The sequence below is a fragment of the Notoacmeibacter sp. MSK16QG-6 genome (assembly GCF_024158145.1).
Lineage (GTDB): Bacteria > Pseudomonadota > Alphaproteobacteria > Rhizobiales > Rhizobiaceae > Notoacmeibacter.
In genome coordinates this window covers 569,360-1,483,623 of sequence record NZ_JAMYXM010000001.1, presented here as the reverse complement: position 1 = coordinate 1,483,623, position 914,264 = coordinate 569,360, and the positions used below count along the sequence as shown (strand labels likewise).

The following is a 914,264-nucleotide window of genomic DNA, read 5'->3' as shown; positions in this document are numbered from 1 at the left end:
CTCGCCCGCTTCGATCATCTTGCGGCGATTGTCCATGAAACGCCGAACCGTCTTGTGCGCTTCCAGATCCTCCGGAACGGTCGAGATCTTGCGACCGATCTCTTCCAGGGTTTTCTTTGGCACGGCGGTCTTGCCACGGCGCTGTTCGTCGGCGACATCGGCCTTGCGAAGACCACGCCACGCACCGTCCAGCCAGTCGGCCTTATTGGGTTCGTACGCGTCTCCAGCGTCGAACTCTTCATCAAGATGGACGCGCCAGTCGCTCTGCATCTTGTCCAGTTCGCCCTCGCTGATCAAACCATCCTCGATCAGCTTTTCACCGTAGAGCGAGACGACCGTTGGATGCTGGCGAATGACCTTGTACATCTTCGGTTGGGTGAAGCTCGGCTCGTCGCTTTCATTGTGCCCGTAGCGACGATAGCAGAACATATCGATGACGACCGGCTTGAAGAACTTCATACGAAATTCGATGGCGACCTTCGCCGCATAGACCACCGCTTCCGGATCGTCACCGTTCACGTGCAGGATCGGCGCCCCGATCATCTTGGCGACATCTGACGGATAGGGCGAGGAGCGGGAGAAGCGCGGATTGGTGGTGAAGCCGATCTGGTTGTTGATGATGAAATGCACCGAACCGGCGACGCGGTGGCCGCGCAGACCGGAAAGGCCGAAACATTCCGGCACGACGCCCTGGCCGGCAAAGGCGGCGTCGCCATGGATAAGAAGCGGAAGGACCTTGACCCGCGCATCCAGCGGGACGATTTCCTCGCGCTTGCGGCCGAAATGCTGATCCTGCTTGGCTCGCGCCTTACCCAGCACCACCGGGTCCACGATCTCCAGATGGGACGGATTGGCCGTCAGTGACAGGTGCACATTGTTGCCGTCGAACTCGCGGTCCGACGAAGCGCCGAGATGGTATTTAACGTCGCCCGATCCCTCGACCTCGTCCGGCTTGAACGAGCCGCCCTTGAACTCGTGGAAGATCGCGCGATGGGGCTTCGCCATCACCTGGCTGAGGACGTTGAGACGGCCGCGGTGGGCCATGCCGAAGACGATTTCCTTCAGACCGAGCTGGCCGCCACGCTTGATGATCTGCTCCAGCGCAGGCACCACCGCTTCGCCCCCGTCCAGGCCGAAACGCTTGGTGCCCCGATATTTGACGTCGAGAAACTGTTCGAAGCCTTCGGCCTCGACCAGCTTCTGCATAATCGCCTTCTTGCCCATATCGGTGAAATCGACGCCCTTGTCGGGACCTTCGATTCGCTGCTGAATCCAAAGCTTCTCCTCCGGATTGGAGATATGCATGAACTCCACGCCGATCGACGAGCAGTAGGTCCGCCGCAGAATATCGATCATCTGGCGAACGGTCGCGGTCTCCAGCCCCAGCATATTGTCGATGAAGATCGGACGATCGAGGTCTTTTTCCTCAAAACCGTAATTGGCCGGCGACAGTTCGTCGTAATCTTCCTTGTCGCCCGCAAGACCGAGCGGGTCCAGATTGGCGTGAAGATGGCCGCGCGCGCGATAGGCGCGGATCATCATCGTTGCGCGCACGGAATCGCGTGTCTGCTGGTGAATTTGCTCCTGCGAAACAGCCGGCTCGCCGCGCAGGGCCGCCACTTTCTCGCTTTTCGAGCGGATTTTTGTCTCGAGCGTCTTCTCGACCGCGCCCCAGTCGCCATCCAGCGCGGAGACCATTTCGCCATTCTCGGCGATTGGCCAGTCCGGTCGCTCCCACGACGGACCTTCGGCGTTCTTCTTTACGATCGCCGCTTCGTCGCCCACGCTTTCGAAAAAGCTGCGGAGGTCTTCGCTGACCGACGACGGATCGTCCTGCCAGCGCGCATAAATCTGCTCCAGATAGTCGGCATTGCCGCCGTAAAGGAACGAGCTTTCGGCAAAGGTTTCGTTCTGTTGGTCGTTCCGTGCCATCGCACTTATCCGGACGTTACACCCGGCTCCTGAAATGTTCGCCGCCAATCCAATTTGCGGCACCCTCGCCTGTCGTTCCGGCAGTTCCCCGACCGCCACTTCTAATCCCGGCCAGCCTCACGACCGGCCAGGATAAATCTTAAAGTGGGCTTAGCCCTTCAGAACCTCAACCAGCGTCTTGCCGAGGCGCGCGGGCGACGGCGAGACCGTGATGCCGGCATCTTCCATTGCCGCGATCTTGTCGTCAGCGCCGCCTTTGCCGCCGGAGATGACCGCGCCGGCATGGCCCATGGTCCGTCCGGGAGGCGCGGTTCGACCCGCGATGAAGCCGACCATCGGCTTCTTGCGGCCCTTTGCGGCCTGTTCCTTCAGCCATTCCGAGGCGTCTTCTTCGGCAGAACCGCCGATCTCGCCGATCATGATGATCGACTCGGTCTCGTCATCGTCGAGGAACATGTCGAGCATGTCGATAAATTCGGTGCCCTTGACCGGATCGCCGCCAATGCCGACCGCGGTCGACTGGCCGAGGCCTTCATTGGTAGTCTGGAAGACGGCCTCATAAGTCAGCGTGCCCGAACGCGACAGGATGCCGACCGAGCCCTTCTTGAAGATCGAGCCCGGCATGATGCCGATCTTGCATTCTTCCGGCGTCAGCACGCCCGGGCAGTTCGGCCCGATAAGGCGCGAGTTGCTGTCCGCCAGGCGGGCCTTCACCTTGACCATGTCCTGCACCGGAATGCCTTCGGTGATACAAATGATCAGTGGAATTTCCGCCTCTATCGCTTCGATGATCGCAGCGGCCGCGCCTGCCGGCGGGACATAGACGACGGAAGCATTGGCGCCGGTGGCGTCCTTACCTTCTTTCACGGAGGCAAAGATTGGAAGTTCTTCGCCATTGGAGCCCTGCCAGGTCTGGCCGCCCTTCTTGGGGTGCGTGCCGCCGACCATCTGCGTGCCGTAATAGGCCAGCGCCTGCTCGGTGTGGAACGTGCCGGTATTGCCGGTCAGGCCCTGCACGAGGACCTTGGTGTCTTTATTGACGAGAATACTCATATCGAATCTGCCCTCAGCCCTTCACCGCATTGACGATCTTCTGCGCCGCATCGTCCAGATCGTCTGCGGCGATGACGTTCAGGTCGCTTTCATTGATGAGCTGTTTGCCCTTTTCGACATTGGTGCCTTCGAGACGGACAACGAGGGGCACTTTCAGGCCCACTTCCTTGACCGCTGCGATCACGCCCTCGGCGATCACGTCGCACTTCATGATGCCGCCGAAAATATTGACCAGAATGCCCTCGACCGCCGGATCGGCAGTGATGATCTTGAACGCCGCTGTGACCTTTTCGGTCGTTGCGCCGCCGCCGACATCGAGAAAGTTGGCCGGCTCCGCGCCATAGAGCTTGATGATATCCATCGTCGCCATGGCCAGACCCGCGCCATTGACCATGCAACCGATATTGCCGTCGAGCGCGACATAAGCGAGGTCGTATTTGGACGCCTCGATTTCCTTTTCATCCTCTTCGCTTTTGTCGCGAAGAGCCGTCACGTCGTCGTGGCGGAAGAGCGCATTGCCATCGAACGAGACCTTGGCGTCGAGCACCCGAAGATGGCCGTCCGTCATGACGATCAGCGGATTGACCTCGAGCAGGCTCATATCCTTCTCTGTGTAGGCTTTGTAGAGGATCGGGAACAGCTTGTGGCCGTCCTCCTTGGCCGCGCCGTCCAGCTTCAGCGCCTCGCATAGCCTGTCGCAATCCTCTCCGGTCACACCGCTCGACGGATCAATCGGCAGGGTCAGGATCTTTTCCGGCGTTTCCTCGGCGACCGCCTCGATATCCATACCGCCCTCGGTCGAAACGACGAAGGCGTTCTTGCCAGTCGAACGGTCGACGAGGATGGAGAGATAAAGCTCGCGGTCGATGTCGGCGCCGTCTTCGATATAGAGGCGGTTGACCTGCTTGCCCTCATCGCCGGTCTGCTTGGTGACAAGCGTATTGCCGAGCATCTCGTTGACGTTCTGGACGACCTCGTCGACGGATTTGGCGAGGCGAACACCGCCCTTGGCGTCAGCGGGCAGCTCACGGAATTTGCCTTTACCGCGCCCGCCCGCGTGAATCTGGCTTTTCACGACATAGAGCGGCCCGGGCAGCTTCTTGGCCGCAGCCTCTGCTTCTGTGGCCTCAAAAACCGGCACACCCTCAGCCACGGGCGCGCCATACTCCTTCAGCAGCGCCTTGGCCTGATATTCATGAATATTCATTCTGACTCCTCTTGGGGCGGGTCCGCCTAGCGGCCTTCCGGCACGGCGGGATTGAATGAGCGGCCGAGTCCCTCCGGACCGCTGATAATGATGGCGGAACGCTCGCAGTCGAAACGCGGCGCAAATGCCGCGACGCCTCTGGCGACGCCGTTAGGCTGCTCCGTCGTGGAAACATCAATGGCCGCCATGGGGCAGCCCGCATCGCCGCTGCGCGCAACCTTGTAGACCACGAGTGCATCGCCCTTTTCATTGGGCTCACTCCCGGTCTCCAGGTGATATCGGATTATGGCGGCATGCGGCTCGCCATTGAACATTCGCCACTCGACCGTCTTGCCAAGGGAATTGAAGGGGCCGAACGTACCGAAGGTCTTGCCGGGCTCGCCGAAGCTGACGCTCATGCGGGCGTCGCCTTCGCTGACATAGACGGGATAACCGTCAATGCCCCTGCAACGTGCATCGAAACCCCCGCCCTCCTCATATTGATCGAGAATGTCGCACCGATCGAGGTCGAGCTTGGAATAGACGGACTCCGCCGCGCCGACAGGCAATGTCGCCGCCATTAGAAGAAGCAAAGCAGAAGCAAATCGCCTCATCCGCCTATCCTCCAGAAGCTCCCCGGTAACGGTTATTCGCCCAGTTGCGGCGCGATATTGCGGCAGGCGTCGCAAAGGCCCTGAACCGACTCGACGCTCTTGTCGAACTGCGCCTGCTCGTCGCCATTCATGTCGATCTCGATGACGCGCTCGACACCACCTTTGCCGATCACGGTCGGCACGCCGACATACATATCCTTCACGCCATATTCGCCGTTGAGATAGGCGGCGCAGGGCAGAACGCGCTTCTTGTCCTTGAGGTAAGCTTCAGCCATCGAGATGGCGGATGAAGCTGGCGCATAGAAAGCCGAACCAGTTTTTAGAAGTCCGACGATCTCCGCCCCACCGTCACGGGTGCGCTGGACGATCTCGTCGAGCTTGCCCTGAGTGGTCCAGCCCATCTTGACAAGATCCGGCAAGGGAATGCCTGCGACTGTCGAGTAGCGGGTCAGCGGCACCATCGTGTCGCCATGGCCACCCAGCACGAACGCCGTCACGTCCTCGACTGAGACGTCGAATTCGTCGGCCAGGAAGTGGCGGAAGCGGGACGAGTCCAGAACGCCCGCCATGCCACAGACGTGGCTCTTCGGCAGACCGGAGAATTTCTGCAGCGCCCAGACCATCGCATCGAGCGGGTTGGTAATGCAGATGACAAAAGCGTTCGGCGCGTATTTCGCAATGCCGGCGCCCACCTGCTCCATCACTTTGAGGTTGGTGCCGAGCAGGTCGTCGCGGCTCATGCCTGGCTTACGCGGCACGCCGGCGGTCACGATGCAGACATCGGCGCCTTCGATGGCGCTGTAATCGTTGGCCCCTGAAAAATTGGCGTCGAACCCGTCGACCGGCGCGCTTTCCGCAATGTCTAGGCCTTTGCCTTGCGGCACGCCTTCTGCAATGTCGAACAGAACGACGTCTCCGAGTTCCTTCAGACCGATCATATGGGCGAGCGTGCCGCCGATCATGCCGGAACCGATAAGAGCGATTTTATTGCGTGCCATATGGACAATGTCTCCCGGTCGACGCCGGCCTATGCCGGCTAATGTGCAAAATGCCGGCCCATCTGGAGACCGGCATCGAAAAGGATGAAACGGAATTAGGCCGAACCGAACTATTTCGCAACCGATTCTTTTGAGCTCATGTATTTCAATCGTTTGAACAGAAAAATTCTTACGTAAAAGTCAAAAATATTGGTTCTAACTTTTCACTATTTCAAATCAACTCGGCCTACGCGCTCCCACAACCGCCTATCGGCGCAGTTGGGCGCGTATCGTAAAACCGATGCCGATCAAAACGATGGCCGCGCCCGCCCAGGTCATCGGTCCGTACTGCTCACCTAGCGCAAGCACTCCGCTAGCCAATGCGACTGTCGCACCGACATAGCCGATCTGACTGAGATAAACGGGTCCGCCAGCGCGCTGAAGTGCAAAAAGAGTGAGATAATAAGCGCAGGATAGAACAAGTTGCGCCCCACTCAAGGCAGGCACGCCGCCTAATGTCGCCAATTGCTGAACACCCCCGCCAAAATTCGCAATTGCTCCAATGAGCATGAGCGCCGAAGTAAGATTGCTGGCCGAAGCCAGTTCCATCGCGCCAGCGCCGTCGGGCCATGCGAGGCCGCGATAGATATTGCCAAGACCGAGAGACACCGGAATGAGAAGCGCCAGAGACAGCCACAGCGTATCGGCTTGAACCGGTCTCACCTCACCCTTGCCAAGAACCAGGATCACGGCGCCGACAAAACCGATGGCGATTCCGGCAAGGGCGATGGGGCTGGGCCGCCGCATTCCGACCGCCAGCGAAAGCGCCAGAGTACAGACCGGGGACAGTGTGAACATGAGCCCGACATGACCCGCGCCGAGACGCGGTGCGCTGGCGAAAACGATGAGGTTCGGCAAGACGTTGGAGATAAGGCCAGAAACCACGGCATAGAACCAGAAGCCTTTCGGCCAGTCGCATCGACGAAGACGATGAATGAGCGGAAAGCCGAGCCCGATGCCCGATCCCGCTGCGATCAGGAATGTCCAAACGATAGGCGGCACGCCTGCCTCGACAGCGATGCGGCCCATCGGAAAGATCAAGCCCAGCATGAAACCGGTCAACAGAAGCAGAGGTATGGGACGATTCATCATCGATCGGCGAGCGCACGCATCGGCTGGATCAGATCCCACCGATTCCCGAAGGGATCTTCGAACACGGCAACCTTGCCGTACCTTTCCTCGCGAGGCGTTTCAACGAAATGAACGCCTGCGTCGCTCATAGCCCGCCAATCACGATCGAACGCATCGGTCTGAAGGAAAAACGCCACGCGCCCACCAACCTGACAGCCGATAGACTTCGCTTGCCCATCCGTCGCTGCCTTTGCAAGAAGAAGAGCGGTGCCGCCGCCATCCGGCGAAACCCGCAACCAGCGTTTCCCGCCGCCAAGATCCGTATCTTCCAGCAGATTAAAGCCGAGCATACCGCAATAAAAGGCGAGCGCCTCGTCGTAATCGGGCACGATAAGGGTGACGAGGGCAATCGAGAAAGCCATGCAGAACTCGGCGGTGCGATGAGATTGACGCCGATTGCGCTCTACATCGCTTCCATCGGCTCGACCAGATATTGCTGAGGAGCAAGCCTATCAAATCATTTAGCCTGGCCGCGTCCTGTCGTCGATTGCAATTCGTCGATCCGCTGGCTGGCCTCGGCCTTTGTGAGGCCGTCATCGAACGGCTCGCCCGCCTCTTCGCTCAGGGTCTTGAGATAACTCGCCTGTGCGCCGGTCATCTCTTCATCTCCGGTCACCCAGTTTTCAGGGTCTTTCTCGGCATTACCGACCGGCTCATCTTTCGGATTGGGATTGGACTGGGTCGTCATCATGCAAACTCCTGTGGTTTGTTCACATAATGTTCTATGTTCGAAGACGTTCCCGGTCGGCTTATTTTATCGGCTAGCCAAAGCTCATTCTCCAGCCGCAACCCGGCCAGCGGCATTTTTGGGAGGCCAGTTCTCGTCGCGCATTTCGATCAGCCGACTGACAGTCCGGTCGAATTCGAAGGATTCCGTACCGCTTTTACCGACATACAGATCGCTGGCCGGCGCTGCAGCGGACAGGTGCAGGCATTTCTTGCGGTCGTACAGCGTGTCGATCAGCAGGATGAACCGTTTGGCTTCGTTGCGCCGGTCCAGATCCATCTGCGGAACGCCTTCGATGAAAAAATGGTCGAAGCGGTCCGTCAGCGCCATGTAATCGCGCGCGCCGAGCGGGCGATTACACAACTCATCGAAGGTGAATCGGGCCATTCGGCCAGCCGTGCGGGGCACCTCGATCGTTCGGCCTTTCACTTCCACTGTTTCGGCGTCTTCGCTCTTGCCGTCTGTCGCCGTCTGCCAGGCCCGATCCATCTGCCGTGCGGTCTCTTCCGAAAGCGGCGTCATGTAAACCGGCAGTGCGGATAGCTTGTCCAACCGGTAATCGTGACCGTTATCCAGCTCCATAATGTCGGTATGGGCCTTCAAGACATCGATAAACGGTGTGAACAAAGAACGGTTCAGTCCGTCCTTGTAGAGATCGTCCGGCGCGACATTGGAGGTCGCAACCAGAACGCAGCCATTATCGAAAAGCGCCGAGAACAGGCGCGACAGCACCATGGCGTCGGCAATATCGGTCACGGTGAACTCGTCAAAACAGATCAGCCAGCTTTCCTCGGCGATCTGCTCGGCGACAGGAGGTATCGGATCGTCGCTTTTCGCCTCACCGTTCTTGAGCGCCTGCCGGTGCGCACCGATCCGGTCATGAACATCGGCCATGAAATCGTTGAAATGGCTTCGCCGCTTCCGCTTCAGCGGAGCATGCGCGAAGAAGAGATCCATCAGCATGGTTTTGCCGCGACCGACGCCGCCATACAGGTAGAGACCACGTACGCTGCGCTTCTCCCGCCGCTTGCCGAACAGCCAGCCGAGAGCGCTGCTCTTGGTAGCGGGGCGCGCTTCGGCAAGATCATTGACGAGCCGGTCGAGCCGGTCGGCCGCATCGCGCTGGATCGGATCGGCCACCAGATCGTCGGTCGACACCTTATGTTCGTATGCTTCGCGAACGGGCGAAGGATCGACAAGCTCGTGGCCGGTGTGAGGTGCTGTGCTCATGATCGGGGCGATTAGGCTGGGCGCTATGCGGCGTCAAGAAAATGCGGGCAAATGAAAAGGCGCGGCCAGCGCCGCGCCTTTGGGCTTCGTCATCATCCCTTGCGCATCTCTAGCGTGAGAGCGTGACGGGCGTACCGGATGAGGTCTGGCCGGAGTAACGGCCCGGTCCTGCGCCATAAAGCCGTCCGATCGTGCCGCCGCTCTCGTCATAAAGCACGAGCTGGCTGCCTTTGACGTCCCAACCGCGAAGATTGGCCAGATCGCCGGAGCATCCGCGTGTCCCGCCTCGTGACGCCGTTCCATACTTCGTCAGCGTCAGGAACATCTGGCAGCTTGCGCCGCCTGCCTGTGTTTTCCAGTTGCCTACCACTTCGCCTTTGCTAATCGGAGCGCCAGCAGCCGTTACGGACGGGCTCGACTCCGGCGTCGGGCTGACAGCGGCAACATCGACCGTATCGCTCTGCGGCGGGTTGAGCGGATCGTTGGGATCGCTGCTCTGCGATGCCGTCGCCGGATCGACGGGCGGCGGCAATTGATTGCTCTGAACCGTCTGGACAGGCGCCGGCTGCAATGGCTGAGGCGCAGGCGAAGCCGCCGGCTGGTTATAGGCGCCGTCGAAGCGGCTGGACGTGCATCCCGCGACGGTCATGGCCGCCATTCCGATGGCGATTGTAAAAGCCAACGGAACACGTGTTCCGCCTCGTTGAATGAAGTTCATTGGGTTGTTCCCCACCGCTTACGCAAATCAATGTGTCCCTCTTGTCACAGAAAAGGGCGCTTTTTTGGTCGCGGCAAGAGCAGATGAATAACAAAACCCATGTAAGGCGGCCAACAGGGCAATTGTTGCAACAAGGTCACAGACGGTGGCCCGCGTTCCCGGCCACTTGCCGACAGGACCTTGGACGCCAACTACTTTCAATCGTTACGCTATCTGGAGTTCTTCGATGATCAAATGGATTCTCATCCTTCTTATCGTGGCCGCAGTCGCCGGATTGCTGGGCCTTGGCCGCATTTCAGGCGCCGCCATGACCGGCGCGAAGATTCTTATCGCGATCGTCCTGGTTCTCTTCCTTCTGGCGGTGCTGGGCATCATCGCAATCGCCTGACCGTCCGGGCCGTGCTCTGGAAAAAGCCGCCGGTTTCCGCCATATAGCGGCGGAGATCGCGCGGCGTTTCGGCCGTGCGAAGCAGCGCCACCCTGACCGACCGGCCCGATGACCGACGACACGACCGCCCCCTTCGCCCGCATGAACGGGCTCGGCAACCGCATTCTCGTCGTGGATATGCGGGGCCGACATGATCGCGTCAGTCCGCAAGCCGCAATCGCGCTGGCCGGGGATGCAGAGACAGCCTTCGACCAGATCATGGCCGTCCACGACCCACGCCTGAATGGCACGGATCAGCACATCCTCATTCTGAATGCCGATGGTTCTGAAGCCGGCGCGTGCGGCAATGGCACCCGCTGCGTCGTCAGCGCGCTGTCGGCGGAGACCGGCAAGAATCGTTTCACCTTCGAAACCGCCGCCGGCATTCTGAACGCCGAAGAGCGCGATAATGGCCAGATTGCCGTCGACATGGGCACCCCGCGCTTCGACTGGCAGGACATTCCGCTTTCGGAGGCGTTTCAGGACACCCGCCATATCGAACTGGCGGTCGGTCCGGCGGACGACCCGATTGTCCATTCGCCAGCGGTCGTCTCCATGGGCAATCCTCATGCGGTCTTTTTCGTCGATAACGATGTCTGGTCTTACGAATTGGAGAAGTTCGGTCCTCTGGTCGAAAACCACCCGCTTTTCCCGGAACGGGTCAATGTCTCGCTCGCTTATATCCGAGACAAACAGACCATCGATCTGCGCACTTGGGAGCGCGGTGTCGGCTTGACCGAAGCCTGCGGCTCGGCAGCCTGTGCAGCAGCGGTCTCCGGCGTCCGCCGTCACCGCACCAACCGGCATGTGACGGTGAACCTGCCGGGCGGCCCGCTCGATCTTCTCTGGCGTGAAGACGATCACGTGATCATGACCGGACCGACTGAGTGGGAATGGTCGGGCCGGATGAACCCGCTTACAGGCGCATTCACCCGTGAAGCGGAAACGGAAGCTGAAAACGCATGAATCGCGCCCTCACACTGCCGGACCGGCAGGGGATCGATACGGAACAGCCCGATGAGAAGGCCGGCGTCTCGGTCGTTACCTTCGGCTGCCGGCTCAACACCTATGAAAGCGAGGTGATGAAGCGGGAGGCGAATGCGGCCGGACTCGGCGACCTGCCGGGCGGCGCGCTGGTCTTCAACACCTGCGCCGTCACCGCCGAAGCAACCCGCCAGGCTCGCCAGGCCATCCGCAAGGCGCGGCGCGAGAACCCTGAAGCACGCATCATCGTTACCGGTTGCGCCGCACAGACCGAGCCGGGCGCTTTCGGCGCGATGGATGAAGTCGATCTCGTCATCGGTAATGGCGACAAGCTGAAGGCGCAGAGCTACCGCGCCCTGCCGGATTTCGGGGTGAATGCCTATGAGAAAGTCCGCGTCAACGACATTTTCGAGCTGACCGAAACCGCAGCGCACATGGTCGATGCCATCGAGGGCCGTGCGCGCGCCTTCGTGCAGGTGCAGAATGGCTGCGACCATCGCTGCACCTTCTGCATCATTCCTTACGGCCGCGGCAATTCGAGGTCCGTGCCGGCTGGCGGCGTGGTCGAAGAGGTGAAGCGTCTCGTTGGTAACGGCTATGCCGAGGTGGTGTTGACCGGCGTTGATATGACGAGTTGGGGTGCCGACCTGCCCGGACAGCCGAAGCTTGGCCGTCTCGTTCGCGCCATTCTGAAAGGCGTGCCGGAGCTGAAGCGCCTGCGCCTGTCTTCCATCGACTCCATCGAAGCCGATGACGATCTTCTGGCGGCGCTCGCCGATGAGGAGCGGCTGATGCCGCATCTGCATCTGTCGCTGCAGCACGGCGACGACTTGATCCTTAAGCGGATGAGACGGCGACACCTGCGCGCCGATGCCATTGCCTTTTGTGAAAAAGCGCGATCGCTGCGGCCCGAAATTTCCTTCGGGGCCGATCTCATCGCCGGCTTTCCGACAGAGACCGACGAGGCTTTCGAAAACAACCTGTCGCTGGTGGAGGCGTGCGGCCTTTCCTTTCTTCACGTCTTTCCTTTCTCGCCGAGGGAAGGAACGCCGGCAGCCCGGATGCCGCAACTGCCGCGTGCCACTGTGAAGGAACGGGCAGCCCGACTGCGCCGCGCTGGTGACGCTGCCTTGACGGCGCATCTTCGGCGGAAGGTTGGCATGTTCGAACCGGTTCTGATTGAAAAAGAAGGTTTCGGCAGGACGCCGGATTACACGCCCGTGCAGCTCGACAGACGGGACGAAATCATGCCGGGCGCTATTCATTCGGCAACCATCACAGGCCATGACGGTTTGTCCCTTGAGGGCCGATTGGCGGCTCAGGAAGCAAGGGAGCCCGTCTACTCATGAGCGATATTCAGAAAGATACGATCGACAGAAAGCCAGGCGAGGATGGCGATGTCGAAACCGCGACCGGCCAGCTGAAAAAGCCGGCCATCCATGTCACTGACGCGCCCGATGCCGATGCCCATGGTTCGGCGGCGGCCAACGTCATCGCCGATGCCGAAGCCGGCGCTTCGTCCAACCGGACGTCCGGCGCGGAGCCGATCAAGAACATGCCCGAGGACTATGCCGAGGGCAAAGACGCTGCAAAGAGCGGCGAATAAACGTCTCAACAAACGAACGGACCGATATGGCGCGCGGATTTCTCGGCAAGGTTTTCTCTTTCGGACGCAAGGACGAAGAGAGCGATGAGGCGGACGCGCTAGACCAACCTGGCGCCGTTCCGGAGGAGAGATCCTTCGCCCAGGCCGACGGCTTCGCTCCGGATGGCACCTTCCAGCCGAGCGCGGAAACGGCGGATATCGATGGCGTTGCGCCAGCCGGCCCGACCGAGGCGGGGATTGCCGCCGAGGCAAGCCCCGAACCCTTTATCGAACCGCCCTCGGATGAGGTGGCCGAGGAACGCGACAGCGGTGACTTCGCAGGCGGCGAGGAGGAGCTGACGGCGCCGGACTCGCTCGCCGAGCCGGCTGCGCCGCCACAGCCCGCCAGCCAAAATCGTGTCCGGGTCGGGAAATCCGTTGAGCGCCTTGGCGATGCATCGGCTTCGCCATCGCGTTCTTCCTGGCTGGGGCGGCTTACGGGGGGTCTCGCTCGTTCCTCCCGCGCGATGGGAGAAAACCTGTCCGTCGCCTTCGCCGGTCGCCAGTTTACCGAAGACGCGCTCGACGATATCGAGGATGCGCTGGTTTCCGCCGATCTTGGCGTGCCGACCGCGACCGCCATCCTCGAAAAGTTACGCGATGCGCGCTTTGGCGGCGATCTTTCGATGGACGATGTAAAGAAGGTCGTCGCGCGGGAAGTCGAGCAGACCCTTGCGCCGGTCGCGACGCCGCTCGAACTCGACCTCGGCCATGCGCCGCACGTCATTCTTGTGGTGGGAGTCAACGGCACCGGTAAGACAACGACTATCGGCAAACTGGCTGCCAAGCTGACAGCAGGCGGACTTAAGGTGACGCTTGCCGCCGGCGATACCTTCCGCGCCGCCGCTATCGAGCAACTCAAGATCTGGGCCGACCGGACCGGATCGGAAGTTGTCGCGACCGAACTCGGCGCAGACGCCGCCGCCCTCGCCTATCGCGGTTTCGAACGGGCCAGGGAAAACGGCTCCGACGTCCTGATTATCGACACTGCCGGCCGACTGCAAAACAAGGCCGAATTGATGGATGAACTGGCCAAGATCGTCCGCGTTCTGAAAAAAATCGATGAGACCGCACCGCACACGGTCCTGCAGACGCTTGATGCAACGACCGGTCAGAACGCCATGCGTCAGGTCGAAATGTTTCAGCAGGTCTCCGGCGTCAACGGCCTCGTCATGACCAAGCTGGATGGCACGGCGCGAGGCGGCATTCTCGTCGCCATTGCCGAGAAATTCCGCCTGCCGGTCTTCTTCATTGGCGTGGGCGAAAGCGTCGAGGATCTCGAGCCTTTCGAGGCGCGCGATTTCGCGCGTGTCATCGCCGGCATGTCGCCGGACAGGGTCTGACCAAGCCGACGATTTGAGAGTTTCCATCCAACCACGGCATACCCTATGTGTGGCTCAGTGTGACGGGAGAACGATTCATGACAGGCGGCGACATGTTCGAGGCGAAACCTGGCAGCCCCGAAAGAAGGGAACTGAACCCCCTTCTCAAGCTGGCGCTCGAACTTGGCCCGCTTATGGTCTTTTTCTTTGCCAATTCGCGGGGGGAGGCAATAGCCGACGCCTTTCCGAGTTTGGCCGGGCTGGGCGGTCCCCTTTTCATCGCAACAGCGGCATTTATGGTCGCAACGGCTATCGCGCTTTCCGTATCCTGGGCGTTGACGCGAAAATTGCCGATCATGCCGCTGGTCTCGGGCGTGGTCGTTCTGGTTTTCGGCGGTCTGACCTTGTGGTTGCAGGACGAGACATTCATCAAGGTCAAGCCAACCATCGTGAATGGCCTTTTCGCCTTCATTCTTTTAGGCGGCCTGCTCTTTGGGCGCTCGCTTCTCGCCTATGTTTTCGACAGCGCCTTTCGGCTGACAGATGCAGGCTGGCGGAAGCTGACGCTCGCCTGGGGCATCTATTTCATCGCTCTTGCGATTTTGAACGAAATCGTCTGGCGGAATTTCTCGACCGATTTCTGGGTCGCGTTCAAGGTTTGGGGCATCATGCCCATCACTTTTGCCTTCACGCTGGCCATGCTGCCGATCATCATGAAAAACAGCCTGCCTGACGAGCAGGGAAAGAAGCATTAGCTATCGCTGCTGCAAGGCAGCAGCTAACCCCCGGCGTTCAAAGGCCTATTTGTCCTTTTCGCACTGCAACGAAACCCCATCTTAAGAGTCCATCGTTAAATTCTTACTCAAGGTAGGGGCCCGGCGTATGCCGGGGTGGGCGATGAATCTGATGAGTGAAAAGATCGGCGGCAGTCGTGCGTTCGGTCGTTTCCCGGAACTGGAAGCGTTTCGTAGCTGGCTATCGCATGGAATGCTGCTCGCGACATCGGTTACCTGCATTGTTTGCGCGATAGCGGCTGTCGGCGGTCTTTGGGTTCTACCGGATTTTCATCTCTGGCTGACCGTCACCTTCGGTGTCCTCTCTTTCGGCCTGAGCCAGCTTATCAGGCGCAAGCCCGCAACGACGCAGTATGCCATTCCGAGTTTCATTGTCGGCCTCGCCGTTGTGCTCCTATCCGGCGACGTGCTGGTCGTCGCCGACGAAATGCGCTTTGCGTGGCATTTTCCGGCGCTTGGCGCGGCTTTCGTCATAGGCGGCATTGCCGGCGGGCTGTTCATTCTGGCGACCGCGATCCTTTCGCTGAGCGTATCGACATTTGCGCTGTCGGCTATGTCCGTCGCTGGCCTTCTGACCTATTGCACCACGCTTTCGCTGATGTCTGTTCTGATCGTCATCATCGAATTGCGATTCGTTTGGACACTGGAAAAGCTTCAAAAGTCTCGGCTAATCCTTGCCGACCTCGCCAACACCGATCCGCTGACCGGACTTGGCAATCGCCTGGCCTTCGACCGGAAGTTGAAGGCCCTGTTTTATAGCGGAGCTGATTTCAGCGTCATTCTGTGCGATCTGGACCATTTCAAAGGCATCAACGACACTTACGGTCATGCGATCGGAGACGATGTTCTCAAAGCTGTGGCGACCATACTGACGAACAGCACCCGACCTCAGGACATGGTTGCACGAATCGGTGGCGAGGAATTCTGCATGCTGTTGACCGATGTCGGTCTCGAAGGCGCGCTACAGCGCACCGAGGCCATTCGGAAGGAAATTCAGAAGCATCCCGTCAAGGCAGGCAGCGAACTCGTTCACTGCACCGCCAGCTTTGGCGTGACGCACAAGGGCGCTGCAGTCCGTTCAGACCCCTCGCAGCTGCTTGTGGCGGCCGACCGGGCTCTCTACGCGGCCAAAGCCGATGGCCGCAATCGGCTGCGGATCGCCGCCTGACCACAACCTACCTGCTAGCTCTCGCTGCCTTCTCTATCGGCTGTCAGCGCATCCTCGATGCGTGGCATCAGAGCGGACTGAACACGTTCGGGGGTTAGCGGCCCGACATGCTTCCAGACGATGACGCCGTCGCGGTTGAGCAGGAATGTTTCGGGCACGCCATAGACGCCCCAGTCGATGGCTGCGCGGCCAGTCGGGTCGACTCCGACCGCATTGTAAGGGTCGCCCAGTTCGCCAAGAAAGCGCCGGGCATTGTCCGGATCGTCCTTGTAATTCAGGCCAACCATCAGGAAGCGCCCATCCTCGGCAAGATCCATCAGCACCGGATGCTCCGCCCGGCAGGGAGCGCACCAGGACGCGAAGACATTGACGAGCGCGACATTGCCTTTCAGCTTTTCGGTATCGAGGCCCGGCTGCTCGAGCCCTTCCAGCGGCGTCAGCGTGGTGCGCGGCGCTTCCTGGCCGATCAGCGCGCTCGGCACGGTGCTGTTGTCGCGCCCGGAAATTTCCATGGCCAGGAAGATTGCAGCCACAACGGCGAACAGGATAACGGGCAGGAAGAGAACCGCACGTTTGCGCTCTGGCCCGGGCGGGCTGACGGGCGGCGACGTTTTCTTGTCACTCGATTTCACGCAGTGTCTCCTGACGGTCCGACCGGCGGCGATGGCCGGTCTCATGCAGATGTGCCAGCTCGCGGCGACGCGCCCGCATATCGCCCACAAGCCAGGCGGCGAGTCCGCCCAGAGTAATGGCGGAGACGATATAGGCCGCTGCAATATAGAAGAAATGCGACATTACGCCGCTCCCCGCACGGCGCTATCCGCCCGCTGTGCGGCAAGCCGCCGCATAGTGTAGACACGCCGCCGCCAGATCTCCGTCCGCATGGCTGTGAGATGCAGGGCCGCGAAAAGGATCGTGAAGCCGAGTGCGGCGACCAGTAACGGCCACAGCATGGACCAGTCGATAGTCGGCCCGCCGGCGCGGAAAACGCTGGCAGGCTGATGCAGCGTATTCCACCAGTCGACCGAGAATTTGATGATCGGCAGGTTCAGCGCACCGACAAGCGTGACGATGGCGGCCGCTCGCGCGGCCTGGCCCGGCTCGGGCGTCGCACGTGTGAGGGCGATGAGGCCGAGATAGATGAGAAAGAGGACGAACATGGAGGTCAGGCGGGCATCCCAAACCCACCAGGTGCCCCACATGGGCTTGCCCCAGACCGACCCGGTAAAGAGCGCCAGAACGGTAAAAACCGCGCCGATCGGAGCGGCAGCCTTGAGCGAGATATCCGCGATCGGATGACGCCAGACCAGCGTGCCGAGCGCTGCCAGCGTCATGACGCCGTAAACCATCATGGCCAGCCAGGCGAAAGGCACATGCAGATACATGATGCGCACGGTCGCGCCCTGCTGGTAGTCCTCAGGCGCCATCCACCCGCCGATAAGGCCGATAGCGGTCAGAGCCAGTCCGATCCCGGTAAGCCATGGTATCAACCGGTCGGCCAGGCCGATAAAGCGGGACGGGTTGGCCAAACGCGTTATGAAGGACTGTTTCGCGGTCGCTGTGCTTTCGTTCATTTTTCCTGGCCCACCGTCTCGGAGTGCTCGAACCAGCCATCCTCCTCATAAGGATCGGCGGCATTTTCGGCAATCGGATGCGTTTCCACCAATAGGGCATAGGCAGCGGCCACAGGGCCGATCACGGCAAAAAACAGGGTCAGCGCGGCCAGAATGAGGAACGGCGCCATAAAGGGGTCCGGATCGCGCACTGCGCCATTGGCTGCCGAGACACCGAAGATCAGGACCGGAATGAGCAGAGGCAGCACGAGAATGGCGACAAGAAGCCCGCCTCGCGGCAGCGCTACCGTGACCGCCGCCCCAACCGCGCCGACAAAGCTGATCGCCGGCGCGCCGACCAGGAGAGTTAGAACCGTGGCGCCAATGGAAAGCGCGGTCATGTTGAGAAGAAGACCGAGCAGCGGCGCTGCAATGACAAGCGGCAGAACGATCCCCGCAAAATGGGCCAGGCACTTGATGAAAACCGTCAAAACGAGTGGCTGACGGCCCGACGCCATGATGAAAAGATCGAGCGAACCGTCTTCCCGATCCAGCGCGAAAAGTCGATCGAGTCCCAGAAGGCCGGACAGCAGCGCGCCTATCCATAGGACAGCGGGGCCGATTTCGCCGAGGAGCTTGAGGTCGGGTCCGACACCGAACGGTATGATCGTCACGATGGCCAGAAAAAACAGCAGCGCCACGAAGGCGCCGCCGCCGGCAGCGATGGACAGGCGGACATCTCTGTAAAACAATCCGATCATGAGGAACCATCTTGCGAGGAAACCGCCTCGGACTCGCGATGATAAAGATCAAGCGACAGCGCACCCTCAATATGCAGATTGTGATGGCTGGCGACGACCACGATGCCGCCATTGGCGCGATGCTCCTCGATGAGCTTTTCGACCCGCTCGACGGAAGCACTGTCGAGACCGCTGGTCGGCTCATCCATCAGCCAAACCGGCAGGTCCGCTACAAGAAGTCGCGCGATGGCGACCCGGCGTCGCATGCCTTTCGACAGCGCTTCGGCCGGCAGGTCGGCAATAGTCGGCAGTTCAATCAGTTCCAGTGCATCCTGGATGGAACGGCCGGGCCGACCCTGAAACTCGGCCCAGAAGGCGAGGTTCTGGCGAACGGTCTGACCGGATTTCAACGCATTTCCGTCACCCAGGAAATGACAGGCGGACGCCAGATCGGGAAAGGCGCTAGCCGCATCCTCGAGCCGCGCTTCACCGCTTGCCGGGGCCAGAAGCCCGGCGATAATCCGAAGGAGAGTGGATTTGCCAGAACCGTTCGGCCCCGTCACCACCAGAGCGTCACCGGAACGCAGAGTAAGCGAAATGGGAGAGAAGAGCGTTCGCCCGCCGCGGGCGCCGGAAAGCCTGTCCAGTATGAGACGCATATGCAATTCCTGGCTTCGATCCCGCTCGGCGATGGGGCTTTCCAATCCTGTGTTCACCCATAGTCGTGTACCTGACGGGCGAAAAACCGCGTGTCCAGTCTGGAATCCTTCTAGCGAAGTCCATATAAACCCGGCAACCATGCCAGCGGCCGGCGTGGAAACTTTTTTGGAGCCGAACCGGACGACGCCCGGCAATTACGGGCTTTCGGGAAGGGACGATAGGCGGAAATGGCCGCACCCGCATGTCCGCGCCAGGGATCGATCCTGGCCGCTGCGACACTCTGCCCTTTTCAGGCTCCGCAAAAGTGAGTGAGGATCTATGTCTAAATCCCTGGACAGTTTTAAGTGCCGGAAAATGTTGAATTCCGGTGGCAAGGATTACGTCTATTACGACCTGAAGGAAGCCGAAAAGAACGGCCTTGAAGGCATCTCGCGCCTGCCCTTCTCCATGAAGGTGCTTCTGGAAAACCTGCTGCGCAACGAAGATGGGCGCACGGTCAAGAAGGAAGACATCGAAGCGGTCGCCAAATGGATCGATGACAAAGGCGCGTCCGGCTACGAGATCGCCTACCGCCCGGCCCGCGTTCTGATGCAGGACTTCACCGGCGTTCCCGCCGTTGTGGATTTGGCGGCCATGCGTGACGGTATCCGTGCCCTTGGCGGCGACGCCCAGAAGATCAATCCGCTCGTTCCCGTCGATCTGGTCATCGACCATTCGGTCATCGTCGACGAGTTCGGCAAACCATCGGCCTTCGCTCGCAATGTCGAGCTTGAATATGAACGCAATGGCGAACGCTACCGCTTCCTCAAATGGGGTCAGAAGGCGTTCGAGAACTTCCGCGTCGTGCCACCCGGCACCGGCATCTGCCACCAGGTCAATCTGGAATATCTTGGCCAGGCCGTCTGGACCAAGGAGGAGGATGGCGAAACCGTCGCCTATCCCGACACCTGCGTCGGCACCGACTCCCACACCACAATGATCAATGGCCTTGGCGTGCTGGGCTGGGGCGTTGGCGGCATCGAGGCCGAGGCTGCCATGCTCGGCCAGCCGATTTCCATGCTGCTGCCGGAGGTTATCGGTTTCCGCCTGACCGGCAAGGCCAAGGAAGGCGTCACCGCGACCGATATCGTTCTGACAGTCGTGCAGATGCTGCGTCAGAAGGGCGTTGTCGGAAAATTCGTAGAGTTCTTCGGCGAGGGCCTCGATTCCATGACGCTCGCCGACCGCGCGACTATTGGCAATATGGGTCCGGAATACGGCGCGACCTGCGGCTTCTTCCCGGTCGATGGCGAAACGCTGAACTACCTGCACATGTCCGGCCGCGAGGCCGACCGCATCGAACTGGTTGAGGCGTTCAGCAAGGCGCAGGGCATGTTCCGCGAAAGCGCTGGCGACGACCCCGTCTTCACCGACACGCTGGAACTCGATCTCGGTGATGTCGTGCCGTCAATGGCAGGCCCGAAACGTCCGGAAGGACGCATTGCGCTGGAAAACATTGCCTCCGGTTTCGAAAAGAGCCTCGGCGAAGAGTATAAAAAGGACGTCTCCACCCTTCACGACCGCCATCAGGTCGAGGGCGAGGATTACGATCTCGGCCATGGTGATGTCGCTATCGCCGCCATCACCTCCTGCACCAACACATCGAACCCCTCGGTGCTGATCGCCGCGGGTCTTGTAGCGCGCAATGCCAACCGGCTCGGCATAAAGCAGAAGCCCTGGGTGAAGACCTCGCTCGCCCCCGGTTCGCAGGTCGTCGCCGAATATCTGGCAAATTCCGGCCTGCAGGACGAGCTCGACCAGATCGGCTTCAACCTTGTCGGCTTCGGCTGCACGACATGCATCGGCAACTCCGGCCCGCTGCCGGGTCCGGTTTCCAAGACCATCAACGACAAGGGTCTGATCGCTGCAGGCGTCCTGTCCGGCAACCGCAATTTCGAAGGGCGGATCAGCCCGGACGTGCAGGCCAACTATCTGGCCTCGCCGCCGCTGGTGGTCGCTTATGCGCTGGCCGGCACGGTCAACAAGGATTTGACCAAGGAGCCCATCGGTCAGGACAAGGACGGCAATGACGTCTTCCTCCGCGATATCTGGCCGACAAGCCATGAAATCCAGGAATTCATCGGCAAATACGTCACCCGCGATCTCTACGAGACCAAATATGCCGAAGTCTTTACGGGCGATGAGAACTGGCAGGCTGTCGACGTGCCCGAAGGCGAAACCTATGCCTGGGACGATGAATCGACCTATGTGCAGAACCCGCCTTACTTCGTTGGCATGGGCAAGACGCCGGACGCGGTGACGAATATTCAGAATGCCCGCATTCTGGCCCTGCTCGGAGACAAGATCACCACCGACCACATCTCGCCGGCCGGTTCGATCAAGGCCGATTCGCCGGCGGGCCGCTACCTCATGGACCACGGTGTCCAGCCGCTCGACTTCAACCAGTATGGCACCCGTCGCGGCAACCACGAGGTCATGATGCGCGGCACCTTCGCCAATATCCGCATCAAGAACTACATGCTTGGCGAAGACGGAAAGACGGGTGGATACACCATCTATCAGCCGGATGGCGAAGAGATGAGCATCTATGACGCGGCCATGAAGTACCGGCAGGAAAACACCCCGCTGGTGGTTTTCGGCGGCAAGGAATACGGCAACGGCTCGTCCCGCGACTGGGCGGCGAAGGGCACGATCCTGCTGGGCGTCAAGGCGGTTATCGCAGAGAGCTATGAGCGTATCCACCGCTCCAACCTGATCGGTATGGGCGTGCTGCCCTTCGTCTTCAAGGACGGGATGAGCTGGGCCGATCTGGAGCTGAAGGGCGACGAACAGGTCTCAATTGTCGGTCTTGAAGGATTGCAGCCGCGCCAGACCGCCAAGGCGAACATCAAATATGCCGATGGCACCGAGAAGGATATCGAGCTGCTCTGCCGTATCGATACGCTGGACGAACTCGATTACTTCAAGAATGGCGGCATTCTGCAATATGTGCTGCGTGATCTGGCAGACACCGCCGAGGCGGCCTGATCTACGAATAATCAGACAGAAAAGCCGGCGGAGCGATCCGCCGGCTTTTTCTTTGGAAGCAATCTCCGCAAATCAGGTGATGGCGAGCGCCTCGGCAAACCGCGCCTTGATCTGCTCCGGCGTTAGACCGGTTCCGGGCGGCAACGCCCCGCCCGCGTCGATTTTTAGCGCCAGGAAGAAAGGCCCCTGCCCGTCTCGCTTTGCAAACGCCTCGACGGAATCGAAAGAACGCGCAGGCCCGAAACAACTTGCGCCGAGCGCCTTCCAGTCCAGCGCCCGTGAGGGCGTCGGCACGGCCTTGGTATATTCGTAGACATCGTTATCGAGCAGAACGACGGTGAGATTCTTCGGCGCCTGATCGGCGATGGTCACAAGCGCGGTAAGGTTCATCGCCAGCGCCCCGTCGCCGCAGAACGCGACCACATCGTCATCGGGCCGCGCCAGCGCCACGCCGAGCGCAACGGACGGCGCCTGCCCCATCGGCCCGGAAAGGTAAAGGTTGCGCGGGTCGTTATCGGCCTGATGCAGCCAGCCCGATTGCGACCCGATATCGGCGACGCAAAGCGGCCGCGCCCCTTCGAACGCCGCCAGAACCTGCCCGATAGCATCCTTCTGACTGGGATTATTGACCATCGGCCTCTCCCTTCTCGATCAGCAGAAGCGCGGGCTGCGAAGCAACGCGGCACCAGTCGATAAAGGCGCTGACCGTCTTTTCCGAAAGATCCGAATGCGTTGTGCGAAAGCAGCGGTAGTAGTCGCCATCCAGCGCCTCGGTCGCCCGGTATTTTTCGATGTCGTAAGCCTTGCGATCGAAAAGCCCGCCTCGATGAGCAACGAGGATCGGAACCGGCAGGCGGTATCGGTCCAGAAGCGTCGCGTAAGCGCCGAGCGAATTGAGAAGCCCGGCATTCTGAATGATGACTGCCGCCTTTTGCCCGGCCATCAGAGCGCCGGCCGCAACGCCGAGACACTCCTCTTCACGTGCGCAGGCGACATAGTGAATGGTCGAATGGGCGCAGAGTGCTTCGATCAGGCCAGTGAAGAGTCCATCCGGCACACCGGCGACAACGCCGATGCCCTGCGCTTCGAACGCGGCGATGGCGGTTTCGGCAAATTTTTGCTGGTCCATAGCCCCTCCTGGCGGCGATACCCGAATTATGATTGGTGCGTGCGTGGTCTCGAACAATACCGTTAAAGGAGACTCGCCGACGAATTAACGCTGGCGGATTTCGAAGCACCCAGAGGCTTTCAGGCGAGGTTTTTGCCGACGCCGTGTCGTATGACGGTGTAGGCGAAAACCGCCATGGACAGTATAGCAAATACAGAGCCAATCTTTGCCAGCGTCTCTCCGGTACCAGAGATTGCCATGGCGATACCGGGCGTAAGAACGACGATGGCCAGAACCGTCAGTGCAAGGTGCGCCATCGCCAGCCGGCCGGCCGCATGCGGTGTCAGAGCGTAGTAGAGTCCAAAGACGCTCATCGCCACGAAGCCAATCAGGTTGAGATGGCCGTGAGCCGGCGAAAGTGTGTGGTCATGCGTCGCGGACATCTGAATGCCCCATGCCATGCCTATCAGCGCAAAGATCGCAGCAAGGCTCAGAAACCAGCGGGAAATGCCACTCATGACGAGGCCTCCGCACGGGCCAAATGTTGCGGTTTGGCTCCACACGGTGGACCGGTGAATGACAATTGATATGTCTCGGCCACGTTCTCGGTAAACCTCCATGTCTTCCAGAATGGCGCATCCTCTTAACGCCATTCCGAAAAAGAAGCCTTTGAAGCCGCCGAGCGTCAAGATGACGAGACGACGTGGCGATAGGTTTCCCCAGCCTCGGAACGAGTGTCCCCGGGACGATCAATGACTGGTTCTATGAATTCCGAAGAACGGGCGCGGCCTTTTCACCCAGGATACGCCATGTGCCGAGAAGACCGAAACCAACCGTGAGTACGAGAGCCACGACGATAATCGTGACCGCCAAAGCCGGGTCGAAGCTGAAAGGCAGTTCCATCAGACCGGTGATCACATAGGCTGCGGCAGCGCCGCCCGCCGCGAGCGCGAAAAACGCCGTCGCCAGACCGATCAGCGCATATTCGGAGGCGAATGCGGCGATGAGCGTGCTGCGTGTCGCACCCAGCATTTTCAGAACGGTCGCATCGCGCCGTCGTGCCGCCTGTCCTGCCGCCAGCGCGCCGGCAAGCACGAGAATGGATGCGACCAGAGCGACCGCGGCAGCCGCTCGTATTGCAGCGGCAAGCTGGCCGACGATCCGCTCGACCACCGAGATAGCGTCCTTGACCGCGATGGTTGTCACGGTCGGCAGCGCATTGGTGACGGCACGAAGGATCGCCGCTTCGTCATCACCGGAAGCGGATGGGTCGGTCAGCGTAGCAAGCCAGCTATGCGGCGCGCCGGCAAATGTGTTCGGCGAAAACACCATGACGAAATTGATCGACAGGCTCTCCCACTCTACTCGACGGAAATTGGCGATTTTGGCTTCCACCTCGCGGCCCAGCACATTGACCGTAAGCCGGTCGCCGATAGAGAGCCCCAACTCGCGCGCTTCTTCCTCGGCAAAGCTCACCAGCGGCTCGCCGTCGTAACTCTCGGGCCACCATTCGCCATCCACGAGTATCGATTTTTCCGGCAGCACCGGGGCATATGTCAGCCCGCGATCGCCCCGCAGAACCCATTCGCCGCCATTGGCGCGCGTTTCGGCCCATTCCTGTGCATCGATCCCGTTGATCGTTCTGATCCGTCCCCTCAGCATTGGTACGGCGTCCAACTCGCCATTCGGCGACGTGTCGACCGTGATCGAGCGGAAGGTCTCGATCTGATCGTTTTGAATATCGAGGAAGAAGAAGTTTGGCGCGACCTCTGGCAGCGAACCTGAAATCTGCTTGCGCAGATTGGTGTCGATGGAGCCGAGCGCGATGAGAAGCGTCAGGCCGAGGCCAAGTGCAAGCACGACCGATGGCGTCAGCGCACCGGGCCGGTGAATATTGCCGATAGCCAGGCGAAGTGGCGTGGATCGGACAGTTGGCGCGCGTCTCGCCAGCGCCTGCAGTCCGAAGCCGACAAGGCGCAATACAAGAAAAGCGAAGAGCACGCCGCCCATGAACGTAAGCGCGACGGTACGGTTGCCGGCGATAAGCAAAGCGAGACCGGCCAAGAGAAGCGCTGCTATACCAGCCGCGATCAGATAGCGGTTCGCCGCCCGGCCTGTCAGCGCACCGCCCGCCGCGTCACGAAAAAGATCGGCAGGGCGGATGCGTGCGGCAAGACCCAATGAGGGCACGGCGAAAACCAGCGTGACAAGCAGACCGCAGAGGGCTGCCGTCAAAAGCGGTATCCATTGAATCGCACCGGACACCGAGACCGGCAGCAGTCCCTGCAGGAAGAGGCTGGAAAGCGGGGGCACGAAGGCCGCCAGAACGCATCCGATAACGACACCGAGCGCGGCGATGATCAGAATCTGGATGAGGTAGAGCTGAAAAACGAAGCGCCCGGAAGCGCCGAGGCTGCGCAATGTCGCGATCACCTCGCGCCGGCCGCTCACATGAGCGCGCACTGCATTGGCGACGCCTACGCCGCCGACGACCAGCGCCGTCAAACCGACGAGCGTCAGAAACTGGCTGAAGCGGTCGATATTGCGGGCAAGGCCCGGTGCGGCGCGGCTGCTATCGCGGATCGACCATCCGGCGTCTGGGAAAGACTCTTCCGCCGATTCGCGAACCGCTTCCACAGCCTGTCCCGATGGATCGCCCCGCAGTCTCAACCGGTATTGCCATTCGGTCAGCGCTCCCGGCTGAAGCAGACCCGCGGAGCGCAGCCCTTCGAGCGAGGTCAGGAAGCGAGGCGCGAAAGCAAATCCTTCGGAGGCGGCATCCGGTTCAGTGACAAGCCGGCCAGCGATTCGGAAGCGCGCATTGCCGAGCGCGACCGTATCGCCGACCGAAAGATCGAGGCGTTGCAGCAGAAGGTCAGGTACGACGGCGCCATAAACGCCGTTCTGCTCAGTCAGAAAGCTCTGCAGAGATGCCTGTGACTCTTCGATTTCGACCGAACCGACCAATGGCCAGTTGCTGTCCACCGCCTTGACCTCAACCAGGGTCTGATCGGAACCGTCCGGCAGCCGCACCATGGATCGCAGCACCACCGTTTCCGCCAATTCACCCTGTTTCTGAAGAAAAGCTCGTTCGGCATCGCTCGCCTCGCGCTGATCGATCTCGAAGCGAAGATCGCCTCCGAGAAGTGTCCGGCCTTCCGTCGATAACGCGTCCTGAATCGCAGCGGATAATGCGTTTACGCCCCCGATTGCCGCCGTGCCGAGCGCGATGCATGAGACGAAAATGAAGAAGCCGGAAAGACCGCCGCGCAACTCACGCAACGCGAACCGAAAGGCGAGCCGTAAATTCTTCGACGGCCGACTCATGCTGCGCCACGGTCGACCGCGGCGGCGTCCGACAGACGTCCCGAACGCATTGCGACTGAGCGGATGCAACGGCCCGCAAGGCCCGGATCGTGGGTGACAAGGACTAGGGTGGTGCCGGCTTCCTTGGCGCGCCGGAAGAGGAGGTCGGCAATTTGCCGACCCGTTTCCTGATCCAGATTGCCAGTCGGCTCATCCGCGATGAGAAGGCTTGGCGTCGGCGCAAGCGCCCGTGCGATCGCCACGCGTTGCTGCTCGCCACCCGAAAGTTCGCTTGGCCGATGAGTGATCCGGTCGGCCAGACCGACGGCTTGAAGTTCTCGCCTGGCGACATCGAATGCATCGTTTCGACCCGCCAGTTCCAGCGGCACGGCCACATTCTCCAGCGCCGTCATATTGGGCACCAGATGGAAACTCTGGAAAACGATGCCGATATGGCGGCCCCGGAACCGGGCCATCTGGTCTTCGGAAAGATCGGTGATGTCGGTGCCGGCAATATGGACACGGCCCCGATCCACCCGCTCCAGCCCGCTCATCACCATCAGAAGCGTCGTCTTGCCCGAGCCCGACGGGCCGACAACGCCAATGGACTGGCCAGCGGGGATCGTCAGATCGATGTCGTTCAGAACCGAAACAGCGGCAGCGTCGCGCCCGAGCGTCAGGCTGACATCCGAGAAGACGACGGCAGGCGACGCTTCCGCTGCCGAGTGGCCATCGGCAAGGGCGGGCGGTTCGGCAGGGCTGGGGATCACGGCTCACATATCCTATATGGATTCGATAATACGTGAACGGCAAAACGCCGCCGCGCGTTTCGCATATGGGATCGCATCGATGAGCTTCAAACCGCAGCACTTGTCGAATTGGCCGCGCATGTCAGCTTTTCTGGCATTTTTCATCCTCGTGGCGACTCTCATCATGGCCGACCCTGCCTTGGCTAAACCTTTGAAGGTTGTGGCCTTTGGCGACAGTCTCATGGCGGGCTACCAGCTTGGCCCGCGGGAAGGTTTCGCTCCGCGAATGCAGGCGGCGCTTGAAAAAGAAGGCTATGAAGCAGAAGTGGTCAATGCGGCGGTGTCGGGCGATACGACCAGTGGCGGCAAGGCTCGCCTCGACTGGAGCGTACCGGACGACGCCGACCTCGTTCTCCTTGAACTTGGCGCAAACGATATGCTGCGCGGCCAGCCACCAGAGACGGCACGCGCCAATCTCGATGCGATGCTCTCGCGCCTGTCGGAAAGGGGTGTGGCGACCGTTCTCTTCGGTATGAAGGCCGCGCCGCAGCTTGGCTCCGATTATGTGAAGGCCTTCGATTCGATCTATCCGGCGCTGGCCGAAAAACACGATGTGCCGCTCGTGCCGTTCTTTCTTGACGGCGTCGCAGCCAACCGCGCCATGCTGCTCGATGACGGAATGCATCCCAATCCGAAAGGCGTGGAGAGCATGGTTCGCAACGCTTTGCCGACAGTGATCGAGGCCCTTCGGGACAGAGGCGCAATCGAGGGCTAAGCGAAACCGAGCCGGCAAGAGGCCGGGGAAAAACGGTCCACCGGCTTGCCGCAGGGAAAAAATGATGATCGGCTGACCGTTATAAGGTGATTTGGGAGACCGCTATGCCGCGTCTGTTCGCCGCCCTTGAAGTGCCGCAGGATGCGGCGCGTTACCTCACCCTGGTTCAGGGCGGCCTGCACGGCGCCCGCTGGATCGATCCCGAAAACTATCACATCACTCTTCGTTTCTTCGGCGATGTGGAAGGCCATGTCGCCGATCAGATCGTCGAGACACTCGATCAGGTCAGGCGGACCGCTTTCGATCTGGAATTGGATGGCATTCACGCTTTCGGCAGCAAGAAACCACACTCCATCTATGCGGGGGTTTGGCCGTCCGTGCCGCTCAATGAATTGGCCGCCGATATCGACCGCCGCGCAAAACGACTGGGCCTACCCTCAGACAAGCGCAAATTCACCCCGCATGTGACGCTGGCGCGGCTACGCAATCCCGATAGCAGGGAAGTCGCGCGATGGCTTGCAGGACGCGGCGGTTTCCGCACTCTGCCTTTTCCTGTGTCACGTTTCGTGTTGATGAGTTCGCGAGACAGCGTCGGTGGCGGCCCCTATGTGGTCGAAGAGAGCTGGACGCTGATGCGTGAACCTGACGGCGGCAGGACGCAAACAGTTCGCGAGACGGCAGATCTCGTCTGAAGCGTTCCCCGTGACGATCCGCCGGCTCAGGCATTAGGGAGAGCGAGCGGCTCAGAGGCAGCTGTCGCCTAGAGAACTTAGGGCGAATTGCCGCGCCGCATCCCGCACGTCGTCCGCCATATTCTCGTCGTCTATTGTTCGCGCGATAATCATATCGCTGAACGAGATGTCCAAAGGCAGCGGCACGTGAGAGGCCGCTGCCTTCAGAAGGAGGAACGATCTTCTCGGCCAAACCGCAGTCGGCCGAGTCGAAACGCGTCCCTACCAGTGCTCGCCCCGCGGAGCTTCGTCATGGCGTACCGGATGCGCCGGGCTGACGTCTTCGCCGGGCGCCAGGCCGAGATTTTTATACTCGGCGCGCAGGGCCAGAAACAGGCACCAGCACATCGCCAGCACCACCACGGTAAACGGAATACCCATCGAGACCGCCGCACCCTGAAGCGCGTTCAATCCGCCGCCGAGCAGAAGCGCGATGGCCACCAGCCCCTCGAAGGTGCACCAGAAAACACGCTGCGCCACAGGTGCATCCATCTTTCCGCCAGCCGTAATCGTGTCGATCACGAGCGAGCCGGAATCCGACGATGTGACGAAGAACACGACGATGAGGATAAGACAGATCGGCGCGACGATGCTGTAGAGCGGAAACTGATCGATCATGCGGAAGAACGACAGTTCCGGCCGATAGGCGACGACCACTTCCTTGGCCCCTTCATAGCCTGCGGCCAGCTGTTCCAGCGCCATTCCGCCGAACACGCTCATCCAAAGTGCGCAGACGAGCGAAGGAAGAACCAGTACGCAAACGATGAATTCACGCACCGAACGACCGCGCGAAACGCGGGCGATGAACATGCCCACAAACGGCGACCAGGCGATCCACCACGCCCAGTAGAAGGTCGTCCAGCCGTGCATGTAGCCGGTATCCTCACGCCCGAACGGATTGGAGAGCGGGATGAAATTCACCACATATTCCACCATCGTGCCGCCGAAACGGGCCAATAGCGTGAGCGTGGGGCCGACAAACAGGACGAACAGAAAGAGCGCGAGCGCCAGCCACATATTGATCTCGGCCAGCCGTTTGACGCCGGCATCCATGCCCAAGAGCACCGAGCCGAGCGCCACGGCGGTAATGACGAGAATGAGGATCACGATACCGCCCTGACCGATCTCCATGCCGAAAACGTCAGTGAGACCCGCAGCGATCTGCTGCGCGCCAAGACCGAGCGTCGTGGTCAGTCCGAACAGCGTGGCGAAAACGGCAAGAATGTCGATGACGTGGCCCCACCAGCCCCAGACCCGTTCGCCGAGAACCGGGTAGAATGCCGAGCGCAGGGTGAGCGGCAGGCCGAGATTATAGCAGAAAACCGCAAGGCTGAGCCCGACAATGACGTAAACGGCCCAGGCGGAAAAACCCCAGTGAAAGACCGTGGCTGCCAGGCCCATATTGCCGATCGTGCCGTCTTCCGCCATCGGATTGATGCCAAGCGGCAGCGATTCCAGCTCGGGCAGGGAGTAGTACATCGGCTCGAGCACGGAGAAGAACAGCAGGCCGATGCCCATGCCTGCCGAAAACAGCATGGCGATCCATGACGGATAACCATAGTCTGGCACAGCATCTTCCCCGCCAATTCTCACCCTTCCAAGTGGCGAGATAGCGACGACCAGGCAGAAGAGGAATATGACGTTCACCGCGATCATCAGGAACCAGTCAAAGGTGCTGGTCAGCCAGGGCCGCAGCCAGCCGAACAGTTCCGCCGACGCCTCCTGATTGAGAAGTGCGACCACGACGAAGATCACGATCGCAACGCTGGAAATGACGAAGACCGGGTTGTGGATATCGAGGCCGAGCGGCCGGATATTGTCCTGACCGATCTCGTAATCGGTCACATAGGTGACGGTATCGGGCGCCACATCTTTGCCCTGATGCATCTCCTCCAGTTCACTATCTTGATGCGCCATCCCGTCGTCCCCGTCCTTTAATGCTATTCAAGGCGGTCAGCGAAACACATCTGTAAGTGGATGGCAATTTAAGGATCGGCCTCTTTCGCTATGCTGGCCCTACAAACCGGTCTCATCCACTGGCTTCGCAATTTGCGGAACGATCCCGCCTGGTGCGGCTTCTTCTCCTGAGACCCAAGGAGAACACTCATGGCCCAAATCATGCAAGAAGACGATCTGGACAAAGCGCTTCAGCAATGGCTACCCGGATGGGAGGTCGCGCAATCGGGTAAGGCCATCGGAAAAACGTTCAAATTCGAGGATTTCCCTGCGGCCATGGCTTTCATGAACGCTGTCGGAGACGAAGCGGAAAAAATGAACCACCATCCGGACTGGTCGAACAGCTATAATAGGGTGGATGTCGAACTCTCTACCCACGACGCCGGAGGCGTAACCGAACGTGATATTGAGTTGGCGCGGATCATGGAAGAAAAAGCGCCGTCCGGCCAATGAACATGGTTTAACATTGCAGAAGACTGGCGAGACGCCCATTTATTATCCGAAGGCCGTTCGCCTTTAAGAGATTTCTTGGGAGCATCGCAAATGGAAAAATCGCGGATCGAAAGCATTCTTGCGCCCGTTTCCGACAAGGAGCGTTCCGAGCGCGAGGCTCATGTGCGTCGTTCCTTCTGGGCCAAGCTGAAGCGCGTGGCGCGAAAAATTCCATTCGTCGAAGATCTCGTTGCGGCCTATTACTGTGCGCTCGATCCGAATGTGCCGGTCCGGGCGCGTGGCATACTGCTGGCGGCCCTTGCCTATTTCATCCTGCCGTTCGACTTTTTGCCCGATATCATTCTGGGCATCGGCTTCACAGACGATATGGCTGTCCTGATGTATGCGATCTCAACCATTCGCGGCCATATGACCGACGCGCACTATGCCGCTGCCAAAAAAGCGCTGGCGGAAGAAGAGATCGATATCGAGGCGGCCGCGCACAGCCGCGCCTGACCGATATTCCACTGCTGTTTCGTTCCGAACCTGTGTGTGCGATAGGATGGCATCGGCGCATCTTGCGTCACAGGCCAAAGAATTGCCGAAATTGCCGCGTTTCAGTGCAGCGAGCAGAGGGCGGGTCGAATTCGGCGGGGATGCGAAGGCATCTCAATCTTTCACGGTTCCTTAACCGTGACGGTTCGACACTGGCCCAAATCAGAACGGTCCCGGTCGCGGGGCCTGTTTCCATTTGAATGAAAGGGTTTCGTAGACCATGCCGAGCCTTACCGGAAAAGCGATCGCCGCCTTTCTCATTGCCAGCGTCATGGCCGGGCCGGCGCTGGCCCAGGCCAAACTCGTCAAGGCCAACAATGACTGGTCGCTCTATAAGGCGCAGGAAGGCGGAACCTGTTTCGCCGCCACGCTGGCGAAAACCAAACAGCCATCCAGCCTCAATCATGGCGACAACTTCTTCATGGTCATGAAGGATGACAATGCGGTCTCGCCGCAATTCGTCTCCGGCTACTCGATGAACGAGAAATTCACCGTCAAGGTTACGGTCGGCGACAAGAGCTTCGACATGTTCGCCGAGGGCAACCGCGCATGGCTGGCCGACTCCAGCCAGTCGGACGCGCTGGTGGCGGCGATGAAGGCCGGCTCGAACATGAGCGTCAAGGCCCAGTCGGGACGCGGCAACGACACAAGCTACACATTTTCGCTGTCCGGCGTGACGGCGACGATCAACGGCTTTTCCGGCTGCTGACCAGGGGCGGTCCGCCCCTTTATCGAATTCATCGAATCTGCCCGCCGGGAGCGTTTCTTGCGCTTCGGGCGGGCGAAACGTATGTGTAGCCCGTAAAAAACGCGCCTGACCTGCGCCGAAAACATCATTTTCTTCAACCGAACCGGAACCGCATTCATGGCTGTTTCCATCGACCTGACCGATCCGAAGACGCGCGGTGCGCTTGCCGTACCCGTGGCAATGTCACAACCGGTGCTACAGGCCGAAAAGCCGGCTCTGATCGGCATGACGCGCGATGAGATGGCCGATGCGCTTGGCGAGATTGGCGTGCCGGAACGGCAGCGGCGAATGCGGGTCAGCCAGCTCTGGCACTGGCTCTACGTGCGCGGCGTTTCCGACTTCGCCGATATGTCCAATGTCAGCAAGGATCTGCGGGGTAAACTCGCCGACCGTTTCACTATTGCCAGACCGGAAATCGTCGAAGAGCGCATCTCAGAAGACGGCACGCGCAAATGGCTGTTTCGTTTCCCGCCGCGCGGCGCAGGCCGTCCCGTCGAGGTCGAGACCGTCTATATCCCCGAAGAGGATCGCGGCACGCTCTGCATCTCCTCCCAGGTCGGCTGCACGCTCACCTGTTCTTTCTGCCATACCGGAACGCAGCGCCTGGTCCGCAATCTGACGGCTGAGGAAATTCTCGCCCAGCTTCTGATCGCCCGCGACCGGCTCGGCGATTTTCCCGAACGCGATACGCCGGCAGGCGGTATCGTTCCGGCCGAGGGCCGCAAGGTCACCAATATCGTCATGATGGGCATGGGCGAACCGCTCTATAATTTCGAGGCGGTCAAGAAGGCGCTGCTCATTGCGTCGGACGGCGAAGGTCTGTCGCTGAGCAAACGCCGGATCACCCTGTCGACATCCGGCGTGGTGCCGGAAATCTATCGCACCGGCGAAGAAATCGGCGTGATGCTGGCGATCAGTCTCCACGCCTGCAACGATGAATTGCGCGATGTGCTCGTGCCAATCAACAAGAAGTATCCGCTCGACAAGCTGATGGAGGCGTGCCGCGCCTATCCGGGCCTGTCGAATGCCCGGCGCATCACCTTCGAATATGTGATGATCAAGGGCGTGAATGACAGCATGGCCGATGCCCGCGATCTGGTGAAACTGCTCAAGGGCATTCCGGCAAAGATCAATCTGATTCCGTTCAATCCGTGGCCAGGCACCGATTACGAATGTTCCGAATGGGAGCAGATCGAGGCGTTCGCCGATTTTCTGAATGCCGCCGGCTACGCCTCTCCCATCCGCACTCCGCGCGGCCGCGACATTCTGGCGGCCTGTGGCCAGCTCAAAAGCGAGAGCGAGCGGATGCGTAAGTCCGAGCGCCTGAAACTGGAAACGATGATGATTGCCGGCCATGGGGCCGACTGACGCCTGATGCGTGCCGTCCTTCGCCTGTTTGCCATCGCTTTCGGCTATTTGATCGCGGTCGGCGTCACCACGGCGGCGGTCACGGTCCTTTTCGCCTTCATGGGAGAAGGCGACCGGCTGGTTGAGGGGCTGAGCGCGCTGGTTTTTTTCGCATCGATGCTTCCCGTCTTCGGCGCCTTCGCCCTGAAGGCATGGTTACCCGTCATTGTTATCGCTGAGTGGCAAAGCTGGCGGAACTGGCTTGTGTACGTCGCACTTGCGATGATCGTCGGTGTGATCGGCGCGTTTCTTGGCCCTGACGGTCTGATCGATGCCGCCCCGCTTGCCGCGTCAGCCGCCCTGGGTGGACTGACCTACTGGCTTATCGCTGGCCGCAATGCCGGCCGCTGGCAAAAAGACCGGGCGGTCTGACCTCGCCGCCGGCGACGGCCTATCATCGAGATAAAAATCTATTGCTGCATTGCACAAAATTGCAAAGCTGCGCACAATTGTCGTGCGAATAGCTTCCAGCGCTCCAGAACCGGATGCGAATGGCTAGCCGACGATAGCTGAATTTCAGGAACATGCCGCGAAAACTTCTCCCAACGATCAGACCAATTCTCGCAATCCTTGTCTTCATGGCCGCCTTTGCAGGCCCAGCCATGGCGCAATTGCCTGGCATGAACGGCGCAACGCCAGCCGAGCAGGAAGACGCCGTGACCGATGCATTCGGCCGGACGACCCCGCGCGGCACCATACAGGGCTATCTTGCAGCAATGGCGCAGAACGACGCCGCTCTCGCGGCGCGCTACCTGCAGGCCGAGGCGGGATCGCCGGCAGTAGAAGGGCTGGCTGAGCAACTCAGAACAGTGCTCGATCGTGCTGGACGGCTGGCTCCTGTCGGCGAAATCGACAATACGGTCGAGGGAAAGAGCGGCGACGGGCTGGAAGGCGATCTGGATCAGGTCGGCACGATCAGTTCCGCCAATGGCGACGTTCCGCTGCTCCTGCGGCGGATACAGCAGGACGGTCACTTCTTTTGGGTGGTCGCCGACACGACGCTGGATGCGTTGCCGGAACTGGTCAACCAGACCGTCGCAACTGCCATAGAACGCTATACGCCCTCGGCGTTCAGAGGGTATGAACTTTTCGGCATTCCCGCTGGCGACTGGATCGCCTTGCCGGTTCTTGCCCTGATCGCATTTCTTATCGGATGGTGCTGCGCATGGGCGCTTACGGCATTCGCCATCAATATCTGGCTACGCCGCGCGCCCAGCGAAACGCGTGAGGAAGTCCGCCGTGTCCGCGTTCCGTTGGCAGTGCTGTTTTCCAACGGCTTCTTCCGATTCGCCTGCCTTGGCCTTGGCGTTTCAGTCATAGCCCGGCAATGGTCGTTTCAACTCTACGACATCGCCGCCATCCTTTCGCTGGTCTGGATCGTCTTCATCATAACCTCGGCGATTGCCCGCCGCCTGCTGGACACGATGACCCGGCGGGAAAAAACCTCGGCAATTTCGGGCACCAAGCTGATGACACGGCTCATCAATGCCGTCGCTCTGTTCATCGGCCTTTTCCAGATACTGGATATGCTGGGTTTCGACGTTCGTACAGGTCTTGCCGCACTCGGTATTGGCGGCTTGGCCCTGGCGCTCGGTGCGCAGAAAACAATCGAAAATCTCGTTGGCTCCGTCATGCTGGTCATCGATCAGCCGATCCGGGTCGGCGATCTCTGCCAGTTCGAGGGCGTTTTCGGCACGGTCGAAGATATCGGCATCCGCTCCACAAAGGTTCGCACTCTCGAACGTACGATCGTCACCATTCCGAACGGCGCCTTTTCCTCCATGCAGATCGAGAATTACACGCGCAAGGAACGCTTCCTGTTCAATCATCGCTTTGGTTTGCGCTACGAGACGACCGCGGACGAAATCGAACGCGTTCGACAGGCGCTAAAAACCTATTTGCGCGAACATCCCGCGATAGAGGATGACGATCCGGCCGTCCGGTTTCTCAATTTCGGATCGGATTGTCTGACGATGGAGATCTTCGTCTACATAGAAACCCGGTCGATACCGCAATTCTTCGACTATCAGACAGAGCTGCTGATGGGCGTCATGAACACCATTCAGGACGAAGGCGTCGAGTTCGCCTTTCCGTCGCAGACCGTCTACCTGGCGCGCGACAGCCGCGCGCCGGCTCAGTTTCTCAATGGTGGACCGAAAGCGGCGCAGCCAGAAGGCCGTCAGCCGTCAGCTTGAGGGCGCGAACCGCCCGCTCCGCGACGACGAGACCTTGGGAACTGTCTCGGCCGGCGCGGTTGCGGCGGTCTGATCGTTCGCGGCCATGGTCTGGCGTAGACGCGCCAGAACATCGGCAAGAAGGTCCAGATCGGTCGGACCGATCCTCACCAGATAATTTTCCAGCTCGGACAGCGCCACGCCATCGCGATGCAGCGCTTGCACCGCATCGAGAATGGTTTCTTCGCTATCGAACCGCTGCGTCAGTCGGTTTCCGCGCGCCTTGACGTCCAATTCGTGATCCCCTCGTCATCCCGAATCGTTTCAATTCAGATTGATACCACAATCGGAATTTCGGGTCGAAAATGAGACAATTTCGGCGTCCCGAAAAAGAATCGTGGGGAGTGTGGTCAGCCGGCGAGAGACCGCTCGGCCATGCTCAATGTCGCATCATCTGGCATCGTACGGACGCTGTAACCGAGCGAACGTTCCAGTTCGATCACCGCCCTGTTCTGCCGAGAGCCGATCAGAAGTGATGCGCCGTAGCCGCGCGATTCGGCAAACCGCTCTGCCTCGTAGACAAGAAGTGATGCAATGCCGCGCCGGCGAAAGGACGGATCGACGCTCAGCGCGATCTCGGCCGTATCGAAACGGTTATCACCGGCAACGAGGGCATAACCGAGAACGGTTCGGCCATGCTCTTCGAAGGCCAGAACGATCGCCTTATGCTCATGATCGCCGTTCAGCATTTCGGCGATACGCTCCGGCGAAACGGTGGACATGGCCGTTAGGAAGCGGAACTGAAGGTCTTCCGGTCGCTGCCGGCGGTGGAAGTCAGACAGGGCCGCCGCATCCTCCGGCCCACCGTAGCGGACCATGATCTTCATGCCGCATTTGGTCTCTGCGATGCGACGCACATCGGTGGTTTTCCATGCGGGTCGAGATGGGCGGCGCTCGGCCTTCGGGTGACGCAGAACCTTGTGAACGAGATGGGATAGAGGCGGATACATATTGGCTCTCTTGCAAGGCTTACCGCCCGGCTATCGTGTCGATCCTCCCATCGACGCTCGATATAAGAGCGTCCGTCCCGGCCTGCCATGCAAATTTTGCAACGCAGCATCGAGATTGTTGATTGCCGCGTGACATCAGAGGCGTTGCCTGGCTACCCAGCCAGAGACAAAAATCTTCGGCTTGTTCCTGCTCCCCACCCTGGGCTAGAAGCGCGGCCATGAAAGCGCGCGATTGCGCGACGGAACGAGCCGGAAAGGGGAGACAATGAGTGAAGCGGCCAAGAAGTGGCAGGGCGTCAAGAAGGTGGTGCTGGCCTATTCGGGCGGCCTCGACACTTCGATCATCCTGAAATGGCTGCAGACCGAGCTCGATGCGGAGGTCGTCACCTTCACCGCCGATCTGGGGCAGGGAGACGAGTTGGAGCCGGCCCGCAAAAAGGCGGAGATGCTTGGCATCAAGGAGATCTATATCGAGGACCTGCGCGAGGAATTCGTCCGCGATTTCGTCTTCCCGATGTTCCGCGCCAATACGGTTTATGAGGGCACCTATCTGCTCGGCACCTCTATTGCCCGCCCGCTTATCAGCAAGCGCCTGGTCGAGATCGCCGAGGAAACCGGCGCGGACGCCGTCGCTCATGGCGCGACTGGCAAGGGCAACGATCAGGTGCGGTTCGAATTGTCCGCCTATGCGCTGAACCCTGACATCAAAGTGATTGCGCCATGGCGCGACTGGGAGTTCAAGAGCCGGACCGATCTGCTCGACTTCGCCGAGAAGAACCAGATCCCTGTCCCGAAGGACAAGCGCGGCGAAGCGCCCTTCTCCGTTGACGCCAATCTTCTGCACTCGTCTTCCGAGGGCAAGGTGCTGGAAGATCCCTGGGAGGAAGCGCCCGAATACGTCCACATGCGCACGATTTCGCCTATGGACGCGCCGGATGAGCCGACCGAGATCACCATCGGCTTCAGCAAGGGCGATGCTGTCTCCATCGATGGCGAAGAACTGTCACCGGCGACGATCCTGACGAAGCTTAACCAGCTCGCCCATGATAATGGTATCGGCCGCATCGATATCGTCGAGAACCGTTTTGTCGGCATGAAAAGCCGCGGCGTCTATGAAACGCCGGGCGGGACCATCCTTCTTGCCGCCCATCGGGCCATTGAAAGCATCACGCTGGATCGCGGCGCGGCGCATCTGAAGGACGAATTGATGCCGCGCTATGCGGAGCTGATTTATAACGGTTTCTGGTTCAGCCCCGAGCGTGAAATGCTGCAGGCCGCCATCGACAAGGCGTCCGAACCGGTCGAGGGCGAGGTTCGCCTAAAGCTCTACAAGGGCAATGTCATTATCACCGGCCGCAAGTCGCCGAAGAGCCTCTATGCCGAGGAACTCGTCACCTTCGAGGACGATCAGGGCGCTTACGATCAGAAGGACGCCGCTGGCTTCATCAAGCTCAACGCGCTAAGGTTGCGGACATTGGCGAAACGGGATCGGTAGCAACAGGCCAGGACGTATCGCGGGAGAGAGCCATTCTGAAAGACGGCAAGCACCCTCCTTTTTTCAGCGAGGATTTTCGCGCAGAGTTCGAGACACTGCTCGCCTGGCGCCGCGACGTCCGGCACTTTTCAAGTGAACCGCTGCCGGATGGTGCTTTCGAGCGGCTGATCGAAACGACTGCGCTCGCCCCATCCGTCGGCAATGCGCAGCCCTGGCGGTTCGTCCGCATATCATCGCCGAATCTGCGCGATCGGCTGGCGGACCATGTCGACGCTGCCAGCCGGTCTGCCGCGCAAGCCTATGAATCCGACAGAGCCGCCGCTTACCGGGCGCTCAAGCTCCATGGCCTGCGCGAAGCGCCGGATGTTCTGGCTGTCTACTCCGATGAGAAGCCCACGGCTGGCCATGGTCTCGGCATCGCGACCATGCCGGAAATGCTGCGCTACTCCACCGTCATGGCGATCCATACATTGTGGCTGGCTGCGCGAGCGCAGGGGATCGGCGTCGGATGGGTATCTATCGTTGATCCACAAACAGTCAGCGACCTGCTTGATATGCCCGATGACTGGTCGCTGATCGCCATTCTATGCATCGGCTATCCGATTTGCCCAACCGATCAACCGGAATTGGCCACTCGGGGCTGGCAGCAGCGCTCAACTCCTGAAATCATCGATCGCTAGGTATTCTGAAAGTCTCCTGACGGTGGATTAAAACGCTCGCGGCAATTTCATCCATAGAAACCGCCCTTCCCCGACCCCATCTGCGGGGCCGAAGGAGCCAGCCATGATTCCCTATTCCGTTCTCGATCTATCGCCCGTGCCGGAAGGCGCGACGCCCGCCGATGCGCTGGCCAACACGCTCGATCTGGCGCAGCATGCAGAAGGCTGGGGCTACAGGCGCTATTGGCTGGCCGAGCATCACAACATGACCGGCATCGCCAGCGCGGCGACCTCAATCGTCATCGGCCAGGTCGCGGCGCATACGAAGACGATCCGCGTTGGCGCGGGCGGCATCATGCTTCCGAACCACGCGCCGCTGGTGGTCGCTGAGCAGTTCGGCACGCTGGCGACGCTCTTTCCGGATCGGATCGATCTCGGCCTCGGGCGCGCTCCCGGCACGGATATGATGACCGCGCGAGCGCTCCGCCGCAGCCTCGAGAACTCCGACAACTTCCCGCAGGATGTTGTCGAGTTGATGGGCTATTTCGAAGACGCTCAGTCCGACCAGCGCGTCCGTGCCGTACCCGGTGCCGGCACCCATGTCCCGGTCTGGATTCTCGGCTCAAGCCTGTTCGGGGCGCAACTCGCCGCGCATCTCGGCCTGCCTTACGCCTTTGCATCGCATTTCGCGCCTGCCGCACTGGAACAGGCGGCGGAGGTCTATCGCGAGACGTTCCGCCCTTCCGAAGCGCTGGAACACCCATATTTCATGCTGGCGATCAACGTCTTCGCCGCCGAGAGCGATGAGGAAGGCGCTTATCTGCGGACGTCCATGCAGCAGGCCTTCGCCAATTTGCGATCGGGAAAGCCGGGACCGCTACCTCGCCCGGTCGACGACATCGATAGGAAGATCGATCCGCAGATGCGCGCCATGGTCGACGAAGCTTTGCGCATCTCCGCTGTTGGTTCGCCGAAGACGGTCGAAGGGCGGCTCAAGTCGCTGATCGGGCAGCATCGGCCCGATGAGGTTATCCTGACGGGTCAGATTCACAATCACGCCGCGCGGCTGAACTCATTTCAGATCGCCGCCGAGAGTTTGCGCGATCTGGCGGCAGCCTGAGTTTATCTGTCGTTACGGTTCGTTTCACCGCGCAGCGCCCGACCCGTCGACTGCGGGCCGATCGTGACGTTACGCGTCGGTTCCGGCTCGGCAATATGCGGATTGAAGCGATAGATCACGTATGAAACGATGGCGGCCACGCCCATGATCGGGATCAGCAGCCCCATGGCGAATTGCGGGTCGCCCATCATGGCCCCAATGGTGCCCATTAGGAGGCCCGAGCCCATCTGGATGAATCCTGTCAGCGATGAGGCCGCACCTGCAATATGCGGAAAGGGCGCAAGCGATGCGGTCAGCATGGCGGGCATGACGAGCGCGATGCCGAAAGCATAGAACGCGACGGGTATCATGACCTTCAGAAAACTCGGCGTTTCGAAAAGGAGAAGCGACACGCCGAGGGAGCCGATGGCGATGGACAGAAGTCCGAACGGCACCAGCCGGTAGGCGCTGACAAATCTCATCAAGGCGCGGGCGGTGAGCGAGCCGACGAAGAAGCTGCCGGTCTGCATCAGCATGGATAGCCCGAACTGGCTGGCGGACAGGCCGACATCGTTCATCAGGATAAACGGCAGAAATGTCGCCTGCGTGTACATTGCGCCAACCGCCCCGCCGATCACGCCGCTCGTCGTCAGAAAGTGTCGGTTGCCGAGCAGTTGCAGGTAAGACCCGCCGAGCGCCCGCAGATTGAGGCGCGAGCGGTCCGGGGCGACTGTCTCGCGAAGGCCGAAGATCGCGCCGGCCATGACGGTCAGGCCGAGGACCGCCATCAGGACAAAGATCGCCTGCCATGTCGTAACTTCAAGCATGAGCCCCCCGATTGTCGGGGCAAGAGCGGGTCCGACCGCCAGAATGATGCCGATCAGATTCATGATCCGCGAACTTTGGTCGGATGTGAAAAGATCTCTTACGACAGCGCGGGCGATGGCCTGGCCCGCCGATGCGCCAACGCCCTGCACGAACCGCGCCGCGATCAGAAAGCCGACCGACGGCGCAAAGAGCGCCGCCACGGAGGCGAGAAAATAAATCGCCATGAAGATAATCGTGACCGGCCGCCGCCCAAGTGCGTCGGAGAGCGGCCCGGCAATAAGCTGTGAGACCGCGAAACCGGCGAAATAAAGTGTCAACGTCAGCTTCACCATGGCTTCGGTGGTGCCGAACGCATCAACGATTTGCGTCATCGCCGGCGTATAGAGCGCCATCGAGATCGGCCCGATGGCCACAAAGAGCGCGCCCAGCAGGCTGACGCGGCGCTCGCTCATGATCGGCGCTGCCGTGTCCGGCGCTTGTGTCGAGGTAGCCGAAAAACTCGGATCGGTCCGCTCAAGCATTGCGTGTCTCCGATTTCCCGATGGATTGCGGAGCATTTTCAGAACAGCGACTGTCGGCCAGATTGGCTCTCATCTGGCGGATAACCCGCGTGTAGATCTCGTAATCGGCGGGGTCGATGTTGCGCGTTGCGCGATCGCGAAGAGCGCTCTTCACGCGCTGGATTTCCTCCAGAACCGGCGCGCTTGCTGTTGTCAGGTGAATGCATTTGGCGCGCCGATCTTCCGGATCGGCTTCACGCCTGACGAATCCCGCCTTTTCCAGACGGTCCACCAGCCCCGTCACGCTCATAGCCCCGATGGCCAGCCGTTCTCCGATCTCGGCCTGACGCGAAGGACCATGCTTGGTGAGATCGAGCAGCACGCGCGACTCCGCCGGGGTGACGGCCACGGGCGAAGCCGATACCGCCTCTTCAAAGCGTGAGCGAAACGCACGGACAAGGTCGAATACGACGAACAGGGAGGAATCGGAATCAGTCGCGGCCATAGTAAGATCATATGATTATAAGTTGACCTTACTATATTCTCTTTGTCCGCCTTTTCAAGAGTGCCTGAACCGAGCGAGATGCCAACAGCGCGATACGTATATATTCCTAGTTGTCATTTTTGCGTCGCAAACCCAGGATAGAGTTCACGCAATCCAGATGTGGAGGAGACTCGATGGCAGATCGGGACGTCTCGTTTGCCAGCTTCAATCTCTATAATCTCCAACTGCCGGGCGAGGCGATCTACAGCGACGCCGATGGCTGGACCCGTGAAATCTATGACCGGAAGATCGGCTGGACCGGCGATACCTTGCGGCGGCTCTCTGCCGATTTTGTTGGCTTCCAGGAACTTTGGGCGAAGGCGGCCCTGGAAGACGCGCTGGAAAACGCCGGCTTGAGCGGCAGCCACAAAGCGCTCGTCCCTCCGGATCATGACGGCGGCAAGATCGTCTGTGCCGGGGCCGTGCGCGAAGACATGCTTGCCAGCGAACCGGAATGGATCACCGATTTCCCGGATGAGATGGTCCTGCGTTCCGATGGTGACGATCCGCAGACAGAATCCATCGCCGTCAATCTGTCGAGCTTTTCGCGGCCCGTTCTCCACGCCAGGGTTCAGCCCGATCCTTCGACGCCGGTTATCGAGGTGTTCGTTTGCCACTTCAAGAGCCGCCGTCCGACGCAGATCTGGCGTGAAAACTGGTATGATCGCGACACCCATGGCGATCACGTCAACGCGCTTGGCTATGCCATTTCGACCATTCGCCGCACGGCCGAAGCCGCCGCCCTCCGCGTCATCGTGACGAAAATCGCCAAAAAGACCGATACGCCTGTCGTTATCATCGGCGACATGAATGACGGCAAACAGAGCAACACGCTCAATATTCTCACCGAGCAGCCGAGCTATCTTGCGCCCTTATCCTTCGGCGGCGTCGATAACGGGCTCTACACCGCCCAGACGCTGCAGGAATACCGCTCGACCCGCGACGTTTATTATACCCACGTTTTCAAGAAGGATCGGGAAAGCCTCGATCACATCCTGTTTTCCGAGCAGTTTTACGACAATAGCGAAGATCGGCTCTGGCTGTTTCGCGAGATGATCGTCGAAAACGACCATCTCAATTTCGAGGACCACAAATTTAGCGGCACCGGCGATCACGGCGTGATCCGCACAGAATTCCGCTGGAAGCCGACCGACAAGGCGAAAGCAGCGCTCGGAATGGGGTAACGCATTGGCGGAACGGATGATGGCCCCTATGTTGACCTCATCACAAATCCCCAATCAAAGAATGCTTGATGACCAAACGCTCCATCGACCTGGCCGCCCACCCCCTCACAAACTGGACCGGCGAGCACGGCCTGCCGGACTATGCGGCGATCGATCAAGCCGATTTCGAACCCGTATTCGAAGCCGCAATGGCCGCTCACCTGAACGAGATCGACGCCATCGCTGCAAATGATGACGAAGCGACGGTCGAAAACACCTTAAAGCCGCTGGAGCTGGCGGGAGAAGCTCTGTCTCGCATATCGGCGATTTTCTGGGGCCTGGCCGGCGCGGACACCAACCCGCATATTCAGGAGCTGGAGCGCAAGCTTTCGCCCGCGATGAGCCGCCATTTCACCGCCATCGCCATGAATGAAAGGCTTTTCGCCCGCGTCGATGCACTTTGGGAAAAGCGTAGCGGCCTCGACATCGATGGCGAGACCGCCGAGGTTCTGGAAAAGACCTGGAAGAGCTTTGTCCGCGCCGGCGCGAAGCTGGAAGGCGCCGACCGCGAGCGCTTTGCCGAGATCGGGGCGCGGCTCGCCGAATTGGGCGCTGCCTTCGGCCAGAACGTGCTGAAGGACGAAGCGGAGTGGGAACTGGTTCTCGACGAGGCCGATGTCGCGGGCCTGCCAAGTGATCTCACGGCCGCCATGGCCTCGACAGCGGAAGCGCGCGGTCATGAGGGTCGCTATGTCGTAACACTCTCACGCTCTCTTTACGAACCGTTTATGCAGGCCTCCGACAAGCCGGAATTTCGCCAGGCCGCCTATCGCGCCTTCACCAATCGTGGAAGCCTGTCGGAGGACACCGACAATACCCCGATCATCGCCGAAACGCTGAAACTGCGCGACGAGAAGGCAAAACTGCTTGGCTATGGCAGTTTCGCAGCATTCAAGCTCGACAACACAATGGCCAAGACGCCGGACCGGGTGATGGGTTTGCTGGAACCGGTCTGGGAGCGCGCGAAGGTCGTGGCGGAAAGCGACCGCCAGGCGCTTGGGCAGCTTGCCGCAGCGGCGGGTCAGAATGCCGAGATTGCCGGTGCAGACTGGCGCTACTGGCAAGAGAAGCTGCGCGCCGAACGCTTCGCTCTCGATGAAGCGGAATTGAAGCCCTATCTGGCGCTGGAACGGGTCATCGAAGCTTGTTTCGATGTCGCCCGGCGGCTGTTCGGGCTGCAAATGGTCGAGCGGCCCGATCTGAATGGCTGGCACGAGGACGTCCGCGTCTTCGAGGTGCGCGATGCCGATGGCGGATTGCGCGGCGCCTTTCTGGCCGACTACTTCAATCGGCCATCGAAACGCTCCGGCGCGTGGATGAGCCGGCTGCAAAGCGCCCACAAGCTCGATGGCGGCCAGAAGCCGATCATCTACAACGTCATGAATTTCGCCAAGCCGAAGGCCGGCCAGCCGGCGCTGCTGTCCATGGATGAAGCGCGGACGCTTTTTCACGAGTTCGGCCATGCCCTGCACGGCCTCCTGTCGGAGGTAACATGGCCGTCCATCTCCGGCACTTCCGTCAGCCGCGATTTCGTCGAACTGCCGAGCCAGCTCTATGAACACTGGCTCACTGTTCCGGAGATCATGCAAAGCCACCTGCGTCACGTGCGCACGGGTGAACCCATGCCTCAGAATCTGATGGACAAGCTCAAGGCAGCGCAGGATTTCGGACAGGGCTTTGCGACCGTCGAGTTCACCGCCTCGGCGCTGATGGATATGAAATACCACGCGGGCACGCCCGCCGACGATCCCATCGCCTTCGAGGCGGAAACCATGGAAGCGCTTGGCAAACCGGAAGCCATCGCCATGCGACACCGTAGTCCGCACTTCCAGCACATCTTCGCCGGTGACGGATATTCAGCCGGCTACTATTCCTATATGTGGAGCGAGGTTTTGGATGCCGATGCTTTCGAAGCCTTTACCGAAACGGGAGATCCGTTCAATCCACAGATCGCCGAAAAGCTTCGCGAGCACATCTATGCTGCGGGCGGCAGCGCCGATCCCGAACGCCTTTATAGCGCCTTTCGCGGACAGATGCCCAACCCGGACGCCATGATGCGCAAACGCGGCCTTCTGACCGAGGCCGGTCGCGAAATATGATTCACGTGAAACGGTCGAAGCTCACCATGGGACCGTTTCGCCGTTTTGGTCCCTGAACGATCCGGTCTCCTCCGGTCCGAGTCCGCTGAGAACGCGAACGAGATTTTCAGCGGCGGTCTCGGGCGACACCGTCCTGTGCCGTCCCTGGTAGTCGGCGGTGAAAGGCGTCGCCACTGTGCCTGGATGAAGCGCCGCCAGTACGCTTTCCGGATGACTGCGCGACAGTTCGACGGCAGCCGTACGAACGAATTGGTTCAGCGCGGCTTTTGAAGCCCTGTAAGCATACCAGCCGCCAATCTCATTGTCCCCGATGGAGCCGACGCGCGCCGACAGGATGCCGATGCGCACGCCTTCGTCCTTGGCCAGATGCGGGATGAGATGTTTGAGAACAAGCAGCGGGCCGGTTGCATTGACGGCAAAGAGATACGCCAGCGCATCCGGCTCGACCTCGCCCAATCGCCGTTCCGGCTGTCCGCCTTCCGGCGCCAGAATCCCGACCGCAACGAAAACACGCTGGAACGTGTCATCCAGCGTCGCAATGGCGCGTTCGATGCTCGCTTCATCCGTAACGTCCAGCCCATCAGCGGAACGGGAAAGCGTTACCACCTCGCCATCGTCGCGGCATTTGGCCGCCAACGCAGCGCCGATCCCGCCTGATGCCCCGACAATCAGGGTACGAATGCTCATGAAGCCTCCCAGGGATTGCCGGAAACGAAAACGGGCGAGGCCATCATAGACCCCGCCCGTAAATGCGCTTCAGCAGTGTCGATGCAAGCCGTCAGGCGGCCTGCTTCTTCGGCTGGATCAGACCTCTGGCAACGAGCAGTTCGGCGATCTGAATCGTATTCAGCGCCGCGCCCTTTCGCAGATTGTCCGACACCACCCACAATGCCAGACCGTTTTCGACGGTGGCGTCCTCGCGGATACGCGAAATGAATGTCGCATCGTCGCCGGCGCATTCATTGGGGGTGACGTATCCGCCATCCTCGTGCTTGTCGACCACAAGGCAGCCCGGCGCTTCACGCAGAATGTCACGCGCCTGCTCGGCCGTGATCTCGCGCTCGAATTCGATATTCACCGCCTCGGCATGACCGACGAAGACCGGCACCCGCACAGCAGTCGCCGTGACCCTGATCTTCGGATCGAGCATCTTTTTGGTCTCGGCGAGGATCTTCCACTCTTCCTTGGTGTAACCGTCTTCCATGAACACATCGATGTGCGGAATGACATTGAAGGCGATGCGCTTGGTGAACTTCTTGGCTTCGATCGGATCGGAAACGAAGACCGCGCGAGACTGGTTAAAAAGCTCGTCCATGCCATCCTTGCCCGCGCCGGACACCGACTGGTAGGTCGAAACGACGATACGCTTGATCGTCGCCGCGTCATGCAGCGGCTTGAGCGCAACGACGAGCTGCGCGGTCGAGCAGTTCGGATTGGCAATGATGTTCTTCTTGCGGAAGCCCTCGATCGCATCGGGGTTCACTTCCGGCACGATCAGCGGCACTTCGGAATCGTAGCGCCAGGCCGAGGAATTATCGATCACGATACAACCCTGCTGGCCGATCTTCGGGCTGTATTTCTTGGAGATGTCGCCGCCCGCGCTCATCAGGCAGAGATCGGTATCGGAGAAATCGTAATCCTCCAGCGCGCGGACCTTCAGCGTCTTGTCGCCATAGGAGACCTCCGTGCCGACGGAGCGCCGCGAAGCGAGCGGCACAACCTCGTCGGCCGGAAAGCCGCGCTCCTCCAGAATGTCGAGCATTTCGCGCCCGACATTGCCGGTCGCGCCGGCCACTGCAATCTTGAAACCCATGGTATTGATCCGATCCTTGTTCCGCCTTCCACCTTGAACATGCGCCGTCCCTCCCCTTCCGGGAAGGCACGGAAGGAGGGATCAGAGCGTGGTCGTCGTTTTCGACGAAAGATGGGTCGGCGTCATCATGATGGCGCGCCTTATGCAGCACGTCCGCCAGCCTGTCAATTTCTGCATTCGCACCGGTCGAGCGACGACAGGTAGTGCAAGCCGCCTCTCGTATTGAACGGCTTTCTACGGCCTATGATCAGGCCCGGCGTGCGCGCCAGATACGCGATCCGACAAACCAGCTCACCGGAATGGCGACAACGAAACCGGCAGCGGCGGCAAGCAGAATACCACGACTATCGTTGAAACCCGGAATATTAAGCGCTGCGATGACGAATATGCCCATCAGAACGGGCATTGCCATGACGTGAACGAGTGCGGTGATCTTGAACATCTGCGATCCTCATCGGAAAGATGCGATGAGAAGCAGCCTAGACCTACAGCCCCAGCTCGATATTGATGTCGATCAACGCGAAGGGGGAAGGTAGTTTATCCGTCCGTCATCTCGCGCTGACGCATCGGCATGGCGTCGATGATCCGGAAGATCGCCTCCGCTTCGACCGGGTCGCGCCAAAGCGCCTTTCGCGTGCCGTCCTTGCCGACGAGAATCGACTCATAGCGCTGCCTCGGAACATTGTAGTGATCGCGCAGATCGGCGGCGCTCACATCGGCCGGCGCCCGTCCCAGCCGGGCCGTGACCCGGTCGGTCACCGTCAACACCATCATGTCGCGATCCTTCAGACCGTCCATGTTCTTCTGCAGAATTGACCATTGATTGTCTGCCTGCCCTGAATCGGGAGCAAAGATAAACAGCGGCCGTTTCTCCCATTTCATGGAGGAGAGAGGCTGCGATTGCGCGTTCGAAAGCGGCGGGAGAAGGCTGTCGAAAGCGAAGAAGCCGGCGGCGAGAAGAAAAGCTGTTCTGATCATGTCCTTGCAACGCGGCTGGGCCTGTCTGGTTGCGAGCTTGCATCGGCGTTTTACGCCAGGACGCCACCTTTAACGATTGTTTGACGGCGCGTTGCAACCGCTCTTGTGCTGCGCTCCATCAATACGCATATTACATTCAAACCGGTGGGCGCCGCCCGCTGGACGGTTTTTTGCCAGTCAATGAGAGGATCGCAATGGCTGACCCTGTCCGCAATTATCAGATCTACAGCACGGCCCGTGGTGGAACGGTTGCCGATGCGTCGATCGATCAGGGCCTTCGGTCCTACATGATCAAGGTCTACAACCTGATGATGATCGGCCTCGCTCTGACCGGCGCCGTCGCATGGGGCCTTTTCAACCTGGCCGTTAGCGACGGTCAGCTTACGCAGATCGGCGCTGTTCTTTATCAGAGCCCGCTCAAATGGGTGATGGTCTTCGCCCCGCTCGCGCTGGTGTTCTTCCTGTCGTTCCGCATTCACAAGATGAGCGTGCCGGCTGCGCAGGGCACATTTTGGCTTTACGCTGCATTGGTGGGCGCATCGCTGTCGACGATTTTTCTCGTTTACACGGGCGAATCGATCGTTCGGACGTTCTTCATCACGGCATCCGCCTTCGGCGCGCTGAGCCTGTTCGGATATACGACCAAGCGTGACCTCTCCGGCTGGGGCTCGTTCCTGATTATGGGCGTGTTCGGCCTGATCATTGCCTCGATCGTTAATATCTTCCTCGGCTCATCTGCTCTGCAGTTCGCAATCTCGGTGATCGGCGTTCTGGTATTCGCTGGCCTGACTGCCTACGACACCCAGCAGATCAAGGAGATGTATTATGAGGGTGATGACGAGGTGATGTATGGCCGCAAGGCGATCATCGGCGCGCTGCGTCTGTATCTCGACTTCATCAACCTGTTCATGTTCCTGCTGCAATTCCTCGGCAATCGCGAGTAAGCAGTAGTCGGCGAGACGATAGGGGCGGTCCAGCGGGCCGCCCTTTTTTCATTCCCGATTTATTTTCCAGTCCGGCTTTTCGACGAGGATATTGTGGCCATCACCATCCGCCCCTTTGAACCCAGCGACATCTCGGCCATCGCTGCAATCTATGGCCATCACGTGATGAGCGGCTTCGGCACTTACGAGCTTGAAGCGCCGTCGGAAAATGAGATGGCCGCCCGGTTCGCCAAGCTGGTGAAAAACACCCTTCCCATACGAATTGCGTGTACCGCTGACGGCGACGTCGCGGGTTACGCCTATGCCGGTCCTTATCGAAGCGAGCGACCCGGCTGGCGCTTCACGCTGGAGGATTCCGTTTATGTCGCCCCGGACCACGTAGGACACGGCATCGGCAGCGCTCTGCTCCTCGATCTGATCAGAGTGGCCGAAAATGGCCCCTGGCGACAGATGCTCGCCGTAATCGGAGACAGCGCCAACAATGCGGCCTCGGTCGCGCTCCACCGACGCCACGGCTTCGAAATGGTTGGCACGCTGAAGGATACTGGCTGGAAGGGCGATGAGTGGCGCGACACGGCTATCATGCAACGCCCCCTCTCGCACGGCGGCGAAACCGCACCAGACCGATCGGGCATGATCGCGGAGTAGTGCGAACTAGCCTCCAGTACGAAAGGGGGCGTATCATACTGGAGGCTGCTGTTCGAAAGCGTATTCGCTTACGCGTCAGCAGCCGCACATTAACGCCTCAGCCGAACGGCGTCATCTTCCGATTCGTCAGTTTCAAACAAACTTTCGTGAACAGGCGTGATGGCTTAGCCTGACATTTGTCCGGCGCTAATCGCGGACGATTTTCAGTTGGCGGTCAAAGACCCGCAGCACCAGAGCGAGATCGTGGCCACGCTTCAGCACTTGGCCTTCGCCCGTTACCACGCTCCATTCGCCCTGCCGGCGAGCACGCTTTGGCTCTTTGACGATCTGATACAGCGGCACTTCGCGCGCCCGGCGGTAGACCGAGAAAACCGCGCAATCTGTCATGAAATCGATGGCGTAATCACGCCATTCCCCGGCCGCCACCATGAAACTGTAGAGATTGAGAATTCGCTCAAGTTCGCTTCGGTGAAAGGTGATATCCGGCTCGACCGAGCCGTTTCGGTCCCGGCGATGCGCCCCCAGATCGACGAGATTGCCCGATGGTTTGGGCTGACTCATACGTGAACCTTCTTGCTCATGAGATGCAGATTGGCGGCGCGAATGCTTCTATGCAAGCGTCAATAAACCATCCAGGACTAGCCGCTGACAATTTTCTCGCCAAGCAGACGCTCGGCGCCGATAATCGCACGCGGGCGACCGAGCCCGTCGAAGCGCTGGATCAGAAGAAAACTGTCGCCGCCATGCACTTCTATATCCGACCGGGGCAACTCGATCTGCTGGGCTTCGCCGCGCCAACGCTGCAGCGTGCGCAATTCAGCCACGACATTGACCGAAAGCGAACTGCGCCCCGCATTGTCACCGCCGGAGATGTACCGGAGACGGTCAGGTCGAGTCAGGAGAAGCAGCACCCGCACATCGCCGCTCATGTCGGCCCTTTCCGGCAATCCGATCATCACCGAATCCGGCAGGCGCTCCACCTTTATCGGCAACGTCGCGACGTCGCTTTGCGGTAACGCCTCCTCAACCAGCGAGCGCTTTCCCGCCGCCATGCTGGCGACGCCATTGACCACCACCTGCGGTGTGAAAACGCCCGTCAAACCAAAGGCGTCGCGATAGCCATATTGGCGCTGCGAAGCGGCAGGCTGACTAAGCGGATCGCTCCAGCCGCGCATATTCCAGTAATCCACGTGCCACGCGATCGCGACGGTGCGTGGCATGCGCGCTTCCCGATCCAGCAACGCATCGGCGCGCAGGCAGGCCCGGCATGCTTCCGATGTGAAGAGCTCCAGCACCCGCATCGCTGACTGGCTCTGAGCCGGATGGACGCAGAGCGTCGCGACCGACAAAGCCGTAAGAAAGAGGCGGTGAATACGGGCGGGCAACAGCGTCCTCATCATCCTGTGAGTTTGATCGCGTCGCACCGCAAGGTCAATTGCCGCCAGCCTCAATAAGCAGCCGCGACCTATTGAAGGCTGTACACATAGAATAGTCCGACGCCGATGCCGATAAGAAGCGGCCACATCCACCACGCCCTGGATGATGATGGCGCCGGCTCACCGGCATGGAGCACGGTGCCTGGCGTCGACGCTCGCGGGGCGGCAGTTGAAGCCTCGGTCCGTGTCTCTTCGGGAGTTGGCGGAGTATCGATGCGGAAAGGTCGAATGCGCTCTCCGGCGCGCCGAATTTCGCGGGCGAACTGTCCTTCTGGCACGAACGTCACCCGTTCGCCGGACTGATAGGCGGTTTCATTCGAGACGAGATCGCTGTGCTGGAAGCGGTAAGACCGGCCATCTGACCCGGCTATCCGCCCGCTCCACCAATAATCGTCGGATGAGCGATAGGTGCCTTCCAGCCGCTGATCTTCTTTCGGTTGTATCGTATCCTGCATGATGAACCTCCCGTTTCGCGGAAAGACAAGCGGCCGGGACCGCTCTTTGTCAATTGGCCTTACGTTGAGGCAGCCATCCTGCTGAAATGTTTGAGCTGTGGACGGCTCGCAGTCGAAACCTTCGCACACACCCGTTGTCATCGGACTGTTACGCGAAGCGCATAGTGGGAGGGCACTGTCAGACGGCAAGGGACGTCGCCCGCCATGAGCGAGACATCCAGAAAAGTCCGAACGCTCTTTCTTTCCGACATTCATCTTGGTGCCAAGGCGTCCAACGCCACGGCCCTGCTCGATTTTCTGCGCGAGCATCAGGCCGAGAAGATCGTTCTCGTCGGCGATATCGTCGATGGATGGAAACTGAAGCGCCATTGGCATTGGCCTCAAAGCCACAACGATGTCGTTCAGAAGCTGCTGCGACAGGCGCGCAAGGGCGTCGAGATGGTCTACGTGCCGGGCAATCACGACGAGTTCGCGCGCGACTTCCAGGGGCTGCATTTCGGCGGCATCGAAGTGATCGACCGGACAATACACGAGACGGCGGATGGGCGTCGCCTGCTGGTCATTCACGGCGACCAGTTCGACGTGGTGGTTATGAATGCCAGGCTCCTCGCCCATCTGGGCGATTGGGCTTATGTGGCCGCAATCAATCTGAACCGCTTCATCGCCATGATCCGTCGCGCCTTCGGTCTGCCTTACTGGTCGTTTTCGGCGTGGGCGAAGCTGCGGGTGAAACGCGCGGTCAACTTCATCGGCTCTTTCGAGAAGACCCTCGCCGCCGAAGCCAGAAAACAGGGTCTGGACGGCGTAATCTGCGGCCATATCCATCACGCCGCGATTGAGACCATCGACGGCGATGTGACCTATGTGAACACAGGCGATTGGGTAGAAAGCTGCACGGCAATCGTCGAGCATTTCGACGGTCGCCTCGAACTCATTCGGTGGATGGATATTCTGGCAGAAAGAGAAGCGAAAGGCCGTGCGGCCGATCTTCGCGCGCTTCCCGCGCCGAAGACGCAGAAGGCGCAAGCCGCCTGATGAGCCAAACCATTCTGATTGCGACCGACGCTGCACCGCCACAGATCAATGGCGTGGTGCGGACGATGGGAATTGTTGCCGAATGCCTCCGCGCAGCCGGCCATCGGGTCGAGAGCGTCGGTCCGTCCCGCTTCCGCAGCGTGGCCCTGCCCTCTTATCCGGAAATTCCACTCGCCTTTGCCACATCGGGCGCGATGGAAAAGATCGCGCGCGATATTCGCCCCGACCATATCCATATCGTGACCGAAGGACCGGTCGGCCGCGCCATGCGCCGGGCCTGCCTGCGCAATGGCTGGCGCTACACCAGCGCCTACCATACCCGCTTTCCGGAATATCTACGCGCGCGCCTGCCCGTTCCGATCCGCCTGAGCCACGCTGTCTTGAAGCGGTTTCATGGCAGGGGCGCGGCAACCCTTGTACCGACAGCTTCCATTGCGGCTGATCTGAAGGAGCGGGGCTATGAGCACCTTCAGGTCTGGACCCGCGGCGTCGACCGCGAGCTGTTCCGTCCCGACCGGGCGATCGAGCTCGACCTGCCCCGTCCGATTTTTCTTAACGTGGGACGTGTTGCCACGGAAAAGAACATAGAAGCCTTTCTCGGGCTCGACCTGCCTGGCACGAAACTTGTCATCGGCGACGGTCCACAACGGAAAGAACTGGAACGCCGCTTTCCGAACGCCGTGTTTCTGGGCGCGAAGAGCGGGATCGATCTCGCCGCCCATTTCGCTGCTGCCGATGTTTTCGTCTTTCCAAGCCGGACCGACACGTTCGGCCTTGTGCTGCTGGAAGCCTTGGCAAGCGGCCTGCCGGTTGCGGCCTATCCCGTTCCCGGCCCCGCCGATGTCCTAGCGGAGGCAGGCCCCGCCGCTGGCGTCTGTGACGAAGATCTCGGCAAAGCGGCGCTGGCTGCATTGAAGCTCAGCCGGGTGGAGCCGGACGACGTGCTGCAGTCCTTTAGCTGGCGGGCCTGCACCGACATCTTCCTCGATACGCTCGTACCAGCCGGTCTGGCGCCTCTCGGCTCACCCGCCGTCCAGCCAATAACGGCCTGATCACGTCGAAAAGCTCAGCCTGCCAGTTCGCGATATTTGGCAAGAATGGCATCGCCCATCTCGCTGGTGCCAACCTGCCGCGCGCCCTCGGCCATAATGTCCCCGGTGCGTATCCCGCTATCGAGCACCGCCGCGATGGCCTTCTCTACCCGATCGGCCTGTTCGACCATCTCGAAGGAGTAGCGCAGACACATGGCGAACGAAGCGATCATGGCGATAGGATTGGCCGCGCCCTGCCCGGCAATGTCAGGCGCAGAACCGTGCACGGGCTCGTAAAGCGCCTTGCGCTTGCCAGTCTTGCCGTCCGGTGCCCCAAGTGACGCCGAAGGCAGCATGCCGAGCGAACCGGTCAGCATGGCGGCGACGTCCGAGAGCATGTCGCCGAACAGATTATCGGTGACGATAACGTCAAACTGCTTGGGCCAGCGGACAAGCTGCATCCCACCGGCATCGGCGAGCATGTGAGTAAGTTCAACGTCGGAGTATCTGGCCTTATGCGTCGCAGTGACGACCTCGTTCCAGAGCACGCCGCTCTTCATCACATTGCGCTTTTCCATGGAGCAGACCTTATTGCTCCGCGTCCGCGCCAGTTCGAAGGCGACGCCTGAAATGCGCTCGATCTCGAACGTGTCGTAGACCTGCGTGTCGATACCGCGCTTCTGACCGTTACCGAGATCGACAATCTCTTTGGGCTCGCCGAAATAGACGCCGCCGGTCAGTTCGCGGACGATCAGAATATCCAGGCCTTCCACCACTTCCGGACGCAGCGAGGATGCCGACGCCAGGGCGGGATAACAGATGGCCGGGCGCAGATTGGCAAAGAGCTCCATATCCTTGCGAAGCCGCAAGAGGCCTGCTTCGGGCCGGACGTCATAGGGCACATCATCCCATTTCGGCCCGCCAACCGCGCCGAACAGCACCGCGTCCGCCGCCATGGCCTTTGCCATATCGTCTTCGGAAATGGCGGCGCCATGCGCATCATAGGCCGATCCTCCGACCAGGCCCCGATCCGTCTCGAAACCTGCGCTCTCATCGGCGTTCATCGCATCGATCAGTTTCTCGACCTCGGCCATGGCTTCCGGGCCGATACCGTCGCCGGGCAACAGAAAGAGCGTCTTGGTCATGATCGATGATCCTTGAAATTTCGAGCGGGTCGGCCAATGCCGAAGGAATGGAAAGATGCCTTTGAAGCGTGTCAGGCTCTAACGCGGGTAAGGATCGGCTGCAAGGGAGAGGCAGGCGGTCAGCGCTTTTTGGCCGTGACCTCGATCTCGACTTTCATCTCTGATTTCAAGAACCGCGAGACCTCCACAATCGTCGCTGCTGGACGGATCGTTGCGAAGACCCGGCCCGTTTCGGCAAACACCGCATCGACATCGCCCATATCCGTGACGTAGTAGGTCGCCCGCACCACATCGGCCATCGCAAAACCTGCTTCTATCAGCGCTCCTTCGATCGTGGCGAGCGCGTTCGCTGCCTGAGCGCCGACATCGCCCGGCATCGCCATTGTGGCGTAATCGTAGCCGGTGGTGCCTGCGACAAAGGCCATCTCGCCTGCTACGACAGCGCGACTGTAGCCTGCCGTTTGTTCAAACGGCGATCCGCTGGAAATCAACCGTCGTTCGGTCATCGTTTTGGATTTCCCTCAGCGCCAGCCCTCTCTTCGGTCGGAGGAGTGCTGTTCTCGGACTTTTGAAGCGTATCCGTGGGATTTTCGGGTTTGTCGTCACGGTCTTCAAGGGGCGGAATGGCGGCGACCACGTCTTCGCCGGCCTTGAATTGCACGAACAACTCTTTGGCGCGGGGCGGCCATTGCTCCAGCTCCGGCCAGATCCGTGCGATTTCGCCGTTCACGCGCGCCGCAAAAAAGGTGCCTTGATGCACACCATCGATCACGCCAAGAGCCTGAATCTGATCGCACTGGTTCGGAGCGCAACCCTGCGCCACGTGGACGCCATGCTCAGGATTGGCGACCTTTCTCCCATTTTCCAGAGCCTGGATGACACCGAAAAGCTGATCGCCGAGCGCTGCCGTCGCCTGTCCGTAAACAGCGGCGTTCTCCATAAGCTGGCGAACCGAGAGACCGCGGTCCGGCAACTGGTCCCAGCCGGAGCCGGGGACCGGCGCGAAGGCAAGATCGGCGGCGATCGCAAAACCGCCTTCTGCCGTCCAGCGCACCATGGGGTTGACCTGGCCTGGCGCGATCCGATCGGAAAAGAAATAAAGGGCGTTGCTGGTGACCGCCGGCTCGTCCGTACCGCAGATGAATGGCGGTGTGCCGCCGCGGACAGTACCGCTCGGATCTTGCCAGACGATCACGAAAAATCCGTTGCAGGGTGCCGCCGAATCGGCATTTGCACCCATCGCATAGATCGCTATCGGCGCGCCGCCCACATTGAACTGGCGAAGAAGCTGGGCTGACAGATCGCGCGCGATCTCGCCTTCATTGAAGAATACGGCCTTTTCCCCGTCGATCGACCGGACAGAAAGCGTCCCGTTCGCGAAAGGAACAGCGCTGACCGGCTCGCCCGGCAAATCCAGGCTCGCGGGCTTTGTCTTCTTTTGCGCCGCATCGCTGTCCGCCTCTTTCGATACGTCAGCATCCTTTTGCGCCGCGGCTGGAGCAGCAATCGAAGCTATCGCAGCCATCAGTGCGATTTGCGCCAGACGCCGTGGCATCCTTGCCTCCACAAGCAATTGGTCATTCTACCCTTAGCGGCAAAAGCCCTGCGTCGCCAATAGCGTGATACCCAGCTTGGAACTGTTCTGTGGACCACTCGTTGGCCTGCCTCGGACTTTACAGGTGGGACAATGCAAAAACGATTCGAAAACAAGACTGTCATCGTGACCGGGGCCTCATCCGGTATCGGCGAGGCCACCGCTTTGCGATTTGGGCGGGAGGGCGCCAATCTCGTCCTGGCCGCCCGTTCCGAGATGACTGATCTGGTGAATCGGATCGGCAGCGACCGGGCTATCGCGGTCCAGACGGATGTATCCAAAGAAGATCAGGTCGAAGCCTTGATCGGCCGGGCGATCGAGTGCTTTGGCCAGATCGACGTCCTCGTCAACAATGCAGGAATGGGTTTGGGTGGCGCACCGGAAGAGACGGCGACCGACGATTGGCGCAAAGTCATGTCAGTCAACGTCGACAGCATATTCTACGCCTGCCGCGCCGCAATACCCCATCTTGAGAAAACGGGAGGTTGCATCGTGAACACGAGTTCGGTTTCCGGAATAGGCGGTGACTGGGGCATGAGCCCCTATAACGCCAGCAAAGGCGCTGTGACCAACTACACACGCGCATTGGCGCTGGATTTGGCGAGCCGCGGAATGCGGGTCAACGCCGTTTGTCCGTCCTTTACCAAGACCTCCATGACGAAGGGTATGGAGGAAAAAACCGAGCTGATGCAACGCTTCGCCGAGCGTCTTCCGATGGGTCGCGCCGCCGAACCCGAGGAGGTCGCAAGCGTTATCGCCTTTCTGGTGTCGGACGATGCCCGCTACGTCAATGGCGTCCTGCTTCCGGTTGATGGCGGCCTGTCGGCAAGCAATGGCCAGCCGCCGCTCGATGGTCGCTTCGACTGAGACAGATAGTTAGGTCGAGCGCGGCGCTCAGGCCCAGGGTCGACGATCCGCCAGCCCGCTTTCAAACGTGCTGATCGCCGCTTCCTTCTGCAGGGTCTCGCCAATATCGTCGAGACCATTCAGGAGACGCTCCTTGCGATCCGGGTCCATATCGAAATTGATCGTTCCGCCATCGGGTCCACGGACTTCCTGTGTTTCCAGATCGACCGTCAGCGTGGCGTTGGCGCCGCGTTCGGCGTCATCCATCAGCTTTTCCAGATCCTCTTCGGAAACGACGATGGGCAGAATGCCGTTCTTGAAGCAATTATTGTAGAAAATATCGGCAAATTCCGTCGAGATGACACAGCGGATGCCGAAGTCGAGCAAGGCCCAGGGCGCATGTTCGCGAGAAGAGCCGCAGCCGAAATTGTTGCCCGCGACCAGGATCTGCGCATTTCGGTAGGCGGGCTTGTTCAGGACGAAATCCGGGTTCTCGGTTCCGTCTTCATTGAAGCGCATCTCGGCGAAAAGTCCGCGACCCAGACCGGTCCGCTTGATCGTTTTCAGATAATCCTTCGGGATGATCATATCCGTATCGACATTGACGACGGGAAGCGGCGCGGCAACGCCGGTCAGCGTGGTGAATTTATCCATTTGAAATCGGCCTTCTCGGGTCGGAACCCATTCATTTGGTGATGGACTTAGCAAAGCGCGGACCTTCCGAAAAGACCAAATGGCCGCTCATCTCTTGCATGTCTCGCATTGCGAAAGGAAAACTATCCTCATGAAAGCTGATTCGCCCAAGCCCGTTCCACCATCGAGCGCCACCCTGTTCGTCCCGGCGTCGAACGAACGCGCCCTGAAAAAGCTTGTCGAATTGTCTCCCGACGCCGTCATTTACGACCTCGAAGACGCCGTGTCGCCAGACCGCAAGGGCGATGCGCGCGAAATGCTGCGCGACCATTTCCGGTCGCATCGAACGGCCCCATTCTATCGCGTCATACGCATGAACCCCCTCGCAGGGCCGCACGGCACGGAAGACATGCTGGCCGCTGTCGCCTGCCTCCCTGACGCCATCCTGTTGCCGAAAGTGGAAGAACCGGCAGATATTCTTGCCCTCTCCGAGGCGTTGGGGTCGATCAGCAATGCGGCTGCCTTTCGCATCTGGGCGATGATCGAAACGCCACGGGGCATGATGAACCTGTCGGTCATTGCCGAGCTTGGCCGCGCGCCCGCTGCGCGGCTCTCCGCTCTCGTCGCCGGCACCAACGATCTCGTAGCGATGAGCGGCATCGCTCCCGGATCGGAACGAGTCAATCTCACCGGCTTTCTGGCCCAGATGGTTATGGCCGCGCGGGCCGGCGGCATATCGGTGCTCGATGGCGTCTTCAACGACATCGCCGATCGGGATGGCTTCGAGGCGGAATGCCGTCAGGCAGCCGCCCTCGGCTTCGACGGCAAGACATTGATCCATCCGGCGCAGATCGAAACAGCCCGAAAAGCGTTCACGCCCACCGAAGAGGACCAGCGCCGGGCCAGACGGATTGTCGACGCCTTTGCCGATCCCGCCAATGCGGGCAAGGCCGTCATCACGGTAGACGGCCAGATGATCGAATATCTGCACAGAGACGCCGCGCTTCGCCTTCTCCGACGCGCGGGCCAGACCGCGCCAGACGACAGAAAGGATTTATGATGCAGCTCTACCGCGTCTTGACCGGACCGGATGACTCCAGCTTCTGCCATCGTGTGAGCGAGGCCTTGTCCAAGGGCTGGCAATTGCATGGCAATCCCGCCTACGGGCACGATCCGGTCGCCGGCTCGATGCGTGTCGCCCAGGCTGTGATCAAGACGGTGGAGGGCGCCGAATATTCTCCCGACATGAAGTTGGGAGAGCAATAGCTGCGATATCGGACCGGATGGGTTTCGATGTCGGCAAACCAACCTGACGAACCACTTCAGCCAATGTGACGGCGATGCCTTACAGAACATTTGCAACGGACGATGTTGTCGATTTCTATGAAGTGACGAGTGCGGATATCGCAGCCGCACCGACCATGTACAGTCTTCTCAAATTGATGAAGACGATCGTCGATTTTTATCGATGGCGATATTTCATCGTGCTCCATCTGCCCGAAAGCGGCGACGATACTCTGTCCGAGTTGACCCTGCTGACCAATTGGGATCCGGAACTGATCCGCGCCTACGACTCCCATAATCTGGCGAAAAGCAGCCCGATCTTCAGCCGAATGCGTGGAACGACGCTACCGATTGTCTACGATATGAAGACGGTGAAGGCTTTGCCCGAAAGTCTCTTCGCCGGGCAGTTGTTCGAGAAGTTTGGTCACCACAACGGCGTCTATTTTCCGACGGTCACGCCCAACGGCCATCGCGGCGCGGTCGGATTTGGCGGGCAGCGAGAAGAAATGCCGGCCCATGAAAGCGCCGGCCTGGCCTATCTCAGCGTCCAGATTTTCGAACGCGTCACGCAGCTCAATATGGGCACGCAGGCCGCATTGGGAGGACCGCGTCTGTCGGAAAAAGAACTCGACTGCATCCGTCTCACGGCCTCCGGCAAGACATCGGCTGAAACGGCAGTGCTTCTCGGTACGACCGCCAATACGGTAAACCATCATCTGGCGTCGGCATCTGACAAGCTGGAAACGCTGAACAAAGCACATACTGTCGCGAAATCGCTGCGCCTCGGCTTGATCGATTGACGCCGGACTTGACCTCCGGTCGGTGCGTTACATGCCTGGATCGGCGCTCGTCTCGATGCGCATCATGTCGTCATCCGACAAGCCGAAATGATGGCCGATTTCGTGAATCAGAACGTGTGTGATGATATCGCCTAACGTCTCTTCGTTTTCCGACCAATAGTCCAGAATCGCGCGGCGATAGAGGGTGACACGGTTCGGGCCCTCGCCAGTCTGCGGATTCCAGCGCTCCGCAATGCCCCGACCTTCGAAAAGGCCGAGCAGGTCGAACGGCGTTTCCATCGCCAGATGATCCATGATCTCTTCTTCGGGAAACTCCGCGACCGAAATCAGAACCTGTCCGGACAGTTCGCGAAAGCGTGACGGAAGATGGGCATAGGCCTGCTGCGCCAGAAGTTCTATCTCCTCCAGCGAAGGCGAATGTCTGCCTGCCCAGTCTCCAGTTCGATCGATACGTGCCATGGCCGCAAGCCTATAGGCAATCGGCCGGAGCGAGGAAAGGGCGTCGGGACGGTAAAGCCATGCAATGGTCCTTGGTAGATGGCGGCCGGATCGGACTTACTCGGGCGCTAAGGCGGACCATTGCGAAGCGCTGCGCCAGTTTCGTCAGCCGGCACAGGCTCATCGTCTGCAAGGAGCCGCGCTTCCGACGGCAGGAGAATGGCCACGCCGCCGCGTACCGGATAGGCCAGCTTGGCAGCCGTCGAGATCAATTCGCCAGCCTTATCGTCATAACGCAGAGGCGCTTTGGTTAGCGGACAGACCAGAATGTCGAGCATACGCCGATCCGGCTTTTCCGCCGAGGGGGGCATACGAGCGCCCTGTCGATCCGAATCTCTCATCTGCTGCCTCTTCAGATCGCCATTCATTCGGACGCGACAAGTATCGCGCCTATTGCAGGCTGTTGCCACCCTGCCCTTCCGGCACCTTTGCCAGCAAGAGTTCGGTGATGGCGATCAGTGTCTGCGCGCGTGTTTTCAGGTCAGGCGCTTCCAGGAGCGCCTGCTTCTCCGCTGGCCCGTAGGGCGACATCATCGACAGGACATTGACGAGGGTCTGCGTACTTGCCTGTTCGACGCTCGGCCAGTCCACCTCCATATCGTTGGCGTCGACGAAAGAGCGAAAAGCGCCGATCAGCGCTTGCCGGTCGACGGCGCTGCGATCGTCATCCTGCAGATCGGCTGCAAAAGCAGTGAAGGCCGCGCGGCGATAGGGACGGCTCGGTTTTTCCACCTCGCTGCCCAAGCGAAATCGGCAGACCCCGTGCAGAGTGATAAGGTAGCGGCCATCTCCGCTTTCGGTGAAGGAGACGATCCGCCCAAGGCAGCCAACCGGGGTGAGCATGGGTTCGTCGTCAGCGCGGCGGCTTCCATCCAGCGCCGGCTGGATCATGCCGATCAGCCGTTCGCCCGACATCGCAGCTTCGACCATCTCCAGATAGCGCGGCTCGAAAATATTGAGCGGCATACGCCCGCCGGGAAGCAGAAGGGCGCCCGAAAGCGGAAAGATCGGGACGCAGTCAGGCAGTTCGTCCGCACTGCGATAGTTCCGGTTGCCGGCCTGCATCTTATCGCCGCTCCATGCCCACGAGCCAAAAACGCGGCCCAGAGCAGCATCTGGCGCAGATGGCTATCATCTCAAGCATGCTGAACGATAAGAGGGTCAGGCGAATAGCATGGAAGAGAGCTTGCGCCGCGCCTGCGCCACGACCGGCTCCTTCGGTCCCCATGCCTCAAAAAAGGACAGAAGCTGCGTCCGGGCCTCGCCATCTCGCCAGTCGCGGTCACGCCGGATGATGTCCAGCAGGTGATCCGCCGCCGCCTGGCGGTTGCCTCGCGCGTTTTCGATCGCGGCCAAATCGCAGCGCGCCTGATGATCGTTCGGATCCTTATCCAATCGCGCAGCGAGCGATACCGGATCGCCGAGTGCTGCCACCTCTTCTTCAAGCGCAATGCGTTTGCGAAGCATGGAAAGGCCCTCCAGATCGCTGTCCTCCGGCAGATCGGCGATCATGGCGCTGGCCTCATCCTTTTGGCCTGCATCCCAGAGAAGTCCGGCAAGCGCCACCAACGCTTCGCCGTGCTCCGGCGCCCGCTGCAATATGGCCGAATAGACCTGCATGGCCTGTTCGATCTCACCGCTCGTCTCAGCTTCGCGCGCCATTTCCATGGCCTGCTCTATCGGATCAGTGGGCGCACCGTCCGCTTTCGGCAGCCGGGCAACGAAAGCCTTGATCTCGCTTTCCGGCAGAGCGCCCATGAAACCGTCAACAGGCCGCCCGCCTACAAACGCGAAAACGGCAGGAATGGACTGTACGCCGAGTTGCCCGGCAATGGCGGGGTGTTCGTCGATATTCATCTTCATCAGCCGAAGAGCGCCCTTGGCTTCGCGAACCACCTTTTCGAGCGTCGGGCCGAGCTGGCGGCAGGGTCCACACCAGGGCGCCCAGAAATCGACCAGAACCGGCACCTGTTTCGAAGGCTCGATGACATCCTGCGCGAAGCTGGCCGTTGTCGTATCGCCGATCAGGTCGCCGCTGGCCGCATCAGCGTCTGCTGTGCCTCCGGAAAGGTCCAAAAATCCGTCGCTCGCACTCATGATCAACTCCCGCGGCCTTCGACTAGTCGCTCCTTATAGAGGGCTTGCATCCTCCACATTCAAGATGAGCGGATCGTGACCGCACGCCTTCATCACGCTCATCAGATCGGCTGGCCGCAAGCTTGTCGTCGCTTCATTGGTCAAGGGATGGCAATGCACCAGATTAGCCGCCAGTAGCGCTTCGTCGATTACGAAGCGCACATCGTCGGGACTTGCGTTGAACGCGGCCAGCGCCGTGACGGAACCGGGCGTGACACCAAGCAGCGCCTCCATCTTCTCGGCCGAACCAAAGGAAAGCCGCCCTTGCGCGCCGATATGGCGATGAAGCCCCTTCAAATCGAGTTCGGCATCATCGCGAACCGTCACGAGGAAGTAACGGCTCTTCTTGTCCTTCAAAAAAAGATTTTTCGTATGACCTTTTGAGTCGCCCCGATCGGCTCTGCTTTCCTCCACCGTGAAATGCGGCCGGTGCCAATGGGTCTCGGCGGCAACACCGAGCGCAGCCAGCCTTTCAAGAGCGGGTGCGGCGCGCTGGCGCGCTTCGGCCGATGGTTCGATATCGGTCATTTCGCTCATCCTTCGCTTCATTGCCCGTTCTCTTCGAGATCACCCACGCGTCGTCGGAGGTCAAGGCGGAGCGGCGTATGACAACGTATTCGGCAGATCGACGCGCCGTTGATGATTTTTCCTGTTGCAATCGTTCGGCGGTTCGGCGATATAGCGCGCGTTCACGCCATCGCGATGGCGCGCAATGTGATGAGCGGGTGTAGCTCAGGGGTAGAGCACAACCTTGCCAAGGTTGGGGTCGTGGGTTCGAATCCCATCGCCCGCTCCATTTTCCGAACATACGAAAAGCCGCGGACTACCGCGGCTTTTGTCGTTTCAAGGTCATCGCGACAGGCGAACCTGTTCCGGCAGTATCGTATCAGGGACGACGGCGTCTTACGACCATAATTATATCCTACGCATCACCGGACCGACAGGTGTAGGGGTCGAAAATCTATACCCTCAAAAGAGGCCGTCCATTTCTGGCCAACTCTTATCGGCATGGCCTCGGTCAAGGTACCGGTCGTAACCAGTTCTCCCGCTTGCAATGGCTGGCATCCGGCGTAATTCTCGAGTTCGGCAATCAGATAGACAAGAGCCTGCAGCGGTCCGCCCAAAACGTCCGCGCCCGATCCTAGCCGTGTCACACCGTCATCGCACGAAAGACATGTCGTGAATGTCGATAGCGCCTTTATTCGGTCGGACAAGTTTTTGCCGATTGGCATAGGCTCGCCGACAAACAGCGCGGCATGGACGCCATAGGCTGCTGCGGCATCCGCAGCCGCGAAATCCCAGTTCGGAAAGATGGAGAACACGATCTCAAATCCGGGCGCTGCCCAATCAATGCATTCGGCAACCTCCGCTACGCTCATGCCAGGCGCCGGCCTCTTGCTCAGATGCAGTACCACCTCCGGTTCGATTTTTGCTTCCGGCAGTGTGCGGGCATCTATCGATGCCTCCCCGACACCAGTTTCGATAACGGTTGAATCGAAGACGTAATTCCAGATCGGCGCCGAAATGCCTTTCGATTTCCAGATAGCTCTGTTGGTGAAGCCAATTTTCCGCCCGACCGACTTGTCTCCTCTCTCGGCGCGCAAGTGGCGGACGTTCTCAACGACACGATAAGCTTCGGTAAGTCCGAAATCCTGATAGCGCTGTGAAAACGGACGGGTTTGTTTCCCCGAATCGAGCAGGGACATCAGCTCCTGACTGACTTGCTCCACTACGACTGACGATTTCCCCATAGCGCTCCCCGGTCTTATCATTTGTGCGCAGGTTCAGCGGAAACATAGCCCCTCGCCGTCCGGTTTTTCCGCTAGTCCGTGACCGCACCCTCTTCATCCTTCGGCATGCGCATACGACTGCGGATCAGGCCACCGACAAGAATGGGCAGAACGAAGCCGGCAATGGCGATGGCCCAGAGCGTGATCGCCAGTGGCGATCCGACCAGTGTCATGTAGTCGCCATTGGAGATATTCACCGCCCGGCGGAAATTCACCTCCATCTCATTACCGAGCAACGTACCGAGAATCACCGGCACGAGCGGCACGTCCAACTTGCGCAGCACCCATCCCATGATCCCGAATCCGACCATGACCAGCAGATCGAAGCTCGAACCCGAAATGCCGTAAATGCCAACAAAGGACACCATTGCGACAATGGGCATGAGAATGCGCGGCGGCACCAGAAGGACTCGCGTAAAGAGGCCCACCATCGGAATATTCATGGCGAGTAGCATGATGTTGCCGATAAAAAGCGCGGCGATCAGGCCCCAGACGACATCCGGGTTCTGCGAGAAGAGGAGTGGGCCGGGGGTGATGTTGAGCGCCAGCAAAACAGCCAGCAGCACAGCCGTGGTGCCCGATCCGGGTACGCCAAGCGCCAGCATCGGCACGAGCGCGCCGCCCGCGGCGGCATTGTTGCCGGCCTCCGGCGCGGCCACGCCGCGCGGATCGCCCTTGCCGAAGGTGCCTTTTCGGTCCACCAGACGCTTTTCCATCGAGTAGGAGATGAATGAGCCGAGCGAAGCGCCCGCACCCGGCAGAACCCCGGCGATAAAGCCGAGTCCGGTTGTCCGCAGCATCGTCGGCGTGCAGGAACGGATCAGCGCCCAGGACGGAATAATCTTGCCGATCTCCATTTTCGGCTTGTCGGAAATGTCGCGGTCAGTGCCGCGATGCTCAAGGAAGATGAACACTTCCGATAACGCGAAGAGACCGACAATGGCGACCAGGAAGTCTATGCCGTCATAGAGATGCACCTCGCCGAAGGTGAAGCGAGGCACACCCGTCTGCGTATCGACGCCGATCATTGCGAGACCGAGGCCAAGGGCCGCTGCGAAGGCCGATTTCGCCTGATTGGTCGATGAGATGCCGCCAAGCGTTGCAAATGCCAGTGCGAACAGCGCGAAATATTCGGCGGGTCCGAATAAAAGCGCCACCTTCACCAGTTGCGGCGCCAGAAAAACCAGACCCCAGGTGGCGAAGAAAGCGCCGACGAAGGATGCGACCCCGGACAGCGCCAAGGCCTCGCCAGCCCGCCCCTGCTGGGCCATGGGATAGCCGTCGAGGCAGGTCATCATGGCCGGCTCGTCACCGGGAATGTTCAGCAGAATCGATGAAATGCGCCCGCCATACATCGCGCCGTAATAGACAGATGTCAGCAGAATGAGCGAGGGCGTCGCGCCGAGACCGAGCGTGAAGGCCAGCGGAATGAGAATGGCTACACCGTTGGATGGGCCGAGGCCCGGCAGCGCGCCCATGATCGTGCCGAGAAAGCAGCCAAGCAGCGCCAGACCGATATTCTGCCAGGTCAGTGCAACGACGAAACCGTCCGCGAGAGAAGAAAGAAGTTCCATCGATCTGCCCCTAGAAACCGAATGGGCCGCGGGCCAGCGAAAGGCCGAGCACCAGGCGGAAAATGACGTAAATGCCGACCGAGGTGCCGACGCCGATAATCAGACTCTCGATGATTTTCGAGCCAAGCCGCCAGGTCAGATAGGTGGCGGCGATGGCGGTCGAGATGAGAAAGCCGGCCACTGGCAGGAGTTCGGCATAAGCTGCGAGCACCAGCGCGGCGAGGCCGATTTCGGCCAGCCGACCGGCGTGCGGCCAGTGGGGTTCGGGGTCAGGCTTGAGCAGGAAATAGATCGATGACAGTCCCATCATCGCGGCGATGATGAAGGGAAACATTTTCGGCCCGACAGTATCGGTCAGGAAGCTTTCCTGAATGATTGCGGCCTGCCAGGCATAGATGAGGGCGAGAACCAGCCCGATTCCACCGAAAATCCGGTCACTCATTCGATCCTCCCGATCAAACGATGAAGGGTGCGGACCCCCGACACTAAAGGCGGGGATCCGTTATCGCATATGAATTACTGCAGGATGCCGATCTCTTTGGAAAGATCGGTGATTTCCTGCACGGAGTCCGACACGAAGGACTGGAACTCGTCGCCCTGCAGGTCGAGCGGCGCCAGACCGTTGGCCTCCATGATGGCCTTCCACTCATCGGAATCATAAAGCGTGCCGATGGCATTGACCCAATAGTTGTAGGCATCGTCGCTCATATTGCCGGGAGCGTAGAAACCGCGCCAGTTGGCGCCGATCGCGTCGATGCCCTGCTCCTTGGCGGTCTTGAACTCGGCAAATTCGCCTTCCAGCCGCTCGGGCGCCAGAACGGCGATGACCTTGATATCGCCGGAATCGACGAAGCCCTTGGCTTCGGACAGGTCACCGGTAAATGCCTGAAGCGAACCCGCCAGCAATTGCGTCACGGCCTCGCCGCCACCTGCGAAGGCGATATATTTGACCTGCCGAACGTCCTCGACGCCAGCCTTCTGCGCTGCGATGAGCACTTTCAGATGGTCCCATCCACCGACAGCCGAACCGCCGCCGATTGAAACGGACGTTGGATCGGCCTTGATCTTGTCCATCAGCTCCGGCAGCGTTTCGATTTCGCTGTCCGCCGCAACGGCGATAACGCCGTAATCGGCGCCGATCGCGCCAAGCCAGCGAACCTGATCCATCGTATTGCCGGGGAAGGCATTCTGCGCCAGACGTGTCGCCGTGGCAGACGACGCGGCGACAATCAGATCATTATCGTCATTGCGCTTATTGACGACCTCGGCAAAGGCAACGCCGCCGCCACCGCCGGACAGGTTCACGACCTGCATGGTGGACGGAATAAGATCGAGGTCCTGCAGGGATTTACCGACCTGGCGGCAGGTGAAATCCCAGCCGCCCCCGGGATTGGCCGGCGCGATACATTCGGGATTTTCCGGCGTGAAGTCCTGGGCCGTCGCGGCCATAGGCGTGAATAGAAGGGCAGCGGCAGCCAGCAGGCTGCGCCCTGTGATCGAAAAGCTCATGATTTCTCCTCCAAACAAGTCCGGCCAGCCGTCTCCAGCAACCGGATATCGAAAGCTATCACGGCAAGCTGTCACCAACCTATCATGCCGGAACGGCCCGCACTTTCGCGCATCCGGCAGGCGGCGTAGTGTGGGCAGGGAGGAGTGCTGAAACGCATGCGCGTTCTGATCGTAGAGGATGCGGCGGATGTCGCCGAAGCCGTCGCCGCCAGTCTGGAGCGCGCCGGCTTCGCTTGCGATATCGCGCCCGATCTTTCGCGCGCAGCGGGTTTTGTCGAAGTTCAGACCTTCGACGTACTGGTGCTCGACATCAACCTGCCGGACGGAGACGGCCGTGATTTTCTGCGTGACCTCCGGCGGCGGGGCGACCGGACCCCGGTCCTTATGCTGACCGCGCGGTTCGAAGTAACGGCAAGGGTCGATGCGCTGGACGAAGGTGCAGACGATTATCTGGTCAAACCCTTCGATCTGCGCGAACTGGAAGCGCGCGTTCGGGTGCTGACACGGCGCAATCACGGCATGGCGGACAGCCAGATCGTCCTCGGGCGGCTGACAGTGGATATGGCAGGCCAGACCGTCCGCTGCGATGGCGCTCTGGTTCCGATGACCCGGCGCGAAATGGCCCTTCTCAACCTGCTCATGGCCCATCGCGGGCAGATCATGTCGAAGGAACGCCTCTTCGAAGGGCTTTTCTCCTTCGACAGCGCCGATGTCGGTCTGAATACGGTGGAGCTCTATGTTGCAAGGCTGCGCAAGAAGCTGGCCGGTGCCGACGTCGCCATCGAGACCCATCGCGGCCTGGGATACCGGCTGGATGTCGCCGATGGGTAGTATTTTCCGATTGCCGCAAAACCTTTCTCTGAAGAGCCGTGTCGCACTGGCAATGGCGACCGTTCTCATTGTCGGCGGCGTTGTGGTGCTGGTCGCGGCGTTGGCCTATGGACGTCAGGCAGCGCGCGAAGCCTATGACCGGCTTCTGGTCGGCGCAGCCAGTGACATCGCTGAATCGATCACCATTCGAAATGGTGCGGCTTTGGTGGATATGCCGGTTTCGGCCTTCGAACTGCTGGCGCTCGCGCCGGACGATCGCATTGTCTATCGCGTGCTCGACGACGACGGCCGGACTCTTACTGGCTATGAAAATACCCCACTGCCTCGAAAATCGGGTGAAACGACGTTCTATGACAGCGAATTCGGCGGCGAGGCGGCGCGCTATGTCAGCCTGACACGGCGCTTCGCGGAACGCAGCTTTTCCGGGTCGGTTCAGGTCATTGTCGGGCAAACCCTGCGTGCGCGCCAGCAACTTGCCCGTGACATCGCCCAGAATGCGCTGCTGGTTCTCGGCGCCGCCGGCGCGGCGATGGCGCTGTTTGCCTGGCTTGTCATGCAGTCCGCTCTGCGCCCCCTGCCCCGGATCGGCGAAGCACTCAGAAAGCGCGATCCGACGGATCTCACGCCTATCGACCTCGCAGCGCCGTCCGAAATCGGGTCACTCATCGCGTCATTGAATGGCTTCATGGCGCGTCTGGACCGGCAAATGCAGTCGAACCGCCATTTGATCGGCGATGCAGCCCATCAACTCCGCACTCCCGTTGCGGCGATCCGCGCACACGCTCAACTCGCTTTGGAAGAACCCGATACCGAGCGCCGCTCTCGAATGGTCAAGCGCATACACGACCGGGCCGTCGGGCTGAGCCATCTGCTCGACCAAATGCTGAATCACGCAATGATCATTCACCGCGCCGACACGGCGCCACGCGACCTTGTCGATCTGCGCAATGTGGCGGTCGAAGCTTTTGAAGCCAATGAACCGGCCATTCTCGCACCGTCCAATGTCGTGGCGCTCGACCTACCTGACGACCCCGTGACGGTGCGCGGCGATTCGCTGTCGCTGGCCGAAGCGGCGAAGAACCTGCTCGGCAACGCCTTGTCTCATGGCCAACCGCCTGTCCGTATCGGCGTGCGAGACGGTGTGCAGGCCGAATTATGGGTCCGCGACGCCGGCGAAGGACCACCGGAAACGATCAGGACCGATCCAGCGACCCGCTTCGCTGGAGACCGCACCAATGGAGGCAGCGGGCTGGGACTTGCAATTGCTCAGGCGGTCGCGACCGTTCATGACGGATCGATCCGGATGAGCGCAGACGATGACGGTTTCGAAGCGGCGATGGTCTTGCCGAAAGAATGCTCATGATCCGTCTATTATTTCTGGCTCTGATCGTCCTTCTGCCCATTGGTGCGGCGGCCCAGGAATTAACGGGTTCCTTTGGACCGAACGAAGCACGGCAAAAACTGACCATCCGGTCGACGACCGATCTTGAAGTAATGGGGCCCGTTGTCGAAAGCTATCTTTTCGGCAGGCCCGATTTGCGGATCGATTACGAACAGTGGGGATCGAACGACCTCTACGAACTCACCGCCTCCGATTGCAAAAGAGACCTGGCGGGCGCCGGAATCGTCATTAGCTCCGCCGTCCACCAGATGGTGCGCCTCGTCAATGATGGCTGTGCCAAGACCTACCGATCGGCCATGACAGCCGCTCTTCCGGATCAGCTGCGCTGGCGCGATCAGCTATGGGGCATTTCACGCGAACCGGCCGTCATCGTCTATAATCGCAAGCTCGTTCCGGCCGGCGAGGTGCCGCGCTCACGATTCGATCTGCTGGACCTGCTAAGGCCCGAAGACAGCCGGTATCGTGGCCGAGTTGCGACGTACGACATCGAAACATCCGGACTTGGCTATCTGCTTGCCTTTGCGGATTCACTGGAGGCCTCCACATTTGGCGGGTTGATGGAATCCTTCGGGCGTAGCGGTGCGGTCGCAACCTGCTGCTCTGCGGAAATCATCGATGCGGTAATCGAAGGCCGGTTTCTGCTCGCCTATAACGTTCTCGGCTCCTACGCGCTGGCGCGTGCGCAGAATGAAAACCGGCTGGGTGTCGTCGCACCGAAGGACTATACGCTCATCCTGTCACGCGGCGCGATGATTCCGAAAAATAATCGTGCGACAGGGGAAGCATCGGCTTTTCTGGAATTTCTATTATCAGCGGCGGGCCGCGCCTCTCTGGAAGAGGCCCTTCTTCTTGTGCGGCTGGACGAAGATGAGGGCGCGCTTCTGGAGTCGCCGGACGACACCCAGACGATACAGCGCCCGATCGCCCTGTCACCTGCGCTTCTAATCGCGCTCGACAGGCACAAACGCGGCCTCTTTCGCGAGCGGTGGCGCGCGGCCTTTCCGATCAGTCCCTGAAAACATTGAACAATATCTCGTCGCATCAACGGACAGTTCGTCACGGCGTAACGATGTTCGCCTATTCTTTTCGCTCCCGCTTCGCTTCACTGCGTGCTAGTCCACACACATGGCGACCAGAAAAGCGCACGAAGTCGATAGCTGGATTGCACGCCCCGATCCGCGTGTCAGGACCGTTCTGATCTACGGCCCCGATCGCGGTCTCGTTTCCGAGCGGGCCAAGCGCTTCGCTCGCGAAACCGGGCTCGACCTGGACGATCCCTTCGCCGTTATCCGATTGGAAGGCTCGGAGGTCGACGCCGACCCGGCTCGGCTGGCGGACGAGGCGCGGACGGTTTCCATGTTCGGCGGCGAACGCCTGATATGGCTGCGCAATGCCGGCTCGTCGAAGGGGTTTCTGACAGCCATTTCCGATCTATTGGCCGATCCTCCATCCGATGCGCGTCTCCTCATCGAAGCAGGCGATTTGAAACGCGCCGCCGGTAATCTGCGCGGCCTATGCGAAAAAGCGGAATCGGCAATGGCTCTGCCGTGCTACGCCGACAAGGCTCGCGATCTGGAAAAACTGATCCAGGACGTTCTCGGTGGCGCCGGTCTCGCTCTTCAAGCCGAAGCGCGAAGCCTTCTGATGAACGCGCTCGGAGGCGACCGCCTTGCTTCGCGGGGTGAGCTTGAAAAACTGGCGCTCTACGCCGACGGCCAGGCGGAAGTGACGGCAGAAGACGTGATCGCCAGCATTGGCGATGTTGCCGCGCTTTCTGCCGATACGTTGGTCGATGCCGCGCTGACAGGCAATCTGACGCTTCTCGACCGGGAGTTGGGGCGGTTGGTGCAGGCTGGTACGGACGCGAACGCAATTCTTGCGACACTGATACGCGCCATAGGCCAGCTTCACGAGTTGAGGCTGGCTATGGATAAGCGAAATCTCTCGGCCAGCGCGGCCGTTCAACAGGCCCGCCCGCCGGTCTTCTTCACGCGGCGCCAGGCTGTCACCGATGCCTTATCGGCTTGGTCGAGCGATCGGATTGCAGCGGCGCAGGATCGCATTCACGACACGGTCCTCACCATCCGCAAGAGCGGCAGGCTCGAAATTCCAACGCTCCGTCATACCCTTTTGGCGCTGGCCATCGAGGCGCGGCGCAAACATCGCGCCGCCTGAAACCTAGCTGTTAAACAGCCGGCTGAGCAATTGATCCAGCTCATCTTGATTTCGGTATTTCAGCCGGACTTCGCCGCCCTTTTTCGACGGGGAAATACGCGTCTTCAACCCCAGACTGGCCGCCAGACGCTCTTCCAGCGCTACCACAGCTTCATCGCGTTCAGCCCGTGATTTCTCGTGACCGGAATCGTTCTTCGGCCCGCCCTGTGCAAGCGCCTCGGCTTGCCGAACAGTAAGCCCTTGCTCGACGATCCGCTGCGCCAATGCTTCCGGCTCTTCGGCCGTGATCAAGGTACGCGCATGACCGGCCGATAGACGTCCGTCGCTCAGCATGGCCTGAACTTCTTGCGGCAAACGCAGCAAACGCAAGGTGTTGGCGACGTGACTGCGACTCTTGCCGATGACGCCGGCAAGCTCGTTCTGCGAATATTCATATTCGTCGATCAACGCCTGATACCCATGACCCTCCTCAATCGGGTCGAGGTCGGCACGCTGAACGTTCTCGATGATCGCCAGCTCCAACGCGGTGCGATCGTCAACATCGCGCAGGAGATACGGCACTTCTGTAAGCCCCGCCTTCCTGCTGGCGCGCCAGCGGCGTTCGCCCGCAATAAGCTCGAAACCCTCTGGATTGCCAGCCTGACGGCGTACGACGACAGGCTGGACTAATCCATGGACACGAATCGACTGTGCAAGATCTTCGATCTCGTCTTCGTTGAAATGTCGCCGGGGGTTGCGGCTGTTCGGCACGATCCGGTCGATAGCGATCCGACCGTCAGCGGATGGCGCGGCCTTGGGAGCTTGAGATTCATTGGCCGGCGGGTCGATCTCGCCGATCAGCGCCGCCAATCCGCGACCGAGCCGTTTTCTCGGAGCATCCTCATTCATTACCGACATCTCCTATGCGGCCTGCAATTGACGTTCACGGCGGATCACTTCGGACGCCAATTGAAGATAGGCTTGGCTGCCCGTACACTTCAGATCGTAGAGAATCGCTGGTTTTCCATGCGATGGCGCTTCCGAAACGCGTACATTCCGCGGAATGACGGTATTATAGACCTTCTCGCCCATATGCTCGCGAACGTCCTCGACAACCTGGTTGGAAAGATTGTTCCGACGATCGAACATGGTCAGAACGATACCCTGAATGTCCAGCGTGGGATTAATCGTCTGACGCACCTGTTCCACCGTCCGTAGAAGCTGGCTGAGACCTTCCAGGGCAAAGAACTCGCATTGCAGCGGCACGAGCACCGAATCCGCCGCGGCCATGGCATTGAGCGTAAGAAGGTTGAGTGACGGCGGACAATCGACCAGAACGTAATCGTAATTCGTACCGGCAATCCGCGCCGCCCGCAAAGCGTTCTTCAGTTTCATGGCGCGGTCTTTATCGCCGGAAATTTCCATCTCCACGCCGAGAAGATCCATCGTCGATGCGACAACATGAAGTCCTGGAACAGCAGTCGGAATGGCGGCTTCCGAGATGCCGTTATGGCCGAGCAGAACGTCATAGGCGCTGATCAGGCGCTCCTCGCGCTCAATGCCAAGACCCGTACTGGCATTGCCTTGAGGGTCGACATCGACAAGCAGAACACGCTGGCCTGTTGCGGCAAGCGCTGTCCCCAGATTGATGGCTGTGGTCGTTTTTCCGACGCCGCCCTTCTGATTAGCGATGGTGATGATGCGCATGAATGCCTCCGCATCGGACATCAGACTGTTCGATTTCGGTTAAATCACAAACGAACAGGATTTTGAATCCGCAGAATGACGCTTTCTCGGTCGATCACGCTTTGATGCACAGTCAATTCGAATGCAAAGCGTCTTTTCGCGTCCTCTATCTCATTCTCGTAACTCCGACCCTTGTGAAAGAGCGCAGTTGCGCCCCCTGTAAGCCAAGGCTCAGCAAGAGCTAAAAGTTCGACGAGAGGTGCGAGAGCGCGCGCCGTAACATAATCCGCCGAGGAAATTCGCGATGACGCGTCTTCGATCCGAACGGAGTGAATGCGTGCAGCGGCTTGGCAACGTGCGATGCAGGTCAAAAGAAACGCAGTCTTTTTGCGATTGCTTTCGACCAGATGGATCTGTGCATTTTCCTGCTCGGCCAGCGCAATTCCGACTGGAATACCAGGCAGTCCCCCGCCTGATCCGAGATCGATCCACTGATGGTCCGGCTCAGTCAGATCCAGAAGTTGAAGGCTGTCCTCGATGTGTCGGGTCCGAAAGGACTCAAGCGTGGTCGACGCGGCCAAATTGATTTTCGCGTTCCAAGAGCGGAAAAGCTCTTCATACCGGGCCAATCGCTCCTCTGTTTCACGTGAAACAATCACCTATGCGGCCTGCTTTTCTTTTGCGCGGCGAGCGAACGCTATAAGAAGACCCAAGGCGGCCGGTGTCATGCCCTCGATTTTACCGGCATCCGCTATAGAGCGAGGGCATGCGCGAGATAGCTTTTCGACAAGCTCCAGTGAAAGACCGGATACGGCTTTATAATTGAAATCGGCTGGCAACTGTATCGCTGTGTCACGCTTCAGTACGGCGATGTCCGATTTTTGTCGCTCGGTGTACACCGCATAGACCGCCTCGATCTCAATCAGTTCGGATGTCTTTCTATCGAGGCTGTTGAGCTCGGGCCAGACCGCAGCCAGCCTGTCGATACCGATGTCGGGACGCGAAAGAATATCATAGGCTGCACGCCGTTTTCCGTCAGCATTCATCTGTAGACCGTGACGTTCCGCCTCGTTCGGCGTCAGGCTGCGATCCATGAGCATTCGTCGCGCATTGTCTAGGTTTGTCTTCAGCTTTTCAAACTTGGATCGCCGGTCCGCATCGATCAGCCCCAACTCGTCGGCTATCGGCGTCAATCTCTGATCGGCGTTATCGGCGCGCAACGAGAGCCGAAATTCGGCGCGGCTGGTAAAGAGACGATAGGGCTCCGAAACGCCTTGCGTTATCAGATCATCGATCATGACGCCGAGATAGGAATCGCCCCGGCTAAAAATCGCGGCAGGGCGCTGAAGCGCCCGATGAGCGGCGTTCAGGCCCGCGACCAGCCCCTGCCCCGCAGCTTCCTCATATCCAGTGGTGCCATTGATCTGACCTGCAAGGAAAAGCCCTTCCATGGACCGGCTTTCCAGGCTGGGTTCAAGCCCACGGGGATCGAGATAGTCATATTCGATAGCGTATCCGGGCTGGATGACACGTGCCCGCTCGAGCCCGGGGATAGTGGCGATCATCGCGGCCTGAACGTCTTCAGGCAGAGAGGTCGACAGACCGTTGGGATAGACCGTGTGATCGTCCAGCCCTTCAGGCTCCAGAAAAATCTGATGACCGTCGCGGTCGCCGAACCGTTCGATCTTGTCTTCTATGGAAGGACAATAGCGTGGCCCGACACCCTCGATATGACCGCCGAAGAGCGCAGATCGGCCAAGATTTTCGCGAATGATGCGGTGGGTTTCCAGACCGGTTCGCGTTATGCCGCAGGCGATTTGTGGCACGGTAATCCGCTCGGTTATCAATGAGAACGGCACAGGATCGGCATCGGCGTCCTGACGACCGACCGCATCCCAATCGATCGTCCGGCCGTCCAATCGGGCGGGTGTTCCAGTCTTCAAACGACCAGTTTCCAGTCCAAGCGCGCGAAGGCGCTGCGCCAGCCTGCTGGATGCAGCTTCGCCCACACGACCCGCCGGGTATTGTTTGTCGCCGATATGAATGACGCCGCCGAGGAAGGTACCCGTCGTGAGAACGACCGATCGCGCGCGCAACACCGTCCCATCGGCCAAAAGAGCGCAGCAACAGATACCGTTTTCGACAAATAGATCGACCACTTCTCCAATGACGATCGAGAGATTGGCCTGCTGGCGGATAATCCGCTGAACCGCCTGACGATACAGTTTCCGATCCGCTTGAGTACGCGGTCCACGGACGGCCGCTCCTTTGCGCCGATTCAGCATGCGAAACTGTATGCCCGCCTCGTCAGCGGCCTGCCCCATCAGGCCGCCCAGTGCGTCGATTTCCCTGACCAAGTGCCCTTTGCCCAAGCCCCCAATGGCAGGGTTGCAGCTCATCGTTCCAAGATTGCCATCAGCCATAGTGACGAGGGCCGTGGCCGCCCCGATACGCGCCGAAGCAGACGCTGCTTCACAGCCGGCATGGCCGCCGCCAACCACAATCACATCGAATTGTCGCTGCTCTGTCGATTGTTTCACGTGAATCATCCTCACATGGCAAAGGTCGTTTCACGTGAATCACGCCCATAATGTTTCACGTGAATCACTTTCCAATACAGAAAGCGCTGAAGACCTCGTCCAATACGTCTTCTGCGTCGGTCTGTCCAACCAGACGTCCAAGCGCGAAGCTGGCTGCACGTAATTCCTCGGCAATCATCTCGGCGGGCAATTCGTTCCAGCGAGACAGGGCGCGATTGCAATGGTCAATGGACGAGGCCAAATGATGGCGTTGCCGGTCCGTCGCCGGAGGGACAGCGTCCTCGAAAGGAAGCCTATCACGTAACCGCCCGACAATTAACGCAAGCAGGGAAGCAATCCCCTCCCCGGTTTTTGTGGAGATCGAAATCCAGTCTCTGTCATCCGCTCGCATCGATGCCATGTCGGCCTTCGTCTGCACCTTTAACACGTCATTCGAAAAATCAGAGCTTTGCGGCTCCCTGCCCTTTTCGTCGAGCCACAAGACAAGGTCGGCGTCCCTGGCAGTCTGCAGGGCGAGATTTACACCCATGCGTTCAACAACGTCGTCCGTATCGCGGAGACCCGCCAGATCGGACAGAACGACCTTATAACCTTCCAGATCGAGATTGACCTCGATGCGGTCACGCGTCGTGCCGGCAACATCCGTGACGAGTGCGACATCTCTGCCTGCCAGAAAATTCAGGAGGCTTGACTTGCCGGCGTTCGGTAGGCCCGCAAGCGCAACCCGAAAGCCGCGACGCACGATTTCAGCACCGGCGAAGGCCTGGTGATGGCGCTCCATCACTTGGACAAGATCGCCAAGCGCCCGGCACGCTTCTTCCGAAACCTCTGCCGGTACATCGCCCTCATCAGAAAAATCGAGTTCCGCTTCGAGCCGAGCGCGAAGGCGGGTCAATGTCTTCTGCCATCCCGAAATCAGCGCCAGTTGCCTACCGACAGCGCCCGACATCGCCAGGCGTCTTTGGGCTTCCGTCTCGGCGTCGATCAGCTGCGATAACGCCTCGGCCTCCGTCAGATCCATTCGACCGTTTGCGAAGGCGCGTCTCGTGAACTCACCTGCTTCAGCAGGGCGGAATGTTGGCAGTGATGAGAGTCGGCGAAGCACCGCTGCAATGATTGCAGGACTGCCATGGAGCTGAAACTCCGCACAATCTTCGCCCGTGAAGCTGTGGGGACCGGCGAAGAAAAGCACCAGACCTCGATCGATGACCTCACCGTCGACGACGAAATTGTGAAGCGTGGCGCGGCGCGGCTCCGGAACAGCGATGCCGAACGCAGTGAAGGCCTCAACGGCCCTTTCGCCGCTGATCCTGACGATGGCGACCCCGCTAGGAACGGCACCGGACGACAGCGCGTAGATGGTATCGGCCATGGCCGTCACTTCCAGACGCAAGACAAAGCCCTGGTTCCGCGATTGCTCGTTAGGTGTTCATACTATCGAAGAACTCGTCATTGCTCTTGGTTTGCTTCAGCTTGTCGATCAGGAATTCGATCGCGTCGGTTGTTCCCATTGGCGAAAGGATGCGCCGCAGAACATAGATCTTCTGCAGATCCTTGCGCGGAACCAGCAGATCCTCCTTACGCGTACCGGACTTCAGAATATCCATGGACGGGAACGTTCGCTTGTCGGCGACCTTGCGGTCCAGAACGATTTCGCTGTTACCGGTGCCTTTGAATTCCTCGAAGATCACCTCATCCATGCGGCTACCCGTGTCGATCAGAGCGGTCGCGACAATCGTCAGAGAACCGCCTTCCTCGATATTGCGGGCCGCACCGAAAAAGCGTTTCGGCCGTTGCAATGCGTTCGCGTCGACACCGCCGGTCAGAACCTTGCCGGAAGAGGGTACGACGGTGTTATAGGCGCGGCCGAGACGGGTGATGGAATCGAGCAGGATAACCACATCGCGGCCATGCTCGACAAGGCGCTTGGCCTTCTCGATCACCATTTCAGCGACTGCCACATGGCGTGTGGCCGGCTCGTCGAAGGTCGAAGAAACGACCTCGCCGTCGACACTCCGCTGCATATCCGTGACCTCTTCAGGCCGCTCGTCGATCAACAGCACGATAAGATAACATTCCGGGTGATTGGTCGTGATGGAATGCGCGATATTCTGCAACAGAACCGTCTTACCCGTACGGGGCGGCGCCACGATAAGAGCGCGCTGGCCCTTTCCGAGAGGCGCGACCAGGTCGATCACGCGCGCGGACAAATCCTTCTTGTCCGGCGCTTCAATCTCCATCTTGATACGCTCGTCAGGGTAGAGCGGCGTGAGATTGTCGAAGTGAATCTTGTGACGGATTTTCTCCGGATCGTCGAAATTGATCGTATTGACCTTGAGAAGGGCGAAATAGCGCTCGCCCTCTTTCGGGCTGCGAATCGGACCCTCGACCGTATCGCCCGTCTTCAACTGAAAACGCCGGATCTGCGATGGTGAAATATAGATATCGTCCGGCCCCGGCAGATAATTGGCGGAGGCCGACCGAAGAAAACCGAAACCGTCCTGAAGAATTTCGACGACACCTTCGCCGATAATCTCCACATCCTGATCGGAGAGGCGTTTGAGGATCGCGAACATCAGTTCCTGTTTGCGCAGAACGGAAGCGTTCTCGACCTCATGCTCCTCGGCGAAGGCGATCAGATCCGTCGGGCTTTTGCTCTTCAGGTCCTGGAGCTTCATTTGTTTCATGTGAATCATCCAAATTGGGTTGCCCGTAGCTCGGCCAATATGCGCCGGCGGGCAGAATCGTCAGGGGAAAGCATCGGCCTGCTGAAAATGTGATCTCGAAGGGGCAACGGGCAGCAGCCGCGCGGAAGGTGGGTGGTGCTGCATAGCGAACTGTCGCCGCTTATTCAAGCTATCCGGCGAGTCAATTCTTTATGAACGCCTAGAACGGCTTCACGACGACCATGATCACGATGACGATCATCAAAAGCGTCGGTGCTTCATTGACGATACGCCAATGCCGCTCGGTCTTCGCGTTGCGGTCCTCTGCAAAACGCCGCGTCGCAGCAGACAGGTAACCGTGCAGTCCGGAAAGAAGAAAAACCGCCAGAAACTTGACGTGGAACCAGCCTTCGCTGAACGCGCCGGACTTAATGGCAAGATAGAGCCCGAGCACCCAAGCCACGATCATCGCCGGGTTCATGATGGCGCGTAGAAGCCGCCGTTCCATAATCTTGAAAAGTTCGCTCTGCGGAGAGCCCGCGTCCACTTGGGTGTGATAAACGAAGAGACGCGGCAGATAGAACATCGCCGCCATCCAGCTGATCACTGCCATGACATGCAAGGCCTTGGCCCAGAGATAGAAACCATCGCCGGCGAAAACAAGAAGCCCTGCCAGCAATCCACCAGTCACCAAAATCGCGACAATCGCACGGAATAAGGGGCTTTTCCGAAGAGATCGATCAGCCGGCTTCATAATTCACCCCTTTAAGCGCCCTTCCAACTTCGCACGCGATCGATCATCCGCTGCACATGGTCGATAGGCGTCTGGGGCGTAATCCCGTGACCGAGATTGAAGATAAATGGCCCATCCGCCAGCGCCGTCAGGATCGAATCGATGCCTTCATCAAGAGCGTTGCCCCCGGCGACCAGCCGCAGCGGGTCAAGATTGCCCTGAACCAGGCTGTCCTTCTGCAAACGCTTGGCCTGCGACAGCGGAACAGACCAATCCAGCCCAAGCGCATCGACGCCGGTTTCTTGACGGTAACTATCATAGGCCGAACCAGCGCCCTTGGGAAAACCGATGATCGGCACGTCAGGAAAGCGCTCGCTCAGCCTGTCGACGATCAGCCTGACTGGCCGAATGCAGCAACGCTCGAAGCTGGCTTCATCCAGAACACCGCTCCAGGAGTCGAAAATCTGCACGGCATCGGCGCCTGCCTCGATCTGGCGGGCCAGATATTGCGCCGACCGTTCCGCAAGGCCGGTGAGCAGCGTATCCATCAATTCCGGGTGGCGATAGAGGAACAGCCGGGCAGGGGCCTGATCCGCCGTTCCATGTCCGGCGATCATATAGGTCGCGACGGTCCATGGCGCGCCACAGAAGCCCAGAAGCGTGGTCTCACGAGGCAATCGGCTGCGAAGACGCCGAACGGTTTCATAGACAGGCGCCAGCCTATCGTGAAAATCGGCAATATCCGAGAGGCTGTCGATCTCGTCCGGCTTGATCGGGGTCATGATCGGGCCCCGGCCTTCCTCGAAGCGAAGATCGCGGCCCAGAGCATGCGGAACGGTCAGAATATCGGAGAACAGGATCGACGCATCGAAACCGAACCGGCGTATCGGTTGCAGCGTGACTTCAGTGGCCAGTTCCGGATTGTAGCAAAGATCGAGAAACGAACCGGCCGTCTTACGTGTCTCACGATACTCCGGCAGATACCGTCCAGCCTGTCGCATAATCCAGATGGGGGGTGTTTCGGCATGTGCGCCGTTCAAAACATCGAGCACAATACGATTTGTTTTCGTCACTCCGACCTCGCTCAGACGTGGATGACTATCCCACCCAAATTTCTAAAGAAAACTCCCGAAGGGAGATTGTTGATTCTTAGAGTCGGTGAGAATCAGGGATTCTCGCCTATCCCCAGCGCTAGAACAGAAACGACGCTCGCCGGGGTTCACGCCATATCGTGGATATGCCTGTGGGGACAAGAGTCGCGAGCGTTAACACTTTCTTAACGAAATGCAGTCTCTCGGGCGATCGGCGATATGCGATCCCAACTTGGGACAGCCCGGGCATGACGATCACTCTATCCCCGATCTTTTCAACAGTTGAGTATCTGGGTCTGCCAACCGCTGTTTGTGGAGAAAGCTGAGGGTTTTACGCAGGTGGCAACAGGCGATGGCGATGCGTTGGCTGGTGCCCCCAATGATTCACACGCGACGGATTCCAGCGGGGAGAAGTTAACAATTCCTTACCAACGCTCTGGACTCCACAGTTCGTTTTGGCCTCGCCCGGCCTTGCAGTGATTCGGTTCGCCGGCTAACCGTCGAGCCGACCAAAAGGACCACACTGGATGAGCAAAGCTCTTATACTTGCATCCGCCAGCCCCTGGCGGATCGCTTTGTTGCAGCAGGCCGGACTGTCGGTAACCGCGGAGGCGGCCGATATTGACGAGCGGGCCATCGATTCCGCGCTCGACGGGTCCGATGTCGAACCGGAGGATATCGCCATTATTCTCGCCGAGGCCAAGGCTCAAGCCGTTTCCGAACGCCATCCCGATGCGTTGGTGATCGGGGCCGACCAGGTGCTTTCCCTTCACGGCGAAATTCTGCACAAATCGCAGGACATTGAGGAAGCGCGGCGACGCCTCTTGCAGCTTTCGGGGAAAACCCATCGGCTCAATAGCGGTCTGGCCCTTTGCAAGGATGGGGAAACGATCTGGCGTTACGCCGGCATCGCAGACATGACGATGCGCGATCTCGATCCGGGGTTCATCGGTCGATATCTTGCAGCCGCCGGCGAAGCGGTCCTCGGCAGTGTGGGCGTGTACCAGATTGAGGGTCTGGGCATTCAATTGTTCGAGAGCATCGATGGCGATTACTGGACCATTATCGGTCTGCCGCTGATCCCGCTTCTGGCAGAGCTTCGCTCGATAGGGGCCATCGATGGCTAAGGAGAGCGTCCGCGCCGGAGTTATCGGCCATCCGATTGGCCATAGCCGCTCGCCCATGATCCACAACAACTGGCTGGGTGAATACGGAATCGCCGGATCTTATGACGCATACGATATTTCGCCGGCTGATCTTTCTGATTTCTTCTCCGCGATGCGGAAAGGTCGGATGGCGGGTTGCAATGTGACCATCCCGCATAAGGAAGCTGTTCTCGAGCATCTGGACTGCCTGACTGGCACGGCTGAGGTTATCGGCGCGGTCAATACGGTATGGCGGGAGGGTGATCGGCTGATCGGCGACAATACGGACGCTTACGGTTTCTGCGCCAATCTGAACGCTGAAGCCCCGAATTGGGATCGAAATGGCGGGCGAGCATTGGTTCTCGGTGCGGGCGGCGCGGCGCTTGCCATCGTTCATGCTTTAATCGAGCGAGGTTTCGGCCAGATCGATATCGCCAACCGCACGGCCGAGCGGGCAAACCGATTGGCGCAACATTTTGGCGAGCGCTGCCGCGCCGTTGCCTTCACGGATGAGCCGTCACTGTACGATGGCGCGGATTTCGTTGCGAACACAACTACGCTGACGATGGGGGAGGGAGCGGATGGGCGGCGTTGGCCCGGTCTGGATCGATTGACGGAGGGCGCGACGGTGACGGACATCGTCTATACACCGCTGCAAACGTCGCTGCTCGCAGCAGCAAAGCGTCATGGCTACCGTACGGTCGATGGGCTGGGCATGCTCCTTTACCAGGCCGTACCGGGGTTTGAGCGTTGGTTCGGCGTTCGCCCGGAAGTGACGGGAAGTCTGCGCGCCAAACTCATTGCGGATCTCGAAGCACATGCGTGAGGCCTCCGCAGAAGGGCAGGGGCTGGGCGTAAAGAAGATCGGCCTTACCGGCTCAATCGGCATGGGAAAGAGCACGACAGCGAGAATGTTCGCGGATGAGGGCGTGATGGTTTATGACGCCGATGCTGCGGTTCATCGCCTGTATGCAAAAGGCGGCGCCGCCGTCGATCCGGTTGGGAGAGCCTTTCTAGGAACTGTTGTGGATGGCGAGATCGATCGCGACGCTCTTCGGTCCCGCGTCGTTGGCGATGAAAAGGCGATGAAAAAGCTGGAGCAGATCGTTCACCCGCTGGTGCGGGCGGAGGAAGCGGTCTTCCTTAAACGGGCAACAAGGAATGGGGCGCCCTTTGTCGTCTTCGATATTCCGCTTCTCTTCGAAACCGATGGTGAAAGCAGAATGGACGCTGTGGTGGTAGTCTCGGCGCCCGAAGAGGAGCAGCGCAGGCGGGTTCTGGAACGAGGCACGATGACCGAAGCCGAGTTCAATCGGATATTGGAACGGCAGGTGCCGGACGTCGAGAAGCGCCGGCGGGCGGATTTCATCATTGAAACGGGTCAAGGCATGGAATTCGCCCGGGATCAGGTACGCGAGATCATCGCGCAATTCGCGTCGATGGACCGCTGATCACTTCATGTTAAGGGGCGTAATGTTCCTGAAACGTTCACTACCGCAGACTGCCATTCTCTGATTCAAATGAGGCGCGGCTGGGAGCGGGTACGATGCGCGAGATCATTTTCGATACGGAAACGACCGGCCTCGATTTCGCTCTTGATAGGGTGATCGAGATTGGTGGTGTCGAGATGGTCGACCGCATTCCGACCGGACGCACCTTTCATATGCTGATCCACCCGGAAGACAGAGACGTCCATGCCGATGCTCTGGCCATTCACGGCATCGGGATGGACAAACTGGCCGGCAAACCCTTCTTCCGAGACGTCTGCGATCAATTTCTCGAATTTTTCGCTGACGCGAAGCTGGTCGCCCATAATGCCAGCTTTGACGTTCGGATGATCAATGCGGAACTGGCTCGGCTGCAGAGGGATCCTTTGCCGCCCCACATGATTGTCGACACGCTGGAATTGGCCAAGCGGCGGCATCCAATGGGTCCTAATAGCCTTGACGCCCTTTGCCGGCGCTACAGCATCGACAGTTCGAGAAGGACCTTCCATGGCGCGCTTCTCGATAGCGAGTTGCTTCTCGATGTTTATCTCGAATTAACGGGCGGCCGTCAGACATCGTTCAGCCTCGACCCGCGCGGCGGCGGCGGGATGAACGCGTCCGCTGACAAGCTGGAACTGCCCGTTCGCCAACGAACTTTGCCGGCTCGATTGAGTGCGGAGGAAAAGGCGCGTCACTATAAGATGGTTCAGGATTTAGGCGCAGATTCACTTTGGCAGAAATGCGATCCGATCTACCGCCCGACCGAGCTGTTAAGTCATCCCTATAAATAAATACCCGGCCGAAATAGGCCGGGCTGTTTCACGTGAAACGGATTGATCCGATCAATTGACCGTCTGGGCGTTTTTGGAGACGGCTTCCCTCGCTTTCGCTTCGGCCGCAGACCGCGTAAAAAGCTGAGCAAAATCAATTGGTTCAAGCATAAGCGGCGGAAAGCCGCCAGCCTGCACGGTGTTCGCGATGATCTGGCGGGCAAAGGGGAATAAAAGCCGCGGGCATTCGATGTAAATGACAGGTGTGATGTGCTCTTTCGGAAAACCCGTCACCCGGAAAACGCCGCCATATTCCAGTTCCGCAGCGAAAACGACCTTTTGGTCCATCGAGGCCTTCGCTTCGAGCTTGAGAATGACATCGAACGTATCCTCGCCCACCGCGTTGGCGTTCACCGCGACGTTGACGTTGATCGCCGGATTGCTCTTCAACTCCCGCAGAATGCCTGGCGCACCTGGCGCTTCGAAGGATAGATCCTTCATATATTGGGCAAGGGCGTTGATCTGCGGCTGCGCCTTCTGCTCTTCGGTAGCGGCGGGCTGCGGCGTTTCGTTCTCGGCCATGGGGCGGTGTTCCTTTCACTCATATGGTTTGCGGCGCTATTGGCAGGCCGGCAGAATTGCGGCGAGGGCTATCACGTGACGATGAGGCGAACAAGTTCGCAACTCGGCTATTATGGGTCCTGCCGGTGAACGCTGTAATCGTCGGCATCCAGATCAACGACGCGAGGATCGCTCCGCCGGGTCCCGGCCGGAGATGGGCCGCGCCCGCCATGATCGCGATTGAAAACGGAGGCGCTCGTCACCATCACGACGTGTTGGCTGAGGAAACGCCATGCACTGTCGCGCAAGGACGGGATGAAGAGCAGTAATCCAAGTGTGTCGGTTACGTAACCCGGCGTCATAAGCAGAACACCCGCCAGTGCGATCATCAGCCCGTGAACCAACTCGCGGCCCGGCACCCGGCCCGCATCGATTTCCCGTCGAATGGCCGTCAGCGTCGCCATGCCTTGCCGCCGAAGGAGAAACGAACCGAGTATCGCCGTGACCACGATGCCGAGGAGCGTTGGCAACACGCCGATCCATTGTCCGACGAGGATGAATGAGGCGATCTCGGTGATCGGGACGATCAGAAGGAGAAACGGGATGATGCCGAAGCGCAAAGGGGCGATCCTTCTCTTTTGCAAAGCTCCAAATTAATGCTTTTCGCTATATGGGCACGATAGCCTGCCATTTGAACGGCTGGGTTTTAAGTCTATATCCCATTAGAAAGAAACTTCGCCACTTGCGCCCTTGAGACATGGATCCCGAACCGGTCATGGAATTTGTCGACTTGAGTACACTCTTCTTTCTCGTACTGGCCGTGGTGATCGCGTTTCAGCTTCGAAGTGTGCTGGGACGCCGAACCGGGCGCGAACGTCCGCCGACCGATGTTTTCCGGACCCCGGATGAGAGCCGTGACGATAAGGTGGTGGCGTTGCCGCGCCGGGATGGCCAGCCGGTGCCGGAGATTGTCGAGGATGATACCGAGGAGCGCCTGCGCCAGGCCGATCAGATCGCAAAACCCGATACGCCGGCCAATGAAGGGCTCAAGGCCATTGTCGAGGCCGATCGTTCTTTCGAGCCGCGGCGCTTCATGGAAGGCGCTCGCGCAGCCCATGAAATGATTGTTCAGGCTTTTGCCCAGGGTGACCGTCAGACCTTGCGCAGCCTGCTTTCGCCGGAAGTCATGGCCGATTTCGACGCCGCCGTTACCGAGCGCGAGAAGACAGGCCACACGATCGAAAGCACCTATGTCGGCCTTGAGAAGGCCGATATCCGTTCGGTCGGCATGAATGGCAGGGAAGCCAATATCAGTATTCGCTTCGTATCGCAGATGATCACCGCAACCTACGATGAAGCGCGAACGCTCGTCGATGGCGATCCGGAGCAGGTTACGGAAGGCGTCGATGTGTGGACTTTCGCCCGTAACGTCGATTCGTCCGATCCGAACTGGCTGCTGATCGCAACCGGCGAATCCTGAGACGGCCGGCATGGCGGCTACACCGGCCGATGCGCTTTTCCACGGTCCGGTCGCAATGGCCGATTTGCCGGGCTGGGCTGATGACGAGCAGCACCTTGCCGTCGAGGCGGCCCGCCAGAGTGCGCTCATGCCGATGCGGCCGATAGAAGAGCGCCGATACGATCCGACGGAACAGGCCCTGTCTTTGGCTCTTGGCGAAACGCTCTGCCACGCTGCCGATACCGCGTCCGCGGCGAGGGCCTTTTTCGCCACGCATTTCGACGCGTGGCTGGTGCAAAGGCGTGATGGTGCGAAGGGTCTGGTGACGGCTTATTACGAGCCGGAAGTGGATTCATCCCGCCAACGGACGCCGGTCTATAATACTCCACTCCACAAGCGACCAGCCGATTTGGTCGATCTGGACGATGCAAACCGGCCAAAAGGCATGGATCCCTATTTCCGCTTCGGCCGTCAGACACCGGATGGAATCGTCGAGTTCTTCGATCGCGGTGCGATCATGGACGGCGCATTGGATGGGCGAGGTCTCGAACTGGTCTGGCTGAAGGCGGTCGATGCCTTCTATATCCATATTCAGGGCTCGGCGCGGCTGCGCTTTGCCGATGGCACGACGACCCGGGTCGGGTATGCCGGCAAGAGCGGTCATCGATTTTCCGGCATCTCGATGGGCTTGCTGAAGGAGGGAGCGATCGACCGATCGGGCCTCTCCATGCAGGGAACGCGCGCCTGGCTTGACGCCAATCCGCACCGTCACCGCGACGTCCTGGCACGTAACCGCTCCTATATTTTCTTTCAGGAAGTTACCGAGAGCGATCCGAAACGCGGTCCTTTCGGCGCGGAGGGGTGCCAACTAACCGAAGGGCGTTCCATCGCCGTCGACAAGGCTCTGTGGCGCTATGGCACGCCGTTTTTCATCGATGCCCCCGGTGTACGCGGTTTCGGCAAACCGTTCCGGCGGCTGATGATCGCGCAGGATACCGGCAGTGCGATCACTGGTGCGGCCAGAGCCGATCTATTCCTCGGCTCTGGCGAAGAAGCCGGCGAACTGGCCGGCGGCTTAAAGGAAGAGGCGCGTTTCTGGGTGTTTTGGCCGAAGGGCGCGGTACCACCGGGGAGGGTGGGGTGAAGCGTCGCGGCAAGCTCTCGGAAGAGGACCGGATTCTCTGGCATCGTGTGGCCCGGACGACGCGCCCGTTGCATGGCACCGCCTCGCTGGAAGCGTTGATGACGGAGGTGGATCGAAGCACGGGCGAAGAACAGGGTGTGGATGTTACGAGGGCCGCTGCGCGCCTGACAGAAAAATTTCCGAATCCGGCTGAGAAGAATGCCAGCGCTCGGCCGCATCTTCCACAGCATCCCATCGATCGCGTACAGAAACGCAAGCTCTCCAAGGGCCGCTTGCCGATCGAGGCGCGTATCGATCTTCATGGGCTTTATCAAAGCGAGGCTCATGACCGCCTGTTGGGATTTGTCTCGGCCGCGTCGCAACGTGGCTTGCGCCATGTACTGGTGATCACGGGCAAGGGATCATCGCCGCAAAGCGATGGCGTTCTCGCGCGTGCCGTGCCGCAATGGTTTCGCACGCCTGCATTTCGCGCCTTCGTTTCTGGTCACGAGACAGCGGCGCGCCAGCATGGCGGATCAGGGGCGCTCTATGTCAGGCTCCGTCGCAATGGAATAAAGGAATCCGGCTGAGGATCACATCAGGGGTCGGAGTTCGTCCAGTTTCTCATTGACGAACCAGCCGTAGAAATTTTCTTTCGGCAGGCCACCGCGGGTCTTCAGCGCTTCGGCCCGGTCTTCCGGATTGCCGAGATTGTAAAGCGTGGCGGTGATGCCCGGATTGCCGCTAATGTCGATGCCGGCAATATCGCGATAAGCGTCGATGCTCATACGTATCGCAGCGGCGACGTAAGGCAGCGTCTTGTCCGGGTCCATGATGGTCGCATAGACCTGCTTCGGCCGTTTGGCCGAGAGTTTGGGAAATCCCGATACCCGGCTTACCAGATCGGATGTCTCCAACGCGGTCAGCGGGTTGAGCTGCCCGAGCCCGAAGGTTTGGCCGGCATAGAAGGGCTGGAAAAAGACGGCTGAAAACCGGTTATTGGGCCAGACGGTTCCGCCGACGACTCGACCACGAAAAACGGTGTCCCAGACCTTCTCGCGGCATGTCCAGAGGCCGTAGCTGTCTGTCTCGCCCGCGCATGGCGAAAATTGCGGCCGTTCGACGAATTCGGTGACTTTTTCGCCCTCATAAGCGAAACGGATTGCCGAACCGGCATAGGACATCGCCTTGACGTAATAGGTCTGGAAGCGGTCATAGGCATCGACATTGAACGTATGTTCGCCGACCAACGCCCCGATAATATGGATCGGATCGATTCCGTAGGATGCCGCAGCGTCGCGGATCTTAGACTGAAGCTTTCTGTCCCCCGCAATGAGATCCTTGATCTTCTTATATTTGGCTTCGAAGGTTGTTTTGAGTTGCGCGGTCCGCTTTGCCGATGCGCCTGGAATGGGCGGCTGTGTGGCGGATTGATTGCCGGGCGGCATGATCGTCACCGCCGCTACCGGAGCAGTGGCGGTGAAGAAAAGGGCCAAAACGGCCGGTACGATTCGCGTCAGCTGTGGCATGGCTCGACTTCTAAGCAATAGCAGCGCCGCTGTCATGCAGACTCCGGAAAACGCAAGCAGAACGCGAAGAAGCTGTCGCCAAGCTGCAACGCCCGGCTGAGGTATATGCACCGAACTCCGCTTGATTATAGGATGAACCGGCTGAGATCTGTGTCCTTCGCTATGTCAGCCACATTGGCGTTGACGTAATCGGCATTGATGGTGATCGTTTCACCGTCCTTGTCGGCGGCGGTGAAAGAGACGTCGTCCAGAACGCGCTCCATGACCGTTTGCAGCCGGCGGGCGCCGATATTCTCGACTTCCGAGTTCAGTTTCACGGCGATGTCAGCCAGCGTATCGATGGCATCGTCGGTGAAGTCCAGATTGACGCCTTCCGTTTTCATCAGGGCGACATATTGGCGGATGAGGCTGGCCTCCGGTTCTGTCAGGATGCGGCGAAAATCGTCCTTCGTGAGCGCCCGCAGCTCGACGCGGATCGGCAGCCGGCCTTGCAGTTCGGGCAAGAGATCGGACGGCTTTGCGACATGGAACGCGCCGGACGCTATAAAAAGAATGTGATCCGTTTTGACAGGTCCATGCTTCGTGGCGACAGTCGTGCCCTCGACCAGCGGCAAGAGATCGCGCTGCACGCCTTCGCGGGAGACGCCGCCCTGAATGCCCTGGTTGCCAGCGGCGATCTTGTCGATTTCGTCGACGAAGACGATGCCGTCTTCCTGGGCGCTGCGCAGCGCCTCGGCGACGATCTCATCATCGTCCAGAAGCTTGTCGGACTCATCGTCGATCAGGAATTCGTAGCTTTCGGACACGGTGGTCCGCCGCGTCTTCGTCCGCTGTTGGCCGAGCGCCTTGCTCATCATGTCGGACAGGTTGATCATGCCGATCTGACCCGGCATTCCGGGTACGTCGAATTGCTGGCCGCCGGTATCGGCAATTTCGATCTCGATTTCCTTGTCGTCCAGCTCATTGTCGCGCAGCTTCTGGCGGAAAGATGAGCGAGTCGCCGGGCTGGCGTTCTTGCCGACGAGAGCGTCGAGTACCCGCTCTTCCGCCTGGGCGTGCGCCTTGGTGCGAACAGCCTGCCGCTTCTTGTCGCGTACAATGCGTATCGCATCTTCCACCAGATCGCGGATGATCTGCTCGACATCACGACCGACATAGCCGACCTCGGTGAATTTGGTCGCCTCGACCTTCACGAAGGGCGCGCCTGCGAGTTTGGCCAGACGGCGCGAGATTTCGGTCTTGCCGACGCCGGTCGGCCCGATCATCAGGATGTTTTTCGGCATAACCTCTTCGCGCATCGGGCTTTGCAATTGCTGGCGTCGCCAGCGATTGCGAAGGGCAATGGCGACGGCGCGCTTGGCGTCTTTCTGGCCGATGATGAAACGGTCGAGTTCGGAAACGATCTCGCGGGGAGAAAAATGGGTCATGCAAATCGGGTCTTGCTGCTGGTTTCAGAAAAATGATGGCTGATCATGCTCAATTCGCGTCGGGATCGCCCCACCAATCTTGCCAAAGGACGGACGAACCAGTCTGCCAGAAGCGGCAGATCGGCGATTTTCAGCGGCTTGAACATGAAGTCCGGGCGGCTCATGCGCCCCTAGATAGGTTTGGCCGGTCGAAATTGCGAATAACGCCGTCGCTGTTTTGGCGGGACAGTCGGGGAACATCTAAGTCCACTGGCGCATTGCCGTTGAAATGCGGCGCTGCCGTATGGCGAAGGGTGGGACGACGATGACGGATGGACGGGGCCGGCGGGCCAGGAGTGTAACGGATATTCCGGCGGCCGGATGGAAAGACGTGCTTATGCGCGTCTACGAAGAGATCACGGGCGACCGCGTTTTACTGGTCGCAGCAGGCGTAACCTTTTATTTGCTGCTGGCGCTCGTTCCGGCCTTGTCAGCGCTTGTCTCGGTCTATGGCCTCTTCACCGATGCAACCAATATCCAAGAGCAGGTGACTGTGCTTTCCGGCTTCATTCCGGGCGGCGGCATGGAAATTCTTGAAGAGCAGATGAGCCGGCTCGCCAGCCAGGAAGATGCGACACTCGGGCTGACCTTCATCATTTCGCTGGGACTGGCGCTGTGGAGCGCCAATGCCGGCATGAAGTCGATCTTCGAGGGCATGAACGTCGCTTATGACGAGGTGGAAAAGCGCGGCTTCATAAAACTGACGCTTGTTTCGCTGCTCTTCACCGTCTGCTTTCTCGTCTCGATGGTGGCGGTGCTGACCCTGGTTCTGGCTCTGCCTGCGCTGGTTGCGATGCTCAACCTGCCCGACAGCTGGAGCTGGGTCGCCCAGATCGCCGGTTACGTTCTCCTCGCGGTCGCCGTGTCGCTGGGCATTGCGGCGATTTATCGTTGGGGACCGAGCCGGGCCAATGCGCGCTGGGAATGGATTACCCCCGGCATGATTCTGTCGCTGATCGTGCTGGCTGTCATGAGCGTGCTGTTCACCTGGTATGCCGCCAATTTTGCTGCCTACAACGAGACCTACGGTTCGCTTGGCGCCATTATCGGCTTCATGACGTGGATCTGGCTCGCAACGGCCATCCTGATGATCGGCGCGGAACTGAACGCCGAACTGGAGCATCAGACCAGTCGGGATACGACCACATCGCCTCGTGAACCGATGGGTGAACGTGGCGCCGTTGTCGCTGACCGTGTGGCGGGTGGATCGGACCGGACAGGCGGTCGTTCACGTTCGGATCGATCGTCGCAGAATGGCGCGCCGCATGACGGTGAAGCAGTCACGAGAAAGCAGTCGCGTCGGCCCTCTGCCTCGTCCTTATGGTGGACCGCACCAGCCATGCTGACCCTATATGTGCTGCAGCGCCGCCGCGAGAATAACCGTCGATAGTTCGCCGTTAGACATTGGTTCGGCTAAAATCCATCCCCCAGCGGATGGCCGACCAGATGCGCTCGTGCAGCAGATAGCACAGAAAGCCGATCAGCGCTGACAGAAGGGCCAGCTGTCCGCCAGTGCGTATCGATCCGGTCATGAGAAAACCGAGCAGCGCCATCGTCACTAGGCCCCACACCTGCCACGAGACGGCTTTCGCCAGGCTCCGCTTGCGCGTTTCCATCATACACTCCAGATCGCATCGAATATCGGTAGAAGAACCAGCGACTTAATCCGCTTCGGCTACTCATGGTCCGTTTCTAACAAGACGGGCACCATCGCGGAATCATGCAAATTATCGCGGCTATTATCGTCAAACAAGATTTTTCACATCGCGTGTGATAAAAATCACCACCATGGATAAGCGCGAACGGGCACGATTGTTTCAGGAACGTCTGGCGCAGGCCATGACTGAGCGCAACCTGTCCAAAAGCGCTCTGGCGCGTGCGATTCGTGCAGATCGCTCAACCGTTTCGCTTCTTCTGAGCGGCGACACGGCGCGCTTGCCGAACGCCCAGCTTGCGGCGGAATGCGCCTCTGAATTGGGGGTATCGACCGACTGGCTTCTCGGTTTGACCGACCGTCGCGAAAAGAGCGCCGATATTCTGCAGGTCGCCATGCGTATGGAAACGGCCGAGCGTGCACCGTCGGACGATGCCATCTTCCGCTGGCACGAGCAGTCGCGCGGCATGAAGGTGCGCCATGTCCCGGCCACTTTGCCCGATATGCTGAAGACCGAATCGGTGCTGCGCTTCGAATATGGCGATACGCTCGGCCGCACCTCCGATCAGGCCGTCACCGACATGCGTGATCGCCTGGCCTATCTGCGCGCGCCGGACACCGATTACGAGATCGCCATGCCGGTCGACGCGCTGGACGGTTTTGCGCGCGGTGACAGCTACTGGGCGGATCTGCCGGTCGATCTGCGAATCGAGCAGCTCCAGCATCTGAAACGCCTGACGGAAGAGCTCTACCCTTCGCTCCGACTTTATCTGTTCGACCGAAAGAAGATTTTCTCCGCGCCGATTACCGTCTACGGCACGTTCCAGGCCACCATCTATATCGGCCGGGTTTATTTCGTTCTGAGCGAACGCCGGCAGATTCTGGAACTGACACGCCACTTCGACGGGCTGGTCCGCGATGCGTTGTTCGAGGCTCGCCGCATGCCGGACTTCATCACCGAACGGCTTGATCGGCTTCTTTAGTCTCTCTTGGCGGTGACCGTCACGTTCGGCGGCCAACCCCGGTGATATTATTGCCGCGCTCGCGCCTCAGGCCGCAAAGACAATGTGTCGCATAGCGTTGATTGGCATGGCATCGGACACAGTTATAATTTTCTCAAATATTAGAACCGAAAGATCGTGTCCGATGACCCATTTGCGAACGACCACTCTTCTCGCCGCTCTCTTAGCAACAACCACACCGCTTGCCGCGCAGGTGAGCGAACCGCAATATGCGTTGGAAGAGGTGTCAGACGGATTGTGGCGCTACGTGGCCGGCAACTACGTGTCCATGGTCTGGGTTACTGATGACGGCATTGCCGTTCTAGATACGCTCAATGACGACGCGGCGCGCTGGCTGAGTGACGAGCTCAAGAAGCGGTTTGAGCAGCCAATTCGTTATGTCATTTACAGTCACAGCCACTACGACCACGTCTACGGCGGCGAGGTCTTCGATCAGCCCGGTGTTACCTTCGTGGCGCAGGAACAGGCCTATCAGGATTTGCAACGTAGCAAGGCCAATGCGGTGCTACCGGATCTGACTTTCGAGGACACGCTGCGTCTGCGTCTTGGAAACGAAACATTGGTGCTGCGCCACCATGGCCCAAATAACGGACGGGGCTCGGTCAGCATGCAGTTTGAGCGAGCGGACGTGATGTATGTAGTCGACTGGATTGTGCTGGGTCGCATGCCCTATCAGAATCTGAAGGGCTACGACATTCATGGTATGATTTCATCGACGCGCGACGTACTCGACCTGGATTGGGAGACTTTCGTTGGTGGCCATGCTGACACGGGAGACCGCACCGATGTCGAGCGTTACCTATCCTATCTGGAAACGCTGTATAACGGTGTGCTGCAGGGAATGCTGGATGGCAAAAGTCTGGAAACCATTCAGTCCGATCTGATGCTGGAAGAATTTTCCGATTTAGCAAAGTTCGAAGAGTGGCGAGCGCAGAACATCGCCGGCGTCTATGAGACACTCGACGATACATCATACGTGCTCATGCGACCGGAGGTCAGCAATCCGCAAGACGACAGCGGGAACTGATCGGAGCAGGCGGTAGCGGAGGGCTTACACCTCCGCCGCGTTCTCTATAGTCTCCACGATCACGCTGTCATTGGTGTAGACGCAGATTTCGGCGGCGATGGCCATGGCCTTGCGGGCGATCTCTTCGGCATCGGTCTCGGTATCGTAGAGCGCCCGCGCGGCGGCAAGCGCATAATTGCCCCCCGAGCCGATGGCCATGACGCCATGCTGCGGCTCCAGAACGTCGCCATTGCCCGTAATAGCCAACGTCACGTCTTTGTCGGCAACCAGCATCATCGCTTCGAGCTGCCGCAGATATTTGTCGGTCCGCCAGTCCTTGGCAAGTTCCACGCAGGCGCGCATCAGCTGATCGGAATATTGCTCCAGCTTGCTTTCCAGCCGCTCCAGCAGGGTGAAGGCGTCAGCAGTCGCGCCGGCGAAACCGGCGATCACCTTTCCATCCTTGCCAATCCGGCGGACTTTTCGGGCATTGCCTTTCATCACCGTCTGGCCGAGTGAAACCTGGCCGTCGCCGGCGATGACCGCCTTGCCGCCCTTGCGGATCGTCACGATCGTCGTGCCGTGCATGACGGTCTCGCTCATTGTTTATCCTTTCCGGGCCGACTGGCGCCGCTTATTTCTCTTGCATCGCCAGATAGGCATTGTCGGTAACGCTGCCAACCATTTGCCGGGGCAGGGTGGTTTCACTCCGCAGGCCTTTGGGGTAAGTGACCGCGTATCTACAGCTTGAGGCTTCTCCCATGGCGCGCAGTGCAACCGTCGAACGCAAGACCTCCGAAACCCAGATTGCCGTTTCCGTCGCCATCGATGGAACGGGCCGGTACGATGTGAAGACCGGCGTCGGTTTCTTCGACCACATGCTGGAGCAGTTGGCCCGCCATTCCCTCATGGATATCGAGGTGCGGGCGGAAGGCGATCTGCATATCGACGATCATCACACGGTCGAGGACGTCGGCATTGCGCTGGGTCAGGCGATAAACCAGGCGCTCGGCGAACGGCGCGGCATTCGCCGATACGCTTCACTCGATCTCGTCATGGACGAAACGATGACGCTGGCCGCGGTCGATGTGTCCGGCCGGCCGTTCCTTGTCTGGAACGTCGAATTCACCGCGCCGAAGATCGGCACGTTCGACACCGAACTGGTGCGCGAATTCTTTCAGGCTTTCGCCGGCAATGCGGGCATCACGCTGCATGTGAAGAACCACTATGCAGCCAACAGCCATCACATCGCAGAGACGTGTTTCAAGGCCGTGGCGCGGGTGCTGCGTGTCGCATTCGAGCCCGATCCACGTGTTGGCGATGCCGTGCCCTCCACGAAGGGTTCGCTCGCCGGCTGAGGAGACCGCGATGAAGGTTTACCGGGTCATGGAGCGGCCGGCATCGTCAACGAGCGCCATCGAAACGCGGTTTGTCGCGGAGCGGTTCCGCTGGCTGGCCTTTCTGCTTCCAGTCGTCTGGCTTCTTTCTCAACGCCTCTGGCTGACGGCACTGCTCGTTTTTCTGCTGACCCTGGCAGTCGGACTAGCTTTGCCGCATTTCGGCTTTGCCAATGCCTATGTGATCCTTTGCAATCTTGCAGTTGGCTTTATTGTCGGCCTGGAATCGACGGGCCTGATCGCCAGCGGGTTGGAAAAGCGGGACTGGCGGGAGATCGGCGTCACTGCAGGGGATACAGTAGAAGATGCGGAGCTTCGCTGGTTCAGCCGGCATACATTGGAAATGAATCCGGCTGATCATTCTTCTCTTGCAGGGGCGCCCGTCTGATGCGAACGGCCATTATCGATTACGGATCTGGCAATCTGAAGAGCGCGACCAAGGCGTTCGAACGGGCGGCGCGTGAAGCTGGAATGGACGGCGCGTCGATTGAGCTGACCGATGAACCTGAGCGTGTGCGCACGGCCGATCGCGTCGTTCTCCCGGGCGTTGGCGCCTTCGCAGACTGTCGCGCCGGCCTCGACGCCGTTCCGGGCATGCACGAAGCACTGGACGAAGCGGTGGTTGCGAATGGCCGGCCTTTTCTCGGCATATGCGTCGGTATGCAGTTGATGGCCGATCGCGGCCTGGAAAAAGTGACGACGCCGGGCTTCGGTTGGATTGTAGGCGATGTAAAGCGTATCGAGCCGGATGACCCGCACCTTAAAATTCCGCAGATCGGCTGGAACACGATTCACGTGAAACAGCGACATCCCCTGCTGGAAGGCATCGAGACGGGCGAGGGCGGGCTGCACGCTTATTACGTGCATTCCTATCAGCTGGCGTGCGACAAGCCGGAACAGCTGATCGCGACGACCGACTATGGCGGACCTGTTACCGCCATCGTCGCCGACGGCAACCGGGCCGGCACCCAGTTTCACCCGGAAAAGAGCCAGGCTCTTGGCCTGGCTCTGATCGCCAACTTCCTGCGCTGGATGCCGTAGTGGCTGAGCAAGTAATCATCGGCCTGCTAGTCGCATTCATATGTCAGATATCGTTGTCAATATGGAAGAGGATGAGTAGCAGAGACGACCAAGAAATATTATTCAGTGAAAGGGTTCGATCATCTCTTGGGCTCGCTATTGCTGTAATTGTGTTATTAGCAATAATCTCAGGAATTTTATTTTATCAGGATGAAGAAACTGTTGGTTTAAATATCTATCTCATCATCGCAAATTCAGCTTCAATAACTATCGCTCTTGTTGCTTCATACAAAATTTTTCAAGGCAGGAAATTCGACCAAGAAATTTTTCGATTCTTTATGTCAATTTTGTACGCTCTTGTACCGTATTGGGTGTGGTTAGATTTTAAAATAAATGCAGATTTATTTTATTTTACGATGACGATTTCGATAATTTATTTCTCGGTTATCAGTGTCCCGAAGGTCCTCAAACATTAGAAGAAATAGATGAGCAATAAAATCCTCTTCCCCGCCATCGATCTGAAGAATGGCCAGTGCGTTCGCCTAAAGCTCGGCGAAATGGACAGCGCGACGGTCTACAACGAAGACCCGGCGGCGCAGGCGAAAGCATTCGAGGACCAGGGCTTCGAATGGCTGCACGTCGTCGATCTGAACGGGGCGTTCGAGGGCGAAAGCGTCAATGGCGCGGCGGTCGAGGCCATTCTCGGCGCGACGAAGAACCCGGTGCAGCTCGGCGGCGGCATCCGCACGCTCGATCATATTGAAAGCTGGCTGAGTAAAGGCCTCGCGCGCGTCATTCTGGGCACGGTTGCGGTGCGCGATCCGGACCTCGTGAAAGAGGCTTGCAAGCAGTTTCCCGGCAAGATCGCCGTCGGCATCGACGCCAAGGGCGGAAAGGTCGCGGTCGAAGGCTGGGCGGAAGCGTCCGAACTCGGTGTGATCGAATTGGCCGAGCGTTTCGAGGGGGCAGGGGTGGCGGCGATCATCTATACCGATATCGACCGCGACGGCGTGCTGACCGGCATCAATTGGGATTCCACGATCGATCTGGCCAACGCCGTCTCGATCCCGGTCATCGCGTCGGGCGGGCTTGCTTCGCTGGCCGATATCGTTCGTATGACGATGCCCGATGCCGAGCGGCTGGAAGGCGCGATTTCCGGCCGTGCGCTCTATGATGGCCGGCTCGACCCGGCCGAGGCGCTGGCGGTTTTAAGCGGGCACGACGCGTAAAATCGCGAATCTGCTAATCGAAGTCGGCTCTCCTAGAGCTTGATCCGCAACCAGCGGCATGCTTTCTGCGGAAGATGAGGGACCGGAACCTGCGATTATGACCCTGAAATCCCGTGTCATTCCTTGCCTGGACGTGAAAGACGGTCGAGTCGTCAAAGGCATCAATTTCGTCGATTTGATCGATGCCGGCGATCCGGTGGAGGCTGCGCGCGCCTATGACGCGGCCGGCGCTGATGAACTCTGCTTCCTGGACATCACGGCCAGCCATGAAGATCGCGCCACCATATTCGATGTCGTTGCGCGAACGGCAGAGCACTGCTTCATGCCGCTCACGGTTGGCGGCGGCGTACGCACCAATGCGGACATCCGAAAGCTGTTATTGGCCGGCGCCGACAAGGTTTCGATAAACACGGCTGCCGTTCTAAATCCTGATTTCGTGGCCGAAGCGGCAGACAAGTTCGGCAATCAATGCATCGTCATAGCGATCGATGCGCGGCGCGTCTCGAATGCAGGGGAGACGCCGCGCTGGGAGATATTCACCCATGGCGGGCGAAAGGAAACCGGTATTGATGCCGTTGAATTCGCTCGCAAGGTGGTGGATCTCGGCGCCGGCGAAATTCTGCTGACGTCCATGGACCGCGATGGCACGAAATCGGGCTTCGACGTTGAACTCACGCGCGCCGTCTCCGACGCGGTGACGGCGCCGGTCATCGCGTCGGGCGGTGTCGGCACGCTCGATCATCTGGTCGAAGGTATTCGCGATGGACACGCCACAGCGGTGCTCGCCGCCTCGATTTTCCATTTCGGAACCTACTCGATAACCGAGGCCAAGCGACATATGGCGGCGGCCGGCCTGCAGATGCGGATGGACGGTATCGAAATGGAGGCGCTGGCATGAGCGTGTTCACCCTGGCCGATCTCGAATTGCGCATTGCCGAGCGCGCTGCGGCGTCGCCCGATGAAAGCTGGACCGCCAAGCTTGTTGGCAAGGGGCAGGGCAAGGCTGCGCAGAAACTCGGGGAAGAGGCGGTCGAGACGGTAATCGCTGCGGTTTCAGGCGACCGGGACGGCCTCGTCGCCGAAAGCGCAGATCTTCTTTATCATTGGCTCGTGGTCCTGAAGCTGGCCGGCGTGCCGCTGTCAGAGGTGATGGAGGAGCTGGCTCGTCGCACTGGCCGATCGGGCCTGAGCGAAAAGGCGACGCGAAAGGAATCCGGCTGAGGAACGCGGATTTGGGACAAGGGACATGACATTGCAGTTCGGCGGCGAGGCGGGTTATCACCTTGGCCCGACCGACGGCCATGCGACCGACGTGTCGCCCTATCGCACATTCACGGCGCAACAATGGTCGGCATTTCGCGCCGACACGCCGCTGACGCTGAAGCGCGAGGAAGTCGAGCGCCTGCGCTCGCTCGGCGACCCGGTCGATCTCGACGAGGTTCGTCGTATCTATCTGTCGCTGTCGCGCCTTCTGTCCGCTCATGTGGAGGCGACGCAGCTTCTGTTTGCTCAGCGCGCGGCATTCCTGAACGCCACGGAGGCAGTGAAAACGCCTTTCATAATCGGCATTGCCGGTTCCGTTGCGGTCGGCAAGAGCACGACGGCGCGTATCCTGAAGGAATTGCTGGCGCGCTGGCCCTCCAGCCCAAAGGTCGACCTGGTCACGACAGACGGGTTTCTGTTGCCGAATGCCGTTCTGGAACGCGACGGGCTGATGGACAGGAAAGGTTTTCCCGAAAGTTACGATGTTGCTGCGGTTCTGCGGTTTCTGTCGGCGATCAAATCCGGCGAGCGCAACGTGGCGGCGCCCGTCTATTCGCATGTGACCTATGATGTCGTGCCCGACCGTTTCGTTGAAATCGAAACCCCCGACATTCTCATTTTCGAGGGCATCAACGTCCTTCAGACGCGCGACCTGCCATCCGAGGGGCGGATCGTTCCATTCGTCTCCGATTTCTTCGATTTCGCCATCTATATCGATGCCGACGAAGCGCTGATCCGCAACTGGTATGTCGATCGTTTCATGGATTTGCGTCTCACCGCCTTCACCGATCCGGAGAGTTACTTTCATCGCTATTCGAAACTGGGTCTCGCGGACGCTCGGCAAAAGGCGGAGACGCTTTGGGAGACGATCAACCGGCGCAACCTGATCGAAAACATCCTGCCAACCCGTCCGCGCGCCGACCTGATCTTGCGCAAGGGCGCAAACCATCTGGTCGAAAGCGTTTCGCTGCGAAAATTGTAGCCTCTGCGATCCCGCTGGCGATAGCCCATTGCGGGGATGGCACCGCGTCATGGGCTCGTTGATACTGGGAGGGGGCGTGGATGCAGGACCATCAATAGCGGAGACGGGGACAGCGCGTCGCGTATGATCTGAGTGGTGAGTAAGAGGCGTCGCCAAAGCGTCCTGCGTTTGTTTTCTGGCCGTCCGGAACCTGCTCGGGCGGAAAAGGCTCCGCGCAGAAAATGCGCATGTGGCGATTGAAGAGCCATCTGCCTTCGGCTAGAACGCGCCTGTCGAAGCGCTTTGCGTTGGCGATTTCGGGCACCCATAGCTCAGCTGGATAGAGCGCTGCCCTCCGAAGGCAGAGGTCTCAGGTTCGAATCCTGATGGGTGCGCCAATGATTTTAATGACTTAGGTGATTTAGCTATTTCGCTGAAACGCTCCGGGTAGCACCGGGGTAGCACGCTGAGCTGAGACTTCGCGCCGTTCTGGCTGTGATAAAATCCGTCGTTTTCCGCCAATTTCTGTTTCAATCTCCATCGCATCGAAGGCCCAGCCTGGTCAGGGTACATCTTTGCGGCCACAAGATAGAGTTAGAGATAGGAATGTAAGAGAGTTTGCTTTCCTCGGAGCCGCCTTCGCACAAAGCGAAGGAAGGCGGGTCCGAGGGAGGCAAACGGCGCTTTCCTTGGTGAGCAAGAGCAAGCTGCTCATCCCACCTGCCGCAGAAGCGCCTCTGCCTGTTCCAGCACGAGTTTTACCGCGTCTTCGGCGAGATCGGGGGGATAGCCGTATTTCTTCAAGATGCGTTTTACGAGTACCCGCATCCTTGCACGGGCGCTTTCCCTCTTATGCCAATCAACTGTCGCGTTTTGTCGAAGCTGCTCAAGGAGTTCGTGAGCTATCAAGCGAAGCGTGTCGTTTCCGAGCACTTCAATCGCACTCTCATTTTGTGCAAGCGCGTCGTAGAAGGCGATTTCCTCGCCCGATAACCCCTGCTCTTCGCCTCGCTTTCTCGCGGCTTGCAGATCCTTTGCAAGGGCAATCAATTCGTTGATCATTTCCACCGCCGAAATAGCGTTGGAATGGTACCGTGCAACCGCTTCTTCCAACCGTGTAGAGAAAGTTCGGCTTTCAACCACGTTGGTTTGCATCCGGCTCTTGATTTCGCCGTTCAACAGCTTTCGCAGCGCCTCCAAGGCGAGATTCTTCCGCTCCATACCCTGAAGCTCAGCGAGGAAGTCATCCGACAGGATCGAGATGTCGGGGCTTTCAATCCCGGCTGCATGAAGGACATCAATGATTTCAGTGGATGCGACCGCGCGGTCGATAAGCTGTTGAACTGCGAATGTTCGGTTAGACTGTGAGATGGCTCCCGTTGCCGTGGATTTCGTAATTGCTGCCCGGACTGTTTGGAAAAAGCCGACCTCATCGCGAATAGCGGCTGCCGCGTCGCTGGCGGACGCCAAAGCGTATGCCTTTGTCAGGGACAAGACCAAATCTTGGTAGGCACGATGCGCCTGCTTTCGGCTTTCGTCGGTCGTTGCCTTTCCAGCCTGCTCTTCTTGCCACTTGAGCACCCAGTCGATAGCACCTGCCAGCGCTTTCAGGCGCTCTTGCGGCGCACCCTTCAAACCGGCCTGATAGTCGTGCCCATGAAAAACAGCCTTTACCCGCTGGAAGGCTTCTTGCGTGACAGCTTCGGCCTCGTCTTCCGGGATACCAGTCTTGCTTTGGTCCGTCGGGCTATAATCCTTAAGTGCGTTTTTCAGGTTCTGGAGGATGCCTATATAATCGACGATGAGACCGCCCGGTTTGTCGCGAAATACCCGATTGACTCGGGCAATCGCCTGCATCAGTCCATGACCTCGCATAGGCTTGTCGACGTACATCGTGTTCATGCAAGGCGCGTCAAAACCGGTGAGCCACATGTCGCGTACGATGACGAGTTTAAGCGGGTCATTCGGGTCTCTGGCCCGCTTCGCAATCAGGTCGCGCCGTCGCTTGTTGCCAATGTGCTGCTGCCAGCTCAACGGATCGGATGCCGCGCCGGTCATAACGATTTTGACTGCGCCTTCGGCATCATCTTCAGAATGCCAGTCAGGCCTTAGCTTGATGATCTCTTCATAGAGTTCGACGCAGATACGCCTGCTCATGCAAACGGCCATCGCCTTTCCGTCCAATGAGGCAAGACGTGCTTCAAGGTGCGCGACAAGGTCGGACGCAACCAAACTGAGCCGCTTTTCGGCACCAACCAGCGCTTCTACCGTCGCCCATTTGGCTTTGAATTTCTCCGCCTCGGTTAGCGTATCGTCTTCGACCAGCGATTCAACTTCGGCGTCGATTTTCGGTTTCTCGTCCTCGTCCAACTCGATGCGGGCCAAGCGGCTTTCATAGTAGATCGGAACGGTCGCACCGTCTTCTACCGCGCGCGAGATGTCGTAGACGTCTATGTAGTCGCCGAAGATCGCAGGCGTGTTCCGGTCCTCACCTTCAACAGGCGTTCCTGTGAAGCCAATGAAGGAAGCGTTGGGCAACGCTTGGCGGATATAATGCGCATAGCCGTAGCGGCGGATGCCGGTCTTTGTATCAAGGCGCGCATCGAGCCCGTATTGGGTGCGGTGTGCTTCGTCAGCAATGACAATGACATTGCGACGATCAGTCAGAAGCGGGAAGCTTTCTTCGGTTCCGACCGGCAGGAACTTCTGAACGGTGGTGAAGATCACACCGCCCGCTGATCGCTCTAACAGGCGCTTCAGGTCTTCGCGGTTTTCGGCCTGCTCTGGACGCTGGCGAATGAGGTCGCGGCACAGACTAAACGTGCCAAAGAGCTGATCGTCGAGGTCATTCCGATCCGTCAAAATGACCAGCGTTGGGTTTTGCAGCTCGACCGAACGGACCGCCAAACCAGCAAAGAACGCCATAAGGAAGCTCTTGCCTGAGCCTTGAGTATGCCAGATCACGCCGATCTTGCGGTCGCCCTCCGGACTCGATGCGTCAATGGCCTCCCGGATAGCCTTCTGCGCGCCGTGGAACTGATGGTAACCGGCAATGATCTTGAAGGGGCCATCGCCGCGATCACCGAAAACTGTGAAATCCCGAATGAGTTTCAGGAACCGCTGACGCTCGAAAACACCCTGCAATAAAGTGTCGAGTTCCGGCGTGCCGGGTGGCGCGTAATCTGTGCCCTCCACAGTACGCCAAGGCATGAAACGCTCTTCCTGAGCGGTTAGCGAACCGACACGGGCCTTGATGCCATCTGAGGTGACGAGAACTGAATTCGTCCGAAACAGCGAGGGGATATCGCGCTTGTAGGTCTCGATCTGATTGAACGCCGCCGTGAGGGTCGCGTTCTCGTCGCCGGGGTTTTTCAGCTCGAGAACGGCCAGAGGCAAACCATTGACGAAAAGGACAAGATCGGGCCTACGTTTTTTGCGTCCTTCGATCAGCGTAAACTGATTGACCACAAGCCAGTCATTGGCATCTGGATTCTCGAAATCGATCAGCCAGACTTTCTCCCCGACGATGCGTTCCTCTGAGCGATATTCAACGGTCACACCGTCCGTGATCAGTGCGTGAATGCGCCGGTTCTCTTCGACAGCGTCGTGGGTCTGGCTGGTCAGCACTTGCCGGATCGCTTCGGCGCGCACCTCATCGGGCACATCGGGGTTGATCTGCTCAACCCAAGCCTCAAGGCGCTTGAGTAGGACGGCCTCGGAGTAGGACGGGCGTTGGGGTGATGCTCCGTCCGGAGCTATAACGCTGCCGTGCAGATAGAGCCAACCTAGTGTCTTCAGCGTCTCGATACCGGCCTGCTCCACAGTGTCTTCGGAAAAGCCGCTCATGCCGGCCCCGCCGCTTTACCTGACTTCACGTCCCACACGTCTGTGGCTAGCCGTGTCAGGAACTTCTGTCTGTCCTCCACGGATGTAGAATTCCAGACTGGAAAAACCTCTATTGATTCTGCCGCCTTGGTGATCTTGTCTGCAACGCCAACTTGGCCGCTTTGTTTGCTCGCCTGACAGCGCGTCAGCAGGTACTTAGATTGCGGATAGACCTTGATCTTCTCGGAGTATTTTCCGTTCTGGATCGCTCGATTGATGGATTTCTCGATAAGCAGTAGGTTTCCAAGCCGTTGGATGATCTCCTGATCATCGCCGCCGTCTCCGAATTCAGAGAGCGCGTCGCCATCTCCATTGTCAGGAAGAATGTGCTCTATGTCGTTTCCGCCGGAAACATAGTCTTCTAAATCGTCTCGACCTTGGCTAGGTCCGTAGGCCTGCAAGTCCACGTGCTGGGTGATCTTCGCCAATAGGTACCGGATGCGGAACTGGCGGGTGTCTCCAAATTTCAGCGTTTGAAGTCGCGTCGAGAAATGAGTCGCGAGGCTCTCTCGTTCCTTCTTGAAGTGATTGAGAATAAACTGATCAAAGTCATCGTCGGGCGTGGTCCGCAACTCATGCGCCGCATCCACAATCCGGCGCTCGTACTCTTTGCCCGGCGTCCCTGTGATAAGCCAGACAAACATTGTCTTCTCGATCTCATCGCAAAGCTTGGTGAAGTTCGACGGCGTTAGGTGCCGACCGGCCATCAGAATTATGAAGTGCTGCTTGATTGACTTGCCGCCAAGCAGCCGCGTGTTGCTAATGCCCCTTTCGATCCCGCCAGACGCATTCCGGTTAGAAGCGAAGTTTCTGTAAGCCTTTGCCGCATCCAACAGTTTGTTCGCAAACTTGGTCGGCTCGCTTGCGTGCTTGGTCAGCTTTTCGTTCTTTAGGAACCAGTCATAGATGACCTCTTCCCGAAGCTTGCTGTCCACATCAAAGCTAGCGAGGAGATAGTAGCGCAAAAACCGCAACGGCTTCTCGCGGGCGTTGTAGATTTCGTCCGTCAATTGCTTCCAGAGGTCTTTTAGCTTGGTGTACTCGCTCTCCTTCGCATTCATGAAAAGAAGGTTTTTTAGAAGGTCCATGGCGTCAAGTCCGACGCCGCGATCATTGATCGTCTCGAATATCTTAAGCGCTTTCGCAATCGTCGGCGTCTGAATGCGGATGATTTTGACCTTGTTGGTCAAATAGCCATGGAATTTGCGGATCGCGGCGGGATCGTTTTCCAGCGTGGAAGAAATGAACTCGCGGACAGTCTGGTAGGCGTTACCGATGTTCCGAATGGACCGCGTCTGCTCCTTGTTCGCATACTTGCCGGTTCCCTCCGCATATTGAACAAGGATGCCGCCAGAATCCTCGTATTGCAGCTCCAGCCGAAAGCGCGCGATACTCTCTCCCTGCCAATCCACTGTGCTTGATGCGATTTGACCTTTGAGTTCTTCGGGCAAGCTCTGTTCAAGCTCAACCAATGCGTCCCGAAGGGCGCAAAGCGTTAAGTAGGCCGTGGTGGTGCGTTGCTGACCGTCGATCAGCTCGAAAACGTCATTGTCATCTTTGCAGACAACAATTGTCCCGATGAAATATTCTGGCGCAAAGTCTTTGGTCGCATTCTCGTACTCGGTGTAGATGTCGGTCAGAAATTGGTCGACTTCTTCACCACCTTCTCCCTTTGGGTTCGTTTCCCCCCAGACATATTCCCGCTGATAGTCCGGGACACGGTAGAAATCCTGAAACATCCGCTTCAATGTCATGTCGTCGGAGATGATGCTTTGTTCACTCATCGAGCCCGCCCTCCATCAGTGTAATCAAAAGGTCTTCAGTATGTTGGTCGTGATCGTCCGCCGGATAATAGATCGGGTGGATTTCGGCTTCGGCTAAAAAGGCTCGGCGGGCCGCTCGGTCGTTCTCAACGGGGCAAGGTAGAAAAGCATAATGGCGCACGGGTGCATCGGCGTTCTGTGCGCGGATATCGCAAAGAGCTGAATAGGTCCGGTCTGATTGCAAACTGGAACCCATGAACAGCAAGCTTCTTGTACCGATCAGTGCCCCGAGGATGCCGGTCAGAGTTACGCCGCCATTATACGCAGCGTCATACTCCGCTTGCGTAAGGACCCTGCCATCCTGCGCATCCGCCTCGCCGTGAAGCCGAAGAAGGCAATGAGGCTCATTTCCCAGCCGTTGACGCGCCTCGCGTAACCGCTGGCCGCAAAACTCGTTGGAAAAGGGGTTCGCGGCACCAATATAAATATGCGTCAGGACGTAGTCGAAATTGGTCGTCAGTACCTCGTTCTGAAATAAGCTGGGCAGGAGACAAACAGGGCCAGCCGCGTTCGGGCGGTGCCGTCCGAGCTGGTTGTTGATCTCTTCAGCAAGCACACCCGGCCCGAGCGTGTCATGCACAAGCTGTGCAGCTTCTTCATAGTCGCCGCGGGTCAGCATCGCCTCGACATCGGCTTTGATCTGAGGCGCGTCAGGCAAGAGCGAAAGCAGGAATGCGCCCCAAGGCCGATAGCCGCTTGCGATGGACATGCCTGCGCCAATGAACGGCAGAATCTGTCCGTTTTGCTTACGAGCGGTCAGCGTGCGGAAGCGGTCAAGACATCCGTTCTCGTCTAGGAACTCCGCAACGCGCTCCTTGGCCTGTTGGATTTGATCCTGAACGTAGACGGTGAAGGTCGCTTCATAGTCATGTTCCGCCATGGTCTTGAAGACTTCAGCGCTCTCCCAAGTGAAGCCTGCTACGTCGACCGGGCCGTTGCTGTTCAGGTCATCGTTGAAGCGCTGGCGGAAATACTCCATCGATCATTCCGCCAGTTTTTCGGCATCGCGCACCAGCACTTCGCCGGACATCAGCTTGGGCAAGAGGTAGTCGCGGGTTTCGGCGAGCGTGTGATTCTCTTTAAGCGAAAGGACGATGCCTTCGTAAATCGGCTCGACAAGTTCTGAAAATGCTTGAGTTATCGCTAAGGGTGGTTCGGGAACCAGCGTCCTTGACATATCCGATTTTGTAACATGGCCTAAACCGGTGGTCTGCTTGTTGCGAGCAATCTCGGCAAATTCAGGCATAAAGAATTTGAGCATCACATAAAGAGAGGGTTTTGACCTCTTTCCGTTCATTCTTACCGCGAATATGTGTTGGTTCAGCCAAGCATCTCCCGCTGTCCATATAAATGCGTCGATTGAAGTATCGGGGTTTCCTGACCACGAGAAAAGCAACTCACCATCTCTTATTCGGTACCGTTCGCCGAGGTCAGTGTTTGTGAATCTAGTATTCTGTGTGACTCCTGCCTTGAGTTCCGCAATCTTGATAACCGGCAGCCCACCAGCGTCAAAAGGAACAAAGTGCATATTCTTGTAAGCGGCACCGTTCACCCAATCCGCCAAGTCGAGTAGAGATATTTTTTTCCACCCCTCTGGCAGACCATCCTCACTGAAGTTGTCGGGGAAGAAAGCGGCAAGAGGTGTGGCTCTGCTGGGGTCAGGGACTAGGCCACCGAGGATGGCAACGGGGTCGATTGCGCCCTCCATCTTGCGGCGGGTTGGGCCGAAATCGACAAACCAGTCCTTGAAAACCGCCTGCGCCAAAGCCTCCAGCGTCTCATTCATACGCTGGTTCAACTCGATCTTGTTGTCGAGAGATGACAGGATTTCGACTGCGGCTTCCTGATAGGCAACATCAGGCAAAGCCAACTCATAGGTTTCAAGCTTGCGGAAATAGATGCGCTCGCGGACCGAACCTTCTCCGGCAAGGCTTAGCCAATCACACCAAGGCGCAGAGCGGGTGTGGTAGTCCATGAACTTCGGTAGAAGCGCACCCTTGCGGCAGCCAAATACAACATAGTCAGGGCTGACAATGCCAGGAGCCAAGTCAGCATGGCAAAACCCAATGGAGCCGATGTTTAGCCGCATAGGATTGTAAGCGAACATGCCATACTCGATGCGCTTGTACCTCGACAGATTACTTGATTGGTATCTCGGCTCGGCGGTCAGTCCGACGCTTTTGTCAACGCCGTAGACCGGTCTGTCCGGGGCTTCCTCCCCGATCCGTTCCTTGTGCTCATATGCCACATCACCAAGGCGAACCTTTCTCACCTCAACCATTCGCACCCACCCGAGCCAGAGCTTTCAGAACCGCATTTTCTGCGTCGTGGGAGGCTTCGAACAATTCCTGCAATGAGGCCGTCAGGTTGGAGACTCTTTCCTCAAACTCGGCTTCGTCTTCGTTCGAAGTTTGGGTGCCAACATAGAGGCCGGGCGTCAGCGAATGGCGATGCTTCTCAAGATCATCTCGGGTGGCAACCTTGCAGAAGCCCGGAACGTCTACGTAGCCGCCATCCTTGTTGCGCCAGCTATGGTAGGTGCCTGCGATCAGGGAGATGTCATCGCCGGACAGTTCCCGCCTTGTTCGGTCGGCCATCACTCCCATCTTGCGCGCGTCGATGAAAAGAATTTCCCCGCGCCGGTCGCGGTGGCCGTTGGCACTTTTGTCCTTGGCCAGAAACCACAGGCAGGCGGGAATCTGTGTCGAATAGAAGAGCTGGCCGGGGAGCGCCACCATGCAGTCGACTGCATCTTCCTCGACCATCTTCCGCCTGATTTCGCCCTCGCCCGATTGCTGGGAGGACATGGAGCCGTTGGCGAGCACCACGCCCGCCGTGCCGCGCGGGGCAAGATGGTGGTAGATGTGGCTGAGCCATGCATAGTTGGCGTTGCCCTGTGGCGGCGTGCCGAACTCGGTCCAACGAATGTCTTCCGCAAGGCTCTCGCGCCACCAGTCCGACACGTTGAAGGGCGGGTTGGCGAGGATGAAGTCAAAATAGGTGTTGGAGAATTCGTCTCGGGTGAAGGAGCCCTCGTTGTTCCACTTGATATCAGCATCGATGCCGCGAACGGCGAGGTTCATTTTGCAGAGCTTCCAAGTGGTATGGTTGCGCTCTTGCCCGTAGATTGAGATTTGTCGCTTGGCCTCTTCGACGTGCTGTTGATCGGAATGATCCTCGATGAATTTTTCCGACTGCACGAACATACCACCTGACCCGCAGCAAGGGTCATAGACGCGGCCTTTATATGGCTCCAGCATCTCGACCATCACGCGAACAACGGAGCGTGGCGTGAAGAACTCGCCACCGCGCCGCCCCTCTGCTCCGGCGAAGCCTGACAGGAAATATTCATAGGCGCGGCCCAGCAAGTCGCGCGCTTTCTCACCTTCAACATGCATGGTGACATCGGAGAACAGCTCGACCAGATCGCCGATCATCTCCTTGTCGAGGGCGGGGCGGCCATAGTCCTTGGGCAGAACACCCTTCAGCGTGGTGCTGTTGGCCTTCTCGATGGCTTCCATGGCGGCGTCGATTAGGCCGCCAATATCGACCTTCTTTTCCTTATTGGTGACAGGGTCGATGATCTTTAGGTCGCGGGCGCGAGCATTGTCCTTGAGGTAGGACCAGCGGGCGATGTCGGGTACCCAGAATACACGATCTTTCAGGTACTCTTCCGGGTCCTCCAAATCGGCAAACTCTTCCTGCTCCAGCTTTTTGCGCTGAGCTTCGAAGGCTTCCGAGATATATTTCAGGAAGATCAGGCCGAGCGCGACATGCTTGTACTCGGATGGCTCCAGATTGCCCCTGAGCTTGTCCGCTGCCTTGAACAGGTCCGCTTCAAAGCTCAAATCACCATTGCCATTACCATTTCGCCCGTTCGCCATTATTTTTCTTTCCCTTTTGCGTTTTTCCTAGCGGCGATGGCCTCGGCTTGGATAACGAACAATTCGAGTTCTTCAGCGTTCATGCCTTTTGCTGCGTTTGCAAATCGGTCAATGAACGCTGCTTTCTCAGGATCATCTTCATGCGCACCTGCAACCCCGAGTAGCCAGTTGGGGGTAGTCTGCAACACTTCGGCGATCTTCGTCAGCGTCGTCAAATCCGGCTCACGCCGACCGGCGATATAGTGGCCATATCTGCGCTCCTCCAACCCCGCTCGTCGCGCGGCTTCTGAGTTTGAAATTCCCATTTGATCGGCTCGCTCTCGGAGCCTTTTTGCAAAAATGTCCATGCGAACATTCTGTTCTGCATAGACTCCGTTCCGGCTATGTACTATTTGTTGTAGAGATAGAACTTTATGTAGTAAACGGGCGCCCTCGAAATCCATGTCTGATTGGCGATCATGGCTAGAACCGGCTATTTGGTTCCTGTGCCTTTCCCCGATCTGGGGCGCTTTCGCATGGGGATTTTGGGAAGGGTCCATCCGGCCCGGTCTGATCCCGCGCGACGAAATCGTCGCCGAAGCTGATAGGTTATGGGCAATGGACGATGATCGCGCCTTTGACACGGCTTGCATTGAGGAACATGCGGCATGGTATCGCTCCGACACTTTCGAGCAGGGCCGTTGGCGGAGGGTGCGGCGCGAAATCATGCGCCGGGAACGCGCAAGGGGCGCTACCTTTCGAAAGGTGCGTCACGCTCCTGACTTTCTGTGAGAATCGATGCCTCCCGGTTTGGACTTTCTATCCTCACCGGAAGGCTGATGCCGATTTCTCCCAATCGGCAAGGGTTGGCTTTGCCTGTCCTGTCGATCTATCCTCGGAATACTTTCCTGCTTTCTTATCCTGTTATTCTCTGCTGGATTATTGCCTGCTACCTGATCCGTTTCATGCTCGGGAGCATGGAGTAGATGCTTGGGTTGGGGTGCCGGTCCTTTACCCTGTTACTCCGCACCGATGACTGAGGCCGGCGACAACCCCGGTGAAGAGACGAAAACGGGAGTCGCATGGTGCGCACATCTCGCTCTCATGTAACCTCCATACAGACTCGATAGTCGGCACCAAATGCTGTGATTCTGGTCAGGCGAATAGATTCCGGTGATTTTCGCCGCGAAAGCTCCCGCCCCGAAGACTTCTGGGCGCGCCAGCCAACTACGTGTCCTTGCCGCAAATTTAGAAACCGATTTGCCTACCGGTGGCATTTAGAGGCGACGGACAATGCCGCCTTGCCCAGACAAAGTGGCAATGGAAGTGGCGCCGGTTCCCGTCTGTTTCGCCTGTTTCTGGCTCTGCTTCTTTTCGTTCCCGCTGAAAGCTGATTACCGGCCCTATGGCGGCGTGACAGGCACGCGCCGCGTGTTTCTTGTTTCCCGGCAATGATTCTCGGCCATGGGCGGAATATCTTTGGCCGTGAGTCCACAAGCGTGAAAATGGCGCAACCGGTGTTTCCCGACTGCGCCATGCTGTTTTCTATTTTGGATCGGGATGTCGGCGTTAAATCCAATCATCCATGTCTCGGATCGGTCGAGCGCTCCTCCATGTCGGCATTTCCCGCATGAGGTAGGAAGTCCACTCCGGCAAACCTCCCTGCTTCGTCACCATTGCATGGACCCCGCGCCGCACATCGCCCATACCGAACCGCTTCTTGAAATCGCAAAGCTCGATAAGCTGGTCGTGGATTTCCTGCCGATAGTTGAGGCAAGCGTCCCTATGCAAGGACGCGGGCGAGGGAAAGAACGGCCCAGATATTTCCCGGTATGCGTCTAGCAGCGCCAAGGCTTCCGGCGTGAAGGAGACACTTCGCAATGGTCTCCGCCGCCTAACGAAAATACCGCTGTGTTCCACGTGCCAAATGCCCCGTTTCCAGTCGATATCGCCTCCACGCATCTTCCGCACATATTCGATGGGTTCACCGGTGAGGATCACCAGTCGAACCATGTCCTGCCATGGCTGACCCAAATTTTCTGCTTCGATGTAGATCGCGCCCAGTTCATCCTTGTCCAGATTACGTTTGGAGCGGACGGGCGGAATTTCCAGCTTATGGTGGTGCAGCGGGTTGACCTTCAATAGGCCGCGCCGAGCCGCCCAGCCCAGCAGCGCCTTGAGCGACTTGTGAAAGTTGATGCCGCGACTTCGCTGGTCCAAGGCAATCGTTTCAGCCAGAACAATCCATTCCTCGCGGGAAACGCCCGAAAATGGCCGGTCACCAAATCTGGGTTCGATGTGGCTGTAGAAATAGCTCTGTACCGTCTTGAAGTGATCGGAATCGGCGGGTGAATGGTCGCCGAAATATTCAACCAGTGCTTTGCTGATCGGTAGACTTCGGCGCAGCTTTGGCTCAGCAACCACCGATGACGAGGAGGCCGCCCAATCCGCTTTAACCCGCGCTTGCTGGACTGTGTAGTCGGCTGTGCTGCCCAGCCGGATTCGACGCGAATTTTCACCGCCTGACGCCTGACCGTAATAATAGAAGGTTTTTCCGCCAGTGGGTTTGACCCGAACCGCAAGACTTCGATTGACAGTGTCGAACAACCATTGTTCGGTTTTGCATGGTCGCGCCAGCGCAACAAGCGGGTCCGTCAGTTCCAGCGATGCCCCGTGAGATTGATATTTGCGATGCCGAGCTACGGCAGGCTCGCCGTCGCGCTCTGCGTCAACAATAGCTGCCGTTTCAGGGTCTATATCGTCGTAGGGAAGCCCATGAGGGTACAGGGTCATGACTGGCCTCCCCACACGATAGGCGTGGAATGGTGCCGCCAGTCAATGCCAGCGACACCAATGGCCTCAACCCTCGCGAACGTGGGCGACTTCGGCCTCCAAGTATCCTGCGATCTGCGGGATACTCGCGGTCGTGTAAACCGAGGGTCCGGATTTGAGGTAGACGATGCCGCCTTCCGCACCGTTCGGGCGACCTCCGGCGATCTCACTACGGCGAACAAGTGCCCCGCCGCCTTTTGCCGGGATGAGAATGAAGTCGTTGGTTTCGTGGTCCATGACATATTTCCTTTCAATGGGTTGGTGTCATGGTGAGGCACAGCGGCCTTCACCTCAATAATAGAACCAGACCCTGAACGTCTGTCAAGTATTTGATTTTGCTGAGAAAACTTTTCTTTCTGCATAGTTCAAGCCTCCTCGAACGGCATGCCGAGGCCGGATTTCAGGTAGGAGAATGTCGATTTGCTTCGCGCTCGCTCACTGGAATTTTCGAAGGGGCCTTCGAGGCGCTGAAAGGTCCACGCCTCCAATGCGTCTGCCCGGTAACGTACGGCGCGACCGAATTTCCAATAACGGGGTCCTCCTCCAGTCACGATGAGTTTGGCCAGCCAGTTGGGCGAGCAGCTAAGACCAAGCTGTTCGCGAACGAATTTGGCGGCTTGAATGCGGGTCAGATAAATGGGTCTCATCACGTCTCTCCGTTTCTCAAAGTTGCCGGAGACGCCCTCCGGTAACTGTAGATACCGGTGTTCATGATTTGTCCCACAAAATCTGAGCGAAATATTTTCCTAGCTGTCGGCAGGCGACCTTTGCCGTGCCGCACTCAAAGCGCTCATGATGGTGTCCGCGATGTGCTCCGATGTCCGTTTCAATGGATCGTCGCCCAAATGCGCGTAGCGCTGCGTGGTGGCGGTCGACTTGTGACCGAGTAGCTTGCCAAGGATAACCAGCCCCATACCGCTTTCGGCCCCAATCGAAGCATAGGTATGCCTGAGATCATGCAGCCGTAGACCTTGAAGCTCTGCATGCTCGGTTATGCGTTGCCAAGGCCGTTGCAGATCGGCGCGTGGTTTGTCGGGATTGTTGCCCGCTATGACATAGACGCTTGAACGTTCAAGGCTCGAAAGGATTTCGATAGCCGCTCTTGGCACCACAATCTTTTTCTGGCCTGTTTTGCTGTCTGGAAGATTGAGAATGCCGCGTTCGAAGTCCACTTCCTCCCATCGAAGATGCAGGATTTCGCGCAAGCGGCACCCGGTCAGCATCAGCAACCGGATCGCTGCAACGACATGCGGCGAGAATACCTCGCGCTGGTTCTCGGGCCGCTTCGGTCTGTGCTTTGCCTTGCGGCCCTCATTGAATTTCCAAGGCAGGCCATCGGTTTCTGCAAGCTTCAAGGTTTCGCCAAGTCGGCGAAACTCCTCGGGCTTCAAAAAGCGGTCCCCTCGTCCATCCTTATAGAGCTGCACACCTCGGCAGGGATTGGCCTGCACATAATCGCGCCTGACTGCATAGGTGAAGATGCCGCCCAGCAACCGCACCGTCCGTGTGGCGGTCCCCTTGCCGCCTTTCACAATCGACTTGCCTCGCTTCCCCGTCTTTTTCTCCCGCGCCGTCTTGCCCTGCGCAACGTCACGCAAGAAGCGCTCAATGTCTGCGCGCGATACAGCGCCGATGCGCTTTCGACCGAGAAGCGGCCTTATGTGGGCTTCGATCCGGCTGATATCGCTTTGAATGGTCGACGGCTTTTTGTGCTCGACGCCCTCCTGCATGTACTCGTCGCACAATTCGGAAACCGTCATTTCCGCTCGCTGCTTTGCGCGTTCGGCGGCAACGTCTTCGCCGAGCTGCGCCTTGGCCAGAATCTTTGAAGCCTCAACGCGCGCCTGATCGACCGTCAATTTTCCATAGGTACCGATGGTGACTTTGCGCGGGACTGCGTTTCGGCCACCCGCGCGATACATGACGACAAAGGTCTTGTGCCCATTTCCTCGAACCCGGCACCCGAAGCCCGATAGCTTGCCGCACCACTCCACATAGTCCTTACCCGTCGCGGGCAGGGCATCGACAACCTGTTTGGTCAAGCGTGGCTTTGTCATTGCAAGTTCTTTCGGGTAGCACCGGGGTAGCACATTGGCGGTAAAGCCGGGAAATCCCAAGCGTACCGCCCATCCAAAAGAAACACTATTTCTTAATATAAATCAATATCTTAGGTAAAGTCCAGAAATGACGGATAATGCCGGGAAATAAGAAAATTTCACCCTCCGAAGGCAGAGGTCTCAGGTTCGAATCCTGATGGGTGCGCCATCTCTTCCAAAATTATCGCGCTACCGACATGCGACGTTTGTCTGGCCGAACGTAGCGCGAATTTCGCGTTCAGAACCGCGCATCCGGTTAACGCAGCCGCAAGAGGCCCTGACTATCCTTCCGTATAGGACAACGATACGTGCGCGCGGCATACCCCGCCCGCAAACGCGCTATGGTGAAACCTCGAACAATGAGTGGACGAGGAACACGAATGAAACCGAGCCGTCTATTGATCCGACTTGCTGGCGCCCTTGTGCTTTTTCTGGCCAGCCATGCCGCCATCGCATCGGAGATCGGCACGCCTGAGGGTGAGCCGGTTTTGACCGTCAGTGGCCAGATCGGTCAGGCGAACCAGAACGGCAAAGCCGTTTTCGATAAGGATATGCTGGAGGCGTTGCCGACAAAGAGTTTCCGCACGTCGACGATCTGGACCGAGGGCAGCCATACTTTCACCGGCGTGGCGCTCAACGATTTTCTGAAGGCCGTTGGCGCCGACGGAAAGACGATCAACGCCATCGCGCTGAATGACTATGCCGTCGAGATTCCCGTCAGCGACGCAATCGATAACGGCCCGATCATCGCCTATCAGATGGACGGAAAGGCGATGTCGGTCAGGGATAAGGGGCCTTTGTGGATCGTCTACCCTTATGATGCGAACGCCGACTACCGGACTGAGATGATCTATTCGCGTTCGATCTGGCAACTTAACCGGATTGAGATCGAATAGGCTCCGATATGACACTATGAAAGACTGGCTCGAACGCTGGCGCCTGTTTCGCCTTATCCCGGTCGTCATTCTTCTGCTGGGCATCGTCTTTTCGATGCTCGGCATACAGATGTACCGCGAAGTCTCGGCCTTGCGTTCGGCGCCACAGGACAATGTTCAGTGGACGCTTGCTCAGATCGAGATCGAACTGCTGACGCTGCTGAATGCTCTGAGGATCGCCGAGGGAGCCGGCCCGCCCGATCCGCAACGTCTTGGCGAAGCGCGCAAGCGCTTCGATATTTTCTACAGCCGAAATCGTACAATCGCTGGAAGCCGGGCATTCGAAGATCTGACTTCTATCGAGGAATTTTCGAATGCGTTGCAACGAATACAGACAACGCTCGATCGGGCCGTGCCGCTGATCGACGGCGATGATGCGACGCTCTTTTCCGCCCTTCCTGAACTTGAAGATCAGTTCGAGGCAATCCGTCCAACCGCCAGATCGCTCTCCCTTAGTGGCGTTCGCGAATTTGCAAAACTCTCCGATGCGCGCCGGCAGGAATTCGGCGCACTGGTTTTCGAGACTGCCGCTGTCGGTCTTTTTCTTATTATCGCATTGATTTTCGCGCTTGCGGTCCTGTTTCGTCAGCGGCGTATCGCCGAACGCCGTTCGGAGCAGATTCGCGAAAGCCGCTCGCGTTATGCCAACACGGTGGATGTCTCGCTTGACGCTATCATCGTGGCAGAGGGTGACGGCACCATCATCGACTTCAATCCGGCTGCGGAAAAAACCTTCGGCTATTCGCGCGCTCGCGCGGTCGGAGCGGAGATGGCGAGCCTCATCGTCCCACCCGCATTCAGAGATGCGCATCGCAAGGGGATGCAACGCTTTCTGCAAACCGGTCAGGCAAAACTTGTGGGACGAGGCCGCTTCGAACTGGACGCCATGCATGCCGATGGCTCCATTTTTCCGGTGGAATTATCAATCGGCGCCGCGTCGGGAAGGGGCGGAAAGCCTATTTTCATCTCTTACGTTCGGGACATTTCGAGCCGAAAGACCATCGAAGCGGAATTGACCAGCACCAGAGACCGGGCGTTGGCTGCCGACAAGGCAAAATCGCAGTTTCTTGCCGTGATGAGCCATGAAATGCGAACGCCGCTGAATGCAGTCATGGCCACGCTCGATCTTCTCGATCGGAGCCGGCTCGATCCAAAGCAGCATGAGTTCGTGCAGACGGCGATCACGTCTGGAGAAATCCTGCAGCATCACATTGACGATGTTCTCGACCTGACTCGTATCGAGGCGGGTGCAATCGATCTCAAGCCGACACGGTTCGACATTGGCGACCTGATCGATGAGGTTAGGCGTAGCGTACAGTTCGCGGCCGAAAAAAAAGACAATCGCATTTCGGTTGATCTCGCGACGGATGATCTCATCGTCTGCCTCGATCGAAACAGGCTTCGCCAGATCCTGCTGAACCTTGTTGGCAACGCCATCAAATTCACCGAAGGCGGAGATATTCGTCTGCGGGTCGATTTTCGACCCAATGGCGAGGATGGCCGGACTCTTGAGATAAGTGTCGAGGACACCGGTATGGGTATCGCAAGGCAGGATCTGGCTCGTATCTTCGACGATTTTGTTACACTCGATGCCTCGTATAAACGCAAGGCCGAGGGGTATGGATTGGGATTGGCCATCTGCCGGCGGATCGCGGCGGCAATGGGCGGCAAGATCACCGTCAAAAGCGAAAGGGGCGTCGGAAGCACATTTGTGGCTACGCTTCCCGAAGCACGGGCTGTGCAAATGGATTCGGCTGAGCATAACACGACGCAGGAACCGACCGCTCCGGCGGGCGGTGGGCTGTCTGTCTTATTGGTTGAGGATAACGAAACGAACCGGTTCGTGGCGCGCGCCATGCTCGAAGAAGAAGGCTGCACGGTGATCGAGGCGTTCGACGGCCTGGATGGCGTCGCAAAGGCCGAACAGCAGCGTTTCGATCTCGTCCTTATGGACATAAGCATGCCCCGGCTGGACGGAATCGAGGCAACGCGCGAAATCCGCCAGGGCAACGGCGCATCGAAGCGAACGTCCATCGTCTGCCTGACGGCCCACGCCATGACGGAAACACGTCAAGCGCTTGCCGAGGCCGGTGCGAACGATTGCCTTGTAAAACCTCTTCGTCGAAAAAACCTCCGGACTATCTTGGGAGCGATCAGGCCCATTACGGAGGGCGAAGAGATGTCGGACGCTGACGAGGCGGGTAGTGACGAGTTTATCGACAAAGACGTTCTGGCCGAATTGTCTTCGCTTATGCCGCAAGACAGGTTCGAGCGCTCTTTCGACCGGTTCCTGTCCGATCTTAATCGTCTGAAGCCACGGCTGGCCCGGCATGTTGAAGACGCTGACAGCGAGGCGACGCTGAAATTTGCGCACAATCTGGCCGGCTCGTCCGGCATGTTCGGCGCTGTCGCACTCGCAGAGATTTGCAGGCATATTCAGGATCTGGCGAGCCAGCGCGATCTGCCATCGATCGTAGCACTTCTCGACGATGTGGATGAGGTCTCGCGCAATACGATTGCCGCGTATGAAAGGGCAGGCTGGGGTAACCAGCCTGCACCGCACGACAATTCGTGATTCAATTGTTCCAGATGTTCAGTGCCGCGGTTGCTGCGCCGGCCACCCCTGTAAAGCCCTTGGCCACCTCGAAGAGATTGACCTGCTTGGAGTCGTAACAGGCCAGGGCGTCCCCCGGCATCATGAACGGATTGAAATCGTCCCGGTCGCGATGACGCAGCAATTCCTCTACCTTGCGTTCGATCACGATGGATTGCCCGGTCAAGGGATTACGCGAGATAAGGGCCGCCGTCCGGTCGGCATTGACCCATCTCGTGCCGCCGAGGCAGTTCATTCCGACAATCGCTTCCAGAAAACGCGTGCCGTAGCGCAATTCACGCGCATCCTTGCCGACCGCCGAGAGCGCGTTCGCCGCGGCCGGCTGCGTCAGGTTGGACATGAAGACTTTCACGCCCGGCGTGGTGACAGGCGAGGGCGCAACGAGGTCGCCCTGGAAGCAGCCGCGGCTGTCGACCTCGATGCGGTCACCCGACAGCAGAAGCATATCGTTGAACGGGATGCCCTGCATGGCCCCTCTGGCATCTGCCGTGAAACTGCGACCGTTTCGAACGATGCGAACAGCCGACAGATCGGCGTCCGGCCGAATACCGCCCGCCGACTGCAACGCCCGCGACAGCCGTCGGGACTCTGCCGTCCCGCCGCTCGCCGTTTGGCGCAGATCGTCGCGGTCAGCGCCGGAGACGCCGCCCACATCGACCGTGCCTGGGTTGAACACGGCGCCTGAAACATACACCCTTGCCGGAGCGAAGTCCTGAAGACGGACGGAAACCGGCGGCGCGGCCGAATAGATGTCGCCGGAAACGAGCGCAGCCGCTATCTTGCGTTCGACTGCCTCGATCGCCATGCCTTTCGCCTGAATTGAAGGCAAATGTGGCAGGCGAACGGAGCCGTCCTGCGAGACCTCGTACGAACCGCTGAAGGTTGGATCGTTGCCGACGGCGATCGTCAGCAAGTCACCGCTCGACAATAGCATGTCGTCTTGCGGTATATAAGCGGCGACGGGCTGCGCGCCCGACGAGGTTCCACCCGTGCCGCAGCGCTTGAGATTCTGGTTTACCGCCGTGTCACGCCAGCGCCCCTTGTGACGGCGCGGCGAGCGGTACTCCGCCTGATAGCTCAAGCCTTCGCTCACCTCTTCGCGATTGTCGACCTGTTGCATGGAAGCGCAACCGCCAAGTAGCGAGGTCGCGACCAGCAGAATGGCGCTGGACGTCAGCCACCCGGCGCAATGAGTCAATCGATCCTTTGTCATCTGAGGTTCCTTTCCCGTTTCCCTCGATGACAGGTTTGACATCTTAAATGACGCCTGAACCGCAGCCGGATGGATGAGTTTCAGCGCATTCGGCCGCCGGACTATACGGCGGGATAGTCGCGCTGCCCTTCTTCGGCATGTTTCTCGTCCATCGGCCTCCCCGTTTCCCGGTCTTACGACGCTATCCCTTTTGCATCGAACGCGACGCTGGGCCGTCGCCAAATGAGGTTGAAGCAAATGACCGAAGCATTGGCCGGATACTGGAAGAGAGCCGCGAGCACACAGCTCATCCGCGGCTTCCTGGCTTATAGCGCTTCGGAATTTGCAACCAAGGCGACGCGTCTGATCGCTGTTGTGGCATTGGCGCATATGCTGTCGCCCGCAGAGGTCGGCATGGTCGCAGCCGCCATGGCGATTGCCGAAATCCTGAAGGCATTCACTGAAAACGGTGTGGTTCAGAAAATCATCGCTGCGCCCGCCGGCCAACTGCATTCGGTGGCCCGAACCGCCCACCGCGTTTTCACTTTCTGGTGCGTCGGCCTCTTTTTGCTGCAGCTCGCAATGGCTTACGCGCTGCATGTCATAAGCGGCGAAACGGTTGCGCCGCTCGTGCTGGCTCTCATGGCCGGCGAATATCTCTTCATGCCGGGCGGTATCGTCCAATGCGCCCTGGCCATGCGCGAAGGCCGGCTGAGCGGCACTGCCGCCGTGGCCGGTGCCCAGAATGTCGCGGCAAACCTGCTGCTCGCTCTGATCGTGGTTTTCTGGCCAGACCCGCTTTCGGTCGCCGCGGCCAGGCTCGCCAGTGCACCGATCTGGCTGATCGGCATGCGCCGCCTGCGGCCTTGGGTTGCGCAGCAAGACCATACCCCAGCGCCCATCAGGCCGTTCTTACGGTTCGGTTCGTCCATCCTCGGCATTGAGTTTCTCAAGGTTCTTCGCCTGCAGGCCGACAAACTGATCGTCGGTGCGCTGATGGGACCGGAAGCGCTCGGAATTTATTTCTTCGCGATCAATGCCGGTTTTGGCATCGCCAACTCTTTCTCTGTTGCTTTCGCGACGGTGCTTTTTCCGCACCTTTGTCGGAGCGAACAGAGGAGAGCCGTTCTTCGCGACGCACTTACCCTCGCCATGGCCGTTCTCTTTCCGGTGATTTGTCTGCAGGCCCTGGCCGCACCGATCTACGTTCCCATCGTCTTCGGTGACAAATGGGCCGGGGTCGCGCCGCTGGTCTCGATCCTTTGTTTTGCGGCCCTTCCGGCCATCGTCTGGTCGGCGACGGCCCAATGGCTCCGCGCAGCGAACCGACCCGACATCGAGCTTCTCGGTTCGGCCTTCATTGCCGCGTTCACGGCTGCCGCCATCGTCCTTGCCGCCCCCTACGGGCTCACGACCGTCGTCTGGTCGGTTCTCGCATCCACGGTTGCGGCTCAACTCGGGGCTTCGGTCGTGGTGCTGCGCCCCAATCTCAACTCTTCCCGCCTGCAATTGGAAAGGTAAACGCCATGCCGATGTTTTCCGTCATCATCCCGTGTTTCAACGCGGAAGAAACTCTGCCGCAGGCGCTGTCGGCGCTTTCGAAACAGAGTTTCGAGGATTTCGAGATCATCATCGTCGATGATGGCTCGACCGATAGCTCCTCGCAGATCGCCCATGCTTTCGCGGCGACGGATGAGCGTGCGAAAGTCGTCGAACTGACGAATGGCGGACCGAGCCGCGCACGCAATATCGGCGCTCTCGTTCATGCCACCGGCGACTACCTGGCCTTTCTGGATGCCGACGATGTATGGGCGCCGCAAAAGCTGGCGCGCATGGCGGCGGTCTTCTGTACGCCGAACAGCCCGGAAGCGCTCTACGCGAGGATCGGATTTTTCCGCAAGCAACTGAAGGCCGTTCGGACGCAGTCGACCGTTCGAGAAGGAGTGCTGAGCGCGCGCGACCTGCTTCGCGAAAACGCGGTCTGCACCATGTCGAATATCGTGGTGCGGCGCAGTGCCTTTCTCGAAAGTAGCGGCTTCAACAACGCGCTTCGCTACGGTGAAGACGTCGAGTGGCTTATCCGGTTGATCGGAACGGGCGCACGCGTCGAAGGAATCGACGAACTGCTTGTGTTCTACCGCACAAGCGATGCAGGCCTATCCGCCAATTTGAGAGCCATGCACACGGGTTGGCGGCGCACGCTGAACCTCGTCAAACGCATCGACCCGACTTTACGGCCGTCGGAGATCGCGGCGGCGGAAGCGATCCATCTTCGATACCTCGCGCGGCGGGCGCTGCGCATCCAGTCGGAGCCGCTGACCGCGCTCGGATTTGTTTTCAGCGCCCTGGCGAGAAGTCCGCTCGGTTTCTTTTCCGACCCGAAGCGCGGCGTGTTGACTGCCGCTGCCGCGCTAGCCGCGCCAGTGCTGCCGCGTGCGATGCACGACCGAACATTTGCCAACTGAACAGCCCGCAAGAGGAGATATGTCCATGACTGTAATTCAGCCCACCGCCAGTATCGTCGTGCCCGCCTATAATGTCGAAGCGACCGTAGCGGAGACGCTCAGCTCGCTTCTGGCACAGACCTTCACAGATCTCGAGATTGTTGTCGTTGACGATGGTTCGAGCGACCGGACGGTTCAGATCGTCGAAGGCTTTTCCGACCCCCGTATTCGACTGGTCTCGCAGCGAAATCGCGGGCTCGCAGGTGCGCATAATACCGGTATCCATGAAGCGCGAGGCGATTTTGTCGGCTTTTGCGATGCCGACGACCTCTGGCTGCCGGAGAAGCTTGAACGCCATATCGACCATCTGCGCGCCAGACCCGATGTCGGGATCAGCTTTTCGGGATCGCGCATGATCGATGAGAAAGGCAGGCCGCTCGGTATCGATCAGAAGCCAAAGCTTCAGAACCTGACGGCCGCAGACATTTTCAAGCGCAATCCGATAGGCAACGGCTCCACACCGGTCATCCGGCGCGCCGCGCTCGATGGTTTCGCGTATCGCCCGGCCTATGAAACCGAACGCGACTGGTGGTTCGACGAAAATTTTCGGCAGTCCGACGATATCGAAGGCTGGCTGCGTTTTGCGCTGACGCAGGACTGGACGATCGAGGGTATCCCCGGCCTGCTTACGCTCTATCGCATCCACACGGGGGCGCTGTCGGCCAATGTGGGTCGTCAGTTCGAGACCTGGAAGCGCATGCGCGACAAGATCGGCCACATAGCGCCGGCACTTGTCGAAAAGCAGGGCGCCGCCGCGACAGCCTACCAGCTCCGCTATTTGTGCCGGCGTGCGGTCTCAATGCGCGACGGCGATCTTGCCTGGGATTTCTGCCGCCGGTTCGTCGCAGCATCGCGACGTCCGTTGCTGGAGGAGCCGATCAAGACCGCCGTGACCATCGGCGCGGCCTTCACTCTGAAACTGCTTGGCGCCGGCATTTATCTGTTCGCCGAGCAGACCATGCTGAGCCGCCGCGCCGCCTGACCCCCCGATCTATAATGAAGAGGAGACTGACCATGATCCGTGCCGTAACCCATCTCATCGACGATGCCTCTTTCGGCGGTATCAATCGGATGCTCGATCACATGACGACGTCGCCTGCCCTGGGCGGACGCCATCACCACAGGATTGCCCGCGTCCAGCGCGGTCAGTTTTCGCCACCCAAGCTGTCGACCGACATCATCGTATCGCATCTGTCGATCAGCTGGGCGAATCTCGCCATGCTGACGGCGCTGCGCGCCATCTATCCGAACAACCCTCTGATCCATGTCGAACACAGCTATTGCGAGCGTTTCGCCGCGGCGCGTGTGGCAAATCGACTACGTTTCGACACGCTTTTGAAAACGGCCTATTCCCTGTTCGACAAGGTCGTTGCGGTAAGCGAGGCGCAAGGGGCCTGGATGCAGAGGCGTGGGTATTGCGCGCCTTCTCGCCTTGAGACGATTCCCTCATGCGTCGACCTGAGCCCGTTCTTCGATCTCGCCGACAAGCCTAGAGGGTCAACCTTCACGATCGGAGCTATTGGACGGTTCGATGAGCAGAAGGGTTTCGATATTCTGATCGACGCCTTTCGCGCCAATCCACGCCATGATCTACAGCTGGCGCTCTTCGGCGACGGTCCGGATCGACAGCGCCTCATGGATCGGGCGGGCTGCCATCCGCGCATCGCCTTTCACGGCTATGTGCCGAACACGGCGGACGCTGTGGCCCAGTGCGATGCCATTGCCATGCCCTCGCGCTGGGAACCCTATGGCCTTGTCGCGCTGGAAGCGATGGCGGCCGGGCGTCCTCTTCTCTGTCCGCGTATCGACGGGCTGAGCGATCACATCCGCAGCGGGGCGACCAATATCGGCGAAAACAGCGTCGACGGGTGGAAGGCCTTTCTGGAAAAGATGGAGGCTTACGTCGAACTGGACGACAGCCGCCGGCTTCGCCGCGCCGCCCGGCTGGCGGAGGACAGGTTCCTTCTCGGCTGGAACGAACTTCTCGATACCGTTGTCGGCTCCAATGCCGACCACGCCGAGGCAGCCTGACCGTCTTTCCCGTCCCTAAACGGCCAGGTTGTGGGCCGCCGGTGGCTAGCCGGCGGCCCATCTCTTTTTCGTTACCTTCAGTTGGTTGTCAGTCAGCTGTGGAAGCCACCATCTCACGGGCGTGGATGCCGAGAAGCAGCAGCGCGGGCCAAAGGAGATAGGCTTCGATCTCGATATTCTCGCCAAAGGTCAGAATCAGCATCACCAGCATGATCGACAGAGGCAGACGTCCGCGTTTATGGCAGACGCAGTCGACCGCGATGATAAGCGAGTGAGCGGCCATCGGCACCACGAGAGCGAAAAAGCCCGTCAGTCCTTTTACGAAAAGCAGACCATACCAGGTGTGATGACTGCCGATCGGCATATATTCGACAAGGTGAGGTCCCGGCTCGACCGTGCCATGCCCGAACCAGACCGCTTCGGTGTGCCAGCGCTCATAAGCGATCCGCTGCAAGGTTTCGCGAACGCGCGTGCTGTCCGCCCGCGCCGATTTGAATGCCGCAATTCCGTTGGTCGCAAAATCGAGCACCGCACCTCCGACCACCGCCATCGACGCGGCGATCCCTGCCGCCCACTGCCAGGCAACCCCCTTTGCCAGAAGAGGTATCATGCGCGGCGTGACGGTGCAGATGACGAGGGCGACAAGGCTCATGCGCGATTTCGACAGGAAGATCATCGCCAAACCGGCAAGGATGCCCGCAAGCATCCAGCGGCGATCACGGTCTTCCAGCGCGAAACACACCATGACCACGCCAAGCAGTCCGGCAAAAGGCGACCAGGGAGCGTAGAACTGCCAGCGCGGCGCGCCGCTCGCCGGATCGAGCGTATAGAAATAGACGGTGAAATATTCCGGACCAGGCCCGCCGGCCGCTTTGAGCGGGGAAACGAAAATGGTCTCCGGTAAACCGAGGGTGGGCGCGAGTACGAGGATTGGTAGAAGGATAAGGGTGATAAATCCGACGATGGTTTGCGCCCGGATCAGCACAATCCGTCGAATAGGCAGCACCGCCCCGGCAAATGGAAGCAGGAAAAGAAGAGCCCAGCCCTTTGCCCAGCCGATGGACGATTTGATCGTCTGGACGAGCCCAAGATCCCAGCCGAGATGTCCGGCCCACAGCGCTATCAGCATGACGAACATGCTTCCACCCCAGAGCAAGACGATTGCCGGCAAGGAGCCTGCCGTTTGCAAATCGGTGCGCATGGCGGGTCCGAGATAGAGCGATATAGCCGCCAGACAGGCAAGGAGCCATGCCACGACCGGTCCCACAATATAGAGTGCGCCGACAGCGTAGAACGCCCAGGTCAGCGTTATCGCCCAGAAGACAAAGGATTCAGCCGGATTAGCTCGTCGCATCGGGCGTCGGATCGGATTTTCGCCATGCGCCCGAAAGTCGGTCGATCAAAGGCCGGCGCAACCATGTCAGCGTCAGCCCTATTATGGCAAAGAGCGTCGCGGCAACGCCCGCGAAGAGGGCGAGAAGCGTGTTCGGCGACGAAGGCTCTAGCGGCAAGGTGGGCGGCTCGGCGATTTGTACCATTGGATAGGACGCGAAGACATCCGTTTTCGAGACGTTGAGGCGTGCAAGAGCCGATGTGAAGACCGCCTCGGCGACTTTGTAGTCCCGATCGAGTTTGTCGAGTTGAGAAGCGGCGGTGACCAGCTCGACCACCCGCGTTTCGGCATTTCGCAGTTCGGCGCGAAGAGCACCCAGCCGGGCGAGCTGGCCATCGCGCTTCGAGACTTCAGAAACCAGGCGGGAGAGTAGGGAGCCGCGCTCGCCATCGGCGGCGCGCTCCACCTGCCCGCGCAATTCTTCGATGGGAAGGCCTGTCACGATGACGGCCCGCTCGACCATACGAGACTGAACGCCGTCATGGCGCTCTCTTACGGAAACGACCTCGGGGTGGCGGGGGCCGTAGAGTTTGCCGAGCGAAGCCAGCTTGGCCGTTTCATCGGCCAGGCTTTTTGATAGCGTTGCATATTCGGGGTCGACATGCAGTTTGATCGTCCGCGCCGCCGCCTCCGCTGAAATGCCGAGCAGTGCGGCGAGGGAATCGACCGCGCGATCGGTGTTCTGAAGTTCCGCTTCGCCATCCGCGATACGCGACAACAGCGCCTCTTTCGTACGCACAATGTCGTCGAACTGATCTTGCGAGCTCAGTCCCGTTTTGACCTGCACGGCGCTGATCCGGTCGCGAATCTCGTTGACGGCATCCTGATACTTGCCGACCGTATCGGTCACGGACGCTTCGCGTCGCTTCATCTCGTCGTCGCGTAAATCGCTAAGTTCGGCCAGAAAGGCGGTGAGGAGAGCTTCGGTGCGTTCGCGCGCCGCACCGGGCGAGCCGCCCTTCATCTGAACGGTCATCAGGCTTGTCTGATCGACAAGTTTGATGCGCGGCCGCCCGAATGATGCCTCATCGATACCCGCGCTCTTGGAAGCGCGACGGATAACGCGGCCCGATTGCACCAGCTTCTGATAGGTCACGGTCGGACTGATGGATGAACTGGAATAGGGAGAATTGGCGGAAGTCGAGGCTTGCCCGATCTCCGAGAGATTGACCGAACTGGAAACTCCTGCGCCCGGCAATATCAGCGAAACGCTCGACGTGTAGCTCGGCGGCGCGAACTGGACGTAAAGTGCAATGGGAACCCATACCGCGCCGAGCACGGCCCCGATTGTGAGAACATAACGGGGAAGCCGGCCTGCATCGCCGATCCTGCCGCCGCGAAGCAGCCGCCGGAACGAGAGGCCGCCTAACGGTGTCCGGATAAGCCGTAGGATGTGCAGACGATAGAAGCGACCGGGTGAGGCCTCTGCGGCGATGTCGTCGCTATCGTGTCGTAAGTCGACCGGAACAGGGCGGCCGGCAAAGGATCGGACTGGCGCGTTCATGAAAGGCTCCTCGAATTGCCTCTCAACCTACGGGCAGGGTGGAACCAGGCTGCCGGCGTCATCGGATAAACGAGAGAAAAGAAGGATGGCCGATACTGTCCGAAAGGATAGGAGGCAGAGCACCCAGACCTAAAAGAGGCCTTCTTCCTTGGCGATGATGGCGGCCTGCGTCCGGTTCTTGGCGTCGAGTTTGCGGCAGAGTGTCTTGACGTGAAGCTTGATCGTGACTTCCTGCAAATCCAGATCGCGTGCGATCTCTTTGTTGGACTGGCCCTTCATGAGGCCATGAAGAACCTGCAATTCTCTCTCGGTGAGCTTTTCGGCAAGCGGATGAGAGGTCTGTTCTTCCGCCTCGGTCAGAAACTTGATCGGCGCATATTGTTCGCCCGCCGCCATGAAACGGATCGCATGGATCAGCGATTTGGCAGCAATCGTCTTCGGCAGGAAGCCGGCCGCGCCCATGGCCAGCGCCTCTTCTGCGGTCGAGCGGTCTATCGTGCCGGAAATGATCGCGACAGGGCTGCGAAAGTTCAGGTCCATCGCTCGTTTGAGCCCATCAAGACCTTCCATGCCCGGCATGGAATAGTCGAGAAGCACCAGATCGAAGGGGCCGGCCGACGTCATCTGTTCGGCCGCTTCGGGAAAATCGCCCGCAACGGAGATCGCCATATCCTTCTCGTTCTGAAGAAAGGCGCAGATGGTATCGCGGACCAGTTCATGATCATCCGCAAGCAGCAATTTCATGAGCGTCTCCGATTCTTGCGGGTTACTCAGTATCACAACCGCTCTTCCGGGCCGTAAACCCGAAGCTTAGTATTATACCTATTTCGTATAGGTCGGACTGATAATTCGGAGGTGTACGCCACTCCTCCGCTTGCACCGCTACGCTGATTGCCTTGTCCGTGGGCAAAGCAGGTCGGGCAATCTCCGTGCAAATGACGGAGACAGCCATGACCCATCTCGATACCTGCCAACTTTTTGGACTCGACATCGTAAGCTGCGGCCAGAGCGAGATAATCGACGCCATGCTGGATGACGAGACGCCCGATAAAACGGCCGTTTTCGTCAACGCGCACTGCATCAACGTGTCCGCACGCTCGGCCGACTATCGCTGGGCGCTGAACAAAGCGCGCTACGTTCTGCCGGATGGAGCCGGGATGGAACTGGCTGCGCGAATGAGTGGCCAGGGATTTTCGGCGAACCTCAATGGCACGGATTTGTTTCTGCCGTTGTGCGAAGAGGCAGCAAGGCGCGGCCTTTCCATCTATTTCTTCGGCAGCCGGGAAGGGGTGGCGCGTGACGCAGCGGATCATGCGGCCTATCTCGCCCCCGGTCTTAAAATCGCGGGAACACGTCACGGCTATTTCGAGGAAACGGAGAACGATGCGATCATCGATGCGATCAACCGCTCCGGAGCCGATATCGTGCTGGTGGCCCTTGGCGTGCCGGCACAGGAACTCTGGATAGCACGAAACCGCCATCGCCTTGACGCTTCGTTGGTGATGGGTGTCGGCGCTCAATTCGACTTCTGGTCGGGCCGCGTCCGGCGTGCACCGCCCGCTTTTCGGAAGGCGCGGTTGGAGTGGGCGTGGCGGCTGGCGCTCGAGCCGCGCCGCATGGCGAAACGCTATCTGATCGGCAATGTCACTTTCATCGTGCGTGCCGGGGTCGAAGCGCTTCGGCATCGGGCGATTGGGCGCTCTTCGGCGCTTCAGAACCGGGCGCTCGATCTGATTGTGGCGGGCGCAGGCCTCCTCTTGCTCGCCCCCCTTTTGGCGGCCATCGCAATCGCCATTAAAACGAGTTCGCCGGGTCCGGTTCTGTTTCGGCAGACCCGGATCGGTGAAAACGGACAGGCTTTCGAGGTACTGAAATTCCGGACCATGTATGTCGACGCTGAAAAGCGTCGCGGCGACGTGTTAGGCCTGACCGACCGGCGCGGCATCTGTTTCAAGGCGAAGAACGATCCGCGTATCACGCGCATTGGCCGCCTTTTGCGCCGTTACTCTCTCGATGAGCTGCCGCAACTCTTCAACGTGTTGAAGGGGCAGATGAGCGCGGTGGGTCCACGCCCCGCCCTACCCAGCGAGGTTGCCGCCTATCCGCCGGAAGCGCTCGAACGGCTGGCCTGCAAGCCGGGTCTGACGGGAGTGTGGCAGGTATCCGGGCGCGCGGAGATCGGTTTTGAGAAGATGGTCGATATGGATGTTGCCTATGTTCGTTCCAAGTCGGTCTTTCTCGACATAGCGCTTCTGGCGCTGACCGTCCGCGCGGTCTTCACCGGCCGCGGCGCTTATTGATGGATGGCGCGATATCGATGTCGGCTCTTGATCGCTCTCGTTTCACACGCAAGATATTAGTTGCCGATTACGATCATCCTTTGCCTGGCAGGTCGCGCGCCGCCATCTTGGCCATAGATTGCGGCCAGTCGGGATGGGCGGCTTCCGCCTGCCGGACAGCGCGGCCGAACCGCAACCAGGCGGACGGCCCGGCGATGCGCGGAATATGCGCCAGCTCCCAATGGATGCCATTGATCGGATCGTCGAAAAACACCGCATAATAGCCGGGCGCATAAATATCGTAGGCGGCGGGCGCTTCTGTGACCGGAATATCCTGCGGCACGAGGAAATCTCGATGGAAGCGATCGACTTCGCGCCGGCTCTTGGCCCACAGGGCGACATGATGAATGCCGGTGGATCTGGCGGAATGATCCAGCTTTTCGCCCGATTGAGCCGGTTGAAATCCGATATAGCTATGGGGGATGGGGAACCGCGCCATGTAATAGGTGGAGCGATATCCGACATCGACCGTCCAGAAGCTCTTATAACCCAGCCAACCGAACATTCGATCGTAAAACTCGACCGAGCGCTCATAGTCGAGGACCGAAAATTCGACGTGGTTTATCCCGCGCCACCGCATGTATCATTCCTCCTGAATGCACGATTAGACCAATAGGTCTACGATGCAATTCGATAGGAAAAAATGACAGCGTTCGGCTTTTACGCAGGAAAATTGAGAAGTAGAGCCAGTCTCAGGCGTCGCGCTCCATGATCCACTCGACCGCGGGATCGGCAACGAAGCGCCATTTGCGAAGCGGTCCGGCCATAACGTTGAGGTAATACATCTCAAAGCCGTAAGGGGCGCCGCAGGGATGATGGCCACGCGGCACGCACACGACGTCGCCGTCACCGAGGGCCATGGTTTCGTCGAGCGTGCCATCCTCGGTATAGACCCGCTGGATGCCGAAGCCATCGGCGGGGTTCAGCCGATGGTAATAGGTCTCTTCCAGATAGGTGATGCGCGGAAAGTCGTCCTCGTCGTGGCGGTGGCTCGGATAGGACGACCAATGGCCGGCGGGGGTGAACACTTCGGTGACGAGGAGGCTGTCGCAATAGTCCTCGTTCTCCATGGCGATATTGTTGATGTAGCGCGTATTGGTGCCCTTGCCGCGCTCGGTCAGCGTGATGCCATCCGGGCCGATGCGGCGCGCCTCGTGCCCGCCCTTGCCGGGCGCGGAGCAGACCGCGATGGTGCAGTCGGTCTCGGCGGTCGCCCGCCAGTCGGTGCCGTTCGGCAGATAGAGGCAGTGTGGCGGCGTTTTTTCGAACACGTTCATGCGTTCGCCGAGCACGCCCCAATCTTTATCCGCGCCGGTAATGGCGGCCTTGCCCTCGACCATGACGAGGATGACCTCGCGATCGCCGGTCGCTTCATCCGCCGTCTCGCCGGCGCGCAGGCGATATAGCAAGAAGCCGACATAGCGCCAGCCGGCACTCTGCGGCGTGATTTCATGCACTTTGCCATGGTTACCAAAGGGCTTTTTGAGCAAATCCGCCATTATTCGTCCTCTCCTTTGCCGTCGCCGTCGCTCAGTTGAGGACGCGCTGCCATTGGGCATTGGCGTTGTAACGTTCGCGCGCGTCTTCCAGACGCTCCGGCCCGCCGGTCTGCGGCACTGCGACATCCCACCAGCCGCCGCCGGCGCCTGTACCGGGAACGGCGTCGGTGTCGATCAGAATGACCGATGGGATGTCGCGATCACGCGCCTCGACGATTTTCTCTTCAAGTTCGGCAATCGAGCCGACCTTTTCGGCATGAGCGCCCATGGATGCCGCGTGGGCGACGAAGTCGATCTTCGGCCAGACGTCGCTATCTTTGTACATATTGTTGAACTCGGCGCCGCCGCACTCGATCTGCAGCCGGTTGATGCAGCCATAGCCGCTATTGTCGGTCAGCACGATCGTGAACGGCACCTTGCGCGCCGCCGCTGTCGCAAGTTCCGAATTGGCCATCATGTAAGAGCCGTCGCCGACGAAGCAGATCACCTCTTTCTCGGGCGCGGCGATGGCGATGCCCATGGCGCCCGCCACCTCATAGCCCATACAGCTATAGCCATATTCCATGTGATAGCCGTGCTGCGCCGCCTGCCACAGCACCTGCAGCGCACCCGGCATGGTGCCGGCGGCGCACATGGCGACGGTGTTGTCGCGGGCGACACGCTGCACCGCGCCGATCACCTGCGCGTCGGTTGGGCGATTGTCAGGACCGTCATTGTCCGGGCGCGCCGTCACCGTCTTCACGGCCTCGTGCCAGTCGGTGCGCGCCTTGGGATCGTGGGCATCGAAACGCACCCCGTCGAGCGCCTTCGTCAGACGCTGCAGCGCGACCTTGGCGTCTGAGACGAGCGGTGCTGCAAGATGCTTTTGTGCGTCATAGGGATGTAGATTGATCGAAATGAGCTTGCGTTCGGCATTCTTGAACAACGCCCAGGAGCCGGTGGTGAAATCCTGAAAGCGGGTGCCGATGCCGATCACCAGATCGGCCTTTTCGCAATGCTCGTTACCGCAGGCTGAACCGGTCACGCCGGGCGAGCCGAAGTTGAGTTTATGCGATGCTGCGACAGCGCCCTTGCCGGCCTGCGTTTCGACAACCGGCACGTTCAACGCTTCGGCGAAGGCGATCAGTTCGGCTTCCGCATCGGAATAGAGCACGCCACCGCCGGCAACGATGACAGGCTTTTCAGCCGCGCGGATCATCGCCGCGACATCTTCGACCTCACGCGGGTCCGGTTCGGGCCGGCGGATGCGCCATGTGCGCGGCTCGAAGAAGTGCGCCGGATAGTCGAACTCCTCGGCCTGCACATCCTGGCAGAAAGCGAGCGTCACCGGCCCGGCATTTTGCGGGTCGGTCATCACCGCTAGCGCGCGCGGCAACGCGGTCATCAGGTGCTCCGGCCGGGTGATGCGGTCGAAATAGCGGCTGACCGGCTTGAAGCAGTCATTGGCCGAAACCGTGCCGTCGTCGAAGTCCTCGACCTGTTGCAGCACCGGGTCGGGCCGGCGGTTGGCGAAGACGTCGCCGCAAATGAGCAGAATCGGCAGGCGGTTCACATGGGCCAACGCAGCCGACGTCACCATATTGGTCGAACCGGGGCCGATGGACGAGGTCACGGCCATCGCCTTTTGGCGCTTCTTCGTTTTGGTATAGGCGATGGCCGCATGGCACATGGTCTGTTCGTTCTGGCCGCGCCAGGTCGGGATCTCGTCGCGATAGCGATGCAGCGCCTCGCCGATGCCGGCGACATTGCCATGGCCGAAGATGGCCCAGACGCCCTCGATGAAGCGCTCGCCATCCTCGGTTTTCTGTTGCGCCAGCCATTTGATCATGGCCTGGGCGGCGGTGAGTGTAATCGTGTCGGTCATGCCGCCTTCTCCTGCGCGCGGGAACGCGCCCTGTTCCAGACGGTGCAGAGCCGCCGGAAATTATCTTCCATGGTCGAGACGGCTTCGCCGTCGCTGATGCGTCCGGCCAGCCAGTTGCGCGCCGTCTCGCCAAAGATCGTTCGGCCCACCGCAAAGCCTCTGACTAGCGGCTGAGCCGCAGCCAGTTCGAAGCTTTCGGCGAGTTCCGTCTCCGGCGCGTCGAGGCCTAGCACGACGATGCCGCGTGTATGGGCATCGTGTTTCTCGATGGCCGCGACCGCCTTGTTCCAGGCCGATTCGGTCCGGAACGGCTCCAGCTTCCACCAGTCGGGATAGATGTCGGCGGCGTAGACGCGCTCGATGATCGCCGGTGTGGTGTCCTCATCCACCGGCCCGACCTTCGAGGGGATCACTTCCAGCAGAAATTCCAGACGGTTGCGCCGCGCTGCTGCGAAAAGAGCCGTTAGCGTGCCGAGATGATCGTCCCACATCGCCTGATCGTCGTCCGGGTGACAGAAGCACAACGCCTTGACGACGTGGTTGCGCGGCCATTCGACAAAGCCGCCGAAATCGGGGCCGAGTTCCGGCTCGTAGCGAAGCGGGCGTGAGCCTGGCCATTCCACCGGGCGGCCGATCCATAGATTGGTGCCGGATGCAATCTGCAGCGCTTCGCGGCCGAGGCGGTTGTCACAGAGAATGCCATAGCCCGGCTGGCCATCCGCGACATTGCGCGTCGCCTGCAGGCAAAGTTTCTTGAACGCGCCGATCTTCTCGTTCGTCGCCCCTTCCATTTCCTCCAGTTGGACGCGATGGTCGAAGGCGAAGACGCGCATTTCGGACCAGTCGCCATGGCGGTTGGTCGACCAGTGAATCTGCTCAAGCGCCGGGTCGTTTCGCAGATCGGGCTGCTTGACACCGCGCTCCAGGAAGAATTGCAGCTCCTCCCAGCTCGGATAGGCCGGCGTGCAACCATGGCGGGACACCGCGAAGGCGCCGCAGGCATTGGCGTATTTGAGCGTTGTCGGCCAATCCTCATCGTCGAGCCAGCCCTTGAGCAGACCCGACATGAAACCGTCGCCCGCGCCGAGCACGTTGAAGACTTCGATCGGAAAGCCGGGGCCGGTCTGGCCGTCATCGAGGCTGTCCGGCACATCACCTTCGAAGGCGACTGCCCCCGCCGCGCCGCGTTTGCAGACGAGCGTCGCCCCGGAGACCGCGCGCACGGCCTGCAGCGCTTCCACCGTGTCGGTCGAACCGCCCGCGATATGGAATTCCTCTTCCGTGCCGACGATCAGGTCGAACCAGTGCAGCGTCGATTGCAGCTTCTCGGTGACCTTATCGCTCTCGACAAAACGGCTCTCGCCCTCGTCGTGGCCGGCTACGCCCCATAGGTTAGGGCGGTAATCGATATCCAGCGCGGTCCTGAGACCATGCTTTCGTGCAAGCTTCAGCGCCATCAGGACGGCCGCTTCGGTGCGCGGATGGCTGAGATGCGTACCCGTGACGACCAGTGCGCGCGACGATGCGATGAAGTCCTCGTCGATATCGTCTTCGTTGAGCGCCATGTCGGCGCAGTTTTCGCGATAAAAGATCAGCGGGAAGCTTTCCTCGTCTCGAATGCCCAGCAGCACCAGCGCCGTCAGCCGCTCCGGATCGGTGACCACGCCGGACGTATCGACGCCTTCGCGTTCGAGCTCCTCGCGAATGAAGCGGCCCATATGCTCGTTGCCGACGCGGGTGATCAACGCGCTTTTGAGACCGAGCCGTGCGGTGCCGCAGGCCATATTGGTGGGCGATCCGCCGATATATTTGTCGAATCCGCCCATATCCTCGAGCCGTCCGCCGATCTGCGATCCGTAAAGATCGACCGACGACCGGCCCAATGTGATGAGATCAAGCGTCTTATTCATACGTTTCGTCCTTCAAATCCCGCTTCGATGAGGAAGCGCCGGCTGGACGCCAGATCTCCCTGCACACTCGCCCTGTTACGCGGGTCGCGCTCTTGCTCGATGGTGATGTAACCGCCATAACCCCGCTCGCTCAGCAGCGCCTGAATGGCCTGGTAGTCGATATTTCCCGTGCCGATCGGGCACATCACGCCGCGCGCGCAGGCGTCGAAAAAGCGAATGCGCTCGCCCATGACTTCTCTGAAGATCACCGGATCGATATCCTTGAAGTGGATATAATCGACGCGATCCCAGTAGCGCTTAAGCGCCGTTACCGGGTCCATGCCGGCATAGGCCAGATGGCCGGTATCGAGACAGAGGCCGGCCAGATCGGCTGGAATGTCCTGCGCCAGACGCTCCAATTCGTCAGCAAATTCGATATAGCCGCCCGCATGAGGATGGATCGTCGTGCGAACATTGTACGTGTCGCGCGCCAGTTCGGCGATCGCATGGATATTGGCCATCATACCGGCCCAGCGTTCATCATCGAGACGCGGCGCCCGGTCAGAATGACCGGCGGTATAGTCGCGCTCATCATGGCCCCAATCCATGACCGTCAGATAAGGGGCGGCAAAGCGCTGGTCGGGATGGCGATGCGGCGCGGGCAAGGCGGTGATGAACGCGCAGATTTCTTCGGTCTGTTTAAGAAGGTTGTCGCGATTCCCCGGCGATACGAGATCATCGAAGATCGTTCCGGCCACGATGGAAAGCGCCCGTTTCTGCAGAGCTTCGCCAGTCCGGTTCGGATCGAGAGGCATATAGCCATAGGGGCCGAGTTCGAGACCGCCGAAGCCGGCTTCCGCGGCTTCGTCTAGCACAGTCTCCCATACCGGAAGGTGTGGACTCGCTACGTCATCGACACCCCAGCAGCATGGTGCGCAGGTAATGGTCACGGTCGCGCTCATCCCTGCGATCCCGCATTGACGGTTTCAAAGGTCAGCGAACGATGAAACTGCTCGTGAAAAGCGATGAAGCGCTTGGTATGTTCCTGCTCCATGTGGAATTCGTGCGCGGCCTTGTCTTTCCAAGTCTCCACGAAAACGAGCTTGTCTGGATCGTCGGTGCAGGTGAAGAAATCATAGGCAATGCAGCCCGGCTCGGCGCGCGTCGCGGCCTGCGCTTCCGGCGCGCGTTCAAGGATCTTGTCGCGCCCGCCTGGAACTGTTTCGATTGTGATGATGAACTTATACATGGCCTACACTGCATCGCTTTCGGAAAGCGGCGCCGTTCTGCCTTCCGATGCGCTCAGACGGGCAGCGTCGAGTACGGCCAGGGTCGCGATCGCTTCCTGAGCGGTGACCGGCGGTTCGCCACCGGTACGTACGGCTTCGGCGAACGCCTCGTAATAGGCATGGTAAGCGCCTTGCTCGGACGGTATCGGTTCGGCGCTGGCCTCTGTATTGAGTGTGCCCCAGCAATTCTCTGGCTCGTAGCCCCAGCCTTTCGGATCGTCGGCTGGACGTTTGCCGGCGAAGATCGCCTGCGCCTGCACGTCCGACCCATTCGAAACATAGCTGCCCTCCGACCCGTAAGCGCGCAACTCGCGGCTCGAAAGACGGTTGACCTTGCTTGCCGAAATATGGCTGTGCGCTCCGTTCTCATGCCGCAATGTCAGCACGAAACCGGCGTCGGTCTCTCCCTCTGAAAGCGTCACCATATCGAGTTGCGCATCGACGGAAACCGCTGGCCCGAGAAGCCAGAGCGCCTGATCGACGAGATGACTGCCGAGATCACGCAGGAGCCCACCGGTCGGCCCGGCCTCCAGCGTGGCGGGATCGTCGAAATCCATACGCGAATGCAGCCGCCAGACCTCGCCGATCTTCCCATCCTCGATCACTTTGCGGAGCGTTCGGATATCGGCGTCCCATCGCCGGTTGTGATAAACGCCGAGCGTGACGCCTCGCTCTTCGGCAGCGCGGGCCAGTGCGCGACCGCCTGGAGCATCCGGGGCGAAAGGCTTGTCCGCGATCACATGCACACCGGCCGCAATGGCTTCCAGCACGAGGTCACGGCGCGTCTGGGGCGGGGTCGTGATCGTCACCGCATCGACGCCAGCATCGAGCATCGCTTTCAGGCTGGGATAGATCGGCGTATTCGGCAGATCCGCCTGCACTTTGGCGACGGTCGCGGGCGCACGGGCGACGACCCCGGCGAGGCTGACGCCCTGCGCGGCCGCAATGAACGGCGCATGAAAATGCTGCCCGCCCGTTCCATATCCGACAACCCCGATCCGCATGATGGCTCTCTCCGCTCAGCGAATGATGGTGGCCTGAAGCGCATCGATGGATGATTGAATGCCGGCCTCGGTAGACATGGTGAAATCTTCCATCTCAAGGCTGACCCAGCCGTCATAACCCATCATGCCGACGATGGAGAAAAACTCCTTCCACCATTGCAGATCGTGGCCGGCGCCCACTGCGACATAGTTCCAGCTGCGATTGGCGACATCGGTGACATCCTTCAGTTCCAAAAGGCCGTTGACGTCGGCCAGGCCGCGCTCGATGCGGGTATCCTTGCCGTGAACGTGATGGATCGCATCGCCCAGCGCACGGGCGACGGCGATCGGACATGCGCCCTTCCAGAACAGATGCGAGGGATCGAGGTTCATGCCGACCTTGGAGCCGACCTCATTGCGCAGCCGGAACAGTGTTTCCGGGTTCCAGACGAGCATGGCGGAGAAGTTCTCCAGCGCGTATTTTTCCACGCCGGCTTCGTCGGCCAGCTTCACCAGATCATGCCAGAGCGGAAAAGCCCGGTCTTCCCATTGATAACGATCGCGCTCGGGCATCTCGTCCGGCCAGCTCTTCGTATAGACGAGCCAGTTCGGAACGATATCTCCGGGCGCCGCTTCCGGAAGACCGGACATGGTGACGATTTTCTTGACGCCGATCTCGCCAGCCAGGTGGACGGTTTCCTCCATCTCCTTGCGATGACGTTTGCCCATATCGCCCGGATCGAGCGGATTGGCCGAGCAGTTCAGCGCCGCGATCTCAAGACCGCGCGCCTCGATCTCCTTGAGCTTCGATTTCAGCAGGCCCTTGTCGGCCAGCAGTTCATCGGCCCGGAAATGCGGACCTTTCGACCAACCGCCTCCGGTCATTTCAATGCCTTCCACACCGAGTTCGACACATTTGTCGAGCATGTCGGTAAAGGAGAGGTCGCCCATCACGTCGGTGCAGATCGAGAGTTTCATCGTATTCGATTCCTAAAAGAGGGGCGCACCGAAGTGCGCCCCAGGGGGGAGGATCTTTATCGGTAGTCGATCCAGGCAGAGCCGCTTTCGGCCGAGCGGACACAGTTCTGGAGCCAGCGGACACCCTCGGTGCCCGCCTTAATGCCGGGGTAATGGTGTGTGCCGAGGAAGGCTTCGTCGCCACGCTTCTTCGCGTCGATCGCTTCGGCGATCCATAGATAGATGTTGGCCCAGCTGTCGCCGAGACCTTCGGTATGCAGAGCGCCCATGCGGTCGACCGCAAGGCTTTCGTCTTCCAGATAGGGCATGCCGTGATGCAGAACCTGCGCCGGTTCGCCCTGAATTTCGTAGATCAGCTCATTGGGCCGGCTGTCGCTCCATGAAACAGAGGCCTTCGAACCGACGAAGCGGTAGCGCTGGCTTCCCATATTGCCGGCATCGACCGAACTCACCCACAGACGGCCCCGCGCCCCATTGTCGTAATGCATCAGAACCGTTGCATGGTCTTCGAGCGGTTCGCGTGACGGTATGAACGCCTTGCGATCGCAGAGCAGCTTCTCGATCTTCAGATGAGGCAGCACGATCTCCGACAGGTAGTGGAGATGTGTGCCGATATCTCCAAGAACGAAGGTTGAACCCGATTTGGAAGGATCGGTTCGCCATTTCTGGGCTTCGGACGCATCGGTATCGTCGCCGGCGTTGAAGCCATGGGTATATTCCAGATCGACGATACGGATCTCGCCAAGCATGCCCTTCGCCACCATCGCGGCCATCTGATAGACCAGCGGATGGCCGGTATAACCATAAGTGACGCCGACAATCAGACCCTTCTCATCGGCGAGCCGAGCGATCTCGTCGCACTCTTCGACGGTGAAGAAGAGAGGCTTTTCGCAGATGACATGAATGCCGGCTTCGAGCAGAGCCTTTGTGATCTCGTAGTGGGTGAAATTGGGTGTGGCCACCGAAACGGCTTCCAACCCATCATCGCGGTCACGCTCGCCCGCGATCATCTCCTGATAGGTGGCATAACAACGGTCTGCATCGACTCCCAGACGAATGCCGAAATCGCGGCCGCGTTTGGCGTCGAGGTCGAACGCGCCGGCCACGAGCCGGTAATTGCCGTCCCGAAGCGCTCCGGTACGGTGCTTATAACCCACCTGGCCTGTCCGGCCGCCGCCGACCATGCCCCAGCGCAGAGGTCTGTCGAAGCTCTTTTCACCGTTGATCATGGCTTGGCTCCACTTCGGCCCGTTTCTTCAGGCGGCTTGCGCCATGCTCTGCGAATAAAGAGCCGGCTTATCGCGCATGGTGATCGCTTCGAGCTTGCCGGATGCGACGGCCCGCAATGCGGCGTCGGCGACGAGCGTCGCCGCATAACCGTCCCATGTGCTCGGTCCCGTTGCGGTGCCGTCGCCGGCGGCGACGATCCACTCCCGAAATTCCTGATCGTAAGCTTCGATAAAGCGCTCGCGCCAATCCGTCGGGATGAATTGTCTGATGCCGCTGGCGTCGGAGACGACGGGGGAGGGGCGGTTCGGCAGCGCGGCAACGCCGGTTTCGCAGCTCAGCTCGCCACGGATGTCATAGCCATAGGCAATGTTGACAGAGATCTCGACATCGACGATCGCACCACCTGCCATATGCAGCAGGACGAAATGCGGATCGCGTAGCTCACCGCCCTGACGTGACCGGCGGGGAAGGCGCACTTCGACACCCGCGATTTCGTCATCGAGAAGCCAGCGCGAAACATCGGCGTCATGCACCAGCGTATCGTTCAGCGGCATATCGGACGTGTAAAGCCCGGCGGGAACCGAGGCATTGCGATGAACGGAGTGGAACATCAGGGGCGCGCCGAGCGTGCCGCCATCGACGACTGCCTTGAGCCGGCGGTAATCCGCATCGAAGCGCCGCATAAACCCGACTTGCACGAGACGGCGGCCGTATCCGACCTCTGCTTCCATCACACGCATGGCCGACGCTTCGGATGTGACAAGAGGCTTTTCGCAGAAGACCGGCTTGCCGACAGCGATGCATTCCAGCAGCTGTTCTTCGTGTGCCGGTCCCCATGAGCAGATGACGATGGCATCGACCTTGTCCGACCGGATCAGCTCCTGCGGCGTATCGAATATCTCCGCGCCGGCAGGCGCGGCCGAAGCGGCGCGGCTGCTATCGATATCGTTCACCGCGACAACATCGACCCCGGAGAGAACTTTGGTCAGACGCCGAATATGATCCTGACCGATCATACCCGTGCCGATGACACCGATCCTGACAGTCATCTCACGCTTCCTGTTTGAAGTATTGATCGACAAGGCGCTGCATTTCGGAGCGCATGAAACGGCCGGACTCGTCCGCCTTCTCTTCCCAGGCAAAGACGCAGGCCGTCATGATCCCGTCGAAACCGATCTCCGCCAGCGTCTTGTAGAATTCGTCCCAGGGCACCTCGCCTTGCCCAATATTGAGATGCTGGTGAACGCGCGCCGTCGAACCGGGCGGATTGACGATATAGCGTAGGCCCGACGAGCCCTTGTGATTGAACGTGTCGGCAATATGCACATGCGCCAGCACATCGGCGCATTCACGCAGCATCGCCTTGGTGTCGTCCCCGAAATAAAAGGTATGCGGCGTGCAGTAGAGGAACTTCACCCGTTCGCTGTTCACCGTCCGGATGAGATCGACCGAGGGCTGAAGCGTCTCAACCCAGTCTTCCGGATGCGGCTCGATATGCAGATTGATGCCTTCCTTCTCGAAGATTGGCACGAGCTCTTCCATCGAGCGCCACCAGGCATCCTCACAGGCCTCGATCATCGATCCGGTGTGGCAGCAATAGCAGGTGCCCTTGTCGGGATGCGGACCGCGGCCGAACTCCGAATTCATTGTGTCGACGCCCATCTCAACAGCGATTTCGATGGCACGCTTCCAGTGCCGGACGGCAGCCTTGCGCTCTTCCTCGTCATTTGAGGCCCAGCGATACATCGGCAGTAGCGAGGCGATGCCGACATTGGCGTCGGAAAGAGCTTTCTTGAAGCTCTTTATCCGGTCCGGGAAAACCCGCGGCGCCTTGAACCATTCGAGAAAGTCGCCGCGTGGCGACAGCTCGATCCACTCATAGCCGAGCTCCGCCACCTTGGAAGGAATGTCCTCCAGCGGCAGGTGACGATGCATGTACGGGTCGAGGGCGATCTTCATGGGGTACGTCTCCAGATTCGATTGCTGAGGATCGGCGCATCTCACCTATCGGGGCGGACACGACGCGTTCGTCAGTGCGCGGGCGGCGGGGGGTGTCCCTCGTGGGTTTCCATGTGGCTTTCGATCTCGGTATCGAGGTCCGCCAAGGCTTCGCCGCCGGCCATCAGATCGGTGATCTCCTCTCGCGACTTCTCGCCGCGCATGAAGTTCGCTGCCAGAGCGCCGCGGATCAGAACGGCGAAATGGTCGCCGACCGCCATGGCGTGCGTCACCTGGTGCGTGATGAAGATCACGGCCAGCCCGCGCTTTTTGGCTTCCAGAACGATGCGCAGAACGTGCGATGCCTGCTTGACCCCGAGCGCGGCGGTCGGCTCGTCCAGAATAAGGACTCGCGCACCGAAATGGACGGCGCGAGCGATGGCCAGCGACTGGCGTTCACCGCCCGACAGGCCGCCGATCAGCCGGTCGCCATCGTCGATGCGGGTGATGCCGAATTCCTGCACCGCTTTGACCGCCGTCTCGTTGGCTGTCTTGCGATCGAAGATTCTGAACGGTCCGATCCGTTTGGTCGGCTCGACGCCGACAAAAAACGAGCGGCCGATGGTCATCAGCGGAAAGGTGCCGCCGAACTGGTGAACCGTCGCGATACCGCGATCGGCCGCGTCTTTCGGCCGTTCGAACGAGACCTTTTCGCCATCCATGAACATCTCGCCAGATGTCGGCTTGTGAACACCGGCAAGCGTCTTGATCAGTGTCGACTTGCCGGCGCCATTGTCGCCGAGAAGGCAGAGCACTTCGCCCGCATTCACCTTCAGGGAGATATCGTGCAGAACGTCGATCGGCCCGAAGGACTTGTTGACGTTGCGCAGTTCCAGAACCGCTGTTTTTTCGGTCATTTCGCTGACCCTCCCTTGTCCTTTTTCCGCGGCACGTAGTTCAGCGCCATGTTGCGAAAACGATTGTTCATCAGCACTGCGGCCAACAGCATCACGCCGATGATCAGGCTCGACCAGTTTCGATCGATGTCTGTGAAATCGATGCCCTTATTGACGATGGCGAAGGTTATGGTTCCGATGAATATGCCGGGAACCGACCCGAACCCGCCGGACAGCAGCACGCCGCCGACCACGACGCTGGCGATGATGTTGAAGATGTCGTTCATGCCGCCGGAAACCTGCGCCGAATTGAAGAGGATGGCGTGGCACATGCCGACGAAGGACGCCGATGTCGCGGTGAGCACGAAGAGCAGTATGGTAAAACGGTCCACCGGAATGCCGGCATTGCGGGCGCTGACCTTGTCGCCGCCCATGGCGAAGATCCAGTTTCCGAAACGGGATTGGTGCAGGATGAACCAGCCCAGTAGCGTGAAGGCAAGCCACCAGATGATCACGACTTGATGACTGCCGCCGAAGATAAGCTGGCCGAACAGCGTCTTGGCCCAGTCCGGCGCGCTCAGCGGCACAGAGGCGTTGCCGGTAAGAATGACGGAGCCCGCCAGCACGATGCCCTGCATGGCGATGAGCGTGCCTAACGTGATGATCAGCGTCGGCACGGTGGTGCGCACGGCGAGGACGCCATTGATGAGACCGACGATCACGCCGATTCCGAGCGCTCCCAGAATACCGAAGATGATCGGCAGCCCGTAATAGCCCGAGATGATGGCGGTCGCCATCGCGCCGGCCGGGATCATCGCGCCGATGGAAATATCGATCTCGCCGGAGATCATCAAAAGGCCGACGGGGATCGCAACGATGCCGATCCGAGCGGCGTAGTTGAGCCAGCTGGCGGCGCCGCCAAGCTTTTCGAGGTCTACGCCGCCGAAAATGAAGTAGAAGAGCAGCACGCCGATCAGGCTGAGGACCGAGGCAGTCGCCGGACGGCGTATAAAAGCCGACATGATATCCATCAAACCGTCCTCACTTCTTCTTTGTCGCGTAGCGCAGAGCGAGCGCCCGGAAACCGTCGTTGGAAAGCACGGCCGCCAGCAGCAACGCGCCGATGATGATCGACCCGATGTTGGAATCGAGCCCGGAGAAGAAGATCCCCTGGTTCACAACGGCGAAGGTCATCGTGCCGAGGACGATGCCGATAACCGACCCGGCGCCGCCAGTCAGGAGCACGCCGCCTATCACGACACACATGATCGAATTGAAGATGAAGGCCTGCCCGCCCGCGACCTGCGCGCTCTGATAGGTCATGAGCTGCGCGATACCGACGAAGGCGGCCGCCAGGCCTGAAAGTATGTAAAGGCCGACTGTGAGCTGTCTTGTCGGGATACCTGCATTGCGGGCTGTTTCACGGTCTCCGCCGATCGCGAAAACCCAGTTTCCCATCGGCGAGATGTGGAGGAAATAATAAAACGCGACGGCGAAGGCGATCCACCAGATGATCGAGACGTTGAACATGCCGTTGATGAAATGGCCCAGCAGGCTCTTGGTGATTGGATCGGGAACGTAGGAGACGCTCGTCGAACCCTTGATGAGGACGGCAAGACCGAGCGTCAGCCCCATCACGACAAACATCGTGCCGATCGTGACGATGAGAGATGGAATTGCCGTGCGGGTGACGAGAAAGCCGTTCACATAACCGACCAATGCGCCGACCCCGAGGCCGCCGAGTATGCCGACATAGGCGGGCCAGTCGTAATGGCCGGAGATGATGGCGGCCGTCATCGAGGCCGCCGGAACGATCGATCCGACCGAAATATCGAATTCGCCGGAGATCATCAGAAGGCCGACGGGCAGCGCAATGATTCCGACTTCGGCGGCAATATTCAGCCAGCTCGACCAGCCGGGCGCACCGATAAAAGCGGCGCCGCCGAAGGCTGCAAAAAAGATGTAGACCACGACCAGGCCGACGACCGATGCGGTCTCGGGTCTTATTGCGATCGCGCCCAGCGACATCCTGTTTGATCCACTTTTAGATGGCATTGATCGTCCGCCTATTCATTCATGCGCGACATGCCATAGGGCGCGCGCAATCAGGGGATTATGGGTGTTCGGGAGAGGCCGCACCGTCGAAGGGTGCGGGCGGCCTCTCTGTTAGCCGATATGCGGCATCGGAGCCGAAAGCCTTTCCGGCCCTAGCGGGCGCCTGCTTTGACGCCTTCGATCACGAGTTCGACATTGCTTGAGTCGACAACGCCAGGTCCGGTGAGGATTTCGCGCGTCGGGATCGTCACGCCGTAATTGACGTAGTTGTTGAGGATCGAAACAGCGAAGAAGCCTTGCTGGTAACCCTGCTGATCCACGGCGCAAGCCTGCGTACCCTGCTGGATGTTGTCCAGAATGGAGTCATCGAAGTTCATGCCGCAGACGAAAACCTGGCCAGACTTGCCGGCCTGGGCGATGCCGCTGACGGTGGCATTGGTGTCACCGCCGCCAATGGCGAACATCGCGTCAATGTCCGGATTCTGCAGCAGATGCGCGCGCACGGCCTGCGCCACAGCGGTTGCATTGCCATAGGCCGTCGCCGGAAGCTGCAGGACAGAGCCTTTGCCGCCTGTCGATTCAAGCCCATCGTTAAAGCCGCTACAGAAGGCTTCGATGTTGGCGGCGCCAGGCAGAGTGTTGACGCAGGCGCCGTTCTGATGACCGGCCTTGCCGAGATACTCGCCGCCGGCAAAGCCGGATTTGTAATCGACCGCGCCGACATAGTTCAACGCGCCGAGCTTGTCGGCCGCTTCGATGCCGCCGGCATTATAGATGACGAGTGGAATACCGGCATCGACAACCGCTTTGAAAGCGGGGTCCATTGCTTCGGGAACCCAGTCGGGACCGACAATGGCGTCAGCGCCCTGGTCGATGGCCTGGCGTATCAGCTCGGCGGCGTCCGGGCCGAGATTATCGTAGTTCTGCGGACCCAGCCAGGTGACCGAGCCGCCCTGTGCCTCAGCCACTTTGCCGGCGTCTTCGGCGCCCATCTTGACGCGCGACCAGAACGGATCGTCCGGCTTGCCGCCGACGACGAAGATGTTGGCTGCCATGACGGCGGTTGAAACGCACGCTGCAATGGCGGCGACAGAAACGGATGCCGCGATGCGGCTCAACTTTTTCATATGGAAATCCTCCATTGCCCCACCTCCCCGATGGGGCTTCAACAGCTGGACTCATATCGACGGCTTGAGTTTTTTGAAACAGGAAATAGTATGAAAGTTTCAGAAGTGTCAGAATATATCATTCATGATGACACATCAGTTCATGGAGGAAGGACTGAATGAACCGACCGACGATCGCCGATCTGGCGCGCGAGGCCGAAGTATCGGTATCGACCGTTAACCGTATTTTGAGCGGTACGGCGCCGGTACGCGGCACGACGATGCAGCGTGTGCAAAGCGCTGCCGAGAGGATCGGCTTCTATGGTCTGGGCGCCATCGAGGACCGGCTGCGCAAGACGGCGCCGAGTTACCGGCTGGGTTTTCTGCTGCAGCAATCCAACCGCGAGCTCTATCAGCTCTTCCGCAAGAAGATCGTCTCGGCTTGCCGCGAGCGGCGGGATGAGGTGATTGACCCACTGATCGATTTCGTCGATCTGCTGACGCCGGAAAACATTTCAGCCCGCCTTATGGCCCTCGGCAAGGAATGCGATGCCGTTGCGATCATCGCGGCCGATCATCCAATCATCGGGCAGACGATCGGCGCATTGCGGGAGATGGACAAGCCGGTGATCGCCTACATTACAGATCAGTCCGCGCCGGAGCGCGCGGCCTATGTCGGCGCGGATAACTGGAAGCTCGGACGCACGGCGGCATGGCTGATCGCGCAAACGACGACGGGGTCCGGGCGTATAGCGGTTTTCATAGGCAATCATCGCTATCAGTGCCAGGACGTCGCCGATGCCAGTTTCCGCTCCTACATGCGCGAACACGCACCGCGGCTCTTCGTCGAGGAAAGCCGCCCGACCCATGAGGAGTCCAGCGAGGCTTACAACATGGTGACGGAGCTGTTGGAAACGACCGAAGATTTGGTCGGGATATTGATTGTCGGTGGCGGCATATCCGGAATTCTCCGGGCTCTTCGACAGGCCCCGGAAGAAAAGCGCGCCAATATCCGGCTCGTTTGCCGGGATATCGGCCCCGAAACACGCAAGGGTCTGTCTGAAGGTTTGATTACGGCCGCTCTTTGCCACCCTCTTGAGGCCACGTCGGCGATGCTCGTGCAAACGATGATCGAGGAGATCGAACGCGACGGGCCGGGACCGACCACCCAGCGCACGGTTCCATTCGAGATCGTCACACCTGAGAACATCTGACCGGCGAGGCCCGGAGTCTCATGGTCATACCTCTCTCACGACAGGCGCTGCAGGAAGATGATGTTGTCTGTCACTGTCGCGGTTTGTCCATCCGGACCGTGTCCTGTCCGTGTGATAGGGCAGACACAGAGCCGTTTCCACGCGGCGACATCCAGTCCCATTTCGGTCAGAGTATCCTCTGCCGACGGGAAGCGCGTGTCTTCCGGCGACGACGACCAGGGAGCGCGAGATCCATGCCCGACGATAAGTATATGTCCGCCGGGGCGAACGGCTTCGGCCGCTCGGCTCAGAACCGCCGAGCGTGGCCAATTCTGCGGTGAGTGAAGAAAGCTGGCCGTGACCAGATCGAAAGCGCCGGACGGGCAGGATATGGCGAGATCATGTTCCTCGAAACGGATCTGCTCGCTCATCCCCGCGCGGCCGGCATTGGTGCTGGCATAGCCCAGTACCACCGAGGAAATATCGACGGCGGTGACATGCCAGCCCTGCCTGGCCAGCCAGATCGCATCGTCGCCCTTCGCGCAGCCAAGCTCCAGCGCATGGCCGGGCGTGAGGGGGCTGGCAAATTGCGCCAACGCAAGACCGGGCCTACCGGAAGTTTCGGGGGACGACTTCTCATAGCGTTCATTCCAGAACTGGGCGGGGGTTATCGTATCCATGGAAGGTTACCTCAGGCAGCGGGGATAAGGTCGGGATCGAAGATCAGCGAGCGATGCGCGGCGACGCCGGCCATCACGCCCGCTGCGGCCGCGCGGGTGGCGTTCGGCATCGGGCTGGCAAGGTCTCCAGCGGCAAAGACGCCCGGTACCGAGCTTGCCTGCATTGCATCCACCGCGAGATATGGGCCGGTCGGCCCGTCATTTACGGCGCAGCCCAGCTGCTCGGCGATATCACAGGCCGGTGCTGTTTGCGGCGCGACAAAAAGACCTGCAAGAGGCACGTTTCGTCCATCGGCGAGCCCGACATTCTCCAACGTTACGCCGGCGCCGTTCAATTCCGTGATGGGCGTCTCTTCAATTTTGATACCGCGCGATGTGAGCTGGCGAACCTGATCGTCGGACGGTTTGAAAGCGCCTTGAGTGAAAACGGTCGTAGGCCCCCATTCGGGGAGCATTATGGCCTGATGTAATGCCGTTTCGTCGCGCAGCAGAACGCCCATCGCCTGCCGGTCGAGTTCGTATCCGTGGCAGTAAGGGCAGTGCAGTACGCTTACGCCCCACCGTTCGCGAAGTCCCGGCAGGTCTGGTAGCGTATCGCTCACTCCGTAGGCGAGAATGACACGGCGCGCGGTCAGCGCGGTCCCGTCTGCCAGAGACACACGAAATCCTCCTCCCTCAAACGCAATCGAAACCGCTGCGTCCTTGCGGAAAGACACCGATGGATAGACTGCAAGTTCCGCGCGCAAGGCGGTCTGGATAGCTTGCGGACTGTTTCCGTCCTGGCCGGGAAAACCGTGCGAGGCATGTGTGAAGCGATTACGCGGCATACCCGTATCGAGCACAAGCACCTTTTTGCGTGCCCGTGACAGCTGCATGGCCGCGGAAAGCCCGGCAAAGCTTCCCCCGACGACGATGACGTCCTGATCCATGATCTTGCTCCTTCATGTATCACTATGAGTTACGTGATGCGGATCGCTATTGCAAGACATGAAACTTTAATTGTTGCGTGACTTCTGATAGCGTAGAACGAGCGCAGCCAAGAAAGCCTCCCGATGCCCCGCGATCTTCGTATGTCCCGTATGTTGCATGTCCTGATTCATATGGACCGGCATGTGGATCGGGTGACGTCCGACCAGATTGCCGGCATGATCTCGACGAATGCGGTGGTGGTGCGCCGGATGATGGCGGGCTTACGGGAAAAGGGAATCGTGACGTCTGAAAAAGGCCATGGCGGCGGCTGGCAGCTGGCGCGCGCTTTGACGGGTATCACTTTGCGCGATGTCTATGAGGCGGTTGGCTGCCCGCCTCTGTTCAACATCGGCCCGCAGGCGGACCCGGCGGAATGTCTGGTGGAAAAGGCGGTAGACGCAAGGCTCGAAGAGACGCTTCAGGCGGCAGAAGCCCGTCTGTTGGAGCAGTTCGATCAAATTGTAGTCGAAGATCTGGCGCAGGATTTTGAGCGTCGCTTTGCCGAACTTCGTGAGGGGGCCGTCGAACCGCAGGGCATGGCCTGCCATGCGAGTTAAACTTGCGCCGACAGATTGGCTCGGGCCTTCTTATCTGCGCGACGGACGATAGACCGTCCCGTCTCAACGCTGTGCGGCACTGAGGTTTGCGGCTGGGAGGAAATTACCGGCGCCCTTGTCGTCGTGACGCAGTTATAATCGCGCCTCGAATGTTTCGAGAAGCTGCCGGCCTGCTGGCCAGTCTGCAAGGCCGCTCTCCCCGTTCATATGCCCGCACGCGCCGATGTCGACGAAATCGCTTCCCCATGCTGCCGCGCAATCCTGCTGATAGGCCAAAGCGCCATATGGGTCATCGCTGCTCGCGACGATGAAGGAAGGAAACCGCAACTTCTCTTTGGGCGCATCTATGAAGCTATTGGCTTCGGCCTTGGGAAATTCCGTCGCGGCCGGATCGGGCACTGAAACCAGAAACGCGCCTTTGGCCCGGCGTGTCGACCTGACGCTCCAATGGGCGACCAGCAGGCAGGCGAGACTGTGAGCCACGAGCACTGGCGGCGAATTGGCAGCCGCGACAGCCTCGTCCAAAGCGATGCACCAGTCGTCAAGTTGCGGCTTATCCCAACTCGCCGGAGAAAATCGCCGCATGTGCGGCTCCTTCATTTCCCAAAATGTTTGCCAGTGCGTCGATCCTGAACCGCCGATGCCCGGCAGAATGATAAATTCGGTCATTGCTGCATCCCTTCAAGGCCGCAAAACTACCGGCTTGCCAAAGATCGGAGAATGCGAAACTATCGGGTAGTTGATGGTTTCTCCGATAAAATAAAGGTAGAATGGTGAGGCTTCCCTATCAGCCGGATGCGACCGACATAGCGATCATAGAGGAGTTGCAGCGGGACGGTCGCGTGTCGGTATCGGAACTAGGCCGTCGTATCGGCCTTTCCCAGCCTGCCACCACCGAGCGCGTGAAGCGGCTTGAGGAAAAGGGTGTTATATCCGGCTATCGCGCGGTCATCGATACACAACGGCTTGGCCTCGGAATGATCGCGATCATTCGGGTGCGCACCACTCATGAGCATATCGAACGCTGCCTCAAGCAGTTCAGTCAGATGCCTCAGGTGATCGAGGTTCATCGCCTGACGGGTGAGGACTGTTTCCATTTGAAAGTCGTTGTTCCAACCCCGGAAAAACTGGAAACCATCGTCGATGCCGTTGCGCGGTTTGGGTCGGTTACAACATCGGTCGTGCTGCGGTCCGAGCCGCTAAAGCCAATTGGCTCGGCGCTCATCAATTCTGCCGGATACTGATAGCGCGGTGGTTATAAAGCTTCATCGAAGCCGTCGGCCTCTTCACGGTCGCCTTCATAGCGTCGGCTAACGGCAAACTCTGGGAGCCAGGTTTCGCGCCGCACTGTCCAGCTTTCATAGGTTGGCGTCAGCCGGTCGGGCTCATCGAGCGATCCGAGATGAATTTCGATTTCATCGCCGCTACGAGCGAAGACCGACGAGCCGCAGCGCGGACAAAAGGACCGACCCTTATAGCTGCGCACCTCGCCATGGATCGTCACCGCCGCTTGGGGAAAGATGGCGGCCGCATAAAACAGCGCGCCATGGTGCTTGCGGCAATCGAGACAATGGCAGATGCCGACGCGATTGGGCTGGCCGGTCGCGGTAAAGCGGATATCCCCGCACAGACAGCCGCCGGTGAACCGATCCATAGTGCTCTTCCTGTTCTGATTGGCGGCTCGCTCTGATCCTAGCCGACAACCGGCGCGAGAAGAAGGCTGGTCTGGCTACTGGTCACGCCCGGAATTTCGCGGATTTCACGCAATACGCCATCGAAGCGGACAAGACTGTCGGTCCTGATCTCCACCACCAGATCCCACAAACCGTTTGTCGAATGAATGACTGAGATTTCGGGAATGCGGCGAAGCGTGCGGATGACCTCGCGCGACAATTTGCCCTGCAGCTCGATCATGGTGATGGCTTTAACCTCACCCTCCACATCGACATCGGTTTCAATGGTGAAGCGGCGGATACGTCCATTGCGGACCAGGCTTTCCAGTCGCGTTTTGACGGTTGCGCGGGATACGCCGATCGTGTGGGCAAGTTCGGTGATCGAGGCTCTGCTATTTGTTCTGAGCGCCGCCAGCAGCGTTCGATCGACCTCGCTCAGTTCCGCCATGCTCTTACCATTGTGTTCAGAAAATCCAGAAAAGAGTTAAAAGATGGAGTCAATTTGCGCAATTTATCATAGCAATTTTGCAGAGAAAACCGGCATGCTGTCCTTTCAATTGGAAGAGAGGCGGTAATGGAAAAGACCTGTGCCCTTATCGGCGCGCCCATCCAGTCCGGCGCGTCGCAGCCCGGATGCCTGATGGGACCGGCCAGTTTACGAACGGCAGGCCTCGCGGCGGCCCTGACAGGGCTCGGTTGGACGGTCACCGATCTGGGCGATATCGCCATTGATGAACCGACCCCGACGGATCATTCGAACCGTGCGATAAAGCGTCTGGCGGAGACCGCCGCCTGGATCGGGGCGGTCGAGAAGGCGGCGTTCGACGCGGCTGGAAATTATGACTTTCCGATCTTCCTGGGCGGCGATCACAGTATGTCGGCAGGGTCGGTCGCGGGCCTTGCGCGCCACGCCGCGCAAGGAGAAGGGCCGCTCTTCGTACTCTGGCTGGATGCTCATCCCGACCTGCATACGCTTGAGAGTACCGAAAGCGGACATTTGCACGGCACCTCGGTCGCCTATTTCACAGGCCGGCCCGACTGCGAAGGCTATCCGCCATTAGCCGTGCCCGTTCCGCCGGAACAAGTCTGTTTCATGGGGTTGCGCTCTGTCGACGATGCGGAGCGACGCCGGATCGCCTCCGATGGTTTCGAGGCCTACGATATGCGCGCCATCGACGAGATGGGCGTCTTGTCTCCACTACGCACGTTTCTCGACCGGGTTATTGCCGCCAATGGCATTCTGCATGTCAGCCTCGATGTCGATTTTCTCGATCCGTCCATCGCCCCGGCTGTTGGGACCACCGTTCCGGGCGGCGCTACCTTTCGCGAAGCGCATCTCATCATGGAGACGCTGCACGATAGCGGACTGGTCCGTTCGCTGGATCTGGTCGAACTCAACCCGTTTCTCGATGAGCGCGGCCGGACAGCCGAGCTCATGACCGACCTGGCGGCGAGCCTGTTCGGCCGGCACATCTTCGACCGCCCGACAAGGAGCATGCGATGAGCATTCTTGAACCGTCTGCCTTGGCGCATGTGCCGTTCGTCAGCGTCGAGAACATGATGCGGCTCGTCAACGATGTCGGTGTCGAGGCCTTCATAGGCGAATTGGCCGAGTATATCGAAAACGATTTCAAACGCTGGCCCGAATTCGACAAAATTGCGCGCGTGGCCAGCCATTCGCGCGATGGCGTGATCGAATTGATGCCTGTCGCGGATGCAGACTATTACGGATTCAAATACGTCAATGGACACCCGAATAATGTCCGCGATGGCTACCAGACCGTGACAGCCTTCGGCGTATTTTCCTCCGTCGCGACCGGCTATCCATTGCTGCTCACCGAAATGACGATGCTCACCGCCCTTCGTACGGCCGCCACGTCCGCCCTGGTCGGCCGTTATCTCGCTCCTGCGGGTGCGGACACCATGGCGCTGATCGGCAATGGCGCGCAGTGCGAATTTCAGGCGCTCGCCTTCCGGACGATCTGCGGGATCGAGACCGTGCGGCTTTACGATATCGACCCGGCCGCCACCGCCAAGGCGGCGGAAAACCTGAAGGCCGTTGGCTTCAACGTGACCGCCTGTGAAACCGCGGAAGCCGCAGTCGAAGGCGCGCAGATCATCACCACCTGCACGGCCGACAAGCAGTATGCCACCATCCTGACAGACAACATGGTCGGCGCGGGGATTCACATCAACGCGATCGGCGGGGACTGCCCGGGCAAAACGGAACTGCAGCGAGACATTCTCCTGCGGTCGGACATTTTCGTCGAGTTTCCACCCCAGACCCGAGTGGAAGGAGAAATTCAGCAGCTCGATGAGGACCATTCGGTAACGGAGCTTTGGCAGGTAATGCGCGGCGAGGTCGGTGGCCGGACAAGCGACGCGCAGATCACCCTGTTCGACAGTGTCGGCTTTGCCATCGAGGATTTCAGCGCGCTTCGCTTCCTTCTGGAGAAAACCGCCGACACCGACTATTGCGTCAAGCTCGACCTGTTGGCCGATCCTGACGATCCGCGCGATCTTTTCGGGATGCTGCGGCGCGCCGCTCCCGAAGCGGCCTGACGCTCATCGATTGCAACGTCAGACCTCATCCCGATTACGGGACTGCAAATGACGCTCCCAGCGGAGCGCATCTTCCACAATGCCGGTCAGATCGTCATGCGCCGGTTGCCAGTTCAGTTCCTGACGCGCCTTGGAAGGATCGGCGACGATGCTGGCGGCATCGCCCGGCCGGCGCGGTCCCATAGACCGTTGGATCGGATTGCCCGCCACCCGATCGACTGTATCGAGCACTTCGCGCACGGAAAAGCCGTGGCCATAACCGAGATTGGCTGTGAGGCTTTCGCCGCCTTCGCGCAATCGGTCGAGGGTCAGAAGATGGGCGGCGACCAGATCGGTGACGTGAATATAGTCGCGAACGCACGTGCCATCGGCTGTCGGATAATCGTCGCCGAAGATTTCGATGCCATCGCGCTTCCCGCAGGCGGCTTCCGCCGCGACCTTGATAAGGTGTGTGGCGCCTTTGGCGGATTGGCCCGTCCGCCCCTTCGGATCGGCCCCGGCGACATTGAAATAGCGCAGTACGCCATAGCGGATGGGATCCGCTTTGGCGGCGTCCGCCAGCATGATCTCGGTCATCAGCTTACTGGAGCCATAAGGCGATTCCGGCCGCAGCGGCGCATCCTCCGCCACAGGTTCTGCGCCCACCGAACCGTAAACGGCGGCGGTTGACGAGAAAACGAAATGCGGTATGCCGGCGCGCACCGCGCATTCGATCAGCCCGCGCGATTTGACGGTGTTATTCTCATAATAGGAGAGGGGATCGGCGACCGATTCCGGCACCACGATCGACCCGGCGAAATGCATGATCGCGTCGAACCGACCGCCATTGAGAAGCGCTGACAGTTTTTCCGTATCGCCGATATCGGCGACAACCAAATCGGCTGCAGGTGGAACCAGCCATTCGAAACCGGTCGAAAGCCTGTCGATGACGGTGACGTCTTCGCCACGGTCGATCAGGGCATTGGCCGCATGGCTTCCGATATAGCCGGCTCCGCCGGTTACAAGAACTCTTCCGCCCATCTGTCAGCCCCGTATTCGTGTCGTCACAGGGCGAATATTATATCGGCGCCGTCACCAACTGATTAAGTGTGAGCGGCGCCGATATATGAGCATTACCGGTATTATTCCCCGGTCTTGGCTCCGTCCGGATCGAATGTCGCCAGATAGGCCAGAACGTCAGCGATCTGCTCTTCTTTCTTGAGGCCGGCAAAAGCCATCTTCGTGCCTTTCACGACCTTACGCGGAGCGGCAAGGTAAGCGGTCAGATGTTCGACATCCCAGACCTTGTCTTCGCCATATGCGATCATGGCGTCGGAATATTTGAAATCCTCATGAGAGCCGGGCTTCCTGCCGAACAGATCGTTTAGTTCCGGGCCTACCTTGTTTTTGGCGCCTTCGCCTACGGCATGGCAAGCCTTGCAACGATTAAAGACTTTCTCTCCGGCTGCGGCGTCGCCCGTCAAATCCTGCGCATTTGCGTTTGCAATCAACGCGCCTGTCGACAAAGCAATCGCCGTAAGAAGTTTAATCATGATTAGTTTCCTCAAGAAGTCTTGCACTCGCAATGAGTGTAAAGGACGTTCCAACAATAACTAGTGGCCTTTAGACGAGGCTCCATGCCTTGATCGAAATCAAGAATTGATGAGCCATCGTCTTCCGAAGCCGTTGCAACGCTCAATCACGATGAGCAGGATTGATCGGTTCCGAGCCGACGGGTGAGAGAGGCGCATGCGGCCCGTCATCCTCACCTGGAACAGCGATCAGGGGCAGCGCCCGGCGAACGAGATCGCGCGCCGGTAAATCGGGATCGGCTGTCATCGCGACGAGAAACTGCTGTCGCATGCGTGGATCCCAGAAATCGTTGATATGCGCGGCCAGACCCTCCAGCGCCTCATCGTCAGACGGCTTGCTCTCCATGAACAGGCTGATCTGATTGGCCATGCGGACGAGCTTATCGGCTTGCATGGTTTGGCACCTCGTTAACGACAGGATCGGGATGGATGCGCTCGGGATGAGTGAAAACCTCAAAGCGCGATCCACGCGCCAGACCCACCACCGTCAGGCCGCTCTGTTCCGCCAGATCGAGCGCCGATGCCGTCGGCGCTGAAACGGCGATCAGGATCGGGCAGCCGGCGCGCAGCGCCTTCTGCACCATATCGATGGAAACGCGGGACGTGATCAGGATTGCGCCACTTACCGCATCGATACCGTCCGCAATCATCGCGCCAACCAGCTTGTCAAGCGCGTTGTGACGCCCGACATCTTCGCGCGCCAGAATGATGCCTTTCGCCGGCTGATAAAACGCCGCCCCATGCACGGCGCGGGTCGTATCGTGCAAAGGCTGAAAGGTCGGTAGGAGTGTCATCGCACGAGGAATATCGCCTGTCGCCAAGGCCGGACCTTCAATGGCGGCAACCGATGGCGATGTCGCCATGGCGACTTCCAGACTTTCAATCCCGCAGAGGCCGCAGCCGACCGGACCGGTCATCGAACGTCGCCGCGCGGCAAAGCGGGCATCGGCGGTCTCTTCCAGTCGGATTTGCAGGTCGATCCCGTGCTCGGTCTCGATCACCTCGATGGCTTCGATCTCATCGGGATGCGCCAATCCCTCGGTGACAAGGAAGCCGGTGGCGAAATCGGACAGGTTCGCCGGTGTTCCCATCATGACGGCCTGCGTCGTCCCGTTGCAGGTAAGCGCAATGGCGACTTCTTCCGGCAGATCGTGCCGGCGCGGGGCGGCCTGCATCTCTGTATCGAAGGCTGTGCTATGCCAATTGCGCCAACTATCCATCGTAGGTTTATTCAGCCGCCTGAATGATCCGCCGCGACGCCTCGGAGTGGTCGGAATAGTCGTCCTGCCAGGCGGATGGGCCGTTGGACGGGGCCACCTGCACCGCCGTAACCTTATATTCGGGGCAATTGGTTGCCCAGTCCGAATTGTCGGTCGTGACCACGTTGGCCTGTGTGTCGGGGTGATGGAAGGTCGTATAGACCACGCCCGGCGAAACCCGGTCCGTGATGGTTGCGCGCAGCGTCGTTTCGCCGGCGCGGGAGGCGAGGCGTACCCAGTCGCCTTCGCGTACACCGCGATTTTCGGCGTCGTGCGGGTGGATCTCCAGCACGTCCTGGTCGTGCCAGATCGTATTGGCCGTCCGCCGCGTCTGGGCGCCGACATTGTATTGGCTCAGAATACGGCCCGTGGTCAGAAGAAGCGGGAAGCGCGGCCCGGTTTTCTCTTCCGTCGCCACATAGTCGGTGCGGATGAAGCGGCCCTTGCCGCGCACGAAACCATCGACATGCATCATCGGCGTGCCTTCGGGGTGGGTCTCGTTGCAGGGCCACTGCACCGAACCCTTTTTATCCAGCAGATCGTAGGTGACATTGGCGAACGAAGGGGTCGTTGCCGCGATTTCGGCCATAATCTCCTGGGGATGGCCATAGGTCCAGTTGGCGCCCATCGCGTTGGCCAGCATCTGCGTCACTTCCCAGTCGGCATAGCCGGCCTTGGGCGCCATGACCCGGCGAACGGGATTGATGCGCCGTTCCGCATTGGTGAAAGTGCCGTCCTTTTCCAGAAAGGACGAACCAGGAAGGAAAACATGGGCGTAGTTCGACGTCTCGTTCAGGAAAAGATCGTGAACGATAACGCAATCCATGGCCGAGAGAGCCGCGACGACGTGTCGCGTGTCGGGGTCGGACTGGACGATGTCCTCGCCCTGGCAATAGAGCCCGCCAAACGAGCCGTCGAGCGCCGCGTCGAACATGTTTGGAATGCGCAGCCCCGGTTCCGGATCGATTTCGACGCCCCATTGCTGCTCGAAGATCTGCCGCACATCGGTGTTCTTCACATGACGGTATCCCGGCAGTTCATGCGGGAAGGAGCCCATGTCGCACGAGCCCTGCACGTTGTTCTGGCCGCGCAACGGATTGACGCCAGCCCCCTCCTTGCCGACATTTCCGGTCAGCATGGCGAGGTTGGCGATGCCGATGACGGTGGTCGAACCCTGGCTGTGCTCCGTCACGCCGAGACCGTAATAGATCGCGGCATTACCGCCCGTGGCGTAGAGCCGCGCGGCAGCGCGCAACTCCTCGGCCGGTACGCCCGTTAGCGCTTCGACGGCTTCCGGCGAATGGCGCGGATCTTTCACGAATTCGACGTAATCGGCGAAAGCGTCCGTATCGCAGCGCTCGTCGATATAGGCCTGATCCTGCAAATTCTCTGTTACGATGACATGCGCCATGGCTGTGACGACCGCGACATTGGTGCCGGGCCGTAGCGGCAGATGATGGGCCGCTTTCACATGTGGCGTCTTGACCAGATCGATGCGACGAGGATCGACGACGATAAGCTTCGCGCCTTCCCTCAGTCGTTTCTTCAGCCGGCTGGCAAAGACGGGATGACCATCGGTCGGATTGGCTCCGATGACGAGCACGACATCGGCCTGCTCGACCGAGTCGAAATCCTGCGTACCCGCCGAAGTGCCGTAAGTCTGGCCGAGGCCATAACCGGTCGGCGAGTGGCAGACGCGCGCGCAGGTATCGGTGTTGTTGTTGCGGAATACAGCCCGAGCCAGCTTCTGAACGAGATAAGTTTCTTCGTTCGTGCAGCGGCTCGACGTGATGACGCCGATGGAGCGCCGGCCTTTCTTTTCCTGAACCGCTTTCAAACGGCTTGCCGCGAAAGAAAGAGCCTCGTCCCACGAAACCTCGCGCCAGGGTTCTTCGATCCTATCGCGAATCATGGGCGAAAGGATGCGGTCCTTGTGTTCGGCATAGCCATAGGCGAAGCGGCCCTTCACGCAGCTATGGCCACGATTGGCCTGTCCGTCCTTGTAGGGCACCATGCGGACGAGTTCACCGCCGCGCATTTGCGCCTCGAATGAGCACCCGACACCGCAATAGGCGCAGGTCGTGACAACGCTCCGTTCGGGTGTTCCGGTTTCGACGACGCTTTTCTCGATCAACGTGGCGGTTGGGCAGGCCTGGACACAGGCGCCGCAGGACACGCATTCGGACGACAGAAAATCATCGAAGGACGCGCCGGCGGAAACGCGGCTGTCCCAACCGCGCCCGGCAATCGTCAGCGCAAAGGTACCCTGCACCTCTTCGCAGGCGCGTACGCACCGCGAACAAACGATGCATTTGGACGGATCGTAATCGAAATAAGGGTTCGAGGCATCCTTCGGCAGATAATATGGATTGTGCTCGCCGGTATTGTTACGGACGGCGAAGTGGTTGCCCTTTTCGGCAACGGTATCGTAGCGGACATCGCGAAGGCCGACCGCGCCGGCCATGTCCTGCAATTCGCAATCGCCATTGGCGGCGCAGGTCAGGCAGTCCAGCGGGTGGTCGGAGATGTAGAGCTCCATCACACCCTTGCGCAGCTTCTTCAGCCGCTCGGTCTGAGTCTTGACCTTCATGCCCTCGGCGACCGGCGTCGTGCATGAGGCGGGCGTACCGGGCCGGCCCTCGATCTCGACGAGGCACATCCGGCAGGAGCCGAATGCGTCGAGCATGTCGGTGGCGCAGAGTTTCGGCACCTTGATCTTTGCTTCGGAAGCGGCCCGCATGATCGAGGTGCCGGCCGGTACGCTCACTTCCATGCCGTCGACGCTGAGGGTAACCATCGTCTCGGCCGAGCCGCGTTTGGTTCCATGATCGTCGGTAAGCGAAAGAGGAATCGTCATTCCGCAGCCTCCATCTGTGGTCCCGGCAGAAAGTCTTCCGGAAAATAGGTCAGCGCGCTCATGACGGGGTAAGGGGTGAAGCCGCCAAGCGCGCAGAGCGAGCCGGCCTTCATCGTATCGCAAAGATCCTCCAGAAGCCCCATTGCGCCGGCGTCGCCGCGGCGGATGCGGTCGATCGTCTCGACACCGCGCACCGCGCCGATACGGCAGGGCGTGCATTTTCCGCAGCTCTCCACGGCGCAGAATTCCATGGCGAAGCGCGCCATTTTGCTCATATCGACGCTATCGTCGAAAACAGTGATGCCGGCATGGCCGATCAGTCCGTCCTTTGCCGAAAAATCCTCGTATCCGAATGGTGTATCGAAAAGGTCGGGCGGGAAGTAAGCGCCGAGCGGCCCGCCGACCTGAACGGCGCGCACGGGTTCACCGGACGCCGTTCCACCACCGATTTCCTCGACGATTTCGCCAAGGGTCATGCCGAATGCCGCTTCGAACAGCCCGCCTCTTTTGACATTGCCCGCAATCTGGAGCGGGATCGTTCCGCGCGACCGGCCTATGCCGTAGGCCGCATAGGCTTCTCCGCCCTCGGCCACGATATAAGGCACTGCCGCAAGGCTGAGAACATTGTTGACGACTGTCGGTCGACCGAAAAGTCCTTCCAGCGCCGGGAGCGGCGGTTTGGCGCGCACCACGCCCCTCTTGCCTTCCAGGCTGTTGAGCAGGGAGGTTTCTTCGCCGCACACATAAGCGCCGGCGCCGACTCGGACCTCCATGTCGAAAGCCTTGCCGGAGCCGAATATATCCGATCCGAGAACACCTTTCTGCCGCGCGATCCCGATCGCGGCGTTCATCACGCGGATGGCATCGGGATATTCGCTGCGAAGATAGACGTAGCCTCTGGTCGCACCGACCGCGATCCCGGCAATCGCCATGCCTTCGATGAGACAGAACGGATCGCCTTCCATCAGCATGCGGTCGGCAAACGTGCCGCTATCGCCTTCGTCGGCATTGCAGACAATGTACTTCTGGATTGCTTCGGCATCATGGACGGTCTGCCATTTTATGCCGGTCGGAAAGCCAGCGCCTCCCCGCCCACGTAAGCCCGATGTCTTCACATCATCGATGATCTGCTGCGGCGTGCGCTTCAGCGCCTCGCGCAGTCCAGCCAAACCGCCATACGATTCATATTCGTCCAGATCGAGCGGATCGATCACGCCACAGCGTGAGAAGGTGAGGCGGGTCTGCCGCTTCATCCAGTCGAGTTCCTCGACCGGGCCGATTGCTTTTGGATGATGCTCCGAATTGTCGAAGACTTCAGCAAGGTCTTCGGCATCCATGCGGCTGAAGCCGTATCGGACGCCATTCTTCTCGATCTCGACCAGCGGTTCGTGGAAAACCATCCCGCGTGAGCCATTTCGGACAAGCCGTATGTCGAGGCCGCGCTTCTCTGATTCACGTGAAACCGCTTCGGCGATCTCATCGGCTCCAAGCGCCCGAGCCGCCATATCGGCTGGTACGAAGATTCTTGTGATATCGCTCGATGCATCCATCAGATCAGTTCCCGAACGATGCTTTCGACCTTCTTGCCGGTCAACTGCGCCACGGGCCTGTCATCGATCAGCGCGTTTGGGCCGCAGGCGCAAAGACCCAGACAGTAGACCGGCTCCAGCGTGACAGCCCCATCCGGCGAAGTCTCGTTCCAATTCAACTGCAGCAGCCTGCGGACCTGATCCTCGATAGCCTGTCCGCCGCGCGCCTGACAGGCTTCCGCCCGGCAGATCTTCAAAACGTGACGTCCCTGTGGCTCGGTATGAAAGTCATGATAAAAGCTGATGACGCCATGCACTTCGGCGCGGCTGATATTGAGCATCTCGGCAATCGGGCGAATGGCATCGTCAGGCACAAAGCCGAATTCGGCCTGCACCGCGTGAAGCAGCGGCAGCAACGGACCTTCCATATCCGCATGTTCTTCGATGATCGCCTGAATGCGGGACGCTATCGCTTCGCCGGTCTGCATCGTCGGTTTTTCCTCCCATCCACCCGCAGATTGACGTCGATGTCATCTCAGGCGGAATCCGCTTGAGGATATCCCCTGTCACATCAAGGTTCAATCGCAAACCATCGTCGTTTGATAGACAAAATCGATCAAACTTCGACGCGTTTGCGGGCGGCTTTTCTGAGAGCGACCAAAGAGGCCGGCAGTTTATGCCGGTTCGGCAGAAGAAGAGCGATCTGCGGATCGTCCGGCGCGCCGCGACCCCGTTTGATAGCGACACGCTTAACGGGACCCTGTCCTGCGACGGCATGGGCAAGCTGTTCGGGCAATACCAAAGCGTGTCCGCCGAGCGCGACCAGCGTGACGAGAGCGATGATGGAATTGCTGTCGACGCTTGGAGAGGGGGTAACGCCAGCTTCACGCAGGCGCTCCTCGACGATCGCGCGATTTGTCATGCCTGGCGTCAGGAGGCAGGGCGCTGCTGAACCGACATCGGCCCAGTCCACATTTTTTCGGGACGCCAGTTCGTGACTCTCATGAACTAGGAGGCAGGAATGTTCCGTGTGGATCGGGTGGACATGAAGGGACCGTGCTTCCAGCCCCTTTGTATAGGAGAGGCCTGCCTCAAGCTCGAGACGCGCAAGCCCTTCCTCGATCTCGGAGGCGGTCTGCGACAGAATACGGAACCGCAGCGCCGGGTGTTCCTTTCGCGTGGCGGCGACGAGTTCGGCGGCGAGCGGCAGGGCCGTTGGCACCACGCCGAACCGCAGCAGGCCGCTTAATTCACCGTTTGCTCCGCGCACATCGTCTTTCAATGCGCGTGTCTCGGCAACGATACGCAGCGCTCGCTCGTAGACGCGCTCGCCTTCTGCGGTAAGACCCTGATAACGCGAGCCGCGCCGTACCAAAGGCGCGCCGAGCTGATCCTCCAGCGCCCTGATGCCAAAGGACAGACTGGGCTGCGTGATGCCCAATGTCTCGGCCGCACGGCCAAAATGCTTTTCCCGCACCAGTGCGATCAGCATTTCGAGGCGGTCTTGCATGAAGGCTCCGTCGGATCGGGGAACCGAGCCTTAAACGCGTTTGGATAACGAGAAAAGGGAAAGGCGATATCCCGCTTCGGGCTATTGCGCGCCGAATGTCGGAATTTCGGGTCGGCGTGAGCGCAATATGCGTCGTTTGGGCTGCGCCGAACGCACGGCGTCCCGTTCGACATAAGGAGGCACGTTTTCTTCGATGAAGTCGCGATCGGTATAGTTCAACACGCCCTTTTCAGGCTTGGTGTCGGGATTGAACCGAGGCTCGCGATCCAGAAGGTCCGGTGCGGCATAGCGGAAACCGCCAAGGCTCGGAGCCGGCGACAGAATGACCGGGTTATCGACGGTGAACTGCGCAAACGACGTGGCGGGAACGACCGCTGACGAGAGGGTGACGATCCATACCAGGCGAAGCGCAATCATGTGCCGTCCTCCATAGCGGTTCACCGGTCAACGCTTAGAACCACCAAAGCGATCCAGCAAACAGGATCGATAAAAAGAGGCCGGCAAACCTTTCGGAGTGCCGGCCACAGTTTAACTGATCGGATTGGGAGGAGGCCCGACCAGTAAGTCTTCGTAAGATCGCGTTCGTGTTCGCCAACAGCGGTGCGAATCACGTTTCATCCAGATTGATATTATCAGAAATATCGGTGAGGACATTATCGACTTTCGGTCTCTTATCCTCGATCCATCCACTTAAATATAAGTGTTGTGTTTTTGCAGCAGCGGCGAAGGTCTCGTTGTTGACGACGATATCGCGCTCTCGTCTATCGGGCGACAGACCGGTGCGCTTTTCGAAGGCTGTAAGTTGCCCTGGTCTTGCCAATGCGTTCTCGAAACGGCATGAGAACCCACTACGACAGGAGTTTTTTTCACCCTGCCTTGATCCTGCGCAAAGCGGTTTCCTCTGCCGAATGAGAATCCGTGGCATAGAAAGCCGCAATATGAGGTGTCCGGCCTCAATGGCTTTCGATGAATGCAGAGGTCGAACAACCGATGACGATTGCAATGACCGAATTTGAAGTCGCACCGACGGACCTGCCCAAGGGCGCTTTGGGCCTGACCGTCACCGAGGTCACCCACTACACCGATCGGCTCTTTCATTTTCGCACGACGCGGCCGGCAAGTTTCCGTTTCCGCTCTGGCGAATTCGTCATGATCGGTCTGATGGTGGGCGAAAAACCGATTTATCGGGCTTATTCCATTGCCTCGCCCAATTGGTCGGACGATCTGGAGTTCTTTTCCATCAAGGTGCCGGATGGCCCCCTCACGCAGCATCTTCAGCAGATCAAGCCGGGCGATACGGTATTGATGCGCCCGAAGCCGACCGGCACGCTGGTGCACGATGCGCTCATTCCCGGGAAGCGGCTTTGGATGTTCTCCACCGGGACCGGCATCGCGCCGTTTGCGTCCCTTATCCGTGATCCGGAGAGCTATGCGAAATTCGACGAGCTTATCCTGACGCAGACCTGCCGCCAGGTCGATGAGCTGAAGTTCGGTCTCGATCTGGTCGAAAGCGTCAAGTCGGACGAATTGCTGAATGAGTTGTGCGACACATCCAAACTTCGTTTCTATGCGACGACCACGCGCGAGAATTTCGGAAAGATGGGCCGTATCACCAATCTGATCCGCTCCGGCGAACTTTTTGCCGATCTCGGCGTGGCGCCATTCGACAAGGACATCGACCGGGGCATGATCTGCGGTTCGATGGCGATGCTCCAGGAGATCAAGACGCTTCTGGAAGAGTCGGGTCTGACGGAGGGCTCAAATGCCCAACCGGGCGAATTCGTGATCGAACGCGCATTCGTCGGATAGGGGCTTCCGGCACGCCGTCTTACGGCGGCAGCAAATGAAAAGGCCGCCCGGAGGCGGCCTTTTGATTATCTAGGCGAGATCAGACCTTCGCGGTGTCTCCAGCCTCTATCTGCGCGTAAAGGTCGAGCGTTTCCTTCACCGCTTTCGCCGCCTCATGGCCCTTCTTGACGAAATGCTTGACGAAGAATTCGTTGAGCGGCTCGACTTCCTGATAGTTATGCGGCGTCAGCGCCACAGAGAAGACAGGCGTATCGGTATCGAGGCTGACCCGCATCATCGCATCGGACACTGACGTCGACACGAAATTGTTGTGATAGATGCCGCCATTGACGATGAACGCTATGGCGACGACACCATCATAACGCCCGGTCTTTGCCAGTTTCTGTGCCGTGAGCGGTATCTCCAGCGCGCCCGGCACATCGAAGATATCGACGGCGCAGCCATCGTTCTCCAGATCTGCCTGACAGCTCTGAACCGCCTGATCGACGATGTCGGCGTGCCAGCGGGCACGAATGATGGCAATACGACGATTGCCTTTTTCGGGGTGGATCATCTGATTCATCTGCGTATCCCTTGGGTTCGAGCACAGTGAACCAGGGCGCATGTCGGAAAGAGATCGCTGACCGGGATAGCCGGCCATTTCGATGGACCGGTCTTCCGCCTCGCAATATTTCCGTCCTCTTTCATCCGGACTATGACCGTCGGCTCCGGGATCGCACCGGATCTGCTGACCCTTCGCCAAGTGGCGAAGGCGCTCGCGGGCTCGTCATGCCGGACTTTTGGCCCGCCATTCATCACCGCCGGTGGGGAATTTCACCCCGCCCTGAGAACATCATCTAGATTGTGTGGATCGACGCCAGAGTCAAGCGGCCTGCGTCACACCGACGCCAGGCCAACTGATTATTTCAGGTATCAAGCGAGAGACGGCGTCGATGGCTCCATTATTTTTCGACTGGCTATCGCCGATCCGGCCTGTCTCTCGGCGCGGTCGGCCACAAGACCGGCCACCAGTTCCGCCGTCGCCGCCGAAAGCGTCCAGCCAAGATGTCCGTGGCCTGTATTGTAGAACACGCCCTGCTGTTTGCCGGCCATGACGCGAGGCATCATATTGGGCATCATGGGGCGCAGACCTGCCCAGGGCTGGACGTCCCGCGTCGAAAGGCCAGGATGATGACGCCGCACCCAATTGACAAGCGGGCGTATGCGCGCGTCACGAATGTCACGGTTTTCGCCGTTGAACTCGGCCGTTCCCGCCACCCGGTAGCGATCCGGCCCGAGGCGCGAGGTGACGATCTTCGCATCGTCGTCGAGAAGACTGACCCATGGCGCGGCCGCGCGGTCCTCATCGGAGTTCATGCGCACCGTGATCGAATAGCCCTTGACCGGATAGACGTTGATGCGATCGCCGACCATCGCGGCCAGACGGCGTGAACCGACGCCGGCGCAGATCACCACACTGTCGAACCGGTTTGTAACCATCGGCGCGTCGCCTTGTGTGGCCCGGTAAGTCACGCCGACGCCATCCGAGCCGGTTTTCAGATCGGCAATCTCGGTCTGCATCCGCATGGTCACGCCCTTGCCGATGCACGCCTTCGCCAGGCCGTTGGTGAATTTGTGAACGTCGCCGGTAAAATCCGATTCGGTGAAATAGCCGCCTATGAAGCGGCCATGCAGGTTCGGTTCGATCTGACGAATTTCATCCGGGCTGACCTGCTGGCGCTGGAGGCCGCCGCGTTTCAGAAGACCGGTAACGGCGGTTGCATGATCGAGCTCCGCCTGGGTCTTATAGACGTGAAGTATGCCGCGCTTGACGCAATCGAAATCGATATTTTCTTCCTCCGCCATGCGAAAGAGATGCTTGCGGGCCTCGATTGCCAGCCGCACCGTGGCGACGGTGTTGTCCTCGTAATAGGGGATATGGCGGAGGAACTCGGCCATCCATGACATTTTGTGCCAGGTCGGCGTTGGGTTGACCAGGAGCGGGGCGCCGGGCTGCAACATCCATTTGATGCCTTTGCCCACGGTTGACAGCTGGTTCCAGACCTCGGCATTGGATGCCGAAAGCTGGCCGCCATTGGCGTAGCTGGTCTCCATGGCCGCGTAGGCATGGCGCTCGAAAAGCGTGACGTCGTGGCCATGGCATGAAAGAGCGTAGGCGGTTGTGACACCGGTAATTCCACCGCCAATGACGGCAACAGACTGGGAAGAGGATCGTTTGATCGACACGCGTAACTCCTTGCCGGATCTGGCCGGCCGCGTGCCCCCTCCCGTATCGAACCTGAGAGATTCGCCTAGGCCGGCACCATGCCAGCCGCGACTTGCTCCTTCGGCGGGCTGAATCGTTACGATCCAACCACTCTTCGGAGTGCTGTGTCTTGCCAAACGGTCCCGTTGCCTGAGAGTTTCCGGGGGCGGTTGCTCCTTCGGCGCCGATCCAAATGCGAACGCACTCGATCGAACTCTCCCGCATGGCAAATTGACGCTCTCGGCAACCTACATCGCCTAATTTGTCCGAAAGCTTGCCAATTGTGACGCTGTTTGAGCCCAATGGCAAGCGCTCAACGCATCCTTTCCAACGAAACTGTGTGCGTTGCACAATAAATCGCCGATCTGCCGGTCGATTACTGCTAGGTCGACGGGTACTCGACTGGCGGTATACGAGCGATCATTCCCTTCTTCAGGCTGGTCGGCCGACCACGCCACGGTAGGGGGCCTTCGGCGACGCTTCCCATCAGACGCGCACCCACCAACAAATCCGCCGCGCTGTCGGCATCGAGATCGCCGAAAACGTAATGCCAGTCGCCGGGCGACAGAATGGCTGCCGAGCAACCCCGGCTGCAATTGCCAAGACACTCGACGCTTTGGACTGCGATCCGGCCATTGTCCGCTTCTTCGCCGATCAACCGGGTCGCGGTTTCCGCCAACACAGCGCCGGGCTTGCCTTCGCACACCGCATCGCCCGTGCCTTTGCAGGTGCTGCACACAAGCACCATAACAGGCCGGAGAGCCGCTGCCGGGGCGGGAGTATCGTCGATGGTCGGAGGATGGGCTGTCATGGTGTCTCTGTGCCTACCCATCGACGGGCGGTCAACATCATGCGACAAATCAGATCGTTCAATCGAAGGGCGTCAAGATGGCCGGGGCGGCGAACATGGCTATAGGAGGCGGCGGAAGGGGGTCGCCTCTTATCGTCTGTCCGCGCCGGACCCTTGAAGAAAGCGCCAGCCTGCACGACGCTGGCCATGCTCTCATGATGGGAAGCCAGGCTGAGGACATTCCGGAAGAATTCACGGCGCGGAACTTTCATACAACCCAACTTGTCTTCAACGACATTTCGCAGCAGCGCGCCGGACTTCAAATGCCGTCGGCAGGGGATGTCATCGCGATCCTCCAGGCCGGTCGACAAGCGCTCGCCGACCGTAGAGCACTTGTCATCAATTGTTTCGCGGGCGTCAGCCGGTCGCCTGCCGCAGCGTACATCATCGCATGCGATCGAAGAGGTCCTGGCACGGAACAGGAACTGGCAGCCAGCCTGCGCGCCCATTCCCCGCAGGCGACGCCGAATGCGGCGATGATTGCCTTGGCCGACGATATCCTCGGTCGCCGTGGTGCCATGAGCGCCGCCATCACCGCCATTGGTCGCGGCCTCGAATGCAAGGAAGGAACGTCCTTCTCATGGACGATCTGACCGTTCAGGCTTTCTTGACCTTTTAAACACCGTCGCGGAACGGGAAGCACGCGCGGGCGTTCAAAAGCCATCCCAATGAAGGAAAATGCCCTTAGTCGATGAGCGCCGATCCCAACCCATTCGAACTGCATCTGCCGAAAATCCGCAAATTGCTGTTCGGCATCTTTCTGATCCTCGTTGCGCAGGTGGTGTACTTCGCGCAGGACGTGATCATGCCGTTGATGCTCGGCATTCTTGTGGCGTTCACGCTCAGCCCGCTTGTGCGGATCGGCCGTCGCATCGGCATTCCTGAGTGGATCAGCGCGCTGCTTGTCATGACGGGCTTCGGTCTGATGGTAGCGCTCCTGCTTTATTCGTTGAGTGGCCCTTTCACCGATCTCGTCAATTCCGCGCCGCAGATCAAATCTGCCCTGAGTGACAAACTGTCCAGCGTTCAATCGCATTTGCAATCATTGCAACGGGTGAGCGAAGAGGCCGCTGAAGTCACCGGACAGAACGCCGGAGAAGGCGCTCCTGAAAAGGTCGTCGTCGACGGGCCGCCCGTCTTTAGCGGTCTGGCTTCGACTGTCGCGGGCGCGCTTGGGCAGATTGCCATCGCAATGTTCCTGGCGCTGTTCATTCTGGCAAGTGGCAAGCACTTCTACGAGGGCATCGTGAAGATGGCGCCCACGCTGACGGACAAGAAGATTGCGGTGCGCATTCTGTACGATGTCGAGAAGGTGGTCTCGCGCTATCTTCTCACCATAACGGTCATCAATATCTGTCTTGGCGCAGCGATTGGCTTCAGCCTCTGGCTCTACGGCATGAGCAACCCGTTCCTGTGGGGCACGATTGCCGCGCTGCTCAATTTTCTGCCCTATATCGGAGCCGTTATCGGCGCATTGGCCATCGGGCTTACGGCCATTGCGGAATTTCCGACGCTTGGCGCCGCTCTCGGCGCTCCTTTTATCTATTACGCTCTGACGGCCATCGAGGGAAATATCATCACGCCTCTACTGTTGGGGCGGCGTCTTGAAATGAATATCGTGGCTGTTTTTGTCTCCGTCGTTCTGTGGGGCTGGATGTGGGGCTTCGCGGGCGCTCTGATGGCCGTGCCCATTCTGGTCATCCTCAAGGTGATGAGCGACAATATCGAATCGATGGCAAAGTTCGGTAATTTTCTGTCGGCTCCTGTTCACGATGATGAGCGTGAAGCCGAGGAAGCAGCCAATGAAAAGGCGCAGTCCGAAGTATCACCGGAAAAAGCGGCTTGAGGAACTCCTGAACCGACCACGCGTTCATCTGACGACGCTAATAAACAATCGCACAATCTGTGTGCGATGGAAGGAGACATACTATGTCCAACGAAAATCAGAGAGAAGGTCTCGGCCATCAGGCGAAAGGCACTGCCAAAGAGGTTGCCGGTAAGCTGACCGACAATGAGAAGATGGAAGCCGAAGGCAAGATGGAAAAGGCCGGCGGCCAAGTTCAGGAAACGGCCGGCGATATTGAAGAGAAGTTCAAGAAGGACTGATCTTCGCCGAACAATGTTCGAGCAAACGAAAAGGCGCGTGTCCGATCCGGGCGCGCGTCTTTTGCGTTTTGAGCTTCTCGCTGTCGCGAACCGGTCGCGACCGACGTTATCCTGCTACTCGTTGCGAAGTGACGAGTGCCGCGACCGAGGCCCCCATGGCGAGGCCGTGTCCGTTTCGTCAGCGAGCGCTTCATGCGACAGGGCCAAAAGTTCTTCTTCATCGGTTTCGTCGGCATCAAATATGTTGTCATGATCGAAGGCAGGGTCCTCAGACGCTGACGATCGGTTGAGATCGGCCAACAGACCGAAACTGTGGCGGAGCGAAAGCAGAAGACCGGTCAACAAAAAGAAGGTGAAGGCTGCAAAAGTCATAAGGGCCGAAAGTGGCATGCGCGCTGGATCGTCGCTGCGCAACCGGCCTTGTAGCCCATCGTCGATCATGGCGCGCCCGGCATCGTAGATCGGCTCCAGCAACGGCAGACAAAACACTGCGCCCACCGCGCACACCGACAGGAGAATGGCGAGCATCGCTCCTCTAAGACGGCTGTTGCTGATAGCCGCCCGCCGCCGCAACCGTTTGACGGCCAAGTCGAACAGCAGCGGAACAACAGTCGCGACCAGAAGTGCCAGCGAGAAATGCAGAAGCGTTTCGATGAAAGGGTAGACGCGTTTGGCGACGAAGCTGCCATAGGCGAGAACGCCGGTGAAGACAGCCGTGGCGTAAAGGCCGACCTGCATACCGACCACTGCCCAGCGCAAAAGAGGCGTCACGATTGCGGCGAGGATGCTTTCGATGCGCGCGCTGGAGCGCATGAATGTCTCTCCCTCGAAACCCGGTCGAATGCAGAACATGGTCGTTTCGTTTCGATTTCGCCAGTCGGATTGACCGAGGTCAAAAGAAAGTCGTCCAATATCTGCTTTAGTGGGTGTTCTGACGGGGCGCATGACGCGCCCGAAGACGAAAACGACGCCAAAGGGTTGGATTCCAGCAGGCGTCCTGTCATAAGACTAGGCGGTTTTGACGCTCCGCAGTGAAATGCGATAGACCGAACGGATATGGGCGGGGAGAACGGATATGGATTTTGAGGGCCTTTTTCGAGCCGATCTCGAAAAGCTGAAAGACGACGGTAACTATCGTGTCTTCGCTGATCTCGAACGACGGGCCGGCTCTTTTCCAAAGGCGCATCATCATCTGGGAGAGACCGATCAGACGCAGGATGTGACGGTCTGGTGCTCCAATGACTATCTCGGCATGGGACAGAGCGCGGTTGTAACCGCCGCCATGCACGAGGCGATCGACAAATGCGGCGCCGGGGCGGGCGGCACGCGCAATATTTCCGGCACCAACCACTATCATGTGCTGCTCGAACGCGAGTTGGCCGATCTTCACGGCAAGGAAGCCGCGCTTCTCTTCACCTCGGGCTATGTCTCCAACTGGGCCACGCTCGGTACGCTTTTGAGCCGCATTCCCGATGTCATGGTTTTCTCAGACGAGATGAACCATGCCTCCATGATTGAGGGTATTCGCCATTCGCGCGCCCGCAAGGTGATCTGGAAGCATAACGATCTGGACGATCTGAGGGAAAAGCTCGCCGCCGCCGATCCCGATGCGCCGAAGATTGTCGCTTTCGAAAGCGTCTATTCGATGGATGGCGACATCGCGCCCATCGAAGCGATCTGCGACATTGCCGACGAGTTCGGCGCCATGACCTATCTCGATGAGGTTCACGCAGTCGGCATGTATGGGCCGCGAGGCGGCGGCATCGCCGAACGCGAAGGCGTGATGGACCGCGTGACGATCATCGAAGGAACGCTCGGCAAGGCGTTCGGCGTCATGGGCGGCTACATTACCGGCTCTGCCGCGCTGATCGACTGGATCCGTTCGTTCTCATCCGGCTTCATTTTCACGACCGCTCTTCCGCCGACTCTGGCCGCGGGCGCGCTGGCTTCCATTCGCCATTTGAAAAAGAGCGCGAGCGAGCGGCGGCGTCACAAGGAGAACGTCGCCAAGGTCCGCGCTGGCCTTAGCAAGGCGGGAATTCCCTGGCTCGACAATCCCTCTCATATCGTTCCGGTGATGGTTCGCGATCCCAAGAAATGTAAGTGGATCAGCGATATCCTTATGGATCAGTACGGCATCTACGTGCAGCCGATCAACTACCCGACAGTTGCGCGCGGGGCAGAGCGGCTCCGCATCACGCCGACGCCGCTTCATACGGACGCCGATATCGCCCATCTTGTGGCCTCGCTTTCCAGCCTTTGGAGCCAGTGCGCCTTGGCGCGCCACGTCGCCTGAGCAAACGGTACGCAGACATTTTGACACGGCGGCGCAGCAAAGAAGCGCCGCCGTTTTTTGCATCCGCATTTGAGTCAATTTGCGCAGCGGAAATTGTCCTGCCGCTTACGTCTTTCGCCTTAAGCCCGATCTCAAGGTAAATCGGGAAAGATGCGAGCAAGCCATGGCCGTTGCGGGGCATGCCGACGAAATTCTGCTGACGGAGACCTCTGAAGGCTACATCTTCCGCATGGAGGACAATGGCGATCGGATGATGGTCACCATTGCCTGGGACGCGCTGATCACACTCGGCGCGCCGTCAGATCCCGAGCGCCAGCGCCAGTTCGTCAAGCGCCGCATCCCGGCTTTCAAAATGATCGCCCGCGCGCCGGAGTTTCAGAGCGACCGCCGCCAGGGTCGGTTACGACTTGGCCGACGCCACATGATCGCTCTGGCCGAAAATTACGACTAGAAACGAAAACGCCCGGCCGCGTGGGTGCGGCCGGGCAATTATTCAAACGGCATCGCCGCTTAGGCGTTACCGGAAATCCAGCTCGACAATGCGGTCTTCGGCGCAGCGCCAACCTTCATATCCGCCACTTCGCCATCCTTGAACAGCATCAGCGTTGGAATGGAGCGGACGCCGTATTGCGCAGCGATTTCCGGGTTCTCGTCAATATTGACCTTGGCGATGGTCACCTTGCCGTCCATTTCGGCCGAAATTTCTTCCAGTGCCGGCGAGATCATTTTGCACGGACCGCACCACTCAGCCCAGAAATCCACCACGACCGGGCCGCTGGCCTTTAGAACGTCACTTTCGAAGCTGGAGTTGGTCACCGTCTTCGTAGCCATTTTGGGCATCTCCTTATCATGTTGGATCAAGATGTGGCCTTCCGCACCTTCAAGGTCAAGGCCGCAGAGCCAATGAGCCCTGAGCGTCGGCCCCGTCGCCGGACACCGATAGTCCGATAAGGCGACTGGCCTCGGTCAGCCTTTTTTCCGATAGCGTAATAAGGCGCGGGCCACCGGTGAAGACGAGAGCGCAGCGGATGGCCCTGCCAGGATAGAGCCGCTGGAGAAGCGCCCGGTAAAGAGACATCTGCAAAGCGTAATCGTCGGCGACTTCGTCTTCGTCGCCGGGAATGGCGGCATTGGTCTTGAAATCCACGATCAGGATCTCGCGCTCCGAAATGGCCAGCCGGTCGATGATGCCGGATATGGAGCGGGGTTTGCCCTTTATATCGACAAGTCCGGCGATGGAGACTTCCGCGCGCGATCCCGGCGCGAAAGCAGCAGCGAAATCGGGCTGAGCGAGTGTCGATAGAACGTCGCCGCAAATGGCATCGCGTTCCGATGGTGTGAAGTCCTGATACGTCAGCCATCGCCGCGCGGCGTTTTCCCGGTCCGCTTGCGCAATATCGGCCAGCAGTTCCAGCAGGCGGTGGACCGCAAGACCTTTTCGAATCGGAAACGCCAAAGGCTCGCGGCCGGCGCCGAGAATCGGCGATAGCCCGATGGCCGCCTCGGTCTGGGCAACTTCTACGCTGCTTTCCAGCAGATCGCCTGCGCCAGAGGGTGAAAGCGGACGCGGCGCCGGGTCTGGTGCGGGCAATTGTTCGGACGGGTCGAACGGCAAACCGGCGATGGCGATATGTGACTTCGCTTCCGACTGCGTTGTCATGGGCAGCGGCGAATGACCGCTTGGCGCGTAGTGCAGAACATCGCGCGTGGTCACAACCGGATGATCGTCCAAGATCACGCCTTCGCCGCTCGCCTCCAGCCCCTGCTGCACGAGATTGAGCCATGTCGGCTGTTTCGGCTCGGTCTTGCCGCGATATCCGCAGACGATCAGTCGGTCCTCCGCCCGTGTCATCCCAACATAAAGAAGCCTGCGATATTCTTCCTCCTGCGCCGTCAGCGCCAAGTTTTTGAGCTTTTCGATCTGGGGCTGCGTACCCAGCGCTGGCGCTTTCCAAAGGAAAACGTTCGAAGCCCTGTCACGCCCGCTTGCCGGAAGCGGCAGTTTCATCAGTTCGGACAAATGCGAGTGGTGGGAAGGCGCGCCACCGCTATCGACCAGAAAGACGATGGGCGCTTCGAGACCCTTCGAGGCGTGGACGGTCATGATCCGCACTTCGTCGCGGCCCTGTTCCATTTCGCGTTTGATTTCGGGTGCCGAGTGGCTGAGCGCATCGACGACGCGTTCCAGATCGGTCAGTCCCAGCCTTTCCTGCGCCATCACAAAGCGCTGGAACTCGTCGATCACCTCGCTGGCCTCGGCTCCAAGCCGGGCGATAAGCTTCCGCCGTCCGCCATCGCGCCCGAGCACCGCGCCGAAAAAGTCTGCAGGCGTTCGATAACCGGCTTCGTCGCGCCAGCGCTGCAATTGGTCGGCAGCCGCTGCATAGCGGACACCTGTATCGGCGATTTGGCGTAGGCGCTGCCAGAGCGAGCGTGTATCGCGCGGCAGAAGCAGCGCCATCAGATTTTCGTCATCGAGACCGAACAGTGGGCTTTTCAGCAGACCGGCCAGCGCCAGATCGTCGTTCGGCTGCTGGACGAAGCGCCCGATGGCGATCAAATCCTGTACGGCGATATGGTCTGACAGGTGCAGCCTGTCCGTGCCGGCCACCGGAACGCCGCGTTGTTTGAGCGAGCGGGCGAGCGCATGAATAAAGCGGTCGCGCTTGCGCACCAAAACCAGCACATCGCCGGCGCGCATCGCCCGGTCCTTCCCGGGCAGCTTCTCGTTACGGTCCAGCCAGTGGCTGATCTGTCCCGCGACCTCGTCGGCAAGGCGGGCCGCCGGCGCGGCGGATGGGTCCAGCCCTTCAACCCAACGCGCCGGCGCTTCGGCCTGTTCGGCTGCAAGGTAAGACCAGAGCGCCACGTCGCCAGCGTGAAGGTTGCGCACCGTTTCATGTTCGACGGGCTCGTCGTCGCGTGTCAGGCCCTTGCGCGCGTCGGCGGTGGCGAAGGTACGGTCGACGGCTGAAAGAATATCGGGTGTTGAACGAAAGCTCTGGCGCAGCTGCAGTTTGGCGAATGGTTTCTCCGCGCTGGCGATATGCTTTCCGAACCGGGTTCCGGCATCGGAAAACTGACCGGGCCGTGCGCCCTGGAAGGAATAGATGGACTGTTTTTCGTCGCCGACGGCGAAGATCGTTCGGCTGCGTCCGTCTCCAGCGCCTTCGCCGGAAAAGAACTCCGCTGCAAGTGCCTCGATCACCTGCCATTGGCGGGGACTGGTGTCCTGCGCCTCATCGATCAGAAGGTGATCGATACCCTTGTCCAGCTTGTATTGTACCCATGCGGCGGCCCGGTTGCGCGTCAGAAGGTCGGCCGTGCGTGTCAGGAGGTCGGAAAAGTCGAGCAGCCCCCGCGCGATCTTGGATCGCTCATACTGATCGAGAAGCGCCTCGGCCAAGGTCAGTGCTGCTTCGGTCGCATCAAGCAGGTCGAGCGTGTTGATTGTCTTCTGGGCATCGACGATATGAGCGACGGCAGCTTCGTAACCGGCGACAAAGGCTTCGCCTCTTTCGCCAAGTACTTTGCTGCCGAACAGCCAACCGGCGCTATATGGCTCTTCTCCCTTGCTGAAAGCACTGGCGAAGGACTGGAACCGAACCGACGGGTCGTGTTCCGACAAGGCGTCAATCAGCCTTTCGCAAAAATCTGCCGGTCGTTTGGCGCCAAGCCTCTGGCAGTCTCCGCGTAACGCTTCGATTGCGCGCCGGTCCCAGCCGGGAGGCGGTAGTGCATCGGCAATGACTGTCTCTTCCGTCATCGCGTCATCGATGCCGAGATATGCCCGTAAACGCGTCATGGCAGATTTGCGATCCGCGATGACCGGCGTCAGTTCATCGCGTTGGCGGACAATATCCGACAGCAGCCTGTCGAGGCCCGTCTCGCCGGCACGCGCCATCACATGGTCGAAGGCGCCGAAAAGCGCCGTATCGTTGCCGTCGGTGGCGCGGCTCAGCAGCCATTGGCGGGCATTGGTAAGAAGCGCCGCTTCCATCGCCGTATCCATCATTTCGAAATGGCCGGCGATTCCGGCTTCGAGCGAAAACTGATGGAGAACCGCCTCGCAGAAGGCGTGAATGGTCTGGATTTTCAGCCCGCCCGGCGTTTCCAGCGCTTCGGCGAAGAGCCGCCGCGCCCGCGCCAGCCGGTCTGGGGCTGGCGGTGTGCCTTCCATCGCCTCAATGACCCCCGCAAGGCCATCGTCGTCCAGATGGGTCCAGTTACCGAGGAGATCGAAGACGCGGCTGCTCATATTGGCGGCTGCGGCCTTGGTGTATGTCAGGCATAGGATACGGTTTGGCGCGACGCCGTCCAGAAGGAGCCGGACAACACGATTGGCAAGCACATGCGTTTTGCCGGACCCGGCATTGGCGGAGACCCAGGCCGACACAGCCGGGTCGGCCGCCTTGCGCTGGCTCTCAATCGTGGAAGCCGTGATGTCCCAATCGTGACGCATGATCAGCCGGTCTCGCTGTCGGTGCCGGCGCTCCATTCGAGCGTGCGGGCCAGATGGTCGTAATCGCCAAGGGCCTCATCTTGCCGGAACGGCAGAAGCCGCGCGACATAACCATGGGCAGGATCGCGATAGAACAGCATTTGTTCGACCAGCCGCTCCCAGGCCTGATCGGCCAGATCGGATGCGCTCACAACCTGTTTTTTGTTTTGCGCCAACGCGCTTTTTGGGGTGACTTCTCCCTTCACGGCGAGCTTGATGTAGAGAAGATCGGCAGGATCTTTTGCGCCGGGACCCGCAAAAGCGCCTCGCTGGAGTAGCGCCGCTTCGAGCGGCAATTGCGAGGCGGTCAGGGCGCGGACTTCGGCGGCAGAAGGCGGCTCTCCGGTCTTGTAATCGATCAGATCGGCGCCGCCTGACAGCATTTCATCGATCCGGTCGGCTGTGCCGCGTAAGGTGCAACCGGTATCGTCGATTGCCGTCTCGGCTGCCTTCGCCTCGACATGGGAGCGGACGATGCGGCCCTGCCGTTCCGTCTCAAGCGCTAGCACATGCGGCACCATCGCCATAAATCTCGGCCACCAGACAGCGTGGATGTCGTCCGGCAGATTTTCGGCGGCGAAAAGCTTTCGACCAATGGCTTCGAGATGCGCGGCCGCTTCTTTGGCGGACAGGTCGATTCCCGCTTTGACGAAGGTTTCGAGAATGGCGTGAAAAAGGGTGCCCCGGTCGCGGGCATCGTGATCGCGCATCAACTCGGGCAATGGCCGCAATCCAAGGATACGTTCCGCGTAGATCGCATAAGGGTCACGGCGCAGCCGTTCGATCTGCGTCACGGAAAAAGCTGTCGGCCGGTCCTCGATCGGTGGGATCGGGCAAGGCCGCCGGGCCAGCGGCACGAGCGCGGCGCGGTCGAGTTCGCTGCCCCAGCTCAAATAGGTTGCGCCACGTTGGCGCATAGCATCGGTCGCATCGCTGCCTGCCAGAACAGTCAGCCTTTGCAGCCAGCGCGATGACACGGTGGGTGCGCCATCGGCTTTGGCCGACCGTGAGAGGATCACGGTCGGATGACCCATCGCCTGCTGAAAATCGTGCGCCGCATAACCGATCCGACGTTCCGGTGGCAAAAGCGACAGATCGGTTTGCATGCTGCGCGATAGAAAGCGGTCCGCGCGGGCGGCGGCAGGCCAGCTTTTTTCGTTTAGCGCACCGAGAATAACGGTCTGAACCGTCTGCAGCCGGCTTTCCAACTGACCCCAGATGAAGACGCGCTGATCCGCACCGACTGCAGGTTTGACTGTCTCACCGGCCAGAAGCGCAGCAAGGACATCCGGCCATTCGTTGGGCGTAACAGATAGCTGGCTATCTTCGCCGACCAGCCGGCGAAGCTTTGCCGCCAGCATGGCGCCGTTCTCGCCGTCATACAGCACATCGAGCGCACCGCTTTTCTGTCGTCCAAGGGCTTCGAAAACCTGAACGGTGGCAACGAGAATGTCGTGTAAAGGGACAAACTCGTTGCCCCGAAGTTTGGTCAGCGGCTCGAAGGCCTCCTGCAGCTTGTAGCCGAGGACATCGTGGCCAAAAGGCAGACCGGCGCTGGCCCGGCGGCTGTCATAGCGTTTATCCGGCCGTTCGCGGGCATGATCTCCCCGTCGCTCTGCGATGTCGTCCAGCAGATCGTTCAGCCTTGCAACATCGGGCCTTGCCGTCGTGCCCCGCAAGTTGAGAAGTTCGAAGAATTCCGCCATTTCACGCAATTGCGCGCGCGCTTCTCCGAGCCGCAGCAGCGGGTGCTTGAGAAGAGCCAGAAGCGGCAACACCTGTCCCGGTCGAAATGCGCACTCTGCCGTTAGAAGCAAAAGCGTCGCTGGCGGCGTTGTCTCGAGCGGCGTGCCGCCGGAATCGTTCGCAATAATACCGAAACGCAGCAATTCAGATGAAACGCGACGCGCCAGCGCCCGGTCCGGGGTAATCAGCGCAGCCTGATGGTTCGGTGTCTCTATGGCGGCTCTTAGCGCAGCAGCGATCGCCATCGCTTCATCCTGCTCGCTAGCGGCTTCGATCAGCGAAACATTGTCGAGCGCGCCAGCCTTCAGCCAGCTTTCTACGGCTTCTCTCTTTTCCTTCCACCGGTCGGTAAGGGGCGCCGGTATCATGGTGAGAGAAACCAGCTTTCCGCGCGCATGAAGCGCCTCGCCACCCGCGCCGAGTGGGCGGACGTCGGCAGGGGACGTGTCGAGCGCGCGCAGCAATGTTGCGAGCGCCTGCTGCGGATGGCCGTAAAGAGCAGGTGTCACCGCAGCGGTCGACAGCAGCGACCAAGCGTCGTCGTCAACGTGACGGTCGAGGCCGGGCAGTACAATCGCGCCCCTCGGCAGCGAGGCAATGGCGGCCAGAAGCCGGCGGGTAACGGGGTTCGTTCCGGTCGAACCGGCAGCGATGACCGGACCGTTTGGCGGTGAAGCGACAAGACGCGCTGCTAGAGCATCGAGCAGCCGGTTGGTGTGGTCGGCAGGGTTGGAGAGGTCTCTCTCAGTCAGATAAGTTGGCCAGGCTTCCGTGACGATGGTCAGAAACTGCAGCGTGATCCGCCACCAGTCAGCCAATTCGTCCGGCACGATATGCTTGAAGTCGTCCCATCCAATCCCCTCGGTTTCCACCTCATCGATCAGGCGGCCGAGGTCGCTGGCGAGATAGATGGCGTCGGCCAGCGTTGCGGGGACGGGAGCGGAGGGACCGCCGCGCTGCGCAGCCTCCGCCGCGATCAGCTTTCGCCATTTCTGAACGAGAGGGGCGAGAACCAGCGTTCGGTGCATGGGGTCGGCGGGGGGCTTGAGATCGAGTGCATGGGCGCCGCCCTCCACGATGAGGCCGGCATCTTCGTCGGGATCGCCGAGCGTCCGGATAGCCGGCATCATAACGGGCCTTCCATCCGCCCGGTCCAGGAGGTGCGCCCGCAGCGACCGCGCGGCGCGGCGCGTCGGCAGGAACAGTGTTACCGAGGACAGGGCGAAGGGGTCGTCCTTGTCGAGTGGTTCGCCGGTCAGGCTCCCATCGAAAAGCGCATCGGCCAACGTTGGCAGAAATGGAAGGCCGGGATCGATGGTGAAGACCCTATCGGCCATGCTTCGCCTTTCATCGCTCATAGCATCCCATGCTTAAGGCGTGAGGGCGGCAAGAACCAGACGATAGATATTTTTCGACACGCTATCCACGGCCGGACGGTTCGTGCCAAACACGGCGGCTCAGCCTGTTGCGCGACGCAGTGCCTTGTCATTCGCGGCGGCGATGGCCGCTTCCGCCGGAGCGATGGCGTCCGGCGTGCCGACGGTAATCCAGCGCCCCTGCAGGACGGCGCCGAAGAGACGGCCATTTTCGATGGCTCTGTCGAAATAGACATTGAGCGAATGCGGCTCGGCCTTTGCGCTGGCGAAAATATGCGGTGAGACGATTGCCGCGCCGGCATAGATATAGGCTGGCAGATCGGCAGCTTCCGCCGCGCGGGCGCGCACCAGGCGGCCTTCCGGCGTCATCGCGAAATCCAGACCGCCGCTATGGCCGGTGGCGTCATCTTTGGCTGCAAGAAGTAGCGCCATGTCCATTTCGTCGGGATCGAAGCGCTCTGCCAAAAGCGAAAGCGCGGCCTCACCCTGGTCGATCCAGAACGTGTCGGAATTCAAGAGGTAGAACGGTTTGTCGTCGATCAGCGTAAGCGCCTTGACGATTCCGCCGGCGGAGTCGAGCAGACGGTCGCGCTCGTCCGAAACATAAAACGCCATATCACGTCGATCATCGAGATGATCGATGATCTGATCTGGCAGATAGTGCACATTGACGGCGCATCGCTTGACGCCGGCCTCCGCCAGCATGTCGAGGCCGCGATCGAGCAAACTGCGTCCCGCAACCTCTACAAGCGGCTTCGGGCGTGTATCGGTCAGCGGGCGCATCCGTTTGCCGAGGCCGGCTGCCAGCACGATGGCTTGATCGGGCGGCGCGATGCTCATGCGTCTCCCGCTTTCAGGCCAATGCCAGCATAGAGCTGGCGGAGCGGCGCGAGGACATCGTGTGAAAGGCTGCGCCGCAGATAGGTCTCGATTCGGGGCAGATGAGCTAGATAGCCCGGCTTGTTGTCGCGTTTGTCCAGCCGCACGAAGATGCCGGCGATCTTGCTGTTGCGCTGCGCGGCTGCAATCGCATAGGCGCTTTGGAAGCCTTCGCGATCAAAGGTCTGGCCTCGCGCCGCGCAATAGGCATCGACGATAGCCTTCTCCAGATCCGGCTGTATCGTAACCCGCGCATCCTGCGCCAGCGAGGCGACATCATAGGCGACCGGGCCGATTAGCGCGTCCTGAAAGTCGATGACGCCGACGCGGTCCAACCCTCCCTGCTCATGCCGCCAGATGATATTCGGTGAATGAAAGTCCCGGAGGACCAGGCCCTGCTCGGCCTCGGACAGCTGACGTAGCAATGCCGCCCACGCGTCATGATAGGCAGTCGCGAATGATGCGGCATCGTCATCCGGCAGACGGTAGGGCATATACCATTGCGGCAGAAGATCGATCTCTGCGCCCATGGCGCGCTGGTCGTAGTCGGTGACCTCGTAGGTGCTTCCATCTCCGAGCGTCACGCTCCGCTCGAAGGGTTGCGCATGCAGATGAGCGAGTGCTTCGGCGCAAGCGAGATAGCGTTCGGCGACCGGTTCACCCGCCGATGGACCATCGCTGCGTATACCGCCGTCGCCCAGGTGATCGACGAGAAGAAGCCCCGCGTCGAGATCGCTTTGAAGGATCGCGGGCGCTGCGAGACCCAACCGGCGCAATTCCGTTGCGACTCCGACAAAGGCGCGGACGTCTTCTGCCAGTCTTGCGACGCGGCTATAGGGCACGCCATAGGCCGGAAGCGGCGGACCGTCCGGTTGCGCCGGCGCATTCATCAGGACGGTTTCGCGATCGTCGAAACGAACCGCTTCATAGGATCGCGTCGATGCATCGCCGCAGAAGAAGCGACGCGTCGCAGCCCGGCGTCCACCAGCGTCCAGAAACGCGCGAATGGCCAAGCTTCGCGTCAGCCTTGGTTCGAACTCCGGTGCGGGGCTGAGGACAGCCTGACGGCCATCGCCATCGATCGACATATGGATGCTTAGCGCGGGCTGTGGCAGAGAACGGCCGCCCCGCTCAGGCCATTCGACCAGTGCGGCGCCATCTTCAAGCGATTCCGTCAGGCCGAGTTCGTCCAGTTCGCTCTCATCGCCAAGCCTGTAAAGATCGTAATGGGCGACCGGCAGTCGGCCGTCGTAGAACTGTACGAGCGTAAAGGTGGGGCTGGGGACGTCCAGCATATCGTCATCGGCGAGCGCCCGGATAAGCGCCCGTGCCAGAAAGGACTTGCCCGCTCCCAGATCGCCGGAGAGCGCGACCAGATCGCCAGGCGTGAGGCAAAGCGCAATATCTTCGGCAAGGCGTACGGTCGCGGCTTCGTCCGGCAGCATGAGCTTGAGCGCTGCTGGATTACGGCTCTCGTCCGTCCCGGAAATCAAAGCGGCCACGCTCATTCGGCAGCGTGTGTCATGCCGGCTGCCGAGAAAGGCAGACGGCACGTCACAGTGGTGCCCTCATCGGGGCCTGTTTCGACATAGACCTCGCCATGGTGCAGTTCGACAAGGCTTTTGACGATAGCGAGACCAAGCCCCGCGCCATGTTTCTGCCCGGCGCGGCCGCCTGTCTGAAAGCGCTTGAACACATGGGCGAGAACAGCGGGATCGACTCCAGGTCCATCGTCGCGCACAGAAAATTCGACGGCGTTGGACATCTGCCGGCATGACAGCTCTATCGTACTGCCTGCGGGAGCGTGATTGGCCGCGTTGCTGAGTAGATTGTGAAGAACTTGCCGCAGGCGCTCCGGATCGGCGTTGATCTGAGCGGGTGCATTGTCCGACACGACGGAAAGGCGAAGATCGTCCTCATCCAGGCGTGGGGCAATCGCCGTCTGGCTCTGTTCAAGAAGGGCCTGCACATCCACCTCTTCGATTTCCAACTGCATCATGCCGGCATCGACTGTCGCGAGGTCGAGAATGTCGTTCACAATCGTCAGCAATGTGGCCGATGAGGTCGAAATATGATCGATATATTCGCCTTGCATATCGGTCAGCGGCCCGGCCATGCCAGTGGCAAGAAGATCGGTGAAGCCGATAATATTGGTGAGGGGGCTGCGCAGTTCGTATGAAACATGCTGGACGAAATCGTTCTTCAGCTGATCGGCGCGCTGAAGCGCTTCGTTCTTGTCCTTGAGCGCTCGGGCTACCCTTACGGAATCGGTCTGGTCGACGAATGTCACCATGAATTGCCCAGCCGGCAGCGGCGCCGCCGTCCAGCCGAGGATCACACCGTCCGACAATTCAGTCGTACCCTGCCGGGTGGCGCGGCTTTCATCGAAACCGGTCACCAGTGAGAGCAGATCAGTCCAGGGCGTTTCGCCATGCTCGGCATCTGCCGCCGCCCGCACCGCGCTGATATGAACGCCTTCCCGGACGAGATCGGAAGGCAGGCTCCAAAGGCTTGTGAAGGCCGGGTTCGCGAGCCGGATTTTGCCGTCCGGGCCGAACACCACAACGCCTTCCGCAAGATTTTCCAGCGTCTCGCCCTGAACGCGCATTGCCTGGGTGTAACGGCTTTGCAGCGCCATCTGCTCGGTCAAATTCTCGAAAATCCATGTCACGCCGCCCTTTGGCTGCGGATTGGCGATGACCCGGATCGTCCGTCCGTCAGGCAGATGCCACCAGTGCTCCTGGCTGTCGATGGCGCGATAAGCCGAAAGGATATTGTCCTTCCAGCGCCGCCATTCCGGTTGTTCGGCCAGAACACGATCCTGCCGCAGACGGTCGAGGAGGAGCGTGTTGGAGGGCGTGCTTTCCAGAAAGGGCGTATCGAGTCCGAACAGGCTTTGAAAAGCCTGATTGTAGAAGCGGAGTTTTTCGTCGCGGTCGAAAATGGCGATTGCGGTATTCAGACGATCCAGCGTCAGGGCGTGGCTCTGCGCCATGCGCTCCAGCTCGTCCCGGAGCGCGAGGGTTTCGGTGCGGTCGACTGCCAGACCGGCTCCCCCTTCCGTTGTTCGCACGGAGGTAATATCGAGCTGTCGCTTGTCGCCCGCCACGACCAGACTCATTTCCTGTCGTGTTCGAGGTTCGGTGCCGTGCCGGCGGTTGAACATGTCGCGTGCGGCGCTGTCGAGCAGTTCGACGGGCGGTTCGGTTGGATTTTTCTCACGATCCAGCCCGGTCAACTGGCCGTAGGCGGGATTGACGTAGACCAGCGTACCATCATTGTCGCGCAGCCAAAGCGGCAAGGGCGCGGCTTCAGCCAGTTCCTGCAGAAGATGGAGCGATTTGCGGGTTTCGTCATGCTCCGCCTTCAGCGCCACATGCTCCGCCCTCATGGCTGAAACGGAAAGGAAACGCACAATGCTGTGATGCGGCGTGAGGCGGCCGATCACCTCTATCAGTGTGCCGTTGCGGCTTGCGACGATCATGTCGAAAGCCTGGCCGTTGTCGCGGAGTGCGATAATCGCCGCTTCCAGTTCGGCGGCGGTGCGCCCCGTCAGCCAGCGGCCATAGGCCAGAAAGGCCGACCGGTCATGCGGTGCGCCGCATTCGGCTGGTAAATGGCCGACAAGTTCAGCCCGTCCATCGCCCTGCCGCGGCCAGACGATAAGCCGCTGATCGCGTAGATTGAGAAGGCTTTCATTGCGTTGCAGGGCGGAGGATAGGTCTGAAACGCGATTGCGCAATTCCTCATTGAGGGCATCGGCGCGGCCACGCTCGCGGATCATCCAGAATGTCAACAGAAAGGCAGCCCCCAGCACGCCGGCCAAGACGGATGTCATGATCACATTGGCCGTCGACAGATCCGCAAGCATAGCGGCCCTTGCCGGTCCGGTTGTAACCAGAGCCGCCAGAACGGCGCCTCCTGTCACCAGGCCGCTGCCGCATGTGCCTGGCCGCCGAAGCCGCCAATTGCCGGCTGCGCGATGTCCGCCATCCTCGTATGGCACCCTTAAACCCCTCTTTATCGGCTATCGGATGACCCGCTCGCCTCTCGGCGCGAACATACGCAACACAAAGAATACAGTTTCCGGCGGGCCGCTCCGCCGAATATTTCCCCATTGCCCTTCCGGGCGCTCGGTCTGGCGCTGCCCCTGTGCCGGAACCGAACTCTGTCTCGCAGAGTCGAATCACAACATAGCCGAGCGCTGGATTCGCGGGAAGTGCAACAAAGCGCGCACAAAAGGTTAAGGCCTTTTGCGTGTTCACGCTACGCGGGCGTTTTAGGCATCGAGAGCCCCGGCAAAGGTAAGATATTTAATCAATTTTACACTGGATGCGCGCAAAGGTTGCCACTGATCGACACTCCGGAGAGCACCTCACAAATGAGACTTCATTTGAAATATGGCTTGGCCAAAATTGTTACTATCGCAACCGCTTGTGTGATGACGGTCGCACTCGGCGCGACTGCGATTGCCGTGTTTTCAAGTCTCCAGAAACAGATGGTCTCTCAGGCGGACGAACGCCATCAGATGAGTCTGCGTACGGCAGCATCCGTGATCAGTCATGAATTTGAAGGTGTGGAACTGACATTCGATGCCAATGGGGAAATCGAACGGCTTGTCATGGCCGACATTCCGGACACCTTCACCGACCACTCCCTGATCGACGAGATCGGCGTGGTGACAGGTGAAACGGTGACGATCTTCAAATGGGAAGAGGAAACCAAGGATTTCTGGCGCAAGAGCACCAATATCGTAAAGCCCGATGGAAGCCGGGCTGTCGGAACCGAGCTGGGTCAGAACGGTGCGGTCTATCCAGCCATCTTGCGCGGTGAAACCTATGAGGGCGAAGCCACGATTCTCGGAACGCCGTACTACACTGTCTATCTGCCTATCTACAGCCCGGCTGGCGACATCAGCGGCATCCTTTATACGGGCATCGAGAAGTCGGAGATCGACGGTCTGTTCGGGGAGGTCGCCTGGCCGCTGCTACTGGTCTCCGTTCTGGTTCTGATTGGCGCTGTTCTCGTGATGGCGCTTCTATCCCGCGCGCTTCTCAAGCCCATCCCGCAGCTGACCGAAGTGGCCTCGGAGATTGCCGATGGCGATCACGATGCCGATGTGCCCTATCGTGAAGCGACCAACGAGATAGGCAGGCTGGCCCGGGCGATCGAAGTTTTCCAGAAAAACGATATCAAGAAGCGGGAAGCGGAAAGCGACGCTCTTGAAGCGCGTCAGGCGAGCGAAACCGATCGCGCCCGCCGCGACGAAGAGCGGGAAGAGGCCGCCTCGGAATTGACCGGCGCGACCGTCGCTCTTGGAGAGGCGCTGCACAAGCTTGCCGACGGCGATCTGACGGTACGGGTTTCCGCCAAGCTTCCGGCAAACCTGAAGAGTCTTGGCAATGATTTCGACATGGCGGTCTCTCAGCTCGAAGAGACGATCGAAAATGTACTGCGCGGCGTCACGCAGTTGAAAACCGGCACCAACGAGATCGCCGGTGCGTCGAAAGATCTTTCCTCACGAACCGAAAGCCAGGCCACCACGCTCCAGCAGACGGCCGCGGCTGTGACGGAAATCACCGAAACGGTCAACCGCACGGCCGAGGGCGCCGTTCAGGCCGCAGATACGATGACGAAAGCCGGCGCCGAAGCTGAAAAGGGCGGTCAGGTTGTTTCGCGCGCCGTTGCCGCGATGGGCGATATCGAAAAGTCATCCAAGGAAATTTCCGAGATCATCGGGGTAATCGACGAACTGGCCTTCCAGACAAACCTGCTGGCGCTCAATGCCGGGGTGGAAGCCGCAAGAGCCGGCGAGGCTGGACGCGGCTTTGCGGTCGTCGCGTCCGAGGTCCGCGTCCTGGCGCAGCGCTGCACAGATGCGGCAAAGCAGATCAAGGACCTGATTTCGACCTCGACCGTACAGGTCGATGAAGGGGTCAAACTGGTCAACCAGACCGGCGAAGCCCTGGAGCGGATCGTCAATGGTGTGAACGAAATCAACCAGGTTGTCTCGTCCATCTCGCATTCCGCGCAGGAACAGGCGGCAGGTCTCAAGCAGGTCAACTCAGCCGTCAATGAACTGGACAACGTCACGCAGCACAACGCGGCGATGGCAGAGGAGTCCACGGCAGCGACAGACCAGTTAATGCAGCAGGCCAATGAACTGTCTCAGGAGATCACGCGCTTCAGGACCAGCCGGTCCCAGCCCGCTCGTCAAGCCGCGACGGCCGTTCGCGCCGAGCCTTCGCTGCGCGATCAGCTGAAGAAGGCGACGCCGCACGCTTTTGCGCAACGCAAGCAGGAAGCGCCCGTCGCTCCCGTAACGCTGAAGCTCGCCGCAACCGGCACCGATGACGTTGCTGATGAGTGGGACGAGTTCTGATCGTTCTTTCGCAACAATTGAAAAAGCCCGGCTCATCTGAGCCGGGCTTTCTATTTATTCGACCAGGACGATCCGATCAGTAGCGATAGTGTTCCGGCTTGTAGGGGCCTTCCGGCGAAACGCCGATATAGCTCGCCTGTTCGTCCGAAAGGCGGGTGAGTTCCGCGCTCAGCTTGGCCAGATGCAGGCGTGCGACGTGCTCGTCGAGACGTTTGGGGAGCACATAGACCTCGTTCTTGTACTGGTCTGCCTTGGTCCACAATTCGATCTGCGCCAGCACCTGATTGGTGAAGGAGGCGCTCATGACGAAGGAGGGATGGCCGGTTGCATTGCCGAGATTGAGCAGGCGGCCTTCCGAAAGCAGGATCATACGGTTGCCGCTCGGCATCTCGATCATGTCGACCTGCGGCTTGATGTTGGTCCACTTCATGTTGCGGAGGCCCGCAATCTGAATTTCATTGTCGAAATGGCCGATATTGCCGACGATAGCCATGTCCTTCATCGCGCGCATGTGTTCCACACGGATGACGTCCTTATTGCCGGTCGTGGTGATGAAGATATCGGCGGTCGGCGCGACATCTTCCAAGGTGACGACCTCGAAACCGTCCATTGCTGCCTGCAGGGCGCAGATCGGGTCGACCTCGGTCACCTTGACGCGAGCTCCAGCGCCGCGCAGCGAGGCAGCCGAGCCCTTGCCGACATCGCCATAGCCGCAAACCACAGCCACTTTGCCGGCCATCATCACGTCGGTGGCGCGCCGAATGCCGTCGACCAGCGATTCTTTGCAGCCATATTTGTTGTCGAACTTGCTCTTCGTAACGCTGTCATTGACGTTGATCGCGGGGAAGGGGAGAAGCCCTGCCTTCTGCAACTGATAGAGCCGGTTGACGCCGGTTGTCGTCTCTTCGGTCACGCCCTGAATGGCGTCGCGCTGACGGGTGAAGAAGCCGGGGCTCTGCTCCATGCGTTTCTTGATCTGCGCGAAGAGAACCTCCTCCTCTTCCGATCCCGGACTTAAAAGGACATCCTCGCCAGCCTCGGCGCGCGCGCCGAGAATAATGTACATGGAGGCATCGCCGCCATCATCGAGGATCATGTTGGACGGTTCGCCATCCGGCCAGTTGAAGATGGCGTCGGTGTAGCTCCAGTATTCTTCCAGCGTCTCGCCCTTGATGGCGAAGACCGGAATGCCGGCGGCGGCAATGGCGGCAGCGGCATGGTCCTGCGTCGAGAAAATATTGCAGGACGCCCAGCGGACCTCTGCGCCGAGCGCCGTCAGCGTCTCGATAAGAACCGCAGTCTGGATGGTCATATGCAGTGAGCCGGTGATGCGCGCGCCCAAAAGCGGCTTATCCGTACCGAACTCTTCGCGGCAGGCCATGAGACCCGGCATTTCAGTCTCTGCGATTTCGATTTCCTTGCGGCCGAAATCGGCCAGACCGATATCGGCGATGACGTAGTCTTGGGCCATGAAGCGCTCCCGAAAGATCGAAGGGGAAGTGGCGGCATTCGCACACCGTGACATGGTGCCCGCCATACCAGAGCGACGGCAGCCTCGCAACATCATATAAGGAAAAGTTTATACCCGTGGTCGTGGCTAGACCGCTTCACCGAAACGGTCGGTCACGAGGTCTTCGATGGCGTCCATGGCTTCAGCGGCCTGCGGTCCACTGGTGGAGACCGTGATGACGGCTCCGTCCGCGGCGGCCAGCATCATCAGATCGAGAATGGAGGTTCCGTCGACCTTAAGGCCATCACGTTCGACCAGAACTTCGGCGTCGAACGCCGCGACGGTCTGCACGAATTTTGCGGACGCTCGCGCGTGAAGGCCACGCTTGTTGCAGATGGTCAGCCGCTTCACGATGCCGTTGTCAGTCGCCAGTTCGTTCATTTTGCGAGGATTTGGCTGGCCACGTTGATGTATTTCTTTCCGGCCGTCTGGGCGTCTTCGAGCGCTGTCTTCATCTCGGCGCTTCCGCGCACCGAGGAAAGTTTGATCAACATGGGCAGGTTCATGCCGGCGATGACTTCGATCCGGCCCTCATCCATGACGGATATCGCCAAATTGGACGGCGTGCCGCCAAACATGTCGGTGACGATGACGACGCCGCTGCCGCTATCCGTCTGGCTGACGGCATCGATGATCTCGCGGCGGCGTTGCTCCATATCGTCTTCGGGACCGATACAGACGGTGGCGAATTTGTCTTGCGGACCGACAACATGCTCAACGGCCTGCCGAAATTCTTCGGCGAGACGGCCATGTGTCACCAGTACAAGACCGATCATGCTTGCCCTTCCCTGCCATTTCGGCGATGCAGCATTTGCCTCAACCCCGCGCGCGTGCACTTTGCCGCATTCAATCTATCTTGCCGTCCTGTGAACCGAACGCAAGCGCGAAATGACGATATTAGGGGCGAAATGCTGAAGAAGTGATCAACCCGGCACAGCAGTCGAGCAGGGCGCGCGTTCTAGCCTATGCGTCGAGCCCTTAGTGACGGGCCGGTAGATCGATGATGAAACGCGCTCCGCCAACGCCGTTCTCGGCCTCCTCGTCGACAATGTTTTCTGCCGTCAGTTGGCCGCCATGCGCTTCCACGATCTGCCTTGAGATCGAAAGGCCGAGACCGGAATTCTGTCCGAACGCCTCGCCTTCCGGCCTGTCGGTGTAGAAGCGTTCGAAAATGCGTTCGATGTTCTCGCCGCCAATGCCAGGGCCGTTGTCCTCGACCCAGATGATCACGCGGCTGCCGCGCCGGAACAGTTCGATAGCGATGTTACCGTTCCGGTCGGGCACGAAGGACCGGGCATTGCCGATGAGATTGGAGAAGACCTGGCCGAGCCGCAGATCATGGCCGGACACCACGAACGCTCTCTTGCCGCGATGATCGTCATCCATGGTCAGCGAGAGGCGGGCATTGCTATGTACCTTGGCGGTCTGCCGGTCCACCTCGACAATATCGGAGAGCAGCTTACGCAGATCGATGGGCTCGGCATCGACGCGCGCCAGTTCCGCGTCGAGTCGTGAAGCGTCCGAAATATCGGTGATCAGGCGGTCGAGCCGCCGCACATCGTGCTCGATCACCTCGAGCAGTCTTTGCCGCGAGGCTTCGTTCTTTGCAAGCGGCAGGGTCTCCACCGCGCTACGCAAGCTGGTCAGCGGGTTCTTCAACTCGTGTGCGACGTCTGCCGCGAAACGTTCGATCGCCTCGATACGGTTGTAAAGCGCTTCGGTCATGGAACGGAGCGATCCGGAAAGATGGCCGATTTCATCGCCGCGATCGGAGAAGTCCGGAATTTCCTGCCGTTCCTTCACGCCGCGCTTCACGCGCATCGCCGCAGCCGAGAGCCGACGCAACGGTTTCGCGATGGTCGACGCCAGAAGAAACGATAAAAAGATCGTCACGGCAGCGGCGACGCCGAACACGGCCAGGATGGCGGTGCGTTCGGACCGAATGATGTCATCGATATCGCCACCGATCGTGGAGAGCTGCAGGGCGCCGAGAACGGCTCGGAATCGCTGGATCGGAACCGCAACGGCGATGATCGTCTCGCCCTCGGTATTGCGGCGAACGACACTTCGCTGCTCACCGGTCAACGAGGCCGTGACCTCCGAATAGTTGGAGCCCGCCACGCCCGGCTCTTCGTGATCGAGCGAGATGTAATCGCGGCCGAACAGGCTGAGGAAATAGGCTTCCAAACGGTCGAAAATCGTCGGTACGGCCGGTTCAAGCTTCGGCAGATCGTAGCGGAGGATTTGCCCGCGGGAATAGAATTGCTGCGAATCCAGCAAAATATTGCCGTCACGGTCATAGACCCGGGCACGGGTGCGGGTCGGCGAGATCAAGCGGCGCAGCACTGGCGCGACGCGCTCCGGATTGATCGGAAAGACCAGACTGTCCAAGCCGTCGGAAGAAGGCACGATCGATTGGCCAGCCTGCAGTTCCAGCAGCTTCTCCGGGTCGATCTGCAGCGAATCCGTTTCCACTGTGGCGGATGCGGCAATCGCGCCCGCGATGATCCGCGCCTGCGTCGACAGACTTTCGACCTTCGCCTCGATCAACCCTTCCCGATACTGGTTGAGATAGAGAATGCCGACGACCAGAACGCCAAGCCCGACAAGGTTGAGGAAGAGAATTCGTCGGGCGATGGATGAGAGAACGAGATAGCGCGTCGCGCGCCTCGCAAACCGCAGACTGCTGAAGGGGAGGTTGCGCCAGTTGCGGCGACGTGGCGCAGCCATTGGTGGCGGAACGGCGCGCGCACGTGAAGAAGTCGAAGGAGCTGCGCCCTCCGCAGACGTTAGGGTCGGGGGCTGATTTCCCGGTTTAGACTTCTCTGAAGCGATAACCGACGCCATAAAGGGTCTCGATCATGTCGAACTCATCGTCGACGGCTTTGAACTTTTTGCGCAGCCGCTTGATATGGCTGTCGATCGTTCTGTCGTCGACATAGACCTGCTCATCATAGGCGGCATCCATCAGAGCGTCACGGCTTTTCACGACGCCAGGCCGCTGCGCCAGAGCATGGAGAATGAGAAACTCCGTGACAGTCAGCGTCACCGGCTCACCTTTCCATGTGCAGGTATGGCGCTCCTGATCCATGACGAGCTGGCCGCGCTCCATCGATGAGGCGGCGTCCGGGCCTGCCTTACCGGAAGCGGCGGCCTCCCTCGCTATGGCGCGGCGTAGTACCGCCTTGACCCGCTCTACCAGGAGACGCTGGCTGAACGGCTTTTTGATGAAATCGTCGGCGCCCATCTTCAGGCCGAACAGTTCATCGATCTCATCGTCCTTGGACGTCAGGAAGATAACGGGCAGGTCGGACTTCTGACGAAGCCGACGCAGTAGCTCCATTCCGTCCATGCGCGGCATCTTTATATCGAAAATGGCCAGATTGGGCGGTCGATCCTGAAGGCCGTCCAGCGCGGACGCGCCATCCGTATACGTTTCGACCTTATAGCCTTCGGATTCCAGGGCAATGGAAACGGAGGTCAGGATGTTTCGGTCGTCATCGACGAGTGCGATGGTCGTCATGTCGAACCTTTCCCTAGCGTTCATTCGGGTGTCCCGGTCTTAGCACAGACCGGCGGCATGCCGGACGAATGTGGTACAAAATGTGGCGATGAACAGAGGGGAGGCGGTCTTCTCCGCCCGACCTTGGAGCAAAGAATGGCTTCGATCGCAGCCGTTACCGACACGGCGAGCACACGCAAAGCCCTATTGCGCTAGGGTTCCGTCCCTCGAAAGGCGGCGTTAATCGATTAAGGCGTTTTCCAAAATCGCTAATCGATTAAATATTTGAAATGACCGCAAGAGTTTGTCAGTAGCGAGCGCTATCGCCGGTTTGCACTTGCAGACGCGGTATGGAGGAACGCCGCCAGCGGCTAGCAAATGGATCAGTGCAATGACGACGACCGGAACGTTCAATAAGCCGATCGATAGCCAGGGCCTGAAGGGCGCCGCATCGGTTGCGTACAATCTAAGCGAAGCCCAACTCTACGAAGAGTCGATTCGCCGCAACGAAGCAAAGATGACGAGCGGAGGTGCGCTGGTTGCGGAGACCGGCCAGCATACGGGCCGCTCGGCCAAGGACAAATTCGTTGTTCGCACGCCGGAAAACGAAGAAAAAATCTGGTGGGACAACAACAAGCCCATGTCCCCGGAAGCATTCGAGATGCTGTTCGAGGATTTCAAGGCGCATATCGTCGGCAAGGATCTATTCGTTCAGGATCTGGCGGGCGGGGCGGATGAGCGCCATCGGCTGAATGTTCGCGTCATCTCCGAATATGCCTGGCACAATCTCTTCATCCGCAATCTTCTGATCCGCCCCGACCGTAGCGATCTTGCATCTTTCGAATCGGAAATGCTGATCATCGACCTGCCGAGCTTCCGCGCCGATCCGGAGCGTTATGGCTGCCGGACCGAGACCGTGATCGCGTGCGATCTGGATCGCAAGATCGTTCTGATCGGCGGCACCTCTTACGCCGGCGAGATGAAGAAGAGCGTCTTCACCGCTCTCAATTACATCCTGCCGGAAAAGAATGTCATGCCGATGCACTGCTCTGCCAATGAAGGCCCGGCAGGCGACACGGCCGTCTTTTTCGGCCTTTCTGGCACAGGTAAGACGACGCTCTCGGCCGACCCGTCGCGCACACTGATCGGCGATGACGAGCATGGCTGGAGCGATGACGGCGTCTTCAATTTCGAGGGCGGCTGCTATGCCAAGACGATCCGTCTTTCAGAAGAAGCCGAGCCGGAAATCTACGCCACGACGCAGCGTTTCGGAACAGTGCTCGAGAATGTGGTTCTCGATGAAAACCGCGATCCCGATTTCGACGACGATTCGCTGACGGAGAACACCCGCTGCGCCTACCCGCTGCACTTCATCCCGAATGCAAGCGAGACCGGGCGGGCCGGCAATCCGAAGAATATCATCATGCTGACGGCGGACGCTTTCGGCGTGATGCCGCCCATCGCAAGACTGACGCCCGAGCAGGCCATGTACACCTTTCTTTCCGGTTATACGGCCAAGGTGGCTGGCACTGAAAAGGGCGTCACCGAGCCTGAAGCCACATTCTCCACCTGCTTCGGCGCGCCGTTCATGCCCCGTCATCCGAGTGAATACGGCAATCTGCTGCGCAAGAAGATCGCCGAACATGGCGTGACCTGCTGGCTGGTCAACACGGGCTGGACAGGCGGCGCATATGGGGTTGGCAGCCGCATGCCGATCAAGGCGACGCGCGCATTGCTGTCGGCAGCCCTGGATGGTTCGCTCAACGAGGTTGAGTTCCGTATCGATCCGTTCTTCGGCTTCGAAGTGCCGGTTTCGGTTGCGGGTGTGGACGATAATCTGCTCGTTCCACGCGGTACATGGCCCGATGCCGATGCCTATGACAAGCAGGCGGCCAAACTGGTTGAGATGTTCCGCGAAAACTTCCGGAAATTCGCCCCTCATGTCGACGACGCCGTCAACGATGCAGCGCCGACGGTGCGGATGGCCGCCGAATAGGCAAAATTCATCCTTCGGGAGGACAGGCTCGGCCCTTAAGGCCGGGCCTTTTTCTTTTGCCGGTTCTGATGCAAATAGGCGCCATGGCGCGTTCTCCGACCATCCGTTCGATTGACGATCCGCTGCGCGGCCAGCGCGGCAATGCGATCTTTCCTCACGAACTGAGCGAAAAGTTCATTGCTGCTTCCGGCCCCGGGGGCCAGAACGTCAACAAAAACGCGACCGCTGTGCAATTGCGCCTGACGCCGGCTCATGCCGGAAAGCTCGATGAGCGAACGAAGCGGCGTCTTCTGGAGCTGGCCGGCAACCGTGCCACGAAGGACGGCGAACTCGTGATCGAGGCGCAGGAGGAACGCCGGCAGGAAGCCAACCGCATCGCCGCGCGCCAGCGCCTCGCCGACCTGCTATGGGAGGCATCCGCGCCGCCCGCGAAGAAAAGGCGGCGGACACGGCCGACCAGAGGCTCCGTCGAACGCCGCCTGAAAGCGAAGACACAGCGCGGCGAAATCAAGAAGCTTCGCCAGCCGCCGCGCGGCTGAGAGACCGCTCTGACGATTGGGGCCGAGGTCCGCTTGCTTGAATTGAGCGTATCACCTTAGCCCAATACACATATTGACAGGTGAATATATAGGGTGCAACCGCTTCAGGTCCGCTTTCCGCTGCGTCGCGGAACATTGCAAAAGGGGCGTGAATGAGAAGAACACCATCCTATGCCGCATAAGACCCGAGAGCGCATTCTCTACGCCGCCCTGACGCTGTTCAAGCGCCGCGGCTATCACGCCACAGGCGTCGCGGAAATCCTGGCGCAGGCCAATGCGCCAAAAGGCTCGCTCTATCATCATTTTCCCAAGGGAAAGCCGGACCTCGCCTGTGTGGCGGTGCAATCCCTGACGGCGCGGATATTGAAGCTCTTCGAACAGGCGATTGAAGACCGTATGTCGCCCATCGAGCATCTGTCCTTTCTCTGCGACAAATGCAGCAATTGGCTGGTCCGAACCGAATTTGGGGAGGGTGTCGTCATTTCAACGCTTGGCACCGGCCTCGGCGAACCGGAGGCTCAGCTGATCGAAACTCTGCTGCGTTCCAACAGGGAGATCGTGTCCTACTATGCCGACTTCCTCAGAATGCATAAGGTCGAGCAGGCGGATGAAGTGGCCATCACGGTATTGATGACGCTGGAAGGCGCGATCGTCTATTCGCGCATTCGCAGAGACGTTGCGCCGTTCCGCGCATGTCTTGCAACGCTCGGTCCTCTGCTGCAGTCATCGGAGCCCGTTGCCGAGCTGCGCCAGGCGGCCATGTAGACCGAGACAAAGAGCGATCTGACCGAAAGCGGCCAAGCATGAAGACCCTCCCGGATGGCGTCCGCTACATACCGGAAGCCCTCGACCGGACTGCACAGACAGCGCTGTTGCAGGATGTCCGTGGGGTCGTCGCCCAAGCGCCGCTTTACACGCCTCATATGCCCAGAACCGGCAAGCCGATGAGCGTGCGCATGACCAATTGCGGCCCTCTCGGCTGGGTGACGGACAAGGAAAACGGCTATCGCTATCAGCCGACGCATCCGACGACCGGCGAGCCTTGGCCAACCATGCCGAAAAGCCTTCTCGACCTGTGGAGCAGATATGCCGAATGGACCGATCCGCCGGAGGCTTGCCTGATCAATTTTTACACCGATGCCGCCCGGATGGGGTTGCACCAGGACAGGGATGAAGAAGAGGCGCGCGCGCCGGTCCTGTCGATCTCGCTGGGTGACACGGCGATCTTTCGCGTCGGTGCGGCAGATGGCGGGCGCACATGCTCGTTCCGGCTGTCGAGCGGCGATATTGTCATTCTTGGCGGCGAGGGACGGATGGCGCGGCATGGCGTCGACCGAATAATCCCCGGTTCGTCTTCCCTGCTGAAGGGTGGCGGCCGTCTGAACCTCACCCTTCGCCGCGTAACGAAATCAGCTTAGCGTCGCTCTTCGCCTTCTCCCCTGCAGGTACTGCGTTGCACAAGGTGGTCCGCCTCCTATCTGCAGGCGCATCGAACCCTCAGAGGATTGTCCATGACCGATCTCTCCGCCTTCCCGATCACCGCGAAATGGCCGCCGGAAAACGCCGATGCGATCCAGCTCTACTCCTTTCCGACGCCGAACGGCATCAAGGTGTCGGCCATGCTGGAAGAGACGGGTCTCGACTATGAGCCGCATCTGGTCCGCCTGAATGGCGAACAGAAGAGCGAAGAATTTCTGTCGCTCAATCCGAACAATAAGATTCCGGCGATTATCGACCCGAACGGCCCGGACGGAAAGCCGCTGCCGCTGTTCGAGAGCGGCGCCATTCTCATCTATCTGGCGGACAAGGCCGGCGCTTTTTTTGGCGCGACCGAACCGGAACGCTATCACATCCTGCAATGGCTGATGTTCCAGATGGGCGGCGTCGGGCCGATGTTCGGACAATTCGGCCAGTACCGCGATGCGGAGAAGACGGATCTTGGCGAGAAAGACCCGCGCACGCGCTATACCAATGAGAGCCGTCGCCTGATGGGTGTCCTCGACGAGGCGCTGGAAGGCAAGGCCTATCTGGCCGGCGACACCTATTCCATCGCCGATATCGCGACGTGGCCCTGGGTTCGGGGCGTTCGCGATTTCTACAAGGCTGGCGACGAACTGGGCCTGACGGAGTCGGAAAACGTCACCCGCTGGCTCAATCGCTGCCTCGACCGCCCCGCCAGCCAGAAGGCGCTAACGATCCCAAGCCCGGATGGTTAGCCTCTAACCGAGAGATTTAGTAAAGCCTCCCAACGTCGAACCGACAAAACTGCCAATTTTAATCAATAGATCCTCGCTAATACCCGATCCTTCTAAGGGTATAACGTCGGCAATCGACTCGTTATCGAAAAACGTTCTGTCCTGTAAAAGTGCTATGCCTACAGAAGTTATCTGAGCTCCGCATAAGGTTGAGTCCAGCATACTAGCCTTATAGGACAGAATGCCTTCGTTCTTCATCCAGTGAAAAACGTCGGATTTCAAGTCTCGGTCTAACGAGCATTTTATCTGATCGGGATGCAGATCACGCGATAGAAGTCCGCCTTCAGCAAGTAGTGAAAGCGTTTCCCCAATGATCGCATATGATTCTTCGAGTTTATTCATTATCTACTCCGGCACAGTCCCGTTCTCTTTCAGCACAGCGCCGGCGAGATAGAGCGAACCGCAGATCAGGATGCGCGGCGGCACATCGTCGATTTCCTGGTTATCCGCCAGAAGGCGAAGCGCGTTGGAGACCGAGTGGATCGGCTCGGCCGGCAGCCCCGCTTCATTGGCCTTCGCCGCCAGTTCGTCATTGGGCACGGACGCGTCGGTCTGCGGCACTGGCACGGTGAACACACGCTTCACCAGCCCCGTAAACTGGCGGAAAAAGTTCGTCTGGTCCTTCGTGTCGATCATGCCGGCGATCATGAAAACGGGCCGGTCGTCGATCTCGTTGCGGGCCGCAAGCTCTTCGGCGACGGCCTGCCCGGCAGCGGGATTGTGCCCGCCATCCAGCCAGATCTCACAATTCTCCGGCGCAAGATCAACCAGCTTTCCGCGCGACAGACGTTGCATGCGGGCGGGCCACTGTACGCTCTGCATGGCCCGGTCGACGGCGCCATGGCCGATGTCGAAACCGGCGCTCCGGACCGCCGCGATGGCCGCCGCCGCATTGGCCAGCTGGTGCCGGCCCAGAAGGCGCGGCATGGACAGATCGAACAGCACGTCGCCATCCTGATAAACGAAGCGGCCCTGATCGGGAAACGCCACGAAATCCTGCCCATAGACGCTGGTTGGGCATTCCAGCCGGTCCGCCGTTTCGACCAGCACGTCGCGTGCGGCATCCTGCATCTGCGCGCCGATGACGACCGGGCAGCCCGGCTTGATGATACCAGCCTTTTCGGCGGCGACCAGTTCGACGCGGTCTCCGAGCCACGCCGTATGGTCCAGCGCGACCGGCATGATCAGGCTGGTTGCCGGGCGCTGAATGATATTCGTCGCGTCGAAGCGCCCGCCAAGACCGACCTCGATCACCGCGACATCGGCCGGATGCTCCGCGAACAGCACGAACATGGTCGCGGTGAGCAGTTCGAAGACGGTAATATGCTCGCCGCGATTGGCGTCTGCGACCGGGTCGAGGGCATCGGCCAGCGTTTTGTCATCGACGAGCTGGCCGCCACCGCGCCCGCCAAGGCGAAAGCGCTCATGCCAGCGGACCAGATGCGGCGAGGTGTGCACGTGGCAGGAAAGCCCTGCCTCCTCCAGCATGGCGCGGCAGAAAGCCGATGCGCTGCCCTTGCCGTTGGTTCCGGCGATGTGAATGACCGGCGGCAGATGCATATGGGGATTGCCCAGCCGCTCCATCAGCCGGCCGATCCGGTCGAGCGATAGGTCGAACCCTTTCGGGTGAAGGCCCATGAGATGCGCGATGGCCCGCTCGGTGCGATCGTCCGTCCGGTTGGGGTCGGTGTTGACGTCCATTGCGTCAGGCCGCCGCCGGCTCATCCGCCGCTGGCTTGTCACCCGCTGCCGGGACAAAGTCGTTCTGACCTTCGGGTTCGAGTGCGGCGTCATCCATCAGAGGCGGCAGTTTCAGCAGAATCCGCAGAATGCGGCCGATCGTCGGCCGCAATTCGTGGCGCGGCACCACCATGTCGAGCATGCCGTGGGCCTTCAGATATTCGGCGGTCTGGAAGTCGTCGGGCAGCTTTTCGCGGATTGTCTGTTCAATGACCCGCTTGCCGGCAAAGCCGATCACCGCACCCGGCTCGGCGATGTGAATATCGCCCAGCATGGCGTAGGAGGCGGAGACGCCGCCGGTCGTCGGGTTGGTCAGCACGACGATATAGGGAAGGCCCTTTTCGCGCAGCATGTCCACAGCAGCCGTGGTGCGCGGCAATTGCATGAGTGACAGAATGCCTTCCTGCATGCGCGCGCCACCGGATGCGGCGAACATGATGAAGGGCCGGTTGAACTCAATGGCTTTCATGATGCCGGTCACGATGGCCTCGCCCGCGGCCATGCCGAGGGAGCCGCCCATGAAGGTGAAGTCATGGCAGGCGACGACAACCGGCACGTCCTCAACTGAGCCAAGCGCCACGACCACGGAATCGTCCAGGCCGGTTTTGCTGCGATATTCCTTCAGACGCTCGGTATATCGCTTCACGTCCCGGAATTTCAGCGGGTCCTGCGGCACGGAGGGCAGCTGCAGCCGCTCATACCACTGATCGTCGAGAAAGCTCCTCAGCCGCGCATCGACCGGAATTTTCATATGGTAGCCGGAGGAGGGAATGACCCAGTGGTTTTCTTCCAGTTCCTTGTGAAAGACCATTTCGCCCGTCTCCGGACATTTGATCCAGAGATTGTCGGGAATGTCGCGCTTGCCGAACATCGAATTGATGCGCGGGCGTACGTAATTGGTGATCCAGTTCATGCTTTGCCTCCGGCTGATCCGGCTCCCGGCGATGGTCGAGTGACCGCTTTAGTGTCACACGTAGGACTGGCCAATGCCAATGACAAACATGGCGTTGTTCAGACCGATTATGCGCTGACGACCGTGCGGGCCGACGCGCAACCCCTCGCAAGGCCGGTAACGAGTGTGGAGACGGCATCGGCGGCCGCCTCTGGCGATGGCGCGGCGGCCATGGCCGAAACGATGGCCGAGCCAACGACGACGCCATCCGCCGCAACACCGATGGCGCGGGCCTGTTCTTCCGTCTTGACGCCGAAACCGACGCAGACTGGAAGGTCAGTATGGGCCTTGATGCGTTTCACCGCCTCGCTGACACCGCTCGTATCTACTGAAAGGTTCGATCCCGTGATGCCCGTCATCGAGACGTAATAGACAAAGCCGGACGTGTTGGTCAGCACCTTGGGAAGGCGTTTCTCATCCGTAGTCGGCGTGGCGAGGCGGATGAAGTTGATGCCGGCATCGCGCGCCGGGATGCAGAGTTCCTCGTCCATCTCCGGCGGCAGGTCGACGACGATCAGACCGTCGATCCCGGCGGTTTTCGCGTCGGCCAGGAAGCGGTCGACCCCATAAATATAGATGGGGTTGTAGTAGCCCATCATCACGATCGGCGTTTCGTCGTCGTCTTCGCGAAAACGGCGGGCCACTTCCAGCGTTTTTGGCAGGGTCTGTCCGCCCGCGAGCGCCCGCTTTCCGGCCATGTCGATGGTTGGGCCGTCCGCCATCGGGTCGGAAAACGGCATGCCGAGTTCGATCACATCGGCGCCGCTCTTCGTTAGGGCAGCCATGACGGCATGCGACGTTTCCATATCGGGATCGCCGGCCATGAAATAGGTCACGAGTGCAGGCCGGCCCTCTTCGCGCAATCTGGCGAAGCGGCGGTCGATACGGGTCTGGTTCATTTGTCGGCTTTCGTTTCTTCTTCCACCCAGTCGCTATATTCCGGCGTCGGCGTCACCGGCTCGTGGCGGATGATGGCGGGCAGGTCGTAATCGTGCTGCTCGGCGATAAAGCCGGTGAGTGCGTCGGCACGGGCCGCGCTCGTCCTGAAGATGACGAGAGATTCCTTCTCATGGGCGATCTGCCCTTCCCACCAATAGAGCGAAGTAACGTCATCGATGATATTGGCGCAAGCCGCGAGCCGCTCGGCGAGCACCTCCTGCGCTAGCTTCAGCGCGGTATCGCGCGAATGGGTGGTGACGTGAACCTCGATCATGAACTCAATGGACCCAATCTCTTCTTCGGAGGGATTTTTTTGGAAATACCCAAAACGTCACGGTTAAGAATAAAATTTCTATACACAAATGCGTCTGATACATTCCGCAAAACTCGGATATCATCGCCTTTTGGTTGCCAAGCCCGGTGTATGGATGCATTACCCGCCTCCACCACGGTTTCTAAGTTAATTTTCTCCTCAGCGCCAATTTTGCCCAGAGACACAAGCTTACTGAGCTTTCCTGAAAAGGATAGTGAACTATCTGCACCTAAAAGAGTAGATCCGTAATCGAATATAGTCCTAAACCCGACCGAGGCAAAAAGAAGACTTCCGGCGCTCAGAGCATCGTAAGTTTGCGTTGTAACTTTAAAGAGCGTCTTATCTACGTACAGAAGCTCTGGTAGCCATTTTGGTGATTCATGACCGTCGGGAGAAACTTTCGGAAACTGTATCTGCGTTACCTCCAATTCCTGTTCGCCGTCCGCGGAAATATAAAAAAATTCGCTATCTGCTGATCGACGAACATAAACAACACTTTCGCATCCGGCACATTCTAATATAAAGTGATTTATATAAATATCTGTTTGTTCAAATTTGAGAGCCTGATCATAGGTCGCCTTAACATATAGCCATTTGTGTGTGCCGCATTCTGGACAGTCAGCTCTAAGCCTATCGGCAGAACTCATGACAGATCGAACCCCAGCATCTTGCCGACAGTGAAGACGTCCTTGTCACCGCGGCCGCACAGATTCATCACGATGATCTGGTCTTTGTCCATCTTCGGCGCGCGCTTGATGACCTCGGCCAGTGCGTGGCTCGGCTCCAGGGCCGGGATGATGCCTTCGACGCGCGTCAGAAGCTGGAAGGCCTCCAGCGCCTCGTCATCCATTATCGGCACATAGTCCACCCGGCCGCTCTCCTTCAGCCAGCTATGCTCCGGCCCGATGCCAGGATAGTCGAGGCCGGCGGAGATGGAGTGACCTTCCTTGATCTGCCCGTCGCCATCCTGCAGCAGATAGGTGCGGTTGCCATGCAGCACGCCCGGCGATCCGGCTGTGAGCGAGGCGCAATGTTCCTCGCCGTCGAGGCCCTTGCCGCCGGCTTCGACGCCGACGATCTGAACGCTCTTGTCGTCGAGGAAGGGGTGGAAGAGGCCAATGGCGTTAGAGCCTCCGCCGACTGCCGCGACCAGCATGTCGGGCAGACGCCCTTCAGCGGCGTGCAACTGCTCTTTCGTCTCCGCGCCGATCACGCTCTGAAAATCACGGACCATCTCCGGATAGGGGTGCGGACCGGCGGCGGTGCCGATCAGATAATAGGTGTCCTCGACATTTGTCACCCAGTCGCGCAGCGCCTCGTTCATCGCGTCCTTAAGCGTGCCGTGACCGGCGGTGACCGGATGAACCTTCGCGCCGAGCAGCTTCATGCGGAAAACGTTGGGCGCCTGCCGCTCCACATCGGTCGCGCCCATATAGACTTCGCAAGGAAAGCCGAAGCGCGCGGCGACCGTGGCCGAGGCAACGCCATGCTGGCCGGCGCCCGTCTCGGCGATGATGCGCGTCTTGCCCATTCGTTTGGCGAGCAGGATCTGGCCGAGGCAATTGTTGATCTTGTGAGAGCCGGTATGGTTCAGCTCGTCGCGCTTGAAATAGATTTTCGCCCCGCCGAGATGCTCGGTCAGCCGCTCGGCGAAATAGAGCGGCGATGGCCGGCCCGTATAATGGGTGTTGAGGTGCTTCAGTTCGTCCTGGAAGCCCGGGTCGGTCTTGGCCTTGTCCCACTCTTTCTGCAGATCGAGGATCAGAGGCATTAGCGTTTCGGCGACGAAACGGCCGCCGAAAATGCCAAACATGCCCTCCGGGTCGGGCATGGCGCGGAAGGAATTGGGCGTCTGGGGAGAATTCACGGGGCGCGGACTTTCACTGGAACCGGAGATCGGGTCACATTGCCGCATATTAACGGCAGGCTAAAGGCGCGTTCTAGCGAAAGCGGCCAAAGGGAGCAACGGGAGCGTTGCCCGGATTGTCCGCCGGCTAGGCTGTTGATGTGCCGCCTACGGCGTAGTGCTGGATGGTCGGACCGAATATTTGGACGATGTCGTCGCGTGGCATGGCGGAAATAGGCGATAGCTCAAGAATATACCGACAGAGCGCCAGTCCGAACAATTGGCTGACGATCATGCCTGCGCGGCGTTCGGCATCCAGCGGGTCGATGCGGCTGATAAGAGGAATGACCTGCTGGGCGAATATCTCTCGGATCTTCGTTCGGGCTTCCTCATTGTGAGCCGACGACCGCAGAAGGATGGCCAGCCCTAGGTCTCCATCCTCATTTTCCCATAGATCGAGAAAATGTTCGATCAATAAGCGACCGATATCATCGCCGGGAAACGGTCCGAAGTCTTGAAAGCGAAGGTCGACGACCGTCGCGTCGGCAAATAATTGCTCTTTCGAACCGAAATATCGGATGATCATCGAGGGATCGATGGGCACCGCTTCGGCAATTTGGCGCACCGTCGCGCCATCATAGCCCCTTTCGAAAAACAAGCGTCGTGCCGACGATAGGATCGCCCTGCGGGTGCGTGCCGACTTAGATTCCCGTCTCTTCTGAATCTCCATAGCGGAATTTTGCCAACGCACGTTGACAAAATCAAGTCAGCCTTACTAGGTGAAGTCAACACATGTTGACTTTTAAGCAGGGACGGCGCCATGAACCGGGAAGAGACCGATCCAATCACGCACCGCGACCTGATCTTCGGCGCGGCCATAACGATTGTGATGGCGACTTTTTTCGTCTGGTTTGGCGGGTTGCCGCTTCTTGGCACATTTGTACCCGGGCTGATTTTTGCCTGGGGACTGCTGTGGAAGATGAAACAGCAGAAATCACTGCCAGATGGGCCTGGACTCTACCCCCTTTATTTCGGGGCGCTGGCTTGGCAGTTCATCCATTTCACCGAAGAGTATCTGACTGGGTTTCGAACACGCTTTCCGGAACTATTCGGCAGTGCCGCCTATTCGGCTGAGTTTTTTGTCGAGATCAATATGATCTCTTACAGCGTCTTCGTGCTCGCGTTCATACTGGCGTTCGAGGCAAAGAAACGCTTTCTTCTAATCCCAGTCCTGTTTTTCACGGTCTATGGCGCAATCGGTAACGCGATCGCCCATACCTACTGGGTTTTTACGACAGGCGACTATTTTCCAGGATTTTTGACAGCACAACTTTACTGGTTACTTGGGCCGCTATTGCTTGCGCGATTGATCGGCTCCGTTCGGTTGGCAATCCAGACCACAATCGGCTTCGCCGTTGTGCTCATGGGCTCTCTAGCCTTGACGATGAACTAGGATCGCGATCATCGGCGCATACACCCATCGCGATATGGGTGTATGATTTTCTCGTATAGGCAGTCGCCTAAAGTCAGGCCGCTTCAGCTTCGCGGATGGCGGCGAAGAAGGCGCGGATGCGGTCGGGGTCTTTCACGCCTGGCGCGCTCTCCAGCGCTGACGACACGTCGAGACCGCCCGGCGAACAGGCCTCCAGAGCAGCGCCGACATTTTCCGGCGAAAGACCGCCCGAAAGGAACCAGTCGCCTTTAACATTCCTGAGGATCGACCAGTCGAAAGCAACGCCATTGCCGCCAGGCAACGCGGAGCCTTTTGGCGCTTTTGCGTCGAACAGCAGCCGGTCGGCGATCTCCGCATATTCATCGATCCCCGCCAGATCGTCAGCGGTTTCGACAGATATCGCCTTCATCACCGGCAGTTCGTAGCGGTCCTTGATCTCATCCACGCGCCACGGCTCTTCCTTGCCGTGAAGCTGCAGCATGTCCGGCGAAATGGCTTCCACAATGGCGTCCAGCATGCCGTCGCCGGCATCGACCGTAACCGCGACAACCTTGACGCGCTGGTCCTTGGCGCGCTTGGCAAGCTCGCCGGCATGGGACGGGCCGACATGGCGCGGAGATAGCGGATAAAACACGAAGCCGACATGACTGGCGCCCGAGGCGATGGCGACATCCACCGTCTGCTCGGTGCCGAGCCCGCAGATTTTGACATCCATCGATTTTTGCTCCGACCCGTAAACAAGAAAGAAGCGCACCCGTCCCATCGAACGAATGCGCAACGCTAATCTATGCTTTTCCACATTGCAGTGCAAGAAAACAGGCCGCATGGCAGCCAGAACCGTGCGGCATGGTGAACGGTCGCAGTCAGCCGCCGCTGAAATCGACGGCTTGCAGCCGCCCGCCATGCTCTTTCAGCCAGGCTTTCGCTTCATCGACGCGGGGGCACAGATCGCGGCATTGCGCCCAGAAGCGCGGCCCGTGGTTCATCTCAGCCAGATGGGCAACCTCGTGGGCGACCAGATAATCGATCACGAAATCGGGCGCCATCATGATCCGCCAGGAAAAGGAAAGGGTTCCATCCGCGGTGCAACTGCCCCAGCGGCTGCGCGTGTCGCGAAAGCGCACCGCCTTGATCGGGCGACCCAGCGTCCGGGCGTGTCGGCGCGCGAGCGGCACCATCATCGCCTCCGCTTCCCGGCGCAGAAAGTCACCGATGCGCTTGCGTAGAGCCGCTTCGGGACCGTGAACCACAAGGGTAGGTTCAGCCGCCTCGTCATCGTTCAGTTGCGGTAGGCCGCGCAGCTTGCCGGAATGGGCGATGCGATAGGTTTTGCCCCGGAAGGAAAGCTCACCGCCATTGCTTAGCGTGCAGCCATCATGCCGGTCGAGACGCTCGGCCAGCCAGCCGGCATTGCGCGCCAGAAAGGCATCGATTTCCCTTTGAGAGACCTGCGGCGGCGCCGTGACCCGCAGCGACCGGCCGCCCGGCACGATCCGCAGGATCAGGCGTCTGGCGCGCGGATTGCGGTGAATGGCGAGGGGCAAGGCCCGTTCGCCGACCGAGTGCAGGCGTTCTTCCTTCTTTGTCGAAGGGGCGCGGCGCTGAAAAAGGAGAGGCGAGGCGGCAACCATGCCGTGCACAATAAAGCGATTCGGTTCCAGGAGGTTAACGGGAACTGACGGCTTTTTGTCTCGGCTCAGCCATTTGCGGTCCGCATCAGGAGCGCGGCCAGAAAAATAGCGGTCGCGATCACGAATGGCAGGACTTTTGACCACGCGACCACCCTATCGTTTGGGCGACCGACATTCGCCTCGCGCCGGAAATATTTGACGTCGAAGGTGAGCAGGACCCAGAAGAGCTTCTGAATGCCCCGCCAGATCGTTGAAACGATGACGTTGAGTATGAAATCGAGCACCATTCGGATGATGAAGATCGTGATACGTCCAGGCTCGTCCATCTGCCCTCTTTACCGTCCAAGCCCTAAGTCAAGCTAAACGAAAGGGGCCGGATTCGTTGGAACCCGGCCCCGATCGTTGATTCGTGTGGCGCAGCGTTTAGCTGGCGTAAGCGCCGCCGGGCAGATCACCACCCTTTTCGGTCTTTTCGTGTTCGACCGTCTTACGCTCGCGGCGCGCCGCCATGAAGGAATCGAACTCATCCTTGTCGCGGGCCATGCGCAATTCGCGCATGTGGGAGTCGAATTCGCTACGCATCTCGTCCAGCTTGCGGCGTTCTTCGGCCAGACGCTTCAGCTCTTCGTCGCGCCAGGCGTCGAAGGCGACATTACCCGTCGAAGGCGCCGCAGCGGCGCGGGCTGCACGGCGGCAGCCGGCGAAGACGCGGTCGGTCGCGCCATTTACGTCTGTCCTGAAGGCTTCCAGCCGGTCGCCCCACAGAATGAAGGCGAGCATGGCAAGGCCGAGCGGCCACCAGAGCATGAAGCCGATAATCATCAGCGCGATGGTCGCAGGCGTCCAGGCCGGACGGATCAGGGCATTGGGTTTCATCGAAAGCCATCCTTTCTTACCGGCGGCCGCGCGGGTCGGGGGTTTAAGAAAGGAAGCGGCCGCTTCATGACTTATGAGGTGGGAATTGCGCAAATCCGATTCAAGATTTCACACAGCGAAATCGGACGAGGACTTGACGATTATTGATCCTCCACTTGCTCGGCCATGGCGTCGCAAACCCTCAAAAGCAAGGCGATGTCCTGCTCGCGCGATAGCCTGTGATCGCCATCCTTGACGTAAGTGAGGGTCACATCGTCGGCGGGCAGCCGTTCCATCAGATCCTGCGCCGTCTGCCATGGCACGTCCGGGTCGGCCATGCCCTGGATGATGTGTACGGGGCAATGCGTATCGATCAGGCCGTTCAGAACACGATTTTTGTCGCCATCATCGAACAACGCCTTGGTAAAGACATTTGGGTTCGGGCCGTAAGGGGTTGGCACTTCGTGGCGTCCGGTCTCTTCGAGCACCCTCTTTTCGCTCTCAGTCAGTTCCTGTTCGAGCATCCGCGCGGTGAAATCCGGCGCAGGCGCCAGCAGCACAAGACCGGCAATCCTAGACGATCCGGCCCTTATTGCCTCCTGCACGGCGCGCAGCGCGATCCAGCCGCCCATGGACGAGCCGACGAGGATGAGCGGTCCCTCAGTGAGGTCTTTCAGGACAGCCCGCGCCTCGCCAAGCCATTTGGAGATCGTGCCCTCTTCAAACGCGCCACCGGATTCGCCGTGGCCGGAATAGTCAAACCGCAAAAAGGCGCGGCCGCCCGCTGCGCAGTGGTCGGAGATCGCCTGAGCCTTGGTGCCGGTCATGTCGGAGCGGAAGCCGCCGAGCCAGACGAATGTAGGTGATGTGCCGGCGATACGCCGCCAGGCGATGGGCGCGCCGTCGATGGCAAGCTGCCCGTTTTCTTCCGGCATCGGTCGATTCCCTTTGCATTGCTTTAGGGGTGAATTCTTTTCCGGGCCGTGTTATGGAGAGCCACCGTCGTCATGGCAATCTGCAATTCCTATATAGGGATAGTCGTCATGGCATGCGCTTCGGCGCGGCCCGGCGGCAAGTAATTCGTAAGTTCAACGGTTCAGGAGACCACGACCATTCGCAGACCTTTTCGAGCGCCGCCCCCCACGAAAGAGGGTCCACGCGCAAATCAGGAAATCCGCGTTCCCTCTGTCATGCTCATCGACGCAGAGGGCGAAAATCGCGGTGAAGTGCCCACCGAAGACGCAATCCGCATGGCGGAAGAAGCTGGCCTCGATCTTGTCGAGGTTCAGACGAACGCCAAACCGCCCGTCTGCAAAATCCAGGACCTCGGCCGGCTGAAATATCAGCAGCAGAAGAAGAAATCCGAAGCGCGGAAGAAGCAGAAAACCATCGAAATCAAGGAGGTGAAGATGCGGCCCAACATCGACACCCACGATTACGATGTGAAGATGAAGGCGGCAAAGCGCTTCTTCGAGAACGGCGATAAGGTCAAGGTCACGCTGCGCTTCCGCGGCCGCGAGATGGCGCACCAGGAGCTCGGCATGGAATTGCTGAACCGGGTGAAGGAAGACACCGTCGATATCGCAAAGGTGGAGGCCGAGCCCAAGCTTGAAGGCCGCCAGATGATGATGGTTCTTGCGCCGCGTTAGAGCGGAATTCGATTTTGGATGAGTGGCTGAAGCCCGTCGCATCGTTGCGGCGGGCTTTTCATATGTGGAAGGTGGCTTGGCAGATGCCGCAGCGTCATTAAGGCAATTTCAATGTTCTGGGCCAATTCTGACGACGGCACCGCCACATTGTGTGCCGGTTGGCGGCATGATGCCGAGCCGTATAGCCGCCTTGCGGCATGTTTCTTCATTTAAACGATCCAATCGGGTTTCCGATTCAGCGACGCCGATGGCGCCTGAATAGGAACAGGCTGGTGTGGGGACGCCATGCGCTGCCGGATTAGGATCGGGGCCCGGAAACAATATTGCCGGCGGTCGCTCAGAACACCGATCACTCAGAGGGAAAATTCATGAAACTATCCGCTATTGCTTTCGTTACCGCCGGCTTTGCGGTCGGCCTGCCCGCTGTCGCTTCGGCCGAAGGTATGCATGTGGAGCCGATCAAGGCCTACGTTTCGGAAAATGTCGACGGCTGGTTGAACGATCCCGTCGTCATCAAGGCGATAAAGGCGCAGAATGAAGCCCACGCCGACGCGACCCAAGCCGATATTGACGAGATGGACGGCAAATGGCGCGAAGAGACCGGCGCTTCTGCCAAGCCGATGATCGACAAGGTTCTAGCCAACGACCTTTCCGCCTTCCTCAAGCAGCGCAAGGACGAATCCGCAGGGCTCATCAGCGAAGTCTTCGTCATGGACAATAAGGGCCTCAATGTCGGCCAGAGCGATGTCACCTCGGATTACTGGCAGGGCGACGAAGCGAAATTCCAGAAGAGCTACGGTGAAGGCGCCGAGGCCATCTTCGTCGACGAGATCGAAGAGGATGAATCTTCCCAGACGCTGCAATCCCAGGTCTCCAAGACCATCGTCGATCCGCAGTCCGGCGAAGCTATCGGTGCGATAACCGTCGGCATCAACGTCGACAATCTTTGAGAAAAACAGGCCGATGCCGGTTCGTATCGGGAGGTTCGCATGACAGATATTACTTATGACGAGGACGAGGCGGTCGAGGGAGACGGCAACGTCCCGTTCCGTCGGAGCCTGCTGGCGAAGATCCTCGGCACGATCACCGTGGTGTGCGTGCTCGGCGCTTTGGCGACCGCTCTTTTCAACTATCCCATCGTGCGAAATGGATACGAGCTTTCGCAGGGCATGATGCGCAATGTGGTGACTGGCCAACTCGCTTCCAGCGTGGCCGGCGCCATGCGCTGGCAGAAAGCGGACGTCGTCGCCGACACTTACAAGCCGCTGATAACCGACCAGTCGGAAATCCGCGCCGTGCTTGCGCTTGCGCCTGACGGTACGGTCGTGGCCAGCTATCCGGCCGAAGGAACGATGGCTTCCGATGTCCTGAGCATTTTCTCAGAATCGGGGGAAGCCATCATGAAACCGGGCGAGCCCTTTATCGCGGATGATCTGATGGTCACGGCGTCGCCCGTCATGAAAGAAGGAGAGGGGGATCTGTTCGGCCATATCGTCATCGCCTGGGGAACGGATGCCATGGCTTCTCAGACCATGACGGTGTTCTGGAGCATCGTTCTTGTAGGAAGTCTTGCCGCCCTGATCACAATCGCTGTCATCGGCGCGGTGGTGAACCGGCAGGTGACGCGGCCGCTTCGATCCGTCACGGAGCGAATTGACGGATTGACCAATGGCGATCTGGATTCGGCAGTGCCGTGCGGTGAACGAAAGGACGAGATCGGCACGATTGGACGCGCCCTCGAATTGCTACGTCACTCCGGTCATGAGCGCCTTCGCCTCGAGGGCGAGGCAGCCACGCAGCGCGCGGAAGCGGAGGCGGAACGCCAACGGGGTACGGAGGACCGCGATCGTTCGGCCAAGGAACTCGGCACGGCTGCCGACTGTCTCGGCAAAGCCTTACGTCGATTGGCAGAAGGCGATCTCACGACGCGTGTCGGTACCGAACTGCCGGAAGCCTATCGCCGGCTCGGCAACGATTTCGACGCGGCGGTGAGCCAGCTCGAAGAAGCGATTGCAGACGTATCCGGTGGCATCATCAAGCTAAAATCCGGCATGTCGGAAATCGCGAACGCCTCCTCCGACTTGTCCAGCCGCACGGAAAAGCAGGCTGCGACGCTGGAGCAGACGACGGCGACGGTCTCCGAAATCACGTCCAAGGTAGATGAATCGGCCCGCGGAGCGGAAGATGCGGCGACCACGATGAACAAGGCGAAGGCCGATGCCGAAGCAAGCGGCGAGATCGTCTCGCGGGCCGTTTCGGCGATGGGCGATATCGAGCAGTCTTCCAAACAGATCTCGGACATTATCGGCGTAATCGACGAAATCGCCTTCCAGACCAATCTCCTGGCGCTGAATGCCGGCGTCGAAGCCGCCCGCGCTGGCGAGAAGGGGCTGGGATTTGCGGTCGTCGCTCAGGAGGTCCGCGAATTGGCGCAACGCTCTGCGGAAGCGGCCAAACAGATCAAGAGCCTGATCTCAATCTCGTCAAGTCAGGTCGACGATGGGGTCGTGCTTGTCCGCCAGACGGGCGATGCGCTGCAGCGTATCGTCCATGGAATGGGCGACATAAGTGGTCTCGTGGAAGGAATTTCCAGCTTTTCGCGCGAACAGGCTATCGGTCTGAAGCGGGTCAATGAGGCGCTCGTTCAACTCGATCAGGTTACGCAACAGAACGCAGCCATGTCCGAAGAGGCGACCGCAGCCACACTGGCTCTGACAGGTCAGAGCGATGGATTGGCGCAGGCCGTTGCCCGTTTTCGTGTCGAGGAACATGCATACGACGACGATTTCGCCGCTTCGCCCGATCGCCACGCGGCCTGACAATTAAAAGAGCCCCCGCCGGTTTGATATTGGCGGGGGCTTGTTTCATTGCGATCATCAACGACCGAGTGTCGCGAACGGATAGTCCGTATAGCCCTCTTCCCCACCGCCATAAAACGTATCCTGATCGGGCGCATTGAGTTCGGCCCCAGTCAGCCAGCGGCTCGGCAGATCGGGATTGGCAAGAAAGTCACGGCCGACAGCCACCGCATGGCACCAGCCCTCATCGACATATTTCGCCGCATACTCGGCATCGTATGCGCCGTTGGCTACATAAAATCCGTTCCAGTGCTGGCGGATGGACTTCAGCACTTCGGCATTTTCATTCGACCGGTCCGCGCCGGCAAAGCTTTCGACGAAATGCAGATAGGCGAGTTCCCGCTTATCCAGTTCGGCGACTAGGTACGAGAAGATCGCTGTTGGATCGTCTTCCTGCACATCATTGGCTTCACCGAGTGGTGAGAGGCGGATACCCACCCTGTCCGATCCGATCTCCTGGACGATGCGGTCGACCACGCGCAGGGTCATGCGACTGCGGTTTTCGATCGAGCCGCCATATTCGTCATCGCGCCTGTTTGAGGCCGAATGCAGAAACTGGTCGAGAAGGTAGCCATTGGCCGAATGCACCTCCACCCCGTCGAACCCGGCCGCCATCGCACATCGCGTAGCATGAGCGAAGTCTTCGACGATCTGATCGATTTCGTCGAGCGAAAGAGCGCGCGGCTCGGACACGTCAGCAAAACCATCATGCGTGAAGGTCTTGGCGTTAGCGCGAATGGCGCTCGGCGCGACTGGCTGTTCGCCTTTGGGTTCGATATCGACATGCCGGATGCGGCCGACATGCCAGAGCTGGCAATAAATGCGGCCGCCGGCGGCATGGACTGCGTCGGTGATTGCTTTCCACCCTTCCACATGGCTGTCGGCGTATATGCCGGGTGTTTTGATGTAACCTTTCCCGAGGGGATTGATCTGTGTGGCTTCCGAGATGAGAAGGCCGGCAGAAGCGCGTTGGGCGTAGTAGGTCGCGGTGGTACTCCAGGGTGTACCGTCGTCATGGGCGCGATTGCGTGTCAGCGGCGCCATGAAAACCCGGTTAGGGACAGTGAGGTGACCCATTTTGTGGGGCCGAAAAAGCGTCTGCAATGGCGTGGTGGCCATGGAAAATTCCTTTATTGTAGGGAATGGATAAGCGGTCCTGCCCTAGATGGGTGGTCACGCTGGGAAATCGATGGCCAGACCGCTCTCTAAGGGGTGACGCTGCGTCGCGATCAGGTGGACGATAGCGTCCGGTCTTGCCCAACGGCCAGCAGCTCATCGGACGAATTTGCCACAATGTCGGAAAGAGCGACGGAAAGTTCGCACGTCAGACCTTCCCGCGCATAATCTGTCGAGACCGACTGGTCCGTCGCCCCGGTGATCCCGTATCGGATCAGACGGGAACCGAAGCCCTCGCGACTGGGTGGAGCGATGGGCGGTCCGCCTCTTTCTTTCCACTGCAACGTCATGCGACCCGGCCCGCCATCCTCGACGGTCCAGCTGAGTTCGACATGACCGTCCGCGCTGCTCAACGCGCCGTATTTGACCGCATTCGTCGCAAGTTCATGAAGGATCAACGACAGAGACAGGGCGGCCGGCGCCGAAAGTGCGATGCCCGGCCCCCGGCAATGAAGGCGAGAATCGCTATCCTGATAGGGACGTAGCGCGTTGCTGACGACGGTCGCGATGTCCGCCCGTTCCGAAGACGTCCTCAGAAGAACCTCGTGCGCACGTCCAAGCGCCGAAAGGCGGCGTCCGATGTCGTCTTTGGCGCTTTTCAGATCCGTGGCAGAACGCAGTGATTGCGACACGATCGACTGCGCCATCGCGAGTGAATTCTTCAGACGATGCGAGAGCTCGCGATTTAACAATTCACGCTGGGTCTCGGCTCGCTGTCGCGCGAGTGTGACCTGAACGCGGTCCGCCACGGCATGAGCGAAATTGAGATCGTTCTGGTCCCAGTCCACTGGCCCGTCATTATGGGCAAACATGACAAGAACCAGCTTGCCATGCTCAACGATTGGCACATTCAAAAGCACATTGATGCCGATATCGAGAAGGGCCTGCCGTGCACCGGCAGTGCGCGGATCGTCCTCGACATCTTCGATGAAAACCGTCCTGCCGGCCTTTAGGTCGTCGATGAACGACCCATAGCTGCGGAAATGATGTATTCCCGCAATCGTTAGAACGCCGTCGCGCCGCCACTCATCGGGTATCGCAACGGTCTCTTCCAAATTGTTGACCATCCCGAACCCGACACGGCTGGGTGACAGGACATCGGCGACAATGTCGGTAGCGGCGCGAACGATGCTTTCCATGTCCGGCAGGTCACGAAGCTTGTCGCCCAGTTCGATGAGCGCCCGTTTGCGCATGTCGGATGTTTTCCGGGCGGTAATGTCCAATATCACGCCGGGAAACCGCACCGCCTTGCCATGATCGTCGCCGTAACACCGCCCGCTGGCCGTCACCCAGAGCGGGCGTTTGTGGTCGCCGTCGTGTCGCTTGATACGGTAATCTTCCAGAAATGAGCCGCAACGGTCGACGGCCTGCTGGACTGCCTCGCTGACCCGCTCGCGATCGCGCGGATCGACACCTTCCATGAAGCTGGAGAGATGTTCGCCCCGTTCCGCGTCATCGGGATCGACACCGTAAATGTCAGCAAATTGCCTGCCGGCGTAGAGGCGGTCGTTTTGCACGTCCCAATCCCACCAGCCGATGGCGCCCGAGGCGTCCATGACAAGCGAAAGTTGTTCGGCGAGAGAAGCGGTCGGCCCGTGAGCGGGATAGCGGGCGGCGGAGGGGCCGCTATCGTCTTGCCTGGCTCCAACCGAAAAGAAACTGCTTCCCTGACCCTCAACGCCCTTGCCGGCGAAATCAGTCGGGGACATCACCAGACCACTGGCGTCAGATCGGCGAGGACTTTATTGAAGTCGGACGGCAAATAAGGCTTTGCCATGAACCGCGCCCGCTTGGGAAGCGCCGATGGCTCCAGAAAATGACGTCCGGAGGCGACGATCACCGCAATAGGAGGCCACCGCTTGGCAACTTCCCTGGCCAGTTCAAGGCCATCGGAACTGCCGGCCAGATTGATATCGGTAAAGAGAATAGCAATGTCGTCGCGGCGCTGCAGGATCTCGAGCGCCTCACGAACACAGGTGGCTTCGACAGGCTCGTAGCCGGCATCGGCGACCATGTCCGACGCGTCCATCAGAAGCAGAGGTTCATCCTCGACGATTAATACGGCCTTCCTTTCACATGAAGGCGGGGGAGTTGCGGTTGCCATTACTCACATCACATCGAACTGGTTTGATACAATTGAACGCATTGCAAGCGCGCCGGTTCCCGTTTTTTTGCGGCGCGGCATCAAATGGATTGGCTTCAGGCTTCGGTCCGTTGCCTGAACGTATTTGGCCTTGCGTCGCGGCCGGGCTCGCGTTATGAGCCCGCGTTCGGAACCGGCCGGCAGGGCATGCCGTGGCGGTTCGAAATGCTAAGCCCGATCGTTCGTCGCTTTCGGGTCGGCTTTGAGGGCCGGCAATGAATGGTCATTGCCGCACCCACCGATAAAGGAGAGCAAAATGCCCAAGATGAAGACGAAATCGTCCTGCAAGAAGCGGTTCAAGATGACCGCACGGGGCAAGGTGAAGGCGCAGGCTGCCGGCAAGCGCCATGGCATGATCAAGCGGTCTAACGACTTCATCCGCGATGCGCGCGGCACCATGGTGCTGAGCGAGCCGGATGCCAAGCTCGTCAAGATCTTCATGCCTTATAATCGCTGATCCCATCCCCGAAACAGACTGACGCAGGAGAACGAAAATGGCCCGCGTGAAAAGAGGCGTGACATCGCACGCCAAGCACAAGAAGACCATCAAGGCCGCCAAGGGTTTCTACGGCCGCCGTAAGAATACGATCCGTGTCGCCAAGCAGGCCGTCGAACGGTCGATGCAGTATGCGACGCGCGACCGCCGCGCCAAAAAGCGCAATTTCCGCGCTCTCTGGGTCCAGCGCCTCAACGCCGCCGCGCGTGAACACGGTCTGACCTATAGCCGTCTGATCGACGGTCTGAACAAGGCCGGCATCGAGATGGACCGCAAAGTCCTTTCCGATATGGCGATCCACGAACCGGATGCCTTCGCGGCCGTTGTCGCCCAGGCCAAGGATGCACTGTCCTATCTCAAGGACGGCAACACCAACGAGTATGAGCGCGCCGTCGGCGCCTAAGCGCCCGCACCCAATCGACGCGGCTTGAACCGCGCTGCGCTTTCTGACAGGACAAACCCGCGAACGGCATGGCTGTTTGCGGGTTTTTCGCGCCGGTAACCTGACGGGCGCTCAGCATTGGACGAATTCATGGACGACTACGCAGCTCTTCGGGACGAAATCATCGCTTCGGTGGAGGCGGCGGCAGATGAGCCTGCGCTGGAAGAGGTGCGCGTCTCGGCGCTCGGCAAGAAGGGGCGCGTCTCGGAACTTCTCAAGGGGCTCGGCAAGATGACGCCGGATGAGCGGAAGATCGCCGGCCCCGCGCTCAACAACCTCAAGGCCGAGATCAACGACGCCATCTTGGCGCGGCGCGGCCTTCTGCGCGATGCGGCCATCGAGGCGCGGCTCGCCTCCGAGACGGTGGACGTCACGCTGCCTGTCCACCCGGCGCCCTCAGAAGCTGGTCGTATCCACCCGATCAGTCAGGTGATCGACGAAATCACGGCCATTTTCGCCGATCTCGGCTTCGCCATCGCCGAAGGCCCGGACATCGAAACCGACTATTACAACTTCACCGCTCTGAACTTCCCAGAAGGCCATCCGGCCCGCGAGATGCACGACACCTTCTTTTTCCAGCCAGACGAAAATGGCGAGCGCAAGCTGCTGCGCACCCATACCTCGCCGGTGCAGATCCGCACCATGGAGGAGCAGAAGCCGCCGATTCGCATCGTCATTCCCGGCAAGACCTACCGTCAGGACAGCGACGCCACACACTCGCCAATGTTTCATCAGGTCGAAGGGCTGGTGATCGACAAAAGCGCCAATATGGCCAATCTGAAATGGGTGCTGGGGGAGTTCTGCAAGGCCTTCTTCGAGGTCGATCACGTGGCGATGCGCTTTCGCCCGTCCTTCTTTCCCTTCACCGAACCGAGCCTGGAGGTCGACATCCAATGCGACCGTTCCACCCCCGGCGAAGTACGCTTCGGCGAGGGCGACGACTGGATGGAAATTCTTGGCTGCGGCATGGTGCATCCGAACGTGCTGCGCATGGCCGGTCTCGACCCCGATGAATATCAGGGCTTTGCCTGGGGCATGGGGATCGACCGCATCGCCACGTTGAAATACGGCATGCCGGATTTGCGCGACTACTTTAACGCCGATGTGCGCTGGCTCGCCCATTATGGTTTCCGCCCGCTCGATATGCCGACCCTGTTCGGCGGATTGAGTCGCAATTGACGTCGGTCGCGAACGGCCGTTGCCGCTGTGGCGCAGTCCGTTTCGAACTTACAGCCAAGCCGCATTTCGCAAGCTATTGCCATTGCGAGGACTGTCGACGAGCGACGGGGGCGCCGGTCGTCGCCTTTATCGGTATCTATGACAATGAAATTGAATGGCAGGGGAAGGTTGACGGGGAGTATGGCGAGCCGCCCGTAACTCGCTTCTTCTGCTCGTCCTGCGGTTCTCCCATAGGCTATCGCGATGATCGCCTGGCAGGGCGGATCTATCTTTATACGGCAGCGTTGGACGAGCCGAGCCGCTTCGCACCGACGGTGCATGCCTTCTGGCCGGAGAAACTTTCCTGGCTAATGCTGGAAGACGATTTGCCGAGAAACAAAACGACAAGCGTTCGGCGCTAGGGCAGCCGATCGGAGGGTGAATTTGCGGATCGCTTCGCCCTTTACCTCTCCTCGCTTTGCGCAATATGCCAGCCTATAGCCGAAATTGGGAAATCGAGGACACCGATGGCAGCCAAACGTATGATCGCTACCGACATTATCGCCGTGATAGGGGGCGGTGTGCTCGGCGCGATTGCCACCAATCTTCTCGTTTCGATCTTTACTGATGGCGCGGCCTTGCAGGATCTGATGCTCATGTGGGGGCGCTATGTCGTCGCCATTGCCGTAACGGCGATCTATCCCTTCATCTATAAAGCGCTTCCGACATCCATAGCGGCCATACTATCCCTGCTGGTCGGCATTGTCGTGCCGTCCATTCTGGCGCGTCTGTTTTTCGGGGCATCCGATATGTCATGGGGCGTATTGTTCGCCTTCAACGCCGTCTTCGCCATCGTTTCCCTGATGGTCTATCGCGCCATCCATGCCTGGGCGAAGGGCGTGCTTTTCAGGGCGCCGGGCTTCCGCGCTTGATATTTATCGAGCCGTATTGGGCTGGCTTTCCGGACGAAAAGACGCTTTGCCTTCGCCAAACGGAAGGATTCTCATGTGGTATGACAGCGATCCCGGCCCTCTCGGCATCATTATCTCGGCCGTTATCGGCTTTGCCTGGCTGATCTTCTTGCTTCGCCTGTCCGGCAAGCGGACGGTCGCCAAATTCAACATGTACGACATGATCCTGACCTTCACGGTCGGATCGGTTCTCGCCTCCATGATTGTGCTGGATGGTGTCAAGATCGTGGAAGGGTGTCTGGCCATGACGGCCATCGTCGCGATCGACTGGCTTCTCTCCCAGGCGGCCCTCAAATCCGAGTGGGTGCGTGACCTGCTGAAGTCACCGCCCGTCGTGCTGGTCCGGAAGGGCGAGTTGAAGCATGACAATATGCGCAAGGAGCAGATGGTCGAGGAGGAGATTGACATGCTTTTGCGTCAGAACGACGTCGCTAACCTGTCCGAAGTTGAGGCCCTGACTATCGAATCGGCGGGCGATATTGCGCTTATCAAGCGCCGGGACGGTGTCGACGAGCCGCAGACCCTGCGCAAGCTGCGCAAGGACGATTCCGGTATCGAGTAGAACAGCGCGCCGGTTTAGCCGGTCGTCTCGAACTCCATGATCGTCTCATCCACGGCCAGGCTGTCGCCTTCCTCCACCGCGAGCCGTTTGATTGTCGCCTGACGTTCGGCGCGTAGCACGTTCTCCATCTTCATCGCCTCGACGATGGCGAGTGGCTGACCTTCCTGAACGGTCTCGCCTTCCTTGACCATCAGCGAGACGATGAGCCCCGGCATCGGGCAAAGCAGAAGGTTCGATGTGTCCGGAGCTTCCTTCACCGGCATCAGAGCGGCGAGTTCCGCCACACGCGGCGAATAGACCTTGGCGATCAGATCCGAGCCGCGATGACGCAGCCGATAGCCGGCACTGACGGGATCGACCCGGATCGTCCGCAGCGTATCGCCGATGGTCATCCTGGCGAGGGCCGCGCCACGCCGCCAGTCCAGCGTCGCCGTCCCGAGATCGTCGCCACCGGCGGTGACGGCGAACCCGTCATCGGTGGCATTCGCCTCAATCCGAATGCGCTCATCGCCAATGAACACCTCCTGCGCCTTCGCCACACCGCCGACATGCAGATTGCCGCCGGTCGTCTGGCCGAGAGGCTCGCGCGCGGAACGCCGATTGACGAGCGCGGCCGCAACGGCCAGATCGCGCAGATCGTTCTCACCCGGCTCTGCGCCTTCGAACCCGTCCGGATATTCCTCTTCGATAAACTTGGTGGTGATGTCGCCTGAGCGCCATTTCGGATGCGCCATGATGGCCGATAGGAACGGGATGTTGTGGCCGATCCCGTCGACGACGAAACTGTCGAGTGCGTCCGCCATCGCGTCGGTTGCTTCTTCGCGCGTCGGCGCCCAGGTGCAGAGCTTGGCGATCATCGGATCGTAGAACATCGAGATTTCCGACCCCTCCGTCACGCCCGTATCGTTGCGGATGACGGGCGCGCTGCCGCCGATGGCGGAGCCGCCGGGACCCTCCGAGACGGGATCGCCCTCGTGGCGTTCGCCGACCGGGCCTTCCGGCGGCGGGGCATAGGCCGTGAGGCGGCCGATGGAAGGCAGGAAGTTGCGATAGGGATCTTCGGCGTAGAGCCGGCTTTCGACCGCCCAGCCATCGATGCCGATATCGTCCTGCGTGAGCGAGAGCTTTTCGCCCGCCGCGACGCGGATCATCTGCTCGACCAGATCGACCCCGGTGATCAGCTCCGTCACGGGGTGCTCGACCTGCAGGCGGGTGTTCATCTCGAGGAAATAGAAATTGCGATCCTTGTCGACGATGAACTCGACGGTGCCGGCGCTCTCGTAATCGACGGCCTTGGCGAGCGCGACGGACTGCTCGCCCATCGCGCGGCGGGTTTCTTCGTCGAGGAAGGGCGAGGGCGCTTCCTCGATCACCTTCTGATTGCGCCGCTGAATCGAGCATTCGCGCTCGTTCAGATAGACTGTGTTGCCGTGGCTGTCGGCCAGGACTTGAATTTCGATGTGGCGCGGCTCCTCGATGAATTTTTCGATGAAGATGCGGTCATCGCCGAAGGAAGAGGCGGCCTCCGACTTCGACCGCTCAAACCCTTCGCGCGCCTCCTCATCGTTCCAGGCGATGCGCATGCCCTTGCCGCCGCCGCCGGCAGACGCCTTGATCATCACCGGATAGCCGATCTCGGCAGCGATCTTCGCCGCTTCCGCCGCATCCTCTATCAGGCCCATATGGCCCGGCACGGTGGAGACGCCGGCGTCCTGCGCCAGCTTCTTCGACGTGATCTTGTCGCCCATCGCCTCGATGGCTTTTGGCTTCGGGCCGATGAAGACGATACCCGCTTTTTCCAGTTTCTCGCAGAACTTGGCATTCTCCGACAGAAAGCCATAGCCGGGATGAACGGCCTGCGCGCCGGTCTCCTTGCACGCCTCGATGATTTTGTCGGCGACGAGATAGGACCGGTTGGCCTGTGGCGGTCCGATATGCACCGCCTCGTCCGCCATCTGCACATGAACGGCATCGCGGTCGGCGTCGGAATAGACCGCGACCGTGGCGATACCCATCTTCTTCGCTGTTTTGATGACCCGGCAGGCAATCTCGCCGCGATTGGCGATGAGGATTTTGGAGAAGGGCTTGCTGCTCATACTGTCAGAACATCCTCGAAAGCTCTGGGGTGGGTGGATCGCGCCAGCGGCTCGTCGAGCTTGAGCATCGCCTGATAGGAGGCGGGATCGAACGGGTTTTCGGCCGGCACGATTTCCTGACCGAAAACCCAGCTCAGGCGACCTGCATCCAGATTGCCGCGCTCGAACGGTTCAGTGCCGAAATGGTGCCAGATCGCATGCAGGAAGGCGGTGTCGGCTAGCTTTTCGATGGCCGGGCGGTCCGCCGTCCGGCGCTTTGAAAAGAGCTTCGCCACGCCTTTCGGGTTGGCCCGCCGGATCGTGAACTGCAGTCCCGTTCCCGGAAGACCGGACGGAAACCCGCGATGTTTCGTCATCTCAGGAAGCTTGGGCATCAGGCGATTCTCGTCCTTATGCCCATCGTCTTCGTTGTTCCGATGATCCAGCAGTCAGTCTCGCCGCGATTGACGATGAGGATTTTAGTGAGCATCTGTTTCACTCATTTACCGAATAGACGCGAGAAGAAACCTCGTCGCCGTTGTTCCGATATTGTTTCAAAGACTTGTGGCTGCGCGATGGATTGTCCTGTCAGGGCTTGGACATAGTCAACGATGCTTTCTTCCGGCCCGATTTGAACGCGTTTGAAAACACGGGAGATCGGGCTGAAGAAGGTGCCATTTCGTTCCATAAGGCAGGGGCCGAAAAGGTCGTTCGGCGCGTCTTCTTCATCGGTAATCCAACGACCCTCGAAATTTATTCGGATCACTTCGCCTAGATAAATGGCAAAGCCCATGAGGAAGTTAGCGCGCTTCTTCGTGTTGATTCGTTCATTTCGGCATTGCTGAAGAAGAGCATCCAAGTGCCAAATGGATTCCGGTGAGAAATCCAGTTTACGATCCGTGTATCCCGACATGTCCTCTACGAACATTTTTCCGACAGTCTCGTAATCCTCATCCGTAAGATCCATGCCAAGTCTCCTCCCAATGATTTCAAACAATCAACTTACGCCTATCCATCGGATCGGACGATTTTGAGGATATGCTGGGCGACGCCCTCGCTGTTTTGAAAAATTTCATCGTTCCAGAAGCGTAGAACGTGATAGCCCTGCATTCGAAAATAAGTGTCACGTTCGGCATCGGACCGTGAGCCCGCGTGTTGCCCGCCATCGGCTTCGACGATCAACCGCCTCTCCATGCAGACAAAGTCCACGATGAACGGGCCGAGCGGCTGCTGGCGACGAAATTTCAGTCCACCGAGCTTGCGTCCGCGCAACATCTGCCAAAGCGCGTTCTCTGCCGGGGTCGGGTCCCTCCGCATTTGGCGGGCGAATTTCAGTTTTTGATCAGAGCTTTTGTGGGACAAGGAGTATCCCCCTCTCTTGCCAAATCCAAGGACTTGGTCTTCGTCCAAGCCCAGGATTTGGCTTTCTCTCCCTCCAGGGGAGAGAGGCTGCATTCGATCGCCACCGCGCATCTCCCCCTTGGAGGGGGAGAAAGCGATTTCAGTGTCTTGGCCGAGCCAAGTGCTAGAAATCGCAAGAGAGGGGGTCGTTGATCCACCCATTACAGCGGGATATTGTCGTGCTTCTTGGCCGGACCTTCGACCTGCTTCGTCTTCAAAATCTCCAGTGCTCGGATCACGCGGCGGCGGGTCGAGTGCGGCATGATCACCTCGTCGATGAAGCCGCGCTGCGCCGCGATGAACGGGTTGGCGAAGCGGTCCTCATATTCCTTGGTCCGCGCCGCGATCTTTTCCGGATCGCCGAGCTCGGAGCGGTAGAGGATTTCGGTCGCGCCCTTGGCGCCCATCACCGCGATCTGTGCCGTCGGCCAGGCATAGTTCACGTCAGCGCGGATGTGCTTTGACGCCATCACGTCATAGGCGCCGCCATAGGCTTTACGGGTAATGACCGTCACCTTCGGCACGGTCGCTTCAGCATAGGCGAAGAGGAGCTTCGCGCCATGCTTGATGATGCCGCCATATTCCTGCGCGGTACCGGGCAGGAAACCGGGCACGTCGACAAAGGTCAGGATCGGAATGTTGAAGGCATCGCAGAAGCGGACGAAGCGGCCCGCCTTCTTGGCGCTGTCGATATCCAGCACGCCTGCGAGCACCATGGGCTGGTTGGCGACGACGCCGACCGTCGAGCCATTGAGCCGGATGAAGCCGATCAGAATGTTGCCGGCATGGTTTTTCTGGATTTCGAAGAATTCGCCCTCATCAGCAACCTTCCGGATCACTTCGCCCATATCGTAAGGCTTGTTGGCATTGTCCGGCACCAGCGTGTCGAGGCTCATTTCGAGGCGCTGCGGATCGTCCTCAGTCGCATAGACGGGCGGCTTCTCGCGCTGGCTCTGCGGCAGAAAGTCGAACAAACGGCGGATTTCCATCAGCGCTTCGACATCGTTCTCGAACGCGCCATCGGCGACCGAACTCTTCTTCGTGTGCGTCGATGCGCCGCCAAGCTCTTCCGCGGTCACGATCTCGTTGGTCACCGTTTTCACCACATCCGGGCCGGTGACGAACATGTAGGATGAATCCTCGACCATATAGATGAAGTCGGTCATGGCCGGCGAATAGACAGCGCCGCCGGCGCATGGCCCCATGATGACGGAGATTTGCGGGATAACGCCAGACGCCTGCACGTTTCGCCAGAACACTTCGGCATAGCCGCCGAGCGAAGCGACGCCCTCCTGAATGCGCGCGCCGCCTGAATCATTGAGGCCGATGATCGGCACGCCGTTCTGCACGGCCAGATCCATCACCTTACAGATCTTCTCGGCATGGGTTTCGGAGAGAGAGCCGCCGAAGACGGTGAAGTCCTGCGAGAAAACATAGACGGGCCGGCCGCTGATCGTACCCCAGCCGGTGACGACGCCGTCACCGGGATATTGCTGCGTCTCCATGCCGAAATCGGTGCAGCGATGCGTCTTGAAGGTGTCGTATTCCTCGAAGGACCCTTCATCGAGAAGCACATCCAGCCGTTCGCGCGCGGTCAGTTTGCCCTTGCCATGCTGGGCGTCGATGCGTTTTTGCCCCCCGCCGAGCCGTGCTTCTTCACGGCGCTGTTCGAGCTGTTCGATAATTTCGAGCATAGAAGTCTCCCCGCTTCTCTATGGCCTACGCTTTAGATCGAAACCGATAAAGGCTTGAAACTGCGACATTGTAAAAATATAAATTTTGCAAATAGCAAAATGCGAATTTGCAAATATGCGTGACAAGAAGATTTTTGTCGGTCGGAAAATTCGTGCCGTGCGCCAGCACCATAAGCTTACGCAAGCAGCCTTCGCGGCTCGGCTCGGCATATCGACAAGCTACCTCAATCAGCTTGAGAACAATCAGCGTCATATCACCGCGCCCGTCCTGCTGGCGCTCGCTGACAAATTCTCGGTTGAGATGCGCGATTTCGCCGGCGGCGACGAAGACCGTCTTTTGGCTGATCTTGCGGAAGCATTCGCGGACCCGGCATTCGGTGGCCAGCAACCCGCTCCGCAGGATATCCAGCTCGTCGTTCAGAATACACCGGCGGTCGCGCTCGCCGTTCTGTCGCTTCACCGCTCGCTGCGCCAGTCAGGCGAGCGTCTTGCAGCGCTTGACGATACCATCGAGCGAAGCGGCGTTCTGGTCGAGCCGACGCCTTATGAGGAGGTTCGCGATTACTTCCACTATATCGACAACTACATCGAGGAACTGGATCGGGCGGGCGAGGCGTTAGCGGAAAAACTCGGCACAGGCGGAGGCGGCCAGCTAACGCCGTTGACCGACTATGCCGAGCGGCGATGCGGCATCCGGATCGTCATCGAAACAGGGGCGGCGGTCGGCGGAACGCTGCGCCATTACGACGAGAAGACACGGGTTCTGCGGCTCAATTCGCGTTCCGGCGCGGCGACGAATGCTTTTCAGATCGCCCACCAGATCGGCCTCATCGAATGCCGCGACATGATCGATGCCGTCGCCGAGCGCGCAGACTTCCATTCAGAGGATGCGGCCGCCGTCTGCCGGATTGGTCTTGCCAATTATTTCGCGGGGGCGGCGCTTCTGCCCTATAGACGCTTCCTCGAGGCCGCGCGGGAATTAAGGCACGATCTCGATCTTCTGGCGGAGCGGTTCGGGGCGAGCATCGAGCAGGTTGCTCATCGTCTCTCAACCATGCAGCGACCGGGCGAACAGGGGATCCCGTTCTTCTTCGCGCGGGTCGACCGGGCGGGCAATATCACCAAGCGCCATAGCGCGACCAAGCTGCAATTCGCGCGCTTCGGCTCGGCCTGTCCGCTTTGGAATGTCCATCGCGCCTTCGAAGCGCCCAATAGCATTCTACGCCAGCAGGCCGAAACGCCGGATGGCCGCCGCTATCTCTGTCTTGCCACTGTTGTCACGAAGCCCTCCGCGGGGTTCCACGCCCCGGTGCAAACCTACGCGCTGTCGCTGGGTTGTGAAATCGAGCACGCGAGCCGGCTCGTTTACGCCGACGATCTGGATCTGGCGCGCGATACAGCCTTCGAGCCGATCGGCATTTCATGTCGCATCTGCGAGCGGATCGACTGCCATCAGCGGGCCGTGCCGCCGCTTAAGCGGCCGCTTACGGTTGAGCCCAACCATCGCGGACGTCTGCCTTACAGCTTCTAGGGCTGATCCCGCCCCGCCAAGCAAGAAGCGAAAAAAGAAGGACCGGCGGAAATCGTTCGCGTCCGGTCCTCTTGAAGTCAGGCGGCGACAGCACGTTTGCGCCGTGTCCGGCGTGGCTTGCGGTTCGGCGGACGCTGCTGCTGCTCCGAACGCGGTTTGCGCTCACCACGGTGACGCGGCTTGCCACTTCTCTTCGGACCACCACGACCGGCAGGCTTGCTGGAGGTCGGAGCCGGCTCCGGGGCCGAACCATCGGCCAGCGGGATCGCCGTCTTCATTACCTTTTCGATCTGGCGAAGCTGACCGATCTCGTCTGACGAGCAGAAGGCAATGGCTTCGCCCTCGCGCCCTGCGCGGGCCGTGCGACCGATCCGGTGAACGTAGTTCTCTGGCGTATCAGGCAGTTCGTAATTGATCACATAGGCGACGTCGGGAATATCGATGCCGCGCGCGGCGACATCGGTCGCCACCAGAACATTCGTCTCGCCGGCTTTGAACGCCTTGATCGCGCGGTCGCGCTGGCTCTGGCTCTTGTTGCCATGGATCGAAGCGGCATTATAGCCGTCCTTGACGAGCTGCTTCATCAGCTTTTCCGCGCCGTGTTTGGTGCGCGCGAACACGATGGTTGAAGCATCCAGATCGGCGGAGAGAATTTGGCGGAGCGCCGCTGGTTTTTCTCTTTTATCCAGGAAATGCACACTCTGCGTGACCTTGTCGGCCGCTTTGCCCGATGCGGCGACCTGCACACGCTTTGGATCGGTGAGATAGGCGCGGCTGATCTCCTCCATTTGCTTGGGCATGGTGGCCGAGAACAGCATGGTTTGGCGCGGCTGGCCGAGCTTTGCTGCGATCTTGCGCAAGGCGTGGATGAAACCGAGATCGAGCATCTGGTCGGCTTCGTCGAGCACGAGGAATCGAACGGTTTCGAGGCGGACGGCATTTCGCTCCATCAGGTCGATGAGGCGGCCGGGCGTGGCGACAAGGATATCGCTGCCGCGGTTTAACATGCCGATCTGCCTGCCGATCGACTGGCCGCCGACTACCGTATTCACCTTGATCGGCGTCGATTGGGTGAAGCTGCGAAGGCTGTCGGCGATCTGGTTCACCAGTTCGCGGGTCGGCGCAAGGATGAGGGCGCGCACGGACTTGCTTTCCGGCTTGCCGTGGATGCGCAGCAGTTTGTCCATCAGGGGCAGGCCGAAAGCCAGCGTCTTGCCGGTGCCGGTCTGGGCAAGGCCCATAATATCATGGTCCTCCAGCGCCAGCGGAATGGCCTGGCTCTGAATTGGCGTCGGCGTATTGAAACCGCTGCGTTGTAAGGTCTTGGTCAGCGCGGGAGCGAGACCGAGAGAAATAAAATCAGTCAAATCATATCCTTTACGGATCGCATTGGCCCAAGGCACGATGCGAATCCGGTGTAATGCGCCGCGATCATTCACGGCACACGAGGGTGCGGCGAGGCCTCGGCAGTCGCAAGGGAATCCTGTGCGGTGCGGCCCGACCGTAAGAACCCTGCGTGATGGGGATCTGGGGAATGTACCGGTGCGCCTAACAAGAAATCATGGCGCGGCTTGCTCACGCGGCAGCGCGGTACGGGGCTCAAATGCGCTTTCGCAAGGTGGAAGTCAAGCGCTCATCGGGAGCGGCGCCATCGTTTTCGCCACAGCGGCTTCAAAGCTGCTCACCAAAATTTGTTTTGCTGCTTCCGGCCATTGCTGACACGATCTGCGCCGGTTCGTTCAATTGAGTTCAGGAATGGAATACCGATCATGCCCCTTTCAATGCGTCATCTCGTCCTTGCGGCGGCCGTTTTCATGGCCGGGCCTGCCATGGCCCAGGAGGCGACGGTGGTTCAGCCTTTCGCCGGTTCGGAATACATCGCCCAGCATGCCGTGGAGTTCGACCGGCTGACCTATCTCAGCAAGATCGAAGATGGCGAAACGGAAACGGATGCGATCGAGGGGACGCTCCGTGTCGGCGTTCTCAAATGGCCGGAAGGAAAAGCGCCGCTCGAAATCCAGCGCAGTTTCGAAAATGCGTTGAACGCGGCTGGCTTCGAGATCATGGCCAATGCCGACTTGCCGCAATTTTCGCCCGAGCAGAAAGCGCTCCAGGCGGTGTTCAAGACCAATCGCCTCGGAGGGCGCGGCTATCCGCGCATCGACAATCCGAAGCGCAACGCCGGCCTTATGGTGCAGAAAGTCGATATCTTTCCTGCTCACTACATCTCGGCGAAGCGCTCCAAGGACGGCGAGGATACGGTCTTCACGCTGATTATGAGCAGTCAGGCCCGCGTCTACATGATGGAGGAGGCCACCGCCGCTGCTATGGCCGAGGATACGGTCTCGATCAGTGCGGAGGGCCTGACCTCTGAAATCGAGGAGGCCGGCAAGGCGATCCTCTACGGCGTTCAGTTCGATACCGGCAGCGCGATCATCCGACCGTCGTCCGCCGCCTCGCTGGAGGTGATCGCCGAAGTGCTGAAATCGCGCGACGGAGGCTTTTATATCGTCGGCCATACCGACGATACGGGTGGTTTCGAGATGAACATGACGCTGTCGTCCGACCGGTCGGCGTCAATCGTCAAGGCGCTGATCGATCAGTATGGCATCGACGCCAGCCGGCTGCAGTCCGGCGGGGTCGGGCCGTTAGCGCCCTTGGCGTCGAACGAAAATGAAGCGGGCCGCCAACTCAACCGGCGGGTCGAGCTTGTCGAACGTCTGGAAGAATAGTGCTGCTCGTGAGACGGCCATCAAGAAAGGGGCTGGCGATTGACCAGCCTCATCGGGTGTAAATCCGGCAGACAGGATTTTAAGTGGCGGTGAGAGAGGGATTCGAACCCTCGATACGGTTTCCCGTATACACGCGTTCCAGGCGTGCGCCTTCAACCACTCGGCCACCTCACCGGGGAATCGACCGGCCTGAATCGAAATTCGCAGGGCGGATCGGATGCCTTCTCAGGCGGCGCGGACTATAGCCAGAACCGCCGTGAGGGCAAGGGCCTATTTGCAGCCGCTTTTCACTTCGGCCGGCGATCCCGATGCAAATCGCGGTTGCGCCATGGACGGCACCATCCAGCCGTCTTATGGATGTGACCTGCCACTGAAGAGAAGCCCGTACTCGCTCTGCCATGATCCGTTTCATTTTTCGTGCCCTGTCACTCATTTTTCTGGCTGTCGCCATCATTCTGGCGGTGATCGACATCAGCCGTTCGGTGGCGGTCTCGGCCTTTGTGATGACGCCGCTTATCGATTCGATGCAGGCCGCCTTGCCGCGCATGACGCTCGGCCTGCGCGAAAGCCTGGAGGGCGTCGATGAGTCGCTCTGGTGGCTGGTTTCGATGATGTTATCCGTGCCCGGTGCGGTGCTCTTCGCAATTCTTGCACTGCTTGCCTATATGATCGGTCACAAGCGCCGACGCGAACGCGGCTTTGCCGCTCCGGTCTGATGCCAAGGCGCGTGCCGATTTTTCCGGGAGGCGAGCGATGTTCTTTCTGTCCGATATGCTGAAGAAGAAAACCGATATGCCGGAGCCGGCCAACGCGCTGCGCGGACGCGCCGAGCCGATGAAGACGGCGGAGAGCCACGCAGTGTTCGGCACGCCCCTGAAGGGTCCGTTCGAGTCTGGCGCCGAAATCGCCTATTTTGGCATGGGTTGTTTCTGGGGCGCTGAGCGGCTGTTCTGGAAAACGCCCGGCGTCGTTTCCACCGCGGTCGGCTATGCCGGCGGCTATACGCCCAATCCGACTTACCACGAGACGACGACCGGCCAGACCGGACATGCCGAGATCGTCAAAGTGGTCTTCGATCCGGCCGAGATCTCTTACGCTGAATTGCTGAAACTGTTTTGGGAAGAGCACGATCCGACCCAGGGCATGCGGCAGGGCAACGATATCGGCACGACATACCGTTCGGCGATCTACACCACATCCGACGCGCAGCACGAGGCGGCGCTTAAAAGCCGTGACGACTATCAGGCCGCGCTGGATGGTGCAGGCCGAAAAGGAAAGATCACCACGGAGATTAAAGAAGCGCCGGAATTCTTCTACGCGGAAGCCGACCATCAGCAATATTTGCAGAAGGTGCCCAATGGCTATTGCGGCCTTGCCGGAACGGGCATCGCCTGTCCGTCACCGACCGGTGTCGCAGCAGACCAGAACGCCGCGCAATAAAAACGTACTTCCAAGAGCCTACCAGTGCGGCGGTTTGTCGATCGGCACGTCGCCGCCAGCCTGCTCCTCTACCGCCAGAAATCGCTCGATCAGCGTCGCCATGCGTTTCTCCATGGCTGCAATGGTCTTGGCCTGATCTGTCACGACCCCGTTCAGTGTTTCGAGTTCGCGCTCCAGCTCCGCAATGCGGCTTTGCAGGTCGGCGATGGTTTCGTCTTCGCTCATGACGATCCTTCCGCAAGTGCGGTCTGCAGCAAAGCCCGAATTTCATCGGATAGCGGTGTCGGGCGGCGGGTCAATCGGTCCACGTAAACATGGACGAAATGGCCCTCAGCCGCCGGTTCTTCGGCATCCGAACGAAACAGTCCCACTTCGTAGCGCACGGACGAGGTGCCGAGCCGCGCCACCCGAATGCCCGCCGTTACCGCATCGGGAAAAGCAAGCTCGGCGAAATAGCGGCAGCCAGTTTCGACGACGAGGCCGACATTCTTTCCGTGCAACGGGTCCAGAACCTTTTCATCTATCAGCCAGCCATTTACCGCCGTATCGAACAGCGCGTAATGGACGACATTGTTCATATGGCCATAGACGTCATTATCCGACCAGCGCGTCGTGAGTTTACGAAATACGCGGTAGTCAGCCCGCCTGCCTTGTCGAGCACGGCCTGCTGCATTGGGTGTATCGCCGTGGCTCATCGAAGCAATTCCTTTTCCCATCGGTGATCGCGGCTCGATTCGTGCGCGAATTTGGCAGCCGAACGGTGGACTGTCGAGTTTGTCGCGGAGATCGCGCTTGCAGCGGCGACGGAACGCCGCAAACTGTAACGAAAGCAGAAGGAAGCGGGCTATGGCGAAACGGACGGTGGATATATTGATCGAGCGTCTCGAGGGGCGAACGCCGGCCTTGGCCATGGTTCTCGGCTCCGGGCTCGGTCCACTGGCCTCGGAAGTCGGCGATGCGATCCGCATTCCTTATGCCGATCTGCCAGATTTTCCGGTTTCTACTGTTCCCGGCCATGCCGGTGAGGTCGTAGCCGGAGAATTTGCCGGCCGTTCCGTCATTATGCTGGCAGGCCGCTCGCATTATTACGAAAGCGGCAATCCGGCGGCGATGGCAGGCGCCCTTGAATCGCTTGCCGGTCTCGGAATCGAGACATTGCTGCTGACAAACGCCGCCGGTTCGGTCCACGAAACCATGGGGCCGGCGAGCGTCATGCTGATCGAGGATCATATCGCCCTCGGTCCGAATCCGCTGATAGGCCGAGCCGGCGGCGACGGGTTCATCGACATGTCGCATGCATACGATCCTGAACTGAGCCGGACGATCGCGGCGGCAGCTGCGAAGGTTGGCGAACCGATCCACAAAGGCGTCTACTGCTGGTTTAGCGGTCCGTCCTTCGAAACCCCGGCAGAAATTCGCATGGCGCGGCATCTCGGCGCCGATGCGGTCGGCATGTCGACCGTGCCGGAAGTGATACTGGCGCGATTTTACGGGCTGCGCGTCGGCGCGGTGTCGATGATTACCAATCTGGGCGCGGGAATGCAGACTGAACCGCTCTCTCACGAGCAGACCCAGCGTGTTGCAAGGCAGGGTAGCGCACGCCTTTCCGCGATCATGCGCCAGGCTGTAGCCGATATAGGGTGGAGGTCTGGTTTCTTTCAGCCCTGAAAAGAGAGGCGTCCCTTGGCGATCTCGAATTTGAGCTGTTTCAAAAAACTCATCCCGATAAGCGGCGTCGAGAGCGCCTCATCGGGCGTCACGATGACGGAAACGTTCTCGCGCCGGATCGGACCGATCTGAACGCTATGCAACTCGCTTATCGCGACTCTCGCCGGACCGTTTGCGGTCTGCACCTCGTGGGTGAAATCGGCGGGAATGAGATGCAGTCCGATCTGCCGGGCCATGGACTGGTTGATGGCGACATGGGTCGCGCCGGTGTCGACCATCGCCTGGAACGATTTGCCGTTCAGCACGAAGGTGCCACGGAAATGTCCGCTGGCATCTTCAGTCATGACGTGACGGCGATCCCACCCATCGAGAACCGGTTTGGGCGATGCCGTTTCGATCGATGAGACCGAAGCGACCGATTCATTCGAAGGGCGCGGGTTCTTCTCTGAGGCTATCCTGTCGAGCTGTTGCTCGATGATCTGCGGCCCCGCATAGGCGATGGCGAGAGCAAGTACGGCGATGGGAAGGATCATCCGAAACAGCATAATAGAACCCGGAGACTGAGCGGCGAGGGCCTCTTTTTACCCGACAGGTCTTCAGCGACGGTTAAACCTTTCGATCCAGTACCATATATCGGCAGTGCTTGCCTGACCGATCTCGCCTTGCCGCACCCGATCTGTTATGCGCCAGCCAGGCGACCAGCGAAGAAAGCCCTTCGGGAAGGACATCATGTCGACAGACCGCACCACCGCCGCCGGCGGCATGGAAACCTCCTACGGGTTTCAGAAAGTTGGCGAAGACGAGAAGCAGGCCAAGGTCGATACGGTCTTTCACAATGTCGCCCGCCGCTACGACCTGATGAACGATCTGATGAGCATGGGCATGCACCGGGCGTGGAAAAACGCGATGGTGGCCTGGCTGCAACCCGGTAAGCGGCCGGGCTGGTCGTCACTGGATGTGGCGGGCGGAACAGGGGACATCGCCTTTCGCATCGTTGATGCCTCGCGCAACAACGCTCATGTGACCGTTCTGGACATCAACGGTTCCATGCTCGATGTCGGCGCGGAGCGGGCTGGAAAAGCTGGGCTCTTGGACCGTCTGACATTCGTTGAGGCCAATGCCGAGACGCTGCCTTTCGACGACGATACGTTCGACGCCTACACAATTGCTTTCGGCATTCGCAATGTGCCGCATATCTACCGCGCTCTTTCCGAGGCCTATCGCGTGCTGAAACCGGGAGGGCGGTTCCTTTGCCTGGAGTTCTCGGAGGTCGATATGCCTTTGCTGGAGACCGTCTATGAACAATGGTCCTTCCGCGCTATCCCGCAGATTGGCAGAATGGTGACAGGCGATGCCGAACCCTATCAGTATCTGGTCGAAAGCATCCGTAAATTTCCACGGCAGAGCGAGTTCGCCGCGATGATCGAGAAGGCCGGTTTCGAGCGGGTCACCTGGCGCGATTACTCTGGCGGGATTGCGGCCTGCCATTCCGGCTGGAAGATCTAGAGTCTTGAATCTAAGAGGCCGCGTCATGGCAGAGGAGTTGGCCGCGTGACGGCGATTGGCGCGCAATTCAGGCTGATGCGGGCGGGGTGGATCTTCGCGCGCGAAGGCGTGGTCGCTGCGCTGCCGGGCGATCAGTTGGATGGCATGCCCCGCTTTGTCTGGCGGATCGGTCGTTGGCTGGCTCGCCCACGCGCCCGAAGCAGGGACAGGGCGACGCGCATTGGCCGTGCCATCGAACGTCTAGGCCCCTCATACGTGAAGCTCGGCCAGTTTCTCGCCACCCGCCCCGACATTGTGGGTGCGGAACTTGCCGGGGATCTCTCCGTCCTTCACGACAGGATGGAGACATTCCCGATTGCCGATGCCCGCTTGGCGATCGAGGAGTCGATCGGCCGGCCATGCCAGGATATTTTCGTCGATCTGCACGAACCGGTGGCGGCGGCATCCATCGCCCAGGTTCATCCGGCAGTCATTCTCGGGCCTGACGATCGCCGCCACAAGGTCGCGGTGAAAGTGATCCGGCCGGGTGTCCGCCGCCGCTTCTTCAACGATCTGGAAAGCTTCTTCCTGGCCGCAAGAATGCAGGAGCGTCTCGTCCCGGCAACAAGACGCCTCCGACCGGTCGAAATCGCCCGAACACTGGCGCAAACCACTCGCATCGAGATGGATTTGCGGCTGGAAGCGGCCGCACTGTCGGAACTTGCGGAGAACACTCTCGACGATCCCGGTTTCCGGACTCCCGCCGTCGATTGGGAACGAACAGGCCGCGATGTCGTCACGATGGAGTGGATCGACGGTATCAAGATGTCGAACGTGGCCGCCTTGCGTGAAAGCGGCCTCGACATGTCGGCACTGGCGACCTGTCTGATCCAGTCGTTTCTGCGCCATGCGATGCGAGACGGCTTTTTTCACGCCGATATGCATCCGGGCAATCTGTTCGTCGAACCGGACGGCACAATCGTCGCCGTCGATCTGGGCATTTCCGGCCGGCTTGGCCTTCGAGAACGACGGTTCCTCGCCGATATTCTCTATGGTTTTATCACACGCGATTATCGCCGCGTCGCCGATGTCCATTTTGAAGCGGGCTATGTGCCCAAGCAGCACGATCCGGCGAGCTTCGCTCAGGCCATCCGCGCGATTGGCGAGCCGATCCACGGCCAGAGCGCCGAAACCATTTCGATGGCCAAGCTCCTCACCTTGCTGTTCGAGGTGACGGAGCTCTTCGACATGGAAACGCAGCCGCAACTCATCATGCTGCAGAAGACGATGGTGACTGTCGAAGGCGTCGCCCGCACGCTCGATCCCCATTTCAATATGTGGCAGGCGGCCGAACCGGTCGTTCGCGAATATTTGACCAAGCAACTCGGTCCGCAGGCCGTCTTGACCGATGCGCGAAGCGGAATGGACGCCGCACTCGGCCTGCTGCGCCAGGCGCCGGTCCTCGCCGCCCGCGCCGAGGATCTTTCGCGAGAAATGGACGCGATGATGGAGAACGGCCTACGCTTCGATTCTCGGACGGCCGAGGCGATAGGAAAGGCGGAGGCGGGGCATACGCGCTGGGGACGCGTGGCGCTTTGGATCGTCGCCGCATCGGCGGTCTGGATCGCTATTCAGCTCAGCTGAGTCTCTTTCGCAGCCGCCGACGGCATCACGGACCCTCGCAGGTCAGCCCATACACAGCGCCTTCTGCCGGAAGACGAACCAGACCGACCGAAGCGAAGGCGCGTCCTTCTTCCATATTGACGACCCGCAGTTCCGCCATGACGTCATTGATGATGTCGTCCGTGAAACGGGCAATGAGGCCGTCCTTGAGAAAGGCGCCATCGCCAAACCTGATCTCGGTCGTCTCGCCCCCACCCCGCAATTGATAAACGCCGTCGGGCGTCTCGATGCGAGCGGAGATGACGCTGAGAACCGGCAGGGTTCCAAAACCGAGTGAGACCCGCACCGCCTCGTCCTCAATGCCATAGCAGGTGATTTCACCGCTCGCCCACGCGGCAGAGCCGCCCGTAAAAAGCGCGATGCCAACGCCAAGCATCAAGCTGGTGAGAACCTTCATCGTTAACCTCCTCGTTTAGAGATGATTGCACTGATTGCACGCTCGCTTTATCGCTTGTTCAGCCCAAGGAGCGATCATGGCGAGCATAACGATCCGAAATATAGAAGACGACGTCAAACAGGCGATCCGGGTGAGGGCCGCCGGCAATGGCCGGTCGGTGGAGGAGGAGCTTCGGACGGTCTTGCGCGATCTGGCTTCCAGGGATGACAATTCGGATGCCGGCGCCTCAGCGGAGATCGACACGTCGCTACCTGTTTTCGGACGAAGTGGAGCGATGGAGGGCGGAACGGCCCTGACCGGCAAAACCGTCCTGCTCATCATCAGTGGCGGAATCGCGGCCTATAAATCGCTCGACCTGATCCGCCGTCTTCGCGAGCGGGACGCGGCGGTTCGCGTGATCCTCACAGAAGCGGCCCAGCAATTCGTCACGCCGATGGCGGCTGCGGCGCTGTCGGGCGGTCATTGCTATACCGATCTTTGGGACAGGCAGTCTGAAATCGACGTCGGTCACATCAGACTGGCCCGCTCGGCGGATCTCGTGATCGTGGCACCGGCGACGGCGGATCGCATGGCGAAGATGGTTCAGGGAATTGGCGACGATCTGGCCGGCGCGGTGCTGTTGGCGATACGCGCTCCCATTCTGATCGCGCCGGCCATGAATCCGGCCATGTGGTCGCATCCGGCGACGCAGCGCAACGTGGCGACACTGAAAGAGGATGGCCACTCCTTCATTGGGCCGGACATCGGCGAGATGGCCGAAACCGGCGAGGCGGGCCTCGGTCGCATGGCTGAACCGCTCGCAATCGCTGAAGAGGCGGCGCATATGTTCTCGCCGCTCGTCACCGACAAACCTCTGGCCGGCAAGCATATCGTCGTCACCTCCGGTCCAACCCACGAGCCTATCGACCCTGTGCGCTATATCGCCAATCGCTCGTCAGGCCGCCAAGGCCATGCGATTGCCGGCGCTTGCGCGCGAGCCGGCGCGAAAGTCACGCTGGTTTCGGGACCCGTCACGCTCGCTGATCCGCAAGGGGTGGAGGTGGTGCGTGTGCAGACAGCGCTGGAGATGAAGGCGGCTGTCGAGGAAGCGCTGCCTGCCGATGTCGCCATCTTCGTGGCCGCTGTCGCCGATTATCGCGCCAGCCGGATCGCCGAACAGAAAACCAAAAAAACCGAAGGCGGGCTGACCAAACTGAAACTGACGGAAAACCCGGATATACTGGCCTCCATCGCCCACCACGAAAATATGCGACCGGCCCTCATTGTGGGCTTTGCCGCCGAAACGACGAACGTGGAAGTTTATGCGGAAGATAAGCGAATACGGAAGGGTGCCGATCTGATCGTCGCCAATGATGTCAGCCATGAGAGCGGCATTGGCGGGCCGGGCGGCGTGATGGGCGGAACCCGGAACCGCGTCGCGCTGGCCACTGCGAACGGCGTTGAGAGCTGGCCGGAAATGGGCAAGGACGAAGTTGCGGAACGCCTTGTCCTCACCATTGCCGATCTGCTGCCCGACTGAAGGCAGCAGCAAAATACGCCTGGCTCTCCCAAGCTCAGCTTTCGGGTCGGCGGCCGCCTTCCTTACTGCCATCGACCGGGTCGGACTGGCTCTGGACACGCGCCATCGCGGCGTCGATATCCTGCATCTGACGGGCGACGAGGCCCGGATCGAGCGTGCCGTCCGATCCTCGCTGGCCGACAGCCTGTTTCATGGCCACCAGCTTGTCGAGTTTCTCTTCGATCGACAGATCATCGCTGGCGGCAACGCCAAGCGGATTGATGATCATGTCCTCTTGCGAGTCGTTGTCTGCGGCATAGGGATGTTCGGCAGCCATGATGATACTCCTGAAAATGAGTTGGACTGAAATTTGTGTCGGTTGAACAGGCCGAACGCCCGGCGCGGGGACTCTGTTCCTGCAGAGGCAGCTTTCCTTCCACCCGTCATTGTGGCTAGAAGCGGTCATGCCTTGCCCCAACCGGACCCACTGAGTGTTTATCGGCTGTCTCCTCATCCTCGCTACGGCTTTTGCGGCTCTATACGAGTGGACCGGGTTTGAGTCTGCAGCACTGATCGCAGGTGGATCGGTGCTGATCTATCTGGCGCTCAGTCTGCCGAAATTGGCATGGACGCGGCTGGCCTTCGTCGCCATCGGCGCAACGCTCGCTATCGTCGCCATAATGTTGCGCGGAGATTGGCCGGCGGTTCTGGCGCGGGGCGTGGTGCAGGCCAATTTCATCTGCGCCTTCTTCGTCGCGCTGGCGACGCTGCGTATTCCCGCCGCTCATTCGCCAGCCATCCACCGTTGCGGCCGCTATCTCGCCAGCCGACCGCCAGGAAAACGTTATCTGGCGCTGACCACCGGCGGCCACCTTTTCTCGCTCATTCTCAATTACGGCGCGATCCAGCTTCTCGGCGCCATGGTCGAGCGGATGGTATCGGAAGAAACCGATCCGCATGTCGCAGCCATTCGCAGCAGGCGGATGCTGGTAGCTATTCAGCGTGGCTTCTGCGCTTCGATCTTCTGGTCGCCTCTCGCCTTCTCGATGGTCATCACGACGGGGATCATACCGGGTGCAAGCTGGGCGGCCGCCGTCCCGCTCGCCATCTTCCATATGGCGATATTCACGACGATAGGCTGGGCGCATGACACACTCATCAAACCCAAACTCAATGGCCCGCGTCCGCCGGCGAGAACCGCTGAAGGTGGCGTTGCCGATCTGCTGCCGCTTCTCATGCTTCTGCTCATCATATTTGGCGGCGTCGGGCTGATCGAGGTTCTGACCGGGCTGCGCATGGCCGCCATCGTCATGGTTTTCGTGCCGGCTGTTGCATTGGGCTGGCTCGCAATCGAGGCATTTGGAGGTAGCGGCGCCGGAAGTTCGGAAATGCGTGATGAGATAAACAATCTCATTGTGCGCGATCTGCCAGCCTACCGCTCCGAACTGGTGCTGCTCATCATGGCGGGCTTTATCGGCGCTGTCGGCGGCGTCTTGGCCAAGCCGTGGATCGCTGCAATGGGAATCGATCTGTCGGCGGTGCCGTTGCCGATCCTTCTTTTCGCGATCATGCTGTTCGTGCCGCTCGCCGGTCAGCTCGGCATGAACCCGATTCTTTCCGTTGCACTCTTCGCACCGCTTCTGCCAGCGCCGGAGCAGCTCGGTATTCCGCCGGCGCTGATGGTGCTGGCCATCGTTTCCGGCTGGGCCTTAACCGGGCTGACATCGCCCTTTACAGCGACGACGATGCTGATCGCCAAAATGGGCCACATCACAGCGGCGCGGGTCGGCACGAGCTGGAACGGTATGGTGTTCCTTATTGCGCTCGCTGTCCTGACACTGTCGCTTGTCATATTATCGTTCCTACTTCGCTGAAGCAGTTCTCTCCGACGGCGCTGATGCGAACAGTTCGTCAACAGAAGCGGCATTGCTGCACCCTGTTGCCGATCCCAAATGACGGCGCAACGCCATCTGCGCAGGGAGAACCGCGCCATGTCCATTCGACCCGTAAAGACCATGTCCGGCACAAAGACCCATATGGAAGGCGCCGGCGTTCAGCTGGAACGCGTCTTCGGTTTCGGCGATCCTTCGCTGACCGATCCGTTTCTGATGATGGACGATTTCAGGAATGACGATCCGAGGCTGTATTCGGCCGGATTTCCATGGCATCCGCATCGTGGCATCGAGACCATCACCTATGTTCTGGCGGGGACGGTCGATCACGCCGACAGCCTCGGCAATAATGGCAGCCTCGGAGCGGGCGATGTCCAATGGATGACCGCCGGCTCCGGCATCATGCATCAGGAAATGCCGAAGGGCGACGCCGCCGGGAAAATGCACGGTTTCCAGCTATGGGCGAACCTGCCGCGCAACCAGAAGATGACGACGCCGCGCTATCAGGACATCACCAGCGCCGATATTCCCGTCGAGATCGACGATGACGGAACGGCGGTGCGTGTGGTCTGCGGTTCCTTCTGGGGCAAGCGCGGTCCGGTCGACGGTATCGCCGCCGATCCGCAATATCTCGACATCTCCGTTCCGCCCGGTGTGAGAAAGGTGCTGCCTATCGACACCTACCGCTCCGCCTTTGCCTATATTTTTCAAGGCTCGGCGACCTTTCGCGACGCCAGCAAACCCTTTGGTGTTCTGGTTGAAAAGGAGGTCGACGGCGAAGAGATCCATCTGCGCGACATGAGCGGCGACCGGACGCTCGTCGTGTTCGATAAGGGCGATGAAATCGTTGTGCAGGCAGGCGAGGAAGGTGTCCGCTTTCTGCTCGTTACCGGCAAGCCGATTCAGGAGCCTGTCGCCTGGCACGGACCGATCGTCATGAACACGCGTGAGGAGATCATGCAGGCGATGCAGGATCTGCGTTCCGGCAATTTCATCCGCGAAGGGGCGGCGGGCCTGTCCTGATCTTATTTCGCGAATAGGTCATGATCTCGCCCGACGGCTCTCCTAGACCGTCGGGCCATGCTATTGTCTCTTATCGAATCGGACGCCAGGGCACGGAGCGGCCGCATGATCAGACTGTTTTTCGGCGTGTTGGCCGCTCTCGCATTTCTGGCGCAGCCGGTCTCGGCCGCCTCTCTCGCCAAGAACCTTTTTGGTGCGGAAGATCTGCCGGCCGACATGTCACCGGCTACCTATGGCTTCTATTCCAAGGGCTGTTTTGCCGGCGGCGTGGGTCTTTCGCTGGATGGACCGAACTGGCAGGTGATGCGCCCGAGCCGCAACCGCCGGTGGGGTCATCCGGCAATGATTGGACTTCTGCAGAAACTCTCTCGCGATGCCGCGAAGGACGGATGGCCGGGTCTTCTTGTCGGCGACATTTCCCAACCGCGCGGTGGGCCGATGTTGACGGGCCACGCGTCGCACCAGGTCGGTCTCGACGCCGATATCTGGCTGACGCCGATGCCGGACCGCCGCCTCACACGAGACGAACGCGAAAACCTCTCGGCCACCGATATGCTGGTGGTGGGCGCCAGGGAACCGCGACCCATCAACGACAAGGTTTGGACGGCGGGACAGGCGGCGGTGATCAAGCGCGCGGCCTCCTATCCGGAAGTGCAGCGCATCCTGGTCCACCCCTCGATCAAGAAGAAGCTGTGCGAGACGGCCGGGCGCGACCGCGCTTGGCTGAACAAGGTACGGCCCTTCTGGGGGCACAACTATCATTTCCATGTTCGCTTGCGCTGCCAGCCCGGCTCTCCGCAATGCAGGCCGCAAAAAGGCACGGGCCGTGGCGATGGCTGCGGCGAGGCGATGGGGTGGTGGTTTACCAGACAGCCCTGGCTGCCGCCGAAACCCGGCGTGAAGCCGAAGCCAAAGGCGCGCGATGTCATGACGATGGCCGCTCTGCCGAAGGCCTGCCGCGCGGTTCTCGCGGCTCAGCCAAAATCGCCGGGCGATGCCATCTTCTCCGCAACCACGGCTGCCGCGTTGGCGATGCCGATACCGCCATTGCCAAAACGCCGGCCCGATCGGTAGGTGTAAGGCCGCCCGCCGATCGGCTTGGCTTCCTATGGTCAAATTCATTCGCAGGCGTTAGAAGCGCCCGCATCGACAGGGCCTGACAGGAAAGCGCAGCGCAAACACATGCAGGCGAAGCGACCAGATAGCGGTCCCGGCGAAGCGGCCAGTCTGGCCGTATTGAAACGAATCTTCGCCGAGAACTTCCGGCATCATCTGCGGACCTATCTTCTGGCGGGCTTTTGCCTGGCCCTCGCCTCTGGTGCGACTGCCTTCCTCGCGTTCATCGTCAAGGATGTGGTCGACGAGATTTTCGTGCGCGAGAACACGGCACTCATTCCTGTCATTGCGGCTGGTATTTTTCTGGCCTTCGCCGTGCGTTCTCTTGCCGGTTATTTCCAGGCGATCCTGCTGGCGCGCGTCGGCAACAATGTCGTGGCGCGCTATCAGAAGCGGATATTCGCCCATCTTCTCGCGCTCGACATGCGGTTTCATATGTCGGATCGTTCGGGGACGCTGACTGCGCGGATCAACACAAACATCAATGGCATTCGGTCGGTTCTGAATACGGCGCTCGTCACGGTGTCGCGCGATCTGATCACGCTTATCGGGCTCATTGGGGTGATGGTTTATCAGGAGCCGGGCCTGACGGTCGTGGTGCTTCTCGTCGGGCCCGTTCTGTTCTTCCTGCTGAACCGGCTGATGCGGCGGCTTCGCAAAGAGGTGCGTCGCAATGTCGGAACCGTTTCCAGCCTGTTCGGCACGATCCAGGAAACGGTTCAGGGCATTGCCGTCGTCAAGGCGTTCACGATGGAGCCGCGGCTGAAGGATCAGTTCGGCCAATTGAATGATAAGGTCGAACGGCAGTCTAATAAGGTGACGCGCATCAGCGAACGCGCTTCTCCCATCACCGATCTCATCATCGGTGCGGCAATTGCGGTCGCGGTCTGGTTCACGGCAAGCCGTTCGATTTCCGCAGGCGTCCCGCCCGGCTCGATGGCGTCCTTCATCGCTGCCATGCTGCTCGCCTACGAGCCGGCAAAGAAGCTAGCCAAGAGCCAGATCACCCTGGAAAAAGCCATCGTCAATGCACGTATGGTCTATGAGCTTCTCGATCTTCCGCCAGCACAGAGAGACACGGCCGGCAGCGTCGGTCTGACCGTTCACGATGGGCAGATCGGTTTCGACAATGTCTGGTTCGGTTACGATCCGGAGCGGCCGGTCCTGAGGGGTCTGACGCTCGACATCCCGGCCGGCAAGACCGTTGCGATCATCGGCCGTTCAGGCGCCGGTAAATCCACCCTCATCACCCTTCTTTTGCGCTTTTTCGATCTGGATGCGGGACGCATTCTTATCGATGGACAGAACATTGCCGAAGTGACGAAAGCCTCGCTGCGCGGATCGGTCGCCTATGTCAGCCAGCATCCCTATCTGTTCGAAGGATCGGTTGCCGACAATATTCGCAATGGCCGGCCCGATGCGACCGATGAAGAAGTGCGCGAAGCCGCGCGCCTGGCGAATGCCGACGAATTCATTCAGGGCCTCGCCGAGGGCTACGACACACCGCTCGGCGAAAACGGCACTTCGCTCTCCGGCGGGCAGCGCCAGCGTCTTTCCATAGCACGGGCTATTGTCCGTGACGCGCCGATTTTGCTGCTGGACGAAGCGACCAGCGCGCTCGACAATGAATCGGAAAAGCGGGTGCAGGACGCCCTTGAGCGGGTCATGAAAGGACGCACCACCATTGTCGTGGCGCATCGCCTTTCCACCGTGCAGAATGCCGATCGAATTGCTGTGATGGAGAACGGCGAAGTCGTCGAACAGGGCGCCCACGCCGAACTGATGGCCTTGCCGGATGGTCTCTATCGCCGTTATCGGCAGATGCGTGAGGGGCCATCCCTCGATCTGGCCAGCGACGCCGCGGAATAGGAGAACAGGCTTGGAACCGATGAAGCTGGCCGTGGCCGGCGCTGGCGGACGAATGGGCGCAGCGCTTATCCGTGCAATCGCAGAACGGGACGATGTGGTGCTAGTCGCTGCTTTTGAACGGGAAGGCGCCGCCGCAATCGGCGCTGATTCCGGAGAGCGGGCCGGTCTCGGCAGGAATGATGTTCCGGTCAGCGACGATCTCGATGAGGCCATCGCGAAGGCCGACGGCTTGCTGGATTTTACCGCGCCTGACGCGACAGTCGGTTTCGCCGAGGCGCTGGCACAGGAGGGCCGCGTTCATGTGATCGGCACGACCGGCTTCGAAACGTCTCACGAGGATGCGCTCAAGACCGCCGCCGAACGCGCCGTCATCGTCAAGAGCGGCAATATGAGCCTTGGCGTCAATCTGTTGGCGGAATTGGTGCGTCAGGCCGCCAGGGCGTTACCCGAAAGCTTCGACATCGAAGTGCTGGAAATGCATCATAAGCATAAGGTCGACGCACCCTCCGGCACGGCGCTGCTTCTCGGTGAGGCCGCTGCTGAGGGGCGCGGTCTTGCGCTCGCCGCCAATGCGGTACGCAGCCGCGACGGCCAGACCGGCGCCCGACCCGACGGCGCGATCGGTTTCGCCACGCTGCGCGGCGGCTCTGTCGTCGGCGACCATTCCGTCATCATGGCTGGCGTGGGCGAGAGGATCACTCTGTCGCACCATGCCGAAGACAGAGCCATTTTCGCCCGCGGCGCGGTCACTGCGGCGCTTTGGGCGCATGGCCGCGCGCCCGGTTTCTATTCCATGATCGACGTTCTGGGGATCAGATCGTAAGACACGGCGGCACTTCATTTCAAATTCACGACCAGACCAAGGAAACCGACCATGCCCGGCACTCTCGTTCTCGTTCGCCACGGCCAGAGCGAATGGAATCTCAAGAACCTCTTCACCGGCTGGAAGGACCCGGACCTGACCGACAAGGGCGTCGCCGAGGCCAAGGCTGCCGGTGTTGCGCTAAAAGAGAAAGGGCTGGCTTTCGATCTGGCTTTCACCTCGGAGCTATCTCGGGCGCAGCGCACCTTGACACTTATTTTGAACGAGTTGGGTCAAACCGATCTGGAGACGCGCAAGGATTTGGCGCTCAACGAACGCGACTATGGCGATTTGGCTGGCCTGAACAAGGACGATGCGCGCGCCAAATGGGGCGAAGAGCAGGTTCACATCTGGCGGCGGAGTTATGACGTACCGCCTCCCGGCGGCGAAAGCCTGAAAGATACGCTGGCCCGTACGCTTCCCTATTTCGTGACCGACATTCTGCCGGAGGTGATGGCGGGCAAGAATGTTATTGTGGCTGCTCATGGCAATTCGCTTCGCTCCATCTGCATGGTGCTGAACCGCCTGAACAGGGACGAGATCGTCGGGTTCGAGATCGCGACGGGTGTGCCGCTCGTCTACGAATTGGGCGCGGACACGCTCGTCACCAAGAGCGAAACCCTGGCATCGGAATAAGCCCTTGGAAGGCCCGCGCTGTCGATCATTCGTTTCGGGCGGCGCTTCGTTTCGAAAGTGGTGCGCTGGCCGTTGACACTGCATCGGCTGCCGTCTAGATGCGCACGACCAGAAGGCATTGCCCAGGTGGCGGAATTGGTAGACGCGCCAGCTTCAGGTGCTGGTACTCGCAAGGGTGTGGAGGTTCGAGTCCTCTCCTGGGCACCAACAAACCCCGCTTCGGCGGGGTTTTTGTTTGCTTAGGCGAGGCTGCTTGGAGATTTTCGCAGAATCCTAAGCAGGCAAATGAGCCAACAGGTCTTCGCTGCGCATCTTTGCCTGTTCGCTCAGATCACGGATTTCCTTGGCGATCACGCTGAAGCCGAGACCGGCATCCCCGGCGCGAGCGGCTTCGATAGAAGCATTCAGCGAAATGAGCTGGACTTGACGCGCTACGGTGCCGATCGAGCGGGCGGCCTCAAGCAGAGCCTGGCGCCCTGCCTGTTCCTGCTCTGCGTGATAGGCGATTTCGGCGTTCAACGTTTCGCCTACTCGTTGGGTGAGCGTGTTGAGACAGGCGAGCAGATCATCGGCGACAAAGTCTGAAAATGAGCCGAGCCGTGAAACGGTCGCATGTTTGGGTAGCACCTTGCCGAGGCTTTTGGCTTCCGCGATGAAGCGGTCGATGCAGCCGGTCGTTCTGGCGTCGAGCACCCCGTTCTCGAGCAGCAGGCGCGATGCATCGCCCGATCCACGGATCGTCTGGTAAATATCGCAAAATTCCTCCAGAGCTTCATGATAACGCGACAGGGCCGCGTTCGCATCGCCCGATTCATTCTGTGACAATAGGGCCGCCATCGCCATGCGATGGGATAGCATGCGCATTTTTCCCGACGAATTGATCATCGCGCTCAAGTCGGCCTGCATTGTCGATAGTCCCGATTGATCTCGTAAAATCATGTGGCGATATTTTAAAATCGCTGCACAGCAACATCGGGCGAATTATTCTAACGTTAGGTTACGAAAGCCAGGAAAACAGAACAAATTTAATAGGATAAATGGCGGTTGATGGCTAATTTTAATGCCGTAATGCGCGCGTCGAGTGCAGCTGCACAAAACGGCGTCATTGGCGCGGATGCCGAGATTGATAGCGCGGTAAACCCTCCCAGTCATGCATGGAATCGCCGCCTCTAAATGACCCCGTAATCGTCGTGGAACCATCACATTCTCGCCCGATCCGGTTTGGAAAAGCGCAATCGTTAACCGCGCTTTGAAGCGTATGCGATCAGGGGCCTCGGGATGTGGCTGTCGCGTTATGCTCTTTGCGTCTGTACGTCCTCCCAGACGACAATGAGGGATTATTGTGAAGAAGACGATCTACGCCGCTGCGGCCGCCGCCGTTCTTGCGCTCTCTTTCGCTGCGCCCGCCTCCGCTAGCTGTGGTAAAGCCTCCTGGTACGGACCGGGCTTTCACGGCAAGAAGACCGCCTCCGGCGAGCGGTTCAATCAAAACGCCATGACCGCGGCGCACAAGACCCTGCCGCTTGGCACGAAGGTTCGCGTAACCAACAAGCGCAACGGGCGTTCCATCGTTGTCAGGATCAATGACCGCGGGCCTTACGCGCATGGCCGGGTTCTGGACCTCTCCAAGGGCGCCGCTTCCAAGCTCGGCTTCATCCGCTCCGGTCATACGTCTGTCTGCTACAGCAAAGCCTGATTGGCGCGTACTCATTTTCTAGAAAGGGATGGCGGCCTCTTTGGCCGCCATTTTCCGATCAGGATGCCAGCCGTGTGACGAGTTCGTCTCTGGGCAGCCGGCATGTCGATCCCTCGGCCGATTCGAGAAGCGAAAGCGTCGTCGCCGCATCCGCCGGCGTGCCGAAATAATAACCTTGTCCGACATGGCAGCCGAGCTCGATCAGCTTGTCCGCCTGCTCTCGCGCTTCGATCCCTTCAGCGATCACCGCAATCTTCAAACCCTCGCAAAGGGCGAGGATCGCTTTGACGATGTGCTCGCTCGGTAAGTCCTCCAGAATAGTCGCGATAAAAGACCGGTCGATTTTCAGCTTGTCGAAGTGAAAGTTGCGAAGTCGGCCAAGAGACGACTGGCCAGTGCCGAAGTCGTCCAGCGAGATATGTATACCGACATTGCGCAGTTGGGAAACGATGTCTTTGGCGCAGGCCGGATCGGACATGACGCCGGTCTCGGTGATTTCGATTTCTAACCGCCGGGGATCGAAACGTGTTTCCACGATGGTCGAAAGAACAAGCCGTACGGTCTGCGAATCCGCCATCTGCGTCGGCGAAAGATTGAAGGACAAAAATGTATGGCGCGGCCATTCACGCGCCGCCATACATGCTTTCTTCAGCAGCAATTGTGTCAGCGGTTCGATAATGCCGCGCTCTTCGGCCAGGGGAATGAACACCGATGGCGGCACTGCGCCGAAATCGGGATCGGTCCAGCGCGCCAGGCATTCGAAGCCGAGGGGTTCGCCGGTTCGCAGATCGACGATGGGTTGGAAGAAGGGTTCGATCTCGCCAGCCGAAACGGCGCGCCGCAACGCCTGCTCGATCTGCGTGCGCCGGCGCATGGCCTCTTCCATGCTCGATGTATGAACGACCAGTGCGCCACAACCCTGCCGTTTGGCGTGATAAAGTGCGCTTTCGGCCTTTTCGAAAAAGCTCTCCCAGTCATCGGCCGCATTCTCATAGACAGCGCCGCCGACGGAACAGGAGACCCGGACTGACCGATTGCCGATGTCGTAAGGCGCGGAAACCAGCTCGAGCAAAAGTTCGGCCTGACCGCGCAGAGCCTGTTCGGTGAAGATGCTCGGGTGGAGGATGGCGAATTCATCGCCGCCCAGTCGGCACACCACCGCTTCATCGTCCAGAGCATTGCGTAAACGGAGCGCAATTTGGGCAAGAATGGTGTCGCCGGCGCCGCGCCCGAACAGATCGTTGATCGGCTTGAAGCCGTCAATGTTGAAGAGGGTGACAGAGAACGGCACGGGATCGGCCGCATGGGCGTCGATCATCGTCGCCAGTTTTTTGAAAAAGCGCGGGCGATTGCCGAGCCCTGTCAGACTATCCGTGGAGAGCGAGTCTGCTGTATCGGAACAGTCTGTTCGGGCTTCGGGGCGCATGGGAGGCTTTCGATCGATCCGAATATCATCCTATTCTATGACAATTGCCAAAAGGTTGATGATATTTGTCGGATTTATTGCCGGGCGAATGGCCTCTTTCTCAAGAGAGGGGAACGCGTTATGTCCGAGGTCATCAATAGCGTATGGGAGTTGGGTGTATGACGCTGCGTGTGGCGATCCAGATGGATCATGTTTCGGGCCTCCATATCGCTGGCGACACCACATTTGCGCTGGGACTGGCGGCGCAGCAGCGCGGGTACGAATTGTGGCACTACGTTCCCGATGCCATGAGCCTCGACGAAAGCCGGCTCGTCGCACGGGCGCAGCCTCTGGTTTTGCGCGATAAGGAAAACGATCATTTCGATCTGGGCGAAGAAAAACGCCTGGAGCTCACCGAGATGGATGTCGTTCTGCTGCGTCAGGACCCGCCCTTCGATATGAATTACATCACGACCACCCACCTGCTGGAGCGGATTCATCCCGATACATTGGTGGTCAACGATCCCGCCTGGGTGCGCAATTCACCGGAAAAGATTTTCGTCACCGAATTTCCGGATCTGATGCCGGAGACGCTGATCACGCGCGACCGCAAGGCGGTGCTGGATTTTCGCAAGCGCCACGGCGACATTATCCTGAAGCCGCTATACGGAAACGGCGGGGCAGGCATCTTTCACCTGCGTCATGACGACAGAAACCTGACCTCTCTGATCGAACTCTTCGAGCAGATGAGCCGCGAGCCTTACATTGTCCAGCGCTATCTTCCCGCCGTGAGAGAGGGCGACAAGCGGATCATCCTGATCGAGGGCGAGCCGGTTGGCGCCATCAACCGTGTGCCGGCGGAAACGGATTCGCGATCCAATATGCATGTCGGAGGGCGGGCCGAGCCGATCGAGATGACCGATCGCGACCGCGAAATCTGCGAGCGTATCGGTCCGGCCCTTCGTGAGCGCGGCTTTACTCTGGTCGGCATCGATGTCATCGGCGATGTGCTGACCGAAATCAATGTAACGAGCCCCACCGGCATCCGTGAGGTAAAGCGGTTCGGCGGCAAGGATATCGCCGAACTCTTCTGGGATGCAGTGGAAGGCAGGCTTGCCCGCTAGTCTGTTGCTTATGCAATCGGGCACAACCGAAAATAGTGCCTTGGACAAAAAGTTCCCTAAACGTTCTTGATCTGTGCGCCGATCCGTGCTTGCCTTTAGGGAAGTCGGACGCTGAGGATCAGGCGATGGTTTCCACTATCCACACAGTCTCCTTTCAGGGGATCGAGGCCGTGCCTGTCAGTGTGCAGGTCATGGTGGCACCGGGCAAGATGAATATGCAGATTGTCGGCCTGCCGGACAAGGCGGTCGCGGAAAGCAGGGAACGCGTGCAGGCGGCGCTCCATGCGTCGGGTCTTTCGATGCCGGTCAAGCGCGTGACCGTCAATCTGGCGCCAGCCGATTTGCCGAAAGAGGGTAGCCATTATGATTTGCCGATAGCGCTGGGTTTGATGGCGGCGATGGGCGCTATTCCCGGCGACGCTCTGGATGGCTTTACGGTGCTTGGCGAATTGTCGCTCGACGGGACCATCGCGCCGGTCGCCGGTGCTCTGCCGGCTGCCATTGGCGCAAATGCGCAGGGGAGGGGGTTGATTTGCCCTGCAGCAAGCGGTGGAGAAGCGGCCTGGGCGAGCGAGGATATGGAAATTCTGGCCCCTCGCAGTCTCATCGCAATTGCCAATCATTTTCGCGGCACGCAGGTTCTGTCTCGGCCGCAGCCATCTCGCCGGCAAGCGTCTGGCACCCTGCCGGATCTGGCGGATGTGCGCGGACAGGAAACGGCCAAGCGGGCCCTGGAGATCGCTGCCGCCGGCGGTCACAATCTTCTGATGGTTGGCCCGCCCGGCTCCGGCAAATCGATGCTGGCTGCGCGCCTTCCGTCAATTCTGCCGCCACTGTCGCCCCGCGAACTGCTCGAAGTGTCGATGGTGGCATCCATCGCCGGAGAATTGGCCGGCGGACAGCTCAGCGAAAGACGTCCGTTTCGCGCGCCCCATCATTCCGCTTCCATGGCGGCCATGGTCGGTGGGGGCACCCGTGCAAGACCGGGCGAGGTTTCTCTGGCCCATAATGGCGTGCTATTTCTCGACGAATTGCCGGAGTTTCATCCGGCGGTTCTGGATAGCCTGCGACAACCGCTCGAAAATGGCGAATGCGTCATCGCCAGAGCCAATCACAGGGTCACCTATCCAGCACGTATCCAACTCATTACCGCGATGAATCCATGTCGCTGCGGAATGGCTGGAGAGCCGGGACATCGCTGTGCCCGCGGGCCGCGTTGCGTTACCGATTATCAGGCGCGGCTTTCCGGGCCGCTTCTGGACCGTATCGACATGAAGATCGAAGTGCCGGCCGTTACCGCAGCCGATCTTATCGCGCCGGCAAGTGCCGAGCCTTCGGCAATCGTGGCGGAACGCGTGGCGCATGCACGCGAGATTCAGAGTGCGCGTTTTGTGGCGCTCGGCTTGCCAATGGCGACGACCAACGCCGTCTGCGCATCCTCGATCATCGAAAGCGCGGCGCGATGCGATGCACCGGCGACGGCGCTTCTTTGCGATGCTGCCGAAAAGATGGCTCTATCGGCCAGAGGGTATCATCGGGTTCTGAAGGTGGCGCGGACGCTGGCCGATCTGGATGGCGCTGAAAGCACGGGCCGTATTCATCTGGCCGAAGCCTTATCGTTCCGCATGGCCGGCGACCGGTTGGCTCAGGCTGCCTGAAAGCCATATGCCGAAACGCCGCTATAAACGCGCGCAGAGAGAACCCAGACCCGCTACAGCGCCTCGATATTTATACGCTAGCGGCTGCTTTCGACGGAACCGACGAAGATCTCGTTGCCGCTGCGCAGGCTGACCCACCGTCCGGAGTTCACGCTCGATTGCCGCTTTAGAAACCGGTAAGGCGTTTGCGCCCATGCGCGGACATCGTCACGCAGATTGTCCAGAATGAAATCGCCATGGTCGGTACGGAAGGTCAGTACCGCGTGGCCCTCGCCATCCGGCTTGCGCACCACAGTGATCAGAAGATCGGAATAGGGGATGCCCATCGCCGCAAGAGACCGCTGCTTCTCGAGCACGTAATCTTCGCAATCGCCGGCGCCACTCGGAAAGGTCCACAGTTCCTCGCGGCCGTAGAGATCGGAATCGTTCATCGGCACGATCGTCCGGTTGATCTGGCGGTTGATCTCCTCAACGCGCTGCCAAATTCCGGATGTCAGAACGAACGGACCGAGGTCGCGGCCTTTTACGTCGCACTCGGCTGGATTGACGAGGCAGAATTCATAATGGCCGATTGGCTGCGAAGTGGTCGGTCCGGTCCACATATTGGAACTGGCTGCTGCTCCCATCCCGCTACTGAGCATGACGGCAAAGCCGGCGGCCAATCCGGCGAGGAGACCCGCACCCTTTCCTTTCCGCATTATAACCGTTCCTTCACCGCCATCTCTTAACCGAATGTTAAGGAATGGCTGGGGAGGCGGTCAATCGGTCAAAGAAAAATGACGCAAGAATTGGTTAAGGTAAAAGAAGCGTTAACGACCAGCTATCATATGGATCGCTATCAAGTCTCTGATTTCATTGGATCGTAGGAATAGTCGACCGATCAGTTCGCGCCGTGATCCTTGGCGAATTCCACAATTCTGGGGACAATATGTTTGCGAAAGCGCGATCCGTTGAAGACGCCGTAGTGGCCCACATTGGGCTGGGTGTAGTGTTTCTTCATCGAAGCTGGCAGGCCGGTGCACCAGTCGAGCGCAGCCTTTGTCTGGCCATGGCCCGTAATGTCGTCTTTCTCACCTTCGATCGTGAAGATCGCGGTTTTGGTAATGGCCGAGGCGTCGACCTTCCATTCGCGGTGCTGCATCTGGCCGAGCGGCAGGTCGTGCCGAATGAAGACGCTCTCGACGGTTTGCAGGTAAAACTCCGCGGTCATGTCCATTACCGCGAGATATTCATCGTAGAACTCGCGATGCTTCTCGGCACTGTCGCCATCATTCTGCACGAGGTGCAGGAAGTAATCCTTGTGAGCGATGACGTGGCGATCCAGATTCATGGTCATGAAGCCGGATAGCTGCATGAAACCGGGATAGACCTTCCGGCCAGCACCGGGAAGCGGCCATGGCACCGTCATGATCACATTGTCTCGGAACCAGGCGATACCCTTTTCCGCCGCCAGATCATTCACAGCAGTTGGCGAAAGACGGGTATCCATCGGCCCGCCCATCAATATCATTGTCGATGGCGCCGCTTCATCGTCCAGTTCGTTCATGCGCGCGACAGCCGTAAAGACCGGAACGGACGGCTGACAGACCGCGATGACATGGGTGTCGGGGCCAAGATGCCTGAGCATTTCGATGACATAATCGACATAGCTGTCGAGGTCGAAACTTCCGTCGGCCAGGGAAACGTCACGGGCGTCGACCCAGTCGGTGATGAACACATCGCCGTGCGGCAGCATTGCTTCGACCGTTCCGCGCAGAAGCGTCGCGTAGTGGCCACTCATCGGAGCCACGAGAAGAAAACGCGGTGATTTCTCGCCATTATCCGGCAAGTCTCGCCGGAAATGCAGCAGGTTGCAGAACGGCTGCCGCCATACGATTTCTTCCGATACCGCTACCGCTTTGCCGTCGAGCACCGTTTCCGTCAGACCGAAAGCAGGTTTTTCATAGCGGCGGGTCATCCGTTCGAACAGTTCTGCCGAGGCGGCTATCGATCGTCCGAAGGCATTGCGCGAGAGTGGATTGAGGGGATTGGAAAAAGTCATCCGGGTGGCATCGGCCATCGCCCTTGCCGGGCCAAGCGCCGCACGCTGCCACTCATAGACGTGATAGAGCATCCCCATCTCCCAATCCTCCTGCCGAGTGATCCAGTTAAGGCCGAGCAACACTAAACAGTGTCGGTTGCAATGCAACAGGCCTTTGGCACCGCAGCGAATTTTGCGACATTATGGTAACAGCGCCTTGCGTGAAACTGCTCTTTTGCCCCTCGAAACGAAGGTAGCAGTACGCCGGCGATAATCCACAGGACGAAAGTATGGGTGTTTGCACTGCCGCGAAGGCTGTTCAGAACGCATCATTGATGGCGTCGATAATCGCCTCGCAGGCAGCGCGCCGGTCGGCGGCCTGAAGAATTGGCCTCGCGACGACGAGATGGCTCGCACCGGCCTCGATGGCCTCATCCGGGGTCATGACCCGCTTTTGATCCCCCGAAGCGGCGCCGGATGGGCGGATGCCCGGCGTCACGATTGCGAGGTCGGGACCGACAATCGCACGGACGCTCGCGGCTTCCTGTCCGGAGCAGACAAGGCCGCCCATTCCCGCCTGCTTCGCCTGTATCGCCCGCTGCTTCACGAGGTCTTCGGCGGTTTCGCAGTAACCGGCCTCGGCAAGATCGCCGGAATCCATCGATGTCAGCACGGTCACGCCGAGAAGCGTCAAGTCGTGGTCTTTCGCGGCTCCCACCGCCGCCACCATCGCTTTCGGATAGGCGTGGATCGTCAGCATCGATACGCCGAGCGAGGCGACAGAGGCGACGCCTTTCTCGACCGTGTTGTCGATATCCAGCAATTTCAGATCGAGAAAAACCTTTTCGCCCTGTTCGATCAGGTCGCGGGCAAGGTCGAGCCCGCCGGTAAAGGCGAGCTGGTGGCCGATTTTGTAAAGGCCGACCGCCCCGCGTGTCTCGTCGGCAATCTCGCGGGCCTCATCGATCGTCGGCACATCGAGACCGAGAATGAGGCGCTCGCGCGCGGCTTTGGGTTGGGTGACAGCAGTCAAAACGAGATTACCGATAAACGAGCCGCCAAATCGTCAGGCGGGCCGACGGTAGACGAAGAGATTGGCGGGCGGGACATTGCGTAGAACGTAGTCGTAATGCACCACTTCGAAATTGCCGCTCCCGGCAGGAATTGGCGATTTCGGCGCATAGGTGATCTGGATCACAGGGCGTCCGGGCTTGACGCGGTCGAGGAGGTCTTCGACCAGCCCGGCGCGCTGTTCGACGGGAATGTAGATCAGCGGTACGGCGCAGATCACGCAGTCGAAGGTCTGATCTTTCTTGTCTCCAAGCGTCGTGTCCAGATCGAAAGCGTCGCCCTGGATGATGTTGACGTCGGGAAACTCGATCTTGAGATGATCGGCGAAATCCTTGGAATACTCCACACTGTAAAGTTGATCGGGAGCGATGCCGCGTTCCAGGATGGCCTTGGTGATGACGCCAGTCCCCGGTCCAAGCTCCAGAACAGGCAACCCGCTCGAAACATCGACCACCGAGGCCATGACGCGGGCGGTCACCGATGATGTCGGCAGGATCGCGCCGACCGCTTTGACATCAGCAAGCCATCCTTTGAAAAAGCGGATCTCTTCATTGAAGCGAGCCCGCTTCTGCGGCTTTCGTACTGCTTGTGACATGAATGTGCGTCCCTTGATCACGCGACCGCCATTGGCGGAATATCATCTTATTTAACCGAACGATCCAGCCAACGGAAGTTTCCCGCAACCTCGCGATGAATCGAAAAAATCGCCACCGCTCCTACTCGCCGAAGGATTCGAAGAAATCTTTCATGCGGTTGAAAAAACCTGTGCTCTGCGGCGAGTTCTCCGCTTCCGAGATATCGGCGAATTCCTCCAGCAATTCGCGCTGGCGTTTATTCAGTTTCTGCGGCGTTTCCACGGCGACCTGAATGTAAAGATCGCCCACGACAGTTTCGCGAAGGACAGGCATGCCCTTGCCCTTCAGGCGGAACTGTTTGCCGTTCTGCGTGCCTTCCGGCACCTTCACCCTTGCCTGACTGCCATCGAGCGTGCCGACGTCGAACTGTCCGCCGAGAGCGGCTGTCGCCATGGAGATGGGAACCCGGCAGTAGAGATCGGCGCCATCGCGCTGGAAGAACTCATGCGGCGTGATGGAAACGAAGATATAGAGATCGCCGGAGGGGCCGCCGCGCAGTCCTGCTTCGCCTTCGCTTGCAAGTCGGATGCGCGTGCCGTCCTCGATCCCGGCGGGAATATTGACGGAGAGAGATCGCTCTTCCTGAATGCGGCCGTCTCCGCTGCAATTCTTGCATGGATCGGACACGACGGTGCCGCGACCATGGCACTGCGGGCATGTTCGCTGAATGGAAAAGAAGCCTTGCGCGGCACGGATCTGGCCCATGCCGTTACACATCGGGCAGGTCGTCGGCTGGCTGCCAGGCGCGGCCCCGGTGCCATCGCACTCCTCGCAACTGCGCGAGGTCGGCACGTGAATCTGCGCCGTCTTGCCGATGAAGGCCTCTTCGAGGCTGATTTCCATATTGTAGCGTAGATCGGCGCCCCGCTCGCGTCCGCCGCTGCGGCGCGAGCGGCCGCCGCCCATCATGTCGCCGAAAATATCTTCGAAAATATCGGAGAAGCCGCCACCGCCGCTAAAACCGCCACGCGCGCCCCCTCCCATTCCGCCATTTTCAAAAGCGGCATGGCCGAAGCGATCATAGGCGGCCCGCTTTTGCGGGTCGCGAAGCACGTCGTAGGCCTCATTCAATTCCTTGAACTTGTGTTCGGCTGCGGCGTCGCCCGGATTGCGGTCGGGATGCCATTTCATCGCAGCTTTGCGGAATGCGCTCTTCAACGCCTTTTCGTCTGCTTCGCGGCCGACGCCGAGAAGATCGTAATAGTCGTGCTTGGTGGCCATACTTGGCGATTGGTCCCTGAATCGGCATGGGCGGGTCTTCGCAGCCTGAGCGCGGTGACGCGCGCCGGCAGCAGCGTTTGCCTATGTAATGGGGCTTGACGCAGGATGAAAGGGGGGCGATTGCCGACCGCCTCAGCGGCCGCCCTCCATCAGGGCGCTCCGGGCAGCCAGGGCGTGACGGATTTTCCGTCCGTGAAGCCGATCGATCAGCCAGTCCCCAATGGGCTTTTCGAACAGAACATGGCTAACAAGCGCAACCACAATCGTGCTGATGGCGGCGGGGATAAACAACCAGTCGATGCGGAAATCGACGATGGGCTCAATGATCCGCCAGATCCCTTTCAGATAGATGGCTTCCAGCACGGGATGCCACAGATAGATCCCGAAGCTGACGGCAAGAACGGGAAGGCCGGGCCGCATCCATGCCATGCCATGCGGGTTGTCGCGCTCTGCAAGGGCGGCGAGCCATAGCGTGGCGGCAAGCGCGGTCAGCACAAGTCCGTAAGCCGCTGGCTGAAACATCAGCCAGACGGTGAAAGCCATGCTGATCTGACCGGCCAGATGCGATCCCATCTTGAAGGTGGTGAGGTGGACGATCCGGACCAGCGCAGCGCCGATAAAGAAGCTGCCGACCGCACGAAACGCGCCCCAGTTCTTCATCTCCGCAACGGACTGCGCAGGCGACCAGCCCTGAGCGATAACGAACAGCGCGATCATATAGGCAAGGACAGCGCCGAAGATGAGACCGGCAATTCCGCTTCTCGTGGCCACAAGCACGACGAGAGGCATCAGCAGATAGCAGAGCCACTCGGCCGATAGGGACCATGAGGGGAAGTTGAAGCTCAACCATTCGGTCGTTCCCCACGCCTGAAGCAAAAGAAAATTGGCAGGCAGCGCGCTCCAATCGAACAGGACTGGCCCATTCTCGGCCCGGATCAGACCCGCCTCCCAGACGACGCCGAGCGCCACGAAGAATAGTGTGGTGATCAAATGCAGCGGATAGAGCCGCGCCAGCCTTTTGTAGAGAAAGACCATGAACGATTTCATGTTGCCGAGCCGGCTCTGGTAGCGCTCATAGATCAGAAACCCCGAGACCATGAAGAAAAGGTCCAGCAGGGGGAGCATGTTTTCCAGCCACGGCACCCATGTGCGCCAATCGTCCGACAGATGGACGAAATGGTAGAACATGATGATCAGCGCCGCGAGGAAACGCCATAATGCGAAGGCGTGGTAGGTTAACGGCTTCGGCGGTATTGCGTCGTCGGGCATCGGACAGTCCGTCGTGGAAAATATTCTTTCGCAATATCCGCTATCGGACGACAGGAAAACCGAAGGTTCTTGAAGTGGTAAACGATAGCGTGCAACCACGCCCGAAAAGTAGACAACGGTAAGTTGGTCTGCGGCCGATGGATTTCTCCGGCGGCTGGCGATATAAGCGCGACATGATCGCCCGATCGCTAAATTGGCAGGTGCTTCGCAAGGCCGTCGCCTTGCTTCTGGCAACCGCGTTACTGACTGGCATTGGTCTCGGCTCGGTCGTTCGCGCAGCGTCGGTTGCCGAAAGCCACAGTCAGGTCGTCGATCTTGCGGCTTATGCGCTGCCTGACGGAACCGTACCTGTCGTTTGCCGCGGCGGCATAGCAGATGGCGATCAGACCGACCATCGATCAGAGCTGCACTGCTTCCTTTGTGTTTTCGCCCAGATAGCCGGACTGCCGCCGACGCCCGACGGCGTGCCGTTGATCATCTCGCTCTCGTTGAAGCTGCGCCTGGCCCGCGCCGATTCAGCGCAGTTTTCGCCGCCCCTAACAGCCTTTTCCGCACGCGCTCCGCCGATCGTCGTCTAGGGCCGCGAAGCCGGCCTTGTTTGACGAAATGCAAGGACACGCCTTTCGATAGGCGCGAAAAGGAAAAGATGATGAAATATACGATCATGGCCGCTGTCGCGGCGCTCACTCTGCTGCCCATCTCTGCACAGGCAGAATCCAACAAGATGGCCGACGGACATTCGCATATGCAGATGGTCGGCAAGCTTGAGATCACAGATGTGCGGCTACGGGCGACGCCACCCAACGCAAAGGTCGCCGCCGGCTATCTGACGGTCAGAAATACGGGCACGGAACCGGATCGCCTGATCGGCGGATCGGTCGATTTCGCCGATGAGATCGAAGTGCATGAGATGGCGGTCGAGGATGGCGTGATGAAAATGCGCCCGCTTCGCGATGGGCTGGAGATCGCGCCAGGACAGCAGGTCGAACTGAAACCCGGCAGCTACCATCTGATGCTCATGGGGATGAAAGATGAGCTTAAAGAGGGGCAGACCAGAACGCTGACGGTGGAATTCGAAAAGGCCGGCAGCGTGAGTGTCGATGCGCCCGTGGCGCCTTTTGGCAAAGGCGGGCACCCCGACAATAGCAAAGAGCATAAGGCGCACTGACGATGAGAACGGTCCGTATCATCAGTTGGGCGGCGGTCAGCCTTCTGATCGCTGCCATCGCCGGCGCGCTTATCTATCAATCGATTTTCGGCGGTTCCGATCGTTCCATGATCGCCGATACGAAGATGGGCGCGCCCTTCGAACTTATCGATCACAATGGCGAGGTCATTACGGAGAAGGCGTTGGAGGGCCAACCCTCGGCCGTTTTCTTCGGTTTCACCCATTGCCCGGAGGTCTGCCCGACCACGCTTTATGAGATGGCGACCTGGTTCGACGCGTTGGGAGAGGAGGGCAAGAATATTCGCGCCTTCTTCATCACTGTCGATCCCGAGCGCGATACGCCGGATGTGATGAAGTCGTATGTCGAGAACTTCACCGACCGGATCACGGGCATCACGGGAGATCCTGAAAAGGTCGAGCAGTTGAAGAAAGCCTGGCGCGTTTATTCCAAACGGGTACCGCTTGAAGATGGCGACTACACCATGGACCATACCGCGTCGGTGATGCTGGTCGACGCCGAGGGGCGTTTCAAAGGCACCATTGCTTATGGCGAGTCTGCCGATACGGCGATGGAAAAGCTGCGGCGGTTGGCCAAGGGGTGATCGGGCTTTTCCTCGCCCCTTGGGAAGAGGGATAGTGTGGCACGGCGGCGAGGCTCTCCCGGGGCGATGCCGGACTTGGGTGAGGGGCAAGTCCCAAATATAAAAGCCCCGGCTGTCTCCAGTCGGGGCTTTTTACGTCGCGTTACAGTAACGATCAGGCGCTTTTCTTCTCGTCGCCGTCTTCGTCGATTTCCTCATATTCGGCATCGACAACATCGTCGCTTTCACTGCTTTCAGAAGCGCCGTCGGCCTGTGCGTCGGCCGCTGCAGCCTCGGCCTGGCTCGCCTCATACATAGCCTGTCCGAGCTTCATGGAAGCCTCGGCAAGGGTCTGCGTCTTGGCCGTGATGGCTTCCGGATCAGCGTCGTCCTTGTCGAGTTCGGACTGCAAATCGGACTTGGCGGTCTCAATAGCCGTCTTGTCCTCTTCGGAGACCTTGTCGCCGTAGTCCTTGAGGCTCTGCTCCGTGGAATGGATCAGCGCCTCGGCCTGGTTGCGGGCCTCGACAGCCGCACGCCGCTTCTTGTCGGCTTCGGCGTTGGATTCGGCATCGGCGACCATCTTCTCAATGTCGGCGTCCGAAAGGCCGCCGGAAGCCTGGATGCGGATCTGCTGCTCCTTTCCGGTGCCTTTGTCCTTCGCGGAGACCTGCACGATGCCGTTGGCGTCGATGTCGAACGTCACTTCGATCTGCGGCACGCCGCGCGGCGCTGGCGGAAGACCGACAAGATCGAACTGGCCGAGGATCTTGTTGTCCGCCGCCATTTCACGCTCGCCCTGGAAGACCCGGATCGTCACCGCATTCTGATTGTCTTCAGCGGTCGAGAAGGTCTGGCTCTTCTTGGTCGGGATCGTGGTATTGCGCTCGATCAGGCGGGTGAACACGCCGCCCAGCGTCTCGATGCCGAGCGATAGCGGCGTGACGTCGAGCAGCAAAACGTCCTTGACGTCGCCCTGCAGAACACCGGCCTGAATGGCGGCGCCCATGGCCACGACCTCATCAGGGTTCACACCCTTATGCGGCTCCTTGCCGAAGAACTGCTTCACCGTCTCCTGCACCTTGGGCATACGGGTCATGCCGCCGACGAGAACGACCTCATCCAGCTCATTAGCGGTGAGACCCGCATCCTTGAGCGCAGCCTTCATCGGCTCCACGGTACGCTTGACGAGGCTCTCGACGAGGCTTTCGAACTTCGCCCGCGTCAGCTTCATGGTGAGATGCTTCGGGCCGGACTGGTCGGCGGTGATGAAGGGCAGGTTGATCTCTGTCTGCGAAGAGGACGACAGTTCGATCTTAGCCTTCTCCGCCGCTTCTTTCAGGCGCTGCAGAGCCAGCTTGTCGTTGCGCAGATCGATGCCCTGATCCTTCTTGAACTCATCGGCCAGATATTCGACCAGCTTCATGTCGAAATCTTCGCCGCCGAGGAACGTGTCGCCATTGGTCGACTTCACCTCGAACACGCCGTCGCCAATCTCCAGAATGGAGACGTCGAACGTGCCGCCGCCAAGATCGTAGACGGCGATGGTCTTGCCGTCCTTCTTGTCGAGGCCGTAGGCGAGGGCCGCCGCCGTCGGCTCGTTGATAATGCGCAGCACTTCGAGACCGGCGATCTTGCCGGCATCCTTGGTGGCCTGACGCTGGGCGTCGTTGAAGTAGGCCGGCACGGTAATGACCGCCTGCTCGACCTTCTCGCCGAGATAGGCCTCAGCGGTTTCCTTCATCTTCTGAAGGATCATTGCGGAAATCTGCGAGGGGGAGTGATCCTTACCGCCGGCTTTCACCCAGGCGTCGCCATTGCTGCCCTCGACGATGGCGTAGGGAACCAGCTTCTTGTCCTTTTCGACCGTCGGGTCGGAATAAGGGCGGCCGATCAGGCGCTTGACCGCAAACAGCGTGCCTTCCGGGTTCGTCACCGCCTGGCGCTTGGCCGGCTGGCCGACGAGGCGTTCGCCATCCTCGGTGAAGGCAACCATGGACGGCGTGGTGCGCGCGCCTTCCGAGTTCTCGATAACCTTGGCTTCCTTGCCGTCCATGACGGCGACGCAGGAATTGGTGGTGCCGAGGTCGATACCAATAACTTTAGCCATTCTTCTCTCCGTTTAGCAGACCGCCGGGACCCGTTATGGCGTTCCGTGGGCAGTCCCCGTTCCGATTGAAAGTGCGAAGCGAAAACCGTTCAGTGGGAGCGATTTGCGCCGTTCGCAGCGCATATAAGGAGAGGCGGGCGCGCTCGCAAGGCGAATGCGTACGCGAAGATCACGGAAATGTGAACTGGCCTCTCACGCGGCAATCGGTCGTGGCGGCAGGATGAACAATGGCTTCACTGGTCGAACGCATCGCGCTTGGCGAAGATGGATATTCCGAGCGTGATAACGGCGGCTTGCCCACCCAATACCGCCGGCCATACGAGGGGAAACGCGGGATCAAAAAATTTCTGCGGCCCAAAGGACACCAGCGCCATCAGGCAGGCGAGGCCGGTCAGCACGATGCCTATGCCTCGCCTGGGGCCTATGAGAAGAGCGCCGACGGCAAGAGATAGCGACAGGCCCAGAAACGGCCCCATACCCGCAAAAGGTATGATGGCGGGCGGGTGCGGCGCAACACCCGCCAGTAGTGATGCGAACATCACCGTTTGGAGGATGATCAGAGTGGCGAGCGATGCCTGAGCGATCCGGTCGAGATGCATAAAACCCTCCAGTACACATATGTACACTTGCGAAAGTGAGTACACATATGTACTGAGCCGCGCAATGGCTGATGATAAAAATCTTGGAAGTGTCGGGTCACGCTGGGAAATGCTGGCCGAAGCTGCCTATGCGTTACTGAGAGAGAAGGGCTATCGGTCCACATCCATGCTCGCTATCGCCAAGAAGGCCGGCATGTCGAACCAGACGCTTTACCGGCTCTATCCCAACAAGCAGGCTTTATTCGGCGCCTTGGTCGAGGCAAACGCGAAAAAAGCGACCGAATTTTTCGCCTCGGCAGAGCAGGAAGCTACTACTGATCCGCTAGCGGCTCTTAACCGGCTTGGGCCGATCCTGCTCGAACTGGTCGCCAGCGAGCGAGCGGTTGCATTGAACCGCGCGGCGGCAGGCGATGTTCACGATACCGCCCGTCTTGGGCCGCTGATCGCCGAAAATGGAAGGGAGGTGCTTTGGCCTATGGTAACGCGGACGATCGGTCTTGCGATGGCAGCTGGCGATCTTTCATCCGATGCCGATCCCGCGATGGCTGCCGATATATGGTTCTCCGTCCTGATCGGCGATCTGCAGATCCGCCGCGTCATTGGCACCGCCGACCCGCTGGAGTGCGAAGCGCGAATCACACGATCGACCTTGGCGCTCGACATACTCAAGGCCGCATATCCGCCGGAAACGTAATCCGTTGTCACGCGGACGTTCAAACCTCGACCCAGCCGCCCTCTTCGCCAGCCCGGTAGATTGCGTCGATCACGCGCTGATTCTTCACCGAATCCTCCAGGCTGAAGATCGGCTCGCGTTCGCCGGTCTCGATAGCCTTTCCGAAGGCCTCGATTTCGAGGCGGTACTGGTCGATGCCGGTATAGCGGAAAATGTCCGTTTTTCGGTGATCCTGATTGTGAAGGCGGACCTCGTCGCCCTCATAGAGATTGGAATTCCAGGGCGCCGTCAGTTCGATAAAACCCTTATCGCCGTGAAAGGCGATTGTCTGGCGCTGCGCCATCTGGGTCGATATGTAGAAGCTCTGCTCGAAAGAGCCGTAATCGGCTCGGACTGAGGCGTATCTATCGGTGCCGAAGCCGGGATCGAAGTCGACGGTTGCGCTGATCCGCTGCGGCTCCTTGCCGGTGGCGAAACGGGTGGTCACCGTAGGATAGACGGCGATATCCGGAATGACGCCGCCGCCCAGTTCCGGCACATTGCGCATATTGCCGGCATCCCTGTTGAAATAGGTGAAAGCCGCATCGACCTGCCGCAAGGTGCCGATTGCACCGCCTTCAATCAGCTCTCTCACCTTGTGCCATTGCGGATGGTAAGTGACCATGAAGGCTTCGGAGATGAGAACGCCAGTCTCATCGCGCGTGGCAATCAGCCGGTCGATTTCGGACGCCTTGAGCGCGATGGGCTTCTCGCACAGCACATGCTTGCCGGCACGGGCTGACTTTTCGGCCCATTCCACATGCATGGCCGTCGGCAGGGGGATATAAACTGCGTCGACCTGATCGCTATCTAGCAACGCTTCATAAGAGCTGAAGGCATGTGGCGCGCCGAACCGGTCGGCAAGCGTACGCGCCGCCTCAGCATCGCGGCTGGCGACAGCGCTCAGCACATTGTCATCGGCCGCGCAGATCGCTGGTATGACATGCTCGCGTCCGATTTTTGCCGTCGACAACACACCCCATCGCAACATTGCGGTCTCCTCCCGTTTGCGAACGTCCGGTATCAAACGAGCAGGGTCGCGATCATCCAGAGGCCCATCACGATCATCATGATATTTTCGGTCAGCGAGATGAAGCCGAGCGGCACGTTTGAATCGCCGCCGACACAGGCGCATTTCAATTCGCGTTTGTCGATATAGACCGCCTTGAAGACAGAGATCGCGCCAACGGTGCCGATGAAAAGCGAAACGAGGCCGACTGGCCAGATGAGTGGGCTGCCCGATCCGACAAGCGCGATCATACCGATGCCGGCAAATGCTTCGGCGTACGGGTAGACATAAGCGTAGGGCACCCAGCGCTGAGCCAGAAGATCGTAGCCGAGAAAGCCGTTCGAAAACCCTTCCACGTCCTGCAGCTTCTGGATCGCCAGGCCACACATGGAGAAGGCGAGAAACCATTTCACCAGCGTCGCCAGAACGCCCCAGCCATCGGCCAGCGCGTAGCCGGTATAGAGATTATAGACGAGCGCCAGCGCCATGAGGCCCGTCATACCGAAAATGGCGATGACCGGCTCGTAGGTCGTCTCGCCTTTCTCGGCCACATGCTTTCCGAAATAGCGGCGCAGATCGTCATGACCGCCGATCCGCTCGCCATCGATAAAGGTCTGTGGCGTCGTCTTTACGTCATGCGTCTGTCGGAAGGCATCGGTCTGCGCCTTCGTCTGAAGATGATGATCTTCGACTTCATAACCGTTCGATTTCAGGAGATAGCGAGACTTCAAACCGAAGGGGCAGAGATGGTTTTCCATCACCATTCGGTAAAGCACGGCCTTCTTCGCGGCCGAGGCCTCGTAAGGATAGCTTTTTGCGTCGATCGTACTCATGCACACTGTCTCTTGCGCCAGGAATAGACTGCTAGACGGGCCATCTATCCCAACGCCTTCACGCTTCAAGCATGACAGTCAGGCAGGTCGACGGTTCAGACCTTAGAAATGAACGCGGACGCCGAACGTATTGGCGTTGGTCGTATCGCCCATATTGCCGAGCGCCGGCAGAAAGAAAATGTTCTTGCCGCCCGATCGATGCTGCGCCCGATAGACGAAATCGATATTGGGACGAGACTTAAGCGAAACGGCAATTTCCGGCGCCATGAAGTAGAGAAGCGTCGCATCGCCATCTTCCTCGATCTCACGTTGGCGTTCCAGACCGTAGGAGCCGGTTACGGCCGTCAGGCCGAACGTAAAGGCTGGCTTGAGAAGGATAGGGCCGATCGGAAGGCCTTTATGGCGAATGGTCGGACCGGCCCATAGTTCGCCAGAGGTGCCGGACGGGCCGAAATCGTCATTGTCGATGCGGATCGACGCGCCGATCTCTCCGCCGACGACAAGGCCGAGCGGCAGGTCATACGGCGTATGCGCCAAGGCCGCGCCGACCTGCACCTGCCCACCGTAATCGGCGACGAAGGGCAGAGAATCCGGCTGCCAGACATGGCCTTCGATGGACCGTCCGCCGAACACGAGGAGCGATGTGTCGGAAATAGCTTTCGGCATCGCGCCCGCATCCATGCTGGGCTCGAGAATGTCGGCCGCTCGCGCGAGGCCGGATGCGGCCATCAGGATCGAGAGACCTATGCCAAAGACGATTTTTCTCATCACTTCCCCACCGTCGAACGCCCCTTCGACCTCAATAGATAGAGCATTAGATAATCGTCCTGTCGACCGAATGGCGTCAATTGTCGGATCATCAATGGCTTCGTGCGACATATCCGCAACGAATGCGGCATGACGCTGAAAGGCTAAAGTAACCCGCTTAAGGATCGGTTTAGCCTTCCGGTCTCTGCACTATTCAGCCGCGCAGAACGCCGCCCGTCTGTTTGGCGACATTGGCGATGATGGCCGACGACAGGGTTTCGAAATCCTCGTCCGTCAGCGTTCGCTGCAAGGGTTGGATCGTCACCGCTACGGCAATCGACTTTTTGTCTTCGCCGAGAGACGCGCCTTCGAACACGTCGAACACCACGACATCGGAGATGAGCCCGCGATCGGCCGCCGCGGTCGCCTTGGCGATTTCGCCGGCCGGCACCTGCTTGTCGACGATGAAGGCGAAGTCGCGCGAGACGGCCTGAAAGGGCGAAAGTTCGAGTTTCGGCTTCGTTCGCGTCGCCTTCCTTTTCGGCGCGGATAGCGCATCGACAAAGACTTCGAAACCACAGACTGGCCCGGAGACGTCCAGCGCATCCAGAACGCGCGGGTGAAATTCGCCGAAGCTGGCCAGAATATTCTTTGGCCCAAGCCGCAAAGTCCCCGAGCGGCCGGGATGATACCAGTCGGCCGCTCCGGCCATGACCATCAGCTTATCGACCGGCGCGCCGATAGCTTCCAGAACGGCAAGCGCGTCGGCCTTGGCGTCGAAGACGCCGACAGGCGCCGCACCACCTGACCAATGACGGCCTGCGCTTCCCATATGCGCGCTGCCCGTCCGCACGCCGCCCGCAACGCGGCGCTGCCCTTTCGGGGTGTCGTTTTCATAGGTGCCGGAAACTTCGAAGAGGGCAACATCGCCATAGCCGCGCTTGGCGTTCCGGCTTGCCGCAGCCAGAAGGCCCGGAAGCAGCGACGGACGCATATCGCTCATATCGGCAGCGATCGGATTGGCCAGCTTTAACCGCCCATCGCCGCCGCCGAAAAGTTCGGCGTGATCGGCTGGGATGAATGACCAGGTGACCGCCTCCATCATGCCGCGAGCGGCCAGCGACCGCTTGGCGGCGCGCGTACGGTTCTGAAGCGGTGTCAGGATCGGGCCGCCGACTTCGCCATGGGCGGGCAATGGCTCCGGGCCGATCTCGTCGACGCCGTGAATGCGGATGACCTCCTCGACAAGATCGGCCTTGCCGTCGATATCGGGCCGCCATGTCGGGACGGAAATCATCGCCGTCCCGCCGTCCTCACCCACACTGTCGAACCCCAGGCGCGTCAGGATGGAAAGGCTTTCATCCTTCGATATTTCGATGCCCGTCAGCCGCTTCACTTCGCTCGGCGGAAACGCGATCTGCCTGCGCTCCGGTTCGCTATAGCCGGCAACGATCTTTTCGCTCGGCTCACCCCCGCAAATATCGAGGACAAGTTGTGTCGCCAGATCGAGGCCCGGCTCCATGAAGGCCGGATCGACCCCGCGTTCGAAACGGTAGCGCGCATCGGTGATGATGCCGAGATCGCGGCCCGTCCGCGCAATATTCGCCGCGTCCCACAAAGCCGACTCGATCAGCACATCGGTCGTGCTCTCATCGCATCCGGAGGCTTCGCCGCCCATCACGCCCGCAATACTTTCAACGCCGTTTTCGTCGGCTATGACGCAGATGCTGTCGCTCAATTCGTAGGTCCGCTCGTCGAGCGCCTCGACCGTCTCGCCGTTTCTGGCGCGGCGGATCGTGAGGTCGCCTTGCACCTTGGCGGCGTCGAAGACATGGAGCGGACGGCCCCGGTCGAAGGTCACGTAATTGGTGATGTCGACCAGCGCGTTGATCGGGCGAAGCCCAATCGCGATCAGCCGGCGCTGCATCCAGTCCGGCGACACGCCGCTATCGACCCCGCGCACAAGGCGTAGAGCGAAGCCGGGACAAAGATCGCTGGCTTCGATGGTGACGCCGGTCGGACATGCGCCCTCACCGGCGATGGCCGGAACGGTCGGCGTTTTCAGCGTGCCGAGGCCGGAAGCGGCCAGATCGCGGGCAATGCCCGAAACACCGGTGCAATCGGGGCGGTTCGGCGTCAGGTTGATTTCGATGACCGGATCGGCGAGGCCCGCCCATTCGGCGTAACTCTGGCCGACCGGCGCGTCGGCCGGCAGGTCGATAATGCCCTCATGCTCGTCCGACAGTTCCAATTCGCGTTCCGAGCACATCATACCGAAGCTCTCGACGCCGCGTATGTTCCCTTTGCCGATCGTGGTGTCGAGGCCAGGAATATAACTGCCTGGCTGCGCCAGAACGCCAACGAGCCCCGTCCGGGCATTCGGCGCGCCACAGACGACCTGCAGCAGAGCGCCGCTGCCCGTATCCACCTTGAGCACCTGGAGTTTGTCAGCATCGGGATGGCGCTCTGCCTCGATGACCCGGGCGATCGTGAATGGCCTCAGACCTGCCCTGTCGTCGATCTCTTCGACTTCCAGGCCGATCATGGTCAGTCGTTCGCAGATGGTGGCGAGGTCCGCCTCGGTCTCCAGATGATCCTTCAGCCAGGACAGGGTGAATTTCATAATGCGCCATCGCTCCATTGGGGTCGGCCCAAGCTCATGGCTCAGGCCGCCAATATTCGGTCGGTCGGCTGCATACGCTTTTTGATCGCGCGGGAAAACCCGCCCGTTGCAGTTGTGATCTTTGCCGCTGTAACAAAACCGGGCGGCAGAACGTTACTGACGATTGAGCGGGGGCGACCGATCAGTGGTCGTGGAATGCGCGGTGATCGAGACCCTTTGGCCACCATATGAAGTAAAGCGATCCGATCTTGCGGGTCGGCACCCGGCGTTCAAGTTCGCAGCGACGCATATATTGAATGGTCTTTATCTTTAGTGTTCCAGCGAAAAGGGGAATATTACAGTGCATATGGAAGATCCGAAATACGCCTCATGGCGAAGGGCAGCCCCGAAGCCCCTGCCGATGAAAAATGATAGAAGGAAGGACGAAACGCAGTGATGACAGTCGGTAAAGCATGGCTCTCCGCCGCCCTTTGTCTGTTTGGCCTGGCCGGCAGTCTGAGCCCGGCTTTGGCAGAAAATAAGGCGCCCGCCGTCTCGGATTGGACGGCAATCGAAAAGGCCGCCGAGGGTCAGACCGTGCAGTGGAATGCGTGGGGCGGAGCGGAAAACATCAACGCCTATATCGACTGGGTCGGCGAACGCATGGAGGCGCTTTATGGCGTCTCTGTGAACCATGTCCGCCTGTCCGACACTGCCGAGGCGGTGTCGCGTGTCCTGGCCGAAAAGGCGGCTGGCAGAACCGCCAATGGATCGGTCGATCTGATCTGGATCAACGGCGAGAATTTCGTCGCCATGAAAGAACGAGGCCTTCTGGAAACGCCAGGCTGGGCGACGTTGCTTCCCAATTGGAAATATGTCGATGTGAAGGGCAAGCCGACCGTGGTGACGGATTTCACCGTGCCGACGGACGGCCTGGAATCGCCTTGGGGCATGGCCAAGTTGACCTTCTGGCACGACACGGCCCGTACCGAAGCCGGTCAATTGCCTCATTCGGCAAAAGAGATCGCCGACTGGCTGAAAGACAATCCGGGTCGCTTCACCTATCCCGCTCCGCCCGACTTCATTGGCTCGACCTTTCTGAAGCAGCTACTGGTCGAAACCGCGCCGGAAAAGATCGATCTGTCGCAGCCTGCAACGGACGAGAATTTCGCGGCCGCCACGAAAACCATGTTCGCTATGCTCGATGAGATGCGCCCAAACCTGTGGCGCGGTGGCCAGCGCCATCCGGAAAACTACCCGGCGATGAAGGCGCTTTTGGCCGATGGCGAAATCGACATTTTGTTCGCGTTCAACCCGGGCGAAGCCTCTTCCGGGATTGCCGCCGGCGAATTGCCTGAGACGGTCCGACCGCTTCCTTTTCCCGCCGGCACGCTCGGCAACAGTCATTTCGTGACCGTTCCCTTTAATGCGGCCAACCGAGAAGGTGCGCTTCTGCTCGCCAATTTTCTGATCTCGCCGGAAGCACAGATCAGAAAAGAGAACGCCGAACTGTGGGGCGACCCCACCGTTCTCGATGTCGCGAGCCTACCGGAGGACGACCGAAAAGCTTTCGAATCGCTGCCGCGCGGGCCGGCGACGCCCTCGCCAGAGCAGACCGGTCCAGTCATCGTCGAGCCGCACGCCAGTTGGCAGGATCGGCTGGAAGCCGAATGGGAAAAGCGTTACGTGGTTGGCGGCTGATCCCTCTTGGCTGAGAGAGGGCCGCTCTTGCGGATAGCCCCGTTGCTGGCATTGGCTGTGATTGGCCTGCCGGTCACGGCCGGGCTGGCGGGCACGGTTCTGCCGGCCTTCGGTTTTCTGCCGGCGCTGGGCAGAGAGACGTTTTCGCTCGAACCATTTCGTGAGCTTTTTGCCGCTCCTGCTCTCGGCGATAGCGTACGCCTGTCGCTTGTCACAGGTCTGGCCGCGGCACTCATCTCGCTCGGCCTGGCCGGCGCGTTTACTGCGGCTGCGACCGGCACGCCGGCTTTCGAACGGATGCGCCGCCTGCTCGCCCCGCTCTTGGCTGTGCCGCATGCGGCGGCCGCGTTTGCGTTCGCTTTTCTCATAGCGCCATCCGGCCTCATATTGCGGTTATTATCCCCTTGGGCGACCGGCTTTGAACGCCCGCCAAACGTCCTCGTGATCGGCGATCCAGCCGGCCTTTCCCTCATTGCAGGACTGGTGCTGAAGGAAACGCCCTTCCTGATTTTGCTGATTCTCGCGGCGCTGCCGCAAATGCCGACGACGCGGAGCCGCCAACTGGCCGCCTCGCTCGGATATGGTCGGATGGCGGGTTTTGTCTTTTTGCAGTGGCAGCCGCTTTATCGTCAGATCCGCCTTGGCGTTCTCGCGGTTATCGCCTTTTCTTCTTCGGTCATCGACGTCGCGCTGATCCTCGGACCCAATCTTCCCGCACCTCTTTCTGTCAGGCTCGCGCAATGGATGGTCGACCCCGACCTTTCCCTGCGGTTTATGGCGAGCGCAGGGGCGGTCCTGCAGCTCTTCGTGACGATGGCCGCGATCCTTTGCTGGATCGGTCTGGAATGGCTCGGCGCCGTGCTCCTCGCCGGCTTGCGTGACAGAGGTCTGCGCTTTGCACGGGACGCTATTGCCCGCGCAATGGCCGTAGGTCTTCCGCTTGCCACTGCACTCCTGCTGATCCTTGGCATTTTGGCGCTGTTTCTGTGGTGCTGCGCGGGCTTTTGGCCCTTCCCCGATGCGCTGCCCGGCAATTGGACGCTTCGGAGTTGGCGGAGCGCCTGGCCACGTCTTGACGGGCCGCTGGCGACAACCATGATTGCCGCAATCGCTTCGACCGCTATCGGCATGATATTGGTGGTGCTGCGCCTCGCGACCCGGCCGTCCGGCAGACCCCCGGCCGCTCTTTCGAGGGGTGTGATGTGGCTGCCGCTTCTGCTGCCGCAGGTCGGATTTCTCTTCGGGCTTCAACTTCTGGCAATCCGGACCGGAACGGACGGCACCTATGGTGCGCTCATTCTGTCCCATCTTATTTTCGTCATCCCCTATCTGATGATTGCTTTGCAGGATGGCTGGGCCGCGCTCGATCCCCGCTATGAACGCGTTGCAACGGCGCTCGGCGCTTCGCCCCTTCGCACGTTTTTTGCCATTCGATTGCCACTGATGACGAATGCCCTGCTGGCCGCCTTCGCCATCGGTTTCGCGGTTTCGGTCGGTCAGTATCTGACGACCGTGCTGATCGGGGCGGGGCGCTTGCCGACCCTGACGACGGAGGCCGTAGCGCTGGCCGCGGGTGACAATCGTCGTATTATTGCCGTCTATGCGTTGCTGCAGACTATGCCGCCGCTGATCCTCTTCGCCATTGCCGCGATCCTGCCCACCTTGCTATGGCGGAACCGCAGGGCCATGGCAGCCTAGGAGAATGCGATCTTGGACAAGCAGGCGACGGGGGGCGTAAAAGCGGGCGCAAGCCTCGGCTTCTGCAACGTTTGGATCGCCTTGAACGGCCATCTTCTGCTGCAATTGGACCGAACGGTGATGCCAGGCGAGATCCTTACCGTCATGGGACCTTCGGGCTCCGGAAAATCCAGCCTGCTTGCTTTTATAGGCGGCTTCCTCGACCCCGCCTTTGAAGCGGATGGCGAAATCTGGCTTGGCGAAATGCGGATCGATAAATGCCCGCCGGCAGATCGCCATTGCGGCCTTTTGTTCCAGGACGCGCTGCTCTTCCCACATATGAATGTCGGACAGAACCTTTCTTTTGCACTGCCGGCCGAGGTAAAGGGCCGGAAGGCCCGCAAGGACGCAATTGCCGGGGCGCTTCAGAACATCGGCCTGCCGGACATCGAAAGCCGCGACCCGGCCACGCTTTCCGGTGGCCAGAAGGCGCGGGTGGCACTGGCGCGGACGCTTCTGTCGCGGCCAAATACAATGCTGCTGGACGAGCCCTTCTCAAGCCTCGATGCCGAATTGCGCGCGGCGATGCGCGATCTCACCTTTGGCGCCATCCGTCGGGCGTCGATACCCGCTATCCTCGTGACGCATGACGCTGCGGACGCGGAAGCCGCAGGCGGCCCGGTTGTCAAAATCGGTGCTCCGCCAGCGATATGACGACGCCCTTCCCATCGGTCGAAAATTTGCCGGAACTGCCGGTCCGCGAAGCGCTCCCGAACCTCCTGGCTGCGCTCGAAGACAGGAGCAGGGCCGTGTTGGTGGCGCCACCCGGCGCGGGCAAGACGACGCTGGTGCCGCTTGCCTTGCTGGGCAGGAACTGGCGCGGCGACGGGACGATCGTTTTGCTGGAGCCACGTCGCCTCGCTGCTCGCGCAGCGGCGCGGCGCATGGCTGCAATCCTCGGCGAAGAGGTCGGCCAGACGGTCGGTTACGCCATGCGGATGGACAATCGAACCGGTCCGGACACCCGTATTCTCGTCGTCACCGAGGGCGTTTTCGCCGCCATGATACTCGACGATCCCGAATTGACTGGCGTCGCTGCGGTCTTATTCGACGAGTTTCACGAGCGCAGCCTCGATGCCGATTTCGGACTGGCCCTGGCGCTCGATGCGGCGGAAGCGTTGCGGCCCGATCTGCGGCTTGTGGTGATGAGCGCGACGCTGGATGCCGCTCGCGTCGCTGGGCTTCTCGGCGATGCGCCGATCATCGAGAGCAAAGGTCGCGCCTTTCCGGTCGAGATAAATTACCGTCCGCGCAAACCGGATCAGCGTATCGAGGATGCGATGGTCGCGGCGGTTCGCTGGGCGCTGACAGAGGAAGAAGGATCGATCATCGCCTTTTTGCCGGGTCAAGCCGAAATCCGCCGCGTTGAAGAGCGCCTGCGCGAGGCGATCCCATCCACACTGGCGGAGCGTCTCGACATCATGCCGTTGCACGGCGGCCTTCAAGGCAAGGATCAGGACGCCGCCATCCGCCCCGCACCAGAAGGGCGTCGCAAGATCGTGCTGGCGACGCCTATCGCGGAAACCTCCGTGACCATCGACGGTGTACGCGTGGTTATCGATTCGGGTCTCGCCCGCGTGCCAAAATACGAGCCCGGCAGCGGGGTGACGCGGTTGGAAACGATTCGCGCCTCGCGCGCCAGCGTCGATCAGCGGGCCGGCCGCGCGGGCCGGACCCAGCCAGGCGTCGCGATCCGCCTTTGGGCCGAACCGCAGACAGCTTCACTTGACGCCCATGGCAAGCCGGAGATCATGGAAGCGGATCTGTCGCGCCTCCTGCTCGACAGCGCCGCCTTTGGCGTGAACGATCCACGCACGCTGCCCTTTCTCGATCCGCCGCCTGATCCGGCATTGAACGAGGCGCGTAAGCTGCTCACCATGCTCGGCGCGCTGGATGAAGCCGGCGGCATCACGGCAAGCGGACACGCTATGCGCAAACTGGCGCTGCCAGTCCGCCTCGCCTTCATGATCGCCAAGGCAGTCGAGTTGAGCGAGGCGAAGCGTGCCTCACAACTCGCCGTACTGCTGACCGAACGCGGGCTGGGCGGCATGGCGAGCGATCTTGAGCGCCGCCTGTCCAATTTCGAGCGCGATAGGTCAGCGCGCGCCAGATCCGCTCGCGCACTCGCCGACCGTCTGGCGAAGAGCGCCGGCGGGGGGCGAAACGCAACGTCGGACATGTCGGTGGGCGAGCTTCTGCTTCTGGCCTATCCGGATCGGTTGGCGCGCCGCCGTGGGGGCCATGGCCGCTACATCCTCGCCAATGGACGCGGCGCAGCGCTTGATGAAACCGATCCGCTGGCCGGCGAGGAGTGGCTGGTGGTGGCCGATATGACCGGCCAGGCGCGGCAGGGCCGCATCGTCGCAGCCGCCGCGCTCGACGAGGTGACCATGCGCAATGCCATGGCGGAACGGATCGAGGAGCGTGTGGAAGCCTCCTTCGATCCCGAGAGCCGACGTCTGAAAGGCCGCCGGACGACTGCGATCGGTGGTATCACGCTTGAAGAACGGACTTTGACGATCGAACGAGGGCCGGAAGCCGATGCCGCGCTTTTGTCGGCCATTCGCGAGGCCGGGCTCTCCATTCTGCCCTTCACCGAGAAAACCGAAAGCCTGGTGGCCCGTCTGCGCTGGCTACATGACACGGTTGGCGCACCCTGGCCGCCCATGGACGGAGCCAAGCTTCTAGAGGAACTCGACGATTGGCTCGGTCCGTTTCTCGATGGTTCCGGCAGGCTCGATCCACTGGAGGCAAAGCTTGCCGATGCGCTGCGCAGCCGCGTACCGTTCGATCTGCATCGGAGGATCGAGGAGGACGCGCCGACCCATTTCGAAGCCCCGACTGGCAATCGCCTTCCGATCCGCTATGAAGCGGAACGGGGGCCGGTCCTATCAATTCGGGTACAGGAACTGTTCGGTCTGACCGATCACCCGACCATCGGTGGCAAAACGCCCCTTCTGCTGGAGCTGCTGTCGCCGGCCCATCGACCTATCCAGACCACGCTGGACCTGCCAGGCTTCTGGGCCGGGTCGTGGAGCGATGTCCGCGCCGATATGCGCGGGCGCTATCCCAAGCACGAATGGCCGGATGACCCTGCCAATGCCGAGCCTACGGCGCGTGCCAAGCGACGCAAGGTATAGAGAGCGCGGGCGAAGCACATATTCCTGTCTAATCTTGGAGCTATCATAAATCTGTGAGAGTTCGGTACGTCAAAGATATAGCTTCTGAATATCACATGAAATTCTTCCCCTCAAAGATGGGTGGAAGGCAATCATGATCTGTAATGTCTCGCCGATGGACCGCTCTGCAAATTGCAGTGGTACCACAACGGTATAATCTGTCGTGAGCAAACGCTCCCATCCGCTAGGCCGTCGGCGCAGAAGTCGTATCGCTCTTTTCTTCCCCCCTCGAACTTGTACATCGACTATATCCTCCCAGCGAACAAAGCGATTTCTGAAGGGCATGACCACCTCGACAGAGTCAGGTGATAATACTGCAGAGTAACCTTCTTTCAGTTCTCTTATTCGAAGAAGTGGAAGCGCAAGAAGTGCCAGGCCGATGGTTCCTAACACAAGAAAATCTGTTATCTGATCGAAAAACAGCGGTCGGAAAGCGCCTGTCAAACGCATGTATGCGCTAAAAAGAATGATAGCACCGACAACCAGACATCCGATCATAACAAGAGCCAATGACACCCTTCTAATCCATACTACCTCCCTCCCTTCACGATGTTCAGGAGACGCGCTATCAGCGTTTCGGAAGGAGTTACCACCCTCCGAGAAACTTGATTGTTCGCGGCCGGATGCATTTCGGAGGATCGCTATCGCTGAACAAACGAGCCCCAGTACAACACCGGCAGCTAGTATAAGGGGATCAGTCCCAAGGAGGAGATATATTGTGGCGGCAAGAAACGACGCGATTAAGATCGCCGTGAGAGCTTCGATACCGTCGCTTTTCTTAAATTTGAGATGCACTAGCAGACATCCTCATCCAGACTGGGAACGTCTAGACCGGCCATTTCCGCCAGCATCAACCGGCTTGCGGCAAGCCGCGCGAAGCGTTGCAGCAGGGCCTTGCGTGTTGCTCCGGCCAGCGGGTGGGCCGGAGCTTCGGTCAGGATCTCCGCGCCGTGGCCATCCGACAGGATGAAGCCGGCATCGGCTGGAAAAATATCCATCGGCACCGCCGGATGGGTGGCGAAGAACAGCCGGTCGCAATGGGCGCGGTAGTCCGGCCATTTATTGTCCGCGCGCAGATCCTCGATGCTGGTTTTGATTTCGACGATCCAGAATTCGCTTTTCTGCGTCATCACCAAGAGGTCTGCGCGTCGGCCGCCTTTCAACATCACTTCAGGCAATGCGACAGCGCCGAGGTCGACGCAGAGCCGCTGGACGCCTCGCCGCACCAGCATGGCTCGGTCGGATTGTCGTCCATCGGCGAGAGGATGCACGAATCGAAAGGGAGAAACGACGCTCATGGAGAGAACATGCCATGAACGATCATGGCAGAAAAGGCCTGACGGGCGAGGGGGCGTTGTGACGTTGCACCGATGCAACGTCGCTGAACGGAGAAGCCGGTTGACGGAAATGCCGTACCGTTAACCTGTTGCTAACCATCCCGGCCTGAGAGATAGCTTGTGACAGAAATGTGGCAGCCTTCCTGCGGCCGCCCTGAAATTAAGAGGACAATCATGTCGCGAAAGCGCGTTCTGCTCGGTGCCGGCTTGGCCCTTGCCATGCTCGCGGGCTGCAGCACCAATGGCACGCTGCGCACTTACAGCATGTCTTATAGTGCCGTGAAAGACGCCTCCTACACGCTGCCGCGCGTACCGCCCGGCAAGGTGGCGCGAAAATATCACCGGGCGCTCGTTCGCTACGATACGGCAGAGAAGCCCGGCACCATCATCGTCGACACCAAAGCGAAATATCTCTATTTCGTCATGGATGGCGGCAAGGCGATGCGTTATGGCATCGGTGTGGGGCGCGAAGGCTTCACCTGGAGCGGTGTTGCCCGTATCGGCGCCAAACGCAAATGGCCGACCTGGACGCCGCCGCCCGAAATGATCAAACGCGATCCGCGGACGGCGAAATGGCGCAATGGTCAGCCACCCGGTCTCAAGAACCCGCTCGGCGCACGCGCTCTCTATCTCCACAACAAGCGTGGTGACACGGGCTACCGGCTGCACGGCTCGCCGGAATACTGGTCGATTGGCGGAAATGTTTCTTCGGGCTGCATCCGCATGATCAATCAGGACGTGATCGATCTTTACGAACGCGCTGAAGTGGGCGCCAAGGTAATCGTCCTGTAGCAGGGTTCCCCTCGAGAGGGGTGGCGCGCCGAGGGGCCGCGCCCGGAAGGCCGGGGTCGGGGGACACCCGGCCTTCCGTTTTTTCAGAAGTGGTCGGAACAGACTGGCGAAGAGGGACCAGCCGTGACAACGCCGCCGGTATTGATCGCCTATCTCTGGCTCGTGGTCGCGATTGCCTTTGAGGTATTCGCCACGACGATGCTCAAGCAGTCCGAGCAGTTCACCCGCCTCGTGCCGACAGTGCTGATGGGACTGGGATACGCCGCGACATTTTACTTCATGTCGCTATCGTTTCGCCTGTTGCCGGTGGGCATCGCTTACGCCATCTGGAGCGGTCTCGGCATGGTGCTGATCGCTCTGAACGGATGGCTGCGTTTCGGCGAGAGACTGGATGCGCCGGCGCTGGCGGGAATCGCGCTCATCCTTGCAGGCGTGCTGGTGCTCAACCTGTTTTCATCCAGCATCAGACATTAGAAAACCGGCGCTCGCACAAGCGCCGGTTGCTTCGAGTGCATTGAACGAACCACTCAGACAACCTGCTCGACTTCCTGCACTTCCGGCACGAAGTGTCGCAGCAGGTTCTGAATGCCGTGCTTGAGCGTGGCGGTGGACGATGGACAGCCCGCGCAGGCGCCTTTCATGTTCAGATAGACAACGCCATCGCGAAAGCCTCGGAAGGTGATATCGCCGCCATCCTGAGCGACTGCAGGCCGCACGCGCGTATCGAGCAGTTCCTTGATCTGTTCGACGAGCGGCGCATCGTCCTTATCGAAGAATTCTTCTCCTTCCGCGCCAGAACCTGCCGTTTTTGCAGCCGACGCCATGACGGGCTCGCCCGACATGAAGTGTTCCATGATCGCGCCCAGAATGGCCGGCTTGATGTGTTGCCACGCCGTCTGCTCATCCTTGGTCACGGTGACGAAATCATAGCCGAAAAAAACGCCTGTAACGCCGGGCACATCGAAGAGCCGGGCGGCAAGAGGCGAACTGGAAACCGCGCTCTCCTCATCTTTGAATTCGGCAGTGCCTTCACCGATCACGATCTCGCCGGGCAGGAATTTCAGCGTGGCGGGATTGGGCGTTGTTTCGGTTTGAATGAACATGATTCGATCTCTCTCCGGCTGGCCGGATATGCGCTTAGAATTATTCTAAATGTAGCGTCGCGACGGCTGGCCTTCAAGTTCTTTCGCGTATTCGCATAAAGCCTCAGGCCAGTGTCTCGATATCCTCGTCGGAGAGATTGCCCGGCACGACCGTCACCGGAATCGGGAAAGCGGCGCTGCGCCCGGCAATGGAGGAGACGAGCGGTCCCGGTCCTTCGGAAGAGGCGGAGGTGGCCAGAACGAGAATGACGATTTCGGGATCTTCGCGGATCAGTTCGTGAATCTGTTCGGCGCGCTTGCCTTCGCGTATCTCGATTTCGGGCGCGACGCCAAGGCGGCGGGTCAGAGCCTCGCGGAAACGCGAGAGGCGTCGCTCCGCCTCGTCCATTGCCTCTTCGCGCATCTTCTCTTCGACGCCTAGCCAATGAGCGAACTCACCGGGCTCCGGCTCGATGACGTAAAGCAGCTTCAACGTGCCGGTGGTCGCCTGCGCGCGGTAGGCGGCATAGGTGACAGCGCGTTCGCATTCGGGTGTGTCGTCGATAATGGCAAGGAATTTGCGCTTGCGGCCAGCCTTACGGCTAAGCCGCTCCGGTATGTCTTCCATGCGTGTCCCTTCCGCGAGACCGGCAGAAGCGGGCCGGCAGCGTCATCCTAACCACGCCTTCCGCAACGGTGGCAAGCCGTTCGTGGGATCAAACGAAGCCGATGATACGCCGGACGTCATCCAACGTCTTTTCCGCCATGGCATTGGCCCGCTCGGCCCCGTTCATCAAAATCGAGTCGAGATGACCGGGATCGGCCATCAACCGTCGCATTTCATCGCCTATTGGTGACAGGACACTGACGGCCAGTTCGGCCAATGCCGGCTTGAACTCGGAGAACTGACGCCCGCCATATTCGGACAGCACGTCCGCCTTCGAGCGGTCGGAAAGCGCGGCAAAGATACCGACCAGATTGTCGGCTTCGGGCCGGCCTTTCAGCCCTTCCACATTGGTGGGCAAGCCGTCCGGATCGGTTTTGGCCTTGCGGATTTTCTTGGCGATGGCGTCTTCGTCATCCGTCATATTGATACGCGAATTATCCGACGGGTCGGATTTGCTCATCTTCTTGGCGCCATCCCGGAGACTCATCACCCGCGGCGCCGGGCCCTCAATCAGCGGTTCGACGACGGGAAAATAGGCGTTGACCTGTTCTTCGCCCATCATCACCGGCACGGAGAGACCGGCCGCGTCGATACGTTCGGAGAAGTCGTTGTTGAATTTGATCGCGATATCCCGCGCCAGTTCCAGGTGCTGTTTCTGGTCGTCGCCAACCGGAACATGCGTCGCGCGATAGACCAGAATGTCTGCGGCCATGAGCGAGGGATAGGCGAGGAGGCCGAGCGAGGCGTTTTCACGATCCTTGCCGGCTTTGTCCTTGAACTGCGTCATACGGTTCATCCAGCCGATACGCGCGACGCAGTTGAAGATCCAGGCCAGCTCCGCATGGCCCGGCACACGGCTTTGATTGAAAACGATGTGCTTTCGCGGATCGATGCCGGCTGCGATGAACGCCGCCGCGATGGAGCGCGTCTGATCGGCCAGATCGTCATGCACAAGCCGGGCGGTCAGCGAGTGCAGATCGACCACGCAATACATGCAGTCATGATTGTCCTGCAGCGCCACGAATTTGCGGATCGCGCCGAGATAATTGCCGAGCGTCAGGCTGCCGGTCGGTTGCACGCCGGAAAAGACGAGGGGTTTGAAACTGTCGGTCATGAACGATCTATCCGAGACATCGGGAGTATGGAAACTGGTCGGCGCGCCTTGTGGCAGAGCCGGGGGCAGCGATCAAGCCAGCATGTCAGGCGGCGTCTCTTCGCTGGGCCTGGCCTCCTTCTTCCGGCGTAATGCCTGGCGAAGCTCGTTTCTGTCGAGCCCGCCTATGGCGTAGGCGAGACCAAAATAGAGTACGAACGCAACCGCCGCCAAGAGAAGCATGGTGAGAAGCTTGGCTATAAAAGCCTGCGTCCCGAACCATTGGTCTGTCCATCCGGACAGATACCAAAGCGTGACCCCCATCACCGCGACGGCAAACAGAAGGCGTGGCAGACGACGCAGTAGAAGGCGATCAGGCTGCCAGTGGCCCCGCAGCAGCAGCATGGTGAGGAGCCCGAGCGCATTCGTCCAGCCGGCGAAGATCTCGGCGGTCGCGATACCGCGCTCCTCGAAGATGGGAAAGAGCGTCAGCGCCAGCGCGATATTGACGGCGACCGAGATCATGGAGAACAGCATCGGTGTGCGCGTGTCTTCGCGCGCGAAGAAGGCGGGCTGAAAACATTTGATCAGAACGAAGGCCGGCAATCCGAGACCGAAAATCGCCAGAACGGATGCGACGACCTCAGTCGTTTCCGGCGTGAACGCGCCGCGCTGATAGAGAAGCCGAACGATCTCCGGGCTGATGGCGAGAATGGCCGCCGCTGCCGGCAGGGTCAGCGCCAGCGTGAACTCGACCGAGCGGTTCTGCAGATGCGCGGCCTCTTCAGTGCGTTCGCCGCGCAGGGCGCGCGCCAGTTCGGGCAGAAGAACGACCCCGACCGCAATGCCGACAATGCCGAGCGGCAGCTGATAGACCCGGTCGGCATATTGTAGAACCGAGATCGCTCCATCCTTCTGCGAGGCGATGATCTGGCCGATCACCAGATTGATCTGGGTGATGCCGCCGGTGATCGCGGCCGGTCCGGCCAGCACCAGCAGCCGTTTGACGTTGGGCGTCAGCTTCGGCATTCGAAAGGTCACGCGGATGCCGGCGCTTCGCGCGCCTATCGTCACGATGGCCAGTTGCAGCAGGCCAGCCGCCAGTACGCCCCAGCTCATCCAGAACGCAACTCGCTCTTCGGCCACACCGAGGATCAGCGCGGTTCCCAGCACGGCGATGAGAATGACATTCAGAAAGACCGGCGCGATGGCCGCGGCGAAGTAGCGCTGCAGCGAATTGAGAATGCCTGCCATCATCGCCGCCAGGCTCATGCACATCAGATAGGGAAACATGATCATCGACAGCGTAACGGTCGCGTCGAACTTGTCCGCATCGTCTGCGAAGCCCGGCGCGATGACGGTCGCGACCAGCAGCGGCATCGCCAGCTCCATCGCGATGGTCAGTAGCAGCAGAGCGGAGAACAGGACGCTGAAGACTTCTGTCGAGAAGCGTTCGGCATCCTTCCTGCCCTCACCCTCGAAATGCCTTGCGAAAAGCGGGACGAACGCGGCGTTGAATGCGCCTTCCGCAAACAGGCGGCGAAAGAGGTTGGGGAAGCGAAACGCAGCGAAGAAGACATCGGCGAATGGGCCTGCGCCGAGCGCCGCCGCCATCAATGCCTCGCGGGCGAAGCCCAGCACGCGGCTCAGCATCGTTGCACCGCCCACCGAGGCGAATTTGCGAACCAGACTCATGTGCCGCTGCCTTTCACCGCCATGTTATTAAGCTGCGGCCTGTTCCGTTTGTTCAGGAGCCAGAATGCCGCAGAGCCGGTCGGTGATGCGCTTCTGCCGGGCCGGGGACTCGATCTGTGCGCCGGTCAGATCGGTGACATAAAATGTATCGACCACCCGCTCGCCGAAGGTCGTGATATGCGCCGAGGCGATGTCGAGACTGAGATCAGATAGCGCATGGGTGAGGTCTGAAAGAAGACCGGTTCTGTCCAGACCCTCAACCGCAATGACAGAAAATTCGTTGGACAGCGAATTGTCGACCGAGACCTCTGGCTGGATGGAGAAAGCGCGAACCTTGCGCCGGCTTTTGCTGCGCTTCTTCAACTGCGGAATATGGGCGTCTCCCTTGAGCACTTCAGCGATGGTGCGGCCGATCGATCGGGCGCGGCGCAACTCGTCTTCATCCGCTTCGAATTCCCGCGCAATGCGGATCGTATCGAGCGCTCGACCGTCGGTTGTGGTGAAGATCTGGGCGTCGACAATATTGGCGCCCGATGCCGCGCAGGCTGCTGCTATCACGGATAACAGGCGCGGATGGTCGAAGGCCAGCACCGTGATTTCGGTCATCCCTTCGAATGCGAGTGTGCGATAGTCGAGCGCCAATTGTTCGCCCGCCTTGGTCGCCTTGCGAATGAACTCGGCGTGGCGCAGTTGCGCCTTGTGATCCACCGCAAGGAGATAAGCGGGATAGTGCAGTTCCGCATAGGCCTGCCGATCCTTCTTCGGCCATTCGGAAAGACTTTCCTTCAGGCTTTCACGCGCCGCCTGGATTCGGGCCGCACGGCTTGCGCCGGAGAAACCGCCCGTCAGAAGCAACTCGGTCTCGGTATAGAGCTGGCGGATCAATTGCCCTTTCCAGGCATTCCAGACACCCGGCCCGACTCCGCGAATATCGCAGACCGTGAGGATCACGAGCAATTTCAGCCTGTCGACCGACTGGACGGTTTCGGCGAAGTCCGCAATGGTCTTGCGGTCGTTCAGATCGCGACTTTGCGCCACCATGCTCATCGTCAGATGTTCGCGCACCAGCCATTCGACGGTGGCCGTTTCAGACTTGGTCATGCCCATATGGGGACAAAGCCGCTTGGCGATTTTCGCGCCCGCGATCGAATGGTCTTCAGGCCGGCCCTTGGCAATATCGTGCAGTAGCAGGGCGACGTAGAGAATTCGCCGCTGCGTCTCGGAAAGGTCCTTGCAGAACTGGGTGGCGTAAGGGTGCTCGTCGGCAAGATTGCCTTTTTCGATCTCGAAGAGATTGGAGATGCAGCGCAGCAGGTGCTCGTCGACTGTGAAATGGTGATACATGTTGAACTGCATCATTGCGACGACCTTGCGGAAGTCCTGAATGAGGCGGCCGAGCAAACCCGTCTCGTTCATGCGCCGTAGCTGTATTTCCGGGTCGCGTCTGCTGGTGAGAATGTCCATGAACATCTCGTTGCCTTCGGAATTGCGGCGCAGGTCGCGGTCGACCAGCTTCAGCGACCGGGCCACCAGGCTCAACGCATCGGGATGATACTCCAGCCCTTCGCGATCGCCGAGCCAGAACAGACGGATAAGGTTCAGATTGTCGCGTTCGAAAACATCAGCCGCGGCGACATTCAGCCGACCGTTCTCGATCACGAAATCCGAAAACCCCTTCACGTTTTTCTTGCGGCGCGTGAACGGACGCACCAGCCCGGCAGCAATACCGGGCGCGGTTTTGGCCTGCTCAAGTTCGAGTGCGGCGCAGAAGATGCGCGTCAGATCGCCGACCTGCTTGGCGACGATGAAATAGTGCTTCATGAAGCGTTCGACGCCCGACAGACCGGGTTTGCTCTGATAGTCCAGCCGCGCGGCGATCTCCGGCTGGAAGTCGAAGCCGAGACGGTCTTCCGCCTTTCCGGACACGAAGTGCAGATGGCAGCGGACGGCCCAGAGGAAATCGTCGCAGCGCTGGAACTGGTTGTATTCGCGCTGGGTGAAAACGCCTTTGCCGACCAAATCGCGCGAATGGTCCACCCGATAAACGAATTTGCCGATCCAATAGAGCGTCTGCAGATCGCGTAGACCGCCTTTGCCGTCTTTGATATTCGGCTCGACTTTATAGCGCGAATTGTCGTGCCGCTCATGGCGGCTGTCGCGCTCGGCCATCTTGGCTGTCGTGAAATCGCGCCCGCCGGCCTTCTCGACATCCTCGACGAACCGCTCTTCCAGCGTCTCGAAAAGCGGTCGCTCGCCCCAGATGTAGCGCGCTTCCAGCATGGCGGTGGAGATGGTCACATCGCTTTTGGCCAGGCGGATACATTCATTGATATTGCGGGTGGCGTGGCCGACCTTGAGGCCGAGATCCCACAGAATATACAGCATGTATTCGACGATCTGCTCAATCCGCGCTGTCTGTTTGTGGGGCAGCAGAAACAGCAGATCGATGTCGGAGCCGGGCGCCAGCGCGTCGCGGCCATAGCCGCCTGTCGCCACGATGGCCATCTTTTCGCCGGCGCTGAGATTGGCGCCGCGATAGACATGGGTAATCGCGAAATCGTGAATGAGACGGATGATTTCATCCATCTGATGCGACAGGCGGCGGGTGCAGCAGAACCCGCTACCGTCTTCCAGCAGCATCGTCTCGATTCGTTTTCGCCCTGCGGCAAGCTCGGCCTTCAGAATTGCCAGAACCTGCGTCCTGATCGATGGATCGGAGCCGTCACCGTCGCGTTCCTGAGTGAGCGTCGTCAGCTTGTCGCGCAATGCATCTGCATCGATCACTTCGGCAAGCTTCAGAGCAGGATGGCGCATGGATGTTCCGGTCAAAGAGTGGGCTGGCGGTGGAGGGCGTCTGGCTCAGAAATATCTCCTAACCGGTTTCGCCCTCCACTTCCAACATTCTCAGTCCGTCGCGTTATAGGCCGCGATGGCCGCCATATTGACGATGTCGGAATCCTTGGCGCCGAGCGAGACGACCTGCACGCTCTTTTCCAGCCCGACCAGCAGCGGGCCGATCAGCGTGCATCCGCCAAGCTCCTGGAGCATCTTGCTGGCTATCGAAGCGGAGTGGAAGGCCGGCATGACAAGCACATTGGCCGGCCGTGAAAGCCGCACGAAGGGATATTGCGCCATCAGATCGGCATTCAGCGCGACGTCCGCGGCCATCTCGCCATCAAACTCGAAATCGACGCCACGTCGTTCCAGAATTCTCACGGCTTCCTGCACCTTGTCGCTGCGTTCTCCCGGCGGCTGGCCGAAGGTCGAATAGGCCAGCATGGCCACATGCGGCTCATAGCCGAGGCGGCGGGCGACCCCAGCCGCTTCCTCGGCAATATCCGCCAGCGCTTCGGCATTGGGCATCTCATGAACTGCAGTGTCTGCGATCACGACAGTCCGGCCTCGGCAGAGTGCGATGGAAACGCCGATCATGCGGTGACCCGGCATGATGTCGATGACCCGCCGCACATCCTCCAGGACGGTCGAGTAGTTGCGCGTCACGCCGGAGACCATGCCGTCCGCATCGCCAAGCGCCACCATGGAAGCGGCGAAATGGTTGCGGTCATTATTGATCATCCGCAGCACGTCGCGCTGCAGATAGCCATTCCGTTGAAGACGCGAATAGAGGTGCTCGACATAAGCGTCCACCCGCTCGGACTTGCGGGCATTGACGATCTCGATCCCCGGCCGGTTCAGATCGATGCCGTTCTGCTTGGCCATCTCGTCGATACGGTCTTCGCGGCCCAGAAGAATGGCGGTGCCGAGCTTCTGGTTCACATAGGAAATGGCGGCGCGCATCACCTGTTCTTCTTCGCCCTCGGCAAAGACGATCCGCTTCGGCTGACGCCTCACCCGTTCATAGATGCGCTGCAGGGTCGAGGCGATCGGATCGCGCCGTCCGGCAAGGTTCTGTGCGTATTTCTCAAGATCGACGATCGGCTGCTGCGCCACCCCGCTATCCATCGCCGCCTTGGCGACAGCGAGCGGAATGGACGAGATGAGCCTCGGATCGAATGGCACCGGGATGATGTAGTTCCGCCCGAAGCGTGGGCGCGCGCCGCGATAAGCGGCGGCAACATCGTCCGGCACGTCTTCGCGGGCGAGTTCCGCAAGCGCATGAGCCGCCGCGACCTTCATATCCTCATTGATGGTGCTTGCCCGCACATCGAGCGCTCCACGGAAGATGTAGGGAAAGCCGAGGACATTGTTCACCTGGTTGGGATAGTCCGAACGACCGGTCGCCATCACCGCATCGTCTCGGATGCGTTTGACCTCTTCCGGTGTGATTTCCGGGTCGGGATTGGCCATGGCGAAGATGATCGGCTGTTCGGCCATGGAAGCGATCATCTTGTCGCTGAACGCGCCTTTGACAGAGAGGCCGAAGACCGCGTCTGCGCCATCCATCGCTTCTTCGAGCGTCCGCAAATCCGTCTCGGCGGCATGGGCGCTCTTCCACTGGTTCATGCCGTGATCGCGGCCCTTGTAGATCACGCCTTTCGTGTCGCACATAATCACATTGTCAGGCGTGAAACCCATGGCCTTCACCAATTCCACGCACGCGATGGCGGCCGCGCCCGCGCCGTTCACGACAAGGCGGGCATCTTCCATTTTGCGGCCTGTCAGATGAAGCGCGTTGATAAGGCCGGCGGCTGCGATGATGGCGGTGCCGTGCTGATCGTCGTGAAAAACCGGAATGTCCATCAATTCACGCAGCCGCTGCTCGATGATGAAGCAGTCCGGGGCCTTGATGTCTTCCAGATTGATGCCGCCGAAGGAGGGGCCGAGATGGCGTACGCAATTGATGAATTCATCGACGTCTTCGGTATCGACTTCCAGATCGATGGAATCGACATCGGCGAAGCGTTTGAACAGGACTGCCTTGCCTTCCATCACCGGTTTGGAGGCCAGCGCACCGAGATTGCCAAGTCCGAGAATGGCCGTGCCGTTTGAAATGACGGCCACCATATTTCCCCGCGATGTGTAATCGAATGCGCGGCCCGGCGTCTCGGCAATCGCCGTGACCGGAACGGCCACGCCTGGCGAATAAGCCAGCGATAGATCGCGTTGGGTCGCCATCGCCTTGATCGGCGAGATTTCCAGCTTGCCCGGTCGTGGCAGGGCGTGAAAGTCCAGAGCTTCCTGTTCGGTAATCGAGGGCCCGTCTTGTTGATTTTGGATCGCCATGTGTCCTCCCTATCATTGTTATCGTTTGGCTTGGCCGATCTCTGGACATGCAAATCCATGATCGGCATAGGTGTTGTGCGCCGGGGCGTCTCCCCCTTCATCGACGGCCGGACACAGAAGAGTGTTTAACCCCTTATGGCAGAACCGCAAGCGAGCATACCGTTCAATGAGCTTGTCTCGGCTGGCAGCCGGGCTCAAGCAACGCCGATGATCGAGCAGTTCATAGAGATCAAGGCGGCCAATTCAGATAGCCTGCTATTCTATCGAATGGGCGACTTCTACGAGCTGTTTTTCGGCGATGCCGAAGTGGCGGCCAGAACGCTTGGCATCACGCTCACCAAACGAGGGCAGCATCTCGGCCGCGATATTCCGATGGCGGGCGTGCCTGTTCATGCCGCCAATGATTATCTCCAGAAGCTGATCGCTGCCGGCCACCGCGTCGCGGTCTGCGAGCAGGTGGAAGATCCTGCCGAGGCGAAAAAGCGTGGCGGCAAGGCGCTGGTGCGGCGCGATGTAACACGGCTTGTCACGCCTGGCACGATCACCGAGGAGAATATCCTTGAGCCGGGAGAGCCGAACTGGCTTCTGGCGGTCGGTCGGGTGAAGGGCGAAGCCAAACCGGGCCTTGCGTGGATCGACATTTCCACGGGGGCATTTCGCGCCGCAACCAGCGGAGAGTCGCGGCTGCTTTCCGACATTTTGCGGATCGATCCGCGCGAAGTTCTGGTGCCGCAAAGCCTGTTCGAGGATCAGACCTTCCGGCCCGTTTGGGACGCGCTTGGCCGGCTCGTCAATCCACAGCCCATCGCTCTTTTTGACAGCAGCTCGGCGGTGGATCGGATCTGCCGGGCTTTGTCGGTTTCGACATTGGACGGGTTCGGACAATTCTCTCGCGCCGAATACAGCGCCATGGGCGGCGTGGTTGCTTGGGTTGAAAAAACGCAGCTCGGCGCAAGGGTGCCCTTGTCGCCGCCGCAGCGGGAGGAGGGCGCATCCACGCTCTTCATCGATGCAGCCACACGTGCCAGCCTCGAACTGACGCGCACCACGGCCGGCCATCGTGACGGCAGCCTTCTGAAGGTGATCGACCGCACCGTGACGGGTCCGGGCGCACGCCTTCTGGCCGAACGCCTTTCTGCACCTCTGACAGACCCGGGCTGGATCGTTCGCCGCCAGCGTTCTGTGACGTTTCTCAGGCAGGAAAGCGCTTTGCGCGATGGGCTCCGCACCATTCTGCGTGGCCTGCCGGACATGATGCGCGCCTTGTCGCGCCTTTCGCTCGGACGGGGCGGACCGCGCGATCTGGGCGCTATCCGCGCGGTGCTGGAGGCGGTCGTAGCCCTGATCGAGCGCCTTGGCGAGGCTGCTTTGCCAGAAGAACTGGAGGCGGCGGAAAAGGCCCTCAGCGCTCTGCCGCAGGATCTCGCAACTCTCTTGGGTGATGCCTTGGCCGAGGATTTGCCGCTTCTGGCGCGTGATGGCGGCTTCGTGGCTGAAGGGTTCGATGAGGAACTGGACGCGCAGCGCGCTCTTGCCTCCGATAGCCGCAGGGTCATCGCGGCCATGCAAGCCGAGCTGGCCAAAGAAACAGCGATCAAGACGCTGAAGATCCGGCACAACAATATGCTCGGCTACTACATCGAGGTGCCGTCGAGCCATGGCGTCAGGTTGACGGAGGGCGAAGCGAAGGCGCGCTTTATCCATCGCCAGACCATGGCGAACGCGATGCGGTTCACGACGACCGAACTGGCCGATCTGGAAAGCCGTATCGCCGACGCCGGCGGCAAGGCACTGGCGATAGAGACGACCGTTTTCGAACGGCTGACGGCTGCCGCGCTCGACAGGACCGATGCTCTGCGGGCCGGGGCGGACGCTCTTGCGGTTCTCGACGTCTCCGCCGGGCTGGCGCAATTGGCCGAATCCGAAAACTGGTGCGCGCCTAAAGTCGATGGAAGCCTGACCTTCGATGTGGAGTGCGGACGGCATCCCGTGGTGGAGGCTGCGCTTAGCGCGCAGCAGGGCGATGCCTTCATCGCCAATGATTGTTGCCTGTCGCCGCCAGGTGGCGCGAATGCCGGCGCGCTTTGGCTGTTGACCGGTCCGAACATGGGCGGCAAGAGCACGTTCCTGCGTCAGAACGCGCTGATCGCCATTCTGGCGCAAATGGGCAGCCACGTTCCGGCCTCGCAAGCGCATATCGGAATCGTCGATCGCCTGTTTTCGCGTGTGGGTGCGTCGGACGATCTGGCGCGTGGCCGGTCGACCTTCATGGTCGAAATGGTCGAGACGGCCGCCATCCTCAATCAGGCAGGCGAGCGCTCTTTGGTCATTCTCGACGAGATCGGTCGTGGCACTTCGACATTCGATGGGCTTTCCATCGCCTGGGCGACGGCGGAACATCTGCACGAGACCAATCGCTGCCGTGCGATCTTCGCGACCCATTTCCACGAGATGACGGCGCTGGCCGAAACGCTGCCTCGGCTGGCAAATGTGACGATGCGGGTCAAGGAAATGGAGGGAGAGGTGATCTTCCTCCATCAAGTTGGCAAGGGAGCGGCGGACCGCTCCTATGGCGTACAGGTTGCGCGGCTCGCAGGCCTGCCCAAAAGTGTTCTGGCGCGGGCCAAGACGGTGCTCGACAGGCTCGAAGCGGAAGGAACCTCAGGATCGGGCGCGGCGAAGCTGGTCGACGATCTGCCGCTCTTTTCCGCCGCGGCCCGCCATACCGAAAGCGATGGCCTGACAACCCCCGGAACAGATCCTCACCTGAATGCGCTGGCGGAAATGCTGGACGACATCGAGCCGGACGATCTGACGCCACGCGAAGCGCTCGAAACGCTTTACAGGCTGAAAAGCAGTCGCGGCGGTTAGGCCGCCAGCGCCTTCGCCGTTCCCATCGCTCTGGGCGTGAAATGGTTGAGATAGCGCCCGGCGATGCGCTCGACCGGTAAGATCGTCAGAACGTCCACCGTGCCGAAATCTTCGTCGATCACCGCTTCATGGCTGAATGTCGCGCCGATGCGAAGATAACCTTTGATGAGCGGCGGCAGCGCCCCGAGCGCTCGTTTGGTCAGGATCGCTTCGACCGGCATCATATCGGTCGGAACGCCTCGTCCGTCTTGGGCGGAACAGGCGAAAGCGCGGTCGGTTGGCGCGTGATGGGCGAGGAAGGACAGCGCTTCGGCATGGGCTGCCGGGACGGTGCCGGCAAAGGAGGCGCAACCGACCATCGTGTCGATCCGGTGGGTCAGGCAATAGGACCAGATGCCTTGCCATAGCAGGTCGATGATCCGTTTGCCGCGATAGGCCGGCAACACACACGAACGGCCAAGTTCAAGAAAACGGCGGTTCGGATGGCGCGCCATCAGGCTTCGAAGATCGAATTCGGCATCCGAATAAAAGCGGCCGGCGCGCTTCGCCGCTTCGGGAGATAGAAGGCGGTAGGTGCCGACGATCCGGTCATGGAGAGAGCCAGTCAGAGATTCATCCAGCACGATGAGGTGATCGCAGTAGCTATCGAAAATATCGTGATCGGTTGCTGGCGCGTTTCCGCTTACTGACAAACGCTGTCTGCCGAAAACTTTGCATCGCAATCTCTGCGCTGCCTCGATCTCCGCCGAGTTGGACGCGAGCCGAACGGCTAGTGCGCCGGACTGGCCGAGGATCGGTCGAGGCGCTGTTTTCTCCGTTTCGAAGACGGGCGCGCTGAGCGAAGTCCCACTCTGCATACCCCGTCGCCGAAGCGGCAGGCCTCTGAGCGGCAGTGAAACGATTGCGCGCGGATCGATGATCTTCCGTATCCGCGAAACGCCAACAGCCATGATCGTCCTCCACCGCTCCGTTTTGCGCTGACTAGTACGCCTACGCGACAAGTCTATGACAGTGGAGAGGTGAGGGTAAGAGGTGGATATCCGGGCGCCTATGCCGTCGCGCGCTCCACGAGGGCAACGAGATCGACCGGATTGATCGGTTTGTGAAGAACGCCGTTGGCGCCGCGCTGCATGGCGATATTGACGGTTTCTTCCTGTGTGTCGGCCGTCAGAACGTGGATCGGCGTCGCGGGATGGCCATTGGCCTCTTCGGACTGACGAATGAGGTCAAGCGCCTCCATCCCACCCATTTCAGGCATGTGAAGGTCGAGCAGCACGAGATCGAACCGCTCCCCATCGCGTATCGCGTCGACCGCGCCGCGACCGGTCCCGACGACCTCGGCAGTGTGTCCGCCCTTGGCAAGGGCAGAACGGACCAGAAGCGCGTTGACGGGGTTGTCTTCCGCCACCAGAACCCGGCGGCCGTTTTGTGCGGTCCGTGCCGATTTTGGCGCTTCGCTCAGCGGTTGCGCTGCTGGGATCGGGCTCGAAGCCTCGCTTTCGGCGCGACGATCGAGAGCTGTCCGTGCAATGCGCAGCAATGTGCGGCCGCGGACAGGGCGGGCGAGGTAATGGTCGAAGCCCGCGTTGCGCAAAACGGACAGCCGCCCCCGGTCTATCGCATCGATCAGCGTGACGGCCGCCGCACGGTTGGCCCCAAGCCATTCCGAAAGCCTGTCGCCATCACTGCTATCGTTGTGTCGGGAAGCCGCCATAATGAGAAGGCCACCGGCCGGCTCGAGCTTTTCCGCAGCCTCTTCGCGCGAGCGGGCGCAAATTACCTCGGCGCCTTCGTCTTCAAGCATTCGGCGCAGAATATCGCTTTCCACGGCATCGCTGAGCAGGACGATGCGCTCACCGGCGAACCTCTGCTGTTCCGTTTGCACTGGCGCGCTTTCGACCGGGATATCGATAATGAAAGTCGATCCCTTGCCGAGTTTGCTCTTTAGAGCGATGGACCCGCCCATTGCGGTAATGATGCGCTTGGAGATGGCAAGTCCCAGCCCGGCCCCGCCATGACGACGGGTCTCCGAATTGTCCGCCTGCTCGAACTCACCAAAAATTTTGGCCTGATCCGCCGGCTTGAGACCGGGACCGGTGTCCTGCACGGCGATTGTCAGGCGTCCGGTTTCATTCTCGGTTTGATCCATGCTGACATCGATCGTCACGCCGCCCTTCTCGGTGAATTTGACAGCATTGCCGACCAGATTGAGCAGAACCTGACGCAGCTTGCCGGCATCGGTGGGCACGATTTTCGGCACGTTCCGCGCGGTCCGTGCATTGATGATAATGCCCTTGTCGGCGTGGCGGCTGGCGAGCAGTTCGGCGACGCTTTCGGTCAATTCGCGAAGATCGGTCGGCGTTCTGTCGATGGTGAGCTTTCCGGCTTCGATCTTGGAGAAGTCCAGCAGATCCTCGATCAGAACCATAAGCGCGTCCGCCGAGCCGTCGATGGCATTGACATAGGTGCGCTGTTCGTCGGTCAGCGTCGTATCCGCCAAAAGTTTCGACATGCCCGAAATGCCATTCATGGGCGTACGGATTTCATGGCTGACGGTCGCGAGAAACCGGCCCTTGGCGCGGTTCGCCGCATCGGCTTTTTCGCGCGCATCGATCAGCGCCTGCTCGGCCTTGCGGTGAGCGGTAATGTCCCGGGCAATCGACTGATGGACGCCGGTTTTCTCATCTTTTTGATCGGTGAAGGCGAACCAGCGATATTCGCCATTGGTCACGAGCGTCAGTTCGGTCTGCCCGTTTGTGTCGATCGTACCGCCGAAACCGAGCTCACGCAGCGTACAGCCTTTCAAGGCATCGCAATGCGACAGGCCGAACAGCTCGGTGAATTTTCGGTTGGCCCAGACAATGGCGCCATCTTCGTCCCGCTGGATGCAGAGGTCGCCTGCGGCCTCAGAGAGCCGCAAAAAGGAAAGCTGACGAGCTTCGGCGTCTCGTGCGCGGGCCAGGAGGAACGCCCGGTTCAGCTTGAGACGTTTGGCAAGACCGGTATCGGTCATCCCGGCAAGGAAGAACAGGCAGGCGGCGAAGCCTAGAACCGCCGTTGCTATCCGGCCCGCATCGCCGAAGGTCAGCAGAGCGCCTGCAACGAACATGACAAGCGACAGCGCCAGGAAGCTTGCCTGCCTGATCCTCTCCGGCAGCGATGCAGCCCCGATCTCATTATCCGGTTTGACACTGTCGTCGGATAGTGGCGGTGGCGTCAGCGTTGCGCGCTGGGTCGCGACAGACGTTTCCTGGACGGGCGGAAGGGCAAGGGCTGTTTCGGTCGTCATGGCGTCGACACTAGCGCAGGACTTTTGCCGAACACTTCGCCCGATCGTTCGCATTTTAACGATCGGGCGTTTTTTGGTCTTTGACGTGCAGTTTTAGAAAGTCGCAACCACGCGGCCCTGAATGCCGCTATCTATGATCTGCCGCGCATAGGGGATCAGATCGTCGAAACCGATTTCCGTGGTGATCGCTTCAAGTCTATCCTTATCGAGATCGGTAGCGAGCCGCTGCCAGGCGCGTTCGCGCAATGGCTTTGGCGCCATCACCGAATCGATACCCTTCAATGTGATGCCGCGAAGAATGAATGGCATCACGGTTGTCGGCAGATCGAAACCCTGGGCAAGGCCGCAGCAGGTGACGGTTCCGCCGTGTTTCGTCTGCGCCAGGACGTTGGCGAGCGTATGGCTGCCAACGGCGTCTACAGCCGCCGCCCAGCGCTCCTTGCCGAGGGGGCGGCCTTTTTCGCTCAACTCATTGCGGTCGATGATCTCCGAAGCTCCGAGACTTTTCAGATAGTCGGCGCGCTTTTCCGGACTGCCGGTCGCGGCGATCACATTCCAGCCGAGCTTGGAGAGAAGCGACACTGCAACCGAACCGACGCCGCCCGTTGCGCCTGTCACAAGGACCGGCCCGTCATCGGGCGTACTGCCGGCATCTTCAAGCCCAAGCACCGACAGCATGGCCGTGTAGCCGGCGGTTCCAATCGCCATGGCATCCTTGACCGATAGACCCTCGGGCAGGGCAACCAGCCAGTCGCCCTTCACCCGGCTCTTTTCCGCATAGGCACCAAGATGCGTTTCGCCGGTGCCCCAGCCGTTCAGGATCACCTTGTCGCCCGGCTTCCAGTCCGGGTGTTCGCTCGTTTCCACCGTACCGGCAAAATCGATTCCCGGCACCATGGGGAAACGGCGAACGACCGGGCTCTTGCCCGTAATAGCAAGTCCATCCTTGTAATTGACGGTGGTGGCTTCGACACGGACCGTGACATCGCCGTCCATCAGGTCGTCTTCACCAATCCGGGTGACGTCCACTTTCTGGTCTTCGCCATCCTCTTTCGTAATCAGGATTGCCTTGAAATCGTCGGCCATGCGGTCGCTCCCTGGTCGGCTGCTTGTTTGTGGTGGCTTTATTTGCCGCAAGGCTGGCGTCAGTCAAATCAGCCTTATGGCTGAGGACGCGTCGACGCCCTCCAGATCAGCACTTCCTGTAGCACCGCCAGCGCCGCGCCGATCGTGATGAAACTGTCCGCCAGATTGAACACGGCGAAGGACCAGTTTTCGGTATGAAACAGAAAGTAGTCGACGACATAGCCGAGCGTGGCGCGGTCGATCAGATTGCCGATAGCCCCGGCGATAATCATCATATAGCCGAGGCGGGCAACGCCATGATCGCGCGGCGTTCTCCATAAAAGCCAGAGAACGAAAGCTGAGATTGCCAGCGACATAAGGGTCAGAGCGCCGGGTCCGAGGTCGGAAAGCATCGAAAAGGCGACGCCTGTGTTGTGCGTTCGAAAAAGCGCAAAAACCGGCAGAAGGTCGATCTGTTGGTGATATTCCATATAGGTCTCGACCCAGATCTTCACTGTCTGGTCGATGACGATAAGAGCGAAGATCAGAAAGACGGACCAGCCGAACGACTTTATATGGTCGCGCGAACCGTCTGGCGCAGGGGACTGTTCAGGCTGGTCGTTCATTCGGATTCCTTGAATGAAAGCGCGTGGCGGCGGGCTTCGAACAGCATCAGGCCGGTGGCGACCGCGAGATTGAGGCTGTCGGCGCGCCCGCTTTGCGGAATGCGCGCCAAAAGATCGCAGCTTTGCGCCAGATTGTCGGGCAATCCATGGCTTTCATTGCCCATCATGAGAAGGAGCGGGCCACTGCCAGCCCAATCGACGGTGCGGTAATCGACGGCGCCTTCCAGATGCGTGCCGATGAGCTTGCCCGGCCACGCTGTTCGGAATGCCAGAAACTCCTCTTCGCTCATTCGCGCGATCGGCACGGCGAAGAGCGAGCCCATGGTGGCGCGAACCGCTTCGATGGAAAACGGATCGACACAGTCGCCGACGAGGATGATGCCCTTCGCGCCCGCAGCGTCGGCAGTTCGCAGGATCGTGCCGAGATTGCCGGGGTCGCGCACGCGATCCAGCACGACACAGACGGTATCGGCGTCTCGCGGTAGCGTTTTCGGGTCGGCCCATCGCATGGCGAAGACCCCGACAACCATCTGAGGATTGTCGCGCCGCGTGATCGCGCCCAGCACCTTTTCGGATACTTCGAGAACGTCGCCGCCCCTTGCGATCACCTTGGCTGCCAGATCGGCAACGCCGGCATGGCCGCGCGCATTCTTGGCATAGATGAGCGTTTTAATAGTCCAGCCGAGATCGACCGCGTCGATGACCAGCTTTTGCCCCTCAGCCATGAAACTGTTGTTGGCTTCGCGATTGCGCTTGCGGTCCAGCCCGCGGATTGCCTTGATCGTCGGATTTGTGAGCGCCGTGATTTCTTTCACGCGGCCGGGACGTCCCGGACCTTTGGACGGATCGTTCATTCGTTTACCCAGCGTGAGAAAAGTGAGGTCGAGATCGCGCGTCCGCCGGTGTCCGAGCCGGTTTCGCGTATGATCAGTTCCCCGGACTCCACACGCCCGCCCATACCGGCCATGCGCTCGCGCATCAGGGCGTGGATGGCATAGAAGGAGGAGCGGATCGAATAGGCCGTCAGCACCACGGCGAGCGGATCGTCGGAGAGAATGGCCCGGCAGCCGGCGACCATCGCGGGCAGACCTTCGAACAACTGCCAGACCTCGCCTTTCGGGCCGCGTCCAAAGGCGGGCGGATCGAGCAGGATGATGTCGTAGCTGTTGCCGCGCCGGCCCTCCCGCTCGACAAATTTCATCGCGTCCTCGACGATCCACCTGATCGGCTTGTCGTCCAGCCCGGCCAGAAGCTGGTTCTCGCGTGCCCAGCCGACGGCCTTCTTGCTGGCGTCGACATGGGTGACTTCCGCCCCCGCGCGCGCAGCGACGAGCGAGGCAAGACCAGTGTAACCGAAAAGGTTCAACACCTTGACGGATCGCCCCGCGCTCTCGATCAGCCTGGCCAGATGCCGCCAATGCGTCGCCTGTTCGGGAAAGACGCCGACATGACGGAACGAGGTGAACCGGCCCAGAAAGTCGATGCCGTCATGTTTCATGGGCCAGGTTTCGCCGAGCGGCGCTTTCGGAAAATGCCAACGCCCCATGCCTTCTTCGTCGGTATCGCCGGTAAATATTGCATCCGCCGAGGCCCATTCGGCTTGCGATAGCGCCGGTCGCCAAAGCGCCTGGCCTTCCGGACGAACGATCCGGCAGGGGCCGTAGCGTTCCAGTTTCTGCCCGTCGCCCGAATCCAGCAGCGCGTAATCGGCATTGCCCGTCACTTCGAGGATAAGCGGCAGAGCCTCTTCCGGCAGATCGCCGGGTGGACGGGCCAACGGGGCGGGCGCAGACGAATCTGCTCTCGAGACCGCATTGTCCGTTTCTTGTTTGGGCTTCCGCACATGCGATGTCTTTGGCGCGCGCTGTTCCTGCGGGCGGCCCGATTTTCTCTTCCGCCGATTTCCATCTTTTGCCCTCATGCTAATGGGCCTCGGACCTGCGGCGATTATTGTTGTAAGAAAGGGATGTCATTGGGTGAGCTTGTGCCACAGGCGAAATATCGCCGCAACGCGCTTTCATTCAGCAAACAAAACAGGGGTATTTGGAGAACAATAGCGGCACCGGTTCGAACCATTTTCGGCGAGCTTCCATTAAAGATGGTATCTGGCTTATCGCTGGCTCTGAGATTTTGTGCATCAATATGGTCAACTTAATAGGATACGAAGTTTCTCTCCAACACTTTCCATATTAAATTACGAATATCTAAATCAACCATTCCATGCATTTTCGATATGGATGGGAAGGCGCCGCCCGACCACAGCAATAATGTCGAAGCGGATTGACAGATTAGCCGCGTCACGCCGTTTGGCGAGCCAAAGGTCGGCGGCGTTGGAAATCCGCTTCTGCGCCGCCGGCGTTACGGCCTCCATTGCGTCCTGGAGAGTAGGGCGCGCCTTGACCTCCACAATAGCGATGAGGTTGCGCCGTTTGGCGACGATGTCGATTTCACCGAGCCGGGTGCGGACATTTCGGCCGACGATCCTGTAGCCCTTTAGCCGCAGGAGCCACGCAGCGAGTGTTTCGCCCCGAGCGCCGCGCTTTAGAAAGCGCCGCTTGGCGACAATGCCGTGTCCGGCGCGTTTCCTAGCCATCACGATTCTTCATTTCAACGATCCGCCTGTAGAGATCGTTTTTCGCACGGCCGGTTCGGCGCGCCGCCTCGGCAGCCGCCTTGCCGGTGGGCAACGCCTCAGCAAGTTCTCGCAGCAACTCGTCCAGCGCTTCGCCCTCGATGGCGGCTTCAGGCAAGGGCGGACCGACACAGACCACGCATTCGCCCTTGGGCGCGCCTGCCTCCTCATAGTGGGCTGCCAGTTCGGCAAGTGTGCCTCGTCGAAATTCCTCGAACGCCTTGGTCAATTCGCGCCCGACGCAGGCCTTTCGTGTTTTGCCCAGCGCCTGCGACATCGCGGCGAGGCTTTCCGGCAGCCGGCGCGGCGATTCGTAAAAGACGAGGCTTCCGGGAATCTCTCTTAGTTCCACCAGCCGGTCGGCTCGCGCCTTGAGTTTTGGCGGAAGGAAGCCGGCGAAAAAGAATGCGTCGGTCGGCAGGCCCGAGGCGGTCAAGGCCGCCAGCGCTGCGGACGGGCCGGGTATGGGAACCACCGTGATTCCGGCCTGCACGGCTTCATCGACCAACCGGTAGCCGGGATCGGACAGAAGCGGCGTGCCCGCATCCGAGATCAGCGCGACGCTTTGGCCGTCGCCAATCGCCTCGATCAGTCTCGGCCCGGCGCTCGCCGCATTGTGCTCGTGATAGGCGACCAGTTTTCCGGTGATGCCATAGCGCTGCAATAGAACGCGGCTGGTGCGCGTGTCCTCGCAGGCGATGATGTCAGCTGCCGCCAGCACCTCCAACGCCCGGATGGTGATGTCGGAGAGGTTGCCGATGGGCGTCGCGACCAGATGCAGCGCGGCGGGCAGCGCCGGCGCGGCGAGCGATTGTCCGCCGATCAGATAGCGGCATCCACGTGATTTTTCGTGCAGCCCTTTGGAGGGCTCAATCTGGCTCATACCCGTTTGTCGCAAAGCCGCGTGAAGGACGCAATCGCCATCACGCCGCCAGATCCGCGACCACCGCGTCGAGAACGACCATGCCTGCGCGGGTGGCGCGAACGCGGCTATTGCCGAGCGGCTCGACGAACCCTTCATCGATCAAGAGCGATAGACGTTCGGGTGCGAGATCGCGCCCTGCGATGGCTTCATAGCGAGCCAGATCCAGCCCTTCGGTCAATCGCAGCCCCATCAGCAGCATCTCATCGGCCTGCTCATAATCCGTCAGTTGCTCGATTTCGGCCGTTCCAGCGCCGCTTTCTTCCACCATTTCCAGCCAGCGTTCGGGATGGCGCTCTGCCATCGTGACGCGGCGGCCATCCTCGAAACGGAACCGTCCATGCGCGCCGGGACCGACCCCGACATATTCGCCATAGCGCCAATAGGTGAGATTGTGCCGGCTTTCCGCGCCCGGCACGGCGTGGTTGGAGACCTCATAGGCGGGAAGGCCCCGCTCCGCTGTAATGTCCTGGGTGATGGCGTAGAGATCGGCCGCGAGCCCTTCCTCCGGAAGCCGGAATTTCTTCGCATCGTAAAGACGCTTGAAAGCGGTGCCGTCCTCTATGGTCAGCTGATAGAGCGAAAGATGGTCGGCGGCCAGATCGATAGCTGCGTTCAGTTCGGCCGCCCAGCCTTCCATGGTCTGGCCGGGCCGGGCGTAGATCAGGTCGAAGGAAAGGCGCGGAAAGGTCTGCCGCGCCAGTTCGATAGCCGCTCGCGCCTCGGCGACATCATGCAAACGGCCGAGAAAGCGCAGATCGGTATCGATCAGGCTCTGAACGCCGAGCGATAGCCTGTTGACGCCAGCCTCGCGGTAGCTTGCGAACCGGCCTGCCTCCGCACTTTGAGGGTTCGCCTCCATGGTGATTTCGATCCCCGCCGGCAGGCTGTAAACGCGGTTGGCTGCCTCAAGAATTGTGGCGACCGTCTCGACTTCCATCAGCGAAGGTGTGCCGCCGCCGATGAAAACGGATGTCACCTCGCGTGGGCCGGTCTCTTCGCGCATCGCGGCAAGTTCGCTCGCGAAGGCCTTGGCAAAGCGCGCCTGATCCGGTCGGTCGTGCCGAACGTGGCTGTTGAAATCGCAATAGGGGCATTTTGCCGCGCAGAACGGCCAGTGCAGGTAGATGCCGAAACCGGGCGCGCCGTCATCGCCATTGATCGGCGAGGGGGTATGCATGGCCGGTTCGGCAAACATTACCACTTTAGATGTCCGGCAGTTTGGCGGCGATAAAAGCGTGCAGCGCGCGGGCGCGATGCGAAAGGCCCAGATCGGCGCGACCGGCGTCGCCCTGGCGGACGGTGCCCTTTTTTTCCGCCTTATCCATCTCGCCGAAGGTGCGATCGTGCCCGGCTGGCTGAAAGACAGGATCGTAACCGAACCCGTTCTCGCCGCGCGGCGGCCAGACCAGCGTTCCATCGACCATGCCGGGGAAGAACTCCGTCCGCCCGTCCGGAGCAGCCAGACAGAGAAGGCAGACGAACTGGGCCTTTCGGTCACTCGGTTCGCGTGCGCCAGCCTCCTGAAGAGCCGTCTCGACTTTTTGCATCGCCATGGCGAAGTCGCGGCCCGACCCATCAGCCTTTTCCGCCCAATCGGCAGTGTAGACGCCGGGTGCGCCATCAAGCGCGGTGACGCAAAGGCCGCTATCGTCAGACAATGCGATCTGGCCCGTCGCTTTTGCTGCAGCCAGCGCTTTCAAAGCGCTGTTTTTCTCGAACGTGTCGCCGGTCTCTTCGGGTTCTGGCAAACCAGCCTCCGCTGCACCCCGGACGGTAATGTCGTAAGGCGCGAGGAGGTCGGTCATTTCTGCCAGCTTTCCCGCATTGTGCGTCGCGAGCACAAGCGTATCGCCTGGGGAAAGTGAAATCAGATCGGCCATTCGGGTTCAGCGCGCAAGCGCTTCCTTCTGCAGTTTCACCAGTTCCGCGATCGACTGGCGGGCAAGTCCGAACAATTCGCCGAACTGGTCTTCGGTGAACGGGTCGCCCTCGGCGGTGCCCTGGATTTCGACGATACCGCCCGACCCCGTCATTACGAAATTGGCGTCCGCCTGGGCGGAGGAATCCTCATCATAGTCCAGATCGGCAACGGCCGCGCCGTTATAAAGGCCGCAGGAAATAGCCGCTACATGATCGGTCGCAACATCGGACGCGCGCACCATGCCGCGCTCCTGCATCCAGAGCAGGCAGTCCATCATGGCGACAAACCCGCCGGTAATAGAAGCCGTGCGTGTGCCGCCATCGGCCTGGATGACGTCGCAATCGACGGTGATCTGGTTCTCGCCGAGCTTCTGGAGGTTGCAGATAGCCCGCAGCGAGCGGCCGATCAGGCGCTGGATTTCGAGCGTCCGTCCGCCCTGTTTGCCGGCAGATGCTTCTCGGCGCATGCGGTCGCCCGTGGCGCGCGGCAGCATGCCGTATTCCGCCGTGACCCATCCCTTGCCGCTATTGCGCATCCATGGCGGCACCCGCTCTTCCAGGCTCGCCGTGCATAAAACGTGTGTGTCGCCGAATTTGACGAGGCACGAGCCCTCTGCGTGTTTGGACACACCGCGTTCGAAGGAAACGGCTCGCATTTGGTCGGGCTGGCGGCGGGAAGGGCGCATGAATCGATCCTCTGGATTATCGTTGCGGTCTTCTAGCCATGTGGATCGGGCGACGAAAGGGCACGGTGCGGCTTTTTCCGGGCGCGCCTATCGCCTATATTCGACGCCATGGCGCCTCGACGACCCGTTCTGAACATCGCTGACGACGCCTCGGGCGGCGGACTGGACGGTCGTTCGCGCGAAATCTTCCGGCTGATCGTCGAATCCTATCTCGACACAGGCGAGCCGCTCGGCAGTCGCAATCTGGCGCGGATGCTTCCCAATGCGCTGTCGGCGGCAACGGTTCGCAATGTGATGAGCGATCTGGAATATCTCGGCCTCATTTATTCGCCGCACACCTCCGCCGGGCGGATGCCGACTGAGGGAGGACTGCGCTTTTTCGTCGACGCTTTCATGGAACTCGGCGGTCTGGGCGAGGACGACCGCAAGAACATTGATCGTCAGGTGCTCGATGCGGGCCGAAACGCGACGATGGATAGCATGCTGACGGAAGCCAGCCAGCTTCTTTCCGGTCTGACCCATGGTGCGGGCCTCGTCGTCGCCGGCAAGGCGGAAATCGCGCTCAAACACGTCGAGTTCGTCATGCTGGAGCCGGGCAAGGCTCTCGCGATTCTTGTTGCGGAGGGCGGCGAGGTTGAAAACCGGATCGTTGATCTTCCTGCCGGAGTGACGCCGAGCCAGCTCACCGAGGCCGCCAATTTCCTCAACCACAATGTCCGCGGCCGGACCCTCGCCGAAGCGCGCGAGGAGATGACGCTGCGGCTGGAGGAGATGCGTCAGGAAATCGACAGCCTTTCGGCCGATCTGGTGCGAAGGGGGCTCGCCGTCTGGGGCGAAGGCCAGGATAACGCCACGCGCCTGATCGTTCGGGGCCGGTCCAATCTTCTGGGCAATTTGCAGGATGAGCGCGACCTTTCGATCATGAGACATTTGTTCGACGATCTGGAACGCAAGGAAAATCTTGTCCAGCTTCTCGATCTGGCCGATGAGGGGTCGGGGGTCCGCATTTTCATCGGTTCGGAAAACCGGCTCTTCTCCCTTTCAGGGTCATCGCTGGTCGTCGCGCCCTACCGCGACGGGGCCAACCGTGTTGTCGGCGCGTTGGGCGTGATCGGTCCGACGCGTCTCAACTATCGGCAGGTTGTTCCCGTGGTGGACTACACCGCGCAGGTAATCAGCAAGATGCTGTCGCGAGGCTAGGCAATTGCGCGTTAAGGGGGTTGATTTGCGCGTTCCGTGTCTCGATATCGGGCACAGCGGAACAGACGGTTGAACAAGCCGCCAGAGAATGGAACGAGGATCGATGAGCCCCGAAGACAATCCTAGCGAAGCCATGGACGAAGCGAACGGCCAGAATGCTGAGTCGACTGGCGAGTACGCTGCCGATCAGGCCGAACAGGCAAATGCCGCTTTGATGGAACTGGGCAAGGAAGTGGAAGAGCTGCGCGACAAGCTGTTGCGTACCGCGGCTGAAGCAGAGAACGTGCGTCGCCGCTCGCAGCGTGACGTTGCGGACGCGAAAAGCTTTTCCATCGCCAATTTCGCCCGCGACATGCTGGGCGTGGCCGACAATCTGACCCGCGCTCTTGAAGCGATCCCGGAGGATGCCCGTAACAATGGCGATGCCGGTTTCGCTGCATTGATCGAAGGCGTGGAGCTTACCCAAAAGTCCATGCACGGCGCGCTGCAGCGTCATGGCGTAGTCAAACTGGAGCCCGAGGGCGAGCGCTTCGATCCGAACTTCCACCAGGCGATGTTCGAAGTCCCCAATCCTGATATGCCTAACAATACTGTGGTGCAGGTTGTGCAGGCCGGATACCGCATTGGCGAGCGCGTTTTGCGGCCTGCCATGGTTGGTGTCTCAAAGGGTGGGCCGAAAGCTGCGCCTGCAGCCGATGCATCGTCGGTTGACCATGGCGACAAGGCAGAGCCGGGGCCGCCCGACGAAATGGCGACCCGCGACGCCTGAAAGTTAAGACAATATTGACCATAAGAAGCGGCCTTTCGGGGCCGCTTTTTTTGTGCTTTCCGTTCGTTTTTTGACAAAGAATATTGATGGTGAACAAAGGTTTAATGGTACAAACCATTTAAAACTTTAGGTTTTTTAGCGTTTAATGATATTTTTTGGAGTGCCGGCGGTCGTCACCGCCTCCATGACGACCGAATTGGCTGGAACGCTTTCTTACAGTGGCCCATTATTCGGTCACGCCGTGACGATTATCCGTCGCGTTTGAGTAAGCGTAAAAACGAGTAACGAGGTCCCCAAATGAAAATTCTTCTCGCAACCACCGCGATCGCCCTGATGGCGACGCCCGCCATGGCCGCCGACGTGATCGACTATTCCGCGCCGACCCCCGCTCCCTCCTATGACGTCGCCCCCGAGCGGTTCGGCTGGGATGGCGGTTATGCCGGTGCGCAGCTCGGCTACGGTTTCGCCGAAGCCGATCCGGGCGATGACCCGAGCGGTATCGTCGGCGGTCTCCATGCCGGCTATCTGATGCAGTACGGTTCCTTCGTCGTCGGCCCGGAAATCGATGTCGATGCAAGCGGCATCGACGGTGAAGATCTTGAGATCGACGCCATCGCACGCGCCAAGCTGAAGGCCGGTGTGGCGATCGACCGTTTCCTCGTCAGCGGCACTGTGGGCTATGCCTATGCCTGGGGTGAGAGCGACACCGATGGCGACGTGAGCGATGGTGCCCTCGAAGTCGGCGCTGGGCTGGACTTTGCGGCTACCGACAACATCGTCGTCGGCTCCGACTACATGTACCACAATTTCGGCGAGTTCGACGATACCAACTCCGACCTGGACCTGCACACAGTGCGCGCCCGCGTCTCGTATAAGTTCTAAGTCGGTACGAGCCGATCCGCAGTTTAGCTGGGGAGCGAAGGGGCCGGACGGAGACGTCCGGTCCTTTTTCGTCGGCGCGCGGCGAGATGAATTACTACCCCGTGCAGCGCTTTGTTGAACTTGCTCTAGAGTTTGCCGGCCTTCTGAGCCAGTTCAGCCAGGTTCACCGGCGGTCGTGGCCCCATCTGCTCGATGATGACGCCGGCGCAGAAATTGCCGAGCGACGCGCTCTCTTCGAGCGTTCTGCCATTGGTCAACCCATGCAGAAAACCGGCTGCATATAAATCGCCCGCGCCGGTCGTATCGCGGCGCACCGCGGCTTTGAAAGCCGGCACGTCGTAGCGCTTTCCGTCCTGAATGACGACCGAACCGATTGGACCGCGCGTGACGGTCGCAAGCATGCAATCCTTGCTGAGCTGATCGAGGGCGCTGTCGAAATTGTCGCTTTCGTAGAGAGACAGCAATTCGGTCTCATTGGCGAAGACAATGTCCACGGTTCGGCTGCGCAGCAGTTCCAGGAATTCCTCGCGATAGCGATCCACGCAGAAGGGATCTGACAGGCTGATGGCGACTTTCCGGCCATGCGCGTGGGCGATTTTCGCGGCTTTGCGGATCGCCGCTTTCGCCTGAGGCGGGTCCCAGAGATAGCCTTCGAAATAGGTGATATCGCAATCGCCGACGGTGCTTTCCCTGATATCTGCTTCCGTCAGTTCGGTGCAGGCGCCGAGATAGGTGTTCATGGATCGCTCGCCATCCGGCGTAACGAATATCATGCATCGCGCGGTGGGACTGCCTTGCTGCAACGGCTCTGTCTCGAACTTCGCGCCGAGCGCCCGGATATCGTGTTCGAAAATCGTACCGAGCTGATCGTCCGCCACCTTACCGATATAGGCGACCGATCCCCCAAGCGCGGCGATCGCCGCAGCCGTATTGCCGGCCGATCCTCCGCTCATCGTCTCCGATGGTCCCATGGCATCGTATAGCTGCGCCGAACGTTCCGCATCGACGAGGTTCATTGCACCTTTGACGATCTGATGTTCGTCGAGAAAGGCGTCGTCGCAGCGCGCCAGCATATCGACCATCGCATTGCCAATGCACAGCACGTGATGGGTGGGTCCGTTGCTCATACAGCTATCCGTCATGTGAAGGAAAATCGCTTCGCAATAGCGGCAGGGCGAGCGAAATGCAAAGCCTTCGCCCAAGGAAAGGCGATATAAGCGAGCCACATTCGCTTGAAGCTTACCCGGCAAAACCATATTTCGCTCCTGTCGCGTTTGTCACAAACCTTGCAGAGCGATTGACCTTTCATGATCCTCACCGCTACGACCGCCGCCTTTTTCCGTCTTTTCTCGCCGGAGTTTCGTGGTGTCTTTTTCAAGTCGATCGGCTTGACGCTACTGGCCCTGCTGATGGCTTGGTTCGGCTTGCGCGAACTGTTCGAGTGGGCCGCGCTTCCCTGGGTCGATGCGCTATGGGAAGGACAGACCCGATGGGAAGGTTGGCTTCAGGTAACAACGTCCATTCTGGCCGCGATTGTTTTTGCCATCGTGCTCGGGCTTTTGATCGCGCCGGCCAGCGCCATCGTCGCCTCGCTTTTTCTGGACGATGCCGCCGAGGTGATCGAACGGGAGGATTACCCGGCTGTCCAAGGCGGCAGGCCGGTGCCGATGGTCGCCGGTTTCTGGCTCAGCGTGAAATTTCTCGGCGTCGTTGTGATCGGCAATCTTCTGGCGCTGCTGCTTCTGCTGGTTCCCTTCGTCAATCTTTTCGCGTTCTTCGCGGTGAACGCCTATCTGCTCAGCCGGGAATTCTTCGAATTCGCCGCCCTGCGGTATCGCCCGGAGGCCGAGGCCAAGGCCTTTCGGCGACGGCACGGCATGACGGTTTTCCTGGCCGGGCTGCCCATTGCCGCCATGCTATCAGTGCCGCTTCTCAACCTGCTGACGCCGCTTTTCGCGGCGGCGCTGATGGTTCATCTGCATTTGAAGCTCAGTCGGCGCGATAGCGAATTTGCCCTGCCGGCCGCGGCGGCGCCAACGCCGCTTCCAGCCTGAAGATCACCCCCGAGCGGGTTCGCTGCGTTTGGAATTTCGATCAGTGGTGCAGGTATATCCGAGGTTTTCTCAGGAGCTTTGCAAAGATCGGCGATGATGCACGCATCGCAATCTGGCTTTCGGGCCTTGCACACATAGCGGCCATGCAGGATCAGCCAGTGATGCGCATGGTAGAGATAGTGATCCGGAATAACCGCTAGAAGGTTCTGTTCCACGGCATCGGGGGTTTTGCCAGGCGCCAGTTTCAGCCGGTTGGCAAGTCGAAAAATATGCGTGTCGACGGCCAAAGTCTTCTTGCCGAACGCCATGCTGAGCACGACATTCGCTGTCTTGCGTCCGACACCGGGCAGCGTCACTAGCTCTTCTCGCGTCTGCGGCACCTCGCCGCCAAAATCGTCGATCAACTTCTGCGAAAGCGCAATCACGTTCTTGGCTTTGTTGCGCCAGAGCCCGATCGTGCGGATGTGATCGCCCACGCCCGCTTCGCCGAGAGCGAGCATTTTTTCCGGCGTGTCAGCTATCGGAAAGAGCTTTGCCGTAGCGCGGTTTACACCGACATCCGTCGCCTGGGCCGACAAGGCGACAGCCACCACCAGCGTAAAGGGATTTGTATGAGCGAGTTCGCCCTTCGGTTCCGGCCGCTGGATGGAAAACCGCCGGAAGATTTCCTCGATCTCGGCCTTTGTATAGGCCGTTCGGCGGGGTCTACGCCTGGCTCCGCCCGCTGGTTTCGTCGCCGCTTTTATGCTTTTTTTGGCTGCCATGATGATCGCCTATAAAGCGCCGGCGGCGTGATCGAAAGACTTATCGGGAAGGTGCTGGGTCTTAATGACGGGCAATCACGAGGCTTTTCCGGACGATGCAACTGCGCCGATATTCGACGCGGTTCTGACGCCGCACCGCTCGCTTGGCCGGACCGGGTTTCTGGTTCTCATGGCCCTCGTCGCCATCTTATGGCTCGGCACAGGTCTTTATTTCCTGTCGATCGGTGCTTGGCCGATTCTCGGCTTTTTCGGTCTCGATCTGGTCATTCTCTATATCGCTTTCCGCTTGAACTATCGGGCGGCGCGGGCTCGCGAAGAAGTGACTGTCTGGCGGCACGATATCGAGGTGCGCCAATATGCGCCGTCAGGGCGCGTGGCGGAACACCGGTTCAACCCGTTCTGGACACGGTTCGCTGTGGAAAGAAAGCCCGATATCGGCATCACGGAAATGGCGTTGAAGGATCAGGCGCGGCATCTGCCTATCGGCCATTTTCTCAATCCCGACGACCGGGACAGCTTCGCCAGCGAGTTCGGCTATGCTCTCGCTGCGGCAAAGGGCCGATAGTTAGCCCAACAAGTATCGGATGCTGCGATGTCTGAAAGCGCAGCTATTTTTTGCTGGCGTTCAACCTTTCGCGCAACTCCTTTCCGGCCTTGAAGAACGGAACCCACTTCTCCTCGACATCGACGGTTTCGCCGGTCCTCGGATTGCGCCCGGTGCGCGCCGGGCGGTTCTTGACTGAAAAAGCGCCGAACCCGCGCAATTCCACGCGATTGCCCTCGATCAGGGCCTGCGAAATCTCCTCCAGGACCACATTGACGATACGGTCCACATCCCGCTGAAAAAGATGAGGGTTGCGATTGGCGATTGTCTGCACGAGTTCAGATTTTATCATGGTCGATGATACTCCTCCCGGTTGGCTGATGCACCGTGAGTCCCTTATCTTCCGGCTGCCGAAGGTTGCCAGAGAGCCATAACACCGTCAAGCATCAGCTTTTGCTTAAGCCATTGACCGATAAGGGGTAGCGGCAACCGATCCAGAAGATCGGCGGTGCTGCCGCCCGTCGAGCCGACCGGAATACCGAAAATCCGGTACTCCGCTTTCGGCTTCCATTCGACGATGGCGAGGTCTTTTGCTATCCCTTTGCTTTCAAGCCATTCGACGGCCGCATCCTCCCCGCCAAGCGCGTCGACCAGTTTGTTTTCCAATGCCTGGCGTCCCGAAAAGACCGAACCGTCGGCCAATGTGCGGGTCTCCCCGAGAGAGAGCGGCCTGCGTTCGGCAACCAGCGCAACGAACCACTCGTAAATATCGTCGACCACCTTTTGCAGGACCTCGCGTTCGGCTTGCGTGGTCGGATTGAACGGCGACGGTTCGGCCTTCAGAGGCGAGCTTTTTACCGCGTCCATCTCGATTCCGATCATATCGAGACCGCGCTCGACATTCGGATATTGCACAAGGACACCGATCGATCCAACGATTGAGCTCTGTCGCGCCACGATGTGATCGGCGGCTGCCGCGATCATGTAGCCGGCGGATGCGGCAAGCGTGCCGACTTGGGCGACCACCGGTTTTTTGATAGCGATCTTCCTGATCGCATCGTGGATCGCCTCACCGCCGACCGAGGTTCCGCCTGGCGAGTCGATGACGAGAACAACGCCTTTGACGCTATCGGTCGAGGCGATGCGGTCCAGTCTGTCGAGAAGATCGGTATCCTCAGTGATCGCGCCTTCGATCTTGACCTTCGCGATCTGCGAGGCGAGCGACATTTCATCGCCCGGTAAGCCGGCACGCCAGATAACCGCCCCGACTGCGATGAGGGCGAAGACGATAGCCGCAATCCGCCAGCGGCCGAGCTTTCGCCGCTGCTGACGTCGTGCGACAATCTCCTCGGCGTCTGTTGCGCTCATCTTCATTCTCCGCTTCTCGGTCGGGATATTTCCATTCAACTGGAGTGGAATCTGTGCGTTTTGCCAGAGATTCAAGTGCAGCCGATTTCCTGCTGCTGCTTGCCTTTGCCACTTTGTCAGGGCAGGAGAACATTCGATGAGCGATGCGCAGCAGACAATCGGGTCGAATACCGCCGAAACCATCAGGGACCGGGTCGATGAAGCCCGCCGTCACAGCCGTCGTGTGCGCCGTGTTCGCGATGCGCTGCTGTTCGGCGCTGGCGCTGTCTTGGCTTTCGGAGTCTTGGCGACGGTCCTGGCGACGCTTGCGATCCCTGTGCCTGAATTGGACAATGACGATGTGGAAGACGGTCGTGTCGTCATGGGGGCGCCGAAACTGGAAGGACGCAACAGCGCCGACCAGCCCTATAGCATCACCGCCGAGAGCGCCTTGCAATCGCCCGAAGATATGAATCGCCTTGAACTGCGCAACCTCTCGGGCGAATTGCCACTCGGCTCCAGCAGTCGTGTCGCCTTCGAATCCGATGCCGGCTTCTATGATGCGGAAAACCAGTATCTCGATTTTCTGGCGCCGCTCGATCTGGAAACGACGGCTGGCGAGACCGCCCATGTACAGGACGGGCGGATCGACCTGCTGGCGGGTAGCTTCGTGAGCGACAAGCCGGTAAGATTGACGACGAAGACAACCACGCTCACGGCTGACAGCGTCCGCATCGACAGTCAGAAACGAACGGTACTTTTCGAAGGTACGGTGCGAATGCGTCTTGTGCCAGACGATGTTAAGCCGGGGGAGCAGACGGTCAAAACGGATCCCTCTCTGAAGGAACCAGACAATGGATAAATCTGTGCGGGCCAATGTTCGCAACGGCTGCTTGGCAATCGCTATCATGGCGATGATGACTGCTCCGGCGATTGCGCAACAGCAGAGCCAGGACACCAATTTCAAGCTGGAGGGCGGTCAGCCCATTCAGATCGAGAGCGACCAGCTCGAAGTGTTCGACAAGGAAAACACGGCGGTTTTTACCGGCAATGTCTCCGTTACGCAGAAGCAGACGCAGATGCGGTCGAGCTTCATGAAGGTTTTCTACACGGACAGCGAGAAGGCCAGCGCCTCGAACGCCGGATCGGAGCCGTCTTCGACAGCAGGTCAGTCCTCGTCCGACATCGAACGGATCGAGGTGGGCGGCAAAGTCTACGTCAATTCCGGTACGCAGACCGCAACCGGCGATGAAGGCAGCTTCGATATGAAGTCGAACGTGTTGCGGCTGACCGGAAAGCAGGTTGTCCTGTCAGATGGCGACAATGTTCTGACGGGTTGCGTCCTGACAGTACAAACCGAGACCGGACGTGCAAAGCTGGACCCCTGCCGCGGCAGCCGCGTTCGCATGGTCATTTCTCCCGATAGCCAGTGAGGAACCGACCTCACCGATGAGATTTCCCAATTTCTCCCGCAGGGACAAGGCCGACACGTTCTACACGCCATCGGAAGACGATCAGAAGCGTCTGTCCGATACGCTGATCGCCCGGGCCGTCCACAAACGCTATGGCGGCCGGGAGGTCGTTTCCGGCGCATCGTTTGGCCTGCGCACGGGCGAGATTGTCGGTCTGCTCGGTCCGAACGGCGCCGGCAAGACCACCACCTTCTATATGGTGACCGGGCTGGTCCCGGTTGATGAAGGCTCCGTCGAGCTCGATGGCTACGACATTACCACCCTTCCCATGTACCGGCGGGCTCGTCTCGGTATCGGTTATCTGCCGCAGGAAGCATCGATTTTTCGCGGCCTGACCGTCGAAGACAATATTATGGGCGTGCTGGAGCTCGTTGAAGCGGACCGCCCGGCCCGGCAGGAGCGGTTAGATGAATTGCTGTCCGAATTCGGCATCGCCCATCTGCGCAAAAGCCAGGCCACTGCGCTGTCCGGTGGTGAACGGCGCCGCCTGGAAATCGCCCGTGCGCTTGCCAGCCGGCCACGCTTCATGCTTCTCGACGAGCCCTTTGCGGGCGTCGATCCCATCGCTGTCGCTGATATTCAGGAACTGGTCCGGCATCTGAAGGGGCGGGGCATCGGTGTTCTCATCACCGATCACAGCGTGCGCGAAATGCTTCATCTGATCGACCGCGCCTATATCATTCACGAAGGTACGGTGCTCACACACGGTACGCCGCAGCAGATTGTCGATAACCCGGAAGTGCGACGACTTTATCTAGGCGAGAATTTTACCCTTTAATCCGATTGTCGGGCGGCCTCGCTTGACAAGCAAGCCTCATGCCAGTTCAATCCGGCCTGCCACTCGCTACGGCAGAAGAGCGGGGCCACACCGCTCTCGGTGGTAGCAAGGGGTAGCGTCTATGAGTCTTTCCGCGCGTCTGCAATTGCGACAAAGCCAGTCTCTGGTCATGACTCCGCAATTGATGCAGTCGATCCGTCTTCTGCAGTTCGGTCAGGCCGAACTCGATCGCTTCATCGACGAGGAAATCGAACGCAATCCGCTACTCGAAAAGGGCGATAGCGCTAGCGGTGAGGACGCCTTTACCGGCGAAGAGCAGACGGGGCGAAAAGGAACCGAAAGCCGGGATATGATTGAGGGCGGCGCCGATAGCGCCGAGATAGCCTCGATCATGGATACCGACCTCCACAATGTTTTTCCTGACGATCCAGGCAGTACGCCAACGGTCTCTCCTGATCTTGCCGGACAATGGAAAAGTTCCGGTGGCGGCACGCCGACAATAGGCGGCGACACCGATGATCTGGACGCTTTCGCAGCCGCGCCCGTTACATTGAGCGATCGGATCGCCGAGCAGATCGCATTCTCTTTCAGAACCGCGGGCGACCGGCTGATCGCCGGCGAATTGGCCGATCTGCTCGATGAGTGCGGCTATCTGCGTGCGGAACTGGATGATGTCGCTTCACGCCTCGGTGCCGAGCGCGAGGATGTCGAGGCCGTTCTGGCCGTTTGCCAGCGGTTTGAACCGACCGGCATTTTCGCCCGGACGCTGGCGGAATGCCTTGCTGCCCAGCTTGCGGCAAAAGACCGATTGGATCCGGCGATGGCCGCCCTTGTCGACAATCTGGAGCTTCTGGCGCGTCGCGATTTTCAGGCGCTTCGGACGATCTGCGGCGTCGGCGAGGACGATCTGATCGATATGCTTGGGGAGATCAAGCGTCTGGACCCGCGCCCGGGCGCGCAGATGGGTCGGGTTTTCGCCGATGAGATCATACCGGATGTGCTGGTAACGCCGGCCTCCGATGGCTCCTGGCAGGTCGAACTGAATGGTGAAGCGCTGCCGCGCGTCCTGATCGATCAGGCTTACGTTGCCCGCGTCAGTCACTCCTCGTCGGACAAAGAGGAAAAGGCCTTCGTCTCAGAATGTCTGGCCAATGCGCAATGGCTGACCCGCAGTTTGGATCAGCGCGCTAAGACCATTCTCAAAGTGGCAAGTGAAATCATTCGTCGTCAGGACGCTTTCCTCATTCATGGCGTTTCCGAATTGCGTCCCCTCAATCTCAAGACCGTCGCCGACGCGATCGGCATGCATGAATCGACCGTTAGCCGCGTCACCAGCAACAAATATCTGCTGACGCCTCGCGGTACATTCGAGATGCGGTATTTCTTCACCGCAGCGCTCGCCGCGGTGGAAGGCGGTCAAAGCCATTCCGCGGAAGCCGTACGTCACCGCATACGCCAACTCGTCGAAAGCGAAACGGCCAGTGCGGTTTTTTCCGACGACCAGATTGTCGGGCGTCTGCAGAAAGAAGGGATCGATATCGCTCGCCGGACAGTCGCGAAATATCGTGAGGCGATGAATATTCCGTCCTCCGTTCAGCGTCGGCGGGAAAAGAAGGCGCTTGCACAGGCGGCGACCCTTTAGGCGACGACACCTTTTTCTCTGGAAAGCTTGACTTCCGGGACGCACACCAATATGCCGCCCGCCCATCGGCACGATGGTGCCAGACCGCCATCAGACTCAGCCACCCATGATCTGGTCGCCGATGTCAACGCCTTGTGCGGTCGCTTCGGAAGAGTAGATTCTCTTACCTGTACGATGTGATTTCTAGCGAGGATTTCGTTCATGACCCTGCGCATTTCCGGCAAACATATGGATATTGGCGAATCCTTCCGCACACGGATCGATGACCGGATATCCGAGGCTCTCGAAAAATATTTCGATGGCGGTTTTTCCGGCAATGTGGTGGTTGAGAAATCCGGCAGCGGTTTCGAGACCGACATCAGAATTCACCTGGACACCAGCATGGTCTTTCAGGCTCGCGCCAACGGGCATGACGCACAGGCGTCGTTCGATGCGGCGGCCGATAAGGTCGAGAAGCGACTTCGCCGCTACAAGCGCAAGCTCAAGAGCCATCGCGAAAACGGTCAGGATCAGGCCTTCGATGCGGCCTATCGGATCATGAGCGCGGTGCCCGAGGAAGAAGAAGAGGTGGCCGAGGACTACGCGCCTGCCATCGTCGCTGAATCCTCCATGTCGCTGCGCGTGATGAGCGTGGCTAACGCGGTGGTCGAATTGGATACCAAGGACAGCCCGGTCTTCGTGTTTCGCAATGCATCCAGTGACCATGTGAATGTGGTCTACCGGCGGGAAGACGGAAATATCGGCTGGATCGATCCGGCCGGAATCGCACCCGGCAACTGATCGTCGGCGAAAATCACAGGGTCCGCAGCGTCGCGCCGGTGCGCGACCGCGAACCGAGAGGGGCAGGATGGAACTATCCGATCTGCTAAGCGCCCGGGCGATTATGCCGGCGCTGAGAGCCAAATCGAAGAAACAGCTTTTGCAGCTCATGGCAGGCCGCGCGGCGGAACTGACCGGGCTGCCCGAGCGCGATATTTTCGATACCGTTCTGCAGCGGGAGCGCCTCGGCTCCACCGGTGCCGGGAACGGTCTGGCGATCCCGCATGGCAAACTGACCAGTCTCGACCGTCTGCAAGGTGTCTTCGCGACTGTCGATCAGCCGGTTGAGTTCGATGCAATCGATGAACAGCCAGTCGATATCGCTTTCATGCTTCTGGCGCCGGAAGATGCCGGTGCAGATCATTTGAAGGCGCTGTCGCGCATCGCACGGGTTCTGCGGCGATCGGACACGATGAAGCAGGTCCGCGGAATGCACGATGCTGCGGCGATCTATGAAATTCTGACATCATCCGCTCAGGAAGCCGCGTAAAGCGGATCAGTCCCGTAAAAACAAAAGGCCGCACCGGTGGTTCGCCGGCGCGGCCTTATCTATCGTTCCCGGCCCCGCTTTAGTGAAGCGTGACAGCCATCAATTCTTTTTCACTCGCCGCAGCAAGCGCCGTCGACCGCTCGTCGGTCAACAGAATGGGTGCGCCGTCCGCTGCGAAAAGCGCCCATACGTCGATGCCGGAAGGCATTTCGGCGACGCCAGGCCAGGCCGCCATGAAATCGTCGGACGAAATCTTGCGGATATAGCCGATTGCGCCTTCGCCCAGATGGGCGAATTGTTCGGTGGAAACATTTGCGTTCTGCGTGTCAGTCATGGTCAGCCTCCTGCTGAGTACGACCTCCCTTTGCAAGGTCCAATCGTCCTCTTGAGCCGTTAATGAAAGGTAACGATTTTCTCGAATCTGTCTCAGATCGGATCGCAATCCGATACCAAACAGCTAGTCTACCGTCCGAATATCGATTTTCTTAACCAGCCGCTGGGGCTCCGGTCGGTCCAGATCGATCGACAATAGGCCGTTCTTCAACTCGGCGCTCAGCACTCTCATCCCGTCCGCCAGCACGAAATTTTTCTGAAACTGGCGAGCCGCAATGCCGCGATGAATGAAATCGCGCTCCGGTTCGTCGCTCTGCTGGCCGCGCACGATCAATTGGTTCTCTTCGGTCGTGACCTCGAGATCGCTCTCCTGAAAACCCGCTACCGCGAGGGTGATCCGAAGCCGGACCGTCGTGCCGTCATCGTCGCGAATGCGTTCGATATTGTAGGGCGGATAGCCATCGGCGGATTTCGCAAGCCGCTCAATGGTCTTTTCCATCTGTTCGAAGCCCAGGAAAAGCGGGCTGGAGAACGGTGTCATCCGTGTCATCGTCGTGTGTCCTCGATTGAGCGACATGGTTGTTCGGCCCGCCCATTTCGGCGCGGCGCCGCTTCTTCATAGATATGGGATGGCGAAAGAGCCGATGCAAGCTGTTGAACTGCCGGCGCCTTTCGGCATCGTTGAGCAATCAGACGGTCCGGCGCGCCAAGCAATGGCTTTCGATAGGGCAGGTCGCGCATTTCGGCGCGCGCGACGTGCACGTCCGCTTGCCATGCTGGATGAGCCAGAAATGCCCTTCGTCCAGTGCCCAGTCTGGCGCTCGTCCCGCCAGATTTTCGGCCACCTTCTCCGCGTTGGAGCCTTGGGCGAGGCCCGTTCGCCGGCAAACCCGCTCCACATGAGTATCGACGGCGATAACCGCCTCATCGAAAACGAAGTGCATGACGATATCGGCACATTTGCGCCCGATACCCGGCAGACGCATCAGTTCGGCGCGGCTGCGGGGCACCGACCCGTCGAATTGCTCAAGTAACGTTTCGCAGAAGGCGCGAATGCGTCTGGTCTTCAGATTATAAAGACCGGCGGGGCGGATCGCTTCCCGTATTTCGTCGTCTTCGAGCGCTAGGACCGCCTCCGGCGTGTCGGCAAGTGCGAATAGCGCTTCCGTCGCTCTGGCGGTATTGGCGTCGCGGCTCTGCGCTGAGAGAAGACATGCGATTGCCGAGCGAAACGGCGTTCGTTGGCCCTTGGGGCCTTTCGCCGTTTGGGTTCGGCCTGGCAGATTTTCGCTGAGCAGCCGGAAAACCGTTTTGACCTCGTTCGGATCGAGCAATTGTCCATGCTGTTCATCGATTGCGATTTTGTCGGCCATGGCGATTATCTGGCGCGACAGACACCTTGGAAAAGGCGGTTTATCCGTCTCGCGACGACAGGCCCGCTTCCCAACCCAAAATGGCGCGTTTGCGCGTCAGACCCCAATGATACCCTGTCAGCTTGCCGCCTGCGCCTAGCGCGCGGTGGCAGGGCACCACGAATGATATGGGATTGGCCCCGACCGCCGCGCCAACGGCGCGGGCTGCCTTTTTATCGCCGAGCGATTGTGCGATCGCGCCGTAGGTGGTTCCGCGCCCCGGTTTGAGACGAAGAAGCTGTTCCCATACACGCACCCGGAAATCGGAGCCGATCAGGACGATTCTGAGCGGCCGGTCGGCCTGCCATTCGGCTGGATCGAAGATGCGCCGCACATAGGGTTCGGTCACTGCCGGATCGTGATGATAATCTGCGTCGGGCCAGCGCCGCGTCATGTCATCGAATGTCGCCGGATCGTCAATCTCGTCGGCAAAAGCAAGTCCGCAGAGACCGCGATCCGTTGCCATCAAAAGAGCGGGTCCGAACGGGCTGCCATGCCAGCCATAGGTGATTTTGAGGCCGGCCCCCTTCGCTTTCCATTCGCCGGGACTCATCGCCTCATGTGTGACGAAGAGGTCGTGCAGCCGACCTGGCGAGGAAAGACCGAGTTCCAGGCTGGCATCCAGCAGGTCGGCGCCATCGACGAGCAAACGGCGTGCATGGTCAAGCGTGACGGCCTGAAGGAATGCCTTAGGAGTCAGCCCGGCCCAGCGGCGGAACAGGCGGATGAGGCCGTCCGGACTCTGGCCCGTCAGACCAGCCAGTTCGCTGAGGCTCGGCTGATCGCGATGCCGTTCGCTGATATGACCGATCACCTTCTCGATGATGGAGAAGTCGGACGAACCGGTGGGCGCGGCCGGCATGGTGCTGTCGAGATCGAGTGCGGCAATGTTCATGGTCGTTTGCGCCATTTCTGATTTCCTTGTTGCCAGCATCGCAGAAAGAGCAATCGCCCGGCCACCCGATTTTCGCAGCAGGGGAAATGGTATGTGCTGGACCCATTCCGTGTCGCTGCCTATCTTTGCGTCATGAACCGCAATTTCCGAAACGGATATTTTTGATGATTTCCCGCCTTCTAACCTTCGTCGTTCTCGCCCCTCTCGCCATTATTCTGGTGGCGCTGGCGGTGGTGAACCGACAATCGGTGCCGCTGACGCTCGATGTTCTTCAGACCGGCAACGAGAATCTCAGCGTATCTCTGCCAATGTTCATCTGGCTGTTGGCGGCATTGATTTTCGGCATGGTGATCGGCGGGGTCGTCTCCTGGATGCGGCAGGGCCGCTACCGGCGGTTGGCCCGGCGTCGCAAGCAGGAGGTCAACCGACTCGAGAATGAGCGCCCGGCCCCGCCGGCGAAGCCTTACGGTACGCGTGAAGACGGCACTTGGCCTTACGGCCGCGACGACGGCACCGATACCGGCGTGACCGGAACCCAGCTTGCCGGTCTCCCGGCACCCGATGCTCATCGCGCCTGACGGCTGCGTCAAAACAAAGTCGAGGCAAAATAAAAAAGGCCCGCCGGTTGAACCGGCAGGCCTTCCGTCCCTTTCAGGGGATCGTCAGTCAGTCTTCTTAGCGGACGACGTAGACGATCTGACGGTTGGACGGCTCGATAAGAACCGGCTGACCGTTTACGTATGCGTAGCGGTAGTCGTAATCCGGGATCTCACGGAGTTCGACTGTATCCGGTACGCCAGCGCCAACCACGACTTCACCGTCGAGGTAAACCGGATCGACGCGGTTATCGCGAACATAGGTCACGACGCGATCATCGGGGCTGAGGGCATCTCCCGTGCCGCCACCGAGCGCTGCGCCGGCAACACCACCAACGGCTGCGCCGACAGGACCGCCGATCAGAGCGCCGGCGACCGCGCCGCCGGCAGCACCGGTCACGACGCCAGTAGCTTCCGCGCCATCATAGGTTGCGACTGGGACATTGAGGGCTTCGCGCTGCTCGACGACAACGACGCGCTGACCTTCATAATCGCTGGTGAGATACTGGGCATAGGACCAGCCGGTCTTGCCGTCCATCGTTACCTGGCACCAATTGCCGGTCTCGGTGCAGCCATTGACAGTCACCTGACCGTCGGCAGGGATCGCACCGATCACTTCATAGTTCGGGCCGGGGCCAGAGCGAACGTTCAGTTCGGTGGTTGCGCTGGCCGTGGTCTGAGCCATGGCGGCGCCTGTGAGGGCAACGGCGCCGGCGGTTCCAAGCAAAATAGCTTTCAAATTCGTCATCATAAAACTCCTGTTATATGTCCCTGTCGCCCCATCAACAGCGTGCGCGGACCTTTGTTCCGAAGCCTTGAGAAGAACATTTTGCCGCCACAATTCATGTCTCAGAGCGAGACAACGTTCGAGGAATTGCGCCGTTAGCGGCGGCTGACGCTCATGCGAATGCCGTCCTGCGGCTGGACCGTCAGCTTCTGTACGGGAAAGGGGTGGGGTGCGCCGTTTGCCAGATCGAAGCGATACTGCGACAGCAGGACGCCAAGGGCGATAGCCGCCTCCTGCATGGCGAAGGTCGCCCCGATACACACCCGTGGTCCCGCGCCGAAAGGTAGATATTGATAGCGGTCGAGGCTTTCCCGATTTTGCGGCAGGAAGCGCGACGGCATAAAGGCGTCGGGCTGGTCCCAGTAAAGGCGGTGCCGATGGAGCGTCCATGGCATGACGAGAATGGTTGTCCCCGCCGCCATCTTCAGATCGCGCCATTGATCGGCTTCGATGGATTCACGGTTGATCGAAGGCGCGGGCGGGTAGAGCCGCATGGTTTCTTCGAATGCGGCCCGCGTTACCGGCATGGCGTCGAGCCAATCGTACGGATCGGCTACCTCAGCCACGACCCGGTCGACCTCGTTTTCGACCTTCGCCCGTTCGTCCGGCGCCTGGGACAGGCAATAGAGCGTCCAGGCCAGCGCCCGCGCGGTGGTCTCGTGTCCGGCGCCGATGAAGGTGATGATATTGTCTTCCACCTCCTCTTCCGAAAGGCCGTCCGGCCCCATGGCGCGCAGCAGAAGGGTAAGAAAATCCTCCGGCGCATCCTCGCCGCGCTCCAGCTTGTCTCGCCGCATATCCATCGTTTCGCGAACCAGGCCGCGGAAATAGCGTAGCGTCTTGCGGCCTCTTATGCGTGTCAGGCGCGGGATGAATTCCGGCGCGGCCAGAAGATCGAGCGGGTCGACCCGCCCCATCGTGTGCAACAGACGGTCGACCCGGTCGCCGAACTCTTCCGGCACGCCGGCGATCTCGTTGGAGAATAGCGTCTCGGCCAGGATTTCGTAGGTCAGTTGCGTCATATCGTGGGCAATCTCGACCGGCGCATCGCTATCGGCCGGGGCGGCGTATTTCTGGACGAAGCGTTCGGCGACTGTTTTCATCGGTTGCGCGAAGCCGCGAATGTGTCGCGGGGTGAAAACCGGGGCCATCGCCTTGCGGCCGCGCTTCCATGTAACGCCCTCCGCCGTCAGCAGCCCGTCGCGCAGAATGGGACGAAGAATAAGCTGGCGGACCTTCGCCATCCGGTAGTTTTTGACATTGTCGACGAGGATATGGCGGATCAGCACGGGATCGTTGGCCACCACCATTGGCGATCCGACGCCCTGAGTAATATGAACATAGGGCTGGTTGTAAGAGGGCTCGCCCCACAGCGCGATGGGATTGCGGTAGACTGTCCGCACCATTTCCAGAAAGCTCGGCGGCGATGTGCGTGGCCGCGGTGCCGGCGGAACGAAAGGGATAGGTTCGGCATCCATGGCGGGTCTGTCCTGTCGCTGGCGGAACCGTTGTCTCCATATTCATGTAGGAACGGGGATCGACCGCTCAACCACAGGCTGGCCGGCAGGGCTCCGGATGTGCGTCGCGTTTGGTTTTTAGGGCCGGAAAGCCTATATTCAAAAGGATTAAACGGGCGATTCGAATAGCTGTTTCAGGCTGCTTCGTCCAAGCCCTCTTCAATGTGGAGTCTGTATGAGCGAAGCGGCGGCGGAACGTAACGAAGGCGGTCAATACGGCGCCGATTCCATCACTGTTCTCAAGGGGTTGGATGCTGTCCGCAAACGGCCCGGCATGTATATCGGCGACACCGATGACGGCTCGGGTCTGCATCACATGGTCTATGAGGTGGTTGACAATGCGATCGATGAATCGCTTGCCGGCCATGCCGATCTCGTGACCGTGCAGCTCAACCCGGACGGCTCCTGCACCGTAATCGACAATGGCCGCGGCATTCCGACCGATATCCACAAGGAAGAAGGCGTCTCGGCCGCTGAGGTCATCATGACGCAGCTTCACGCTGGCGGAAAGTTCGACCAGAACTCCTACAAGGTCTCCGGTGGCCTTCACGGCGTCGGCGTTTCGGTGGTGAACGCGCTTTCGGATTTCCTCGAATTGCGGATCAACCGCGACGGTGAGACTCATCAAATGCGATTCAGCCGTGGCATCGCCGATGCGCCGCTGGAACAGATTGGCTCCTACGATGCAACAAATCAGCCCTTCACCTATGAGGGGCGCTCCGGCACGGCCGTAACCTTCCTGCCGTCATCGGAAACCTTTTCGAAGACGGAATTCGATTTCGGCACGCTTGAACACCGCCTGCGCGAACTGGCCTTCCTCAATTCCGGCGTCCGTATCGTTCTGATCGACAAGCGCCATGCCGACGAGAAGAAGGTGGAGCTATGGTACGAAGGCGGCCTGATCGAGTTCGTGCGCTATCTCGACCGCGCCAAGAAGCCGCTGGTCGACGATCCGATCCATATCGAGGGCGAGCGCGACGGCATTACCGTGGAACTGTCGCTCTGGTGGAACGACAGCTACCATGAGAATGTTCTCTGCTTCACCAATAACATCCCGCAGCGCGATGGCGGGGCGCATCTGGCCGGTTTTCGCGGCGCGCTGACGCGCCAGGTGACGGGCTACGCTGAGCGCTCCGGCATGATGAAGCGCGAGAAGGTGAGCCTAACAGGTGACGATTGCCGCGAAGGCATGACGGCAGTGCTGTCGGTCAAGGTGCCGGACCCGAAATTCTCCTCGCAGACCAAGGACAAGCTGGTTAGCTCCGAAGTGCGACCGGTGGTCGAGGGGCTCGTCAATGAGGGGCTTGGTACCTGGCTTGAAGAACACCCGAACGAAGCGAAGGCTCTGATCGGCAAGGTGGTGGAAGCCGCCGCCGCCCGCGAGGCGGCAAGAAAGGCGCGCGAACTGACGCGGCGCAAGGGCGCGCTCGATATCACATCGCTGCCCGGCAAGCTGGCCGACTGCCAGGAGCGCGATCCCAGCAAATCCGAAATCTTCATCGTCGAGGGTGATTCCGCTGGCGGTTCGGCAAAGTCCGGCCGCTCACGCAAGAACCAGGCAATTCTACCGCTCCGAGGCAAGGTGCTGAACGTTGAGCGCGCCCGTTTCGACCGGATGATTTCTTCCGATCAGATCGGCACGCTGATCACCGCGCTCGGCACCGGTATTGGCAAGGATGAGTTCAATCCGGAAAAGCTGCGCTACCACAAGATCATCATCATGACCGATGCTGACGTGGACGGGGCGCATATCCGCACATTGCTGCTGACCTTCTTCTTCCGGCAGATGCCGGAATTGATCGAGCGCGGCCATCTCTTCATCGCTCAGCCGCCGCTCTACAAGGTGAGCCGGGGTAAGAGCGCGGTCTATCTCAAGGACGAGCCGGCCTTCGAAAATTATTTGATCGATAGCGGGCTGGAAGACGCATCGCTGGTGATGGCGGATGGCGAAACGCGCATGGGCGGTGATTTCCGTGCGGCCATCGAGGACGCGATTTCCGTGCGCAGCCTGATGGCAGGTCTGCACAGCCGCTACGACCATTCCGTGGTCGAGCAGGCGGTCATCGCCGGGGCTCTCGATCCTTCAGTGCTCAATAGCGGAGACGCTCAGGCTATGGCGGAGCGTTTGGCCGAGCGGCTGGACATGATCGCCGACGAGACCGAGCGCGGCTGGACGGGGCGGGTTTCCACCACCAACGATCCCGACGCGCCGCAATCGGGCGGTTATATGTTCGAACGCACCGTACGCGGTGTCAAAGAGGTGGTTCATCTGGACGCCGCTCTCATCAACTCTGCCGATGCCCGTGCGCTTCACCGTTTTCACGAAAGGCTGGCGCCGATCTATACGCAGCTGCCACAGCTCAGACGCAAGGAAAACAGCGTCGCCATCACGGGGCCGCTGGCTTTGTTGGATGCGGTTTTCGCGGCGGGGCGCAAGGGCATCCAGATGCAGCGCTACAAAGGCCTCGGCGAGATGAACTCCGACCAGCTTTGGGAAACCACGCTGGACCCCGCCGCCCGTTCGCTGCTTCAGGTCAAGGTGAACGATGCCAATGACGCCGACAGCCTGTTCGCTCGCCTGATGGGCGACGATGTGGAGCCGCGTCGCGACTTTATTCAGGAGAACGCGCTATCCGTTGCCAATCTGGACGTCTGACGGGCCGAAATGAGCCCGCATGACGACATTGAAAGCTTCTATGCCGATGCCGAACGCTGGCCCGAGGAACTGAGAGCGTTACGGACAATTCTCATCTCGCGGCCGGTATCGGAAGAATGGAAGTGGCGGCAGCCGGTTTATGTCGCTCATGGCGCCAATCTGTTCACCGTGTGGGCCTTTGAGGACGCCTGCACGCTTGGCTTCTTCAAGGGCGCCTTATTGGACGATCCGGAAGGATTGCTGGAAAAACCGGGCGATAATTCCCGTTCCTCGCGCGTCATGCGTTTCCGCTCCACCGCCGAGATCGATCAATGCAAAGGCACCATCGAAGCATTTCTGGACGAGGCCATTGCTCGCCAGAAAGCCGGCGAGGAGGTCGATATGGAAGCGGAGGACATACTGGAGCCGCCGCCCGAACTTGTCGATAAGCTCCGGACCGACGATAAATTCCGCGCCGCGTTCGAGGCCCTGACACCGGGCCGCCAGCGCGGGTGGACCCTGCATTTTTCTGGCGCGAAGCAGGCTGAAACGCGATCCCGCCGGATCGACAAGGCAACGCCGAAGATACTTGCCGGAAAAGGTATGCATGACCGTTGACGATAAGGGTCCGGCGCTTGAACTCGATGAAGCGGCAAGGCCCGCCGTTCCAACATTCGAGGTGGCCGCACAGCAACGCAATGGCAGCCGCCATCTACGCGCGATCCACGAGCATCATCGCCGGCAGTTGAGCGGTCTGAAAAAGATATTCTCCGATCTCGAACGCGGAGACGCATCCGCTGACGACATGGTGACCGCCGCGCAATCGCTTTCGATGACTGATAATCTACGCCGCTTTGGAACGCTTTGCGGACAGGAATGTCAGGCGCTCGTCTTTCACCATCAGATTGAGGATGGGGCGATGTATCCGCAATTGCAGCGGAGCGAGGAATTGAAGGCCGTTATCGATCAGTTAATGGCCGAGCATCAGGTGGTTCATGCGCAAATCGTGGCGCTATGGGACGCGACCACCGCATTTCTGGAAAAACCGGACGATCCGACCAAACGAAGGGAACTCGGACGCGCCATAGAGCGCCTTCAGAAAACCGTCCTGTCCCATTTCGGATATGAGGAAGATGCGCTGCTCGACGCCATTGACCATTTTAGCGTGGCGATCTGACCTAGGCGCTTTTCATCATCCGGCCAGACAGCAAAGCGCGGACGAAACGCCTCTGCTGATAAAATCCGTTCAGCGAAACGCGCGGCAGGAGCAGCAGTTCGCTAGGCGCACCGGTGATCTTTCCAGGTGTTGTACGGACGCCCACTGATAGGCCGGCTGCAGCGGCCGCCTCGGCTTCGCGAATCCCGCAAGCCCAGTCGTAACCGTAAGGATAGGCGATCGTCGTCGGCCGTTCGCCGATTAAGGCGCCAATCCATTCGGCACAATCAGCGATTTCCTGCTGGATCGTATCGGGGGAGAGTTTCGACATTATGCGATGAGTCAGCGTATGAACGCCAAAATGGGCCAGCGGCTCGCTTTTTGCAAAGGCGGCCAGTTCATCTTCGTCCATAACCAGCTCTTGAACGATCTCAACGGGACTGACGCCAGAACGTGCCGCTTCGGCATCGACGATCTCGACGGCGCGACATTCGTCAGCCGCCTTTTCAACCATGCAGGCAGTGTAGCGATAAGCCCGTCGCTTGCCGGAAATGGTGCGACAATCGAATGCGCGGCCGTCGATCGCCCACGCATCTATCGCCCGGATGGCTTTCTCGGCCGTTTCCCACCAGATCGTACTGGTCCGTTGTGCAAACCCCTTGGTCAGGAAGATTGTGTAAGGCACACCGTGGCGCCGGAAGACCGTCGCGGCATGGTCGCGATTATCCCGGTATCCGTCGTCCAGCGTGAAAGAGACGAACCGGCCATCCGGCTCTGCTTCCAGTCGTCGCGGCAAATCGGCGAGCGCAACTGGTGTAAACCCGCACGCGAGGCATTCTCGGATCGCAATATCGAGAAATTCCGGGGTGACGGAGAGGTGAGCATTGGGATCAAAAGGTTCACCGCTCGCCGGCCGCACATGATGCAGTGTGAAAATGACGCTGTGATGCGCTTTTGATCGTATACCGGCTGCTGTCGTCGTGGCGGCCAAGGCTTCGAGCGCCGTGCGGATGGCCAGATGACGGAAGGACGGTTTCATCGCGGCGTGCATGACCTTTTCTTTAGCGCGCAAACGGATCGTCGCTTCCCTATCACCGCCGGCTTTTCCATCCGGTAAATTCTACACTGTCCTGTCGAAAGCCGCCGGCTATGGCTTTTCGCCGGAAAAGTGCTAACGATGCCGCGCCGCAGCATAGCAGCTGTGCCGATAAGGGAGGCCGACCGTTTATGAGTGCGAACGGTATCATGAAAAGCCTGACGCCGCCGGATATTCAGGCGATGAAGGGCGGCGAGCCAATCGTCTGCCTGACGGCTTATACCACACCGATTGCCCGGCTCATGGATGAGCATTGCGAACTGGTGCTGGTCGGTGATTCACTTGGCGTCGTTGTGCATGGTCTGCCGTCCACTGTCGGTGTGACGATGGAGATGATGATCATGCATGCGCGCGCCGTCAGGCGCGGCCTGACGAGACCTCTCATGGTCGTCGATCTGCCCTTCGGCGCTTATGAATCCGGTCCGGAGCAGGCATTTGAAAATGCTGCGAGGCTGATGACCGAGGGCAGGGCCGGCGCAGTCAAGCTGGAGGGCGGTCGTGTACAGGCCGAGACAATCCGGTTCCTTACGGAACGCGGCATTCCTGTGATGGCGCATATCGGCCTGCTGCCTCAGGCGATCAACACCGTTGGCGGATACAAGGTCCAGGGCCGTGGCGATGCCGCAAAAGACGTTCTTGCCGATGCAAAGGCCGTAGCGGAGGCTGGCGCATTCGCGGTTGTTCTCGAAAAGGTCACGGCCTCCATTGCCGAAAAGATCACCGATGCAATCGACATTCCGACAATCGGTATCGGCGCTTCCCCGAAATGTGACGGCCAGATTCTCGTCACGGACGATATGCTGGGTCTTTTCGAGGATTTTCAGCCGAAATTTGTCAAGCGCTACGGCAATTGGGCCGTCGCCGGCCGCGAGGCCATATCTTCCTACGCATCCGATGTGCGCGCGCGACGTTTTCCCGGTCCTGAACATCTTTTCGGCGATCAGGCTCCGGGCGCTAAGAAGACGAAGAACTGAATTATGACCGACAAGCAACCGATCCTGCTGGTTCGCCAGATCGAAGAACTGCGCAATCAGGTGGCAGCCTGGAAGTCCGAAGGCTTGCGTGTGAGCCTGGTGCCGACCATGGGCGCGCTTCATGACGGCCATGCCAGTCTTGTAAAGCTGGCGCTGAAAGATGCGGACAGGGTGGTCGTCAGTCTGTTCGTCAACCCCAAGCAGTTCAACGACCGAACCGATCTGGCCAATTATCCCCGCACCGAAGACGCCGATCGCGATCGGCTGGAAGATCTCGGTGCGCATATGCTTTATGCCCCTGTCAGAGAAGAGATCTATCCAGAGGGTTTCGCGACCAGCGTCGTGGTGGAGGGGCCGGCCATTCCGCTTGAGGGCGCGCATCGGCCCGGCCATTTCGCAGGCGTTGCGACCGTAGTCTGCAAGCTGTTCAATCAGGTTCAGCCACATTCGGCAGTTTTCGGGGAAAAGGACTTTCAGCAACTGGCGGTCTTGCGTCGGATGGTCCGCGATCTCGACATGGCGGTCGAGATCATTGGCGGCAAAACCATTCGCGAAAAGGACGGCCTCGCCCTTTCATCGCGTAACGAACGACTTTCGGACGATGACCGGAAGAAAGCGGCAGGCCTTTCGCAGGCCATGACAAACGCCGTCGATGCAATCGAGGGCGGCGCCGATATCGCCGGCACGCTCAACCGCACACAGGCGTCTATCCTCGAGGCCGGTTTCGAAAAGATCGACTATCTTGCTCTTGTCGGAGCGGAGGACTTGCAGCCGATGGACGAGCGGGACCGCGACGGACGGCTCGTCGCGGCCGCGTTTCTGGGCGGCGTCCGACTGATTGACAACATGCCGGTCAAGGGGCCGCGACGTTAAGCGCGAAATCGGGAGAGGACGGCGTATCCCGGCTACCAGACGCCATAACTCTTCACCGCGGCGGCGACTTTGAGAAACGCGGCGATATTGGCGCCGTCGACATAATCGACATAGCCATCTTTCATGCCGTGTTCGAGGCAGCGCCCGTGCATCTCCTCCATGATGGATACGAGCCGGCTGTCGACTTCTTCGCCTGACCAAGACATGCGCATCGCGTTTTGTGTCTGCTCCAGACCGGAGACTGCAACGCCACCCGCATTGGACGCCTTTCCGGGCGCGTAGAGGATTTTCGCTTTCCGAACACGTTCGACGGCATCGGCCGTCAGCGGCATGTTGGCGCCCTCTACGATGGCTTTGACGCCATTTTCGATAAGCGCTTTGGCGTCCTGTTCGCCCATTTCATTCTGCGTCGCGCAGGGCAGGGCAACATCGCATTTGATCGACCACGGCGTTTTGCCCTTCCGGAACGTGCCATTGCCGTCATGATCGCCGAGGCTACCCCCATGGTCTTTCAGCCTTTGGATGGCCTCGACATCGTCTTGGCGCAGCCCGTCCTTGAAATAGAGCGTTCCGGTGGAATCGGAGAGACTCAGTACCGTTCCGTCCAGATCGAGCACTTTCTCTGCGGCGTGAAGCGCAACGTTTCCCGCACCTGAAATGCAGAATGTCCGTCCCTCAATGTCTTCGCCGATCCTCTGCAGCATGGCGCGCAAGAAATAGACCACGCCCCAGCCTGTCGCCTCGGTGCGCATGGCTGAGCCGCCGAAGCAACTGCCTTTGCCGGTCAGGACGCCGGCCCATCGGTTGTTGACCTTGACGTATTGGCCGAAGAGATAGCTGATTTCGCGGGAACTGACACCGATATCGCCAGCCGGCACATCGATATCCTCGCCAATATGGCGCTGTAACTCGTTCATCAGGGACTGGCAGAAGCGCATGATCTCGCGCTCGCTTTTGCCTTTTGGATTAAAGTTGGAGCCGCCCTTCGCGCCACCCATTGGAAGGCCGGTCAGTGCGTTTTTAAGCGTCTGCTCGAAACCGAGGAATTTTAGAACGCTTTCTGTAACGGTTTCGGAGAAACGAAGGCCGCCCTTATAGGGTCCGATGGCGTGGTTGAACTGAACCCGCCAAGCCCGATTGGCGCGGATCATGCCGTCGTCGGTCTCCCAAGGCACGCGGAAGGAAACCACGCGGTCGGGCTCGGTCAGTCGTTCCAGAAGCTGGTCGCGTACCCAGTCTTCACGATCCAGATAGATGGGCGCAACAGAGCAGACGACTTCATGAACGGCTTGATGAAACTCCGTTTCGGCGGGATTTCGCTTTTCCAACCCCTTCATGAAGTCGTTGACGTAATCGTCGACTGCTTTGCTCATCGGTTGCTGCTCCGTCTTTCAATCAGAGCAGGCAGATATTCCGGCCGAGACGCGTGGCAACCGCTGTGCCGGACTGTTCACCGATCGGTTTGGTACGGGCAGCGTCTCGCGTCAGGCCGCGTGACGCCGCCAGGCGAAGCGATTGGTTGCCTGTTCGTCGTCGAGCGACGGCTGGTAGCGTTGGTCGATTCCAGGCAATTCGCCGCGTTCCAGCTTTGCTATGGTCGGTTCATTGGTGATCGACAATTCCGAAAAGCCGGTACGGACCATGTGGTCGACCTGATCGTAAAGAACGTCGCCCACGGCCCGGATCGGACCGTCATAGCCGGCGCGGCGCAATTGAACGGCTTTGGAATAGCTGCGCCCGTCCGTATAGGCGGGAAAGGACAGGGCGACGATCGGCAGATCGTCAAGCGCGTCGACGATAGCGGCAATATCTTCGCTAGGGTCAAGTCGGACACCGATCGGCGCGCCGTGGGCCTCTTTGCGTTCTTCGTCGAGTGCCTGCCATGCACTCAGCGGCAGGATGGCCGGCCGCGATTGAACAAGCGCCTCAATCATATCGGCTTCGATCCAGTCATCAGCTATGAATGAATCGCCGTTCCAGACTTTATTGCTATCGCTCATTGTATCTTTCCGGCCGTCGATTGCGACGAGCCCCTCCAAGTGAATTCCGCATTCCGTCTTGGCCTGACCGGCCCAGCGACCGGACCGCTCATCGCCATCCTCGGCAGGCTGAGTGCAGGGAAAGCAGCCGATAGACAGGTAACCGAATGCGACCAGCGGATTTTCGCGCAGATCGTTATCGCGCATGAAATTGGCCTGATCTGCAGTCGTCCATCTGGCCAGCGGATTGATCCGGATGCGCGGGCCGACCGCCTCGAACACCGGCATATCGGCACGCTGAGCGCTTTGATAACGCTTTCGGCCTGTAAACCAGGCATCGAAAGGCGCCACGGCGCGGGCCATCGGCTCGACCTTGCGAATTTCGCAGCACAGGTCGGTATCGTTCTTGTAGAGGTCATCGGAGGGGTCCAGACGACCGAGAACATCGGCTTTCGGATGAATGATCTGCAAGTTTGCGAGGTTTAGATCGGCAGCCAGTTGGTCGCGATAATCCAACGTCTCCCCAAAATGCTGACCGGTATCGAGAAAAGCGACAGGCGTTGCCGGATCGACATCGGCAATCAATTTCAGCAGCGCAGCGGAATCGGCCCCGAAGGACGACACGGTGCCAATCGAGCCGGGAAACAGCTTTTCGATCGACAGCCTGACGATTTCGCTAGCTGGCAGATGGCCATAGGTCTCGTCCAGCCAGGCGGCCTTTTCCTCAATGGACGAGAAGGCCTCAGGCAGCTTTTGATGAAGGGCCATAAAGCGCCTCCTTGAACGGTGTTGGGCCGGCGCGGTTCAGATAGGAAAGAAAGGTTTCCTCGCTGTCATGTCGACCTGCCAGATAGGTATCGACGATTGTCTCGATTGCGCCGCCGATTTCATCGAAGGAAAAGCCGCGCCCGATGATCTCACCGATGGATGCGTGCTGATCGGCAGATCCGCCAAGTGTGACCTGATAGAGTTCGGTGCCTTTCTTTTCGACACCCAAAATGCCGATATGACCGACATGGTGGTGGCCGCAGGCATTGATGCAGCCGGATATTTTGATCTTCAACTCGCCGAGAGCCTGCTGACGGTCGGCAAGGCGCTGGGAAATGTCCTGCGCCACCGGAATGGAGCGGGCATTTGCAAGCGCGCAATAATCGAGACCGGGGCAGGCGATGATGTCGGTGGCGAGCCCGGCATTGGCCGTAGCAAGTCCGATCTCTTCGAGCGCTTCGAACACGGCGGGCAGATCGGCGCGCGCGACATGCGGCAGAACAAGGTTCTGTTCGTGGCTGACCCGCAGTTCATCGAAAGCATAGCGTTCGGCAAGATCGGCCACCGCGTCCATTTGATCGGCCGTGGCGTCGCCTGGAATTTCGCCGATACCCTTCAGCGAAATGGTGACAACCCCGTAATCGGGATGGCGATGGGCAGTGACATTGCGCCGTCTCCAATCTTCAAATCCGGATAGACGCTTGCGCGCTGAGATCTCTGTCACGACGCCTTCGGCGCGGTCGGTCAGAACAGGAGGCTGGAAATAGGCCTGAATGGCGGCGATGTCGTCGTCCGGCAGCGTAAGTTCGCCATCCTTCAGACCCGCCCACTCGGCCTCGACTTCCGTGCGGAAAACGTTAGGCCCCATCTCGTTGACTAGGATCTTGATGCGCGCCTTGTACTTGTTGTCGCGCCGGCCATGCAGGTTGTAGACCCGAAGGATTGCCGTGACATAGGAGAGCAGGTGCTCTTCCGGCACGAACTCCGCGATCAGCTTGGCGATGACGGGCGTTCGTCCCTGACCGCCGCCGACATAGACGGCAAAGCCGATCTCGCCGGCATCGTTCTTTTTCAGATGCAGGCCGATATCATGAAACTGGATCGCGGCGCGGTCGTCCTCCGCGCCGGTCACGGCGATTTTGAACTTGCGCGGCAGATAGCTGAACTCCGGATGCACCGATGACCACTGCCGGAGAATCTCGGCATAGGGACGCGGATCGGCGACCTCGTCGGCAGCCGCGCCGGCGAAATGATCGGAGGTCACGTTACGGATGCAGTTGCCGGAGGTCTGGATGGCATGCATCTCGACCTCGGCCAATTCGCGTAGGATCGCCGGTATATCGGAGAGTTTCGGCCAATTGAACTGAATGTTCTGGCGGGTGGTGAAGTGGCCATATCCCCGATCGTAGGTCCGTGCGATATGGGCGAGTTTGCGCATTTGACGGCTGTCGAGCGTGCCATAGGGGATGGCGACACGCAGCATATAGGCGTGCAACTGGAGATAGACGCCATTCATCAGCCGCAGCGGCTTGAACTGGTCTTCCGTCAATTCGCCGGAAAGCCGCCGTTCGACTTGACCGGAAAATTCTTCGGTACGGGCGGCAACGAATGCCGCGTCGAATTCGTCGTAACGATACATGATGAAATCTCGCTTCAGCGGGCGAATTGCGGGTGGGTTGTCGGCCCTTTCGCACGGATGATCTCGCGCAGACGGATGGGACGGAATTCGTCGCCGTCGCGCAGGACATCAATGAGATTGACGTCGACGACCTCATTGCGATCGGCCGACGCCGCACCGGTTTTTTCCAGCGCTTCGACCGTTTCGGGATCGTCGGTGGCTGACGCATCCGCCAGGCTGGTCATCCAGCCATCGGCCTGATTGTAATAGACAACTTCGCCATTCATCAGCCGGTTCGCGGTCAGGACTTTCAGGCTCATGCCTTGCTCCGTTCGTTTCGCTAGCGGCGCACAAAGGGTTTCCGCCATGTTGCCGCTAAAGATGGGGCAGAGGCTCGCCCTTCTGAAGAAATGGCGGTGCCTTTGAAGCGGATCGAGGCAACCGCTTTTTCGCCATGCGTGCAAAGCCCGCAAACTCATTCCGGCATTGGTACGGGAACGCCGATAGCGCACTCCGCGTTGATCGGAGAACCGAAAGACGAAGAGGAAATTACTCATGGCCGGAGAGACACGGCAGATGCTTGAACGCAAGGGCGAACGGCAGACGCGGCTCGAGACCGCAGAGTCGTTCGGCATTCCGAATTCGCTCGATCAGGCCGGCACGTCGGGCGGGCAGCCCGCCAAAAAGACAGCCAAGGAAGACGATGAGAAACGGTCTTTTGAGCAGCCGGCCGGGGCGACCCGCGTGACCAAGGGCGATGAGGCTGAATAAAGCCCGAAATTGTTACTCAGCGAATTTGTGAAGGGAGTTTTATATGACCAAATTTCGAATGAAGCACGGCGATATCGTTGTCATCGCAGACGGTGAAAAGGCGCTGTTTCTGCGCAATGAAGGCGATGCGACCTATCCCAATCTCGACGTGTTTCGCGAGATGGAGCAGGACAATCCGCCCAATCGCGAGCAGGCAGCCAATAGGCGCGGCCGTATGAATGATTCAGGAGCGAACGGGGCGCAGCGTAGCGCGGTAGACGACACGGATTGGCACCGTCTCGGCAAGGAGCGGTTCGCACGGGAAATAGCCGACCGGCTCTACAAGATGGCCCATAAGGGCAAGATCGACCGACTGATCGTCGCGGCGCCGCCGCAGGTCTTGGGCGATATGCGCAAGGAATATCACAAGGAAGTTTCGGATCTCATCGTCGGTGAAGTCGACAAGGAACTCGCCAACCACCCGATCCATGAGATCGAGGCGATCCTTCAGAAATAAAGCCATTCTGGCATACGGAATAAGAGGGCGGGCTGCCAATGGCGGCCCGCCCTTAGCGTAGCGGAATAAGAGGGCCGGTTTTTAGCGGCCGAAAATTCGATCCAGAAAACCGCCGGTTCGCTCTTTGACCCGGCCGATCACCTTGTCGCCGACGCCAGCCTGTGGGCGTGGCTCGCCATTTCGTCTCTGGCCGCCGGATATGATGTCGCGGATGCGCGCTTCGGTTTCATCGAAGTTCTGTCGGGTTTCGATAGCGCCGACCGGTCTACGGTCATGACTGACAAGCACACCGTCGGACGAAAGCGACGGCGTGAAGTTGCCCGGCAGTGGTCGCTTTGGCAGGCCGTGATGTGCCGTCGTCATGAACTGTTTCCAGGCGGTCGCCGGCATGGAGCCACCGGTCACGTTTTTCATCGGTTCGCCATCGTCATTTCCGAACCAGACGGCTGTGACGAGGTTGGAGGTGTAGCCGACGAACCAGGCGTCGCGACTCTTGTTCGTCGTGCCCGTTTTGCCGGCGGCAGGCCAACCGAAGGCGGCGTTGCGGCCGGTACCGGCCTCAATCGTACCGTTCATCATGAAATTCATCATGCCGAGCGCCTCGTCGGAAAGCACGCGAGGCGCATTGCCCTCGAAGCGGTAAACTACCTTGCCGTTCCGATCCTCGACGCGATCGATCATGTGCAGCATCGGCCGGTATCCGCCATTTGAGAACGGCACATAGGCTGAGGCGAGTTCGAGCGGTGTGACCTCGGATGTGCCGAGCGCCAGCGAAGCGTTGATCGCGAGCGGGCTCTCAATGCCCATCTTCATGGCGGTATCGACCACACGATCCGGCGTGACGGCGACGATAAGCTGCGCCGCGATGGAATTGAGCGAACGCCGCAAAGCTTCGGCAAGGGTCACTTCGCCGTAATATTTTCCGCCATAATTCTCCGGCGCCCACTTGCCGTAGCGGACAGGCGCGTCGGTGACGAGCGATTCCGGCCGCCAGCCATTTTCGATGGCGGTCAGGTAAACGAAGGGTTTGAAGGTCGAACCCGGTTGCCGGCGCGCTTCGGTCGCCCTGTCGAATTGGCTCTGCGCATAGTCTTTGCCGCCGACAAGGGCCCGCACCGCGCCAGAGCCATCCAGTGAGACCAGTGCCCCCTGACCGACATTCTTCTCCTGCCCATGTTCTGCAATACGGGCACGGATCGCTTTCTCGCCCATATGCTGCAGCGAAAGGTCGATCGTGGTGTAAACCACCAGATCGTCGCGTACATCGCCGATCAGGCCCGGCAATTCATCCATGACATGGTCGGCCACATAATGTTCCGAGCCGTTCCAGTGCGCGGCGGCGCGCGTGACCGGCGCGCTCATGGCGGTCACGAACTGGCTGTCGGTCAGCATGCCCTGATCTTTCATAGCCGCCAGCACGACCTCGGCGCGGGCTTTCGCTTTATCGGGAGCCTTCGCCGGCGACAGCGCCGAGGGCGCCTTCAGAAGACCGGCGAGCAGCGCCGCTTCATCGGCCGTGACCTCGCGTGCGCTCTTGCCGAAATAGCGCCGTGACGCCGCCTCCACGCCATATGCGCCCGAGCCGAAATAGACCCGGTTTAGATACATCTGCAGTATGGCGTCCTTGGAGTATTTTCGCTCCAGCCAAAGCGCCATCATCGCTTCCTGCGCCTTGCGCTCGATTGACCGCTCCGGCGACAGGAAAAGGTTTTTCGCGAGCTGCTGGGTCAGGGTCGAAGCGCCCTGTGCGCGACCGCCCTTCACGACTTTATTGAAAACGGCGCGCGTGATGCCGATCGGATCGATACCAAAATGATGATAGAAGCGCCGATCCTCGATGGCGATCACGGCCTGCGGAATGAACGGGCTCATATCTTTGATGCCGATGGCTTCGCCGCCGGTCATGCCGCGATTGGCGATCAGATCGCCATCGACCGAGACGATTCGCACATTTGGCGGCCGATCCGGAATGGCCCATTCGCTGGTCGGCGGCATTTTCAGCGCGTAATAGCCGAAGACCACGCCCAGACCGATCGCCATCCAAAGCGACAGCGTCAGAGACCAGTAGATCGCCCCGCCCAGAAGACCACGGCGCTTGCGGGCTGACGCTCGCTTGCGCCCTTTCGTGGGCTTTCCGCGGCGTGACGAAGAGGGCACCGCCTGGCTGCGCCGGCGCGACGCGGCAGGACCGTCCAGCCTCGGTTCGATGCGCACTTTCTTCTTGCGTCCGGCCATGTCCGGTTTGCCCCGCTTTCGTTGATCGGAATCCCCAATGAATCGAAAGCAGGATAAATGCGGCGAATTAACGGGTCGCTAAGGATTTAGAAAAGCGTGGTGGATCAGCTATGGGCGAAAATGTCGGTTTCCGGCCAGCCTGCGAGGTCCAGCTTCGCTCGTATCGGCAGGAAGTCGAAACAGGCTGCCGCCATCTCCGTGCGCTCGTCCCTAACCAGTCGTTCCTGGAGTTTTTCACGGAGCCGATGCAGGTACAGCACGTCCGATGCGGCATATTCGAGCTGCGCGGCAGAGAGAGTTTCCGCTCCCCAGTCGCTCGATTGCTGCTGCTTGGAGAGATTGACGTCGATCAGCTCCTCACAGATGTTTTTCAGCCCATGCCGATCTGTATAGGTCCGCACCAACCGACTGGCGATCTTGGTGCACCAGACCGGCTCGGCCAGCACGCCGAAAGCGTGGTAGAGGACCGCTATATCGAAACGGCCGAAATGGAAGAGCTTGGTGATCTGACGATTGGCCAGCAGCGCCTCGATATTCGGCGCCGATGTCTGCCCTTTTTCGATCTGGACGATATCGGCCGTGCCGTCGCCGGGCGAAAGCTGTACCACGCAAAGCCGGTCGCGATGAGGGTCGAGCCCAAGTGTTTCGGTGTCGATCGCCACCGCCTCGACCTGGTAGTCGGAAAGGTCGGGCAGGTCGCCCTTGTGGGAGCGGATCGTGGTCATCGTTTATCCTGTCTCAAAGAAGTCCTCGTCTCATAGCGCCCTGATCCGGGCTGGCCTAGCGTCCGCCCTCAGCTCTCCCCGCTTTTTGCCCGAGCGCCGTTAGAATGCGCGCCCATGACCGCATACCCTTGTGAAAACTCTTCATCTCATATTTTTCATTGGGCGAATGGATGCGGTCGTCGGCTAGGCCGAAACCGACCAGAAGGCTGTCCATGCCCAGTTCGGTCTGAAACGTGCCGACGATCGGGATCGAACCGCCCATGCCGATAATTGGCGCTTCGACGCCCCATTCGTCCGTCAGTGCCTGTTTTGCCGTCGTCAGAAGTCCCGATTCATAAGGCAGTTGCACGGCCGGCGATCCGCCATGCTTATGAAACTCGACCCGACAATCTTCCGGTAGTCGCGATTCGACGAAGGCGCGAAAATTCCTGCGAATGGCCTCTGGCTCCTGATCGTGGACGAGACGAAAGGAGACCTTCGCCATCGCTTTTGCAGGAATAACCGTCTTGAAGCCTTCGCCGGTATAACCGCCGACTATGCCGTTTACCTCGGCGGTCGGGCGCGCCCAGGTCAGCTCCATGATGGACCGGCCGTCTTCGCCGAATGGCTCCGAAAGCCCGATCTCCTTCAGGAAGCCGTCAGCGGAGCGTTCCAGCTCTTCCCAACTTGCCTTGATGGCGTCGGGCGTTTCCGTCACACCATCGTAGAAGTTCGGGATCATGACCCGTCCAGCCTCATCGTGAAGGTCGCCGATAATGCGCGAAAGGACCGTCAACGGATTGGCCGCCGCGCCGCCGTAATAGCCGGAGTGCAGATCGCGGTCGGCGGCATGGACGATCACCTCCTCGCCGACAAGTCCGCGTAGGCCGCCGGAAATGGCGGGCGTGTCGGCGTCCCACATATTGGTGTCGCAGACGAGTGCGAAATCGGCTTTTAGCTCATCCTTGTTTGCCTCGATAAAGGGCAGCAGCGAGGGCGATCCGCTCTCTTCCTCGCCTTCGAAGAGGATGGTCACGCGGCAGGGCAGTGTGCCGGTCTCGCCGATCATGGCGCGGCACGCCTCGACGAAGGTCATCAACTGGCCCTTGTCGTCGGCGGCCCCGCGTCCGGTAATGACCTTGCGGCCATTGCGCTCGACGATCTGGGGGAAGAATGGATCGGATTCCCATTCGTCGAGCGGGTCGACCGGCTGCACATCGTAGTGGCCGTAGAATAGCGCGTGCGGCGCATCCGGTCCTGCCCCGTCGTGATGGGCGACGACCATGGGATGGCCGGGCGTATCGCGCACCGAGGCCTTGAAGCCGATTTCGGCCAGATCCTTCTTCAGCCATTCCGCCGCCTGGCGACACGCTTCGGCATAGGCGGGATCGGTCGAGATCGATGGAATGGCGATAAGGGCCTTGAGATGGTCCAAAGCGCCATCAAGACGAGTGTCGAGACGGGCAAGGACGGTATCGAGAGAGGACATGAAGCGATCCGTTACGGTTTGTTTGCGCGCAACGGTAGGGCGTGGCGGCCAGCAGGGCAAACGCGTATGGGCGAAAAGGTGTGAGCGGCAGCTGTGCAAAGAAAAGCCGCCGTGGCGGAGGGGGGTGCCACGGCGGCATTCTACTAAGCGGAGATCAGCGAGAGGGGGACGCGATCTTCCGTCGTGTCGTCCGGGAGGCGGGGGACAAGCCTTTGTTCCGGACGGTGGCGCTCTGTCGTCGCCGACCACGCTCAGATGAGAATATGAAACCGGCAAAACAAGGGCAGAAGTATTAAGCTTCGGTAATATACAGACGAAGCCGTGATACCCGTGCCGGAAGCGCCGCCGAAATCAACTGCCCGATAGACGAGTCACCCGCGCCGCGCTAAGCCTTCCAGCCATGAAAAAAGGTGATCATCTCTTCCTTGTCGATGGCTCGGCATACATCTTCCGCGCCTACCATGCTCTTCCGCCGCTGACGCGCAAATCGGATGGCCTGCCGATCGGCGCGGTGTCCGGCTTCTGCAACATGCTGTGGAAGTTGTTACGCAATGCGCGCGACACCGAGGTGGGCATTACGCCCACCCACTTCGCGGTAATTTTCGACTATTCGTCCAAGACGTTCCGCAATGATCTATATGATGAGTACAAGGCCAATCGCTCCGCCCCGCCCGACGATCTGGTGCCGCAATTCGGACTGATCCGCGAGGCGACCCGCGCCTTCGACGTTGCCTGCATCGAGCAGGAAGGCTTCGAAGCCGACGACATTATCGCCACCTATTGTCGTCTCGCCTGCGAAGCCGGCGGCGACACAACTATCATTTCATCCGACAAGGATCTGATGCAACTCGTCGGCCCGACCGTTGGCATGTACGACCCGATGAAAGACAAGGAAATCGGGGTCGAAGAGGTCGTCGAGAAATTCGGTGTGCCGCCGGAGAAGATGATCGATCTACAGGCCCTGACCGGCGATTCCATCGATAACGTTCCGGGCGTGCCGGGCATCGGGCCGAAAACGGCGGCGCAGCTACTGGAAGAGTTCGGCGATCTCGATACGCTTCTAGCTCAGGCGGAGACGATCAAGCAGAAAAAGCGCCGTGAGAACCTGATCGAACATGCCGATAATGCGCGGCTGTCGCGCGAACTCGTGCGTCTGCGGGACGATGTCGATCTGGAATTGCCGCTTGAAGCGCTGACGCTGGACAAGCTCGATGGGCCGAAGCTGATCGGCTTCCTGAAGGCGATGCAGTTCACCTCGCTGACCAAGCGCGTCGCCGAACAGACCGAAGCGGATGCCGCAGCTATCGAGGCGGCGGAAGTTCCGGTGGAATGGGAAGAGGCGCGCGGACCCGACCTCGATCCGGGCGAAGGGCCGTCAAAAGACGATGTCCTGCCGGATCAGTCTGCCGGCGGCATGACGCCCCAGACTTTGGCGGAAAAACGCGCCGCCGAAATTCGCGACATCCCGTTCGATCATGAGAAGTACGAAACGGTCGGAACGATAGAGCGCCTGCGGGAATGGATCGCTGCTGCACGCGATCAGGGTCATGTCGCGTTCGATACTGAAACCAACAGTCTCGATCCGATGCAGGCGTCCCTTTGCGGTTTTTCGCTCGCGGTGGAGCCGGGTTATGCCTGCTACATTCCGCTCTGCCATCGTGAGGGGGAGGGCGACCTCCTCGGCAGTGGCGATCTCTGCGCCGGGCAAATTCCAGAACGCGACGCGCTCGAAGCGCTGCGCGAACTGCTGGCCGATCCGGCCTGCCTGAAAATCGGTCAGAATATCAAATTCGATATGGTCGTGATGGCGCGTTACGGATTGCCGCTCGTCAATTTCGACGACACCATGCTGATCTCATACGTGATCGAGGCGGGCCGAACCGCGGGCAATCAGGGTGGCCACGGCATGGACCCGCTCGCCGACCGTTGGCTCGGTCATAAGCCGATCCCATACAAGGATGTCTGCGGCACCGGCAAGAATGCCGTGACGTTCGACCGGGTGGCGCTCGACAAGGCGACGCAATACGCCGCCGAAGATGCAGATATAACCCTCCGGCTCTGGCTTGCCATGAAGCCGCGCCTTGCCGCCGACGGCGTGACATCCGTTTATGAGCGGCTTGAGCGCCCGCTGGTGCCGGTCATTGCGAAAATGGAAGGGGCCGGCGTCTCGGTGGATCGACAGATTCTCTCGCGCCTGTCAGGCGAGTTCGGGCACCAGGCCGCCGGCATCGAAGCGGAAATCTACGAAATGGCCGGCGAGAGCTTCAATATCGGCTCGCCCAAGCAACTCGGCGATATCCTTTTCGGTCGGATGGGCCTGCCGGGCGGCAGCAAGACCAAGACCGGTCAATGGTCGACCAGCGCGCGTGTCCTCGAAGACCTTGCCGCCGAAGGCCACCCGCTACCGCGCCGTATCGTCGACTGGCGCCAGCTGACCAAGCTGAAGAGCACCTATACGGACGCGCTGCCGGGCTACATCCATCCGGACACGAAACGGGTCCACACCTCCTACCAGATGGCGGCGACTACAACCGGCCGGCTGTCCTCGTCCGAGCCGAACCTGCAGAACATTCCGATAAGGACGAGCGAGGGCCGCAAGATCCGGACCGCCTTCATCGCCGAACCGGGCCACGTCCTGATCTCGGCCGATTACAGCCAGATCGAGCTGCGCATTCTGGCGCATATCGCAGACATTCCGCAGCTCCGGCAGGCTTTTGCAGACGGGATTGACATTCATGCCATGACGGCCAGCGAGATGTTCGGCGTGCCGGTCGACGGGATGCCGAGCGAGGTGCGCCGCCGCGCGAAGGCGATCAATTTCGGCATCATCTACGGCATTTCGGCCTTCGGTCTCGCCAACCAGCTTTCCATCGAGCGCAGCGAGGCGGGCGATTACATCAAACGCTATTTCGAACGCTTTCCCGGTATTCGCGACTATATGGACAGCACTAAAGCTTTCGCGCGCGAGCACGGATATGTCGAAACATTGTTCGGCCGCCGTGCCTATTATCCCGACATCAAATCCTCGAACCATTCGGTCCGCGCTTTCAATGAGCGCGCTGCGATCAACGCGCCGATCCAAGGCTCGGCAGCCGACATCATCCGCCGCGCCATGATCCGCATGGACGACGTTCTGGAAGAGGCCAGGCTGGACGTGAAAATGCTGTTGCAGGTTCATGACGAGCTGATCTTCGAACTGCCGGACGATCAGGCGGATGCGGCCATCCCTCTTATCCGCGACGTGATGGAAAATGCGGCCATGCCAGCGGTCGATATGGCGGTGCCGTTGCAGGTTGACGCGCAGGCGGCGTCCAATTGGGATGAAGCGCATTGATGCGCAATCCATTAGAAAATGGCCTCAATGGACGACGGAATGCCTCTCCGGGCTTCGGTCTATCCTTGGCCTTGCTCATTTTATTTGCAGGCGGATGCCAAACTGCCGACCCGCGTCCGGCGCTCCAATTGCCGCCTCCTGACTTTGGAAGCGATGCGACGGAAGCAGAGAACCCGCGTCCGCTGACGGAAGATGAAAAGCGGATCAGGCCGCTGGCTCTCGATAGCGGCGTCGAGGACTAGTTCAGCAAAGAGTAGGAATGTTTGCTGAGAGCGGGGCAAGTTATCGCGCGCTATAGCGGACATCGGCTAAATATAAAAGATGTTCATTAATTGCGAATAAGCTAATTTACTTCGAGACAATTCGCACTTGTGGTATTTTCGTCATTTATTCTTCTCGACCAAGCCTTTAGGAAAGGCTGCAATTTGGGGTTGAGGGGATAAAAATGAAAAATGAAAATCAAGCCGCTTCCAAGATAGCTACCGGCATCCGGACGGGCGTTCTGACAGTTGTGCTCTTGAGTGGCGTCCTCGTCCTGACAGCATGTCAGTCGACGGATGGTCCTGCGATGGAAACGGATTCCGCAGCCGATGTCAGTGCGGATGCGAGCGTTTCAACCACCGGTGCAGAAACATCGACAGCTTTCGCGGGGACGGCGGCGGCTGGTGGCCAATGCGTAAGAAAGTTGGCAGGTGGCCCGCCGCCCAAGCCGGCGAAGGGTGGCGACTTTGCCAAAAATGCTGTCGGCAAGAACGTCGCACGCAATGCGGGTCGAAACATTCTGGCCAATGGCGCCGCCCGTATTGCGGGGCCGCTTGGCGGTATTATTGGCGGGGCCGCTGCCAGCGAAGTCGTCAGGACCGAGCAGGATATTCAGGGCGAGTGGGATATCACCGATGGCCGCGCCGATTGCGCGTGCACCATAAAGGGTAAGACTGGCGCGTCGATTTCCATGAGCATCGATCGTGGCGGTATCACCGGCAAGAACAAGGACCGGACGAAAGGTAAATTCAGCAATGTGAACTGCACCAACCCGCTTCTGCAAAAGGTCGCCGGCTTTGGATTGGGGCATACTTTCACGGGGTATAATGCAGATTTTCGCCTTTACGCGAAGGACGGACAGGTTCTTGCCAATATGAAGCGCAACGGTCTGAACCATTTCTCCGGCACGATGACGGACGGCACGGCCGTTACCATGTGGAGGCGAGGCGGCTGAAACCTGCCTGCTACGTTGCTAATTTAGCGAAAGGCGAAAAAATTTCGCATGTGAGGGAACAAGTTAGGGCGTGGCGATTTTCCTCTTTGTGATTGTTAGAGGGAAACCCATCATGAAAAACGTTCTTTTTGTTGCCGCACTGGTCGCTTTCATCGCCCCGTCGCTAGCAGGTTGCGGCAATACGATCCGCGGTATTGGTCAGGATACGGCCAATACGGTCGATGCAACGCAGTCGGCTGCATCGAATACGGCCGACGCCGTCGTCGATTGATCGGCCCAAAAATTTTAGACGTATCGGACTGCCAAAGGGCGATGGTCGAACCATCGCCCTTTTTTTGACTTGATCAGAAAGCGGGACTGTCGATAGCCACGGTTTTGATGTTGACGAATTCATGGACTCCCTCGGCGGAAAGTTCACGCCCATAGCCGGAATGCTTCACGCCTCCGAATGGAATGCGCGGATCGGATGCGGTCATCCGGTTAATGAAGGTGCCGCCAGCGACGAGGTCGCGGATAAAGCGTTTCTGCTCCTCGCCATCCTTGGTGAATGCCGCCGATGACAGGCCAAAGGTGGTGGCATTGGCGATCTCGATGGCCTCATCGATATTCTTGACCTTGAAAAACAGCGCCACCGGTCCGAAAAATTCTTCCATGTAAGCTGGCGCGTCCTTCGGAATTTCGGCGAGAATAGTGGGCGGATAGAACCAGCCGTCACGGTCCGGCGTCTTGCCGCCGGTAACCAGAGTTGCGCCATCCTTGACGCTTTCATCCACCTGCCCGGCCAATTCATCGCGAATATCTTTGGTGGCCAGAGGCCCGAGATCCGTACCCTCGTCCATCGGGTCGCCAAGCGTCATCGCTTCGAACTTCTGTTTGAAACCATCGATGACCTCGTCGTATACATCTTCGTGGACGATAAACCGCTTGGCGGCGATGCAGCTCTGACCGTTGTTCTGCATGCGTGCCTTGATCCCGGTCTGGATAGCGGCGTCGATATCGGCGCTTGGCATGACAATGAATGCGTCCGAGCCACCGAGTTCCAGAACGGCCTTCTTTATCTGTTTGGCCGCCTGACTGGCGACAGCAGCGCCGGCTGGCTCTGAACCTGTCAGCGTGACGGCTTTGACGCGCTCATCGTCGATCAGCGCTTCGATTTTGCTCGAACCGATCAGCAATGTCTGGAAACAGCCCTGCGGCAGTCCTGCCTCGGTGAAGATTTCCTCAATCGCCATGGCGCATTGCGGAACATTGCTCGCATGTTTGAGAATGCCGACATTGCCGGCCATCAGATTGGGCGCGGCGAAACGAAAGAGCTGCCAGAAAGGGTAATTCCAAGGCATCACGGCCAGGACAAGACCGATTGGCTGATAGCTGACGAGCGTCTTTTCGGCATCGCTTTCGTGAATCTTGTCGGATAGAAATTCGGCCGCGTGGTCAGCATAATACCGGCAGACGGTCGCGCATTTCTTCACTTCGGCCTTTGCTTCCTCAAGCCGCTTGCCCATTTCGAGGGTCGCGAGACGCCCGTATTTGTTCTGGCCGGCTTCCAGAATGTCCGCCACCTTGCGCAATATAACCGCGCGCTCGTCAAACGATGTCAGTCGCCACTGGGCATAGGCGCGATCTGCGTTTTCCAGCACGCGCTGCACATGCTCATCGTCATGACCGGCGATTTCTTCAAATGTCTCGCCATTGGCGGGATTAATACTCGTTGGCATGTAATTCTCCTGAAATATCGAGAACGCGGGCAGTCTGGAGACCATCTCGCCTGATAAAAAAACCGCATGAACGACAGATGCACGAACGACGAATAAGTCCTATTTTCCGCGCAAAGCAGCAATCAACTGGTCTTTAGACATATTGGAACGACCCTCGATCTCCAGCTCTTGGGCGCGGTCGTAAAGCTCGTCCTTGCTCCACTCCTCATAGGGCGGCGACTTGCCGCCCTTTTTCGAGGGTTGCATGTCGTCGCTTTCCTGGGCATTGGCGATCGCGGCGGCTTTCTGCTTGGAATAGCCTTCGTCTCGCAACGCTTCATACGCCTCATCATTCTTGATCGATGAGCCATGATCTTTCGCCATGACGATCAGTCCTCGTCCAAGGTTTCCTCTCGCTCATCCGGCGACATGGTGGAAAGATTCCAGTCGGAGCCGGGACCGGCAAACACGCTGGCTGGTGCGGCATCGCCATCGTCGATTTCAGCGATGAGACGCTCGACCTCATTGAGAAGTCCATCAAAATCGTGACCGCGATCGGCGCTTTGGCGGCTGTAAATTTCACTGCGCATCTCGCGAAGACGCCGTAATCTCTCGTCACGCGGCTGATTGGAAAATGCGATATCTTCCAGATCGTCGACCGTATATTCCTGACTGATGCCCGGCGTGTCGCCATCGTCTCCGACATCGCGATCGTACGGCACGACGCCGACCTCAAACTGATATTCCGGCATTGTCGGTCCCTTTCTTTATCGCTTTCGAAATCCTGTCTGCACAACGCGACGCGGGCCGGTTTCGTTGCAGGGAACCGAATGACCTGGCTGTCGGTTGAGCCGGCACAGCCCAACGGAAAGGATCGGGAAATGTCGAAAGATTACGCAGCCAATACCGAGGTGGAATGGGATTGGGGTAATGGCACCGCTAAGGGCAAGATACAGGAGAAATTTACGGAAAAGGTCACCCGCCAGATCGACGGCAGTGAGGTGACGCGTGATGCGTCAGAGGATAACCCGGCCTATATGATCAAGCAGGATGACGGACAGCGCGTATTGAAGAAGCACAGCGAACTTCGCAAAGCCAACTGAGTCCGGACATCATCGTCCGCTCACTGGCATTATGCTGCGATGCATAAAATTGTGCAATGCAAAATTATTGGGCGATAAAATGTTGATTAGTAAAATTATATCGAATTGTGCATCGCAATAAATGCGACGATTTTTGGGCCTATCTTGTGCCAGATAGCGCCGCCACGCCGAGCATCGTCAAGACTGTATCGACCATATGGGCAGCGTTCAACCTGGCCTGATCGTACATTCGGTTGGGCGAAGCATGGTCAATGAAATTATCGGGTAATGTCAGCGATCTGAATTTCAATCCGCCATCCAGCAGGCCTTCATTGAGAAGCGCTTGGGTAACATGGCTGCCGAAGCCGCCCACGGCTCCTTCCTCGACGCATAGAAGAACCTCATGCTCCCGGGCGAGCCGGAAAATCATGTCGGTATCGAGCGGTTTGGCGAAGCGGGCGTCCGCTACAGTGACCGACAGTCCCTTCGCTTCCAATTCGTCTGCCGCCTTCAACGCCTCCGCAAGTCGTGTGCCGAGCGACAGGATGGCGACGTTGCCGCCTTCGCGAACGATCCGGCCTTCGCCGATCGGCAGCACCTCGCCGAATTCCGGCAAATCGACCCCGGCGCCCTCGCCACGAGCGAAGCGAATTGCAGATGGACCGTCATCAATTGCGGCGGCAGTGGCGACCATATGCCGCAGTTCCGCTTCGTCGGATGGCGCCATGATGGTGAAGCCGGGCAGATTGCCGAGATAGGCGAGATCGAAGGAGCCGGCATGGGTCGCGCCATCGGCGCCGACGAGACCGGCCCGGTCGATGGCGAAACGCACCGGCAGCGATTGCAGCGCGACATCGTGTACGACCTGATCGTAGGCACGCTGCAGGAACGTCGAATAAATCGCGCAGAAAGGTCTCATGCCGCTTGCTGCCAACGCGGCGCAGAACGTCACGGCGTGCTGTTCCGCGATGCCAACATCGAAAGTTCGCGAGGGAAAGCGCTGACCGAACACATCGAGACCGGTGCCCGACGGCATGGCGGCCGTGACAGCGCAAATTCGTCGGTCGGCCTCTGCTTGTCGGACCAGGCTATCGGCGAAGACACGCGTATAGGAAGGCGCGTTGCTTTTGGATTTGAACTGCTTGCCGGATGGCACATCGAATTTCGACACGCCATGATATTTGTCGGCTGATGCCTCGGCCGGCGCGTAACCCTTGCCTTTCTTGGTTATGGCATGGATCAGCACAGGCCCGGTCGCGCGCGACTTGACGGCGCGCAACACGGCCAGAAGGGCGTGTATGTCGTGCCCGTCTATCGGCCCGGCATAGGAAAAGCCGAGCTCTTCGAAGAGCGTTCCGCCGACCATCATGCCTTTGACGAGATGCTTCGCCCGTTCGGCTCCTTCGCGGAACGGGGGCGGAAGGAGCGACACCGCGCCTTTGGCCAGTGAGCGAACATCCTGCAGCGGCTTGCCGGCATAAAGACGCGATAGGTAGCGGCTCATTGCGCCGACAGGCGGGGCGATGCTCATTTCGTTGTCGTTCAGAATGACGATCAGCCGCTTGCCGAGATGGCCGGCATTATTCAACGCCTCATAGGCCATGCCGGCGCTCATCGCGCCATCGCCAATCACGGCAATGGCGTCGCCCGTCTCCATTCCAAAATCACGGCCGGCGGCAAAGCCGAGCGCGGCCGAAATCGAAGTTGACGAATGGGCCGCGCCAAAGGGATCGTATTCGCTCTCGCTGCGCTTGGTGAAGCCTGAGAGCCCGCCCTCCTGCCGAAGGGTGCGGATGCGATCCCGCCGTCCTGTCAGAATCTTGTGCGGATAGGTTTGATGACCGACATCCCAGACGAGCTTGTCGCGTGGCGTATCGAACACCGCATGAAGCGCCACCGTCATTTCCACCACGCCGAGCGATGCGCCGAGGTGGCCGCCGGTTTCCGACACCGCGGAAATGGTTTCCTGCCGTAACTCATTCGCCAGACGCGACAACTCGTCATCGCTCAAAACCTTCAGATCGGAAGGTGTCGAGATGCGGTCGAGAAGCGGTGTGGTCGGTCGGTCAGGCACGAAAGGTCAGCTCTCTATCCGAGGAAATACCATATATCGGCCTGCACCTAAGAGAGGAAAGGGCGCGATGCAACGGCGAGGCCCGTCCGCTCAGTTGGCTTTCTCGATTCGCCAGGACGAAATTCGCTCATTCAGCGCGGCGGGCATGCGCTCTACGGACTTCTTGAAAACCGCGCAGCGGCCTGTCAGGCCATAATTGTCGCAGACCGTGACGGCGTACCCATCTGCGATGGTGACGGATGCGATACGGTCGTTCCATGTCCGTCCCAGCGTAATGGCCTCACCGGGTTTGTCGTGGCAGTCGGCATCACCCGCATTGTCGTATTCGGAGTAGAAGCAGACGCCCTCTGTCCCCACACCTGCACCTGTCGCGGTTTCGGCAGGGCTTCCGCTGTCCGTGCCGCGCTCGGTCGAAGCCGTTCGCGCAACGCCGCCGTTCCCTTCGGAAAAAGTGATGCGATCGACCACGTCCCGAACACGAGAGCCGGCCAGTTCACCGTCATCGACGATCAGGAAAGAACCGGCGATCCAGCCTGTGGCGTTGGCGGTCCGCACACGGCACCAGCGCCCCTGCGGCGTGCATTCCATCAATTCGCCACGCGCATCTTCGGCCATGGAACCCACACGACCGTAGTCCACACCGGGTCCAGAGCGGACGTTCATGCCAGCACGAGCGCGCACGGATACATCAGCAGCCTGAGCAATTTGCACAGACCAAACGGCGGGAAGAAGCAAAAAAGCGGCGAAGAAAAGGGCGCGTCCGGCAATGGCCATGGGTCAGGCATTTCCAGTTTATTTGAACGTGTCCCTATGAGAAGGGCGATAGCCGACAAATTCGACCGCAATGGGACATGGGTGGCTATCACCCCGCGTCAACCGCCGCAACCAAGCGGCGCGGACAAATCCATAACATTTCTTGCATTTGTGAGCACTGTGGCAGTGTTGCAAGTGGCAGGGCAACCCCAGATAGAAAAAAGGCCCGGCGAAACCGCCGGGCCTATATCTCGAATACGGACGAAACGATTATTCGTCGTCGCCGCCACGCTCCTTGAGAGCAGCGCCCAGAATGTCACCGAGCGATGCACCGGAATCGGACGATCCGTACTGTGCGACCGCTTCCTTCTCCTCGGCGATTTCCAGCGCCTTGATGGAAACGGAGATGCGACGGTTCTTCTTGTCGAACTGCGTGATGCGGCCATCGACCTTCTGACCGACCGAGAAGCGCTCGGGGCGCTGCTCGCCGCGGTCGCGGGACAGATCGGCGCGGCGGATGAAGCTGTCGACATCGTGATCGACCAGTTTCACTTCCAGTCCACCATCGGTCACGGCCGTCACTTCGCAGGTGACGACGGCGCCCTTGCGCAGCTCGCCGGAGGCGGCGGCTTCGCCGACAGCATCGCGGCCAAGCTGCTTGATGCCGAGGCTGATGCGCTCCTTGTCCACATCGACGTCAAGAACCTGGGCCGACACTTCGTCGCCCTTCTCATATTCGTCGATGACCTGCTCGCCCGGGCGATCCCAGGAGAGGTCGGAAAGGTGCACCATGCCGTCCACATCGCCTTCGAGGCCGATGAACAGGCCGAACTCGGTCTTGTTCTTGACTTCGCCGGTAACGGTCGCGCCGACCGGGAAGTTCTGAGCGAACGCATCCCATGGGTTTTCCAGGGTCTGCTTGAGACCGAGCGAGATGCGGCGCTTGACCGGATCGACCTCGAGAATGACCACATCGACTTCCTGCGTCGTCGACAGGATCTTGCCGGGATGGACGTTCTTCTTAGTCCAGCTCATCTCGGAAACGTGGATCAGGCCTTCAATACCCGGCTCCAGTTCCACGAACGCACCGTAATCGGTGATGTTCGTAACGGTGCCGCTGACCTTCTTGCCGAGCGGATACTTGCCGCCGATGCCGTCCCACGGATCGGCTTCGAGCTGCTTCATACCGAGGCTGATGCGGTGCGTTTCCTGGTTGATGCGGATGATCTGCACCTTCACCGTCTGGCCGATCTGGACGATCTCGGACGGATGGTTCACGCGGCGCCATGCCATGTCGGTCACGTGCAGCAGGCCATCGATGCCGCCAAGATCGACGAACGCACCGTAATCGGTGATGTTCTTGACGACACCCTCGACCGTCTGACCCTCTTCGAGGTTCTGAACGATTTCCGAACGCTGTTCGGCGCGGCTCTCTTCAAGCACGGTGCGGCGCGAAACAACGATATTTCCGCGGCGCTTGTCCATCTTCAGAATTTCGAAGGGCTGCGGGGTGTGCATCAGCGGGCCGACATCGCGGATCGGACGGATGTCCACCTGCGAACGCGGCAGGAAGGCGACAGCGCCATCCAGATCGACGGTGAAGCCACCTTTGACCTGATTGAAGATCTGGCCTTCGACCTTTTCCCCGGCCTCGAACTTCTTCTCGAGACGGATCCAGGCTTCCTCGCGGCGGGCCTTGTCGCGGCTGATGACGGCATCGCCCAGCGCATTCTCGATCCGCTCGACATAGACTTCGACCGTGTCGCCGACTTTCAGGGTCGGCTCGCCGTTCTTGACGCCGAATTCGCGGATCGGCACGCGGCCTTCGACCTTCAGGCCGACATCGATGACAGCCATATCTTTTTCGATGGCCGTGACGAGGCCTTCGACAACATTGCCTTCGGCAGCGAAATCGCCAGACGCTTCGGTCTGTTCGAGCATGGCCGCGAAATCGTCGCGCGACGGGTTCATTTCACTCATTTATAAGAAATCTCCAGCGGGCGGCGTCGGAATTTGCGGCTCTGCCGCATCGCCTACCCGTTCTGCGCCGGTGGTTCGTGTTTCGAACACCCGTCTTTGCGATCCCGGCTTCGAGCTGTCGTTCGAAAACCATATGAGCCGGTCTGCCATTTCAATCATTGGCAGACGGCCAATCCGGCGCGGAGGATGCGGACGGGCACAGTTTGTCTCAATCGCCCCGTTCGCCGTTGATGAGCGCGCGGGCCGCATTGAACGCGGCCTCTATACCCATTTCGCTCGTATCCAGCAAGTGCGCGTCGTCGGCGGGACGCAGCGGAGAATCGGCACGGCCCATATCGCGTGCGTCCCGGCGCTCGATATCGGCCAGAATTGCTGCCTTGTCGGCGGTGCCGCCATCACGCAAAATCTCGTGGTAGCGCCGCTCGGCGCGAACGGCCGGAGACGCCGTGACATAAAGTTTGATAGCGGCATCCGGCAGGACGACCGTCCCGATATCGCGCCCGTCCAACACCGCGCCAAGACCTTCGCAAGCAAAGGCGCGCTGCCGCTCGACGAGCGCCTTGCGGACGCGCGTCATGACGGCGACCTTGGACGCCGCTTCGCCAATTTCATGCGCGGCAAGGACCATTCGATCCATCGCGGACAGATCGAGCCGATGAGCGGCCTCCACGGCCTCCGCCTCGTCGTCGAGCGATGCGCCGCGATCGAGCAGCGCCTTGGCGACCGCTCGGTAGGTCAGGCCCGTATCGAGATGCCGCAGCCCATAATGCGCCGCCAGCCGCCGCGAAAGCGTGCCCTTACCGGACGCAGCCGGCCCGTCGATGGCAATGGTGAAAGGTTTTGTCATCAGCTCTTTGCGCCGTCACGCGCGGCGGACAATTCGATCTCTGCGCCCAGTTCGCCCATCAGATCGAAGAATTGCGGAAAGCTCGTCGCGACCATATTGGAATCATCGATTTCGACCGGCTTTTCCGTTGCGAGCCCCAGAACAAGAAAGGCCATGGCGATACGATGGTCCAGATGGGTCTCCACTGTCCCGCCGCCTAGACCCCTGCCGCCGGGCGCGCCCCGAACGGTGAGGCTGGCTTCGCCTTCGGTGCAATCGACGCCATTGCGCTCCAGCCCGCGCGCTACCGCAGCGAGGCGGTCGCTCTCTTTGACACGCAGTTCGTCCAGTCCGTCCATCACGGTCTCACCCTCTGCGAAGGCTGCCGCCACGGCGAGCACGGGGTATTCGTCGATCATCGACGGTGCGCGCTGTGGTGGAACGGTGATGCCCTTAAGATCGGAAAAGCGCACCTGCAAATCGGCGACATCCTCGCCGCCGGCATCGCGCCAGTTCACGATGTCGATCTGCCCGCCCATCTCCTGAAGGGTCGTAATCAGGCCCGTCCGGGTCGGATTCATCAGAACATTTTCAATAACGATGTCTGCGCCGGGAACGATAAGGCCTGCCACAAGGGGAAAGGCGGCTGAGGACGGATCGCCCGGCACATCGATGGTGCGGCCAGCCAATTCCGGCTGACCTTCCAGACGAATGGTTCGTACGCCATCTGCATCTTCCTCGACCTCCAGGGTCGCCCCGAAGCCGGCCAGCATCTTTTCGGTATGATCGCGGGTCATGACGGGTTCGACAACGGTGGTCACACCCGGCACGTTCAGCCCAGCCAGCAGAACGGCGCTTTTCACCTGGGCCGAGGCGACAGGTACGCGATAAGTGATCGGTGCAGGCGATTTCGGACCGCGCAATGTGACCGGCAGCCGGTCGCCCGCCTCGGCTTCCACCGCAACGCCCATCTGCCGTAGCGGATCGAGCACGCGCTTCATCGGGCGGCGCGATAGCGACGCATCGCCCACAAAGCGGGTTGTCATATGGTATGGCCCGACGAGACCCATGGTCAGCCGGCAGCCTGTTCCCGCATTGCCGAAATCCAGTGTTTCGTTCGGCTCCAGCAATGCGCCATTGCCTGTGCCGACGACCCGCCAGCGCCCGCCTTCCCGGCTGACTTTCGCGCCCATCGCCTCCATGGCGCGGCCCGTCGCAAGAACGTCTTCCCCTTCAAGGAGCCCGGAGATGAGCGTTTCGCCAGACGCCAGTCCGCCGAACATCAGCGAGCGATGGGAAATGGATTTGTCGCCCGGAACGCGAATCGTCCCTGAAAGGTTTTCGCTTTTGCGGGCGGTTGCGGGTGAGGGAACGCTGGAATGGCTCATGGATTATCTTTTCAGTCGGTTGGCCGTGCTTTTCGGCAATGGGCGGCGTGCGCTTAGCACGGCTTGGCGAACGGGTCATCCGCTTCGAAGGCCCTTTCCGGCCGATGACCTTTGACAGGCCTTTCGACCGACGCTATGGGCAGGCCAACAATCAGGCAATCTGACGCAGAGCCCGGCGAAGGTATGGCTGGCCGGCGGCGCGATAGATGAGGAACCGGAACCGTGGCAAAGACAGAACTCGGCACCAAACGCACTTGTCCCGAAACCGACAAGAAATTCTACGATCTGAACAAGGACCCGGTCGTCTCTCCCTATACGGGCAAGACCTATCCGCTCTCCTTCTTTGAGGAAACGGCCAAAAGCGCCGTCAAGACCGACACCACCAAGGACGATGTCGAGGAGACGGAAGTCGAGAAGGAAGGCGAAGACGAGGACGATGAAGCGCTCGTCAGCCTGGAAGACGCCGACGACGACGACGACGAGACCGGAAAGGCAAAGCCCAAGGCGGCCGATGCCGATGTCGATCTGGACGCCGAAGACATCGATCTCGGCGACGATGACGACGATCCCTTCCTTGGCGACGATGACGACGATGACGACGATGATGACGTCTCCGATATCATTGCCGTCGGTGGCGATGACGACGACGACAGCTAATCGGGTCTGACCGGCTGGCGAAAAATTTCGCTCGCCTTGGTTCTTGCCTCTTGATCGCGACGGCGGGGACGGATAGAAGCCCGCCATCCCAAACGGTGCTGTCTTGTGCAGCGTCGCCACGCAGATTTCTTCGTGGAAGGAAAGTGTGGGGCCATAGCTCAGTTGGGAGAGCGCTACAATGGCATTGTAGAGGTCAGGGGTTCGACTCCCCTTGGCTCCACCAATTCTTCGAACAGGTCGAGGCCGCCAGCCTTCACGACCGGGTTCGCATCCTTTCTACAAATCGATCCGCCGCAGCCGAAGCGCATTGGTGATCACCGACACCGAAGAAAGCGACATCGCGGCGGCGGCGATCATCGGTGACAATACGATACCGAAAATCGGGTAGAGGATGCCCGCGGCGATCGGTACGCCAGCCGCATTGTAGAAAAAGGCGAAGAACAGATTCTGCTTGATATTGCGGATGGTCGCCAGAGCGAGTCTCCGCGCCGGGACGATGCCTGCCAGATCGCCCCCGAGAAGCGTTATACCTGCGCTTTCCACGGCAACATCGGCGCCAGTTCCCATAGCGATACCCACATCGGCAGCGGCGAGGGCAGGCGCATCGTTGACACCGTCTCCGGCCATGGCGACGCGCGCGCCAGCTTCATGAAGTTCCTCGACCAGCGCCTTCTTGTCGGCGGGCAGCACGCCGGCCCGCACCTCATCGATACCGAGTTTTTTGGCGACAGCTCGCGCCGTCCGTTCGTCATCGCCGGTCGCCATGATGATGCGGAGCCCCTGCCGGTGCAGTTCGTCGATCGCGTCGCCCGTGCTGGCCTTGACTGGGTCGGCGACCGCGACGAGTCCGGCCAGTTGATTGTCCGATGCGACGAACATGACGGTTTTGCCGTCGGCGCGCAGAGCATCGGCGGCTGCCTCTGCCACGTCGATGCCGATCCCGAGATCGGCCATCAGAGCTTTATTCCCGAGCGTCGCCCTACGACCTTCGACCGTGCCGATCACGCCCTTGCCAGTCACGGCTTCGAAATCGCTTGCCGCAGGCGCGTCGATGTCGCGCGCCGCAGCACCGTCCAGAATGGCTTCTGCCAATGGGTGTTCCGATCCACGTTCCAGCCCTGCGGCGACCGAAAGCAATTCGTTCTCGCTGTGCTCTCCGAACACGACAATATCGGTCAGCTTCGGTTTGCCTGAGGTCAATGTGCCGGTCTTGTCGACGATCAGCGTATCGACGGCGGCCATTCGCTCCAGCGCTTCGGCGTCTTTTACGAGGACGCCTTCCTGTGCGCCGCGGCCTGCAGCGGTCGTAATCGATATGGGCGTCGCTAGCCCAAGCGCGCAGGGGCAGGCGATGATGAGCACCGAAACGGCGGCGGCCATGGCGAAGACCAGCGAAGGCGAGGGGCCGACAAACAGCCAGATCAGAAACGCCAGCACGGCCGCTGCCACGACGGTCGGCACGAAGACAGCCGCCACCTTGTCGGCGAGGCCTTGAATCGGGGCTTTCGATCGCCGCGCCGCGGAAACCATGTCCACAATCTGGGACAGGACGGTGTCGGATCCGACCTTGGACGCCCGCATAGCAAACGTCCCGGTCTTGTTGATCGTGCCGCCTGTCACAGAGTCGCCTTCGACCTTCTCCACGGGCACGGCCTCGCCGGTCATCATGCTCTCATCGATGGATGAATGGCCCTCGATGATCTCGCCATCGACCGGCACGCTTTCACCGGGCCGGACGCGCAGGAGATCGCCTTCGAGGATATTGTCGAGCGGGGCATCGTATTCCGAATTGTCCGGCAGAATGCGGCGCGCCGTCTTCGGTGCAAGATCCATAAGCGCCCGAATGGCATCGCCCGTCCGTTCGCGGGCGCGCAACTCAAGAACCTGCCCGAGAAAAATCAGTGCGACGATGACCACAGCCGCCTCGAAATAGGTGCCGGCTGTGCCGCCCTCACGATATTGCTCTGGAAGAACGCCGGGCAGGAAGGTGGCGACAAGCGAATAGAGATAGGCTGCCCCCACGCCGAGCATGATAAGCGTCCACATATTGGGCGATGCATTGCGGAGGGAGTCGATCCCCCGCCGGAAGAATGGCTGCGCCGCCCACAGAACGACCGGTGTCGCCAGCAGAAATTCCAGATAGACGGCGATCCTTTCGCCGATCCATTCACGCACGGGGATGCCGACCATCGGCCCCATGCTCAGAATGAGAAGCGGAACGGCGGCTGCGGCGCTGATCCACATGCGTCGGCGGAAATCGACAAGCTCCTCGCTCGGCTCGTCGGATGGAACCATCGGCTCCAGCGCCATACCGCAGATCGGGCATGTGCCGGGTTCGTTGCGGACGATTTCCGGGTCCATGGGACAGGTATATTGAACGCCGGGCTTAACCCGGCCTTTCACGATGTCCGCATTGCCCGACAGGTAGAAATACGGATCGGCCTGAAACTTCGAGCGGCATCCATCGGAGCAGAAGTAGTAGGTACGGCCTTGATAATCGGTGCTGCGGGCGTCCGGCTTGATGGTGACAGACATCCCGCAGACAGGATCGATCGCCTTGTCGCCGCCACGGTCGGAATCGGACGCATCATTGCTTTTTTGATGACCCCCGCCGCAGCAATGGTGGACGGTTTTGCCGGATGCGTTTTTCTGCTCGCTCATGACCATATCCTGTCGGTTGAAACGCGAATATGGGGCTTCCAGTCACAGGAAGGTCAAGGATGCTTCATCGGTCCGCGACAATTCGTAGACGGGCCTGCTACGCAGCGGCACAGCTGTAGTAGCCGCGATAACCGGCCTGGAGTCCGGCATCGAGCTGGAGGCGGAGTATGGCATCCTGGGGCGAACCTGGCCTGGCATTGAGAGCGCCTCCATCCGCGGCAGTAAGGCGTAGCGATGCCCCTTCTGTAGCGAAGGAAAGGCCGGAATTGGTGCGGTCTTCGTCCAATCGAACAAGGTCGCCGCTGATCTTGAAGAGGCCCGCAGTCCCATTTCCGCCTTTGCCGATTGCAAGGACCGGTTCGCTTTGCGTGGTATAGGAGAAGCTGCATGCCGGCCCCTCGGCAAAAAGCATTCCCATCTCTTCATCGCTGAGAAATTCGGGATCGAGTATGGCGACTTCCGCAGTCGAAAGCGCCTCTTGCACGCTGACTATCCGCGCCGTGGCAGACGGCTCGGGCTGGTTGGAATCGCCACTGGCTTCGATGTCGTCGACGAGAAAGCGCATTTCAGCGATTTCCTTGTCCTGCGCGTAGATGATTTCGTCAGCGAGCTTGCGTACGCGTGAATCGGATAACTGCGCCCGGCTCGAGGTCATGATAGCTATGGAGTGATGAGGGATCATGGCGCGCATATAGGAGGTGTCGCCGACGGTCGCCTGGCTGCGCACCAGCCAGAGCGAACAGCCGAAGACCAGCACTGCGCCCGCAAAGATCGCTGTATTGAGCAATTTGCTGGAATACATCGACAACATGAAAGCAAGCATAACGATCGCCATCGTCGCGCCCATCAGAATGGCCATGTAAGCGCGGGTCTCAGACCAGAAAATATGCGTGAAGAGAAACGTATTCAGATACATGAGGCCGAACATCACGGCGGTTGAGGTGAGGATCATGGCCAGGAATCGCCAGTAGGACATGGTTTGAAATCCCTTGTTGTTCTCTCAATGCCAACGAAATGACCTTCCAGCCCCGGAAGGTTCCCGCAAGAACGAAAAACTTGACCTTCCTGCTGCTGGAATCTCTATCCTCGCAATGCTCGGAGGTACGCGATGAATATAGGTGATGTTTCGGAGGCCAGCGGTCTGCCGCCCAAGACGATCCGTTACTATGAGGATATCGGTCTGATCCGGCCGTCGCGAAGCGCGAATGGTTATCGCGATTTTGCCGATGCGGACGTGCACAAGCTGGCTTTCCTGGGCCGGGCACGCTCGCTCGGCTTTTCCATCGACGATTGCCGGACATTGCTGTCACTTTACGAGGACCGCAGTCGCGCAAGCGCTGACGTCAAGGCGGTCGCCACCGAACATATGAACCGGATCGGCCGGAAGATCGAAGAGTTGGCCGCCATGCGCGACACGCTGGGCGATCTTGTGAAACGCTGCAAGGGCAACGACAGGCCGGATTGTCCGATTATCGACGGTCTATCGGGCAAGGGGAAATGTGAGCGATGAATAAGAGACTCATTGTCGGACTGATCGTCCTGATCGCTGTCGCACTGGTCGCCTGGCGGATGCTGCCTTCCGGGGGAGCGTCTGAAGGGCAAGCCGGCCCGCAGACCGGCCAGCAATCGTCTCTCGTTACTCCCGCTCTTTCAGCCGAACAATCCGACGGAAAAAGCCTGTTCGATGAGAACTGCGCGGCCTGCCATGGCGCGAGCGGGGCCGGCACCGATCAGGGACCGCCCTTGATCCATCCGATCTACGAGCCGGGCCATCACGGCGACCAGTCGTTTGTGCTGGCCGCCCTGAATGGCGCTCGCGCTCATCATTGGCGGTTTGGCGATATGCCGCCTGTCGATGGCGTGGACGAAAGCGATGTCCTCAAGATCGTCAGCTATATTCGCGCTGTACAGCGCGCCAATGGCATCGATTGACACTCTAACGGCCCGCTAACGTCAAATCGCAGCCGAAGATTTCAGGCAGCTTCCAACGGCGCGAGCTGCAGAATCTTGCGGGCCTCGGCCGGTGTCGCCACCGGGCGTTCGTATGTCTCGCAGATTTCGACCGCCCGCTTCACGAGGGCCGCATTGGATGGCGCGAGCGTGTCTCGGTCAAGTCGGACATTGTCTTCCAGCCCGGTGCGCGCATGCCCTCCGGAACTGATCGCCCACTCGTTGAGAACGATCTGGTTCGGTCCGATTCCGGCTGCGCACCATGCGGCGTCCTCGCCGAAAAGACGTTTCACGGTCTGAATATAATAGTCGAAAACGTCGCGATCGGCAGGCATGGCGTTCTTCACACCCATGACGAACTGCACATAAGGCCGGTCGGCGATCTGCCCCTTATCGTACATTTCTGCGGCCTTCAGGATATGAGAAAGGTCGAAGGCCTCGATTTCCGGCTTGACCGAATAGGCTTTCATCTCGGCGGCCAGCCACTCGACCAGATCGGGCGGGTTCTCATAGACCCTGTTCGGGAAATTGTTCGACCCGACCGACAGGGACGCCATGTCCGGCTGAAGGGGCAGCATACCGCCGCGCGTTTGGCCCGCGCCGGACCGTCCGCCGGTCGAGAACTGGATGATAAGTCCGGGGCAGTGTTTTCGCAGTCCCTCTTTCAGCCGCTCGAATTTCTCCGGGTCGGAACTCGGCGTTTGATCGTCATTGCGCACATGCGCATGGCAGATCGTCGCGCCGGCTTCGAAGGCTTCCTGCGTGCTCTCCACCTGCTCGCTGACCGTGATCGGCACGGCGGGATTGTTCTGCTTTGTCGGCAGGGAACCGGTAATGGCGACACAGATGATACAGGGTTTGCTCATGTAAGAATCCGAAAATTGACGATGTGCTAGGCGACGCGAAGGACGGCTTGATAGCATTGCCTGTCGCTGGAAGTCACGGTTTACCGGCTCGTCACGATGCTGTTACACGTTTGAGACTATCGACGACGTCGAGAGCGTAGGATTGGAAAGCGGGGGGATCGCGTGAACGGCTGTCCGGGGAAACTTCAACAAGTGATTCTTGCCCGATGAGCGTGCATTTCGGTCTTTCTCAACGGCTGATTGCTGAGGCGCTCGGCACCGCTATGCTCGTCGGGACCGTGGTTGGCTCCGGCATTATGGCGGACAATCTCACGGACGATACAGCTCTTGCTCTCCTCGGCAACACCATCCCGACAGGAGCGATACTGGTCGTTCTCATCACCGTACTCGGGCCGATCTCTGGCGCTCACTTCAACCCCGCCGTTACCCTTGCTTTTCTTCTGCGTAAGGAGTCGTCCATCGGCGTGGCTGGCGCCTATATCGTCGCGCAGATCGTTGGAGGGATTATCGGCACCCTGATTGCGCATGGCATGTTCGATCTGACGATCTTCCAGGCATCGGCGAAGGTCCGGTCCGGAACCGGCCAATGGCTCGCCGAGATCGTCGCGACTTTTGGGCTGGTCTTCTTCATTCTCGGCGGTATCCGGTTCCGCCCCGACAGCGTGCCATGGCTGGTCGGTCTCTACATCACGGCGGCCTACTGGTTCACTGCCTCGACAAGCTTCGCCAATCCGGCCGTCGCCATTGCCCGCGCATTTTCCGACACCTTTGCCGGTATCCGGCCCATCGACGTGCCGGTCTTCATCATCTGCCAGATCGTCGGTGCGTTGCTTGCCGGCGCTCTTGCGCCCTGGCTCTTTGGCGAGCGGATAGCGCGAGCCGATGACGATACACGGTCTCTGGATACGACTCCGCTGGAAAGCTGACCCAAAAACGAGCTTCGCGTTGCGCTTTGCGTCAAAACCGCTAAATCGGCAGGCAGAGCGTATGAAAGGGGCTCGGCAGCCTCGTCCAGACTAGAGATCGATCATGACCCGCTATCCGTCTGACCCAACCCTCGTGACCATTTTCGGCGGCTCCGGCTTTTTGGGCCGTCATGTCGTTCAAGCGCTTGCCAGGCGGGGTTTTCGTATCCGGGTGGCCTGTCGCAACCCAAACACCTCCCAGCATTTGCAGCCCCTCGGTGATGTCGGTCAGATACAAGCGGTCAAGGCCAATATCCGGGATGAACAATCCATTGCGCGCGTTTGCAGGGGCGCCGATCATGTCGTCAATCTCGTGGGCATCCTGGCCGAGAGCGGTAGGCAGACATTCGACGCGGTCCAGCATGAAGGCACAGCCGATGTTGCGCGCGCTGCAGCAGAGAACGGCGCGGGGTTCACTCTTGTCTCCGCCATCGGCGCCGATGAACAGAGCGCCAGCGCCTATGCCCGCGCCAAGGCGAAAGGCGAGCAGGCGGTTTTCGACGCGGTTCCGAATGCAGTCGTCCTTCGGCCGTCCATCATGTTCGGTCCCGAAGACAGCTTCTTCAACCGGTTTGCCGAGATGGCCCGGTTCAGCCCCGCTCTTCCTTTGATTGCTGGCGGCGAAACAAAGCTGCAACCGGTTTATGTGGCCGATGTCGCGGAAGTCGTCGCCCGCAGCGTTGCTGGAGAACTGGAAGGCGGAAAAGTTTATGAACTCGGCGGCCCGGAAATTTTCTCATTCAAGGAGCTGATGGAAATCGTCCTTGAGGAAACGGATCGCAAACGTTTTCTGGCGCCTGTCCCGATGGCGATTGCTCGTGTGCTCGGAGCAGTAGGCGATCTTATTCCGTTCGGCCTGGCGCCGATCACGTCGGATCAGGTCAAGCAGCTCGAAAATGACAATGTTGTTTCCGAAGAAGCCAGAAAGGAAGGCCGGACGCTGGAAGGTCTCGGTATCGTGCCGCATACGGTGCGCGCCGTCATCCCGTCCTATATCTGGCGCTACCGGGTGGAAGGTGAATTCAGCCGCGGACATGGCCCTGTCTGACCGCCAGTCCAGTTTATCCGACCAGCAATAGTCCGGCCAGCCCGGCCGCGCCGACCACGATGCGCCACCAGCCGAACAGGCCGTAACCGTAGCGGCTGACATAGGCGAGGAGCGCTTTGACGACGAGCGCCGCGACAATGAAGGCGGCGACAAAGCCGACCGCGATGATGGTCGTATCCGCTCCCGACAGCACGTCGCGATTCTTGAAAAGATCGTAGGCCACCGCGCCGGTCATCGTCGGCATTGCGAGAAAAAAGCTGAATTCCGCAGCGCTTCTCTTGTCGGTCCCGAGAAGCAGCGCCCCCACAATGGTCGAGCCGGACCGGGACGTGCCGGGGATCATGGCCAGGCACTGAAAAAAGCCGATCACAAGGCAGAGCCACAGCGGATAATCCATAACGTCGTGATAGCGCGGCGCTTTGACGAGGCGATCAACGAACAGAAGCACCACACCGCCCACGATCAGCGCCACACAGATCACCATCGGCGTTTCGAACAGAACCGTCTTGATGAAATCATGAGCCAGAACGCCGATCACCGCCGCAGGCAAGAACGCCAGAAGAATGCCGAGAACGAAATGTCGCGAACGCTCGCTGCTGGGAAGCGTCACTGCAAGGTTCAGCAGCCGGCTGAAATATAGCATCACGATGGCCAAAATCGCGCCGAGCTGAATGACGATTTCAAAGACCTTGCCGGTCGATTCGAAGCCCATGAAATGGCCGGCGAGCAAGATATGGCCCGTCGAGGACACTGGCAGAAATTCGGTCAGCCCTTCAAGAATGCCCAGAACCAGTGCTTCCAGAATTGTCTGTTCGCCCACCTTGGAGTGTCCTTCACCCGTTGCTAATTCTTGTGCGCTTAACTGATTGCCTCTATAGCCGGAACACCCGATGGCCAATCGAATCGCACCTTGGAATACCCCTTTAACGGTGCCGGATAATGATTGCCATGCGTAGCCTTGATGCGTGAGCGATGCTGACCCTTTTTCACTATCCCATGAATGCGGGCAGCCGCTTTACCCGCCTGACACTGGCCGAATATGCGGTGCCTTTCACGCTGATCGAGGAATTGCCCTGGGTCCGCCGACGGGAGTTCCTGCAGCTCAACCCGGCCGGCACCGTTCCCGTTCTGCTCGCTGAAGCCGACCAACCGGTAGCGGGCACGATCCCGATTCTTGAATATCTCGACGAGACGCGCGGCAGCATGGCGCGCGAGAAACGTTTGATGCCTGAAGAGGTTTTCGACCGGGCAGAGGCGCGTCGCTTAACCTTGTGGTATCTGGAAAAATGCGAGAACGAGGTGACGCGTCATATGGTGCGCGAACGCGTGACGCGCCCGCTAATGCCGACGGAGAAAGGCGGCGGCTCACCCGATGCCGGGGCGCTTCGTGCCGCGCGCAGCAACATCAAACAGCATCTCAAATACACAAATTATCTGGCCGGCAACCGGGACTGGCTGGCGGGCGACAAACTGTCCATCGCCGATCTGGCCGCTGGAGCCACTCTCTCCATCCTCGACTATCTCGGCGAACTGGACTGGTCGGGCCATGATGCGGCGCGCGAATGGTACGCTCGTGTAAAGAGCCGTCCCTCCTTCCGGCCATTGCTGCAGGAGCGGGTGCGCGGATTGCCGCCCTCTGCCCATTATGCGGACCCCGACTTCTAGCGGACCAGAACGAGCCGAAAAGCTTGGCGCCTTTTTGAAAAAAGAGGCGACGGCGCTGGGGTTCGACGGTGTGGCGATAACTGCGCCGGACGCGATTCCGGATGCTGCTGGAAGGTTGGCCCACTTCGTTTCCGAGGGTCGTCACGGGACGATGGGATGGATGGCTGAAACAGCCGGACGCCGGGGACGGCCCACATCCCTTTGGCCGGATGTGCGTTCGGTCATCATGCTCAGTGTCAATTACGGGCCTGATCACGATCCGCTACCGCTCCTGACGCGGACGGACCGGGCCAACATCTCCGTTTATGCACGCCACCGCGATTACCACGATCTCATCAAGGGCAGGCTCAAGACGCTGGCTTCCAAATTGCTGGCGCGGGCCAGGCAAATGAATGCCGAAGATCGCAGCGAGGTGAAGGTTTTCGTCGATACCGCGCCGCTAATGGAAAAGCCGCTTGCCGAAGCAGCGGGGCTTGGCTGGCAGGGAAAACACACCAATCTGGTCAGCCGGACGCACGGCTCCTGGCTCTTTCTCGGTGCGATCCTGACGACGCTGGATTTGCCGATGGACGAAGCGGAGGCGGATCATTGCGGATCGTGCCGCGCCTGTCTCAATATCTGTCCGACAGATGCATTCCCCGCGCCCTACCAACTCGATGCAAGGCGTTGCATCTCCTACCTGACCATCGAGCATGACGGCCCCATTCCAATGGAGTTCCGTCAGAAAATGGGCAACCGCATTTATGGCTGCGACGATTGCCTCGCTATCTGCCCTTGGAACAAATTCGCCAGCGAAACGAAGGAAGCCAAGCTCGCCGCCCGGCACGATCTGACCGCGCCGCCCCTTGCCGATTTCCTCGGCATGGATGATGCGCACTTCAGAACCTTCTTTTCCGGCTCGCCGGTCAAACGGATCGGGCGCGACCGTTTTGTCCGAAATGCGCTGATCGCGGCCGGCAATAGTGACCATGAACCGCTCGTGCCGCTGGTCGTCGACCTGTTGGACGATCCTTCGCCCCAGATTCGGGCCATGGCGGTCTGGGCTTTGTCGCGACTGGACCGCGATCGTCTCTCGTGTCATCAGGGCCGCGCTGACGCGGAAAGAGACGATGACGTGCGGGCCGAATGGCGCAATGCCTTTCCGCAAAACAGGACAGGGACTGGCGGGGCGTGAAACTTTTCTTCTTTGGTGCGGGCTACAGCGCACGTGCCGTTGCGACGGCACTCGCATCCGATGCTGACTGGATCGGCGGCACTTCCCGCTCCGATGCGCAATTGCAGACCCTTGGCGAATTTGGCATCGAACCGTTTCGCTTCGCTGGCCGCGATGACGACATCTCCTCGCTCCCGCTTTCCGATGTGACGCATCTGTTGGTATCGATCGCTCCGGATCGGGAAGGCGATCCGGTGCTCGATGCAGCGAGCGAGATTATCAGGCGCAATATGCCGGCCTTGCGATGGATCGGCTATTTCTCGACCATAGGCGTCTATGGCGACGCCGAGGGTGGATGGATCGACGAGGACACCAGGCGTCTCGCCACCAAGAAACGTGGTCATGAACGCATCGCTGCCGAAGATGCCTGGCTGGCGCTCGGAGAAGAGCGCGGCATTCCCGTCGCAATCCTTCGCCTTGCCGGCATCTACGGCCCGGGCCGCAACCAGATGGTCAAGATCACGGAAGGCAAAGCGCGCCGGATCGTAAAGCCGGGGCAGGTTTTCAACCGTATCCATGTGGATGACATCGCCGGAGCAACGGCGCATTTGCTGAGGCGGAGAGCGAGGGGCGTCTGGAATTTGACCGACGATGAGCCCGCGCCGCCGCAGGATGTCATCGAATACGCGGCAACGCTGATGGGCGTCGAGCCGCCGCCGGCTATCGATTTCGCCACTGCCGATCTGTCACCGATGGCGCGCAGCTTCTATGGCGACAACAAGCGTGTCAGCAACGCGAAGCTTCGACAGGCCGGCTACAGCTTCCGGTTTCCGGATTATCGCAGCGCACTCGATCACCTTTGGCGCTCTGGAAACTGGCGCGGCCGTGGCACTCTGGATGCGCCGAGGTCGATGAGCTGATTTCGGCGAGCGGCATGAACTCGCTTTCGTCCAGAGCGCGCAAATCCGCCCATGGGCCTAGAGGAAGATCCGCAAGTTGGTCAGACGTCATGCCCATCAGGGCAGGGTGGAACAATGGGTTCATCGGCTCGCTTGGAAGACGTGAAGGCATCCAGAATTTCTTGATCAGATTGCGGATCATGACATGCCGCCTCATACATAAAACAGCGATAGACCCTTTAATGCGACCGGGAAGCGGGTCTTTTCAATGGAATTTATGTCGAGCACCGTATAGAAAAACTATATGAATGAGCTCGCTCGTATTCATCTCAATGCCCTGCGCGCCGCCGAGACGGTTGGGCGGACCGGGTCGCTAAAAAGCGCCGCTGCCGAAATCGGCGTCACTCCGGGCGCCGTCAGCCAACATCTCATCGGTCTGGAAAGGCAGCTGGGGCGTCGGTTGTTCGAACGATCCGCCAATGGAATGCAGCCGACGCCCTTTGGTGCGCGATTGCTGCCGCAGTTGACCGAGGGCTTCAGCCAACTCGATCAGGCCTTGGCCGCAGCGCGGCGGCGCGATGATTCCGTTCTCACCATATCCGTGGCGCCGAATTTCGCATCGAAATGGCTGGTGCCTCGTCTTGCGCAATTTTCACGCCTTCACTCCGATATTCGCGTGCGCGTGGAGGCGACGACTATTCTCGTCGATCTCAATGCGTCCGATGTCGATCTGGCGATCCGGGTGGGCAACGGTGATTATCCTGGCGCGGCATCCACCTTTCTGGCGCCGCAACAGGTCTTTCCGGTCTGCTCGCCGGAATACGCCAAAATGCTGAAAGAACCTGCCGATCTGAAGTCGGTGCCGATCCTTCGGGATGTGAACTCCGTCATTCCGTGGCAAATCTGGCTGGACCAATTCGGCATGAAGGAGAAAGATTTGCCTGAAGGATACACCTTCACCGATGGCGCTCTTTGCCTGGAGGCGGCGATAGCGGGTCAGGGCGTGATGCTGGCCTGGCAATTCCTGGCGCAGGATTCGATCGCGGCGGGTCGGCTTGTCGCACCATTTCCGGGCTGGCAGCCGACCGGCCTGGCTTACTGGCTGCTACGCTCGGAGAGGCGGCGACCGAATGCGGCGATGAGCGTGTTTTCAGCCTGGCTGCAAACGGAAATCGAAACCTCGTTCCCGGCGTAAAGTGACGTCAGGCAACCCCTCGAATTGGCGGGGCCTCGATATCGGAACGGTCGGTCGCCTCGTCGTCCGCAGGTGAGACAGCCTCTTCCTTCGCGCCGAGCCGTTTATTCAGTTGAGTTAGTCCCATCGGTTTGCCGAAGAAGAAGCCCTGCAGTTCCTCGCAGCCTTCACCGCGCAGGAAATCGATATGTTCTTCGGTTTCGACACCCTCCGCCAGAATGGGGATGTTGAGAGCCTTGCCGAGAATGAGCGTGGCGCGGACAATCGCGGCGGAATGATCGTTGGTCGGCAGATCGGAGATGAACGAGCGGTCGATCTTGATCTTGTCGAACGGAAAATTGTGAAGTGTCGAAAGCGATGAATAGCCGGTGCCGTAATCATCCATCGCAATCCGCACGCCGAAACCTTTGAGCTGGCGAATGATGTGGAGAGCATGCTGCTGATCGGCGATGATACTGCCCTCGGTGATTTCCAGTTCGAGCCGCTCCGGCGCAAGCCCGCTATCGAGCAGTGCTTCGTGAACGGTCCGGATGAAATCGCCACTGAGCAATTGCTTTGGGGCCACATTGACCGCGAGACGAATTGGGTTCGGCCAGCCGGCAGCATCCTTGCAAGCCCGGCGCAGCACCATTTCGCCGATCTTTGTGATGAGACCGGAATCTTCGCTGATCGGTATGAATTCCGATGGCGGCACCATCCCGCGGACGGGATGGCGCCAGCGCAGCAGCGCTTCGGCACCCACCACCTTCTCGCTCACAGTATCGTTCTGTAGCTGATAGTGGATCTCGAACTCGTCATTCTCGATGGCGTTCTGAAGATCCATGGCAAGGGCCGAGCGCGACCGGTTTGTCTCTTCCATTCCCTGCTGGTAGCGCTCGATCCGGTTCTTTCCCTTGTCCTTAGCTTCATACATCGCCAAATCGGCGCGATCGAGCAATTGATCGGACGTCTGGCCGTCCTCAGGATAGCGCGCGACGCCGATACTGACGCCGACGGAAAGCTGGTGTCCTTTCCATGGCACCGGCTTGCGGGTCTCGGCGAGTATTTTTTCTGCGGTGTAGCTGACGATCGCTTTTCGCCAGACCGGCCCGACCACGGCAAGAAATTCGTCGCCGCCGAAGCGGCCGATCATGATGTTTTCGTTCTGCAGATTGCCCAGGCGGTCGGCAATGACACGCAGAACCTCGTCGCCGGCTGTATGGCCATGGACATCGTTGATCTCTTTGAACCGATCGAGATCGAGCGAAAGCACGGCAACCCAGCTATCCTCGTGTTCCACCTTTTTGAGCGTCGCATCCAGATGGTCCCGGATCTGGGGACGGTTGGGCAGGCCTGTCAGCGAATCGTGCATCGCCATATGGCGGTATCGCCGGTTGGTCTCTTCATTGTGCCGGCTGTCATTGAGATAGGCTCCACCGGTCGTCAGCAGGATGAGCGCCATCACGGCGATAATGACCTCGATCATGAGATAGGGCGAAAACGGCTCGACCGTGGCGAGCAGCGCCCAGTCTATGGCAAGGTCCAGACCGCCGATGCCTGCAAGATGAAGAAGCAGGATCGCCAGCGCAAAGGAGAGTGCGCCGCCGAAGCGGCAAAACTGGGTAATGGGACGCGCGATCCGGTTGGCGGTGATCGACCCGAAGGTGATCGCGGACAGAATGGAGAACGCGATCCAGCCCGGCTGCAGGGTGAGTTCGGCGCACAGGTTGAGACCTGCCATGCCGAGATAATGCATGGAGGCGATTCCAAGCCCGATAACCGCGCCACCGAATTCCACCCACCGGCTTTCTCCTGCGATGGCGACGATATGGGCGCCAAGCGCGGTTACGACGACGGCGATGATGAGAGATGAAGCGGTCAGTATGGGGTCGAAGCCGAGCAGCAAGTCCTGCCGCCAGGCCAAAATGGCAATGAAATGAGTGGTCCAGACAGTGCCACCGCCGATGAGGCCGGCGTAAAAGGTCCAGATAAGACGCTGCACGCCATCGGTTCGTCGGGCGCGTCCGAGAAGCTGGACAAAGAGCAAGGAACCCGCCGTGCAGATAAGCACCGCGATGAGCAGTGTCGGGATGTCATGATGAAGGATGAGAGACGATATTCGTTCGGTCATGACGGTGCGCCGATGGATCGTGCGAAAAGTGACATTTCGCCAGAATATCGCATTGGACCTTAAGAAAAGTTCTTCATCGTGAAGGGAAGATCGTTAACAAAACAAAAAGGCCGGCGATGTCGTCGCCGGCCTTAACCTCATAAAACAATCGTCGGTATCAGACGGCCGCCTTGTTGATGCCGCCCATGGCAAGATCGGTCATGTGCCGGTCGCCTTCATAGGTCTCGTTGAGGCAGTCCTGCAACTTTTCGGCTTCGTCATTGAGCTCCAGGCGACGCGCGAAAGCGACCAGGCAGCCATAGCCTGCGATCGCGTAGTGCGCCATGCGCTGATACTGCGTGATGATCATCGCGTCGCGGGCGTCCGGGTCGCTGATGTCTTCTTCGATACCATGGGAACGGGCTTCCTTGACGAGACCTTCCATGCCCTTGCAGTGCTCGCCCTTCGGATCTGCGCCGTGACCTTCGACGATCTTGCGCAGCACATCCATGCCGCTCTCGATGCCTTTCACGCCGGCTGCCAGCGCGTCCTTCAGTTCGGAATCGTTCGCCGCGCCCTTTAGTTCTTCAGTGGCTTTTTTGGATTGGTGACAGGCGCTGAAAATGTCCTGCAATTGATCGACATAAACGTCTTTTAGATTGGCAATGGCCATGAAAGAAACCTTCCTTTGATGTCTTCAAAATCGTCGTTGAACTAACACGCAAGGCGGTGGTCTCGTTCCATAGCGGGCAGCGAAAAGGCCGGTGCGTCATCGCACCGGCCTTTGCAGATTTCCTCGACTTCGCCGCTGCTCAGGCAGTGGGCTGCTTTGCCTTGCGAAGATAGGGCAGGACCGTCTCGAACTCGCCGAATTTGGTTTTGGCATCTTCGTCGGAAACGGTCGCTGGAATGATGACGTCGTCGCCGACATTCCAGTTCGCCGGTGTGGCGACCGTGTGCTTCGCGGCTGTCTGCAGGCCATCGAGTGCGCGCAGAACTTCTGCGAAGTTGCGACCGACATTCATCGGATAGGTCATCGACAGTTTCAGTTTTTTATCCGGCCCGATGATATAGACGGTGCGGACCGTCGCCGTGTCGTTCGGCGTGCGACCATCCGGCAGATAGGCTTCGGCCGGAAGCATATCGAAGGCTTTGGCAACCTTCAGATCGGTATCGGCGACGATGGGGAAACCGGCTTTCGCGCCGCCGACCTTCTCAATATCGCCTTTCCATTTCACGTGATCGTCGGCGCTGTCGACGGAAACGCCGAGCACCTTCGTGCCGCGCTTCTCCCATTCGTCAGAGAGTTGGGCAACGGCGCCGAATTCTGTCGTGCAGACCGGGGTGAAATCCTTCGGATGGCTGAAGATGATGGCCCAGCTATCGCCGATCCAGTCATGCAGCTTGAATGTGCCCTGGTCGGTCTCGACCTCCAGGTTTTCAATCGTGTCGTTGATACGGAGGCTCATGGTAGCTCCTTTGGAAATTGCGGTTGTCGAAAAGATATAGGGTGCGAGCATTCCCGATTTAGGGATTCGCTTGGCAATTAGTAGCCGTGATGAGGCATCGATTTCGCCTTGTCGCTACCGGCGCGCAATATGTTGCCGCGTTGTCCAGTAGCAGGTTCACGCAGCTTTTTTGGTGCCGATCTGGTAGTCCTTCACAGTTGCAAATTCGATCTTCGGCCAGCGCTCGGCCTCGTAATTCAGCGAGAAGGCGTTCGGCGCCATATAGACCGGATCGCCATCGAGATCGCGCGTCATTTCGCCGCGATGGGCGTCCATGAAGTCACGCAATTCCTGCGGGCTCGGCGCGGAAATCCAGCGCGCGACGGCGAAGCGGGCCGGCTCGAAACCGACCGGAAGCGAATATTCCTGGCTGAGCCGTTCGGCCAGCACATCGATCTGCAGCGCGCCGACAACGCCGACAATGGCGGGCGAACCATCCTCCGGCGTGAAGAGCTGAACGACGCCTTCCTCCGCCATCTGCGCTAGCGCCTCCTTCAGCTTCTTGGCCTTCATCGCATCTTTCAGCGACACGCGGCGCAGGATTTCCGGCGCGAAATTGGGCACGCCGCGAAAAACGATATCCTCCCCATCGGTCAGCGTATCGCCAATGCGCAACGTGCCGTGGTTCGGAATGCCGACCACGTCGCCCGCATAGGCTTCTTCCGCAAGGTGCCGCTGCGAGGCGAAGAAGAATTGCGGCGCGGAGAGCGGCATCGCCTTGCCGGTCCGCACGAGCTTCGCCTTCATGCCCCGCGCCAGCGTACCGGAGCAGACGCGGACGAAGGCGATGCGGTCGCGATGGTTCGGGTCCATATTGGCCTGAATCTTGAAGACGAAGGCGCTCATGCCCTTCTCGGTTGCTTCGACATGACGGTTTTCCGCTTCCTGCGCGCGTGGGGCAGGGGCGTAATCCATCAGCGCGTGGATCAGATCGCGTACGCCGTAATTCTTCAGCGCCGAGCCGAAGAAGACCGGCGTCAGATGACCTTCGCGAAACGCCTGCATATCGAAGGGCCGGCAGGCTTCGGCTGCCAGTTCGACGCCCTCGACGAAGCCTTCCTGCTCGTTCTCCGGCAACATCCCCGCGGCGGCGTCCGCCTGCGGGCCGTTGACCTTGGTGCGATCCTTCTCGGCATCGCCGTGGCGGACGGCGCTTTCGGAGAGGTGATAGGTGCCGCAAAAGCTTTTGCCCTGACCGATCGGCCAGGTGATGGGTGCGGTATCGAGCGCCAGCTTCTCCTCGATCTCGTCGAGGATCTCGAAATTGTCGCGCGCCTCGCGGTCCATCTTGTTGACGAAGGTGATGATCGGGATGTCGCGCAGCCGGCAGACCTCGAACAGCTTCAGCGTGCGCGGCTCGATGCCCTTGGCCGCATCGATCACCATGATGGCGGAATCGACAGCGGTCAGCGTGCGGTAGGTGTCGTCGGCGAAGTCTTCGTGACCGGGCGTATCCAGCAGGTTGAAGACATGGTCCTCATATTCGAAGGTCATCACTGAGGTGACGACCGAGATGCCGCGCTCCTTCTCGATCTTCATCCAGTCGGAACGACTGCTCTGGCGGTTCTTCTTGGCTTTCACCTCACCGGCAAGCTGGATCGCGCCGCCGAACAGCAGCAGTTTTTCGGTCAGCGTGGTTTTGCCCGCATCGGGGTGCGAGATGATGGCGAAGGTGCGCCGCCGCGCGACCTTGTCTTCCAATGTGTCGGCCATGAGATGGTTTCCACGTAAGCTTTGCCCGCCATGTGGCAAGCGACCGGGCCGAAGTCAACGCGGTAGAGACAGTCGCAGCCGCGCCTCATCTAAATCGGATTGCTTGACAAAGATACCAACCGGTCGGTATGTAATGAGTATGACTGAAATCAAACGTAGTTACAGGAAAGGTGAGGAGGCGAGGATGCGCATACTGGACGCCGCCATCGCTTCCGTGCGCGAGAAGGGGTACGCCGCGACACGTGTGGATGAGGTGGCCACCGCTGCCGGCGTCACCAAAGGTGGCTTTTTTCATCACTTTAAGAACAAGGAAGAGATGGCTGTCGCCGCTGCCGCGCGCTGGAGCGAGGTGACGGGCCAACTCTTCGAGGCCGCGCCGTATCATCTGCCGGACGATCCGCTTGATCGCGTACTCGCCTATATCGATTTTCGCCGTGAGATCATCGGCGGACAGACCGACGAATTCACCTGCTATGTCGGCACGCTGGCGCAGGAGGTGCACCTCTCCGCTCCGGCCATCCGCGAGGCGGCGCGCGCCTCGATTTTCGCCCATGCCGAGACTTACGAAGTGGATATCGACGCGGCGAAGGCGGAGCATTGCCCTGATGCCGACTGGAGCGCCGAAAGCCTTGCCCTCCACATTCAGGCGGTTCTGCAGGGCGCATTCATTATCGCAAAGGCCGATGGAGGGCCGGATCGCGCACGTGAAAGCGTCGATCATCTCAAGCGCTATGTTGAATTGCTATTCGAAAAGGACGACCGAAGATGACCGACCAGACGCTTTTCATCGAGCGGACACTTGATGCGCCGCGTCAAAAGCTATGGCGCTGCTGGACAGAACCGGACCTATTGAAACAGTGGTTCTGCCCAAAGCCTTGGTCTGTCGCCGAGGCCCAACTCGACATCCGACCCGGCGGCGTCTTCCAGGTCGTAATGCAAAGCCCTGAAGGCGAACGTCACGACAATCCCGGTCAGGTTCTCGACGTGGTCCCGCAAGAGAGGCTGGTGACGACCGACGCCTTCATCGGCGATTGGCAGCCGGGCGGCAAGCCGTTCCTCGTCTCCACCGTCACCTTCGCCGATGCGGGCGAAGGCAGGACAGCCTATCGCTGGGAAGCTCGCCATTGGAGCGAGGACGACCGAAGACAGCACGAGGAGATGGGGTTCGAGCAAGGATGGAACGCAGCAACCGATCAGCTCGAAGCGCTGGCGAAAACCATCTGAACGCTGCGGAACGAACAGGAGGAACACATCGTGCCATATATTGACGGGTTCGTCGCCCCAGTGCCGACGAAGAATAAGGACGCGTATCTGCAAGAGGCGCGCAAGGCCGCAGAAATCTTTCGCAAGCATGGCGCGATCGAGGTCGTGGAATGCTGGGAAGATAATGTACCGGAAGGCGAAACCACGTCCTTCACCCTCGCCACCAAGCGGCAGGATGATGAAAGCGTCATCTTCTCCTGGATCAAGTGGCCGGACAAGACGACGCGCGATGCGGCTTGGAAGACGATGATGGAAGACCCATCCATGCAGCCGAACGAAATGCCCTTCGATGGCAAGCGCATGTTCTGGGGCGGTTTTCAGCCCATTCTGGAAGCGTAGGGAGAACGCCATGTCTGACCCCAAGGTTCTGACCTGCCTCTGGTTCAATCACGATTTGGAAGAGGTGGCCGAGTTCTACGTTTCGCTCATGCCGGACAGCCATATCGACTCGATCGAGCGTGTACCGAAAGAGATACCGCAAGGCGTGCCACTCGAAACCGGCAAACCTATGCTGGTGCAACTGACGCTCGGCGGCGTTTCCTACCAACTCCTCAATGGAGGCGTTGATTTTCCGCATTCTGAGGCTGCTTCTCTGGTGGTTTACGCCGATGATCAGAACGAGCTCGACCGGCTATGGAGCGCTCTCATTGCCGATGGCGGCCGCGAGGTCGAATGCGGCTGGTGCGTCGACCGCTTCGGGCTGCGCTGGCAGGTGATACCGCGCCGGTTCATCGAACTGATGAACTCGTCGAACCCGGAAACAAAACAGCGCGTCCTGAACGCGGTCTGGCAGATGAAGAAAATCGAAATCGCGGACATTGAGGCCGCTGTCGCCGCTTAGGATATCGCGGCCGACGAGAGGTCGAGTGAAAGGGAGTGCCATTATGTCTCAAGGCCTGAAACCGGCTGCCGACATCGCCCATCGCAGAACACCGCAATTTTCTGGCGAAAGCGCGGAATATGCGACCGCCAGACAGGCGCTTCTCGCCGAGGAAATCGATTTTCGCCGGCACATGACCCGCCTGAGCGAACAGCGAATGGCGCTGCCTCCCGGCCCTGTCATAGAGAAGGACTATCGCTTCAGGACCGAGGGCGGAAAGGAAGTCGGCCTGAAAGATCTTTTCGGTGAGCACGATACGCTGGTCAGCTACTTCTGGATGTACGGTCCCGAACGCGAGCGGCCTTGCCCGATGTGCACGAACTGGCTCGGCGGGGTGGACGGCAATGCCAAGGATATCGAGCAGCGTGTCGCGCTGAAGATTTTCGGTCGCAGCCCCGTTGCCCGGCAGAAGGCATTTGCCGAAGAGCGTGGCTGGCGGGGTCTCGATTTCGTTCAAACCGTAGGTGACGATTACGCCAATGATCTCGGCCTGATTAATGATGACGGGAGCGAAAATCCGGCTCTGACCGTCTATCGGAAAGATGGCGACCGAGTGCGGCTGTTTCTGGGCCGCCGAAGTGCCGGAAGCCGATCCGCAGCAGGACCCTCGCACGGCGCCCGATATCGCTCCGCTTTGGTCGATCCTCGACCTTACGCCGGCCGGGCGCGGAACAGACTGGTATCCGAAACTGGAATATTGAACCTCACTTTCACGGAGCAAGACAATGCAGCCGACGATCTATCTCTACTTTGAAGGTAAGTGCGAAGAGGCCATGCGCTATTACGTCGATGTCTTCGGCGGTGAGGTGCTCGGCATTTTCCGCAATGGCGATTCGCCCGATCCTGAAAACCGGATGCCGGGTGGCGATGACCTGGTAATGAACATGGCCGTCCGCATCGGCGAAAGCGAGATGATGGCCTCCGATGCGCCCAAGGAGTGGTACAACAAGCCCCAGGGCTTCGACATCTCGATGCCTGCCTCTTCGATTGAAGAGGCGCAGCGCTGGTTTGAGGCGATCAGCGATGGCGGGACGGTGCGCATGGATCTCGAAGAGACCTTCTGGGCGGAGCGCTTTGCAATGGTGACGGACCGGTACGGCATCCACTGGATGATCAACTACACGGGCAACAAGGCTCCGAAATAACCGAATAACCGCCGGGAGAAGACAGTCATGCGCGACGTTCACGAAACCGCAGGGAGCGAAGCCATACTTTCGATCCCGTCGGTACAGTCATTCGATGCGATGGCCTATGTCGCGATTGCAGTGGAATGCGCGATGGCCGAGCTCCCGCAAAAAGCGCCGGAAGCTTTTCCTCGCCTGCACGAATGGTGTGCAGAAAAAGGAATCGAATTGGGTGAAGGCCTCTTCCGCTACATGCATTTCACTGCGGATGGCCGGACGCTGGTCCATGTCGCCAATCTCGTCGAAAAATCGGTTTCGGTGCCGGACGGCGGTGAAGTATTCGTCGGTGAGCTTCCCGCGGGCAACTACGCCGTCGCCAGCCATACCGGCCCCTACGATGTCCTCTACGACAGTACTGTCATGCTGGAGGGCTGGCTGCGCGGACGGCGCTTGGAAAAGGATGAGGCGCGGGCGGCTGATAAATTTGAGCCGGCCTGCCAGGTCGAAATCTATCGATCTGGACCTTGGCAGAATGTGGCGCCCTCCGAATGGCGAACGGAATTGCGGATGAAGCTCAGCGACGGTTGACTTCCTTGCCCGCTCCGCCTTGGCTTCAAGTCAGGAGAGGGCGATGGCTGAAAGCGATCCACGGCTGATGAATTATATGCGCCTGCGCCAGCTCGTGGGCTGGCTGGGCCTGCTCCTTCCTGTCGTCCTGATCGGTGGCGGTCTTTTTATCGACATGGCGTTTCGCCCGACATTGAGCAGCTATTACTATAGCGATCTGCGCGACGTCTTTGTCGGTACACTGTTCGCTATCGGCACGTTCCTTATCACCTATCGCTACGAACGTGCTGATGACATCGTGACGACAATTGCCGGGTTCGCGGCCTATGCGGTGGCGCTGTTTCCCACGTCGGCAGACGATTGCCTCGATTTCTGGAGTGCGGGTCTGCCGGCGCAAATCCACGTGATTGCCGCGGCGATCTTTCTCGGCGCCCTCGGCGTGATGAGCCTGTTTCTCTTCACCAGATCCGCTGGCGTAAAGACGCCCATGAAGCGGCGGCGCAACGGGGTTTATGTTGCCGCAGGGCTGACCATCTTTGTCTGCCTCGGTGTCATCGCCGACGAATTTACGACCGTCGAGCGATGCCCCGCCGAAGATTTGCCGGACCGCTTCGTGATCCTTGCAGCCGAGGCCGTGGCGGTCATCGCTTTCGGGCTGTCCTGGCTGGTGAAGGGCGAATTCATGTTGGGCGACCGGTAGGAGCACCTGCCTCTTTGCTCTTTTCTTGATTGCACGGCTCCACTAGACGTTTGTTTTGATGGGAAGGGCGCGCACATGAACGGCAAAACGGCACTGCTGGTCATCGACATGCAGAACGATTTCTGCGAGGGCGGCGCATTGGCCGTGGACGGCGCGACGTCCATCCTCTCCGTGGTCAACAGTCTCATCGCGGGGCACGATCACGTCATTCTCACGCAGGACTGGCATCCCGCTGGCCATTCCTCCTTCGCTAGCGAGCATCAGGGCAAGTCGCCCTTCGAGACCGTTGCGATGCCTTACGGCGAACAGACGCTGTGGCCCGACCATTGTCTTCAGGGTTCGCAGGGCGCGGAATTTCATCCGAGTTTGAAATGGACGAAGGCCGAAATGATCGTTCGCAAGGGCTTTCGACCTGAGATCGACAGCTACTCTGCTTTTCGCGAAAACGACCGGCAGACGCCGACCGGGCTTGCTGGCTATCTGCGCGAAAGGCAGATTGCCAATCTTGTCCTGTGTGGGCTGGCGTTCGATTATTGCGTCGCATGGTCCGCCCTCGATGCGCGCCGCTTCGGCTTTTCCGCCCGTGTGGTCGAGCAAGCGACGGCTGCGATCGATCTGGATGGATCGAAAGGGCGGATGCGGCAGGCGATGGAGGAGGCAGGCGTCACATTCGCCTGACCGGAGACAATCGATGACGACCCCGATCACCGACATCGCCAAGCGCGTTCACGACCATACCTGGAAGCTCGATCCGATCGTTCGTTCATTGTTGGATACGGATTTCTACAAGCTGCTCATGCTGCAGATGATCTGGAAGATGCATCGCGATCTTCCGGTCACGTTTTCGCTCATCAACCGGAAGCCGGAAATTCGCCTGGCCGATGAAATCGACGAGGCGGTTCTGCGCGAGCAACTCGATCATGCGCGCACTGTGATGCTGTCCAAGAAAGAGCGCATCTGGCTGGCGGGTAACACCTTCTACGGCAGGACGCAGATCTTTGAGCCGGATTTCCTGGAATGGTTCGCCGACTTCCGCTTGCCGGACTACGAGCTGGCTGTCCGTGACGGTCAGTTCGAACTCGCCTTTTCCGGCCCCTGGTGCGAAGTGACGATGTGGGAGATCCCCGCTCTCGCCATCCTCATGGAGCTACGCAGCCGCAAGGCGATGGCCGGAATGGGGCGGTTTCATCTGGACGTGCTTTACGCCCGCGCCAAGGCCCGTATGTGGGAAAAGACCGAACGGCTTCGGCAGCTGGAGAATTTGCGTATTTCCGATTTCGGCACCCGGCGCCGTCACTCCTATCTGTGGCAGCGCTGGTGCGTCGAAGCGCTGAAAGAGGGGATCGGCGAAAAATTCACCGGCACCTCCAATGTCAAGCTCGCCATGGATACGGATCTCGAAGCGGTCGGCACCAACGCCCATGAACTGCCGATGGTGTACGCGGCGCTGGCCCAGAGTGACGCCGAGCGTATTCTGTCACCCTATAAGGTGCTGGAAGACTGGAATACGCTTTATGGCGGCAATCTCCTGATCGTTCTTCCCGATGCTTTCGGCACCGAAAGCTTTCTGGAAAACGCGCCCGACTGGGTCGCTAATTGGACCGGCTTTCGTCCCGATAGTGCGCCACCCATCGAAGGCGGCGAGCGCATCATCGAATGGTGGCGGCAAAAGGGTGTCGATCCGAAAGATCGTATTCTGATCTTCTCCGACGGGCTGGATGTCGAGACAATCGAGAAAACCTACCGCCATTTCGATGGGCGTGTCCGCATGGCCTTTGGCTGGGGCACCAATCTGACCAATGATTTCGTCGGCATGGCGCCAACGGACAACGAGCGGCTGCGCGCGCTCAGCATCGTCATCAAGGTCACGGAAGCGGCGGGTCGCCCTGCGGTCAAGCTTTCCGACAATCCGAACAAGGCAACCGGCGATGCGGATGCGGTGTCGGAATACATTCGCCTGTTTGGGGATGAGTCACGGACCGAACAGCCGGTGCTGGTCTGATGGGGGAGAAACCGACGCTTGGCATTGTCCGCCTGCCCCATGGCGAAGGACTGGACTTGCCCGCCTATGCCACGGACGGAGCGGCGGGAATGGATGTCCGGGCTGCCGTAGCGGCAGAGAAACCGCTCACCCTGGCGCCGATGCAGCGCGCCGCTGTGCCGACCGGCTTTATTCTCGAAATCCCGGAAGGCTTCGAAGTGCAGGTGCGTCCGCGCTCCGGCCTTGCGCTGAAACAGGGTATTACCTGTCTCAACACGCCCGGAACCATCGACTGGGACTATCGCGGTGAAGTGAAGGTGCTTCTGGTCAATCTTGGAGCCGCAGACGTCGTCATAGAGCGCGGTATGCGGATCGCGCAGCTTGTCGTTTCGCCGGTCGTCCGGGCTGGTCTTGAAGAGCGCGACGAGGCGGCTGACACAGCGCGCGGTGCTGGAGGTTTTGGCTCTACCGGGTCGGTGTGATGCGATAATCGCCGCCGACTTTGTCCCGATTGGATAGAACGGAAGCGGGTTTGCGGCGTTTCTCCCGATATTCGAACGGGAAGGGACGCCCAATGAAACTGAATGCTTGCCGTATAGGCATCTTAACAACGGACGGTTTCGACGCGATCGCGCTCGACGCCATTCGTGACGAATTGCGCTTGGAAGGCGCGGAGGTCCGACTGCTTTCGCTTGCCGAACGCCGGATCAAAGGTTGGTCGCAAGATGGATGGGACAGCGATGAGCATGTCGATATGGTGCTCGACGAGGTCGTGCGCACCGATTTCGACATGCTCGTCATCCCGCCGGGACTGATCGCTGTCGATGCGTTGAAAGGCGAACGCTTCGCTATCAATTTCCTGAAGCGCTTCCATGCAGGCGGACGGATCGTGGCAGCCAGTGGACACGCGCCGATCCTCCTAAGTGAGGCGGGACTAGCGCGGGGTTTGACGGCTACCGGCGCCAAGTCCATACGCACCGACTTGCGCAATGCCGGGGCGTTTGTTCGGGAGAACGGGCCGCGATGCGATCGGCGTATCGTCACAGCGGCCAGCAATCGCGAACTACCCGACTTCGTGGCGGCGATGACGGATCAGTTTCTTGCGCAGGAACGCCAACTGGAGACAGTCTAGGCCGTCCCGATCAGCATACCGGCGGCGAAGACAAGCGCGCCGCCGAGAACGACCTGAAACAGCGCCCGGCTCCATGGTGTTTCCATGTAGCGGCGCTGGATCCAGGCGATGACGAACAATTCGATCACGACGATGACGATCGCCGTGATCGTCGCTGTCCAGAAATGCGGTATGAGATAGGGTAGCGCGTGGCCGAGGCCGCCCACGGTGGTCATGATGCCGGTCGCAAAACCGCGCTTGATGGGCGAACCACGACCTGAAATCACGCCATCGTCACTGGCGACTTCCGTGAAACCCATAGAAATGCCGGCGCCGACCGATGCGGCCAGACCGACCAGAAAGGTCTGCCATGTATCCTGCGTCGCAAAGGCAGCGGCGAATATCGGCGCGAGTGTCGACACCGATCCGTCCATCAGGCCGGCCAGTCCGGGCTGGATATAGGTGAGTATGAACTGTCGGCGTTCAGCCTTGTCCTCGTCCTCCCGCGCCTCCGGTCCGAGATGTTGTTCGGCCAGTTCTTCGGCGCGGTGTTCGTGGCGCGCTTCCGCCGCGGCCAGATCGCCTAGCAGTTTACGGATATCGGCGTCTGATGCGCGCTGCGCCGCATGTTCGTAGAAACGCTGGGCCTGTCGCTCCATATCGGCAGCCTGCGCACGGACTTTATCCAGCCCGAGCGGGCGAACAAGCCAATCGGGTTTGCGGTGATAAAACCCCGATACGTGCTCGCGGCGGATGAGAGGGACAGCGTCGCCAAACTTGGCTTTGTGAAGGTCGATCAGCCGGCGACGGTGTTCGTCTTCCTCCTCCGCCATTTTCTCGAAAACGATAGCGCTCGATGGGAAGTCCGCGCGCAGACCATCCGCATAATTGCGATAAATCCGCCCGTCATCCTCCTCTGAGGAAATGGCGAGAGCCAGGATTTCCTGCTCGGAGAGACTGTCGAACCGGCGTCGAGACCCGCCGAATATGCGCTCTATCATCGATCGACTTCCGCTTTGCCGCCTTTTCGCATGTGTAGGCCTGCGATGGTCCGTCAAGGCAAAAGCGGCGTCTTTACGGAACGGCAAGGACACTCGGCGATAGTGAACCCGTCACGCGCTTAGAAAAAAGAAACGAGGCCGATGAGCCTTCTCGCCGATAGTCCCAAAACCATCCGTCACGATAGCGCTCTTAGGCGTTCGGTCCTCCCGCCGGGCGAGGGGCTGCTTTTTGGCATTGCTCTCGCGACAGCGGCAATCGGTCAGGCGATTGGCATTCTCTCGGGCCGGCGCACGGATATGGGTGTTGTCACCTCCGTACTCGGCGATTTGGCATCACTCGGAGTGTTCGTTCTCGCGGGCGCCAGTCTGGCCCTCTTTATCGGTGCTGCGCGGCGGCGGAGCAAAACACCGGCTCGCGATATTCTGACGGCGCTATTCGGTTTTCTGTTCGATGGCGCTCGTTTCCTGCGCTTTGCGCGGACTGCGGCGATTTTCATTTTCTTCGCCATCGGCTTTGGCGAGCTTAAGGGACTGGCCGCATGGGGCGGTTTCGCATGGGACGAGAGCCTCATGCATCTGGACCGCTGGTTGCATTTCGGCCGTCTTCCGCATGAATGGCTGCGCGTTTTCTACGACTGGCCGCTAGCGGTTCAGATCGTCAATTTCGTCTACAATCTCTGGTACTTTGTCATGATCGGCGCGTTTCTGGCGATCGGTATCGGATGGGGCTCACAGGAGGACCGCTTTCGTTTCCTTCTTGCCTTCATGACGAGCTGGCTTGTCGGTGGGGTTTTGATCGCCTCGATCTTCTCATCGGCCGGTCCATGCTTCTATGGCCGTCTCGACTTCGGCGGCGAGTACTCGCTTTTGATGGCCCGGCTCGGCGTGGTCGATCTGACCCACGCTCTCTATGCGCTCTCGACCCAGGATATGCTTTGGGAGAGCTATGCCGAGGGCAGCAGTGCATCCTCCATCAGCGCTTTTCCATCCCTGCATGTCGCAACGGCAACGTTGATAGCGCTTCTTGGCTGGCGGAAAGGTTGGCTGGGACGGGTGGCCGGCACCGCTTTTATGGCCATGATCCTTTTCGGATCTGTTCTTCTCGGCTGGCACTACGCGGTTGATGGCTATGCCGGCATCGCCATTGCACTGGGTGCTTGGAAATTCGCAGGTATGCTGTCCGGCCGACTTATGGCAGGCAAAGGCTATGAGCCGGAGCGGGCAGACAGATAGGTGACATGGCCCATTTTTCGTCTGGGCCTGGCTTGGCGCTTGCCGTAATGATGCACCACCGCATCGGCCTTTTGGGCGATGGCAGGAAGGGCCGCGATCTCGTCTCCGATGAGGTTCTCCATCACGCAATCGCTGTGGCGGGCCGTGCTGCCTAGGGGTAGGCCCACAATGGCGCGGATATGCTGTTCGAACTGGTTAATGGCGCAGGCGGCCTCGGTCCAGTGCCCGGAATTGTGAACGCGCGGAGCGATCTCGTTGACCAGTAGCTCGTCATTGCCTGTTACGAAGAATTCGATCCCCAGAACGCCGACATAATCGAGTGCGTCGACGATGAGCCGCGCTGCATCACGCGCTTTCGCCTCGATAGAGGAAGCTGCGCCGCATGGGACGGTCGAGCGCCGAAGAATGCCCTCCGAATGCTCATTTCGGGCAGGGTCGTAAAGGGCGATCTGCCCGTCTTGGCCACGCGCGGCGATGATCGAAATCTCGCAGGCGAAATCGATAAAGCCTTCCATAATCAGCGGCACACCGCCCATTTCGTCGAAAATGGCAGTCTCTTCCGCCGGCGCATCACCGTTGAAAACATGCTGGCCCTTGCCGTCATAGCCCATGCGCCGGGTTTTCAGCACGCCCTTTCCGCCAAACTGTTTCAGTGCGTCGGCAATATCGGCATCGTTGTTGACGGCGAGAAAAGGCGCTGTGCCGATGCCGGTCTCATTGATGAAGCGCTTTTCAGCAAGGCGGTCCTGGCTGCAGGAGAGAGCCTTGGCTGGCGGATAGACCGGGACGCTCCCGGTCAGCCGTTCCACCGTTTCGATCGGCACGTTCTCGAACTCGTAAGTGACGACATCGGCCTTCTCTGCAAGCATCGCCAGGGCATCTGCATCGTCATAAGCGGCGTCGATATGATCGACGCATACATCGCGCGCCGGACAACCGCCTTTTTCCAGTACGATGCAGCCATAACCGAGCCGCGCGGCAGCCATGGTCAGCATTCGTCCGAGCTGGCCGCCACCAATGATGCCGATGGTCGATCCGGGCGAAAGGGGAGTGTCGGTCATGCGTCGTCGCTTGGCTTTTCAGCAACCGCATCGGTCCTTGCCTTGCGCCAGCCGTCGAGTCGCTCCGCAACGCCGTCGTCAGAAACGGAAAGGATGGAAGCGGCAAGAAGCGCGGCGTTGGATGCGCCGGCTTTGCCGATCGCCAGGGTTCCGACGGGAATGCCGGCCGGCATTTGCACGATCGAGAGTAAGGAATCCTGACCCGACAAGGCGGCCGACTGAACCGGCACGCCAAGGACGGGAAGGCTTGTCCACGCCGCTACCATGCCCGGCAGATGGGCTGCGCCGCCAGCGCCGGCGATAATGACACGGAACCCGTCCTGCCGCGCCGAACGCGCGAAGTCCCGCATGCGGTCGGGTGTCCGATGCGCAGAAACGATCCTGGCATCGTAGGCGATGGCGAGCTCATCGAGAATGGCGGCAGCGTGCTTCATGGTCGGCCAGTCCGACTGGCTGCCCATGATGATCGCGACCTTCGGCTGCGCCGAGGCTTCCGTCGCGGATGCGCTCATATCGATGATCCTGTCCTTATCGTACCGTTAACGCTCAGGCGATGATGTCGGGGAGAGTGCCGTCTTCCAACTGGCTTATCTTGTCCTTGAGCACCAGTTTTTTCTTTTTCATGCGCTGAATCCGCAAGGCATCGCAACCGGTCTGCATCATTGCGCCGATGGCGACGTCGTAATCGGCGTGTTCCTGTTTGAGACGGGCAAGTTGGAGGCGCAGCTCAGCCTGCTCCTGATCGGACATAAGGGATATTCCTTTAAGCGACAATTGCCTGAAATACAGGCAGTTTCCCTATCACATTCACAGTCTCTTTGAAATGCTACCACTCAGCATTCGACAGGAATCGATCCATGCGGCACACTGTCCTTTGAAGGCGCGTTGGCGCCGCCCTATTTTGAGGGATGTGGCCACCGTGTGCTTCGATAATAGAAACGAACGGAGGAATGCTAATGTCTCTAGAGTCTCATCTCGCCCAGCTTCAGCGCAAGCATGGTGATCTGGATCAGCAGATCGAGAGTTTGCAGGTAGCTCCGGCTAAAGATGACCTTGAAATTGCCCGGCTGAAGCGAAAGAAACTCGCTCTCAAAGACGAGATCATGCGTCTGTCTCCGCCAGTTCACCATTAGTTCGTATTCGTAACGAGTCTATAACGACGGTATTTTCGAACCTCGCATGCAAGGGCGGATCGGCGACGATCCGCCCTTTCGCGTTTGCCGCCCTTCCTCCGCTCTTTCCAAGCCGTCATCCCGAACCAGATGATAGGCGAGTGATAATGGGAGGATTGAAATGGCTGACCTGCCGCAAGACATGGCTGCCGTCGAAATAACCGAGCCTGGCGGCCCGGATGTATTGCAGCCGGTTCGCCGGCCTTTGCCGACATTGCGCGCTGACGAGGTGCTGCTGGCCGTCGAGGCGGCTGGCGTCAACCGGCCGGATGTCTTTCAGCGTAAGGGCCTTTATCCGCCGCCAGAAGATGCGTCGGACCTTCCTGGCCTCGAAGTGTCCGGCAGGGTTGCCAAACTGGGTGACGACGTCACCGGATTAAATGTGGGCGATGTCGTTTGTGCGCTGACGCCGGGTGGCGGCTATGCCGAATATGTCGCGGTTCCCGCCGGCCACTGCCTGCCCGTGCCAAGCGGCCTTTCCATGACCGAAGGCGCGGCGCTTCCTGAAACCGTCTTCACCGTCTGGCACAATGTCTTCCAGCGTGGCGCCCTCAAGGAAGGCGAGACCTTTCTAGTGCATGGCGGCACGAGCGGCATCGGCACCATCGCCATTCAATTGGCCAAGGCCCTCGGCGCTCGCCCCTTTGCGACGGCTGGAAGCCCGGAAAAGTGCCGGGCGGCGGAAGAATTGGGTGCGGAGAAATGCGTCGACTACAAGCAAGAGGATTTCGTCGATGTGCTGCGTGACATGACCGGCGGAAAAGGTGTCGACCTGATCCTCGACATGGTCGGCGGAGACTACGCCCCACGCAATCACAGGCTGGCGGCACTGGACGGGCGAATCGTTCAGATCGCGACGCTTGGCGGCCCCAAACAGGAGGTCGACCTTTCGGTCATTATGCGAAAGCGTCTGACCCATACCGGCTCGACTCTGCGTCCGCGCTCTAACGCGTTCAAGACCGCACTGGCTGAGGAATTGCGTCAAAAGGTCTGGCCATTGATCGAGGATGGCAAGGTCAGGCCGCTGATCGACAAGACATTTCCGCTAGCCGACGCCGCCGGGGCGCATCGCCACATGGAGAGCAGCGATCACATCGGCAAAATCGTCCTGACAGTATCGTCCTAGCAGCCCACCGGGCTAGTCCGATTGCGCCTGCTTCGTTTCGATCACGTCGCGGATAAAGCCATGGATCGAATCCCGGTCGTAAGGCTTGGCAATGCAGCAGCGCTTTCCGAGGTTTTTGGGCACGGTCAGCTCTTCGCCGTATCCGGTGGCGAAACCGAAGGGAATGCCTCGCTCGGCCAGTATCTCAGCGATTGGAAAGCTGGTCGCCGATCCGAGATTGACGTCGAGAATGGCAAAGTCCAGCTCCGATCCTCCGGCAATTGCCTTTCCGTCCGAAAGATTGGCCGCGACATCGACGCTTTCCGCGCCATTGGCAAGCAGAATATCTTCCAGCTCCATCGCGAGGATGAGATTGTCCTCCGCTACCAGAAAACGCTTTGGCAACGGATCGCTATCGCTGGAGGGTTTTCTCTTGTTGCTTCGGGACGGCGAAGGCCGCGCCTCGTCCTTTGGACGCGCTACATGACGGGCCGGCAAGGTGAAGGCGGCATGTAACCCCGACAACTCATAGTCGATCGACGCCTTGCCTTTCAGTTCGTAGGGAATAGATCGTTCGACGATGGTCGAGCCGAAGCCGCGTCGCTTGGGCGCCTGTACGGCCGGGCCGCCCCTTTCCAGCCAATCGATGGTGAACGTCCCGTCGTTCTCCCAGGAGGTCTTGACCTTGACATAGCCGGCCGATGCCGACAGCGCGCCGTATTTCGCGCTGTTTGTCGTCAATTCGTGGACAACCAGAGCAAGCGTCGCAAAGGCCTGCGGCTCAAGTAAACAGTCTTCGCCCTCAAGACGGATACGCTCATGGCCGTCACCGAGATAGCTTGCCGCTTCGATCTCTATCATCCTCTGAAGAGAGGCTGCGGTCCAGTTGTGCTGGGTGATCTGATCGTGCGCTCGCGCGAGAGACTGAATGCGCGTGTCGAGAATTTCGATATAGTCGTTTAACGACAGGTCCGTACCGCGGCTCTGGCTGATAATGCCCTTGACCAGCGACAAGATGTTCCGGACCCGGTGATTGAGCTCGGCGATCAGCAGTTCCTGGCGCTCCTGCGCGATCTTTCGCTCGCGCGCAACTTCATCGGTCAAGCGCAGCACCACTTCCAGCATGACCATGCGCAATTGCTCGGCGATCCGAAGATGCGCGCTGCGCCAGATTTCGCTATGGCCGCGTTGTTCGTCCTGCCACGCTTCGAAACTCTTGCGAGGGGTCAAACGAATGCCGTTCGGCCCCACCTCGACGGGCTTCTCGGGATTGCCAGCCCATGTGACTTCCTTGAGAACCTCTCGCCGGAAGAAGATGATATAGTCTCGCGGCCGGCGGCTGATCGGTATAGCAAGCATTCCGGCCACCCGGTCCGAGAAGGACTTGGCCTCAGGGAACAGGCCGCTCATATGGCTGGAGGCAAAAATCTTGCTTGCCGCGCTCCTGTTGAGAAAGCGGATGATCTGATCGAGTTCGATGTCGGTCGGCGACTCGCCAAAGGTCTGGCGGTTCTGGTCGATGACGATCGCGAAGCCCTGCGCGTCGAGAAGGCTCGAAAACCGTTCCAATGTCGGTGAAATGCCTGCAATCGGGTCTTCATCGGGCGAGACGGTCGCCGAAAAACTATTCGTCAGCCGCTGGACTTCCTTGTCGGCCTTCCGTTCATCATGATTGAGGCGGCTGGCCAGCATCATCGAAAACAGTTCGCCGAACATCTCGGCGACGCCACGCTTGATGTGATCGATGACGAGCGGCGCTTCATGGTGGCAGGCGAACAGTCCCCACAGCTTGCCATTGATGATGATGGACACGCTCATCGATGCCTGAACGCCCATATTGCGCAGATATTCCAGATGGATCGGCGAGACGCTGCGCAACACCGACGATGAAAGGTCGATCGGTTGGCCATCGGTTCCGCGCGGCGGATGAATCGCAACGCCGTCCTCCCCAACATCGGCAATAAGCCGAAGCGTCTGTTTGAGGTAAAGCGCACGCGCCTGTTGCGGGATGTCGGTCGCCGGATATCGCAGTCCGAGAAACGGTTCGAGCCGGCTTTGCCGCGCTTCGGCGATGACTTCGCCTGACCCGTCGGGCAGAAACTGATAGACCATCACCCGGTCGAAGCCCGACATGAACTGAAGATAACGTGCGCCGTCCCGCGCCAGTCCTTCCACGGTATCGTGGCGCGCCAGTCGTGGCAGGGCGCCGCGAACGAGGAGGAGTTCTTCTTCGCTGGATTCGTCCAGGCGCGCCGGTTCGAATTCCATGACCGTCGTGGCGCTGTCATCCGTCACATGGATCGATACGTCGAAAAGACGGTCGCTATCGTCGATCGAGACATTGCGCAGACGTTCGCGTCCGTCCGAATTGCTGATCGTCTGCAGTCGGTTGCGGATGGCGTGGAGAGACCGTTGCGGCAGGAAATTCTTCAGCGGTTCGCCGACCATTGCATCCGCGTTGAACGACAGGAACTCGTCGACATTCAGCGAAACGTGGCTGACCACCCAATCGGCCGAGGCGGCAACAAGAAAGCCGAAGGGCTGGATCCGGCCAAGAAGGTGGATCGGCTCCCGGTCGCAATTGGTCAGATCGACCTGCGTTTTCTCGGCATCGAAAAATTCGTTCATACGTCAGTCCCGGCACTTCCCTCGACGCCAGACACCCTCGCTGCCTGTTCGTAAACGGCAAAGATGTGGCGTGCGGCGTGGATGGCAACGTCGTGCGATATGCCATTTTTATCGGCGTCGTCCAGTGCGGCGACGAAGCTCGGCCATAGCTTTTCGGATTCGCCATGGCGCAGAAATCGCGTCGGAAATCTTCGGTCGCCTTCCGGAACGGAACGCACGAGAAGTTTGGCGCCCATTCGGGAGCCCTCCAGCACATAGGTCGCGCCGAAACGCGCAGCCCTCGATGACAGGTCAGGGAGGTCGGGCGGCGATGCCATGAGACAAGGCGGCGAGCCGGGCAGTTCGGCAAGATCGGCAGCGAGCGCGTCTCGCCGCTGCCGCATCGGCCAGTCGGGAAGGTCCGCGGCAATCCCTTCCGCTTCGAGTGCCCGTTCGATGGCGGGCAGGACCGCTTCATGGATGCGCAGAAAAGCGGCGTAGTTCGACGCGTCATCGAGCCGGTATTGGCTCATGACCGTGTCGAGCGCTTCATGGGCCTCCCGCGTCTCCTCGCGCAGGCCGTGGCGCAGCGAACGGGCCGCAGACGGGCGTGATGCCGCCGGAGATGGGGAGAGATGCGTCATGAAAACCGTTTCTGTCTGGACTGTCGTCGCAATCGGCGCCGGGTGCGGACCTCGGTATCTATATAGTAGGAACTCTTCGGGATAGTAGGAACTCTTCGGGGATCGACCAATCCGGCTAGGATGGCTGTGTTTCATTTTACGGGCCTGCACCGCAAATCGCCGCTTCCGTGGCGGCGTGAACGCCTCTATATGAGCGGCCATGACCGAGACACCGCTTTCCCATATCCGCAATTTCTCCATCGTGGCCCATATCGACCACGGCAAGAGTACGCTCGCCGACCGTCTGATTCAGATGACCGGATCGCTCGAAGAGCGCGAGATGAAGGACCAGATCCTCGACGCGATGGATATTGAGCGCGAGCGCGGCATCACCATCAAGGCGAACACCGTCCGGCTGGAATATGACGCGAAGGATGGCCAGCATTACGTGCTGAACCTGATCGACACGCCCGGTCACGTCGATTTTGCCTATGAGGTCAGCCGATCGCTCGCCGCCTGCGAAGGCTCGCTACTTGTCGTCGATGCGTCGCAGGGCGTCGAGGCCCAGACACTGGCAAACGTCTATCAGGCCATCGACAACGATCACGAACTGGTGACCGTCCTCAACAAGATCGACCTGCCCGCCGCCGAGCCAGACCGCGTGAAGGAGCAGATCGAGGAGGTGATCGGTATCGATGCGTCCGACGCGATTCCCATCAGCGCGAAAAGCGGCATGGGTATTCCGGACGTACTCGAAGCCATCGTCCAGCGCCTGCCCGCCCCGAAGGAGGGCGACCCCAACGCACCGTTGAAAGCCATGCTCGTCGATAGCTGGTACGATGCCTATCTCGGCGTGATCGTGCTGGTCCGCATCATCGATGGCCGCCTGAAGAAGGGCCAGACCATCCGCATGATGGGCACCGGCGCGAAATATCCCGTCGAGCGCGTCGGCGTCCTGACGCCTAAAATGGTGCTGATCGACGAGCTTGGCCCCGGCGAGATCGGCGTCATCACCGCCTCGATCAAGGAGGTGGCGGATACGCGCGTTGGCGACACCATCACCGAGGACAAGAAGCCGACCGCCAGGATGCTGCCGGGCTTCAAGCCGGCCCAGCCGGTCGTGTTCTGTGGCCTTTTCCCGGTCGATGCCGCCGATTTCGAGGATTTGCGCGCCGCGATGGGCAAGCTGCGTCTGAACGATGCCTCGTTCAGTTTCGAGATGGAAACCTCCGCCGCACTCGGCTTCGGCTTCCGCTGCGGCTTCCTCGGCCTGCTGCATCTGGAGATCATCCAGGAGCGCCTCAGCCGCGAGTTCGACCTCGAACTGATCGCGACGGCTCCCTCCGTTGTCTATCAGATCACCATGACGGATGGCAGCGAGATCGAACTGCACAACCCGGCCGACATGCCGGACGTGGTCAAGATCGAGCATATCAAGGAGCCGTGGATTCGCGCCTCCATCATGACGCCGGACGAGTTTCTCGGCCCGATCCTCACGCTTTGTCAGGAGCGACGCGGCATCCAGCAGGACATGTCCTATGTCGGCAGCCGCGCCATGGTGGTTTACGACCTACCGCTGAACGAGGTGGTGTTCGACTTCTACGACCGGCTGAAGAGCATTTCGAAGGGCTATGCCAGCTTCGACTACCAGATCAGCGACTATCGCGAAGGCGATCTCGTCAAGATGAGCGTCCTCGTCAATGAAGAGCCGGTGGACGCGCTCTCCATGCTGGTCCACCGCAGCCAGGCCGAGCGGCGTGGCCGCGGCATGTGCGAGAAGCTGAAGGAACTGATCCCCCGCCACCTCTTCAAGATCCCGATTCAGGCAGCCATTGGCGGCAAGGTCATCGCGCGCGAGACGCTCAGCGCCATGCGCAAGGACGTGACCGCCAAATGCTATGGTGGCGATGCGACCCGCAAGCGCAAGCTCTTGGAGAAGCAGAAAGAGGGCAAGAAGAAAATGCGCCAGTTCGGCCGCGTCGAAATCCCTCAGGAAGCGTTTATCCAGGCGCTGAAGATGGATAGTTGAGGCGGCTAGAGAATCACCGTTCGAACGTGATCGAGACACGCCGCGTTCGCGTTTTGACTTATAGGGAGTTTCCCTCAAAGCGAATTAGCAACTCTCATTGCAAGGCCGCTTCTCGCCACCTCAACAGGGCTTCTATAGAATGGCAGGTATGAGCCTTAGATCATAAGCGCACAAGCAATAGCTAATGACTCACCAGACCATCATCCTTGGCGCAGGGGCGGCGGGGCTGCACTGCGCGGCCTATGCGGCGGGGCAGGGGCGTTCCACGCTGGTCATCGACCATGCGAAGGCGCCGGGCGAGAAGATCCGTATTTCCGGCGGCGGGCGCTGCAATTTCACCAATACGCGCACCGCGCCGAAACACTTCCTCTCCGCCAATCCTCATTTCGCCAAGAGCGCGCTCGCGCGTTATACGCCGGCGGATTTCATCGCGCTGGTCGAGCGGCACGGCATCGCCTGGCACGAAAAGACGCTCGGCCAGCTTTTCTGCGATGGCTCGGCGAAACAGATCGTCGCAATGCTGCTGGAAGAGATGGCCTGCGCCGGCGCGGAACTCTGGCTGAATACCGCCATCATCGAAGTGGAGAAGACGGAAACCGGCTTTGCCGTGACGGTCGAGCGCGACGGGCGGCGGCAAAATCTCCGCTGCGACAATCTGGTGGTCGCGACGGGCGGCAAATCGATCCCGAAAATGGGCGCGACCGGTTTTGGCTACGATCTGGCGCGGCAGTTCGGCCTGCCGATCGTGGAGCCGCGCCCGGCGCTGGTGCCCTTCACGCTCACCGGCGCGTTGCACGAAGAAGCGAAGGCGCTCGCCGGCGTCTCGGTTCAGGGCCGCGTGACCGCCGGTCAGGGTGGGCGCGAAACCACCTTCGACGAGGCGATCCTCTTCACCCATCGCGGCCTGTCCGGCCCGGCGGTCCTGCAGTCTTCGTCCTATTGGCGGGAGGGCGAGATGGTGCGCCTTTCGCTCGCGCCGCAGCGTGATCTGGCCGATGCGCTTCTGGAAAGGGCGCAGGCGGGTGCCGGCAAGAAGACGGTCGAGACCGTATTGGCGACCATGCTGCCCGAGCGGCTGGCCGCCGGTATCTGCGCCCGCGCCGGGGTTTCGGGCCGCTTGGCTGAGCAAGGTCGCAAAAGCCTCGACAGACTGAACGCCGCCGCCAATGATTGGCAGATCGTCCCCGCCGGCACGGAAGGCTACCGAACGGCAGAAGTGACGCTGGGCGGCGTCGAGACCAACGCGCTCTCCTCGCAGACCATGGAAGCGAAGGCGGTGCCCGGCCTCTATTTCATCGGCGAGGTGGTGGATGTGACGGGCTGGCTCGGCGGCTACAATTTCCAGTGGGCCTGGGCGTCGGCCCATGCCGCCGGCACGGCCATCGTCAGCGCTGCTGAATAAATCAGTCGATTATATCCGATCTGGCAAAAGTGATTTGCATCTTTGCCGGAATTGACGGTCCGGGCGATGCATGTTGAATGCGCGGGCGAGAAGGCCATGTGTCGGCCCAACGACCGAGACTATCAACCCGCCCGGAGGATCATCATGAACGACCGCGTCACCCGCAACGGATTGCAGTTCGACAAGGCGCTGCACGACTTCATCGTGGAGAAGGCGTTGAAGAACTCCGGCGTGGAGGAAGAGGCGTTCTTCGAGGGCTTCGCATCGATCATTGCCGATCTGACGCCGAGGAATCGTGAGCTTCTCAAGGTTCGCGATGAGATGCAGGAGAAGATCGACGGCTGGTACAAGGAAAACGGCGCGCCGACCGATCTGGAGGCCTACAAGTCCTTCCTGAGCGAAATCGGCTATCTGGTGCCAGAGGGCGACAAGTTCTCCGTACAGACCAGCAATGTCGATCCGGAGATCGCGACGGTCGCCGGCCCGCAACTCGTCGTGCCGGTCGACAATGCCCGCTATGCGCTGAATGCCGCCAATGCGCGCTGGGGTTCGCTCTATGACGCGCTCTACGGCACCGATGCACTCGGCGACAAGCCGTCAGGCAGCGAATACGACGTCGAGCGCGGCGCGCGGGTCATCGCCTGGGCCAAGGAATTTCTCGACCGCACCTTCCCATTGGAAGACGCGCTCTGGGCCGATGCGACGGGAATCGCGATCGAGAATGGCAAACTTTCCGTTCGCACCCATGATGGCGACAAGACGCTGCGCTATGAGGAGGATCTGGCCGGTTTTTCGGACGAGGGCGGAGAGCCGTCCACCGTGGCGCTGGTCAATAACGGCCTCCACGCGCTGGTTCATATCGACCGCAACCACCAGATCGGCAAGGACGATCCGGCCGGCATCGCCGATGTCGAGCTGGAAAGCGCACTGACCTCGATCATGGATTGCGAGGATTCCGTCGCCGCCGTCGATGCGGCCGACAAGACTCATGTCTATGAGAACTGGCTCGGTCTGATGGACGGCTCGCTCAAGGAGAGCTTCGATAAGGGTGGCGAGACCGTCACGCGCGAACTGAACGCCGACAAGAAGCTCACCGCGCCGGACGGCTCCGAACTGGTGCTGAAGGGCCGCGCGCTGATGCTGGTGCGCAATGTCGGCCACCTGATGACCAATCCGGCGATCCTCGATGCCGACGGCAATGAGGTCTTCGAGGGTCTGATGGACGCGGCCATGACGGCTCTCTGCGCGTTGCAGGATGTCGGGCCGAACGGCCGCCGCATGAACAGCCGCGAAGGCTCCATGTATGTGGTCAAGCCGAAGATGCACGGCCCGGACGAGGTCGCCTTCGCGGTCGAGATTTTCACGCGCGTCGAGAAGTTGCTCGGCATGTCGCCCAGCACGATCAAGATGGGCATCATGGACGAGGAACGCCGCACGACCGTTAATCTGAAGGAGTGCATCCGCGCCGCGAAAGAACGCGTCGTCTTCATCAATACCGGTTTCCTCGACCGGACCGGCGACGAGATGCACACCTCGATGGAAGCCGGTCCGATGATCCGCAAGGCCGACATGAAGGGCGCGCCGTGGATCAAGGCTTACGAGGACTGGAATGTCGATATCGGCTTGGAATGCGGCCTCAAGGGGCATGCCCAGATCGGCAAGGGCATGTGGGCCATGCCCGATCTGATGAACGCGATGTTGGAGCAAAAGGTCGGCCACCCGAAGGCCGGCGCGAACACGGCATGGGTGCCGAGCCCGACCGCCGCGACGCTCCACGCGACCCACTATCACACGGTCGATGTCGAGGAGGTGCAGGAGGAGCTCAAGGATCGCCCGCGCGCCAATATCGACGATATCCTCTCCGTGCCGGTTGCGCCGCGTCCGAACTGGACCGAAGAGGACAAGAGGGCCGAGCTGCGCAATAATGCGCAGGGCATTCTCGGCTATGTCGTCCGCTGGATCGATCAGGGCGTCGGCTGCTCCAAGGTGCCGGACATCAATGATGTCGGCCTGATGGAAGACCGCGCAACGCTGCGTATTTCCTCGCAGCACATCGCCAATTGGCTGCACCACGGCGTTGTCTCCGAGGAGCAGGTGATGGACGTCATGAAGGAGATGGCAGCCGTCGTCGACCGGCAGAACGAGGGCGATCCGAACTACCGTCCGATGGCTGGTAACTTTGATGATAGCGTCGCCTTCCAGGCCGCTTGCGATCTGGTCTTCAAGGGCACCGAGCAGCCGAACGGCTATACCGAGCCGGTGTTGCATGCCCGCCGCCGCGAGGCAAAGGCAAAGCACGCTGCATAGGCCTCAGAAAATTTGCTGAAGCGAAGCGCGCATCGATTCGTGCGTGGTGAGGCCGCTTCGCATGCTGTCCTTCTTTGCCGTCATTCCGGGGCTTGTCCCCGGAATCCAGACGATGGGCAACGCTGGATCCCGGCAACAAGTGCCGGGATGACGCCGGTCTGTCTGTAAGTTTCGCGGCTCTGCAGGGCTGACAGGACAGGCTGTCAGATCGACGGATTGTAGGCGAAATCGCTGCGGTCGCTCGCTTTCCAGCGCGATAGTGGGATGATCTCGGGCGGTTGACCGTTCCGCCCGCGCCAACTATCGACGGCCCACACTTTGCCGGAGGTCTCCCGGATCAGCGCCGTCTTGTGCGGATACCGACCGTCGAGAAGATAGCCGCGCTGAGCGATTTTTCGCAAAGATTTGTGGTGTCGAATCATGCCGGCGCTTTGCAGCCAATCCAGATAGGTGCGCGTGTTTTGCGACTCGTCGTAGCAGTCCATTTGGCCGCGCTGCTTGGCGTGTCTCTGGTGGGAAAGCGGCGCATCGGCGGCAAAGCCGAGCTTTCGCTGCGCCAGGCGTTCCATTAAAGCTGTCGCGCGTCGAATTGCACGTCGCTCAGCGTCAGGCGAAACGCTGCCTTGCGCCATGATCGAGCGAAGATGGGCTCGCTCTTTTGCGCTGATGGTGAAGTGTTCCCTGAATTTGCATCCGAAGCCGGAGCAAACGGAAAGTGTAGAAGGCGCAGACGTTCCATCGTCGATACGTGTCACCGTCCCGCTGGTGGCTTTGCATCCGGCCAGAAAAATCGAAAAAACAATGAGTAAAGTGCGAATCATGCCCTTCTTCTAGCAAGATCGCGGTCAGCCAAAAACTGACTTTACGGAAGCGTTGGCGAACGATGACGAGGTTTCATCGTGCTGTGACAATCATGCACACGCTGCCGCCTTGCTCTGTAAAGCCGGATCGCCTAGCTGGAAACGATGGTTCTGCTCGCGATTGACACCGCTTCTTCTTCCTGTGCCGCCGCCCTGATGGATGGCGAGGGAACGCTGTTGGCAGATGAAGCGGAAGACCGACGGACAGGTCACGCCGAGCGGCTGATTCCCATGATTGCCGATATCTTGTTCGAGGCGGGACTTAGAAAATCCGACCTCTCTAAAATTGCGGTGAGCGTCGGCCCTGGCTCCTTTACCGGCGTTCGAACCGGCATCGCTGCGGCGCGTGGCCTGGCGCTTGCGCTGTCGGTGCCGGCGGTGGGTGTGACGACACTTGAAGCCATGGCGGCCGATGGCCGGCGGCTACTGGGCGACGTACCCATCTTGTCTGCGATCGATGCCGGGCGCGGCGAAGTCTATGTCGCCAGCTTCGATGCAGATGGCGTCGTGGTTCTTCCAGCGTGCAAATGGTCCTATGATCGCTTCGAGGCAGACAGGCCCGAACTGCCAATTGCGACAATGCGCTTCGTCGGAAATGGGATAGCGCCGCTCGGTCTGAAAGCTCATGCGCTTGCCGACAGCCGCACCGGCGGTATCGGGACCATCGCAGCATTAGGCCTGATCCGGGAGCCGGTTGGTGCGCCCCAGCCCCTCTATCTTCGGAGCGCCGACGCAAAGCTGCCTTCCGCTTCCGCGCTGATTGCAAGACAGGACGAACGGAGCGCATATTGATGTTCTGGCCGATCCTAACCCCCTTCATCCCCGGCCTCACGCGGCGCGAACGACAGATCATTCCAGCTGCCTATGACGACGTGCCGGCGATGGCTCGCATTCATGCCCAATCGTTCGCCAAGGGCTGGAGCGAGGACGAAATTGAAAGGATCATCGATCGACCGAACACAAAGGCGGTCGTCGCCATTCGAGAAGGCTTTGCCAACGGTCAGATCGAAGGGTTCGTGATCGCGCAGATCGCCGCGGATGAAGCAGAAATTCTGTCCATCGCCGTGGACCGCTTCCGCAGAAGAGGAGGCGTCGGATGGGCGCTGATGGATGAGATCATGCGCGAACTTCACAAGGACCGGGTGAAGTCGCTTTTCCTGGAAGTCGATGAGCGAAATGAGGGCGCGATCGGCCTCTATCGCCGGCTCGGATTCCGCCAGGTCGGCGACCGCCCCGCCTATTATCGCGACGCGGATGGCCTACGGTCGAACGCGCTGATCATGAGACGTGAGATCTGATGGATAGGATGACCAGCCCCGAAAACGAAGATCGGGATGCAGAAGGCGAGGTGGATCGCTCTTACGGCACGATCCCGCCCGAGCGTGTTCGTGTCAGGCGTTCGATCTTCCGCGCCGCTTTTCTGGCGCCGCTTCTGATCTTTTCCCTTCTGCCGATGGGACTCATCCATCTCGTGCTGACGCGCTCGCCCGTGCCATCGCACCGATATGCGATGACGCGGCTCTGGTATCGCTTCGCTCTTCGCGTGGTTGGCCTTCGCGTCATCCGAGAGGGCAGGCCGGCCAAGGCCAGACCGCTTTTGCTATTGGCGAACCACGTGTCCTGGACCGATATTCTTGTGTTGGGCGCCTATGTTCCGGGCTGCTTCGTAGCCAAGGCCGACATGGAGGACTGGCCGGGGATCGGCTTTCTAACCAGGTTCACGCGAAGCATTTTCGTCAAGCGTGATGATCCGCGCAAGGCGGGCGAACAGGCGCGCGAGATCGGTGATCGTTTGCGCGGCGGCGAACCTGTCATCCTGTTCCCTGAAGGCACGACTGCGGCGGGCACGGAAATCAAGCCTTTCAAATCATCGCTTCTTGGGGCGGTTCGACTGGCGCTTCCACGCAATGATGCGGCCATGACGATCCAGCCGGCGGCGCTCGCTTATGTGCGCCGAGGCGGCGAGCCAATGGATGCAGACGACCGGCGGAATTACGCTGCCTGGATCGACGATGAAGAGTTTGCCCCTCACCTGACCTCCGTGATGTTTGGCCCGCCCATGACTGTGCGGCTTATCTTCGGAGAGCCGTTCGAAGCCGGACCCGGCGCGGATCGCAAGGCGCTAACCCGCAAAGCCGAAACCGATATCGCGGCTTTGCTGGCGAACGGGCTGGCTGACGGTTGAGAGCGGGATAGGGGACTCCCTTTTGCCGCAAAATGGCGCTATGGAGCCGCGCTTGAATGGGTGCGAAGGCGAAGAGTGGCGCGTGACCGACAGTTTCAGCAACAGCAACCTGAGCGATATGGCTGCAGACCAGTTCCCTGACGAAGGACAGACGGTGGCTGCGCCGGCCAAACGTGTCTTCGTCAAGACCTATGGCTGCCAGATGAATGTCTATGACAGCCAACGCATGGGCGATGCGCTGGCGGCCGAAGGTTACCAGGCGGTCGACAGTGCCGATGAGGCCGATCTGGTTCTGCTGAACACATGCCATATTCGCGAAAAGGCAGCCGAAAAGGTCTATTCGGAGCTTGGTCGCCTGCGGGATATGAAGCAGGAGAAGCGCGCCGATGGCAAGGAATTCCTGATCGGCGTTACGGGCTGTGTTGCGCAGGCCGAAGGCCCGGAAATCGTTCGCCGCCAGAAGGCTGTCGACATGGTGATCGGCCCACAGACCTATCATCGCATCGGTGACGCGGTTCGCCGCGCCCGCAAGGGCGAAACCGTTGTGGAGACCGACTTCCCCGCCGAGGACAAATTCGACCACCTGCCTCTCGCCAAGCCGAAGATGACGCGGAAGCGTGGGGTGACGGCGTTTCTGACCGTACAGGAAGGTTGCGACAAGTTCTGCACATTCTGCGTCGTCCCCTATACTCGTGGCGCCGAGGTGTCCCGTCCCCTGGCGCGCCTTGTCGAGGAGGCGAGGGGTCTCACTGAAGGCGGCGTCCGCGAAATCACCCTGCTCGGGCAGAACGTCAATGCGTGGCACGGGCAAGATGAAACCGGCGCGCCGATAGGCCTTGGCGGCCTGCTGCGGACCCTCGCAGAGCTGCCTGGGCTGGAGCGGCTCCGCTATACCACCTCCCACCCCCGCGACATGGATGACGACCTGATCGCGGCCCATCGCGATCTTCCGGTACTCATGCCCTATCTGCATTTGCCGGTGCAGTCCGGCTCCGACCGCATTCTGAAGGCGATGAACCGCAAGCACACGGCGGATGAGTATCGCGCCGTTATCGCGCGCATACGGTCCGCGCGGCCTGACATTGCCCTCTCCGGCGATTTCATCGTCGGTTTTCCCGGCGAAACCGACGAGGATTTCGAGGAAACGCTTCGTCTGGTCCGCGATATCGGCCACGCCCAGGCCTTCAGCTTCAAATATTCGCCGCGCCCGGGTACGCCGGGGGCGGAGCTGCCGGATCATGTACCGGAGGCGGTCAAAGACAACCGTCTTCAGCGCCTGCAGGCTTTGCTGACCGAGCAGCAGATTGCCTTCGGTCGGTCCAAGATCGGCGAGACGATGGATATCCTGCTGGAAAAGCCAGGTCGGAAGCCTGGCCAGCTCATTGGCCGTTCGCCATGGCTGCAATCCGTCGTGATCGACAAGCCGATCGGCGAAATTGGCGATCTCGTAACCGTGACGATCACGGAAGCTGGGCCTAACTCCCTTTTTGCGGTGCCCGCCTCTTCCCATATGGAGCAAAAGCGAGTCTCATGACATCGTGGAACCCGCGAGCGTGGTCCGCGCTTGTGAGTCGCAGGTACATCGAGCCGAAGCGAAGGAGCGCAGCTTGAGTCATGTCTCACCGGTGAAGCCCGCGCCGTCCGGCGCGTCCGACATGGCTCACCTTGTGCTCGCCTTCGACGACAACAATCTCGCCAGCCAGCTTTTCGGCCAGTTCGACCAGAATCTGGCACGAATCGAGCGGGCGTTGAATGTCGATCTTCGGCCAAAGGGCAACGAGGTGACCATCCGTGGCGGTTCGGACGCGGCGGAGCAGGCGCGGCGAGCCCTGGATTTTCTCTACGACCTTCTGGAAAAGGGCGCGGAAATCGCTCCATCCGATGTCGACGGCGCCATCCGCATGGCGGTCGCGGCGGACGATCAACTCGATCTGCCGAATATCGCTGGCAGTCGTGTGGCGGCCGCTCAGATCTCGACGCGGAAGAAAACGATCTACGCCCGTTCGCCCAATCAGGACGCTTACATGCGTGCGCTCGACAGGGCCGAACTTGTATTCGGCATCGGTCCGGCGGGCACCGGCAAGACTTATCTGGCCGTCGCTCACGCCGCGATGCTGCTCGAACGCGGCATCGTCGAGCGGATCATCCTGTCCCGCCCGGCGGTGGAGGCTGGGGAACGGCTCGGATTTCTGCCAGGCGATATGAAGGAGAAGGTCGATCCCTATCTCCGTCCGCTCTACGACGCGCTTTACGACATGATGCCCGCTGACAAGGTGGAGCGCGCTCTGACCGCCGGGGTTATCGAGATCGCGCCGCTCGCCTTCATGCGTGGCCGCACTCTCGCGCACGCCTGCGTTATTCTGGACGAAGCGCAGAACACCACGTCGATGCAGATGAAGATGTTTCTGACGCGCCTTGGCGAAGGCGGGCGTATGATTGTGACCGGCGACCCCAGCCAGATCGATTTGCCGCGCGGCACCCATAGCGGTCTCGTCGAAGCGCTCCGCGTTCTTGGCGACGTGCCGGGTATCGTGAAGGTCCGCTTCCGCGATGTCGATGTGGTGCGCCACCCGCTTGTGGCGGAAATCGTCCGTGCTTATGAGCGCGAAGGCGAAAAGCGGACGATTGCCCGCTCGGCTGTCGCCAATGACGCGCCATCCGATGGCGATGATGGATCGTCCGATGCCTGAATCCTCTCGATTGCCAGCAGACGATGAGCACCCTCCCAGTCCGGTGGACGGCGGCATCGATCTTCTTCTCTCCATCGATAGCGAAGGCTGGGGTCAGCCAGATGAGCGTGAGGCGCTGGCGGCCCGGGCTGTCGATGCCGCGCTGCGAGAAGCGAATCTTCAAATGGCGGACGGCGATTGCGAACTGTCCATCGTTCTGACGGACAGTGCCGCCGTACATGAATTGAACCGGCAATGGCGAGATAAGGACCGGCCGACCAATGTGCTGTCCTTCCCGGCTTTCGATCTGAAACCGGGCGATGCGCTTCCCTCCATGCTGGGCGATATCGTGATCGCTCGCGAAGTCGTCGCAGCCGAAGCGGATGAGGCCGGCAAAACGTTCGGCGATCATTTGACCCATCTCATCGTCCACGGTTTTCTGCACCTTGCTGGCTGGGATCACGAGACCGACGACGAGGCCGACGCCATGGAGGCCTTGGAGATCGCAATCCTTGTCCGGCTTGAGATTGCTGACCCTTACGGCGCTGTTTCCACTAGCGGCGATCCGCGCGGTGATGACTATAGTGAACGGATTTGACCACGATGCCCGACGACAGTGATGAGGACCGGCAGGTCGATGACCGAGAGTCGACCGAACCCGCTCCGATAGCGGATGAGAGCCAGGATCGGCCCGGCTTTATCCAGCGTCTTTTCGGTGTACGACGACCGGGCAGCCTCCGCGCCGACCTCGCCGAGGCGCTGGAATCGTCTGACAGCGATACTGAAAGTTTTTCGCCGACCGAAAAGGCGATGCTCAATAATATTCTGCGCCTCCGCGAAGTGCGTGTCGAAGACGTGATGATCCCGCGCGGCGATATCGAAGGTGTCGAAATCGGCACGACGCTCGGCGAATTGATGGTGCTGCTGGAGACGTCAGGCCGTTCGCGAATGCCGGTCTATGCCGATACGCTGGATGATCCGCGCGGAATGATCCACATCCGCGACGTTCTGGCCCATGTGACGCGCCGCTCCTGTGGTCGTGAAGGCCCCGCGCCGAAGCAGGCTGACGGTCAGATCGATGCTTTGGCGGAACTGGCCGACATGAATCTGACCAGGATCGATCTTTCCAAGCCGCTCTCGGAGCTTCGGCTCATCCGACCGGTTCTTTTCGTGCCGGCTTCCATGCTTGCCGGTGACCTGATGGCGAAGATGCAGGCGGCTCGCATTCAGATGGCGCTCGTCATCGATGAATATGGCGGCACTGACGGCCTCGTTTCCCTTGAAGATATCGTCGAGGTCGTCTTCGGCGAAATCGAGGACGAGCACGACGATGACGAAGAACCGCTTATCAGCAAACGCGCCGAGGGGGTCTTTATCGTCGATGCGAAGGCGGAGATCGAAAACGTTGCCGAGGAGATCGGCGCGGATTTCGTCGCTGACGAAGACGTTCTCGAAGATGTCGATACGGTCGGCGGGCTGCTGTTCAATGCGCTTGGGCGCATTCCGGCGCGTGGGGAAGTGGTGCAAGCCGTTCCGGGCTGGGAATTTCACGTCATCGATGCCGATCCTCGGCGGATCAAGCGCGTCCGCATCATGCAGTTGCGGGCCGATCGGCGCCGGCGGGCCTTGCGGGGTGGTGGAGACAACCAGCCTTCGTCCGATGGTGGTGCCGAATAGCCCCTTCGCATAGCCGCCGCCGAATTTGCCATCGCACCTATGATCGGCATATCCGGTGCGGTGAGTAAGTGTCGTCGCGCTCACGCAATTTTATCAATCGGCTCGATCTGATACGACCGGATTGAGGGTGCGATTCGAAGAAGGGGCGGCGCGCGCGATGCTGGAGGACTGGGTCGGACGCATCGTTCTGCTGTCGGGTTGGCGGCGAAACGTGGTGGCGTTGCTGGCCGGAGCCCTGGGCAGTTTCGCGCAGGCCCCTTATGACTTTCCCTTTGTTTGTTTCATCAGCTTCCCCATCCTGATCTTATTGCTGGACGGCGTGGCGGACGGGGGCGGCGCATTTCGCGCGCGGATACTACCTGCCTTCTCAACCGGGTTCTGGTTCGGTTTCGGCTGGTTTGCCGCAACGCTCTGGTGGGTCGGCGCCGCCTTCTTTGTCGAAGCGGATCTCCACGCCTGGATGGTGCCGATCGGCGTTGTCGTTCTGCCGGCCATTCTTGCCTGTTTTTATGGGCTGGCCACGGCCCTCGCGCGCGCTGTCTGGGCGGACGATCTCGGTCGTGTTTTCGCACTGGCCGCCGCTTTCGGCCTTATGGAATGGCTCCGCACTTTTCTGTTTACCGGCTTTCCCTGGGCTCCGGTCGCGGCAGCGGTGATGCCCGTACCCCTGCTGATGCAACCGCTACCCTATGTCGGTATGGTGGGGATGAACGTGCTGGCGACTTTGCTTTTCAGTCTGCCGGTCCTGCTCGTCGGAGAACATTGGCGGAGGACCGGCCTGGCACTGCTGGTTCTGCTCATCGTGGCGCAGGCTGGCTTCGGAGCATGGCGTATCGCAACGATCCCAGACGCTGATGAGGCTGCCAGCAACGGCGACGTCATCCCTGTAAGGATCGTACAGCCTTCCATCGATCAAACCGAAAAATGGGACGATGAAACGCGGACGGCCATCTTCGACCGTCATATCGAACTGACCGAAAAACCGACGGAAGATGGCGAGCCGCCGCAACTGATCGTTTGGCCCGAAACGGCGACGCCCTGGGTATTGACCCGGCAACCTCTGGCGCTCCTTGCGATAGCGCGCGTTCTTCAACCCGGCCAGACGCTGTTGACCGGCTCTGTTCGGGCGTACGGCGAAGGCGCTGCAGCCCGATATACAAATGCGGTTCTGGCCGTCGACGACACCGGCACGATTATCGACGGGGCCGATAAGGTGCATCTTGTTCCGCTTGGGGAGTACCTGCCCCTGGCCGACCTGTTGGCGCGCTTCGGGTTGAAGGAGTTGGCGGTTCTGCCGGGCGGATTCGAAGCGGGCAGCCGACATGAACTGATCGAATTGCCTGGTCTTCCGGCGATTTTGCCGCTCATCTGCTACGAAACGATCTTTCCACAGGAGGCGGCGGAATTGGAACGTCAGGTTGGGCTGATCCTGAATGTAACCAACGATGCATGGTTCGGTGACACGCCTGGTCCAGCACAACATTTCCGCTTGGCGCAGTACCGCGCCGTATTGGCGGCGCGCCCGATGGTGCGTGCTGCCAATAGCGGTATTTCCGGGGTTATCGACCCTTACGGCCGCGTCACCGATGGTCTTGTTCTGGGTGCCTCGGCGGCGCTTGATGTCGACCTCGCATTATCGCCGGACTTGCAACCTATGCGATTAAGAAATAATATCGGTCTGGCCCTTATGGTTGTGTTTTGGATTGTGTCCCTCCTTCTCGCTCGGCCATCGCGCCACGCTTTGGATTGACCGATTGGTCTAGGCAATTTATCCAATCGTTAGAGGGGTATTTTCACGAGACCGCATCCGCTTTGCGGGGCTGTCCGTATACAGGTGCCATGCCCCCAAGGCGCCTGATGAGGAAAATATGGCGGATGTAAAGAAGAAGCCGAACCCGATCGATGTCCATGTTGGCAGTCGTATTCGGTTGAGGCGAAACATGGTCGGGATGAGCCAGGAGAAGCTTGGCGACAATCTCGGCATCACGTTCCAGCAGATTCAGAAATACGAAAAGGGAACCAACCGTGTTGGCGCAAGCCGCCTTCAGGCGATTAGCGATATTCTGCAGATCCCGGTTTCGTTTTTCTTTGAGGGTGCGCCGGGACATAGCGAACCCGACGGCAACGGCTTTGCCGAGGCTGGCAATGCCAATTATGTGGTGGACTTCCTCAACTCGACCGAAGGTCTGCAACTCAACCGCGCCTTTATCAAAATCGGTGATCCCAAAGTCCGGCGTCGTGTTATCGATCTCGTTCGAGCCTTGGGCGAGATGGAAGAAAGCTGACATCGTTCTGACGTGGCTGAACGCGCCATCGTCGCATCTTCAGCGCGAACGTGCTTGACCATGTCATATTCGATTGGCACAAGGCCGCGCGACCTTTCCCGTAATTAAAGGGCGGCGCCGCTCGGTCCCGCTGCTAGACCATAGGCAGGCAATCGTGTCACGACAGAACTACCACTTCACCAGCGAATCGGTGTCTGAAGGCCATCCCGACAAGGTATGCGACCGCATCTCCGACGAGATCGTCGATCTTGTCTACAAGGAGGCTCGCAAGACCGGCGTCGATCCGTGGAATGTTCGCACGGCCTGTGAAACGCTGACGACGACGAACCGCGTTGTGATCGCCGGTGAGGTGCGTCTGCCTCCGACCCTGATGAAGAAGGATAAGAACGGAAACGACGTCATCAATCCGACCCGTTTCCGCTCCGCGGCCCGTCGGGCCATTCGCGATATCGGTTACGAACAGGATGGCTTCCACTGGAAGACCTGCAAGATCGACGTTCTGCTTCATAGCCAGAGCGCGGATATCGCCCAGGGTGTCGACAATGCCGCCGACCGGCAGGGCGAAGAGGGTGCTGGCGATCAGGGTATCATGTTTGGCTATGCGTGTGACGAAACGCCGGATCTGATGCCCGCGCCGATCTGGTATTCGCATCGCATTCTCCAGCTTCTGGCGGAGGCGCGACATGCCGGTGAGGGAGATGCTGGCAAGCTCGGCCCTGACGCCAAAAGCCAGGTCACCGTCCGGTATGAAGGCGGAAAGCCGAAGGAGGCCACCCAGATCGTGCTGTCGACACAGCACATGGACGAAAGCTGGGATAGCAAGAAAGTCCGCAAGGTCGTCGAGCCTTACATTCGCCAAGCGCTTGAAGAGGGCGGCCTTGCCGTGGCCGACGACTGCGACTGGTACATCAATCCGACCGGCAAGTTCGTCATTGGCGGGCCGGATGGCGATGCCGGGCTGACCGGCCGCAAGATCATCGTCGACACCTATGGCGGCATGGCGCCCCATGGCGGCGGTGCTTTTTCCGGCAAGGACACCACCAAGGTGGACCGTTCGGCTGCCTATGCGGCGCGTTATCTGGCCAAGAATGTCGTAGCCGCCGGTCTGGCAAGCCGCTGCACCATCCAGTTGTCTTACGCCATCGGTGTGGCGCAGCCGCTTTCGGTTTATGTCGATTTGCACGGGACCGGCCGCGTGACCGCAGAAGCGGTTGAGAAGGCTGTTCGCGAGGTTATGGACCTGTCGCCAACCGGCATCCGCAAACACCTCGATCTCAACAAGCCGATCTATGCGCAAACGGCCGCGTACGGCCATTTTGGGCGCAAGCCCGGTCGCGGCGGTTCGTTCTCTTGGGAAAAGACCGATCTGAAGAAAGCCCTTAAAGAAGCGATCCGGCAGAGCGCCTGATCGCGGCTGCCCGCGAGCCGCGATCTGTCATGACGGAAGATAAGCCCAGAAAAAGCCGGACGACCGATGCCTTTTTCGGTCGGCGAAAGGGCAAGGCGCTGCGCCCGAAGCAGGCGGCGCAAACCGAGCTCGTGCGGGCCAGGCAACTCATCGACCTCTCGAAGCCGGCTCCTGACGATCTGACGAACCTCTTTTCCGTAACCGCGAACGGAGTGCGTCTGGAAATCGGTTTCGGGGGGGGCGAACATCTGCATCATGAAAGCGGTCGTTTCCCAAAGACCGGCTTCATTGGTGTCGAGCCCTTCGTCAACGGTTTCGCCAAACTGGCAATGGCGCTCGACGAAGAGGATCGGCCCAATCTCCGCCTCTATGACGATGACGCGACCTGGCTTCTCGATTGGTTGCCGGACAACACGCTCGATGGCATCGATCTTCTCTATCCAGACCCTTGGCCGAAGAAACGGCACTGGAAGCGGCGCTTCGTCAATGACGCAAATCTGGACCGGTTCGCTCGCGTGCTGAAACGGGGCGGGCTTTTCCGCTTCGCCTCGGATATCGACACCTATGTGAACTGGACGCTTGAGCATTGTCGGCGGCATGGGGCGTTCGAGTGGCTCGCGACTGGCCCGGAAAATTGGAGAACGCCATACGAGGCATGGCCTGGCACACGCTATGAGGCCAAGGCGATACGCGAAGGTCGGACTCCGTCATACCTGACGTTCCGACGGATTTGACGGACCTCTGAAACCCTCGCCTTCGTCATGCATTAGCCTCTCACCGAAAGAAAGAGAGGCGCGACGCATGGCTCATACGGTCACGATCAAATCCACCGAGCAGGTGACGCACAATGTGGACCGGCTTGTCGTGGAACGGCCGAGCGGCTTCGATTTTACACCCGGCCATGCCACTGACGTCCATATCGACAAGCCGGGCTGGCGAGATGAAGACCGACCCTTCACATTCACCGGATTGACCGGCGACCCCGATCTTGAGTTCACCATCAAGATTTATCCAAGCCACGACGGCGTCACCGAGCAGATCGATCGGCTTCATGCCGGGGACGCTATTGTGATCAATGAGCCGTGGGGCACGATTGATTACAAGGGCGCCGGCACTTTTATCGCGGCTGGCGCAGGTGTTACGCCTTTCATCGCGATCCTGCGAAGCCTCGGTGAAAAGGGCGAGATAGACGGCAACCGGCTGATCTTCAGCAACAAGTCTGAAAAGGACATTATCCTGAAGGATGAATGGGACGCGATGGATGGGCTTCAGACGCTGTACACCGTCACCGACCAGCCAGAGAGTCCTCATGCTCTCGGGCGCGTCGACCGCACATTCCTGTCTCACCACGTCGACGATTTCGATCAGTATTTCTATATTTGCGGCCCGGAAGCCTTTGTGGGCGACGTAAAGGACGCATTGCTGGCGCTCGGTGCGCGAAAGGACAAAATCGTATTCGAAGACGGAATGGACGGATAAAGGCGTCCATCTCGGGCCGGCATCTTGCAAATGCCGTATCGCGGGCGTATAGGAAACCCAAGTTCTTGGTCGGTTAGACGGAGAGTGGGTCCCCCCGGGTCCCGCTCTTTTTTATTACCGGCAATCTTTTGATGAAAACGGAGTGCGCCTTGTCCGGACCGGATGACCGCATCATTCACGAAACAGGTGTCGAGGCGCATGTCGCCACGATCATCGAGCCGGTTATGCAGGCGATGGATTTTCGTCTGGTTCGGGTACGGATCACGGGCCAGAACGGCAAGACTCTGCAGATCTTCGCCGAGAAAACCGACGGCACGATGACGGTCGAGGACTGTGAGGAACTGTCGCGCGCCATCTCCCCGGCGCTTGACGTCGATGATCCAATCGAAGGCGCCTACAATCTGGAAGTGTCTTCACCCGGTATCGATAGGCCGCTCGTCGCCAAGAGCGATTTTCGCAATTGGGAAAGTCATCTGGCAAAGATCGAGACCAGCGTCATCCTGTCGGGTCGGCGCAAGTTTAGAGGCTTCATCCAGTCCGTGACCGATCAGGGTTTCACGCTCAAGCGTGATACGCTCGGCTACGGCGATGAAGCCGAGGTCGAAATTCCGTTCGACACGGTTTCGGACGCGCGGCTTATACTAACCGACGATTTGATCCGCGACGCCCTTTCCAAGGAGCGCGCGGCGCGAAAGGCCCGAAAGAAGGGTCTTGATGGTGATAACGACAATGAGGACACCGCCGATTCGGCGGATGAGTGAGATTTCGACCGTCGAGGAGCAGATTTTGCTCCGGCGAAGACTTCAGGAGAGATACCCATGGCTGTTAGTGCGAACAGACTGGAACTGGTGCAGATCGCCGATGCGGTCGCCCGTGAGAAGAACATCGATCGCCGGATCGTCATCGAGGCGATGGCGGATGCGATTTCCAAAGCCGCCCGCGCCCGTTACGGCCAGGAAACCAACATCCGCACCGACATCAACCCGCAATCCGGCGAGATAAAGTTGCAGCGTCTGCTCGAAGTCGTCGAGGATGTGGAGGACTACCACACCCAGATCCAGCTTGGCGATGCGCGCGAACGCCAGCCCGATGCCGAGGTCGGCATGTTCATCGCCGAACAGCTGCCGCCTATGGATTTCGGCCGCATCGCGGCGCAGTCGGCAAAGCAGGTGATCGTCCAGAAGGTGCGCGAAGCCGAGCGCGATCGCCAGTACGAGGAATTCAAGGACCGGGTCGGCGAGATCGTCAACGGTTCGGTCAAGCGTGTCGAATACGGCAACGTCATCGTCGACCTCGGGCGCGGAGAAGGCATCATCCGCCGCGATGAAGGCATTCCGCGTGAACTCTACAAATATGGCGACCGCATTCGTGCCTATGTTTACGACGTGCGTCGCGAGCAGCGCGGTCCGCAGGTCTTCCTGTCGCGCAGCCACCCGCAATTCATGGCCAAGCTCTTCCAGATGGAAGTGCCGGAAATCTACGATGGCATCATCGAGATCCGCGCCGTTGCACGCGATCCAGGCAGCCGTGCGAAGATCGCCGTTATCAGCCGAGATTCCTCTATCGATCCCGTCGGCGCCTGCGTTGGCATGCGCGGAAGTCGTGTTCAGGCGGTCGTCGGCGAACTCTCCGGCGAGAAGATCGATATCATTCCGTGGTCGCCCGATGCTGCCTCTTTCATCGTCAACGCCCTGCAGCCGGCGGAAGTTGCCAAGGTCGTGCTCGATGAGGACGCCAACCGCATTGAAGTGGTGGTGCCGGACGACCAGCAGAGCCTGGCGATTGGACGCCGTGGCCAGAATGTGCGCCTCGCCAGCCAGTTGACCGGTTGGGCCATCGACATTCTCACCGAAGAAAAAGAGAGCGAGCGCCGTCAGGCGGAGTTCCAGGAACGTTCAGAACTGTTCATGGAAGCGCTCGATGTGGACGAGATGGTCGGTCAGGTTCTGGCGTCGGAAGGCTTCACCTCCATCGAGGAAGTCGCCTATGTCGAGCCGGAGGAAATTTCTGAAATCGACGGCTTCGATGAAGAGACCGCCGAGGAGATACAGACCCGCGCGCGTGAATATATCGAGCGGATCGAGGGCGAACTGGACGAAAAGCGCCGCGAACTCGGCGTCGAGGACGAACTGCGTGAAATTCCGGGCCTGACCACGGCTATGATGGTCGCCGTTGGCGAAAAGGACGAAGTCAAGACCATGGAAGATTTCGCCGGTTATGCCGTCGACGATCTGACCGGATGGCGCGAACGCAAGGATGGCGAAACGATCGTCTACGAAGGCACACTCTCCGATTTCAGCGTCAGCGCCGAAGAAGCCGAAGCGATGATCATGCACGCCCGCCAGTCGGTCGGCTGGGTGACGCAGGAGGATGAGGCGGAAGTCGAAGGCGAAGCCGAAACCGAAACTGAAGAAGCGAGCGTCTGACGCCATGTTTGGCGTCAGGGAGAAGCCGATTGGAAGCGATGGCCACCCGCACATGCATTGTGACGCGCGCGAAAGCGGATCGCGGTGACGCGCTTCTGCGCTTTGTTGCGGGTCCGGATGGATCGATCGTCCCTGATCTGAAAACTTCTCTGCCCGGCAGGGGTTGCTGGGTGCGTGCCGAACGCCGATATATAGAGGAAGCGGTCAAGCGCCGCGCCTTTTCCCGTGCTCTGAAGACCGATGTCCAGGTGCCGCCGGATCTGGCGGATCGCATCGACCGATTGCTGGCCAATCGCGCGCTCGGAGCGTTGGGGCTGGCGAGAAAGAGCGGCAGGGCCGTTTTCGGTGCAGCCAAGGTGGAAGCGAAAATTCGCTCCGGCGAAGCATCCTGTGTGCTTCATGCGACCGATGGCGCGCCGGACGGTCTGCGCAAGGTGGAACAGGCCTCCAGAGCGACGCGGCATTTGGGTGGCCCGGACATCCCGGTTTACCGACTTTTCGATGCCGAACAATTGGGTTTGGCATTGGGGGCGGGAAGTGTGATACATGCTGCCGTGCTTGGCCATCCGGCCGGGCAGGCGGCATTCGAGCGCATTGTTGCGTTGGCGCTCTATCGGCAGGGGCCGGCGGAGCATGAAGGAACTGCGGACGAAGCCGCAATGAAGGATACGGAATGAGCGACGACAAGAACGAAGACAAGACGACCCTTAAGGTCCGGCCGAAGCTCGGCTTGCGCCCATCCGGCAATCAGGCTGGAACGGTGCGGCAGAACTTCAGCCATGGCCGTAGTAAGGCCGTTGTCGTCGAGACGAAGAAGCGCAAGTTTACCCGGCCGGAAGATCGGCAGGGCGATGCAGCCACGACGCCAGAGCCGAAGGCCGAGACGGCCGCGCCGCCGAAGCGTCAGGCCCCGCCCGCAGCACCGCAGCCCAAACGGCCGGCGGTTGCCAAGGGCGGCGGTGGACGTCTCTCCAGCGCGGAGATGGAAGCGCGCGCCCGCGCCTTGGAAGAGGCGAAGGCACGCGAATCCGTTGAGCGGGAAGCGGCCGAACAGGAAGCCAAACGTCTGGCTGAGGAAGATGCGCGCCGTGAAGCCGAGCGCGCCGAAGAAGAGCGCAAGGCCGCCGAGGAAGCCGCCCGTCTTCAGGCCGAGGCCGAAGCGAAGGCTGTCGTCGAGGAAAAGCGCGGCAAGCGCGTCGACGATACGGCCCGCAAGGAAAGCAAGGCCATCGACGCACCGATGGAAGAGCGCCCGGCCGGTCGTCAGTCCGCGCCCCAGCGCAAGGAAACGAAGGCGCGCGATAACGAAACAGCGCGTCCGGCCAAGCCGCGCTCTGACGACAATCGCCGCCGTTCGGGCAAGCTGACGCTCAATCGCGCCCTGAACGACGACGAAGGACGCAGCCGTTCGCTGTCTTCCATGCGTCGTCGGCAGGAAAAGGCGCGCCGTGGCGGTCAGGCCAGCAGCGGTCCGCGCGAGAAGGTGATGCGTGAAGTCACGATCCCGGAGACGATCTCCGTGCAGGATCTTGCCCAGCGCATGGCCGAACGCGCGGTCGATGTCGTTAAGCTGATGATGCAGCAGGGCCAGATGTTGAAGCCCGGCGATATTATCGATGCCGATACCGCGGAACTGATCGCGACCGAGATGGGCCATACCGTCAAGCGCGTTTCTGAAAGCGATATTGAGCTCGGCCTCCATGATATTGAAGACCGCGAAGAGGATATGAAAGGTCGGCCGCCGGTCGTGACCATTATGGGCCACGTCGACCACGGCAAGACCTCGCTGCTCGATGCGATCCGTGAAGCCAACGTCGTCTCCGGCGAGGCTGGCGGTATCACCCAGCACATCGGCGCCTATCAGGTGGAGAAGGACGGTCAGAAGATCACCTTCATCGACACGCCCGGCCATGCCGCCTTCACGGCGATGCGCGCGCGCGGCGCCGAGGTGACGGATATCGCAATTCTTGTGGTGGCGGCGGACGACAGTGTCATGCCGCAGACCATTGAATCCATCAATCATGCCAAGGCGGCGGGCGTCCCGATCATCGTGGCGATCAACAAGATCGACAAGCCCGCGGCAGACGCCAGCAAGGTTCGCACCGAACTGCTCCAGCACGAGGTTTTCGTGGAAAGCATGGGCGGTGAGGTTCTGGATGTTGAGGTTTCCGCCACCAAGAAGACCAATCTAGACGGTCTTCTTGAAGCGATCCTGCTGCAGTCCGAATTGCTCGACCTGAAGGCAAACCCGGATCGTCCTGCGGAAGGTTCGGTGGTCGAAGCGCAGCTCGATAAGGGCCGTGGTTCCGTCGCCACCGTTCTGGTGCAGGCCGGAACGCTGCGCACGGGCGACATTGTCGTCGCTGGCAATGAATGGGGCCGTGTGCGCGCCCTGGTGGACAGCACCGGCGCTCAGCTCAAGGAAGCCGGTCCATCCATGCCGGTCGAAATCCTCGGCCTATCCGGTACGCCGCAGGCTGGCGACCGGCTCGCTGTCGTGGAAAACGAGGCTCGCGCCCGTGAAATTTCCGACTACCGTCAGCGTCTGGCGCGAGAGAAGCAGGTGGCCCGCCAAGCGGGTTCACGCGGCTCTCTTGAACAGATGATGGCGCAGGCGCAGGCCAATCAGATCGCTGAGTTCCCGCTGCTTATCAAAGCCGACGTGCAGGGTTCCGCTGAAGCGATCATCGGCGCGCTCGAAAAAGTCGGCAATGACGAGGTGCAGGTCCGCGTGGTGCATGCCGGCGCCGGCGCGATCACTGAAAGCGATATCAGCCTGGCGGAAGCGTCCAACGCTGCGATTATCGCGTTTAACGTTCGCGCCAACAAGCAGGCGCGCGATGCCTCGGAGCAGAACGGCACCGAAATCCGCTACTACAACATCATCTACGATCTGGTGGACGATGTGAAAGCGGCCATGAGCGGCCTGCTTTCGCCAGAGATGCGCGAGACCTTCATCGGCTATGCCGAAATCCTGGAAGTCTTCAACATCACGAAGGTTGGCAAGGTGGCAGGCTGTCGCGTGACAGAGGGCCGCGTGGAGCGTGGCGCCGGTGTGCGTCTTCTACGCGACAATGTCGTCATTCATACGGGCAAGCTGAAAACGCTGAAGCGCTTCAAGGACGAGGTCTCCGATGTCCAGTCCGGCCAGGAGTGCGGCATGGCTTTCGAAAACTACGAAGACATTCGCGAAAAGGATGTCATCGAGTGCTTCACGGTCGAAGAGGTCGCGCGCTCGCTCTGACGAGCATTGCGATTGCTGGAAATCGAGACAGGCGGGGTCGAGAGGCTCCGCCTTTTCTTTTGTCGCGGCGTTTCTTTTCGACGGTCGGGCGATAGGTCTCCTAGAGCTGTTCAACCGATACCGGGACTAATCGATGGCCAGGCGCCTTACTGAAAACGATTTCGACCTCCTCTTTCGCGATGCCCGCACGGCGCAGGGGTTTACGGACGACGATGTCACGGAAGAGACGATCCGCGAACTTTATGATCTGTTGAAGATGGGACCGACTGCCGGCAATTCCTGTCCTGCGCGTTTCCTCTTCATCCGCAAAGGTTCTGAAGCGAAGAGACGCCTTATTCCCCATATGAGCGGCAGCAACAAGGAGAAGACCGGCGACGCGCCTTGGACGGTCGTGATCGCCTACGACACCGAATTCTACGAGAAGATGCCGGTCCTCTTTCCGGATCGGCCGCATATGTTCGACAAGCTCCCAGAGGACGACACGAAATATCGCAACCACATGGTGCTGAATTCCAGTTTGCAGGGCGCCTATCTGCTCATCGCCGCTCGCGGTCTGGGCCTCGATTGTGGGCCGATGGCCGGTTTCAGCAAGGATGGCGTCGACGCTGAATTCTTCGAGGGCCATCCAGAGCGCGGCGCCTGGAAATCGAGCTGGCTTTGCAATCTCGGCCATATGACGCCGCCAAAATTCGACCGCCTGCCGAGACTGGATTTCCAGGCGGCAGCGGCAATTTTGGACTGAACGGCACGCTGCTGCGTGCATTGCCTGGCGAAGAGCGCGAAAATGGCTGGCCAAACCACCTTGGCTTCGCTATAGCGCCGCCTCATTCTTGTCGGGTCGGTTCCACCCCGCCCCGTCGCCATCCTTGAAAGGAAGGCTTTTCATGTCGCGTTTCGATCGTTCGAAGGGACCGAGCCAGCGCCAGTTGCGCGTTGGCGAACAGGTTCGTCATGTGGTCGCCGAACTGCTTCAGCGAGGCGAGATCGCCGATCCTGTGCTGGACGGCGCGGTGATTTCCGTATCCGAGGTGGCTATGAGCCCCGATCTAAAGATCGGCACGGTCTTCATCACGCCCATGGGCAGTGACAAGGGCGACGAGATCGTCAAGGCGCTGGCGCGCCACCGCGGCTTCATTCGCAAGCGTGTTTCGGCCAGCTTGAAACACATGAAATACATGCCGGATTTCCGGTTTCGTATCGACACCAGCTTCGACAATTTCAGCCGCATCGATAATGTTCTGCGTAGCCCCGAAGTGGCGCGCGATCTCGACCGTTTCGATGATGGCGACGGGGAGAACGACGAATGAACGAAGACACCCGTGGTCGTCGCGGCAAGCCGAAAGGCAAGGGGCCCCGCCAGCGCAAGCGAAAGGGCCGTCCGGTCAGCGGCTGGGTCATTCTAGACAAGCCGTTCGGCATGGGCTCCACCGAGGCGGTCTCGAAGATCAAATATCTGTTCAACGCGGAAAAGGCCGGCCATGCCGGCACGCTCGATCCGCTGGCGTCCGGCATGTTGCCGATTGCGCTTGGCGAAGCGACCAAGACGGTGCCTTTCGTGATGGATGGCATCAAGGTTTATCGCTTCACCGTTTCGTGGGGCGAGGAAAGGTCCACCGACGATCTGGAAGGCGAGGTCACGGAAACGTCCGAAAGTCGACCCTCGCGCGAAGAGGTCGAAGCCATCCTCGCCGATTACGAAGGCGTCATCATGCAGGTGCCGCCGCAGTTTTCAGCGATCAAGATCGGCGGCGAACGCGCCTATGATGTCGCACGTGGCGGCGAGGCTCTGGAAATTCCGGCGCGCGAGGTCGAGATCGACCGGCTCGAAATCGTTGAGATGGATGAAGCCGCAGGCACGACCGTGTTCGAGGTCGAGTGCGGCAAGGGCACCTATGTCCGTTCGCTGGCCCGCGACATGGGCCGCCAGCTTGGCTGCTACGGTCATATTAGCGAACTGCGCCGGGTTGAGGTCGCGCCCTTCGTCGAGGAAGACTTCGTCGAACTCGAAGCGCTGGAAGCTGCGCGAAAGATGGGCGACGATGAGGTAGAAGCAGCGGTTGCGTCCGACGATGCCGCGCGCGAACGCGGCGAAGAGCCGGCGGACCGCCCGCGCATTGAACGGTTTGCCGCGCTCGACGACCTGCTGATCGCGACGGCGGCTGCTCTGGAAGATTTGCCTCACGTCGCTCTCAACGACGATGCGGCGACGCGCGTCCGGCTCGGCAATGCGGTCATTATTCGCGGGCGCGATGCGCCGACCGAAGCCGAAGAGGCCTTCGTGACCAATCGCGGCCGGCTTGTGGCGCTGGGAGCAATCGAAGCGGGGCAGTTTCAGCCTAAAAGAGTGTTCACCCATAGCTGATCGGGTGGTTTCGCTCTTTCCTTCGGATGACGGCGCGCTTTTTCAATTGAATCGAAACGCCGGGTGAATGGTTATGGCCGAACTGTCCGAAACGATAGATCGCAAGCCTAAGCGAAGCCGCCGCAAGAAGCGGCGTGACAGGACGCGACGCGCGCCTGTCGGTGCAGCGCCGGGCACCTTGATCTCCGATCCCGACGCTCATCAGCCTCGCCTGACGCTTCGTGTTCTGGGCGAAGACGGTCGGCACGAGGTTCATGACGATATCGCGCTGGCCGATCTGGACAGGCTGGGGCGCGGATGGTCGAAAATGTGGCTTGATTGCACGGGCCTTGCGCAGGCGGAACTGGTCGAAGAGATCGGCCAACGTTTCGGTTTTCATCCGCTGGCGCTGGAGGATGTGCTGAATGTCGGACAGCGGCCCAAGACCGAGTTTCACGACGATCACCTCTTCGTCATCCTTCCCATGCTGGACGGCCAGAACGAACGCGGCCGAGAGCAGGTCGCGATTTTCTTCAGCCAGACATTCGTGATCACCTTTCAGGAGCGGCCGGGCGACGTGTTCGATCCCGTCCGGCGGCGGATCGATGCTGGCGGCAAGCGGCTGTTCGACAGGGGAGCGGACTATCTGGCCTACGCCCTGATCGACGCGATCGTGGATGGCTATTTTCCGCTGCTGGAAACGCGCAGCGAGGAAATCGACCGTCTTGAAGACGACGTACTCGACTATGCTGAACAGGAGCAACTCACCCGTATGTACGAGATGCGGCGAGAAGTGCGCCATCTGCTGCAATTATTGTGGCCGCTGCGTGACGCGGTCGCTGCGCTTGTGCGTACGGAAAGTGAGATCCTGTCCGACGATACCCAGCGCTTTCTGAACGATACGCAGGATCACGCGATCCAGCTTCTGGAAATGAGCGAGACGCATCGCGACACGCTGACAGGGCTGATCGAATTGCATATGAGCCTGGCATCCGCGCGGACGAACGAGGTGGTGAACCTCCTGACGATCGTTTCCACCATCTTCATTCCGCTCGGCTTTCTGGCAGGTCTCTGGGGCATGAATTTCAACCCGGAAACGTCGCCCTGGAATATGCCGGAACTGAGCCTCTATTTCGGCTATCCCACAGCTCTCGGCCTCATGCTGATTATTGCGCTTGGCCTGATCTGGTACTTCCGGCGCAAGGGCTGGCTCGGCCGCGACTGACCGGCTTTCATTTCTGTCACAAATGCCTTATAGCCACCCCATGGCCGGTGAGGTTCGATCCTCTCCGGCTATTTGTCATGGCCCCCGCTGGACGACATCCCGGCGAAGGGCGTCCCGATCCTCCTGATTTCGAAAGGAAAATCCGATGTCGATCACTGCTGAGCGCAAGGCCGAACTGATCAAGGAATATGCGACCGCCGAAGGCGATACCGGTTCGCCGGAAGTCCAGGTCGCGATCCTGACCGAGCGCATCACCAATCTGACCGAGCACTTCAAGGGCCACAAGAAGGATAACCATTCCCGCCGCGGCCTGCTGAAGCTCGTCTCGACCCGCCGTAGCCTTCTGGACTACGTCAAGAAGAAGGATGAGGAGCGTTACCGCAAACTCATCCAGAGCCTCGGCATCCGCCGCTAAGGCAAGCGAGACGGCCCCGGCTTAAATAGCACCGGGGCCGTTCCCATATCGTAGAGGGAGCGCGGCGTCCGCGCCGCGAACCGCACCATCCGAAGGCCTGTCACGGGGCAGGATTGCAGGATGCTTCCGCCGGAAATGCCGGACAATCGAAGCCTCCTGCCGTCTTGCCCGTGGCCAGCCCGAAGCACCGCAGGAATGCCTGTCGTGGGCGCAGCAGAAAGCGCGCCGGAGACCGGCTAACGCAAGATGAAAGACGTTTCGTATGTTTGAACACCACAAAGTCGAAATCGAGTGGGGCGGCCGCCCTCTCATTCTGGAAACCGGCAAGGTCGCACGCCAGGCCGATGGCGCAGTTGTCGCCACCTATGGCGAGAGCGTCGTGCTCGCCACTGTCGTTTCCGCCAAGGAACCGAAGCCCGGCTTCGATTTCTTCCCTCTGACCGTCAACTACCAGGAAAAGGCGTTCGCTGCCGGTAAGATTCCCGGTGGCTTCTTCAAGCGCGAAGGCCGTCCGTCTGAAAACGAGACGTTGACCTCGCGTCTGATCGACCGTCCGATCCGCCCTCTCTTCGCCGATGGCTACAAGAACGACACGCAGGTCGTCCTCACCGTTCTGCAGCACGATCTGGAGAACAACCCGGACATTCTGGCGCTCGTCGCGGCGTCTGCCGCGCTGACCCTTTCCGGCGTTCCTTTCATGGGTCCGATCGGCGGCGCGCGCGTCGGCTATATCGACGGTGAGTACGTCCTCAACCCGCATATCGACGAGATGGAAGAGAGCGATCTCGATCTGATCGTCGCCGGCACCAACGATGCCGTGCTGATGGTGGAATCGGAAGCCGATCAGCTCGACGAAGAGACCATGCTCGGCGCCGTGATGTTCGGCCACAAGGAATTCCAGCCGGTCATCGACGCCATCATCAAGCTGGCGGAAGTCGCTGCAAAGGAGCCGCGCGAGCACAACGCACCGGACAACTCCGCGCTCGAAAACGATATGCTCTCATTCATCGAGAACGATCTGCGCGCCGCATACCGCATCACTGACAAGGGCGAGCGCTACGACGCCGTCGACGCAGCCAAGGCCAAGGTCAAGGAAAAGTATCTTCCGGCTGAGGATAGCGACGAAGCGGGCGAATACACTCCGCAGCAGGTTGCCGACGCCTTCAAGGCGCTGCAGGCCCGCGTCGTTCGCTGGAACATTCTGGACGATGGCAGCCGTATCGACGGTCGCGATCTGCAGACCGTCCGTCCGATCGTCTCCGAAGTCGGCGTTTTCCCGCGCACCCACGGTTCGGCTGTCTTCACCCGCGGTGAAACACAGGCGGTCGTGGTCGCCACGCTCGGCACCGGCGAGGACGAGCAGTTCGTCGATGCGCTGACCGGCACTTACAAGGAGCGCTTCATGCTCCATTACAACTTCCCGCCCTACAGCGTCGGCGAGACCGGCCGCATGGGTTCGCCCGGCCGCCGCGAAATCGGCCACGGCAAGCTGGCATGGCGCGCGGTGCACCCGTTGCTGCCGGAGCAGGAGCAGTTCCCTTACACGCTGCGCGTGGTCTCCGAGATCACCGAATCCAACGGCTCATCCTCCATGGCGACCGTCTGCGGCACCTCGCTGGCGCTGATGGACGCGGGTGTTCCGCTGCAGGCCCCGGTGGCCGGCATCGCGATGGGTCTGATCAAGGAAGACGAACGCTTCGCTGTCCTTTCCGACATTCTTGGCGATGAAGATCACCTTGGCGACATGGATTTCAAGGTGGCTGGCACGGCAGAGGGCATCACCTCGCTGCAGATGGACATCAAGATCGACGGCATCACCGAAGAGATCATGAAAGTCGCGCTCGGTCAGGCCAAGGATGGTCGCCTGCACATTCTCGGCGAGATGGCGAATGCCATCAGCGAAGGCCGCTCGCAGGTCGGCGAGTTCGCCCCGCGCATCGAAGTGATGACGATCCCGACCGACAAGATCCGCGACGTGATCGGCACTGGCGGTAAGGTCATTCGCGAAATCGTCGAAAAGACCGGCGCCAAGATCAACATCGAGGACGACGGCACGATCAAGATCGCCTCGTCCAACGGCAAGGAGATCGAGGCGGCCAAGAAGTGGATTCACTCCATCACTGCCGAGCCGGAAGTCGGCGAAATCTACGAAGGCACGGTCGTCAAGACCGCCGATTTCGGAGCTTTCGTGAATTTCTTCGGTCCGCGCGATGGCCTGGTCCACATCAGCCAACTCGCCGAGGAGCGCGTTGGCAAGACCACCGACGTCGTCAAGGAAGGCGAAAAGGTCTTCGTCAAGCTGATGGGCTTCGACGAGCGTGGCAAGGTCCGCCTTTCCATGAAGGTTGTCGATCAGGAGACCGGCAAGGAAAAGCCGAAGGCCGAAAAGAAGAAGGAGGACGCAGCGGAGTAATCCACGCGTTCATCCAACTCACCAAGGGGCGCTGCGAAGCGCCCCTTTTTCTGTCCGGGTCGAAAGATTGCCTCGTCAGGGTCTGCGCCGCTGCAAAAGGCGGATGGTGGTCGCCGCATCGATGTGCAATGGCGCGGAAACCGCCCGTCGGACGTCATCGCGGCTGATACCGACAATGTCACGCAGGATGTTCTCGTCGACGTTCAGAAGCGTAGAGATGGAATCGCGGCGAAGCTTCTGTCGACGCTTTTCCATCGTCCATTTCCGCGCACGTTCGTAAAACGAGGTTCTGAGGCCCTCGGCCTCTGTGAGCGAATGCAATAGCATGTCATATCTCCTGTCTTTCATCGAAAAGATCGGGCATGACTGAAGTTCAATCAAACAAATTGTTTTGAGATAATGATCAATGAATTTGATTTATGCGGATGAAAAATGTCTAGCGCTAGCGATGCCTTGAACAAATCGCGACTGATAGCTCTGCCTTTTGAACGTGGTTGCGTAGACACCAAACCTGCACATCGTGTGCTCGTAATGGCTGCACCCGGCGATCTTCGGTTTCCGGCCGAATTTCAGGACGGTCTCACGATTATCCAAGGGTTTCGCCCCGACTTTCTCGCGCTTCAGAAGCGCGGCCTGAACGTCGTCTGCAGTCTCGATCAGATCGAAGGGACGGCTGCGTTCGATATCGTAATCGTCTGTCTGTCACGGCATCGGCGGTTAAACGAGACCATGCTGGCCAAAGCCGCGAAGGTCTGCGTCGATCATGGCGCCATTATCGCGGCAGGCAGCAAGACCGATGGCGCAGGAGCGATACGAAAAGCGCTCTCGAGGCTGACAGGCGATCTTCAGTCAATGCCGAAGCACCATGGCCTTGTCATGTGGCTCACCGTCGATGAGGCGGTGCGCACTGCGTGGGACGACGCTTTTGGAGATCGCGACAGCGTTTCGGCTTCCGGTTTTGTAACTGCGCCGGGTGGGTTCAGCGCTGATCGCATCGATGTGGGTTCCGCGCTCCTCGCAGAGCATCTGCCAGCCGATCTGTCTGGCGCTTGCGCCGACTTTTGCGCCGGCTGGGGCTATCTTTCCATCGCTGCATCGGAACGTTGCCCGGCTCTGACATCGCTCGATCTGTTCGAAGCCGACTGGGCGTCTTTGAAGGCCGCAGAGACAAACTTGTCCGGCATTGCAATGCCGAGAGCCTTTCACTGGCGCGATCTCAGCAGCGAGCCCGTCGAGGGCCGCTTCGATGTCATTGTGATGAATCCGCCATTTCATACCGGCCGCGCGGCGGAGCCGTCACTTGGCGAAGCGATTATCGAGCGGGCGTCGACTTGTCTGAAGCCGGGAGGCCGCCTTTTTCTCGTGGCCAATCGGCAGCTTCCTTACGAAGCCGTTCTGAACAGTCGGTTCCGGAATGTTCGGTTCATGGCGGAGACATCGATATATAAGGTGATCGAGGCGGCCCGTCCGGCCGCATCCCCTCAGTGATAGGTCGCGCCGACGGCCTTGGGCAACAAGCGCGCATCCGCATCGTTGGCGGACACAAAGGTGGAGAGCGGCGCAGGACGGGCATAGTGGAAGCCCTGAACCGAGTCGCAGCCAGCGGCCCGAAGCAATGTCGCCTGATCGGCGGTTTCCACACCTTCGGCGAGGGTCTCGGCGCCAAGGGCGCGGGACAGGCCGACAATCGTCGAGATGACGGCGCCGGTCGTGTCGTCTTCCTGCAGGCGGCAGACGAAAGACCTGTCGATCTTCAGCTTGTGGAAAGTAAAGTCCATCAGATAGCTGAGATTGGAGTAGCCGGTTCCGAAATCGTCAATGGCGATCTGCACACCCATATCGGCCAGGCTGGCCATGACCTTGCGCGCTTCCACGCGGTCCATTGTCATCGCCGTTTCCGTGATCTCCAGTTCGAGGCGATGCGCCGGCAGTCCGGACTCCTCAAGTGCCTGGTGAACGGTTTCGGTCAGGTTTCGGTCGCTGAACTGAACCGGTGAAAGATTGATCGCGACATAGGTGTCTTCAGGCAGAAGCCGTGCGTCGTGACAGCCCTGGTGAAGCGCCCATTTGCCGATCTGCAGGATCATGCCGCTCTCTTCGGCGACGGGAATGAATTCGTTGGGCGGAATGATGCCGCGCTGCGGGTGCTGCCAGCGGATCAGCGCTTCGTAGCCGACGATCCGCTCGCCTTTAAGTGAAAGTTGAGGCTGATAATAGAGGACGAAATCACCGCGATCGATCGCATCGGTCAATTCGCTTTCGACCCAGTGGCGATAGTCGGCCACGCGGCCCATCTCGCTTTCGAAGCAGGTCCATCCACCGACGCCTTCGGCTCTTGCACGCTGCAGGGCCAGATTGGCGCGGCGAACAAGCTGTAGCGGATCGCGCCCATCCTTGGGCATGGCGACCACCCCGGCGGAGAACGTCACCGTTTGGTGATGTGTTTTGAGACGGTAGGGTTCCATGAGCCGCTCGACGAGCCGATCGAGCATGCCTTCGAAATCTTCGACCTCGTCGTCGAGAATGACAGCGAACTCGCCGGCTCCCATCCGACCGATTTTCGCATCTTCACCGAAAAAATCGCGCAACCGTTCGCCCGCTGCCACAATCAGTTCGTCACCCTCTTCAAAGCCGATCTGATCGTTGATCTGCTTGAAACGGTCGATATCGACATCGATGAGAAACTGGGCCTTGCCGCTTTTCAGCACTTTGGCCATGGATTCGGCAATATAGCCGATCATCGCGACGCGGGTGTGAAAGCCGGTCAACTTGTCGATATGTGTTTCCTGAAAAACGTAGTCCTCGGATTCATCGACGCCGGCAAAGAAAGATAACGCGGCGAACATGGCGCATAAGGCGCATAAGGCGGCGACCGAGGCGATATAGACGTCCATCGTGACCGACGATGTCGGATCGGTGAACATCCGCGAGACATACACCGTACCGCTAACAGCCGCGATCCCCAGAGAACCAAGGGTTGCGAGACGGACAGCTCTGCTTCTTTTCGGATTTTCTATTTTTTTCATCGAGACAGCTTCCGGTGATTTCACCGACACCCTGCACCGCGAGGAATTAAAGCCCTGTCAGAAAATCAGGTTAATGAAGGATAAAGTTTGAGTTGTTTTATCAGGAAAAAAGTCTCCTTCCGGCTTCAAAGGGTATGAACCACTGGTCCAGACTATGAGCAGCGACCCTGAAAAGACCGGTCGGATAAAAACGAAACTTGAGCAGATCGCGCCCGTTTTCAGCGGAAATACCAATTGCCTGCTAAAATCGAATGCTACTCGCTCGGCTTTTGGAGATTGTCCAGACGTGGCATGGAGGTGATGTTGAAACCGCTATCGACATAGTGGATCTCTCCTGTAACCCCACCCGAAAGGTCGGAGAGCAGGTAAAGCGCCGAGCCGCCCAGTTCATCGAGCGTGACCGTTCGGCGAAGCGGCGCGTTGCTGGCCTGATGGCTGAACATGGCCCGCGCATCGGCGATTCCTGCGCCTGCAAGGGTCCGCACCGGTCCGGCGGAAATCGCGTTGACGCGAATGGCGTCCTGACCGTAATCGGCGGCCAGATAGCGCACGGACGCTTCCAATGCGGCCTTTGCGACACCCATCACGTTGTAATTGGGCATGACGCGCACCGAACCGGCATAAGTCAGCGTCAGGATCGAACCGCCATCGGGCATCATCGCCGCCGCCCGTTTCGTGACCTCCGTGAAGGAGAAGCACGAGATCACCATGGTTCGCGAGAAATTTTCGCGCGTCGTGTCGGCGTACAGTCCCTTCAGTTCACTCTTGTCTGAGAAGCCGATGGCATGAACCAGAAAGTCCATGCTGCCCCATTTATCCTTGAGCGTTTCGAACGCAGCGTCGACAGACGCGATATCTTCCACATCGCAGTCGATCATCAGGTCGACGCCCAGATCCTCCGCAAGCGGCCTGACCCGTTTTCCAAACGCTTCGCCCTGATAGGTCACGGCCATTTCCGCGCCTTGCGCAGCAAGGGTTTTGGCGATGCCATAAGCGATTGAGTTGCGGTTCGCGATGCCCATGACAAGGCCGCGTTTTCCCTTCATGAGTCCGTCCACGACCGTCTCCTCAATCCTGGTAGCGCTGGAAAACGAGCGTGGCGTTCGTGCCGCCGAAACCGAACGAGTTGGAAAGCGCGACATCGAAAGCACCCTCCCGCCGTTCGGTCAGAATGGGTACGCCCTCAAATTCCGGATCGAGCGTCTCGATGTGAGCGCTCTCGGCCATGAAATCGTTCTTCATCATCAGAAGGCTGTAGATTGCCTCCTGAACGCCTGCGCCGCCAAGGCTGTGACCTGTCAGACTCTTGGTCGAACCGATATGCGGGATATCGTCGCCGAACACTTCCCTGATGGCGCCGATCTCTTTCTGATCGCCGACCGGCGTCGATGTGCCGTGCGTGTTGATGTAGTCGACCTTTGCGTCAACCGTTTCGAGCGCCATCTTCATGCAGCGGGCGGCGCCTTCGCCCGAGGGGGCTACCATGTCGTAACCGTCGGATGTCGCACCATAGCCGACGATTTCGGCATAGATCGTCGCGCCGCGCGCCTTGGCGCGCTCGAGCTCTTCCAGCACCAGCACGCCGGCCCCGCCGGCAATGACGAAACCGTCGCGATCGACATCATAGGCGCGCGATGCTTCGGCTGGCGTATCGTTGTATTTGCTGCTCATCGCGCCCATGGCGTCGAAAATGTTGGAGGAGGTCCAGTGGAGGTCCTCATGGCCGCCGGCGAAGACCATATCCTGCTTGCCCCACTGGATCAGCTCATAGGCGTTGCCGATGCAGTGCGCGGATGTGGAGCAGGCCGAACTGATGGAATAGTTCACCCCGTGAATCTTGAACCAGGTGGCGAGCGTCGCAGAGGCCGTGCTGCTCATAGCCTTCGGCACCGCAAACGGCCCGATACGCTTCGGCGACCCTTTTTCGCGTGTGGTGTCGGCGGCATCGACAACGATTTCCGTGGAAGGGCCGCCCGAGCCCATGATGATACCGATCCGCGGATCGGTGATGCCGCCTTCCTCCAGGCCCGCATCGGAAATCGCCTGCTTCATGGCGACATGGTTCCACGCGCCGCCACGGTGGAGAAAGCGCATGGCGCGCCGGTCGATCAGATCGGTCGGGTCGAGCGTTGGCATGCCCCAGACCTGGCTTCGAAAGCCGTGTTCGGCGAATGGCTCTGCAAAGCTGATACCGCTTTTCGCATCGTGTAGCGAAGCGGTGACAGCTTCGACATCATTGCCGATGGACGACACGATGCCCATTCCGGTTACGACGACTCGTTTCATGGGGCTCTCCCTTCCTTCACGGAGAAGTTCTGACCTGAAGGGCGCTCGGCCCCGGAGGTATTTATGCGCCGGCCTTTTCCTTCGAAAGGGCGACTTTCAGATCCGTGGCGGTGTAGATTTGCTCGCCATCGGCCTTTAGCCAGCCATCGGCAATGCCGAGATTGAGCCGACCCTTCATGACGCGTTTGAAATCGACCCCGTATTCGACAAGCTTGGTCTTCGGCGTGACCATGCCCTTGAACTTCACTTCGCCGGTCGAGATCGCCATGCCGTAACCGGGCAGGCCGAGCCAGCCGAGATAGAAACCCGTGAGCTGCCACATGGCGTCCAGCCCGAGACAGCCGGGCATGATTTCGTTTCCGATGAAGTGGCACGGGAAAAACCAGAGATCGGGTTTGACGTCGAGTTCAGCGCGGATCTGGCCTTTGCCATGCGCGCCGCCCTCTTCGGAGACATCGGTGATCCGGTCGAACATAAGCATCGGCGGAGCGGGCAATTGCGCATTTCCGGGGCCGAACAGTTCTCCGCGTCCGCACGCAAGAAGGTCTTCGTAGTCGTAACTGGATTTACGTTCGTTCATCGTTCGGCACTCATCTCCCTGACACGGTGCCGCGCAACTGCTCCTCGCCGCGCGGTTTCCGGCTGTTTTGCCCGGATTACACGGATCGGAGGCCGGACGAAAGCCTCAAAGGCTCAACCAGACGGGAAAACCGGCCTGGCGATTGCCCGTATTGGTTTCAGGGAGGAGAGATGACCTATCAGTCGCTGATCTGCTCACTCGGATAGACACCCCATAGCTGCGCCTGTCGCATATAGCCCTCGTGATTGTCATAGTCGACAATGCACCATTGGCCGTCGCAGGAGATGACATCGCCGACGGCTCCGGCCTCGACCTGCGCAACCAAGGGCGCATCCGGGCCTGGACTCCGGCGGAGCGGCAGCAGCGAGCCCTTTTGCCAAGGCGCGGCGACGCCGGTCCGCTTGCCGGTGAGAAGCGAGACGTGAATCCAGCCCTCGTCACCGCTTGCGTCGCGAACCTTGCGCCAATTGTCGTACTCTTGGATGATTTCCATCGGCAGGCCGGCCTTGCGGTAGTTCCATTCGACCCTGTAATCTCTGCCTGGGCCTGCTCTCATATTGATGCGCGAGGATTTGAGCGAGGCGAACCGGGGAAGGGGAAGGCCGGATGCGCCGGTCTCGATAGACCCGGTGATGTCCTGCGCCCGAGCCTGACCGGCTGGAAGGCACAACAGGAATATCCAGACGAAAACGGGGGCTAAAAGGGGCAGGGCGGCGCGCATCTGGCGGAACATTTTTCAGACCATCTCTCATCATTCGACCGGATCGGTTGAGGGCGCTACCTGCGATCAGGTCGATACTTTGCTTCGGACCGGCCCGCTGCTAAGGGAAGGGCAAGACGAAGCATTCACTACGGTCATCCTGCGCCGACAGGGTTAAAAGTGACTTTATCGAACGCTGAAAATTTTGGCGAGGAAGGGCTCCCATGACAAAACCCCGTGTTGTCCTCACCCGGAAACTCCCGGTTCCGGTCGAGCAACGCATGGGTGAACTGTTCGACCTTGTTCCGAACCCGGACGACCAGTCCCTGCCGCAGGAAGCACTTTTCGAGGCGGTGAAGACGGCGGATGTCCTCGTGCCGACTTTGACGGACAGGATCGATGCCGATCTTATCCGCGCAGCAGGCGATCAACTGCGCATGATCGCCAATTTCGGCGCAGGTACCGAACATATCGACGTGGAAGCGGCCAATCGCGCCGGCATCATCGTGACGAATACGCCCGGCGTTCTCACCGAGGATACAGCCGATATGACCATGGCGCTGATCGTCGCTGTGCCGCGCCGGCTTGTGGAGGGCAGCCAGGCCCTTCTGCAGATGAACGGTGAATGGAACGGCTGGTCGCCCAACTGGATGCTTGGCCGCCGGATATTCGGAAAAAAGCTCGGTATTGTCGGCATGGGTCGGATCGGCACGGCGGTCGCAAGGCGAGCGAAAGCGTTCGGTCTTTCGATTCATTATCATAACCGCGCGCCTGTCGCCGATCAGACCCAGGCGGAGCTGAACGCCACCTATTGGGACGATCTGGACGATATGCTGGCGCGGATGGATATCGTGACGATCCATACCCCGCTGACGCCCGAAACGCGCCACATGATCGATGCGCGGCGTTTGGCGCTCCTCAAAAGGGAAGCCTACTTCGTCAATGTTTCGCGCGGTGGTATCGTTGACGAGGCCGCATTGATCGATGCGGTGGAGGATCGCCGGATCGCCGGCGCGGCGCTAGACGTCTTCAACAAGGTGCCGAACGTCAATCCGCGCCTGCTGGAACTGTGCCGCCAGAACCGCATCACGCTCCTGCCGCATATGGGGTCCGCCACGCTGGAAAGCCGCATTGAGATGGGCGAGCGCGTGCTGATCAACATTCGTGTCGTCTTCGACGGCCATCGTCCGCCGGATCGGGTGTTGCCGGCGCGACGGTAAGCCGCTCCGCCATTAGGCGGGAGAGCGTCCGCAGGAAACGCCGGCGGTGTTGCCATGACCAATCCAGATGCGGGTTCATATGTCCGCTTGGAGCCCTATCAGACATCTGATTGTCGCAAAACAGATGGGTGTTTCGGAGCGCCATGGCGAAAGATGGCCATGCAGTTCATGTCTTGCCTATTTTGGTTCAGACAGGCGGTCGAGGTTACGTGCCGCCATCTCATGAAGCTCCCAGCTAGACATCCCACCCGCCCATAACCAAATCAATGCTATGACCAGATTTTTCCATTCAAAGAAGTTTAAGGAGTGTATCAGAGTAAACGCGGGACCAAGCCCGCCTAGGCCCAAAAAAATCAAAGCTACGCCATTCAGATAGGTGGATCGTAGTTTGATTTTCTCCCTTTCAGTTTCACTCATGCTTTTCCTGTGTGGTCAGTTAAATCGAAAATTTATAGATGTTATATGCGAACATTCTCACCAGTTGCATAGGTCTGCATAGTCCGCATAGCCGTCATTTAGGCTCGGTCGGAGAGACCGCTTTTCTGTATTGAAGAGCGCCATCGTTTCATTTTCACGCGGCCCGCTTCCCACGATACCGGATCGTCTCGAACCGTGCGGCGAGGCTGTCATAGAGGAGGAGCCGCCCGATCAGCGGTTCGCCCGCCCCGGTAATCAGCTTGATGACTTCCATCGCCTGCAGCGCGCCGATCACGCCGGTCAGCGCGCCGATCACCCCGGCCTCCGCGCAGGAGGGCACCGTGCCGGGGGCGGGCGGTTCGGGGAAGAGATCGCGATAGGTCGGGTTGGGCCGCCCGTCCTCATCTTCCGTCCAGGGCTGAAGGACCGTCAGCGATCCATCGAACCGGCCGACGGCGCCGGTCACGAGCGTCACCCTATGTTTGGCGCAGAGATCGGCCAGCAGATAACGCGTTTCGAAATTGTCCGACCCATCGACAACGATGTCGTATTGACCGATCAATTCCGCAGCGTTGGCTTCGGTCAATCGAGTCTCATGGACTTCCACCCGCACATGCGGGTTGATCTTCGCCAAGGCATCGGCAGCGCTTTCCACCTTTGCATTCCCGATCGCATCGGTCGAATGGATCACCTGGCGCTGAAGATTGGACAGCGAAACCGCATCGTCGTCGATCACGCCGAGCGCGCCGACACCCGCCGCAGCGAGATAGAGCAGGACGGGCGCGCCAAGACCGCCAGCGCCGATTACCAGCACCCGCGCCGCCTTCAGCTTTTGCTGACCCTCGCCGCCGATCTCCGGCAAAACGATATGCCGGGCGTAACGCCGCAATTCATCGGTGCTGAGGGCAGCATCGGTCATTCATCAGTCTCCATCGGCGGTGGACCCTTCGCGGGCTGCACCGTGCCATTTGACAGATGGAAAAATTGCGCCCGATCCGCAAGGGCGGCAAACAGATGTCCGTCCGTGCCGGTCATCCATGCCTGCCCGCCGAGCTCGTCAAGAATATCGAAGAGGGCGGCTCGTCGCCCCGCATCGAGATGGGCCGCCACCTCATCGAGAAGGAGGATGGGCGCCATGCCCGATTGCGTGGCGGTCAGCCGCGCATGAGCGAGAATAAGGCCGATGAGAAGCGCTTTCTGTTCGCCTGTCGAGCATAGCTTTGCCGCCATCGCCTTTGGCCGATGCTCGACCAGCAGGTCGCCGCGATGGGGTCCGGCCAGTGCCCGGCCTGCCATACGGTCGCGATATCGGCCACGGGCCAGTGCCGCGCGATAGGCTTCCGGCGTATCCGGCATATCGTCCTCGAAGCCCGGCAGAAGCGACAGGTCCGATTTCGGGAAGGGAGAAGGTTCCGGCAGACGGTCGATCTGCCGCTGCAACGCTTCGACCAATTGACGGCGGGCCGTCATGATCGGCAGACCGGCCTCGGCCAGTTCCGTTTCGACGCTTTCGTACCAGAGATCGTCCCGCACATCGTCCGCGAACAGGCGATTTCGCTGACGCATGGCTTTTTCATAGGCGAGCGCCCGTCGCCCGTGGGATGGGTCGATTGCGAGAACCATCCGGTCGAGAAAACGTCGCCGGTCCGAAGCGCTGCCGGTAAAGAGCCCATCCATGGCGGGCAGGAGCCAGATGACGCGAAGCCATTCGGCCATGGCGTCGGCTGACTCGCTTGCCCCATTGATGCGAACGCGGCGTCCGCCTTCGCCGCCGGCGCCCACCGAACCGAGCGCACCGCCGGCAATAGTGCCGGTGCCGATTTCGGCGGCGCCCATCGCGCTCTCCACACCGGCGTGGATGGCGAAACCCTCCGTGCCCTTGGCGGCCATCTCGGCATAGGTTGCGCGTCGAAAGCCACGCCCCGGCGACAGCAGCGAAACGGCTTCCAGAATATTGGTCTTGCCCGCGCCGTTTTCGCCAAACAGTACGACGTGGCGATGGTCGAGACTCAGCGAGAGCGACGCGTGACTACGAAAATCGGTCAGGCGAAGCGCCGTGATCGAGACCTGCGGAACGGCATCGGACGATGCCGGGACTTTGTTCAACGGATCGCCGGTCAGACGCGCATCGGCATGAGAACGTAGAGGGTCTGCTCGTCGTCCTCATCGGTGATGAGCGTCGGTGAGCCGGCATCGGCCAGCAGGAAGACGGCCTCGTCCCCATTCAACTGCGCGGTAACGTCGAGCAGGTACTTCGCATTGAAACCGATATCCATCGGATCGGCCTCGTAACCGGCCTGCAACTCCTCGGTAGCGCTGCCGCTATCGGGGTTGTTGACTGTCAAAACGATCTGCTCGTCTCCCACGGAGAGCTTGACCGCGCGGCCGCGCTCCGACGAAATGGTGGAAACGCGGTCCACAGCCGCGGCAAAGCGGTCGCGTTCCAGCACGAGACGCTTGTCGTTGCCGGTTGGAATGACGCGCTGATAGTCGGGGAAGGTGCCGTCGATCAGTTTGCTCGTCAGGACGACTTCACCGGCGGTAAAGCGGATCTTGGTGTCGGAAAGCTCCACCTTCACCGTCGCTTCTTCCGGCAGGTCGAGCAGCTTTTGCAATTCCGCCACCGTCTTCCGCGGCACGATAATCCCTGGCATTCCCTCAGATCCGGCGGGCGCCGCCATCTGGGTACGCGCTAGGCGGTGGCCATCCGTCGCGACGGCTCGCAGCATCAGGTCGCCATCGCTCTCAATCGCGTGAAGATAGATACCGTTCAGGTAATAGCGTGTTTCTTCGGTAGAGATCGCAAACTGCGTCTTGTCGATCAGGCGCTTCAGTTCCGCTGCGGCAACCTCGAACTGGTGAGAGAATTGCCCCGCCATCAGTGCAGGAAAATCGCCCTGCGGCAGACATTGCAGGCGGAAAGACGACCGACCCGATGCCACGCTCATGGCCCGCCCATCCTCGTCCATGGTGAGGCCAACCTCCGCGCCGTCCGGCAGCTTGCGGACGATATCGTGAAGCAGATGAGCCGGCACGGTGGTGCCGCCTGCCACGTCGATCGTTGCCGGCACGGCCTCGGTCACTTCGAGATCGAGGTCCGTGGCCTTGAGCTGCAGAGCGCCGCTATCGGCGGAGAGCAGCACATTTGACAGGATCGGAATGGTGTTCCGGCGCTCGACCACACGATGCACATGGCCGAGAGACTTCAGCAAATTGGAGCGCTCGAGTGTGACACGCATGGCGACCTGACTTCCTTCGAAAAACAATAGAACCGACAAAAGAGCCGGCGCACCGTCAGCGGTCGCCGGTCAGTCCTGCAAAGGAGCATTTTTCAGGGTGCAAAGGCAAGCGAAACGGCACATTTGCCGCTTCGCTTGCCAAGGCCTGTGGAAACGTGCCGGTCCGCCTAGAAACACTAGACCCGCTTCGCTCAGGCCTGTTCGTTGATGAGCCGCTTGAGAAGCTCGACCTCTTGCGCAAGCTTCTTGTCCTTCTCGATCAGCCCCTCGATCTTGCGAACCGCGTGAAGAACCGTGGTGTGGTCTTTCCCGCCGAAGCGTCGGCCGATTTCAGGCAGGCTGCGCAGTGTCAGAACCTTGGACAGAAACATGGCGATCTGGCGCGGAAGCACGACCGTGCGGGTCCGCCGGTTGCTCAGCAGTTCGGTCTTCGAAACATTGTAATGCTTGGCGACCACGCGCTGGATGTCTTCGATGCGAATGCGCTTCGGCTCGCCCTGCTTGTAGATGTGCGCCAGAAACTCATCGACCTTCTCGATGGTCATTTCCGGCTCGAGGCTCTGGCGGAACAGAAGTTGGTTGAAAGCGCCTTCCAGTTCGCGGCCAGAGCCGGTCACCGTATTGGCGATATGTTCCAGAACCTCTTCCGAAATGACCAGCGACGGGTCGTCGTGCTGAGCGGATTCCAGTTTGCCGCGCAGCATGCGGAGGCGCATGGAATCGTCCGGCCGCCCCATTTCGAGAATAACGCCCCCATTGAGGCGTGAGCGCACGCGCTCTTCCAGGGACTCCAGCTCGCCGGCAGGCCTGTCGGCAGCCACCACAACCTGCTTGGCGCTGTCGAGCAGCGTGTTGATCAGATGACAGAACTCGTTCTGAATCGTCTTGCCCTGCAGGAACTGCATGTCGTCGATGATCAGTAGATCGATATCGCGCAACTGCTCCTTGAAGGACAGGGCATTGTTGTCCCGAATGGCGGTTGCGAAACGCCACATGAAATATTCGGCCGTCAGATAGACGACGCGGGCATCGGTGTTCTTGCGGATCGCCTCATCGGCGATGGCCTGCAGCAAATGGGTTTTGCCAAGTCCCACCGAGGCGTGAATGTAGAGTGGATTGAAACGGACGGATCCACTGCCGGATTCGGAAACGGCTCGTGCAGCGGCATGGGCAACGCGATTGCTCGGTCCTTCCACAAAGCTGTCGAAAGTAAAGCGCGGATCGAGCGGCGAGCCGAAAATGCCATGGCGAATATCGGGAAGCTTGCTGGGGCGTGGCGCTGCAGCCGGGCTCTTGGCCGAATGCGCGCGACTGGGTTGCATCTCGCTGCCCGTCTCGCGTCCGAATTCGCCGGCTACGACGGTAGCGCGCGGCAAACGGGCGGCGCTGCGTACCAGAACCTCGACCTTAAGTGTTTCAGGCCGCTCTTCTTTCCAGATTTCCAGCAGCGTATCGAGATAATGGCTGTTGATCCAGGACCGTAGAAAGGTCGTGGGTACGGATAGACGTATGATCGGCCCGTTCACTTCCATCAGCATCATGCGGCCAAACCACGAACTGAAAACTTCCTGACCTAAAGCCGATCGCAGACGCTGTCGGACACGTTCGAACATCTCCAGAAGAGCTGGCGATACCTCACCGTCATCTCCCGCTGCTCCGCCATCAGATAGGACGGTCCCCTTATTATGGGTGCCCTTCTGCTGATCGACCTGTCTCACCGCTCCACCTCGCTTTTGTCCGCCGCGTCTATTCGCTTCTCGCGCTTACGCGCGAGGACTGTTCCCAATCGCCAAACTGTCGACTGCCGAGGTAAACCTCGTTCATCCCGCGCGACCGCTGGCCGCGTGGACATGTCGACTGGCAGGCCATATCCGATTTCGGATTGGCTTCTTCTTTTTTTGTCACGATATCCTGTTCGGGAATATCGTGTCGGACGTCCATCAGCCCAATCGACAAAGCTCCGCCACAGCCGTCGGACGTTGCCGACGATCTTGCATGAAAGCGCAGCTAAAGATGTTCAGTCAGGCGGGAGATGTCGTCCCCCTCTCTAGTGGGCACACTCTACAGAAGGACGATCCAAACTTACAAGCCTCAAATGGGGGAGTGATTTTCAAATGCACAACCTGAAGATGCATTAGCCGATCCTGTCGGCACTAAAGCCTTGGGATTCTGTTACCTTCCTGTCATGAACGGCTGATCGGCTGGATCGGTAAAAAAAATTATATCTTTTTAGTTGACTCTGAGCCTATTTCGATTCTCTGCAAAACGCACTGGAGAAGCTGTGGATTTTATCTCGTAACATACTGATAGTATGGAGAAATATTTAATAAGGGTGAACATAAGAGGGCCAAGCTTTTCGCTAAGTTATATCGCTCCTGCCGCATATGGAAGCGGTTTGACCACTCTTTAGGCGGCCTCGACCGAAACGGGTGGGATCGACGAGAAAAACCGGTCCTAAAATGCGAAAGGCCTGCTGCGCGTGCAACAGGCCTGCCACAATTATTTCAGCACTAGGTTGTATAGTGCCAGCGTTACCCGAACAGGTTCAGGCGCCGATCGACTTGATGCGGTGCGAAAGGCGGGACACCTTACGGGAAGCGGTGTTTTTGTGGATGATACCGCGATTGGCTGCGCGCATGATCTGCGGCTGCGCCAGGCGAAGCGCTTCCTGCGCAGCGTCCTTGTCGCCAGCAGCGATCGCTTCTTCGACCTTGCGGACATAGGTGCGCATGCGGGTGCGACGCGACTTGTTGACAGCGGTCCGGGCGGCGATCTTGCGGGTGGCCTTTTTGGCCGATGGCGTATTGGCCATAGCGAATATCCTTGCGTGTCTGGGTTCTCGACCCGTCAACGGGTGGCGAAACAAAGCAGGCGGCCGTTTCGGGCCGCCAAGGTTGGGGCGCTTTTAGCCACGGTCCGGCAATGCGTCAAGCAGAAAGGGTTGAAATCTTGCCGCGTCTCTCGCCCTCGGAAAGAAGCCTAACGCTGACAAACGGGGCAGTGGAAAGTCGAACGGCCGCTCTGCACAATCCGCTTGATAACGCCATTGCATTCTTCACGCGGGCAGTCTCGTCCCTCGCGGTCGTAGACCTTGAAGCGATGTTGAAAATAGCCCAGCGTTCCATCGGCGCGGATATGATCGCGTAGCGACGAGCCGCCGGCCTCCACGGCCTCTGTCAGGACAGATCGGATGGCGCTAGCGAGGCGGTCGGCGCGTTCGGTTGGGCCGCCATTTTTCCGCACGATGGAGCCGGCGCGGCGGCGGGGCGAAAGGCGCGATAGCCATAAAGCCTCGCAGACATAGATATTGCCAAGTCCGGCGATCAACCTCTGATCCAGCAACGCCGCCTTGAGCGGCGCGATCCGCCCGGCCATCAGCCGTGCCAGTTCAGTTCCGCCAAGTGCGTTGCCTAACGGCTCCATGCCCAGTCCAGACAATGCGGGATGACGATCCAATTCGCTTGTCCGGGATTGAAGCAGAAAACCGAACCTTCGGGGATCGTTGTAGATGACGCGCCCGACCGGCTTGCCGAGGCAGGCGATATCCAGAACGAGATGATCGTGGGGGCCAGATTTGCCTTTTGGATGATAAGTCGCAGCGGTCGGTTTGGATAAACCGTCGCTTTCAATCCGCCAGGAACCGCTCATGCCGAGATGGCTGATAAGCGTCATATCATCGTCGAGATGAAACAACAGGTACTTCGCTCGTCGACCGAGACCGGTAATCAGGCGACCGTTGCAGATCTCTTCGATGTGATCCGGAAGGGGGAAGCGCAAATCGGGCCGTCTTGCCTCGAAGCGTTCGATAGTTGCTCCTTCGAGAAAAGGAGCGAGGCCGCGGCGAACGGTTTCCACTTCCGGTAATTCGGGCATGGCTTCTTAGGAACCTGACTGGCTGCAGGGAAGACTCGCTTATGCAGATAAAAGTCCCTTTGGACCGGCGCAATAGGCGGTTCGGTTACGGCAGCGACCCGCAGTCGGAGCACGTAATTTCGTCTTCGTAGCGAGGGCGAAAATTGGCGGTGTCGGACAGGGCGATGCCGTCAAGATTTCCAGTGTATTCTGTGGAGCCGAGAGAAAGCGACTTGTAGCTGAGATCCGTCACGGCGCGCACAAGAAATGTGTCTTTCACCAGTAGATTGGCCGGCACGTCCGTTAAAACGGTGCCGGCCGCCACCGCCTGGCTAAGTGATCCACCCTTGGTTTTGGTGATCGACCATTTCACCTTCGCCTGGACGGTGCCGCTGCTATCGTCCATTTCTATGCCATACAAAGACATCGTCGGCTTTGAGCGACTATAAGGCTGGATGTTGGCCATGCCGATATCGAGCAATTCGCCCAGTTCAGAGGATGTGTAGCTATCGCCTTGGGTGACGAGGTCGGCCACCACACCGGCGGATCGGCTAATCTTCTTGGCCGCATCGATGCCTGCGGCAAGTTCGATCGAACCGAGATAAGCGACCAGCAGAAACGGCGCCACGATGGCAAATTCGGTAGCTGCCACGCCGCGCCTGTCCTGCCAGAGACGTTGCGCTGCGGATCGTGAACGTGATGCGACAGAATGGAGCATCGAAAATTTGTCCTTCCAGCGGCCGGTTGGGCAGATATCTTCAGTAGGGTTCGTTTCGCCACGTCGATGTATAGAAGAATTCCATCTTCGCATTGGGAGCGACGAGGCTGAGCAGATCGATCATGGTAGGTCTCGGATACACGGTCTTCAGCGTGTGAATGGTGGACGATCCACCGACGCTGACGCCCCATCCTGCGGTGTCGATGGAGCCATCGCCCAACAGTGAGATCTGCGAAGCCGAAGCTGCAGCCGAAAAACTGCCCTGATTTTGCAGATAGACCGATATTTCGTTTTTGCAGTTATTGCCGGCAAGAAGCGAAAGCGTGTCGCAAATCTGAGTCTTGACCCAGTCATCGGTCACGACGGTCTGCTGACCGGTACGGATCTTTCGAACGACTTTTTCACTTCCGTTGGCGAGCAACTGGCCAGCAGCAAACCCCAGAGAAACCTCGATGATCGAAAAAACGAGGACAAGAAACGGGATCAGAAGAAACGAAAATTCGACCGCGGTCGCGCCGGAACGGTGCCGCAGGAACCGTTTCGGAAGACAACGCCATCTGCCCGAACTATTCTGTTTCAAATCCATGGAAGCCCGTCTCGTTGGATTTTCATCCAAGTGAGCTTAGGCCAAGAATCTTCATGAAGTGTTGCGTGGACCGATAGAGTTCGACGTCTGCCGCGCCTATCCGTCGTTCTCGCCGTCAGTACCGCCGATCGTATCCTTTTCGCAGACGGGCAGGCAGGTCATCATTTCAACATCGTCACGCCTGTAGAGTCGTACGGAGCCCTTACCCTGACGGCTGACGATAACCGGCTGATCGACGATCGGCTCGCCCGCAGCATTGAAGACGACCAGATTGGTACTGCCATAGGTCCGGCCGGTCAGCACGAGGGTTCGCGAATCCTTCACCGTTACGTCAGCGACGGTAGGCTCGCCCACGATAACGGTCTCGGCAGGTTCCACCAGTTTGACGATCCGGGCATTCCCCTTGTCGATGGAAATGCCCTCCGCAGCCTGGGCGGCAACAATGCCCGTAGCAAGCGCTCCGCTGATCGAAAGAGTAGTGAGAAGCGCAAGGCGCATGGCGGATTATCCTGAAAGAGGCGGGTCGATGGAAGGATGGATGGGTTTGGTGAAATATTGGTTAAGCCCGTTATTTCGCGGATCAATCGTCAGTGACCGGCCGCCCTAACATACCTCTGCGTCAGCTTTTTCGGGTCAGGCAATCCGTTAACCATATTTGCTAACGAGCATGAAACAGGTCGGCGGTAGATTGGCCGCATCCGATCAACGGGCAGACAATGTTGACGGACGTGCTGTGCAACCTGAACCAGGAGCTTTTACAATGACCAAGCTGATTGCTCGTTTCGCCAAAGATGAATCCGGCGCAACCGCTATCGAATACGGCCTGATCGCTGCGCTGATCGCTGTGGCCATCATCACCGCAGTGACCGCTGTCGGCACCAACCTGAAGTCCAAATTCAGCTCGATCGCTTCTAGCATCAAAGGCTAAGTAATTTGAGCCTTTTCTAGGCTTTGAAAGGAAGATCACGGAAGGCGGGTCTTGCGATCCGCCTCCGTTAACGATTCTCAATTGATCTGGGACGTACAGGACCTAAGCGATGATCGAAGCTGTCATATTGGTGGTCTTTCCGTTCTGTATGATTTGGGCGGCAATCACCGACAGCCTATCGATGACTATCGCCAACCGTGTCTCCTTTACGCTTATTGCCATTTTTTTGCTCGTGGCTCTCACCACCGGCATGGGATGGTCTGATATCGGCTTGCACGCTGCGGTCTTTGCTGGCGTTCTCGCTGCCACCTTCGCGATGTTCGCGTTCGGTACGATGGGCGGTGGCGACGCAAAACTGATTGCCGCAACGGCGCTCTGGATGGGGTGGGGCGACCCCCTAGTGTATTATCTTTTGGCAGCAAGCCTTCTGGGCGGAGTTGTGACCGTCGGCGTACTTTTATTCCGCCACAACGAAATCGTGCGTTTCTTTGCCGGTCGTGTACTTGGCCCCAATACCCAAATGCCCGCCTATCTGGAAGAAAACGATAGCGGCGTGCCCTATGGTCTTGCCCTCGGAATGGCTGGATTGATGGCATTTCCGCAGTCGCCAATTGCCCGCCTTGTCATCGAGAGCCTGGCGATAAGCTAACTCCAGATGCCGCTTTGCATTTTATTAAGTATGTCTGATCTTGATTGATTAACCGTAATCTAACGATTGCGGACGCAGATTCCCTTCGACGGGGCGAAACGCCCTTCAGAAGGAATCGGTATGAAGTCGTCTCAGATCATCGTTCTGGCTGTTGCGCTGGTCGCCGCCATCGGTGCTGGTATTCTGGCCAAGGGCTTTATGGACGAGCCCGCGCCCGTGCCGCAGCCTCAACTTTCAGAAACCTCTGAGCCTGCGCCTCCGCCCGTTGCGGTCGAAGAGGTGCTGGTCATGGTCGAGCCGATCGGCATCGGCGAGACGTTGATCCTGGAACAGATGCGTTGGCAGAAATGGCCTGCCGAGGTCGTCGATCCGAGCTACGTCGTCAAAAGCAAAGAGCCCGATGCCATAAACAAGCTGGTCGGCACGACCGTCCGGCTGCCGCTGACCGTCGGGGAGCCCATTCGCAAAAACAGGCTGGTCGGCTTCGGCAAGAATTACATGAGCGCTGTCTTGCCCAAAGGCATGCGCGCTCTGGCCGTCCGCGTCTCAAGTGAAAGCACTGGCGGCGGCTTCGTCCTGCCGAACGACTACGTCGACCTCATGGGCATCAAAACGGAAGACGGCACCGTCAACACCAACATCATTCTGGAAAATGTGCGTGTTCTGGCGATTGACCAGTTCTTCAAGCAGGGACCGGATGGGCCACAGACCAGCATAGGCCAGACCGCGACGCTGGAACTGTCTCCCGATGAGGTCGAACTCGTGACCGTAGCCCAGCAGACATACGACCAGATCTCTCTGGTCCTTCGCTCCGTCAAGGATGTCGGCATACGCGCGCCGCTACCGCCATTGGGTGAGCGGGAGGACCGACAGTCCAAGACCGTGCGCCTCATCAAGGGAGGTCAGGCATCGAAATGATGGACCGGGTAAAGCTGCAAGGAAAGATCATCATGAAACGCATTGCCGCCTGTGCCCGGCGTCTGGCCGTGGTTCTTCTGGCCAGCGCGACGGGGCTGACCCCGGCAGCGCTGCCGGCGATGGGGCAGGGCGTCAATATTTTGAGTACCAGTACGGATCAGGAAGTGAAGCTGGGCCTCGATAAATCCATCGTCGTCGATTTGCCGGCGGATGCGACCGATATTCTTGTCGCCAACCCGGAAGTCGCCGATGCCGTGACGCGCACATCACGCCGCATCTACTTCTTTGGCAAGAAGGTCGGACGCACCAATGTTTTCGTCTTCGGTGCAGGCGGCAATCAGCTCGCGTCTTTCGATCTTGTCATCGAGCGCGACGTGGCAGGACTGGTCCAGTATCTTCGCCGCTTCTTGCCGACGGCCAATATTGATGCCGAAATCGTCAACGACAACGTCGTCCTGACAGGCACAGTCCGCTCGCCTCTCGATGCCTCCAAGGCTGAGCAATTGGCGACCATCTATGTGACGGGTGGCGAAGCCACTGGCGGTGAAGTCATCGCGACCGATATTAACGGCCTGACATCGGAGAAGACCTCCTCAATCGTCAATCTGCTCCAGCTCGTCGGGCAGGATCAGGTGATGTTGCGTGTGACGGTGGCGGAAGTGACCCGCCGCGCGCTGAAGGATCTCGGCGTCAATCTCTCGCTCAACAGCGCGACTGGATCGAGCGCATTCAACCTGACCGGAACCTCTGAAGCGGGCCAATTGACGTTGGGCGGCTCCGGCACCATCGGCGGATATGAGCTGGACGCCACACTCAATGCGCTGGAGCAGAACGGCGTCATGAGAACGGTTGCCGAACCGACCCTTGTCGCGGTGTCTGGCAGGGAGGCCACGTTCCAGGTCGGCGCGGAAGGTACGGTGACGGTGGTTGGCGATGACAACTCATCGACCGAGTCCGTCGAATACGGTGTGACGCTGAATTTCACGCCGACCGTGCTGGCCGAGGGACGGATCGCGCTTCAGATCGAAACCGAATTGAACGAGCCAACCAATGAACTGACCATTGAGGCCGGCTCCAATGCGACCGTTCAGCAACGCAAGACACGCCGCGCTTCGACTGAGGTGGAGATGTCCTCCGGCGGTACCATGATGATGGCCGGGTTGATCCGCGATCAGTTCTCGATCGATCAGAACCGGACCCCCGGTCTCGGGCGCATCCCGATTTTCGGCACCCTCTTTCGTGAGCGTAGCTACGAACGGACTGAAACCGAATTGGTTGTGATCGTGCGGCCGTTCCTGGTTCGACAGACCAGCCCAGACCAGATCCAGCGTCCGGATTACGGCTTTGAGCCGGCGGCCGACGGTCCTCAGAATTTCCTCGGCCGCGTGAACCGCCTCTACGGCGTGGCGCGCAAGAAGAGCACTCTTCCGGCCTGGCGCGGCAATGTCGGCTACATCTACAAATAAGGGGCGTCCTGCCATGACCACGACAATAAGACGGCATGATCGGTTGCGGAACGCCCTTGGAATTTCCGTGCGGGCCGGCATCGCCCTGGCGCTCGCTGCCAGCCTCGCCGGCTGCGGCAAGCTGCATCGGGATAAGATCGTAACCGGCGCGATCAAGGATCGGGTCGAGATCAACCACCCGATCCGCTTGGGCGCCAAGACAACGAAACTGGAGTTTCCGGTTCTCGCAGGGGCGTCGGCGCTCACTTATGAGCAGAGGGAAGTCGTGGAAGGCTTTGCCGCCGGTTGGGACCCCCGCGCCGGTGGCGGATTTCAGATTCTGATACCCAAAGGCATGCCCAACTCCTTCGCGGCGGAAGCTGTCGCGGGCGATATGGTGCAATCGCTGACCCAGATCGGCGTGCCAGCCACGATGATGGCGGCCTACGATTACACACCGGCAACGCCGCAACAGTCCAAGCTGATCCTCCTGCGAACCGGCCTGGGTGCGATTCCGCCTGTCTGCGGCGATTATTCGGAGAACATGATCGATAATTCCGAGAACCGTCACTATCGGGATTTTGGTTGTTCCACCCAGGCCAATATCGCCGCCATGCTTGACAATCCGACGGACCTTCTCGGCCCACGCCGCATGACCCCGCCCGATATCGAGGCGCGTTCAAACGCGATCGATACCTATCGCGACCGATAATTTGCATGAGAACCGCCGTTCGGAGCCGACAATGTCTGTAGAGCCACTCCACACTGAGCCCGGTCTAGAGGAAGGCGAAGTCACGCTGTCAAGCCGTGACAGGGACAAACTCGACAGTGCGCGACCGATCCCTCGTATCACCATCCATGCATGGTGCGATTCTGCCGGTGTTCAACAGCCGATCGAAAGAGCGGCTCAGGATCGGCGCATGGCGCGCGCTCATGTGACCGTTCATACCGGTGGTGTTCGTGCAGCAGCGGAATATTACGCGCAGAACACCACGCCAAACCTGCTGCTTGTGGAAACGCGGGTCGAACCCGAATACATCATGAAGCAGCTCGCCAATCTGGCTGAGGTTTGCGATTCCTCGACGCGGGTCGTTGTGATCGGGCACTTCAACGATGTCTCGCTCTATCGCGAAATGATGCGGAGCGGCATTTCCGAATATATGGTTGCGCCTGTTTCGCTCGCCGATCTGATCGCGGCTATCGAGACCATCTATTCGACGGAGAACGAAGCTCCGCTCGGTCGCTCCATCGCCTTTGTCGGCGCGAAAGGCGGTGTCGGCGCGTCGACCATCGCTCACAATGTGGCGTGGGCCGTCACCAATCTTTTCGAGAACGATGTCGTTATCGCCGATATGGATCTGGCATTCGGCACGGCGAACATCAATTTCGATCAGGACCCCGCCCAGGGCATTGCCGAGGCCGTATTCTCACCGGAGCGCGTGGACGAGACCTATCTGGATCGCCTGCTATCGAAATGTTCTGACCGGCTGTCCCTCCTGGCGGCGCCGTCAACGCTCGAACGCGTCTACGATTTCGACGAGGCGGCTTTTGCTTCGATTGTCGAGGTCATGCAGGCGACCACCCCGATTGTCATTCTCGACGTGCCCCATAGCTGGCACGCCTGGACGCGCCGGACACTCGCTGAAGCTGATGAAATCGTCATCGTGGCGACGCCGGAACTGACCAATCTTCGCAACGCCAAAAACATTATCGACACGATGAAACGGTTGCGGCCGAACGATCCGCCGCCGCATCTGATTATCAATCAGGCCGGAATGCCAAAACGCCCGGAAATCGATCCGGCCGACTTCGTCGACCCGCTCGGCATCAAGCCTTTGGCTGTCATCCCGTTCGATCCTCAACTTTTTGGCACGGCCGCGACGAATGGCCAGATGCTGGAGGAAATGACGCCGGATCACGCGGTCGTCCAGAAAATCAACGAAGTGGCGCGAGTTCTGACTGGACGTCGGGAGCTCAAAGCCGGCTCGACCGGCATGTTGCATTCGATTTTGAAGAAGCTGAAGGGCCAGTAAGCCTTTTCGACCCGAGGGTGGTACGCAAATAATGTTCGGCAAGAAGGCAGCGGAGACAACAAGGCGGAAGGGCCCCGATTTTCGGGCGCCGCCGGGTGATACGCTGACGAAGGAACGGAAAGCGGATGGCGCCGCACCGGCCCCGGAAGCAAAGCCTGCTCCGTCGGCGGCAAAGCCCGCGCGCCGGCCTTCCCCTCGCAACGAATCCTATTATGACACCAAGAGCCAGGTCTTTTCCGCGCTGATCGATACGATCGATCTGTCGCAGCTGGCGCGTCTGGACGCCGATGCCGCGCGCGAGGAAATCCGCGACATCGTCAACGACATCATCGCGATCAAGAACTTCGCGATGAGCATCGCAGAGCAGGAGGATCTGCTCGAAGACATCTGCAATGACGTTCTGGGCTTCGGCCCGCTGGAGCCGTTGCTGGCGCGCGATGATATCGCCGATATCATGGTCAACGGCGCCAAGGACGTTTACATCGAAGTCGAAGGCAAGACCGAACGCACCGATATCCAGTTCCGCGACAATCAGCAGCTTCTCAACATCTGCCAGCGGATCGTCAGTCAGGTCGGCCGCCGCGTCGACGAGAGTTCGCCGATCTGTGACGCGCGCCTCATGGATGGCAGCCGCGTCAACGTGATTGCGCCGCCGCTCGCCATCGACGGCGCTGCGCTGACCATTCGTAAGTTCAAGAAGGACAAGCTGACGCTGGAGGAGCTGGTCCGCTTCGGCTCGATTTCGCCCGAAGGTGCCCGCATTCTTCAGATCATCGGCCGCGTCCGCTGCAACACGATCATCTCGGGCGGAACAGGCTCCGGTAAGACGACCCTCCTCAACTGTCTGACGCGCTATATCGATACCGACGAGCGCATCATCACCTGCGAAGATTCTGCGGAACTGCAGCTTCAGCAGCCGCATGTGGTCCGCCTGGAAACACGACCGCCAAATCTGGAGGGCGAGGGCCAGGTGACGATGACCGACCTCGTCAAGAACTGCCTGCGTATGCGTCCGGAGCGGATCATTGTCGGTGAGGTCCGTGGCCCAGAGGTGTTCGACCTTCTGCAGGCGATGAACACGGGCCATGACGGGTCGATGGGCACCATCCACGCCAACACGCCACGCGAATGCCTCAGCCGTATGGAATCCATGATCGCAATGGGCGGTTGGGCGCTGCCTCAAAAAACTGTCCGGGAGATCATTGTCGGCTCGGTGGATGTCGTGGTGCAGGCCGCGCGTATGCGCGACGGTTCACGCCGCATCACCCAGATCACTGAAGTGCTCGGCATGGAAGGCGATGTCATCATCACGCAGGATCTCCTGAAGTACGAGATCAGGGGCGAGGATGCGCAGGGGCGGATTCTCGGCGAGCATGTCGGTTGCGGAATCGGCCGCCCCGGTTTCTGGGACCGCGCCCGCTATTATGGCGAAGAAGCCCGGCTTGCCGAAGCGCTCGACGGTCTGGAAAAGGGCCGAAGCGAGGTTTAGCCGAATGTTCGGATTGTCGCTCAACCTGATTGCATTGATCGCTCTCGTCGGCCTCTCGGCTGGCGGCGTTGCTTACGCGCTGCTCTTCGGTCGCATCGAAAAGGAAAAGAAGGCAGACCGCCGTTTCGACCGGGTGAGACGGCAGGAAACCGATCAGTCGATCGTCCGCGCGCGCCGCGACAAGGTCAGCGATGCCGCCCGGCGGCGAAAATCGATCCAGGAAACGCTCAGCCAGCTGGACGAGAAGAACAAGGCCAAGGGCGTTGGCAATAAGAAGAAGCCGCCTCTGAAACAGATGATGAAACAGGCCGGCATCACGACATCGCTTATGACGATGCACGTCGTTTCGGTCACCATCGGCATCGTCCTCGCTGGTCTGATCTATCTCTTCCAGATCATGCCGACCTTTCTGCTGCCAGGGGTATTGCTCGCTGCCGGACTTGGTCTGCCGCGCTGGTATGTCAGTTGGCAGAGAAACCGGCGGATCAGGCAGTTTCTGGATCGGTTCGCCGATGCGCTGGAAGTGATCGGACGCGGCGTTCGTTCAGGTCTGCCGCTACCGGACTGCGTTCACCTGATCGCCGCGGAGGCGCCGGAACCCGTTCGCGGCGAATTTCGCCGTGTCATCGAACGGATGAATGTCGGCCTGTCACTGCCCGAGGCGATTGCGAAAATGCCGGAAACCATGCCCTGTCCGGAGGCCAACTTCTTCGGCATCGTCATCCAGATTCAGGCGCAGGCCGGTGGCAATCTCTCCGAGGCGATCGGCAATCTCGCCACTGTTCTGCGCGACCGTAAGAAGATGAAGGCCAAGGTGAAGGCGCTGTCGATGGAAGCAAAAGCGTCCGCCTACATCATCGGCTCGTTGCCAATTATCGTTGCCGGCCTGATCTTCGTGATCTCGCCGGGCTATATCATGCCTCTCTTCACCGATCCGACCGGTCATATTGCATTGGCGGTTGCCGCCGTTCTGATGGCGATGGGTATCTTTGTCATGAAGAAAATGATGAACTTCGAGGTCTAGACCCATGTTGAGCCTGGAAGACATTCTCGATCCGGCATTTCTGTTTTCGCTTCTGACGGCGCTCGCCGTTTTCGCCACGCTCTTCGCTCTGTTGCCGCAACTCGGCAAGGACCCGATGAAGAAGCGCATGAAAACGATGGCGCTGGAGCGCGAGGAGTTGCGGGCACAGCAACGAGCGCGCCTTGCGGCGGAATCGTCAGAGCGCCGCGCTGCCGGTCTCCGCGAAACGCAGAACGCCAAAATGACGCGAATTGTCGAAAAGCTCGATCTGCGGGCCGCGCTTGTCGATGAAGCGACTATGAAGATGATCCGCACGGCCGGTTATCGCGGCCAGGCGCCCGTAACGCGCTTCCTGTTCTTCAGGCTGGTCCTGCCGCTAGTGTTCCTGGCGCTGTCGTCTCTCTACATATTCGGCTTTGGTCTGCTGAAGGACCAGACGCTGATGGTGCGGATCGCAGTGGTGCTCGGCGCGACCTATTTTGGCTTTTATTTGCCTGTGCTCTTCATGAAGAACAAAGCGCAGAAACGAAGCGAATCGATCAGGAAAGCCTGGCCTGACGCCCTCGACCTCATGCTGATCTGCGTGGAGTCCGGCATCTCGATCGAGGCCGCGTTCCGGCGCGTCGCCGAGGAGATCGGCGCGCAATCGCTTGAGCTGGCCGAAGAACTGATGCTGACCACCGCCGAACTCTCCTATCTGGAGGACAGGCGCTCGGCTTATGACAACCTTGCAACCCGCACGCAGCTCGAGCCGGTCAAGAGCGTATGTCAGGCGTTGATCCAGTCGGAACGCTACGGCACCCCCATCGGTCAGGCCTTGCGTGTTCTGGCGAAGGAAAGCCGCGATCAGCGGATGAACGAAGCGGAGAAGAAAGCGGCAGCCCTGCCGCCGAAGCTGACCGTGCCGATGATCCTGTTTTTCCTGCCGGTGCTCTTCATCGTCATTCTGACGCCGGCCGGCATGGAAATTTCCCGTAACATGTAAAACGACCGCGCCCGACAAAAGCAGAAGCCCGCCGAGTTGGCGGGCTTTTGACTAAAGGGAAAAGCGAACCGGCATCGGTCTCAAGTCAATTTGTTGCATTGGCATCGTGGTTGGGGTTCGTGTCTTCCGCCGCCAGTTCGCTCCAGCTATTCTGCTGCTTCAGCATGGATTGGAGATAGGCGACATTGGCGTCGGCGTCGGCCTGCGACAATTCGCGCCGTGCAATGGCATGCGCTTCATCGAAGCGACCCTGCAGGCCGACGACCAGCGCGTAATTCTGCCGCACCCGGCTATCCGCGCCGGGCAGGCTTGCCGCGCGCTTCATATGCGCTTCTGCCGTGGCCAATTCGCCGGTCAGCACGTAGCTCATGCCGAGATTGGAATGGATCGACGATTCGTTCGGAGCAAGATCGAGCGCCTTGCGGTAGAGCGCCCGTGCTTCATCGTGCCGTCCGAGTTGATCGACGATAGCCGCTTCGGCCGATATCAATCGCCAGTTGGGATATTCCGGCGTTTGCGCGCGTCGCAGGGCGGGTAGCGCCTGATCGAATTGACCATTGGCCGCGAGCGCCTTGGCGTATTCCGCTTGGACGCCCCGATCGTTGGGATGAAGGATCACCGTCTTGCGCATCACCGCAAGGGACTGTTCGTTGCGGCCTTCCATGCGCAGGGCCGTGGCGTAGCGAAGGGCCGTTTCCCGATCCTTCGGATCGCGGATATAATTCGCGCCGATTGTTCGGGCCGTTGCGCCGACCTGCGATTGCGTCATGCCAGCCGACATGGATTTGCTGGCTGCACGTCCCGGCTTATTGGCGCACCCCGCCGCGCCGGTTAAAAAAAACGCCGCAACGCCGCAGGCGAAAAATGCACGGAAAGGCTTGTGAATGTAAACCATAGGGCACCTTCGAGCGAAGTCAGTTACGGCGCACTGCCGCTTTTCGCTTCCAGAAGTATTCTGTTAACCCTAACGCCTCGTTAATACCTCCTTATCCGGCGCTCCTGTCGCATCTGCAAAGGACCATACTGAATGCCCGTCGAACTGTTCGCCCGGCCGAAAGCCGGCTCCAAGCCAATCCACTGCATCGGCGAGGATGGGCTGGAAAACATGGATTTGCCCGAAAGAGCGCGCGCCTGGGCTGAAGCGACGGATTACAAGGCAAAGAATGGGAAGGTTCTGCTTGTCCCGGATACCGATGGAGGGATCGACTGCGCAATTATCGCGTTGGATGACAGTCCGGAGGATGCTCTTCACGCCGGCCAACTCGCCAGGTCTCTTCCGGCAGGCGACTGGCATTTTGAAAAGCCACCGCCAAATGCGGTTCTGGCGACGCTTGGCGCTGTGCTGGGCGGTTACGCCTTCACTGCCTATGGCAAGGAACCCAGCCGCCGGATCGGTCTGGCCTGCCCGGACGGCGTAGAGCCGGTCGAGATCGAGCGGCTCGCGCAGGGCACAGCGCTGACTCGCGATCTCATCAACACCCCAACCAACGATATGGGACCGGAGGCGCTGGAGCGGATTGTGCGGCAGCTTGGCGAAAAGCACGGCGCATCGGTTCAAGTCATTACCGGTGATGCGCTGCTGGACCGCAATTTACCGATGATCCACGCCGTCGGCCGCGCCAGCGCAGAAGCGCCGCGCCTGATCGATTTGACATGGGGGGACGAAAACGCACCGAAGGTGACGCTGGTCGGCAAGGGCGTCTGCTTCGATACAGGCGGACTCGACATCAAGCCGGCGGCTTCCATGCTGCTGATGAAAAAGGATATGGGCGGCGCGGCGAACGTGATCGGCCTGGCCTCGATGATCATGGCCGCCAAACTGCCGGTGCGCCTGCGCGTCCTTATTCCTGCGGTCGAGAATTCCATCTCCGCCAACGCCTTCCGTCCCTCGGATATTCTGAAAAGCCGCAAGGGCATCACGGTCGAGATCGGCAATACCGACGCCGAAGGCCGGCTGGTGCTGGCCGATGCGCTGGCGCTGGCAGACGAAGAAGCGCCGCAAATGCTGATCGATATGGCGACGCTGACCGGCGCGGCGCGCGTGGCGCTCGGACCCGAACTGCCGCCGTTCTTCACCGATGACGAATTGCTCGCCGCCGAACTTTCCGACGCCTCGCAAAAGACCGCTGATCCGCTTTGGCGGCTGCCGCTCTTCAAGCTTTACGCCGAGCGGCTGTCGAGCAAGGTCGCCGACACCAACAATATCACGTCGGACGGTTTCGCCGGCGCGATAACCGCCGCACTGTTTTTGCAAAAGTTTGTCGAGCGCGCGGAAAGCTGGGTGCATTTCGATATCTACGGCTGGACAAAATTCGCCAAACCCTGGGCGCCGGTCGGTGGCGAGGCGATGGGCATTCGCGCGATCGATCGTATGCTGCAACAGCGCTTCGGCAGATAACGATGAGCCTTGATCCGCGCCTTCACGCCTTTCGCGACGATCTGGCCGATGTACGGCTGGAAGGGCAGGTGCGCGCGGAACGCTTCGTGAAGGGCGAAGGGGCGCGCTGTATCGAACCCGTTGCCGACCTGCGCGCGGGCAGGGGACACGACACCGCCATCGGCAGCCAGCTTCTGCTCGGTGAGGAGGTACTTGTTTTCGAGCGCCGAGACGGCTGGGCCTGGGTGCAGAGCGCGCGCGACCGCTATGTCGGCTATGTCGAGGAGCGAGCGCTCGGCCCTGTCGATCCGCAGCCGACGCATACGGTCAGCGCGGCGCTGACCTTTGCCTACGCCGAGCCGGAACTACGGACGAAACCCGCACGAACCCTCTCGCTCGGCTCTGAGGTGACGGTGACGGACGAGGTTGAGCAGCGCGGCAACCGCTATCTCATTCTTTCGACGGGGGAGGCGGTCTTTCACCGCCACCTGACGCCGCTCGGCGCGCCGCTTTCGGACGACTATGTCGACATCGCCGAGAGCCTGATCGGCACCCCTTATCTCTGGGGTGGGGGCAGCGCCCTTGGCATCGATTGCTCCGGCCTTGTCCAGCTATCCCTCCGCCTTGCGGGGACGGAAGCGCAGCGCGATAGCGACATGCAGGCCGCCGGCCTCGGTGTGGAATTGCAGGAAGAACGCCTGCTTCGCCGCGGCGATCTGGTGTTCTGGAAGGGTCATGTCGGCATTATGGCCGATGAAGCGACTCTACTCCACGCCTCTGGTTACGCAATGGCTGTCGTCAAGGAACCACTGGCCGATGCGATTGCGCGGATCGGTACGGTGTATGGCGGCGTGACGGTACGAAGGAGGGTTTGAAAGCTTTGTGAGCGAAATCGTCTGGCACGGCTGTCTGATGGCGTGCAGCGAACGCGTGACGCTCCAGATATACTTACTTTTATTGGATGTTGCCACAGGACAGAACTATCAGAATCGATTCGCTATCGGGGTACGAAAAAATGATAATGATCCAGCCTTGCCGCTATACCGATGGCCACGACAGCTTTTTGGGCAAGCTCTTCTGCGATGATAGGTATGCAGCGCCAAGAGCTGGCATATTGATCGCGCATGCGTTTGGAGGCCTCGGTTCGTTCGAAGAAGAGAGAGCGAAGGAACTGGCGGCAGAAGGGTATATCGTACTCGCTGCGGATTACTACGGTGATGGCAAGCGTGCCACCGACAGCAACGAAGCGAACGCTCTTATGACAGAACTGAATGCCAATCGAGATGTTTTTGCAAGGCGCATGATTGCCGCGCTGGACGAACTGAAACGGCAGGATAACGTTGATCCGAACCGGGTTGGAGCGATTGGTTTTTGTCTTGGCGGAAAGGCCATTCTCGACTTGGCAAGGACAGGTCAGGAATTTCGGGCAGCCGTCTCGTTTCACGGTGTATACGACCCGCCGGCCAATACCACGTCCAGAATCGTTCCCTCGATCTTAATCCTGCATGGTTGGGATGATCCGCTGTCGAGGCCGGATTCAGTTTTGGCGTTGGCCGCCGAATTGACCGCGAAATGCGACGACTGGCAGTTGGCGGCGTTTGGACATACGGGCCATTCCTATACAAACCCCGCTGCACAGATGCCCGAACAGGGCATGTTCTATAGTCAGCTCGCCACAGAAAGATCATGGAAGGCGATGTTAGCTTTCTTTCAAGAAACTCTGACGCACGATTGATATTGAGGCTCTCAGACCGACGCGCGCCTCCCACTATTCCATCATCCACTGACCACGCCGATCCGCTCGGTGCGGGGCGTGAGGCCGAACATTCGGCTGTAATCGCGACTGAATTGCGAGGGGCTTTCATAGCCGACCCGTAGCGCCGCCTGTGTGACATTGGCCTGACCCGCGCGCAGCGTACGCTGCGCTTCCAGCAGGCGAAGCTGCTTCAGAAGTTGTATCGGCGTCGTACCGGTGATCTCCCTGAAGCGCTGATGGAAGACCGTCGCGCTCATGCCTGCCTGCCGGGCCAGATCGTCGACGCGCATCGGCCGATCGAGATGAGCGCGCAGATGCGCCACGATATCGGCAATCCGACCTGCATCGCTGTCGGCCCGCGCCATCCGCCGCAGCATGGCGCCTTGAGGGCTGGTCAGGAGAAGATAGTGCAATTCCCGCATATAGAGCGGGGCAAGGGCGTCGCGATCGGACGGTCGGTCGAGCAAGGAGACCAACCGCGTCATGACATCCGTCAGCGGCGCGGAGACCGGCGCGCTGGCGAGGGCAGACACAGGGTCTTCATCTCGCTCGTTCGGCAGATCGCGCGCCAGTTCCCGAAGCACTGCCATTCTGAGTTCGACAGCCAATGCAAGATATGGCGCGTCCGGCGAGGCCTTCGTGATCCAGCTTGTCGCCGGCAGATCGAGCGAGACGACAAGACCATAACCTTTGGCGAAAATCGCCGGCATGCCGTGGAAATCGGCACGTTTCTCGCCGCTCAGAACCAGGCAGAAGACAGGATCGTAGATCGTGTGCGAGATCTCGGATGGCGCTTCGGAATAAAGAATGGACAGGCGCGGCACGGGCAAGGGCGCCGGCGTAAATCCTAATCCTTTACGTATCGCGTAAGCCTGGGTCTGGTGAAAGAGATTGATCGTATCAGCCATGGCGCGACCAAAGACTCCGTGGAGGCGGATCGCAATAGGGAATTGGCGATTGTGGAGGATTTGGCAAGCTTTCCGGTGAATGAGGCAGGTCTTTGCGGCCGCGGCGGCCTAGGTCACGGCTCATCGCAACAGATAACGGAGCGTTCTTATGACAACCCCACTTTTTCTCATCACAGGCGGAAATCGCGGTCTTGGCGCGGCCATGGCAACCCATCTGGCAAAGGGCGGTGCAGACATCATTCTGACCTATCGCTCCGGCGCAGATCAGGCCGCCGACAAGGTTTCCGAGATCGAGGCGCTCGGCCGCAAGGCAGCGGCGCTGCAACTCGATGTGACCGACAGCGAGAACTACGCGGCCTTTGCCGAAAAGGTCCGGGAGACGACCGCATCGCTCGGCCATGAGGCGTTGACGGGATTGGTCAACAATGCGGGCTATGGCGAATGGGTAACATTTGCCGACACGACGCCCGAGCAATTGGACGGCCTATACGCCGTTCATTTACGCGCACCGTATCTGCTGACCCAGGCCCTGCTGAACCAGATCGCCGATGGCGGACGCCTGCTCTTCGTGTCATCGGGCCTTAGCCGCTTTGTTTTGCCAGGCTATGCTGCCTACGGCGCGATGAAAGGCGCGATCGATACACTTGTTCGCTACGTCGCCAAAGAGCTCGGCCACCGCGGCATCTCCGCCAATGCGTTCGCGCCGGGTGCAATCGAGACCGATTTCGGTGGTGGCGCGGTGCGTGACAATCCTGAGATCAACAAAATGGTGGCAGAGACCACAGCGATGGGCCGCGCTGGCCAACCCGACGATATCGGCGCGGCCGTGGCGAGCCTGCTGCTCTCGGAGCGCAACTGGATAAACGGAATGCGGATCGAGGCTTCTGGTGGTCAACAGCTTTGAGAACTGGAAGGGGGTTTCGGCCCCTTTTCTTCCCCGTCGGATCGATCACGATTGAGGGAGCCGCCCCTCAGCCCGCGCCCGCGCGAACCAGTGCAGGCCGAGATTGAGAAACCCGTTGACGCAACCGCCGCTATCGATCAGCGCAATAGCTTCGTCGGTAAATAGAGCGAAGGGGAAGGTTGCCTCATTGTCGTCCTCGCCTGCGCGTTCGGGCAGCTTCGAGGCGTCGACCTCGGCGTAGTAGAAATGCGCCAGTTCGGTGCAGATGCCGGGCGTCGGCATAATGTCGAAGAGATGGACGATGCGCTTGGCTTCCAGCCCGGTCTCTTCCTTCAATTCGCGGGAGGCGCTGGTTTCAGCGTCCTCGCCGTCCTCGACGCCGCCGGCAACGAGTTCGACGAGATCGCCTTTACCGGTCTGAAGATGCGCGGCGAGCCGGTACTGGCGGATCAGCACGAGTTCGTCGGACGTCGGGTCATGCGCGATGACGCCGACAACCCTTCCCGCCATCAGAAGATCGCGCGTTTCCTCGCTGCTTTGCGAGCCATCCGGCTCTGCATGGCTGTTTCGAAACCGGGTGAGTATCCGGTAGCCTTCATGCAGAACGATTTCTTCGGCTATGGTCGTCCGCGCTGGGCGGTCGGCCCCCGGTACGTTCCCGCTCATTCGTTGACGACGGCGGCGTCGGTGGTTCGAATGTCGAAGGCTGCCGCCAGCAGCGCCTTGGTATAGTCGGTCTTCGGATTTTCAAAAATCTCTTCGGCGGGACCGTACTCCACCACCTTGCCGAACCGCATGACAACGACCTCGTTCGATAGCGCGCGGATCACCTTCAGGTCGTGGCTGATGAAGAGATACGCAAGATTGTGCTTCTTCTGCAGATCGCGCAGGAGATCGACCACCTGCGCCTGCACACTCATGTCGAGCGCGCTGGTCGGCTCGTCCAGCATCACGAAGCGTGGCTCCAGCACCATGGCGCGGGCAATGGCGATGCGCTGGCGCTGACCGCCGGAAAATTCGTGCGGATAGCGGAAGCGGGTCGCCGGATCGATCCCGACCTCTTCCAGAACGGCGACGACCTTGGCGTCGCGTTCCTCGCGGCCGAGCTTCGGGAAGTGAATCTTCATTCCTTCCTCAATGATGTCGGAGACGCTCATGCGCGGCGAAAGCGAGCCGTAGGGGTCCTGGAACACGATTTGCAAATCGGAGCGCAACGGTCGCATCTCCTTGAAACCAAGATCCGAAATACGCTTGCCGCTGAAATCGATCGTGCCGTCGGAGCGGATCATGCGCGCCAGCGCCAAGCCGAGTGTCGTCTTGCCGGAACCGGATTCCCCGACAATGCCAAGCGTCTGCCCCGCCTTGACCGTCACATCGATACCGTCCACCGCCTTCACGTGATCGACCGTCTTGCGAAAGAAGCCTTCCTTGATCGGAAACCAGACCTTGATGTCGTCGCCTTCCATCACGACTTTGGCGGTCGGATCGGCCTTGGGTGGCCGGCCCTTCGGTTCGGCCGCTAGAAGATGCTGGGTATAAGCGTGTTGCGGATCTTCGAAAATCTGCCGCGTCGGTCCCTCTTCCACGATTTTGCCGCCGGTCATCACGCAGACCCGGTCCGCAATGCGCCGGACGATGCCGAGATCGTGGGTGATGAACAGCATGCTCATACCCTCTTTCTCTTTCAGTTCCGCCAGCAGTTCCAGGATCTGCGCCTGCACGGTCACGTCCAGCGCCGTTGTCGGCTCGTCGGCGATCAGCAGTTTAGGCTTGTTGGCGAGCGCCATGGCGATCATGACGCGCTGTCGCTGGCCACCGCTCATCTGATGCGGATAGGCGGCAAGGCGCTTTTCCGGCTCGCGAATGCCGACCTGGTGCAAGAGTTCGAGGGTCCGTTCTGCCGCCTGCTTGTCGCTCATGCCCTGATGCAGCGTTAGCGTCTCGCCGATCTGTTCCTCAATCGTGTGAAGCGGATTGAGCGAGGTCATCGGCTCCTGAAAGATCATGGCGATATCGTCGCCGCGCACCTGCCGAAGATGCGGCTCGTTCGCCGTCAGAAGGTCGGTTCCCTCGAACAGGATTTCACCGGACGGGTGGCTGGCGGACGGATATGGCAGCAACTTGAGCACCGAATTGGCGGTAACGCTTTTGCCGGAGCCGGATTCGCCCACCAGCGCAACCGTCTCGCCCTTTGCGATGTCGAAGCTGACATGATCGACGGCAATGGATGTCTTGCCGCCCTGATGAAAGGCGACGGAAAGATCGCGGATGGATAGAAGAGGGGAGGTCATTTTCAAGCGGCGGCCTCGATATCGGTCTGGCGAAAATCGTCGCCCTTGAAGAGAAGAGGTTCACCCGTTGTCTTGGCGAGTGCATAAGCGAAGCAGTCGCCGAGATTCAGTCTCGCGGGATGTTCCCCTTTTCCGTAACGCCGCCGTGCTTCTATGGCGGTTTCGGCGTGTTGCGCGGTAATGGGTTCGATTGCGATTTGGCTTGCGTCCAGCCAAACGCTTAGATCGATAGATTGACCGGCCTCGCGCTCCAGTTTCGCCGCGACTTCCCATAGATTGACGGGGCTCAGACGGCAACTTTCGGAAGCGATCAGACGGCGGAAAACCTGTCGCTCCTCCTCGTGCAGCAGAATCGCCAGTATGGCTGAAGCATCAACGATCATGCAGGCATGCCATTTTCGTCATAAAATTCGGAATGATCGCTCGTGGCGCCCGGTCGAAATTTTGGAAATTCTGCTTCAGCCTTATCCATTTGCCGCAATCGCTCTTCGACCGCATGCTCCTCGGCCTCCCCGCGTTGCGCCTCTAGCCGTTCCAAAGCCTTGCGGATTACGCCCGTCATGGTGTCGTTTGTTGCTTTTGCAAGCTTCCGGGCCAGCGCGACGACCGCTTCATCCTTGATATTCAGTCCCATCGCAGCCTCCTTGGTAGAATGAATATAAGTGTTCTACCTTCTGCACGCCACATCACTTGAAGGTCTTCCGTGGATCGAACGCATCGCGCGTGGCTTCACCGATAAAGATCAGCAGCGACAGCATGATCGATATGACCGCGAAGCCTGACAGGCCTAGCCATGGCGAGCCGGGATATTGTTTGCCCTGGCTGAGCAGTTCCCCGAGCGATGGAGAGCCGGGCGGCAGGCCGAAACCGAGAAAGTCCAGACTGGTCAGTGTGGTGATGGACCCGTTCAGAATGAACGGCAGGAAGGTCAATGTCGCCACCATGGCGTTGGGCAGCAGATGCCGCCACATGATCGTTCTGTTGCCGACCCCGAGTGCGCGCGCCGCGTTTACATATTCGAAGTTGCGCGCGCGCAGGAATTCTGCACGGACGACCCCGACAAAAGCGACCCACGAGAAAAGGAGCATGATGCCCAGCAGGATCCAGAACCCGGGCGGCAAAACCGCGGCGATGATCAGCAGCAGGTAGAGAACGGGAATCGAGGTCCATATCTCGATGAAGCGCTGGAAGATCAGGTCGATCCAGCCGCCATAATAGCCCTGCACCGCGCCCGCTGCGACGCCGATGACCCCTGAAAACAGCGTCAGGATCAAGCCGAACAGAACCGAGATGCGAAATCCGTAGATCGAGCGCGCCAGAACGTCGCGCCCCTGATTGTCGGTGCCGAGCCAGTTCCAGTTGCCGAGCCGGCATTGCGGATCGTCGACGCCCCCAGGATATAGCTTGCAGCGCGTCTCCTCGTCATACATCCACGACGGCTTTGCGGGCGTACCTTCGGGAATTTCCCGGTTGACGGTCTGGTAGTTGTAGCGGATCGGGGGCCAGATCATCCAGCCATTGGCCTCGATCTCCTCGGCGATGAAAGGATCGCGATAATCGGTCGTGGCGTAGAAGCCGCCGAACTTTTCTTCCGGGTAGTCGACGACGACGGGAAACAGCAATTCGCCCTGATAGGACGCGACGATCGGCCGGTCGTTCGCGATGAATTCGGCGAAGAGCGACAGAACGAACAGGATCAGGAAAATCCAGAGTGACCAATAGCCGCGCCGGTTGGCCTTGAAATTGTGCCATCGCCGCTGATTGAGCGGCGACAGGAACGGTCGGCGCACGGCGCGGGCCTTTTCGACCTCCTCATAAACCAGGTCGGTATCGGTCATGCCACGTCCCTCCGCTCGAAATCGATGCGGGGATCGACCCAGGTATAGGTCAGGTCGGAGATCAGGCTGACGAGAAGGCCGATAAGGCTGAAGATGAAGAGGTTGGCGAAGACGACCGGATAGTCGCGATTCAGAATGCTCTCATAGCCGAGAAGTCCCAGCCCATCGAGCGAGAAAATTTGTTCGATCAGCAGCGAACCGGTGAAGAAGGCGCTGATGAATGCGCCGGGAAAGCCGGCAATGATGATCAGCATGGCGTTGCGGAAGACATGCCCATACAGCACTTGGCGCTCGGTGAGCCCTTTGGCCCGGGCCGTCGTCACATACTGTTTTCGGATTTCGTCGAGAAAGCTGTTCTTCGTCAGCAAAGTGGTCGTCGCGAACGCACTCATCACCATGGCTGTCAGCGGCAGGGCAAGATGCCAGAAATAGTCGACGATCTTCATCGGCCAGGAGAGTTGGTCCCAATTGTCCGACGTCAGTCCCCTTAACGGGAAGAGATCGAAGAACGAGCCGCCGGCGAACAGAACCACGAGCAGAACCGCGAACAGAAAGCCTGGAATGGCGTAGCCGACAATGACGATGGCGCTGGTCCAGGTGTCGAACGCGGTGCCATCCTTGATCGCCTTACGAATACCGAGCGGAATCGAGATAGTGTAGGAGATTAGGGTCAGCCAGAGTCCGAGCGATATGGATACCGGCATCTTCTCGATGATGAGGTCGATGACCTTTACATCACGGAAATAGCTCTCTCCGAAATCGAAGCGCACATAGTCCCAGACCATGCCGAAAAAGCGCTCGTACCAGGGCTTGTCGAAACCGAACTGGCGCTCCAGATCGGCGATGAATTCCGGATCGAGGCCCTGCGCGCCGCGATATTTGCTGCCGACATCGCCGCCGCCATCGAAGCTTTGCCCGCCGCCGGCCATATCGCCGCCACCGCCGGACAAGCGGTCCATTGCACCGTCGCCCTGGCCTGTCACGCGGGCGATGACCTGTTCAACAGGTCCGCCGGGCGCGAACTGAACCACGGCGAACGCCACGGCGATAATACCGAAGAGGGTCGGGATCATCAGCAGCAGACGCCGCAGAATGTAAGCACCCATATTTGGCCTTACTCCTCGTTCTTCACGCCGGCTCTATCGCCGGACGGTTTTCCGTATGCCAGACCGAGCTTTTCGGCCTTTGCGTCCTCCCACCACCATAGGGCTTCAACAGCGAATCCGAATGGCGGTTTCTCTCCATAGCCGAACACATCCCAGTGGGAAACGCGGTGATTGGGTGAGGACCAGTTCAGAACCCAGTCCTGCCGATGTCGCATCACACGGTCCAACGCACGTAGTGCTGTGCGCAGTTCGTCCCGGCTTTCGGCCTTTCCAGCTGCGGCGATCATGGCGTCGACCGCAGTGCTCTTGGTGCCGGAGAGGTTTTGCGTGCCGCTTGCTTCGGCGGCGTCGCTGCTGAAAATGAGCGCTAGGTCGTCGTCGCTTGGCGTTGCGCCATGGCTCAACCGCTGAATGGTGCAGTCGAAATCATATTCGCGGACACGCCTCTCAAAGAGGGTCGGCTCGATCAACCGGACCGAAGCATCGATTCCGATGCGCCGCAGGTTTTGGCTGTACGGTTCGAGGATACGGACAAAACCCTGCGTATCGATGAGCAATTCGACAGTCAGGCGCTGGCCTTTTTCATCGACGACCAAACCATCGGAGCCTCTCGTCCAGCCTGCTTCCTTCAACAGACGCGCCGCCTCGCGAAGGGTTGCGCGGTCCTGACCCGATCCATCGGTCTTGGCGGGCAGTGGCGGTGGGCCGAACACTGCATCGGATAACTCGTCGACAAACGGCTCCAGCAGCGCCCGTTCCGCTTCGCTTGCCGGTCCTTCCGCAGCAAATTCCGAGCCGTGGAAAAAGGACGCTGTGCGCTCGTACTGGCCAAAGAAAAGCTGGCGGTTCATCCAGTCGAAATCGAAGCAGAGATCGAGCGCCTGGCGTGTCCGCAGATCGTCGAACTTTGCCCGGCGACGATTGATCGCCATGCCCTGGAAGCTGCCGACTTCCTCTTCAGGCACTTCGCGTTTGACGACGCGACCGTCCCGCAGCGCCGGAAAATCGTATTGCTGCGCCCAGCGTTGGGACGAAAACTCTTCGCGGTAAAGCGTTTCGCCCTTCTTGAAGCTTTCGAAGGCGGGCGTGTGGTCGCGGAAGGTTTCCACGCGGATCACATCGAAATGGTAGAGCCCGCGACGGACAGGAAGGTTGGCGCCCCAATAGTCCGGATCGCGCTCATATTCGATGAATGTGCCGGCGCGCATTCGCCCGACGCGATATGGACCGCTGCCGAGCGGCGCGACAAGCTGGGAGCCGTCATAGGGGTGGTCGTTCCAGAAGGACTTCGCGATAATTGGCAGAGCAGCCGCCGAAAGGATCGTGCGCTCACTATGCACGCCGGAGAAGACCAGACTGACCTCGTGCTCGCCATTGGCTTCCACTGCCGCCAATTGCGTCAGCGATAGCGAAAAATAGGGGTGGGTCGCGGAATCCTGCAGCCTCTCATAGCTGTCGACGACATCTGCTGACGTCACCGGGGTGCCATCGTGAAATCGCGCTTCTGGGCGCAAACGGAAGCGATAGCGCTTTCCATTCTCCTCAATGGTCACGCTTTCAGCCAGCAGACCGTAGATCGAGTCCGGCTCGTCGACAGCAGCCGCCATCGTATTTACCGGTGCCGGCGTCATCAGGCTATCATAGGTAAGTTCGAGCCGCGGCGCGCCGATGCCACGCAGCACGAAAATGTTGAGGGTATCGAAGCCGCTCGTGCTTTGATTGCCGATCCAGTTCGGAGCCTGAAACGAAATGCGTCCGCCCTTCGGTGCATCTGGATTGGCGAAATCGAAATGCGTGAAATCCAGCCCGTATTTTAGTTCGCCGAAAGCCGATAGCCCGTGAAGGGGCTGATCGCGAGGTGTTTCCGCAAATAGCGTACGAGGCAGGAGGGGCGCGATCGATAGAGCCGCCGCGCCGGTCAGGACGGAACGGCGAGTGGCTTGAAATCCGCTGCGATCAGCCATCCTCTGGCGGCTCCGGCGGTTCGGGCAGATCTTTTAGCCCCGCGTCGATAGCCTCGGCATTGGCTTGATCCTCCCACCAGACGGTCGGGAAGCCGACAGAGAATTCCGGCAAGGGATCGGGGCCTTTTATCCGGTTCCAGACGATCAGCCTGTCGAACGGATAGTACAATTGCGGGATCACATAATGGTGATGCAGAAGCGCACGGTCGAGCGCCCGTGTCGCGGCCACAAGATGCTCCCGCGTCTCCGAGAAGATAACCTCGTCAATCAGCGCGTCGATGCCGAGATCGGCAATACCGGCGTAGTTGCGTGAACCGGGCGTATCCTTGGAGCCGCTGCCCCAATAGTTGCGCTGTTCATTGCCCGGCGAGAGCGATTGCCCCCAGGCCGAGGTAATCATGTCGTAGTCGAAATTTCTGATGCGCTCCAGATAGGCATTGGGTTCCATGAGCCGCAACGAGACGTCGACGCCCAGCCGGCGCAGCGACTGTTGAAGCGGCGTAATAACGCGTGCCGAGCTTTCGCTTGCGTAGAGCACCTCGAAACCGAAAGGTTCGCCTGTCTGCGCGTTCACGAGGCGACGGTTTCGCAGTTCGTAACCGGCCTCTTTGAAGAGATCGAGCGCAATACGGAGATTTTTGCGCATGGCCGAATTGGACCCGCCAATGGGGTTCGTGAAGACATCGGTGAAAACCGATTCCGGCAGATCGGCGCGGTATTTTTCCAGTATGTCGCGTTCCATGCCTTGCGGCAGCCCGCTGGAGGCGAGTTCGGTGCCCGCGAAAAAGCTGTCTGGGCGCAGATACATGCCATAGAAGATCGTGCGGTTCAGCGTTTCGAAATCGAAACAATAGCTGATGGCCCGGCGCACCCGGGAATCCTGAAACTTCTTGCGGCGCATATTGGGCACGAAAGCCTGCATGACGCCGGACGCCTTGTCCGGCACGATCTTCAGGTCGACATAGCCTTTTCGCCGGGCTGGGAAGAGGTTTTCGGTGTAGGCGGTATTCCAGGTCGTGGCGCTGTTTTCGGAGCGAAAGTCGAGCTTGCCGGCTTTCAGAGCCTGGATCATCGCCACCTGATCGCGGAAATACTCATAGCGGATCTGGCCGAAATTGTTGGACCCGACATTGACCGGCAAATCCCTGCCCCAGTAGTCCTCAACCCGATCATAGACCAGTGTTTGCCCGGCGCTGAAAGCTCCGATCCGATAGGGCCCGCTGCCAAGCGGTCGCTCCAGCGTGGTCGATGCGATGTCGCGTTTCCGCCCATTCCCATCTTCGCCCTCCCACCAATGTTGGGGCAGGACCAGGACCTGCCCGACAATGTGCGGCAGTTCGCGATTATTGCGTTCATTGAACAGGAATGTCACTTCGCCAGGCGCGCTCTCCACCGCCTCCACCACATTGGCGTAGTAGAAGCGATATTGCGGGTGCAGTTCCTTGAGCTTGTTGAAGCTCCAGATCACATCCGACGCCTTGACGGGCTCGCCATCGTGCCATCGGGCGTCAGGGTTCATTCGGTAAGACACCCATGAGAAATCATCGGGGTATCGAATGGCATCGGCCAGGAGGCCGTACATTGCAGAAATATCGAGTTCGTCGAGAGCGGACGTGAATAGCGTTTCGTAGATTAGCCCAAGACCGTCGCCGACTTCGCCCTTCGGAACAATCGGGTTGAAACTGTCGTAACTGCCGATGGAACCCTGACGGACGACCCCGCCCTTCGGTGCACCCGGATTGACATAGGCGAAATGGTCGAAGCCCTCTTCATATTTCGGCTCGCCGAGCAGAGTGGTCGCATGATGCCACGGCAGAGCCTCACGAATATCGGCCGCCGGCAGAGCCGGATTGGCGATGGTTTCGGCTTGCGCAAGGGCGTCTGACGGCAGGCCGAACGTAGCCAGCGAAGCAACGCCACAACCTCCCGCGATCAAAAGCGAACGGCGGTCGAGACTCGTGCCTTCGAACCCCTTGATTGTCCGCCGATCTTTGTGCCGCCATCTCTCTGTCATGCATTCCGCTCCCTGACGATGATGCCCACCCGTCCCGTCTGCGATGATGTCCGAAAGGCCATCGCATCAGCAATAAGGGAGGGCAGACAGATGTAATGGCAATAAAAAAGCCGGCCAGAAGCCGGCTTTTTCATGATGTCTGCATGACAAAGCGGAAAGGTAACACCTTTCGAAGCGTCGTTGCCGAACCGATCAGTTGGCCTGCCGACGCCGCAGAAGCTCTTCTTCCGTCAACGGTTCGCCATCGGCATCGGTCGGCGTCTCGCTCGACGAGTCCGTTTCGGCGGCCGGCTCTGCTTCCGTTGCAGTCGAAGCTTCCGCGCCGGTCGCGTCACTTTCAGTCGCCGCCGCGTCACCGGAGGCAGCCGGCTCATCTGCTGCAGAGCCTTCTTCACCGGTCTCGGCCGATCCGTCGAGCGGTTCGCCTGTCCCCTCGACGGCCGTCGGCGTGTCAGCGGGGGCCGTTTCCGAAGACGGGGCGGCTTCGGTGGTGGTTTCGGCAGGCTCTGCACCGTCCGGGTCGCCTGTGCCTTCGGCGTCCGCTGCGCCTTCAGCCTGCGGCTGGCCGTCTGCTTCCGCGGCATCGGCCGCCGGCTCGCCACCTTCGTCGCTCTCAGCTTCCGGTTCAGGAAGCGGCAGAGGACTGTCGGACTGCTCGTTCATCCAGGCAATGAGATTGGCGCGGTCGGAGTCCTTTTTCAGGCCGGCGAAGCCCATTGCCGTGCCCGGCACCTCATCCTTCGGTTTCAGCAGAAAGGCATTGAGATGCTCGAAGTCCCATTCACCGACTTCGCCGCCATAGGTTTTCAAAGCCTCGGAATAAGAGAACCCTTCGTGGCCTGCGATGGCCCGGCCAACCACGCCATGGAGATTGGGGCCGACCTTGTTGGCGCCCCCGCTTTCAATGGTGTGGCAGGCTGCGCATTTCTTGAAGACGCTCTCGCCAGCGGCGGGATCGGCATCGGCCATGAGCGCCGCGATCGAAACTGTCTCGGCTTCTCCGCCGCTGGCGTCCCCGCCTTCGCCTTCCTCGGCGGCTTCGATCACGTAGCCTGCCTGTTCGGGCACTTCTTCATGGAAGATGGCGTCGGAGATGAGACCGATAGAGAAAACAACGAACACTGCGGCCAGAAGGCCGCCGACAATCTTGTTCAGTTCAAAAGAGTCCATGAAACTCCAGGCTCCTAGAAGGTCGCTCCCGCAATGCGTTGCGCAGCCTAGGCCGCTACCCCTTCGACAACTCCCCCGAAAGGCACTGCGAGCAAGCCGGTCAGGCTTGTTCCGGACCGCCCCGGCCCGGTTCGCGGCGGAAACTATGTCTTTTGCCTGTCCCTTGCAACACATATAAGGGCGGCGTTGCGCCGACATTGGTCGAAGGCAAAGCGCGCTTGTGGAAAGGTTGCCCGTTTATGACATCCATGGCCTTGATACCGGCTCGCCTTGCAGCCAGCAGACTGCCGGGCAAACCGCTGGCCGATATTTGCGGTCGCCCGATGATCGTCCATGTGGCGGAACGGACGGCGGCAGCAGGACTTGGCCGGGTAGCGGTTGCGACGGATGATGAGGAAATTCGCGCAGCCGTTGAAAGCGCCGGCTTCGAAGCGGTGATGACGTCGACAGAGCATCCTTCTGGATCGGATCGCATCTTCGAAGCGCTGCAAAAGCTCGATCCGACGGGAGAGGTCGAGATCGTCGTCAACGTTCAGGGCGATCTGCCGACTCTCGACCCCGCCATCGTGAAAAGCGCCCTCGCACTTCTCGACGATCCGGACGTCGCGATCGGTACGCTCGGCGCGCCCATCACAAATGAAGCGGAGATGAATAATCCGAATGTGGTGAAGATCGTCGGCAGCCCGTTGAGCGATAGCAGACTGCGCGCACTCTATTTCACGCGGGCCACCGCGCCCTGGGGAGAGGGGACGCGATATCATCATATCGGTCTCTACGCCTATCGCCGCGATGCACTGGCGCGGTTCGTCGCCCTGCCGCGTTCAGCGCTCGAAAAGCGCGAAAGGCTGGAGCAGTTACGTGCACTGGAAGCGGCGATGCGAATCGACGCGGCCATCGTCGACGATGTGCCGCTCGGCGTTGACACGCCTGCCGATCTGGACGAAGCCCGCCGCCGTATTGCTCGATCTGGCAGAGGATAGGACGATGGATCCGCGACAGGGCCGTATTTCGTTTCAGGGCGAAAGGGGCGCCAATTCCGACAAGGCGTGCCGGGAAATGTTCCCCAATATGGAGCCTGTGCCTTGCCCCACCTTCGAGGAGGCGTTCCAGGCGGTTGAGAGCGGCGCTGCCGATCTGGCCATGATCCCGATCGAAAACACCATAGCCGGACGCGTCGCCGATATTCATCATCTTCTGCCCAATTCGCGGCTCCAGATTGTCGGCGAATGGTTTCTGCCGATCCGCTTTCAGTTGATGGCGCTTCCTGGCGCGGCGAAGGATGACATCCGCACCGTCCACAGCCATATCCATGCGCTCGGCCAATGCCGCAATATTATCCGAAGCAATGGATGGACGCCCATGGTGGCCGGCGACACGGCGGGTGCGGCGCGCGAGGTTCGTGACAGCAATGATCGGACTCGCGCCGCGCTGGCCCCGGCTTTGGCAGCAGAGCTATACGGTCTGGATATTCTGGCGCGCGACGTAGAGGACACCCATAACAATGTCACCCGCTTTGTGGTTCTCTCGACGGGCGAAGACCAGATCGAGCGGCAGGACGACACCGCCATCATGACGACGTTCGTCTTTCGGGTGCGGAACATTCCCGCAGCGCTCTATAAGGCCATGGGCGGGTTCGCGACCAATGGCGTGAACATGACCAAGCTGGAGAGCTACCAGCTCAATGGCAGCTTCTTCGCCACCCAGTTTTACGCCGACATTGAAGGCCATCCGGACGACGAGAATGTCGCTCTGGCGCTGGAAGAACTCGATTTCTTTTCCGACGAGCTTAATATTCTCGGCGTCTATAAAGCCCATCCAAGCCGCAAAAACCTGATGGACGGCCTCGGAATCGAAGAAGACGGCTCCGAGACGAGATAGGGTTTCCGTTTGGCCGGCACGCTCAATGGGCTGTGAGAGCGACCCAATCGGCCATCAACCGGGCGGCGATTGCGCCACGGGGTGGCGCAGATGTCCCGCCTGGCAGGCTCGGCTCGGTACTCTGATAGGCCGGGCGGCGGGACAGCACCTCGATCATTTCGTCCCGGCTGAACCAGCGGCAGTCCGCCAGTTCGGTCTCGTCGAACTGAATTTCCGACGACAGGGCCTTGCCGAAAAAGCCCATCATCAATGTGTGGGGCATGGGCCAGGGTTGGCTGGCGTGATAGCGGACCGCGCCGACTGTGATGCCCGATTCCTCCAAGACTTCCCGCCGCACCGTGTCTTCCAGCGTTTCGCCATGTTCGACAAAGCCGGCCAGGCACGAATACATGCCCTCCGGAAAATGCGCGCTGCGGCCCAGAAGTGCCCGCTCGCCATCCGTGACGAGCATGATCGCGACCGGGTCGATGCGGGGAAAAACTTCACGTCCGCATGAGGGACACGCTCGCTTGATCCCGCCTCCGGCTATCTCGGTGGCATGGCCGCAAAAGCCGCAATGGCGGTGCCCACCATGCCAGTTGAGCAGCGATCGGGCCTGGCCGAGCGCGCCTTCGTCCGCCGGAATGAGCAATCCTTGCGCGTAAATGGAGCGGACGTCGATGGCCTTGTACGGATCGGGTGGGTCGTCAGCCGTGTCGCATCTCTGAAGCGCGTGGCGGGGCGTGCCGTCCATCCAGCCGAGAAGCAGACGCTGGGAATATCCGGGCGCCGATAAATGCTCCACCTGCTCCCGCGGCTGCCAAGGCGAGCCGGCCGGATCGAAGAGAAGGCGGCCGTCGTGATTGAAGACGAGTGTCAGCGCGTTGGGATCGGCCAGCGCTTCGGCCACCAGCTCTTCTGTACGATGTTCCGAGCGCCTTTCGATCGAATTGCGCGAAAAGCCGGTCTGCCTGCTGGCTTCCGCCAGCGGCCAGAAATCGTCAGGCAGAAGGCTCAACTCTGCGTAAGCTGCTGCTTGAGGCGGTCGCAGAATGCGATCCGCTCTTCCGAACCGTATGGCTCGCGAACGCCGTAGCCCCAAACCGGACCGGGCCAGTTGGGATCGCCCGCATTTCTTGCGACGATATGATAGTGCAGTTGCGGAACGATATTGCCGAGCGCGCCGCGATTGATCTTGTCGCAATCGCTGATCGCGCAAAGTGCGGCGGCCACCTCGTTGGTTTCGAACGTCATCATGGTTTGGTCGAGAGGTGTCAGTTCATGCAGTTCGGTGATGCCGTTCCGCTGTGGAATAAGGACAACCCAAGGCCAGCGCCGGTCGTCGATCAGGCGCAGTTCGCAAAGGCCCAGCCAACAAATCGGATGGCTGTCGGCTTCGAGCGTCCTGTCGATTTCGAAGCTGCTGTGCCGGTTGAAAGTCAGCATAAAGGCTTGTCCCCCTCTTCGGGGTGTATTGAAACGTGAACTCTGGGTCGGAAGCAAGGCGTCTGTCTGGCAAATCGCTTTTTTGCGGCCAAAATCGAACGGACGAACTTGCAAAGCCTTCGATGATTGATGATATGGACCGTGGGAGGCTGGTGGTGGACGCACCACTCGCCAACCGGGTCAGGTCCGAGAGGAAGCAGCCCCAACGAGGTTCCGGCGCGGGTCATCGTGCCAGTCTCCCACCCGACTAGTTCAAGTATTTGCCCTTTGCGAAGAGGCTGCTCTTGCCGTTCGAACATCTATATTCGGCAATTGAGGCTATGCGGAACGCACTTCCTCTAGCAACGATGAAATATTTGCTATCGTAATCGGGTCGACTGTAAGATTTCACCCCGCTTCGGTCGGTTGCCGCAATCTTATTCTCGATGGCGATGTAGTCGGTGATGGCTAAACCGTTTCCAAAATCCAGAGGGCTGGCGTCTACGAATGCGCCTTCCGAATAGCACGTCTTACTTATGGCTACGTACACATCCCGGCGTAGGGATCCTTTAATCTCTGCTGGTAATTCTGGGTACAAAAAAGTTGCCACTGCATAAATGACGCCCATAAACGCAAGAAGGTCAGACAAATAATTTCTATAAAAAGAAAATATTCTATGTATCATGCAAGTAAATCCTGATGGCATTTTTCTAAAAATACGTATTTGTGCCTTTCCGTCAATTGTAGGGAGACATTTTCGTGGTGCCTGCTATGTTTGATAATCGCATCTGATGGCTTCATATATGGTGCGGGTTTTCTTTGGATGAGGCGTGATCGATGAGTGACCTGCCGGAATTGAGCCAGCAGACCGGCAAGGATGAGAACTACCGCGTTCTGGCGCGGAAATACCGCCCGCGCGATTTCTCTGACCTGATCGGCCAGGAGCCGATGGTCCGCACGCTCACCAACGCCTTCAAGACCGGCCGGATCGCCCAGGCATGGATGCTGACCGGCGTGCGCGGCGTCGGCAAGACGACGACGGCTCGCATCCTCGCGCGCGCCTTGAATTATGAGACCGATACGGTCGATAAACCGTCGATCGAACTGCCGGAAATGGGCGTTCACTGCCAGGCCATTATGGAAGGCCGCCATGTCGACGTGATCGAGATGGATGCGGCCTCCCATACCGGTATCGACGATATTCGCGAGATCATCGAGCAGGTCCGCTACGTGCCGGTATCGGCGCGCTACAAGGTCTTTATCATCGATGAGGTGCACATGCTCTCCACGGCTGCCTTCAATGGGCTGCTGAAAACGTTGGAAGAGCCGCCGCCTCACGTCAAATTCGTTTTCGCCACGACGGAAATCCGCAAGGTGCCGGTGACCATCCTGTCGCGCACCCAGCGTTTCGATTTGCGCCGCGTCGATGCCGGAACGCTTGTTCAGCATCTGCAGAAAATCGCGGCGCTCGAAAAGGTCGAGATCGAACCAGAAGCGCTTGCCATGGTCGCTCGCGCGGCGGAGGGTTCGGTACGCGACAGCCTTTCCATTCTCGATCAGGCCATTGCTCACGCAGCCGGAAAGGTCGAGGCGCAGACCGTGCGCGCTATGCTGGGCCTCGCCGACCGGGCGCGCATCATCGATCTGTTCGAACATCTGATGAGCGGCGATCTGCCGGCGGCGCTTGGCGAGTTCCGCAGTCAGTATGACGCTGGCGCCGACCCGGCGGTCATCCTGACCGATCTTGCCGAATTTACCCATCTCGTCACCCGTCTGCGCTTCGTCCCGGAAGCCGCGGACGATGCCTCTCTTTCTGAAGAAGAGCGCGAGCGCGGCACCGCTTTCGCGCAGCGCATGAGCGTCCGCGCCATGAGTCGCGCCTGGCAGATGCTGCTCAAAGGCATCGGCGAGGTGCAGAATGCGTTTCGTCCCGTGGCGGCTGCCGAAATGGTGCTCATTCGTATTGCCCATGCCGCCGACCTGCCCAATCTTGATGACGCGATCCGCATGGCGCAGGATATGGCTGAGAACGGTGCGCCGGCTTCCGGGCAGAACGGGCCGGCGGGCAATGGCGGCGGCGCGCGCGCTGTTGTCGGAGGCAACGCGACGGCCGTTGGTCAGCCCGCGGCAACACCGACACAGGCGCGCCCTGCGCCGACCATGCGCCTTGTTGCCAGCCAGCCAGCGCCCGTCGCTCAACCGGCCGCTGCGACTCCCGAAGCTGAACAGGTCGAAACCCCGAAATTCACGCCGCTCGCCTCAATCGCCGACATTATCAAATTGGCGGAAACGCATCGCGATCCGGTTTTTCGCGGTCATGTGAAACGCTTCGTCCGTCCGGTCTCCTTCGGCCCTGGGCGCATTTCCGTCCAACTCGATGCAGGCGCGCCGGCAACCCTTGTCTTCGATATGCAGAACAAGCTGCATGAGTGGCTGGGAGAACGCTGGACCATATCGACCAGCCGCGAGGGCGGCGGGCGGACATTGGCGGAGGACGAGCAGACTGCCCGTGAAACCGCATTGGGCGAAGCAGCCCTAGATCCGACCGTCGCGGCCATCCTGCAGAGTTTCCCCGGCGCGAAAATCGTCGATGTGCGGATGCCGGAAAGCGACATGCCCGAAGAACTGGACGAGATCGATGTCGATGCCGCAGCCCAGGCGGCGATAGACGCCGGCTTCGACGATGAAGACGATTTTGAAACCTAGCCAGCCGCCCACTGGCGAAGAGGCGTTTCGCTCTCTATCTGCCAGGCAACGAAATCAGCAGAACGGAGCGCGCCATGAAAGACCTGATGGGCCTGATGAGCAAGGCCAAGGAGATGCAGGCCAAAATGGCCGAACTTCAGGACGAAGTGGAGAAAATGGAAGTCGCTGGCGCGTCGGGCGGCGGGCTCGTCTCGGTCACGCTGAGCGGTAAGGGCGACCTGAAAGGCCTCTCCATCGACCCTTCCCTGATGAAGGAGGGCGAGGGTGAAATTCTCGAGGATCTCATCGTCGCCGCACATGCCGATGCGCGCACAAAGCTGGAAACGGCCATGGCGGAAAAGACCCAGTCGATGACGGCCGGCCTTGGCTTGCCGCCCGGCATGGGCGGCGGCAAGTTCCCGTTCGGTTGAAAGCTAGTCTGGATCGCACCATGGTAAAGGCTGTCAATCTCAACGAAAAGCTCGCCCAATTCAGTGAACATTGGTCGCCGAAGATCGTCGCTGAATATAACGGCAATGACGTAATGGTGGTAAAGTTCAAGGGCGAATTTCCCTTTCACTCCCACGCCGAAACCGATGATTTCTTTCTTGTCCTTGAGGGCAAGATGACGATGGAATACCGGGATCGCACGATTAGCGTTGGCCCAGGTGAACTTTTCATTGTTCCGAAGGGAATCGAGCACCGACCCGTGGCCGAAGAAGAGGTCAAGGTGCTCCTCATCGAACCGAAGGGTGAGCCCAATTCCGGCGACAGCACCGAGCGCGCTCCTGCCGTTAAAGAATGGATCTGAGCGTCGCTGACTGGGTTAAACCAGCACGCGCTGCATCAGGATGGCGGGGAACGGGATGCTCTCTCCAAGCATGACCGTTACCTCCTGCACCCGCTCGAAGCCTTGGCGCTCGTAAAAGGCCTCGGCAGGCAGCGAGGAGAAGCACTGCAGCCGCGTCATGCCCGCTTCCATCGCGTCCTCCACGCAGCGTTGCAGGATGGCGCTGCCTACCCCGGTGCGCATCTGGCCGGGGTCGGTCGCGAAATGTCGGACATGGCCTGTTGCCGCGACCCTGTCGCCCGTGCCTGGCGTCGCATGGCTCCATCCGCCGCATCCGACGATCTGTCCGTCCGACAGAGCTTTGAAATACCGCCCGCTTTCGAGCAGTCGGGTGTCGATTCTCAGCATGGCCGGCAAGGCATTTTCCAGAATGTCCGCCTCATACCAGCCCGGATAGACTTCCGCGTAACAACGGCCGATCAGTGATTCAAGCGCCTCGCGATCCTCGACGCCGGCCACTTCGATTGCCACATCCACTCCCATGAGCTCCTCATTCCTACTCTGGTGCTTGGCGAATCATAGCGCTTCCGGCAGGACAGTGCCATGAGCGGACGACGCATTGCCGGCCCTGAAATTGAAAAATTGATCCAGCTTCTGGCTCGCGTGCCGGGGCTGGGGCCGCGTTCGGCGCGCCGCGCAGCCCTTCAGATGATCAAGAAAAAAGATCAGTTGATGGGCCCGCTTGCCGAGGCGCTGGCGCTGGTCCATGAGCGCGTCGTGGTCTGTTCGACCTGCGGCAACGCCGACACGTCCGATCCCTGCGCCATCTGTTCCGATCCGCGCCGTCAGACCGGCACGATCATTGTGGTCGAGGAAGTCGCCGACCTCTGGGCGTTGGAGCGGGCCGCCGCCATGCCGAACGTTCTTTATCATGTGCTCGGCGGCGTACTCTCTCCACTCGACGGGATCGGCCCGGACGATCTGTCGATTGCGGCGCTTGTCGACCGGGTTGAGGCCGGCGGCGTCTCCGAGATCATCCTTGCCGTCAACGCCACCGTCGAGGGGCAGACCACCGCACACTACATCACCGACCGCCTATCCGGTTTCGAGGTGACGGTAACCCGGCTTGCGCACGGCGTGCCGGTCGGTGGCGAACTGGACTATTTGGACGACGGCACATTGGCCGCCGCGCTGAAAAGCCGCACGAAGTTCTGAGATGTCTCCGAGTGCATTTCCGCTATAGTCAGCCTCATGCTTGAAGGAGGCCTGACATGTCCACCGATTGGAAACTGCCCTGGAAAGCCCATTGCAGATGCGGCGCGGTCGAGATGACGGTGTCCGCTCCACCGCTGCTGACCATGGCGTGTCATTGCCGCGGGTGCCAGCGGATGAGCGCGAGCGCCTACTCCTGCTCCATGGCGGTTCCGCAGGACGGTTTCGCGGTTGATGGGCCAGCTCGTGATAAGCGCCAGTCCGAAGACAATGACGGCTACACCCACAATTTTTGTCCGCAATGCCACAGCTGGATCTTTACCGAATTTCCGGCGGAAATGGGTTTCATCAATCTGCGCGCGACCATGCTGGACGATCCCTCCTGGTTCGCGCCCTTCGTCGAAACCCAGACCACTGAGAAACTCGCCTTCGCCGAGACCGGCGCGCCGATCAGCTATGAGCGGTTTCCAGAGATGGGCGATTATCCGGGCCTGATCCAGCGCTTTTCGGAAGAGGGCGCAAAGCCCGCCTGAGACTTTTCAAAACCGACGGATACGCGATGCGCCTGAAATCCCTTCTCCTGATTCTCTTCAGCCTGCTGCTGGCGAGTCCTACCATGGCGCAGGACCGTGCGGCGGTGGAGCGTCAGTTCCAGTCATGGCTGCAGTCGGACATCTGGCCGGCGGCGCGCGCAAAGGGCGTCTCCCGCCAGAAATTCGATAAGGCATTCCGCGGCGTTTCGCTGAATTGGGATCTTCCCGATCTCGTGCCGCCGGGCAGCAAAGCCAAAACGCCGAAGAAACAGCGGCAGGCCGAATTCGGATCGCCCGGAAAATATTTCAACCGCGGTTCGGTCGATGGTGCGACGGCGGTAGGACGTCAGATGGCGCGAACGTATGCCAAAACGCTCGCGGCAGTCGAGCGCGCCACCGGCGTGCGAGGACGGATTATTCTGGCGATCTGGGGTAGAGAGAGCGGTTATGGCCGCGTGGCAATCCCACATAATGTGTTCGAAGTTCTCGGCACGAAGGGCTTCATGGCGACGCGCGCCGCCTATTTCCGCGACGAATTGATTGCGGCGCTACAGATCGCAGAGGCCGGCCATGCGCCGGAGGCCGCGATGAAAAGCTCTTGGGCCGGGGCGCTCGGACAGCCGCAATTCATGCCGACGAGTTTCCTGAATCACGCCGCAGACGGCGATGGCGACGGTCGCGCCGATATCTGGCGCTCGGAAGCCGACACGATTGCCTCGATCGGCAACTATTTGCGCCATTTCGGCTGGCAGCCGGGACGCGACTGGGGCTACGAAATCACTCTTCCGGCGAATGTGTCGTGCACGCTGGAGGGACCGGATCGTGGTCGCCCGCTGTCCGAATGGGAAGCGATGGGCATTGCCCGCGTATCCGGAAAGCCTTTTCCGGATGTCGAGCGCAAGGGGCAGATGTTCCTGATGCTGCCCGCGGGGCGGAACGGCCCGGCCTTTCTGGTGACGCCGAACTTCTACGTCATCAAGGAATATAACGAGAGCGATCTTTACGCGCTCTTCGTTGGCCATGTCGGCGACCGCATTCAATACGGTGTCGGCGACTTCTCAGGTGCATGGGGCCAGGTCGGCGGCCTCTATCGCTCCGATATCGCCGTCATGCAGCGTGCGCTGGAGCAGCAGGACAAGGATGTCGGCGGCGCGGACGGCCTGCCGGGGTTCAAGACCCGGCGCGAGATCGGCGCCTGGCAGGAACGCCAGGGCGAGCGCGCCACCTGCTTTCCGACCCAGGCCATGGTGGGGCGGTTGCGATAGACTACCGGAACCACGTTCAGAAGGTCAGGCTGAGGGATCGACCTTCTTTGGATTGCCCGTCCCCATATCTGTGCCGATATAGGGCTTCTTGGCCTCCTTCCACTTGGCGAAGCCGCCTTCGAGATGGGCAATCCGGCCACCGACGCTCTGAAGGTACTGCTTGGCGACGCGTTCGGAGCGAAGGCCGGAGCCGCAATGCAGCACGATGCGCTTGCCCTCCTGGCTCGGAAGATCGGCGCCATCGACGAATGCCATTGGTGCATTCAGCGCGCCCTGAATATGTTCGAACAGATATTCCTGCGGCGTCCGCACATCGATGACCGCAACGGATTTGCTGACCAGCGCGTCGGCGAGCTCGTCGACGGTCCAGTGCTCGAACACGCCGTTGTCCAGTTTCTCTTCCCGCATCCCATTCTCCTAGGCGCAAATTATCATATTCGGCTTATGACATATGTCAGGCATGAGAAACGGGAAGATATTGGGCGTTCGGCTACTCCGCTGCCAAGGAGACAGCGCATTCCTCCCGCTCGCTCAACTCAACCGATGCAATGGCATCGCCGCGCCGGCTGAGCTTTCCGATAGCCCGAGCCAGGGAGTCGATGTCCTTCTGACTATGGCTGAAATGCGTTTGCAGTTTCGCGATCAGTGTATCGACCGCGCTGACCTCTTCCATCAGGGCGGCCACTTCCGCCTGAATGCGATGGGCTTCGCGCGCCATCGCTTCGTCGCGCCGCATGGAGTGTACGATGCCGAGCGCCAGCATAAGAAGGGACGGCGAAACCAGCATGACGCGGCGGCGTGATGCCCGCTCCACAACCGCACCGAAATGTTCGTGCAGATCGGCAAAAACACTTTCCGATGGCACAAAGAGGAATGCGAAATCCTGTGTTTCGCCTGGCTGTACATATTTGTCGCCCACCGCGTCGACATGCACGGCCATGTCGCGGCGGAAGCGCTTTCTGGCTGCGTCGCGGGCAAGATCGTCATCCGCTTCGCCCATGGCGCGCCATGCTTCGAGCGGGAATTTCGCGTCGATCACCAGCGGCGGTGCGCCGCCCGGCAGCCTCACCAGCGCATCGGGCCGGACACCGGTAGGCAGCCGAGTCTGCAGATCGAACGTGCCGACCGGAAGCGCGTCGTGGAGAATCGCTTCCAATCGTCGTTCGCCGAAAAGGCCCCGCGTTTGCTTATCCGTCAGGATGGCTTGCAGACCCATCATCTCACCGGCCAGCTCGCCGATATTGCGTTGGGCGCTATCGATCACCGCGAGCCGTTCGGACAGTTCCGTCAGATTGGTCTGTGTGGCCCGGTTTTGCCGTGTCAGGCTCTCGCCAAGCCGGCCCGACAAATGCTCCAGCCGCCGCGCCAAACGCGCGTCGAACGCCTCCTGCCGCTCGCCGAGATGATCGGCCAGTGCGCCGAGCCGCCCGGCGAGTTCCGCCTGCTGCTGCTCCACGCGAGACAGGCTTTGGCGGCCTGCCGTAAGCCTCCCGACGAAGAGAGCCATTACAAGAAGCGCGCCGCCTGCCGCCCAAAGCGGAAGCGTCATGCCAAAAGGCATCGCGAGCGGCATCGTCAGTGAAAGTCCGGTCTCCATGAGGGTACACTGCCAGACTGGACACCCGTCGACAAGAACAGATCAGAAACATTCTTGCCGAACCCTTACGTTGCCGGGAGTTGACATCGCGTATTCCCCGCGTAGAACCCGCGACATGACTGGCAGCAAGCGCCCCCTCGTCGTTCTTCCCGATCCGATCCTGCGGCAGGTCTCCAAACCCGTCGAGCGGATCGACGATGAAACGCGTCGGCTCGCGAGCGACATGCTGGCGACCATGTACGATGCGCCCGGTATCGGCCTTGCTGCGATCCAGATCGCCGAACCGCTCCGTCTCATCACGATCGATCTCGCCAAAGAGGATGACGAGCCGGACCCGCACGTCTTCGTCAATCCGAAGATCGTCGCGCGCGGCGACGAGCCGGGCACCTATGAAGAAGGATGCCTTTCGATTCCGGATTATTTTGCCGAGGTAGAACGCCCGGCAACGGTCGCGGTCGAATATCTCGATCTGGAAGGCGACATGCAGGTCATCGAGGCCGATGGGTTGATGGCCACCTGCCTGCAGCATGAGGTGGATCATCTCGACGGCGTGCTTTTCATCGACCATATTTCACGGCTGAAACGCGATATGGTCGTGAAGAAATTTAGAAAGCTGGCCAAGGAACGCGGCGGCACGCGCCTTCTCTGACCGCAACCCGCAAGCGAGCCAAGTAGTATGGCCCTTTCCATCATTTTTATGGGCACGCCCGATTTTTCTGTTCCAACCCTGCGGGCATTGCATGAAGCCGGACATCAGATTCGCGCTGTCTATACGCAGCCGCCACGTCCGGCGGGACGGCGGGGCCTCGAACTGACGCCATCGCCCGTGCACCGAGCCGCCGAAGAGCTGGGGCTGGATGTGCGCCATCCGACCAGCCTGAAAGGCGAAGCCGAACAGCAGGCGTTCGCAGCGCTGGATGCCGATGTCGCGGTGGTCGTGGCCTATGGCCTGCTCCTGCCGCAGCCGATCCTGGATGCGCCGCGTCTCGGCTGCTTCAATGGCCATGCCTCCGCCCTGCCTCGCTGGCGCGGAGCGGCCCCCATTCAACGCGCGATCATGGCAGGCGATCGAGAGACGGCGATGATGGTCATGAAGATGGAGGCCGGCCTCGACACAGGCCCCGTCGCCATGGAATCACGCATCCCGATCGATCCTGAGATGACTGCTGGAGACCTGCATGACCGGCTTGCTGAGGCAGGTGCAGCGCTCATGGTCGATGCCATGGCCGCGCTTGAGACCGGCACCCTGAGCTTGACGTCCCAGTCGGACGAGGGCGTCACATACGCAAAGAAGATCGACAAAGGCGAGACCCGAATAGATTGGGCGGCGGACGCAAAGGCCGTCCATGACCGTATTCGAGGGCTTGCGCCCTTTCCCGGCGCTTGGTGCGAGATGGATTTGGGTGGCAAGCGTGAAAGGGTAAAGGTACTGAAAGCCTCTCTGGTATCGCTTGACAGGCTTGAGGACCTCACGCCAGGCGCGGTCGTCGCCCAGCCACTCACCGTAGCCTGCGGACAGGGGACGATAGCGTTGAAACGCCTGCAGAAGGCCGGCGGCAAACCGCTCGATGTGGCTGATTTCGTTCGCGGCAATCCGGTATCGGTCGGCGATCGCCTGCAATGACGGATAGTCCGGCGACGCAGCGTTACCGCGCCACCGTCGAATATGACGGCACACCCTATAAAGGCTTCCAGCGCCAGGCCAATGGCCACACCGTTCAGCAGGCCATTGAGGAGGCCATCGAGAAATTTTCGGGCGTCGATCTCCGGCTGACGGCTGCGGGCCGCACCGATACTGGCGTTCATGCGCTGGCGCAAATCATCCATTTCGATCTGCCAGTCGGTGATCGCCGATCGCCCTTTCGGGTGATGGAGGCGATCAATGCGCTATTGGTTCAGGCCGAGGAACGCGTTGCTTTGCTGGATTGTGAAACCGTGTCCGATACGTTTTCGGCGCGGTTCTCGGCAATTGGACGGCGCTACCGCTACCGCATCGTCAATCGTCGTGCGCCGTTGACCGTCGAGCGCGAGCGTGCCTGGTGGGTCCGAAAGGGCGAACTGGATGTCGAGAGCATGAACGCGGCAGCGAAGCGTCTGCTCGGAACACATGATTTCACCACCTTCCGCGCGGCGGATTGCCAGGCCAGGTCGCCGGTCAGAACGCTTGACGAATTATGGGTTGAGCGAATTGACGACCACGAGATCCATATTCACGCGGCGGCCCGTTCCTTTCTCCACAATCAGGTCCGCTCACTGGCCGGATCGTTGAAACTGGTCGGCGAGGGAAAATGGTCTGCGAACGATCTCCAGTCTGCGTTGGATGCGAAAGACCGCAAGGCGTGCGGTCCCGTTGCACCTGCCTGCGGGCTGTATCTTTCAGAAGTCGTCTATCCGCCCGATGCGCGATAGCCCGTCATTCGAGCGAAAGGCCGAGCATGGAGGCGGTGGCGTAACCGCTCATCATGCCGACTAGCAAGCTCACCAGGACGTAAGCGGCAGCCTGTCCGCCACCGACGCCTAGAACCGCGCGCAGCAATCGCCAGTACAGCGTGCAGGTGACGACGAGAGTGGTGAGGATAAGGAGTGTGTCGAACTCGGCTGCCGTCGGCGCGAGAACTCGCCCGATGCCGATCGGTAGCGCGATAAACGCGAAAATGACGCCCGCCCAATTGGTGGCGATGACGAAGGCAGGGTAGCGCGCTGCCAGTCCCATGGCCGATAGAAGAGGCGCAAATACGATGAGCGGAAAGAGCCAGGCGACCAGATCGGCGATCCCGAGCCCGACGATGAGAGGGATGAGTTGATCGGCCGTCGCGTCATGGCCAAGAAAAACACGCGCCGAGCCGACCCAGCCGACAGCCAGCGACGGTAGAGCGATCAGGATGGCCTGAAACGAGGATCGCACGCCGGATGCGGACAGATCGAGCCGTCCGAGCAGAGCGGACTGCGTCGTCCTCATCATCTGCCAGACCGTCTGGAGCTGGTGCGCCGCCGCTTCTTTCAACGACCGGTCTCCAGACCGAACCAGCCTGCGATGAAGCGTTCATAGATCAATGTCAGTGTTTTGAGATCGGCGAGCGGCACCTGCTCGTCGATCTTATGCATGGTCTGGCCGACCAGTCCGAATTCGACGACCGGGCAGTGATCCTTGATGAAACGCGCATCGGAGGTGCCGCCCGATGTCGAAAGCTCTGGCGTACGTCCCGTAACGGCTTCGACGGCCAAAGCGAAGGTTCCGACAAGCTTTTCGTCATGGGTGACGAACACATCGGATACACGCGGCGCCCACTCAAGATTCCAAGGCAGCGGATCGTCGCCAATCCGCGCCGCCGCTGCGGCTGCGCCGGCAAGACGGCTCTCGATTTCGGCCACCAGCCTCTCGGCGTTCCAGCAGTCGTTGAAGCGAATGTTGAATACGGCGGTTGCCTCGCCCGGAATAACGTTCGTCGCCGGATTGCCGACATCGATTGTCGTGATTTCGAGGTTGGAAGGCTGAAAACGGTTTGACCCTTTATCGAGCGGCGGGTCCATCAGCGCGGAAAGCATTGGCACGAGCGCACGGATCGGGCTATCGGCCAGATGCGGATAGGCGACGTGTCCTTGTGTGCCCCGGACGGTCAGTTTGCCGGTATGGCTGCCACGCCGTCCGACCTTGATCATGTCGCCGATGGCGTTCGGATTGGTCGGTTCGCCGACGAGACAGGCGTCGAAGCGCACCTTTTGTTCTGTCAGCCATTCCAGAACCTTGAGAGTGCCATCGAGGGCAGGGCCTTCTTCATCGCCGGTAATCAGAAAACTGACCCGGCCGGGGAGTGCGCCGTTCCTTTCGACGCAGCGCGCATAAGCGGCAATAAAGGCAGCGATTCCGCCCTTCATATCGACCGCGCCGCGCCCGAACATCACGCCGTCATGGACTTTGGCGTCGAAGGGAGGGAACGACCATGCGCCGGCGTCACCAACCGGGACGACATCGGTATGCCCGGCAAAAAGAAGATGCGGACCGTTCGTCCCGACCGTTGCATAGAGATTGTCGATTCGCGGCTGACCTTCCGTCTGAAACGGCAGCCTTGTCACCTCGAAGGAACGATCTTCGAGTATCGACTGGACAAGATCGAGTGCGCCCGCATCTTCTGGAGTGACGGAGGGGCACTGAATCAAGGCAGCCAGAATGCTGGCGGGGTCTCGTGGGTCGATGGCCATGATCATTAGCTACGCGCACCGCTGGCGGCCTGCAAGAGCAGCGTTTCTTCCGCCTCCAACGGCACACGAGACACAGCGAAAAAATTTTTGCGAAGCGATGGAACTTTTTCGTCAATCACGCAACTGCCCCATTTTGGTCCGATTGCTTCCTTACATGCCTTCTTCGCAACGACGAGCCCGGACCGGCGACGTCGACTGGCACAAAGCGACATCGATGGCATTCTGACGCTGCTCTTGGCGGCTCGAAATTTTGCCACTATGGATCGCTCGGCACTGAAATGAGTTTCGTGAGACGACTGACGCGCATGGGGGCGCGAGGTCGTATCGGGGGAGAAAAGGCGGACCGCATGGTGGGGCATGCGGCCCGCCTTTTCGCTTCCGATGATATTCAGAAGGCCTCTACACGCGGGTCGGGACCATATCGGTTCATCCCATCGGTTCCGCGAATAAACCCGAGATAGACGATCAGACCCAGGCCCAGCAGCCCATTGAGAATGGTGAACAGGGCTGACGGTGTCGTATCTCCAGCATCGCTGGCCATCGTCGCGTAACCGAGAACCGACAGAACCACGCTTGCAACAAAGATGCCGAGAAGCCACCATGCCGAACGGTTCAGATCGTGGAAGCGGCGGGCCGATACGGCCAACGAAATAATGAACACGACGACATTGAGTGCGATCATAACGATCGCGACAAGACCGCCGCCGAAGAGCGCTGCCGTTGCGGATGGTTCCGTTCCGCCGAGAATGACGCCGCCAACCCCAGCGAAGACACCGACCGCAAGTCCGATGCCGATGCTGACGGCGACGATGAACAGTTGCGTCAGCCAGAAGGTCTTTCGCGACGCCCGGCCGGTAAAGCGAAAAAGGTTGCGGATCATCGTCGGAACTCCGGATTGTACGGAGAAAGGATGGACGCTTCGTCCGTTTGGCGTCAATCAGTCACGAAGCAGATCGTTAATGGATGTCTTGCTGCGCGTGCGCTCGTCCACCTTCTTGACGATGACCGCGCAGTAGAGGCTCGGCCCGTAATCCTTGCCCGGTAGCGGTTTGCCGGGTAGCGAACCGGAAACGACGACGGAATAGGGCGGAACTTCGCCCATGTGGATTTCTCCCGTCTCGCGGTCGACGATCTTTGTGGATTTGCCGATATAGACACCCATGCCGAGCACCGCGCCTTCGCGAACAATGCAGCCTTCGACAACTTCCGAGCGCGCCCCGATGAAGCAATTGTCCTCGATAATGGTCGGCCCGGCCTGAAGCGGCTCCAACACCCCGCCGATTCCGACGCCGCCGGAGAGATGAACATTTTTGCCGATCTGCGCGCAGGATCCCACGGTCGACCAGGTGTCGACCATTGTTCCTTCATCGACATAGGCGCCGAGATTGACGAAAGACGGCATCAGCACCACGCCTTTGCCGATATGCGCTGAGCGCCGGACAATGGCGCCCGGCACGGCGCGGAAACCGCCGCGTTCGAATTCCTGGCCGCTCCAGGCGTCGAACTTGCTCGGCACCTTGTCCCACCATTTTGCATCGCCCGGTCCCCCGGAGATGATTTCCATCGGGTTCAGGCGGAATGACAGAAGCACGGCTTTTTTGAGCCATTGATGCACCGTCCAGTTGCCGCTCTCGTCACGGGAGGCGACACGGGCCTGGCCGCGGTCAAGCAGATGGAGCGCTTCACCGACCGCATCGCGTACTTCGCCCTTCGTCGCGGAGGTGATGCCATCCCGCTCTTCGAATGCGTTTTCGATAATGCGTTCCAGCGCATCGCGATCATGGCTTGCCATGGTCAATGTCTCCGCTTGACTAGTGGGGCGCTGGCCTTGCACCAAGGCAGATGAAACCAGCTCGGGAAAATCGGGCGGACCCTATGCGAAAGCGCTTTGCGCGGTCAATGCGCAAAGACGAGCAGAAAGTATGCGTTACTGTCGAGAAAGGCCGACTGCATGAATGACGAGACCGACGCGCCGGACGGAACCGTGAAAAAGGTTTTGAGCGGCCGCAAGCGCGATGGATGGACACCGTTGCCGCATTCCAGCGAGGATCTGCCGCGTGCGCGAAGCGTGCCCTCCACGCCGCAGACCGAGGCTCCGGCCTATCGCCTTGCCTGGGCGGACGAAGACTTCATGACCCAGCGCGATCTTCGCGCCGTGCGGCTGCAGCTGGAATTGCTGAAGCCGGAAATGCTGCTGACGGAATACGGTATCGCCTCCACGGTCATCATGTTCGGCGGCGCCCGTATTCCCGAGCCCGGCGGTGAAGCCTGGGCTGCGAAGAACGAAACGCAGAAGAAAAATCTGACCGAACTCTCCGTGATTTACGGCGAAGCGCGTCGATTCGCGCAAATCTGTTCGGAGCATGCGCGCCAATCCGACTTCCAGGAATTCGTCGTCGTGACCGGCGGCGGGCCGGGTGTGATGGAAGCCGGCAATCGCGGCGCGCACGATGTCGGCGCGCCTTCCATCGGCTTGAATATCGTTCTGCCGCACGAACAGGCGCCCAATAAATACGTCACGCCGGATCTGTGCTTCAACTTCCATTATTTCGCGATCCGGAAAATGCACTTCATCATGCGGGCGAAGGCCGTGGCTGTTTTCCCCGGTGGATTTGGCACGATGGACGAAGTGTTCGAGACCCTGACGCTGATTCAGACCGGTCGGATGGAGCGTGTTCCCGTTCTGCTTTTCGGAAAGTCCTTCTGGGAAAACGCCATCAACACCGAATTTCTGGCAGAGCAGGGCACAATATCGCCGGATGATCCCGATCTGATCACCTATGTCGATACGGCGGACGAAGCATGGAATGAGATCGCTCGGTTCTACAAGCTTAACGAGTCGTAAACGGCCCTGCGTCACACTATGCGATGGAACCAGCCAAGGCACGGTTCCGTTGTTTGAAAAAGCAGACGACAACACCGAGGGCAGATAATGTCTATAACGTCCAGCGATGACGAAATGATGCGCGAAAATCAGCGCAAGGACCGTAGCAACGATGCGTCCGATATTCACAAATTGAAAAAGCCGTTGAACGAAGACGGCCGTTTCCAGCCGGAAGAAGAAAACTCCGGCGATGCTCAGAAGAAGAGCGCATCACTGGCTGAGTATGCAGAGCACGATCCGCGCCGCCGCGCATGATCTGCGGGCCATCGTCATGAATCATGCTCCGGCGAAGTAGTTTTCGCCGGTTCAGTCGATAAAACTAGCGCGTGGCGATAAGCTGCGTGAGAAATGCACTGAGATCGGACGTCACGAAGTCGATCTCGTCGGCTTGCTCGACCTCCCAATCCTGTTTGAAACTCGGTCTTTCAGTGGCTTCGACGAGCACAGTCACCATGCCGAGCGCCTTTGGCACCGCCAGATTCCTCGCCATATCTTCGAACATCGCCGCCTTTTTGGGGTGAACCCCGTGAGCGGCGAGAAATGCATTGTAGGGCGCTTTCCCCGGCTTCGGCGTCATGTCGGCGGCGACAATATCGAAAATATCGTCGAAATGATCCAAAATTCCGAGCGCTCGTGCGGTTCGTTCCGCGTGCGGCCTGTCGCCATTGGTGAAGATAAAGCGGCGGCCGGGTAGCGCCTTAATCGCGTCACCAAGCGCAATATCCGGCGTCAGCGCCGAATAGTCGATATCATGGACGAAGGCGAGAAAGTCGTCGGTATCGACTTTATGCCGTTCGATCAGTCCACGAAGCGTCGTCCCATGCTCCCGGTAGAGCGCCTTCTGCACCCGGAAAGCTTCATCCCTCTCAACATCCAGATAATTGGCGATCCACTGCGTCATCCGCTGATCTATCTGGCTGAACAGGTCGGCCGAAGAGGGGTACAGCGTATTGTCGAGGTCGAACACCCATTCGGTAACGTGGGCAAAGGCGGGCGCAGGCGAATCCATTTTCGCTATATGCGATGGTTCATCGCGCGGTGCCAGCCCTTGCATAGATCTCGCTGTGCCGTCATAGCAGATCATGCCTGTCTGGATCGCCATCACAGTCTGCAGCGCGTTTCTGCAGAACATCCGTTCGTCGCTTCAAAAATATCTGAAGGGCCGCATGGGTACGACTGGCGCGACGTTCGTGCGGTTTGGCTTCGGTCTGCCGGTCGCCGCCACGCTCTATGCGCTTCTGCGCTACGCGGGCCATGTGGGACCCGCGCCAACAGCGCCGTTTTTCGGATGGGTCGTGATAGCGGCAATGGCTCAGATCATCGCGCAGGCACTACTGGTGCACCTCTTCTCCTATCGCAATTTTGCAGTTGGCACGGCCTATAGCCGGACCGAGCCGGCACAGGCGGCGCTCTTCGGCATCCTTTTCGTCGGAGAGGGGCTAGGATTTGGCGGAGCGCTGGCAGTTGCGCTCACCGTCTTCGGCGTGATGCTGATTTCTCTCGCGCGCTCGGCCTTCACGGCCAGCGGCCTCGTGACAGGCCTCTTTACCCGGACGGCCGGGATCGGCTTGGCGTCCGGCCTCTTTTTCGGTATCGCCGCGGTCGGTTATCGCGCGGCGTCTCTGAGCCTCGAACCCTCGCTGCCGGCTCCCGATTTCATCATTCAGGCGTCATATGTGCTGCTTTGGGCAATCGCCATCCAGACCGTGACGATGATGATCTGGATGGCGCTGCGAGAACGTCACGAGTTCACTGCCGTCGCCCGCGCCTGGAAACCATCCATGCTGGTCGGGCTGGTCGGCGCGTTGACGAGTTTCGGCTGGTTCGCCGCCATGACGCTTCAGCAGGCGGCGCTGGTAAAGTCTCTCGCACAGATTGAGATGTTGTTCGCTTTCGGCTCGACTGTTCTGATCTTCCGCGAGCGGGTGACATCGCGCGAAGTGATCGGCTGCGCGTTTATCGTGATCGGCATCGTGGTGCTGTTGTTGACGCGGTAGATGTACCAGCCTTACGGCACAATCAGCGTGCCGGCGCCGTGCGCGGTGAAGAGTTCCAGCAGGACGGAATGCGCCGCCTTTCCGTTCACGATGACCACGCCTTGGACTCCCCGCTCGATGGCGTGAATGCAGGTTTCGATCTTCGGAATCATGCCGCCGGTCACGGTGCCGTTTGCGATCAGTTCGCGGCATTGAGCGACCGTTAGTTCCGCGATCAGTTTGCCATCCTGATCGAGAACGCCCGGCACATCGGTCAGAAAGAGAAGTCGCACTGCCTCCAGCGATCCCGCGATTGCGCCGGCAAACGTATCGGCGTTGATGTTGTAGGTGTGTCCGTCCCGGCCCGGCGCGACCGGTGCAATGACCGGAATCATCTCCGAATGCGCCAGAAGATCCAGCAGCGTACGGTCGACCTCCACCGGTTCCCCCACAAAGCCGAGATCCAGCACGCGCTCGATATTGCTGTCGGGATCGCGGACGGTCTTCTTGGCTTTCTCGGCAAAGACCATATTGCCGTCCTTGCCGCAGAGGCCGATCGCCCATTCGCCTTCGGCATTGATCATGCGGACGATGTCTTTGTTGATCGAGCCGGCCAGAACCATTTCGACGATTTCGACAGTCCGCTTGTCGGTGACACGCAGGCCGCCTTCGAACCGGCTTTCTATACCCATCGTCTCCAGCATACGGCCGATCTGTGGGCCGCCGCCATGAACGACGACAGGGTTGATGCCGCTCTGCTTCAAAAGCGCCACATCGCGCGCGAAGGCTTGGCCCAACTCCTCATTGCCCATGGCGTGGCCCCCATATTTGACCACGACCGTTTTGTTCTCGTAGCGTTGCATATAGGGCAAAGCCTGCGCCAGAAGATGCGCCTGTTCTTCGGCGTTCTTGAGGTCTGTGTGGGTCATATGAATGCATCCGGTGGGCGAAATGGATTGGTCGCGGTTTCTATCGATCCGCTGGGACACAGGCAAGCAGGCCGGGATAAATCCAAAAAGCGGTGTCGACACGGCCTTGATTTGGCTCCACTTTGCACGATGTCCATAGGGTAGGCGAACTGTTTGGGAGAATGCGATCGTGGCGGCAGAGCTGACATCTGAGGAGGTGGCCAAGCTAATCGTTCGCGTATCGTTGAGAGACCGGCAGGCTTTCGATCGGCTTTATGCGGCAACATCGCCGAAACTCTTTGCCATTTGTATCCGTATCTTGAAGGACCGCGCCGAAGCCGAAGAGGCGCTGCAGGAGGTTTTTGTTCGTGTGTGGACAAGGGCCGATCGTTTCGCGATCTCTTCCCAGCACGCTGTTGGGTGGCTTTGTACGGTCGCCCGCAACCATGCGATCGATCGCATTCGCTCGCGTCGCGCGCCGACGAAGGACATCGACGAAGCCTTCGATATGGCGAGCGACGATCCGGACCCGGAACGGTTGGCCGTTCTGTCATCCGAGGGTGATCGGATCGATGAATGCATGGACGAACTTGAGACCGATCGCGCGCAAGCCGTTCGGAGCGCCTATGTCGATGGCGCAAGTTACGCTGAACTGGCGGACCGTTTCGACGTGCCGCTGAACACGATGAGAACCTGGCTGCGCCGCAGCCTGTTGAAATTGAGGCATTGCCTGGAAGCATGAGCCGGGAAACCGACCAGGACTGGAACGACGCTTTTGGCGACCCGCGTGCCGCGGAATATGTGCTCGGCACATTGCCCGCCGAAGAGCGCGCGGCTTTTGCCGAGGCGATGGAGCAGGATCGCGCATTGGCCGACATGACCGATGCGTGGGCGTCGCGCCTGTCGGCCATGAATTCGGTCTATGGCGAGATCGATCCGCCATCGTCGATCAAGGCTTCGCTCGACCGGCGGCTTTTCGCCTCAAGCGCCAGCTCTGTCGCTTCGTCTTCTGCGCGACCCGGCCGCTGGTGGCCGTTCCTCGGCGGCTTGGTCAGTGGGCTGGCCGTCGCATCGCTTGCATTGCTCGCTATGCCCCTGGCGGATTTGTCACCTTTCGAGAGAGGCGAGGATATCGCCGGACAGACGCCTCAAGTTGAGCCGTCCGAGGGGCACCGCATGGTTGCGTCGCTAGCGCCCAATGAGAGCGAGGCCGGTTTCGTCGCGCTTTGGGAGGGCCATTCCCGTACCCTGAATTTCACGCGGATCTCCGGAGCTTCTCCAAGCGAAGGCGTCTATGAGATCTGGGTTATCCATGAGGGTGCCGATCCCGTATCGCTCGGTCTGCTGCCGGATGAGAATGTTGCCCATATGGTGATGCCGCAAGCGCATGCGGACCTGATGACCGATGATGCAACCCTGGCAGTGAGCCATGAACCGGATGGCGGCTCGCCGACAGGATTGCCGACCGGTCCGGTCGTGGCGGCGGGACATGTGCAGGGTATCTGACCCTCGCCTGCCGTCATCGGCAGAAAAAAATAAAAAAACCTGAAACTCTCTTTCGTCTCCTTCCGTCCTTGTTGGTGAACGGCACGTCCGATGAGCGGATAGGCCGGTTTCTTGATCCCCCATACCCCTCAGGGAGGAATACGATTATGAAATTTCTTAAATATGCAACGCTCGGTACCGCACTTGCTTTTGCCGCTCCGGCATTGGCCGACGATCACGGAATGAAGAACCCGACCGTTGGCGGCGCTGAGATGATGGCCGATCAGCCGATCGCGGTAAACGCCTCCAACGCACCGAACCTGACCACTCTTGTGGCTGCCGTGAAACAGGCCGGTCTTGTTGAGACCCTGTCCGGCGAAGGTCCCTTCACCGTTTTCGCGCCGACCAACGAAGCCTTCGAAAAGCTGCCTGACGGCACCGTCGATACGGTGATGAAGGACGAGAACAAGGAAATGCTCGGCACGATCCTTAAGTGCCACGTTGTGAGCGCCAACGCGATGTCCGACGCCATCGGCAAGATGATCGCAGACGACAATGGTGACCATCCGGTCCCGACCCTCGGCGGTTGCACGCTGAGTGCGAAGATGGATGGCGACAAGATCACCTTGACCGACGAAAACGGCAATGTCGCAACCGTCGTAACGGCTGACGTCAAGCAGTCGAACGGTGTCGTTCACGTCATCGATACGGTCATGCTCCCCAAGCAGTAAGCACGACCTAAAAAATCACGGTCGTAGGGGCATGCGGCCGTGATGGGCCATCGTTCGATGGCCAAGGGCGGTCTGCCGACAGGCGCCAATTCGGCGACGCGGCAGGCCGCTTCCTTTTGTCGATAGCCTTATTCTGAAACAAAACAGGCCCGCGATCCGTATTGTCTGACAGGAGATCCGATACCCCGATTGGGAAGATGATCGGATGACAAGGAGATCGAGATGAATAGACGTTTTCTGCTTGCCGGCGGCACCGCACTTGTGACCGGAGCCTTCTTCGGCCTTGGCGCCAAAGCCGAAAAGGGCGATTTCCCCGTGACCAAAACCGAAGCGCAGTGGCGTGAACAGCTCAGCGAGATGCAATATGCTGTTCTTCGGGAGGAAGACACGGAGCGCGCTTTCACCAGCCCTCTATTGAAGGTGAAGGAGAAAGGCACGTATCACTGTGCCGGCTGCGATCAGGCCGTTTTCGAATCTGAGACCAAGTTCGATAGTGGGACCGGCTGGCCCAGCTTCTTCCGTGAAATCGAAGGCAATGTCGCCTTCAAGGAAGACAACACCCTCTTCATGAGACGGACCGAAGAACACTGCTCGCGCTGTGGCGGACATTTCGGTCATGTTTTCGACGATGGTCCGAAGCCAACTGGCAAGCGTCACTGCATCAACGGTGTTGCCATGATCTTCCGCCCTGCCAATGGCGGCGACGCAATCACAGGCTGAGTCAAACTCAGCGGCGGACCGCGTTAAGGATCGCGACCCGCATATCATCGAGCCCGTGCCTCTTCTCCGATGAGGTGAGCAACACCTCCGGGTAGGCGGCGGCGCGCTTCGAGATCGCTTCAAGTGTCTGCCGCCGCAGCTTTTCCGCTGCCGGCGGCTTTATCTTGTCGGCCTTCGTCAGAACGATCTGATAGGAGACGGCGGCCTTGTCGAGCAGATCGAGGACCTCTTTGTCGTTCGCCTTCAATCCATGGCGTGAATCGATAAGCACATAGACACGCTTCAAGGTCACGCGGCCGCGCAGATAATCGAAGACCAGTTCGGTCCAGCGATCGACCACCTCCTTCGGAGCCTGGGCGAAGCCATAACCCGGCATGTCGACGACCGCCATTTCCGGGAGATCGGTCATTTCACCGCTATGGCCGGCAGGCACGAAATAGTTCAGCTCCTGCGTCCGTCCTGGCGTGTTGGAGGTGCGCGCCAGCCCCTTCTGTGCCAGAAGCGCGTTGATGAGCGACGATTTGCCGACATTCGAACGACCGGCGAACGCGATCTCGGCCGGTCCCTCAGGCGGCAGGAACTCCATGGAGGGCACGCCTCGTATGAATTGCCACTGTCGGAGAAAGAGCGCGCGCGCTTCGGCGACAATCGCCGGATCGATATCATTGTCTCTCGATCCCTTTTCTCCGCGATCGCTCATGATTTTTTCTCCGCAAAGGCTTCAAGAGCGTCGATGTCGTCGCTTCTTATGGCATCCAGTGCTCGTGTAATGCGTTCGGCGGGCCAGTGCCACCATGCGATTTCGCAAAGCCGCTCGATTGTGGCATCGTCGAACCGCATCCGAATGACTTTCGCCGGATTGCCACCGAATATCGCATAGGGCGGGATGTCGGATACGACGGTGCTATTGGCGGCGACAATCGCGCCGTCGCCAATCGTCACGCCGGGCATGATCGTACTATTCATTCCGATCCAGACATCGTTGCCGATGACGGTGTCGCCCCGGCTGTGATCGGTCCAGCTTTTCGGGTCGAAGCCTTTTTCCCAGCCATTGCCAAAGATGTTGAACGGATAGGTCGAGAGGCCGGACATCGCGTGGTTCGCGCCATTCATGATGAAACGGGTGCCGGAAGCTATGGCGACGAACCGTCCGATGATCAGCCGGTCGCCGTAGAAATCGAAATGGTGCAGAACGTTTCGGTCTTCAAACCGCTCCGCTCCCTCCGGATCATCATAATAGGAATAGTCGCCGACCTCGATATTTGGCCGCGTGATAAAGTTTTTCAGAAAAACCGCTCGCGGGTATCCGGCAAGCGGATAGAGCATTTCAGGTGAGGGGCCGTGCATGGGTAAACCTCGCTTCTGCCAATGGGATGGGCACAATCGGCGCGATCCCGTCTCCGCAAATCGGTGCGGATCGGCGAATCGCTCGGTTTACTTGTCCATGACGGTCGCTCCCTGAATTCACTAAACCTATTCGGCCGGATGTTCGGTCTTTTTGCGACTGAACAGGCCCTTCAGATTGTCCCACAATTCGATCTTGGCGCCCTGGCGCTTCATGATTGCGCCCTGCTGAAGGATCGACAGCGTGTTGTTCCAGGCCCAGTAGATCACCAGTCCGGCGGGGAAGCCGGCCATCATGAAGGTAAAGACGATGGGCATCCACTTGAAGATCATCGCCTGTGTCGGATCGGGCGGGGTGGGATTCATCTGCATTTGCAGGAACATCGTCACACCCATGATAAGCGGCCAGATACCGATCATGAGGAAGGTCGGGACGTCGTAGGGCAGAACACCGAACAGGTTGAACAGCGACGTCGGGTCCGGCGCCGACAGATCCTGAATCCAGCCGAAGAAGGGCGCGTGCCGCATTTCGATGGTGACGTAGAGCACCTTGTAGAGCGAGAAGAAGACCGGGATCTGAAGAAGCATCGGCAGGCAGCCGGCAGCAGGATTGACCTTCTCCTGCTTATACAGCTCCATCATGGCCTGCTGCTGCTTCATTTTGTCGTCTTGGTATTTCTCGCGGAGCTCGGTCATCTTCGGTTGTAGCTTCTTCATCCGCGCCATGGAGGCGTAACTCATATTTGCGAGCGGGAAGAAAATCAGCTTGACGACGACGGTCGCGCCGAGAATGGCGAGGCCGAAATTTCCGAACAGGTTGAACAGGCTGTCGATCAGCCAGAACATAGGCCGCGTGATGAAGTAGAACCAACCCCAATCGATAAGCAGGTCGAATTGACGGATGTTCAGGTCGTCCTCATAGCTATCGATCTGCTGGGACACTTTGGCGCCGGCGAAGATACGGTTCTGAACCTGCGTCTTGCCGCCGGCAGGCACCGAAACGGCGTCCGAAAGATAATCGGCCTGGTAGGATGGCCGGCCATTTGAGAAGTAGGCATAACGCGGCTGGAAAGAACCGGCTTTCGTGTCTGGAATGAGGGCGACGGCCCAATATTTGTCGGTGATGCCGAGCCATCCATCGGATGAGCGGCCGGGCGTGACGTTGCCGTCATCCTCGAGGTCGCCATAATCGACCTCACGCAGCCCGTCTTCACCTGTCACGCCTATCAGGCCTTCGTGAAGCACGTAGACCGACTGGCCCTGCGGTTTATTGAAACGCGTTGTCCGCCCATAGGGCTGCAGCGCGACCGCCTCTCCGGACTCGTTGCTGATCTCGTCTGTGACGGTGAACATATAGGCATCGTCCACCGCGATGGTCCGGCGAAAAGTCAGACCGGCATCGTTAGTGTGGGTCAGAACGACCGGCGTGGATGCGGTTAGAGTTGTGCCTTCGGCCAATTCCCATTCTGTCGTGCCGGAGGGAAGTGCGCCGACATTGTTGCCGCCGATGAAGCCAAGTTCGGCAAACCAGCCCTTTTCAAGCGATGCGGGGTTGAGCAGCTCGACGGCCGGAGAATCCTTTTCGACGCTGACGCGGTAATTCTTCAGCCGCAGATCGTCGAGCCGCGCGCCTGTCAGATTGATCGATCCGGCGAGGGCCGGCGTTTCGATTGGCACTCGCCCTCCGCCGGAGACAGCTTGTTCGCGGGTCTGTTGGGTTACGCCGGGCGCTTGGCCGCTTCCGGGCGCGGCTGCTGTACCGGAGGCGGCAGGCAAATTGCCCTGTGCGCCATTTTGTGCTGCGGGCGTTCCGGACGCGCTTTCCTGCTGCGCTTCCACACGGGCGCGCTCGGCCTCGATCTTCGGGCCCATATAGAAATATTGCCAGCCTGCCAGGATCACGACGGACAGGACAATGGTGATCAGGAAGTTACGTTGATTTTCCATGTCGTCCCGTTCGACTGATGCGTCGCTTCATTTCGCGCGCCAGGGTCTCGAAATCGACGGCCAGGCTGTCGGGCCGGCCGACGAATACATAATCATGGCCGGGGGCCATGGCATCCGCCGCATGGACGCGAAGCGCTTCCTTCAGGCGGCGACGAATGCGATTGCGGATCACTGCATTGCCGGACCGGCGTGTCACGGTAAAACCGGCACGCGGCGGAAGGTCGTCCTTCCGATCCAGCAATTCAAGAAGGAAGTAAGGCCCGCGGCCTTTCATTCCCCTGCGTGCGGCGAGAAACTCCCGCCGCCGCTTCATCGTTTCGGGCGGGATTTGGCCGGTACGGCCCTTCATGATCACCCGCCTCGTTCGGTCGGTTTACGCCGACAGACGCTTGCGGCCGCGCGAACGGCGGCGGGCAATGACGGCGCGACCGGCTTTGGTCGCCATACGGGAACGGAAGCCGTGACGGCGCTTCCGAACCAGTTTGGAAGGTTGATAAGTACGCTTCATTTGTTTGACTGCCGCGGTGTGCGGCCCTTCTTGGGTATGTTTTACCGGTTATGAAACAGGGAGCGGAAGGGCGCACGCAAAAGCACCCGGAACAGCGGCCCCGAACGTGGCGCTGCTATAGGCAAGCCGTCCCATCCTGTCAATGCGGTCTGCTCCGCCCGCTCGGCTCACGAAGCCGTGAGGCGTCGTGATGGCGGCTGCCTGTAACGAACAGCCTGCGACCCTAGAATACAAGGGGGCGTTACGAACGAAAGCGGCTGAAAGGAAAGCGGATGATCGAGGTGGAAACACGGGGTGGGCCTGTCCGCAACGGCGCCGATGGCGATGGCGAAGCCGGCGCAGCCTCCAGGAAGGGGCTGACCCGGTTCATTCCAATCGCCCTGATCGCTGCCGCGCTGGCGCTGGCCTACTTTCTTGGCCTGCATCGCTACATTTCGCTTTCAGCCTTGGCCGATTATCGCGCGACATTGAACGGTTTCGTAGAGCAATGGCCGGTTCTGGCTCCGCTCGGCTATGGATTGATCTATGCCCTCGCGGTGGCGATCTCGTTTCCAGCCGCCTCGGTCCTCTCCATTTTCGGCGGCTTTCTATTCGGCTGGCTCCTTGGCGGTATCGTTATCGCGATTGGTGCGACGCTCGGAGCGACGATTCTGTTTCTCGCGGCACGAGGCGCCATGGCGGGAACACTTCGCCAAAAACTCGGCGGCACGGCGGACAAATTCGCCAAGGGCTTCGAAAACGACGCCTTCGGCTATCTCCTGGCGCTACGCCTCGCGCCAATTTTTCCTTTCTTCGTCATCAATATCGCGCCAGCCTTCTTCAACGTTTCGCTCCGCACTTATGTTCTGGCGACGGCTATCGGCATTCTACCGGGCTGTTTTGCTTATGCCTGGCTTGGAGCGGGGCTGGACGCTACATTGACGAGCGCTGCGGAGGCCGGCCGGGAAATCGGCGTCGGCGATCTGATCACGACCGAGCTTCTCATCGCTTTTGGAGCCCTATCGGCTGTGGCGCTGCTCGGCACTTTGGTCGCCCGCCACCGCCGTCTTAAAAGCCATCCAGGCGACTGAAGCCCTTCATCCACTCGAGAGATCTTTCATGCCTGAACAGGACCCCATCGAAACCGATATTTGCGTGATCGGCGCTGGCTCCGGCGGGCTGAGCGTGGCGGCGGCGGCGGCGGCGTTCGGCGTTCCGACCGTTCTGATCGAGCGCGATAAAATGGGCGGCGACTGCCTCAATGTCGGCTGTGTGCCCAGTAAGGCGCTGATCGCCGCGGCACGCACCGCTCATGAAATGCGCCACGGCGCTTCCCGTTTCGGCATTGCCAATGTCGAACCCGACATCGACTTCACAGCCGTCATGGCGCACGTAAAGGGCGTAATCGCTTCCATCGCGCCGCATGACGGCGTGCCGCGTTACACGGCGATGGGCGTCAATGTAATCGAGGGCGAGGGCCGCTTCGTCGATGGCGAGACGGTCGAGGCCGCCGGCAAACGGATCAGGGCACGGCGCTACGTCATCGCCACCGGCTCGCGCCCTTCTGTGCCGCCTATCGATGGGCTGGCCGATACGCCTTATCTTACCAACGAAACCCTGTTCGATCTGACCGAGCGGCCGGACCATCTGCTGGTGCTCGGCGGCGGGCCGATTGGCATAGAGATGGCGCAGGCGTTTCACCGGCTTGGCAGTAAAGTTACCGTTTTCGAAGCGCAGGCGGCCATGGGACGCGCCGACCGGGAATTGGCGGAACTGGCGCTTGCCTCTCTCCGAGGCGAGGGAATCGACATCCATGAAGGCGCGATGGTGTCTTCCGTTTCGGGCGAGGCGGGTGCGATCACGGTGAACACGGGCAGGGGCCAAAATGCGCATTCCACCAGCGGAACGCATCTACTGGTCGCGACCGGGCGCAGGTTGAACACGGACACGCTCAATCTCGATGCGGCAAATATTGCCCATGATCCGAAAACCGGCATTGAGGTCGATAGCGGTTTACGCAGCACGACCAACAAACGGGTCTACGCAGTCGGCGATGTGTCTGGCGGACCGGCCTTCACCCACACTGCCGGTTATCAGGCCGGCCTGATCATGCGCCCGCTTCTCTTCCGCCTGCCGGCGAAAATGAATGCGAACATTCAGCCTGCAGTGACCTATTGCGATCCGCCGCTGGCGCAGATCGGTCTGACCGAAGAGGATGCGCGGCAAAAACACGGCAAAGTCGATATCCGTCGTTTCCCCCTGGCCGAGAATGATCGCGCCCGCGCCGAGCGGAAGACGGACGGGCACGTCAAACTGGTCATCGCTGGCGGTAAGATCGTTGGGGTTCACATTTTCGGCGATGCGGCGGACGAAATGATCGGTCTATGGTGTCTCGCCGTGCAGAAAGGCATGAAACCTTCCGACGTGACGGGTTACGTGCCGCCCTATCCGACGCGCGGCGAAATCGGCAAGCGCGCCGCAACGGATTATTATTCGGCGATGGCCCGCGACCCGCGCATTCGCAAATTGATCGCATTTCTGCGCCGGTTCGGCTAAACTCCCCGGAACGTCCGGAGTGAGGGCCATGGACGACCGACACGAAACGAAAATCTATCCGGCCATCGGTCGCCTTTCGCACCGGGGCGACGCCTCCGCTGAGGACGCCCGACATTTCGGAAGCGGGCACGCGGAACGGTCTGCGCGCGAAACCCCGTCACCGCCTGCGCCAGACGACAGCGCCGACCGGCAGGAGGCGTCGCTTTCCGCCGCTGCCCAGGTTCCGCTAAGCCGCGCTTTGTCAGGCAAACTGCTCCTTTTTACCGCATGCTTCGTTCTTCTGGCGGAAATTCTGATCTTCCCGCCGTCAGCGGCGAATTTCCGCGCGAACTGGCTAGGCGACAAGCTCAGCGCTGCCGCAGCTGCGGGCCGGGTTCTGCTCGAAACCGCCGAGGGGCCGGTAAATGAAAGTTCACGCGAACGGATTCTGCGCGATACGGGCGTCCGCTTCATTGCAATGCATGACGAGACGGTCAGCCGGGTGATTGCTGGTCCCGACGAATTGCTGACGGTGGACGCGTCGATCGACATGAACGATGCGCGCCGTCCAATCGCCGCCATTCCGGAAACATTGCGGACGCTCTTTTCCGATAGCGAACGCATTTTGCGTGTTTACGGCGCGGTCGATGGCGACCGGGACAAGACCTACGAGATCGTTGTGCCGGAAGGGCCGTTACGTGACGGACTGATCGCCTATTCGCGAAATATTGCGCTGCTTTCCCTGCTTGTGTCGGCGATCACCGCGAGCATGGTCTTCTTCGTGATCGTGAGACTGTTCATCACACCGATCCGCCGCATGACCCGCTCCATGATCACCTATGGCCAGGACCCGGACGACCGGTCCCGGATCATGAAGCCAAGCGGCCGCGACGACGAGATCGGCGTCGCGGAGGACCAGCTAAACGCCATGCAGTTACGCCTGACCGACGCCTTGGCCCAGCAACGCCACCTTGCCGATCTTGGTCTGGCCGTCTCCAAGATCAATCATGATATGCGCAATATTCTCACGGTGGCTCAGATCCTGACGGAGCGGCTGGAGCGCTCCTCCGATCCCATGGTGCAGAAATTCGGTCCGCGTCTTGTGGAAACAATGGATCGCGCCATCGCCTACACGACGAACATTCTGGAATACGGCAAGACACGTGAACGTGCGCCCGACCGCCGCCGTCTAAACCTCCATGCCCTGGTAGAAGAAGTGCGCCAGGTTGCCGAAATCGAGGCCGAGGCGGTGGAATTTCAAAACGAGGTCGGTGCCGGTTTCGAGGTCGATGCGGATGCCGAGCAACTGTTCCGTATCATCAACAATTTGTGCCGCAACGCGCTTCAGGCGATGTCGAACGAAGCCGATCGCCCCGGTCTGGTTCGTCGGCTGACGGTTTCCGCTCGCCGCGAGGGTGCTGTCGCCTTCATCGCCATTTCAGATACCGGTCCCGGCCTGCCGCAAAAGGCGCTCGAGAACCTTTTCACCGCCTTTCACGGCTCGGCGCGGACCGGCGGCACCGGTCTAGGTCTGGCGATCGCCCACGAATTGGTCCGTGCGCATGGCGGCCAGCTGGAACTGGTCGAAAGCCGCGGCGGCTACACCTGTTTCCGCATCGAATTACCGGATGCGCCTATCCAGTTTCAGGCGCGCCGCGAGAAAGCGGAAGGCTGATCGATCTCATGCCGCGTAGGCAGCATGCTCTCGTGAAGTGAAAGAGAGCGGCGTGCCCGGAGGACGAAGTCCGAACTTGAATAATGCGAGGGCAAGCTGTTCGAACGAAGAGAGAATGGCGCGCTCGGGAAGATTCGAACTCCCGACCCCCAGATTCGTAGTCTGGTGCTCTATCCAGCTGAGCTACGAGCGCGCATGCCATAAAGGCGTATGGCAGCGGGCGTCGCCATCGCTGCCGTGAGCGGCTACCTAAAGCCGCTGACGACGCTTTGCAAGCGTCCGCGTCAAGAAATTTCGCCGCCGCAACGGACGGAGGCGGGCCACACCGGACCCGCCTCCATTATCTTCATGCCATAAATGTCTTCGCCAGTTGGCGAAGCGTCATTCCATCTCGACCTCTTTGGCCTTTTCGGTGACGACATCGGTCCATGCGCCTTCCGGCGCTTTGGTTATGACCGGATCGGAGCCGCCGGACAGAAGCGTCTCGACCGTATTTTCAGCCGCCGCAACGTCGAGCGTGCCGTCGGAGCCTTCCGTCAGCTTGTTGATCTCGCCGACCATCCGCTTCTGGTGTTCCTCGGTCTGCGCACCGGTGGCGTCGTTTTCGAGCACGATTTCAGCTGCCTCGTCCGGGTTCTCGCGGGCGTATTCCCAGCCCTTCATCGAAGCGGCGACGAAGCGGGCGTATTTATCGACCATCGCCGGATCGTCGAGATCTTCTTCCAGCACATAGAGGCCGTCTTCAAGCGTCGCGACGCCCTGGTCGGTATAGTTGAAGACGACGAGATCGTCTTCGCTGTAGCCGGCGTCGATCACCTGCCAGTACTCATTATAGGTCATGGTCGAGATGCAGTCGGCCTGCTTCTGGATCAGCGGATCGACATTGAAGCCCTGCTTCAGCACCTCCACGCCCTCTTCGCCGCCCTCGGTCGGAATACCGAGTTTGCTCATCCATGCAAGGAACGGATATTCATTGCCGAAGAACCAGACGCCGAGCGTCTTACCCTTGAAGTCTTCCGGGCTCTCAATGCCGGTGTCCTTGCGGCAGGTCAGCATCATGCCGGAACGTTTGAACGGCTGGGCGATATTGACCAGAGCCACGCCCTTTTCGCGGCTCGCCAGCGCTGAGGGCATCCAGTCGATGATGACGTCAGCGCCGCCGCCCGCAATCACCTGCGGCGGAGCGATGTCCGGGCCGCCCGGCTTGATTTCGACATCGAGATTGACGTCTTCGTAAAAGCCCTTGTCCTTTGCGACATAGTAGCCGGCGAACTGGCCCTGCGTTACCCATTTCAGCTGCAGCGTCAGCTTGTCCATCTCCTGGGCGAAGGCCGTCTGGCCCGCGCCGAGGGCGATGGTGGCCGAAAGGGCCATCGTGGCGAATGTCTTCTTCATCATGCGCTCCTTATTTGTTGTTTTCCGCGGCGGTTGCAGGCCCGCCGCTTGCCCTTTTGCCTCCGACCGTCATGCGCGAGCACTGCGGTTGGAGGGATGCCAGAAGGTCACCGCCCGCTCGGCAAGCGCCAGCAATCCATAGGATAGCGATCCGGCGATGGCGGCAACGAAAATCTCGGCCCAGACCATATCGACATTCATACGGCCGACCTCGGTGGAAATGCGAAAGCCCATGCCGACAATGGGCGTGCCGAAGAACTCGGCGACGATGGCGCCGATCAGCGCCAGCGTGGAATTGATCTTTAACGCGTTGAAGATGAACGGCATTGCGGCAGGCAGGCGCAGCGAAAACAGCGTCTGCCAGTAGGACGCGGCGTAGGTCGCCATCAGGTCGCGCTCCATCCGCCCCGCTGCCGTCAGCCCGGCCAGCGTGTTCACCAGCATGGGAAAGAACGTCATGACGACGACGACCGCCGCCTTGGACGGCCAGTCGAAGCCGAACCACATGACCATGATGGGCGCGATGCCGATGATCGGCAGCGCCGAGACCAGATTGCCGACCGGCAGAAGCCCGGCCCGCAGGAAGGGCGACCGGTCGACAAGGATCGCGACGACGAAACCCGCCCCGCAGCCCATCAGATAGCCGGCGATAACGGCTTTCAGATAAGTCTGCTTGAAATCGGCCCAGAGCGTCGGCACGGAAGAGGTGATCTGGTCCCAGATCATGCTCGGTGGCGGCAGAATGACGGTTGGCACGCCGAGCCCGCGCGTCAGCCCTTCCCACAGCGCCAGAAGGCCGATCCCGAACAGGATCGGGATCAGCAGATCGATCGAGCGCTTGGCTCCGCCCTTGGCATCGATACGGGACAGGCCGAGATTGGCAGCGAAAGCGAGGGCCCAGACGATCAGGCCCGTCCAGAGAACAGCGTCGGTGCTCATCAGCGGACCCCCATGCGGGACGTGACCGCGCGCGAGGCGATATCGATAAGGATGACCAGAACCGCCGCCAGCAGCGCCGCCGTCATCAGCGCGCTCCAGATCTGCACCGTCTGCCCGTAATAGGAGCCGGCAAGGAGCCGCGCACCGAGCCCGGCCACCGCCCCGGTCGGCAACTCGCCGATGATCGCGCCGACAAGGCTGATCGCGACGCCGACCTTCATGGAGGCGAACAGAAACGGCATGGCGGCAGGCAGGCGCAGTTTCAGCAGCGTTTGCAGGCGACTGGAATTATAGGTGCGCATCAGGTCCAGATGCATCGCGTCCGGCGAGCGCAGCCCCTTCACCATGCCGACGGCCACGGGGAAAAACGACAGATACATCGAGATGAAGGCCTTCGGCAGCAGGCCTGTGATCCCCTGGCTGGCGAAGATGACGATGATCATCGGCGCGATGGCGAGGATCGGGATCGTCTGCGACGTGATGATCCAGGGCATCAGGCTGCGGTCGAGGACGCGCGAATGAACGATGCCGATGGCAAGGACAACGCCGAGCGTGGTGCCGAGCACGAAGCCGAGAAGGGTGGACGAAAGCGTGACGCCGGAATGATAGAGCAGGCTGCGTTTGGAGGTCGGTGCGATCTCGACGACGGTCTTCCACATCTCGGCAGCGACCTGATGCGGCGCGGGCAGGACGGGCCGTTGCTGGCTCATGGTTTGCGAAAGAAGTTCGGCGAAGGAAAGTTCGGTGTCGGAGCGGGCCGCAACATCATAGGCGAACGGGGCGTTCAGCCAGACAGCGCCGAGATACCAGATCGCCAGAATGCCGAGCAGCACCGCGACGACCGGCAGGGCGCGCGAAGTCAGCGCTGATCGCAGTGACCTGAAAATTGGCCAGAAACCCGAGCCGCCGCCCGGTGTGGCCAACTCGCGACTAGATGCCAATCGAGGCACTCCTCTCCAGTAGAGTCCAACCTGATCGCTCCTTGCGGATGACCCCTTTTTTCTGAAGTGATTGACCGGCCCACCTCATATCGTATTGCCACGTGTAGAGAGCTTGGTCGTATCCTTCGATTTCGCTACGAAAATTCTCCCAAATATATTTAGCGATCGCTACGACAGTTGCCTTCCCGCCATAAGCCTTCAAGGCCTGCACGATCCAGGGTTCTATTTCAGCCCGGAAGCTCATTGCTTGGGCTCACTCATCATAGGCGTGTCCGGCTCTGAGCCCGTCTCGGACGCGCTGGGCGATGGCGAGGAACTCCGGCGTTTCGCGAATATCGAGCGGGCGATCGTCGCCCAAATCGCAATCGATGATCTCGTGAATACGGCCGGGGCGGGGGCTCATCACCACGATCCGTGTGGAGAGGAACACCGCCTCCGGAATGGAGTGGGTGACGAAGACGACCGTCTTTTTCGTCCGCGCCCAGAGCTTCAGAAGCTGCTCGTTGAGGTGATCGCGGACGATCTCGTCCAGCGCGCCGAAGGGCTCGTCCATCAGCAGCATGTCGGGCTGGACGGCAAGCGCGCGGGCAATGGAGGCGCGCTGCTGCATCCCGCCGGAAAGCTGCCACGGAAACTTCTTGCCAAAGCCCTTCAGGTCGACAAGCGCCAGGTTCTTCTCGACACGGCGGTCGCGCTCGGCCTTATCGATACCCATCACCTCCAGTGGCAGGGCAATATTCTTGGCGATGGTTCGCCAGGGAAACAGCGCCGAGGCCTGAAAGACGTAGCCATAGGCGCGCGCCTCACGCGCTTTCTCCGGCGTCATGCCGTTCACGGAAATGGTACCGCCGGTCGGCTGTTCGAGATCGGCGATCACACGCAGCAGCGTCGTCTTGCCGCAGCCGGACGGGCCGATCAGCGAAACGAACTCGCCCTTTCTGATCGTCAGGTCGATATCCGACAGCGCATGCACCGGCGCATCGGCCGTCTGGAACACCAGATCGAGATCGCGCGCGGAAATGACGGGCTCGGTAGCAGAAACAGCAAGTGGCGCGTTCATGCGGCAGACTCCCACAGGCGCGGTTCGGCAAACTCAACCGAATTGCCGGCCGGATCGCGGACATAAACAGAGCGCGCGCCGTTCGGCCAGTTGAAGTCAGCCTCGATCTCGACGCCGCCATCTTCCAACCGCTGTATCCAGCCGTCGAGTGTCGCGCCATCTGCGGAGAAGCAGATATGCCCCGGCCCCTCGGCGCCGTGGGGCGGAACCGGCAGCGTCTCCGATTGGGTAGGCCGGCGCGTGGCCTCGGCAATGAAGCACAGCACGATGGTCGTACCGCAACGGAAGAAGACGTGTCGCCCCTCGACGGCCATGATCTCTTCCAGCCCGAGCAAGTCGCCGTAGAAGCGGCGCGCGGAGTCCAGATCGTCGACATAGACCGCCGCTTCGAGAACGCCGTTGAGGGCGCGTATTTCACTCATGCGATATCAGCCTCCTTATCCAAAGGAGACGATCATTCGTCGAGGGCTCTACAATCGTCATCGCCGCATCCCCTCTCCGCCTCGCTGCGCTCGGCACCTCTCCCCGCGGGGGAGAGGGTGAGCGGGTGCGTGGAACTTGCTTGGTGGCAAACGTTTGTCGAGTGTAGCAAGGATCGTATTCAAGACCATAGTGCGTTGCTTTAGCACTTCCTCGTTCCAGAATCGCAGGACAGAGTAGCCATTCCTATTGAGCCAGTCCGTGCGAAGTGCATCGTGGGTACTTTCGGCATGCTGGCTGCCATCGACTTCCACGATCAACTTCTCCTTTCGGCAAACGAAATCGGCAATGTACCGCCCGAGTGGAACCTGCCGGCTGAAGCGGTAGCCATTCAACCGCTCTTTCCGAAGCTCCGTCCAGAGCCAAGCCTCTGCATCGGTCGGCTTCTTGCGCATTGCGCGGGCGCGTTTCAATGCGCCGGTTGGCTTGGCTCGCGACGGGTGCGGTTTGCTCCACCCTCGCCCCTTTGGGGAGAGGTGCCGCGCGGAGCGTGGCGGAGAGGGGGCGTTGTTCTCGACCAACGCCCTCACACCCCGCTTGCCGGAATGCCGCTGCGCTCGACCTTGCGCGGGGCGACCAGTTCCTTCCAGGTCGAGAGCGCCTTGTTGACCGCCTGGAACGGCTCGCGCTTGACGAACTGCCCGTGTCCTTCCTCGGTCTTCACCGCGCCATCGTCGATGACCACCTTGCCGCGCGACAGGACGTAACGCGGCAGGCCCTTCACCTTTTTGCCTTCGAAGACATTGTAATCGATCGCAGATTGCTGGCTCTTGGCCGAAATCGTCTTTTCCTTCTCCGGATCGAAGACGACGATATCGGCATCGGCGCCGACCAGGATCGCGCCCTTTCGCGGATAGATGTTGAGGATCTTGGCGATATTGGTCGAGGTGACGGCGACGAACTCGTTTGGTGTCAGGCGGCCCGTGCCGACGCCATAGGTCCAGAGCATCGGCAGGCGATCTTCGAGGCCGCCGGTGCCGTTCGGGATCTTGGTGAAATCGCCGACGCCGGTGCGCTTCTGCTCCGTGGTGAAGGCGCAGTGATCGGTCGCGACGACGGAGAGCGAACCGGACTGCAGCCCGGCCCAGAGCGAATCCTGGTGCTGTTTGTTGCGGAAGGGCGGGCTCATGACGCGCCGCGCCGAATGGTCCCAGTCTTCGTTGAAATATTCGCTCTCATCAAGCGTCAGATGCTGGATCAGCGGCTCGCCATAGACGCGCATTCCCTTTTGCCGGGCGCGGCGGATCGCCTCATGCGCCTGCTCGCAGGAGGTGTGGACGACGTAAAGCGGCACGCCCGCCATGTCGGCGATCATGATGGCGCGGTTGGTGGCTTCGCCTTCCACCTCGGGCGGGCGCGAATAAGCGTGGCCCTCTGGCCCGTCATTGCCTTCCGCTAGCAGCTTCTGCTGCAGCGTCGCGACCACATCGCCATTCTCCGCATGGACGAGCGGCAGCGCGCCGAGCGCGGCGCAGCGCTGGAACGAAGCGAACATTTCGTCATCGTTCACCATCAGCGCGCCCTTATAGGCCATGAAGTGCTTGAAGGTGTTGATGCCGTGATTCTTCACCACGGTCTCCATCTCGTCCCACACCTGCTTGTCCCACCAGGTGACGGCCATGTGGAAGGAATAGTCGCAATTGGCGCGGGTGGATTTGTTGTCCCAGCGCTGCAGCGCCTCCAGTAGCGATTGGCCCGGCTCGGGCAAGCAGAAATCGACCACCATGGTGGTGCCGCCGGCAAGGCCGGCGCGCGTGCCGCTCTCGAAATCGTCGGACGAATAGGTGCCCATGAAAGGCATTTCGAGATGGACGTGCGGGTCGATGCCGCCCGGCATGACGTAGCAACCGGTCGCGTCCAGTTCGGTCGCGCCGTCAGCGGCAAGGTCCTCTCCGATCTCAGCGATCTTGCCGTTCGCGATTTTGACATCGGCCTTGTAGGTCAGATCGGCCGTGACGACCGTGCCATTGCGAATAAGTGTGGTGGTCATTTTGCGGCTCCTCTTTTCCCTCGACCCAATGGGGAGAGGGATAGTGAGACCGGCCGATGCGCAGCAAGGCCAGGTCGGGCTTGGGTGAGGGGGTCGTTCCCCCTCATCGCATAGGTTTCTTGGCTTTCGAAGCAGGCGAAAATCTCGCGCCTGTTTCGGGTCCACCGATGCGCTCTTCAAGAATGGCAAGCACGGATTGCAGAACGGTCTCCCTCTCGGAAAATGCGGCGCCGCTATTCCCTCGCTCCGTAGGGGAGCGGGATAGGGAGGCACGACGAGGCTTTGCCGAGCCGATGCCGTACTTGGGCGAGGGGGCTTTCATTCTCACCCCACCACCTCAGCCGTCTCCACCACGGCGTGGAGCAGGACGTCCGCGCCGGCCTGCGCCCATTCCTTCGAAATCTCTTCGGCTTCGTTGTGCGACAGCCCGTCGACGCAGGGACACATCACCATGGCGGTCGGATAGAGCTTGTTGACCCAGCAAGCGTCGTGGCCCGCGCCGGAAACGATATCGCGATGCGAATAGCCAAGCGTCTCGGCGGCGTTGCGGATGGCGGCGACGCAATCCTCGTCGAAGGCCGGCGGATCGAACTGGCCGACCACCTCGCTCTCGAACTCAACGCCGATCTCCTCGCAGAGCTTCGGCGCTTTTTCGTAGAACTCTTCCAGCATCGCCTCGATGATCTCCATCAAATGCGAGCGGAAATCGACGGTGAAGACGACCTTGCCGGGAATGATATTGCGGGAATTGGGATAGACGTCGACATGGCCGATCGCGCCGACGGCGTTCGGCTGATGCTTCATGGCAATTTCGTGCACCAGTTCGGTGATGCGGGCGAGGCCGCGCCCCGCATTCTTGCGCATCGGCATGGGTGTCGAGCCGGTATGGCTTTCCTTGCCGGTCACGGTGCACTGGATCCAGCGCAGCCCCTGCCCATGGGTCACGACGCCGATATCCTTGCCTTCGGCTTCTAGGATCGGCCCTTGCTCGATATGCAGTTCGAAGAAGGCGTGCATCTTGCGCGCGCCGACCTCTTCATCGCCCTTCCAGCCGATCCGCTCCAGCTCCTCGCCAAAGGTTTTGCCCTGCGCGTCGGTGTGCTGGTAGACGTCCTCCATGTCGAGCACGCCGGCGAAAACGCCCGACGCCATCATGGCCGGCGCGAAGCGCGTGCCTTCCTCATTGGTCCAGTTGGTGACGACGATGGGGTGCTTGGTCTTGATGTTGAGGTCGTTCAGCGTCCGCACCACCTCCAGGGCCCCGAGCACGCCGAGCACCCCGTCATAGCGCCCGCCGGTGGGCTGTGTGTCGAGGTGGGAGCCGACATAGACCGGCAGCGCGTCGGGGTCGGTTCCCTCGCGCCGCGCGAACATGGTGCCCATCTGGTCGACGCCCATCGTCAGGCCCGCATCCTCGCACCATGTCTGGAAGAGCGCGCGCCCCTTGGCGTCGTCATCGGTCAGCGTCTGGCGGTTGTTGCCGCCGGCAACGCCGGGGCCGATTTCCGCCATTTCGTGGATCGAGTCCCAGAGCCGGTCCGCGTCGATCCGCATATTGGACTGCAAGCTCATATCGATCCCTCCTTGCATTGACGCCAGCCGGAAACTTGACTGTTTGGTCAAAATCGGAGGCTATGGAATGAGAAAGGGCCGGTCAAGCGTTTCGTGCATCGTCCATAGGCAGAAGAGTGCGATGCACAATTAGCCGGCAATCCTGATGAAAGGCGACAGGTTTTGAGCACCATATCGGATCAGTCCAGCAACGACCCGGAAGGCCGGTCGCGTATCCAGAGTCGCAACCGCGAAACCATTCTGACGGCGGGGCGTGAGGTCTTCGCCAGACATGGGCTGCGTGGCGCGCGGCTCGACGAGATCGCCGCCCATGCCGGCATGAGCAAGCCGAACCTCCTTTATTACTTTCCGCGCAAACAGGACATTTACGCCGCGGTGCTGGAAGAGGTGCTGATGGGCTGGCTCATGCCGCTCGATGCGCTCGATCCGGATGGCGATCCGGTGGAAGAGCTTCGCCGCTACATCAGCGCCAAAATGGCGCTCTCCGCCGAGCAGCCCGAGGCCTCGCGCCTGTTTGCCGGCGAAATCCTGGCCGGCGCGCCGCATATCGAGCGCTTTTTGAAGACGGACCTTCGTCAGCTTGTGGAGAAAAAGGCGGGCACGATCCGCCGCTGGGTGGATGAGGGCCGGCTTGCGCCGATCGACCCCTATCACCTGATCTTCACCATCTGGGCGACGACGCAGCATTATGCCGATTTCGACGTGCAGATCCACGCCGTTCTCGGCAAACAGGCCGGCCGGGCCGGCTTTCACGATCAGGCGGCGCAGGCGGTGCTGAGCATTATCCTGAAGGGCGTCGCCCCGCGTTGAACGCACCCACCTCCCCCTTGAGGGGAGGTCGGAGAGGCAAGCGAAGCGAAGACGATCCGGGTGGGGGTTCTTGAACGAACTGTGAGGCGGACCACGCCCACCCGAAAGACGCTGCGCGCTAAGCCCTTCGCTTGCGCTCCGGGCGTTCGGCGCTTCGCAAGCCAAATCATTGGCTTCCGATCGGCCTGCGCCGACCGCTTCTCACCCCCTCAATGGGGAGGTGAAACGCCCCCTAATTCCGGCCCAGCATAAGCGTCTCATCGAAACGCTCATCCTGTCGCAGCGGGCGGGGCGCGCGCCTGGCGATCTCACCATCCCGCCAGCGCAGATCGGCCAGCGCCGCCTCCAGCAACTGCTCGCGTTCGGCATGGCGGTCGTCGCGCTCCATCGCATCGAGCCGCTCATGGCGGCGGGCGGCGCGGCGGTGATGCAGCAGCACCATGAGCAAGCCGAGCGCGAAGGCCAGCGGCAGAATCAGCATCAGCGCCTTGATTCCGTCCGGCGCGGACTGAAACGTATCGAGCAGATCGGCGCGGAAATTGTAGTCACTCATCGGCAACTCCCCGTTTCACGCTTGCCAGATAGAGACAAGCCAATGAAATCATTGGTGGAAACGGTCACCAGACGAGCTGGTGACCGGGGAGCTAGAAAAACCGTGCCTAGACGGCCGCCCCGACCTTTGGGCTTTCGCCTTGAACATGCGTCGAGGCCTCCCCGGCCATAGCTGGTCGAGAAGGATACCGGCCGGCTTCGATACCGGCCACTAGGCAGGGGTTTTCTAGGCCCCAGACCGGAATATTTTCCGGCCCACGATGTTTATAGGGGAAAGGAGCAGATGGGGGAAGGGTGGATCGGATGGTTTGACCTACCACAACGGAAGGTGCAATGCATGGCCACTTTTCAGTTCAGCCTAAACGGCCCCCAATTACGCGGCGACCAGCGATTCTCGCTCAGCCCGCCGATGCAGCCACGCCTTACGTCGGGCTAGGATGAGAGCTACAGCGCCGAAAATTAAACTAACATGATTGCATTCAACAAGGTCACATCCTCATCGGCTGCTATGCAGGCGGCGTAATATATTGCGATTACTAATAACCCAACGCACGCAAGTATCTGATTGCCCAAGGAGGACTAAAATCGGACGCAAACAGGCCAGCAGTAATGCGAGCCGTTTCTGCCTCACTCATCGGTTCCTTGGGCACAAAGACCCCTTTCTCACATCCCGCAACCATTCGATTAGCATTAGTTTGCAAAGGATCGCGGTAATATGCGTATGAAGGATGTCTTATAAACGGGTGCTCACCACCTTGAAAAACGCAACTCGGATCATGCCGTTTCGTGCGTATTGTGGTGATAGAAATAGCGAGGTGCTGACCCTGAGGGCACCTGTTGTTTAAGATCACAAAGAGGTGCATACCCGTAGCACCCGAGGGGATCAGCAGTGTATCGCCCCTCTTGGGATCGAATTCCAACTTACCTTTCCGCCGCCAAGATAAATTCGTGCATCCGACGGTGGCTCTGTACCTCTTCGGCCAGTTCCACGCAGTCGTCGCGACCAAGGTAGCGAAATACTTCTTCGTGGTGGATAGGCATCGAAGACCCATTAGGGTCACGCCATTCAGGAACGTTGGCTCGACCGTGCGTCCAATCACGAATTGCATATTTGTCGAAATCTTTGAATTTATCCCAAAGGCTCTCCAACACCGAAAGATCGGCACGCGAAAGGGTGTCAAGGGCGTCAAATTCCACATCGCCGTTTAGCGGTATGGCGTAACCGTCTCGCGGAGCTAGAAATTCGCTCCAAGTTTGATCTTCAGCGTTACCATTCATGAGGTTCAGAGTGACGGACGCTACGGGACCATCAGGCATAGAAAATAACCGATCATAAAACATCGGCTCGTCGAAGCGAGCCATAAATTCTCGCTCCGAGAGATACATCAGCTTCGATAGTTTAAGCACATTTATGCTTCCGCCTGATTTAAGGGCGAAGAACGCAGCGGCTTGCGCAGCTTTACGGACGTCGTATCCAGCGAGTAGCATAACATTCTCCAAATTTGAGCGTGACGCCCAGTGCTAGGCGTAACGCCTAGCACTGATTACAGAGGTCATGTCAATAGTAAATAATTCTATCGCCCCTTAATTACCAGTGCGCAACTCGGCGCTGTTTTTGTCGGTCTGTGTTGACTTCAAGCATTTTGAGCCGCGCCATCGGCATCCTCGTAGGCCACCGGTCAACATTCGCCACAATCTATCTACCCCCCCCTGCCAGCCGCCTTTCGGAGCAACGGGATCGCGAACCGGAGATTCTTGGGAGGGCGGTGACGAGCGCAGCGCGCCGGTGACGATCCGTGGTCATCGGCGGTGGGGTGTAGCAATCCCCTTTGGCTGCGGGTCGTCGATAGCCGAGGAACCGTTTGAGCCTGCGGGCGAGGGACCGGCGGCGGGGTTCCGCCACGGGCGTTCGACGCCCGGAAGGCGCCCGTCTGAAAAGCGAACGCCACAAATCGTCGGTGGGTGAGGGGCGGTTCGCCGAAGGCGAAGAAAAGGCCAACGATTTGGCGTTTTCAGCCCCGAACGGATGGTCGTGGCACTAAACATTTTTAGGAGCGACGATCCGGCCGCCGGCTTGCTCACTTCTTTTTCAACGTCGCCGGCCCGCCGCGCCGGTGGCGCGTTTTGCCCTGCGCGGCGTCGGGCGGAAGGAAGGGCGGCCCCTACTCCGCCGCTTCTCTCACGGCCGGATTGTTGGGATGCGTCGTCCAATTGGCGTAATCCGCATCGGCCGGTTTGCCGGTGCGCGGATCGATGCCGGCGATCTGCTCCATGGTAATGCAGTTCTCCACCGGGCAGACATTGACGCACAGATTGCAGCCGACGCATTCGGCGTCGATCACCTCGAAATGGCGGACGCCATCGACCAGATGGGTGATCGCCTGGTGCGAGGTGTCCTCGCAGGCAATGTGGCAGCGCCCGCATTTGATGCAGAGATCCTGATCGATCCGGGCTTTCGTGACGTAGTTGAGGTTGAGATACTGCCAGTCGGTGACGTTCGGCACCGCCGCGCCGCGAAAATCCTCGACGGAGGCGTAGCCCTTCTCGTCCATATAGTTGGACAGGCCGGCGATCATCTCCTGCACGATGTGGAAGCCATAGGTCATCGCCGCCGTGCAGACCTGCACCGTGCCGCAGCCGAGCGCGATGAACTCCGCCGCGTCGCGCCATGTGGTGATGCCGCCAATGCCTGAGATCGGCAGGCCGTGCGTGTCCGGGTTGCGGGCGATCTCGGACACCATGGAGAGCGCGATGGGCTTGACCGCCGGGCCGCAATAGCCGCCATGGCTGCCCTTGCCGTCGATGGTCGGCTCCGGCGCGAAACTGTCCAGATCGATGGCGGTGATCGAGTTGATCGTGTTGATGAGGCTGACGGCGTCCGCCCCGCCCCGCTTGGCCGCCTCCGCCGGTTTGCGGATATCGGTGATGTTCGGCGTCAGCTTCACGATCACCGGCAGATCGGTGTTTTCCTTGCACCAGCGGGCGACCATCTCGATATATTCGGGCACCTGGCCGACGGCGGAGCCCATGCCGCGCTCGCTCATGCCGTGCGGGCAGCCGAAATTGAGTTCGACGCCGTCGCAGCCGGTTTCCTCGACGCGCTTCAGGATCGCCTTCCAGGCGTGCTCCTCGCAGGGCACCATCAGCGAAGCGATGATGACGCGATCCGGCCAGTTCTTCTTGGTCTCGGTCATCTCCCGCAGGTTCACTTCCAGGTCGCGGTCGGTGATGAGTTCGATATTGTTGAGGCCGAGGAGCCGCCGATCCGCGCCATGAATCGCGCCGTAGCGCGGACCGTTGACATTGACGACGGGCGGACCGGCTTCGCCGAGCGTCTTCCAGACCACGCCGCCCCAGCCGGCTTCGAAAGCGCGCTCGACGTTGTACTGCTTGTCGGTCGGTGGCGCGGAGGCCAGCCAGAACGGATTGGGCGACTGGATGCCGAGGAAGTTGGTGGAGAGGTCAGCCATGGTCTTATCTCCCGTTCAGGCGCTCAGCGCCGCGTGAATGCTTTCGGCGGCGATCTTGCCGTCCTCGACAGCGACGACGGTGAGGTCTTCACCACCGGCGATGCAGTCGCCGCCCGCCCAGACCTTGTCCATCGACGTTTTGCGCTCGTCATCGACGGCGATCCGCCCACCATCGAGGGTGAGCGCTGCGCCTTCGGCTGCGACGCTGTCGGGCACGAAGCTCTGGCCGATCGCCTTGAAGATCTGATCGGCTTCCAGCGTCACCTCTTCGCCGGTGGCGCTCAGTTTGCCATTGGCGTCCGAGGCGGTCTTCTCGAAGGTGATGCCGGTCACGTCGCCATTTTCGGCATGGATGCGCTTCGGCTGCAGATTATAGCGCAGATGGACGCCGCGTGTGGCCGCCACCTCCTGCTCGTATCCCGAAGCGCTCATCGCCTCCTTGCCGCGGCGATAGGCGATGGTGACTTCGTCCGCGCCGAGATTCTTGGCCTGCACGGCGGCGTCCACGGCGGTCATGCCGCCGCCAATGACGACGACCCGGTTGCCAACAGGAACCTGCGATAGATCGGTTGTCTGCCGCAAATCGGCGATCCATCCAACCGCATCGGACGACCCAGCGCTGTCCGCTCCCTCCGCCGTCAGCGCATTGACACCGGCCAGGCCCATGCCCAGGAAAACGGCGTCGTAATCAGCGGTGAGGTCCCTCAGGTGGATGTCACGTCCGAGCGCCTTGTCGGTCTCGATGGTTATGCCACCGATGCCGAGAAGCCATTGCACTTCGGCCTGGGCAATGTCGTCGGTCGCTTTATAGGTGGCGATGCCATATTCGTTCAGCCCGCCGGGCTTTTGCCGCGCCTCGAAAACCGTGACGGTGTGGCCGTGCATGGAGAGACGGTGGGCGCAGGACAGGCCCGCTGGCCCGGCGCCGACCACCGCCACCCGCTTGCCAGTTTCCGCCGCGCGCTTGAACGGATGTTCCGTCGTCGTTTCCATTAGATGGTCGGTAGCGTAACGCTGCAGCATGCCGATCCGAACCGGCTGGTCTTCGGCGACTTCGCGCACGCAGACCTCTTCGCACAGCGTTTCGGTCGGGCAGACGCGGGCACACATCGCGCCGAAAATATTGGCGTCGAAAATGGTTTTCGCCGCGCCGTTAGGATTGTCGGCGGCGATCTGACGAATGAAGAGGGGAATATCAATGCCGGTCGGGCAGGCATTCATGCACGGCGCATCGTAGCAGAAATAGCAGCGGTCGGCCTCGACAGCCGCTTCGTGGGGATTCATCGGTGGGTGGAGGTCGCAGAAGTTTTCGCGCAACTGCTCAGCGCTCAGCCGGCCTGCTGAAATAGTTCCGCTACGCCGTTCGACACTCATGAAGAACTCTCCATCTCACGGTAACCGAGAGGGTAGCTTCGCATTTTTTACCGAAAGGTCAAATTTTTTCTGCGCAAAATTTGGGCGTGATTATTTTATGAGCATAATAGTCAGGTCTTATCTCGTTGCAGCGAAAGGGAAACGGCGGACAAGCGGTCGCCATTTCCCTGCCGGCTCCAGAGCTCGTTTAGCCGAAGACCCGCCCCAGTGCGCCATCCACTGCATCGGTGATGGCATCGATATCGCTTTCGGTCGCAATAAGGGCCGGGCTGAACAGGAGTGCGTTGTTAAGCCCATCGGCGAGAGAGCGATTTTGCGCGCCGATGATAACCCCCTGTTCCATGCAGTCGGCGGCGACCGCCTTGACCTTGGCCTCGGGCGCCGGCTCCTTTGTCGCCCGGTCGGCGACCAGTTCAGCGCCGCAGAAGAGGCCCTTGCCGCGCACATCGCCGATGATTTCGTGTTTCTCCATCAGCACGTTGAGATTGCCGAGCAGGCGTTCGCCCATCTTCGTGGTGTTGGCAAGTAAATCTTCGTCTTCGATGATGCGCATATTTTCCAGCGCAGCAGCCGGGCCGGACGTGCAGCCCCCAAAGGTGGAGATGTCGCGGAAAAAGCCCATTGGATCGTCCGGATCGTCCTTGAACTGATCGAACACCGCTTCGGTCGTCACGGTGCAGGAGATCGCCGCATAGCCCGACGCCACGCCCTTTGCCATTGTCACGAAATCCGGCTTCACGCCGTAATGCTGATACCCGAACCATTCGCCGGTGCGGCCGACACCGCAGACCACCTCGTCGATATGGAGCAGAATTTCGTATTTTTCGCAGATCTGCTGGACCCGTTCCCAGTAACCGGCTGGAGGCACAATAACACCTCCGCCGGCGGTGATGGGTTCAAGACAGAGGCCGCCGACCGTGTCCGGGCCTTCGCGGAGGATTACCTCTTCGATCGCATCGGCGGCGCGTTCTCCGTAATTGTCGACCTCGCCCCATTGGCTGCGATATTCAAGGCAGTGCGGCACTTCGATGAAGCCCGGCAGAAACGGGCCGTATTGCGCATTGCGTTGCGCCTGTCCGCCGGCGGACAGCGCGCCAAACGTTGTGCCGTGATAATCGCGCTCGCGATAGAGAATCTTCCACTTCTTGCCGCCGTGCTGGCGATGCGCGATCTGGCGGATCATCTTGTAGGCCTTCTCATTGGCCTCCGATCCCGAATTGGAATAATAGACCCGGCTCATCCCCGGCATCTTTTCGATCAGCTTTTCGGCGAAGAGCGCGCCGGGCACGGAGCCTGCGGCCCCGGCGTAATAATTCAGCTTCAGAAGCTGTTCGCGGATGACGTCAGCCATGCTTTCGCGACCATAGCCGATATTGACCGTCCAGACGCCGCCCGACACCGCGTCGAGATGCTCCTTGCCGTTGGCGTCCCAGATCTTCATACCCTTGCCCTCGACCATCACCTTCGGGTCGGTTGTCTCATAGGGCTTGTGCTGCGTGAGGTGGTGCCAGACGCGTTTCCTGTCGGCCTCTACCACGGCGCTCATATCATTCATGCCGAACTGCTGGTTCATGACGCTACTTTCCTGCCGCTCAAATTTTGTACGAGGCTAGAGCCGGCGCGTTGCCGACGCAATCGAAATGCTCAGCCACCATTGATGTGACGGACGCACACTTATCCTCTTACGTTAATGCTGGCGCATGGCAGCTACGCAAGGGGCGGCCTTGCGGCCAAATGCTGCACGCGCTAAACCGTTTCAAAATCCCATAATCTTCGTCTTCTCGGAGTCGCCTCGTGACAAAGTCGACGCTCGCCTCATTGGTTGCGCGCCCATCCTTCCTTAAACGCGCGCCGGAAACAGCGAACTTCAAGCCATCGGATATTGGCCGCGAAATTATGGCTGGCCTCACAGTCGCGTTGGCTTTGGTGCCGGAAGCCGTCGCTTTCGCCTTCGTGGCCGGCGTCGCGCCGCTCGTCGGTCTCTATGCGGCCTTCATCGTCGGGCTTGTCACCGCTGTCTTCGGCGGTCGCCCGGGTATGATCTCCGGCGCGACCGGGGCGCTCGCCGTCGTTATGGTCTCGCTGGTTGCCGAGCATGGGGTCGAATATCTCTTCGCCACCGTGGTTCTCATGGGCATTTTGCAGATCATTGCCGGTATCTTCAGGCTCGGCAAATTTATCCGCCTCGTGCCGACACCTGTTATGCTGGGTTTCGTCAACGGCCTCGCCATCGTCATCGGCCTTGCGCAACTCGGCCAGTTTCGCACTGCTGAAGCCAATGGCGGCCATGCCTGGATGCAGGGCGGGGAACTTGCGCTGATGCTCGGTCTTGTCGCTCTCACAATGGCGGTGATCTGGCTTGTGCCGAAACTGAAATCGCCAATTCCAGCACCGCTCGCCGGCATTGCCGTTGTTGCGGCTCTGGTGATCGTCTTCGGATTGGATACGCCCCGCGTCGGCGACCTTGCCTCCATCGAAGGCGGCCTTCCGCAGTTTCATCTGCCTCTCGTGCCGTTGAACTGGGAGACGCTCACGATCATCGGGCCTTATGCCGTGATCCTCGCGGCCATCGGTCTGATTGAATCCTTGCTGACGCTGAACCTGGTCGGCGAAATTGTCGAGGAACGCGGCGGCGCCTCTCAAGAGTGCCTTGCCCAAGGCGCGGCAAACACCATAACCGGCTTTTTCGGCGGGATGGGCGGCTGCGCCATGATCGGCCAATCGATGATCAATGTACGTTCCGGCGGGCGAATGAGGCTGTCCGGCATTTCGGCGGCGTTGTTCCTGCTCAGCTTTATCCTGTTCGCCGCGCCGCTGATCGAGATCATTCCGCTCGCAGCGCTGGTGGGTGTCATGTTCATGGTGGTGATCGGCACGTTCGCCTGGCGGTCGATCCTGATCATGAGAAAAATTCCGCTCTCCGACAGTTTCGTCATTGTCCTGGTGACCGCCGTGACGGTCGTCGCGGACCTTGCCGTCGCCGTGGTCGTCGGCGTCATTGTTTCGGCGCTGGTCTATGCCTGGAGCAATGCGAAACGCATCCACGCCGGCAGCCGGCTGAACCACAAGGGCCAGAAGGTCTATACTATCGAGGGACCGCTCTTCTTCGGATCGACGGATGGGTTCAGCGAACTGTTCGACCCGAAAGGTGACCCGGAAGAAGTCGTGATCGATTTCGCCAATTCGCGGGTTGTCGACCAGTCGGCCTTGCAAGCCATTGAGGATGTCGCCGCAAAATATGAGCAGCAGGGAAAGCGCGTCAGCCTGCGGCACCTGTCTCGCGATTGCCACCGACTGCTGAACCGGGCCGGTCAGCTTATGGTCGAGGAGGATGACGATCCCGATTACGGGCTCGCCGTCGATTACGATGTGCGCACCGGCTCGTTTTCCGGCGCGCACTGAAGTTCAGTCGAGCGGCGCCAGATCCTTGAGAAAACGCGCGGCGTTCTGAACGTAGTTCTCCGCGCTCATGCGTAGCGCGGAGATCGCGCCCTCATCGAGCTGGCGGATGACCTTGCCCGGCGCGCCGACGACGAGGCTGCCATCGGGGATTTCCTTGCCCTCCGTAATGAGCGCGCCCGCGCCGATCAGGCAGTTCTTGCCGATCTTTGCGCGGTTTAAAACGGTCGCGCCCATCCCGATCAGCGAATTATCGCCAATGATGCACCCATGGATGATCGCTTTGTGCCCGATGGTGCACCCTTCACCGATCGTGACCGGCGCGCCGGGGTCGGTATGAATCATCGTCATGTCCTGGATATTGGTGCGCGCGCCAATGATGATCGGCTCATTGTCTCCACGCAGCACCGCGTTGAACCAGATGCCGACCTGCGAACCGAGGACGACATGTCCCATGACTCGTGCGCCCGGCGCAACGAACACGGTGCCGTCGGTGAGCTCCGGACTGCGGTCGCCGAGACGGTAGAGCGTCATTCCGAATAGCCCTTCTTGTCCATCAAATATTTGATGCCAGCTTCGGCGCACTGCCTGTCCTGTGCGGGCGTCCCGGACGAAATGCCGATGCCGCCGACAACCGCGCCATCGACTTTGACCGGTAGCCCACCGCCAACCACCATTAGTCGCCCGCCAATGCCGGCGAAAATTCCATAGGCGGGTGCCCCCGGCTGGCTGGCCTCGCCATATTCATGCGTCGCCTTCTGCGCGCCGGACGCGGTGAAGCTCTTGTCTATGGCGATAGTGATTGACGTCACCTTGCCGCCGTCCATTCGTTTGAAAGCGAGCAGATTGCCGCCCTCATCGGTGATGGCTATGCACATCGGCACACCGATAGAGTCGGCCTCCGCCGCTGCTCCGTCAATGAGAAGTTGTGCGTCCTCTGCATCGAGCCGTTGAATGGTCCGCATGAAATATCTCCCTTCGTAAGACAGTCAGGTCTGTGAAAACACGCGCCTCGTCGCGTTCATGTGCGCCAGCGGAATTTCCTTCGCTGGCCGGAACGTATCGGCGCTGGCGGCTTGCCAGTGCCGGGCATACATCGTCTCGTCCGGCGCGTCGATCAGCGCATTTTCTTTCAGTAGGACGAAAGCGGTATCGAAGCTGTCCGCCTCCAGTACTTCCGGCCGAAGCGAGATATGGTGCGGCATAAGGTCTCGGGGATGCTCGACGCCCGCAGCGGCTGTGATTTCCGACAAAGCGTGTAAGGTCGCTTCATGAAAGGCGGCTGCGCGCTGGCCCTGAATTTCTGGCACCAGGCCCCGCTGGCGAAGCCGATCCTGCGTCGCGATGCCGGTCGGACATGTGCCTTTGTCGCAACGTTGCGCCTGGATGCACCCGATAGAGAACATAAAGGCGCGCGCCGCGTTGCACCAGTCGGCACCGAGCGCAAGATTCTCCGCCATGGTCCATCCGGAATAGACTTTGCCGCTGGCTGCCAGTCGCACCTTGTCGCGAAGTCCGGCTCCGACCAGCGCATTGCGCATATGGATCAGTCCGTCCCGCAAAGGCATGCCAACGTGGTTTGAGAGTTCGAGTGGGGCCGCGCCCGTGCCACCCTCTGCGCCGTCGACCACGATGAAATCCAGCAGGATGCCGCTCGTCCGCATCGCCTTCATGATGGCGAAGATTTCGTGCAACTGACCGACGCAGAGCTTTATTCCGACCGGCTTGCCGCCCGATAATTCTCGCATCCGAGCGGCAAATTCGAGCATCTCGACCGGGGTTGAGAAGGCGTTATGCCCGCGCGGCGAAAGGCAGTCCTGCCAGGGTTCGATCTTGCGGACGCTGGCAATCTCCTCTGTTACCTTTGCGCCGGGCAATAGACCGCCATGCCCAGGCTTTGCGCCCTGTGACAGTTTGATTTCCGTCATCTTGATCTGATCGATCTGCGCCGTATCGGCAAAACGCGCCGGGTCGAAATGGCCATCGCTGTTGCGCGCGCCGAAATAGCCCGACCCGATCTCCCAGACGAGATCGCCATTATGCTTGCGATGGTAGGGCGAGACTCCGCCTTCGCCCGTATCGTGATAGAAATTGCCGCGAGCCGCGCCCCAGTTCAGCGCTTCGATGGCGCGCGCCGATAGCGAGCCGAAACTCATCGCTGAAATATTCAGGATGGAGGCGTTGTACGGCTTGGCGCATTGCTCGCCGCCAATATCGACCCTTGGATGATGATCCGGCGCCTCGCATGGCGCGATGGAATGGTCGAGCCAGCCATACCCGGCTTTGCCTACTTCGAGTTCCGTTCCGAAAGGGATAGTGCCGCCATGGCCTCTGGCGCGCGCATAGACCAGATTTCGGGCCTGCACGGAGTATGGCGTATCCTCCAGGTCGCCCTCGACAATATAAGCTCGTAGATAAGGTCTTAGATCGTAGGCGAGCCACCGTATCCGCGCGGCAATAGGATAGTTGCGCGTGATCGTATGACGCTTCTGAAACATGTCGTAGAGACCGGTCGCCACGCCCACGGCGGAGAGTACGAAGCCGATCGTCCACCAGAGCGAATGATAGAAGCTCAGCAATCCGAATAGAACAGTGCCGGCTATCGCGACGACTAACAGGATGTAGCGCTGGAAAAAATCGGGATAGTTCGTCTGCGCCATGGTCCGCTTTCATCGTCATTGCTGTGAGCCTGCGGAGACATAGGGCCATGCCTCCGCTTGCCCATGCATCACGATTGCGGTTCCTAGTTCAAAACGAAGCCTTCGCCCTCGCTCTGTTCCTCCAGACCGTTGACGCGCACGACGATCCGCCCATCGATCCGTTCGGCCTCAATTCGGTAGGAGAGCCCGTTCTGACGGAGCGTAGCCGAATAGCCGTCCCAATGGCTGGGAATGGCAGGCTTGACGAATAGCCGCTCGCCCTGACGCCTGATACCGAGGATGGCTTCCACCGAACAGCGATAGAGCCAACCGGCCGATCCGGTGTACCAGGTCCAACCGCCCCGACCGCGCCGGTCCTCTTCGCCATAGATATCCGCTGCCACCACGTATGGCTCGACGCGATAACGCTGCATATCCGTTTCGCTCAACGCGTGGTTGATCGGCAGAAGATGCGAGTAGGCCTTCCAGGCATCGTCCGGCCGGCCCATTTCAGCCAGCGCATAGGCCGTCCAGATGGCGCCGTGGGTGTACTGGCCGCCGTTCTCCCGAACGCCTGGGGGATATCCTTTGATATAACCGGGGTTCTTTGCCGTATGCTGGAAAGGCGGGGTGAAGAGTTTGATGATCTTCACCTCGTCGTCGGTCAGAATTTCCAGGACCTTGTCGAGCGCTTTGCCACTGCGCTCAGGGTTGCCTTCGCCGGACAGAACACTCCAGCTCTGCGCAATCGTATCGATACGGCATTCATCGGACCGATGGCTGCCGAGCGGCGTTCCATCGTCGAACGAGCCACGCCGGTACCAGTCGCCGTCCCAGCCCTCATTTTGCAAGGCTTCGCGCAATTCATCGCGACGGGCGGCCCATCGCTCGACGCGCGCCTGATCACCTCTGGCTTCCGCCAGCGGTATCATCGCCGACAATCCACCGGCCATGAACCAGCCGAGCCATACCGAAGTACCTCGGCCCTCTTCGCCGACGCGGTTCATGCCGTCGTTCCAGTCGCCGCCGAGAATGAGCGGCAGCCCGTTCTCGCCACGCCGGGCGCAGCCGAGATCGAGCGCCCGCGCGCAATGCTCGTAGAGCGACACCGTCTCGTCGAGTACCTCTGGCGTATAGAAGGCGTCATGCGCGCCGGGTTCCAGCGCCGGCCCCTGGATGAAGGGAAGCTCGGAATCGAGAAAGCCGGTATCGCCCGTTACCCGGACGTAATGCGCCGTCAGATAGCCGAGCCAGACCACGTCGTCCGAAATCATGGTGCGCACACCTGCGCCTGTGCGAGGCAGCCACCAGTGCTGCACATCGCCTTCAGGGAACTGACGACCTGCCGCGTTGAGAATCTGCGCCTGCGCGTAGGACGGATCCTGAAGAAGCAGAGCCGATGTATCCTGTAGCTGGTCGCGGAAGCCATAAGCGCCGGAGGCTTGATAGAAGGCCGACCGCGCGCGGATGCGGCACGCGAGAGCCTGATAGGGCAGCCAGTGATTGACCATGAGATTCATGGCTGGATCGGGCGTCTCGACCTGCAGCGTACCAAGAAATTCGTCCCACTCCGCCTTCGTTGCGGCGAGTTGTGGTTCGAACCCTTCGTCTCGCAGCGCTTGGGCCATTTCCGATGCCTGCTCGGCCGATTCGCTGTCACCGAGGATGATGAGAACCTCGACCGTGCCATTGGCAGGCACATCGATATCGGAGGTAAGGGCCGCGCACGGATCGCCTCCGATAGCGGTCGTGTTGTCGAGTGCGGCTCCCTCTGCCACGGCTTGCGGAAAACGTATCGACTGGCCGCCGATGAAGTTTCGCCGCGAAGCCGTATGCGATGAGACCGGCGTCGAAAGCGCCAGGAATGCGTAGCGGCCCGAAAAATCGACGGAATAGGGGTTGGTAGCGCTCAACACACCGGACTCTTCGTTGAAATCCGACGCGATGAAGGGCGCCGACTGGCTACCATTATTGCCGAGTACCCATTCGGCGACGGCATAGAGTCGCAATCTGCGAGGCCGGTCGAACTCATTCTGGATCCGAAGGCGCGTCAATTTGGCGTTTCGCCCATCAGCCATCGCCATCGTGGCGTCCAGCCGCAGGCCACCACCCGCTGCATGAAATGCCGAATAGCCCATGCCATGACGCGCTTCGTAGGGTTCGGAAGCCGCTCCCGCGAGCGCAGCGAACGGCGTCAGTGTAATGCCGCTTTCGAGATCGCGGACATAGAGCGCTTCGCCGGGCCGGTTCAGAACCGGATCGTTGCTCCACGGCGTCAGCTGATAGTCGCGCGAATTGATACTCCAGGTAAACGCCGCGCCTCCGGCAGAAACGTGAAAGCCGAAATCCTTACCGGAGATGACATTGATCCAGGGTTGAGGCGTCCGCTCTCCGCCTGTCATCCGGACAACATATTCTCCGGTTTCAGGGTCGAAGCCGCCCATTCCGTTCCAGAACAGCAGATCGTCGCCGCTCTTGGCGACGGCCGCCGGCTGGGGAATGGCGGTCGGTAGCGGCTTTTCGTCTTCGCGCGCGAATAGCGGCACGGACAAGTCGTCCTCCGTCTCGCTGCCGAGCCGTGCAAGTTGCTGCGAAAGCCGTCCATTGCGGGTGTGAAGCGTAATGCGCGCAGCCGCCAGCAAGGCGTCATAAGTCGCCTGATCCATCAGGTCGTGGCGAACGGCGAAGATGTGAGATCGCGCGGCATCCGACAGCCCGCGATGGCGTGCGTTCTCGCAGAGGATATCGACGGCCTGCTGCATGTCCTGCGCATAGGATGTCACCCGTTCGTTCAAGATGACGAGATCGAAGACATGGCCGCGTCCCCGCAGATACTCCTGCATGGCGAGAGCTTCGCTGACGATTTTCAGATCGTTTTCGTCGTCGGTGCGCAGCACGAAGATCGGATGATCACCCGATATGCCGAGCGGCCAGAGTGCGCTCTGGCTGGCCAGCCCGTCTCGAACGGCATCTTCGCCGATCCGTAGATCCATATCGGGATAAATGAGATAGCGGGCGAGCCGCTGAAATGTTTCGGCGTCTTCGCTCGTGATATTGATATGGCGTAGCTGAACCTGGCTGCGGGTCCATGCCAGCTGGCTCTCGTGGTTGAACGTCTCGGTATGGCGATAATGGGCGATACGGTCGTTCAATGTCTCACGGTCGGCTGCCGCAAGCGTCCAGAATGTGATAGTCGCCTTCTTGCCAGCCGGAATACGCACGATCCGTCGCAGCGACATGATCGGGTCAAGCGTGAAACCAGACGATCCCGTCAGTTCTGCGCCGGGGTCGAAAGCTGAAGCCGATGCCAGATTGCGCTCCCTGCCGATGAAAGCCCTGCGGTCCGTCTCGAACTGGGTCGCGCGCTTCTGGCCCGCCGTCTCGGTGATGAGATGAGCGACGTGTATATCCGGTTCGCCCAGCGTTCGTTTGTTACGCGTGGCGATGATTGCATCGCCTGCAGGGTCGATCTCGGTGCGGACAAACATTTTCGAGAAAGCCGGATGGGCCATGTCCGCCTGATCGGCGGATAGCACGAGTTCGGCAAACGAGGTGACTTCGATCAGCCGGTCTGCACTGCCGCTGTTGCTAAGGGTAAGCCGGCGACCTTCGCCGTCGCCTTCTGTCGTGACGAGAATGTCGAGACTGGAACTGATCGTCCCAACGCGCTTTCGGAACTCGGCCTGTGAATCGGTGAAGACGGCGACCGATCGTTCATTGGGCGCGCTTCGTGGCTCGCCGGTCGTGCTCCACCACTGGCCGGTCGCCGCATCGCGCAGGAAGATATATTGCCCCCAGCTATCTTCCACGGGATCGGGCCGCCACCGTGTAATCGCCAGGCCGTTCCAGCGCGAATAGCCCGCGCCTGTCGCCGTAACCATGACATTGTAATGACCGTTGGAAAGCAGATGCGTCCGGCGGTCCGAATGCGTCGGCTCATCATATATTTGCATGGCTGGCGCGGCGAGAGCGCTGCCGTCGCGCTTCTGCCGCATCACCTCTTCTGAGCGCGACACGGGCGCGACGGTGCGCGGCGCGCGTTCCTGCAGAAGAAGCTCGGCCGCTTCAATCACCGGATCGGAATGGAACAGTTCGCGCAGCCGGCCCGATGTGACAACGTTGGCGGCAGCGCAGATGCTCATGCCCTGATGATGGGCGAAATAGGATCGGATGACGGCGCATTTCTCACCCTTTGGCAGGCGCGATGGCGTGAAATCGACCGATTCGTAAAACCCGTATGCGCCCTGTGCGCCGATATCACGCAGCCGGTCCATGTTTCGAATGGCGTCGCTCGGGCTGACCTGGCTGGCAAGCATTGTCGCATAGGGCGCGACAACGGCATTGCGGGCGAGGTCTCGCTTCAGGCCGAGGGACGGTACGCCGAAATTGGAGTACTGATAGGTCAGCATATGGTCGCGCGCATTATAGGCCGACTCCGAAATACCCCACGGCACGCCGAGTTCACGGGCGTAGCGTTGCTGGACGCGGACCACCATGCGGTTGGTCTGGTAAAGCAGACCGCCCTGTCGCTCGTGCATGACAAGGGGCGGCATGAGATATTCGAACATCGAACCCGACCACGAGGCCAGGGTGGCGCGCCCGGAAACTGGCACCACCGGCCGGCCAAGGCGGAACCAGTGCTCGTTGGGAACATCGCCCTTCGCAATGGCGAACAGGCTGGTCAGGCGCGCTTCCGAAGCGAGCAGGTCATAGCAGGAATCGTCCAGTTCAGCCTCGTCGACCCGATAGCCGATCGACAGCAGACGCCGCCTCTTATTCATGAGGAAACCGAATTCCATGTCGAAGGCCAGGCCGCGGGCGGTCTCCGAAACATCGGTCAGGCGCCGCCGCAGCCGATCCATCGTTTCACGGCTTGTGCCGGGATCGTTGAAGTGGGCCTCGCAGGTCCGCACCAAAGCGCTGGACCAGAACACCAGTCGCCGGCTGTTGTCGCTGCTCACTTCAAGGTCGATATCGAGAGCCAGACGCTCGATTTCCTGAGCGACGGTCATCAGGCCGGTGGCTTTGACCGAGGTGATGGCGGCGCCCCTGTCGAGCGCAGTGACGAAACTATCCAGGCGCTCCGTCAGGCGGGCCCGGAGCGGCCGGATCGTCCGCCGATCATTGGGAATGTCATCGAGCGCCTCGGAAACGATGGTAGCCGCATCGCGAATGCCTTCCGCATCGGCATGCATGAAGGCAGCCGGCGCTGCTGCTGCCTCCTTCAAGGCGGAAGACACGACGATCAGATGACCTGCCAGATTGCCGCTGTCGACCGCTGAGATATAGCGCGGCGGCAGGGGCTGAAGACTCTTCGTGTCATACCAGTTGTAGAGATGACCGCGATGCTTCTCCATCCGCCGAAGCGTGACCAGCGTCGCCTCGATCCGGCTGAGCATCTCTTCGAAACCAATCCAGCCGAGATCGCGCGCCGAAACGGTTGAAATCAAGTACAGCCCGATATTGGTTGGCGATGTCCGGGCGGCCACGACCGCCTCTGGGTCTTCCTGAAAATTATCTGGCGGAAGATGGTTGTGCTCTTCGCTTACGAAGGTTTCGAAATAGCGCCAAGTCCGCCGGGCGATCCGGCGCAGTGCCCGCTGCTCGTCCTGCGACACGAAGAACCGGTCGTCCGTTTCCGCTGAGCGCGAGACCTGCCAGGCGACGAGCGGCGCGAAGAACCATGCAACGGTTATGGGCAGGGCGACGAACGCGCTGTCATTGCCGTAGGAGAGGGCAAGCATCAGACCGATTGCGGCAATGACCGACGAGGGCCACATCAGTTCCAGATAGGCGAGGGGCGAGCCGGCTGCGCTCTTCTGCATCTGCGCGGCTGTTTTCCATTCCAAAAGCTGTCGGCGGGAAACGAACAGGCGATAGAGCGTACGGCCGACGGCATCGGCCGCATACCAGGCCGTGTGCGCCATAAAGGCGACGCGCAGCCCTGTCTGGCCGAGCAGTGTCAGCAATTCCCAGCCATAGGTCCTCAGATGAGAGCGGATGGTGACGCCGACGGGCGGCGACAGAAAACCCATGAAAAGCGACACGACCGGCGAAATGATCAGTACGGCGATCAGGACCAGTTGCCAGACCAGCGCCGGCCATACGCCGAACTTTACCCAACCTGCTATAGAAGCGAGAACCCAGGCGATCGGCAGAAGAGACCGCCGAAGATTGTCGATCATCTTGAAGCGGTTGAGTGGCGTAATGTCCGAATCGCTACCGAAAATAAAGGGAAGAAGCTGCCAGTCACCACGTATCCAGCGATGCTGCCGCCCGACCTCAACGGCATACTTGGTCGGGAAATCCTCCACGAACTCGACGTCGGTGACGAGCGCCGAGCGGGCGAGTGCGCCCTCCAGCAGATCGTGGGAAAGGACCGTATTGTCCTCGATCCGCTCGGCCATTGCCTGTCGAAATGCATCGACATGGATCAGGCCTTTACCCGTGAAACTGCCCTCCCGGAAAACGTCCTGATAGGTATCGGAAACGGCGAAGACGTAGGGGTCGAGGCCCCGATTCGAAGAGAACATCCGCTGAAAGGCGGAGGCTTCTTCGCCGGTCGTCAAAGACGGTGTGATCCTAGGCTGCAGAATGCCGTATCCGCCGGTCACGCGATTGCTGTCCGGGTCGTTGATCGGCGCATTTAGTGGATGCGCCATCTTGCCGACGAGTTTGGTGACCGTATCACGAGGCAATCGCGTATCGGAGTCGAGCGTCAGGACGAAGGCGATGTCGTCCGGCAATGCGTGAGCCGGCTTCATATAAGTGGTATGGGTTTCGCCGCGCAGGACATCGAAGAGTTCTTCGAGCTTGCCGCGTTTTCGTTCCCAGCCCATCCATACATCGTCGACTTCTTCGTAGACGCGTCGCCGATGCAGGAGAAAGAACCGGCGTCGGCCCGTATGGGCATAGGTTTCCGCCAGCGTATCGATGGTCCGCTGCGCATATTCCAGAAGTTCGCTGTCTTCGGACCGTTCTTCGACGTCCGCATCGGGCCAGTCGGAGAGGAGCGCGAAATAAGTCTCGCCCAGCGGATTGCTTAAATAGTGGACTTCCAGATTGCGGGCGAGTTCGTCGATCGTGTCGCGGTCGCCGATCATGCAGGGGACGACGACAAGGGTTCGCGCTTCGCGTGGAATGCCGTCGCGATATTCATAGCCCGGCATGTGATAGGGTTGCACCATGTAGGACGACAGCATGTTGAAGATGCCCATCGCCGCCTCTGAGGCCGGTAGCGCCAGCAATAAGAGGAGAATGGCCGCAGCCGCCGCGCCCTCGATGGCCCCGATGGCCATCGCCGCCACTGCCAGGAAGCTCAAGGTCAGGAGCGTTACCGGCAACGCGATGCCGAACCAGCCGAGACGGGAGAACAGAAGGCGCATTCGCTCGCGCGGACGGCGCCGATAGCCCAACCGGTCGCGAAGCGCTTCGATGCCATTTCCAACGAGGTAATAGCCGATATTGCCGACGATTAGAGGATCGGGCAGCTCGGCGCCTTGGCGCGCCATTTCAATGACTGTGTCCGTGACTTCCATTTCAGAAGAGTTGGACCGTCTTGCCAGGGTTTCGATGCGCTCGCGATACCGGTTGCGTGAACGTGGATCGAGCAGTTCGAAATCCGTTGTGACCCGCAGCCTGCGGTCGACGGCGGACAATCCCTCGAACCAGCTGATCCAGTCCATATCGTCAATAGCGCGCAGCGAACTGATGATATTGCCGACGATCACATTGGCTGACGAGACGCTGTTCTGCTGCGCGATCAGCATTTCTTCGGCTTCGACACCGTCTTCGGCGAATGCCTTCTCTAGCCACTGAAGGACGGTCTGCGCGCGTTCGGAACCATCCCGCAGGCGATAGAGAAGCTGCGCTGAAAAGGCATGTTCTGCGATGTCGCAGCGGGATTGTGTGAACTGCCGTTCCGCCTCTTCGTCGGTTTCGGCCGCTAGCATACGGTCCGCTAGATCATTGGCCTTCTGCCGCAATTCGCGGCCCAATTGCACGCGCTCGGACGCGCGGCGCAAATTTTCCAGAAGCACGAAACGCAGAAAGGCGGGAATAGCCCAAATCTCGCCGATCTTTAACGTTTTGACGCTTTGAAAGCCTTCCGTGATGGCGGTCAGTGTGTGGCTGGAGAAAGCGCTGTTGGTATGCGCAACGTAAGTCCAGGCCAGAGCAAGAACCCTCGGCACTTCCTGGCCGGCATCTTTTACAGCGGTGCTGGGAAGCTGGTTATAGAATTTGATAGGCAGATCGCGTCGGACCTGCCTGAGGTTCTCTTCTACGAGGTGGTGATTGTCGAGAAGCCATTCGGCCGCCGGGGAGATGGGATAGCCCTCTTTCGCGGCGTGGGCGGTCGATTCGTAGCAGGCGTCGATGACCTTCTCGTTGTCGCGCTCACGGCGGCGAAAATCGAAGGGCTGAAAGAACTGCAACGGTGCCTGGGCGGTGCTCGCCAGGCGTTCGCCGGTAGCGCCGAACTCGTCGTCAGAAAGGAATTTGTCCCGAATAGGCGGTGTCAGTCTTCGATTCTGCGGGCCAATACCGACGGAGGGTTCGACATTATCCAGTTTGGAGGCGGGGGATTGATAATTCATCGATGATCCGTCGGGGCCAGAAGGGGCAACTTTTTGAAATAGGCCAAGGCTGCCCGACGGTAAGGGCGGATTTGCCGAATAAGCTCACCCATCGAGCCGTCAATCGCGATGCGGCAAGCAGGAAGCCGCTCGCATCGCGACTGGTCTTGTCTACATGAGTTTATCGAGCGTGACAGGCAGGTCGTATACACGCTTGCCGGTTGCGTTGTAGATTGCATTCACAATCGCACCGCCGGCTCCGCAAAGGGCAAGTTCGCCAATTCCCTTTGTCCCGATTGGGTTCGATTTGGGGTCCGGGTTCTCCAGAAAAATGACCTCGCACTGCGGCACATCCCGGTTCACGGCCAAATGATATTCCGCCAGATCGCGGTTCACATACCCGCCTGTTCGCTCATCCAGCCAGAGCTCTTCGCGCAGTGCACCTCCTATACCCCATACCAGCCCGCCAAGACATTGGCTTCGGGCCGTCTTGCGGTTGAGTATGCGCCCTGCGGAAAACACGGAAACGAAGCGGCGGACTTCAACCTCGCAGGTGTCGATATCGACGGCGACCTCGCAGAAATGTGCGCCATAAGAGTTCTGCACATAGTCGTCATGCTCGTCGCCGGGTTCGATACTACCTTCCGCCGAAAAGCCATCGCTATCTTTCAGTACATCTCGCAACGGCACAGATCTGTCACCGGCTTGCATCGCGCCCTCATCGAAGGCGATGCCGTCGGGATCGATATTGAAGCCACCGGCCTTGGCCAGCTTCTCGCGCATGGCGATACAGGCGTTCCAGAGTGCCGAGCCTGATGTCCCCGCCCCGAACGATCCGCCCGAGCCGGAGGTGGTGGGGTTGTCTGAATCGGCCAGTTCGACAGTGATATCATCGGGGTGCAGGCCGAGAGCCTCGGCGGCAATCTGTGTCAGGATCGTATAGGTGCCGGTCCCGATATCCGTCATATCCATCCGCACCGTGAGATGGCCGGAGGACGATAGATCGATCTGGCATGACCCTTCCATCATCATATTGCCGCGGATGGCGCTCGCCAGCCCGTAGCCGATCAGCTTGCGCCCCTCCATTCGTGAGCGCGGCTCTTTCGGTCGAGCGTCCCAGCCGAATGCTTCGGCACCCTTTTTGAGGCAATCCACAAGGTCACGGGTCGCGAATGGCTTACCGCTGGCAGGGTCTTCCGCCGGCTCATTCTTGAGCCGAAACTCCAACGGGTCCATGCCGACCTTCTCGGCCAGTTCGTCTATGGCGGCCTCGAAAGTGATGCCGCCGAGCGCTTCGCCCGGCGCGCGCATCGAATCGTTGATCGTTTCGTTTGTCTCGCGTGTTTTGCCGGTCCAGTGCAAAGCATCGCAACGATAGGCATTGGCCGCCGACGCCATTGGCCCCTCGGTGAAGGGGTGGCCGATAGCCTGCGTGGACCATGTCTCGAAATTAATCGCCTTCAGCGTACCGTCCTTCGTGGCTCCGAGACGAATGCGCTGTTCGATCCGGCTGCGGTGCGGCCCATCGTGAAAAAGATTGCGGCGCGTTTGGACCACCTTGACCGGTCGATCCAGCTTTTTTGCAGCCGCTGCTGCCAGGATCGTCTCATAGTGCTGTCCGAGCTTGGAACCGAACCCACCCCCAATATAGGGCGACAGAAGCCGGATATTGTTCTTGTCGATACCGAATGTATTGGCAAGGCAGCCAACACCCCAGTCGATGACCTGCGTCGAATTATGAACGGTGAGCCTGTCGCCGTCCCACTCGGCGATAGCGGCATGTGGCTCCATTGCCGCCTGGATCATGTGCGGCGTGGTGAAGTTGAGGTCGACCGTCAGATCGCTCTCGCCCCAGGCCTTTTCGAAATCGCCGCGACGGTTGGTTTCCTCCAGGCCGCCATCGATGCCGTCCGCCAGCTCGCTATCATCGCGATCGATACCGAGTTTTGGGGTCTTCTCATCGTAGATGACGGAGATCAGGATTGCTGCATAGCGCGCTTGTTCAAGCGTTTCCGCGACAACGAGCGCGACCGGTTGGCCATAATGACGGATCGCCGCATCGACGAGAACGCCGTGGCTTTGCTGAAAACGATCGTCTGCACCATCGCCCCAAGGTTTCATCTTGGGTGCGTTTTCATGAGTGAGAACAGCGATGACGCCTTCAACCTTCTCGGCTTTGGAAATATCAATTGAAGAGACTGAGCCGTTGGCGATGGTCGATTCGACGATGAAACCGATTGCCGCATCGATGTCGTGCTCGGCGGCGTAAGCGGCTTCTCCCGAAACTTTTAGCGGCCCGTCGACGCGGTCGAGTGGCTTGCCGATCCATTTGCCTTTGATGATGTCGTTCATGCCGCATTCTCCCGGTCGGCCGCTTCGCTGAGCGCGGCGACAATTGTTCTTTTCGTAAGCTCGATCTTGAAGGTCTGATCGCCCTTGGAGTTCGCATCAGCAAGTTCGGCCTCGGCGGCGGCGCGGAAATTCTCGTCATTGGCTTCAGCGCCTGCCAGGCACTTTTCGGCTTTGGCAGCGCGCCAAGGCTTGTGCGCAACACCCCCCAGTGCGAGTCTGACGGTTTCGATCTTGCCATCATGGATCTTCAGCACGAGGGCCGCGGAAACCAGAGCGAAGGCATAGGATGAGCGGTCCCTGACCTTGCGATAGATGTGCGTTCCGCCAATCGGCTGGGGCAGTGTGACGCTTTCGATCAGTTCATCACTATCCAGAACGGTCTCGATATTCGGCGTATCGCCCGGCAGGCGATGAAGCTCAGTCGCGGCGATCGTCCGATTTTCGCCGCCAGGTTTGCGTGTATGAAGCTGAGCGTCGAGGGCTGCCATCGCGACGGCCATGTCCGAGGGATGAGTCGCGATACAATGGTCCGATGCTCCAAGGATGGCGTGAATGCGGCTCGGTCCATCGAGCGCTGCGCAACCGGAACCCGGTTCCCGTTTGTTGCAGGGACGCGTCGTGTCCATAAAATAATAACAGCGTGTGCGCTGGAGAAAATTGCCGCCGGTCGTTGCGCGGTTGCGAAGCTGAGCTGTGGCGCCCGAAAGCAGCGCCTCGGAAAGAACCCGATAGTCTTTTCGCACCTTTGGATGGTTGGCCAGAGCGGTATTGGTCACGTCCGCGCCGATCCTGAGACCGCTCTCTTCGGTTTCGCTGAAACCACCCATATCGATGCGGTGGATATCGACCACCGAATCGGGTGTTTCGACCTGCAGTTTCATCAGATCGACCAAATTGGTGCCGCCGCCCATGAATTTGGCATTCTCGGCAGAGATTGCATCAAGCGCGGTATCGGCGCTGTCAGGACGGATAAACTGGAACGGTTTCATCGGCCTGCCTCCGCATCGACAGGCTCGCCGCCGGCGTCCATCACCGCATCGACGATGTTGTTGTAAGCGCCGCAGCGGCAGAGATTGCCGCTCATCCGTTCCTGCACTTCCAGACGCGTCAGTTCGATCTGGTCGCCGCCCGTCACGGCAGAGGCATCGCCCCGCTCCACTTCCTTCAATGTCGCCACGGCTGAGCAGATTTGACCCGGTGTGCAATATCCGCATTGAAAGGCGTCGTGAGAAACGAAAGCGCGCTGCATAGCGCCGATGTCATCGCCTTCTTTCAAGCCCTCGATCGTCGTCACGTCTTGACCTTCGCAGCCGGCAAACAGAACCAGACAGGCATTGACCCGCTCACCATCGAGAAGAACCGTGCACGCGCCGCATTGGCCGTGATCGCAGCCTTTTTTCGATCCTGTAAGTTTGAGATGTTCGCGCAGCGCGTCGAGTAACGTGGTGCGGGAATCCGCATCCAGTTCGACGGCGCGGCCGTTAATGGTCAATGACGTCACGGAGAGCCCCTTCGGTTTCCGGCAAATTGGAACACTTCTAGAAAAGAGCGGGGCAGACGGTCGGTTCCATCGAAGTCCGTATTCTTGCCGTCACGCAGCGGCAGTTCGGTTGGCGCAATCAAATCGATTGAGATGGCCCTGTTTCGCCGATCGTTAAATAAGCCGGCCAAAAACCAAGCATTTGCAAGGTTTTTGCGTGACAGAACAGGATAAATTTGGGTAGGTACGCGCCACCAATCCGAGCCCTGAAGAAGGACATGAGACCATGAACGTCACTCCGCGCGTAAAGGAAATTCTCTCCTGGTATGAGGGCGAAAACCCCGGCGTAAAGGCCAACCTTGCGCGTCTTCTAATGCACGGCAAACTGGGCGGTACGGGCAAATTGGTCATTCTGCCGGTCGATCAGGGCTACGAACATGGTCCGGCTCGTTCCTTCGCGCCGAACCCGGCTGCCTACGATCCCCATTATCTCTATCAGCTTGCTATCGATGCCGGTCTCTCCGCCTATGCGGCTCCGCTCGGCAGCCTGGAACAGGGCGCCGATACGTTTGCCGGCGAAGTGCCGCTCATTCTCAAGGTCAATTCGGCCAACTCGCTGTCCGACAGCGTGCCGGACCAAGCTTTGCTCGGTTCCGTCGATGATGCGCTTCGCCTCGGCTGCGTCGGCATCGGCTTCACGATCTATCCAGGCTCCGACAACTGCTTCGCCATGCAGGAGGAACTGGCCGAGATGACCCGCGAAGCCAAAGCCAAGGGCTTGATGACTGTCGTCTGGTCCTATCCGCGTGGCGGCAAGGTCTCCAAAAAAGGCGAAACGGCACTCGATATCGTAGCATATGCAGCGCATATGGCGGCGCTGATGGGCGCCACCATCATCAAGGTCAAACCGCCTGAAAAAGGCGTCGATCTGAAGGATGCCGAAAAGTCTTACAAGGATGTGAAGCAGGATACGCTGGCTGAGCGCATCAGCCATGTCATGCAGGCCTCGTTTAATAACAAGCGTGTCGTTGTGTTTTCAGGCGGCGGCGCAAAAGACGCCGACGCGCTTGTCGAAGAGATCACCCAGATCAATGCCGGCGGCGGTTTCGGCTCGATCGTGGGCCGCAACTCGTTCCAGCGCGAGAAGAGCGAAGCAATCGCTCTGCTCAACCGGATCATCGACGTTTACAAGAGCTAATCCAGGCAACTTGCCGTCGCGGACAAAAGAAAAGGCCGCCTGATCGGGCGGCCTTCTGCATCATTCCATACCGTTCGGTGTCGGGATCAACGTCTCGTCATCGGTGCTGCTTTCGGTTGTTCCAGCCGGTTCGTCATCCGTGTTCTGATCCGCTGGTGCGCCGCTTTCCATGGCCTCCGAAGCCGCTTCGGTGATCGCGCCTGTCCGCGCATCGATGAGGATGCGTTTGTCCATGCCGTTGCTGACCCGATAGATCGCCGTCCACGCCTCGGCCGCATCGTCCCATTTTAGCTCCTGCAGAAAGAGATAGCCGGGCACCTGTTCGAGAGCTTGGGCGATTTCGCTCAGCGGGCGCGCGTCCGATGGCGGATCGGCAGCGACCGGCGATGAAGGCGCTACAGCGCCAGCGGCAATGAGACCCAGAGCTGGAATGGCAAGTTTAACCATGGCGATCCTCGTGCGGCTGGAGATGAAGCAATCGATGTTTAAGGCCAACGCATGGGGCTTGCGGTGGTTGCCTGCCTAGCCGCCGCTGAGCGACTGAAGCCATGTGGCGGCAGCGAGGCCCAAAGCGGTGGCGATACCGGCAAGGAGATGATCCTCCTTGAACGCTTTCGGAAAGACTTCCGTGGCTAGTGACGCGATGACGGCGCCGCCGGCGAAACTGCGGATCAGCGCTAGAGCATCGTCGCTGACTTCTGTCAGAAATAGACGCCCCGCCAAAGCCGATGCTGCCAGGATCACGGCTGTCGCGATCCACAGGCCAAGAGTTTTATTCTTGCCTAGAGTATCGGTCATCTGTTTTGCGCCGCCCGCAGCTTCTGGCAAATTGGATAGAAGGATCGATCCCGCCAGCGCTGCGACCTGCAGCGGGCCGGACCCGATCAGCGAGACACCGAGCGCCAGATTTTCGGGCACGCCATCCAGCGTGATAGCGACCAGCAGTCCGGTCCCGCCCGTACTCTGCCAGACATTGTCGACTAGGTAGTCGAGCGCGGTGAAAACGACAGCTCCCACCATCATCATGGCGATCGCCGGGAACACTCCGGCAACCTCCGTTGCAGGATCGACAAGTTCCAGAATAGCGGACACCATGAGTGCGCCACCGGCTGCCGCGATGATGAAACCCTCCACGCCATTCGACATCTTTCCGAATATGCCCCACAGCGCACCGACGATTAGTGCTGCGGAGACGACGACGATGGTGATGATGGCAGCCAGCAATGGGGTTCTCCGGGCGATTTTATGAGGTGAATTAGCCCGACCCGCTGCTAAAGAAAGATGCCTGTTCGGCGCGCCACCGCGAAATGTGACAGCCTTGTCGTCCCGTCATCCGCGCCTACTCTCCGTTGGCAGAACGGAGACCAATCCCGTATGGCATTGCCAAAGCGAAATGACGAGGAACTGCCGGTCGAGGACAAGCTTCGCTGTTTGATCTACGCGTTATTGTCTGACCTGTTTCTTCAACCGCCGGATATGAAGATGTTGCAGCGCCTTCGCGGCTTGTCGCATGACGAGAGCGCGATGGGACGGGCCACGGGACGGCTGGCCAGATGCGCGGGCAATGTCACACCCGAGCAGGTGGGCGATGAGTACGATGCTCTGTTCGGCGACGATGGTGCGCTCGACCCCTGCGCCTCGGCTTATCTAAAGGGAAGAACCGGCCCATCCAGCGCAAACTGCCTGCCGGCGCTTATGACGCGGCTTGGTATCGAACAGCGCCCGGTCGCAGAACGTGCGCCCGATCATGCTGGAACGCTCTTTGAAATGATGGCTGGACTTATCGAAGGCAGGTTCGGCTGCGACCGGCTCGCGGTTCTGGAGCAGCGACGCATTTTCAACGACCATGTCATGATCTGGATGCCATTCTTTCTGCGCGATGTCGGCGTGGCCAAAGAGGCCGACTTCTATCGGGCAGTCGCCGATTTGGCTGCAACTTTTCTCGACATAGAGGAAGCGGGCTTCCAACTGGTCTGACCGACTTCAATCCCGCAAACGTCTTGTTCCGAACCGTCGAAATCCCTACACCGAAAGGGCTTTCCGATTGCCCTTGAGTGGAGCGTCCCCCCGATGAGCCTGCCTGATCCCCGGTTTCCAGAAAGCTTTCGCGGACGGGCGGTCTCGCGAGAAACGGCGGCGTTTGAAGAAGCATGCCGGCTTGCCAAATGCCAGAAGGCAGAGCCCGGCGATATTTTTTACAGCCGGCGGCACGGCATGGCATCATGCGCACTCCTTATCGATGCGGACAGACCTGTTTCCGAAGCCGTACAAATCCTACCATTGGCGCAATTGGTCGTCGCAGAAAGCCTGACTAATTTTTCCGCTACGCCCCGGCCAAAGGTCGTCTGGCCTTTCGGTGTTTGCCTTGCCGGAAAAGAGGTGGCGCGCGTCGCGATAGGCGGATTGTCCGGGCAGGAGGATGCTGACGATTATGCCGACTGGCTTGTTCTCGGATTTCACATTCGACTGTCCGGCAAATTCATCGAAAGGCTGCCGGTCGCTGAACGGAAAAACGTGACGGCACTCTCCGAGCAAGGCATCGACACCGATCGAACGGCCGTGCTTGAATGTCTCGCGCAAACCATGGAGCGGCGCCAGCGCCAGTGGCAAGAAGACGGCTTTTCCCCAATCCGGCAGGCTTGGACGGCCTATGCTGCTGATGAACATGATGGTTCGGCAACGCGGCTGGACATGGAAGGTAATGCCATGATCGGTACTGGCGAAGGCTTTGAGCAGGTCTGTCTGCTCGACATGATAGCCCGCCAATTGCCACTTCATCTCGCCGCTTGAGAAAGGTCGGAAATGCTGTCGCGCCTCTTCGGAAAGCAAAAAGGACATGATATGACCGAGCCCAGCGCCGAAACCATTCGCGAACGCTTGCGGTCCATCGCAGCGCCTGGCAGCGAGGGCGACATCGTATCCAATGGCCTCGTCTCCGACATTTTCATAACCAAGGGTAAGGTTTTCTTCTCTCTGACTGTTCCGGCCGCATTGGCTGAAAAACTCGAGCCGCTTCGCAAGGCTGCCGAAGAGCTGGTGCAGGAAATGCCCGGTGTGCAGAAAGCCACGGTCGCGCTGACGGCTGAGCGAAAAGCCGGTCCGGGTAATGCTTCGCAGCCGGCAGCCAATGCGCCGACCGTAAAACCTGCGGGAAAGCCTGCTCCTAGCGGCCGTCATACCATCGCGGTTCCCGGCATTAAGGCGATTGTCGCAATCGCGTCCGGCAAGGGAGGCGTCGGAAAAAGTACGACCGCCGTCAATCTGGCGCTGGCCTTGGAGCAAAGCGGCCTCTCAGTCGGCATTCTCGATGCCGATGTTTACGGCCCTTCTATTCCACGCCTCCTCGGCCTTTCCGGTAAACCCGAAATGGCCGGTGAAAAAATGATCGAGCCAATGCAAAATTACGGCATCAAAGCGATGAGCATGGGCTTCATGGTCGAAGAAGATACGCCCATGGTCTGGCGCGGTCCGATGGTCACGCAGGCGCTCACACAAATGCTGCGCGGCGTTGCCTGGGGCGAACTTGACGTGCTGATCGTCGATATGCCGCCGGGAACGGGCGATGTGCAACTGTCGTTGGCCCAACAGGTGCCGATGGCCGGCGCCGTGATCGTTTCGACTCCGCAGGATCTGGCCCTTCTCGATGCGCGCAAAGGGCTGAACATGTTTAGGAAGGTGGACGTGCCTGTCCTCGGTATCGTCGAGAATATGAGCCTTTTCGTCTGTCCCGATTGCGGCGCAAGCCATTCGATATTCGGCCATGGCGGCGCGAAAGCCGAAGCGGAAAAACTTGACGTTCCCTTTCTTGGGGAAGTGCCGCTTCAGATGGCGATCCGCGAAACGTCAGATGCCGGACGACCCGTTCTCGTCAGCGACCGGGACGGAAAAGAAGCGAATATATACCGTCAGGTGGCAGGACGTCTGATGGAAGAGATCGAGACGGCGACAGAGACGCAAGACGAAGGCCCGGCCATCATTTTCGAATGAAGGCAAAAGCCGGCGCTTGACGCCGGCCCTTCTCAGGAATGTTTCGATCAGCCGATATTGGGCTCCGGCGGCTGATAGCCATCCGAGATTTTTGCGTTCATGCACGAAAAGAACTGGCCGGCGAGCTTCTTGCTGGTGGACTGTATGAGGCGGCTGCCCATCATCGCCATCTTGCCGCCGACATCGGCCTTGGCCTTGTATTTCAAGAGCGTACCGTTTTCATGCTCTTGGAGTTCGACATCGGCGCCACCCTTGGCGAAACCCGCAATACCGCCATCGCCCTTGCCTTCGATCGTGTAGGAAGTAGGCGCGTTGATGTTCTTAAGCTCGACCTGTCCGCCAAATGTCGATTTGATCGGCCCGATCTTCAGCGTCACTTTGGCTTCCATATTGGTATCGGACGTTTTGTTCAGCTCGTCGCAGCCCGGAATGCATTCGCGCAGCATCTCCGGATCGTTCAGCGCGGCCCATACCGTGGCGACGGGCGCGTTGATCGTTTCCTCTCCCTCGATTTCGACAGCCATGACGGTTCTCCTCTCAGTGATCGATGGTCCGTTCCATAGATAGGCGTTCGATGCTCGTCCATATGACCTTCGGTCGGGGGTGCACTTGCAGCTCGGTGGCGCAGCGGTATCTGCGATGACTTCAGGGACCATCCGGAGACAAGATTTTTATATGAAGCACGATCCAGTCAACACACATAGATCGCTGCTTGACGAAGGCACGGAAGACCATACCGCCGCCTCGCTGACAGACTACGAGATGCAGAAGGCGGAATGGCGCGGTCCTCTACGCGCAGCCGTCATCTATGAGATTGTCCGCCGGGCTGGCGACCATGAGTTGGAACGGCCGACCAAGAGTCTGATCTTTTCGTCGATAGCGGCTGGCATCGTCATCACCCTGTCCGTTCTGACCGAGGCCTATCTGCGCCAGGCGCTGCCCGAAACCGAATGGGCGCACCTCATCGAAGCCATGGGATATACGACGGGTTTTATCTTCGTCATTCTGGCGCGCCAGCAGCTCTTTACCGAGAGCACCATATCGGCCGTGCTGCCGGTTCTGGCCAAGCCGACATGGAATAATCTCTATGCCGTAGCACGCCTGTGGACGATTGTTTTCCTCGGTAATCTGATCGGTACGGCATTTTTCGCACTCTGGTTCACTCTTTACCCGCCTGCAGGGCCGGAAACGCTAGATGCTATCCGCGAAATCTCCATGCGAGCCATGGAGCCGGGTTTCGTGGAAACCGTCATGCGCGGCGTATGCGCCGGCTTTCTGATCGCCGGTGTCGCCTGGCTTCTGCCAAGTTCCCGTGGGTTCGAGCTGCATGTGATCTTTCTGATTACCTACATCATCGCTCTGGGGGAATTTTCCCATGTGATCGCCGGTTCGGCCGAGGCGTGGTATCTCGCATTCGGCGGCCATAGTGGGGTTTTCGAAGTTATCTTCGGGTTCATCGTTCCGGCGCTGATAGGCAATGTGATAGGAGGGACCGTGCTGTTCGCTTTCCTTGCTTTCGGGCAGGTGGTGGCCGAACTCGACGAGACACCCGCAGAACGGACCAATGGTTCGCCGCCAATCGACACTAACGGAAATCAAGCCTGTCCCGATGAAACGCAAAAGGCCGCCGCGTCTGCCGGCTACGAGACCAGAACGTAAAATTCAGCAATAAATGAGGGCATATTGAAGCCCTGCCGCGATCATTCGAGCGGAACGGAGTAATACATGAAAGACCTTGAAGGTTGGCGCGCCGCTATGGCCGCGTTGGAAGATTACCATCAGGCGCGTCCGGAAATGGATATGCGCCAGGCTTTTGAAATTGACGACAATCGGTTTGAGACATTTTCGCTGTCACTCGACGATCTGCTGTTCGATTACAGCAAGTGCGCCGTTGACGAGGCCACGATCGAAAAGCTCATTCGCTTGGCCGATGCGATGGGCGTCTGCGATATGCGCGATGCCATGTTTGCTGGCGAGCCGATCAATATGACGGAAAAGCGGGCCGTGCTGCACACGGCTTTGCGTGCGCCGGCGGATGCGGACTTCTCGGTCGGCGGTGAGAGTGTCATGGCGGATGTTCATGACGTATTGAGCAGGATGAGCGCTTTTGCCGAGCGGGTTCGTTCTGGCGAGCATAAGGGCGAAACAGGCGAAGCCATCACCGATATCGTCAATATCGGTATTGGCGGGTCAGATCTCGGACCGGCCATGGTGACTGGTGCACTGGCGCCCTACCATGACGGTCCTCGCTGCCATTTCGTTTCCAATGTCGATGGCGCCGATATGGCCGATACGCTTTCGCGCCTTTCGCCGGCGACGACGCTCTTCATCGTGGCGTCTAAGACATTCACGACCATCGAAACCATGACCAATGCCAAGACGGCGCGGAACTGGCTGACAGACGCGCTTGGCGAGGGCGCTACGGGGAAACATTTCGTCGCGGTCTCGACCGCTTTGGATAAGGTCGCCGAATTCGGCATCGCCGAAGAAAACGTCTTCGGCTTCTGGGATTGGGTCGGGGGCCGCTACTCGGTTTGGTCCGCTATCGGCCTGCCCGTCATGCTGGCCGTCGGACCTGAAAATTTCCGCGCGTTTCTGGATGGCGCCCACGCGATGGACAGGCATTTCCGCCAGGCCGAACCCCGGCAGAACATGCCCATGCTCCTGGGGCTGATCGGTTGGTGGCACCGCGTCGTATGCGGCTATACGTCGCGCGCTGTCATTCCTTACGAGCAGAGGCTCGCTCGGCTGCCGGCCTATCTCCAGCAGCTCGACATGGAGAGCAATGGCAAGGCCGTAAAACGAAACGGCCGACCGGCATTGACTGAAACCGGACCGGTCGTCTGGGGGGAACCCGGCACCAATGGCCAACACGCATTCTTTCAGCTTTTGCATCAGGGGACGGACGTCATCCCGGTCGAGTTCATTCTTTCGGCGCGGGGTCATGAGCCGGACCTGACGGCTCATCATGAATTGCTGCTGGCCAACGGGCTGGCCCAGTCCGAGGCCCTCATGCGGGGCCGCACCTTCGATGAGGCGCTGGAACAGGCTTCTGCGGCAGGCATGACCGAAGAACAAGCTGCCGTGATCGCTCCGCACCGTGTCTTTCCGGGGGACCGTCCTTGCATCACGCTTCTCCAGGATCTGCTGACGCCGTTCGCCCTCGGGCGGCTTATCGCGCTGTACGAGCACCGCGTCTTCGTCGAGGGTGCGCTGTTCGGCATCAACTCTTTCGATCAATGGGGCGTGGAACTGGGCAAGGAGCTGGCCACGGCGCTGCTTCCTGTTCTGCGAACAGGCGAGGGGATCGACGAGCGCGATGGCTCCACCGCCAATCTGGTGAAGAAGATCCGCGCGGCTCGTGACGCGCAGTAAAGTCAAGAGAGGCGGGGCCTCTGTAGCCCCGCCCATGATCTGATCGCAAACGATCGGGCTGAATGGTCAGGCGGCCAGAGCCTCGGCATCGTCTCCCGCCGGAATATGCAGCGGGGCATCGGTATCGGTAACGGCGCGCCAGATTGCCCGGACGACCTGTTCCGGACGCGTGGGTTCGCGACTGGCGTTCTCTTGGAGGTTCGCCAGCGACTCTTCGACAAACGGTTTATACACTTCGGGTGCGTCGGCCGCATCCGCCATCGATGCCATGGCATTGCTGCCGAATTTCGTCGCCGGAGCCTGGCCTGGCAGAACGAGGTGTGTTCGAATGCCTAGCGGTTCGAGCTCGAGCGCAAGACACTCGGTATAGCCATTGAGTGCCATCTTGCTTGCCGTATAGACCGACAGCAAAGGGAGTGGCTTCAGCGTAACGCTGGACGAGACGTTCACGATGACGCCGGCCTTTCGGTCTCGCATTTGCGGCAATATGGCGCGGATCATCTCGAATGTGCCGAATGTATTGGTCTGGAAAATTCGTCGAACAACCTCGGCAGACGTCGCTTCGAATGGAGCCAGCCATCCAATTCCCGCATTGTTGACCAGCGCATCGATCGGTCCCGCTTTCTCAACGGCATTGTCGATACTCTGTTGGTCGGTGACATCCAGCGGCAGAAGCTGCAGCCGGTCGGACTTTGGCAATAATGCTTCGTCCGGTTCGCGCATGGTCGCCACCACCGACCAGCCTTGGTCGAGAAAATAGCGCGCGCTATCCAGACCGAAGCCGGAGGAACAACCGGTTATCATAACAGTCTTCATCGTTCAGTCTCCTTCGTTGGGAGGCCTTCATATCGACATGGCAGGCTGAACCTTCTATGATGCAGCGTCTTTATTTGTTTACTGAAAGTCCGAAATGAGTGATCCGCTTGGTGACGTGATCTCGCTCCTTCGACCCTCTGCGCCTTTTTCCAAGCTGACTGAGGCGAGGGGCCCGTTTCGCGTTCGGCGAGAAGATCTGGACGCGGTCTTCTATACTTTGCTTCTCTCGGGCGCTGCTTGTCTTGAAGTCGACGGAAAGCCACCCCTCGTTCTCCAAACTGGTGATTTCGTTCTCATTCCCGCGATCGCCGCCTTCACAATGTCCAGCATCGATCCACCGCCCCCGCCGGGAATGTCCAGCCGGCCGTCTCTCTGTGAGGATGGCGTCTTTCGCATTGGGGGAATGGAAGGGCCGGCGGAGGTTCAACAGCTACTCGGCAATTGCCGTTTTGCCAGTCCAGACGCTGAACTGCTTGTGTCGCTTCTGCCGGACATGGTGGTCGTACGCTGCGTGGACCGTTTGGCGACCTTGACGGCCATGGTTCGCGAAGAGGCGCGCGCGACACGCCCGGCACGCGATGTTGTGGTAGAGCATCTTTTGCAGGTCCTGCTGATCGAGGCGTTCCGCTCCTCGACGCGGGATGATGCCCCACCGGGCCTCCTTCGCGGCCTGAACGACGCACGCATCGGCCCCGCCCTTCGCGCCATGCATGCCGCGCCCGATCATGGCTGGACCGTCGTTGAACTCGCTCGGGAAGCCAGCCTGTCGCGCTCGGCGTTTTTCACGCGGTTCAATCGCATCGTCGGATCGTCGCCGTTGAGCTACCTGTTCAACTGGCGAATGGCACTGGCCAAGCACATGCTCCGCTCGAACAGCGTCGGCATTGCGGAAATTTCACGCAAAATCGGTTACGGCTCGGTGAGCGCTTTCAGCACTGCATTCGCCCGGCATGTCGGAGAACCACCCCGGCGCTATGCCAGAATAAACGCAGCCGAATGACCGGCTGGCGCCTACGCGTATAGTTTGAAAGGCGGACCCAAGCCCACCTCGTCCCAAACCTACTTCGTCATTGCCGATGCAGTGGCGAAAGATCAATCCGGCCGCAGATTTTTACGAAGGATTTTGCCAACGGGCGATTTCGGCAGTTCGTTCCGGAATTCGATCTTTCGCGGCCTTTTATAGCCCGTCAGATTTTCGCGGCAGTAGGTCAGAAGCCCCTGCTCATCGATCGTCGAACCTTCCTTGCGGACCACGAAAAGTTTGGGCACTTCGCCGCTCTTTTCGTCCGGTATACCGATGGCGGCCGCTTCCAGCACGTCGGGATGGCCGACGACAACCTCTTCGATCTCATTCGGATAGACGTTGAAGCCGGAAACAAGGATCATGTCCTTCTTGCGGTCGACAATCTTAAAGTAGCCGCGCTCATCCATGAACGCCATGTCGCCGGTACGGAAGTATCCGTCCTCTGTCATCACATTGGCGGTCTCGTCGGGGCGATTCCAGTAACCGGCCATCACCTGGGGGCCGGAAATCGCTATTTCACCGACTTCGCCCTGCGCGACTTCTCCGCCATCATCCCCCAGCAGCTTGACGTCAGTCGAAGGGATCGGCACCCCGATCGTTCCGGAGAAATCCTTTGCGTCCAGCGGGTTGGATGTCGCCACGGGTGAGGTTTCCGACAGGCCGTAGCCCTCATGGATCGTGACGCCTGTCAATTTTTCCCAGCGCTCGGCGACAGGCCGCTGCACCGACATGCCGCCGCCCAGGGTCAGACGTAGCTTGGAAAAGTCGAGTTCTCCGAAATCCTTGTTGTTCATCAATGCGACGAACAGCGTGTTGAGGCCGACGAAAACCTCGAATGGCTGGCCCTTGAGCGCTTTGACGAAGCCCGGAATATCGCGCGGGTTGGGAATAAGGAGATTGTGCTGTCCTTCCTCGATCCCGTTCAGCATGTTCACCGTGAGCGCGTAGATGTGATAGAGCGGCAACGGACAGACCATAAGCGTGCCGGGTGCCCGTCCCTCGGGGAAAGCAGCGGCCACCCATATCCGGTTCTGTTCCATATTGGCGAGGATGTTGCGGTGAAGCAGGATCGCGCCCTTGGAAACACCCGTCGTGCCCCCCGTATATTGGAGAAACGCGATATCATCAGGCCCGGTCTGCGGGTCTGTGAAGGTTTTGCTTTTCCCGCTGTTGACGGCGTCATTGAAGCGGACATAGCCATCCAATGAATAGCTTGGCACCATTTTTTTGACGCGCCGCACGACGAAGTTGACGACATAGCCCTTTACGCCGAGCAGGTCGCCCATCGTGGCGAGGATCACGTGTTTGACGCCGGTCTTCTCCTTGATTTTCTCAAGCGAGGCGGCGAAGTTTTCCAGAATGACAATCGCCTCGGCGCCGCTATCGTTGAGCTGATGCTCCAACTCGCGCGGCGTATAGAGCGGATTGACGCCAACCACCGTGTAGCCGGCTCGCAGGATAGCTGTCACCGCTATCGGATATTGCAGCACATTGGGCATCATGACGGCGACGCGTGCGCCCTTTTCCAACCCGAGCGACTGTAGGTAGGAGGCTAGCGCTTCGGACTGACGGGCGATCTCGGAGAAAGTGATGGTTGTACCGAGACAGGTGAATGCCGGTCGATCACCCCACTTCTCACAGGATCGATACAGTAATTCTCCCAGCGAAGGATAACGGAGCGGCTCTATTTCTGCAGAAACCGAGTCCGGATAGTGAGCCAACCAGGGTTTGTCTGTCATCGAATCCTCCACATGCTTCGTCTGTCGCCACGAAGTTCAGACGTTTAACGTAAGCGTCAATAGGAGCAACTATCGCTCTCTGTCCCCATGGTCGCGTATGTCGGTCGCAACACATCCCTACGATAGATAAGCTCCTATTGCCCGTAGCTGTCTGCCTCCGCTAAAAAAACCTTCTCCGCTTCTGTGCTGGATCTTTCCAGCACCCGATTGCGATGGGGAAAGCGGCCGAAACGGCCGATAATTTCCTGATGCTCCTTGGCGAAACGCAACGCCTCTTCCGACCCGAGAGCACCGAAATATTCGACCGAACGATCCTGGTCGGCGGAGGATTCGGAGTGCATCATCGGCATATAGAGAAACTGGCGGCCGTCATCGGTCAGCGAACGATCGAACCCTTGCGCAACGGCATGGCGTGACAAATCGAGCGCAAGCGGATCGGTTGCGAAGGCTCGCGCGGTTCCGCGAAACATGTTTCGCGGAAATTGGTCAAGGACAAGAATGGCGGCCAGCGCCGCGGAGGGTTCGGATTTCGCAATTGGCGGGACATGATTGGCTATCTGCTCATAGAGCGGCGAGAACCGGCTGCGGATCGTGTCGTCTAACTTGCCATCGCCTGAAAACCAGTCTTTCGGTCCGAGTTCGTCGAACCAGAAGCTGGTCACATCGTCCACCCACTCACTTTCGCTCAAATCCAGTCCTCCACAACGCGTGCCCATTGCAGATAGCGCGGTTTAACCCATTGTCCCGCCCAGAAGAGCCTGAATGCTCACGCCGGATCAGACGTAACGATTGACGATGTTTTCAGCCCATTCTTGGCGGCCACTTATCGGCGCCGGATTGACGTTCTGTTCTTCGACCCAGCCGGCGATTTCCTCCAATGTCCGCTCTCCGGCGAGCATTGCTTGCGCGCCCTTCTGGTCCCAACCCGCATATCGGTCGTCGACAAAAGCGCTCAACACGCCCTCGTCCATCATGGCGGCAGCGGCTTTCAGGCCGCGTGCGCAGACGTCCATGCCGCCCACATGGGCGAACAGCAGATCCTTCGGGTCGAGCGACTGGCGGCGTAGTTTGGCGTCGAAATTGGTGCCGCCCGTCGTAAAGCCGCCGGCCTTGAGAATCTCGTAGTAAGCGCGGGCCACTTCCGGGACGTCGTTTGGAAACTGGTCGGTGTCCCAGCCGGACTGCTGGTCGTTCCGGTTCATGTCGATGGAGCCGAAAATGCCGAGCGCGGCCGCCGTTGCGATTTCATGCTCGAAACTATGGCCCGCCAGAATGGCGTGGCCCTGCTCGATATTGACCTTCACTTCGTTTTCGAGGCCGTGGCGTTTGAGAAAGCCATAGACCGTTGCGACATCGTGATCGTATTGGTGCTTCGTGGGCTCTTGCGGCTTCGGTTCGATCAGGATCGCACCATCGAATCCGATCTTATGCTTGTATTCGACCACCAGGTTGAGAAAGCGGCCGAGCTGTTGATCCTCGCGCTTCAGATCGGTGTTCAGCAGAGTCTCGTAGCCCTCACGTCCACCCCAGAGCACATAGTTGGCGCCGCCGAGCCGGTGCGTCGCATCCATACAGGTTTTCACGGTCGCGGCGGCGAAGGCGAAGACTTCCGGATCGGGGTTCGTCGCCGCACCGGACATATAACGGCGGTGCGAGAACAGATTGGCCGTGCCCCAAAGCAGCTTCAGGCCGGTCTCCGCCTGCTTCCTTTCCAGCACATCGACGATGGCATTCAGATTTTTGGTGTTTTCCGCGAAATCATCCCCTTCCGGCCGTATGTCGGCATCGTGAAAACAGTAGAAGGGTACGCCGAGCGCCGTGAACATCTCAAAGGCTACGTCGGCCTTCAGCTTCGCCGCCTCCATGGGGTCACTGGCGCGATCCTCGAACCAGGGCCGGTCGAAGGTTTGACCGCCGAATGGATCGCCGCCCGGCCATACGAAGTTATGCCACCAGCAGACAGCGAAGCGGAGGTGCTCGGCCAACGGCTTTCCCATGACGATCTCTTCCGGATCGTAGTGGCGAAAGGCCAGCTCTTCAGGACCAGCGTCGGGGTTGAAGGGTATTTTCGAAACCTCGCCGAAAAAGCCGGTTGCCATCACGCGGTCCTTAGTTGGTTGTGTCTTCGCTGGTCGCACCGGGGCCGGGCGTTGCGCCGGGCGGGCACTTGCCCAGAATGATCATGCCGAGCACTTCGTCATCGGTGACATCGGCCGTCGCGGCTGAACCGACGATCTGGCCATTCTTCATCACCACGACGCGGTCGGCCAAGTCGAAAACATCGTGAATATCGTGGCTGATCAGGAAGATGCCGATGCCGTCGGCTTTGAGCTGCTTGATCAGTTCGCCGACCTGCGCGGTCTCCTGCGGACCGAGCGCCGCCGTCGGCTCGTCCATGATAAGGATGCGCGCGTTGAAGAGAATTGCCCGGGCAATGGCCACCGACTGCCGCTGGCCCCCGGACAGGCTCTTCACAGGATCCTTGAAGCGTTGAAAATTCGGGTTAAGGCGACCCATCACACGGCGGGCCTCGGCCTCCATCGCACCATCGTCCAGCGTGCCCCACCGCGTCATGATCTCGCGGCCTAGGAAGAGGTTTGCTGCGGCATCCACATTATCGGCAAGAGCCAGTGTCTGGTAGATCGTCTCGATCCCGTACTTCTTTGCATCGCGCGGATTCTCGATCGTCGCTTCTTCCCCGCGAACGAATATCTCGCCGCTGTCTCGCGAATAAGCGCCGGAAAGGATCTTGATCAGCGTCGATTTGCCGGCGCCATTATGACCGAGAAGCGCCACCACCTCGCCCGGATAAAGGTCTATCGAGGCGTGATCGACGGCCTTGATACCACCGAATGCTATGGAAATGTCCTGCATGTCGATCAGCGGTGTGGCGCCGGTCTCGCCACGCCTCGCGGTCAGCGGTTGGGCTGGCACGTGTTCGGGAAGATGCGCCGTAGCGGTCTGTACATCGGTCATGGCGACCTCCTTTATTTGGCCCGGCGGCGATAGATCGTGTCGAGGAAAACAGCGAGCACCAGAACGCCGCCGACGACGATCTGCTGGACGGCGCTGTCGAACCCGATCAGGACCATGCCTGTTTGCAGGCTCTGCATGAGAAGTGCGCCGATGATCGCCCCGTAGATCGTGCCGATACCGCCGGCGAGACTGGTGCCGCCGATGACTGCCGAGGCGATGACGTAGAGTTCGTCCAACGTACCGAGCGAATTGGTGGCCGAGTTGAGGCGAGCAGAAGAAATGACAGCGGCGATGCCGGCGAGCGTACCCATGAGGGCGAATATCTTCACCGTCATGAACCGCACATTGATACCGGCCAGTTCGGCCGCTTCGGGATTGCCGCCGATTGCGAAAACGTATCGGCCAAAACGGGTGCGCGTTGTCAGGAAGGTCATGAAGAGACCGACCGCGATCAGGATCAGTACCGGAATGGCGAAGCCATGGCTGATGAAGATGCCGCCTTCGGGTACTTCAATGCCTTCGCTTGCTGTATATTGCCGGACGATACCGCGCGGCCAGCCATAGGCGTTGACGATCAGCACGAAGCCGATGACCAGCAGGCAACCAAGCGCGCCGACGAAGACTTCCGCCCATATCGGACGTGTCGGAAAGCCGAAGCGCTGGCGTTGGAGTCGACCGTTATAAAGAGCCCATGCGATGGCGAGACATGCAATGATGCCAAGCGCCCAACTCCAGAACGCTCCTATAGAGCCGTATGGCCCGCCACCCAAGAGGTTGAATGTCGGATCGAGCGGGCTGATCGTTTCGCCACGAGCCATCAGATAGGCCACGCCGCGCCAGACCAGAAGGCCGCCAAGCGTGACGATGAAGCTCGGTATTTGCGCGTAAGCAATGAGAAATCCATGAAGCGCGCCGACAAGCGCGCCGGCAAGCAGCCCGGCCGCGATGGCCACGATCCAGGTTCCGCCCCAGCCGAGGCCAACGAGATCGGGCATCCATCTGGCCTGGGTCAGACCCATCACCATGGCGCACAGGCCGAGCATGGAACCGACTGAAAGGTCGATGTGGCGCGTTACGATGACGAGAACCATTCCCGTCGCCATGACGCCGATGGATGCTGTCTGGACCGTGAGGTTCCAAAGGTTTCGGGAAGTCAGGAATGCCCCGAAACCATTGGCGAATTCGCCATAGAAGTGGAAGCCGAGCCAGATGAGGACCAGCGCGCCGACCATTCCGAGCAGCCGTTGGTCGATCTCCGTGGCGTGCAGAAAATTACCGACAGGTCCGGATTTCTCGCGAGCGATAGGCCCGGCGCTCGGACGCGCGGCGCCGGACGAGCGCTCTTCCGTGATGGCCGTTTCCTTCGGCTGCGGCGCGGCGTTTTCGCTGGGCCGGCCTTGTTCATAAGTGCTGTCGCTCATGGCGGACCGCCTTTCAGGTCGTCGCCGGGCAAGCCCGGACTGAAGCGGATCATCTGGGTAGGAGGGCTCGTTCACGCTTTACGGGCGAGCCGGCCTCGATGCTGGAAGACCGCCCCTTCGTCGGGGCGGCCTTTTCTTTCGACTGATGTCAGCCCTGGCAGGCTGCCACGTCGTCCTTGGCGCCTTCGCAGGCCTGTTCCTTGGAGATGTGCCCGGCATCGATCGCCTGGTTCAGCGTCTCCTTGGTGATCGGAGTCGGCTCAAGGAAGATGGCGTTCATCTCGACGCCCTTCTCGCCACCGCTCCACTTCTCTGCGCCTTCGACCTCTTCCATGGAGGTGCCGTCGGCGAGCGCGGAAGCGATCTCCGCGGCCTTCTTGCCGAGGTCGCGGCTGTTTTTCCAGACCGACACGGTCTGCGTTCCGCGTGCCACGCGGTTCAGTGCGGCAAGATCGCCATCCTGCCCGCCAACCGGCGTGGAGGCGTCCATGCCCTGTGCCGAGAGTGCCGCAATAACGCCACCGGCCATGCCGTCATTCTCTGCGAGAACGGCATCGATCTTGTTGTTCTGCGAGGTCAGGCACTGCTCCATATTCTTCTGGGCATTGTCCGGCTTCCAGCCATCGGTGAAAGTTTCGCAGGCAATATTGATTTTGCCGGCCTCGGCGTCTTCACCGATCACTTCCATCATGCCTTCCAGCAGGAAGGCGGCGTTGGGATCGCCCTTGTCGCCCTTGATGATCGCGAAATTGCCTTCCGGCTTCACCTTGGTGACTTCCTCGGCAATGATCCGGCCGACGCCCTTATTGTCGAACGTCAGGTAGAAGGCGCGTTCATCCTCGATCAGACGGTCGTAACCGACGACCGGAACGCCTTCATTGGCAGCCTGTTCGATGGCCGGGCCAATCGCATCCTTGTCCATGGCCAGAATGATCAGCGCATCGACGCCCTGCGACAGCAACGCTTCGACATCGGTAATCTGCTTGGCGGCGGAAGCCTGGGCATCGGCGGAGACGTAGCTGTCCCCGGCTGCTTCGATGGCTTCCTTCATGGCCGCTTCGTCGGTTTTCCAGCGTTCCTCCTGGAAGTTCGACCACGACACGCCGATCTTTTTGCCCTCAGCGAGAGCCGGGGCGGCGAACGCCATGCCTAGAGCAGCGCCGGCCAGCAGCGCCGTTGTAAATGTCTTCATCTGTTCCTCCCAATGCGCCATGCGCAGGTCTCACACACCGGCGTGCGCCGGCCTCCGATGAAGCTTTATTTCAAGCCTCGAAAAAAAGCGTGACGTATCGTCTCGCATGTGTCAAGAAGGAATTGGGAGTTTTGTAAGTTGTTGCGCTGCAAACATTATTTGCTGCAATGGCGAAATGGAGGAGAGTCGGATGGCAGGGCGGACGGTCGCCACACGCCCGGACGATATGCGCCGTATCAATAGGGAGCGCGTCCTCTTCGCTTTGCGCAGGGCGGGGCAGGCGAGCCGTAATGAGCTGGCGCGTCACACCGCGCTTTCGGCTGCGAGTATTTCTACGATCACCGGAGAACTGATCGATGAAGGGCTTGTGGTCGCAGCCGGCGACAGTGACATACAGCGCACCGGTCCGACGCGTGGACGCCCGCGCATTGCGCTCATGCCGTCGCCCACTGTCGCATCTCTTGCGTGTCTGGCGTTACAATTCGGCAATCTGAGCATTCGGCTCGTCGATTATTGCGGTCAGGTTCTCCATGCCGAACAGATGGATTGCCGCACATTGGAACTAAGCGATGTCCAACTGATCGAGGCGATGGAAGGACTTGTGCAGGCGGCTCTGTCTGCCACGGGGCGGCGTGCCGGACCTCTGCAAGGCATTGTCATTGGCGTTGCCGGCGTCATCGATCTTCGGGGGACGACGATCCGATGGGCTCCTGCGCTCAGTGTGCGCGACGTTCCGGTCGCGGACGGTCTCGGTGAAAAGCTTGGCGTACCTGTCCGCCTCTGGAACGATTGCGACCTGATGGCCGAAGCCCTTCACGGCGAAGGATTTGCTGATGGCGGCGATTTCGGCACTCTGCTTCTGTCGCGCGGTGTCGGCATGGCGCTTCGTCTTCGCGGCCAGCTGATCAACGGCCTGGCGTCATCGGGTGTCGAATTCGGCCACATCCCGGTGCACCCCGAAGGAGCGCTTTGCCGCTGCGGCAATTACGGCTGTGTGGAAGCCTACGCCGGCGATTACGCGATGGCGCGCCGCGCAGCGGGACTCTCTGGTCGTACGCCACCCGCGCCGATCGGCGAAGTGCGCGAGCTCGCCTCCATCGCTGAGCAGGCCAGTAACGGTAGCAAGGACGCCGCCGCGGCATTGGCGGAAGCCGGTGCGGCGGTCGGTTATGGCCTCGCTTCAATTTTCAGCCTTGTCGACCCGTTTCCATTGATGATCGTCGGCCTGAATGAAGATTTGCGGCGGCCGTTGACGGAGTCGATCCGCGCAACGCTTGGCAAGACGCTCGCCGGCAAGGCGGTTGCGGACGAACTGGTCATCGATGGCCAACCCGATCCAACCCCTCTTGTGCATCGGGGTGCGGCATTATCCGGACTGGCAACGCTCGACCGAACGCTGGTTGCCAACCCGACGGTGGCGAAGCCGGCTGGGGGAGAGGCCGCATGAGACTGATCGGACTGTTTTCACTTTTCCTTCTTCTGCCTGTAACGGTTCTTGCGGCTGGTGATCTTTTTGACGAGCGCGCGAGGATCGAACGCCTGGAAGATGAGGCCTTTGCCGGCGCCTTAACGGGGCAGAGGTTTCAGATATTCCGTGACATTGGAGAAGAACTTTTCACCGCACGGTTCACTAGCGCCGATGGAGCCGGGCGGCGCATGGCGACACAGGCCATCATTCCGACCAAACGCAAAAGACCTGCGCCAGCCACCTTTCAGCGCCTCGCAGGCATGGATGCCAATAGCTGCGCTTCCTGTCATCGCGATCCAAGACCGGGCGGCGCCGGCGATTTTTCCGTCAATGTCTTTGTATCCGAAGGGTTTAATCAGGCCGATTTCGACACGACCGACCCGCAATTTTCCAATGAACGCAATACGAACCATCTATTCGGAGCGGGGCTGATCGAGCTGCTGGCGCGGGAGATGACTGCCGACCTTCAGATGATTCGAAGCAATGCTCTGGTCGAAGCCAGGCGTTCCGGTCAGACGGTGCGCAGTCCGTTGACCTCCAAGGGTATCGATTTCGGCGTAATAATCGCCGAGCCGGATGGCATGGTCGATCTGTCCGAGGTGGACGGCGTCGATACCGATCTCGTCATTCGCCCCTTCTCGCATAAGGGTGTGATGACGTCGCTGCGACAATTCAGCGTCAATGCAGCCAACCACCATCACGGGATGCAGGCGGCGGAACGTTTTGGCGCACGCTGGACCGGCGAAGCCGATTTTGACGGTGACGGCTTTGACGATGAGGTTGGCGAGGCAGAAATCGCCGCGCTGGTCGCCTGGCAGGCCAACCTTCCTGCTCCGGGTCGTAGCGATGATCTAGACGAGGGAGATGCGGGTCGCGTTGCCAACGGCGAGCGGCTGTTCAACGAAATCGGCTGCGCATCGTGTCATAGACCTGCACTACCGCTCGACAGCCTGACTTTTGCCGACCCCGGCCCGGTGGATGCCGCCGGCACGATGCGCCAGGGCGAGGGAACCGACCGCCGCTACGATCTGACGGAAGCCGCGATGAATTTGCCTCGCAACGACAAGGGACAGATTATGGTGCCGCTATTCGGCGATCTGAAACGGCATCGCATCGTCGATCAGCAGGTGGATGGCTTCGGCAACGAGCTTCTGGCCCAGCGCTTCGTCGATCGCGACGTTTTCCAGACGACCGAGCTATGGGGGGTTGGTTCGACCGCGCCGTATGGCCACCGCGGCGACAAAACCACCCTGCACGAAGCAATCGATGCCCATGGCGGCGACGCCCGCAGGTCGCGCGACGCCTATCTGGAGCGTACCGATAAAGAGCGCGCCGATCTGATCGGTTTCCTAAGAACGCTGGTGATTCCGTGAGGCGGCTTCTCCCCATCCTCGCCGCCCCCTTTTTCTTTTCGCCCGCCCATGCGAGCGAACCGGCGGCGCTTTCCATGGATGTGCCGGTTCTGAAAAACGAGGCCAGCGCGGCCGGGATCGAGCATATCTATGACGGGCCATGGGAATATTTCGTCGGCGGCGGGGTCGCGGCATTCGATTGCAATGGCGACCGCTTTCCCGATCTCGCTCTGGCTGGCGGCACGAACGATGCGGCGCTCTACGTCAACCGATCCATGCCGGGCGAAGCGCTGCATTTCGCGGCGAAAGATGACGCGCTGCCCGCCGATGCGCGCGGCAAAGTAACGGGCCTTTATCCGCTCGATATCGACGGCGACGGTAATAAGGATCTGGTCGTGTTGCGGGTCGGCGAAAACATGATCCTGAAAGGCGATGGCGCCTGCCGCTTCAAGAAAATGAACCGGGACATCGGCTTCGATGGGGGCCGTGAATGGAGCACCGCCTTCAGCGCGACTTTTGAAAAGGGCAGGCGCTTCCCGACCCTGGCTTTCGGCAATTATGTGGATCGCAGCGCGCCCGGCTCTCCCTTCGGTACATGTCACGACAATATTCTGATCCGCCCGGCAGAGGGTGCAAACGGGTTGCCGGATTATTCGGAGCCGCAATCTCTGACGCCCGGATACTGCGCCCTTTCCATGTTGTTCACCGACTGGAACGGCTCGGGCACACCGTCGCTGCGCATCACCAATGATCGGCAATATTATCGCGGCGGACAGGAAGAGCTTTGGCGTGTCGATCCCGGCCGTCCGGCTCGGCCCTACCGGTCCTCCGATGGCTGGCGTGCCGTCACCATATGGGGCATGGGAATTGCCGAAACCGACCTTGATGCCGACGGCAAACCCGAATACGCCCTTACATCTATGGGTGATACGAAATTACAGACGCTGGATGACGAGGCCGAGAGCGACCGACCCATCTATCGTGACATTGCCGTTGAAAAAGGGGCAATGGCGCAGCGGCCATACGTTGGCGACGACATCAAACCGTCGACCGGGTGGCATGCCGAATTTGCCGATATGAACAATGACGGACGAACCGACCTCTTCATCGCCAAGGGCAATGTGCAGCAAATGCCGGATTTCGCACGGTTCGATCCCGACAATCTTCTGCTCGGCACGTTCGACGGCCGTTTCGTCGAGGCAGGCGAGCCGGCTGGGCTTGCGCAGCCGACACGCGGGCGCGGCGGCGCTGTGGTCGATCTCAACATGGATGGAATGCTCGACCTGATCGTCGTGAATCGCCAGGCGCCGGCGGCAGTCTTCCGCAATATCGGCGCACGATCGATGGAGGGGAAAGAGCCGGCTCCGATGGGCAACTGGCTCGCCATAGAACTGCATCAGTCTGGACCGAACCCGGACGCCATCGGCGCGCTGGTCTCGGTGCGCATCGGCAATGAGACGATCACCCGCCGTATCGCAATCGGCGGCGGTCATGCGTCCGGCCATCTTGGCTTCGTGCATCTTGGGACAGGAACGGCGGAGAGAGCGCAGGTGCGCATCAAATGGCCCGATGGAGAGTGGAGTGCGCCCTACCGTGTTTTCGCCGGCAATTTTGTGCGCATCGACCGCGATACCGATCACGCCCGGTACTGGTATCCGGTTCGTGTCGATGATGAATTGGCCGGACGAAGCGTAACAGATGCGACGCCGGGCAATCTTCAATGACGGTTTCCAGACTGGCGCCTTCGGCAACTAATCCGCCTGCGATTCAAAGCGGTATGGCCGGCGAAGCACTGCCTTTTCCGGTCATCGTCGGCGATATTGGCGGCACCAATGCGCGTTTCGCGATCGTGCCATCGGCTATGGAGCCGTTCATTCGCTTGCCATCCCAGCGTACCGCTGCTTTCGGCAGCATTGAAGACGCGCTTGCTGCAGCTCTCGCAGAGTGGGCTGGCGAGCCGCCGGCTTCGGCGCTCTTTGCCGTCGCGGGCCCGGTCCTCGGCGACCGTATACCGCTGACCAATTGCCCTTGGGTGATCGACATTCATGCCGTCATGGCCCGTCTCGATCTTGCGATGATTATGGCGGTGAACGACTTCGAAGGACAGGCGCTTGCGGCAGCCGCGCTGCCGCAGGAGGCGTGGATCACTCTTCGGGAAGGTTCGCCGTTTGCCGGCGCGCCGCGTATCGTTCTGGGTCCCGGAACGGGACTTGGCGTCGGCGGCCTAATCGATCTTCCCGACCTTTGGGTGCCGGTGCCGGGTGAAGGCGGTCATGTCGATCTCGGTCCACGCACCGACGACGACCTGGCGCTATGGCCCTATTTGCACGAGAGAGTGGGGCCGCGCGTGTCCGGCGAATCCGTATTATGTGGCCGCGGCCTTCTTACGCTTTATAGCGCCATGTCGGCGCGTCATGGTGCTGAGCCGCGTTATCAGAGTCCGGAAGATGTGACAGAAGCCGCCTGCACTGGAAGCGATCCGCTGGCCGAAAGGACGATCCGTCACTTCGTAACCTATCTCGGACGCGTGGCAGGCGATCTGGCCCTTATTTATGGTGCGAGGGGCGGGGCCTATATCACCGGCGGTATCGCACCGGCGATTTTGCCTTTCCTGCAGGGAAGCGAGTTCACGCGCGCTTTCGATGACAAGGCGCCGCATTCGACGTGGCTGTCATCGATTCCCATCCATGTGGTGGCCCATGATTCGCCTGCCATCGCAGGCCTTGCGGCCTATGCCGCCGAACCGGCGCATTACGCGGTTTCGCGAGCGGAACGCTCCTGGAAGAGAAACTGAGCGCCCTTAACTCTCCTGCACTGTTCGAGGCGCGTCGCCGCCGCGCCCGTCCGACCGCCCGCGCCATCGGTTCCATCGGTGCGACAACTCGCCAACGATGCCCCGACGGAAAAGCAGCACGCATACGACGAAGACCGCGCCTTGGACGATGGTCGTCAGCGAACCGATCTGCGCCAATTCGTTCTGCAGGGTGATAATGATAGTCGCCCCGAGGATCGGACCCAGCATGGTGCCGATCCCGCCGAGAACCGCCATCAACACGACTTCGCCGCTCATCTGCCATTGCACGTCTGTCAGTGACGCAAGCTGAAAGATCATGACCTTGGTCGAGCCGGCGAGCCCCGCCAGCGTTGCCGACAGGACGAAAGCAAGAAGTTTGTAGCGGTCAGCATCGTAGCCGAGCGAAATGGCCCGGTCCTCATTCTCGCGGATGGACTTCAGAACCTGTCCGAAGGGTGAATGGACCGCGCGATAGATGATGAAAATGCCGAAACAGAAGATCGCCAGTACCAGGTAATAGACATTGATGTTGCGGGTCATGTCGATCACGCCGAAAAGTGGCTGGCGCGGCACACCCTGAAGACCGTCCTCACCGCCTGTAAACGGTGCCTGAAGGCAGACGAAATAGACCATCTGCGACAGCGCCAGCGTGATCATCGCGAAATAGATGCCCTGGCGGCGAATGGCGAGAGCGCCGATCAGAAGGCCCAGCAGCGCGCCGGTCGCCGTGCCGGCGAGAATGCCGAGTTCGGCCGAAAAACCGAGCGATTGCAGGCAGTAGCCGGTCACGTAGGCCGAGAAGCCGAAAAAGGCGGCATGTCCGAAGGACAAGAGCCCGGCAAAGCCGAGCAGCAGGTTGAAGGCTGCGGCGAAGAGGGCGAAGCACAGCACCTTGGCGATCATCACCGGATAGATGAAATGCGGTGCTATCAGCAGCGCCACGATTCCGATCACGGCCCAGAGGCGAAGATCGGCAATCAGCGGGGTCCGGCGCTCGCTTTCTTCATCGGCGAGATGCGACAATTCACCGGAGGAATGCGCGTTGCTTTGGCTCATTGTCCTATGCCGCCTTTCCGAAGAGGCCCGCTGGTCGGACGATCAGCACGATCGCCATGACCACGAAGATGACGATATTCGATGCTTCCGGCCAGAAAACCCGCGTCAGACCTTCGCATACGCCAAGAAGAAAACCCGATACGATCGCGCCCTTGATCGATCCCAAACCGCCGATGACGACGATGGCGAAGACCACGATGATGATATTCGATCCCATAAGCGGATTGACCGAATAGATGGGTGCGGCGAGAACCCCGGCAAAAGCGGCAAGCGCGACTCCGAATCCATAGGTGATCGTGACGAGAAGCGGTACGTTGACGCCGAAGGCGCGCACGAGATCGGCGTTTTCCACCGCCGCGCGCATGGTTGCGCCGAGTCGTGTCTTCTCGATGAGCAGCCAGGTCGCGATGCACACGATCAGTGAAGCGGCGATCACCCACGCTCTGTATGTTGGCAGGAACATGAAGCCGAGATTGAAACCGCCCTGCAGTGAATCGGGTATGGCGTAACGTTCGCCCGACACGCCGTAGAAGTGACGGAACGCGCCCTCAAGAAGCAACGCGAGGCCGAAGGTAAGGAGCAGGCCGTAAAGATGGTCGAGATCGGCAAGCGGGCGTAACAGCAGACGTTCGATCACAATGCCGAAAAGGCCGACGATGATCGGCGCAAGCACCAGCGATGGCCAATAGCCGATGCCCAAAATATCGAGCAGCAGAAAGGCGACGAACGCGCCGACCATGTAGAGCGCGCCATGGGCGAAATTGACGATGTTCAGCAGGCCGAAGATAAGCGCGAGGCCAAGGCTCAGAACGGCGTAGAACGCGCCATTGATCAGCCCGATCAGAAGCTGCCCCATAAATACCGGCAGCGGGATGTCGAAGAACGCCATTCTATGTCCCTATCTACGCCGAAACGCATATGTGAGCCGGGCGGCCATTGTAGCCGCCCGGTCAATTGGCCAAAGCTCAGCCCTTGGCGGCTTCGCAGCTACCGTCTTCCAGCTTGCGGAAGGCGTCATCGCCCGGAATGGTCCGGATAATGTTGTAGAAGTCCCAGTTGCCCTTGCTCTCGTCCGGCGTCTTGACCTGCGCAAGGAACATGTCGTGGACCATCAAACCATCGGCGCGCACCTTACCATTGCGGGAAAAGGCATCCTCAATCGGCATTTCCTTCAGCTTTGCGACGACGGCTTTCGCCTCGTCGGTCCCGGCTTCCTTGACGGCTTTGAGGTAGTTCAGGGCGGAGGAATACATGCCGGCCTGAACCATGGTGGGCTTGGAGCCATGCTTTTCTTCGAACTTGGCGCTCCATTCGCGCGCCATGTCGTCCTGATCCCAGTAGAAGCCCGTTGTCAGGGTCAGGCCCTGTGACGCATCGAGGCCAAGAGCTTCCACATCCGTCAGGAACAGAAGCAGCGAAGCCAGCTTCTGCCCGCCTTGCACAATGCCGAACTCCTGAGCCTGTTTCACGGAATTCTGCGTGTCGGTGCCGGCATTGGCGAGACCGATCACCTTTGCGCCGGAGCCCTGCGCCTGAAGAAGGAATGACGAGAAATCCTGCGTCGGGAAGGGCGCACGGACATTGCCGACAACGGTTCCGCCATTGGCTTTCACCGCATCCATGGCGTTTTCTTCCAGCTTGTGACCGAAAGCGTAGTCAGCAGTGATGAAATACCAGCTGTCATTGCCTTCCTTCACCATCGCGACGGCGGTGCCATTGGCTAGCGCATCGGTGTCGTAGGTCCAATGAATGCCGGTTTCCGGCGCGCAATTCTCGTTGGTAAGCGCGGCGCTCGCCGCACCGTTATTGATATAGGCGATGTTCTTTTCGCTGGTCACTTCCTGCAGGGCGATGCCGACACCGGAATTGGCGCCGCCCAGAATGAGGTCGACATTGTTCTGGTCCGACCACTGCCGCGCCAGATTGGAGCCGATATCCGCCTTGTTCTGGTGATCGGCGGTCATCAGTTCGATTTTCTTGCCATCAATCTCTCCGCCCATCTCATCGATGGCCATCTGCACGGCCACCACCGAGCCCTGTCCGTCCAGCGCGGAGTAGGGGCCGGACATATCGAGCAGCATGCCGATCTTGACCGCATCGTCGGAGATGCCCCCGTCCTGCGCGAGGGCAGGGGATGCAAGAGCGGTTGCCGCGCCGGCGAGAAGCATAGTTCTGAGTAGTTTCATGTTTTCCTCCCAAGGATTGTCGGTCTCGGTTCAAACGCCGAGATAACCTGTGATTTTCTCTCTGTTGGCTTCCACCTCACGACGCTCGAAACTGTCGATGACCTCGCCATGTTCGACGACATAGTGACGGTCTCCGACGGCTTCGGCGAAGCGGAAGTTCTGTTCGACCAGAAGAATGGTGAAACCCTCCTCCTTTAGCTTCTGGATGATCTGGCCGATCTGTTCGACGATGACCGGGGCAAGCCCTTCGGTCGGTTCGTCGAGAAGAAGAAGATGCGCGCCTGTCCGCAGGATGCGCGCAATGGCGAGCATCTGCTGTTCGCCGCCCGATAGTTTGGTGCCTTGGCTGGCGCCGCGCGCCTGCAAGATCGGGAAGAGTTCGTAGACGCGATCAACGCCCATGCCGCCTTCGGCCACCACTGGCGGCAGCATGAGATTTTCCTTGACGGTGAGCGACGAGAAAATCCCGCGCTCCTCCGGGCAGAAGGCAATACCGGCCCGGGCGATCTGATTGGCCGATAGACCGATGGTCTCGACCGAACCGAACCGGATGGAGCCGGTCCGCTTGCGAACGAGCCCCATGATCGAGCGCATGGTGGTCGTTTTGCCGGCGCCATTGCGACCGAGCAGCGTGACGATTTCGCCTTTGCCGACGGTGAAGTTCATTCCGTGCAGAATGTGGCTTTCGTCGTACCAGGCCTCCAGCCCTTCGACGCTCAGCAGGAACTCAGTCATGGTGGGCGGCCCCCATATAGGCGGAAATCACTTCGGGATTTCGGCTCACCTCGTCATATGTGCCTTCCGCCAGAACGGCGCCGCGCTGAAGCACGGTGATCGTATCGGAGAGATCGGCCACCACGCTGAGATTGTGTTCCACCATGAGAACGGTCCGTCCTTCGGCGACGCGGCGAATAATATCTGCCACGCGTTGGACGTCGCCGGTCCCCATTCCGGCCATCGGCTCGTCGAGCAGCAGGACTTGAGGCTCCAGCGCAATCGTGGTCGCCAGTTCCAGCAGGCGCTTGCGCCCATAGGGTAGCTCGACCGCCAGATTGCGCTCCGCATCATCAAGGCCGACCGTGGAGAGGATGGAGCGCGCCTCATCGTTCAGGACGTTCAACCGGCTTTCAGATTTCCAGAAATGGTAGGAGTTGTGCATTTTCCGCTGGAGGGCGACGCGGATATTTTCAAGCAACGTCAGATGCGGAAAGACCGATGAGATCTGGAAGCTCCGCACGGCGCCCATACGGGCGATTTCCGCTGGCTTGCGCTTCGTGATGTTCTCCCCGTTCAGCAGGATAGTGCCGCTGGTCGGCTGAAGAAACTTGGTGATCAGATTGAACATGGTGCTTTTGCCAGCGCCATTCGGTCCGATCAATGCGTGGATCGTTCCCTCCGCAACCTGCAGCGAGACATCGTCCACGGCGGTGAAGCCCTTGAAGGACTTTGTGAGATTTCGGGTCTCAATGACATAACCCGTCATTCCAGGCTGGCTCCTCCCAGATCCAGTAGCGAAACGGCCTCCAAACCGTTTCATGCGGCCGCCGCGAACATTTGATCGATTGCGGCATCCTACTGCCCCGTATGGGAGCGCTAAAGTGTCGCTATGACAAGGGAAAAATTGGAAAAATTTTTCTTTACGCTAGGTCAAGCAGGCTGGATGCGGGGGCGGACAGCAGACAGACCGGGTCGTCCAGCCCCCTGCTTTATCGGTCGGTAGGCCGATCATCCGGATCGTCCTCAAGCACCCGCCATGCCGCGCCGTCCAGATCGTCGAACTGGCCGCTTCTGAGCGACCAGACAAAGGCGGCGAGGCCCACAAGTCCGAGCAGGAGAGCGATCGGCAGTAGCAGCAGGATGACGTTCATCCGGCGACGCCTCCATTGGGCGTTACCACAACGGCAGCATCGCCCAAGGCTACCTGATCGGCGGAGTTTCGGTTGCCTGTCGACAGCCGCAACGCATTGCCCACCACGAGGATCGACGATCCGCTCATCAGCAGCGCGGCGATAAGGGGCGTGACAAATCCGGTCATGGCCAGCGGCACGGCCAGGATATTGTAGCAGATCGCGAGGGTCAGATTCTGGCGAACCAGTCGACGGGCCTGCTGGGCAAGTGTCAGCGCGTTCTCCACGGCGTCCAGGCCAGGTCGGGTGAAAACGAAATCGGCAGCGAGGCGGCCGACATCGCAGGCTGAGCCCGGCGCGAATGAGACGTGCGCGCCGGCCAAACTCGGCGCGTCGTTCAGCCCGTCACCGACCATCAGCACCTTTGCGCCATTCTCCCTTAGCCTATCGAGACGCTCCAGCTTGTCGGCTGGCCGGCACTCGGCACGCAGGTCCTCGATGCCAAGGCGCTCTGCAATGGTGGAGACCGCAAGCGGTCCGTCGCCGGAAAGCAATTCCACCGCAAGACCCCTCTCGCGGATGGCGTTCACTGTCTGGATGGCCTGTGGACGCAAGCTTTCTGCCATTTCAATCGAACGGACAGTCTCTCCTTCAAAGGCAAAGGCCAATCCCGTCGCCGGTGGCTGTATCCCGGCCGGTATGCGGGCGATGTCGGCCACCCAATCGGCTCGGCCGAGCCGCGCGATTTTGGTGCCGAGCCGCGCTTCTATACCCGCCGCCGGCACTTCACGGATCGCTTCGGCATGGAGGGAAGCGCTGTCGTCCAAATAGTCGGCAACCGCCATTGCAGCCGGATGTGAAGAATGCCGGGCCAGTTCGCACGCAGCGCTGCGCTCGCGGACGGTTGCAAGCAAACATTTGGCGACGCGCGGACGGCCCGTGGTCAGTGTGCCGGTCTTGTCGAAGATAACATGATCGGCCTCGGCCAGCCTCTCCAGCGCATCGCCATTGCGCATCAGGATGCCGGACTCGAAAAGGCGTGCAGCCGCGATCACATGGACAACAGGCACGGCCAGGCCGAGGGCGCAGGGGCAGGTTACGATAAGAACCGCCACTGCTGTGTCGAGCGAGGTCCAGATATCCGCCGACCAGAGCATCCATCCGACAAAGGTCAGAGCCGCCAGAGCATGCACGACGGGCGCGTAAAGGCCGGCAAGTCGGTCGGTGAGCGACGCCGTTTCGCCACGCCCTTGCTCGGCGGCTTCCATCATCGTTGCGATCTCGGAGAGGAAGCTCTTATTGGCAGTTTTTTCCACGCGCAGATCGAGCGGTGCGGAAAGCGCAAGAACGCCTGCTTCCAGCCGCGTGCCGGGCGCCGCTGCGACTGGCTCGGACTCACCTGTCACGAGGGAGCGGTCGACCGTCCCTTCACCTTTCATGACAATGGCATCGACCGCCAGCCGCTCGCCGGTGGTCAGACGTACAATGTCGCCGGGTCGCAATTCATCGGCCGGAAGCCATTCCGTCTGGCCGTTATCTGCGACCACTCGCGCGCCCTTCGGCGCCATTCGGGTTAGCGAAATGACAGCGCTGCGGGCGCGTTCGCGCATCCTCTGGTCCAGATAGCGGCCAATCAGCAGGAAGAAGGTCAGCATGACCGCCGCGTCGAAATAGATATGGCCTTCGCCGATAATCGTCCGGGTAATGCTCATGCCGAGCGAAAGCAGCAACGCCAGCGCGATAGGCACGTCCATATTCACCCGCCCGGCCCGAACGGCCGAGAGCGCGGAGGTGAAGAAAGGGCGTCCCGCAAACGCCACCGCCGGTACCGCGATCAGTAGCGAGACGAAATGGAAAAGGTGCCCGGTAGAAGCTTCCGCGCCGCTCCAGACGGAAACGCTCAGCAACATGATATTGGCGGTGGCGAAGCCGGCAACGGCTAGGGCGATCAGAAGTCGCCTGGCTTCCTGACGGTCCCTTTCGGCATCGAGGTCGCCAAGATCGACAGGCAGCGCATCGTAGCCCAACCGCTGGACCGTTTTCTCTATGACGTCGAGAACATCCGCGTCGTTGCTGTCGAACATGACGATCAGGCGGCGCAGCGTCAGGTTTGCGCGGACGCTCAGCACACCCGAAATTTTTGAAACTCCGCTTTCCAGCGCGGCGATACAGGCGCCGCAGTGCATATCCGGCACGGATAGAACCAGACGTCCTATCCCTTCGGCCTCCTGGCGAACGGAATGAAGCCATTCGGTAAGGCGTTGCGCACGCGCGGCATCGGCCAGCAGATCTTTCGATCCGCCGTGACCGTCCAATGCGGGAGCGCAACAGCTCATCAGTCGGCCCCCACCTCACTATTGGGAACAGAGAAGCGGACCGAGCCCTGCCAGGGGTCGAGGCCTCTGGCATCCACCGTCAGCTCGGCGATCCATTCGCCAGCATGCAGCTGGACTTCACGGCCATATCCACCGCGAGCGAGAGCCGGAAGTTCGACCGTCTGATCGTCACGGTCGTACATGACACCGCTCAGCGAAGCTGTGACGGCAGCGCGCTCGATCGATTTTCCATCGCCATCCTTGAGCGTCACGGTGAGAAAGCCGTCTTCGACATTGGCGCCGATCTGCCAGCCACGCGCCATCTGCGCCGCCTGCCGCACACGTTCTTTTTCGAAATTCTGGCTGGCCACGTAGGAGTTCTGAACGACAAGCCCGGTCCAGCTTTTCGATGCGAAAAATGCGAGCGTCAGATTCACGGAGATGACCACACCGAAAAAGGCGATCATGATCATCAGCATGTGACGGCCAGTGAAGGGGCCTCCACGGAAAAGGGAGTGGTTCATCTTAATTCTCCGGCGCTTCGAAGCGGGCGCGATAGGAATCATGCTCCTGGTCGCTCTGGTCGTCCACGCTAAAGGTGAACGATGTTTTTCCTGCCGCGAGGCGGTCTCGCGGGACGGTCACGAAGACCTTTAATTGCCGCAGTTTATCGGGGTCCACCGGCACTGCCACGCTGCGCGCCGGCTCATCGTTGATTTCGTTGACGGACATGGAAGCCCCTTCCAGTCCTTCGATCCCGAGGCGGATGGTGCGTGGCTCTGGCTTCATGTTCAGGATCTTGATCGTGTAGCCGTTCTGAACGGAGCCATCCGATAGCCGCGTGAAAACCGGATTGCGGTCGTGCAGCACGTTCACCTCCAGACGGTCGCGCATTCCCAGTGCCAAAAGCATGGCGATGCCGATCGCCACCCAAAGGCCGGTGTAAATGAAGGTGCGGGGACGCAGCAGATGCGACCATCGGAAATGGCGAAAACCGTCTTTGATATGGCCGTCGTCAGTGTGCACCCGATCGGGGTCGATCCTGCCGGAACCCGGCTCGGTCGCCATGGCCATGTTGAGGTTGTAGTCGGATAGCGTGGCATAGGAGATAAGCCCCCGGTCTCGGCCGAGCTTGTCCATCACCTCGTCGCATGCATCGATACAGAGAGCACACGTAATGCAGGCCATCTGCTGGCCGTCGCGAATATCGATGCCCATCGGGCAGACGACGACACAGGCATTGCAATCGACGCAATCGCCTGTCTTCACGCCGGCCGCCGCTTTTCTCTTCTTGCCCCGGCCACGCGGCTCGCCCCGCCAGTCATTATAGGTGACGGTCAGGCTTTCCTCGTCCAGCATAGCCGCCTGAATGCGTGGCCATGGGCACATATAGATGCAGACCTGTTCACGCATCAGCCCACCGAAGACGTAGGTAGTCGCGGTCAGAACGGCGACCGTCATATAGGCAACTGTCGGCGCCTCACCGTGGATGAACTGGTCGGCAAGCGTTGGCGCATCTGCGAAATAGAAAATCCACGCGCCTCCGGTCGCCACCGCGATCACCAGCCAGATGGCGTGTTTGGAGACGCGCTTTGCGATCTTATTCAAGCTCCAGTGTGCGTTATCCAGCCTGATCCGCGCATTGCGGTCTCCCTCGATAAAGCGCTCGATCACCAGAAAGAGATCGGTCCATACCGTCTGCGGACAGGTATAGCCGCACCAGGCGCGGCCCGCGACCGAGGTGACAAGGAACAAGCCGATGCCCGCCATGACGAGCATGCCGGCGACGAAAAAGAATTCCTGTGGCCAGATCTCGACCATGAAAAAATAGAAGCGGCGGTTCGCCATATCGACGAGGACCGCCTGATCGGGGGCGAATTGGCCCCGGTCCCAGCGAAGCCAGGGCGTCACGTAGTAAATGCCCAGCGTGACCGCCATGATGATCCATTTCAGGCGACGGAAGCGTCCGCTCGCCCGTTTCGGAAAGATTTTTTTGCGCCCTTCGTAAAGCGGCTTGTCTGACGGGTCCGCATTGACCGGCTCGACATCATGGCGGTCGACATCATGATGTGGGCGGGTCGGCTCAGAAACACTCGACATTTTTACTCCTGGAAACCGACAGGGCGCGGCGATTATCCCATTCCATGCCGAGGCTTATCGCCTTCCGCCTTGATCGATATCAACTTGTTGAAGAAGTCAGGCGGCATCCCACGATCACGCATTGCTAAAATTGCATGTAAAGTCAGGAGCTTGTGGAAAACGTCCCCGCTTGCGCGGGAGCATGTTCGATTTATTGTTCTTGTCTGACGGACGGCTTTTCGAATGGGGGTGAAAGCCGCGTCGTCTTGTGAAGTATCGGCTGGACGCCAACACGTCCTGTCATTTCATGCAAAGAGGGACAGCGCCCATGACTGCTATCATCGATTTTCTGAATACGATCTTCTGGGGCTATATTCTTATTTATGGCCTCTTGGCCGTCGGAGTGTTCTTCACACTTCGCCTCGGTTTCCTGCAGCTTCGCCATTTCCCCGAATTCTTCAGGGTCATAACAGCCTCCGGCCAGACGGACAGCGCCGGCATCACGCCGCTTCAGGCGCTCACGGTCAGCCTGGCCAGCCGGGTGGGAACGGGCAACCTTGCCGGTGTCGCAGTCGCGCTTTCGCTCGGTGGGCCGGGCGCGATCTTCTGGATGTGGATGGTCGCTCTGGTCGGAATGGCCACCGCTTATGCCGAGTCTACGCTGGCGCAGCTTTACAAGGTGCGCAACGAAGATGGCGACTATCGCGGTGGTCCCGCTTTCTACATTTCGCGTGGGCTTAAGCAGAATTGGGCGGCCGCCATTTTCTCGGTCGCGCTGATCCTTTCCTTCGGGCTGATCTTCCAAGCGGTTCAGGCCAATTCAATCGCCGACGCGATGGAGGCCGGTCTCGGCATTCCGAAGCTATGGGTCGGCATTGCGGTCGGTGCTTTGGCCGGGGTCGTCATCTTCGGCGGTATCCGTTCGATCGCAAGGGTGGCGGAGATTGTCGTGCCCTTCATGGCAATCGCCTATCTCGCAGTGGCGCTGTTTGTCATCATCATCAACATCGCCGAGGTTCCCGGTGTCTTCATGCAGATCATCGGTAATGCGTTCGGTTTCGAGGAAGCAGCCGGTGGTGTGACAGGCGGCGTCATGGCAGCCATGCTGAACGGTGTGAAGCGGGGTCTTTTCTCCAACGAAGCGGGTATGGGCTCGGCGCCGAACATCGCGGCGGTCGCCACTCCAGTGCCGCATCACCCCTCATCGCAGGGGCTGGTTCAGGGATTGGGCGTGTTTATCGATACGCTGCTGATATGTTCGGCGACCGCATTCATGATCCTGCTCTCCGGCGTTTATGAGCCCGGCGGCACGACGGGAACCGAACTGACGCAGATGGCGCTTGCCGATCATATTGGCGTTGCCGGCACCTATTTCGTGGCGATCGCGATCTTCTTTTTCGCGTTCACTTCTATCATCGGCAACTACTCCTATGCGGAAAACGCGCTGACGTTCCTAGGTCTGGCCAACGGTCCAGGTCTCATCATCATGCGTTTGGCAGTGATCGCCATGGTCATCTGGGGATCGGTGCAGGCAGTCTCGACAGTCTTCAATTTCGCCGATGCTTCGATGGGATTGATGGCGACGGTCAATTTGATTGCGATTTTGGCCTTGTCCGGCACGGTCGTGAAATTGACCAAGGATTACTTTGCGCAGCGCGCCCAAGGTATCGAGCCACTCTTCGACAATGATGACTACCCGGAATTGAAGGGTCTTATCGATGGCACGATCTGGACCCGGCACGGCAAGGCCGCGCAAGCCGTTACCGAAGAACTGGAAGAATGAGAGCCAGCCGGGCTCTCGCCTGTTTCGGCTGAAAGAAATGAAAGGGCGGCGGTCATGCGACCACCGCCCTCTCTCCTCCCGATCTGCAAACGCCCGGAAAATCGCTTGGGTTCATTCACCGCCGCCGAGGGAGTGAACGTAGACGGTCAGTTGCTTGACGGTGGTATCGCCCAGCCGCTCTTCCCAGGCCGGCATGACGCCGTGTTTTGGCTGCCGGACCTGCGCAACGATTTGCGAATGGTCGCCGCCATAGAGCCATAGCGCGTCGTTCAGCGCTGGCGCGCCGAGATCGTCCAGACCGCCGCCATCGTCGCCATGACAAGCCGAGCAATTATCGACGAAGATCGTTTCGCCCCGCTCGGCAGCTTCGGCGTCGAATTCCTGTGCCGACAATTTACGCACATACCAGGCGACATCACGGATTTCCTCATTGTCGAGGATGCCGTCTCCAAAGGCCGGCATGTCCGAAATGCGCGTATCGTCGTCCTGTTCGTAGCGTATGCCATGGGCAAGAGTTGTCTGAATCGACTCCAGCGTGCCGCCCCATAGCCAGACGTCGTCGTTGAGGTTCGGGTAGCCCTCGCCGCCTTCTGCGCCGGCGCCATGGCATTGAACGCAATTGACCTTAAACGCAGCGCGCCCTGCCGCGATGGCGAAGGGCCGAAGCTGCTCGTCAGCGGCGATCTCTTCGATTGACTTGCTCTTGATCGCCTCGATCCGTCCCGAATTGGCATCGGCCTGCGCCGCCATGGCCGTGGAAAGATCGCTCCGCGACGACCAGTTGAGAAGCCCGGACGTTGCTGTATTCACCAACGGCCATGCCGGATAAAGGATGGTGTAGACGATGCCGAAAACGATGGTGGCGTAGAAGGTCCACAACCACCAGCGGGGCATCGGTGTATTCAACTCCTTGATGCCGTCCCATTCGTGACCGGTCGTTTCGGTACCGGTGACGTCATCGACCTCGCGGCCGTGAGGGTCCCTGTTCTCGGTGCTCATCTATCAGTCCTCTTTGAAGGGTATCTGCGCGGCGTCTTCGGCCCGCGACCGCGCACCGGGGCGCAGGACCATCAGAACGGCTGCAAGAAAGAAGGCCAGCATGCCCAGCAGGCCCCAGCTATCGGCGAAGTGCCGCATCGCGTCATAAGTCAATTCCATTAGCTGGCCTCCCCATCGTCCGTGGTGGCTGCCTGCTGCGGCGTCTCGGTCGAAAAGTCGACGAGCGTGCCGAGCATCTGGAGGTAGGCGATTAGAGCGTCCATTTCCGTCACACGGGATGGGTCTCCGTCGAAGTCGCCAGTCACAGCCTTGGGATATCGCTCCAGAAGGCCCGACCAGTCCCCGTCCGGATCGGCCTGCACAGCGAGGTCGGCATTGGCGTTCTCGATCATCGCGTCGTCATAGGGAACGCCGACCCGGCGATTGGCCACCATATGCGCAGCAGGGTCTTCGACGACCAGTTCCTTGTCAGCCAGAAACGAATAGGACGGCATGATGCTTTCCGGGACGACATCGCGCGGTTCGATCATGTGCTGGACGTGCCACTCGTTGGAGTAGCGGCCTCCGACCCGAGCCAGATCAGGCCCCGTCCGTTTCGATCCCCACTGAAAAGGATGATCGTAGATGCTCTCGGCCGCCAGGCTGTAATGGCCGTAGCGCTCCACTTCATCGCGGAACGGCCGGATCATCTGGCTGTGACAGACATAACAGCCTTCACGAACGTAGATGTTGCGTCCGGCCAGTTCGAGCGGCGAATAGGGGCGCACACCCTCCACCTTCTCGATGGTGTTTTCCAGCCAGAACAACGGAGCGATTTCGACGATACCGCCGATTGTAACCACTACGAGGCTGAGTACGAGAAGAAGCGAAGCGTTTCGCTCGATCTTGCCGTGATTGGCCAGAAGTCCGCGGGCGACGGGGTCGGCCTTCACCTCCGGCAAGGCGCCGTCCAGCGCCTCGTTTTCTTTTTTCGGTTTCTTGTCACTCATTGCTCAAATCCCCGTCATTCTGCCGGCGTCGCGACGCCTTCGATGGCGCTCTGGCCCATCGGCGCTTCGTCGCGCAGGCGGCCGCGAATGGTCTGGTAAAGGTTGAAGGCCATGATCAGAGCACCGCTGAGGAACAGGATGCCGGCGAAAGCACGAGCCACATAGTAGGGATGCATGGCCTGGACCGTCTCCACGAAGGAGTAGGCCAGGAACCCATCCGGCCCGACTTCGCGCCACATCAGGCCCTGCATGATGCCGGACACCCACATGACGGCGGCGTAGATCACGATGCCGAGCGTAGCCAGCCAGAAGTGCCAGTTGACCAGCCGCAGCGAATAGAGCCGGGTGCGGCCCCACAGTTTCGGCGTCAGATAGTAGAGCGCGCCGAACGTGATCATGCCGTTCCAGCCAAGCGCACCGGAATGGACGTGACCGATCGTCCAGTCGGTGTAGTGCGACAGGCCGTTTACGCTCTTGATGGAGAGCATCGGGCCTTCGAATGTAGACATGCCGTAGAAGGCGACGCTCATAGCGAGCATGCGCAGGATCGGATCGGTGCGCAGCTTGTCCCATGCGCCCGACAGCGTCATCAGACCGTTGATCATGCCGCCCCAGCTCGGCATCCACAACATGACGGAGAACACCATGCCCAGCGTCTGCGCCCAGTCGGGCAGGGCGGTGAAGTGCAGATGGTGTGGGCCGGCCCAGATATAGAGGAAGATCAGGCTCCAGAAGTGGATGATCGACAGCCGATACGAATAGACTGGTCGGTTGGCCTGCTTCGGAATGAAATAATACATCATGCCGAGGAAGCCTGCGGTCAGGAAGAAACCGACGGCATTGTGGCCGTACCACCACTGCGTCAATGCGTCCTGAACGCCGGAGAAAGCGCTATAGCTCTTCGCGCCTAGCAGGCTGACCGGCATGGTCAGACCATTCACCACATGGAGCATGGCGACGGTCACGATGAATGAGAGGAAGAACCAGTTGGCGACGTAGATGTGCGGTTCCTTGCGCTTCACCAGCGTGCCGACAAACACGACCAGATAGGCCACCCACACGATGGTCAGCCAAAGATCGACATACCATTCTGGCTCGGCATACTCTTTGCTCTGGGTGATGCCGAGCAGATAGCCGGTCGCGGCCAGCACGATGAAGAGCTGGTAGCCCCAGAAAACGAACCATGCCAAAGATCCGCCGAACAGCGATGCACGTGTCGTTCTCTGCACCACGTAGAAGCTGGTTGTGATGAGCGCGCTGCCGCCAAAGGCGAAAATCACGGCCGATGTATGCAGGGGACGCATGCGACCGAAATTGAACCACGGCTCGATGTTCAGATCGGGAAAAGAGAGCTGCAGCGCGACGACGATGCCGACCAGAAACCCGACAATACCCCACGCCGATGTTGCGATGACGCCGTAGCGGATGACGGTATCGTTATAGAGCGGTTCCGTCGCAGCAACTTCGGATCTCAGCGGAACGGTTTTCGCTCCCGAAAAGTCCACCCGCCGAAGCAGAAACCAGGTTGCTATGGCCAGAACGCCAAACAGCACCCATGCATGGGTTCGCATTCCCTCGTCGGCTGCAAGACCGGCCAGGACAAGCGCAAGCACTGCCGCCACGCCTACCAGAAAGGCTTCCACCTGATTGCGCATCACGCGCACTCCTTCTTCAACATATCCCCATCCGGGTCAGGAACGCACCTTTCCCGTCAGCGGGGATCGGTAAGGCAGGCGACGCCTGTGAGCCTTGATCTGAATCAAGGAGATGCGGGCTCTCTTCGGGAAAACTGAAGGAAAGAGAGCACGAGGGAGTTGGGCCGTGAACGAGCCGATTGAGGGCGGCTCGCCGCCAGGCGAGTCGTCATCGTTGTCACGCTTGTCGACACCGGCAGCAGCCAACCTGGGAGTCGTGATCGAAGGAATGCTGCATCAAATCCGACTTCTGGAATTGCTATGCGACAATCTGGAACTGGTAGCGGACGAACTGGCCGGAGAAGCGAACAGGCAGGCCTGTCTGCACATCGCCCGTGCTCTGCCAGCCGCCATTGCCGATGCGCACAGATTCGAGGAAACCCATGTTTTTCCTCTTTGGAAGACGGTCTCGCCGGATCAGGAGCAGACAATGGCGCGTCTCTGGCTGGAGCACGTAGCTGACAAATCTTACGCCGACGAACTGGCGGAAGCCCTGCGCGATCATGTTGCGGGCCGCGGACGGCTCGATACCGAGGCGCTGGGCTACATGCTGCGTGGGTTCTTCGAGGGACTGCGCCGCCATATCGCCTTTGAACGGGATCACGTGGTCCCCATTCTGCGACAGGAAATGCGAGCCGCCTTATGAGGGATCTCGACGCACTACTCGCCGTTCACGGTGAGACCACGCCGCGCTATACGAGCTATCCGACCGCGCCGCATTTCGATGCAACGGTTGGAATGACGCTTGTCGAGGACTTTGCCGATGCCTGCCGAGACAGTGAGCGGGTCTCGGTCTATCTCCATATCCCCTTCTGTGACAGGCTCTGTTGGTTCTGCGGTTGCCACACCAAGCAGACCAAGCGCTACGAACCCGTCCGCGCCTATGTCGACACGCTGATCAGGGAGATCGAGACATTCGGTCAGAGGTTGGACGCACGGCCGTCCCTGAGCGCACTCCATCTCGGCGGTGGATCGCCGAGCCTGCTGAATAGCGAAGACATGATCCGGATTGGCGAAACGATCCGCTCGGTCTTCCGTATAGAGAAGGCTGCCGAGATCGCTGTCGAGATCGATCCGTCCGATGTCTCAGACGATACGCTCGACGGTTTGCAGGCCCTCGGCCTTACTCGCGCATCTATCGGGGTGCAGGATTTCGACCCCGATGTGCAGGCGGCGATCAACCGGCCGCAAAGCTTCCAATCCACGGCGTCAGTAGCTGCAGCGCTCCGGGAGCGTACGGACTGTACGCTCAATATCGATGCGCTATACGGCCTGCCGCGCCAGACGAGTGAGCGGCTCGTGCGCACTATCGAGCAGGTGATCGAATTGCAGCCCGAGCGTGTGGCGCTGTTCGGATATGCCCACGTGCCTTGGGCGAAAACCCATCAGCGTATGATTGCAGACAGCGATCTTCCGGGACGTTACGAGCGTTTGAAACAGGCGGACATCGCCGCGAATTTTCTGGTCGATGCCGGTTACGACACCATCGGCTTCGACCATTTCGCTCTACCGTCCGACACCTTGGCCGTCGCAGCACGTACCGGCTGTCTCCGGAGGAACTTTCAGGGCTATACGGCCGATACGGCGCCGGTCCTGATCGGATTTGGCGCATCGGCTATCTCGAAATATCCCGGTGGTTATATCCAGAATATTGTTCCAACGAACAACTACCGCGCAGCGGTGGAAAATGGTGAGACCACCGCCTCGAAAGGCTATGCGCTCTCGGCCGACGACCGCATGAGAGCTTACGCCATCGAACGGCTGCTCTGCGATTTCCGCCTCGATTTTTCGGCTTTGGCGGATCGGTTTGGGGAGCCGGCACGATCCTTGGCCAAGTCGGTGAAGTGGCAAGTGGCGAACGACGATTTTGCGCTTGCCTCTATGGATGAAGAAGTGGTCACGGTGCCGCAGGATGCTCGCGCGTTCGCCCGCATTGTCGCGTCCTGGATGGACGTCTACCGTACGCCCGGTGAAACCGCCCGCTATTCTCAGGCTGTCTAGCTCGCCGCCCCATGCTGGGGCAAGACGGCTTTGATCAAGGAGAGGTACTGACCCGTTCTCCGAAGGAGATCAATGTGACATCGGGATCGATGACGTGAAACTCGCGATACCCGTATGGTGTATCGAACAGCGGACGGTGCCGCCCTTTCGGTAATTTCTTCAACTGGCTCTGCATCGTCGAGTAAAGCTCGTCGATGCCGTCCACATCGATATAGATATGGACCTGGCTATCGGGCGAATTCATATCTTTTGCCGGAAGGGCTGTGACAAGCCGGCACGCAATGCCGTCACGGGCGATATAAGCGTAATCTTCGGTCTGAAAGCTGCATGAAAAGCCGAGAAAGCGCTCGTAAAAATCGATCGATTCTTTGATGGCGCGAACGGGCAGGATAGGGGTAAGCGTCACCAGTTTCATCGAGCGCCTCCGTGATTTGGCGATCTACTCCAGATCGGTTGCGGAAGCGCGCTGCAATGCCTTCATGGAAGGCACTGTCACGATGCGCGTTCCCTCAAGTTCGATAACTCCGCTCTTGCGCAATTTTGTGATCTGGCGGCTGACCGTCTCAATCGTCAGGCCTAGGAAGTCGGCAATATCGGCGCGCTTCAAGGGGAGTTCGAAATGGATTGGCCCAGTCTCCGACTTTTGCTCAGGATCGATATGGCTGGCGATGAGGTAAAGGAAGCTCGCCACCTTTTCCGCAGCGGTCTTCCGTCCGAGTGTCAGAATCCATTCTCTCGCCTCGTCCAGCTCCTTGAGCGCCTGCTGATGAAGCATGTGCTCCAGTTCGGGCGCTTCGCGAACCAGTTCTTCGAGCGTCGCTTTGGGAAACGAGCAGACGCGGACTTCGGTCGCCGCCTCCGCTGCGATATCGCTCGAATTGCGGAACGGCCGTCCAAGAAAGTCCGGCGCGAATTGCAGTCCCACGATCTGCTGTCGGCCATCGGACATTAACCGCGTCAGTTTCACGACGCCGGACAGGATATTGGAATAATGGCGTACCTCGCCGCCTGCGGGAATCATCTCATCGTCGGCGGCGAAAATGTGTTTGCTGGTTGTTTTGGAAAGTTTCAGCAGCTGATCCGGGGTCAGCGTTCCGCAGACACCACGGTGCCGGGCTTCGCAGGCCAGACAGACCTGTGGAATGTTCGAATTGTGAACATCGAGTCGCTTGCTGCTCATAGCTAGCACCTAAACCAGCCGCAGCTTCCCGCCAAGGGCTCTTGCCCCCAGACATAAGACGTATTCAGCGGGCGGATCGGTGACAGAATTTGGTTTTCTTCAAACTTTCTCTGCGCGCAGATGACGAATGAAAATGACATACCGGGCGACGTTGATAATCGGTGCGGATCATCTAAAACCGGCTCATCCGGCACACGCACTTCCGTCAGTGCCGGTCGTGCAAGTCGACATCGTCTCCGTCAGACTGCCCTCAGCGTCCCTCAAGGAAAGTGCTCTCATGCGAACGGTCTATGTGAATGGGGATTACCTCCCCGAAGACGAAGCGAAGATTTCCGTTTTTGACCGGGGGTTTCTGTTTGCCGATGCGGTCTATGAGGTGACATCCGTCCTGGACGGCAAGTTGATCGATTTCGCTGGCCACATGGCGCGCCTGTCACGCTCTCTGAGCGAACTGGATATGCCCGCGCCGGTCTCCGATGAGGAAATGCTCGATATCCATCGGACGCTCGTTACCGAAAACGGAATTGAAGAGGGGATGATCTACCTGCAGGTCACGCGGGGCGCGGCGGACCGGGATTTTCTATTTCCGGATGCCGAAACGCGCCCGAACCTCGTTCTGTTCACGCAGAAGAAATCGCTGGTCGACAGTCCGCTTGCGGCGCGCGGCCAGAAGGTGGTTTCAGCCGATGATCTGCGCTGGCGGCGCAGCGACATCAAGACCACTCAGCTTCTCTATGCATCCTGGGCCAAGAGCCAGGCACACGCGAAAGGCGCTGACGATGTCTGGCTGGTTCGCGATGGCTTGGTGACGGAGGGATCGTCCAACAATGCCTATATCGTTACGACGGATGGCACGATCGTTACTCGACAGCTTTCGTCGGACATCCTTTCCGGAATTACCCGTCAGGCCGTGCTCCAGTGTGCGAGGGAGCTTCAGATCAAGGTCGAGGAGCGTCCCTTTACGCCCGATGAAGTGAAGGCGGCACGTGAAGCCTTCTCCACCTCGGCCAGCAGCTTCGTTTGCCCTGTGATCGAGATCGATGGCGTTGCCATCGGCGAGGGTGAACCTGGTCCGGTCGCGCGGCGGCTTCGGGAAATCTATATCGAAAAAAGTCGCGCTGCGGCGATGTAAACGCCTTTGGCGGCTGGACCTTCAGGGCGAACGCGCCAGTCTTTGACCTATTCCAATGTCAGGATGAGGCGAATTCATGAGTCTTGAATCGATGGCCGACGCACAGATGACAGCTCCTGTCATGGTGCGCGACCCCGACTGGTGGCGCGGTGCGGTGATCTATCAGATCTATCCCCGCTCCTTTCAGGACAGCAATGGAGACGGGATCGGCGATCTTGCGGGGATAACGCAGCGGCTGCCCTATGTCGCGTCCCTCGGCGTCGACGCGATCTGGATTTCCCCCTTCTTCCCATCGCCGATGGATGATTTCGGCTACGACATCGCTCATTACACCGATGTCGATCCAATGTTCGGCACGCTTTCCGATTTCGACCGCCTCGTCAGTCGCGCCCACGAACTTGGCCTGAAGGTTATTATCGATCAGGTGATATCCCATTCATCGGATCGACATCCCTGGTTCATGGAGAGCCGTTCCGGCCGCGATGGCGCCAAGGCGGACTGGTATGTCTGGGCCGATCCAAAGGAAGATGGCGGTCCGCCCAATAACTGGCTTTCCATTTTCGGCGGCACGGCCTGGGAGTGGGATGCGACACGATGCCAATATTATCTGCATAACTTTCTGACCAGTCAGCCTGATCTCAATTTCCATAATCCGGAAGTTCAGGACGCGCTTCTGGGCACGGTGCGTTTCTGGCTGGAACGCGGAGTGGATGGCGTCCGGCTGGACACCATCAATTTCTATTTTCACTCCGCCGATCTGCAGAACAACCCGGCCCTGCCGCCGGAGGATCGCAACGAAATCACGGCGCCGCGTGTCAATCCGTACAATTATCAGAACCACATCTACGACAAGAGCCGGCCTGAGAATCTTGCTTTTCTCGCCCGGTTTCGGGCGCTTCTGGAGGAGTTCGAAGACCGCGCCGCCCTTGGCGAGGTGAGCGACGCCCTGCGCGGGCTCGAAATCGTCGGGCAATACACCTCCGGCACCGACGGCATCCATATGTGCTACTCGTTCGAATTTCTGGCGCCGGGTCCACTGACGCCGCGCGGTGTGCGCAAGACGGTCGAGGAAGTCGAGGCGGCGGCGCCGGATGGGTGGTCGTGCTGGGCTTTTTCGAACCATGACGTCGCGCGTCATGCTTCACGCTACTGCGATGCCGTCTTCGAGGATCGCGCGGCGTTTCTCCGCGTTCTGGCGACGGTGCTTCTCACCTTGCGTGGCTCGGTCAGCCTCTATCAGGGCGAGGAGTTGGGCTTCGATGAAGCGGAAGTGCCATATGAGGATCTGCAGGACCCCTACGGCATCCGGTTCTGGCCGGCCTTCAAGGGACGGGACGGTTCACGCACACCGATGGTCTGGTCGCACCACGCTCCGCATGGCGGCTTCTCCTCTGCCAGACCCTGGCTGCCGGTTGCAAACAGCCATCTGGACCTGTCGGTGACGCTGCAGGAAGAGGATTCAAATTCGCTGCTGCATTTCTATCGGACCTTGACGGCCTTTCGCCACACCCATCCAGCTCTGGCAAAGGGGACAATCGTCTTTCATCAAACCGACGATAGAGTGCTGAGCTACGAACGGTCGACGGAGGAGGAAACGCTCTTCATCGCCGTCAATATGAGTGGTGAAAACGCGCCGATGACCTGCCCCGACGGCGTGTGGGAGCCGCTGGCCCTCAAGCCGGACGACAAACCCTTCGACGTAACGGAAAAGAGCCTGCCGCCCTACGGCATCTACATCGCCAAACGGCGTTGAAGCGGAAATGTGTTGGAAAAGAAATGACCGAACCGGTCTGCGCCGAGCTGTGGTGCCGCTTACGTGACTCGAACACGTGACCCCATCATTACGAATGATGTGCTCTACCAACTGAGCTAAAGCGGCTTTCCGGCACAGCGCTCCACGCGCTGCACGAATGTGCGGCGTGATAGACGGATGTCCCGTCAGTTTCAAGCAGCAAATTGCATTGCGGGTTCTTCGCGCCCCAGACCGCATGGGTGAATACACGCGGCCCGCTATGCAACCAATAGGTGTAGATGAATAAATTTCAACTAAAATACCTTTTATTAAGCCTCGTCCGTCATCTTTGTGGTCTGCAAACCATGCGATGAGGGGATGGTCCGCGTGATATTCTGGAAAAACCGGCGTGCCGGCCGTCAAGCCGATGAAATCCGCGTCATGGCAAAGCCGCTGGCGTTGGAGCCCCGGATACTTCTCGATGCCGCCGCCGTGGAAACCGTGCAGGCGGTCCACGTTGGCTCAGATCCGGCGACCAGCGGCGGAGCCGATACGGACGCGGCTTTGCTCAGCGCGCTGACATCCGGCTTGGCAGTTGCCGGCGCGCCACCGGAGCTGACCGCCGACGCCGATGGAGACGCCAGCGATCTGAACGGCCGCTACATCACCGAATACTATGAGAACGGCGATCCTGTCGCCGTGGTCGACACGGATGTCCGCATCACGGCCGATAGTGGCGTCGCGCATGCCATCGTCACGCTCACAAACGCCATGCCCACCGATCAGCTCGAGGTCTCCATACCGGATTCACTCGGTATCGGCGCCCATCAGACTCTGGGGCCTGGCACCGTGACATTCTATCTCTCGGGGGATGCGGACAATGCGCAGTGGCAACAGGCGCTGCAACATATCCGGTTCCGCGCCGACTCGGAGGATCCAAGCGATCAGCAGCGTATCGTCGAGCTGCAAATTCAGGACAAGAGCGGGGCCTATTCGCCAGTCTCTACCACCGTGATCGACGTTATTCCGGTCGAGGACAAACCGGTCGTCGATCTCGATCCGGGCGACGACACCGTCATAGGCATCGACTATCGAGGGATCTTCGTCGAAGGGGACGATCCCGTGACTATCGGCCATCCGGCCGGCGGCGTCTCCATCGTCGACGTCGATGATACGGTCATGACGGGCCTGCGGGTGACGCTAACCAACCCGGAAGACGGCGATGCCTTGCTGTATGCCGGCACTCTCCCCGCCGGAATTGCTGTCGACCCGTCTTCGACACCCAACGATATTCTCATGACTGGTAGCGCCTCGAAAGCGACCTATCAGGAGGCGCTCAACGCGATAAGGTTCAAAAATTCCAGCGAAAATCCCGATACGACGCTTCGTGAGATCCACGTCAAGGTCAATGACGGAACAACGGGTTCGCCTGTCGCCAAGGCCTTCATCGAAGTGCAGGGCCGCAACGATCCGCCTGTTTTGGTGTCGCCTATCGCCGATCAGACTGCCATAGATGGCGCGGATGCAGGGTCGATTTCGGTCGTGGCGCTCTTCACCGATGCGGATGGTGAGGCGCTAACCTATTCGCTCGGCCCCGACGCACCGCCTTGGCTGGCTATCGACCCGGCGACCGGAATTGTGAGCAACATCGCCGCCATTCCCATCGACGCCAGCCAGCAGACCAATGCGGCCGGCAATCCAGCGGGCACTTATACTGTCACCGTCGTGGCCAGGGACGCCGGTGATGAGACGGCGACCGACACGTTCGATATCGTCGTCACCAACCCCGAACCCACCGCCTTCGATGACAGGCTGACAATGAGTGAGGACGACGGCGTCCTGACGGATCATGTGATGAACGATAATGGCGCGGGAGCGGACACCGACCCGGATGGCGATCCTCTAACCGTTACGGCCGTTGGCGGTGCGGAGGCCGATGTCGGCCGGACTGTCGCGGGCAGTGGCGGCGGACTTTTCACGATCCTCCCGGATGGCAGTTTCACTTTCAAGGAAAATAGCGATTTTCAACATCTCGTAGAGGGCGAGAATACCACGAGCTGGATAAGCTACCGGATAACCGATGCGGATGGCGCGTCGAGCGCCGCGCTGGTCGAGGTGACGATCCAGGGCGTCAATGATGCGCCGACCGTGACTGACAATATGACCGACAGGGTCGGGACGGACGGCGAGAGCGTCGGTCCGCTCGATCTGTCGACCTTCTTCAGTGATGTCGATGGCAACGACAGCCTGACGTTCTCGGCGACGGGTCTGCCGAAGGGATTGGCCATCGATCCGGCAGCCGGCATTCTGTCCGGTGTTCTGGCGGGCGACGCCTCTCAAACCGGCAATACCGGCGTGGCTACCGATGGTCTCTATACGGTCACGGTGACAGCCGAAGACTTGGCTGGTGAAACGGTCTCTCAGAGCTTTTTCTATAAGGTCGGTAATCCCGATCCTGTCGCGAAGGACGATATCCTGACCGTCACCGATCAGGGAACCGGCTCCCTCAACGTGATCACCGACGACAATGGCAACGGCATCGACTCTGATCCCGATGGCGATACGCCGCTGATTGTCACCGCCATCGATGGCGACGATACGCTGGTCGGAACGACATGGCGGGGCTCTGCCGGCGGTCTTTTCACTGTCTTGGCCGATGGCGCCATGACGTTCGATACTAATGGGGAATTCGTCAGCCTGCCAAAGGGCGATAGCGTGACGACATCGTTCACATATCGCCTGAGCGACGGACAGGGCGGGACGAGCACTGCCACAGTTACGGTCATCGTAATCGGCGAAAATCAACCGCCCGAACCACAGAATCCGGATGGCCGGACGCCCGGCGATCCCTCAGCCTATATTCCGGTACAGTCGCTGGTCGATGGGCAGACCGCGCCCGATCTCGATCTGACGCCGTTCGCTCGCGATCCCGACCGAGGCGACACGCTTACTTTCACAATCGACGAGACGGCTCTTCCCGCAGGGCTTGGTTTCGATGGTACGACGATCAGCGGCCTGGTAACGGCGGATGCCAGCCAGGCCGGCACCGATCCACTCATACCGGGCGTCAATCGTATCCCGCTCACAGTGACCGACAGCCATGGCGCGTCGTTCTCGACATGGATCGTGTACGACGTCTCCAACGTCCCACCGGTCGCGACCGATAACATCTCGTCAGGCGATGCGGTGGAAATCCAGACCGGTAACGTGATCACCAATCCCGATGGTCCGGATCGCGATGGAACACCCGACGCCGATCCGCTCACCGTCACGCAGATCGCTTCCTTCGACCCATCCACAGGCACGGTCCACGGCGCGATCGATGTTTCCAGTGCGGCTTCGGCAACCATTGCTCTCACCTACGGCGAACTTACGATGTCGACGGACGGCGCCTGGCGCTTCGTGCCCAACGCCGCTGCTGCCGATCTTCCGCCTGGCTCAACAGTCCAATTCGCGATTCTTTACCGCGTAAGCGATGGGCAAGGGGGGAGCGACGATGCGGTTCTGAGGATCGTCATTGAGGCTGGCGAGGACGGGAATGGCAAACCGCCAGAAGATATCGGCGATCCGGATGCCGAGCGTGAAGGCGACCTCCGGCTATCCTCCGGCGAGGTGCTTGGCATTCTGGACGTCGTTGAAGGCAATCGCACGTTCCACGAGGCTCTGTTGCAGCGTCAGCAGGAGCTGGCTGGCGGCGATGCGATTTATCGCGGTGCGGAAGTGGATGTGGCGACGGGCGCGGGGCCGGCTGACAAGCTGACAGTCAGATCGCTCGTATGGCGCGATTCCGTTTATGTCGAACTTCTCGGTCCTGTGATCGAATGGTCGGCCACCGATGCAACTGGACGAGCCCTCCCAGACTGGATTCGCCAGACGGATACCAATCTCATCGCTGTATCCGCCGGCAACGAACATGGCGCCAACTCAATCGTCATCAGCACCGCCATGCGGGACGGGCGCATGTTCCACCTGCCTCTTCGTGTCGATCAGGCCACGGGCGATATGAGCGTCGGGCAGATCAGCGAGGTCGCCTTGATCGACAGATCATTGGCAGAGCAATTGAGCCATGAGCGTGACCGGGACGGGATCGGTCACGCCGCGCTGCTGCAAGCGCTTGAGAATTAGGGGATCCGGCTTTGGCGCGGAGCCGTGCGATCCGAGCCGCAATTTAGGGTAGTATGAGTTATGCGTAAATCGAGTAGAGCTTGCCAGCCATTCGGCCTCCGGATAGTTGGTCCGACCGTTGCATCAGCAATATTTCTTTCCGCTTGTTCGGTTACGACGGAGCCACTTTCCTTTCTGCAGGTCGAGACGGCGGCAAACCAGAATCTGGCATCGCTCGACATCGATCAGGAGCCGATTGACGGACCGATCGGTCTTTACGAGGCGATGGCGCGTGCGCTGAAATATAATCTCGATCACCGTGTCGAGGTCATGCGAATTGCGCTAGCGCAAAAGGAATTGGCATCGGCGACGACTGGCATGCTGCCCAAGCTGATGGCCAGCGCAGGCTACGATATGCGCAGCAACGAAAATGCGTCCTATTCCCGCTCGATCTTCAGCAATTCGCTTTCTGCCGAACCGACGACGAGTACTGAGAAAAGCAATGTTTCGGCCGATCTGAAGTTTAGCTATAACGTGTTGGATTTCGGCCTATCCTATGTTCGCGCCAAGCAGTCGGCGGACAAGGCGTTGATTGCCGAAGAACTGCGGCGGCGGGTCGTCGTTCGCATCGTCGAAGAAGTCCGCACCGCCTATTGGAAGGCTCTGTCTGCCGATCAGCTTCTGGACGGTTTCAGCCGGCTGGAAGGGCAAGTGAAAAAGACGCTCGACGATAATCGGCGTCTGCGAGCCAGCGGCCAGACTTCGCCGCTCGCGACGCTGACTTATGAGCGCGAACTGGTCGATATCCGCCGTGAGATCGGGCAGGTCGAGCGCCAGCTCAAGACCGCCAAGCTCGAACTTGCCGGATTGATGGGGCTGAGGCCGGGCACAGCCTACAAAATCATTGAACCGAAACGGACGATTGTCGATCTCGATACGCGCCTTCAGGATATCGACACTCTTCTGCAAATCGCCCTGACCAATCGCTCGGAATTCCGCGAAATTCTCTACAAGAAGCGCATCAACGAAGCCGAGACCAGAGCAGCCTTGCTGGAAGCGCTGCCAACAGCGTCGCTGACCGCCGGCGTCGCTTATGACAGCAACGATCTGCTTTACAACTCCAACTGGGCGTTGCTCGGCACCCGGATCGGTTGGAACGCCATGAAGCTATTCCAGTACCCTGCGCGACGAAAGATGGTGAAAGCCGACCGGGAACTTCTGGCGGCGCAGGAAAAGGCGCTGACCATGGCTATCGTCACGCAGGTCTATGTCGCCAAGGCGCGCTATGCGCATTTGCGTCGTGAAGCAATCGACACCGCCGAATTCCTCGATATTCAGCGGCAGATCCTGCGTCAGACCCAGGCTGGCATGGCGGCTGCGGCCCAATCGCAGCAGACCTTGATCCGCGAAGAGATGAATACGCTGGTCGCTTCCAGCCGCTTCGATGTCGCCTATGCCGATCTGCAGACGGCCTTCGCAAATGTCTATGCTGCGTTGGGTCTGAACCCCTGGGATGAGGATGTCGATCTGGCTTCCAGCCTGAGGGAGATCGCCTCCGCTCTTCGCGCCGCATGGCGGGAACGCGGCGATTTGGATGGCTGAAACGGCTCAAATGTGTCGATACAAGCCTTTAACTGTCCCGACTGCCTTGTTTATCCGCTCTCCTCCGGCAAATATCGGGAGAGGCAATGAAATCGGAGGACGGGCTTGGACGCGATCGGCAAGGCCATAAGAACGGCTCTTACAAAGGGCAATGCGGCCGACCCGGCTCATCGGGAGCGCGTCTATCAGTCCGCTCAGCATGCGCTGGAGAGCGCGCTCGACAAGGAAGGCGTGACCGATCCGATGGCGCGGGACGCTCGCCGCCAGCGCTTGGTCGATTCAATTGCCGAGATTGAGAAGGATTACATGCCGGCCACCGCTCCTTCGGTGAATCGGAGCGTTCCGCCGGATGGACCGCGCGCGGAGCCGACATTCGATCTGCCGCAGAGCGAACCCGACATGGCGGCCTCGCCGCAATGGACGGCAGCCGTCGCGCCGGAAAAGCAGCGGGTCACGACCGGAGAACGGCTCGAACCGACACTCGATGCTCCGGCCGGGGAGACCGTCGATACAGAGGTCGACATCCATTCGGCCCCAATCCGCATGGCGCCGGATGAACGCGCCGATGGCGCTGGAAAGAGGCGTTTTCGTAGAGACGGCCGGAAGCGACGCGACCGGGAAAGTGACGGCCGCCCGCGCCGCAAACCTTTCGTCTGGTTTCTTTTGATCTCCACTGTCGTGGTCTTCGTTCTGATCGGGGTCGGCTTTTGGGTTGTCTCCAATGCCGATTACGAATTCGTGCTTGAGCAGTTTTTGGAAGAAGTCGAACCTGGCGAGGATTATACGCCTGAGGCGCGCCTGGGCAGCAGTGCTGACGATCGAACGCAATTCGTTCTTTACGATGCCGGAAACCGCTCTATCCCAAGTCAGGGGGGCGAACTGGAGACATCGATTGTCGAGACCGGTCAGGCCATGGCTCTTCATGTGACCGGCGGCGGCTCGGACAACGATGCGGTCATCATTCCCATCGGTCGCGAGCAACTGGCCGATCTTGCCGGCCTTCCTTTCACGGTCGCCGTGCGCGCCAGTTCGACGGCGGATGACGGTGCGGCCTTGCTGGTCTCATGCGATTTCGCTGGCCTCGGCGATTGCGGCAACCGGCGTTACAAGGTCGAGGCAACGGCAGGCGATCTTCTGTTCGCCGGCAGAATGGGCGAAGGGTCGCCCGAAGACGATGGAGAAATTCGCATCGCTGTGCCCGAAGCTGGCAGCGAAGTCGATTTGCTTAGCGTTATTCTTCTGGTTGGCGACACCTAGGATCAGGCGGGCCGTCCCCGCGATGCCTTGCCGCGGGTTTCGTCAAGCAACTGTTTGAGATTTTCGAGGGTGTCGGCTTCAGCGCTCGGCTTGTCCCAGCGAAGGCGCGACACGCGCGGAAAGCGCATGGCGACACCACTCTTGTGGCGACTGGAAGCCTGCAGTCCCTCGAATGCGATTTCGAGAACAAGCCCGCTCTCCGGCGTTGCCCTGACGGATCGCACCGGCCCGAAGCGATCGATCGTATTGTCGCGCACATATTTGTCGATCTGCTTCAGTTCGGCGTCGGTGAAACCGAAATAGGCCTTACCGACCGGCACCAGAATTTGCCGGTCGTCCTCGTCGAGCGTCCAGACACCGAATGTGTAGTCCGAATAGAAGCTCGACCGCTTGCCGTGCCCGCGCTGAGCATACATCAGCACCGCATCGACCGTGAACGGATCACGCTTCCATTTGAACCACTCGCCCTTGGGGCGGCCCGGCACGTAGGCGCTTTCGTGCCGCTTGATCATCACCCCCTCGATGATCGGATGCGGGGGATTGCAGCGTAGATCGTTGAGTTCGCCCCAGTCAGCGAAAGCGATCTGTTCGGACAGATCAAACCGCGCCGGATCGAGTTTTTCAATAAAAGCCTCCAGCCTTTTGCGCCGCTCGGAAAAGGGTAGGGCGCGGAGGTCTTCTTCGCCCTCGGAGAGAAGGTCATAGGCGCGTACGAAAACCGGATGGCTCTTCATGAGCTTGGCAGAGACGGTTTTTCGGTTCAGCCGCTGCTGAAGGTCGGAAAAGGTGCCGACCGCAAGCTGGTCGTTATGCGTTTCGGGATGGCCAACGAGGAGTTCACCATCTATAGCGCCTTCGAAGTCCATCGCTTCCACAAGATCGGGAAAGCTGTGCCCGATATCGTCACCCGTTCGAGAATAGACACGCCGCCGCTCTCCCTCGGCGACGAGTTGCACGCGAATGCCGTCCCACTTCCATTCGGCGACGTAGTTTTCCGGAACGATCCTGTCATAGTCGGGCTCTTCTAGGGCTGTCGCCAGCATCACCGGGCGGAACAGAGCCAGCGCGCCGTGCTCCGGCTTGTTCGCCCGCCCTTCCAGCCATGCGAAGAGGTCTTCGTAAGGCAGTTCGAGGCCATGCCACATCTCTTCGATTTCGGTGATGTCCTTATCGCCGAACTCGGCCAGCGCCTGCTTGGCCAGCCGCGCCGAAACTCCGATCCGCATTCCCCCCGTGAAGAGCTTTATCGCCGCATAGCGACCGGATGAATCCAGCCGATCCAGCAGATCGGTGAGAACAGCCGGCCCATCGGAGCGCGAGGTTTCCAGAAAGGTTTCGACGACCTCGCCCAGAGAGGGGTCGCGATTGACGCGCACCGGCTCTTCCGGCTCAGGCCAGACCAGGCTTACGGTTTCAGCCAGATCGCCGACATAGTCGTAGGAATAGCGGAAGAGCGTCTCATCCATCCGTTCGGTGACGAGCGCGCGCAAGATGCCGGGCTTGATGCCCGAAATATCGAGATCACGGGTAATCGCCGCCAGTGCGTAGCCACGATCAGGATCGGGCGTTGCGCCGAAATAGTCGACCAGAAGGCGAATTTTACCGTTTCGAGACGGCGTTAGAACGAGGCGGTCAAGGAGCTCAGCGAAGGCTTTCATTGCGACTGAAATAGGCGAAACCTATCCCATGGCGACCACGAAGCCCGGCAGGCGATAAAATGCGTTTTTCACTGATACCGAAGCTGATGCCGCGCCATGAAGGCGCCGCAGCAGGCTCGTCAATCGGAGGATATCAGGAAAGATCCATCAGTTTGCGCAACGCTTTTTCGCGGGTTGTGCCGCGCGCATGAAAATCGGCATCCGACATCGAGGCCAGCGCCTGAGCCTTGTAAGCGACAGCGAAAACGTCAGCTGTGTCAGCGACGAGGCGGCTGAAATATTTGCGGTTACGGGCCATCCGTCTACTCCTTTGTTCCATCTCGAAGTAGAGGCTCCTATAGGCTCTCGCAATATAGGCGCAGCGATGGCTGCCATGCGCATATAACATACCTAGGCAAAGAGGCATGCACCGCCCACGACCCCGAGAGCAGCGCCAGATTATGACGCTAGCGGTTTATCGAAGCGGGCTATGGCACCAGTTCGATGACCTGAAAATAACTTGCGTCCTCTTCTGTCATTCCGCGCTGGTTGATGTCGACGAGATAAATGCGCCGTCCGTCAGTCAGGACTCTGCCCACGACATTGCCGAAATTGTTGTTTAGCCGGTCGGTCGGCCGCTCAGGATCGTAGGGTTCGGCGAGGCTGCCGGACGGCGCGTTACGCCCGGCAAAAGCGATGCCGCCGCTTTCGATCTCCAGAAGGGTTGCGTTTAGGCCTTGCCCGGTCAGTTTGAGAATAACCAGATTGCCAAGTCGGTCCCGCTCCACGCGGCATCGATGAGTGCCGAGGAATTGCCGGGAATTCTCCAGAAAACCATACCAGAAGACATTGCACTGGTATCGCCCCGGACGGACGGCGCTGAGACGCGTCTGACCGCTTGCAAGCTTCTGCAGAACCATTTCCGCCAGAGTATCCGCCGGCCAGCCATCGGCGCGAAGCGCTTCGATGGTTCCGGATATGCGCGCCGGTAGGGCCGACAGCTCGCGGCGGTCTGCGGATGTCATGGGAAATGGACCGTCGGCAAACACCAGATCCGTTTCACCGCCGGGTTCTATCGACGTCGCAGCGTCATTCGCCTTGGCGTCATTTTGGCTCGGCATAAGTGGGCTGGATAGCGTGACCGTTCCGCTCGCCTTGTCATAGCGGCAGATGCGAACCTCATCGTCCGCATTGTCCTCCGAGGTTTGCAGCAGAGCATATGCATTGTCCTGGTCGCCAAATGGATCAATGCGCAGGGCGTCGATATTTAATGCCTGTTCGTCTGCAATTGCGCGGCATGCGCGGTCGACATCGCGTGTCAATTCTTCCCACGCTTCCTCGGAAGAAGCGTGCGCCGGGCCGGAAAGTCCGGTTGAGAGGCCGGCCAACAGCAACAGGAGACTTCGGGCGCCAATCCTCATTCGTTTTCGTCCTCATACCCGACCAGATGAAGCGGGCGCGCCCTGATGCCTTGCAATTCGCACCAGCGAACGAGTGCCTCTTCCCGACCATGCGTCACCCAGACTTCAGAACAGCCGGTCTCATGGATGGTGTCGCATAATTCATCCCAATCGGAATGATCTGAAAGAATGAGCGGCAGCTCGACACCTCGCTGACGCGCTCTCTGGCGAATGCGCATCCAGCCGGAAGCGAAGCAGGCGACCGGATCGGGAAAACGTCGCGCCCATCGGTCCGCAAAAGCGGAGGGCGGACCGACGATAATTGCGCCGGCGAACTGGTCCTTCTGCTTGCGGTCGATGGTAGCCGGACGCAGTTCGCCGAGATCAACGCCTTGGCTGACGTAATAGTCGCACAGTTTCTGCATCGCGCCGTGAATATAGATCGGAGCATCGTGACCGGCGTCGCGGAGCATTCTGATCACGCGCTGCGCCTTGCCCAGCGCATAGGCGCCCACGACATGGGCGCGTTCGGGAAACTGGCGGACGCTTTCGATCAGGCGGGCAATCTCCTCGGCGGTGTCCGGATGGCGAAAGACCGGCAACGCGAAGGTCGCTTCGGTGATGAAGACATCGCACGGGACAACCTCGAAAGGCAGACATGTAGGGTCGTGTCGCCGCTTGTAATCGCCGGACGCGACGATGCGGGTGCCATCTTTTTCGACCACGATCTGACACGATCCGAGAACATGCCCGGCGGGTCGGAAGGTGATCTTCACGCCGTTCAGATCGAGCGTCTCGCCGAGCGCCGCGATCTGCCGCTCGCCGCAAAAATCCCCTCCATAGCGGATCGCCATGATGTCCAGCGTCTGGTCGCTCGCCAGAACCTTCGCATGGCCGGGGCGGGCGTGGTCGGCATGGCCGTGGGTGATGAGCGCGCGCTCTACGGGCTTGACCGGATCGATGAAGAAATCGCCGGGCGGGCAGTAAAGACCTTCGGGCCGCGTATGAAGAAGATCGGAGGCGCGCATAGCATGCAATATGGGAATACCACGCGCCCGAACAATCGGCTGGTGCGATTGTGCGCTGCATCATAAGGCTTCATAAGATCGAGGGAGCCATTTGATGAAGAGACGCTTTGGCGATTGGCACGCCACCGCAACCCACCACACGCCTGCCGAAGACGCACAGGGAATCTTTACCGGATGCGTGAGTGCCGCAATCGGTATCGCCATCCTGGCCCATCTCGGTTTCCTGACAGGGTCGACCGCTGGCCTGGCGCTCGTCATTTCATATGCAACGGGGTTCAACGTCGGTCTGGTTTACTTCCTGCTGAACATACCTTTCTACGTGCTGGCCGTTTCACAGCTTGGCTGGGCGTTCACGATCAAGACTTTCCTGGGCGTCGGATTTTTATCTCTTTTAACATGGCTGCAGCCGCGCCTCTTGCAGTTTGGCGCGATTGAACCTTTGGCCGGCGCCGTCGTCGCCGGTGTGCTCCTGGGTTTTGGCCTGCTCGCCATGTTTCGGCACCGGGCCAGCCTCGGCGGCGCAGGGATACTGGCCCTTTACCTTCAGAACCGGTTCGGCTGGCGCGCCGGATTGACCCAACTCGCGATTGATCTGCTCGTGCTGGCGCTGGCCTTCTTCGTCGTCACACCCGCAGCCGTCATGTATTCGATTATCGGTGCAGTGGTTCTGAATCTCTTTCTGGCTATCAATCACCGCAACGACCGATATGTCGCCCGGTGATTCATGCTCCTGACCTTTACGTAAAGGTTGATGACATGCCGGCAATCGCCGGTTACGATAGAGAGCTATCGGAACGGACGGTTATCGCCCGTCCGGCGGCGGGTCGGGAGGAATGCCAGAGATGCGGAAACGGATCAGGCTTCTTTTGTCGCATCACGGTGTGATCGCGATGCTCGTTTTGCTCGGCATCGGCATCGGCATTGTCGCTACACATTTCACCTGGACCCTGCTCGCCGTCATCCCGTTCGGTGTCGCGGCGCAGATCACCAATGAATATCTTATTCACCGGTTCGTCTTCCATTTGCCGCCGCCGCGTTCGCAATTCTGGTTCGACGTGCTTTACGAGGCGCATTACGGCCATCACGATTTTCCGAGCGCCGAACGGCTTCTTTTCGTGCCGGTCTGGTTTGCCGTGCCGATGGCGTTTATCAATCTCGGCGTTTTTTGGGGAATCATGGCGTTGCTGGGGGTGCCGTCGCCCTTCGTTCATGCTGCGGCTCTTGTTCTGGTCGGCGGTGTAGCGACCTTCATCGCCTATGAGTGGTTTCATATGGTCTCGCACCTGCCCGTGAAGAGATCCTGGATCGAACAGAAAGCGGCGACCTCTCACGCCCAGCATCATTTTCGCGATTTCACCAAGAACTACCACGTTACCCCCGGCGGCGAGGTGGTCGATCATATGTTCGGCACCGCGGTAAGCGCGGACGAGCTGCGCGAGAAGAGCCGTGCCGAGTTCATGACCACCCTTGGCCTGCGCCCCGACGATCCAAGGCTTCTATCAGCGCGATCTCGCATCGCGCGTCGGATGGGCGTTGGGGCAGAAGCCATCGCCCGCCAGTCACGGGTTGCCGAGCGAATGGAGCCGAAGCGAGTGGCCTAAAGTCATTTCATGCTCTCAACAAAGTTGCATTCGCTTTCCTCGCACCGCCGCGTTGCCTATCTCCCCATCGTGGAACAGAAGTTTATCAAGACGGACGTGGAAGTAGGTTCGGCGCATCTGCCGGCGCCTTTTCTGCGCTGGTTTACCCAGCGCGGGTGGTCGCCTCGCGCCCACCAGCTTGAACTTCTTTCTACGGCCCAAGCCGGAAAGTCGGTGCTACTCATAGCTCCGACCGGGGCCGGTAAGACGCTGGCGGGCTTTCTGCCATCGCTGGTCGACCTTCACGAGCGGGGCCGCCCGGCTCCCGGATCGGCAGAGCGATTGAGGGGCGTTCATACGCTCTACATTTCTCCGCTCAAGGCGCTCGCGACCGATATCGAACGCAATCTGAAGACGCCTGTCGAGGGCATCGGTCTTCCTGTCGATATCCAGACCCGCACCGGCGATACGCCTGTCTCCAAGCGCAAACGCCAGAAAAGCGCGCCTCCCGATATTCTGCTGACGACGCCAGAGCAATTGGCGCTCCTTCTCAGCCATGGCGACAGCGACCGCTTTTTCGGCGGCCTGCGCTATGTCGTGCTTGATGAACTGCATTCACTGGTGACGAGCAAGCGCGGCCACCTGCTGTCGCTCGGGCTGGCGCGATTGCGACGAATACATCCGGATCTTCAGACGATCGGCCTGTCCGCCACCGTTGCCTGGCCGGACGACCTGCGCCGCTGGCTCGTGGCACAGGACGTCAGCGATCCGCCGCCGATGAGCGAGATCATCGAGGTGGCCGGGGGCGCCAAACCGAACATCCAGATACTGAAGTCCGATGACCGTGTGCCCTGGGCAGGCCATTCCGCCAAATACGCGCTTCCCGAAGTGATGGAGGCGATCAAGCGGCACCAGACGACGATCCTCTTCGTCAACACCCGCAGCCAGGCGGAATCGCTGTTTGCCGAACTCTGGAAGAGCAATGAGGACAGCCTGCCCATCGCGCTTCATCACGGCTCGCTCGATGTCGGCCAGCGCCGCCGCGTCGAGGCCGCCATGCAGGCCGGTAGCCTGCGTGCGATCGTCGCCACCTCCACGCTCGATCTCGGTATCGACTGGGGCGATGTCGATCTGGTCGTCCATGTCGGCGCGCCGAAGGGGGCCAGCCGCCTGGCGCAACGCATCGGCCGATCAAACCATCGCATGGACGAACCGTCCGAGGCGATTCTCGTGCCGGCCAATCGGTTCGAGGTGATGGAATGCGAAGCAGCGCTGGAAGCGAATTACCTCGGCCATCAGGACACGCCGCCACTCAGCGATGGCGCGCTCGACGTGCTTTGCCAGCATATTCTCGGCATGGCCTGCGCCGACCCGTTCGACGCCGCGGCGCTATACGATGAGATCACGTCAGCCGCGCCGTATCAGAACCTCGATTGGGAGACGTTCGAACAGGCGGTCGATTTCGTCGCGACCGGCGGCTACGCGCTCCGCGCCTATGATCGCTATGCCAAAATCAGGCGGACGGACGAGGGCCTCTGGCGTGTCGCCAATCCCCGCACGGCGCAGCAATATCGCATGAATATAGGCACCATCGTCGCCGCCAACACGCTGACGATTCGGCTCATACGCGCGCGCCGGCGCGGCCCGGTGCGCGGTGGCTTTCCGCTCGGCACGATCGAGGAGGCCTTTCTGGAAAGCCTCACCGCCGGCGACACTTTCATCTTTGCGGGAAGGACGGTGCGCTTCGAGGCGATCGTCGAGCAGGACTGCCTCGTTACCGACGCCGAAACCGAAGACCCGCGCATTCCGAACTACGGCGGCAGCAAGTTTCCGCTGACGACCTATCTCGCGGAAGTCGTTCGCGGCATGCTGGCCGATCCGGAGCGCTGGAAGGATTTGCCCGATCAGGTTGCGGACTGGCTCCGCCTTCAGGAAGAGCGCAGCGTCATCCCGCCGCCCGACCGCCTTCTGATCGAGACCTTTCCGCGCGGCAGGCGCCATTACCTTGTCGCCTACGCCTTCGAAGGCCGGCTCGCGCACCAGACGCTCGGCATGCTCCTGACTCGCCGTATGGAGCGCGCCGGCGCGCGCCCGCTCGGCTTCGTCGCAAGCGACTATACGCTCTGCATCTGGGCCCATGGCGATCTGACGGCGATGATCGAGGATGGTTCGCTCGATCTCGGCACGCTGTTCGATGAGGACATGCTGGGCGACGATCTGGAGGCCTGGCTCGACGAGAGCTTCATGCTGAAGCGCACCTTTCGCAATTGCGCGCTGATTGCGGGCCTGATCGAACGGCGCCATCCCGGACAGGAGAAGAGCGGACGGCAGGTGACGATTTCGACCGACCTCGTTTATGACGTGCTGCGAACGCATGAGCCTGACCATATCGTCCTCAAGGCAACCCGGCAGGATGCCGCAACGGGACTGCTCGATGTCCGCCGCGTTGCGGAAATGCTCTCCCGCATCAGGGGCCGAATCATGCATAAACCGCTGGATCGGATTTCGCCGCTGGCTGTCCCCATCATGATGGAGATTGGCCGTGAGCGTGTCGCCGGCGGCACGGACCCTCTTCTTTCCGAGCTTGCCGAAGAGCTGGAAATGGAGGCGTTCGGTATTGGGCAGGCCCCTTCGGAAGGACGAACTTGAAATGACCGGCGTCGCGCCGCACCGGCTGGCGGGCCATGTCGTGCTGCTCGACCGGTCCGGCGTGATGATGTTGCCTGAAATGGATACGCTCGTCGTCGCCGATCTTCACCTTGAAAAGGGCTCGAGTTTCGCGCGGCGCGGCATGATGCTGCCACCTTACGATACCGGCGAAACCCTGAAACGGCTCGGCGCGGTGATGGACTACTGGCGTCCCGGCCGGGTAGTCGCGCTCGGCGATAGCTTCCACGACGATGGCGGCGCTGGCCGCATGAATATTCAGGACCGAAGCGCGTTGCATGCCCTTATGGAGGGGCGAGACTGGATCTGGATCGCTGGCAATCACGATCCCGCCCCGCCGGAAGGGCTGCCAGGGCGATCGATGGAAACGCTGAAGGCGGGCAATCTGGTATTCCGCCACGAACCGCTTCCCGGTGCGGTGGATGGGGAAGTTGCCGGGCATCTTCATCCCGGCGCGCGGGTCGTGCAGCGGGGCAGGGCCGTTCGCGCGCCGTGTTTCGCCTCCGATGGCAGTCGGATGATCCTGCCGGCCTTTGGCGCCTATGCCGGGTGTTTGAATGTGCGGCACACGGCTTATGCCGGCCTGTTCGACTGGTCGCGCTTTTGCGCATTTATGTTGGGCGAAGAGCGTGTCTTCTGCGTCCGCGCCCAGCACCTTGTGCCAGATTGAAAGACTTTAAAGCAGAACGGCGACGGCCGCGATCAGCAATGTCGGCACCACCGCAATCGTAATGCGCCGTCGAAGCGGCAGAAACCAGCCCGGCAGACGATGCTTTTCCGCATGTCGCCTATCCCAAAAGTAATGCCAGACGAAAGTGACGGCCAGCAGCACGAGAGACGGTGCGCTGGGTAGGGTCAGACACATCCATGCAATCAAGGACGGCACAACGGATGTCAGAAGCTCGCGGGCGGAGGCCTCATCGTTGCGCGCCGTCGCCAAACCCCAGCGAATTCCTCCGAGGAAGGAGAGGATCACCGCGCCATAACCGATCAGCATGATGAGGCTGCCGGAACGTGTCAGCGGCGCAATTTCGGGGAACAGGAAAAAGAGCGTCAGGACCGCGAAGGGAAGATATCCACCAAAAACCAGAAGATTAGCCGTAGCGGCGTTCTGTTCCTCGATGTCTGTCCCGGTCATGCGTCAATCTCCCACCCCACTCGCGCGCTGCAAACATAGCGCAAATCAGTCCCGTTTGAAGACGAGGCGACCGAGCCATCCGGTGACGACGGCGAGCACGACGGCCAATAAGCCATAGATGAGCGAATTGTTGCGCGCCGTCCTGCTAATCGTTTGCTCCCAGTCGCTCTTGGCGATGCGGAGCGGCAGCGAAACACGGTCGACCAGCCGGCCATTGGCGAACATGAAAGCTTCCACGACATGAAGACCGACAGGTATTTCAGCAGGCAGGCTGAGGCGTGCGCGAAACAGCGGACCGGATAGAAACTGAACGGAATCGTCGTTTTTTGTGTAGAGGCCGCCTTCGATACGCTGCCGCCGAAGCGCCTCCACGAAATCCTTCATCTCCGCATCTTTCTGAAGGGTGCCGGCAGCAATCGCATCGACGCCGATGCCGAGGTCGGAAAGAACGGTTTCACCCGCCGGCCCACCCATTTCGCTGGATGTCGCGATGGAATAGGAAAGGGGAACATTGCGCAATTCTTCCGACTGCGTGTTCACCCATATCCCGAAGACGCGGTTCTTCTTGCGCACGACCGCCGTCTGGCGCGGCCCTTCGAGTGTGACCGCGATGCTGTAGATGCTCTCGGCGGACTCGGGGCTTCCTGACATCTGCGTGACGGTGCCGAAGACCGTCAGCACCGCGCCGGTAAAGTCCGATGTGATGTAAATCGTATCGGTCGACAGCCCGATCTGGATTTGCGGCTGCGGGCCGATAGCGTCCGGCACTTTTGTCTGGGCCAGAGCCTGACCGGACAGGATGAAAAGAATCAGGATCGCAAGAAGGCGCATCGGTCAGGCGCCTCCCGCCGCGACGGAGAACAGATCGTCGGGCGTGACAACGAGATCGAAGCCAAGTCGCAGACCGACCAGCAGAACGAGAAGCGCCAGAAGCGCGCGCAATTGTTCGCCGCGCAGTTTCTGGCCCACTTTCGCGCCATATTGAGCGCCAGCCACCCCGCCGGCCATCAGCGCAACCGCCAGGATAATGTCGACGGTCTGGTTGGTCATCGCATGGCTGACCGTGGTGAAAGCCGATGTGAACACGATCTGGAAGAGAGAAGTACCGATGACGACATTGGTCGGCACTTTCAGCAAGTAGATCATTGCCGGCACCATAATGAAGCCGCCGCCGACACCCATGATCGCCGACAGAAATCCGACGAATACACCCAGGGCGATAACGGGGATGATCGACACAAAAATACGGCTCTGACGGAAGCGCATCTTCAGCGGCAGCCCGTGAACCCAGTTATGCTCGCCAGCCCGCCGCATCGGCACCTGCTTGCCACCCCGCGATCGGCGCAGCGCCCGCAGACTCTCGGTAAGCATCAGCCCGCCGATAATGCCGAGAAAAACCACGTAGAGCAAGGAAACGACGAGATCGAGTTGGCCCTGCTCGCGCAGAAATCGAAAAACTTGCGTGCCGACAAATGCCCCGGCGACCCCGCCAGCAAGAAGGAACAGGCCAAGCTTAACATCGACCGTACCGCGCTTGAGGTGCGCGAGCATGCCGGAGAATGACGAGGCGATAACCTGATTGGCGCCGGTGGCCACGGCAACGCTTGGCGGGATATTATAGAAAATCAGGAGCGGCGTGATCAAAAAGCCGCCACCTACGCCGAAAAGTCCCGACAGAAAACCGACCGCCCCGCCCATCAGGATAAGAACAAGAACGTTGACGGATATCTCCGCGATGGGAAGGTAGATGCTCACGCCACCTCGGCCTGATCGAAAAACAACGATTTATGCGCCCCACCCGGCCATCTTGATGCGCCCCCAAGCGCCCGGTGTCAAACGCTCTGCTGCTACGACTTAAAGTTTTGGTTGATTGACACGTGCCGATAGCTTTGCAGCGCTCTCGACCCGCTCGGAATAACGGTTTGTCAGGGCCGTATCCCGCCCCCGGACCATCAGGGTGAACTTGATCAGTTCTTCCGTCACGTCGACGATGCGATTGTAATAGGGCGACGGCTTCATTCGGCCGTCTTCGTCGAACTCGTCCCAAGCTCTTGCCACTGATGATTGATTTGGGATCGTCACCATACGCATCCACCGCCCCAGAATGCGCAACTGATTGACCGCGTTGAAGCTTTGGCTTCCTCCGCACACCTGCATCAAGGCGAGAGTGCGTCCCTGTGTCGGTCGGACGCCGCCGAGCGAGAGCGGAAGCCAGTCGATCTGGTTCTTGATGATGCCCGTCATTGCCCCGTGGCGCTCCGGCGTGCTCCAAACCATGCCCTCGCTCCAGAATGCAAGGTCACGCAGTTCGGCGACTTTCGGATGATCGGGTTCGATTGAGTCCGCAAGCGGCAATCCCCTCGGATCGAAGAAACGGATCTCGGCACCCATGGCCTCGAGCAGCCGTCCTGCCTCTTCGGCAGAAAAACGCGAATAAGAACGATCTCGCAAAGATCCGTAGAGAAGAAGAATGCGAGGCGGGTGTCCATCATCGTCTGCGGAAATGTAATTGGAAAAATCGATGACCGGAAACTGGGACGCGTCGATATTCGGCAGATCGGTTAGATCGGGCATGGATGCGGCTTCGTCACTCTAAACGGCGGGTCTCGGAGGTGGAAATCAGCCTTCGCTGGGACGAACCTCTTCGCCATCTTCCTTGACAAAACGATCGAGCGCGCCGGGCGGCAGGAGATCGAGAACCATTTCGCTCGGCCGGCACAACCGGACCCCACGTGATGAGCAGACGATCGGACGATTGACGAAAATCGGGTTCTCGACCATTGCCTCCAGAAGCGTCTCATCATCCACCGATGCCTCGGTCAAGCCGCGCTCTTCGGCATCGGTCCCCTTGACGCGCAGGGCCTCATGCGGCTTGAGCCCGGCTGCGGCGAAAAGCGCCTGAAGCTGAGGCTTGGACCAGCCGGTCTTCAAATATTCGATAATGACGGGTTCGAACCCTGCTTCGCGCACCATGGCGACGACATTGCGTGACGTTCCACATGCGGGATTGTGGTGAATAACGATTTGCATGGCGCGGCTCCCTTCGCGACGGTCATGGCGAGCCGCCTTGTGGCCACGCCCTTACCGCCGCTAATTGGCCGCTGCTGCTTCTGCGTCAACCGGCTTGGCTATATTGGCCGCGAGAAGGGCCTGAACGAGGTTTTCGTCGATAGCGCCAGTGACCGCCAGACCTTTGTCCTTTTGGAAAGCACGGATTGCCGCTTTGGTTTTCTCACCCATAACGCCGTCCGGACGTCCGGCGTCGTAGCCATGATTGTTCAGAATGCCCTGAATATTGAGGATGGCCTTTTTCATATCCACGCTGGCAGTCGTGTCATCCTTCTTGGCGTCGAGCCAGGCCGGATCGGGCAAGTGCTCGTTCACGGCAGGGTCGAGAGCCTTCGGTTTCCAGAGTTCGACGATGCCGCGCGCGCGCTCCAACTGTTCGGGTCGCAAAGCCTGGGCCACTTCATCGCGTTTATCGGCGGCATCGGTGTCGCCATTCTTGGCCGCCAGCGCAAACCATTTGTAGCTCTGCACCAGATCCTGCGGTGCCCCAATGCCGCGTGCGTTGAGAATGCCGAGATTGAACTGGCTGTCACGAATGCCGAATTCCGCTGCATCCATGAACCATTTGCGCGCCTGCTGGTTGTCGGGGGCGCCGACAGCGCCCTGCGCGAAAAGAACGCCCAGATTGTGCATGGCGCTGGCATTGCCGGCATCGGCGGCCTTTTGGTACCAGGCTAGCGCGGTCTGCGCGTCGCGCTCCACGCCCATCGCTTTTTCATAGGCCAGGGCGGTACGGTATTCGGCAGGCACGTAGCCGGCCTCTGCGCTGGCAGTGAACCAGTCCGCTGCCGTTTCCATATCGCGTTCGACACCGCGACCCTCAGCATAACGAGCGCCCACTTCGTGCCAGGCTGCCGGCTCGCCTTCCGCAACGGCTTTCTGAAGTGCCGCATTGCCGAAAGAGATGGAGCGTTCATCGATTGCCGCGGCGTCCCCGCTCTCAATCGCGGGAGTATCCGTCACAACCGCGGCATCGGCATCGGCGGCCGTATCCCCGGCGAGGGGCTGTTCGGTGTCATTGGCTCTGGAAACCGGCTCGTCCATCGGCTCCGCCTCTGGCGCAGGATCCACTTCGCCAGCCGCTGGTGCGGCTGTACCATTGACCAGCGCGTCCTCAGCTTCGGCGGACGCGTCGCCAGCAGCAGCGGCGGTGTCCTCCACCGGTTCAGGCGCGGTAACGGCAGGCTCTATCGGCGCGACCGGCATTTGCCTTGCATAGAAGGTATTGAAGAGCTGCCATCCGCCGAACAGAAGGATGGCCACGAGCGCGATCAAGATAAGGGGTAGCTTGACCCTTGATGCAACGCCTCGGCGGCTTCTGGTGTTGCTTCCATCACCGCTCGGCTCGTTCTCGGCATCGGCCGCCGCTGCTTGGGCAGCGCGCCGCGCCGCCGCCACGAAATCCGCTTTGGCGTTTCTGGTATGGCTTGGATAGGCATTGTCCACCGCCGGCTCGTTCCGTTCAGCCTGAATCTTGCCGATGACCGCATCGAGATCCGGGGCACCGGAACCAGGTTCCATCGGCTCGTCCGGCGTGTCGGGTTCGGGCGGAAGCGGCTGCTCCATTTCAGTTGGCAAAGCCGGTTCTTCACCTTCCGCCTGAACGAATTCCCGGAGAAACGCTTCGTCGTCGGCCGGGTCGACGGAACCATCCGTGTGAGGGCCAAGCGCTTCGATTGTGGCAAGCGCTGTCTCGCCGAGCGGCGGCGTGTGCGCCGCGTCGAAAGCCATACGCTCGGTGGCTGGAATGCCGGCCTGTTCGGCCATCGATTGCGATTCTGGCGACTGGCCGGTCGCGGCGAATCCAAGACTGCCTTCTTCGATGACAGCCAGACGATCCACGATCTTCAGCATTGTTTCGTGGATGGCTTCAAAGGTCCGCGCATTCCGATTTTCGGTACGTCGGGAGAGTTCTTCGAGTGTCCGCAGATCGTTGCCGAGACTGCTCATCGCTTCTGCCGAGCCGGGATTATCCGCCTGCATCGTACGCAGTGTGTTTTCAACGGCCTGGCGCGCCGCCTCCATCATCTCGTCCTGGCTGCGCTGAAGGCCCTGCTCGATTTCGCTTAGCCGTGGCGCAAGGTCGGCAACGGCATCGTTGCGTCCTTCGGATCCGGACAGATAGGCTGAGAGCTCGGCTATCTGGTGCTCGAGATTGGCGATCGCCTCCGAGTGAGCCGCACTGGCCGCGCCACCAGCGCCACTTTCCACCTGGTCGCTGAGTGCCGAAAGCCGGTTTTGCAGGGCGTCAAAGCTTTCATTGCCTTTCGAACTGACATCGCTGATCGACTCGTGCATCCGGTCGGAGAGTGCATTGAAACGCTCATCCAGTATGTTCAGCAGCGACTGGCGCTCCGCCTCGCTATGCTCGGCTTCGGAATTCATGCGATCGGTAATGCGCGAAAGCCGCTCTTCGATCTCGCCAAGCGCGCGCTCGGTCGTCTCATTGGCGAAACTTGCGGGTGTCGCTCGGCTTGTTTTCTCGAATTTCGCATCGAGTTCGCGGAACATCGCTTCGGAGTGATCCCTGGCATCGCGATGGCTGCGTTCCAGTGAAGTGACAACCGTTTCGATTCGCGATTCCACGGCGGACAGGATCGGCGAGAGGTCGACCGGCGGCGGCGCTTTCTCCAAATGCTCGGTCAAGGTTCCGAGTTGGTGGGCGATCCGCTCAATGGCGCTGTCTGCCGCCTCGGACCGGCCGGCAAGAGTCTCGACACGCTCGGTGAGGGCCTCCATGCGCTTTGCGATCTCGGCCGCTTCCGGACCGATTGTCTGTGGCGGTTCGACCTGCTTGGCAAGCGTGGAAAGCCGCGCCTCGATTCGTTCCAGAGGCCCGGTATCGAATTCCGCCGGTCTGGACTGGGCGGAGACGAGCGCGCGGGATAGCTCGTCCAGCCGCGCATCGATGGTATCGAGAGCGCTTTGCGACAAGCCATTGCCGGCGCGTTTCTGCACGGTTTCGATCAGTGAACGAATGTCGTCCTGCATTGCGCCGATGGAATGTGATTGCGGAAGGTTGGAGACGTTGTCGCCAATCGTCTCGATCCGCTGCTGAAGGCGCGACAGGGTTTTTTCGCTCGCGCCACGAGATTCTGCGTCCCGGTTCATCTGGCGTTCGAAATGCGACCAGCGTTTGTCCAACTGATCCCAGCGGCTGGAGGCTTCGCGTAGCGTTTCTTCACGGGCAAGCTCGTCGAGCCGCCGCTTCATTTCGCCCATTTCGTTGTGGAGCGTATCGACGCCTTGCGATTCGCCAAACGAGGAGAGATCGGCGACAGCTTTGCTGAGGCGCGCCAGTTCCGTCGAGACATCCTGCGTGCGACCGGCGTCGACATCGTCGAGTACAGAACCCAGACGCTGCCGCAACGCGTGAAATTCTTCGTTGATCGTGCGACGCAGCTCGTCGCGTAGCTGCTCGCGCAATTGGTCGAGATCGCTTGCGGTCTTGCTTCTTGCGAAGGGGGAGTTGGCCGGACGGATTTCGCCCATGCCGAGCCGGTTTTCGATTGCGGAGAGTTTTTCGCTCAGATGACCGAGCGTCGAAGGGTTCCGCCGAGTGCGACCGACGTTTGCCGGATCGAATGGGTCTCGTCTCGTCTCCATCGGCGCGTCAACTCCTTGCGGGTGTCGGGCCAGTTTGCGGATGATCGCCGGTGGGCAAAACGGATTCTATGCTGCCCTGGCGTGGATGGCCCAACGCAGGGCAACCATTCGACGGGTATGGTAAACATCAGGTTAAGATATCTTAATTCCCGGTTGACGCGCCACGCATGTCAGCGCTATCAAATTTTTCCAAACGGTCAATTTTTCTAAGACGAACGAAACTCTCTTGTTGACGGATTGCATCACCTTAGAAAAGCCTTATACAACCTTTACGTAAGAGAAAGCCGGGTGGTTCAAATGCTGCCTGGCCTGTTTTCTTTGTAGCCTCCCGATCGAGAGCGGAAATTGCGAACCGGCCGTCGACCCGGTCGCTCAGGTGTTTTCGCAGTTTCGCGGAAAGGTCGATTGAGGCTCACGCACTAACAAACAGGTTCAAACGAAGGTCGCAGACTGGGACATGACGGAACAATCGAATTCGGTGCCGGCCGATGAACTGGGCGGCGAAGAGAACGCCAGCGTCGGCGAGAACGGCAACCAATATATGCGCATCGGCGAGGTGGCCCAGCAGCTTGGCGTCACCTTGCGCGCTTTGCGCTTTTACGAAGACAAGGGACTTGTGTCTCCACGGCGCGTCGGCACCACGCGCCTTTACGATCGCCGGACGATCACTCGTCTCAAGCTGATCATGCTCGGCCGCCGTGTCGGCTTCTCACTTCGCGAAGTTAAGCAGATCATGGATCTCTATGAGCCGAACGGTTCAAACTACCGCCAGACGAAGGTGCTCATCGAAAAGGGTACCCGTCAACTGGCCCGACTGGAAAAGCAGCGTCAGGAGCTTGAAGGCGCAATTGGCGAACTTCAACAGACCCTGACCGTTGCCCGCACTTCGCTGGAAGAGGCCGCTGGCCGCCCCTGACCGGTTGAACAGTTCTTTCAGGAAAGCCCGTCTCCGTCATGGAGGCGGGCTTTTCTTTAGCCGGCAACGCACCACTTCTGGCCGTGGCAGGAAAATCAGTCCTGCAAAATTTTGACGTTTACGGAAACGTCAAAATACGATAATGAGCGCGACACTGAATGCGGCCGGTAAGGCCGCGGATCTCGTTTCGGAGGAGATGTTGATGCCGGTCTATCAGGCCCCCGTAAAAGACACGCTGTTCGTTCTCAATGATGTTCTGAAGTTCCACCAGTACAACAATTTGCCCGGTTTTGCCGAAGCCGACCCGGAAATGGTCGAGGCGATCCTTGGCGAGGCTGGGCGTATGGCCGAAGAAATCATTCTGCCTACGAACCAAATCGGCGATCAGGAAGGCTGCGTCCGTCACGACGATTCATCCGTGACCACGCCGGATGCGTTCAAGGACGCATTCAATGCCTATCGCGAAGCGGGCTGGATGGGTCTTTCCGTGCCTGAGGAGTATGGCGGCCAGAACCTGCCCTACACACTTCATAGCGCAGTGGGCGAATATTTCTCCTCGGCCAATATGGCTCTGCTCATGTATCCTGGCCTCACCCAAGGCGCAATCGCGGCGCTTCTGGCCCATGGAACGGAGGATCAGAAGCAGACCTATTTGCCGAAGATGACGTCCGGCGAATGGACCGGCACCATGAATCTGACCGAGCCGCATTGCGGCACCGATCTCGGTCTTCTTCGCACCAAGGCGGTGCCGCAGGACGATGGTAGCTACAAGATCAGCGGGCAGAAGATCTTCATCTCCGCCGGCGAGCACGATCTGGCCGACAACATTATTCATCTTGTCATCGCCCGCATCGAAGGCGCGCCGGAAGGCGTCAAAGGCATATCTCTCTTCGTCGTGCCAAAGTTCTTTGTGACCGAAGACGGCAGTCTCGGCGAGCGCAATGGCGTCGCATGCGGATCGCTGGAAGAGAAGATGGGCATTCACGGCAACTCGACCTGCGTTATGAATTACGACGAAGCGACAGGCTGGCTGGTCGGCGAGGAAAACAAGGGCCTCAAAGCCATGTTCACCATGATGAACGAGGCTCGGCTCGGTGTGGCGCTTCAGGGACTTTCCATCTCGGAAGTCGCTTACCAAAATGCCGCGAATTACGCCAAGGAGCGGCTACAGGGCCGTGCTCTGACCGGCGCTGAGGCGCCCGATCAGAAAGCTGATCCGATCATCGTCCATCCCGACGTGCGACGTGCACTTCTGACGATCCGTTCTTTTAACGAAGGCGCGCGCGCGCTCATGCTGTGGAGCGCGCTCAAGGCCGATCTGCATCATCGTTCTGGCGATGCGCCGCAGGCGGAGAGCGCCGACGATATGCTGTCTCTGATGACGCCGGTGCTGAAAGGCGTGTTCACTGACAAGGGCTATGAAAACGCCACCAATGCTCAGCAGATGTATGGCGGTCACGGCTATATCGAAGAGTGGGGCATGAGCCAGTTCGTGCGCGATGCCCGCATCGCCATGATCTATGAGGGCGCCAACGGCATCCAGGCGCTCGATCTGGTCGGCCGCAAGCTCGGCATGAAAAACGGTAAGCCAGTCATGGCCTTCTTCGAGGAGGTCGGAGAGTTCTGCGAGGCCAATCGCGGCGATGAGGAACTTTCCATTTTCACCAAGCACATCAAGAAGGGCATGAACGACATGCAGGCTGCGTCGATGTGGCTGATGCAGAACGGCATGAAAAACCCCAATGACGCCGGTGCGGCTTCGACCGATTTCATGCACCTCTTCGGCCTTGTCGCGATCGGCTATATGTGGGGCCTTATGGCGAAGGCCGCTAAGGAAAAGCTCGACGCCGGAGAGGGCGACAAGGCCTTCTATGAAGCCAAGATGCAGTTCGGGCGTTTCTACATGGAGCGTCTTATGCCGGAAACGGCGACGCGCCTGGCTCGTATCCAGTCCGGTTCGGAAACAATGATGGCGGTGCCGGTCGAAGCGTTCTGATCCGGTCGAAGACCAAAGGGAGTTGGCCATGGCCGAGTTCACCCTCCACTGCTTCTATGAGAGCGGAAACGCCTACAAGGCAGCGCTGATGCTGGCGCTGAACGGAGCGGATTGGGAGCCGGTCAAGGTCGAGTTCTTCAAGGGAGAAACGCGGCAGGACGATTGGCGGACGGAAACCAATGTCATGGGGGAAGTCCCCGTCCTGATCCATCATCGGCAGGACGGCGATTTCACCCTGACCCAGTCCGGCGCGATCCTGACCTATTTGGCACGTCATTTCGGCACCTTTGGCCCGCAAACCGAGGCCGAGGAGTTCGAAGTGCTGCGTTGGCTGCTCTTCGATAGCCAGAAGGTCTCCGGCTATGGCGGCCCGCTCCGTTTTCTTCGGCACTTGAAGAAGACGGGCGAAACCGAAAGCGTTCAGTTTCTGCACGGACGTTTCGTGGCCGCGCTGGATATCATGAACCACCGTCTGATGGGCCGCGAATGGCTGGCGGCCGATCGCTGCACCATCGCCGACCTTGCCTGCTTCGGATATTTCAACTGGCCAGACGAGATCGGCGTCGATCTTGCTGATTATCCGAATGTCGCGGCCTGGGTCGAACGGATCAAGGCGCTGCCGGGATGGCAGCCGCCCGAAGCGTTGATGCCACGCGCATTCGAGGGCTGATCGCGCCCGAATGAAAGAGTTTGGCGGTCCGAAACGGAGCCGCACGAAGGAACAGCGCCAGAAGCTCCTAAGCGGCGGCGCGAAAAGGGAGAGATGAGAATGGCTGACGCCTATATCTACGACGCGGTGCGGACGCCACGCGGGCGGGGCAAAAAGGACGGATCGCTGCACGAGGTGCCGTCCGTCCGCCTTGCCAGCCATGTGCTGGAAGAAGTGCGGGACCGAAACGGCTTAGACACGTCCAAAGTCGATGACATCATTTTCGGCTGCGTCGATCCCGTCGGCGAAGCAGGAGGTGTCATTCCACGTGCGGCGGCATTTGAGGCCGGTTACGATTTTGCTGCGCCGGGCGTACAGATTTCACGCTTTTGCGCATCGGGCCTGGACGCCGTCAATCTCGGCGCAGGCAAAATTGCGGCTGGATCGGACGATCTGGTCATCGCCGGCGGCGTGGAAAGCATGAGCCGTGTCGGCATGGGCATGAGCGGCGGCGCATGGATATTCGACCCATCCGTTGGTATGCCCGCCTATTTTATGCCGCAGGGCGTGTCGGCAGATCTGATCGCTACGAAATACGGCTTCTCCCGCGACGATGTCGATGCTTACGCGGTCGAAAGCCAGAAGCGCGCCGAGGCGGCATGGAAGGATGGTCGTTTTGACAAGTCGGTCGTGCCGGTCACGGACCAAAACGGCCTCACCATTCTGGACCGAGACGAGCACATGCGGCCAAGCACCGACATGCAGTCGCTTGCGTCACTCAACCCATCCTTCGTGATGCCCGGTGAGATGGGCGGCTTCGACGCTGTCGGCATTCAGGCGCATCCCGAGATCGAAGCCGTGAACCACGTTCATCACGCGGGCAATTCGTCGGGCATCGTCGATGGTGCGGCCGCCGTCCTGCTCGGCTCGGATGAGGCTGGCAAAGCAATGGGCATGAAGCCACGCGCGCGTATTCGTGCATTCACCAATGTTGGCTCCGACCCGGCATTGATGCTGACGGGCCCGGTCGATGTCACCGAAAAACTGCTGAAGCGCGCCGGCATGGAATTGTCGGATATCGACCTGTTCGAACTGAATGAGGCCTTCGCGGCGGTAGTGTTGCGCTATATGCAGGCCTTCGACATCGATCACGACAAAATGAACGTCAATGGCGGCGCGATTGCGATGGGCCATCCGCTCGGCGCGACCGGTGCGATGATCCTCGGCACCCTGCTGGACGAGATGGAGCGCCGCGACGTCAATGTCGGCCTTTGCACGCTCTGTATCGGCGCCGGCATGGGCACCGCGACCATCATCGAGCGGGTGTGACGATGCGCCGGTTGATTGCCATGGCGGCGATTGCCCTCCTTTCGGGCGGAGCCTTCGCAGCGCAGAATGAAACCCAGCAGCCCTATGCCGACTTGCAAAATCGTGAGATCAAGGCCCTGTCGCCGGAGCGGCAGGACGATCTGATCGCAGGTCGTGGCGCCGGCTTCGCGCTTGCCGCCGAACTGAATGGCCTGCCTGGCCCGAGGCATGTGCTGGATATGGCCGACGAGATCGACCTGAAGGATGATCAACGCGCCGAGATTCAGGCCATTTTCGACGACATGAACACCAATGCGAAGGTTCTTGGCGCGGAACTGATCGCCGCCGAGGCAAAGCTGGACGCGCTGTTCGCAAGCGGTGAGGCGACACCGGATCAGGTGCGCACGCTGACCATGGACGTCGCTGAAATCGAGGCAAAGCTGCGCGCGACGCATCTCAACGCCCATCTGACGACATCGCCCGTCCTGACCCAACATCAGAGAATGCTCTATGCGCAGGCGCGCGGCTATGGCGATGGCCATGCCGGCCATGGCGCGCACTGAGGAGGATAGAAATGACCGATTATAAGAATTTCACTGTCGAGACCGATAGCGACGGTATCGTGCTTGTCACCTGGGACATGCCGGACAAATCGATGAACGTCTTCACCGAAGAGGTAATGGACGAGATCGAGACGATCTGCGACGCGACCAGCGGCGACGAGTCCGTCAAGGGCGTCATCTTCACCTCCGGCAAGACAGCCTCTTTTTCCGGCGGCGCGGACCTTTCGATGCTCAATGGCCGGATGGAGCGCATTCAGGAGTTGAAGCAGAACCCGACCGAAGAGGGCATGAAGGAACTCTTCGAGGGCGCGGGCCGCATGTCATGGCTGTGGCGAAAGATCGAGACCAACGGCAAGCCATGGGTCGCCGCGATCAACGGCACATGCATGGGCGGCGCGACGGAACTGGCGCTGTCGTGCCACTATCGCGTCGCTGCCGATAGCGAAAAGGTGAAGATCGCCCTGCCGGAAGTGAAGGTCGGCATCTTCCCCGGCGCTGGCGGCACGCAGCGTGTTCCGCGCCTGATCGACACTCAGGAAGCGCTGAAATTCATGACCACCGGCTCGCCGATGGATGCGGCCAAGGCGCAGAAGACCGGCCTTATCCATGAGGTCGCGCCGGCGGACGAACTGATCGATGCCGCCAAAGCCAAGCTTAGGGCCGGGGAGGTCGATCCCGAAGCGCCGTGGGATAAGAAGAAGTTCAAGGCTCCGGGCACGCCCGTCTATTCCGGTGCGGGCAGCCAGCTCTGGCCGCCGGCGATCGCCATCCTGCGCAAGCAGACCTATGGCAACTATCCGGCTGCTGAAGCAATCCTGAAGTGCGTTTTCGAGGGTCTTCAGGTGCCGATCGATACGGGCCTGACCATCGAGCAGCGCTATTTCACCGAGATCCTTCGTACGACCGAGGCGGCCATGATGGTGCGCTCGCTCTTCATCAGCCTGCAGGAATTGAACAAGGGCGCGCGCCGTCCCGACGGTGTGGAAAAAAGTCAGTTCAAGAAGGTCGGCGTCCTCGGAGGCGGCGGCTTCATGGGCGCAGGCATAGGCTATGTCACGGCCAAGGCCGGCATCGATGTCGTCCTGCTGGATCGCGATTCCGAGAGTGCTGAGAAGGGCCGCCAGCATGCCGCCGGCATCATGGATGGCCGGATCAAGAAGCGGCGCGCCACCGAATCGGACAAGGAAGAGCTTCTGTCGCGCATCACGACAACGGCGGATTATGCCGATCTGGAAGGCTGCGACCTGATCGTCGAGGCGGTGTTCGAGGATAGCGGCGTCAAGAAAGCCGCGACCGAAAGCGCCGAAGCAGTCATCCCGGACGGCACCGTCTTTGCGTCCAATACCTCAACCATTCCGATCTCGTCGCTGGCGGAAAATTCGAAGAAACCGGACCAGTTCATCGGTATCCACTTCTTCTCGCCGGTCGACAAGATGATGCTGGTCGAGATCATCCTCGGTGAAAAAACGGGCGAAAAGGCTCTGGCGACCGCCATCGATTACGTTCGCGCCATCGGCAAGACGCCGATCGTCGTCAACGATACGCGCGGTTTCTACGTCAATCGCTGTGTGCTGCGTTATATTTCCGAAGCTTACAACATGCTGGTCGAGGGCATACCGCCGGCAATGATCGAGAACGCGGCGAAGATGGCTGGCATGCCAGTCGGTCCGCTGGCGCTGAACGATGAGACGGCAATCGACCTGTCCCAGAAGATCATGCGCCAGACCGCCCGCGATCTCGGCGACGACGCCATCGATCAGCGGCACATGAAAATGGTCGACGAATTGGTCGAGAAGGGACGTCTTGGCAGAAAGGCCGGAAAGGGCTTTTACGATTATCCCGAAAAGCCGGCCAAGAAGCACCTCTGGCCCGGCCTGAAGGAGATGTTCGACCAGAAGGCCGCCGATACTCTGGATGTCGGGACGTTGGAAGAGCGCTTCCTTTTCACCATCGCCATCGAGGCGGCGCGCGTGATGGAAGAGGGGATCGTCGAAGACCCGCGAGAAGCAGATGTCGGCTCGATCCTCGCCTTCGGCTTTGCACCCTATTCGGGCGGTGCGCTGTCTTACATCGACGGGTTTGGGGTCGAGGCATTCGTCGAACGGGCCAATGAGTTGAAGGCCGAATATGGCGAACAGTTCGCGGTGCCGGAGTTGCTACGCGACATGGCATCGAAGGATCAGACGTTCTATGAACGTTTCCCGGTCGGCCAGAAGGCCGCCTGACGCGGAAGCGGCGTCGAATATCATGGCCCGGCCATTCTTGGCCGGGTTCTTTTTTGCAACACGAAACGCATGACAATCACTTTTCCGGGGTGGAAAAATTCTGGCCGCTTAACATATGTTTGTCAGAGTTGGGCGGAGGGTGCCGTTCAGGAGTTGCTGACCGTTGAGCGTAACAGTCGATTATTACTTCTCTAGCATTTCGCCCTTTTCCTATCTCGGACATGAGACATTGTGTGCCGTCGCTGACCGTATGAAGGTCACGCTTCGATACCTCCCGGTCGATCTCGGCATTGTGTTTCCGGCGGCTGGCGCCGTGCCACTCGCTCAGCGCTCTGACGCGCGGAAACGTTACCGTCTGGTGGAGCTGCAGCGCATTGCCGAAATGCGCGACGTATCGATCAATCCTCAGCCAGCCCACTTCCCGACAGACCCATCCCTTGCCGACAGGGTGGTGATCGCCTTGGTCGAACGCGATCTGGAGCCACGTCATTTCATGCTCGAAACATTCCGGGCCCTGTGGATACGTGAACAGGATATTGGCAATGAAGATGTTGTCGCCTCGATTTTGACAGCCTGCGATCTTCCAAGCGACGAACTCATAGGGGAAGCGCGATCTGAAGGCGTTTCTCAAAGGCGAAAAGAGTATTCGGAACAGGCTGTGGCACTCGGTGTGTTGGGTGTGCCGACTTACGTGCTGAACGGCGAGCTTTTCTTCGGGCAGGACCGTATCGAATACCTGGAAAGCGCCCTGATGACAGCCCGTGCGCCCTACACAGGCGAATAATCAAAATCTTCCTATGTGACATATTACGTAAACGCTATGGACAGTCGACTTCTCTCAACCTAGACATCGTAAAGGTTGTAGAATTGACAGGTAATGCGCGTGACGACGCACACGAATGTTTGGAAAGCACTGGATCAGTTGGCGGCGGAGGCAGGCCTTAGCCCCTCCGCTCTCGCGCGTCGTGCGGGTCTCGACCCCACAACGTTCAATCCCAGCAAGCGGGTCAGTAAGGGTGGCCGCAATCGCTGGCCGTCAACGGAATCGATCTTCAAGGTGCTCGACGCGACGGATCGCAGCATTTTCGATTTCGCCAATTTCGTCTCGGCCGATCGGCCGACGGCGGCTGGAAGCGGGCTGTCCGATCAGGACCAGACACATTTCGAGATTCCGCTTCTCGGTTTCGCTGAAGCTGGGTCCGGCGGCTGGTTCGACGATGCCGGATATCCGGCCGGCGAAGGGCTGGACGCAATAGAGTTTCCCGCGAACGGCGGTGAAAACTACTGGGCGCTTCAGGTTCACGGCAACAGCATGGAGCCTGTCTATCGCGATGGCGATCGCCTCATCCTTTCGCCGAACGCCGCGCTGCATACCGGAGACCGCGTCGTCGCACGCACTCGCAAAGGCGAAGTGATGGCCAAAATTCTGGACAGGCACGCCGAAGACAGCATTGACCTTAGCTCTCTCAACCCCGATCATCCGCCGCGTACCTTTGCGATGGAAGAGATCGAATGGGTCGCTCGTATTCTCTGGGCCAGTCAGTAATCCAAACCCTGCGATCCGCTGCGGTGCGGGCGTTTCCTAGTCGGGCGCTCGCCACTCTGATTATCTCGACGCTTGTCGCTTGGCCCGGTTTCGCAGAAGAGGCAGGTTCGCCGACGCAGCCCTTGGCCGGTTCCGTAAGCTCGAACGCCATCGCCGGTAAGAAGGTTCGCCGCATCGCGCCCGGATGGATTTCCCCGGACTTCAATGTGTTGGAGTTCCAGCGCGCGCCGTCGCGTGACCCGCTCTCTCCCTTGGCAAGCCCTGCGGCCCGCCAGGTTCTTCATCGGCAGGCGACAGCGCAATCGGCCGCGGAAGATTGGGTATGGCGTCGCATGTTTCGCCCGCAGGTCATCGCCGCCGGCAGCATCCGGGTTGGCGAATATGACATTCTGATCGAGGGGGTATCCGCGCCGAAAGCCGGGGAGCGTTGCGGCGCGTCCTCCAGGCGTTGCGGCACAATCGCCCGCGCTTCGGTGCGACGATGGGTTCGAGCCCGCGCGATCACATGCCTTCTGCCGCCGGAGCAGAAAAGCGGCGCTACCGCGTCATCGGAAGATAGGACGGTCCGGACGTCCTGCCTTCTGGCGGGCGAAGACGTAGCGACCTGGCTTGTGGCCAATGGCTGGGCGCTTCCATTCGAAGATGAACAGCAGGTGGGAGAAGACAGGCACACCGCGCCTTCCTCTGAACGTGCGGGCGCGGTCGATCTTACTGCTTTGAGTGAGGACGCACGTCGCAAGGGTCTGGGACTTTTCGGCCTCGGTGGGTGGTCTCCGGGCGATTGCGAGGCAGCAAGAGAAAATTGTCTGGCTGCCGCGGGTCGCGATCCAAGCGAAAATCTGCCGACCCCAAAATGGACCTACCCCGTCGCGACCATCCTTCCATCACCCGATTTGACGGACGACGCGGACCTGATGGAGGATATTTCCGGCACCGCCGTTTCCACTTCGGCGGAAGCCTTTCAATAAACGCCCAAACACCCCATATGCATCGTCGGAGGCGACATGGCTCGCCAGCTAAACCACGATGCGGAGCGCTATATCAGATGGCCAAGCCTGTCAGCATGACCCTTTCTCACGACCTGTCCAAGGAAGAGGCGTTGACGCGCATCAAAGGCGGATTCGATCGTTATGCCGGCGATATCGGCATGGGCATCGCGCTGAATAGTCGCTGGGAAGCCGATACCTGCCATTTCGATGCCAAGGCTCTGGGACAGAACGTGACAGGCGAGATCGAAGTGCGCGAGGACGACGTGCGGATCGAGGTTCGCCTGCCGATGCTGCTCGCCGGTATGGCGGACAAAATTCTTGGTAAGCTGAAGAAAGACACAAGCCTTCTTCTGGAAAAGAAATAGCGGATCAGGCGTCGGCGAGTTTGCCCGCGAGCGCCTGATCGATCAGAGCGGCCGTTCGTTCCGTCCCGTATAGGGCGACGAAAGAACCGAAGCGCGGCCCGCGCTCCTGACCGAGAAGCACCTCATAAAGCATCTGGAAAAACGCGACCGATACCCCTGGGCCTCCGCTCGGGCTCTTCTTGTTGTGATCCTGATAGCGTTCGATACCGCGCGCGACGTCGAGTGCGGCATCCTGAAGTGCTGCTCCATCGGCATCCGAAGGCTGCGTCCGCAAGCTTGTCCTGAGCTGCTCCAGCGCCTCGCGCTCGATAGTATCGGGCGCGCGGAAGCTTTTGGCTGGCTTTACGAAATCCTCGTAATAGCGCAGCGCGAAACCGACTAGCCGGTCGAGATCCGGATGGGTTTCGGCGCTTGTGCCGGGCGCATAGGACGAGATGAAACCCCACATCACGTCGCGATTCTCCGCATTGGAAGCGGAGACAAGGTTGAGCAGCATGGAGAACGCAATTGGCATTTCCACCTGCGGCACATGGCCGGCATGAATATGATAGACGGGGTTTGCCAGCCGCTGCTTGATGTCCTGTCGGCTATAGGCCGCTAGAAACTGATAATATTCGTCGACCGCGCGCGGGATGACATCGAAATGCAGGCGCTTGGCGGTGCGCGGCTTGCTAAACATGTAGAGCGCCAGACTTTCTGTCGGCGCATAGGTCAGCCACTCGTCGATCGAGATTCCGTTGCCCTTCGACTTGCTGATCTTCTCGCCCTTATCGTCCAAAAACAGTTCATAGACGAAGTGTTCTGGCGCGCGTCCACCGAGGATACGGCAGATCTTGTCATAGATCGCCGCATTGGTCTGGTGGTCCTTTCCGAACATTTCGAAGTCGACGCCAAGTGCAGCCCAGCGCATGCCAAAATCCGGCTTCCACTGCAGTTTGACATTGCCGCCGGTGATCTGGAGCGTGAGTTCCTCGCCCTCCCCATCATCGAAGGTGATTGTGCCGGCTTCCGCGTCGACGTGCTTCATCGGCACATACAGCACACGCCCCGTTTTCGGATCGATAGGCAGAAAAGGGCTGTAGGTCGCCTGACGCTCCTCGCCAAGCGTCGGCAGCATAACGTCCATGATCTTGCGATACTGGCGCGCGGCTTCGCGCAAAACATCGTCGAAGCGGCCCGATTTGTAGAAGTCCGTTGCCGATGCAAACTCGTATTCGAAGCCGAACTGATCCAGAAAGCTTCGGAGCTTGGCATTGTTGTGCGCGCCGAAACTGTCATGCTCGGAGCAGAACGGGTCTGGAACGTCCGTCAGAGGCTTTTGCAGATGTGGCGCGAGCGCGTCGGGGCTAGGCACATTGTCCGGTACTTTGCGCATACCGTCCAGATCGTCTGAGAAGCATATAAGATGCGTCGGTACCTGGTCGCCTGTCAGAACACGAAACGCATGACGCACCATGGAAGTGCGCGCCACTTCGCCGAACGTGCCGATATGCGGCAGGCCGGACGGGCCGTAGCCGGTCTCGAAAAGCACACCGCCTTGCGGATAATCGCCCTTCGCGTATCGCTTGACGATCTTGCGCGCTTCTTCGAATGGCCAGGCTTTGCTGGTTTCCGCTTCCTTTTGGAAGCTTTCGGACAATTCTTCTTCGGTCAGCGCAGGCAGGCTCATGTCGGGTCTCATGGTCAGGTCGGGTCGTACCCGGCATTACAGTGGGCGGACTGGTAGGCCGGCTGGCCGGCGTCCGTCAACGCCTTTGCATTCAGTATATGCCGAGGGGAAAGTAACGAAGAAGGATCTGTTCGAAACGCTCATCATTGGAGATGGATCTGAGCGCAGCGTTCAATGCGTCGGCAAGCGCCTGATCGCGGCGGGAAACGACGATCATCCAGCCATTTCCAAATAATTCGGGCGCGAGATAAGGTCCCGAACCGAAGACGCAGCAGCCATCCGCGCCCGGCCCGGCCAGCCAGACCGAATAGCGTGTCGCGTCACCGAAGACGGCATCGATTTTGCCAGCCTTCAAATCGCTCAGCATCCAGTTTTCGCGCGTATATACGGTCACATCGACAGCTGGCATGTCCCGGCGCAGCAGTTTCTCGTGCGACGATCCGGCAAGTACGCCGACCCGTTTGCCCTCGAAAGAAGATGTCGGATCTTCGATCAATCCATTCGTTTTTCGGGTAATGAAACGCCCCGCCGGCAGAAGGTAGGGGCGGGTGAAGATCATCGATCCACGATTTTCAGCGGTGGCCGGGACACCGGCGATGATGGCGTCGCCTCCGCCATCATCCAAAGCGGTAGTCAATTCATCGTAGGGCAGCGCCTGGATTTGGCAGCGTTCGTCGATACCAAGTTCGTCGCATACAGCGCGGACTAGATCGACATTCATTCCTGCCAATTTGCCGAACTTATCCAAAAAGGCGAAGGGCGGATCGTCCAGAACTGTCAGAAACCGCAAACGTTGCACCGATGAAGCATCGACGCGATCCACGCGTTCCGTTTCATCCCAAAGCCGTGGCTGTGTAGGCGTTTCGCCTTCCGCCACCGCCGCTTTGAAAGCACCGGAAATGGCGACGCAAAGGCAGAAAACCCGAAAAAATCGGAGAGGGGTCGTAATCGTCACTGAGCCAACCGTTCGTATCGAGCAGGTTGCATAACAGATTGAAACCCGACCAGCCACAGATGCGGCTGCCTAAATTTAACCTTGATTTGATTCCTATTAGAGTAAAATCTTGAATAAAAGATAAGAATAACGCGCGGGTATAGAGCACGGCCTGCGTGAGGGGGCAGTGTTCATGTTAGAAGGTGACAGCCGGCTAGCGCTGGCGAGAGTAGAATATCGTCCAAATTTTGCTGGCGGCTCAGCGTCTGCTGATGATTTCAGCCGTCCTTCAAAGCGAGGCGACGCCGAGCCATCTGATATTGTCCATTCTGGACGAGCCAGTTCTTTTCGCTTCTGTACAGATCACGATCGCCTGATCATTCGCGTGCTTATCCGCATGGGGTGGAACTCATCGGACTTGCGCCACGCGATCCACCGCGCTCGCGAAAACAAGACGTGCCTGGAGGACGCGGTGCTGGCAAGCGGCCGCTTTGACCGGCCGCAGTGGACGGACCTTCTCGCAGAAGAAAGCGGCCTGGCACGGCTTCATTCACTCGATCCCGACCATTTGGTATTGCCCAACAAAGATATTGCCGGGCTTCTTGCGATACGCTGGCAGGATATTGCTATCGGCTACCGTTTGCCGGATGGGCGTTACAGAAGGCTGGTTCCAGATAGCGTCAGCCGGGCGCACTTCCTTCCAGCGGAAAGCCAACGGGAGGCATGTCTGGTCGCCGGTCCGGTTCTACGTCACGCCCTCGTCCAACGACTTTCCAGTGAATTGGAACGCAAAGCCCGTAACGATCTCTTCGTCGACCGGCCCGATCTCTCCGCCCGGCATATGACGAATGCCTGGCAGTCCTTTGCCCTTGGGGTGTTTGCCGTTTCCGTCCTTCTTGGTCTCGTCGCAGCGCCAGGGTTTCTTATGCTCGCGGTTCACATTCTGTCGTCCTGCTTTTTTCTGAGTTGCATGGTGCTGCGGCTTTTGGCGGTGTCCGTTGCCGGCACGAAAAAGCCACGCTCCAGACATTTGAAAGATGACGACGAATTACCGGTCTACACCATCCTTATCGCGCTCTATCGTGAAGCGGACATGGTCGGCCAGTTATTGACGGCGCTTGGCCAGTTGCGGTGGCCGAGCGGCAAGCTGGAAATCCGTCTGATCTGCGAAGCCGATGACAGGGAAACGATTGAGGCGATCCATGCTCTCCGGCCGCCCGCTCACGTAGAGGTTCTGGAAGTGCCGCCTGGCACGCCGAGAACAAAACCACGAGCGCTCAATTTCGCTCTTCAAACTTGCCGGGGCGAGTATGTTTGTCTTTTCGATGCCGAAGATCGCCCCCATCCCGATCAATTGCTGGAAGCGTGGCAGACCTTCAAGGTCAGCCCGCCCGATGTCGCCTGCCTGCAGGCGCCGCTGATCGTCACGAATGGTGGGAAACATTGGCTGGCCCAGCAATTCGCATTCGAATATGCGGCGCTGTTTCGTGGTATTCTGCGCTTTTTGGCCGCAATGCGCAGTGTCCTGCCGCTCGGGGGCACCTCAAATCACTTTCGCCGCTCCGTTCTTGATGAGGTAGGAGGCTGGGACCCCTACAATGTGACGGAAGATGCCGATCTCGGCGTTCGCATGGCGAGGGCTGGCTATCGAAGTGGGGTGATCGACGCGCCGACACTCGAGGACGCTCCTACCAATGTGAGAACATGGATTCCGCAGCGAACCCGATGGTTGAAAGGCTGGATGGTCTGCTGGGTGGTGCATAACCGTCACCCACGCCGTCTTTGGAAAGAACTGGGTCCGCGAAACTTCCTTCTTTCGCAAATACTTCTGTCTGGCATCCCGGGGGCAGCGCTACTCTTGCCCGTCATGCTGGCCAGTTCACTCTACATGATCGGTTATATTGCGTGGGGCGAGGAGCAGCCACATATATTTAAACTGGCGCTCTATGGTCTGGACTTCACAAGCTTGGCGTTGTGCTTCGGCGCTTTTCTGTGGCTGGGTACGAAAGCCGCCTCTTTAAAAGAACGCATCCTTTTTTCGTCAACTTGGATTTTGTTGCCAGCCTACTGGCTATTGCAGTCCTTCGCGGCCTGGCGCGCAGTGTTTCAGCTTATTCGGCAACGCGCCCATATTTGGGAAAAGACCACTCACAAACCATCGGTCGACCGTTTATTGGCTGGGTCCGCTACCTCTTGGAGGCGAGGAAGTCGCGCGCATTCTTGACGATCTGCGGATCGGCCTCACCAATCACCGACGGATCGCGTCCCTCGTAATCGATTGATGAAAGAACAAGGCGGATCGCCTCGATCCGTGCACGACGTTTGTCGTTCGAGCGGATGACAGTCCATGGCGCATGTTCCGTATGCGTGGCTGCGAACATGCGGTTGCGATAGTCGGTGTAGCTATCCCATAGACCGATGCCCTTCAGGTCGATGGCCGAGAACTTCCAGTATTTCAGCGGATTGTGAACACGATCGTGAAACCGTTCCAACTGCATCTCGCGACCGATATTCAGCCAGATCTTGAAAAGATGAATGCCGTCGTCGGTCAGTAGTTTCTCAAACGGGTTCACCGCTTCTAGAAAAGCCTGATATTCGCTCTCCGTACAAAATCCCATGACGGGCTCGACAACAGCCCGATTGTACCAGGATCGGTCGAAAAGAACGATTTCGCCGGCGGTCGGCAGATGATCCGCATAACGTTGAAAATACCATTGTCCTTTCTCCGTTTCGGTCGGCTTGGAGAGGGCCACGATGCGTGCATGCCGAGGATTGAGATTGTGCCTGAATCGGCTGATGGTTCCGCCTTTGCCGGCGGCGTCCCGGCCTTCGAACAGAATCACCAGACGACCGCCATTTGCCTGCATATGAGCGTGAAGCTTAACGAGTTCGCCCTGAAGAGCTTCCAGCAGGTCTTCATAGGTTCCGCGCTTGAGTTTGTCGTCATGAGGATACCCGCCGGACGAAAACGCATTGTCGCCAATCCAGCCTGGCAGATCGGGATCGGAAATATCGAAGCGGCGCTTCTTTCCATCGACGGTCAGATCCACGGGTTGAAGATCCATTGATGCGACATGTTCGGCAGCGACGTCATTCTCGCTCATGATCGGTCAAGTTCCCTGGCGTCTATCACTCAGCGATTGTGGTGATGACGGGCCGGAACGACAAGCTGCTTTTGCAAGCCGGCATAGAAAAAGGCATCGCCCGGGGTAGAGCGATGCCTCCGACTGATCCGATGCCGAGATGTTCAGCGTGAACGTTTGCGGTCGGTATTCTGCTGATAGGCGATCTGCGCGTGACCTTTGCAATAAGGTGTGCCTTCGCCGCTATCGTTGCCGCAGAAGTGGAAATCATCGTGGAGAGGGTCGCCGATCGGCCATTTGCAGGTCCGCTCGCTCAATTCCAGCAAGGACAGACGCCGGCTCATGGGCACGACCACTTCGGCTGCCGGCTGATAGACGGGCTCGGCCACTTCGTCGATTGCGTAGTCCGCCTTCAGCGCCGTCGCGCCGGCGGAGCTGGTCCGCGGCATCGATTGGCTGGCGATGACGGTGGACATGCTCGCCCGTGGTGCCGCAGAGCGCACGGAAGGCTGCCGCGGTGCAGACGGCTTTTTCGGACGCGCCGGCTTCTGGCTGGCCCGACCGCGGCTGGAAAGCTTCAGGCGATGAACCTTTCCGATCACCGCATTGCGGCTGACGCCACCCAGCTGATTGGCGATCTGGCTCGCGCTCAGGCCGTCGGCCCAGAGTTTCTTGAGTAGTTCGACACGTTCGTCTGTCCAACTCATAGGGTTATTCTCCTCGTTTGCCGCATCGCCTCTTGAATCCCTTGGCCCTGCAAGCAAATACTTTGCTCGCAGTTGGATAAACTGACCGTATCGGGTTCGCCGCCAGAGACCTGTTATCTCAGTTCAAGCTAAACCTACGCCGCCCGCAGACTCGCTGTCCAGCATTAGCCGGTCGTCATGATTCGCTTTTGTCTGTTTTCCCCAAATTTGGGACGGAATTGAGTCCGCTCGTTCAATCGGCGGGTATTGGCAGAAAAATGTGTGGATGGCGGGTCTGAAACCTTTCAAACGCTTGGAAAAGCGCTTGCGCGTTGACTTTTTACCGGGGCGGCGTGATAACGGGCCGATAGCCGCCTCGGCGAACGGGGCGGCTTTTGCTTTTGGGCTCCGGAGGGCCTGATCACCTGCCCCGGAAAGCCTGCCAGCTCGGGAGATGTGAGCAATGAGCGGTTCGGCGCTCTTCGATACGTTTGCGCGCGCGCCGCTTTCCTTCGAGCGGGGAGAGGGCGCCTGGGTCTGGACGACGGATGGCGAGAAATATCTCGATTTCGCGTCCGGCGTCGCGGTCAATGCGCTCGGCCATGCTAACCCACGTCTTCAGGAAGCCTTGTCCGAGCAGGCAGCCAAGCTCTGGCACGTCTCCAACCTTTACGAAATTCCGATTCAGCGTGAACTGGCGGAGCTTTTATGCGCCAACTCCTTCGCTGATCGAGCATTCTTCTGCAATTCCGGAGCCGAGGCGGTCGAGGCAGCCATCAAGACGGCCCGGCGCTACCACTATGCGCGTGACAATGCCGAGCGGATTGACATCATCACCTTCGAAGGCGCGTTTCACGGCAGGACACTTGCGACGATAGCTGCGGGCGGTCAGGCGAAATATCTGGAGGGATTCGGACCGAAGGCTGCGGGCTTCACCCAGCTTCCGTTCGATGATCATGACGCTGCAAAGGCAGCGATTGCTTCGCCGACCACTGCCGCCGTGATGATCGAACCGATCCAGGGCGAGGGAGGCGTTCGTCCGGTGGAGACCGCGTGGCTGAGGGAATTGCGGGATCTGTGTGACGAGCATGGCGTCCTTCTCATCTTCGATGAGGTGCAGACAGGGATCGGCCGGACAGGCCGCCTCTTCGCGCACGAATGGGCAGAGATCAACCCCGATATTCTGGCTGTGGCAAAAGGACTTGGCGGCGGTTTTCCGGTGGGGGCATGTCTCGCGACCGAAGAGGCTGCGGCGGCGATGACCGCCGGCACACATGGCTCGACTTTTGGCGGTAACCCGCTCGCGATGGCTGTGGGCAAGGCTGTCGTCGAAACGGTTCTGGAGGACGGCTTTCTGGATGAGGTCAACCGAAAGGCGTTGCTGCTGAAGCAGGGTCTTGCTGCGGTTGTCGATACATATCCGGACCTTTTCGAAACCGTGCGCGGCGCCGGGCTTCTCATTGGTCTGAAATGCCGCCAGCCCGCCGCTATGATGCTTTCCGCCGTTCGCGACGAGCATCTTCTACTGGTTCCGGCAGGCGATAATATCCTGCGCTTTTTGCCGCCGCTGAATGTCGAGGATGACGACATCCGCCGGGCGCTCGATGCGCTGGACCGTGCCGCCAGTGCCCTGTCGCTGGACGCGGCGCAAACAAACGGACAAGCAACGTGACACCACGCCACTTTCTCGATCTCGCCGAAACCTCGCCTGAAGCGTTGCGCGCCATTCTGGATCACGCTCGCTCTGTCAAAGACAGCTTGTCGGATGGTGAAAATCATCGACCGCTCGCTGGCAAGACGCTCGCCATGGTGTTTGAAAAGCCATCCACCCGCACACGGGTCTCCTTCGAGGTCGGGATGCGGCAACTGGGCGGGGAGACGGTGGTGCTCACGGGTGCGGAGATGCAACTCGGCCGCTCAGAGACGATTGCCGACACAGCCAGAGTGCTGTCTCGCTTCGTCGATATCATTATGGTTCGCACGCTGGAGCATGACAGGCTGCTTGAGCTTGCGGATGCGGCCACCGTGCCGGTGATAAACGGTCTGACGGACGACACGCATCCCTGCCAGATCATGGCCGACGTCATGACATTCGAGGAGCACCGCGGTTCCTCGAAAGGCAAGAAGTTTGCCTGGACGGGCGATGGTAACAATGTCACCCATTCCTTGATCGAAGGCGCAGCCCGGTTCGGTTATGCGTTGTCCATCGCGACGCCAGCAGGTTCGGAACCGCAGGAGCGCTTTGTCGAATGGGCGCGGTCTCAGGGCGCGCAGATCGAACTGACCGACGATCCGCAGCAGGCGGTCGACGGCGCCGACTGCGTCGTGACCGATACATGGGTGTCGATGAACCAGGAGCATCGTGCGCGCGGGCACAATGTCTTCCAGCGCTATCAGGTCAATGATGATCTTATGGCGCAAGCCAAGAGCGATGCGCTCTTCATGCATTGCCTGCCGGCTCATCGCGGCGAAGAAGTCACCGATGAGGTGATGGACGGTCCGCAAAGCGTCGTCTTCGACGAAGCCGAAAATCGCCTGCATGCGCAGAAGGCTATTCTTCACTGGTGTCTTGGCGGAGTGGCCTGACATGGCCGATGCCGAGCAGCCCGAACTGGGCGAATACGGCCATGCCGGCGACGATCATGTCGTGCCCTTTCAGGTCGAAAATCTCGATACGCGCGGCCGGGTCGTTCAGATGGGCCGCGAACTCGATGCTATCCTGTCCCGCCATGCTTATCCGGAGCCGGTAAGCCGGCTGCTTGCGGAAGTCGTGGTGCTTGTCGCGCTTCTTGGCACCTCTTTGAAGTTCAACGGTAAGTTCATCGTCCAGACCAAGACGGACGGACCGGTGGATATGTTGGTAGCCGATCTGACCGTGCCGGGCTCGCTGCGGGCCTATGCGCGGTTCGACGAGACCCGCCTTCAATTGGCGGTCGCCGCGGGCGAAACCAAACCTGAGCAATTACTGGGCGATGGCGTTCTCGCGCTCACCATCGATCAGGGGCCGCAGACACAGCGCTATCAGGGTATCGTGGCGCTCGACGGCGCTTCGCTCGAGGACGTTGCGCGCACCTATTTCCGTCAGTCCGAGCAAATTCCAACAGATGTGCGGCTGGCCGCGGGCCAGCAGGTTCTGCCCGGCGGCGATGAAATATGGCGTGCCGGCGGCATCGTCGCGCAGTTTCTACCCGATGCGCCGGAGCGCATGCGCATGGGCGACCTGCCCGGCGGTGACGGGGACGATGCCGATACCGATACCGACGCTGACAGTCTGATCGACGATGCCTGGCAAGAGGCGCGGCTTCTGGTCGGCACTGTCGAGGATCTGGAACTTCTCGACCCGACGGTCGGATCAGAACGACTGCTTAACCGCCTGTTCCACGAACATGGCGTTCGCGTCTATGAGGGCGTAGAGCTAAAGGATGACTGCTCCTGTTCGCGCCAGAAGATCGAAGCGGTTCTAACCAATCTTTCTGAGGAAGAACGCGCTGAAAGTGTCGAGGATGGCGCGATCAAGGTCCGCTGCGAATTCTGCTCGACGGAATACGCATTCGATCCGGGCGAGTTTGCAGAAAACTCTTAAGTCTCACTCTTTGCCGTAGTCTCAAAATGCCAGTGCAGCGTTGTCGATGACTTCCTTCATGACGAAGAAGGTGCGTGTTTGCCTGACGCCGGGCAGCGCTATCAGCTTGTCGCCATGCAGCCGATTGAAATCCGACATGTCGCGGACACGGATTTTCAGGAAATAATCGAAATCGCCGGCCACCAGATGGCAGTCCAGCACAAAGGGCAGGTCGGTTATAGCGGTCTCGAAAGCGGCGAAGCTCTCAGGCGTTGACCGGTCAAGGACGACCCCGACGATGACGAGAGCGCCGAGTGCGACCTTCTCCGGGGCGACTTGGGCGCGCACACCTGCAATATAGCCCTCGTCAAACAATCGCTGCGTCCGTCGATGGCAGGTCGCCGGGCTGACATTGATGCGCTGCGCCAATTCGGCGTTGCTCAGCCTCCCGTCAGCCTGGAGGTGCCGAAGGATCGCTAGGTCGATCTTATCGAGATCGTCGTAACTGCCAGAAAATTCCATGAAATTCCATAAAAATGAGATTTAACGATATAATAGTATTATCTTATAAGAGAAAGACAGCTTTTTCTCAGAAACTTTGAAAGCACATTCCGTGCGATGCCGCCTATGCTTCCCTCCGATCTGGAAAGGATGCAGGATGCTGGATAAATTCGAACGCTACCCACTCACATTTGGCCCGACCGCCATTGAATTTCTGCCGCGAATGACCGAGGCGCTCGGTGGCAAGGTGGAAATCTGGGCCAAGCGCGAAGACTGCAATTCCGGGCTCGCCATGGGCGGTAACAAGCTCCGCAAGCTGGAATACATTGTCCCCGATGCCATCGCTTCAGGGGCGGATACGCTCGTCTCGATCGGCGGCGTGCAATCGAACCATACCCGCATGGTGGCCGCGACAGCCGCGAAACTCGGCATGAAATGCGTCGTGGTTCAGGAAAGCTGGGTGCCGCATGAAGACGCCGTCTATGACCGTGTCGGGAACATCATGCTCACGCGCCTGATGGGTGCGGATAGCCGGATTGTCGATGATGGATTCGATATCGGCATCCGCAAGAGCTGGGAAGAAGCGATCCAGTCGGTGAAGGATGCGGGTGGCCGGCCCTATGGTATTCCCGCCGGAGCGTCGGTCCATCCCCTCGGCGGGCTCGGCTATGTCGGCTTCGCAGAAGAGGTTCGCGCGCAGGAAGAAGAGATGGGCGTCAAGTTCGACTATATCGTTGTGTGCGTCGTTACCGGCTCTACGCAGGCGGGAATGATCGTTGGCTTCGCCAAGGATGGCCGCGCGCAAAACGTGATTGGTATCGACGCCTCAGGCACGGTCGAGCAGACACGCTCACAGGTGCGCAAGATCGTCGACGGCACTGCTGAACTCGTTGGTCTGGGGCGCGCGGTCACGGATGACGAGATTCACATCAATCCTGACTACGCTTATCCGGCCTACGGCGTGCCCTCCGCTGAAACCAACGATGCGATCCGGTTTGCTGCGCGGACAGAGGCAATGATTACCGATCCGGTCTATGAAGGAAAAAGCATGCAAGGGATGATGGACTTGGTGCGGAAGGGCTTTTTCGAAGCAGGGTCGAAGGTTCTCTACGCTCATCTTGGCGGCGCGCCCGCACTTAATGGTTACGCTTACACATACAGAAACGGTTGAGGCGTGACGTCTTCAGAAGGCGAGAAATGCATGGTCACGCCGCTCTAGTTGAGCGTTCGCTCATCGTCGGGCAGATCGAGCGAGAACGCCGGAATGGCGATCTGGAATCGTTCGCCCGTATCGAGCTGCATGGTATAGTGCCCCTGCATCACCCCTGAAGGCACTGTCAGCGGGCAGCCAGATGTATAGGTGTAGCTCTCGCCCGGCATGAGACGCGGTTCCTCGCCGACAACCCCGGCGCCTTCGACCTCTTCGACCCGGCCGGCGCCATCGGTTATCTTCCAGTAGCGTCGGCGCAGTTGCACGGCCCGATCCGATCCGTTGGCGATGGTGACGCGATAGGCCCAGACGAAGTGATTGTCCTGCGGTTCGGAATGGTCCGGCAGGAAAAAGGGTTGCACCTCAACGACGATATCCTCTGTAACGGCGCGGTACATATTGGCGATCTCCTTGATGACAGCATATTGGGTTCGGCAGCGGTGCCGTCAAACGGGGGTGACATGATCGATGGCTGGGGCCGGCGAAAACTCTCGCCGCTGATCGATGGACTGGCCGATCGCGCCGTTGCGGCCGGTATCTCGGCCAATGGCATGACTTTGATCGCTTTCGCGATCGGGCTGATCGGCGCAGCATTCATCGCCACGGATCATAGCTGGCTTGCCATTCCGCTGCTGCTGCTGTCGCGCCTCGGAGACGGTCTGGATGGCGCCATCGCGCAACGGACCCAACCAAGCGATTTTGGCGGCTTTCTGGATATTGTGCTGGATTTTGCCTTTTACGGTCTTGTGCCACTCTCTTTCATCCTGCTCGATCCGGTACAGAACGGCGTAGCAGGCGGCGTTTTACTGCTGGCATTCTACGTCAATGGCGGCAGCTTCCTCGCTTTTGCGGTAATGGCCGAGAAGCGCGGCGAGCAGAGCAATGCTCGCGGTGAAAAATCTCTGTTCTTCACTACGGGGCTGGCTGAGGCAGGCGAGACCTTGATCGTCTTTGTCCTCGCCTGCCTTTTTCCGTCCTGGTTCCCAATCCTTGCGGCGCTCTTTGCCGGTATCACCGCCTACACGACGCTCAGCCGTATTCTGCTGGCGCGGCGGACGCTCCGTTAGGCTCCGGCCTTTTCCAGCGCCTGGGCCAGATCGGCGATCAGATCGTCCGAATGCTCCAGTCCGACGGAAAGCCTGACAGATCCTGGCAAAATGCCCTGTTCCAGCCGCGCTTCCTCGCTGAGGTTCTTGTGCGTCGTGGTGGCCGGATGTGTCACAAGGCTCTTCGCGTCACCCAGATTGTTCGAGATACGGATGATTTCCAGCGCGTTCTCGAAGGCGAAAGCCGCTGCCTTGCCGCCTTTCATTTCGAAGCAGATCATGGTCGAGCCGCCCTTCATCTGCTGTCTGGCGAGTTCCGCCTGCGGATGGTCGTCACGTCCGGGGTAGAGCACCTTGCCGATGGCGGTCTGTTCGGCCAGCCAGTCAGCCACCTTGCCCGCATTGTCGGTCTGCTTTTCGACCCGAAGCGATAGCGTTTCGAGGCCTTTCAGCAGCGTCCAGGCGTTGAACGGGCTCATGGACGGGCCTGTATGGCGGAAGTAGTCGTGCAGATTTTCGTCGATCCATTCCTTCGACGACAGCACGACGCCACCGAGGCAGCGGCCCTGGCCGTCTATGTGCTTGGTGGCCGAGTAGCAGACGACGTCGATGCCGAGTTCCAGAGGTTTTTGCAGGACCGGCGTGGCGAACACATTGTCGATGACGGTGGTTACGCCTTTGGATTTGGCAAGCTTCGCGACGGCGGCGATGTCGATCAGCGCCAGCATCGGATTGGTCGGGCTTTCGAAGAAAAAGACTTTCGTGTTGGCCTTGCAGGCAGCTTCCCACTGCTCGGTTTTCGTGCCGTCGATCAGCGTGGTTTCAATGCCGTATTTCGGCGCTAGCGTCTCGACCACCCATCGGCAGGAGCCGAACAGCTGTTTGGCTGCGACAATATGATCGCCCGCCTGAAGCTGACACAAAAGCGCCGAGGAAACAGCCGCCATGCCGGATGCCGTGGCGCGCGCGTCCTCTGCACCTTCCAGCAGGCACATCCGTTTTTCGAACATATCGACGGTCGGATTGGCGTAACGAGAATAAATGAAGCCGGGCTCTTCGCCCTTGAACCGCGCTTCGGCGGCTTCGGCCGTCTCATAGACGAAACCTTGCGTCAAAAAGAGCGATTCCGAGGTCTCGCCATAGGGGCTACGGTTGATCCCACCCTGTACGAGCTGCGTTTCGGGATGAAGCTTCGAAAAATCCACCATGCCAGGCTCTCACCGTCCAAACAAAAACCGGCCGCGATGAGTCGCAACCGGTCCGTTCAAGCGGCCCTTTTTAGCGACTTCTTTAACGTGGCTGCAAGCCGGCCGGCCAAATCACCACAGACGGCAGGTCCTTACGCCCCAACGACGCGGGGCGCAAGGACCATCGCCTCATTTGATCGTAATACGCGCGCTGTCCGGCGCCGTCACTTCGCCCATATCGCGGATATAGACCATGACGTCGTTGGCCATCAGCTTGGCGCTGATCGAGTCGATCAGCATCTTGCCATCCTTCATGACGACATAGCCGTCGCCGCCGCCGGCCATATAGTCGTTCGTCGCGACCTTGTAGGTGGCGCTCTCATCGAGCGGCTGGCCGTTGACCATGACGTCGGAAACGCGCGCGCCGGGCTCGGCGGCCTTGTCGACGCTAAAGGAAAGGCCAGCCACCTGGGGAAAGCGTCCGGCGCCTTCCTCGATCTGGCTGACGCCGTTCTCAAGCGCTTCCTTGACCTGCGCGCCGCTCATTTCCAGAAGCACGTTGCGGTTGCCAAAGGGCAGTTCCGTCAGCACATCGCGCCGTGTCAGCTTGGTGCCTGCCGGATAGGTCTTGTCGCCGCGAATGCCGCCGCCATTGGTGATGGCGATATCGGCGTTGACAGCCTTCTTCATCGCATCGGCGATGAGGCTGCCAATCGCGGTTTCCTGCCCGCGAACGGAAGCGCGGCGGCTGTCGAGTTCGATGGACGTTGTGCCGACATCGATATCGAGTTCCTTGTCGAGGGTCGCCTCATATTCGGCGACCTTCGCCGCAACCTCGGCGTCCGGCTCGACATCCTTGGTGTCGGTGAACCGGAAATTCGGCGACCATTCCACCTCTCGCTTGCCCTCTTCTTCCGTCACGTCGAATGTGACGTCGACCGAACCGATCCACATCGCATCATGGCCTGACTCCAGCCCGGCGGAGCGTCCGTTGTAATAGGTCCAGACCACATGATTATGGCCGGAAAGCACCAGATCGACCGTTCCCTCCCGGACCATCTGTTCGTTGAGCGGAAGGCTATTGTGACTGATGGCGACGATAAAATCGGCGCCTTCAGATCGTAGTGTCTCTGACTGCTCGGCAGCCGCGGCGACGGGATCGGTAAACTTGATCGCGTCGCCCGGGCTGGACAATTCCGCAGTGGTCAGTTCGGCCAGACCGATGAACCCGACCTTCACGTCACCGAATTCTTTCATCATCGTCGGTTCGAATTCTTCGAAGGGCGAGCCGTCAGCATTTTCGATGTTGGCGGCAAGGAACGGGAACTCGGCGCTTGAAAGCTGCGTCATCGCATTTTCAGGGCCGAAATCATATTCGTGATTGCCTGGCGCGCCGACATCGAAGCCGGCCATATTGGCCAGAGTGATGATGTGTTCGCCCTTGTCGAAGCCCGATAGCAGGGATGGCGAGATCATATCGCCGGCATGTACGACCACCGTGTTCGGATTGGCCTCCCGTTCGGCCTTGAACACGCTGGCCATTTTGGCAAATCCGCCGCGGCCATCGTCATCGGCGGCCATCTTGTCACTATCGTTGACCAGAACGAAGGTGACGTTTGTCGTTTCGGCGAGCGCGATCCCACCGGGAAGAATGGTCGCGACAGCCATGCCGAGAAGGGCGCGGCGGGTGAGGCAGAGAAGAGACATTGGGGACTCCACGACTGGGGGATGAGTGTGCCGGATCAGCGCAGCACATTCGAACGCCTTGGACAAGCATCATTGCATGCTTGTCACCGTGACGCTGGGGAGGCATGGAAGAAGCAGACAAGGGGAAGCGACGTCCATGGCGGATCGAAAGACAGGCATTCTGCCTGACCGTGATATTTTCGCGCTGATCGAAAGCGGGGCGCTGAAGCTGACGGAGGATATGGCCGAGCGCCAGCTTCAGCCGGCCAGTCTCGACCTGCGCCTCGGCAAGACGGCCTATCGCGTCCGCGCGTCCTTTCTGCCGGGACCGGAAGCGACGGTTGAGGACAAGCTGCATCGGCTGGTTCTGCACGAGATCGATCTGACCAAGGGTGCGGTGCTCGAAACCGGCTGCGTTTATATTGTGCCGCTTCTGGAAAGCCTCGCTTTGCCGGATGACATCTCCGCTTCGGCAAATCCGAAGAGCTCGACGGGTCGGCTCGATATTTTCACCCGTGTCATGGTCAATCGCGGCCCGGAGTTCGACAAGATTCCGGCCGGCTATCGCGGCCCGCTCTGGATGGAGGTTTCACCGCGCACCTTTCCCATCGTCGTGCGCACCGGCTCGCGCCTGTCGCAGATTCGGTTTCGAACGGGTCAGGCGATTTTGTCGGAGACCGAGTTACAGGCGCTTCATGACGCCGAAACCCTCGTCGCAGCGGACAGGCCGAACATTTCAGACGGCGGCATCGGGCTGTCGGTCGATCTGCGCGGCGAGACGGATGCTCCGATAGGCTATCGGGCCAAACATCACACCGGACTCGTCGATGTGGACAAGCCGAACGCCTATGAGCGGGTCGACTACTGGGAGCCATTGCCGAAAAACCGCTTCGGCGAACTCGTGCTCGATCCCGATGAGTTCTACATACTTGTCAGCCGCGAGGCCGTGCATGTGCCGCCGCATCACGCCGCCGAGATGACGCCTTTCGATCCGCTGGTCGGCGAGTTCCGCGTCCATTATGCCGGGTTCTTCGATCCGGGCTTCGGTCATTCGCACGCGGGAGGCACGGGCGCGCGCGCCGTCCTTGAAGTGCGAAGCCACGAAGTGCCTTTCATCCTCGAACACGGCCAGATTGTCGGGCGGCTGGTCTATGAGCATATGAAGGGCTTGCCGGACGCGCTTTATGGCCAGGACCTCGCCAGCAATTATCAGGGACAGGGCCTGAAGCTCAGCAAGCATTTCCGGGTGTAATGGCGCTTGACAGTCTGGCTGCCGCGATGGTCAATCGACGCATTGCCGGGCGGGTGTAGCTCAATGGTAGAGCAGTAGCTTCCCAAGCTAACGACGAGGGTTCGATTCCCTTCACCCGCTCCATCGCTCACTCGGTCCGCCTTGATTGCGCCGCGCGCACTTCGTATCTGCTGAAACGAGATTAAATCCGATCAACGACAGACGGAGTGCTTAGAAGATGGCCGGTTCGGTGCAGCGGTTTCTCGGTGATTCCCCGCTTCGCGTGGCGCTCAAGCTCATCATCATCTCCTTCATCGTAGGCGTGTTTATGCATTATTTCGGCATCACGCCACTGGAGGTCATCGACCGCTTCATCCGCATGATCGAATGGTCCTGGCAGAACGGCTATGAAGCCCTCTCCAGTTTTGCATCCTATTTCATCATCGGTGCGGTGGTCGTTGTGCCGATCTTCATCATTAGCCGGCTTCTCTCCTATAGGCGTGGCGGCTAACCAAGCTTCTGCATCAGCGCCTCGGCAACGCAGAACACAATCGCGTGGCGGCGGCCGAGGCTCTCCATGTCGCGGCTGTAGCCGCCGCTGATGACACAGGCCGTGGGGATGGATCGCTCGCGTAGAGCCGACAGCACCATTTCGTCACGGCGGGCCAGCCCTTCATCGGTCATCGAGAGCCGGCCGAGCCGGTCTTCACGATGCGGGTCGACACCGGCCAGATAGAAAGCGAAATCGGTATCGGGGAACCGTGTCAGTGCCTCATTGAGTCCGGCGGCCAGCCGCTCCAGATAGGCTTCGTCGCCTGTCCCATCCGCCAGTTCGATATCCAGATCACTCGTCTCCTTTGCGTTTGGATAGTTTTTCGCCCCATGGATCGAGAAGGTGAAAACATCCGGCTGATCGGCGAAGATGCGCGCCGTCCCGTCACCTTGATGAACGTCCGCATCGATAATGAGAACGCGTCGCGCTTCGCCGCCAGCGCGTAACACTTCGGTGGCCACGGCTACATCGTTGAAGACACAGAAGCCGGCACCGTGTTCGAAACGCGCATGATGGCTGCCACCGGCCGTGTTGCAGGCAAGGCCCTCTTCCAGCGCAAGACGTGCGGCCAGCACCGTCCCCGCACATGCCAGCGAGGCACGCCGGGCGACCCTCTCATCCACGGCAAAACCGATCAGTCTTTCGATTACAGGCGGCACGCGCTGCGTCAGAACCCGGTCCACATAACCGCGATCATGCGCCAGTCCCAGCCAGTTCGAAGGAGCGAGGCCCGGTCGATGCAAGGACGCGCGGTCAACAATGCCGCGCTCGCGCAACGCGTTCATCAGCAAAGTATATTTGCCCATCGGAAAGCGGTGAACCGGCGAGAACCGGGCATCGTAATCGGGATGATGAACGATCGGGAGCCGCGCCATTGGACATATAGGTTAGATGAGGGTGGGAGAACGGCAATCCTGGCAACTAGCCGCCTGCCGAACCTGGCTGTAGTTTAGGATTGGGCGTATAGCCGGGACCGATGGTCAGCGGTTCATCGCCTATCATGTCTCCGTCCAGCCTGGAGCGATAGGCAAGTTCCTTACTCCAGAGCACATCGCCATTCCGCCCTTTCAAAATGAGCGATACGTGATAGGGCCGGTCCTTGATGACGCCGCGCACCTTACCGCTGGTCAGAAACACCCGTGTGCGGCGCACTTCCAGCTTTGCATCCGTCTCGATAGGCGGTCCTCCGGCAGGGTCTTCGAACGAAGCAAACAGTCGCGAACCGACAGGAATCGCACGAGCCACGCCAGCAGTCACGCCATAGGAGATTTCGCTGATCCTGTAGTTGAAGAGAAAGCCGCCGCCCATGACGACGATCGGGTCTTTTTCCCGTTCGTCCTGAAGAACCCAGCGCATGATAAATAACAGGGCGAGGGAGATTAGAGCCGCCGTGCCAAGCCAGGCGATGACCGTCTGTTCGCTGCTTCCGCGCCTATCCATCGCGGTTCCCCATTTCGACCAGATCGAAATGTTCATCGTAATGAAGACGATCTCATAGCGATACCTCCTTCGGAACGAAGTTTGTTGTCTCCGATGAGCGAGGCAAGATAAACCCTGTCCCAATGACATCATATATTTTGGCGCATTTTGTCCATTCGTTTAGGGGTGATGGATGACCGGCACGATTGCATGAAATGACACCAATTGATCGATCAACGCCTCGCGCAGATCAAATGCATCTGACCCATCGCGCGGTTTTCGCCATCGCTGTACCGACGACGCTGGCCTTTGTAACGACGCCGCTGATCGGTATCGTCGATACGGCTATCGTCGGTCAGCTTGGCGATGCTGCTCTTATAGGTGGTCTCGCGGCAGGTGCGATCGTTTTCGACCTCGTCTTCGGCACTTTCAATTTTCTGAGGTCGGGTACGACGGGCCTGATCGCCCAGGCCAGCGGTCGGGATGACTTTGTCGAAGAGCAGGCCATTCTTGCTCGCGCCCTGATGATCGCTATTGCCTGCGGTCTCCTCATCGCCATCGCCGGCCCCCTGATCGCATGGGTGGGCCGGCTGTTCATCGCCGCCGAAGCCAGCGTCTCTGCGGCGATGACCGATTATATCGTAATCCGTGCGCTCTCTACGCCGTTCGCTTTGGCCAATTACGCCCTTCTCGGCACCTTGCTGGGACGCGGGCAATCCGGCACGGCGTTTGGGCTGCAGATTGTTGTCAATGGCGGCAATATGAGCCTGTCAGTGCTGTTCGGGCTGGTCTTTGGCTGGGGGCTGGAAGGCGTCGCCTGGGGCACAGTGGCCGGGGAGGTCATCGGATTCGTCGCCGGTCTCCTCGTAATGGCGGCGATCTATCGCAAGGACGACCGCCCCAACCTTATGCGGATTATGGATCGGCCCGCCTTTTCCCGCCTTCTGGCGCTCAACCGCGACATTATGATCCGAACCTTCGCGCTCCTGAGCGCCTTCGCTCTCTTCACACGGGCCGGAGCCGGGCTCGGTACGGTGCAACTGGCTGCCAATGCGGTGCTGCTCAACTTCTTTCTGCTCGGCGGCTATCTACTGGACGGCTTTGCGACAGCGGCGGAACGCTTCGTCGGCCACGCGGTCGGTGGCGCGCGGCGCGGCCCCTTTGTACGGGCGGTCAAGCTGACAGCTTTATGGGGTTTTATCCTCTCGTTCGTCCTCGCGGCGCTGTTTTATCTTGGCGGCGAAACGTTGATTGCATTGATGACCACAGCGCCCGACGTGCGGCGGGTTGCCGATCTTTGGCTGCCTCTGGCCGCGCTTACGCCGATTACCGGCGTTCTGGCCTTTCAGATGGATGGCGTTTTTATAGGCGCGACCTGGGGAACGTCCATGCGCAACAGGATGCTCGTATCGCTGGCGCTTTTCGTTGCAGCGCTTTTCATCTTCACGCCGCTCTACGGCAATGCGGCGCTGTGGGCCTCGCTTCATCTTTTTCTGCTGGCGCGGGGTTTGCTGCTGCTGGCAGCTCTTCCTGCCAAAATGAAAGAAGAGTTCAGGTCGGCAGAGGCCGGCTCGCCCATTCCTTCATCGTCCGGTCTCTGATGGAACGGACGGTCTCGCCTTCCGCCGCAAGCAACCGGTCCATGCCGCGCAATATACGGAGAGGAAGGCGCGGCCCCTCGTACACCATCACCGAATAGAGCTGCACCAGATCGGCGCCTGCCCGGATCTTTTCGAGCGCGCTTTGCGCATCGTGCACGCCGCCTACTCCGATAAGCGGCAGAGCGGGACCCACCCGCTCACGCATCTTTGCCAGAACGGTGGTCGAATGATTGAAAAGCGGTTTGCCCGAGAGGCCTCCGGCCTCCGCGCCGGCTTTGCGGTCCAGAAGGTTGGCCCGCGACAGAGTGGTGTTCGATACGATCAATCCGTCCAGTCCGTAAGTCTCGGCGGAGCGCGCAATGTGATCGAGATCGGCCTCCTGTAGATCCGGCGCGATCTTCAGAAAAACAGGCACTACGCGTCCCATTTCGGCGGCTGCTGCATCGCGCGCCGCCATGATTCTGCTTAGCAGATCGGAGAGGTTTTCTGCGCTTTGGAGATCGCGCAGCCCTGGCGTGTTGGGCGATGAGATATTTGCGGTGAAATATGACGCATAGGATGCAAAACTGGCAATGCCACGCTCGTAGTCGGAAACGCGGTCTTCGCTGTCCTTGTTCGCGCCGATATTGACGCCGACCAGCCCGCCTCTGTGACGCCGCTTCATGAGGCGGAGAAGCGCGGCCTCATGTCCTTCATTGTTGAAGCCAAGCCGGTTGATGATTGCTTTTTCGGTCTTCAGCCGAAAAATACGCGGCTGAGGATTGCCTGCCTGTGGTTGCGGCGTCACCGTGCCCACCTCGACAAATCCGAAACCGAGGGCGAGAAGCGGATCGGGCACCTCCGCGTTTTTGTCGTAGCCGGCAGCCATGCCGAGAGGGTTCGGAAAGGCCAGACCTGCCACATTGGCTTTAAGGCGTTCGGATTTGAAAGGTTGGCCAGGGCCAAACATTCGCCCTGCGCCCGCCTTGAGGGCTGCAATGGAGGCGCTGTGTGCCTGCTCGGCCTCCAACGCCATTAGAGGCATTGTGCTGAGACTTGTCAGCTTCATGAAAGACGCTCCGGTAGCCGATGATGACCATCGGTATCGAGCGGCAACTCTTCGACCCAGTCTACATCCTTCGTCGATAGCGGCGCGTAAAGATGTGGAAAGAGCGCGCCACCTCGCGAGACTTCCCAACGAAGGGCCTCGCCCAGCCGGTCTTCGTCGATTGCGACGAGGACGAGATCCTCTTGGCCAGCAAAATGTTTGGCCAGCGTCTCGATAAGCTGGTCAGCAGTGGAAAAATGGATGTAACCATCGGCCAGATCGACCGGTGCTCCGCCCCATTCTGCTTTTTGTTGTGCCTGTCGCCATATTGGCGCCGGCACCGCCTTATAGATCATCGTTCCCATGGTGTCGGCGTAGCGAAAATAGTGAGCGATGCAAAGGGCCGATGACTTCGGGTTCCAGTGAACCGTTGGAATCGCCGAACGATTTCGAACAGGGAAATGATCATGCGAAACCTTCTCATGACTGGTTCAGGCATTGTCGTCGTGGCTGGCCTATTGGCGACTGGGACCGTGGCGTGGAGTGCGCCGGATCGATATGTGATGGACCGAACCGAGGATGGCTGGGTACGAATGGACAGCCAGACCGGAGAAATCACCGTCTGCCGCCAGGCCAAAGGCAAATTGAGCTGCGCGACCGACAGACCCGATGACCAGATTGCGAACGGTAGCCAAACACGTATTGACCGGCTGGAAAAACGTGTGGCCGCTCTCGAGCGGCAGCTAAAGAAACGGGATGACGAGAAGGAAGCGCTGCCCTCGGAGGCGGAATTCGATCAGGCGCTTGGGTATATGAGGCGCTTTTTCGACGCCTTCCGTGACATGGTCAGGGAATTCCAGGCGGAGGAGAAGACCGGCGAAGCGCTATAAATTACGGGCTGAATTGTCCTGCCGCTTCCCATGGTCGATTAGGAAGCAACCGATATCGGCGAAGCCGGATGCGATTTGGCTCTGCGATCGAAAGCGGCGTTGTCGTCGGTGCGCGCCATTGCGCTCGCACTCTGCCGGGCGTCGTATCTTGGCGGAACCACAAGGCTGAGCACAATGGCGACTGCCAGGCCGAACAGGCCACAGATCAAACCGTCGTCGAGATGAATCGCAATGGCAGGCAAGGCATCCGCTTGAAGAACTAGAAGAAGAACGATCTGCGACAGGCCTGCGAACGAAATGCCGGCCAGAACACCGATCGCGCTGGCTCCGGACCAGAGCAAGGCTGGTGGATAGGCTGCGATGGCCATGGCGACAAAAACGGGCGCTGCCATCCGATCGATCCCGAGAGCATCATCGCCAATCACCAGCAAGCCTGCGGTCAAGCCGATTACTACGCCGATCATCGCAAATCTCCGCCAAGCCAGAAGTCGGCCAGGAACGATGCTCGGCTCATCCATCACGGAAAGTACGATGTCGTCGATGAGACTGGTCGCCAGCGCGAAGAGCAGAATGCTGCCGCCAATCGCCAGCATGGCAAGGCTCGCCATGTCCGTCAGCAGTGGCGCCAAGCCGCTACTTGTCAGCGTCTGCTCAGCCGAAACCGAGGCATCGTTCGGCCCGCCAAGCCAAAGCAGCACCGTGATCGTGATTGCGCTTAGAAAAGCGAGCCACCCGGCGAGGCGATAATTGGAACGCGGTGTCGAAAGACTTCCAATGACCGGCATCGTCGCCGGCAAAAACACGATCGACAGAAGGCCCGCGCCTATCGTGTTCAAGACCGCGGCGTCCCAATCCACAGGAAGAAGCGGCAGAGAGGCCAAGCTGCTGCCGGGCAGGGTCTGTCCAATGAGAAGCGCGACGACGACCGTGGCGATGCCGAAGGCAAACCCGATACGCGAAAGACGTATGAGAGTGGTGATGCCGCCGGCCCATGCCGGAAGGAAAATGACAAAAGCGGCAAGCGCGATCGCCGGAATCCGGGACAATGACAGGCCAGCGACGAGCCGCTCGGCGACGAGTTCGAGGAGATGGAGGACAAGCCCCGCGAGAAGAGCGCAGCTGACGGACCCCATCAACAGCCGGAGTGGCAGGCCTTCCCAACTCGTGTAGCGCAGGCTGAGCATTCGGCCCGGACTCGAAGCGCCAATCCGTCGCATTCTCGGACCGAGGACAAGAATGGATAGGAATAGCCCTGCAAGACAGCCAATGAAGATCGCAATTGGCGCTGAAGTCGTCAGATTGCCGGACGTCGCCCATGCGGTGGTCAGCGCCAACACAATGGCAGCGGGCACGGCGCTTATGCCGCGCACGCGCCGCTCGGCAAAACTCCAGCGCTGTGGTTCGACGATGAGCGACGAGACGCCGAAGCCCAGAAGAGTGCCGATAACGCATATATTCAACAGGAACTGAAGCATGGAGAGGGGAACGCCCGCGCGTTCACCAATAAATGCAAGTCCGGCCAGGCCCAGGGCGGCAAAACCCAAAATGAGCGCTGCCCAGGCACTACTGAATGCACTTCGGCTCCTGTTCAATATCGTCTCCCGACCGTCACTTTGGTTTGGGTTGTCATCAAATCGGGGGGGCTTTACAAGCAAAAAGCGCGTTGTCGTCGTGTGTGGGAGACATTCGGCCAACGCTGGGGAGGATGGATACAATTGTCTGACACAGCGCTCAAGATATTGATTGCAGACGATCATCCCCTGTTTCGCGGCGCGCTCCGACAGGTGCTTGCGGGGTTGCCGAGCGAGTGTGAGATTCAGGAGGCTGGCGATTTCGCAGGGGCGAAACGCCTTGTGGAGAATTGCGAAGACTACGATCTGATTTTGTTGGATTTGAATATGCCCGGCTCATCCGGCCACTCCGCCATTATCGGTCTCAGCGCCGTTCAGGCCAATATCCCGATCATCGTCGTTTCCGCTACAGAAGCGCCACAGACCATTCGCCGCGCGATTGAGCTCGGCGCCGCTGGTTATATCGCGAAATCCGCTTCGATGGAGACGATCCGCGAAGCGATAGAGCAGGTTCTGGAAGGTGAGGTCTGGGTTCCGCCGAATATCGATCTGGGCGTGGAAACAGACCCCCAGATGGCCGACCTTATCGACCGGCTCGGCACGTTGACGCCGCAGCAGACCCGCGTATTGACAATGATCGCCGAGGGGCTGCTCAACAAGCAGATCGCCTACGAGTTGAATGTGTCGGAGGCCACCATCAAGGCGCATGTGTCCGCCGTTCTGACGAAGCTGAACGTCGACAGCCGCACGCAGGCCGTCATTCTTCTGTCGCAACTGGGGGCGAAGGCGCCGGCGCTGTCCGCCCGTGGCTGATCCTATTCGGCTGCTGCCTGCTGCGTTTTCTTCTGGCGATTCATAATCAGCCGCAGTTTGGCGGGCTTTACCGGCTTGTTGAGCATTGGAATATCTCGGTCGGCCGCTTCCATCATTACGCTTTTCGACCGGTCGGCGGTAATCAACACAGCCGAAATCTCGCGATCGAACCACTGACGCGCATTATCGATCGCGTCAAAACCGGTTTCGCCGTTCAGATGATAGTCGGCGAGGATGAGGTTTGGCGGATTGTCGGCAGGAAGAGCGCGAATGCCGTCTGATCCCGTGGCGCGTTGCACGGTGCAACCCCAGCCTTTCAGGAGCAGTTCCATACCGTCCAGAATATCGGGCTCGTTGTCGATTGTCAGAATTCGAAGGTCGCTGAAATTGCGAGCGGCGATTAGCGATCTTGGCTGGCTAAGCGATTTACTCGGCTGGCTGGCTTTGCTGATGGGAAGGACGACGGCAAAATTCGTGCCGTCGCCCGGCCGCGATCGAACCGCGACTTCAAGGTTGAGCACCCGTGCGATGCGGTCGACGATCGAAAGGCCGAGACCCAGTCCTTCGGCTTCACGGGCACCTTCTTCAAGCCGTGCGAATTCGTCAAAAATGGCGGAGAGCTGATCTTCGGCCATTCCGATGCCGGTATCGAGGACCTGAATTTCGGCATCGTCTCCGCGCCGTCTGACACCAAGCAGCACGCGCCCGCTTCGGGTGTATTTGATCGCGTTAGAGACCAAGTTCTGAACGAGGCGGCGCAGCAGGTTGATGTCGCTGTCGACGAGGACGGATGAGGCAATGACGTGCAGCTTCAATCCCTTGGCTTCGGCAAGGGGAGCAAGCGCGGTCGCGACATGCTGTAAGACATCGCCCAGCCGAAACGTGGTGACGTTGGCTGTCAAAGCGCCGGTGTCCAGTCGTGAGATATCCAGAACAGCGGATAAAATGTCCTCCACCGCATTGAGTGACGCATCGATGCGCTGCACGGTTTTGGGGAGGTCTTTCGGTATCTGTTCGGTCGCTTGCGTTCGCTCACCGATGGCGGAGCAGTAAAGGCGCGCCGCGTTCAGCGGTTGGAGAATGTCGTGTCCAACCGCCGCCAGAAACCGCGTCTTTCCGAGATTGGCGTCCTCAGCGGCGCGCCTTGCATCCACCAGTTCGCCATTGACATCCAGCAATTCGCGCGTTCGCGCCGCGACCGCCGCTTCGAGCCCTTCATTGGCGCTTTTCAGAGCGCGGTCCGATTCCACCTGGGCCGTGATATCCGTATATGTGCCGACCACGCCGCCTTCAGGCATGGGCCGGGTCCGAATTTCGATAATCCGTCCCGATCGCCGCAATTCGAGTTGCCATGCCGACTGCGCGCACGCCAGCCTGTCGATGATCTTTTCGATTTCCCGCTCCTCGATCTCCTGCTGACCTGCCAGATGTTCGATGACATCTGAGAGTGGCGCGCCCACCACGCCAAGTGACTCCGGCAGATTGAAGAGGGTACGGAAACGCCGGTTCCAACAGGTTAGCCGCAGGTCGCGATCGAACACGGTAATGCCCTGTTCCATCTGATCGAGAGCGATCTGCAGAAGCCCCCGGTTCTGCTGCAGCGCTTCGGTCGCGTCGTCCAGAAGCGTGTAGGCGAAGCTGGCATTGGTGTCGTAGCGTTCCAGCAGAAGCGACAGGATGAGCCTTGCGGATGATGATCCGACGGCGCTGCCGAGAAGCCCTTCAGCGAAGCGCAGGATTTGAGCGTCGGCAATATCGGACGGCTGAAGAACCCGATTTTCACGCTGCTGCCACGAGCGGAAACTACGTTCGGTGCGCTCTTGGCCGAGATAGCGGCCGATGGTTGTCTGAATTTCACCGACGGTAAGCTGCGTTTTGATCTTGCGCGGAAATGGCGAGCGGCCCGCGCCGCGCGGTACGAACAACGCTGCCTGTATGCGTTCGCGGGGCAGGGCGCTGCGCGATAGCGAACCGATGATGAAGGCCAGTGTGTTTGCCGTTAACGAGATCAGCGTTCCATGTTCCAGCGATGACAGGTCGAGACCGAAAAGCGCTTCCGGCCGCAGCCATGAAAGACCGAACGGACCGTCCACGAGCATTGCCGCGTCGGGCGGCAGAATGCTGGGAAGAAGGAGCGTATAGGACCAGGCGAAGAAGCCGACGGTCATGCCGGCAATTGCACCCCGCCCGTTTGCCCCGCGCCAGACCATGCCGCCGAGAAATGCCGGCATGAATTGTGCGATGGCGGCAAAGGACAGCAGCCCTATGGACGCCAAGAGCGCGGCATTGTCGATCGAGCGGTAGTAGAAATAACCGGCCGCGAGCAATCCTGCGATGGCGAGACGGCGGATGAAAAGAATAGTACGTGACCAGTCTTCATGATCGGCCCAGCGCATGCCGAGTGTTCGATGAAGGACGACCGGCATGATCAGATCGTTGGAGATCATGATGGAAAGGGCGACCGACGCCATAATGACCATGGCTGTCGCAGCGGAGAGCCCACCGATGAAAGCGACGATGGAGAGCCATTCATTGCCGGCGAGCAACGGGATGGCAAGCACGTAAAGGTCGGCATTGGTTTGTCCGCCGACTGTCGTCAGCCCGACCAAGGCGATGGGCAGAACGAAAATATTGATGGCGACGAGATAAAGCGGAAAGAGCCAGCGCGCCCGTTCCACTTCGCGCTCTGACCGGTTCTCGACCACCATTACGTAGAACTGTCGCGGCAGTAGAAGAATGGCCGACCCCGACAGAAGGGTCAGCGTGAACCATCCGATCACCGGCGTATCGTTCGTCAGGCTGTCCCATACCGCCGGATGATTGCTGACCTGCTCCCAAAGGCTGGAAGGGTCGAAGAGCAAGAAGCAGACACTGAAACCGACGATAAGGAAGGCAGCCAGCTTGATGACGGATTCGATGGCGATGGCGAAAACCAGCCCATCCTGATGTTCTGTTGCGTCTGTTTGCCGCGTTCCGAACAAGATGGCGAAGATCGCCAGCAGCACCGTGACCCAGAAGGAGGTGCCGCCAACACCGATCGGCATGGGAAGCGCTGCTGCGCCGACGCTTCGTGTCTCGGCCAGAAGGGTGACGGAATCGGAAATCGCCTTTAGTTGCAGCGCGATGTAGGGCACCACTCCAATCGTGGCGATCAGGGTTGCGATTGAGGCGACCGAAAAGCTTTTGCCGTAACGCGATGCCAGGAAGTCGGCGATGGAGGTGATGCGTTCCGCCTTCGAGATTCGGGTGATCCGCTTGATGAATGGTGTGGCGAGAATGAAAACGAGCGCCGGCCCGATATAAATGGTCAGGAATTGCAGGCCGCTATTTGCGGCAACCCCGACCGAGCCGAAAAACGTCCACGAGGTGCAGTAAACGGCAAGTGAAAGCGCGTAGCGGATGGGGCGGTCGCGCTCTGCGCGTTTGTTATGGCCACGGTCGCCAAGCGCGGCGACCACGAAGAGAACCGTCAGGTAAATGAGCGCGACGAGCGAAACGACCCATGCGTTCATATAGCCATGCTCCCTCCCTCTTCGGCGCTCTCCAGGCCTGCCATCCAATTCTAGCCCAGCGTTCTGTTCACTGGAAGGCAGTCATGCTTGACCATTGTGTCGCGATCGGATCGATTTTCGAGAGAGTCTACCCAAGCACACAGAAGGTCTGATTGAGACGAAAGGGACTGTCATGACGATCTATCAGGAATTCAAGGAATTTATCGCCAAGGGCAATGTCATGGATCTGGCGGTCGGCGTGATCGTCGGCACCGCTTTCAGCGGCATCGTGAAGTCGCTGACTGACGACATCATCATGCCGATTGCAGGCGCGGTCTTCGGCGGGTTCGATTTCTCCAATTACTTCCTTCCGCTTGCTGGCAGTGTGGAGGCGAATACGCTCGATGCCGCCAGAGAGCAGGGTGCTGTCCTCGCCTATGGCAGCTTCGTAACTGTCATTCTTAATTTCCTGATCCTCGCCTTCATCGTCTTCCTGATGGTCAAAGGGGTCAACAATCTGCGCCGCAAGGAAAACAAGGAAAAGGAAGTGGCGGCTTCCGCGCCGCCTGCCGACATTCAGCTTCTGACCGAAATCCGCGATGCGCTCGTTCGCGGCGAAAAACGGCCGGACGTCGCAACCTGATTGCCGCTTGCCTTTACCGCAATGCAGCACAAGTGTTTCGGCGAAGGCAAAATCAACCGGCAAACGATGGAGCGGCATTCAATGGCTGGCGATAAATCTCTGGATGGCAATGTGGCGGTGATCACCGGGGCAGGATCGGGTATCGGCCAGGCTATCGCGGTGGGCATGGCGGCGCAGGGCGCAAAAATCGCAATTTGTGACATCGACATGGAAGGCGCCGAAGAGACGGCCTCCATGCTGAAAGATAAATTCGGCACCGAGAGTCTCACGGTCAATATGGATGTGACCGACGAAGAGGCCGTCAATAGCGGTATGGACCAAGTGGCGGAAACGTTCGGCAGGGTCGATACGCTGGTCGCCAATGCCGGCATCCAGATCGTGCATCTGATCGAGGACTTTCCCTATGAACAGTTCAGGAAGGTCGTTTCGATCCATCTGGACGGATCGTTTCTGACCACCAAGGCCGCTGTCAAACATATGTATCCACAGAAAAGCGGATCGCTCATCTATATGGGTTCGGTGCACAGTCACGAAGCCTCGACACAGAAGGCGGCTTATGTGGCGGCAAAGCACGGCATCCTTGGCCTGTCCCGCGTTATGGCGAAGGAAGGCGCGAAACACGGCGTCCGCTCCAATGTGATCTGCCCCGGCTTCGTCAAAACGCCGTTGGTGGAAAGGCAAATTCCGGAACAGGCGAAAAATCTCGGCATTTCCGAGGAAAAAGTGGTCAACGAAATCATGCTCGGCAACACGGTGGATCAGGAATTCACCACCATGGAAGACGTCGCCGATGTGGCGACTTTTCTTGCGTCTTTCCGATCCAACGCACTGACAGGGCAGTCCATCGTGGTCAGTCACGGTTGGTCGATGCGCTGAGCATCGGGCAGTGTTGATGACACGCGCCAAGTGATAGAGAAATTTGATCGAAACATGCGCTCGTCAGGCTTGAAACCTTATCGCCGTTTCGCCTAGGCCAGACTGGAAAACCGATCAGGGGAGGGAACGCCGTGAAAACTCGCGCAGCCGTCGCATTCGAAGCAAAGAAGCCGCTTGAAATTGTCGAACTGGACCTCGAAGGGCCGAAGGCCGGTGAGGTTCTGGTCGAAATCAAGGCGACCGGTATCTGTCACACGGATGCCTATACTTTGGACGGCCTCGATAGCGAGGGGCTTTTCCCTTCCATTCTCGGTCACGAAGGCTGCGGCATCGTCCGCGAGGTCGGTGCTGGGGTGACGAGCGTCAAAGAAGGCGATCACGTTATTCCGTTGTATACGCCGGAATGCCGCCAATGCAAAAGCTGCCTGTCGCAGAAAACCAATCTCTGCACGGCGATCCGCGCCACGCAGGGCAAAGGCGTCATGCCGGACGGCACGTCGCGCTTCTCCTACAAAGGCCAGACCATCTATCACTATATGGGCTGCTCGACCTTCTCCAACTATACGGTTCTGCCGGAAATAGCGGTCGCGAAAATCCGTGAGGACGCGCCGTTCGACACCACCTGCTATATCGGGTGCGGCGTGACGACCGGCGTCGGCGCGGTGGTCAACACGGCCAAGATCGAACCCGGCTCCAATGTCGTGGTTTTCGGCCTTGGCGGCATCGGTCTCAATGTGGTGCAGGGCGCAAAGATGGTCGGTGCGAACCGTATTGTCGGCGTCGATCTGAACAACGACAAGAAGGAATGGGGCGAGAAGTTCGGCATGACCGACTTCGTCAACCCAAAGGAGATCGGCGGTGACGTCGTGCCGCATCTCGTCGAGATGCTGGATGGTGGCGCCGACTATACCTTCGATTGCACCGGCAACACGACCGTCATGCGCCAGGCGCTGGAAGCCTGTCATCGCGGCTGGGGCGTTTCCGTCGTCATCGGCGTGGCGGAAGCCGGCAAGGAAATTTCGACCCGCCCGTTCCAGCTGGTCACAGGTCGCGAATGGAAAGGGACGGCATTCGGCGGCGCGCGCGGTCGCACCGATGTCCCGCAGATCGTCGACTGGTACATGGACGGCAAGATTCAGATCGACCCGATGATCACCCACCGCCTCGACCTCGAAGACATCAATAAGGGCTTCGACCTGATGCATGAGGGCAAATCGATCCGCGCGGTCGTGGTTTACTAAGTCGGAGCCATCATGGAAATCGTCAGCCAAAACCGCAGTCATGGCGGCACACAATATGTCTGCCGCCATCTGAGCGCCGAGACGAAGACGGAGATGACCTTCGCCGTCTTCGTCCCCGATCATGCCGAAGGCGCATTGCTTCCGGCGGTCTGGTATCTCTCCGGGCTGACCTGCACCCATGCCAATGTCATGGAGAAGGGCGAATATCGGCGGGCATGCTCCGAACTCGGTCTGATCTTCATCGCGCCGGACACCTCGCCCCGTGGCGAGGGGGTTCCGGACGACCCGGAAGGCGCTTACGATTTCGGCCTCGGAGCGGGGTTTTATGTCGATGCGACCGAAGATCCCTATGCGGAAAATTATCGCATGTGGTCATATGTGACGAAGGAACTGCCTACTTTAGTCGCTGAGCATTTTCCGATGGATGCTTCCAGCCAGTCGATCATGGGTCATTCCATGGGTGGCCATGGCGCGCTGACCATAGGCCTTTCGCATCCCGACCGCTTCCGGGCCGTTTCGGCCTTCGCGCCCATCGTTGCGCCGAGCGAGGTGCCATGGGGTCAAAAGGCGCTGCCGGCCTATCTCGGTGACGACAAGAGCGCATGGCGCAGACACGATGCGGTCGCGTTGATCGAAGATGGCGCTCGGCTACCGGCCCTTCTTGTCGATCAGGGGGCTGATGACAATTTTCTGAAAGAGCAGCTACAGCCCGAGCGGTTGGCTGATGCCTGCGAAGAGGCCGGAATCGATCTGACCTTGCGGTTACAACCGGGCTACGACCACAGTTATTATTTCATCTCGACTTTCATGGAAGATCATTTGCGCTGGCACGCGCAACGCCTTGCGGGCGTGTGACGGGCGCCATTAGTCGATAGGGTCTGTCGCGGCGTGCTGCCGATGATTAGGATGGTCTGACCTTTGGGCCGGCGCTGCGTAGCCGATGGGCGGGCGCTGGTGGTTGCGGATGGACCACGACATGACGGGCATGGAAGTGACCACTGGGGCCGAAACCGGCCTATGGGGCGCAAGCCTTACCGAGAGGGCTGCGACCGTTCCGCTGGACACAGACCTTACCGTCGACTTCGCAATTATCGGGGCAGGCTTTACCGGTTGTGCAGCGGCGCTGGAAGCAAGCCGACTTGGCGCGTCTGTTGCGGTTCTTGAGGCTCGGACGGTTGGCTTCGGCGGTTCGGGCCGTAATGTCGGGCTCGTCAATGCGGGTCTGTGGCTGCCGCCTGAAACGATCATCGCGCAGATGGGCGGGAGCGACGGGCGCCGTCTCATCGACGCGCTGGGCGCTGGCCCCGATCGCGTTTTCGAAATTATCGAGCGGGAGAGCATCGACTGCGAAGCGACACGCGCGGGTACGCTGCATCTGGCGCATACGCCAAGCGGAAAGGCGGATTTGCGACGACGCCACCGTCAAGCAAATGCTTTCGGAAGCGTGCTTCACCTCCTCAATTCGGATGAAGCCCGCCGGCGCACCGGCTCTTCCGTTTTCCACGGCGCGCTCTGGAACCCGAAGGCCGGAACCATCCAACCGCTTGCTTATTGCCACGGGCTGGCTCGCGCGGCCATGCGCATTGGCGCGAGGATCTATTCCGATACGCCGGTGCAAGCGGCCGAATGGCGGGATGGCGTCTGGGTCTTACGGTCGGGACAATACATTGTCCGGGCAAGGGCGCTTCTTCAAGCGACCAATGCCTACGACACTGCTTGGACGCAATGCGATGCTCCAAGATACGTAACCGTGAATTACTCTCAGTTCGCAACCGTCCCTTTACCCGCAGAAGCCCTGCAAACAGTCTTGCCAGGCAAAGAAGGGTGCTGGGACACCGCCCTGGTCATGTCATCGATCCGGTTGGACAGGTCAGGTCGCCTGATCATCGGCGGGATGGGGAATAGCAACAGCCGGGCAGGGCGCATTCATGCCGGGTGGGCCAGGCGAAAACTGAAGGCGCTTTATCCGGCTCTTGCCGACATTCCCTTCGAACATGAATGGAGCGGGCGGATCGCCATGGCGGCAGACCATCTGCCAAAGGTGCAGGTATTGGGACCATCGGGTCTTTCGATCTTCGGCTATTCGGGCAGGGGTATCGCGCCCGGCACCGTTTTCGGGTCCGCCGCGGCGAGATATCTGGTCAATAAGGATGAGACGGCTTTGCCGCTGCCGGTCAGCGACGACCATTCCGAGACGATGACGGGCGCGAGAGCCGCTTATTACGAGCTCGGCGCAACCATTGTACACGCCCTTGGCGCGCGCTTCCGCGTCATATAGGTGACCAACTCCAATCAAAACTTTATCGATGAGGCAAGTTGGATGGTGCTGCCGGAGAGATTTGAACTCTCGGCCTCTCCCTTACCAAGGGAGTGCTCTACCCCTGAGCTACGGCAGCATCGCACGCGGTCGGCCAGCCGATAAGGCGGCCCGCGAACGCGGCGGGTATTGCCATAACGTCCCTGCCTTGGCAAGCAGCCGAGGACGCAAAATCATTGGCGGGCCGTAATGGCGGCCATCAAGGGGTCTGCGAAATGTCGGAAAAGGACAGGAAAGAGCGGTTGGCCGAACAGCTTCGAGCCAATATCCGTCGCCGTAAGGCCCAGTCCCACGCTTCGCGTGGCGGCAAGGCCGACCGGCGGAGCGGGCTGCCAGCTGCCGAAGAAGAGCGCAATGCTCCGATAACCGGCAATGCCCGCTCATCGCACGATGAGCCGGATTCTTGAACGCATCCCGAACTTCGTCTAGAGGAACGCGCTCGCCTTGACCTGACGCAAACCGGCCGCGCGGATCGTCAGTATGGATCGTGAATAACGCGCAGCAGCTTGTAGAGGCTTTTATGGATCGTATTCGTATTGTGGGTGGCAAGCCGCTCGTCGGCACCATTCCGATTTCCGGCGCCAAGAACGCAGCGCTGCCTTTGATGATTGCATCGCTTTTGACCGACGACACGTTGACGCTGGAAAACGTGCCTTATCTCGACGATGTCGATCAACTGATTCGTATTCTCGGCAATCATGGTGTGGATTATTCGGTCACGGGCAAACGCCGTGGTCAGGATGAAAATTACGCCCGCAACATCCACTTCACGGCGCGCAACATCGTCGACACCACCGCCCCCTACGAACTGGTGTCGAAAATGCGCGCCAGCTTCTGGGTCGTCGGCCCGCTTCTTGCCCGTACGGGCAAGGCGCGGGTGTCGCTGCCGGGCGGCTGCGCCATCGGTACGCGTCCGGTCGATCTTTTCATTGACGGGCTGCATCATCTGGGCGCCGAGATTGAAGTCGATGGCGGTTACGTCAACGCCAAGGCCGAAGGCGGGCTGAAAGGCGGGCGCTACGTTTTCCCGAAGGTCTCCGTCGGCGCGACCCATGTGCTGATGATGGCCGCCACCCTTGCCAAGGGAACGACCGAACTTGAGAACGCGGCGCGTGAGCCGGAGGTGGTCAATCTGGCCGAATGCCTGATCGCAATGGGTGCGAAGATTACCGGCCACGGCACGTCCACCATTACGATTGAGGGCGTCACCCAGCTTTCCGGCGCGCGACACGCTGTCGTCGCCGACCGCATCGAGACCGGCACGTATGCCATGGCTGTGGCGATGACTGGCGGCGACGTTCTGCTGGCTGGCGCAAAGGCCGATCTTCTGCAGGCGGCGCTGGAGAAGATCCGCGACAGCGGCGCGGAAGTGACGGAAGAAACCGGCGGTATCCGGGTGCGCAAGAGTGGAAGCGAAATCAACCCGGTCGATGTCACCACGGAAGTCTTTCCAGGCTTTCCAACGGACCTGCAGGCCCAGTTCATGGGACTGATGACGCGCTCGACCGGCACCTCGCGTATCGTGGAAACGATCTTCGAAAATCGCTTCATGCATGTGCAGGAACTGGCGCGGCTCGGCGCGCATATCAGTCTGTCGGGACAGTCTGCTGTTGTGGAAGGCGTGCCGACGCTTCGTGGCGCGCCGGTTATGGCGACCGATTTGCGCGCGTCTTCGGCGCTCATCATCGCCGGCCTTGCGGCTGAGGGCACCACGGAGGTCAACCGCGTCTACCATTTGGATCGGGGCTTTGAGCGGCTGGAGGCGAAATTGGCCGCCTGCGGGGCCGAGATCGAGCGTGTCGCCGACTGAAAGCGCTTCGGCGCTGGGCGGTTCCTCGCTGCAGGCCAAGAACTTCGAAAGCGACTGGACTTGGGCAGGACGGTGACAATGTTGAATCGGTAAGGCCCGATCCTCATATGGAAGTTCCCATGAATGAACTGAAACTTGCCGCTTTCGACGCCGACGATCTTGTGGTGATTTCGGCCCACTGCCAGGACGCCCTCGCCAAACCTGTCGAGGCCGCCTACGACCGTCGTACGCAAACCTTTGTCTTGCCGCTGCGCCGTTATGCCTGGGAGAAGAAGCGGCGTTTCTTCAGCCGCGGAGAAAGACGGCTCGCGGTTCTTTCGGTCGCAAGGGTTTCCGCCGTTCGCTCGACCAACATCGATCAGTCAGCCGATGAGTCGGTACTCAATCTTTTGGCCGTGCAGTTTGCGCCAAATGGTTTGGAAGACGATCCAGGCGGCACCGTCGAACTGATATTTTCCGCCGACGCGACGATCGCGCTCGAGGTCGAGTGTATCGAACTGCGCCTTGCCGATCTGGGCGCGGCATGGCAGACGGAGAGCCGGCCGGCTCACGATCTGTAAGGCGGTCGGAACGTCTCCAATCGTAGCCGGTTTTTGCCGGGTAGGGAAAATCATCGCCAGTCATGGCCATCACGCTTTCGACCGCCGCCGAAGATTTCGAGGAACGCTTTGCTGCGCTTCTGTCAATGAAGCGTGAGGCGTCCCCGGATGTCGATCGGGCCGTGGCCGAAATCATCGCCGCGGTGATGGCTGAGGGCGACAGGGCGGTCATCGATTATACGAGGCGGTTCGACCGGTTCGAGATTGGCGCGCCAGCCGATATCGCCTTCAGTGAAGATGAGATTGATGAGGCATTCCACGATGTTGCATCGAGCACTTTGGATGCTTTGACCCTGGCGCGCGACCGGATTCGTTCGCATCATGAGCGTCAACTGCCGAAAGACGATATCTACACCGATGCGCTGGGCGTCGAACTCGGCAGCCGGTGGACGGCGGTCGAGGCAGTTGGCCTATATGTGCCGGGCGGCACGGCGTCCTATCCCTCATCGGTGCTGATGAACGCCTTGCCGGCAGTGGTCGCGGGCGTGGAACGCATCGCCATGGTGGTGCCGACGCCCGATGGCGTGGTCAATCCACTGGTTCTTGTGGCGGCGCGGCTGGCCGGCGTCAGGGAAATTTATCGGATCGGCGGAGCGCAGGCCATCGCCGCACTTGCTTACGGTACGGAGACGATTGCGCCGGTTTCGAAGATCGTCGGTCCCGGAAACGCCTATGTCGCAGCGGCCAAACGGCGCGTTTTCGGAACGGTGGGCATCGATATGATTGCCGGACCGTCCGAAGTGCTCGTCCTGGCTGACGGCAATAACAATCCAGACTGGATCGCCGCCGATCTTCTGGCGCAGGCCGAGCACGACGCCGCGGCTCAGTCCATATTGATGACGGACGATCGATCCTTCGGCGAAGCGGTGATCGAGGCCGTAGAGCGGCAGCTGAGAACGCTTCCGCGTGCCGACATCGCCCGTACATCATGGAAGGATTTCGGCGCGGTCATCGTCGTGCCCGACTTCGATGAGGCCCTGCCGCTCGTCGATCGGATCGCAGCGGAGCACCTCGAACTCGCCTTCGATGGCGCGGAAGAATATGTCGGCAAGGTTCGCAATGCCGGCGCTATCTTTGTCGGTGCGCATACGCCGGAAGTCATTGGCGATTACGTTGGCGGCTCGAACCACGTTTTGCCGACGGCGCGCTCGGCCCGCTTCTCGTCCGGTCTGGGCGTGCTCGACTATATGAAGCGGACCAGCGTTCTGAAATGCGGCCCCGATCAGCTTCGTGCGCTCGGCCCTGCTGCCATCGCCCTTGCAGAAGCGGAGGGCCTCGGCGCTCATGCGCGGTCAGTCTCGATCCGGATGAATGCCGGAGGCCGTGATGGGTGAGCAGAAGAACGGCCGGTTGATCGATGTGGTGCTCGATGAATCGATCGGTCGCTCAACCCCGGATGTGGAGCATGAACGAGAGGTCGCGATCTTCGATCTGATCGAGGAGAACAGCTTTCAGCCCGTGGGAGACGATAGTGGCGGTCCCTACAAGCTGCGTCTGGGTGTACGCGACAACAAGCTGATCTTCGAGATTACGCGGGAGAACGGCGACGCGGTCGTGACCAACATTCTCTCGCTCACGCCATTTCGGCGGATTGTGAAGGAATACTTCATGATCTGCGAAAGCTACTACGAAGCGATCCGAACAGCGTCTTCGGCGCAGATCGAGGCAATCGATATGGGCCGGCGCGGTTTGCACAATGAAGGCAGTCAGACATTGCAGGACCGCCTGGCTGGAAAGATCGACATAGATTTCGATACCGCACGACGGTTGTTCACCCTTGTTTGCGTTCTGCACTGGCGCGGCTAGTGGCTGATATGCTCTAAGAGCCGCACTTGCGAATAGACAATTGGCCGGCGGGAGGCTGTTTCCTTCCGTCGGCTCTTCCTATAGGTTCCGCGCGCGCTGTGCCGGCTCCGGCCGCGCCGTAATGAATAAAGGCGAAGAATGGCGAAAGAAGAAGTTCTCGAATTTCCCGGTGTCGTAACGGAATTGCTCCCGAACGCCATGTTCCGGGTCAAGCTGGAAAACGATCACGAAATCATTGCTCATACGGCTGGCCGGATGCGCAAGAACCGCATTCGTGTGCTCACAGGCGACAAGGTCCTTGTCGAGATGACGCCCTATGATCTGACCAAGGGCCGTATCACCTATCGCTTCAAATAGGCCGCATGCGGCGGCGAAAGGCGAGAAGAGCATGAGCGTGCTGCAGAAACTGATTCTCGCCTCGGGCTCGCCGCGGCGTGTCGAATTGCTGCAACAGGCCGGCATCGAACCCGATGCGCTGTTGCCGACTGAGATCGATGAGACGCCCCGCAGGGCCGAGCATCCTCGCTCGCTGGCCAAAAGGCTGTCGGTGCAGAAGGCCGAGGCAGCGTTCGAAACCCAGCGCAATCAAGCCGAAAAGAAACGCGCCTTTATCCTGGCAGCGGACACGGTCGTGTCCGTCGGTCAGCGCATCTTGCCGAAGACCGAGATGGTCGATGAGGCCTCGGCCGCGTTGCGGCTTCTTTCGGGCAGAAGCCACAGGGTTCATACCGGGATCTGCCTCGTCACGCCGAACGGAAATTTCCGCCAGCGCATGGTAGAGAGCCGCGTTCGCTTCAAGCGGCTGAGCGGGGAAGAGCTGGATGCCTACCTCGCCAGCGGCGAATGGCGCGGGAAGGCGGGCGGCTACGCTATTCAGGGTCTTGCTGGCACATTTGTCATCAAACTCATCGGCAGCTATTCCAATGTCGTGGGCCTGCCGCTCTATGAAACCGTGTCGCTTCTGGTGGGCGAAGGATTTCACGTTCATCGGGGGTGGTTGGGCCAGCCAGGCCGCGTTTGAGCCCTTCGGGCTTGATTGAGCCGCTGCGCATACCAAGATGAGTGCGGTTCCGCCGCCGCTTTTGCTTTCCAACCGATGGATATGAAATGGCCACCGCAGACAATGTTACGCCGCTGCGCCCCGCCCGCCCATGCCCTGAATGCGGACGCCCGAGCGTGCGTGAGCATTTCCCCTTCTGCTCGCCTCGATGCAAGGATGTCGACCTTTCGCGTTGGCTGACCGGCAGCTACGCCATTCCGGTCACGGAAGAGGAAGAAAATGTGGAGGAAACCGCCCAACGCGGCGATTAACCGGACAGGGTCAAAAAAGCGCTGTCGGACCGCTTGCCACGTGCAGGGTGCGTCGCTATAACCCGCCCGTTTCCGGACGTTGGATTACCAAGCCGCGTCGGCCGAACGGCCAGTTTCTCCGGAATGCCCAGGTAGCTCAGTTGGTAGAGCATGCGACTGAAAATCGCAGTGTCGGTGGTTCGATTCCACCCCTGGGCACCACGCTTCCTTACCGAAGATTTCGAACTTGGCCGTCAGGCGCAGCCTATTGGAGCGAATGGCCGTTGAATTCGATGGAGACGGCCATGCCGTCGCTGCCATCCACCTCGATGCTGCCATTGAGCTTTCTGACGCAGCCCTCGACGATTTTCCAACCGAGCGAACGCGACTTGCGCAGAACCGTTTCGGCATTGTCGAGGCCCGGGCCGTCATCTTTGACGGTCAGGCGAATCTTCGGCCCCTTTTGAGCTGCAGTGACCCGGACGCATTTTTTGCCGCGTCCTTTGCTCGATGCGTGTTTGACGGCATTGGTCAGCAACTCGTTGACGATCAGACCGATCTCGGTCGCCGTATCGAAGGATACAGAAAGCGCTTCGCTCTGCGTTTCGATCGATACCCCGCTCTTGTCGATAGCAAGGCGCAGACGTTCCGCAAGCGTCTCGATGTGTTTTTGCAGATCGACCTCGGTCACGTCGTCGGCTTGGTGCAGAAGATTATGCGCGTTGGCGAAGGCCTGGATGCGGCCGGTGAAATCATTCAGCGCCTTACGGGTCTCTTCGTGGCTCGACTGCCGGGCCTGAAGAAGGGCAAGCGACTGAATGATCGCAAGATTGTTCTTGGTTCGGTGATGCATTTCCCGCAGCAGGAACTGTTGTTCCGCCAATGCATCACGAAGCGCTCGGTTCTGTTCTGCCAGCTCCTCGATGGGCGATCCGTGCGAGGCTTTGACGAGCGCCTCCGCGGCTTCCTTCGCAATGTCGGAAGCATCGTCATTTCCGCCTAGATTGAGAGTTAGGTCGATTGTCGTGCCGGCTTCGTCCGTGTTGACGCGGAAGGCGTCAACCAGCTTCTGAGAACCGGAAAGTCCGAGGCCCGGCCCGCGATGGGACTGGTGACGGTTGCGCAGGAGATCGTCGAGCCCTTCGATCCCGTTTCCGTGGTCCTGCACACGGGCGATGAGACAGAGTCCTGATTTTCCCTCGTCAAACGCAAACTCCGCGACCCCGTCCTTCCCATACTGAACGGCGTTTCGCGCAATCTCCGAGACGGCGGTAGCGAAGCGGATCTGATCACGGCTTGTCGCGCCCCCGACCTTGGCAATGAGCCGCGCCGTGCGCCGAGTGTGGGAGACGTCGCCATCCTGTTCGAGCGCGATCGATGTCACAACGGATTTCAAGGGCGGGACCTCACGACAAGAACGCCCGAATCGTCGGTTCCCCGGCGCTTCAGTTTGTAGATTGTGCTGGCGATCATCTCTGCACTTCGGAAGAACAGGGATGTCGGCTCTGGTTGGGCTGAAATGGTCTTCAATCCGTCGGTGGCAAGCAGGAGGACGGATTCGGATGTCCATTCATGCTCCGTCACACGTGGATGGCGGGAGGTGGCGCCCAATATGCCCGGCTGGGACGGGATGCCGTTACGCCGTCCATCGGCGTGGAAAATGTCGCCTTTGATATTGCCAACGCCGACGCAGCGTAAGACGCCCGGCTCGTGCGGAATTTCGACGAGCAAGGCCGCTGCGCCCCGCCCGCCTGCCAGCGCATGGGCGATCGCCTGCTCAGTCTCTTCAAGTGTTGCGGTTTTCGTCTTTGCAAAGGCCTCGACGCCGGTCGCGGCGTCTTGGGCCGCTTTCGGCCCATGGCCCAGCACGTCCATAAGCATGACCGTGGTGGTGGTCTTGCCGACCCGCAGATTAAAGGCGTCGCCACCCATTTCGTAACCAGGTTTTGGCACGATCAGTCCTGCGACGTCGTAGAATGATGAGGCCTGTCGGCGATGACCGATTTTCGCGACCAGCGTGGTGCCATGCGGCCCGCTATGAATGTCGAATGAATCGGCCATTCGTTGCATGGAGCCAAGACCGCCACCGATCCCACGGGGTTTGGAATCGGCTGTGGTAAAGCCGTCCACCATGGCCGCTTCGACATTGGTGATGCCAGGTCCGCCATCGAGAGCGACAATGGTCACGCACCCACCCTTGCCGCCGGTCTCCGCGCCTATAAGCACCTCGCCGTTCTTGGCGTGACGAATGAGATTGGTGCAGGCTTCGGTCACGATGATCGCCAGCCGATCCATATCGTCATCTGTCAGTTCGACCGATTTGGCAGCGGCCAGCGATGCACGGCGAACGGCCCCGATCTGGCTTTCGTCTTCGACCGGTAGTGAGATCATCGGGGGCCACATTCGAGTGTTACTTTCGTTCCCTGTTTGGAAGATGAGGTGATTTCGAAACGGTCGACAAGCCGTTTGGCTCCGCCCAATCCAAGGCCAAGGCTTTTTCCCGTGCTGAACCCGTCGCTGACCGCCCGATCTATGTCGTCAATACCGGGTCCGCGATCGGTGCACACAGCGACGACGCGTTTCTGTCCGGCGGCGCCGGCCTCGGAGAAGCTGATAACGCCGCCACGCCCGTAGATGACGGCGTTGCGGGCGATCTCGGAGACGGCTGTGACGAATTTCGTGCTTTTGATGGTGGATGCCCCGATGGCGGCCATCGCTTTTGCCGCCGCCTGCCTTGCGAACGCGACATCGCCTGATGTCTTGAGCGTCACCCTCGCGGCTTCGTCGGTCACAGCTTGTTTGACCGGTCACTCACAATCGCGTTGATAGCCCGGTCCGCGTTCAATGCTGTCTCCACCCCGTCCAGGGTCATTCCAAGTTCGACGAGGGTCATGGCAACGGCCGGACGCATACCGACAACGATTGTCCTTGCGTTCATGACCCGCGCCATCTGCGCCATCGCTGCGAGCATTCGACCGGCGAAGGTGTCGACGATCTCAAGGCTCGATATGTCGATGACAACGCCATGGGCGTTGCGCTTGGCCACTTCCTCGACGAGCCGGTCTTGGAGAGAGACGATTTCCTGATCGTCCAGATCGTCGCGAATGGCTACGATGATGCAGCCATTAATCGTCATCATCGGAATAGGGTTGGCCGCGTCAAGCACCCGCTGATCCTCGACCGACCTGCACACCTAGCCGATCGAATGCGTAGGCGAGACCGCTTTCCAGATCGACACGTGTCACGATGTTTGGCAGTTCCACCCCAAGGTTCACGACCGTCTGCGCGATTTTCGGACTGATGCCGCAAATGACGCATTCGGCACCCATGAGGCGTACAGCCGATGCCGTCTTCAGCAGATGCTGCGCGACCATGGTATCGACGGTCGAAACGCCGGTGATGTCGATGATGGCAACCTCGGCCTCCCATTGCACGATGGCATCCAGCAGATTTTCCATCACGGTCTGAGCACGGAACGAGTCCAACGTGCCGATCAGCGGAACGGTCACGATGCTGTCCCATATTTTCACGACCGGTGCGGCGACCTCCGTCATCTCGGCGCGCTGGCGTTCGATGATCGCCTCGCGCTTGGAGACGAGAGTTTCGATCGCGTGAAGACTGATCTGGTCGATAAGCCGAGTGGCGTTCCAGATTTCCCGCATCAGAACGCGCGGCTTCTCGCCAAGCTCGCTTTGCAGCATCTTGAAGAGGGGCTGTTTGAGCGCGCCGATGAACCAACCCATTTCGGTGGTCGAAACACCGCGCTGCGTTCTGTTCTCGGCAATATCCTCCAGGGCATCGCGAACCGGCTCCCAGCCCGCCTCCGCCAGATCGAGATCGTCATCCGTCGCTTCTTTCGGCATGGCTTTCGCCATCGCCGACAGAAGTTCGCGGCTCTGTTGCTCCGACTCCTTGCCGGAAACGAGGTCCGTCCTTTTAACACCTTCCGCAGTCTGTACTTTCAGCCATTCGGCCAAAACGCGATCGTAATCATTAATGATGATCGACGCGACGGTTGTTTCGTTGGGCATGGCAATCTTTCGTTCGCTGAATATCGTTGACTGTCTATGTAGCAGCGCGTGCCATTTGGCAAACCATCCTGAACGGAAGGCGGAAACGACATTTGTTGCACGCGCCGCGGGTCAATGTGGCGGCCTGCGCTCCATTGCGTCCTGACCTCTGTGGCCAGCCAGGAATGAAATGTAACGCAAGGTTAGGTGACCGGTTGCATTATGAGCGCCCATAGGTAGCAATATATTCTTAGTTATACTGCCGGGATTCGGCTCTGCTTCAATATCAATTCTTAATCTCTTGTCCTCCATAGTTCTTTGTAAGGGTAAGAGGTTCGCGATGGATTCCATCATATCTATGATCGAAGGCGGTTCGGTGATTGTGGTCGCCGTGCTTTGTTGTGTGTTCTTCGGAGAAAGGCTTCGGGGGTCGCTCTGGCTGGGCGGCATCGTCTACGGGATTGTGTTTGCCGTGACAGGCGCCATCGTCATGTCGAATTCGGTCGAACTGATCCCGGGTGTCAGGACTGATCCTCGCAACGCAGTAGCCGTGCTTTCGGGCGCGATCGGCGGACCGATCAGCGCGCTCATCAGCGCGATCGTCATGATGGCGATACGTTGGAGCTATGGCGGTCTGGGCGCGATAGCCGGAGCAGCCAGTATCGGAACGGCTGCGCTTTCATCGGTGATCCTTTGGGCGTGGTGGACAAAGTGGCGTGGTTTCGCGCCGTCCAAATTATACATTTTCTACCAGGCGCTGATCGCGGGCATCGTTCCCACAATAACGATATTCATCCTCGCCCAAGTGCCTATAGAAATCGTTTTGCGGTCGGCCAGCATGTTCGTGCCGACCAACTTTCTGGCGGTGCTGCTTCTTGGCGGATTGATCATTGCCGAGCAGCAGAGACGGTGGGCGATTAAATCGAAAGTCGAGATGGAAGCTCATCTCGTCGCCATCGCCAACAATGCTCCGGGCATGTTGTTTCAGATGACCTTGGACGATCGGGGGCGCCTATGTTTTCCGTATGTGTCCGAGGGCAGCCGCAAGATTTTCGGTATACGCCGTCAGCGGTTTCTGGAGACGCCGGACTTTCTCTACGGTCTTCTCAATGAAACCGACCGGGCGCGCCTCATGCATCTTTTGGAGACGTCTGCCGAGAGCAGAAATCGTTGGTCTTTCGAAGCCACTTACCAACACCCGACGCGCGAACTGGTCTGGCTGCAACTCAGCGCGGAGCCGCGGGTCGACAGTCATGAACGCCTGGTTTGGGACGGAAGTATCTCTGATATCACCACCCAGAAACGCAACGAGCGGATGAAGAACGAGTTCGTTGCAACTGTTAGCCACGAATTGCGGACCCCTCTGACGTCGATCCACGGCGCGCTCAGCCTCTTGGCGAGCGGCAGTCAGGGGAAGATGCCGGAGTCGGTGGATCGACTTCTTGGTCTGGCCTTGCAGAACAGCGAGCGGCTAAAGAACCTTGTCGATGACATTCTGGATATCGAGAAGATCGAATCCGGTTCGATGCCTTTCGAACTGAGCCCAACGGCTTTCGATGGTCTGATCGAAGAAGCAATTGAAGGTAGTGCCAATTATCGATCGTCTGACGATGTCGCAATTGAGTTCCACAACGAGGCGCCCGGTCTTGCGGGCCTCGTCGATGCCGACCGGTTCAACCAGATCATCGCCAATTTGCTTTCGAACGCTCTGAAGTTTTCGCCAAGCGGCGGCACTGTCACCGTTCGGCTAAAAGAAAATGACGGGAAGGCTCGGATTTCCATCACAGATGAAGGTGCTGGCATTCCGGCATCGTTTCACCACCGCCTGTTCGAAAAGTTTGAACAGGTGGACTCTGCCGACAATAGAACGAAGGGCGGAACGGGTCTGGGGCTCAATATTTGCAAGGCGATTGTGGAGCGAATGGACGGCGCCATCGATTTCGACACCGCCATGGGCGAGGGGACAACCTTTATCGTGGAGTTTCCCATCGTAGAAATGGCGTCCGATGCCGCTGATATGACGGGCCGGCTGTCAGATTCCTTGCGGCAAAAGCTGAACGAGGCGGAAGCAGGCGAGACCGTCGTGCCATTAGGAAAACATGAAGCCTTCTCGCGCTAACGTCTCTCGCTGACCGAAGCGCGGGATGGCCGAATGGAAAAATTGCGCGTCCTATATGTCGACGACGAACCGGATATTCGTGAGATCGCGACGATTTCGCTGGGCCTCGGCGATGAGTTCGATGTCAAAGCGTGCGCCTCTGGCGAAGAAGCCGTGCCGCTGGCCAGAACCTGGAAGCCGGACGTCATTCTGCTTGATGTGATGATGCCGGTGGTGGATGGTCCTGAGACGTTGCGTCGTCTGCGCCTCGTCGAGGAGACCAACAACATTCCCATAATCTTCGTGACGGCGAGAACCCAAAAGCAGGATGTCGACGGATACATAGCTCTCGGCGCTTTAGGTGTAATTGCCAAGCCATTCATGCCGCTCGAACTTATCCAGCAGGTCAAGGATACGCTGGTTTCGGCGCCCCGCTGACCGACAGAATCAACTTATCGCCAGCGCCGCGGTCGACCAGGCTTAGACAAACTCTACCCCGCATTCACGGTCGCGCTGCCAGCGCAGCCCAACGTCCCGAACTTCACCCGTATCGGAAAGCCGCACGGCAAACCGGGAGGGAAGCGGCGTGTACTGCTCGAGCCTCAGCCGAAGGCCGAGTTCTGACATATCCCGCACCGCGCAGTCGATTGTCGATGGACCGACGATGATCTTGGCGGCTTTCAGAACACGTGTACGGCGCACGCGCCGCCTCTCCACCTGTTCGCCGGTGGGATCGTTCGTACCATCGTCCGCGCTGGCGAAGTTTGTAAAGGCGGGCTGGGTGGCCGTCTGTTCACCGGATGGCGATGACAGATCGGCCAGCTTTTCAATGAGAGCACCGGCCCCGTCCGATGCAATAAGTGTGTGTAGTTCAGGCTCTACGGAAAGGGCTGCCGCACCGACACGGAAAATGAAGGATGCGGCTTTCTGGAGCGTTTCGAGCTTGTTCTGCAAGCTCGCCCTGTCTTTGATCGAGGGCGACAGACAGGCGAAGGTTCCGTCGCCCGTCCGGCCCCATATATCTTCGGAATCGGTGTGGGCGCGCAGACGCGTTATCGCCTCGCGAAGCAGCGCATCGGCATTCTTCTGCCCAAAACGGCTGAGCGTCTCGCGGTAATAGGCGTCGAGCGAAAGCACGATGACAGGATCATGCCGCGACGGGCCGGCCTCGACATGTGACTCCACGCGGCGCTCGAACTCGGTCCGGCTGAATGTGCCGGTGACGATATCGATGACGCGCTCTTCGCGAAGACGTTTCAACTCGGTGCGCTCTGCAACGCTTTGGCGCTTATTTTCGATGGCCTTTTGAATCACATTGCCGAGATCGCGAAATCCGAGTGTCGTCTTCGGAAGAAAATCGGCCACACCGAAGCGGAAAGCCTTGATGGCGACACTCTGCTCGGTCGAGCCGGTCATCATGATGACCGGAGCGTCCGCATTGGAGGATTTGGCGAGGACATCCATGACATGAAAGGCCGTCTCGCCTTCCAGACGGTAGTCGAGCAGAACACAGTCGAATTCGCTGCTGTCGACGAAGCTGGAAAGATCTTGTGCGCTTTTGGCTTCGAGAGTCTGGAAATTATTCTTTTGAAGAACGCCCCGGAGAATCTCCCGAAAGTCCGGATCGTCGTCCACGATCAGAATGATTGGGCCGTCTGGGGAGATGGTCACGTTTGTTCCTCCGGGAGTGGCAGTCCGTATTCTCAATGAATTTCGCTTTCAAAATGCTAACGGTCCGTTGCTTGAGGTTCCCTGAATAGGTGGCGTTAAGACTTTCTACAGCCAATAAAGGAAAGATGGCGTTGAGGTTCCGGCACTGTCTTCTGGCAGGATGCGGCTGTGGAGGGATCATGCATAACGCCAATATCACCGACGCTAAAAACCGGGGATCGATCGTCATCTTCGACGAGGGTGCATCGCTCTCGCAGATTAGTGCCGTCGTCGGTGAACTGCGCTTCACGCCCATCGACGGTTTTTCCGATCTCCCATTCGAAGACGACGCCTTTCAGCCGCATCTTGCCATCGTCAATGACGGCGTAAAACACGCAATGGCGAGATGGCAGGAGACGGCGCGTCATCTGCCGACGATCAAGATCACCGATGACAACGCATTCGGGGCTCGGCTCCAGGCCGCGAGGCAAGGCGTGGCCGGGATCGTTCACGCTCCACTCTCCAGTGACGAACTGACAAGTTGGGTCCGCCATTTCTCGACGCTGCAACATGCGCGTCAGTCTCACGTGCTCATCGTGGACGATGATTTCATGACCCAGGAAGTGAGTGCTCAGGCTTTGCGTCAGGCCGATATGACCGTAACGGTTGTCGAAAGCGCGCAGCAGGCGTTCTCCTTCCTCCAGGCCGATTCCGTCGACGCGGTCCTGCTCGACCTGCAGATGCCCGATGTCGATGGTATCGAGTTTGCGCGTATCATTCGGCAGGATCAGGAAAATCTCTCTCTGCCGATCATTTTTCTTTCCGGCGAACGCGACCCCAATCGCCAGTTGCAGGCACGCCGGCTGGGCGGCGACGATTTCATTTTAAAACCCGTAAGCCCGAGCCGGTTGTGCGAAGTCGTCGAGATGCGGCTCCAAAGGGCCGGCGCTCTCAAAAGTCTGATCGAACGCGATAGCCTGACGGGACTTCTGAACCACGGACGGTTCCACGCGCAGCTGGAGAACGAGATTGAACGGAGCCATCGCACCAAGGCCAAGGTCAGCGTCGCACTGATCGATCTGGATCATTTCAAGTCTGTCAACGACACTTATGGGCATCAGGTCGGCGACCGTGTCATTCGGTCTCTGGCGACATTGCTTTCGACCTCGCTTCGCAAGACCGATCTGATCGGGCGGCTGGGCGGTGAAGAATTTGGCGTGATCCTGCTCGATACTGACGCCGAAGCGGCCGCTCAGGTCATCGACCGCCTGCGTGAAACTTTTGAAGAGACCGAATTCGACGTTGAGCAGGGCGCGTTCAGCGTGTCCTTCAGTGCCGGCATCAGCGATTTCGGCGCCGGAATGGCGGCTGCCGATCTCGTCAGGCTCGCCGATTCTGCTCTCTACCAGGCGAAGGCGCGTGGCCGTGGGCGAACGGTAACCGACGCGACGGATTGGAGCACGGCCCATTTAAAAGCGACGGCTTGAGAATGGAGCAGGACGGAGCGGCACAGATGAGCGGAGAGGAATTCAATCGGGCGGCACTGGACGAATTGCTTACGATCTTCGATCTGCAGCGAATTGAGGTGTTCGTCGACAATCTCCGTCAATTGTCCGTCGAACTGGCGCAAAGCGATGTCTCGGCAGTCGATGAGATTGAATCGCGCGCTCACAAACTCGCATCACGAGCCGGCATTCTCGGTTGCTCACGCCTTTCGGAGCGCTCCCTCGCGCTGGAGCAGGCCTGTCGTGAAGGAAGCGATCTGCATGAGTTGTTGCGATCTGTCGAAGCCGAGGCAGCGAAGGCAGATGGCCATTTCGCGAAATTGCTGGAGCCGTCCAGGAAAAGCGTGAGCGGTTGAGCCGGTTGACTACCAACCAAGTATCGGAATGCAGCGCCGGGCGGGGAGAGTATCGGCAAAGGATCGTATGATCATGCCAACTTTCATGACGATGATTGACCGAATTCCGGCCTATCTGCTGAAGCTGTCGGCGATTGCCTTGGCCTATTGGGCCATGGGCATGATTGGACCGGCATTGACCAAGCCGGCCGATTACGACGTTGCCATTTGGCCTCAGGCCGGATTGGCGATCGCCGTTCTGATCTTATGGGGCATGCGGCTCTGGCCCGGTGTTCTACTCGGTTCCATCATCCTCTCCACAGGTATTCTCGTGTCGTCCGGTATGCCGATATCCTGGCATACGGTTGGAAGAGCATTACCCTTTTCGATTGGACCCACCATTCAGGCAGTTGGCGCGGCATGGATCGCCAGACGAATGTTCGGTCGGCCGATCCAGTTCGAGAAAGCCCGTGACTTCGGCCTTCTCCTGCTTCTCTGCGGGCCGCTTATCTGCCTTATCGCGCCGACCATAGGTTTTGCGGTGGTGATGATACGGGATGGTGTCGCCCTGTCCGAGGTGCCTGTGAGCTGGCCGACATGGTGGCTGGGACAAGTCCTGGGCGTCATCATTTTCCTTCCTATCGGCCTACTGGGACCATGGCGTCCCTGGACGCTGACATGCGCGGAAAAGCCGGTGACGAGCTTCACCCGCATGTCGTTTGCCGTTTTGGCCTTATCGCTTTGCCTGACCTTCCTGGCGTCTGGCGTGACGGGACGTATCGCCGATCAGCGTAACCAGAACGCCTTTGAAACCTTGGCGCATGACCACGAATTTGCGCTTCTGCAGCGTCTCAACTCCTACAAGGAAAGCCTGGACGCCGCCGCTGGCTTCTTCAGGGGGTCAAACAATGTCGATCCTCAGGAATGGGCGAGATTCGTCGATGAAATCACGTTTGGAGACGTGCTGTCGGAAACCTACGATATCGGCGCGCTGATCATAAATTCCGATGAGGGCACTGCCGCGTCTCTGGCGGATTTAGAAGGTGCATTCGCTCGCCTGTCGGGTCTATTTGATGATGAGACGGTCGAGACCATCGAGTATTTTTCACCCTCGGACCAGTCAGTAGCTGCGGCGCCGCCAACCGAGGAGATAAAAGCCGGGAAATATGACGCCGCCCTTCATGCGCGTGATACCGGCATGGCGACGATCACCCGGCGTCTCAGCGAAGAAACAAAGGATCTCGGCTTCCTGATTTTTCGTCCGATATATGATGGCGAAAAGCGGCCACAGAACGAGCTTCGCAGACGGCAGACCTTCATAGGCTGGACATACGCGCATGTGACCGGCAGCGCTCTTCTGAGCGGGCTGACGCAGAGCCAGGGCGCGCGATTGAATGTCGCCATATATGAAGGGCCGACAACCGACGCGGAAAGTCTGATTGTCTCCAGTAACGAAAAACCTCTGGCGAAATCAGGGGGCTTCCGCGTGGCGGAAACCCTTTCCGTCATGGGGCGAGGCTGGACGCTGGTCTGGGAGAGTACGCCCGCTTTCGATGCAACGGTCGTTAGTCGCGAGGGGCTTTTGGTGCTGCTGGGTGGTCTTCTCGCCACTTTCCTTCTCAGCCTCTTCCTGCTGGCGCTGGACCGCCGACAGGAATCGATCCGGCAGACGGTGGAGCGCAAGACACGCGAAATCGTCGCTGTGGAACAGCAGAACCAGTCCATTGTTCAGACCGCCGTCGTCGCCATCGTGGTGCTCAACGGTGGTGGCGAAGTTCTACAATACAATCGGGCAGCCAGCAGGTTGTTCGGGCTTGATGAGGGGGAGAAGTCCGACGAGTGGCTTGTTCAACACCTTCGTCAGCTTGATCTTTTGGCCGATACGGAGACCACGTCGGAACGAAAAGTCACAGCCCGCACACTCATGGGCGAGGCGCTTCACCTGGCCATTCAGCTGAATGGATGGACGGGTGAAAACGATGAACAGCGTTATACCGCTATCATCCGCGATATAACCGGTGAAGTCCGGGCCAAGCGGGCCTTGGAACAGACGGAGGAACGCTGGAAGCTGGCTCTTGAGGGCGCCGATCTAGGCGTCTTCGATATCGACCTGAAGGCGAAGACGTCCAAGGTTTCGGAGACGTGGAAGACGATGCTCGGCTTCGCGCCAGATGCCGCCATCGATTCCCAGAAAGAGTGGATCGAACGGATTCATCCGGACGACCTGCCGGCGGTTCTGGAAGCGGACAGGGCCTGTATCCTCGGCAAGACCCCCCGCTCCATCGCCGAGTATCGTATCCGTTGCGTTGACGGTAGCTGGATATGGATGCGCTCGGATGCCGTTATCGCTGCACGGAATGCCAATGGCTCGGCTATTCGAATGGTCGGCACTCAGACCAACATCACCGAACTGAAGGATGCGACCGCTGCTCTTCTCGCTAGTGAGAAGAAATTCCGTAACGCAATCGAGGACGCGCCGGTGGGGATGGCGCTGATGACGCCCAGGCGCCAATGGATCAAGGTCAATGCGGCGCTCTGCAATCTACTGGGCTATTCGGAAACCGAGTTGATGGCCATCGACATCTCCGAATTGTTTCACATGGACGATTTGGAAGTCAGCAAGGACGGAAAGCTTGAACAGGTTCTGCGCGGGGAATTGAAATCCTATCAGCGCGAGATGCGGGTTCTACACAAGGACGGCCGGGCTCTCTGGATGCTGATCAGTGTATCGCTGGGCCATGACCATGACGGCTCGGATCATCTCATAACGATCTATCAGGATATATCGGAGCAGAAGGAAACGGAGCGTATGAAATCGGAGTTCGTGGCGAGCGTTAGCCACGAGTTGCGCACGCCTCTGACATCGATCCGCGGATCGCTCGGCCTGATCATCGGCACGATGAGCGACGACCTTTCGGAGGGTTTGCAGCGCCTGTTGACGATCGCGCACGCCAATTCCGAACGCCTCGTTCTGCTCGTCAACGACATTCTCGATCTGGAGAAGATGTCGACCGGTAACATGTCATTCGACATCCAGCCCGAAAACCTGCGCCGGTTGATCGTCGATGCAATCGACGCAAATCAGGGATACGCCGATCAGGCCGGGGTCGATCAGAAACTGGACGATGACCTGCCGGAGGTCGAGATCGCCGTCGACCGGCACCGCTTTCATCAGATCCTTGCCAATCTTCTGTCCAATGCGGCCAAGTTCTCGCCAGAGGGTGGGACGGTTCAGGTGGCCGGCAAGCGTCACGGAGATAAGATACGAGTATGCGTGACGGACAATGGTCCGGGCATCCAACACCAGTTCCGGCCGCGTATTTTTTCTCGTTTCGCCCAGGCCGACTCTTCGGCGACCAGAAAGACGAGCGGCACCGGCCTCGGCTTGCATCTGGCAAAAATGATGGTCGAGGAGATGGGCGGCAGTATCGGGTTCGAGAGCGAAGTCGGATGCGGCTCGACCTTCTGGGTCGACCTTCCAATCGCGGGGGCCGTGGAAGACGACGCTATGATGATGGAGCAGCGCTCCGCCTAGGAAGCGGCCACTGCCTGATGAATGGCCGAGCTTTCGTCATTCTCACAACGTGGGAGAGTGCGCTGGCGCGTTTTTCAGGTAGGCCATGACCTGTGTTGCAAGTGTCATGGGGTCGAAAGGTTTGGCGATCACGCCGCGAGCGCCCAATGATTCGAAACGTTCGATTTCAAATGGCTGCGTTCTGGCTGTCATGAAAACGACGGGAATATCCGCAGTCTCGGGCGCGTGCTGCAACGCCTTCAGAACGGTCGGACCGTCCATTTTCGGCATCATGACATCGAGCAGAACGAGGTCGGGCTGCCAGCATCGCGCCGTCGCAAGGGCGTCTTCGCCATTGGCGCAGCTTCTGACTTCGAGATCGCTGTTCAGGCGAAGCGACATGGTCGCGATTTCGGTGATATCGGAATCATCGTCGACATAAAGAATTCGCACGGACAAGCGGTCTCCCCTGAATTGTGGGAATAATCTCCCTAAATTAGAAATTTTGCAAATTTCTATCGATCGGCTGTGGAAAGTGCTGCCATACCCTGGTCCGACGAACCTATCTTGATCTTGCCAGTCTGGAATATTTCCAAAATAGCGTCTTTGACTTATCCACTGTCCGACGCCTATCAGCGCCTTGAAAGCGGGTGGAATTTCAACGGAGCAAATGATGAAGTGCGGGGCAAGCCGGACTTCCGGACCAATCGTAGCACTGCTCTGCATCTCTATGCTTGGCGCAGTCGGAAGCGCCCAAGCGGCGGACGACGCCGTTCCGGTTGCCGATGGCGGCCAGTTTCCCCCTTATGCCAATGTCACTGGCAGTCTCATCGAGCGCAACGATCTATCCGAGAAGGATCGGCGTCGGGTGGTGTCCGTCACCACGCCTGCGAAGTCCTTCGACAAGCCCGAGCCCTTCGAAGCGATGAGCGGGGGCGCTGCCACTTCCGCGAAGATCGTCAATCGCGATGCCTTCTCGCATTTCTCAGCCAATCTGACCTTCGCTGAAGAAGAGCGTTTTAAGCTTGGCAACGCGCTTTTTCGCAAGCTTTGGGTTGCGTCACCCTCATCCACGAGTGCGTCGGATGGCCTCGGTCCGCTATTCAACGCGCGGGCGTGCCAGAACTGTCATCTGAAGGACGGCCGTGGCCAGCCGCCAGTCCCCGGTGAGCCCGCCGTTTCCATGCTGATCCGCCTCGGCAAGCCGGCAGTGACGGACGATGAGAGAGCGGCGCTGGAGAACTTTCTCGCTCCGGCTATCCCCGATGACACCTATGGCGGCCAGCTTCAGACAGCGGCTGTTCCCGGTCTTTTACCGGAGGGCCAGGTCGATATTCGTTACGAGGAGATGCCGGTCACGCTGGGGGACGGCACGATCGTGTCGCTTCGCAAGCCGCACTATAGCGTCCGTGATCTGGCGTACGGGCCTCTCGATGAACACATCAGTCTTTCTCCTCGCATCGCCAACCCCATGATTGGCATGGGTCTTATTCAGGCGATCCACCCGGCCGATCTGGCGGCCAATGCCGATCCGGACGATGCTGATGGAGACGGTATTTCCGGTCGTATGGCCTGGGCACGAGGAAGCTTGACCGACCATGTGGTGCCCGGCCGTTTTGGCTGGAAGGCTCAGAATGCGACCGTACATGAACAGTCGTCCGAAGCGCTGGCGGGCGACATCGGTATCTCGTCTCCGCCCGTACCGCGTTCCTATGGCGATTGCACGGACGCCCAGGCGGATTGCCTCGCTCAGCCGAACGGCGAGCAGAAGCGTCTCGGTCCGACCGAGGCGCCCGACCCCGTTATCGAACTGATCACGTTCTATTCGGAAAATCTGGCGGTGCCGGAGCGGCGCGACGTCGCAGACAAGGCAGTTCTAGCGGGCAAAGAGGCTTTCTACGGCGCAGGTTGCGCAAGTTGCCACACACCGAAATTCGTTACGCGCCGCGACGCCTCGAACGAGGCACATGCCTTCCAGCTCATCTGGCCATATTCCGATTTTCTCCTGCACGATATGGGTGAGGGACTGGCGGATGGTCAGCAGGTCGGCCGTGCGAACGGGCAGGAATGGCGTACCCAGCCGCTCTGGGGCATCGGCCTGACGGAAATCGTCTCCGGACACACGCTTTTTCTGCACGATGGCCGTGCCCGAAACCTGGAAGAGGCAATTCTCTGGCACGGTGGCGAAGCGCAGACAGCCCGCGATGCTTACGCAGCTATGGAAAAATCAGAGCGAGAGGCGCTCATCGCTTTTCTGGAGTCCCTATGACCTTTCGCGCTTTCGCCATTGTGGCAATCATGGCGTTCGGTTCGATGCCCTTTGTCCCCGCCAGCGGTCGAGCGGCAGATTCGAGTGATGCAGCGGTACGCGCCGTTCTGACAGATGCCGTCGAGAATTTCTTTCGGCCCGGCTACCGAAGGGTTCAGGATCGTGCCGCCGCCATGGGCAATGCCGTCGAGGCACTTTGCACAGAAGCCGGTGACGAAAGACTCCAGAAGACGAGAGCGGCCTTTGCCGAAGCGGTATCGGCCTGGTCTAGAATGGAAACGGTCCGCTTCGGACCGATCCTGCATCAGAACGCGGCCGAGCGGCTTTATTTTTTCCCGGACAGGCGCGGCATCGGTCTGCGGCAGGTCCAGGGGGTTCTGGCCAAAAAGGATGAAACTGCCACCGCTGCTGACACTCTGGCGGCGAAGAGCGTTGCGCTGCAAGGCCTTGGAACGCTGGAATTTCTACTCTTCGGTACCGGTGCCGAAGAGATGGCGGCAAACGGTGATAGCTTTCGCTGCAGGTTTGCCGAAGCGGTGACGGCTCGGGTCGAGGCGACAGCGGCGACGGTCGCGAATGAATGGTCAGAACCCGGCGGCATTGCCAATCGTTTCGCCAATCCCGATTCTGCCTACGCCGACTTCCGAACGCAGGAAGATTCGCTTCGTGCGTTGCTTGGCACTTTCACCAATGGCCTTGAACTGATCGCCGATGCGCGCATCGTGCCGTTTCTCGGCGGCGATGAGAACAAGGCCCGTCCGAAGGCCGCAGCATGGTGGCGTGCGGGGCTGACTGGCGATGCCCTTGCGCAGAATCTCGGAGGCTTGTCGGAATTGTATGACGAGGCAGGAATGCAGCGCCTTTTACCGACCGAAAACAGCAACCTTTCTTCGGAAATTCGGTTCGAATTCGCCAACGCGCAACGCGCCTTATCCGGGATCGATCAACCTTTGCCAAAACTGGCGGAGGACGAGAAGGATCGTTCACCCGTCGCCTACCTCCTGATCGTCACACGCAGTCTGCGGAGCCTGTTTGCCGAACGCTTCGCCGGCGCCATCGGACTCGTTGCGGGCTTTTCATCACTCGATGGAGATTGACGGATGAAGACCGATCTTTCTCGGAGGACTTTGTTGTGCGGTTTCAGCGCGGCGCTAGCCACGATTGGCCTGCCGATGGCAGCAACCGCAGAGAAGACCGGCAACCCGCTTTTCGCCACGGCCTTTATGGAAGGCGAGCGGTTTGGCATGGCGATTCTCGATAGCGAAGGCGAGCTCCTGCACCGTATCGCTTTGCCGGGACGGGGCCACGATGTCACTGCCGATTCAACCGGGAGGCACCTGGTCGCTTTTGCCAGAAGACCCGGCACATTTGCGGTCGCGGTCAATCGGCAGAAGGGCAGTGAACCCAAAGTCTTCGCCTGTCCACCGACTCGCCATTTCTATGGTCATGGCCTGTTCATTGATGACGACCGCCTGTTGGTCGCGACGGAGAACGACTACGAAAACGGCATCGGTGTCCTCGGCCTCTACGATGCGACAGACGGCTTTCGGCGCATTGGCGAATGGTCCAGCCACGGTGTCGGTCCGCACGATCTGGTCATGTCGCCGGATGGGCGCTCGCTGATCGTCGCCAATGGCGGGATGGAAACGCATCCGGATTTCGGCCGTCAAATCCTGAACCTGGCCTCTATGGAGCCGTCACTTGCCTTTATCGACGTGGCCGATGGATCGCTGAAAGAGAAACACACCCTTCCGCCAGACTGGGCGCGCCTGTCGACCCGTCATATGGACATTACCCAAGACGGGCAGGTTTTCGTCGGTTGTCAGTGGCAGGGCGAGGCGGCCGCTTGTCCGCCGCTGCTCCTTTCTTTCGCCCTTGGCGAGGATCGGCGGGAATACGATCTTGGCGAACTTGCTCCCCGCCTTGACGGTTATGTCGGATCGGTCAGCGTCAATCAGAACGAGGGCCAGGTCGCCATCACCTCCCCGCATGGCGATCTTGCGATCATGCTCGATGCCGGCAGCGGTAGGGTGATCGGCCTTCAGGAGGGGGTGGACATCTGCGGTGTGGCGCCTCTTTCTGGCGGCTTTCTCACGTCCAGCGGGACGGGCCGTTTTGGCGATCATGAGTTGAAGCCGATCGCTTTCGACAATCATATTCTCGCACTCTGATCGCCGGCAGCGACGCTTCCAGACTGGAAGAATTTTAAACTAGACTCTTTGACTCCACTGATCGAAAATTTTACCAAAGCCCGGAACAGCATTGGTGCCGAGGTCAGTCTTCATGTCGCGTTTCGACGATTCGCGGAGCGAACCCGTTTGCCCCGCCGAAACATATCTGGCGCGACCGGCGGAGCGGCTGGTGGTTGAGGGCTACCGCAACAGTCTTTCGGGCTGTGCGACCGGCGAGGTATCGGCATGGCGCGGGGCGTGGTCGCTTTATCTTGAGGATCTCGGCGAGACCGACGGCCGGATCGCCTTTGACGGGCTGGTCGGGATAATCGGCACACTCGGCCGATGCGCGCGCTGTCCGCTACGGTTTTTTAACAGCGATATTCGTCATCTCTGCCGCGACGAGGGGCTTTTACTGGCGCTCATCGCCGCTGCGCAACATGGCGATGAACAGACAGGTCAGATCGCCGCGCAGGCGCTGTCCTGCCCGCTACGTTGTGGCGAATTGACGATCTCTGCCACCGATTACGCGCTGCGCCTACGCATGGTCGGCCGAACCCTTCTGCCGGTCTCTGCCGCCATGACGGCGTCTCTTGCCGAGAGAGGGGGGCCACCGTCTCCATTGCATCGCTCAACTCACCGAACTCTTCATTGACGACATTATTCGAAAGGATCGACATGAACCATCGCTACTCCATCCGTGCGGGTCTGCTCGCCGCTCTTCTTGCCGGAACGGCGGCTCCAACTCTGGCGGATGACGGCGTCGACCGATCTGCGGTTATCACCAACTATGCTGACATCGCTCTGGCGAAATATTCCGATTCACTTGAGACTGCTCGCGATCTGGACGCAAAGATCGATGCGCTGATCGAGAAACCGAGCGATGAAACCCTGCAGGCTGCGCGCGAGGCGTGGCTCGCTGCACGGGTACCGTATCAGCAGACGGAAGCGTATCGTTTCGGCAATCCCGTCGTCGACGATTGGGAAGGGCGGGTCAACGCCTGGCCGCTCGATGAGGGGCTGATCGATTATGTCGATGCGTCCTACGGTACCGAAAGCGACGCCAACACAGCCTATACCGCAAATATCATCGCCAATCCGAACCTCTCACTCAACGGCGAGACGATAGACGCCGGGACGATCACACCGGCCCTTCTCCAGGACACCTTGCAGGAAGCCGGTGGCGTTGAGGCCAATGTCGCGACCGGATATCACGCCATCGAATTTCTTCTTTGGGGTCAGGATTTGAACGGCACCGATGCCGGTGCTGGCTCGCGCCCGGCGACAGATTTCGCTGCTGGTGACGAATGCACGGGCGGCAATTGCGAACGGCGGGCCGAGTATCTGAAGGCGGCGTCCGATCTTCTGATTGCCGATCTGGAAGAGATGGTTGGCAATTGGGAAACCGATGGCGCGGCCAGGAAAAACCTGACTGACGGCGAACCGGGCGAGGCGCTCCGTGCTATCCTTACAGGCCTTGGCTCTCTTTCCTACGGAGAACTGGCTGGCGAGCGCATGAAGCTTGGCCTGCTATTGCACGACCCGGAAGAAGAGCACGACTGCTTTTCCGACAACACGCACAACTCCCATCTGTATGACGCGAAGGGCATTCAGAACGTCTATCTCGGCACTTATGGGGGAGGCGGTAGCGAGGCCGTATCCGGCCCATCGCTCTCAGACCTCGTAAAAGCCAAAGATCCGGCTCTTGATGAAGAGATGCAGACCCGCCTTGAAGAAACCATGACGGCGATGCAGGCGATTGCCGACAAGGCCGAGGGCGGCGAGGCATACGATCAGCAGATCGGCGAAGGAAACGAAGAGGGCAATGCCCGCGTCCAGGCGGCTATCGATGCTCTTATCGCGCAGACCCGGACCATCGAGCGGGTGATCGCCGCACTCGATCTCGGCAGTATCGAACTGGAAGGCTCCGACAGCCTCGATAACCCGAACGCTGTCTTCCAGTAAGTCAGCGGCATTCATGGCCTGAGCAAATCGTGGCGGCCTACCCAGTGTCCCGGGTGCGGCCGCCATATTCGTTGTGCCGCGCTTGGGAAGTCAGCGCGACAGTTCGATCGAACGCAGTTTTGCGGCTTCAGCGACTTCGCGCATTAAAAGTTTCAGTCGGTCGCCTTCCATCATCGGCGCTAGACCGGCCGCTGTCGTGCCGTTCGGACTAGTTACCTGACGGCGGAGTTCGGCGGGCTCGACATCCCCATCGGCAGCCAGTTTTGCCGCGCCGAGGACGGTCTGCCGGGCCAGTAGCGCAGCCATATCCGGTTCCAGTCCGATCTTTTCGCCGGCGTCGGTCAGCGCTTCCAGAAAGTGAAAGAGATAGGCGGGGCCACTACCGGATATAGCCGTGACGGCATCCATCTGTGCTTCATTTTTCAACTCGGCGACCGCACCATTGGCCTTGAGCAACTGCGTTGCCTGCTGGATCAGACTCTCGGTCGTGGATGCATTGGCGATAAAGGCCATCATGCCTTCGCCGATGGCCGCGGGCGTGTTGGGCATTACCCGGATAACAGGCGTTCCCGCACCGAAAATGGCCTCATAGAAAGCGATCGGAAGACCGGCGGCGATGGTCATGATTGCCGCGCCGCTTTCGGTGTAGGGACGGTAGGCGGGGGCAACGTCACCCATGATCTGCGGTTTGAGCGCCAGGACGATGAGATCGGCCGGAAAAGTCTCGGGAGAGGGTGCTTCGGCGTATGTGGCGACGCCTAGCGAGGCGGCACGGTTCCGTCCGGCCTCACCAGGCTCAACCACGCCGGCGGCATCGGCCGAAATCGCTTCTGAGCCGAGCCAGGCTTTCAGAATGGCAAAACCCATATTGCCGCATCCGACCATCAGAATTCGCATGTGGCGCTCCGCTTTTCGTTGCCTCACCAGCGCTTGTGGCAAAGTCGGTCGGACGGCGCAAGACGCGCCTCAGCGCGGTGCGCCATTCTCGTGAAGCGTAAACCGCGAGGCAATCCGCAGGCCGAAACTGCCAAGAAGCAGATAGATCCAGACAGGGTCGGCGCGGTTGAAGAAAAAGGTCTCAAGAAAGGCGTTCATCACCGTGAAGATGACGATCATCATCATCACGTCGGCGAATAGGATGTTCTGTTTAAGTTGTGGGACGCGCACATAATCGGCCATGGGCGCTATCCATATGGCTAGAAGTGTGACGGCAAGAGCCGGAAATCCGCCCATCAGGAGAACGTCGATATAGCCGCTATGAGAATCCCCGATCCGTCGAAAATCCCATCTCTCGTCGAAGTGAGGTTCGGCTTCGAGCACCAGCGGCGTCTGCCAGAAATTACCGTAGCCATATCCCGTCCACGGTCGCTCCATCGCCATGCGGCCGCCGAAGTCCCAAAGTGTTGTCCGCCCGGTATAGCTGAAGGTAGGCGCTATCGAGTTGACCCAGTGTTTCAGTGGCTCGATGAAGACAATACCGAGCGTTGCGACGGTCAGCACCGCGACGGCGACGAAAAAGATGGCTGGCAGAAACCGGCGAAAGCCAGTCCATGTAGGCAGAAGAACCATGAAAACCGTGATGCCAATCAGTCCGAGCGTCGTCTTCGACCCGGTTTTCAGCACGAAAATTGCCGCCAACACGAAGATCAGCCCACCAATGGCTGGACGGCCGAGCCGCAAGAGGTAGAGGCCGACAAATAGGGTGCAGGCCGCCACCGGCCCGGCGACGTTCTTGTGCGGATAGATACCTCGCCAGAGGCCGGCATGCTGATCCTCGAAATATCCGGTCTGATGGACGCCGGACTGCGGAAAGGCAAAAACCGCAAAATAGCTGAGGATCAGCAAAGCCAGCGCAGCAAATGCCAGAACACTCGCCATCTGAGCCTGGGTGCGCGGAAGCGACAGCACGACCATGACAGTCCCGATCCCGATTATCGTGAAGACCGCACCGCGAAAAGCCGCCATCGGATCGGGCGTCCGCATGACACTCAACAGCACCATGGCGATCAGTAGCAGCCAGGATGGCGAAACCAGCGCGTAGAGTCGTCTGGCGTCGGCCATCAAAAGGCCGGCAACGACCGAAAGCACCAGCATGGCGCCCCAACCCATTTGATTGAGCGGATCGCCCTGCGTCAGATAGTCCGGGTCGTAATCGACAACGATTGGCCGAAACCCGATCAGCGCGACCGCCAGCATGAGGCAGGCCACCATGGTCGCCAGCGTGCCATCACGCCAGGCTCCTCTCGTCAGTTCGAGAAGGATCTGGCGATCAGTTCTTCTCGGCTTGGCGGTACTGGTCATTCATGTAACCGAATTCGCCGAGAACGCGCCCTGCGCCTACCAGAACGGGATATAGACCGACGGATAAGGAACGGGCGGCAAGGCCGGCCTTCAGACCCCTGGCGGGGGATGCGGCCAATAGGGCAAGGCTTTTCATCAGAACCCGTCCGCGGGCGAAGGCATGACCCTTCCGCCGCTCATGATCGACCAGCGTGGAAATGACGCCGTTGCGAAGGGAGCGTGTCCTGATCCAGTCCGCCTGCAAACGGCGGGATGGGATGGTTTCGTGAACGGTGGCCTCCGCGCACCAACCGAAGTCATAGCCGGATTTGCGCGCCCGCATTAAAAAATCGGAATCGCCGCCGCCCATGAAGTTGAAGCGCAGATCGAGAAAAGTCGGCGAGAAATGCTCCAGCACCGGCCGCTTCATTAGAAGGTTCCCGGTCGAATAGAGAGCTGGCACAGGCCCAGTCTCCGTGTAGGGCGGACGAAAGACCGGGTGCCGGCTCCAGATCTTGTATTCGTCTTTCTCGAAAACCGGGTTCTGCGGCCCGCCGACGATATCGACCTCCAGCGTTTCGGCCGTTCCGCACATGCGGGCCAGCCAGCGCGGCTCGGCGATTTCGTCATCGTCTATGACGAGCAGATGCCGAAAGTTTGGAAAGGTGTCCAGCGCCGTCTGCCACCCGGCATTGTAGGCCTCGCAATTGCCTCGCCGGTGTGCCGCGATGATCAAACCTGTCAGCGACCCGCTTTCGAACAGCGGAGCCGCTGCGTGGGCGCCTTCCCGTTTATCGTCCTCGTTTTCCATCACGATCACCGCATAGCGGCGGCTCGTTTTCTGGTCACGCAGGCTTTGCAGCGTTTTGAGCAGATGGTCCGGGCGCTTGTAGGTCGGCACGGTGACGATGACTTCGGGCGCTTCGACATTTAAATCGGGTGATCGCGTCAAGATGGTCGAAACCGGCGGGACGTTCTCCTCGTCCTTAAGAACACCGTTCTGGTCCATTTGACTGCAACAACCCTGGCCGAACTCAAAAAACCTCATGGCGAGGCAGCGTGTAGTAGAGCAATCTAAAGTTAAAAATTGTTTACATATCTCTACTCATGCGCGTGTTAACGGCACTTTCATCTAAATGGAGCATTACAAACCGAAGGCGGCTATCAAAGCACCTTCAGCAAGAGCGCCTTGAAGATATGCACCTCGTATTCGTGACATCCCTGATCCCGCCAGAGACACCGGCAAGTGGTTTCGACGTGGCCAATGCCGCCATGCTTGCGGCGCTCGATGAACGTGTCGAACGCGTCACCGTGCTGGGATACAAATGGCCCGGCCAGCCTGTCGGACGGCAGGACGATCGGATGATCGTGCTAGGCGAAATGGATGCTCGAACGCAGAACGCGTCGCTGGCGACGAAACTCGGTTGGCTTGGAAGAGCTGTTCGTACCGGGCTCACCTTCGCCAGCGCCAAACTGAGACAGAAGCCGTCTTCGTCACTGGCGGCGGAGCTTGCGGCCTTGCCGCCAATCGACGCGTTCGTCTGGAATTCCGTGCAGATGGCAGGGGCTTATCCGGAGCTTTTCCGCGACCGGCCCGCGCTCTTTATCGCTCATAATGTCGAACACCAGTCAGCGCGCCAGAATGCGGCCGCCGCGTCGGGAGCTTTCGAACGTGCCCTGTACCGGCGTGAAGCGGCGCTTCTGGAAGAGCTGGAGGCGGATCTATGCCGCCAGGCCAGCCATCTCATTACCCTGACGGACGACGACAGAAAAGCGCTCGGCATGTCGGCTGAAGACGCAACGGTTCTGCCGCTTGTAACGCCCGCGGCGGTGAATGCACCGTCTATCGAGCCAAGGGTTGATGCGACGATGATCGGCTCGTGGGGATGGACGCCGAACAGGATCGGTCTTGAGTGGTTCCTCCAACAAGTTGCGCCTTGCCTGCCTGCCGATTTCACGGTCGAAATCGCAGGCGACATGCCCAGCGATATTCGTTCGCCGGCGGCCAATATACGTTTCGTCGGCCGGGTCGAGGATGCGACAGAATTCCTTCTCGGTGGTCGCATAGTGCCCTTGGCGAGCCGCGCCGGGACGGGTGTACAGCTCAAGACGCTCGAGACGTTCGAACTGGGGATGCCTGCGGTCGCGACGACCAGCTCGCTTCGCGGTATCGCCCATCTTCCGCACAACGTCACGGTCTCGGACGATCCGGCGGAATTCGCGTCACTCATGGTCAAACAGGCAGCCGACGCGCGCCGCATCGACGGATCGGCTTTTCATCTGGCGCAGAAGGCCGCGCTTGGCGATGCGATGGATCGTGCGCTCGCGGCGCTCGGACGCGACATGGCTGCATTTCGGGCGGCATGATGTCGGTTGAAGCCAAGCCACATTTATCAATACCGACAAAAAGGGTACTCGGCCATGAGGTTGCCGCGCTGACGGCGAAAGAGGCCGCCGAGCAATTACAGTCGCGTCTTCATCGCGGCGAATTTTCACGCATCGCATTTCTCAATAGCCACGTCGCCAATATCGCGGCCGAAGATACTGCATATGCGCAGCTATTGCAGAATTTTCTGGTTCTGCCGGATGGTATTGGGGTGGATATAGCGGCTTGGCTGAAGGACGGTCAGACCTTCCCGGCCAACCTCAACGGTACGGATTTCATGCCCTTTCTTCTTGAGCGATTGCACCCGCCGCTGCATGTCGGTCTCATCGGGGCCAAACTGGACAGCCTCAACGGCGCTGTTGAAGCGCTAAAGGAGCGATTTCCGCAGAACCGGTTCACGGCCTTTTCCGATGGCTATTTCGATGCGGGATCGGAGCATGCCATCCTTGAGCATCTAAAGGCCGACAAGCCCGATCTGCTGATGGTCGCTCTGGGCGTGCCGGCACAGGAGAACTGGATCGTGGGCAATCTGGACCAGCGCCATTGCACATTGGTTTTCGGCGTCGGCGCCTTGTTCGACTTTCTGGCCGGCGCCGTACCCCGCGCACCCAAATTGGTTCGGCGCTTGCGAAGTGAGTGGGTCTGGCGGCTTGCTCTGGAGCCACGCCGCCTTTTCGCTCGCTATGTGATCGGCAATCCGCGTTTTCTCTATCGCGTTCTGATAGATCGGAGCGGACGTTGAGACAATCGGAAGGCTCGGCGTCCGGTGACGACCGATCCGTCGCGCTCGTTACCGCAAGCTATGCCGGCGATATAGACCGGTTCAGACTGCTGTGTGACACACTGGACAAGCATGTGCGGGGCTATACCCGACACCTCGTCTTGGTCTCTGATCGCGATGCGCCGCTGTTTCGGGAGTTTGAAGGAAAGCAACGAGAGGTTGTTAGCGAAGGAGATATCCTGCCGCGATCGCTCCACGACGTCGCCGATCCCTTCAGCTTCGGCAGGCGCCGGGTCTGGCTCTCATGGCGCGGTTGGCCGCTTCGTGGCTGGCACGTGCAGCAAATTCGAAAAATCGCGATCGCCGAACATATCGACGAACAGGCTATGGTTCTTCTGGATAGCGACGTTGCCTTCGTCAAGGCGTTCGACGCCCGCGATGTCATTGCCGACAATGGCGCCGTCCGGCTGTTTCGCAGACCGTTCGAATTGGTCCGCCGTCCACCCTCCGAGCAGCACGTCTGGAGCCGAAATGCAGGGCGTATTTTGGGCCTCGGCGCAAGCACTTCGCCGCATGATTATATCGCAACGCTCATCGCCTGGCGCACGGCCTCCGTTCGGGCGATGACGGCCCGCATCGAAGCGGCCTGCTCGCGACACTGGGTCGATTTGCTGGCTCGCCGGCGCAGCTTCTCAGAGTGCATGATCTACGGCCGCTTCAGCGATGAGTTGGACGATCCGGCGCATCATTTCCATGACGACACAGAATGGTGTCACACCTATTGGGGCGGTCCGGGGCTGACCGAAGGTGGCATCCGCGATTTCATCGAAGCGATGGGCGAGAGCCAGGTTGCCGTAGCGCTGCAGAGCTTTACCGGATCGGACATTGGCGATCTGCGCCGCGTAATCGGCTAGGCGGCACAGTCTAGAACGATTTGCCTGTCTTTCTCGACAAGGCGCGATAGGTCAGAACGAGCGACAGCCCATAAAGCACGGCAAATACCGCGTTCAACGCTATCATGATAGAGCCGGTTTCGGCGAACTGAGCGAGAATGCCCGCGAGCAGTACGGCCTTTGCCACACCCAGAACGGCCAAATTGACCATGCGCCTGCCGCTTTGACCTCGGCCGTATAGCAGTTCGGCATGATATTCGACGAGATTACGCAGCGCCGGAACTGCGAGAACGAGCAGGACGAGTGGCGCGGCTTCCGCGACATTGTCGCCCAGCAATGTCGGCCATAACCACAGAATGCCGGCGAGTGCCGCGATGCCAAGCGTCGAGGCGGTCGCGATTGTCGCCTCCAGACCAAACCGGCGCAGGCGCGATGCGATAGCCTCGGTGCTGCCCATCAGCTTCTGGATCAATAGCATGGTGAATGTGCGGACGGGCAGGGCGGTCAGGTCGACAAGCCGCATCACGACGGCATAGAGGCCAGCCAGTTGCGGCCCACCGAGATAAAGAACGAGCAACTTGTCCAGTTCGGACTGAAGATAAAACAATATTTCTGCACCGCAGACCGGAAAGGCATCGGCTGTTCGTCGCCACCAGACGCCGGGATGCCATCGAAGTTTTTGGCGGGGCCAGTAGAACAAAATTGCAATTGCGAGCGCCGCACCGTTGGCGAGCAGATAAAGCCATGACCAGGAAGTAAGATCTGGCGCGGCAAGAAATGTCAGGCACAGAGCGGCGAGCGCGCGCAGCGCTGTGCCCATAATCGTGAGAATAGCGCCTCTCCCAAAGCGCTCCAGACCGTTATTGACGATGATAACGATCTCTGTGCTCCGCCATAGCAGAGCTTCCGCAGCAACGATCAGCGCAAAGGGCGTGAACGGAACATCACGGGAAAAGATCAAGGCCCATGTAACGATTGACGCGACGACGAGGATCGGAAGAGACAACACAGCGGCCAATAAAAACCCGCCTGCGTAGAGACCGATTAATCTGGGCCGCACGGTCGCCGCGCGATAGAGAGGCGATGACATGCCGAACCCGACAATGCGCGACAGCATCACGCCGGCGGCACTGGCGGTGGCGAAAATGCCGAACTCGGCAATCGTCAGCGTGTTGGCGAGCAGAACGAAATAGGCCAGCGAAAAAACCAACCGACCCAGCGATCCGCTGGTCGCGGCAAGATAGCCACCTGTCAGCTGCAAGGCGCCCGCTGGCAGACGCGCGATCATTCTCTGCGTCCACGAGGTCTTGCGGGTGACGGTTCCGCTATGAGCTTGGCTGTCCGACATCGCCGCATCATGCCCGACAGCTCTTAATGTCCGGTTCGTTCCGACAGGTAATGGGACCACAGCGCCAATCTTTACACTTTCTTTGCCATGGCTGTTTAGAGTTCGACAAGAATTGAGTGTCGGCGTTCAGGACCGGCTCTTGAGCTTGGCGGTAAGGACCGGATGGCCGGATCATTTCTCTCTCGAGCGGCATCCGCAAACCGGCAGGAACCAGATCCTGCCGAGCCGGATATTCGCGAGCTTTACGCTGAAGCAAGAGATCGGAAGCGTCCGCGGCGCAGCAACAGTGTGCTCTCCATGGCGGCGGAGCGGGAAGCTTCGCCACCACCGCCTTCGCGTTCACATACAGACTCCCGACCCGCTCCCCGATCACGTGAGACATCACGGCCTGATCCTGCGAACGAAAGAGAAACCGCCCGGCCTGCAGGCGAAGACGATCCCGAGACGCCAACGGTCCTGCAATCCTTCCGGGACTGGCTCCATCGAAAGCAGCACAAACCCGCGGAGCCGGACAAGTCGAGCGACGACCGCCCCAAGGTCGTGAAGACAGAGCCGGTGCGCGATGTACAAGCCAGCCCGCCACCGGTCATGCCGAGTGATTACCAGCCCCGTGCTGCCTCATCATACGAACGGCGGCGTGTGGTCAGCGAGGTCTGGCGGCCGGCAGTCGATCCGGTGGCGGTTCTGACTGGCGTATGGAACGCCAAGCTCATCATTGTCGCCACGACGCTCATCGGCGCGATACTCGGTGTTGTAATCGCGCTTTCGACGCCGAAAACCTATGTGGCTTCCGCCGATGTTCTGATCGATCCTCGCAACATCAAGATTTCAGAGCGCGACATGACCTCTCAGGGTCTGCCGTCCGATGCGACGCTGGCTCTGGTCGAAAATCAGGTGCGGCTGATGTATGCGCCGCAGGTGATGCAGAAGGTCGCGAAGGATCTCGACCTCGCCAACGATCCGCGCTTCACCGCGCCGCCTCGTGGCCTTTTTGCGTTGGTGGCCAGTCTTCGGTCCATCAATCCATTCGCCGCAAAGAGCGACGAAGACAGCGAGATTGCCAACGCTGCTAGCGATCTGGCTGAATCTCTCGACATTGCGCGTGCGGATCGCACATTCGTCGTCTCTGTGCAGGCGGAAACGCGCGATCCGCAATTATCGGCGGATATCGCCAACGCTGTCGTGGCTGCTTACGTTGAGGTTTCGCGCAATTTGTCCTCTGCCACGGCAGGACGCGCAGAGAGTGAGATCACGGCTCGGCTCGATGATCTGCGAACGGAAGTCGAGGCGGCAGAGCGGGCCGTCGAAGCCTTCCGTACCGAAAACGATCTGGTGGAATCGCAGGGGCGGCTGATTACGGACGAAGAAATTCTTCGCCTCAACGATCAGCTTGCGAGTGCGGAAGCTCAACTCATCGAATTGCAGGCCAAGGCTCGTTCGATCCGCGAAACCAGCACGGACGCCATTCTCGGCGGAGGGGTGCCCGAGGCCATCAATTCGCCGGTCATCAGCGAATTGCGCGCGCAATATGCGCAGCTCCGCCAGCAGGCGGAAAGTCTTTCGGCCCGACTGGGACCACGCCATCCGCAGCGTATCGCTATTGAATCGCAATTGCGCGGCTCCCGCGAACAGATGGCTGCCGAACTGCGCCGAATAGCGGCCTCGGCCGAAGCGGAGTTGCGCCGTGCCCGTCAGCAGCAGCAGGACCTGGCCGACCGCCTTGCCCAGATGAAGGTTCGCCAGGGCGACATTTCCGACGAACTCGTGACTTTACGACAATTGGAACGAGAAGCGGCCGCCAAACGGAATATCTACGAGTCCTATCTGCTGCGGGCCCGCGATGCCGGCGAGCAGAAGGATATTGATACCACCAACATCTCTATTATCGGCAAGGCGCAACCGCCGCTGAAGCCGGAAGGCCCCTCACGCGCTTCGACCGTCATTCTTTTCACGATACTCGGATTCGTGCTTGGCCTGGTAATCGGGGCGATCCTCGGTGTCTGGGAAGACATGAAGGCGCAGCGATCCTTGGCCCAGGGCAGCACCGTCATCCGGGAAAGGGAAACCACGGAAGCCGAAAGCCGGGACACGGCCGTGACAGAAGACGAGCCTATCGAGACGCTTAGCGAGGACACGATGTATCGCCAGACCAATCCAAACCCTTATTCACCGCAACAGGACGCAGAGATGACCGGCCATCGCCCACTCGAACCTTATGGTGGACGGGGCGATGTGGTGCCGAATGCGCCGCCGGCCTATCCATCTGCGTATGATCCCCGACTGGATCATCTGGCGTCTTCGCAATACCCACCTGCCAACGCCCCCTATTCTCAGCCGCAGCAAGGGTGGGGATATCCGTCCGACTACCATCCCGGCTACGCACCGCATCGCCCATCCTGGCCGGGCTACCATTCGCAGTCTGTGGGTCAGAGTCAGCCGGTCGCTCCATACCGCCCTGCCGGTATGCCCGCTCCCTATCGGGAGACAGCGTGGCAAGAGCCGGAATGGCAGGGCCATTCCCCCCATCCATACCATGCCCGTGGACCAGAAGTGGCTATGCAGCAGGCCCAGCAGGATGCCGATCGCCGGGAACTGGCGGAAATGCGTGAAACCGTCCGCTCCATGCGCGAGATACTGGATGGATTGGCTGAACGGATGAGCCGCTAGCGTTTCGTTTTCGCTGTGTTATTGCGGACGGCTTTTTTCACGAGAGCCGCCCGTCTAAGTTTCAGATAGCGAAAACCGTCGCGCCCTGATCGGCCCGTCCGACGACCGAGCGGAAAGCCGAGAACAGTTCACGACCCATGCCGTACTGGTTCTTTGCCATATCGCCCTGGGCATTTTCGCGGGCGAGAAACTCGGCGTCATCGACCAGCACCTCGAGCGTGCCTTTCTCGCCGTCCACGCGCACCAGGTCGCCGGTGCGGACCTTGGCGATTGGCCCACCGCTGAGCGCTTCGGGCGTGACGTGAATGGCAGCCGGAACCTTGCCAGAAGCGCCACTCATGCGCCCGTCCGTCACAAGCGCGACCTTGAAGCCGCGATCCTGCAATACGCCAAGCGGCGGTGTCAGCTTATGCAATTCGGGCATGCCGTTGGCCTGCGGCCCCTGAAAACGGACGACTGCGACGAAATCCTTCTCCAACTCTCCGGCCTTGAAGGCTTCCTGCAGTTCGGACTGATCCTCGAAAACGACAGCCGGAGCTTCGACGACGCGGTTTTCCGGTTTGACGGCGGAGATTTTGATGATGGCGTCGCCGATATTGCCTTTGAGCACTTCAATCCCGCCAGTCGGCTGGAATGGCTGATCCGCCGTTGTCAGGATTTTCGGCTCATGGCTGACATCCGGCGCCGGCTCGCGGCGGACCGATCCATCCTCATTTAGCGTGACCTCTATGCCGTATGCTTCCATTCCCTCGCCATAGACGGTGCGGATGTCGTCATGCATCAGCCCGGCCTTGCAGAGTTCCTTGATCAGAAAGCCCATGCCGCCTGCCGCCTGGAAATGGTTCACATCCGAAAGGCCGTTCGGATAAACCCGCGCCAGCAGTGGCACAGTATCGGAAATATCGGAGATATCCTGCCAGTTGAGCTTGATGCCCGCTGCACCGGCCATGGCCACGAGATGAATCGTATGATTGGTCGAGCCGCCCGTCGCATTCAGGCCGACCGCAGCATTGACGATCGAACGCTCGTCTATCATTCGCCCGACAGGGGTGAATTCATTGCCCGCTTGCGTGATCTGGAAGGCCCGGCTGATGGCCTCCTTGGTCAGCGCATCGCGGAGCGGCGTGTTCGGATTGATGAATGACGCGCCGGGCATGTGCAGGCCCATCATTTCCATCATCATCTGGTTGGAGTTGGCCGTGCCGTAAAAAGTGCAGGTGCCGGGACCGTGATAGCTTTTGCTCTCGGCTTCCAGCAACTCGTTCCGGCCCACCTTGCCTTCAGCATAGAGTTGGCGGATGCGCGCTTTCTCATCGTTTGGCAAGCCGGACGGCATCGGTCCGGCAGGCACGAATATGCTCGGCAGATGGCCGAAGGTGAGCGCTGCGATAAAAAGGCCCGGCACGATCTTGTCGCAGACGCCGAGATAAACCGCCGCATCGAACATATTATGCGATAGGCCGACACCTGCCGCCATGGCGATAATGTCGCGTGAGAAGAGCGAAAGCTCCATGCCGGGCTGGCCCTGCGTTACGCCGTCGCACATGGCGGGCACGCCCGAAGCGACCTGCGCCACGCCGCCGGCTTCACGGGCTGCCGCCCGAATGATCTCAGGGAAACGTTCGAAGGGCTGGTGGGCCGACAGCATGTCGTTATAGGCCGTGATAATGCCCAGATTGGGCACGGTGTCACCGGACAGGTCTCTCTTTTCCGCCGGCGAACACACAGCGAAACCGTGAGCGAGGTTGGAGCAGGACAGCGAAGTACGGTTCACGCCCGCCGTAACTGCCGCATCGAGCCGTTCGAGATAGGCTTCGCGTGTGGGTTTGCTGCGCTCCACAATGCGTTGCGTGATGCGTTGGATCTCTGCGGTTGCCATGATTCTATCCTTCGGCTGGCGCGTACCAGATGGTGATCGTCGATTTGGCGCGGTTGAAGACTGCGCGGATCGGGTAGGGCGATTCTTCGTCGGAAAGTGCATCGAACAGCACGTTCTTCTTCTCCACGCCCTCGATATGAAGATGGAGGCTCCGCGCACTGGCGAGAGCGGGCAGTGTCCAGGTCAGGCGGGGCTCTCCGGCATCCGGCGCATTCATCGAGATGATGCGCGGTTCGCCTTTTGAGTCGAGCGCCTCGTCCAAGCGGTCGCCTTTCGGAAAAAACGAGGCGGTGTGACCGTCCGTTCCCATGCCGAGAATCACGACATCGAAGGGCTGCGGCAGACCGGCCAGACGGCGGCTGGCGTTATCCGCAGCCAATTCGGCGCTTGCAACCGGCTCGTAAAGCGGCTCGAACGCGGCATCGGCTGCGTTTCGCTGCAAAAGCCGCTGAATGACCATGGCTGCGTTGGAGCGGGGCGATGACATGTCGACGAAACGCTCATCGACAAGCGTCACGATCACCTTGTCCCACGCGATCTCGCGTTCTGACAGCGCGACGAAGAACTTTTCAGGCGTCCGACCGCCCGACAGGATCAATGTGGCGATGCCGCGCGCTTCGATGGCCTCGGAGAGCTGTTCGGCGACTTTGTCCGCCAAGCGTTCGGCCAGCCGTCCCCCGCTAGAATGTTCCCGCCACGCCGGCTCGCCAGGCGCGTCGGCAAGAAGATCGGCGGGATCGCGATGGGCGGGGGGATCAGACGGATTCATGCCAGCTCCGACCGTCGCGTTCGATCAGGCCGATGGAGGCCGATGGCCCCCATGACCCAGATGTATATCCGGCGACATCCTTCGGACGGTTCTGCCATTCTTCCAGGATCGGATCGATCCACCGCCATGCCGCTTCCACCTCGTCCCCACGCATGAAAAGGGTCTGATTTCCGCGCACGACATCGGTCAGCAAGCGCTCATATGCATCGGGATTGCGAACGTTGAATGCATCGGAGAAATACATGTCGAGGGGTACATGGCGCAGGCGCATTCCGCCAGGGCCAGGGTCCTTGACCATCATCCACTGCTTCACGCCTTCATCTGGCTGCAGCCGGATGACGAGCTGGTTGGCGATGACTTCGCCAGCGGCCTCCTCAAATATGGAATGCGGAATGGGTTTGAACTGAACGACGATCTCGGACGCGCGTGCTGCCAGACGCTTGCCGGTCCGCAGATAAAAGGGCACGCCTGCCCAGCGCCAGTTTCCGATCTCCGCCTTCAGGGCGACGAAGGTTTCGGTGTCGCTGTGCCCGCTTTCCAATTCTTCCAGATAGCCTTTGACGGCGCCGCCACGTGAAGCTCCCTCACGATACTGTCCCCGCACGGTGCGCCGGTGGACGGCTTCCCCCGTTAGCGGATCGAGTGCGCGCAGAACCTTGAGCTTTTCGTCGCGAACGGCGTCCGCATCCAGCGAGGAGGGAGGCTCCATCGCGACGAGACACAGAAGCTGAAGGATATGGTTCTGGACCATATCGCGCATCGCGCCGGACTTGTCGTAATAGTCTGCCCGGCTCTCCAGCCCGACATTCTCCGCCACGGTGATCTGTACGTGGTCGATATGGGCGCTGTTCCAGAGCGGCTCGTAAAGCGCGTTCCCGAAGCGCAGCACCATCAGATTCTGCACAGTCTCCTTGCCGAGATAATGGTCGATGCGGAAGATCTGGTCTTCGCGGAAAACCGAGGAGAGCGTCTTGTTCAGTTCGACGGCCGAGTCGAGATCGCGTCCGAGTGGTTTTTCCACTACGATCCTTGCGTCGTCGCTCAGAAGGCCGTGTTCTCGAATCCGTTCCGCGATTGGGCCGAAGAGCGATGGTCCAACCGCCAGATAAAACGCGCGCACCGCTTTGCTCTCGCCGACCTTTTCGCGCAACTCGCCCCACCCTTCGTCGCTCTTGGCGTCGATGGCGACATAGGAAAGGCGGTCCAGAAATTTTTCGATCTCGCCATGATCCCGCTCTTCCTCGCCGACGAATTCGTGCAGCGCGTCTCGTGCATAGTCACGGAAGGCATCGTCGGTAAGTTCGGACCGCGAGGCGCCTATGATACGGGTCGGTTCCGTAAATTGGCCCGCGCATTGGCGGTGATAAAGGGCCGGCAAAAGCTTGCGCTCGGCCAGATCGCCTGTCGCGCCGAAAATGATGAAATCGCACGATGCGACCGGAATAATGGTGCTGCTCATAAAGCGGGCGGTTCTCCAATAACGATACCGATTCTTTATATAAATCGATTTAGAAGGGCAATGAACCTTCGTGAAGGCTGCTATGCAAAAGCGTCCTGTGGATGTTCACGCGAAGATATAGGGCAGCCGATAACCCTTGACCCGTGTCAAAGCCGGTCCAGCATCGCGTACCATGTCATGGCAAGAAACAGTAGCGGCTTGCGTAGCGCCGTACCGCCGGGAAAGGGCGGAATATCCAGATCCTTGAGCAAATCCAGATCGTCGCGATGGCCGGTCACGGCATCGGCCCATAGCCTGCCCGTATGCGTCGCCATCATGACGCCGTGGCCGGAAAAGCCGCCGATAGAAGTAACGCCCGGCATGATCGTCCGAACGAAGGGCAGACGCGGCAGAGTGATACCGACCGAGCCACCCCAGACATGATCGATATCGGTCTTCGAGAGGGCCGGAAAAATTTCGCCGATCTGACGTCGGATATGGCCTGCAATATCATTCGGTGTCTTGGCGCTATAGGCCTCCCGACCGCCGAACATCAGTCGATTGTCTGGCGTCTTGCGAAAATAGCGTACCATGAACCGGCTGTCGTCGACCGCTTCGCCCGCCGGTAGTATGGCGTTGTCATCCGGCAATGCAGATGTCGTGCCGACAAAGGACCGGATGGGCATGATATGGCGCGGCGAGACTGGCTCGGCGTCGAACGCGTCGCCGTGGGCATTGGTCGCGACGAGACAGCGTGATGCATGAACGACGCCCCGCTCGGTCCGGATTGCGATCCCACCGTTCTCGGCAGCGATATCCAGCGCCGGCGTATTCTCGTAGAGCTTCGCACCGGACCTTTTTGCAGCCGCGGCTAGTCCGACAACAAGCTTGAGCGGATGGATATGGCCCGTTCCCACATCGCGGATGGAGGCGTGATACCGCTCGGAGCCGATGGCCGCAGCCGTCTGCTCGCGGTCGAGAAAAGCGAGATGAGGGTAATCGTAGCGCTCGGCCATGGCTTCGGTGTGGTTGCGATAACCTTTTATCCAGCGCTTTTTGTGAACCGCGCTGATCTGGCCGGGACGGTAGTCGATGTCGAAGCCGTGATCGTCCGCCATGGCCAGCAGTTCGGACTTGGCATCTTCGGCAATCTGAAACAGAGCGCGGGACCGCTCCAGTCCAAGATCGCCTTCCAATTCGGTCGGCCATGCGCGCTGACCGGTGCCAAGCTGGCCGCCATTTCGACCCGATGCCCCGTCTCCGAAACGGTGCGCGTCGATGAGAACCGCCTTGGTGCCTTGATCGGCCAGCCTTAGTGCGGCTGAAAGTCCGGTATATCCGCCCCCGACGATCGCGACATCGGCGCGGATGTCGCCTTCCAGTGGCGGGTAGGAAGGACGTTCCGCGACGCTGGCTTCGTACCAGGAGACGCCGGGAGAAATGGGGCTACGATAATTCATCGCGCGCAATTAGCCGGAGCGAAAGCGGTTCACAAGGCCGAGTTTCGCTGGATTTCCTACACGTTGAAGATCATTGCGATAGCGGGAAGTTGCTGCGCGTCGGATAGAAGCGTGTAGTGGCAGGTAAACCGCCATGCTTCTTCGCCATCGGCGCGGCTCTGGGTCCAGTCGATAGTCGCGAACGCGGTTGATCCGGCGATCTCGCAATTTTTTATTTCGTAATCCGACGACGCGATTTCTTCCCTGCCCAGCACGTCGAGGAGAGCGTCGATATTCTCCAGAAGATCGTCCGGTTCGTTGAAGACGTTGCCTTTGCCGAACTGCCAGATCGTGACCGGAAAAGCGAAACAGTCGACGATCGTTTCCGCATCGAAATCATCAAATCCATCGCGATAGGCATCGAAGAGCGCCGCTATATGGTCGCGCCGTAGAACGGTTTCGGAATCGCCTCTGGTCTCCATCGTCATTCTGGCGGCTTTCTCAGACGTTCAGCAGAAGGAACTCGCGCTCCCAGGGGCTGATGACCTGCATGAAGGTTTCGAATTCACCGCGTTTGACGCCGCAATAATTCGTGATGAACTCGCGGCCGAGAACTTCCCTGAAATCGTCTTCCGCCTCGAACAGCGCCACAGCGTCAAGCAGGCTTCGCGGCAACTCGATGGCCCCTTCATTGACGGACTCCTGCGTCGGCTCTTCTGGCTCGACCTTGTTCCGGATGCCCAGAAGACCCGCCGCCAAAGACGAAGCGAGAGCGAGATAGGGGTTTGCGTCCGAAGACGGCAGGCGATTTTCCACGCGACGCGCCTGCGGCTCCGAGGCGGGCACCCGAAAGGCGGTGGTGCGGTTGTCGTAGCCCCATTTATTGTTGAGTGGGCAGGCCATGTCCGGCGCGAGACGGCGGTATGAATTGACGTAGGGCGCCATGGTGACGAGTGCGCGCGGCACGTAGCGCTGCATCCCACCGACATAATGAAAGAACAGGGGAGACGGCTCGCCATTGTCGAGCGTGAAGACGTTGCCGCCATTTTCGTTATCGATCACGCTTTGGTGAATATGCATGGCACTGCCAGGCAGGCCCTCCATCGGCTTGGCCATGAATGTGGCGTAGATATCGTGCTTCATCGCCGCTTCACGAATGGTCCGCTTGAAAAGGAAAACTTGATCCGCCAGTTCGAGGGGATCGCCGTGACGCAGATTGATCTCCATCTGCGCCGGCCCTTCTTCATGGATCAGCGTATCGATCTCGAGCCCTTGCGCTTCGGAGAAGTGGTAGATGTCGTCGACCAGATCGTCGAACTCGTTGATACCTGCGATGGAATAGGACTGGCCACCCTGGATGGGCCGTCCCGACCGGCCCTTCGGTGGTTTGAGCGGATCATCGGGATCGATGTTCTGGGCGACGAGGTAGAACTCGATCTCGGGCGCAACGACCGGGCGAAACCCGTCAGCGGCGTATGCTTCGACGACCCGTTTCAGAACGTTTCGTGGCGTATAGCGGACAGGCTCTCCGCTCGTGTCGACAATATCGCAAATAACCTGGGCGGTCGGATCGCTCTCCCACGGCACGACGCAAAGGGTCGATAGATCGGGCCGAAGCTTTAGATCGCCATCGTTCGGATCGTAACGGAAGCCGCCCGTCTCTTCTGGATATTCGCCGGAAATAGTCTGGCGAAAGAGCGATGACGGCAGTGACAGTGCGGTATTCGAGGTAAATTTGGAGCTCGGCATCATCTTGCCGCGCGTGACGCCCGCAAGATCCGGTGTGATGCATTCGATATCCTCGATGCCGCGAGCCTGAAGCCAGGCCGTTGCCTCCGACCAGCCGGAAACGCCGCGCAGAGATTGAACCGCACTCTGGAGATCGTTATCCCCGGATGAGGCTGTATTGCCGGTCTCGCGCGGTTCGTTTTGCGTTGTCATTTCTATTCCGTCACTACTTATGTTGCGCTCGATATAGATTCGATTGCCGATTGAGAGAAGTGGCCGGGGAGAACGGGAGAAGTTTGAATGCAGGGAACGATCAGACAAACAGCCCGGACACTTTTGACCGAATTGCGTGAAAGCCCGTTTTCACTGGCCTCAATAATTGTTGCCGCCATCGCCTCGGCGGCACTTTTCACGTTTCTCAGTATCGCCGATGAAGTCGATGAGGGCGAAACCGAACGGTTGGACCAGGCCATCCTGCTTTTCTTCCGTAAGCCGGGCAATCCGGAGCAGACAATTGGCCCGCAATGGGTTCGTGAATCCGCCATCGAGTTTACAGCGCTGGGGGGTATTCCCGTGGTGACGCTGCTCATCATCACCGTGCTCGGCTTCCTGGCGGTCGAGCGGCGGTGGGGCGCGGCTCTTTTCGTCTCTATCGGTATTCTGGGCGGCATGCTTCTATCGACCAGCCTGAAGCTCTTCTATAGCCGCCCGCGACCCGACCTGGTGACGCAGCTCGATGTGATCCACACCAAGAGCTTCCCGTCAGGGCACGCCACGATCACCACCTGCGTCGTGCTGACGCTTGCCGTTATGCTGATCCGTCTGACCGACAATCCGCGGGGGCGGATATATATCTTCGTCATGGCGGTAATCTATGCCCTGCTGATCGGCGTCACACGGGTCTATTTGGGTGTTCACTGGCCGTCGGATGTTCTCGCCGGCTGGGCAATCGGGACCTTCTGGGCGTGTCTTTGCTGGGTCGCGATGACGCTCCTTCAGCGCTGGCGCGATGGGCGTCTGCGGTTTGAGCGACCGTAACGCCTGCAATCAATAACGCGCCGCGGCAAGAATGGCGCCCGGCGCGCCCTTCGGACTGTAGACTTGAAGGAGAATGGCGAGCCCTTCGCCTTCCTCCGACCGGGACACGGATAATGCCTCGCCGTCAGCTGGCAGCGCCAAAGTCTCTACTGACCGCACAGCATTGACATATGCAATCGTCTTCCCGGCATTTTCTCCGCGTTCGATCGGAACCAGCGCCTCATTCCGATAGTGGACGATAGTGAGCCGAAGGGATGGATCGTCTTTCTGTGCCCCGGATATTGAAACCGAAATCTCCGCATCTTTTGAAACGTTCAGGGATAATGTCGCTTCATCGGCATCCTTGTCTTCAGCGATCAATGCATCGATCGCAGGTCGGTTGGAGCCAACGAGATGAAGGCTGCCGTTTATAACGGCCTGGGGCGTGTAAACTCCCTTCCGTTGCAGGGTTTGGGCATATCCATACTGCCGGGCAGTGAAAGCGGGATCGCCAAGGGTGTCCTTCCAGCCGAGCCGGTCCCAGTAATCGACATGATATCCGAGGGCCAGCACGTCTTCACGCTCGGCCAGATCCTCCAGATAGGCATCGGCGGGCGGGCAGGAATTGCAGCCCTGGCTGGTAAAGAGTTCAACAACCGTGAGTGGGTGCGATTGCGCCAGAGCGGAGGTGGAGAGGCACAAGCCTGCGAATAGACCGATGAGAAGCTTCATAACGTGGCATCCTCCGTTCAATATGCACGACTTCTTATCGAAGGAACTTTCCCTATTATTACAGCTTAATGCCAGACCAGTTGATCAGCCGGAGGAGAAGCGAACCGATGGATCGCAAGGCCATGGAACGTGTTTTTCGACCTTTCGCGCGTACGGGCTACGCTGCACGCGGTCTTGTCTTTCTGGTGATAGGGATATTTGCGGCCTATTTTGCCATCGGCGACGGTGAAATTCTCGGTTCGAAGGACGCTCTGCAAAAATTGTTGGGCGGTAGCGGCTTCGGAACGGTGGTTGCGATCGGACTGATGATCGGTCTGGTGGCTTATTCGGTCTGGCGGTTTATTCAGTCGATCTTCGATACGGACGATCACGGTCTGAAGCCTAAAGGTTTGGCAATCAGGGGCGGTCTTCTCGCTTCCTGTTTCACTTATGCGGCTCTGGCGCTTTATACATTTTCGCTATGGCGCGGCGGTGCAAATAGCGACGATAGCGGCGGCGGTGTCGCCCAGACCATGGCGAATTTTGTCGGATCGACCCTTGCTGCCTCTATACTGGCTGCCGTGTTTTTGGGTGTCGCGGTCGCCCATCTCGTAAAGGCATATAAGCGCCGCTATCTGAAATATATGAACCCGAGCCCCGAGGCGCAGTGGATCGTCGATCCGGTGTCGCGAACCGGTTTGACGGCGAGGGGCATTATCTTTCTCGTTATCGCTTATCTTTTCGGCTGGCGTGCGATCAGCGGCGGCGGCGAAGAGCATGTCGGCCTCGCCGATGCTCTTCGCTTCATTGCCGACCTGCCAGCAGGTTCCTGGCTCATGGGCGCCGTCGGGATCGGCCTGATTTGTTTCGCCGCCTACTCTTTTGCCGAAGCCATCTGGCGGAGGATCAATGTAGAGGACGCCGACGCGCCGGGCTGAGCAAAATATCGCCGAAACGAAAAAGGCGTGGCTGTCGAAGCCACGCCTTTCGATGAGCTGCTAAGTTCATTCGGCTTTCAGTTAGCCGGCCTTCTGCGCGATGATGACCGGGACGAGAAGATCGCCCCAGTTGCCCTCGCCGCCATGATGGCGGGCGGAGCGGACAAGTTCCACCGATACGCCGGCGTCCACCGCCTTCATCACGCTCTGGTTAAGGCGGTGAAGGTCGTTGGCGACCATACGGATCGCTGCCTGCTGGTCGCCATCCATGGCAGAGGACTGTTCCTCGGCGCGTTCCTTGACGGGTGGTTTCATCGTCGCGTCTCCATGCGATCTGTTTGTGTTCCGGCTCGATAGCCCCGCATATCTGGCTTTGCAAGCGAACCATTTTCGACAATGGCGCCCTGTCATCGATTGTAAAGAGCGTGGCGGCCAAGAAAAAAATTCTTATCCGCTTTTTGGCGGATATGAAGAAGAGCTTTTGTAAGAAAGGGTCAAGCTGTCTTGCTTGGCGCACGCTGCATCTGTAATTTTGTAAAAAGTTTTACTCTGCTGTTCTCTCCTTCGTACGGTTTTTGAAGCTCATGGCTGACCGCAAGATTTTCGCCGGCCCCCGTATCCGCCGTATTCGCCATGCGGAAAAACTAACCCAGACCGCCATGGCGGAGCGTTTGGGAATTTCCCCGTCCTATCTCAATCTGATCGAGCGCAATCAGCGTCCGCTGACCGTGCAGATCCTTTTGAAGCTGACATCGGTCTTCCGCGTCGACCCCGAGCAGCTACAGGGTGAATCCGACGCCACAGTGGGCGAGATCAGACAGGTCTTCTCAGATCCTCTCCTTTCAGACGATGTGCCAAGCGAAACTGAACTGCTGGAGGTGGCGGAAGCCGCGCCGAATGTCGCTGCCTCTATCGTCAAGCTACACCGCGCTTACGTGGAGCAGGGCGAAAGGCTTTCCGACCTGTCGTCCATCCTCGCCAAGGAAGGGCGCGTGACGGCAGTGGCCGGCAAGCGTATGCCCATCGATGAAGTGCGGGAACTACTGGAGGCGCGTCCGAATTATTTTCCGGCTATCGAAGAGGCCGCCGAAGCGTTTTATGAGACATTGTCGCCAGGCGATGCCTTGCTGCCTGCTTTGAAGGAATGGTTCCGCGCCGAGCAGGGGCTTTCCGTAAGGGTACTTCCCGTTTCGACAATGCCGCTCTGGCGCCGTCGCTTCGACCGCCACAGCCAGCGTCTCTTTATTTCCGAGCGGCTTTCGCCTTTCGACCAACTTCGCGAAGTGGCAATGGAAGCCGCCATGATCGCTTTGGCGCAACCGATCGCCGACCAGATCGGCTCATTGCCGCTTGCGACCGAAGAAGCGCGCCGCATTGCCCGCTTTGAACTCGCGCGCTACGCCGCCCACGCTTTGATGATGCCCTATGAAAGATTTTTCACGGCCGCGCGTCGCGTCCGCTACGACATAGATGTTTTGCGGAGCCGCTTTTCCGTCAGTTTCGAACAGGTAGCCAATCGGCTGACAAGCTTGCGGCGGGAAGGGTCTGAGGGCGTACCATTTTTCATGCTGGAAATCGACAATGCCGGAAACAGATTCCGCCGTGCCGGTGCGACAGGGTTCCCGCAACAGCGTTTCGGGGGGCACTGTCCGAAACTGGCGATCCACGCGGCGTTCACTCAGCCTGGCCAACTGTTTGTCGAGGCGGTGGAGATGCCGGATAGCGCCGCCTTTCTGACGGTCAGCCGAACGCTGGAGGGGCCGCAGGGCTCGTTTTCCGAACGGCCCCGCCGCACAGCGATTCTGCTTGGCTGCGACTTGAGTCAGAAGGATGAGATCGTTTACGGTGATGGGCTTCCTGGCGTGGAGGCGGGCGGCACGAAGGAGGCATTTGTTCCGGCAACGCCTATTGGCCCAGCCTGCAGACTGTGCGAACGCCAGGCATGCCTTGCTCGTGCCGAGCCGCCGATAACGAGGCCGCTGGGTTTGGACGAAATGGTCACCGGGCTTTCCGCGTTCGACTTTCGGTGACAGGCAATTACCGGTCCCGCGTGGTGGTGAGAAACGGGTCGGAGAACGATCCGCCGACGAAGAAGCGGCTTAGAACACGCGGTTGCGCATCCTTGGGCACCGTTCCGGTCAGGCCGGGTGAGGGTGCGGCGAGCAGTCGGCCCGAAAGCGCCAGACTGTTGCTGGCATAGGGCACGCGCCCATTCAACTCGATCCGGTATCGTCCGGTTCGGATCAGGCCTGTATCGAGGCGAGCAATGCCACGCTGAACGGCGCCTTCAAAACTGGCTTCATCATAATCGAGACCGCTTCCGGCAAGACGCGAAAGGCTGAAAAAGCCGCCTCCCAGTTCTTCATCGATAATCGGTGCAAGATCGAGCCCCGCAATCTCGCCGCTATCGAATTGCGCCTTGAATTGTCCCTGGCCGCGAAGGAGCAGGCGGTTGAGGGACGATGCTCCGGCCAGTGTCAGGTCGATGGTGGCCACGCCGCTGGGAAGAACGCCTGGAAGGCCAAGTCCATCAGATAATTGCGATCCTGAAATCTCGGAAAAATGGAGTTCGAGACGACTTTGTTTTTCGCTTGCCAGCCGATCTTTGCGCCAATTCCCTTGCAGTGTTCCGCCGAGCAACTGCGCATTGTTGATGTCGAGGACGCTTTCATCTGCGCCGAACCGCCCGCTGACCGCCAGATCGGTCAGTCTGACCTCACCATAGCTGGCTTCGTCAGCGGAGAGGCGCAGATCAATGGAGATGCGGTTGTGAGCACGGCTCCGATCTGAGTTTTGCGCCGAGGGGCGAAGGCGGCTCCGCCGCTCGCTGCTATCTCCGGAGTCGATACGCTGGACAAGCGACATAAGGTCGAGGGTCTGGAAACCGAGCGTTGCCGAAAGCGCCGCGGGAGAGTTTTGGCTCCTTGGCGAAAATCCGATTGTTCCGGTGCCGGTATGTTCATCGAGAGAAAGATTTTCCAGCGTCAGATTGGCGCGGCTATCGTCCTGGCCGATCGTTCCTTTCATCGAAAGCGTTCCCGGCAGCACGACCGGCATGCCAACCCCAACCAATTGGTCGAATTGCGCCAGGCGCTCGGAGGAAAAGGTGAAATCGCCAGTCAGCGCCCGGAGCCAGTTGCGGTGGCGTGGATCGAACTGCCCATCGAAAGTGAAGGAACCAAGCCTTGAGCGAATGCTTGCCGAGACGGCCGTTGGTTGGATCTTGGCAAGATCGCGAAGTCGCTCGATCTCCAGCGATCCGCTGATCGGCAGCGAACGCCAGTTTGCGCCGCCTTCGAAACGAAGCGCCTTGTCCGCGTCCAACCCTGTCAGACGCCCCTGGATGTTGGCGGCAAGAGGCGGGCCGTCGCTCGACTGCGAGACCACGCGACCATCGCGGATTTCAAGATAGGCCGGACCACGGGGCGCGGGTGCGGACTGCGTGCCGATCCAGCGCCTGACGATATTGTCCAGGATCGCCGGTCCTTGATCCGCCGTGTCGGCGGACGGGATACGCAGCTCCGGACCGATCAGCACCACCGAAGAAAGGTTGGCCTCGCCGAAAAGGGCATCGATAAGCGACAATTGCAAGGTCGCCTGTCGAACCCTGAGCGGCGCCTCGCCGGCGGACGAAGATGCGCCTATGCGCAGATCGTTAATCTCGGCCGAGAGCCTTGGGAAATAGCCCACGGAAAGATTGCGCCCGATTTGAATCGGCTGCCCGGTCCATCGCGAGAGAGACGAAACGATCCGTTCGCGCAGCACCAGTTGAGAGCCGATATAGGAAAGCGCCGGAAGCAGAACGACGATCGCCAGAATGATCGAAGCTACAATGATGCCGGCGGTGCGGATACGGCGATGCATAGTGTTGCTTTAGCCAATCGAGTGTCGTTTTGCGCCGTGCCGGACAATCGCCCGGTCATCATGGTTAAGAAAACCTTGTAACGAAATTTACCTTAGGATTACGGTTCCTAGCCAATGGTAAATTTTTAGATGCGTGGGCAAGCTTTCATTAGTATGTGTAGGACGAAGATGCCTATCGTTCAGAGGCATATCTCCGCCCCCTGAAAACAGTTTTCAGGCTCTCTGACGTTTTGGTTCGCACACATTGGCCCCAGCCTTCAAGGTTGGGGCTTTTTTTGTCAGGCGAGTTCCGAAGATCATTCAGACAGGCTTGTCCCGTCGAAGCGAGTAGGACAGCAACAGCACCGGTATCATGGCAAGGAAAAGGATAAGGATTGCTGCGGCAGCGCCATCCTCCACCGCTCCGCGGGAGGCGTTTTCGTATACATGCGTCGCCAGCGTGTTGAAGCCGAACGGCCGCAGCAGAATGGTCGCCGACAACTCCTTTACCGTATCGACGAAGACCAGAATATAAGCCGTTCCAAGAGCGGGCTTCAGTAGCGGCAGCAGGATTTTGAAGAGAGACCGGCCGGAACCGGCGCCGAGCGAGCGGGCGGCGTGGTCGATATGGGGCGGAAGTTTTTGCATTCCGGCGCGCAGATTTGCGTCGGCGAGTGCAAGAAACCGGGCCGTACAGGCATAGCCGACCGCGATGGCGGAGCCTGAGAGAAGCAGTCCTGTGGATATGTTGAAATTGGCGCGGAGAAAGCGGTCCAGAGAATTGTCGAACGTGGTCAGGGCAAAAAGAAGTCCGAGGCCCAGTATAGTTCCGGGCATCGCGTATCCGAGCGTCGACAGCCTCGAAAGCGAGCCGAGCAGCCGCGACCTTTCGAGACGACCGGCGGCCAGCATGGTGAAAGCAAGCATGACCGTGACCGCTGCGACAACTGCGCCAAGAAGAATCGAATTGCCAAGAGCGTCCATGAGCGCCGGGCTGGTGAACTGCTCCGAGCGATTGAAAGCATAGCGGCCGAGGACCGCGACCGGAATGCCGAAGCCGAAGAGAATAGGCAGGGCGCAGGCGGCGCTCATAGCCAGCTTTGGGCCAAATGAGGGAAGCTGCCGTACGGGCCGGCTCATCATTTGGGTCGCGCGGCTGCCATGGAAGATCTGGCGTCGTCGTGCCCAGTTCTCAGCGAGGACAAGTGAAAAGATAATCGTCATCATCACGGCGGCCAGTTGCGCGGCGCCTGCTAGGCTGCCCCGCGATAACCAGGTATCGTAAATGGCGAAGGTGAGAGTGCGCACGCCCAGATGTTCGACAGCGCCGATGTCGTTGAGTGTTTCCATCATGACAAGGGCGAGGCCGGCAACGATGGCTGGCCGCGCGGTGGGCAGCATAACGCGGCCGAACACCTTACCCGTTCCAGCGCCGAGGGTTCTGGCAACGTCGGCGATATTGCGCCCTTGCATCAGAAAGATGACCCGCGCCGCGAGGTAGAGATAGGGATACAGAACAACGCCCATGACCAGGGCCGCCCCGGGCGTCGAACGTATATCGGGGAACCAGTAATCGCGCGCGCTCTGCCAGCCGAACACCGCACGCAGAGCGCCCTGCACCGGGCCAGTATAGGTGAGAAACTCCGCAAAGGCGTAGGCGGCCAGATAAGGCGGCACGGCAATAGGCAGTACCAGCATCCATGCGAAAAAACGACGTCCGGGGAACTCGTATGTCGCGATAAGCCAGGCCGTGCCGACACCGATAACCGTTGTGCCGAAACCGACGAGCAGGAGGAGCCATAATGTCGTGCCGAGTGCATTTGGCAGCACGGCTTGCGTCAGATGCCGCCATTGCGCCGGATCCGTTTCGCCGAGTAAGGCGATGCCGATGACGGTCACGATCGGAAGCAGTGCAAGGGCTGCGATGATGCCCACCGCGAAAAGCGGACGCTTGCTTGTAATTCTTATAGTTTGAGAGCGCCGCGGCTGGATGCGGAGACGCCATTCAGACAGAAGCGCTTCCATCAGCCTTCCCCGAAAAGAAGGCGCGAACGCATCGGTAAAGGGGCATAACCGATGCGTTCGCTATTGCGGCTATCAGTATAGCCGATCAGTTGGTCGGTCCTTGATTGAGGCCGACCCGGTCCACCATTTCCGATGCAGCCTTGCGGTGAGAGGCGACTTCCGAAAGCGGCAGATCGTCAGCATCGAGTTCGCCGAAAGCCTTGACGATGTCGGAAGCCGGCACATCCGCCTTGACGGGATACTCGAAGACCTGCCCGGCATAGATTTTCTGCGCCTCATCCGAGGCCAGAAACGCCATCAGCTTTTTGGCGGCATCAGGATGAGGGGCATGACGGGCCAGCGCCATGCCGGAAATGTTCACATGGGTGCCGTGTTCGCCGATGGTCGGGAAGATGACCTTGATGGCCTTGGCCCATTCCTGCTGCTCAGGTTCTTTCTCATTCGTCTGCATCAGGCCGACATAATAGGTATTGCCGAGCGCCAGATCGCATTCGCCCGAATAGATGCCTTGGGCCTGGGCACGGTCGTTCCCATCGGGCCGCCGCGCCAGATTGTCACGCAGTCCCTCCATCCACTGCTCGGTTTTTTCTTCGCCCCAGCGAGCGATCAGGCTGCCGAACAAACCAAGATTATAGGAGTGCTGACCGTCGCGAATACATACCCGGCCACGATTGGCCTCGTCGGCCAGATCGGCGTAATCCATCTCGTCGGCTTCGACGCGGTCGCGGCTGGCATAGATTACGCGGCCGCGACGGGTCAGGCCGAACCAGTTGCCGTCTTCATCGCGATATTCGTCGGGAATGGAATTGGCCAGATCTTCGCTGTCGACAGGCTGGGTGATGCCCATATCCTTGGCGTTGACCAATCGCGAAATATCGGTCGACAGAATGAGATCGACCGGCGAATTTTCGCCCTCGGCCTGCACACGCTCTTCCAGTCCCTTATTGATGAAGAGAACCTGCGTGTCGATGCCGGTCTCTTCCGTGAAGGCGTCGAGAACCGGCTTGATCAGGTCCGGCTGGCGGTAGCTGTAGATATTGACCGTCTCGCCGTCTGCGGCATGAGCAGCGCCCATTGCAGCGGACGAGAGCATGAGCGTGGCAGCGGCAGCCAGCCGCGCGGCAGATGAAATCATTGTAAACTCCTGACGACGCAAACGACATCGAATTTGGCACGGCGGGAAGCCATGACGCCTTCTCTTAAAGTCGATGCTCAGGGTCAAGGATAACGGCGCTTGACTGGAACGATTCCATTTTTGGGGAAATATTCAGTTCAACACACGGCCTGGTGGAAAGGTGACTTCGACGAGCGTGCCTATATTCGGCTGGCTTTCAATCGAGAAGCGCGCTTTGTTTGCCTCGACCAGCGCTTTTGTGAGTGGCAATCCGAGGCCGGTGCCGTCCCGGCGGCTCCGCCGCAGCGTGCTAATCTGCTTAAACGGCTTCAGCGCCTGCGAGATGTCTTCTTCGCTCATCCCGATACCACTATCGCGGAAACGCAGCGCGACCGTGCCATCCCTGTTCTTGCTTGTCGATGCGATCACCTGCCCGCCGGCTGCCGTAAACTTGACGGCGTTGGTCAATAGGTTGATCGCGACCTGCTTGATCGAGCGGGGATCGGCCACCACGTCGGGCAAGCCGGAATAGAACGAGGTGCGGATAATAACCCGCTCGGCATTGGCTTGCGGCTGCAGCATGGCGACCGCCTCCGCGACAACTTCATTGAGGCCGAGCGCCTCATACTCCATCTCCTGATGGCCACCCTCTATCTTGGAGATGTCCAACAGGTCGTTCACCAGATCGAGGACGTGATTGCCTGATTTTTGAATGTCACGCAGATAATCGCGATAACGGGGATTGCCGACCGGACCGAACCGCTCGGAGATCATAAGTTCCGAAAAGCCGATGATCGCGTTCAGCGGGGTGCGGACTTCATGACTGACACGCGCGAGAAATTCAGTTTTTTGGGCCGAGGCGTCCTCGGCTGCGCGGCGAGCCTGGCGCAGCTCGTTCTCGACGCGTTTCCAAGGCGTTATGTCGCGTAAAACCACGCAATAACCGCTATCGGCCGGCAGTTTTCCCAAGGTAATGAAAAGCGGAATGAAGCCGCCGCCCTTTTCCTTGCCGATCACTTCGCGCCCGTCATTGAGGACGCTAGCCATCTCGCTCTCGCGCAATGAAGCCAGATAGCTGTCGATCGTCAGGCGGCTTTCATAGGCGAAAAGTTGACGGAATGGGCGGTTCTGCAAAGCTTCCGAGTCTTCGCCGAACAGGGCTTCGCCGGATCGGTTCACCGACCGGACATCGCCTTCGGGCGTAAGGATCACAACGCCGTCGGTTGCCGTATCCAGAATTGCCGTAAGCTCATTGACATGCTGACGCAGCGGCTCCGCCAGTTCTTCGGCGCGGTTGGCCGCATCTGCTTCAGACAGCAGGCCGGCGTTGGTGTCCCCATCTTCGGAGACCGCTATCGGTTGCGGCTGGGCCGCCGCATCTTCGATTTCGGCAGAAGAGAAGGCGAAGAGAAGCGCGCTCGCGCCATTCCATCCGATCGCCTGCATCTGTGCGTTGACGGGCGCTATCGAGCCATCGGCTTTGACGATCCGAAGCGGTGGACCTTCCAGGCGTTCATCGACTGACGATTCGTGCTCGCCGAATAAGGAGGCAAAACCGCCCGCGCTCTCCATGGCAGCCACATCGTGATAACCGGTCAGGTCGAGGAGGGCGCGGGACGCATAGGCGATCCGGCCCCGGTCCAGCACGAGCGACGGCAGTGGCAGAAAGGCAAGAGCCGACGGCGTTAGATGCGTGCTTCGCGGTACGGAAGGAGCTTCAATAGCCGTTTCGCGGTCTTCGGCGACCTCATTAGGCTCATCTTCATTCGCATCGTCGCGCGACCGCTCAGGGTCTGCGTATTCGGTGATTCCGCCGTCCAGGGCGTCGACAGCCTCATCATCGGCCTGTTCTGGCTCGCCGAGGACACCGCCAGTGCTCCATCCGGATGAATCGGATTCCGCTAGTTCGTCGGATACGCTTTCGACTTGATCCGGGATACGTTGGGGCTCCAACTCGGTGTCGGACGGGTCGGGTTTATCCGGTTCGCCTGTAACGCCTTCCTGAAGTGGCTCTTGAGGCGCCTGAAGCGAAATGCCGTGGTCGATTTCTTCGGCTTCGTTCTCTTGGCTACGACGGTTCGGTAAGGCGGCCAGCCGAGCCGCAAGCGCTGGGGCAGGCTTATTGCTTCGCCGCCATCCCATCGACTCTATTGCGAGCCGCGCATTCTCGTCATCCAACCCTTCTGGCTGATCGTCCCTCACAGCCTTTGACGACGGCTCCGATACGGCGTCGACGAATTCGGCGGTTCGCGCATTGTCCGGAAGAGCAGAAACATCCCCTTCCTCTGAAGTTGCGGGGGAGGAGGGTATGTCCCCCGCAACAGTGTCGGTAGGGTTCACTTCTTCTATGTCGGTTGAGCCCGCGCCACTCTCACTATCTTCACGTAAACGCTCACCAATGCTTTGGAACGCCAGCGTTTCCGCATCGGTTAGCGCCTTGCGCGTCCGGCGGGTATCCGGGCGATCCGTGCGTCGTCTCAATGGCGATGGAGTCAGGGCGGGTGGCTCGAACAGAACGTCCGAAGCCGATATTTCCTCGGTGTGTTTCCCAGTGGAAATAGGGGGTTCGCTATCCGCTATCTGCTCGCTCTGGTCTGGCCACCCTTCGGCGAACATCAATCCCCGTCCTGTGGCGTCGGGCGCAATCTCATTCAGGTGCGCCACACCATACCCCCGATAGCCGAGAAAGCGGCGTTCCCTGTCGTAGAGCGGCAGTGCCGCCAAATCGGTCGGTATAGCCTCTGCGGTTCCCGCAATTGGCCAGGAAACAGTCCGGCCAGACCAGGTCTCCTGCCGGTCCATCAGAGATGAAAGGCGCTTGTCCGGGTCGAGACCGAGGCGCGCCATGACTTCAGCGAAGGCGCGTTGCTCAACAGCTGCGGTCATTCCTGCTATTTGTTTGAAGGGCTCCGAAATGATCGTGAAGCGGCCTTCAGCGTCGGTTTCCCAGATGAACCGCAATGCCGATTGTTCAGAATCCACCGGCTCTGCTTCGGCCATTTGAGTGTCGGCGACCGGCTCGAGAAACATGAAAAGGATGAATCGCTTCGGCTCGCCCCCCAGATCGCCGAGCGCAGCCGGTACGAGCCCCTCCGCGGTCTGGATGCGCTGTTTGACGGAGGCTGCGCCTTCGCGGTCGAGCCGGCTCCGCATAACCAGAAGATCCTCTGGCGAGGGATCGATTTCGTCGAGTCTTTTATCGCCGACAATGCGTGCACCGGTCTCGTCCAGAAGCGCCGCGACTGCCTTGTCGTCCGAAAAACCGGATAGGGCTCCCTGCTCGCCGTCGCCCGGAGCGATGATAAGAACGCCCTGGCTGCCATCGGGTAAGGCGATCTGGCGGGCTTTGACCGCGATCTGACGCTGCGCCACACCACGATCCGTCCGCAACAGAAGCGGGCGGGGCGCCGACTTGCCGGCACCAGCCAGTAATTGCCGCCGGGCCTGCGGCAGCAGAGGCGCAGCCTCACCGATCCAGTCCTCAATCGCCTTAGAGCCGAAAAACGAGGCGCCTGGCCCATTGACCCACAGGATACCGGTTGCATCCTCGCTCAAGACCGCCAAAGCATCCCCCTTAGAGAAGCTTTCACGCACTTCCGGCAGCGTCGCGATATCGATGAAGGGGTATAGGCGCATGAATTGTCCTGCTTGGGCGGCGCGCGTGGCCCAGTTTACACTTCATTAATTAATCAAAGCACGACCGTCACGTAAACTGGCTACCATCGACTGTCGGAAGCCACGGTTAACAATCCAAATTGTGCAGTGCAAAATAAATGTTGCAATGCAATAAGCGATGGGCTATATACTGGTCCAACAGGAACAACGTAGCGCACCCGCCGTTGAACAAGGGCGGTGCGTAGGCAATTGAAGAGGAAGGAGATTTATCTCATGGCCCGTTCAACCACGAAAACCGGTTCGACAAATACCAATGCAGCGGATGAGGCTCCCGAAGCCGCCAAAAAGACCGTTGAAGCCGCAACGACGCAGATGAACGATGCTGCGACGGCGGCAATGGCGAGCTTTAATCCGGAGGCTGTTTCCGAACAGTTCCGCAGCTTCGCCGAGAAGGGCATGGCCCAGACGCAGGAGGCGTACGCGAAAATGAAGTCGCAGGCCGAAGAAAATCAAAAGGCTATGGAAGAGTCTGTCGAAACTGTCCGTTCGGCGGTCCAGACTGTTTCCAAGAAGAGCATCGAAAATGCCCGTCAGCAGTCCCAGGCCGCTTTCGACCACGTCGAGCGTCTGATGGGCGTCAACTCGATCAGCGAATTCCTGGAAATTCAAACTGCCTTCCTGCGTCAGCAGGCCGAGATGAATATCGCCCAGGCCAAGGAAATGCAGAGTGTAACGAGCGGCGCAGTGGAAGAAGTCTCCAAGCCGGCCCGTCAGGCGTTCAGCAAGGCCGTGGACGGCATGACGAGCTAAACGCTCAGGATTGTACTGCTACAAATGATCGAAAACCGCCGTCTCCTCCGAGATGGCGGTTTTTCTTTGCGGCCACAAATGATTGCTGCGATACGATCTTCGCCCTTGAAAGGCAGGGCGCGCGGCTGTATGGAGCCTTCGCCGGAAGCGTTTGCGCCCGGCTATGTGCGGTCGTAGCTCAGTTGGTTAGAGCGCAGGATTGTGGCTCCTGAGGTCGGTGGTTCAACTCCACCCGACCGTACCATCTTCATTTACAATTCGTTCTATTGGTTATCGGACCGCCCGCTCTCTATCATGCCAATCTCATGTGCATGGATCGGTCATCGCCTTTTAAGCGCCTTGCCTGACGTGGCACTCTGTCCTGCCGATTCGTCCGTTAGGTTCAGTTTTGTCGCGCTTCACATTCATCCACGCAGCCGATCTTCATCTCGGCACCCGATTTCACGGTCTCGCCACCCGTGATGAGGCGACCGCGCGGCATTTTGCAGAGGCGACTCGTACGGCGCTGGGCCGCTTGGTCGACAGAACCATAGAGGCGAAAGCCGCGTTTCTACTTCTGGCAGGCGATATTTACGACGGCGAATGGCAGGATTTGTCGACGGGGCTGGATTTCGCTTCGCAAATGGCGCGTCTGGCGCGTGAAGATATTCCCGTTTTCACACTTCGTGGCAATCACGATGCGCTGAGTATCGTGCGACGCGAAATCACCCTTCCAGACAATGTGAAGGAGTTTTCGACCGAGGCACCGGAGACGGTCGAACTTGACGAACTGAGGGTCGCCATCCACGGGCAGGGTTTTGCGGAGCGATCCTGCCCGGAAAATCTGGCAAGTCGCTATCCGCCGCCACGTGCGGGATGGTTCAATATCGGCCTTCTCCACACATCTCTCGACGGACGACCGGGCCATGGCAGCTATGCGCCGTGTACACCGGCCGATCTCGTCGCACGCGGCTACGATTATTGGGCGCTTGGCCATAGCCATGCCTTCGAAATGGTGAGCGAAAGCGACCCGATGATCGTTTATCCGGGCAATCTTCAGGGCCGCTCGATCCGCGAGCAGGGCGGCAAGGGCGCAGTATCGGTCACGGTCGAGGATGGGCGCATCATCGGCGCGGCGGAACGCCTTATCGTCGATGGCGGGCGGTTTTTTCAGATTGCAATCGATATCGATGGGATGGAAGACGTTCCCGATCTGTGGAGCAGACTGAGCGAACGCTTTGCCGACGCTGTCGAGCAGAAGTCAGAAGCAGTGCATGCGGCACGGATCGTGATTTCCGGTAAAGGGTCGATCCACGACGCGCTCGTCGCTATGGGCAATGATAATCGGACAGCAGAAGCGCAGGCGGCCGCGGATCGGCAGCGAGACGATATTCGTATCGAGAAGGTCGTATTGCGCAGCGCACCGGCCACCGGCAGACATACCGACCGTTTGGCGGAAGACGGGTTCGACCTTGAAACGCTACTGTCCTCTGCTGCCGCCGACCCGGATGTACAAGACAAGATCGCTGAAGCCATGGCGCAGATTGGCCGTCACATGACGGGTGGCGCCGACCACTTTCAAACCGAGACCGGCGCCATTCTCGCTGAAGCCCGTGCAACATTGCTCGCACGGGCTGAGGAAGAATAGGGCCGGTATGCATATCCGTTATCTGGACCTGATCGCCTACGGAAATTTCGAGGACCGGCGAATTGGATTTCGGCCGGGCGCCGCGATTCATTTGATCTACGGCCCGAACGAAGCCGGCAAATCGACGGCCCTGCAGGCGATCGGCGACCTTCTCTATGATTTTCCGCAACGCTACACCGGAAAGGCGCGCCTTCGCCCTGTCGATTTCCGCTTTCGTTTGCCGGAACTACGCCTTGGCGGACAATTGCAGCGCAAGGACGGCCAGTCCATCGCGTTCGTCCGCCGCAAGGCGAACAAGGCGGCATTGAGCGATCCGGAAACTGGTGACGTGCTGCCGGAGGACGCGCTGGATGCATTTCTCGGCGGGCTCAACCGCGAACGGTTCATTCGCGAACACGGCCTCGACGCCGAAACCCTCCGGCAGGGCGGTGCCGTGCTGTCCGGCGAAACGGATGCCGATCTCGGTGGGAGTCTTCTGGCGGCGGCGTCCGGCCTGGTTGGGTTGCGCCGCCTCCAGACGAAGCTCGATTCCGAAGCCGACGACATTTTCACGCCGCGATCGAGAAAGAGCCGCTTCGCGACCGCGCGATCCGAAAGAGACGCCGCCCGTGAACAGGAGCGTGACACGGAAAGCGTGCTCAGTGCGAAGGAATGGCGGGATAACGAAACGGCAATTCGGGATAACGCCGCGGCGCAAGATGAAATACGCCAGAAGCTGGCATTGCTGGATCAGCGCCATCGCGCCTTGAGCCGGCAGATCCAGCTCCGCCCAGCTCTGTGGCATCTGGACGAAGCGCGGCAAAACCTTACCGAATTCGATGATCTTTCCGATCTCTCCCAAAGCTTCGCCGAGCGTATCGAAAATGCATTGTCCGAAAAGGAAGAGGCTGCCCGAACGCTGGTCGGGGTTGAGGCCCACCATAAGCGGCTTGGCGAGCAACTGGACCGGTACACGCCGGACGAGGCGCTTGTCGCCGCTATGCCGGCGGTCAAGGAACTGGCCGAAAGTCTTGGAGCCTTTCGGGAGTGGCAGACCGATATCCCAAAATTGAAGGAGCGGCTGACCGCGCAGAAGGCTGAGGAGATGCGATGGTGGAGTGAACTCGATCCTGGAGGAGAAGCCCAGAGCGGAGCACTACCGTCCATTGCCGAGCGCACCCATCTGAACCAGCAGGCCTTGCGATTGCAAAATCTTCTGGCGACCCGTCAAAACCGCTCCGAAGAAATGGTTGATCTTGCAGAGCGCATGAATGGCGAGGGCGAAGGTGACGGCGATAAGGACAGGCCCGATCTGCACCGCTGCCTTCAACTGACCTCCAGCCTGGCGTCCGTTCTCGATCCTCTCGCCGCAGCTTTCCAACAGAGAGAGGAAGGGCGGCGTTCGGCGATGGAGGCAGACGCTGAGGCTCTTCGGCTCGACCCGCCCGTCGCGGAATTATCGGCCAAGATCGAGCTCGCCTGGCCGTCCGACGATGAAGTCGAGAAAGCGATCGCACGTCACACGGCTCTGGCGACGGAGCGAAGCCGGCTGGAGAGCCTACTGGCGGAAATGTCGGAGGCAATGAAACACCACGATCAAGCCACGGAGAATGACGGCTCAGCCGGTGAATTGCCGGATCGTGCGGATTTGCAGAGGGCAAGGCAAAGTCGTGATGCGGGTCTTTCGGAATTTCGTGAAGGCAAGGGAAACTGGCCGGAGACGCTAGATAAGGTCGGCGTGGCCGACCGTATCGCCGACCGTTTGATCGATGATGCCGAGCGGATCGCCAGCCGTCAGAGAGATAGGGTCGAGCGGGCGAAGCTCGACCGGCAGTATGCCGAGACTGCTCGGAAAATGGATGCATCTCACGAAACGATGGCGACTTGGCGAAATGAGTGGTCAGCGCTCTTTTCTCTTCTTTCCGACAAGCCGCCCCTACCCGGTCGCGCCGCCAACTGGCTGGGACGGCTCCGCTCGTTGCGTGACGTATCTGCCGCTGCATTGGTTCGGCAGGACGATGCCGGTGCCACGATCACACGCGCCGAAGAGCACCGGGGAGCCCTGCTCGAACTGGCTGCGGCGCTGGAGGTCGCAAACGCGTCGGCCTTGTCCTCAGATGTTTTATGGCGAGCCGTAACTGTCCAAATCGACGAATTGAAACAGGTGGATCAGGCGCGGCAGACGGCGCGTGCCGTTCTCGCCGAGCACCGCAAGTCCTATCGGCACGCCGAGAGTGAATATCAACGTCTCTCTGGCGAGATTGAAACGCTGAGCAGCAAGCTGAAAACCGCGCTGAAAGGGTTTTCGCTGCCGGACGATATGTCGCCCGAAACGGTATTCGCCATTCTCCAGGGGTTGAACAACCTCTCGGAAATTCGCGCCAAGGCTGCCGAAACGGAGCGTCGCCTGATCGGGATCGAAACGAAGAGCGATACGTTTCGGCGCGAGGCTCGCGAATTGATCGGCCGGCTCATGCCATCCGCAATTGACGATCCGCTCGGCACAGCTGTAGGCCGGTTACGGGACCGCTGCGAAGAGGCGACGAGCCTTGCCAAACGAGCAGCGGAGCTGCGTTCCGAACGCGGCGAGGCGTCCGAAACGCTGACTGAAGCGCAGGCGCGTGTCAGGCTCGTGGATAAGGTGCTTGGTGAATGTGCAGCGCTCTTGCCTGACGATTCCGATCTGACATTGGTCGCGAACCGGCTGAGGCAACGGGAACGCGCGGCCGAAACGCTCGTCGAAGAACAGCAGCGCTTTGCCGACCTGGCGGATGGCCTCTCTGAAAATGAAGTACGCCAATCCGTCCATGAAACAGATGAAATAAGCACGCGCGACGAGTTGATGCGGATCGAAGACGAGAAAAGCATCGCCGAGGGCGAGCGGGAGCGTCATCGGCTGGAGGCAGGGCGGCTCGCCGAACGAAGGGATGCGCTAAGCAAACGTAGGGGCTCGGAACTTGCCGCCTTCCACCGACAGGCCGCCGAGGAGCGTATGGAAAGCGCGGCGCGTGAATGGGGTCGGCTGCGTGCCGCATCGATTCTTCTGGATGCTGCGATGGAGCGTTACGCCAAATCCGTTCCTAACACGACGCTGGATCAGGCTGGTCGGCTGTTTCAGACGCTGACGGCGGGCGCCTTTTCTGGTCTGGCCGAGGATCTGGACGGTGACGGCAAGCCAATTCTGCTGGTCCAGCGCGCCGACGGCACGAAAATGCCGGTGGGAGATACATTATCGGAGGGGACGCGGGACCAGCTCTATCTGGCGCTGCGGCTGGCGTGGCTGAAAGAGCGCTCCGAACGCGCCGATCTACCGCCTTTTATCGGCGATGATCTCTTTGCCAGCTTTGACGATGCGAGGACACAGGCGGGACTAAAGGCGATGGCGGATGTGTCTTCCGCCATTCAGCCGATCCTGTTCACCCACCACAAGGCGGTGGTCGAAGCAGCGAAGGAAACCCTTGGAGACGGGCTGGACCTGATCGAGTTATAAGCTGTCAATCGAATAAGTCGATTTGCTTCACCGGCTTGCTCGCCGACGGCTTTCTACTTTTCGGGGATTTCGGCTTCTTCTTTTCGCTGGTCGGAGCACCGGGAAGAGCGCTCGATGTTCTCTCCGAACTGGCTATATCGCCTTCGCTCTGGCCCACTGCCGTCGCATCGACTGTGCCGCCATCCATTTCGAGATGAATGGCCATGCCGGGGAAGATATCGCCAGCGCGCGTCAGGATGTTTTGATCACTGTCGCGTACCACCGCGTATCCGCGTGCGAGAACCTTGTGATGAGATAAGACCTCGATCAGTCGAGCCGTCGACGAAAGTCGTTCACGCCGGCGCTCCAGAATGCGCACGATAGCGGGGCGTAAACGATCTCCGGCAGTCGTCAGCTTTTGCCGCTCGGTTCTTACCTGCCGATCCAAAACCAGTGGCGAGAGGCGGTCGGTGAGGTGGATCAGGCGATTACGGCGAAGCTCAACGCCGGATGACAGCGCTCGCGACAGTCGCCCGGCGGCTTCGTCATGACGTCTGCGCGGAATGGCAAGAAGCGCGTCGACCGAGGGCAAGGCGCGCGCCAGACTTCGCAGTTCCTGAAATCGCCGGTCCAACAGTCGCCGATGGGCCGCTCCGAGCCGCGCACTGAACGTGGCTATCGCCGCGTCCAGTTCTGCGCGCACCGGTACAGCCATTTCCGCCGCCCCGGTCGGTGTCGGCGCGCGTCGGTCTGCCACATGATCGATCAGCGTCCAGTCCGTTTCATGACCTACGGCCGATATGACAGGAATCGAGCAGGCTGAAACGGCGCGCACCACCGCTTCGTCGTTGAACCCCCAAAGGTCTTCCAGCGATCCGCCGCCGCGCGCGACGATCAGAACGTCGGGCCGGGGCAGGTTCCCATCGGCCGGCAGGGCGTCGAACCCCGATATGGCGCGAGCGACTTCCTCGCCACTGGTTTCGCCCTGAACGCGAACCGGCCAGACGATCACGTGAAGGGGAAAGCGGTCTGCGATGCGATGGCAGATGTCGCGGATCACAGCCCCAGTCGGTGATGTCACCACGCCCACCGTCATGGGCAGGAACGGCAGCGCTTTCTTTCGGCCTTCTTCGAAAAGGCCCTCGGCCGCGAGCGCCTTTCGCCGCGCTTCCAGAAGCGCCATCAACGCCCCTTCGCCAGCCGGCTCGATCCGGTCGATCACGATCTGGTATTTCGACGAACCCGGATAAGTCGTGAGCTTGCCGGTGGCGATAACCTCAAGCCCTTCCTCGGGCTTGAATGCGAGTTGCTGAAAGGTTGTCCGCCAGACGACCGCATCCAGCCGCGCGCGCTCGTCCTTCAGGCCGAAATAGGCATGGCCCGACGAGTGGGGACCTCGATAGCCGGTGATCTCCCCACGCACACGAACATGGCCGAACCGGTCTTCCACGACGCGTTTGAGCGCCGAAGACAGATCGCTGACGGTGAACTCTTCAGCATTGGATTTGGCGGCGGCCAAGATCGCCTCCCGCGAATAGCCCTAGTCTTTGTTTGATCCGACGCCAAACTGATCGAACAGTTTTTCCATCGCCTCGATCTGATGGCGGCTGACCGCTTCGCCAGCAGCGAACATCGGGCCGAACAGGGTGTCGGACGTATTCTCGGCTTCATCGCTCTCCGGCGAATCCGGATCGGCCGCTTCGTCCACCAGAGAGGGTTCAGGCTCAAGGGGCATGCCAGGCGGGACCATACCGATGCCATCGGCCGTATGGTTCTTTTCGGGGTTCGATCGCGGCTGACTGAAGAACATCTCCATCATGTCGCCGAAACCGCCCATGCCGCGTGTCGACCCGCTCGCTGTCTGTGCGTTTGCGATGAACGGCGCCCACATTTCGTCCCAGACACGTCCCGCCGGGCCGTAGATCGACTCCAGCATCCCGACGTCCTGCTGCTGCTGTTTGGGTTTCGCCGGTTTCGATGCTGGCGCCGGCTGTGCCTCAGGGTAACGGGGTGCGGCCTCGCTCGCGGTGACAAAGAATTCCGTCATCTGCCGCGTGATCCCGCCCATCACGGCGCTTGCGATGACCGGCAGCATACGCTGGACATCTTCGCGCGGCACGCCCGTTTCATTGGCCACCTGATCGGTGATGGCGCGCATCAGACCAGCGGAGCGGAACAGTTGATTGAGAATGTTCTGCGCCTGATTGATCGCATTCGGCTCGAACGCTTTTGTCACATCGAAGCCATAGGGCGCATGACGGCCCGAGCTAAGGGCCGCCATGAAATCGGTGGTGTCGGCGGGCGTTGCCGTCTGCCGTCTCAAGGCTTCGCTGAAAGCGGGCGCCATCGCGGCCAGCACGTTCACCGCCTGCTGCTGGTTGAGGGCGAATTGCTCCGAAAGCTGTTTCTGAAGCGCGCCATCGTTCATGGAAGACAGCATCGGAAAGATCGGGATCATCGGTCGCCTCATTGGTCTGTTGCTGTCACCATAGCGCTTTTCCGGCGGATTGCGACCAAAAGCCCATGCGCTAATAGGCGTATGCTTCGAAAAGAGGCTCGATGGATCGACCCCAGCGCAGATGATAGGCGCGAAGCATTTCTTCCGCTTCCGTCGTGCCTCGGGCAACGATCTCCTCTAGCGGGGCGAGGAAGTGGGCTTCGTCGAATCCATCCGGGTTGCACTTGCCGCGGCGCTGCAATCCGGCCCGTGCTATCGCCAGCGCGCGGTAGCCGAGATCGCGGACCGTCTTGTCGCGAAACGGTGTGGCCATGGCCTTTTCCGGGACCGTATCGCGCATGGACTGTACCTCATCGACAGACCAGTCGGCTGTCCATTCGGCGGTTTCGTCCAGCGCTTCTTCGTCATAGAGAAGACCCACCCAGAAGGCCGGCAGTGCGCAGATTCGCCGCCATGGACCGCCATCTGCGCCGCGCATTTCGAGAAACTGTTTCAGCCTCACATCGGGGAAAAGCGTCGAAAGATGGTTGATCCAGTCGCCCAGCGTCGGTTCTGGATCGGGAATGTCCTGCTTCAGCGCCCCATTCATGAACTGGCGGAATGTGACGTGGGTTGCGCGGTGATAGCGTCCATCGCGCAAGACGAAGTACATCGGTACATCGAGCGCCCACTCGGCATAGTCGGCAAAGCCGAAGTCATCGGCGAAGGTGAAGGGCAGGATGCCCGCACGATTATTGTCGACATCGCGCCAAATGTCGCCTCGCCAGGACAATAGGCCGTTCGGCGCGCCGTCCGTGAAAGGCGAAGAAGCGAAAAGCGCTGTCGCCAGTGGCTGCAGCTTCATGCCGACCTGCATTTTACGGCGCATATCCGACTCGGACGAGAAATCGAGATTTGTCTGGATCGTGCAGGTCCGCCGCATCATGTCTCGGCCCTGAGACCCCACGTCGGGCATGTAGGCCGACATGATCTCGTAGCGCGATTTCGGCATGAGGGGCGTCTGTTCGAGCGACCATTTTGGGCTGGCCCCCATCCCTAGAAACCGTATGCCGAGCGGCTCCGCAATCTGCCGTAGCTGCGACAGATGGACGTTCGATTCCCGGCAGGTCTGGTGGATCGTCTCAAGCGGCGCGCCCGACAGTTCGAACTGTCCGCCCGGTTCCAGGCTGATCGCTCCCTGGCCGATGGGGGAGGCGAGCCCGATCAGCTTGTTGCCGTCGACAATCGGCTCCCAGCCGAGCTTTTCCTGCATGCCTTCCAGAAGAACCCGAATGCCTGACGGTCCTTCGTACGGAACCGGACCGTTGCCATCCGTGTAGAAGACGAATTTCTCGTGCTCCGTGCCGATCTTCCAGTCTTCGCGCGGGCGGCATCCGGCAGCCAGATAGGCGACCAGGTCGTCGAAACCTTCGATGGGCGTCTTGTTACTGGTATCGCGTGCCATGGCCAATCCGTCTTATTCGGCGCGTAGGCACGCCATCGATCTTCGCATAGATGGCGGACACGGCATGGAAGATCAATCGCCTGCCCGATCATCTTCGTGGACATCGCATCGCCAGTCGCCACATACGGCCTGAACGAGCGTCAGCGCGGCGACCGCTGCCGTGTCGGCGCGAAGGATACGAGGGCCGAGCGGAATGGCGGTCACAAAGGGAAGGGCGCGCAACATTCGACGTTCATCTTCTGAAAAGCCGCCTTCCGGTCCGACAAGAACCGCGAGCGGCCCTCTCGGCAGGGCGGACAGGATCGGCAGCGGATCGTCGCCCTCGGCATCCTCATCGCAGTAGATTATCTGCCGTGACTCGTCCCAATTCTCCAACAGTGACCCGATCCTTTGCATGGGTTGAAGTTCGGCGAGCGTGAGAATGCCGCACTGCTCGGCAGCTTCGCGCATATTCGCTTCTAACCGCCCGGCATTGATCTTGGGCATTTGGGTATGCTGGGTCTGAACCGGCTGTAACACACCGGCGCCCATCTCGATCGCTTTTTGCACCATATAGTCCATGCGCCCTACTTTGAGGGGCGCAAAAAGATAATGGAGGTCGTGGGCTGCGGGCTGTGCGCGGGTTTGCTGCTCTGGCACCAGGATGGCGCTCTTCTTGCCCTGACGCTCTAAACGGGCCCGCCACTCCCCGTCTCTTCCATTGAAAAGAAGAAGCATCCCGCCCTCGGCCATACGCAGGACGTTGAGGAGATAGTTGCTCTGCTCTTTCGTCAGTGCGATGGGTGCCGCGGACCGAAGATCCTCGGAAACGAAAAGGCGGGGCAGGCGGTAATCGGCGCGCATTGTCTCTCTATGGTTTACGGATGGTTAAAATGCCGGCGCTGTTGCTGCGGCGACACGTTTCCCCAACTTGCTCTCACAGCAGCGATTTTCTGTCTTTCGCCAGCTGCGGTTTCAGATCATAAGCCGCGCGTTACTGATCGAGCGCGCCTCCTCCGGGTAACGGTAAAGTGAGCAGAATTGTGTTCTTTTAGGGAACCACATTCGTCACACTCCGTTAGCCCCTCGAATGAAGCGGCCCAGCCGGCGGGAACGTTTCGGAAAGCAAATTGATCTATAACTTGAGATTGCGAGACCATTCGAGATGAACGCCGTGAAAGCAGCCCTCTTTTCCGTTTTTACGCTGACTGCCGCCGGTATCTGGTATGTTGGCATGAACGCCACCGAAGCTGAAGCCAGCAACAGCCATACCATTGGCTATGGCGTGGTAGCAGCTATCGACTGAGCAGTCGAATTTAATCAAAGCGATTTTTGAGACACCCCGCATCATGCGGGGGTGTTTCTTTTTGGGGCCACGAACCGAACCGATCCTACCCAAGCAGAATGATGTGAAGGGCGCGCGGTCCATGCGCGCCGAGCACGATCTGCTGCTCCACATCGCCTGACCGCGATGGCCCGGTTACAAGATTGACGACGCGGGGCAGGGCTCTGTCTTCCACTGTCGCTTCATCCACCAACCGCCGGAGCGATTTCTCAAGCGATCCGTGTAATCGGTCGACTGGTAGAACGATCAGGTGGTAATCCGGCAGGAAATTCAGCGTCGTGGGATTTTCGGGTCCGGAGCAGAGCGTCAGCGTTCCGGTTTCCGCGACGGCGCTTGCCGCCACCGATAGTCCCGCAATGTCGGACCCGTCCGATGGACCGATTGAAACGTCCAGCAGGGGTTCACTTTCCCATCCTGCCTGGTCAAGAAGAGGATCGGCGCCACGTCGAATTTTCGCCGGCAGGTTTTTTGTCGCCAGATAGTCGGTCACGGCGCTGGCAATTTCGGCTGAAGAGCTGATCCGCACCACCGTAGCGTTCACCGCCTCTGCCTTGGCCGAAAAGAGTGCGATGGCCTCTTCGCCAAATACATTTGCGCTGGCCGGCACGAGCGCTGGCTTTTTTTCCGAAAGGCGGGCGTTTGCTCCCTGTTGTCGCTCTGAGAGGGTTGGGACGAGACCTTCGTCCATTGCTTTTCCGATCCGTTCGAGAATCGTTTTGCGCGCGCTGCTCATGCCGCGTTCCTCGTTTTCGATTTGGCATAGGCCTGCATGAAGGTCTCTCCCTCGGGGGCAGGCAGATCTCGCGCGTCGGTCCAGCCCGATGCGAAAGGCAGGCGCGAAATACGGTGCCGCGTTCCTCCCAGGCGCGACAATAGCGGTGCGGCGATGGAGGCGCCGATCCGGTAGAGGCGGGGATGACGCGCGGCGAAGGCCCAAAGGCTCATTCCGCGCCGCATTCCGCCGGGCTGATAACCCTGCTCGTATTCCTTCTCGCGCCATTGGCGCATCAGCTTTGGCAAGGGAATGCGCATCGGGCAGACAGATTCGCACCGGCCACAGAAGGTCGAGGCATTCGGCAAATGCCCCGCCTTATCGATCCCCGCCAGAGCGGGAGTGATGACCGCACCGATGGGACCAGGATAAACAGCGCCATAAGCATGGCCGCCGACAGCGTGAAAGACGGGGCAATGGTTCATGCAGGCGCCGCATCGAATGCAGCGCAGAACCTCTTGAAACTCCGTGCCGAGCAACGCCGAGCGGCCATTGTCGAGCAGCACGACATGATATTCTTCCGGCCCATCCTGATCGCCATCGCGGCGCGGTCCCGTCGAAATAGTGGTATAGACACTCATTTCCTGACCGGTGGCCGAGCGGGCCAGAAGGCGTAGGATCGTGGAAAGGTCTTCCATTGTCGGCACGATCTTTTCGATGGAGGCCAGCGCGATGTGAACGCGAGGAAGCGTCTGCGTCAGGTCGCCATTTCCCTCATTGGTGACGATCACCGAACTGCCTGTTTCGGCGACCAGGAAGTTGGCGCCCGTTATGCCGACATCGGCCTCGAAATAGCGCTGGCGCAGAACTTCACGTGCTTCTCCAAGCAGACTTTCCGGGCTGTCGAGGACGCGTGTCCGGTCCAGATGGGAGTGGACACGGCGGAAATCGGCCTCCACCTGGTCCCGGTTAAGGTGGACGGCCGGCGCGATGATGTGGCTGGGCGTCTCACCCCTCAATTGGATGATGTATTCGCCGAGGTCGGTTTCGACCGCCTCGATACCATGCTCCTGGAGATGGGCGTTGAGCTCGATCTCCTCGGTCAGCATTGACTTTCCCTTGGTGACCGTTTTCGCATCGGCCTTTCGGCAAATGTCCAGAATGATCGACCGCGCCTCATCGTCGTCGCGTGCCCAGTGAACATGACCGCCAGCGGCTTTCACATTTGTCTCAAAACGCTCCAGATAGACATCGAGATGGCCGAGAACATGGTTCTTGATGTCCACGGCTGCGTCCCGAATGGCCTCGAACTCAGGCAGCGCGGCGGCCGCCTTGGCGCGCTTGCCGATAAAACCGGCGCGCACATTTCCGAGCGCCCGCTGCAATTGTGCATCGCCGATGGCTTCGGCGCTGCGTTCGATAAAGTCGGCTGAATGAACCTTCACGACCGCTCCTCCTCTGTGCCGGCAATGGGCGGCGCATCGGTCATCCCGGCGAGGATTTCGGCGACATGGCGCACTTCGGTCGAGCGGCCCTCGCGCCGCAGACGGCCTGCCATGTTCATGAGGCAGCCCATATCGCCAGCAAGGAGTAGATCGGCATCTGTAGCGGCGATGGTCTTTGTCTTGGCCGAGACGATCACTTCTGAAATTGCCGGATATTTTGCGCAGAAGGTGCCGCCGAAGCCGCAGCAGACTTCTGAATCCTCCATCTCCCTCAACTCCAGATTTTCGACCTGCGACAGCAAGGCGCGCGGCTGGGCCTTGATGCCGAGTTCACGAAGGCCCGAACAGCTGTCGTGGTACGTGACAGTGGTATTGGATGGCATCGCCGCATCGACCGTTTTCAGCGAGACGATATCGGTCAGAAAGCTTGTCAGCTCATGCGTTTTCGCAGCCAGCTTTTGGGCTCTCTGCACCCAGCTAGGATCGTCGGCCAGTAGAGCCGGATAGTGATGGCTGATCATCGCTGCGCAGGAACCGGAGGGTGCGACGACATGATCGAATCCCTCGAAGGCTGCAATCACCTGCCTTGCAATGGCTGCCGTCTCTTTTCGATGCCCGGAATTATAAGCCGGCTGTCCGCAACAGGTCTGCGTCACTGGCACCGCGACATCGCAGCCAGCTTTTTCGAGCAGTTCGATGGTAGCGAAGCCTACCGACGGACGAAACAGATCGACGAGGCAGGTAACGAACAACCCGACTGTAGGGCGTGCCGGTCTGCCGCCGTCTTTTGATGTTGAATCCTCCACTCGGACGCCTCGCTTTATGTATCTTTTCGGTATTTTGGTATAACAGGCGCCACCTGATCACGAAATGAGAAAGCCGCCATGGAAGGCCAGCGCGTCGGGATGAACGACAAAGAAAGCAGGGAAGCGTCTTCTGCCGATAGCGATCAGGCGCAGCAGGCTATGGAAAGCGGCGCCACGGTTGCAGGTTTCCCGGCCTATCATCTGCGCCATGAGGCAATCGGCGAGGTCCATTCGCGTCCCAATCCGGTTGTCGAAACGCCATCCATCATCAAGGCGATCGCATTCATGGCCGATGGCGGCAAAGGCATTGCCTGGTCTGCGCTCGCGTCTCAATGCCGCGCGCTTGGCGCTTCAGTGCCGGACCGAAGCGTCCGACACTATGCAATCGATTTGCCGCACGGTGAATTGCGTTGGGAACGCCATGCCGAATTTGCCACCTATCTTTGGCACGCGCCTCTTCGTCCGAATACCGGTACGCCGCTGGGCGAGAGTCCGTTCGGCCGATCGTTTTCCGCGCCAGGCACCGTGATCTCCGCCGTTCACCTCGAAATCCATTTGCGCAACGCGAAGAACGAAAAGCTGATCGAGCCATTCGATCCCAACACGCTTTGCCATTCGCTGGTGGAGAAAGGGAAGGCCAGCGCCATCACCGATTTTCGTCAGGATGCCGAGGGTTACACCCATATTCTCGTTTTACACGATGGTCTGTCGCCATCGCGCGCGGGCGTCCTGGCCCAGCGCCTGATCGAGATCGAGTTCTATCGAACGCTCGCCATGCTGGCATTGCCGCTCGCACAGCAATTGTCGCCACGTATTGCGGAAGTAGAAAGCGACCTGGCCGACATAGCCGATCATATGCGCGCTGGCGGGCCGCGCGATGCGGAGCAGCTCCTGGCGACTGTGACGGATTTGGCCGCCGATCTGGAGGCTGATGCAACCTCCAGCGTTTACCGGTTCGGCGCCGCGCGGGCCTATAACGGTATTGTCGAGGAACGATTGAAGTCTCTAGGCGAGGTACCCGTTTCCGGTTCGGAAAGCTGGACGGCCTTTCTTGAGCGTCGGCTGGCTCCGGCCATGCGTACCGTCCGTTCGGTGGAGGAGCGGCAGAGCAATATGAGCCGCAAACTCAATCGCGCCTCGGCCTTGATACGCTCGTGGGTGGATATCGATCTTCAACGACAGAATGCCGGTCTTCTGACATCGATGAACAGGCGGACGGCAGCGCAGCTTCGCCTGCAGCAGACTGTCGAAGGGCTCTCCATCGCCGCCATCTCATATTATGTCGTTGGCTTGATCGGCTATCTGGCCAAGGGACTGGACCCGCTTGGAGCATCCGTCGATCCCGCCTATGTGACAGCGTTCTCCGTGCCGGTCGTCGTTCTGGTCGTCGCCGCTATCGTTTGGCGCATTCGCAGAAGCCATGGCGATAGCGACCACTGATCATTCGGCCGCGTCCGGATATTTCGAGGCCTGGGGGCTGTCCCAATAAGGCTCCGGACCGTAAAGATCGGCCAGATAGTCGATGAAAAGGCGGACCTTGATCGGCAGAAACCGTCGCGACGGATAGACGGCGTGAAGTCCGATATGGCGTGATGCTCGCCAGTCGGGAAGAATGTGGATCAATTCCCCGCGGGACAGTTCCGGGCCGATATCCCATGTCGATCGGAGGGCTATGCCGGTGCCGGCTATGACGGCCTCCCGCAGAACTTCCGACGAGTTTGTGGAGAGTGGGCCGTCCGGCCGAAGCGAGACGGTCGCGCCTTCCGGGCCCTCCAGTCGCCAGACCTCGCCATTATGCGGTGGAAGGCACAGATGTTCGTCGAGATCGTCGACCGTCATGGGCTCACCATGCTTGGCGAGGTAAGCAGGCGAAGCGACGAGCACGCGCTGGACAGGCGCCAGTCGTCGCGCGACGAGCGAACTGTCAGGGAGCTCGGCGATGCGGATTGCCAGATCGAAACCTTCAGCGACAATGTCGACGAACTTGTCGGAGAGAACCAGATTGATCGAAAGATCGGGATTGGTCTCCATGAAAGCTGTCAGGTGGGGCGCGATATGCATGCGGCCGAACGAAGTCGGCGCCGATATTTTCAATGTGCCCCTGGCCTGTGCAGAGCGCCTCGAGACGAAAGCCTCCGCCTCCTCCACAGCGGCGAGAATGGCGACGATCCGCTCATAATATCCCTGACCGGCTTCTGTTAGCGCGATCTGGCGTGTCGTTCTTTGCAGCAGGCGGGTGCCCAGCCTGTCCTCCAGCTTGCGCAGACGCTTGGAAACAACCGCTGGCGACAGGCCCATCTCGCGGCCCGCTGCTGAAAGCGATCCGGCGGATACAACCCTTGCGAAGATTTCAAGCTCGGCTGTCGGCGTCATGGCATACCCGCACGATGCGCCGTCCGCCGTTCTCTTGCGGGATGGTCTCGAACGTATAGATATGGTTCAGGTGTGATGACGTGTGCATCGAGGGGAGGAATGATTGTGACGGCCATCCAGTTTCTCAAGCCCGATCCCTCCATTCTCAATCGCCGCGACGACATCCTCTCCAGCCTGCGGGCGGTCTTGCCGGACGAGGCGGTCGTCTCCGACCCGGTGGAACTGCGCGCCTTCGAGACCGACGGATTTACGGCCTATCGGCGACTGCCTCTGGCGGTCGTCTTACCGTCGACGACGCAAGAGGTCGCAGCAGTGATGGAAGCCCTGTCGCGGCAAAAAGTTCCGGTCGTGCCGCGCGGAGCCGGCACTTCCCTTTGTGGCGGAGCGATACCGCAGGAAGATGCGGTCATCGTCTCGCTGACCAGAATGAGCCGCATTCTGGAACTCGATTATCCCAACCGCCTGGCGCGGGTGGAGGCTGGCGTCACCAATCTGTCCATCTCCGAAGCCGTTTCGGCCGATGGCTTCTTTTATGCGCCCGACCCCTCCAGTCAGCTCGCCTGTACGATCGGCGGCAATATCGCCATGAACTCCGGTGGCGCGCATTGCCTGAAATATGGTGTCACGACCAACAATCTGCTTGGCGTCACCATGGTGCTTTACGATGGGACGATCATTCGCCTTGGCGAAGGCGAACTCGATGCGGCCGGCCTCGATCTGCTCGGCTTGATTTGCGGGTCGGAAGGCCAGCTCGGCCTCGTGACGGAAGCCATTGTCCGCCTGATCGCCAAGCCCGCCGGGGCGCAGCCGGTCTTGTTCGGATTTTCAAGCTCGGAAAAGGCGGGTGATTGCGTCGCCGACATCATCGGGGCGGGCATCATTCCCGTCGCCATCGAGTTCATGGATCGCGAAGCCATCGCCATCTGCGAGGCGTTCGCCAAAGCCGGCTATCCGCTCGACGCCGAAGCGCTGCTGATTGTCGAAGTCGAGGGATCGGACAAGGAGATGGCCGACCAGCTTGGCCGCATCGTCGAGATCGCTCGGCGGCACGATGTCCAAACCATTAAGGAGAGCCAGAGCGCGACCGAGGCCGCGCTGATCTGGAAGGGACGCAAGAGCGCCTTTGGCGCGACGGGTCGTGTGGCCGATTACATCTGCATGGACGGCACGGTGCCGCTCAGCCAGCTTGCTTTCGTGCTTAAAGAGACCGGTGCTATCGTGAAGCGGTACGGCTTGCGCGCCGCTAACGTCTTCCATGCCGGAGACGGCAACATGCATCCGCTGATCCTTTATGATGTGAACGATCCGGCGGAACGTGAGAAAGCCGAACAGGCAGGCAATGACATTCTGCGACTATGCGTCGATGCCGGTGGGTGCCTGACTGGCGAGCACGGCGTCGGGATCGAAAAGCGTGATCTGATGACGCACCAGTATAACGAGACCGACCTCGATCAGATGATCGACGTGCGCGCCGCGTTCGACCCCGTTTGGATCCTCAACCCGTCCAAGGTTTTCCCGCTCGAGGGCCGAGGCGAGAGCGATGGCGGCAGAGCAGTAGCCGGTACCTCCGATGCCACCATGGAAGCAGCGCAGTGATCCCCTCTGACGGAACCGACCAACTGATCGAGCCTTTCGACGAGGCGGAGCTTGCCGAGATCGTCCGGGATGCGGCTGATAATGGCCGGCCTTTGGAGATTGCCGGCGGCGGCACCCGCTCATTTGGCCGCCCGGTCGATGCGCTGGCGACGGTTTCGACGTCTGGCATTTCGGGCATCGTCGCCTATTCGCCCAATGAGATGGTCGCAGCGGTGCGGGCCGGGACGCCAGTCTCCGAATTGCAGGCCGCGCTGGACGATGCCAATCAGCGCTTCGTCTTTGAGCCGATCGACCACCGCTCGCTGCTGGGGACCGAGGGTGAGCCGACCGTTGGCGGGATGGTGGCAGTCAATGCGTCCGGTCCGCGCCGCTTCGTTGCCGGCGCTTGCCGCGACAGCCTGCTCGGCGTCCGTTTCGTCAATGGCAAGGGCGAGATCGTCAAGAATGGCGGGAGGGTAATGAAGAACGTGACCGGGCTCGACCTGGTCAAGCCGATGGCCGGCAGCTTCGGCACGCTCGGCGTCCTGACCGAGGTGACGCTGAAAGTGCAGCCGAAGCCGGAAACCGAAGCGACGCTGATTGTTCGGGGCCTGCTCGATGCCGACGCGGTTGCCGTGCTAGCCCACGCCATGGCGACGCCGAACGACGTAACCGGCGCAGCGCATCTGCCGGAACTCGTCGCTGGCAAGGTTCTGGATGGTGCGCTTGGTTCGGAGCAGGCTACGCTGATGCGTCTGGAGGGGTTCGAAAGCTCCGTCAATGAACGAGCCGAAAAGCTGAAGGCGCTGTTCGGCAAGCTCGGAGAGATCGATCAGATCGATGCGCCGCAGAGCCGGCGGCTCTGGGCACAGATACGTGACGTCGCGCCCTTCGCCGATCATCCTGACCGACCGGTATGGCGGCTTTCGATGAGGCCGTCCGATGCGCATGAGGCCGTGATGGCGCTCCGCATGAAGGCCGGCGCTTCTGCCTTCTACGATTGGCAGGGCGGACTGGCCTGGGTGCGAATGGAAGGCGGTAACACCATGTCGGGGCTGGTACGCAAAACCGTCGAGGCCAATGGCGGCGGTCATGCCACATTGATCCGTGCGACCGAGAGCGAACGTCGGTTTGCCGTGCCGTTCCAGCCCCAGGAGAAGCCGCTCGCCATTCTCGAATACCGCATCCGCAAGGCCTTCGACCCGCAAGGCATCCTCAACCCCGGCCGGATGGTGGCTTAGAAAAAGACGATGCAGACCAATTTCACCGCCGAGCAGCTGAACGATCCGGCTACCGCCCATTCAGAAGCAATCCTGCGCAAATGCGTCCATTGCGGCTTCTGCACGGCGACCTGCCCGACATATGTGACGCTTGGCAACGAACTCGATAGCCCTCGGGGCCGTATCTATCTCATCAAGGACATGCTGGAGAATGGCCGGCCAGCCGACGAGAAGACCGTCACCCATATCGACCGCTGCCTTTCCTGCCTGGCCTGCGTGACAACCTGCCCGTCGGGCGTGAACTATATGCATCTGGTTGACCACGCCCGCGCCCATATCGAAAACACCTATAAGCGCCCCTGGCATCAGCGCGTGTTGCGCAACGTGTTGGCGGCGGTCTTGCCCTATCCGGCGCGATTTCGGCTGGCCTTGCGGGGCGCGCAACTGGGCCGCCCCTTCGCCGGACTCTTCGGTCGTTGGGAACTGACGAAGCCGTTCACAGCCATGCTCGCGCTCGCCCCGGCGAAAATGCCGCGGAAAAGCGATAGCGCAAAGCCAGGCGTTCGCAGAGCCGATCCGACTGTGGCCAAAAGTGGACGTGTCGCGATCCTCACCGGCTGCGCGCAGAGCGTACTCGATGCCGATACGAACGAAACCGCGATCCGGCTGCTGAACCGGCTCGGTGTCGAGGTCGTGGTGCCGCGCGGTGAAACATGCTGCGGCGCTCTGGTCCATCATATGGGCCGAGAGGAAGCTTCGCTCGATTTCGCGCGGAAGAATGTCGATGCGTGGACTCGCCAGATAGAAGGTGAGGGGCTCGACGCAATCGTCATCACGGCAAGCGGCTGCGGCACCACGATCAAGGACTACGGCTTCATGCTTCGGCATGACGAGGCCTATGCCGAGCGGGCGGGAAAGGTGTCGGCACTGGCCAAGGATATTACCGAATATCTATACATGCTGGAGTTGCCGGAGCCGGTCAACGAAACAGGTCTCGACGTGACTTACCACTCGGCCTGTTCGATGCAACACGGCCAGAAAATCACGCAGACGCCGGTCGATCTGTTGCGCGGCGCAGGCTTCAACGTCTCCGAACCGGCAGAAAAGCATCTTTGTTGCGGCTCGGCGGGCACTTACAATATCACCCAGCCGGAGATTTCCGGACAGCTCAAGAGACGCAAGCTGAAGAATTTGAAGGCCACCAAGCCGGAGGTCATCGCCGCCGGCAATATCGGGTGCATCATGCAATTGGCCGATGGCGCTGGCGTCCCGGTCATTCACACCGTGAAACTGCTCGATTGGGCCTATGGCGGCCCCAAACCCGAGGCGGTGCCGGAAGGCCGTCAACCGAAGCCGGCCAACAGAACCAAGAAGCTGCTGGCAGCCTTATCCTGACCGGCGCGAACGACTCGTACCTCGCTAGGCCATACGCAATTTCTCAAGGGCATAAGCGGGTTGGCCGTCCGCCCCCTTGAAGTGGGCGGTGGATGCATTGTAAGCATGCGCCAACAAAATTCCCGCACGACGATATTCATTACCGCCCGGCGCAAGCGGGGCGGCAGACGTTCATAGAAAGACGATAGAGACATAGTGAACCCTTATAAAAATTGGCGATTTGTCCTGGCCACCGATCTCGACGGTACTTTTCTAGGCGGCTCGGAGGAGGATCGTCTCGCCCTTTACGAGTGGATAGAAGCGCGCCGGGACGATGTCGGCCTTATCTTCGTGACGGGTCGTGATCCTCGCTTTATCGCCGATCTTTGCGACGAAACGCCGGTTCCCTGGCCGGACTTCGTGGTCGGCGATGTCGGCACCACCATCGCCGAGGTGCGCGACGGGGAGGGCGAAGAACGCATCGCTTTCATGCTCGATCTCGAAAAACATATCGCGCAGCTTTGGGGCGACGCGGGAACGACGGTGCGGCAGGCACTGTCCGGCGCGCCAGGACTGACCGAGCAGGAGACCGATTTCCGGCATCGCCTTTCCTTCGACTACGATCCGGAGAGCTATCATCCCTCGGCGCGCGAAAAGATTGAGGCGATGGGTTTTGACGTTATCATCTCCGACGAGCGTTTCTTCGATGTCTTGCCGAAGGGCGTCTCCAAGGGGCCGAGCCTGCTACGACTTATCGATCATCTCGGCATTCAGCGCGAACGCGTTTTGGTGGCAGGCGACACAATGAACGATCTGTCGATGTTTCACACCGGCCTGCATGGCGCGGTGGTGGGCGGCGCGGAGAAGCCTTTGCTGAACGCAACTGCGGGAATTGAGAACGTTCGACAGTGCGAACGCATCGGGGCTGGTGGGATCGCGGAGGCGATTGACGCCTTCTCGCTGCATCCCGACCCCATTGAAACCAGACAGACACAGGAGCAATCCGAATGAAATCCGACCTCGTCATCGTCTACCACCGTCAGCCTTACGAGGAGGTGGAGAACGAGGACGGCACGGTAGAACTCGTCGAAAACAAAAGCCCCAATGGCATCGTGCCGACTCTCAAGGGGTTCCTGGGCCGCGCGCAGCACGCTTCCTGGGTGGCCTGGAAATATGCCGACGATCCGGTCAATCCGGAGTTCGAGCGGACAGTGGAGATCAGTGACAGCTACGGCGACTACAGCGTGACGCGTCTGCCACTGACCCGCGATCAGGTCTCAAGCTTTTACCATGTGTCGTCCAAGGAGGCTTTCTGGCCGATCCTGCACGGCTTCAAGGAACGCTACAATTACGACCCTGTCGATTGGCCGACCTTTCGCGAGGTGAATTGGGCCTTCGCGGAAGCCGCCGCCGAGGAAGCATCCGACGATGCTGTCATCTGGGTTCACGACTACAATTTGTGGCTTGTCCCGGCCTATATCCGCCAGTTGAAGCCGAAGGCGCGGATTGCGTTTTTTCACCACACGCCATTTCCGGCCCCGGACATGTTCAACGTGCTTCCATGGCGCGAAGAGATCATTCGCAGCCTGCTCGAGTGCGATGCGGTTGGCTTCCACATTCCGCGCTACGCCCGCAATTTCCTCGCCTGTTGCCGCTCGCAGACCAGCGCCCGCACCGCTGAGGAGCGCGCCACAGAGCCGGCCTTGGTCAAACGGGATTCGACGGCGCTTTCGGAACGGGTCACGCCTGTTTCGATAGAGTTCAAGGGCCGCAAGGTTCTGGTCGACGTCAACCCGGTTGGCGTGAACTACGAATATATCGCGGAACTGTCTCAGCGCGACGAAGTGCAGGAAAAAGTAAAGGAAATCCGCGCCAGCCTCGGTGACTGCAAACTTGTCGTCTCGATCTCGCGGACGGATTACACCAAAGGCAATATCGAGCAGTTGGAAACCTTCGAACGCCTTCTTCGCGACCATCCGGAATGGCGCGGCAAGGTTCGACTGATGCTCGTCTCGGTCGCTTCAAACCGCAATATGGCGGCCTATGAAGAGATCCAGAACAAGATCGAAGAACTGACCGGGCGCATCAACGGCACCTACGGCAATTTCGAATGGCAGCCGGTTTCCCTGATGTCGACGGCCATTCCGCTGGAAGACCTCGTGGCCTATTACCGCGCCGCCGACGTTGCATCCATCACGCCATTGGCCGACGGACTAAATCTGGTCTGTTCGGAATATTGCGTTGCGCAGGATGAAGAACGGCCCGGCGTACTCATCCTGTCGGAATTCGCCGGCGCGGCCGTTCTTCTGAACGGCGCCATACCGGTTAATCCATTCTCCCACCGTTCGATGGATCGGGCCCTGGAACAGGCGCTCTCGATGGGGCCGACCGAAAGAGCCGAACGGATGAAGCAGTTGAAGGAATGCGCCGCCCGCTTCACCAACGCGCAGTGGACGGACAAGGAGTTGGAACTGTTCGAACGAATCCGCGAGACGAGGCAGTCACAAGCGGCCTGAGACCTTCGCTGACAGCACTAATAGAAAGCCCGCCGGTCTATTAGACGGCGGGCTTTTTCTCTTCAGGTCGTCATGATTCAGCGCACAACCACTTTCGTGCCTACGCCAACCTGGGCGTAAAGGTCTTTCACGTCTTCGTTACGCATACGGATGCAGCCGGATGAGACGTTCTGACCGATGGTCCATGGCGCGTTGGTGCCGTGAATGCGATAGAGGCTGGAGCCGAGATAGAGCGCGCGCGCACCGAGAGGGTTTGCAGGCCCGCCAGCCATCCAGGTTGGCAGTTCGCGGCCCTTTTTGCGCTCGCGAACGATCATCTCTGCGGGCGGCCGCCATTCCGGCCACTCCTTTTTCCGGCTGATCTTGTGAGTGCCGCTCCATTCGAAGCCCGGCTTGCCGACGCCGACGCCGTAGCGTTTCGCCTTACCGCCCGGAAGAACATGGTACAAAAAGCGATTGGATGTATCGATATCGATGGTGCCGGGCGCCTGGCTGCCGGGATAGCTGACGATCTGCGGCATGTAACGCGGATCGACCGCGCGCTGCGTCGGCGCGACAGACGCTGACTGAATGGCGGAACGTTGTGCCGGCACAGCCAAGGCTGTGCGCCGCTGATAGACCCGGTCGGGCTGAACGATTTGCGCGCGTGCTCTCGGAAGCACCGCGCGGCGCTGCGGCGCGGACGGCCTGACAACGTAGCCGCGGGCGCGGGTGGCGGAGCGGCCAACCCGGCCCGGCAGGGCGCGCGGCTGCAACTGCATGATCCAGGGCTCGGCCACATCGCGGCTGACCCTGACGGCCTGCTGGGCCTGCGCGCTGGTGATCGGCAGCCCGGTCAGAAAGATAAGTGACGCCACAAAGGCGGGCAGGGTGAATGATTTCGACATACGCAAAACTCTTCGAACTCAACAGGCCACGGCGGCCGGACGCACGTTTTCCGAACACACGGGACGGAATTTCGTTGCATGAAGGGTGCGGGTGCGGGGGAGTCGAAGGGGTTAAAACCCTTGTTTAAAATGCGATTTGTCGTGGAAACCGTTCTTCAGGGTTAGGGCCGGGTTTCCGGGCGCGGTAAAGAAAGCGTGAACACAAGGACCGCTATCCCACAGCGAGTCACGCAACGCTGGAATTAGGGCGACCATGACGCAGAATGGGCTTTTGACGGGAGAAGATGGGGTCTGCCGTTGCGGCTGGGCCGGTCCCGATCCGCTTTACCGACACTATCACGACGAAGAGTGGGGACAGCCGGTAGCGGACGACACACGCCTGTTCGAAAAGATCGTATTGGAAGGCTTTCAGTCCGGTCTATCCTGGCTGACGATCCTGAAAAAGCGTGAAAATTTTCGTGCGGCCTTCGCTGGTTTCGACCTGCAAAAGGTCGCCGCATTTGAAGAAGAGGACGTTCAGCGCCTTTTGCAGGACGCTGGCATTGTCCGTCACCAGGGCAAGATCCGTTCTGCCATCAACAATGCGGCGCGCGCGCTGGAATTGCAGGACGAAGCCGGCAGCCTCGCCGCTTTTTTCTGGTCATTCGAACCGCCGGCAAACGAGCGTCCCGACCCGGTGACATGGGACGCGCTCATTGCCAACCCCGCCACGCCGACATCCAGACGGCTTGCGAAGGAGCTGAAGAAGCGCGGCTGGAGTTTCGTTGGACCGACAACGGCTTATGCTTTCATGCAGGCAATGGGGCTGGTCAACGACCACGTCGAAGGCTGCGGCGCTCGGGCGCGCTGCGAAGAGGCGAGAAAGCGGTTCGTCCCGCCGGCGTGATTGTCACGAATCTACACAGCGTGTCACGACAAGGTGAAACGCTATGGAACCTCTGCCCTCCAAGTTTAGTTAACCCTGTCGAAGGGCCCCTATGGAGGATATCCATGAAAAAGATGATCACAACCGCGGCGCTTGCCGTAGCTGTCGGATTAACGGGCATCGCGCCTGCCGCAGCGGCACCCCTGTCCATCCCGAGCGCACCGGTCGTAGCGCCGGCATCCGACATACAGAATGTGGACCTGCGGGTTCGCGGCGGAGTTTATTTCTACAATGGCCATCGCGGCAGCCGCCGCTGGCGTCGTGGCTGGCGTCGCCATCGCGGATGGTATTACCCGCCGGCAGCGTTCTATCAGCGACGTTATCGCGCTGCTCCGCGTCGTCATTATCGCGACGGCTACCCGCGCGCGCACTATCGCTGGTGCCACAACCGTTACCGTTCGTACCGGTCCTACGACAACACGTTCCAGCCTTATCATGGCGGACGTCGCCAGTGCTATTCGCCCTATAGCTGATCGGCTGAAACTCGATTGAACGAAGCCCTGCCATCCGGCGGGGCTTTTTCATGTTCGGGGCAGGATGGGGACAATGCGCCGCCTTGCCGGAAACGGGGCTTTTCGCTAGGGGGAGGGCGCGCCGCCATATGCGCGTTTCCGCCGCCTCCGATCCGTATTGCAAGTGACCCCATGGCCGAGAAGAAAAAGAAGAAGCCTCAGAAGCTGAAGGCGCGCCTGCCGCGCGGTTTTGCCGACCGCTCGCCGGAGGATATCCGCGCCACGGACCGGATGATGGCGGCCATCAAGCGCGTGTATGAGAGCTACGGCTTCCAGCCGGTCGAAACGCCGATGTTCGAATATACCGACGCGCTCGGCAAGTTCCTGCCGGATCAGGACCGGCCGAATGAGGGCGTCTTCTCGCTGCAGGACGATGACGAGCAATGGATGAGCCTGCGCTACGATCTCACCGCGCCGCTCGCCCGCCATGTGGCCGAGAATTTCCAGACGCTCAATCTGCCTTACCGCACCTATCGCGCCGGCTGGGTGTTTCGGAACGAGAAGCCCGGCCCCGGACGCTTCCGCCAGTTCATGCAGTTCGATGCCGATGTGGTCGGCGCGCCGAGCGTCCAGACCGACGCCGAAATGTGCATGATGATGGCCGACACGATGGAAGAGTTGGGTTTGAAGCCCGGCCAGTACGTGATCCGCGTCAACAACCGGAAGGTGCTGGACGGCGTGATGGAGGCCATCGGCCTTGGCGGCGCTGAAAACGCCGGACGGCGCCTGACCGTTCTGCGCGCCATCGACAAGCTGGATCGCCTTGGCATCGAGGGGGTGCGCCAGCTTCTCGGCGAAGGCCGCTGGGATGGCGGCAAGGAAGGCGAGGGCGATTTCACGCCGGGTGCTGGGCTGAAGAGTAGCTATATAGGTCTCGTAGTTGACACATTTCTGAATTCTGCGGATGCAGTTGATACCAAGCAGCGAATAGCTTCAGAAAAAGTAAGGCAAAAATTGAATTTGCCGCGCCAGGGATTGCTCGGAGGCAGCATGCAAAGTCCCACCTACTTGGAAGGTCAGGACGAGCTTTCGGCATTGGAAGATCTGGTTTTATCATCTGGCTACGATGCCGGCCGTATTCTCGTAGACCCCTCCGTTGTCCGTGGCCTCGAATACTACACCGGGCCAGTTTACGAGGCCGAGCTGCTCTTCGATGTCGTCAACGACAAGGGCGAGAAGGTGCAGTTCGGCTCGGTCGGCGGCGGCGGGCGCTATGACGGGCTCGTCAAGCGTTTCACCGGGCAGGACGTGCCGGCGACCGGTTTTTCCATCGGCGTCTCGCGCCTGATGACCGCGCTGAAGAACCTCGACAAGCTGCCGGATATGGGCAGCGATTCGCCGGTTCTCGTGACGGTGATGGATAAGGGCCGCATTGGCGATTACGCCGCCATAACCAAGGCGCTGCGCGACGGGCTGAATGCCGGTCGGCGCGGCCAAAACGTTGTCGCGGTCGAGATGTATCAGGGCAATCCCAACAAGTTCGGCAAGCAACTGCAATATGCCGACCGGCGCGGCTGCCCGCTCGCCATCATTCAGGGCAGCGACGAGATGGAGCGCGGCATCGTGCAGGTGAAGGACCTGATTGAGGGCCGCAAACAGGCCGCCGCCATCGAGAGCAATGAGGAATGGCGCGAAACCCGGCCCGGACAGTTTGAAGTGGACGTGTCAGACGGCTACGACAAACTGATCGAGGCCATCCGCGAGCGCCTTTCCGAACAGGCCGCCGAACGGGCAGCGGGCTGAGCGGCCATGGCTTTACGGCAGATGCTGAGCGCCGCCGAGGCGTATCTGGAAGAGGCGGGTGCGCAGCGCACCGTGCTGCCGGTCATCCAGCCTGCCGATCCGTTTCTGGACATGGCGGGCGAAGATCTGCGCCGCCGTATTTTCCTGACCGAAAGCGAGACGGGGCAGGCGCTCTGTCTGCGGCCGGAATTCACGATCCCCGTCTGCCTTCAACATCTCGCGCAATTTAAGGAAAAGCGGGACCCGGTTTTACGCCCGGAAATTGCGGAGAGAAACGACGGGCCGCCCGAACCGATCCGTTATGGCCTCTGTGCGCAGGTTTTCCGCCAGCATCGCGATGGCGACAGCGAATTCTTCCAGGCGGGGATCGAAGACCTCGGCACTGAGGACTGGATTGCTGCCGACGCCCGCGCGCTGGCCGATGCGATGGGGCTCGTCGCCCGGCTGCGCGGTACCGATGCCGGGCTCCGCGCGACGCTCGGCGATCAGGCGGTTTTCGCCGCCATTCTGGATGCGCTTGGTCTACCGGACGGCTGGCAGATGCGCCTGCTCCGCGCCTTCGGCCAGCCCGAAGCACTGGCCAATGCGTTGAACGTGCTTTCCGGGCGCGAGGCTCCGGCTGTCACGCAGGATGAGCGCGTTGCCGGCCTGCTCGCTGCAGGCGACGACGATGCGCTGCTGGTCCACATTGAAGCGTCCATGGCGCATTCCGGTATCTCGCCTGGCGCGGGGCGGCGACCCGAAGAGATTGTCGCGCGGCTGAAGGAGCGCGCCGCTCTGGCCGCGACGCGCTTGCCGGATGACGCGCTCGCCGCGCTCGAAACCTTTATCGCTTTGCGCGTGCCACTTGCCGAAGCGGGTCGCGCGCTGACAGCCTTCGAGGCAGAGGCTGGCATCAACGTGACAGAGCGGATCGAGCTTTTCGCGGCGCGGATCGAAGCGATCCGGCTGGCCGGAATCGACCTCGGCGCGATCACCTACGATGCCGCTTTCGGCCGTCCGCTCGACTATTATACAGGTCTCGTTTTCGAGATTGGAATCGAAGGGCTTGCCAAACCGCTTGCCAGCGGCGGGCGTTATGACCGGCTGCTGACCCTGCTTGGCGCTGACCGCACCATTCCCGGTGTTGGCTTCGTCGCCTGGCTCGACCGGATCGAAGCGTTGGAGGCAGCATCCGAATGACCGGAACGGTGACGCTCGCACTTCCCTCCAAAGGCCGCTTGAAGGAGCAATCCATCGCTGTGCTCCGCACCGCCGGTTACGATGTCCGGGAACCGGAGGATTCGCGCCAATACCGTGCGCGCGTAGAGGGTGGGGACGGGCTGGAGATCGCTTTCCTCTCGGCTTCCGAAATCGCCCGCGAACTGGGCGCGGGCACGGTCGATCTCGGCGTGACGGGCGAGGATCTGGTGCGCGAAAGCCTGCCCGCATGGGAAGACAAAGTCTCCATCGAGGCGCGGCTTGGCTTCGGGCGTGCGGATGTGATCGTCGCCGTGCCCGATTGCTGGTTCGATGTGCGCACCATGGCCGATCTCGACGATGTGGCCGCCCATTTCCGCGCTGGCCATGGCAGGCGGCTGCGCATTGCCACGAAATACTGGCGTCTGACGCAGGAGTTCTTCTCCCGGCGTCACGGCATTCAGGTTTACCGGATCGTCGAAAGCCTCGGCGCAACGGAAGGCGCGCCCGCCGCCGGCAGCGCGGACGTGATCGTCGACATCACGTCCAGCGGCTCGACGTTGCGCGCCAATGATCTGCGCATCCTCGACGACGGCGTGATCCTGCAGAGCGAAGCATGTCTCGTCGCCAACCGCATGTCGCTCGCAGGTGAAAAGGGCGAACGGATGCGTCAGATCGCTGCCGCCGTTCAGGCAGCGGCTTAACGGTTGCGGGCATCGGTCTCCTAGCCCCTGTCGACCGAGAAACGGCCCGCGCCAACGGCGGCGAAGGCCAGACAGCCGCCGGCCAGTGCGATGTTCTTCATCAATTGCGTCATCTGCTGCGGATCGTCGGGCTGGAAATGGAAGACGAAGGCCGTGAAGAAGCAGAAGCCAGCAAGTGCCAGCGCTGCCGAGCGTGTCAGGAATCCGACGAGAAGAAGAAGGCCGGCCGCTGTTTCGAATATGGCCGCGATCCAGGCTAGAACGATCGGGTAGGGCAGACCGACCGCCTCGATATAGCCGACCGTGCCTTCAATCCCCATCAGCTTCTGAACGCCGGATGCGATGAAGAGACTGGCGGCGAGGACACGCCCGATCAGCAGGAAAATGTCGTTATTGGCGCGCTTTGTCGCAAGTGTATCGGCCATGGGTGTTCCTCTGCGAAATTGTCTGCCCGCACATTTTGCATCACGGACCGGTTTGTCGAGCCTTTCGCTCGCCGCCGACGCCTTGTTCGGTGGAAAACCGACCTGGCTCAACTGTGGCAGCGGAAGAAACGAAGCCATACGCGGATGATCGTTCAATTTATCCGGTGAACAGCCGCCGATTTATCTGCTAAGGCGTCGCCGATTGGCCTGCCGCCGAAGGCGTAAGACAGGATGCTCAACGGGAGATGGCAATGACGGATCGACGCCCGGCACAGCAATGTCAGACGATGGGTGAGTTGCGACAGGCCATCGATGCTCTCGACGCTGAACTAATGGATTTGCTTGCGCTGCGCTGCACCTATATCGACCGCGCCATCGAATTGAAGCAGATCGAGAAGATGCCAGCGCGTGTGCCGGATCGCGTCGCCGAAGTGCTCTCGAATGCGCGTCAGGCGGCAAACGATCGCGGCTTCGATCCGCAGTTGGCCGAGACGATCTGGCACGAAATCGTCGAATGGTCGATCGAGCGTGAAAGCCGGGTTATCGGCGACTGACCGCTGGGGCCCAGCGCCCCAACAAACACCGGGCAGATAGAAAAAGGGCGGCTCGAAAGCCGCCCTCTCTGAAAATATCGGATGGAGGGTGAGCTTCCTTAGAAGCCCATGCCGCCCATGCCGCCCATATCGCCGCCACCCGGCATGGCCGGAGCATCCTTCTTCGGAAGCTCGGCGATCATGGCTTCGGTCGTGACCAGCAGGCCGGCAACGGAAGCGGCGTCCTGCAGAGCGGTGCGAACCACCTTGACCGGATCGACGATGCCCATTTCGACCATGTCGCCATATTCACCGGTCTGCGCATCGTAACCATAGGTCACGGATGCGTTTTCCAGCACCTTGCCAGCAACGATGGAAGCTTCGTCACCCGCATTGGTGGCGATCTGACGGATCGGAGACTGAAGCGCGCGGCGGACGATCTGAACGCCGGCGTTCTGGTCTTCGTTCTCGCCGGTCAGGCCTTCCAGAGCGGACGTCGCGCGCAGAAGCGCCGTGCCGCCACCGGCGACAATGCCTTCTTCGACAGCGGCGCGCGTTGCGTTCAGCGCATCGTCGACGCGGTCTTTCTTCTCCTTGACTTCCACTTCCGTGGAGCCGCCGACACGGATAACGGCAACGCCGCCAGCCAGCTTGGCGAGACGCTCCTGGAGCTTCTCACGGTCGTAGTCCGAAGAGGTCTCTTCGATCTGCGCCTTGATCTGGCCGACGCGGCCCTGAATGTCGTCCTGCGAACCTGCGCCATCGACGATGGTGGTGTTCTCCTTGGTGATGGAGACCTTTTTCGCGGTGCCGAGCATTTCGAGCGTGACGTTTTCCAGCTTGATGCCGACGTCTTCGGAGATCACCGTGCCGCCCGTCAGGATCGCGATGTCCTCGAGCATGGCCTTGCGGCGGTCGCCGAAGCCAGGGGCCTTGACGGCAGCGATCTTCAGGCCGCCGCGCAGCTTGTTGACGACCAGCGTGGCCAGAGCCTCGCCTTCGACGTCTTCAGCGATAATCAGCAGCGGACGGGAAGACTGAACAACAGCTTCCAGAACCGGCAGCATGGCCTGCAGGTTGGAAAGCTTCTTCTCGTGAAGAAGGATGTAAGGATCTTCGAGGTCAGCCACCATCTTCTCGGTGTTGGTCACGAAGTAAGGCGACAGGTAGCCGCGGTCGAACTGCATGCCTTCGACGGTTTCCAGCTCGGTTTCGGCCGTCTTGGACTCTTCGACCGTGATGACGCCTTCATTGCCGACCTTCTGCATCGCCTGGGCGATCATCTGGCCGATTTCCTTCTCGCCATTGGCGGAGATGGTGCCGACCTGAGCCACTTCGTCGGAGGTAGAAATGGAGGCAGCGCTGCCGCGCAGGTGTTCGATGACCTTGGTGACGGCCAGATCGATGCCGCGCTTCAGATCCATCGGGTTCATCCCGGCGGCAACGGCTTTGGCGCCTTCCTGCACGATCGACTGCGCCAGAACGGTCGCGGTCGTGGTGCCGTCGCCGGCCAGATCGTTGGTCTTGGACGCCACTTCGCGCAGCATCTGCGCGCCCATGTTCTCGAACTTGTCCTCAAGCTCGATTTCCTTGGCGACGGACACGCCATCCTTGGTGATGCGCGGCGCGCCGAAGGACTTGTCGATAACGACATTGCGGCCTTTCGGGCCAAGCGTGACCTTCACGGCGTCGGCGAGCACGTTGACACCCTTGAGCATGCGCTCGCGGGCATCGCGGTTAAATTTGACTTCTTTGGCTGACATTATCGTGTCTCCCGGGCTCTAAGCCCTTAAGATCGTGGATATTGAAACGGATTTGGGCGCTGCGCTCAGGCGATTATGCCCATGATGTCGCTCTCCTTCATGATGAGGAGATCTTCACCGTTCAGCTTGACTTCGGTGCCGCTCCACTTGCCGAAAAGGACCCGGTCCCCGGCCTTGACATCGAGAGCGTTGACTTTGCCGCTATCGTCGCGCGCGCCCGGCCCGACGGCTACGACTTCGCCTTCCTGCGGCTTTTCCTTGGCGGTGTCCGGAATGATGATGCCACCGGCAGTCTTTTCCTCGGACTCGACGCGCTTGACCACGACACGGTCGTGCAGCGGACGGAAATTGGTATCGGCCATGTTTTTCAAACCCTTGGCTTATGACGTCTATTTGAAACGATGAATCGCTCCAGAATGACTGGGCAATATTGGCACTCTCATTTGGTGAGTGCTAACGCGGCGGAGGTAAGAGGAACAGCGAATGCTGTCAAGAATGGGCCGGAGAAATTTTCTTCTGGCCTATTTCCGAAAAATCCATGGAGCGGAACATTCGCATTATCGCGATTATGTTTCGTCCCGCATCGGGCGAGGAATGCCGAAATGAGGGCCGCTCATATAGCGAAAGCCGCGATCGAGAAGGCTCACGGCTTCTTCCTTGTCGTGCACATGGGTGATGAGAAGGTCGATTCCAAGCGGTCCGCAGACAAAACTGTACCGCTCGCTGTCGGCTTCGCTGAGAACCGCTTTGGCCGGCAGTTTCAGCCACCGGACATCAGCTTCGGCCAGGAGCGGCATGTGTTCGCTTGGAAAACTGTCGCTTTCGCAAGCCAGTACGGGCCGCCATTCGTGGGAAGTTTTCGGGACGGCATTGTCGAGAAGAGCCGAAAGCGGCAGCGATAAAACAATGTCGCCAGAATTCGGCGGCTCGGACATATTGATCGTCTGTTCGTCCAGATCGGCGATGAAGGCGGTGCTCAGCGGCACATGCATAGAATGTGGCTCAGATGGCTTTTCGGCGGAAATTCGCCGCGCTGCCTGTGCCGATTTTGCGAGCAATATGCGGGCCAGCTTCGCCTGGGCTTCGTCCGGCAGATCGTTTGCCCGTTGAATGTCGAGTGTCTGGCCATCGCTGCCATATGAAGCGTAGGCCTCGAATGCCACCGGCCGCGATTCGATGACATCGACAATTGGCTGAAGGCTAAGACGGGGCTCGCCGGCTTCGATCATTTGCAGCAGCGACGCGGGATCACCGCTATTATCTTGGTCTGCTGACTTTTCCGCTTGCTCGATCTTGATCGGCACGACCTTACCCGATCGGGTTTTCATGTCGGCGGTGGCGGGACCGGGCCTTGCGCCCTCATCCATCTGCTGACGCATAGTGACGATGTCGCGATGTGTAGCGCGCGCGAGATCGGCCATGGAAAGCGCGGCGACATCGGCCCGATTGGCGAAATCCGAAAGAGCCATGTCGATGGCGATGAGCCGATCTTCAGTCTGCCTCTGTATACGGCTGGCTCGCATCAGCGCGACAAGCGCTATGATGAGCGCGAGCGCTGCGATCAGGAGGCTTACGACCAGCACATCGCGGACCACGAGACTTGAGAAATCGGGGTTGGCGGAGAGGATGGGCGTCAGCACTTGATAGATCGCCAGAAAGAGCATGATGACGAAAAGGACGAGCAGGACTTTCCGCATGGGGCTCTCCGGTCTGGGCGGTCGCGGCTATTTCTAAAGCGGTGCGTTTGACAATGCCACTGCCATGGTGACTTGTCCGCCGCCATAGTCTAGATGCAGCGCGAAATGAGCTTTCCAAGAGACGATATGGCCTGGCACACCCCGCCTTCCATCGACGCGCTGGACGATGTTTCTGGCGAATACTCCCTTCTTCTGTGCGATGTCTGGGGCGTCGTGCACAATGGTGTGCAGCCATATGACCGGGCCTGTGAGGCGCTCGCACATGCGCGCGAATTGGGAAAGACGGTTATCCTCATCACGAACTCTCCCCGCAGGGCTGAGGCTGTTGGCGAGCAGATGACGCAAATCGGCGTATCAGGTGACGCGTGGGACGCCATCGTCACATCGGGCGACGTGACGCGGCGGCTGATCGCCGAAGGGCCGAGCCGTATTTTCCACATCGGGACCGAAGCCGAACTGCATCTTTATAATGGGCTCGATGTCGAGCTTGTCTCGAAAGAGCAGGCCGAGGCGGCGGTGTGCACGGGACTCTTCAACGACGAAACCGAAAATCTCGGTGAGTATGACGGCCTGTTGACTGAACTGCTGGAACGGAACCTCCCCATGGTCTGCGCCAATCCCGATCTGAAAGTGCGCCGCGGCGACCGGATCGTGCCGTGCGCCGGAGCGGTGGCAAAAGCTTACGAAGAGCGTGGCGGATTGGTTCATGTCGCCGGTAAGCCCCACAAGCCGATATACGAGGCCGCGTTCGATGCAGCGGCCAAAATTGCCGGTCGCACCTTTGCCAGAGAAGAGGCATTGGCTATTGGAGACGGCATCCCGACCGACATTAAGGGCGCGATCGATCAGGATATCGATTGCCTGTTCGTGACTGGCGGCAGCGCGGGCATAGAGGGAGACACCGACCTTTTCGGCCTCTTGCAGGCAAGCAACTTCCAGCCTGTCGCCTCCATGACCCATCTGGCCTGAACGATGACGATACTGAGAATCGATCAGTGCAAGGACCTGCCCGCCGATCTTCGCGGCGGTGTGATTGCCATCGGCAATTTCGATGGCGTTCACCGAGGGCACCAGGCGGTACTGACCATGGCCCGCCAACAAGCTGATCGGGCTGGCCTTCCTTTGATCGTGCTGACATTCGAGCCGCACCCGCGGGCCTTCTTCTCAGGCGAAGCGATCTATCGCCTGACGCCGGCTGTCTTGCGGGCAAATCTGCTCGGTGAACTAGGTGTCGCCGCCGTGGTCGAACAGCGTTTCGACAAAGGTTTCGCCGCGCTCTCGCCCGATGCGTTCATCGACGAAATGCTCAGCGACGGGCTGGGCGCCAGCGCCGTCATCGTCGGCCATGATTTTCACTTTGGCCACAAACGCGCCGGCACACCGGACAGCCTTGCCGCAGCGGGTCGGGAAAAAGGCTTTGCCGTCGATATTGTCGAGCCCGAAACCGCCGAAGACGGCTTGCTGATTTCGTCCAGCACCATCCGGCAGGCGCTTGCCGATCAAGATCTGTCACTGGCCAATGGACTGCTTGGCTATCGACATACGGTGATCGCGACGGTGGAGCAGGGCCAGCAGCTTGGAAGGACGCTCGGCTATCCCACCGCGAATATGTCACTGCCTCCGCAAACCCAGCTTGCGCTAGGTATCTATGCTGTTCGTTTCCGGCGCGCCGATGGCGTACTCTATAATGGCGTGGCGAGCTTCGGGCGTCGGCCAACGGTCACGGATGAGGGCGCGCCGCTTCTGGAAACCTTCCTTTTCGACTTCTCCGGCGACCTCTACGGCGAGACCTGCGCGGTCAGCCTGTTCTCCTATCTGCGGGGGGAAGAGAAGTTCGACGGTCTCGATCCTCTCATCGCTCAGATGAAGCGTGACGAAGAAGAAGCCCGCGCCATTCTTGGCGGCGTCCAGCCGCTCGGCCCGCTCGACCTTCCAGTCAGCTTCGAGGGGCTGGTTGGTGAGGAGAGCTAAAGGCAGACATATGACAGCTGGCCAAACTTGTCCTCAGTCTTATTATTTAGACTATTAAAATGCCGACCAAAAATACAAATGGCCATCTTCATAAAATGCGGCACTGTGACTCTCGACCCAACCATGCTCGCCAGTCTCCACGGCCAATGGCTCTGTCGAAAATTTTCGAGGCCAGCCCTTCCTGCGACAGAAAAGATTGTGATATTCTTTCGACTGATATTTAGGGCGAGAGGCAAACTTAGCCGAAACAAAGCTCTCTGCCTCCGATGGAGATAGGTCTACCTTAAGGCAGACTGACCCTTCTATAAAACCTTGTCTCTCAAGCCAAAAATTCTCGTTATACGGCATCAGCCAATATCGATAGGGAAGTGCAAGCCTCATCGGTTCTACAAAAAATACGAAAATAATGGCAATTAGTGGAAATATTATTATTGCAGTTTTTGATAGAAATTTTATTTTTCTTGTCATTCGAAAGATTTATGTCCAGTAACAGGTCTGTTCTACTTGGTATGAACCATCGGGAGGGAAAAATGCAACCCCCTTCCCACCTCGCGCGCCTTCCGCTAGAAGCGCGGCCATGACGGAACGGCTCCTCCCTCCGGCTTTCGCCGGCATACGAATTAGCCGCCCGGCCTTCGCCTGCGCGTGAATACGCGCACGAAGGTCCGGGATGTTTCGCTTGCGGCAAACCTGTTCTGGCGCCGCGTGAGTTTCCTACCAATGGCGCGTGCGCTTCATCTTTTTCGCCGCGCTCAGGCTGATCCGACCTTATGACCGAAGACACCAAGACTGAAACCGGTATCGATTATTCCAAAACCCTGTTCCTGCCGCAGACCGATTTTCCCATGCGGGGCGGGCTGCCGAAAAAGGAGCCGGAGATCGTTGCGCGCTGGAACGAGATCGATCTTTATAAAAAGCTGCGCGAGGACGGCAAAGAACGTCCGTTGCACGTGCTGCATGACGGGCCGCCCTACGCCAATGGCAACATCCATATCGGCCACGCACTGAACAAGATTTTGAAGGACGTCATCACGCGCTCCTTCCAGATGCGCGGATACAATTCCAACTATGTGCCGGGATGGGACTGCCACGGCCTGCCGATCGAATGGAAGATCGAGGAGCAGTACCGCGCCAAGGGCAAGAACAAGGACGAAGTGCCTATCAACGAATTCCGTAAGGAATGCCGTGATTTCGCCGCGCACTGGATCGAGGTGCAGACTGAGGAGTTCAAGCGGCTCGGCGTCGTCGGCGATTTCGACAAGCCCTACACCACGATGAACTATCACGCCGAGGCGCGCATCGCTGGCGAATTGCTGAAATTCGCAATGAGCGGCCAGCTATATCGCGGCTCCAAGCCGATCATGTGGTCCGTTGTCGAGCGCACCGCCCTGGCCGAAGCCGAGGTCGAATATCAGGACTACGAATCCGATACGATCTGGGTGAAGTTTCCGGTTTCATCTGCCGGTGGAACCGTTGGGGAAGGCGGCGATAATCCGGACGATTTCCGTGGAGCCGCTGTGGTTATCTGGACGACCACACCTTGGACAATCCCCGGTAACCGCGCCATCGCATATTCAGACCGGATTTCTTATGGCCTTTACGAAGTCACGAGCGCCGAGAATGATTTCGGTCCGCAGCAGGGCGAGAAGCTGATCTTCGCCGATGCGCTGGCGGAGGAAAGCTTCTCCAAGGCCAAGCTTGGCTTCGAACGCCTGCGCGACGTAAAGCCTCAAGCTCTGCTGGGCATGACCTGCGCGCATCCACTCGCCGACCTCGGCTATGATTTCCCCGTTCCGCTTCTCGCCGGCGATCATGTCACCGACGATGCGGGTACGGGCTTCGTCCACACCGCGCCATCCCATGGCCGCGAAGACTTCGACGCCTGGATGGACGGTAGGGCCGAACTGGAAGCGCGCGGCGTGCCGACCGAGATCCCGTTCCCCGTCGACGATGCTGGCTACTACACCAAGGACGCGCCGGGCTTCGGCCCGGATCGCGAGGGCGGCCCGGCGCGCGTCATCGATGACAAGGGCAAGAAGGGCGACGCCAACAAATCGGTTATCGCGGCGCTGATCGAGGCCAATGCGCTGTTTGCACGCGGCCGCCTGAAGCACACCTATCCGCATAGCTGGCGGTCCAAGAAGCCGGTCATCTTCCGCAACACGCCGCAATGGTTCGTGGCGATGGATAAGGATTTGGACGGCTACGGTCTTTCGGGCGCGAAACCCGATGGCGAAGACACCCTGCGTACTCGCGCACTGGCTGCCATCGATGCCACGCGTTTCGTGCCGACGGCAGGGCAGAACCGTCTTCGCGCCATGATCGCCGACCGGCCCGATTGGGTGCTCTCGCGTCAGCGTGCCTGGGGCGTGCCGATCTGCGTCTTTGCCAATGATGATGGTGAAGTACTGAAGGACGAGGACGTCAACGCCCGCATTCTCGAAGCGTTCGAGGCAGAGGGCGCCGACGCTTGGTTCGCTGACGGCGCGCGTGAGCGTTTCCTGGGTGACCGCGCGGGTGAAGACTGGAAGATGGTGCGCGACATTCTGGACGTGTGGTTCGATTCTGGCTCGACCCATACCTTCACGCTGGAAGATCGCGACGACATGAAATGGCCGGCCGACATCTATCTGGAAGGCTCCGACCAGCATCGCGGCTGGTTCCACTCCTCGCTGCTCGAAAGCTGTGGCACGCGCGGCCGCGCTCCTTACGATGCGGTGATCACCCATGGCTTCACCATGGCCGAGGATGGGCGCAAGATGTCCAAGAGCCTCGGCAATACGGTCACGCCGCAGGAGGTGATGCAGCAGTCCGGCGCAGATATTCTGCGCCTCTGGGTCATGACGACGGATTATTGGGAGGATCAGAGGCTCGGCAAGGCGATTATCCAGACCAATATCGATACCTACCGCAAGGTGCGCAACACCACGCGCTGGATGCTCGGCACACTCGCCCATGACGAGGGCCACGAGATGCCGGTTGAGGAAATGCCGGAACTCGAACGGCTGATGCTGCATCGGCTGGCGGAACTGGATCGGCTGGTGCGCGAAGGCTACGACAATTTTGACTTCAAACGGATCAGCCGTGCCCTGACCGACTTCATGGTGCTGGACCTTTCGGCTTTCTACTTCGATATCCGCAAGGATGCGCTTTATTGCGACGCGCCTTCTTCGACCCGGCGGCTGGCCGCATTGCAGGTCGTGCGTACCCTGTTCGATGCCTGCGTGAAATGGCTTGCGCCCATGCTATGCTTCACTTGCGAAGAGGCGTGGGCAGCGCGGCACCCCGATAGCGTGTCGGTCCATCTGGAGCAGTTTCCAACCATCCCTGCCGAATGGCGTGACGACGAACTGGCCGCCAAATGGAAGAAGGTTCGGCAGGTCCGCCGTGTGGTGACGGGCGCGCTGGAGATCGAACGGAAAGACAAGCGCATCGGCTCATCGCTTGAGGCAGCGCCTGTCGTGTATGTGACGGACACGGAACTGTCCAAAGCCATTGCCTATCTCGACATGGCGGAAATCTGCATCACCAGCGATATCGTGATTTCGACCGACGAAGTGCCAGAAGCGGCATTTCGTATGGTGGAAGTAACGGGTGTCGGCGTGGTCCCGGCGCTTGCTGAAGGCCGCAAATGCGCGCGGTCGTGGAAGGTATCGCCCGAGGTCGGATCGGATGCCGACTATCCGGACGTCACGCCGCGCGATGCCGATGCGCTACGCGAACTGAAGGCAGCCGGACGGCTGACGGCCTGATGCAGGCCGTTGCATCCGTGCCACAGCTGCAAGCTGGAAGTGTGGCGCAATAGGCGCCGCTCTTTCCTTCGACATGATCTTGCCGGATTGTTCCGTCAGGGGAACATGCAGTATATGGCGTCTTTTGCGGCAGACGCTTGGGGAACCGAGGGACAATCGATGAACCATTTCTCATCCGTGAGAGCGATAGCGGCGCTGGCCGCGCTGGCGGCGCTCGCCGGCTGCGGCCTTCAGGGCCCGACCTACGGCACCGGCAAGGGCGCCAATGTGCAATTGCTTGAAGACGTCACCTCGATGGTCGATCTGACGCCGAAGAAGGGTGAGCCGATTGCCTATCAGCCGCGCCCGGAACTCGTGACGCCGCCCGCGCTCGCTGCAAACGGCGCGCTGCCCGCGCCGCAGCAGGACGCGACCCAGTCCGCGGACTGGGTGGAGTCGCCCGAAGAACGCCGCAAGCGTTACCGCGATTACGCCACCGAAAATCGCGATGACGTCAATTTCCGTCCCGTTGTGGCCGGGCCGCGTTACGCCTCCACTGATGCGAAGATCGACGCCAGTTCCAATCCTGAGCGGCTGGAGCGAATGAAGGCGCAGCGCGCTGAATATCAGCGTCGCAAACGTATTGCGTCGGTCGGCGATGCCGATCAGCGCCGCTTCCTGTCGGAGCCGCCGACGGATTACCGCGTACCGGCCGACAGCGCCCCGACAGGTGAATTGGGTGAAGACGAGAAGGCAAAAGCCGCTCGCCTGGCCAAGGAAGCCGGCGTCAAAAAGAAGAAGCGGTTCATCTTCTTCTGATCGGCTAAACCTTCAAGACCCGTCGCGACGTTCCGCAAAGAACCTGCGCAGCATCTCGGCGCTTTCGGCTTCTGAAAGGCCGGAATAGACCTCCGGCGCGTGGTGGCAGATGGCGGACTGGAAGTAGGCCGGACCGCTTTCCACCGCACCACCCTTTGGATCCTGTGCGCCGTAATAAAGCCGCGATATGCGCGCGAACGAAATCGCGGCCGCGCACATCGGGCAGGGTTCCAGCGTAACATACAGATCGGCGCCGGAAAGCCGCTCCTGTCCGAGTTGCGCGCATGCGCGCCGGATCACGACGACCTCTGCATGAGCGGTCGGATCGTTGGTCGCCCGCGTTTCGTTGCCAGCGGATGCGACGATGGTCCCGTTCAAGACGAGGCAGGCTCCAATCGGCACTTCGCCGCGCAAACCTGCACGGCGCGCTTCGTCCAGTGCGCGCCCCATTGGGCTTTCGTTTTTGATTGTCCTGTCCATACACCGCCTCTAGTGGATGGCACGCCTTCCTGCTAGAGCGTTTGCGTTTTGCCGAGAAGCCGCTGATCGGGGTGTCCGATCAAACATGACCATCGATTGAAAACTGCATTTACAAAAGGTCCGCCCGCGGATGAGCGATAAAAACGATAATAAACGCCCAGACCGAAAGGGTGAACGACGTGGCAGTCCGCCGAGTGATCGACGAGGCGACCGTGATGGCGCAAAGGTCTCTCGCGGCCCACGTGAGGGCGATGCTGGCCTTGCCGACCGATCGCGCTCAAAAAGCCCGCGCGACAGAACCGATCGTGTGCAGCAGCGCATGGCGGAGGGCGAGCGTATCGCCAAGCGTTTGGCGCGTGCCGGGCTTGCCTCGCGCCGGGAGGCGGAAACGCTTGTCGAGGCTGGACGTGTTGCGGTCAACGGCAAGGTGTTGGACAGCCCTGCCTTCAACGTGATGCCCGGCGACAATATCACGCTCGACGGCGAACCGATCCCGCAGAAAGAGCGCACCCGACTCTGGCTCTTTCATAAGCCTGCCGGTCTGGTCACCACCAATCGCGATCCAGAAGGCCGGCCAACGGTTTTCGACGCCCTGCCAGAGGACATGCCTCGCGTGGTCTCGGTGGGTCGGCTCGATATCAACACTGAAGGGCTGTTGCTGCTGACAAATGATGGCGGCCTGGCGCGTACGCTGGAATTGCCGTCGACGGGCTGGCTGCGCCGTTATCGCGTCCGCGTTCATGGCAAGGTCGATGAAAAGCGCCTGGCCGAGTTGAAGGACGGCATCGCGGTCGATGGCGTCTTCTATGGTGGCGTCGAGGCCTCGCTGGAGCGGACGCAAGGGTCGAATGCCTGGCTGGAGGTGGGTCTCCGAGAAGGCAAGAACCGCGAAGTGAAAAACATCATGGGTGCGCTTGGCTTGGAAGTGACGCGCCTCATCCGCATTTCCTATGGCCCGTTCCAACTCGTCGACCTGCCCGAACGGGCCGTTCGTGAACTGAAGGGGCGGACGCTCCGCGACCAGTTGGGGGTCAAGCTGATCGAGGAATCGGGCGCTGATTTCGAAGCGCCGATTCTGAACGCCTTCAGCAACAAGGCGGTGCGCGCCGAACGCAAAACCGACGAGGGGGACGGCAAGCCACGAGGGCGTCGCGACAGGGAGGACGTTCGCAACGATGCGCTCGACCGGTTGTCCACTTCGCGAGACGATGGCTGGGTGAGAAGCACGGGGCGCGACCGAAAGGATACGAAGGACGACCAAAAAACGGGGACGAACGACTATGAACCGCTGCGTTCGAGACAGCGCAACACCCATGTCTGGTTGGCGGAAGGCGCGCGCCCTCTGACCAAAAAAGAAAAGGAGCGGGCCAGAATTCGCGACGCTAACAAGGCTGCCACGTTCCAGCGCGACGAAGACGATGAAAAGGGTGCACGTCGTCGGGCACCGGGCCGTCCTGCGCGTCCTGCCCGTGACGACAAGCGCGCCGGGGGGGCTGCAGCGCGGGACCGAAGCGCACGCACGGGCGAACGTGACAAGGGCGACCGCCGCTCGGACGGACCCTCAGGTCAGGGCCGTCCTCCGCGCGATAGCGGACAGCCGCAACGATCTGCACAGCAGAACCATGACGGACGACCCGATGGTCGCAAATCCGAGGGGCGCGGGCCTGATACGCGCAAGCCGGGTGGCCGCAAGCCCCAGGGCGGCAAACCACGCAGTGACAGACCAGGTGGCGGACCGAGAGGTGGTGGCCCGCGCGGCGGTAAGCCACGAGGTGGCGGTCGCAAGCCCTGATGCGAATTGTCGGTGGCTCATATCGCGGACGGTCTCTGAAAAACCCGCCATCCGACGCGACGCGGCCGACGACAGACCGTATGCGCGAATCGCTTTTCAATATTCTCGCCCATCGCGATGATGTGGATTTGAATGGAGCGCGCGTACTCGATCTCTTTGCAGGAACCGGCGCTCTCGGTCTGGAAGCAATGTCGCGCGGCGCGGAATTCGCTCTTTTTGTCGAGGATTCTGGCGCTGCTCGTGCGACGATCCGCTCGAATGTCGAGCTGCTGGGTCTAACCGGGCGCACGAAAATCTTCCGCCGCGATGCGACGCGGATCGGTGACGTCGGCACCATGAAACCGTTCCAGATTGTTTTTGCCGATCCGCCTTATCGAAAGGATTTTGGAGAAAAGGCGCTTGCAGCCGCGCTGTCCGGCGGCTGGCTCGCGCCGGGCGCCTTCTGTGTTCTCGAGGAGGCGGCCGATGCGACTTTTTCGCTGCCGTCGGGGTTCCTCCTGGAAGACGAACGCCGCATGGGGGACAGTATTCTGCGTTTTTTGAGACCGCATTCTTAACTGTCCTTACGATCTTTTCATCCGCTCGGCGCGTTTCCGCCTCAATCGAACGGCCTATCTGGCTGTCCAACGATAGGTAATTCGGGTGATCGTATGGCCAAATCTCTGGCAATCAGCCTTCTGGCATTTTCGCTGTTGTTTCCTGCCGGTGGCGCGGCGCTGGCGACCGAGGCCTCGACGGGCGGAACGGTCGAAGCCAACACAGCCTATGATGAGGTGCCGAACGTCAGCCATTTCACGCTGGATAACGGGCTGGAGATCGTTGTCGTCCCCGACCGCCGTGCTCCGGTCGTCACCCATATGCTCTGGTACAAGATCGGCAGCGCCGATGAGGCGCCCGGCAAGAGCGGCATAGCGCATTTCTTCGAGCATCTGATGTTCAAGGGTACGAAAAAGCACCCCGCTGGCGCTTTCTCGCAAGCCGTCGCAGAAATCGGAGGCGAGGAGAACGCTTTCACCTCCTACGATTACACCGCCTATTATCAGCAGATTCCACCCTCGGCGCTGAAAGAGATGATGGCGTTTGAGGCCGACCGGATGGTCAATCTGGTCCTGACTGACGCTGTGATCGGCCCCGAGCGCGCCGTGATCCTCGAGGAACGCAACAGCCGGGTGGAGAACAGCCCTTCCGCCCTTCTTCGCGAAGAGCATTCGGCTACGCTCTGGCAGAATAGCCCCTATGGCATTCCGGTGATCGGCTGGAAGCACGAAATGGAGCAGCTCAATCGCGAAGACGCCATCGATTTCTACACGCGGTACTATGCGCCGAACAATGCGGTTCTCGTGGTGACGGGCGACGTTACCGCTGAAAACGTGCGGGCAATGGCCGAAGACACGTACGGCAAGGTGCCACGCGGCCCGAAACTGCCGCCGCGCGCCCGCCCTCAGGAGCCGGAGCAGAACACGGCGCGTTCGGTCACACTTCGTGATGAAAGGGTGAGCGTTCCGTCCTTTTATTCGGAATGGATCACGCCAAGCTACCACACGGCAAGAGATCAGGCAGAGACGGCGGCTCTCGAAATGCTGGCAGAAGTTTTGGGCGGCGGCGTTCGGTCCCGGCTCTATGAGCGGCTTGTCGTGGATGATTCCATCGCTCAGAGCGTCGGCGCATCCTACGACGCTTCAGCCTGGGATGATGGCTCGTTCACCGTTTGGGGCTCTCCGCGAGGCTCTGGCGATATCGACATCATGCAGCGGGCAATTCGCGAAGAGATCGATCGCATCGCGAAAGACGGCGTATCGGATGACGAACTGACCAAGGCGAAGAACCGCTCGATTAAATCGCTGATTTTTGCTCGGGATAGCCAGGCCACCATGGCCAGGATTTACGGCTCGTTGCTCGCAACCGGCGGAAAGGTGGAGGACGTCAATGAGTGGGCAGGGCACATTCGCGCCGTCACCAGCGATCAGGTGAAAGCGGCTGCGACGCGTTGGCTCGACGAAGATCGTGCGACGACAGCCTATCTGCTGCCGCCGAAGGAGCAGGCGACCGACGCTGATCCCCAGGCAGCCGGCGCGGCAAACGACAATGTCGAGCCGTCCATGGATAGCGAACAGGGCCTGACGGCCGTGGAGCAGGTCAAATGAAGAAAACCATGATCGCGATGCTCAATATCAGTATTCAAAAGACTGCGGTCGTGGCTGTTGCAGCCGCAGCGCTTCTTCTTGGCAGTCCCGCCAGCGCAGCCGTGAAAATTCAGGAAGTCGTGTCGCCTGGCGGCATCAAGGCATGGCTGGTGGAAGATTACACGGTCCCGCTGGTTTCGATGAAGTTCGCCTTCAAAGGCGGCTCGTCGCAAGACCCGGACGGCAAAGGCGGTCTGGCCAAGCTGATGACCGGCCTGTTCGATGAAGGCGCCGGCGATCTGGATCGCGCGGCCTTCCAGGACGCGCTTGACGTATCTGGCGCGGAAATGGGTTTCACCGCCGGTATCGACGAAATAACCGGTTCCATGACCTGGCTCGCCGAACGTGAGGATGAGGCGGTCCGCCTTCTGACGCTCGCGGTGAACGATCCTCGATTTGACGACGAACCCGTCAAGCGCATGAAGAGCCAGTTCCTGACGAGCCTGATCGCCGAGGAGCGTGATCCCAACACGATCGCCGGGCGCAAATGGCGAAAGGAAATATATGGCGATCACGCCTATGCCCGCGATAGCGACGGCACAAAGGAAACGATGGCTGGCCTGACCGCCGACGATCTTCGCGCTTTCCATAAAAGTCAGTTCGCGCGCGACAATCTGATGGTTGCCGCTGTTGGCGCAATCTCGGCGGAGAAGCTTGGCGAACGGCTCGACCAGATATTCGGCGATCTCCCCGCAAAGGCCAAGCTTCAGGACGTGCCGGACCTCGAGCCGAAATTCGGGCATGTCGTCCACTATGAATATCCGCTGCCGCAAACACGTCTATCGCTGCTGTATCCCGGTGTAGAACGGGAAGATCCGCGCTTCTTCGCGGCCTATCTCGCCAACCACATTCTGGGCGGTGGAACCTTTTCTTCGCGCCTCTACGATGAGGTGCGCGAAAAGCGTGGCCTCGCCTATGGCGTCGGTTCGAACCTTTCCAATTTCGATCATACCAGCACCTGGGGTATCGGAACGGCGACCAGTGCCGACCGCGCAGCAGAAACGTTGGATATCATTCGCGGAGAGGTGAAGAAGGTCGCCGAAACGGGGGTCACGCAGCAAGAACTCGACGCGGCGAAAAATTTTGTGGTGGGCGCTTACGCCATAGCCAACTTCGATTCCTCGGCCTCCATCGCGGGCACGGTGCTGGGCCTCCAACTGGCCGGCTTGCCGATAGATTATATCGATACTCGCGAAGAAACGATTCGGTCGGTGACACTTGATGAGGTTAATGAAGAGGCCAGACGCCTATTGTCCGTCGAGCCGTCGCTGCTTGTCGTGGGGCCTGCCCTGGCCGCATCCGCCAATGATAACGCCCAAGGTGACGATGCTGCCAGGGAAGAGAGTGGCGCCGCTCGGCCAATACCCGAAAGTTCTCCGGCCGAGGCTGGAGGTCTCGATATAGAGGGCGCAGCGCAAACGCCGCCATCCGATATGCCTGTCGAAGCGACAGGCAAAGACTGACGGATAGTTCGATGACCGCCAAAGAAAGGGTCGCGCCAAAAACGAAGACACCTCCGTCAGGGCGCAGCGCTGTCTTGGGAGAAATGCCGCGCATTGGCTTGGCGCTCGGTGGCGGCGGCGCCCGAGGCCTTGCACATATCCATATTCTCGAAGAGCTCGATGCGCTTGGCATCCGGCCGACGATGATTGCCGGATCGTCTATCGGGGCACTGATAGGCGCGGGTTACGCCGCAGGGATGAGCGGAGCGGAAGTCCGCGACTATGCGGTCGGCGCATTCGGTCGCAAGGTCGACACGTTGCGACGTGTTTTCCAGGTTCGTCCCACCCGTCTCGGCGATGCCGTTCCCGGCAATTTCCATCTCGGTCAATTCAACATCGAGAATATCCTGGCGGCCTTTCTGCCTGAGCAGCTCCATTCTCGTTTTGAAGATCTCGAGATTCCGCTGCTGGTCACGGCAACGGATTATTACGGCCATAGGGGCTGTGTTCTGGAAAAGGGCGATCTGTTGAGCGCGCTGGCGGCATCGGCTGCGGTGCCTGCTCTGTTCGCGCCAGTTCGGCGCGAGGGCACGCTCTATATCGATGGCGGCATCTGTTCACCCGTCCCGTTCGATCTGTTCGGCGATCGCGTGGATATTGTCATCGCGGTCGATGTCGTGGGCATACCCCGTCGCGGTCCTAAAAGCCCATCGTCAATCGATCTTCTGTTCGGCGCCACCCAACTCATGATGCAGTCGATCACCGCCAGCAAATTGGCGCGAAAACAGCCGGACATCATGCTTCGCCCGGCGATCGACCGTTTTCGTGTGCTCGATTTCGCGCGCATCGATCAGGTGCTGGACGAGAGCCGCAATGTGCGCCTCGACCTGCGGGAAGCACTGCTTCGGTTGCGGCCCGAGCTTGTTGCGGACAGAATCGTGGAGAGGTTTTCGGCCCAAAGCTGACAGGCTTCGTGCGGTGGAAAACAGCGATCAGCCGGCGGACCATGCGCCATCGTCCTTGTTCTTCGCGCTGGCTGCCTCACGCCTCTTCTTCGGCTCGATCAAGGGTTCGGGAACAGGGCTTGTGAATACTTTCTCCTGTCCGGCGAACAGACCTTCGACCTGCTGAATCGCCAGACGCTCCTCATCACGCTGGCGCACATCCTTTTCGATCTCGTGCGCGAGATGGTCTTCGATCCCAAGGGCGTGCAGCGTGTGGCGTCCGAAAACGAGCGCGCTTTCGACAGTCTCGCGCAATTCATAGTCCACATTGCGCTTTCGCAGGGCGATGGCGTGGGCTCTGTCCCACGAGCGGGCGTAAATCTTGGCGTTCGGATATTCCGATGACACCAGATCGACGATCCGGTTGGTGATCGATGGCAGATGGGTGCAGACAAGGACGATCTTGGCGCGGCGTATTCCCGCAGCCTCAAGAACATCCTTGCGGCAGCCATCGCCATAATAGATACGGAAACCGAACTTGCCTGCCTGTGTCACGCGCTCGGCCGAAAGGTCGATCACAGTCACGTCGACGCCGCCTGCCAGCAGCATTTGCGCTGTGATCTGGCCGAAGCGTGAGAAACCTATCATCAGCACATCGCTTCCGGCATTGGCGAAATCCTCCTCCATCACGTCGTCGTCCTGGAGCGTCGTGTTGGTGATCCAGTCGCCGATCCTGCGGCTGAGCGGCGTCAAAGCCATTGAGATGGTGACGATAGCGACGAGGATAGAAGCAATGCGCGCCGAAAAGATGCCGCTGCTGGCTGCCGCGGAAAAAAGGACGAAGCCGAATTCACCGCCCTGGGGCAGTAAAGTGGCCACCCGCATGGCGTCGTCATTGGTCGAGCCGAACACTTTGGCAAGCACAAAGATGACGAGGCCCTTGATCAGTAGAAGGGCGGGTACGGCCGCCACGATCAGCAGCAGATTGTTCTGAATAACGGTCAGATCGAGCGACAGGCCCACAGCCATAAAAAACAGGCCGAGCAGAATGCCGCGGAATGGTTCGATATCCGCCTCCAACTCGTGGCGATAGCGCGATTCCGCCAAAAGAACGCCGGCGATAAATGCGCCCATGGCCATGGAAAGTCCGGCCCACTGCATCGCCAGTCCCGCACCGATCACGAGCAGCAGCGCCGCTGCGATCATCACTTCCCGCGCGCCGGTATTGCCGATGAAGCGGAATAGCGGGTTGAGAAGATACCGACCGGCAAGCACAAGCCCTGCGACCGTTCCTATGGCGATAATGATGGAAAGGAGTGGGGAGCGTACATCTTCCGGAGCGAATGGCGCGAGAAAAGTGGCGAGCACAAGAAGCGGCGCGATGGCGATGTCCTGAAAAAGCAGGATCGAGAACGCGCGCTGTCCATAGCGGCGGTTGGTGTCGCCCGTATCTTCAAGGATCTGCATCCCGAAGGCCGTCGAGGAAAGGGCGAGCCCGAATCCGGCGATGATCGCTGCCGCAGGCGGCAGGAAAGTCAGCAGCAGGAACGAAAGGATGAAGCCGGTCAGCAAAACCTGGGACAGACCCAGTCCGAAAATATCGCGGCGCAACGCCCATAGCCGCGATGGTTTCAGTTCCAGGCCGATCAGGAACAGTAGGAACACCACGCCAAGTTCGGCGATATGAAGGATTTCCTCGCCGTCGGCGATCAGTCTCGCCACCGGACCGATCAAAATACCCGCAGCGATGTAGCCAAGTACCGTACCGAGGCCGATCCGCTTGAATAGCGGCGCAGCGATTACAGCGCCCGCTAAAAGGAGGACCGCTTCACCGTATAGAGATACTTCTGGCGTCGCCAAAACCGTCTGTTCCTCATCCTGGGAGATATTGCCGCAGCAGGCGGCTGCTTGTCACGACCGTTTGTCCCTCATAGATGGTGCATAGCAATATCGAGAGAAGAGAATCCATTGGCCGTTGCGATAAAGGATCGTCCTGAAATGAATTCCAAGGACGAACAGGCGCGTCTTGACCGCGTCTCCGAACTGGTCGAGGCGGCGCGCAGCGCGGGAGCCGATGCAGCCGACGCCATTTGCGTCACTGGCCGCTCCCAGTCGGTGTCCGTCCGCGAAGGCAAGGTCGAGAACAGCGAGGCCGCCGAAAGCGACGATGTTTCCTTGCGCGTTTTCGTCGAAGGGCGCATCGCGTCGGTCGGCGCGACACGCGGCTACGATCCGCTCCGCCTCGCCGAGCGGGCCGTGGCAATGGCCCGTGTTGCACCAATCGATGAAAGCCGGTCTCTCGCCGATCCCAAACGCCTTACCGGAACGACGGTCGATCTCGATCTGTTCGACGAGAGCTGGCCCGACGCCGATTCAATGGTCGCCACGGCTCTTGAAATGGAGACGGCGGCGGGCGCGGTCGATGGCGTTTCGCAGATCATGGGCGCCGGAGTTTCATGCTCTCGAAGTGGACTGACGCTGGTGACGTCGGGCGGATTTTCGGGCTCGTACCGGGGTAGTCATTTTTCGCGCTCGATTGCGGCGCTTGCCGGCACAGGCCAGAGCATGGAGCGCGATTACGACTTCTCATCTTCGCGCCACCTGAACGACTTGCGCCAGCCCGAAGAGATTGGCAGACATGCCGGAGAGCGGGCCGTACGTCGCTTGGGCGGCCGCAAAATGCCGACCGGACCCGTCACCGTCATTTTCGATCCGCGTGTGGCGCGAGGCCTTGCCGGCACGATGGGTCAATTGATCAATGGCAGCGCCGTGGTGAGAAAGACGAGCTTCTGGCGTGATCTGATGGGCCAGGCGGTGGCCGCGAACGGCATTACTCTCACGGACGATCCGCAGCGCGTGCGTGGCCCCGGCTCGCGACCTTTCGACGGTGAGGGCGTGCGTGGCGAGCCGATGACGATGATCGAGAACGGCATTCTGCGGAACTGGTTTCTGTCGACATCGACGGCCCGCGAACTGGGACTGCAGACGAACGGCCGAGGTGCGCGGAGTGGCGCTCAGGTCCTGCCTTCCAGCACGAATCTTGCAATCGAGGCGGGCGATATTTCGCCGGAAGATATGATAAGCGGCCTCGACCACGGCCTGTATGTGACCGAGGTGATCGGACAGGGCGTCAATCTGGTGACTGGCGACTACTCGCGCGGTGCGTCTGGCTTTCGCATCGAGAATGGAGAGTTGACGCATCCGGTGACGGAGGTGACCATCGCTGCCAATCTCAAGGATATGTTCCGGCGGATGCTCGCTGCAAACGATCTGGATCGCTCATTCGCCACCGCCGCACCAACTCTGCTTGTCGAGGGGATGACCCTTGCCGGTGAGTGACGCGCTGCCTGCCCTTGCAGATGATCTCGCGCTGATCAGAGAGGCTGCGGCAGAGGGCGGTCGCATTGCGCTGGCTCATTTCGGCAGCGACCCGGATGTCTGGAGCAAGGAGAACGACAGTCCGGTCTCCGAAGCCGATTTGGAAGTGGACCATTTCCTGCGAACCACGCTTCTTGCCGCGCGGCCGGATTACGGCTGGTTGTCGGAGGAAACGGAGGACGATCCGGCGCGCCTTTCGAAACGCCGATGCTTTGTTGTCGATCCAATCGATGGAACTCGGGCGTTTCTGGCCGGCAAGACGACATGGTGCGTTTCCATAGCGATAGTCGAGGGCGGCGTTCCTTTGACAGGCGTGCTCGACTGTCCGGCGTTGGATGAAATGTTCGAAGCCACAGCCGGGCAGGGTGCGTTCCGAAACGGGACCCGGTTGAGGGACAGGCGGGACACCGACAAATTGTCCATTGCGGGGCCAGCAAATCTGGTGCGGGGTTTGCCCCCGCACCTCGCCGAGGCCAACGGCTTCCAGGGCCATATCCCGTCGCTTGCCTATCGGATCGCTATGGTGGCCGATGGCCGGCTCGACGCCACCTTTATCAAGCCCAATGCGCACGATTGGGATATTGCCGCAGCCATGCTTCTCCTGACAGAAACGGATGGTCGGCTTCTACAGCCTGACGGGGATGACGTGAGAGTGGGGCAGCCGGCACCGAAGCATGGACCCCTGCTTGCCAGCCAGGCGCATCTGATCGGCGATCTTTTACCGGTTCTTCAGGCGGTCGCCCACAAGCGATCATGATTGCGTAATAGTCCTTTGTTTAGAGGATGCGGGCCTTGCATAGGGCAGTTATTGATTGTCTAACCGGCGGGCTTACGATCCAATATCAATTCGACCTTTCAGGAGGCATGCTTGGCCACGAACCCACAAAGCCAGGAGTCGAAACAGCTTCTCCATCTCGTCTTCGGCGGAGAGCTTGAAAGCCTCAATGGCCTGACCTTCCGCGATATCGACAACCTGGACATTGTCGGCATCTTCCCGAATTTCGCGACGGCGGAGAAAGCCTGGCGCAAAAAGGCCCAACAGACGGTCGACAACGCGCATATGCGCTACTTCATCGTTCATATGCACCGTTTCCTTTCGCCCGAGCAGGGCTGACAATGCTTAGGGCAGCGCGCCAGACCAGATTACCCAGTTTTATTGATCCTGCGCGCTTTTTAGCCTCGCTCCTGCCGGCACGGCAGATCACTTTTTCAACGACGTCATTTTTTTCATGAAACCGCTTTTCCCGCGTTTTGCTTTCGGTGCCTATAGGGCGGCAGGCCAGATCGTCAGACCTCTGACCGGCCTTTATCTCGCAGGACGCACCTTTGCCGGCAAGGAAGAGCGAAGCCGCCGGCGCGAGCGGTACGGCCATGCATCCGCGGAAAGGCCGGAACGGCCGCTGGTTTGGGTCCATGCCGCGAGCGTCGGCGAACTCAACGCCATCGCCGGCCTTATCGACTATCTGGCGCGCCACAATGTGCATGTCCTTCTCACGACGTCGACGGTGACGGCTGCGGCGATCGCGGCCAAACGTTTCGATGATCGTGTGACGCATCAATACCGGCCGCTCGACATTCCGGCGATCATGCGCCGCTTTCTGGACTTCTGGCGGCCAGATCTCGTTGTAAGCTGTGAATCGGAAATCTGGCCCACAACCATTCATCTCTTGTCCGAGCGCCATATTCCCCATGCGCTGGTCAATGGCCGCTTGTCCGACAGGACATTTGGCAGGTGGCGCAGGAACCCTTCGCTCGCCGCTACACTTCTCAACCGCTACGCGCTCATTCTGGCGCAATCGGATGAACAGGCGGAACGGTTCAGCCTTCTTTCGGAGCGGCGGGTCGTTTCGACCGGCAATCTGAAGGCCGATGCGCAAATTCCGGCAGCCGAGATGGAAGAGGTGCGCAGGCTCGGCGCATCCATCGGCCAGCGGGATGTGTGGGCGGCTATCTCGACCCATCCCGGCGAGGAGAAAATGGCTGGCGCTGTCCACCAGATGCTGGAAAAGCGTCATCCCGATATTCTGACATTGATTGTGCCGCGTCACGCCGAGAGAGGCGATGCTATTGCCCAGCAATTGAGTGAAGCAGGCCTGCGGGTCGCACAGCGTAGCAAGGGCGAGGTTCCGGATCGCCAGACTGACGTCTGGCTGGGCGATACAATGAACGAACTGGGCCTTTATCTTCGTTTAACGGGGATCGCTTTCATGGGCCGCTCGCTCGCGGAAGAAGCCACCGGCGGACAGAACCCCCTTGAGGCTGCGATGCTGGACACCGCGATACTGACCGGTCCGGAATACACCAATTTTCGTGATGCCTTCGAGCGGCTGCGCAAGGCGGGTGGCGCCAAGATGGTAAAGGATAAGGAGACGCTTGCCGGGGCGGTCAACTTCCTTCTGACGCGACCGTCGATGCGTAATCGCATGGCCGCCGCAGCCGCCGATGCGGCAGGCAAGATGCGAGGCGCGCTGGATGCGACTCTTCGCGAACTGGACCGCTTTATCCATCCGCTTATCATGGACGCGACGTTCCGCAACGAAACCGACGAATTTCACTAGGCGAAAGCGGGTCTATGGCGAGCGAAGCTCCTCCTTTCTGGTGGATAAAGGGCGATTGGCGCGGTTATGCCATGGCTCCGGCAGGATGGGTTTACGGCGCCGTCGCTGGCTATCGCCAGGATCGAGCGCCGCGCCGACCTGTCGAGGTTCCGGTTCTCTGCGTCGGCAACTTCACCGTTGGAGGAGCCGGCAAAACGCCAGTCGCCATTGAACTGGCGCGCGCCGCAGGACGACTGGGTCGGAAGCCCGGCATACTTTCACGCGGCTATGGCGGCAACCTCGATCGGCCGCGTTTGGTCGACCCGGATCACGATCTCGCCCGCCATGTTGGCGATGAACCGCTTTTGCTGGCGCGGGCGGCGCCCGTCGCTGTCACGCCAAATCGTCTGGCCGGCGCGCGTCTTTTGATGGAAGAGCGGCAATGTGACCTGCTGATCATGGACGACGGTTTTCAAAGCGCGCGTATTGCCATCGATCACGCCATGCTTGTTGTGGATGCGCACCATGGGTTCGGCAACGGCCACATCATACCAGCGGGTCCGTTGCGAGCGCCGCTTCGCACTCAACTCCGCCATGCCGACAGTTTGCTTGTGATGGGTGAAGGAGACGCGGCCGACCATGTGGTGCGTGTCGCCGCGCGGGCGGCTCTTCCCATCCATCGCGCCCGGATCATCCCGAAAAGCTCGCCGGATCTGTCAGGCAAGCCATGCTTCGCCTTCGCCGGTATCGGGGTGCCGGAAAAGTTTTACATCACACTCGAAGAAATGGGCGCGCAGCTCGCGATGACCCGCTCATTCCCAGATCACCATGCCTTCACCGAAGATGACGCGGCCGAACTGCTCGCCGACGCGCATCGGAATGGCTTGCCTCTCGTCACCACGGAAAAAGACGCCATTCGATTGCGGGGTGGGAAGGGCGCGCTGCAGACGCTTTACGATGAAAGCATCGTTCTTCCTGTGGATGCGAAATTCGACAATCCGACGGCCGCCGCGCGGATCATCGAAGCGACAATCGACGCCTATAAGCGTCGGCGATTGGCCGACGGCAACAGAACCTAATCCTTCCTGCGCTTGCGCAGGTCCGGATTGAGCTCGAGCTCGCGCTGCAATGAGATATTGCAGTCGCGATAGGCTTCCTGCCGGTCAACGCTCCAATATTTCAACTCTTCCAAAGGTATAGGCTCGCCCGTCACCGCGCACCGGACGAAGCTGCCATTGCGCTTGATACGGTAATCGCCGTCCAGATATTGAACTTCGGCCTCGCGGGACGACAGAAAATCCAGATGATTCATAATGGAATGGTCCTGAGCGGTTCCGGCAAGTGCAGAGGTTAGGATGTTCTCTAGCGGCGACCGAACAGTCTTTCAATATCCGCCAGTTTGAGTTCGATATAGGTCGGCCGACCGTGATTACACGTGCCAGAGCCGGGAGTGGCTTCCATCTGCCGCAGCAAAGCGTTCATCTCTTCCATTCGTAGCCTCCTGCCGGACCGCACAGAGCCGTGGCAGGCCATGGTCGCGGCAACATGGTTGAGCCGCAGGCGGAGCCCGTCACTGCCATGCTCATCCGCCAGTTCGTCGCAGAGGTCGCGAACGAGCGCGCCCGCATCGATCTCGCCCAGCATTGACGGGGTGGCCTGCACGGCCACGGCCCCCGGTCCGAACCGTTCGACGATGAGGCCGAATTGGGCCAGTTCATCAGCAACATCCTCCAATCGGTTCACATCATCGGCGGGAAGGTCGACGATTTCCGGTATCAGTAGATGCTGGCCGGGGAGGGATCGTCCTCCCATCGCGGCTTTAAGTTTTTCATAAACAAGACGCTCATGCGCAGCGTGTTGATCGACGAGCACCAGCGAATCCGCTGTTTGCGCGACGATATAATTTTCGTGGATTTGCGCCCTTGGCGCGCCCAAAGGAAACTCGGCCGGCTCTTTTTGAAGAACCTCATCGCTCGACCGGTCTTGCCTTTTGAAGTCAGCCTGCGCCGTCTCCGCAAAGCCTCCAGATTCAATCGGCGCATAAGGGGAGGGGTCGTTTAGGTGGGCGAAGGGCGCATCGCTCCGGGCCGAAGGGGGAAACGCGAAGTCGTTCGAATGGTGACGTAGGCCGCTTGAGGCGGCCGTCGAACTTGCAGTTGCAGGTTTGAATGCGGCTGCCATGGCGTCCGTGGCGGTGGTCGAGGGACGGATGCCCGCCGTCGATAGCGCCTGACGGATAGCGCCGACGATCAGCCCGGAGATCAGGCCGCTATCACGAAAGCGGACATCCGCCTTCTGCGGATGAACATTGACGTCCACCAATGCCGGGTCGAGATCGATGAATAACACAACGGCAGCGTGGCGATTGCGCGGCAGGGCGTCGGCGTAAGCGCCTCTAATCGCGCCCGACAGTCGTTTGTCGCGGACGGGCCGACCGTTGACCATCACGTATTGGTGCTGAGCGTTGCCTCGGCTGTAAGATGGAACGGAAACCCGTCCCGTAAGCCGGACACCGTCACGCATGGCGTCGATAGGCAGCGAATTGTCGGTAAAGGTTTTGCCGAGTATGTCGGCCATCCGCGTCTTTGCAGCTATTTCAGCGTCGCCATCGCAGGGCGGCAGCTCCAGCGAAGTCCGGTCCGGTCCCGTAAGCGCGAAGCGGACATCGGGAAACGCGAGCGCAATTCGACGGACCTGCTCACTGATGGCGGCACTCTCCGCCCGCTCGCTTTTCATGAATTTCAACCGTGCCGGCGTCGCGAAGAAAAGGTCGCGCACCTCGACGATCGTTCCGCGATTGCAAGCCGCAGGGCGGATCGGCGAGACCTTACCGCCTTCCACCGTGATTTCCGCGCCTTCGCCACTCGCTGTCGCCGAGCGGATCGAGAGCCGGGAGACCGAGCCTATAGAAGGAAGGGCCTCGCCACGAAATCCGAGTGACCGGATGTCGAAAATATCGTCCGTCAGCTTGCTGGTGCAGTGTCGCGCAATGGAAAGAGGCAGTTCGTCCTGCGTCATACCCGAGCCATCGTCGCTGACTCGCAGCAGAGAAAGACCCCCGCCGGCGGTTGCGATCTCGACGCGATGCGCGCCGGCATCGATGGCATTTTCGACTAGTTCCTTCACCACGGAAGCGGGACGCTCGACGACCTCGCCAGCGGCGATGCGGTTGACGATCGTTTCGGGAAGCTGGCGGATGGTCATCCGTCGATCATACGCCAAATTCGAGCTGAAATCGAAACCACCATCGCGGTTTCCACCGGCTTCTCGTCGCCGGCGAACCTACCCGCGGCCGCGATAGGGCGGCACGCCCTGATCGGGAATCCAGACATCGTCCGGCATCGGGCCTGTCTGCCAGAACACGTCGATGGGAATGCCGCCGCGCGGATACCAGTAACCGCCAATGCGCAGCCACCGGCATTCGGTCGCTTCGGCGATCCGGCGTCCCACCATCCGCGTGCAATCCTCGTGAAAAGCGCCATGATTGCGGAACGATGTCAGGAACAGTTTGAGGCTCTTGCTCTCGACGAGCTTCGGTCCCGGCACATAGTCGATGACCAGATGAGCAAAGTCGGGCTGGCCCGTCATCGGGCAAAGCGAGGTAAACTCCGGACAGGTGAAGCGGACGACGCACGGCGCTTCCGAAGCACCCGAATAGGGCACGGTTTCAAGCACGGCCTCGTCGGGATCGGTCGGCTGCTCGGTGTGGCTGCCGAGCATCTTCAGATCGGATGTATCCGTCACCATGGTCTCCTTCGCGCTCTCCAAAGAGGCTGTAAAGGTCGGCGAGCGCCTCATCAAGTCAGTGAAATTGGGCACGGCAAGATGAATTGCATTTACATGACCGGCTGGTCGGTCTTTAATAGATTCTGCCCGCATATACCCCCTATGGGAATGGGCGCATCACCGGTACAATGCCTTGGCCGGTCGGGTGGCGTTGAGGAAATGTGGCGCTCGTCCGATGCAGAAATCATAACGGGAGGAATATATGTCGACAATCTCACTGCGCCGTATGGCACTTGGGACATTTATCGGAGCTGCCACGATCTTCGCCTCTTCGGCAGGCTCGATGGCCGAGGAAGTTCTCCTGCGCATGGAGCATTTTCTACCGGCACAGGCCAATGTGCCCAAGCTGATCCTGGAGCCTTGGGCCAAAGCGGTCGAGCAGGATTCAGACGAGCGAATCAAGGTCGAAATCTATCCCGCCATGCAGCTCGGCGGCACACCGCCCGAATTGATCAATCAGGTGCGTGACGGAGTGATCGACGTCACCTGGTATGTCATCGGATACAAGCCCGGCCTCTTTCCCAGCAGCGAAGTGTTCGAGCAGCCCTTCATCATGGAAAACGCCGAGGCGACCTCCCGCGCGTTCTGGCGTCTCTTCGAAAAGGATATGAAGGATACCGAGTTTAAGGACTTCAAAATTCTCGGCACCTGGGTGCACGGCCCTGGCATCTTCCATTCCGACGAGCCGATCGAAAGCGTCGACGATCTTGCCGGAATGAAAATTCGCGGCGGCTCGCGGACCATCAACAATCTTCTGACCGAGCTTGGCGCTGAGCCTGTGGGTCTTCCCGTTCCCGCGGTGTCGGAAGCTTTGTCGAAGGGCGTCATCAACGGAACGACGATCCCTTGGGAAGTCGTGCCGGCCATCAAGGTATCCGAGCTCGTCAAGAACCATACCGAGTTCGGTACGCCTGCGCTCTATACACTCACCTTCGTTCTGGCCATGAACAAGGACAAGTATGAGAGCCTGCCCGACGATCTGAAAAAAGTTATCGATGATAATTCCGGCATTGAGTTTTCCGGCTTTGCCGGTCGAACGCAGGCCGGCGCTGACGGACCCTCGCGCGAGCAGGCTGTCGAGATGGGCAACAACATTATCGTTCTGGAAGGAGACGCGCTCCAGGGCTTCAAGGACGCGGCCGAGCCGGTCGTCGAAGCCTGGACCGAAGATGTCAGCTCCGAGGGAATCGATGGCAAGGCCCTTCTCGAAGAAGCAAAGATGCTCATCAAGGAAGAGAACGACTGGCTGAAGGAAGGCAACAGTTCAGTCGGACCGCTCGATGATGGCGCTAGCGACGCTGGCGCCGAGGCCAAGGAAGAAACGGCCAACTGATCCTGGCGCTCGCAGCGGACCGGTGCGCTTGAGAGATGCCGGTCCGCCGTGCTAGCCGCGTGAGGATGATGATGTGATTGGCTTCTCGATGTAGGTGTGGCCGATTTCTCGGAAGGGGCTTTCCATGGGCAGATGGATCGAGCGCCTGGCTCGGGCCAGCGCGATGTCGGGCGGTATCGTGCTCGTGCTGCTGACGATCATGACCTGTATCAGCATTATCGGCCGGGCGGGCCTTTCGATTGGTCTGAAGCCGGTGAAGGGCGATTTCGAACTGATCGAAGCAGGCGTCGCTTTTGCTATCTTCGCATTCCTGCCCTGGTGTCAGTTGCGACGCGCCCATGCGATGGTGGATCTCTTTACGTCCAGACTGCCAGCTCGCGTCAACCGATGGATCGACGTTGTCAGCGAGATCGTGATGACAGCGGCGTTGATCGTTATCACCTGGCGCCTCTATCACGGCCTTACCGACAAATTCCGCTATGGCGAGACGACCTTCATTCTGCAGTTTCCGGTCTGGTGGGGCTACGCGGCAGCGTTCGTACCCGCCGTCATCGCCTGCATCGTATCCATTTACATGGTGTATGTCCGCATTGGTGAACTGTCCGACAAGCGGCCGGTCGAGGCCGGGGGGACAATTCATTGACAAATCTCGAACTCGGCCTTTGGTCGTTTCCGGTTCTTCTGCTTCTGATTTTCCTGCGTATGCCGATCGGCCTGGCCATGCTGGTCGTCGGTTTCTGCGGCTCGTGGATGGTCGGCGGATCGACCCTCATGATCCTCGCCAAGCTGAAGAGCGAGACCTACACCACCTTCTCCTCCTACTCGCTGTCCATTGTCCCGCTTTTTCTGCTCATGGGCCAATTCGCCACGCTGGGCGGCATGAGCCAGAGCCTGTTCAAATCCGCCGAGGTCTGGCTCGGTCATCGCAAGGGCGGCGTCGCAATGGCTGCTGTCGGCGCCTGCGCCGGCTTCGGAGCGATCTGCGGATCATCTCTGGCCACTGCCGCGACCATGGGACAGGTCGCACTGCCGGAACTGCGCCGCTATGGCTATAGCGGCGCACTGGCGTCCGGCACACTCGCGGCAGGCGGTACGCTCGGCATTCTTATCCCGCCCTCCGTTATCCTCGTCATCTACGCCATTCTGACAGAGCAGAACATCGCCAAACTGTTCGTGGCAGCCTTTATTCCGGGCATTCTGGCGGCCATCGGCTACATGATTACGATCTCCATCTATGTGCGGCTGAAGCCAGATAGCGCGGGCCTGCGCGACCGAGTCTCGTACCGTGAGCGCTTCATTGCACTTGGTGAAGTCTGGCCCGTACTCGTGATTTTCCTTCTGGTGGTCGGCGGCATTTATGGCGGCTGGTTTACGCCGACGGAAGGCGCGGCCGTCGGCGCCGCCGGCACTGGGCTGATCGCACTCTTCAATGGCGGAATGAACTGGCGGACCTTCTCCGAAAGCATTCTGGCCACAGCATCGGCGACGGCGATGATCTTCCTCATCGTGCTCGGTGCGGGTATCTACAACGGCTTCCTGGCGCTTACGCAGGTGCCTCAGGAGGCGGCTGCCTGGGTGACGGATCAGGGCTTCGCACCAATGGTGGTGCTCATCATCATCCTGGTCTTCTATCTGCTGATGGGCTGCGTCATGGACTCGCTTTCCATGATCCTGCTGACCATCCCGATCTTCTACCCCATCGTGACGCAACTCGATTTCGGGATGAGTGTGGAGGATTTCTCCATCTGGTTCGGCATTCTGGCGCTGATTGTCGTGGAGGTGGGGCTGATCACGCCACCAGTCGGCATGAACCTCTTCATCATCAATTCGATGGCGAAGAGAGAAATCCCGATCCGTCAGACTTTCGTGGGTGTGCTGCCCTTCGTCGCATCCGACCTTATCCGGGTCGTCATACTCGTCGCTTTCCCCATTCTGACGCTGGGGCTTCTTCGGGTCTTCTGAGTGAGCAAGCAGGCGGACGCTAAAGACGGCCGTAAGATTTTTCGGCGAACGCGATGTATCCTGAATCCTGCCGGTTAGTAGCCGGCCTGCTTGGTCAGTGCGAAGAGATTGGTGCAGCGCGCGCCGGATCGGCAGTAGGCGAGAACCGGCTTCGGTAGATCTTTCAGCGCTTCGCCCATATCCGTGACATTATCGGCGACGATACCGCCCGAGACGACCGGAATATAACGAAACTGCAGGCCGGCTTGCGATGCCGCGCTCTCCACCTCTTGATGCGCTACGGCGCCATCCTCGCTGTCCGGCCTGTTGCAGACGACTGAGCGAAAGCCCTGACCGGCAATGACGGGAATATCGTTTGGCGAAATCTGGCCCGCAACGGCCAGATCTTCAGTGAGGTAGCGGAGATCCATCTGTCCTTGATCCTTGGAGATAAGACGCGTTTGATCCCGTACCTTATCGCCTGTCAGCAGAACCTTCTCAAGCCTTCGTATCCTGAAAACGCGGTGCGATGAACAGGCGCGCAATGACGTTGCCGGCCAGCAGCGAGCCGATAAAAAGAAGGGTGGGCGCAGGATTGAGAAGCACCGCCGGCGGGGAGCCGCCCGGGCAGAAACCGGCAATTCCCCAGCCTACGCCGAAAATGGCTGCGCCGCTTATGAGGCGGGTATCGATCGCTTTTGCGTCGGGCAGGTGAAATTCTGTGTCGAACACCGGATGCGACCAATTGCCGAATATCACACGGTAGCCGACGAAAGCCGTCGCCAACGCTCCGCCCATGACAAAGATGAGAGACGGATCCCAGTCACCAGCGATGTCGAAGAAGCTGATGACTTTGGCAGGATTGATCATGCCGGAAAGTGCGATGCCGAGGCCGAAGAGAACACCGGCTATGATGCCGGCAAAGATCTGACGGATCATTATCTTTAAGCTCCCGTGATCAGGCGTATCATGAACACCGTTACGACCGCGAAGCCGAGAAACGTCGCCGTCGCGGCCATGGAACGGGGCGAGAGGCGGGCATTGCCGCAGACGCCATGACCCGACGTGCAGCCGCTACCCAGCATCGTGCCGATCCCGACGAGCAAGCCACCGATTACGAGCAAAGGCGCCGACGCCGGCACTTGAACCGCAATGTCGTAGCCGGACATGAAAAGGACGAGCGGCGCGGCGATAGCCGCTGCGAGAAAGGCGAATTTCCATGGCTGGTCTGCCCAGTCACGCGGCTTGACCAGAATGGAGAGGATGCTTGTCATCCCGGCAATGCGGCCGTTGAACGCCATGAGAAAGACGGCGGATAGACCGATGAGAACGCCGCCGCCAAGAGACAACCACGGCGTAAAATCCGTTGGCATAAATTCCATAGACTGCCCCTGCTGGAATTTTTAACATATGAAATTTTCTATATGTTATATGGAGAACTCTTTCAAGACCACGACAGTCGGGTTTTGACGCAAAAGAAAAGCGCGGCAGAAAAGCCGCGCCTGCTAATCCAGAACCGCCAGTCTGGTCCGATCGTCTAAGGATCAAGAAGCGATCCCATCTCCGCCAGCCGGCTTATATGGTGGTCTGCATTGCCGAACAGCATGTCGTTGACGGTCACGCGTTTGAAATAATGGCTGATCGCATATTCCATGGTGACGCCGACACCGCCATGGAGCTGGATGGCCGTCTCAGCGGCCTTCCGTCCCTCCTGGCCCATCATGACCTTTGCTGCCGCCGCAGCCCGCGCCCGTTCAGCCACTTCGTCACTGCCGGCTTCCGCCGTCGCGTACATCGCAATCGAGCGCATCTGCTCCAGCGCGATAAAGATGTCGACGCTATCATGCTGCAAGACTTGGAACTTCGCGATCGGTACACCGAACTGCTTGCGATCCTTCAGATATTGCGTGGTCGTCGCCAGAATGCGTGTCAGAAGGCCAACCGCCTCGCCGGCCAAAGCAGCAATCGCCTGATCGTGCACCTTTGCAAGAGCGCCGTAGCCCTGGCCCTCTTCGCCCAGAAGCGCCGAAGCCGGCACTTTAACGTCCGATAGCGTGATCTCGGCGGCGGGTCGGTCGTCCTGCAGCCTGTAACCACGGCGAGAGATGCCGTCTGCGTCCGCATCGACGAGAAAAAGACTGATACCGTCTTCATCGCCTGTCTCGCCGGAGGTCCGAGCCGAGACAATGAACTTACCGGCATCGGCGCCATGCAAGACAAGACTCTTCTCGCCGTTCAGCACATAGCTGTCACCGTCCTTCTTTGCTGTCGTTTCGACATGGCTCAGCGTGTAGCGCGCCCCGCGCTCGCAATGCGCCAGCGCCATGATGAGTTCACCGCCGACGATCCGCGGCACCAGTTCGCCGCGCTGCTCGCCTGTGCCTGCTTCGCGCAGCATGCCGCCCGCCAGGACAACTGTCGCAAGGAACGGCTCCAGTGAGAGAACGCCGCCAAGACTTTCCATGGCGATCATGACGTCTTCCGGCCCGCCGCCGAAACCGCCGTCCTCCTCGGCGAAGGGCAGCATCAGAAGGCCGAGCTCGGCGAGCTGGCTCCAGACATCCTTCGACCAGCCCGGCTCGCCTTTGCGGATCTTTTCGCGATCCTCGAAACCGTATTTGTCGGACAGCAGTCGGTCGAGACTGTCCTTGAGCATCGATTGTTCTTCGGTGAGATCGAAATCCATTCGATCATTCCTCCATTCGCAGTCGCGTCAGACGGACTCAGAAACCGAGCACCGCCTTGGCGATAATGTTCTTCTGGATTTCGTTTGACCCGCCATAGATCGAGACCTTGCGGTAGTTGAAATAGTTCGGTGCCGCATGGGCCGCATAGTCCGGGCCGATTGGCGGCTCGTTATGGCCGAGATAGTCGTCATGCTGGCGCGGCGCGGCATAAGGCCCCATCACCTCCATCAGCAACTCGGTGCAACGCTGCTGGATTTCGCTGCCCTTGATCTTGAGGATGGACGAGGCCGGGTTCGGCGTTTTCGCATTCGGGTTCTTGGCGTCATCGGCGACGACCCGCATCTGGGTGATCTCCAGCGATTTCAGGTCGATCTCCAGTAATGCCAGCTTTTCGGCGAAACGGCGATCCTCGATCAGCGGCTTGCCGCCGGCGAGTTCAATGCCAGCGAGCTCGCGGATGCGTTTGGCGGCATGCTTGCTCATGCCGATCCGGGCAATGTTCGTCCGCTCATTGCCGAGCAGGAACTTGGCGTAATCCCAACCCTTGTTTTCCTCGCCGACGAGGTTCTCGACCGGCACTTTCACATCGTCGAAGAACACTTCATTGACCTCGACTCCGCCATCGGCGGTCTGGATCGGACGCACGGTGATGCCCTCGCTCTTCATGTCGATGAGCAGGAAGGAAATACCCTTTTGCGGCTTGTCGGCGTCGGGGTCGGTGCGCACCAGACAGAAAATCCAGTCCGCATGCTGTGCCAACGTTGTCCAGGTCTTCTGGCCGTTGACGATGTAGTAATCGCCTTCCTTCACCGCGCGCGTCTTTAGCGAAGCGAGGTCGGAGCCCGCGCCCGGCTCGGAGAAGCCCTGGCACCACCAGTCGGTCAGATCGAGAATGCGCGGCAGATAGGTCTGCTTCTGCTCCTCGTTTCCGAACGTATATATGACAGGGCCGACCATGTTGACGCCGAAGGGCAGGGGAGCTGGCGCGGGATAGGCCTGCAACTCTTCCAGGAAGATGTATTGTTCGACCGGGCCCCAGCCCGTGCCGCCATGTTCCTCGGGCCAATGCGGCGCGCCCCAGCCCTTGTCGGCCAGGATCTTCGTCCAGCGCTGGAACTGCTCCTTGGACGGATGGCCGCTCTCGACCATCGTTTCACGAATATCGTCCGGTACGTTTTCCTTGAAAAAGGTGCGGACCTCGTCGCGAAAAGCGCGCTGCTCGTCGCTCAATTTCAAATCCATTGAACCTTTCCTCCGTCAGACGATTTCGATCAGCCCGGCTGCGCCCATGCCGCCGCCGACGCACATGGTTATGACGGCTTCGACCATTGTCTACCTCCCTGCGCCGGGGCGCACTCCTCAATTCAAGTGCGCTCAGGCACCCTGTTTCTGGTATTCCGCGAAACTGCCGCCTTCTCCGGCAAGCGTCTTCAGCAACGGGGAGACCGTATAGACATCCTTGCCGGTCTCTCTGCCCCAATGCTCAAGTCGCTCAACGATCTTCGCCAGACCATGTCGGTCGGCCCAGTGCATCGGCCCGCCCTTACCGACCGGGAAGCCGTAGCCATAGACCCAAACGACATCGATATCTGATGGGCGGGTCGCGATACCTTCTTCCAGGATCTTCGCGCCCTCATTGATCATCGGATAGAGCGTCCGTTCCAGGATTTCCTCGTCTGAAATATCGCGACGCTCGACGCCCTTCTCTTTGGCGACGCGCTCGATAATGTCCTGTGTCTCGCCACGCGGAACCGGCGTCCGGCCGTCCTCATAGCTGTAATAGCCCTTGCCGGTCTTCTGGCCGAAATCGCCCTGTTCGGCGAGCGTATCGGCGATCTCGGCGCGTTCGCCGCGCGCCTGGCGCTTGCGCCATCCGATATCGATGCCGGCGAGGTCGCTCATCTGGTAGGGACCCATCGGCCAGCCGAAATCGCGAAAAGCCTTGTCGACCTGGGCGGGCGTCGCGCCTTCCAGCAGCAGGTCTTCCGCTTCGGCTGAGCGGGCTTCCAGCATCCGGTTGCCGACGAAGCCGTGACAGACGCCGACGACCACCGGAACCTTGCCTGCGCGTTTGCCGACTTCGAGGGCTGTAGCGACCACATCTGGCGCGGTCTTCTCACCGCGGACGATCTCAAGCAGCTTCATCACGTTGGCTGGCGAGAAGAAGTGGGTGCCGAGCACATCGTCCGGCCGCTTTGTAAATCCCGCGATCCTGTCGACATCGAGATAAGAAGTGTTGGAAGCAAGGATTGCGCCGTCTTTGGCGATGCCGTCGAGCTTGCCGAAGACATCTTCCTTGACGCCGATATCTTCGAAAACGGCTTCGATGATGAGGTCGCAATCGCTCAGATCGTCATAGGATGTCGTGCCGGAAAGCCGCGCCATACGCTTAGCCTTGGCGTCCTGGGTCATCGACCCGCGTTTGACGGAGATGTCGTAGGTCTTCGAGATGCGGTCCAGACCCTTGTCGAGCGCCTCGCGGTTCATCTCAAGAATCGTGACATCGTAGCCGCCATTGGCCATCGACATGGCGATGCCGCCGCCCATCGTGCCGGCGCCGATCACGCCGATTGTCTTGACGGTTCGCGGTTTCACGTCCTTTCCGACGCCGGGCACCTTCGTCGCTTCGCGCTGGGCGAAGAAGATATGGCGTTGCGCCTCGGACTGTTCTCCTGTGACCAATCGAAGAAATTGATTGCGCTCGAATTTCAGACCGTCGTCGATACCCATTGTCAGCGCGGCCTTGACCGCCTTTCCGGCCGCTACAGGGGCGTCGAGGCCACGGCTCTTCTTTGTTTTCTCGGCGATGACCGTGTCGAACCGGTCCGGGTCGTCTTTCCACTCGACGATCTTGTCGTCACGGTCGCGAATATGGACGGTGGTCTCGCCGCTATCCGCCTTGGCCCGTGCGAAGGCGACGGCATTTTCGACAAGTTCGCTTTCGAACACGGCATCGACGATTCCATCTTTCAGAGCCGTCTCAACCGCAATCGGCTTGCCGGAAACGATGATGTCGAGCGCGCGCTCCGGCCCGACCAGCCGCGGCATGCGCTGGGTGCCTCCGGCGCCGGGAATGAGGCCGAGGTTGATTTCCGGCAAACCGACCTTCGAGCCGGCCAGCGCCACGCGGTAATGACAGCCGAAGGAGAGTTCCAGCCCGCCACCGAGCGCGGTTCCGTGAATGGCGGCGACAGTCGGCTTGTCGATGCTTTCCAGCAGTGCAATCAAATCAGGCAGGCTAGGATCGGCCTTGGCTTTATCGCTGCCGAACTCCTTGATCTCCGCGCCCGCCACAAATGTAGGGCCAGCGCCGGTCAGGACGATTGCACGAGCGGCGCTATCACCCTTGGCGCGCTCCAATGCCGTGTGAATTGCTGTCCTCAGCGCGTGGCTGAGCGCATTTACCGGCGGATTGTCGATGGTGACGACGGCAATATCGCCCTCCATCCGCGTGGCCACGAGATCGCTCATCAAATCCTCCTCCTCGGAGCATATCGCGATCTTTCCAACTCTCCTACTGAGTAGCGCCAGACGAAGTTACGATATCTCCTCCTGACATACTACCCGGTATGTCGGTGCGTGCAAGAGGAGGCCTTTAGCCTCAGCCGAGCGCTCTGACAGCGTCCAGCCCACGCTGGAGGTCGGCAATCAAATCCTTGGGGTCTTCCAGACCAATCTGGAGCCGGATAACCGGCCCGCGATAATCGGTTTTGGTCACCGTTCGATCGGACAGATTTACCAGCACGGCGAGGCTTTCATGGCCGCCCCAGCTATAGCCGAGACCGAAGATTTTCAAAGCGTCGAGAAAGGCCGCGCCGGCGCTTGGGCCTTCACCCTGGAGCACGATGGAAAACAGGCCGGAAGAGCCTGAAAAATCCCGCTTCCATAAATCGTGCCCCGGATGGCTTTGCAATGCTGGATGCAGCACGGCTTCTATACCCCGCTGCTCTTCACACCAGCGGGCGATCTCCAGAGCGCTTTCCTGATGGCGAGCGAGGCGAATACCCATGGTCTTCAACCCACGTTGTACCTGATAGACATCGTCCGGGCCGGCAATGCAGCCCATCCAGAGAAAAGTGTCGTAAAGCTGCTCCCAGCACTGTTCATTAGCCGAGACGAGGCCGAGCAGCACGTCCGAATGGCCGCCCGGATATTTGGTGGCTGCATGAACCGAGATATCGACGCCGAAATCGAGCGGCTTGAAATAGAGCGGCGTCGCCCAGGTGTTGTCCATCATGACGAGGGCGTTCCGCTCGTGCGCGATCTCGCAAATGGCTGGGATGTCCTGCATCTCGAACGTGTTGGAGCCGGGACTTTCGGTCCAGACAACCTTGGTATTCGACTTCATATAGTCCGCTATGGCCTTCCCAACTTCCGGCGGATAGTAGGTCGTCTCGATCCCCATTCGCGTCAGAAGGCCATCGGCAAAGCGCCTTGTGGGATTATAAACGCTGTCGACACAGAGAAGGTGATCGCCTGCAGAAAGAAATGTAAGCAGTGGGATCGTCACGGCGGCAAGGCCACTCGGTACGCAAACTGTTCCGGCCGATCCTTCCAGCGCGTCCACGGCGCTCGCCAGCGCATCCGTGGTGGGCGTGCCGCGTGTGCCGTAAGTATAGCGCTGCTTGCGGCCCAGCATGGTTTCTGCGTCGGGAAAAAGAACAGTCGAGGCATGGACGACCGGGGGCTGAACGAAACCGTGAAAATCCCGGGGGTTGTGCCCGGCATGGGCCAGCAATGTATTGATCCCGATATCGTCCGGTAGCTTTGTCATCGGTCGTTGCTCCAAGCTATGCTTTGTTTGAGGATGGGCTGGTCGCGTCGAATGGTCGTGGCAGCGAGAAAGACAGCGTCGCCTCAGCGCCCGGCATCGTAGCCGTAGAGCCAGTCCAGATCGGAAAGAAGGCTTTCGCCGTCTCTTGCGCGAAGAACGATGTCTCGTCCGAGGGAGATGGGAAAAGGGGCGTGCCAGACGAAATGATTGAAAGCCCCACGTCGCCTTGTACGGGCAATTCGGGGGCGGCGTTCCGCCTCATACTGCAGCAATGCGGCGCGCCGGTCCTCCCTCCAGCCTTTGACGCAGTGAGCGAGAACGGCGGCATCTTCGACGGCCATGGCGGCGCCCTGCGCTGCAAATGGCGTCATGGCGTGCGCAGCATCGCCGATAAGGGCGATGCCGCCAGTGTCGACGTAAGGCGTGCGAGGCGCAACGGCATGGAGACCCCACGCCAGCCAGTCCAACTCTCCCGCAAGTTCGCCGAGCGCCGGTGAGATATGGCTGATGGCCCACTGCGCAGTCACCGTGGAGAAAACTTCGCTCCAACTTGGGCCAGGATCTCTACCCGCCGTATTGGCGACGAGATTGATGCCTCTGTCTCCGCCGAGCGGATAAGCGACCAGATGCACTGAAGGCGCCAGGAATGCGGAGACGCACTCCGTATCGATGCCGGCCGCAGCAGCCTTCTTCAGCGCGTCAGGTCCTGTCAAAACCGCACGAAAAGCGATTTCTCCGCTATAGCGGGGCGGCAGCCCTTTCGGCATCGCTGTCCGGACCCTCGAATGGACCCCGTCGGCCCCGACGACAAGATGTCCCCACCGCTCTTCCTCGGCCCCATTCGGTCCCCTGATGATCGCGCGCGGACCGACCGCATCGGTCGCGGTTCCGGTCACTTCACGCCCGGTCTCGATTGTGATCTGTGGTTCGGCTTCGACCGCATCCCAGAGAATGGCGTGCAGCCGGGCGCGGTGAATTGTCAGGTAGGGAGCACCCCAGCGCTTCTCCGCCCGTTCGCCTAACGGCAATTCGGTGATGGCGTCTCCACGTCCGCCCGCTATAAGACGGATGACCTCCGGTCGTTGAGATTGATCGCGCAACGGGCCTTCGAGGCCAAGACGGAAAAGGATGCGGCTTGCATTGGGCGAAAGCTGTAAGCCGGCACCCACTTCGGTCGGCTTTTCGAACCGCTCGATGATCGTGACGGGCCGCCCCTGCCGCGCCAAAACCAGCGCCGCGGTGAGACCGCCAATACCGGCGCCTGCGACGATGATTGATCGAGGGGGTTCCAACCGCTATCGCCTCTCAGGCAGCGGCCACCCGGTAGAGACAGTCCTTCGGCTCCGTTTCGTCGGATGCCAGCGCTCCGTTGAAAACATATAGCGTCGAACAATAGGGGCAGACTTTTTCATCGTCCCGCCCCATATCCAGAAAGACATGCGGATGATCGAAAGGTGGATTGGCGCCGACGCACATGAATTCCCGTACGCCGATTTCGATGCGGTCGTGCCCGGAACTGTTCTGAAAGTGGGCGATGCGACTGGCCATCATATCTCTCCGTAAGCCGACTTTGCGCCGGTATCTCAGAAACCCGGCCTGATTGGGGGTTTGTATCATAGAGCCGTTCATTGCAAGCTCTGGATCACGGCTCCGGATTGTCGCAGAACTGTTACGCGATCGCGATAATTCCGCATCGCGACAATGGGGAAGACGAAGGGTATCATAGGCTTAGCGATGGATTTAACGAGCGAAGAAGGGCGGATTGAAATTGCCGCCAACGGATCGATGGTCGATCCTGTGCCCGATTCCGGCGATGTACCCCTGAGCGAACGGCCCGAGCGCTTCGTCAATCGCGAACTGTCCTGGCTCCAGTTCAACCGGCGAGTTCTTGAAGAGGCGACCAACGAGAACCACCCGCTTTTGGAGCGCCTCCGGTTTCTTTCGATCTCAGCTGATAATCTGGACGAGTTTTTCATGGTCCGAGTGGCCGGGCTTGCCGGTCAGATCAAGGCCGGCGTTACCGTGCGATCTGCCGATGGCCGCACTCCTGCCCAGCAACTCGACGTCATCCTGAAGGAAGCCGGTCGCCTGCAGGACGAACAGCAGAAGGTGCTCGTTCAACTTCTAGACGATCTGAAAGAGCATAATATCGAACTGGTCCAGGCCGGAAAACTCAGCCAGGCGGACCGCAAATGGATCACCGAACATTTCGATGATTCGGTGTTTCCGGTACTTACCCCGCTGTCCATCGATCCGGCCCACCCCTTTCCGTTCATACCCAATCTCGGCTTCTCGATTGCATTGCAGCTGAAACGCAAAACAACGCGTGAGCAGATGAGCGCGCTTCTACGTTTGCCGCCTGCTCTGACCCGTTTCATCCAATTGCCCGACAGGGCCGGTCAGCCGACCCGCTTCATCACACTGGAAGCGGTGATCGAGCTTTTCGTACCGAAGCTCTTTCCGGGCTTCGAGGTGATCGGCTCCGGCACTTTTCGCGTCATCCGCGACAGCGATATCGAGGTCGAGGAGGAATCCGAGGATCTCGTCCGTTATTTCGAGAGCGCTCTGAAACGTCGCCGCAAGGGCACCGTGGTCAGGGTGGAATTTTCGTCGGACATGCCGGAGGCTCTGCGTGATTTCGTCGCCGAACACCTTGAGGTGGCCGGCAACCGTATTTCGGTTGTCGAAGGCCCTCTGGCGCTCAATCAGATTTCGGAGATCGTTTCGCTGCCACGTGAGGACTTGAAGTTCGAGTCCTATTCGGCGCGGTTCCCGGAGCGCATCCGAGAACATGACGGTGATTGTTTTGCCGCCATTCATGAGAAGGATATTGTTGTCCATCACCCCTATGAAAGCTTCGATGTCGTCGTCCAGTTTCTGCGTCAGGCAGCGCAGGATCCCAATGTCGTAGCGATCAAGGGAACGCTCTATCGCACATCGAACGATAGCCCCATCATCCGTGCGTTGATCGATGCGGCCGAGGCGGGCAAAAGCGTGACCGCCCTTGTCGAGCTGAAGGCGCGGTTTGACGAAGAGGCCAATATCCGCTGGGCGCGCGATCTGGAACGGGCAGGCGTTCAGGTCGTTTTCGGATTTCTGGAAATGAAGACCCACGCCAAGCTGACCACCGTTGTCCGCAAGGAAGAGAAGGGGTTGGTGACATACTGCCATGTCGGCACTGGCAACTACCACCCGATCACCGCCAAGGTTTATACAGACCTATCCTACTTCACGGTCGATGAGACGATTGCCCATGACGTGGCGCAAATCTTCAATTTCGTCACCGGCTACGCCGAACCGGCCGATGAGATCGGGCTGGCCTATTCGCCCTTTATCATGCGCGACCGCATGATCGGCCATATCGAAGACGAGATCGCTCATGCCAAAGCGGGCCGGCCTGCGCAGATTTGGATGAAGCTGAACAGCCTGCTCGATCCGGCGATCATCGACGCGCTTTACCGCGCCAGCGAGGCCGGCGTGGATATCGACCTCGTCATCCGGGGTATATGCTCTTTGCGACCGGGCGTACCGGGCCTGTCGGAGAACATATCCGTCAAATCGATCGTTGGCCGTTTTCTGGAGCACAGCCGTATCATATGCTTTGGCAATGGTCGGGGTCTGCCGAGCGATCAGGCAATCGTTTATATCGGCAGCGCCGATATGATGCCGCGCAATCTGGACCGGCGCGTCGAGGTCCATGTCCCGATCAAGAATTCGACCGTCCATGAGCAGATTCTCGATCAGATCATGGTCGCCAACATTATCGACAACCAGCAGAGTTGGGAAATTCTGCCCGATGGCAGCTCGCAGCGAATCGTGCGAGAGGAGGGCGAGGAAGCCTTCAGCGTTCAGGAATATTTTATGAACTATCCATCGCTTTCCGGTCGCGGCGCTTCGATAAAGAGTCACGCGCCCAAGCGCTTTGCCAATTACCGCCGCCGCCGCAAGCAGTCGGTCTCGGCAACTGAACCGGGAACCGGCAAGGGATGAGGCTGCAGTCTCAGGGCCGCCTGCCGGGCCGCGATCCCGTCGCGATTGTCGATATCGGTTCGAACTCGGTCCGTCTTGTAATCTTCGAAGGCGTCACGCGTGCGCCGACGCTTTTCTTCAATGAGAAAATGCTGGCGGGCCTGGGCCGTTCGCTCGTTGATACGGGGCGCTTGAACACCGAGGGGGTCGAGGCGGCGCTCCAGTCCTTCAGCCGTTTTCGCGCATTGGCGGAACAGGCCGGCGCGACTGAAATTCACGTCATAGCGACAGCAGCCGCACGCGAAGCCGAGAATGGCGAGGAATTCATCGCGGAAGCTCAAAAGCGCCTCGGAACGGAAATCCGCGTGCTGTCCGGTCGGGAAGAAGCCTATTATGCGGCTCTGGCCGTCAAGGCCCATTTCTATAAGCCGGCGGGAATAGCCGGTGACCTCGGCGGTGGATCGCTGGAACTGATCCGCGTCAACGGCGATCACCCAGAACAAGGCATTACCTTGCCGCTGGGCGGCCTTCGCCTGTCCGACGTTACCGATGGCGATCCGCAGAAGGCGGGGGCGGTTGCCGCCGAAGAGTTGAAGCGCGCGTCGTTTCTGCGCGAAGCGGAAGGCGCCGATTTCTTCGCCGTGGGCGGCACATGGCGTAACCTCGCCCGCCTTCATATGTCGACCATCGACTATCCACTCTCGGTCCTGCACGAATACGCCATCGATGCGCGCGCCCCTGCGACGATCAAATTTCTGGAGACTGTCGCCGCTGGCGATCTCGACCGTTTCGATGGTATCGGCGATGTTTCGAAGAACCGCCGATCCCTGCTGCCATACGGCGCGGCTGTCCTTCTTGCGATTATCGATGCGATGAAACCGGCCCGGATTGTCACGTCAGGTGTGGGTGTCCGAGAAGGCTATCTTTTTTCGCTTTTGGACGAGGAGGATCGGCAGGAAGATCCGTTGCTCGTCGGTGCGCGGGAGATGGCGATCCTGCGCGCGCGTTCAGTCAAACATGCCGAAGAACTGGCGGACTGGACCGATATGGCATTTGCGGAATTCGGCCTGGATGAAACCGAAGACGAACAACGCCTGCGACGTGCAACCTGTCTGATCGCCGATCTCGGTTGGCGCGCGCATCCCGACTATCGCGGAATGCAGTCGATGAACGTGATCGCCTATTCAGCGCTCACAGCGATCGGTCACGGCGGGCGCGCTTTTCTGTCGCTTGCCAATTTCTACCGCTATAATGGCGTGAAGGATGAGGGCTGGTCGACCGAGCTTCTGAAGCTGATGGATGAAAGAATGATCCACCGCGCCCGGACGATGGGTCTCCTCATGCGGGTGCTCTATGTGCTTTCGGCCTCGATGCCGGGCGTGCTTCCGCGTTTGACGATCCGCACTGACGATGACGGAACCATAGAAATCGCTATTCCGGCAGCCTTGAGCGCGCTACACGGCGTCCGGCCCAGCAATCGGCTCGCCAAGCTTTCGAAATACCTCGATAGACCGATGCGGCTGGTCGTGAACTGAGCGGACTGTGGCGCGCTTTCGGGCTCTCAGCTCTGCTCACTCGTGTCGGTCGCGTCATTCTCGGCACTATCGGGCTGGCTGGGTGGCGTAATCAAGAGCTTGTCGACCCGCCGTCCATCCAGATCGACGACTTCGAATGTCCAATCGGACACCTCGAACACTTCTCCCACGGCAGGCAGATGTCCGACCGATTCCAGCGTTAACCCGCCGACGGTTTCATAATCGCCTGGCGGGATGGCCACCTTGAACGCATCGCGGAACTCATCGACAGGCATCCAGCCTGAAACGAGATAGCTGCCGTCTTCGCGCTGGACGAAAGCCGGTTCGCCATCGTCGTCTTCTTCGAAGACGCCTGCGATGGCCGCCAAAATATCCTCGGTCGTGATGACGCCTTCGAAATGGCCATACTCGTCGAAGACAAGTCCCATATTGACGGCGGATTCCCTCAGCTTGTCGAGCACCTGTATGGAGCGGGCGTTCTCGTAGATGACGGGCGCTTTCTGCATCAGTTTGCGAAGGTCCACCTGTTCGCCCCTACCATAGGCAATCAGCAGATCCTGCGTTCGCACAACGCCGAGAATGTTGTCATCCGATCCATCCCTGACCGGCAGGCGAGATCGGCGCGTCGCCTCGATTTGCTCTCGGATGGACTGGTCGTTCTGGCCGACGTCTAGCATCTCCACTTCGATAGCGGGCGTCATCAGCGCCTTGGCCTGGCGATCGGCAAACCGCATCACGCCACTGATCATCTCCTTTTCTTCCGCCTCGATCGTGCCGGCTTCCTCCGCCTCGTTGAGGACGCTTTTCACCTCTTCGTCCGTGACGGTCTGCTTCAGTTCACGGCTTTGGCCGAGCAGAAACAGCACCGCTTTGCCGCTCATATCGAGAATCCAGACAAGCGGCGCGGCGATCTTCGACAGAAAGCGCATCGGTCCGGCGACCTTTGTCGCAATCGCTTCCGGATGGCGAAGGGCGATCTGCTTGGGCACCAGTTCGCCGATCACCAGCGACAGATAGGTTACAGCGGCGACGGTGATGCCAACGCCAAGCGTATCGGCGGTATCGGCATTCCATCCCATGTCTTTCAGAATGTCGGCGAGTTGCAGGCCGAGCGTCGCTCCCGAAAAAGCGCCCGAAACGATGCCGACCAGCGTGATGCCAATCTGAACCGTGGACAGAAACCGGCCTGAATCCTCCGCCAGTTGAAGCGCCATGGCCGCCCCAATCGACCCCTCGTCCGCTTTGGTTCTCAGCCGCGCCGGACGGGCGGATACCACGGCCAGTTCGCTCATGGCCAGAATGCCGTTGACAACGAAAAGAGCGAGAATGATAAGAATATTGGTCAGCAAGGGTCTAATCCGGGTGGGCATTGGCCTTTTTGGCTCGTTACCCATCTAGGCCGCCCGCACGGCACGGAAAGCACCGGCTGCAAATCGATCTAGAGTTCGATGGCGGCAATCTTCCTGTCGCGGAAGGCCAGGCCAACTTTCCCGCTCAGCAGCTTGAGCGCTTCGTCTCCGAACACATCACGACGCCAACCCGACAGTGCCTGCACGTCGGCCCGCTCCCCCAAGGCCGCGATCTTGTCGATCTGGTCGGTGGTTGCAAGCACCTTGGTGGCGACGCCTTCGCGCTCTGCAATCAGCCGCAGCAGAACCTTGAGAAGTTCGCTGGCCGCGCCCGCGCCTTCAGGTGAACGGCGCTGGCGTTCCAGTTTGGGTAGCTCATCGTCTGTAAGGGCCAGGGCCTCGTTAACGGCCTCGGTCAGGCCCTGCGCATATTGGGATCGCTCCCAGCCTTTCGGCACGGCCCGAAGGCGGCTGAGCGCCTCTTGTGTTTTCGGCTGCTGCTGCGCGATTTCGTAGATGGCATCGTCCTTTATAACGCGTCCGCGCGGCACGTTGCGTGCACGAGCCTGTTCTTCCCGCCATTTCGCGACGGATTGCATGACGGCCAGTTCGCGTGGCTTGCGCACCCGCATCTTCAGGCGTCGCCAGGCATCTTCAGGTTTCAGGTCGTAAGTGGTCGGCGATGTCAGAACATCCATCTCCTCCGCCACCCAATGGGTCCGGCCCGTGCTCTCGAGCTTCTGCTTCAGTTCGCGGTATACATCGCGAAGATGCGTCACGTCCGCGGCAGCGTAGTTCAGTTGCTTCTCCGAAAGTGGGCGGCGTCGCCAATCGGTGAAGCGGCTGGATTTGTCCAACTGCTTGCCGGTCACTTTCTGAACCAGCGCATCATAGGAAACCGAATCGCCATAACCGCAGACCATAGCGGCGATCTGCGTGTCGAAGATGGGATGCGGGATGAGATCGCCCATCTTGTAGATGATTTCGAGATCCTGCCGCGCGGCGTGAAAGACCTTGACCACCGCTTCATTGCCCATCAGCGCGAAGAACGAAGACAGATCGATCTCTTCGGCCAGCGGATCGATGAGATAGACATTTTCATCGTCGGCGATCTGGATCAGGCAGAGTTCGGGCCAGAAGGTCGTTTCGCGAATGAATTCGGTATCCACCGTGACGAATTCCGCTTTGGAGAGCTCATCGACGACTGCGTCGAGTTCATCCGTCCGGGTAATGATCTGCATTGCGCCTCTTTCCTGGCAAATCGTCTTTTGGTTGCCTTCATCCGGCCCATCCGTTAAGGGCCGCTACCGGTCGTCGTCAAGGCGCATCCCGTGTTCGCCTTGACACAGGCCATTTCCCATGCGCTTGTCCGCGCCGGTTTTCGCTGGTCCACGTCGCCTCTTCGAAGGCGCATTCCAGCATCGGATATTGACGGGCCGGCGCCCGCTTAGACCTCAAGGGTTTTTAGAGAAATGGACGATTCCATCCATCGCTATCGCACGCATAATTGCGGTGCGCTTTCGCTTTCCGAAACCGGTCAGACGGTGCGCCTTTCGGGCTGGGTTCATCGCGTACGCGACCATGGCGGCCTACTCTTCATCGATCTGCGCGACCATTACGGCATCACCCAGATCGTGGCAGACCCGGATTCTCCAGCCTTTACCACCGCAGAGAAATTGCGCAGCGAATGGGTCATTCGCATTGATGGCACGGTGAAGCAACGCGATGCCGAGGCGGTCAATCCTAACCTGTCGACCGGCAATATCGAAGTGTTTGCTCGTCATATCGAGGTTCTGAGCGAGGCCAAGGAACTGCCTCTGCCGGTCTTCGGCGATCTGGATTATCCGGAAGAGGTCCGCCTGAAGTACCGCTTTCTCGATCTGCGACGCGAGAAGCTGCACAACAATATCGTCCTGCGCACCAAGGTGGTCGCTGAGATGCGCCGGCAGATGACGCTGGCAAACTTCACCGAATATTCGACGCCCATCCTGACGGCATCGTCGCCCGAAGGCGCGCGCGACTTTCTGGTGCCGAGCCGCATCCACGCCGGCGAATTCTATGCCCTGCCGCAGGCGCCGCAGATCTACAAGCAGCTGCTTATGGTCTCTGGCTTCGACCGCTATTTCCAGATCGCGCCGTGCTTCCGTGATGAAGACCCGCGCGCCGACCGCCTGCCGGGCGAGTTTTACCAGCTCGACCTGGAAATGAGCTTTGTCACGCAGGACGATGTGCTCGGCACTATGGAGCCGGTCATGCGGGATGTCATCCAGACATTCGCGGACGGCAAGCCGGTGACGGAAACCTTCCGCCGCATTCCTTACGACGAGGCGATCCGCAAATATGGCTCCGACAAGCCGGATTTGCGCAACCCGATCGAGATGGAAGAGGTTTCCGACCATTTTCGCGATTCCGGTTTCAAGGTCTTCGCGAACATTCTTGCGTCGTCTCCGAAGAATCAGGTCTGGGCGATTCCTGCGAAGAGCGGTGGCAGCCGCGCCTTCTGCGACCGCATGAACTCCTGGGCGCAGGGCCAGGGGCAGCCGGGCCTCGGCTATATCTTCTGGCGCGAGGAAGAAGGCGCAATCGCGGGCGCCGGCCCGCTTGCCAAGAATATCGGTCCGGAGCGGACCGAGGCCGTCCGCAACCAGCTTGGTCTGCAAGCCGGCGATGCCTGCTTCTTCGTGGCGGGCGATCCGAAAAGCTTTGCAACTTTCGCCGGCGCTGCGCGCGATCGTGCGGGTCAGGAACTCGGACTGGTCGATGAAGACCGGTTCGAACTCTGCTGGATCGTCGATTTTCCGTTCTTCGAATGGAACGAGGAAGAAAAGCGGATCGAATTCGCTCACAACCCATTCTCGATGCCGCAGGGCGGCATGGACGCGCTGATCGAGGCGGAGAAGGGTGGCGACGAAGCGCTGCTTGGCCTGAAGGCGTTTCAATACGATATGGTCTGTAATGGATTCGAGATCGCATCGGGCGGCATCCGCAACCATCTGCCGGAGACCATGGTCAAGGCATTTGAACTTGCGGGCCTGTCGAAAGAAGTGGTCGAGGAGCGCTTTGGCGGCCTCTATCGCGCTTTCCAGTATGGCGCGCCGCCCCATGGCGGCATGGCGGCCGGCGTCGACCGCGTCATCATGCTGCTGGCGGGTGCGAAGAACCTGCGAGACGTGGCGCTGTTCCCGATGAACCAGCAGGCGCGCGACCTTCTGATGGGCGCTCCTGCCCCGGCGACCAACACACAGCTTCGCGAACTGAACATGCGGGTCATCCCGCGTGAAAAAGACTGACGCGATGAGCGGTCGGGAAGGAGCGGTCAAGATCCTGGTAACGGGGTTTACCGCTTTTCCCGGCGCGCCAGACAATCCGACCGAATGGCTGATGGAGGCGCTGGCCGGCTGGCGTCCCGCCGGCGCCGATATCGCGACCGCGATCCTGCCTGTCGATTACGCCGCGGCTCCGCGTGTATTGGAAGCCATCGGCGCGGATTTTCGCCCGGATATTGCCATTCACTTCGGTCTGGCGCTTGCCGCGACCGGCTTTCGTCTCGAACGGTTGGCGCGTAATCTCTGCTCTTCAGACCTGCCGGACAATGCTGGCGTTAGCCGCGCCCGCCAGCCGATCATAGAGGGTGCATCCGATTGCATTTCTACACTGCCAAATGAGAGCATCGCCGAACGCCTCGCTTCGGCCGACCTGCCGGTCGAATGGAGTGACGACGCGGGCGGTTATCTCTGCAATCTTGTGATGTTTCACGCTCTGTCGGAGCGAATCATGCCGGACTACGCGCCGGCAATGGCCGGCTTCGTTCATGTTCCGCTGCTGGATCGTATGCGCGGCGACGGCCAGAACGAACTGTTCGCTCTTACCGAAAGCGAGCTTCTTCTCGGCGTACAGATCATCGTCGGTACGGCGCTGGCAGCCTACAGAATTGAAAAGCCCGCCGAGGCGTAGAGCAGTCTCTCGGCGGGCTCTCATCTTATAGCGAGAGCCTGTCGCCGTCACTCGGCCTGATTGGCCATAATGTCCGGGTTGAGAAGCGCCGGCAGTTCCTGCGGGTTGGATTTGGCAGTATCGGCGATTTGTCCCACTGTGGTGCCGTCCTTCGGCTCGATCATGATCGAGAGCGACTGCGGATCGTTCAGATAGGTCTGAAGCGCCGCGCCCACCTTCTGCGCCAGATCCGCCGGCACGTAAGATGCGAGAACGGCGGGAGCAATCATAGCCATTTGGAGCTTTAACTGCTCCGGCTGCGCATTCTGCCGCTTGGCAGCGACGCCGATGATCTTGTCGGTCAGCGAGGCGTCATCGATCCGAAGGGAAAATTTGTTCAGCACAACCTGGCGGTAGAGCGGCGCCATTTCTTGCGTCATCATCTCGAACTGACGCTCTTCATCGTCGACCTGGCTGATTTTCCGGTCGAGCTTCTGGAATTCCAGCATCAGTTCGGGCGTTACCGCCGAAGCTTTCCCTTCGAATTGCAAGGTGGCGGCATCGTCGAATTCCATACGCTGGACGAAGGTGAGAGTGCCGTTTTGCGGGTCATAGCGGCCGGAGCCTTCGCCGCGGCCTTCAATGGTGGAATAGCCAAGATCGGCCAATTGCTGGCGCATCGCGCGGCTACTCTCCGCATTGCTCTCATCTCCGTATGGGAGCTGCGTATTGAAAACAAAACGTCCGATCGACCCGGTCGAGGACATCGGCTTTTCCGGATCGTAGCTCATGCCGGTGGCGGACAGATTTTCCATCCTGACGAATTCACCAGCCGGCACCGAGACAGCCAATCTGTCCATCTGGAACGCTTCGACCTGGATCGGGGCGATATTGTCGGGATCGTCCTGACGAAGAAGCTGGAGCTGCTCGAAAGAAATGGCCGAAAGGTCGAGCTTCGTCTCTTCGTCCAAGTCGACGGCTCTGGCGGGTAGCTCGGCGCGCTGGATGCGGAAATAGTCTCCGTCCTCCGTGACATCCTCAAGGCGGATCTCGTCGTAGGAGAATTGTTTGTCGCCGTCGCCGACTTGCACATCGGCCAGAACGACGTCATCGCCATCTTCTTTTGCCGACCCGACTTCGATTTCCACACCTTCATCGCCGAGCAGTTTGACCAGGCGGTCGGAGACGGATTGCGCGTCGACAGCCCATGCCGGCATTGCGATGGCCGGCATGAGAGCAAGGCCGAGGCCTGCAGTGAGCAAGAACTGGCGCATTTCAAAAATCCTTTGGGTCATTTGTAATAGGCCGCCGTGAGCGGGCGTTTGAAGGCAACCTATCGCTCAAAATGGGCACGAAAAGACACAATCGCTCACATCGAGTTGAACGAGATGGCTAGCTATAGGCGCGTCATCAAGCTTTCAGCGTCAATTGAAACGCCAAATCGTCTGCCGGCACCGCCGGTTAGGACGTTCAGGGTTGGATAACCATCCAGCACATTGCGATCTCCCGGTCCGTGAGGTGAACCCGAACTGAACGGCGGCTTCATGGCCGCGATAGGGTGGCCCTGCCATGATTGCCTTGCTTCCGCCACGGAAGAGACAAAAAGGAAAGGAAACAATCATGCCCACATTGTTCAGAACCCTGACCCTTGGCGCCACGGCCGCTATAGGAGCCGTCACGCTAGCTGCATTCGCAGAGCCGGCTCCCGCCATGGCCCAGGTCGACTGCCGTGTCGTCGAAACAATCGGCAATGCCCTTGCCGGCGATATCCGCAATCAGATGAATGCCCGTGTCCGCGGCACGCGCTATGAAATCAGCCGCCGCAAAACGCTTGTTATCCACAGCGTCGACCGCGTTCGTTTCGATGGCTGCCGCATGCATGCAAATCTCTCTGTGACGCTCAAGCGGAAAATCCGGCGCGATGCCACCGGTTCGGTCCGTCTTGGTGCGACCGTCCAGAGCTTTACGCCCGACCGCGTCTGCCTAGGCGGTGTCGGCGTAGAGGATGTCTCGCTCAGCCGCACACTCGGTATCGGAGAGCGCTGGTATCGTCGTGCCGCCAACCGCGCTTTGCCGAACCAGCAGTGTTTCTCGCGATAGGTTCTGCGCTGAATATCTTCGAGCCTTGCCGGATCGTCCCTCGGTCCGGCGGGGCTTGCCCGCTCAAACGTGTCGAAAACCGGTGAAAACCGCAAGAAAGCGGCGTTTCGGATTGGTGAAACGAGCGGATTTCGCTATGACGAGCCTATGGGCCAGGAAGGCGAGTCGCCAAAAGACGACATCACTCCGATTGATTTGAAGAACGCGCTCGAAGAGCGCTACCTTGCCTATGCGCTCTCGACAATCATGCACCGCGCATTGCCGGATGTGCGCGATGGCCTGAAGCCGGTGCATCGCCGCATCATGCATGCCATGCGCTTGCTGCGCCTCGATCCGGATCGAGGCTATGTGAAATGCGCCCGGATCGTCGGCGACGTGATGGGTAAATTCCATCCGCACGGCGATAGCGCGATCTATGACGCGCTGGTGCGTCTCGCCCAGTCTTTCTCGGTGCGCTATCCATTGGTCGACGGGCAGGGCAATTTCGGCAATGTCGATGGCGATAACGCCGCGGCGATGCGCTATACCGAAGCCAAGATGACGGAAGTGGCTTCGCTTCTTCTGGAGGGGATCGCCGAAGACGCCGTCGATTTCCGCGATACGTACAATGAAGAGGATCGAGAGCCGGTCGTTCTTCCCGGCGCATTTCCGAACCTGCTGGCCAATGGCTCGTCGGGCATCGCGGTCGGCATGGCGACGAACATTCCGCCGCATAATGCCGCCGAACTTTGTGACGCAGCGCTTCATCTCATCAAGCATCCGAACACCAAAAGCGGCGATCTGATGCGCTTCGTGCCGGGGCCGGACTTCCCGACCGGCGGCATCATTGTCGAAAGCGCTGACAGCATGGCCGAGGCCTATGAGACCGGCCGCGGAGGGTTTCGTGTCCGCGCCCGCTGGCACAAGGAGGATTTGGGCCGGGGCAACTGGGTCGCGGTCGTAACCGAGATTCCCTATCAGGTGCAGAAGAGCCGCCTGATCGAGAAGACCGCCGAACTGTTGCTCGCCAGAAAGCTGCCGCTTCTCGAGGACATCGCCGATGAGAGCGCGGATGACATCCGCATCGTTCTAACGCCCAAGAGCCGCGCCGTCGACCCCGAACTCCTGATGGAAAGCCTGTTCCGCCTGACGGATCTGGAAAGCCGCGTTTCGCTGAACATGAATGTGCTGTCCGGCGGCAAAGTGCCGGGCGTGCTGTCGCTCGCGGATTGCCTGCTGCAATGGCTGGAGCACCGCAAGGATGTCTTGATCCGCCGGTCGCGGCACCGTCTCGGAAAGATCGAACAGCGGCTGGAGGTTCTGGGTGGCCTGCTGATCGCCTACCTCAATTTGGATGAGGTGATCCGCATCATCCGCGAGGAGGATGACGCCAAGGCCGAATTGATTGCCGCCTTCGATCTGACCGAAGTGCAGGCCAACGCCATTCTGGACATGCGGCTACGCAATTTGCGCAAGCTCGAAGAAATGGAAATCCGCCGCGAGCACGAAAATCTGACCGAAGAAAAAGCCGGCCTCGAGGCGCTTCTCGCTTCCGACGAAGAGCAGTGGAAAACCATTGCCGGTCAGATACGCGAAGTCAGAAAGATATTCGGCCCGAAGACCGATATCGGACGCAGGCGAACCGATTTTGCCGATGCGCCGGCTAAGGATTTGGCGGCCATTCAAGAGGCCATGATCGAGAAGGAACCGGTCACGGTCGTTCTTTCGAACAAGGGGTGGGTGCGGGCACTCAAGGGCCATCTCGCCGACATGTCGAACCTGTCCTTCAAGGACGGAGATGGCCTCAAGATCGCATTTCATGCGCAAACGACCGACAAAATTCTGGTCATGTCCCGTTTCGGTCGTGTGTATACGATTGGCGCTGACCGGCTACCGGGCGGCCGAGGTGCGGGCGAACCGATCCGCATTATGGTCGATATGGAAAATGACGACGATATCGTGACCGCTTTCGTTCACCAGCCAGGTAAGAAGCGACTGGTGGCCAGCAAGGCAGGTTACGGTTTCGTGGCTGGCGAGGACGATCTCGTCGCCAATACACGCAAGGGCAAGCAGGCGCTTAACGTTAAAGCGCCGGACGAAGCTGCTTTCGCTGTTCCCGTCGAGGGTGAGACCGTGGCGATTGTGGGCGAGAACCGGAAAATGCTGGTTTTCCCTGTCGAGCAGGTCGCCGAATTGACGCGCGGCAAGGGTGTACGCCTGCAACGCTATAAGGATGGCGGCGTTTCCGATATCCAGGTGTTCAACCTTCCCGATGGCCTGACTTGGCAGGATAGTGCAGGTCGCAGCTTCAGTCGCTCCAATGACGATCTTCTGGAATGGAAGGGCGATCGTGCCATGGCGGGCCGCATGGTGCCGAAAGGCTTTCCGAAGAGCGGCAAATTCGCCGGCTGAAAGCCGGATCGCGACCCTTAATATCGTTTCAGAATGCAACTGCTGTCGGCTCTGTTTAACACAGAACGCAGGAGCCGTTTAACCAAGTCCATTTTCAAAGCGAATGATCGTTCGCTTTTACTTGACCTGCCGTGTGCAACGCAATAAATGCGAACGATCATTCGCGTTTGGTTTTGTGCCGATGAACTTCTTCAAGTCCTGCCATGCCAGGAAAGCGGCTAACGGACAGTCGACCCGAGCCGAGAAGCGTGAGCTTCAGGCTCGGCGCATTCTGCGTGCGGCAACCCATTGCTTCGTTCGGTCCGGTTTTCAGGGTGCGTCCATGCAGGAAATCTGCAAGGAAGCGGATATGAGCCCGGGCGCTCTCTATCGCTATTTTCCGTCCAAGGAAGCGATTATCGATGCGATCGTCGCGGATGCGCGCAAGAACGATGCCGAAATTCTGACGAAGATGGCGAGCCGCGACGACGTCGTCGAGGGAATGGTCGAAGCCTTTTACAACCATTTGCGGGTTTTAGAGGACGCAGGTCTGCGACCGCTCTTCGTTGAAATTCGCGCGGAAGCCATGCGCAATGTCGCCGTGCGGATGACCTGCCAGGAAAACGAAGATCACGTGCGGCAGAGTTTTCGGCAATATCTCGAAACGGCTTTGCAAGATGGACGTATTCGTCCAATCGTTCCATTGGACGCGGTGATGACAATACTCATGTCGGTCGGCGAAGGTCTTATCATGGCCGATCTCTCCGATAATCAATTGTCGTCCACGGATATCCAGCAAGCTTTGCGAGCTACTATTTCAGCGGTCGTGCGGCCGATTGGCGTAGCGCACGATCAATCAGAACTTCGCCTTGACGGAATTGTTTAACATGGGTCGCTTTTTACTTTTATCGATAATGGCCGCCGCTCTGACCGTCGGACCTGCTTCGTCCGGTTTCGCCAATGACGCCGATGCGGCGAGACCGACGGAAGTCCAGACCAAGCCGCCCGCGATCCGCGTGACGGAAGCGGATGAGCGCCATATGACCGCTTCCTTGCCGGCCAATGGAACCATCGCTCCGCGTCAGGAGGCCGTTGTCGGGACAAATCTTTCCGGATTGGCAATCCTGGAACTGCTGGCCGATGAGGGCGATTTTGTCGAGAAGGGCGAGGTCCTTGCACGGCTCGATACCAACTCGCTCGACATTCAGCGAATTCAGGCCGTTGCCCAGCGCGATGCGGCAGAGGCGCAGGTCGCCCAAGCGCAGTCTCAGGTCGCCGATGCGCGGGTGGCCGTGAGCCAGGCCGAGGACGCGCTCGGCCGCCAGGAACAGTTGCGCAAAAGCGGCACCGTCGCCAAGGCGGCGTTGGACGATTCGCGCTATTCGCTCGATAGCGCCCGCGCTAAATTGTCCACGGCGGAGCGCGCAGTGACGGCCGCGCAATCGCAAATCGCCGTCTCCGATGCGCAAATTCGCGATATCGACCGCCGGATTGCGGATGCCGAAGTAACGGCGCTGTCATCGGGGCTCGTTCTCGAACGGAACGCAACGCTTGGTGCGGTTGTGGCCGCAGGCTCCTCGCCGCTTTTCCGCATTGCCGTCGACGGGCAGTTGGAGCTGGCCGCGGAAGTGTCTGAAACCGAGTTGGTATCCCTTGAACCAGGCATGAAGGCCAATGTGTTTCTGCCGGGCCGCGAAGAACCGATTGAGGGAACCGTCCGCATCGTCGACCCGGAAATCGATTCCGTTACCCGGCTGGGCACAGTGCGGATCGTGTTGCCAAAAACCTCGGGCCTGCGGACCGGCGCGTTTGCTCGCGCCGAGATTCAGACTGTGGACAGGCAGGCGGTTGCGGTGCCCTCGACTGCTATTCTTTTCGACGGAAGACGGCCCCAATTGCAGAAGGTTGTCGACAGCGTGATCGAAACAACGCCGGTCGAAATCGGCGTTAGAACGGACGGATTCATCGAGGTCCGCAATGGCGTCGATGCCGGTGATCTTATTGTCAGCAGGGCGGGCACATTCGTCGCCGATGGCGACCGTATCCGGCCCATTCGCGAGACAGCATCCGTGGCGGACGCTGCCCAGAAGACGGGGTCCATCGACTGATGAATTTCTCCGCCTGGTCCATTCGGAACCCGATGCCGCCAATATTGCTGTTCATCGTGCTGATCGCGCTCGGCATGATGAGCTTCTTCAAGCTGCCGGTCACGCGCTTTCCGAATATCGATTTTCCGCTCGTTTCGGTCGTCGTGACGGATTCGGGCGTCGCGGCATCCGAAATGGTGACGCAGACCACAAAGATCGTTGAGGATGCGGTCGCCAACATTTCCGGTGTCGATCAGGTCATTTCGAATGTAACGGAGGGCCGCTCGATTACGGTCGTCCAGTTCAAACTCGATACGCCAACACAGGAAGCGGTTACCGATACCAAGGATGCAATCGAAGGCATCCAGGCCGATCTGCCCGGCTCGGCAAACGACCCGATCGTCAACCGGGTCGATATCGAGGGACAGGCGATCGTCACCTATGCCGTTTCCAATCCCGGACGCACTTTGGAAGAGCTATCCTGGTTTGTCGACGACACCGTCATCTCGGAGCTTCAGGGCCTGAAAGGCGTCTCGCGCGTCGACCGCTACGGCGGCGTCACGCGTGAAATTGAGGTCGAAGTGGATCCGGATCGCCTGGCGGCGCTCGGCGTCTCGGTCGGCCAGATCAGCGATGCGCTGCGCGCGGCCAATGCCGATCTGACGGGCGGCCGCGCGGAAATTGCCGGGCGTGAACAGACGATCCGGGCGCTAGGCGCGACGCAGAGTATCGAGGATCTTCGCAAGCTGGAAATACCTCTCGCCGGCAATCGCCGCGTTCGCGTCGAACAGGTGGCGACGGTTACCGATGGCTGGTCCGAGCAACGATCCTTCTCCCGGTTCAATGGCGAACCCGTGGTCAGTTTCGCCATCTTCCGCGGCAAAGGCGCCTCCGACGTTTCCGTCGCTGAGCGGGTATCCGAGGCAGTGGCGGAGATCAGCGAGCAGAATCCGGATTTCCAGATGAGGCTGGTCGACATCTCGGTGGAATATACGGAAGGCAACTATGAAAGCGCGATGCACACGCTTTACGAGGGCGCGCTTCTGTCGGTGGCGGTCGTCTTCCTTTTTCTGCGGAACTGGCGTGCCACACTGATTTCCGCATTCGCGCTGCCGCTTTCCATCATCCCCACCTTCTGGGTGCTGGACCTGCTGGGATTTTCGCTCAATCTGGTGTCGCTGTTGGGCGTGACGCTCGTCGTCGGCATCCTGGTCGACGACGCGATCGTGGAGATCGAGAACATCGTTCGGCACATCTCCATGGGCAAATCGCCCTATCGCGCCTCTCTTGAAGCCGCCGACGAAATCGGTCTGGCCGTGATCGCGATCTCGGCGACCATCATTGCCGTTTTTGCGCCGGTTTCGTTCATGGACGGCATCGCCGGCCAATATTTCAAACAGTTCGGTCTGACCGTCGCAGTGGCGGTGTTCTTCTCGCTACTCGTTGCGCGTCTCATAACGCCATTGATGGCCGCTTATCTGATGCGCGGATCGGGTCATCCGGAGGACCAGGCGCCCGGACGCCTGATGAACCTCTACACCAATTTCCTCTACGGTACGCTGCGCTTTCGCTGGCTGACATTGATTGTCGGCGTGGCATTCTTTTCCGCGGCGATCTGGAGCACCTCGCTGCTGCCGACGGGCTTCGTTCCGAAGGAAGATGCTTCGCGCGTCGTGTTGTCGCTCGAACTGCCGCCAGGCAGCAAACTTTCCGATACACGGACGTCTGCCGATGAGCTTGTCGACCGGCTCCGGGAAATTCCCGAAGTCGACAATGTCTATATCGTTGGCGGCGCCAGCCCGACCGGCGATCTCGAATTGCGGCGCGGCTCCATCACGGTCGACCTCATTCACAAGTCGGAACGTGAACGATCCCAGGCGCAAATCGAAACGGAAATTCTCAATCTCGTCGAAGAGGTCCCGGATATCCGCGCCTATTTCGTGGACGACCGCGGCGAGCGCGAATTGCAGATCGCCCTCCTCGCCGAGCGGGACGATCTGCCGCTCGATCAGGCGGCGCGTGATATTCAGCAGGCTATGGTCAAGACGGGCAAGTTCCGCTCCGTGACCTCCAATGCGGCGCTGGACCGACCGGAAATAATCGTCGAACCGCGGCAGGACCGGCTGGCGGAACTCAATATCTCGACGGCAACACTTTCTAACGTGCTGCGCGTGGCGACAATCGGCGATTTCGATCAGAACCTCGCAAAGTTCAAGGTTGACGACCGTCAGATTCCAATCCGGGTTCAGTTGACCGAGACGGCGCGCGAAGACATCGATGTCATCCGCCAGCTCTCAATCCCGACGCCGTCCGGCAAGACTGTTCCGCTGGCTTCCGTGGCCAATATCCGATTCGGTCAGGGACCGACCTCGATCCAGCGTTTCGATCGCGAACGCCGCATTCTGATCGGCGCTTCCATGATTGAGGGTGTGGAGATCGGTGTCGGTACGGAAATCGTCAATAATCTGCCGGAAGTGCAAAACCTTCCGGACGGGTTGCGCGTGCAGGAATCGGGCAATGCCGAAATCATGGGTGATGTCTTCGCCGGGTTCCGCGATGCCATGATCACCGGTCTGATGCTGGTGCTCGTTGTGCTGATCCTCCTGTTCGGTTCCGTGTTCCATTCCATGACCATTCTTCTATCGCTGCCATTTTCTATCGGCGGTGTGGTCGCCGCGCTGGTTGTCACCAATACGGCGATTTCCATGCCTGTGGTCATCGGCATCCTCATGCTCATGGGCATCGTGACGAAGAACGCCATCATGCTGGTCGACTTCGCCATCGAGGAAATCAAGCTGGGCGTGCCGAGACGCGAGGCGATGATCGATGCCTGCCGCAAACGTGCGCGGCCCATCATCATGACGACCATCGCCATGAGTGCAGGCATGGTGCCCGCTGCACTGGCGATCGGAGATGGCGGCGAATTCCGTGCTCCGATGGCGATCGCCGTGATCGGCGGCCTGCTGATCGGTACGCTACTGACATTGGTCTTTGTGCCCAGCTTGTTCGATATCATGGATTCCGTCAGTCGCCGCATCGGCGCTCTCTTCCGTTGGGCGCTGAAGCCCAACAAGAAGGAAGAGATCAGCGATGACGAAATTCACGCCGCCAATGTCCAACAGCACAAAGAAGATGCTGGCGAAGTGATGGATCGGTTCGGCCACGCGGCGGAATAAACCCTGACACGTGAGCCGCCCTTCAAGCGCTCCGGCGAGGACGAATGCCGGGCGGCCTTCTGCTCTTTCTGACCTGCATAGCCGTGTCGAAAGCCACTGCGCCAACGATCAGCCCACCGCCGACCAATGCGGCGGTAGAGAGTGTTTCGCCGAATATCAGGTAGAGCCAGACGGGAGCGATGGTCGTTTCAAGCAAATAGAAGAGTGCCGCCTGAGGGGCAGGGATATATCGCGGCGCCTGGGCAAGCAGAAAAAAGGCAACGGGTAAGACCAGACCGCCATTGACCGTCAGCCAGAACCACGATCCGACTTGAGCGGATGCATCTTCCTTGCCCAGAAGAAGTGCGGCGCCGAGCATGGCGGGCAGGACGCAGGCGATCAATGGTGTGAAGCCCATCGCCCTGCCGCTCCATCGCGATACTGTGATGGCTCCGGCAATGAGGAGCGCCGAACCGAAACCGCAGATTTTGACAAGATGGCTCCCGGCCGTCGGATTGCCGGCGATAAGACCGACCCCGAGAAGAACGGTGAGAAGCGCGACCCAAGTCGCTATGGAAGGACGTTCGCCGAGAAAGAAGAACACCAGAAGGGCCGCCAGCAAAGGGCTCGTCGCGAGCAGGAAGAGCAAGGCACCTGTCGCGCCGTCTTCCGCCGAAGCCAGCACGCCGACAATGAAGACAATCGACCCCGTTCCGTAAAATAGGCTCACCAGCACTCCGGGCCAGCCGGGAATCAACGCCGGCGCCTTGTCGCTCAACGTTCGCCAAACGAGCCATATCAGCAGCGCCGCGCCCACTTCCAGCATCGAGCGGAAGAGAAGCGCCGAGGCGAGATCTGCGTCCGCGAGACGCAGGGTCGGGATATCCACGGTCAGGGAAAGCCCGCCGACAAGAGCGAGACCGTAACCCGTCAAGGCGGACCGCGATCCGGTCTGATACATCTGCCATATCCGCAATTGGTTGAAGATCGCCCGGCCATAACCGGCCAGCCAAAGCCTGTCGAGAAGGCAGCGCGCTTCAGTCGCCAGACGAGAAGCGTCGCCACCCTTCAGGCATCAGATGTTCCTGTGGCTGAAAGCGCACCTTATAGGCCATCTTCCGCGAGCCCTCGACCCAATAGCCGAGATAGACATGCGGCTTGCCCGCATCGCGCGCCCGCTTGACATGGTCGAGAATGAGATAGGTGCCGAGTGAGCGGCTTTCCTCTTCCGGGTCGTAGAAGGAATAGACCATAGAAAGCCCATCCGCCATTTCGTCGGTCAGGGCGACGGCAACCAGTTTGCCTTGGCCTTCACCAGTCAGAAAGCTGTCCGGACCACGACGTCGGTACTCGATGATTCGGGTGTTGACGAAGCTGTCCTCGACCATCATCGCATAGTCCAGAACGCTCATTTCGGCCATTCCGCCTTCCGCGTGGCGATGCAGAAGATAGTCACGGAAGAGATCGTACTGCTCGGAACTCGGCTCGGCGGCGTAGGTCGTCCCGACCAGGTCGGCATTACGCTTCAGAACCCGTTTCTGGTTTTTCGACGGCACGAATTCTTCCGCCAGTATCCGCACGGAAACGCAGGCGCGGCATGTCTCGCAGGCCGGGCGATAGGCGATATTGGCGCTGCGGCGAAACCCGCCCTGGGTGAGCAGATCGTTGAGATCGGGCGCGCGTTCTCCCACCAGATGGGTGAAGACCTTGCGCTCCTGCTGATCCGGCAAATAGGGACAGGTCGACGGTGAGGTCAGGAAAAACTGCGGTGTTTTGGTCGGATGCTGCGTCATCGTCCCGGAATCTGGTCCTTCCTACGGCCTAGTTCCAGAGCCCATAATACCACGGAGCGAACAGACTGAAAGCTATCCATACAAGGATTACCAGCGGAATGCCGGTTCGCAGGAAATCGCCGAAGCTGTATCCGCCCGGACCCATGACCAGTAGATTGGTCTGATAGCCCATTGGCGTTGCGAAAGACACGTTCGATGCGAAGATGACCGTCGCCACCATTGCCTCCAGCGGGATGCCGGAAAGTTGCGCCGCCGAAAGGGCGACGGGCGTCGCCAGAACAGCCGTGGCGTTGTTGGACAGAAAATTGGTCAGAACCGCAACGAAAAGGAAGAAACCGGACAGAATAAACGGCTTTGCCCAGCCAGCCATACCGGCAATGACGGCTTCGGCCAAGAATTGCGCGCCGCCGGTCTGCTCCAGCGCTGTTGCGGCGGCAATGGACGCGCCGACCAGCAGAAAAATCTGTTCGTTGAAGGCGCGCTTGGCCTGGGTGAGTGTTAAGCAGTTGGTGGCCACCATTAGAACCGCGCCGATGGATGCCGATACGGAAATCGGTGCAAGACCGCTCAGCGCAGCCAACACCACCCCGGCAAAGATGCAGAGCGCTAACCATGCCTTCTGGGTCTGAGGTACAGCTTCGGCGCTCCATTCCATGACAAGCAGGTCGTGATTGTCCCGAATGGCGACGAGGCGCTCTGTGCGGCCGCCGATCAGAACGTTGTCGCCCGGCTCCAGACGAATGTCGCCCATGGAGACCCGTCCCATGCGGCTTCTTCGTTGAACGGCAAGCACATCGACATTGTGTTCGGTCTGAATGCCGGAATTGCGGACGGTACGACCGCTATGGCGGGAGCCCGGAGCGACAATCGCCTCCACCACCTGATAATCCGGACCCGGTCCGCCGCTCCGTTCCGCCGTTTCGCCCTCGTTCTCGCCGCCATTCGTCAGCGAGCCTCGGGTGCCGCCCGCCAAGGCTTTCATGAAAGCCTTACGTGTGCCGGCGAGAACCATCAAATCGCCCTGACTGATGACGACATCCTCGAAAGGCGGCAGGATCCTGACGCCTCGGCGTTCGATGATGCGCGGCATGAGATTACGGAGTTCCGGGAACAGGCCCGCGCGGCTTTCCATGCCGACGAATGGATGATCCGGGCCGACCCGGATTTCTCCGATGAACTGGGCGCCGGCGCCCGGCCGTTCACGAAATTCGGTCGTGTCCTTTCGCCCAATCATTCGGGGCACGAAGAGCAACACGTAGGCTCCACCGACCGCCAAAAGGACGAGGCCCGGGATGGTAATGTCGAACATGTCGATTGAAAGGCCCTGCTTGGCGGCGATTCCGGCGACCAGCAGGTTGGTTGACGACCCGATCAGCGTTGTCATGCCGCCCAGTATGGACAGGTAGGAAAGCGGCAGCAGCGCTCCTGCGACGTCCAGATTGCGCTGCGCCGCCAGCACCGTCAGCACCGGGATAAAGATGACGACCACCGGCGTATTGTTTAGGAAAGCCGATAACACCGCAGCGGCGACGAGCGTGATGATGAGCGACAAAGCGCCAGACCGTCCGCCCAGTTTGCCGATCATCCGCGCTGGCCGGTCCATCGCATCGGTTGCGAAAAGCCCCTGGCCGATAATGATCAGCGCGAGAACGCTGATAAGCGCTGGATTGGCAAAGCCGGTGAGCAATTGCTCCGGCGGAAGACTGGCATCGGCCCGGTCAAGCGGGAACAGTGTGAAGAGGGCGAGCAGTGCAGCAAGGGAAAAGATGCTGACCGCTTCGAGGCTGAAGCGGTTCGACGTATAGGCGGCAATGGTTAGCGCGATAATGAATATCGTCGCCCAGATATGAAAGTCACCCATTTAGCCGACCGGCCCCCGCATCGTCAGTGGACAGACAATACGTCAGGTCAGGTGGGGTAGGAAGGGCATTGTCCGTTGACGATTGTCACGGTGTAGAAACTTATTGCGCTCTTCGCGCTTCGTCGCCAACTGTTTTGCCGGATAACGCCTTAAGACAGTTTTCGAACGACCACTGTGCCGAGCAAGAGATCGTGCACCGTCTGTCTGCGTCCTGTGAACAGCGCGACAAGCAGGATGAAAGGTGTCAGGATCACATTGCCGACCCAGAACAGGACGGAGTGCATCGCGCCCCATAGCGGGTCGAGCGCGCGGCCATCCAACCGCTCGATCTTCAGCCCGAAGAGCCGCATGCCGGGTGTTCCCTGCGCCGGTCCGCCAAGCGTAAAGGCTGTATATATCAGACCGACCAGCGGGAAAATCGCGCCGTAAAGAAGCCAGGCGAGACCAAGGGTCACGATACCGAGAAAGAAAACCAGGATGCCAGCAACGAGACTGAGCACCACGACCGCCGTCCAGTCGAAGAGGAATGCGAAGACGCGGCGCGTCAGCACCTCATCGTAGAGTGCGGGATTGTCGAAATGCGCGACGAGCGGCCGTTGCGCCGTCTCATACTTCTCCGACATCGAGGCCGAGGCTGTATCACTCACGATTCTGTCCACCTTGCAAATATTTTGCACTCTGCATCTTTGGCAGGCAGACGATATGTAGGAATGCGGTCAGGCAGGTGCAAATCGGGACGGGAGCTAAGCGCCGTTCAGGCCTCGGCCAGCATCTCGGCAACCGTCGGGGTGAAGTAGGACAGAATACCGTCGACCCCGGCGCGACGGAAGGCCATCAGACTTTCCAGCATGGCGCGGTCCCGGTCGAGCATGCCGGCGGCGGCGGCGGCCTCGATCATCGAATACTCGCCTGAGACCTGATAGGCGAAGGTCGGCACTTTGAAGGTTTCTTTGACTCGCTGACAGATGTCGAGATAGGGAAGACCGGGCTTCACCATCACCATATCGGCGCCTTCCGCCAGATCCTGTTCGACCTCGCGCAGCGCTTCTTCGCTATTGGTCGGCGAGACGTAGTAGGTTTTCTTGTCGCCCTTCAGCAGACCCATCGTGCCGATGGCTTCGCGATAGGGGCCATAAAAGCCCGATGCGTATTTTGCCGCATAGCTCATTATGGCGACATCCTGAAAGCCTGCTTCGTCCAGTGCGTCGCGAATAGCGCCGATGCGGCCGTCCATCATATCCGATGGCGCGATGATATCGGCCCCGGCGCGCGCTTGCCCGACGGCCGCCTGCGCCAGAATTTCCACGGTTTCGTCATTGACGATGATACCGTCCCGCAGCACGCCGTCATGGCCGTGGCTCGTAAAAGGATCGAGCGCGACGTCGGAAATGATGCCGATTTCCGGCACCTCTGCCTTTATCGCGCGGATCAACCTGTTCATCAAATTGTCGGCATCGAGAATATGGCTGCCGCGCTCGTCCTTCCGCTCTTCTTCGATGTGGGGGAAGGGTGCAATGGCCGGTACGCCGAGAGCTGCGAGGCGTTTGACCTCCTCCACCAGCCGGTCGATCGAGAGGCGCTCTATACCGGGCATGGCGGTGATAGGCTCGGCGTAGTCTTCGCCCTCAGTCACGAAGCAGGTCCAGATCAGATCGTCGACCGTCAGCCGGGTTTCGGCTACCAGCCGACGCGACCAATCGGCCTTTCGCATACGCCGCAGGCGGCGCGATCCGGTGATCTCATCGACAGACCGGCGCATCGAAAAAGAGCTTTTGTCGAGCATGGCTGTCAACCTCTCTACTTCCTTGGCGAAACCGTAATCGGCGTCACTCCTGCCAGTCTTTCCATGAGCCTGCAACAGCCATCGGCTTGGCAGTCGAATGCTGCTCGGGCAATCTCGACATGATCGATTCGCCGGGATCGGCGGATCAGCCGGAAAACAGGGACGGCAGAAAATTTGTCAGGAGGACAAGTTCGAATGGCGTGGCTTCGCCGGCAGCAAGAGACAGGCATCGATGAGGTAGACGATGGAAGGCTTGATGACGCGGGAGCCTATTCCCTCGCCAAGCCGAGTCTGTCCCAGAACGGCTATGTCGTTTTCTTACGGCTTCTCGCCGTCATCGGTATGGTCTGGGGGATCGGCTACTGGCTTCGCCTGATCGGTTGGCATGAAGCGACGGAGTGGCGCTTCGATAGGATGAGCGTCTCGTGGCGCGTTGCCGCGTCCACGCTGGCCGTTCTTTATCCCTTTGCCGCGTCGGGCCTCTGGATGCTGGCGAGCTGGGGCGTGGTGCTCTGGTTCAGCGCCGCGGCAATGGAGTTGACGATGTATGTTGTCTTTCCCGATGTCTTCGGATCGCGGCCTCTCAACATCGCCCTGCATATCTTGATCGCGGTGCTCTACGCAGCCTGGCGTCTCTATATGGCGCATGAGGCCCGCTCTCGCCGGATTGTCGAGGTTGAGCAATCGTGAACGACTCATGCTCTATTTACCCTTTGATTCACTTGAACTTTTGAAAGCCTTCGTTAAGCGAGACCTTTAAGTCGAATTTTATGCGCCTGGGTTCAGTCTGCTGGCATGGTGAGAAGAACGGATAACCGTTCCCGCCGGAGCGTCAGACTGGAAGGAACAGAAAATGACCAGGACAAATCTGCGTGCCGCCGAGCCGCAACAGCCCGCCAAGAGTGGCGAAATTCGTGATCTTTATATGGAATCGGTTCATCTGGTCGAGCGGCTTCACCGCCGGCTGCTGGATGTCATCAAGGACGAATTCGAGCGGCAGGGCCGTTCCGATATCAACGCTATCCAGGCGCTGCTGCTCTTCAATATCGGCGACTCCGAATTGACCGCCGGAGAATTGCGCTCACGCGGATATTATCTCGGCTCAAACGTCTCCTACAATCTCAAGAAGCTTGTAGATCTCGGCTTCATCAACCACCAGAAAAGCCGGGTGGACCGCCGTTCCGTGCGTATTTCGCTGACCGAGGAAGGTCACGAGATCGCCGACGTGGTGGCCGGTCTCTATGATCGTCATATCGGCTCCATCGAGGCGGTGGCCGGCATCGACGAAGACGAGTTTACCCGCATGAACCGCGCTCTCCAGCGCCTGGATCGCTTTTGGAACGACACAATCGCCTATCGCATGTAGACCGATTTCCGGTCTGACCGTCCAAACCGTTCCCAGATTGGCCCGATGAGCGCTTCAGCGCTTGTCGGGCCACTGGCGTTTAAGGTTTTACTCTTTCGGCGAAGCCGCCTCTAGGGCCATCCTGACGCCATATTCAGCGCGCACAGATGGATTGTGTGCGGGGAAAAGCGCCAATCGGACATCATTTTGTGATGGCGATCACGTCGTCTTGGTTAGCGAAGCCTTAATAGAACCCGCTCTAACATATCACGTCCGGCGCTCTGGCCGGCTATGCGCGAAACGAAAGCGGGACAAGACCCTCATGCCGATCAAACGCCGTCACCTTCTCGCCGGAGCCGGCGCTATGGCTTTATCCGCCGCCACGGGTGCGAAAGCTGACGATGTCCTCCAGCGAATTTTTAATACGCGCAATCGCAGCGCCTGGAACGACCGGTTCGATAGTCGCTACTCTGCCGGTCAGGCAGTCCAGACCAATCAGCCTATCTTTAGCCCGTCGACGTTGAATTACGTCCAGCAGGCCATCTCCGATTATCAGATGATCGAAGCGTCCGGCGGCTGGCCGGTTGTCCCGGCAACGAACAAGCTTGAGCTCGGAGTCGTCGATCCCGCCGTGGGGCCGTTGCGCAAACGCTTGATGATTTCCGGTGATCTGGACCGTAATGCCGGTATGAGCAATGCGTTCGATTCCTACGTCGATACGGCGGTGAAGCGCTTCCAGACCCGCCATGGCCTGCCATCCGATGGCGTGGTCGGCGAATACACCTTCAAAATGATGAATGTGCCGGTCTCCACGCGATTGATGCAGCTGCGCACAAATATGGTTCGCCTTGAGACAATGGCCAACAGCTTCCTCGGCGAACGGCATGTGATCGTGAATATTCCGGCGGCCGAGATCGAAGCGGTCGAGAACGGCCGTGTTGTTCAGCGCCATACGGCGATTGTCGGCAAGGTCAGCCGTCAGACGCCGATCCTGAATTCCAAGATCAACGAGATCATCATCAATCCCTACTGGAATGCGCCTGAATCGATCATCCGCAAGGATATCGTTCCGCTCATGCAGAAGAACCCGAATTATCTCGCTGAGAATGCGATCCGCATCTACAATCCCGGCGATCTGGAAAACGAGATCGATCCACAGACGATCGATTGGAATGATCCGGGTACGCCCGATTATGTCGGCAAGCTGCGCTTCCGTCAGGATCCGGGTAAGATCAACGCGATGGCCAGCGTGAAGATCAACTTCCCGAATGCCCATGCCGTCTATATGCACGATACGCCGCAGCAGGGGCTCTTCAATCAGCTCATGCGCTTTGAATCGTCTGGCTGCGTTCGTGTGCAGAACGTACGCGACCTGGTCGTCTGGCTGCTCCGCGATACGCCTGGCTGGGATCGCCGCTCTATCGAAGCGCAGATCAAAACCGGCGAATCCGTTCCCATCCAGTTGACGCAGCCTGTGCCGAACTACTTCACCTACATTTCCGCGTGGTCGACAGGCAACGGCGTGGTGCACTTCCGCGATGACATCTACGGTCGCGATGGCTCCAACGATCTTCAGCTTTCCAGCGCTTATTGATCGTCAGAGCTTTCGGATATGACACGGGGCCGTCTTCGGGCGGCCCTTTCTTTTTTGAGCCGCCGCCGCGACAACAAACAAATCCGATGGCCTGATAGGCCTGAACGCATTGATGACGCCACGGCAAACTGCTAAGGCGCGCTTTCACCGAGCGGAAGCCGCAGAGGCCGAGTCGAATGATTGTCTTTCGCATCCGGGCGAGTGAATAGGGTCCCAGTCAGGCAGACGACAGCACAGGAGCAGGCGCATGAACATCCAGGCGCGTCACGACGGCTTTTTCTCCGACACGCTCGAACAGAGCGATCCCGATGTCTTCGACGCGGTCCGCAAGGAACTGGGTCGTCAGCAGAACGAAATCGAACTGATCGCCTCAGAGAATATCGTCTCGCGCGCCGTTCTCGAAGCGCAGGGCTCCGTCCTCACCAACAAGTATGCCGAGGGCTATCCCGGCCGGCGTTACTATGGCGGCTGCGAGTTTGTCGATATTGCCGAGAACCTCGCCATCGACCGCGCCAAGGAATTGTTCGGTTGCGAGTTCGCCAATGTGCAGCCCTCGTCCGGTTCGCAGGCCAACCAGGCCGTCATGATGGCGCTGGCCAAGCCCGGCGACACGCTGCTTGGCATGAGCCTCGATGCCGGTGGCCATCTCACTCATGGCGCCAAGCCAAATATGAGCGGCAAATGGTTCAACGCCGTGCAGTATGGCCTCGACCTCGATACCGGTCTGATCGATTACGATCAGGTTGAGGAACTGGCGGTTGAGCACAAGCCCACGATTATCGTGTGCGGCGGTTCGGCCTATTCGCGGCAGATCGATTTCGAACGGTTCCGTCAAATCGCCGACAACGCCGGCGCGAAACTCTGGTGCGATATGGCGCATTTCGCCGGTCTCGTAGCCGGCGGCGAGCACCCGAGCCCGTTCCCGCACGCTGACGTTGTCACCACCACGACGCACAAGACGCTGCGCGGCCCGCGCGCCGGCATGGTGCTGACGAACGATGAGGATATCGCCAAGAAGATCAATTCGGCGGTTTTCCCAGGCCTTCAGGGCGGCCCGCTGATGCATGCCGTTGCCGGCAAGGCCGTGGCTTTCGGCGAGGCTTTGAAGCCAGCCTATAAGCAGTACATGCGCCAGGTCGTCGAAAACGCCAATGTTCTTGCGGAAACGCTGGTTGGCCATGGCTTTGCCATCGTATCTGGCGGCACCGACACGCACTTGATGCTCGTTGACTTGCGGCCGAAGAACCTGACCGGCAAAGACAGTGAAAAGTCGCTCGGCCGTGCGGGTATCACCTGCAACAAGAACGGCGTGCCGAACGATCCGCAGAAGCCGATGATTACCTCGGGTGTTCGTCTTGGAACACCGGCCGCGACGACGCGGGGTTTCGGAACCGAAGAGTTCCGCGAGGTCGGCAATCTGATCGCTGAAGTGTTGGATGGCTTGTCGAAGGCCAACGATCCGGACGGCAATGCGCGCGTCGAAGCGGCTGTCAAGGAAAAGGTGGAAGCCCTGACCGCTCGTTTCCCGATCTACCCGCATCTGGGATAAACGCGGCCTTTTCTCCGCCATCTGAACGGTTTATGGCCTTCGCGACGATTTAATCGCGAAGGCTTTTTCCATGCGCTGCCCGTTCTGCCAGTCCCTCGACACTCAGGTGAAGGATAGCCGCCCGGCCGAGGATGGCGCCGCCATTCGCCGCCGGCGGGTCTGCCCGGATTGCAGCGGGCGCTTCACCACATTTGAGCGTATTCAGCTTCGCGACCTGGTGGTGGTTAAGCGGTCTGGCCGCAAGGTGCCATTCGATCGCGACAAACTGGCCCGGTCCTTCGAGACAGCGCTGCGCAAGCGCAATGTCGAGCCGGAGCGCGTGGAACGCTCGGTGTCAGGTATTGTCCGCCAGCTCGAAAATTCCGGTGAGTCGGAGATCGATGCCGAAACCATCGGCAATCTCGTCATGGACGTGCTGAAGACGATGGATGACGTCGCCTATGTTCGTTACGCCTCGGTCTACCGCAATTTCCGTGAAGCCAAGGATTTTCAGGATCTGCTCGGCGAACTTGGCGGTCCGGCCGGGCAGGCCGGCGAAAATCTGGATGAGGTTGGCGAGGATGGCGTCCCACGCGCTGATATCAACGACCGCCCGGCGGGCTAACGGTTCCTATGTTAAGTCATAGCGACAGGGGTGAGGCGTCAAGCGAGGCATCCGATGCCGACCGGCGTTTCATGGCGGCGGCGATCCGTCTGTCACGGCGACACCTTGGCCGAACCGGCACCAATCCGGCTGTGGGCACTCTGATTGTCACGCCGGATGGGCGAATTGTCGGCCGTGGCGTAACCGCTCCGGGTGGACGGCCCCACGCCGAGCCCCAGGCGCTGGCCGAGGCGGGCGAGCAGGCGCGGGGCGCAACCGCATACGTCACTCTGGAGCCTTGTTCCCATCACGGACGCACGCCGCCTTGCGCCGAGGCTCTGATAGCGGCAGGTATCGCAAGGGTCGTCTGCGCGACGTCCGATCCGGACAACCGCGTTGCTGGCCGTGGTTATGCGCTGTTAGAGAACGCTGGCATCGCGCTTACGAAAAATGTTTTGGCCGATCAAGCAATCGATGTCATGGCCGGCTATCTGTCGAGGACATTTCGTCATCGTTCTCATGTCACGCTGAAGCTGGCGGTCAGCGTCGACGGTATGATCGGCCGCCGTGGCGAGGGGCAGGTTTCGATCACGGGCGATGTTTCGCGCGCTCACCTTCATATGCAACGCGCCCAGATGGACGGGATCGCTATCGGCGTTGGAACGGCGCTTGCAGACAATCCTGAATTAACCTGTCGCCTGCCGGGGCTGGAGGAACACTCGCCGGTGCGGGTTGTGCTGGATGGAGAGGGACGGCTGCCGCTCACATCCAGATTGGTGAAAACCGCACCGGCCATTCCATTGATTGTAGCCACCGTCTTGGAAGAGGCCGGCGCGAGAGCGGCGGCGTTGCGCGCAAACGGAGCGTTGATCTTGGGCGCGGAGCGTGTGGACGGACGACTTGCCTTGCCGGAGATCATGGAGGACCTGGCGGCACGGGGTCTTGGGTCGCTCATGGTGGAAGGCGGTGCCGCGCTTGCGCAATCGCTTTTGTCGGACGGGCTTGTCGACCGTATCTGGCTTTACACCGGAACGGCGGAGATCGGAGCGGGCGGTATTTCCTCCCCGTTGACCGCGGAGACTATCCCGCAGGATTATCGTCTGACGGATACCCGCATGCTAGGGCAGGACAAATTCGAAGAATGGGTGCGCGAAAGCTGATGTTTACAGGGATTGTCACCGATATCGGGCGTATCGCCGCGGTAAGCGAGCGCGAAGGTGGCCGCCGCTACCGCGTCGAGACCGCATACGATCCCAGCACGATTGATATCGGCGCTTCCATAGCGCATGCCGGTGTCTGCCTCACCGTCGTGGCCTTGCCGGAAGGCGGCTCGAACGAGCATTGGTTCGAGGTGGAGGCTTGGGAAGAAGCGCTTCGGTTGACCACCGCGGGAGATTGGCGACAGGGAACCCGCATTAATCTTGAGAGGGCGTTGCGTGTGGGCGATGAATTGGGCGGCCACATCGTATCCGGTCATGTGGATGCCAGGGCGACGATCCTTTCGCGAAAAGCAGAAGGCGATGCGATACGGTTTACGTTGAAAGCGCCGCCTCATCTGGCGCGTTTCATCGCGCCGAAAGGGTCTGTCGCCTTGGATGGCGCGTCGCTTACGGTCAATGCGGTTTCGGGTGCGCAGTTCGATGTTCTTCTGATCGATCACAGCCTGCGCGCAACCACTTGGGGCGAACGCCGGCAAGGCGATACCGTCAATCTGGAAGTGGATACGATCGCGCGTTACGCGGCGCGTCTTGCGGAAGTGGCGGACGAAGCGTAACACGCCGCCACGAGGCGAGACGACCGGAGCGAATATGGCCGAAGAGGCAAACCAGACCAGGCAGGCGCGACCGGCCAACAAGCGGGGCGTTGCCCGCCTTGCCGCGGTGCAGGCGCTTTATCAGATGGATATCGGCGGCACCGGCCTTCTGGAAACGACCACTGAATACGAGCATTTCCGTCTTGGCCACGAAATAGACGGTGCACAATATAGAGAGGTGGATGCGGCATGGTTTCGCGCCATACTCTCGGGCGTCGTTTCCAACCAGAAGACCATCGATCCGATCATCAATAGGGCGTTGCCGGAAGACTGGCCGCTTTCCCGTGTCGACTCCACGCTCCGCGCGATATTGCGCGCCGGCACGTTCGAACTGGCGCACCGGCCCGACGTGCCGACAGCGGTGATCGTCAGCGAATATGTCGATGTCGCTAGCGCTTTTTACGACGAACAGGAGCCGGGGCTCGTCAACGGCGCTCTGGATCGTGTCGCGCGGCATTTGCGCCAAACGCCGGATCGGCCAGGAACATGACGACATCCGCGGTACAGAAACACGATGCCGCGATGGAAAATGCGCGTCATACCGCGCTCATTCTCTCGGCCGGTCAGGCCATTGTCGGCGCTGCCGCGCCCATCTGTATCGCGCTTGGCGCGATAGCCGGCAGCTATCTTCTCGGCAATGACAAGTCGCTGGCGACCGCTCCGGTTGCCGGATATAATATCGGCGTCGCACTCGGCGCGCTTCCGGCTGCGGCCCTTATGCGCGCGGTGGGCCGGCGCCGCGGTTTCGTCGCCGGCGCATTCATCACCGCGCTCGGTGGCATCTTGGCGGCTACAGCGCTGTCCTCAGTCAGCTTCTGGCTATTCGCTCTAGGATTGCTGACGGTCGGAATTGGCGGAAGTTTCGTCCAGCAATACCGCTTCGCGGCCGCCGATGCCGCGCCGTCTCTCTTCAAGCCGAAAGCAATTTCCTGGGTACTGGCGGGCGGTGTCTTCGCGGCCATTATCGGCCCGCAACTCGTCATCTGGACGAAAGACGCTTTCGCCCCGGCAGTACCCTTCGCCGGCGCTTTTGTCGGCCTGGTCGGTCTGTCGCTGATCGGTGCGTTTCTGCTCAATTTTCTTCGTCTGCCCCCGGCAAAGGCTTCAGCGGGCATCGAACATGCGTCCGTGTCGCGTCCCATCGTAACCATTCTCTCTCAGCCGAAGTTTATCGCCGGCCTTCTCTGCGCGATCGGCTCCTACTCCATGATGAGCTTTGTCATGACGGGCGCGCCGCTGGCCATGGTGGATTGCGGCTTTTCGACAGATGAGGCGACGCTCGGCATATCCTGGCATGTCTTGGCAATGTTCGGACCGTCCTTTTTCACGGGGCGGTTGATCGACAGATTCGGGAAAGTACCGGTCGTTCTGTTCGGCCTTTTTCTTCTTGCGGCCTGTTCGATAGTGGCTCTGGCCGGCATCAACCTTGCCAATTTCTGGATTGCGTTGATCCTGCTCGGGATTGGCTGGAACTTTGGCTTTATCGGTTCGACAGCCATCGTGTCGGAAACTTACACCGATGAGGAGAAGAGCCGGGTTCAAGGCATCCACGACTTTCTCCTCTTCGGCGTCGTCGCCTTCGCATCTTTGATGAGCGGACAAGTATTGAACGAACTGGGCTGGAATACTGTCGTAAGCATCGTCTTTCCGGTCGTCATCATCTGCGCTCTTGGTCTGATTGCTGTGACAAGACTGGAGAAGCGGCGTTCGTCGTATTGACGCCGGCTCGTGAAGCCGTTCAACTCCTTTCCGGGCGGGGCAGGGCCAGATCGGCTCATGTGATACACCGCCCGTGAGGGCCCCGATTTCGGGGTTAAGGAGGGAAAGTCAAAAATGATTGTGCTCTATCTGGTCATGTTGTGCGGGCTCCTGTCTGTGGCCTATGCAATATGGGCGACGCAATCCGTCATGGCGGCGGATGAAGGAAACGAACGGATGCGGGAGATCGCGGGCTATATCCGCGAAGGTGCAACCGCTTATCTCAATCGCCAGTACACGACGATTGCCATTGTCGGCGCCGTCGTTTTTGTTCTGGTCTGGCTTTTGCTCTCCCTGTCTGCGGCAATCGGTTTTCTGATTGGCGCGGTTCTCTCAGGCGTTGCCGGTTTCGTCGGAATGCATGTCTCCGTCCGCGCCAATGTGCGCACCGCGCAGGCATCCGCCCACAGCCTTGCTGGCGGTCTGGACATCGCCTTCAAGTCCGGCGCCATTACCGGCATGCTGGTGGCTGGCCTCGCTCTTCTCGGTGTTTCGGTTTACTACTGGATCCTAACGGGTGTTCTCGGATACGCGACGGATGACCGGACGGTTATCGACGCTCTTGTTGCGCTCGGCTTCGGCGCTTCGCTCATCTCCATCTTCGCTCGCCTGGGCGGCGGCATTTTCACGAAGGGAGCCGATGTCGGCGGCGATCTCGTCGGCAAGGTCGAGGCCGGTATCCCGGAAGACGATCCGCGCAACCCGGCTACCATCGCAGACAATGTCGGCGACAATGTCGGCGACTGTGCGGGCATGGCGGCGGACCTTTTCGAAACCTACGCCGTCACCGTGGTCGCGACGATGGTGCTGGGCGCCATCTTTTTCGGCGGCACCGAAATCGTCGGCAGCATGATGATGTATCCGCTGGTGATCTGCGCTGTCTGCCTCATCACCTCGATCGCGGGCACTTTCTTCGTCAAACTCGGCTCGACCGGTTCGATCATGGGCGCTCTCTATAAGGGGCTGATCGTCACGGGTCTTCTGTCGATTGTCGGCCTTGCCGTAGCAAACTGGTTGACCATCGGCTTTGGCGATGTCGGAACGGTGGAGACGCTGGCCGGCGAAAACCTGACGCTGAATGGTCTCAACCTGTTTCTCTGCGGCGTGATTGGTCTGATCGTCACGGGCCTGATCGTGGTCATAACGGAATACTATACGGGTACCGACAAGCGGCCGGTCAATTCGATCAGCCAGGCCTCGGTGACCGGGCACGGCACCAACGTCATTCAAGGTCTGGCGATCAGCCTTGAATCGACCGCGCTGCCGGCGCTCGTCATCGTTGCCGGTATTATCGGGACCTATCAGCTCGCCGGCCTATATGGCACGGGTATCGCGGTGACGACCATGCTCGGCCTTGCCGGCATGATCGTCGCGCTCGACGCATTCGGGCCGGTTACCGACAATGCGGGCGGCATCGCCGAGATGAGCGATCTGCCAGGTGAAGTGCGGCAGACCACCGACGCGCTCGATGCGGTGGGTAACACGACCAAAGCGGTTACCAAGGGTTACGCGATCGGCTCTGCGGGCCTCGGCGCCCTGGTGCTGTTCGCGGCCTATGCCAACGATCTGCGCTACTTCGCACGCAATAGTGGCGAGTATCCCTATTTCGAAGGCCTCGGCGAAGTCTCGTTCGATCTCTCCAATCCTTACGTCGTGGCAGGGCTTATCTTCGGCGGTCTGATCCCGTATCTCTTCGGTGGCATCGCTATGACGGCAGTCGGCCGCGCCGGCGGTGCCGTTGTCGAGGAGGTGCGCAAGCAGTTCGCCGAAAAGCCTGGCATCATGCAGGGCACGGAGAAGCCGGACTACGGGCGAGCGGTCGATATGCTGACGCGTTCGGCCATCCGCGAGATGATTATCCCGTCGCTTCTGCCGGTTCTGGCTCCACTCATCGTCTATTTCGGCGTCTTGTTGGTGTCTGGCGGCGACAAGGCTTCGGCCTTCGCGGCACTGGGGGCCTCGCTTCTCGGCGTGATCGTCAATGGCTTGTTCGTTGCAATCTCAATGACGAGCGGCGGCGGAGCCTGGGATAACGCCAAGAAGAGTTTCGAGGACGGTTTCGTCGATAAGGACGGTATCCGTCACGAAAAGGGTTCCGAGGCGCATAAAGCTTCGGTGACGGGCGATACGGTCGGTGATCCTTACAAGGATACGGCTGGGCCGGCCGTGAACCCTGCTATCAAGATCACCAACATCATGGCGCTGCTGTTGCTGGCGGTCCTTGCTCACATCGGCTGAGGTTCTCGACCGAACAATCGAATATGTTAAGAACGAGCGGGCCGGGGAGCGATCTTCCGGCCCGTTTCGATTTTGCTAGCCTTCTGGCGGACGAGGCCGCGCGAGCCGCTGTTCGCGGAACAGAACGTAGAGACCGGCGGCAATAATGATCGCTATGCCGAGCGCGGCAAGCCCGTCAGGCAGATGGCTAAAGATCAGCCAGCCATAGAAGGTTGCGAACGGAATTTCGAGATATTGCACCGGGGCCAATGTCGCCGACGGCGCGAAGCGCAGCGACCATGTCATCAGAAGATGCGCGCCGGTTCCGAAAACGCCAATCCCCGCCAATAGCCACGCTTCTGCAGAATTGGGCATGACCGCTCCAAGCACCGGACCGCTCTCGGATGCTGTCAGCATAAACAGTAAGATCAGAGGCGGAGTACCGAGCAATCCGCTCCATGCCTGTAGCGTGATCGGATCGCAATCCTGCGCGATCTGTCGTGAGACAAGCATGTAGAAGGCAAATAGAACGGCGACCAGCAGCGGTAGCAGAGCAGGCAGTCCCACCTCGGCAAAACTGGGCTGAATGACGAGAAGCGTACCGGCAAACCCGACTGTGCAAGCCGCGATCCGACGCGGACCGACTTCTTCACCCAGCACGACAGCGCCGAGAAGAAGCATGATGAACGGCATGACGAAGGCGATGGCAACAGCGTCGGCCAGAGGCAGGAACCTCAAGGCCGTGAACATTGCGGCCATCGCCGCAATGAAAATCGCCGTTCGCAACACGACGATGATCATATGATGCCGGCTGAGCCGAAAGGGAATGCCGGCAATGACAACAATCGGCAGCAGGATCACTGCCTGAAAACTCAGGCGCACGACCAGAAGCTGAATGAGCGGGATCGTCCCGCCGAGGATTTTCGCCATGGAGTCGCCGAGGGGAATGATCGCGCAGAACGCGACCATCAGCATAATGCCGAGCATAGGCCGGTCATTGGTGGTCATGGCAGTTCACCACAGTAAAAAATGGCGAAATACCCTGAGCGCTACACGTCAGCGACAGTTATTCGCCTTCGTCTGAAAGGCTGGCGCGGAATTGCGGTTCCCGAAGCGGTCAGAGACCGGTCGCGCTCGGTTTGCCTTTGCCGAGACCTGACAGAACGCCGCCAATAAACGTGGTCTCGCGACCGCCGGTCGGCGTCGCGCGGCTGATGAAGTCGAACACGCGACCGTCCTTCAGGCCGTAATTGGCGATGTTGTCGACACGGCCTTCCTCATTGAAGGAAACGGCGAGAATACGTTGGTCGACAATGCGCCGCTTGCCAAAACCGACCGATCGCTGGCGGATCTGCGAAATATAATAGAAGCGCTCGCCTTCGCCGAAATCACGCGTGATGGACGGCGAGCCGAGGGATAGAAGCACCTGCTCGCGCGACGAACCGACCGGCGTGGCCGCAACGGCGTCCTCGTCAATGACATAGCCCTGCTTGAATTCCTGCTTCAGAGACAGCGCATCGGTCGAATTGCATCCGGCAAGCGGCAGCGACAATGTCGCTACGATAAGCAAGGTCAGCTTGAATCCGAAACTGTTCACGACCATTTTTCCCTCAACACATCCAACAGCGGCATTCTGTCCCGCTGCGGGTTCCAGCCAGTGCCGCAATTCGGTAAACCAGCTTTTCCCGCCACGCAACCAGCCTTGCCAAACACCCGTCCGGTCCACGTTCATGTTCAAACGCTTCTTCTCACGACGGCCTCCCACTTCCGAAGAGCTGATGCAAGGCTTGTATGGCGCTATCGTGGCCGCCGGACGAGATGCCGGTCTTTACCAGAGCGCTCATGTCCCCGATACGCCGCTTGGCCGTTTCGAAATGCTGGCGCTGCATGTCGCACTCGTGGTGCGCCGGCTACGCATCGAAGACGATAACGCCTGCCAGGAGCTGGCGCAGGAGCTGACGGACCGTTTGTTTACCGATATCGACCATGCCCAGCGCGAACTCGGCATTGGCGACCTGGGAATGCGCCATCGCATGAAGGCTATGGGCAAGATGTATTACGGCCGGCTGGATGCTTATGGCGCGGCGTTGGATAAAGGCGACGGGTCAGGCCTCGCTTCTGCTCTTCGCCGCAATGCGCTCGCCGGCGCCATGGATGCGGATGCACAGCCCTTGGCGATCTACGCCGCGACAATGGCAAAGACGCTTGACCAGTCGGAGGCCGCAACGCTTCTCGATGGTTCTTTCCGTTTTCCAAGCGCGGCGACAGTGCTTGCCGCAATATCCGATACAACGCCGCGTGTAGAGGAGTAAGAGGATGAGCAGCACCAGCCCGGTGACGCATTTTGTCACCGTATCGAAACTTCCGAACAAGGGGATGGTCGTGAAAGCCGAGGCAGATGCGGAGCAGCGAGCTGCTTTGGCCCGCGCTCACGATCTGCAGGACGTCGAACATTTCGTCTACAACCTTCATCTGGCGCCGTGGAAGGGCAGGGGCGTACGCATACGGGGCGATGTCAGCGCCCTTATCGTCCAGCCCTGCGCGGTGACGTTGGAGCCGGTTCGAACATCCATTGACGAGGCGGTCGAGACGGTTTTCGTACCAGAGGATAGCCGGCTTGCGCGGCCGCAGATCGTCGAAGGCGAACTGATTGTCTCGCCGGAGGGCGACGATGTTCCGGAAACCTTCGCGCATGGCCGGATCGATGTAGGGGCGCTGGCCGAGGAATTCTTCGAACTGGCGATACCGCTTTATCCCCGGCAGGAAGGCGCGGAACTGCTGGACGGGACAGATGGCAAGGCGAGCCCGGCAAACGAAGCGCAAAACCCTTTCGCTGTTCTTTCAACCCTTAAACCGCATTGACCGGCGAGAGACAGAAAAGCGTTGTATCGGGGCGGGAAAACACTATGGTCCCCGCTCTCCGCTGACCACAGAGGAATTGGATCGGTTTGACAACAATTGCCATTGACGCGATGGGCGGCGATCACGGGCCACGCGCCATCCTGCCCGGTCTGGAAATGCTGCTTGGCGAGCGGTCGGACCTCAAATTCCTTCTTTACGGCGATCGTGAGACTGTGGAGGCCGCGATCGCGGACCTCCCGCGCCTGAAGGCCGCTTCGACCATCCACCATACAGAAGTAGCCGTGGCGATGGACGAAAAGCCGAGCCAGGCGCTTCGGTCGGGCCGCTACAAATCATCCATGTGGCAGGCAATCGAATCAACCAAAACGCGTGAATCCGACGTCGCGGTCTCTGCTGGCAATACCGGTGCGTTGATGGCGATGGCGACCTTTTGCCTACGAACCATGGCCAATATCGATAGGCCAGCAATTGGCGCCATCTGGCCGACCGTCAAGGGCGAGGCCATTGTCCTCGATGTCGGTGCGACCATCGGGGCGGACGCCGTTCAACTGGTCGATTTCGCGATTCTCGGCGCGGCCATGGCGCGCGCCTTGTTCGGCAAGGAGTGTCCGACCGTCGGTCTCCTCAACGTCGGCACCGAAGACATCAAGGGCCAGGAGGAGGTCAAGGAGGCGGGCCGCATCCTGCGCGAACGGCGTATGCCGACCCTGAATTATCGCGGCTTCGTGGAAGGGACGGATATCGGTCAGGGCGTGACCGATGTGGTGGTTTCGGAAGGGTTTGCAGGCAATATCGCTCTGAAGACGGCGGAAGGCACCGCCAAGCAGCTCGGCGGGTATTTACGCGAAGCGATGCAGAGCAGTCTCATGAGCCGCGTTGGTTATCTTTTCGCGCGCGACGCGTTTCGCCAATTGCGCGAACGCATGGACCCGGCGCGGGCCAATGGCGGCGTTTTCCTGGGCTTGAATGGGCTCGTCGTCAAAAGCCACGGCGGTGCGGATGCGCAGGCTTTTTCCGCTGCCGTCTCGCTGGCGGTCGACTTGGCGAAGGGCGATCTGCAGCACCGAATCCGTGACGATCTGGATAAATTCCACGCCGACCGTATTCCAGCTCCCGTTTCGGACGAGGATACGGATTCGGACGCAGCAGATGGTTTCGTGCGCGGCGATAGCGCGAAAACGGGGCAGTCAGGACAAAAAGAATGAAGCGGACGGTAATGCTCGGCGTTGGAACGGCGCTACCGAAACGGGTGGTGACAAACGCCGATCTGGAAAAAACGGTCGACACGACCGACGAATGGATCGTTCAGCGTACCGGAATTCGGCAGCGCTATATCGCCGATGAGACTGAGACCACCGCGTCGCTCGGCGCGGACGCTGCGCGGTCTGCATTGGACAATGCCGGCGTCGATGCTCAGTCCATCGATCTGATCGTCGTAGCGACAGCGACACCGGACAACACCTTTCCGGCGACAGCGGTCGAAATCCAAAAGCGGCTTGGCATTCATCACGGTTACGCGTTCGATGTCGCTGCGGTCTGTACCGGCTTTATCTACGCACTGGCGACCGTCGATGCGCATCTGAAAGCTGGCCTGGCCAAGCGGGCCCTGGTGATTGGCGCGGAGACCTTTTCGCGCATTCTCGACTGGGAAGATCGGACGACCTGTGTCCTGTTTGGCGATGGCGCTGGGGCAATGGTGGTCGAGGCGCAGGATTTGGAGCAGATGGCTGACGGAGAAGGGCCGGGTGTTCTAGCCGTCTCCCTGCGTTCGGACGGCTCCCACAAGGAAAAACTCTATGTGGATGGCGGTCCGTCATCCACCCAGACCGTTGGCAAACTGCGAATGGAAGGCCGTGAGGTCTTTCGCCACGCGGTCGGCATGATCACCGACGTGATCGAGGATGTCTGTCAAAAAACAGGGATCGCGGCCAGCGAGATTGACTGGCTCGTGCCGCATCAGGCGAACCGGCGCATCATCGATGCATCCGCCAAAAAGCTTGGAATCGACATCAAAAATGTTGTCGTCACCGTGGATAAGCATGGCAATACCTCGGCGGCTTCTGTTCCCCTGGCTTTGCGTGAAGCGGTGAGGGACGGTCGCGTTCAGCCGGGTGACACGCTCCTGCTTGAGGCGATGGGCGGCGGCTTCACCTGGGGCGCGATTTTGCTGCGCGTGTAAATTGCCGCCTTGTCGAATGCCATTGTTCGACCTACCCTTTCTCCAAACTGGAGGAAGCATCCATGGCTTCGCGTACTTTGACCCGCGCTGATCTTTCTGAAGCTGTCTATCGGCAGGTTGGACTGTCCCGATCTGAATCGGGCGAACTGGTCGAGCAAGTGATCGGCGAAATATGCGACGCCATTGTTCGTGGCGAAACGGTGAAACTTTCCTCATTCGCGACCTTCCAGGTGCGCGACAAGAATGAGCGTATCGGGCGCAATCCGAAAACCGGTGAAGAAGTGCCGATCCTGCCGCGCCGGGTGATGACCTTCAAGGCATCCAATGTGCTCAAGCAGCGTATTCTCGACGGTCATGGCGCAGGCGACAAGAAGAGCTAGAAAGCAAATCTTCCAAAGCGCGCAGGGGCGTCATCCACTATTCGTCGTCTGTCATCGGCTTGCGCAGTGTGGCGGCGTGATCTTTGATACGGACCGATTCGACTGAACGGGCCGAGGATAGACGCTTATGGCTGACAAAGCCGCCGATGCCTTTCGAACCATTTCCGAAGTCGCTGACGATCTCGATCTGCCACAGCATGTGCTGCGGTTCTGGGAAACGCGTTTCAACCAGATAAGACCGATGAAACGCGGTGGCGGTCGGCGTTATTACCGTCCGCAGGATGTCGATCTCATCCGCGGCATTCGCCACCTGCTCTATGATGAAGGTTATACCATCAAGGGCGTTCAGAAGATCCTGAAGGAGAGCGGTGTCGGCCAGGTCGCCGCCATCGGTGCGGGCGACAGCGATGCATTGCAAGCCGTGGCAGCGCGTAAGGCGCAGGTTGCAAATGATCGTGGGCGCAGTCCTGCGGCCAAGGCGGCCGATCCGCTACTAGGAGAGGCGAGAGGCGGTGCGCGTCGCTCGGGCGATAAGGAAGACGGGGCAGGAGAGGGCGTGATGGCGCTGTCTGGCAATCACCGCAATCTCCTTCAGGAAGCGCTTTTCGACCTTCTCGAGTGCAAGCGCCTTCTGGATCAGGCTCGCTGACGAGGCTGTATTTGTAAAAGCTGATCGTTTAAAATGGTCGGAGCGGCCGGATTCGAACCGACGACCCCTTCACCCCCAGTGAAGTGCGCTACCGGGCTGCGCTACGCTCCGAGCCGGTTGCCTTCTACGTGGCTTGGCATGAGCACGCAAGAGCAAATCAGACCGGTCGACCGGCTGCTTGCGTATCGGTGACGGCCCGGCTCCATGCTGGCGGGGGAGGCCGTCCGATCCGTCGGCCTTCCGCATCCAGTGTGCCGGCATGAAAGCGCGATTCGAGCGCAATGCAGCCCCAAACCATGCCGAGCAGAAGATAGAAGTGACGCCAATGGTCGGTGTCGATGATAAAGCCGAGAAGGGTGTGGCCGAACAGTGCAACCCAGGAGACCAGAAGAAATGGCTGCCAGATACGCTGGCGAAACATAATTCGAAAACCGCCGACCAGCGACCAGACGATCATGAGCAACCAGCTGGCGAAGCCCAGCCAGCCATAATCCATAAGGGCTTTGAGCCAGATGTTGTGTGTGTCCTCGCCGAGCATCCGTCCGAAGTTCAAAGGACCGATGCCGAGCGGGTACTCCATCGCGAGTTTGAAACCGTATATGTGCCGGTCGAAGCGGCCCATATGGCCGCCATCGTAGTCTTGCACCAGTTGAGCGCGACTGGAAAACAGTTCGGCGACAGCCGGAATTTGAAGTGCGACTGCGATGCTCACGCCGAGCAAGGCGAGGCCAGCCAGACCCAGGATGAGAATGCGGATGCGAAACCGCGCTGATCGGTGATGCAGTAAAAGCAGACCGAGTTGGACAATCGCGCTGAAGAGGAGCAGTCCCCACGCGCCACGCGAGAACGAAAAGAAAATGCCGAGCACGATGATGACGAGCGGCAGGGCGCGGAAAGCCATCGCCCCGACGGGGCCTGTCACAACGCGATGCAGAAGATAGAGGCTAGGCGGCACGAGGAACGGGCCGAAGACGTTTGGGTCTTCGAACACGCCGGTAGCCCGACCGTAGCGGGTAAAGAGATCCAGGCCGGGTACACCGAAAAAACCGGCAATACCGAGTAGGGAAGTGACAACTCCAGCGGCGGCCCACGCTACCATGATCGTTTGCAGCACATCGGGCCGTTGGCGGATAACGGCAGCATAAAAGATGGCGCTGAGCGCGAGAAACAGCGAGACCGCCAGATAGAGCGGCGTGTCGTAAAGCTTGTCCATGACGAGCATGGAGAGCAGACCGCCAATATTGAACGTCACGAGAAGCACGATCAGCGGCGTGATCGATGTCGCGAGCCTCAGTCCGAACAGCGCCCAGATCGGAATAAGCGCTGCCATGTAGATTTCGTACGGCGCGGGTTCGAATTTGACGAAGCCTGCAAGAAGGACCGCCAGTCCGATGGCTGCCTTCGCTACAAGGCCAAGCAAATGGCGCTGAACGGCCAGGCGCGAAATGGGAAGCGCTTCACGTTCGGCAGAGGGTCCGTCGATGGTTGAGCCGGTGGCCGCGCTCATGGCTCAATAGGCGTTTTCGGTATTGAAAAGGCTGATCGGCGTTAGGAGCAGGATCTTCAGATCGAAGATTAGCGACCAGTTTTCGATGTAATAGAGATCGAATTCCGTTCGCTTCTCGATTTTCTCCTCGCTGTCGATCTCGCCGCGCCAGCCATTGATCTGCGCCCACCCGGTCACGCCCGGTTTAACCCGGTGCCGCGCGAAATAGCCGTCCACGACTTCGCCATAGAGCTTGTCATGAGCCTGCGCGGTCACGGCATGTGGGCGCGGACCGACCAGGCTGAGCGAGCCGAACAGCGAATTGAAGAATTGCGGCAACTCGTCAATCGATGTCTTTCGGATGAAACGGCCGACCGGTGTGACCCGCGGATCGCCCTTTGTTACCGCGTTTCGGGCGGTCGGATCGCACTTGTCCGTGTACATGGACCTGAATTTATAGACATCGATTTCTTCATTGTTGAAGCCATGCCGCTTCTGCTTGAAGAAGACCGGTCCCGGACTGTCGAGCTTGATGGCGATCGCAGTGGCAACCATGATCGGCGCGAAGAGTATCAGACCGGCAAGCGAGAAAACAATGTCGAAAGCGCGTTTCGCGACCGAACTCCAGTCGGTGATCGGCCGGTCGAAGATCGCAAGTGTCGGCACATCGCCGAGATAGGCATAAGAGCGCGGGCGGAATTGCAATGCATTAGAATGCGCCGCCAACCGGATGTCGACCGGCAGGACCCACAGCTTCTTCAGCATCATCAGAACGCGGCTTTCCGCCGTTAGCGGCAAGGTGACGATGAGCATGTCGATCTGCGCGATGCGCGCGAATTCGACAAGGTCATCGATATCTCCGAGCTTGGGATACCCGGCAACGACCGGTGGGCTGCGCTGATCGTCGCGATCGTCGAAGATGCCGCAAATGCGGATGTCATTATAGGGCGAGTTCTCCAACTGGCGGATGAGCCCTTCAGCCAGTTCGCCGCCGCCGACAATGACGGCTCGCCGTTCGATCAGACCGTTGCGTGACCACCGCATAATCAGGCGTGCGACCATAATGCGCAGGAAAAATAGCGATCCGAGAGTCGTCACCGCCCAGGAGCCGAACCAGAACCGGGAGTAGAAGGCGCTGATCTTGAGGAAGAAGGTCGCCAGAGCCACAAAGGCAAAGGCGGCGGCAACACCCAGAAGAACGCGCCCGAAAAATGCCATCGGACGCCGCAGCCATCCGACATCGTAACCGTCTGCGAGACAGAGCATTCCAACTGTTGCAGCGGCGCCGCCGGCAATCAGGAAAATGTAGGGCAGGGCCGATGCGATCGCCGGGCCGACCAGCACGCTGTAAAGAAGCATCCCAGCGGTGAAAATGATCGAGAATTCCACCAGACGCATTATGCCGGCAATCATGCCGGGTGACAGACTGTCGTCGCGATACTGGGCGGCCACGGTCCGGGCGATGGCTTTCAATGCACGCCGATGGTCCGGGTCCAGCGATGGCGGATCCATGACCGTGCGGTGCACGGCTTCCCGGCTGTAGCGTTCGGTTGGATCGGTCTGGTTCATGCTCTTCTGTCGGGCGAATATGATTGCTTCGCCCTTTCTTGCCACGGCAATGGTTAGAAAGGCTTGAACATCCTCAAATGAACTCAGGAATGGCCGAAACGCGCATGTTGCTGGTCGAGGTAAAACTGCGTGATGGCATTGGCCATGGTCTCGATTGAAAATTTCTCTCGCATCGTTTCGCGGTCCGGCATGGCGGCGGCAAAACGCTGCGGCTCGGCAAGAAGCGCGGCCATGCGGTCGGCGATGGAAGGCGCGTGCGGCGTCATAAGCGCGATGGAGTTGGACCCGAGGATTTCCGGAATGCCGCCGACACGGGTGGCGATCATGGTTCGGCCCGCTGCGAGTGCTTCGAGAACCGTATAGGGCATCGCTTCGGCGCGAGAGGGTTGCACAACGTGACACGCCATTTCCATGGCCCGTCGGATCGGCATCGGATCGTGAAATCGGATGACATCGGCCAGCCCGAGTTCGCGAACCTGAAATTCCAGAGCTTCTCTATCCGGACCGTCACCGACCATGACGGCACTCGGCCGCCTCCCGTCATCGCTTGTCGGCAGGCTTGCAAATGCATCGATGAAAAGATCCGGGCCCTTGAGGTCACGCATCATGCCGATGAAGAGAAAATCGGCCGCATCCCCCTGAAGAGGGACAGGCTCAAACTCCTCTTCCGAAAGGCCGTTATAGATGAGGCGGGTTGCGCAGTGCGGGTCGCCAGCCTTGCGCAGAAAAGTCTGGCGCTCATAGTCCGAAACGAAGCAGATGCCGTCACAGATGCGGGAAAACTGTCGTTCAAGTCCCGCAAACAACTTTCCGGTCCGCGTCGTCTCGTCATAGTGCAGGCTACCGCCATGGGGCGAATAAAAGCGCAAGGGGCGGCGTCCACGGCTCGGCAATGTGCCGAAAACGCGCGCAAAGACGCCGCCTTTCGCGCCATGGCCGTGAATAACGTCCGGTTTCATCGCCATAAAGCGCTTGTGGGTTGCCACGGCGCTGAAAAGATCGCGCGGGCTGATATGCCGCTGCATGGGAATGCGGTCGAGGCCAAGGGTGATCTGGCTGCCGAAACGCTCCAGCGCTTCGTTCTCGAAATCCGTTCCCGTAGTGGAATCGCAGACGATGCCGACCTGGTGTCCCATGGCTTCCTGACGAAGCGACAGATCGCGTACGTGGCGGAAGATGCCTCCGACGGGAGAGCGAAAACAATGGACGATACGCATGACTGTCAGCCCTCGGTTTCGCTGTTGCAACGCTCCTAGAAAAGCCTTTCACGAACGTAAACCGTATCACCGGGCAGCAGAGGATCGGAGATGGGTACCCGGCCTGTCATGACTTCGCCGTTGACGGTTCTGGTGATGTCCACCGAACCCTGATAGGCCCGCGTGCTGAAGCCTCCTGCGGCGGCGATGGCTTTTTGCACTGTCATTCCAGGGACATAGAGGTACTGGCCGGCAGCGCCCACTTCACCCATGATGAAGACGGGACGGTAGCGGTCCACTTCGACGGCCACATCGGGATCGCGTAGAAAGCCGTTGGCCAGCTTGGCGGCAATATCCAGTTCCAGCTCCTGGGCCGTGCGGCCGCGTGCCGGGACCAGGCCGACCAGCGGGATCGAAACGTAGCCAGCCTGGTCGACCGCATAGGTCTGAGACAGATCGTCCTCCTCATAGACCAGCAGTCGGATGTTGTCGCCGGCATCCAGCCGATACGGTTCCTGAAGCGCGGCGTGGAAAGCGGCGGGCGCTGGCCGATAGTGAGAGCATCCTGCCGCTGTCAGAAGAAAAGCGGAAAACAGCATGAGAAGCAGTCGGTTCGGCAACATGGTTTGCGGTCCTACACACGCGCCGCACCGTTTCGAACTCGGCGGCCATAAGCCGTTATCGATCTATTAGGGTTAAGACGCGGTAAAGCGCGCTTCACGGCGTCGCGAGGCTTAACGCATGTGAAACCATCCTTCTTTACCTTCAGGCCGAGAGTATCGGAGTTTTCGCATGCATCAGGTTTCCCACCACGACCAGGACGTCGATGTCGACATGGGCACATTGATGGGCGCAATCTGGCGCAACTGGGCGAGAATTTTGATCGCCGTGCTCGCCTGCACTGCATTGGCGGTTTTTGCCGTGATCCTTCTGCCCAAGACCTATATGGGCGAAGCGCGTGTCATCGTGGAAACCGGCGAAAGCGTCTTTACGCGTCCGAACGAACCGGATCGCTCTGCGCTCGATGCGGAGGCGGTGGAGAGCCAGGTGGCTCTGGTCACTTCGACGGAAGTGCTCACCAATGTGATCGAACGGCTCGATCTAGCAAGCAGACCGGAGTTCCAAGCCTCATCGCTACTGCCATTCTCCGAGCCCGACGATGATATTCTGACGCGCGTGGGCGAACATATCGCCGTATATCGCGTCCCCAATTCCCGTGTCATCGTCATAGAGTTCACGTCGGAAGACCCGGAGCTTGCCGCGGCAGGAGCCAATGCGGTCGCCGACGAATACATAGCCGTGCAGGCGCGTGCGAAGGCCGATAGCAATGCATCGGCGACGGCCTGGCTTTCACCCGAGATAGAAGAGCTTCAAAAGCGGGTGCGTGAAGCCGAAGCCTCAGTTGCAGCCTACCGCGCTGAGAAGGATATTCCCTCCTTCCGCAGCGACGGGACGCTGGCCAGCCAGCAACTTGGTGACCTCTCCGCCGAACTGTCACGCGTGCGGGCCGAGGCATCGGACGCGGCGGCGCAGGCCAGAAGCGTTCGCGAGGCGTTGAACCGGGGCGAGGGATTGAATGGCCTGCCCGCTGTTCTTCAATCGCCCGTGGTGCAAAACCTGCAGGAGAGGCGTGCGGAACTGGCGAGCGACATCGCCGAATTGTCCGCCCGTCTTTTGGACAACCACCCGCGCATGCGCGGTCTTCGCAGCCAGCTCTCGCAGTTGGATCAACAGATCCGCACAGAGGCTCGCAAGGCAGCGAATGCGTTGGCGGCCGAGGCCGAGACCGCCCGTCTGCGCGAACAGGAATTATCCGACCGGATCTCTTCGCTGAAGGCGGAATCGGCGCGTGTCGATGAAGAAGAGGTTGGTCTCCGTGCGCTCGAACGTGAGGCATCGGCGCAGCGTGATCTTCTGGAAAGCTATCTGGCCCGTTACCGGGCGGCGCAGTCGCGCGATGCGGCTGACTATCAGCCGGTGGATGCGCGCATCTTCTCTCGCGCTACCGTGCCCACCTCGCCGGTTTTTCCAAAACCCGTTCCGATTGTTGCGGCCGCTTTGGTCGGCAGCATGCTTCTCGCCGTGGTTGCGGTTCTGATTGCAGAACTGATGAGCGGCCGTGCGCTTCGCCAGACCGTGGTCGTTTCGGAAAAGGTGAGCTCGAGCGCCGTTCCTTCCGCCGTCGCGCCTCCCCTACCACGGCGACACGATCACGAGGCGCCTGAACTGGTTCCATCGGAGGCGGATATCGCGCCTATTTCCTCCGAGCCCGAAGTCGCCGTCGCCACAACGGCGGGAGAGATGGTCTCGGTACTTGCGAACACAGGGGCATCTCGTGTCGTTTTCGTTAGCCCGGAAGGCGACGGCGCGGCTATCGTCGGAATCGCCATTGCCCGTGCTTTGGCCGATGCCGGGTTGCGGGCAATCCTCTTCGACCTGACGGAAAGCGCAGCGGCATCGAGACCGCCGCTTGATGGCGAGACGGCAATAGGCATCATGGACGTGCTGGCCGATAAGGCGACGCTCTCGCAAGTCGTACGCGGCGACGGATATTCGGATTTGTCTGTTGTACCCTTCGGCCTGACCGAGCCTGATGAAGCAGTCGGCCAGATCGACCGATTGCCCGATATATTGGAAGCGCTGGAAGACGTTTTCGATGTCGTGCTGGTCGAGGCCGGCTCGACCGACGCGACTGGGCTTGCGCGACTGCGCAGCGAAAACGCCGAGATTGTGATTTCTGTGATGGACGCTGACGAAGCCGAGATCGATGGCCATGTCAGAGCGCTTCACGATGCCGGTTTCCGCAATCTGACCATCGCGACCTGCTCGGAACTGGCGAAGGCCATCGAAAAGACCCCGGAAGAAGCTTGATCAAGAAGCTGGCGCGCCTCAGCTTTTGTAAAATTTGCGTGGCGGCGCCGTTCGATTTGATACGTCGTTTGCTTCGCGCCACCAGATTATGGGCCGACGCAAAGGCGCGGCCTTTCAGCGTGAGACCGACGGCCACATCGAACAGCTCGGTTCGTGTGTCGCACCAGCGCTGCTTGTATGGTTCGTCGCCTACCGAAAAATCATAAAAGCGATACCCGTCATTCGCAGCGCGTTTGATGGATTCGAAATGCATGTAAAGCGATGGACTCACTGATCGGATGCCTGTCTCGACCGGTTCGAATGCCGAGAATTCGCAGATCATGCGATCCGGCAGAAGGCTGTGGCCGCCGATCGCGATGGGACGGTCGTCGATGCGCAGAACGGAGAGGTCGAACTGCCGACCGCCGCTGCCTGCATAACCTGCCGCCAGACGATGGAAAAAGGCTTGAATGGTTTCGTCGGCAAACACATCCCGGACGCCAATCTCACGAAATCGTTCAGCCTTCATGGCAAAGAACGTGTCGAGTGCAGCACATATTTCTGAGGACTCGCTCAAAACCTCGAAGGAGACCGCGCCGAGCGCTTCGAGCGCGCTGTAATCCTGACGGTGTTTCTTGCGTTTTTTCTTGCCGGAATTGCGTTTGAGCCAGGCGTCCCAGCCCCCTTTGAGATCGGCGGCAAGATCGGGATCGACGCTGATATTGGTGCGGAGCGGCAGAAACGGATTGGCGAACCCGTTCATTTCGGTATGCATCCTCTCCAGGATCACGGCATCGATCTCTGGATGGAATTCCCGCAGTATTTCGCCAAGGCCATTGGGATCGATGTCGCTATTCGCGAATTTTGCCATGACAGGAAAGCAGCCATTGGCGTGCGAACCCCCGGGCAGGGCGGCGACGGTTATGCCGGATGAAGAACGAATATCCAGCGGCAGGGAAACCACAGGCAGACCGTCATCGACATGGACTGCGTAGATAATTTGCGCGGCGGTCGCCTTTTCCCACGCTTCGGCCCAATGCGGGCCCTGCGGCGCGCCAAACGCGGCGGCATCCTTCGCCAGGGTCTGATGCAGCGCATGGCCTTCCGGACCTTCGACCAAGCGCCAGCCATTGCCGGTAAAGAAGGGCATGATCTGAGGCGCCGGGACTTTCCGGCGAGTTATCTTCTGACGAGTGATCGTCTGGTTCATCCGCAGCATCCGGAGTGATTTGTTAGAGGCGTGGCCTCGCAATTCCAGCGGATTAGAACAGACGTTCCTGAAACAAGTGTGAGCGCCGCCGCATTGACGACAGCTTGGTAAACCGGAGGTTAGCCGTTGTCCTTGCGAGGACGGTACATCCAACGCACCAGCAGCATGGCCGGCGCCAGCCAGAACAAACCAGTGGTGGCGAAAAAGATCAGATGGGTCAGGCCGCTCGATTCCGCCAGCCGGGCCGTAGCGACGGCGACGGTCAGCCACGCATAGAAAAGCGTGAGCACAATAAGGAGGATCGATCCGATCAATGTGCGCAGATTGGGACGCATGGTAAGGGCCTGTATCACGAAAGCAGCACGATCAGCCGCTTGAAAACCATTTCGTGCTACGGCACAACCCGGCCATTGTGCTCTGCCGAAAGGATAGCCCGGCCATGGCCGCCATTCCCGCCTCCTTCTCCGATTTCGACCCCGTAGCGGCGACGCGCCGGGAAGACAGGAACCGCAGGCAGATTCGGGTCTGGCTTTATCTGGTGTTGCTTCTCATCTTTGCGTTGGTTCTCGTCGGTGGCGCGACGAGGCTGACCGATAGCGGCCTTTCGATCACCGAATGGAAGCCGATCCACGGGGTTGTTCCGCCCATGAACTCGGCCGAATGGCGGGAAGAATTCGAGAAATACAAGCAGATACCGGAATATACCCAGATCAATGCCGGAATGACGTTGAGCGAGTTCAAGACGATTTTCTGGTGGGAATGGGCGCATCGTTTGCTTGCGCGAGGCGTGGGCTTCGTCTTCGCAGTCGGATTGATCGGCTTTTGGGCGCTCGGCAAGATCGAGCGGCGCGTGCTGCCCCGGCTGATCGGCATTTTGCTGCTTGGTGGCCTGCAGGGCGCAATTGGCTGGTGGATGGTTGCGTCAGGTCTGACCGAACGGACCGACGTCTCGCAGTACCGTCTCGCCATCCATCTGACGACAGCTTGTCTCATCTTTACCGCAACGATGGCCGTGGCGCGGGGACTTGCCCCCCATAGCGGCGGGCCGTCCACACGCGGTTTTCAGATCGGCGCTGGGCTGATCGTCCTTCTTTTACTGATCCAGATATTTATCGGCGGTCTAGTCGCCGGGCTAGATGCGGGGCTTGCCTACAATACCTGGCCCAGGATGGACGGTGCATGGATACCGTCCGGGCTCGATACGCTTGAGCCGGCCTGGCGCAATCTCTTTGAAAATCCGAAGGCCGTGCAATTCGTCCACCGGATCGGCGCCTATGTCGTAGCCGGCGCAGTGATCTGGCACGCCATTGCCGGTTTCGCCGGCGGCAATACGACCCACGCACGTCGGGCAGCCATTCTCGTACTGTTGGTCGCTGCCCAGATGGTCATCGGCATTCTGACGCTGCTTTGGGCCGTTCCGCTCCATGCGGCGCTCACGCATCAGGGGTTGGCAATCGTCGTTCTGGGATGGGCGACGGCCCATTGGCGCGGAACCAAGGGCGCATATCCTCCGCAGACTCGGGTGGAGGTTCAGTCTTACGGCAATGGTTGGGCCACCGCGCAAGGTGTCTGATTGCTGCGAGGCGTGAGAACTCCTTAGCCGCGCAGCATAAGATCCAGATTTTGCACGGCTGAACCCGATGCGCCTTTGCCGAGATTGTCGAGCGCGGCAACAAGGTTGACCTGTCCCTCGCCATCCGTTCCGAAAACGTGAATGCGTAACTCGTCGGTGCCGGTCATTGCCTCAGCATCGAGGCGGGGAAGGGCGCTTGCTTCGCCAAGCGGCGCGACAGTCACATGCTCTTGTCCGGCATAATGGTCCGAGAGGGCAGCATGAATTGTCGCGAGATCCGGTTTACCGGAGAGAAGGTCGAGATGAAGAGGCAGATTGACCAGCATTCCCTGTGCGAAGCGTCCGACCGCAGGTGTGAAGATCGGCTTCCGTTCGACGCCGCCATGCATCATGATTTCAGGAAGATGCTTGTGCGCCAGCGTCAAAGCATAGGCGAAGTGATTGGCGGTTATGGCGTCATCGCGCGATGGGTCTTCCATCTGCGCGATCATCTGTTTGCCGCCGCCGGAATAACCCGACACCGCATTGATCGTGACCGGATAGTCGCGCGGCAGGATTTCCGCTTCTGTCAGCGGGCGAAGCATCGCGACCGAACCGATGGCGTAGCAGCCGACATTGGCGACTTTCTCCGCTGCGGCGATGCGCTGGGCCTGTCCTTCCGTCATCTCAGCAAATCCATAGACCCAGTCTTCGGCGGTCCGGTGGGCGGTTGAGGCGTCGATGAAACGAGTGCCTTCGCCCTTTGCCAGGGAAACGGCCTCTCGCGCTGCGTCGTCCGGCAGGCAGAGAATGGCGATGTCGGCTTCCTGCAGCAGGGCGGCGCGTTTGGCGGCATCGCGCCGATCTTCCACCGGCAGTGAAAGCAGCGTCAGGTCGCCGCGCTCGGCGAGGCGTTCACGGATCTGCAGGCCCGTTGTGCCATGTTCGCCGTCGATGAAGATCTTCGCTGCCATTTCCCTATCCATTCTTTATTCGCTGGCTTGCCAGATATTTCGGAGCGCGGAGGAAGACAAGCGTCCGCTTTTCCCATGCGAGCACAAAAGAAAAGGCCGGCTTGGAAGCCGGCCCTTTCGAAGACAGTCGATCCGAAACGCTTAGCGCTTGGAGAACTGGAAAGACCGGCGGGCCTTTGCGCGGCCGTACTTCTTGCGTTCCACGACGCGGCTGTCGCGAGTCAGGAAGCCGCCCTTCTTGAGGACGCCACGCAGCGCTGGCTCGTAGTGGGTCAGCGCCTTGGAGATGCCATGGCGAACAGCACCAGCCTGGCCGGATAGACCACCACCGGCCACCGTTGCGACGATGTCGTACTGACCGGCGCGGTCGGCAGCAACGATCGGCTGCTGCAGAACCATCTGGAGGACGGGACGCGCGAAATATTCGGCAAATTCCTTGCCGTTGACGCTGATGCGGCCGGAGCCGGGTTTTACCCAAACGCGGGCGACGGCATCCTTGCGCTTGCCGGTGGCATAGGCGCGGCCATGGGCATCAAGCTTCTGGACATGAACGGGGGCGCTGGTTTCGGCAGTCGCCTCGACGCCGGCGGCTTCGCCCAGTTCTTCGAGAGAATTCAGTTCGGCCATTTCGATCAAGCTCGTGTGTTCTTGGAGGACAGGGCGGCGACATCCAGCACCTTCGGCTGCTGCGCCTCATGCGGGTGTTCGGCGCCGGCATAAACCTTCAGGTTCTTCATCTGGCGGCGACCGAGCGGGCCACGGGGGATCATGCGCTGCACGGCCTTTTCCAGGACGCGCTCGGGAAAGCGGCCCTCGAACATCTGCTTGGCCGTACGCTCCTTGATGCCGCCCGGATAGCCGGTGTGCCAGTAATACTTCTTCTCTTCGTATTTCTTGCCGGTGAACACGGCCTTGTCGGCGTTGATGATTATGACGTTGTCGCCATCGTCGACATGTGGCGTGTAGCTCGGCTTATGCTTGCCGCGCAGGCGGTTGGCGACCAGGGAAGCGAGACGGCCGACGACAAGCCCTTCGGCGTCGATCAGGATCCAGTCCTTCGTCACTTCCGCAGGCTTCTGCGAAAAGGTCTTCATGGTTTCGTCCTTTGGAACCGGCGGTTCGGCCGGCGTTTCTTGTTGCTTGGGTTCGGATCGGCGCTGGGCCGTCCGAACGAAACAATGGCCCGGACATGGGAGGCCGGACCATCGATACCGCGCTCAATAGGGGAGAAAGCGAGCGCGGTCAAGTCTATTTTAATGCCAAAAATTCTGTAAAAATTATAAATTTCAAATAGATAAGAGATAAGGTATCTATATACCGCAAAAACGGCCGTAAAATTGTCTAATCGGGGGCCTGTTCTTCCAGAAGCTTTGCCATTTCGCTTCGCCAGTCCTCCCTTGCCTGCCAACGTTCCAGGATGCGTGGATCGAGGCGTACCGTGACGGCAGTTTTCGCATTCTCTTTTTTGGGCCTGCCGCGCGATCGCTTGATGCTTTCTGCAAGCCCAGGAAACGCCTCGGCGAAGGGTTTGCCTTGCCGCAACTGCTCGTCGGTCAGTTCTGGATTTTCCGGATCGGACTGGATCATTCGTTGAATTTCCGCCTCTTCCTCGTCGGTAAGCGGACGGCCGGATGAATATTTACGTGTCATAAGTGCCTCCTTTCCTTGCGGCTGGCCGGCCGCATTGAAATGATCGAAATGGCTTCCGAACCCAGCGGTCTGAATACAACGGTGATGATGATCTGCCCGTTCCAGTGGCCAATCGAGACGATGCGGTTGCCATTTCCCGGATAGATCGTCGCGGCCTCGAAGAACTCGACGGTTAGATCAGCGAAATTCATCCCGTGTTTATCGAGATTGGTAAGCCGCTTCGGTTCATCCCATACAATCTTCACGACAATTTTCGTATACGAAAAATGTGGTGACGTCTATCGTGGTCGTCAATCCTGTTCGACCGCTGGAATCGCATACGTCCCGGTTGCGTGGGCGGCGCAGCGGCCTTGCGAGATCATCTCCACCTCGAATACCAGCAGCGTCCGCCCCATTTTGAGGATACGGCAGATCGCATCGACCGGTCCTGCCTCAGCCTTCCTCATGAAATTGATGTTGACGTTGGTCGTCACGATCAGCGGGTCGCCGCGCACATGGGAGAGCGCGCAGGCCCATCCCCCGATGTCTGCCAGGGTGAAGAGGGCAGGGCCCGATATTGTACCGCCGGGCCGCAAATGGCGTTTCTCCGCGTTGAATCGGATGCGCACTTCGCCCGGCTCAACCGCAAGGACCTCATAGGGAAAGTCGTCGTGGTATTCGCCGAAGCCATCGGCCATGATGCGTTGGACCTCATCCTTTCCCAGGATGGGTGATAAATTGCCATCGGTCGTTGCCATCACTGTCTCCTCGCGGCCAAGACACTATCTTGGCTGTCAAAGGCGGTGCAATCGGACCGTCTTTATCCAGAGGGTGAGGTATCGGGAGCAGGCAATGGGCGAGGTTTTGACCATAGATCATGGCGCGGAGAGTTTGCGGATCACGCAGGAAGGCGGCGTCCGCCGTCTGGCGATGGCGCGTCCGCCGGCCAATGCACTCAGCCTCGGCTTCATGGAGGAATTGACCGACACGCTGAACGCTGCCGCCGAAGATCGCGCCGTCCGTGTCGTTGTGCTGGCATCCGATGCCAAGGTCTTCTGCGCTGGCCACGATCTGAAGGAGATGCAAGGCGCGCGAGAGAGTGACGATAACGGCCGAGCCTTCTTCGAAAAGACGTTTCGGCGCTGCGCAGATCTGATGCAGACCATCGTCCGGTTGCGTGTGCCGGTGATCGCCGAAGTCAATGGCGTGGCGACGGCGGCAGGGTGTCAGCTCGTCGCCTCCTGCGATCTGGCCATCGCGTCGGAAGAGGCGCGCTTCGCTACGCCCGGTGTCAATATCGGCCTGTTCTGCTCGACACCCATGGTGGCACTCAGCCGTAATGTGCACCGCAAGCATGCCATGGAAATGTTGCTGACGGGCGAGATGACAGAGCCGACCCATGCCCGCGAGATCGGCCTCGTCAATCGGGTTGTGCCCAAACAGTATCTCGGTCAGGTCGTGCAGAAATATGCCGAGACGATAGCGTCGAAATCGGCCTTCACGCTGAAGATCGGCAAGGAGGCCTTCTATCGGCAGGCGGAGATGCCGCTGGATCAGGCCTATGAAGAAACTGCGCGCGTGATGGTGGAGAACATGATGGCCAAGGATGCCGAGGAAGGCATCGGCGCCTTTATTGGAAAGCGCACGCCGGAATGGAAGGACGAATGACGATGACCGAGGGTCTTCCTTCGCGCCTGACAATGGTAACGCTCGGCGTCACCGACATCGCACGTTCGACGGCATTCTACGAAAAACTCGGCTGGAAAAAGTCGTCGGCCTCCAATGAGAGCGTGAGTTTCTTTCACATGGCGGGCACCAAACTCGGTCTCTTCGGCCGTACCGATCTTGCTGAAGACGCGCATGTGGCGAATACGGAGACGGGTTTCTCGGGTGTGGCGCTTGCGATCAATTTTGACTCCGAACGGGAAGTCGATGCCGCTTTCGATCATGCGGTCTCTGTCGGCGCTACGCCGGCCAAGCGACCGGAAAAGGTCTTCTGGGGCGGTTATTCCGGTTATTTTGCCGATCCTGACGGCCATCTGTGGGAACTGGCTCACAATCCGATGGCGCCGCTCGATGACAATGGAAATATGAGGCTGCCGGAATGAGTGTAGATGGGCAGCCGTCGAATCACGATCATTACGATAAAAGCCTGATTGTCCGCGTACTATCCGAAACAAAGACCATCGCGGTTCTTGGCGCGTCAGCAAATCCGGTGCGACCAAGCTATTTCGTGGTGAAATATCTGCTCGACAAGGGCTACGAGGTCTGGCCCGTCAATCCCGGACAGGCTGGCAAGCCGATCTGTGGTGCAATGACTTATGCCAATCTGGCCGATCTTCCGGCGACGCCTGACATGATCGACATCTTTCGCGCGCCTGACGCTGTGCCGGGCATCGTTGACAACATCCTCGCAATGGACGCCTTGCCGAGATTCGTCTGGATGCAGCTTGGCGTCCGCCATGATGAGAGCGCAGCGAAGCTGGAAGCGGCTGGCGTTACCGTCATCATGAATCGTTGCCCGAAAATCGAATATGCGCGCCTGTCCGGCGAAATTGGCTGGAATGGCGTCAATAGCCGCGTGCTTTCGGCCAGAAAGCCGGTCGCGGGTCACAAGGTGCAGAGCCTTGGTATTCGCCGGGATCGATAGAGATTTTTCCTTAAACATCGCTTGCGTTGGCCTCGCCTCGCTGCGCCATATCGCGTTGTAGCCAGGCCATTCGGTCGCAGAACCAGAGTTTGAACGTGGATAAGAGCGTTGCGCCGCCAAAGGCTGCCCAGGGATTGCGCCAGACGAGCCCGTAGATAAGCGGAAGGCAGCAGAGCGCCGTCGCAATGAGGAGAAGCGTCGCCGCTCGCCGATGATGGAACGGTATCGAGCGTTTCTTTCTCTCAATCCATATTTGTTCGCCGAGGACCACGCGCTGCGCCCATCCATCGAAGTGGGTGGGTGGCGCGAAAAGGCGTGGATTGAGGAACGTCCAGATGGCGACGATCGATATTGGAACGATAGCCCACCATCCGATCCAGAAGCGGGACCAGATGGCCAGCGTAAACAGCAGGATGGTCGGAACGCGCGTATAGACGCTCCACGGACTGGCGTGGCGCCGCCAGATCTCATCGTCCATTCCCATGACAACTTCTGAAACGCTACGCATTGCTCTGGCCAACCCTGTCATGAATGTCGACGAGATTAGACAGCTTGGACGATGAAGGAAAACCGGTCGTCCTCGCGCAAACAAAAAGCGGGCTCTGTTGAACCCGCTTTCAGGAGTAGACCTGCCATTACATCCGTGGCTCGGTCCAATTTCCGAAACATCATGCTGCGCTCAAATGGTTAACAAATAGTTAACGGCAAACAGGGCTGCGTTGTGGTCGTAGTTGCGACCTTCGGAAATATGGTCAAGACACGCCGGCCAGTTCTTCCGTGGTCCGTATCGCGCCTTCACGCTGGTTTATAAGGTGGTGATGTGACGGCCGCATGACAACAGGCCAGTGATCTTCCTTTCTCTGGACAATGCTACTAGCTGTCGCCAATGTCCCCAGCGATTTCAGTTTGGAGGACTATAATGAGCGACCAGCAGCCCGGATTTTCGACATTGGCCATTCATGCCGGCGCGCAGCCCGATGCGACCACCGGCGCGCGGACGACACCGATATACCAGACCACGTCTTACGTCTTCGAAAGCGCAGACCATGCCGCTTCGCTGTTCGGTCTGCAGGCATTCGGCAATATCTATACCCGCATCATGAATCCAACGCAGGGCGTGCTCGAAGAACGGCTTGCCGCGCTGGAAGGCGGCACCGCCGCGCTGGCGGTTGCGTCCGGCCATGCCGCCCAGCTTCTGGTCTTTCACACGATCATGGAGCCAGGCGACAACTTCATTGCTGCCAAGAAGCTTTATGGCGGCTCGATCAACCAGTTTGGCCACTCCTTCAAGAATTTCGGCTGGGAAGTGCGCTGGGCCGATGTCGACGCGGCTGACAGTATGGCCGAACTGATCGACGACAGGACGAAGGCGATCTTCATCGAAAGTTTCGCCAACCCCGCCGGTGCGGTGTCGGATATCGCGGCCATTGCCGAAGTCGCCCAGAAGGCCGGTATTCCGCTGATCGTCGACAACACCATGGCGACCCCCTATCTCTGCCGCCCGCTCGAACACGGCGCCGACATCGTGCTGCACTCGCTGACCAAGTTTCTCGGCGGGCATGGTAATTCGATGGGCGGCGTCATCGTCGATGGCGGCACCTTCGACTGGAGCGCATCGGATCGCTACCCGATGCTTAAAGAGCCTCGGCCGGAATATGGCGGTGTGAAGCTGCACGAGACGTTCGGTAACTTCGCGTTTGCCATCGCCTGCCGGGTGCTGGGGCTCCGCGATCTCGGCCCGGCGATCAGCCCGTTCAATGCGTTTCAGATACTCACCGGCATCGAAACACTTCCGCTTCGCATGCAGCGCCACTGCGAAAATGCGCTCGCCGTCGCCAAGCATTTGAAGAGCCACGACAAGGTGGAATGGGTGAACTATTCGGGCCTTGAAGACTCTCCCAATCATGCGCTTCAAAAACAATACGCACCGGAAGGCGCGGGAGCCGTGTTCACTTTCGGCTTGAAGGGTGGATACGAGGCCGGCGTCAAATTCGTCGAGGGCCTCGAACTCTTCAGCCATCTGGCCAATATTGGCGATACGCGCAGCCTCGTGATTCATCCGGCGTCCACGACCCACCGTCAACTTTCCGATGATCAGCGCAGTGCTGCTGGCGCAGGAAATGAGGTGGTGCGTCTATCGATCGGTATCGAGGCGATCAACGATCTCATCGCCGATCTCGACCAGGCGCTGGCAAAGGCCTGATCCGCGGTCGCCGGGCTTCAGCCCCGACCTGGCCGTGGCTTGGCATGCATCGTCACCCCTATGTGTCGGCTGTGTTCTGATTAAGAAATGGCAAGGGCGGTTTCACTCTCCTCCCAAGCCCCTATCTGTTCGGATATGACAATGATTTCGAATACAAGTGCTGGAGCGGCAAGCTGAGCGGCGAGAGCAAAACCACCCCGAAATTGCCATCGGACGACGCGATTCAGGAGGCTGCCGAGACCCTCGGTCCGCTACTCTACATGCGTGGAGAAGAGGAGGGGCGGGTTCGCTTCGCTTTGCTGGCCTTGCGTCCGAGCGAAAAGCCCAGTGCGATCTTACGCACGCAAGAGCGTGAATGGCCGGCCGAGGCGGTGTTCAACCGCTACGGCGTCGTCGCTGACCGCTATCTTTTCGAGCTGCCCCTGGGGCTGTCGGACGGATGGTACGAACTGGACGATCAGCGTGTTCGACTGGCGACCGACTATGGCGGCGACGAGATGCGCATCGCTTTTGTTTCCTGCAACGGGCAGGAGCAGGGCGATCTGGATCGTGAGAAAGAACAGCGCAATACCCTTTGGTCGCGCCTGAAGGCGGAGCACGCGAACGCGCCGCTCCATTTGTTGTTGCAGGGCGGCGATCAGATTTACGCCGACGAAATTCTCGATGCGCATCCGATGACCCGAAAATGGGAGGATGAGGAGGATTATTTCGGTGACGACGTGACCGCAGAGGATGTCGAGAACATCCGGGTGGCGCTTTCACGGTCACTTTTTGGCCGCTACCTCGTTCTGCTCGGTCATGAAGAGGCGAAATCGCTCCTATGCTCGGTACCCACAATTTCCATGTGGGACGATCATGACATTTGCGACGGCTGGGGATCACTGGCGGAAGGCAAGCTCGACTCACCCATCGGGCAGACGGTGTATGAGGTAGCGCGCGAACACTTTCTCCTGTTTCAGCAGGCCGCGACCCTGGACGATCTGCCAGACGTCATGATGGATCGCACGGCGGGTGGGTTCGGCATTCACATCGAATTGCCGGGGCTTCACATCCTTGCGCCGGATCTGCGCAGTGGCCGAAGGCCGAACCGCGTGATGAGCGAGGAAAGCTGGCGGACGTTTGACGAAGCGTTGAAGAAGGCTGCAGGCAGCCGGGTTCTTTTCGTTTCTACCGTTCCGGTCCTCGGGCCGCGCCTGTCGTTGGTCGAATCGGCGATGAACATCATTCCGGGCGCGCAGAAATATGAGGACGACTTGCGCGACCAATGGCAGAGCCGCCATCATCGCAAGGAATGGACGCGAATGCTTGCCCGCCTCGTAAAGGCAAAGGACGAAGCAGGCACGGATGTCACCATCCTCTCAGGCGAAATCCATCTGGCGACACGCGGAACGCTGGCCTGCAAGACAGGCACCGTGCATCAACTTGTCGCGTCGGGAATTACGCACGATCCGCCGCCGCGCGGCTGGGCGCGGACACTCGGCACGCTCGCCTGGCTAGGTGATTCCCCGCTGCCGAATCACCCGATCCGCATGCGCTCCCTGCCGGGGCACCCGCGAACCTACTGCGATCAGCGCAACTATCTTCGCCTCTTGAGGAAAGAAGGGCGCTGGCTTGCATGGTGGGAAACCGAGGAAGACGGCACGACCGATGTGCTCGACCTCGGTGCTGTCGATGCGTCGGTCTAGGTTCTTCCCATGAGTGGGGAGACACTCAGTTCCGGCAATGACGAGGCACGCTGACGTTTCGCCACGCTGTCGAGGCTGAGCGCACCTGCACCTGTTCGGTTACGGTCGCATATTCCGCCGGAATGGTATGGACGCGTTCGCTCGCCGGGCGCACCACAACGGTTCGCGCGACTCGCTCTCGAACAGCCGGAACGTATACCTCTTCGGTCCGTGCTGGCTGGACGATCTCTTCGGTCCATTCGGTGCCGTAGCGCGGTGGAATGACCTTATAGCTGACGATGGCCGGGCGAACCGTGACCTGACGCGCGACCGTTTGATGGCGGGCGGGCAATTTCACCTTGCAGAGGGTTTTTTTGCCATTCACCCAACGCCACTCCCAGCCATATCCGCCGGGGACCGTTATGGTTTCATGCACGATCTTCGTCACAGCCGGGGTGTGTTGCGGCACCCGCTCTGCAGGTCTAAGCAGAACTCGCTTTTTGACGCCCCGTGTAACGGCGGGGACATAGCGCCATTCCTTGCGGGCCGGTTGAGTGACGATGGTCTGCCACACTGTTTTGGTCACCGCCGGAATGTGCTCGATGCTGCGGCGGGCTGGGGCAACCTGCACGCGCTTGGTCACGGCCTTGTATTGGGCTGGATGATGAACAGGCTGATAACAGGACACGGCGCGATTGCCTGCATAGGCTGGCGCGATGCTGGCGAGACCGAGCGACAGGCTTGCCGCCCCGGCCAGGAGCAGGCGAATGGAGACGGTCGAACTGTAATTCATGCTGTCATGTCCTTTCCACCGTAGACGGCATGGCCGCCATTATGGTCAGGCTAACGCAGGAAATGCGTGTTTTGCTGCGATTTCGGGCAACACGATTTGCACAAAAGGTTACTGGTTAGGATTGTATCTTTTGTACGGTGTCGCGATGGTCTTGTTATCGTGATCGCTCAACCCTTATTTAGGGAGTCTGCGGCTACCCCTTCTCAAAAGGCGATCTGCCTGCTGGCCGCTCCAGGCGTGACAGATGATCTGTCGCTCTTTGTGCAAAGCTTAAGGATTTTCAATGAGAGACCCAGTTGAAACCGCAATGAGCCTCGTGCCGATGGTCGTGGAGCAGACCAATCGCGGGGAGCGGGCTTACGACATTTTTTCGCGGCTTCTGAAAGAACGCATCATATTCATCACCGGCCCTGTCGAAGACGGCATGGCGTCTCTGGTCTGCGCGCAGCTGCTGTTTCTTGAGGCGGAAAACCCTTCAAAGGAAATCAGCCTTTATATCAATTCGCCGGGCGGCGTGGTGACGAGCGGCATGGCGATTTACGACACCATGCAGTTCATCAAGCCGCCAGTGACGACCCTTTGCGTCGGCCAGGCCGCATCGATGGGTTCGCTTCTGCTATGCGCCGGGGCGCCGGACATGCGTTTCGCCACGCCCAACGCCCGCGTCATGGTCCACCAGCCATCGGGCGGTTTTCAGGGGCAGGCTTCCGATATTGAACGTCATGCGCAGGATATCATCAAGCTGAAGCGGCGCTTGAACGAGGTTTACGTCAAACACACCAATCAGGATTACGATACGGTCGAACGCACACTGGACCGCGATCACTTTATGACGGCTGATGAAGCGAAGGATTGGGGTCTGATCGACAAGGTCATCACGACGCGCGATGCCGTCGAGGGAGAGGCCGAATAAGGAGTCGGCGGGCCGGTTACGGAGAAAACGGCCCGTCTTACTTTCCAATCCACTGAATTGCCTGCATTGGCGAATTGTGTTTGGGTTGGATGAATCAGTCCCTTTATGCGACCGTCGACGGAGCGGTTATGCGGGGCAGCGAAAGGACGAACATATGAGCAAAGTGAGCGGCAACGGGGGCGGCGATTCGAAGAACACGCTGTACTGCTCTTTTTGTGGCAAGAGTCAGCACGAGGTTCGCAAGCTCATCGCGGGCCCGACCGTCTTCATCTGCGATGAATGCGTCGAACTGTGCATGGACATCATTCGCGAAGAGAACAAAAGCTCCATCGTCAAATCCTCCGACGGCGTTCCGACACCGCAGGAAATTCTCGACGTTCTCGACGATTATGTGATCGGACAGCCCTACGCAAAACGGGTTTTGTCGGTGGCGGTTCATAACCACTACAAGCGTCTGGCGCACGCCTCGAAGAACCAGGATGTGGAGCTTGCCAAATCCAACATCCTGCTCATCGGCCCGACGGGCTGCGGCAAGACGCTTTTGGCGCAGACCCTGGCGCGTATCATCGATGTGCCCTTCACCATGGCGGACGCGACCACGCTGACAGAGGCTGGCTATGTGGGCGAGGACGTCGAAAACATCATCCTCAAACTGCTCCAGTCTGCGGATTATAATGTCGAGCGCGCCCAGCGCGGTATCGTCTATATCGACGAGATCGACAAGATCAGCCGCAAGTCGGACAACCCGTCCATCACGCGCGACGTGTCGGGCGAGGGCGTTCAGCAGGCTTTGCTGAAGATCATGGAAGGCACGGTCGCTTCGGTTCCACCGCAGGGCGGCCGCAAACATCCTCAGCAGGAGTTCCTGCAGGTCGACACGGCCAATATCCTGTTCATTTCTGGCGGGGCTTTCGCCGGTCTGGACAAGATCATTTCCGATCGCGGCCGCAAAACATCGATCGGCTTCGGTGCTAGCGTCGAGAACCCGGAAGAGCGCAAGACCGGCGAACTGTTTCGCAAGGTCGAGCCGGAGGATCTTCTGAAGTTCGGCTTGATCCCGGAATTTGTCGGCCGTCTTCCCGTGCTCGCCACGCTCGAAGATCTCGACGAGGATGCGCTCATCCAGATCCTCAGCGAGCCGAAAAACGCGCTCGTCAAGCAGTATCAGCGTCTCTTCGAGATGGAAGATGTTCAGCTGACCTTCCACGAAGACGCCCTGCGCGCCATCGCCCGTCGCGCCATCGAACGCAAGACCGGTGCGCGTGGCCTGCGTTCGATCATGGAAGGCATTCTGCTGGATACCATGTTCGATCTGCCGGGCATGGAAGGCGTGCAGGAGGTTGTGATCTCGGAAGAAGTGGTCGGCGGCAATGCGCAGCCTCTCTACATCTATTCCGAGGCGCGCAAGGAAAAGGACAAGACGTCCGCCTGACAAAGCGTCATCGAATGCTTCTCAAGAGGAAAACCAAAAGCGCCCGAAAGGGCGCTTTTTTATTCGCCCTCTCTAATTTTTGTCCGCCGGTTTCACGGTCTTACGCCGGCTTGCCGCGTCACTCATTGCAAGGCATATTTGACGTAAGGTCATGGAGGCGATGATGAAGTATTCCGATCCCAGAACGTTCACAAATGTTGATCTGGCGACCTGCGATAGCTGCGGCAACCTTGTATCCGCCGAAATCGTGGACGGGCCGACAGCAGGCGCCGGTCAGTGCGACCGCATGTGCGACGAATGTACCAACACCTGCACCCGCGACTGGGGCCATTCCGGTCCGCATCGGTGCGATACGCACTGGCGCGGCTGAGGTCTGATTTCAGTCGCTCTCAGATGATGTCCGCTGTTCGGACATATCCTTGGTTAGATCGACGATTTTCGCCTCACGTTCGGCGGGCAGATAAAGCGCCTCGTCACCGCGTTTCGGCTCAAGTTCGGCAGCAGCCATGAGCATGGCCTCACGCAGCCGGCACTGCATGTTCCAGCCGGTTGTCGGATCGCGGGCATCGGCATAAAAGCGTACGAGCATTCCGGTCGCATCGTGATCGACCACCTGAACCTTGGATTCGTTCTTCGTCAGAATATCCTCGTCATCCTCGACGAACTGCTGAAACCGTTCCCTCATCGGTTTCAGGTCGGCCAGATGGTTCAACCGCAACTCGACATATTTCGTAATCGTCGCATCCTGTTTGGTCCAGTTTTCGAAGGGATGGCTGACAAAATAGTCGACTGGCACGATGATGCGCCGCCTGTCCCAGCTCCTAAGCTGAATGAAGGTGAAATTGATCCGCTCGACCGTGCACCAGTAGCCTTCGAACAGCACATCGTCACCGATCTTGGCTGATTTGGATAAGGCGATCTGCAGCGACGACATGATGGACGAGAGGGCCGAACGCGCGGCGAACCCGACGACAAGCGTCAGCAGACCCGCCGAACCGAGGAGCGCCACCGCCATTCCATCGAAGACATTGGTTTGAAGGAGCACGATTCCGAAGCCCGCCACAGCCACGACCAGAAGCGCGATCCGGCGCGCTGCTGACAAATTGGTCTGTAATTCGCGGTCGCCTTCGTTCTCGGGCTTCGAGATGTCGTCGATGTTGCGGGCGAAGACGCGGTCGAGCACCGTGTCGAAGACACGTACGAACAGAAAGATCAGCGCCAGGACCAGAAATGCCGTCCATAGCGGTGTCATGAACACATCGACCGGTGCGGAGAAAACGAACAAATATCGCGTTAAAAGCCAACCGACGATGCCGGTGAGCATGGACGCCGCGGGTAGGGCGATGGCTTCGAGCAGTTCCGCAGCCACGCTGTGATCGGTTCGCGACTGAAAGCTGCGCAGCCCTCGATAGACGATTAGAAAGACGGCTACGAGAACGATGATCGCGATGGGCAGGGCAATCAATTCCCAGACCGCGACACCGAGTGGCGTGTTCTGCGCGAGAGGCTGAGGCAGCCATTTTTCGAAACGGCTTGGGCCATAAGCGTCGTAGAGACCTTCGATATTGCCGACCGTCTGGCGCGAGAAAATCCATACGGGATCGCCTGCGCCCTCTTTGATCCGCCGCAGCCTTATCGAAACCGGTCGGTATTCCAGTGAAAGCTGTCCGAGACTGATGTCGCGCTGCGCTTCGCCGGCGCTGGCATCACGGCTCGATCCCCTTGGATCGAGCGCATCCGGTCGATCGGGCAGCGAATCCCAGTCGATCCAGATTTTCCGGTCAAGAACCGCGAAAAGTTGCGCGGCGCGTTCGAAACCAATCCGTTCCTGATCGTCTATCTCGATATCGGTAAGATCGAGCAGATGCGCGGCGTCGGCATAGCGCTTTTCGCGCGCCAGCGTCAGAAAGGTTTCGAGGGACGATTGCGGGGTTTCACGAAGTAGATCGGTTTCGGCTGGCGGTAGGCCTGGGTTCAATTGATCGACTTCGAACCAACGGCTGGGCGGACCGTCACCACCTGACTGCGCGAAGGCTGATAAAACACTTAAAATCAGACAGGTCAGGCCGGCGAGAACGAGAGTATAGAATGTCTTCACCGAGGGTAGAGGGGCACGATAGGAAGTGATGATCTGATTCCTCGGTAAAGCGGGGCAGGCTCTGTCTCATCAATGAAATACCATTTGTCCGCTTCGGTTCCAAACACCCCTGCCGCCGCCAGACGGTTCCGGGAGGGCAGCTTTCACAAGAATGCGTGGAAAAGCCTGAAATCCTTGAAACAGACAGAGTTCGACGCCACATTGGTTCGAACGGATTCGCGGGGAATCCAAAGTGGGCGCCTCCTCGATCATTGCCGGCTTCCGGGATGCTGGAGACGCTGCCGTATGGCCCGCCGGGCCAGGAAAGGAATAAGATGCCTAGTAAGCAACAGCAGGCCGACATTATTGCCGAAGGCCGTTATGCCGTGCTTCCCTTGCGCGATATCGTGGTTTTTCCGCACATGATCGTTCCGCTCTTCGTCGGACGCAGCAAGTCGATTGCCGCTCTTGAGGATGTGATGAGCGCCGACAAGCAGATCCTTCTTGCCACGCAGAAGAATTCGACCGACGACGATCCGGCGTCGGAGGATATTTACGAGATCGGTACGCTTGCGACGGTGATGCAGCTTTTGAAGCTGCCCGACGGAACGGTGAAGGTGCTGGTGGAAGGTCAGTCCCGCGCCCGCCTGACCGCGTTCACCGATCGCGAGGAGTTTCATGAGGCCGATGCCGAGATCCTTGGCGAACCCGATGAGGATGCTGTCGAGATCGAGGCGCTGGCCCGCTCGGTGGTTTCCGACTTCGAAAACTACGTCAAGCTGAACAAGAAGATCAGCCCAGAGGTTGTGGGCGCCGCCGGGCAGATTGAAGAGTTCTCAAAGCTCGCCGATACCATTGCCAGCCATCTGGCGATCAAGATTCCAGAAAAGCAAGAGATGCTGGCGACGATCCCGGTCAAGGATCGGCTGGAAAAGGCCATGGGCTTCATGGAAGCCGAAATCTCCGTTCTGCAGGTCGAAAAGCGCATCCGCTCGCGCGTCAAGCGCCAGATGGAGAAGACCCAGCGCGAATATTATCTGAATGAGCAGATGAAGGCCATTCAGAAAGAGCTTGGCGAAGGCGAGGACGGTCGCGACGAGCTTGGCGAACTTGAAGAGCGTATAAAGAGCACAAAGCTCTCCAAGGAGGCCCGTGAAAAGGCCGAAGCGGAGATGAAGAAGCTTCGCGCCATGAGCCCGATGAGCGCGGAAGCCACGGTTGTTCGCAATTATCTCGACTGGCTACTTTCCATTCCGTGGGGCCGCAAGTCACGGGTCAAGAACGACCTGAATGCGGCGCAGAAGGTGCTGGACGACGATCACTACGGCCTGGAAAAGGTCAAGGAGCGGATCGTCGAATATCTCGCGGTGCAGAGCCGGCAGAGCAAGCTGAAAGGTCCGATCCTGTGCCTCGTCGGCCCTCCCGGCGTCGGCAAGACGTCGCTCGCGCAGTCCATCGCCAAGGCGACAGGCCGCGAATATGTGCGCATGGCGCTAGGCGGCGTCCGCGATGAGGCGGAAATTCGCGGCCATCGGCGCACCTATATCGGCTCGATGCCGGGCAAGATCATTCAGTCGATGAAGAAGGCCAAGAAGAACAATCCGCTCTTCCTGCTCGACGAAATCGACAAGCTTGGTCAGGACTTCCGGGGCGATCCGTCTTCGGCGCTGCTCGAAGTGCTCGATCCGGCTCAGAACAACACCTTTGCCGATCACTATCTCGAGGTCGATTACGATCTGTCCAATGTGATGTTCATCACCACGGCGAACTCGCTGAACATTCCGGCTCCGCTGATGGACCGCATGGAGATCATACGGATCGCCGGTTATACCGAGGACGAGAAGGTCGAGATCGCCAAGCGGCACCTGCTGCCGAAAGCCATTAAGGACCACGCCCTGAAGAAAGACGAGTTCTCGGTAGGCGAAGAAGCGATCCGCCAGATCGTGCGGACCTATACGCGCGAAGCCGGTGTCCGCAATCTGGAGCGTGAGCTGATGACGCTGGCGCGCAAGGCTGTCACAAAAATTCTCAAGGAGGCCGACGTCGAAACCGTATCCGTCACCAAGGATAATCTGGAAGAGTTTCTTGGCGTGCCGCGCTTCCGCTACGGCGAAGCAGAGGGCGAAGACCAGATCGGTGTCGTGACGGGTTTGGCATGGACGGAGGTCGGCGGCGAATTGCTGACGATCGAAGGCGTGATGATGCCGGGCAAAGGAAAGATGACTGTTACCGGCAACCTGAAGGATGTGATGAAGGAGTCGATTTCTGCGGCCGCTTCCTATGTGAGGAGCCGTGCCGTCGATTTTGGTATCGAACCTCCCATCTTCGACCGGCGGGATATCCACGTCCACGTTCCGGAAGGCGCTACGCCAAAGGATGGTCCGTCTGCCGGTATCGCTATGGCAACGTCCATCGTTTCTGTCATGACTGGCATCCCGGTGCGCAAGGACATCGCCATGACCGGCGAGGTGACGCTACGCGGGAGGGTTCTACCCATTGGCGGCCTGAAGGAGAAGTTGCTTGCGGCACATCGCGGCGGCATCAAGAAGGTTTTGATACCGTCAGACAACGCCAAGGACCTCGCCGACATTCCGGAGAATGTGAAGGATGGCCTCGAAATCGTACCCGTCAGCCGGGTGGGCGAAGTGCTCAGCCACGCGCTGACCCGTATGCCCGAACCGATCGAGTGGACAGAACCGGAGGTTGTAGCGGTTCCGGCCGTTTCCGACGGTGCCGAGTCCACAGTGGCGCATTAAGGCCTCTGTTCCACAGAAATTAGGGGAAAAGGCCGGGTTTTCCGGCCTTTTCTGCCTTTTCAGGGCCTGAATTTTCTGTATCTGTGGCTGGCCCCTGTTATTCTACTAGCGTGAATGGCTGGACAATACGTGCCGAACAAGAGCCGCAGGCTATTTTGGTGGAAAAGATTCGAAGAGGAGAATCCCCATGAATAAGAACGAACTCGTCGCAGCAGTTGCCGAGAAAACCAGCATGTCCAAGTCGGAAGCCGGCGATGCTGTCGACGCAGTGTTTGACGCCATTCAGGGCGAACTCAGCAAGGGCGGCGATGTCCGTCTTGTTGGTTTCGGCAATTTTTCGGTGAGCCATCGTGGCGCCTCCAAGGGCCGTAACCCGCAGACCGGCGCAGAGGTCGACATTCCGGCCCGCAACGTGCCGAAGTTCACGGCCGGCAAGGGCCTGAAGGATTCCGTAAACAAGAAATGATTTGCACTGGCCGGGTCGCTATGCCTCCGGCCCGGACAATTGATCGATAAGCAAGGGCCGATGTGCAGTGCATCGGCCCTTTTAATTTTTCGGTCATGCAAGTCGGCCGTCATTGCCGGACGAGCCTTCAACCGAGTAATTGAGTTGGTTGAGATAAACGCCGGCCGTTCGGCGAAGACCGAATTCGGACCGCTACGGTGAAGGAAAATGGTGGGCGGTGAGAGACTCGAACTCCCGACATCCTCGGTGTAAACGAGGCGCTCTACCAGCTGAGCTAACCGCCCGACAGGGGTCTGGGCTGACGCAAGACGCCTACGATGTCTGCCATTGCGACGCAAGACCGAAAAGAAGCCGGAATGACATTCCGTGGTCTTGGAAATGGCTGTTTGCTGTCAGGCCGGAAAAACATGCTCGCGTGGCCGCAATCATGTTGACAGTGCGAGGCCGAAACCGTAATCAGCGCTCCACGGAACGCGGCGGCGCAAAACGCGCTGGCCGTTTCGATGCGCGGGTGTAGCTCAGTTGGTTAGAGTGCCGGCCTGTCACGCCGGAGGTCGCGGGTTCGAGCCCCGTCACTCGCGCCATTCCTTTTCTTCGAATGGCTGAAACGATTGTCCGTCGCCGCTGACGTCACGCAGCGGCGGTGAAAAGAAACACGCCAAACCAATTCTTATCGTCCGTCCAGACGAGTGACTCGTTCCAGCCGGCTCGTGCGGCCATGGTGCTGAAACGATCCGGTGAGTATTTGTAAGAATTCTCGGTATGGAGACGTTCGCCAGCGGTAAATTGAATGCTGCTGCCAGCGATGCTCGCTTCCTGATCCTCCAAGCTCTCCAGATGCATTTCGATTCGGCTTTTCTCTTCATTGAAGAGAGCGACGTGCTGGAATTTCTCGATAACGAAATCGCCGCCAAGTTCGCGATTGATCCGTTCGAGCAGGTTGAGATTGAAGGCAGCCGTCACACCCGCAGCGTCGTCATACGCAGCCACGAGCGTATTGCGATCCTTGACCAGATCGACCCCGATCAGAAGATGCTGCGCACCGCTCTCCTCACGGAACCGGCGAAGAAGGGCTTCCGCTTCGCCCGGCTCGAAATTGCCGATTGTGGAGCCGGGAAAGAACAATGTGACCGGCATATCGTCTTCAACGCTCGGCGGTATAGCCAGATGTTTTGTGAAGTCGCACGCGATGGGCTCGATTGCCAGATCGGGAAAGGCTTCGCGCACATCTTCGGCTGCTTCGTGAAGATGTGTGGACGAAATGTCGGTGGGCACGAAACGGGAAGGGGCTTCGAGGGCCTCGAGTACGATACGGGCCTTGCTGAGCGATCCAGCGCCAGGCTCGTAAAGTACGACGCCAGCGCCTAGCGCCTCCGCTATATCGTCAGCTCGCTCACGAAGGATCGCGGTCTCCGTCCGGGTCGGGTAATATTCGGGTAAAAGGCAGATCTGGTCGAACAGGGCGGAGCCGACGGCGTCGTAAAACCATTTCGGTTCAAGTGTCTTGGGATGCTGCGATAAACCGCCAAGGACCGAGTCGCGAAAGGTGGTGTTCAGCCGCTCAAGCATCGCGCGCCAGCCTCAAACCGGTCATCTGCCAGCGGTGATGCGGGTAGAAGAAATTGCGATAGCTGCGGCGCATCTGGGCAGAGGGCGTAAAACACGATCCGCCCCGCAGAACGAACTGATTGACCATGAACTTCCCGTTATATTCGCCAACTGCGCCTTCCGCAGTCTGAAAACCCGGGTAAGGCAGGAAGGCAGAGGCGGTCCATTCCCAGACATCGCCCCACATCTGCAAAGCACCTTCGCCAGGTTGCGCAGAAGCCGGGCGCAAGCGTCCACTTTCATGAAAATTCCCGCTCGCCACCGGTCCCGAGGCAATTTCCCATTCAAATTCCGACGGCAGGCGCGCACCGACCCAACGTGCATAGGCATCGGCTTCGTAATAGCTGATATGGCTGACAGGCGCATTGGGATCGACTGGCTGGGCGCCTCGCAGGCTGAATTGCATCCATTGCCCGTCTTCCTGCCACCAATAGGCAGGCGCCTGCCACCCTTCCCGTTGAACGGTGGCGAATCCGTCCATCAGCCAAAGCGGTGCGCGCGAATAGCCGCCATCCTCAATGAAGGCGATCCACTCGCGGTTTGTGACGCAGCGATTGGCGATCTCGAACGGTCGGATCAGCTGTTCGTGCCGTGGCGTCTCGCAATCGTAGGCAAAGGTCTCGTCGCCATGGCCGATTGGCAGAATGCCTCCCTCGAAAGCGAGCCATGAAAGATCGGCGTTCTCCCGCACTTCAAGCGGGGCGGGCTTGCGATATGCGGGGCGGAGCGGATTGTGGCTCAGCACATGGAGCAGATCGGTCAGCATCAGTTCTTGATGCTGCATCTCGTGATGGCAGCCGAGTTCGACGATATCGGCGGGCGCTCTGCCACTCTCGACGAGTTGCTCCACAGCAGCATCGACCCTAGCGCGATATGCGAGAACATCGCCGATTGTGGGTCGTGTGACGAGGCCGCGTTGGGCTCGCGTATAGCGCGGGCCGGCCTGCACATAATAGGAGTTGAATAGGAAGGCGAAACGCTCGTCGGGAGATACGTAAGAGGGATCGTGTGGCCGCAGCACGAATTCTTCGAAGAACCAGCTCGTATGCGCCAGATGCCATTTGGTCGGGCTGGCATCCTCCATGGACTGCACCGCCATATCTTCCGGCTCCAGCCCCTCGATCATGGAGAGGCTGCGCTGGCGGGTCTGCCGGAAAAGCGCGAGCAACGGTGCGTCGTCCAGAACTTTCGCGAAAAGTGCCGTCATCGATTTGGCCTCCCTCTGAGCGTTCAGCATTCTTCCGAAAAAGCTAATGCACGGCCTTGCGGCGTAAAGATTGATCCATGTTCGCTCCCGCCACCCTACTGTCAGCAGTGTCGATAATAAGAGGCTTGCGTGACCGTTTAACGGCGCATCGTTGAATGCGCCCGCGCGTTGGCAAAACGCTCCATTTGTCGCTAGAAGGGCGCGACGTTTCAATTGGAGACAAATCGCTTATGGCCGAGGCCAACCGTACGGTCCGGGTCGGACCGGTATCATTTGCAAATGATGCGCCCTTCACCCTCATCGCAGGGCCGTGCCAGATGGAGAGCCGTGGCCATGCATTCGATATGGCTGGGGCGTTGAAGGAAATTTGCGGGCGTCTTGGCCTGGGGCTCGTCTATAAATCCTCGTTTGACAAGGCCAATCGCACCTCCCTTTCAGGCAAGCGTGGAATCGGCCTGGACGAGGCGCTGCCGGTTTTCGCCGACCTGAAGACCGATCTCGATGTACCGGTTCTGACCGATGTTCATACCGAAGAGCAATGCGTGGCGGTGGCCGAATCCGTCGATATTCTGCAGATACCGGCCTTCCTCTGCCGGCAGACCGATCTGCTGATTGCGGCTGCGAAGACCGGCAAGACCGTCAACGTCAAAAAGGGCCAGTTTCTTGCTCCGTGGGATATGAAGAACGTTCTCGACAAGATTGTCGAGAGCGGCAACTCAAACGTTCTTCTTACCGAGCGCGGCGCATCCTTCGGCTATAACACGCTGGTCTCCGACATGCGTTCGCTGCCGATCATGGCCGAGACTGGCGCGCCCATCATTTTCGATGCGACACATTCGGTTCAGCAGCCGGGCGGGCAGGGCGGTTCCTCGGGCGGTGAACGTCGCTTCGTCGAGACGCTGTCTCGCGCCGCCATTGCCGTGGGGGTTGCGGGTCTGTTTGTCGAAACCCATCAAGACCCGGACAATGCGCCGTCGGATGGCCCGAATATGGTGCCGCTCGACCGGATGGAGGAGATGCTGGAGCGACTGATGGCTCTCGATGCCGTTGCCAAGGGCTGACATGTCTCTTCTCGACAAGGTGAAGCAATGAAACCTTCCGCCGATCTTTCTCCCAACAGCTACGCTTTCGAGACACAGCCACTCGTCAAACCGACCGGTTTTCGTGAGTACGATGCGCGCTGGTGGTTCGGCCACCCGTCCAGCGACAAGCCGCCGGAACTCAATCTGCTCGGTGTCCAGGCGCTCGGGATGGGACTGGCGACGCTGATCCGGCAAAAAGGCATTGGTCAGCGGATTGTCGTTGGACATGATTTCCGATCCTACTCGCTGTCGATCAAGCTGGCGCTTGCGCAGGGGCTTATGGCCGGCGGTGCGGAGGTTCTGGATATCGGTCTGGCGCTATCTCCAATGGCCTACTTCGCGCAATTCGCCTTGGACGCTCCGTCTGTCGCTATGGTGACGGCAAGCCATAATGAAAATGGCTGGACTGGCGTAAAGATGGGCTGCGACCGGCCTGTCACCTTCGGGCCGGATGATATGGCCGCCCTTCGGGATATTGTGCTGTCCGGCGCGTATGAAACGGCTGATGGCGGCTTTTATGAGCAGATCGATGGCTTCCGCACACGCTATCTGGACGAAGTCGTCAGTGGAATAGCAATCGGCCGTCGACTCAAGGTCGTTTGTGCGTGTGGCAATGGCACGGCAGGCGCTTTCGCGCCGGATATGCTGGAACGGCTCGGGTGCGAGGTAATCCCGCTCGACTGCGATTTGGATCATAGCTTTCCGCGATACAATCCCAATCCCGAAGACATGGAAATGCTGCACACCATGGCGGCGGCGGTGACCGAACACGGGGCCGATCTGGCATTCGGTTTCGATGGCGATGGCGACCGTTGCGGCGTGGTGGACGATACCGGTCGGGAAATCTTCGCCGACAAGATCGGCGTCATGCTGGCGCGGGATATGGCGAAGGAGCAGGGCGGCGGTCAGTTCGTCGTCGACGTCAAGTCGACCGGACTTTACCACACCGACCCCATTCTGAAGGAGCTCGGCGCGCAGACCGATTATTTCAAGACGGGGCATTCCTATATCAAGCGGCGGGTGCGAGATCTCGGCGCTACTGCAGGCTTCGAAAAGTCCGGACATTTTTTCTTCGGCCCGCCCTACGGCCGCGGCTACGATGACGGCCTTCTGACAGCGATCGCAGTTTTACGAATGGTGGATCGCAATCCGGATTATTCGCTCGGCGCGCTCTACGACGAGCTGCCTGTCACCTATGGTTCACCGACCATGAGCGCGCATTGCGCCGACGAACTGAAATATGGGGTGGTCGAAGATGTCGTGAAAGACATCCTGGCGATGGAAGAAGAGGGGGCCGCGCTTGCGGGCCGCCCCATCTCTGCGACCAACACAGTCAATGGCATTCGCGTGACCGATGACGAGGGCAACTGGGGCCTGGTTCGCGCCTCGTCCAACAAACCGGAAATCGTCGTCGTCGTCGAAAGCCCCGTCTCTGAAAATCGCAAGAAGGCGATGTTCGAAGCGATTGATGGCCTTTTGCGAAGGCACGATGCGGTGGGCGCGTACAATCAAACGTTTTGACGGAAACTTGAAAACCTCAAGCAAAGCCTCCTAATCTCTGCCAAAAATTTAATCGACTATTCCTTTGCCAGACGTCTCGCGGGTCATAGTTAGGCCATCTGCGATCGTCGGTTTGCAGAAAGCGAACAGGAAAACTGCATGAACGCCCCCCTTTCCCATCTTCAGCGCCTCGAAGCGGAATCGATCCATATCTTCCGCGAAGTGGCGGCCAGTTTCGACAATCCCGTCATGCTCTATTCAGTGGGCAAGGATTCGTCTGTGATGCTTCATCTGGCGCTGAAGGCGTTTTATCCTGCGCCGCCGCCCTTTCCCTTCCTGCATGTCGACACCACTTGGAAATTTCGCGAGATGATCGAATTTCGCGATCGCATGGCGCGCGAAAAGGGTTTCGATCTTCTGGTTCATACCAATGAGGAAGCACGCGCCGACGGCGTCGGTCCTTTCACACACGGCTCGTCGGTTCATACCCATCTCTACAAAACGGTCGGGCTGCGCCAGGCGCTCGACAAATATGGTTTCGACGCGGCATTTGGCGGCGCCCGGCGCGATGAAGAGAAAAGCCGCGCCAAGGAACGCATTTTTTCGTTTCGTAATGCCAGTCACGGCTGGGATCCGAAGAACCAGCGGCCGGAAATGTGGAATATCTACAATACGCGTGTCGCCAAGGGTGAATCGATCCGTGTCTTCCCGCTCTCCAACTGGACGGAACTGGATATCTGGCAGTACATCCTGCAGGAGGAGATCCCGATCGTCCCGCTCTATTTCGCCAAGGCCCGTCCGGTGGTTGAGCGCGACGGCACTCTCATCATGCGTGACGATGAGCGGATGGAGATCGCTGCCGGTGAGAAGATCGAGGATCGCATGGTTCGTTTCCGCACGCTGGGTTGCTATCCGCTGACCGGCGCAATCGAAAGCGAGGCGGACACGTTGGAAGGCATCGTCGCCGAAATGCTGATCGCCCGCACCTCGGAACGCCAGGGCCGAATGATCGATAAGGACGAGGCCGGCTCCATGGAAAAGAAAAAGCGCGAGGGGTATTTCTGATGAGCGTACTTGCAAGCGCCCCGTTAAAGGACGAAGAGCGAAACGCAGCGGCTGCCGATGCCGTTGCGGCCTTTCTCGCAGAGCAGGAATCCAAGAGCTTCCTGCGATTCCTTACCTGCGGCTCGGTGGACGATGGAAAGTCCACCCTGATCGGACGGCTCCTCTACGACACCAAGCTGATCTTCGAGGATCAACTCGCTTCATTGGAAAATGAGTCGAAGAAATTCGGCACTACCGGCGAAGACATCGATTTCGCGCTTCTTGTCGATGGACTCGAGAGTGAGCGCGAGCAGGGTATCACCATCGATGTGGCATACCGCTTCTTCGCCACGTCGAAGCGGAAATTCATCGTCGCCGATACGCCTGGCCATGAGCAATATACGCGCAACATGGCGACCGGCGCTTCGACCGCCGATCTGGCAATCGTTCTGATCGATGCGAGAAAGGGCGTTCTACCGCAGACCCGCCGGCATTCCTTCATCGCTTCGCTGCTCGGCATCCGCCATATCGTCGTCGCGGTCAACAAGATCGATCTTGCGGATTACGATCAGGCGGTGTTCGAGCGTATTGTCGGCGAGTACCGGTCGTTCGCGGCGGATTTCGGCTTTGAAACCGTTACTCCCATTCCGATGAGCGCGCGCTACGGCGACAATGTCACCACGCGCAGCCAGAATATGGACTGGTATAAGGGACCGACGCTTCTCGACCACTTGGAAGACATTACGGTCGATGACCGTGTCAGCGACCTGCCGCTGCGTTTTCCGGTGCAGTACGTCAACCGACCGCATCTCGATTTTCGCGGCTTTGCCGGTACGGTTGCGTCTGGCTCGGTAGCGCTTGACGACGAGGTCGTCGTTGCGAAAAGCGGCAAATCTTCGCGTGTTTCGCGCATCGTGACCATGGATGGCGACCTGGAGGCTGCGCAAGCCGGTCAGGCCGTCACACTGGTTCTGGAAGACGAGATCGAAGTCTCTCGGGGCAACATGCTCGTTGCGCCGGAGGCGCGGCCACATGTGGCCGATCAGTTCGAGGCCGATATCGTCTGGTTCGACGAACAGCCGCTCATGCCGGGCCGGTCGTATATTCTTCGGACCGAAACAGACCAGATTTCGGCCAATGTGACAGCGCTTAAACACAAGGTCGACGTCAATACTTTCGCCGAAGAAGCAGCCCGGCATCTCGATCTGAACGAGGTCGGCGTCATCAACATCGCCACGCAGAGCGATCTGGCTTTCGATCCGTACGCAGCGAATCGGTCCACGGGCGCGTTTGTTCTGATCGACCGCGTGACGAATGCGACGGTTGGCGCGGGCATGATCAATTTTGCGCTGCGCCGTGCCGACAATATCCATTGGCAGGCACTCGATGTGAATAAGGCCTCCAGGGCCGAAGCGAAGGGCCAGAAGCCTGCGGTACTATGGTTTACAGGCCTTTCGGGGTCGGGCAAGTCGACCGTGGCTAATATTCTTGAGAAGCGGTTGCATGCCAAGGGCAAGCATACTTATACGCTGGACGGCGACAATGTACGTCACGGCCTCAACCGCGATCTCGGCTTCACCGCCGAAGACCGTGTCGAAAACATCCGCCGTGTCGGCGAAGTGGCCAAACTCATGTCCGATGCGGGTTTGATCGTTCTTTGCTCGTTCATCTCCCCCTTCCGCGCCGAACGCCGTATGGTGCGCGATATGCTGGACGCGGGAGAGATGATCACGATCTGGGTCGACACGCCAATCGAGGAATGCGCACGGCGTGATCCGAAAGGTCTCTACAAAAAAGCCTATTCCGGAGAGATCAAGAACTTCACCGGTGTTGATAGTCCGTTCGAATTGCCGGAGCGCGCCGAAATCCATCTCAAGGCAGGAGATCGGACGCCGGAAGAGATGGCGGACGAAATTGAGGCATGGATGGCCGAGCGGGGCTATATCTGATGCAAAGCGAAGCCGTTCTGCGCCTTTTCGAACGGCTTGCCGTTGAGGCCGGACAGGCGATTCTCTCCGTGCGCGCTCGAGGCATCGATGTCGAGCGAAAAGGCGACGAATCGCCGGTCACGGAAGCGGATCGAGCGGGTGAGGCCATTATCCTCAAGGGCCTCGACGCGGAGATGCCGGACGTCCCTGTCGTCGCGGAAGAGTCGATGGCCGATGGCCGCCAGCCCGATATCTCTGGCGGACACTTCATCCTCGTCGATCCTCTGGACGGCACCAAAGAGTTCATCAAGGGCAGCGGTGACTTCACCGTCAATATCGCTCTGGTAGAGCAGGGCGTGCCGACCGTTGGCGTGGTGCTGGCGCCGGCCCGCAGCCTGCTGTGGATGGGTGCGCCGGAGGGAGCGGCCCTTGCCACTGTCGACATGGCAAAGGGCGAAGTGCAGGAGCGGCGCTCAATCTCCTGCCAGCCGCCTTCGTCGCCGCTACGCGTTGTCGCCAGTTCTTCTCACCGAACGACAGAAACGGACCGCTTTATCGCTGGCTATCCGGGCGCGCAGACCGTCGCGGTCGGCTCCTCGCTTAAATTCTGCCTCTTGGCCGAGGGAGAGGCGGACCTCTATCCGCGCTTCGGGCGGACGATGGAATGGGACACCGCTGCAGGCGATGCTGTGCTGCGCGCCGCGGGCGGCGTCATTCGAACGCCCGATGGGGAACCGTTCCTCTATGGCAAGATCGGTCAGGCTGAGGATTGCGACTTCGCGAATGGCTGGTTCGTCTGCGCCAGCGCGCCGGAATTACTCCGGAACATGTCCAGAGGCTGACGCGTTCGCGCCGCTCGAACGAGTGCCGGCCTGATCGTCTTCTAGAACCTCATAGCGGCTTTGAGGTATACGGCGTGTGAGAAGATATCCTCGCTGAGGATGTCAGAATCATCAGATCCTTGGGCTTCAACCTCAGCGATTGCGGTTAACGTTGCGTTAACCATGAAGTTTACAGGTCTTGTGGGACGCCTTGGAATGGCTGGTCGCAGCCAGAGCAGCCGATCGGGAGCTATGAAGTTCGTTCAAAAAGATTGGCTGGGGAACCTGGATTCGAACCAGGACTAACGGAGTCAGAGTCCGCGGGTCTACCGTTAACCTATTCCCCAAAACCGGCTCCGCGACACTCAGCTTGGCTATCGCGAATTTCGTCGGAGCGATGCTGGCTATCTAATGATCGGCGGTTCCTTGTCAACCCTGCCGATGCCCGTGCTGAGGGCGTCCTTCTTTGCATTGGGCAACACCTCTGATAGACTTCCAGCAACGCAAATGGCGCGCGCGCCCCGATCAGTCTGGCGGCTGCTGCGCGGAAGGAACAGTACGGTGAAGAACCCCGACGGCGGAAAAACTCCGTCACAGCGGGGGGGCGATGACGATTCAGGCGGTCCCGACAGCGGGTCGCAGCGTCCGACATCGCGCAGGGGACGCCGCCGCCACCGATCACGGGGCAAGGGTGGCAAAAACCAGCAGGGACAGGCGGTGGAAGCATCGTCACCCGCCCCGCAACCCGCTCGAAGCGATAATGGCGCGCCTTCTGCCGAGGGCGGCAAGCCGAATGCGGCCGAAAAGCCGCGTCGTAGGCGCTCGCGCCGACGCCGACGTCGTAAGAATGTCTATGCCAAGGATCATGCGAACATGAATCCGGGCGTTGACGAAGGTCGCGGTTCGGACGCCGACTCGCGCAAAGAGGCCGGTGCCGGAAAAACCCGTTCCATCGATCCGTCTCGTCAGGGGCAGCCTGTCGATCACGCTCGCGACCGTTCTGCAAGAACCGATGACAGCCTGACCGCCGACGCTCAAACGGGCAACCGGCGGGAGCCGCAGCGGTGGCGTTCGCGGCAGGTCCGGCGGGAGGGGCATGCTCCTCTTTATGCGGCGCTGGATCTCGGCACGAACAATTGCCGCCTCCTGATGGCCGCGCCGACCCGGCCGGGCCAGTTTCGTGTGGTCGACGCCTTCTCCCGCATTGTCAGGCTCGGCGAAGGGCTGACGCATAGCGGCCGACTTTCGCAGGATGCGATGGATCGGGCAGTGGAAGCTCTGCATGTCTGCGCCGGCAAGCTGATGGCGCGCAAAACGCGCGGCTATCGCCTGATCGCAACGGAGGCATGCCGCGCTGCTGAGAACGGCGCGGCCTTCATCGAGCGGGTGCGGCGCGAGACCGGTCTTTCGCTGGAGATTGTCGATCGCGAAACTGAGGCCAGGCTTGCCGTTGCCGGCTGCTCATCGCTGGTGGAGCCGCAGACGAAAGGCGTCGTGCTGTTCGACATAGGCGGCGGCTCATCCGAAATCGCGTTGATCGACATTCCCGATGGCAACCCGCGGCGCTTGTCTGAGAAGATCGTGTCCTGGACCTCTTTGCCGATGGGCGTGGTGACGCTTGCAGAGCATTTCGGCGGGCGGGATGTCACGCCGGAGGTGTTTGATGCAATGGTTTCTCATGTTCACGACATGATCTCGCGGTTCGAAGGGCGAGAAGGCCTGGCTCACATATTGGATGATCCAAACTTCCACCTTCTTGGAACGTCTGGCACGGTGACGACGCTCGCCGGTATTTTCCTGGACCTCGAGCGTTATGACCGACGCCGCGTCGATGGCATATGGATGAGCAGCGAACAGGTCTCGGCGATGACGGCCCGCCTTCTGGGCTGGACGTTCGAAGAGCGTGTCGAAAACCCCTGCATCGGAGCGGACAGGGCAGACCTCGTACTCGCCGGTTGCGCCATTCTCGAAGCGATCCGCCGGACCTGGCCGTCTGAACGGCTGCGTGTGGCCGATCGCGGTCTGCGTGAAGGTATTCTTATGGAATTGATGACGCGCGACAATGCGTGGCGCCGTGGGCGGCGCAAGGGAGGCCAGCAATGACCCAACGCGGCAAGTCGAAAGGGCCAGCACCCCGCGCCCTGAAGGTCAGGGTTAAGAAAAAGCGGGTCAAGAACTCGTCGCGCCGCTGGATCGAGCGCCAACTATCGGACCCATACGTGCACAAGGCGAAGGCCGAAGGTTATCGCTCGCGGGCGGCCTACAAGCTGCTCGAGATCGACGAACGGTTCAAACTGCTGAAGCGTGGCCAGAAGATCATCGATCTGGGGGCGGCCCCAGGCGGTTGGTGTCAGGTGGCCGTACAGACGGTCGGTTCAACGGACGATCAGCCCGCCGTGGTCGGCATTGATTACCTGCCCATGGACGCTATCCCCGGTACAACGATTTTGGAGATGGATTTTCTCGATGACGACGCGCCGGACCGGTTGATCGAGGCGTTGGGAGCGGAGCCGGACCTTGTGCTGTCAGATATGGCGGCACCGACCACAGGCCACCGCAACACCGATCATATCCGCACCATGCATCTGTGTGAGGTGGCGGCGGATTTCGCCATGAAGGTGCTGAAGCCGGGCGGCCATTTCCTGTCCAAGACCTTTCAGGGTGGGACCGAGGCCGATCTCCTGAAGCTCTTGAAACAGAATTTTCAAAGCGTCCATCACGTCAAGCCGCCCGCGAGCCGCGACGAAAGTGTCGAACTCTATCTGCTGGCGAAAGGCTTCAAGGGCAGAGCAGCGCAAACCGATCAGGGCGACGAGTCGGACTGACGCTCTTCCACCACATCGCGGCCGCTTGTGGTCGGCGCGGGGCCGGGCCGCGTGTTGCCATCGTCTCGCCCGACATGGAGATATTTTCGGTGGCCGGAAACCGCCGCGCCGGTGGACTTCGGCAGCAGTAGAAACGGAATGGCGGCGATCAGGGAAATCCCACCAATAGTCAGGAAAGCGATCAGGAAGCTCGTCTGCGTGACGGTGCCGTCGGCATTCGATGATAGCTCCAGAATTGCGCCCCCGAGTGCGACGCCCAGCGCGATTGAGACCTGCTGCAGAACGGATGTGGTGGCCGTCGCCGGTGCAGCCCGCGCCGAATCGATATCGGCGAAAATCAGCGCATTGCCGGCGGTGAAAAAGAGCGAGCGGAACAGCCCGCCGATCAAAAGGGTCAGCAGGATGACGGTGACCGGCGTGGTATCGGTGAAAAAGCCGGCCACGCCGATCAGATAACCGCCCATAAGCGCAGCAACTGATAGGGCCAGACGAAATCCGGTGCGTCGCAGGATCGCGGGTGCGACGAACTTCACCATCAACGCGCCGACCGCTCCCATGAAGGTAATGAGGCCGGACTGAAACGGCGAATAGCCGAAAACCAGTTGCAGCAGCAGGGGCATCAGAAAAGGAACCGCGCCAGATCCGATGCGGAACAGGCTCATGCCGAGGACGGATGAGCGATAGGAGCGGATCGCAAAAAGCGACAGATCGAGCAGGGGAGCCGGCGCTTTGCGGGCATGCAGAATATATAGCCATCCCGCGATCAGGCCCAGAAGGACGGCAGCGACACCGAAAGCCGGCGGCAGGGCGGGTAGAGAGATGACCGAAAGGCCGAAAATGACGCCAGCCGCCGCGACCGCCGAAAGCGCGAAACCGATCCGATCGATGGGCTGACGGTCATCATCGCGCATGTCCGGCACGAAAATCCCCGATAGAACGATGCCTGCCAGCCCGATCGGCAGATTGATGAGGAAAATCCAGTGCCAGGACACATAGGTTGTTATGAAGCCGCCGAGTGGCGGGCCGAGAAACGGCCCGATCAAGGCCGGGATGGTTAGCAGCGCCATCGCGTCCACCAACCTTTCTTTGGGGGTCGTGCGAACGAGTATGAGCCGCGCCACTGGTGTCATCATCGCGCCGCCCATGCCTTGCAGAAACCGTGCGCCAACGAATTGCGCTAGAGACGATGACACCGCGCAGCATAGCGACCCGAGGACAAAGACGCCGATGGCGATTCGAAAGACGTTTCGCGAGCCGATCCGGTCGGCCATCCAACCTGAAATCGGTATGAAAATCGCCAGCGAAACCAGATAGGCCGTGAGTGCGAGTTTCAGAGCAACGGGACGTGTGCCGATATCTGCCGCGATGGCTGGCAGGGCCGTTGCGATCACCGTGGAGTCGATTTGCTCCATAAAGAGCGCGACGGCGAGAATGAGGGGAAGGGCTGGGCGTTTCACGAGCGGGAAATGGCTCCGCTGGCCTATGTGTCAATACGGATTTTCAGCCGGAGGCCGAGGACGACGCGTTTCGTTTTGGAAACAACAGTCCCGACTTTTCCAATGGCCGGGCTAGTACGGCGCAATCACAGACGAAGCCGATATCTGTCGTCTGACATTTCTTTGGCCGATCATCGGTGAATAGGCTGCCCCCAAGTCTTCCTTCCGTCACGCAATGATGGTAGCAGCCACTGCCAATCCAAAGATCGCGGGATGCAATTTCCGCCGAAAGATAGGACTGGCACCTCCATGGCACGCATTATCGACACGGCGACAGGTGGGCACGCACTCACCTTCGACGACGTTCTCCTCATTCCGGGACATTCGGAGGTACTGCCCGGACAGGTCGACGTTAAGACGACCATTGCGCGCGATATCGAGCTGAACATTCCCCTTTTGTCGGCCGCCATGGACACAGTCACGGAAAGTCGTCTGGCCATCGCTATGGCGCAGTCGGGCGGTATTGGCGTGATCCACCGCAATTTCGAGCCGGCGCTGCAGGCCGAGGAAGTTCGACAGGTCAAGAAGTTCGAGAGCGGCATGGTGGTCAATCCGGTGACCATCGGCCCCGATGCAAAGCTTTCCGATGCGCTTTCGCTTATGCAGGAACATCGTATTTCCGGCATTCCGGTCGTAGAGAATGGCGGGACCGGAGGCCAGACAACCGGCAGACTTGCGGGCATTTTGACCAATCGCGACGTCCGATTTGCCGACAATCCCGATCAGCCCGTGCGTGAATTGATGACGAAGGAGAACCTCGTCACCGTGCACGATGGTGTGGAGCAGGAAGAGGCGCGACGCCTGCTGCACCAGTACCGGATCGAAAAACTGCTGGTCGTCGATCAGGACCAGCGCTGCGTGGGGCTTATCACCGTCAAGGATATGGAGAAGAGCCAGCTTAATCCGAACGCGGCAAAAGACAGCAAGGGCCGGCTCCGCGTCGCGGCGGCAACCAGCGTCGGCGAAGACGGGTTCGAGCGGGCTGAGCGGCTTATCGATGCAGGCGTCGATCTCCTGGTCATCGACACCGCGCACGGTCACAGCCAGCGCGTTCTCGACATGGTCTCCCAGGTGAAAAAAATATCCAATGCGGTCCGCATTTGCGCCGGCAATGTCGCGACCCCGGACGGGACGCAGGCGCTGATCGATGCTGGCGCCGACTGCGTCAAAGTGGGAATCGGGCCGGGTTCCATCTGCACCACACGGATCGTGGCGGGCGTTGGCGTGCCGCAGCTCGCCGCCATTATGGGCGCGGTGGAAAAGGCGGATGGTCAAGGCATCAGTGTCATCGCCGATGGCGGCATCAAATTTTCCGGCGATCTGGCCAAGGCGCTGGCGGCAGGCGCGACGGCCGCCATGGTCGGCTCGCTTCTCGCCGGTACGGAAGAAAGTCCGGGCGAAGTTTATCTCTATCAGGGGCGGTCCTTCAAAGCCTATCGCGGCATGGGATCCGTTGGCGCCATGGCACGGGGCTCGGCGGACCGTTATTTCCAAGCCGAAGTCCGGGACACGTTGAAGCTCGTGCCGGAAGGCATTGAGGGGCAGGTTGCCTACAAAGGGCCGGTCGGCGCTGTTCTTCATCAACTGGCGGGCGGTTTGCGTGCCGCCATGGGCTATGTCGGTGCCGAAAACCTTTCGTCTTTCCGTCAGAATGCGCAATTCGTGCGGATTACCGGCTCCGGTCTGCGTGAAAGCCACGCTCATGATGTGACCATCACCCGCGAAAGCCCGAATTATCCTTCCACCGCTGGCTGACGACAAGCAAACGACGCGTTAAACTTGCCGCTGACAATCCGATTTTCGGATCGAAAGTGAGGGGCGGGAAATGATTGAAAATCCTACAGGCATGGCGATCTTCTGGCCGATGATCGCGCATGTCATCATCGTCTATGTCGTCTATTTCTTGATGAGCGCTCGGCGCATTCGAGCGGTTCAGGACGGCCGTGTCGATGTCAAGAACTACAAGATGAACCGCTATGGGGACGAGCCGGAAGAGGCCTTCATCACGCGGGCCAATATTGCCAATCAGTTCGAATTGCCGGTTCTGTTTCACATCGTATGTCTTGGGCTTTACGTGACCGGCGCGGCGGGGCTGCTCGCCGTGACGGTAGCCTGCCTGTTTGTGCTTGCGCGCGTGGCCCATGCCGCCGTTCACCTCACGGTCAACCGGGTGGTTATGCGACGACGCGCCTTTATTGGCAGCTTCATCGCAACCGGCCTGTTGTGGCTACTTCTGGCGCTACGGCTGATGGGGTTGGAAACTTACTGACTCAAGGCATCCAACCCTAAAGATATTGAATTGGACCAATCACGCGGGCGTCAGCTTGATTAGCCGACCGCCGGCCTGATCCTCGAGAACCCAAATTGCGCCGTCCGGACCTTGCTCCACTTCGCGGATGCGCTTACCCCATTCGAACCGCTCGGCTTCCTTGGCGGTATCGCCTTCGATATCGACGCGGATGACGGCTTTGGAGGAAAGGCCCCCGATTATCGCATCGCCCTGCCAATCCGCAAAGGCGTCGCCGGAATAGATGACGAGACCGGCCGGAGAGATGACGGGGTTCCAGTAGGCCTTCGGTTTGGTGAAACCGTCATCCGCCGAGTGGTCCGTAATCGGTACACCGGAATAATTGTCGCCATAGGATCGTTCGGGCCAACCGTAATTGTTACCGGCCTCGATCAGGTTCAATTCGTCCCCGCCACGCGGTCCCATCTCATGCGCCCAAAGCCGGGCTTCGCTATCGAACGCGATGCCGAGCATATTGCGGTGGCCCATGGTCCAGAACTGGTCGGTCACATCTTCCTCGCCCTCTTCGGCGAAGGGATTGTCGCTCGGCACCGACCCATCGTCGTTCAGGCGCAGGATCTTGCCGAGATTGACGTCTTTATCCTGCGCGGGAGTCTGCTTCTGCCGCTCGCCGGAGGTGATGAAGAGATAGCCCTCCTGCTCGCTTCCGGCCGGACCGAAGGCAATGCGGTGCGAAAAATGGCCGCTGCCCGGCACATGCGGTTCTTGAGTCCAGATCTTTTCGATGTCGGTCAGTTTCGGTTTATCGCCTGAAAGATCGAGTTTCGCGCGAGAAACTGCCGCACCTTTGGTCGCGCCCTTGTCGAGACTTTCGACATACGAAATGTAGACCAGACTGTTCTGCTCGAAATCGGGGTGGAGGACGACGTCGCCAAGACCGCCTTGTCCGCCGTAGGCGACCTCCCACATACCCTCCACTTCGGACTTTTCCCCACCTTGGGTGACATGGAAAAGTGTGCCCGGCTTGGTCGTCACCAATGCGGTGCCGTCCGGCAGAAACGTCATTGCCCAAGGTTCTTCGAAATCCGCAACCGCCTGCGCGGACAAAGCCGTTCCGTCCGTGCCGGTGATCGAGAAGCTCTCGCCCTGGGCAGCCGCCGGCAAGGTAACGAGAGTGGTGATGGCGAGGGTTGTCAGAAAGCTTTGGGTCTTCATGTCGTGGTCCTCGTCTTGGATGGCGAGCGGCGACGACCGCTCAGAATGGTCTTGCTTTCCGAACGGCTGGCCCGTCTCGTAAGTTGCAATCGCCAGGAGTTTTCCCGCGCAACGCGGATTCATAGAGCGGCAATATGCTCCGCAAGCCTATCGGCGTCTTGCTGCCGCGCGCTGCCGGTCCGCCAAATCAGGCCGATCGTTCGTTCCGGCTGGGGATCGGAGAAGGGAACGATCCGCAAAGCGGAATTGCCGATCTCGCTGGGCACCGCCATCTCCGGCAGCAGCGTGACGCCGAGACCGCACGCAACCATCTGCAGGAGTGTCGCCATGGATGTCGCTTCAAGGTCGGCGGCGCGGTGACCTTGATGAGCGCCGCAAACGTCAAGCGCCTGATCCCGCAGACAATGGCCTTCAGCAAGCAGAAGCAATCGTTCCGGCTCCAGCGCTTCCGGTCGTTTTGGCAGGTCGGCCCGTTGTGCGTCCTTCGCGCTGACCGCCATCAGAAATCGGTCCTTGCGCACCGCCTTGCTGCGGAACGGTCCGTCCGGAAAGGGCAGGGCGGCGATCACCATATCGACTGCGCCGCTTTCCAGATCGTCACGCAGAGCGGATGTGGTTGCTTCTTTAAGGCGTAGTTCGAGACCGGGATGTGCTTCGGCAAGAAGCGGCAAAAGAGCCGGCAGGATATAGGGGGCGACGGTCGGAATGACGCCCAGCTTCAGCGGTCCGCTCAGTGGGGTGTGGCCTCGTTGAGCGATATCCTCGATCTTCTGTGCGGTCTCCAGCATGGACTGCGCCAGCGGCAGGATTGTCTGGCCAAGCGGCGTGAGACAGGCTTCCCCGCGCCTCCGCTCGAAAAGCTGTCCGCCAAGATTCGCTTCCATCTGCGCGACTTGCGATGAAAGGGCCGGCTGCGTCACATGAACCTGCTCCGCAGCTCGCCCGAAATGACCTGTTCCTGCGAGCGCCACAAGATAGCTGCACTGTCGGAGCGTGATGTTCATAAGAACAAGTTATCGTTGTCAGCAGAAATTGCAATTTCCAATAATCGTCACGGAGGCGATATAGTTTTTTAGAATGCTTCTAGGGTCTTGCTGGGGACGAAATCGTCGCCATCTTCGAAGGCCAAAGCCCAATCATTCGCGATCTGCTCCGCCCTGGGGCAGGTCGCGGCCATTTTCGATCCTATCAAAACGAGGGAGTGAGGTTCATGAACGATAAGCCAAAACTCACAACGACCGCCGGTGCGCCCTGGCCGAACAATCAGGACAGCCTGTCGGCCGGTGAGCGTGGTCCGGTCCTTCTCCAGGACTACCAGCTCATCGAAAAGCTTGCCCATCAGAACCGCGAGCGTATTCCCGAGCGCACCGTCCATGCCAAGGGATGGGGCGCGCACGGCAAGCTCGTCATTACCGAGGATATCAGCCAGTATACGCTGGCGAAATGCCTGCAGAAGGGTACCGAAACCCCGATGATTGCGCGCTTCTCGACTGTTGCGGGCGAAGCGGGAGCTGCCGACCACGAGCGAGACGTTCGCGGTTTTGCGCTGAAGTTCTACACCGGTGAAGGCAACTGGGATCTCGTCGGCAACAACACGCCGGTCTTCTTTGTGCGCGATCCGTACAAGTTCCCCGATTTCATCCACACGCAGAAGCGCCATCCGAAGACGAATATGCGTTCGCCGACGGCTATGTGGGATTTCTGGAGCCTGTCGCCGGAAGCCATTCATCAGGTCTCGATCCTGATGAGCGATCGTGGTCTGCCGCAGAGCCCGATGCATATGAACGGATACGGTAGCCACACCTTCTCTTTCTGGAATGAGAAGGGTGAGCGCTTCTGGGTCAAGTTTCACTTCAAGACTGAACAGGGCCACGACTTCTACACAAACGGAGAAGCCGAAAAGGTCGTTGGCAAGACCCGCGAAGGTTATCAGGAGCGCCTCTTCAACGCGATCGAGGACGGCAAATATCCGCGTTGGAAATTCCAGGTCCAGATCATGCCGGAGATGGACGCGGAGAAAACGGAGTACAATCCGTTCGACCTGACCAAAGTCTGGCCGCACGACGAGTATCCGCCGATCGATGTCGGCTATTTCGAACTGAACCGGAACCCGGAAAACTATTTTGCCGAAATCGAGAACGCCGCGTTCTCGCCGAGCAATATCGTTCCGGGCATTTCGTGGTCGCCGGACAAGATGCTTCAGGCGCGCATCTTCTCCTACGCCGATGCGCACCGTCATCGCCTTGGCACCCATTACGAGCAGATCCCGATCAACCGGCCGAAATGTCCCGTCCATCACTATCACAAGGATGGCGAGATGAACGTCTATGGCGGCATCGCGACCGGCAATCCCAATGCATATTACGAGCCGAACAGCTTCAACGGTCCGGTCGAAGTGCCGGAGGCGCAGGAGCCGCCGCTTCGTATTTCCGGTGACGCTGCCCGCTACGATCATCGCAAATACGATGATTACAAACAGCCGCGCGCGCTTTACGCTGAAGTCCTGAACGATGAGGAGCGTGACCGTCTGCATAAGAACATGGGCGGCGCCATGGTCGGCGTGCCGACCGTGATCGTCGAGCGTTGGTTCGGTCATCTCAAGCAGGTGCACCCGGACTATGAGGCCGGTGTCCGCAAGGAATGGGAAGCGGCCAGCCGCGATGCGGGCTACGACCCGAACGGCCTGCCGATTACAGGGGACACGCCGCACGAGGCGCCTGACCAGAGCCCGCAGCAGCCGACTATCGCTGCCGAATAACGGGTTCGACAGAATACTTCGGAGAGGGCTGGCCATGCGCCGGCCCTTTTCTTTTGCAGCGAATAGAGAGCGGCGTCTTGAGCGAAAGCCCATGCGTCCGCTATCATTCTTTTTAGTGGATGGAGAAATTCCGTTTGGGGGCGAACAGAATGCGAAGCAGGTTTCACAGAATAATCCTGTTTGTCGCCGTGGTTGCTCTCCATGTGGTGGGCATTCAACCCCGCCCCGTCGTCGCACAAGACGATATGCAGTTTTTTCGGATCGCTACCGCTGGTCGTGTCGGAACCTATTTTCCGATAGGCGGCCTTCTGTCGACGGCTATCTCAAACCCTCCGGGCTCCCGCGCATGCGATCAGGGCGGGGCTTGCGGCGTTCCTGGCCTCGTTGCGACGGCTCTGACATCCAACGGATCGGTTGCCAATGTAAACGCTATCGGCTTCGGTCTCGTCGAAAGCGGGTTCAGTCAGTCGGACGTTGCCTATTGGGCGCAAACGGGGACCGGCGTTTTCCTTGGCAAGAAACCTATCGAAAATCTGCGCGCCATCGCCAATCTCTACCCTGAAAGCCTGCATCTGGTGACGGCTCGCAATGCGGAAATCAAAAGTGTCACCGACCTTGCCGGCAAGCGCGTTTCGCTGGACGAGCCAGGGTCCGGCACGCTCGTCGAGGCGCGGATTGTTCTCAGCGCTTATGAACTGGACGAGCGCGATCTGGACACAGAGTATCTCGCCCCGGACAAGGCTGCGGAAAAGCTGGCCAACGGAGAACTCGACGCTTTTTTCTTCGTCAGCGGCTTTCCGGCGGAAGGGATCGAAAAACTGGCCGCGCGCTTTCCGATCCGGCTGGTGCCGATAGGCGGCGAACCGGCTCAGGAGGTTATCCGCCAAAACCGGTTTTTCAGCGAGCATGTGATCCCGGCAGGGTCTTATGAAGGCCAGGAAGCGGACGTCGAAACTCTCTCTGTCGGTGCGCTCTGGCTCACTTCGACGGAGCAGTCGGACGACCTGATCTATGGCGTTACGAAAGCGCTATGGAACGAGGCCAGCCGAAAACTTCTGGATGAAGGCCATGCCAAGGGGCGCCTGATTGCCGCTGACACGGCGCTCGCCAACATTGCAATCCCCCTTCATCCGGGCGCAGAGCGCTACTACCGCGAAGCAGGGCTTCTGTCTAACTAGTGGGATCGATGAGAACACGGATCGGAAGCCATAGCGTCACGCGGGCGTCCATGCGATAAGCCACGCCGATCACCAAATCGGGGTATCCATGCGTATCGGCGGACGGCTGGCGGCAGCAATCGAAATTCTGGAAGACATGCAGACCCGGCATCGACCGGCGGCGGAGGCTTTGCGCGATTGGGGCGCATCGCACCGTTTTGCCGGTGCGGGAGACCGAGCCGCAATCGGGAACATTGTCTATGACGGATTGCGGCACCGCGCCACGAGCCGCTGGCGATTTGGCGCCGATACGGCGCGAGCGGACGCATACGGCGCATTGCTATCGGGTTTCGGCCTGGCTCTTGATGAGATCGCGAGCCAATTGGACGGAGACCGGTTCGCACCAACTCCCCTGACGAAAGAGGAAACCGAAAGCTGGCGGCAAAGCGATCTTTCCGTAGCGCCCGGCACCATCAGAGCGAATGCGCCTGAATGGAGCGAGTTCTTTTTTCTGGAAGGATTTGGCGAGGATTGGGTATCGGAGGCGGCAGGTCTGGCCGCACGCCCGCCGGTCGATCTGAGGGTCAATACGCTGAAGGCCGATGTGGCGAAGGTTACTCGCGCCCTGCAAAAGGATGGTGTGCATCCAACGGAAATTGCTCGAAACGGCCTGCGTATCCCGCCCGTAAAAGGATTCGGTCGCCACCCGAACATTCAGGCCACACCGGAATTTGAAAAAGGCTGGTTCGAGATTCAGGACGAGGGCAGCCAAATCGTCGCCGATCTGATCTTCGCCCAGCCGAAGGAGCAGGTTCTGGATTTCTGTGCCGGCGGCGGTGGCAAGACGCTGGCGCTGGCGGCGGCGATGGAAAATCGCGGCCAGATTCACGCTTATGACGCCGACCGCGGCCGTCTCGCCCCTATTGTCGAGCGTCTCAAACGGGCCGGAGTGCGGAACGTGCAGGTGCACTCCGATCGCTCGACACTGGAGCCTCTAAAGGGGAAGATCGATCGCGTCGTGATCGATGCCCCTTGCACCGGCTCCGGTACGTGGCGGCGCAAACCGGACGCAAAATGGCGGCTGACCGAGGCGCAATTGCGTGCGCGTCAATCCGAACAGGCTGCAATTCTGGACGAAGCGAGTTCATATGTGCGGCCGGGCGGCTATCTCGTCTACATCACCTGTTCGATGTTCCGGGCTGAAAATGAGGAGCAGATCTATGCCTTTGGCGAGCGCCATGAAGGCTGGGACCTCCTATCTGCTGGTGAAGTCTGGCAGGATCTTTTCGGCTTCGACAAGCCTTCGCCCTGGAGCGAGGATTTGAACTGCATCACGCTGACGCCCGCCGCGACCGATACGGACGGCTTCTTCTTCGCCGTCATGCAGAAAATGGCCTGAGACGCGCTAAGTCGGCGGAAAAGGACAAGGACGCAATTATGTCATCTATCATTACCTACGCAGTGTTCTTGCTCGTCACCTTGGGCGGGGGGCTGCTAATCGGTTCGCAGACCGATACGGGAAGCTGGTATCAGTCGCTGAACAAGCCGTCCTTTACGCCCCCGAACTGGCTCTTTCCGCTCGCCTGGACGATCCTTTATGTCCTGATCGCAATCGCCGGCGCGCGAACCTTCATGCGTGCGCCGACAGGTGCAGCGATGACGATATGGGTCGTGGCGCTCATTCTGAACTTTGCTTGGACGCCTGTCTTCTTCATGGCGCATCGGCCCAGCCTGGCGCTGATTGTCATAGGCTTACTGTTGGTCGCCATTATTGCATTTATCGTGGTCAGTTGGGTTCCCGATCGGGTCGCCGCGCTACTTTTCGCCCCTTATGCGATATGGGTCGGCTACGCGACGGCGCTCAACGCAACCATTGCTAGTAACAATTGACATGGCGATGATCGATCCGATGACCTGCCTCAAGACGGTATCCGGCCATGATGTCCTTTATGTCATGGCGACCGATCAGGAGTATGGAGCGGCTCTAAAAACCCGTTTCACACCCTGTCGTACCGGCGTCGGGCCCGTCGAAGCAGCCGTGGAGCTCGGCATCGCCTTGGCCACCCTACAAGGGGCCGGCCGGCTGCCGTCGCTGATCGTATCTCTTGGCTCTGCCGGTAGTCGAACGCTTGAGCAGGGTGAGGCCTATCAGATCGAGTCTGTCGCCTATCGCGATATGGATGCCAGCGCGTTGGGGTTTCCAAAGGGTGAGACGCCCTTTCTCGATTTACCGGCGACGCTGCTCATGCCGCTTCGCATTCCGGACATACCGACCGCCTCGCTCTCTACTGGCGGCAATATCGTTTCCGGATCTGCTTATGACGATATTGAAGCCGAACTGGTCGATATGGAGACATTTGCACATCTGCGCGCCGCCATGCGTTTCGGTGTGCCGCTTATCGGTGTTCGCGGCGTATCGGACGGCGCCGAGGACCTTCGACATTTCGATGACTGGACCCGACTGCTGCCTGTCCTCGACGAAAAGCTCGCAGATGCTGTGGATGTCCTTGAAGAGGCAATCGAGGACGGCCTGCTTTCATGAGCGGCGGGGCGGAAACACGCCGTCCCGCCGCTCTGTCGGCTAACGCGAATTAGCTATTGGCTTTTTCGTTCAGGCGTTCTTCGGCAAGAGCCGTCAGCTTTTCGTCGGCGCTGTCTTCTTCGCTGAGCGTATCTCTCAGAAGATTGGTGACTTCCTTGTCGAGGCCTAGTTCGGCAGCCCAGGTGATGAGCGTGCCATAGCGAGTGATCTCGTAGTGCTCGACAGCCTGGGCGCTGGAGACGATAGCCGCATCGCGCGTTGCCTTGTCGTCAATCTCGGAGAGCAGCTCGCCGGCTTCTTTCACGATGCCTTCGATGGCTGGGCACTCTTCGCCTTCCGCCTTCTTGCCCAGAATTTTGAAAACAGACTTCAGCCGTTCGATCTGCTCTTCCGTTTCCTTGCGATGATCTTTCAAAGCGGTCTTGAGCTTGGTGCTGCTGGCCTTCTCGATCATGTCGGGAAGGTTTTTGTGAATGTGGTTTTCTGCGAAATAAATGTCTTTCAGCGTGTGCTCGAAGAGGTCTTCGAGATTGGAAATCGACATGGGGCATTCCTTTCGATCAATCTGCGGCAAGCCTCAATCCGCCTGCCATGCCATCAACGGTCAGACCGATAAACGTTTCCGTTTCAAGCGATTGATATTTGTCAGTCCAAGATAATGCGGGGAGATCGGCAAAGCCCGTTATCTTAGCGCATTGCACCTTGCCGCCCGATCGGATACGGCCTTGCCATGACAGAGACAGCCCATCCCGATACCGTCCTCATTATCGATTTTGGCAGCCAGGTGACGCAGCTCATCGCGCGGCGTGTCCGCGAAGCTGGGGTCTACTCGGAGATTGTGCCGTTCCAGAGCGCAGAAGAGGGCTTTCACCGGCTAAATCCAAAAGCCGTCATCCTTTCCGGCGGTCCGGCCTCGACTGTCGAGATTGACAGTCCGCGCGCCCCGCAAATCGTTTTTGACAGCGGCCTGCCGGTCCTTGGCATCTGCTATGGCCAGCAGACCATGTGCGCGCAGCTGGGCGGCGCGGTGGAGGGCGGTCACCACCGCGAATTCGGCCGCGCTTTCGTTGAGATACTGAAGCCATCGCCGCTTTTCGATGGCGTCTGGGACACCGGCCAGAAACATCAGGTCTGGATGAGCCACGGTGACCGCGTAACCAAATTGCCGGATGGCTTCGAGGTCATTGCCGCGTCGCCAAACGCTCCGCTTGCCGCGACTGCCGACGAAGCGCGTCAATATTACGCCGTTCAGTTCCATCCTGAGGTGGTCCATACGCCAGACGGCGCCAGGCTGCTGTCCAACTTTGTCCACAAAATCGCCGGGCTGAAGGGCGACTGGACGATGGCGGCCTACAAGGATCAGGCTATCGCCGCGATCCGCGAGCAGGTTGGTGACGGCAAGGTGATCTGCGGGCTGTCCGGCGGCGTCGATTCGTCCGTTGCCGCGCTCCTCATCCACGAGGCGGTGGGCGATCAGCTCACCTGCATTCTCGTCGATCATGGCGTGATGCGAAAGGATGAAGCGGCGGAAGTCGTCGCCATGTTTCGCGAGCATTACAATATTCCGCTGGTTCATGTGGATGCGTCGGACACTTTTATCGGCGCGCTGGAAGGCGAGGCCGACCCGGAGAAGAAGCGCAAGACGATCGGCAGGCTCTTTATCGATGTCTTCCAGGAAGAGGCGAAAAAGGTAGGGGGAGCGGACTTCCTGGCCCAGGGCACTCTTTACCCCGATGTGATCGAAAGCGTGTCCTTTACCGGCGGACCGTCCGTCACGATCAAAAGCCATCACAATGTTGGCGGTCTGCCTGAGCGCATGAATATGCAGCTCGTGGAGCCGCTACGCGAACTGTTCAAGGACGAGGTTCGCGAACTCGGAAGGGAACAGGGCCTTCCGGAGAGCTTCATCGGCCGCCATCCTTTCCCGGGGCCGGGCCTTGCCATTCGCCTGCCGGGCGGCGTGACGCGCGAAAAGATCCGCATCCTGCAGGAAGCCGACGCCATCTATCTCGACGAAATTCGAAAGGCCGGCCTTTACGATGCGATCTGGCAAGCATTTGCCGTGCTGCTGCCGGTGCAGACGGTCGGCGTGATGGGCGATGGCCGAACTTATGAATTCGTTTGCGCACTTCGCGCTGTGACCTCTGTCGACGGCATGACAGCCGACTTCTATCCCTTTGACATGGAGTTTCTGGGTAATGCCGCGACACGAATCATTAATGAGGTGCGCGGCATCAACCGTGTGGTTTACGACGTCACTTCCAAACCCCCCGGCACAATCGAGTGGGAGTAACTTAGAGCGCGCTGAGAAGGTCTGAAAATGCATCGATGCACGTACTGAGTCTAAGAGAATACAAATTTAGGACGGCTTCTGGTGTGAAATCATATCGCCGAAAAAACCTCTTGAACAATATCGCTGAAAATTCATTTCGAGACGCGTGAAACCTTCTTTTTAGTTCCGCTGCCTACTGTTACGAGTGGATGTTGGTCCCCAGGTGAAATACCTATCCGCACTGCCACATCTTGGCCGTAGAAATGCTTATGCCAAGCCATTAGTAGCTCAGGTCAAGCCGGGTGCCGGTCCATGGCGTCGCGCGGCTCAAATGCTGCAATATATGATGTGTTAATAGGGTGGTGAGTAAGCACACTGTGAGCGCGCGAATTTTAGTGATAATGACAATAAGCCCCTAATGGCTGCGTCTCTGAATTTTTCATGGTCGGATTCTGCTATAAAGCTGAATCTAGCTCGCTAGACGACAAGCCACAGATTCCGTGGAGACTGAAATGCTTCAACGACATGTGATGCGGTCAGAAGGCTCTTCCGTCGGATTGCCGGTAGATGCTGCTTACAGCCGATCATATGGGTCGATCGAAGTTGAAGATGAGAAGGAAATAGACCTCTTAGCCATCCTCGGACATGCAATCCGTTGGCGCTGGCTGATTGGGATATTTCTTTTGGTCGGTCTCTTGTTGGGCCTGATCTATTCAATCGTCGCACCAAAAATGTATCTGGCAACCGCGCGGCTCGAATTGACAATGCCGACGGCCAAAGTCCTTCAGGACATTGAGCTGACTGCGACTACCAGTGACGAACGTGCGATTATGACCGCGATTGAGCGGATCAAAAGCCGAAGCATCGCGCAGCGCATTGTAGCCGATCTCGACCTGGCGCAGAACAATCGATTTCTTGCCTTGAATGGCGGTCTCAGCCTTTCGAATATTCTCGAGCGCGCTTTTGGGGTTGGCGGTCTTGATACTGGGTCATTGACTGCTGACGAGCGTGATCGTTTAGCCGTTGCAAAGGTGCAAAGTATTGTCACGCCGACGGAACAACGCAATACAAGCATTATTGATGTCGATGCCAAATTCCCGGACCCAGCGCTAGCTGCTGCAATCGCCAATGCGACAGCTCGTGCCTATATAGACCAAGGCGTGGACATCGGTTCAGAGACTTCCGACCTTGCCCGAAATTTCATCACCGAGCAGGTTCGAGAGGTCAAGGGGAAGCTAGAGACCTCAGAAAAAGCACTTCTGGACTACGCCAAAGCACAAAACATCACGGTAACAGGCGATGACGATTCACTCGTTGCCAAGAATATCGGCGCGCTAAACGAATCGCTGTCTGAAGTGATTCAAGAGCGTTTGACTCTGGGCCGGAAGGTTGAGCAACTCGATGCGGACCGCGGCGCTTTTCTACCTGAAATGGTAGAAAGCGACGCACTTAATGAATTACGAAACAAGATTTCCACTTTGAAGGGAGAATATCGCGAGAAGCTTGCAACGTTTAAACCAGCTTTCCCGGTGATGCAGAATCTTGCAGGCCAAATTAGCGAGATGGAACGACAGCTTCAGTTTGCCGTCGACGGATTGGGGGAATCGATCCGAGCACAATACGATGCGGCTCAGGCGCGCGAAGCGGATCTCAAAGCCAAGCTGAGCGAATTGGAGAACGAGCAGCGGACCTTTCAGGACAAAAAAATCCAGTATACCATCTTAAAACGTGAAGTGGATTCAAATCGGTCCCAATATGAGAGCCTGATAGGTAAATTAAATGAAGTTGGGGTTGGTTCCAATCTTCAGAGCCGCAAGGCCGAGATCATCGAAGCAGCTGCTGTTCCCATTGCGCCTTACGCTCCAAGACGGTCTTGGAGTATGCTATTCGGCATCATTCTGGCTGGCACTTTAGCGGCGGCAACGATCTTTCTCATTGAACTATTGAATAATAAATTCATGACGCCGGACCAGGTTGAGAAAGAGCTTAATCTGCCCATGCTTGGCCTGATCCCTTTGATCAAAACGGGCGATCCGAAGCTGGCTGATTTCAATTCGCCAACGTCCGCGATTTCGGAGGCGTTTCGTTCGTTACGCACCGCGCTCTCCTTTTCTGGCGCAAATGGCACCCCGCGCACTCTTGCCGTTACCTCGACAGAGCCATCCGAGGGGAAGTCGACAATCGCACACAAGCTCGCTCAAGATTTTGCCGCACTCGGTGTGCGGACACTTCTGATCGATACCGATATGCGTCGACCGAACCAGCATCGAATGTTCGGGACTGACAATGTTATTGGCCTCTCCAATCTCCTGACCGGGACACTTGACCAACGTGGCGCCACCAAAGTTTTCCGGCAGACGGAAAACCCAAATCTTCGTCTAATGACGGCCGGCACAATACCGCCAAATCCTGTCGACCTTCTTGTTTCAAGCCGTATGACGAAGTTGATTACTGCTTTGGATGAACGTTTCGATCTGATAATCTTCGACTGCCCTCCGGTCATGGGGCTGTCCGATGCCCCCGTGATTTCGCGACTCGCTGAGGGCACAATACTTGTCGTTTCGCAAAAGCAGGTTTTGCGAAAGTCAGCCGCTCACGCAGCTGAGCGGATACGTCGCGCTGGCGGGCAGCTGGTTGGCGCAGTCTTTAACAAATTCGATGCCGGCTTGACCGATGGCTATTCTGGCTATCGATATATGTCCTACGAATACTATCAATATGCAGGCTCTGCTGAGACGCCATCGCTGAGCAAACCAGAGGCAGTATCGCACTCTGACGCTCAGGAAACGGCACAGTCGAGACGTGAGGTCAATGACTCGATATACGATCGTTTCCGTAGGGCTGGTGTTGCTATTCGCGATCGGCTGGAACGCGCTGAGTGACGGATTAGCCGGTTCCTCACCTGGCCAATCTCTTGCGATTGATCCTTATAATGATGAGGCGGCTCTCAGCCTTGTCAGGACGAACATTGATCGGATCGCTGAGTCTGAAGAAGCCCGTGCCCAAATTACGGCGGTTGCTGAGCGATCGGCGAAAGTCAATCCATTAGAAAGCCGCTTTCTATCCAGCTTGGCGATAGTTAGGGCTTACGAGCGGCGAACTGAAGCGGCTATAGAACTTGCGAAAGCTGCGCTCAGCCTAGATCAAACCGACCGGTTAGCCGCCAGTATTATTGCAGCTCATTATGTTCAAATGTCGGACTATAAGTCTGCGATTTCAGTCGTCTCACAAGCTCTGCGGCGAAATCCTAATGCCGGAAGCTCGATGGCCGAACTTTTTGCTGCTTTGACCGCGACGCCCGAAGGGCGCGATGCATTACGCGCGGAACTTAAACTCGAACCGCCATGGGCTCGACCAGCCATCAATGTTCTGGCAAATCAAGATAACGGCTATCAAATTGTCTATCTTCTGACGAGCGGTCTCGAGCGGCGACACAGCGACGAGCTTAGTGATATCGATCGAATCGTAGCAAAGAAATTTATCGCCCACCGGCAGTATGGGCTTGGACATCGCCACTTTCGTCAGCTTCTGCCACCCAACGAGAGTATTGGTTACATTTTCAACTCAGACTTTGCAAAGCAGCCGAGCGGTTTACCGTGGGATTGGTCACTTCGGAGTAGCACCAACGCAACCGTTGAACGGACCGGCGAAAGTGAACCTCGCATTGATGTTAATTTCCGCGACAAGCCCGTTCGGGAAGTAGGATTCTCTCAATATATTTCCCTACCTCCCGGACAGTTAAGCTTGCGGATTGAAGCGCAGGCGAATGGCTTATATGCCGGCAAGCCATTAATTTTTAAAATTGATTGTCTGGAGCCGCGACGATTCTCCCTGGTCTCTGTCGAACTTCCTACGGGCAGTTTCGATTGGACTGAATTTGAGAGCGAGTTTGGCAATGGCATGGCCCAATGTCGCTTTGGGCGCGTCTACCTTGCCGGCCAGAGCGTGAAAGGAAGCTTTAAGACGCGGTATAGCGGTAGGCTTGCTGTACGAAGCGTGAAACTGGTCAAGATAGACCAATGACCATGTCCGATCAGAGAAAAAACGTATTGGGCGTAGCCACACTTTGCGCTCTTCTTTTCGGTGGGGGCACGGCCGCCCATCTCGTGGTGGATTCCCTGCTACAGCTTATCATTGTCGCATCCAGCCTATTTGTACTAACTGATACGCGGCGTACGCGCTCTCTATCGGTGGCTATCGGGTTGGGTGTGGCGGCAACAGTACTTTGTCTCATCCAACTTTTGCCATTGCCGATAGATTTGGCGCGATTGGGTCGTACCGATATTTTCGAAAACGCCCGTTTCGGTCTCGAGCAGATATCTTGGCATTCGATCTCATTGGCCCCCGGTCGAACTCTCGATAGTCTTTTCTGGATCGCAAGCCTTACGATTTATGCAATGGCCGTTACCAGCTTCGAGCCGGCAGAGCGTAATAGCCTGGTATCCTATGTTCTTGTAGGCACGCTTCTCAACGTGGTCTTTGCGTTAATGAGTTATGCCGCGATATCGACCGGCAAGATCGAATTCGTCGGTTATGAGGCTTCTGCCGGTATCTTCGCCAACCGAAACCATTTCGGAACACTGGTGTTTGCGACGATGGTTTTAATGATATTCTATCTTCTTCGCCGCAGTATGCTGGTGGGTGCGATCGCTTACTGCATATTGGCGCTCGTGACGCTGTTCGCGACCAGTTCGCAAGCGGCAGCGTTCGCTGGAACTGGCGTCGCGGCTCTGGGAGTCGCAATGATCTTTTCTGGCCACCGATCTATGCGGATTGGCTTGGGAATGCTCATCGGACTCACTTGCCTCGCTTATTTCGGCCTTGCATGGCAGGTAGAGACCGACGAAACCGGTCTAGACATGGTTCGCATTGAAGCATTCGCGACAACTTGGCGAGCCGCGCTCGACAATCTTCCGTTCGGCACTGGTTTCGGTTCTTTTTTGAGAGCCTATAAAAGCTACGAATTGACTATTTTCCACGTACAGATCAATCACGCGCATAATGATTATCTGGAACTGCTCTTAGAGGGGGGAGGAGCGGCAGCTGTCTTGCTAGCCGCATTTTTTGCTTACGTCGTTCGGCTGCTTATGCGAAGTCGAACAGAGAGCCTTCCGGCAATAATCGGTCTTATCGCGATTTTGGCCCATTCTCTGGTTGACTACCCGCTCCGCACATATGCGATATCGATCTTAGCGACATTCCTTCTCGTTCTTTCGGCGGAGAGCGCATCAACCACAACCCCGACAGGGAGCGCGCGATCTTCGACCCATTCACGCCAAAGAAATTTACATCCCGGTGCTAAACGGACCAGACCCAAGCAGGGCTAGCTTTCAAAGGTTATAATGCAGACGCCAGGGCAAATTGGTGTACTTGCGTGCCTAACAAACGTCAGCGTATGAAGCTTTGTGCTTAAGTCACCGACTTTAGCCACAATTAATATTTATCCTTTAGCAACGAAAAATTAACTATGTGGCCCTAGCTTCGCGACACGGGCTGCCAAAAGGTTGACTATGACACCAGTGTCAGCATTTACCCACGCGACCTTTGATCTCAAGGAAGGATCTAAAACGCAGAAGCGGCTTTTTTATCCATTTTTCTCGCGTCTACGGTTTCAACTTGCCAGCGGGCTATTCGTTTGCAGCCTCTTGCCGGCAATTATTCGCAGTGGTGGGGCGCTAGATCGATATATCCAAACTGAAAATGGTTTAAACACACTTCTCATTACATCTATCTGCGTTGGCGTTGGTGTGTGGGCGCTCCGGCGATTGGGACGCTTGCCGGGCGCTGAGCCCATCTATTATGTATTGCCGATTTTTTCAGCCGTTTACGCGATTGCGGCGGTTGGTCTTTTGTTGTTGCGTTTAGATTACGGTCGTTTTGCGTTTATCGGCAGTTATGGACTCTCAATTTCGTGGTTTATCTTTTTGCAGCTAGCGGCGTCTCGCAGTGCGTTTACACGATTAGCTGTGTTGCCCGATGTCGATTTGACGATGCATATGCGACGCCGCGATCGAATTGAGTGGATCCGGCTAAAAAATCCCAATCAAAATCTACCGAATGTAAGCGGTATAGTTGCTGACCTCAGGGCGGACCTTTCGGACGACTGGCTGAATTTCATCACCGATTGCACGCTTTCTGGAAAGCCTGTTTTTCATATCAAGCAGGTTCGGGAAGCGCTGACTGGCCGTGTCGAAATAGAGCATCTATCCGAAAATACATTTGGATCGCTATCCCCGGATGGACTTTACCTGAGATTGAAAAGCTTAGGGGAGCGATTTTTTGCCCTTTTGCTGATCGCCGTTTTGGCGCCAATTCTGATTGTCATCGGGATAGTTATTAGGCTGGATTCAAAGGGCGCTGCCATATTTCGTCAGGAACGGGCAGGTTTTCGAGGCAAGCCGTTTGTCATGTACAAATTTCGGACGATGCTTGCTCATCCGCCGTCATCGGATTTGCGAGAGGCTGCAATGACAGCAGATCGTGATCCGCGGATCACACGAGTCGGTCAGTTTCTGCGGCGTACGCGTATCGACGAGTTGCCGCAGCTTTTCAACGTTTTGAAGGGCGAGATGAGTATTATAGGGCCGCGACCGGAAGCCCAAATCTTATCGGATTGGTACACGGCAGAGCTACCGTTCTACCGCTACCGTCATATTGTTAAGCCCGGTCTAACTGGTTGGGCTCAGGTTTCTCAGGGGCATGTCGCGGATGCGGACCAGGTGCTGGAGAAATTGCACTACGACTTTTACTACATCAAAAATATATCGCTCTGGCTTGATCTCGTCATCATTGTGAGAACAATTCGAACGATGCTGACGGGGTTCGGGGCGAAATAGCTCTGATCGATTTTCAATTTACGCCGGTTTATTCTGCAAATCGCGCTTTGGCCACTATAGCGATAGCAGTGGCGGTAGGTTTTGGGCTCCAAGCGAAGATACAACCCAGTCTGCCGAGCTGAAGTCCTGATGCGATGTGAAGGCGGAAGGCGTCACCACAGTCCGAAGGCCGGCGGCTTTCGCCGATCTCAGGCCGTTTTCGCTGTCCTCGAAAGCGATGGCCTTGTCGGCGGAAAGGCCGAGCCGCGAAAGAACCAGAAGATAGACATCCGGCGCAGGTTTTTTGGCCTCGACCTCATCGCCAGCCGCGACCGCATCGAAAATTTCCCCGGCCGGCAAACCCCAGCAGCACTGACACAGCGCCTCGACATTGGCGCCGCTTGTCGTGGTCGCGATGGCAGTCTTCAGCCCCGCATTGCGAGCTTTCTCGATGAGCGTCTTTACGCCTGCCCGTAACGGCAGAGCGCCCTTCGACAGGATTGCTGCGTAGCGATCCGTCTTCTGACTATGCATGAGCCGGATTTCGGCATCGTCCGGCTCGCTCCTGCCGTTGATATCACGGAAGTGCCGCATCCGCTCCTTGCCGCCCGTCACTTCCAGCAACCGTGTATAGTCATGGATGCTCCAGTGCCAATCCAGACCGTACTGCTCGAAAATGGCATTGAAGGCCTGGCGATGGGCTTCTTCGGTCTCGGCAAGCGTACCATCGACATCGAAAATGAGGGCTTCAACGCTCATTTCGATTGCGTCAGAATCGTCGCGACCGCTTCGTCCAACCCGGCGTAATCCGAGATTGTGACGTTATAGGGCATCTGTTCGACGGTGGTCTTGCGATATCCTTCAGTGAACAGCACGAACGGCACCTCGGCGCGTGCTGCCGTTTCAGCATCCACTTCGCTGTCGCCTACATAGATGCGCGGCCCATCCGGCAGGGCATCGAAAGCGGCATGGAGCGGTGCGGGGTCGGGCTTGTGCGTCGGAAGGCTGTCGCCGCCCCACACCGTTGCGAAATAGTCCAGCAGGTCGAGATGCCTCAACACCGCGCGGCAGGGCGCGATCGGCTTGTTGGTGCAAACGCCCAGAGAATGGCCCGCCGCGATCAGCCGTTCCAGCGCGTCCGCAACTCCAGGATATGGAATCGTCAGGTGCACGGCATCGCCGTAGCTGTTTATGAAGGCCTGTTTCAGCCGGTCCTGTTCGGTGTCCGGAATGTTGCGCGCCTTGCGCATCTTCTCGATGAAGACACCGATCCCGTCGCCGATGAATTCTCTGGTTTGCTCCAGAGTGATCGGAGCGCGACCTTCGCCCCCAAGGATGGTATTCGCCATCTGACGAATATCCGGGGCGCTATCGATCAGCGTGCCATCGAGGTCGAAAACGATACGGGCCATTCGTCAGGCGTCTTTCATTTGGAGGGATGGGCTGGCGCGGAGTAGCGGCTCAGCGATTGAACGGATAGGGGTTCGATGCCTCGGCTGCCTCGCGGATAGCACGAATATTGTCTCCGTAAACCGATGGATTTTGCACCGATCCGCCTCGGAACACGCCGGAGCCGGCAACGAGCACGTCGGCGCCGGCTTCCCGGACGACAGGCGCGGTTTTCGGATCGACTCCACCGTCGATTTCGATATGTGTCTCGCGATCGCCGATCATCTCGCGCAGCCGGCGTATCTTGTCGGTCATGTCGAGAAAACTCTGGCCGCCGAAACCGGGGTTCACGGTCATCACGCAGACCAGATCGACGAGGTCCAGTAGATGGGCCACGGCTTCCGCCGGCGTGCCAGGATTGAGCGCGACCCCGGCCTTCATACCGGCGCCGCGAATAGCCTGAAGCGTCCGGTGAATATGAGGACCGGCCTCGACATGCGCCGTGAGGATATCCGCACCGGCATCGGCGTAAGCGTCGATATAAGGGTCGACCGGCGCGATCATGAGGTGGACGTCCATCACGGTCTTAACGTGGCGGCGGAATGCTTTGACGGCGGGCGGCCCGAAGGTCAGGTTCGGCACGAAGTGCCCGTCCATCACGTCGACATGAACCCAGTCCGCGCCCTGGGATTCCACGGCCTCGATCTCCCTGCCGAAATCGGCGAAATCCGCCGATAGGATCGAAGGGGCGATCTTGACGTCACGATTGAATTCCATGTGCTGGTCCTCCAGGGCCGGTCAGTGGCGAGTGTCTGGCGTTACAGCGAACCGTCGCTGTAACGACGCGCCATATCGTCGAGCGGAATAGGGTCGATCTTGCTGGCCATACCCGCCGCGCCGAACGCTTCGTAACGGCCCTTACAGAGCGACTTCAATTCGTCCATCGCAGGAAGCATGAACTTGCGCGGATCGAATTCGCGCGCATTGCTCTTGGCCACCTTTCGCATCTGTCCCGTAATCGCCATGCGAAGATCCGTGTCGATATTGACCTTCCGCACGCCATGCTTGATGCCGCGCACGATCTCCTCGACAGGCACGCCGTAGGTTTGCGGCATTTCGCCGCCATTCTCGTTGATAAGATCCTGCAGCTGCTGCGGCACGGAAGACGATCCGTGCATCACCAGATGCACATGAGGGATTTTTTCGTGGATGGCGGCGATCTGATCCATGGCAAGAATATCGCCGGTCGGCTTGCGGCTGAACTTGTAGGCGCCATGCGACGTGCCGCAGGCAATAGCGAGCGCGTCGACCTTGGTCTTGGAGACAAAATCCTTGGCCTGATCGGGATCGGTCAGCAACATGTCCATGGACAGTTTGCCTTCCGCGCCCGATCCATCTTCCTCCGAAGCTTCGCCGGTCTCCAGGCTTCCCAGCACGCCGAGTTCGCCTTCGACCGATGCGCCCACCCAATGGGCCATCTCCGCGACACGCCGGCTGATATCGACATTATACTCATACGATGCCGGCGTTTTCATATCCGCCAGCAGCGATCCATCCATCATGACCGAGGTGAAGCCCTGCTGCAGGGCGGTTAGGCAGGTCGCTTCATTGTTGCCATGGTCCTGATGAAGCACGACCGGGATGTTCGGAAACATTTCGACGAGCGCGGTGACGATATGACGCAGCATCACGTCGCCGGCATAGGAGCGCGCCCCCCGGCTGGCCTGCAGGATGACCGGAGCGTCGCTGGCATCGGCCGCCTGCATGATTGCGACGCCCTGTTCCATATTGTTGATGTTGAAGGCCGGCACGCCATAGCTGTTTTCTGCAGCGTGATCGAGCAACTGTCTCAGAGTAACGAATGCCATGTGTTATGCCTTTTCGCTCTGGCGCGTCAGCGCCGCGATGCCTGGAAGCGTGCGTCCCTCCAGCCATTCAAGAAACGCGCCCCCGGCTGAGGACACATAGGTGAAGTCGTTGGCGACGCCGGCGCTGTTAAGCGCGGCGACCGTGTCGCCCCCGCCAGCCACGCTGACGGTGTTGCCGCTTTGGGTAAGTTCTGCAGCTTTCCTCGCCAGCGCGTTGGTCGCGGTATCGAAAGGCGGCATCTCAAACGCGCCAAGCGGGCCGTTCCAAAGAATCGTCTTCGCCTGGCTGAGAACCTCGGAGAACGCCTCCACGGCGTCCGGGCCGGCATCGAGGATCATTGCATCGTCTGGGCAGGCGTCAGCCGGTACAATTTGCCGGTCGGCGCCGGCGCGGAATTCCCGGGCGACCGCGCAGTCGGACTGCACATGGATGGTGCATCCAGATTTTTCGGCTGCAGCGCGAATCTCCGCAACCGTGTCGATCTGATCGGCTTCATGCAGCGACTTGCCCATGGGAGCGCCGTCGGCGAACAGAAACGTATTCGCCATGCCGCCGCCGACGATCACGTGATCGACCTTCTGGACGAGGTTTTTCAGGACAGCGATCTTGGTCGAAACCTTTGCGCCGCTGACAATGGCGACAGAAGGTCGTTCGGGCGCTTCGAGAGCGGATTGCAGGGCATTCAGCTCTTCCAGCAGCAACGGCCCGGCGAATGCAGGCATCATGTGGGCCAGCGCCTCGGTCGAGGCATGAGCGCGATGTGACACCGAGAAGGCGTCGTTTACATAGCAGTCGCCCAGTTGTGCGAGTGCGGAAGCGAAGTCGGTATCGTTGACGGTTTCACCCGCCTCGAAGCGGAGATTTTCGACAAGCAGAACCTTGCCGTTGCGCAGACAGTCGGCCGCCTCCTGTGCTTCAGGCCCAAAGGCCGACGAAATGAAGTCGACCTCGGTGCCCAACGCTTCGCGAAGCGCAGGCAGAAGTTTTTCGACCGAAAACTCAGCGTTTTGGCCACCCGGCCTCGGTCGGCCGAAATGGGTGAGCACGACCAGTTGCGCGCCCTCAGCCAATAAAGGTTTCATCCCCTGAGCGAAACGCTCGATACGGGTCCCGTCGGTGATGCGCCCATTGTCCATGGGCACGTTCAGATCGGCGCGCACCAGAAGGCGTTTGCCACTGACTGGCTGGTCGGTGATCGCCGAGATCACAGCAATTCTCCCATTGCGACGGCTGTATCGGCCATGCGGTTGGAGAAGCCCCATTCATTGTCGTACCAGGAAAGGATCGAACAGAACGTACCGTCCATCACCTTGGTCTGGTCCATATGGAAGATCGACGAATGCGGATTGTGGTTGAAGTCGATGGAGACATTCGGCGCATCGGTAAACGACAGAACGCCCTTCAGATCGCCATTGGCCGCATTGCGGATCGCATCGTTGATCTCATCGACGCTGGTCGATTTGCCAGCGATGAACTTCAGATCCACCACCGAGACATTCGGCGTCGGCACCCGCATGGCGAAGCCGTCGAGCTTGCCGTTCAGTTCCGGCAGAACCAGGCCGACCGCCTTGGCCGCGCCGGTCGAGGTCGGGATCATGCTCATCGCCGCGGCGCGGGCGCGGTAGAGATCCTTGTGCATCGTGTCCAGCGTCGGCTGGTCGCCCGTATAGGAGTGGATCGTCGTCATCATGCCCTTTTCGATGCCGATGACATCGTTCAGCACCTTGGCGACCGGCGACAGGCAGTTGGTCGTGCAGGACGCGTTGGAGACGACCAGATCGTCCTTGGTCAGCGTGTCGTGATTGACGCCGTAGACGATGGTCTTGTCGGCGCCCGAGGCCGGTGCGGAGACCAGCACGCGCTTGGCGCCGGCATCCAGATGCATCGACGCCTTCTCCTTGGCGGTGAAGATGCCCGTGCACTCCATCACCACATCGACGTCCAGTTCGCCCCAGGGGAGTTCGCTTGGATTGCGAAGCGCAGTGACCTTGATCGGTCCGCGTCCGATATCGATGCTGTCTTTGCCGGTCTCGACGGTTCCGGGAAAACGGCCGTGAATGGAGTCGAACCGGATTAGATGGGCATTGGTATCGACCGGGCCGAGATCGTTGATCGCGGCGACTTCAATGTCGGTGCGACCCGATTCCACGATAGCGCGAAGCACATTTCGCCCGATACGGCCGAAGCCGTTTATAGCAACACGAACAGTCATAGGATCCGCTTTCTATTGAGTAGTTTTACGTTTCAGATCAGATCGAGAGCGGTTTTCACCACCGCTTCCGCCGTGATTCCGAAATGCTGGTAGAGGTCGGGAGCGGGAGCCGAAGCGCCAAAGCCGGTCATGCCGATAAACCCGTCTTCAGGCCGTAAAATCTCGTCCCAACCGGCGCGAAGCGCTGCTTCGATTCCAATTCTGGGAGCATCGCCCAGAACCGCGCGGCGATAGCCTTCCGGCTGTTCCGCAAAAAGCTCGAATGAGGGAGCCGAGACGACGGTGGCCGCTATTCCTTTATCTGCCAGCATGTCTGCGGCGTTGAGCGCGATTTCCACTTCCGAACCGGTGGCGATCAACGTCAACTGATTATCGCCTTCGGCGGGTCTCAGCACGTACGCGCCTTTTGCAGTCAGATTATCCTTGCTCGCTTCCGCCCGCACCGCCGGCAGACCCTGACGAGAGAGGGCGAGCAGGACCGGGGTCTTCGACGAATTGACCGCCAGTTCCCATGCCTCCGCCGTCTCCATCGCGTCACAGGGCCGAAGGACCGTCAGGTTCGGAATGGCGCGCAGCGAGGCTAGCGTTTCGACCGGCTGATGGGTCGGCCCGTCCTCGCCGAGACCGATGGAGTCGTGGGTCATCACGAATGTCGTCGGCACACCCATCAGCGCCGCAAGCCGGATCGCGGGCCGGGCATAGTCGGCGAAGACCAGAAACGTTCCGCCATAAGGGTGGAAAAGGCCTGACAATGCGATGCCGTTCATCGCGGCGCACATGCCGAACTCGCGGATACCGTAATGGATGTAGCGGCCGGAGAAATCGCCCGCACTGACAGGCTGAAGGCCTTTGGTATGGGTGAGATTCGAACCGGTCAGGTCGGCAGAGCCGCCAATGGTGAAATCCAGCGCGACGTTGACCACTTCAAGCGCCATTTGACTGGCCTTCCGCGTGGCGACCTTCGGCATGTCTTCAGCCAATTTTGCCTTGTAGGCAGCCATGGCTTCGGCGAGAGGCGCTGTGTCACGCTCCAGATGGGCCTGAAGCGAGCCATTCTGATCGGACGCAGCGCAGCGCTCGCGCCATTGCCCATGGGCGTCCGCTCCTCGGAGAGCAATCTCCCGCCAGTCGGCGTAAACCGCGTCGGGAATGTCGAAGGGCTCGTGACTCCACTCGATATGTTTGCGGGTGGCGGCGATCTCGTCGTCGCCCAAGGGTGCGCCGTGAACGTCGTGGCTGCCCTGTTTACCCGGCGCGCCGAACCCGATGATCGTGCGGCAGGCGATAAGCGAAGGCCGCGGATCGTTGCGCGCTTCCTCGATGGCCGCGGCGATCTGTCCCCGGTCGTGACCATCGACCGACAGAACGTGCCAGCCCGCAGCGGCGAAACGCTGTTTCTGATCCATCGAAGTCGACAGATCCGTGTCGCCATCGATGGTGATGCGGTTGTCGTCCCAGCAGACGATCAGATGACCGAGTTTGAGATGGCCGGCCAGATCGATGGCTTCATGGCTGATGCCTTCCATGAGGCAGCCATCGCCAGCGATCGTGTATGTGAAATAGTCGATGAGATCGCCGAACCTGGCATTTCCCAGCCTCTCCGACAACGCCATGCCGACAGCGGTCGCGAGCCCCTGACCGAGAGGTCCGGTCGTAACCTCGACGCCCTTCGCGTGACCATATTCAGGGTGGCCCGCCGTACGGCTGTGAAATTGCCGGAAACTGCGCAGCTGATCGATATCCATATCGTCATAGCCGAGCAGGTGATTGATTGCGTAGAGCAGCATCGACCCATGTCCGGCCGACAGCACGAAGCGATCCCGGTTGGCCCAGCCCGGCGCGGCTGGATCGATTTTGATGAAGCGGTTGAACAGGACCGTCGCGACGTCGGCCATGCCCATCGGCATGCCGGGATGACCGGAATTGGCAGCCTGTACCGCATCCATCGCCAATGCGCGAATGGCGTTCGCCATGCTGCGTTCGTCTGCGGATTTCATGGGAGCATTCATCAGAGGAATCCTTCCTTTACGCGCGCTGTTTGCGGCCGATCGTGACAAGGCGTTCGATGAGTGGCGTGAGGATGAGCTGCATCGCCAGATCGAGCTTGTTGCCCGGCACGACAATGGAATTGGCGCGGCTCATCCAGGAACCGGCGACCATTGAGGTCAGATAGGGGAAGTCGATCCCGCGCGGATTTTTGAACCGGATAACGATCAGGCTCTCATCTGGTGTCGGAATCCACCGGGCGACGAACGGGTTGGACGTGTCCACCATCGGCACGCGCTGAAAGTTGATGTCGGTTTCCGTAAATTGCGGGCAGATGCAGTGCACATAGGCGTGCATGCGCCGCAGGATGACATCGGTCACGGCCTCGGTCGTGTAGCCCCGCGACTCCCGGTCGCGATGGATCTTCTGGATCCACTCCAGATTGATGACCGGCACGACACCGATCTTGAGGTCGGCGAGCGCTGGCAGATCGACGTCGTCATTGACGACCGAACCGTGAAGCCCTTCGTAGAAGAGAAGGTCGGAACCTTCCGGGAAGGGGGTCCATGCTGTGAATTCGCCTGGCGGCACGCCAGTCGCCTCAGACTCTTCGGCGTCGTGCACATAGGTGCGCGTCAGGCCCGTGCCGGATTCTCCGTATTCACGAAAGACCCGCTCCAACTCCTTAAGTTCGTTGGCCTCGTAAGAAAAGTGCGAGAAGGTGTAATCGTTTTCCGCGTAGCGACGTTCCAGTTCGGCACGCATTTCCGCGCGATTGTAACGGTGAAACGCATCGCCTTCGATCGAAACGGCGTCGATGCCCTCACGACGGAAAATCTGCTCGAATGTCTTTTTGACGGTGGACGTGCCGGCGCCGGACGAACCAGTGACGCTGATGATGGGATGTCTCGCGCTCAAAGCCCTAACTCCTGAATAGTCCGCGGGTGCCGAACAGGGCGGAGGTCTCCTCCCCCGGCAGCTCGTGATAGGTGGTGACGCGGGCGACCTTGTTTGCCGATCCAAAAACCAGCGGAGAGCGCGCGTGCAGGGTGTCGGGAACCTGGTCGAGAATGGTCTCGATTCCGTTGGTCGCAGTGCCTTTGGCCTGCTCGATCAGCATCGCGATCGGCGCACATTCATAGACATAACGGAGCCGCCCGCGCTCATAACCGGGCCGTGCATCGCTGGGGTAGAGAAAGATGCCGCCACGCGTCAGGATGCGATGCGTTTCCGCCACGAGCGAAGCGATCCAGCGCATGTTGAAGTCTTGCCCGGCAGGACCGGCGCTGCCCGCGACGCGGTCGTCGACATAGGCGCGGATCGGCGCGCTCCAGTGACGGTAATTCGACGCGTTGATGGCGTATTCGGTCGAGTCCCGCGGAATTTCGACGGGGCTGTCGATGCGTGAATAGCCTCCCGTCTGCGGATCGAGCACATATTTCAGAACGCCACTTCCAAGGGTGACCATCAAGACGCATTGCGGCCCGAAGATCACGTAGCCGGAGGCGACCATTTCACGCCCCGGACGCAGGAAACTGGCGTCCGGATGATCGGCCGCCGGGTAAATCCCGAAAATTGTGCCGATCGAAACATTCGTGTCGATATTGGAGGAGCCATCGAGCGGATCGATCGCGACGGCGAAAGGCGCGTCGGGGTTAAACGTGACGACCTCGTCCTGCTCTTCCGAAGCATAGTGACGGACATGTCCATTGGACAGCGCCGCCATGAAGGCCTCGTCGGCAATGACGTCGAGAGCTTTCTGTGCATCGCCACCGAAATTGGTGCCGGTCGCTCCTGCGAGATCTTCGTCAATGCCGCCGCGTGCGATGCGGCGGGCGATGTCTGCCGCCACTGTCGCGATCTGCGAAATCACAGAGACAAGCCTGTCGTCAGCGCCTTCCGGCACGTTGTTAAGCACGTGTGTCATGTGCCCTCCTCCCTCGATCCGGAACTTGTCTGCGAACATGGTTTTATGCAATTTAATTATTAAGAAGGAAAATTAGGAAAAATCGAAAATGCGGATCGACGCCATCACCTTCAAACAGTTGCGTGCGCTGCTGGCGGTGGTGGAACATGGTTCGCTGACCGCAGCGGCGAAGGCGCTGCATCAGACGACACCGACGATTCACAGCCAGATCAGAAATCTCGAAGCGTGCGTCGGCCAGAAGCTGCTGAACAGAGCCGGAGATGGCGGCGCCTTCGTCGCTACGCCGGCAGGGGAAGCCTTTCTCCACGCCGCACGGCGGATCGAAGTCAATCTGGCGCAGGCGAAGACCCAGGTGACGGCGTTGACAGAGGGCAAGACGGGTCACGTCACACTCGGAACGGTGTCCACCGCCAAATATTTCGCGCCCGGTCTGGTTCGCCTTTTGCGCGACCGGGCTCCCGATATCGAGGTTTCGCTGAAAATCGCCAACCGCAGCGAGACCATCAGGGCGATGGAGCGCGGCGAATACGACATCACGATAATGGGCCGTCCCTCACGCAAGACGCTGGGCAAAGCCATTCCGCTGGGGCCGCATCCTCATGGCATCGTGGTGCCTGCCGATCACCCATTGGCCAACAAGGACAATTACGATCCCGCCGACTTGCTGGAAGAGACCTTTCTGTGTCGCGAAGAGGGCTCCGGAACACGCGCTCTGATGGAGCGCTATGTCAGCAATCTGTCCATCGGAGCCGTGCCGCCAATGGTCGAGATGCAGTCCAACGAGACGATCAAGCAGGCCGTTCTTGCAGGCCTGGGTATCGGCTTCCTGTCGCTCCATACGGTCCATGATGAAGTCACCTCGGGCCGTCTGGCGCTTGTTCGTGGTCGCGACCTGCCGGTCATGCGTCATTGGTATCTGATCGTGCCGGAGGATCCGGCCAATGCACCGTCGGAGGCGGCCCTGCGTATTGCCAAGGAGATCGAGGCTCTGGCCGGTCGCTATCTGCCGAAATTCAACGTGTAAGTGCGGCGTAGAGCTGGGGCAATCGCTCGGGAAGGCGCTCGACACGTTCGACGATAATGGCGTTGTGCGCCCCGAAAATGCGCTGCACGTAGGCATCCGCCCCAGGATCGAGCGTCAGACAGAATGGCGTGATACCGGCTCTGGACGCTTCCTGAACGGCCTGTCGGGCGTCCGCGCGCAGATATTGCGGATCGCGCACGTCGATGTCGGCGGGCGCTCCGTCGGTCAGCACCAGCATAAGCTTTCGGGTGGCTTTCACCTGGCTCAGATGGTGCGTAGCGTGACGCATTGCGGCGCCCATGCGTGTCGATAGCCGGCCCTGCGCGCCCATGAGCCGGGCCGCAGCCAGATCGCCCCATGGTTGATCGAAATCCTTGAACCGCTCGTAGAAAACCTGCGAGCGGCCGTCCGAACAGAAACCGTGAATGGCGAAGGCGTCGCCAACCCGATTGATCGCTTCCGCCAACAGGATGCAGGCGGATTGCGTGAGGTCCAGAACGGTGCTCTCTCCATCCGCGGGATCGTTCGTGGATTCCGACAGGTCGAGCAGAACCATCACCGCAGTATCGCGTGTCTTCCGAATCTGGCGCATCATCACCCGCATATCGGGCTGTTGGCGCGTGCGAATATCTATCGCAGCGGTGACCGCGGCATTCAAATCCAGATCGTCGCCTTCTTCGAGCTTGCGGATACGTTGGGTGCCTTGTGGCCGCATCGCGTCCAGCCGGTGGCGCAGCCGCTCCATGACGGGGCGATGCTCATGCAGGATCGCATCGGCTGTAGCCGGATCGCCGAGTTTGGGTCGTCTTTCGAGAACAGTCGCCCAGGACGGGCGCATCATCTGAATGGTATGGTCGAATTCGTCATAAAGGACCGGCGGGGCGACAGGTTCCTTGCCTTCTCGGTCATTGAAGCTGGTGCCGTCATCGTCGAAGAACTCGTGCGATTGCACCCAGATTTCCTGGGCATCGTCGCCTGCGGTTTCGACCTCGACCTCGTTGACCATTTCGGTGACGGAAACGTATTTGCGAACCTGTGGGGCTTGCGCGGGCGCCGTATCGAATTCCAGCTCCTCGAACTCCCACAGCAGGCGGTTGTCGCAGCGATAGGGACAGGACGGCAGGTCCGAATGCGCGGAATAGGGTGTGCCCTGAAAGCGTGCGGCCAGTTCCAGCCCCAGATCACGCGAAGCATCCGGAAGATCGAGATCGATTTCTCCGAACCGTGCTTGCGTCCACGCCGCGATCTCGCTTTCCGCCGTTTGGCCGGGCGAAATGAGCGCGCGGGCGATGCGGTCGAAATCGCCGCTCATCCCTGACGCGGTGTGGCTGTGAAACTGCACCCAAAGATCGTAGAGACGCGGCAGGCGCTTTATGGCCAGCGCCTCCGCGCGGGCGTCGTCGATCAGCCCGATACAGGCGGTTTGCAGCGCGTTCAGACCTTCGCCGCGGATCGGCGAACGCAGGCATGCCAGGTGGGCAGCAAGGTGTGCGCACTGGGCGCGATAGAGGTCGGGTGCGGGGATGTTATTCCAGTCGTCCAGAGCATCGGGCAGATGCATGCTGTGTGCTTCGAAATAGGGCCGCAGGCCGGTGCGGGTTTCGAAATCGCCTGCCGTTGGCACCAGCATGAAATCGCGTCCCCAAAGCGCGCGCAGATACATCATTAGCCGGCGCTGAACGTCTACCAGCAGGGTTCCTTTTCGCTCACGCTGAACGACCGCGCGGGACTCTTCGGTTTCGAGCGCAAAATAGGCTTGCAGTTCGGGGTAGTCGGTGCGGTGCGCGTCGATTCCCCAATCCGCCCAGCGTCGCAATCCGCCGAGGGTCAGGACGTCGAAGAGGGCTGTGAGATGATCCAGAAGCGGACGCAGCGCGCGTGGCGCCCGTCCAAGGAGATGCTCCAGAAAACGCAGATATGCGCGGAAGAGTGTTGCATCGCCCAAGCGGCGCGCCGCGGTGGGCGCTGTTGCCAGCACCCTTGTAATGACCGCGCCAGATGTCCGGGAGGCAAAGCCCAGAATGACCGAGAGCAATTCGCCCAGAACGTCTTCGCCGAGTTCCGTCGCCAAAAGCGGCGCGGCCTCAATCCAGGCGATGACCGGTTCATCGCCACGGCCCATGCGTATCAAGGCTCCGACGCCCTGCAGCCAGATGTCGAGCGCTTTCGGCGACAGTTTGCGCCGTGCATCCGGCAGCGCGGCGTCCAGAACCGAAGCGGCCTTAGACGAAAGGGCCTCGGCCAGTTCGGCGTGATCGGCTGGGAGCGCTTCAGAACCAGGTTGCGACAGCGGCATCAAGCGCGTCCCTCATATCGGGATCGTCGGTAATCGGATGGATCAGCGCCATTTTGCAGGCGTCTTTCGGTTTGACGCCGCGTTCGATGAGGCGTCCGGCATGAATGAGCATGCGGGTGGAGACGCCTTCGTCCAGTCCGTGACCCTTGAGGTTGCGGGACCGGGTGCCGATTTCGACCAGCTTCTTGGCGGTCTCCTCATCGACTCCGGCCTCATGCGCCACGATCTCGGCTTCGGTCTCCGCCTCGGGCCATGTGAAGTCCATCGCCCCGAAGCGCTGTTTCGTCGACTGTTTGAGGTCTTTCATCAAGGATTGGTAGCCGGGGTTGTAGCTAACGACGATCAGGAAATCCTCATGGGCGCGCAGCAGTTCACCCTTCTTTTCAAGGGGCAGAACACGGCGGTCGTCGGTCAGCGGATGGATCACGACAGTGGTGTCCTGACGTGCTTCCACGATTTCGTCGAGATAGCAGATCGCGCCGTGTCGCGCAGCAAAGGTGAGGGGGCCGTCCTGCCACCTGGTCCCGTCGCTATCGAGCAGAAACCGCCCTACGAGGTCGGACGCAGTCATGTCCTCGTTGCACGCGACGGTGACCAGCGGTCGGCCCAGCCGGTGCGCCATATGCTCGACAAAGCGGGTTTTGCCGCAGCCGGTCGGGCCTTTCAGCATGACGGGCATGCGTGCGTCCCATGCCGCAGTGAAGAGGCCGACCTCATCGCCGGTCTCTTTCCAGTAGGGCTCGTCGACGATGCGAAAATCTTCCAGCGCTTCGGCCATGCTCACATCCTTTGCGGCTGATAAAAAAAGCGCCCGGGAGAGGTCGGCCCGGACGCAGTTGGGGAGGGTGGAACGGTTAGACTGGCGTGCCGCGATAGACGATCATGTTGGCGCCCTGGCTTTGCGTGAAATTGTCGTAGCCCAGCAGCCGGACATGATTGTCGGGATTGGCTTTGTGGCAGCTCTCCAGTTCGGAGAGGATCGCATCGACGTCGGTTTCGCCGAACATCGGCAGCTTCCACATATACCAGTAGTTGGACGTCGCGTGGGCGGGCTCGGTATGCTCGATCGCCGGGTTCCAGCCGTTTTGCACGATCCACTCGACCTGCTTGCGGATTTCGTCCTTGGACATCTGCGGAAGGTAGGCAAAGGTGCCCATCTTGCGGCTTGCCGGGTCCGAGAGTCGCGACGGATAATCTTGAACATTGCTCATTGTTTCAGTCCTTTGATTGTGCGGGGTCAGCGATGCTGGATGTCGAGCTTGTCGACGGTGTCGAACTCGAACTTGATTTCCTTCCAGGTCTCCATCGCGACCTTGAGCTCAGGGCTGTGATTGGCGGCCTTGGTCAGAATGTCCTTGCCTTCCTTCTCGATCTCGCGGCCCTCATTGCGTGCCTGAACGCAGGCTTCGAGGGCCACGCGGTTGGCGGCTGCGCCGGCGGCGTTGCCCCATGGATGGCCAAGCGTGCCGCCACCGAACTGCAGGACGGAGTCGTTGCCGAAGATCGCCACGAGCGCCGGCATGTGCCAGACGTGGATGCCGCCTGATGCCACTGGAAAGACGCCCGGCATCGAACCCCAGTCCTGATCGAAGAAGATGCCGCGGTCGCGGTCTTCCTTGACGTGACGTTCGCGCAGAAGGTCGATCCAGCCCAGCGTCGCTTCGCGGTCGCCTTCGAGCTTGCCGACAACGGTGCCCGAATGCAGATGGTCGCCGCCCAGCAGGCGCAGCAGTTTCGCCAGAACCCGGAAATTGATGCCGTGATTGGGGTTGCGGTCCAGAACGGCGTGCATGGCGCGGTGAACGTGCAGCAGCAGACCGTTGTCGCGGCACCATTTCGACAGCGAATTGTGAGCTGCCCAGCCAAGAGTGAGATAATCCGACATGACGATCGGTGTGCCGAGTTCCTTGGCGAATTCGGCGCGCTGGAACATTTCTTCGACGGTCGGAGCGGTCACGTTCATATAGTGACCCTTGCGTTCGCCGGTTTCGGCCTCGGCTTTGTCGATGGCTTCCTGACAGAACAGGAAGCGATCGCGCCAGCGCATGAAGGGCTGCGAGTTGACGTTCTCGTCGTCTTTGGAGAAGTCGAGGCCGCCACGCAGCACTTCATAAACCGCGCGACCGTAGTTTTTCGCCGAAAGACCGAGCTTCGGCTTGATGGTGCAGCCCAGAAGCGGACGACCATATTTGTCCATCTTGTCGCGCTCGACATGAATGCCGTGGGGCGGGCCGAAGCAGGTGGTCACGAACCAGATCGGGAAGCGGACATCTTCCAGACGCAGCGAACGGACGGCCTTGAAGCCGAACACATTGCCGACGATCGAGGTGAAGACGTTGACGACCGAGCCTTCTTCGAAAAGCTCCATCGGGTAGGCGACGAAGGCATAGAAAGCGTCGTCGTGGCCCGGCACGTCCTCGATCCGGTAGGCACGTCCCTTGTAGCGATCGAGATCGGTCAGAAGGTCGGTCCAGACGGTGGTCCAGGTGCCGGTGGAGCTTTCGGCGGCCACGGCGGCGGCGGCTTCCTCACGAGGCACGCCATCCTGCGGAATGACCTTGAAGCAGGCGAGAATATCGGTTTCGCGAACGGAGTACTCCGGCTCCCAATAGGTCGAGCGGTAGTCTTTCACCCCCGCATTATAGGTTTTGGTGACGTGCTTGTTCATGTTGCTCCTCCCGTCCACTCGCCACCGATGAGCCAGCGGCTTTCCGTTCGGGTATCTATCCGCAATGTGGTGAATAAGAAAATTGAATAGATTTTATTCTGAGAATAAGTAAAACGATATTTATGAGATATTCGCTACGTCAGATGCAGATTTTTCGGGCAGTCGCGCAGCAGCTTTCCTACACCCGGGCTGCCGAAATTCTGCACCTGACCCAGCCCGCGGTCTTCACTCAGGTCCGTCAGCTCGAAGAACGAACCGGCCAGGCTCTCATCGAGCGCGTTGGCAAAAGACTGTTTCTGACCGACGCTGGGAACGCGGTGCTGGAAACGGCGCGCGACATGCTGGCGGAAGTCGAAAATCTCGATATGCGCCTTGCAGAACTGGACGGGCTCGTGCGCGGCATGTTGCGGCTGGCGGTGGTGTCGACCGCAAAATACGACATTCCGCCCATTATCGGCGCGTTCCATGGCAAATACCCCGGCATCGAAGTGTCGATGTCTGTCTGCAACCGTAAGGAAATGCTGGAGCGCTTTTCGAACAATACCGACGATCTCTACGTTCTGGGCACACCGCCGAAAGAATTGGCGGCGACCGTCGCACGCTATGCGGAAAATCCGCTCGTTGTCGTCGCCCCGCCGGATCATCCGTTGGCCGGGCGGTCTGACATATCCATCGCTGAGTTGAGTGCTTTTCCCTTTTTGACACGCGAACAGGGATCAGGGACACGCCGCGCTGCGGAACTCTGCTTTGAACAAGCGGGAGCGGTGCCGCAAACGCGTATGGAGCTTGGTGCAAACGAAGCGGTGAAGCAGGGCGTGATGGCGGGGCTTGGCTTGTCCGTCCTGAGCCGGGGCACCGTGTCGCTCGAATTGCGCCACGGTTATCTGACCGAGTTGGATGTCGTCGGATTTCCGCTTATCCGCCACTGGTACGTCGCCTGGCCTAAAGGCAAACGTTGCTCACGCGCGGCCGAGGCGTTTCTTGCGCAACTCGACATCGAAAACCCGCCGGCAACATCGTCGCTGCCGGTGGAAGAGAGCTGAAATCCGAAGGCTCTTTTCGGGTGCTTCGCCGCCGATCCGAAGCGCGCCCTTATTGAAAGACAATTGTATTGCCGCCATTCGCCGCGCTAGGATAGCAGTCGGATATTTGGTGTGAGCGTGGAAATTTGACAGAAGTTCCTCAAAATATTCAAAGCGATACTTGGCAGGAGGTTTTGGTCGCGGTCGACCGGACCTATGCCGAGTTGATCGAATATCAGGAACGACTCGAAGCGCAGAATAACGAGTTGAATGCGCTGCGCCGGTTCATGTCGTCGGTTCTCGCTTCGATTACCGATTATCTTCTCGTCACCGATAGAAGCGGGGCGATTACGGAAAGCGGGCAGGCCACCTGCAAGGTTCTGGGCGAGGATGTGTCGACGCTGAAATCGCGCAACATCACCGAGTTTTTCCGCGCCAGCGGGGATCAGGATATCGGTGCGGCGTTGGCACAGGTCATCAATACGCGCAAGGAACTGATCATGGATGCCGAATTGATCGGCGAAGAGATGACCGAGCCGGTCGAGCTTCGCCTCTCACCGCAACTGGATCGCCGACGCAAGGCCATCGGTGCGGTGCTGACAGCGCGTCCGCTTGGCGAATTGAAACGCGCTTACTCAGAGCTTGAATTGAGCCATGATCGACTGAAACAGGCTCAGATGCAGTTGGTCAGAAACGAGAAACTAGCCTCTCTCGGTCGCTTGCTGGCCGGTGTGGCGCATGAATTGAACAACCCGATCGCGTTCGTTTACGCCAATACGCACGCGATGGAGAAATACGCCGATCGTTTCGGCACCTATTTCGATGCCGTTCATAGCGGCGCATCGCGCGAGGAACTTATCGAATTGCGCGCCAAGCTTCGGCTGGACCGGGAAATGAAGAATCTGCGCTCGGCAGTTGAGGGCGCGCGGGACGGGGCGCAACGCGTTCGCGATCTGGTCGATGATCTGCGGAGACTGTCCGCCGATGGGACGGGTGAGTTCGAGCAGTTCGATCTGGTCGAGGCAGCGAGGACCGCGGCCCGATGGATCGAGCGGGGCACCAAGCGCAAGCTCGATATCGGCTATGAGGGGCTGAAAAGCTGCTCTGTGAAGGGACGGCTCGGGCACATTCAGCAGGTTTTGCTCAATCTCGTCCAGAACGCCGCCGACGCAGTGGAAGGACTCGACGAAGCAAGGATAACGCTGGAATTTTCCTATGAGGGCGATCGGGCGGTTATGATGATAAGCGACACCGGTCCGGGCGTGAGCGACGAGGCGGTCACTCACATCTTCGATCCATTCTACACCACCAAGGAAGTCGGTCGCGGCACCGGGCTGGGCCTTTCGATTTCATATAAGATCGTCTCCGAGCATAGCGGAGAACTGGTTTATGTCCGCGACCAGAAGGCTGGCGCGACGTTCAAGCTTTCACTACCGGCAGGCAACGGCGAATGAATATTTTGTGGCTTCAATCCGCCGGCTGCGGCGGCTGCACAATGTCGCTCCTTTGCGCCGAGACGCCGGGCCTGTTCGACCTGCTCGAAGGAGCGGGACTGTCGTTTCTTTGGCATCCAACCTTGAGCGAAGCGACGGGCGCCGAAGTCTTTGGCATGCTTCGGGACATCGAAGACGGGACATTGCCGCTCGATATTCTCTGCGTCGAAGGGTCGATCGTCCGTGGACCCGCCGGCACCGGGCGTTTCCACATTCTCTCGGGCACAGGACGCTCCATGTTGGACTGGGTGCAGAGCCTCGCGCCCCGAGCGCAGCACGTGGTGGCTGTAGGCACCTGCGCAACTTACGGCGGCGTCACCTCTGCCGGTGAAAACCCCGCCGATGCCGTCGGCGTGCAATACGAAGGCGCAGAGATGGGCGGCGCCCTCGACAAGACCTTCCGCTCGCGCTCGGGACTGCCGGTCATCAATATCGCCGGCTGTCCCACCCATCCGGACTGGGTGACCGAAACGTTGATGCTGCTGGCGTCCGGAACGTTCGGTCTCGATAACATGGACGGGTTTGGCCGACCGCGCTTTTATGCCGATCATCTGGTGCACCATGCCTGCCCGAAGAACGAATTCTACGAATACAAGGCCAGCGCCACCCAGCTGTCGGAAATGGGCTGCATGATGGAAAATCTTGGCTGCGTCGGCACGCAGGCAGTGGGGGACTGCAACATTCGCAGCTGGAATGGCGAAGGCAGTTGCACACGCGCCGGCTATCCCTGCATTAACTGCACGGCGCCAGAGTTTGAAGAGCCAGGCCATGGCTTTACCGAAACACCGAAATTTGCCGGTATTCCCGTCGGCCTGCCAACCGATATGCCCAAGGCATGGTTCATGGCGCTCGCCAGCCTGTCGAAAGCAGCCACGCCGCGCCGTATCGGCGTTAACGCAACCGCAGATCGCACGGTGGTTCCGCCCAGTCTCCAGAAGCCGAAATCATGACGGATCGTCAATTGCTGGTCGGGCCGTTCAATCGGGTTGAGGGAGATCTGGAACTCAAGCTCGACATCTCCAATGGGAAAGTTAGCGCTGCCTACGCCAATTCGCCTCTATTTCGCGGTTTTGAGCGTATGTTGCTGGGAATGAAGCCGTCCGATGCCCTGACGATAACCCCCCGAATTTGCGGCATCTGTTCGATCAGTCAGTCAGCTGCCGCCGCGTTCGGTCTGGCGGACGCCGCCGGTGCCGGTCTCGCCCGTGAAGGTGAAAAGGTCGCGACGCTCCTGCATGCAGTCGAAAACGTTGCCGACCACATCACCCATTTCAATCTTTTCTTCATGCCGGACTTCGCCCGCGCGAAATACGAGGGTCGAAGCTGGCACGCGGAGGCGGTCGCCCGGTTCACGGCCGAAAAGGGATCGTCGCTTCATCAAACGGTGGCGGCCCGCGCGGAGCTTCTGCACATCGTCGGGCTGCTGGGCGGCAAATGGCCGCACACGCTCGCAATCCAGCCGGGAGGCGTGACCCGCGCACCAACGGCCCGTGATATCATTCGCATGGGCGCGAGCCTCAAGGCGTTCCGCAAATATCTCGAAGAGCGGCTGTTTGCTGCACCGTTGGAGACGTTTCTTAGCCTGTCCAACAGCGGCGAGCTGGAGAGCTGGACAAGCGGCGATGCGGGTCTGTTCGTCAGGATCGCGAACGAGCTCGGCTTGAGCGAAATGGGAGAGGGCCCCGGTCGTTACATGTCCTATGGCGCCTACCCAATGTCGACCGGCCCGCTCTTCGCAGCGGGCCGATGGGCGGACGGTGTTGTCTCTCCGGTCGAAACGGAGGCCATACGCGAGGACGTTTCGTACGCCTGGATGCTGGGCGACGCGCTTCATCCAACCGAGGGGCAGACCCTGCCGGACGCTGAAATGCGGGAGCCTGGCTATAGCTGGTGCAAGGCGCCGAGATTAGGCGGCCAGACCGTGGAGGTCGGCGCCATGGCGCGGCAGATCGTCGATGGTCATCCGCTGGCTGTCTCCATGGCGACCGGCAAAGGCGTTCTCGGGCGGATCACCGGCCGCCTGATAGAGATCGCCCGTACGCAGATTGTGATGGAGGAACTGCTGGCCAGCATCGATGTCGGCCAGCGTTTCATGGACCGGGTTGTCGTGCCGGAAAACGGCGAAGGCGTCGGGCTGGTCGAAGCCGCGCGCGGATCGCTGGGGCACTGGATGAAGTTCGAAGACGGCGAGATCGTCAGCTATCAGATCATCGCGCCGACCACTTGGAACTTCAGTCCTCGCGACGCATCCGGTGTGGCAGGCCCGGTGGAAGCGGCGCTGGTCGGCGCGCCGGTCGATCCGGATGAGGAGACCCCGGTCAGCGTCCAGCATATCGTGCGCAGTTTCGATCCCTGCATGGTGTGCACGGTGCATTGAAGAAAGGGTCGCATATTCGGGTGCGAGGGCAGGTGCAGGGGGTCGGCTACCGGCCCTTTGTCTGGGCGCTTGCTCACAAATTGGGGATTACGGGGTCGGTGCTTAACGATCCCGAAGGGGTGCTTATCCTTGCCTACGGCTCGGCATTAGACGCGTTCACAGCGGTCCTTTCCGAACAGGCGCCGCCGCTGGCGAGAGTCGACGCGGTCGAGCTTTCTGATCACCTGTTCGCCGAGACGCCTTCGGATTTTGTGATCGCACCATCTACCGGCGAGGGCGCGAAGACCCGTATAACGCCAGACGCGGCGACATGCGACCAATGCTTTGCGGAAATCCTCGATCCGAACGACCGCAGGTTCGGCTATGCCTTTGCCAATTGTACGCATTGCGGGCCGCGCTTTTCGATCATCAACGGCGTGCCTTACGACCGCGAAAAAACCACCATGGCGGACTTTCCCATGTGTGCCGAATGCGCGGAAGAATACGCGGACCCGGCAGACCGCCGTTTTCACGCACAACCCGTGGCGTGCGCCAATTGCGGACCGCGATGCTGGCGCGAGGTCAATGGCGTGGAGGAGCAGGGTGACGCCATTGCCGCAACAGCGGAAGGGCTGCGCCGGGGCGAAATCGTCGCGATCAAGGGGCTTGGCGGCTTCCATCTGGCATGCGACGCACGAAATCCCGACGCCGTGGCCAGGCTGCGCGAACGCAAGCATCGGCCGGCAAAGCCATTGGCGCTGATGGGACCCCTCGATACGATTCGGCGCCATTGCCGCCTTTCACCCGACGAGGAGGCGCGGCTGCAAGATCCCGCAGCGCCGATCCTTCTTCTGGAAAAAATATCGGACGACCTGCCGGAGGCGGTCGCGCCCGGACAGACGGTTCTGGGCTGGATGCTCCCTTACACGCCGCTACACCACCTGCTTATTGATACGTTCGGCGGGCCGTTGGTGATGACAAGCGGCAATCTTTCCGGCGAACCGCAGGTGATCGGCAATGAGGAGGCGAGCGAAAAGCTCGGCCGCTTCGCCGATGCGTTTCTGATGCATGATCGGCAGATCGCGCGGCGGCTGGATGACAGTGTTGAGCGGATCACGGCGGCTGGCCCGATGGTGTTGCGGCGCGCCAGAGGGCAGGTGCCCGAAACGCTTCCTCTGCCGCAAACTTTTGCGGACGCGCCGCAAACCATTGCCTATGGCGGACAGATGAAGGGTGCTATCTGCTTGGTGAAAGACGGTCTGGCGCTCCTCGGCCATCATCTAGGCAATCTTGACGATGCGCTAACATACGAGGCATTTTTGCAGGCGGACCGCGACTATGCCGAATTGTTCGCGCACGATCCCGTTCTCGCGGCCTGCGATCTCCACCCAGAATTCGCCGCGACACGCCATGCCGAGGCGAGTGGTTTGCCTGTGGAATACGTTCAGCATCATCACGCCCATATGGCATCTTGTCTTGGCGAAAATCTCTGGAGCGGAGATGCCGCGGTCGGGATCGTACTCGACGGTCTTGGCCTCGGGCCGGATAACACTGTTTGGGGCGGCGAAATTCTGGTCGGTGACTACGGATCCGTTGAACGGGCCTACTATTTAAGACCTGCTCCTCTGCCCGGCGGCGATCAGGCGCAATCGGAGCCGTGGCGGAATGCCGTGATGCGGCTCGACCAGTCCGGCCACGCCGCTTTCGCCGATTCACTCTTTGCCGACCGGCCTGTCGAAACCTTGCGCCGCGCGGCGGCAGCCGGCTTCAATGCGCCACCTTCAAGCTCGGCCGGCCGCCTCTTCGACGCTGTCGCCGCCTGTTTGGGATATTGTCCTGGCAGGCAAAGCTTCGAAGGAGAAGTGGCGATGCGGCTGGAGGCGCAGGCGCAGGGACAGAACGCCGGCGACAGCTATCGCTTCGCAATCGAAGGGCGCCAGATCGATCCTGGGCCGATGTTCGACGAACTTGTCTTCGACATCGAGTCGGGCGTATCGGACGCGATGATCGCCGCCCGATTCCATCGGGGGCTCGCACAGGCATTTGCCGGCGCCGCTCGCTGTGCGGCCGATGAAGCCGAAACGCGGACCATCGCACTGTCCGGCGGCTGTTTTCAAAACCGAGTCCTGACGGAAATGGTTGTCGAAGAGCTGTCGGGTTATGACGTTCTGGTGCATCGTAAGGTGCCGGCCAATGATGGCGGACTGGCATTCGGTCAGGCGCTTGTCGCCATCGCCCGCCATATGGATAGACAGTGACCATCTGCTGTCACGTCCGGAATCGCACTGACCAGACATGTACTTTAGTTGGAAATATAACTTTCTGAAATCGCTGAATTATTCAGGATTTGACTAAAAACGTCTTTCGTTTGCCATCTCCCATTCGCGTCTGTTCCACTGATCCTGAGGAGCTTCGCCATGCGAAGTGTTGACTGAGGGAGGAATGGATTTGGCCGAGATGGAAACCTTTTACGATGTCATGCGCAGGCAGGGCATCACGCGCAGGAGCTTTATGAAATATTGCTCCCTGACGGCCGCCGCCCTGGGGCTTTCGCCGTCTTTCGTTCCGAAGATCGCCCATGCGATGGAAAACAAGCCGCGGACGCCGGTCATTTGGGTTCACGGGCTCGAATGCACCTGCTGTTCGGAGAGTTTCATCCGATCCGCTCATCCGCTCGCCAAGGACGTCGTCCTGTCGATGATCAGCCTCGACTATGACGATACGCTGATGGCGGCTGCTGGCCACCAGGCTGAAGCGGCGCTTCAGGACACGATCGAGAAATACAAGGGCAACTATATCCTCGCGGTCGAGGGCAACCCGCCGCTCAACGAGGACGGTATGTTCTGCATCATCGGCGGTAAGCCGTTCGTGGATCAGCTGCGCCACGCCGCCGAGCACGCCAAGGCCGTAATCAGCTGGGGCGCGTGCGCGTCCTACGGCTGTGTGCAGGCTGCCAAGCCAAATCCCACACGCGCAACTCCCGTCCATAAGGTGATTACCGACAAGCCGATCATCAAGGTGCCCGGCTGTCCGCCAATCGCCGAGGTGATGACCGGTGTCATCACCTACATGCTGACATTCGACCGCTTGCCCGAACTCGATCGCCAGGGCCGTCCGGCGATGTTCTATTCGCAGCGCATCCACGACAAGTGCTATCGGCGTCCGCATTTCGATGCCGGTCAGTTCGTTGAACAGTGGGACGACGACAACGCGCGCAAAGGCTACTGCCTTTACAAAATGGGCTGTAAGGGGCCGACGACCTACAATGCCTGCGCGACCACGCGCTGGAATGGCGGCGTCAGCTTCCCGATCCAATCCGGCCACGGCTGTATCGGCTGTTCCGAAGACGGTTTCTGGGATCAGGGCAGTTTCTACGACCGCGTCACCGATCTCACGCAGTTCGGCGTCGAAGCCAACGCCGATGAGGTCGGCCTTGCCGCAGCCGGTGTTGTCGGCGGGGCGGTGGCGGCCCACGCCGCCGTATCGGCCCTCAAGAATGCCCAGCGCAAATCCCAGAAATCCAAGACGAGAGAGGAGGCCTGAGCATGACTATTCAAACGCCGAACGGTTTTGAGCTGGATAATTCAGGCCAGCGGATCGTCGTCGATCCGGTCACGCGCATCGAAGGCCACATGCGCTGTGAAGTGAATGTCGACGAAGAGGGCGTGATCCGTAACGCCGTCTCGACCGGTACGATGTGGCGGGGACTTGAGGTCATTCTGAAAGGGCGCGATCCGCGTGATGCCTGGGCATTCGTCGAGCGCATCTGCGGCGTCTGCACCGGTTGCCATGCTCTGGCATCGGTGCGCGCTGTGGAAGATGCTCTCGATATCGAGGTGCCACTGAACGCGCATCTGATCCGCGAGATCACGGCAAAGGTGCTGCAGTGGCACGATCACGTCGTCCACTTCTACCACCTTCACGCTCTTGACTGGGTCAATCCGATCAACGCGCTGAAGGCCGACCCGAAGGCGACTTCAGAACTGCAGCAGACGCTGTCGCCAAGCCACCCGATGTCCAGCCCCGGCTATTTCCGGGATGTCCAGAACCGGCTCAAGCAATTTGTCGAGTCCGGACAGCTCGGCATTTTCAAGAACGGATATTGGGACAATCCGGCCTACAAGCTGCCGCCCGAGGCCGATCTTATGGCCGTCACCCACTATCTGGAAGCGCTCGATATCCAGAAGGATATCGTCACGATTCACACGATCTTCGGCGGCAAGAACCCCCACCCGAACTATCTGGTGGGCGGCGTGCCCTGTGCGATCAATATCGATGGGGTCGGCGCATCGGGCGCGCCGATCAATATGGAACGCCTGAACTTCATCAAACGCCAGATCGACCGGGCGCTCGAATTCGCCAACAACGTCTATCTGCCGGATGTGCTGGCAATCGGCGCGCTTTATAAGGACTGGCTGTATGGCGGAGGACTGTCCGCCACCAATGTGATGGATTACGGCGATTATGCCAAAACGCCATACGATCTGAAGACCCATCAGCTACCCGGTGGCGTGATCCTGAACGGGAACTGGAACGAGGTTCATCCGGTCGATCCGCGCGATCCGGAACAGGTTCAGGAGTTCGTCGACCATTCGTGGTACACCTATGGCGAACCTGGCAAGGGTCTTCATCCGTGGGACGGCATCACGGAGCCGAAATACGAACTCGGTCCGAACGCCAAGGGCACAAAGACCAATATTCGAGAGCTCGATGAGGCGGCGAAATATTCCTGGATCAAATCGCCGCGCTGGCGCGGTCACGCCGTCGAGGTCGGTCCCCTGTCGCGCTATATTTTGGGTTACGCGCAGAAGCAGGAATATGTGGTCGATCAGGTCGATCGCTCACTGTCCATCTTCAACAAGATGACCAATCTCCGTCTTACGCCGAAGCAGGCGCTTCCGACTACCATTGGCCGTACATTGGCGCGTGCGATGGAGGCGCAATACTGCGCGCAGATGATGGCGGACGACTGGAATGCGTTGATCGTCAACTTGAAGAACGGTGACAATTCCACGGCTAACATGGCCAGCTGGGATCCGAAAACCTGGCCCAAGGAAGCCAAGGGCGTGGGCACCGTTGCCGCGCCGCGCGGCGGGCTGGGACACTGGATCCGTATCAAGGATGGCCGGATCGAAAACTACCAATGTGTGGTCCCGACCACCTGGAACGGCAGCCCGAGAGATGCCGCTGGCAATATCGGTGCGTTCGAAGCGAGCCTTCTGAATACACCCATGGAACGGCCCGAAGAGCCGGTGGAGATTCTCAGAACACTCCACTCCTTCGATCCGTGCCTCGCCTGCTCGACCCATGTCATGTCGCCTGAAGGCGAGGAATTGACCAAGGTTCAGGTGCGATAAGGGAGGAGATGAGAATGAATAAGATACTTCTTGGTGTGGCGCTGGCTTTCGTTGCCGCGCCGGCCATGGCTCACACCGGGCATGGCGCGACGGATGGACTGCTTCACGGTCTTCAACATCCGATACTCGGGGTCGATCACCTGCTGGCAATGCTGGCAGTGGGATTGTGGTCGGGCTTTGTGCTCCCAACGCGGGTTTGGTCAGGCGCAGCTATGTTCATTGCCGCGATGGTCGTGGGCGGTGTCCTTTCCCTGACCGGCATTGCAATACCCGGTGTCGAATACGCGATCCTGTTTTCGGTTCTGCTGTTCGGCATGCTTGTCCTGGTGTCGAAGAGGGGACAGGCCCGCAGCTTGACGATGCTCTCTCTGGGAGCGATCGGCTTTTTCGCTTCCGCTCACGGCTACGCCCATGCCAGCGAAGCGAGCGGCGCGATTGACCAGTATTTCGCTGGCTTCCTGATCTCTACGGCAGGTCTGCACGCCCTTGGAATCGCTTTCGCCCGGCTTGTTGCCGGACAGCCACTGGCTCAGCGCGCCATCGGTGGAGCAATCATACTTTCAAGTCTGTCTCTGGCAGTGGCATAGGGGCGCGCCATGTCTAATTCCACCGAATATTCCCCCTTGGTAGACGCTGACGATGACGATATCGCGACTGCCTCACGCCAAACCAGTATCTATGTCTATGAGGCGCCGGTCCGGCTTTGGCATTGGCTCAATGCCCTTGCGATCCTTGTCTTGTGCATAACCGGCTATCTCATAGGCTCTCCGCCGCCGACCATGATAATTTCCGAGGCGGCCTATCAGTTCGTCTTCGGCTACATCCGGTTTGCGCATTTTGCTGCCGCTCTCATGCTGACGGTGTTTTTCCTCGGTCGCATTTATTGGGCGTTCGTCGGCAATCATCACTCCAGGCAACTCTTCTATATTCCTTTCTGGAAGGGAGAGTTCTGGCGTGAGGTCTGGCACGAGGTTCGCTGGTACGGCTTTATGGAAAGCGAGCCCAAGAAATATGTCGGCCATAACCCGCTTGCGCAGCTGGCCATGTTCTTGTTCTTCACGCTCGGTATCACCTTCATGATCGTGACGGGTCTTGCTCTCTACGCGGAAGGCGCCGGTCGCGGCAGCTTCTACGACATCCTGTTCGGATGGGTCACGCCGCTATTGGGAGGCAACAGCCATGTGCTGCATACGCTTCATCATCTCGGCATGTGGTGGATCATCGTTTTTGTCATGATCCATATCTATGTGGCGATCCGCGAAGACATCATGAGCCGACAATCCATCGTTTCGACGATGATCTCCGGCACGCGGTCTTTCAAAGACGACCGACCGTAGGGTCTTACCCTTCAAACCCAAGACAGAGAAAGGGCGGAGGTCACTCCGCCCTTTCTCATATGGAAGAAGATATTACACATAGACCATGATGTGAAAACTAACCTTCCATTTACGAAAGTTTGAAATCAAAATTCAGATTAAAATTCATACGTTTAGCTGATTAGAAATATTCCAGAATTTTCCTGACAGTTCGATTTTACACTGCTAGCATCCCTAAAAATCGCCATTGAGCGTATAGTAACTCACCACTCGTGCAGCTTTGGGAGGGGCGGCGATTGATGACCGAACGGACTCTCATTCTCGGTATCGGAAACGTTTTGTGGGCCGATGAAGGCTTCGGCGTAAGATGCGTGGAGCGGATGGCGAGCGCATGGTCGCTTCCCGATACGATCACGCTTTTGGACGGTGGAACGCAGGGGCTCTACCTGCTGCCCTTTCTTGAAGAGGCGGACAACCTCATTGTCTTTGACGCGGTCGACTACGATTTGCACGCCGGCACGATGAAGATTGTCGAAGGCGACGAGGTGCCCGCCTTCCTCGGCGCAAAAAAAATGAGCCTGCACCAGACAGGATTTCAGGAGGTTATCGCGACCGCCAATCTTATGGGTTACTGCCCGGCTCGCCTCGTGCTTATTGGCTGCCAGCCGGCTGAGCTTGAGGATTATGGCGGCGGCCTGCGTGACGTTGTCGCCGCCCAGATCGATCCCGCAATCGACATCGCGCTCGGCAAGTTGAGCGAGTGGGGCATCATTGCCAGCCCCGGTCGAAGTGATGACGGTCTCGTTCCCGACCGGGCCATCTCGCGCGAAGCCTATGAGGCGGGCCGCCCTTCGGAAGATAGTGCTTGCCGTACGGGCGATGCCCGTTTTTTCCCGGCGGAGGCCTGACGTCATGTGCATAGGCGTTCCCATGCAGGTCATCTCGGTGGAAGGCGTAGCCGCGAAGGCGCTGGAGCGAGGTGAGTTACGCCTGATCGATATGTCGCTGGTCGGCGCCGTTGAACCGGGCACATGGGTTCTCACCTTTCTCGGCGCGGCGCGGGAGATCATCTCCGCCGATAGCGCCGAAAAGATCACCGCTGCTTTGGAGGGGTTGCGCGCCATTATGGCCGGCGGCGATGCCGGCAATGCGTTTGCCGATCTCGACAATGCAGCGCCGCAACTGCCGCCGCATCTTGAAGCCGCCGTCTCTCAAGGCAAGACAACCGCATGAGGATCGAATGACCCATCCGCTGATCGTTCGTCTGACCCAGGAACTGGGCTGGCCTGAACTGAATACGCAGGAAGAACTTGCAGCATTTACGTCGGCTCCGGGAATTCACGTTGTTTTCGTGCCCGGAGACTTCAAGCGGAATCTGGAGTCCGCCGATGTCGCGGTGATTTTGCCTGAACTGAAAATGGCGTTTCAGAGCCGGTTCGACTGCGCTGTTGTCGGTGACGAGATTGAAGAAGCGGTGCGAACCGAAGCCGCGGTACTCAAGACGCCGAGCCTCATTTTCTATCGCGATGGTAGACCGATCGGCGGCATCCCGAAAGTTCGCGATTGGGACGAATATATCGCCAGGATCAAACAGATCGTCGCGCAACCGGCCACCACGGCATAAGGAGAATAGGCATGGTCAACAACTTCCAATTGCCGCCAGTCGGGTTCGGTCCTGGCTCTCAGCCGACGTCGGATGATGGCCTGGAACTTCAATATATGCCGATGCCACAGGATATGCGGTCCTATTCGCCGCGGATTCCGGATGTAGAATCATCGGCCGATATCGTGCCGGCCTTGGAACTGTTGGCGGAAATTGCCGCCGCGGCGGCGATTGCCGGGCAGGGCGGCGCAAATGCAAATTTCGATCTGTCGGGTCTTGATGCGCGCAACCGCAAGCTCATAGCGGAGACAATGGGCGAAGGCGAAGTCGCCATCAAGATGATGGGCATTCCGGCCATTGCCGCGCAGGAAAGCGTCTTCGCCGGCGTCTGGTGCCTTTCGGGCGCAGGTGTCGACCAGATCGAGGTCGGTCCCATTCCCGATATGGTCAGACAGCGTGCCTTTAATCAGCGGGTGCCGGCGCTCGGCGTGCGTGCGGAGACCACGCCCGATGTGGTGAATGCCCCGCCATTGGTTGTCGAACTGGTTGACAAATCGGCGGATTGGCAGCCCGGTCTCGAACCGCACGTCGTTAATCTGACCCTGTTGCCGCACACCGAGGAAGATCTCCTCTGGTTGGACAAGGCTCTGGGAAAAGGATCCGTTGATTTCCTGTCGCGCGGTTATGGCAATTGCCGGGTTCAGGCGACTGGACAGGCGCATGTCTGGCGCGTCCAGTTCTTCAATTCGGTCGACACTTTGATCCTTGATACATTCGAAGTGACCGATGTGCCTGAAGTCGTCATCGCCGCAGCCGAGGATCTTGCCGATAGCAGCGAGCGCATTGTCCAGGTCATGGAGGCGGTCCGATGAGTTTCGAGGGCTCCTATCTCGGCGCGAACGACAAGATCTCCGTGCAGGCCATCATGGAATGCAAGATTTGCTGGACGCCATACGATCCGAAGGAAGGCGATGAAACGCGTCAGGTGATGCCGGGCACGCCCTTCATCGCGCTTCCGGCAGACTGGAAATGCCCGAATTGTGATGCGCCGAAGGAGCAGTTTCTGGTCAGCGAAGACCCTGGCTCCGACCACGCCCGCGAAGAGGAAATGATCGCCACCAAAACGCGTCAGCTAGAGGCCGATTTCATGGAAGTCTGGCATGGGCAGATGCGCGACGTGCCGCTGGTCAACAAGGCGCTTCGCGTTGAGGCCGTCGCTTTCCGAATGCACGAGGGTCGGCCATTGGGCATCCTCATCACGCCATGGTTCATGAATCTGGTTCAATTGCCCGCCGATGGCGAGGATTGGTCCGACCTCAATCCCCGCGCAAAGGAGTATCTGTCCTTTGCCTCCGGGGAATATGAGTTCATTCACAATGTCCGGCCAATGGTGGGCGGATACAAGGCTTGCTCGCTGTTTTCTCCGATGGGCGATTTTAACACGCAGGCTCAGGCGACAGCGGTGGCCGAGGCTGCGATGATCGCACTCTTTCAGGACGAACATCGCGGTGTGACCGACCATGCCGCCGATATTCGCGAGGCACGCGAGCAGGAACTCGCCGCGCTTGAAAACGACGATACCGAGGCCGATGCTCAAGCACCGCAGGTGGTTCAGGCAAAACCATCGCGGCGGCAGGTGATTACCGGCGGTCTCAGCCAGACTGCCGTGGGGCGCGAGGAAGCTTAGGATGAAAGGTCAGGCCGACCAATGCGCGACGTTTGAAGTGGTTTTGCCACCTCAATTGCCATTGGAACGTCTGATTTTGGGAAAGCCGATCGCGGAAGCAGCCGCTCTTCTTCCGCGAATTTTCAATCTCTGCCGCACAGCGCAATCCGTCGCGGCTCGGCTGGCTTTCGGCCTTCCATTGGATGATGGTGCGCAGGCCGATCTCAAGGAAGAAATTTTGAAGGAGCACCGCCTGCGTCTTGGCGTCATCCTGCCCGGCAAGATGGGGGTCACGGTCGGCGGGATCGCCAGGGTGAGGCCTGAAATGAGCCTCGATCAGGTCTGCGCGCTCGACCATTCCGCCCCAATCTCGACGGTGCGTTCGGACTTTGCGCCGCACGAAGCGGTGACGCCTGTTCTTTCCGATGGGTTAGAGAACTCCGTTGCCGGACGCAACGCCACCGCGCCGCTGCTGGCAGAGGTCGAGAGCCGATATGGTCGCGGACCGCTATGGCGGCTTCTAGGACGTTATGTCGAACTGTCCGCGCCCCAAATTCCAGAGGCGCGAATGCAGGAAGGCTGGGCCAATGTGCCGGCCGCTCGCGGCGCATATGCGGTTCGCGCTCGCGTGCTCGACGGTAAGGTTATGACGTTCGAGCGGCGGACGCCGACAGATGCCCTGCTTGCTCCGGATGGTATACTCGCCCATTCGCTTGCCAGCCTCCCAAAGTCAAAATCGCATCTCGCCGGCCTGCTGCTGGACATACTCGACCCATGCATGCCGGTCTCATTGCGGGAGCTTGGTCATGCATGAAATGTCCCTCTGCGAAGGCATGCGTAGCATTATCGAGGATCAGGCCCGCGCGCACGAGGTCAGGGCCATTCGCGCCGTCCGTGTCGAGATCGGCAAGTTCGCAGGCGTTGAGAAAAGCGCGCTGAATTTTGCTTTCGATGTCGTGATGAAAGGCTCGGTCGCGGAGGGCGCCGAGCTTGTCATGATCGACCTTCCCGGGCGGGCGATGTGCTACGACTGTATGCGGGAAGTGGAGATCGAGGACCGGCTGTCGCCTTGCCCGGATTGCGGCGGGGGCAAGCTCATGCCGTCCGGCGGCGACGAAATGCGGATCAAGGATTTGGAGGTTGCCTGATGTGTACAGTTTGCGGTTGTAGCGGAGATGGCGCGACGGTCGAAGGGCATCGTCACGACCATCACCACGGAGATAGCGATCATCATCATTCCCACCATCACGGGCATGGCGGTGATATTCATTTTGGCCACGGGCTGGCCGGCGCGGAAGTGCCGGGCATGACTCAGCAGCGGCTGATCGAGATCGAAACCGATATCATGGCCAAGAACGACCGTTATGCCGAGGCGAACCGCGCGGCGTTGACGGCCTTAGAGGCATTCGCCGTCAATTTGGTTTCGTCGCCGGGTTCGGGCAAAACGACATTATTGTGCAAAACGATCGAAGCGCTCGGCGATCGGCCGCTTGCCGTGATCGAGGGCGACCAGCAGACCAGCAACGATGCGGAACGCATTCGCGCTACCGGGGTCAGCGCGATACAGGTCAATACCGGCAAGGGCTGCCACCTCGACGGCCATATGGTCGGCCATGCCATGGAGCATCTCGACCTGCCGCGCGGCGCGATGCTTTTCATTGAAAATGTGGGCAATCTGGTGTGCCCTGCCGGCTTCGATCTCGGCGAGGACTGCAAGGTTGCGATCCTTTCGGTGACCGAAGGAGAGGACAAGCCTCTGAAATATCCGGACATGTTCGCTGCAGCGAAGCTGGCCATCCTCAGCAAGACCGATCTGGCCCCGCACTGCGCCGTCGATCTCGATCTCTACGAAGCCAATCTGCGTCGGATCAATCCACATATCGAAATCATGCGTGTGTCGGCTTTGACGGGCGAGGGTATGGATCGCTGGATTGCCTGGCTCGAAACGGCCTTGAAGAAAAAGGCCGTGACGAAGCTGGCGGGATAGGCTGACATGGGCGAACCGCTTCCTTTGGTCCTTCTGGTCGATGACGAGAAACATGCGCTTGAATCGATGCGCATGGCTCTGGAAGACGATTTTGACTGCCTTGCCGCGCCCAATGCCGAGGGCGCCATGTCCCTCATGCGGGACAATCCGGTGCAGGTTATTTTCTGCGATCACAGAATGCCGGGAAAGAACGGCGTCAGCTTTCTGACCGAAGTGCGCGAGCAGTGGCCGGATACGGTGCGCATCATCATCACCGGCTATACCGAAACCAGCGATATGATCGACGCCATTAACGATGCCGGGATTTATCAGCTCATCACCAAGCCGTGGCACCCGGACCATTTGGTCATGGCCGCGAAAAACGCCACGGACCTGTTTCGGCTGAATCGCGAAAACGAGCAATTGTCGCTCGAGATGCGCTATCTTTCGCGCAGCGTGGAGAACAAGCTTTCCGAGCAGCGCAAAATACTGCGTGAAGGGCTCGGTTTTGAAAACGTGCTGCGTTCGACGAATTCGCCCCTCAATCCTGTGATTTCACAGGCGCGTCAGTTCGCTGGCTTCGATATTCCTGTGCTCATCACCGGTGAGAACGCCACCGGCAAGGCCGATATCGCGCGCGCGATGCACTATCGCTCCTTGCGCGCCGACAGACCCTTCTACGTCCTCGACTGCATCGGCATTGACGATACGATCATCGAGGAAGAACTGTTCGGCGTTCGCGGCTCGGCGGGCGGTCAGATCGCGCGGACCGGCCTTCTTCAGAAGGCCAGCCGCGGCACTCTTTTCATCGACAATCTGTCGGAGCTCTCGCCGCGTCTGCAACTCATGCTGTCCCGTGCGTTGCAGGAGGGAAAATATCGCAGGGTCGGAAATCACAGCCCTCAGCACATCGATGTACGCATCATCGCCGGCACGGAAAAAGATCTCCGCCAATGCGTGACTGACGGGAGCTTCCGCAACGATCTTTTTTACGCCGTGTCGGCTGCGGAACTGACGGTTCTTCCCCTGCGTGACCGTATCGAGGATATTCCTATTCTTGCCGATGCGATCCTCGCCGAAGCTGCCAACACACACGGCAAGATCGTCCGTGGACTATCGGACGAGGTGCTGAGTTTCTTTGCCCGTTACGACTGGCCGGGAAACCTCAAGGAATTGGAAAACGAGCTGGTGCGTATGCTGGTTCTGGCGCAAGGCCCGATCCTCGGCCCCGAACTGATTTCACGACATATTCTACAAGCCGAACCAGCGGCCCGCAAAACAGACGGCAATCTCGACCGGCTTCTGATGGCCGAAGGCGCGCTCAAGGAGCGTATCGAGGCTGTCGAAACGCGGATTCTGCGCGAGACCCTGACGCGCCTGAAATGGAACAAGAGCCGCGCGGCCTGTGAGCTTGGTCTCAGCCGCGTCGGACTACGCGCCAAGATCGACCGATATGGCTTGGCGGAACCCGATACCACATCCCGGTCAGAGGAGGACTGAATCATGTGTCTTGGAATTCCCGGACAGATCGTCGCGATAACCGATGCCGACCGAATGATGGCAATGGCCGAAATTTCCGGCGTGCGCCGCGAGGTCAGCATCGCCCCTATTGCCCAGGGCAACCTTGACGATGTCGTCGGCAAATGGGCGCTGATTCATGTCGGCTTCGCGATGAGTGAGATCGACGAGGTTGAAGCGGCAAAGACGTTGGAAGCGCTGCATTCGCTTGGCGAAGCGCAAGAGGAGCTCCACGCGATGCAGGCCACCGCACAAGCATTGGGAGGTGCAGCATGAAATATGTCGACGAGTTTCGTGATCCCAAAGCCGCCAAAATAATCCTGTCGCGCATAGCGGCAGTCTGCGATGAAATCGGCGCAACCAAGGAAAAGCCGGTTCACATCATGGAGATTTGCGGCGGCCATACGCATGCGATCTTCCGCTACGGGCTCGACAAGCTCACGCCGCCGGGAATCGAATTCATTCACGGTCCGGGCTGCCCCGTCTGCGTGCTGCCGATGAGCCGGGTCGACGAATGCGTCCAACTGGCCGAGCGGCCCGAAGTGATCTTTACGACATTCGGCGATGCCATGCGTGTGCCGGGTACGCGCAAATCGCTGCTGCAAGCGAAGGCCGACGGCGCCGATGTTCGCATGGTTTATTCGCCGCTGGACGCCCTCGAACTTGCCCGCCGTAACCCTGAGCGTGAGGTCGTGTTCTTCGGCCTGGGCTTCGAGACGACGACTCCATCGACCGCCTTTTCCATTCAGCAGGCGATGCGCGAGGGAATTCAGAACTTCAGCGTGTTCTGCAATCACATTACGGTTCCCCCGCCCATCAAGGCTTTGCTGGACGATCCCTATATGGTGCTGGATGGTTTCGTCGGGCCTGGCCACGTATCGATGGTGATCGGCATCGAGCCTTATCGATTCATCGCGCAGGACTATGGCAAGCCAATCGTCGTATCCGGATTCGAGCCGCTCGACCTTCTACAATCGGTGTTGATGGTCCTAGAGCAGATCAGGGATGGCCGCGCAGAGGTCGAAAACCAGTATGCCCGTATCGTGCCGGATGCGGGCAATCCCGCCTCTATTGCCGCTGTCGTCGATGTCTACGAGGAGCGCCCGAGCTTCGAATGGCGTGGTCTTGGCGAGATCGACAAGTCCGGCCTGCGCATTCGCGACCGCTATGCGGCCTTCGACGCCGAAGTGAAGTTCGGCATCGGTTACGGCGCGGGCGCGCGTGTGGTGGCCGAGCCGGAAGGATGTGCCTGCGGTGAGGTCATGACTGGACGCATCAAGCCGGTCGCCTGCCCGCAATTCGGAAAAGGCTGCACCCCGGAAATGCCGCTGGGCGCCCTGATGGTGAGTTCGGAAGGGGCGTGCGCGGCCTACTATCAATATGGCGGTGCGCGGGCATTGGAGCCAGCGGAATGAAGCAGGCCGTCGACACGGTGACGCTCGCCCATGGCGGCGGCGGAAAGGCGATGCGCGATCTGATCGAAAGCGTGTTCACCAGTGTTTTTTGTCCTGAAGCGATGGAAGACCAGGCAAGACTGACGTCCGAAGCACTCAAGGAGCCGGGAGCGCGACTGGCCTTCACCACCGACAGCTTCGTTGTCGACCCGGTCGAGTTCGCCGGCGGGGATATCGGTAAGATCGCCGTTTGCGGCACCGTGAACGATCTCGCGGTCGGCGGCGCGACGCCGCTGTGGCTATCGGCAGCATTCATCATCGAAGAGGGCACGAGCATCGATCTGCTGAGACGGATCGTAGCGTCGATGAAGACCGAAGCGGATCGTGCCGGTGTGCGCATCGTGACAGGCGACACTAAGGTGGTGGGACGTGGCGTGGCCGATCAGCTCTTCATCACCACCGCCGGTGTCGGCGTCATCGCACCGGGATGCGATTTGAGCGCAGCGAGGATCAGGCCGGGGGATGTCGCGATCGTCAACGGCGTGCTCGGCGATCATGGCGCCGCGATTCTGGCAGCACGCGGAGATATGGCGCTTTCGGCCGAAATTCAGTCGGACTGCCAGGGGCTGGGGCACCTCATGTCAGCCGTTATGGCAGCCGCTCCAAACCTTCGCGCCGCCCGTGACGCGACCCGGGGTGGCGTGGCGTCCTGCCTGAACGAGATGGCGATCGATGCCGGCCTCTCCATAGAGATCGACGAAGAATCCTTACCGCTTCGCACGGAGGTGAAGGGCGTCTGCGAAATTCTGGGCCTCGATCCGCTCTATCTCGCCAATGAAGGCACGCTTGTGCTTTTCGTGCCGGAGGATGAAGCAGAGACGGCCCTTGCCGCCATGCGAGCCGACGACGCCGGCAGGGGAGCGGTGATTATCGGCCGGGCGAAGGAAGGTCAGGCGGGTCGCGTGACCATGCGCACCCTCTTCGGTGGAGCCAGGATCGTCGACATGCTGGTCGGCGATCAGTTGCCGCGCATCTGTTGAGAGCACGTCATTGGCGCGGTCATGGCAGTCGAAGCTCGGGCCAGCTTGCGCCTTCGAAATAGTACCCATCCGCGTCCTGCCGCACATGGCCGCAATGCGGACCGCCGAAATGCATCGGCATGAGTAACGTGCCGCGATCAACGCATTCAGCCAGCACACGAGCCCGTGTCTGGCGTGCAAGATCGGGGAGGGAGCAATACGCCGTGTTGAGGTCGGGCTTCAGAATCTGAAGGGGCGAGTGAAAGACGTCTCCGCAAAACAGGCCCTCCTCGCCATCGGAACTGAGCCGGTAGCTCATCATGCCGGGCGAGTGGCCGGGCACGGGTTCTGCCGTTATGCCCGGTAGTATTTCGCCGGCATCGTCATCGACGAAATCGACCAGGCCGGCTTCGACAACCGGCATGACGCTATCGGTCCAGCTCTCGTCCATGGTCATGTCGGGGCCTTCCTCGACCTTCTTGGACCAGTAGTCGAAATCAGTGCGGGGCATGAGATAGCGAGCATTCGGAAAGGCCGGTTTCCAACCGCCTTCACCATCGGGAACCGTATTCCATCCTGTGTGATCGGCATGCATGTGCGTCTGAACGACATGCGTGACCTGATCGAAGCTCGCTCCGGCAGCGCTGAGCCATTCGGGAACGAGCGAATTCAGGCTGTGCATTCGCGGCGCTTTTCGCGTCTTGCGATTGCCGACGCCGGTATCGATCACGATGACCTTTTCATCGAGCCGGACAACCCAGATCTGGATCGTCACGATGAGTCGGTTCATCGCCGGAATATAGTGGTGAGGGGCGACCTTGGGCGCCAATGCCCGCAGCTCCTCATGGGATAGATCGGGGAACAGGAATGCAGGGTCGTGCGTCGGCGCTGCATATTCCAGGACGCGCGTGACGTGCGCATTTCCGATTTTCCGGGTCTGGATCATGGTTGGTCTCCGCAAATATTGAGATTATGCCGCGCGATGGGGCGGCAGGCCGTCGAGCGGTGTGCCGTCCGGCAGAATGAAGGTCGGCTGTCCGGTAAATCCTTCGCTCAGCGGCGCGTGATAGTAAAACGTGATGCGACGGCGCCTGAAGCGCCACTGTCCAGCACTGCGAACCAGTTCGTCGTCGTAATGACCCGCCGAAACAAAACTCGTTCCGTTTTTGACCGATAAATACTGCATCGAGATCCGGCCGGACGCCTCGTCTCCATTCAAATCGATCGATGCATTCGTGCAGAAGTGCCAGAAACCTTCGGCGAGGCGTTCGACCGTGGTGCTGAAGAAGCGATGAATTTCCGCCCGTCCCTGAACACGCGCCAGGCCGTCGAACTCGCCGTCTTCGGTAAAGAGGTCTGCGAATGCATCCCAGTTCCGGTCGTCGAGCAGGTGGCAATAGCGTGCCCGCAATTCGCCAATGGCAAGCCACGATTCAATGGCGTCCAGCCGCTCCTCAATTCTCCCCATGTGTTGCACTCCCGTCGATCTTTGCGGAATCAGGCCGGTCGCTTCAATTCCGCTCCGGTCTGAGCCTGCAAATCATTGAAACTGAGCCCGTCGATCATTTCTATCACTCGCAAACCGTCCGCCTCCACTTCGATGACGGCGAGATCGGTATAGATGCGCTTGACGCAGCCCGCGGCGGTTAGCGGATAGCTGCACGACTTCGTAATGCGCGGCGCGCCTTCCCGCGTGACGTGCTGCATGGCGACCCATAAACGGCGCGCGCCTTTGGCCAGATCCATAGCACCACCAACCGCCGGTGCGGAATCGTCGGAGGAACGCGCCCAGTTCGCCAGGTCGCCTTTTTCCGAGACCTCGTATGCGCCAAGGACGCATAGATCGAGATGCCGTCCGCGTATCATCGCGAAGCTATCGGCATGATGGAAGTAGCTGCCGCCTTTGAGCAGGGTCACATGCTGTTTCCCGGCATTGATGAGCCAGCGGTTTACATCACCCTCTGCTGGAGCCGGCCCGACACCTAAAATACCGTTTTCGGCATGAAAAATGACCTCCCGGCCTTCCGGCACATGATCGGCAACAAGGGTCGGCACACCGATGCCCAGATTAACTGTCCATCCTTCGGGAATATCCATGGCGAGGCGCGCGGCAATCTGCGCTCGGCTCCGGGGTTTCCAGTTCGCGGTGATCTCGGTCATGATCGCTTTCTCTGAAATTTTAGCCTTGGGGATCGCCAGATTCGATATGGACGATGCGGTCGACAAAGAGACCTGGCGTGACGATCGCTTCCGGGTCGAGTTCTCCCAGTTCACAGACATGCTGCGTCTGAACAATGGTCAGCTTCGCAGCCATCGCGCACACTGGATTGAAGTTTCGCCCGGCCGCTCTGTAGGTCAGGTTGCCCCAGCGGTCCGCCTGCCACGCTTCGACAAGCGCGACATCGCCGTGAAGCGCTTCTTCCAGAACATGCTCCTGGGCATCGAAGGTCCGTGTCTCCTTGCCTTCCATAAGCAGCGTTCCTGCGCCGGACGGTGTGTAGAAGGCGGGAATGCCTGCCCCCGCCGCGCGCATCCGCTCTGCCAGTGTACCTTGCGGAACCAGTTCGAGTTCCAGGCGCCCGGCGCTGTATAGCTCTTCAAACACAGTCGATCCGGCGATCCTTGGATAGCTGCAGATCAGCTTGCGCACGCGGCCCTCCTTGAGGAGACGCGCCAGCCCGACTTTGCCGTAGCCGGCATTGTTGGCGACGACCGTCAAGTCCCGAATGCCGGTTTCCAGTACGCCCTCGATCAGCTCGTTTGCCTGGCCTACAGCACCAAATCCGCCAAGCAGAAAGGTCGCTCCATCCGTCAGCCCGTCGAGTGCCTCGACGATCGACGAGGAAAATTTATCGATCATTGATCCTCCCTGGTCCGGCAAAGAATGCTCATCCGACAGCCATATGCCGGCAACGCTCCCACCAGACGATCAAAAAGTCCGTATAACGAACACTTGTCCATTATCTTGCAATGTGGTGAGGTGTCAACATCGCAAGATTGGAGAAGAAGGACGGTCATGATCGTCGTCTTTCAATTGTCGCCACAGGCAAAAATACAGGTCGCGACAGTCATGTAGAGGAGGATCAGGCGTGATTACCGATTGGATCGACACGGGAGCCCATTGTCTCAGATATTGCTATCGAAAAGGGGTCGGTCCCTGCATCGTGTTGCTGCATGAGATGGGTGGGTCCGTTGAAAGTTGGGACTTGGTGCTGCCTCACCTGCCCGAAAGCTGTACCGTCGTCATCCCCGAAATGCGTGGCATGGGAATGTCGGAGGAGGTGAGGGCGCCATTCAACTTCAGAGACCTTGCCTCCGACGTCGAACAGTTGATCGCGTTTCTCGGTATTGACGGCCCGGTCGTTTCGGCTGGCGTCGCGGTTGGCGGCGCAGTCGCTCTACGCCTGGCTTTGGACCGACCCGAACGCTATCGCACGACGATTGCGCTTGGGCCGGCGGCGGGGACTCCGGAGGAGAAACGCAAGCCGGTCAGGCAAATCGCGGACAGTCTTGAAGCAGACGGCATGCGCGCCGCCGAAGCAATACTGCTCGATCGGACCTATCCATCCCGTTATAGAGAACGGAATCCGGAGCATTTTGCTAAAGTTCGGGGTCGATGGCTGGCCAATAAGCCGGCTTCATTCGCAGCTTATTTTCGGGCTCTGGCAGACACTGAAATGCGTTCTGAACTGCCCCATCTACAGGGTCGGATCATCTTCGCTTCCGGCACTGACGACGTCTTTCGTCCACCGGCTTACGTCGCGGATCTCGCCGCCATCACACCAGGTGCCGAGTATGCCGAACTCGATGCCGGCCATCACCTTGCAGACCATGCGTCGGTCGATGTCGCAAACCTCATCGCGCAGTGTTTGCCCACTGCAGAGCAGGCCGAAAAGGCATAAATTTCAATATTGTAAGAAAGTTAGTCACCTCATCTGATCGGACAGGTGTTGACAGATGCAGCAAACTCAATGATAAATATGGACATATGTTCGTTATACGGACATTTGGTTTGAGGAAGCCAGTTAGCTCATCGGGAGGACACAGATGAAATTTGCTACACTTGCGGCTGGTATGGTCGCTTTGCTCACGTCAGTATCGATCACGCAGGCCGAGGAATTCCGGATGCTTTCGGGCTGGCCGGAAAACCAGTCCTACACGGTCAATGCAGCCATTCCCTTCATCGAAAAGGTCAAGGAACTGTCCAATGGTGAGATCACCATTCAGCTTGACGGTCCTGAAGTTGTCGCGCCTTTCGAACAGATCGAGCCCGTCCAGATGGGTGTCTTCGATCTCCTGTTCACCCATCCGGCCTATCATATCGGCACGGCGGCTATTGGCCTTGGCATTGAAGGAACGAAGTCAGACCCCGAACTGCGCCGCAGCTCCGGCGTTTTCGACACGATGGATGAATATTATCAGGGACTTGGCCTGAAGGCGATTGCGGTTGCGCCCGTTGGATCGGTTGCATTCAATTTCATTCTAAAGGATCCGGTCGGCGACAGCCCTTCCCTCACGGGCCGAAAAATTCGCGGTACGCAGACCTATAATCCCGTTATCGAAGGCCTTGGCGCCTCACCGGTGGTCCTGCCGATGCCGGATATTTACTCGGCTCTCCAGACTGGCGTGATCGATGGCGCCGGCACCACTCTTACCGGCCTGAAAGAGAAAAAATGGTATGAGGTTGCCGGCTATCTTTCCAGGCCGAAGTTCGGTGTGGTCAGCCTGTTCATCTTCATGAATCTCGAAAAATGGAACGCGCTAAGCGATGAGCAGAAGGAGATCATGGAAAAGGCGGCCGTTGCACTGGAATCTGAAACGTCCGACAAATTCGATGCACTTGCAGCCGAAGAAGAAGCATTCCTTCTGGAGAACGGCATGCAGATTTCAGAGATGCCTCAGGAAGACGCCGAGCAGGTCAATAAGATGATCTTCGATGGTGCCTGGAAGACGGCTTCAGCGGCAGGTCCTCTGGCCGAGAAGATGCACGAGCAGGCTCGCGAGGCCGGTCTCGCTGAATGAAACCTAACCCAGCCATCAGGGTGACGACGCAGGCCGGCCGTTTGGTCGGCCTGATGGTCCAGATATGCTTTGTGCTTGCTTGTGCCGCTTTGGCTGTAATCACGTGCATCACGGTCTACGAAATCATGATGCGGTATTTTCTGAACCGACCCTCGATCTGGGTATCGGATGCCGTCCGGTATCTGCTCGCAGCGGTTATCATGCTCGGCCTCCCAGAACTCACGGTACGGCATGGTCACGTTTCCATTGACCTCATTTCCGAATTGCTTGTCCGGTGGTCTCTATATCGGCGTATTCTCTTCGCCATCGGTGCCGCGACATGCCTGTTCGTTTCCTGGGTTGTACAGGCTGTCTTCTTCTCGCAGCTCCATAGCGGCATCATGACGCAGGGTTTGTGGCCTATCCCGCGTTTCTGGATCACGGGGATAATCCTGACCGGTTTCGCGCTGACCGGACTGGCGTTCATCGTCCTGACTTTTCAGTCCACGACAGAAGACGAGTGAACCGCGATGGAATGGGTCACGGTCCTTTTGATATTTGTCGGCTCGCTGCTCGGCCTGATGATGACCGGTCTGAACGTTTTCATAGCGTTCCTGATCGTCAATCTGGCCTCCACGGTTATTCTTATCGGCCCTCGCGGTTTCGGCTTGTTCGCAAATAGCTTGTCGGAAAGCCTGATGACCGAGAGCTATGCGACCATCCCGCTGTTTATTCTGATGGGAGAAATCCTCTTCCGCTCGGGAAGTGTCGATGTGCTTTTCGACTCCGTCGACAGGCTGGTCGGTCAGATCCGGGGACGACTCTATGCGGTGGTCATTCTGATCGCGACGATATTCGGGGCTCTGTCGGGCTCGGTTATCGCGGTCACCGCCATGTTGGGACGCTCGGCGCTGCCGAATATGGAGCAGCGCGGCTATTCGCCACGCTTGTCCGCGACGGTGGTTCTTGCCGGCGCTTCGCTCGCCCCCATCATTCCACCCTCTCTTCTGGCCATTATCGTCGGATCGTTGGCCGATGTCTCCATTGCCGGCCTGCTGGTCGCAGGCATTGTGCCCGGCATTATCATTTCACTGATGACCGCCGGCTATGTCGCCTTCTCGGTGATAAGGCATCCGGAACTCGCGCCGCCCAATGTCGATGCGGTTTCTGAAAATCGGGGCAGTGCCTGGATGGCCGGCCTAAAGATGGTGCCCTTCATGCTGATCATCTTCATGGTGATGGGGCTGATCATGTTGGGCATCGCGACGCCCGGCGAATCCGCTGCCACAGGCGTTTTTGGAGCGATCGGCGTGGCGGCGATCTATCGCAAGGTTTCCCTGTCGATGCTCAGGGACGCCCTGACGTCCGCGACGCGTCTCAGTGTCATGATCATGATAATCGTGGCTTCGTCGACGCTTTTCAGTCAGCTCGTTGCTTTCACGGGCGCGTCACGCTCTCTCGTCTCCTGGGCGACGGAACTGGGCCTGGCGCCAATTGCGATGTTCGCCCTGATGATGTTGCTTCCGCTCGTCCTCTGCATGTTCATCGATCAGGTCGCGTTTCTACTTATGGCCGTGCCTCTCTACGAGCCGCTTGTGTCCGCGCTTGGCTTTGACCCCATCTGGTTCTGGGCGATCTTCCTTATCAACCTTACCGTTGGGGGTGTCACGCCGCCATTCGGTTATACGCTTTTCACCTTGGCCGGGTCGGCGCCCAATATCACGACAAAAAATGTCTTCAGTGCCAGTCTTCCGGTCGTGGCGATCTTCGTCATCGCCATGGTGCTCTTTACTTTCGCACCACAGCTCGTGGTCTGGCTACCGAACCTTCTCTAGCCGTAACAACCGACGCCAACAGGGAAAAACCATGTCCAAATCAAAATTGAACATTTGTCCACTTTGCGGACCCGTGGTTGTGGCCGGTGGGGAGTGCCGGTCATGAGCGATGCCTTCATTGTAGCGCCGGTACGGACGCCCATCGGCAAGTTTGGCGGCGGAATGAAGTCGCTGACTGCAGTCGATCTTATGATGCACATCGTAGAAGCATTGCTGGAGCGCACATCCGTACCGCCAGACACGATCGACGATGTCATCGTGGCGCAGTCCTATGCTTCCAGCGAGGCGCCATGCCTCGGCCGATATGGTGGATTGGCGGCAGGTTTGCCTATCGAGACACCCGGCTACACTCTCGACAGGCGCTGCGGCTCTGGCCTGCAGGCTGTGGTGAACGCGGCCATGCATGTGCAGACGGGACAGTCCGATGCCGTCCTCGTCGCTGGCGTCGAAAGCATGTCCAATGTCGAGTTCTACACCAATGACATGCGGTGGGGCAGTCGTATGGGCAGTGTCCAATTGCATGACAGGCTGGATCGTGGCCGCGTGCGGTCACAGCCTGAAGAACGCTTCGGTTATATCTCCGGTATGCCTGAAACAGCCGATACTCTGGCGCGCGAGTACGGTATTACGCGCGAAGAGGCCGACGCTTTCGCGGCGCGTAGCCATGAACGAGCGGACAATGCGTGGAACGATGGCCTGTTCGATGAAGAGGTGGTCCCTGTAGATGTCTCCGACCGCAAGGGGCGAACAACGACAATCACGCGCGATGAAGGCATCCGACCCGAAACAACGGTCGAACGCCTGGCGGCGCTTCGAACGATCCATGACGGCGGAGTGACGACAGCGGGCAACGCCAGTCAGCAGAACGATGCCGCCGCCGCCTGTCTCGTCGTTTCCGGCGAATATGCCGAGAAACATAATCTGGAGCCGATGGCGCGCCTGGTCGGCTGGGCAGCTGCCGGTGTGGACCCGGCTCGGATGGGTATCGGTCCTGTCCCCGCGACCAACAGGGTGCTCGGCAGAACCGGTCTTTCTCTCGACGATATCGATCTCATCGAGTTGAACGAGGCCTTTGCCTCGCAGGCCCTCTCGGTACTCAAGGCGCTCGACGTGACAGACCACGACCGGGTCAACGTCAACGGCTCCGGAATTTCTCTCGGTCATCCCATCGGCGCCACCGGCGTGCGCATTCTGACAACGCTGATGTACGAGATGAAGCGGCGCGGCGCGCGCTACGGGTTGGAAACCATGTGCATCGGCGGCGGCATGGGCATGGCGGCACTCTTCGAACGCTCATGAAGACGCCCGACGCATATAGACCCCCTCACGATCTGAAGAAGATCGTCGAGGCAAACGCATTTCTCAGGGAGCTCGGCGTGGTGTTCCGCCGGCTCGATGGCGATGGCGCGGTTTTCGAACTCGATCTCGACAATCGCCACCTGAACGCGGAGGGGCGTCCCCATGGGGGCGTTTACACGACCATTCTCGACGCCGCATCGGGTTTTGCCACGCGCTTTCGCGGCGCTGATACGCCACTTAGCGGAACGCTCACTCTGTCTCTTACCACCGAGTTTATGGGCGTTCCGGAAACCAAACGGCTCGTCGCCACTGGTGTCGTTGTCGGTGGCGGACAGTCCATCGCATTCACCAGAGCCAAATTGCATGACAGCGGCGGCGCGCTGATCGCTTCGGCGAGCGGCACGTTCAAGCGCGTCTTTCCAAAAAGAGATTCAGAACATTCAGGAGCAGAAAGATGAGAGATGTCGTCGTCGCCGGTATCGGCATGACCGCTTTCGGCAAATTCATGGACCGCAATCTCAAGTCCCTGTCCGAGGAGGCGGTCGCCGCTGCGCTGAAGGACGCCAACAGCGAAGCGAAGGATGTGGAGCAGGTGATCTTCGCCAATGCGGCGGCAGGCATGATCACGGGTCAGGAGATGATCCGGGGCGAGGCCTCGCTCCGCGACACAGGCCTCGATGGCAAGCCCATGTTCAATGTCGAGAATGCCTGTGCTTCTTCCTCTACCGGATTTCATCTGGCCTGGTTGATGGTCGCGAGCGGTCAGGCGGAATCCGTCCTCGTGGTGGGCGCTGAAAAGATGACCCACGAGGACAAACGCGTCTCCTTCGGCGCTTTCTCCGGCGCAGTCGATATCGAAGAACCACTCCCGGAAGGGTATAAGGCCGGGTCCGGCTCCATTTTCATGGATCTCTACGCTAACAAGGCCCGCAAATGGGCCACCCGGACCGGCGGCACGCCTGAAGATTTTGCGCGGGTCGTCGTCAAGAGCCGCCACGCCGCAAGTCTCAATCCTATCGCGCAGTTTCGAAACAAAACGAGTGTCGATGAGGTGATGGCGAGCCGGATGATTTCCGATCCGCTCACTCTCTTCATGTGCTCGTCCATCGGTGATGGCGGCGCGGCTATCCTGCTCACCTCGGAAGACTTCGCCCGCAAACGCGATGTGCCGCTTGTCAAAATCCGAGCCTCAGCTGTCGTCAGCGCAAAAGCACATGGCGAAAGAGAGCCGGTTGCGGTCACGGCCTCGCGCAAAGCTTACGAGATTGCAGGTATCGGGCCGGAAGATCTGCACGTGGTCGAACTGCACGATGCATCGGCCCCGGCCGAACTGATCCACTATGAAAATCTCGGGCTTTGTGACCCCGATGGCGGCGCTATCGAACTGATCCGGTCTGGCGAAACTGGAATTGGCGGACGGATTCCGGTCAATCCATCAGGCGGGCTGCTGTCACGCGGTCATCCGCTCGGCGCAACGGGCGCAGCCCAGATCATCGAGCTGACCCAGCAGCTGCGCGGAACGACGGGCAAGCGTCAGCGTAACGGCGCAAAGGTCGCGCTAGCGGAGAACAATGGCGGCCAGCTCGACGGCGACAGCGCCATCGCGGCCGTTACGATTCTGACGATCTGAGGGAGCGCAAGATGAGCAGAGTCGCAATCGTCACCGGCGGTGCGCAGGGTATCGGACTGGGTATCACCCGCCAATTGCTTTCCGAAGGTTATCGGGTGGCCGTCTGGGATCGTGATCCCGATGCATTGGCCGCCCTTCCAGAACAGATTGGCGTAGCCGAAGAGGTCCTTTTCGGTCAGCAGGTCGACGTGACCGACAAGAGCGCGGTTGACGATGCGGCTTCGGTGCTGGCGTCTCATTGGAAGACGGCCGATGTGTTGGTGAACAACGCTGGAATTTCCCGTGACAAGCGCATCGTCAACATGACGGAAGACGATTGGGATATCGTTCTGGACGTGAACCTGAAGTCCCAGTTTCTCTGCGCTAAAGCCGTCATTCCAGCTATGGTCGAAACGGGTCATGGCCGTATCGTCAATATCGCTTCTCGCGCCTGGCTCGGCGGTTTCGGCCAGGCCAACTATTCCGCCTCCAAAGGCGGTGTTGTCAGCCTCACGCGCACCCTCGCTATCGAGCTTGCGAAAAAGGGCGTGACCGTAAACGCAATCGCACCCGGCATTGTCGAGACGCCGCTTCTGATGTCCTACACGGACGAACAGCGGGACAGGCTGGCGAAGACGGTGCCGATGCAGCGGATCGGCCAGCCTGACGACATCGCACGGGCGGTCGGTTTTTTCGCGTCGAAAGACAATGACTACGTGACCGGCCAACTCCTCTACGTCTGCGGCGGCCGCTCTCTTTCCAGCCCAAGCGTTTGAAGGAGAGTCGAATGACAGCCTATCTTTTCGTTCTGGCCCGCGCCGCATCCCCCGACGGCTGGGATCGTTATCGCACCGAGGTAGCCGATTGCGTCGCTGCGCATGGCGGGCGCTATCTCGTCAAGCGATCGTCTGCCGAGGCCCTTGAGGGCGATTTCCAATATCAGCGCCTCACCTGCTTCGCTTTTGACGACATGCAGGCTCTGCACGCCTTCTGGCATTCCGACGAATACCAGAAGCGCATCAAACCCCTGAGAGAAGGTCTGGGTGAATTCGACGTCTGGGCGGCGCCCGGCATCGACGAAAGCGAGAGGGAGGACCGAATATGAGCGTCAATCGAAAATCGGAAGGTGCGGTGGCAATCGTTGAATTGGACGACCCGGCCGCCATGAACGCGCTTACCCCTGACGGTCTGACAGAACTTCGCGAAGTGCTCTCGGCCTGCCAGAACGACGACAGTATCCGGGCGATCGTCCTGACCGGTGCGGGCGATCGCGCCTTTTGCGCTGGCGCCAACCTCAAAAAGACCTTCCCGCCGGAAAACAGCTTCGGCCGCAATGTTCTGTTGAGCCGGCAGGTAGAGGCAAAGGACGGTGGTTATACGAGGCTTCTCGACCTGACCGATCTGCAGATCTGGAAGCCGATGATCGCCGCCATCAATGGCTACTGTCTGGGCGGCGGTTTGGAACTGGCGCTTCAGTGCGATCTGCGGATCGCCAGCGACAGCGCCTCTTTTGCGCTTCCGGAGGTGAAAGTCGCCAGCGTGCCGGCGGTCGGCGGCGTGCAGTATCTGCTCCGCGCCATTCCTGCCGCCCACGCAATGAAGCTTGCGCTGACCGGTGACCGCATCGATGCAGCGGACGCGCTTTCGATGGGGCTTGTCAGCGATATCTGTTCCCCTGCCGAGCTTATGGAAAGTGCATTGGCTATAGGCCAACGCATCGCACAGAACGGACCTCTGGCCGTCCAGATGGTCAAGAAACTCGCCGTTGAGACAGCGCATGAGGCGCCCGCGCAATTTGTCGCGCAGGCCAATCTGGCCTGGGGTCTTCTGCGGGACAGCGCTGATCGCATCGAAGGACGGCAAGCCTTTGCCGAAAAGCGCAAGCCCATTTTCCGCGGCAACTGACCGCACCAAAGAACAGCCGCCGAGGAACGATCATGGATTTCGAACTGACCGACGACCAGACAATGCTGGTGGACATGGCAAAGCGCATGTCGAACGACAGCATTCAACCGATTTTGGATCGCGAGCCGACCGACAAACCGCTCAATCGCGCGGCGATGCTGGAGATATACACGCACCTTGCGGAGTTCGGCGTCACCTCCGCGCGTTTGGCCGAGAGCGATGGCGGATCGGGCCTTTCGCTGCTGGACTATGGTTTGATCATGGAGCAACTGCCGCCCGTAGTCGCTCTGTCGCTACTTAGTCATGACGGCTCGACCGTACGTTTCAACGCCGGTGCAGACGAAGCGCTTCGATCCGAATATCTCGATGAGTTCATCGCAGGACGAAAGATCGTCTGCACAGCCAACTCGGAACCGAATGCGGGATCGGACAGCAATGCCGTGTCCACCCGGTTGGAGGTCGACGGCGAAAAGGCCTTCATCACCGGCAAGAAAATGTGGATCACCAACGCCTCGATCTGCGACTGCATGATCGTCAGTTGCTCGACCGGCAAGGACGATCGGGGCCGTCCTATTCCACAGCGTGTCATGGTCGATCTTTCGAAATCCGATGTCGGCCTGTCCGAAACGGCGCTTAACGGATTGAAGCAGGGTCATCTCTGCGAAGTTACGTTCGACCGCACCGAAGTGCCGCTGAAAAATATTATCGGTGAGCCGGGAGACGCCGGCAAATACATGACGATTGTCTGGAACGCCAACCGGCCACTCATTGGTTTGATGGCGCTCTCTATTGCTCAGCGTGCATACGATATGGCCTTAGAGCACGCCAACGACCGCCACCAATTCGGCTCAAGCCTGGCCAGCCGGCAACTGATCCAGCAGGATCTTTCCGATATGCAGGCCAAGTTGATCTCCTCGCGCCTGACCTGTCTGATGGCTCTGGCGTCGCTCGACAAGGGCGCACGCTCGAACGGATTGTCGGCTATGGCCAAGCGCCTGGCGACCGAGGCCGCCGTGGAGATCATCAACAGCGCCATGCATATTTGCGGCGGGATGGGTATCTCCGAAGAGCTGGGCCTCGCTCAATTGTGGGCCGATGCTCGTGTTTTTCAGGTGCCGGACGGCACACAGGGGATTCTGGCCCTTATCCATGGCCGTGACTTAACCGGTCAGGCCGCGTGGCGTTGATGTGATCCGTCAGGGCATTCGTAAAGAAGGTGGGAGAAATGGAATGACGAAATTGCACTGGTCGCCGCGCTCGCCCTATGTCCGTAAAGTCATGGTGGCGCTCCACGAGAAAGGGCTTGCCGGCGATGTCGAGACCGTTCGGACAGTTGCCGACCCGTTTCTGCCGCCAGTCGAATTCTTCACCACCAATCCTTTGGCGAAAATTCCAACCTTGGAGCGAGCCGGCGAACCGCCGCTCTTCGACAGCCGTGTCATCATGGAATGGGCGGATATGGAAGGAACTGCGGAACCCGTTCTGTTCCCTTCCAATCCGCGCGAGCGGCTCGCAGCCCTGCGTTACGAGGCGATCGGCACCGGGATGATGGAGGTAGGCGTTACCCTCCTCATCGAAACGCGGATGCGCGACCAGACACAGCAGGATGAACGCGTAATCCAGGCCAGTGTGAAGAAATTCGAGGCTGTTTTGGACAGGCTGGAAAGCGAGGCAGACGAAATGTCTCATCGCCCCTTCGACGCAGGTCATATCTCCGTCGGTGTCGCGCTCTGCTATTACGATTTTCGCTTTGCGGATCGTCAGTGGCGTCGCGGTCGGGACCGTCTTGCGGCTTGGCACGCCGAATTCTGCAAACGGGAATCGGTCAAGGCGACAGAATTTTCGAATGAGGCTCTACCGACAGACATTCCCGCCAAACCAGCCGACTGACAAAGGTCGGGATAGTGGCGAAGGTGGATTGTCGACCCCGGCATCGCCCTGTTGCTTTCGCCCGAAAATTGCGGTCGATTGGCCGCAGACTGGCGACATGAAACACTGGATGCAAAACCTGCGCGAATAGGCATCCGCATGAGGGGTTATTGACTGTGTCGGACAATGAGAAGCGCGCGACAGATTTTGTGGGATCCGTTGCGCGCGCTTTTGCGATTCTCGAATGTTTCACCACCGATGAAGCGCTCCGACTGCAGGGACGGATGACCCTGACGGATGCGGCGCGCCTGACCGATCTCAGCCGGGGAACGGCGCGCCGTCTTCTGCTGACCCTGGCGGAGCTTCACTATGTCGACACTGATGGCAAATATTTCTGGCTGACGCCAAAGCTGGTCAATCTCTCCCGAGGTTTTCTCATGCCGCTCGGATTGGGGGAGGGTTCGCGCGCCGTTCTCTACAGCCTGACGCAGAAGCTGGACGAGAGCGCCTCCGTCGGTGTGCTGGATGGCGCCGATATCGTTTATATCGAACGGGTCGAGGTGCGGCGCATCTATTCGTCCCGGATCGTCAGTGGTACGCGGCTGCCGGCCTCGTCCAGCTCCATCGGCCGGGTTCTCCTTGCCGCGCTGTCCGAGAATGAGCTCTCAAGCTGGCTAGAGGCCTATCCGATCAGCCAGTACACGGCGAAAACCCTGACCGATCCGAAGTCGTTTCTGGAAGAAATCGCCCAGGTCCGCCAGAATGGTTACGCCATTATCGACGAAGAGCTTGAGATGGGTATTCGTTCAATAGCGGTTCCGGTATTTAGCCGAAACAGCCGTGTTGTCGCCGCGTTGAACGCGTCAACGGTCTCGGCGCGTCATTCAGTCGACGATCTGCGTGAGCAATTCCTGCCGGAGTTGAAAATCGCATCCGAACGTTTGTCACAGACAATGGCGTGGTGAATTTCAGGCAGGAATGTCGAGCAGTCCCGTCGCGCTGATGCCACCGTCGGCCAGAATTGTCTGACCGGTGATATAGGCCGCCTCTGCGCTACCGAGAAAACGGATGATGTTGGCAATGTCGTCGGGCTTCCCAACACGGCCAAGCGGAACACGTTCTTCGCGTGCTTCGAGGACGCCCTCTTTCTGATAGAGCTTTTCGGTCAATGGCGTGCGGATCATGCCCGGAGCGACAGCGTTCACCCTTATGCCGTCGGGCGCCCATTCGATGGCCAGATTTTCGACAAGCGAAATCAGCGCGGCTTTTGCCGGTGCGTAGGCGGCCTGACCGGGATGCGCTTGCATGCCCGACATCGACGCCACCGCAACCACCGATCCGCCGGCTGTCTTCAGCGCATGGTAGAATTTTTGCGCGAGGATAAACGTCGAGCGGACATTGAGGTCGAACATCCTGTCCCATTCGGCAAGGGACTGTTCGAACAGTTTTGCAGGTGCGCCGGCACCCGCATTTGAGACAAATAAATCGATGTCATTGTCGAGAAATTCGAGGGCTTTTTCGGCAAGCGCGATTGCGGTGCTTTCCTCTCCGAGATCGCCTGTCAGATAAAGCGTCTCAGCGCCCATATTCTGCAGTTCGGAAATCAAGGCGTCCGGTGCGGGCTTCCGTCCTGACGCGGTCATAACGATTCTAAGCGGCTTATTGTAGGGCTTCGCGTTTTGCGCGAGCAATTTTAGAGCAGCTCCGCCAATTCCTTCGCTGGCACCTGTCAGAACGATATGCATTTTGGTCCGGTCTCCCAAAGTCTTTGGACCATGCTGCGGCATGTGGATTTGATGGGAAATGGACGAAGAGACAATGCGATTGCACTTCTGATGCGGTTCGACCGGTAAATCCAAGCTTTGTTCGCTTTCGTACATGGCGAACGGGGCGGGCTGACTTCACGGTGCCCGTTTCAAATGGAGATTTCGAGCCGTGGGACAGTCAAGAAGAACAATTATCGTGACTGGCGGCGCCTCCGGCATCGGCCTGGCGACGGCTCGCCGATTTGCCGGACAGGGCGAGCGTGTTGTCGTGATCGATCTCGATGAAAGCCGGGCGCAATCGGCGGCGCAGGCGCTCGGCGGAACCGGGAACCATGCCGGCTATTGTTGCGACGTCACAGATGCCGCGGCTGTTGAAGTTATTTTCGACAGCGTTGGAGAAATAGATGTGCTGGTCAATAGCGCCGGCATCGGCGATGTGAATATCGCCTCCGTCGACCAATCGATCGATCGGTTCCGCCGTGTCCTCGACATTCATCTGAGCGGAGCCTTCCTGCTCGCGCAACATGCGGCGCGCTCCATGATGATGCACAAGCGGGGAGGCAAGATTGTTAACCTGACTTCGATTGCCGCTCTCGGCGGCCTGCCTCGCCGCAACGCATACGGTGCGGCCAAGGCTGGGATCGTCGCCATGACCCGCTCTCTGGCCTGCGAATGGGCGAGTGCTGGAATTTGTGTCAACGCCGTCGCGCCCGGCTATGTGCGTACCGAACTGGTTGAGGGGCTTATCCGGGATGGCTTGATCGATGGGGATCAGATTGTCCGTCGAACGCCTGCTGGCCGCTTCGTAACGCCAGAAGAAATAGCCGATGCGATTGTCTTCCTTGCTTCGGACGCTGCTTCCGCCATAACCGGTGTCACACTGCCGGTCGATTGCGGTTGGACCGCTTATGGCGCGGCAGGCGACGCCTTTTCTACCGAAGCGGCGAACAACTGATAGGCCGCAGAAGGATATGCGAAAGCGGCTGGCCGACTGAGGCGAACGCGCTCCCGCCATGCAATGTCATAAACTGGCCTGGCCAATGACCGGAAACGATACGCCATTGGGCGATATGCTGATCTTCGATCTGCACCGCCTCACGCGTTAAGTATTGAAACGACGTGGCCATTGTCGGCTCGCCAACGCCCAGATTTCGATGGGTTTGTCTCCGTGAGGCCTCGACCGCATCCAGAGCAGCCGATTTCCCGGTCCGGCTCATCAAAAGATTGGTCTGAGAGACGATCATCGCAAACCCCTCCGGCACGAAACCCTCTACCCATTCGTCGTCTGCAGCCAATTGTCGCCGGCATTGGTCGCGTTCCGACAGGCTCTCGTAAATCCAGAGGTGGTAGAGACGGTTGAGCGGCCCGCTTTCGGCGAGCCAGTAGCCGCCGAGCGGAAGGTGCCTTGTGACAGCGCCGATCCCACGCCTGACGAAGAGATCGAGATAGGCCGGCGCTGATCCGGCTTTCAGATCATAGATGCGCAATTCGTAAAGCATTTCGACAACTCCCCGGGTTTTTCGCACGGTGCGAAATTCGGCGTTTGCCGGCGATGGAAAAACCGCTCGTCCTGTTGGATGATTGCCCTCGTCGAAGAGGCATCTCTAGTGCGGAAAAGCCGATTGCTGCCGTCGTTCCGCATCCTGAAGCTGGCGGTACGCCCCCGGGGCCATGCCGACGCGATGGGAGAAGAAGCGGGAGAAGTAGGCCGGGTCTTCGAAGCCAAGATCATAGGCGATTTCGGCCACCGTCACGCCAAGATAGGTCAGCCGCCTCTTGGCTTCGATCAGAATGCGAGCATGCAGAAGCTCTGAGGCGGTCCGGCTTGCGCGCGCCTTGCACGCATTATTCAGCCGTGGAGCTGTGATACCAAGGGCGTCGGCATAAAACTCCAGCCGCTTCTCGGTTCGAAAGTGCTGCTCCAGTAGAGCGCGATAGCGAAGTAATATCCGGTAGTCGCGGTCAGCCGCAATCATGGCTTCGCTGCCGCGGCGGCTGCGGTAGCGCATCAACGCCACCAGCACGATCTGAAAAAGCGAGCGGGTCGCCATACGCCGGCCCGGAGCGGCCCACGCTGTTTCGTCGGCCATGCGTTTGAGGCCGTCTTGGAGCGTTTTGGTGTTGGGGTCGTCCATCGACAACATGAAGCAACCGGGCTCGTCAAATGTCTCTATAAGTCGGACATCGCCCTGCGCCGCCGCTGCAACATAGTGCGTCGAAGCGGTGATGACGTGACCATCGGTCCCCTCCCGAAAGCGGATTTCATGAATCATCGCTGCCGGCACGATGATGAAGGAAGGCGCTTCGAATGCGATCCGCTGGTTTTCAATCGTGATCTGGCCGCCACCATTCTCCACAAAGAGAATCTGGACGTGATCGGGATGGGAGTGGGCGCGAATTATCCAGTCGTGGGAGCCGGATCGATAGCGGATCGGTTCGATATGGGGCAGGTCGTCATCGCTCTCCGTGGTTTGCTCACCGTAGAGGAAATACTGAGGTATGGCGTTTAGAGCCGCCTTCCGTTGAGCCTCTTGCCTCATCGCGCTCCTCCTTCACTGGTTGGTCTGGACGAATAAAAAGTCCAAGCATCTCTTATCTGCGTCCATTCGCCTGCCAATCGAGCTCCTGTTTCTTTGTCGAGGCCATTAGCCACGACGGAGGAGCGACGATGGACCATTCGCTGCAGCAGGATATAGCCTGCGATGTCGCGGTCGTCGGATCGGGGGCAGGGGGAATGTCGACCGCCATCGTCGCGGCGAAAAACGGACTGGATGTCGTCATTGTCGAAAAGGCCAGTGTGTTCGGCGGCACGACCGCCTTTTCCGGCGGCGTACTCTGGATACCCGGAAACCCCGATGATCCAGAAGATGATATCGACCGTGCGCGAGAATATCTGGCATACGAAACCGGTAATTTTTTCGATGCCGACGCCGTAGAAGCCTATCTCGAAACAGGTCCGCAAATGCTGCGCTTCCTCGAGGAAGAGACTGCGGTCTCCTTCGTGCCGACACTTTATCCCGACTATCATCCAGATGCGCCCGGCGGAGCAGAAACGGGACGCTCTGTGCTGGCCAAACCTTTCGATGCCAGCCAACTGGGCGACAATCTGAAGAGGCTTCGGCCTCCCCTTTCGACCATCACCTTCATGGGCATGATGTTCAATTCGTCCAATGCCGACATCAAGCATTTCTTTAACGTCACCAAAAGCGCGCGTTCGCTCGCCTATGTTACGAAGCGGCTGCTTGCCCACGGGGCAGAATATCTGCGTCACGGACGCGGAACGCAGATCACGTCTGGCAATGCCTTGGCGGCGCGGTTGGCGAAGACGTGCTTCGACCTCGGTATTCCGATCTATACGGATACGGCAGCGAAAGCCCTTCTGGCAAAAGATGGACGGATTTCTGGGCTCGAGGTTGAGGCTGGCGGCAAGAATAAAACCGTTACGGCAAGGAGAGGGGTCGTTCTGGCGGCAGGCGGGTTTGCCCATGATTACGACAGGATCGGTAAGGCCTACGAGCATCTGCGCCGGGGCGGAGAGCATTTTTCGCCTGTTCCTTTGGAAAACACGGGCGATGGCATCCGGTTGGCCGAACGGGCCGGCGTGCCTTTCGAAACCCGTTATCCCAACACGTCGGCATGGATGCCGGTCTCGAAAGTGCCTGACGGTAAGGGTGGATACACCGCTTTTCCGCATCTTCTGGACCGCTATAAGCCCGGAATCTTTGCGGTGCTGAAGAACGGGCGGCGTTTCACGAACGAAAGCAACAGCTATCATGACTTCGGCGAGGCATTGCTCGCTGCCTGCGAGGGGCAGGCGGAGACGGTCTGCTGGCTGATCGCCGATCATCGAACCGTTCGGAAATATGGACTGGGCCACGCCAAGCCGGCTCCAATGCCTTTGTCGCCATGGCTGCGCAATGGCTATCTCGTTCGTGGCAAGACGCTTGCGGAACTGGCGCGAAAAGCAGGCATCGATCCCGCCGGGCTCGAACAAACCGCAGCGCGCTATAATGACGATGCCGCGCGCGGGGAGGATCGACAGTTCGGCCGTGGCAGCACCGCCTTCAATCGCTATCTGGCCGACCCCGATCATCGTCCAAACCCATGCGTCGCGCCAATTCGGAAAGGCCCGTTCTACGCACTGCGCATTATAATGGGCGATCTCGGTACATTCGATGGGTTGCAGACGACTGTGAAGGGGCAGGTGATCGGGTCTGACGGTGCTCCAATCGAGGGGTTGTTCGCAGTTGGCAACGATAGGGCGTCGATTATGGGCGGAGCTTATCCCGGGGCCGGCATCACGCTCGGTCCGGCCCTGACTTTCGGCTATATCACCGGTCGCTTTCTGGCGGAGCAAGAGTGAATGCGCTGGATCGATTTCGAAGGAAAGACCGTTGTCGTAACCGGAGCTTCGGGAGGGATCGGTCGTGCCGTGGCGCAGAGCTTCGCGGATCTTGGAGCGAAGGTCTTTCTTCTGGATCGCAGGGGAACCGGCCTTGACGAGCCGGCAGAGGCCATCGGTGGGATCGGCCTTGAATGCGATGTTACCGATGCGGCAGCGATCGAAACGGTGGCAGACAGAATTGCGCAAGAGGGCGGAGCGGATATTCTCGTCAACAATGCCGGCATATTGAAGCCTGCGCCGCTCGACGAACTGCCGATAGCGGATTGGCAGGCAATGATGGCGGTCAATCTGGACGGGTGTTTGCGGCTGGCGCAGATCTTTGGCGCGCAAATGATGAAGAAGACCGCTGGGTCCATCGTCAATGTGGCGTCCATTTCCGCCAGCCAGCCGCAACCCTTTTCGGGCGCCTATTCTCCCGGCAAGGCGGCGCTGGTCATGCTGTCGCGGCAGATTGCCTATGAGTGGGGACCGAAAGGTATCCGCTGCAATGTCGTATCGCCGGGCCTGGTCGAGACGCCGCTGTCGGCCAGCTTCTATGAAAACGGGACCGTTCGATCCGCCCGCGAAGCGCTCGTTCCCACAGGGCGTATCGGCCAGCCGCAGGACATGGCAGATGCGGTCGTCTTTCTGGCGTCCCACAGAGCCAGCTATATCAATGGTCAGGAGCTGGTGATCGACGGCGGGTTGAGCCAGACGCTTATGGGCTCTGTTCCGCGCCCCGGATATTCGCGATGACGATGTAGGGACGATCAATTAAACGCCTTCCTCCTCCATATGGCCGCCAAGGAAGAGATGGCCGACCTTCGGGTCGTTCAAAAGAATATCGGCCTTGTCGTGCATCCGCGTTTGTCCCAGTTCCAGCACAATGCCGTAATCACTCATGGCAAGCGCGGCCTTGGCGTTCTGTTCGACCATAAGAATGGTAACGCCGTTGTCGCGCAGCTTTTGCAGCGTGTCGAAGACGCCTTGAACCAGGTTTGGCGACAGACCAATCGATGGCTCGTCGATGAGTATCAGCTTTGGCTCCAACAGAAGCGCGCGCGCCACTTCCAGTTGTTTCTGCTGGCCGCCGGAAAGTTCGATTGCCTTGCGTGACCGAAACTCTCGCAGCATGGGGAACTGGTCCATGACAGTCTCGATGCGACGGGCGACGACCTTGGGATCGGGCGCTGAGATGCCGCCCAGCTCGAGATTGTGATAGACCGAAAGATGTGGGATGACATTGCGGCCCTGCGGCACATAGGTGACGCCGCGCCTGATCATTTCCTTCGGCGTCAGGCCGGTCACTTCATCGCCGTCCAGGACAATTTGGCCGGATTGAATGTCAAGCAGGCCGAATATCGCTTTGAATACGGTCGATTTGCCAGCGCCATTCGGTCCGATAACCGTTGTGATCGATGCAGGCGGGATCGCGAAACTTGTACCGTTGAGGATCGTGATTTTGCCGTAACCACCATAAAGATCTTTGAGTTCGAGCATCGCTGTCATGCGTCGCCTCCCAGATACGCGTCGATGACCTGCTGGTTGGAGCGGATCTCGTCAGGCGATCCCTCAGCGATGATCGCGCCCTGAGCGAGCACGATAATCCGGCTGCAGAGCGACATGACAAATTCCATATTGTGTTCGATCACGACGAAGGTCGCATTGTGCTCGCGGTTGAACGCAACCAGACGCTCTTTGAGGCTGGAAAGCATGGTCAGATTGACCCCGCCAGCAGGTTCGTCGAGCAGGACAAGGCTCGGTCCGGCCATGAACGCCATGGCGGCGTCGACAAGCTTTTGTTGTCCGTAGGACAGCGCGCCGGCCATCTCGTCGCGTAGATGCTCAAGCCGGAAGAAAGCGATTAGCTCCTCGGCCTCGCGTGTAAGACCGGCATCGGACGGACCGAAAAGTCGCGATAGCATCGTGCCGTGATGTTCCTGGCCGGCCATGATGATGTTTTCGAGCACCGTCATTTGGGGAAAGACGGACAATTGCTGAAACGTGCGGCCGACGCCGAGCCTGTTGAGAATGTGCGCTGGCTGGCCAGATACGCTTTCACCGTTGATGGAGACCTGGCCCTCGGTCGGTTTGTACTGACCGAGGATGCAATTGAACAAGGTGGATTTGCCCGATCCGTTTGGGCCGATAAGGCCCAGAACCTCTCCTTTGCGAACCTCAAAGCTGACATTGTCGACAGCGCGTATCGCTCCAAAGTCCTTGGTGAGATTGCGGACGGAGAGAACCTCCGGCTGACCCGTCATAGTTGCGCTCCCTGCGTCATATCGCGGCGCGCTGTTTGCGGCTTGACCGATTCCATAAGTCTCTTGCCGAGCCCGATAAGGCCGGTCGGCGAGAAGATCATGAGAATGAGCACGAGTAGCGCGTAGATGATGAGGTAATAGCCCTCGGTGAAGCGCAGAAACTCTGGCAACAGAACCACGATGCCGGCGCCGAGCATCGGTCCGAAAAAGAAGCCGGCGCCACCGACGATCACCATGAGCAGAACCCGAAGCGAGAGGATGAGCGTATAAGAACCCGGTTCGATAAATTGGACGAGCGGTGCCTGCAAAGCGCCAGCCAGACCGCCGAACGCCGAGCCGATCGCGAATGCCAGCAACGTCATGCGCCGGGTATCGAGGCCCAGCGAGGCGGCTCTGATAGGATTTTCACGAAGCGCCTTGAAGGCTCGCCCCCAAGGAGAATGAAGCATCCAAGCGAGCGCGCCGGCGGAAATAACGAAGATCGCCAGCACGAAGTAGTAAAACGGCAACTGCCTGGAAAGATCGAGCGGTCCGAAGGATGGGCGCGGAATGCCGACGATTCCAAGCGAACCGCCTGTCAGCCAGTCCTCGTTGCGCAAGACAAGAAACACGATGGCGTTGAAGGCCAGTGTGACAAAAGCAAGCATGTGGTGCTGCACGCGAAGCGCGGGGTAGCCCAGAACGAGACCGATGACGAATGTCAGGGACATTGCCGCCAACAGGCCGAAAATCCAGTGGCCGCCTGCCATGGTGATGATGGCGGTGCTATAGGCTCCGATGCCCATAAAGGCCGCCTGCGCCAGACTGACCTGCCCGGCGTAGCCGAGCGTCAGGTTCAGGCCCATGGCCGAGATTGTGAAAATCAGCCAGGAGCATAGG

General features: G+C 59.6%; 857 protein-coding genes, 15 tRNA genes, 1 other RNA gene, 4 pseudogenes and 3 riboswitches (2 of these 880 running past the window's edge). Of the genes and pseudogenes, 432 read left to right on the top strand and 445 right to left on the bottom strand.

Going from position 1 to position 914,264, the window contains the following annotated elements; translation table 11 throughout:
- The 10 genes from NIM86_RS07140 to NIM86_RS07095 form a co-directional block, all read right to left on the bottom strand.
- On the bottom strand, positions 1-1,932 hold the 5' portion of the coding sequence (locus NIM86_RS07140; RefSeq protein ID WP_253380399.1) for a 2-oxoglutarate dehydrogenase E1 component. The gene continues 1,074 nt to the left of window position 1, outside the view; only the first 1,932 of its 3,006 coding nucleotides appear in the window; the start codon lies at positions 1,930-1,932; the stop codon falls past the left edge of the window.
- A gap of 150 nt (positions 1,933-2,082) precedes the next feature.
- Positions 2,083-2,985, bottom strand: a complete 903-nt coding sequence (gene sucD / locus NIM86_RS07135; RefSeq protein ID WP_253380397.1) for a succinate--CoA ligase subunit alpha — start codon at positions 2,983-2,985, stop codon at positions 2,083-2,085.
- Between the two features lie 13 nt (positions 2,986-2,998).
- A complete protein-coding gene (gene sucC, locus NIM86_RS07130; RefSeq protein WP_253380395.1) occupies positions 2,999-4,192 on the bottom strand; it encodes an ADP-forming succinate--CoA ligase subunit beta in 1,194 nt (397 codons plus the stop codon).
- 26 nt (positions 4,193-4,218) lie between these two features.
- Complete coding sequence (locus tag NIM86_RS07125) at positions 4,219-4,785, bottom strand: hypothetical protein (protein ID WP_253380394.1); 567 nt, start codon at positions 4,783-4,785, stop codon at positions 4,219-4,221.
- 32 nt (positions 4,786-4,817) lie between these two features.
- A complete protein-coding gene (gene mdh, locus NIM86_RS07120; protein ID WP_253380392.1) occupies positions 4,818-5,783 on the bottom strand; it encodes a malate dehydrogenase in 966 nt (321 codons plus the stop codon).
- 246 nt (positions 5,784-6,029) lie between these two features.
- On the bottom strand, positions 6,030-6,911 hold the full coding sequence (locus tag NIM86_RS07115) for a DMT family transporter (protein WP_256478406.1): 882 nt from the start codon (positions 6,909-6,911) through the stop codon (positions 6,030-6,032).
- Positions 6,911-7,315 (bottom strand): VOC family protein, encoded by a 405-nt coding sequence (locus NIM86_RS07110; protein WP_253380389.1) that lies wholly within the window; start codon positions 7,313-7,315, stop codon positions 6,911-6,913. Before NIM86_RS07110 ends, NIM86_RS07115 begins: the two co-directional genes overlap by 1 nt.
- A 95-nt stretch (positions 7,316-7,410) precedes the next feature.
- Positions 7,411-7,644, bottom strand: a complete 234-nt coding sequence (locus NIM86_RS07105; RefSeq protein ID WP_253380387.1) for a DUF3072 domain-containing protein — start codon at positions 7,642-7,644, stop codon at positions 7,411-7,413.
- Positions 7,645-7,725: 81 nt separating this feature from the next.
- Positions 7,726-8,910, bottom strand: coding sequence for a cell division protein ZapE (zapE, locus tag NIM86_RS07100; RefSeq protein WP_253380385.1), 1,185 nt, complete (start codon positions 8,908-8,910; stop codon positions 7,726-7,728).
- A 109-nt stretch (positions 8,911-9,019) separates the two neighbouring features.
- Positions 9,020-9,628, bottom strand: a complete 609-nt coding sequence (locus tag NIM86_RS07095) for a protease inhibitor Inh/omp19 family protein (protein WP_253380383.1) — start codon at positions 9,626-9,628, stop codon at positions 9,020-9,022.
- A gap of 226 nt (positions 9,629-9,854) precedes the next feature.
- On the opposite strand from NIM86_RS07095, the gene NIM86_RS07090 reads away from it, so the two are divergent.
- The 7 genes from NIM86_RS07090 (at position 9,855) to NIM86_RS07060 (ending at position 15,968) form a co-directional block, all read left to right on the top strand.
- The gene (locus NIM86_RS07090; protein WP_253380381.1) at positions 9,855-10,016 is read left to right on the top strand and encodes a DUF1328 domain-containing protein; all 162 of its coding nucleotides are present in this window, start codon (positions 9,855-9,857) and stop codon (positions 10,014-10,016) included.
- A gap of 108 nt (positions 10,017-10,124) precedes the next feature.
- The gene (gene dapF, locus NIM86_RS07085) at positions 10,125-11,021 is read left to right on the top strand and encodes a diaminopimelate epimerase (RefSeq protein WP_253380378.1); all 897 of its coding nucleotides are present in this window, start codon (positions 10,125-10,127) and stop codon (positions 11,019-11,021) included.
- Positions 11,022-11,137: 116 nt separating this feature from the next.
- The gene (gene mtaB / locus NIM86_RS07080; RefSeq protein WP_253380774.1) at positions 11,138-12,388 is read left to right on the top strand and encodes a tRNA (N(6)-L-threonylcarbamoyladenosine(37)-C(2))-methylthiotransferase MtaB; all 1,251 of its coding nucleotides are present in this window, start codon (positions 11,138-11,140) and stop codon (positions 12,386-12,388) included.
- Positions 12,385-12,645, top strand: a complete 261-nt coding sequence (locus NIM86_RS07075; protein WP_253380376.1) for a hypothetical protein — start codon at positions 12,385-12,387, stop codon at positions 12,643-12,645. The genes mtaB and NIM86_RS07075 overlap by 4 nt, the downstream gene beginning before the upstream one ends.
- 26 nt (positions 12,646-12,671) lie before the next feature.
- On the top strand, positions 12,672-14,027 hold the full coding sequence (gene ftsY / locus NIM86_RS07070) for a signal recognition particle-docking protein FtsY (protein ID WP_253380374.1): 1,356 nt from the start codon (positions 12,672-12,674) through the stop codon (positions 14,025-14,027).
- A gap of 77 nt (positions 14,028-14,104) precedes the next feature.
- Complete coding sequence (locus NIM86_RS07065; protein ID WP_253380372.1) at positions 14,105-14,761, top strand: septation protein A; 657 nt, start codon at positions 14,105-14,107, stop codon at positions 14,759-14,761.
- Between the two features lie 151 nt (positions 14,762-14,912).
- Positions 14,913-15,968: a GGDEF domain-containing protein gene (locus tag NIM86_RS07060; RefSeq protein ID WP_253380370.1), complete on the top strand. Its 1,056-nt coding sequence runs from the start codon at positions 14,913-14,915 to the stop codon at positions 15,966-15,968.
- Between the two features lie 14 nt (positions 15,969-15,982).
- Here the strand turns inward: NIM86_RS07060 and NIM86_RS07055 are convergent, their stop codons facing one another.
- From NIM86_RS07055 to ccmA, 5 genes and pseudogenes are all read right to left on the bottom strand, one after another.
- Positions 15,983-16,600 (bottom strand): DsbE family thiol:disulfide interchange protein, encoded by a 618-nt coding sequence (locus tag NIM86_RS07055; RefSeq protein WP_253380368.1) that lies wholly within the window; start codon positions 16,598-16,600, stop codon positions 15,983-15,985.
- A complete protein-coding gene (gene ccmD / locus NIM86_RS07050) occupies positions 16,587-16,763 on the bottom strand; it encodes a heme exporter protein CcmD (RefSeq protein ID WP_253380366.1) in 177 nt (58 codons plus the stop codon). Before ccmD ends, NIM86_RS07055 begins: the two co-directional genes overlap by 14 nt.
- A complete protein-coding gene (locus NIM86_RS07045; protein ID WP_253380365.1) occupies positions 16,763-17,542 on the bottom strand; it encodes a heme ABC transporter permease in 780 nt (259 codons plus the stop codon). The genes ccmD and NIM86_RS07045 overlap by 1 nt, the downstream gene beginning before the upstream one ends.
- A 92-nt stretch (positions 17,543-17,634) precedes the next feature.
- Positions 17,635-18,282 (bottom strand): annotated as a pseudogene (gene ccmB, locus NIM86_RS07040) (heme exporter protein CcmB); the annotation flags it as partial.
- Positions 18,279-18,920, bottom strand: coding sequence for a heme ABC exporter ATP-binding protein CcmA (gene ccmA / locus NIM86_RS07035; RefSeq protein WP_253380363.1), 642 nt, complete (start codon positions 18,918-18,920; stop codon positions 18,279-18,281). The pseudogene ccmB and the gene ccmA, both read right to left, overlap by 4 nt.
- A gap of 319 nt (positions 18,921-19,239) precedes the next feature.
- On the opposite strand from ccmA, the gene acnA reads away from it, so the two are divergent.
- Positions 19,240-21,948: an aconitate hydratase AcnA gene (acnA, locus tag NIM86_RS07030; protein ID WP_253380361.1), complete on the top strand. Its 2,709-nt coding sequence runs from the start codon at positions 19,240-19,242 to the stop codon at positions 21,946-21,948.
- Between the two features lie 72 nt (positions 21,949-22,020).
- Here acnA and NIM86_RS07025 read toward each other — a convergent pair whose 3' ends face one another.
- The 5 genes from NIM86_RS07025 to NIM86_RS07005 all read right to left on the bottom strand — a co-directional run bounded on the left by NIM86_RS07025 (position 22,021) and on the right by NIM86_RS07005 (position 27,042).
- Positions 22,021-22,581, bottom strand: coding sequence for a thiamine pyrophosphate-dependent enzyme (locus NIM86_RS07025; RefSeq protein ID WP_253380359.1), 561 nt, complete (start codon positions 22,579-22,581; stop codon positions 22,021-22,023).
- Positions 22,571-23,077 (bottom strand): thiamine pyrophosphate-binding protein, encoded by a 507-nt coding sequence (locus NIM86_RS07020; protein WP_253380357.1) that lies wholly within the window; start codon positions 23,075-23,077, stop codon positions 22,571-22,573. Before NIM86_RS07020 ends, NIM86_RS07025 begins: the two co-directional genes overlap by 11 nt.
- A 119-nt stretch (positions 23,078-23,196) precedes the next feature.
- Positions 23,197-23,574: a hypothetical protein gene (locus NIM86_RS07015; protein WP_253380355.1), complete on the bottom strand. Its 378-nt coding sequence runs from the start codon at positions 23,572-23,574 to the stop codon at positions 23,197-23,199.
- Positions 23,575-23,818: 244 nt separating this feature from the next.
- Positions 23,819-26,383, bottom strand: a complete 2,565-nt coding sequence (locus tag NIM86_RS07010; RefSeq protein ID WP_253380353.1) for an ABC transporter permease — start codon at positions 26,381-26,383, stop codon at positions 23,819-23,821.
- Positions 26,380-27,042: an ABC transporter ATP-binding protein gene (locus NIM86_RS07005; RefSeq protein ID WP_253380772.1), complete on the bottom strand. Its 663-nt coding sequence runs from the start codon at positions 27,040-27,042 to the stop codon at positions 26,380-26,382. Before NIM86_RS07005 ends, NIM86_RS07010 begins: the two co-directional genes overlap by 4 nt.
- A 169-nt stretch (positions 27,043-27,211) precedes the next feature.
- Between NIM86_RS07005 and NIM86_RS07000 the strand changes: the two genes are divergently transcribed.
- Together NIM86_RS07000 and thpR are read left to right on the top strand one after the other, a co-directional pair.
- Positions 27,212-27,886, top strand: a complete 675-nt coding sequence (locus tag NIM86_RS07000; protein ID WP_253380351.1) for an arylesterase — start codon at positions 27,212-27,214, stop codon at positions 27,884-27,886.
- 104 nt (positions 27,887-27,990) lie between these two features.
- Entirely contained in the window at positions 27,991-28,578 is a 588-nt protein-coding gene (thpR, locus tag NIM86_RS06995; protein ID WP_253380349.1) for an RNA 2',3'-cyclic phosphodiesterase, read from the top strand.
- A 261-nt stretch (positions 28,579-28,839) separates the two neighbouring features.
- On the opposite strand, the gene NIM86_RS06990 is transcribed toward thpR, so the two are convergent.
- The gene (locus NIM86_RS06990; protein WP_371872838.1) at positions 28,840-30,534 is read right to left on the bottom strand and encodes a BCCT family transporter; all 1,695 of its coding nucleotides are present in this window, start codon (positions 30,532-30,534) and stop codon (positions 28,840-28,842) included.
- 189 nt (positions 30,535-30,723) lie between these two features.
- Here NIM86_RS06990 and NIM86_RS06985 point away from each other — a divergent pair, with 189 nt between their 5' ends.
- From NIM86_RS06985 to NIM86_RS06960, 6 genes are all read left to right on the top strand, one after another.
- Positions 30,724-31,026: a 4a-hydroxytetrahydrobiopterin dehydratase gene (locus NIM86_RS06985; RefSeq protein WP_253380347.1), complete on the top strand. Its 303-nt coding sequence runs from the start codon at positions 30,724-30,726 to the stop codon at positions 31,024-31,026.
- 90 nt (positions 31,027-31,116) lie between these two features.
- Positions 31,117-31,521 (top strand): YkvA family protein, encoded by a 405-nt coding sequence (locus NIM86_RS06980; RefSeq protein ID WP_253380345.1) that lies wholly within the window; start codon positions 31,117-31,119, stop codon positions 31,519-31,521.
- A 259-nt stretch (positions 31,522-31,780) separates the two neighbouring features.
- Positions 31,781-32,269 (top strand): invasion associated locus B family protein, encoded by a 489-nt coding sequence (locus NIM86_RS06975; RefSeq protein ID WP_253380344.1) that lies wholly within the window; start codon positions 31,781-31,783, stop codon positions 32,267-32,269.
- Positions 32,270-32,425: 156 nt separating this feature from the next.
- Entirely contained in the window at positions 32,426-33,676 is a 1,251-nt protein-coding gene (rlmN, locus tag NIM86_RS06970; protein ID WP_253380342.1) for a 23S rRNA (adenine(2503)-C(2))-methyltransferase RlmN, read from the top strand.
- A 6-nt stretch (positions 33,677-33,682) separates the two neighbouring features.
- Positions 33,683-34,087, top strand: coding sequence for a hypothetical protein (locus NIM86_RS06965; protein WP_253380340.1), 405 nt, complete (start codon positions 33,683-33,685; stop codon positions 34,085-34,087).
- Between the two features lie 152 nt (positions 34,088-34,239).
- Positions 34,240-35,910, top strand: coding sequence for a mechanosensitive ion channel family protein (locus tag NIM86_RS06960; RefSeq protein ID WP_253380338.1), 1,671 nt, complete (start codon positions 34,240-34,242; stop codon positions 35,908-35,910).
- Here the strand turns inward: NIM86_RS06960 and NIM86_RS06955 are convergent.
- Both NIM86_RS06955 and NIM86_RS06950 read right to left on the bottom strand, forming a co-directional pair.
- Positions 35,902-36,183, bottom strand: coding sequence for a hypothetical protein (locus tag NIM86_RS06955; RefSeq protein ID WP_253380337.1), 282 nt, complete (start codon positions 36,181-36,183; stop codon positions 35,902-35,904). The two genes, NIM86_RS06960 and NIM86_RS06955, sit on opposite strands and share 9 nt — an antisense overlap.
- Before the next feature lie 116 nt (positions 36,184-36,299).
- Positions 36,300-36,899 carry a GNAT family N-acetyltransferase gene (locus NIM86_RS06950; protein ID WP_253380335.1) on the bottom strand — a complete coding sequence of 200 codons (600 nt, stop codon included), beginning with the start codon at positions 36,897-36,899 and terminating at the stop codon, positions 36,300-36,302.
- A 265-nt stretch (positions 36,900-37,164) separates the two neighbouring features.
- Between NIM86_RS06950 and NIM86_RS06945 the strand changes: the two genes are divergently transcribed.
- From NIM86_RS06945 to NIM86_RS06935, 3 genes are all read left to right on the top strand, one after another.
- Complete coding sequence (locus NIM86_RS06945) at positions 37,165-38,394, top strand: argininosuccinate synthase (RefSeq protein WP_253380333.1); 1,230 nt, start codon at positions 37,165-37,167, stop codon at positions 38,392-38,394.
- Positions 38,373-39,074 (top strand): 5,6-dimethylbenzimidazole synthase, encoded by a 702-nt coding sequence (gene bluB / locus NIM86_RS06940; RefSeq protein ID WP_371872856.1) that lies wholly within the window; start codon positions 38,373-38,375, stop codon positions 39,072-39,074. Before NIM86_RS06945 ends, bluB begins: the two co-directional genes overlap by 22 nt.
- 103 nt (positions 39,075-39,177) lie before the next feature.
- On the top strand, positions 39,178-40,173 hold the full coding sequence (locus tag NIM86_RS06935) for an LLM class flavin-dependent oxidoreductase (RefSeq protein WP_253380331.1): 996 nt from the start codon (positions 39,178-39,180) through the stop codon (positions 40,171-40,173).
- Between the two features lie 2 nt (positions 40,174-40,175).
- Here the strand turns inward: NIM86_RS06935 and NIM86_RS06930 are convergent, their stop codons facing one another.
- Together NIM86_RS06930 and NIM86_RS06925 are read right to left on the bottom strand one after the other, a co-directional pair.
- Positions 40,176-41,501, bottom strand: coding sequence for a multidrug effflux MFS transporter (locus NIM86_RS06930; protein ID WP_253380329.1), 1,326 nt, complete (start codon positions 41,499-41,501; stop codon positions 40,176-40,178).
- Positions 41,494-41,985, bottom strand: a complete 492-nt coding sequence (locus NIM86_RS06925) for a MarR family winged helix-turn-helix transcriptional regulator (protein WP_253380327.1) — start codon at positions 41,983-41,985, stop codon at positions 41,494-41,496. Before NIM86_RS06925 ends, NIM86_RS06930 begins: the two co-directional genes overlap by 8 nt.
- 173 nt (positions 41,986-42,158) lie before the next feature.
- On the opposite strand from NIM86_RS06925, the gene NIM86_RS06920 reads away from it, so the two are divergent.
- Both NIM86_RS06920 and NIM86_RS06915 read left to right on the top strand, forming a co-directional pair.
- Complete coding sequence (locus tag NIM86_RS06920) at positions 42,159-43,208, top strand: endonuclease/exonuclease/phosphatase family protein (RefSeq protein ID WP_253380325.1); 1,050 nt, start codon at positions 42,159-42,161, stop codon at positions 43,206-43,208.
- 65 nt (positions 43,209-43,273) lie between these two features.
- Positions 43,274-45,346 (top strand): M3 family metallopeptidase, encoded by a 2,073-nt coding sequence (locus NIM86_RS06915; protein WP_253380323.1) that lies wholly within the window; start codon positions 43,274-43,276, stop codon positions 45,344-45,346.
- A 21-nt stretch (positions 45,347-45,367) separates the two neighbouring features.
- On the opposite strand, the gene NIM86_RS06910 is transcribed toward NIM86_RS06915, so the two are convergent.
- The 4 genes from NIM86_RS06910 to NIM86_RS06895 form a co-directional block, all read right to left on the bottom strand.
- Positions 45,368-46,033, bottom strand: a complete 666-nt coding sequence (locus NIM86_RS06910; RefSeq protein WP_253380321.1) for an SDR family NAD(P)-dependent oxidoreductase — start codon at positions 46,031-46,033, stop codon at positions 45,368-45,370.
- 91 nt (positions 46,034-46,124) lie between these two features.
- Positions 46,125-47,159, bottom strand: coding sequence for an aspartate-semialdehyde dehydrogenase (locus NIM86_RS06905; protein ID WP_253380319.1), 1,035 nt, complete (start codon positions 47,157-47,159; stop codon positions 46,125-46,127).
- Positions 47,160-47,406: 247 nt separating this feature from the next.
- The gene (locus NIM86_RS06900; protein ID WP_253380317.1) at positions 47,407-47,601 is read right to left on the bottom strand and encodes a hypothetical protein; all 195 of its coding nucleotides are present in this window, start codon (positions 47,599-47,601) and stop codon (positions 47,407-47,409) included.
- A gap of 95 nt (positions 47,602-47,696) precedes the next feature.
- Positions 47,697-48,137: a DUF4174 domain-containing protein gene (locus NIM86_RS06895; protein WP_253380315.1), complete on the bottom strand. Its 441-nt coding sequence runs from the start codon at positions 48,135-48,137 to the stop codon at positions 47,697-47,699.
- A 194-nt stretch (positions 48,138-48,331) separates the two neighbouring features.
- Between NIM86_RS06895 and NIM86_RS06890 the strand changes: the two genes are divergently transcribed.
- Together NIM86_RS06890 and NIM86_RS06885 are read left to right on the top strand one after the other, a co-directional pair.
- Complete coding sequence (locus NIM86_RS06890) at positions 48,332-49,081, top strand: Bax inhibitor-1/YccA family protein (protein ID WP_253380313.1); 750 nt, start codon at positions 48,332-48,334, stop codon at positions 49,079-49,081.
- Between the two features lie 93 nt (positions 49,082-49,174).
- Positions 49,175-49,729, top strand: a complete 555-nt coding sequence (locus NIM86_RS06885) for a GNAT family N-acetyltransferase (protein WP_253380310.1) — start codon at positions 49,175-49,177, stop codon at positions 49,727-49,729.
- Positions 49,730-49,915: 186 nt separating this feature from the next.
- Here the strand turns inward: NIM86_RS06885 and NIM86_RS06880 are convergent, their stop codons facing one another.
- The 3 genes from NIM86_RS06880 to NIM86_RS06870 form a co-directional block, all read right to left on the bottom strand.
- On the bottom strand, positions 49,916-50,290 hold the full coding sequence (locus NIM86_RS06880) for a DUF2794 domain-containing protein (protein WP_253380308.1): 375 nt from the start codon (positions 50,288-50,290) through the stop codon (positions 49,916-49,918).
- A 77-nt stretch (positions 50,291-50,367) separates the two neighbouring features.
- A complete protein-coding gene (locus tag NIM86_RS06875) occupies positions 50,368-51,114 on the bottom strand; it encodes a DUF1223 domain-containing protein (RefSeq protein WP_253380306.1) in 747 nt (248 codons plus the stop codon).
- 80 nt (positions 51,115-51,194) lie between these two features.
- On the bottom strand, positions 51,195-51,620 hold the full coding sequence (locus tag NIM86_RS06870) for a hypothetical protein (RefSeq protein ID WP_253380304.1): 426 nt from the start codon (positions 51,618-51,620) through the stop codon (positions 51,195-51,197).
- A 204-nt stretch (positions 51,621-51,824) separates the two neighbouring features.
- On the opposite strand from NIM86_RS06870, the gene NIM86_RS06865 reads away from it, so the two are divergent.
- Together NIM86_RS06865 and NIM86_RS06860 are read left to right on the top strand one after the other, a co-directional pair.
- Positions 51,825-52,655, top strand: a complete 831-nt coding sequence (locus tag NIM86_RS06865; protein ID WP_253380302.1) for a UDP-2,3-diacylglucosamine diphosphatase — start codon at positions 51,825-51,827, stop codon at positions 52,653-52,655.
- On the top strand, positions 52,655-53,707 hold the full coding sequence (locus NIM86_RS06860) for a glycosyltransferase family 1 protein (protein WP_253380300.1): 1,053 nt from the start codon (positions 52,655-52,657) through the stop codon (positions 53,705-53,707). Before NIM86_RS06865 ends, NIM86_RS06860 begins: the two co-directional genes overlap by 1 nt.
- A 14-nt stretch (positions 53,708-53,721) precedes the next feature.
- Here the strand turns inward: NIM86_RS06860 and leuB are convergent, their stop codons facing one another.
- The 3 genes from leuB to NIM86_RS06845 all read right to left on the bottom strand — a co-directional run bounded on the left by leuB (position 53,722) and on the right by NIM86_RS06845 (position 56,386).
- Positions 53,722-54,831 carry a 3-isopropylmalate dehydrogenase gene (leuB, locus tag NIM86_RS06855; RefSeq protein ID WP_256478342.1) on the bottom strand — a complete coding sequence of 370 codons (1,110 nt, stop codon included), beginning with the start codon at positions 54,829-54,831 and terminating at the stop codon, positions 53,722-53,724.
- A 119-nt stretch (positions 54,832-54,950) separates the two neighbouring features.
- Positions 54,951-55,337, bottom strand: a complete 387-nt coding sequence (locus NIM86_RS06850; RefSeq protein WP_253380298.1) for a RidA family protein — start codon at positions 55,335-55,337, stop codon at positions 54,951-54,953.
- Positions 55,334-56,386 (bottom strand): hypothetical protein, encoded by a 1,053-nt coding sequence (locus NIM86_RS06845; protein ID WP_253380296.1) that lies wholly within the window; start codon positions 56,384-56,386, stop codon positions 55,334-55,336. Before NIM86_RS06845 ends, NIM86_RS06850 begins: the two co-directional genes overlap by 4 nt.
- Before the next feature lie 132 nt (positions 56,387-56,518).
- On the opposite strand from NIM86_RS06845, the gene NIM86_RS06840 reads away from it, so the two are divergent.
- Entirely contained in the window at positions 56,519-57,292 is a 774-nt protein-coding gene (locus tag NIM86_RS06840) for an SDR family NAD(P)-dependent oxidoreductase (protein ID WP_253380294.1), read from the top strand.
- 27 nt (positions 57,293-57,319) lie between these two features.
- On the opposite strand, the gene leuD is transcribed toward NIM86_RS06840, so the two are convergent.
- The gene (gene leuD, locus NIM86_RS06835) at positions 57,320-57,925 is read right to left on the bottom strand and encodes a 3-isopropylmalate dehydratase small subunit (RefSeq protein WP_253380292.1); all 606 of its coding nucleotides are present in this window, start codon (positions 57,923-57,925) and stop codon (positions 57,320-57,322) included.
- Between the two features lie 130 nt (positions 57,926-58,055).
- Between leuD and NIM86_RS06830 the strand changes: the two genes are divergently transcribed.
- From NIM86_RS06830 to NIM86_RS06820, 3 genes are all read left to right on the top strand, one after another.
- Entirely contained in the window at positions 58,056-58,964 is a 909-nt protein-coding gene (locus tag NIM86_RS06830; RefSeq protein WP_253380290.1) for a CoA ester lyase, read from the top strand.
- Complete coding sequence (locus NIM86_RS06825; protein ID WP_253380763.1) at positions 58,964-59,170, top strand: DUF1737 domain-containing protein; 207 nt, start codon at positions 58,964-58,966, stop codon at positions 59,168-59,170. Before NIM86_RS06830 ends, NIM86_RS06825 begins: the two co-directional genes overlap by 1 nt.
- A gap of 74 nt (positions 59,171-59,244) precedes the next feature.
- The gene (locus tag NIM86_RS06820) at positions 59,245-59,988 is read left to right on the top strand and encodes a helix-turn-helix transcriptional regulator (RefSeq protein ID WP_253380288.1); all 744 of its coding nucleotides are present in this window, start codon (positions 59,245-59,247) and stop codon (positions 59,986-59,988) included.
- Positions 59,989-60,015: 27 nt separating this feature from the next.
- Here NIM86_RS06820 and NIM86_RS06815 read toward each other — a convergent pair whose 3' ends face one another.
- From NIM86_RS06815 to NIM86_RS06795, 5 genes are all read right to left on the bottom strand, one after another.
- The gene (locus tag NIM86_RS06815; protein ID WP_253380286.1) at positions 60,016-60,447 is read right to left on the bottom strand and encodes a metallopeptidase family protein; all 432 of its coding nucleotides are present in this window, start codon (positions 60,445-60,447) and stop codon (positions 60,016-60,018) included.
- 107 nt (positions 60,448-60,554) lie between these two features.
- Positions 60,555-60,797: a Trm112 family protein gene (locus NIM86_RS06810; protein WP_253380761.1), complete on the bottom strand. Its 243-nt coding sequence runs from the start codon at positions 60,795-60,797 to the stop codon at positions 60,555-60,557.
- Between the two features lie 79 nt (positions 60,798-60,876).
- Complete coding sequence (locus NIM86_RS06805; protein ID WP_253380284.1) at positions 60,877-61,551, bottom strand: LON peptidase substrate-binding domain-containing protein; 675 nt, start codon at positions 61,549-61,551, stop codon at positions 60,877-60,879.
- Between the two features lie 96 nt (positions 61,552-61,647).
- Complete coding sequence (locus NIM86_RS06800; protein WP_253380282.1) at positions 61,648-62,583, bottom strand: co-chaperone YbbN; 936 nt, start codon at positions 62,581-62,583, stop codon at positions 61,648-61,650.
- 33 nt (positions 62,584-62,616) lie between these two features.
- The gene (locus NIM86_RS06795) at positions 62,617-63,150 is read right to left on the bottom strand and encodes a prolyl-tRNA synthetase associated domain-containing protein (protein WP_253380280.1); all 534 of its coding nucleotides are present in this window, start codon (positions 63,148-63,150) and stop codon (positions 62,617-62,619) included.
- A gap of 193 nt (positions 63,151-63,343) precedes the next feature.
- Between NIM86_RS06795 and NIM86_RS06790 the strand changes: the two genes are divergently transcribed.
- Positions 63,344-63,418: transfer RNA gene (locus NIM86_RS06790), tRNA-Gly, on the top strand.
- 133 nt (positions 63,419-63,551) lie between these two features.
- Here the strand turns inward: NIM86_RS06790 and NIM86_RS06785 are convergent.
- The 4 genes from NIM86_RS06785 to NIM86_RS06770 all read right to left on the bottom strand — a co-directional run bounded on the left by NIM86_RS06785 (position 63,552) and on the right by NIM86_RS06770 (position 67,495).
- Positions 63,552-64,328, bottom strand: a complete 777-nt coding sequence (locus NIM86_RS06785) for a 2-keto-4-pentenoate hydratase (RefSeq protein ID WP_253380278.1) — start codon at positions 64,326-64,328, stop codon at positions 63,552-63,554.
- Positions 64,329-64,444: 116 nt separating this feature from the next.
- Positions 64,445-65,986, bottom strand: coding sequence for a tripartite tricarboxylate transporter permease (locus NIM86_RS06780; protein ID WP_253380276.1), 1,542 nt, complete (start codon positions 65,984-65,986; stop codon positions 64,445-64,447).
- 10 nt (positions 65,987-65,996) lie between these two features.
- Positions 65,997-66,428 carry a tripartite tricarboxylate transporter TctB family protein gene (locus NIM86_RS06775; RefSeq protein WP_253380273.1) on the bottom strand — a complete coding sequence of 144 codons (432 nt, stop codon included), beginning with the start codon at positions 66,426-66,428 and terminating at the stop codon, positions 65,997-65,999.
- Between the two features lie 74 nt (positions 66,429-66,502).
- Complete coding sequence (locus NIM86_RS06770; RefSeq protein WP_253380271.1) at positions 66,503-67,495, bottom strand: tripartite tricarboxylate transporter substrate binding protein; 993 nt, start codon at positions 67,493-67,495, stop codon at positions 66,503-66,505.
- 156 nt (positions 67,496-67,651) lie between these two features.
- Between NIM86_RS06770 and NIM86_RS06765 the strand changes: the two genes are divergently transcribed.
- The 4 genes from NIM86_RS06765 (at position 67,652) to holA (ending at position 71,903) form a co-directional block, all read left to right on the top strand.
- Positions 67,652-68,326 carry a response regulator transcription factor gene (locus tag NIM86_RS06765; protein ID WP_253380269.1) on the top strand — a complete coding sequence of 225 codons (675 nt, stop codon included), beginning with the start codon at positions 67,652-67,654 and terminating at the stop codon, positions 68,324-68,326.
- A complete protein-coding gene (locus NIM86_RS06760) occupies positions 68,319-69,689 on the top strand; it encodes a sensor histidine kinase (protein WP_253380267.1) in 1,371 nt (456 codons plus the stop codon). The genes NIM86_RS06765 and NIM86_RS06760 overlap by 8 nt, the downstream gene beginning before the upstream one ends.
- Positions 69,686-70,744: an ABC transporter substrate-binding protein gene (locus tag NIM86_RS06755; protein ID WP_253380265.1), complete on the top strand. Its 1,059-nt coding sequence runs from the start codon at positions 69,686-69,688 to the stop codon at positions 70,742-70,744. The genes NIM86_RS06760 and NIM86_RS06755 overlap by 4 nt, the downstream gene beginning before the upstream one ends.
- Before the next feature lie 109 nt (positions 70,745-70,853).
- Positions 70,854-71,903, top strand: a complete 1,050-nt coding sequence (gene holA, locus NIM86_RS06750) for a DNA polymerase III subunit delta (protein WP_253380263.1) — start codon at positions 70,854-70,856, stop codon at positions 71,901-71,903.
- Between the two features lie 3 nt (positions 71,904-71,906).
- Here the strand turns inward: holA and NIM86_RS06745 are convergent, their stop codons facing one another.
- The 8 genes from NIM86_RS06745 to hemE all read right to left on the bottom strand — a co-directional run bounded on the left by NIM86_RS06745 (position 71,907) and on the right by hemE (position 80,580).
- Positions 71,907-72,791 carry a ParB/RepB/Spo0J family partition protein gene (locus NIM86_RS06745; protein WP_253380261.1) on the bottom strand — a complete coding sequence of 295 codons (885 nt, stop codon included), beginning with the start codon at positions 72,789-72,791 and terminating at the stop codon, positions 71,907-71,909.
- A 12-nt stretch (positions 72,792-72,803) separates the two neighbouring features.
- A complete protein-coding gene (locus tag NIM86_RS06740) occupies positions 72,804-73,610 on the bottom strand; it encodes a ParA family protein (protein WP_253380260.1) in 807 nt (268 codons plus the stop codon).
- 23 nt (positions 73,611-73,633) lie between these two features.
- A complete protein-coding gene (gene rsmG / locus NIM86_RS06735; RefSeq protein WP_253380258.1) occupies positions 73,634-74,227 on the bottom strand; it encodes a 16S rRNA (guanine(527)-N(7))-methyltransferase RsmG in 594 nt (197 codons plus the stop codon).
- Positions 74,228-76,117, bottom strand: coding sequence for a tRNA uridine-5-carboxymethylaminomethyl(34) synthesis enzyme MnmG (gene mnmG / locus NIM86_RS06730; protein ID WP_253380759.1), 1,890 nt, complete (start codon positions 76,115-76,117; stop codon positions 74,228-74,230). It abuts the gene before it with no gap.
- A gap of 55 nt (positions 76,118-76,172) precedes the next feature.
- Complete coding sequence (mnmE, locus tag NIM86_RS06725) at positions 76,173-77,480, bottom strand: tRNA uridine-5-carboxymethylaminomethyl(34) synthesis GTPase MnmE (protein WP_253380256.1); 1,308 nt, start codon at positions 77,478-77,480, stop codon at positions 76,173-76,175.
- Between the two features lie 49 nt (positions 77,481-77,529).
- On the bottom strand, positions 77,530-78,795 hold the full coding sequence (gene rho, locus NIM86_RS06720) for a transcription termination factor Rho (RefSeq protein WP_253380254.1): 1,266 nt from the start codon (positions 78,793-78,795) through the stop codon (positions 77,530-77,532).
- 199 nt (positions 78,796-78,994) lie between these two features.
- Positions 78,995-79,528: a protoporphyrinogen oxidase HemJ gene (gene hemJ, locus NIM86_RS06715; protein ID WP_253380252.1), complete on the bottom strand. Its 534-nt coding sequence runs from the start codon at positions 79,526-79,528 to the stop codon at positions 78,995-78,997.
- Between the two features lie 11 nt (positions 79,529-79,539).
- Entirely contained in the window at positions 79,540-80,580 is a 1,041-nt protein-coding gene (gene hemE / locus NIM86_RS06710; protein ID WP_253380250.1) for a uroporphyrinogen decarboxylase, read from the bottom strand.
- A gap of 545 nt (positions 80,581-81,125) precedes the next feature.
- On the opposite strand from hemE, the gene NIM86_RS06705 reads away from it, so the two are divergent.
- The 4 genes from NIM86_RS06705 (at position 81,126) to dnaQ (ending at position 84,021) form a co-directional block, all read left to right on the top strand.
- Complete coding sequence (locus tag NIM86_RS06705) at positions 81,126-81,725, top strand: Maf-like protein (RefSeq protein WP_253380248.1); 600 nt, start codon at positions 81,126-81,128, stop codon at positions 81,723-81,725.
- Positions 81,718-82,569, top strand: coding sequence for a shikimate dehydrogenase (locus NIM86_RS06700; protein ID WP_253380246.1), 852 nt, complete (start codon positions 81,718-81,720; stop codon positions 82,567-82,569). The genes NIM86_RS06705 and NIM86_RS06700 overlap by 8 nt, the downstream gene beginning before the upstream one ends.
- On the top strand, positions 82,562-83,194 hold the full coding sequence (gene coaE, locus NIM86_RS06695) for a dephospho-CoA kinase (RefSeq protein ID WP_253380244.1): 633 nt from the start codon (positions 82,562-82,564) through the stop codon (positions 83,192-83,194). Before NIM86_RS06700 ends, coaE begins: the two co-directional genes overlap by 8 nt.
- A 95-nt stretch (positions 83,195-83,289) precedes the next feature.
- Positions 83,290-84,021: a DNA polymerase III subunit epsilon gene (dnaQ, locus tag NIM86_RS06690; protein WP_253380242.1), complete on the top strand. Its 732-nt coding sequence runs from the start codon at positions 83,290-83,292 to the stop codon at positions 84,019-84,021.
- A gap of 51 nt (positions 84,022-84,072) precedes the next feature.
- Here the strand turns inward: dnaQ and secB are convergent, their stop codons facing one another.
- Entirely contained in the window at positions 84,073-84,582 is a 510-nt protein-coding gene (gene secB, locus NIM86_RS06685; RefSeq protein WP_253380240.1) for a protein-export chaperone SecB, read from the bottom strand.
- Between the two features lie 110 nt (positions 84,583-84,692).
- The gene (locus tag NIM86_RS06680; RefSeq protein ID WP_253380239.1) at positions 84,693-85,181 is read right to left on the bottom strand and encodes an FxsA family protein; all 489 of its coding nucleotides are present in this window, start codon (positions 85,179-85,181) and stop codon (positions 84,693-84,695) included.
- 155 nt (positions 85,182-85,336) lie between these two features.
- On the opposite strand from NIM86_RS06680, the gene NIM86_RS06675 reads away from it, so the two are divergent.
- Genes NIM86_RS06675 through NIM86_RS06665 form a run of 3 tightly spaced genes read left to right on the top strand, consistent with a single transcriptional unit; the run spans position 85,337 to position 87,733 of the window.
- Complete coding sequence (locus NIM86_RS06675; RefSeq protein WP_253380237.1) at positions 85,337-86,041, top strand: Tim44/TimA family putative adaptor protein; 705 nt, start codon at positions 85,337-85,339, stop codon at positions 86,039-86,041.
- A 10-nt stretch (positions 86,042-86,051) separates the two neighbouring features.
- Positions 86,052-87,164, top strand: a complete 1,113-nt coding sequence (locus NIM86_RS06670) for a murein transglycosylase A (RefSeq protein ID WP_253380235.1) — start codon at positions 86,052-86,054, stop codon at positions 87,162-87,164.
- On the top strand, positions 87,161-87,733 hold the full coding sequence (locus NIM86_RS06665) for a Smr/MutS family protein (RefSeq protein WP_253380232.1): 573 nt from the start codon (positions 87,161-87,163) through the stop codon (positions 87,731-87,733). The genes NIM86_RS06670 and NIM86_RS06665 overlap by 4 nt, the downstream gene beginning before the upstream one ends.
- Positions 87,734-87,736: 3 nt before the next feature.
- Here NIM86_RS06665 and NIM86_RS06660 read toward each other — a convergent pair whose 3' ends face one another.
- The 3 genes from NIM86_RS06660 to NIM86_RS06650 form a co-directional block, all read right to left on the bottom strand.
- Complete coding sequence (locus tag NIM86_RS06660; RefSeq protein WP_253380230.1) at positions 87,737-88,672, bottom strand: DUF1402 family protein; 936 nt, start codon at positions 88,670-88,672, stop codon at positions 87,737-87,739.
- Between the two features lie 125 nt (positions 88,673-88,797).
- Positions 88,798-90,099 carry an ATP-dependent protease ATPase subunit HslU gene (gene hslU / locus NIM86_RS06655; RefSeq protein WP_253380228.1) on the bottom strand — a complete coding sequence of 434 codons (1,302 nt, stop codon included), beginning with the start codon at positions 90,097-90,099 and terminating at the stop codon, positions 88,798-88,800.
- Positions 90,096-90,245, bottom strand: coding sequence for a hypothetical protein (locus NIM86_RS06650; protein ID WP_253380226.1), 150 nt, complete (start codon positions 90,243-90,245; stop codon positions 90,096-90,098). The genes hslU and NIM86_RS06650 overlap by 4 nt, the downstream gene beginning before the upstream one ends.
- Positions 90,246-90,475: 230 nt before the next feature.
- On the opposite strand from NIM86_RS06650, the gene NIM86_RS06645 reads away from it, so the two are divergent.
- A complete protein-coding gene (locus NIM86_RS06645; protein WP_253380224.1) occupies positions 90,476-91,528 on the top strand; it encodes a YihY/virulence factor BrkB family protein in 1,053 nt (350 codons plus the stop codon).
- A gap of 7 nt (positions 91,529-91,535) precedes the next feature.
- On the opposite strand, the gene NIM86_RS06640 is transcribed toward NIM86_RS06645, so the two are convergent.
- Positions 91,536-91,757, bottom strand: a complete 222-nt coding sequence (locus tag NIM86_RS06640; protein ID WP_253380223.1) for a DUF2061 domain-containing protein — start codon at positions 91,755-91,757, stop codon at positions 91,536-91,538.
- Positions 91,758-91,926: 169 nt separating this feature from the next.
- On the opposite strand from NIM86_RS06640, the gene NIM86_RS06635 reads away from it, so the two are divergent.
- Together NIM86_RS06635 and NIM86_RS06630 are read left to right on the top strand one after the other, a co-directional pair.
- Positions 91,927-92,775, top strand: a complete 849-nt coding sequence (locus NIM86_RS06635) for a helix-turn-helix domain-containing protein (RefSeq protein ID WP_253380220.1) — start codon at positions 91,927-91,929, stop codon at positions 92,773-92,775.
- 163 nt (positions 92,776-92,938) lie between these two features.
- Entirely contained in the window at positions 92,939-93,841 is a 903-nt protein-coding gene (locus NIM86_RS06630; RefSeq protein ID WP_253380218.1) for an MBL fold metallo-hydrolase, read from the top strand.
- A 24-nt stretch (positions 93,842-93,865) separates the two neighbouring features.
- Here the strand turns inward: NIM86_RS06630 and hslV are convergent, their stop codons facing one another.
- A complete protein-coding gene (hslV, locus tag NIM86_RS06625; RefSeq protein WP_253380216.1) occupies positions 93,866-94,423 on the bottom strand; it encodes an ATP-dependent protease subunit HslV in 558 nt (185 codons plus the stop codon).
- 158 nt (positions 94,424-94,581) lie between these two features.
- Here hslV and hisB point away from each other — a divergent pair, with 158 nt between their 5' ends.
- The 8 genes from hisB (at position 94,582) to NIM86_RS06585 (ending at position 100,088) form a co-directional block, all read left to right on the top strand.
- On the top strand, positions 94,582-95,178 hold the full coding sequence (gene hisB / locus NIM86_RS06620) for an imidazoleglycerol-phosphate dehydratase HisB (protein WP_253380214.1): 597 nt from the start codon (positions 94,582-94,584) through the stop codon (positions 95,176-95,178).
- 10 nt (positions 95,179-95,188) lie between these two features.
- Positions 95,189-95,605 carry a DUF2628 domain-containing protein gene (locus NIM86_RS06615; RefSeq protein ID WP_253380212.1) on the top strand — a complete coding sequence of 139 codons (417 nt, stop codon included), beginning with the start codon at positions 95,189-95,191 and terminating at the stop codon, positions 95,603-95,605.
- Positions 95,605-96,258, top strand: a complete 654-nt coding sequence (gene hisH, locus NIM86_RS06610; RefSeq protein WP_253380210.1) for an imidazole glycerol phosphate synthase subunit HisH — start codon at positions 95,605-95,607, stop codon at positions 96,256-96,258. The genes NIM86_RS06615 and hisH overlap by 1 nt, the downstream gene beginning before the upstream one ends.
- Positions 96,259-96,722: 464 nt before the next feature.
- Positions 96,723-97,466: a 1-(5-phosphoribosyl)-5-[(5-phosphoribosylamino)methylideneamino]imidazole-4-carboxamide isomerase gene (gene hisA / locus NIM86_RS06605; protein WP_253380209.1), complete on the top strand. Its 744-nt coding sequence runs from the start codon at positions 96,723-96,725 to the stop codon at positions 97,464-97,466.
- Positions 97,467-97,563: 97 nt separating this feature from the next.
- Positions 97,564-98,364: an imidazole glycerol phosphate synthase subunit HisF gene (hisF, locus tag NIM86_RS06600; RefSeq protein ID WP_253380207.1), complete on the top strand. Its 801-nt coding sequence runs from the start codon at positions 97,564-97,566 to the stop codon at positions 98,362-98,364.
- A complete protein-coding gene (locus NIM86_RS06595; protein ID WP_253380205.1) occupies positions 98,361-98,687 on the top strand; it encodes a phosphoribosyl-ATP diphosphatase in 327 nt (108 codons plus the stop codon). Before hisF ends, NIM86_RS06595 begins: the two co-directional genes overlap by 4 nt.
- A gap of 25 nt (positions 98,688-98,712) precedes the next feature.
- Entirely contained in the window at positions 98,713-99,711 is a 999-nt protein-coding gene (gene coaA / locus NIM86_RS06590) for a type I pantothenate kinase (RefSeq protein WP_253380203.1), read from the top strand.
- A gap of 300 nt (positions 99,712-100,011) precedes the next feature.
- Positions 100,012-100,088 (top strand) — tRNA-Arg (locus NIM86_RS06585).
- Positions 100,089-100,401: 313 nt separating this feature from the next.
- Here NIM86_RS06585 and NIM86_RS06580 read toward each other — a convergent pair.
- The 10 genes from NIM86_RS06580 to NIM86_RS06535 form a co-directional block, all read right to left on the bottom strand.
- Positions 100,402-103,536, bottom strand: coding sequence for a type I restriction endonuclease subunit R (locus NIM86_RS06580; RefSeq protein WP_253380200.1), 3,135 nt, complete (start codon positions 103,534-103,536; stop codon positions 100,402-100,404).
- Positions 103,533-105,359 (bottom strand): DUF262 domain-containing protein, encoded by a 1,827-nt coding sequence (locus tag NIM86_RS06575; protein ID WP_253380198.1) that lies wholly within the window; start codon positions 105,357-105,359, stop codon positions 103,533-103,535. The genes NIM86_RS06580 and NIM86_RS06575 overlap by 4 nt, the downstream gene beginning before the upstream one ends.
- Positions 105,352-106,377 carry an SIR2 family protein gene (locus NIM86_RS06570; protein ID WP_253380196.1) on the bottom strand — a complete coding sequence of 342 codons (1,026 nt, stop codon included), beginning with the start codon at positions 106,375-106,377 and terminating at the stop codon, positions 105,352-105,354. The genes NIM86_RS06575 and NIM86_RS06570 overlap by 8 nt, the downstream gene beginning before the upstream one ends.
- 3 nt (positions 106,378-106,380) lie before the next feature.
- A complete protein-coding gene (locus tag NIM86_RS06565; protein WP_253380194.1) occupies positions 106,381-107,679 on the bottom strand; it encodes a restriction endonuclease subunit S in 1,299 nt (432 codons plus the stop codon).
- Positions 107,672-109,282, bottom strand: a complete 1,611-nt coding sequence (locus tag NIM86_RS06560) for a class I SAM-dependent DNA methyltransferase (RefSeq protein ID WP_253380192.1) — start codon at positions 109,280-109,282, stop codon at positions 107,672-107,674. Before NIM86_RS06560 ends, NIM86_RS06565 begins: the two co-directional genes overlap by 8 nt.
- Entirely contained in the window at positions 109,282-109,629 is a 348-nt protein-coding gene (locus NIM86_RS06555; protein ID WP_253380190.1) for a helix-turn-helix domain-containing protein, read from the bottom strand. The genes NIM86_RS06560 and NIM86_RS06555 overlap by 1 nt, the downstream gene beginning before the upstream one ends.
- A gap of 1,201 nt (positions 109,630-110,830) precedes the next feature.
- Complete coding sequence (locus NIM86_RS06550) at positions 110,831-112,054, bottom strand: integrase family protein (RefSeq protein WP_253380188.1); 1,224 nt, start codon at positions 112,052-112,054, stop codon at positions 110,831-110,833.
- A 66-nt stretch (positions 112,055-112,120) separates the two neighbouring features.
- A complete protein-coding gene (locus NIM86_RS06545; protein WP_253380185.1) occupies positions 112,121-112,330 on the bottom strand; it encodes a hypothetical protein in 210 nt (69 codons plus the stop codon).
- 128 nt (positions 112,331-112,458) lie between these two features.
- On the bottom strand, positions 112,459-112,740 hold the full coding sequence (locus NIM86_RS06540; protein WP_253380183.1) for an AlpA family transcriptional regulator: 282 nt from the start codon (positions 112,738-112,740) through the stop codon (positions 112,459-112,461).
- Between the two features lie 99 nt (positions 112,741-112,839).
- A complete protein-coding gene (locus tag NIM86_RS06535) occupies positions 112,840-114,150 on the bottom strand; it encodes a site-specific integrase (RefSeq protein ID WP_253380181.1) in 1,311 nt (436 codons plus the stop codon).
- 419 nt (positions 114,151-114,569) lie between these two features.
- Here NIM86_RS06535 and NIM86_RS06530 point away from each other — a divergent pair, with 419 nt between their 5' ends.
- Both NIM86_RS06530 and NIM86_RS06525 read left to right on the top strand, forming a co-directional pair.
- Entirely contained in the window at positions 114,570-115,085 is a 516-nt protein-coding gene (locus NIM86_RS06530; protein ID WP_253380179.1) for a molybdopterin-dependent oxidoreductase, read from the top strand.
- Between the two features lie 16 nt (positions 115,086-115,101).
- Entirely contained in the window at positions 115,102-117,699 is a 2,598-nt protein-coding gene (locus tag NIM86_RS06525) for a PAS domain-containing hybrid sensor histidine kinase/response regulator (RefSeq protein WP_253380178.1), read from the top strand.
- Between the two features lies 1 nt (position 117,700).
- Here the strand turns inward: NIM86_RS06525 and NIM86_RS06520 are convergent, their stop codons facing one another.
- Positions 117,701-118,951: a polysaccharide biosynthesis/export family protein gene (locus tag NIM86_RS06520; RefSeq protein ID WP_253380176.1), complete on the bottom strand. Its 1,251-nt coding sequence runs from the start codon at positions 118,949-118,951 to the stop codon at positions 117,701-117,703.
- A 237-nt stretch (positions 118,952-119,188) separates the two neighbouring features.
- Here NIM86_RS06520 and NIM86_RS06515 point away from each other — a divergent pair, with 237 nt between their 5' ends.
- From NIM86_RS06515 to NIM86_RS06500, 4 genes are read left to right on the top strand one after another with little or no spacing between them, the layout of a single operon-like run.
- Entirely contained in the window at positions 119,189-120,451 is a 1,263-nt protein-coding gene (locus NIM86_RS06515; protein ID WP_253380174.1) for an oligosaccharide flippase family protein, read from the top strand.
- A 5-nt stretch (positions 120,452-120,456) separates the two neighbouring features.
- On the top strand, positions 120,457-121,395 hold the full coding sequence (locus NIM86_RS06510; protein ID WP_253380172.1) for a glycosyltransferase family A protein: 939 nt from the start codon (positions 120,457-120,459) through the stop codon (positions 121,393-121,395).
- 25 nt (positions 121,396-121,420) lie between these two features.
- A complete protein-coding gene (locus NIM86_RS06505; protein ID WP_253380170.1) occupies positions 121,421-122,416 on the top strand; it encodes a glycosyltransferase family A protein in 996 nt (331 codons plus the stop codon).
- A 32-nt stretch (positions 122,417-122,448) separates the two neighbouring features.
- A complete protein-coding gene (locus tag NIM86_RS06500; RefSeq protein ID WP_253380168.1) occupies positions 122,449-123,465 on the top strand; it encodes a glycosyltransferase family 4 protein in 1,017 nt (338 codons plus the stop codon).
- 88 nt (positions 123,466-123,553) lie between these two features.
- Here the strand turns inward: NIM86_RS06500 and NIM86_RS06495 are convergent, their stop codons facing one another.
- From NIM86_RS06495 to NIM86_RS06485, 3 genes are all read right to left on the bottom strand, one after another.
- A complete protein-coding gene (locus tag NIM86_RS06495; protein ID WP_253380166.1) occupies positions 123,554-124,819 on the bottom strand; it encodes a hypothetical protein in 1,266 nt (421 codons plus the stop codon).
- Positions 124,806-126,362: a hypothetical protein gene (locus NIM86_RS06490; RefSeq protein ID WP_253380164.1), complete on the bottom strand. Its 1,557-nt coding sequence runs from the start codon at positions 126,360-126,362 to the stop codon at positions 124,806-124,808. The genes NIM86_RS06495 and NIM86_RS06490 overlap by 14 nt, the downstream gene beginning before the upstream one ends.
- A 129-nt stretch (positions 126,363-126,491) precedes the next feature.
- Positions 126,492-127,106, bottom strand: coding sequence for a response regulator transcription factor (locus tag NIM86_RS06485; protein ID WP_253380163.1), 615 nt, complete (start codon positions 127,104-127,106; stop codon positions 126,492-126,494).
- Between the two features lie 206 nt (positions 127,107-127,312).
- Between NIM86_RS06485 and NIM86_RS06480 the strand changes: the two genes are divergently transcribed.
- Positions 127,313-128,662, top strand: coding sequence for a WecB/TagA/CpsF family glycosyltransferase (locus NIM86_RS06480; protein WP_253380161.1), 1,350 nt, complete (start codon positions 127,313-127,315; stop codon positions 128,660-128,662).
- A 73-nt stretch (positions 128,663-128,735) separates the two neighbouring features.
- Here NIM86_RS06480 and NIM86_RS06475 read toward each other — a convergent pair whose 3' ends face one another.
- The 15 genes from NIM86_RS06475 to NIM86_RS06405 form a co-directional block, all read right to left on the bottom strand.
- Entirely contained in the window at positions 128,736-129,281 is a 546-nt protein-coding gene (locus NIM86_RS06475) for a VOC family protein (RefSeq protein WP_253380159.1), read from the bottom strand.
- Between the two features lie 112 nt (positions 129,282-129,393).
- On the bottom strand, positions 129,394-130,200 hold the full coding sequence (iolB, locus tag NIM86_RS06470) for a 5-deoxy-glucuronate isomerase (RefSeq protein ID WP_253380157.1): 807 nt from the start codon (positions 130,198-130,200) through the stop codon (positions 129,394-129,396).
- Between the two features lie 31 nt (positions 130,201-130,231).
- Complete coding sequence (iolD, locus tag NIM86_RS06465) at positions 130,232-132,064, bottom strand: 3D-(3,5/4)-trihydroxycyclohexane-1,2-dione acylhydrolase (decyclizing) (protein WP_253380156.1); 1,833 nt, start codon at positions 132,062-132,064, stop codon at positions 130,232-130,234.
- The gene (gene iolC, locus NIM86_RS06460; protein WP_253380155.1) at positions 132,061-133,974 is read right to left on the bottom strand and encodes a 5-dehydro-2-deoxygluconokinase; all 1,914 of its coding nucleotides are present in this window, start codon (positions 133,972-133,974) and stop codon (positions 132,061-132,063) included. Before iolC ends, iolD begins: the two co-directional genes overlap by 4 nt.
- A complete protein-coding gene (locus NIM86_RS06455) occupies positions 133,971-134,915 on the bottom strand; it encodes a TIM barrel protein (protein WP_253380153.1) in 945 nt (314 codons plus the stop codon). The genes iolC and NIM86_RS06455 overlap by 4 nt, the downstream gene beginning before the upstream one ends.
- Positions 134,912-135,202 (bottom strand): putative quinol monooxygenase, encoded by a 291-nt coding sequence (locus NIM86_RS06450; RefSeq protein ID WP_253380152.1) that lies wholly within the window; start codon positions 135,200-135,202, stop codon positions 134,912-134,914. Before NIM86_RS06450 ends, NIM86_RS06455 begins: the two co-directional genes overlap by 4 nt.
- Before the next feature lie 3 nt (positions 135,203-135,205).
- Entirely contained in the window at positions 135,206-136,246 is a 1,041-nt protein-coding gene (locus tag NIM86_RS06445) for a Gfo/Idh/MocA family protein (protein WP_253380150.1), read from the bottom strand.
- 15 nt (positions 136,247-136,261) lie between these two features.
- The gene (locus NIM86_RS06440) at positions 136,262-137,203 is read right to left on the bottom strand and encodes a sugar phosphate isomerase/epimerase (protein WP_253380149.1); all 942 of its coding nucleotides are present in this window, start codon (positions 137,201-137,203) and stop codon (positions 136,262-136,264) included.
- A 56-nt stretch (positions 137,204-137,259) separates the two neighbouring features.
- A complete protein-coding gene (locus tag NIM86_RS06435) occupies positions 137,260-138,432 on the bottom strand; it encodes a Gfo/Idh/MocA family protein (protein ID WP_253380148.1) in 1,173 nt (390 codons plus the stop codon).
- A 27-nt stretch (positions 138,433-138,459) separates the two neighbouring features.
- On the bottom strand, positions 138,460-139,482 hold the full coding sequence (locus NIM86_RS06430) for a Gfo/Idh/MocA family oxidoreductase (protein ID WP_253380146.1): 1,023 nt from the start codon (positions 139,480-139,482) through the stop codon (positions 138,460-138,462).
- Position 139,483: 1 nt separating this feature from the next.
- A complete protein-coding gene (locus NIM86_RS06425; protein WP_253380144.1) occupies positions 139,484-140,392 on the bottom strand; it encodes a sugar phosphate isomerase/epimerase family protein in 909 nt (302 codons plus the stop codon).
- 71 nt (positions 140,393-140,463) lie between these two features.
- Positions 140,464-141,288: an ATP-binding cassette domain-containing protein gene (locus NIM86_RS06420; RefSeq protein ID WP_253380142.1), complete on the bottom strand. Its 825-nt coding sequence runs from the start codon at positions 141,286-141,288 to the stop codon at positions 140,464-140,466.
- Positions 141,285-142,289 carry an ABC transporter permease gene (locus tag NIM86_RS06415; RefSeq protein ID WP_371872855.1) on the bottom strand — a complete coding sequence of 335 codons (1,005 nt, stop codon included), beginning with the start codon at positions 142,287-142,289 and terminating at the stop codon, positions 141,285-141,287. The genes NIM86_RS06420 and NIM86_RS06415 overlap by 4 nt, the downstream gene beginning before the upstream one ends.
- Positions 142,290-142,308: 19 nt before the next feature.
- Positions 142,309-143,295 carry an ABC transporter permease gene (locus tag NIM86_RS06410; RefSeq protein WP_253380138.1) on the bottom strand — a complete coding sequence of 329 codons (987 nt, stop codon included), beginning with the start codon at positions 143,293-143,295 and terminating at the stop codon, positions 142,309-142,311.
- Between the two features lie 179 nt (positions 143,296-143,474).
- Positions 143,475-144,449: a substrate-binding domain-containing protein gene (locus NIM86_RS06405; RefSeq protein WP_253380136.1), complete on the bottom strand. Its 975-nt coding sequence runs from the start codon at positions 144,447-144,449 to the stop codon at positions 143,475-143,477.
- 158 nt (positions 144,450-144,607) lie between these two features.
- Here NIM86_RS06405 and NIM86_RS06400 point away from each other — a divergent pair, with 158 nt between their 5' ends.
- The gene (locus tag NIM86_RS06400) at positions 144,608-145,642 is read left to right on the top strand and encodes a LacI family DNA-binding transcriptional regulator (RefSeq protein ID WP_253380134.1); all 1,035 of its coding nucleotides are present in this window, start codon (positions 144,608-144,610) and stop codon (positions 145,640-145,642) included.
- Between the two features lie 35 nt (positions 145,643-145,677).
- Here NIM86_RS06400 and NIM86_RS06395 read toward each other — a convergent pair whose 3' ends face one another.
- Together NIM86_RS06395 and NIM86_RS06390 are read right to left on the bottom strand one after the other, a co-directional pair.
- Positions 145,678-146,301, bottom strand: a complete 624-nt coding sequence (locus tag NIM86_RS06395) for a bifunctional 2-polyprenyl-6-hydroxyphenol methylase/3-demethylubiquinol 3-O-methyltransferase UbiG (protein ID WP_253380132.1) — start codon at positions 146,299-146,301, stop codon at positions 145,678-145,680.
- An 11-nt stretch (positions 146,302-146,312) separates the two neighbouring features.
- The gene (locus tag NIM86_RS06390; RefSeq protein WP_253380130.1) at positions 146,313-147,230 is read right to left on the bottom strand and encodes an NAD(P)/FAD-dependent oxidoreductase; all 918 of its coding nucleotides are present in this window, start codon (positions 147,228-147,230) and stop codon (positions 146,313-146,315) included.
- A gap of 123 nt (positions 147,231-147,353) precedes the next feature.
- Between NIM86_RS06390 and NIM86_RS06385 the strand changes: the two genes are divergently transcribed.
- Positions 147,354-147,827 carry an Rrf2 family transcriptional regulator gene (locus tag NIM86_RS06385; protein WP_253380128.1) on the top strand — a complete coding sequence of 158 codons (474 nt, stop codon included), beginning with the start codon at positions 147,354-147,356 and terminating at the stop codon, positions 147,825-147,827.
- A gap of 132 nt (positions 147,828-147,959) precedes the next feature.
- Here NIM86_RS06385 and NIM86_RS06380 read toward each other — a convergent pair whose 3' ends face one another.
- Positions 147,960-148,496, bottom strand: coding sequence for an alpha/beta hydrolase (locus NIM86_RS06380; protein WP_253380126.1), 537 nt, complete (start codon positions 148,494-148,496; stop codon positions 147,960-147,962).
- 101 nt (positions 148,497-148,597) lie between these two features.
- Between NIM86_RS06380 and NIM86_RS06375 the strand changes: the two genes are divergently transcribed.
- The gene (locus tag NIM86_RS06375) at positions 148,598-149,071 is read left to right on the top strand and encodes an Lrp/AsnC family transcriptional regulator (RefSeq protein WP_253380124.1); all 474 of its coding nucleotides are present in this window, start codon (positions 148,598-148,600) and stop codon (positions 149,069-149,071) included.
- Between the two features lie 11 nt (positions 149,072-149,082).
- Here the strand turns inward: NIM86_RS06375 and NIM86_RS06370 are convergent, their stop codons facing one another.
- Both NIM86_RS06370 and NIM86_RS06365 read right to left on the bottom strand, forming a co-directional pair.
- The gene (locus NIM86_RS06370) at positions 149,083-149,481 is read right to left on the bottom strand and encodes a GFA family protein (protein ID WP_253380122.1); all 399 of its coding nucleotides are present in this window, start codon (positions 149,479-149,481) and stop codon (positions 149,083-149,085) included.
- Positions 149,482-149,519: 38 nt separating this feature from the next.
- Positions 149,520-149,948, bottom strand: a complete 429-nt coding sequence (locus NIM86_RS06365; protein ID WP_253380120.1) for an Lrp/AsnC family transcriptional regulator — start codon at positions 149,946-149,948, stop codon at positions 149,520-149,522.
- Positions 149,949-150,074: 126 nt separating this feature from the next.
- On the opposite strand from NIM86_RS06365, the gene rocF reads away from it, so the two are divergent.
- Positions 150,075-151,004: an arginase gene (gene rocF, locus NIM86_RS06360; protein ID WP_253380118.1), complete on the top strand. Its 930-nt coding sequence runs from the start codon at positions 150,075-150,077 to the stop codon at positions 151,002-151,004.
- Positions 151,001-152,062 (top strand): ornithine cyclodeaminase, encoded by a 1,062-nt coding sequence (locus NIM86_RS06355; protein ID WP_253380116.1) that lies wholly within the window; start codon positions 151,001-151,003, stop codon positions 152,060-152,062. The genes rocF and NIM86_RS06355 overlap by 4 nt, the downstream gene beginning before the upstream one ends.
- Positions 152,063-152,080: 18 nt before the next feature.
- Here NIM86_RS06355 and galE read toward each other — a convergent pair whose 3' ends face one another.
- The 9 genes from galE to NIM86_RS06310 all read right to left on the bottom strand — a co-directional run bounded on the left by galE (position 152,081) and on the right by NIM86_RS06310 (position 161,205).
- On the bottom strand, positions 152,081-153,082 hold the full coding sequence (gene galE / locus NIM86_RS06350; protein ID WP_253380114.1) for a UDP-glucose 4-epimerase GalE: 1,002 nt from the start codon (positions 153,080-153,082) through the stop codon (positions 152,081-152,083).
- A gap of 101 nt (positions 153,083-153,183) precedes the next feature.
- Positions 153,184-153,594 (bottom strand): cytochrome c family protein, encoded by a 411-nt coding sequence (locus NIM86_RS06345; protein WP_253380112.1) that lies wholly within the window; start codon positions 153,592-153,594, stop codon positions 153,184-153,186.
- A gap of 142 nt (positions 153,595-153,736) precedes the next feature.
- Positions 153,737-154,027: a formate dehydrogenase subunit delta gene (locus tag NIM86_RS06340; protein WP_253380110.1), complete on the bottom strand. Its 291-nt coding sequence runs from the start codon at positions 154,025-154,027 to the stop codon at positions 153,737-153,739.
- Complete coding sequence (gene fdhD, locus NIM86_RS06335) at positions 154,014-154,853, bottom strand: formate dehydrogenase accessory sulfurtransferase FdhD (protein ID WP_253380108.1); 840 nt, start codon at positions 154,851-154,853, stop codon at positions 154,014-154,016. Before fdhD ends, NIM86_RS06340 begins: the two co-directional genes overlap by 14 nt.
- Positions 154,854-154,860: 7 nt before the next feature.
- The gene (gene fdhF, locus NIM86_RS06330) at positions 154,861-157,743 is read right to left on the bottom strand and encodes a formate dehydrogenase subunit alpha (RefSeq protein WP_371872854.1); all 2,883 of its coding nucleotides are present in this window, start codon (positions 157,741-157,743) and stop codon (positions 154,861-154,863) included.
- 2 nt (positions 157,744-157,745) lie between these two features.
- Positions 157,746-159,299, bottom strand: a complete 1,554-nt coding sequence (locus NIM86_RS06325; RefSeq protein ID WP_253380105.1) for an NADH-quinone oxidoreductase subunit NuoF — start codon at positions 159,297-159,299, stop codon at positions 157,746-157,748.
- Entirely contained in the window at positions 159,299-159,766 is a 468-nt protein-coding gene (locus NIM86_RS06320) for a formate dehydrogenase subunit gamma (protein ID WP_253380103.1), read from the bottom strand. The genes NIM86_RS06325 and NIM86_RS06320 overlap by 1 nt, the downstream gene beginning before the upstream one ends.
- Before the next feature lie 128 nt (positions 159,767-159,894).
- Positions 159,895-160,788, bottom strand: a complete 894-nt coding sequence (locus NIM86_RS06315) for a LysR family transcriptional regulator (protein ID WP_253380101.1) — start codon at positions 160,786-160,788, stop codon at positions 159,895-159,897.
- 81 nt (positions 160,789-160,869) lie between these two features.
- Positions 160,870-161,205 carry a hypothetical protein gene (locus NIM86_RS06310; protein ID WP_253380099.1) on the bottom strand — a complete coding sequence of 112 codons (336 nt, stop codon included), beginning with the start codon at positions 161,203-161,205 and terminating at the stop codon, positions 160,870-160,872.
- Positions 161,206-161,790: 585 nt separating this feature from the next.
- On the opposite strand from NIM86_RS06310, the gene NIM86_RS06305 reads away from it, so the two are divergent.
- The gene (locus NIM86_RS06305) at positions 161,791-162,597 is read left to right on the top strand and encodes a ferredoxin--NADP reductase (protein ID WP_253380097.1); all 807 of its coding nucleotides are present in this window, start codon (positions 161,791-161,793) and stop codon (positions 162,595-162,597) included.
- A 79-nt stretch (positions 162,598-162,676) separates the two neighbouring features.
- Here NIM86_RS06305 and NIM86_RS06300 read toward each other — a convergent pair whose 3' ends face one another.
- From NIM86_RS06300 to NIM86_RS06290, 3 genes are all read right to left on the bottom strand, one after another.
- Entirely contained in the window at positions 162,677-163,159 is a 483-nt protein-coding gene (locus tag NIM86_RS06300) for a 6,7-dimethyl-8-ribityllumazine synthase (protein ID WP_253380095.1), read from the bottom strand.
- 109 nt (positions 163,160-163,268) lie between these two features.
- A riboswitch (FMN riboswitch) is annotated at positions 163,269-163,432 on the bottom strand.
- Positions 163,433-163,509: 77 nt separating this feature from the next.
- Positions 163,510-164,823, bottom strand: coding sequence for a D-amino acid dehydrogenase (locus tag NIM86_RS06295; protein WP_253380093.1), 1,314 nt, complete (start codon positions 164,821-164,823; stop codon positions 163,510-163,512).
- Between the two features lie 147 nt (positions 164,824-164,970).
- A riboswitch (glycine riboswitch) is annotated at positions 164,971-165,074 on the bottom strand.
- 150 nt (positions 165,075-165,224) lie between these two features.
- On the bottom strand, positions 165,225-165,653 hold the full coding sequence (locus NIM86_RS06290; RefSeq protein WP_253380091.1) for a DUF1636 family protein: 429 nt from the start codon (positions 165,651-165,653) through the stop codon (positions 165,225-165,227).
- Positions 165,654-165,748: 95 nt separating this feature from the next.
- On the opposite strand from NIM86_RS06290, the gene NIM86_RS06285 reads away from it, so the two are divergent.
- From NIM86_RS06285 to NIM86_RS06275, 3 genes are all read left to right on the top strand, one after another.
- Positions 165,749-166,285: a tyrosine phosphatase family protein gene (locus NIM86_RS06285; RefSeq protein ID WP_253380088.1), complete on the top strand. Its 537-nt coding sequence runs from the start codon at positions 165,749-165,751 to the stop codon at positions 166,283-166,285.
- Positions 166,286-166,383: 98 nt separating this feature from the next.
- Positions 166,384-167,538, top strand: a complete 1,155-nt coding sequence (locus NIM86_RS06280) for an AI-2E family transporter (RefSeq protein WP_253380087.1) — start codon at positions 166,384-166,386, stop codon at positions 167,536-167,538.
- A gap of 83 nt (positions 167,539-167,621) precedes the next feature.
- Positions 167,622-167,798 carry a CsbD family protein gene (locus tag NIM86_RS06275; RefSeq protein ID WP_253380085.1) on the top strand — a complete coding sequence of 59 codons (177 nt, stop codon included), beginning with the start codon at positions 167,622-167,624 and terminating at the stop codon, positions 167,796-167,798.
- Between the two features lie 114 nt (positions 167,799-167,912).
- On the opposite strand, the gene NIM86_RS06270 is transcribed toward NIM86_RS06275, so the two are convergent.
- Positions 167,913-168,650 carry a hypothetical protein gene (locus NIM86_RS06270; protein WP_253380083.1) on the bottom strand — a complete coding sequence of 246 codons (738 nt, stop codon included), beginning with the start codon at positions 168,648-168,650 and terminating at the stop codon, positions 167,913-167,915.
- A 223-nt stretch (positions 168,651-168,873) separates the two neighbouring features.
- On the opposite strand from NIM86_RS06270, the gene hemA reads away from it, so the two are divergent.
- Together hemA and NIM86_RS06260 are read left to right on the top strand one after the other, a co-directional pair.
- Positions 168,874-170,094, top strand: a complete 1,221-nt coding sequence (gene hemA, locus NIM86_RS06265; RefSeq protein ID WP_253380081.1) for a 5-aminolevulinate synthase — start codon at positions 168,874-168,876, stop codon at positions 170,092-170,094.
- Positions 170,095-170,257: 163 nt separating this feature from the next.
- Positions 170,258-170,545, top strand: coding sequence for a hypothetical protein (locus tag NIM86_RS06260; protein WP_253380080.1), 288 nt, complete (start codon positions 170,258-170,260; stop codon positions 170,543-170,545).
- 59 nt (positions 170,546-170,604) lie between these two features.
- On the opposite strand, the gene trxA is transcribed toward NIM86_RS06260, so the two are convergent.
- The 6 genes from trxA to NIM86_RS06230 all read right to left on the bottom strand — a co-directional run bounded on the left by trxA (position 170,605) and on the right by NIM86_RS06230 (position 182,524).
- Complete coding sequence (gene trxA, locus NIM86_RS06255) at positions 170,605-170,925, bottom strand: thioredoxin TrxA (protein WP_253380078.1); 321 nt, start codon at positions 170,923-170,925, stop codon at positions 170,605-170,607.
- A 55-nt stretch (positions 170,926-170,980) separates the two neighbouring features.
- Positions 170,981-174,556, bottom strand: a complete 3,576-nt coding sequence (gene addA / locus NIM86_RS06250; RefSeq protein WP_253380075.1) for a double-strand break repair helicase AddA — start codon at positions 174,554-174,556, stop codon at positions 170,981-170,983.
- Positions 174,557-174,558: 2 nt separating this feature from the next.
- A complete protein-coding gene (addB, locus tag NIM86_RS06245) occupies positions 174,559-177,678 on the bottom strand; it encodes a double-strand break repair protein AddB (protein WP_253380073.1) in 3,120 nt (1,039 codons plus the stop codon).
- A gap of 120 nt (positions 177,679-177,798) precedes the next feature.
- Entirely contained in the window at positions 177,799-178,557 is a 759-nt protein-coding gene (locus tag NIM86_RS06240) for a nucleotidyltransferase family protein (protein WP_253380072.1), read from the bottom strand.
- Entirely contained in the window at positions 178,554-180,104 is a 1,551-nt protein-coding gene (tsaE, locus tag NIM86_RS06235; protein WP_253380070.1) for a tRNA (adenosine(37)-N6)-threonylcarbamoyltransferase complex ATPase subunit type 1 TsaE, read from the bottom strand. The genes NIM86_RS06240 and tsaE overlap by 4 nt, the downstream gene beginning before the upstream one ends.
- Entirely contained in the window at positions 180,101-182,524 is a 2,424-nt protein-coding gene (locus tag NIM86_RS06230) for an ATP-binding protein (protein ID WP_253380068.1), read from the bottom strand. Before NIM86_RS06230 ends, tsaE begins: the two co-directional genes overlap by 4 nt.
- A gap of 453 nt (positions 182,525-182,977) precedes the next feature.
- Between NIM86_RS06230 and NIM86_RS06225 the strand changes: the two genes are divergently transcribed.
- Positions 182,978-184,978, top strand: a complete 2,001-nt coding sequence (locus tag NIM86_RS06225; protein WP_253380066.1) for a methyl-accepting chemotaxis protein — start codon at positions 182,978-182,980, stop codon at positions 184,976-184,978.
- A gap of 76 nt (positions 184,979-185,054) precedes the next feature.
- Here NIM86_RS06225 and ahcY read toward each other — a convergent pair whose 3' ends face one another.
- The 5 genes from ahcY to NIM86_RS06200 form a co-directional block, all read right to left on the bottom strand.
- Positions 185,055-186,449: an adenosylhomocysteinase gene (gene ahcY / locus NIM86_RS06220; RefSeq protein WP_253380064.1), complete on the bottom strand. Its 1,395-nt coding sequence runs from the start codon at positions 186,447-186,449 to the stop codon at positions 185,055-185,057.
- Positions 186,450-186,575: 126 nt separating this feature from the next.
- Positions 186,576-186,869 (bottom strand): HPr family phosphocarrier protein, encoded by a 294-nt coding sequence (locus NIM86_RS06215; RefSeq protein ID WP_253380063.1) that lies wholly within the window; start codon positions 186,867-186,869, stop codon positions 186,576-186,578.
- The gene (locus tag NIM86_RS06210; RefSeq protein WP_253380061.1) at positions 186,866-187,264 is read right to left on the bottom strand and encodes a PTS sugar transporter subunit IIA; all 399 of its coding nucleotides are present in this window, start codon (positions 187,262-187,264) and stop codon (positions 186,866-186,868) included. The genes NIM86_RS06215 and NIM86_RS06210 overlap by 4 nt, the downstream gene beginning before the upstream one ends.
- A gap of 202 nt (positions 187,265-187,466) precedes the next feature.
- Entirely contained in the window at positions 187,467-189,218 is a 1,752-nt protein-coding gene (locus NIM86_RS06205) for a stimulus-sensing domain-containing protein (RefSeq protein ID WP_305884453.1), read from the bottom strand.
- Positions 189,219-189,303: 85 nt separating this feature from the next.
- Positions 189,304-190,011 (bottom strand): response regulator transcription factor, encoded by a 708-nt coding sequence (locus tag NIM86_RS06200; RefSeq protein WP_253380059.1) that lies wholly within the window; start codon positions 190,009-190,011, stop codon positions 189,304-189,306.
- Between the two features lie 370 nt (positions 190,012-190,381).
- Here NIM86_RS06200 and NIM86_RS06195 point away from each other — a divergent pair, with 370 nt between their 5' ends.
- The 5 genes from NIM86_RS06195 (at position 190,382) to NIM86_RS06175 (ending at position 194,741) form a co-directional block, all read left to right on the top strand.
- Positions 190,382-191,986 carry a phosphoenolpyruvate carboxykinase gene (locus NIM86_RS06195; protein ID WP_253380057.1) on the top strand — a complete coding sequence of 535 codons (1,605 nt, stop codon included), beginning with the start codon at positions 190,382-190,384 and terminating at the stop codon, positions 191,984-191,986.
- Positions 191,987-192,069: 83 nt separating this feature from the next.
- Positions 192,070-192,525 (top strand): alternative ribosome rescue aminoacyl-tRNA hydrolase ArfB, encoded by a 456-nt coding sequence (arfB, locus tag NIM86_RS06190; RefSeq protein WP_253380055.1) that lies wholly within the window; start codon positions 192,070-192,072, stop codon positions 192,523-192,525.
- 171 nt (positions 192,526-192,696) lie between these two features.
- On the top strand, positions 192,697-193,290 hold the full coding sequence (locus tag NIM86_RS06185) for a TetR/AcrR family transcriptional regulator (RefSeq protein WP_253380053.1): 594 nt from the start codon (positions 192,697-192,699) through the stop codon (positions 193,288-193,290).
- A 38-nt stretch (positions 193,291-193,328) separates the two neighbouring features.
- Complete coding sequence (locus NIM86_RS06180) at positions 193,329-193,943, top strand: alpha-ketoglutarate-dependent dioxygenase AlkB (protein ID WP_253380051.1); 615 nt, start codon at positions 193,329-193,331, stop codon at positions 193,941-193,943.
- Positions 193,944-194,036: 93 nt separating this feature from the next.
- On the top strand, positions 194,037-194,741 hold the full coding sequence (locus NIM86_RS06175; RefSeq protein ID WP_253380050.1) for a glutathione S-transferase family protein: 705 nt from the start codon (positions 194,037-194,039) through the stop codon (positions 194,739-194,741).
- Between the two features lie 3 nt (positions 194,742-194,744).
- Here NIM86_RS06175 and NIM86_RS06170 read toward each other — a convergent pair whose 3' ends face one another.
- From NIM86_RS06170 to NIM86_RS06135, 8 genes are all read right to left on the bottom strand, one after another.
- Entirely contained in the window at positions 194,745-195,122 is a 378-nt protein-coding gene (locus NIM86_RS06170) for a hypothetical protein (RefSeq protein ID WP_253380048.1), read from the bottom strand.
- 3 nt (positions 195,123-195,125) lie between these two features.
- A complete protein-coding gene (locus NIM86_RS06165) occupies positions 195,126-196,481 on the bottom strand; it encodes a folylpolyglutamate synthase/dihydrofolate synthase family protein (protein ID WP_253380047.1) in 1,356 nt (451 codons plus the stop codon).
- Between the two features lie 4 nt (positions 196,482-196,485).
- Positions 196,486-197,433, bottom strand: a complete 948-nt coding sequence (gene accD, locus NIM86_RS06160; RefSeq protein ID WP_253380045.1) for an acetyl-CoA carboxylase, carboxyltransferase subunit beta — start codon at positions 197,431-197,433, stop codon at positions 196,486-196,488.
- A 107-nt stretch (positions 197,434-197,540) separates the two neighbouring features.
- A complete protein-coding gene (gene trpA / locus NIM86_RS06155) occupies positions 197,541-198,371 on the bottom strand; it encodes a tryptophan synthase subunit alpha (RefSeq protein WP_253380043.1) in 831 nt (276 codons plus the stop codon).
- The gene (gene cutA / locus NIM86_RS06150) at positions 198,368-198,685 is read right to left on the bottom strand and encodes a divalent-cation tolerance protein CutA (protein ID WP_253380041.1); all 318 of its coding nucleotides are present in this window, start codon (positions 198,683-198,685) and stop codon (positions 198,368-198,370) included. Before cutA ends, trpA begins: the two co-directional genes overlap by 4 nt.
- Positions 198,682-199,371 carry a DUF4145 domain-containing protein gene (locus NIM86_RS06145; RefSeq protein ID WP_253380039.1) on the bottom strand — a complete coding sequence of 230 codons (690 nt, stop codon included), beginning with the start codon at positions 199,369-199,371 and terminating at the stop codon, positions 198,682-198,684. The genes cutA and NIM86_RS06145 overlap by 4 nt, the downstream gene beginning before the upstream one ends.
- The gene (gene trpB, locus NIM86_RS06140) at positions 199,368-200,555 is read right to left on the bottom strand and encodes a tryptophan synthase subunit beta (RefSeq protein WP_253380756.1); all 1,188 of its coding nucleotides are present in this window, start codon (positions 200,553-200,555) and stop codon (positions 199,368-199,370) included. The genes NIM86_RS06145 and trpB overlap by 4 nt, the downstream gene beginning before the upstream one ends.
- Before the next feature lie 163 nt (positions 200,556-200,718).
- Positions 200,719-201,300 (bottom strand): TetR family transcriptional regulator, encoded by a 582-nt coding sequence (locus NIM86_RS06135; RefSeq protein ID WP_256478340.1) that lies wholly within the window; start codon positions 201,298-201,300, stop codon positions 200,719-200,721.
- A 90-nt stretch (positions 201,301-201,390) separates the two neighbouring features.
- On the opposite strand from NIM86_RS06135, the gene NIM86_RS06130 reads away from it, so the two are divergent.
- Complete coding sequence (locus NIM86_RS06130; RefSeq protein ID WP_253380035.1) at positions 201,391-202,023, top strand: hypothetical protein; 633 nt, start codon at positions 201,391-201,393, stop codon at positions 202,021-202,023.
- Between the two features lie 73 nt (positions 202,024-202,096).
- Here the strand turns inward: NIM86_RS06130 and NIM86_RS06125 are convergent, their stop codons facing one another.
- The 5 genes from NIM86_RS06125 to NIM86_RS06105 all read right to left on the bottom strand — a co-directional run bounded on the left by NIM86_RS06125 (position 202,097) and on the right by NIM86_RS06105 (position 205,444).
- Entirely contained in the window at positions 202,097-202,738 is a 642-nt protein-coding gene (locus tag NIM86_RS06125; RefSeq protein ID WP_253380033.1) for a phosphoribosylanthranilate isomerase, read from the bottom strand.
- A 148-nt stretch (positions 202,739-202,886) separates the two neighbouring features.
- Positions 202,887-203,654 carry a M48 family metallopeptidase gene (locus NIM86_RS06120; protein ID WP_253380754.1) on the bottom strand — a complete coding sequence of 256 codons (768 nt, stop codon included), beginning with the start codon at positions 203,652-203,654 and terminating at the stop codon, positions 202,887-202,889.
- A 65-nt stretch (positions 203,655-203,719) separates the two neighbouring features.
- The gene (locus NIM86_RS06115; RefSeq protein WP_253380031.1) at positions 203,720-203,980 is read right to left on the bottom strand and encodes a hypothetical protein; all 261 of its coding nucleotides are present in this window, start codon (positions 203,978-203,980) and stop codon (positions 203,720-203,722) included.
- A 97-nt stretch (positions 203,981-204,077) separates the two neighbouring features.
- Positions 204,078-204,530, bottom strand: coding sequence for a DUF2852 domain-containing protein (locus tag NIM86_RS06110; RefSeq protein ID WP_253380029.1), 453 nt, complete (start codon positions 204,528-204,530; stop codon positions 204,078-204,080).
- Between the two features lie 140 nt (positions 204,531-204,670).
- The gene (locus NIM86_RS06105) at positions 204,671-205,444 is read right to left on the bottom strand and encodes a carboxylesterase (protein WP_253380027.1); all 774 of its coding nucleotides are present in this window, start codon (positions 205,442-205,444) and stop codon (positions 204,671-204,673) included.
- Between the two features lie 177 nt (positions 205,445-205,621).
- Between NIM86_RS06105 and infC the strand changes: the two genes are divergently transcribed.
- The 3 genes from infC (at position 205,622) to NIM86_RS06090 (ending at position 208,977) form a co-directional block, all read left to right on the top strand.
- Positions 205,622-206,158 (top strand): translation initiation factor IF-3, encoded by a 537-nt coding sequence (gene infC, locus NIM86_RS06100; protein WP_253380753.1) that lies wholly within the window; start codon positions 205,622-205,624, stop codon positions 206,156-206,158.
- Between the two features lie 368 nt (positions 206,159-206,526).
- Positions 206,527-207,108 (top strand): hypothetical protein, encoded by a 582-nt coding sequence (locus tag NIM86_RS06095; RefSeq protein WP_253380025.1) that lies wholly within the window; start codon positions 206,527-206,529, stop codon positions 207,106-207,108.
- A gap of 39 nt (positions 207,109-207,147) precedes the next feature.
- The gene (locus NIM86_RS06090; protein ID WP_253380024.1) at positions 207,148-208,977 is read left to right on the top strand and encodes a methyl-accepting chemotaxis protein; all 1,830 of its coding nucleotides are present in this window, start codon (positions 207,148-207,150) and stop codon (positions 208,975-208,977) included.
- 57 nt (positions 208,978-209,034) lie between these two features.
- Here the strand turns inward: NIM86_RS06090 and NIM86_RS06085 are convergent, their stop codons facing one another.
- The 3 genes from NIM86_RS06085 to NIM86_RS06075 all read right to left on the bottom strand — a co-directional run bounded on the left by NIM86_RS06085 (position 209,035) and on the right by NIM86_RS06075 (position 212,296).
- Positions 209,035-210,135 (bottom strand): alkene reductase, encoded by a 1,101-nt coding sequence (locus NIM86_RS06085; protein WP_253380022.1) that lies wholly within the window; start codon positions 210,133-210,135, stop codon positions 209,035-209,037.
- Positions 210,136-210,245: 110 nt separating this feature from the next.
- Entirely contained in the window at positions 210,246-211,901 is a 1,656-nt protein-coding gene (locus NIM86_RS06080) for a sensor histidine kinase (protein ID WP_253380020.1), read from the bottom strand.
- Positions 211,901-212,296: a response regulator gene (locus NIM86_RS06075; protein WP_256478339.1), complete on the bottom strand. Its 396-nt coding sequence runs from the start codon at positions 212,294-212,296 to the stop codon at positions 211,901-211,903. The genes NIM86_RS06080 and NIM86_RS06075 overlap by 1 nt, the downstream gene beginning before the upstream one ends.
- Positions 212,297-212,591: 295 nt before the next feature.
- On the opposite strand from NIM86_RS06075, the gene rpmI reads away from it, so the two are divergent.
- The 6 genes from rpmI to NIM86_RS06045 all read left to right on the top strand — a co-directional run bounded on the left by rpmI (position 212,592) and on the right by NIM86_RS06045 (position 215,964).
- Positions 212,592-212,792 (top strand): 50S ribosomal protein L35, encoded by a 201-nt coding sequence (gene rpmI, locus NIM86_RS06070; RefSeq protein WP_094075987.1) that lies wholly within the window; start codon positions 212,592-212,594, stop codon positions 212,790-212,792.
- A gap of 37 nt (positions 212,793-212,829) precedes the next feature.
- Positions 212,830-213,234, top strand: coding sequence for a 50S ribosomal protein L20 (gene rplT, locus NIM86_RS06065; protein WP_253380016.1), 405 nt, complete (start codon positions 212,830-212,832; stop codon positions 213,232-213,234).
- 129 nt (positions 213,235-213,363) lie between these two features.
- A complete protein-coding gene (gene pheS, locus NIM86_RS06060; RefSeq protein ID WP_253380014.1) occupies positions 213,364-214,452 on the top strand; it encodes a phenylalanine--tRNA ligase subunit alpha in 1,089 nt (362 codons plus the stop codon).
- Positions 214,449-214,853 (top strand): GFA family protein, encoded by a 405-nt coding sequence (locus NIM86_RS06055; protein WP_253380012.1) that lies wholly within the window; start codon positions 214,449-214,451, stop codon positions 214,851-214,853. The genes pheS and NIM86_RS06055 overlap by 4 nt, the downstream gene beginning before the upstream one ends.
- A gap of 105 nt (positions 214,854-214,958) precedes the next feature.
- Positions 214,959-215,363 carry a hypothetical protein gene (locus NIM86_RS06050; protein WP_253380010.1) on the top strand — a complete coding sequence of 135 codons (405 nt, stop codon included), beginning with the start codon at positions 214,959-214,961 and terminating at the stop codon, positions 215,361-215,363.
- A gap of 73 nt (positions 215,364-215,436) precedes the next feature.
- Positions 215,437-215,964, top strand: a complete 528-nt coding sequence (locus NIM86_RS06045; protein WP_253380008.1) for a DUF421 domain-containing protein — start codon at positions 215,437-215,439, stop codon at positions 215,962-215,964.
- Between the two features lie 14 nt (positions 215,965-215,978).
- On the opposite strand, the gene NIM86_RS17245 is transcribed toward NIM86_RS06045, so the two are convergent.
- The 6 genes and pseudogenes from NIM86_RS17245 to NIM86_RS06020 form a co-directional block, all read right to left on the bottom strand.
- A complete protein-coding gene (locus NIM86_RS17245; protein ID WP_371872853.1) occupies positions 215,979-216,590 on the bottom strand; it encodes a biotin/lipoyl-containing protein in 612 nt (203 codons plus the stop codon).
- 29 nt (positions 216,591-216,619) lie between these two features.
- A pseudogene (locus NIM86_RS06040) lies at positions 216,620-218,060 on the bottom strand (acetyl/propionyl/methylcrotonyl-CoA carboxylase subunit alpha); the annotation flags it as partial.
- Complete coding sequence (locus NIM86_RS06035) at positions 218,057-218,434, bottom strand: hypothetical protein (protein ID WP_253380004.1); 378 nt, start codon at positions 218,432-218,434, stop codon at positions 218,057-218,059. The gene NIM86_RS06035 and the pseudogene NIM86_RS06040, both read right to left, overlap by 4 nt.
- A 104-nt stretch (positions 218,435-218,538) precedes the next feature.
- On the bottom strand, positions 218,539-219,006 hold the full coding sequence (locus tag NIM86_RS06030; RefSeq protein WP_253380002.1) for a hypothetical protein: 468 nt from the start codon (positions 219,004-219,006) through the stop codon (positions 218,539-218,541).
- 41 nt (positions 219,007-219,047) lie between these two features.
- The gene (locus tag NIM86_RS06025) at positions 219,048-219,401 is read right to left on the bottom strand and encodes an endonuclease domain-containing protein (protein WP_253380000.1); all 354 of its coding nucleotides are present in this window, start codon (positions 219,399-219,401) and stop codon (positions 219,048-219,050) included.
- Positions 219,402-219,601: 200 nt separating this feature from the next.
- The gene (locus tag NIM86_RS06020) at positions 219,602-221,134 is read right to left on the bottom strand and encodes an acyl-CoA carboxylase subunit beta (protein ID WP_253379998.1); all 1,533 of its coding nucleotides are present in this window, start codon (positions 221,132-221,134) and stop codon (positions 219,602-219,604) included.
- Positions 221,135-221,249: 115 nt separating this feature from the next.
- Between NIM86_RS06020 and NIM86_RS06015 the strand changes: the two genes are divergently transcribed.
- Complete coding sequence (locus tag NIM86_RS06015; protein ID WP_253379996.1) at positions 221,250-222,665, top strand: short-chain fatty acyl-CoA regulator family protein; 1,416 nt, start codon at positions 221,250-221,252, stop codon at positions 222,663-222,665.
- 77 nt (positions 222,666-222,742) lie between these two features.
- Here the strand turns inward: NIM86_RS06015 and NIM86_RS06010 are convergent, their stop codons facing one another.
- Positions 222,743-224,032 carry a DEAD/DEAH box helicase gene (locus tag NIM86_RS06010; protein WP_253379994.1) on the bottom strand — a complete coding sequence of 430 codons (1,290 nt, stop codon included), beginning with the start codon at positions 224,030-224,032 and terminating at the stop codon, positions 222,743-222,745.
- A 402-nt stretch (positions 224,033-224,434) separates the two neighbouring features.
- Here NIM86_RS06010 and NIM86_RS06005 point away from each other — a divergent pair, with 402 nt between their 5' ends.
- On the top strand, positions 224,435-225,397 hold the full coding sequence (locus tag NIM86_RS06005) for an OmpA family protein (protein WP_253379992.1): 963 nt from the start codon (positions 224,435-224,437) through the stop codon (positions 225,395-225,397).
- Between the two features lie 84 nt (positions 225,398-225,481).
- Here the strand turns inward: NIM86_RS06005 and NIM86_RS06000 are convergent.
- Positions 225,482-225,571, bottom strand: a tRNA-Ser gene (locus NIM86_RS06000).
- 224 nt (positions 225,572-225,795) lie between these two features.
- Here NIM86_RS06000 and NIM86_RS05995 point away from each other — a divergent pair.
- Both NIM86_RS05995 and msrA read left to right on the top strand, forming a co-directional pair.
- Positions 225,796-226,113, top strand: a complete 318-nt coding sequence (locus NIM86_RS05995) for a hypothetical protein (protein WP_253379990.1) — start codon at positions 225,796-225,798, stop codon at positions 226,111-226,113.
- 37 nt (positions 226,114-226,150) lie between these two features.
- Positions 226,151-226,837: a peptide-methionine (S)-S-oxide reductase MsrA gene (gene msrA, locus NIM86_RS05990; protein WP_253379988.1), complete on the top strand. Its 687-nt coding sequence runs from the start codon at positions 226,151-226,153 to the stop codon at positions 226,835-226,837.
- 18 nt (positions 226,838-226,855) lie between these two features.
- On the opposite strand, the gene NIM86_RS05985 is transcribed toward msrA, so the two are convergent.
- Complete coding sequence (locus NIM86_RS05985) at positions 226,856-227,062, bottom strand: SlyX family protein (protein ID WP_253379986.1); 207 nt, start codon at positions 227,060-227,062, stop codon at positions 226,856-226,858.
- Positions 227,059-227,532, bottom strand: coding sequence for a thioesterase family protein (locus NIM86_RS05980; RefSeq protein ID WP_253379984.1), 474 nt, complete (start codon positions 227,530-227,532; stop codon positions 227,059-227,061). The genes NIM86_RS05985 and NIM86_RS05980 overlap by 4 nt, the downstream gene beginning before the upstream one ends.
- Before the next feature lie 151 nt (positions 227,533-227,683).
- On the opposite strand from NIM86_RS05980, the gene NIM86_RS05975 reads away from it, so the two are divergent.
- Positions 227,684-228,505 carry a purine-nucleoside phosphorylase gene (locus tag NIM86_RS05975; RefSeq protein WP_253379982.1) on the top strand — a complete coding sequence of 274 codons (822 nt, stop codon included), beginning with the start codon at positions 227,684-227,686 and terminating at the stop codon, positions 228,503-228,505.
- Here the strand turns inward: NIM86_RS05975 and NIM86_RS05970 are convergent.
- Entirely contained in the window at positions 228,496-229,050 is a 555-nt protein-coding gene (locus tag NIM86_RS05970) for a TIGR02281 family clan AA aspartic protease (RefSeq protein WP_253379980.1), read from the bottom strand. The genes NIM86_RS05975 and NIM86_RS05970 overlap by 10 nt on opposite strands.
- Before the next feature lie 184 nt (positions 229,051-229,234).
- Here NIM86_RS05970 and ubiE point away from each other — a divergent pair, with 184 nt between their 5' ends.
- Both ubiE and ubiB read left to right on the top strand, forming a co-directional pair.
- Positions 229,235-230,011 (top strand): bifunctional demethylmenaquinone methyltransferase/2-methoxy-6-polyprenyl-1,4-benzoquinol methylase UbiE, encoded by a 777-nt coding sequence (gene ubiE, locus NIM86_RS05965; RefSeq protein ID WP_253379978.1) that lies wholly within the window; start codon positions 229,235-229,237, stop codon positions 230,009-230,011.
- Between the two features lie 45 nt (positions 230,012-230,056).
- The gene (gene ubiB / locus NIM86_RS05960) at positions 230,057-231,634 is read left to right on the top strand and encodes a 2-polyprenylphenol 6-hydroxylase (RefSeq protein ID WP_253379976.1); all 1,578 of its coding nucleotides are present in this window, start codon (positions 230,057-230,059) and stop codon (positions 231,632-231,634) included.
- Positions 231,635-231,659: 25 nt separating this feature from the next.
- Here ubiB and NIM86_RS05955 read toward each other — a convergent pair whose 3' ends face one another.
- Complete coding sequence (locus NIM86_RS05955) at positions 231,660-232,070, bottom strand: hypothetical protein (RefSeq protein ID WP_253379974.1); 411 nt, start codon at positions 232,068-232,070, stop codon at positions 231,660-231,662.
- Positions 232,071-232,146: 76 nt separating this feature from the next.
- Here NIM86_RS05955 and coaBC point away from each other — a divergent pair, with 76 nt between their 5' ends.
- Complete coding sequence (coaBC, locus tag NIM86_RS05950; RefSeq protein ID WP_253379972.1) at positions 232,147-233,589, top strand: bifunctional phosphopantothenoylcysteine decarboxylase/phosphopantothenate--cysteine ligase CoaBC; 1,443 nt, start codon at positions 232,147-232,149, stop codon at positions 233,587-233,589.
- 34 nt (positions 233,590-233,623) lie between these two features.
- On the opposite strand, the gene NIM86_RS05945 is transcribed toward coaBC, so the two are convergent.
- The gene (locus tag NIM86_RS05945; protein WP_253379970.1) at positions 233,624-233,905 is read right to left on the bottom strand and encodes a hypothetical protein; all 282 of its coding nucleotides are present in this window, start codon (positions 233,903-233,905) and stop codon (positions 233,624-233,626) included.
- 154 nt (positions 233,906-234,059) lie between these two features.
- Here NIM86_RS05945 and NIM86_RS05940 point away from each other — a divergent pair, with 154 nt between their 5' ends.
- The 7 genes from NIM86_RS05940 to NIM86_RS05910 all read left to right on the top strand — a co-directional run bounded on the left by NIM86_RS05940 (position 234,060) and on the right by NIM86_RS05910 (position 241,173).
- Positions 234,060-235,442, top strand: a complete 1,383-nt coding sequence (locus tag NIM86_RS05940; protein WP_253379968.1) for a hypothetical protein — start codon at positions 234,060-234,062, stop codon at positions 235,440-235,442.
- A 117-nt stretch (positions 235,443-235,559) separates the two neighbouring features.
- Positions 235,560-236,483 (top strand): pirin family protein, encoded by a 924-nt coding sequence (locus NIM86_RS05935; protein WP_253379966.1) that lies wholly within the window; start codon positions 235,560-235,562, stop codon positions 236,481-236,483.
- A gap of 105 nt (positions 236,484-236,588) precedes the next feature.
- Positions 236,589-237,557 (top strand): penicillin-insensitive murein endopeptidase, encoded by a 969-nt coding sequence (gene mepA, locus NIM86_RS05930; protein ID WP_253379964.1) that lies wholly within the window; start codon positions 236,589-236,591, stop codon positions 237,555-237,557.
- A gap of 108 nt (positions 237,558-237,665) precedes the next feature.
- Positions 237,666-239,468, top strand: a complete 1,803-nt coding sequence (locus NIM86_RS05925; RefSeq protein WP_253379962.1) for an ABC transporter ATP-binding protein — start codon at positions 237,666-237,668, stop codon at positions 239,466-239,468.
- A gap of 19 nt (positions 239,469-239,487) precedes the next feature.
- Complete coding sequence (gene dapB / locus NIM86_RS05920) at positions 239,488-240,291, top strand: 4-hydroxy-tetrahydrodipicolinate reductase (protein WP_253380751.1); 804 nt, start codon at positions 239,488-239,490, stop codon at positions 240,289-240,291.
- Between the two features lie 51 nt (positions 240,292-240,342).
- Positions 240,343-240,966, top strand: a complete 624-nt coding sequence (locus NIM86_RS05915; protein ID WP_253379960.1) for a 2,3-bisphosphoglycerate-dependent phosphoglycerate mutase — start codon at positions 240,343-240,345, stop codon at positions 240,964-240,966.
- Between the two features lie 120 nt (positions 240,967-241,086).
- Positions 241,087-241,173 (top strand) — tRNA-Leu (locus NIM86_RS05910).
- A gap of 66 nt (positions 241,174-241,239) precedes the next feature.
- Here the strand turns inward: NIM86_RS05910 and NIM86_RS05905 are convergent.
- Positions 241,240-241,872, bottom strand: coding sequence for a methyl-accepting chemotaxis protein (locus tag NIM86_RS05905; protein ID WP_253379958.1), 633 nt, complete (start codon positions 241,870-241,872; stop codon positions 241,240-241,242).
- A gap of 436 nt (positions 241,873-242,308) precedes the next feature.
- Between NIM86_RS05905 and NIM86_RS05900 the strand changes: the two genes are divergently transcribed.
- Positions 242,309-242,662: a septal ring lytic transglycosylase RlpA family protein gene (locus NIM86_RS05900; RefSeq protein WP_253379956.1), complete on the top strand. Its 354-nt coding sequence runs from the start codon at positions 242,309-242,311 to the stop codon at positions 242,660-242,662.
- 58 nt (positions 242,663-242,720) lie between these two features.
- Here NIM86_RS05900 and NIM86_RS05895 read toward each other — a convergent pair whose 3' ends face one another.
- Positions 242,721-244,088: a bifunctional diguanylate cyclase/phosphodiesterase gene (locus tag NIM86_RS05895; protein ID WP_253379954.1), complete on the bottom strand. Its 1,368-nt coding sequence runs from the start codon at positions 244,086-244,088 to the stop codon at positions 242,721-242,723.
- A 158-nt stretch (positions 244,089-244,246) separates the two neighbouring features.
- Here NIM86_RS05895 and gshB point away from each other — a divergent pair, with 158 nt between their 5' ends.
- A complete protein-coding gene (gene gshB, locus NIM86_RS05890; RefSeq protein ID WP_253379951.1) occupies positions 244,247-245,191 on the top strand; it encodes a glutathione synthase in 945 nt (314 codons plus the stop codon).
- Between the two features lie 125 nt (positions 245,192-245,316).
- On the top strand, positions 245,317-246,849 hold the full coding sequence (locus NIM86_RS05885; protein ID WP_253379949.1) for a YifB family Mg chelatase-like AAA ATPase: 1,533 nt from the start codon (positions 245,317-245,319) through the stop codon (positions 246,847-246,849).
- A 77-nt stretch (positions 246,850-246,926) separates the two neighbouring features.
- On the opposite strand, the gene NIM86_RS05880 is transcribed toward NIM86_RS05885, so the two are convergent.
- The 6 genes from NIM86_RS05880 to NIM86_RS05855 form a co-directional block, all read right to left on the bottom strand.
- Positions 246,927-247,547 carry a transglutaminase-like cysteine peptidase gene (locus NIM86_RS05880; protein WP_253379947.1) on the bottom strand — a complete coding sequence of 207 codons (621 nt, stop codon included), beginning with the start codon at positions 247,545-247,547 and terminating at the stop codon, positions 246,927-246,929.
- A 182-nt stretch (positions 247,548-247,729) separates the two neighbouring features.
- Positions 247,730-248,962, bottom strand: a complete 1,233-nt coding sequence (locus tag NIM86_RS05875) for a polyhydroxyalkanoate depolymerase (RefSeq protein WP_253380750.1) — start codon at positions 248,960-248,962, stop codon at positions 247,730-247,732.
- Positions 248,963-249,188: 226 nt separating this feature from the next.
- Positions 249,189-249,902, bottom strand: a complete 714-nt coding sequence (gene pyrF / locus NIM86_RS05870) for an orotidine-5'-phosphate decarboxylase (RefSeq protein WP_253379944.1) — start codon at positions 249,900-249,902, stop codon at positions 249,189-249,191.
- Between the two features lie 33 nt (positions 249,903-249,935).
- A complete protein-coding gene (gene pmtA, locus NIM86_RS05865; RefSeq protein WP_253379942.1) occupies positions 249,936-250,535 on the bottom strand; it encodes a phospholipid N-methyltransferase PmtA in 600 nt (199 codons plus the stop codon).
- A 121-nt stretch (positions 250,536-250,656) separates the two neighbouring features.
- Positions 250,657-251,796 (bottom strand): molecular chaperone DnaJ, encoded by a 1,140-nt coding sequence (dnaJ, locus tag NIM86_RS05860; RefSeq protein ID WP_253379940.1) that lies wholly within the window; start codon positions 251,794-251,796, stop codon positions 250,657-250,659.
- 132 nt (positions 251,797-251,928) lie between these two features.
- Entirely contained in the window at positions 251,929-253,065 is a 1,137-nt protein-coding gene (locus NIM86_RS05855) for an acyltransferase (RefSeq protein WP_253379938.1), read from the bottom strand.
- 137 nt (positions 253,066-253,202) lie between these two features.
- Between NIM86_RS05855 and NIM86_RS05850 the strand changes: the two genes are divergently transcribed.
- The 3 genes from NIM86_RS05850 (at position 253,203) to NIM86_RS05840 (ending at position 254,835) form a co-directional block, all read left to right on the top strand.
- Positions 253,203-253,643, top strand: a complete 441-nt coding sequence (locus NIM86_RS05850; RefSeq protein ID WP_253379936.1) for a hypothetical protein — start codon at positions 253,203-253,205, stop codon at positions 253,641-253,643.
- Positions 253,644-253,711: 68 nt separating this feature from the next.
- On the top strand, positions 253,712-254,233 hold the full coding sequence (locus tag NIM86_RS05845) for a copper chaperone PCu(A)C (protein ID WP_253379934.1): 522 nt from the start codon (positions 253,712-253,714) through the stop codon (positions 254,231-254,233).
- Between the two features lie 2 nt (positions 254,234-254,235).
- A complete protein-coding gene (locus tag NIM86_RS05840) occupies positions 254,236-254,835 on the top strand; it encodes an SCO family protein (RefSeq protein WP_253379932.1) in 600 nt (199 codons plus the stop codon).
- A gap of 154 nt (positions 254,836-254,989) precedes the next feature.
- Here NIM86_RS05840 and dnaK read toward each other — a convergent pair whose 3' ends face one another.
- Together dnaK and NIM86_RS05830 are read right to left on the bottom strand one after the other, a co-directional pair.
- Positions 254,990-256,924, bottom strand: coding sequence for a molecular chaperone DnaK (gene dnaK / locus NIM86_RS05835; RefSeq protein WP_253379930.1), 1,935 nt, complete (start codon positions 256,922-256,924; stop codon positions 254,990-254,992).
- Positions 256,925-257,157: 233 nt separating this feature from the next.
- The gene (locus NIM86_RS05830; protein ID WP_253379928.1) at positions 257,158-257,523 is read right to left on the bottom strand and encodes a hypothetical protein; all 366 of its coding nucleotides are present in this window, start codon (positions 257,521-257,523) and stop codon (positions 257,158-257,160) included.
- Between the two features lie 64 nt (positions 257,524-257,587).
- Here NIM86_RS05830 and NIM86_RS05825 point away from each other — a divergent pair, with 64 nt between their 5' ends.
- Positions 257,588-258,217, top strand: a complete 630-nt coding sequence (locus NIM86_RS05825) for a TetR/AcrR family transcriptional regulator (RefSeq protein ID WP_253379926.1) — start codon at positions 257,588-257,590, stop codon at positions 258,215-258,217.
- A 19-nt stretch (positions 258,218-258,236) separates the two neighbouring features.
- On the opposite strand, the gene NIM86_RS05820 is transcribed toward NIM86_RS05825, so the two are convergent.
- From NIM86_RS05820 to pheT, 4 genes are all read right to left on the bottom strand, one after another.
- The gene (locus NIM86_RS05820; RefSeq protein ID WP_253379924.1) at positions 258,237-259,226 is read right to left on the bottom strand and encodes a Gfo/Idh/MocA family protein; all 990 of its coding nucleotides are present in this window, start codon (positions 259,224-259,226) and stop codon (positions 258,237-258,239) included.
- A gap of 32 nt (positions 259,227-259,258) precedes the next feature.
- Positions 259,259-260,077, bottom strand: coding sequence for a MauE/DoxX family redox-associated membrane protein (locus NIM86_RS05815; protein ID WP_253379922.1), 819 nt, complete (start codon positions 260,075-260,077; stop codon positions 259,259-259,261).
- Between the two features lie 102 nt (positions 260,078-260,179).
- Complete coding sequence (locus NIM86_RS05810) at positions 260,180-260,845, bottom strand: hypothetical protein (RefSeq protein WP_253379921.1); 666 nt, start codon at positions 260,843-260,845, stop codon at positions 260,180-260,182.
- Between the two features lie 193 nt (positions 260,846-261,038).
- Positions 261,039-263,447 carry a phenylalanine--tRNA ligase subunit beta gene (gene pheT / locus NIM86_RS05805; RefSeq protein ID WP_253379919.1) on the bottom strand — a complete coding sequence of 803 codons (2,409 nt, stop codon included), beginning with the start codon at positions 263,445-263,447 and terminating at the stop codon, positions 261,039-261,041.
- Between the two features lie 435 nt (positions 263,448-263,882).
- On the opposite strand from pheT, the gene NIM86_RS05800 reads away from it, so the two are divergent.
- From NIM86_RS05800 to hrpB, 4 genes are read left to right on the top strand one after another with little or no spacing between them, the layout of a single operon-like run.
- Complete coding sequence (locus NIM86_RS05800; RefSeq protein ID WP_253379917.1) at positions 263,883-265,127, top strand: ABC transporter substrate-binding protein; 1,245 nt, start codon at positions 263,883-263,885, stop codon at positions 265,125-265,127.
- Between the two features lie 42 nt (positions 265,128-265,169).
- Entirely contained in the window at positions 265,170-266,825 is a 1,656-nt protein-coding gene (locus NIM86_RS05795) for an ABC transporter permease (RefSeq protein ID WP_253379915.1), read from the top strand.
- A 9-nt stretch (positions 266,826-266,834) separates the two neighbouring features.
- Positions 266,835-267,518, top strand: a complete 684-nt coding sequence (locus NIM86_RS05790; RefSeq protein WP_371872852.1) for an ATP-binding cassette domain-containing protein — start codon at positions 266,835-266,837, stop codon at positions 267,516-267,518.
- The gene (gene hrpB, locus NIM86_RS05785; RefSeq protein ID WP_253379912.1) at positions 267,515-270,004 is read left to right on the top strand and encodes an ATP-dependent helicase HrpB; all 2,490 of its coding nucleotides are present in this window, start codon (positions 267,515-267,517) and stop codon (positions 270,002-270,004) included. Before NIM86_RS05790 ends, hrpB begins: the two co-directional genes overlap by 4 nt.
- Before the next feature lie 69 nt (positions 270,005-270,073).
- Here hrpB and NIM86_RS05780 read toward each other — a convergent pair whose 3' ends face one another.
- Positions 270,074-270,559: a PH domain-containing protein gene (locus NIM86_RS05780; RefSeq protein ID WP_253379910.1), complete on the bottom strand. Its 486-nt coding sequence runs from the start codon at positions 270,557-270,559 to the stop codon at positions 270,074-270,076.
- 278 nt (positions 270,560-270,837) lie between these two features.
- Positions 270,838-271,341: an MmcB family DNA repair protein gene (locus tag NIM86_RS05775; RefSeq protein ID WP_253379908.1), complete on the bottom strand. Its 504-nt coding sequence runs from the start codon at positions 271,339-271,341 to the stop codon at positions 270,838-270,840.
- A 213-nt stretch (positions 271,342-271,554) separates the two neighbouring features.
- Here NIM86_RS05775 and NIM86_RS05770 point away from each other — a divergent pair, with 213 nt between their 5' ends.
- A complete protein-coding gene (locus NIM86_RS05770) occupies positions 271,555-272,172 on the top strand; it encodes a L,D-transpeptidase (RefSeq protein WP_253379906.1) in 618 nt (205 codons plus the stop codon).
- 144 nt (positions 272,173-272,316) lie between these two features.
- On the top strand, positions 272,317-272,646 hold the full coding sequence (locus NIM86_RS05765) for a multidrug efflux SMR transporter (RefSeq protein WP_371872851.1): 330 nt from the start codon (positions 272,317-272,319) through the stop codon (positions 272,644-272,646).
- A 53-nt stretch (positions 272,647-272,699) separates the two neighbouring features.
- Here the strand turns inward: NIM86_RS05765 and NIM86_RS05760 are convergent, their stop codons facing one another.
- The 6 genes from NIM86_RS05760 to NIM86_RS05735 all read right to left on the bottom strand — a co-directional run bounded on the left by NIM86_RS05760 (position 272,700) and on the right by NIM86_RS05735 (position 281,893).
- Positions 272,700-273,275, bottom strand: coding sequence for a NifU family protein (locus tag NIM86_RS05760; protein ID WP_253379904.1), 576 nt, complete (start codon positions 273,273-273,275; stop codon positions 272,700-272,702).
- Between the two features lie 103 nt (positions 273,276-273,378).
- The gene (locus NIM86_RS05755; protein WP_253379902.1) at positions 273,379-273,882 is read right to left on the bottom strand and encodes a universal stress protein; all 504 of its coding nucleotides are present in this window, start codon (positions 273,880-273,882) and stop codon (positions 273,379-273,381) included.
- A gap of 88 nt (positions 273,883-273,970) precedes the next feature.
- The gene (gene trpS, locus NIM86_RS05750; protein WP_253379900.1) at positions 273,971-275,035 is read right to left on the bottom strand and encodes a tryptophan--tRNA ligase; all 1,065 of its coding nucleotides are present in this window, start codon (positions 275,033-275,035) and stop codon (positions 273,971-273,973) included.
- A 72-nt stretch (positions 275,036-275,107) separates the two neighbouring features.
- The gene (murJ, locus tag NIM86_RS05745; RefSeq protein WP_253379898.1) at positions 275,108-276,709 is read right to left on the bottom strand and encodes a murein biosynthesis integral membrane protein MurJ; all 1,602 of its coding nucleotides are present in this window, start codon (positions 276,707-276,709) and stop codon (positions 275,108-275,110) included.
- Positions 276,710-276,736: 27 nt separating this feature from the next.
- The gene (locus tag NIM86_RS05740; protein WP_253379896.1) at positions 276,737-279,523 is read right to left on the bottom strand and encodes a [protein-PII] uridylyltransferase; all 2,787 of its coding nucleotides are present in this window, start codon (positions 279,521-279,523) and stop codon (positions 276,737-276,739) included.
- A gap of 90 nt (positions 279,524-279,613) precedes the next feature.
- Entirely contained in the window at positions 279,614-281,893 is a 2,280-nt protein-coding gene (locus tag NIM86_RS05735) for an NADP-dependent malic enzyme (RefSeq protein WP_253379894.1), read from the bottom strand.
- Positions 281,894-282,028: 135 nt separating this feature from the next.
- Here NIM86_RS05735 and mutS point away from each other — a divergent pair, with 135 nt between their 5' ends.
- Positions 282,029-284,764 (top strand): DNA mismatch repair protein MutS, encoded by a 2,736-nt coding sequence (gene mutS, locus NIM86_RS05730; RefSeq protein ID WP_371872837.1) that lies wholly within the window; start codon positions 282,029-282,031, stop codon positions 284,762-284,764.
- Here the strand turns inward: mutS and NIM86_RS05725 are convergent.
- From NIM86_RS05725 to rph, 11 genes are all read right to left on the bottom strand, one after another.
- Positions 284,761-285,714, bottom strand: coding sequence for a GNAT family N-acetyltransferase (locus tag NIM86_RS05725; protein ID WP_253379892.1), 954 nt, complete (start codon positions 285,712-285,714; stop codon positions 284,761-284,763). The two genes, mutS and NIM86_RS05725, sit on opposite strands and share 4 nt — an antisense overlap.
- Before the next feature lie 98 nt (positions 285,715-285,812).
- Positions 285,813-288,053 carry an ATP-binding protein gene (locus NIM86_RS05720; RefSeq protein ID WP_253379890.1) on the bottom strand — a complete coding sequence of 747 codons (2,241 nt, stop codon included), beginning with the start codon at positions 288,051-288,053 and terminating at the stop codon, positions 285,813-285,815.
- 93 nt (positions 288,054-288,146) lie between these two features.
- Positions 288,147-289,139, bottom strand: coding sequence for an MDR family oxidoreductase (locus NIM86_RS05715; RefSeq protein ID WP_253379888.1), 993 nt, complete (start codon positions 289,137-289,139; stop codon positions 288,147-288,149).
- 74 nt (positions 289,140-289,213) lie between these two features.
- Positions 289,214-289,744, bottom strand: coding sequence for a signal peptidase II (gene lspA, locus NIM86_RS05710; RefSeq protein WP_253379886.1), 531 nt, complete (start codon positions 289,742-289,744; stop codon positions 289,214-289,216).
- Positions 289,741-290,598, bottom strand: coding sequence for an RNA methyltransferase (locus NIM86_RS05705; protein ID WP_253379884.1), 858 nt, complete (start codon positions 290,596-290,598; stop codon positions 289,741-289,743). Before NIM86_RS05705 ends, lspA begins: the two co-directional genes overlap by 4 nt.
- Complete coding sequence (locus tag NIM86_RS05700; protein ID WP_253379882.1) at positions 290,595-291,665, bottom strand: class I SAM-dependent rRNA methyltransferase; 1,071 nt, start codon at positions 291,663-291,665, stop codon at positions 290,595-290,597. Before NIM86_RS05700 ends, NIM86_RS05705 begins: the two co-directional genes overlap by 4 nt.
- Positions 291,666-291,953: 288 nt before the next feature.
- Positions 291,954-292,337, bottom strand: a complete 384-nt coding sequence (locus tag NIM86_RS05695) for a YraN family protein (protein WP_253379880.1) — start codon at positions 292,335-292,337, stop codon at positions 291,954-291,956.
- On the bottom strand, positions 292,330-293,259 hold the full coding sequence (gene rsmI, locus NIM86_RS05690; protein WP_253379878.1) for a 16S rRNA (cytidine(1402)-2'-O)-methyltransferase: 930 nt from the start codon (positions 293,257-293,259) through the stop codon (positions 292,330-292,332). Before rsmI ends, NIM86_RS05695 begins: the two co-directional genes overlap by 8 nt.
- 40 nt (positions 293,260-293,299) lie before the next feature.
- Complete coding sequence (gene hemW / locus NIM86_RS05685; RefSeq protein ID WP_253380745.1) at positions 293,300-294,496, bottom strand: radical SAM family heme chaperone HemW; 1,197 nt, start codon at positions 294,494-294,496, stop codon at positions 293,300-293,302.
- Positions 294,497-294,503: 7 nt separating this feature from the next.
- Positions 294,504-295,181, bottom strand: coding sequence for an RdgB/HAM1 family non-canonical purine NTP pyrophosphatase (gene rdgB, locus NIM86_RS05680; protein ID WP_253379876.1), 678 nt, complete (start codon positions 295,179-295,181; stop codon positions 294,504-294,506).
- A gap of 6 nt (positions 295,182-295,187) precedes the next feature.
- Positions 295,188-295,907 carry a ribonuclease PH gene (rph, locus tag NIM86_RS05675; RefSeq protein WP_253379874.1) on the bottom strand — a complete coding sequence of 240 codons (720 nt, stop codon included), beginning with the start codon at positions 295,905-295,907 and terminating at the stop codon, positions 295,188-295,190.
- 108 nt (positions 295,908-296,015) lie between these two features.
- Here rph and hrcA point away from each other — a divergent pair, with 108 nt between their 5' ends.
- The 3 genes from hrcA (at position 296,016) to NIM86_RS05660 (ending at position 298,758) form a co-directional block, all read left to right on the top strand.
- A complete protein-coding gene (gene hrcA / locus NIM86_RS05670; protein WP_253379872.1) occupies positions 296,016-297,107 on the top strand; it encodes a heat-inducible transcriptional repressor HrcA in 1,092 nt (363 codons plus the stop codon).
- Between the two features lie 103 nt (positions 297,108-297,210).
- Positions 297,211-297,876 carry a nucleotide exchange factor GrpE gene (grpE, locus tag NIM86_RS05665; RefSeq protein ID WP_253379870.1) on the top strand — a complete coding sequence of 222 codons (666 nt, stop codon included), beginning with the start codon at positions 297,211-297,213 and terminating at the stop codon, positions 297,874-297,876.
- A gap of 297 nt (positions 297,877-298,173) precedes the next feature.
- Positions 298,174-298,758 (top strand): outer membrane protein, encoded by a 585-nt coding sequence (locus tag NIM86_RS05660; protein ID WP_253379868.1) that lies wholly within the window; start codon positions 298,174-298,176, stop codon positions 298,756-298,758.
- 125 nt (positions 298,759-298,883) lie between these two features.
- On the opposite strand, the gene NIM86_RS05655 is transcribed toward NIM86_RS05660, so the two are convergent.
- Positions 298,884-299,885 (bottom strand): adenosine kinase, encoded by a 1,002-nt coding sequence (locus tag NIM86_RS05655; RefSeq protein WP_253379866.1) that lies wholly within the window; start codon positions 299,883-299,885, stop codon positions 298,884-298,886.
- Between the two features lie 180 nt (positions 299,886-300,065).
- Here NIM86_RS05655 and NIM86_RS05650 point away from each other — a divergent pair, with 180 nt between their 5' ends.
- Positions 300,066-300,812 (top strand): sulfate transporter family protein, encoded by a 747-nt coding sequence (locus tag NIM86_RS05650; protein WP_253379864.1) that lies wholly within the window; start codon positions 300,066-300,068, stop codon positions 300,810-300,812.
- Between the two features lie 20 nt (positions 300,813-300,832).
- Here NIM86_RS05650 and nth (NIM86_RS05645) read toward each other — a convergent pair.
- A pseudogene (gene nth, locus NIM86_RS05645) lies at positions 300,833-301,576 on the bottom strand (endonuclease III); the annotation flags it as partial.
- A gap of 64 nt (positions 301,577-301,640) precedes the next feature.
- Between nth (NIM86_RS05645) and NIM86_RS05640 the strand changes: the two are divergent.
- Positions 301,641-302,141, top strand: a complete 501-nt coding sequence (locus tag NIM86_RS05640) for a DUF2244 domain-containing protein (protein ID WP_253379862.1) — start codon at positions 301,641-301,643, stop codon at positions 302,139-302,141.
- A 43-nt stretch (positions 302,142-302,184) separates the two neighbouring features.
- Here the strand turns inward: NIM86_RS05640 and NIM86_RS05635 are convergent, their stop codons facing one another.
- The gene (locus tag NIM86_RS05635; RefSeq protein ID WP_253379860.1) at positions 302,185-302,472 is read right to left on the bottom strand and encodes an integration host factor subunit beta; all 288 of its coding nucleotides are present in this window, start codon (positions 302,470-302,472) and stop codon (positions 302,185-302,187) included.
- A gap of 44 nt (positions 302,473-302,516) precedes the next feature.
- The gene (gene sppA / locus NIM86_RS05630; RefSeq protein WP_253379858.1) at positions 302,517-303,488 is read right to left on the bottom strand and encodes a signal peptide peptidase SppA; all 972 of its coding nucleotides are present in this window, start codon (positions 303,486-303,488) and stop codon (positions 302,517-302,519) included.
- Positions 303,489-303,624: 136 nt separating this feature from the next.
- Between sppA and NIM86_RS05625 the strand changes: the two genes are divergently transcribed.
- The 6 genes from NIM86_RS05625 (at position 303,625) to ptsN (ending at position 308,668) form a co-directional block, all read left to right on the top strand.
- Entirely contained in the window at positions 303,625-304,329 is a 705-nt protein-coding gene (locus NIM86_RS05625; RefSeq protein WP_253379856.1) for a hypothetical protein, read from the top strand.
- Complete coding sequence (locus NIM86_RS05620; RefSeq protein WP_253379855.1) at positions 304,322-304,900, top strand: LptA/OstA family protein; 579 nt, start codon at positions 304,322-304,324, stop codon at positions 304,898-304,900. Before NIM86_RS05625 ends, NIM86_RS05620 begins: the two co-directional genes overlap by 8 nt.
- Positions 304,901-304,916: 16 nt before the next feature.
- Positions 304,917-305,717, top strand: a complete 801-nt coding sequence (gene lptB / locus NIM86_RS05615; protein ID WP_253379853.1) for an LPS export ABC transporter ATP-binding protein — start codon at positions 304,917-304,919, stop codon at positions 305,715-305,717.
- A gap of 121 nt (positions 305,718-305,838) precedes the next feature.
- Positions 305,839-307,359 carry an RNA polymerase factor sigma-54 gene (gene rpoN, locus NIM86_RS05610; RefSeq protein WP_253379851.1) on the top strand — a complete coding sequence of 507 codons (1,521 nt, stop codon included), beginning with the start codon at positions 305,839-305,841 and terminating at the stop codon, positions 307,357-307,359.
- A gap of 201 nt (positions 307,360-307,560) precedes the next feature.
- A complete protein-coding gene (gene hpf / locus NIM86_RS05605; RefSeq protein ID WP_253379849.1) occupies positions 307,561-308,139 on the top strand; it encodes a ribosome hibernation-promoting factor, HPF/YfiA family in 579 nt (192 codons plus the stop codon).
- Positions 308,140-308,206: 67 nt separating this feature from the next.
- Positions 308,207-308,668: a PTS IIA-like nitrogen regulatory protein PtsN gene (ptsN, locus tag NIM86_RS05600; protein WP_253379847.1), complete on the top strand. Its 462-nt coding sequence runs from the start codon at positions 308,207-308,209 to the stop codon at positions 308,666-308,668.
- 79 nt (positions 308,669-308,747) lie between these two features.
- On the opposite strand, the gene NIM86_RS05595 is transcribed toward ptsN, so the two are convergent.
- The 4 genes from NIM86_RS05595 to NIM86_RS05580 form a co-directional block, all read right to left on the bottom strand.
- The gene (locus tag NIM86_RS05595; RefSeq protein ID WP_253379845.1) at positions 308,748-309,002 is read right to left on the bottom strand and encodes a DUF1150 family protein; all 255 of its coding nucleotides are present in this window, start codon (positions 309,000-309,002) and stop codon (positions 308,748-308,750) included.
- Between the two features lie 123 nt (positions 309,003-309,125).
- On the bottom strand, positions 309,126-309,551 hold the full coding sequence (locus NIM86_RS05590; RefSeq protein WP_253379843.1) for an Hsp20 family protein: 426 nt from the start codon (positions 309,549-309,551) through the stop codon (positions 309,126-309,128).
- A gap of 139 nt (positions 309,552-309,690) precedes the next feature.
- A complete protein-coding gene (nth, locus tag NIM86_RS05585) occupies positions 309,691-310,374 on the bottom strand; it encodes an endonuclease III (protein ID WP_253379841.1) in 684 nt (227 codons plus the stop codon).
- Between the two features lie 40 nt (positions 310,375-310,414).
- Positions 310,415-311,308, bottom strand: a complete 894-nt coding sequence (locus NIM86_RS05580) for a bifunctional helix-turn-helix domain-containing protein/methylated-DNA--[protein]-cysteine S-methyltransferase (protein ID WP_253380743.1) — start codon at positions 311,306-311,308, stop codon at positions 310,415-310,417.
- 164 nt (positions 311,309-311,472) lie between these two features.
- On the opposite strand from NIM86_RS05580, the gene NIM86_RS05575 reads away from it, so the two are divergent.
- The gene (locus NIM86_RS05575; protein ID WP_253379839.1) at positions 311,473-311,886 is read left to right on the top strand and encodes a LapA family protein; all 414 of its coding nucleotides are present in this window, start codon (positions 311,473-311,475) and stop codon (positions 311,884-311,886) included.
- Positions 311,887-311,983: 97 nt separating this feature from the next.
- Here NIM86_RS05575 and NIM86_RS05570 read toward each other — a convergent pair whose 3' ends face one another.
- Both NIM86_RS05570 and NIM86_RS05565 read right to left on the bottom strand, forming a co-directional pair.
- Positions 311,984-312,655 (bottom strand): DUF1236 domain-containing protein, encoded by a 672-nt coding sequence (locus NIM86_RS05570; RefSeq protein WP_253379837.1) that lies wholly within the window; start codon positions 312,653-312,655, stop codon positions 311,984-311,986.
- Between the two features lie 131 nt (positions 312,656-312,786).
- Entirely contained in the window at positions 312,787-314,169 is a 1,383-nt protein-coding gene (locus NIM86_RS05565) for a cytochrome P450 (RefSeq protein WP_253379835.1), read from the bottom strand.
- Positions 314,170-314,383: 214 nt separating this feature from the next.
- Here NIM86_RS05565 and gyrB point away from each other — a divergent pair, with 214 nt between their 5' ends.
- The 3 genes from gyrB to NIM86_RS05550 are packed head-to-tail and all read left to right on the top strand — an operon-like array spanning position 314,384 to position 318,020.
- On the top strand, positions 314,384-316,864 hold the full coding sequence (gene gyrB, locus NIM86_RS05560) for a DNA topoisomerase (ATP-hydrolyzing) subunit B (RefSeq protein WP_253379833.1): 2,481 nt from the start codon (positions 314,384-314,386) through the stop codon (positions 316,862-316,864).
- Positions 316,865-316,873: 9 nt separating this feature from the next.
- Positions 316,874-317,461, top strand: a complete 588-nt coding sequence (locus NIM86_RS05555; RefSeq protein WP_253379831.1) for a YdeI family protein — start codon at positions 316,874-316,876, stop codon at positions 317,459-317,461.
- Positions 317,451-318,020 (top strand): hemerythrin domain-containing protein, encoded by a 570-nt coding sequence (locus NIM86_RS05550; RefSeq protein WP_253379828.1) that lies wholly within the window; start codon positions 317,451-317,453, stop codon positions 318,018-318,020. Before NIM86_RS05555 ends, NIM86_RS05550 begins: the two co-directional genes overlap by 11 nt.
- A gap of 1 nt (position 318,021) precedes the next feature.
- On the opposite strand, the gene NIM86_RS05545 is transcribed toward NIM86_RS05550, so the two are convergent.
- Entirely contained in the window at positions 318,022-319,050 is a 1,029-nt protein-coding gene (locus tag NIM86_RS05545) for a polysaccharide deacetylase family protein (protein WP_253379826.1), read from the bottom strand.
- Between the two features lie 176 nt (positions 319,051-319,226).
- Here NIM86_RS05545 and panB point away from each other — a divergent pair, with 176 nt between their 5' ends.
- Positions 319,227-320,069, top strand: a complete 843-nt coding sequence (panB, locus tag NIM86_RS05540) for a 3-methyl-2-oxobutanoate hydroxymethyltransferase (protein WP_253379824.1) — start codon at positions 319,227-319,229, stop codon at positions 320,067-320,069.
- Positions 320,070-320,072: 3 nt separating this feature from the next.
- Complete coding sequence (panC, locus tag NIM86_RS05535) at positions 320,073-320,942, top strand: pantoate--beta-alanine ligase (RefSeq protein ID WP_253379822.1); 870 nt, start codon at positions 320,073-320,075, stop codon at positions 320,940-320,942.
- 32 nt (positions 320,943-320,974) lie between these two features.
- On the opposite strand, the gene gdhA is transcribed toward panC, so the two are convergent.
- From gdhA to NIM86_RS05510, 5 genes and pseudogenes are all read right to left on the bottom strand, one after another.
- Entirely contained in the window at positions 320,975-322,315 is a 1,341-nt protein-coding gene (gene gdhA, locus NIM86_RS05530; protein ID WP_253379820.1) for an NADP-specific glutamate dehydrogenase, read from the bottom strand.
- 111 nt (positions 322,316-322,426) lie between these two features.
- The gene (locus tag NIM86_RS05525; protein WP_253380741.1) at positions 322,427-322,876 is read right to left on the bottom strand and encodes a DUF934 domain-containing protein; all 450 of its coding nucleotides are present in this window, start codon (positions 322,874-322,876) and stop codon (positions 322,427-322,429) included.
- Between the two features lie 93 nt (positions 322,877-322,969).
- Positions 322,970-323,689, bottom strand: a pseudogene (locus NIM86_RS05520) (phosphoadenylyl-sulfate reductase); the annotation flags it as partial.
- Complete coding sequence (locus NIM86_RS05515; protein WP_253379818.1) at positions 323,664-325,328, bottom strand: nitrite/sulfite reductase; 1,665 nt, start codon at positions 325,326-325,328, stop codon at positions 323,664-323,666. The gene NIM86_RS05515 and the pseudogene NIM86_RS05520, both read right to left, overlap by 26 nt.
- 14 nt (positions 325,329-325,342) lie before the next feature.
- Positions 325,343-325,627: a DUF2849 domain-containing protein gene (locus NIM86_RS05510; protein WP_253379816.1), complete on the bottom strand. Its 285-nt coding sequence runs from the start codon at positions 325,625-325,627 to the stop codon at positions 325,343-325,345.
- Between the two features lie 235 nt (positions 325,628-325,862).
- On the opposite strand from NIM86_RS05510, the gene NIM86_RS05505 reads away from it, so the two are divergent.
- Positions 325,863-326,078, top strand: coding sequence for a hypothetical protein (locus tag NIM86_RS05505; RefSeq protein WP_253379814.1), 216 nt, complete (start codon positions 325,863-325,865; stop codon positions 326,076-326,078).
- 43 nt (positions 326,079-326,121) lie between these two features.
- Complete coding sequence (locus NIM86_RS05500) at positions 326,122-326,574, top strand: host attachment family protein (protein WP_253379812.1); 453 nt, start codon at positions 326,122-326,124, stop codon at positions 326,572-326,574.
- Positions 326,575-326,655: 81 nt separating this feature from the next.
- Here the strand turns inward: NIM86_RS05500 and NIM86_RS05495 are convergent, their stop codons facing one another.
- The 3 genes from NIM86_RS05495 to NIM86_RS05485 all read right to left on the bottom strand — a co-directional run bounded on the left by NIM86_RS05495 (position 326,656) and on the right by NIM86_RS05485 (position 331,002).
- Positions 326,656-328,809 carry a transglycosylase domain-containing protein gene (locus NIM86_RS05495; protein ID WP_253379810.1) on the bottom strand — a complete coding sequence of 718 codons (2,154 nt, stop codon included), beginning with the start codon at positions 328,807-328,809 and terminating at the stop codon, positions 326,656-326,658.
- Between the two features lie 104 nt (positions 328,810-328,913).
- Entirely contained in the window at positions 328,914-329,534 is a 621-nt protein-coding gene (locus tag NIM86_RS05490; RefSeq protein ID WP_253379808.1) for a ribonuclease D, read from the bottom strand.
- 55 nt (positions 329,535-329,589) lie between these two features.
- A complete protein-coding gene (locus NIM86_RS05485; protein ID WP_253379806.1) occupies positions 329,590-331,002 on the bottom strand; it encodes a M20/M25/M40 family metallo-hydrolase in 1,413 nt (470 codons plus the stop codon).
- A 400-nt stretch (positions 331,003-331,402) separates the two neighbouring features.
- On the opposite strand from NIM86_RS05485, the gene polA reads away from it, so the two are divergent.
- The 3 genes from polA to NIM86_RS05470 all read left to right on the top strand — a co-directional run bounded on the left by polA (position 331,403) and on the right by NIM86_RS05470 (position 335,823).
- The gene (gene polA, locus NIM86_RS05480) at positions 331,403-334,336 is read left to right on the top strand and encodes a DNA polymerase I (protein WP_253379805.1); all 2,934 of its coding nucleotides are present in this window, start codon (positions 331,403-331,405) and stop codon (positions 334,334-334,336) included.
- A gap of 445 nt (positions 334,337-334,781) precedes the next feature.
- Entirely contained in the window at positions 334,782-335,552 is a 771-nt protein-coding gene (locus tag NIM86_RS05475; RefSeq protein WP_253379804.1) for a hypothetical protein, read from the top strand.
- A gap of 112 nt (positions 335,553-335,664) precedes the next feature.
- Positions 335,665-335,823 (top strand): entericidin, encoded by a 159-nt coding sequence (locus tag NIM86_RS05470; protein ID WP_253379803.1) that lies wholly within the window; start codon positions 335,665-335,667, stop codon positions 335,821-335,823.
- Positions 335,824-335,896: 73 nt separating this feature from the next.
- Here the strand turns inward: NIM86_RS05470 and NIM86_RS05465 are convergent, their stop codons facing one another.
- From NIM86_RS05465 to NIM86_RS05455, 3 genes are all read right to left on the bottom strand, one after another.
- A complete protein-coding gene (locus tag NIM86_RS05465) occupies positions 335,897-337,270 on the bottom strand; it encodes an NAD-dependent succinate-semialdehyde dehydrogenase (RefSeq protein WP_253379802.1) in 1,374 nt (457 codons plus the stop codon).
- A 99-nt stretch (positions 337,271-337,369) separates the two neighbouring features.
- Positions 337,370-337,633, bottom strand: a complete 264-nt coding sequence (locus tag NIM86_RS05460) for a Rho termination factor N-terminal domain-containing protein (protein ID WP_253379801.1) — start codon at positions 337,631-337,633, stop codon at positions 337,370-337,372.
- A 5-nt stretch (positions 337,634-337,638) separates the two neighbouring features.
- Positions 337,639-338,001 carry a hypothetical protein gene (locus NIM86_RS05455; RefSeq protein WP_253379800.1) on the bottom strand — a complete coding sequence of 121 codons (363 nt, stop codon included), beginning with the start codon at positions 337,999-338,001 and terminating at the stop codon, positions 337,639-337,641.
- A 129-nt stretch (positions 338,002-338,130) separates the two neighbouring features.
- On the opposite strand from NIM86_RS05455, the gene NIM86_RS05450 reads away from it, so the two are divergent.
- A complete protein-coding gene (locus NIM86_RS05450; protein WP_253379799.1) occupies positions 338,131-338,352 on the top strand; it encodes a DUF2945 domain-containing protein in 222 nt (73 codons plus the stop codon).
- A 139-nt stretch (positions 338,353-338,491) separates the two neighbouring features.
- On the opposite strand, the gene dxs is transcribed toward NIM86_RS05450, so the two are convergent.
- The 5 genes from dxs to aroA form a co-directional block, all read right to left on the bottom strand.
- Entirely contained in the window at positions 338,492-340,405 is a 1,914-nt protein-coding gene (gene dxs, locus NIM86_RS05445) for a 1-deoxy-D-xylulose-5-phosphate synthase (protein WP_253379798.1), read from the bottom strand.
- 90 nt (positions 340,406-340,495) lie between these two features.
- Positions 340,496-341,086, bottom strand: coding sequence for an SH3 domain-containing protein (locus NIM86_RS05440; protein WP_253379797.1), 591 nt, complete (start codon positions 341,084-341,086; stop codon positions 340,496-340,498).
- Positions 341,087-341,428: 342 nt separating this feature from the next.
- Entirely contained in the window at positions 341,429-343,138 is a 1,710-nt protein-coding gene (rpsA, locus tag NIM86_RS05435; protein ID WP_253379796.1) for a 30S ribosomal protein S1, read from the bottom strand.
- Positions 343,139-343,346: 208 nt separating this feature from the next.
- Positions 343,347-343,985 carry a (d)CMP kinase gene (gene cmk / locus NIM86_RS05430; RefSeq protein WP_253379795.1) on the bottom strand — a complete coding sequence of 213 codons (639 nt, stop codon included), beginning with the start codon at positions 343,983-343,985 and terminating at the stop codon, positions 343,347-343,349.
- Complete coding sequence (gene aroA, locus NIM86_RS05425; RefSeq protein ID WP_253379794.1) at positions 343,985-345,352, bottom strand: 3-phosphoshikimate 1-carboxyvinyltransferase; 1,368 nt, start codon at positions 345,350-345,352, stop codon at positions 343,985-343,987. The genes cmk and aroA overlap by 1 nt, the downstream gene beginning before the upstream one ends.
- Before the next feature lie 222 nt (positions 345,353-345,574).
- Between aroA and NIM86_RS05420 the strand changes: the two genes are divergently transcribed.
- A complete protein-coding gene (locus NIM86_RS05420) occupies positions 345,575-346,009 on the top strand; it encodes a TIGR02300 family protein (RefSeq protein WP_253379793.1) in 435 nt (144 codons plus the stop codon).
- A 147-nt stretch (positions 346,010-346,156) separates the two neighbouring features.
- Positions 346,157-346,232 (top strand) — tRNA-Ala (locus NIM86_RS05415).
- Between the two features lie 53 nt (positions 346,233-346,285).
- Here NIM86_RS05415 and NIM86_RS05410 read toward each other — a convergent pair.
- On the bottom strand, positions 346,286-348,670 hold the full coding sequence (locus tag NIM86_RS05410; RefSeq protein WP_256478338.1) for a heavy metal translocating P-type ATPase: 2,385 nt from the start codon (positions 348,668-348,670) through the stop codon (positions 346,286-346,288).
- Between the two features lie 97 nt (positions 348,671-348,767).
- The gene (locus NIM86_RS05405) at positions 348,768-349,646 is read right to left on the bottom strand and encodes a DUF305 domain-containing protein (protein WP_253379792.1); all 879 of its coding nucleotides are present in this window, start codon (positions 349,644-349,646) and stop codon (positions 348,768-348,770) included.
- Positions 349,647-349,778: 132 nt separating this feature from the next.
- On the opposite strand from NIM86_RS05405, the gene cueR reads away from it, so the two are divergent.
- The gene (cueR, locus tag NIM86_RS05400) at positions 349,779-350,180 is read left to right on the top strand and encodes a Cu(I)-responsive transcriptional regulator (protein ID WP_253379791.1); all 402 of its coding nucleotides are present in this window, start codon (positions 349,779-349,781) and stop codon (positions 350,178-350,180) included.
- Positions 350,177-350,602 (top strand): c-type cytochrome, encoded by a 426-nt coding sequence (locus tag NIM86_RS05395; RefSeq protein ID WP_253379790.1) that lies wholly within the window; start codon positions 350,177-350,179, stop codon positions 350,600-350,602. Before cueR ends, NIM86_RS05395 begins: the two co-directional genes overlap by 4 nt.
- Before the next feature lie 41 nt (positions 350,603-350,643).
- Here the strand turns inward: NIM86_RS05395 and NIM86_RS05390 are convergent, their stop codons facing one another.
- Positions 350,644-351,486 (bottom strand): 3-keto-5-aminohexanoate cleavage protein, encoded by an 843-nt coding sequence (locus tag NIM86_RS05390; protein WP_253379789.1) that lies wholly within the window; start codon positions 351,484-351,486, stop codon positions 350,644-350,646.
- Positions 351,487-351,692: 206 nt separating this feature from the next.
- Here NIM86_RS05390 and NIM86_RS05385 point away from each other — a divergent pair, with 206 nt between their 5' ends.
- Together NIM86_RS05385 and NIM86_RS05380 are read left to right on the top strand one after the other, a co-directional pair.
- Positions 351,693-352,412 (top strand): MIP/aquaporin family protein, encoded by a 720-nt coding sequence (locus NIM86_RS05385; protein WP_253379788.1) that lies wholly within the window; start codon positions 351,693-351,695, stop codon positions 352,410-352,412.
- A gap of 103 nt (positions 352,413-352,515) precedes the next feature.
- On the top strand, positions 352,516-353,499 hold the full coding sequence (locus NIM86_RS05380) for a complex I NDUFA9 subunit family protein (RefSeq protein WP_253379787.1): 984 nt from the start codon (positions 352,516-352,518) through the stop codon (positions 353,497-353,499).
- Between the two features lie 13 nt (positions 353,500-353,512).
- On the opposite strand, the gene NIM86_RS05375 is transcribed toward NIM86_RS05380, so the two are convergent.
- Entirely contained in the window at positions 353,513-354,319 is an 807-nt protein-coding gene (locus NIM86_RS05375) for an undecaprenyl-diphosphate phosphatase (RefSeq protein WP_253379785.1), read from the bottom strand.
- Positions 354,320-354,471: 152 nt separating this feature from the next.
- On the opposite strand from NIM86_RS05375, the gene NIM86_RS05370 reads away from it, so the two are divergent.
- From NIM86_RS05370 to NIM86_RS05355, 4 genes are all read left to right on the top strand, one after another.
- The gene (locus NIM86_RS05370; protein ID WP_253379783.1) at positions 354,472-355,164 is read left to right on the top strand and encodes a glutathione S-transferase family protein; all 693 of its coding nucleotides are present in this window, start codon (positions 354,472-354,474) and stop codon (positions 355,162-355,164) included.
- The gene (queG, locus tag NIM86_RS05365) at positions 355,145-356,338 is read left to right on the top strand and encodes a tRNA epoxyqueuosine(34) reductase QueG (protein WP_253379781.1); all 1,194 of its coding nucleotides are present in this window, start codon (positions 355,145-355,147) and stop codon (positions 356,336-356,338) included. Before NIM86_RS05370 ends, queG begins: the two co-directional genes overlap by 20 nt.
- Positions 356,335-357,237 carry an NAD-dependent epimerase/dehydratase family protein gene (locus tag NIM86_RS05360; RefSeq protein WP_253379779.1) on the top strand — a complete coding sequence of 301 codons (903 nt, stop codon included), beginning with the start codon at positions 356,335-356,337 and terminating at the stop codon, positions 357,235-357,237. The genes queG and NIM86_RS05360 overlap by 4 nt, the downstream gene beginning before the upstream one ends.
- Before the next feature lie 283 nt (positions 357,238-357,520).
- On the top strand, positions 357,521-358,411 hold the full coding sequence (locus tag NIM86_RS05355) for a LysR substrate-binding domain-containing protein (protein ID WP_253379777.1): 891 nt from the start codon (positions 357,521-357,523) through the stop codon (positions 358,409-358,411).
- 7 nt (positions 358,412-358,418) lie between these two features.
- On the opposite strand, the gene NIM86_RS05350 is transcribed toward NIM86_RS05355, so the two are convergent.
- From NIM86_RS05350 to NIM86_RS05335, 4 genes are all read right to left on the bottom strand, one after another.
- The gene (locus NIM86_RS05350) at positions 358,419-360,521 is read right to left on the bottom strand and encodes a bifunctional diguanylate cyclase/phosphodiesterase (RefSeq protein ID WP_253379775.1); all 2,103 of its coding nucleotides are present in this window, start codon (positions 360,519-360,521) and stop codon (positions 358,419-358,421) included.
- Between the two features lie 157 nt (positions 360,522-360,678).
- Positions 360,679-361,173, bottom strand: a complete 495-nt coding sequence (locus tag NIM86_RS05345; RefSeq protein ID WP_253379774.1) for a ferritin-like domain-containing protein — start codon at positions 361,171-361,173, stop codon at positions 360,679-360,681.
- A gap of 139 nt (positions 361,174-361,312) precedes the next feature.
- Complete coding sequence (locus NIM86_RS05340; protein ID WP_253379772.1) at positions 361,313-361,969, bottom strand: peroxiredoxin; 657 nt, start codon at positions 361,967-361,969, stop codon at positions 361,313-361,315.
- Between the two features lie 156 nt (positions 361,970-362,125).
- Positions 362,126-363,721 (bottom strand): peptide chain release factor 3, encoded by a 1,596-nt coding sequence (locus NIM86_RS05335; protein ID WP_253379770.1) that lies wholly within the window; start codon positions 363,719-363,721, stop codon positions 362,126-362,128.
- A gap of 184 nt (positions 363,722-363,905) precedes the next feature.
- Between NIM86_RS05335 and NIM86_RS05330 the strand changes: the two genes are divergently transcribed.
- The 12 genes from NIM86_RS05330 (at position 363,906) to NIM86_RS05275 (ending at position 371,368) form a co-directional block, all read left to right on the top strand.
- Positions 363,906-364,490, top strand: coding sequence for a TetR/AcrR family transcriptional regulator (locus tag NIM86_RS05330; protein WP_253379768.1), 585 nt, complete (start codon positions 363,906-363,908; stop codon positions 364,488-364,490).
- Positions 364,487-364,945: an SRPBCC family protein gene (locus tag NIM86_RS05325; protein WP_253379766.1), complete on the top strand. Its 459-nt coding sequence runs from the start codon at positions 364,487-364,489 to the stop codon at positions 364,943-364,945. The genes NIM86_RS05330 and NIM86_RS05325 overlap by 4 nt, the downstream gene beginning before the upstream one ends.
- Positions 364,946-364,975: 30 nt before the next feature.
- Entirely contained in the window at positions 364,976-365,323 is a 348-nt protein-coding gene (locus NIM86_RS05320) for a DUF1428 family protein (protein ID WP_253379765.1), read from the top strand.
- A 10-nt stretch (positions 365,324-365,333) separates the two neighbouring features.
- Positions 365,334-365,825 (top strand): VOC family protein, encoded by a 492-nt coding sequence (locus NIM86_RS05315; RefSeq protein ID WP_253379763.1) that lies wholly within the window; start codon positions 365,334-365,336, stop codon positions 365,823-365,825.
- A 43-nt stretch (positions 365,826-365,868) separates the two neighbouring features.
- A complete protein-coding gene (locus NIM86_RS05310) occupies positions 365,869-366,618 on the top strand; it encodes a DUF899 family protein (RefSeq protein WP_253379761.1) in 750 nt (249 codons plus the stop codon).
- Positions 366,590-367,009, top strand: coding sequence for a VOC family protein (locus tag NIM86_RS05305; RefSeq protein WP_253379759.1), 420 nt, complete (start codon positions 366,590-366,592; stop codon positions 367,007-367,009). The genes NIM86_RS05310 and NIM86_RS05305 overlap by 29 nt, the downstream gene beginning before the upstream one ends.
- Before the next feature lie 27 nt (positions 367,010-367,036).
- Positions 367,037-367,576 carry a GyrI-like domain-containing protein gene (locus NIM86_RS05300; protein ID WP_253379757.1) on the top strand — a complete coding sequence of 180 codons (540 nt, stop codon included), beginning with the start codon at positions 367,037-367,039 and terminating at the stop codon, positions 367,574-367,576.
- A 43-nt stretch (positions 367,577-367,619) separates the two neighbouring features.
- Positions 367,620-368,255, top strand: coding sequence for a hypothetical protein (locus NIM86_RS05295; RefSeq protein ID WP_253379755.1), 636 nt, complete (start codon positions 367,620-367,622; stop codon positions 368,253-368,255).
- A gap of 75 nt (positions 368,256-368,330) precedes the next feature.
- On the top strand, positions 368,331-368,933 hold the full coding sequence (gene pncA / locus NIM86_RS05290) for a bifunctional nicotinamidase/pyrazinamidase (protein ID WP_253379753.1): 603 nt from the start codon (positions 368,331-368,333) through the stop codon (positions 368,931-368,933).
- Positions 368,934-368,946: 13 nt separating this feature from the next.
- Positions 368,947-370,257: a nicotinate phosphoribosyltransferase gene (pncB, locus tag NIM86_RS05285; protein WP_253379751.1), complete on the top strand. Its 1,311-nt coding sequence runs from the start codon at positions 368,947-368,949 to the stop codon at positions 370,255-370,257.
- A complete protein-coding gene (gene dut / locus NIM86_RS05280; protein ID WP_253379749.1) occupies positions 370,257-370,718 on the top strand; it encodes a dUTP diphosphatase in 462 nt (153 codons plus the stop codon). Before pncB ends, dut begins: the two co-directional genes overlap by 1 nt.
- Positions 370,719-370,810: 92 nt before the next feature.
- Positions 370,811-371,368: a DJ-1/PfpI family protein gene (locus NIM86_RS05275; protein WP_253379747.1), complete on the top strand. Its 558-nt coding sequence runs from the start codon at positions 370,811-370,813 to the stop codon at positions 371,366-371,368.
- Here the strand turns inward: NIM86_RS05275 and mbfA are convergent.
- Positions 371,365-372,348, bottom strand: a complete 984-nt coding sequence (mbfA, locus tag NIM86_RS05270) for an iron exporter MbfA (protein WP_253379745.1) — start codon at positions 372,346-372,348, stop codon at positions 371,365-371,367. The two genes, NIM86_RS05275 and mbfA, sit on opposite strands and share 4 nt — an antisense overlap.
- A 141-nt stretch (positions 372,349-372,489) precedes the next feature.
- Between mbfA and NIM86_RS05265 the strand changes: the two genes are divergently transcribed.
- A complete protein-coding gene (locus NIM86_RS05265; RefSeq protein ID WP_253379743.1) occupies positions 372,490-373,581 on the top strand; it encodes a phosphatase PAP2 family protein in 1,092 nt (363 codons plus the stop codon).
- Here the strand turns inward: NIM86_RS05265 and NIM86_RS05260 are convergent.
- Genes NIM86_RS05260 through NIM86_RS05250 form a run of 3 tightly spaced genes read right to left on the bottom strand, consistent with a single transcriptional unit; the run spans position 373,554 to position 375,392 of the window.
- Positions 373,554-374,642, bottom strand: coding sequence for a 5-(carboxyamino)imidazole ribonucleotide synthase (locus NIM86_RS05260; protein ID WP_253379741.1), 1,089 nt, complete (start codon positions 374,640-374,642; stop codon positions 373,554-373,556). The genes NIM86_RS05265 and NIM86_RS05260 overlap by 28 nt on opposite strands.
- On the bottom strand, positions 374,639-375,154 hold the full coding sequence (gene purE / locus NIM86_RS05255; RefSeq protein ID WP_253379740.1) for a 5-(carboxyamino)imidazole ribonucleotide mutase: 516 nt from the start codon (positions 375,152-375,154) through the stop codon (positions 374,639-374,641). The genes NIM86_RS05260 and purE overlap by 4 nt, the downstream gene beginning before the upstream one ends.
- A 34-nt stretch (positions 375,155-375,188) precedes the next feature.
- Entirely contained in the window at positions 375,189-375,392 is a 204-nt protein-coding gene (locus NIM86_RS05250; RefSeq protein ID WP_253379739.1) for a YdcH family protein, read from the bottom strand.
- A gap of 158 nt (positions 375,393-375,550) precedes the next feature.
- Between NIM86_RS05250 and NIM86_RS05245 the strand changes: the two genes are divergently transcribed.
- Both NIM86_RS05245 and NIM86_RS05240 read left to right on the top strand, forming a co-directional pair.
- A complete protein-coding gene (locus tag NIM86_RS05245; protein WP_371872836.1) occupies positions 375,551-375,775 on the top strand; it encodes a YdcH family protein in 225 nt (74 codons plus the stop codon).
- A gap of 160 nt (positions 375,776-375,935) precedes the next feature.
- Positions 375,936-376,940 (top strand): NAD(P)H-quinone oxidoreductase, encoded by a 1,005-nt coding sequence (locus NIM86_RS05240; protein ID WP_253379737.1) that lies wholly within the window; start codon positions 375,936-375,938, stop codon positions 376,938-376,940.
- A gap of 12 nt (positions 376,941-376,952) precedes the next feature.
- On the opposite strand, the gene NIM86_RS05235 is transcribed toward NIM86_RS05240, so the two are convergent.
- Positions 376,953-379,547, bottom strand: coding sequence for an HWE histidine kinase domain-containing protein (locus tag NIM86_RS05235; RefSeq protein ID WP_253379736.1), 2,595 nt, complete (start codon positions 379,545-379,547; stop codon positions 376,953-376,955).
- Complete coding sequence (locus NIM86_RS05230; RefSeq protein WP_253379735.1) at positions 379,544-380,170, bottom strand: biliverdin-producing heme oxygenase; 627 nt, start codon at positions 380,168-380,170, stop codon at positions 379,544-379,546. The genes NIM86_RS05235 and NIM86_RS05230 overlap by 4 nt, the downstream gene beginning before the upstream one ends.
- A 199-nt stretch (positions 380,171-380,369) precedes the next feature.
- On the opposite strand from NIM86_RS05230, the gene lepA reads away from it, so the two are divergent.
- The 3 genes from lepA to NIM86_RS05215 all read left to right on the top strand — a co-directional run bounded on the left by lepA (position 380,370) and on the right by NIM86_RS05215 (position 385,887).
- Positions 380,370-382,178 (top strand): translation elongation factor 4, encoded by a 1,809-nt coding sequence (gene lepA, locus NIM86_RS05225; RefSeq protein ID WP_253379733.1) that lies wholly within the window; start codon positions 380,370-380,372, stop codon positions 382,176-382,178.
- 184 nt (positions 382,179-382,362) lie between these two features.
- Complete coding sequence (locus tag NIM86_RS05220; protein ID WP_253379731.1) at positions 382,363-383,580, top strand: NAD(P)/FAD-dependent oxidoreductase; 1,218 nt, start codon at positions 382,363-382,365, stop codon at positions 383,578-383,580.
- A 144-nt stretch (positions 383,581-383,724) separates the two neighbouring features.
- Complete coding sequence (locus NIM86_RS05215) at positions 383,725-385,887, top strand: malate synthase G (protein WP_253379729.1); 2,163 nt, start codon at positions 383,725-383,727, stop codon at positions 385,885-385,887.
- 203 nt (positions 385,888-386,090) lie between these two features.
- Here NIM86_RS05215 and NIM86_RS05210 read toward each other — a convergent pair whose 3' ends face one another.
- On the bottom strand, positions 386,091-386,708 hold the full coding sequence (locus NIM86_RS05210) for a hypothetical protein (RefSeq protein ID WP_253379727.1): 618 nt from the start codon (positions 386,706-386,708) through the stop codon (positions 386,091-386,093).
- Positions 386,709-386,852: 144 nt separating this feature from the next.
- On the opposite strand from NIM86_RS05210, the gene tsaB reads away from it, so the two are divergent.
- The 22 genes from tsaB (at position 386,853) to pnp (ending at position 410,514) form a co-directional block, all read left to right on the top strand.
- A complete protein-coding gene (gene tsaB / locus NIM86_RS05205; protein WP_253379725.1) occupies positions 386,853-387,539 on the top strand; it encodes a tRNA (adenosine(37)-N6)-threonylcarbamoyltransferase complex dimerization subunit type 1 TsaB in 687 nt (228 codons plus the stop codon).
- Positions 387,539-388,045 (top strand): ribosomal protein S18-alanine N-acetyltransferase, encoded by a 507-nt coding sequence (gene rimI / locus NIM86_RS05200; RefSeq protein WP_253379723.1) that lies wholly within the window; start codon positions 387,539-387,541, stop codon positions 388,043-388,045. Before tsaB ends, rimI begins: the two co-directional genes overlap by 1 nt.
- Before the next feature lie 8 nt (positions 388,046-388,053).
- Positions 388,054-388,932 (top strand): 1-acyl-sn-glycerol-3-phosphate acyltransferase, encoded by an 879-nt coding sequence (locus NIM86_RS05195; RefSeq protein WP_253379721.1) that lies wholly within the window; start codon positions 388,054-388,056, stop codon positions 388,930-388,932.
- A 118-nt stretch (positions 388,933-389,050) separates the two neighbouring features.
- A complete protein-coding gene (miaB, locus tag NIM86_RS05190; RefSeq protein ID WP_253380738.1) occupies positions 389,051-390,466 on the top strand; it encodes a tRNA (N6-isopentenyl adenosine(37)-C2)-methylthiotransferase MiaB in 1,416 nt (471 codons plus the stop codon).
- 121 nt (positions 390,467-390,587) lie between these two features.
- Positions 390,588-391,622, top strand: coding sequence for a PhoH family protein (locus tag NIM86_RS05185; RefSeq protein ID WP_253380736.1), 1,035 nt, complete (start codon positions 390,588-390,590; stop codon positions 391,620-391,622).
- A complete protein-coding gene (ybeY, locus tag NIM86_RS05180) occupies positions 391,615-392,199 on the top strand; it encodes an rRNA maturation RNase YbeY (RefSeq protein ID WP_253379719.1) in 585 nt (194 codons plus the stop codon). The genes NIM86_RS05185 and ybeY overlap by 8 nt, the downstream gene beginning before the upstream one ends.
- 5 nt (positions 392,200-392,204) lie before the next feature.
- Positions 392,205-393,278 (top strand): hemolysin family protein, encoded by a 1,074-nt coding sequence (locus NIM86_RS05175; RefSeq protein WP_253379717.1) that lies wholly within the window; start codon positions 392,205-392,207, stop codon positions 393,276-393,278.
- Between the two features lie 127 nt (positions 393,279-393,405).
- Complete coding sequence (gene lnt / locus NIM86_RS05170) at positions 393,406-395,028, top strand: apolipoprotein N-acyltransferase (RefSeq protein WP_253379715.1); 1,623 nt, start codon at positions 393,406-393,408, stop codon at positions 395,026-395,028.
- 118 nt (positions 395,029-395,146) lie between these two features.
- A complete protein-coding gene (locus tag NIM86_RS05165) occupies positions 395,147-395,563 on the top strand; it encodes a helix-turn-helix domain-containing protein (protein WP_253379714.1) in 417 nt (138 codons plus the stop codon).
- 154 nt (positions 395,564-395,717) lie between these two features.
- Positions 395,718-396,971, top strand: a complete 1,254-nt coding sequence (gene metK / locus NIM86_RS05160; RefSeq protein WP_253379713.1) for a methionine adenosyltransferase — start codon at positions 395,718-395,720, stop codon at positions 396,969-396,971.
- A gap of 29 nt (positions 396,972-397,000) precedes the next feature.
- Entirely contained in the window at positions 397,001-397,705 is a 705-nt protein-coding gene (locus NIM86_RS05155) for a tRNA (guanosine(46)-N(7))-methyltransferase TrmB (protein ID WP_253379712.1), read from the top strand.
- Positions 397,706-397,772: 67 nt separating this feature from the next.
- Entirely contained in the window at positions 397,773-398,450 is a 678-nt protein-coding gene (locus NIM86_RS05150) for an FAD-binding oxidoreductase (protein ID WP_253379711.1), read from the top strand.
- 131 nt (positions 398,451-398,581) lie between these two features.
- The gene (gene rimP / locus NIM86_RS05145; protein ID WP_253379710.1) at positions 398,582-399,211 is read left to right on the top strand and encodes a ribosome maturation factor RimP; all 630 of its coding nucleotides are present in this window, start codon (positions 398,582-398,584) and stop codon (positions 399,209-399,211) included.
- A 57-nt stretch (positions 399,212-399,268) separates the two neighbouring features.
- A complete protein-coding gene (nusA, locus tag NIM86_RS05140; protein WP_253379708.1) occupies positions 399,269-400,876 on the top strand; it encodes a transcription termination factor NusA in 1,608 nt (535 codons plus the stop codon).
- 8 nt (positions 400,877-400,884) lie between these two features.
- On the top strand, positions 400,885-401,553 hold the full coding sequence (locus NIM86_RS05135) for an RNA-binding protein (protein WP_256478336.1): 669 nt from the start codon (positions 400,885-400,887) through the stop codon (positions 401,551-401,553).
- Complete coding sequence (infB, locus tag NIM86_RS05130; RefSeq protein WP_253379706.1) at positions 401,550-404,120, top strand: translation initiation factor IF-2; 2,571 nt, start codon at positions 401,550-401,552, stop codon at positions 404,118-404,120. Before NIM86_RS05135 ends, infB begins: the two co-directional genes overlap by 4 nt.
- Positions 404,121-404,253: 133 nt before the next feature.
- Entirely contained in the window at positions 404,254-404,862 is a 609-nt protein-coding gene (locus tag NIM86_RS05125) for a malonic semialdehyde reductase (RefSeq protein WP_253379705.1), read from the top strand.
- Positions 404,863-405,004: 142 nt separating this feature from the next.
- Positions 405,005-405,427 carry a 30S ribosome-binding factor RbfA gene (rbfA, locus tag NIM86_RS05120; protein WP_253379704.1) on the top strand — a complete coding sequence of 141 codons (423 nt, stop codon included), beginning with the start codon at positions 405,005-405,007 and terminating at the stop codon, positions 405,425-405,427.
- Positions 405,424-406,482, top strand: a complete 1,059-nt coding sequence (truB, locus tag NIM86_RS05115; protein WP_253379703.1) for a tRNA pseudouridine(55) synthase TruB — start codon at positions 405,424-405,426, stop codon at positions 406,480-406,482. The genes rbfA and truB overlap by 4 nt, the downstream gene beginning before the upstream one ends.
- Before the next feature lie 73 nt (positions 406,483-406,555).
- The gene (gene corA, locus NIM86_RS05110) at positions 406,556-407,686 is read left to right on the top strand and encodes a magnesium/cobalt transporter CorA (RefSeq protein ID WP_253379702.1); all 1,131 of its coding nucleotides are present in this window, start codon (positions 406,556-406,558) and stop codon (positions 407,684-407,686) included.
- A 145-nt stretch (positions 407,687-407,831) separates the two neighbouring features.
- A complete protein-coding gene (gene rpsO / locus NIM86_RS05105) occupies positions 407,832-408,101 on the top strand; it encodes a 30S ribosomal protein S15 (RefSeq protein WP_094075801.1) in 270 nt (89 codons plus the stop codon).
- Between the two features lie 262 nt (positions 408,102-408,363).
- On the top strand, positions 408,364-410,514 hold the full coding sequence (gene pnp, locus NIM86_RS05100; protein WP_253379701.1) for a polyribonucleotide nucleotidyltransferase: 2,151 nt from the start codon (positions 408,364-408,366) through the stop codon (positions 410,512-410,514).
- A 75-nt stretch (positions 410,515-410,589) separates the two neighbouring features.
- On the opposite strand, the gene NIM86_RS05095 is transcribed toward pnp, so the two are convergent.
- Positions 410,590-410,841, bottom strand: coding sequence for a hypothetical protein (locus NIM86_RS05095; protein WP_253379700.1), 252 nt, complete (start codon positions 410,839-410,841; stop codon positions 410,590-410,592).
- Between the two features lie 105 nt (positions 410,842-410,946).
- Here NIM86_RS05095 and NIM86_RS05090 point away from each other — a divergent pair, with 105 nt between their 5' ends.
- The gene (locus NIM86_RS05090; RefSeq protein ID WP_253379698.1) at positions 410,947-412,002 is read left to right on the top strand and encodes a class I SAM-dependent methyltransferase; all 1,056 of its coding nucleotides are present in this window, start codon (positions 410,947-410,949) and stop codon (positions 412,000-412,002) included.
- Here NIM86_RS05090 and NIM86_RS05085 read toward each other — a convergent pair.
- The 5 genes from NIM86_RS05085 to NIM86_RS05065 form a co-directional block, all read right to left on the bottom strand.
- Positions 411,996-413,540: a bifunctional diguanylate cyclase/phosphodiesterase gene (locus NIM86_RS05085; RefSeq protein WP_253379697.1), complete on the bottom strand. Its 1,545-nt coding sequence runs from the start codon at positions 413,538-413,540 to the stop codon at positions 411,996-411,998. The genes NIM86_RS05090 and NIM86_RS05085 overlap by 7 nt on opposite strands.
- 254 nt (positions 413,541-413,794) lie before the next feature.
- Positions 413,795-414,598 carry an enoyl-ACP reductase FabI gene (fabI, locus tag NIM86_RS05080; RefSeq protein WP_253379696.1) on the bottom strand — a complete coding sequence of 268 codons (804 nt, stop codon included), beginning with the start codon at positions 414,596-414,598 and terminating at the stop codon, positions 413,795-413,797.
- A gap of 10 nt (positions 414,599-414,608) precedes the next feature.
- The gene (fabB, locus tag NIM86_RS05075; protein ID WP_253379695.1) at positions 414,609-415,826 is read right to left on the bottom strand and encodes a beta-ketoacyl-ACP synthase I; all 1,218 of its coding nucleotides are present in this window, start codon (positions 415,824-415,826) and stop codon (positions 414,609-414,611) included.
- Between the two features lie 61 nt (positions 415,827-415,887).
- Positions 415,888-416,406, bottom strand: a complete 519-nt coding sequence (gene fabA / locus NIM86_RS05070; RefSeq protein ID WP_253379694.1) for a 3-hydroxyacyl-[acyl-carrier-protein] dehydratase FabA — start codon at positions 416,404-416,406, stop codon at positions 415,888-415,890.
- A gap of 178 nt (positions 416,407-416,584) precedes the next feature.
- Positions 416,585-417,139 carry an SH3 domain-containing protein gene (locus NIM86_RS05065; RefSeq protein ID WP_253379693.1) on the bottom strand — a complete coding sequence of 185 codons (555 nt, stop codon included), beginning with the start codon at positions 417,137-417,139 and terminating at the stop codon, positions 416,585-416,587.
- Positions 417,140-417,330: 191 nt separating this feature from the next.
- Here NIM86_RS05065 and NIM86_RS05060 point away from each other — a divergent pair, with 191 nt between their 5' ends.
- Positions 417,331-418,326: a D-glycerate dehydrogenase gene (locus tag NIM86_RS05060; RefSeq protein ID WP_253379691.1), complete on the top strand. Its 996-nt coding sequence runs from the start codon at positions 417,331-417,333 to the stop codon at positions 418,324-418,326.
- Between the two features lie 177 nt (positions 418,327-418,503).
- On the opposite strand, the gene NIM86_RS05055 is transcribed toward NIM86_RS05060, so the two are convergent.
- From NIM86_RS05055 to NIM86_RS05010, 10 genes are all read right to left on the bottom strand, one after another.
- Positions 418,504-418,743, bottom strand: a complete 240-nt coding sequence (locus tag NIM86_RS05055; protein WP_253379690.1) for a hypothetical protein — start codon at positions 418,741-418,743, stop codon at positions 418,504-418,506.
- 154 nt (positions 418,744-418,897) lie between these two features.
- The gene (locus NIM86_RS05050) at positions 418,898-419,662 is read right to left on the bottom strand and encodes a molybdopterin-synthase adenylyltransferase MoeB (RefSeq protein WP_253379688.1); all 765 of its coding nucleotides are present in this window, start codon (positions 419,660-419,662) and stop codon (positions 418,898-418,900) included.
- Positions 419,659-420,849, bottom strand: a complete 1,191-nt coding sequence (gene recF / locus NIM86_RS05045; RefSeq protein ID WP_253379687.1) for a DNA replication/repair protein RecF — start codon at positions 420,847-420,849, stop codon at positions 419,659-419,661. The genes NIM86_RS05050 and recF overlap by 4 nt, the downstream gene beginning before the upstream one ends.
- Before the next feature lie 11 nt (positions 420,850-420,860).
- The gene (gene dnaN / locus NIM86_RS05040; RefSeq protein ID WP_253379686.1) at positions 420,861-421,982 is read right to left on the bottom strand and encodes a DNA polymerase III subunit beta; all 1,122 of its coding nucleotides are present in this window, start codon (positions 421,980-421,982) and stop codon (positions 420,861-420,863) included.
- 191 nt (positions 421,983-422,173) lie between these two features.
- Positions 422,174-423,595: a chromosomal replication initiator protein DnaA gene (gene dnaA, locus NIM86_RS05035; protein ID WP_253380734.1), complete on the bottom strand. Its 1,422-nt coding sequence runs from the start codon at positions 423,593-423,595 to the stop codon at positions 422,174-422,176.
- Positions 423,596-424,527: 932 nt separating this feature from the next.
- Positions 424,528-424,794 carry a 30S ribosomal protein S20 gene (gene rpsT, locus NIM86_RS05030; RefSeq protein ID WP_253379685.1) on the bottom strand — a complete coding sequence of 89 codons (267 nt, stop codon included), beginning with the start codon at positions 424,792-424,794 and terminating at the stop codon, positions 424,528-424,530.
- Between the two features lie 167 nt (positions 424,795-424,961).
- Entirely contained in the window at positions 424,962-425,855 is an 894-nt protein-coding gene (mutM, locus tag NIM86_RS05025; RefSeq protein WP_253379684.1) for a bifunctional DNA-formamidopyrimidine glycosylase/DNA-(apurinic or apyrimidinic site) lyase, read from the bottom strand.
- An 85-nt stretch (positions 425,856-425,940) separates the two neighbouring features.
- Entirely contained in the window at positions 425,941-426,552 is a 612-nt protein-coding gene (locus NIM86_RS05020; RefSeq protein WP_253379683.1) for a TadE/TadG family type IV pilus assembly protein, read from the bottom strand.
- A gap of 40 nt (positions 426,553-426,592) precedes the next feature.
- Positions 426,593-427,138 (bottom strand): TadE/TadG family type IV pilus assembly protein, encoded by a 546-nt coding sequence (locus NIM86_RS05015; RefSeq protein WP_253379682.1) that lies wholly within the window; start codon positions 427,136-427,138, stop codon positions 426,593-426,595.
- Between the two features lie 96 nt (positions 427,139-427,234).
- Positions 427,235-427,636, bottom strand: a complete 402-nt coding sequence (locus NIM86_RS05010; RefSeq protein WP_253379681.1) for a pilus assembly protein N-terminal domain-containing protein — start codon at positions 427,634-427,636, stop codon at positions 427,235-427,237.
- Between the two features lie 262 nt (positions 427,637-427,898).
- Here NIM86_RS05010 and NIM86_RS05005 point away from each other — a divergent pair, with 262 nt between their 5' ends.
- The 9 genes from NIM86_RS05005 to NIM86_RS04965 all read left to right on the top strand — a co-directional run bounded on the left by NIM86_RS05005 (position 427,899) and on the right by NIM86_RS04965 (position 436,609).
- On the top strand, positions 427,899-428,066 hold the full coding sequence (locus NIM86_RS05005; RefSeq protein WP_253379680.1) for a Flp family type IVb pilin: 168 nt from the start codon (positions 427,899-427,901) through the stop codon (positions 428,064-428,066).
- A gap of 109 nt (positions 428,067-428,175) precedes the next feature.
- The gene (locus tag NIM86_RS05000) at positions 428,176-428,715 is read left to right on the top strand and encodes a prepilin peptidase (RefSeq protein WP_253379679.1); all 540 of its coding nucleotides are present in this window, start codon (positions 428,176-428,178) and stop codon (positions 428,713-428,715) included.
- A gap of 120 nt (positions 428,716-428,835) precedes the next feature.
- Positions 428,836-429,633 carry a Flp pilus assembly protein CpaB gene (gene cpaB / locus NIM86_RS04995; RefSeq protein WP_253379678.1) on the top strand — a complete coding sequence of 266 codons (798 nt, stop codon included), beginning with the start codon at positions 428,836-428,838 and terminating at the stop codon, positions 429,631-429,633.
- Positions 429,634-429,665: 32 nt separating this feature from the next.
- Positions 429,666-431,099, top strand: coding sequence for a type II and III secretion system protein family protein (locus tag NIM86_RS04990; protein ID WP_253379677.1), 1,434 nt, complete (start codon positions 429,666-429,668; stop codon positions 431,097-431,099).
- A 13-nt stretch (positions 431,100-431,112) separates the two neighbouring features.
- Positions 431,113-431,790, top strand: a complete 678-nt coding sequence (locus NIM86_RS04985) for a CpaD family pilus assembly lipoprotein (RefSeq protein ID WP_253379675.1) — start codon at positions 431,113-431,115, stop codon at positions 431,788-431,790.
- Positions 431,791-431,821: 31 nt separating this feature from the next.
- Positions 431,822-433,111, top strand: a complete 1,290-nt coding sequence (locus NIM86_RS04980; protein WP_253379673.1) for a CpaE family protein — start codon at positions 431,822-431,824, stop codon at positions 433,109-433,111.
- A 31-nt stretch (positions 433,112-433,142) separates the two neighbouring features.
- Positions 433,143-434,600, top strand: a complete 1,458-nt coding sequence (locus tag NIM86_RS04975; protein WP_253379671.1) for a CpaF family protein — start codon at positions 433,143-433,145, stop codon at positions 434,598-434,600.
- A 4-nt stretch (positions 434,601-434,604) separates the two neighbouring features.
- Positions 434,605-435,624: a type II secretion system F family protein gene (locus NIM86_RS04970; protein WP_253379669.1), complete on the top strand. Its 1,020-nt coding sequence runs from the start codon at positions 434,605-434,607 to the stop codon at positions 435,622-435,624.
- Positions 435,625-435,628: 4 nt separating this feature from the next.
- Positions 435,629-436,609, top strand: a complete 981-nt coding sequence (locus NIM86_RS04965; protein WP_253379667.1) for a type II secretion system F family protein — start codon at positions 435,629-435,631, stop codon at positions 436,607-436,609.
- Positions 436,610-436,694: 85 nt separating this feature from the next.
- Here the strand turns inward: NIM86_RS04965 and NIM86_RS04960 are convergent, their stop codons facing one another.
- Positions 436,695-437,378, bottom strand: a complete 684-nt coding sequence (locus NIM86_RS04960) for a tetratricopeptide repeat protein (protein ID WP_371872835.1) — start codon at positions 437,376-437,378, stop codon at positions 436,695-436,697.
- A gap of 258 nt (positions 437,379-437,636) precedes the next feature.
- On the opposite strand from NIM86_RS04960, the gene NIM86_RS04955 reads away from it, so the two are divergent.
- The 3 genes from NIM86_RS04955 (at position 437,637) to NIM86_RS04945 (ending at position 440,721) form a co-directional block, all read left to right on the top strand.
- The gene (locus tag NIM86_RS04955) at positions 437,637-439,007 is read left to right on the top strand and encodes a M17 family metallopeptidase (protein ID WP_253379664.1); all 1,371 of its coding nucleotides are present in this window, start codon (positions 437,637-437,639) and stop codon (positions 439,005-439,007) included.
- A 2-nt stretch (positions 439,008-439,009) separates the two neighbouring features.
- A complete protein-coding gene (locus tag NIM86_RS04950; RefSeq protein WP_253379662.1) occupies positions 439,010-439,861 on the top strand; it encodes an NlpC/P60 family protein in 852 nt (283 codons plus the stop codon).
- 140 nt (positions 439,862-440,001) lie between these two features.
- Positions 440,002-440,721 carry a dienelactone hydrolase family protein gene (locus tag NIM86_RS04945; RefSeq protein WP_253379660.1) on the top strand — a complete coding sequence of 240 codons (720 nt, stop codon included), beginning with the start codon at positions 440,002-440,004 and terminating at the stop codon, positions 440,719-440,721.
- 41 nt (positions 440,722-440,762) lie between these two features.
- On the opposite strand, the gene NIM86_RS04940 is transcribed toward NIM86_RS04945, so the two are convergent.
- Positions 440,763-441,650: an AraC family transcriptional regulator gene (locus NIM86_RS04940; RefSeq protein WP_253379658.1), complete on the bottom strand. Its 888-nt coding sequence runs from the start codon at positions 441,648-441,650 to the stop codon at positions 440,763-440,765.
- 148 nt (positions 441,651-441,798) lie between these two features.
- On the opposite strand from NIM86_RS04940, the gene NIM86_RS04935 reads away from it, so the two are divergent.
- Entirely contained in the window at positions 441,799-442,554 is a 756-nt protein-coding gene (locus NIM86_RS04935) for an SDR family NAD(P)-dependent oxidoreductase (protein WP_253379656.1), read from the top strand.
- Positions 442,555-442,599: 45 nt separating this feature from the next.
- On the opposite strand, the gene NIM86_RS04930 is transcribed toward NIM86_RS04935, so the two are convergent.
- The 9 genes from NIM86_RS04930 to NIM86_RS04890 all read right to left on the bottom strand — a co-directional run bounded on the left by NIM86_RS04930 (position 442,600) and on the right by NIM86_RS04890 (position 452,937).
- Positions 442,600-443,220, bottom strand: a complete 621-nt coding sequence (locus NIM86_RS04930; RefSeq protein WP_253379654.1) for an NUDIX domain-containing protein — start codon at positions 443,218-443,220, stop codon at positions 442,600-442,602.
- On the bottom strand, positions 443,217-444,845 hold the full coding sequence (locus NIM86_RS04925; RefSeq protein WP_253379652.1) for an ABC transporter ATP-binding protein: 1,629 nt from the start codon (positions 444,843-444,845) through the stop codon (positions 443,217-443,219). The genes NIM86_RS04930 and NIM86_RS04925 overlap by 4 nt, the downstream gene beginning before the upstream one ends.
- Before the next feature lie 2 nt (positions 444,846-444,847).
- Entirely contained in the window at positions 444,848-445,228 is a 381-nt protein-coding gene (locus NIM86_RS04920) for a type II toxin-antitoxin system VapC family toxin (RefSeq protein ID WP_253379650.1), read from the bottom strand.
- Complete coding sequence (locus tag NIM86_RS04915; protein ID WP_253379649.1) at positions 445,225-445,479, bottom strand: type II toxin-antitoxin system VapB family antitoxin; 255 nt, start codon at positions 445,477-445,479, stop codon at positions 445,225-445,227. The genes NIM86_RS04920 and NIM86_RS04915 overlap by 4 nt, the downstream gene beginning before the upstream one ends.
- A gap of 52 nt (positions 445,480-445,531) precedes the next feature.
- Positions 445,532-446,683: an ABC transporter permease gene (locus NIM86_RS04910; RefSeq protein ID WP_253379648.1), complete on the bottom strand. Its 1,152-nt coding sequence runs from the start codon at positions 446,681-446,683 to the stop codon at positions 445,532-445,534.
- On the bottom strand, positions 446,680-447,789 hold the full coding sequence (locus NIM86_RS04905) for a microcin C ABC transporter permease YejB (protein ID WP_253379647.1): 1,110 nt from the start codon (positions 447,787-447,789) through the stop codon (positions 446,680-446,682). Before NIM86_RS04905 ends, NIM86_RS04910 begins: the two co-directional genes overlap by 4 nt.
- A gap of 8 nt (positions 447,790-447,797) precedes the next feature.
- Positions 447,798-449,753, bottom strand: a complete 1,956-nt coding sequence (locus NIM86_RS04900; protein WP_253379646.1) for an extracellular solute-binding protein — start codon at positions 449,751-449,753, stop codon at positions 447,798-447,800.
- On the bottom strand, positions 449,746-451,767 hold the full coding sequence (locus NIM86_RS04895) for an extracellular solute-binding protein (RefSeq protein ID WP_253379645.1): 2,022 nt from the start codon (positions 451,765-451,767) through the stop codon (positions 449,746-449,748). The genes NIM86_RS04900 and NIM86_RS04895 overlap by 8 nt, the downstream gene beginning before the upstream one ends.
- 192 nt (positions 451,768-451,959) lie before the next feature.
- Positions 451,960-452,937: a c-type cytochrome gene (locus NIM86_RS04890; protein WP_253379644.1), complete on the bottom strand. Its 978-nt coding sequence runs from the start codon at positions 452,935-452,937 to the stop codon at positions 451,960-451,962.
- Positions 452,938-453,176: 239 nt separating this feature from the next.
- Here NIM86_RS04890 and NIM86_RS04885 point away from each other — a divergent pair, with 239 nt between their 5' ends.
- Positions 453,177-453,917, top strand: coding sequence for a 3-deoxy-manno-octulosonate cytidylyltransferase (locus tag NIM86_RS04885; protein WP_253379643.1), 741 nt, complete (start codon positions 453,177-453,179; stop codon positions 453,915-453,917).
- 4 nt (positions 453,918-453,921) lie between these two features.
- The gene (locus tag NIM86_RS04880; RefSeq protein WP_253379640.1) at positions 453,922-454,815 is read left to right on the top strand and encodes a prephenate dehydratase; all 894 of its coding nucleotides are present in this window, start codon (positions 453,922-453,924) and stop codon (positions 454,813-454,815) included.
- Positions 454,816-454,837: 22 nt separating this feature from the next.
- Here the strand turns inward: NIM86_RS04880 and nudC are convergent, their stop codons facing one another.
- Together nudC and NIM86_RS04870 are read right to left on the bottom strand one after the other, a co-directional pair.
- Complete coding sequence (gene nudC / locus NIM86_RS04875) at positions 454,838-455,812, bottom strand: NAD(+) diphosphatase (RefSeq protein WP_253379638.1); 975 nt, start codon at positions 455,810-455,812, stop codon at positions 454,838-454,840.
- Positions 455,809-456,240 carry an HIT domain-containing protein gene (locus NIM86_RS04870; protein ID WP_253379637.1) on the bottom strand — a complete coding sequence of 144 codons (432 nt, stop codon included), beginning with the start codon at positions 456,238-456,240 and terminating at the stop codon, positions 455,809-455,811. Before NIM86_RS04870 ends, nudC begins: the two co-directional genes overlap by 4 nt.
- A 144-nt stretch (positions 456,241-456,384) precedes the next feature.
- Between NIM86_RS04870 and ffs the strand changes: the two genes are divergently transcribed.
- An RNA gene (gene ffs, locus NIM86_RS04865) (signal recognition particle sRNA small type) lies at positions 456,385-456,483 on the top strand.
- Positions 456,484-456,487: 4 nt separating this feature from the next.
- On the opposite strand, the gene NIM86_RS04860 is transcribed toward ffs, so the two are convergent.
- Positions 456,488-456,868 carry a hypothetical protein gene (locus NIM86_RS04860; RefSeq protein ID WP_253379635.1) on the bottom strand — a complete coding sequence of 127 codons (381 nt, stop codon included), beginning with the start codon at positions 456,866-456,868 and terminating at the stop codon, positions 456,488-456,490.
- A 188-nt stretch (positions 456,869-457,056) separates the two neighbouring features.
- Between NIM86_RS04860 and NIM86_RS04855 the strand changes: the two genes are divergently transcribed.
- The 3 genes from NIM86_RS04855 (at position 457,057) to NIM86_RS04845 (ending at position 459,715) form a co-directional block, all read left to right on the top strand.
- The gene (locus NIM86_RS04855; RefSeq protein ID WP_253379633.1) at positions 457,057-458,925 is read left to right on the top strand and encodes a DNA polymerase III subunit gamma/tau; all 1,869 of its coding nucleotides are present in this window, start codon (positions 457,057-457,059) and stop codon (positions 458,923-458,925) included.
- A 74-nt stretch (positions 458,926-458,999) separates the two neighbouring features.
- Complete coding sequence (locus NIM86_RS04850) at positions 459,000-459,335, top strand: YbaB/EbfC family nucleoid-associated protein (RefSeq protein ID WP_253379631.1); 336 nt, start codon at positions 459,000-459,002, stop codon at positions 459,333-459,335.
- Between the two features lie 20 nt (positions 459,336-459,355).
- Complete coding sequence (locus NIM86_RS04845) at positions 459,356-459,715, top strand: cupin domain-containing protein (protein ID WP_253379629.1); 360 nt, start codon at positions 459,356-459,358, stop codon at positions 459,713-459,715.
- Between the two features lie 15 nt (positions 459,716-459,730).
- Here NIM86_RS04845 and NIM86_RS04840 read toward each other — a convergent pair whose 3' ends face one another.
- Positions 459,731-460,231 carry a GNAT family N-acetyltransferase gene (locus tag NIM86_RS04840; protein WP_253379627.1) on the bottom strand — a complete coding sequence of 167 codons (501 nt, stop codon included), beginning with the start codon at positions 460,229-460,231 and terminating at the stop codon, positions 459,731-459,733.
- A 66-nt stretch (positions 460,232-460,297) separates the two neighbouring features.
- On the opposite strand from NIM86_RS04840, the gene recR reads away from it, so the two are divergent.
- The 3 genes from recR to NIM86_RS04825 are packed head-to-tail and all read left to right on the top strand — an operon-like array spanning position 460,298 to position 462,704.
- On the top strand, positions 460,298-460,909 hold the full coding sequence (gene recR, locus NIM86_RS04835) for a recombination mediator RecR (RefSeq protein ID WP_253379625.1): 612 nt from the start codon (positions 460,298-460,300) through the stop codon (positions 460,907-460,909).
- Positions 460,910-460,965: 56 nt separating this feature from the next.
- Positions 460,966-461,439 carry a GFA family protein gene (locus tag NIM86_RS04830; protein ID WP_253379623.1) on the top strand — a complete coding sequence of 158 codons (474 nt, stop codon included), beginning with the start codon at positions 460,966-460,968 and terminating at the stop codon, positions 461,437-461,439.
- 26 nt (positions 461,440-461,465) lie between these two features.
- Positions 461,466-462,704, top strand: coding sequence for a lytic transglycosylase domain-containing protein (locus NIM86_RS04825; protein ID WP_253379621.1), 1,239 nt, complete (start codon positions 461,466-461,468; stop codon positions 462,702-462,704).
- A 24-nt stretch (positions 462,705-462,728) separates the two neighbouring features.
- On the opposite strand, the gene NIM86_RS04820 is transcribed toward NIM86_RS04825, so the two are convergent.
- Both NIM86_RS04820 and NIM86_RS04815 read right to left on the bottom strand, forming a co-directional pair.
- Positions 462,729-463,112 carry a rhodanese-like domain-containing protein gene (locus NIM86_RS04820; protein ID WP_253379619.1) on the bottom strand — a complete coding sequence of 128 codons (384 nt, stop codon included), beginning with the start codon at positions 463,110-463,112 and terminating at the stop codon, positions 462,729-462,731.
- Positions 463,113-463,194: 82 nt separating this feature from the next.
- A complete protein-coding gene (locus tag NIM86_RS04815) occupies positions 463,195-464,301 on the bottom strand; it encodes a DNA recombination protein RmuC (protein WP_253379617.1) in 1,107 nt (368 codons plus the stop codon).
- 115 nt (positions 464,302-464,416) lie between these two features.
- On the opposite strand from NIM86_RS04815, the gene def reads away from it, so the two are divergent.
- From def to truA, 3 genes are read left to right on the top strand one after another with little or no spacing between them, the layout of a single operon-like run.
- A complete protein-coding gene (def, locus tag NIM86_RS04810; protein WP_253379615.1) occupies positions 464,417-464,950 on the top strand; it encodes a peptide deformylase in 534 nt (177 codons plus the stop codon).
- A gap of 27 nt (positions 464,951-464,977) precedes the next feature.
- Positions 464,978-465,925 carry a methionyl-tRNA formyltransferase gene (fmt, locus tag NIM86_RS04805; RefSeq protein ID WP_253379613.1) on the top strand — a complete coding sequence of 316 codons (948 nt, stop codon included), beginning with the start codon at positions 464,978-464,980 and terminating at the stop codon, positions 465,923-465,925.
- Positions 465,922-466,710, top strand: coding sequence for a tRNA pseudouridine(38-40) synthase TruA (gene truA, locus NIM86_RS04800; protein WP_253379607.1), 789 nt, complete (start codon positions 465,922-465,924; stop codon positions 466,708-466,710). Before fmt ends, truA begins: the two co-directional genes overlap by 4 nt.
- 4 nt (positions 466,711-466,714) lie before the next feature.
- Here the strand turns inward: truA and NIM86_RS04795 are convergent, their stop codons facing one another.
- The 4 genes from NIM86_RS04795 to dapD form a co-directional block, all read right to left on the bottom strand.
- Positions 466,715-467,263, bottom strand: coding sequence for a hypothetical protein (locus NIM86_RS04795; RefSeq protein ID WP_253379603.1), 549 nt, complete (start codon positions 467,261-467,263; stop codon positions 466,715-466,717).
- A 38-nt stretch (positions 467,264-467,301) separates the two neighbouring features.
- On the bottom strand, positions 467,302-468,501 hold the full coding sequence (gene dapE / locus NIM86_RS04790; protein WP_256478392.1) for a succinyl-diaminopimelate desuccinylase: 1,200 nt from the start codon (positions 468,499-468,501) through the stop codon (positions 467,302-467,304).
- Positions 468,502-468,889: 388 nt separating this feature from the next.
- On the bottom strand, positions 468,890-469,381 hold the full coding sequence (locus tag NIM86_RS04785) for a DUF805 domain-containing protein (RefSeq protein WP_253379602.1): 492 nt from the start codon (positions 469,379-469,381) through the stop codon (positions 468,890-468,892).
- Between the two features lie 57 nt (positions 469,382-469,438).
- Positions 469,439-470,293 carry a 2,3,4,5-tetrahydropyridine-2,6-dicarboxylate N-succinyltransferase gene (gene dapD / locus NIM86_RS04780; RefSeq protein ID WP_253379600.1) on the bottom strand — a complete coding sequence of 285 codons (855 nt, stop codon included), beginning with the start codon at positions 470,291-470,293 and terminating at the stop codon, positions 469,439-469,441.
- 159 nt (positions 470,294-470,452) lie between these two features.
- On the opposite strand from dapD, the gene NIM86_RS04775 reads away from it, so the two are divergent.
- Positions 470,453-471,346 carry an LOG family protein gene (locus tag NIM86_RS04775; RefSeq protein WP_253379598.1) on the top strand — a complete coding sequence of 298 codons (894 nt, stop codon included), beginning with the start codon at positions 470,453-470,455 and terminating at the stop codon, positions 471,344-471,346.
- Between the two features lie 87 nt (positions 471,347-471,433).
- Positions 471,434-471,640, top strand: coding sequence for a hypothetical protein (locus NIM86_RS04770; RefSeq protein ID WP_253379597.1), 207 nt, complete (start codon positions 471,434-471,436; stop codon positions 471,638-471,640).
- Positions 471,641-471,704: 64 nt separating this feature from the next.
- On the opposite strand, the gene NIM86_RS04765 is transcribed toward NIM86_RS04770, so the two are convergent.
- Positions 471,705-472,394, bottom strand: a complete 690-nt coding sequence (locus tag NIM86_RS04765; protein WP_253379596.1) for a pyrimidine 5'-nucleotidase — start codon at positions 472,392-472,394, stop codon at positions 471,705-471,707.
- 73 nt (positions 472,395-472,467) lie between these two features.
- Here NIM86_RS04765 and NIM86_RS04760 point away from each other — a divergent pair, with 73 nt between their 5' ends.
- Entirely contained in the window at positions 472,468-473,382 is a 915-nt protein-coding gene (locus NIM86_RS04760) for a DMT family transporter (RefSeq protein ID WP_253379595.1), read from the top strand.
- A gap of 11 nt (positions 473,383-473,393) precedes the next feature.
- On the opposite strand, the gene argB is transcribed toward NIM86_RS04760, so the two are convergent.
- A complete protein-coding gene (gene argB / locus NIM86_RS04755; RefSeq protein ID WP_253379594.1) occupies positions 473,394-474,290 on the bottom strand; it encodes an acetylglutamate kinase in 897 nt (298 codons plus the stop codon).
- A 181-nt stretch (positions 474,291-474,471) separates the two neighbouring features.
- Here argB and NIM86_RS04750 point away from each other — a divergent pair, with 181 nt between their 5' ends.
- The 4 genes from NIM86_RS04750 (at position 474,472) to msrB (ending at position 477,205) form a co-directional block, all read left to right on the top strand.
- Positions 474,472-475,011, top strand: a complete 540-nt coding sequence (locus NIM86_RS04750; protein ID WP_253380730.1) for a sigma-70 family RNA polymerase sigma factor — start codon at positions 474,472-474,474, stop codon at positions 475,009-475,011.
- On the top strand, positions 475,008-475,775 hold the full coding sequence (locus tag NIM86_RS04745) for an anti-sigma factor domain-containing protein (protein ID WP_253379593.1): 768 nt from the start codon (positions 475,008-475,010) through the stop codon (positions 475,773-475,775). Before NIM86_RS04750 ends, NIM86_RS04745 begins: the two co-directional genes overlap by 4 nt.
- 146 nt (positions 475,776-475,921) lie before the next feature.
- Positions 475,922-476,485, top strand: a complete 564-nt coding sequence (locus tag NIM86_RS04740; RefSeq protein ID WP_253379591.1) for a fasciclin domain-containing protein — start codon at positions 475,922-475,924, stop codon at positions 476,483-476,485.
- Positions 476,486-476,707: 222 nt separating this feature from the next.
- A complete protein-coding gene (msrB, locus tag NIM86_RS04735; RefSeq protein WP_253379585.1) occupies positions 476,708-477,205 on the top strand; it encodes a peptide-methionine (R)-S-oxide reductase MsrB in 498 nt (165 codons plus the stop codon).
- 7 nt (positions 477,206-477,212) lie between these two features.
- On the opposite strand, the gene yihA is transcribed toward msrB, so the two are convergent.
- The 5 genes from yihA to rpmH form a co-directional block, all read right to left on the bottom strand.
- Entirely contained in the window at positions 477,213-477,905 is a 693-nt protein-coding gene (gene yihA, locus NIM86_RS04730) for a ribosome biogenesis GTP-binding protein YihA/YsxC (RefSeq protein ID WP_256478335.1), read from the bottom strand.
- The gene (locus NIM86_RS04725; RefSeq protein ID WP_253379582.1) at positions 477,902-478,552 is read right to left on the bottom strand and encodes a CatB-related O-acetyltransferase; all 651 of its coding nucleotides are present in this window, start codon (positions 478,550-478,552) and stop codon (positions 477,902-477,904) included. Before NIM86_RS04725 ends, yihA begins: the two co-directional genes overlap by 4 nt.
- 126 nt (positions 478,553-478,678) lie before the next feature.
- A complete protein-coding gene (yidC, locus tag NIM86_RS04720; protein ID WP_253379581.1) occupies positions 478,679-480,496 on the bottom strand; it encodes a membrane protein insertase YidC in 1,818 nt (605 codons plus the stop codon).
- Positions 480,480-480,845, bottom strand: a complete 366-nt coding sequence (rnpA, locus tag NIM86_RS04715) for a ribonuclease P protein component (protein WP_253379580.1) — start codon at positions 480,843-480,845, stop codon at positions 480,480-480,482. The genes yidC and rnpA overlap by 17 nt, the downstream gene beginning before the upstream one ends.
- 24 nt (positions 480,846-480,869) lie before the next feature.
- Positions 480,870-481,004 (bottom strand): 50S ribosomal protein L34, encoded by a 135-nt coding sequence (gene rpmH, locus NIM86_RS04710; RefSeq protein ID WP_094075738.1) that lies wholly within the window; start codon positions 481,002-481,004, stop codon positions 480,870-480,872.
- A 272-nt stretch (positions 481,005-481,276) separates the two neighbouring features.
- On the opposite strand from rpmH, the gene NIM86_RS04705 reads away from it, so the two are divergent.
- Genes NIM86_RS04705 through NIM86_RS04695 form a run of 3 tightly spaced genes read left to right on the top strand, consistent with a single transcriptional unit; the run spans position 481,277 to position 485,193 of the window.
- Complete coding sequence (locus tag NIM86_RS04705) at positions 481,277-482,074, top strand: TVP38/TMEM64 family protein (RefSeq protein ID WP_253379579.1); 798 nt, start codon at positions 481,277-481,279, stop codon at positions 482,072-482,074.
- 28 nt (positions 482,075-482,102) lie between these two features.
- A complete protein-coding gene (locus NIM86_RS04700; protein WP_253379578.1) occupies positions 482,103-483,539 on the top strand; it encodes an NAD(P)/FAD-dependent oxidoreductase in 1,437 nt (478 codons plus the stop codon).
- A gap of 28 nt (positions 483,540-483,567) precedes the next feature.
- The gene (locus NIM86_RS04695; protein ID WP_253379577.1) at positions 483,568-485,193 is read left to right on the top strand and encodes a HAMP domain-containing sensor histidine kinase; all 1,626 of its coding nucleotides are present in this window, start codon (positions 483,568-483,570) and stop codon (positions 485,191-485,193) included.
- Positions 485,194-485,309: 116 nt separating this feature from the next.
- Here the strand turns inward: NIM86_RS04695 and NIM86_RS04690 are convergent.
- The 9 genes from NIM86_RS04690 to NIM86_RS04650 form a co-directional block, all read right to left on the bottom strand.
- Positions 485,310-485,386, bottom strand: a tRNA-Arg gene (locus NIM86_RS04690).
- A 188-nt stretch (positions 485,387-485,574) separates the two neighbouring features.
- Positions 485,575-486,588: an ABC transporter substrate-binding protein gene (locus NIM86_RS04685; protein ID WP_253380726.1), complete on the bottom strand. Its 1,014-nt coding sequence runs from the start codon at positions 486,586-486,588 to the stop codon at positions 485,575-485,577.
- Positions 486,589-486,657: 69 nt separating this feature from the next.
- A complete protein-coding gene (locus NIM86_RS04680) occupies positions 486,658-487,527 on the bottom strand; it encodes an ABC transporter permease (RefSeq protein WP_253379573.1) in 870 nt (289 codons plus the stop codon).
- Positions 487,527-488,402, bottom strand: coding sequence for an ABC transporter permease (locus NIM86_RS04675; protein ID WP_253380724.1), 876 nt, complete (start codon positions 488,400-488,402; stop codon positions 487,527-487,529). The genes NIM86_RS04680 and NIM86_RS04675 overlap by 1 nt, the downstream gene beginning before the upstream one ends.
- A gap of 319 nt (positions 488,403-488,721) precedes the next feature.
- The gene (locus NIM86_RS04670; RefSeq protein WP_253379572.1) at positions 488,722-489,528 is read right to left on the bottom strand and encodes an ABC transporter ATP-binding protein; all 807 of its coding nucleotides are present in this window, start codon (positions 489,526-489,528) and stop codon (positions 488,722-488,724) included.
- Entirely contained in the window at positions 489,525-489,950 is a 426-nt protein-coding gene (locus NIM86_RS04665; RefSeq protein ID WP_253379571.1) for a VOC family protein, read from the bottom strand. The genes NIM86_RS04670 and NIM86_RS04665 overlap by 4 nt, the downstream gene beginning before the upstream one ends.
- A 57-nt stretch (positions 489,951-490,007) precedes the next feature.
- A complete protein-coding gene (locus tag NIM86_RS04660; RefSeq protein ID WP_371872834.1) occupies positions 490,008-490,538 on the bottom strand; it encodes an endonuclease domain-containing protein in 531 nt (176 codons plus the stop codon).
- Positions 490,535-491,998 (bottom strand): dihydropyrimidinase, encoded by a 1,464-nt coding sequence (gene hydA / locus NIM86_RS04655; protein ID WP_253379568.1) that lies wholly within the window; start codon positions 491,996-491,998, stop codon positions 490,535-490,537. The genes NIM86_RS04660 and hydA overlap by 4 nt, the downstream gene beginning before the upstream one ends.
- Positions 491,999-492,322: 324 nt before the next feature.
- Entirely contained in the window at positions 492,323-493,570 is a 1,248-nt protein-coding gene (locus NIM86_RS04650) for a Zn-dependent hydrolase (RefSeq protein WP_253379566.1), read from the bottom strand.
- Between the two features lie 162 nt (positions 493,571-493,732).
- On the opposite strand from NIM86_RS04650, the gene NIM86_RS04645 reads away from it, so the two are divergent.
- The gene (locus tag NIM86_RS04645) at positions 493,733-494,380 is read left to right on the top strand and encodes a TetR family transcriptional regulator C-terminal domain-containing protein (protein WP_253379564.1); all 648 of its coding nucleotides are present in this window, start codon (positions 493,733-493,735) and stop codon (positions 494,378-494,380) included.
- Between the two features lie 232 nt (positions 494,381-494,612).
- On the opposite strand, the gene NIM86_RS04640 is transcribed toward NIM86_RS04645, so the two are convergent.
- The 5 genes from NIM86_RS04640 to NIM86_RS04620 all read right to left on the bottom strand — a co-directional run bounded on the left by NIM86_RS04640 (position 494,613) and on the right by NIM86_RS04620 (position 501,349).
- Positions 494,613-494,933 carry a hypothetical protein gene (locus NIM86_RS04640; protein WP_253379562.1) on the bottom strand — a complete coding sequence of 107 codons (321 nt, stop codon included), beginning with the start codon at positions 494,931-494,933 and terminating at the stop codon, positions 494,613-494,615.
- Between the two features lie 920 nt (positions 494,934-495,853).
- Positions 495,854-496,420: a Panacea domain-containing protein gene (locus tag NIM86_RS04635; RefSeq protein ID WP_253379561.1), complete on the bottom strand. Its 567-nt coding sequence runs from the start codon at positions 496,418-496,420 to the stop codon at positions 495,854-495,856.
- Positions 496,421-497,094: 674 nt separating this feature from the next.
- Positions 497,095-498,402: an NAD-dependent dihydropyrimidine dehydrogenase subunit PreA gene (gene preA / locus NIM86_RS04630; protein WP_253379560.1), complete on the bottom strand. Its 1,308-nt coding sequence runs from the start codon at positions 498,400-498,402 to the stop codon at positions 497,095-497,097.
- Between the two features lie 15 nt (positions 498,403-498,417).
- Entirely contained in the window at positions 498,418-499,776 is a 1,359-nt protein-coding gene (locus tag NIM86_RS04625) for an NAD(P)-dependent oxidoreductase (RefSeq protein ID WP_253379559.1), read from the bottom strand.
- Between the two features lie 187 nt (positions 499,777-499,963).
- Complete coding sequence (locus NIM86_RS04620) at positions 499,964-501,349, bottom strand: aspartate aminotransferase family protein (RefSeq protein WP_253379558.1); 1,386 nt, start codon at positions 501,347-501,349, stop codon at positions 499,964-499,966.
- Positions 501,350-501,672: 323 nt separating this feature from the next.
- On the opposite strand from NIM86_RS04620, the gene NIM86_RS04615 reads away from it, so the two are divergent.
- On the top strand, positions 501,673-503,178 hold the full coding sequence (locus NIM86_RS04615) for a SulP family inorganic anion transporter (RefSeq protein WP_253380722.1): 1,506 nt from the start codon (positions 501,673-501,675) through the stop codon (positions 503,176-503,178).
- Positions 503,179-503,181: 3 nt separating this feature from the next.
- On the opposite strand, the gene NIM86_RS04610 is transcribed toward NIM86_RS04615, so the two are convergent.
- The 7 genes from NIM86_RS04610 to NIM86_RS04580 form a co-directional block, all read right to left on the bottom strand.
- On the bottom strand, positions 503,182-503,709 hold the full coding sequence (locus tag NIM86_RS04610; protein ID WP_253379554.1) for a gamma carbonic anhydrase family protein: 528 nt from the start codon (positions 503,707-503,709) through the stop codon (positions 503,182-503,184).
- Positions 503,706-504,140 (bottom strand): heme-binding protein, encoded by a 435-nt coding sequence (locus NIM86_RS04605; protein WP_253379549.1) that lies wholly within the window; start codon positions 504,138-504,140, stop codon positions 503,706-503,708. Before NIM86_RS04605 ends, NIM86_RS04610 begins: the two co-directional genes overlap by 4 nt.
- Before the next feature lie 24 nt (positions 504,141-504,164).
- Entirely contained in the window at positions 504,165-505,835 is a 1,671-nt protein-coding gene (locus NIM86_RS04600; RefSeq protein ID WP_253379548.1) for an FMN-binding glutamate synthase family protein, read from the bottom strand.
- 83 nt (positions 505,836-505,918) lie between these two features.
- On the bottom strand, positions 505,919-514,411 hold the full coding sequence (locus NIM86_RS04595) for a GH36-type glycosyl hydrolase domain-containing protein (RefSeq protein ID WP_253379547.1): 8,493 nt from the start codon (positions 514,409-514,411) through the stop codon (positions 505,919-505,921).
- Positions 514,412-514,561: 150 nt separating this feature from the next.
- Positions 514,562-516,742: a xanthine dehydrogenase family protein molybdopterin-binding subunit gene (locus NIM86_RS04590; protein ID WP_253379546.1), complete on the bottom strand. Its 2,181-nt coding sequence runs from the start codon at positions 516,740-516,742 to the stop codon at positions 514,562-514,564.
- Positions 516,739-517,731, bottom strand: coding sequence for a xanthine dehydrogenase family protein subunit M (locus NIM86_RS04585; RefSeq protein WP_253379545.1), 993 nt, complete (start codon positions 517,729-517,731; stop codon positions 516,739-516,741). Before NIM86_RS04585 ends, NIM86_RS04590 begins: the two co-directional genes overlap by 4 nt.
- Entirely contained in the window at positions 517,728-518,243 is a 516-nt protein-coding gene (locus NIM86_RS04580) for a 2Fe-2S iron-sulfur cluster-binding protein (protein WP_253379544.1), read from the bottom strand. The genes NIM86_RS04585 and NIM86_RS04580 overlap by 4 nt, the downstream gene beginning before the upstream one ends.
- 265 nt (positions 518,244-518,508) lie before the next feature.
- Here NIM86_RS04580 and NIM86_RS04575 point away from each other — a divergent pair, with 265 nt between their 5' ends.
- Entirely contained in the window at positions 518,509-519,420 is a 912-nt protein-coding gene (locus tag NIM86_RS04575; RefSeq protein WP_253379542.1) for a class I fructose-bisphosphate aldolase, read from the top strand.
- A 60-nt stretch (positions 519,421-519,480) separates the two neighbouring features.
- On the opposite strand, the gene NIM86_RS04570 is transcribed toward NIM86_RS04575, so the two are convergent.
- Both NIM86_RS04570 and NIM86_RS04565 read right to left on the bottom strand, forming a co-directional pair.
- Positions 519,481-519,867: a PepSY domain-containing protein gene (locus tag NIM86_RS04570; RefSeq protein WP_253379540.1), complete on the bottom strand. Its 387-nt coding sequence runs from the start codon at positions 519,865-519,867 to the stop codon at positions 519,481-519,483.
- A 75-nt stretch (positions 519,868-519,942) separates the two neighbouring features.
- Positions 519,943-520,644 (bottom strand): ZIP family metal transporter, encoded by a 702-nt coding sequence (locus NIM86_RS04565; RefSeq protein ID WP_253379532.1) that lies wholly within the window; start codon positions 520,642-520,644, stop codon positions 519,943-519,945.
- A 150-nt stretch (positions 520,645-520,794) separates the two neighbouring features.
- On the opposite strand from NIM86_RS04565, the gene NIM86_RS04560 reads away from it, so the two are divergent.
- The 3 genes from NIM86_RS04560 to NIM86_RS04550 all read left to right on the top strand — a co-directional run bounded on the left by NIM86_RS04560 (position 520,795) and on the right by NIM86_RS04550 (position 523,407).
- The gene (locus tag NIM86_RS04560) at positions 520,795-521,397 is read left to right on the top strand and encodes a molecular chaperone (RefSeq protein WP_253379531.1); all 603 of its coding nucleotides are present in this window, start codon (positions 520,795-520,797) and stop codon (positions 521,395-521,397) included.
- A gap of 93 nt (positions 521,398-521,490) precedes the next feature.
- A complete protein-coding gene (locus NIM86_RS04555; RefSeq protein WP_253379530.1) occupies positions 521,491-522,210 on the top strand; it encodes a biotin/lipoate--protein ligase family protein in 720 nt (239 codons plus the stop codon).
- Positions 522,211-522,261: 51 nt separating this feature from the next.
- Positions 522,262-523,407 carry an Mrp/NBP35 family ATP-binding protein gene (locus NIM86_RS04550; RefSeq protein WP_253379528.1) on the top strand — a complete coding sequence of 382 codons (1,146 nt, stop codon included), beginning with the start codon at positions 522,262-522,264 and terminating at the stop codon, positions 523,405-523,407.
- Positions 523,408-523,454: 47 nt separating this feature from the next.
- Here the strand turns inward: NIM86_RS04550 and NIM86_RS04545 are convergent, their stop codons facing one another.
- Positions 523,455-523,931 (bottom strand): CoxG family protein, encoded by a 477-nt coding sequence (locus NIM86_RS04545; protein ID WP_253379526.1) that lies wholly within the window; start codon positions 523,929-523,931, stop codon positions 523,455-523,457.
- A 151-nt stretch (positions 523,932-524,082) separates the two neighbouring features.
- Here NIM86_RS04545 and NIM86_RS04540 point away from each other — a divergent pair, with 151 nt between their 5' ends.
- Both NIM86_RS04540 and pgi read left to right on the top strand, forming a co-directional pair.
- On the top strand, positions 524,083-525,066 hold the full coding sequence (locus NIM86_RS04540) for a formate/nitrite transporter family protein (RefSeq protein ID WP_253379524.1): 984 nt from the start codon (positions 524,083-524,085) through the stop codon (positions 525,064-525,066).
- Positions 525,067-525,132: 66 nt separating this feature from the next.
- Entirely contained in the window at positions 525,133-526,782 is a 1,650-nt protein-coding gene (gene pgi, locus NIM86_RS04535) for a glucose-6-phosphate isomerase (protein WP_371872833.1), read from the top strand.
- A gap of 66 nt (positions 526,783-526,848) precedes the next feature.
- Here pgi and NIM86_RS04530 read toward each other — a convergent pair whose 3' ends face one another.
- Positions 526,849-527,598: an SDR family oxidoreductase gene (locus NIM86_RS04530; protein WP_253379523.1), complete on the bottom strand. Its 750-nt coding sequence runs from the start codon at positions 527,596-527,598 to the stop codon at positions 526,849-526,851.
- 94 nt (positions 527,599-527,692) lie between these two features.
- On the opposite strand from NIM86_RS04530, the gene NIM86_RS04525 reads away from it, so the two are divergent.
- The gene (locus NIM86_RS04525; RefSeq protein WP_253379522.1) at positions 527,693-528,598 is read left to right on the top strand and encodes an AraC family transcriptional regulator; all 906 of its coding nucleotides are present in this window, start codon (positions 527,693-527,695) and stop codon (positions 528,596-528,598) included.
- Between the two features lie 92 nt (positions 528,599-528,690).
- On the opposite strand, the gene NIM86_RS04520 is transcribed toward NIM86_RS04525, so the two are convergent.
- From NIM86_RS04520 to NIM86_RS04495, 6 genes are all read right to left on the bottom strand, one after another.
- Entirely contained in the window at positions 528,691-530,361 is a 1,671-nt protein-coding gene (locus NIM86_RS04520) for a long-chain-fatty-acid--CoA ligase (RefSeq protein WP_253379521.1), read from the bottom strand.
- A 134-nt stretch (positions 530,362-530,495) separates the two neighbouring features.
- Complete coding sequence (locus tag NIM86_RS04515; protein WP_253379519.1) at positions 530,496-531,050, bottom strand: DUF924 family protein; 555 nt, start codon at positions 531,048-531,050, stop codon at positions 530,496-530,498.
- A gap of 87 nt (positions 531,051-531,137) precedes the next feature.
- A complete protein-coding gene (gene xylA / locus NIM86_RS04510) occupies positions 531,138-532,460 on the bottom strand; it encodes a xylose isomerase (protein ID WP_253379517.1) in 1,323 nt (440 codons plus the stop codon).
- A 10-nt stretch (positions 532,461-532,470) separates the two neighbouring features.
- Positions 532,471-533,235: an ATP-binding cassette domain-containing protein gene (locus NIM86_RS04505; RefSeq protein ID WP_253380718.1), complete on the bottom strand. Its 765-nt coding sequence runs from the start codon at positions 533,233-533,235 to the stop codon at positions 532,471-532,473.
- 113 nt (positions 533,236-533,348) lie between these two features.
- Positions 533,349-534,758, bottom strand: coding sequence for a sugar ABC transporter permease (locus NIM86_RS04500; RefSeq protein ID WP_253379516.1), 1,410 nt, complete (start codon positions 534,756-534,758; stop codon positions 533,349-533,351).
- A 148-nt stretch (positions 534,759-534,906) separates the two neighbouring features.
- The gene (locus NIM86_RS04495; RefSeq protein ID WP_253379515.1) at positions 534,907-535,950 is read right to left on the bottom strand and encodes a substrate-binding domain-containing protein; all 1,044 of its coding nucleotides are present in this window, start codon (positions 535,948-535,950) and stop codon (positions 534,907-534,909) included.
- Positions 535,951-536,140: 190 nt separating this feature from the next.
- On the opposite strand from NIM86_RS04495, the gene NIM86_RS04490 reads away from it, so the two are divergent.
- Genes NIM86_RS04490 through glk form a run of 4 tightly spaced genes read left to right on the top strand, consistent with a single transcriptional unit; the run spans position 536,141 to position 541,564 of the window.
- A complete protein-coding gene (locus NIM86_RS04490; RefSeq protein WP_253379514.1) occupies positions 536,141-537,397 on the top strand; it encodes an ROK family transcriptional regulator in 1,257 nt (418 codons plus the stop codon).
- On the top strand, positions 537,394-538,791 hold the full coding sequence (locus NIM86_RS04485) for a di-heme oxidoredictase family protein (RefSeq protein WP_253379513.1): 1,398 nt from the start codon (positions 537,394-537,396) through the stop codon (positions 538,789-538,791). The genes NIM86_RS04490 and NIM86_RS04485 overlap by 4 nt, the downstream gene beginning before the upstream one ends.
- Entirely contained in the window at positions 538,788-540,494 is a 1,707-nt protein-coding gene (locus NIM86_RS04480; RefSeq protein WP_371872832.1) for a CRTAC1 family protein, read from the top strand. Before NIM86_RS04485 ends, NIM86_RS04480 begins: the two co-directional genes overlap by 4 nt.
- Before the next feature lie 53 nt (positions 540,495-540,547).
- Complete coding sequence (glk, locus tag NIM86_RS04475; RefSeq protein WP_371872850.1) at positions 540,548-541,564, top strand: glucokinase; 1,017 nt, start codon at positions 540,548-540,550, stop codon at positions 541,562-541,564.
- Positions 541,565-541,570: 6 nt separating this feature from the next.
- Here glk and NIM86_RS04470 read toward each other — a convergent pair whose 3' ends face one another.
- From NIM86_RS04470 to ccoG, 9 genes are all read right to left on the bottom strand, one after another.
- Positions 541,571-542,620 (bottom strand): branched-chain amino acid ABC transporter permease, encoded by a 1,050-nt coding sequence (locus tag NIM86_RS04470; RefSeq protein ID WP_253379509.1) that lies wholly within the window; start codon positions 542,618-542,620, stop codon positions 541,571-541,573.
- Between the two features lie 4 nt (positions 542,621-542,624).
- The gene (locus NIM86_RS04465; protein ID WP_253379507.1) at positions 542,625-543,509 is read right to left on the bottom strand and encodes a branched-chain amino acid ABC transporter permease; all 885 of its coding nucleotides are present in this window, start codon (positions 543,507-543,509) and stop codon (positions 542,625-542,627) included.
- Between the two features lie 76 nt (positions 543,510-543,585).
- Positions 543,586-544,806, bottom strand: coding sequence for an ABC transporter substrate-binding protein (locus tag NIM86_RS04460; RefSeq protein WP_253379505.1), 1,221 nt, complete (start codon positions 544,804-544,806; stop codon positions 543,586-543,588).
- 30 nt (positions 544,807-544,836) lie between these two features.
- Positions 544,837-545,541, bottom strand: coding sequence for an ABC transporter ATP-binding protein (locus tag NIM86_RS04455; protein WP_253379503.1), 705 nt, complete (start codon positions 545,539-545,541; stop codon positions 544,837-544,839).
- Positions 545,534-546,289: an ABC transporter ATP-binding protein gene (locus NIM86_RS04450; protein ID WP_253379501.1), complete on the bottom strand. Its 756-nt coding sequence runs from the start codon at positions 546,287-546,289 to the stop codon at positions 545,534-545,536. Before NIM86_RS04450 ends, NIM86_RS04455 begins: the two co-directional genes overlap by 8 nt.
- Positions 546,290-546,512: 223 nt before the next feature.
- Entirely contained in the window at positions 546,513-546,674 is a 162-nt protein-coding gene (gene ccoS / locus NIM86_RS04445; protein ID WP_253379499.1) for a cbb3-type cytochrome oxidase assembly protein CcoS, read from the bottom strand.
- Complete coding sequence (locus NIM86_RS04440; protein WP_253379498.1) at positions 546,671-548,989, bottom strand: heavy metal translocating P-type ATPase; 2,319 nt, start codon at positions 548,987-548,989, stop codon at positions 546,671-546,673. Before NIM86_RS04440 ends, ccoS begins: the two co-directional genes overlap by 4 nt.
- Entirely contained in the window at positions 548,989-549,492 is a 504-nt protein-coding gene (locus tag NIM86_RS04435; protein WP_253379496.1) for a FixH family protein, read from the bottom strand. The genes NIM86_RS04440 and NIM86_RS04435 overlap by 1 nt, the downstream gene beginning before the upstream one ends.
- A 1-nt stretch (position 549,493) precedes the next feature.
- Complete coding sequence (ccoG, locus tag NIM86_RS04430; protein WP_253379494.1) at positions 549,494-551,068, bottom strand: cytochrome c oxidase accessory protein CcoG; 1,575 nt, start codon at positions 551,066-551,068, stop codon at positions 549,494-549,496.
- A 307-nt stretch (positions 551,069-551,375) separates the two neighbouring features.
- Here ccoG and NIM86_RS04425 point away from each other — a divergent pair, with 307 nt between their 5' ends.
- The gene (locus NIM86_RS04425) at positions 551,376-552,830 is read left to right on the top strand and encodes a sodium:alanine symporter family protein (RefSeq protein WP_253379492.1); all 1,455 of its coding nucleotides are present in this window, start codon (positions 551,376-551,378) and stop codon (positions 552,828-552,830) included.
- A 111-nt stretch (positions 552,831-552,941) separates the two neighbouring features.
- On the opposite strand, the gene ccoP is transcribed toward NIM86_RS04425, so the two are convergent.
- The 4 genes from ccoP to ccoN are packed head-to-tail and all read right to left on the bottom strand — an operon-like array spanning position 552,942 to position 556,473.
- Positions 552,942-553,829 carry a cytochrome-c oxidase, cbb3-type subunit III gene (ccoP, locus tag NIM86_RS04420; RefSeq protein ID WP_253379490.1) on the bottom strand — a complete coding sequence of 296 codons (888 nt, stop codon included), beginning with the start codon at positions 553,827-553,829 and terminating at the stop codon, positions 552,942-552,944.
- A gap of 3 nt (positions 553,830-553,832) precedes the next feature.
- A complete protein-coding gene (locus NIM86_RS04415; protein ID WP_253379488.1) occupies positions 553,833-553,988 on the bottom strand; it encodes a cbb3-type cytochrome c oxidase subunit 3 in 156 nt (51 codons plus the stop codon).
- Positions 553,988-554,818 carry a cytochrome-c oxidase, cbb3-type subunit II gene (ccoO, locus tag NIM86_RS04410; protein ID WP_253379486.1) on the bottom strand — a complete coding sequence of 277 codons (831 nt, stop codon included), beginning with the start codon at positions 554,816-554,818 and terminating at the stop codon, positions 553,988-553,990. The genes NIM86_RS04415 and ccoO overlap by 1 nt, the downstream gene beginning before the upstream one ends.
- Before the next feature lie 14 nt (positions 554,819-554,832).
- Positions 554,833-556,473: a cytochrome-c oxidase, cbb3-type subunit I gene (gene ccoN / locus NIM86_RS04405; protein WP_253380715.1), complete on the bottom strand. Its 1,641-nt coding sequence runs from the start codon at positions 556,471-556,473 to the stop codon at positions 554,833-554,835.
- 166 nt (positions 556,474-556,639) lie between these two features.
- Here ccoN and NIM86_RS04400 point away from each other — a divergent pair, with 166 nt between their 5' ends.
- Positions 556,640-557,158 (top strand): hemerythrin domain-containing protein, encoded by a 519-nt coding sequence (locus tag NIM86_RS04400; protein ID WP_253379484.1) that lies wholly within the window; start codon positions 556,640-556,642, stop codon positions 557,156-557,158.
- Positions 557,155-558,513 (top strand): oxygen-independent coproporphyrinogen III oxidase, encoded by a 1,359-nt coding sequence (gene hemN, locus NIM86_RS04395; protein WP_253379483.1) that lies wholly within the window; start codon positions 557,155-557,157, stop codon positions 558,511-558,513. Before NIM86_RS04400 ends, hemN begins: the two co-directional genes overlap by 4 nt.
- Positions 558,514-558,547: 34 nt before the next feature.
- Here hemN and NIM86_RS04390 read toward each other — a convergent pair whose 3' ends face one another.
- Together NIM86_RS04390 and NIM86_RS04385 are read right to left on the bottom strand one after the other, a co-directional pair.
- The gene (locus NIM86_RS04390; protein WP_253379482.1) at positions 558,548-558,928 is read right to left on the bottom strand and encodes a VOC family protein; all 381 of its coding nucleotides are present in this window, start codon (positions 558,926-558,928) and stop codon (positions 558,548-558,550) included.
- Between the two features lie 24 nt (positions 558,929-558,952).
- Positions 558,953-559,693 (bottom strand): Crp/Fnr family transcriptional regulator, encoded by a 741-nt coding sequence (locus NIM86_RS04385; RefSeq protein ID WP_253379481.1) that lies wholly within the window; start codon positions 559,691-559,693, stop codon positions 558,953-558,955.
- Positions 559,694-559,970: 277 nt separating this feature from the next.
- On the opposite strand from NIM86_RS04385, the gene NIM86_RS04380 reads away from it, so the two are divergent.
- Positions 559,971-560,825: a D-amino-acid transaminase gene (locus NIM86_RS04380; RefSeq protein ID WP_253380713.1), complete on the top strand. Its 855-nt coding sequence runs from the start codon at positions 559,971-559,973 to the stop codon at positions 560,823-560,825.
- 76 nt (positions 560,826-560,901) lie between these two features.
- A complete protein-coding gene (locus NIM86_RS04375) occupies positions 560,902-562,578 on the top strand; it encodes an alpha-glucosidase (RefSeq protein ID WP_371872831.1) in 1,677 nt (558 codons plus the stop codon).
- 50 nt (positions 562,579-562,628) lie between these two features.
- Here NIM86_RS04375 and NIM86_RS04370 read toward each other — a convergent pair.
- A tRNA-Thr gene (locus NIM86_RS04370) sits at positions 562,629-562,704 on the bottom strand.
- A 240-nt stretch (positions 562,705-562,944) separates the two neighbouring features.
- On the opposite strand from NIM86_RS04370, the gene NIM86_RS04365 reads away from it, so the two are divergent.
- The 3 genes from NIM86_RS04365 (at position 562,945) to NIM86_RS04355 (ending at position 569,520) form a co-directional block, all read left to right on the top strand.
- Positions 562,945-566,682, top strand: a complete 3,738-nt coding sequence (locus tag NIM86_RS04365; protein ID WP_253379480.1) for an Ig-like domain-containing protein — start codon at positions 562,945-562,947, stop codon at positions 566,680-566,682.
- 60 nt (positions 566,683-566,742) lie between these two features.
- Positions 566,743-568,263 carry a TolC family protein gene (locus NIM86_RS04360; RefSeq protein WP_253379479.1) on the top strand — a complete coding sequence of 507 codons (1,521 nt, stop codon included), beginning with the start codon at positions 566,743-566,745 and terminating at the stop codon, positions 568,261-568,263.
- 105 nt (positions 568,264-568,368) lie between these two features.
- Positions 568,369-569,520 carry a hypothetical protein gene (locus NIM86_RS04355; protein ID WP_253379477.1) on the top strand — a complete coding sequence of 384 codons (1,152 nt, stop codon included), beginning with the start codon at positions 568,369-568,371 and terminating at the stop codon, positions 569,518-569,520.
- A 2-nt stretch (positions 569,521-569,522) separates the two neighbouring features.
- Here the strand turns inward: NIM86_RS04355 and NIM86_RS04350 are convergent, their stop codons facing one another.
- The 4 genes from NIM86_RS04350 to NIM86_RS04335 all read right to left on the bottom strand — a co-directional run bounded on the left by NIM86_RS04350 (position 569,523) and on the right by NIM86_RS04335 (position 573,585).
- Positions 569,523-571,178 (bottom strand): cisplatin damage response ATP-dependent DNA ligase, encoded by a 1,656-nt coding sequence (locus NIM86_RS04350; protein WP_253379475.1) that lies wholly within the window; start codon positions 571,176-571,178, stop codon positions 569,523-569,525.
- A 133-nt stretch (positions 571,179-571,311) separates the two neighbouring features.
- Positions 571,312-571,476: a hypothetical protein gene (locus NIM86_RS04345; protein WP_253379473.1), complete on the bottom strand. Its 165-nt coding sequence runs from the start codon at positions 571,474-571,476 to the stop codon at positions 571,312-571,314.
- Positions 571,477-571,645: 169 nt separating this feature from the next.
- Positions 571,646-572,578 (bottom strand): hypothetical protein, encoded by a 933-nt coding sequence (locus tag NIM86_RS04340; RefSeq protein ID WP_253379470.1) that lies wholly within the window; start codon positions 572,576-572,578, stop codon positions 571,646-571,648.
- The gene (locus NIM86_RS04335) at positions 572,575-573,585 is read right to left on the bottom strand and encodes a ligase-associated DNA damage response exonuclease (RefSeq protein ID WP_253379468.1); all 1,011 of its coding nucleotides are present in this window, start codon (positions 573,583-573,585) and stop codon (positions 572,575-572,577) included. The genes NIM86_RS04340 and NIM86_RS04335 overlap by 4 nt, the downstream gene beginning before the upstream one ends.
- A gap of 94 nt (positions 573,586-573,679) precedes the next feature.
- Between NIM86_RS04335 and NIM86_RS04330 the strand changes: the two genes are divergently transcribed.
- From NIM86_RS04330 to pdeM, 4 genes are all read left to right on the top strand, one after another.
- Positions 573,680-574,306, top strand: a complete 627-nt coding sequence (locus NIM86_RS04330; RefSeq protein WP_253379466.1) for a YitT family protein — start codon at positions 573,680-573,682, stop codon at positions 574,304-574,306.
- A 121-nt stretch (positions 574,307-574,427) separates the two neighbouring features.
- Positions 574,428-575,186 carry a sterol desaturase family protein gene (locus NIM86_RS04325; RefSeq protein WP_253379465.1) on the top strand — a complete coding sequence of 253 codons (759 nt, stop codon included), beginning with the start codon at positions 574,428-574,430 and terminating at the stop codon, positions 575,184-575,186.
- Between the two features lie 9 nt (positions 575,187-575,195).
- Positions 575,196-577,814, top strand: coding sequence for a ligase-associated DNA damage response DEXH box helicase (locus tag NIM86_RS04320; protein WP_253379460.1), 2,619 nt, complete (start codon positions 575,196-575,198; stop codon positions 577,812-577,814).
- A 1-nt stretch (position 577,815) separates the two neighbouring features.
- Positions 577,816-578,502 (top strand): ligase-associated DNA damage response endonuclease PdeM, encoded by a 687-nt coding sequence (pdeM, locus tag NIM86_RS04315; RefSeq protein ID WP_253379458.1) that lies wholly within the window; start codon positions 577,816-577,818, stop codon positions 578,500-578,502.
- Positions 578,503-578,508: 6 nt separating this feature from the next.
- Here the strand turns inward: pdeM and NIM86_RS04310 are convergent, their stop codons facing one another.
- From NIM86_RS04310 to NIM86_RS04285, 6 genes are all read right to left on the bottom strand, one after another.
- Entirely contained in the window at positions 578,509-578,970 is a 462-nt protein-coding gene (locus tag NIM86_RS04310) for a DUF3429 domain-containing protein (RefSeq protein ID WP_253379456.1), read from the bottom strand.
- Positions 578,971-579,015: 45 nt separating this feature from the next.
- A complete protein-coding gene (locus NIM86_RS04305; RefSeq protein ID WP_253379454.1) occupies positions 579,016-579,801 on the bottom strand; it encodes a TIGR02186 family protein in 786 nt (261 codons plus the stop codon).
- 3 nt (positions 579,802-579,804) lie between these two features.
- Positions 579,805-580,725, bottom strand: a complete 921-nt coding sequence (locus tag NIM86_RS04300; protein WP_253379451.1) for a TSUP family transporter — start codon at positions 580,723-580,725, stop codon at positions 579,805-579,807.
- Between the two features lie 99 nt (positions 580,726-580,824).
- Complete coding sequence (gene arsH / locus NIM86_RS04295) at positions 580,825-581,544, bottom strand: arsenical resistance protein ArsH (protein WP_253379449.1); 720 nt, start codon at positions 581,542-581,544, stop codon at positions 580,825-580,827.
- 45 nt (positions 581,545-581,589) lie between these two features.
- A complete protein-coding gene (arsC, locus tag NIM86_RS04290) occupies positions 581,590-582,000 on the bottom strand; it encodes an arsenate reductase (glutaredoxin) (RefSeq protein WP_253379447.1) in 411 nt (136 codons plus the stop codon).
- Between the two features lie 60 nt (positions 582,001-582,060).
- The gene (locus tag NIM86_RS04285; protein ID WP_253379445.1) at positions 582,061-585,645 is read right to left on the bottom strand and encodes a peptidoglycan-binding protein; all 3,585 of its coding nucleotides are present in this window, start codon (positions 585,643-585,645) and stop codon (positions 582,061-582,063) included.
- Between the two features lie 457 nt (positions 585,646-586,102).
- On the opposite strand from NIM86_RS04285, the gene NIM86_RS04280 reads away from it, so the two are divergent.
- The 10 genes from NIM86_RS04280 (at position 586,103) to NIM86_RS04235 (ending at position 596,202) form a co-directional block, all read left to right on the top strand.
- Positions 586,103-586,561: a MerR family DNA-binding transcriptional regulator gene (locus NIM86_RS04280; RefSeq protein ID WP_371872830.1), complete on the top strand. Its 459-nt coding sequence runs from the start codon at positions 586,103-586,105 to the stop codon at positions 586,559-586,561.
- A gap of 202 nt (positions 586,562-586,763) precedes the next feature.
- Positions 586,764-588,557 (top strand): acyl-CoA dehydrogenase C-terminal domain-containing protein, encoded by a 1,794-nt coding sequence (locus NIM86_RS04275; RefSeq protein ID WP_253380707.1) that lies wholly within the window; start codon positions 586,764-586,766, stop codon positions 588,555-588,557.
- A gap of 28 nt (positions 588,558-588,585) precedes the next feature.
- On the top strand, positions 588,586-589,227 hold the full coding sequence (locus NIM86_RS04270) for a glutathione S-transferase family protein (RefSeq protein WP_253379444.1): 642 nt from the start codon (positions 588,586-588,588) through the stop codon (positions 589,225-589,227).
- 99 nt (positions 589,228-589,326) lie between these two features.
- A complete protein-coding gene (locus NIM86_RS04265) occupies positions 589,327-590,535 on the top strand; it encodes an acetyl-CoA C-acetyltransferase (protein WP_253379442.1) in 1,209 nt (402 codons plus the stop codon).
- Positions 590,536-590,537: 2 nt separating this feature from the next.
- Entirely contained in the window at positions 590,538-591,077 is a 540-nt protein-coding gene (locus NIM86_RS04260; RefSeq protein ID WP_253379441.1) for a Spy/CpxP family protein refolding chaperone, read from the top strand.
- 11 nt (positions 591,078-591,088) lie between these two features.
- Entirely contained in the window at positions 591,089-593,302 is a 2,214-nt protein-coding gene (locus tag NIM86_RS04255) for a 3-hydroxyacyl-CoA dehydrogenase NAD-binding domain-containing protein (protein ID WP_253379440.1), read from the top strand.
- 163 nt (positions 593,303-593,465) lie between these two features.
- Positions 593,466-594,086, top strand: a complete 621-nt coding sequence (locus tag NIM86_RS04250) for a 2-hydroxychromene-2-carboxylate isomerase (RefSeq protein WP_253379437.1) — start codon at positions 593,466-593,468, stop codon at positions 594,084-594,086.
- Positions 594,087-594,185: 99 nt separating this feature from the next.
- Positions 594,186-594,848 (top strand): helix-turn-helix transcriptional regulator, encoded by a 663-nt coding sequence (locus NIM86_RS04245; protein ID WP_253379434.1) that lies wholly within the window; start codon positions 594,186-594,188, stop codon positions 594,846-594,848.
- Entirely contained in the window at positions 594,815-595,816 is a 1,002-nt protein-coding gene (locus NIM86_RS04240; RefSeq protein WP_253379433.1) for a thermonuclease family protein, read from the top strand. The genes NIM86_RS04245 and NIM86_RS04240 overlap by 34 nt, the downstream gene beginning before the upstream one ends.
- 77 nt (positions 595,817-595,893) lie before the next feature.
- On the top strand, positions 595,894-596,202 hold the full coding sequence (locus NIM86_RS04235) for a polyhydroxyalkanoic acid system family protein (RefSeq protein WP_253379432.1): 309 nt from the start codon (positions 595,894-595,896) through the stop codon (positions 596,200-596,202).
- 4 nt (positions 596,203-596,206) lie between these two features.
- Here the strand turns inward: NIM86_RS04235 and NIM86_RS04230 are convergent, their stop codons facing one another.
- Positions 596,207-597,871 carry a lysine--tRNA ligase gene (locus NIM86_RS04230; protein WP_253379429.1) on the bottom strand — a complete coding sequence of 555 codons (1,665 nt, stop codon included), beginning with the start codon at positions 597,869-597,871 and terminating at the stop codon, positions 596,207-596,209.
- Between the two features lie 91 nt (positions 597,872-597,962).
- Positions 597,963-598,826 carry a transporter substrate-binding domain-containing protein gene (locus tag NIM86_RS04225; RefSeq protein WP_253379422.1) on the bottom strand — a complete coding sequence of 288 codons (864 nt, stop codon included), beginning with the start codon at positions 598,824-598,826 and terminating at the stop codon, positions 597,963-597,965.
- A 397-nt stretch (positions 598,827-599,223) separates the two neighbouring features.
- Here NIM86_RS04225 and NIM86_RS04220 point away from each other — a divergent pair, with 397 nt between their 5' ends.
- A complete protein-coding gene (locus tag NIM86_RS04220; RefSeq protein ID WP_253379420.1) occupies positions 599,224-601,029 on the top strand; it encodes a glycosyltransferase family 2 protein in 1,806 nt (601 codons plus the stop codon).
- Here NIM86_RS04220 and ppk2 read toward each other — a convergent pair.
- Both ppk2 and NIM86_RS04210 read right to left on the bottom strand, forming a co-directional pair.
- Positions 600,992-601,909 (bottom strand): polyphosphate kinase 2, encoded by a 918-nt coding sequence (gene ppk2, locus NIM86_RS04215; RefSeq protein WP_253379416.1) that lies wholly within the window; start codon positions 601,907-601,909, stop codon positions 600,992-600,994. The genes NIM86_RS04220 and ppk2 overlap by 38 nt on opposite strands.
- A gap of 143 nt (positions 601,910-602,052) precedes the next feature.
- A complete protein-coding gene (locus NIM86_RS04210) occupies positions 602,053-602,595 on the bottom strand; it encodes a GcrA family cell cycle regulator (protein WP_253379415.1) in 543 nt (180 codons plus the stop codon).
- Between the two features lie 442 nt (positions 602,596-603,037).
- Here NIM86_RS04210 and NIM86_RS04205 point away from each other — a divergent pair, with 442 nt between their 5' ends.
- Genes NIM86_RS04205 through NIM86_RS04195 form a run of 3 tightly spaced genes read left to right on the top strand, consistent with a single transcriptional unit; the run spans position 603,038 to position 606,157 of the window.
- Positions 603,038-604,246 (top strand): aspartate aminotransferase family protein, encoded by a 1,209-nt coding sequence (locus tag NIM86_RS04205; RefSeq protein ID WP_253379414.1) that lies wholly within the window; start codon positions 603,038-603,040, stop codon positions 604,244-604,246.
- On the top strand, positions 604,243-605,160 hold the full coding sequence (argF, locus tag NIM86_RS04200; RefSeq protein ID WP_253379413.1) for an ornithine carbamoyltransferase: 918 nt from the start codon (positions 604,243-604,245) through the stop codon (positions 605,158-605,160). The genes NIM86_RS04205 and argF overlap by 4 nt, the downstream gene beginning before the upstream one ends.
- 1 nt (position 605,161) lies before the next feature.
- Positions 605,162-606,157: an Hsp33 family molecular chaperone gene (locus NIM86_RS04195; RefSeq protein WP_253379407.1), complete on the top strand. Its 996-nt coding sequence runs from the start codon at positions 605,162-605,164 to the stop codon at positions 606,155-606,157.
- A gap of 21 nt (positions 606,158-606,178) precedes the next feature.
- On the opposite strand, the gene NIM86_RS04190 is transcribed toward NIM86_RS04195, so the two are convergent.
- Positions 606,179-606,658, bottom strand: a complete 480-nt coding sequence (locus NIM86_RS04190; RefSeq protein ID WP_253379405.1) for an Lrp/AsnC family transcriptional regulator — start codon at positions 606,656-606,658, stop codon at positions 606,179-606,181.
- Positions 606,659-606,794: 136 nt separating this feature from the next.
- Here NIM86_RS04190 and NIM86_RS04185 point away from each other — a divergent pair, with 136 nt between their 5' ends.
- The gene (locus NIM86_RS04185; RefSeq protein WP_253379403.1) at positions 606,795-607,808 is read left to right on the top strand and encodes a 1-aminocyclopropane-1-carboxylate deaminase; all 1,014 of its coding nucleotides are present in this window, start codon (positions 606,795-606,797) and stop codon (positions 607,806-607,808) included.
- 44 nt (positions 607,809-607,852) lie between these two features.
- Here NIM86_RS04185 and apaG read toward each other — a convergent pair whose 3' ends face one another.
- The gene (gene apaG, locus NIM86_RS04180) at positions 607,853-608,245 is read right to left on the bottom strand and encodes a Co2+/Mg2+ efflux protein ApaG (protein WP_253379401.1); all 393 of its coding nucleotides are present in this window, start codon (positions 608,243-608,245) and stop codon (positions 607,853-607,855) included.
- Positions 608,246-608,308: 63 nt separating this feature from the next.
- Between apaG and NIM86_RS04175 the strand changes: the two genes are divergently transcribed.
- A complete protein-coding gene (locus NIM86_RS04175; protein ID WP_253380705.1) occupies positions 608,309-608,914 on the top strand; it encodes a CDP-alcohol phosphatidyltransferase family protein in 606 nt (201 codons plus the stop codon).
- Here NIM86_RS04175 and NIM86_RS04170 read toward each other — a convergent pair.
- Together NIM86_RS04170 and NIM86_RS04165 are read right to left on the bottom strand one after the other, a co-directional pair.
- Positions 608,911-610,101 carry an O-succinylhomoserine sulfhydrylase gene (locus NIM86_RS04170; protein WP_253379398.1) on the bottom strand — a complete coding sequence of 397 codons (1,191 nt, stop codon included), beginning with the start codon at positions 610,099-610,101 and terminating at the stop codon, positions 608,911-608,913. The two genes, NIM86_RS04175 and NIM86_RS04170, sit on opposite strands and share 4 nt — an antisense overlap.
- Positions 610,102-610,150: 49 nt before the next feature.
- Positions 610,151-610,229, bottom strand: a riboswitch (SAM riboswitch).
- A gap of 40 nt (positions 610,230-610,269) precedes the next feature.
- Positions 610,270-611,787 carry a bifunctional UDP-sugar hydrolase/5'-nucleotidase gene (locus NIM86_RS04165; RefSeq protein ID WP_253379396.1) on the bottom strand — a complete coding sequence of 506 codons (1,518 nt, stop codon included), beginning with the start codon at positions 611,785-611,787 and terminating at the stop codon, positions 610,270-610,272.
- A gap of 136 nt (positions 611,788-611,923) precedes the next feature.
- Here NIM86_RS04165 and NIM86_RS04160 point away from each other — a divergent pair, with 136 nt between their 5' ends.
- The 3 genes from NIM86_RS04160 (at position 611,924) to NIM86_RS04150 (ending at position 613,508) form a co-directional block, all read left to right on the top strand.
- On the top strand, positions 611,924-613,018 hold the full coding sequence (locus NIM86_RS04160) for a 2'-deoxycytidine 5'-triphosphate deaminase (protein ID WP_253379394.1): 1,095 nt from the start codon (positions 611,924-611,926) through the stop codon (positions 613,016-613,018).
- 49 nt (positions 613,019-613,067) lie between these two features.
- Positions 613,068-613,141 (top strand) — tRNA-Gly (locus NIM86_RS04155).
- Between the two features lie 94 nt (positions 613,142-613,235).
- Positions 613,236-613,508 (top strand): DUF6460 domain-containing protein, encoded by a 273-nt coding sequence (locus NIM86_RS04150; protein WP_253379392.1) that lies wholly within the window; start codon positions 613,236-613,238, stop codon positions 613,506-613,508.
- Here the strand turns inward: NIM86_RS04150 and NIM86_RS04145 are convergent.
- Entirely contained in the window at positions 613,505-614,425 is a 921-nt protein-coding gene (locus NIM86_RS04145; RefSeq protein WP_253379390.1) for a histone deacetylase, read from the bottom strand. The two genes, NIM86_RS04150 and NIM86_RS04145, sit on opposite strands and share 4 nt — an antisense overlap.
- Positions 614,426-614,471: 46 nt before the next feature.
- Positions 614,472-614,990: a hypothetical protein gene (locus tag NIM86_RS04140; protein ID WP_253379388.1), complete on the bottom strand. Its 519-nt coding sequence runs from the start codon at positions 614,988-614,990 to the stop codon at positions 614,472-614,474.
- Positions 614,991-615,223: 233 nt separating this feature from the next.
- Here NIM86_RS04140 and NIM86_RS04135 point away from each other — a divergent pair, with 233 nt between their 5' ends.
- Positions 615,224-616,570 carry an MATE family efflux transporter gene (locus tag NIM86_RS04135; RefSeq protein WP_253379386.1) on the top strand — a complete coding sequence of 449 codons (1,347 nt, stop codon included), beginning with the start codon at positions 615,224-615,226 and terminating at the stop codon, positions 616,568-616,570.
- Here NIM86_RS04135 and NIM86_RS04130 read toward each other — a convergent pair.
- Positions 616,521-617,618: a quinone-dependent dihydroorotate dehydrogenase gene (locus NIM86_RS04130; RefSeq protein WP_253379384.1), complete on the bottom strand. Its 1,098-nt coding sequence runs from the start codon at positions 617,616-617,618 to the stop codon at positions 616,521-616,523. The two genes, NIM86_RS04135 and NIM86_RS04130, sit on opposite strands and share 50 nt — an antisense overlap.
- Complete coding sequence (locus NIM86_RS04125; protein ID WP_253379382.1) at positions 617,615-617,962, bottom strand: DUF952 domain-containing protein; 348 nt, start codon at positions 617,960-617,962, stop codon at positions 617,615-617,617. The genes NIM86_RS04130 and NIM86_RS04125 overlap by 4 nt, the downstream gene beginning before the upstream one ends.
- Positions 617,963-618,064: 102 nt before the next feature.
- Here NIM86_RS04125 and NIM86_RS04120 point away from each other — a divergent pair, with 102 nt between their 5' ends.
- Positions 618,065-618,487: a hypothetical protein gene (locus tag NIM86_RS04120; protein ID WP_253379380.1), complete on the top strand. Its 423-nt coding sequence runs from the start codon at positions 618,065-618,067 to the stop codon at positions 618,485-618,487.
- Positions 618,488-618,525: 38 nt separating this feature from the next.
- Here NIM86_RS04120 and NIM86_RS04115 read toward each other — a convergent pair whose 3' ends face one another.
- Positions 618,526-620,079 (bottom strand): hypothetical protein, encoded by a 1,554-nt coding sequence (locus NIM86_RS04115; RefSeq protein WP_253379378.1) that lies wholly within the window; start codon positions 620,077-620,079, stop codon positions 618,526-618,528.
- Positions 620,080-620,202: 123 nt separating this feature from the next.
- Between NIM86_RS04115 and NIM86_RS04110 the strand changes: the two genes are divergently transcribed.
- A complete protein-coding gene (locus NIM86_RS04110; protein ID WP_253379376.1) occupies positions 620,203-620,871 on the top strand; it encodes a response regulator transcription factor in 669 nt (222 codons plus the stop codon).
- A 2-nt stretch (positions 620,872-620,873) separates the two neighbouring features.
- Here the strand turns inward: NIM86_RS04110 and NIM86_RS04105 are convergent, their stop codons facing one another.
- The gene (locus NIM86_RS04105; protein WP_253379374.1) at positions 620,874-624,383 is read right to left on the bottom strand and encodes a PAS domain-containing hybrid sensor histidine kinase/response regulator; all 3,510 of its coding nucleotides are present in this window, start codon (positions 624,381-624,383) and stop codon (positions 620,874-620,876) included.
- 178 nt (positions 624,384-624,561) lie between these two features.
- Between NIM86_RS04105 and mscL the strand changes: the two genes are divergently transcribed.
- The 5 genes from mscL (at position 624,562) to NIM86_RS04080 (ending at position 629,400) form a co-directional block, all read left to right on the top strand.
- Complete coding sequence (mscL, locus tag NIM86_RS04100) at positions 624,562-625,005, top strand: large conductance mechanosensitive channel protein MscL (RefSeq protein WP_253380703.1); 444 nt, start codon at positions 624,562-624,564, stop codon at positions 625,003-625,005.
- A gap of 81 nt (positions 625,006-625,086) precedes the next feature.
- Complete coding sequence (locus NIM86_RS04095) at positions 625,087-625,881, top strand: 3-hydroxybutyrate dehydrogenase (RefSeq protein WP_253379372.1); 795 nt, start codon at positions 625,087-625,089, stop codon at positions 625,879-625,881.
- A gap of 131 nt (positions 625,882-626,012) precedes the next feature.
- Positions 626,013-627,122 (top strand): S-(hydroxymethyl)glutathione dehydrogenase/class III alcohol dehydrogenase, encoded by a 1,110-nt coding sequence (locus NIM86_RS04090; RefSeq protein WP_253379370.1) that lies wholly within the window; start codon positions 626,013-626,015, stop codon positions 627,120-627,122.
- 12 nt (positions 627,123-627,134) lie between these two features.
- A complete protein-coding gene (fghA, locus tag NIM86_RS04085) occupies positions 627,135-627,977 on the top strand; it encodes an S-formylglutathione hydrolase (RefSeq protein ID WP_253379368.1) in 843 nt (280 codons plus the stop codon).
- A 121-nt stretch (positions 627,978-628,098) separates the two neighbouring features.
- Entirely contained in the window at positions 628,099-629,400 is a 1,302-nt protein-coding gene (locus NIM86_RS04080; protein WP_253379366.1) for an FAD-binding oxidoreductase, read from the top strand.
- 43 nt (positions 629,401-629,443) lie between these two features.
- Here the strand turns inward: NIM86_RS04080 and NIM86_RS04075 are convergent.
- Positions 629,444-629,518, bottom strand: a tRNA-Thr gene (locus tag NIM86_RS04075).
- Between the two features lie 97 nt (positions 629,519-629,615).
- On the opposite strand from NIM86_RS04075, the gene NIM86_RS04070 reads away from it, so the two are divergent.
- The 9 genes from NIM86_RS04070 to NIM86_RS04030 all read left to right on the top strand — a co-directional run bounded on the left by NIM86_RS04070 (position 629,616) and on the right by NIM86_RS04030 (position 635,166).
- On the top strand, positions 629,616-629,846 hold the full coding sequence (locus NIM86_RS04070; protein ID WP_253379362.1) for a hypothetical protein: 231 nt from the start codon (positions 629,616-629,618) through the stop codon (positions 629,844-629,846).
- A gap of 113 nt (positions 629,847-629,959) precedes the next feature.
- Entirely contained in the window at positions 629,960-631,249 is a 1,290-nt protein-coding gene (gene murA / locus NIM86_RS04065) for a UDP-N-acetylglucosamine 1-carboxyvinyltransferase (RefSeq protein WP_253379360.1), read from the top strand.
- Positions 631,250-631,368: 119 nt separating this feature from the next.
- Positions 631,369-631,809 carry a DUF2948 family protein gene (locus NIM86_RS04060; RefSeq protein ID WP_253379356.1) on the top strand — a complete coding sequence of 147 codons (441 nt, stop codon included), beginning with the start codon at positions 631,369-631,371 and terminating at the stop codon, positions 631,807-631,809.
- Between the two features lie 62 nt (positions 631,810-631,871).
- Positions 631,872-633,182: a histidinol dehydrogenase gene (hisD, locus tag NIM86_RS04055; protein WP_253379354.1), complete on the top strand. Its 1,311-nt coding sequence runs from the start codon at positions 631,872-631,874 to the stop codon at positions 633,180-633,182.
- Positions 633,175-633,654: a UPF0262 family protein gene (locus NIM86_RS04050; RefSeq protein ID WP_253379347.1), complete on the top strand. Its 480-nt coding sequence runs from the start codon at positions 633,175-633,177 to the stop codon at positions 633,652-633,654. Before hisD ends, NIM86_RS04050 begins: the two co-directional genes overlap by 8 nt.
- A gap of 138 nt (positions 633,655-633,792) precedes the next feature.
- Entirely contained in the window at positions 633,793-634,011 is a 219-nt protein-coding gene (infA, locus tag NIM86_RS04045; protein WP_094075588.1) for a translation initiation factor IF-1, read from the top strand.
- A gap of 31 nt (positions 634,012-634,042) precedes the next feature.
- Positions 634,043-634,675 (top strand): Maf-like protein, encoded by a 633-nt coding sequence (locus NIM86_RS04040; RefSeq protein WP_253379345.1) that lies wholly within the window; start codon positions 634,043-634,045, stop codon positions 634,673-634,675.
- Between the two features lie 86 nt (positions 634,676-634,761).
- A complete protein-coding gene (gene yacG / locus NIM86_RS04035) occupies positions 634,762-634,965 on the top strand; it encodes a DNA gyrase inhibitor YacG (protein ID WP_253379343.1) in 204 nt (67 codons plus the stop codon).
- Positions 634,966-635,090: 125 nt separating this feature from the next.
- Positions 635,091-635,166, top strand: a tRNA-Phe gene (locus tag NIM86_RS04030).
- Positions 635,167-635,209: 43 nt separating this feature from the next.
- On the opposite strand, the gene NIM86_RS04025 is transcribed toward NIM86_RS04030, so the two are convergent.
- From NIM86_RS04025 to NIM86_RS04005, 5 genes are read right to left on the bottom strand one after another with little or no spacing between them, the layout of a single operon-like run.
- A complete protein-coding gene (locus NIM86_RS04025) occupies positions 635,210-636,340 on the bottom strand; it encodes an ATP-binding protein (RefSeq protein ID WP_253379341.1) in 1,131 nt (376 codons plus the stop codon).
- Positions 636,337-637,335, bottom strand: a complete 999-nt coding sequence (locus tag NIM86_RS04020) for an ATP-binding protein (RefSeq protein WP_253379339.1) — start codon at positions 637,333-637,335, stop codon at positions 636,337-636,339. Before NIM86_RS04020 ends, NIM86_RS04025 begins: the two co-directional genes overlap by 4 nt.
- Positions 637,332-637,736, bottom strand: coding sequence for an ATP-binding protein (locus NIM86_RS04015; RefSeq protein WP_253379335.1), 405 nt, complete (start codon positions 637,734-637,736; stop codon positions 637,332-637,334). The genes NIM86_RS04020 and NIM86_RS04015 overlap by 4 nt, the downstream gene beginning before the upstream one ends.
- On the bottom strand, positions 637,733-638,110 hold the full coding sequence (locus NIM86_RS04010; protein WP_253379328.1) for an STAS domain-containing protein: 378 nt from the start codon (positions 638,108-638,110) through the stop codon (positions 637,733-637,735). The genes NIM86_RS04015 and NIM86_RS04010 overlap by 4 nt, the downstream gene beginning before the upstream one ends.
- A complete protein-coding gene (locus NIM86_RS04005) occupies positions 638,103-638,975 on the bottom strand; it encodes an STAS domain-containing protein (protein ID WP_253379326.1) in 873 nt (290 codons plus the stop codon). Before NIM86_RS04005 ends, NIM86_RS04010 begins: the two co-directional genes overlap by 8 nt.
- Before the next feature lie 319 nt (positions 638,976-639,294).
- On the opposite strand from NIM86_RS04005, the gene NIM86_RS04000 reads away from it, so the two are divergent.
- The gene (locus NIM86_RS04000) at positions 639,295-641,073 is read left to right on the top strand and encodes an ATP-binding protein (protein ID WP_253379324.1); all 1,779 of its coding nucleotides are present in this window, start codon (positions 639,295-639,297) and stop codon (positions 641,071-641,073) included.
- 33 nt (positions 641,074-641,106) lie between these two features.
- Positions 641,107-641,490 (top strand): response regulator, encoded by a 384-nt coding sequence (locus tag NIM86_RS03995; RefSeq protein WP_253379322.1) that lies wholly within the window; start codon positions 641,107-641,109, stop codon positions 641,488-641,490.
- A gap of 42 nt (positions 641,491-641,532) precedes the next feature.
- Here NIM86_RS03995 and NIM86_RS03990 read toward each other — a convergent pair whose 3' ends face one another.
- Positions 641,533-642,723: a response regulator gene (locus NIM86_RS03990; protein ID WP_253379320.1), complete on the bottom strand. Its 1,191-nt coding sequence runs from the start codon at positions 642,721-642,723 to the stop codon at positions 641,533-641,535.
- Between the two features lie 179 nt (positions 642,724-642,902).
- On the opposite strand from NIM86_RS03990, the gene NIM86_RS03985 reads away from it, so the two are divergent.
- From NIM86_RS03985 to NIM86_RS03975, 3 genes are all read left to right on the top strand, one after another.
- Positions 642,903-644,189 carry a diguanylate cyclase gene (locus NIM86_RS03985; RefSeq protein ID WP_253379319.1) on the top strand — a complete coding sequence of 429 codons (1,287 nt, stop codon included), beginning with the start codon at positions 642,903-642,905 and terminating at the stop codon, positions 644,187-644,189.
- Between the two features lie 26 nt (positions 644,190-644,215).
- Complete coding sequence (locus tag NIM86_RS03980) at positions 644,216-644,563, top strand: Hpt domain-containing protein (protein WP_253379318.1); 348 nt, start codon at positions 644,216-644,218, stop codon at positions 644,561-644,563.
- 67 nt (positions 644,564-644,630) lie between these two features.
- Entirely contained in the window at positions 644,631-648,077 is a 3,447-nt protein-coding gene (locus NIM86_RS03975; protein ID WP_253379317.1) for a PAS domain S-box protein, read from the top strand.
- A 42-nt stretch (positions 648,078-648,119) separates the two neighbouring features.
- Here the strand turns inward: NIM86_RS03975 and NIM86_RS03970 are convergent, their stop codons facing one another.
- Positions 648,120-648,509 carry a response regulator gene (locus NIM86_RS03970; protein WP_371872849.1) on the bottom strand — a complete coding sequence of 130 codons (390 nt, stop codon included), beginning with the start codon at positions 648,507-648,509 and terminating at the stop codon, positions 648,120-648,122.
- A 217-nt stretch (positions 648,510-648,726) separates the two neighbouring features.
- On the opposite strand from NIM86_RS03970, the gene NIM86_RS03965 reads away from it, so the two are divergent.
- The 5 genes from NIM86_RS03965 to NIM86_RS03945 all read left to right on the top strand — a co-directional run bounded on the left by NIM86_RS03965 (position 648,727) and on the right by NIM86_RS03945 (position 654,461).
- Positions 648,727-650,325, top strand: a complete 1,599-nt coding sequence (locus NIM86_RS03965) for a di-heme oxidoredictase family protein (RefSeq protein WP_253379315.1) — start codon at positions 648,727-648,729, stop codon at positions 650,323-650,325.
- Positions 650,322-651,422 carry an imelysin family protein gene (locus NIM86_RS03960; protein WP_253379312.1) on the top strand — a complete coding sequence of 367 codons (1,101 nt, stop codon included), beginning with the start codon at positions 650,322-650,324 and terminating at the stop codon, positions 651,420-651,422. The genes NIM86_RS03965 and NIM86_RS03960 overlap by 4 nt, the downstream gene beginning before the upstream one ends.
- A gap of 33 nt (positions 651,423-651,455) precedes the next feature.
- Entirely contained in the window at positions 651,456-652,496 is a 1,041-nt protein-coding gene (locus tag NIM86_RS03955; protein ID WP_253379311.1) for a DUF1513 domain-containing protein, read from the top strand.
- Positions 652,497-652,608: 112 nt separating this feature from the next.
- The gene (locus NIM86_RS03950) at positions 652,609-653,151 is read left to right on the top strand and encodes a hypothetical protein (protein ID WP_253379310.1); all 543 of its coding nucleotides are present in this window, start codon (positions 652,609-652,611) and stop codon (positions 653,149-653,151) included.
- A gap of 23 nt (positions 653,152-653,174) precedes the next feature.
- Positions 653,175-654,461: an imelysin family protein gene (locus NIM86_RS03945; protein ID WP_253379309.1), complete on the top strand. Its 1,287-nt coding sequence runs from the start codon at positions 653,175-653,177 to the stop codon at positions 654,459-654,461.
- 90 nt (positions 654,462-654,551) lie between these two features.
- Here the strand turns inward: NIM86_RS03945 and proC are convergent, their stop codons facing one another.
- The 3 genes from proC to NIM86_RS03930 form a co-directional block, all read right to left on the bottom strand.
- Positions 654,552-655,358, bottom strand: coding sequence for a pyrroline-5-carboxylate reductase (gene proC, locus NIM86_RS03940; RefSeq protein ID WP_253379308.1), 807 nt, complete (start codon positions 655,356-655,358; stop codon positions 654,552-654,554).
- A 69-nt stretch (positions 655,359-655,427) separates the two neighbouring features.
- Entirely contained in the window at positions 655,428-656,762 is a 1,335-nt protein-coding gene (locus NIM86_RS03935; protein ID WP_253379307.1) for an O-antigen ligase, read from the bottom strand.
- On the bottom strand, positions 656,731-657,750 hold the full coding sequence (locus NIM86_RS03930) for a glycosyltransferase family 2 protein (RefSeq protein WP_253379306.1): 1,020 nt from the start codon (positions 657,748-657,750) through the stop codon (positions 656,731-656,733). Before NIM86_RS03930 ends, NIM86_RS03935 begins: the two co-directional genes overlap by 32 nt.
- A gap of 188 nt (positions 657,751-657,938) precedes the next feature.
- Between NIM86_RS03930 and NIM86_RS03925 the strand changes: the two genes are divergently transcribed.
- Genes NIM86_RS03925 through NIM86_RS03915 form a run of 3 tightly spaced genes read left to right on the top strand, consistent with a single transcriptional unit; the run spans position 657,939 to position 660,762 of the window.
- On the top strand, positions 657,939-659,108 hold the full coding sequence (locus tag NIM86_RS03925) for a glycosyltransferase family 4 protein (RefSeq protein ID WP_253379305.1): 1,170 nt from the start codon (positions 657,939-657,941) through the stop codon (positions 659,106-659,108).
- Positions 659,105-659,869 carry a WecB/TagA/CpsF family glycosyltransferase gene (locus tag NIM86_RS03920; RefSeq protein WP_253379303.1) on the top strand — a complete coding sequence of 255 codons (765 nt, stop codon included), beginning with the start codon at positions 659,105-659,107 and terminating at the stop codon, positions 659,867-659,869. The genes NIM86_RS03925 and NIM86_RS03920 overlap by 4 nt, the downstream gene beginning before the upstream one ends.
- On the top strand, positions 659,866-660,762 hold the full coding sequence (locus NIM86_RS03915) for a DUF6492 family protein (protein WP_253379301.1): 897 nt from the start codon (positions 659,866-659,868) through the stop codon (positions 660,760-660,762). Before NIM86_RS03920 ends, NIM86_RS03915 begins: the two co-directional genes overlap by 4 nt.
- A gap of 10 nt (positions 660,763-660,772) precedes the next feature.
- Here NIM86_RS03915 and NIM86_RS03910 read toward each other — a convergent pair whose 3' ends face one another.
- Positions 660,773-662,089 (bottom strand): lipopolysaccharide biosynthesis protein, encoded by a 1,317-nt coding sequence (locus NIM86_RS03910; protein WP_253379299.1) that lies wholly within the window; start codon positions 662,087-662,089, stop codon positions 660,773-660,775.
- Between the two features lie 555 nt (positions 662,090-662,644).
- Between NIM86_RS03910 and NIM86_RS03905 the strand changes: the two genes are divergently transcribed.
- Positions 662,645-664,756 carry a GNVR domain-containing protein gene (locus tag NIM86_RS03905; RefSeq protein ID WP_253379297.1) on the top strand — a complete coding sequence of 704 codons (2,112 nt, stop codon included), beginning with the start codon at positions 662,645-662,647 and terminating at the stop codon, positions 664,754-664,756.
- Positions 664,757-664,817: 61 nt separating this feature from the next.
- On the opposite strand, the gene edd is transcribed toward NIM86_RS03905, so the two are convergent.
- The 6 genes from edd to NIM86_RS03875 all read right to left on the bottom strand — a co-directional run bounded on the left by edd (position 664,818) and on the right by NIM86_RS03875 (position 672,222).
- The gene (gene edd, locus NIM86_RS03900; protein ID WP_256478330.1) at positions 664,818-666,635 is read right to left on the bottom strand and encodes a phosphogluconate dehydratase; all 1,818 of its coding nucleotides are present in this window, start codon (positions 666,633-666,635) and stop codon (positions 664,818-664,820) included.
- 4 nt (positions 666,636-666,639) lie between these two features.
- Positions 666,640-667,404 (bottom strand): 6-phosphogluconolactonase, encoded by a 765-nt coding sequence (pgl, locus tag NIM86_RS03895; RefSeq protein ID WP_253379295.1) that lies wholly within the window; start codon positions 667,402-667,404, stop codon positions 666,640-666,642.
- Positions 667,391-668,863 (bottom strand): glucose-6-phosphate dehydrogenase, encoded by a 1,473-nt coding sequence (gene zwf / locus NIM86_RS03890; protein WP_253379293.1) that lies wholly within the window; start codon positions 668,861-668,863, stop codon positions 667,391-667,393. The genes pgl and zwf overlap by 14 nt, the downstream gene beginning before the upstream one ends.
- A gap of 146 nt (positions 668,864-669,009) precedes the next feature.
- On the bottom strand, positions 669,010-670,302 hold the full coding sequence (locus tag NIM86_RS03885; RefSeq protein ID WP_253379291.1) for an FAD-binding oxidoreductase: 1,293 nt from the start codon (positions 670,300-670,302) through the stop codon (positions 669,010-669,012).
- Between the two features lie 56 nt (positions 670,303-670,358).
- Positions 670,359-670,769 (bottom strand): hypothetical protein, encoded by a 411-nt coding sequence (locus tag NIM86_RS03880; RefSeq protein ID WP_253379289.1) that lies wholly within the window; start codon positions 670,767-670,769, stop codon positions 670,359-670,361.
- 13 nt (positions 670,770-670,782) lie between these two features.
- Positions 670,783-672,222, bottom strand: coding sequence for a glutamine synthetase family protein (locus NIM86_RS03875; RefSeq protein ID WP_371872829.1), 1,440 nt, complete (start codon positions 672,220-672,222; stop codon positions 670,783-670,785).
- Between the two features lie 87 nt (positions 672,223-672,309).
- Between NIM86_RS03875 and NIM86_RS03870 the strand changes: the two genes are divergently transcribed.
- Entirely contained in the window at positions 672,310-673,047 is a 738-nt protein-coding gene (locus tag NIM86_RS03870) for a phosphatase PAP2 family protein (protein WP_253379287.1), read from the top strand.
- A 9-nt stretch (positions 673,048-673,056) separates the two neighbouring features.
- On the opposite strand, the gene NIM86_RS03865 is transcribed toward NIM86_RS03870, so the two are convergent.
- Entirely contained in the window at positions 673,057-673,758 is a 702-nt protein-coding gene (locus tag NIM86_RS03865; RefSeq protein ID WP_253379286.1) for a thioredoxin family protein, read from the bottom strand.
- 107 nt (positions 673,759-673,865) lie between these two features.
- Here NIM86_RS03865 and NIM86_RS03860 point away from each other — a divergent pair, with 107 nt between their 5' ends.
- On the top strand, positions 673,866-674,675 hold the full coding sequence (locus tag NIM86_RS03860; RefSeq protein WP_253379284.1) for a DUF1206 domain-containing protein: 810 nt from the start codon (positions 673,866-673,868) through the stop codon (positions 674,673-674,675).
- A gap of 81 nt (positions 674,676-674,756) precedes the next feature.
- On the opposite strand, the gene NIM86_RS03855 is transcribed toward NIM86_RS03860, so the two are convergent.
- The gene (locus NIM86_RS03855; protein ID WP_094075545.1) at positions 674,757-674,990 is read right to left on the bottom strand and encodes a hypothetical protein; all 234 of its coding nucleotides are present in this window, start codon (positions 674,988-674,990) and stop codon (positions 674,757-674,759) included.
- A 269-nt stretch (positions 674,991-675,259) separates the two neighbouring features.
- On the opposite strand from NIM86_RS03855, the gene NIM86_RS03850 reads away from it, so the two are divergent.
- On the top strand, positions 675,260-676,705 hold the full coding sequence (locus NIM86_RS03850) for a short-chain fatty acyl-CoA regulator family protein (RefSeq protein ID WP_253379282.1): 1,446 nt from the start codon (positions 675,260-675,262) through the stop codon (positions 676,703-676,705).
- A gap of 7 nt (positions 676,706-676,712) precedes the next feature.
- Here the strand turns inward: NIM86_RS03850 and NIM86_RS03845 are convergent, their stop codons facing one another.
- The 4 genes from NIM86_RS03845 to NIM86_RS03830 all read right to left on the bottom strand — a co-directional run bounded on the left by NIM86_RS03845 (position 676,713) and on the right by NIM86_RS03830 (position 685,293).
- Positions 676,713-678,539, bottom strand: coding sequence for an AsmA-like C-terminal region-containing protein (locus NIM86_RS03845; RefSeq protein WP_253379280.1), 1,827 nt, complete (start codon positions 678,537-678,539; stop codon positions 676,713-676,715).
- A gap of 300 nt (positions 678,540-678,839) precedes the next feature.
- Complete coding sequence (locus NIM86_RS03840; protein WP_253379278.1) at positions 678,840-680,543, bottom strand: iron ABC transporter permease; 1,704 nt, start codon at positions 680,541-680,543, stop codon at positions 678,840-678,842.
- Between the two features lie 85 nt (positions 680,544-680,628).
- Complete coding sequence (locus tag NIM86_RS03835) at positions 680,629-681,678, bottom strand: extracellular solute-binding protein (RefSeq protein ID WP_253379276.1); 1,050 nt, start codon at positions 681,676-681,678, stop codon at positions 680,629-680,631.
- A gap of 132 nt (positions 681,679-681,810) precedes the next feature.
- Positions 681,811-685,293 carry an ATP-binding protein gene (locus NIM86_RS03830; protein ID WP_253379275.1) on the bottom strand — a complete coding sequence of 1,161 codons (3,483 nt, stop codon included), beginning with the start codon at positions 685,291-685,293 and terminating at the stop codon, positions 681,811-681,813.
- Positions 685,294-685,545: 252 nt separating this feature from the next.
- Between NIM86_RS03830 and NIM86_RS03825 the strand changes: the two genes are divergently transcribed.
- From NIM86_RS03825 to NIM86_RS03810, 4 genes are all read left to right on the top strand, one after another.
- Positions 685,546-686,082, top strand: a complete 537-nt coding sequence (locus tag NIM86_RS03825) for a phasin (protein ID WP_253379273.1) — start codon at positions 685,546-685,548, stop codon at positions 686,080-686,082.
- 167 nt (positions 686,083-686,249) lie between these two features.
- Positions 686,250-686,326, top strand: a tRNA-His gene (locus tag NIM86_RS03820).
- Positions 686,327-686,470: 144 nt separating this feature from the next.
- Entirely contained in the window at positions 686,471-687,709 is a 1,239-nt protein-coding gene (locus NIM86_RS03815) for a DNA repair exonuclease (RefSeq protein ID WP_253379271.1), read from the top strand.
- 7 nt (positions 687,710-687,716) lie between these two features.
- Positions 687,717-691,178, top strand: a complete 3,462-nt coding sequence (locus NIM86_RS03810) for a YhaN family protein (RefSeq protein ID WP_253379269.1) — start codon at positions 687,717-687,719, stop codon at positions 691,176-691,178.
- 4 nt (positions 691,179-691,182) lie between these two features.
- Here NIM86_RS03810 and xseA read toward each other — a convergent pair whose 3' ends face one another.
- The 4 genes from xseA to NIM86_RS03790 all read right to left on the bottom strand — a co-directional run bounded on the left by xseA (position 691,183) and on the right by NIM86_RS03790 (position 695,902).
- Positions 691,183-692,679, bottom strand: a complete 1,497-nt coding sequence (gene xseA, locus NIM86_RS03805) for an exodeoxyribonuclease VII large subunit (RefSeq protein ID WP_371872848.1) — start codon at positions 692,677-692,679, stop codon at positions 691,183-691,185.
- A gap of 18 nt (positions 692,680-692,697) precedes the next feature.
- Positions 692,698-693,615: a DUF937 domain-containing protein gene (locus tag NIM86_RS03800; RefSeq protein ID WP_253379265.1), complete on the bottom strand. Its 918-nt coding sequence runs from the start codon at positions 693,613-693,615 to the stop codon at positions 692,698-692,700.
- A gap of 70 nt (positions 693,616-693,685) precedes the next feature.
- Positions 693,686-695,059: a glutamate--cysteine ligase gene (locus NIM86_RS03795; protein WP_253379263.1), complete on the bottom strand. Its 1,374-nt coding sequence runs from the start codon at positions 695,057-695,059 to the stop codon at positions 693,686-693,688.
- Between the two features lie 72 nt (positions 695,060-695,131).
- Complete coding sequence (locus tag NIM86_RS03790; protein ID WP_253379256.1) at positions 695,132-695,902, bottom strand: 16S rRNA (uracil(1498)-N(3))-methyltransferase; 771 nt, start codon at positions 695,900-695,902, stop codon at positions 695,132-695,134.
- Positions 695,903-696,203: 301 nt separating this feature from the next.
- Between NIM86_RS03790 and NIM86_RS03785 the strand changes: the two genes are divergently transcribed.
- Entirely contained in the window at positions 696,204-696,344 is a 141-nt protein-coding gene (locus NIM86_RS03785) for a hypothetical protein (RefSeq protein ID WP_253379254.1), read from the top strand.
- An 85-nt stretch (positions 696,345-696,429) separates the two neighbouring features.
- Here the strand turns inward: NIM86_RS03785 and NIM86_RS03780 are convergent, their stop codons facing one another.
- The 3 genes from NIM86_RS03780 to NIM86_RS03770 are packed head-to-tail and all read right to left on the bottom strand — an operon-like array spanning position 696,430 to position 699,346.
- Entirely contained in the window at positions 696,430-697,116 is a 687-nt protein-coding gene (locus NIM86_RS03780; protein ID WP_253379253.1) for a lactate utilization protein, read from the bottom strand.
- The gene (locus NIM86_RS03775) at positions 697,113-698,540 is read right to left on the bottom strand and encodes a LutB/LldF family L-lactate oxidation iron-sulfur protein (RefSeq protein ID WP_253379251.1); all 1,428 of its coding nucleotides are present in this window, start codon (positions 698,538-698,540) and stop codon (positions 697,113-697,115) included. The genes NIM86_RS03780 and NIM86_RS03775 overlap by 4 nt, the downstream gene beginning before the upstream one ends.
- Positions 698,537-699,346: a heterodisulfide reductase-related iron-sulfur binding cluster gene (locus NIM86_RS03770; RefSeq protein WP_253379249.1), complete on the bottom strand. Its 810-nt coding sequence runs from the start codon at positions 699,344-699,346 to the stop codon at positions 698,537-698,539. Before NIM86_RS03770 ends, NIM86_RS03775 begins: the two co-directional genes overlap by 4 nt.
- 99 nt (positions 699,347-699,445) lie before the next feature.
- On the opposite strand from NIM86_RS03770, the gene NIM86_RS03765 reads away from it, so the two are divergent.
- The gene (locus tag NIM86_RS03765) at positions 699,446-700,786 is read left to right on the top strand and encodes a DUF3422 family protein (RefSeq protein ID WP_371872828.1); all 1,341 of its coding nucleotides are present in this window, start codon (positions 699,446-699,448) and stop codon (positions 700,784-700,786) included.
- Here NIM86_RS03765 and NIM86_RS03760 read toward each other — a convergent pair whose 3' ends face one another.
- Positions 700,787-701,719 (bottom strand): LysR family transcriptional regulator, encoded by a 933-nt coding sequence (locus NIM86_RS03760; RefSeq protein WP_253379247.1) that lies wholly within the window; start codon positions 701,717-701,719, stop codon positions 700,787-700,789.
- A 99-nt stretch (positions 701,720-701,818) separates the two neighbouring features.
- Between NIM86_RS03760 and NIM86_RS03755 the strand changes: the two genes are divergently transcribed.
- From NIM86_RS03755 to ggpS, 5 genes are all read left to right on the top strand, one after another.
- Positions 701,819-703,315, top strand: coding sequence for an FAD-binding oxidoreductase (locus NIM86_RS03755; protein WP_256478328.1), 1,497 nt, complete (start codon positions 701,819-701,821; stop codon positions 703,313-703,315).
- On the top strand, positions 703,312-704,535 hold the full coding sequence (gene glcE / locus NIM86_RS03750; protein ID WP_253379245.1) for a glycolate oxidase subunit GlcE: 1,224 nt from the start codon (positions 703,312-703,314) through the stop codon (positions 704,533-704,535). Before NIM86_RS03755 ends, glcE begins: the two co-directional genes overlap by 4 nt.
- A gap of 9 nt (positions 704,536-704,544) precedes the next feature.
- The gene (glcF, locus tag NIM86_RS03745; protein ID WP_253379243.1) at positions 704,545-705,909 is read left to right on the top strand and encodes a glycolate oxidase subunit GlcF; all 1,365 of its coding nucleotides are present in this window, start codon (positions 704,545-704,547) and stop codon (positions 705,907-705,909) included.
- A gap of 195 nt (positions 705,910-706,104) precedes the next feature.
- Positions 706,105-706,899: an HAD-IIB family hydrolase gene (locus NIM86_RS03740; protein WP_253379242.1), complete on the top strand. Its 795-nt coding sequence runs from the start codon at positions 706,105-706,107 to the stop codon at positions 706,897-706,899.
- Positions 706,896-708,404 carry a glucosylglycerol-phosphate synthase gene (gene ggpS, locus NIM86_RS03735; protein WP_253379240.1) on the top strand — a complete coding sequence of 503 codons (1,509 nt, stop codon included), beginning with the start codon at positions 706,896-706,898 and terminating at the stop codon, positions 708,402-708,404. The genes NIM86_RS03740 and ggpS overlap by 4 nt, the downstream gene beginning before the upstream one ends.
- A 77-nt stretch (positions 708,405-708,481) precedes the next feature.
- Here the strand turns inward: ggpS and NIM86_RS03730 are convergent, their stop codons facing one another.
- Positions 708,482-709,291: a L,D-transpeptidase gene (locus tag NIM86_RS03730; RefSeq protein ID WP_253379238.1), complete on the bottom strand. Its 810-nt coding sequence runs from the start codon at positions 709,289-709,291 to the stop codon at positions 708,482-708,484.
- 253 nt (positions 709,292-709,544) lie between these two features.
- Here NIM86_RS03730 and NIM86_RS03725 point away from each other — a divergent pair, with 253 nt between their 5' ends.
- From NIM86_RS03725 to hisG, 5 genes are all read left to right on the top strand, one after another.
- Positions 709,545-710,177 carry a DNA-3-methyladenine glycosylase I gene (locus NIM86_RS03725; protein ID WP_253379236.1) on the top strand — a complete coding sequence of 211 codons (633 nt, stop codon included), beginning with the start codon at positions 709,545-709,547 and terminating at the stop codon, positions 710,175-710,177.
- Between the two features lie 104 nt (positions 710,178-710,281).
- Entirely contained in the window at positions 710,282-710,689 is a 408-nt protein-coding gene (locus NIM86_RS03720) for a BA14K family protein (protein WP_253379234.1), read from the top strand.
- 171 nt (positions 710,690-710,860) lie between these two features.
- Positions 710,861-712,471, top strand: a complete 1,611-nt coding sequence (gene hisS, locus NIM86_RS03715) for a histidine--tRNA ligase (RefSeq protein ID WP_253379232.1) — start codon at positions 710,861-710,863, stop codon at positions 712,469-712,471.
- 6 nt (positions 712,472-712,477) lie between these two features.
- Positions 712,478-713,653 (top strand): ATP phosphoribosyltransferase regulatory subunit, encoded by a 1,176-nt coding sequence (locus tag NIM86_RS03710; protein WP_253379230.1) that lies wholly within the window; start codon positions 712,478-712,480, stop codon positions 713,651-713,653.
- Positions 713,650-714,354, top strand: coding sequence for an ATP phosphoribosyltransferase (gene hisG / locus NIM86_RS03705; protein WP_253379228.1), 705 nt, complete (start codon positions 713,650-713,652; stop codon positions 714,352-714,354). Before NIM86_RS03710 ends, hisG begins: the two co-directional genes overlap by 4 nt.
- A 20-nt stretch (positions 714,355-714,374) precedes the next feature.
- Here the strand turns inward: hisG and NIM86_RS03700 are convergent, their stop codons facing one another.
- Complete coding sequence (locus NIM86_RS03700; protein ID WP_253379226.1) at positions 714,375-714,779, bottom strand: DoxX family protein; 405 nt, start codon at positions 714,777-714,779, stop codon at positions 714,375-714,377.
- 251 nt (positions 714,780-715,030) lie between these two features.
- Between NIM86_RS03700 and NIM86_RS03695 the strand changes: the two genes are divergently transcribed.
- Positions 715,031-715,333: a chorismate mutase gene (locus NIM86_RS03695; RefSeq protein ID WP_253379224.1), complete on the top strand. Its 303-nt coding sequence runs from the start codon at positions 715,031-715,033 to the stop codon at positions 715,331-715,333.
- 98 nt (positions 715,334-715,431) lie between these two features.
- Here NIM86_RS03695 and groL read toward each other — a convergent pair whose 3' ends face one another.
- The 3 genes from groL to NIM86_RS03680 all read right to left on the bottom strand — a co-directional run bounded on the left by groL (position 715,432) and on the right by NIM86_RS03680 (position 718,772).
- Positions 715,432-717,075, bottom strand: coding sequence for a chaperonin GroEL (gene groL, locus NIM86_RS03690; protein WP_253379222.1), 1,644 nt, complete (start codon positions 717,073-717,075; stop codon positions 715,432-715,434).
- A 65-nt stretch (positions 717,076-717,140) separates the two neighbouring features.
- A complete protein-coding gene (gene groES, locus NIM86_RS03685; protein ID WP_253379220.1) occupies positions 717,141-717,437 on the bottom strand; it encodes a co-chaperone GroES in 297 nt (98 codons plus the stop codon).
- A 204-nt stretch (positions 717,438-717,641) separates the two neighbouring features.
- Complete coding sequence (locus NIM86_RS03680; protein WP_253379219.1) at positions 717,642-718,772, bottom strand: EAL domain-containing protein; 1,131 nt, start codon at positions 718,770-718,772, stop codon at positions 717,642-717,644.
- 105 nt (positions 718,773-718,877) lie between these two features.
- On the opposite strand from NIM86_RS03680, the gene NIM86_RS03675 reads away from it, so the two are divergent.
- From NIM86_RS03675 to NIM86_RS03660, 4 genes are all read left to right on the top strand, one after another.
- Positions 718,878-719,741 carry a TIGR01459 family HAD-type hydrolase gene (locus NIM86_RS03675; RefSeq protein WP_253379217.1) on the top strand — a complete coding sequence of 288 codons (864 nt, stop codon included), beginning with the start codon at positions 718,878-718,880 and terminating at the stop codon, positions 719,739-719,741.
- A 3-nt stretch (positions 719,742-719,744) separates the two neighbouring features.
- A complete protein-coding gene (locus NIM86_RS03670) occupies positions 719,745-720,743 on the top strand; it encodes a bifunctional riboflavin kinase/FAD synthetase (protein ID WP_253379215.1) in 999 nt (332 codons plus the stop codon).
- 770 nt (positions 720,744-721,513) lie between these two features.
- Entirely contained in the window at positions 721,514-724,495 is a 2,982-nt protein-coding gene (ileS, locus tag NIM86_RS03665) for an isoleucine--tRNA ligase (protein WP_253379210.1), read from the top strand.
- Between the two features lie 159 nt (positions 724,496-724,654).
- Complete coding sequence (locus NIM86_RS03660; protein ID WP_253379209.1) at positions 724,655-725,293, top strand: hypothetical protein; 639 nt, start codon at positions 724,655-724,657, stop codon at positions 725,291-725,293.
- 12 nt (positions 725,294-725,305) lie between these two features.
- On the opposite strand, the gene NIM86_RS03655 is transcribed toward NIM86_RS03660, so the two are convergent.
- A complete protein-coding gene (locus NIM86_RS03655; RefSeq protein WP_253379208.1) occupies positions 725,306-725,743 on the bottom strand; it encodes a nucleoside deaminase in 438 nt (145 codons plus the stop codon).
- 160 nt (positions 725,744-725,903) lie between these two features.
- On the opposite strand from NIM86_RS03655, the gene NIM86_RS03650 reads away from it, so the two are divergent.
- From NIM86_RS03650 to NIM86_RS03630, 5 genes are all read left to right on the top strand, one after another.
- Entirely contained in the window at positions 725,904-727,565 is a 1,662-nt protein-coding gene (locus tag NIM86_RS03650; RefSeq protein ID WP_253379207.1) for a pseudouridine synthase, read from the top strand.
- Positions 727,565-728,122 (top strand): 16S rRNA (guanine(966)-N(2))-methyltransferase RsmD, encoded by a 558-nt coding sequence (gene rsmD / locus NIM86_RS03645; RefSeq protein WP_253379203.1) that lies wholly within the window; start codon positions 727,565-727,567, stop codon positions 728,120-728,122. Before NIM86_RS03650 ends, rsmD begins: the two co-directional genes overlap by 1 nt.
- Positions 728,123-728,215: 93 nt before the next feature.
- On the top strand, positions 728,216-729,709 hold the full coding sequence (locus NIM86_RS03640) for a pitrilysin family protein (protein WP_253379201.1): 1,494 nt from the start codon (positions 728,216-728,218) through the stop codon (positions 729,707-729,709).
- Positions 729,706-731,211: a pitrilysin family protein gene (locus NIM86_RS03635; RefSeq protein ID WP_253379199.1), complete on the top strand. Its 1,506-nt coding sequence runs from the start codon at positions 729,706-729,708 to the stop codon at positions 731,209-731,211. Before NIM86_RS03640 ends, NIM86_RS03635 begins: the two co-directional genes overlap by 4 nt.
- A gap of 11 nt (positions 731,212-731,222) precedes the next feature.
- Complete coding sequence (locus NIM86_RS03630; RefSeq protein WP_253379197.1) at positions 731,223-732,155, top strand: patatin-like phospholipase family protein; 933 nt, start codon at positions 731,223-731,225, stop codon at positions 732,153-732,155.
- A 27-nt stretch (positions 732,156-732,182) separates the two neighbouring features.
- On the opposite strand, the gene NIM86_RS03625 is transcribed toward NIM86_RS03630, so the two are convergent.
- On the bottom strand, positions 732,183-733,994 hold the full coding sequence (locus NIM86_RS03625) for a monovalent cation:proton antiporter-2 (CPA2) family protein (protein ID WP_253379195.1): 1,812 nt from the start codon (positions 733,992-733,994) through the stop codon (positions 732,183-732,185).
- 138 nt (positions 733,995-734,132) lie between these two features.
- On the opposite strand from NIM86_RS03625, the gene NIM86_RS03620 reads away from it, so the two are divergent.
- The 5 genes from NIM86_RS03620 (at position 734,133) to lpxK (ending at position 739,128) form a co-directional block, all read left to right on the top strand.
- Positions 734,133-735,473 (top strand): TldD/PmbA family protein, encoded by a 1,341-nt coding sequence (locus tag NIM86_RS03620; protein ID WP_253379193.1) that lies wholly within the window; start codon positions 734,133-734,135, stop codon positions 735,471-735,473.
- The gene (locus tag NIM86_RS03615) at positions 735,466-736,269 is read left to right on the top strand and encodes a 3'(2'),5'-bisphosphate nucleotidase CysQ (protein WP_253379192.1); all 804 of its coding nucleotides are present in this window, start codon (positions 735,466-735,468) and stop codon (positions 736,267-736,269) included. Before NIM86_RS03620 ends, NIM86_RS03615 begins: the two co-directional genes overlap by 8 nt.
- Before the next feature lie 111 nt (positions 736,270-736,380).
- Positions 736,381-736,626: a DUF4170 domain-containing protein gene (locus tag NIM86_RS03610; RefSeq protein ID WP_253379190.1), complete on the top strand. Its 246-nt coding sequence runs from the start codon at positions 736,381-736,383 to the stop codon at positions 736,624-736,626.
- Between the two features lie 115 nt (positions 736,627-736,741).
- Complete coding sequence (locus NIM86_RS03605; RefSeq protein ID WP_253379188.1) at positions 736,742-738,070, top strand: 3-deoxy-D-manno-octulosonic acid transferase; 1,329 nt, start codon at positions 736,742-736,744, stop codon at positions 738,068-738,070.
- Between the two features lie 14 nt (positions 738,071-738,084).
- Complete coding sequence (gene lpxK / locus NIM86_RS03600; RefSeq protein ID WP_253379186.1) at positions 738,085-739,128, top strand: tetraacyldisaccharide 4'-kinase; 1,044 nt, start codon at positions 738,085-738,087, stop codon at positions 739,126-739,128.
- Here the strand turns inward: lpxK and NIM86_RS03595 are convergent.
- From NIM86_RS03595 to queF, 3 genes are all read right to left on the bottom strand, one after another.
- Positions 739,125-739,361, bottom strand: a complete 237-nt coding sequence (locus NIM86_RS03595; RefSeq protein WP_253379181.1) for a DUF2093 domain-containing protein — start codon at positions 739,359-739,361, stop codon at positions 739,125-739,127. The two genes, lpxK and NIM86_RS03595, sit on opposite strands and share 4 nt — an antisense overlap.
- A 50-nt stretch (positions 739,362-739,411) precedes the next feature.
- The gene (gene mutL, locus NIM86_RS03590) at positions 739,412-741,253 is read right to left on the bottom strand and encodes a DNA mismatch repair endonuclease MutL (RefSeq protein WP_253379178.1); all 1,842 of its coding nucleotides are present in this window, start codon (positions 741,251-741,253) and stop codon (positions 739,412-739,414) included.
- A 78-nt stretch (positions 741,254-741,331) separates the two neighbouring features.
- On the bottom strand, positions 741,332-741,793 hold the full coding sequence (gene queF / locus NIM86_RS03585) for a preQ(1) synthase (RefSeq protein WP_371872847.1): 462 nt from the start codon (positions 741,791-741,793) through the stop codon (positions 741,332-741,334).
- A gap of 244 nt (positions 741,794-742,037) precedes the next feature.
- Between queF and NIM86_RS03580 the strand changes: the two genes are divergently transcribed.
- The 3 genes from NIM86_RS03580 (at position 742,038) to NIM86_RS03570 (ending at position 745,130) form a co-directional block, all read left to right on the top strand.
- Positions 742,038-743,168: a TRAP transporter substrate-binding protein gene (locus NIM86_RS03580; protein WP_253379174.1), complete on the top strand. Its 1,131-nt coding sequence runs from the start codon at positions 742,038-742,040 to the stop codon at positions 743,166-743,168.
- Positions 743,169-743,292: 124 nt separating this feature from the next.
- Complete coding sequence (locus tag NIM86_RS03575) at positions 743,293-743,811, top strand: TRAP transporter small permease (RefSeq protein WP_253379173.1); 519 nt, start codon at positions 743,293-743,295, stop codon at positions 743,809-743,811.
- Entirely contained in the window at positions 743,808-745,130 is a 1,323-nt protein-coding gene (locus tag NIM86_RS03570) for a TRAP transporter large permease (RefSeq protein ID WP_253379168.1), read from the top strand. The genes NIM86_RS03575 and NIM86_RS03570 overlap by 4 nt, the downstream gene beginning before the upstream one ends.
- A 74-nt stretch (positions 745,131-745,204) precedes the next feature.
- Here the strand turns inward: NIM86_RS03570 and NIM86_RS03565 are convergent, their stop codons facing one another.
- The 9 genes from NIM86_RS03565 to NIM86_RS03525 form a co-directional block, all read right to left on the bottom strand.
- Positions 745,205-745,540: a TIGR01244 family sulfur transferase gene (locus NIM86_RS03565; protein WP_253379167.1), complete on the bottom strand. Its 336-nt coding sequence runs from the start codon at positions 745,538-745,540 to the stop codon at positions 745,205-745,207.
- 67 nt (positions 745,541-745,607) lie between these two features.
- Positions 745,608-746,048: a DUF6691 family protein gene (locus NIM86_RS03560; protein WP_253379160.1), complete on the bottom strand. Its 441-nt coding sequence runs from the start codon at positions 746,046-746,048 to the stop codon at positions 745,608-745,610.
- A 5-nt stretch (positions 746,049-746,053) separates the two neighbouring features.
- A complete protein-coding gene (locus NIM86_RS03555) occupies positions 746,054-746,482 on the bottom strand; it encodes a YeeE/YedE family protein (RefSeq protein ID WP_253379158.1) in 429 nt (142 codons plus the stop codon).
- A 164-nt stretch (positions 746,483-746,646) separates the two neighbouring features.
- On the bottom strand, positions 746,647-747,795 hold the full coding sequence (locus NIM86_RS03550) for an acyl-CoA dehydrogenase family protein (RefSeq protein WP_253379156.1): 1,149 nt from the start codon (positions 747,793-747,795) through the stop codon (positions 746,647-746,649).
- Between the two features lie 37 nt (positions 747,796-747,832).
- On the bottom strand, positions 747,833-749,038 hold the full coding sequence (gene pimC, locus NIM86_RS03545) for a pimeloyl-CoA dehydrogenase large subunit (protein WP_253379154.1): 1,206 nt from the start codon (positions 749,036-749,038) through the stop codon (positions 747,833-747,835).
- A gap of 132 nt (positions 749,039-749,170) precedes the next feature.
- Positions 749,171-751,267, bottom strand: coding sequence for a 3-hydroxyacyl-CoA dehydrogenase NAD-binding domain-containing protein (locus NIM86_RS03540; RefSeq protein ID WP_253379152.1), 2,097 nt, complete (start codon positions 751,265-751,267; stop codon positions 749,171-749,173).
- A gap of 130 nt (positions 751,268-751,397) precedes the next feature.
- The gene (locus NIM86_RS03535) at positions 751,398-752,570 is read right to left on the bottom strand and encodes a cystathionine beta-lyase (protein ID WP_253379149.1); all 1,173 of its coding nucleotides are present in this window, start codon (positions 752,568-752,570) and stop codon (positions 751,398-751,400) included.
- 83 nt (positions 752,571-752,653) lie between these two features.
- The gene (locus NIM86_RS03530) at positions 752,654-753,862 is read right to left on the bottom strand and encodes an FAD-dependent monooxygenase (protein ID WP_253379147.1); all 1,209 of its coding nucleotides are present in this window, start codon (positions 753,860-753,862) and stop codon (positions 752,654-752,656) included.
- Between the two features lie 13 nt (positions 753,863-753,875).
- Positions 753,876-754,121: a zinc-finger domain-containing protein gene (locus NIM86_RS03525; RefSeq protein WP_253379145.1), complete on the bottom strand. Its 246-nt coding sequence runs from the start codon at positions 754,119-754,121 to the stop codon at positions 753,876-753,878.
- A gap of 234 nt (positions 754,122-754,355) precedes the next feature.
- On the opposite strand from NIM86_RS03525, the gene NIM86_RS03520 reads away from it, so the two are divergent.
- Positions 754,356-756,560, top strand: coding sequence for an RNA degradosome polyphosphate kinase (locus NIM86_RS03520; protein ID WP_253380692.1), 2,205 nt, complete (start codon positions 754,356-754,358; stop codon positions 756,558-756,560).
- A complete protein-coding gene (locus NIM86_RS03515; protein ID WP_253379143.1) occupies positions 756,557-758,074 on the top strand; it encodes a Ppx/GppA phosphatase family protein in 1,518 nt (505 codons plus the stop codon). The genes NIM86_RS03520 and NIM86_RS03515 overlap by 4 nt, the downstream gene beginning before the upstream one ends.
- 26 nt (positions 758,075-758,100) lie before the next feature.
- On the opposite strand, the gene NIM86_RS03510 is transcribed toward NIM86_RS03515, so the two are convergent.
- Together NIM86_RS03510 and rnd are read right to left on the bottom strand one after the other, a co-directional pair.
- Positions 758,101-759,423 (bottom strand): hemolysin family protein, encoded by a 1,323-nt coding sequence (locus tag NIM86_RS03510; RefSeq protein ID WP_253379142.1) that lies wholly within the window; start codon positions 759,421-759,423, stop codon positions 758,101-758,103.
- An 89-nt stretch (positions 759,424-759,512) separates the two neighbouring features.
- Positions 759,513-760,658 carry a ribonuclease D gene (rnd, locus tag NIM86_RS03505; protein WP_253380690.1) on the bottom strand — a complete coding sequence of 382 codons (1,146 nt, stop codon included), beginning with the start codon at positions 760,656-760,658 and terminating at the stop codon, positions 759,513-759,515.
- A 237-nt stretch (positions 760,659-760,895) separates the two neighbouring features.
- Between rnd and aspS the strand changes: the two genes are divergently transcribed.
- Positions 760,896-762,713: an aspartate--tRNA ligase gene (gene aspS, locus NIM86_RS03500; RefSeq protein WP_253379141.1), complete on the top strand. Its 1,818-nt coding sequence runs from the start codon at positions 760,896-760,898 to the stop codon at positions 762,711-762,713.
- Positions 762,714-762,717: 4 nt separating this feature from the next.
- On the top strand, positions 762,718-763,377 hold the full coding sequence (locus NIM86_RS03495) for a pyroglutamyl-peptidase I (RefSeq protein WP_253379140.1): 660 nt from the start codon (positions 762,718-762,720) through the stop codon (positions 763,375-763,377).
- 47 nt (positions 763,378-763,424) lie between these two features.
- Here the strand turns inward: NIM86_RS03495 and NIM86_RS03490 are convergent, their stop codons facing one another.
- On the bottom strand, positions 763,425-764,630 hold the full coding sequence (locus NIM86_RS03490) for a hypothetical protein (RefSeq protein WP_253379138.1): 1,206 nt from the start codon (positions 764,628-764,630) through the stop codon (positions 763,425-763,427).
- A gap of 346 nt (positions 764,631-764,976) precedes the next feature.
- On the opposite strand from NIM86_RS03490, the gene NIM86_RS03485 reads away from it, so the two are divergent.
- The 5 genes from NIM86_RS03485 to NIM86_RS03465 all read left to right on the top strand — a co-directional run bounded on the left by NIM86_RS03485 (position 764,977) and on the right by NIM86_RS03465 (position 773,089).
- Positions 764,977-765,456, top strand: coding sequence for a hypothetical protein (locus NIM86_RS03485; protein ID WP_253379136.1), 480 nt, complete (start codon positions 764,977-764,979; stop codon positions 765,454-765,456).
- A gap of 147 nt (positions 765,457-765,603) precedes the next feature.
- Positions 765,604-767,847 (top strand): DNA topoisomerase IV subunit A, encoded by a 2,244-nt coding sequence (gene parC, locus NIM86_RS03480; protein WP_253380688.1) that lies wholly within the window; start codon positions 765,604-765,606, stop codon positions 767,845-767,847.
- Positions 767,848-768,028: 181 nt separating this feature from the next.
- Complete coding sequence (locus tag NIM86_RS03475) at positions 768,029-768,712, top strand: TetR/AcrR family transcriptional regulator (RefSeq protein WP_253379135.1); 684 nt, start codon at positions 768,029-768,031, stop codon at positions 768,710-768,712.
- A gap of 1 nt (position 768,713) precedes the next feature.
- Entirely contained in the window at positions 768,714-769,934 is a 1,221-nt protein-coding gene (locus tag NIM86_RS03470) for an efflux RND transporter periplasmic adaptor subunit (RefSeq protein WP_253379134.1), read from the top strand.
- Positions 769,934-773,089 carry an efflux RND transporter permease subunit gene (locus NIM86_RS03465; protein ID WP_256478326.1) on the top strand — a complete coding sequence of 1,052 codons (3,156 nt, stop codon included), beginning with the start codon at positions 769,934-769,936 and terminating at the stop codon, positions 773,087-773,089. The genes NIM86_RS03470 and NIM86_RS03465 overlap by 1 nt, the downstream gene beginning before the upstream one ends.
- Before the next feature lie 22 nt (positions 773,090-773,111).
- Here NIM86_RS03465 and NIM86_RS03460 read toward each other — a convergent pair whose 3' ends face one another.
- From NIM86_RS03460 to hemB, 5 genes are all read right to left on the bottom strand, one after another.
- Entirely contained in the window at positions 773,112-774,029 is a 918-nt protein-coding gene (locus NIM86_RS03460; protein ID WP_253379132.1) for a DMT family transporter, read from the bottom strand.
- 76 nt (positions 774,030-774,105) lie between these two features.
- Positions 774,106-774,861: an arginyltransferase gene (locus NIM86_RS03455; protein ID WP_253379131.1), complete on the bottom strand. Its 756-nt coding sequence runs from the start codon at positions 774,859-774,861 to the stop codon at positions 774,106-774,108.
- Positions 774,862-774,889: 28 nt separating this feature from the next.
- On the bottom strand, positions 774,890-776,722 hold the full coding sequence (locus tag NIM86_RS03450) for an SLC13 family permease (RefSeq protein ID WP_253379130.1): 1,833 nt from the start codon (positions 776,720-776,722) through the stop codon (positions 774,890-774,892).
- A 149-nt stretch (positions 776,723-776,871) separates the two neighbouring features.
- Positions 776,872-777,369, bottom strand: coding sequence for an RDD family protein (locus NIM86_RS03445; RefSeq protein WP_253379129.1), 498 nt, complete (start codon positions 777,367-777,369; stop codon positions 776,872-776,874).
- Positions 777,370-777,476: 107 nt separating this feature from the next.
- Positions 777,477-778,505, bottom strand: a complete 1,029-nt coding sequence (hemB, locus tag NIM86_RS03440; protein ID WP_253379128.1) for a porphobilinogen synthase — start codon at positions 778,503-778,505, stop codon at positions 777,477-777,479.
- Between the two features lie 195 nt (positions 778,506-778,700).
- Between hemB and NIM86_RS03435 the strand changes: the two genes are divergently transcribed.
- The 10 genes from NIM86_RS03435 to NIM86_RS03390 all read left to right on the top strand — a co-directional run bounded on the left by NIM86_RS03435 (position 778,701) and on the right by NIM86_RS03390 (position 789,385).
- On the top strand, positions 778,701-779,195 hold the full coding sequence (locus NIM86_RS03435; protein WP_253379126.1) for a DUF6163 family protein: 495 nt from the start codon (positions 778,701-778,703) through the stop codon (positions 779,193-779,195).
- A 163-nt stretch (positions 779,196-779,358) separates the two neighbouring features.
- The gene (gene ldtR, locus NIM86_RS03430) at positions 779,359-779,871 is read left to right on the top strand and encodes a transcriptional regulator LdtR (protein ID WP_253379124.1); all 513 of its coding nucleotides are present in this window, start codon (positions 779,359-779,361) and stop codon (positions 779,869-779,871) included.
- Between the two features lie 301 nt (positions 779,872-780,172).
- On the top strand, positions 780,173-781,444 hold the full coding sequence (locus tag NIM86_RS03425; RefSeq protein WP_253379119.1) for a murein L,D-transpeptidase: 1,272 nt from the start codon (positions 780,173-780,175) through the stop codon (positions 781,442-781,444).
- Between the two features lie 247 nt (positions 781,445-781,691).
- Entirely contained in the window at positions 781,692-782,993 is a 1,302-nt protein-coding gene (glyA, locus tag NIM86_RS03420) for a serine hydroxymethyltransferase (protein ID WP_253379118.1), read from the top strand.
- 70 nt (positions 782,994-783,063) lie between these two features.
- Positions 783,064-783,597, top strand: a complete 534-nt coding sequence (gene nrdR / locus NIM86_RS03415) for a transcriptional regulator NrdR (RefSeq protein WP_253379117.1) — start codon at positions 783,064-783,066, stop codon at positions 783,595-783,597.
- 8 nt (positions 783,598-783,605) lie between these two features.
- Positions 783,606-784,736 carry a bifunctional diaminohydroxyphosphoribosylaminopyrimidine deaminase/5-amino-6-(5-phosphoribosylamino)uracil reductase RibD gene (gene ribD / locus NIM86_RS03410; RefSeq protein ID WP_253379116.1) on the top strand — a complete coding sequence of 377 codons (1,131 nt, stop codon included), beginning with the start codon at positions 783,606-783,608 and terminating at the stop codon, positions 784,734-784,736.
- Complete coding sequence (locus NIM86_RS03405; RefSeq protein ID WP_253380686.1) at positions 784,736-785,350, top strand: riboflavin synthase; 615 nt, start codon at positions 784,736-784,738, stop codon at positions 785,348-785,350. Before ribD ends, NIM86_RS03405 begins: the two co-directional genes overlap by 1 nt.
- Positions 785,351-785,384: 34 nt before the next feature.
- The gene (gene nusB, locus NIM86_RS03400) at positions 785,385-785,879 is read left to right on the top strand and encodes a transcription antitermination factor NusB (RefSeq protein WP_253379115.1); all 495 of its coding nucleotides are present in this window, start codon (positions 785,385-785,387) and stop codon (positions 785,877-785,879) included.
- Positions 785,876-787,108 (top strand): MFS transporter, encoded by a 1,233-nt coding sequence (locus tag NIM86_RS03395; RefSeq protein ID WP_253379113.1) that lies wholly within the window; start codon positions 785,876-785,878, stop codon positions 787,106-787,108. Before nusB ends, NIM86_RS03395 begins: the two co-directional genes overlap by 4 nt.
- A gap of 114 nt (positions 787,109-787,222) precedes the next feature.
- The gene (locus tag NIM86_RS03390) at positions 787,223-789,385 is read left to right on the top strand and encodes a sodium-translocating pyrophosphatase (RefSeq protein WP_253379111.1); all 2,163 of its coding nucleotides are present in this window, start codon (positions 787,223-787,225) and stop codon (positions 789,383-789,385) included.
- 75 nt (positions 789,386-789,460) lie between these two features.
- Here NIM86_RS03390 and NIM86_RS03385 read toward each other — a convergent pair whose 3' ends face one another.
- Both NIM86_RS03385 and NIM86_RS03380 read right to left on the bottom strand, forming a co-directional pair.
- On the bottom strand, positions 789,461-790,372 hold the full coding sequence (locus NIM86_RS03385; protein ID WP_253379110.1) for a DMT family transporter: 912 nt from the start codon (positions 790,370-790,372) through the stop codon (positions 789,461-789,463).
- 109 nt (positions 790,373-790,481) lie between these two features.
- Positions 790,482-791,096: an outer membrane protein assembly factor BamE gene (locus NIM86_RS03380; protein ID WP_253379109.1), complete on the bottom strand. Its 615-nt coding sequence runs from the start codon at positions 791,094-791,096 to the stop codon at positions 790,482-790,484.
- A 46-nt stretch (positions 791,097-791,142) separates the two neighbouring features.
- Between NIM86_RS03380 and NIM86_RS03375 the strand changes: the two genes are divergently transcribed.
- The 6 genes from NIM86_RS03375 to NIM86_RS03350 all read left to right on the top strand — a co-directional run bounded on the left by NIM86_RS03375 (position 791,143) and on the right by NIM86_RS03350 (position 795,434).
- Entirely contained in the window at positions 791,143-791,676 is a 534-nt protein-coding gene (locus NIM86_RS03375; RefSeq protein ID WP_253379107.1) for a ubiquinol-cytochrome C chaperone family protein, read from the top strand.
- Between the two features lie 4 nt (positions 791,677-791,680).
- A complete protein-coding gene (locus NIM86_RS03370; protein ID WP_253379105.1) occupies positions 791,681-792,226 on the top strand; it encodes a DUF177 domain-containing protein in 546 nt (181 codons plus the stop codon).
- 86 nt (positions 792,227-792,312) lie between these two features.
- Positions 792,313-793,431: a phosphate acyltransferase PlsX gene (gene plsX, locus NIM86_RS03365; RefSeq protein ID WP_253379104.1), complete on the top strand. Its 1,119-nt coding sequence runs from the start codon at positions 792,313-792,315 to the stop codon at positions 793,429-793,431.
- Positions 793,428-794,405 carry a beta-ketoacyl-ACP synthase III gene (locus tag NIM86_RS03360; RefSeq protein WP_253379100.1) on the top strand — a complete coding sequence of 326 codons (978 nt, stop codon included), beginning with the start codon at positions 793,428-793,430 and terminating at the stop codon, positions 794,403-794,405. The genes plsX and NIM86_RS03360 overlap by 4 nt, the downstream gene beginning before the upstream one ends.
- Before the next feature lie 62 nt (positions 794,406-794,467).
- Positions 794,468-794,785, top strand: coding sequence for an integration host factor subunit alpha (locus NIM86_RS03355; RefSeq protein ID WP_253379098.1), 318 nt, complete (start codon positions 794,468-794,470; stop codon positions 794,783-794,785).
- A gap of 127 nt (positions 794,786-794,912) precedes the next feature.
- Positions 794,913-795,434, top strand: coding sequence for a MerR family transcriptional regulator (locus NIM86_RS03350; RefSeq protein ID WP_253379089.1), 522 nt, complete (start codon positions 794,913-794,915; stop codon positions 795,432-795,434).
- Positions 795,435-795,468: 34 nt separating this feature from the next.
- Here NIM86_RS03350 and NIM86_RS03345 read toward each other — a convergent pair.
- From NIM86_RS03345 to NIM86_RS03325, 5 genes are all read right to left on the bottom strand, one after another.
- Positions 795,469-795,545, bottom strand: a tRNA-Pro gene (locus tag NIM86_RS03345).
- Positions 795,546-795,591: 46 nt separating this feature from the next.
- Positions 795,592-796,941: an O-antigen ligase gene (locus tag NIM86_RS03340; protein WP_253379087.1), complete on the bottom strand. Its 1,350-nt coding sequence runs from the start codon at positions 796,939-796,941 to the stop codon at positions 795,592-795,594.
- 3 nt (positions 796,942-796,944) lie between these two features.
- Positions 796,945-798,489, bottom strand: a complete 1,545-nt coding sequence (locus NIM86_RS03335) for an undecaprenyl-phosphate glucose phosphotransferase (RefSeq protein WP_253379085.1) — start codon at positions 798,487-798,489, stop codon at positions 796,945-796,947.
- An 83-nt stretch (positions 798,490-798,572) separates the two neighbouring features.
- On the bottom strand, positions 798,573-799,706 hold the full coding sequence (locus tag NIM86_RS03330) for a glycosyltransferase family 4 protein (protein WP_253379084.1): 1,134 nt from the start codon (positions 799,704-799,706) through the stop codon (positions 798,573-798,575).
- Positions 799,707-799,741: 35 nt separating this feature from the next.
- Positions 799,742-800,308: a polysaccharide biosynthesis/export family protein gene (locus tag NIM86_RS03325; RefSeq protein WP_253379083.1), complete on the bottom strand. Its 567-nt coding sequence runs from the start codon at positions 800,306-800,308 to the stop codon at positions 799,742-799,744.
- 169 nt (positions 800,309-800,477) lie between these two features.
- Between NIM86_RS03325 and NIM86_RS03320 the strand changes: the two genes are divergently transcribed.
- A complete protein-coding gene (locus NIM86_RS03320; protein WP_253379082.1) occupies positions 800,478-802,556 on the top strand; it encodes a GumC family protein in 2,079 nt (692 codons plus the stop codon).
- On the opposite strand, the gene NIM86_RS03315 is transcribed toward NIM86_RS03320, so the two are convergent.
- Positions 802,462-803,745, bottom strand: coding sequence for a GNAT family N-acetyltransferase (locus NIM86_RS03315; RefSeq protein WP_253379081.1), 1,284 nt, complete (start codon positions 803,743-803,745; stop codon positions 802,462-802,464). The two genes, NIM86_RS03320 and NIM86_RS03315, sit on opposite strands and share 95 nt — an antisense overlap.
- Before the next feature lie 119 nt (positions 803,746-803,864).
- Positions 803,865-804,080, bottom strand: coding sequence for a DUF2842 domain-containing protein (locus tag NIM86_RS03310; RefSeq protein WP_253379077.1), 216 nt, complete (start codon positions 804,078-804,080; stop codon positions 803,865-803,867).
- A gap of 104 nt (positions 804,081-804,184) precedes the next feature.
- Between NIM86_RS03310 and NIM86_RS03305 the strand changes: the two genes are divergently transcribed.
- Positions 804,185-805,318 (top strand): COX15/CtaA family protein, encoded by a 1,134-nt coding sequence (locus NIM86_RS03305; RefSeq protein WP_253379076.1) that lies wholly within the window; start codon positions 804,185-804,187, stop codon positions 805,316-805,318.
- Between the two features lie 23 nt (positions 805,319-805,341).
- Here the strand turns inward: NIM86_RS03305 and argC are convergent, their stop codons facing one another.
- From argC to NIM86_RS03275, 6 genes are all read right to left on the bottom strand, one after another.
- Entirely contained in the window at positions 805,342-806,271 is a 930-nt protein-coding gene (gene argC, locus NIM86_RS03300) for an N-acetyl-gamma-glutamyl-phosphate reductase (protein ID WP_253379075.1), read from the bottom strand.
- A gap of 141 nt (positions 806,272-806,412) precedes the next feature.
- A complete protein-coding gene (gene rpsI / locus NIM86_RS03295) occupies positions 806,413-806,898 on the bottom strand; it encodes a 30S ribosomal protein S9 (RefSeq protein ID WP_253379074.1) in 486 nt (161 codons plus the stop codon).
- Positions 806,899-806,903: 5 nt separating this feature from the next.
- Positions 806,904-807,365 carry a 50S ribosomal protein L13 gene (rplM, locus tag NIM86_RS03290; protein ID WP_253379070.1) on the bottom strand — a complete coding sequence of 154 codons (462 nt, stop codon included), beginning with the start codon at positions 807,363-807,365 and terminating at the stop codon, positions 806,904-806,906.
- Positions 807,366-807,612: 247 nt separating this feature from the next.
- Complete coding sequence (locus NIM86_RS03285; RefSeq protein ID WP_253379068.1) at positions 807,613-807,921, bottom strand: BrnA antitoxin family protein; 309 nt, start codon at positions 807,919-807,921, stop codon at positions 807,613-807,615.
- Positions 807,918-808,166, bottom strand: a complete 249-nt coding sequence (locus NIM86_RS03280) for a BrnT family toxin (RefSeq protein ID WP_253379066.1) — start codon at positions 808,164-808,166, stop codon at positions 807,918-807,920. Before NIM86_RS03280 ends, NIM86_RS03285 begins: the two co-directional genes overlap by 4 nt.
- Before the next feature lie 45 nt (positions 808,167-808,211).
- Positions 808,212-808,658, bottom strand: coding sequence for a PaaI family thioesterase (locus NIM86_RS03275; protein WP_253379064.1), 447 nt, complete (start codon positions 808,656-808,658; stop codon positions 808,212-808,214).
- A 94-nt stretch (positions 808,659-808,752) separates the two neighbouring features.
- Here NIM86_RS03275 and NIM86_RS03270 point away from each other — a divergent pair, with 94 nt between their 5' ends.
- From NIM86_RS03270 to NIM86_RS03260, 3 genes are read left to right on the top strand one after another with little or no spacing between them, the layout of a single operon-like run.
- On the top strand, positions 808,753-809,568 hold the full coding sequence (locus tag NIM86_RS03270; RefSeq protein WP_253379062.1) for an enoyl-CoA hydratase: 816 nt from the start codon (positions 808,753-808,755) through the stop codon (positions 809,566-809,568).
- Positions 809,565-810,008 (top strand): VOC family protein, encoded by a 444-nt coding sequence (locus tag NIM86_RS03265; protein ID WP_253379061.1) that lies wholly within the window; start codon positions 809,565-809,567, stop codon positions 810,006-810,008. The genes NIM86_RS03270 and NIM86_RS03265 overlap by 4 nt, the downstream gene beginning before the upstream one ends.
- Positions 810,005-810,550, top strand: coding sequence for a CoA-binding protein (locus tag NIM86_RS03260; protein ID WP_253379060.1), 546 nt, complete (start codon positions 810,005-810,007; stop codon positions 810,548-810,550). The genes NIM86_RS03265 and NIM86_RS03260 overlap by 4 nt, the downstream gene beginning before the upstream one ends.
- Before the next feature lie 10 nt (positions 810,551-810,560).
- Here NIM86_RS03260 and NIM86_RS03255 read toward each other — a convergent pair whose 3' ends face one another.
- Positions 810,561-811,058, bottom strand: a complete 498-nt coding sequence (locus NIM86_RS03255) for a DUF6653 family protein (RefSeq protein ID WP_253379059.1) — start codon at positions 811,056-811,058, stop codon at positions 810,561-810,563.
- Between the two features lie 411 nt (positions 811,059-811,469).
- Between NIM86_RS03255 and NIM86_RS03250 the strand changes: the two genes are divergently transcribed.
- Both NIM86_RS03250 and NIM86_RS03245 read left to right on the top strand, forming a co-directional pair.
- Positions 811,470-812,753 (top strand): O-acetylhomoserine aminocarboxypropyltransferase, encoded by a 1,284-nt coding sequence (locus NIM86_RS03250; RefSeq protein ID WP_253379058.1) that lies wholly within the window; start codon positions 811,470-811,472, stop codon positions 812,751-812,753.
- A gap of 203 nt (positions 812,754-812,956) precedes the next feature.
- A complete protein-coding gene (locus NIM86_RS03245; RefSeq protein WP_253379057.1) occupies positions 812,957-814,438 on the top strand; it encodes an alkaline phosphatase D family protein in 1,482 nt (493 codons plus the stop codon).
- Positions 814,439-814,463: 25 nt separating this feature from the next.
- On the opposite strand, the gene NIM86_RS03240 is transcribed toward NIM86_RS03245, so the two are convergent.
- Entirely contained in the window at positions 814,464-815,210 is a 747-nt protein-coding gene (locus NIM86_RS03240) for a hypothetical protein (protein ID WP_253379056.1), read from the bottom strand.
- A 283-nt stretch (positions 815,211-815,493) separates the two neighbouring features.
- Between NIM86_RS03240 and NIM86_RS03235 the strand changes: the two genes are divergently transcribed.
- From NIM86_RS03235 to NIM86_RS03225, 3 genes are all read left to right on the top strand, one after another.
- Positions 815,494-816,123 (top strand): ATP-dependent Clp protease proteolytic subunit, encoded by a 630-nt coding sequence (locus NIM86_RS03235; RefSeq protein ID WP_253379054.1) that lies wholly within the window; start codon positions 815,494-815,496, stop codon positions 816,121-816,123.
- 154 nt (positions 816,124-816,277) lie between these two features.
- The gene (gene clpX / locus NIM86_RS03230; RefSeq protein WP_253379052.1) at positions 816,278-817,555 is read left to right on the top strand and encodes an ATP-dependent Clp protease ATP-binding subunit ClpX; all 1,278 of its coding nucleotides are present in this window, start codon (positions 816,278-816,280) and stop codon (positions 817,553-817,555) included.
- Positions 817,556-817,715: 160 nt separating this feature from the next.
- A complete protein-coding gene (locus NIM86_RS03225; RefSeq protein WP_253379051.1) occupies positions 817,716-817,925 on the top strand; it encodes a hypothetical protein in 210 nt (69 codons plus the stop codon).
- Positions 817,926-817,934: 9 nt separating this feature from the next.
- Here NIM86_RS03225 and NIM86_RS17240 read toward each other — a convergent pair whose 3' ends face one another.
- Positions 817,935-819,653, bottom strand: a complete 1,719-nt coding sequence (locus NIM86_RS17240; RefSeq protein WP_253379050.1) for a mechanosensitive ion channel domain-containing protein — start codon at positions 819,651-819,653, stop codon at positions 817,935-817,937.
- A 314-nt stretch (positions 819,654-819,967) separates the two neighbouring features.
- Between NIM86_RS17240 and lon the strand changes: the two genes are divergently transcribed.
- Entirely contained in the window at positions 819,968-822,388 is a 2,421-nt protein-coding gene (lon, locus tag NIM86_RS03215; RefSeq protein WP_253379049.1) for an endopeptidase La, read from the top strand.
- A gap of 187 nt (positions 822,389-822,575) precedes the next feature.
- Positions 822,576-822,854 (top strand): DNA-binding protein HupB, encoded by a 279-nt coding sequence (gene hupB, locus NIM86_RS03210; protein ID WP_253379048.1) that lies wholly within the window; start codon positions 822,576-822,578, stop codon positions 822,852-822,854.
- A 208-nt stretch (positions 822,855-823,062) separates the two neighbouring features.
- On the opposite strand, the gene NIM86_RS03205 is transcribed toward hupB, so the two are convergent.
- Positions 823,063-823,138, bottom strand: a tRNA-Val gene (locus NIM86_RS03205).
- A gap of 223 nt (positions 823,139-823,361) precedes the next feature.
- Between NIM86_RS03205 and NIM86_RS03200 the strand changes: the two genes are divergently transcribed.
- A tRNA-Asp gene (locus NIM86_RS03200) sits at positions 823,362-823,438 on the top strand.
- A gap of 46 nt (positions 823,439-823,484) precedes the next feature.
- On the opposite strand, the gene egtD is transcribed toward NIM86_RS03200, so the two are convergent.
- A complete protein-coding gene (egtD, locus tag NIM86_RS03195; protein ID WP_253379047.1) occupies positions 823,485-824,423 on the bottom strand; it encodes an L-histidine N(alpha)-methyltransferase in 939 nt (312 codons plus the stop codon).
- Positions 824,416-825,669 carry an ergothioneine biosynthesis protein EgtB gene (egtB, locus tag NIM86_RS03190; protein ID WP_253379045.1) on the bottom strand — a complete coding sequence of 418 codons (1,254 nt, stop codon included), beginning with the start codon at positions 825,667-825,669 and terminating at the stop codon, positions 824,416-824,418. Before egtB ends, egtD begins: the two co-directional genes overlap by 8 nt.
- 230 nt (positions 825,670-825,899) lie before the next feature.
- On the opposite strand from egtB, the gene kdsA reads away from it, so the two are divergent.
- From kdsA to cysQ, 5 genes are all read left to right on the top strand, one after another.
- The gene (gene kdsA / locus NIM86_RS03185) at positions 825,900-826,730 is read left to right on the top strand and encodes a 3-deoxy-8-phosphooctulonate synthase (RefSeq protein WP_253380683.1); all 831 of its coding nucleotides are present in this window, start codon (positions 825,900-825,902) and stop codon (positions 826,728-826,730) included.
- Positions 826,731-826,757: 27 nt separating this feature from the next.
- Positions 826,758-828,272, top strand: a complete 1,515-nt coding sequence (locus NIM86_RS03180) for a phosphomannomutase/phosphoglucomutase (protein WP_253379043.1) — start codon at positions 826,758-826,760, stop codon at positions 828,270-828,272.
- A 138-nt stretch (positions 828,273-828,410) separates the two neighbouring features.
- The gene (cysD, locus tag NIM86_RS03175; RefSeq protein ID WP_253379041.1) at positions 828,411-829,316 is read left to right on the top strand and encodes a sulfate adenylyltransferase subunit CysD; all 906 of its coding nucleotides are present in this window, start codon (positions 828,411-828,413) and stop codon (positions 829,314-829,316) included.
- Positions 829,316-831,244 carry a sulfate adenylyltransferase subunit CysN gene (cysN, locus tag NIM86_RS03170; RefSeq protein WP_253379039.1) on the top strand — a complete coding sequence of 643 codons (1,929 nt, stop codon included), beginning with the start codon at positions 829,316-829,318 and terminating at the stop codon, positions 831,242-831,244. The genes cysD and cysN overlap by 1 nt, the downstream gene beginning before the upstream one ends.
- A complete protein-coding gene (gene cysQ, locus NIM86_RS03165) occupies positions 831,217-832,065 on the top strand; it encodes a 3'(2'),5'-bisphosphate nucleotidase CysQ (protein WP_253379037.1) in 849 nt (282 codons plus the stop codon). The genes cysN and cysQ overlap by 28 nt, the downstream gene beginning before the upstream one ends.
- A gap of 252 nt (positions 832,066-832,317) precedes the next feature.
- Here the strand turns inward: cysQ and NIM86_RS03160 are convergent.
- Positions 832,318-832,391 (bottom strand) — tRNA-Gln (locus NIM86_RS03160).
- Between the two features lie 94 nt (positions 832,392-832,485).
- Between NIM86_RS03160 and NIM86_RS03155 the strand changes: the two genes are divergently transcribed.
- Together NIM86_RS03155 and NIM86_RS03150 are read left to right on the top strand one after the other, a co-directional pair.
- The gene (locus tag NIM86_RS03155) at positions 832,486-834,147 is read left to right on the top strand and encodes a Ppx/GppA phosphatase family protein (protein ID WP_371872846.1); all 1,662 of its coding nucleotides are present in this window, start codon (positions 832,486-832,488) and stop codon (positions 834,145-834,147) included.
- Positions 834,144-834,869, top strand: a complete 726-nt coding sequence (locus tag NIM86_RS03150; RefSeq protein WP_253379033.1) for an RlmE family RNA methyltransferase — start codon at positions 834,144-834,146, stop codon at positions 834,867-834,869. Before NIM86_RS03155 ends, NIM86_RS03150 begins: the two co-directional genes overlap by 4 nt.
- Here NIM86_RS03150 and NIM86_RS03145 read toward each other — a convergent pair.
- Positions 834,848-836,326 (bottom strand): DHA2 family efflux MFS transporter permease subunit, encoded by a 1,479-nt coding sequence (locus tag NIM86_RS03145; protein ID WP_371872827.1) that lies wholly within the window; start codon positions 836,324-836,326, stop codon positions 834,848-834,850. The two genes, NIM86_RS03150 and NIM86_RS03145, sit on opposite strands and share 22 nt — an antisense overlap.
- A gap of 288 nt (positions 836,327-836,614) precedes the next feature.
- Here NIM86_RS03145 and guaB point away from each other — a divergent pair, with 288 nt between their 5' ends.
- Together guaB and NIM86_RS03135 are read left to right on the top strand one after the other, a co-directional pair.
- Positions 836,615-838,120, top strand: coding sequence for an IMP dehydrogenase (gene guaB / locus NIM86_RS03140; RefSeq protein ID WP_253379031.1), 1,506 nt, complete (start codon positions 836,615-836,617; stop codon positions 838,118-838,120).
- 70 nt (positions 838,121-838,190) lie between these two features.
- Complete coding sequence (locus NIM86_RS03135; RefSeq protein WP_253379029.1) at positions 838,191-838,634, top strand: MAPEG family protein; 444 nt, start codon at positions 838,191-838,193, stop codon at positions 838,632-838,634.
- A gap of 39 nt (positions 838,635-838,673) precedes the next feature.
- Here the strand turns inward: NIM86_RS03135 and NIM86_RS03130 are convergent, their stop codons facing one another.
- A complete protein-coding gene (locus NIM86_RS03130) occupies positions 838,674-839,828 on the bottom strand; it encodes a PQQ-dependent sugar dehydrogenase (protein WP_253379027.1) in 1,155 nt (384 codons plus the stop codon).
- Positions 839,829-839,947: 119 nt separating this feature from the next.
- Positions 839,948-840,832, bottom strand: a complete 885-nt coding sequence (locus NIM86_RS03125; protein ID WP_253379026.1) for a hydrogen peroxide-inducible genes activator — start codon at positions 840,830-840,832, stop codon at positions 839,948-839,950.
- Between the two features lie 206 nt (positions 840,833-841,038).
- On the opposite strand from NIM86_RS03125, the gene NIM86_RS03120 reads away from it, so the two are divergent.
- The 5 genes from NIM86_RS03120 to NIM86_RS03100 all read left to right on the top strand — a co-directional run bounded on the left by NIM86_RS03120 (position 841,039) and on the right by NIM86_RS03100 (position 846,285).
- Complete coding sequence (locus NIM86_RS03120; RefSeq protein ID WP_253379025.1) at positions 841,039-842,586, top strand: catalase; 1,548 nt, start codon at positions 841,039-841,041, stop codon at positions 842,584-842,586.
- 149 nt (positions 842,587-842,735) lie between these two features.
- Positions 842,736-843,764: a TAXI family TRAP transporter solute-binding subunit gene (locus tag NIM86_RS03115; RefSeq protein ID WP_253379023.1), complete on the top strand. Its 1,029-nt coding sequence runs from the start codon at positions 842,736-842,738 to the stop codon at positions 843,762-843,764.
- Between the two features lie 88 nt (positions 843,765-843,852).
- Positions 843,853-845,142, top strand: a complete 1,290-nt coding sequence (locus tag NIM86_RS03110; protein ID WP_253379021.1) for an RsmB/NOP family class I SAM-dependent RNA methyltransferase — start codon at positions 843,853-843,855, stop codon at positions 845,140-845,142.
- 38 nt (positions 845,143-845,180) lie between these two features.
- Complete coding sequence (locus NIM86_RS03105) at positions 845,181-845,633, top strand: TspO/MBR family protein (RefSeq protein ID WP_253379019.1); 453 nt, start codon at positions 845,181-845,183, stop codon at positions 845,631-845,633.
- A 7-nt stretch (positions 845,634-845,640) separates the two neighbouring features.
- A complete protein-coding gene (locus tag NIM86_RS03100; RefSeq protein ID WP_371872826.1) occupies positions 845,641-846,285 on the top strand; it encodes a 5'-methylthioadenosine/S-adenosylhomocysteine nucleosidase in 645 nt (214 codons plus the stop codon).
- Positions 846,286-846,334: 49 nt separating this feature from the next.
- Here NIM86_RS03100 and NIM86_RS03095 read toward each other — a convergent pair whose 3' ends face one another.
- Positions 846,335-846,829 (bottom strand): ferritin-like domain-containing protein, encoded by a 495-nt coding sequence (locus NIM86_RS03095; RefSeq protein WP_253379017.1) that lies wholly within the window; start codon positions 846,827-846,829, stop codon positions 846,335-846,337.
- A gap of 186 nt (positions 846,830-847,015) precedes the next feature.
- On the opposite strand from NIM86_RS03095, the gene guaA reads away from it, so the two are divergent.
- The 5 genes from guaA to NIM86_RS03070 all read left to right on the top strand — a co-directional run bounded on the left by guaA (position 847,016) and on the right by NIM86_RS03070 (position 855,393).
- Positions 847,016-848,578 (top strand): glutamine-hydrolyzing GMP synthase, encoded by a 1,563-nt coding sequence (gene guaA, locus NIM86_RS03090; protein ID WP_253379016.1) that lies wholly within the window; start codon positions 847,016-847,018, stop codon positions 848,576-848,578.
- Positions 848,579-849,069: 491 nt separating this feature from the next.
- A complete protein-coding gene (locus NIM86_RS03085) occupies positions 849,070-851,439 on the top strand; it encodes a polysaccharide biosynthesis tyrosine autokinase (RefSeq protein WP_253379015.1) in 2,370 nt (789 codons plus the stop codon).
- Positions 851,369-852,580 carry a lipopolysaccharide assembly protein LapB gene (locus NIM86_RS03080; protein ID WP_253379013.1) on the top strand — a complete coding sequence of 404 codons (1,212 nt, stop codon included), beginning with the start codon at positions 851,369-851,371 and terminating at the stop codon, positions 852,578-852,580. Before NIM86_RS03085 ends, NIM86_RS03080 begins: the two co-directional genes overlap by 71 nt.
- Positions 852,577-853,884, top strand: coding sequence for an O-antigen ligase (locus tag NIM86_RS03075; RefSeq protein WP_253379011.1), 1,308 nt, complete (start codon positions 852,577-852,579; stop codon positions 853,882-853,884). The genes NIM86_RS03080 and NIM86_RS03075 overlap by 4 nt, the downstream gene beginning before the upstream one ends.
- Positions 853,885-854,067: 183 nt before the next feature.
- Positions 854,068-855,393: a sugar transferase gene (locus NIM86_RS03070; RefSeq protein ID WP_253379009.1), complete on the top strand. Its 1,326-nt coding sequence runs from the start codon at positions 854,068-854,070 to the stop codon at positions 855,391-855,393.
- Between the two features lie 54 nt (positions 855,394-855,447).
- Here NIM86_RS03070 and NIM86_RS03065 read toward each other — a convergent pair whose 3' ends face one another.
- Genes NIM86_RS03065 through NIM86_RS03025 form a run of 9 tightly spaced genes read right to left on the bottom strand, consistent with a single transcriptional unit; the run spans position 855,448 to position 864,755 of the window.
- Positions 855,448-856,131 carry an HAD family hydrolase gene (locus NIM86_RS03065; protein ID WP_253379008.1) on the bottom strand — a complete coding sequence of 228 codons (684 nt, stop codon included), beginning with the start codon at positions 856,129-856,131 and terminating at the stop codon, positions 855,448-855,450.
- Positions 856,128-856,784, bottom strand: a complete 657-nt coding sequence (gph, locus tag NIM86_RS03060; RefSeq protein WP_253379006.1) for a phosphoglycolate phosphatase — start codon at positions 856,782-856,784, stop codon at positions 856,128-856,130. Before gph ends, NIM86_RS03065 begins: the two co-directional genes overlap by 4 nt.
- A gap of 49 nt (positions 856,785-856,833) precedes the next feature.
- A complete protein-coding gene (gene rpe, locus NIM86_RS03055; protein WP_253379004.1) occupies positions 856,834-857,538 on the bottom strand; it encodes a ribulose-phosphate 3-epimerase in 705 nt (234 codons plus the stop codon).
- A 41-nt stretch (positions 857,539-857,579) separates the two neighbouring features.
- Complete coding sequence (gene fba, locus NIM86_RS03050) at positions 857,580-858,629, bottom strand: class II fructose-bisphosphate aldolase (RefSeq protein WP_253379002.1); 1,050 nt, start codon at positions 858,627-858,629, stop codon at positions 857,580-857,582.
- Positions 858,630-858,632: 3 nt separating this feature from the next.
- Entirely contained in the window at positions 858,633-859,838 is a 1,206-nt protein-coding gene (gene pgk, locus NIM86_RS03045; RefSeq protein ID WP_253379000.1) for a phosphoglycerate kinase, read from the bottom strand.
- The gene (gap, locus tag NIM86_RS03040) at positions 859,835-860,842 is read right to left on the bottom strand and encodes a type I glyceraldehyde-3-phosphate dehydrogenase (protein ID WP_253378998.1); all 1,008 of its coding nucleotides are present in this window, start codon (positions 860,840-860,842) and stop codon (positions 859,835-859,837) included. Before gap ends, pgk begins: the two co-directional genes overlap by 4 nt.
- Before the next feature lie 32 nt (positions 860,843-860,874).
- On the bottom strand, positions 860,875-862,851 hold the full coding sequence (tkt, locus tag NIM86_RS03035; RefSeq protein ID WP_253378996.1) for a transketolase: 1,977 nt from the start codon (positions 862,849-862,851) through the stop codon (positions 860,875-860,877).
- A 16-nt stretch (positions 862,852-862,867) separates the two neighbouring features.
- Positions 862,868-863,746, bottom strand: coding sequence for a phosphoribulokinase (locus NIM86_RS03030; RefSeq protein ID WP_253378994.1), 879 nt, complete (start codon positions 863,744-863,746; stop codon positions 862,868-862,870).
- A gap of 4 nt (positions 863,747-863,750) precedes the next feature.
- Positions 863,751-864,755, bottom strand: coding sequence for a class 1 fructose-bisphosphatase (locus NIM86_RS03025; protein ID WP_253378992.1), 1,005 nt, complete (start codon positions 864,753-864,755; stop codon positions 863,751-863,753).
- Positions 864,756-864,843: 88 nt separating this feature from the next.
- On the opposite strand from NIM86_RS03025, the gene NIM86_RS03020 reads away from it, so the two are divergent.
- Positions 864,844-865,779 (top strand): LysR family transcriptional regulator, encoded by a 936-nt coding sequence (locus NIM86_RS03020; protein WP_253378991.1) that lies wholly within the window; start codon positions 864,844-864,846, stop codon positions 865,777-865,779.
- On the opposite strand, the gene NIM86_RS03015 is transcribed toward NIM86_RS03020, so the two are convergent.
- From NIM86_RS03015 to NIM86_RS03000, 4 genes are all read right to left on the bottom strand, one after another.
- Positions 865,769-868,075 carry a nitric oxide reductase activation protein NorD gene (locus NIM86_RS03015; protein WP_253378990.1) on the bottom strand — a complete coding sequence of 769 codons (2,307 nt, stop codon included), beginning with the start codon at positions 868,073-868,075 and terminating at the stop codon, positions 865,769-865,771. The two genes, NIM86_RS03020 and NIM86_RS03015, sit on opposite strands and share 11 nt — an antisense overlap.
- Entirely contained in the window at positions 868,050-868,853 is an 804-nt protein-coding gene (locus NIM86_RS03010; protein ID WP_253378988.1) for a CbbQ/NirQ/NorQ/GpvN family protein, read from the bottom strand. The genes NIM86_RS03015 and NIM86_RS03010 overlap by 26 nt, the downstream gene beginning before the upstream one ends.
- Positions 868,854-868,929: 76 nt before the next feature.
- Entirely contained in the window at positions 868,930-869,286 is a 357-nt protein-coding gene (locus tag NIM86_RS03005) for a ribulose bisphosphate carboxylase small subunit (protein WP_253378987.1), read from the bottom strand.
- 26 nt (positions 869,287-869,312) lie between these two features.
- Positions 869,313-870,743 carry a form I ribulose bisphosphate carboxylase large subunit gene (locus NIM86_RS03000; protein WP_253378985.1) on the bottom strand — a complete coding sequence of 477 codons (1,431 nt, stop codon included), beginning with the start codon at positions 870,741-870,743 and terminating at the stop codon, positions 869,313-869,315.
- Between the two features lie 122 nt (positions 870,744-870,865).
- Here NIM86_RS03000 and NIM86_RS02995 point away from each other — a divergent pair, with 122 nt between their 5' ends.
- The 21 genes from NIM86_RS02995 (at position 870,866) to hypE (ending at position 891,474) form a co-directional block, all read left to right on the top strand.
- The gene (locus NIM86_RS02995) at positions 870,866-871,786 is read left to right on the top strand and encodes a LysR family transcriptional regulator (RefSeq protein WP_253378984.1); all 921 of its coding nucleotides are present in this window, start codon (positions 870,866-870,868) and stop codon (positions 871,784-871,786) included.
- Between the two features lie 125 nt (positions 871,787-871,911).
- Positions 871,912-873,219, top strand: a complete 1,308-nt coding sequence (locus NIM86_RS02990; RefSeq protein ID WP_253378983.1) for an ATP-binding protein — start codon at positions 871,912-871,914, stop codon at positions 873,217-873,219.
- The gene (locus NIM86_RS02985) at positions 873,216-874,208 is read left to right on the top strand and encodes a HupU protein (protein WP_253378982.1); all 993 of its coding nucleotides are present in this window, start codon (positions 873,216-873,218) and stop codon (positions 874,206-874,208) included. Before NIM86_RS02990 ends, NIM86_RS02985 begins: the two co-directional genes overlap by 4 nt.
- The gene (locus NIM86_RS02980; protein WP_253378980.1) at positions 874,205-875,635 is read left to right on the top strand and encodes a nickel-dependent hydrogenase large subunit; all 1,431 of its coding nucleotides are present in this window, start codon (positions 874,205-874,207) and stop codon (positions 875,633-875,635) included. Before NIM86_RS02985 ends, NIM86_RS02980 begins: the two co-directional genes overlap by 4 nt.
- Positions 875,620-877,872 (top strand): carbamoyltransferase HypF, encoded by a 2,253-nt coding sequence (hypF, locus tag NIM86_RS02975; protein WP_253378977.1) that lies wholly within the window; start codon positions 875,620-875,622, stop codon positions 877,870-877,872. The genes NIM86_RS02980 and hypF overlap by 16 nt, the downstream gene beginning before the upstream one ends.
- Positions 877,873-878,062: 190 nt before the next feature.
- Positions 878,063-879,157 (top strand): hydrogenase small subunit, encoded by a 1,095-nt coding sequence (locus tag NIM86_RS02970; RefSeq protein WP_253380679.1) that lies wholly within the window; start codon positions 878,063-878,065, stop codon positions 879,155-879,157.
- A gap of 2 nt (positions 879,158-879,159) precedes the next feature.
- Positions 879,160-880,971, top strand: a complete 1,812-nt coding sequence (locus NIM86_RS02965; RefSeq protein ID WP_253378975.1) for a nickel-dependent hydrogenase large subunit — start codon at positions 879,160-879,162, stop codon at positions 880,969-880,971.
- 14 nt (positions 880,972-880,985) lie between these two features.
- Positions 880,986-881,558: a HupE/UreJ family protein gene (locus tag NIM86_RS02960; protein WP_253378973.1), complete on the top strand. Its 573-nt coding sequence runs from the start codon at positions 880,986-880,988 to the stop codon at positions 881,556-881,558.
- 9 nt (positions 881,559-881,567) lie between these two features.
- Positions 881,568-882,308 carry a Ni/Fe-hydrogenase, b-type cytochrome subunit gene (cybH, locus tag NIM86_RS02955; RefSeq protein ID WP_253378971.1) on the top strand — a complete coding sequence of 247 codons (741 nt, stop codon included), beginning with the start codon at positions 881,568-881,570 and terminating at the stop codon, positions 882,306-882,308.
- 278 nt (positions 882,309-882,586) lie between these two features.
- Complete coding sequence (locus NIM86_RS02950; protein WP_253378969.1) at positions 882,587-883,195, top strand: HyaD/HybD family hydrogenase maturation endopeptidase; 609 nt, start codon at positions 882,587-882,589, stop codon at positions 883,193-883,195.
- 4 nt (positions 883,196-883,199) lie between these two features.
- Positions 883,200-883,520 (top strand): HypC/HybG/HupF family hydrogenase formation chaperone, encoded by a 321-nt coding sequence (locus tag NIM86_RS02945; protein WP_253378967.1) that lies wholly within the window; start codon positions 883,200-883,202, stop codon positions 883,518-883,520.
- 7 nt (positions 883,521-883,527) lie between these two features.
- On the top strand, positions 883,528-883,911 hold the full coding sequence (locus NIM86_RS02940) for a hydrogenase (protein ID WP_253378966.1): 384 nt from the start codon (positions 883,528-883,530) through the stop codon (positions 883,909-883,911).
- A gap of 11 nt (positions 883,912-883,922) precedes the next feature.
- Positions 883,923-884,762: a hydrogenase expression/formation protein gene (locus tag NIM86_RS02935; RefSeq protein WP_253378965.1), complete on the top strand. Its 840-nt coding sequence runs from the start codon at positions 883,923-883,925 to the stop codon at positions 884,760-884,762.
- Positions 884,759-885,577 carry a [NiFe]-hydrogenase assembly chaperone HybE gene (hybE, locus tag NIM86_RS02930; protein WP_253378964.1) on the top strand — a complete coding sequence of 273 codons (819 nt, stop codon included), beginning with the start codon at positions 884,759-884,761 and terminating at the stop codon, positions 885,575-885,577. The genes NIM86_RS02935 and hybE overlap by 4 nt, the downstream gene beginning before the upstream one ends.
- Before the next feature lies 1 nt (position 885,578).
- On the top strand, positions 885,579-886,370 hold the full coding sequence (locus NIM86_RS02925; protein ID WP_253378963.1) for a hypothetical protein: 792 nt from the start codon (positions 885,579-885,581) through the stop codon (positions 886,368-886,370).
- A complete protein-coding gene (gene hypA, locus NIM86_RS02920) occupies positions 886,363-886,704 on the top strand; it encodes a hydrogenase maturation nickel metallochaperone HypA (protein ID WP_253378962.1) in 342 nt (113 codons plus the stop codon). The genes NIM86_RS02925 and hypA overlap by 8 nt, the downstream gene beginning before the upstream one ends.
- Positions 886,704-887,543 carry a hydrogenase nickel incorporation protein HypB gene (gene hypB, locus NIM86_RS02915; RefSeq protein ID WP_253378961.1) on the top strand — a complete coding sequence of 280 codons (840 nt, stop codon included), beginning with the start codon at positions 886,704-886,706 and terminating at the stop codon, positions 887,541-887,543. Before hypA ends, hypB begins: the two co-directional genes overlap by 1 nt.
- Before the next feature lie 6 nt (positions 887,544-887,549).
- Entirely contained in the window at positions 887,550-889,022 is a 1,473-nt protein-coding gene (locus NIM86_RS02910; protein WP_253378960.1) for a sigma-54 dependent transcriptional regulator, read from the top strand.
- 3 nt (positions 889,023-889,025) lie between these two features.
- Positions 889,026-889,316 (top strand): HypC/HybG/HupF family hydrogenase formation chaperone, encoded by a 291-nt coding sequence (gene hypC, locus NIM86_RS02905; RefSeq protein ID WP_253378959.1) that lies wholly within the window; start codon positions 889,026-889,028, stop codon positions 889,314-889,316.
- The gene (gene hypD, locus NIM86_RS02900; RefSeq protein WP_253378958.1) at positions 889,313-890,455 is read left to right on the top strand and encodes a hydrogenase formation protein HypD; all 1,143 of its coding nucleotides are present in this window, start codon (positions 889,313-889,315) and stop codon (positions 890,453-890,455) included. Before hypC ends, hypD begins: the two co-directional genes overlap by 4 nt.
- A complete protein-coding gene (hypE, locus tag NIM86_RS02895) occupies positions 890,452-891,474 on the top strand; it encodes a hydrogenase expression/formation protein HypE (protein WP_253378957.1) in 1,023 nt (340 codons plus the stop codon). Before hypD ends, hypE begins: the two co-directional genes overlap by 4 nt.
- A gap of 19 nt (positions 891,475-891,493) precedes the next feature.
- Here hypE and NIM86_RS02890 read toward each other — a convergent pair whose 3' ends face one another.
- The 4 genes from NIM86_RS02890 to NIM86_RS02875 are packed head-to-tail and all read right to left on the bottom strand — an operon-like array spanning position 891,494 to position 894,313.
- Positions 891,494-892,399, bottom strand: coding sequence for an MBL fold metallo-hydrolase (locus tag NIM86_RS02890; protein ID WP_253378955.1), 906 nt, complete (start codon positions 892,397-892,399; stop codon positions 891,494-891,496).
- A gap of 24 nt (positions 892,400-892,423) precedes the next feature.
- Positions 892,424-892,921, bottom strand: coding sequence for a nuclear transport factor 2 family protein (locus tag NIM86_RS02885; protein WP_253378954.1), 498 nt, complete (start codon positions 892,919-892,921; stop codon positions 892,424-892,426).
- A 29-nt stretch (positions 892,922-892,950) separates the two neighbouring features.
- Complete coding sequence (locus tag NIM86_RS02880) at positions 892,951-893,613, bottom strand: 3-oxoacid CoA-transferase subunit B (protein ID WP_253378953.1); 663 nt, start codon at positions 893,611-893,613, stop codon at positions 892,951-892,953.
- Positions 893,614-893,632: 19 nt separating this feature from the next.
- Positions 893,633-894,313: a 3-oxoacid CoA-transferase subunit A gene (locus tag NIM86_RS02875; RefSeq protein WP_253378952.1), complete on the bottom strand. Its 681-nt coding sequence runs from the start codon at positions 894,311-894,313 to the stop codon at positions 893,633-893,635.
- A gap of 229 nt (positions 894,314-894,542) precedes the next feature.
- Here NIM86_RS02875 and NIM86_RS02870 point away from each other — a divergent pair, with 229 nt between their 5' ends.
- From NIM86_RS02870 to NIM86_RS02810, 13 genes are all read left to right on the top strand, one after another.
- Positions 894,543-895,355, top strand: coding sequence for an alpha/beta fold hydrolase (locus tag NIM86_RS02870; protein WP_253378951.1), 813 nt, complete (start codon positions 894,543-894,545; stop codon positions 895,353-895,355).
- Between the two features lie 145 nt (positions 895,356-895,500).
- Positions 895,501-896,475, top strand: coding sequence for a TRAP transporter substrate-binding protein DctP (dctP, locus tag NIM86_RS02865; protein ID WP_253378950.1), 975 nt, complete (start codon positions 895,501-895,503; stop codon positions 896,473-896,475).
- Positions 896,472-896,978 (top strand): TRAP transporter small permease, encoded by a 507-nt coding sequence (locus NIM86_RS02860; RefSeq protein WP_253378948.1) that lies wholly within the window; start codon positions 896,472-896,474, stop codon positions 896,976-896,978. Before dctP ends, NIM86_RS02860 begins: the two co-directional genes overlap by 4 nt.
- Before the next feature lie 6 nt (positions 896,979-896,984).
- A complete protein-coding gene (locus NIM86_RS02855; protein ID WP_253378947.1) occupies positions 896,985-898,289 on the top strand; it encodes a TRAP transporter large permease in 1,305 nt (434 codons plus the stop codon).
- A gap of 102 nt (positions 898,290-898,391) precedes the next feature.
- Entirely contained in the window at positions 898,392-899,588 is a 1,197-nt protein-coding gene (locus NIM86_RS02850) for an acetyl-CoA C-acetyltransferase (RefSeq protein WP_253378946.1), read from the top strand.
- Positions 899,585-900,046: a PaaI family thioesterase gene (locus tag NIM86_RS02845; protein ID WP_253378944.1), complete on the top strand. Its 462-nt coding sequence runs from the start codon at positions 899,585-899,587 to the stop codon at positions 900,044-900,046. Before NIM86_RS02850 ends, NIM86_RS02845 begins: the two co-directional genes overlap by 4 nt.
- Positions 900,043-901,218: a thiolase family protein gene (locus NIM86_RS02840; RefSeq protein WP_253378941.1), complete on the top strand. Its 1,176-nt coding sequence runs from the start codon at positions 900,043-900,045 to the stop codon at positions 901,216-901,218. The genes NIM86_RS02845 and NIM86_RS02840 overlap by 4 nt, the downstream gene beginning before the upstream one ends.
- Positions 901,219-901,229: 11 nt before the next feature.
- Entirely contained in the window at positions 901,230-901,973 is a 744-nt protein-coding gene (locus tag NIM86_RS02835; RefSeq protein ID WP_253378940.1) for an SDR family NAD(P)-dependent oxidoreductase, read from the top strand.
- Between the two features lie 11 nt (positions 901,974-901,984).
- Positions 901,985-902,302: a DUF1330 domain-containing protein gene (locus NIM86_RS02830; protein ID WP_253378939.1), complete on the top strand. Its 318-nt coding sequence runs from the start codon at positions 901,985-901,987 to the stop codon at positions 902,300-902,302.
- A complete protein-coding gene (locus NIM86_RS02825; RefSeq protein ID WP_253378938.1) occupies positions 902,299-903,102 on the top strand; it encodes an enoyl-CoA hydratase/isomerase family protein in 804 nt (267 codons plus the stop codon). The genes NIM86_RS02830 and NIM86_RS02825 overlap by 4 nt, the downstream gene beginning before the upstream one ends.
- A 32-nt stretch (positions 903,103-903,134) precedes the next feature.
- Positions 903,135-904,289, top strand: coding sequence for an acyl-CoA dehydrogenase family protein (locus NIM86_RS02820; protein ID WP_253378937.1), 1,155 nt, complete (start codon positions 903,135-903,137; stop codon positions 904,287-904,289).
- Between the two features lie 43 nt (positions 904,290-904,332).
- Positions 904,333-904,992, top strand: coding sequence for a glutathione S-transferase family protein (locus NIM86_RS02815; protein WP_253378935.1), 660 nt, complete (start codon positions 904,333-904,335; stop codon positions 904,990-904,992).
- 155 nt (positions 904,993-905,147) lie between these two features.
- Entirely contained in the window at positions 905,148-905,936 is a 789-nt protein-coding gene (locus tag NIM86_RS02810) for an IclR family transcriptional regulator C-terminal domain-containing protein (RefSeq protein WP_253378934.1), read from the top strand.
- Positions 905,937-905,939: 3 nt separating this feature from the next.
- On the opposite strand, the gene NIM86_RS02805 is transcribed toward NIM86_RS02810, so the two are convergent.
- Positions 905,940-906,716 carry an SDR family NAD(P)-dependent oxidoreductase gene (locus NIM86_RS02805; RefSeq protein ID WP_253378933.1) on the bottom strand — a complete coding sequence of 259 codons (777 nt, stop codon included), beginning with the start codon at positions 906,714-906,716 and terminating at the stop codon, positions 905,940-905,942.
- Positions 906,717-906,933: 217 nt separating this feature from the next.
- Here NIM86_RS02805 and NIM86_RS02800 point away from each other — a divergent pair, with 217 nt between their 5' ends.
- The gene (locus NIM86_RS02800) at positions 906,934-907,692 is read left to right on the top strand and encodes an SDR family oxidoreductase (protein WP_253378932.1); all 759 of its coding nucleotides are present in this window, start codon (positions 906,934-906,936) and stop codon (positions 907,690-907,692) included.
- On the opposite strand, the gene NIM86_RS02795 is transcribed toward NIM86_RS02800, so the two are convergent.
- Positions 907,670-908,236 (bottom strand): NIPSNAP family protein, encoded by a 567-nt coding sequence (locus tag NIM86_RS02795; protein ID WP_253378927.1) that lies wholly within the window; start codon positions 908,234-908,236, stop codon positions 907,670-907,672. The two genes, NIM86_RS02800 and NIM86_RS02795, sit on opposite strands and share 23 nt — an antisense overlap.
- A gap of 105 nt (positions 908,237-908,341) precedes the next feature.
- Complete coding sequence (locus NIM86_RS02790; RefSeq protein WP_253378923.1) at positions 908,342-909,277, bottom strand: helix-turn-helix domain-containing protein; 936 nt, start codon at positions 909,275-909,277, stop codon at positions 908,342-908,344.
- Between the two features lie 128 nt (positions 909,278-909,405).
- Between NIM86_RS02790 and NIM86_RS02785 the strand changes: the two genes are divergently transcribed.
- On the top strand, positions 909,406-911,100 hold the full coding sequence (locus NIM86_RS02785) for an FAD-dependent oxidoreductase (RefSeq protein WP_253378921.1): 1,695 nt from the start codon (positions 909,406-909,408) through the stop codon (positions 911,098-911,100).
- Complete coding sequence (locus NIM86_RS02780; protein WP_253378919.1) at positions 911,101-911,877, top strand: SDR family NAD(P)-dependent oxidoreductase; 777 nt, start codon at positions 911,101-911,103, stop codon at positions 911,875-911,877.
- A gap of 18 nt (positions 911,878-911,895) precedes the next feature.
- Here the strand turns inward: NIM86_RS02780 and NIM86_RS02775 are convergent, their stop codons facing one another.
- The 3 genes in view from NIM86_RS02775 to NIM86_RS02765 are tightly spaced (at most 5 nt apart) and all read right to left on the bottom strand, a layout consistent with a single transcriptional unit that may run on beyond the window.
- The gene (locus NIM86_RS02775; protein ID WP_253380678.1) at positions 911,896-912,621 is read right to left on the bottom strand and encodes an ABC transporter ATP-binding protein; all 726 of its coding nucleotides are present in this window, start codon (positions 912,619-912,621) and stop codon (positions 911,896-911,898) included.
- A 5-nt stretch (positions 912,622-912,626) separates the two neighbouring features.
- On the bottom strand, positions 912,627-913,385 hold the full coding sequence (locus tag NIM86_RS02770) for an ABC transporter ATP-binding protein (protein ID WP_253378918.1): 759 nt from the start codon (positions 913,383-913,385) through the stop codon (positions 912,627-912,629).
- Positions 913,382-914,264: the 3' portion of a branched-chain amino acid ABC transporter permease gene (locus tag NIM86_RS02765; protein WP_253378917.1), read on the bottom strand. 89 nt of this gene lie beyond the right edge of the window; the window shows 883 of its 972 coding nt (coding positions 90-972); the start codon falls outside the window, past its right edge — the gene reads right to left on this strand; the stop codon is at positions 913,382-913,384. Before NIM86_RS02765 ends, NIM86_RS02770 begins: the two co-directional genes overlap by 4 nt.

Bases quoted from the DNA above. Each gene is read 5' to 3' on its own strand.
- sucD (WP_253380397.1), bottom strand. From the start codon at position 2,985: ATGAGTATTCTCGTCAATAAAGACACCAAGGTCCTCGTGCAGGGCCTG.
- sucC (WP_253380395.1), bottom strand. From the start codon at position 4,192: ATGAATATTCATGAATATCAGGCCAAGGCGCTGCTGAAGGAGTATGGC.
- NIM86_RS07125 (WP_253380394.1), bottom strand. From the start codon at position 4,785: ATGAGGCGATTTGCTTCTGCTTTGCTTCTTCTAATGGCGGCGACATTG.
- mdh (WP_253380392.1), bottom strand. From the start codon at position 5,783: ATGGCACGCAATAAAATCGCTCTTATCGGTTCCGGCATGATCGGCGGC.
- NIM86_RS07115 (WP_256478406.1), bottom strand. From the start codon at position 6,911: ATGAATCGTCCCATACCTCTGCTTCTGTTGACCGGTTTCATGCTGGGC.
- NIM86_RS07110 (WP_253380389.1), bottom strand. From the start codon at position 7,315: ATGGCTTTCTCGATTGCCCTCGTCACCCTTATCGTGCCCGATTACGAC.
- NIM86_RS07105 (WP_253380387.1), bottom strand. From the start codon at position 7,644: ATGATGACGACCCAGTCCAATCCCAATCCGAAAGATGAGCCGGTCGGT.
- zapE (WP_253380385.1), bottom strand. From the start codon at position 8,910: ATGAGCACAGCACCTCACACCGGCCACGAGCTTGTCGATCCTTCGCCC.
- NIM86_RS07095 (WP_253380383.1), bottom strand. From the start codon at position 9,628: ATGAACTTCATTCAACGAGGCGGAACACGTGTTCCGTTGGCTTTTACA.
- NIM86_RS07090 (WP_253380381.1), top strand. From the start codon at position 9,855: ATGATCAAATGGATTCTCATCCTTCTTATCGTGGCCGCAGTCGCCGGA.
- dapF (WP_253380378.1), top strand. From the start codon at position 10,125: ATGACCGACGACACGACCGCCCCCTTCGCCCGCATGAACGGGCTCGGC.
- mtaB (WP_253380774.1), top strand. From the start codon at position 11,138: ATGAAGCGGGAGGCGAATGCGGCCGGACTCGGCGACCTGCCGGGCGGC.
- NIM86_RS07075 (WP_253380376.1), top strand. From the start codon at position 12,385: ATGAGCGATATTCAGAAAGATACGATCGACAGAAAGCCAGGCGAGGAT.
- ftsY (WP_253380374.1), top strand. From the start codon at position 12,672: ATGGCGCGCGGATTTCTCGGCAAGGTTTTCTCTTTCGGACGCAAGGAC.
- NIM86_RS07065 (WP_253380372.1), top strand. From the start codon at position 14,105: ATGACAGGCGGCGACATGTTCGAGGCGAAACCTGGCAGCCCCGAAAGA.
- NIM86_RS07060 (WP_253380370.1), top strand. From the start codon at position 14,913: ATGAGTGAAAAGATCGGCGGCAGTCGTGCGTTCGGTCGTTTCCCGGAA.
- ccmD (WP_253380366.1), bottom strand. From the start codon at position 16,763: ATGTCGCATTTCTTCTATATTGCAGCGGCCTATATCGTCTCCGCCATT.
- NIM86_RS07045 (WP_253380365.1), bottom strand. From the start codon at position 17,542: ATGAACGAAAGCACAGCGACCGCGAAACAGTCCTTCATAACGCGTTTG.
- ccmA (WP_253380363.1), bottom strand. From the start codon at position 18,920: ATGCGTCTCATACTGGACAGGCTTTCCGGCGCCCGCGGCGGGCGAACG.
- acnA (WP_253380361.1), top strand. From the start codon at position 19,240: ATGTCTAAATCCCTGGACAGTTTTAAGTGCCGGAAAATGTTGAATTCC.
- NIM86_RS07025 (WP_253380359.1), bottom strand. From the start codon at position 22,581: ATGGTCAATAATCCCAGTCAGAAGGATGCTATCGGGCAGGTTCTGGCG.
- NIM86_RS07020 (WP_253380357.1), bottom strand. From the start codon at position 23,077: ATGGACCAGCAAAAATTTGCCGAAACCGCCATCGCCGCGTTCGAAGCG.
- NIM86_RS07015 (WP_253380355.1), bottom strand. From the start codon at position 23,574: ATGAGTGGCATTTCCCGCTGGTTTCTGAGCCTTGCTGCGATCTTTGCG.
- NIM86_RS07010 (WP_253380353.1), bottom strand. From the start codon at position 26,383: ATGAGTCGGCCGTCGAAGAATTTACGGCTCGCCTTTCGGTTCGCGTTG.
- NIM86_RS07000 (WP_253380351.1), top strand. From the start codon at position 27,212: ATGAGCTTCAAACCGCAGCACTTGTCGAATTGGCCGCGCATGTCAGCT.
- thpR (WP_253380349.1), top strand. From the start codon at position 27,991: ATGCCGCGTCTGTTCGCCGCCCTTGAAGTGCCGCAGGATGCGGCGCGT.
- NIM86_RS06990 (WP_371872838.1), bottom strand. From the start codon at position 30,534: ATGGCGCATCAAGATAGTGAACTGGAGGAGATGCATCAGGGCAAAGAT.
- NIM86_RS06985 (WP_253380347.1), top strand. From the start codon at position 30,724: ATGGCCCAAATCATGCAAGAAGACGATCTGGACAAAGCGCTTCAGCAA.
- NIM86_RS06980 (WP_253380345.1), top strand. From the start codon at position 31,117: ATGGAAAAATCGCGGATCGAAAGCATTCTTGCGCCCGTTTCCGACAAG.
- NIM86_RS06975 (WP_253380344.1), top strand. From the start codon at position 31,781: ATGCCGAGCCTTACCGGAAAAGCGATCGCCGCCTTTCTCATTGCCAGC.
- rlmN (WP_253380342.1), top strand. From the start codon at position 32,426: ATGGCTGTTTCCATCGACCTGACCGATCCGAAGACGCGCGGTGCGCTT.
- NIM86_RS06965 (WP_253380340.1), top strand. From the start codon at position 33,683: ATGCGTGCCGTCCTTCGCCTGTTTGCCATCGCTTTCGGCTATTTGATC.
- NIM86_RS06960 (WP_253380338.1), top strand. From the start codon at position 34,240: ATGCCGCGAAAACTTCTCCCAACGATCAGACCAATTCTCGCAATCCTT.
- NIM86_RS06950 (WP_253380335.1), bottom strand. From the start codon at position 36,899: ATGTATCCGCCTCTATCCCATCTCGTTCACAAGGTTCTGCGTCACCCG.
- NIM86_RS06945 (WP_253380333.1), top strand. From the start codon at position 37,165: ATGAGTGAAGCGGCCAAGAAGTGGCAGGGCGTCAAGAAGGTGGTGCTG.
- NIM86_RS06935 (WP_253380331.1), top strand. From the start codon at position 39,178: ATGATTCCCTATTCCGTTCTCGATCTATCGCCCGTGCCGGAAGGCGCG.
- NIM86_RS06930 (WP_253380329.1), bottom strand. From the start codon at position 41,501: ATGCTTGAGCGGACCGATCCGAGTTTTTCGGCTACCTCGACACAAGCG.
- NIM86_RS06925 (WP_253380327.1), bottom strand. From the start codon at position 41,985: ATGGCCGCGACTGATTCCGATTCCTCCCTGTTCGTCGTATTCGACCTT.
- NIM86_RS06920 (WP_253380325.1), top strand. From the start codon at position 42,159: ATGGCAGATCGGGACGTCTCGTTTGCCAGCTTCAATCTCTATAATCTC.
- NIM86_RS06910 (WP_253380321.1), bottom strand. From the start codon at position 46,033: ATGAGCATTCGTACCCTGATTGTCGGGGCATCAGGCGGGATCGGCGCT.
- NIM86_RS06905 (WP_253380319.1), bottom strand. From the start codon at position 47,159: ATGGGTTTCAAGATTGCAGTGGCCGGCGCGACCGGCAATGTCGGGCGC.
- NIM86_RS06900 (WP_253380317.1), bottom strand. From the start codon at position 47,601: ATGTTCAAGATCACCGCACTCGTTCACGTCATGGCAATGCCCGTTCTG.
- NIM86_RS06895 (WP_253380315.1), bottom strand. From the start codon at position 48,137: ATGATCAGAACAGCTTTTCTTCTCGCCGCCGGCTTCTTCGCTTTCGAC.
- NIM86_RS06890 (WP_253380313.1), top strand. From the start codon at position 48,332: ATGGCTGACCCTGTCCGCAATTATCAGATCTACAGCACGGCCCGTGGT.
- NIM86_RS06880 (WP_253380308.1), bottom strand. From the start codon at position 50,290: ATGAGTCAGCCCAAACCATCGGGCAATCTCGTCGATCTGGGGGCGCAT.
- NIM86_RS06870 (WP_253380304.1), bottom strand. From the start codon at position 51,620: ATGCAGGATACGATACAACCGAAAGAAGATCAGCGGCTGGAAGGCACC.
- NIM86_RS06865 (WP_253380302.1), top strand. From the start codon at position 51,825: ATGAGCGAGACATCCAGAAAAGTCCGAACGCTCTTTCTTTCCGACATT.
- NIM86_RS06860 (WP_253380300.1), top strand. From the start codon at position 52,655: ATGAGCCAAACCATTCTGATTGCGACCGACGCTGCACCGCCACAGATC.
- leuB (WP_256478342.1), bottom strand. From the start codon at position 54,831: ATGACCAAGACGCTCTTTCTGTTGCCCGGCGACGGTATCGGCCCGGAA.
- NIM86_RS06850 (WP_253380298.1), bottom strand. From the start codon at position 55,337: ATGACCGAACGACGGTTGATTTCCAGCGGATCGCCGTTTGAACAAACG.
- NIM86_RS06845 (WP_253380296.1), bottom strand. From the start codon at position 56,386: ATGCCACGGCGTCTGGCGCAAATCGCACTGATGGCTGCGATAGCTTCG.
- NIM86_RS06840 (WP_253380294.1), top strand. From the start codon at position 56,519: ATGCAAAAACGATTCGAAAACAAGACTGTCATCGTGACCGGGGCCTCA.
- leuD (WP_253380292.1), bottom strand. From the start codon at position 57,925: ATGGATAAATTCACCACGCTGACCGGCGTTGCCGCGCCGCTTCCCGTC.
- NIM86_RS06830 (WP_253380290.1), top strand. From the start codon at position 58,056: ATGAAAGCTGATTCGCCCAAGCCCGTTCCACCATCGAGCGCCACCCTG.
- NIM86_RS06825 (WP_253380763.1), top strand. From the start codon at position 58,964: ATGCAGCTCTACCGCGTCTTGACCGGACCGGATGACTCCAGCTTCTGC.
- NIM86_RS06820 (WP_253380288.1), top strand. From the start codon at position 59,245: ATGCCTTACAGAACATTTGCAACGGACGATGTTGTCGATTTCTATGAA.
- NIM86_RS06815 (WP_253380286.1), bottom strand. From the start codon at position 60,447: ATGGCACGTATCGATCGAACTGGAGACTGGGCAGGCAGACATTCGCCT.
- NIM86_RS06810 (WP_253380761.1), bottom strand. From the start codon at position 60,797: ATGCCCCCCTCGGCGGAAAAGCCGGATCGGCGTATGCTCGACATTCTG.
- NIM86_RS06805 (WP_253380284.1), bottom strand. From the start codon at position 61,551: ATGCAGGCCGGCAACCGGAACTATCGCAGTGCGGACGAACTGCCTGAC.
- NIM86_RS06800 (WP_253380282.1), bottom strand. From the start codon at position 62,583: ATGAGTGCGAGCGACGGATTTTTGGACCTTTCCGGAGGCACAGCAGAC.
- NIM86_RS06795 (WP_253380280.1), bottom strand. From the start codon at position 63,150: ATGACCGATATCGAACCATCGGCCGAAGCGCGCCAGCGCGCCGCACCC.
- NIM86_RS06785 (WP_253380278.1), bottom strand. From the start codon at position 64,328: ATGTCCCTGCTCGATTCGGGGAAACAAACCCGTCCGTTTTCACAGCGC.
- NIM86_RS06780 (WP_253380276.1), bottom strand. From the start codon at position 65,986: ATGGAACTTCTTTCTTCTCTCGCGGACGGTTTCGTCGTTGCACTGACC.
- NIM86_RS06775 (WP_253380273.1), bottom strand. From the start codon at position 66,428: ATGAGTGACCGGATTTTCGGTGGAATCGGGCTGGTTCTCGCCCTCATC.
- NIM86_RS06770 (WP_253380271.1), bottom strand. From the start codon at position 67,495: ATGAGCTTTTCGATCACAGGGCGCAGCCTGCTGGCTGCCGCTGCCCTT.
- NIM86_RS06765 (WP_253380269.1), top strand. From the start codon at position 67,652: ATGCGCGTTCTGATCGTAGAGGATGCGGCGGATGTCGCCGAAGCCGTC.
- NIM86_RS06760 (WP_253380267.1), top strand. From the start codon at position 68,319: ATGGGTAGTATTTTCCGATTGCCGCAAAACCTTTCTCTGAAGAGCCGT.
- NIM86_RS06755 (WP_253380265.1), top strand. From the start codon at position 69,686: ATGATCCGTCTATTATTTCTGGCTCTGATCGTCCTTCTGCCCATTGGT.
- holA (WP_253380263.1), top strand. From the start codon at position 70,854: ATGGCGACCAGAAAAGCGCACGAAGTCGATAGCTGGATTGCACGCCCC.
- NIM86_RS06745 (WP_253380261.1), bottom strand. From the start codon at position 72,791: ATGAATGAGGATGCTCCGAGAAAACGGCTCGGTCGCGGATTGGCGGCG.
- NIM86_RS06740 (WP_253380260.1), bottom strand. From the start codon at position 73,610: ATGTCCGATGCGGAGGCATTCATGCGCATCATCACCATCGCTAATCAG.
- mnmG (WP_253380759.1), bottom strand. From the start codon at position 76,117: ATGATTCACGTGAAACAATCGACAGAGCAGCGACAATTCGATGTGATT.
- mnmE (WP_253380256.1), bottom strand. From the start codon at position 77,480: ATGGCCGATACCATCTACGCGCTGTCGTCCGGTGCCGTTCCTAGCGGG.
- rho (WP_253380254.1), bottom strand. From the start codon at position 78,795: ATGAAACAAATGAAGCTCCAGGACCTGAAGAGCAAAAGCCCGACGGAT.
- hemJ (WP_253380252.1), bottom strand. From the start codon at position 79,528: ATGAAGCCGGCTGATCGATCTCTTCGGAAAAGCCCCTTATTCCGTGCG.
- NIM86_RS06705 (WP_253380248.1), top strand. From the start codon at position 81,126: ATGAGCAAAGCTCTTATACTTGCATCCGCCAGCCCCTGGCGGATCGCT.
- NIM86_RS06700 (WP_253380246.1), top strand. From the start codon at position 81,718: ATGGCTAAGGAGAGCGTCCGCGCCGGAGTTATCGGCCATCCGATTGGC.
- coaE (WP_253380244.1), top strand. From the start codon at position 82,562: ATGCGTGAGGCCTCCGCAGAAGGGCAGGGGCTGGGCGTAAAGAAGATC.
- dnaQ (WP_253380242.1), top strand. From the start codon at position 83,290: ATGCGCGAGATCATTTTCGATACGGAAACGACCGGCCTCGATTTCGCT.
- secB (WP_253380240.1), bottom strand. From the start codon at position 84,582: ATGGCCGAGAACGAAACGCCGCAGCCCGCCGCTACCGAAGAGCAGAAG.
- NIM86_RS06675 (WP_253380237.1), top strand. From the start codon at position 85,337: ATGGAATTTGTCGACTTGAGTACACTCTTCTTTCTCGTACTGGCCGTG.
- NIM86_RS06670 (WP_253380235.1), top strand. From the start codon at position 86,052: ATGGCGGCTACACCGGCCGATGCGCTTTTCCACGGTCCGGTCGCAATG.
- NIM86_RS06660 (WP_253380230.1), bottom strand. From the start codon at position 88,672: ATGCCACAGCTGACGCGAATCGTACCGGCCGTTTTGGCCCTTTTCTTC.
- hslU (WP_253380228.1), bottom strand. From the start codon at position 90,099: ATGACCCATTTTTCTCCCCGCGAGATCGTTTCCGAACTCGACCGTTTC.
- NIM86_RS06650 (WP_253380226.1), bottom strand. From the start codon at position 90,245: ATGTTCAAGCCGCTGAAAATCGCCGATCTGCCGCTTCTGGCAGACTGG.
- NIM86_RS06645 (WP_253380224.1), top strand. From the start codon at position 90,476: ATGCGCGTCTACGAAGAGATCACGGGCGACCGCGTTTTACTGGTCGCA.
- NIM86_RS06640 (WP_253380223.1), bottom strand. From the start codon at position 91,757: ATGATGGAAACGCGCAAGCGGAGCCTGGCGAAAGCCGTCTCGTGGCAG.
- NIM86_RS06635 (WP_253380220.1), top strand. From the start codon at position 91,927: ATGGATAAGCGCGAACGGGCACGATTGTTTCAGGAACGTCTGGCGCAG.
- NIM86_RS06630 (WP_253380218.1), top strand. From the start codon at position 92,939: ATGACCCATTTGCGAACGACCACTCTTCTCGCCGCTCTCTTAGCAACA.
- hslV (WP_253380216.1), bottom strand. From the start codon at position 94,423: ATGAGCGAGACCGTCATGCACGGCACGACGATCGTGACGATCCGCAAG.
- hisB (WP_253380214.1), top strand. From the start codon at position 94,582: ATGGCGCGCAGTGCAACCGTCGAACGCAAGACCTCCGAAACCCAGATT.
- NIM86_RS06615 (WP_253380212.1), top strand. From the start codon at position 95,189: ATGAAGGTTTACCGGGTCATGGAGCGGCCGGCATCGTCAACGAGCGCC.
- hisH (WP_253380210.1), top strand. From the start codon at position 95,605: ATGCGAACGGCCATTATCGATTACGGATCTGGCAATCTGAAGAGCGCG.
- hisA (WP_253380209.1), top strand. From the start codon at position 96,723: ATGAGCAATAAAATCCTCTTCCCCGCCATCGATCTGAAGAATGGCCAG.
- hisF (WP_253380207.1), top strand. From the start codon at position 97,564: ATGACCCTGAAATCCCGTGTCATTCCTTGCCTGGACGTGAAAGACGGT.
- NIM86_RS06595 (WP_253380205.1), top strand. From the start codon at position 98,361: ATGAGCGTGTTCACCCTGGCCGATCTCGAATTGCGCATTGCCGAGCGC.
- coaA (WP_253380203.1), top strand. From the start codon at position 98,713: ATGACATTGCAGTTCGGCGGCGAGGCGGGTTATCACCTTGGCCCGACC.
- NIM86_RS06580 (WP_253380200.1), bottom strand. From the start codon at position 103,536: ATGAGCGGCTTTTCCGAAGACACTGTGGAGCAGGCCGGTATCGAGACG.
- NIM86_RS06575 (WP_253380198.1), bottom strand. From the start codon at position 105,359: ATGAGTGAACAAAGCATCATCTCCGACGACATGACATTGAAGCGGATG.
- NIM86_RS06570 (WP_253380196.1), bottom strand. From the start codon at position 106,377: ATGGAGTATTTCCGCCAGCGCTTCAACGATGACCTGAACAGCAACGGC.
- NIM86_RS06565 (WP_253380194.1), bottom strand. From the start codon at position 107,679: ATGGTTGAGGTGAGAAAGGTTCGCCTTGGTGATGTGGCATATGAGCAC.
- NIM86_RS06560 (WP_253380192.1), bottom strand. From the start codon at position 109,282: ATGGCGAACGGGCGAAATGGTAATGGCAATGGTGATTTGAGCTTTGAA.
- NIM86_RS06555 (WP_253380190.1), bottom strand. From the start codon at position 109,629: ATGGACATTTTTGCAAAAAGGCTCCGAGAGCGAGCCGATCAAATGGGA.
- NIM86_RS06550 (WP_253380188.1), bottom strand. From the start codon at position 112,054: ATGACCCTGTACCCTCATGGGCTTCCCTACGACGATATAGACCCTGAA.
- NIM86_RS06545 (WP_253380185.1), bottom strand. From the start codon at position 112,330: ATGGACCACGAAACCAACGACTTCATTCTCATCCCGGCAAAAGGCGGC.
- NIM86_RS06540 (WP_253380183.1), bottom strand. From the start codon at position 112,740: ATGAGACCCATTTATCTGACCCGCATTCAAGCCGCCAAATTCGTTCGC.
- NIM86_RS06535 (WP_253380181.1), bottom strand. From the start codon at position 114,150: ATGACAAAGCCACGCTTGACCAAACAGGTTGTCGATGCCCTGCCCGCG.
- NIM86_RS06530 (WP_253380179.1), top strand. From the start codon at position 114,570: ATGAAACCGAGCCGTCTATTGATCCGACTTGCTGGCGCCCTTGTGCTT.
- NIM86_RS06525 (WP_253380178.1), top strand. From the start codon at position 115,102: ATGAAAGACTGGCTCGAACGCTGGCGCCTGTTTCGCCTTATCCCGGTC.
- NIM86_RS06520 (WP_253380176.1), bottom strand. From the start codon at position 118,951: ATGACAAAGGATCGATTGACTCATTGCGCCGGGTGGCTGACGTCCAGC.
- NIM86_RS06515 (WP_253380174.1), top strand. From the start codon at position 119,189: ATGACCGAAGCATTGGCCGGATACTGGAAGAGAGCCGCGAGCACACAG.
- NIM86_RS06510 (WP_253380172.1), top strand. From the start codon at position 120,457: ATGCCGATGTTTTCCGTCATCATCCCGTGTTTCAACGCGGAAGAAACT.
- NIM86_RS06505 (WP_253380170.1), top strand. From the start codon at position 121,421: ATGACTGTAATTCAGCCCACCGCCAGTATCGTCGTGCCCGCCTATAAT.
- NIM86_RS06500 (WP_253380168.1), top strand. From the start codon at position 122,449: ATGATCCGTGCCGTAACCCATCTCATCGACGATGCCTCTTTCGGCGGT.
- NIM86_RS06495 (WP_253380166.1), bottom strand. From the start codon at position 124,819: ATGCGACGAGCTAATCCGGCTGAATCCTTTGTCTTCTGGGCGATAACG.
- NIM86_RS06490 (WP_253380164.1), bottom strand. From the start codon at position 126,362: ATGAACGCGCCAGTCCGATCCTTTGCCGGCCGCCCTGTTCCGGTCGAC.
- NIM86_RS06485 (WP_253380163.1), bottom strand. From the start codon at position 127,106: ATGAAATTGCTGCTTGCGGATGATCATGAACTGGTCCGCGATACCATC.
- NIM86_RS06480 (WP_253380161.1), top strand. From the start codon at position 127,313: ATGACCCATCTCGATACCTGCCAACTTTTTGGACTCGACATCGTAAGC.
- NIM86_RS06475 (WP_253380159.1), bottom strand. From the start codon at position 129,281: ATGCGGTGGCGCGGGATAAACCACGTCGAATTTTCGGTCCTCGACTAT.
- iolB (WP_253380157.1), bottom strand. From the start codon at position 130,200: ATGGCGGATTTGCTCAAAAAGCCCTTTGGTAACCATGGCAAAGTGCAT.
- iolD (WP_253380156.1), bottom strand. From the start codon at position 132,064: ATGACCGACACGATTACACTCACCGCCGCCCAGGCCATGATCAAATGG.
- iolC (WP_253380155.1), bottom strand. From the start codon at position 133,974: ATGAATAAGACGCTTGATCTCATCACATTGGGCCGGTCGTCGGTCGAT.
- NIM86_RS06455 (WP_253380153.1), bottom strand. From the start codon at position 134,915: ATGAGCGCGACCGTGACCATTACCTGCGCACCATGCTGCTGGGGTGTC.
- NIM86_RS06450 (WP_253380152.1), bottom strand. From the start codon at position 135,202: ATGTATAAGTTCATCATCACAATCGAAACAGTTCCAGGCGGGCGCGAC.
- NIM86_RS06445 (WP_253380150.1), bottom strand. From the start codon at position 136,246: ATGCGGATCGGGGTTGTCGGATATGGAACGGGCGGGCAGCATTTTCAT.
- NIM86_RS06440 (WP_253380149.1), bottom strand. From the start codon at position 137,203: ATGAAACTCTCGATCTGCACCGACGTGATGGGCGACCTCTCCTTTACC.
- NIM86_RS06435 (WP_253380148.1), bottom strand. From the start codon at position 138,432: ATGATCAACGGTGAAAAGAGCTTCGACAGACCTCTGCGCTGGGGCATG.
- NIM86_RS06430 (WP_253380146.1), bottom strand. From the start codon at position 139,482: ATGACTGTCAGGATCGGTGTCATCGGCACGGGTATGATCGGTCAGGAT.
- NIM86_RS06425 (WP_253380144.1), bottom strand. From the start codon at position 140,392: ATGAAGATCGCCCTCGACCCGTACATGCATCGTCACCTGCCGCTGGAG.
- NIM86_RS06420 (WP_253380142.1), bottom strand. From the start codon at position 141,288: ATGACCGAAAAAACAGCGGTTCTGGAACTGCGCAACGTCAACAAGTCC.
- NIM86_RS06415 (WP_371872855.1), bottom strand. From the start codon at position 142,289: ATGTCGGCTTTTATACGCCGTCCGGCGACTGCCTCGGTCCTCAGCCTG.
- NIM86_RS06410 (WP_253380138.1), bottom strand. From the start codon at position 143,295: ATGTCGCTGGGCGCGATCGCAATAAGACCCGAGACCGCATCGGTCGTC.
- NIM86_RS06405 (WP_253380136.1), bottom strand. From the start codon at position 144,449: ATGAAAAAGTTGAGCCGCATCGCGGCATCCGTTTCTGTCGCCGCCATT.
- NIM86_RS06400 (WP_253380134.1), top strand. From the start codon at position 144,608: ATGAACCGACCGACGATCGCCGATCTGGCGCGCGAGGCCGAAGTATCG.
- NIM86_RS06395 (WP_253380132.1), bottom strand. From the start codon at position 146,301: ATGGATACGATAACCCCCGCCCAGTTCTGGAATGAACGCTATGAGAAG.
- NIM86_RS06390 (WP_253380130.1), bottom strand. From the start codon at position 147,230: ATGGATCAGGACGTCATCGTCGTCGGGGGAAGCTTTGCCGGGCTTTCC.
- NIM86_RS06385 (WP_253380128.1), top strand. From the start codon at position 147,354: ATGCCCCGCGATCTTCGTATGTCCCGTATGTTGCATGTCCTGATTCAT.
- NIM86_RS06380 (WP_253380126.1), bottom strand. From the start codon at position 148,496: ATGACCGAATTTATCATTCTGCCGGGCATCGGCGGTTCAGGATCGACG.
- NIM86_RS06375 (WP_253380124.1), top strand. From the start codon at position 148,598: ATGGTGAGGCTTCCCTATCAGCCGGATGCGACCGACATAGCGATCATA.
- NIM86_RS06370 (WP_253380122.1), bottom strand. From the start codon at position 149,481: ATGGATCGGTTCACCGGCGGCTGTCTGTGCGGGGATATCCGCTTTACC.
- NIM86_RS06365 (WP_253380120.1), bottom strand. From the start codon at position 149,948: ATGGCGGAACTGAGCGAGGTCGATCGAACGCTGCTGGCGGCGCTCAGA.
- rocF (WP_253380118.1), top strand. From the start codon at position 150,075: ATGGAAAAGACCTGTGCCCTTATCGGCGCGCCCATCCAGTCCGGCGCG.
- NIM86_RS06355 (WP_253380116.1), top strand. From the start codon at position 151,001: ATGAGCATTCTTGAACCGTCTGCCTTGGCGCATGTGCCGTTCGTCAGC.
- galE (WP_253380114.1), bottom strand. From the start codon at position 153,082: ATGGGCGGAAGAGTTCTTGTAACCGGCGGAGCCGGCTATATCGGAAGC.
- NIM86_RS06345 (WP_253380112.1), bottom strand. From the start codon at position 153,594: ATGATTAAACTTCTTACGGCGATTGCTTTGTCGACAGGCGCGTTGATT.
- NIM86_RS06340 (WP_253380110.1), bottom strand. From the start codon at position 154,027: ATGCAAGCCGATAAGCTCGTCCGCATGGCCAATCAGATCAGCCTGTTC.
- fdhD (WP_253380108.1), bottom strand. From the start codon at position 154,853: ATGGATAGTTGGCGCAATTGGCATAGCACAGCCTTCGATACAGAGATG.
- NIM86_RS06325 (WP_253380105.1), bottom strand. From the start codon at position 159,299: ATGGATGCATCGAGCGATATCACAAGAATCTTCGTACCAGCCGATATG.
- NIM86_RS06320 (WP_253380103.1), bottom strand. From the start codon at position 159,766: ATGCAGACCGGCGAAGCGATAGCGTCCCGCATTCAGGCGATCATCGAA.
- NIM86_RS06315 (WP_253380101.1), bottom strand. From the start codon at position 160,788: ATGCAAGACCGCCTCGAAATGCTGATCGCACTGGTGCGGGAAAAGCAT.
- NIM86_RS06310 (WP_253380099.1), bottom strand. From the start codon at position 161,205: ATGATTGCGCTTCGCCTGGTATGGATCGTCACCCTCTCGTCAGCGGTC.
- NIM86_RS06305 (WP_253380097.1), top strand. From the start codon at position 161,791: ATGACCGAATTTGAAGTCGCACCGACGGACCTGCCCAAGGGCGCTTTG.
- NIM86_RS06300 (WP_253380095.1), bottom strand. From the start codon at position 163,159: ATGAATCAGATGATCCACCCCGAAAAAGGCAATCGTCGTATTGCCATC.
- NIM86_RS06290 (WP_253380091.1), bottom strand. From the start codon at position 165,653: ATGACAGCCCATCCTCCGACCATCGACGATACTCCCGCCCCGGCAGCG.
- NIM86_RS06285 (WP_253380088.1), top strand. From the start codon at position 165,749: ATGGCTATAGGAGGCGGCGGAAGGGGGTCGCCTCTTATCGTCTGTCCG.
- NIM86_RS06280 (WP_253380087.1), top strand. From the start codon at position 166,384: ATGAGCGCCGATCCCAACCCATTCGAACTGCATCTGCCGAAAATCCGC.
- NIM86_RS06275 (WP_253380085.1), top strand. From the start codon at position 167,622: ATGTCCAACGAAAATCAGAGAGAAGGTCTCGGCCATCAGGCGAAAGGC.
- NIM86_RS06270 (WP_253380083.1), bottom strand. From the start codon at position 168,650: ATGTTCTGCATTCGACCGGGTTTCGAGGGAGAGACATTCATGCGCTCC.
- hemA (WP_253380081.1), top strand. From the start codon at position 168,874: ATGGATTTTGAGGGCCTTTTTCGAGCCGATCTCGAAAAGCTGAAAGAC.
- NIM86_RS06260 (WP_253380080.1), top strand. From the start codon at position 170,258: ATGGCCGTTGCGGGGCATGCCGACGAAATTCTGCTGACGGAGACCTCT.
- trxA (WP_253380078.1), bottom strand. From the start codon at position 170,925: ATGGCTACGAAGACGGTGACCAACTCCAGCTTCGAAAGTGACGTTCTA.
- addA (WP_253380075.1), bottom strand. From the start codon at position 174,556: ATGCGTCACGATTGGGACATCACGGCTTCCACGATTGAGAGCCAGCGC.
- addB (WP_253380073.1), bottom strand. From the start codon at position 177,678: ATGGCCGATAGGGTCTTCACCATCGATCCCGGCCTTCCATTTCTGCCA.
- NIM86_RS06240 (WP_253380072.1), bottom strand. From the start codon at position 178,557: ATGAGCATCGCGCCGCCCGATCAAGCCATCGTGCTGGCAGCCGGCCTC.
- tsaE (WP_253380070.1), bottom strand. From the start codon at position 180,104: ATGAGCGTGGCCGCTTTGATTTCCGGGACGGACGAGAGCCGTAATCCA.
- NIM86_RS06225 (WP_253380066.1), top strand. From the start codon at position 182,978: ATGAGACTTCATTTGAAATATGGCTTGGCCAAAATTGTTACTATCGCA.
- ahcY (WP_253380064.1), bottom strand. From the start codon at position 186,449: ATGGCCCAAGACTACGTCATCGCCGATATCGGTCTGGCCGATTTCGGC.
- NIM86_RS06215 (WP_253380063.1), bottom strand. From the start codon at position 186,869: ATGAACGAACTGGCGACTGACAACGGCATCGTGAAGCGGCTGACCATC.
- NIM86_RS06210 (WP_253380061.1), bottom strand. From the start codon at position 187,264: ATGATCGGTCTTGTACTGGTGACACATGGCCGTCTCGCCGAAGAATTT.
- NIM86_RS06205 (WP_305884453.1), bottom strand. From the start codon at position 189,218: ATGGCTGCGCCACGTCGCCGCAACTGGCGCAACCTCCCCTTCAGCAGT.
- NIM86_RS06200 (WP_253380059.1), bottom strand. From the start codon at position 190,011: ATGACGACCATCGCACTCGTCGATGACGACCGAAACATCCTGACCTCC.
- NIM86_RS06195 (WP_253380057.1), top strand. From the start codon at position 190,382: ATGACGACGACCGGAACGTTCAATAAGCCGATCGATAGCCAGGGCCTG.
- arfB (WP_253380055.1), top strand. From the start codon at position 192,070: ATGGCGCGTTCTCCGACCATCCGTTCGATTGACGATCCGCTGCGCGGC.
- NIM86_RS06185 (WP_253380053.1), top strand. From the start codon at position 192,697: ATGCCGCATAAGACCCGAGAGCGCATTCTCTACGCCGCCCTGACGCTG.
- NIM86_RS06180 (WP_253380051.1), top strand. From the start codon at position 193,329: ATGAAGACCCTCCCGGATGGCGTCCGCTACATACCGGAAGCCCTCGAC.
- NIM86_RS06175 (WP_253380050.1), top strand. From the start codon at position 194,037: ATGACCGATCTCTCCGCCTTCCCGATCACCGCGAAATGGCCGCCGGAA.
- NIM86_RS06170 (WP_253380048.1), bottom strand. From the start codon at position 195,122: ATGAATAAACTCGAAGAATCATATGCGATCATTGGGGAAACGCTTTCA.
- NIM86_RS06165 (WP_253380047.1), bottom strand. From the start codon at position 196,481: ATGGACGTCAACACCGACCCCAACCGGACGGACGATCGCACCGAGCGG.
- accD (WP_253380045.1), bottom strand. From the start codon at position 197,433: ATGAACTGGATCACCAATTACGTACGCCCGCGCATCAATTCGATGTTC.
- trpA (WP_253380043.1), bottom strand. From the start codon at position 198,371: ATGAACCAGACCCGTATCGACCGCCGCTTCGCCAGATTGCGCGAAGAG.
- cutA (WP_253380041.1), bottom strand. From the start codon at position 198,685: ATGATCGAGGTTCACGTCACCACCCATTCGCGCGATACCGCGCTGAAG.
- NIM86_RS06145 (WP_253380039.1), bottom strand. From the start codon at position 199,371: ATGAGTTCTGCCGATAGGCTTAGAGCTGACTGTCCAGAATGCGGCACA.
- trpB (WP_253380756.1), bottom strand. From the start codon at position 200,555: ATGCCCGACCCGGAGGGCATGTTTGGCATTTTCGGCGGCCGTTTCGTC.
- NIM86_RS06135 (WP_256478340.1), bottom strand. From the start codon at position 201,300: ATGGAGATTCAGAAGAGACGGGAATCTAAGTCGGCACGCACCCGCAGG.
- NIM86_RS06130 (WP_253380035.1), top strand. From the start codon at position 201,391: ATGAACCGGGAAGAGACCGATCCAATCACGCACCGCGACCTGATCTTC.
- NIM86_RS06125 (WP_253380033.1), bottom strand. From the start codon at position 202,738: ATGGATGTCAAAATCTGCGGGCTCGGCACCGAGCAGACGGTGGATGTC.
- NIM86_RS06120 (WP_253380754.1), bottom strand. From the start codon at position 203,654: ATGGTTGCCGCCTCGCCTCTCCTTTTTCAGCGCCGCGCCCCTTCGACA.
- NIM86_RS06115 (WP_253380031.1), bottom strand. From the start codon at position 203,980: ATGGACGAGCCTGGACGTATCACGATCTTCATCATCCGAATGGTGCTC.
- NIM86_RS06110 (WP_253380029.1), bottom strand. From the start codon at position 204,530: ATGAAACCCAATGCCCTGATCCGTCCGGCCTGGACGCCTGCGACCATC.
- NIM86_RS06105 (WP_253380027.1), bottom strand. From the start codon at position 205,444: ATGCCGGAAGAAAACGGGCAGCTTGCCATCGACGGCGCGCCCATCGCC.
- NIM86_RS06095 (WP_253380025.1), top strand. From the start codon at position 206,527: ATGAAACTATCCGCTATTGCTTTCGTTACCGCCGGCTTTGCGGTCGGC.
- NIM86_RS06090 (WP_253380024.1), top strand. From the start codon at position 207,148: ATGACAGATATTACTTATGACGAGGACGAGGCGGTCGAGGGAGACGGC.
- NIM86_RS06085 (WP_253380022.1), bottom strand. From the start codon at position 210,135: ATGGCCACCACGCCATTGCAGACGCTTTTTCGGCCCCACAAAATGGGT.
- NIM86_RS06080 (WP_253380020.1), bottom strand. From the start codon at position 211,901: ATGTCCCCGACTGATTTCGCCGGCAAGGGCGTTGAGGGTCAGGGAAGC.
- NIM86_RS06075 (WP_256478339.1), bottom strand. From the start codon at position 212,296: ATGGCAACCGCAACTCCCCCGCCTTCATGTGAAAGGAAGGCCGTATTA.
- rpmI (WP_094075987.1), top strand. From the start codon at position 212,592: ATGCCCAAGATGAAGACGAAATCGTCCTGCAAGAAGCGGTTCAAGATG.
- rplT (WP_253380016.1), top strand. From the start codon at position 212,830: ATGGCCCGCGTGAAAAGAGGCGTGACATCGCACGCCAAGCACAAGAAG.
- pheS (WP_253380014.1), top strand. From the start codon at position 213,364: ATGGACGACTACGCAGCTCTTCGGGACGAAATCATCGCTTCGGTGGAG.
- NIM86_RS06050 (WP_253380010.1), top strand. From the start codon at position 214,959: ATGGCAGCCAAACGTATGATCGCTACCGACATTATCGCCGTGATAGGG.
- NIM86_RS06045 (WP_253380008.1), top strand. From the start codon at position 215,437: ATGTGGTATGACAGCGATCCCGGCCCTCTCGGCATCATTATCTCGGCC.
- NIM86_RS06035 (WP_253380004.1), bottom strand. From the start codon at position 218,434: ATGCCCAAGCTTCCTGAGATGACGAAACATCGCGGGTTTCCGTCCGGT.
- NIM86_RS06030 (WP_253380002.1), bottom strand. From the start codon at position 219,006: ATGGATCTTACGGATGAGGATTACGAGACTGTCGGAAAAATGTTCGTA.
- NIM86_RS06020 (WP_253379998.1), bottom strand. From the start codon at position 221,134: ATGCTCGAAATTATCGAACAGCTCGAACAGCGCCGTGAAGAAGCACGG.
- NIM86_RS06015 (WP_253379996.1), top strand. From the start codon at position 221,250: ATGCGTGACAAGAAGATTTTTGTCGGTCGGAAAATTCGTGCCGTGCGC.
- NIM86_RS06005 (WP_253379992.1), top strand. From the start codon at position 224,435: ATGCCCCTTTCAATGCGTCATCTCGTCCTTGCGGCGGCCGTTTTCATG.
- NIM86_RS05995 (WP_253379990.1), top strand. From the start codon at position 225,796: ATGATCCGTTTCATTTTTCGTGCCCTGTCACTCATTTTTCTGGCTGTC.
- msrA (WP_253379988.1), top strand. From the start codon at position 226,151: ATGTTCTTTCTGTCCGATATGCTGAAGAAGAAAACCGATATGCCGGAG.
- NIM86_RS05985 (WP_253379986.1), bottom strand. From the start codon at position 227,062: ATGAGCGAAGACGAAACCATCGCCGACCTGCAAAGCCGCATTGCGGAG.
- NIM86_RS05980 (WP_253379984.1), bottom strand. From the start codon at position 227,532: ATGAGCCACGGCGATACACCCAATGCAGCAGGCCGTGCTCGACAAGGC.
- NIM86_RS05975 (WP_253379982.1), top strand. From the start codon at position 227,684: ATGGCGAAACGGACGGTGGATATATTGATCGAGCGTCTCGAGGGGCGA.
- NIM86_RS05970 (WP_253379980.1), bottom strand. From the start codon at position 229,050: ATGCTGTTTCGGATGATCCTTCCCATCGCCGTACTTGCTCTCGCCATC.
- ubiE (WP_253379978.1), top strand. From the start codon at position 229,235: ATGTCGACAGACCGCACCACCGCCGCCGGCGGCATGGAAACCTCCTAC.
- NIM86_RS05955 (WP_253379974.1), bottom strand. From the start codon at position 232,070: ATGAAGGTTCTCACCAGCTTGATGCTTGGCGTTGGCATCGCGCTTTTT.
- coaBC (WP_253379972.1), top strand. From the start codon at position 232,147: ATGGCGAGCATAACGATCCGAAATATAGAAGACGACGTCAAACAGGCG.
- NIM86_RS05945 (WP_253379970.1), bottom strand. From the start codon at position 233,905: ATGGCTGCCGAACATCCCTATGCCGCAGACAACGACTCGCAAGAGGAC.
- NIM86_RS05935 (WP_253379966.1), top strand. From the start codon at position 235,560: ATGTCCATTCGACCCGTAAAGACCATGTCCGGCACAAAGACCCATATG.
- mepA (WP_253379964.1), top strand. From the start codon at position 236,589: ATGATCAGACTGTTTTTCGGCGTGTTGGCCGCTCTCGCATTTCTGGCG.
- NIM86_RS05925 (WP_253379962.1), top strand. From the start codon at position 237,666: ATGCAGGCGAAGCGACCAGATAGCGGTCCCGGCGAAGCGGCCAGTCTG.
- dapB (WP_253380751.1), top strand. From the start codon at position 239,488: ATGAAGCTGGCCGTGGCCGGCGCTGGCGGACGAATGGGCGCAGCGCTT.
- NIM86_RS05915 (WP_253379960.1), top strand. From the start codon at position 240,343: ATGCCCGGCACTCTCGTTCTCGTTCGCCACGGCCAGAGCGAATGGAAT.
- NIM86_RS05905 (WP_253379958.1), bottom strand. From the start codon at position 241,872: ATGCAGGCCGACTTGAGCGCGATGATCAATTCGTCGGGAAAAATGCGC.
- NIM86_RS05895 (WP_253379954.1), bottom strand. From the start codon at position 244,088: ATGCGCCCCGAAGCCCGAACAGACTGTTCCGATACAGCAGACTCGCTC.
- gshB (WP_253379951.1), top strand. From the start codon at position 244,247: ATGACGCTGCGTGTGGCGATCCAGATGGATCATGTTTCGGGCCTCCAT.
- NIM86_RS05885 (WP_253379949.1), top strand. From the start codon at position 245,317: ATGGTTTCCACTATCCACACAGTCTCCTTTCAGGGGATCGAGGCCGTG.
- NIM86_RS05880 (WP_253379947.1), bottom strand. From the start codon at position 247,547: ATGCGGAAAGGAAAGGGTGCGGGTCTCCTCGCCGGATTGGCCGCCGGC.
- NIM86_RS05875 (WP_253380750.1), bottom strand. From the start codon at position 248,962: ATGCTCTATCACGTCTATGAGTGGCAGCGTGCGGCGCTTGGCCCGGCA.
- pmtA (WP_253379942.1), bottom strand. From the start codon at position 250,535: ATGTCACAAGCAGTACGAAAGCCGCAGAAGCGGGCTCGCTTCAATGAA.
- dnaJ (WP_253379940.1), bottom strand. From the start codon at position 251,796: ATGGCCACCAAGCACGACTATTACGATCTTCTCGGCGTCGGCCGCGAA.
- NIM86_RS05855 (WP_253379938.1), bottom strand. From the start codon at position 253,065: ATGCCCGACGACGCAATACCGCCGAAGCCGTTAACCTACCACGCCTTC.
- NIM86_RS05850 (WP_253379936.1), top strand. From the start codon at position 253,203: ATGGATTTCTCCGGCGGCTGGCGATATAAGCGCGACATGATCGCCCGA.
- NIM86_RS05845 (WP_253379934.1), top strand. From the start codon at position 253,712: ATGATGAAATATACGATCATGGCCGCTGTCGCGGCGCTCACTCTGCTG.
- NIM86_RS05840 (WP_253379932.1), top strand. From the start codon at position 254,236: ATGAGAACGGTCCGTATCATCAGTTGGGCGGCGGTCAGCCTTCTGATC.
- dnaK (WP_253379930.1), bottom strand. From the start codon at position 256,924: ATGGCTAAAGTTATTGGTATCGACCTCGGCACCACCAATTCCTGCGTC.
- NIM86_RS05830 (WP_253379928.1), bottom strand. From the start codon at position 257,523: ATGCATCTCGACCGGATCGCTCAGGCATCGCTCGCCACTCTGATCATC.
- NIM86_RS05825 (WP_253379926.1), top strand. From the start codon at position 257,588: ATGGCTGATGATAAAAATCTTGGAAGTGTCGGGTCACGCTGGGAAATG.
- NIM86_RS05820 (WP_253379924.1), bottom strand. From the start codon at position 259,226: ATGTTGCGATGGGGTGTGTTGTCGACGGCAAAAATCGGACGCGAGCAT.
- NIM86_RS05815 (WP_253379922.1), bottom strand. From the start codon at position 260,077: ATGAGTACGATCGACGCAAAAAGCTATCCTTACGAGGCCTCGGCCGCG.
- NIM86_RS05810 (WP_253379921.1), bottom strand. From the start codon at position 260,845: ATGAGAAAAATCGTCTTTGGCATAGGTCTCTCGATCCTGATGGCCGCA.
- pheT (WP_253379919.1), bottom strand. From the start codon at position 263,447: ATGAAATTCACCCTGTCCTGGCTGAAGGATCATCTGGAGACCGAGGCG.
- NIM86_RS05800 (WP_253379917.1), top strand. From the start codon at position 263,883: ATGACAGTCGGTAAAGCATGGCTCTCCGCCGCCCTTTGTCTGTTTGGC.
- hrpB (WP_253379912.1), top strand. From the start codon at position 267,515: ATGACGACGCCCTTCCCATCGGTCGAAAATTTGCCGGAACTGCCGGTC.
- NIM86_RS05775 (WP_253379908.1), bottom strand. From the start codon at position 271,341: ATGAGCGTCGTTTCTCCCTTTCGATTCGTGCATCCTCTCGCCGATGGA.
- NIM86_RS05770 (WP_253379906.1), top strand. From the start codon at position 271,555: ATGTCGCGAAAGCGCGTTCTGCTCGGTGCCGGCTTGGCCCTTGCCATG.
- NIM86_RS05760 (WP_253379904.1), bottom strand. From the start codon at position 273,275: ATGTTCATTCAAACCGAAACAACGCCCAATCCCGCCACGCTGAAATTC.
- NIM86_RS05755 (WP_253379902.1), bottom strand. From the start codon at position 273,882: ATGGAAGACATACCGGAGCGGCTTAGCCGTAAGGCTGGCCGCAAGCGC.
- trpS (WP_253379900.1), bottom strand. From the start codon at position 275,035: ATGACCGACAGTTTCAAACCCCTCGTCTTTTCCGGCGTGCAACCGACC.
- murJ (WP_253379898.1), bottom strand. From the start codon at position 276,709: ATGAGTCTGGTTCGCAAATTCGCCTCGGTGGGCGGTGCAACGATGCTG.
- NIM86_RS05740 (WP_253379896.1), bottom strand. From the start codon at position 279,523: ATGCGCCATCCTGCTCTGAAGCTTGCCGAAGTGATCGATGCAGATGCA.
- NIM86_RS05735 (WP_253379894.1), bottom strand. From the start codon at position 281,893: ATGGCGATCCAAAATCAACAAGACGGGCCCTCGATTACCGAACAGGAA.
- mutS (WP_371872837.1), top strand. From the start codon at position 282,029: ATGGCAGAACCGCAAGCGAGCATACCGTTCAATGAGCTTGTCTCGGCT.
- NIM86_RS05725 (WP_253379892.1), bottom strand. From the start codon at position 285,714: ATGGCTGTTGGCGTTTCGCGGATACGGAAGATCATCGATCCGCGCGCA.
- NIM86_RS05720 (WP_253379890.1), bottom strand. From the start codon at position 288,053: ATGACGACCGAAACAGCCCTTGCCCTTCCGCCCGTCCAGGAAACGTCT.
- NIM86_RS05715 (WP_253379888.1), bottom strand. From the start codon at position 289,139: ATGGCCGACGATTTCAAGGCAATCCTGATTACGAAAGAGGATGGCGAA.
- lspA (WP_253379886.1), bottom strand. From the start codon at position 289,744: ATGAACGACCAGCCTGAACAGTCCCCTGCGCCAGACGGTTCGCGCGAC.
- NIM86_RS05705 (WP_253379884.1), bottom strand. From the start codon at position 290,598: ATGAACGATCCGTCCAAAGGTCCGGGACGTCCCGGCCGCGTGAAAGAA.
- NIM86_RS05700 (WP_253379882.1), bottom strand. From the start codon at position 291,665: ATGAGGGCAAAAGATGGAAATCGGCGGAAGAGAAAATCGGGCCGCCCG.
- NIM86_RS05695 (WP_253379880.1), bottom strand. From the start codon at position 292,337: ATGGCTAGGAAACGCGCCGGACACGGCATTGTCGCCAAGCGGCGCTTT.
- rsmI (WP_253379878.1), bottom strand. From the start codon at position 293,259: ATGAGCCAGATTGAGCCCTCCAAAGGGCTGCACGAAAAATCACGTGGA.
- hemW (WP_253380745.1), bottom strand. From the start codon at position 294,496: ATGTTTGCCGAACCGGCCATGCATACCCCCTCGCCGATCAATGGCGAT.
- rdgB (WP_253379876.1), bottom strand. From the start codon at position 295,181: ATGGCCGATCTGATTTCACTTTCCCCAGGCGATACGCTTGTGCTCGCG.
- rph (WP_253379874.1), bottom strand. From the start codon at position 295,907: ATGCGCCCTTCCCGCCGCCAGCCCGACCAAATGCGAGCCGTTTCCTTC.
- hrcA (WP_253379872.1), top strand. From the start codon at position 296,016: ATGGCGCCTCGACGACCCGTTCTGAACATCGCTGACGACGCCTCGGGC.
- grpE (WP_253379870.1), top strand. From the start codon at position 297,211: ATGAGCCCCGAAGACAATCCTAGCGAAGCCATGGACGAAGCGAACGGC.
- NIM86_RS05660 (WP_253379868.1), top strand. From the start codon at position 298,174: ATGAAAATTCTTCTCGCAACCACCGCGATCGCCCTGATGGCGACGCCC.
- NIM86_RS05655 (WP_253379866.1), bottom strand. From the start codon at position 299,885: ATGAGCAACGGACCCACCCATCACGTGCTGTGCATTGGCAATGCGATG.
- NIM86_RS05650 (WP_253379864.1), top strand. From the start codon at position 300,066: ATGATCCTCACCGCTACGACCGCCGCCTTTTTCCGTCTTTTCTCGCCG.
- NIM86_RS05640 (WP_253379862.1), top strand. From the start codon at position 301,641: ATGACGGGCAATCACGAGGCTTTTCCGGACGATGCAACTGCGCCGATA.
- NIM86_RS05635 (WP_253379860.1), bottom strand. From the start codon at position 302,472: ATGATAAAATCTGAACTCGTGCAGACAATCGCCAATCGCAACCCTCAT.
- sppA (WP_253379858.1), bottom strand. From the start codon at position 303,488: ATGAGCGCAACAGACGCCGAGGAGATTGTCGCACGACGTCAGCAGCGG.
- NIM86_RS05625 (WP_253379856.1), top strand. From the start codon at position 303,625: ATGAGCGATGCGCAGCAGACAATCGGGTCGAATACCGCCGAAACCATC.
- NIM86_RS05620 (WP_253379855.1), top strand. From the start codon at position 304,322: ATGGATAAATCTGTGCGGGCCAATGTTCGCAACGGCTGCTTGGCAATC.
- lptB (WP_253379853.1), top strand. From the start codon at position 304,917: ATGAGATTTCCCAATTTCTCCCGCAGGGACAAGGCCGACACGTTCTAC.
- rpoN (WP_253379851.1), top strand. From the start codon at position 305,839: ATGAGTCTTTCCGCGCGTCTGCAATTGCGACAAAGCCAGTCTCTGGTC.
- hpf (WP_253379849.1), top strand. From the start codon at position 307,561: ATGACCCTGCGCATTTCCGGCAAACATATGGATATTGGCGAATCCTTC.
- ptsN (WP_253379847.1), top strand. From the start codon at position 308,207: ATGGAACTATCCGATCTGCTAAGCGCCCGGGCGATTATGCCGGCGCTG.
- NIM86_RS05595 (WP_253379845.1), bottom strand. From the start codon at position 309,002: ATGACTGACACGCAGAACGCAAATGTTTCCACCGAACAATTCGCCCAT.
- NIM86_RS05590 (WP_253379843.1), bottom strand. From the start codon at position 309,551: ATGACACGGATGACACCGTTCTCCAGCCCGCTTTTCCTGGGCTTCGAA.
- nth (WP_253379841.1), bottom strand. From the start codon at position 310,374: ATGGCCGACAAAATCGCAATCGATGAACAGCATGGACAATTGCTCGAT.
- NIM86_RS05580 (WP_253380743.1), bottom strand. From the start codon at position 311,308: ATGAACATTGCCGCACTCGATCTCGACAGCACCATGCCGGCCGCGCCC.
- NIM86_RS05575 (WP_253379839.1), top strand. From the start codon at position 311,473: ATGATTTCCCGCCTTCTAACCTTCGTCGTTCTCGCCCCTCTCGCCATT.
- NIM86_RS05570 (WP_253379837.1), bottom strand. From the start codon at position 312,655: ATGATGACGAATTTGAAAGCTATTTTGCTTGGAACCGCCGGCGCCGTT.
- NIM86_RS05565 (WP_253379835.1), bottom strand. From the start codon at position 314,169: ATGGATGCCGAACCTATCCCTTTCGTTCCGCCGGCACCGCGGCCACGC.
- gyrB (WP_253379833.1), top strand. From the start codon at position 314,384: ATGAGCGAAGCGGCGGCGGAACGTAACGAAGGCGGTCAATACGGCGCC.
- NIM86_RS05555 (WP_253379831.1), top strand. From the start codon at position 316,874: ATGAGCCCGCATGACGACATTGAAAGCTTCTATGCCGATGCCGAACGC.
- NIM86_RS05550 (WP_253379828.1), top strand. From the start codon at position 317,451: ATGACCGTTGACGATAAGGGTCCGGCGCTTGAACTCGATGAAGCGGCA.
- NIM86_RS05545 (WP_253379826.1), bottom strand. From the start codon at position 319,050: ATGCACGCCGCGATGAAACCGTCCTTCCGTCATCTGGCCATCCGCACG.
- panB (WP_253379824.1), top strand. From the start codon at position 319,227: ATGAGTGCGAACGGTATCATGAAAAGCCTGACGCCGCCGGATATTCAG.
- panC (WP_253379822.1), top strand. From the start codon at position 320,073: ATGACCGACAAGCAACCGATCCTGCTGGTTCGCCAGATCGAAGAACTG.
- gdhA (WP_253379820.1), bottom strand. From the start codon at position 322,315: ATGAGCAAAGCAGTCGACGATTACGTCAACGACTTCATGAAGGGGTTG.
- NIM86_RS05525 (WP_253380741.1), bottom strand. From the start codon at position 322,876: ATGATTGAGGCGCTTGTTCAATCGCGGCCGGCCATCCTGCCGCTGAGT.
- NIM86_RS05515 (WP_253379818.1), bottom strand. From the start codon at position 325,328: ATGTATCGTTACGACGAATTCGACGCGGCATTCGTTGCCGCCCGTACC.
- NIM86_RS05510 (WP_253379816.1), bottom strand. From the start codon at position 325,627: ATGAGCCTGAAAGTCCTGACCGCGAACCGGCTGATGAATGGCGAAGTT.
- NIM86_RS05505 (WP_253379814.1), top strand. From the start codon at position 325,863: ATGGCCGGAGAGACACGGCAGATGCTTGAACGCAAGGGCGAACGGCAG.
- NIM86_RS05500 (WP_253379812.1), top strand. From the start codon at position 326,122: ATGACCAAATTTCGAATGAAGCACGGCGATATCGTTGTCATCGCAGAC.
- NIM86_RS05495 (WP_253379810.1), bottom strand. From the start codon at position 328,809: ATGGCCGGACGCAAGAAGAAAGTGCGCATCGAACCGAGGCTGGACGGT.
- NIM86_RS05490 (WP_253379808.1), bottom strand. From the start codon at position 329,534: ATGACCACGATCCGCTCCCACAAGGGCGACCTGCCCGACCTTTCCGAC.
- NIM86_RS05485 (WP_253379806.1), bottom strand. From the start codon at position 331,002: ATGTCCTCTCTCGATACCGTCCTTGCCCGTCTCGACACTCGTCTTGAT.
- polA (WP_253379805.1), top strand. From the start codon at position 331,403: ATGAAAAAAGGTGATCATCTCTTCCTTGTCGATGGCTCGGCATACATC.
- NIM86_RS05475 (WP_253379804.1), top strand. From the start codon at position 334,782: ATGAAAAATGAAAATCAAGCCGCTTCCAAGATAGCTACCGGCATCCGG.
- NIM86_RS05470 (WP_253379803.1), top strand. From the start codon at position 335,665: ATGAAAAACGTTCTTTTTGTTGCCGCACTGGTCGCTTTCATCGCCCCG.
- NIM86_RS05465 (WP_253379802.1), bottom strand. From the start codon at position 337,270: ATGCCAACGAGTATTAATCCCGCCAATGGCGAGACATTTGAAGAAATC.
- NIM86_RS05460 (WP_253379801.1), bottom strand. From the start codon at position 337,633: ATGGCGAAAGATCATGGCTCATCGATCAAGAATGATGAGGCGTATGAA.
- NIM86_RS05455 (WP_253379800.1), bottom strand. From the start codon at position 338,001: ATGCCGGAATATCAGTTTGAGGTCGGCGTCGTGCCGTACGATCGCGAT.
- NIM86_RS05450 (WP_253379799.1), top strand. From the start codon at position 338,131: ATGTCGAAAGATTACGCAGCCAATACCGAGGTGGAATGGGATTGGGGT.
- rpsA (WP_253379796.1), bottom strand. From the start codon at position 343,138: ATGAGTGAAATGAACCCGTCGCGCGACGATTTCGCGGCCATGCTCGAA.
- cmk (WP_253379795.1), bottom strand. From the start codon at position 343,985: ATGACAAAACCTTTCACCATTGCCATCGACGGGCCGGCTGCGTCCGGT.
- aroA (WP_253379794.1), bottom strand. From the start codon at position 345,352: ATGAGCCATTCCAGCGTTCCCTCACCCGCAACCGCCCGCAAAAGCGAA.
- NIM86_RS05410 (WP_256478338.1), bottom strand. From the start codon at position 348,670: ATGAGCGAGCAGAAAAACGCATCCGGCAAAACCGTCCACCATTGCTGC.
- NIM86_RS05405 (WP_253379792.1), bottom strand. From the start codon at position 349,646: ATGTCCTACTGGCGATTCCTGGCCATGATCCTCACCTCAACCGCCGTG.
- cueR (WP_253379791.1), top strand. From the start codon at position 349,779: ATGAATATAGGTGATGTTTCGGAGGCCAGCGGTCTGCCGCCCAAGACG.
- NIM86_RS05395 (WP_253379790.1), top strand. From the start codon at position 350,177: ATGAATAAGAGACTCATTGTCGGACTGATCGTCCTGATCGCTGTCGCA.
- NIM86_RS05390 (WP_253379789.1), bottom strand. From the start codon at position 351,486: ATGAGCAAACCCTGTATCATCTGTGTCGCCATTACCGGTTCCCTGCCG.
- NIM86_RS05385 (WP_253379788.1), top strand. From the start codon at position 351,693: ATGAGCGTGCATTTCGGTCTTTCTCAACGGCTGATTGCTGAGGCGCTC.
- NIM86_RS05380 (WP_253379787.1), top strand. From the start codon at position 352,516: ATGACCCGCTATCCGTCTGACCCAACCCTCGTGACCATTTTCGGCGGC.
- NIM86_RS05370 (WP_253379783.1), top strand. From the start codon at position 354,472: ATGCTGACCCTTTTTCACTATCCCATGAATGCGGGCAGCCGCTTTACC.
- queG (WP_253379781.1), top strand. From the start codon at position 355,145: ATGCGGACCCCGACTTCTAGCGGACCAGAACGAGCCGAAAAGCTTGGC.
- NIM86_RS05355 (WP_253379777.1), top strand. From the start codon at position 357,521: ATGAATGAGCTCGCTCGTATTCATCTCAATGCCCTGCGCGCCGCCGAG.
- NIM86_RS05350 (WP_253379775.1), bottom strand. From the start codon at position 360,521: ATGACCGAACGAATATCGTCTCTCATCCTTCATCATGACATCCCGACA.
- NIM86_RS05345 (WP_253379774.1), bottom strand. From the start codon at position 361,173: ATGGCCATTGCCAATCTAAAAGACGTTTATGTCGATCAATTGCAGGAC.
- NIM86_RS05340 (WP_253379772.1), bottom strand. From the start codon at position 361,969: ATGAGCCTCCGTATCAACGACACGATTGAAAACCTGGAGGTCGAGACC.
- NIM86_RS05335 (WP_253379770.1), bottom strand. From the start codon at position 363,721: ATGGCCGACACATTGGAAGACAAGGTCGCGCGGCGGCGCACCTTCGCC.
- NIM86_RS05330 (WP_253379768.1), top strand. From the start codon at position 363,906: ATGCGCATACTGGACGCCGCCATCGCTTCCGTGCGCGAGAAGGGGTAC.
- NIM86_RS05325 (WP_253379766.1), top strand. From the start codon at position 364,487: ATGACCGACCAGACGCTTTTCATCGAGCGGACACTTGATGCGCCGCGT.
- NIM86_RS05315 (WP_253379763.1), top strand. From the start codon at position 365,334: ATGTCTGACCCCAAGGTTCTGACCTGCCTCTGGTTCAATCACGATTTG.
- NIM86_RS05310 (WP_253379761.1), top strand. From the start codon at position 365,869: ATGTCTCAAGGCCTGAAACCGGCTGCCGACATCGCCCATCGCAGAACA.
- NIM86_RS05305 (WP_253379759.1), top strand. From the start codon at position 366,590: ATGCAGCCGACGATCTATCTCTACTTTGAAGGTAAGTGCGAAGAGGCC.
- NIM86_RS05300 (WP_253379757.1), top strand. From the start codon at position 367,037: ATGCGCGACGTTCACGAAACCGCAGGGAGCGAAGCCATACTTTCGATC.
- NIM86_RS05295 (WP_253379755.1), top strand. From the start codon at position 367,620: ATGGCTGAAAGCGATCCACGGCTGATGAATTATATGCGCCTGCGCCAG.
- pncA (WP_253379753.1), top strand. From the start codon at position 368,331: ATGAACGGCAAAACGGCACTGCTGGTCATCGACATGCAGAACGATTTC.
- pncB (WP_253379751.1), top strand. From the start codon at position 368,947: ATGACGACCCCGATCACCGACATCGCCAAGCGCGTTCACGACCATACC.
- dut (WP_253379749.1), top strand. From the start codon at position 370,257: ATGGGGGAGAAACCGACGCTTGGCATTGTCCGCCTGCCCCATGGCGAA.
- NIM86_RS05275 (WP_253379747.1), top strand. From the start codon at position 370,811: ATGAAACTGAATGCTTGCCGTATAGGCATCTTAACAACGGACGGTTTC.
- mbfA (WP_253379745.1), bottom strand. From the start codon at position 372,348: ATGATAGAGCGCATATTCGGCGGGTCTCGACGCCGGTTCGACAGTCTC.
- NIM86_RS05265 (WP_253379743.1), top strand. From the start codon at position 372,490: ATGAGCCTTCTCGCCGATAGTCCCAAAACCATCCGTCACGATAGCGCT.
- NIM86_RS05260 (WP_253379741.1), bottom strand. From the start codon at position 374,642: ATGACCGACACTCCCCTTTCGCCCGGATCGACCATCGGCATCATTGGT.
- purE (WP_253379740.1), bottom strand. From the start codon at position 375,154: ATGAGCGCATCCGCGACGGAAGCCTCGGCGCAGCCGAAGGTCGCGATC.
- NIM86_RS05250 (WP_253379739.1), bottom strand. From the start codon at position 375,392: ATGTCCGATCAGGAGCAGGCTGAGCTGCGCCTCCAACTTGCCCGTCTC.
- NIM86_RS05245 (WP_371872836.1), top strand. From the start codon at position 375,551: ATGTGGCCACCGTGTGCTTCGATAATAGAAACGAACGGAGGAATGCTA.
- NIM86_RS05240 (WP_253379737.1), top strand. From the start codon at position 375,936: ATGGCTGACCTGCCGCAAGACATGGCTGCCGTCGAAATAACCGAGCCT.
- NIM86_RS05235 (WP_253379736.1), bottom strand. From the start codon at position 379,547: ATGAACGAATTTTTCGATGCCGAGAAAACGCAGGTCGATCTGACCAAT.
- NIM86_RS05230 (WP_253379735.1), bottom strand. From the start codon at position 380,170: ATGACGCATCTCTCCCCATCTCCGGCGGCATCACGCCCGTCTGCGGCC.
- lepA (WP_253379733.1), top strand. From the start codon at position 380,370: ATGACCGAGACACCGCTTTCCCATATCCGCAATTTCTCCATCGTGGCC.
- NIM86_RS05220 (WP_253379731.1), top strand. From the start codon at position 382,363: ATGACTCACCAGACCATCATCCTTGGCGCAGGGGCGGCGGGGCTGCAC.
- NIM86_RS05215 (WP_253379729.1), top strand. From the start codon at position 383,725: ATGAACGACCGCGTCACCCGCAACGGATTGCAGTTCGACAAGGCGCTG.
- NIM86_RS05210 (WP_253379727.1), bottom strand. From the start codon at position 386,708: ATGATTCGCACTTTACTCATTGTTTTTTCGATTTTTCTGGCCGGATGC.
- tsaB (WP_253379725.1), top strand. From the start codon at position 386,853: ATGGTTCTGCTCGCGATTGACACCGCTTCTTCTTCCTGTGCCGCCGCC.
- rimI (WP_253379723.1), top strand. From the start codon at position 387,539: ATGTTCTGGCCGATCCTAACCCCCTTCATCCCCGGCCTCACGCGGCGC.
- NIM86_RS05195 (WP_253379721.1), top strand. From the start codon at position 388,054: ATGACCAGCCCCGAAAACGAAGATCGGGATGCAGAAGGCGAGGTGGAT.
- miaB (WP_253380738.1), top strand. From the start codon at position 389,051: ATGGCTGCAGACCAGTTCCCTGACGAAGGACAGACGGTGGCTGCGCCG.
- NIM86_RS05185 (WP_253380736.1), top strand. From the start codon at position 390,588: ATGGCTCACCTTGTGCTCGCCTTCGACGACAACAATCTCGCCAGCCAG.
- ybeY (WP_253379719.1), top strand. From the start codon at position 391,615: ATGCCTGAATCCTCTCGATTGCCAGCAGACGATGAGCACCCTCCCAGT.
- NIM86_RS05175 (WP_253379717.1), top strand. From the start codon at position 392,205: ATGCCCGACGACAGTGATGAGGACCGGCAGGTCGATGACCGAGAGTCG.
- NIM86_RS05165 (WP_253379714.1), top strand. From the start codon at position 395,147: ATGGCGGATGTAAAGAAGAAGCCGAACCCGATCGATGTCCATGTTGGC.
- NIM86_RS05155 (WP_253379712.1), top strand. From the start codon at position 397,001: ATGACGGAAGATAAGCCCAGAAAAAGCCGGACGACCGATGCCTTTTTC.
- NIM86_RS05150 (WP_253379711.1), top strand. From the start codon at position 397,773: ATGGCTCATACGGTCACGATCAAATCCACCGAGCAGGTGACGCACAAT.
- rimP (WP_253379710.1), top strand. From the start codon at position 398,582: ATGAAAACGGAGTGCGCCTTGTCCGGACCGGATGACCGCATCATTCAC.
- nusA (WP_253379708.1), top strand. From the start codon at position 399,269: ATGGCTGTTAGTGCGAACAGACTGGAACTGGTGCAGATCGCCGATGCG.
- infB (WP_253379706.1), top strand. From the start codon at position 401,550: ATGAGCGACGACAAGAACGAAGACAAGACGACCCTTAAGGTCCGGCCG.
- NIM86_RS05125 (WP_253379705.1), top strand. From the start codon at position 404,254: ATGGCCAGGCGCCTTACTGAAAACGATTTCGACCTCCTCTTTCGCGAT.
- rbfA (WP_253379704.1), top strand. From the start codon at position 405,005: ATGTCGCGTTTCGATCGTTCGAAGGGACCGAGCCAGCGCCAGTTGCGC.
- truB (WP_253379703.1), top strand. From the start codon at position 405,424: ATGAACGAAGACACCCGTGGTCGTCGCGGCAAGCCGAAAGGCAAGGGG.
- corA (WP_253379702.1), top strand. From the start codon at position 406,556: ATGGCCGAACTGTCCGAAACGATAGATCGCAAGCCTAAGCGAAGCCGC.
- rpsO (WP_094075801.1), top strand. From the start codon at position 407,832: ATGTCGATCACTGCTGAGCGCAAGGCCGAACTGATCAAGGAATATGCG.
- pnp (WP_253379701.1), top strand. From the start codon at position 408,364: ATGTTTGAACACCACAAAGTCGAAATCGAGTGGGGCGGCCGCCCTCTC.
- NIM86_RS05095 (WP_253379700.1), bottom strand. From the start codon at position 410,841: ATGCTATTGCATTCGCTCACAGAGGCCGAGGGCCTCAGAACCTCGTTT.
- NIM86_RS05090 (WP_253379698.1), top strand. From the start codon at position 410,947: ATGTCTAGCGCTAGCGATGCCTTGAACAAATCGCGACTGATAGCTCTG.
- NIM86_RS05085 (WP_253379697.1), bottom strand. From the start codon at position 413,540: ATGAAAAAAATAGAAAATCCGAAAAGAAGCAGAGCTGTCCGTCTCGCA.
- fabB (WP_253379695.1), bottom strand. From the start codon at position 415,826: ATGAAACGAGTCGTCGTAACCGGAATGGGCATCGTGTCGTCCATCGGC.
- fabA (WP_253379694.1), bottom strand. From the start codon at position 416,406: ATGAACGAACGTAAATCCAGTTACGACTACGAAGACCTTCTTGCGTGC.
- NIM86_RS05065 (WP_253379693.1), bottom strand. From the start codon at position 417,139: ATGTTCCGCCAGATGCGCGCCGCCCTGCCCCTTTTAGCCCCCGTTTTC.
- NIM86_RS05060 (WP_253379691.1), top strand. From the start codon at position 417,331: ATGACAAAACCCCGTGTTGTCCTCACCCGGAAACTCCCGGTTCCGGTC.
- NIM86_RS05055 (WP_253379690.1), bottom strand. From the start codon at position 418,743: ATGAGTGAAACTGAAAGGGAGAAAATCAAACTACGATCCACCTATCTG.
- NIM86_RS05050 (WP_253379688.1), bottom strand. From the start codon at position 419,662: ATGACCGATGCTGCCCTCAGCACCGATGAATTGCGGCGTTACGCCCGG.
- dnaN (WP_253379686.1), bottom strand. From the start codon at position 421,982: ATGCGTGTCACACTCGAGCGCTCCAATTTGCTGAAGTCTCTCGGCCAT.
- dnaA (WP_253380734.1), bottom strand. From the start codon at position 423,595: ATGTTCGAACGTGTCCGACAGCGTCTGCGATCGGCTTTAGGTCAGGAA.
- rpsT (WP_253379685.1), bottom strand. From the start codon at position 424,794: ATGGCCAATACGCCATCGGCCAAAAAGGCCACCCGCAAGATCGCCGCC.
- mutM (WP_253379684.1), bottom strand. From the start codon at position 425,855: ATGCCCGAATTACCGGAAGTGGAAACCGTTCGCCGCGGCCTCGCTCCT.
- NIM86_RS05020 (WP_253379683.1), bottom strand. From the start codon at position 426,552: ATGCTCCATTCTGTCGCATCACGTTCACGATCCGCAGCGCAACGTCTC.
- NIM86_RS05015 (WP_253379682.1), bottom strand. From the start codon at position 427,138: ATGGATTTGAAACAGAATAGTTCGGGCAGATGGCGTTGTCTTCCGAAA.
- NIM86_RS05010 (WP_253379681.1), bottom strand. From the start codon at position 427,636: ATGCGCCTTGCGCTTCTCACTACTCTTTCGATCAGCGGAGCGCTTGCT.
- NIM86_RS05005 (WP_253379680.1), top strand. From the start codon at position 427,899: ATGACCAAGCTGATTGCTCGTTTCGCCAAAGATGAATCCGGCGCAACC.
- NIM86_RS05000 (WP_253379679.1), top strand. From the start codon at position 428,176: ATGATCGAAGCTGTCATATTGGTGGTCTTTCCGTTCTGTATGATTTGG.
- cpaB (WP_253379678.1), top strand. From the start codon at position 428,836: ATGAAGTCGTCTCAGATCATCGTTCTGGCTGTTGCGCTGGTCGCCGCC.
- NIM86_RS04990 (WP_253379677.1), top strand. From the start codon at position 429,666: ATGAAACGCATTGCCGCCTGTGCCCGGCGTCTGGCCGTGGTTCTTCTG.
- NIM86_RS04985 (WP_253379675.1), top strand. From the start codon at position 431,113: ATGACCACGACAATAAGACGGCATGATCGGTTGCGGAACGCCCTTGGA.
- NIM86_RS04980 (WP_253379673.1), top strand. From the start codon at position 431,822: ATGTCTGTAGAGCCACTCCACACTGAGCCCGGTCTAGAGGAAGGCGAA.
- NIM86_RS04975 (WP_253379671.1), top strand. From the start codon at position 433,143: ATGTTCGGCAAGAAGGCAGCGGAGACAACAAGGCGGAAGGGCCCCGAT.
- NIM86_RS04970 (WP_253379669.1), top strand. From the start codon at position 434,605: ATGTTCGGATTGTCGCTCAACCTGATTGCATTGATCGCTCTCGTCGGC.
- NIM86_RS04965 (WP_253379667.1), top strand. From the start codon at position 435,629: ATGTTGAGCCTGGAAGACATTCTCGATCCGGCATTTCTGTTTTCGCTT.
- NIM86_RS04960 (WP_371872835.1), bottom strand. From the start codon at position 437,378: ATGACGCAATCGCAGGTCGGCGCAACGGCCCGAACAATCGGCGCGAAT.
- NIM86_RS04955 (WP_253379664.1), top strand. From the start codon at position 437,637: ATGCCCGTCGAACTGTTCGCCCGGCCGAAAGCCGGCTCCAAGCCAATC.
- NIM86_RS04950 (WP_253379662.1), top strand. From the start codon at position 439,010: ATGAGCCTTGATCCGCGCCTTCACGCCTTTCGCGACGATCTGGCCGAT.
- NIM86_RS04945 (WP_253379660.1), top strand. From the start codon at position 440,002: ATGATAATGATCCAGCCTTGCCGCTATACCGATGGCCACGACAGCTTT.
- NIM86_RS04940 (WP_253379658.1), bottom strand. From the start codon at position 441,650: ATGGCTGATACGATCAATCTCTTTCACCAGACCCAGGCTTACGCGATA.
- NIM86_RS04935 (WP_253379656.1), top strand. From the start codon at position 441,799: ATGACAACCCCACTTTTTCTCATCACAGGCGGAAATCGCGGTCTTGGC.
- NIM86_RS04930 (WP_253379654.1), bottom strand. From the start codon at position 443,220: ATGAGCGGGAACGTACCGGGGGCCGACCGCCCAGCGCGGACGACCATA.
- NIM86_RS04925 (WP_253379652.1), bottom strand. From the start codon at position 444,845: ATGACCTCCCCTCTTCTATCCATCCGCGATCTTTCCGTCGCCTTTCAT.
- NIM86_RS04920 (WP_253379650.1), bottom strand. From the start codon at position 445,228: ATGATCGTTGATGCTTCAGCCATACTGGCGATTCTGCTGCACGAGGAG.
- NIM86_RS04915 (WP_253379649.1), bottom strand. From the start codon at position 445,479: ATGGGACTGAATATCAAGGATGAAGCGGTCGTCGCGCTGGCCCGGAAG.
- NIM86_RS04910 (WP_253379648.1), bottom strand. From the start codon at position 446,683: ATGACCGATACCGACCTGGTTTATGAGGAGGTCGAAAAGGCCCGCGCC.
- NIM86_RS04905 (WP_253379647.1), bottom strand. From the start codon at position 447,789: ATGGGTGCTTACATTCTGCGGCGTCTGCTGCTGATGATCCCGACCCTC.
- NIM86_RS04900 (WP_253379646.1), bottom strand. From the start codon at position 449,753: ATGGCTGATCGCAGCGGATTTCAAGCCACTCGCCGTTCCGTCCTGACC.
- NIM86_RS04895 (WP_253379645.1), bottom strand. From the start codon at position 451,767: ATGACAGAGAGATGGCGGCACAAAGATCGGCGGACAATCAAGGGGTTC.
- NIM86_RS04890 (WP_253379644.1), bottom strand. From the start codon at position 452,937: ATGGACTCTTTTGAACTGAACAAGATTGTCGGCGGCCTTCTGGCCGCA.
- NIM86_RS04885 (WP_253379643.1), top strand. From the start codon at position 453,177: ATGACATCCATGGCCTTGATACCGGCTCGCCTTGCAGCCAGCAGACTG.
- NIM86_RS04880 (WP_253379640.1), top strand. From the start codon at position 453,922: ATGGATCCGCGACAGGGCCGTATTTCGTTTCAGGGCGAAAGGGGCGCC.
- NIM86_RS04870 (WP_253379637.1), bottom strand. From the start codon at position 456,240: ATGCTGACTTTCAACCGGCACAGCAGCTTCGAAATCGACAGGACGCTC.
- NIM86_RS04855 (WP_253379633.1), top strand. From the start codon at position 457,057: ATGAGTGACCTGCCGGAATTGAGCCAGCAGACCGGCAAGGATGAGAAC.
- NIM86_RS04850 (WP_253379631.1), top strand. From the start codon at position 459,000: ATGAAAGACCTGATGGGCCTGATGAGCAAGGCCAAGGAGATGCAGGCC.
- NIM86_RS04845 (WP_253379629.1), top strand. From the start codon at position 459,356: ATGGTAAAGGCTGTCAATCTCAACGAAAAGCTCGCCCAATTCAGTGAA.
- recR (WP_253379625.1), top strand. From the start codon at position 460,298: ATGAGCGGACGACGCATTGCCGGCCCTGAAATTGAAAAATTGATCCAG.
- NIM86_RS04830 (WP_253379623.1), top strand. From the start codon at position 460,966: ATGTCCACCGATTGGAAACTGCCCTGGAAAGCCCATTGCAGATGCGGC.
- NIM86_RS04825 (WP_253379621.1), top strand. From the start codon at position 461,466: ATGCGCCTGAAATCCCTTCTCCTGATTCTCTTCAGCCTGCTGCTGGCG.
- NIM86_RS04820 (WP_253379619.1), bottom strand. From the start codon at position 463,112: ATGCGGGAAGAGAAACTGGACAACGGCGTGTTCGAGCACTGGACCGTC.
- NIM86_RS04815 (WP_253379617.1), bottom strand. From the start codon at position 464,301: ATGGAGACCGGACTTTCACTGACGATGCCGCTCGCGATGCCTTTTGGC.
- def (WP_253379615.1), top strand. From the start codon at position 464,417: ATGACTGGCAGCAAGCGCCCCCTCGTCGTTCTTCCCGATCCGATCCTG.
- fmt (WP_253379613.1), top strand. From the start codon at position 464,978: ATGGCCCTTTCCATCATTTTTATGGGCACGCCCGATTTTTCTGTTCCA.
- truA (WP_253379607.1), top strand. From the start codon at position 465,922: ATGACGGATAGTCCGGCGACGCAGCGTTACCGCGCCACCGTCGAATAT.
- NIM86_RS04795 (WP_253379603.1), bottom strand. From the start codon at position 467,263: ATGATGAGGACGACGCAGTCCGCTCTGCTCGGACGGCTCGATCTGTCC.
- dapE (WP_256478392.1), bottom strand. From the start codon at position 468,501: ATGGCCATCGACCCACGAGACCCCGCCAGCATTCTGGCTGCCTTGATT.
- NIM86_RS04785 (WP_253379602.1), bottom strand. From the start codon at position 469,381: ATGATCCGCAACCTTTTTCGCTTTACCGGCCGGGCGTCGCGAAAGACC.
- dapD (WP_253379600.1), bottom strand. From the start codon at position 470,293: ATGGCAAGCCATGATCGCGATGCGCTGGAACGCATTATCGAAAACGCA.
- NIM86_RS04775 (WP_253379598.1), top strand. From the start codon at position 470,453: ATGAATGACGAGACCGACGCGCCGGACGGAACCGTGAAAAAGGTTTTG.
- NIM86_RS04770 (WP_253379597.1), top strand. From the start codon at position 471,434: ATGTCTATAACGTCCAGCGATGACGAAATGATGCGCGAAAATCAGCGC.
- NIM86_RS04765 (WP_253379596.1), bottom strand. From the start codon at position 472,394: ATGGATTCGCCTGCGCCCGCCTTTGCCCACGTTACCGAATGGGTGTTC.
- NIM86_RS04760 (WP_253379595.1), top strand. From the start codon at position 472,468: ATGCCTGTCTGGATCGCCATCACAGTCTGCAGCGCGTTTCTGCAGAAC.
- argB (WP_253379594.1), bottom strand. From the start codon at position 474,290: ATGACCCACACAGACCTCAAGAACGCCGAAGAACAGGCGCATCTTCTG.
- NIM86_RS04745 (WP_253379593.1), top strand. From the start codon at position 475,008: ATGAGCCGGGAAACCGACCAGGACTGGAACGACGCTTTTGGCGACCCG.
- NIM86_RS04740 (WP_253379591.1), top strand. From the start codon at position 475,922: ATGAAATTTCTTAAATATGCAACGCTCGGTACCGCACTTGCTTTTGCC.
- msrB (WP_253379585.1), top strand. From the start codon at position 476,708: ATGAATAGACGTTTTCTGCTTGCCGGCGGCACCGCACTTGTGACCGGA.
- yihA (WP_256478335.1), bottom strand. From the start codon at position 477,905: ATGAGCGATCGCGGAGAAAAGGGATCGAGAGACAATGATATCGATCCG.
- NIM86_RS04725 (WP_253379582.1), bottom strand. From the start codon at position 478,552: ATGCACGGCCCCTCACCTGAAATGCTCTATCCGCTTGCCGGATACCCG.
- yidC (WP_253379581.1), bottom strand. From the start codon at position 480,496: ATGGAAAATCAACGTAACTTCCTGATCACCATTGTCCTGTCCGTCGTG.
- rnpA (WP_253379580.1), bottom strand. From the start codon at position 480,845: ATGAAGGGCCGTACCGGCCAAATCCCGCCCGAAACGATGAAGCGGCGG.
- rpmH (WP_094075738.1), bottom strand. From the start codon at position 481,004: ATGAAGCGTACTTATCAACCTTCCAAACTGGTTCGGAAGCGCCGTCAC.
- NIM86_RS04705 (WP_253379579.1), top strand. From the start codon at position 481,277: ATGATCGAGGTGGAAACACGGGGTGGGCCTGTCCGCAACGGCGCCGAT.
- NIM86_RS04700 (WP_253379578.1), top strand. From the start codon at position 482,103: ATGCCTGAACAGGACCCCATCGAAACCGATATTTGCGTGATCGGCGCT.
- NIM86_RS04695 (WP_253379577.1), top strand. From the start codon at position 483,568: ATGGACGACCGACACGAAACGAAAATCTATCCGGCCATCGGTCGCCTT.
- NIM86_RS04685 (WP_253380726.1), bottom strand. From the start codon at position 486,588: ATGAAGAAGACATTCGCCACGATGGCCCTTTCGGCCACCATCGCCCTC.
- NIM86_RS04680 (WP_253379573.1), bottom strand. From the start codon at position 487,527: ATGAGCACCGACGCTGTTCTCTGGACGGGCCTGATCGTCTGGGCCCTC.
- NIM86_RS04670 (WP_253379572.1), bottom strand. From the start codon at position 489,528: ATGAACGCGCCACTTGCTGTTTCTGCTACCGAGCCCGTCATTTCCGCG.
- NIM86_RS04665 (WP_253379571.1), bottom strand. From the start codon at position 489,950: ATGAGTGAAATACGCGCCCTCAACGGCGTTCTCGAAGCGGCGGTCTAT.
- hydA (WP_253379568.1), bottom strand. From the start codon at position 491,998: ATGACCACCACACTTATTCGCAATGGCACGGTCGTCACGGCCGATCTG.
- NIM86_RS04650 (WP_253379566.1), bottom strand. From the start codon at position 493,570: ATGAGCTTGCAGTCCAATATGCGGATCGACGCGGACCGGCTCTGGGAC.
- NIM86_RS04640 (WP_253379562.1), bottom strand. From the start codon at position 494,933: ATGAGTGACTACAATTTCCGCGCCGATCTGCTCGATACGTTTCAGTCC.
- NIM86_RS04635 (WP_253379561.1), bottom strand. From the start codon at position 496,420: ATGCTACTCGCTGGATACGACGTCCGTAAAGCTGCGCAAGCCGCTGCG.
- preA (WP_253379560.1), bottom strand. From the start codon at position 498,402: ATGGCTGACCTCTCCACCAACTTCCTCGGCATCCAGTCGCCCAATCCG.
- NIM86_RS04625 (WP_253379559.1), bottom strand. From the start codon at position 499,776: ATGAGTGTCGAACGGCGTAGCGGAACTATTTCAGCAGGCCGGCTGAGC.
- NIM86_RS04620 (WP_253379558.1), bottom strand. From the start codon at position 501,349: ATGAACCAGCAGTTCGGCATGAATGATATGAGCGCCGTGGTAGAGGCC.
- NIM86_RS04615 (WP_253380722.1), top strand. From the start codon at position 501,673: ATGGCTGGCCTCACAGTCGCGTTGGCTTTGGTGCCGGAAGCCGTCGCT.
- NIM86_RS04610 (WP_253379554.1), bottom strand. From the start codon at position 503,709: ATGACGCTCTACCGTCTCGGCGACCGCAGTCCGGAGCTCACCGACGGC.
- NIM86_RS04605 (WP_253379549.1), bottom strand. From the start codon at position 504,140: ATGCGGACCATTCAACGGCTCGATGCAGAGGACGCACAACTTCTCATT.
- NIM86_RS04600 (WP_253379548.1), bottom strand. From the start codon at position 505,835: ATGGCGCAGACGAACTATCCCGATTTTTTCCAGCGCTACATCCTGTTA.
- NIM86_RS04595 (WP_253379547.1), bottom strand. From the start codon at position 514,411: ATGAATTATCAATCCCCCGCCTCCAAACTGGATAATGTCGAACCCTCC.
- NIM86_RS04590 (WP_253379546.1), bottom strand. From the start codon at position 516,742: ATGAACGACATCATCAAAGGCAAATGGATCGGCAAGCCACTCGACCGC.
- NIM86_RS04585 (WP_253379545.1), bottom strand. From the start codon at position 517,731: ATGAAACCGTTCCAGTTTATCCGTCCTGACAGCGCCGATACCGCGCTT.
- NIM86_RS04575 (WP_253379542.1), top strand. From the start codon at position 518,509: ATGAACGTCACTCCGCGCGTAAAGGAAATTCTCTCCTGGTATGAGGGC.
- NIM86_RS04570 (WP_253379540.1), bottom strand. From the start codon at position 519,867: ATGGTTAAACTTGCCATTCCAGCTCTGGGTCTCATTGCCGCTGGCGCT.
- NIM86_RS04560 (WP_253379531.1), top strand. From the start codon at position 520,795: ATGGCATTGCCAAAGCGAAATGACGAGGAACTGCCGGTCGAGGACAAG.
- NIM86_RS04555 (WP_253379530.1), top strand. From the start codon at position 521,491: ATGAGCCTGCCTGATCCCCGGTTTCCAGAAAGCTTTCGCGGACGGGCG.
- NIM86_RS04550 (WP_253379528.1), top strand. From the start codon at position 522,262: ATGACCGAGCCCAGCGCCGAAACCATTCGCGAACGCTTGCGGTCCATC.
- NIM86_RS04545 (WP_253379526.1), bottom strand. From the start codon at position 523,931: ATGGCTGTCGAAATCGAGGGAGAGGAAACGATCAACGCGCCCGTCGCC.
- NIM86_RS04540 (WP_253379524.1), top strand. From the start codon at position 524,083: ATGAAGCACGATCCAGTCAACACACATAGATCGCTGCTTGACGAAGGC.
- pgi (WP_371872833.1), top strand. From the start codon at position 525,133: ATGAAAGACCTTGAAGGTTGGCGCGCCGCTATGGCCGCGTTGGAAGAT.
- NIM86_RS04530 (WP_253379523.1), bottom strand. From the start codon at position 527,598: ATGAAGACTGTTATGATAACCGGTTGTTCCTCCGGCTTCGGTCTGGAT.
- NIM86_RS04525 (WP_253379522.1), top strand. From the start codon at position 527,693: ATGAGTGATCCGCTTGGTGACGTGATCTCGCTCCTTCGACCCTCTGCG.
- NIM86_RS04520 (WP_253379521.1), bottom strand. From the start codon at position 530,361: ATGACAGACAAACCCTGGTTGGCTCACTATCCGGACTCGGTTTCTGCA.
- xylA (WP_253379517.1), bottom strand. From the start codon at position 532,460: ATGGCAACCGGCTTTTTCGGCGAGGTTTCGAAAATACCCTTCAACCCC.
- NIM86_RS04505 (WP_253380718.1), bottom strand. From the start codon at position 533,235: ATGCAGGACATTTCCATAGCATTCGGTGGTATCAAGGCCGTCGATCAC.
- NIM86_RS04500 (WP_253379516.1), bottom strand. From the start codon at position 534,758: ATGAGCGACAGCACTTATGAACAAGGCCGGCCCAGCGAAAACGCCGCG.
- NIM86_RS04495 (WP_253379515.1), bottom strand. From the start codon at position 535,950: ATGAAGACATTTACAACGGCGCTGCTGGCCGGCGCTGCTCTAGGCATG.
- NIM86_RS04490 (WP_253379514.1), top strand. From the start codon at position 536,141: ATGGCAGGGCGGACGGTCGCCACACGCCCGGACGATATGCGCCGTATC.
- NIM86_RS04485 (WP_253379513.1), top strand. From the start codon at position 537,394: ATGAGACTGATCGGACTGTTTTCACTTTTCCTTCTTCTGCCTGTAACG.
- glk (WP_371872850.1), top strand. From the start codon at position 540,548: ATGGCCGGCGAAGCACTGCCTTTTCCGGTCATCGTCGGCGATATTGGC.
- NIM86_RS04470 (WP_253379509.1), bottom strand. From the start codon at position 542,620: ATGAGCCAAAGCAACGCGCATTCCTCCGGTGAATTGTCGCATCTCGCC.
- NIM86_RS04465 (WP_253379507.1), bottom strand. From the start codon at position 543,509: ATGGCGTTCTTCGACATCCCGCTGCCGGTATTTATGGGGCAGCTTCTG.
- NIM86_RS04460 (WP_253379505.1), bottom strand. From the start codon at position 544,806: ATGAAACTACTCAGAACTATGCTTCTCGCCGGCGCGGCAACCGCTCTT.
- NIM86_RS04455 (WP_253379503.1), bottom strand. From the start codon at position 545,541: ATGACTGAGTTCCTGCTGAGCGTCGAAGGGCTGGAGGCCTGGTACGAC.
- NIM86_RS04450 (WP_253379501.1), bottom strand. From the start codon at position 546,289: ATGACGGGTTATGTCATTGAGACCCGAAATCTCACAAAGTCCTTCAAG.
- ccoS (WP_253379499.1), bottom strand. From the start codon at position 546,674: ATGAACGTCATCCTGCTGCTACTGCCGATCGCTCTCCTGCTCGGACTT.
- NIM86_RS04440 (WP_253379498.1), bottom strand. From the start codon at position 548,989: ATGAGCTGTTGCGCTCCCGCATTGGACGGTCACGGCGGATCGAAAGAT.
- NIM86_RS04435 (WP_253379496.1), bottom strand. From the start codon at position 549,492: ATGAACCACTCCCTTTTCCGTGGAGGCCCCTTCACTGGCCGTCACATG.
- ccoG (WP_253379494.1), bottom strand. From the start codon at position 551,068: ATGTCGAGTGTTTCTGAGCCGACCCGCCCACATCATGATGTCGACCGC.
- NIM86_RS04425 (WP_253379492.1), top strand. From the start codon at position 551,376: ATGACTGCTATCATCGATTTTCTGAATACGATCTTCTGGGGCTATATT.
- ccoP (WP_253379490.1), bottom strand. From the start codon at position 553,829: ATGAGCACCGAGAACAGGGACCCTCACGGCCGCGAGGTCGATGACGTC.
- NIM86_RS04415 (WP_253379488.1), bottom strand. From the start codon at position 553,988: ATGGAATTGACTTATGACGCGATGCGGCACTTCGCCGATAGCTGGGGC.
- ccoO (WP_253379486.1), bottom strand. From the start codon at position 554,818: ATGAGTGACAAGAAACCGAAAAAAGAAAACGAGGCGCTGGACGGCGCC.
- ccoN (WP_253380715.1), bottom strand. From the start codon at position 556,473: ATGCGCAATCAGGTGGAAGCCTTTCTGGTAGGCGTGGCGGCAGTGCTT.
- hemN (WP_253379483.1), top strand. From the start codon at position 557,155: ATGAGGGATCTCGACGCACTACTCGCCGTTCACGGTGAGACCACGCCG.
- NIM86_RS04390 (WP_253379482.1), bottom strand. From the start codon at position 558,928: ATGAAACTGGTGACGCTTACCCCTATCCTGCCCGTTCGCGCCATCAAA.
- NIM86_RS04385 (WP_253379481.1), bottom strand. From the start codon at position 559,693: ATGAGCAGCAAGCGACTCGATGTTCACAATTCGAACATTCCACAGGTC.
- NIM86_RS04380 (WP_253380713.1), top strand. From the start codon at position 559,971: ATGCGAACGGTCTATGTGAATGGGGATTACCTCCCCGAAGACGAAGCG.
- NIM86_RS04375 (WP_371872831.1), top strand. From the start codon at position 560,902: ATGAGTCTTGAATCGATGGCCGACGCACAGATGACAGCTCCTGTCATG.
- NIM86_RS04360 (WP_253379479.1), top strand. From the start codon at position 566,743: ATGCGTAAATCGAGTAGAGCTTGCCAGCCATTCGGCCTCCGGATAGTT.
- NIM86_RS04350 (WP_253379475.1), bottom strand. From the start codon at position 571,178: ATGAAAGCCTTCGCTGAGCTCCTTGACCGCCTCGTTCTAACGCCGTCT.
- NIM86_RS04345 (WP_253379473.1), bottom strand. From the start codon at position 571,476: ATGGCCCGTAACCGCAAATATTTCAGCCGCCTCGTCGCTGACACAGCT.
- NIM86_RS04340 (WP_253379470.1), bottom strand. From the start codon at position 572,578: ATGAGGATTGGCGCCCGAAGTCTCCTGTTGCTGTTGGCCGGCCTCTCA.
- NIM86_RS04335 (WP_253379468.1), bottom strand. From the start codon at position 573,585: ATGCGCGCCTCCGATCTTCTTCATACGCGGCCCGAAGGTCTTTACTGC.
- NIM86_RS04330 (WP_253379466.1), top strand. From the start codon at position 573,680: ATGAAGAGACGCTTTGGCGATTGGCACGCCACCGCAACCCACCACACG.
- NIM86_RS04325 (WP_253379465.1), top strand. From the start codon at position 574,428: ATGCGGAAACGGATCAGGCTTCTTTTGTCGCATCACGGTGTGATCGCG.
- NIM86_RS04320 (WP_253379460.1), top strand. From the start codon at position 575,196: ATGCTCTCAACAAAGTTGCATTCGCTTTCCTCGCACCGCCGCGTTGCC.
- pdeM (WP_253379458.1), top strand. From the start codon at position 577,816: ATGACCGGCGTCGCGCCGCACCGGCTGGCGGGCCATGTCGTGCTGCTC.
- NIM86_RS04310 (WP_253379456.1), bottom strand. From the start codon at position 578,970: ATGACCGGGACAGACATCGAGGAACAGAACGCCGCTACGGCTAATCTT.
- NIM86_RS04305 (WP_253379454.1), bottom strand. From the start codon at position 579,801: ATGCGCCTTCTTGCGATCCTGATTCTTTTCATCCTGTCCGGTCAGGCT.
- arsH (WP_253379449.1), bottom strand. From the start codon at position 581,544: ATGCCCGATCTAACCGATCTGCCGAATATCGACGCGTCCCAGTTTCCG.
- arsC (WP_253379447.1), bottom strand. From the start codon at position 582,000: ATGCAAATCGTTATTCACCACAATCCCGCATGTGGAACGTCACGCAAT.
- NIM86_RS04285 (WP_253379445.1), bottom strand. From the start codon at position 585,645: ATGGAGACGAGACGAGACCCATTCGATCCGGCAAACGTCGGTCGCACT.
- NIM86_RS04280 (WP_371872830.1), top strand. From the start codon at position 586,103: ATGACGGAACAATCGAATTCGGTGCCGGCCGATGAACTGGGCGGCGAA.
- NIM86_RS04275 (WP_253380707.1), top strand. From the start codon at position 586,764: ATGCCGGTCTATCAGGCCCCCGTAAAAGACACGCTGTTCGTTCTCAAT.
- NIM86_RS04270 (WP_253379444.1), top strand. From the start codon at position 588,586: ATGGCCGAGTTCACCCTCCACTGCTTCTATGAGAGCGGAAACGCCTAC.
- NIM86_RS04265 (WP_253379442.1), top strand. From the start codon at position 589,327: ATGGCTGACGCCTATATCTACGACGCGGTGCGGACGCCACGCGGGCGG.
- NIM86_RS04260 (WP_253379441.1), top strand. From the start codon at position 590,538: ATGCGCCGGTTGATTGCCATGGCGGCGATTGCCCTCCTTTCGGGCGGA.
- NIM86_RS04255 (WP_253379440.1), top strand. From the start codon at position 591,089: ATGACCGATTATAAGAATTTCACTGTCGAGACCGATAGCGACGGTATC.
- NIM86_RS04240 (WP_253379433.1), top strand. From the start codon at position 594,815: ATGGGTCGCTCGTATTCTCTGGGCCAGTCAGTAATCCAAACCCTGCGA.
- NIM86_RS04235 (WP_253379432.1), top strand. From the start codon at position 595,894: ATGGCCAAGCCTGTCAGCATGACCCTTTCTCACGACCTGTCCAAGGAA.
- NIM86_RS04230 (WP_253379429.1), bottom strand. From the start codon at position 597,871: ATGAGCCTGCCTGCGCTGACCGAAGAAGAATTGTCCGAAAGCTTCCAA.
- ppk2 (WP_253379416.1), bottom strand. From the start codon at position 601,909: ATGAGCGAGAATGACGTCGCTGCCGAACATGTCGCATCAATGGATCTT.
- NIM86_RS04210 (WP_253379415.1), bottom strand. From the start codon at position 602,595: ATGAGTTGGACAGACGAACGTGTCGAACTACTCAAGAAACTCTGGGCC.
- NIM86_RS04205 (WP_253379414.1), top strand. From the start codon at position 603,038: ATGAGCGGTTCGGCGCTCTTCGATACGTTTGCGCGCGCGCCGCTTTCC.
- NIM86_RS04195 (WP_253379407.1), top strand. From the start codon at position 605,162: ATGGCCGATGCCGAGCAGCCCGAACTGGGCGAATACGGCCATGCCGGC.
- NIM86_RS04190 (WP_253379405.1), bottom strand. From the start codon at position 606,658: ATGGAATTTTCTGGCAGTTACGACGATCTCGATAAGATCGACCTAGCG.
- NIM86_RS04185 (WP_253379403.1), top strand. From the start codon at position 606,795: ATGCTGGATAAATTCGAACGCTACCCACTCACATTTGGCCCGACCGCC.
- apaG (WP_253379401.1), bottom strand. From the start codon at position 608,245: ATGTACCGCGCCGTTACAGAGGATATCGTCGTTGAGGTGCAACCCTTT.
- NIM86_RS04175 (WP_253380705.1), top strand. From the start codon at position 608,309: ATGATCGATGGCTGGGGCCGGCGAAAACTCTCGCCGCTGATCGATGGA.
- NIM86_RS04170 (WP_253379398.1), bottom strand. From the start codon at position 610,101: ATGGTGGATTTTTCGAAGCTTCATCCCGAAACGCAGCTCGTACAGGGT.
- NIM86_RS04165 (WP_253379396.1), bottom strand. From the start codon at position 611,787: ATGTCTCTTCTCTGCCTCACCCGCCGCGCCCTTCTCGGCATGGCTGTC.
- NIM86_RS04160 (WP_253379394.1), top strand. From the start codon at position 611,924: ATGGCGGATCGAAAGACAGGCATTCTGCCTGACCGTGATATTTTCGCG.
- NIM86_RS04150 (WP_253379392.1), top strand. From the start codon at position 613,236: ATGGCCGGTTCGGTGCAGCGGTTTCTCGGTGATTCCCCGCTTCGCGTG.
- NIM86_RS04145 (WP_253379390.1), bottom strand. From the start codon at position 614,425: ATGGCGCGGCTCCCGATCGTTCATCATCCCGATTACGATGCCCGGTTC.
- NIM86_RS04140 (WP_253379388.1), bottom strand. From the start codon at position 614,990: ATGGATAGGCGCGGAAGCAGCGAACAGACGGTCATCGCCTGGCTTGGC.
- NIM86_RS04135 (WP_253379386.1), top strand. From the start codon at position 615,224: ATGCATCTGACCCATCGCGCGGTTTTCGCCATCGCTGTACCGACGACG.
- NIM86_RS04130 (WP_253379384.1), bottom strand. From the start codon at position 617,618: ATGAAGCTGACAAGTCTCAGCACAATGCCTCTAATGGCGTTGGAGGCC.
- NIM86_RS04125 (WP_253379382.1), bottom strand. From the start codon at position 617,962: ATGGGAACGATGATCTATAAGGCGGTGCCGGCGCCAATATGGCGACAG.
- NIM86_RS04120 (WP_253379380.1), top strand. From the start codon at position 618,065: ATGCGAAACCTTCTCATGACTGGTTCAGGCATTGTCGTCGTGGCTGGC.
- NIM86_RS04105 (WP_253379374.1), bottom strand. From the start codon at position 624,383: ATGAACGCATGGGTCGTTTCGCTCGTCGCGCTCATTTACCTGACGGTT.
- NIM86_RS04095 (WP_253379372.1), top strand. From the start codon at position 625,087: ATGGCTGGCGATAAATCTCTGGATGGCAATGTGGCGGTGATCACCGGG.
- fghA (WP_253379368.1), top strand. From the start codon at position 627,135: ATGGAAATCGTCAGCCAAAACCGCAGTCATGGCGGCACACAATATGTC.
- NIM86_RS04080 (WP_253379366.1), top strand. From the start codon at position 628,099: ATGACGGGCATGGAAGTGACCACTGGGGCCGAAACCGGCCTATGGGGC.
- murA (WP_253379360.1), top strand. From the start codon at position 629,960: ATGGATCGTATTCGTATTGTGGGTGGCAAGCCGCTCGTCGGCACCATT.
- NIM86_RS04060 (WP_253379356.1), top strand. From the start codon at position 631,369: ATGAATGAACTGAAACTTGCCGCTTTCGACGCCGACGATCTTGTGGTG.
- hisD (WP_253379354.1), top strand. From the start codon at position 631,872: ATGGCCATCACGCTTTCGACCGCCGCCGAAGATTTCGAGGAACGCTTT.
- NIM86_RS04050 (WP_253379347.1), top strand. From the start codon at position 633,175: ATGGGTGAGCAGAAGAACGGCCGGTTGATCGATGTGGTGCTCGATGAA.
- infA (WP_094075588.1), top strand. From the start codon at position 633,793: ATGGCGAAAGAAGAAGTTCTCGAATTTCCCGGTGTCGTAACGGAATTG.
- NIM86_RS04040 (WP_253379345.1), top strand. From the start codon at position 634,043: ATGAGCGTGCTGCAGAAACTGATTCTCGCCTCGGGCTCGCCGCGGCGT.
- yacG (WP_253379343.1), top strand. From the start codon at position 634,762: ATGGCCACCGCAGACAATGTTACGCCGCTGCGCCCCGCCCGCCCATGC.
- NIM86_RS04020 (WP_253379339.1), bottom strand. From the start codon at position 637,335: ATGATCTCACTACCGGTCGAAGACGAAAGCCAGATCGGGGCCGTTCGC.
- NIM86_RS04005 (WP_253379326.1), bottom strand. From the start codon at position 638,975: ATGCCCAACGAAACAACCGTCGCGTCGATCATCATTAATGATTACGAT.
- NIM86_RS04000 (WP_253379324.1), top strand. From the start codon at position 639,295: ATGGATTCCATCATATCTATGATCGAAGGCGGTTCGGTGATTGTGGTC.
- NIM86_RS03995 (WP_253379322.1), top strand. From the start codon at position 641,107: ATGGAAAAATTGCGCGTCCTATATGTCGACGACGAACCGGATATTCGT.
- NIM86_RS03985 (WP_253379319.1), top strand. From the start codon at position 642,903: ATGCATAACGCCAATATCACCGACGCTAAAAACCGGGGATCGATCGTC.
- NIM86_RS03980 (WP_253379318.1), top strand. From the start codon at position 644,216: ATGAGCGGAGAGGAATTCAATCGGGCGGCACTGGACGAATTGCTTACG.
- NIM86_RS03975 (WP_253379317.1), top strand. From the start codon at position 644,631: ATGATCATGCCAACTTTCATGACGATGATTGACCGAATTCCGGCCTAT.
- NIM86_RS03965 (WP_253379315.1), top strand. From the start codon at position 648,727: ATGATGAAGTGCGGGGCAAGCCGGACTTCCGGACCAATCGTAGCACTG.
- NIM86_RS03960 (WP_253379312.1), top strand. From the start codon at position 650,322: ATGACCTTTCGCGCTTTCGCCATTGTGGCAATCATGGCGTTCGGTTCG.
- NIM86_RS03950 (WP_253379310.1), top strand. From the start codon at position 652,609: ATGTCGCGTTTCGACGATTCGCGGAGCGAACCCGTTTGCCCCGCCGAA.
- NIM86_RS03945 (WP_253379309.1), top strand. From the start codon at position 653,175: ATGAACCATCGCTACTCCATCCGTGCGGGTCTGCTCGCCGCTCTTCTT.
- proC (WP_253379308.1), bottom strand. From the start codon at position 655,358: ATGCGAATTCTGATGGTCGGATGCGGCAATATGGGTTTTGCCATTCTG.
- NIM86_RS03935 (WP_253379307.1), bottom strand. From the start codon at position 656,762: ATGACCAGTACCGCCAAGCCGAGAAGAACTGATCGCCAGATCCTTCTC.
- NIM86_RS03930 (WP_253379306.1), bottom strand. From the start codon at position 657,750: ATGGACCAGAACGGTGTTCTTAAGGACGAGGAGAACGTCCCGCCGGTT.
- NIM86_RS03925 (WP_253379305.1), top strand. From the start codon at position 657,939: ATGCACCTCGTATTCGTGACATCCCTGATCCCGCCAGAGACACCGGCA.
- NIM86_RS03920 (WP_253379303.1), top strand. From the start codon at position 659,105: ATGATGTCGGTTGAAGCCAAGCCACATTTATCAATACCGACAAAAAGG.
- NIM86_RS03910 (WP_253379299.1), bottom strand. From the start codon at position 662,089: ATGTCGGACAGCCAAGCTCATAGCGGAACCGTCACCCGCAAGACCTCG.
- edd (WP_256478330.1), bottom strand. From the start codon at position 666,635: ATGGCAACCGCAGAGATCCAACGCATCACGCAACGCATTGTGGAGCGC.
- pgl (WP_253379295.1), bottom strand. From the start codon at position 667,404: ATGAATCCGTCTGATCCCCCCGCCCATCGCGATCCCGCCGATCTTCTT.
- zwf (WP_253379293.1), bottom strand. From the start codon at position 668,863: ATGAGCAGCACCATTATTCCGGTCGCATCGTGCGATTTCATCATTTTC.
- NIM86_RS03885 (WP_253379291.1), bottom strand. From the start codon at position 670,302: ATGAATTATCGTAGCCCCATTTCTCCCGGCGTCTCCTGGTACGAAGCC.
- NIM86_RS03880 (WP_253379289.1), bottom strand. From the start codon at position 670,769: ATGACGATGGAGACCAGAGGCGATTCCGAAACCGTTCTACGGCGCGAC.
- NIM86_RS03875 (WP_371872829.1), bottom strand. From the start codon at position 672,222: ATGACAACGCAAAACGAACCGCGCGAGACCGGCAATACAGCCTCATCC.
- NIM86_RS03870 (WP_253379287.1), top strand. From the start codon at position 672,310: ATGCAGGGAACGATCAGACAAACAGCCCGGACACTTTTGACCGAATTG.
- NIM86_RS03865 (WP_253379286.1), bottom strand. From the start codon at position 673,758: ATGAAGCTTCTCATCGGTCTATTCGCAGGCTTGTGCCTCTCCACCTCC.
- NIM86_RS03860 (WP_253379284.1), top strand. From the start codon at position 673,866: ATGGATCGCAAGGCCATGGAACGTGTTTTTCGACCTTTCGCGCGTACG.
- NIM86_RS03855 (WP_094075545.1), bottom strand. From the start codon at position 674,990: ATGAAACCACCCGTCAAGGAACGCGCCGAGGAACAGTCCTCTGCCATG.
- NIM86_RS03850 (WP_253379282.1), top strand. From the start codon at position 675,260: ATGGCTGACCGCAAGATTTTCGCCGGCCCCCGTATCCGCCGTATTCGC.
- NIM86_RS03845 (WP_253379280.1), bottom strand. From the start codon at position 678,539: ATGCATCGCCGTATCCGCACCGCCGGCATCATTGTAGCTTCGATCATT.
- NIM86_RS03840 (WP_253379278.1), bottom strand. From the start codon at position 680,543: ATGGAAGCGCTTCTGTCTGAATGGCGTCTCCGCATCCAGCCGCGGCGC.
- NIM86_RS03835 (WP_253379276.1), bottom strand. From the start codon at position 681,678: ATGATTTCATCTGCCGCGCGGCTGGCTGCCGCTGCCACGCTCATGCTC.
- NIM86_RS03830 (WP_253379275.1), bottom strand. From the start codon at position 685,293: ATGCGCCTATACCCCTTCATCGATATCGCGACGCTGCCGGAAGTGCGT.
- NIM86_RS03825 (WP_253379273.1), top strand. From the start codon at position 685,546: ATGGCCCGTTCAACCACGAAAACCGGTTCGACAAATACCAATGCAGCG.
- NIM86_RS03810 (WP_253379269.1), top strand. From the start codon at position 687,717: ATGCATATCCGTTATCTGGACCTGATCGCCTACGGAAATTTCGAGGAC.
- NIM86_RS03800 (WP_253379265.1), bottom strand. From the start codon at position 693,615: ATGATCCCGATCTTTCCGATGCTGTCTTCCATGAACGATGGCGCGCTT.
- NIM86_RS03795 (WP_253379263.1), bottom strand. From the start codon at position 695,059: ATGGCACGCGATACCAGTAACAAGACGCCCATCGAAGGTTTCGACGAC.
- NIM86_RS03790 (WP_253379256.1), bottom strand. From the start codon at position 695,902: ATGCGCGCCGATTACCGCCTGCCCCGCCTTTTCGTTTCCGAGGATCTT.
- NIM86_RS03785 (WP_253379254.1), top strand. From the start codon at position 696,204: ATGAACGCCGTGAAAGCAGCCCTCTTTTCCGTTTTTACGCTGACTGCC.
- NIM86_RS03780 (WP_253379253.1), bottom strand. From the start codon at position 697,116: ATGAGCAGCGCGCGCAAAACGATTCTCGAACGGATCGGAAAAGCAATG.
- NIM86_RS03765 (WP_371872828.1), top strand. From the start codon at position 699,446: ATGAACGACAAAGAAAGCAGGGAAGCGTCTTCTGCCGATAGCGATCAG.
- NIM86_RS03760 (WP_253379247.1), bottom strand. From the start codon at position 701,719: ATGACGCCGACAGCCGAGCTTGAAATCTTCGCAAGGGTTGTATCCGCC.
- NIM86_RS03755 (WP_256478328.1), top strand. From the start codon at position 701,819: ATGATTGTGACGGCCATCCAGTTTCTCAAGCCCGATCCCTCCATTCTC.
- glcF (WP_253379243.1), top strand. From the start codon at position 704,545: ATGCAGACCAATTTCACCGCCGAGCAGCTGAACGATCCGGCTACCGCC.
- ggpS (WP_253379240.1), top strand. From the start codon at position 706,896: ATGAAATCCGACCTCGTCATCGTCTACCACCGTCAGCCTTACGAGGAG.
- NIM86_RS03730 (WP_253379238.1), bottom strand. From the start codon at position 709,291: ATGTCGAAATCATTCACCCTGCCCGCCTTTGTGGCGTCACTTATCTTT.
- NIM86_RS03725 (WP_253379236.1), top strand. From the start codon at position 709,545: ATGACGCAGAATGGGCTTTTGACGGGAGAAGATGGGGTCTGCCGTTGC.
- NIM86_RS03720 (WP_253379234.1), top strand. From the start codon at position 710,282: ATGAAAAAGATGATCACAACCGCGGCGCTTGCCGTAGCTGTCGGATTA.
- hisS (WP_253379232.1), top strand. From the start codon at position 710,861: ATGGCCGAGAAGAAAAAGAAGAAGCCTCAGAAGCTGAAGGCGCGCCTG.
- NIM86_RS03710 (WP_253379230.1), top strand. From the start codon at position 712,478: ATGGCTTTACGGCAGATGCTGAGCGCCGCCGAGGCGTATCTGGAAGAG.
- hisG (WP_253379228.1), top strand. From the start codon at position 713,650: ATGACCGGAACGGTGACGCTCGCACTTCCCTCCAAAGGCCGCTTGAAG.
- NIM86_RS03700 (WP_253379226.1), bottom strand. From the start codon at position 714,779: ATGGCCGATACACTTGCGACAAAGCGCGCCAATAACGACATTTTCCTG.
- NIM86_RS03695 (WP_253379224.1), top strand. From the start codon at position 715,031: ATGACGGATCGACGCCCGGCACAGCAATGTCAGACGATGGGTGAGTTG.
- groL (WP_253379222.1), bottom strand. From the start codon at position 717,075: ATGTCAGCCAAAGAAGTCAAATTTAACCGCGATGCCCGCGAGCGCATG.
- groES (WP_253379220.1), bottom strand. From the start codon at position 717,437: ATGGCCGATACCAATTTCCGTCCGCTGCACGACCGTGTCGTGGTCAAG.
- NIM86_RS03680 (WP_253379219.1), bottom strand. From the start codon at position 718,772: ATGCGGAAAGTCCTGCTCGTCCTTTTCGTCATCATGCTCTTTCTGGCG.
- NIM86_RS03675 (WP_253379217.1), top strand. From the start codon at position 718,878: ATGAGCTTTCCAAGAGACGATATGGCCTGGCACACCCCGCCTTCCATC.
- NIM86_RS03670 (WP_253379215.1), top strand. From the start codon at position 719,745: ATGACGATACTGAGAATCGATCAGTGCAAGGACCTGCCCGCCGATCTT.
- ileS (WP_253379210.1), top strand. From the start codon at position 721,514: ATGACCGAAGACACCAAGACTGAAACCGGTATCGATTATTCCAAAACC.
- NIM86_RS03660 (WP_253379209.1), top strand. From the start codon at position 724,655: ATGAACCATTTCTCATCCGTGAGAGCGATAGCGGCGCTGGCCGCGCTG.
- NIM86_RS03655 (WP_253379208.1), bottom strand. From the start codon at position 725,743: ATGGGGCGCGCACTGGACGAAGCGCGCCGTGCAGGTTTGCGCGGCGAA.
- NIM86_RS03650 (WP_253379207.1), top strand. From the start codon at position 725,904: ATGAGCGATAAAAACGATAATAAACGCCCAGACCGAAAGGGTGAACGA.
- rsmD (WP_253379203.1), top strand. From the start codon at position 727,565: ATGCGAATTGTCGGTGGCTCATATCGCGGACGGTCTCTGAAAAACCCG.
- NIM86_RS03640 (WP_253379201.1), top strand. From the start codon at position 728,216: ATGGCCAAATCTCTGGCAATCAGCCTTCTGGCATTTTCGCTGTTGTTT.
- NIM86_RS03635 (WP_253379199.1), top strand. From the start codon at position 729,706: ATGAAGAAAACCATGATCGCGATGCTCAATATCAGTATTCAAAAGACT.
- NIM86_RS03630 (WP_253379197.1), top strand. From the start codon at position 731,223: ATGACCGCCAAAGAAAGGGTCGCGCCAAAAACGAAGACACCTCCGTCA.
- NIM86_RS03620 (WP_253379193.1), top strand. From the start codon at position 734,133: ATGAATTCCAAGGACGAACAGGCGCGTCTTGACCGCGTCTCCGAACTG.
- NIM86_RS03605 (WP_253379188.1), top strand. From the start codon at position 736,742: ATGAAACCGCTTTTCCCGCGTTTTGCTTTCGGTGCCTATAGGGCGGCA.
- lpxK (WP_253379186.1), top strand. From the start codon at position 738,085: ATGGCGAGCGAAGCTCCTCCTTTCTGGTGGATAAAGGGCGATTGGCGC.
- NIM86_RS03595 (WP_253379181.1), bottom strand. From the start codon at position 739,361: ATGAATCATCTGGATTTTCTGTCGTCCCGCGAGGCCGAAGTTCAATAT.
- mutL (WP_253379178.1), bottom strand. From the start codon at position 741,253: ATGACCATCCGCCAGCTTCCCGAAACGATCGTCAACCGCATCGCCGCT.
- NIM86_RS03580 (WP_253379174.1), top strand. From the start codon at position 742,038: ATGTCGACAATCTCACTGCGCCGTATGGCACTTGGGACATTTATCGGA.
- NIM86_RS03575 (WP_253379173.1), top strand. From the start codon at position 743,293: ATGGGCAGATGGATCGAGCGCCTGGCTCGGGCCAGCGCGATGTCGGGC.
- NIM86_RS03565 (WP_253379167.1), bottom strand. From the start codon at position 745,540: ATGGATCTCCGCTACCTCACTGAAGATCTGGCCGTTGCGGGCCAGATT.
- NIM86_RS03560 (WP_253379160.1), bottom strand. From the start codon at position 746,048: ATGATCCGTCAGATCTTTGCCGGCATCATAGCCGGTGTTCTCTTCGGC.
- NIM86_RS03555 (WP_253379158.1), bottom strand. From the start codon at position 746,482: ATGCCAACGGATTTTACGCCGTGGTTGTCTCTTGGCGGCGGCGTTCTC.
- NIM86_RS03550 (WP_253379156.1), bottom strand. From the start codon at position 747,795: ATGGATTTCGATCTCACCGAAGAACAATCGATGCTCAAGGACAGTCTC.
- pimC (WP_253379154.1), bottom strand. From the start codon at position 749,038: ATGGATTTGAAATTGAGCGACGAGCAGCGCGCTTTTCGCGACGAGGTC.
- NIM86_RS03540 (WP_253379152.1), bottom strand. From the start codon at position 751,267: ATGAGCGATCTCGTGGCCACGCGGATGGAGGGCGATATTGCCGTCGTC.
- NIM86_RS03535 (WP_253379149.1), bottom strand. From the start codon at position 752,570: ATGACAAAGCTACCGGACGATATCGGGATCAATACATTGCTGGCCCAT.
- NIM86_RS03525 (WP_253379145.1), bottom strand. From the start codon at position 754,121: ATGATGGCCAGTCGCATCGCCCACTTTCAGAACAGTTCCGGGCACGAC.
- NIM86_RS03520 (WP_253380692.1), top strand. From the start codon at position 754,356: ATGGTCGATCCTGTGCCCGATTCCGGCGATGTACCCCTGAGCGAACGG.
- NIM86_RS03515 (WP_253379143.1), top strand. From the start codon at position 756,557: ATGAGGCTGCAGTCTCAGGGCCGCCTGCCGGGCCGCGATCCCGTCGCG.
- aspS (WP_253379141.1), top strand. From the start codon at position 760,896: ATGGACGATTCCATCCATCGCTATCGCACGCATAATTGCGGTGCGCTT.
- NIM86_RS03495 (WP_253379140.1), top strand. From the start codon at position 762,718: ATGAGCGGTCGGGAAGGAGCGGTCAAGATCCTGGTAACGGGGTTTACC.
- NIM86_RS03490 (WP_253379138.1), bottom strand. From the start codon at position 764,630: ATGCGCCAGTTCTTGCTCACTGCAGGCCTCGGCCTTGCTCTCATGCCG.
- NIM86_RS03485 (WP_253379136.1), top strand. From the start codon at position 764,977: ATGCCCACATTGTTCAGAACCCTGACCCTTGGCGCCACGGCCGCTATA.
- parC (WP_253380688.1), top strand. From the start codon at position 765,604: ATGGGCCAGGAAGGCGAGTCGCCAAAAGACGACATCACTCCGATTGAT.
- NIM86_RS03475 (WP_253379135.1), top strand. From the start codon at position 768,029: ATGAACTTCTTCAAGTCCTGCCATGCCAGGAAAGCGGCTAACGGACAG.
- NIM86_RS03470 (WP_253379134.1), top strand. From the start codon at position 768,714: ATGGGTCGCTTTTTACTTTTATCGATAATGGCCGCCGCTCTGACCGTC.
- NIM86_RS03465 (WP_256478326.1), top strand. From the start codon at position 769,934: ATGAATTTCTCCGCCTGGTCCATTCGGAACCCGATGCCGCCAATATTG.
- NIM86_RS03460 (WP_253379132.1), bottom strand. From the start codon at position 774,029: ATGTATCAGACCGGATCGCGGTCCGCCTTGACGGGTTACGGTCTCGCT.
- NIM86_RS03455 (WP_253379131.1), bottom strand. From the start codon at position 774,861: ATGACGCAGCATCCGACCAAAACACCGCAGTTTTTCCTGACCTCACCG.
- NIM86_RS03450 (WP_253379130.1), bottom strand. From the start codon at position 776,722: ATGGGTGACTTTCATATCTGGGCGACGATATTCATTATCGCGCTAACC.
- hemB (WP_253379128.1), bottom strand. From the start codon at position 778,505: ATGCTCGACAAAAGCTCTTTTTCGATGCGCCGGTCTGTCGATGAGATC.
- NIM86_RS03435 (WP_253379126.1), top strand. From the start codon at position 778,701: ATGGCGTGGCTTCGCCGGCAGCAAGAGACAGGCATCGATGAGGTAGAC.
- ldtR (WP_253379124.1), top strand. From the start codon at position 779,359: ATGACCAGGACAAATCTGCGTGCCGCCGAGCCGCAACAGCCCGCCAAG.
- NIM86_RS03425 (WP_253379119.1), top strand. From the start codon at position 780,173: ATGCCGATCAAACGCCGTCACCTTCTCGCCGGAGCCGGCGCTATGGCT.
- glyA (WP_253379118.1), top strand. From the start codon at position 781,692: ATGAACATCCAGGCGCGTCACGACGGCTTTTTCTCCGACACGCTCGAA.
- nrdR (WP_253379117.1), top strand. From the start codon at position 783,064: ATGCGCTGCCCGTTCTGCCAGTCCCTCGACACTCAGGTGAAGGATAGC.
- ribD (WP_253379116.1), top strand. From the start codon at position 783,606: ATGTTAAGTCATAGCGACAGGGGTGAGGCGTCAAGCGAGGCATCCGAT.
- NIM86_RS03405 (WP_253380686.1), top strand. From the start codon at position 784,736: ATGTTTACAGGGATTGTCACCGATATCGGGCGTATCGCCGCGGTAAGC.
- nusB (WP_253379115.1), top strand. From the start codon at position 785,385: ATGGCCGAAGAGGCAAACCAGACCAGGCAGGCGCGACCGGCCAACAAG.
- NIM86_RS03395 (WP_253379113.1), top strand. From the start codon at position 785,876: ATGACGACATCCGCGGTACAGAAACACGATGCCGCGATGGAAAATGCG.
- NIM86_RS03390 (WP_253379111.1), top strand. From the start codon at position 787,223: ATGATTGTGCTCTATCTGGTCATGTTGTGCGGGCTCCTGTCTGTGGCC.
- NIM86_RS03385 (WP_253379110.1), bottom strand. From the start codon at position 790,372: ATGACCACCAATGACCGGCCTATGCTCGGCATTATGCTGATGGTCGCG.
- NIM86_RS03380 (WP_253379109.1), bottom strand. From the start codon at position 791,096: ATGAACGTGGACCGGACGGGTGTTTGGCAAGGCTGGTTGCGTGGCGGG.
- NIM86_RS03375 (WP_253379107.1), top strand. From the start codon at position 791,143: ATGCAAGGCTTGTATGGCGCTATCGTGGCCGCCGGACGAGATGCCGGT.
- NIM86_RS03370 (WP_253379105.1), top strand. From the start codon at position 791,681: ATGAGCAGCACCAGCCCGGTGACGCATTTTGTCACCGTATCGAAACTT.
- NIM86_RS03360 (WP_253379100.1), top strand. From the start codon at position 793,428: ATGAAGCGGACGGTAATGCTCGGCGTTGGAACGGCGCTACCGAAACGG.
- NIM86_RS03355 (WP_253379098.1), top strand. From the start codon at position 794,468: ATGGCTTCGCGTACTTTGACCCGCGCTGATCTTTCTGAAGCTGTCTAT.
- NIM86_RS03350 (WP_253379089.1), top strand. From the start codon at position 794,913: ATGGCTGACAAAGCCGCCGATGCCTTTCGAACCATTTCCGAAGTCGCT.
- NIM86_RS03340 (WP_253379087.1), bottom strand. From the start codon at position 796,941: ATGAGCGCGGCCACCGGCTCAACCATCGACGGACCCTCTGCCGAACGT.
- NIM86_RS03335 (WP_253379085.1), bottom strand. From the start codon at position 798,489: ATGAACCAGACCGATCCAACCGAACGCTACAGCCGGGAAGCCGTGCAC.
- NIM86_RS03330 (WP_253379084.1), bottom strand. From the start codon at position 799,706: ATGCGTATCGTCCATTGTTTTCGCTCTCCCGTCGGAGGCATCTTCCGC.
- NIM86_RS03325 (WP_253379083.1), bottom strand. From the start codon at position 800,308: ATGTTGCCGAACCGACTGCTTCTCATGCTGTTTTCCGCTTTTCTTCTG.
- NIM86_RS03320 (WP_253379082.1), top strand. From the start codon at position 800,478: ATGCATCAGGTTTCCCACCACGACCAGGACGTCGATGTCGACATGGGC.
- NIM86_RS03315 (WP_253379081.1), bottom strand. From the start codon at position 803,745: ATGAACCAGACGATCACTCGTCAGAAGATAACTCGCCGGAAAGTCCCG.
- NIM86_RS03310 (WP_253379077.1), bottom strand. From the start codon at position 804,080: ATGCGTCCCAATCTGCGCACATTGATCGGATCGATCCTCCTTATTGTG.
- NIM86_RS03305 (WP_253379076.1), top strand. From the start codon at position 804,185: ATGGCCGCCATTCCCGCCTCCTTCTCCGATTTCGACCCCGTAGCGGCG.
- argC (WP_253379075.1), bottom strand. From the start codon at position 806,271: ATGGCAGCGAAGATCTTCATCGACGGCGAACATGGCACAACGGGCCTG.
- rpsI (WP_253379074.1), bottom strand. From the start codon at position 806,898: ATGGCCGAACTGAATTCTCTCGAAGAACTGGGCGAAGCCGCCGGCGTC.
- rplM (WP_253379070.1), bottom strand. From the start codon at position 807,365: ATGAAGACCTTTTCGCAGAAGCCTGCGGAAGTGACGAAGGACTGGATC.
- NIM86_RS03285 (WP_253379068.1), bottom strand. From the start codon at position 807,921: ATGACACGTAAATATTCATCCGGCCGTCCGCTTACCGACGAGGAAGAG.
- NIM86_RS03275 (WP_253379064.1), bottom strand. From the start codon at position 808,658: ATGGCAACGACCGATGGCAATTTATCACCCATCCTGGGAAAGGATGAG.
- NIM86_RS03270 (WP_253379062.1), top strand. From the start codon at position 808,753: ATGGGCGAGGTTTTGACCATAGATCATGGCGCGGAGAGTTTGCGGATC.
- NIM86_RS03265 (WP_253379061.1), top strand. From the start codon at position 809,565: ATGACGATGACCGAGGGTCTTCCTTCGCGCCTGACAATGGTAACGCTC.
- NIM86_RS03260 (WP_253379060.1), top strand. From the start codon at position 810,005: ATGAGTGTAGATGGGCAGCCGTCGAATCACGATCATTACGATAAAAGC.
- NIM86_RS03255 (WP_253379059.1), bottom strand. From the start codon at position 811,058: ATGCGTAGCGTTTCAGAAGTTGTCATGGGAATGGACGATGAGATCTGG.
- NIM86_RS03250 (WP_253379058.1), top strand. From the start codon at position 811,470: ATGAGCGACCAGCAGCCCGGATTTTCGACATTGGCCATTCATGCCGGC.
- NIM86_RS03240 (WP_253379056.1), bottom strand. From the start codon at position 815,210: ATGAATTACAGTTCGACCGTCTCCATTCGCCTGCTCCTGGCCGGGGCG.
- NIM86_RS03235 (WP_253379054.1), top strand. From the start codon at position 815,494: ATGAGAGACCCAGTTGAAACCGCAATGAGCCTCGTGCCGATGGTCGTG.
- clpX (WP_253379052.1), top strand. From the start codon at position 816,278: ATGAGCAAAGTGAGCGGCAACGGGGGCGGCGATTCGAAGAACACGCTG.
- NIM86_RS03225 (WP_253379051.1), top strand. From the start codon at position 817,716: ATGATGAAGTATTCCGATCCCAGAACGTTCACAAATGTTGATCTGGCG.
- lon (WP_253379049.1), top strand. From the start codon at position 819,968: ATGCCTAGTAAGCAACAGCAGGCCGACATTATTGCCGAAGGCCGTTAT.
- hupB (WP_253379048.1), top strand. From the start codon at position 822,576: ATGAATAAGAACGAACTCGTCGCAGCAGTTGCCGAGAAAACCAGCATG.
- egtD (WP_253379047.1), bottom strand. From the start codon at position 824,423: ATGCTTGAGCGGCTGAACACCACCTTTCGCGACTCGGTCCTTGGCGGT.
- egtB (WP_253379045.1), bottom strand. From the start codon at position 825,669: ATGACGGCACTTTTCGCGAAAGTTCTGGACGACGCACCGTTGCTCGCG.
- kdsA (WP_253380683.1), top strand. From the start codon at position 825,900: ATGGCCGAGGCCAACCGTACGGTCCGGGTCGGACCGGTATCATTTGCA.
- NIM86_RS03180 (WP_253379043.1), top strand. From the start codon at position 826,758: ATGAAACCTTCCGCCGATCTTTCTCCCAACAGCTACGCTTTCGAGACA.
- cysD (WP_253379041.1), top strand. From the start codon at position 828,411: ATGAACGCCCCCCTTTCCCATCTTCAGCGCCTCGAAGCGGAATCGATC.
- cysN (WP_253379039.1), top strand. From the start codon at position 829,316: ATGAGCGTACTTGCAAGCGCCCCGTTAAAGGACGAAGAGCGAAACGCA.
- cysQ (WP_253379037.1), top strand. From the start codon at position 831,217: ATGGATGGCCGAGCGGGGCTATATCTGATGCAAAGCGAAGCCGTTCTG.
- NIM86_RS03155 (WP_371872846.1), top strand. From the start codon at position 832,486: ATGCCCGTGCTGAGGGCGTCCTTCTTTGCATTGGGCAACACCTCTGAT.
- NIM86_RS03150 (WP_253379033.1), top strand. From the start codon at position 834,144: ATGACCCAACGCGGCAAGTCGAAAGGGCCAGCACCCCGCGCCCTGAAG.
- guaB (WP_253379031.1), top strand. From the start codon at position 836,615: ATGGCACGCATTATCGACACGGCGACAGGTGGGCACGCACTCACCTTC.
- NIM86_RS03135 (WP_253379029.1), top strand. From the start codon at position 838,191: ATGATTGAAAATCCTACAGGCATGGCGATCTTCTGGCCGATGATCGCG.
- NIM86_RS03130 (WP_253379027.1), bottom strand. From the start codon at position 839,828: ATGAAGACCCAAAGCTTTCTGACAACCCTCGCCATCACCACTCTCGTT.
- NIM86_RS03125 (WP_253379026.1), bottom strand. From the start codon at position 840,832: ATGAACATCACGCTCCGACAGTGCAGCTATCTTGTGGCGCTCGCAGGA.
- NIM86_RS03120 (WP_253379025.1), top strand. From the start codon at position 841,039: ATGAACGATAAGCCAAAACTCACAACGACCGCCGGTGCGCCCTGGCCG.
- NIM86_RS03115 (WP_253379023.1), top strand. From the start codon at position 842,736: ATGCGAAGCAGGTTTCACAGAATAATCCTGTTTGTCGCCGTGGTTGCT.
- NIM86_RS03110 (WP_253379021.1), top strand. From the start codon at position 843,853: ATGCGTATCGGCGGACGGCTGGCGGCAGCAATCGAAATTCTGGAAGAC.
- NIM86_RS03105 (WP_253379019.1), top strand. From the start codon at position 845,181: ATGTCATCTATCATTACCTACGCAGTGTTCTTGCTCGTCACCTTGGGC.
- NIM86_RS03100 (WP_371872826.1), top strand. From the start codon at position 845,641: ATGATCGATCCGATGACCTGCCTCAAGACGGTATCCGGCCATGATGTC.
- NIM86_RS03095 (WP_253379017.1), bottom strand. From the start codon at position 846,829: ATGTCGATTTCCAATCTCGAAGACCTCTTCGAGCACACGCTGAAAGAC.
- guaA (WP_253379016.1), top strand. From the start codon at position 847,016: ATGACAGAGACAGCCCATCCCGATACCGTCCTCATTATCGATTTTGGC.
- NIM86_RS03085 (WP_253379015.1), top strand. From the start codon at position 849,070: ATGCTTCAACGACATGTGATGCGGTCAGAAGGCTCTTCCGTCGGATTG.
- NIM86_RS03080 (WP_253379013.1), top strand. From the start codon at position 851,369: ATGACTCGATATACGATCGTTTCCGTAGGGCTGGTGTTGCTATTCGCG.
- NIM86_RS03075 (WP_253379011.1), top strand. From the start codon at position 852,577: ATGACCATGTCCGATCAGAGAAAAAACGTATTGGGCGTAGCCACACTT.
- NIM86_RS03070 (WP_253379009.1), top strand. From the start codon at position 854,068: ATGACACCAGTGTCAGCATTTACCCACGCGACCTTTGATCTCAAGGAA.
- NIM86_RS03065 (WP_253379008.1), bottom strand. From the start codon at position 856,131: ATGAGCGTTGAAGCCCTCATTTTCGATGTCGATGGTACGCTTGCCGAG.
- gph (WP_253379006.1), bottom strand. From the start codon at position 856,784: ATGGCCCGTATCGTTTTCGACCTCGATGGCACGCTGATCGATAGCGCC.
- rpe (WP_253379004.1), bottom strand. From the start codon at position 857,538: ATGGAATTCAATCGTGACGTCAAGATCGCCCCTTCGATCCTATCGGCG.
- fba (WP_253379002.1), bottom strand. From the start codon at position 858,629: ATGGCATTCGTTACTCTGAGACAGTTGCTCGATCACGCTGCAGAAAAC.
- gap (WP_253378998.1), bottom strand. From the start codon at position 860,842: ATGACTGTTCGTGTTGCTATAAACGGCTTCGGCCGTATCGGGCGAAAT.
- tkt (WP_253378996.1), bottom strand. From the start codon at position 862,851: ATGAATGCTCCCATGAAATCCGCAGACGAACGCAGCATGGCGAACGCC.
- NIM86_RS03025 (WP_253378992.1), bottom strand. From the start codon at position 864,755: ATGACACACGTGCTTAACAACGTGCCGGAAGGCGCTGACGACAGGCTT.
- NIM86_RS03020 (WP_253378991.1), top strand. From the start codon at position 864,844: ATGCGGATCGACGCCATCACCTTCAAACAGTTGCGTGCGCTGCTGGCG.
- NIM86_RS03015 (WP_253378990.1), bottom strand. From the start codon at position 868,075: ATGCCGCTGTCGCAACCTGGTTCTGAAGCGCTCCCAGCCGATCACGCC.
- NIM86_RS03010 (WP_253378988.1), bottom strand. From the start codon at position 868,853: ATGGCCGAAGCGCTGGAAGATTTTCGCATCGTCGACGAGCCCTACTGG.
- NIM86_RS03005 (WP_253378987.1), bottom strand. From the start codon at position 869,286: ATGAGCAATGTTCAAGATTATCCGTCGCGACTCTCGGACCCGGCAAGC.
- NIM86_RS03000 (WP_253378985.1), bottom strand. From the start codon at position 870,743: ATGAACAAGCACGTCACCAAAACCTATAATGCGGGGGTGAAAGACTAC.
- NIM86_RS02995 (WP_253378984.1), top strand. From the start codon at position 870,866: ATGAGATATTCGCTACGTCAGATGCAGATTTTTCGGGCAGTCGCGCAG.
- NIM86_RS02985 (WP_253378982.1), top strand. From the start codon at position 873,216: ATGAATATTTTGTGGCTTCAATCCGCCGGCTGCGGCGGCTGCACAATG.
- NIM86_RS02980 (WP_253378980.1), top strand. From the start codon at position 874,205: ATGACGGATCGTCAATTGCTGGTCGGGCCGTTCAATCGGGTTGAGGGA.
- NIM86_RS02965 (WP_253378975.1), top strand. From the start codon at position 879,160: ATGACTATTCAAACGCCGAACGGTTTTGAGCTGGATAATTCAGGCCAG.
- NIM86_RS02960 (WP_253378973.1), top strand. From the start codon at position 880,986: ATGAATAAGATACTTCTTGGTGTGGCGCTGGCTTTCGTTGCCGCGCCG.
- cybH (WP_253378971.1), top strand. From the start codon at position 881,568: ATGTCTAATTCCACCGAATATTCCCCCTTGGTAGACGCTGACGATGAC.
- NIM86_RS02950 (WP_253378969.1), top strand. From the start codon at position 882,587: ATGACCGAACGGACTCTCATTCTCGGTATCGGAAACGTTTTGTGGGCC.
- NIM86_RS02945 (WP_253378967.1), top strand. From the start codon at position 883,200: ATGTGCATAGGCGTTCCCATGCAGGTCATCTCGGTGGAAGGCGTAGCC.
- NIM86_RS02940 (WP_253378966.1), top strand. From the start codon at position 883,528: ATGACCCATCCGCTGATCGTTCGTCTGACCCAGGAACTGGGCTGGCCT.
- NIM86_RS02935 (WP_253378965.1), top strand. From the start codon at position 883,923: ATGGTCAACAACTTCCAATTGCCGCCAGTCGGGTTCGGTCCTGGCTCT.
- hybE (WP_253378964.1), top strand. From the start codon at position 884,759: ATGAGTTTCGAGGGCTCCTATCTCGGCGCGAACGACAAGATCTCCGTG.
- NIM86_RS02925 (WP_253378963.1), top strand. From the start codon at position 885,579: ATGAAAGGTCAGGCCGACCAATGCGCGACGTTTGAAGTGGTTTTGCCA.
- hypA (WP_253378962.1), top strand. From the start codon at position 886,363: ATGCATGAAATGTCCCTCTGCGAAGGCATGCGTAGCATTATCGAGGAT.
- hypB (WP_253378961.1), top strand. From the start codon at position 886,704: ATGTGTACAGTTTGCGGTTGTAGCGGAGATGGCGCGACGGTCGAAGGG.
- NIM86_RS02910 (WP_253378960.1), top strand. From the start codon at position 887,550: ATGGGCGAACCGCTTCCTTTGGTCCTTCTGGTCGATGACGAGAAACAT.
- hypC (WP_253378959.1), top strand. From the start codon at position 889,026: ATGTGTCTTGGAATTCCCGGACAGATCGTCGCGATAACCGATGCCGAC.
- hypD (WP_253378958.1), top strand. From the start codon at position 889,313: ATGAAATATGTCGACGAGTTTCGTGATCCCAAAGCCGCCAAAATAATC.
- hypE (WP_253378957.1), top strand. From the start codon at position 890,452: ATGAAGCAGGCCGTCGACACGGTGACGCTCGCCCATGGCGGCGGCGGA.
- NIM86_RS02890 (WP_253378955.1), bottom strand. From the start codon at position 892,399: ATGATCCAGACCCGGAAAATCGGAAATGCGCACGTCACGCGCGTCCTG.
- NIM86_RS02885 (WP_253378954.1), bottom strand. From the start codon at position 892,921: ATGGGGAGAATTGAGGAGCGGCTGGACGCCATTGAATCGTGGCTTGCC.
- NIM86_RS02880 (WP_253378953.1), bottom strand. From the start codon at position 893,613: ATGACCGAGATCACCGCGAACTGGAAACCCCGGAGCCGAGCGCAGATT.
- NIM86_RS02875 (WP_253378952.1), bottom strand. From the start codon at position 894,313: ATGATCGATAAATTTTCCTCGTCGATCGTCGAGGCACTCGACGGGCTG.
- dctP (WP_253378950.1), top strand. From the start codon at position 895,501: ATGAAATTTGCTACACTTGCGGCTGGTATGGTCGCTTTGCTCACGTCA.
- NIM86_RS02860 (WP_253378948.1), top strand. From the start codon at position 896,472: ATGAAACCTAACCCAGCCATCAGGGTGACGACGCAGGCCGGCCGTTTG.
- NIM86_RS02855 (WP_253378947.1), top strand. From the start codon at position 896,985: ATGGAATGGGTCACGGTCCTTTTGATATTTGTCGGCTCGCTGCTCGGC.
- NIM86_RS02850 (WP_253378946.1), top strand. From the start codon at position 898,392: ATGAGCGATGCCTTCATTGTAGCGCCGGTACGGACGCCCATCGGCAAG.
- NIM86_RS02845 (WP_253378944.1), top strand. From the start codon at position 899,585: ATGAAGACGCCCGACGCATATAGACCCCCTCACGATCTGAAGAAGATC.
- NIM86_RS02840 (WP_253378941.1), top strand. From the start codon at position 900,043: ATGAGAGATGTCGTCGTCGCCGGTATCGGCATGACCGCTTTCGGCAAA.
- NIM86_RS02835 (WP_253378940.1), top strand. From the start codon at position 901,230: ATGAGCAGAGTCGCAATCGTCACCGGCGGTGCGCAGGGTATCGGACTG.
- NIM86_RS02830 (WP_253378939.1), top strand. From the start codon at position 901,985: ATGACAGCCTATCTTTTCGTTCTGGCCCGCGCCGCATCCCCCGACGGC.
- NIM86_RS02825 (WP_253378938.1), top strand. From the start codon at position 902,299: ATGAGCGTCAATCGAAAATCGGAAGGTGCGGTGGCAATCGTTGAATTG.
- NIM86_RS02820 (WP_253378937.1), top strand. From the start codon at position 903,135: ATGGATTTCGAACTGACCGACGACCAGACAATGCTGGTGGACATGGCA.
- NIM86_RS02815 (WP_253378935.1), top strand. From the start codon at position 904,333: ATGACGAAATTGCACTGGTCGCCGCGCTCGCCCTATGTCCGTAAAGTC.
- NIM86_RS02805 (WP_253378933.1), bottom strand. From the start codon at position 906,716: ATGCATATCGTTCTGACAGGTGCCAGCGAAGGAATTGGCGGAGCTGCT.
- NIM86_RS02795 (WP_253378927.1), bottom strand. From the start codon at position 908,236: ATGCTTTACGAATTGCGCATCTATGATCTGAAAGCCGGATCAGCGCCG.
- NIM86_RS02790 (WP_253378923.1), bottom strand. From the start codon at position 909,277: ATGAGGCAAGAGGCTCAACGGAAGGCGGCTCTAAACGCCATACCTCAG.
- NIM86_RS02785 (WP_253378921.1), top strand. From the start codon at position 909,406: ATGGACCATTCGCTGCAGCAGGATATAGCCTGCGATGTCGCGGTCGTC.
- NIM86_RS02780 (WP_253378919.1), top strand. From the start codon at position 911,101: ATGCGCTGGATCGATTTCGAAGGAAAGACCGTTGTCGTAACCGGAGCT.
- NIM86_RS02775 (WP_253380678.1), bottom strand. From the start codon at position 912,621: ATGCTCGAACTCAAAGATCTTTATGGTGGTTACGGCAAAATCACGATC.
- NIM86_RS02770 (WP_253378918.1), bottom strand. From the start codon at position 913,385: ATGACGGGTCAGCCGGAGGTTCTCTCCGTCCGCAATCTCACCAAGGAC.